We start from the raw sequence: 922,746 nt of genomic DNA, 5'->3' as shown, positions 1-922,746 counted from the left end.
TTCATTTATTCAACCCTTATCCACCACGGTGCTAGACCCCGCTTGACTGGCAAAATGGATTAAATCTATTAAATCTTGAAACCCTTAGAGGTCAAGAGAAACGGAGAGAGAGGGATTCGAACCCTCGTTAGCGTTACCACTAAACAGCATTTCCAGTGCTGCGCCTTCAACCACTCGGCCATCTCTCCAGATGAAACTGATGGGAAGTAGGTTAATTACCTACCGATTTACTAACCTATCATAAGTTAGCTTATTCAGTCAAGTAGGGGCGAAAAATTTTTCACCCCTACTGGTGTACAAAGTTTTGAGCTATGACAGAGCAAAGCTGTTGATTAAGCTCAAGCCGGATAAATCCGCAGGCGGCGATTCGGTTCTTCACCGAAACTATCAGATTTGAGCCGATAATGCTCCACTAACTCATGCTGCATCTTGCGGACTTTTCCAGAGCGAGGTAGCAATTCAACGGGTTGTCCCTTGGGAATCACGATTTGCTCTACAGCCAAACGAGCCTCTTCAAGAGCTTCTAACTCATCTTCTGCACCGCTACGAGCAAATAAATTGAGATCCACCGCCTCATTCACATGGGAAGTATCAAGATCCAGCAGTCGTTGCAGGGTACGAATCATTTGGGGAACCGTGTTGGACTTGAGCGCATGTACCGGAAGATGGCGAGATCTGGCCATTTGCTTGAGTTTACCTTGGGTTTTCAGATGCGATCGCAGCGCCAACACTGCATCCGCACCATCAATATCCTTGGTGAGCAAAACGGGCAAATTTAGCGTGCGAATGACCTGCTCCAATTGATGGCGACTAATACCATAGGGATAGATATGCAAAGGCCAATCCTCTCCATTTGGCCCTGTCGGTCGTTCTGCTCCTCCAGCATGACTTAAGGAATCTTCCAACATTTGGTGAAAAGACTCTTGCTCTGGAATAACAGCCTGGGGAAAGGGAGCATACTTAGTGTCATTAGAAACCGGAAACATATGACCCTGACTGCGCCAACCCTTAACTCCCTGGGCCTTTGACCAACCCTGACCTTCTCCTGCTCCACTATTAGATAAAGGGATGGGAATAAGGGGATTAGACTTGCCATTATGCCCAGAGCGGCGACCCATGGGCCGTTGAATGGCTAACCCATTCTCAGTAGTTTCATGGGTAATCACAACCTCACCTTGCTCATTGACGGTACGCACTTGGGGAGTAGGTTGTCGCCCCCGCAAGAGTCCATCGATCATCTCATCCACCTGTTCATGGACAATCCACCGTTGACGCTCTTGCATTTCAATAGCAATCTCGAAAGTAGGCGGAGATTTACGCTCTAAAACGGTTTTTTGTGACCCCCGTCGCCGAGCTTCATCATCCCCTAGGGTAACCGCCTGAATGCCCCCGACTAAATCGGAAAGGGTGGGATTTTTAATCAAGTTTTCCAGTTGATTCCCGTGAGCGGTTCCCACTAACATCACGCCTCGTTCGGCAATCGTGCGAGCAGCTAAGGCCTCCAGTTCTGTCCCAATTTCATCAATCACAATCACTTCGGGCATATGGTTTTCCACAGCTTCAATCATCACTTGATGCTGAAGTTCGGGACGAGCGACTTGCATCCGCCGAGCGCGACCAATGGCAGGATGGGGGATATCACCATCCCCAGCAATTTCATTAGAAGTATCGATGATCACGACGCGCTTATGGAGTTCATCGGCCAATACCCTAGCAATTTCTCGCAAAGCGGTGGTTTTACCGACACCAGGACGACCGAGCATCAAAATCGATTGTCCGCGCTCGACTAAATCGCGAATCATGCCAATGGTTCCAAATACAGCTCGCCCTACCCGCAGGGTCAAGCCAATAATCTCTCCGGTACGGTTGCGAATGGCACTGATTCGATGTAAGGTTTGTTCGATTCCGGCCCGGTTGTCGCCACCAAAGTGACCCACTCGGTCTAAACAGCATTGAATATCTTCACGGGTTACAGGGGTATCGGTAATATATTCAGCCACTTGTTTGGGAAATCGAGCTTCTGGGAGACGACCCAAATCTAGGACAATTTCAATCAGTTGACCACAGTTTTCATGGCTTTCTAAAGGTTGGCGAATCGTTTCCGGTAAAATGTCGAGTAATTGTTTTAAGTCGTCGGCCATATCCTTCGAGGGTTGTTTAGAAATTTGAGCGTTTGATAATTCAGGGATCTGAGGCAGTTCAAAAGCGTTCATAATATGGAATTTGATAGGGGAATAGGATTGGCTTAGGGGGGCAGGGGTTTGAGTTGGGAGACGAGGGTATGGGCTAACTGGACTCCTGCCCAGAGAAGGTTAGGATGGTCTTCTAGATGGAGATAGGCCAATCCCTGGAAAATTTGATCCGTTGGCGTTTCGGATGGTTCCAAGGGTTCCAATATGGGAGAAAGGAGGACGCGAGCATAGCTACCATAGGCAACACCTATAATGGGGGATTTTGGATCGTTCCCTGGGTATGAGTTCGATCCAAGCTTTTGGGTCTCTTTTGTTCCCAAGAGTCCTAAGCTTCTGAGCTTGGGAACGGTATAGTCATTGGTTCCACCCGCCAGTTGTAAGGCTCCTGGAAAGCCTGACTCAATAACTTTTTGGGCAAGTTTGATGGTGCGATGGGTGCTTCCGGAGCTAATGTCACCACTCATGGGGCGACCATCGAGTTGCCAAATTACAGGACAGGACAGGGGTTGAACCAGTTCATGGAGAGACCATAGATAGTCGATGAGGCGATCGCCGTCTGGACAGCTAATGGCGATTAACCGCAGGGATGCTGCGTGGGGTTTAATAGCTTGCCAAAGACGTTTGAAGTCTGTATAATGGGAGGTCTGGGTATGAATTTCTAGCGCATCAATGCCTTGTTCAATGAGTTCAGGCACAAGGGTTTGAGGCGTGGAAATATAGGAGCGAGTCACAATCCGGTTGTAAGGACAAATGGGTACACACCGGCCACAACCATAGCAACGTTGGTCAATTACGCCGATTTCAGGATGAATGGCGAGTTGAATGGCCTGTGCAGGACAAACGGCTTCACAGGGACGAGGGCAGTCTGAAGGGCAAGAGGATGGGTCAAATTCAGCTTTGCGGAAATGGGGATCTTCTCCATCGTTAAGGCTGGCCATGATTAGGGGATCGTGGTCTTTTCCCGGTTGACCGAGTTGGCGTTGCCAGGTTTCGGTTTTGAGGCTACGAGCAACAGAAACAGCCTCTTGAGCCACGGCAATAACAGCAGGATCGGCTGCCACATCGATACAGTCGGCTCCGGCTAGGGTGTAAGCCAACGTCAGATTACGGATGGCAGGGATATGTTGGTAGCTGGCCCCGCAGATAAGCTTGAACCAGTGATGATCCCTGATTGAGTTTAGGGCAGGGTACAGTTGAGTCACCCTTTTAAGATAAGGCCTTGTGGCCAAAATGGGGAGGTTTACTCTCACAATAGAATCCAGTCTAGATCTCAATCGGTTGAAATTGAGATCTAGAGTTAATGTGCGATCATTTGTAGTATAACAGAAACACAATATAATACAAGTAAGGGGCAATTGCAGATCCCCCATCTGCCTACCGGGATGTATTTTCCAGAGCTTGTAAATAATCTAGGGCAGCTTCTAGGCGATCGCCATATCCTTGAGCAAAGCTGTCAAACCAGAACCCCTCATCTGAATAGGGATCGAGCCGTGCCAACCACTCTCTAGCACGGGGTTTGAGGGCTTCCCTCTGCTGGAGGCGAATTTTTTCCTCTCGTTCTGCGGCTTCTCGTTTTTGGCGTTCAATGGCACGATGTTGGATGTAGCGATCGCGCATATTATCTAAGAGATCGTCAGTCTGAGCAGCCGAAGCTTTTGCCGCTTCCCGTTGCGATCGCATTTGCATCGCCCTTAACCGTACCTGCTCTAAATCCGGTTCCGCATCACTCGACTGAGCAGAACTCCCTGGTTTTCGGGACTTGTAGCGTTGACGAATAGATTCTAAGTCTAAATCTGAATCTTGAGACTTAGCCACTGGAACATCCTTCTGTTTCTGATGGCGTTGACGAATAGCTTCTAAGTCCAACTCTGAATTTTGGGACTCAACCTTGGGGGGATCTTTTGGCTGTTCATAACGTTGCCGAATCTGTTCTAAATCGGATTCTGATTTCTGGGCATTCCCACCAGCCCTAAGTTCAGACTTCAGATCTGCCAGCAAATCATCCATAAATTCATCCTCTTGACTCTGCTGAGGGGAAAAATCGGCAGGGGGAGGTTGGCAATCTCCAGACTGTTTCTGCTGATGTTGAGCTTTCAACTCATTCAAGAAATCATCAATAGAACTCATGCTGTGCCTAACCTCCCCAATGCTCTAGGAATTTAAATGATTCCCGATCGCCCTAATCATAGATAGCATTCATCAACACATCCGTCAGCGTCATTGACTCCATTTCCTCCATGATCACAGTATCCACGATGTCGAATTTTGCACCGACTTCACCCATCCGGTCATCTAAAGCCTTGAGAAACTCTGTGACTTTGGGATCTTTACCCACTTGGATAAATGAAATCGCCAACTCTTCATCGCGATCGATTTTAGTCGATGCATCTCGAATTAAGGCGATCGCTCCTTTCTTTTCTTCTTCCCCATCAATACCATCCGTAATCACCAAAAACGTTTCCCCGTTTTCTTTCGCTTGACCGGCACTTTTGCGCTCAAAATAATTATTCAGAGCATGTTCAAGCACTTGATCGAACTTAGTGATTCCAGAAGGCGTATTTTCTTGGAAGATTTGCTCTACCTTACTAGCTGTGACATTATCATAGCGGCGGAAGTTAGCAGCAAACAAATATACCGTAATCCCATCTGGATCGAGTTTTTCACAGAATTGGGCTACCTTAAATGTAGATTCTTGGGCCGCTTGCCACCGACTTTTACCTTCAGGCTGATCTTGCAGCGACATACTATTACTTTTGTCGATAATCAGAGTATAGTCGCGGTTTCTGAGAATCTCTTCTGCCATCGATGCGATCTCCTTGATATAGGGTTATGAGTGGATGTTGTTAGGAACCAAAAAGGGCTTGTTTCAGGGAGAGCCAACGAACATCGCGATCGCCTCCTAATTCTACAATCACTTTCACCCTAGGCTCTAAACTGGGTAAGCTTGCTAGATAACCGAGTTCTTCTGACGATAGAATATGACCTTCGATAATCCACAACAGTAACCCTTTTGACTTGGGAGGCAGTTGAGCGAGTTGGGTTTGAATAATCGGTGGAATAAAATAGACATCACCCACAGCCGCTTTTTTACCACTGCTCTTTTTACCCAGATGGGCAGGGCGTACCCCATGCACTCCCATTAAATAAGCGGATAAATCGCCGAAGCCCCGTGCATCTAAGGAAAGGGCTGTATACCCGGCTGCTCGTACACGGCGGATATAGCGGCCTTCCTCTCCCCCTTCTAGGGGTACATACATGCCTAGTGCGCCTTCGCTCTCTAAGTCTCGAATGAGCTTCTTACCCGTGATAATTAGTGCCATACTCTCACCTGACCTGATTTAATCCTGGTTTATTTTAACGTGAGTTCGCCATTTTTCCTGTATTGCTCCTCCTGGGGGGCGATCGCCCCCCGCCCCAAAAAAATATCTCCTCCCTCTAGACAAACCCTGCCAGATGCCCTATATTGGTATATTGTCGCCAAAAACAAGGTTCCTCATTTCTAATGGGTTACCCTAGGGGAGACTCCAGTCTCCATACGGATACTGAGCCTTAACCCGCTTAAGTCCAGGCGCTATAAACGAGAACCGGTCATGCAAAACCCGGTTGTCTAAAGTCTTAAGGCTAACCCCCTTAATACGAATCTAAATAATTCAGCCAACTGCCTGAGTCTTGCTGTTGAAGTGAGACCGGTATTTGTCTGAGTAACAGTTAGGGAAAATTATAGATTCAGTCCTGTCCTCTGGGATAGGGTAAATCGTTGTCTGTAAAGAAAAAGGAGACTACCCAACCTGTGTCTGTAGGTATTCTCGGAACCAAACTCGGCATGACCCAAATCTTCGACATGGAAGAAGGAATTGCCATTCCGGTCACCGTCGTGCAAGCTGGGCCATGCACCGTAACCCAAATCAAAACCCCAGAAACCGATGGCTATAGCGCCCTCCAACTGGGCTATGATGCCGTACCGAAACGGCGGTTAAACCGCCCAGAAATCGGGCACTTAGAAAAATCGGGCGCTGTGGCAGGAGAAACAGGACTGCGGCATCTGCGAGAATATCGCAGCGATACCGTCAGTAGCTATGAACTCGGTCAAGAACTCAAAGCCGACTTTTTCACAGAAGGCCAGTTGGTCGATGTAGTCGGGAACAGTATCGGTCGTGGGTTCACCGGTTATCAAAAGCGTCATAACTTCCGTCGGGGGCCCATGTCCCACGGTTCAAAAAACCACCGCCTTCCTGGATCGACAGGAGCAGGAACCACCCCTGGAAGAGTTTATCCAGGAAAAAGAATGGCAGGACGCAAAGGTAATGCCCAAATCACCATTCGCAAACTAACCGTTGTGCGGGTAGATGCCGATCGCAACTTACTGCTGATAAAAGGTTCAGTCCCTGGCAAACCCGGAACGCTCCTGAGTATCGCTCCAGCTAATCAAGTAGGCGGCTGATCCATAAAGAAAGAGAGCGACTCTATCTATAAGGATCAAAGCAAGTAGAAAAGGAAAGATCGAAACTATGGTTAGTTGCGTAAGGAAAGACTGGCAAGGGTCAGAGATCGGCATGGCCGACCTTGAACTCAAGGTCGCCAAAGAAGAAACGGCCCCTCACATTGTCCACCGCGCCCTCGTGCGTCAACTCAATAATGCCCGCCAAGGAACCGCCTGTAGCAAAACCCGTGCCGAAGTCAGAGGGGGCGGACGCAAACCTTGGCGGCAAAAGGGAACCGGTCGCGCTAGAGCAGGTTCCATCCGTTCTCCCCTGTGGCGGGGAGGTGGGGTGATCTTCGGCCCCAAACCGAGAAGTTACGAAACCAAGATGAACCGCAAAGAGCGGCGCTTGGCCTTAACCACCGCCTTAATGGGGCGCACCAATGACTTGATCGTGATCGAAGAATTCGGCGATAACTTACCTCGGCCGAAAACCAAAGAACTGTTAGAGGCGATCGCCCGTTGGGGAGCCACAGCAGAAGACAAAGTGCTGCTCATTATCCCCGAACGCCATGAAAACCTATATTTATCTGCCCGTAATGTCCCCAGACTGCGCCTAATTCTCGCCGAACAACTCAACGTCTACGACATCCTCAATGCAGACAAAATCATAGCTACCGGTTCCGCTCTCGAAAAAATTCAGGAGGTCTATGGTGAGCAATAGAACCATTGAAGCCAACCGCGCCCTACCTGACCTGATTCGCCGTCCGATCGTCACCGAAAAAGGAACCCGACTCTTAGAAGACAACAAATACGTCTTTGAAGTGCTACCCCAGGCGACCAAACCCCAAATCAAAGCGGCGATCGAAAGCCTATTTGAGGTCAAAGTCACCCAAGTCAACACCTATCGCGCCCCGCGCAAAAAACGGCGTGTTGGTCGCTTCACGGGATACAAAACTCAATATAAAAGAGCCATAGTCACCCTATCCCCTGGCGACCAGATCACCTTGTTCCCAGAAGTGTAATTGATGAACCGTTATGGGCATTCGATCCTACAAACCCTATACCTCAAGTACCCGTCAGAAGAGCGTTTCCGATTTTGCGGAGATCACTAAAGATCGCCCAGAAAAATCCCTGATCCAGAAAAACCATCGGGTCAAAGGACGGAATAACCGAGGGGTGATCACCTGTCGCCATCGGGGAGGCGGTCATAAACGACTCTATCGTCTCGTAGATTTTCGTCGGAATAAATTTAACATTCCAGCTAAAGTCGCGGCGATCGAGTACGACCCCAACCGCAACGCTCGCCTAGCCCTGCTGTTTTACAGCGATGGTGAAAAACGCTATATCCTTCATCCCAAAGGATTAGCCGTAGGCACAACCATTATCTCCGGTGAAACCGTTCCCATCGAAGTGGGAAACTGTATGCCCTTGGGTAACATGCCCTTGGGAACCAGTGTTCACAACGTCGAACTCGTTCCTGGAAAAGGGGGACAAATTGTACGCGCAGCCGGAGCCACTGCCCAAGTGGTCGCCAAAGAAGGGGACTATGTGAGCCTGCGTTTACCCTCCACCGAAGTGCGGATGGTTCGTCGAGAATGTTACGCCACCATTGGCCAAGTGGGCAATGTGGAAGCCCGTAACATCAGCTTGGGTAAAGCCGGACGGACGCGCTGGAAAGGTCGCCGACCTGAAGTTCGAGGCAGCGTTATGAACCCCGTCGATCACCCCCATGGTGGTGGTGAAGGACGCGCTCCCATTGGTCGCAGCGGCCCGGTAACCCCCTGGGGTAAACCCGCCTTGGGTGCAAAAACACGCAAGAAACATAAAGCCAGCGATCGCCTGATCGTGCGCCGTCGTCGTCGGACTTCCAAACGCGGTCGCGGAGGTCGTCAAGCCTAATCAATTAAAAATTAAAAATTTTTGTTTTTAATCTTTTGATTGACCACCCTGATTACATAACCTTCAAAGTCTTATGGCTCGTTCGTTAAAAAAAGGCCCGTTTGTTGCCGACCATCTGTTAACTAAAGTTGAAAAACTCAATGATAAAGGCGAAAAACAAGTCATCAAAACTTGGTCGAGAGCCTCTACTATTGTCCCTCAGATGATTGGCCATACGATTGCTGTTCACAATGGCCGCCAGCATGTTCCCGTATTTGTAACGGAACAAATGGTCGGACATAAATTAGGAGAATTTGCCCCCACTCGAACCTATCGAGGCCATGCAAAGAGCGACAAAAAAGCTCGCCGATAATGAATATTCCTCCTAGGAATCATCGGTTTCCCCCTTATTGACTCAGGATGAAAGAAAAACGATGGCAATCGATACTTCTGTAGAAACTCGTGCGATCGCACGGTACATCCGCATGTCTCCCCATAAAGTCCGTCGAGTATTAGACCAAATTCGGGGAAAAACCTATCGGGATGCACTAATCATCCTTGAATTCATGCCCTACCGTGCCTGTCAACCCGTCTTAAAGGTGTTGCGCTCGGCTGTGGCGAATGCTGAACATAACCAAGGATTAGACCCTAGAAGCCTAGTGATTAGCACAGCCGTTGCTGACGCTGGCCCAGTTCTCAAACGCTTTCGCCCTCGGGCCCAAGGACGGGCTTATCAAATTCGTAAACCCACCTGTCATATTACAGTAGCTGTTGCCCCAGAAGCGGCAAACAGTTAGCTCAACCGTTGATCGATCGAGAGGATTAACTCTGTGGGACAAAAAATACACCCAACTGGGTTTCGGCTAGGAATCACTCAAGAACACCGTTCTCGGTGGTTCGCGGATGCCAAACACTACCCAGGAATCTTACAAGAAGACTTTAAGATTCGTAAATATGTAGAAAAACAACTCAATAATGCCGGGATTTCCACCGTCCGCATCGAGCGCAAAGCCGATCAAATTGACCTAGAAATCCATACCGCCCGGCCCGGTGTCGTCGTCGGTCGAGGGGGTCAAGGGATTGAGTCTCTACGGACTAGCTTGCAAAAAGAAATTGGCGATAGCAATCGTCAAATTCGCATTAACGTCGTGGAAGTGACTCGTGTAGATGCGGATGCGGGGCTGCTGGCGGAATATATCGCTCAACAGCTCGAACGTCGGGTATCCTTCCGCCGAGTCGTGCGCCAAGCCATCCAACGGGCCCAACGGGCAGGTATTCAAGGAATCAAAATCCAAGTCAGCGGCCGTCTCAATGGTGCAGAAATTGCCCGTACAGAATGGACAAGAGAAGGACGAGTTCCCCTGCATACCCTCCGGGCTGATATTGACTACGCTTACCGCACTGCTCAAACCATTTACGGAATCTTGGGTATTAAGGTTTGGGTCTTCAAAGGTGAAATTATTCCCGGACAAGAAGAAACTCCCCCACCTGGGCCAAACCCCAACCGTCGTCGAGGAAATCGTCGTCGGCCCCAGTTTGAAGACCGCTCCAACGAGAACTAATCGTTGTTGTTGACCCATTATTGAATTGAGTTCTGGTCATGTTAAGTCCAAGAAGAACAAAATTTCGCAAACAACACCGAGGTCGAATGCAAGGGTTGGCTTCCCGTGGGAATGTCATTAACTTTGGAGACTTTGCCCTCCAGGCCCTAGAACCTCATTGGATTACTGCCCGCCAAATTGAATCCGGCCGTCGAGCCATGACCCGGTATATCCGGCGGGGGGGGAAAATTTGGATTCGGATTTTCCCTGACAAACCGGTAACCATGCGCCCAGCCGAAACCCGGATGGGTTCCGGGAAAGGCAACCCAGAATATTGGGTAGCTGTGGTTAAACCCGGACGGATTATTTATGAGATTGCTGGTGTGCCAGAAGCTACCGCTCGTGAAGCCATGCGTCTGGCTTCCCATAAATTTCCGATCAAGACTAAATTTTTGGTGCGTGATTCCCAGGGTTAGAAAAGATGCCATTACCTAAAATTGACGAGGTAAGAAACCTTACCGATGAGGAACTGGGGGAGCAAATTGTAGCCGTTAAACGAGAATTGTTTCAGTTGCGGCTCAAGCAAGCGACCGGCCAGGGAAATATTAAACCTCATCAGTTCAAACACCTTAAACACCGCCAGTCCCAACTCTTGATGATTGAGAGGCAGAGACAACTGGCTCAAACTCAAGAGAGTCAGACAACTGTAGAGGACAAATAGGAGTCATCATCTATGGCCGTCAAAGAACGAGTGGGCACAGTTATTAGTGACAAAATGCAAAAGACCGTGGTCGTGGCGATTGAAAATCGCAGCGCTCACCCCAAATACGGTAAAACCGTGGTCAAGACTAAGCATTATAAAGCCCACGACGAAGACAACCAATGTAAAGAAGGCGATCGCGTCTTGATTAAAGAAACTCGCCCCCTGAGCAAAACCAAACGTTGGGTCGTCACTGAGATCCTTGAGTCTCGTTAGTCACCCAATATTTCAGAGCGTTGATTCCCTTTCTGATCCAGGAATAAACCTATGATTCAACAAGAATCCTATCTCAATGTAGCCGATAACAGTGGCGCTCGTAAGCTCATGTGTATTCGGGTTCTCGGTGGCAACCGGCGCTATGGTTCCATCGGCGATGAAATCATTGCCGTAGTCAAAGATGCTAACCCCAATATGGCAATCAAAAAATCCGATGTGGTTCGCGCTGTCATTGTGAGAACCAAAAAAGGATTACGCCGGGAAAGTGGCATGAGTATTCGCTTTGATGATAATGCTGCCGTCATTATTAACAAAGATGGCAATCCCAGGGGAACCCGTGTATTTGGCCCAGTTGCTCGTGAATTACGAGATAAGAATTACACGAAAATCGTATCCCTAGCACCGGAGGTTCTGTAATGGCTAAATCCAAACAGAAATCGCTTGCCTTGAACATGCATGTCAAAAAAGGCGATACCGTGCAAGTGATTGCGGGCAAGGATAAGGGCAAAGTTGGAGAAGTGTTGGCAGCGCTCCCGAAAATCAGTAAAGTCGTGGTTCAAAACGTGAATATTAGAACTAAGCACGTTAAACCAAGACAAGAAGGAGAATCGGGACAAATCAAGACCTTTGAAGCGCCCATCCATAGCTCAAATGTAATGCTCTATTCCACCAAAGAAAAAGTGGCTTCTCGTATCTCCTATACCTTCAATGAAGAAGGGAAGAAAGTGCGGATGCTAAAAAAAACTGGGGAAATCATTGATTAAGTTGGCAGGAAATCGCTATGGTACAACCCCTCAAAACCCGATATCAAGAAAAAATTGTTCCCAAACTGATGGAGCAATTTGGGTACACGAATATCCATCAAGTACCCAAAATTCAAAAAGTAACCGTTAACCGAGGACTCGGAGAAGCATCTCAAAATGCTAAATCTTTAGAGGCCTCCCTGAACGAACTGGCCCTAATTACGGGACAAAAACCTGTAGTGACTCGGGCCAAAAAAGCGATCGCCGGATTCAAGATTCGGCAAGGAATGCCCATTGGGGTAATGGTAACCCTACGCAGTGAGCGGATGTATGCCTTCCTAGACCGGTTGATGAACTTGGCTCTGCCCCGTATCCGTGACTTTCGTGGTGTCAGCCCCAAAAGTTTCGATGGGCGCGGAAACTATAACCTCGGTCTGCGGGAGCAACTGATTTTTCCCGAAATAGAATATGACAGAATTGATCAAATTCGAGGGATGGATGTTGCCATTACCACAACCGCTCAATCCGATGAAGAAGGACGCGCCCTACTGCGGGAAATGGGAATGCCTTTCCGGGAAAACTAAAGGAGTTTTATCGAGAGAGTAAACGATGGCCGTAAACGACACGATCGCGGATATGCTCACGCGCCTTCGCAATGCGAACTTAGCGCGGCATCAAACCACTCAAGTCCCATCCACTAAACTCACCCGGAGTATTGCCCAAGTCTTAAAAGATGAAGGTTTTATTTCCGAGTTTGAAATGGTGGGGGAAGGAGTCCAAGCCCAGCTCCGGATTGCCCTCAAATATAAAGGCAAAAACCGAAGCCCAATTATCAGCAAACTAGAACGAGTGAGTCGTCCAGGTTTGAGGGTTTATAAAAATCGCAAAGAACTCCCCCGTGTTTTAGGGGGCATTGGCATAGCGATTATTTCAACCTCCCATGGCATCATGACTGACCGTGAAGCCCGTCGCCAAGGCATTGGCGGAGAAGTGCTTTGCTATGTTTGGTAACTCGCTCATTGACCCTTGCCCCAGTGCAAGAATCAATGATTAGACCCATGAACAAGGACAACAAGTAAAAGATTATGTCTCGAATTGGTAAACGTCCTATTAATATTCCTGACAAAGTAACCGTTACCCTTGATGGTCAACAAGTCTCTGTCAAAGGGCCAAAAGGACAGCTAGATCGCATCTTGCCTCCAGAAGTCACGATTGAACAAGACAACAATACCTTAATGGTTAAGCGGCGTAATGACTCCCGCAGATGTCGGGCAGCCCATGGCTTATGCCGTACCCTAGTCTTCAATATGGTGGAAGGGGTATCAAAAGGATTTGAAAAACGCCTAGAATTGCAAGGTGTGGGCTATCGGGCCCAAGCCAAGGGCAAAGCCCTTACCTTAAATGTGGGCTACAGTAAACCGGTCGATTTTGACCCCCCAGACGGCATTGATTTTGCCATCATTGATAATACGGGTAAAGCAGTTAATCAAGGCACGTTTGTGATTGTTAGCGGCATCGATAAAGAAGCAGTGGGTAATACCGCCGCTAAAATTCGTGATGTCCGTCCTCCCGAAGTCTATAAGGGTAAAGGGATTCGCTATCAGGGCGAAATCGTCAGACGTAAAGCGGGTAAGTCAGGTAAGAAATAACCATGAAACGAACCAGACAAGAATTCAGGCAGCGTAGACACAATCGGATTCGCAAGTCAGTCACGGGCACTCCTGAGCGCCCCCGGTTAGCGGTATTTCGATCCAACAACCATATCTATGCTCAGGTGATTGATGATACCCAGCATCATACCCTGGCGGCGGCCTCTACCTTGGAGGCGGAAATTAAAGCCGCTTTGAATGCTGTGGGGAGAACTTGTGAGGCTTCTGCTCAAGTGGGTAAGGCGATTGCCGAGCGAGCCATCAATAAAGGAGTTTCCAAAGTGGTGTTCGACCGAGGTGGAAATTTGTACCATGGCCGCGTTAAAGCCTTAGCCGATGCGGCCCGTGAAGCTGGATTAGACTTTTAGGATAAACCCACAAAAACCATGGAAGAAAAAGACAAAAAAGGCAAATCTCGCAAAGCTAATCGCAATCGGGAAAAAGAAAGTGAATGGCAAGAACGGGTGGTACAAATCCGCCGGGTGACCAAAGTCGTCAAAGGGGGTAAAAAATTAAGCTTCCGGGCGATCGTTGTCGTCGGCAATGAACGCGGTCAAGTCGGAGTCGGAGTCGGTAAAGCCAGTGATGTCATCGGAGCCGTGAAAAAAGGGGTCGCGGATGCCAAAAAACACTTGATTACGGTTCCCCTAACCCAATCTAACTCCCTGCCCCATCCGTCCACGGGAGAAGCCACGGGTGCTAGAGTCATGATGCGTCCAGCCGCTCCTGGTACTGGAGTAATTGCTGGGGGATCAGTGCGTACCGTGCTAGAACTAGCCGGTGTTCAGAATGCTCTAGCGAAACAACTCGGCTCCAATAACCCCCTGAATAATGCTAGGGCAGCCATTGATGCCCTCTCCGGCCTCCGTACCTTTGCCGAGGTTGCCCAAGAACGGGGAATTGAGATCGAAAAGCTCTATATCTAGTTCCCAACCAGGAACTCACCAGAGAGTAAACCGGTAAGCGCAAGGATAAACACCATGAGATTAGAAGATGTTGCCCCTCAAAAAGGTTCCCGCAAACGCCGCCGTCGTGTCGGTCGGGGAATCTCGGCCGGCCAGGGAGCCAGTTGTGGATTTGGAATGCGGGGACAAAAGTCCCGTTCAGGTCGGGGGACTCGCCCTGGATTTGAAGGGGGACAAATGCCCCTGTATCGCCGTGTCCCCAAACTGAAGCACTTTACAGTTATTAACAAACAACAGTACACTACGATTAATATTCGTCAACTGGATTCCCTCCCAGCTAATACTGAAGTGACTTTAGAATCATTGATGGACGCAGGCATTGTGACCACCAATGATGGCCCCTTGAAAATCTTGGGAGACGGAGACATTAGTGTGCCGCTGCAAGTCAAAGCAGCTCGCTTTACCGCTAATGCTCGGACTAAACTCGAAAGCGCTGGAGGGAGTTGCCAGGTTTTAGAATAAGGGCGATCTCCTAAAACTTTGCATTCCAACTGGCGATCCCAAAGCGATGCGGATCATTATCCCGTCAGCAATGCAGAGGATTTCGCCACAACTCACCCACCTATTTACCGTCGTCATCGAGGTATCCCTTAATGACCGTTAGTCGAGACAAAACCCCAAGCGCTCAAGAAACCTTTATCCAGATGGCTCAAGCAGCCGGCCTCAGAGGTCGGTTGCTCGTCACTCTGGGCTTATTAATTTTGGCTAGATTAGGCGTTTACATCCCCGTAATTGGGATTGACCGAGATCAATTTAGCCGCAATATTGAAGGGAGTCCAATCATTGGATTTTTAGACCTGTTTTCTGGGGGAGGGATTTCCCAATTGGGTGTTTTTGCCCTCGGTATCCTCCCCTTTATTAATGCATCCATCATTATCCAACTCCTGACTGCTGCTCTGCCCACCCTAGAAGACTTACAGAAAAATGAGGGCGAAGCAGGACGGCGTAAACTCTCCCAAATTACCCGCTATGTTGCCCTAGGATGGTGCATCCTTCAGAGCGTGGGCATTGGGTTATGGTTAAATAATGCTCCTGGAGTGGCCTTAAATCCAGGGCCCATGTTTATTATCCAAACCGTTTTAGCCTTGAGCGCTGGCTCTATGTTGGTAATGTGGTTTGGAGAAGTGATTACAGAACGAGGCATCGGCAACGGTGCGTCGTTACTGATTTTTGTCAATATTGTTTCTACTTTACCTACCTCCATCGGACAAACCATTGAATTGGCTTCTAGTGGAGATAGTAGTATCGTGGGACGCACGATTATTTTGGTGATGGTCTTTCTGGTGATGATTGTTGGTATTGTGTTTGTTCAGGAAGGAACACGCCGAATCCCAATTATCTCCGCTCGTCGCCAAGTGGGTAGAAAGTTGTATTTAGAAAAAAGTAGTTATCTCCCCTTGCGCTTAAATCAAGGTGGAGTCATGCCGATTATTTTTGCTTCAGCCGTCCTGATTTTACCAGTTACCCTAGCTGAGTTAACTGGAATTGCCTGGCTGCGGAATGGGATTCAATATTTCAGTCCAGGAGGAACGTTATATGTTCCCTTCTACTTGACGATGATTCTGTTTTTCAGCTATTTCTACGCTTCCTTGATTATGAATCCAGTGGATGTTGCTCAGAATCTGAAAAAAATGGGTTCGAGTATTCCTGGAATTCGTCCCGGAAAAGCAACGAGTGAGTATATTGAACGGGTTCTGAATCGGTTGACGTTCTTAGGGGCTGTGTTTTTAGGCATTGTGGCTATTGTGCCCACAGTGGTTGAAGGATTGACCCGTGTCCCGACGTTTCAAGGATTAGGAGCTACCTCTTTACTGATTTTAGTTGGGGTGGCGATCGACACTGCGAAGCAAATTCAAACCTATGTTATTTCTCAACGTTATGAAGGGATGGTGAAACAGTAGTGTCATGTCAAGGTTGATTTTTATTGGCCCCCCAGGTTCTGGTAAGGGAACCCAAGCCGCTGAACTCTCCAAACGAGAAAAAATTCCCCATATTTCTACAGGAGAAATTCTCCGTAATAGTGTGGCTAACAAAACAGATTTGGGGTTGAAAGCTAAGTTCTATATGGATCAAGGCTCTTTAGTTCCTGATGAGTTGGTTTTGGATTTGGTTGAGGAGCGGTTAACTGAAGAAGATGCCCAAAGTGGGTGGATTTTAGACGGGTTTCCTCGTAACAGTTCCCAGGCTGAAACCTTCCAAAAGATGTTATATTCCAAGAATAAGGATTGTGATTATGCCATTTTCTTGGAGGTTCCAGAAGCAATTTTAATTGAGCGTCTTTTGTCTAGAGGACGGGCTGATGATACGGCCGAGACCATTCGCCATCGCTTGGAGGTTTATCATGAGGAAACTCAACCTTTGATTGAGTTTTATGGCGCTCGTGGTAAACTGAGACGGATTCGGGGAAATCAGCCGGTGGAAAAGGTGACTCAAGATTTACAACATGCTTTGACTATGGGACATTAGGCTATAACCGCTCACAAAATCGAGTTTGACAAAAAAAGTTTGATAAGATATGTAAAGACCCCGGAAATTTTGTTTTCGGGGCATAGTCATGGGAATGGAATTCCTATACTAAAGACCTGTTGAATTGAGGATGGATTACATTGGCTAAACAAGATTTGATTGAAATGGAAGGGCAAGTTACAGAATCCTTGCCTAATGCGATGTTTCGGGTAGACCTGGATAATGGGTTTAATGTGTTAGCCCATATTTCCGGTAAGATTCGCCGGAACTATATCAAAATTCTGCCAGGCGATCGCGTCAAAGTAGAATTGACTCCCTACGACTTAACCAAAGGGAGAATCACCTATCGATTGCGTAAGAAGTAGAAATGACTCCCTCTCTCCCTCGTCAGGTTTGACAAAACCTAAGTAAAACTGATAAGATGTTATATTTGTAGACATTGAGAAATAGGACATGAAAGTCCGAGCTTCCGTCCGTAAAATGTGTGAAAAATGCCGAGTTATCCGCCGTAAAGGTCGGGTAATGGTTATCTGTTCTAACCCAAAACATAAGCAACGTCAAGGTTAACTCAAACCGAAGACCCATGGAATCAGTTGGAGAACAGATCAACCTTCCCCCCCAGGGGGATAACCTAGTTAAGTTGTTCAAGACGAGGGAGAAAAAGCGTGGCCAGAATAGCTGGTGTAGACCTGCCGCGAGATAAGCGGGTAGAAATAGGTCTGACCTATATCTATGGGATCGGATTAAGCCGCTCTCAAAAGATCTTAGCGGAAACTGGAGTAAATCCAGATACAAGAGTTAAAGATTTAACCGACGCAGATATTGTTGCCCTAAGAGGAACTGTAGAAACCCAATATCAAATTGAAGGGGATCTCAGACGTTGGGAAGCAATGAATATCAAACGTCTGATGGACATTGGAACCTACCGTGGCAGACGGCATCGTATGGGATTACCCGTAAGGGGACAACGCACCCGCACTAATGCCCGTACCCGTCGTGGAGTCCGCCGCACTGTAGCCGGTAAGAAGAAAGCAGCAGCTAAGAAATAAATAGTCTGCTGTTGATGGAACTCCCCCAATGGGAGCAATCCGTCAAAAACCTCTGAGATAACGACCAATAGAGTGCAACACAATTATGGCACGACCGAAAAAAACAGGCCCTAAAAAACAAAAGCGAAATATTCCTAATGGTGTAGCTCACATTCAATCGACATTCAATAATACGATTGTGTCGATTACTGCTCCAAACGGAGATGTAATCTCTTGGGCTTCAGCCGGATCGAGTGGATTTAAGGGAGCCAAAAAAGGAACCCCTTTTGCGGCGCAAACGGCTGCTGATAGCGCGGCTCGTCGGGCAATCGACCAAGGAATGCGGCAAATTGAAGTCATGGTCAGCGGCCCGGGATCGGGGCGAGAAACCGCTATCCGTGCCCTACAAGGTTCAGGTTTGGAAATCACTCTCATTCGAGATGTCACCCCCATTCCTCACAATGGATGTCGTCCTCCAAAACGGCGACGAGTCTAGGGTAATGGCGATCGCATCTGCAAACCTTGCAGATGATGAAGCCTAAACCCATTCAATGACAGAACAAACAGCTAGGAAGGTCATGTAGAACCCTCCTAGAAAGCAGGCGAAGGGAGGTGGCTCTGTGGGGCAGTTTCAGGTTGAATGTGTTGAAAGTTATACCGAAAAAGATCAAAGTCAGTACAGCCGATTTATTCTAGAACCCCTAGAACGAGGTCAAGGAACCACGGTAGGCAATGCCCTGAGACGGGTATTGCTTTCTAACCTATTGGGATCAGCCGTGACCTCAGTAAGAATTGCTGGCGTAAATCATGAGTTCGCAACCATTCCAGGCGTTCGGGAAGATGTTTTAGAAATCTTACTGAACATGAAGGAAATCATTGTTAAAAGCTACTCGAATCAACCCCAAATTGGCCGTTTAGTGGCCACGGGGCCAAAAACGGTGCAAGCAAGCGACTTTGATTTACCGTCAGATGTGGAATTAGTCAATGGGAATCAGAAGGTAGCCACCCTATCGGAGGGAGCAACCTTAGAGATGGAGTTTCGGATTGAAACCGGAACCGGATACCGCTCGGTAGACCGGAGTCGTCAAGATCCAACCTCCCTAGACTTTCTCCAGATCGATGCCATTTTTATGCCCGTGTCTAAAGTCAATTATATGGTTGAAGATGCACGGGTTGGAGGTTCCTTGGAACAAGACCGGTTGATCCTTGATGTAACCACCAATGGGAGTATCACTCCCCAAGAAGCCCTATCTCAAGCATCAAGTATATTGGTTGATTTATTTAGTCCCCTCAAAGATATTACCTTTGAGCCACTCAAGGATGAACCAGAACTGACCGATGATCCCAATAGTCAGATTCCGATTGAAGAATTACAGTTATCGGTGAGAGCTTACAACTGTCTCAAACGAGCGCAGATAAATAATGTATCAGATCTACTAGATTACACCCAAGAAGATTTGCTGGAGATCAAAAACTTTGGAGCTAAATCAGCCGAAGAAGTGATTGAAGCCCTGCAACAGCGGTTAGGAATTACTCTGCCCCATGAAAAGGCAAAATCCTAACTTCGGTCATGGGTTAAATCTTGTCTAAACTTTGAAACGTGGAAAAGTGTTATGCGTCATCGTTGTCGTGTCCCCAAATTGGGAAAACCCGCAGATCAGCGTAAGGCTCTACTAAGATCCTTAGCGACTGAATTAATCCGTCATGGTCGGATTACAACCACAAAAGCCAGGGCGAAAGCCGTCCGTAGTGAAGTGGAAAAAATGATTACCTTGGCCAAAAGTGGAACTCTGGCGGCCCGTCGGCAGGTTTTGGGCTATCTATACCTGAGCGGGAGTTCTGATCCCAAAGAACATCTGCTGAGGAAAAAGCAATTGGTTCATGCGCTGTTTGAACAAGTCCCATCTCGGTATGCCGATCGCCAAGGTGGATATACTCGCATTCTGCCCACAGTTCCTCGTCGGGGGGACAATGCAGAAATGGCGATTATCGAATTAGTCTAAGTCAGACCGAAATCTAGGTGATGGGGAATACAGGGGAGAACGAATGAAATCCCGTTGGCAACTCAAAGACTCGGATAATTTGACTGATAAGCGTCAACGAATTGCTCTCGCGATCCAGTACCTGGGAACCCATTTCCAAGGTTGGCAGCGTCAAGGAAAAGGAGAACGAACCGTACAAGAGGAACTAGAAAAGGCGATCGCCTCCGTGATCGACCAGCCGGTTCCCGTTGTAGCGGCCGGTCGTACAGATACCGGAGTCCATGCTGCTGCTCAAGTAGCCCACTTCGATGTCTCTGGGCCCATTCCTCCCGAACGGTGGGCGACCATTCTCAATAGTCGCTTACCCGAAGACATTCTCATTCGCGGTTCTGCTCAGGTGGCTCCCACTTGGCACGCCCGATTTTCGGCCCTTTGGCGACGGTATCGATATACCCTCTATACCCAAACTAACCCCAACTTATTTGTGCGGCATCTGACTTGGCATTATTATTATCAATCTCTGGATGCCAACCGAATTCAAGCCGCCCTCGACCCTTTACTCGGTCGTCATCACCTATCCGCCTTTCATCGGGCTGGATCGAGTCGCAAGCACTCCTGGGTAGATATCCAAACGGCCCAATGCACTGCCCAAGACCCATTTATGGAGATCGAAGTCCAAGCCAATGGATTTCTTTATGGCATGATGCGACTTCTGGTGGGATTACTGGTCAAAGTTGGTACAGCAGAAATCACCCCCACAGAATTTACCCATCTGTGGCAAGAAGAACGGCGAGATTTAGTCAAATATGCAGCCCCAGCCCAAGGCTTGTGTTTGCTGCGCGTCGGCTACCCAGACCCCCCCTTTCCCCCAGAGGTTTGGTTTGACACTCAACCCCAGTTTAAATTGGGTTAAACCGAATCCCCCTCTATCAACACAAACGATTAATTATGACTAAAACCTACTTACCTTCCCAAGAGAGTCTAGACCGCAAATGGTATGTGGTCGATGCCAATGGCCAGCGCCTTGGTCGTGTGGCTACAGAAGTGGCCAGTATCTTACGGGGCAAAAATAAACCGATCTTTACTCCCCATATGGATGTTGGGGATTTTGTCGTCATCGTCAATGCCGAAAAAATTCAGGTCACCGGTAAAAAGCGGGATCAAAAACTCTATCGCCGCCATTCTGGTCGTCCAGGGGGGATGAAAACGGAAACCTTTGCCAAACTGCAAGGACGAATTCCAGAGCGAATTGTGGAAAAAGCAATCAAAGGGATGCTGCCGAAAAATGCTTTAGGACGCAAGCTCTTTACCAAATTAAAAGTCTATGCGGGACCCAAACATCCCCATGAGGCACAAACCCCAGAAGTTTTAGAATTGAAAACCGTACCCGGAGAAGATAACTAATGCAAGCTACTGAGAGTCAAAAAGATCGGGCTGTTTATTGGGGAACTGGACGCAGAAAATCTTCTGTTGCTCGCGTGCGTTTAGTTCCCGGCCAAGGGGAATTGAAAATTAATGGTAAACCGGGAGATCTCTATCTCCAATTTAATCCCCAATATCTGGGAGCAGCCAAAGCTCCCCTGGAAACTTTGGGTCTGGAAAATGACTATGATGTTCTGGTGAATGTCAAAGGGGGTGGATTAACGGGACAAGCGGATTCGATTCGCTTGGGTGTGGCTAGAGCTTTGTGTGAACTCGATCCAGACAATCGCCAACCCTTGAAAATTGAAGGGTATCTAACCCGTGATCCAAGGGCAAAGGAGCGGAAAAAATATGGCTTACGCAAAGCAAGAAAAGCTCCTCAATACTCGAAACGGTAAGGAGAAGGGCGGGTTTTGCTGCGCGACAGGAAACACCCATTTTTCCCTTTTCCTACCAAGATGTAGGGGCGGGTTCACCAATCTTTCCCTTTTCCTACCAAGATCTTAGTGAACCCGCCCCTACTAAACCTGCTTGCTGTTGGTGTGGGTTGGGGAGCGATCGCGATTGGATTATAATAGGGTTTAAACCCACTGAGTTAATCGTTTTTTTGAAAGTGTAATCATCATGCCTAAATCTGATATTCACCCTAAATGGTATCCAGAAGCCAAAGTGTATTGTAATGGCGAGTTTGTGATGACGGTGGGTTCGACTCAACCGGAAATTCATGTGGATGTTTGGTCTGGAAATCATCCGTTTTTTACGGGAACTCAAAAGATTATTGATACCGAAGGACGGGTGGAACGGTTCCAGAAACGGTATAACTGGATGGGAAGTAAGGGTAGCAAGAAGTAGCAGCTATTGCGTTTGATCTTGGTGGGTTGTAGGGGTTTAAACCTACAGTCCATGTATCATTCCCCTGCTGTAAACAACCTAAATCTTGGACAAAACAATGGCTGAAGCATATCTTCTTGACAAACTAACTTCTGTTGAACAGACGTTTAATGAATTGACTCGTCGGTTAGCCGATCCAGATATTGCCACCAATCCAGAGGAGGTGCAACGGGTTGCTAAGGCTCGTTCTTCTCTGGAGGAGGTGGTGAATACCTATGAGATTTGGAAGAAGGCTCAAGAGGAGTTGATCGGAGCGAGGGAGATTTATAAAGAGTCCAGTGGCGATCGCGAACTGCAAGAGATCGCTGCGTTGGAAGTGCAAGAGTTGGAGATGAAAATCGATCAGTTAGAGCATCGATTAACCATTTTGTTGCTGCCCCGCGATCCCAACGATGATAAAAATATTATGTTGGAAATCCGTGCGGGAACGGGGGGAGATGAAGCGAGTATTTGGGCGGGGGATCTGTTGAGAATGTATTCCCGCTATGCAGAAGTGCAAGGCTGGAAGGTGCAACTGGTGAGTGAGTCTCCGGCAGAAATGGGGGGATTTAAGCAGGCGATCCTAGAGGTGAAAGGCGATCGGGTTTATAGTAAGCTCAAGTTTGAAGCAGGTGTTCATCGGGTGCAACGGGTTCCAGTGACGGAAACGGGGGGACGAGTTCATACTTCAACGGCGACGGTGGCGATCATGCCGGAGGTGGATGAAGTGGAGGTACAGATTGATGCTAAAGATGTAGAGATTAGTACAGCTCGTTCCGGCGGTGCGGGTGGACAAAATGTAAACAAGGTGGAAACGGCGGTGGACTTGTTCCATAAGCCGACGGGGATTCGGGTGTTTTGTACGGAAGAGCGATCGCAGTTGCAAAACCGAGAACGGGCGATGCAGATTCTGCGAGCAAAGCTGTATGAAATAAAGCTGCAAGAACAGCAGGAAGCGGTTACGGATATGCGGCGATCGCAGGTAGGGACGGGTTCGCGATCGGAAAAAATCCGCACCTACAACTACAAAGATAACCGGATCACCGATCACCGTCTGGGTCAAAACTTTTCCCTAGCAAGTGCCTTAGAAGGGAACATTGAAGCCTTAATTCAAGCTTGCATTACTCAAGATCAGCAACTGCGTTTAGAAGAACTCGCCAGTCAAACCGTTCAAGCTTAGAAAAAGGGGGTAAGAAAGGGCAATTGATATGTCTTTTTTCTTTCCTGTGTTCTATTCTCAGACCGATCGAAACCGGGTGTATTCCCGATCGGTTACGCCCGACTGGTGGGTGGTTTTCGGCGATCCTGATGTTCCTGACGGTATCGCAGCCAATCAAACTGTAGCGAAAAGTACGGGCGATCGCCGGTTTGTGGTGGTGGGTGATGAGACTGGAGTGATGGAGAAGTTAGAGGAGTATGGGGAAGTTCGGCCGGCGATCGCTGCTCTGCATGGGATCTTTGCGGTGGTTATCTGGGATCGGCAGCGTCGAGAACTGTGGTTAGGGCGCGATCGCGTGGGAGGAAAAACCTTATACTATACGATTTCCGGTTCCAGGGTGTGGATTGCTCCCCGGTTGAGGACGCTAACCCCATTCCATGACCGAGAATTAGATGTGATTGCCTTGCGAGATTATTTGTACTGTGCGTTTGTTCCTGGAGAGCGCACCCTGTGGAAGGGAGTGCGAGAAGTGCGTCCGGGAACCCTCCATCGATGGGTTCAGGGAGCGAGAGTCCCAGAGATTGAGGTCTATTGGCAACCGGAAGAGCAAATCGGCGATCGCCAACAACCCTTAAACTGGCATGGGGAACAGTTGCGATCGCTGCTTACAGAAGTGGTTGAGGAGTCCTTACCCCCAAGGGAACCTGTAGGCGCGTATTTATCCGGGGGATTAGATTCAAGCTCGATCGTTGCCTTAGCCAGTCAGTTACACGATCGCCCAGTTCATACCTATTCCATTCATTTTGGCCCCGACTATCCCAACGAATTAGAGTTTTCTAATTTAGTCGCGCACCATTGCCAAACCCAACATCATATTCTGGAAATCAAACCCCAAGAAGTCTGGGAAAAATTGCCGATAACCCTGGCCAATTTAGACGATCCCATTGGCGATCCGCTCACGGTTCCCAATTATTTATTGGGACAAGCAGCCAAGGAAGATGTTGGCGTTATCTTAAATGGAGAAGGGGGCGATCCCTGCTTTGGCGGCCCGAAAAATAAGCCCATGTTGTTGTATGAGTTGTATGGCAGTTTCAACCAAGTGGCTCAAGATCGCCTAACCACCTATTTAAGTTCGTTTAAGAAGTGTTTTACTGATGCACCAAAGCTGCTTAACCCGGATATTTGGCAGGAAGTAAAAGATACCCAGTCTGTGTTTGCTCCCGATCTCAATTCAGAGTTTGAATATCTCAATCGATTGATGCTGCTGAATATTAAATTTAAGGGAGCCGATCATATTTTAACGAAAGTCAATAATTTAACTCAAGCCGCCGGAATTGAAGGGCGATCGCCCCTCTTCGATCCGCGTATTGTAGACTTCAGCTTACGAGTACCTCCCGAATATAAGCTCTCTGGAGCCAAGGAAAAAGCGGTATTAAAAGCAGCAGTCGCCGGACTCTTACCTGATAGCATTATTCACCGTCCCAAAAGCGGGATGCGGGTTCCCGTGGGTTGGTGGTTCTTCCGATACTGGAAGCGCCGGACAAAATCTTTACTGCTGAATCGGAATGCGGCGATCGCACCGTATATCAATCAACCCTTCATTCGGGAATTCTTCAATCCCGAAAGTCCCTACTATCATCGATTTGGCATTAAACTCTGGATGCTTGTCAGCTTAGAAATTTGGTTGCAAACCCAGCCTGATATCATATCAAGTCCGTTGGATCAATCATAATATAATAATGTCATTGCGAATGGAGCGCAGCGAAATGGAGCAATCTCGCCAATCTCGGAAGTCTCGGCGACTGCTTCCCGGAGGTCGCAATGACAACTATTTAATCGGACATTATATCAATTAAAAATCAAAAATGGGTATCGGTTGAGGCTGTCAATCATCCAAAACTAGCAGAACTGTAAATAGCAATCTCCGTTTCTGTCGCTCCCATAAAGTTCTCATTTTGCCATTCCGTGCGGTTTAGGGTTAAGGTTTGCCGGACAATTTGCAGCAGCTTTTTCGGTGTAAAGGATTCTAATTCTACAAATAATCCTTGATCTAACCATGCTAATTCATCAGCAGACAAGGTTTGTCGAACCGGTTGAGGTAAGGATTGTGCTTGCTGTTTAGATTCTGTTGATTTACGAATATACAAATTAGGGTTAGCCAAGACATGACTGGGTTTTAAACCCATATCACAAATCACCACTTGAGAGCCTAAAAACCATTGCCGACTACTGCGTAAATGATGCACCAAACTCACCCCGCGAGGACTGGCATCATGGAGCGTATAAACGGCTAAATTAGGATTAGATTTAACCATTTCTAAAATGGTGCTAAACACTGTTTGCGGATAGCCTGTAATGCTGAGAATGGCGCACTGATGATCGATATGAATGTTGTTGGCAAGGAGAAATTGGGCTAGGGTAGAGGTATCGCAAACGATCAGGCGATCGAAACTATAATTGACGATCTCTGGACTCATGAAAGCTTCTGCACTTTCATCCTTGGGAGAGGGCAGAAGCTTATCAATAGTGCCATTAATTCTTGCCCATTGTTCTATCCAACGATCTAAATCTTTAGTTTTATGGGGAAATAGGGTTCCAGGATTAATTCGATTTCGTGAAATTTGCCAAGCAAGATACATCAAATAACTGCCTATCATGATGCCGATTAAAAACAGAATAAATACAACTAAGCCTACATCTTGACTTCGATTAGAATCGAAAGACCAAGTTAACAACAGAATAATAGATAGCAAAAGTTCACCACCTATCAATACCTTCACCCAAGCCATGTGCTGTTGACGATGTTTCGGTGAATTTTCAGGAGATTTACTTAATTTAATGGCCATTATTGCAGAAAATATACAATGGACAGAAATATAAGCTAAAGACACAACTAATATCAAGATAAAAATAGGAGTATGATCGATAAGTGCCTCCATATAATTGATAATGTTGATCATCGCAGAAAGAGGAACAAAATTTAATAATGTATATAGAGAGACTAATACAAAAAGCAAAAGCACGAGGAAACCCCCTACACCGAAGATAAGAAAAGGACTCAAGAATAAGAAAGCAAATATATATCCTCCTAAGCCATAGTTCATCTTAGCAAAAAGCCGGTTTTCTAGAGTATAAGCAAACTGTTTTCGAGTAAAAAAGTTGTTTCCTTCGCTGGAAGTAAATTTTAGAGAATTGAGAAAATGGGTGTCGGAAAATAAGCCCCCGTCCTTTGGCTCAAAACAAAAAGGATGGCCGCATTGTTTACACTTACTCCCATTCTCTGTGCGCTCTTGATACTTATTATCGGTTTGACAGTTTATGCATTTCATGGCTACCGATCCCTGAATAGGTTATTGAATTTGATAATTGAGCAAAGTCTGATAATCTTCCCGTTGGCGGATGAGTTGATCCTGTCCGTTTTCTAACAATACTTCTGCGGGTTTGGGTCGGTGGAGAAAATGGGAAGACATGGCATATCCATAAGCGCCACAGTCTAGAATAGCCAGAATATCGCCCCGTTTCAGTTGGGGAAGTTGGCGATTTTTTCCTAGGTAGTCGCGGGAATAGGTGGTGTTACCACAAATATCAGTAAGATAGCTCTTTTCTGAAGGGGAAAAGGCTCTAATTTCTCGATGGGTTCCGTAGACGGAGGGAACGGATAAGTTGGCGACTGTGGTATCAACGCCGACAATTTGTTTGTTGTCTTGCCATTTGCTGGAAACGACTTGAGTGAGTAGGGTTCCGCAACCAGCGATCGCCGCTCGTCCGGGTTCGATAATTAACTCGATCGCTCGATCCAGGGTTTTCAGTTGTCTGGCGATCGCTTGCCCAAAGTCTGGCCAATTAAAGGCAATTTTACCCTGGTGATAGGGATAGCCAAACCCACCGCCAAAATCCAGGTATTGCCAATCGGGTAATTGCTCACCAACAGCTAAAATCGGCTCGATGACTTCCGTAAAGGCTTCGGTAGCATTGGTTCCCGTACCGCGATAAAAATGAAGTCCGGTGATTTTCAAGCCAATAGATGCGGCTATTTTAAGGGCTTCAGGAAACTCCTGGGGACGCACTCCAATGCGACTATCTCCCGTTAATTCAGGAAGGTTAAGCCGAAATCCTAAGCGGGGATAAAAGGGGGGCTGGATCTCGGAAAACACTTGACAGAAGCGATCCAATTGATCCAAGCTGTCCAAGTTATAGGTCGTAACCCCCCAATTGAACATTTGGGTAAATTCTTGGGAGTTTAAGTTACTGCCACTGTAGACAATTTGGACTGGATCGAATCCAGCTTTTAAGCCCAGGAACGCATCTCCTGGGGTGTTCGCATGAAGTCCCCAACCCGCTTGTTGAAACTTGCGGAGTAAATGGACATTGCCATTGGTAACGCTGGCAAATTGGAAGTGAGTGTGGGGATAGGGAATGGAGGCGCTAATCTGAGCGATAGTGTGCGCGAGGCGATCGCCGTCATAGACATAGAGCGGCGAACCGTAAGTTTCCAGTAACTTTTGTGCCCGATGCGCCCAGTCTAAACTGTCAGCCATTGGATCAGTTTTTTACTGTATTGACATTAATATTATAGTCCTATCGGCTATTGGGCTAACACGGATTCTCCCATTTGAATACGCCATAAGCTGGCATAGACACCCTTGTGTGCTAACAGCTCTTCATGACGACCGGATTCGATGACTTTGCCGCGTTCCATGACGATGATACAATGGGCATTACGGATAGTGGAAAGGCGATGGGCGATCGCAATCGTTGTCCGATTTTGAGTGATTCTCTCTAACGATCGCTGAATGGCTGCTTCTGTCTCATTATCTACCGCAGATGTCGCTTCATCTAGAATCAGAATGGGAGGATCTTTGAGAATGGCACGGGCGATCGCCAATCGTTGCCGTTGTCCTCCGGATAATTTCTGACCCCGCTCTCCAACAATGGTATCATATTGTTGCGGTAATTCCATAATAAAATCATGGGCCTCTGCCCAAGTTGCCGCCGCAATAATATCCGGTTCAGAAGCATCAAATGTCCCATAAGCAATATTTTCCGCTACCGTTCCATGGAATAAAAATACATCTTGACTGACTAACCCCATACAGCGCCGTAAATCTTCTAGCTGTATGTTTTGTATCTCTATGCCGTCCAGGGTGATTGAGCCATCTTGAACCTCATAGAGCCGCAAAAGCAGCTTCACTAAGGTACTTTTTCCCGAACCCGTAGAGCCAACAATGGCAATAGTTTTACCTGCGGGAATGGTGAGAGAGACCTGGTTTAATACCGGCAGGCGATCGCCATAGGAAAAACTCACATCTTTTAGCACCACTTCACCGCGCACCCTCTCCAAAGGAAGAGGAATATCACCGGGATAAATAGCAATCGGAGTATCCAATAATCCCATCACCCGGTGAGTAGAAGCCATAGCACGCTGACATAAATCTAAGGTATTGCCGAGGCGAGTTAGGGGCCAAAGTAACCGTTGCGTCATAAACACTAGGGTACTATAGGTTCCCACCGCTAAATTACCGTTGGTTACCTCCAAACCCCCATAGAGGAGGATACCGCTAAAGCCGAGTAAAATCAGCATCCGTACCAAGGGAATAAACGCCGCAGAATAGGTAATTGCCTGCTCATTGCTGCGTCGATAAGCTTGGGAATCTTGCCCCACCCGCTTCACCTCGTATTCTTCGGCAGTAAAACTTTTAATCGTGGTAATACCACTGAGATTATTAGCCAAACGATGATTGAGAAACCCCGCATTTTGCCGCACTTTCATATACCGAGGAGCGAGAAACTTCTGATAGGCGATCGACCCCCAGATAATAAACGGCATAGGAACAATCGTCATCCAAGCAACTTCCGGTGCTAGGATCACAAACATGGAACCAATGACTAAAACCGTAGTAGCCACTTGAATCACCTCATTGGCTCCCACATCCAAAAAGCGCTCCAATTGGTTAATATCATCATTCAAAATTGACATCAACTCGCCCGTGCTGCGGTCTTCAAAATAGGCAATTTCCAAATTTTGCAAATGACTGTAAGCATCTAAGCGCAGATCATGTTGAATAGTTTGGGCTAAATTGCGCCACAGCCGTTCATAGGCATATTGAAAGACTGATTCTAAACCCCAAACTAGGGCAGAGAGGAGCGTGAGGAGCAAGAGTTGGGCAAAAACGCTGGTAATTCCGAAACCGGCGATCGCCGAATTTTCCGGTTCAACCACCACATCCACAGCGATCCCAATTAACACCGGAGGGGCAAGATCGAAGATTTTGTTGAGAATTGATGTGGCGATCGCCAACCGGACTTTATTCTGATAAGGGCCGCTATACTCAATTAAACGCTGGAGGGCAGAAGAACTAGAATTCACAGATTTGGTAATAGGAGTAATTGAAACTGCCCTTTTAGGGGCACTTAATCAGTGTAGCAACAGAACTGAGCTATTTTTCCAGCATTCGGCTCTCCACACTCAAGTCCTCTTTAGCGCCAAACCCTTCAGGAATTTTGTGTTTTATTTAACTGTTGAGAACGCAAAACTTCTAAATCTTGAACTTGTTGAGTTAAATGAACTAAGATCTGATTTAAACTCGTCAGAGACTCCAACTCTTTTCCCGATAATTGGGTATCCCCTTGGGCGCGATCGCGGATATCATTCAACTTATTCTGCAACTGTTGGGCGATCGTTAACGCATCCCGCCCCATCGTCGTTAACTGCTGCCGTTGATGAAACTTCAAAGCCGCTCCCCGCAAAACTTGCAGCGTTGCATCTTCCCCATGTTTACCCGGCATCACCCGCAAACGCAACAATAACCGTTCCCCCTGATAATAGCGTTCGAGTTCCACCTCTTTAACAGTCTTCACCGTAATTAAGGGTAAACGACTGAGTAATTTCACCTCATGAATCACCCCTTGAAACAGCTCTAAAGGTAAATTATCTAACACCGATTGCACCACTCCATTTAAGCTCCACAACACCCGCCCATGGTGAGGATGACGCTCAAAAAACAATCGCCCAATCCCTTCTACTAAAACCCGACCGAGTAATTCTTGCCAAAGTACAGATGGCGGCAAAGTAGCCAACCTCTCCACCGGACTTGATAAATACTGAGCATGAATTTTTAACTCCGGTAACCCTTGCGGGGTTTTAGGTTGGGTAACTGGAGCAGAAGCATTCCCAGTCAAGTCAGACTTAGCCAGATTACCCGGCACTAAATCCATAGCATCTTCCGCATCTAAGATTAAAGTCGGTCGGTTTTGCCAATGTTCCGATTCCGACGTATTCTTGGGCACTGAAGTCGGTTTTGGAGAAGGTTCAGGTAAAGCTGGAGGAGTTGATTGTTGAGTGCTGATATGATTGAGATAGGCTTTGAGAATCGATTGGTGTAAATCCGAAGAAATTCTTTGAGTGACAATGGAACATCGGAGGTAAGATAAAATCTGGCGGCAATAATTGATAGCGCTAGTATCTTCTGGATCGACCATTCCTAATCGCAGCCGACTTCCTTCCAAGGCGAGGGGTAAAACCTGGTGATAAAGACAGGCTTCAAAAGAAAGTACCCGATCCATCAAAGGAAAAAGGCGATCGGTTTCAATATTAACAGCAGAAACGGAATCAGAATGATGATGAAATGAAGGAAGAGGTAAGCTCATGATCGGTGCGGGCAATAATGAGGACGCTGGGCAAGGGAAGTTGGGAGTTGACAGTATATGATTTGTGGCTGATCTAAACCTAGGCTAGGACAGGTTTTGAGTTGGCATGTCTTCTTCCTCCTCTGGTTGTCCTAACCCAGTCTTTCTCTGCTATACAAGGTAGATCGCACAACTTAGATAGATGCCCCTATTTGCCTAATCCAAGGACGAAGAAATTTTTCATGAATCAATAAGGACTTAAACTAATCCTTAGAGATATACTGGAGTAGCCATTGCACCCCGATCGCATGACTTAGAGTTTTAAGTTAAAAGAGTTTAGAGATTCCGCAGAGATTGGGCGGCTAAGTATAGCTTACTCCATTCTGAAATGACTTGACTGGTTTTCCAGTTTAAAATTTCAGCAATTTCATGGGGTGGGGTTTGGACTTTAAGCAGTTCGAGTAGCTGTTGTTGCGTGGGGGTAAGGCTCTCCCAATAGATTTGCCATTGGCTAGGGGTTAAGCCTAAGCTATGGTCTTGGAGGGAAATTTCTAACCAATGACTGACTAATTCTGGGTTTTCTTTGAGGGAGAAGATGCGAATGGCATGATAGCTGACTTTTTCTCGGAGACGATAAACTTGCTTCACTGAGAGATTGAGCAGGATAGCAATTTCTTCTTGGGTGCGTCCTTGAAGATAGAATTGCAACCAATGGGCAGCTTTTTCTCCTAGGGTTTCCTGTAGGTAGGCTTGAAATTCTTTGGCAACGGCTTTTCGGTAACGTTGCTGTTGCAGATAGGCTTGGGTATCTTGGTATTGGGCGATCGCCTCACGATCGAGGAGACTAATAGGATCATCACTCTCGTCTGAGCTGAGTTCTTCAGAAATGAGCCGCACTAAGTTACCGGTAGGAATATGAGTCATTCCTCCCCTTTGGGTACGCCGTAGATAGTTGAGAAACCGATAGAGGAGCAGAGGTTGATTGCGAATAGGGCGCAGACAATATTCTTCTAAGGTTGCTAAAATGAGAGTATTTTGTAACCATCGCTGGGGGGTAATCTGTTGGATTAAACCCATTTGTTGTTTCAGATAGCGATCGCTCTGCAATAATTCCTGAATCACTTCTTGCAGCACATCAACTACGCTCCGTTGGCGATCTCGACTTAAAGCAACCCAGGTGCGGATTTTGTTGCGAATTAAAAATAGGCTGGCTAACCGCTTCATCAGCTTTTGATAAGCCGCTTCTGGAGGCACGCCTAAATACCGTTGTTGTAAAATTCGATAGCGATAATCCATCGCAGCTAAGGCAATATCCCAATCCTCCTGATTGAGATCCAACAAGCGATCGGGATTTTCGCCGATTAACCAATCCAGAATACTCTGATGAACCTCCTGAGAATATTCAGAACATTCAACCTTCAGGCGCGATCGCCAATCATCCATTAATAGTTTCAGAACGCTCATCAGACTCACCGCTTAGAGACGTTTTTGCAAAAAGAGACGCTTCGGTTTTCCCAGCAGCAGACTACTCCAACTGAGTTCTACCTGTTGCAGACGATAACCCACCTTATAGTAGAGACACCGCGCAGGATGATTATTCTCCAAAACATGAAGATAAATTTCTTCACATCCCCATTTCAACGCCGTTTTTTCACAATGATCGAGCAGCTCTTGAGCCAACCCTTGATGACGATCTTCCGGCTTAACCGCTAAGTTAGAAATGTAAGGATATTGTGTAAATTGATTCCAATCTGACCAAGACCGCAATGAAACTTCGACCATTCCTGCTAACCGCTCCTGCTCTTGTCTAGTGCCTCCCCCATTTTGAGGCTGTGTTGGGTATACAGCCACCCAACAGCTATAGTAGGGAGAGGCTGTGCGCCATCGTTGTTTTAGATCTTCATAAATCCCCCAGCGAATCAGAAGAGTTAACCAACGAAACCAGACTTTCCACCCTGGGAAAGTGTGGAAACACTCTGCTAAAAGATCGCTGAGACCTTTAAGATCTTGGACTTGAGCCATACGGATGGCATAGCGCTCATGCATTCAGAATCGGTATTTTAGGAAATTTTGCCCTAGCATAAGTAGGAGTTAAGCATCAGAGGATTGCTCTCGATCACCGGCGATCGCCTGCATATGACAACGCAGGGGTAAACTGTCCCGAAGTTGTTCCTCCACAGACTGAAAAACGGGACGACCCGGCAACCCTAAAGGAAGACTACCATAATAGGGTAGGAGTAATCCGATCATCATGAGCCAAAATAGGGGGGTAAACTCCAGGGGACTGTAAGCGGTTATTCTAGAAACTTTGTATAGGTTCAGGGGTATGTGAAAGGTTAGGCGAGAAGGATTCATCAGAAACTCCTGAAGATTGATCGTTTAAGTAGATAGAGCGGATATCGTTGGGTAAAGCAGCTTCTAGGGAAGCGAGTGCTTGTTGTAATTGGGTTTTGACGCTAAAAGGAGAAATGGGTTCACCTTCAGCTTGTAAATAGGCCGCGATCCGGGTTTCACTCCAGTGAAAGGTCTGAGAGAGTAGAATCATTAACCGCAAAACCGGTTCTAATTGATCCATTGCTTGCTCTACATAACACCAGAGCGGGGGAGAACAGTCTTTAAGATTGTAATAAATCGATTCAACCGGGGGCAGCTCCATCTTGTTTATACAGAAAGCGGTGAAGTTAATCAGCGCATTTTGTAAGGTTAGGGGAGGATCGCCCGGTTGAGTCTGGTCAGAGCGTAAATGGAGTCCTCCGAGTTCATAATAGATATGCCGCCAAGTGCAAGCAAAGAGATAATCGGCTTGTACGGGCGATCGCGCTGAATGGGAAATGAGCGTATAAACAATGGGGTTATACCGACAAAAGATGGCTGTGAAGTAGCGCCCTGACTCTGGATGACGCTGAAATAAGGTGAGCAATTCTTGATCGCTGTAGTGAGTCAGGGACTTAATTAGGGGATGCTGGGTTTCTCGGAAGTGGGGCAAATGCATGGGTTTGGGACTTCACGCTTGCAAAGGGGCAGAGTCTTGATAGCTAATGGTTTATTGTATCGCTGAGGACTGGCGATCGCACAGCCCTAGGGAGCATTATTTAGAGAACAGCTAAAGGGGCGCTTCCCGATCTCCAAATGACAGGAAGCGCCCCTAAAAGCTACAAGTGTTGTGGGTTAGATTGAGTTTTGCGACCTTTAACCTAGATAGTCGGCTTCAGCTTCTAGCTGACGGACTAGAGATACATCACCTTTAGTACGAGCCACCTCTAATCTATGTTGTAGGTTTTTGCGTAGATTTTCTTTATGAGCTTGGGCTGCTTGTTGGAGTTGTTGGCGTTTTTTGTTCATGGTAAACATTTTTTTTACTTTCGATAAGGTAGATTTAAGAGCTTTCTTTTAGGATAACTGATTTCCAGTAAAACCGTAGCTAAAGTTACAAAATTTTAAACAAAACTCTATCTACCTCACTGGATCTAGAAAAATACTCATTCTTCCATAGGAATTAACTGGGTGAGGAGAGCTGATGCATAAGTATACGTTTATGTTTAGAGGGATTAATCCATGGATGGACTTAAGCTGAGGACTCTTGGCCGGGAAGGGTTAATCACGGGGAGCAGATGTTGAAGTTCAATTTTCTCAGCCGTAAAGAGGGTACTCAAATTCAGGGGAAGACTAGAGTCATGGGGATCGGATTCAATGAGGGTTTGTAGGAGGTCGTACCAGATTCCGTTTTGGGCATAGAATCTGATTTTATCGGCGATCGCCCCTGCTGCTAATTCCGCTTGTTGAGTTCTCTCCAGGGGAATCCGTTTGATCCCTGTACTCACATAATCTACCAACTGTCCATTGCAGTTCAATTGAAAATAGCCAACATAAACCCGGTTAACATCCAAAGTGGGTGCATTGGGGAAGTCAGCAAGATTAACTGCGACTATTCCAGACTGTTGATTAAGGGCCAACTCTACTTGAACCACCTGATTACCCGTTTCATCCTCCAAAACAAACTCAGCCACATCGACTTGATTAGGAGGAACATAGAAATAAAGTTTGGGAGAAGCTTGAGTGGTGAGACCAAAAGCATGAATGGGCACAATAGAGCTTAAAGCTTGATAGTCTCCGTCTATCTCTGCTTTCATGGTGCAGCTTGTCCGACTCCCCGCAGCACCGCGACGGCCGGGGAGACCCGGAGGGGGGTCTTCCCAGTCTTGTATTTGCAACTCTTGCAGTTGGGGAACATAGACCATTTGTTCACCTTCTGAAGAGGATTGGGCCAATGTGGGAGAGAGATCGACGTTTAAGGATAAACCAACTAGGGACGAAATAGTGGCGATCGCCATACACCGTCGGCATAAAGTTGAAGATAAAGGTAAGAAGTCAAACATAGTAGATTTCCACCGAGCAAAAGAAAGACAACTGAAGCGCATAAACCCTGCTAACCCTGGAGATCTCACATTCACCGTGTCAGCACTGAAGCGTCTTTAATCGCTAACTACAGCACTTCCCCGGAAAATTACAGGATATTGCTGGAAAGTTAAGAATCTCTTTAGAATTGGGGGCAAGAGAGCCGAGGGGTTTTTCCAGAAAGGGCAAAAACTTCTAAAATAAGAAGGGCTTCTGGGAAAACTCCATAGACTTGCCCAGGGTTTCTTTCTTTAATTGTGACATAAGGGTAATCATAAATGGCGATCGCAATCAGCCAATTGGTGAAACGGAAACGTCAAGGTCATCCCCTGGTGATGCTCACGGCCTGGGATTATCCGTTTGCCCAATTGCTGGATCGGGCTGGGGTTGATTTAATTTTAGTAGGAGATTCTCTGGCAATGGTGGCCCTAGGTCATCCCACTACCTTACCCGTCACCTTAGATCAGATGATTTACCATACCCAAGCCGTCTGTCGAGGAGTAAAAGAGGCTTTGGTTGTCTGCGATCTGCCCTTTATGAGCTATCAAGAAGGCCCCATTCAGGCCCTCAGATCGGCCGGTCGAGTCTTGAAGGAAACTCAAGCGGGGGCTGTGAAACTAGAAGGGGGCTATCCGGAAATGATCGAGGTTGTCCATCGTTTAAGTTTAAGTGGGATTCCGGTGGTGGGCCATGTGGGGGTAACGCCCCAGTCTGTTCATCGACAAGGGTATCGCAGACAGGGAAAGGAACAAGCGGAAGGGGAAAGGATATTACAGGAGGCGATCGCCCTTGCAGAAGCGGGAGCTTTTACCATTATCCTAGAAAACATGACTCACGATCTCGCCCAAAAAATTACTGAAACTGTTCCTATACCGACTATTGGCATTGGTTCTGGGCCTCATTGTGATGGCCAAGTCTTAGTCACCAGCGATGTTTTAGGACTCTCCAGTTGGCAACCGCCTTTTGCTAAAGTCTATATGAATCTCCAGGGAAGTATTACCGATGCGGTGAAAACCTTTAGTCAGGAGGTGCGCGATCGCCAGTTTCCTTAACTGGACGGTCAAAGCAAGGAGTGCGAGCATCTTGCTCGCTAGAACTAACAAGCGAGCAAGATGCTTGCATTCCCCTAAAATGCTATACCTGTTAATCGTTAACTATTACTCTACTGACTTAATTCTCGCTCTGCTTAAGTCCATTCCAGACCGAAATCTAGCCAAGCTCAAAATCATCATCGTCAACAACTCTCCAGGCGATCGAACCCTGCAACCTCACAGCGCAACCCATCCCAACTTAACCCTACTCACTGCTCCCGAAAACTTAGGCTTTGGGGGCGGTTGCAATTTAGGATTAACTTGGATCTATGAACGCGATCCTCATAGCTTAGTATGGTTAATCAATCCCGATACCACCCTAGCCGATGTTGCCATTGACTACATTCAAACCTGCTTTCAAGAGCATCCCCACTTAGCCATTTTAGGCACTCAAATTCAAGACACCCAAGGTAACCCTTGGTTTACCCAAGGAAAATTCAACCCCTGGCTGGGATCGCTCCCCCATCAACACCCCATTTCCCCCTTAGAAAACCCCACCGCTAAAATCATCCCCTCTCGCTGGGTATCTGGATGTAGCCTGATTCTCAATTTAGCTCAATTTTCCTCTTGTCCCCAATTCGATCGCCATTACTTCCTCTACTATGAAGATAACGATCTATGCGAGCGCTATTTTCAGCAAGGATACTCTATTGCCGTGACTGAAGCCATTTTAGTCACTCATCAAGTCTCTGCTACGAGCGATCGCAACCTCAAAGCCAAACTCCACCACGCCACCTATAGCAAACTCTACTTCTTACAGCAACATGGAACCCCTTTAGCCTTACTCTTAAACTTAGGATATCTGAGCCTAAAAATGATCGCCGATTGGATTAAACAAAACCCCGATGGCTACCAAGGACGTTGGCAAGGATTAAAGCAATTTTTGCAATCAAAAGATTAGGGATCGAGTTTAACGCTTTCTTGCCTCATCAATCGCTGATTTCAAAACTTGCGGTTCATCCGTGCCAATGCGAAAATAGGACTGAGAATTCAACTCAATCTCCACCGCATCCAACCCCGAAACATTAAACATCCATCCCCTAGGAGTCAGGCGAATCCCCCAACCATAATACCAAGGATTTTTAACCATTGCAGCATCAGTTATGCTAGACAAGGGAAAACTTTTGTGAATCAAACCCACCCCGAAGGAACATTTAAGTTGCTCTGCGGTAATCGTCACCGTTAACGTACTAAACAAAACCGTAATTACTAAAATACCGATCAAAATACTCGCTGCCATCCCCACCAAGCCTTTGGAAAGGTAGAAAAAGACTAAAGGCAGAAGAGCAGCTAAGAGAACGAGAATAATTGTCCCAATTTGGGTATGTTTGTACAAAAATGTCATTATAATTCACCTCTATTATTAACCGTTAAGTAAAAAATTAGGAGTTAAGAATTTAGGATCGACTGGCTGTTCGCGCGGCAAATAAATCACTACATGAATACCAATATCGCATAAATAGCGACACATCAAAGGGCCAACTTGTGACCATTCCAGTTTTCCTAATCCACAACCTAATGCAGGGATAGCTAGAGATTTAATTTCCTCTTTAACGGCATTATTTCTAATCCAAGTTAACCCTGCTTCAATATCCTCTATCCTAGAATTCTCTCTCCAGTGTCGTTTCGTGGCAAAGAGTAAAAACCACTTGACAGAGTTGGAAGTATTTAAGGGAGTCCCTAAATCAGCAAGCTCTTCATCTAAGGAAGCTTCTCGCCTATAGAGATAAGGTTTTGTGGCGGTTATTTGTTTAGTCTTGCAAGCATCTTGATATCTCACATAAACATCAGGAAATTGGTATTTAGCTCTAGAAGCTAATCCTTTACCCATTACGCCTTGTAAATTTACACTAATAGTTAAAGTTTGCATATTGGAAAAAAACATATCTCCATCGACAAGAGAAATATTACTAGAGACACGAAATTTATTATTCGGCTGAAAAAATAAATTACTTTCTTTTATTACTGGCATATTAATTTTAGGAATTAATGCATAAATCTTTTCTAGAACTTCATCTGTTGGCACAAAAATAGAATCAATGAGCGTTGGTTGTACTTGTTTGGAAATCAAACACTCAGACATGATAATTCGCTTTGATCCATCTGTATCCTTCCACCATTCATTTTGAAGCATTTTCCAATTGTCTTTTAATTTTTTCAATCCTTCATGTAAAGAGTAGAATTGAGTTTGGCTATGGGCTGCATTTCCATCTGTAATAATAATTCCTGGTTCTTCTAGAACTTGGGGCTTGATGGAAATAATTGCAATATCGTTTACAGATCTTTCTTTAGTAACTCGATACATCATCGGATTTCGGGGTTGAAAGTAAAGATTGGCATAATTCCATAAAGTGTTAGTATCCGATCTTAATCGATGTTGACGATGGTTAACAATGTTCTCATCATAAATAGGGGTGAATTCAACCTGGGAATCTAAAAGTTGTTGATGGGACAATATGCCGTTTTCTAAAATAGACGGTATATTATTAATGTGAGTGATGTAATAGAGATTTTTGATCTGCGGTTGAATCATAACAAATTCTGTAAATCTTTATCGTTGTTGATCTAATGAACGATCGCCTTTTAATTAACTTAGCTGTGCTAATGAACAAACCGACGGGAATTAGCACCTATGCTCTGAATATTTTACCCTATCTGACTTCCTTACATCCAATTCTGTTAAGTGCGCGGAAGTTAGAGGGATATTCCCATTATCCAATTCCAGGGGGACAAACGCCGGAACAGGGGGCTAAGGGACATCTGAAACGGTTGCTCTGGACTCAATTTAGGTTACCTAAAATTTATCGCAAGCTGCAAGGGGATTTACTGTTTTCTCCTCTACCGGAAGCGCCGTTGTTGCAGGGATGTCGGTTTGTGGTGATGGTTCACGATCTGATTCCGTTGCGGTTTCCAGAACGGCGATCGCCCCTCACCCTATATTACCAGTATTATCTACCACAGGTTCTCAATCAGGCGACTCATATTCTCTGCAATTCCCAAGCAACCGCCAATGATATTATGGATTGGTTTTCCATCAAATCCGATCGCATCACCCCCATTTTGCTAGGCTACAATCAAGAGCAGTTTAAGCCATTAAATTTACCGACTTCTAACTATTTTCTCTATGTCGGTCGCCATGCAACCTATAAGAATCTGCATCGAGTCATTGAGGCATTTGGGAAACTGAGCCAAAATCAAGACTATCAGTTGTGGTTAGTCGGGCCCAACGATCGCCGCTATACCCCCAGTTTGATCGCTCAGATGAACGAATTGGGATTAAGCGATCGGGTTAAATTGATCGACTATGTGTCAGTAAAAGAACTGCCTATACTCATGAATCAGGCGATCGCCCTCATTTTCCCCAGTCTCTGGGAAGGCTTTGGCTTACCCGTCCTCGAAGCCATGGCTTGCGGGACTCCCATCATTACCTCTAACTGCTCATCCCTTCCCGAAATTACCGCCGATGCCGCACTTTTAGTCGATCCCTACCAAGTCCCAGAAATCACATCTGCCATGGAAACCCTCATTCAAAACCCACAAGCACGAGAAGATCTGCATCAAGGGAGTCTCAAAAGAGCCGCAGAATTTAGTTGGTCTCGCACTGGACAGGCGACTTGTGAGGTTTTGAAAGCTTATATTTAGGGAATTAACGTCTATTGCCTATTGCCTCTTGCCTTTCCTTCAACATGCCCGAACTCACATATGCCCTTGTCCATGAATGGTTAACCCCCTTAGCCACAGGTGGATCTGAACTGGTGGTTAAAGAAATTCTCAAACACATTGACGCAGATCTATATGCCCTAATTGACTTTGAATCCACGAACCCCGAAAGTTATCTCTATCAGCGCCAAATTGGAACCACATTTTTACAGCACTTTCCCTTTGCCCGTCGAGGAGTGCAAAACTATCTGCCTCTGCTGCCCTTGGCGATCGAACAACTCGATTTAGGCGAGTATGATATTATCCTCTCCTCTTCCCATGCAGTCGCCAAAGGAGTCCTCACCCGTCCCGGACAACTGCACCTATGCTATTGCCATACCCCCATGCGCTATGCCTGGGATTTAACCTTCGACTATCTGAAACAGAGCAAATTGGGGCAGGGTATACCGGGTTGGGCCAGTCGCTATATCCTCCACAAAATGAGGCTGTGGGACGTGATATCCGCCAATCGGGTAGATCGGTTCATTGCCAACTCCAAGCACACTGCCAGGCGAATTTGGCGGTGCTATCGCCGTCAAGCGGAAGTGATTTACCCTCCCATTGATATCGATCGCTTTCCGTTTCAAGCCAAAAAACAGGATTTTTACCTCACCGTCTGCCGTTTGGTGAGCTACAAACAAGTCCGGCTGATGGTGGAGGCCTTTAACCAGTTGGGTCGGCATCTGGTGGTCATTGGTACAGGATCTCAACGAGAGGAACTCGAGGCCATAGCTAAATCCAATATTCAGTTTCTCGGTTTTCAACCGGATGAGGTGGTCAATCAATATATGAGTGAGGCCAAAGCCTTCGTTTATGCAGCTTGCGAAGATTTTGGCATGGCTATTGTTGAAGCACAAGCCTGTGGCACTCCCGTCATTGCCTATGGAGAAGGAGGCGCTTTAGAAACAATTCGTGATTTTCGGACTCACCCAGAAGGCGCAACCGGGTTATTATTCCCCCAACAAACCCCAGAATCCTTGGTGGAAGCCGTGGAACAGTTTGAGGCATTGGGGCGATCGCCTTTTAACCCCGAACAAATCCGTCGCCATTCTACCCAGTTTCACCCCAAAGTGTTTGAAGAGCGTTATAGTGATCTACTCAAACGGGCTTATCAAGACTTACAACAGTTCTGATGGGCAAAACTTTCCCGGCCCCAATCCCTGAGTTCAGAATTAATTGGAATCAAATTCTTCTGATTAGGGGTCAGTGGCTTTATGATTAGGTGTGTGTGGTGTGAAATAGAGGAGTACGATGACTGCTGAGAGTCAATTTATCTCTGGCAAGACTGCTCGGATCTATGTCAAGCGCGGATTTCGTCCTCAACGATTTAGAGCTAGGCATCAAGGTCTATCCATCAGTCTCAACGGAGAGTTTTTCAAACGAGCCTTCGATATCATCTTCTCGCTGGCTGTTCTCGTCTTGTTTTCCCCGGTTTATCTGGTTTTAACTCTGTTAATTATACTGAGTTCTCAAGGATCTGTATTTTACATACAAGAGCGCGTGGGAAAAGACTACAAATTGTTTAAGTGTATTAAATTTAGAACCATGATTCCCAATGCGGATCAGGTTCTCTCCGAGATGATGGCCGCTTCTCCCCAGATGCGAGAAGAGTTTGAGACTAACTTTAAGCTAAAACACGATCCGCGTATAACCTGGATTGGTAAGTTTCTCCGAGTCACTAGCTTAGATGAATTTCCCCAATTCTGGAATGTACTCAAGGGAGATATGAGTGTGGTCGGCCCCCGTCCCCTGGTTCCGGAAGAACTGCATAAGTATGGTAAACATATTGACAAAGTTTTAACCATAAAACCGGGAATCACGGGGCTGTGGCAGGTATCAGGACGTAATGATATTCCCTACCCTCGGAGAATTCAAATTGACCTGTATTATGTGAATTTCAAGAACTTTTGGATGGATCTCTGGATTGTGATCAAAACCATTGGAGTAGTCATTTTCCCCAAAGGAAATGGAGCTTACTAACCTAGGCTAGATCCACAACAAATGCATAACAGTAGGGGAGTTCAGGAAAAACCTGGACTCCCTATCTATTTGGATAAGGTAGCCCTGTAAATCCTGTATTTCCGCAAGCGGACATGAAAGCGTCGCTAGAGGCAATTGTCCTCAACCCATACCCATTTTTAATTTTTAATTTTTAATTGATATGAGATCGCCTAAGACCCAAGGACTAGATGTTAAGCTAGATTGGGCATTTTCTGAATGCTCATAGGTTTTAGGGTCGGCATCAGGTACGATTAAACTCTAATTTATACGACGCAAGGAAGATTACCGATGACACAACGTAAGCGATCGCTGATTACAGGAATTACCGGTCAAGATGGTTCCTATCTGAGTGAATTCTTACTCGAAAAGGGGTATGAAGTCCATGGAATCATTCGCCGCAGTTCTAGCTTCAACACCGATCGCATCGATCATATTTACATCGATCCCCATGAAGATCAAGCCCGATTTTTCCTCCACTACGGCGATCTCACCGATGGCACAACCCTACGCCGAATCTTAGAAGAAGTCCAACCCCATGAAGTTTACAACTTAGGCGCTCAATCCCATGTGCGCGTCAGCTTCGACTCCCCCGAATATACGGTTGATACCGTCGCCATGGGAACCCTACGACTCTTAGAAGCCATTCGCGATTACCAACATCGTACCGGCAATCAGGTCAGATTCTATCAAGCCGGATCGTCGGAGATGTTTGGCAAAGTCCAAGAAGTGCCGCAAAAAGAAACCACTCCCTTCTATCCCCGTAGTCCCTACTCCTGCGCTAAAGTCTATGCCCATTGGCAAACCATCAACTACCGGGAATCCTACGATCTCTTTGCCTGTAATGGCATCCTCTTTAACCATGAATCCCCCCGTCGAGGAGAAACCTTTGTCACCCGTAAAATCACCCGTGCCGTTGCTCGGATTAAAGCCGGACTGCAAAAGAAAATCTATCTGGGGAACTTAGACGCAAAGCGCGATTGGGGCTATGCCAAAGACTATGTACGCGCCATGTGGCTCATGCTTCAGCAAGATCAACCGGATGATTATGTAGTCGCAACGAATGAAACCCACTCCATTCGCGAATTTCTCGATATTGCCTTTACCCATGTAGGCTTAACCTGGCAAGATTATGTGGAGTTCGATGAGCGCTATTTGCGTCCTGCGGAAGTGGATTTACTCATTGGTGACCCCAGTAAAGCCAAAGAAAAGCTAGGTTGGGAACCCTCCGTTACCTTTGAAGAACTGGTAAAATTAATGGTCGATGCGGATCAAGAAGCTCTGCAAAAAGCCAAACAGTTGGGCAATGGATTTGACTAAGGCAGATTGAGGCAAAAAAGATGACCACCATAGAATTGCAAGATAAGCGGATTTTGGTCACGGGGGGCGCGGGGTTTCTCGGTCGTCAGGTGATCGAGCAGCTTCAAGCAGTAGGGGCGAATCCTGAGCAGATTACCATTGTGCGATCGCGCGAACATGACCTTCGCCAAATGACTGCCTGCGAGCAAGTTGTCCAAAATCAAGATATCATCATCCACCTGGCCGCCCATGTGGGGGGAATCGGCCTCAACCGGGAAAAACCGGCAGAACTGTTCTACGATAACTTGATGATGGGAACCCAACTCATCCATGCGGCTTACCAAGCGGGTATCCAAAAGTTTGTTTGTGTGGGAACCATCTGCGCCTATCCGAAATTTACCCCCGTTCCCTTCAAAGAAGAAGACCTTTGGAACGGTTATCCCGAAGAAACCAATGCCCCCTATGGCATTGCCAAAAAAGCTCTCCTGGTTCAACTCCAATCCTATCGGCAACAATATGGGTTTAATGGCATTTTCCTCTTGCCCGTAAACTTGTACGGGCCAGAAGATAACTTTAATCCCAGCAGTTCCCATGTCATTCCTGCCTTAATTCGCAAAGTCTATGAAGCTCAACAACGGGGAGATGCAACCCTTCCCGCTTGGGGAGATGGCTCGCCCAGTCGGGAGTTTCTCTATTCCACGGATGCGGCACGGGGCATTGTGATGGCCACTCAGAAGTACAATGACTCTGAGCCGGTGAATTTAGGAACCGGTTACGAAATCACCATCCGCGATTTAGTGGAACTGATTTGTGAGTTAATGGACTTTAAGGGCGAAATTGTCTGGCAAACCGATCAGCCCAATGGTCAACCCCGCCGATGCTTAGACACCCAACGGGCAAAGGACTGGTTTGGGTTTACGGCGAATATGGAGTTTCGCGAAGGACTGAAACGAACGATTGACTGGTATCGCACCCATGCAGAGGCGATGTAGTGTCGCGATCGCTTCTAACATAGTGTATAAAAAAAGATGAGGGATAGGGGGAATAAATTACCCCATCCCCCTATCACTTTGATAGATTTTCAGGAAATAGAGTCATGAATCCTTTCTTAAAAAATGTGGTAACTTTGACTGCTCTGGCTGCCGTTGTTGATGGTTCTGCTAATGATGAAGAAAAGCAATTGATTGTCGATCGCCTGGCCAAGAGACTGGAAGTGGCTCCAGATTTGGTTCATGACGAACTGGATCGGGCGATCTCCCATGTTCAAAATGCGGCCAATGACCCCACCCTGGCACTCCAGTTAGCCCACAAAGCCTTACGCACGCTCCCTTTTCATCAACAAACCTTTGCTTTTGATGTAGCTAAAGAAGTGATTGATGTGAATGGGATAGAACCGGATGAAAGTAGATTTATTTGGGCCCTGTTTCGGTTAGTCTTCCCTGAATCATCGGGTGGGAGTTAGGGGAATGGGGACGCGGGGAGAAGTACGACCCATTTTTAATTTTTTCGGCTGTCGCCGACATGAAAATTTTTAATTGATGGATAAGCGCCAACTTCGTAAACAGCTACTGGTGGCTCGTCAGTCTCTGTCTGTGGAAGACTGGAAAATGAAAAGCGATCGCCTCTGCCAAAACCTCAAAGACGCTCTCCTATTTCAGCAAGCCCAGACAATTCTCGCTTATTCGAGCCATCGCCAAGAGCCGGATCTGAGTGCTTTATGGGCAGAACGGGAGTTTTGGGGGTTACCTCGAACCATGGGTAAATCTCTCTGCTGGCATGTCTGGAAGCCCTCAGAAGCCCTGCAAACAGGAAAATATGGCATTTTTGAACCTCACCCCGATGCACCGGTGTTACAGCCCCAAGAAGTAGATTTAATTTTGGTTCCGGCAGTGGGATGCGATCGCCAGGGATATCGTTTAGGCTATGGGGGTGGCTATTATGACCGATTGCTGAGTGCAGAGCATTGGCAGCATATTCCCACCATTGGTGTTATCTTTGACTTTGCTTGGATGGAGCAACTGCCGGTAGATGAGTGGGATATTCCCTTAAAAGGGATTTGTAGCGATCGCCAATTTGACTTAACCCCAGAGGCACAGAGAGTACAACTCATGTGACAATGCTAGATGAAGCTTTCAACGGTAACCATGACCCAGACCTACACGATTAAAATCCATAATCGTCACACCAACCAACTCCACACCCTACAAGTCCCCGATGACCGCTACATTCTCCACAATTGCGAAAGTCAAGGGGTAGATTTACCCTTTTCCTGTCGCAACGGTGCTTGTACCACCTGTGCAGTGCGTATCCTGTCAGGAGAAATTTACCAACCGGAAGCCATGGGACTCTCTCCCGACTTACAAAAACAAGGTTATGCGCTGCTGTGTGTTAGTTATGCCAGATCCGATTTAGAAGTAGAAACCCAAGATGAAGATGAAGTCTATGAACTACAATTTGGGCGCTATTTTGGGAAAGGAAAAGTCCAAGTTGGCTTACCTTTAGAGGATGATTAAAATCTAGCAGGGAATGGCAAAGGCTTGGCCTAAGATTATTTCTGACATTCAATTAATCGCATGGGGGGATGGTCTAATAAATCTTGCCAATACTCCTGGCCCCATTTTTCAATCCCTTCAGGAGCAATCATAGGTTTATACCAATTCACGGTTTTAAACCCGACCTCTTTGAATGCCCATTCATAGGTTTCTTGACTCAAGTAATAGTCATCAATTACGATCTCTTCTCCATTGACCTCAAAAGCCAAACTAGGAACAGCCATTCCTTCCTGAAAATCAGAAAGATCTTTATTTCTATAATATCCGTATTTTTCCAGGCGATTGTAGGATTCTGGAGATAAAGCAACATTATTGTTGAGGGCAACAAAACGGCCACCGGGTTTTAAGTTGTCATAGATAGTTTGGCCCATTTGACGCAATTGTTCTGGGCTTTGAGCATGATTGATGGAGAAGGCTGCACCCACTAAATCAAAAGTATCTATTTGACCCAGTTCGCACATATCGCTAACGATATATTCTATTCCTAGGGGTTCCTCAGCTTCCTCTGCTCTAGCCAACTCGATCATCTTGGGCGAGATATCGACTCCAACGACTCGTGCTGCGCCATTTTTTTTGAAATTTCGACTATGTATCCCTTCTCCGCAGCCGAGATCGAGAATGGATTTACCTTGGAGATCTCCTAACTGGCTAAAATAAGTATAAGTCTCCACATAAAAATAGATGTCGTAGATCTGGTGTTCGCGAAATTGCTTGTATTGTGTGGCTATGGGGTCATAAACGGCCATACTCTAAAATATCCTATAGATGGGTTAGAACTGAATGAGTTTATTATAGATCGATATAGATGGGTTAGAACTGAATGAGTTTATTATAGATCGATTTTGATTTTCTCCAGATAACTTTCTACTGGCGATCGAGATCTGAAAGGATGAACATTAAAGGACTCATAGCCCTAGGTTACAGCATGGTTTTGTGGGGTTGTCAATCTTCTCCTCCCATGGGGAAAACGGTGAGGGTGGTAAAAATTGTGAGTGGTAATACTCTAGAAGTCGCCACCGATCATTCTCCCGCGCAAAGGGTAAGACTCATTGGTATTAGTGCCCCTTCTGAAGAACAGGAACCTTGGGGAATGGAGGCGAAACAATATCTGCAAGAGCGCCTGCATCAAGAAGCAGTTACTTTAGCATTGGATGGAGAAACTGAAGATCGATATGGGCGGATCTTGGCTTATGTTTGGCATGAGGGGGAATTAATGAATGAGAAATTAGTCAAAGAAGGGTATGCTTTAGCTGAGGAAAGGTTTCCGAATACCCAATATAGCCAGCGTCTCCAGTATGCTGAACAAAGAGCAAGGATGCTGGGGCTGGGCATTTGGAATCCGGAAAATCCGATGCGCTTGAGTCCTAGCGAGTTTCGTTATCAAGAGGATTGAGTTGCCCTCTGCCTGTTCCCTATTCCCTGTTGATTACCCATGACTGAAAACTTACAAACTTATTTAGAGATTGCCACGGAAGCTGCCTTAGCGGGAGGTGCGGTGGTGAAGTCTTACCAAGGAAAGTTAAAAGATATTCGGGAAAAAGGCCGGCCGGGGGATATCGTGACGGAAGCCGATAAGGGTTCGGAGGCGGTGATTTTGGAGATTTTGCAGCGTCATTTTCCTGACCATGGTATTTTAGCGGAAGAGTCGGGGAAAGGGGGCGATCGCCAAAGTCGATATCTGTGGGCGATCGATCCCCTCGATGGCACAACCAATTACTCCCATGGCTATCCCAATTTCTCCGTTTCCATCGGCTTATTCATCGATGGAGTGCCTAAAGTAGGGGTGGTCTTCGATCCATCCCGTGAAGAACTCTTTCGCGCCGCCCAAGGCTTAGGAGCGACGCTGAACCGTCAGGCGATCGCCGTCTCTGCTACCCCCACCTTAGCCGATAGCCTCCTCGTCACCGGTTTTGCCTACGATCGCCGAGAAACCAACGATAATAACTATGCCGAATTCTGCCATTTCACCCATCTTACCCAAGGCGTGCGCCGGGGCGGTTCTGCCGCTCTTGACCTTGCCTATGTTGCCTGCGGACGCTTAGACGGCTACTGGGAGAGAGGTTTGTCCCCCTGGGATCTGACGGCTGGTATAGTCCTGGTGCAAGAAGCGGGAGGCCAAATTAGCGCCTATGATGGCAGTCCGATGAAGATAGAAACCGGTCGCATCTTAGCCACCAACAGTCATCTACATGACCCCATGATCCAAGTTCTCTCATCCATTTCCCCCTTTCCTTTTCAAGGTCGAGAATCTGCTGAATAGGGAAAGAGTACACTAAAATGATTAATCATCCCTTGGCACAGTCAAACAGCGAGTATGTCTTTTAACATTAATCAAGGTCTGTTTCAACTTGACTTCACCGACTTCCACGCCATTCTCGGAGTTCCCATCCAGGCAGATAGTCGGGAAATCCGCAAGCGCTATATGCGGATTGCGAAGAACCTCCATCCAGATAGTAGTTCTACGGGAACTCCAGAAGAAAAAAAACAAGCCAGCCAGATCCTGTCTAAACTGGTGAACCCAGCTTATGAAAAGCTTTCCCAGGAAAAAGAATACAAAGAATATATGGTGATGTTGCGGATCAAAGGCCAACAAGCTGCCCAACAAAATAGTACTCAAACCTTGCAAAGTGAAGTGGCTAAAAAACTGGCTCAGGCTAAGGACGTGGATGTTGAGTATAAAAAAGCGATGGAAGACCTAGCGGCTCAACAATACCAAACTTTAAATGATTTTAGTAAGGTGACTGGGGAAATTAGCGAGTTGAATATGGTTTACCTGATGCGGGCAGGAAGTTCAGGGGCAAAACCGGCTAATCAACCGAAAGCAGCCACTCCTCCCCCGCCCAAACCGGCTAACCCAGCCCCTCCGCCTCCACCGAAAGTGGAGAAAAAATCGCCAGTGGAGGGCTATTATGGACGGGCTAAGGAACTGACGGAAAAAGGGAACTTCCCGAAGGCAATCCTAGAATTGCGGGATGCCCTGAAGCTAGAGCCAAGCAATAGTGATTGTCATAGCTTACTGGGGATGATTTACCTCAAACAAGGGCAGACAACGATGGCGAAAGTCCATATTAACAAGGCTCTCGAAGGCGATCCCAAACATGCAGAAGCTCTAGACTTGAAGAAAAAACTAGAAGCGCTGATCAAAAAAGGTAAAGATACGGGTAAAACCGATCAAAAAGCCGGTCAAGGGATTAAGATATTCGGGATTACGATTGGTGGTGGAAAGAAAAAGTAATGGTTTATCAGTCTGCTCCAGGGGCTAGGGATTTGCTTCCCCTGGACGTTGCCCAAAAAACCTGGATTGAAGACCGTCTGTATCAGGTGTTTCATCACTGGGGTTACCATCGGATTATTACCTCAACGTTGGAGAGATTGGATACATTGATGGCGGGAGGCGCGATCGATCGCTCTACGGTGATTCAACTACAGCAGGGTCAAGAAGAGTTGGGTTTGAGGCCGGAAGTAACGGCCTCTATTGCTCGGACTGCGGCAACTCGTAAGTATTTTAACCGGGTAACTAATCCCAAACGATTTTATTATAGTGCCAATGTTTTTGTGCGATCGCCCAAAGGAGACTATGGTCAGCAGCAGGAATTCTATCAAGCGGGGGTAGAGTTGCTCGGCGCTGGTGGTGTGGCGGCTGATGGTGAGATTTTATTGTTACTGGCTGATTGTCTACAAGCCTTAGAATTCAGTTTAGACCAGTGGGTAGGGGTGATCGGAGAAGCGGGATTAACTCAATCCCTGTTGTCTTCATTTCCAGCCGAATATCAAAAACCGATCCGAGAGGCGATCGCCCATCTCGATTATATTGCTTTACAACAGCTCGATCTACCTGAAGACTTACAGCAGAAAGCGCAACTGCTCTTCAACCTCCGGGGAGAACCCGCTCAAGTCTTCCAGAAACTAACGGCTCTGGATCTGACAGAGGAAGAACAGAGTAAACTAGAGAACTTAAAAACCTTAATCGATCTACTCCAAGAAAGTCGCCCCAATCAACCCCCTTTACCGATTATTCTGGATTTGAGCTTAATTCGCACGTTCGATTATTACAGTGGTATTGTCTTTGAAGTAGCCAGTCGCCAGGCCACAGAGGTTAAAATCCTAGGTCAGGGGGGACGCTACGATCAACTGGTAGGTGTGTATCATCCTCAACATGAGAGCTTACCCGGTATTGGCTTTTGTCTGAATATTGAAGCCCTACAACAGGTACTGCAAGGGGGCGATCGCCTGCCGAAAGAAATCCCTGCCAGTGAGTGCCTCGTAGTGCCCTTAACCAGCCCAGCTTGGGGGGCTGCCTTTGCCTATGCCGAAACCCTCCGCTCTCAAACTCCCAGCATCCGAGTCCAAGTCAATTTACTGGAGTGGGAAACCCAAGAAGAGGTGAGAAACTATGCCAAAGAGCGGCGAATTGCCCAAATTGCTTGGATGGATGCCCAAGGTAATCCCCAGGTAGAATCTCTTTCTTAATGTAGGGGTAGGTTTCAAAATGTAGGGGTTGTAGGGGTAGGTTTGAAACCTACCCCTACGAGGGAATAGGTTTGAAACTTACCCTTACGGCCGTTTAACCCTCAATTGATGTACTTTACCCGATCGACCAAAAACCATGCCTCATACCATTGTTACTAATATTTGTCAAGGAGTTGCCGACTGTGTGGAAGCTTGCCCCGTGGCTTGCATTCACCCCGGCCCTGGTAAAAATAAGAAAGGAACCGATTGGTTTTGGATTGACTTTGACACTTGTATTGATTGTGGAATTTGTTTGGAAGTTTGCCCCGTAGAAGGGGCAATTTTGGCGGAAGAAAAGCCGGAATTGCAACAAACTCCATAATGGGTAATGGGGAGAGAAACTAGAAACCCGGTTTCTCCCCATTACCCATTACCCATTACCCATTACTTAGTCCAAACATCAACTGTACATCTGCCAAGGGCGTTTCCCAGAGGTTTTCCGGTTGCCAAGCATCGGGTTCAAACTGGGCATGTTGGCCGCGACGATAAGCCATATTCAGACGCTCTCTGACTTCAGAGCGAGTCACCGAAATCAGTTTATGATAGCGCCGCCGCTCAACTCCTAGTAAAATCGCTCCCAGAAGCAAAATATGTATGGGGTGGAATTTTGCCCCCAATAGAAACGCTTGAACTTCAGCTTCTCCGACGATATCAGTGTTATAGCCCGTGAGGACATGGACACCATCGTGAAGTTGCTGCCGTCTTAGCCCTTCCAGAAATGGCTTGAGATTGTGGTCATCGAGATGTTTCGCCCAAGCATAACCGAAACTATCTGGAGGGAGCGATCGCAAATAGTCCATCTCAACAACGGGTGGTACACTGAGTCCTAACTGGGTCGCGATCGCACTGACAACCCTTAAAACTTCATCAACAGGCAGTAAAAAAATTTCCTTAACTGGTAAGTCAGTGGAAGATTTCATCGTCTCAATTTAACTCCAATAGAAATAGGGGGATAGGGAGATGGGGGGATAGGGCGATAACTAACTACTTCCTACTCCCTAGCGTGTAGTGCTATTAACCGACAAATGTAAACCCTTGACTAAAGTCTGCCACTTCAACCCCTGCAACAATGGCAATCAGTTCAGGAAGCTCACCCTGTGCCATGTAATAGAGGGCAGTCCCTTGCATGGGGAGATCGTTGGGTAAAGCGCCTAAGCTGTAAGCGCCTTCATTTCCGTGGAGTTGGATGGTATCATAGGCGATGTTAAAGTCGGCGATCGCTGCAAAGTCATTGACACCGGTTGTAAATCGCTCTCCATCATCATAATAAGCAGTCGTGGCATCTCCAAGAACAAAGGTGTCTGAACCACCGCCACCGATGAGTAGATCAACTTCTCCTTGCCCATTCGTAGGTGTGCCCACCAGCACATCTGAACCGGTTTTACCCAACAGAAAGTCACTACTATCTGTCCCCACCAGTTCCTCATCTTCACCAGGAAATCTGGAATTTTCAGCAATATTTTGCACATCGTAGACAAGGGTTCTCATTTCTGCTGAAGTTAATCCCATGCTCTCGAACACTTCTACAGAAGCCTGGGCAATTGCTTTCCCCTCTTCTGGGGTTACTGTACCATCCTCTAGAGCAGTCTGAACCGTCGTCTGCAATTGATCGATGCTTTCCTCAGAGGGGGGGCTGTCAACACTCCCTTGTAAATCGCTCCTCAATTGCTGAATATTTTCCTTTTGTTCTGGTGGGATTTCATGGGGCGAAGCGAGCCGGGTATTCCTAAAATTTTGCCGGTTTCTTAGAGTTTGAACGTTGAACGGCATGGCGTTTAAAGGCATGGTGTTTTCCTCGTCATTCGATAATTCTCTTGGACAATTCCAATCTATTGACGATCGCCCCTGCAACAACAGAGCCAAAGGTCACGTTATATCTATGACTTTTGTCATATAGCGCTTTCGAGGGACGGGGAAAAATTGAGGTTAAATTTATGGGTTGCTCAAAGGTAAGGAAGCGGCTAACAGGGCAGCCTGAGTGCGATCGCGAAGATTAAGCTGACTGAGAATATTAGTAACATAGTTTTTCACGGTTCCTTCACAGAGAAATAATTGCTCGGCAATTTCTCGGTTGCTGGCTCCTTTGCCAATTAACGCCAGCACTTCCCGTTCCCGTGGGGTTAGCCGATCAAAACCGGAGGGAAGCACGGGTTCTAGAGCAGGTGTGACTTGGGATCTCATTTTCTCAAAGATACCGGGGCCAAACTGAACATACCCCCGATGAACCGAGCGAATGGCTTGGGCTACTTCCCCTGAAGGAGTATCTTTGAGCAAATAGCCAGCAGCTCCCGCTTGAACGGCTTGCTGTACCAACTGGTCATCATTAAACGTGGTTAACACTAATACTTTCACATCAGGATAGTGACGGAAAATTTCGCGAGTTGCTGCCACCCCATCCATGACTGGCATTCGCAGATCCATTAAGACTACATCTACAGGAGTTGGCGTGGCGATCGCTCCCTGAATCTGCTTCAGTGCCTCTTGTCCGTTGCCTGCTTGTCCCACAATCTTCAGGTCTGGCTCTAAACTGAGGAGAGCCTGTAGCCCTTGCCGTAAAATGGCTTGATCATCCACCAATAAAACATGAATCATATGTTTCAATTAAAAATGGGTCTGGGTTGTTGGTCAAACTCATTATTCATGGGTAAACAGACCTTTACTGTACAGCCTTGTCCTGGCGCACTGATAAACTCGGCAGTACCTCCTGCTGCGATCGCCCGTTCTCGAATTCCCTGTAAGCCAAATCCTGTGGTGTTGTGTTCGGGATGAAAACCCACACCATTATCTTGCACCGTGAGCGCTAAGTAATGCTGGGGAGACGGTGAATCTAGCAATCGTTCTGTTATTGGTTCAAGGATGATATCGACGCGATCGGCTTGTGCATACTTACAAATATTAGTGAGGCTCTCCTGCACAATTCGATAGAGCATCAGACGCAGGGGAGGGGAAAGTTGTGGAGTATCTAAGGTGACGTGAGGAAGAATACCCGTCATCTGTTCAAAGTCTTGGAGTAAGGGAACGATCGCCGTTAATAAATCCTGCTGCTCCTGAAGGGGTGCTTCTCGTAATGAAGCCACAGCTTGACGGGTTTCGTTAAGCGCCATTGAACCCATCTTCTTCGCTTGAGTGACCAATTCCTTAGACTGCTCAGGGTTAATCTCCCATAACTTGAGAGCGCCTTCAAGTTGGATATTGAGTCCAGTTAACGCATGACCGAGGGCATCATGGATCTCCTGAGCAATGCGGGTGCGTTCTTGAGCCATGGCTAATTTCTCAATTTGAGCAACAGCATCCTTGAGCTTTTGATTCGCTTCTCGCAGTTGATCTTGCTGTTGTCGTTCTGCTAGTAAAGCATTAATCAGCCAAAGCAAAAACACCAGCAGCAACAGAAACATAATAATGATGTTTAAGCGGATCGCGGTTATCTGGGGCAGTATCTCCTGCACTAAGGAGGCTGGCAGGCGATCGCTGAACATCTGGACTTGAATTTGTGCCATCCCCACAAAGCAGAGGAACGAAATGGCTGTTACCACTAAACGGCCTCGTAATGGGAAGATTAGGGAACTTCGCAATACCACCACGATATAAAGCATCGGCAACAGCCGTACTTTAAAAATACTCAGGCTACCCGCTAATGTGACTAAGCCAAATTGTAAAATCTCGTAGGTGAGTTTGAGACTCAAGGGGTGTGTGGGAATTCTCAACCCTAAAATGCCGAAGCTCAGGATGATCCCAATGATGAAGATAGAATATTCTTGACTTTGGGGTAAGGGTCTAGGGGTAAATTCGTTGAGAATGGCTAATCCCAACAGTGCCCATTCCACATACAACAGGAATGGAAAGGGATGGTTACGGGGTCGAATGACTTTAGGAATGAGCATGGGTACAGACCTGGTTATAATTATGTAAGGTCTATTGATCAACTCAAGGATAAACCACGTTTTGCACAAGTCAGTGAATAGGGAAGACTCATCAGAATTGGCCGATAACTGGAACTCAAAATATTTTTGAATCGAGAGAATTGAACCTCGCTAAGAAGATGAATCTTGCTCAATTTTGCCGAAATTTAGGAGAGGCTAAAGTTTATTATCCCCAACTGGTGGCGGCTACGGGTGGGGTGGTGGCCAGTGTTTTGGCTTGGCATATTTTGCAGCAATTGGGCGATCGCGCCCCAGAGTGGATCAGAATGAGTGGACAAGATATAACTGCTCAAACTGGTTTAACGGAGGCAGAACAACAACTCGCTCGTCAACAGTTGATGCAAAAGGGATTATTAGAAGAGCTAGGAGTGCTGGGTAAAGAGGGGGTTGTGGATGTGCGTTTAAATCTGGAACAGCTAGAAGCAGCGCTTCAGGGTGGAGAGTCTCCTAAATCTCTTCCTGCTGACCCCTATTTTCCCGTTAAACGGCAGGCGATCGCCGTTACCGTTACCCCTCATTATCAATTTACAGGGCCTTGGAATTCTCCAGAGCAATTAGAAGTATTTCAGCGCCAACTTCTGGACTATGCCACCCAAAAAGGCTTTGAAAATCCATCGGGATTCATGTTTAAGATTATCGATGGACTGACCAAGGGCATTATTTCACCCTTTTGGGATGAGTTTACTCAAAATATGCCCTTGGGGTCGAGTCAGCAGGTCAAACGAGATTGGGAAATTGAACCCGGTGTACCCTATCCTGCCTTTGAAGAAGAGCGCATTCAATACTACGTGCAGAAGGGAGAACCCTTAGAAGTCGCGGTTTCCAGAGCGCGAGCAGACCTGAGAAAACCGGTATTCGCTCAAGATCTCTGGGAAGGGTTCTTGCGAAAGTGCGATCGCCTCGCCGATGAAGCCATCAAAGCCAAGAAAAAAGGCTTAACCACCCCCTATTTACCCCCCTCATTCACCCAACGACCAGAAATTACCAAAGAACAGGTAATGCAGAAATTATTACAGATTTCTACTCCCAGCGCCTTACCCGAATCTGAACCCAATTCTGAACCAGAGGCTTCACCCTCCCTAGAACAACTACAAAAAGCCTACCAAAGTCCTCTGGGACGCAGTTGGGTAAAACAGCAACTCCAACAGCATCCCGAATGGGGATATGAAATTATTGATAACCAAGTACAGCCTTCTTTGCCCTTTTAGGGGGATGGGGAGACATGGGCGGAGATGACCTAATTACCCTTCTGCCGCGCAAAGCGCTGCAATTATTCAGTCAACCCTTGACTCAAATCTGTCATTTCTATCCCAGCAAGCAGGGCTATCAACCCAGGAAGTTGACCCTGTAGAGGATGGAGATCCATTCCTGGCATGGGCAGGTTATGGGGTAAATTGCCGGAACGGTAAGCGCTTTCATCTCCCTGCAATGGGATCGTATCATCGGTAAGGTTAGGATTGGCGATCGCCCCGAAATCATCGACACCCCCTGTAAATCTCAATCGAGGATCTCCCAGACCATTGGGGCCTAAACCACCACCACTAATCAGTGTATCCTCTTCGGCTCGTCCATTCATGGGTGGGCCAACCTGCAAATCTGAAGCGATGTTGCCCAATAAGAAGTCATTGCCATCTGGCTGATGTTCGCCAGGTAAGGGGGCATTCTCGGCAATCGTTTGCAGCTCTGCACGAAGGGTATCAATTTCTTCCGAGGTCAAGCCCATACTCTCAAATACGCCGAGAGTAGCTTGGGCAATGGCTTCTCTTTCTTCTGTGGCGATCGTACCATCTGCTCTGGCAGTCTCAATTGTGCTATGCAGTTGATCGAGGCTTTCCTGGGAGGGAGGGTTATCTATGATCTCTTGCAGATTGCTCATCAACTGCTGCATCTCTTCCTGTACTTCTGGTGGAAGTGGACGCGGCCGGTTTTCCCCTGCTTCTGGTGGAAAATCAGCATCTGAAGCAAGCTGGGGATTTCTGAAATCTTGCTGGTTTGTTGAATGGGAAACGTTGAAAGGGATCGAGTTTAAAGGCATAGTGTTTTCCTCGTCATGGGATAATTTCCTTGGATGATCCCAATGTACTGAGGATATCCCGTGGGAAAACAGAGCCAAAGGTCACGTTTGATCCATGACTTTTGGCCTATAGCCCTTTCCCCGGTTATGGGTAATTAGAACTATGGTTGACAGGGAGTGGGCAGTCGGGAGTGGGCAGTAAGAAAATAGTAAGGAGTTACTGAGTACCTATTACTAATTATGGAACCTTTACACCAAATCGATCCTCTACTTCCGGGAAGACCCCAAATCAGTCCTGAGCAGCGCCGGAAACAGGCTCAGGAGCAGCGAGAGAGGGAAAGACAAGAAGGATATCAAAAGCTGATCGACCTGTGCGCGATCGCTGAAATAGAAGCCGCTCAACGACTGGCAGCGGCCCATCCTCATTGGGGCTATAAGATTATTGACGGTTGGGTAAGCGATCGCCCTGAGCAAGTCTAGCACTGGGCAAGGGTAACGGGAAGCGACAAACTCCAGAAGAATTCCTTCAGGAGAATCCAACCTGTCTTAGAATTGGAGAGACTGTCTAGATTATATCCATCTGACAATAAAAAAATGGATCGGATGCAATCCTCTTTACCCCTCGGAAATATCTTACTTGTCGATCGCCAATCCCAAGGATTTGAAGACTTAGCACACCGATTAAGTCAAGAAGGATATACACTGCGCCATATTCATAATCCGGTGATGGCGCTAATGATTGCCCGATCCACTCAACCCGATTTGATCATTCTCAAGGTGAGCGAGATTGAATCAGAAGATCGCGATCTTTGTTTTAAGTTAAAGGAAAATATCAAAACTTGTGAAATCCCTGTAGTTTTAATTTCGGACAATCGGCAATTTATCCAATTGGAAAACTTGATTTCTATGGGGGTTTTTGATTGCATCTTTAATGGTTATAACGATCCAGAAACTTTCATTCGCTTAAAAACTCAGCTCAAAATCCAAAATTTAACCAAACAAATCAAACAACAACAAGCTTGTTTGCAAAAAGAAGTCTCCACTCGCCAAATCCTGCAAAAAGAAGTTGAAAAACTGAACCTGGAACTAGAACAACGAGTGCAAGAGAGGACGGCACGACTAGAGCAAGCCAATCAAGAACTGAAAAAAGAAATTATTGAACGCCATAAAGTGCAGAAAAAGCTTCATCACCAAGCTTATTATAGCAATTTAACGGGATTACCTAATCGGACATTATTTTTAGAGCGACTAGAAGATGCTGTAAGTCGGCAAAAACACCAGCCCGATTATTTATTTTCAGTCTTATTTATTGATGGCGATCGCTTCAAAGTCATCAATGACTCTTTAGGTCATGCGATTGGCGATCAATTAATTATTGCTATGGCTCGCCGTCTGGAAACATTAACCCGTCTGATCGATACCTTAGCCCATTTAGGCGGTGATGAGTTTGCCATCTTGCTTGAAGAAATTCGGAACTTGGAAGAAGTCACAGAAATTGCGGAACAAATCCATCAAGAATTTATTTCTCCCTTTCAGGTGGAGGAACATATCGTATACTTAAATATTAGTACCGGTATCACGTTCTATGAAGGAGAAGCCCGCCCGCCTCAAGAGATTCTCCGAGATGCAGAAACAGCGATGTATCGGGCTAAAGCCTTAAGGCAAGGAAGTTATCAGATTTTTGACTCCGCTATGCACGCCAATGCGGTATCTTTGCTGCGGCTAGAAATGGATTTAAGGCAAGCTTTGAAACACCATGAATTTTATCTGCAATATCAACCCATAATTTCTTTAAAAACGGGTAAAATATCTGGTTTTGAAGCTCTAGTACGCTGGCAACATCCAGAGCGAGGATTTATGCCACCTAATGAATTTATTCCGGCGGCGGAAGAAACGGGATTAATTGTACCCATTGGTCGTTGGATCTTAAAAGAAGCCTGTCAGCAATTGCGAATTTGGCAAGAGCGATATTTAAGCTATTTTCCCATCGCCATTAGCATTAACCTTTCAACGAAACAGTTTTTACAGGCTGATTTGATTGCCCAACTCGATAGAGTCTTGCAAGCAGTAGAAATTGATGGTAACTTAATTAAGCTGGAAATCACGGAAAGCGTGATTATGGAAAACGATCAATCGAAGGTGTTGATCGAACAATTTCGAGAGCGGCAAATCCGAGTCTGTTTAGATGACTTTGGCACGGGTTATTCTTCTCTGAGTTATCTTCAGCGATTGAAAGTGGATACCCTGAAAATTGACCGCTCGTTTATTCAGGATTTAGACCAAAATGAGGATAATCTGAAAATTGTGGAAGCGATTATTACCTTAGCGCATCAATTGGGTATGGATGTGACGGCGGAAGGGGTGGAAACCATAGATCAAGTTAAGCAATTACAAGCTCTAGGTTGTGAAATGGCTCAAGGCTATTTTTTTGCTAAACCCTTGGATCATGATCGCGCTGCACAGCTCCTGGTTAACCCTCCCCACTGGTTGCAGGAGGGGGAGTTTTGAATATTGCCCGTCGCCTTCAAGAACCATGTCGTCAGTCTGGCGATCGCCCTGCTATTATTACTCAGAAACAGTCGATTTCCTTTGCCCAATTAGATCGAGCGTCGAGTTGTGCGGCGGCTTATTTACAAGATTTAGGGTTAAAGCCAGGAGAGCGCATCCTGGTATTCTTGCCCATGTCTATCGATCTCTACATTGCTCTGCTTGCAGTGTTCAAATTGGGTATAATCGCCATGTTTGTCGATCCGAGTGCGGGCCAAACTCATCTAGAACAATGTTGCCATATCGCGCCCCCTCAAGCATTGTTGGCAACTCCAAAAGCGAGTTTGCTGCTGTTCAAATCTCCCGCACTGCGGCAAATTCCCTTAAAGTTAGTTCCTAATCCTTTTCTTCCAGGGTTGAAAAATTGGTATCGTTTCCGCACCTATTCCCCTGCCCCAACGCTCTATCCAGCAACGGCTGAAACGGCTGCTCTGCTGACGTTTACCAGTGGTAGCACGGGGAAACCGAAAGCGGCTTTGCGTAGCCATGGCTTTCTGCTCAAACAGCATGAGGTGTTAGCGCGTCATCTGGAACATCAACCAGGGGCGATCGATTTAACCACACTACCCATCTTTATTTTGGCAAATCTCGCCTCTGGAGTCACGAGCCTGATTCCTGCGGGGGACTTGAGAAAACCAGGATTTGTTCATCCTGTTCCCATTTTGCGGCAAATTGAAGCCCATCGACCCAGTAGTACGGTTGCTTCTCCGGCATTTCTAGAGCGTTTGGCAAGCTACTGCGAACAGCATCAGATGAGGTTGGAGAGTTTCCAGCGTATTTTTACGGGTGGCGCTCCTGTTTTTCCTCAATTGTGCGATCGCCTGCAAAAATGCGCCACCCACGCCCAAATCATCCCCATATATGGCTCCACGGAAGCCGAACCCATCGCTCACAGTCTCCATCCCCAACCCTCTCCCCCATCCTCCCTCGGTGGACTCTTTGCCGGTCATCCTATCCCCGAAATTAGCCTAAAAATTATCCCCGACTCCTGGGGAAAACCCATTGCGCCATTAAGTCCCCAAGCCTTTGCTGACTATACCTTACCGCCCCTAACTCCTGGGGAAATTGTGGTCAGTGGCGATCATGTTTTACCCGGTTATATCAACGGAGAGGGGGACTTAGAAACCAAATTTCGCGTTGGCGATACCCCTTGGCATCGTACCGGAGATGGGGGTTATCTCGACAGCGACGGCAATTTATGGCTGTTGGGGCGTACCCGCGCCAAGATTGAGGATGAGAAAGGGATACTTTATCCTTTAAGTGTAGAGGCGATCGCCCATCAATACCCCACGATCAAACGCGCCGCCCTCATCAGCCACCACCATCAACGCTGGCTGATTTTAGAACTCAATCCCCTACACCCCCCAGATGAAAGCCAATTCTCCCGTCTCAAAACAGCCCTAGAATTCGCTAAAATCGACCAAATGAAAATTGTGCCCAAAATCCCCGTAGATGCCCGTCACAACGCCAAAATCAACTATCCTGCCTTAGAGAAAATGCTCTCTCAACTCTGGAAACGCTACAGTAGAGGAATAGAATCATACCCAAGATAACCAGAAGATGCGATCGCCACTACCTCTACTCACCATTGAAGAGTATCTGCATGGCGAAGCAGATAGCCCCGTTCGCCATGAATACCTGGGCGGGCACATCTTTGCTATGGCAGGTGCAAGTGAAGAACACAATCTCATTGCGGGAAATCTTCTTGCCCTATTGCGTCCCCATCTGCGAGGAACTGACTGTCGGGTATTTATGTCCGACATGAAAGTTCAAATTCAAGACCATATTTTTTACTATCCCGACTTGCTCGTAACCTGCAACCGGAAAGACAACCATCGGTACTTCAAAACTCAGCCCAACTTGATCGTTGAAATTCTTTCCCAAGGCACAGAAAGCCTTGACCGACGAGAAAAACTCACCAACTATCAAAAACTAGAAAGCCTCCAAGAATACATTCTCGTCTCCCAAGATAAAATGCAAGTTGAAGTCTATCGCCAAGACACTCCTGGCAATTGGACAGTACAAATTTTAGAAGCAGAAAGTGAATTAACCTTAGAATCAGTGGGACTAACCCTCACCATGGCACAAATCTACGAAGATGTCTTCAACCTGGGATGACCTATAGTTTTTGAGTTTTTCCTTGCTCCAACCACACCTCATACAAATCCGGCCGCCGCTCTTTCGTCCGCTCCACCTGCTGCTCATAGCGCCATTGGGCAATTTGGCCATGATCCCCAGAAAGCAACACATCCGGAACCCTCTGGCCCCGAAACTCAGCCGGTCGCGTATAGTGGGGATAATCCAACAACCCCGCCTCAAAACTCTCCGCCTTCAAAGACTCCTCCTTTCCCACCGTCCCCGGTAACAGCCGCATCACCCCATTGAGCAGCGCCAGCGCCGGAATTTCACCCCCCGTCAGCACAAAATCCCCCAAAGACACCTCACAAGTCACCAGACTTAATACCCGCTCATCCACCCCCTCATAATGGCCGCAAATCATCACCAACTGCTCATACTCCCTAGCCCAGAGTTTGAATAATCCCTGTTCCATCGGCGCTCCCTGGGGAGTCATCAACAGCACCTCCCGGCGATCCAGCACCGGCAAAGACTCCACCGCCGCAAAAATCGGTTCCGGCTTAATCACCATCCCCACCCCACCCCCATAAGGTTCATCATCTACCTTATGGTGCTTATCAGTGGTAAAATCGCGGGGATTGGTCAAATAAACCTGAGCAATGTTTTTGGCAAGGGCCTTGCCCAACAATCCTGAACTCAGGGGGGACGTGAAAAAATCAGGAAACAGTGTAATGAGATCGAATCGCAAGAGTGACTCCTATTCAACTGAACTAGCATCACAGAGAGCAGATTTCCCCGTGATTAGATTGTGTATTGGCCATTAAGCTATAGCATAGAAGATACCCGAAATCCCAGAGGTTGAAGGTCTAAAGGGTTGAACTCCTCAACCCATTTGCTAGTCCCTTGTTGACCGTTTCAGAAGAGAATTGTTTTTTCAACCCTCTCTTCTAACCCCATAAGTCACCATGATGTGTAAAGTCAGTTCCATGTTAAAGTTTCAATCCCAACCCCAATCGCCACAGGCTCCTCGATCGACGAAAACCTCAATTATGATCATTGGCGGTGCAGAAGACAAAATTCATGGCCGAGAAATTCTGCAAACCTTTTTTAACCGCTCTGGGGGACAAGAAGCCAAACTAGCGATTATCCCCTCTGCCTCTCGCGAACCCCTACTGGTGGGCGATCGCTACCGCACCATTTTTGGAGACATGGGAGCCAAAGATATCATGGTCTTTGACATTCGAGACCGGGAAACGGCCAGCTCTTCCCAATGGCAGACCTTCCTCCAAGACTGTACCGGAGTCTTCATGACTGGAGGAGATCAACTGCGTTTATGTGGACTGCTCGCCGATACCCCCGTCATGGAAACCGTGCGCCAAAGAGCTTTAGCCGGTGAAATTACCCTAGCCGGAACCAGCGCCGGGGCCGCAGTTATGGGAGAATATATGATTGCTGGCGGCGGCAGTGGTGAATCCCCCAATCGATCCCTCGTTGATGTAACCACGGGACTGGCGATCGTTCCCCAACTGCTCGTCGATCAACACTTCCATAACCGCAATCGGATGGCTCGCCTAATCAGCGCCATATCCGCCTACTCAGACCGCATCGGCATCGGTATAGATGAAGATACCTGCGTCATTGTCGAAGGGGATGGACTCTTATCCGTCATCGGCAAAGGAACCGTCACCATCGTCGATCCCGGCAATCTCCTCTTCAACAACGAACACACCGTTGGCGCAACCGATCCCCTCAGTGTCTGTAACCTCAAAGTTCATATCCTTTGCCATGGAGGACGCTACAATATGCACTCAAGAGAAATTATTGTCGATCCCGGCCAACCCGGAAGCCTGCCAACGTCTAGCTAAATTCGATCGACACCGGTTAACCTTGACCGGAAAACTGTCCAAAATGAACAGTTTCCTATCCACTTTCCCCTTCATGCTTACCAGAGGGTGGAATCAGGATGTCAAAAACCTTAACCAACAACCTGTATCAACCTATCTGTCATAGCAGTTTCCCTACCGCGCGATCCATCTGCCCCATGAAAATCCTCAGAACCCTAACTCTACGTGGCCCCAATTACTGGAGTATTCGCCGAACCCAATTGGTGATCCTACGCCTAGACCTAGAAGACCTCGCCGAAAGACCCTCAAATACCATTCCCGGTTTCTATGAAGGACTTACACAAGCCTTACCCAGTTTAGTCGAACACTACTGCGCCCCAGGATATCGGGGCGGATTCCTACAACGAGTTCAAGAAGGCACATACATGGGCCATATTGTCGAGCATGTGGCCCTAGAACTACAAACCCTGGCCGGCATGAGTGTTGGCTTTGGTCGTACCCGTGAAACCGCCGATTCCGGAATCTATCAAGTCGTCTTTGCCTATCTGGATGAAAAAGCCGGTCGATATGCAGGAAGAGCAGCAGTCCGACTGTGCCAAAGCATTGTCGAAACCGGTAGTTATCCCCTCTCAGAATTAGAACAAGATTTACAAGACTTACGAGAACTTTGGGCAGATGCCGCCCTTGGTCCATCAACGGATGTCTTGGTTAAAGAAGCTGAAACCCGTAATATTCCTTGGATGAAACTGAGCGCCCGATTTATGATCCAATTGGGCTATGGGGTATACCAAAAGCGCATTCAAGCTACCCTGAGTAATCTCACGGGCATTTTAGGGGTAGAGCTGGCTTGTGACAAAGAAGGAACCAAAAAAATTCTCCGAGATGCGGGTATTCCGGTTCCTAGAGGAACGGTGATTGAATACCTGGATGAACTCGAAGATGCCATTGATGAAGTCGGGGGCTATCCCTTGGTGGTTAAACCCCTCGATGGCAACCATGGCAGAGGAATTACCATTAATATTAAATCCTACGAAGAAGCAGAATTAGCCTACGATGATGCCAGCGCTGCCTCTAAAACCCGTCGGGTGATTGTAGAACGGTATTATGAAGGCAATGACCATCGGGTTCTTGTGGTTAATGGTAAACTGGTTGCGGTGGCTGAACGAGTGCCAGCCCATGTGGTCGGAGATGGAAAATCAACTATTGCGGAATTAATTGAAGAAACCAATCGAGACCCCAACCGAGGACAAGGCCATGATAATATACTGACTCGGATTGAAATCGATCGCAATAGCATGAACTTGCTAGACCGACAAGGCTATACCCTCGATAGTGTGCCCAAAAAAGGGGAAAGATGTATGCTGCGGGCAACCGCTAACCTTAGCACAGGGGGAATTGCTATTGACCGCACGGATGAAATTCATCCCGAAAATATTTGGTTAGCCGAACGGGTTGTCAAAACGATTGGTTTGGATATTGCGGGAATTGATATTGTTACCTCAGATATTGGCCGCCCCCTGCGAGAAACGGATGGGGTGATTGTAGAAGTTAATGCGGCTCCTGGATTCAGAATGCACGCAGCTCCTAGTCATGGACTGGCCCGGAATATTGCTGCACCAGTGATGGATATGCTCTTTCCCCCTGGCACGCCATCCCGTGTGCCGATTTTTGCGCTGACGGGAACTAATGGTAAAACCACGACTACCCGGCTTACTGCTCATATCATGAAGCAAACGGGGAAAGTGGTGGGATATACAACCACCGATGGCACGTATATCGGGAATTATCTGGTGGAATCTGGTGATAATACGGGGCCACAAAGTGCAGAATTAATTCTTAAAGACCCGACGGTAGAAATAGCAGTGTTAGAAACGGCTCGCGGGGGAATCTTGCGGAGCGGGCTGGCCTTCGATCGCTCGGATGTGGGTGTAGTATTAAATGTGGCTGCCGATCATTTGGGATTGGGAGATATTAATACGATTGAACAAATGGCCCAGGTCAAAGCTGTGGTAGTGGAAACGGTTAAACCGGATGGCTATGCGGTTCTGAATGCGGACGATCCCCTGGTTTCGGCTATGGCAGAACGCTTAAAGTGTAATGTAGCCTATTTTTCCATGGAAGCGGATAACCAAGTGGTGAAACGGCATACCTCCAAAGGCGGTATAGCGGCAATTTATGAGAATGGCGACTTACTGATCCTCAAAGGAGAATGGAAAATGAGGATTAGTAAGGCGGTGGAGATTCCGATGACTCTGAAGGGAATGGCTCCATTTATGATTGCTAATGCGTTAGCGGCGAGTTTGGCTGCGTTTGTTCATGGGGTAAGCCTGGATCAGATTCGGGCGGCTTTAAGTACGTTTCAGGCTTCATCGAGCCAAACCCCAGGACGGATGAATTTGTTCGAGATTGGGGATTATAGTGCTTTGATCGATTATGCCCATAATGCCCATAGTTATAAGGCGTTAGGGGAATTTGTCAAAAATTGGCCGGGAGAGCGTATTGGGGTAGTGGGTGGCCCTGGAGACCGCAGGGATGAGGATTTTATTCTCCTCGGCGAGCTGTCAGCAGAGATGTTTGACCGCGTGATTATCAAAGAGGATGATGATACGCGGGGCCGGCCTCGCTCAGATGCGGCAGATTTGATTGCTAAGGGGATTGAAAAGAGCGATCGCCAGTGCAAGTATGAGATTATTCTCAATGAAACGGATGCCATTAATACGGCTTTAGATTCGGCTCCCAAGGAGAGCTTGGTGGTGATTTTGCCCGAAACAGTCTCGCGGACGCTTCGCTTAATTGAGAGCCGTCTGCCGTCTAAGAATTAAAATTTTGACGAGTCGGAGGGGTTGGCTTCTGAAAGAGGGTCAACCTCTGGCTCTGGCTCGTTATTCATTTCTTCTTTGAATCCGCGAATGGTTTTGCCCATGGCTCTACCCATTTCGGGGATTTTTTTAGGCCCAAAAATGAGTAGGGCCACCACAGCAATAATGCCAATTTCTGGTAATCCGAGACCAAACATAGGGGTTTCCTAAGTGCTAGAGTTGAAAGTTACTGTTGCCAATCCTAGGTTATGGGTTTTGGCCAATCAAGCAACCTGGTATACTGATATGCTTAAAGGTTAGCATCCTTTGGAAGTCCCTTGCTGATGTCTTGAATGGGTGAAGGTCTGGTTATGTCAAAAGTGGTATTGAGAGAGCAACAACATCCCCTGATTCGGCGCTTGGCCGATACTCTAGAGCAGGTTTGGCACTCTCTTTTGGATCTCGAACCCTATGATTTGCCCGGAGAGTTGGGCTATGTGGAGGGACGACTGGAAGGGGAGAAGCTAACGATTGAAAATCAGTGCTATCAAACGCCCCAGTTTCGCAAAATTCATTTGGAGTTGGCGAAGTTGGGCCAGGGTTTGGATATTCTCCATTGTGTGATGTTTCCACGACCGAATTATAATTTGCCCATGTTTGGGTGCGATCTCGTGGGGGGTAAGGGCCAGATTAGCGCGGCGATCGCCGATTTGTCTCCCGTTAGCCTGAACCGGACTTTACCCGATTCTTATTATAGGGCGCTGCAATCTTTGCCCAAACCAGAGTTTGCCCAACATCGCCAACTCCCCCCTTGGGCGGATATTTTTTCTGAGTTTTGTTTGTTTATTCGCCCGGAAAATGAAGCGGAAGAGCTTCAGTTTGTGCAACGGGTGGAGGAATTTATGAAGATTCATTGCGCCCAAGCCGCCGCCGCCGAACCGGTTTCAGAGGGAGAACAGAAGACGATTTTGGCGGGTCAACGCCATTATTGTACCCAGCAACAGCAAAATGATAAGACTCGCCGGGTGTTAGAAAAGGCATTTGGTCGGGAATGGGCAGATAACTATATGAACAAGGTGTTGTTTGATTATGTGGAAACTCCGGAAGATTGTGTTGTGTAATTGACTTGAGTTAAGACTGACTTTCGGACTTGAGATAGGCTTGAATCACCTGAAGTTCAGTCTCTGTGGGAGCGCTTCGGTGATGGACTTCTTTGAGGAATCTTAAGCTCTCCCAGAGTTCAAGACCTTGGTGACGACAGAGATAGGCAAGACAGACGGTGGGCGATCGCTCTATAGCGGCAAAGCAATGGATATACAAAGATTCTCCTTGCTCTAAGGTTTGCTGAACTAGCTTAACGGCTTCGCCTAAGTCTTCCGGTGTCATTGGCTCTTGATAGTGACTATCGGGTAAAGGATAGTAGAGACAATGGAATCGATCCCTAAATTCGGGCAGGATCGATCCTTCAGTTTCTGGACAGAGGGAGAGAATGGCTTGAATTTGTTCTTCTTGCAAACGGGTATAATGCTTTTTATCGGTGGGCAAAGGCCCGATCGCCAACTTTCCCGGTAAAACCCAATGACAACAAAATCGATCTTTACCGGTTGAACGTTGTCTTGGGGAGGGTTGAGTTAATTTTTTCCAGAATGAAATCACGATAATTGATAAGTTTAGATCGTTAGTATAATCAAGGGGAGGACAAAAACCTCCGGAATTTCAGCCCATGAAGGTGATGTAGTAGTCGTCAACACCCTTGGCGGGTTGAGTGTTAAACTATATCCCCATAGTATACGGTTGAATCTTATAAAAAGCATATATGACTAAGTTGATGATGGCAGAGGCGATCGCCCAGAAAAAGAAGCAGTTAAGCCCCTTAAACCTAAAGCGAAGAAAAACGATAAGGGGAAAATGGATACGCTCTGTGGGGGCGATCGCCTTAGCGAGTATTCTGACTTGCAGTAGTTTCCCCTCCCTAGTCTTGGCTCAAAACCTAACCGCTCCCGTATCTTCTCCCTTACCCGTGGATGAAGGCTATACCTTGGGAGCTGGCGATCGGCTAAAAGTCGATATCTTTAATGTCCCCGAATATAGCGGCGAATTTTTGGTTTTATCCGATGGATCTCTCAATTTACCCCTGGTGGGAGCCGTTCAAGTTCAGGGCTTAACCTTCCCCCAAGCCTCAGACAAAATCGCTACGGTCATGTCTCGCTATTTGCGTAACCCCATCGTCACCCTTAGCTTAATTGGGGTACGCCCTGTAAAAGTGGGAATTGCCGGAGAAGTCTATAGTCCTGGCGTATACTCCATGTCCTTAAGCGGCAATGAAGAAGTGGCCTTACCCACCGTTACCCGTGTCATTGATTTAGCGGGAGGAATTACCCAAGCCGCAGATATTCGGCGAATTCAAGTGCGGCGCACCCGTCCCAGTCAACAGAGCAGCGATCAAATCATTACGGTAGATTTGTGGAAATTATTACAAACAGCCGATCTCAGTCAAGACATCCTCTTAAGAGATGGCGATAGTATTTTTATCCCCACTGCTACTGATGTGGACTTACAAGAAAGTAGTATTTTAGCCAACGCTAGTTTTGCTGGTGCAGACTCAGGCCCCTTAAAAATAGCCGTTGTTGGTGAAGTCAAACGCCCCGGCCCCTACACGATCAATAATGACTCAGAACAGAATGATGTAACGGTCACAGCCGCCATTCAATCAGCCGGTGGCATCACCGAACAAGCCGATATTCGTAATATTCAAGTGCGCCGGTTAACCAAATCTGGACAAGAGCAAATCATTGATATTGATTTGTGGAAACTGCTCCAAGAAGGGGACTTGCGCCAAGATTTGCCCCTACAAGAAGGGGATACCATCGTCATCGGCCAGGCCACAGAACTGAGTCCAGATGAAGCTACAGAACTCGCTTCAACCAGCTTTTCGCCGGAAGTCATTAATATCAACATTATTGGAGAAGTGATCAGACCCGGTAGAGTGGAAGTGCCACCTAATACCCCCTTAGCCCAGGCCTTATTAGCAGCAGGAGGATTTAACAATGATGCTAAAGAACGTTCTGTGGAATTAGTGCGCCTGAATCCGAATGGGACAGTCACCAAGCGACAAGTCTCTATTGATTTTAGTCGAGCGCTGGATGAAGAAAATAATCCGGCTTTGCGTAATAACGATACAATTATTGTGTCTCCGTCCCGTGTAGCTGAATTGGGCAATGCCGTAAGTCCAGTGTTTAGGGTCATAAGCACTGTAGGCGGAATCTTCTCGATTCCCAGAGCGGTGTATCGTTTATTTGATGGTTTATTCGATGGTTTCTAATGACTAGCTTTAATTGATTAATTAAAATTGATAAAATTATGCTCCTCAGCCATCAGTTTTATTGTTACACTGCTGTCAATTGAGAGGTTCTGAATCCATGCAAGCTGGTACTCCCCCTAAATCGAATCAAAACGGACATAACGCTAACGCCAATGGCCATAATGGTAATGGCCAAAATAGTTATAAGCCCTATCCGGTTCCTATTCCGGTTCTTCCCAATGCATCGGAGACGGAGGAATTTGACCCCAAGCAGTTATTGACGATCGCTCGCAGACGCTGGCTACCGTTGGTCGGAGTGGCGATCGCCGTAACCGGAGCGATCTGGGGCTGGACGCTGACGCGCACCCCCGTTTATCAAGCGGATTTCCGGATGTTGGTTGAACCCATTTCAGAAGATGATGGCTCAAAGGAATTACTACGATTAGGTTTGGGGCCAAGCTTTGACTACGCCACTCAAATTGAAGTATTGCGATCGCCCACCCTCCTAGAACCCCTAGTGCGAGAACTCCAACAAATCTATCCCGACATGACTTATGGGGAATTAGTAGGAAATTTGACCATTCAACAGGCCCTAGGTGACCAAGAACGATACACCAAGATCTTAAATATCTCCTTCAAAGGAGACGATCCTCAAAAAATTAAAGACGTTTTAGACACCTTACTCAGGGGCTATTCCTTGTATGGTGTTCAACTGCGGCAACTGAGCATTCAACGAGTTGTGCAATTTGTAGAAGAACAACTTCCCGTCATCCGCGAGCAAGTCAACTCATACCAAGCCGAACTAGAAGCCTTTCGAGAACAAAATAGCGTCATCGATCCCGAATTTAGAGGCAACGATATTACTCGCTTGCTCACGGAGATTAACAAGCAACAAAAAGAAGCACAAGCTAAACTCGCTGAACTACAGTCCCTCTATGTTGTCCTGCAAAGACAATTAGGAACTTCTCCAGAGCAAGCCCTAGCGGGAGCTGCGTTGAGTGAATCCACTCGATATCAACAACTGCTCAATCAACTCCTAGAAATAGAAACCAAGATAGCCGAAGAATCTGTTCGGTTTCAACCCGATAGCCCCAACATTAGAGTTCTCCTAGAACAACGGCAAAATCTCTTACCCCTAATTAACAGAGAAGCTCAACGGGTTGTTGGCGATAAAGTCATCCCTAGCAATGGCGGCCAGCTTGCTCCCATTTCCGTAGACTTGAGTAAACAACTCGTAGACACAACCAATCAGATCCAAGTCCTACAAGTGCGTCTATCTGCCTTAGCCCAAGTTGACACTCGCCTGAAAGAAGAATTTTCCATTATTCCTGGTTTAGCCAGAGAATATACGGATATTCAACTGAAACTAGAAGTAGCCACCCAAAGCCTATCCCGACTGCTAGAAACTCGCCAAACTCTACAACTCGAAGCGGCGCAAAAATCTGTATCTTGGGAAGTCCTTTCTCAACCCTTCCAACCTGGAGCGCCCATTTCTCCCAATATCCCCCGTAATCTGGTCTTAGGTCTCTTTGCCGGAACCTTAATGGGATTAGGGGCTGCCCTGCTTGCCGAACAACTCGATAACGCTTTCCACTCCACCAACGACCTCAAAGATCTAACGGGTTTACCCCTATTGGGGATTATTCCCTTTAAGCGGGGCTTGAAACCCATCAGTGCCCCAGAAACGGTTAGGGCGAAAGTGGCAGCCGGTTCGGATCATGAACCCACTCCAGAACAAGCCCCCAAACGTCCTCTTAATCTGAGCTTAGGAGCGAAGGGAAGTTACTATAATTCCTCTCCCTTCCTAGAGTCTTTCCGCTCTCTGTACACCAATATTCGCTTTCTCAGTTCTGATACGCCCATTCGTTCCTTGGTGATTAGCTCTTGTTTGCCCATGGAAGGAAAATCGACTGTATCGGTTAATTTAGCGCGATCGGCTGCCGCCATGGGTCAACGGGTGCTGCTCATTGATGCCGACTTACGCCATCCCATTCTCCATAGTCGGTTGGGGCTACCCAATTTACGGGGATTAAGCAACATTATCACCAGTGAAATTGACCCCCGTGAAGTCATTCATGCCGTTGAAGATCATTTGTATATTCTTACTTCTGGTCAAGTGCCCCCCGACCCCATCAAGCTATTATCCTCTCGCAAAATGCAGCATCTGATCGAACAATTCCAAATGGAATACGATCTGGTGATTTACGATACTCCTCCAAGTTTGGGATTAGCGGATGGTAGCTTGCTTGCCAAGCGTTCAGATGGAATTCTGCTCGTGGTTGCTCTAGGTAAAACGGGACGCTCTGAACTCAATCAAGTCTTAGATAATCTGAAAATGTCCTATGTATCGGTTCTGGGCATTATTGCTAATGGAGTCAAAGGTTTTGCTTCCGGTGTAGATTACTATTACCGCAACTATACCCCCAATGAAGACTAAGGGGTTGAAAGGTAATTTTGATAAGCAAAACATCAACCCTCAATACATTTGTTGGTTGATGTTAGGGAAGGTTCGACTGTAGAGAGAAACCTAAAACTCTTTGAATTTCACTAGCCTTCCCATATTGAGTTTCATTTTCCATTGGGGATCGACGGTTAAGACTTCTCCATATTGTTGGGCAATGTGTTCTGGGGTAAAGTGGGTTTCTAGATAACGACGACCTTGGCGACCCATTAGCTCGCTTTTTTCTCGATTAGTCGCAAGTTCTCGAATAAACTGAGCTAATCCTTCAGAATCCCCATTATCAAAGGCTTTGCCAAAATTGACTTCTGATAACATTTGACGGAGATAGGAATGGGACTCACAAATGGCGGCCACTGGGCGACCAGCCGCTAGAATGCCATAGAGTTTACTCGGAGCAACTAAACCTTCCATACCTGGACTAATGCTGACTAAGGACAGGTCACAGGCAGTGAGGGAGTAGGGTAAGCATTCTTTGTCTTGATAGGGCAAGAAGGTGATGTGATTGAGTCCTAATATTCTCGCTTGTTCTTGACAGGCTTGATATTTGGCTCCATTACCAATAAAGACAAATTGGATGGGTTCATTTTTGAGGTGTTCGGCTGCACCTAGGATGGTGTCCATATCATGGCAACGCCCCATGTTGCCTGAGTAGAGAACACAGAATTTTTCGACTAGGTTATGTTGATGGGCAAACCAGTTTTCTGATTTAGGAATGGGGACAATATGGTTGGGATCTGCCCAACTATGAATGACAGAGACGCGATCGCCAATTTCTGGACATTGGGCAAGCACTCGGTTTTTCATGCTTGAACTGAGAACAATCAGTGATTTAGCTCTGCGCCAAATTAAGCGATTGACTTGATTCCAAAGTTCTACTAATTTATGGCTTCTGGAAATAACTTTGAGTTCTACAGCGACATCCGGATAGAGATCGTAAATGAGGCAAACATAGGGAACCCCAAAACAGAGGTTGGCTAAATACCCTAATAGGGGTAAGAAAGGGGGGGCTGTTGTGACTAATAAGACATCTCCACGACTGGCAGTTTTCAGTAAGTGGAGTCCAGCACGTAAACTGAAAATGAGACCATTGATCGCTTTGCCTCGAATGCGTTGTGATAGGATTCGGGTAGTGCGCGATCGCCGCACAGATAAATGATCGTTTTCTTCTAATGTGGGTGCGTCCTCTTGGCCAAAGGCATATCCTGGCTGTCCAGTAAAAATATGAACTTTCATCCCCTGACGACCGAGCTGATTGGCGAGTTCTTCAATCAGTTGACCTGTAGCTGCATAATCAGGAGGATAATACTGGGTTAATATGGACAACCTTGTTGAATAGGATGCCTTTTTACCATTTTGGCTCGTATTGATTACGCTTAGATTCTGACTAAAAGAGCGATACAATTTAGAGTCCTCCTCAACAAGGATAAGGTTTAAATCTCTTTGCTTGGCTAGTTTTGTGTGGGCTACGATAGACTTCACACTGTCTTTTCCCAATTCCAGTTAAAAGCGCTCGATTTAGGATAATTTATTTAACACAGGATGGCAACCGATCGCCGAGTTGCAGATGTTGGCAGACGAGAGTCGCGACAGCCTGGTTACCTTGTTCATTGAGGTGTACGCTATCTCGAAAAAAACCATCAATCACCGATGGACTTAAAGTAGACCAAGCTTGGTAAACATCAATAACTGGGATATTTTCTGACTCTAACAACGCCAAAAACTCTGGATAATACGGCGGAGTTTGAGGAGTCGGAATGAGATCGAAGTGATTGGGTGTAAATAGCACCATTACAGGAATATTTTGGGCGCGAATAAACTGAATTATCTCCTGAAAAGTATTCATATTTGCAGCAAACTGTGCTTGGGGTTGAAGTTGTGGTTTAGGAATTTCTGAATTGGGTGTATTTAAGGGAAGATAACCCTGGATTCTCGGCCAAGCATAGCGACTCCAAGCTTCTGAAATAGCCAATACAGGGGGACGATCCGGGAAATAAATTGAACCGACAGAATCACTGGTACTTGTGGGTTGCAATAGATCGTGAACTCCAATTTGCAAAATCACCAAATCACTATCAAACAGACCAAATTTTTGTAAATATCCCCATTGATTTCCCAGTCCCCAAGATCCCGATGACGCATTAAGAACTTCTAGGGGATATCCTGATTTTTCTAGGGTTTCTTTGAGCTGTTCAGAAATAATATCTCCTTGATCGGTTGGATTTCCTCCATTTAAAACTGAATCACCCACCATTAGAATTCTTAAGGTTCCTGGGGGTGTTTCAGGAGTGATGGGATTGGAGCGTTGAGAATATTGATTATAAACCATCGTTTTGCCAAAACGCCATACCTGCTGATTGGGTTGAAAGCGGTATCCTGTTTCGCTATCAGCTTGTACAAGAGCTGGCTTTCCTAAACCTAAGCCTAACCTTAAAAACGCTTCAGCGATCAGAAAAAAAGCTAAAATACCTAGAGGAATCCGATAGGGAGAGCCTTTTTTAAATAAATGGAAAAAGTTCATAAATTTAGATGTATTTTGATCTGATTAATTTTAGATTCACCTCTAAGCTTCTAATCTTTATTTTTACAGATCCAAAGAACCGTGCTATTAAATAAGTTCCCGAAAACAGGAAAGGGAGAAAAAATCTTTTTCTCAAGGTTTATTTTTTGAGTTAGAACTTTTTCTAAATCGCGATAATCAAAACCTTTGTGGGCGCGATAGGAGGATTGTTGGGCATGGGAGGAGGGAAAGCTTTTGCAATCCCAAAGAATAGCCGCAGAAAACAGTTCTTGTGGGGTGTAGCGCTCATAACCATATCCGCCTTTAAGATTAGCCAGATAGCGTCCAGTTTGTTTCACAAATAGGGAGGGGCCAACTTCAATGGGAACGGAAATTACGATTTTAGCATTGGGTTTACAAAGAGGTAAAATGGTATCGATAATCAGGGCAGGATCGGGGACATGCTCTAAGGTTTCGGTACAAAATACCAGATCTAGACTTTGGGGAGAAATTAGGGTATGGGTTTCTGAGGGAAGACCCAGTTTAAATCCGGGGATATCCTTTAAGGTTGCTTCAGATGCAGTGAGCATATCCGGAGAAATATCAATGCCAAAACCCGATTGAATGAAACCTTGTTCATAGGCCGATCGCAGCAACCATCCATCCCCACATCCATAGTCTAGGGCACAGGGATAATTTTGATTTCCCAGGGCATTAATAACAGCTTGGAATCTAGATTTATGGGCAACACGAGTGAGGGTATTTCCTTTTTCTAGAAGACGTTCTGAGTAAGACATAAAAGCAAGAGAATTTTAAGTTTAAGTTAGTTTACCACAAGGAATAGAATAAGGTTAGTATAAAGGTTTTGGCGGATCAAGAGCCATGAATGAGCCAAATTGACTCATGCTCAAGGTTAGCCTACATTAGCATTAGCACTAATTCCTGATGTTCTTCATATTTCCGTGTATCAGTTAGGGCCAGAGCCTCACTATAGACCTCAGTTACTGCTGATACCCAACACCTTGGAGAAAGGGTTATGTTACAGAAGTCAGTCAAATCATCGTCAACTATAGCTTTAATATCTTCAATCTGGCTACCCTATATAGCAATAGGGCGCTCCATGGCTAGAAGTAATGAGTTAATTTAAGAAACCCTAAGTCTAACCTATTGCCGCACCATGTCTGAATCCATTATCGATCGCATCCAACCCCCCCTCGAACACATCCCCCCCCAGTTCAATCCCCTCGCCCTCAAAGCAGTACAACTGATTCTACCCTTTTGGTTACGCACCCAGTGTAAAATCAGCCCAATTTACACCCACAACACCCTCACCCTCGCCCAGCTCTATCATCAATTTCAGCAACAGCAAATTCGCCTCATCCTTGCCTTTCGCCATCCCAGCACCTACGATCCCTTTTCCATGGCTCATTTACTTTGGAGCGCCGTACCCCAAACCGCCAAACAGCATAAAATTCCCCTAAAATACCCAGTTCATACCCATTTTATGTACGATCGCGGCATTGCCATTTGGGCCGGAAAATTCGTCAGTAGCATATTTTCCCAACTCGGCGGGACATCCATCCAGCGCGGAAAACTCGACCGAGAGGGCTTAAAATGCGCCCGCTCTTTACTTCTGGATGGTCGTTTTCCTCTCACCTTAGCACCAGAAGGAGGAGTCAATGACCATAGCGAACTCATGAGTCCCTTAGAACCCGGAGTCGCTCAATTAGGATTTTGGTGTGTAGAAGACTTACAAAAAGCCAACCGTCCTGAAAAAGTAGCTATTCTTCCCATCGGTATTCGCTACTCTTTCCCCCAACCCCCATGGGAACAACTCGATCGGCTCTTAAATGAACTCGAACAAGATTTAGGCTTACCCCCTTTTACCAGCAATTCCCCAGATGATAGGGTTCAATCTCGTTATCCTCGACTGCTGAAAATTGGTGAAAGCTTACTGTCCTTAATAGAATCCTTTTACCGCCAATTTTATGATGTTGATTTTGAAGAATTACCAGACTTGGGAGACCGCAATCAGAACTTATCACAGCGTCTTAATCGCCTCTTAGAAAATGCCCTTCAAGTATCTGAAAATTACTTCAAAATGAAGCCTAAAGGAACTTTTATTGAACGGTGTCGGCGCTTAGAACAAGCGGGTTGGGAACGGATTTATCGCTCTGATATTGAAAGTTTATCCCCCGTAGAATCTGGATTAGGTAATTGGGTCGCAGAAGAAGCTAGTTTACGCATGGGTCATATGCGAATAGTAGAGCGAGTTTGTGCAGTAACCGGGAAATATGTGCGGGAAAAACCGACTGCTGAACGCTTTGCCGAAACCCTATTAATTTTGTGGAAAGTGATCGTCTGGATTAAAACCGGAAAAGTGGATGCTCGCCCCAATCTAGGACGGTTAGAAACAACTCTCACAGTAGGAGAACCCTTATGGGTAAATGACCGATGGGCAGATTACCAACAAAGCCGCCGTCAAGCGGTTTCGAGCTTAACTCAAGATTTGCAATTTGCCTTAGAAAAATTAATGATTTCCTAATTTTAATTGGTCATTAAAGATACTTTATAGTATTGCTTTCGGTTTCCTCTTTTGTTATACTTCCTAGCAACATTTAGGTTATATAAACTGTAAACTACTATGACTGTTCAAGGCGAACATTTTAGATTTTCAACCGGTGATAAACTCCATTTAGTTAGTTCCCTACCCTCTCAACATTCAGAATCCGAGTATTTTGATTACTTTGCCTATGGGTCGTGCATGTGTCCTGTGGATCTTCAGCGTACCCTAGGAGAACCCGCCTATCCTTATGTGGTTGGTCAAGCGACTTTGCCCGGATATCGGCTAGGATTTTATCGCCGCTCCATCAAACGCAATTGTGGTGCTTTAGATGTGGTTCCCGATGTACAAAGATCGGTAGAAGGGGTACTTTATCGGTTGCCTTGGCGCTTAAGTGAATTGCTGGATATTCGGGAAGAAATTCCCCGCAATGGCTATCGCCATGAAACAGTAGCAGTGTACTGTCAAGGGAAGCTTTATAAAAATGTGCGTACTTATGTGGTGGTAGATAAGTTACCAGAAGAATTAGCCCCCAATGATTGGTATTTTAATGTGGTAATGCGTGGGGCCATTACTTGTGGATTACCGGAACAGTATTGTTGGGATTTATTTAACCATATGCATCGCCTGCAAGCCACTCAGTTGAGGAAATCGGCTTAGGGAGATGGGGGAATGGGGGAATGGGGGATAGAAAAATTTTTCAATTACCCATTACCGATTACCCATTACCTCATTGCTGCGCGAAGCCTTATTTGAGTTCAAAGCGGGTTCCGCGATAACAGCCTTGAAAAGAAGTGAGGGGAATTTGCGTCTGGTTTTGTAATTGAGCGACTAAGGATTGACTATTGGCAGTGGCAGACGCTTCACCCCAATTGAAGTGAGTCATGCCTAACATATTCCCAGTTTGGTAATAACTATATTCTTCTACAGGAATGCCTTCTGCACCGACAACGCTTTGGTCGTAATAGCCATTAATAATGATTTTCTCAATTTTTACACCGGGAGCGGTGCTAAGGTTCCATTGTACGGGTTCGTAGGCAGAGAGGGCGAGGGTGATGGGCCGATCGCGTCTTTCCACCCGAATATCCACCTGTCCAGTGGGATGATAAGCACCACTGTGATCCCAACGGGCTTCATAAATACTAATCAAGTGTAATTCGCGATCTTGAACTCCAGCGGCCACATATCCGGAAAAATCCCCTGTACCTCCCACACCGCAGCTATAACCGGGACTAAAGGCGGTAGGGGTAACGGTTTGGCTCAGTTGAGCTTGTAGTCTGGGTTTGAGCCATGTCCAAGCGGCGAACCCAAGGCCGGCAACTAACACCATACCCACACCGACGGGGAGAACAGTTTTCAGTAAGCGTGCTGCGTCAGATTGACCCCATTGATTGAGGGTTTGTTTTAGGGTTTCTGCGGTATCTTGAATGGGGTTGGTATTGCCATCAAGTTGAGCGAGCAGGTGTAAGCTTTCTGGGTTATCTAGCAGGCTTTGAATGGCATGACCTTGGCCGACATAAAATTGGCGGGAAGTGCGGTCAAGTAGGAGCCAATTTTCTTCTTGTTCCAGGTGGTAGGGTTCAATGATGGGGTGGACTTCGGTATGTTGGAGAAAGACTTGCCAGGCGATCGCATAGCCAGCGCCGACATCATCGCCATCGGCATACATCAGTTGCCCAATATCACTATCCCAGTGCCAGGCAACCCAACGGCGATCGCCCGTATAACCGAGAGACTTTTCTAACTGAGCATGGGCGATAAGATTAATCCGTTCAACTAATTTAGGCATAAAGTTAATGATGTTGTGGGGTAAGGACTTGGCTTTGTTATACGGTAACCTGTCCTTCTTTCCGGGCCAAGTGTTGATTCAATTAAAAATTAAAAATTAAAAATTAAAAATTATGATGGCTGGGTGAAAGAGAGGGTTCCTAGCTAAGGTAGGATCGCGGGGATGGGTTATGGAAGATCATGTATACTTACGCTTTAATTAAAATACCCCCTACGGCTTTAGAACTGCCTCCTGGGTTGGTGGGCGATTTAGAGGTGGTTGCGACTGGGCAATTAGCGGCGATTACTGAGCCACGGCTCTCGCTGACTAAAATGGAGGCACTGGTTCAAGATGATGGACTTCTAGAGCAAGCTTATATTCATTATGGGGTGGTGGTCTGTAACTTATTTGCCAAAACTACGATTTTACCTCTGAAATTTTACCATTGTTTTGGCGATCGCCGCGCCCTAGAAGACCATCTGACCACCCATCAAGACCGGTATTTAAAAACCCTCGATAGCCTAGATGGGAAAGGAGAATATATCTTAAAAGCATTTCCCAAACCCTTAGAACTTCCTCCCCTAGATAAGGAACAAAAGGGAAAAGCCTATTTTCTGGCCAAGAAACAACGATATCAGCAGCAGCAAGAGTATCAGCAGCAGCAAGAGTTGCAATGGGAAACACTGACAGAGCAACTGCTGGCACTGCATCCAGAAGCGATTATTCCTGAATCCCAAGAGGATAAGCGACAACTGTTTTGGTTAGGAGACAAGAAGGGGCGATCGCTGTTAGAAAAACAGCTATGCGACTGGCAAGAACTCTGTCCAGATTGGGATTTAAACCTGAGCGATCCCATTCCTCCCTACGATTTTTTAGACCAGACTTCCGATGAGTTGAAGACATCTTCATATACAGACCTTTAGGGCAAAGCGGATATATTAAACAGAGCATCAAGATAGACCCGCGCTGCCTTCCGATAGCTAGATTGATGGCTCTGGGAAGTCTGATCGTTTCCATTTTGCAGCAAAAATAGGGACAAGGCCGCAGAAAATACCCGCTCTTGATCCCAGTCCGGATGATTTTCTAAATAGCATTGGATGGATTCGTGGAGATCTTCAGGTATTTCTGCCAGAATACTCACGGTTGTAGTATGCATATGCAGGCCTCTAGGGTTGGGTTGAGTGGATATCGGCAAGATGCCTTGTGGCTCTATTGTGTGCTACCAATAGGTGGTCTTGTCAATGTTGCGAAACGTAAAAAAAAACGATCATTTTTTGTTACGTCAACGAAAAACCAATACTTTCAGTCCAATTTTCGTTACATAACTTTATTTTTTTGGGATAGGGAATCGAGATTAAAGGGCCAGTGGGGAAATCCCCAAGCCAGACCTAGGGATGGGGCTACAGGGCAGTTTTGTCAGGTTAAGGTTGTGTAAAATTCTAGAGAAGTTGTGGAAAAGACTAGGGTAACTTGTGGAAAGGCTGTGGAAGGTGTGGGGAAAAGAGGGGGAAATGATAAGAATTACGAATTTTGGCAGAAATGGGGATAGGGGAATGGGGGGGAGCGAACAACAGAACTCAATACAGGGCTTTGTTGCGATCGCCAGCCTCAACCTGTGCTAGAGTAGCCGAAAATGCAACAGCACAAGTGCTATGGAAGCCTTAACCGATAATGCTCCGCATTACTGGCGCGATCGCTCTCTTCTCTCGGATCTCTACGATGGCGACTATTACCTGTGGTTGGAAACGACATCACAGTTGTTGCGCGATCGCCAACTCGATCGCATCGATCTCGATCATCTTGCAGAAGAAATTGAAGATATGGGGAAAAGCGAGAAATGGGCGATCGAGAGTAACTTGGAAATTCTACTGATGCACCTACTCAAGTATCAATATCAACCAGAAAAACAGACGAATAGCTGGCGCTACACCATTTATGAACATCGCCAACGACTCAAGAAAGCGTTTAAGGATAGCCCCAGTTTATGCGGATATTTTGAGCAAGTTTTTGACTTCTGCTATACAGAAGCGCGAACGATGGCAGCTCTAGAAACGGGAATGAACAGGGATGAGTTTCCAGAACTGTGCCCCTTTGCGATCGCCGAAACTTTGGATAGCGACTATTGGCCAGAGAATGAGGTATAGTCGGTGGTTTGGCGATCGCGATCTAAAATCTCTCATTCCTAAATACAGCGCTTCGCGCTGTAATAGTGTACAGTGAAGAAATAGAGGTTATGGAGTAGATGATGAAAGCATATAGTGTAGACTTACGAGAAAAAATTGTGAAAGCGCATCTAGTAGAAAACTACTCAATTAGACAAGTGGCCGCGAGATTTTCAGTGAGTAAAAATTTAGTTCACAAGTTGGTCAAACAACAAAAAACAGAAGGAAATGTAGAGCCAAAACGCCGAGGCAAGCCCCAGTTTAGTCATCTGACAAGTGTTGAAGCTCAAGAGCAAGTGAAAGCCTTAGTAGAAAAACATATAGATGCCACTCTAGGGGAACTTTGTGAATTCTTTGCCGAAGCGACCGGTAATTGGGTAAGTCCTACAGCCATGTGTCGCTGTTTACAGAGATTAGGGTTATCTCGTAAAAAAAAAACGAGGCATAGCAGTCAAGCAGCAACCGAAAAAGTACAAAAACTAAGAGTAGAATATTGGGAAAAAATTAAAGAAATAGAGCCAGAGAACTTGGTGTTTATTGATGATTGTCTCCTACCCAAATTATGGCCAGGCGCAGTGGTCGTGATGGATAATTTACCGGTTCATAAACTCGCCTCAATTGTCTCTAAAATTGAAGCAGTGGGTGCTAGTGTCATCTATTTATCTCCTTATTCTCCAGATTTTAATCCCATTGAAATGTGGTGGTCACAACTGAAGTCTTTTGTCTTCGCTTTTGCTCCTACTACCCGTGCTATGATTGATGCTCTTCTATCCGTAGCTCTTAAGTTGATCGATCCTGAACCGTTAAAAAACTGGTTTACTCATTGTTGTTACTGTCCCTCATAACAGCGCAAAGCGCTGTATGTTGAACGGTACGAAGAAGAAATTCTGACACCAACACGCGCTAATCTGAGAATTCGATTACGCTTTAATCAAACACACTTACTAGAAATAAATGAAGCAATCATAGTTGTAGAAAATCAATTAGAATTTCTTGATTACCGTTATCACTTTCAAGATGAACAAAATGAACTGATTTTTCGTTATGATAGCACGCCTCACTTCCCCAATCTACCTAATTTTCCTCATCACAAGCATTTACCAGATAATGTAATCATGGCTGAAAAACCTGCAATTCCTCAAGTTTTACAAGAAGTAATTGAGCTGATGAGGGAAAAATAGCGATCGCTCTTTCCAAAACACCCCTAAATGCGAATGCTCGCCAAACGAGAGCGATAATCAATTGGCCGCGTTTGCAAACAATCTGCTATTGATGTTTTAATTAATCCATTAGCTGGGGATGGCGAAATCTCAACATTGGTTTTGATTTTAGCTTTTTTGTCATTCCAAGCGGTAATCGGCACAACTTGGATAACAGGAACGCGAAGGTTATAAGTGTTGTTTGTCACTACAACGCAAGGTCTAATTTTTCCGGTTTCTGAACCCTTAGTTGGGTCGAGATTAACATCAATAATTATCCCCCGTGTTATCTTTATTCCTGTGGCTATTCTTCTAAACCTGCATCGGTTAGTTCTTGTAATTCTCGATTGCCTTGGTAAAGGTCAGCATATAGAGTCGCTGATTCTTCTAGGTTATTGTCATTTAAAGCGAGTTGCAACTTGGCCAAGGCAGTCCTAACGACTTCGCTGGGGTCTTGAAATCCATACTCTTGACAACGTTCAAGAAATCGAATGGTCAATTCATCAAGTTTAAAGGTTTGTTCTTGCATCATTACAGTTGTGACTCGTTGAGATGATTTTTTGGCTAGCTCAAGCTTGCCCTCCATTATACTTCAAATGAAATGGGCGATCGCCCCAGTAAACCTTGTTTTAGTGCCCTGCGCGGGGAATCACAATACCTTGACTTCGGTATAAGTTAATTCTCCGCTAACACACCGTAGGCGATCGCCAAATGGGTCAAAAGTTGATATCTTACTAATAAATTGGTATAATTTTCAGAACTAAAAGTAAGAGTCATTTTTCCAGGTATCCTTGGTTTCTAGAGGAACCATACTTGCTAGTCATCTTTCAGAGTAATGGCCGAGTTATCGAACCAACCCCGCCGATGGAAAAAGAATACCATAACGATCGCGATCGCTGCCATCACCGCCAAAGCGATCGGATAACCCCAAGCCCAATTTAACTCCGGCATATTCCAAGGAGATTTATCGGTATTAAAATTCATCCCATACACCCCAGCAATGAACGTCAACGGGATAAAAATTGTCGAAATAATCGTTAACAACTTCACAATTTCATTCATCTTATTACTCAAAGATGACAAATACACATCCATCAATCCAGAGGTAAGTTCCCGATAAGTTTCCACAATATCCAAGACCTGAATGGCATGATCTGAACAATCTCGCAAATAAATACTAATTTCCGGGCTAATTAACCGACCTCCATCCCGAATCAAGGCATTAATTGCATCTCGTTGTGGCCAGATACAACGGCGTAATGCTAAAAGTTGCCGTCGAGTTTTATAGATTTTTTTCAGCGTTTGACGAGTCGGATTAATCACCACCTCTTCCTCTAGTTCATCAATCAATTCCCCATAATTTTCTAGCACTGGAAAAAAGCCATCAATAATTGAATCAATCAAGGCATAAGCGAGATAATCTGCTCCCCGTTGACGAATCACTCCTCGACCAAAACGAATGCGCTGACGGACTATTTCAAAAGAATCATGTTCTGGCTCTTCTTGAACCGTTAATAAATAACTTTTTCCCAAAATCAAGCTCACTTGTTCAATCCAAAACCCATCCCCATCCTCATTGGGGGTAACCATTTGGGCAATAATGACCATCTGATCCTCATATTCATCAATTTTGGGGCGTTGCGGCACATTGACCACATCTTCTAAAAGGAGGGGATGGAGATGAAAAATATCTCCCATACGTCTTAATGTTGCTTCATTCCCTAATCCTTGCAAATCAATCCAAGAGATCGACTCACTATCTAAATAAGGGATACAATCTTCGGGTTTACTCAGAGCAACTCGTAGGGCTGAATGCTCATTATAGTCAATTACCACTATTGAGGGAGGAACCGCATCTTTTTCAATATAAAGGGTTCCCGGATCATCTCCTGGATCGTCATAGTAATAGTCAAATAAATCTTCTTCACTTTCTTCCGCCGCAGGGAGGCTGACTTTGAGTACATCAGGGTTTTTATCCGTCATAAGAATCCTCCAGAAGAGTATTTAGAGCATTGTGTGAATCATATTTCTGAGGGCGATCGCCCTCAGATTAGCATAAACGAATGCCTAGCTCTTCAAAATTCCCACCATCCAAACTAAAAAACCGGGTTTTCAGATGGCTTTTGTTGCTTAACTGATATCAGTCAGAAAAACCCGGTTAACCAGATAGACTACCCACCCCCGACGATAGTGACAATTTCCAGGCGATCGCCCTCCTGCATTTGTGTGGTTTCCCAAAACTGGCGATGGAGGATTTCCCCGTTATATTCCACCGCTACCAAGCGCGGATTTAAGTCCATAGACTCTAAGAACTGGGGTAAACTCATGCCCATGACACAAGTCCGAGATTCTCCATTAACCTGTAAGCTGACTTCTGTCATACTCAACTCCTCCCTGCTTGAGTATTTTGAATAGCTTTCATCGTTTCCATCCGCACCAGTTGGGAGAGGAAATATTGGGTTACCAAGGTGGGTTGTTCCGCTTCCATAATTGCTCGGACTACGGCAATACGGTTAGCCCCCGACTCTAGCACCTCATTAAAATTATTCACATCAATGCCACCGATCGCAAACCAAGGAATCGGGCAATGTTGGGCTGCATAGCGCACATACTCATGGCCAGCAGCCGCCTTATTCGGCTTCGTGGGAGTAGTAAACACCGGCCCCACCCCCACATAATCTGCACCTTCGGCGATCGCCCGTTTCATCTCTTCCGAGTTCGTCGTCGAACGGCCGATGATTTTCTGAGACCCCAACATTTCCCGAGCCACAGCAATAGGGAGATCCTGTTGTCCCAAATGAACACCATCGGCATCCACTGCCAACGCTAAATCTACCCGGTCATTAATCAAGAACAAAGCGCCATAGCGAGCGCACAATTGCCGCAGGCTCTGAGCTAACGCAAAACGCTCCCCATCCTCAGTATTCTTATCCCGATATTGAATCAGCTTCAGCCCCCCTTGCAGAGCCGCCTCCACCACCTCTAACAAATCCGGCATCGGAGAAGTCACCAAATACAACCGTGCCTCCAAAAGCTGTTGATGGCGACTATAGGCCATTAACTGGCTCTCCAGAGTATACACCCGGTAGCGCATTTGCTTACAGACCCGGCCCATTTGCCTATCTTCCAGCTTGCCATACTCCTCCAGAACCCGCAGCGCCTCCTCAACCCGGCATAAATTGGCCTGGAGTAGCTGATGAATGGTTCCCCGGTATTCTTCCCGTTCGTGGGTTAACTGAGTTCCCGGATCGTTCGGCGTATTCCGAGCAGCCCGAATTTCCGGCGTATGCCATTGGGCCAACTCTTGGCGCAACTGCTTACACTCCTGAGTCAGATCCGGATTATTTAACCCAAACCGACACCACTCCTCCACGATCCGCAATCCTTCCCTGGCACGGTCTAGATTGGCATCTAAAATGCGATAGATAACAGATTTTCCCATAACTTGACCGTTGTATAGCTCCGCCATTACCCCGTTTTGATGATTGACCATTAGGATATCCTGCCATATAGTGCTTTCCACTGGTAATAGATGAGCTGTCAACTCTCAACCTTGATTGCATCTCTGATTGCATCTCTCAAGGGGCGATCGCCCAGTCATGCAGAGCATTCTTGATTACAGAGTAAAAAAGAGTACCTAGACTGAGAAACCGTAGCCTAATTATGGTATGCTCAAAAACTGGAGACTTTCCCATCCTGTGTAAAACGTCCTGTAATTCCTATGACCCTGGCAGAAGAGAAAAACCTAGTAGACGATAAGACCATCGTCAAAGACTACTTTAACCAAACCGGTTTTGACCGATGGCGGAAAATTTACGGTACAGAAGAGGTTAACCGCGTCCAACTCGATATCCGTAAAGGCCATCAACAAACCGTTGATACGGTTCTAGACTGGTTAAAAGCAGATAATAACCTCAAGGAACTGTCCATCTGTGATGCTGGGTGTGGAGTCGGTAGCCTCAGTATTCCCCTGGCTCAAGCTGGCGCTCAGGTGTTTGCCAGTGATATCTCGGAAAAAATGGTAGGAGAAGCGAAAACTCGCGCTCAAGATGTTTTAGATAATCTGGATAACATTCAGTTTAGTGCCCAAGATTTGGAGAAACTCGAAGGTGAATATCATAGTGTAATTTGCCTGGATGTACTGATTCATTATCCCCAAGAAAAAGCAGACGAAATGATTGGTCATCTCTGCTCTTTAGCCCAATCACGGGTTATCCTCAGTTTTGCGCCGAAAACTTGTGCTTTGGCGATTTTGAAGAAAATTGGTAGCTTTTTCCCTGGCCCTTCTAAGACGACTCGCGCTTACATGCATAAGGAGAAAGATGTAATTGCTAGTTTAGAGAAATATGGCTTTAAGGTTGAACGCAATGCCATGACGAAAACCCGATTTTATTTTTCTCGTATTTTAGAAGCGACTCGTTCTTAGAGTGGTTTTATCCCCCTAAAAATTTCCCTTAGAAAGGGAGATTTGGGGGATTATAGTCAATTCGATTATGTCTCAGTGTTATTTGAATTGACTATAATTCTATTGTTTAAACCCTAGCCCTGGCTAGGGGTTGGGATTGGAAGTCGCGAATATGAGCGATTTGGGTTTGTCCTTGCTGGTTGGCTTGCCAAATTTGCCCGGTGTTCACATCCAGAGCCGTTAACCATCCGCCATCGTAGGCGCGAGTATCGATACAAATAGCATGACCTAAATTGACGGGTTGACCGCTTTTTTGGCTCGTATGACCGCAGATCATCACTTTACCTGACTGATGGGGACGGGGGGATCTAAACTTTTGCCAAAATAGATTTTCGTTAGGCTGTTGTTCTAAGGGAAGATCGGGATCGGCTGTTGCATGGAGAAAGAAATGATGTTCGGTTTGCCAATAGTTTAAGCAAGTATGGGCTAAAAAGTGCCAGTGAGATTCGGGCACATCGGTAATTTGGGCGGCTTGTAAAGGATACTCAGGGCAATAAGAGGCGAGGGTTTCTGAGCCAAGCCAATCATCAATGCAAGGTTGAGGAAGCGATCGCGCCCACAAGAACATTAAATCATGATTGCCCCGCATCGGCACTAATTGGCCCCTTTCATCAAGCGCGATTAAACAATCTAAAACACCCTTACTATCGGGCCCCTTATTCACGTAATCTCCAAGGGTAACAATAATATCATCGGGGTGTAGATTGACAAAATTCAATAAGGTATTCAGAGCAGTAGAGCAGCCATGAATATCACCTATGGCTAAGATTCTCATATGAGATTCCCTGAAATAACAGGTGCAACGTCAGCACGTCTCTATTCTACAGCAACTATTCTATTGATCTCTAGTTTTGGGGATGGGTAAGGTCGGTGCGCGATCGTAGGGCATGGGAATATACTGGACACTGGGGCGGCGATTGCTCGGTTGTGGATACAAATCCATTAAGCCATAAATCTCTTTTGGTAACCCTGTCACCACGGGTAACCCCAAGGCTTTGGCTTCCTCTGGGGGAATGGGATAATCATGAGTAACTTTACCTGTGGTTAATTCCTCAATAATGCGATCGATGTTTTCTGGGGCAATTTTTTGCCTAGGGATATCATCTTTTAATAACTCGCGCACAAAGACTTGAACCTGTCTAATCGCTTTGCGAGATAAGTCAGCCATAATCAAGGTTTGATCATCAATATCTCCCAGGGGTTTATCTTCAATAACTTTGAGAATACTGGCGGCGGGAAAATTGCCCAATTGCGGATCGACAGGCCCTAAAACGGCATTTTCATCCATAACAATTTCATCAGAAGCTAGGGCTAACATGGTTCCGCCACTCATGGCATAGTGGGGAATAAAAACCGTAACTTTGGCTTGATGGCGAATGAGGGCGCGGGCAATCTGTTCGGTGGCTAAAACTAGGCCCCCTGGGGTATGTAAAATCAGGTCAATGGGAACATCGGCAGGGGTTAACCGAATGGCTCGTAGAATTTGTTCTGAGTCTTCGATACTGATATAGCGAGAGAGGGGAACGCCGAGTAAATTGATTGATTCTTGGCGATGAATGAGCAGGATAACCCGACTGCCTCGTTTTTGTTCAAAGGCTTTTAGGGTTTGGATGCGTCGCTGGATAATTTGCCGTTGTTGCCAGGCAGGTTGTAGTGAGATGAAGAGGAGGACAAGGAGGATGATATCGAAAAAATTAAAAGACATAATCAATTAACAACTAATAATTAACCATTGGTAATGAATGACAGCAAGACGGAGTTAAAATTGGGCGCGGACGGTGAAGGTGTAATCACCGCCGGGTTCGAGTTCATAATCTCGTTGTTCTAAAAATCTGCCCAGGGGTTCTTGAATGAGAGCGCGTCCTAGGGAGGGTTTGACGAGTAGTTGTCCATGGCGAAAGAGCCATTGAAATTCCCATTGATATTGATCGGCTAAGACTTCTCCTTCAAGTTTTCCCTGTTGCCAAGAGTGGCGCAATACGCGGACATAAACGGTGGTTTCGGGTAGGCGCTTCACGATCGCTTTTCCAATGCAGCAAATAGTCGGTTGTTGTACAGGTTCATGGCTTTTTCTACCCCTTGTTTGAGGCTGATTTCTATGGCATCGGCTGCTCCGGAAATCACATCATTGATGATTTGGGCTTCCCATGGGGAAAATTTGCCTAAAACATGGGATACGGTGTCTTTGCTGCTGGTGTCTGGAGATTTGGAGGAGCCGATACCCACTCGCAGACGGGGGAAGTCTTGGGTTCCTAAGTGGGCGATCGCACTTTTCATGCCATTATGACCTCCAGCCGAACCCGATAAGCGCAGGCGTATCCGTCCCACAGGTAGATCCATATCATCGTAAACAATGAGGACAGAATTGGGCGGCAGTTTATACCAATCGATCGCTGTGCGAATGGATTGCCCGGAGCGATTCATGTAGGTAGAAGGCTTGAGCAAGCGCAGTTTTTCCCCATGAGTAAAAGGTGCTTCAGCAAACCATCCTTGAAATTTTTTGTGGGCACTTCCGGAGGCATTCCAGCGCCGGGCGAGTTCATCGACAATATCAAAGCCGATGTTATGGCGAGTGCCATCATATTGACTGCCAGGGTTGCCTAAACCAACAATGAGTTGGGGGATGACAAGAGCGGGTTGTTCTTTGGGATGGGGCGATCGCTCGCTATTCATGGCTCTAAGTTAGCTGGTAGAGGTTGAATTGTTACTTGAGGTTGGGAGGGTTTGGGGTTCGCTTTCTGGGACATTGCTAACTTCAATGCCAGGCTGAATCATGGGTTGCTCTTTTATTGAGGCTTCCAGTTGAGAAGCTTCTCGCTTAAATTCCTGTTCAAATTCTTTCGATGCTTGCTGGAAACTACGGATAGTTTTGGCGATCGCCTTGCCCATCTCCGGTAATTTCTTTGGCCCAAAGATCAACAGAGCCACAATCATGATCACAGCCATCTCCGGTAAACCAATGCCAAAAATATTCATGCTCTTCTATGCTCCTATAATTAACTCCTGTAAAAAAACCCGGTTTATGGACTAAACCGAGTTTTTAGGCATCACTAAACGTTCTGAGTAAACGTTGGTAACTGTAATCTGATTGCCGTATCCTACCGACCGAGAGTCGTCCAGTCTACATCTAATCCTTCGAGAAGAAGGGATGAGTTGTAGATTTGGAGAATAATCAGCAGAAAGACTAAGAACAGTAGCATAAACACTCCCATTAATGGGGTGGTTCCCCAACCGGGGGCTACCTTACCATATTCCGAGTTCAGGGGTCTGAGGATGTCTCCTAAACGGGTACGTTGTGCCATGGGTCTCCTATATTCCGTTTCAATTTTCTGATTTTACACTGGTCTGGGTCTGGCAGAACTGTGAATCCTGACGGAATCGGGATGACCAGATCGCCACCAAATGTAAATTTTTGTAATACTATATTTAAGGATAGTATATCTTAGTTCAGAAACCTATGGAAACTGCAACGGTTCTTAATATTGGTATTGTAGTCATTGTACTGGCTTTAACTGGTGTTTCGTTATATACCTCGTTTGGGCCGCCCTCGGAAGCCCTAGACGATCCCTTTGAAGATCATGAAGATTAGGAAGATATAACTATTGACGCTGATCTAGCATGTAGGGGCTTTGTAGCGTTTGCCCCTACATTAGATTTTTTGGTATTTTAACCGCATCCTAGGGAAAATCGATACCGAGTTCTTGGAGCTTGGAGATCGCGCGATCGCGCTCTTGTTGAATGAGATCGCGCTCCTGTTGGATAAGATCGCGCTCCTGTTGGATGCGATCGCGCTCTTGTTGAATGCGATCGCGCTCTTCCATCACTTCCTCTGGATCTTGAAAGGGTTCCCCATTGGGATAAAACACCGCTAAATCATCCGCGAATAATTCAAAGCGAATGTCTAAAAGCGGAGAAGTCCAGGGTAAATTCAGAGGAGTAATTAACATAAACTCCTCATCTTGATCTCCCCTGACATATCCCCAAAAATCATGAGATTCTGGATCATAAAAAAACATCTCCAGCACCCCATATTTTTGATAAAACACCTGTTTAGCAAGCATCTCACTCCGGGTATTACTAGGTGACAAAATCTCAAAGACGACTTGCGGTGCAATATTATCTTCTTCCCATTGCTTGTAACTACCGCGATCGCCAGGAGGTCTCCCAAAAACCACCATCGCATCAGGTGCTTGTGCAGGCACAGGTGGCGCATCCACCTGAACCGGATACCACAATAAATCCCCAGCCACAAATACCCTTTGCTGGGCAAATAAGCGCCTTAAATTGCTCACCAAGCGAACGATCCATCGGTATTGAACAGTGTTTTCAGCCATAGGTAACCCATCGGAGTCGGGATAAAGAGTTTGGGGGGTAACGGGAGCTTGAATCATTTGCTATTCTCCTCAGTGCTGAGTGAGTATCTTTCTATATTCTATGGTTTTTTAGATCAGTTTGAAGAAGCTGCCGGGCGCTGGTATCAACAAGCCTGTGATTCTGGTGTCGATTCTCTCAAAGTGGGGATTACAGCAGTTTCCTCTGCTATGAGGTACATTAATGACTGTTTTTAACGATAGCTAAAATGGCTCAAAGCGCTACCCAATCTGTTATTTGTTCCCCCCATCCCCCTATCTCCCCATCCCCCCATCACAGCACAAAGGGCTGTATCCTGTTAGCCCTAGATGGACTTTCTCTGAATCAGTTATTAGGAACCACCTCTATTTCTGATGAGGAGCGATCGCAGTTGATTGCGGAATTAATACGGATGACTTATACCGATCCCTAGAACCATTTGGTGATCTCAGCGTCAAGTTACCTGATCCGGCTGGGCAACTTTCCGAAATTCAGCAACTTAATCATATCCTTTTTGATCGGGCTAGTCGTCCAGAATATGGAGATATTGCGGTGAAAGCAGTCATCATGTATTGGGAATGAGTAATTGGTAATGGAAAAATCGCTTTTTTCCTTTCTAATACTTATAACCCAAACTTCACATAATCGCTCACCCAAGCGATAACTTCTTCCCCTAAACGGACATTATTTAAGCGGTCAATTTCCCGAATACCGGTGGGACTGGTGACATTAATTTCAGTCAGATAGCCACCTATGACATCTAAGCCAACAAAATAGAGACCATTATTGCGTAAAATCGGGGCTAAGTGGGCGCAAATTTCCTGTTCTCGGTCAGTAATTTCTGCTTTTTCCACTTCTCCACCGACGGCCATATTGTTGCGAAATTCCTCAGTTCTAGACACCCGGTTCACTGCGCCAATGGCTTCCCCATTGAGAACAATAATCCGTTTATCTCCATCTTTAGCGGCGGGTAAAAATTGCTGTACCATGACGGGGAGTTTGCCATTTTGGGTACTGAGTTCGATTAAAGAATTAAAATTGCGATCGCCAGCCTCTAAGATCAGAATCCCTTCTCCTGCTTTGCCTCCCAAGGGTTTCATGATGGCTTTTCCTTGAGTTTGGACGAACTCCCGAATCACCGTTTTATCGGCGGTTACCCTGGTTTCGGGAATAAATAGGGGAAACTGAAGAGCATACATTTTCTCATTGGCATTGCGTAACCCTTTCGGATTATTCAACACCAATGTTTTTTGCGGATCAACATAATCCAAAATATAGGTGGCATACAAATAGGCGATCGTCACTGGGGGATCGGTACGCATAAACACTGCATTCATCTCTTCTAGGGGACGAAAAACAGGTTTTTCCACTTCAAACCAAGGATTTGCAGCTACCCAATGGTCTGCTTTTAACTCTACTGGGGTTAAGCGCACGGGGGATAATTTAGCCCAAGCTTTGCCCGATCTGACTTCTAATTCTTGAGCTTCAGCGATCCAAACTTGATGACCCAATATTTGGGCAGCTTCCATCATTGCCACACTGGTATCATGGCAGGGATCGAGGCGGTGAATGGGGTCGATAATAAAGGCGAAATCCATGGTCGTCAATTAAAAATTAAAAATTAAAAATTAAAAATTGGGTTAGTTGGACGGCTCGGAGACTTTGGGGTTAGTTTGGGGGTCACTGAGCGGAGCCGAAGTGCCGATTTTGGGTTCAGTTCCGGCTAGGAGGCGTTCGATATTGCTGCGGTGTCGCACAATGACGTATAAGCCGCCTATGATACCGAAAATTTCGTAGGCTAGGGGTTGATGGAAAGCTGCCATCAGTGCAGAAACGGCGATCGCCGCCGTCATCGAGCCTAATGATACAATTCGCGTAATCCCAATGACGCTACCAAACACCGCAAACGTGAGTAAACCCACCGGCCAATATAAAGCCAACAATACCCCTAAACTGGTGGCCGCTGATTTGCCCCCTTTACTCAAGGATTTTCCTTCCGGTTGATTCCAGATTAACCAAATCGATAAACTATGGCCAAACAGGGCTAAAAATCCGGCTAAAACCACCATCCAATCTTGCAACTGCTCACTGAGCGGAGTCGAAGTGAGCGGAGTCGAAGTGAGCGGAGTCGAAGTGAGCGGAGTCGAAGTGAGCCAATTCCCTTGATAGGCAAAGCGCACCAGAAAAACAGCCGCTACCCCTTTGAAAATATCCACCAAAAGCACCGTTAATGCTGCACCTTTGCCCACCGTCCGCAACACATTAGTTGCCCCTGTCGAACCGGAACCTGACTCGCGAATATCGATCCCTTTAAGGGCTTTGGTTAACCAATATCCAGTCGGAATAGAACCCAATAAATAAGCCCCAATTAATACACTAACGGCGATCGCCCCTTGCATACTTTTACCTCTAAATTCTCAACTAGATCAACCCCTCATCCCCCTGCCCCCTTCTCCTACGGGAGAAGGGGGAAAAAGTCCCTCTCGGAGTGGGAGAGGGATATAGGGAGAGGGCATTCCAAGTTTACATCCCCCCATGCCCCCACTGTTCCCTTCGACTCCGCTCAGGGAACGGGAAACCGGAAACCTTACCAACTATCAATCATCGGCGGTGCTTCTGGATTCGGTGCAAACGCCAACCATAGGGGAAATTGCAACATAGAGACACTCACCTTATCCTCAGACTCATCAATAATAATCAGAGGCAGTTGCTTCTGTTGCGTAATCCGCTCGGCTTTTAAGGCTAAGGGTTCAGGAGCTTCAAACATAGTAATCCCTCGGTCTGAACTAAAATCCATGCGCGAAATACCCAAACAATCCTGTAAACCCCGTCGCCATTCGCCCAAGCGCTCCGGAGTATTCACTAAAATCAAGGGTCGCAGGCGATCGCCATATAAACTATAGACCACCGAAATCACCGCCGAGGACACCAAAATATTTTGCAGACGAGATCCCATGGTACGCACCGCACCCCGTCCCCCTTGGGTAAAAAACCACTGGGATACCCGCTCCGCATGAATAGGTTCAAACGTGCGCCGCAACTGCCAAGCCGGGCCATAATAATCAGGACGGGTGCGATACTGATCCAACAGATGGCGAATTTGCCGCACTCGATCAGCAAACTTAGCTTTAGCAAATTGGGGATTGTCTAAATCGGGTGCGCGTTCCGGTTCTCGACGAGAACGCATCACCGGCACATCCACAGGAGCCACTAGTTCGCCAGCCTCTGGCCCTAACTCTATATTTTCCGCCGCACTGGCCAAATCCTGCAAGCTGCCCACCAAATAATCCTTAAATCCCTGAATGCGGATGGCGAGATCCTGGGAAACTCCAGCAAAGCTTGTCCGCATTTCCGCTCGGATGCTCTCGGCTCGCCTTTCCAGCTTTTCGATGGTAACTTCTAGCTTATGTTTGCGATGCTCTAGCTCACTTAACCCCGCTTGCACCAATTGTCCCATGGCAGATTGCTGGCTTTCCAGTTGCTCTTGCAGGCGATTGGCTTCCTGTCGCAATTGCTCCACCTGGTTTTGCAGCGCTTGCTCCGTAAATCTTAACTCATCAATCCGCGCTTGCCATTCATCCAGTTCTTCATCCTTGGGGGGTTCTGAGTCTCGATCCTCCAATCCTTCCCCTTGATCTCGTCCTCCCTCTGTGGCTGCCATTTCTTCGCGGGGTTCGGGATGATCGGGGGTTTTGGTATCAAGCTGAAGGGGAAGTAAGCTATCCCCTGTTTCCGTATTTTGATCGTCTAGGTTTTCATGTTCTTCACTTTTGTGTTCAACACTTTCTCCCGTCTCCTGAGAAGCTAAGGGTTCAGAAACTTCAGAAGCATCAGAGGGAGTGGGAGGAGTTGCAGGGGTTTCGGGATTGGAGTCCCAAGGATTCAATGGATCGGTATTCATCAGTTATTCATCGGTTCTACAGGATTAACGAGAACGGGGACAGCGTTCTTCCAGACAGCTCTTGAGGGTTGAGTAGTCAAAGATAATGGGTACAAAATGGATACTCTTAATTTCTTTGAAGTAGAACAGGATGGGTAGTTTGTCCCAGAAAATTTCCCAATTTTGCCATTCCTGGTAAGGAAATTGGCGAATTGGTTTGCCTGAACGGTAAACCTCAAGGGCAGTTGGGGTAAAGGTTAGGCGGATCGTTGTAGTTTGTAGGGTTAAGAATAACCCAAAGAGGGCGATCGCCACACTCAAGCCGATTTGAACCGCTCCGAGAGGAATCGCTAACAGTACCAGCACTAAGGGTATCCGGTAACTCGGTTTGAGGGTAACCGTTTCTAGGGTAGTGCTTGAGGTTGAAGATGAAAAGGGAGTTGAGGTCATCGATGGAGTTCTAAATCGCCTACGGTTGACTATTTTATCGTGCTGTGGCTGGTAATGCCCGATCTGCCCATCAACCCATCCCCCGTCTGCATTACCAAATTTTAGCCATCTTTAGGGCCAACCCTGGCATCTCTGGTTCACAACTGACTGACTCTGGACGATCTAAAATTTGAGGTTCTCGATCGCCGCGATAGATATGCACTTGGTTATTCTGGCGATCGATGAGCAAGCCTAAGCGTACCCCATTGCTGATGTACTCTGCCATCTTGGTCTGGAGACTGGCAAGGGTATCGCTGCTAGAGCGCAGTTCGACGACAAAATCAGGCGCGATGGGGGCAAAAGAAGCCTGTTGTTCCGGTGAGAGGGCATTCCAGCGATCGCCTAATATCCAAGCTGCATCGGGCGATCTCACCGCTCCATTGGGTAATGTAAACCCAGAACTCGAATCAAATGCTTCTCCAGTTCCATCGGTTTCAGACCACACAAAAAGCTGACCAAAAACCCGACCATTCCGGTTTCCCGTGTCAGCAAAGGCTGGAGGCATAATGATAATTTCTCCATCGGCATTGCGTTCAATTTGCAAATTGGCATTGGTGCGACAAAATTCATAGAACTGGCGATCGCTCATCCTCGATCGGGACATGAGCGCAGAGAGATCGATTGCCCATAATCTCTGTTCAGATTTGATCGATAGGCTAGTCATTGGTGCTTTCGCTTCTCAACCTCTTAAAACTGACGTAAAAACCTCAGATCGCTGCTATAAAATCGGCGAATATCATCAATCTCATGTAGCACCATGGCAAACCGTTCGATGCCAAAACCAGCCGCAAACCCCGTATAAATTTCTGGATCGTAGCCGACAGCTTTTAATACATTAGGGTCTACCATGCCACAGCCTAAGACCTCCAACCATTTGCCATTCCATTGCACATCCACTTCTGCCGAGGGTTCCGTGAAGGGGAAATAACTGGCTCGAAAGCGGATATCCACCTCGCCGAACATCTGGGTGAGGAATTCTTTCACTGTGCCTTTTAAGTCCGTAAACGTGAGACCTTCATCTACCGCAAGTAACTCCATTTGGTGGAAAACCGCCCCATGGGTGGCATCGACCGTATCGCGACGATAGCAGCGTCCAGGGGCCACAATCCGGATCGGGGGGTCGTTCTTCTCCATGTAGCGAATTTGCACAGAGGAGGTATGGGTACGGAGCAGATTACCATCGGGGAGATAGAAGGTATCTTGCATATCTCTAGCCGGATGGTCGGGGGGGGTGTTGAGGGCTTCAAAATTATAGTAGTCCGTTTCCATTTCCGGGCCGGCTGCTACGGTATAACCAAGTCCCACAAAGATATCTATGGCCCGATCGAATGTACTATTTAAAGGATGAATGCGCCCTTGGGGACGATAGACCCCAGGCATCGTCACATCCAGGGTTTCGGCTTCCAATTTGGCTTGAATTTGGGCTTGTTGTAGGGCGCTCTTTTTGTCATCTAGGGCGGTAGAGAGAGCCGTTTTCACCTCATTGGCAACTGCACCGATGCGGGGGCGATCGCCAGGATCTAATTTGCCCATTGCTCCCAATACTTTGGGTAACTGACCTTTTTTACCCAGATAAGTCACCCGGAGTTCCTCAAGCTTCTGGAGATCCTCGCAAGAGGCGATCACCTCCACTGCGGCTTGTTTGAGGTCAGCTAATTGTTGTTCAAGGTCAGTCAACATATAGATTCTAGGCGCTGGCAGGTCTGGAAAGAGCATAATGCCTTACCTGATGTTACCATTATTCCCGTTCTCCACTGCCAGATTCTTATGACGATTATCCTTTCCTCCCAAGAGATCGCCCATTATCGCACGGAATTAGCCGCCGACGCGGAAGCCTTAGAAGCCTTAGACCAAATTGAAGATTGTGAAGGGGATCTTGAAGATGCAGCTATTTCCCTTGGCATTCAGACAGGACAGCAACCCGATCGCACTGACTGGTTACCCGGAGTCGCTAAACGCTGTCGGGTCATTTTATGCCAAGACCCCTGTCAGAGCTATTTTCAGCAAGGGCAACTCGCTGGTGTCGTCACTACCCTCAAAGCCGCGCAAGTCTGTCCCTCCCTGCTGGTTACCCCTGTGGTTTTATATGTCTTAAAATCCGGATTCGAGTCCTTTTGCGATCCTTTAAATTATAAACAAATCTAAAGATTCTTTTCGGTGACTACCCCTGAATCTAGTTTATAATTAGACTGACTTTAGACTCAAATAATTTAACTTGTTTTTGGGGCTACAGATCGGATAATGTCAGATTAAAACCCCTCCTTTTATCGAGTTTAATCCATGGGTTGGTAAAGTCAATTAAAATTCACTGCATAGCAGGGAAAATATGTAATCTTGTTAACTTTTATTAGAAAAACTCAAGGGGCTAAAATCTACCTGATTAGACTAGGAACTGCTGTTATAGAGCTACAAACCATATCCCATAGGAGGTTCCATTATGAAGCTAGGTCAAAAGTTATACTTAGGATTTGGAATTCCCTTAATTACCTTATGTATCGTAGGATTTTATGCCATTTATTCTTTTAATCGAATTAATTATCGCATTGGAACGATTTACGACGATCGTGTGATTCCCTTATCTCAACTCAAACGAGTCTCTGACGAATATGCCATCCGCATTATCGATGCAGTAAATAAGGCCAATGCTAACCAAATCTCCTGGGCACAAGCCTTAGTTTCCGTCCAAGAAGCCCAGGTACAAATTGATAAAAATTGGCAAGAATATACCCAAACCGCTTTAACCTATGAGGAAAAAATTTTAGCTCAGGAAATTGAAAGTCTATTTGCTCAAGCTCAACCGGAAATTAAAAATCTAGAACAAGTCTTAAGAACTGGCGATCGCACCACATTAGATCGTCTTGATGGAGAACTTTATTTAGTCATCGACCCGATCGCACAAAGAATCGATCGGTTAACCGACTTACAACTGACAGTAGCAGGTGAAGAACGAAAAATAGCCAGTAATATTTACCAAGAAACCCTCTGGGTTTTTATTCCCCTCTTGATTGGCGCAATTTTGGTCGGTTCTCCCGTAGGATTTATCATTATTCGCCGAGGAATTACGGCTGCATTACAAGAAGTGATCGAAGTGATTGCCGTATCCTCTCGTGAAATTGACTCCATTGCCGCAGAACAAGAAAGAATTATCAGTCAACAGGCAGCTTCTGTGCATCAAACCACAGTCTCAATTGATGAATTGAGTCAAACGGCCAAAAAATCCGCAAAACAGGCGCAATCAACCGTTAGTAATGCCACCCATGCTCTGCAACTGAGTGAAGCAGGTAACCAAACCGCAGAACATACACTCGAAGACATCAACACTTTAAAGCAACAAGTGAATCGGATGTCCACCAAAATTACAGAACTCAAGCAACATGCCCAAGAAATTGCCAGTATTTCCGAATTGGTGAGTAATTTAGGCAACCAAACTAATATGTTAGCCCTAAATGCGGCAGTAGAAGCAGTTCGAGCTGGAGAATATGGGAGTGGCTTTGGTGTAGTGGCAACAGAAATCCGGAAACTCGCCGATCAAAGTCGAGATTCGGCTGTAAAAATTAACGATCTAGTCAATGAAATTCAACGGGCGATCGGGGATACGGTGATTATTGCCGATCGGGGTAAAGTTACGGTTGAAAATAGCAGTAAAACCCTAAAAAGTACAGCAGACTCCTTTTTAGGGGTTACCCAATCTATCCAGGAAGTTTTTATTAACAATCAAGAAACTTTCTTAAGTGCCCAACAACAGCAACAGGCGATCGCCCAAATCTTACAAGCCATTAACGAACTCAATAGTGCAGCTAAAATTAGTGCTAATGGCATCAGTCAGCTAAAATTAGGTACTGAGCAATTAAAAATTGCCGCTGAACACTTAAAACTTATGGTTTAATTCAATCAATCGGAAAATTTATGTCCAATAAAATAGAATCTAAATCAAAAATTTCAAACCTTGTGCATACAGCTATAGCGATCGTTCTAGTTGCTATAACCTATGGCATGTTCGCTCTAATTGCTCGAAAAACAGCCGCATTTTCTGAGGACTTCACCCTGATTTGGCCCTCATCCGGTGTTGCCGTTGCAGCCGTTTATCTCCTTGGTAATCCTATGATTATTGGGGTTTTTTTAGGGACATTTTTGACGGATATTCTGTTCCGGATAGGTCAGATTGATTTCCTCTCCTCTAAAGATTTATTGCTGTATTTGATAATCTGGCTTGGGGTAGTCTTAAACTCTTGGTTAGGTGCTTTATTATTGCGTAAAACCCTGACCAATCGCCACCCCTTTTATCGAATTTCAGATGTTTTAAAATTTTTGATCTTGGCAGGAATGCTATCACCTCTTGTCAGTACCACCCTGGGCATAGCCTCTCTTTATTGGCAGCATAAAATACCCAACCAAGTCTATGGAGGACTCTTTTTTTCTTGGTGGATGACAGAAGTTGCGGGTATATTCGTCATTGCTCCATTACTGTTATGTTTAGCCCATGCCATTGAGCTAAACCAACGGACAGTCAGAAAATGGTTACGCATTCGTAACTTTGAGGATTTTAAAAGACAAATTAGCCAATTTTTAGATCGGGCAAATTTACCAAAAAATATCGAAGGCTTTATTTTACTGGTGTTAATTTCCTGGGTGAGCAAAATCACATTTTGGGGAGGGTATCCCATTGAATATGTGCTGATTCCTTTGCTGACTTGGTGTGCATTTCGTTTTGGACAACTGGCAAGCACATTTTTAATAGTGCTGGTTTCTGCCAATGCGGTGATGGCAACAGCACAAGGGTTAGGAGTTTTTGCACGAGAAAATGCTAATGAATCCCTGATTTTGTTGCAATCCTTTATTACGGTAATTGTATTTACCTTATTAGTTCTAATGGCAGCGATCGCTGAACGCTCCCAAGCCGAAGATCAATTACGATCGGCCCTCAATCGCCTCGCTCAAACCAATGAAGAATTAGAAGATCGGGTTAAAGAACGCACTGCGGAACTAGAGATAGCCAAGGAAAGAGCGGAAGTGGCAAACCAAGCCAAAAGCACTTTTATTGCCAATATGAGTCATGAATTACGCTCTCCCCTCAATGGAATTCTCGGATATGCTCAGATTCTACAACGCGATCGCGATACCTCTGCCAAACACAAGGATGGATTGGCCATCATTTATCAATGCGGCTCCCATTTGTTAACTCTGATTAACGATATCTTAGACCTGTCCAAAATTGAAGCCCAAAAGCTAGAACTCTATCCGACTGATTTTAATTTCCAGAAATTTCTGCAAACGGTAGTAGACATTTGTCGCATTCGAGCCGAACAAAAAGAAATCGGCTTTGTTTATCATCCTTCCCCCCTCCTACCTCTAGCTGTTCGTGCCGATGAAAAACGTCTGCGTCAAGTGCTGATTAATTTGCTCGGAAATGCGGTTAAATTCACCGATGAGGGACAAGTGAGGTTTACCGTCACCGAGCAACCTAGACGAGATTCAGCAACCCCCCAACCCATGCATTGGATTCGGTTTGAGGTGGACGATACAGGGGTGGGGATGGACAGCGAACAACTGGAAAAAATCTTTCTCGCTTTCGAGCAAGTAGGCGATCGCGCCCGTCAAGATCAAGGAACGGGACTCGGATTAGCCATTACACGCCAACTGGTAGAGATGATGGGAGGAACCATTCAAGTTGCCAGTATCCCCGGAAAAGGCAGTCGCTTTTGGTTTAATCTCGAACTTCCTGAAGCCGAAGATTGGCAAATTTTGGGCACAACTCCCTTGCAAATCTTTCCTTCTGGGTATACTCTAATCTCTGAGAATTCCCGTAATCTGCCCCTAAAGTTACTGATTGTAGACGATCGCCCAGAAAATCGGTTAGTCTTGCTGGATTGGCTCAAACCCATCGGTTTTGCGATCGCCGAAGCCGAAAATGGTCAACAAGGCTGGGAGAGAGCCATACAATACCTACCTGATTTAATTATTACCGATCTCGCCATGCCCGTTATGGATGGTTTTCAAATGACACAAAAGTTACGAGCCTCCGAAACCTTAAGCCAAATTCCCATTATCGCTTCTTCTGCCAGTGTGTTTAACTTCGATCGCCAGCAAAGTCAAGCTGTCGGATGTGATAACTTTCTCCCGAAACCGGTACAACCCGAAGAACTGCTCGACCAATTACAGCAATACCTAGAAATTGAATGGGAATATAGCCCCCAAGAAACCCTTGAAGCTGTTCATGATTTCCAAGATTTAGACGATAAAGAAAACTTGATTATGCCGCCAGCAAGTGAACTGATTGTCCTTCGGAATGCCACCCTAGAAGGCTATATTGCTGGCATTGAGTCAGAAGCAATACGAATTAAAAATTTAGACCCCCAATATCAGGCTTTTGCTTATCGCATCCTGCAATTGGCTAAAGACTTTAATGACGAAAAAATCCTAGAGGTTATCGATACCGATCGATTTTAAGTTAAATCCATGAAAACTGTACAATCTGCCTCCATATTAATTGTTGATGATAACCCAACTAACCTAAAGGTTTTATTAGATCTTCTACAACAAGTTAATTACAAAGTGACCATCGCTAAAAGTGGAGAAAATGCCCTCAGCAAAGCCACGCGCAATCAACCCGATCTGATTTTATTAGATGTACTGATGCCAGGAATCGATGGTTTTGAAACCTGTCGCCGCCTCAAGGCGAATAAAAAAACCCAAAATATTCCCGTGATTTTTATGACTGCTCTTTCAGAAACAATTAATAAAGTTAAAGGGTTGCAACTTGGAGCAGTTGACTATATTACTAAACCCTTCGAGCATGACGAAGTATTAGCCCGGATTAAAGTTCATCTCGATCTTAAAGCGGCTCAACTACAACTCATTCAAGAATTTGGACAATCCACCTTGGGAGAATTAGTAGCAGGTATTGCCCATGAAATTAATAATCCTGTTAATTTTGTCTATGGAAATCTAGCCTATGCCAGTCAATATCATCAAGAAGTAATGCATCTTTTAGATCTGTATGAAAATCACTACCCCGATCCCCATCCTGAAATTAAAGATTGGCAAGAAAAAATAGATTTATCTTTTCTGAAACAAGATTATTTTAAGTTATTAGATTCAATGAATCAGGGAGCAGAAAGAATTAAATCTGCTGTGATTGCCTTGCGAACATTTTCGAGGCTCGATCAATCAGAATACAAGGCTGTTAACCTCCATGAAGGGATTGAAAGTATTTTTAAGCTCATTGAACATCGATTACAGCCAAAACCTTATAGACCGGCGATTAACGTGGTGAAAAATTATCATGATTTACCCTTGATTCGCTGTTATTGTGCCCAACTCAATCAAGTCTTTATGAATCTATTGATTAATGGAGTTGATGCCATTGATGCTAAATTTTCTGCCCCACAGCAAAACGGAGACAATAATCAGACTCCCCAATTGAGCATAACAACCTCTCTTGAGGAGCATGACAACCGCAGATATGCCCAGATTCAGATTGCTGATAATGGGGTAGGGATGTCAGAAGCTGTACAACAGCGTATGTTTGAGCAGTTTTTCACGACGAAAACCCTGGGTAAAGGAACGGGGTTAGGGTTGGCGATCGCCCGTCAAATCATTGAAGAGAATCACCAAGGAACCATTACTTGCCAGTCAGAACGAGGCAAGAAAACTGAATTTACCCTCCTCATTCCCTATCCGGATTAAGCTTAATCTCTGAGATCCACATTCAAAATATAGCGTCGATCGCGCACAGAAGGGGCACGCAGAACAATCCGCACGCGATCGCCAGAACGAACTCGAACCCTAAATTTACCCTCAGCATCAGTCGGCACTTCCCGGTTATTCACATACACAATATCCATCGGATCGGCTTGGGCCAAAATGATCGCTCCACTACCAACCCTGGAGATACTCCTTACCCTCAAAGTCGATACAGAAGGCATAATTTCTTCTATCGTTGGCGGTCGATCCGGATTAATCACCGAGTAATATCCCGGGTTAACCAACTCTTCCCGACCTTGACTAAATACGCCCACTTGACCCTTAATCGTCGAAATTGACGTTTTACCATCCGGGCCCACATTCACCCCAAAAGAAGTCCCTCGCACCCCAGCAACCCCGGCCGGAGTCCTTACCCGTACCGGAGCATCTTCCGTAGAATTGGATTGGGCGATATCTAGGCTCTTTAATCCCGTAATTTGCTCCTCAGTTTCTCCTAATAAACGCTCCGGATTACTCACCCAGGCCGCAATTGAAAATCTGGCTCGTCCTATAGCAATATAAAATCCCGTAATCGGTCGATTTCCCCCTTCCAGGGTATCCACTTGAAATGTCGTTTGTGGAGCTAATTCTACTAACCCAATTTGATTATCAATTCGCAATCTCGCCGTTGAATCCTTCCCCGTAATAATCTCATCCTCAGCATTGAGCAATCGATCTCCTACACGAGCCGGACGACCATTAAACAAAACCGTACCGTTAATTTCTTCCACCGTAACCGATCGCACCCTTGGCGCTTGCGCCACGGGGGAACTTAGAGATTCACCTATTCCAGGTAAATCTTGGTTATACTCAACAGTAGATTCAGGGTGCAACGTTACAGATACCGGATCGGGCGGTTCCACGGAACTTGCCGAGCTGTGTTGAGTCCAAAAACTAGAACTTAGAAGACTCAAAAACAATCCTACTCGGAGCAGAGTAGGAAACATTTGAGGAATATAGGAATCAAACAGCTTCATTTTTTAAGAGGGTGCTTTCAATTAAATTTTGTTTGCTTGTTCAGTCTTCCTGATGCCAATCAGGATTATTTTTCCCTGTAAGATTGCAACAGATTAAACTATGAATTGGCGATCGCCCTTTGTCCCCTTATCGCACATTAACTATCGCTTACCTCTCATGGGCTTGATTCTTTTCAGCCTAGGAGGAGCCATGGGAAAACCATCTTTCCCCGTCGAGTCTAGCCAGAATTTACAGCCCTCTGAGCGGATTACCCCTTTATCCAGGGTGACGACTCTAAGCAAAACCATTGAGCCAAATTCTCCAGACTCCATCTTTCAACAGGCCCTAGAATGGTATCAACAAGGAACAGCAGGAGGATTTGAACAAGCCATTCCCCTGCTGAAAACGGCTTACCAATTGTATCAAGAACAGGGCCAAGTACAGCGATCGGCACTCAGTGGTTTACTTTTAGGCATTGTCTATAAAAATTTAGGACAATTAGAACCCTCTTTAGGCTATGTGCAACAGGCTTTAGCCTTTTATGAGCAAACAACCGATGCCGTGGGAATGGCGGATAGTTTGAACCAAATGGGTTTAATTTATCAAATTCAGACGGATATGGATCGGGCGCTTAATGCTTATCGTCAGGCGCTACAACACTATCAACAGGCTAAAGATCGCGGAGGTGAAGCCTATACATTTAATAATATCGGTGTGGTTTACGATCGCCTCGGTCAGTATCAGCAAGCTTTAGATTACTATAATCGCGCCCTTCCCCTCTGGCGCGAGGTAGAAGACGGCTATGGAGAAGCCGCGACATTGAATAATATTGGGGTTATTTACGATCATTTGGGGGATTATGACCAATCCTTACCCGCCTATGAACAAGCGCTTGTTACCTATCGTACCCTCAAGGATAAGTTGGGGATGGCCCGGACTTTGAATAATATGGGCTTGTATTATGATGCGGTGGAATTACCCCAACAGGCACTCACCTATTATGAACGGGCACTACCCTTGTGGTCAGAAGTGGGCGATCGCCCCGGTGAAGCCAGTACCCTAAATAATGTGGGTTATGTGTATGCCAATCGGGGAGACTGGGAAAAAGCCATGAATTATTATCAACAAGCTATACCCTTATGGGAGCAAGTCGGCGATCGCAAAGGTAAGGCCAGTACCCTCAATAATATCGGTTATGTCCATGCCAATCAGGGCAAACTCGAACAAGCCCTAGACTATTATCAACAAGCTCTCACCATTCGGCAAGCCATTAGCGATCGCCCCAAAGAAGCCCTCAGTCTGTATCGCATCGCCCAAGTGCAACAGCAACAAGGAAAGTTAGAAGAAGCCTTAAAAACCCTCAAACCAGCCATCTCGATTATCGAAGATCTGCGCCTTCATCTAGCCAGTCAAGAATTACGCACCAGCTTTTTTGCCTCCAAACAGGACTATTACGAATTTTACATCGATCTGCTCATGCAACTACACCAGCAGTTTCCTCAACAAGGCTATGATGCCCAAGCCTTACAAGTGAGCGAACAAGCAAGAGCCAGGTCATTATTAGATATTCTCGCCGAAGCTTCTGGAGATGTGAGTGCCGGAGTTAACCCCACCCTCTTAGAGCAGAAAAAAAGCCTGCAACAGCAACTGAATCTTCAAGAAGAGCGCCGAATTCAGATTCTCAGTCGCTCCCATACCCAACAAGAAGCTGAGACAATTGACGCAGACATCAAAAGGCTTCTCGACCAATACCGAGCCGTCCAAGCCCTAATTCGCGTCTCTAGTCCCCGCTACGCCGCCCTCACCCAACCCCAACCCCTCACCCTAGAGGAGATCCAAACCCAAGTTCTCGACCCGGATACCCTACTGTTAGAATACTTTTTAGGCAAAGAAAGAAGTTACCTGTGGCTCGTCAGCTCTACGGAGATTAAAACCTATGAACTCCCTGGACGAGAAACCCTAGAACAAAGCGCCCGTCAGTTTCGAGATGCCCTCACCATTCCCACCCAAAGGATACGCCGCAAGGTAATGGAAGAAGCAGCATCTGCCCTCAGCCAGCAGATTTTGGGGCCAGTAGCCGATCAATTAGGGGATAAGCGATTGGCGATCGCCGCCCATGGAGCCTTACAATATGTACCTTTTGCTGCGCTTGCTGTTCCCAATCTCCAGAAATATACGCCCCTAATTGCCGATCATGAACTGGTTCATCTGCCCTCCGCTTCCACAGTAGCGATCCTAAGACAAGAAACCCAAGGACGCAAACGCGCCCCCAAAACCCTAGCCGTACTTGCCGATCCAGTATTTGGGCAAAATGATGGCCGAGTCAGTAGCAGCAGCACGCGCAAGGGGCAACCCCTACCCCCTGATTTAGAGCGATCGGCCAAAGAATCCGGTGTCTTATTTGACCGCCTCCCCTACACCCAACAGGAAGCCGAAAGCATTTTAGACCTCGTTCCTCCCCCAGAGCGTCTCCAAGGCTTTGGATTTAGCGCCAGTCGGGAGTTAGCCACCAGTAATCAACTCGCCCAATATCAAATTATTCACTTTGCCACCCATGGGTTAATGAATAGCACCAACCCTGCCCTCTCTGGCTTAGTCTTTTCCTTAGTCAATCCGGATGGCGAACCCCTGAATGGATTCCTCAGACTCCATGATATTTTTAACTTAAACCTCCCCAGTGAATTAGTCGTTTTAAGTGCCTGCGAAACCGGTTTAGGGCAAAATATCCAAGGAGAAGGATTAATCGGCTTAACACGAGGATTTATGTATGCAGGTTCTCCCCGTTTAGTGGTCAGTTTATGGAGCGTCGATGACCAAGCCACCGCCCAATTAATGATTGACTTTTACCAAACCTTATTAGGAGAAGGAAAATCCCCCAGTCAGGCTTTGCGAGAAGCGCAATTAGAAATGTGGGAAAACTCCCCCTGGTGGCAACCCTATTATTGGGCAGCATTTACCCTGCAAGGAGAATGGCGGCAAGATTAAGCTCCGACCTTTAAGAAAAAATGCTCAATTGTTCTTGGTCAATGATTCGGTTAAAATAGGTTAGCTTGATTGCAATATCTTCTGGATCGCCTATCATGTCTCGACCGATTGCCTATCTGGCCCAAGGTAAACTTTATCTCCAAGAGGCTGAGAATCAATTTCGGGAAATCAAGAGTGAATTTGGCCAATCGATTCAACGCCAGCGCTTACAGATTCAGCGCCGAAATGCTTGGAAAGATAGGGGAATTCGTTCGATGATCATGTCTCCCCAAGCCAGGACTCAGTTGGAACAACAGGCGGAAGCCGTGGTTCCAGTTATGATGAGTAGTATGTGTAATTCGGGAGAGGGTAAGTTATTTTACGCAATAGAAACAGGGGATATGGCTGCCTTATTTCGGTTCGATCCCAAGAGTGATCGCGAAGATCGGTTATTTCATAATGCCGATTTTCAGATTAGCCATTTAGATTATAGTGCCCAACAAGATTTGATTGCCTGCACCAAAGCTTACCCCACAGGGATTATTAATATTGCTACCCTCTCGCCTAATAGCGTGCGTCCCCATGACATCACAGAAGGGGATTCCATTGATTTAGCCCCACACTGGATACCGAATCAAAAAGCTTTGGTTTATCAATCTGCTGGAGTGAGTCGAAATGGGGATGGATTTGTGATCGATCGCGCTCCTTTTTCGATTGAAAAGTTGGATTTTAATCAACAGAGTTTAAGCACTTTAGCTCAAGATCCCAAATCTGATTTTTTAGGGCCTCAAATCGGTTCTGATGGCTTACTCTATTATATTCGTCGTCCCTATCATTCTTTTCATCGTTCTTTTAATATCGGGCAATTTTTGAAAGATTTGCTATTAATCCCTTTTCGCTTGGCCTATGCCATTTTCCAATTTTTTAATTTCTTTACCCAAAGCTTTACAGGTAAGCCATTAATCGCTGCGGGAACACAACAAAAGGTAGAACCAAAGCGAATGCGGATCTGGGGAGATTGGTTAACATTGGATCGCCTCCCCAAGCAACATGCGGAAGATCAGGATGCACCAGCCTTGGTTCCTCCGAGTTGGGAGTTAGTACGCCAGGGAACTCAGGGATTGCCAGAGGTTTTAGCAACCAGTGTTTTGGCGTATGATTTGGCCGCTGATGGTACAGTAGCTTATAGCAATGGTAGTGGGATTTATCTGTTGTTGCCTCAAGGAGAACGGCAACGGGTGGCGATCGCTCATCAAATTGAAGCGGTGCGGTTTCTGTCCAGGGAACAGCAGGAAGAATCTTCCTCAAGAGAGCCGTAAATCTTAAACTTAATGAAACTCAACCTCTATTGGGGTGATTCTGGATTACAAAGAGTGAATAGACTTTTACGATAAGATTCACCGACCTAGCATGTCACAACCAACCATTGAATCAATCCTCAAAGAAAAACGTCAATTTCACCCCTCAGCAGAATTTGCCGAAAATGCCCAGATTAAAAGCTTGCAAGAGTATCAGCAGCTCTGTGAAAAAGCCAAAGCTGACCCCCAAGGGTTCTGGGCAGAACTGGCAGAACAGGAATTAGATTGGTTTGAGAAATGGGATCAAGTCCTGGACTGGCAACCTCCCTTTGCCAAGTGGTTTGTGGGTGGAAAAATTAATATTTCTTATAATTGCCTCGATCGCCACCTGAAAACCTGGCGCAAAAATAAAGCCGCCCTCATTTGGGAAGGAGAACCGGGAGACTCCCGCACCCTCACCTACGCCCAACTGCATCGGGAAGTCTGCCAAATGGCCAATGTACTCAAACAGTTAGGGGTGCAAAAAGGCGATCGCGTCGGCATCTACATGCCCATGATCCCCGAAGCGGCGATCGCCCTCTTAGCCTGTGCCCGCATTGGCGCACCCCATACCGTCATTTTTGGCGGATTTAGTGCCGAAGCCCTCAAAGATCGCCTTCTAGACGCAGAAGCCAAACTCGTGATCACCGCCGATGGCGGATGGCGCAAAGATAGCATTGTACCCCTGAAACTCCAGGTAGATAAGGCGATCGCCGATAATGCCGTCCCCTCCGTCGATAACGTGCTAGTCGTCCAACGCACCAAACAACAAGTTCACATGGAACCCGGTCGCGACCACTGGTGGCACGACCTACAAGCCGGAGTCTCCGCCCATTGTCCAGCCGAACCCATGGACAGCGAAGACATGCTCTTCATCCTCTACACCTCCGGAACCACCGGCAAACCCAAAGGAGTCGTTCACACCACCGGCGGCTATAACCTCTATACCCACATGACCCTCAAATGGGCCTTTGACCTGCAAGAGACCGACGTTTATTGGTGTACCGCCGATGTCGGCTGGATTACCGGCCACAGCTATATTGTCTATGGCCCCCTCTCCAATGGAGCCACCACCGTCATGTACGAAGGGGCCCCCCGTAACTCTAATCCCGGTTGCTTCTGGGATGTGGTCGAAAAATATGGCGTAACCATCTTCTATACCGCGCCTACCGCCATTCGCGCCTTCATCAAAATGGGAGAACATCACCCCAACGCCCGCGACCTCTCCTCCCTGCGGATTTTAGGCACAGTCGGCGAACCCATTAACCCAGAGGCTTGGATGTGGTATCACCGCATTATCGGCCATGAAAAATGCCCCATCGTCGATACCTGGTGGCAAACGGAAACCGGCGGATTTATGCTCACTCCCCTACCCGGAGCGATTCCCACCAAACCCGGTTCAGCCACCCTACCCTTCCCCGGTATTTTGGCGGATGTCGTAGACCTAGAAGGCAACCCGGTAGAGGATAATCAGGGGGGCTATTTGGTGGTGCGTCATCCTTGGCCGAGTATGATGCGAACCGTTTATGGCGATCCGGATCGCTTCCGTCGCACCTATTGGGAACATATTCCCCCCAAAGATGGCCAATATCTCTATTTTGCTGGGGATGGAGCGCGTAAAGATGAGGATGGCTATTACTGGGTCATGGGACGGGTTGATGATGTGGTGAATGTATCTGGACACCGGTTAGGAACCATGGAAATTGAATCCGCCCTCGTTTCCCATCCCTCCGTTGCTGAAGCCGCCGTTGTGGGTAAACCGGATGAACTCAAAGGGGAAGAAATTGTTGCCTTTGTGACTCTAGAAGGAACCTATAGTGGTTCAGAAGCCTTAGAAAAAGAGTTAAAGCAGCATGTGGTGGCTGAAATTGGGGCCCTCGCTCGTCCCAGTGAGATCCGCTTTACCGATGCTCTGCCGAAGACGCGATCGGGTAAAATTATGCGTCGTCTGCTGCGCTCTCTTGCTGGAGGCCAAGAAATTGTGGGCGATACCTCCACCCTAGAAGACCGCAGCGTACTCGATAAACTGCGCGAAGACTCTTAACCGCAGTGCCGCGACTGCCCTAAAATGCCGATGGACGAGAGGAGTGCGAGCGTCTCGCTCGCTAGAGAAAAGCCGTTTCAGCGAGCAAGATGCTCGCACTCCTAATATTCCACTACTTTAGCCTGGTCACGGCACGACATTGTTAATTGTTCATTGTTCATTGTTAATTGATATAACCCATGGTCACAACCCCTGATTTTTCCTTCTTTCCTCCCCGTCTCTTAGCCACAGATTTTAACGATTTTATTGGCTTAAATTCTACAGTCGGTCAGAATTCCCTCATTAACTATGCAGGAGGACTCTGGGCCCTAGCTGGGAACGATACGATCTTTGGGTCTAACCTCAGTGAAGTGATTCTAGGCAACCTGAACAACGATCAATTGCGGGGAGGGCCGGGGGGCGATCGCCTCTTGGGAGGACAAAATGAAGACCTCCTCTTTGGTGAAGACGGAGATGATCTCCTGCGCGGAGACCTCGGAGATGACCAACTCTTCGGAGAATCCGGCAATGATACCCTCAGAGGAGGTCAAGGGAACGATATCCTCGATGGAGCCATTGGCCAAGATTTTATGATCGGAGATTTTGGGGTAGACAACCTCTCTGGAGGAGCGGGCTTTGATACCCTCGTTTTCCGTACCGATGAAGCTAACGCTAACCCCAATTTCGTCGATCTAATCCTAGACTGGAATCCCACCCAAGACTCTATTGGTCTCACCCATGGCTTAAGCTATTCTAACCTCGGTTTTGATACCAGTCGCAACCTAGCTGGAGGAGGAGCCAACGATACCTTAATTATTATTGGCTCAACGGGTCAAAGTTTAGGCATTGTTGTAGACTATACCCTAGGTTTAGGGCCTGCTAACTTTATCAACATTACTCAAAACGACTTACAAGTAGGGTCTAATGTCTTTTTTCCTCTGATTCCCTAAATTTAAGACCAGCAGGAAATTGAACCAGCGCTCTTGTAGTCTGGAATAACTGAAATCATAGCCATTCATATTTAGTGAGGATATAACTTTGGCAACCACGCTTTTTAACGGAACTCTAGGAACTCGGCCGGCTCAACAAGGACAACTGAGCTTACAACAAATTAATCCCCCACCCTTAGCAACTGCGGCCACTGAAACCCTAGCCAATAATCGCGTCACTCTCAATACTGATTTTACTGGAGATGGCGTGACCGGGTTTGCCGGTTACACCAATTACCAGGCAACTAGCCTGCAACCGTTTCAACTCGCTCCCGTTAATGCCAGTTTTCCCAACCTCGATCCAACGGCTGGCTATACCTTATCCTTTAATGTTGGGATTAATTCAGAAAATAGTCCCGATCCGAACCGATTTGGCTTTAGTGTCCTAGCGGTCAGTAATGGGGGGCAAAGTGAGATTGAACTGGATTTTGAAAGCAACAAGATTTCCGCTTCAGCAACTGATTTTAATTCGGCCACTGAATTTGTTAACTTTGACACGACAAACCCGACGAACTATACTCTGGCAGTTGAGGGCAGCACCTATAAACTCTCAGCTAATGAAACTCAAATTTTAACTGGCTCTCTTCGCAACTATAACTTTAATCAAATCACTACCCCCTTACCGTTTAATCCTTACGACACTTCCAATTTCATATTTTTTGGCGATCTCACGAGTCGCGCTAGTTCTACCTTTTCTTTCGGTTCTGCTTCGATAGAAGTGGGGACAGCAACCCCAACGCCAACCCCAACGCCAACCCCAACGCCAACCCCAACGCCAACCCCAACGCCAACCCCAACGCCAACCCCAACGCCAACCCCAACCCCAACCCCAACCGATCCGGTTGCCCCTCCCAGTACAAGTCCAAGTCCAACGCCAGGCGATCCGGTTGCCCCTCCCAGTACGAGTCCAAGTCCAAGTCCAACGCCAACTCCGACTCCGACTCCGACTCCGACTTTAACGCCTGACTCAGGGTTTGCTATCTCTCGTCTGGTGGCAACAGATATTGATGATGTGATTATCCTGAGTTCTACAGTGGGGAACAACTCCCTGATAAACTATGCCGGTGGAATGTGGGCGTTAAATGGGAATGATCGGGTTTCTGGCTCATCCTTAAGCGAGATTATTTTAGGCAATGAAGGGAATGATAACCTGCGGGGAGGGGGAGGAGGCGATCGCCTTTTAGGCGGTCAAAATGATGATTTTCTCTATGGTGAAGAGGGGGACGATCTCTTGCGGGGAGACCTAGGTAACGATCAACTCTCCGGAGATGGCGGTAATGATGTGCTGCGCGGTGGACAAGGAAACGATCTGATCGATGGTGGAGCGGGACAAGACCTGCTCATTGGCGATTTAGGTACTGATTTACTTACGGGTGGGGCAGATGTAGATACCTTTGTTTTCCGCACCGATGAAGCCAATAATAATCCCGGTTTAATCGATCAAATTCTCGATTGGAATGGGACACAAGATTTAATCGGTTTAACCAATGGTTTAACCTTCTCTAGCCTAGAGTTTGACACCAGTGGCAACTTAGCCGGAAGTTCCGCCAATGATACGTTAATTCGCATTGCGGCAACGGGACAAAGTTTAGGCGTTTTGGTGGATTATACGGGGGGCTTGAGCAGTACCAATTTTGTGGCGATGTCTGCTGCTCAGATGCAGGTGGGGGCAGAAGTCTTTTCTCCTCCCATTGCTTAAGGGATGTAGAGACAAGCCATAGCTTGTCTTTACACCACCCATTTTGTAGCACAACAACCGGTTCATCAAACCCAGCTTTGATGAACCGGTTGCGGTTTCGGACTGGGAATGAAAATGGATAAGGCTTTAGGGATGACGCGGAAGTGAGCGGGAGTGGTGGTAGTGATTTCACCGTCGGTGTTGATAGGCAGAGAATGACGGGTGTAAACCTGAATTTCTGTACCATTGAGGGATAATACCCCCGGTAAAGTATGATAGCGACCTTGACGAAGGGCGGGAAAGACGGCGAGAATTTGCCACCAATGTTCTAATCCTAGGCTGTAGAGGTCGAGCCGTTGATCGTCGATCGCCGCATCATGGGCGATGGCCATGCCTCCCCCATAATAGCGCCCATTACCAATGGCAATTTGAATAGTTTTGACCCGATGGGAATCTTCACCCGCTCGAATTTCCGCATCAAATAAACGAGATTGGGTTAACGCTTTAAGGGCAGATAAAGCATAGGCAAAAATCCCCCAACGGCCCTTAGATTGCTTACTGAGGCGAGCAGTAATCTTCACACTTAAGCCCAAACTAGCCACATTAAAGAAATACTTGCCATTCACCCAGCCTAAATCAATTTGGTGTAATTCTCCCGTGGCGATCGCCCGACAAGCCGCCGGAATTGACACCGGGATCTGTAACGTTCGCGCCAGATCGTTAGCCGTTCCCATCGGTAAAATACCCAAAGGTCTTTGGATCTCCACCAGGGCATCCACTGCCCCATTCAGAGTGCCATCCCCTCCTCCAATAATCACTAAATCCATTTGGGGGCCATACTCTCGAATCACTTCTGGTAATTCTTGATAGTTGGAAGGAGTAACCTCTAACAACTCAAATCCTTGATGTTCTAAATAGGCGATCGCCTCGTCGCGAGAATGCCTACCCCTTCGGGAGTGAGTATTGACCAAAAACAACGCTTGCCTAGTCATAAATTTCCATTACAAGCATAATATCCCTAATATGGTACTCTGAACCGATTAACTGACCTACTTATCGATTACCCAAGCGCAGCATAATACCATGATTCACCGCACGATTCGACCCATAGGAGTTTACGATCTCCGAGGATTAGCCTCTTATGAGTCTAAATTAGTTTCTCTAGACTCCATACGCGGTTATCTGCTCCACATTGATGGCCAAAATGATAATACAACCATCCTGAATCCCAATGAACTACCCGACCTCAAATATGCTAACAGTTTAGCCATTGCGGACAACACCCTATGGTTTACCCGCGATCATAGTGTCTATAGCTGTTCCCTAGACGATTTTCGTCCCCGCCTCTTTGCTACGTTACCCTTCCGCGCTGAGGGGATCGCCGTTTGGGGAACCACGGTTTATGTGTCCTGTAAAGAAGGCTGTTATATCCAAGTATTTAATGATAAAGGGCGGATGATTACTCAGTTACGTCCTCCAGGAGTGGGAGTCGAGAGTCTCACCATCCGCCATGAAGAGTTATGGGTAGCAGACAAGGAAGAACAGACCGTTTATTGTATGGATCGGGCAACCGGTGAGATTAAGTTTAGTTTCCTCACCCCCTTTGATAGTCCCACTGGATTAACCTTTTATACCGATCCCAAGACTTCCGAAGAATTGCTCTATGTTTCCTACGCTAGTGAAAAACCCTTTATCCGGGACGATCCCAATTCCGATCCCCCCCTTCAGTTGGCTTGGCGCGATCGCACGTTTATTCATCCTCTTTACTATGCCTATAATGCCGATGGCTATTATGGTCTCTCCAATGGCTATCTGATCGAGATGTCCTATGTGGAAGAACTCTCTCCCCTGGAAGCCATTGAGTTAAAAAGCTTGCAATGGCGCATTGCTCTCCCCTCAGAAACAGCGCGGCAAAAAGTCCGATCGATAGAGGCGATCGGTTTAGAGTTTACCGAAGAAATTCAAGAAGGGCAAAAAGTGGCTGTTTTTAACTTTGACCATCTCAAACCCTATGAAAAACGGATTTTTGGCTGGAAAGCTTTAATCGAGGTTTACAGCATAAAATATAGCCTTGTGCCCCTGGATGTAGAAAAAATCCCCCCTCTAGAACCGGACTTACAACAGCGCTATTTAGTCGATGATGATAATTTAGCCATGGATACGGCGATCGTCCAAGAAGCAGCTCAAGAAGCCGTCGCTGGAGAAACAAACTTTTTAAGACGTATGATTGCCTTGCGTAATTATGCTTACGACAGGCTCTCCTATCGACTCACCACCAAAATCGAAACCCCCGATGTTGTCCTCTCTAGAGGGGCGGGATCTTGTGGCGAATATGTAGGCGTATTACTCGCTCTAGCTCGATTAAATGGCATTGCTTGCCGCACCATTGGCCGCTATAAATGCCCTGCTAGTCCGGAATATAAAGGCGTTCCCCTAGAGCCAGATTATAATCATGTTTGGCTGGAATTTTATATTCCCAGTATCGGTTGGGTTCCCATGGAATCCAACCCCGATGATATGGAAGATGGCAATCATTTATCTCGGTTTTTTATGGGGTTAGCCTGGTATCATATTGAAATCGGCAAAGGAATTCCCTTCGAGCGTATTCGCTTAGATGGACAACCCGTAGACAGAGAAAAGCTCTCCGTGGGAGATTTAGCCTTAAATCATGTCCGGTTTACCATTCTTGAAGAAGTGCCTCCCTCGTGTTAGCGTGCATCAACCGGTAGTAGCACCATTGAATGATGAGCAGTTTGCAACGGTTATCGAAAAAAAAACGGGGAGCGATCGCCCTGTGGTATGAACGTATTATGGCGGCGATCGCCACCGTTAATTTAGCCCTAGTTGCCTTTGACCTCAGTTACATTCAACTGCGGAACTTTTGGCTGCAAGGAACTATTCAAGTTCCCTTCGTAGGCTTAATTATTAAAGTGCCCATTCTCTCCGATTCCATTTATTCCTCTCCAGTCACCCTTTGGTACGATCCCGTCAAAGGGATTGAAGAAAACCGAGATACTCAATATTATCTAGAAGTCGTTGACCAACTGCAAAAACAGGCTCAAAAAACCGGGTATGGATCGCCAGAATCTGAAATTATTTTAGCAAAATTGAGAGAATTGAGTGCAGAAATTATCGATCAAAATCCTTTTCAAGTAGCGAATAAAAGCGGAACCTTGGAAAAGATTAAAAATCGAGCGCGAGATTACATGAAAGTAGAATCAGCAAAAGATGCATTTGATCAATTTTGGACGGTAGAAAATCTCTTAAACAATCCTGAAGATCAAGTCCAGCTCTTTGAATCTAAAATCGCTCCCTTAATGGCGAGTAACTACTATCGATCCATTGATGAGACCGGCGGATATACCGATTTATTTGCAGCCCTCGATTTCCCTTTTGCCCTTCTCTTCTTACTGGAATTTTTAGCTCGTAGCTTATACATCAGTCGCACACATGATACCATCACAATCACCGATGCCATGCTCTGGAGATGGTATGATGTTCTCCTATTTTTACCCCTATTTCGATGGTCGCGGGTTATTTCGGTCACCATACGGCTACATCAGGCCAAACTGATTAACCTAGAACCCGTTCGTGTCCAACTCAGTCGAGGGTTTGTGGCAACCATTGCAGGCGAACTCACAGAAGTGATTATTATTCGAGTCATTAATCAACTCCAAAATGAAGTTCGGAGTGGTTCCCTAGCTCGACAATTTTTTGAAGGAGCAACTCGTGAATACATTGATCTCAATAATGTTAATGAAATTGAAGCCATCACCCATCGTTTAACCGAAGTGATTATTTGCCAAGTTTTACCCACCCTGCAACCCCAAATCCAAGAAATTATTAACCATAATCTCGATCGAGTCGCTGAAGCTACCCCTTTCTATCAGAATCTTAAAAACATTCCCGCTCTCGCCCAATTCCCGCGTCAATTTAGTCAACAGATCTCTGAGCAGCTTTCCCGGTTGATGGCTGATGGCTCTCAAAACCTATATGAAGCCATTAAGAATGATACCGTTGGGGCAGAGTTAATGGGTCGTTTGGTAGAACAATTTAGTAAATCTTTAAATGCCGAACTGCAACAAAAACATACAACCCAAGAACTTGAATCTCTAGTGAGTGACTTTTTAGAAGAGTTTAAGGTCAACTATGTACAACGCCTAGCCGAAGAAGACATCGAGAAAATTTTAGAAGAAACCAAACGTCTGGAAAGAAGCAAAAAACGCTAACCCTCTAGCGTGGATGAGAGGAAATAGATTATAATTGGCCATAACCGTGCTTGACTCGGAGAGTCTACTGAACCTCCTGATCCAAAGTGAAGTCGGTTCTGTCAATGCATTGAAGGTTCAGCTTGGCATTGAAGAAAGTCTATCTTTTCTCCTGAAACCCTGACCCCCGATCTCAGGGAGAGAAAAAAGACCGCTCACCCTAGTGTGAAGCGATCTCCAGTCTATAGGCTAGGGGCGATCGCCACAACGATCCCTCCCTAACCCAATCTCAGACGCTTGAGTGGGACTAACCCGCTTTTTTTTATGGCAGTAGATGGTGTGTTATGGTTCATCCTTTAATTCCACAAATCCTGGAGTTGGCTACCCCAGTTGCCCAAAAACTGGGTTTGGAAGTCGTTGGTGCAACCTTCCAAACTAACCAAAATCCGCCGGTATTACGGGTTGATATTCGGAACCCCAATCAAGATACCGGGTTAGATGAGTGCGAACAAATGAGCCACCTCCTAGATATAGCCCTGGAAGAAAGTCAACTGATTACCCAATCCTATGTGTTGGAAATTTCCAGCCCTGGCATTTCCAAACGGCTAACCACTGACCGCGACTTTATCGCCTTTAAGGGATTTTCCGTGATCGTTATAACCGATCCCCCCTATAAGGAAAAATCTCAATGGCAAGGTACGCTCAATAGTCGCGATGAAACCACAGTGTATCTCAACCAAAAAGGCCGCAATATTGCCATCCCTCGCGATGTGATTTGTTGGGTAGAGTTTTGCTAAATCCAAACTCGATCCCTACAGGGCAATCCCTAATTTACCTAGAAGAAAGGAAAATAATTAACGATGTCAATGGTTAACTTGCCTGGACTCAAAAATTTAATTGAGAGTATCAGCAAAGAACGAAACTTACCCAAAACGGCAGTTCAAGCGGCCCTTAGAGAAGCTCTAATGAAGGGTTATGAACGCTACCGCAGAGCGGCTCACCTGAAAAGCTTTGAGGAAGACTATTTTGATAATTTTGAAGTGGAACTCGATCTCGATGAAGAAGGATTTCGGATTCTCTCCACCAAGGTGATTATGGAGGAAGTAAGCAATTCCGATCATCAAATTTCCCTCAAAGAAGTGCAAGAAGTGGCCGATGAAGCCCAAATCGGGGATACAGTCGTGTTGGATGTTACCCCAGATCAGGGCGACTTTGGACGCATGGCAGCCATTCAAACCAAGCAGGTGTTGGCGCAAAAACTCCGGGATCAACAACGCAAACTGATTCAAGAAGAGTTTCAAGACCTCGAAGGAGAGGTGCTACAGGCACGGGTGCTGCGTTTTGAGCGCCAATCAGTCATTCTGGCCGTTACCAGTGGCTATGGACAGCCAGAAGTAGAGGCCGAGTTACCGAAACGGGAACAGTTACCCAATGATAATTACCGGGCTAATGCCACGTTTAAGGTGTATCTGAAAAAAGTGGGATCGGGTTCCCATCGGGGCCCCCAGTTGATGGTCTCCCGTGCAGATGCGGGCTTAGTTGTATACTTATTTGAAAATGAAGTGCCGGAAATTGAGGATGAGGTGGTGCGGATTGTGGCTGTGGCCCGAGAAGCTAATCCTCCCTCCCGCTATGTGGGGCCAAGAACCAAGATAGCGGTGGATACTCTAGAGCGGGATGTAGACCCGGTGGGCGCTTGTATTGGGGCGCGAGGATCGCGTATCCAGGTGGTGGTCAATGAGTTGCGAGGGGAAAAAATAGATGTGATCCGTTGGTCTCCCGATCCAGCCACCTATATTGCTAATGCTCTGAGTCCAGCGCGGGTAGATTCGGTGTATTTAATCGATCCAGAAGTACGCCAAGCCCATGTGTTGGTGGCTGAAGATCAATTAAGTTTAGCCATTGGAAAGGAGGGCCAAAATGTCCGTTTGGCGGCTCGATTAACGGGCTGGAAAATTGATATTAAAGATGGGGCCCTTTATGATGCTACGGCTGAACAGGAGAAGATGACGGCTATCATTGAGGCTCGCCATGAAGCGGAAGGTCAATCGGATGATGGGGAAGAAGAATCCTTAGAGGAAGAAGAGTTGGTTGCCGCCTCGGTAGAATCGACTTTAGATCCAGAGGAAGATTCCCCAGAAGTCTCAGAATTAGTAGAATTAGAGGAGGAGGATAGGACTCAAGAAGAGGAGGAGAAAGAATAAACTCTAGAGGAAACTAAACGGCATTGAGGGAGAGGAAATGAAGCCGAATCAACGGCGTTGTGTGAGTTGCCGAAAAGTCGATGGCAAAGAAGCCTTTTGGCGTATTGTCCGGGTTGATCCCGATCATCAGATCCAGTTAGATCGGGGTATGGGGCGATCGGCTTATTTATGCCCACAAGCGGAATGTTTGAAAGCGGCTCAAAAAAAGAATCGATTGGGGCGATCGCTCAGAGCGGATGTTACACCATTAGTTTATGAAGCTTTGTGGTCTCGTTTAAAGGCGGTTGAGGCTGACCCGAAATCTCTCCCCGAAGGAGAGCCGTAAATCCCCGTTTTCACCCCACCTAGGGGGTGAAGGGTTGGGTTATCTAACTCATCGGGTCAGGGATCTCTAAAAATCCTAACAATCTCTCCAGTTGTTTAACAATTTGTGCAAGATTAAATAAAGAAGCGTTTTTGACCCCAGTGGCGATCGCGCTCTAGTCCCTGTAGTTGTCGTCGAAAGGCAGGCCACTATGTAAAATCCAGTAGATATCACAGAAGAGGCAAGTGTGGATGAACAACGGCAAAGTCAGAATATACGAACTATCCAAGGAATTGAATTTGGACAATCATTACGTTTTAAATCTTTGCGACCAATTGAATATCACGTACAAAAGCCATAGCAGTACCATATCCGAATCGGAAGCAGAGCGGATTCGCGCTTGGGCTGAAAAACACCCCCCTAGCGAAACACCAGCCGGAAAACCGACTCATCATCGCTTAAAATCCCAGGGTATTGAAAAACCGATTAAGAAAAAACAGCAAATTCTAGAAATTCGTAGACATCCCTCAGAATTAGACAGAGAGAGCGGATTGGCTCTAGAGGTTCCTGGTGGTTCCTTAGAAGATTCGGTCTCCCTGCAAGCTCCGCCATCGCGACCTTCATCTGTGCCTCCCGTTTCTCAATCAACTCCTCCCGTTTCTTCTGAGGAAAAAGCTGAGGGTAAGGCGGTTGTCCCCCGTCCCCCTGAAAAACCCGCAGCTCCAAAGAATGCCCAGAAATCTCCCCATTCACCCTCTAAGGACGTGACCCCAACTCTATCCATGTCTGATGCAGATCAAATGACCCAACTGATTGGCCCTCCAGTACGCCCTTCTAAACCCTCAAAAGTTGAGGAGAAAACGACCCCAGAAATAACCGAGGAAACGGTAACCCCATCTCCTGAGCAACCCAAGACGACCGCTAAACCCAGTAAATCTCCCAAACCGCCTCGGTTGAAGAGAGCGGGCAATGGGCAAAAACCCGAAACCGTAGAGGTGAAGAAGTCTCAAGGGACAAAACCGATTATCCTCAAAGATAAAGAGAGTGGGAAATCGGAAAAACCCAGTGTGAGCAAGAAAGTACAGCGCTCTTCTGGCAGTGGTGATTTAACGGCTGTTGGTTCGAGACCAAAAAGGACTTCTAAATCGGAAACCGGCGATAGAGAGAAACTATCCGATTCTCTACGTCCCCGTCCAGTGAGACCGGGAGCCTCTTCTACAAAAGCCAATAATGAAGAGATGGAAGATGAAGATCTCGTGATCGATCCTGTAGATAGCTCAGAACCAGGAGAAGAACTAGAATTAGAGTTAAGACGGCCCATGCCTCGACCCACCAAAAAGGTGAAAAAACGGTCAGAGGAGGAGGATGATGATGAGATCCAAAAGGGCAGCCCTAAATTGGGTAAAGGGGTAACCAAAAAACGCCGTCCTCACATTATTGATGAGGATTTAGATGACGATCTCGATGACGATCTTGAAGATGGTGATAGCAGCACAGAAGTGAGTCTATCTCTGGCTCGTCCCGCCAAACCCAAGGGACTATCGAGTCCCCCAGCCAAACCAACCAGCATACCCTCCTCAGCCAAGAAGCGATCAGCCAATCGGGATCACAGGGGACGACGCATGGCCAATAAAGGGGCGGAAAAACCAGAGAAACCGGAAAAAATTACCCTTAAGGGTGAATTAATGGTTCGTGATTTAGCTACCCTACTGATGGTTCCTGAAACTGAAGTGGTTAAACGCTTATTCAATAAGGGAATTGCGGCCACTGTCACCCAAACCTTAGATCTGGAAACGGCTATTTGGGTAGCCGAAGATTTGGGTACAGAAGTGGAAACGGCTACGGCCCAATCTGAAGCCAAGAAAACCCAGATGCTCGAAGCGGGAGACTTGGCACACCTCCATCGTCGTCCTCCTGTGGTGACGATTATGGGCCATGTGGATCATGGAAAAACGACCCTTCTTGATGCGATTCGCAAAACTAAGGTGGTTGATTCAGAAGCTGGTGGCATTACCCAACATATTGGGGCTTACCATGTGGATGTGGAGCATGATAATCATACTCAGCAAATCGTCTTTTTAGATACTCCAGGTCACGAAGCCTTTACTGCTATGCGGGCGAGAGGGGCACGGGTAACGGATATTGCGATTCTGGTGGTTGCAGCAGATGATGGGGTTCGTCCTCAAACGATTGAGGCCATTAGCCATGCCAAAGCTGCCGAGGTTCCTATTGTAGTGGCGATTAACAAGATTGATAAGGAAGGGGCTTCTCCCGATCGCGTTAAACAAGAGTTAATGGAACATGGCTTAGTTCCTGAAGAGTGGGGCGGCGATACCATTATGGTTCCGGTGAGTGCCATCAAAGGAGAAAACTTGGATGGTTTGCTGGAAATGCTGATCTTGGTGTCTGAAGTAGAAGAACTTTCGGCTAATCCCGATCGCCTAGCGAAAGGAACCATCATTGAAGCTCATCTGGATAAATCCAGAGGCCCCGTAGCGACTTTACTGGTACAAAATGGAACCCTGCGAGTCGGTGATGCGGTAGTGGCGGGAGCCACCATGGGGAAAGTCCGGGCGATGGTCGATGACCGAGGAGAACGGGTCGATGCAGCCCTACCTTCCTTTGCGGTTGAGGTATTGGGTCTCAATGAACTGCCCTCAGCCGGAGATGAGTTTGAATGTATGGCCGATGAAAAAGAAGCGCGGGCGATCGCCAGCGCTCGAGCGACGATTCAACGAGAAGCTCGCCTGCAACAAGCCCTCGCCTCCCGTCGGGTTACCCTCACTTCTTTAAGTGCCCAAGTCAAAGAAGGAGAACTCAAAGAACTCAACCTGGTCTTGAAAGCCGATGTACAAGGATCTGTGGAAGCCATTCTCGGCTCCCTGCAACAACTGCCTCAAAATGAAGTGCAACTGCGTATCCTCCTAGCGGCAGCCGGTGAAGTCACCGAAACCGATGTGGATCTAGCGGCTGCCTCCAATGCGGTCATTATTGCCTTCAATACCACCTTTGCCAGTGGCGCTCGTTCCGCCGCCGATCAAACGGGGGTAGATGTGCGCGAATATGACATTATCTATAACCTCTTGGATGATATCCAAGGGGCCATGGAAGGTCTACTCGATCCTGAACTGGTGGAAGAAGAACTCGGCCGAGTCGAAGTCCGGGCTGTCTTTGCTGTCGGTAAAGGTGCGGTGGCTGGATGCTATGTCCAGTCCGGTAAAGCCATCCGTAACTGCAATTTGCGGGTCATGCGAAACCAAAACTTGGTTTATGAAGGCTTCCTAGATTCCCTGCGTCGGGAACGGGATGATGTTAAAGAAGTCAATGCCGGTTTTGAATGTGGAATTGGTGTCGATAAATTTACCAGTTGGGAAATGGGTGATGTGATTCACACCTATCGCATGGTGACTAAACGGCGTACCTTATCAAGTTAGGGTAATGAGGAATGGGTAAACTCTTTTTAATCTGAGGATTAAAAACCCCGATCGCCCATTCCCCCATGGCTCACCAAAGAGGGGCGCGGGTTATGTCATAATAGTTTACAGAAATTTTAAGATTTCTCTAAAAATTCCCAAGGTTCTTGTAGGGCAATGAGTACCGGATCGTCTGAGACCCCAGAAACATCGAAGCCAACTCCAGAAAGGGCACTCGATCGCTATGAGTGTCGCGCTTGTGGCTATGTCTATGAGCCAACCCAAGGGGATGGAAAACGCCAAATCCCCCCAGGGACTCCATTTGAGGAATTACCTCAAGGCTGGCGCTGTCCCGTTTGTAGCGCACAACGGGGTAAATTTCAAAACATCGGTGCAGCCGGTGGAGCGTCAGGCTTTGCCGAAAATGTGGGCTACGGGTTTGGGGTCAATACGTTAACCCCAGGCCAAAAAAATCTCCTGATTTTTGGGGGATTAGCCCTGGGATTGTTGTTTTTTCTGAGTCTTTACGGTTTACAGTAAAACCGAAACTAGCGGTCAAATCTGGAGTAATGCCATCAATTGTGAAAATTCTGCAACGAGTTGTAACATTAATCGCGGTTGTTCTGCTATGCGCTAGTTGTAAAAATGCCTATTTACCTTCTGTAGAGTCGAGTCCTTGGCAAGTGATTCAGTTACCGACTGAGGAAACGGTTCAGGATATTGGCTTTACAGGCGATCCCAACCATGGGTGGCTAGTCGGCAGTAATGCAACCTTATTAGAAACCAATGATAGCGGCCAAACCTGGCAACCGAAATATCTGGATATTGATTCGAGGACTCGGTTGACCTCGGTCAGTTTTAGTGGGGATGAAGGATGGATTGTGGGGATGCCTTCAATTCTGCTTCATTCTACTGATGGGGGGGACTCTTGGTCTAATATTCCCCTCAGCGCTAAGTTACCAGGAACGACGAAAACTATTTTGGCGTTAGGGCCAAATTCAGCCGAGATGACCACAGATTTAGGCGCGATCTATCGCACTGAAGATGGGGGTAAAACCTGGAAAGGCTTGGTGGAGTCTGCGGTAGGGGTGTATCGTAATATTTCGCGATCGCCTGATGGCAAGTATGTCACTGTTTCCGCCAACGGTAACTTCTATTCCACCTGGGAACCGGGAGATTCGGCCTGGGTTCAGCATAACCGCAATAACTCCAAACGCTTGCAAAAAATGGGCTTTACGACCGATGATCGGTTGTGGCTTCTTGCTAGAGGAGGCGCTCTCCAGTTTAGTAAAGTGGAGACTCCAGAAACCTCTGAAGATTGGCAAGATACCCAAAATCCAGAGTTTGCCTCTAGCATCGGATTCCTCGATCTAGCCTATCGTACCCCAGAAGAAATCTGGATATCTGGCGGTAGTGGGAATCTGATTGTCAGCTTTGATGGTGGGAAAACTTGGCAAAAAGACCGCAGCGTGGAAAATGTACCCTCTAACTTCTACCAGATTGATTTTGAAAGTCCCGAAATCGGATTTGTGGTTGGTAATGGAGGCACGATTTTAAAATATGACAACTCCACGCAATCGGCCTAATCTTTCGTATGATATAGACTAATGATCCCAATTGTCGTGTTCTAAAGAGGAGGAAAATTCATGGCAGGTGGTTCCACCGGAGAACGTCCCTTTGGGGATATTATTACCAGTGTCCGCTATTGGTTAATCCATAGCATCACCATTCCGATGTTGTTTGTTGCCGGTTGGCTGTTTGTCAGCACCGGTTTGGCCTATGATGCCTTCGGTACTCCCCGTCCGGATGAGTATTTTACTCAGCAGCGCCAGGAGATTCCTATCGTAACCGATCGTTATGAAGGGAATAAACAAATCGAAGAATTTATCGGTAAGTAGTTTGAACTCAGTGATCGGAAATTATGACAAGCAGTAACCAAAATCAACCTGTTTCTTATCCCATTTTTACCGTCAGATGGCTGGCAGTCCATACTTTGGCTGTGCCTTCTGTCTTCTTTTTAGGCGCGATCGCAGCAATGCAATTCATTCAGAGATAGGAAAAAGACATGCCCACCCGTAATCAAAATCCCAATAAGCAACCTGTTGAATTGAATCGGACATCCCTATATCTGGGCTTGTTGCTGATTTTTGTATTGGGGATCTTATTTTCCAGTTACTTCTTTAACTAATTGGGTTGCTCTGAAAAATTCCCCACCTATTTCATTTAGGATGGGGAACTGATTGATTGTTGTGTTGTGTAAATTAGGAAGAAACGTCAAATGTCGGATTTTAGAATTCCCCTTTGGATTGTAGCCACGGTCGCCGGAACTGGCGTATTAGTGGTTGTTGGCTTATTCTTCTATGGAGCCTATGCTGGTCTTGGGTCTTCTATGTAACCCATTTCTATAGTTGTAGATCTGCGATTAACCCACACTCTAATTTAGGTGTGGGTTAATTTTTGGCCATGTGCAATGAAATATAGAGGATTTCTGCATAATTACCTACGAGAATATTTTGCCTTGAGCCAAGAGCGCCCTCTCTGGCAAGATGTACATGCAGACAACAGGGCCAAATTTTTTCTCGCCCCAAGGCCGCAAGGGGCACAAAATGCTTGAAAATGAAGATGCTGAAGATCCGAGCATCAGCTATTTATGAGCATAAAAACGATTTCAACTCAACCGTTTACCGACCAAAAACCGGGAACCTCCGGTTTACGCAAACAGGTTCCGGTGTTTCAACAACCCCATTATTTGGAAAATTTCATCCAATCGATTTTTGATAGTTTAGAGGACTTTCAAGGCAAAACCTTGGTCTTAGGTGGAGATGGTCGCTATTATAACCGTACAGCTATCCAGACGATTTTGAAAATTGCGGCTGCTAATGGAGTCGGTCGCACTTTAGTGGGTGAAGGGGGGATTTTGTCTACTCCGGCTGCCTCTTGTCTGATCCGTAAAAATGATGCTTTTGGAGGTATCGTTCTTTCTGCGAGCCATAACCCAGGGGGCCCTGAAGGGGATTTTGGTGTCAAGTATAACGTCAGTAATGGCGGCCCGGCTCCGGAAAAAGTAACTAGCGCCATCTACGATCGCTCCCAAACCATCGATCGCTATAAAATCTTAGAAGCAGCCGACCTCAATCTTGACCAGTTGGGTAGCTTCAAACTGGGAGACATGAGCGTAGAGGTGATTAACTCCGTTACCGACTATGCCGAGTTAATGGAATCTCTGTTTGACTTTAACGTAATTCGCGACTATCTCGCTTCTGGCCAGTTTCGCATGTGTATGGACTCCATGCACGCGGTCACTGGGCCCTATGCCAAAGAACTGTTTGAAACTCGCCTAGGAGCGCCTGCGGGAACCGTCCAAAATGGGGTTCCTCTCGAAGACTTTGGCGGGGGTCATCCCGATCCTAACTTAGTCTATGCCCATGATTTAGTCGAGATTCTCTATGGAGATCATGCGCCTGATTTTGGCGCGGCATCCGATGGAGACGGCGATCGCAATATGATCCTAGGAAACCACTTTTTTGTTACCCCTAGCGATAGTTTAGCCGTCCTCGCCGCCAATGCCACCCTCGTCCCCGGATACAAAGATGGCCTAGCCGGAATTGCCCGCTCCATGCCCACCAGTGAAGCCCCTGACCGCGTTGCTGAAAAACTGGGTATTGACTGTTACGAAACTCCCACCGGCTGGAAATTCTTTGGTAATCTTCTCGATGCTGGAAAAGCTACCCTTTGCGGTGAAGAAAGCTTTGGAACCGGTTCTAATCATGTCCGGGAAAAAGATGGACTTTGGTCTGTTTTATTTTGGTTAAATATCCTCGCCGTTAAAAAGCAATCCGTTGAGGAAATTGTTCGCGAACATTGGCAAACTTACGGTCGAAATTACTACTCCCGCCATGACTATGAAGGGGTAGACTCCGAACCCGCCAATACCTTAATGGAAAACCTGCGCTCTTTAGTGTCAACACTCAAGGGTAAACAGTATGGAAACTATGAAGTCAAATATGCTGATGACTTCAGCTATACTGATCCTATTGATGGTAGTGTGTCCACAAAACAAGGGATTCGCGTTGGCTTTACGGATGGCTCTCGTATCGTCTTCCGTCTGTCGGGAACCGGAACTCAAGGGGCGACTTTGCGCGTTTATTTAGAGCGGTATGAACCCGATTCTAGAGCGCACAATCAAGACCCTCAAGAAGCCTTAGCTTCCTTAATTCAACTGGCAGATGAAATTGCCCAAATTCGTTCATTAACTGGACGAGATCGACCCACAGTGATCACCTAATTTCTTGGTGGTAGATGAAGAGTTTTGGGTGCAACAAGGGGCCCTCAGCCCCTTGTCTCGGTAAGGTCTCAAGAAAGGTATCGATCGTTGATTTCAATAGTAAAGATAGGAGATAGATTAAGTGTTTATGGTCGCTTTAGAAACAATTAAATTATTCCAAAAACAACCCGAACCCCGCCATTTTAAGGCGGGAGAGATTATCTTTGAAGATGGCCATAAAGGGGAACATATGTATGGCATTATTGAAGGAACGGTGGAATTAAAGGTTAATGGTGAAGTGGTAGAAACGATTGAACAAGGCGATGTGTTTGGAGAAGGTGCTTTAGTGCATCATGAAGGCACTCGCGCTTCTACCGCAGTGGCAAAAACGGATTGTACCTTAGCCTTTATTGATAGACGGCGCTTTTTATTTGCGGTGCAAGAAACGCCAGAATTTGCCCTAGAGGTGTTACGGAGTTATTCCGATCGCCTGCGAAGGCTTAAGCGTCATGAAATGTAATGGGTAATTTATTCCTATGGGGGATCGAGGAAGTGGAAATTTAATCGGTTTTGCTGCAATCCTAAAATAATCCTTAATTTTTTTTGCCATCCCCCCTAAATTTTTAAGGGTTATTTAAGTTCGGGACTCTCGAAAATTTCTTAAGATTAAATGGGGTAAGTTTAAACGATCCATCTCTTGCCTGATTGAACGAAATTTTAGGAGATAATATGAGTCAGACGCTACTAGAACAACTGCGACAAATGACAGTTGTAGTTGCCGATACGGGGGATATGCAGTCAATGGAGAAATTCACCCCCCGTGATGCAACGACAAACCCCTCTCTGATTACAGCAGCAGCTCAAATGCCCGAATATCAAGAGATTGTTGATAGTACCCTGAAAAAAGCCAGAAAAGAGTTAGGAGAGGGGGCAGGAACTCAGGAAGTGGTTCAATTCGCCTTCGATCGCCTAGCGGTGGCGTTTGGGTTGAAAATCCTGGATATTATCTCTGGACGGGTGTCTACGGAGGTCGATGCTCGGTTATCCTATGATACGGAAGCGACGATCGCCAAAGCAAGAGCAATTATCGCCCAATATGAAGAAGCTGGGGTATCACGCGATCGCATCTTAATCAAAATTGCCTCCACTTGGGAAGGTATCCGAGCGGCTGAAATTTTGGAAAAAGAAGCTATCCATTGTAATTTAACGCTCTTATTTGGCTTACACCAGGCGATCGCCTGTGCCGAAGCTGGAGTTACCCTGATCTCTCCCTTTGTCGGTCGCATTTTAGACTGGTACAAAAAAGAAACGGGGCGTGAAAGCTATGCTCCCTCTGAAGATCCCGGTGTATTGTCCGTGACAACCATTTACAACTACTACAAAAAATTCGGCTACCCCACGGAAGTCATGGGAGCGAGTTTCCGTAACCTTGGCGAAATCACCGAGTTAGCTGGATGCGATCTGCTTACTATTTCCCCTAAACTCTTAGGAGAACTCGATAGCACCACCGGGGAATTACCCAGAAAACTATGTCCAGAAGCAGCTCAGGAAATGGCGATCGCAAAAATCCCCATGGATAAGGCAACCTTCGAGAAAATGCACGCCGAAGATCGGATGGCTTCCGAAAAACTTGAGGAAGGGATTAAAGCATTTTCTAAAGCCTTAGAACAGTTAGAAAGCCTGTTAGCAGAGCGATTAAATCACTTAGAAACAACGGTTTCTGTTTAAACTTCTTCAATTGTTTGATCTTACTGGAGAGATTGTTGTAGGGGCGGGTTTCAAACCCGCCCCTACAACAGATAGAACATCAGATAGAACATCCCGGAATTACCACAAGGGTTTCAGTTGAGTCACCACATAGCGATCGGGATGTAAATATTTGCGAGCCACATGCTGGATATCTTCAGGAGTCAGGGATTGAATGCGATAGGGATAACTCACCGCTTGCCTAGCTTCTGCCACGGTATGGTAATACCCATACAATCCAGCCAATTGACTAGGGGTTTCCGTAGAGAAGGCATAATCATTACACAGTTGACGCTGGCACGATCGCAATTCACTCTCCAAAATCGGGGTTGTGCGTAGGGTCTCTAGGCGATCTCGGATCAAGGCTTCTACATAGTCCAGATATTTTGGCTCTAACCAAACCGTAATCGTAAACAAGCTAGAATCCTGTTGCAGAGAGAAATCACTGCCAACCCCATACACTAAACCCTGTTCTTCCTGTAATTCTCTCACAAGACGGGAAGTCCGCCCACTGGCTAAGAGTACGGAAATTAAATCCAAGGCATAGGCTTCACTGAGGCGACTCACTCCCGGCCCTAACCAGGCCATCATTAATCGAGCTTCTTCTAAGCGAGGATACTTTAATTCCTTTCTGTGAATGGTTTCTAGGGGAAAAATGGCGTGGGCTTGGGGTTTTCTGAATCCATGTTCTGTGGCAAATTTTTTCGGCGATCGCCCATTTCCCCAAGGCTGACTATTCCTAGGTGCTTCTTCTAACTTGACGAAACTTTGACTCACCAGATCGATCGCCTGAGTTTCACTAATATCTCCCACCAACACCACCGTCATATTCTCCGGTTGATAACACTGGTGATGGAACGCCTGCATCTGTTCTGGCGTATGGTTTAAGACTTCGGTTTGCGTCCCTAGTACCGATCGCCCATAGGGATGATCCGGATATAAATTTTCCAGCAAAGAGGAAAACCCAAGCCAGTCCGGATCGTCTTGAGTTTGTCTTATTTCTGACATCACTACTTCCCGCTCTTGCAGAAATTCCTCTTTCGGAATCGCCGGATAGAGTAAAATTTGGGCTAAATAGGGCAGGGTATCCGCCAGGTGAGGAACCGCCGTATTGATGTAGAAATGGGCATAATCATAGCTGGTAGCCGCGTTACTGACTCCACCCCGATTTTCAATCACGCGATCGAATATTCCCGGCCCGATCTGATCGGTTCCTTTGAACACCATATGTTCTAGAAAATGGGCCAATCCTGGCAGTTCTTCCGGTTCATGCATTGCCCCGGCTCTCACCCACACATCCGCAGCCACTGCCGGAGTGGCTGACATTTGTTGATGGATTAGGGTTAAGCCACTGTCGAGTTTTAGGGTACGAGCTGGAAAATGGGGGAAAGATAATAATTTTGCCAAGGGTTTGACAGTTTATATTATTTGCTGGCGGAATTGTATCGATTTTTATTCTGTTTTTTTGTAGCTCAGAATACATAATTTGAGATTCTGGGAAGTTTGAGAGTCATCAGGCATCAAAACCCAGAGTGTGGCAGATAGGAGAACGGAGTGCAGTATTTTTTTTAACTTTTCATAGACTCCCGTACTCGTGCTATTTGTTTGGGGGCGTTGATTTTTTCCCAGAGTTTAATGGCTCGGTTAAAGTAATCTTGGCTCTGGGCAAGATCTCCGGTTTCTTGATAGGTTAATCCCAGTTGATAGTAGGCTTCAGCGAGGTCACATTTTGCTCCCAGTTTCTCTAAGATTTCGATGGATTGAGTGTGATAGGAGAAGGCAGTTTTATAGTCGTTTTGGAGGCGATAGAGTTCAGCAATTCCAGTAAATGCTTTACCTTTGACTTGAATATATTGGGTTTTATCTGCATCCTCTAGTGACTGCTCGTATGCTATTTTTGACTGAGTATAATCCTCAAATATTTTATAGGTTTCTCCCAAGAAATAGCTCCGGTGTACTATTGCCCAATCGCCTATTTGATCTGAATATTGTTGATAATACTCTTTATGTTTATCAATCCATACCTTAGCCTTATCGGTATTTCCCAAATAAGCATAAGTAGCCACTAAAGCAAAAGAAGTTTCTACCAGGTAAAAGTATATACTGTGTTTTTTTGCATCTTCATAAACTTGCTCCAGAATAGGAAGTGCTTCTTCAATTTCTTTCAACTCTAAATAACATATGGCTTCACTAAATCTAGCTATACAATCTCGTTCAATATGAATATTTTTTTCTTGAGGTAATGCTTTTCTTGCTTCCTGATAAAATTTTATTGCTTCACGAATGTCCCCTAAAATCCAAACGCTTGCACTGAGACTAAAGTATAATCTTGCTATATAATATGAGTTTTTAATGTGAGGTAAAAGTTTTGTAACGGCTGTGATGATTTGATGAGTATAGAGTCCTAATCTTCTATTAAGTTCATACAAAGTTTCTTTTTTATACCATTTTGATTTAAAAGGATACGGAGATATCCAATTGGCTTTCCTGTCTTCCACCAGAATTTCTACAGCACATTCATAATCAGGAATAGCAAAATAATGATGGAACGCCTCAAAAGATTGTTTTAACTGATCGATGTTGTCCACATACTCAAAAAGATTGCGCCAAAACTCTGCTGCGGTGCGGTTTGCTTGCTCCCAGTTATCAGTATCCTGCAACCGTTTCAGCGCTTCTTGTCGAATTAAGGGATGTAACTTGTACTCTCCATTCACGCGCTCAAGTAAACCCCGATCGCCTAAATCCCGAATTGCTCTCACTCCCTCATGCTCCGGTACACCCCACAATAAACATAATAATCCTGCTCTGGGAACCGTGGGCACATCTTGGAATCGGAAACATCCCATCCGATAGAGCAGTTGATACGCTGTGGGACAAACTTCTTGCAGACGGTTAAATTGTTCGATAATGAGATTGGCGATCGCATCTTCTACGACTACTCCCTCCTGCGTGCGGTGAAATTTCCAGTAGTCCTCAATGCTGTTATCATGGTCTGCGGTGATACGCGATCGCAGCATCTTCATCGCCAATGCATTTCCCTGATACCCTTCGTGCATCTCCCCTAAATCCGAAGTATTCGTATCTATAGCTTTCTGCTGAAAATACTCCTCCCATGCTTCCAGACTCAAACGCTCTAGAGGATAAACCTCAATATCCAAATTCTCAGCAACTCTCTCCCGACTGGTGATTAACGTAACGGAGCGAACCGACGAACCACACAACACGCGCATTAAATCCACATAACTGCGGTGATTCTCGATAAATCTTCCCCCTTCCCCTAATGCAGGTTCCAGGTTATCCACCAGCACGCCTATTTTTTCTGACTCTAACTTCGTTCGCAAGCGATCTAAAGATACGCCAAACTCCCGTCCCGGTTCTTCTCCCAGAATGCGTAACTTCTCCTCCACCAAACTTTCCGCAGAACTGACGTTTTGCCGTTCCTTGGCAATATCAAACCGCACCACAGTCTGAAACCGTTGCTGTAAGTACCGTTCCGCTAATACCGTTTTCCCCACTCCTCCAGGACTGAGGATCAGGATACACCTTGCACCCTGTTGGATCAGGGTATTGATATCGGTTATAGCCTTTTTCCGTCCCACAAAATTCGGATCAGTTTCCGTATCTTGCTCTATCTCCGGTTCCAGTGCGTCTTCCTGTGGTGTTGTCTCTTGTCTGACTAACTCCGGTTTATACTTGGCGAATAAGGCTACTAAATTATGGCGTTGTGAAGTGCGATCGCACTCTAAATCATTTTTCAGTCCAAAAGCAGAGCAAATATTGCTGAGATGCTGTCTGACAGTAGTTTCTTCAATAGACAAGGAATGAGCAATAGCGCGATCGCTCTCTCCAGCTAAAAATCGCTTCAGCACCTCTTTGCGTCTGTCTGTGAGCTTTTCATACACCTGCTCAAACTGCCCTTTTAGCATCTTGCACAACTGTTTATAGATGTTTGTTCCCCATCTCGATCAAGAGTAACACCTGTTTAGTATTTGTTTGTACTCATTTTTATAAACTGTGTTCAAATGACAGCCAACTCTGGAAGGAGAAGGAATATGAGTCTATTTGAACGATTTTACCTGATCGTTTTCCTCGTCAGTGTCAGCTTGCAACTGATCGCCCTAAGTCTGCAAATTTTATCTGTTACATAACATACAGCACTTTACGCGGTAATGAGGTACAGCCGAAAAAGATCCCCCCAACCCCCCTTAAAAAGGGGGGGAATCAGAAAGTCCCCCTTTTTAAGGGGGATTTAGGGGGATCAAAATGTACCCCATAGCAGCGAAAACTGCTGTAGCATACGGGCGAACGCCGTTCGCTCCTACAAATTTAGTTGTTTAACCCTAAAATAAAGAGGTGTTTCTAATGTTTAATTGGTTCCGAAACAGAAAAAAATCTAACTCCAGTTGCTCGATGGAATGGTTCCAAGGTGAAGGAGTCGTTTCTCAAACGATTTACCCTAACCGAAAGGGTCGCGTGTATTTTAGGGGTACGTGGTGGCCGGCCAAATGTTGCGATAATAGTACCCTAGAACCCGATGAAATTGTGGAAGTGATTGGGAATGATAATATCACCCTTTTGGTTCAGTCCTTAAAAATAGACTCTCGATCGCAGTCAGAATCCCCTTATATCAAATCTATTTATTTACGCTACAGAGATCTGTAGGGGCGGGTTATACCCAAATCTTGTAGACTGACAACTATTTTTGTAAACCCGCCCTCCCCCACTCTACCCAAACCTACTTTTGCGACAAAACTCGCACAAATTCTTGATGCTCTTCTGTTGCTATTCCTGCTTGCAATACCTGCAACACCCGCCCTAAATTACCACTCAACAGCGCCTCAACATCTAACCACAATCCCGGATAGACTTCACTGCGAATGATCCCCTCCTCATCAGCTTCCAATTTCTCAAATTGACCCGCTCTCAGGCGAAACCAATCGATCGCCCGATCCTCAACCCGCCATACCAAATATTCTTGCACCTGATGGCGACAATACACCTGCAACTTATCTTGCATATCCAGAGAAACAGTCGAAGCAGAAATTTCTACCACTAACTCCGGCGCTCCCACCACATATCCCTCATCATTGACAATCGATTGTCCTTCCCGCTCAACCCGGAGGAGGATATCGGGTTGGGGTTCATTGTTACTATCGAGAATCACTGTTGCATTATCGCCTCCTTGACACCCTGGAGTCATCGACGCATAAGTTCCCAACCAAGCGATCGTGTTAAAGTGAGGTTTTCCATGTTGGTTAATGCGTAACGGTGATGCCATATAAACTACTCCTTCAATTAATTCCGCTTTCTTCACCTCCGGCATGTTAGAATAGCGGCGCTCAAATTCTGTGCGCGAAAGATGGTCTCCATTTTCTAATGGCGGAATATTGGGCGATCGCGTGATCATTGTATTCGTAACCATAGTTATTTCTCCTTAATTTTTCATATCTGCTTGGGGAAAATCCCCCGATAAAAAAGGGGAGTTGGGGCGATCAAAATATACCGCATAGCAGTAAAAATTGCTGCATGACGTTAAGGTTGGGTTTCATTTCCTTCTACCCAAACCTACTTTTGCGACAAAACCTGCACAAATTCTTGATGCTCTTCTGTTGCTATTCCTGCTTGCAATACCTGCAACACCCGCCCTAAATTACCACTCAACAGCGCCTCAACATCTAACCACAATCCCGGATAGACTTCACTGCGAATGATCCCCTCTTCGTCGGCTTCCAATTTCTCAAATTGACCCGCTCTCAGGCGAAACCAATCGATCGCCCGATCCTCAACCCGCCATACCAAATATTCTTGCACCTGATGGCGACAATACACCTGCAACTTATCTTGCATATCCAGAGAGACAGTCGAAGCAGAAATTTCTACCACTAACTCCGGCGCTCCCACCATATATCCCGCCTCATTGACAATCGATTGTCCTTCCCGCTCAATGCGTAATAACCCATCCGGTTGTGGTTCGTTGTTTTGGTCTAAGATAACCGTACAATTGTCTCCACTTTCCACTCCGGGAGTCATTGCTTCATAGGAAAACAACCAACCCATGATGTGGCTGTGCGGTTTTCCATGTTGGTTAATCCGTAACGGTGATGCCATATAAACCACTCCTTCGATTAATTCCGCTTTCTTCAACTCCGGCATGTTAGAATAGCGGCGCTCAAATTCTGGGCGTGAAAGATGGTCTCCATTTTCTAATCGCGGAATATTGGGCGATTGAGTGATCATTGTATTCGTAACCATAGTTATTTCTCCTTAATTTTTCATGCTGATGATTCATTAATTTGAATTTTAACGAAAAGCCAAAGAGGAATACATAAAAAAATATCGGCACAGCCTATATCCTTTCAGGCTGCACCGATTAACCCATTCATTGCCAGGGCATATGGCTAATTCAACGCTTCTGCTCCACCAACCACTTCTAGCAGTTCTTGAGTAATGGCAGCTTGCCGAGCCTTGTTATAAGACAAGGTGAGGGTTTTAATCATTTGACTGGCATTATCCGAGGCACTACTCATGGCGGTCATCCGAGCAGCCAATTCACTAGCGGCTGATTCTTGCAGGGCCCGCAGGAATTGGTTTTTAATGAATAGGGGTAAAAGACTCTCCAGAATTTGCACCGGATCTTGTTCAAAGATCATATCTCTGGGGAAACTCCCTTCAGAGGAAGAGCTGACTTTTTCCCTAGAAACATTAAAGCTACCATTGGCTGTCGTCAGGCGGAATACTTCATCATCAACCACTTCTAACCCTTGGGGGGTTAAGGGGAGGAGGGTTTGAATGACAGGTCTGGAGCTAATTAAGGAGACGAATTTGGTATAGATCAACTCTACCCGGTCTACTTTACCAGAAAGGAACCAGGCGAGAATGCTATCTACAATGTCGTCCGCTTCTTCAGCACTGGGGATTTGACCCAAATCGGTGCGGGTGTTGGCAATGGGCACATTCCGACGCTGAAAGTATTGAACCGATTTACGCCCTAAGAGCGCGTATTCGTAGTTGAGTCCTTCATTTTCCAGTTCTTTGGCTCGCGTTTCAGCGCGACGGATGACGTTACTATTGTATGCGCCACAGAGGCCGCGATCGCCGGAAAAGACAATTAAGCCAACGGTTTTTACCTCGCGATTTTTCAGCAATTCCAGGTCAACATCTTCAAATTGAAGACGACTTTGCAGCCGGTACAGCACTTGAGCCAAACGGTCAGCAAAGGGACGAGTTGCTAACACTTGTTCTTGGGCGCGACGCACTTTTGCTGCCGCCACCAAACGCATGGCTTCCGTAATTTTGCGAGTATTTTTAACGGATTTGATGCGATCGCGGATCGCTTTAAGATTTGCCATAGGAAAAACGAGGAGATAGGGACAGGAAATAGGGCAATAGTGGATAGGGATCGACTATCCACTATCTGAAGACTAGGCAGAAACCAAGAAGGTTTGCTTATATTCAGCGATCGCTTCTTTTAACAAGCCTTCTGCTTCATCGGTGAGTTTCTTCTCACTCTGAATCACTTCGCCAAACTTGGGTTTGCTGGATTTCAGATAATCCCGCAGTCCTTGGGCAAAAGTGGCAATTTTTTCCACCGGAATATCATCAAGATATCCATTCAACCCAGCATACACACTGGCCACCTGTTCGGGAACACTCAAGGGAGAGTTTTGGGGTTGTTTGAGTAACTCTTGCAAGCGTTGTCCCCGTGCCAATTGGTCTTGGGTCGCCTTATCCAAGTCAGAAGCAAACTGGGCAAAGGCTCTCAGGTCATCATACTGAGCCAATTCTAGTTTCAGTTTACCCGCCACTTGTTTCATCGCTTTAGTTTGAGCCGCCGATCCCACACGGGATACAGAGATACCCGCGTTAATGGCTGGACGTAAGCCAGAGTTAAACAAGTCAGCCGAGAGGAAGATCTGACCATCCGTAATCGAAATCACATTAGTGGGAATGTAAGCCGAAACGTCCCCAGCTTGGGTTTCGATAATTGGCAGAGCCGTCATACTACCGCTACCCAGCTCCTTATTCAATTTAGCTGCCCGCTCTAGCAGACGGGAGTGGAGATAGAATACATCCCCAGGATAGGCTTCACGGCCGGGAGGACGACGCAGCAGTAGGGACATTTGCCGGTAGGCTTGGGCTTGCTTACTCAAGTCATCGTAGATAACTAGAGTATGTTTGCCTTTGTACATGAAGTATTCCGCCATACTTGCCCCAGTATAGGGAGCAATGTATTGTAGGGTAGCGGGGTCACTGGCGTTAGCCGCGACCACGATCGTGTAGTCCATAGCTCCCTTTTCTTCCAGGGTAGCCACCACTTGGGCAACCGTAGAGGCTTTTTGACCGATCGCCACATAGACGCAAACTACGTCCTCTGACTTCTGGTTAATAATCGTATCAATAGCAACAGTCGTTTTTCCCGTTTGGCGATCGCCAATAATCAGCTCCCGTTGCCCCCGACCGACAGGAATCATCGCATCAATCGCCGTAATTCCCGTTTGCAGAGGTTCACAAACCGACTGACGGGCAATAATTCCCGGAGCTGGAGATTCAATCAGGCGGGTTTCCGTGGTTTTGATCTCGCCTTTGCCATCAATGGCCTCACCCAAGGGGTTAACCACCCGGCCAATCATCGCGTCGCCAACGGGGACTTGGGCAATGCGGCCCGTCGCTTTAACGGAGCTACCTTCTTGGATATTGGTTCCATCGCCCATCAATACGGCTCCCACATTATCCTCTTCCAGGTTCAGGACAATGCCCACGGTTCCGTCTTCAAATTCTACAAGTTCTGCGGCCATGGCATTGTCTAAGCCATAAATCCGAGCAATACCATCACCGACTTGCAGAACCGTACCGACTTCAGAGACTTTTACCTCCTGGTCGTACTGTTCAATTTGTTGTTGGATAATACTGCTAATTTCGTCTGGTCTGATAGCTACCATATGCGTTTATTTTTGGATGTAACAGATGTGCTTAGGGGTCAACAGTTGAAAGTTGGGTCGTCCCCAGGGGGGGGAGTGGTTTACCCGATCTAGCCCAGGGCTAGACCAATGCGCCGCAGTTGGCCGCGCAGACTCGCATCAATCACTTGAGATCCCACTTGGATGATCACGCCACCAATCAGGTCAGGATCAATGCGAGTTTGGAGTTCTACCTGTCTGGCATTGGACATCGCTTTAGTCCGTTCGGCGATCTCCGTTCGTTCCCCTTCCGTCAGTTCTACGGCTGAGGTTACCTGGGCCAAAACGGTTTGATTCAGTTTCCGTAATAGGGCCAGGTAGGTTTGGCAAACCCCATCTAAAAATTGGATGCGTCCCCGATCCACGAGCAGGAAGAGGAATCGTTGAACATATGCGTCCGCTTGGTCTTGAGTAATTTGTCTGAGAACCCCTTTTTTAGCATCCGGGTTAATCAGGGGATGACTCAGCAGTGAGCGCAGTTCTTCACTGCTCTCCCACATTTCTAGGATCAGACGGACATCATCGCCAAACTTCTCTGTCCGATCATTGCTTTGGGCGATGGACATCAGGGCTTGGGCATAAGGTTCTACAATCGAACCGACAATAGAACTATTTTTCATTAGTTTCCTCCTACCCTAGCAATGCACCGATCGATCATTTGATGTTGAAGATCGTCGTTTAATTCAGCTCTAATTTGGGATTCAACCCGTTGCATCGCTAAGGCAACCACCCGTTTCTTCAGTTCAGCAATCACCCGGCTTCTTTCAGCTTCTAGATCTTGGGCGGCTGTGTCTTGCAATCTTTGGATGTCTTCATCCGATTTAGCTAAGATGGCTGCTTTGACCGATGCGGCTCGCTCCATCGCCTGTTGACGGATTTTTTCCGCTTGAGCTTGAGCCTGAGCGAGATTTTGTTCTTGTTCTTTCAGAGCAGATGCCGCTTTTTGTTGTCGCTCTTCGGCCTCTTTAATGGCGTTTTCAATTTCTTCGCGCCGAGTAGCTAGGGCTTTACCCACCGCAGAGCGACCGAAGTACACCAACACTCCGATGATAATGACGAGGTTAACGAGGTTCGTCTCAAGTACATCAAAATTGAGTCCGAACCCATGTTCTGTTGCTTCTGTTGCCAGCAACCAAAAATTACCCATGCTATGAAAGTCCATTTAAGCGCAGTTTTTCTACAGGTTTTCCTCGGTTTTGACCCAGGGTTTGGGTCAAAAACGAAGTCCGAAAGGAACCGTTGGGTATCGAAGGCGCAGGGGGCTACTGAGGAGGATAGGATCAACTAGCTTGGAGGAGTTTATCTAGGATTTGGCGACTGAGTTGGTCTACCTGTCCTTCTAGGACTCCTAGGGTTTCCTGTTTTTGTCGATCAATCTCTTCCGTGGCTTTTTCCCGTTTGTTGAAGCTCTCTCGCTGGGCCTGGGCCAGGTTCTGAGCGGCAATTTTCTCCGCTTCAGCTCTAGCTTCAGCAATCACCGCTTGCGATTGTTTGCGAGCGGATGCGAGTTCTTCTTCATACTGCTGGGCGAGTTGTTCGGCTTTAGCTAAACGTTCCCGCGCTCCGGTTAAATTTGAACGGATATAGTTGCTCCGTTCGTCTATGGCATTACCCAGAGGTTTATAAAAAATCTGATTCAGTAGGGCTGCTAAGATAAGGAATTGGATAGCCATTACTGGTAGGGTGGCATCTAGGTCAAAGAGACCTCCCGCTTCCTCTGCCGCTGCTTCTACTGCAAGAAGTATTGTCCAATCGATCATTGGCGATCGTCCCCAGTTTTTAACGATTTTCTCTGGTTTTACAGTTTTCCCTAGAGATTCTAGGGAGCAGTGGCTAATCTGTAACGGAGCTGACCATCTCGACGATTGACTTCCGTTAGATTAGGGTAGAGATAGAAAGCGCTTTCCTATCTCTACTGTTCGTTAGCCCAAGGCTCTACGAGAAGGGGTTGGCAAATAAGAGTACCAGGGAAACGACTAGACCATAAATGGTTAGTGCTTCCATGAATGCCAAACTGAGCAGGAGAGTGCCTCGGATTTTTCCTTCAGCTTCAGGTTGGCGGGCAATCCCTTCTACCGCTTGACCGGCAGCGTTTCCTTGTCCAATTCCAGGGCCGATGGCAGCTAAACCAACAGCTAGGGCAGCAGCAATAACGGAAGCAGCAGCAACTAGTGAATCCATGATGGGTTCAATCTCCTTTTTAATTGAGTACACTTGATAGGATTTTGTTTTTCGGCTTGAAACCGAATGGTAGCAGAGAAGCTTTCTCTGTTGGGATGGGTATGATCCTTGTCCCTTGAAGGCTAACTATGTTCTTCTTCGCCATGATGAGGATCTTCTAAAGCTTCCCCAATGTAGGTGGCGGCCAAGGTGGCAAAGATTAGGGCTTGAATGGCACTTAAGAATACTCCCAATGCCATAACTGGCAAGGGAATAAACAAGGGAACCAGTAAGACTAATACCCCAACCACCAATTCATCAGCCAGAATGTTACCAAATAGACGGAAGCTTAGGGAAAGAGGCTTAGTGAAGTCTTCAATTACCTTGAAGGGGAGCATGAAGGGCACTGGCTCAACGTAGTGAGCGAAGTATCCTAAGCCTAGCTTTTTGAGACCGGCGTAAAAATACGCTAGGGAGGTCAAAAGGGCTAGGGCGACCGTGGTATTGATATCGCTGGTTGGTGCGGCTAGTTCACCTGCTGGCAAATGGATGATTTTCCAGGGAACTAAGGCCCCTGACCAATTTGACACAAAGATGAACAAAAATAAAGTACCAACAAAGGGAACCCAGGGTCGATATTCTTTTTCACCCATGGCATTTTTGGCCAGGTCTCGAATGAATTCCAAAGCGTACTCCATGAAGTTTTGCATTCCACTGGGGACTCTTTGGACGTTTCGAGTGGCAGCTAGGGAGGCAATCACGAGCAGTCCAATGACAAACCAGGAGGTGAGTAGGACTTGGCCATGAATTTTGAGATTACCGATTTCCCAATAGAGATGCTTACCGACTTCAAGCTCGGCGAACGGGAGGCTATGATAAGCGTCCAGGAAGTTAAGCATATCCATTATTAAAGAGGGTTCAGAGTTAGGGTTCTGATCGAAGGGGCTGGCCTTTTTACAGGATTTGACCGTTTATCCATGGGGCGATCGCTCGCTGATTATGGATTTAAGGTAGTTCTGAGAACGTAAGCAATGATCGCCGCTTTGTAGGTTAAAAATCCCAAGAAGATGGGCACGATTTCTAGCTGTTTCCATTCAAATGCGACAATCATCACACCAATGAAAACGGCTAAACCGGTATTGCCCAGACGTTGTTTTGCTCGTCCGATTCCTTCTACGTTTTTGGCCAAGAGTCTGAGGTAGACTACACCAGTACATGCGCCGATCAAATAGCTGAGGGCGGTTGTGAGGGTATAGAAGAACCAGACTGAAAGGAAGATGATTCCTGTCATCCCTAATGTCCAGAGGTACAACTCTTTTTGGAGTTGATAATACTCATCCATTGCGCCCGGTGAGGCACTGGGGAGCGGAAATTGGGGCCGGTCTTCTGCGGTTGGCGTTGACGTTTTTGGAGATTCGTCGGAGGTATTCACTTCGACTGATTAACCTTAAGTTGTTGATCTGCGTTTTCCCATGACCCAATCGGGTAAAAAGGTGGCATTCCTTTGTGGGAAAAGGTTCTGTGGGGGGTTCTCCATGAGGAGAGCCACAGAGGATCTAGCCAAACTTTCTTTCAGGTCACCCTGAGAGGTCTGTTCGTAGACTCCCTCGAAATCATATCACGCAGAGGGGTCAGTTTCTGAAGAAAGTGTTAATCCTTTGAGGGAGGGACAAAATAGGGAATTACCCTCAAGGGTTGGCGGGATTGAGATCGCCGGTTGGGGGAGTGAGCAGAATCAAATTTTGCTTTAGGAGCGATCGCATTTCTGCCAGCGTTTGTGCGCTTTTATCCAGGATCTCGTTAACCGTTTGTTGGCCGTTACAGGCTTGTAGCAATTGAAATTGTTCTTCCGATAGGCTCACGGGTTGATAGTCCGGGTTGAGGATGCTTTGGGAGGGCCATCCATGGAGACAGGGATTGGGTTCGGGGATGGCTGCGCCCAGAAGCTGATCGTCAGACCAGTCATAGTAATCGAGGGGAGGACGAGCGAGGAAGAATTCGTAGTGAGTCAGTTCTGGGTCGAGGAGTTCGATGAGGCGATAGCGTTGCTGGTCGCTCAGGTTCTCTACCCGTGCCATCAGTTCCGGGGCTTGGCCCAGCAGGCGTTCAATCTGCCAATACTGGGGATTAGAAAAGCCGACGAAGGCTAATCCGGAAGCCTCGATTAATTCAAACAGGGTATCGATGGTGTAATCAATTTCCTGGGGATGGACGTACATATCGGCGAAGCATTCATCCCGGTGATTTTCCAGGGCCCAGCGCCGTTTGTCCTCGCGCACGATGCGGTTATCTTCTGGCAATACGGAGAATAATTTACGGCCAATTTTGACTCCATCTGGGTAATCTCCGCGATGTTCTCCTTGCAGGAGGGCGATCGCCTGTTGCATGAGTTGAATTTCAAATCGTCCCAATTGGGCATAGACAAAGATATGGAGAATTCCTCCTGGGGCTAACTTACAGGCTAGGGATTGAATGCCACGGATCGGATCGGGGAGATGGTGGAGTACGCCTACGCAATTAATCATCTCAAACTGTCCGGGCAGTTGCCCCACATCGTACAAACTGAGGTGATGAAATTCCACCTTCTCCGCTCCGGATCTCTGGCAGCGTTCTTTAGCCACAGACAAGGCTCCGGAACTCAAATCTATACCCACAACCGAGGCTTGGGGATTCAAATGGACTAAGTATTCAGTTCCCACCCCTGTGCCACATCCAGCATCAAGAATGCGGATCTCTTGGCGAGGGGGCTTGTGTCCAGAGCAGAACTGGTAAGCGGTGAGCCAATTCCAGCGCCAGTTGTATCCCGGAGGGGGTTCATCAAGCAAGGGTTCTGGAGGAAAGGGGTAAGTATCGTAAAGTTTAGCTACAGCGTGACTAATGGCTTGAGCTTCGGACATAGCGGGGAGAAAGTGAGGGCTGCCAGATCTGATTATCTAACATTTGGGCCTCCTCTGAGGAGTTAACGGTTGCTGATAACGTAACAAAACTTATCTTTTTTCTCAGTCAGGGGACTGCGATCGCCTATGATGGTGAATCGTTACGCTTTTTAATAAACAAGGGGGGTCAACCCAGACTACCCTTAAGATCAAACACCAAATAGCTGTCGGGGATCAGTCTGCTGGACTGGTCAGAGATAGCCAAAAGCCGTTTAACGCATTAATGCAATTGCTGTAAACATACAAAGGGAGCTAAAAAGAGCGCATGACTATCAAGGCAAGTGGTGGAAGCTCCGTTGCTCGTCCGCAACTGTATCAAACGGTAGCCGTTTCAACAATTTCTGTTGCTGAACAGCAAGACCGTTTCTTAGGAAGGACTGAACTCGGTGAACTTTCAACCTATTTCGAGTCGGGTCTCAAACGGTTGGCGATCGCCGAAATCCTCACTAAAAATTCTGAACTGATTGTTTCACGGGCAGCCAATCGGATCTTCACCGGTGGCTCTCCCATGGCTTTCTTGGAAAAGCCTGCCGATCCCCAACCGATGCTGGTCGGAGCCGGAAAAGGGATGCAAGTTGGCACTCAAACCTTTGTAGAAAGTGGAGCCAGTGGAGGCATCTTTTCCGGATTGGGGTCTTTGTTTGCTGGGGGTAGTGCTGGCCCCGTCCCCCCTGGATTCCGTCCCATTAACGTTTCCCGTTACGGGCCGGCGAATATGACTAAATCCCTGCGGGATTTAAGCTGGTTCCTGCGCTATATCACCTATGCGATTGTCGCTGGAGACCCCAATATTCTCTCCGTCAACGTCCGGGGACTCAGAGAAATTATTGAAGGCGCTTGTTCTACGGCTGCAACCACTGTAGCCCTACAAGAAATGCGAGCGGGTGCTTTGGGATATGTCAGAAATGACGCAGAAGCCAGTGATATCGTCGGACAATATTTTGATGTGGTGATCTCGGAATTCAAAGCTTCCACACCCTCGAACAAAATCCGTCAACGCCAGACCTTAGATCAACAAGGACTGCAACTGCCCCAAATTTATTTCAATGCTTCTGAGCGTCGGCAAAAATTTGTCATGAAGCCCGGACTCTCCTCTTCCGAAAAGCAGGAAGTCGTGAAGGCAGCCTATCGGCAAATCTTTGAGCGGGATATTACTCGTGCCTATTCCCAATCCGTGTCTTACCTGGAATCTCAGGTGAAAAATGGCGATATCTCCATGAAGGAGTTTGTCCGTCGTTTGTGTCTGAGTCCTCTCTATCGCCAGCAGTTCTATGAACCGTTTGTCAATAGCCGGGTGGTAGAACTGGCCTTGCGCCATATTCTCGGTCGGGGTTTGTCGAGTCGGGAAGAATTCCAGAAGTATTTCTCTATTGTTTCTGATGGGGGACTGCCCGCTTTAGTGGGTGCTTTAGTCGATTCCCAAGAATATTCTGATTACTTCGGAGAAGAAACGGTTCCTTACTTGCGCGGTTTAGGCCAAGAAGCCCAAGAGTGCCGCAACTGGGGCCCCCAACAGGATCTGTTTAAGTACAGCGCTCCTTTCCGCAAAGTGCCCCAATTTATTACCACTTTTGCGGCCTATAACCGTCCCCTGCCCGATCAGCATGTGTATGGTTCGGGTAACGATCCCCTAGAAATTCAGTTTGGGGCAATTTTCCCCAAAGAAACTCGTAATCCCAGTACCTCTCCTGCACCTTTTGGTAAGGATACGCGCCGCTTGTTGATTCATCGCGGAGCAGGGATTAATAATCAAGTTTCGGCTCCTGAAGCCCGGGGTAAAGCACCAGGAACTTTGGGTGCGAAGGTGTTTAAGCTGGATCAAATCCCGCGAACGGTGGGTAAAAAAGCGGGAACCAATGTCAAGTTCTCGGAAACTTCCACTCAAGCGGTGATTCGTGCCTGTTATTTACAGGTCTTTGGCCGGGATGTCTATGAGGGACAACGGCTGAAGGTGATGGAAATTCGCCTGGAAAATGGAGATATTACGGTTCGGGAGTTTGTGAAAGCGCTGGCTAAGTCAGATACTTTCCGCAATCTGTACTGGAGTTCTCTGTATGTGGTGAAGGCGATTGAGTATATCCACCGTCGGTTGTTGGGTCGTCCGACCTATGGCCGTCAGGAAATGAATCCCTATTTTGATTTGTGTTCTAAGAAGGGTTTTTATGCTCTGGTGGATGCGATCGTTGATTCTGTGGAGTATGCTGAGGCTTTCGGAGAAGATACGGTTCCCTATGAGCGGTATCTGACGGCGGCTGGATTGTCCTTACGCACGATGCGCGTGGGTACTCTGCGTGAAGATATGGGTCAACTGGTTAAACCCGTACAGACTCCACGGTTTATTGAGCTAGGCGCGGTCACGGAATCCCGTGGTGATATTGAGATCCAAGAGCGGATGAATCAAGGAGTTCGCAAACAACGGGAACAGCGCAAGGTGTTTAAGCTGACTAATTTGGCGGATAAACCAGCAGTCAATGCCTTGATTGGTGCAGCCTATCGGCAAGTCTTTGAGCGGGATGTCGCCCCCTATATCGTCAGCAATGAATTCTCTCGTTTAGAGAGCCGTTTGACGAATGGTGAGATCACTGTCAAGGAGTTTATTGAAGGTCTAGGTTGTTCGGATCTGTATATCAAGGAGTTCTATGCGCCTTTCCCGAATACCAAGGTGATTGAGCTGGGTACGAAGCATTTCTTAGGTCGTGCGCCGTTAGATCAGGCGGAGATTCGCAAGTATAACCAGATTTTGTCTAGTGAGGGCATTCGTGCTTTTATTGGGGCAATGGTTAGTAGCATGGAATATTTACAGGCTTTTGGTGAAGATGTGGTTCCTTATTGCCGGTATAATACTCTTCCGGCGGCCAACTTCCCGAATACGGAGAAGCTGTATAACCAGTTGACGAAGCAGAGCAAGGAGATTGTTGTTCCTAGCTTTGAACCCGTCTAAGGGCTATTTAGGTTAAATTTCACACTCAAATTCTGGGGTGAGAGGACAGTCCATTGGGGAAGAGCTGAGGCTCAATCCCTGATGGGCTTTCTTATGGACGATCGAAAGAGTCAAGATGGGTAACCCCCAGAAAAAGCACAGGTCAATGGTCTTAACTACCTATACTCAGAGGATCGGAGCAGGGATCAAAATGAGGAAAAATGTTAAAAAATATTAAGAATAGATTTAGGATGTGAACTCAATGCCTGACAATGATTTCGGACGGATATAAAACCAACGATCTAGATCGGAGGTGAATGTCCGGCGATCCCTGAGTCAGAATCCTGTGTTTTTAAGCGAATTTCCTTGAGCTATGCCAAGGTTGCTTACACTAGACTCAGATCCTTTGGCGCAAGCCATTTATATAAAACCCAATTGGTGACAATTTCTATTTTGGAGGACTCCACAACATGAGTATCGTCACGAAGTCCATCGTGAATGCTGATGCTGAAGCTCGTTATCTCAGCCCAGGTGAACTGGATCGGATCAAAGCTTTTGTAACATCTGGTGAGCAACGTTTGCGGATTGCTCAAATCCTAACCGACTCTCGCGAGCGCATTGTTAAGGAAGCTGGCGATCAACTCTTCCAAAAACGCCCGGATGTGGTTTCCCCTGGTGGAAATGCTTATGGCGATGAAATGACCGCAACTTGTCTGCGGGACATGGACTACTACCTGCGTCTAATTACTTATGGAATCGTAGCGGGTGATGTCACCCCCATCGAAGAAATCGGTTTGGTTGGTGCAAAAGAGATGTACAAATCTCTGGGCACTTCCCTGGATGCAGTGGCTGAAAGCGTGAGTTGCATGAAAGCGGTAGCGACTTCCCTGATGTCAGGTGAAGATGCGGCTGAAGCCGGTTCTTACTTCGATTATGTGAAAGGTGGTCTTTCCTAGACTTCACCCAAGTTTTAGCCAAGGCTCAGGTTTTGAGCATTAACTACAACTGACCATTTTTAAGTAACTACATCAAGAACACAACCATGCAAGACGCAATTACTGCTGTTATCAATTCTTCTGACGTTCAAGGTAAGTACCTTGATTCTTCTGCTCTAGACAAGCTCAAAGGCTACTTCGGAACCGGCGCTCTGCGGGTTCGTGCAGCGACTGCAATTAGTGCAAATGCTTCCACCATCGTGAAAGAAGCAGTAGCTCAAGCTCTGCTTTACTCGGATGTAACTCGTCCTGGTGGAAATATGTACACCACCCGTCGCTATGCTGCTTGTATCCGTGATATGGATTACTATCTGCGCTATGCGACCTATGCTATGTTAGCTGGCGATCCCTCCATCTTAGATGAGCGGGTTCTCAATGGTTTGAAAGAAACCTACAACTCCTTGGGAGTTCCTGTAGGTTCCACTGTTCAAGCTATCCAAGCCATGAAAAAAGTTACCGCCAGCTTAGTTGGTGAAGCTGCTGGTAAAGAAATGGGTGTTTACTTCGATTACATCTGCTCTGGCTTAAGCTAGACTAAGTGCTTCAACTGAAGGTGGTGCTTTATAAACTCCCTTCAGAAGTAGAGTCTGGGAAGTCTAGGGTAAGTCCTAGACCGTTACAAGCCTAATCGATAGAAAGGGTTTGTCTCGGAAGTTAAGCACCGATCGCAATGGTCTAGAATTGGCTCTTGACTCCCAGACTTTGGAGGGTAAAGTAAAAGGTTTTGATACCATTTTTTCTGAGTTTTTGAATCACAATTAGGAGAAATTAGCCCATGCGGATGTTTAAGGTAACGGCTTGTGTGCCGAGTTTAAGCAGAATTCGGACGCAACGAGAACTCCAAAATACCTACTTCACAAAGTTGGTTCCCTATGATAACTGGTTTCGCGAACAACAGCGAATTATGAAAATGGGTGGAAAAATCGTTAAGGTGGAGTTGGCGACTGGTAAGGTGGGAACCAACACGGGTTTACTCTAATCTATATCGATTGCACTCTGGATGGTGGTTTGCCCTACTGATAGAGCAATTCAAAGAGTTTTCTAACAAAGCAAGAGTAAGGGTTTAAGCTTTACTTTTGCTTTGTTGTTTGTTAGAGTCCATGAAGAATTGGTTTGATAACGACAGTCCTTGAACTTTCAACAGTTAATTCCTTTAATTGACTCCTCGGTGAAGGAATGGGCAATAGAAGCGAGACTATTGCGGTGGTTAACATTCCTTTGGTTATCGGTTGGGTTGGTGATTCTATTTTCTGCATCCTATCCTCTAGCCAATAATTACTATGGGGATGGGTTTTATTATGTGAAGCGGCAAATGGCTTGGGCGCTTTTGGGCTGTGTGGGGTTTAATTTCATGGTTCATACGCCGTTGAAGTTGATGATGAGAGGGTCTCAATGGTTTCTGCTGCTGTTTCTGGGGTTGATTGGGGTGACGGCGTTAACTGGATTGGGGACGACGATTAATGGGGCAACGCGCTGGTTGTCTGTGGGAGCTTTTCCGATACAACCTTCGGAGTTGATTAAGCCGTTTTTGGTGTTGCAGGGGGCGCAGGTGTTTGGTTTGTGGCCGTCGTTGAAACCGGTGATGCGCTGGCGATGGTTGGGAATTTTTGGGACGGTGTTGGTGGGGATTCTGCTGCAACCGAATTTGAGTACGGCGACGTTTTGTGGGATGACGTTGTTTGCAATTGCCCTGGCTTCGGGTTTACCTTATCGTTCTCTGTTAACCACTGGGGGGGTGGGATTGGCTTTGGGGATGTTGAGCTTAGGGATGAATGAGTATCAACGACAGCGAATCATGACGTTTTTAGATCCTTGGGCCGATCCGATGGAGAATGGTTATCAATTAACTCAAAGTTTGATGGCGATCGGCTCAGGAGGCTTTTGGGGTACTGGGTTAGGACTCTCGCAACAAAAATGGTTCTATTTACCGATTCAGTACACGGATTTTATTTTTGCGGTCTATGCTGAGGAGTTTGGCTTGGTGGGGAGTTTGCTGTTGTTGTTGATGTTGGGGGTATATGCGACTCTGGGCTTAATGGTGGCGCTCAAATGTACGGATAAGTTCCATCGTTTAATTGCGATCGGTGCTACTTTTTTGCTGGTGGGGCAATCGTTAATTAATATTGGGGTGGCGACTGGAGCGCTTCCCACTACGGGTTTACCGCTACCGATGTTTAGTTATGGCGGTAATTCGATGATTGCCAGTTTGTTGTCTGCGGGATTGTTGGTGCGAGTGGCGAGGGAAAGTCGTCAAGCGGCGGTGGTTTCTCTTGATGCTCGTCGTCGGGCCTCAAACTCTGACTAGGGAGTTATTTTGAGGTGATAAAGGGGGAAATCGCCTCACAAATGGTTTCAAACTCAAAGTGATGAACGCGCTTCACTAACCACTGGGTGATTTGGGGATTATTGATATCTGCGCTCAGGTCAAGAATTGAGTCTTGATCGGCTTCAATAGCACTTTGATGAAGGGCTAATAACTGTTCAGTTGATAAGGTTTGCCAGGGCAAACTGATGGAGGGGAGTGTGGCGGCAGAGTATGGGGTTTCTGCTGATTCTAGGGTGGACTCCAGAGGACAAGTTTCATAGAGATAACGAGCGCCCAAATAGTGAGCTATTTTTTCTAACAGCACTTGTTCGTGAAAGGGTTTGCTGATAAAGTCGTCACATCCAGCCGCTAAAACCTGTTCTCGATCTTCTTCAAAGGCATGAGCAGTAAGCGCCATCACTACGGTGGCTTGGCCTTGGATGGTTGATTTAATCTGATGGGTGGCATCTAAGCCATTGAGAACAGGCATCCGCATATCCATGAGGATCAGATGGGGTTGCCAACTTTGCCAAAGGGCGATCGCTTCTTGTCCATTTTGAGCCGCTTGCACTTCAAACCCGACATGAGTTAACAAATGCAGCATTAATAAGCGCTGATCCCGTTCATCATCAACCACTAAGATCCGATAAATAGGCTGATTTGGAGCTAACCCAGTGATGGTTTGTTGAGGGCGATGGGAAATGATTGATTCGGCTTGTCCGAGGGGTAAGGGAATCTCAAAAAAGAAGGTACTCCCCACCCCTAACCTAGAGTCTACTCTTAATTGACCTCCCATTAACTCAACGAAATGTTGACTAATGGCTAATCCTAATCCTGTGCCTTCTTGATCGTTGTGACAGAAATCAGAAAGGGGAGTCAATCCCTTACTTTGCACAAAAGGCTTAAACAAAGTTTCTATATTTTCCGGGGCAATTCCTATACCCGTATCAATTACTTTAAACTTAACCTTATATCGATCGGGATGCTTTGCAGATATCTCGGATCGCGTGACTTCTAGGGTAACGGAACCTTGGGAGGTAAATTTAATCCCATTATCAACCAAATTGAGAAGGACTTGCCCTAATTTTTTCTCATCTCCATGAACATATTGATTCACTGTTTCTTCAATTTTGATTTTTAATTCTAATCCTTTGAGTCGAGCCTTAAGTTGCAATACACTTTTTAAATTTTCCACAACTTTGAGTAAATCAAAATCCGTGGTATTCAGGTCAACTTTACCCGATTCGATCCTGGACATTTCTAGCACATCATTGATTAAATTAAGCAGATGTTCACCACTTTGATTAATAATCTTCAATTGCTCTTGCTGAATTCCGGATAAGGAGCCATCACGTCCCATGACTTGGGCAAAGCCTAAGATCGCGTTGAGAGGAGTGCGAAATTCATGACTCATTTTTGCTAAAAAAGCACTTTTAGCTCGATTAGAAGCATCAGCATTTTCTTTAGCTATTTTTAGCTCTTCTGATTTTTTCTGAATTTGATCGACTAATTGCCATTGTTGAATGGCAATGCTAAGACAATTGGCAATATATAGGGCTATTTTAATTTCATTTTCTTGCCATTCACGAGCCGATCTATTTTGATAGATTCCCAACAATCCCCAAAGCTTTTGAGAGGAAAATAAAGGGATAATTAGATAGGATCTAGCCTGCATTTTTTCCACAAACTTTAGATACTCAACCTCAAAACCAGCTTGATAAATATCTGTTATAGATAAATATTGAACCTGATGATCGGATGATTCTAAGGAAATAGATTTTAAAGGATAAGAGCATTGACTGGGAGTATTGAGCCAATGTTTAATGGCACAACTTTCATCGACAATGAGTTCTGATGACCAAGCAATCTGACTTTGTAAATCTAATAAAGAAGTCCATCCTGAAGCGAAAGAATCAGCAATAAATTGACCGCTAAAATCTAGATTTAATTTATAAATAGCAACTCTATCACTGTCAAATAGTTCTCGAATTTCATCGGTTGTTAATTTGAAGGTTTTATCGAGATCTAATATTTGTTGTATATGGGATAATATTCTAGAAATAGACCGTTCTTGTTGGGCTATTTTTTCTAATTTTTTTTGCGAAATTGTCCGTTCTAGTTCTGCTTCCGATCGAGCTACAAATATATCTATAATAACTTGTTTTTGAGCATCTATGTTTAAGGGCTTGGTGTCTAAAACAGCTAGATAACCTATTATTTGGTGGTGGGTATTTTTTAGGGGTAATCCCAAATAGCTCTTAGCGTTTAATTGTATAATTAAGGGATGATTTTCAAAGTCATCTTGTAAGTTATCCGGATAATAGACGGACTCTCCAGATAAAAGCTGATCGCAGGGAGCATTAATGGTTTCAAATTGCTCAATTCTCTGAATTTCTTTACCATTCCAGAAGGCTAAAATATCAACCTGATGAAACTGGGTATCAGAGACTTGAGCAAGTAAGGCATATTTAACTTGTAAAAGGTCAGCTAAATATTGAGTACAGCTCTCAAAAAAGTTGTTACCTGTCGCAGATGCAATGCCTTGGGAAATTAACTTTAATGCTAACTCTCGCTGCTTTTGAGCGGTGATATCTACACCAAAGGCTTGAATATCTACTAAAATTCCCCAACGGTCAACAATGGGTTGATTAGTCCACCGCAACCACCTGTTTTCTCCTGTCCCTGAGCGATACTCATATTCCCAAGTTTTAGGATTTAGGGTGGTTAAGAGTTCTAGGATGTTATTTTCAAGGTCTTGGAGAGATTGGGAGTCAACCAACCATGAGTTGAGTTTTTTGCCAATTAAATCTATAGTATTTTGATGAAAGAATTGACAGAAATACTGATTAACAAAAGTGAGTTCTGTATTGGGTTTCCAGCGACAAATTAAAACATCTTTTTGGACTTCAATAAGTTCGCGATATCGCCGTTCACTTTCTTTGATCTGCCATTCTATTTTGCGGGTTTCGGTAATGTCTTCGACCAGGGCAAAAATAAATTGGATTTTCTGGTGTTCTTGAACGGGCGAAAGGGTTACTCTTCCCCATCGGATTGCTCCATTGTGGTGAAGATAGCGTCTTTCGATTTGATAGGATTGAACTCTACCCAGTAATAAGTTTTGAAAATTGGGGTCATCTAGATTATCATCGGCATAAATAATATCGTGAATAGGACGATTTTGCAGCTCTGTTGAGCGATAGCCGAGGAAGGATTCAAAGGCTGCATTGGTTTGTAAAATATGACCTTCTAAGGTGGTAATATATATGCCAATTCCTGCTTGTTCAAAAATGGCTCGAAAACGGGCTTCACTTTGTTGGAGGGCAGTGGTGATGGTTTCTAGGGGGGTGATATCCCGTACAACTAAGAGGATGGTGTTGTGGGATAGGGGGGAAATTTTGCCGGAAAACCACATGCGTCGATCGCCAATGTTCAGGTGGTATTGAAGGGTTTGGGTTTCTCCGGTGGCGATCGCCTCTCGAATCGCTCTTAAATGTTCGTCGGCTTCGGCTTGAGGTAAACAGTCGTATAAACTCTTGTGTAACTTATTTTCTGGGGGTTCCTGGAGAAAGAGGGGATTATTGGTCATAAATTTCAGACAAATTCCCTCCTGGTTATAAACCATGATCAGATCGTCCATAGCCATGAGCATCGCTCTTTGTTCGGCTTCAATCTGTTTCTGACAGAGGACAGTTCCGAGTTGGGAGGCGATCGCCCAAGCAAAGGTTAGGAGTTGATGGGATTGATGGTGGAATTCTAAGGTCGAGATTCCCGACAAAAACAGCGCTAATACTGCCACTACCTTTTCCTGCGGTCGATCTCCTGAGACCGAAAGAATGGGAATCCATAACCCTTGTTGGATATGACATAGAGCGGCTAAATCGGGCTGTTGACAAATTTCTGGCGATCGCTGGGGGACATCCGGCACATATTCCGCCTTTGCGGTTGCCCAAACCTTCCCCAGTAAGCCTGTCCCACTGCTCCAAATCTGTTCTTGACGACCAAAGCGAAACCGTTCTAAATGACTCAACACCTCTGGAGGCTCCTGTTTGTGGCAGTACCAAGCGGGACTTAGAGTTAAGGTCTGACCATCGGGACTCGGAAGCCAAACTTCACCGTAGCTCCAACCACTGGCTTCACAGAGATGTTCTAGAGCTGATTGCAAAGCGCTGTTAAAATCCGGCGATCGACTAATCGCTTGAGTCACCCTTAGTAACAATTGGGTCTCTTCTTCAGCCTGCTTCTGTTTCAGAGCCGTTTGTCGAATCCCGATCCACTTACCCAATCCTTGAGCCATCAGCTCTACAATATCCTGGGCTTGAGTATCAAATCTCTCCAAGCGATCCTGAGTTGAGCCAAAGATTAAAACCCCATACAATTCATCCTGTACCCAAATCGGTGTGCCCATAAACGACTTCAAGATACAGCACCCCAAATTGAGAGCCTTAAGAGACCTCAACCCCCGATCGATTTCTTCATGGGTAACCGTTTTTTGGCGGCGAACTACCCAATCCAAATAAGTATCCTCAACCCTCAGTCGCCCAGATGAACTGATGCTATCAAACGTTGATTCCAGCGCATCAATCACATACATACCCTCCTCCAGATGACCCATCAAACCCACTGAACACCCGAAAATGGAACATCCGGTTTGCAGATAATCCCCAAATAAGGCTTCTATTGTCCGATACTGGGAAGTATTTAAACGATGGATCTGTTTAAGATGGACACTAAAGCGCTCCAGTTTAGCTTCCATCAAACGACGATATTCAATTTCTTCTTGTAACCGGAAATTCTGGGTAAGCAGTTGTTTTTGGGTCTGAGACGCTCGGATATGATAATCAATCCGAGCCAGCACCTCAGATTTAAGAAAAGGTTTAGTCACATAATCGACTGCTCCGACTTCAAAGGCTCTAACCTTATCAATTTCTTCACCTAGGGCACTAATAAAAATAATTGGGATATCCTGAGTTAAGGGATCGGCTTTGAGCAAAGCACAAACTTGATAACCATCTAGTTCTGGCATTAAAATATCCAGTAAAATCAAGTCAGGTGGCATTGCCTTAGCACCTGATATTGCCAATGCACCTGTAACCGCCGATCGCACCTTATAGCCCTCTTGACTGAGCATCTTAGCAAACAAATGCAGGTTTGCTGGGATATCATCGACAACAAGGATATTGGGTTTAACCGAGACGGGTTCCTGCGTAATCATTAGCGATGGGTCAGACAATGAATGCAAAATGGGAGCTGGGTTTGAGAAACAGAAACAGAGCCATCATGAGTCTAAAGTTATTTTTGATTCATATTAGCACTGTGATTATCCTTTATTGTAAGTCTCTATGGATATTTTTGCCATAAATAGGGCGATCCCTGGCGGTAAAGGAAGAATTCTCCTATAAAGGTTCTGTTGTTTAAAGATCAATCGAGGGCTAATTTTATGACTTCTAATCGAGCCATCCTCTGCGTCGATGATGAGCCAAGTATTTTAGATAGCTTAAAGCGACAACTGAAAACTTGGTTAACATCGGGTTACTTAATTGAACAAGCTGAAAGTGGTATGGAAGCCCTAGAAATTGCCGAAGATTTTCTACTGGATAAAATTGATATTGCTTTAATTATCTCAGATCATATGATGCCGGAAATGTCTGGGGATGAACTATTGATTAAAATTCATGAGTTGTCTCCTAAAACTTTAAAAATCTTATTGACGGGTCAAGCCAGTGCTGATGTGGTCGGAAGAGTTGTTAATCATGCTAAATTATACCGTTATATTGCCAAACCCTGGGATGGGGAAGATTTAAAGTTAACCGTGATTGAGGCCTTACGCAGTTACGATCAAGATCAAAAATTAGCTCGACAAAATAAAAGATTACAACTTATTAATTCAGAACTGACAGAGCTGAATCAGGATCTGGAGAAAAAAGTCTATCAAAGAACTCAAGAATTAGAACTTGCCAAACAAACCGCAGAATTAGCCAATCGGGCTAAAAGCGAGTTTTTGGCGAACATGAGTCATGAACTACGATCGCCCCTAAATGTAATTTTAGGCTTTTGCCAATTAATGGAGCGTTCCCTTTCTTTGCCAGTAGAACATCAAGAAAATGTCCGCATTATGAATCGCAGTGGACAACATCTATTGACCTTGATTAATAATGTGTTGGATTTGTCTAAAATCGAATCTGGGAGAATGACTTTAGAGGAAAGTTGTTTTGATTTTATGAGGATGATTAATGATTTAGAAGATATGTTTAAGCTCAGAGCAGAACAGAAAAATATAGAATTACTTTTTTCGATTTCCCCCCAAGTGCCAGCCTATATTTGTGCAGATCAAGTAAAATTACGTCAAATTTTAATTAACTTACTCAATAATGGACTAAAATTCACCCAAAAAGGCCAAGTCATTCTCCGAGTTTTACCGATCGATAATCCGCCAGCACCATCAGCCAAAAAAGTAGTTTTGCAAGTGGAAGTAGAAGATACAGGGCCGGGAATCGATCCGGAAGACCAGCCCAAACTATTTGAAGCCTTTGTACAAAGTAAAACGGGAAAAATTTCTCAAGAGGGAACCGGTTTAGGCTTGACCATTGCCCAAAAGTTTGTACAATTAATGAATGGCACAATTACCCTTGAAAGCAAAGTCGGTTATGGCAGTAAATTTCAGTTTACTATTGAAGTGTCTAGGGTTGATTTAGAGCAAGTCATCCCTAGTAGTGGAAACTGTAGAGTAGTGGGTTTAGCTCCAGACCAGCCCGTATATCGAATTTTGATTGTGGACGATCAATGGGAAAATCGCCAACTTCTGTTACATTTTTTAGCCCCCATTGGTTTTGAAGTCCAAACAGCAGAAAATGGCTCCCAAGCAATCGCCATTTGGGAAACATGGAAACCTCACTTAATTTGGATGGACATCCGGATGCCTGTCATGAATGGAGAGGAAGTGACTGAGTATATTAGAGCCAATACACCCTCTACAGACCCGCCTCCTATTATTATTGCCTTAACCGCAAGCATCTTAGAACAGGAAATTGACCATATACTGAGGGTAGGCTGTAATGACTGTGTACTAAAACCCTTTACAGAAGATCAGATCTTTGAAAAAATTGCCCAATATTTAGGGGTACGTTATATTCATAGTTATCATTCAGAAAAACCGAGGCAAGCATCCATTACCGGTTCTGTATCCCCATTTATTCTTAAACCCCATAGTCTTAAGGTCATGCCCCACGAGTGGCGAAAGCAATTGTATGATGCTGCGGATGCCATTGATGACGATCGGCTTTTGCAATTGATTGACCAAATTCCTGAGCAATATTTTGCTCTGGCTAGAGCGCTCACTGATTTAGTAAAAACCTTTCGCTGCGATCAAATTTTAAATTTGATCGAAGAGACAGATCTTGATAGTGTTAATTTAGATTAGGAGATAGTTTTTAAAAGCTGTGGATACTTATAAAGGTAATATTTTAATTGTTGACGATCAACTGGAAAATCTCCAGGTATTATCTCAAACTTTATCCGAAGCGGGATACAAAGTTAAGGGAGCAGTGAAAGGGGAAATGGCCCTAAGAGCTTCGCGATCTGGAAACTTGGATTTAATTCTTTTAGACATTAAGCTGCCTGATATGGATGGCTATGAAATTTGTCAGCAGCTTAAAGAAGATGAACAAACTCAGAATATTCCCATCGTTTTTGTCAGTGCCTTAGATGAAGTCCTGGATAAAGTGAGAGCGTTTCAAGTCGGGGGAGTAGATTACATTACCAAACCATTTCAGGTAGAAGAGGTTTTAGCTCGCATTCAACATCAGTTGACGATTCGACGACTGCAAAATCAATTGCAAGAGCAAAATAAAACCCTACAACAGGAAATTCAAGAGCGTAAAAAAGCTGAAGAAGAAGCAGCAGCAGCATCTAAGGCAAAAAGCCAATTTTTAGCCAATATGAGTCATGAGCTGAGAACCCCTTTAAATTCTATTTTAGGGTTTACTCAAGTGATGCTTCGCGATTATCAAGTGGATGATGAACAGCGAGAATATTTAGAGATCATTAATCGAAGTGGGGAGCATTTATTAGATTTAATTGATGATATTTTAGATCTGTCTAAAATTGAAGCTGGAATTATTCATTTAAACGAGAAAGATTTAGACCTTTACTCTTTATTAGATGGATTAGAGGATTTATTTCAAGTTAGGGCAGAATCTAAAAAAATCATCCTAGAATTTAATGTTGATCCACAAGTTCCTCAGTACATTCAAGCGGATGAGCAAAAATTGCGGAGTTGCTTGATTAATTTAATTGGCAATTCCATTAAATTTACTGAAGTAGGTCGCGTGCAATTGAGCGTTAATTTAAAAACAGATCCAGATCGATCCGATCTTGAATTCCAGGTCAGTGATACAGGCCCAGGTATTTCTGAAGAAGAACAACAGGATTTATTTAAGGCTTTTGTACAAACCTCAACGGGGCTTAAATCAGCTCAAGGGAGTGGTTTAGGATTATCCATTACGGAGAAGTTTGTGCGTTTAATGGGGGGGGAGATTTCGGTTAGGAGTGAGGTGGGAATAGGAACTGTCTTTCTGTTTCACATGCCCCTGAAACTAGGCAGTCAATTTTCACCTTTATTAAAGGAACGGGACGATCTGCAAGTAGCCCGTTTAAGTCCGGATCAAAAAACTTATCGGATCTTAGTGGTTGATGATACCCCAGAAAATCGCAAGCTGTTGGTTAAGTTGCTCGACCCAGTGGGGTTTGAAGTGATGGAAGCTAGTCATGGTCAAGAAGCGATCGCTCTGTGGATTGATTGGCAACCTGACTTGATTCTGATGGATACTCGGATGCCGATTATTGATGGTTTAGAAGCAACTCGTATCATTCGAGAGCAAGAACGGCAGAAGGGTTTACAAGCAACCGTAATTATTGCCCTAACGGCCAGTGCTTTTGAAGAGAGACGAGCAGAGATTATCCAAGCTGGTTCTGATGATTTTATTTGTAAACCTTTTAAGAGTCGGGTGATTTTTAATAGTTTATCCCGTTATTTAGATGCTTCTTATATTTATGAAGCGATGCCCCAATCGAAAAGGAAGCTTAAAAAACATCGGAGACGCAGCGATCCTTTGTGGTCAGAAGAGTTGAATCAAGTTGTCCAAACCTGGATAGAAACCCTCTATTATGCAGCTAGGGAAGTGAATGAAGAACGGGTGGCTGAGTTGATCAAGGAGATTGCTCCTACTCATCAGGATTTATCTGAAGCCCTGACGGCGTTGTTTGAAAATTTTCGCTTAGATATTATTATGCAAATCACTCAGGATTATTTGGAGCGATCGCCATAACTTATTAACTCCCTAGGATTCCCCGTCTAGGAAGCGGTGATGAGAGAATAATAGAGGTGGAGGTTTGCCCAAATTGACTGAGTTGATTGATAATCTCCTCTAAGTGCCTCATCGAAGATACGGTCACTTCCATGAAGAATGAAACATTACCGGTAACATGGTGACAGGATCGCACTTCCGGTAAGGCTTGAATGACGGCTAAGATCTGCGGATATTGCTGGGGCGTTGTGGTTAGGGCAATAATGGCAGAAATAGGATAGGCCACTTTTTCCGGATTCACCTGGGCATGGTATCCGGTAATGATACCTGTTTCTTCCATGCGCTTTACCCGTTCCGCGATCGCCGGAGCAGACAACCCTACCTTTCTCCCCAACTCCGCAAATGAGATTCTCCCTTCCCCTTGCAAGATTTCTAGGATTTGCCATCCCGTCGAATCTAACAGTTTTTCTGAATCGAAAGTCATCTTTCTATTTTACCTTATATTCTGCAAAAAATCAAGTCATTTACCTTTTATTTCCCCTTCAAATCTCTCTGTGACTTAGGTATCCTAAACCAGAACAGTAGCAACCCCTTCCCCATTCCCCATGGAACTTGCAGTTATTCTCAAAGGATTAATCATCGGTTTTTCCATTGCCGCACCCGTTGGCCCTATTGGTATTTTATGTATCCGGCGCACTTTAACCCAAGGTAAAATGGCCGGATTAATCTCCGGTTTAGGTGCAGCCACTGCCGATGGTTTCTATGGCTGTATTGCAGCATTAGGATTAACCTTTATCTCCAATCTCTTAATCGAACATCAAATTGGACTACGCCTGATAGGTGGACTTTTTCTCTGTTATTTAGGAGTGCAAACTTTTCGCTCATCTCCCAGCGAAAAAGAAGCCAAAATTGACGGTAAAACCCTATGGCGTGCCTATGTTTCCACCCTATTTTTAACCCTAACCAATCCCCTGACCATTCTCTCCTTTGCCGCCATTTTTGCCGGACTTGGAGCCGGAAATAGCTATGGACAAGGATTAGCCTTTCTCCTCGTTTTAAGTGTCTTTTCTGGATCGGCACTCTGGTGGTGTGTGCTGGTTACCGGTATGGGCTTAATGAAACATAAAATAACCCCCAATCGTTTGCGCTGGATTAACCGCATTTCCGGCATTATTTTATCCGGATTTGGATTAGTTGCCCTCTGGAGCATCATTTTTAGACTAGGGGGATAACTTCGCCTTTTTCAGGCGGTTTTTCTCATACCATTGCGCCACTTCAGGCATCCAATTTTGGAAATGAGGAAATATATGTTCGCAGAGTTTTTGGCATTCAAGTTGAGCATCAAGCTTATATCTTAAGTCTAACAGATGCATCAGCGATCGCCCATTCAAAGAGACCACAAAATGTTGTCTAACATCAAAAGGGATAATTCCCCGTGCATGTTCTTCCGATATGCCATTCTCCACCATTTGCTGATACCGTTTTGCGGCTTGCAAACACCACTCTAAATCTGATTGTCGCTGTTCTTCGGTATAGGTATAATGCTTCCCTTGACGATTACTATATTCTCCCACTGGACGGAGATAAAACACCTCTTCAATGGGTTTTAAACCTTGAGCTGCTTGTATAATTCGCGATCCTGTATAGCGGTTGGAATTATGCACTACCATATCATTTGCAACAAAATTATGCCAGTTTCCTGAAACTTCTAAATCATAGGTCATTTGCTCTCCTAAATACTCAACTTTTACAATCTTTACCGGATGAGCTTTAAGTTGATTCCCTGGAGGACTGGGCTTACTCTGCCAAGATTTAGGCTCCACAATCGGTTGATAATTTTGAGCAAATTCTTCCTCTTGATTATGATGATGAATCTTTTCGTGACAAAACTTACAGAGTGTAATCAGATTATCGAACTCATAAGCCAAACTCTCATTCGCATAAACAGGGACTAAATGATGAGCATGTAATTGTCCTCCACGTTCTCCACAACACTGACAAATATAATCAAACTTTTGGTGAACTTGAGCAGCAATTTCTCTTGTCCATGCGCCAATTTTCTGACGTTCATTAGACGTACCTCCTTTCCAAAAATTAGATTCCGATCCTCGTCGGGTATATTTCCTTGCATTATCTCGACGTTTTTGTTGGCTCTCTGGTGATAGATTAAGATGATAGCCAGTTTTCCCCTTATTCCAGGGATTCTTTTGGCCTTTGGGACGCTTATTCAACGATAGTCCATACCAATAAATCCACTTTTTAATGGCTTCTATCGAACAATTACACAAATGTGCCATCTCATCAACATGAAGACCTTCCGCCAATTTTTCCTGTAACCATTCTCGGTCACGATAGAGAGGGTTAATTCCCAAATTTTCTTGCTCATCGGTGGAAAAAACAGCACTTACTCTCTCTTCAATCCAATCTTTTTCCCGATACAAGCCATTGTCATTAACTGGTATCCCATTACACATAACCGCAGCGTCTTTAGTCAGGTTAATTATACAACTATCCTCTCCAGTCACTAACCCCACTGCTTCACCCATGGTTTGCCAACCTTCTGAAGTCAATAGGCGATGATTGACCGTACAATCAAGAGTTTTCCCATTTTCCAAAGTCATGCGATAAACCGGTTGAATGCCTTGACAGATGACTTGTTCGATATGTCCGACTTCAAACAAACCGCTGTCCTCGTTTAAAACTCGTAACCGCATCTTTTGGAGTCTCTTTTTACAATCACGGCGATATTCTCCAGGGGGTTCACCCTTTCGACCCCTAATTTGTCTTGAACGAATTGCTTGTTCGCCATTGTGCCAGAGGTCATATAATTCTCCGATAGTTTTTCTAAGCTTTTTGCTGCTTTCACCATTACAATTGACAAAGGTAACTTCAGTATTGGCAGCGAGACACTGTACATCGAACGAGATTCCGACCCGATGAGTCCGTACCTGTTGCATGACACTGTGAGGAAAATAACCGCAATTCAAGACAATTTGAGGATGTTCTAAGGGGCCATAATGTCCCCGACCCCCAGATAATAAATGTTTAACAATCAATTCTCCCGCTTTAGATTCATTCGGCCATTCTTCTCGTTCATCATAAACCAGATTTTCACTATAATCTTGATGCATCGCCGCATAAATCACCTGTTGAGGATTGGGGATTTTAGAAATAACTTCAACTCTAAATTTATCCATGAGATCGGCGACCTTCGCAATGACTTATCCTAATAATAATCTACTGGCGTAACAGTGCAAATATTCACTCCCCCCATTCCCCCATTCCCCCATTCCCCCATTCCCCTCATCCCCGTTTCCAGGATAGCCACCACTTGAGAAAGGTTTGAGACCAAGAGGATTGGTGAAACTGCTGAAGTTGCCAGCGATCGCCCACTCTCGCCAGCAGTTGTGATACACTGCCGAAAACTCCCGGACTCTCCTGCAATCCTTGCAGCTTGATCCGATGGTGAAGGGCTAGACTCAGGGATTGAATGACTTCTTCTGCTCTAGTTCCCAACACCGTCGCCCCCAAAATCGTACCATCCGGTTGCACAATCACTTTAATAAATCCAGTAATTTCCCCAGATAAAACTGCCGCCGGATTAGTTTTTAAATCCTCTTGAATGACCTGGACATCCCCATATCGCCGTCTTGCCCCAGCTTCCGTTAACCCCACTCTGGCTAAGGTTGGCTTGCTATAAATGCTATAAGGTAACTGCTGATAATCCAGGGTAAAGAAAGGAAAAAACAACGCATTTTTAGTTGCAATTTTCGCCTCATATAAGCTCAGATGAGGTAAGGGATATCCCCCTAAAATATCTCCACAAGCATAGATTTTTGGGTTCGTAGTTTGTAGCTTATTATTAACCCTTAAATACTGATTTGTCCAGTCTACTCCTAGTAACTCCAAGGTGGGCGCGGGAAACGGCAGAGCAGGAGGAGTCACGAGTAAAACCCGATCAAAAGCGATCGCCCGATTACCAACTTGTAACCAGGTTTTGCCCTCAATTATTCGCCCTTGAGCCACCTGAGTTTCCGCTAAAATCTCCACTCCCAGCGCCTCCAGTTGGGATTGAATCAGATTAGCCGCTTCCGGTTCTTCCTGGGGCAAAATTCCCGCATCTTCCGTAATCAGGGTTACCTTAGACCCCAACTCTTGGAACAGATGCGCCAACTCAATACCACGAGGATTGGAGCCAATAATCGCCAAAGAAGAGGGTACAGACTGCAAACTCGCTAAACTCTTGGGAGTCAGATAACCCGTACTCGCCAACCCCTCAATCTCAATCCTAGGCTGAGTTGGAGGAGCCAACAAATAGGTAGAAGAGAGCAAACGACGGTTACTTAACGCCACTGCAATCTGTCCCTGTTTTTCCTCAAACTCCGCCCCCTCCTGAATCAAATCAATCCCCAACTGTTCCAGAGCAGTAGGAGAATCAATCAGTGCCAACGTCTCCACCCCAACTTGCACCCATTGGCGCAACCGTTCATAGGACAGAGCCTCACCATCCCTCATCGGATACCGTCCATTTTGCCCCGATCGCAACGGTAGGGGTAAGGTTAAGCAATCCTGGAAACTGTAGCCGTGGGAAGTCTCTGGCGGCAAAATCAGAGCAACTCTAGCCCGGTATTGTGCCGCCCTTACTGCCGCATAGGTTCCCGCAGGAGACCCCCCCCAAATAATCAGATCGTAGTCAACAGACACAATAAGCGGCGATCGGATAAAGGAACTTTCCCAAACTTCTACACTTCAAACCCAGTCATCCCTAATCCCAACTCCCTTGGACAAATCCGTAGTAAAAAGAACTTGCACAGGGTTGATTACGGATTCAGCACAAGTAGACAGAATAGGAAACTTACAGATAACATCGTTAGAACCTATTGTATTCTAGCGGTACACTAAAACAAGCTCCTGATTATAACAGGCACTCTCTGACTCTCAGTCTGTGCCTCTCCCTTGCTTCAACTTCGTCCTAACCTATGACTCGTGTGAACCAACCCAACTCTGACCAGAATACCAACCCGACTCCCGAAAATCCTTGGATTGAGGGACTCAAAACCATTGGACTGGCCGCCATTCTGGCCATTGGGATTCGTCATTTTGTCGCCGAAGCCCGTTATATTCCCTCCGGGTCAATGTTACCCACATTGCAATATCAACCCACCAACGATCGCCTCATTATCGATAAACTGGGTTATCGGTTTAGCGATCCCAAACGGGGGGATATCATTGTCTTTTCCCCCACAGACAAGATGAAGGAAAAAGACCCCAATTTCAAAGATGCTTTAATTAAGCGAGTTATTGGTTTACCGGGGGATAAAATTGAAATTCTCAACGGGCAAATTTATATCAACGATCGCCCCTTAGAAGAACATTATGTGGCCTCTGATATTAACCCCTCCGCCCAGATTACCGAGACCTCCGATCACCAATTTACCACCGTAGAAGTTTGTCCCCCCGATCAACAATTTCTCGATCAACCCCAAATCGTGCCTCAAAACTCCTATGTGGTATTAGGCGATAATCGCAACAGCAGTTATGATAGTCGCTGCTGGGGGCCCGTACCGCGCAAAAACATCATTGGTCGCGCCGTGCTTCGCTTTTGGCCCTTGGGACGGTTTGGAACCCTAGATGGAGTCCCCATCGATGCAGAAGAAGAAAGTTAATTAGTCCGTTCGTTTGGGTAAGAAAAGCCAAATGAGGACAAAAATAACTAAAGCGGCGATCGCCCCCAACAGGATACTCAAACCCACCGATTTTACAAAGGGATGCACAAGGGCAGCCTGGGCATCCCAAGGCATCAGAATAGGTTGTTCTTTGATCAGGGCATAGCTGCTGGCAATTACACTAGCAGCCGCCATGCCCCCACCAACCACCCCAATAGTAATATTTAAGTTGCGGCTATCAATAGACTCTTGTTTATTGCTGTCTTTAATCTCTCCTTCTAGCATCACCAACTTATTTTGCAAGTCCTTGCTTTCCCGGACTTGAGCCGCCATATCTTCGTGTAATTTCCGGCTAATTTCCACTTGTTCCACTAACCGTTCTTCCAGAGCGCGATTCGCTTCAATTTGCTCAATCTCTAACATCCCGCGAATCGTGGCAATCATTTCTTGAAACAGGTTTTGACCCGCGAGTAAATAATTTAAGTCAGTTTCGATTTGTTGCAGATAAGTATGTTTCGCTAAGTCCAGAAAAGAGTCCCAAAACGGTAAACAATCATCCGTCAACTTAGCCTGGTTAATCTCTGCTAATGCCATCTGAAAATTCTTGATATTGGTGTCTGTCGTGTTGTAGCACTCCCGCAAAAGGCGCAGGGTTTGGCTATACTCAAATCCCAGCTTACGGATCTCTTTAAGCAAAGTCTTCAAACCTTTTAAGCGTTCATTATCATCCGTTTCTTGCTCGATTTCACCAAATTTAGGGATTTTTTTCTCTAGCTGACTCCCTAAGATTTGCGCTTCTCGGTAATAGTCTTTCGACTGTTGAGTTGTGAACAGAATTTTATGGCGATAGCACAGCAGATTTTTTAGGGATTGGTTGCAGCTATCATCAAAGTCAGATAAGCTCTTTTCTTTGAATTTTAGCCAGACTAAAATATAGGTATTTTCAGCTTCGTAGAGGAACAGGGGACTACCGAACAATTGCCCCTGTTGCAGTTGAATATCCTTCACTTTAATCTCAGGAAAAATCTCAGGAAATAAGCCAGAAATGCTCTCCTGAGCTAGATCTTCATAGGCGTTGAAAGGAATCCATTGGCTCGGTTCCGCATAGAGGAAAAAACTTTGACCTAAAGATGGTTTTAGGGTAGAATAGGAAAAGACATTATTGGGATTAAACCCCTGAAGTCGATCGCAAGTAATCGCCACTTCCCCATAAGATTTAGGGGGCAACAATGTCAGTTCGGCTGAATAGACATCCTGGAACTTTTCCGCTCGAAATGTGCCTTTTACTGGCAGATTTTCCGTGATGTAAATGTGGCTCAATTTGAGGGAGCGCTGGCCTTTAATTAAGTCTTGCCAGATTTCATTGGGTTCAACCGGATGCAGATTATCGCGAAAAGTTCTCAGCTCTTCACTATTCAAGGCATCAGCTACGGTTGTGGCAAAGGTTTGCCAGAGTACCTCGGCATCTTTTGCGGGCGCTTGATACCCTTGGTCAAAATCTGACCAAAAGTGGAAAGCATACAGGGTGAAAATAGGATTTTTGATATCGGACATTTTTAATTGATGATGATTTGCTGTAGGGGCGGGTTTTACCAAAATCTAGAATACCCACAAATATCTTATCTAAACCCGCCCCATTCCCCCATTTCCAAACCTGATTCTTGCAACGTCTGAGTTAACAGGGAAGTAAGCCCAAGAAACTCCGCCCATTGTTTAAGATACACCCAATCAAGAGATGAACGTTGCAATTTCAAAACCCCTAACACATCTCGCCATTGCTTCTGAGACTGCATTCCGGTAAGTTTGTACCAATGCAATTTTTGTAGCACAATATCTTCCGGTGAGTACAGATAAAGTTCAATTTTGGGGTCATCAGCCACCTGATACGGCTGACGGCGACTAAATTTAGAGTAGGAAAATTCATCCTTGGGGAGAACAAAGAAATCGACTTTTTCGGCGGATAATAAATGAATTGCGTTAAAGGAAGATTGGCAATGAATCGCTTCTATAACTGTTCCTTCATTAAGGTAGAATTCTGCCGACATTGCCGCAACTAAGGCAGGAACTTTAACGGTTTCAAGATCGATAACCAGGTCTAAATCTTGAGTGGAGCGCTCTTCTCCCCATAGGGAACTTGCTACCGAGCCACCCACCATATAGGGAATCTCTAAATCATTGAGAAGATGGGATATTTTTTGCGCTAAGGAAATGGGATCTAATATCATTGCTTTATCTTTAACTGTATCAGTCAGTTTAGGCAAGTCAAAGCTGAGGAGCTTTTGGTTTACATAGGTTTGGATAAGTTTGGGTTGAGAAGAATTAGGAAATGTTCTCTTCAGGGAAAAGAGAGCCATTTTCCTGACTGATTGATTAAAGGTTTTGACTCGTTGCGTTTTTTCGACGGAGGAAAATTGACGCAGTTTTTCAAAGAGCAGAATATCAGCATCAATGCTGGTGTCTTCTGCTTGGGGTTTGTAGCCAGGGAGAGGTTTAGGAATGGGTATGGATGGCATTAGCATTTAATCTTCTGGTGAGGGATGAGAAACCGGGTTGCCCTCTCCCTTTCATGTCCCCTCTCCCTAAATCCCTCTCCCACGGGAGAGGGACTTTTTTCTCCCCTTCTCCCGTGGGAGAAGGGGCTGGGGGATGAGGGCACAAGTTTCTGGGTTGCTGCGTGGGTTCAGCTACTGTTGTTTCTCGTTGGTTTGGCCTAATCGGTTGAGGTTTTCGATATATTTTTCGTAAGCTTTTTTAACGATTTCTTCTGGTGTTTCTTCCTCTTCATTGGCATCGTTGGGCCCCATTTGGCTGAGGTCGTTTTCGATGTTTTCTTCTACATTTTTATGGGTTTCGCACCAAGCCTTAATTTTGTTGGCCATGGTTTCTAGGCTGTCCGTGGGTTGGAGATCTAAGCCTTGAATTTGGTCTAAAAAGGGGAGTTCGTAGAAGTCGAATAGGTTGGTGAAGGCTTTGACAATAGCTTCGTTGGTGGCATTTTCGGGGATAGACATAGTGCGTAAGGCCTCTTCTATGTTTTGGGTGGTGAGGGTGAGGGGTTGGGTTTCGCCGATGAGGGTAAACCCAGACCAGGATTCGGGTTTGGGAAACCGGGTTTTGGTTTTGAGCATAGCATGACGGAGGGCGGAGGCGCGGTTTTTGCCGTTCGCCAGGTTTTGGTAAAATTCCGTCATCAGGACTTTGGCGGCTGGTGCGCCAATGTTCCAGAGGGAGACAACGAGACTGGGAACTCCCGCGAGAATGAAACAGCGAGATAGGCCGATAATGCCATCGCCAGTAATTTTACCTTTGCCGGTGCTACAGGCGCTGAGGACAACAATCTCGGCGTTGAGTTGTTGGTCGAGAATTTCCGCCGCATTGAGAGCGCCATCGCTGTCAGCATCGGGAGCAAGGACAATAGTTCCGGGAATAGTTCCGGGAATGTCGCCCAGGTTGGTGTTTTCCGGTTGGTAGTCGTCCAGGAGTCCGTGGGCGAAAATATGGACGATGCGGGTTTGCAGCATTTCGGTGATGACGGCGACTTTGGTGGCACTGTCCCCCATGATGGGCAGGGTGTCGAGAATCGTGGCAATGGTTTGGGCGGCTTCCTGCATATACTCGTAGGAGCGCAGGTTGTAGGGGTTGTCTTGGAATTTGGGGTGCAGGGTGGGTTCAGCCACCACCAGGGCCTTTTTCTGGGTTTGGCGCAGGCGCTGCTGTTGGGCGCGGGTGGTCTCTAGGACTTGGATGGAGGGAGCGGTGAGGGGGGTATGGTCTTCGATCAGATAGCGCCCTTCTGGGTTCTGTAAGGCAGCGAAGGGAACCAAATAGAGGGCATAGTGGGGAATGAAGATCACTCGCGCTTCGGGATCGGGGGGCAGGAGGTCGGCAATGGGGGCGATGAGGATCTCGTAGAGGTATTTCAAGTAACCGTTGCGGGGTTTTTCTTCGGGGTTGAGTTTCAGGTTTTTGCCGTCCTTGTCTTTTTCAGCGATGCCGATGGAGACTCGCGCCCGCAGAATCAGGGTTTCGAGGTTGTCGAGTTCGTCTTCAGTGATGGGGGAGCGCCGGAATTCGATGTTGCCCGTGGGTTGGATCACCCAGATGTAGAGTTCTTGAGAGACAATGGAGTATTCTACCAGGGTGGCGTTTTGGGTTTGGGCAACTTGGCGAATTTGAGGGGCGCTGATGTAAGGGTTACTCTCTTCGGGGAAGCGCTGTCTGAGCAAGTCGATAAAGGCACGAGTGCGCCCCCGCTCGGAGATTTCTAAGGCTTCGATGGGTTTGTCTTGGGCTACGAGGACTTCTTCCAGCATTCGGTAGGAGGAGCGCTGGGTTTCAAAGATGGAGATTTGATGGCTGTCTTGTAACCCGACTCGGATGGCTTCCCAAACGGTAAGCGATTCTCGCAGCACGGCTTCTGCTTCTGGGAATTGCTCGGTTTTTTGCAGAGCTACACCGAGATTATTGAGGGAAATTGCCTCTCCCTGGCGATCGCCGATTTCCCTAGCTATAGTTAAAGACTGCTCGTGGAAGGCGATCGCTCTTTGGTATTGCCCTAATGAATCGTAGGCATTGCCCAGACTTCCCAGGGAAGCTGCCTCTCCCTGGCGATTTCCGATTTCCCTTTTTATAGTTAAAGACTGCTCATGGAAGGCGATCGCTCTTTGGTATTGCCCTAATGAATAGTAGGCAATGCCCAGATTTCCCAGGGAAGCTGCCTCTCCCTGGCGATCGCCGATTTCCCTAGCTAGGGTTAAATACTGCTCGTGGAAGTCGATCGCTCTTTGGTATTGCCCTAATGAATGGTAGGCACTGCCCAGATTTCCCAGGGAAGCTGCCTCTCCCTGGCGATCGCCGATTTCCCTGGCTATGGTTAAAGTCTGTTCGAGGAAGGCGATCGCTTTTTGGTATTGCCCTAATGAATCGTAGGCAATGCCCAGATTTCCCAGGGAAATTGCCTCTCCCTGGCGATTTCCCATTTCCCTTTCTATGGTTAAAGACTGCTCGTGGAAGTCGATCGCTCTTTCGTATTGCCCTAATGAATAGTAGGCACTGCCCAGATTTCCCAGGGAAGCTGCCTCTCCCTGGCGATCGCCGATTTCCCTGGCTATGGTTAAAGTCTGTTCGAGGAAGGCGATCGCTCTTTGGTATTGCCCTAATGAACGGTAGGCAATGCCCAGATTTCCCAGGGAAGCTGCCTCTCCCTGGCGATTTCCGATTTCCCTAGCTAGGGTTAAAGACTGCTCGTAGAAGTCGATCGCTCTTTGGTATTGCCCTAATGAATGGTAGGCATTGCCCAGATTTCCCAGGGAATTTGCCTCTCCCCGGCGATCGCCGATTTCCCGATAGAGAGCGAGTGCCTGTTCCCAGGAGGCAATAGCTTCGCGAAACTGGCTTTTTTTGTACTGCTCTATGCCTTGGTTGAGTAGTTCGTCTGCATCCATAGGTCAATTAACAATTAACAATTAATAATGAACAATTAACAATGGGGTTTGATGGGTTGGGGGCGGGTTTTGGGAATTGATGGCTTGGTGTTCTAGATTTGGGTATAACCCGCCCCTACAGTTTAATTAACAATTAACAATTAATATGAAATAATAGATAAAAATATTCGTATCGAGTAAATATCTAGTCATCCCACTCTTGCCTGAGTTGCTTTTGGAAGACTAGAGGATCGATCCGTTGCGGGAGAAACCCAAACCCATCTGACGATAAATCATGCTTCTCACCCTTCGAGTCAGTTAAGGCTTGAGCCAAAACAGCAGCAGCCCCAGAGGAGTTACGCAACTTTTGAAGTGATGATTCACTCTCAGCCGTTGAAGATGCTCCATTCTTTTCGTTATGAGAGCCGGTGGTTTCGGCTTGAATGGAATTGAGGAGTGCTTGGACTAGATGCCAGCGATCGCCTATCGGTAATGCTAGGATGCGATCGCGTAGTTCCGGTAATGTCATTTCTTGCGTGCCACATCAACTATTTTTAGGATAGCGCGATCGGGTGAATTGAAACTTCAAAACGATAAGAGGGGTACGCGATACGACTTACAGCAGTTTTCGCTGCTATGGGGTACATTTTGATCCCCCTAAATCCCCCTTAAAAAGGGGGACTTTCTGATTCCCCCCCTTTTTAAGGGGGGTTGGGGGGATCTTTTTCGGCTGTACCTCATTACCGCGTAAAGTGCTGTAAGGAGTAATGGGTAATATCAAATTCTTTTTCTAATCGGTTGGGTTGAAGGAAGTCCAACCCAACCTCAAGGGATCTTACTCTAGAAGTTGTTGAATAAACTCCAATTGGGTCGTGTCGCGAATGATTAAGAAAATGCCTAAACCTAATAACAACATAATCCCGGTTTGCATCACATTTTCTTGGACTTTGGTGGGGAGGGGTTTACCGCGCAATCCTTCCACTAACAAAAAGGCTAATTGACCGCCATCGAGGGCTGGGAGGGGCAAGATATTTAAGACGGCTAAATTGACACTAATAATGGCGGCAAAAAAGGCTAAACTGCCGGAATCCGATCGCGCTAATTTTGCCCCTTCCTCTACAATTTTCACCGGCCCGCCCACCTGGCCGGCCATGGAGCTAAAATTGGTGATCAGTTGACCGAAACCTTGAACGGTTCGCACGACAATATCCTGGAACTGTTCAGCCGCTAAACCCAAGACTTCAAAGAGGCTTTGCGGCGATCGATAGGTGGGCGTACCATTGGGAAATAACTGTACACCAATGCGTCCTTTGCCATCGGGGCCCGCTTGGGGGGTCACTTGCAAGGGAATAACTCGCTCATCCCGCTTCACGGTTAATGCTAAGGGTTGATTAGGAGTCGATTGGATGGTTTCTTGGACGATACCAATGGCTGTTTCAGATGCGCCCAATTCCTGGCCATTGATGCTGAGAATAATGTCTCCAGCACGAATACCGGCTTGGGCGGCTGGGGTATCGGTGGAGAGAACTTGAGGCACTAAAACCCCTGGTTGATAATTGATGCCATTAGGAACCCCTTGAAAGCCAAACTGAAGTGCCAAAACCAGATAAGCAAAAATCAAATTGGCAATGACTCCGGCGCTAATGACGATCGCCCGGTCTAAGATGGGGCGATTATTGAGTAAGTTGGGGTCATCGGGGGGAATGGTGCTATCGGGGTCTTCATCGGGGAATCCCACAAATCCCCCTAGGGGGATGGCTCGAATCGCATATTCGGTTTCTGACCCCTGATATTTCCACAAAATGGGGCCAAAGCCTAGAGAAAACCGGTTGGCATGAATTCCCTGGAGGCGGGCGGCTAAAAAGTGGCCCAATTCATGCACAATAATTAAGACGACGAGAACTGCGATCGCTGCCAAATAACCCATAGGAGTTACTAAAAATTACCACTAAACAACACTATCTTCTTATTGTAGGCGCTAAATCCCTACAAAACCTCCCGACCTAAATAGGGTTGGAGCGCTTCCGGAATGGTAACCGTACCGTTGGGTTGCTGGTAATTCTCTAGGATAGCGGCCATCGTACGCCCGATCGCCAATCCCGATCCGTTTAAAGTATGTAAATATTGGGTTCCCTTTTTCTTGGCTTCCCGGAAGCGAATGTTACCGCGCCGCGCCTGAAAATCGCTACAGTTGGAACAACTGGAAATTTCCCGATATTTGCCAGAGGAGGGTAACCAGACCTCTAAATCGTAGGTTTTGACGGCGGAAAAGCCTAAATCTCCGGTACATAAGGCGATTACTCGATAGGGGAGTTTCAGCGCTTGCAGTATCGATTCCGCTTGCTGTACTAGGGTTTCTAACTCCTCTGCGGAGGTTTCTGGACGGACAAATTTAAACATCTCCACCTTATTAAACTGGTGCAGACGAATTAATCCCCTTGTATCCCGTCCATAGCTTCCTGCTTCTCGACGGAAACAGGGGGTAAAGGCGCAATGATAGAGGGGTAATTCATCGCTATTGAGGATTTCATCCCGATAAAGGCTGGTAATGGGGACTTCTGCGGTGGGAGTGAGCCAAAGATCGTCTTTTTCACATTTAAAGCTCTCTTCGGCGAATTTGGGCAATTGTCCCGAAGCGGTGAGGGAGTCGCTATTAATCAAGAATGGGGGCATAATTTCCGTATAGCCTGCCTGAATATGGCGATCGAGCATAAAGGAAATGAGCGCTCGCTCCAATGCTGCACCCGCTCCCATTAAGGTGACAAAGCGACTTTGGGCAATACGCACAGAACGCTCAAAGTTCAAGATTCCCAGTTGTTCCCCTATTTCCCAATGGGGGAGAATATCTCGATTCTGGGGTAAATATTCATCGCCCCAGCGCCGCACCTCTACATTTTCTTCCTCGCTCTTGCCCACTGGGGTAGAATCATCGGGAAGGTTGGGTAAGGGGAGCAATAACGCGGCTAATTGGGCTTTTAGCTCTTTTTCTTGGGGTTCCAGTTGTGCTAGTTCAGCCTTAACTTGGTTCCCTTCTTCCTTGAGCGCTTCGATTTCCGGAGATTGGGGAGCAATCCCTGATTGAATCTTTTGCCCCACCTGTTTGCCAATCTCGTTACTTTTGGCTTGCAGTTGGCTGCGTTGAGTTTCCAGATCCCGTTGTTGGCGATCGAGGTTTAAAATGGTCTCAAGGTCATAATCTGGCCCTCGACTGTTGAGTTTGGCTTGAACCTGTTGGGGATTGTCTCGGATTTGTTTAATGTCCAGCACCGGTTTTTCCTGTAAATGAAAGCTGACCCTACACTGATCAGAATATCATCCTGCTAGTCCGGTATACCCGTATGTTAGATCTCAATGAACGTTTGGCGATCGTCCGCAAAGTCCCAATTTTCCAGGAAATTGAGCATGAGGAAATTTTGGAACATCTCAATGCTGCTTTACTGGAGTTATGGTATCCTGCTGGTCATTTGATTCTGGATGAAGGCAGAAAGGGGGGATTACTGTATATTCTTTTGTCAGGGAAAGTTGAGGTGATCAAGGATCATGCGGTGTTAGCCCAACTGGGTAAGGGGGATTTTTTCGGCGAGATGTCGATTTTCAATGCGGCTCCCCTCTCCGCTTCGGTTCGAGCGGTGGAGGAGTGCGAGGTGCTTTTGTTAACTCAGCAACAGTTGTATGAGGCGATCGAGGTTTCCCCAGGGGTGGCGATCTATATTATCCGTATTTTGTGTAAGCGGGTGAATCAGATGAATCAAGCTTTATCGGAGTTTCAAGGGCAGCGATCGGGGTAATGAAAGAGAAAGAACTTTTACTCGAATAACAGCGCCAAGCGCTGTATAAGCCTATTCTTTCTTCTCTGGAGTCCAAACCGGTTGGTCTCCTTGTCCCCAAAAGCCATCAAACTTAGTCACGGAAACATCACCTAAGACCTGAGTCTGACAGGCCAAACGCAAGGGACGATCGCCGGAATGGGGAGGAAGCGATCGCCGGGTGCGATCGCGCCAATTCGCAGGCGATACCTCACCCTCCACCTGCACCGCACAAGTACCACAAGTCCCAATTCCTCGGCAATTAATCAACTTTGACTGGCCGTTATACACCTCAACCCCATGGGCCAAAAGCACCTGGCGTAAATTAGCTCCACTTTCACAAGTAATTTCCTGACCGGCCGCTTTAATCTTCACCATAATTTACATTTTCTCCCTAAACTCTGTCTCGACAATTTTCTACAATGAAGGACGAAATCCATAACCTGATGCAAGCGGGTTCAAAAGCATGACCACCCTATCCACCCCTCAACCCATCTGGATCTACGACACCACACTTCGAGATGGCGCTCAACGAGAAGGACTTTCCCTCTCCTTAGACGATAAACTACGCATCGCCCGCCGTCTAGACCAACTCGGTGTTCCCTTTATTGAAGGGGGTTGGCCAGGTGCAAACCCCAAAGATGTGCAATTTTTCTGGCATCTCAAAGAACAACCCCTCACCCAAGCAGCCCTAGTCGCCTTTTGTTCCACCCGTCGCCCCCATACCCCAGCAGCAGAAGACCCCATGCTACAAGCCATTCTCAGCGCGGGTACAGAATGGATCTGTTTTTTTGGCAAATCCTGGGATCTCCATGTCACCGAAGGATTACATACGACTTTAGAAGAAAACTTGGCCATGATTACAGATACGGCTAAGTATTTCCTCGCTCAAGGTCGCCGCCTTATGTACGATGCCGAACATTGGTTTGATGGCTATAAAAAAAATCCCCACTATGCCCTCTCTACCCTAGATGCTGCCGTACAAGCAGGGGCAGAATGGGTGATTTTATGCGATACCAATGGGGGCAACCTACCCCATGAAATCACCGCCATTGTGCGAGAGGTACAAGCCCATTTTCAGCAGCAAAACTATACCGTTAAACTGGGAATTCATCCCCATAATGACTCGGATACAGCCGTTGCTAATGCGATCGCCGCCGTCCAAGAAGGAGCGCAAATGGTGCAAGGAACCATCAATGGCTATGGCGAACGCTGCGGCAATGCTAACCTCTGTTCCGTCATTCCCAATTTGCAACTCAAACTCGGTTATTCCTGTTTACCCGAAGAGCAATTAGCCAAGCTCACCGAAACTAGCCGGTTTGTCAGTGAAGTAGTCAATTTAGCCCCCAATCATCATGCGCCCTTTGTTGGCCGTTCTGCCTTTGCCCATAAAGGAGGAATTCATGTCTCGGCTGTCGCCCGAAATCCTCTGACTTACGAACATTTACAACCCGAAAAAATCGGCAATCAACGGCGAATTGTAGTCTCCGATCAAGCGGGATTAAGCAACATTTTAGCTAAAGCCAGATCCTTTGGCATTGAGTTGGATAAACAAAACCCTGCCTGTCGGCAAATTTTAGAACGGCTCAAAGATCTGGAAAGTCAAGGCTATCAATTTGAAGGAGCAGAAGCCAGCTTTGAACTCTTAATGCGATCGGCTTTAGGACAAGCTAAATCTTGGTTTGAAATTAGAGGCTTCAATGTCCATTGTGACATGGGATCGCCCACAGTCGATCCGACTATGACCAGTAATGCTTTAGCCACCATAAAAGTGAGGGTCAATGAACGCAATTTCCTCGAAGTTGCCGAAGGAAATGGCCCCGTTGCTGCCCTAGATGCAGCCTTGAGAAAAGCCTTAGTGAAATTTTACCCAGAAATTGGCAGTTTCTATTTAACGGACTATAAAGTACGCATTCTCGATGGCACAGCCGGAACTTCTGCAAAAACCAGGGTATTGATTGAATCGAGTGATGGCTTAAATCGATGGACAACTGTGGGGGTATCTACTAACATTTTGGATGCCTCTTATCAAGCTGTGGTGGAAGGTCTGGAATATGGCTTACTTTTGGTTCATCAACATCAGGAAAAAGACAATCCTCAATCTATTGATATCATATCAAGTCCGGTTAAATCCCCGAATTGAACATCTAGGGAGCGAGACGCTCCCACTCCAGCCATATCAAAGGATTAGAGGAGTGCGGGTATCTTGCTGGCTTCGGTTTTCCCCTGCACCGAATGGGATCTGACCAATTATTCTAAAACTAAATTGGTTAGCATGGTGTTCATTTTATTCATGGATTCAATATACTCATTATGGGCAATAGATTCGGCCATAATTCCTGCACCCGCATTCAGATAAATCCATTCTCCATACTGATAAGCTGACCGAATAGGAATAGCTAAATCTGCTTCTTCTTGAGAATTAATCCAACCGATCGCCCCCGCATAAATGCCCCTGGGTTCGTTTTCTAGGCGATCGATCCAGGCGATCGCCACCTCCTTATCAATTCCCGAAACCGTCACCCCTGGAAACAAAACCTTCAGCGCATCCCAGAGCGATCGATCCTGGGCTAATTCACCTTGCACCCTAGAGGATAAATGCTGCACCCATCGGTACTGCTTCACTTGCATAAAATCCACCACTTGCACCGTTCCCGGTGTGCAAACCTGCTGCATTTCATCCTGCACTAACCAAATCGATAGAGCATGTTCTTTAACTTCCTTCGCATCCGCAAATAACTGGCGTTTAAGCTGTTCATCAGCTTCTAGGGTTTCTCCCCTCGGACGAGTCCCCGCCACAGGATTAGTGATTAACCTTCGTCCTTTTAAGGGATGATGGGATAATTGCATCAAAATTTCTGGACTAAATCCCACTGTCCGCACTCCAGGCAGTTGCAACCCATAGGAACGAATGGCCTGATTCTGTTGATTGCCGAGAATATAGGTTCCTAAAATATCTAAATTGCCCTTAAGTTTCACGGAGCGAGATAAAATGGCTTTGTGTAATTCCCCCTGATGAATTGCCTTTTGCAAGGTTTCTACCTGGGTTTGGTAATGATTTTGATCGGTAAATACCCATTCAGGGGTTGGACAAGATTGAGTTCTTAAATCCTGTGACTTCTGTAACACCTTACAAACGGCTTCAGGAGACTCTAAGGTACGCACGAGAATCTCATCCGGGCGAATCCTCACTTCTGTTGCAGGCACAAAAAAATACAGCAGGGGGCCGGCGATCGCCTTTTGATAGGGATAATAATAGCGGACTAAATCAAAACTCACATAACCATAAGCCGTCCAGTCATCAAGGGGAATCGAGGCTAACATCTGTTCCACCTGCTTTAAGGGGTCATCCACAGGAAAATACCGATCCTTAACCAGCCCTTGAAGCGTCACCTGTTGGAGATCCACCGAAACACAGATCGCCCGATTACCCGCAAACCGTAACTCCTCCTCACTCTGATACACACCGTATTCAGAAAAGAGCCTAGACTCAATTAACGTCTGTAATACACCTAATGGTTCCCTCTGACCAGGGAGTAACACTTCATTGTAAGTCCAGGTTCTGCCCATGTTTGGTAAAAGACAGTGAGGGTTGAGAGGGAACATTGCCGCTATAGGCCCTTTCGATTGTCCCATCTATCGCCAACTCTGGTCAATTTAATTCAGAATGCTCTGGTCATCAACGATTAATCGAACCATCCGGTAAAGTTGCCCCCCGCAAGGTTGCCCCCATCAAATTAGCACTACTTAACTCCGCATTAAACAAATTCGCCTCCGCTAAATTCGCCCCACTCAGATCCGCTCGTCCCAAATAAGCCTCAATCAATTCTGCCTTCTTCAGCGTGGCATTACGGAACGTTACCCGACTCAAATCCGCCCGATTCAAACGCGCCATCGTCAAATCCGACTCATTCAGATTGACTCGATTCATCTTTGCACCCGCTAACAGAGCGCCCCGTAAATTCACCCGCGTTAAATCCGCATCAATCAAATTCACCCGTTCCATCTTGGCATCGCTCAAATTGGCATAGCGTAAATTCGCCTGACTGAGCATCGCTTCCGTTAAAAAAGCCCCCTGCAAATTCGCTCCTTGCAAATTCGCTCCCGTTAAATCCGCCTCTCGCAACGTCGCCTCACTTAAATTCGCTTCCCTCAGATCTACCTTAGACAGATCAGCTCCTGACAAATTCACACCCCGTAAATCTGCCCGATGTAGGGTTGTGCCCCGTAAAAAAGACATATAAGCCCGGCGTTCTTCCCGTAAATTTGCCCCCCTTAAACAAGCCCCCGTTAAATTGGCTCCACTCAAATCTGCCCCACGCAAATCCACTTCCATTAAATTCGCATCCACCAAATTAGCCAGAGTTAAATCCGTCATCCGCAGATCCGCTTTATACAGAGTAGCCCCATGTAAATCGGCATCATGCAATTTAGCTGAAGTCATATGGGCTTGGGTTAAATTCGCGCCCCCCAATTGAGTCCCCATTAAATTCGCCCGATTTAGGTTGGCTCGGTTGAGATAAGCAAACCTCAAATTCGCTCCTTGTAAATCTGCTTGGTACAAGTAAATCCCAATTAAATCGGCTCCTCTCAAATTGGCGCGATTGAGCTTTGCACCGGCAAATTTTTGCTCTCCAGCTTCATAGCGCTTAATTAATTCTTCTGCATTCATACTCCCTCTTGATTCCCGTAATAAGTACAAATTCCATCAACTTCAATCTATCTTGTTCTTAGGAAGGTGATATCCGACGAGTGGATTCTTGCTCCCCTGAGCTAGAGGAAGAGTCAGGGGCATTTTCAAGGATTACGCTCGTTAACTCATCCCGATTACGGTAAGCATTGGCTTGATGTACAGCATCTTCCATTCCCGGTTCCCAATCTTGATAAAAGCGCCCCATACATTGGATAATGGCTCCAGCCGCTTGATTGCATTCACTCGGTTCATCTTCAGCATGATTAGCCGTGGTGCAAAGACAGGCTTCTAATTTCTCTAAGGTTTCACACTGCTCATAGATGGTATAAAGTAGGCTATCTAGATTGTCTGCTTTCAATTTGACCCAATCCTGTTCTTCTAAACGTTTTTTTTGGTGTAAGGCTGAAAATAATAGGATTTTCGCCCTGAGAGGATTGGTATATCGCATCAGTTCTAAACGGAGATTGAAAGGATCATAACCCGTCCGAATTTGATAGTTTACGGGAGGATCAACAATTGGGGGAGAACTGGGGAGGGGTTGATGGGAAGCTAGGGTAATATGGGTTGGGGGTGCAGCATAGACTTGGGTTACTTCCTCGGTATCAGGATAGACTTTGCCTAGGATCAGAATAATACTGTTGCCGATCGCCTGATACTCTTGTTTTTTGTTCAGAGTATTGGCAATCCGTTGTAAAGCTTCACTGAGATCTTCTAGGGTGGGATATTTATTAATCACTGATTCGAGTAGGCTTGTTAAAGCTATTGCTCGTAAGCGTTTGGCATCATTTTCCCAAATATCTTGCCAGGCACATACAAGCATTTTTTTCATCCGCAGGGCTTCGGGATGACGTTCGATTTCGTTGCTGATTTGCGGTAGAGCGGAGGGTAGGGAAAGCATGATGAGTAGAAGTCGTGTTCTTTTGGCTTGGGAAAGTGATGGCGGGTAGGGTAAATCCCGTAATTCCCCATAAGGGGGTTGGCTTTTATTTTAATACCAGTTGTTAATGCTGCATCGATCCTTTAGAAAAGCTTACAAATTCAGTGGGGGGGGTTGGGGAATGGGGGAATGGGGGGAGTGAATAGACTCATAACCTGTTAATTGTTAATTGTTAATTGTTTCGGCTCTTGCTGATATGAAAATTGTTAATTGAATGCTAAAGACGGTCTAGGGCTATAAAATAGAAACTCAATTAAAGCAGGTGAGCGATCGGGAGTTTGTATGGTATTTCCAATTATTTATTCTGAGGAATTTTTACGTCATGATACGGGACGACATCCGGAGAGAGCGGAGCGTCTTGGGGCGATCGCCACTTTACTTAAATCCAGTCTATGGGCCGAATCTCTCGATTGGCAAGCACCGACTCCGATACAGGAGCGTCCCGTTTTACCTTGGATAGAACAGGTACATACAACCGAACACATCCAACGGGTGCGAGAAATTGCCGAAAAAGGAGGTGGGTTCCTCGATGGTGATACTCTGGTTTCTGCTCAGAGCTATGAGGTAGCCTTGTTGGCAGTAAATGGCTGGATCGATGGTGTAGAGAGGGTTTTGGTAACGGGTAATCCAGCGTTTGTGTTGGCTCGTCCTCCCGGACATCATGCGGAAGCGGAACGGGGAATGGGGTTTTGTTTGTTTTCTAATGCGGCGATCGCCTCTTACTATGCTTTAGCACAACCGGGAGTGGAACGAGTCGCGATTCTAGATTGGGATGTTCATCATGGGAATGGCACTCAGGCGATCGTCCAAAGTCATCCCCAAATTGCCTATTGTTCCCTGCATCAATTTCCCTGTTATCCCGGAACGGGGAGAGCAACCGAACGAGGAGAGCATGAAAATGTGTTAAATATTCCCTTACCTCCAGGATCGGCAATGTCCGACTATTGGCCCAGGTTTGAAGGTCAAGTTATCCCCTTTTTACAGCAGTTTAACCCTGATTTATTAATCGTCAGTGCTGGTTATGATGCCACTCATGACGATCCGTTAGCTGGGATGAATTTAGTGCCAGAGGATTATGGCACATTTACCCAAGCTTGTTTGCAGCTTACCTCCAAAATTCTGTTTGGCTTAGAAGGGGGTTATAATTTGTCGAGTTTGTCTGAGTCGGTGATGGCAACGATCGCTGCTTGTTTGCAAAAATTAACCTGAACGGTTATAGCCTGTTCCCCATATTCCTACCACCCCAATTTTATGAAAGTTACTGTTGATATTCCCGCGATCGCTCTAGAACAATTAATTGCTCCCACCCTAACCGAACCGCGCATTACTTTGAGCAATATTTCTTGGCAACAGTATGAAATTCTGGTTGCTACCCTCTCCCCTCGCCCCAGTTTGCGCCTGAGCTATAACCAAGAACTCTTAGAAATCATGACCACTTCTTCCCAACATGAAATGATTAAAAGTCTCATTGGCAGACTTCTGGAAACTTATGCCTGGGTAGAAAATCTCGATTTTTATAGCTATGGTTCAACCACATTTCGGAATCAAGCTGCGGCTAGAGGTTTAGAAGCCGATGAGAGCTATTGTATTGGCGAACGACGAGAAATTCCCGATCTGGCGATCGAAGTAGTGATTACCAGTGGTGGTATCGATAAACTGGAGATCTATCAAGGATTAGGAATTCAAGAAGTTTGGTTTTGGCAAGACGATCGCTTTACTCTCTATCAATTGGTGCATTCTACTACAGGATATCAAGAAATTGAACGGAGTCAACTCCTACCGAATTTGGATCTCAATCTGCTCTGTCAATTTATCGATCCCGAACAGGAACCGCAGATGGTTCGCGCCTATCATCAAGCCTTACAACCCTAGCCATACCTATTTTTACAGCGCTTCGCGCCCTCCGTGGGGGAATGGGGGAATGGGGGAGTGGGGGGAGTGAACAACAGACTCAATTTAGCTTTGGGCTATTCTGGCTATCGTTAAAAACCGCTATTTATGTACCGCATAGCAGAGGAAATTGCTATATGTACCGCATAGCAGAGGAAATTGCTATAATTGTTTCGGTTGTCAGCAAGCTAAAATTTTTTAATTTTTAATTGAGATAAACTTGGCTGAGAATATAGCGTAGGCGATCGTAATCATCTTTGAGTAAAAGGCTCAAATTTCGCCCCGCTTGCACTAACCAAGATCGTTCCGTATGACGCAGTTGGTAGATATTTCTTAGAGTCGCTGCAATCAGAGCATCAACCGGCGTTCCCGGAATTTCCAGTAAAATGCGGATAAAGTCAACTTGTTCGCTAAAGCGAATCACTTCATCCGGATGACATTGATAAACCCCTTGGTGAATTTGGGGGGGACGGGGGGGTAAATGTTGGTAAACTCTAGAGCGAGAATTCCGGGATTCTAGAGTTTCAAATCCGACGATCGCTGCTCGAAATTCAGTTTTCAGCATGGCGAAAATTTGCGGTTGTTCCGCTCGCAGTTGTTCTAGGGAGAGTCCCAAAGCTCTAGCGCGATGAATCGAATCGATGGGGGTTGTGGTGGCATGATAAACCACCGCATACACCCAATAACCTCCCTCCGTTTCTGGGGAAGTTTCTGGAGTGACACCAAGCGATCGCACCAAAGAGCCAAACGCTGGCATCATTGGAAAACTGAGATCCTCCGGTTCCAGACACTGAGCTAAAAATTCCGAAGTTGCCGTTTCGATCACCTCAGCGATGTGATTTTGGGGGCGATCGCTGCTCGAAACTTGAGGTAAGGGTAAGCGCATGGGGTGATAGGGAGATGAGGGGATAGGGGAATGGGGGGATGGGGAAATATCCAATTACCCATCACCGATTACCCATTACCAGAGCAAAACGCTACTTTGTCGTTGTGGGATCATCAATTTCCAACTCTGCCAGTCGGAAAGTGACCAACTTATCCCAATTTCCTCCCTCAAACAGTACCGCCGCCTTACCATCCGTTACCCGTTGCACTTGGCCAGTAAAGCCATAATAGATATCCCCGGCATTTTTTACTCGTACTGCTACACCTGGTAAGATCATCCTTTTTTACCTCAGTTTTATAAAATATCCATTAAAACTTTAGCCGATGTCGGTGATTGGCGACCGCTTCCACCAAGCCGATCCCCAAAAAATTGGTCAGCAGAGCCGATCGCCCATAACTCACCCAAGGTAGAGGAATTCCAGTTACCGGCGCAAGCCCAATCGTCATACCAATATTCACCATCACCTGAAATACAATCATCGACAATACCCCGATCGCCAGCAAGGAACCAAAATTATCCTTCGCATTTTGGGCAATCATCACTAACCGGAAACAAATGAGCCAAAACACCAGTAATAGAACTAGCGCCCCAATAAATCCCAACTCCTCACCGACGGCAGAAAAAATGAAATCCGTGTGTTGTTCGGGAATAAAATGCAGTTGAGTTTGGGTTCCTTGATTTAATCCCGTGCCATGGAGTTGTCCTGCCCCAATAGCAATCCGAGATTGAATCAAATGATAACCTCCACCTAGGGGGTCTTTTTCTGGGTTAAGAAATAAAATTAAGCGGTCTTTCTGGTAATCTTTCAGCAATGCCCAAAAGATTTCTCCTAAAAACCCGAAACCCGCACTTAAAACAATGGTAACGGCTGCACCAATACGCGGCCAAGGGAGACTCGTCCAGGCTAATAGGGCTAGTAAACCTGCCCAGGCAAACCAGGCTGGAATATAAAGATGAAAGAAGATAGCGGAAATTAGGGGAGAGACGAGTAAAATCAGCCAACTGGGATTAGTATTAGCCCAGTAGAGCATTCCCAAGGCGATCGCCCCAAACACCAGAGAAGTTCCTAAGTCCGGTTGCAGGAAGACTAAGGCCCAAGGAACACCGACAATACCGAGAGTTTTGATCAGGCTTGATAGGTTTGAGGCTCCATGATTATGGAGCAAGGAAGCTAGGGTAATAATTACCCCTAATTTGGCAAATTCCGAGGGCTGAATATTAAACCCACCAATGGTAATCCATCGTTGCGCCCCTAAAGCCGTTGTCCCAATAAAAATAACGGCTAATAATGAAACATTAGTAATTCCATAGATGACCCATTGCCACTGAATCAGCCGCTCATAGCGCCAACGGGCAATAAATAGAGCTAAGGTGCAACCAATCCCCCCAATAATCCAGTGTTGAAACCAATCGGTGTATTGGAGATTAAGCTGGGTTGAGCGAATCATGATCCCACCAAACAGGGTTAGGCCAATCACCAGAATCAGCAGTAACCAATCTAAGTTTTTCCAACTATTGAGTTGGGAAAGCCAGCGAATTCTAGAACCTGAGTTAGGAGAGTAAAATAGGGATCTACGCATGAGAATTAACAATTAACAATTAACAATGAATAGATGAGGGGAATTCCCCCATCTTCACTCTCTACTGCCTAAGGCGGAGTGCTTTATCCGGCCAGGACAGCAACAGATATTTTTGCAGCGATCGCCTTGGCGACCTTAACCAATGCTTGAGCTGAGGCCGATTCAGGATCGCTCACTACAATCGGTAAGCCGCGATCGCCACCTTCCCGTAAAGATATTTCTAGGGGAATACAGCCGAGCAGGGAAACCCCCAATTCTTCCGAGGTTTTTGCGCCCCCTCCCGAACCAAAAATGTCATATTGGCGATCGGGCAGATCCGGAGGAATAAAATAACTCATATTTTCCACCATTCCCAGCACCGGAACCCCCATCTGTTCAAACATTTTCAGCCCCTTGCGCGAGTCAAGAAGGGCTACATTTTGGGGGGTAGTGACAATAATAGCACCAACCATAGGAACGGCTTGAGTCAGGGTTAATTGGGCATCTCCGGTTCCGGGGGGCATATCCACAATCAGATAATCCAACTCGCCCCAGTCCACCTGATAGAGGAATTGACGAATCACCCCATTAAGCATGGGGCCGCGCCAAACCACCGGTTGGTCTTTTTCAATCAAAAAGCCCATGGAAACCAGTTTCACTCCATGATTAAAAGCCGGTTCTAGGACTTCTTTGCCCCCTCTTTCTTGTACCCTCACCTGGGCGGAGTCCAAGCCTAGCATCATAGGGGCATTGGGGCCATAGATATCTGCATCAATTAATCCCACTTTGGCCCCCGTTTGGGCCAGGGCAACAGCCACATTCACCGCGACCGTACTTTTCCCCACACCCCCTTTACCACTGGAGATAGCAATAATATTTTTCACTCCTTCGATGCCTTGGCGATCGGGTAGAGTATTCTTAGCTTGGGGCGTTTCTGCCGTCACCTCAATATTTACCCCTTGCACCCCTGGAATTTGTTTCACCGCTTTTGTACAGTCTTCCACAATAAATTCCCGCAGGGGGCAAGCTGGAGTGGTCAGCACCAAGGTAAAACTCACATTGCCCTGAGCATCAATCTGAATCTGGCGAATCATATTCAATTCCACCAGACTTTTCCGCAATTCTGGGTCTTCTACAGGTCGGAGAACTTCTAAAACGGATTGGGGATCGAGGGTCAAAGTCATAATGATTTGCTATTGGCTGTTGATTATTCCGGCGTACTTATAAAATCTTAACGCTCTTGGGCAGTTCTCATAGGTTTTCATACAGGTTGACTTAAAATCCAAAATCTACAGAATTTCCTGGCTGGGTTTTCTTTCCAGGGTCTCCTTGAAGGGCGGCTTTCTCGGCCGCTTTGGCTAGAGCTTCAGCGACTTTAGCTGCATAGGGACGAATAAACGACCAAATTACAGGAGAGAGCCACCCTCGCAGGGTAACCGAGTAGGAGATGCGAGTGCCCCAAACTGTGGATTCGACTTGGTAGATGATTCTCTCTTCAATTCCGGGCATAGCTAGAATTCTAATGCTCAAGAGTTCCCTGGGTCTGACTCGTTCGACAAAAATGCGGATGGGAATTGGGCTTAACCTGGTCACCGCGCGAAAAATCAGTCCTGGTTTAGGAACCAAACCCCTAGGGACATTGGTTCGGGCTAAGAGGGGATGCCAAGAGACATCAGCGAAATCAACCACGGTTTGCCATAGATCATCGACCGAAGCTGAACTAATGACACGATAGGTTTTGGCTAGGGTACAGCGAACTTTACGGCTGTTGCGACCCCAGAGCTTAGACAAAAAATCTGGCATTGTCTATTCAATACTCACACTAAAAAATAAAGGGATGATAGATATACAGTTAGATTTGAGCCGGATTAGGCGGTTTGAAGGTTAACTGGGATAGGCAGTGGGTCATTCACGCTAGGTTAACATTGGATGTGAGTTCTTCGGATCATGGATTAAGAATTATTGCAATTATTGGGTGGCGGAGGTTGGCCAAGTAACTAAGGGGCTGCCCGATTTGCCCGAAATGGGGATAAGAGGGTCTGATTTTGAGGCTTCAATGCAGGAAGTCTGAATTTATTATGGGTCTAAGGCTTGTTCCAAGTCGATTTGAGATACTACAATCAACCCAGAAGTCCACAATTCCTATAGAGAAGGTAGACGATCCAAATGGAGCAAAAAACACACGAAACTGAAGATGGAACAACGGTTATTGTTTTAACGCCAACCGGACGTTTGGATATCACTACAGCCTGGCAATTTCGTTTGAAGCTACAGGAATGTATTTCTAAGCTCAGTAGGCATGTGGTAGTGAATCTAGGCCAAGTAAACTTTATTGATAGCTCAGGTTTAACCTCTTTGGTGGCTGGGATGCGTGATGCGGAAAAGGTTAAAGGCAGTTTTCGGATCTGCAATGTTCATCCAGAAGCTAAGTTGGTGTTTGAAGTAACGATGATGGATTCTGTATTTGAAATTTTTGAAACGGAAGGTGAAGCGTTAGAGGGAGTGCCAAGGGTGAATATGAATAGTTGATCGAGAGGCGGGCAACGTTGGGTTATGCTAAGGGAGGTAAGGTGGTAACTGTTTTTGTCTCTAATTAGGCATAACAAACTGTCTTAGCCTCCTTTTGATTCTTTGACTGGCCAGGGTTATAGACTCAACTCTTGGCAAAGTGACCTTTAGGGGTGACAATGGGATCACCCACTCTTGATAATTGTAGCTGTGAATACTGTCCGCACTGTCTCAGACACTAAGCGATCGTTTTATACTCATCATGCTCGTCCGATTAATTCTATCTACCGCCGTGTGGTAGAGGAGTTGATGGTAGAGATGCATTTACTATCGGTCAATGTGGACTTTGAGTATGACCCTATATATGCTCTTGGGGTTGTTTCGTCCTTTGACCAGTTTATGGAGGGATATTTACCGGAGGGTGATAAGTCTTCTATTTTTGCGGCTTTGTGTCAAGCGTTGGAGGGCGATGCTAATGGGTATCGTGCAGATGCCCAAAAAGTTCAGGAACAGATTAAGAATTGGTCTGGAGAGGCGGTGGTGGCGCTGCTGTCCGATCCCCATCAGGGTGAAGGTGCGGATGGTCTGCGAGAGCGGTTGAAGGCGATCGCCGCTAATAGGAAGTTTAAATATAGCCGTTTATTTGCCATTGGTTTATATACTTTGGTCTCTACCGTTGATCCCGAACGTCTCCAAACGGAGGAGAGTCGTAACCAAGCTTTTGAAAAGATAGCCCAAGGATTGGGCATCTCTTTAGAGAAGCTTCAAAAGGATATTGAACTGTATCGGTCAAATCTGGAGAAGGTGAAGCAAGCTCAGGCGGTGATGAAGGATATTTTGGAGGCTGAACGCAAAAAGCGTCAGCGCGCCCTAGAGAAGGAGACTTCTGCTGCTACGGGTTCCTCTGCTGAGACGGTTGAGAAGGCTAAAGAGTCATAAAGCTCAAGCGTTATCCGGTTAGTCAGTATCCCAAGTAGGGGCGAAAAATCTTTCGCCCCTACTGCCTTTATTGGGTTTCTTTTAGGGATTGAATGGCCCAATGGATACGGGCGCGAATGCTTGGCTCTTCTTCTTTATCTTGGAGGTGCTGTAGGTAATTCAATAGGGTTGGCTGGAAGCTGGGATCGGCTGTTTGTCCCAGAGAAGCTAAACCGACTACTGCCCCATAGCGCACGACCCATTCTGGATCTTGGCTGACTTGAAATAGGGTTTCCATGACTCGCTGTTGAGCGGTAACCGAGTCAGCAGGGGGCATTTTTTGCCATTGAATCGCACCGAGTCCCCTGGCTGCTCCCCGACGAACACTCATGGAGAAGTCGGTGGTGGCTGCTTCGATCAGGGTTTCTAAGGCTTGAGGGTGGCCAATTCCAGCTAGGGCACGAATCGCCCAAGCTCGCCCACCATAGTTATAGTCGTCGAGAAGTTGGAGTAGGTCATTGACGGCTAAATCTCCAAGGGCAATTAAACCATCGACGGCAGCAACGGCGGCTCCAGGGTTGTTATAACTGAGAACGCGAATGAGGGTGGGAGCGGCGGCTGGGATCTGAGCGGCGGCTAATTGTTCGACGGCATCAACTAGGGTATCGGAGGAGTCGGCTTTTTCAATGGCTTCTAGGAGAGTGAATAAGGGAGACATTGCAATTCAAAATTATGGGTTAGAGCAGGGAGTCCATGAGGGTCATCAGATGGATGGCGGTTTGACTGGGAGGATCTTGGGGATGGCTTTCTTGGAGATGATGTTCTAAGAGTCCTTTGAGGGATATCAGTTTGAGGCTATTTTCGGCTAGGGTTTGGGCGATCGCCTCGGCAGCCGGTAAATAGCCGATCGCCCCTAAATCTGAGAGAACGGCGCGGCGCAGTTGCAGTTTATCCCCTTGCAGGGCAGCGACGAGGCGATCGCCATATTTTCTCTCTCCGGTTAACTGATAGAGAGCGCGAGCAGCTCCATATTGCTCAATTTCCAGGGGATGATTGAGAAAGGGTTGAATCTGGTCAATGGCTTCTTTTACCCCTAAAATGCCCAGGGTTTCAATCACTGCATTGTAGGGTTGAGCCAGATGGGGACAACCGGGTATGGGTTGAGCGGCTTCTAGTCCTCCAGCCAACAGGTTTAAAAGTTGGGGAATGGCGGCTTCAAAGTGGCAGCGTTCGAGGTCTTCTCCTAGTTCTCCCAGGGCTTGGGCTGCGGTTTCTCGGACATAAAAATCCGGGCAGTGCAGGCATTCAATTAAAGCGGGAATCACTCTCGGTTCGGCCAGTTTTCCTAGGGCGCGGGCTGCATTGCGTCGGAGAGCATAGCCCCCTTCTGGAGTGCGATCGCTTTCATCTTGCAGAGCAGCGACTAGGGCATCGATGGCTTCCGGCTCTTTTACTCGAAACCGTCCCAACCACCAAGCTGCATAATATCGTTCTCCTCGGTCTCCCTGAAGTAGATTTCTAATGGCCTGGTCTACGGTTAGTTGAGTGGCTCCAGAACTTGATGAGGGGGCGTTAATCATGGCCAGGGATGCAAACAAAAGAGATTTAAACACAACTGTGCCCGGAACTCCAAACAGATGTCAGCTTTTGACATTCACCTGTCTAAAGTTCCGGGCCCTAATCATTCAAGCGATGACTAGCTTAAAGCATTGATCGCATAGTCAATGTAGCTGTTAGCAGCGGTAGCACCGTCTCCGGTCAAACCATGATTAGCTTTGATGTATTTCAAAGCTTCGATGTACCAACTGGGGGACAATTCAAAAGTCCGGTTGATTTCATCGATACCAGCAATCAGATACTCATCCATGGGGCCAGTACCATTAGCGATTAAGCAGTAGGTAACCATCCGCAGATAGTAACCGATGTCACGGGCACATTTGTCTTTACCCCGTTGGTCAGCAGCATAGTTAGCACCAGACATTTGAGTGGTGTAAGGGAACTTGTTATATACCGCTTGAGCCGCTCCGCTAACGAGCTGGTCTTTTTTCTGGGTTAAGGTTTTAGCCGCATCAATGAAAGCCGAAGCTTTTTGGAAACGACCAAATGCGGTTTGGATTTCACTGTTGCTCAGAAAGCGACCTTGGGAGTCAGCAGCAGCAACTGCTTCAGTCAGAGGGGTTTTCATGGTTGATGTATCTTCCTACGAGTTGTTTTGCAAAAGTTTCAAAAATATAAATTTTGAAGCAGAATCAAGACCGAATGGGATCGGTTAAATTAAATTCCCAACGGTGAAATTTAGCCCACTGCACTAGCAGCTTTATCGAAGTATCCAGCAATTTCAGATACTAGGGCAGAGCAATCTCCAGGGGTGATTCCATTGCGATCGTTAACAATTGCAACTGCTGCCTCTTTCATTTTGCCTACGCCTACAGCTACGGAAGCACCAGGAGTTCCAAGAGCTTGGTAGGTTTCACGCAGACCATTGAGACAACGATCTTCAAGAACGCTGGCATCTCCAGTGAAGATAGCGTAGGTTACATAACGCAGGATGATTTCCATGTCGCGCAAGCAAGCAGCCATACGACGGCTGGTGTAAGCATTTCCACCAGGAGTGATGAGCTGGGGCTGTTCAGCAAATAAGGAACGAGCTGCGTTAGCAACGATGGTGGAAGCGTTACCGGTGATGCGGTTAACGGCATCCATGCGCTTGTTGCCATCAGCAACCATTGCGCTCAGGGCATCGAGTTGGCCGTCGGTCAGGTATTCGCCTCTAGCATCAGCCTGAGAAACCACCTTTGTGAATGCATCGAACATTGACTAAATCTCCTATTTAAGTAGGTCTAGATTCTGTAACCAGAATCGGTTCAACAAGTGCAAGCTGGTCAGCTACTTGGAAAGACCTTCAAAGACAGACCTTATTCCAGAAGAGCATGGGTATTTCTTCATCGGTTTACCCTCTATCGAGGTGAAGTCCAGGTTCTCAGGCTTTTGAGAAATCTGAGAAAACCCGTACTTCGGATGAGAAAGCCAAAAAGCATTGGAAATCCTTGCTTGGGTTCTGGTTGGACTGTTCTTTGTGCCCTCCACTTAACTCTTATACAATGATGTTGAGCCTTTATTTGTTACATATTATTAAGATTTTAATCTCAGCTATTTCCTGCCCAATTTATGGGATCTAGACCTCAAAAAATCCCTGTACCCTTGAGTTTGAAGACTTTTTCGGGTCTTGATGGATAACGGTCATGGATGGGGATGTCACTTTTTGGAGGTGTTTTCTCTTGTGGAGTCCGATCCAGTTGGAATGCTCACAAATAGGGAAAGTCGCCCTTGATGACTGTTAAGGTTAGCTGGTTTAGAGTCTTTATTTTTTGATACAAACCTTAACTTATTGTTACCAAACTTTACATTACTGGCTAATTAGGGAACCCGATCGCACTTCCTACCCTATTTCCTCTGCTTATTACCTTAACTTTTGTTCTAAATCAAACAAAAAACCATGAATATATTCCTCCGTCCACTCCGGGCCATAAAACCTTGTAAACATTCCCCTGGCGGGATCTTTTTCAGCTCGATAGTGAACATATTTTAACTGAGCCTGTTTTATTTTTAGCAACTCTTCTTCGCTCTCAACGGGTTCAGCTGCTTGCACAAAACTCACGTAAGCAGACAGATAATCCTGAAAGGCTGCAAATACTTGCTCTTGAACGACTTCGGTTTTTTGAGGACGAGTCCATAGAAAAGCGGGGGAGAAAAAGGGTTGAGCTTCTTCTGGAAAGTCTCCCCCCCAGGGCAAATTCTGCTGATGAGCTTCAAAGATGGGCCAAATCGGTTGAGTGTATTTTTGCTGATAGGAGGGGTCATCCCGAAACAGGGGTTGCATGTCTAAAGCAATCAGATGGCCGCCCGGTAAGGTCACTAAATCTGCGCCAAAAAACGGTAGGTCGGTGTTGAGACGGGGAAAAATGACAAAATTGAGAACTTGTAATGCTCCTCCTCCTTGGACATGGGCTGCGCGGATTTGGCGGAGCTTATCGGTTTGGAAAGCGGTGCTGGTCGTGAGTACCTCCGATTGACGCTCACCCTTACCGACAGTCGCTTGCTTTGATTCAAAGCCTGGGGGGATGGGGTAGGGTTCTAAGTCGAGGTGTTTTTGGAGATAGGCGATCGCATAATCCAAAAAAGGTTGATATAAACCGACCATAGGCTTTCTCAATTTCACTGTGCGTGTGTTTCTTCCTTACCGATTAAGCACTCATGGCTAAAGGCTTGGCTTCTGAGAACAAAAATTCATATAAAAATCGCTCTGACCATTCATGGCCAAAGTAGCTACTAAATAAGCCAGATGCGGGATCGCGATCGGCACTATACTGGTCATAATCTCGTTGGGCAATCCGAATTCTTTCCTTGGCAATCGGATCGCTGAGGGGTTGAGCGCCATCGAGCAACTCCCAATACAGATTTAAGTAATCTTTATACGCTTGAAATAGCTTCGTTTGCACCGTTTCCGCATCGGTTTTTGCAAACAAGAGATATTGGGAAAAATATTGATTAGCATCATAAAACTTCATCTCCAAATTTTGCGCTAGATCGCTGTAGCGATCGCGCACCCCTTTCATCGGTTCAATATAGTTTTTCAAGTAGTTGGGATCGCGAAACAGGGGCTGAAAATCCATCACCACTAAAATTTTATGTTTGCCAAAAGAGAGAAAATCAATCCCCAGCAGAGGTAAATCATACTCATAACTGGGATAAATCACACTATTAAAAACCTGAGAGGCTTCCCCCCCATCAATATAGGTGTAGCGGATCTTTCGCAGTTCTGGGCATTGATAACACCAGCTTTGAATCGTTGCCGGATGCTTCCCACGGGTACTTACCTGATGTTCTAGACCGAGCGGAATCGGTTGACTTTGTAAATCAAACCGCTTAAATAATTCCTGTTCTAAAAAATCCATAAAAGGTTTATACATAAGATCCCGGCTTATCCACACGACTTTTAAACTCTAAGAGTAGAACAGACAAACCAGCTCTGTCTCAGCTATGATCTACAAAGACACAATCCTTAACACTCTTAACCCATCTCAGCTCACAACCATACTTGTGTTGATTCCGAAGCCGCGATCGCCCCTTTTATCCCTTAATTTCGTCTAAAATTATACTATTTTTGTGATTAATTTATCCGTATATCATCAGCTATACTTAGGCGCAATTTGCCACCGGGTGGAGATCTCAGTACCATAATCAAGGCAACCTGTTAATTCTCAGTACAGTTTCGATCATGGGCCTAATCCGACTCGTCAGAGCCATTCAACCTTTTTCTAGAATCTGGAAACCCCTCCTAGGAATCTGCATGACTGCTCTAATCTGCTCTACAATCTCCATTTCTCCAGCTCTAGGACAGATCACTCTATTTTCCACACCCGAAACCCCAAAAAACCAACCTGGTCTAGGCTGGAATATTAATCAGATGAGGGATTGTGGAAACCTTTTATGTAGTCCAGTCTATTTAGATGGCCAATTTTTATTTTACGTCACCTCTTTACCTGAAAATCAGCTCAACAGTGAAGATCAGTACCTTCCTTCGGCAGAAGAGCGGGCCAAAAATATTCAAAACACCCTCTATAAGATCATTGAATCGAAACGGGAATATGAAATCCAAAAACAATCTCTAAACCCCAATTATACACCCCAACCCATTAAGACAGAAGTTGGACTCTTATTGGGTCAAACCGTCGTCTTTTTACCCGATCAAGAAGGTTTGGTTTCTCGTGAAATAGTCACCATTACTGCACTGGATGCCCAGTACTCAGAAAAACAAATTTCCACTTTAGCTCAAGACTGGAAAAATATTCTCGAAGCACAACTGCAAAAATCCATCTCTGAACGTCGAACCTTACTCGCGACTCCCTGGGAACCGATCAAAAACATGCTTGAACAGCTCCTATGGATCGTTTTTATTAGTCTCTCCCTGTATGTAATCTATCGATTGCTCAAAGCCTGGGATCGCAAACTTCATCGTGCCCTACTAGAACTCGAATCCAGTTTAACCTTTAATCCAGAAGTCGTTTCATCAGAGAGTTTAAAAACCTTCTCTAACCAGACTGATTCATCTTCAGTTTACACCTTCTTATCTGAATATTTACCTTTGTTCTTAAAAAATAATATGGCCTGGAAAGCCATTTTGAAACAACTGAATACCACCACAATGCAATTAGAATCGATTTGGCAAATTTTGCCCCAATTATTGCTCAAGCATCGCACCTTGTTGAAGCAGCAGCGTAACTTGCTCAACCTAATTTTGCAACTCCTTTTAGCTCTACAGTTCACGATTTGGTCTTGGGGAGGATCAATTTTAGTCAGCGTTTACCCTCATGCTAGAACCTATAAACATTTTTTCATAGACTTGAGTCTGAGTTTACCTCTGTTGTGGGCTTTGATCATTATTTTCAACAAACTCTCTGATTTTTTGATTGAATGGTCTTTGAGCCGATGGGCAAGATATGGTTCCCGTCTAGAATCGAGTTCTTCTTCTCGTTATGCCTTAAGAAGCAATACTTATTCAACCGCTCTCACCCAACTGACCACTTTTATTTTTATCACGATTGGTTTACTCATGACGTTGCGCTTACTGGGTTTTCCTCCTGCCCTCTTGGCTAGTTTTGGGGTAATTGCAGTGGCAATCAGTTGGTTTTCTCAGAATACGGTTCAAGATTTACTTAATGGTGCGCTGATTTTGTGGAATGATCGCTATGCAGTCGGGGATGTGGTGGATATTAACGGGGTTGGGGGATTAGTAGAAAAGTTGAATTTATATATGACCCAATTGCGGAATTTAGATGGAGAAGCGATTACGATTCCCAATGGCTCAGTGGGTATTGTCCGCAACATGACGAAGGATTGGTCGCGGGTTAATTTTAGTGTGCTGATTGCCTATGATGCGGATTTAAATCGGGCGATGGAATTGATTAAAGAAACAGCAGCAGACATGAGGAAAGAACCAGTATGGGAAACGATAATTACCGACGATCTGCAAATGTTGGGAGTGGATGAACTGTCTCATCAAGGGGTTTTAATTCGCGCCCTGATCCGAACTCAACCGACTAAACAATGGGATGTGGCTCGTGAGTTTCGTCGGCGGCTGAAGTTAGTATTTGAAAAGGAAGGAATTGGGATTGGAGTGCCTCAACAATCCTTGCGGATTCAGGATAATTCAGCTCAACCATTAACCATTAACCATTAACCCTTACAGCGCAAAGCGCTGTATGAGCTAGGTAGCGAGCCAAGTGGCCCCCAAGCCAGACCCATTTTTAATTTTGAATTGATATTACTCTCCCACTCTCTGAGCATCCTCTGATAACCGATTTTCTAAAAGGGCGGCGACGACGCGATGATCTTCATCCTGGGAGAGGGTTTGTAGGGCTTCCTGAGCTGCTTCTGAGTTTTCAAATGTTTGGAGCGCCCAAGCGACTTTACGGCGAATGCGCCATTGGGGTGAAGCGCTCAGGGGTAAGAGGGTTTGTAGGGCTGCCTCTTGTTGGTGGGTATTAGCTAGGCAGGCGAGTCCTTCGATGGAGGCTTCGGTAACGGTGAGATCATCGCCGTCTAAGCCGCAGAGACAGACTTCTAATAGGGCTTCTGGATGGCCGAGATCGGCGAGGGCGGCGATGATGCTGCGACGGAGCAACCAATGGTCGTCTTGATGGAAGGCGATCACTAGATGGGAGATGGCGACTTGGCCAGCGTAGGAGAGGGAGTTGGCGGCTTCGGAGCGCACGTTGGGGTCTGGGTCTCGTTTGAGCAGTTCGAGTAAGGCGGGAAAGGAGTCTGGAGATTGTTTGCGTCCTAGTCCCATGGCGACGAAGGAGCGGACGAGAAAATCGGGGTCGTTGATTTTACTCATCAGCAGGGGGACTGCATCTTCACTGCTGTGGTCTTTGAGGGCGGTGACGGCTTTAAGTCGGTCTTGGGAATTGGAGCTGTTGAGGGCAGTTTGGATTTGATGCAGTTCCATAGGTGTTGGCGATCGCAATCTGTTACGTTTCTTAAAATTTTAACCATAAATTCCAAGATTTGGGAAGATGATAGATACTCCAAAATGTTGAATTGAGTGTTAATACCCTAATTAAAGTCCTATGTCTGAATCGAACTCTACTCAAGCTTCTGCACAAGAAATTGAAGAAGTCATTCGTGAATTAGAGCAATATCGCGAGCGTCTAGTTAATGATGTTTTGGGTGTTTCTCGTAAGGTCAAATTATCTCAAAAACAAGCGTTAGAAAAATTGGCTAATCATCCTGAAATAATCAAGATAGATCATGCACTTCAGGAATTACGAGGAAATCAAAATTAACGGCATTTTGAGGGGAGAGTTAATTCAATTCTCCTCTTTGTTAATTCTCAAATTGAAGGGGGGAATACAGAGTCATGTTAAGTCCTGCGGTTCAAGAATTAATTGCTAAAGCTCAAATGGTCAGTTTTGAGGCTTGGATCGGTGCAGTGAAGCCGGAAGTAATTCAGGTTTTTGAAGAAGCTAATGCAGAGCGTCAATATTTAACGGATGAGCAGTTGCATCAGTTGGCGAGGCAAGGAGAACAAAAGGAGGAGTGGTTCGCGATCGCGAAGCAATTGCGCGATCGAGCGCCAGAGATTATCGATCGCGCCAGGTCTGTTGTGTTAGAGAAGTTTCCCCAAATTACTCAACCAGGAGGTGCATTGTATCCGGAAAAAAGGGCGGAAAATTGCTGGAGAGATTTTTGGCATTTTTTGCGCTGTATTCATTATGGAATAGCGGGAAACTGTGACCAATATACGAGTTTGGAAGGGCTGCACTATATGGATTTATTGTATCAGGAATTGGCGGTTCCTTTAGATGCGATGGTGGTAGGCTTAGAGGCGATGAAACAAATCGGGATTGAACAGTGTGGTGGGGATAAAAAAGAAGAATTATTACCCTATTTCGATCATTTGATTGATCGGCTTAAGGAATTTAAGGGCTATAAGAATTAGAGGAGGAAGAGAAATGTCAATGGATCGATTTCGGTATTTCTTTGATTGTTGTGTGGGGCAATGGGTGACGGAGCGGACTTATCATTATTTGACGGTTCAGGAGGTGGAGCGATCGCGCACAGAATTTGCGATCGCTCCCTTATCCGCAGCAGCGAAAACCCAAGTCCTCAAGGATAATCAGCGGCCAGATCTGGATCATATTGAATCTCTGTGTGGGTTTCATTTAGGGTTTGAGACGGTTTCGGAAAAAGGAGAACGGGTTTCCCAACAGCTTAATATGCTGTTTGTGCTACATGAGGAAGTCTCTGGAGTGTTGATCGGGGATTATTTGCGCGATCGCGCCTACGAAGAGAGCCAACCCAAGGTCGCCCAATTCCGCTTTAATCCCCAAACTCTGGAATTATTGATGACCACGAATTATACTCGTGTTATCTCCGTAGACTCCATTACCCTCATCAATCCCACACTCAGAATTCGACGCATTTTCAACTATCACCGCCCCCCAGAAGGACAACCCCTAGATCGATTGGCTCTTGTAGGATTTGGGGTCGAACAAAAACAGATCCCCATCCAGGAATAGGAATAGCCCAATGGCTCGCATTCTGAGAAGATCGAGAGGAGGAGTCCCCTAAAGAGGGCTGAAAATTTACAATTCTTCACACTTTCTCGACCGACCCTCGGTGTATAAATGAGGAGACGGAAACTAGGAATAAACTGGAAACAACTGGGATACAGTCAGAAAACCAGCTTAATTCTAGGATTCGGGTTTTCTGAACCGAAATGTTAAGTTTCTTAACGTTTTTAACCATCCTTCCCAGGAATTAACCCTTTTGTAGACCCTCTTTGAAAGGAGATTAGAATAAATGCCTTTTGGACCCGCGTCGGAATTAGGAGTTTCTGTATACGAAGAAACCGACCCCATTGAACTCTGGCCAGGACAATCGGGTGAAGAAGTAGAAGTTGTCATTCGGGCAGTCTACCGCCAAGTATTAGGCAATGCCTATGTAATGGAAAACGAACGGCTGAGTGTCCCTGAATCTCAGTTGAAGCGGGGAGAAATCAGTGTTCGTGAATTCGTGCGTCAAGTAGCCAAATCTGGCTTGTATCGCTCTCGTTTCTTCGAGACTTGCCCTCCCTTCCGCTTAATTGAGTTAAACTTCAAGCACCTATTGGGTCGCGCTCCCGATAGCTATGAAGAAATGCAAATTCATGGCGCAATCTTGAATGAGCAAGGCTTTGAAGCGGATATTGATTCCTATATCGATAGTGACGAGTATCAGAATACCTTTGGGGAAAATATCGTTCCCTATGTGCGCGGTTACAAAAGCGAAAGCTTCAGAAATCTGGTGGGCTTCACCCATATGTTCCAACTGATGCGCGGCCCTGGAAGCAGCGATCTCAAAGGGAACTTGTCAGGTAATCGTCCTCGCCTAAATAAACTGGTGATTCAAGGAACCCCAACAGCCGTTGTACCTCCCTCTGGTGGGGTTGGCGGTTGGTCTTTCCAAGAACCGCCCTCCAGCGCTCGGACTCGTCTGGGTGCAGGAGCGACCGAAGGCGGAACGGTTTACCGGGTTGAAGTAACCGGTTATTGTTCCCCACGGGCTTTCAATAAGATGCCCAAATTCCGTTGGAGCAATAAAGTGCTGCTCGTTCCCTTTGATGAACTCTCTGATACCTATCAGCGGATTCATAAACAAGGGGGTAAGATTGCCAGCATTACTGCGGTAAATTAGTTCCGATCGGTTGATGGATAGGTGGCAGTAGGACGGATGCCGTTCTGCTGCCTTCTGTGGAGTAGCCTAGATAAGGAAAATGGGTTCACCCCTGTGTAACGGTGGTGGGATAGGAGAAGAGGGCGATCGCCTAAAAAACGCAAATGCAATCAGATTTTATGGGATTAGATGACAAAGGCTTAAATCAACCCATGGTACGGATACAAGTGGAGGGAGGGAGCTACCCCCATCAGCGCCGCTCCCAAACTTGGTTAACCGTGCGGCAAAGTGAGTTATCTCAGGCGATACAAAGGATTCACCGTTTTGGAGGTAAGATCCTAGAGGTTCAACGGGTAACCCAAGAGGGAGAAAGACCTGAAACTCCTAGGGGAGATGGGAGAATCTCAGAATCCGCTTCACAAGAATCATCGACGGATCGAAGGGAGCAGATGATAGAGGTCAAGGAGCAAGCATCCCCCGATCCTCAATTAACCGTCACCTCGCCCCCAGATGCTCGGATTGCTCCCATAACTCAGACGGTTAAACCCCCATCCCTTGGAGTTGAAGGGCTGAAAGGGCGATCGCCCGTTTATTCCTGGTTTCCCCAGGGAAAAGTCGATCCATCAAGGATTAAGCCCGTGCGTCGTCAGCCGATCAAACAGCCTAAACCGTATCAACAGCAATACCGACAGTTATCTCTAGGCAAGCAAAGACGGCAGTTTTTCCGCAGCCAACCTCTGACCAGACGACGGCGACGATAAGGGTAGATTTAAGTCAAAATTATGGATCTCAAAGAATTTGTACAACAATCAATTGGCCGATGGCGATCGCAACGGAGCGCCCATCATTTGGCCTTTGCCCACTTTGAAGAAGTGCGATCGACCATCGATATCATCGCCCTAGACCCCCAAGATCCCGGAGTCCTAGAAGTCTGCGGCTTATATGAAATCGATCCAGCCCATATCGCATCCCCATTTAAGATGACTTGGGAAGGAGAATCGGATTGGGATGATGAAGATCTTCAAGGCTCTTGTATTTTAGTCCCCATTCCCGACCCCAATCATCCCCAGCAAGGAAAACTGCTACGCGATCGCGGTTATGCAGAAACGATTCCGGCGATCGGTCAATATTCCCTCAATGAAGAGGGTATGTTTACCTTAATTACTGAATACGATCGGGCGGCTGCTGAAGAGAGAATTTGGTTTGCAACCCCCAATTTACGCTTTCGGGTGTCCCAGATTAAAACCCGTGATGGCCAAGGGGTGACGACGGCTTCTTTCTCTTCTGAAATTCGTTCTCTATCTTCCTAACCCTTGGGAGCATCCACTGAAGAGTCAATTGATCCTCGATCCCCGCTATGGATTAACACCACAATTTAAGATATAATCAGGGGATCATAAATAAAAGGTTAGGGCTTTGAAAAGCCGAGCAAACCAATAGCAAACTGTTCCATGACCTCTGCTGTATCCGCATCCTATTCTCAGGAGCTGATTCAATTGGCTCATTGGTTAGCTGGAGATTTTAGCAATCATCAGCAAGCCTACAACCATCCCACATTATATGCCCATATTCATATCCTGTGGCGACCTCTGCCTTGGGAATTTTTTCAAGGGATTGGGTTTTATTCCGAGCAAGTCTATGACTACGATCTCTGGACTCCCTACCGTCAGGGTGTACATCGATTAGTCGATCGCGGCGATCGCATCTATATCGAAAACTATAGCTTACAAGACCCCATCCTTTATGCCGGTTCAGGGCGAGAATTAAGTATTCTCCAGACCATTACTCCCCAAGTTATCCAACGACGCTATAACTGCTCCATGGTTTTCCAATGGGATGGAGCTTGCTATCGAGGCTCCGTCGAACCCGGAAATCAATGTCTCATCCATCGGAAAGGCCATCAAACTTACTTAGTCAGTGAAGTAGAACTGACAGAAACGACTTGGAAAAGTCTGGATCGGGGCATGGATGTGAATACCCATGAACAAATTTGGGGGTCAAAAGAGGGAGCCTTGGAATTTGAAAAAATCACCAGTTTTGCCCATGAACTGCCCCCCGAATGCCGATAAGTCCTCCCCAGAACCCAGAGAGACTAGACCTGAGTAACTTTTATTCAAGATTTCGATCAGTCCATCAAAGAACCTTTAAGCCCCCATTAGAGAGCCATAACTCCCCTTGAAAAGTCAGAAGGATAAACGAGTGTAAAAAAAAATAAACGTTAACCCCAAATTTGCTAAAATGGCTAAAGAACAAAAAAATAACTGCACCCAATACTCAGAGTCAAAAATGAAGTTAGGAATTTCAATTACTCCCACCGGAAAAGAGCTACTCAACGAGATGGCTAAAACCACAAAGTTATCACGATCTGAATTAATAGAGCGAATGTCTAGGGGATATATCAGTGTTAAAAGTGAGCTGACGAATATGATTCTAACTTTAGACTTTGAGTCCAAACCAGCAGAGGCCAATGGTTCAGGAAATGAGGGCAAGTTTCCCACCCTGAAAAATATTGCAGTGAGTCAAGTTTCTCCCCAAGAAGCCCCACCTACCTCGGCGGATCTGGCGGAACTGAACCAAGCTTTGGCGGAAAAAAACAAGACGTTGGCAGCCCTACAGGAAAAGCTGAATGTTTACCAGAAAGAGGCTTCTAGGGTGGCCTTGCTCAAGCAACAAGTGGCGGAGAAAGAATACGCCATTTCTGAGTTGGAAGGCCAAGTTAAACAGCTTCAGGATATTCAGGAAAAGGTAAAAAATGAGGCCGAAGGGAAAAAGGAAGAGGCGATCGCCGCTTGGGAGCAAAAAGTCGCCCAACTGCAAGGGCAAGTTAATCAGCTTCAGCAAACCCATGAGGCGCTGAAAAATACTACTGTGGCTAAAGAGCATTATGAAGCCCTTCAAGCTCAGTTATCTGAGGCACAAGAACAGCAAAACTCGGCTGCGTCTATCTCTGGTCAAAAGTATGAAGCCCTAGAACAGAAGCTGCAACAACACTGCCAGGTGATTGATAGCCTCCAGGCACAATTACAAAGCATGAAAACGCCCCATGCTAAAGAAACAGAGTTGCGATCGCAACTGTATCTCCAGCAGCAAACCATCCAAGCTTTAGAAGAAAAAATGCAGCAAATGCAGCAGTTTTCCTCTATCGGTGAATATCACTTAAACCGGTGGCGCAGTCATACCTTTTGAGCTTGGTAGGGGCGAAAAATTTTTCGCCCCTATTGAGACTAGGCGATCGCCGAATATTTCTTATTCAACTCTTCCAACTGACTCGGAAGAACACATCGGCGTTCTGAAGAATAACTCATCAAATTCACCCCATTCATCATTTTTACCGTACTCACGCGCACCCGGAAATTATCCGTAATAAACCAAGCTCTTTCCTGTCCTTGGTTGCGCTCATACTCCGTCTCAATGGTTAACACCCCATCAGGAGCAAAATAGTAGCGACCAATGACTGGGATACCCTCAACATAACCCCGATTTCGCAAAAAATAGCCTTGGCGAGGATTATCTGGATTGGGAATATCGACTAAAATAGCCGCATAATTGGGGTTCGGTTCTGGCTCGGTATCTAAGTTATCTTGCCACATAAAACTTGCCCCCCCAGCCGCTTTTGCCGGATCGGTATTATTAATCTCACAAAGTTCTAGCACTTTGGGGTCATTGGGGCCAAAAATGCCGACAATCAGATTAGAAAGTCCAGACTCATTAATCGTCGAATCAAAATGATGGACAGTGCGCTCGGAGTACCAAACTCCTTCACTTTTACGAAAGAAGTCCATCATCGTCATGGGATGCTGAAGTAACATGAATGGTTAAACCTTACTATTGGCAGATCGAGATGTGGTTTTAATTAAGAAAAGTTAACAAAATGCTAAGTTATGTGCCCTAAAATTTTAGGATAAACTCAATAGGTTTATATTGATCAATTAAAACATGGTTTCTACAGATCATTGCGATCGCACTCCAGAGCAACTCGGACTGCATCCTGGAGCCGCTCGACCGGGAATAGACGCTATGCAAATGGATTTATCCGGCATAGACTTAAATCAAGCCAACTTAGCCGCAGCCAATTTGATTGGTACAAATCTGAGTAATGCTAACTTAACTGGAGTCAACCTCGAAGGGGCAGATCTACGAGGGGCAGATCTACAGGGGGCAAACTTACAGGGCGCTAACCTCAAAGGAGCATACTTAAATCGATCGCAACTGCAAAGAGCCAATTTAAGCACAGCCTTTCTAGACAATGCCAGACTACAACTGGCACTCTATGACAGCGAGACCCAATGGCCAGAAGGCTTTGACTATCGAAAATCAGGAGCAGTCGGCCCCAAAGCCAGTTTAGCTGGAGCTTTTTTAAATACTGCAAACCTCCGAGGCGCTGACCTACGGGGAGCCAATTTGCGCGGCGCTTACCTCAGTGGAGCTGACTTAACCTCAGCCAATTTAGAAGATGCCGCCTTAAGTGGAGCCAATTTACAAAAAGCCTTTTTAACCGGCGCTAATTTGCGTAATGCTGGCTTGAATAACACGGAACTGCAAGGGGTCGATTTTCGCTGCGCTGACCTCACTGGAGCTAGTTTTGACCAAGTACAGAATATTGCCGGAGCCGACTTTAGCCAGGTTAAGGGCTTAACTGAGTCAGCCCAAAGTATCCTCTGTGGACGACCGGCGAAAGAATTGGGCACTTGGAACTGCTTTACCCGCAATAGCACAGCTCAGAGTTTAGGCATTACGTTTGGGACTTAACCCACGGGAGACAAAATATGTAGGGGCGGGTTTGAAACCCATCCCTACATATACCGGCGTTGCAGATTGATATGTAGCATTCTCTTTTAGATTTGATATCCCTTGCAAAACGAAGTCATACCGACTATGATTAAGAAAGATCAGACCCAGGTAACCCAGGATGATTCGGATTGCAGACATTCCTTTAAACCAGATTCGTCGTCCCCTACCTCGGCAAACCGATGCTGCCAAGGTTGAATCCTTGATGGCATCCATTGCCGAAATTGGATTACAAGAACCCATTGATGTGCTAGAAGTCGAAGGTAACTATTATGGATTTTCCGGTTGCCATCGCTACGAAGCCCATCAACGACTGGGCAAAGAAACCATTCAATGTCGAGTGCGTCGCGCTCCTCGCGCCGTATTGCAAAAACATCTTGCTTAAGTAAACCTTACTCCTCATCACAGCTTATGAATACCAAACTTTATGACACTCGGATCGATCTTTCGACAGACATTCGCCAACCGGTAGTCGAACTGCTCAATCAAACTCTAGCGACTACCCTAGACTTGAAAACCCAAGTCAAACAAGCCCATTGGAATGTTAAAGGTAGACACTTCTATTTTCTCCATGAACTGTTTGATGAAATTGCGGGGGAACTGGAAGAGTATGTAGATATGGTCGCAGAACGGGTTACTGCCTTGGGTGGACTTGCCCTGGGAACTGCCCGCGTTGCTGCCCAAAGCTCAATTTTAGAAGAATATCCCCTAGATATTGTGAGCGGGGAAGCTCATTTAACGGCCCTGAGCGATCGCCTGGCCCAGTATGCTAAACATTTAAGGGATGGTATTGCTAAAACCGACGATCTCGGTGATGCAGACACGGCAGATTTGTATACGGAAATTTCCCGCACCATTGATAAACGCTTGTGGTTCCTCGAAGCCCATCTTCACCCTGTGGAACAATAGAGTAATCTCAAATCCGGTAAACGGGGTATAACTAGCGGGCAAGATGCCAGCGCTCCCTCAATCCTTTGATATGACTGGAGTGGGAGCATCTTGCGCCCTAAGTTTTTAATCAGGGTATTCAAGATGCGGTAAAGATCTCTCTCTTGCCAACTCTGATAAACTGTAGACATCCCATCAACTGTATTTCTACTATGGATACCCAATCTTCATCTCTGAGCGATGAGCAATACCAGAAAAAGATGAAACGCCGCCAAGAGGTGCAAAAGGAGCGCGTCAGTAAAGCGGATAAGGAAAAGGGTTTAATTATTGTCCATACGGGAAATGGGAAAGGGAAAACGACAGCAGCGTTAGGGATGGTGCTAAGATCCCTCGGTCAAGGGTATAAAGTGGCGATCGTGCAGTTTATCAAAGGGGCATGGGAACCAGCAGAGAAGGCGGTTTTACAGCCCTGGGTTCCCCAACAACTGGAATTTAAGGCAATGGGAGAGGGGTTTACTTGGGATACTCAAGATCGAAATCGCGACATTGCCAAAGCGACGGAAGCTTGGCAAGAGGGACTCAGCTATATCCAAAACCCAGAGTTTCGTCTGGTATTACTCGATGAAATTAATGTGGCGCTTAAGCTGGGATATTTGCCAGTTGAAGATATTCTCGCCGGTTTAAGCAGCAAACCCGAAGATTCTCATGTGATTTTGACTGGAAGAGGTGCGCCAGAAGCCTTAATTGAAGCGGCAGATTTAGTCACCGAAATGAAGTTAATTAAACATCCTTTCCGGGAGCAAGGGGTGAAAGCACAACCGGGAATTGAGTATTAATATCAATTAACAATTAACAATTAACAATTAACAATTACCTAATTGTTGTTCTCCGCAATTTTAGCCGCGCGATCGCCCAAAAAGCTCCATTGAGCGATCGCCTCATTCGTCCATAACCAATTGTCGCGTCCCAGAGAACGAGGCTCAAATGCCAAGGGATCGCTCTTCATGACCACTTTATAGAATTCCACCCCTTGTTCCTCTTTATTTTCCTGAGCTAAAACCAAGGCTAATCCCGCATAAGCGGTTAATAATTCTGGCGAATTTTGAGCCTCAGCGATCGTTTTTGCAGTTACAAAATTCTGCCGAGCCTTATGCCAATTGTCCTGGGCATGATAGGCAAATCCTAGAGCATTGTAGTATTTTGGCTGTTGGTCATCTCCTTTAACCGCCCATTCCCAATAGCGTCTGGCATCATCAGCACTGAACTCTAACTTTCCCTGTTGCAGGGCTTGCCAAACTAAACGTCCCCAAATATAGTTGATCTCTGGCTCATTTTGTAATTCACGAGGAACTGATTCTAAGGCTTGCTTGGCATAGGAAATAACGGCATTATCAGTATCGAGCAAAGCTTCTACATGGGTAATACCCTGCTCTACATTACCTTGATTAAACTGGGCGATCGCCTGATTCCTCAGAGTCTGATTCGCATTTTCTGGATTAGACTCCTCTACAGGAAACGGAGAAGGTAAGACAATCGCAGACTGTTGCTGAAAATTCACCCAGCTCGTGTAGGTTTGAATAACACCAACAGCAAGAATAGAATGTCCTCCTAAAATTCCCATACCAATCAACCAAAAGTGTCTCCTCGGCAAAGAAAAAGGGGATAATTTTGGCCATGGCTTCTTGTGCGTTAATTGCTCCTCTTGGAGAATCTCAACCGGTAGAGCAGAAACGACTTGACTATGGGACAAAGCTTGATTGAGGGCAATATTGGCTTGGGGATGTTCGGGATCGATCTTAAGAGCTTGACGATAGAATTCAATGGCTTCTTGTATCTGTCCTTGCTCATAAAAAATACAGCCTAAATGGTAATGAGCATCTGTATAATTTCCATCGGTTAATAAAGCTATTTGATGGGCAGAAATGGCATTTTCAATCTGACCTTCTTGATAAAAAATTAGTCCTAATTGATCGTAGGCTTCTACATCCTGGGGATTGTTTTGAATGCGCTGTTGATAATAGGCTTTATTCTTCTTGGTGGAGGACTGATGCAAGGGTGCAGGAGCAACAGCAGGTACAGGGGAGGGTGCAGAAGGGGGGCGATCGCTTGCCGGTGAAAATTGCTCAAATCCAGGTTGCAAATAGAGAATGGGCAGGGCAAAATAGAGAACATCAGAGCCATAGGCAGCAATGAGGCCTTGGCGAGTGCGATTTAAGCTTAAATCAATAGCATATTCTCGTTTGAGGTTGCGATAAAATAACTGACTAAAGGTGATAGCCACTTGATCGGGGATGCGATCGCCCATTGCCAATACACTGGGAATGCCGCGTTTAAGCAAGCTTTCCGCTAAACTGGTATCTCCGGTTCCGGCACTGGAACAGGAGTTAAATAGGGCCATCAAGATGCCATTATTGACTAATAAACCGGCTAAATCTTCTCCATGGAGTTGTTCGGTTAAGCCAGTATGTTGATTTTTGAGATAGATTTCGCCTCCCCAGGCATTGGCTTGGCTATGGCCGGAATAATGGAAGATATGATATTGTCCTTGTTCTAGGGTTTGGGTGAGTTGTTGGCGATCGGGAAAGGTGAGAATATCCAGATGTATATTTAAACCCATGCCTTCATGACGTTGTAATTCGTCTTTTAGGCGCTTCATTTCTTGATCGAGAGCTAATGCTTGTTGATCGTTTGGAGCTGAAAGCACCATCAAAATTTTCAACGGATCGACAATGGGATTATTGGGTAAGGGTCGGACTCTAGGATTAATATGGTAGCGAGAAAAGAGAATTTCCGTATTGGTAGTGAGGGGGCGATCGCCAGCATGGAGAATTTCCCAAGGGAGTTTGGCGACTAGGGGATCTTTCAAGTGTAAGCGCAACCGTAGGGGTTGGGTGCGATTATGGGCAATCCCTTGGGCAGTATGCCAGCTTTGGGCGATCGTGCCTTGAAAAAGGGAATGATACAAGCTTTTCCCGAAGCTGACTAAATCCACTGAATCTGAGGAAAGGGGAGTGGAAAAGAGGGGATCGCCAATGAGATATTCGGTTAATTCTAGCCAATTGGCGATCGGCCATTCTACCTGTTCTTCCGCTAGGGGAACTCCAGGAGCGACTAATTCCGTTCGCACTAAGTAAGTTTTACGCAGGGGTAGATGTTGACTGGCGCTTTCCCTAACATAACCTACTGGCGTGACAGACAAATGAAATTCTTGAGTCACCGCTTCACCTGCACCTTTTCCTGACTTTAGGCTCTTACTTTCTTTACTAGAGTTAGAGTCTAACGTCAGGGAATTTTTTTTCTATGATAGTGAAGAGATTTTTATAGCGATTGAAAATCAGCAAGTAACTGGATATGTTTCTGCCTCTACTCTTAGCGATTTATACTACATCATTCGTAAAATGTGCCAGAAACCCGGTTTCTCCCGGCAAAGCCTAGAAACCGGGTTTCTTATGGATGGGAAAAGGTCAAGGGTTGAATATTCCCTACGCTATTGACTAATCCTTAAAAACCCATGGCAGCCGCAACCGCTTTTAGATCCGCCTCGATGCCTTGATGACAGGGGTTGTGGCTATGATTAATGGCTGTATCGGGGTCTTTTAAACCATTCCCAGTCAGAACACAAACAATTTTCGCTCCTTCCGGTACTTGGTCTTTGATCTTCAGCAAACCAGCCACAGAAGCCGCAGAAGCGGGTTCACAGAAAACCCCCTCTTCAGAGGCTAACAGGCGATAGGCATTGAGAATTTCTTCATCGGTGACGGCTTGAAATTGCCCACCACTGGCTTGTTGGGCGGCTACAGCCCGATCCCAACTGGCAGGATTACCGATACGGATGGCGGTAGCTAGGGTTTCCGGGTGTTCAATGGGGTGTCCGGCAATAATGGGCGCTGCTCCAGCCGCTTGAAAGCCCATCATTTTGGGCAGTTGGCTACATTTTTGTTCTTGATGGTATTCACAAAAGCCCATCCAGTAGGCAGTAATGTTACCGGCATTACCCACAGGAATACAGAGCCAGTCGGGGGCATCTCCTAGGGCATCGATAATTTCAAAGGCGGCGGTTTTCTGTCCTTGGAGGCGATAGGGGTTAACGGAATTTACTAAGGTAACAGGATACTTTTCAGACACTTCACAGACGATCGCCAAGGCTTGGTCGAAGTTGCCTTTAATGGCGAGGACTTCTGCCCCATAGAGCAAGGCTTGAGCTAGTTTACCCAGAGCCACATAGCCATCAGGGATAATCACAAAAGCCTTTAAGCCTGCCCGTTTCGCATAGGCTGCGGCTGCGGCTGAGGTGTTGCCGGTGCTGGCGCAGATGACCGCTTTTGAGCCTTCTTCCTTCGCTTTCGAGACTGCCATCGTCATGCCCCGGTCTTTGAAGCTGCCGGTGGGGTTTAAGCCATCATATTTTACCCAGACCTGAACCTGCTTCCCGATCTGGGCGGCGATCGCCGGGGCAGGAATGAGGGGTGTGTTACCTTCTAATAGGGTGACCACAGGGGTATTTTCCGTTACAGGAAGGTAGGCACGGTAGGTTTCAATTAATCCTTTCCAAATACTGCGTGCGGACGAGTTTGGATGGGTTTGACCAATCTGGGTTGATAAAGTGGCAGTCACGTTCGCTTGGTTAATCCAAATGAAGGTTAAGAGATGTATGTGTCTCTAGTTTAATCTATTGGTTCCTTTTAGGAAAACTATTGGCGATCGCCAGTGGGAGAATGGGGGGGTGGGGGAGATGATCCCTCCCTGGAGATGATAAAATACCCCAGCGATCGCATTAAAAACCCTCTTTGGGCCCTCAACTTCCGATTCTATCCCCAATCAAAATGACCCATTCTACAGATATTGCCACCCTAGCTCGTTGGATGGCCGCTGACTTTAGTAATCAAGAGCAAGCCTTTGAAAATCCGCCCTTTTTTGCCCATATTCGGGTCTGTATGCGCCCTTTACCCTTTAATCTGATGGGCAACATTAGTTTATATCTAGAGCAAGCCTACCATCTAGATGTCACTCAACCCTATCGTACCCGCGTCCTCAACTTTGTCCTCAAGAATAATCAAATTGAAGTCGAAAATCATAAAGTTCTCAATGAAGAAGAATTTTATGGGGCATCTCGACACCCCGAACGCCTCCAGAAACTGACCGTAGACCGGATCGAAAAATTGCCTGGATGCACCTTCAATGTCGAATGGACGGGCCATAGCTTCAAGGCCAAAGTCGAGCCTGGAAAAGGTTGCGTAGTCGTTCGTAATGGCAAAACCACTTATCTCGACAGTGAATTTGAAGTCAGTCCCCAAGGACTCATTAGTTTAGATCGGGGACGCGACCTCGAAACCCATGAAAGGGTTTGGGGTTCTATTGCTGGCCCCTTCGAGTTTGTGCGCTGGGAAAACTTTGCCCATGAAGTGCAAACCCAATAGTCAATCATTTAAGGCTGCAAACCCTCTCCCCCGTGGGAAGTGGGAGAGGGGGTTAGGCTCTTACCCCATCAAAATCACGGTATCAATGACATGGATAATTCCATTACTCGCTTCAATATCTGGGGCTAAAACTGTGGCATTTTTTACTTCAAAAACTTCACCACAGCGAATGGGAATGGGGGAACCTTCCAGAGAGGTTAAACGATCTAGCTCTTTTAATTCTGCTGTAGTATAGCGTCCGGCAACCACATGATAGGTCAGGATACGCTGAAGCTGGGGCACATTTTGTACTAAACTCTCTACTGTTCCCGGTAATAATTTAGCAAAGGCATCATCATTGGGGGCAAAAACTGTGAGGGGGCCCGGTTGTTGCAAGGCCTCGACTAACCTCGCTATTTTAACCGCAGTGACGAGAGTGGAGAAGGCATTATTACTAACGGCAATTTCAACAATATTAGGCATAGTTTGTTCCATAAGTTAAGGAGTCAGAAACCGGGTTTTTTAAGACTTAAGATAATGACCAAAAATAATCCTCAAAAACCCGGTTTCTAGGGGTCACACACACAATCAACGATAATCTTGGCTTTGGATGTCAGATAAACGGGCTTCTGGACGCAGGAAGCGATCCATTTGTGCTTCAAAGAATTGGCGATTTTTTAATAGGTGTTCGGGGTTGGGGTCATCTAAGGGATAGAGTAGGGCGACTCTTAAGGCTTGAATGACCGCAGAGGTAACATTATACATCGATCGCTGGAAGGTGATGCCCAACTGAATCAGCATATCATCTTCACCCCGACAGTATTTTTGGTAATATTCCTCTAAATAGGGGGGGAGAAAATGGAGCATATCCTGCATTAATAAAGTGGGGGGGATGCCTGCGGTTCCTACGGGAAAAACATCGGCGTAGAGAATGCCATAGTGGAAGTCTTTTTGCTCTTCTGGAACTTGTTTGGCTTGGGCGTTATAAGATTTGGTTCCTCGGAAGGGAGCGGTACGATAAAAGACGGCTTCTACATAGGGAAGTGCGGCTTCATAGAGCCACATAAAGCCTTTTGATTTGGGAATGATTTCATAACATTCATCGCCAATATAGACATGGTGATAAATGGGCCGTCCGGCGGCAATGAAGATGCCATTGACGAGGAAATTCATGGCATCGGGGACGGTTTTGAATTTGCCCGCATCGTAAAGATCGCTCATTTCAAAGAAGACGGGAGCCATGACTTCCCAGAATAAGCCCAGATTAGCATAGTAGGACAGCTCGCGCACTTTCTCGTAGAACATTTGCGGGAAAAGCTTATAGAGTCCCAACATCAAGGGATTGCCTTTAAAGTAAGCTTTAATGGCTTTATCACAGTTGGCGATGTATTCTGCGCTCTCTAGGTAGTCATAAAATTGGCCGCCCATACCCTGATGCCAGAGCATGGCTCGCATACAGGCTTCTGCGAATTCCATGTTAATGCGATCGTGCCAGAGATGATGGAATAGTTTGGGGAGTTTTTTCTTGAGTTCTCCTTTATCCATAAATTCTAATAATTCCGGGTGGGCGCTGGCGGCTCCTTTTTGCCAAACGCGGAAATCGGCGGTTTCTCCTGCATAGTGATTGGGGAGATCTAAATATTCTTGGGGTAAGAAGTATTTAAAGAAGGGCAAAGGATCGAGAAAAACGCGCTCGGCAATATAGAGTAAATCCCGCCAATAGAAATCCATGGGCACGGCATAGGCTTTATAAATGCCGATAATTTGCATGAGGTTTTCTGGGGTGTCTGGTAGCATGGAGCCACCGGCTTCTAGGCGATGGATAACCTCGGCGTATTTATGGGTTGAGGGTGGAAGTTTTGTGGTTGATGAATTGAGGGTTGTTGTCATGGTTTTTTATAGGGAATCGGTAATAGGGAACAGGGAACAGGGAACAGGGGACAGGGAACAGAAATTTCCCCCCATTCCCCCACTCCCCTATTCCCCTATCTCTCCAGAGCAGCAATCTGAGTAACTTTGGGTTGATGGAGTTCAGCGACAATACGGTGGGTGGTGGGTTCCATCCAGCGGAAGAGGAAGTTGGGTTGAATGCCTAGAAAGATGATAATGGCAGTTAGGACTAGGGCTGGCCATTGTTCGTTGAGGGTGACACGGGCATAGTAGGCTCTCTGGTTGTCTAATTTGCCGAAACAGGTGCGGTTAATGAGGATGACGAAGTAGACGGCTGTTAGTCCTGAAGAGAGGATACAGATGAGGGTGGGGATGGGGAAGGTGGCGAAGCTGCCTTGAAAGACGATAAATTCAGCAGCGAAGCCAACTAAACCGGGGATTCCGGCGCTGGCCATTCCGGCTAATATGAGCAGGGAACTGGTGAGGGGTAGGCCGCGAATGGGGTTCATTAGGCCGTTGAGTACGTCGAGATCGCGGGTTCCGGTGGTTTGTTCGACGATGCCGACGAGGAAGAAGAGGAGGGCGAGAATGAGGCCGTGGGCGATCATTTGGGCGATTGCCCCTAAAACACTCAATTCAGTTCCTGCTGCTGCGGCTACTAGGATGTAGCCCATGTGACCAATGGAACTATAGGCGACCATGCGTTTGATGTCCCGTTGGGCGATCGCACTCAAAGCACCATAAATGACGCTGACTGTGCCGATAATGGCTAATCCTGGAGCCATAGTTTCCCAAGCTACAGGAAACAGTTGCAGCCCAAAGCGCAATAGGCCATAGGTTCCCAATTTAGCAAAGATACCACCGAGCAATACGGTGGTACTGGGTGAGGCTTCCACATAGGCATCGGGCATCCAGGTATGCAGGGGAACGAGGGGAGTTTTAATGGCAAACCCAATCAGTAGGGCAGTCAAGAGCAGCAATTGGGTAATGAGATCCAGGTTGTTGATTTGCAGATGGCTAAATTCAAAGCTACCGGTGTCACCCAGGAATACTACTCCTAAGAATCCGACAATCACTGTTAAGCCAGAAATGGCGGTATAAAGGAGAAATTTGGTGGAAGCATAGCCCCGTTTTTCTCCTCCCCAAATGGCGATCAAGAGATAAAAGGGAATCAGTTCTAATTCATAGAAGATGATAAATAAGAGCAGGTTTTGGGCTATTAGAGCGCCCGCAATGCCGCCGTTAATCAGTAGGATTAGGCTGTCATGGAGGCGAGAGCGGTCTAAATCTTTGCGGTTGGTGTATAGGGAGATGAGGGTTAAAAGCCCATTGAGGACGAGTAGGGGTAAGGAGAGTCCGTCTACACCAACGCTGTAGTTTAGACCGAGGGGTTGAATCCAGGTGTGGAATTCACTGAATTGGACTACGCTCAGTCCTGCTGGGTTGAGGTCAAATAACTTGAGTAAATAGAGACTCCAACCTAAGCTGGCGAGACTGGCGATGGTGGCGATCGCCCGGCTGGATTGGGGTTTAGGATAGAGGAAGATGGCGATCGCGCCCAATAGGGGAATCAGGAGTAAGGCTGATAGCATGTCGTTTATTGAGGTAGGGCAGAGAGTAGGGGATAAACCAGTAATAATCCAAAGAGGAGTGTACCGAATAGGATGGACAGGGCATAAAATTGGACTTGTCCGGTGGTGTTGTATTTGAGGCTTTCGCCACTGGCTAGGGTGAACAGGCCGACAAAATTGACTGCACCATCGACTAAGATGCGATCGCACCAATCAATTACTTTAGCCATAAATCCCACTAGGGCAATCACCGTGATTTTATAGAGTTTGGCGGTGTAGAAATCGTAGGCAAAGAAGTCTTGAATGGCTGGAACGGGTAGGGTAATGGGTTTGGCTACTCTGTCGCCAGCATAGAGGTATAAACCGACTCCAGCACCGATAACTGTCGAGCCAATTAATAAGATAGAAGGGGGTTCAATCACTCTACTCAGGGGAGGTAATAGTTCTAAAACAGCCAGTAATTGGGGTAAATGGAGTGCTACACCGAGCAAGATTGTCATGGGTAGGACTATAGCCCATAAGCCTTCTGGCGATCGCTTTGTCCAGTCGGTAATGGAGCCGGTAAACAGTTGGCCAAAGACTCGCGCTAAACTACAGGCCGTTAAGCCATTCACCAGTAGCAAAATGGTTAATAGGCTGCCGGGTAAACTCTCAGCAATTTGTGCCAGTCCCCAGAAACAGCCTAGAGGAGGAACGGCGACTAAGGAGAGAGCGCCGACAACATAGCAGATGCCAGAAATGGGACGACGAGACCATAATCCGCCTAGTTGAGTAATGTCTTGGGAAATGTTGTTAAGGATAATACCGCCTACTGCCATTAACATTAGGGCCATGGCGATCGCATAGGTTAACAGCAGCAGGAGCGCTCCTTGGCCATTTCCAGTACCGACGGCAACAAATATAATGCCTAAATAACTACTGGTGGCATAAGAAAATACACGCTTGATATCCACTTGGGCTAAGGCGATCGCCGCACAAATGACCGCCGTAAATGCCCCCATAAACACTTCTACATTGACGACAAAGGGGGATAATTCCAAAACGGGCTGCATCTTAATTAGCACCCAAGCCCCCGTAGAAACGACTACCGCATTCCGCAGAATTGTGGCAGGCATCGGCCCTTCCATGGCTTCATCTAGCCACAGTTGCAGGGGAAATTGGGCGCATTTACCCAACGGCCCAGCTAGGAGTGCTAAACCGAGTAAGGTGGCTACAGTGGGATTCAACTCTACTTTGCTTGCCCAAACTGCGAGTTCATCATAGTTCCAGGTTCCTGCCAGGGGATAGAGGGCTACCACAGCCATGAGCAAAACTAAGTCACCCACCCGCTTAGTTAGAAATCCATCTCTCGCTCCAGTCACCACCAGAGACTGATTAAACCAAAAGCCAATCAGGAGATAGGTTCCTAGGGTGAGAATTTCCAGCATCACATAGCTGAAAAATAGGGAATTGGTGAGCATTAGGGCAGCCATTCCCGCTTCAAACACCGCCAGCAGCGCATAGAACCGGGCCCAACCCCAATCCATTTCCATATAGCCAATGGCATAAATTTGGGTGAGGATATTTAAACCCAAAATCACGACCAACGCGCCGACAGTGGTGGCGGAAACTTCCACATCAAAAGCGATATCTAGATTTGCCGCATGGAGCCAATTGAGGGAATAGTGAGCGGGTGCATCCCACACTTCCCGTAAACTGAGAATGCTATGGATAAATGCGGCAAAACTCATCAATAAGTTAATATAACCAGCCGGCCGGGGGCCGGTTCGCCGAATTAAACCCGGTGACCAAGGAATGGTCAATAATGCACCGAGTACGGCGTACATTGGGACTAACCAAATCGTTTGACTAAAGGTGTTCATGGGTGAATCAGCGATCCCTTTGGGAGAAAAACATAAGCTAGACTTAAGCATCCTAAAAGTATAGGATTACTTTTCCCTTCATTTTTCAGATTATGCATCACTAAAAGTCTATGTCTCAATCCGGATTATAAAATGTTCTCGATCAAAAAACAAACTGGAGTAACTCATCCTGATGAGTGTAGGAGAATCTGAGGGATCAACGATCCCATGAGGGAGTAATAATGCTTACCCTTCTTTCGTTTAGCATGAACTAGATTCAAAGGATTCAGTAGGCGATCGCGAATTCTGTATACTTCGGACTTTCTGGCTCATGAAACACTATTTTAGGTTATGATGAGATTATTTTAATCCAAACTACTAGGAAGTAAGTATCATGTTATCCACCGAGCTAAGACAAGAATCGATAGTCAAAAGAATTGAGGATACTGTTTCTACTTTGATGCAAGAAGATCTTTTATTCAAAGAGGATCTGGATTATGCAGAAATGGTCAAACTATTAGTTAAGTTGTTTGAAGATAACTTAACTTTTGATGACTTTAATGGTATGTCTGATGAAGAATTAAAAGAACATTCTAGTGGCATATTAGCGATAGAACTATTGTCGAAGATTGGACAAGATTTTACTCCAGAGCAAATGGCAGCTTTTGAGGATGCGATTAAAAGAAAATAGGTAATTATGGATTACTTTTTAGATAGTAATATTGTTTCTTTAGCTATTAAAAATAATAGTTCAGTTAATCAAAAATTCAGGGAGATAAAAGCTCAGAGAAAAACGATTTTTATAAGTTGTATCACTTATTTTGAAGTAAGGAGAGGTTTTTTAGCTGTTGATGCTCCTAAACAACGGGCAAGATTTGAGGATTTTTGTCAAAAATATCCAATTATTTTCTTAGATGATTTAGCCATATTGGAAAAAGCGGCTGAAATTCATGCTAATCTGAGATTAAGGGGTTTACCGATACAAACGGAAGATGTTTTAATTGCAGCGAGTGCAATGGTTAAGGATTTGATTATGGTTTCTAATGATAGTGATTTAGCCAGAATTGAAGGTTTGAGTTTAGAGAATTGGTCAACATTATAAACATTGAGTTTAGTCTCTCTTGGATAAGAGATCGCCCCCACACCCCCCTCCCCATTCTCCCTATCCCAGTCAGTGCCACGGTTTAGGCGATCGCAAAGTCCGTAAACTTGCGACTTTCTGGCTCGTGAAACGCTAATACAATCTCTTCTTTTGAGATCCCTTCCCTTAATAACTCATTAGCAATACCTTCCTCTGTCCAATCTTCTTCTATATAAATCTTCTCATTTTTGATCCGAATATGAACATGGGTATACTTGAGACGTTTATCATTTTGCCAATCAACCGTTAACCAAAGATAATGATCGTGGGTTTCATCAAATACTAAACAAGTTTCTGAATCATTATCAGGAGATTGATGAATCAACTTATCGTATTTCGTTAAAATACTCTCGATTAATTGTCGATATTTGATGAGCTTATCCATGAAATAATTTCCTCTGCATTTACACTAAACACAATCAAGTTAAGTTGATGACGTTTGATGATGGCTTGAATAGATTTTCTTTGAAAGAAGTTGTTAAATACTGCACTTCTTACCGCTAAATATATTTCGTAATCCTTCTCTGACAATTCAAGAAAGTCACGATACAAAAGATACTGACCTAATGCATTTTGAAAATCATTTATGGGAGAAGGATTGATAAAACTTTTTATTTCAACAACGATTCTGCGTCCTTGTTGTTCAGCTAAAAGAGGTTTTTCTGCTAATAGATCGGCATAAATGCGATCGCCTTCATACTCAATTGTATAAGGATCGGCAATAATCGTCCAGCTATCCTTAATCAAGGCGTTTTTTACCGTATCATGGTAGACATCTTTTGCTGGCATGGTTTTCCGTTTGCAGAGTCAAGGATACTGGATATTATAGCATCGCCCCCACACCCCTCTCCCCATTCTCCCTATCCCAGTCAGTGCCAAGGGTTTAGGCGATCGCGAATTCCGTAAACTTCCGACTTTCAGCCTCGTGAAACGCTAGTACACTCTTATCTGCCCTGATGTGATATACTCAATTAAAACTATTGCCAAACATTAAATCTGTAAATGTGCATTATAATTTCGAGTGGAATCCAGCTAAAGAACAACAAAATATTCGCAAGCATAAGTTAAATTTTCGTTTAGCCTCAACTATATTTCACGACCCTTATCAATTAACCTTATATGACGAAGAACATAGTCAAGAAGAGGATAGATGGGTAACTCTAGGTTTAGACGAAACTGGGATTCTGAGAGTCGTCATCCATACGTTTAAAGAAATCGATCGTGATTCTTGTTTAATTCGGATTATTTCTGCTCGAAAAGCAATGTTAAGTGAACAGCAATGTTATGAGGACAGACAAGTATGAAACCAGAGTATGATTTTTCTCAAGCTGAACAAGGTAAATTCTATCATCCTCAAGCGAAACTGCAATATCCGATTTATCTAGAATCAGATATTGATGAATTTTTCAGGCAAATTGCACAAGAGAAAGAAATTGATGTTCAAGTGTTAGTGAATGAATGGTTACGAAATAATATTAAGTTAATTCAAAGCATTCAGTAAAGGCGATCGCCCCCACACTCCCCTCCCCATTCTCCCTATCCCAGTCAGTGTCACGGTTTAGGCGATCGAAAATTCCGTAAACTTCCGACTTTCTGGTTCGTGAAATGCCAGTACAATATCCTCTTTCGGTACACCTTCTCTCAGTAACTCAGTTGCAATTCCTTCCTCTGTCCAATCTTCTTCTATGTAGATTTTCTCATTTTTAATCCGAATGTGAACAGAAATTCCCTTCACTCTTTCTTCTGGTGTCCAACCCACTTGAAACCACAGATATTGATCTCTATTGGTATCAAAAGCTAAGAGCATTTCTACTCCTTAAGGACAAGCTTGAGAAAACAAGCAATCGTACTGGGTTAAAATTGACTGAACTAAGGAACGATAGTGTTCTAGTTTATCCATGGATTTATCACCTCTTTCGCAGATTTAGATGGTGTTCCATTCTCTGGCTTTCACAAACCGTGATAAATGCTTTACATTGCTTGTTGCCACAGTTATCTCATGACCATAATCTTGCAACAACAGGGCTTGAGCGGCTAAAATAACATCACCGTCAAGAGCTTTATCATCGGCTGTCGGTTTACCTTGTTGTCTGGCTTCAGCCCATAACTGAGCCGCTTTGAGCATAACTTCTGTTGTAATGGGAAGATAGATAAGTTCTGATTTGAGTTGATCGAGTTTTGCCAGTCCGGTTACTTTATTTGCTCGTAAGAGTTCCCGTCTAATTTCATAATCAATAATTTCAGGCAAAATCACTTCATAACCTCGATCTATCAGACTAATAAACCATTGCTGACAGCGTAATGCTATAGGCGTAGCTTTGGGATTCGTGATTAATCCGACTGGTGCAGAATCTAATAAAATAACTTCCGCCATTAAACGGAAATTCTTTCCATAGATTCAATGATTTTTAATGTTTCTTGTTGTTCTTTTTTGTCATCCAAATCAGACCAATATTGAAACATTTCTTGTATTCTTTTTTGTTTCAGTTGGTTTTGGATATTATCGTGACTATTGATTCGAGCAACCGCATCATTCCAATTATTTACAGAATTTTTTTTGATTGCAGTTTGACTAAAGCTATGAACAAGTTTTAGTAACTCTGGAATATATTCTTCTGGAATTTGCCCAATAGCTTCAAGTAAATCCAGTCGTTGCTGGGTTGGTATTGTTGGCCAGTTATTCATAGTTCATAAGTTCCGATCGCGATCTGATTTCACTATATCCTATTTTATTAGCGATCGCCCTCTCCCTACTCTACCCCATCAGCCTGATCGCCCCCACACCCCCTTCCCCATTCTCCCTATCCCAGTCAGTATCAGGGTTTAGGCGATCGCAAATTCCGTAAACTTCCGACTTTCTGGTTCGTGAAATGCCAGTACAATATCCTCTTTCGGTACACCTTCCCTCAGTAACTCAGTTGCAATTCCTTCCTCTGTCCAATCTTCTTCTATGTATATTTTCTCATTTTTGACTCTTACATAGACAGAAACCGCTTTAATTCTTCTGCCATCTTTCCAACCAATATTAAACCAGAGATATTGATTTCTTTCATCGTCAAACATTAAGACTTCATCGATATCTGGATCGGGGACTTGTGCGGAAATACGATCGTACTCGGTTAAAATATTTTTGATCAGAGTCTGATAGCGGATTAGTTTGTCCATTCGATAATTTCCTCTTGATTCAGATCGACAACTAACAATGACACTTGATAGGTTTGAATAATGAGTTGAATTGCTACTTGCTCGAAAAACTTTTGATAGATATCCTTGCCAATAGCTAGGTAAATTTCACACTTAGGTTGGTTTATAGAAAGGAAAGTTTTGTAAATCAAGTATTGACCTAATGCTGTCTCAAATTCCCGCATAGGAGAACGGCTGAGAAAACTTTTGATTTCAATCACAATTTGCCGTTCTTGTCTAGTTGCAGCAATTGTTTTTTCACTCGCGAGATCGGCGACTAATTTAACTTCTTCGTATTTAATGGGATAAGGATCGGCAGTAATTGTCCAACCGTCCTTGATTAAGGCATTTTTTACGGCATCATGGTAAGTGTCTTTTGCTGGCATTTTCCTCCTATGTGCGAGTTGAGGATACTGGTATTATAGCATCGCCCCCACACCCCCCTCCCCATTCTCCCTATCCCAGTCAGCACCAGGGTTTAGGCGATCGCAAATTCCGTAAACTTCCGAGTTTCTGGCTCATGAAACACTATTTTAGGTTATGATGAGACTATCTTAATCCAAACTGCATGGAGGTAAGTATCATGTTATCCACCGAGCTGAGACAAGAATCAATGGTTAAAAGAGTTGAAGATGTTGTATCTGTGATTATGGCAGAAAGTCCTTTATTTAAGGAAGATCTCGATTATGTAAAAACTGTACAAGATTTAGTAAGACTTTTTCAAGAGAATTTACCTTTTGAAGAATTTAATACCATGTCAGATGGAGAATTAAAAGAACATTGTAGTTTTATTATGGCGACAGCACTATTCGCTAAAATTGGTGAAGATTTCACTTCTGAACAAATGGCTATTTTTGAAGATGCAGTTAAACGGAAATAGAAGATGAATTACTTGTTAGACACTAATATTGTGTCTTTAATGGTGAAACAAAATTGTCAAATTTTAGAAAAAATTAATAATATTAAATCGCAAAGAAAAAGTATATTTATAAGTTGTATTACTTATTTTGAAATGAGACGGGGTTTTTTAGCGGTTGATGCTCCTAAACAAAGAGAAAGGTTTAATCTGATTTGTCAAACATATCCGATTATTTTCTTAGATGATTTAGCTATATTGGAAAAAGCGGCTGAAATTCATGCTAATCTGAGATTAAGGGGTTTACCGATACAAACGGAAGATGTTTTAATTGCAGCGAGTGCAATGGTTAAGGATTTGATTATGGTTTCTAATGATGGTGATTTAGCCAGAGTTCAAGGGTTGAGTTTAGAGAATTGGTCAGAGTTATAAACATTGAGTTTAGTCTCTCTTGGATAAGAGATCGCCCCCACACCCCCTCCCCATTCTCCCTATCCCAGTCAGTATCAGGGTTTAGGCGATCGCAAACTCCGTAAACTTCCGACTTTCGGGGGAATGAAACACCAGTACAATGTCTTCTTACAGTAATTCAGTTAAACCTATCAGTATCTACAGAATATTTGTTAAAATCCTATGAAATCTTTTTATTGTGTTTTTTTAGAACTTTTTATCAGAAGCGAGTGAATCATAGCAACTATCCATATGATCACTCCATAGCAGTACCAATTAATAAAGCTCTCGCCACGATTATAAGCTGCGACGGCTGGAAATAAAGCCAGAATTAGAACTGTTATTATTCCACCCGAGCCACTTGCTCCACCAACAAATGGAAGGACTAACATTGCACCTATTACTAGCAGAACCGTATTAGCTCTATGAATCCCTGAGCGCTGAACCTTTTGTATCTGTTGCGCTGCTAATTGATACTGTATTGGGTGGCCACATCTAGGGCAAGATATAGCTGCTTCACTGATCTGTTTATTACAGGCTGGGCAAGGGATCAGCGCCATATGAATTCCTCCAGTTTGATTTAATACTGTGTTATTTGTTTATATCACATGAGTAACATCACTAGATAGTATTATGGTTGATCTTTATTACTATTCTCTTTCCTGTCGAGATTAAGAGTGGGCCTAGATGGCCCACTCTGGCCATTATACTATACCACAGCTTCTTCTAACTTGGGCATCTTCTCCACAGGCACGACCCGATCGAAATCCTCCAAATCCTCAATCTCATTGAAGTTCAGGTAACGGTACAAGTCAGCCTTGAATGGATCGACCTTCTTGGCGACAATATCTAAATACTCATCCACCGTGGGAATTTTACCCAGAAGTTTGTATGTACTTACTTTTATGTGTTATAACTCATATCAGTAAGTTTAGTCACTATAAACAAGCTGCTATCAACCCACTAAACTTACTACATTAAAGTCACTTTCTCTTGTTTAAGATGAACAAAATACTTATCATTCTTAACTTCGCTCTTGCCTCACTCCTAGGCTCCTGTGGTTCATCTATATCACAGAGAGAGAAGGCTCTACAATCGGAAGCAAAGATGTACGCAGGGAGTATGGGTAGAGGACAACAAATGTACTATCTTGACAATGAGGGTAAGTCTTTTACAACAGAAATACCTCTTTTAGGACTAGAAATTGAATCAGAAACACCTGACTACAGCTATTCGATGTCAAGTGATGACTTGACTCAAAGGGTATTCATTACCGCTAGACCAAAGCAGAGTGACTTAAAGTCGTACACTGTTGGAGTCTTTGTAGTAAAACTCGCGAAAGAGGGAGAGGAAACTACTATGACAGTTCTCTGTGAATCAACTAAGCCTGGCACTCTTCCCGAACCTCCTTACTTGGATGGGGAAGAGCCACGCTGCGGGGATGGCTCGTTCTCACTTTCAAGCCTAGCACCTGTAATGGTTTTATAGCTGTTACTCTTACATTGCTCGCTAATGCAAGCAGGTGAGTCTGGTTTAGGACCCACCCTAACCATTATACTACACCACAACCTCCTCCAACTTCGGCATCTGCTCCACAGGAATCACCCGACCGAAATCCTCGAAATCCTCAATTTCATCAAAATTGAGATCATGGTATAAATCAGTTTTAATTCTCATCATCAGTTAAAGATTCTAACTCATCAGAAATTAAATTTTGCCAATCCTCATCACAGTGAGAATGTAAATGAATTGAGGTTACTAATAACTCTGATAAAATTTGACCTTTTTGGCGATCGCTTAACTCAGAAAGTTGTAATTGATTAATCAAAGAAAGAACATTTTGACATTCTTCCTGTAATTCTATAATCAATTGATTTAAAGTGGAATTTTGAGTGCTAATTTTTTTAGTAATTAATTGCATTAGTTTTTCCCTAACCTTTTTAATGCTTGTTGAATACCTTTTTCAAAGGCTTTAATTTCCTTTTGCCAATGATTAATCAATCCTTGATCTGGAAACTCCTTATTTAATTCTAATCTAATTTTTTCTTGATGTTCAGAAATTCGATCCTCCAAAGATAATATTGCTTTTTTAAAATGACTTTTTCCCATAAATTATAATCTCGATCGATCGAGGTGAGCCGTCATCCGGCTCACCCTAACCATTATACTACACCACAGCCTCCTCTAACTTCGGCATCTGCTCCACAGGAATCACCCGACCGAAATCCTCAAAACCCTCAATCTCATTGAAATTCAGGTAACGGTACAACTCAGCCTTAAACGGATCGACCTTCTTGGCAACAATATCTAAATACTCATCCACCGTGGGGATTTTACCGAGAAGAGCGCACACCGCAGCCAACTCGGCCGAGCCTAAATAGACCCTAGCACCCTTACCCATGCGGTTATTAAAATTACGGGTCGAAGTCGAGAAAACCGTAGCATTATCTTCCACTCGCGCTTGATTTCCCATACACAAAGAACATCCCGGCATTTCCGTTCTTGCACCAGAAGCAGCAAAAATACCATAAACCCCTTCTTCCCGTAACTGCTGTTCATCCATGCGAGTTGGGGGACAAATCCAGAGGACAGATTTAATCCGTCCTGCCCCTTCCAAAATCTTCGCGGCTGCCCGATAATGGCCGATATTGGTCATACAAGAACCAATGAACACCTCATCAATTTTATCCCCCGCACATTCGCTCATTAACTTCACATTATCCGGGTCATTAGGAGCCGCAACAATGGGTTGTTTGATCTCGCTTAAATTGACCTCGATAATATCAGCATACTCCGCATCTTCATCGGCTGACATTAACTCAGGATTGGCCAACCATTGCTCCATTTTGGCAATACGACGAGTCAAAGTCATCGCATCTTGATAACCCCTGGCGATCATATTTTTCATCAGCACAATATTAGAGCGCAGATATTCCGCTACAGTCTCCGTACTCAGCTTAATCGTACAACCCGCGCAAGAACGCTCTGCCGTCGCATCCGTCAACTCAAACGCCTGCTCCAACTTCAAGTCTGGTAAGCCCTCCATCTCCATAATCCGCCCATTGAACACATTTTGCTTGTTCTCCTTGGCGACAGTCAGCTTACCCTGTTGCATCGCCACCCAGGGAATGGCATTGACGATATCCCGCAAAGTAACTCCCGGTTGCAACTCTCCCGTAAACTTGACTAACACCGACTCTGGCATATCCAACGGCATCACTCCCAGGGCTGCGGCAAATGCTACCAAACCCGAACCTGCGGGGAAAGAAATACCCAGGGAAAAACGGGTGTGGGAGTCGCCCCCCGTGCCTACGGTATCCGGTAAGAGCATCCGGTTGAGCCAGGAGTGGATGATGCCATCTCCCGGACGCAGGGCAACCCCGGCACGAGTAGCAAAGAAGTCGGGTAAATCCTTGTGGGTTTTGATATCTACCGGTTTGGGATAGGCGGCAGTATGGCAGAAACTCTGCATGACTAAATCGGCGGAAAAGCCTAGACAGGCGAGTTCTTTCAACTCATCCCTGGTCATCGGCCCCGTGGTATCCTGGGAGCCAACCGTCGTCATGATCGGCTCGCAAGAAGTTCCGGGACGCACACCGGGCAAACCGCAAGCCTTCCCGACCATTTTCTGCGCCAGGGTGAAGCCTTTGCCGGTATCGGTGGGCACACTGGGACGGGTAAACAGGGGACTCGGTTCGTAACCCAAAACTTCACGGGTTTTATCGGTTAAGCTACGCCCGATGAGTAGGGGAATACGCCCACCGGCGCGGACTTCATCGAGGAGGGTTTCGGGTTTGAGGGAGAAGGTGGTGATCACTTCTCCTTCTGGGTTGGTAATTTCCCCTTTGTAGGGATAGATGGTGATGATATCCCCAGTGTTCAGTTTGCTGACATCGCATTCGATGGGGAGTGCCCCAGAGTCTTCGGCAGTATTGAAGAAAATGGGGGCAATTTTACCACCGAGGATGTATCCTCCAGCACGCTTGTTGGGTACAAAGGGGATATCGTCGCCGATGTGCCAGAGGACGGAGTTAATGGCAGACTTGCGGGAGGAACCGGTTCCAACCACATCACCGACGTAGGCGACGGGATGGCCATTTTCTTTCAGTTTGGCGATGGTTTGCAACCCTTCCGGCATCCGGGACTCTAGCATGACTAGGGCATGGAGAGGAATATCGGGGCGAGTGGTGGCATGGGGTGCGGGGGAGAGATCGTCGGTATTGGTTTCTCCGGGCACTTTGAAGACGGTGACGGTGATGGCTTCCGGGACTTTGGGGCGACGGATAAACCAGGCGGCATTTGCCCAAGCGTCGATGACTTGTTTGGCGTAGGGGTTAACGTCAGAGAGTTCGATGACTTGGTTAAAGGTATCGAAGACGAGGGTGGTTTTGCTTAAAGCACTGGCGGCGGCGCTGGCGAGGTTGCTATCTTTGGCTTTGAGCAGATCGACTAGGGATTGCACATTATAGCCTCCCACCATTGTACCGAGCAGGTCGATCGCCCCCTGGTGGGAAATGAGGGGACAGTGGATCTCATCTTTGGCAACAGCCGTGAGGAACCCGGCTTTCACATAAGCCGCTTCATCCACTCCTGGCGGAATGCGATCGCGCAGTAGCATCAGCAATTCTTCTTTGAGTTCCTCTGGCGGCTGTTTCAGCATTTCGCACAGCTCAGAAGTTTGAGCGGCATCCAAAGGTAGGGGAGGGATACCGAGGGCAGCCCGTTCTTGGGCATGTTGACGATAGTCATCTAGAAACATAAGCGTTGCAGTTCTCCTGATTCGTTTCTCTCATTATGATGGAGTTTCCCAGTGTAGCGTCTCCTGAACTCAGGAAAACGTATCTTTTGCTCCGTAATGGTGGTCAACTTCACGAACCTAAAGCAGAAGATATAATTTATTTAGAGCCAAAGATTACCTGCATCAGGAGGAAACATGGCCAGAGAGCGTTGGACAGATGAAAGAATTGATGGGTTAGCCGATACTGTAGATAACCTCACAGGTAGCATCCGGGAACTCAGAGAAAGTATCAGCGAAATCAAAGATAGCATAGATGGGTTGAGAGTAACCAGCCAAGCTTTATTGCAAGTTGCGGCGCAACATCAGCAAGAGATGGAATTAATTAAGGAGCGACAAAGTGTTTTTCTTAACTTCTTACATCACTTGGATTCAAGAGCATATCCTCTTTGATGACTTCCTGAATGCGATCGCTCTCTCCTCGCAACAATAAACAATCATCCCCTTCTAACTGCATGGCTGCATCCACCGGATTATAGAGTTTTCCATGGCGACGGACAGCTTGAACGACGATCTGATAGTTTTGCCAAATGGCACGGGGAGTAAGATGTATTAAATGGGAGTTTTCCGAGAGAGTTAACCAATGACTGATCCCCTCAACCAGGGCACTGCGTCCCTCGACTAAATCCCGAAACGCTGAAATTTCTTCGGGTTTACCCACCACTAATAATTGATCGCCAGAGCGCAATGTCATTTGATTTTTCGGATAATAAACCAGATCGTCCCCTTGCTGAATCGCCATCACCGTGACTCCAGTTAAATGACGGATATCCGTTCCACTTAGGGTCATCCAATCTAAGGATGAAGTTTCCGAAATTTTCACCCATTCATGATGTAAAGATTCCGTGGCATCATTGAGCCATTTTTGTTGCAGTCCAACCAAGTTTTCTGGGCGTACACTTTGATAATGATCCCGGTGTATGGCTTGAATTATTGATTGAATTGCCCATTGAGACTCGCCCAAGGTAGAGAGTAAATGGGCCCCCATTTCTAGGGCGGCTTCAAATTCGGGTTGCACCACTTCTTGGGCCCCTAATTGGGTGAGGACATCAATTTCACTATTGTTATGAGAGCGAGCAACCACATCTAATTCCGGGGCAAATTCCAAGGCTCGTTTGAGCAGCAGTCGGGTACTGGCGGGATCGGGAAGGGCGATCGCCATTGCTCTAGCCGTTTCCAAATGAGCTTTTTCTAGGACTAATTCGGAGTCGGCATCGCCAAAAATATAGGGAATATTTTGCTGCCTTAATCGTTGAATAGCGGCTTCACTATTTTCGATAACCAGAAGGGGATAGCCTTGATTATGCAAAATTCTAATAATGGCTTGTCCCACACGCCCATAGCCAGCGATGACAACATGATTTTTAAGGGTTTCCGGTAAGGAGAGGGCTTTGATTTCTTGCTGGCGCAGGAGTTGCTTGATTCCAGGAAGTTTTTCAATCCATTGGGCTAACCGGGGGGCAGAGCGAATGCTAAGGGGGGTGAGAATGAGGGTGATGGCGGTTGTGCCTAAGATTAGGAGATATTGTTCGTTCGTTAATAGTCCTAGATCGAATCCTTCTAGGGCAAGGACAAAGGAAAATTCCCCAATTTGGTTTAAGCCTAACGCGGCGATCGCGGCAGTTTTAAAAGAATAGCCGAATTTGAGGACAATGGGGAAAATAATTAGGGCTTTGCCGAACATTACCATCAGCACTAAGCCTAAAATAATGCCGAAGTTATCGAGCAAAATTTGCGGATCAATTAACATGCCGATGGAGGCAAAGAAGAGACTAGCAAAGGTATCCCGCAGGGGGAGAACTTTGGCGAGGGCTTGATCGGCATAATCAATTTCCGCAATCATTAAACCGGCGACAAAGGCTCCCATTTCAATGGAGAGTCCCAGATGGGCAGTCACCAGGGCAACGCTTAAGCAGAGGGCAATAGTGGTGAGGAGGAAGAGTTCGCTACTTTCGGTGCGGGCGATGCTTTTAATGAGGGGAGGTACTACCCATCGTCCCAGGGCGATCGCCAAGGCTAAAAAGATGCTAACTTTCAGTAAGGCTGCTCCTAATGTGGGCCAGAGGTTTTCAGGGGCATCGAGCGCAGGTAAAATCGCTAACATTAAACCTAATGCTAGATCCTGGGCAATTAAAATCGCCAACATTACTTGTCCATGAAGGGTGTTGACCTCTCCGCGCTCCGTCAGGGTTTTCAGGACGACGGCGGTCGATGAGAGTGACAAAATAGACCCCAAGAAAATTCCCTGTGTCCAGCCACTCACCCAACCGAGAACCGTGGAGGCGATCGCCACTAAACTTAAAGTTAAGCCAATTTGCAATAAACTGCCTTGAATAGCAATTTCTTTCACCCGCTTTAATTCTGCCAGGGAAAACTCTACCCCCAAAGCAAACAATAAAAAGGCAACCCCAATCTCCGCTAAGGGTTTAATTTGCTCCGCTTCCGCCAGCAATTGCAAGCCAAAAGGGCCAACCACAAACCCACTAACGAGATATCCTAAAAGTACCGGTTGTCGGAGGCGCGTAGCTGCATAACCTCCCAGGGCAGAAGCCCCCAAAACAATTGTTAAATCTAGGATAAAGTGATGATCGGCTGCCATTTTTCCTTTCTATATTGGGTATAGATGCGTTAATCAAAAATCTGAGCTTAGTAAATTTAAATTACTCCTGGACTTTGAATTTTAAGAACAATTTTATAGACCCCTTCTATAGTTTATCACTTTTAGGAGACTCTGCTCCATTTTTCTGATTTTTTTCTTCCGCATCTATAGACTCGATCTCAGCTTCAGGAGAGATGGATTTTGGGGGATCGGGTTGAAAAAAAGCTCTTTTTTTATTGACTTGAAATTGCACTAATAACTCTAAATCTTTGAGAGCTTTTTCAGCTTTCTCCACTTTATCAACCAGAGAACTAGCCACTTGACTTCCATTTCGGGCAAATTCAGTAAATTCTTGAATTCTTTGGCGAAATCGATTAGCCACTCGTTTCATTTGTTGTCCAGCTTCAAACGTTTGGGTCACCAATTGACTAATTTCTGAACTGACACTACTAAATCCTCTCATTTCTGAATTCGTTTGATTGGCAATAATCGCCAGTTGTACTGCTAGGTGGCGCACCTGTTGGCTGACTCTTTCAATCAATTTTGAGGTTTCATCAATGGTTTTGAGTTCTTCTTCTAGTAAGTCTCCTGTTTTGACAATTTTATCAGTTTGAGTACAAATGACACTCACCCCCGAAGAGGTAGCGCGAAATGCCCGTTTACCCGATTGGGATAAAATTTTGCCAATTTGAATAAATCGATGATTCAAATCAGCAACTTCTTCATTTTTACGGACTAATTCTTGTTGCTGTAATTCCAGGAGTTGATTTCGTTCATGGATCGCGGCCAGTTGATCTTCAAGAAGTCTGGTATAAGCCTCTACTTTTTGATGTTCCCGCTCTAGTTTAATGGTATTTCTTTGAGCTTCAATTTGCTTGTTTTCAATTTCCCGGTTTAAGTCAGATAGAATTTGAGATTGGGCCAGGATTAAAGTTTGAAAGTCCAATAAAAAGTAAGCTGAGATTCCTGGTAAACTAGGTTCTTGAAAAACCACAACAATCGGTTCATAAATAACTTTTGGATCGCGGGATAGAGCAATATTAACGGCTGTGCCAATCTTTTCAGTATAGGAAAGTTGTAAACACTTCCCTTGATTTTTCATATTATTTAAAAAGTATTGAATCGGGGTTTTTAATGTTTTTTGAGTGCCATAAATTTCACTTAAGTGTTCATAAAATAAACGCCGAGAAATCATGCCCCAAAATCGTTGGGGACTAGCCACAATCACACCAGTAAGATCGGGCCGTTGATCGAACTGATTTAAGACAACTTGAGTCAAAGTTGTCGGACTGACTTGAAAATCTTGGAGATTTAAGTCAAGTAAATAGGAGTTGAGGGTGAGTTGAGCAGGATGGCTCATGGGTGGATGGGGATGGAGTGTTCAGCACTAACCTTACTTGGAGCATAGACAAGGAAAATAATCCCATTGGGGTTGTGTTTAATATACTCTCTCATCCTCCAGTTCTGGTAGGGGGGATAGGCATCATTAGGGCACAGAGCAACCGCAACATGACCAATTGATGGCTTGCTGAAAATTAGGATCTTCGAGTAAGGCAGTCGCCAACGAGGGAATTAGGGGTCGGGAAAAGAGGTAACCTTGTCCGTATTCACAGCCAAGCTGTTGCAATTTGCAGCATTGGGCTGGGGTTTCGATCCCTTCACACACCAATTGTGCCCCCAGGTTATGGGCTAGGGTGATAATGGTTTGTGCGATCGCCTCTTTGCTAGAATCGGTTTCAATGCCATCTACAAATGCGCGATCAATTTTAATCAGGTCTAGGGGCAGTTGATGCAAGCGACTGAGGGAGGAGTACCCCGTGCCAAAATCATCAATGGACAGTTGCACGCCTAATGCTTTGAGTTGATGCAAGATGGATGCATCAAATTGAGACGTTTCCAGAAAGCTGGTTTCAGTAATCTCTAAATTTAAGCACTGACCCGGAATTTGGTGCGATCGCAACAATTTGTCAATTTGCTCCACCAAGTTAACCTGTTTCAGTTGCAATAAGGACAGATTCACATTCAACACAATATGTAACCCTTGGGGAATCTGCGATCGCCATTGCTCCAATTGACGGCAGCTTTGCTCTAATACCCACCATCCCAAGGTGCTAATTAAGCCAATTTCTTCCGCCACGGGAATAAATTCCCCTGGTGAAATCCATCCCTTCTTAGAATGCTGCCATCTCAACAACACCTCAAAGCCCTTTAACCCTCCTGTCTTCAAAGAGATCACCGGTTGATAGCATAGAGATAACTCTTCTAACTCTAGGGCACGAGTGAGATCATGTTCTAACTGCAATCGAGCTAAGGCGCGGGGATGCATCACCTTTTCAAAGCACACAAACCGCCCTCCCCCTTGGGCTTTTGCCTGATACATAGCTAGATCTGCATCTCGTAATAATTCTTCCGGTGAGTGATAATCCTGATGACCAAAGGTAATCCCAATACTTGCCCCCAAGGAAAACTCGTAATCTCCCATGCGAAACGGAATCCGCATCAGGGAAACTAACTTTTCTGCTGTGGCGATCGCCTCTTGAGGATCGTTGAGCGCCGTTAATAACACCGCAAATTCATCCCCCCCAAATCGGGCTAAGGTATCTTTCGGAATATCCCGATCCAGGTTACAGTACGGCCCTGCATGAATCCCACTCAAAGAAGTTTGCAATCTTTGGGCGACCTGTTTTAACAAATCATCGCCCACCAAATGCCCCAAACTATCATTAATAATCTTAAACCGGTCTAAATCAATAAATAAAATGGCATATAAACCCGTCTCTTTCCGTTGATAAGTATCGATCACCTGCTCCAGATGATCGATAAACCAAGCTCGATTTTTTAAGCCCGTCAATTTATCATGGTAGGCATCATAATGCAGTTGCTCCTCTGCATGACGACGGGCAGTAATATCTTCTACTGTTCCCTCATAATACAGGACTTTTCCCTCTTCATCTAAAACTGCTCTTTGAGTCTCTGAAACCCAAATGATTTCACCATCTCGTCGATAAACTTCTGATTCAAAATCATAAACAATTCCCTGTTTTTGCGTCAGTTCTTTAAGCTTTTGGCGACGATTTGGGTCAACATAAAGTTGCTTCTCAATATCTGTCAAAGACTCAATCAAAGACTCTGGACTATCATATCCATACAGATGAGCGAGAAAAGCATTAGCACTTAAATACCCCCCTTCTGGGGTACTTTGAAAAATACCTTGACTAATGTTTTCAAATATGCTTCTATATTTCAGCTCACTTTCGCGCAGGGCAAGTTCTGCTTCTTGGCGTTTGATTTCCTGCTGATGGGCTGTAATAAAGCGAGAAATATCCTTAGCCATTAACTCAATCATTTCACGATCCGTTTCAGTAAATGGTGGATCGTGAACTTCTGAAGAGAGGAAACTGAGAACACCATAAATTTTATCTTCCACTATAATTGGAGTGCCTAAGTAGGATTCTAGATGTAATTTTTTATAAGGAGGGCATTCTCGCAGTTGGGGATATTCCTGAATTTTGCTGCAACTAATGGTTCGTTGGTGATAAACGACTTCTGAACAGTAAGTATCGGATAGATTAAAACACATTCCCGGTTGGAGTTGGGGAAATTCACTTTGAACAAACTCTAGGCAAATAATCTGTTGATTGAGGTTAGCAATAAATCCTGTCTTCAGTCCAAAAAGTTCACATCCTGCCTGTAAATAAGCCGCAAATAGTTCCTCAAAATTATTATAGTTACCGGTACTGAGGCGATGGAGATATTTTAGCCGGGTACTAAATTCAGAAAGTTTGTTTGCTTGCTGGTAACGTTCGTTTAAATCTAAATCAACACAGTATAGCTCCGGTTCTCCTTGGGCATTGTACAGCAGAACATGACTAGAGAAAATACGGATAAATTTCTGGCGATTATTTTTGACAATTAATTCTCCTGGATTCATGGGAATCCCTTGATTAATCCAGCGATCGTAACCTTGGCGGAGATAGTCGGCTGTTTCTGGAGAAAGAATCAGATCTTCTAAGTTTTTTCCGATCGCCTCTTCCCCTTTGTATCCGTATAAATTCTCACTGGCTTTATTCCAGAAAAACACCTTGAGATCCCGGTCATATCCCTGCACGGGAATTAAAGGCACTTCTTCAAACAAACGCCGGAATCGTTGTTCGCTCTCCCTTAAACTGACTTCACTTTGACAGCGCTCAATGGCAATTCCGGCTAATCGGGTAGCTGATTCCATCAGTTTTTGATGTTGCTCTGTGGGCAAACCTGGAGAGCCAGCATAAAAGCAAAATGTGCCTAAAACTTGATCTTGCAACGAGAAGATTGGAGTTGACCAAGCCGCCTGTAAGCCATAACATAAGGCTAAATCTCTATATTCACTCCATAGGGGATCTGTGGCAATATTTTCTACAATCACCGGTTCTTTGCGATAGGCGGCTGTACCACAAGATCCCGACAATTCGCAAATGGGTATGCCATCAACAGCTTGGTTATAGCTGGGGTCTAAGTGGGGTGCTGCACCCAAGGTTAAACAATTTTTTTGCAGGTCTACGAGCAGAATTGAGCCTAAGAGTTCTGGAGCTTGGCTTTCTAAGGTATGAATCAGTAAGCTGAGAGTTTCCGAGAGGGGGGCATTTTTGGCGATCGCCTCTAGAACCCGTTTTTGCCCATTCAACCACAGTTCATTATACTTGCGATCGCTAATTTCCGTAAGCGTTCCCATCATCCGATAAGAACAATTCTTATTATTCTTAAACACCGTTCCCCGATCGACCACCCAAATATATTGGCCATCACTGCGACGCATACGAAACTCCAATTCATAACTCTTGCCAGTTTCCAAGACTGAATGAATCGTTTCTTGATGCTTTTTTCGATCCTCTGGGTGAATCAAGGATGTGACGATCTCAAAATTAGGTTCGATGCTCTGAGGATCGAGACCAAGCAGCTTATAGAGTTGATCGTTCCATATCACTGCATCAGGTTCCATATCCCAGATCCAAACCCCATCAGTGGTACTTTCCATCATCCAACGTAACTGAGCTTCTTGGATTTCTGTCTGGATTGGCTTCATTCCCCCCATTATCCTCATGATTCCCCCATAGAGATCTATGGCTTAACAGAGTCTTGTCACTTAAAGATAATTAGTTTACCTCTTCAACCAATCAAATCCCATAGTTACTTTGACTATAACTTAAAAACCCCTTCAGATCATTCAGCAAAAATAGGGAGCAAAAACTTTTCGCCCCCACTTAACCCTTGGGCGAGATCCACAATTCAGGGTAAGCTAAAAGATCAAATCGATAACATCAATAACCGATAAACCTATGCGATCGCCTTCTCTACTTCGTTCTGTGCAACTCGCTTTCGTGGCACTGCTCCTCATCTTTACCTCTTGGAGCATCGCCCCTGATGCCTTAGCACTCACCCAAATTCAACTCTCCGATCTCTCCTACGAAACTTGCCCTCCAGAAATGGGCGAAGGAGCCGTCACCAGTGGTGGTTTCTCTCAACCCGCTAACTGCTTTCTCATCCATGGAAAAGCCACCAACCCAACTCGAAAAACCGTTTATGATGCTGATATTTTTGGTCGCGTCTATGATGCCAACCGCAACCCAGTCATGCAAAATCGAACTCGTTTGGGACTCATTGAAGAAGTCCCGCCGGGAGTTAGTGACTTTGAACTGAGAATCTCAGTATCCGCCGATCAACCAACTCCCCTGATTCTAGAGCAATTCAAAGCTGCGGGTTTTGGGGGTCGAGTTCGCCGCTAAAAGCCGAGCGATCCTTGGGCAAAGGAAACCTGAAGACTGGTAAACAGACTGGTTAAAAATTGCAGCAAGAAGATCGCCAAAATCGGCGAAAAGTCTAATCCCCCCAAGGGCGGAATAATCGACCGGAAAATATTCAAATAGGGATCGGTAAGCTGACTCAAGAAAGAAAATGGGGGGTCAAACCAGTTGATACTGGGGAACCAACTTAATAAAACTCGAATAATCAGTAGGACAAAGTAAATTTGACAAAATTGTGCTAGGGTTTGGGCAAGCAAGTACATAGGGATGGTATTCCTCAGAAGTTTACAGGATCGATTGTTTTCTAATGTACCGGATCGCCTCCCCGAAGTGGCAGGGCAATTCCCGAACCGGTTGGAGGAGAGGGGGGGATGGGGAGAGGGGAAAGATTCCCCATTCCCTATTCCCTATTCCCCATTTTCAGAAGAAACCTTATTCATGGTTCCCAGTTGGTCGCGCACATCATCAATGGTTTCATTGAGTTGGGCGATTTTACTTTCTAGGCGGCGACGGGCGGCTTCAATTTCGGCATCGGCTCTAAAATCGAGATCGCTGTTTTTGAGTTGATTGGGAGCATTGCCGTTTAAAAATTCATCCGAGTCCAGGTTATCATTGCGGCGATTGGCTAGAGTTGCCCCTAAAATACCGCCGACAACCCCCCCGACTAGGGAGCCAAGAAAAAATCCAGTGGCAAAGTTGTTATTAGATTGACTCATATGCTATGGGTGAGGTGAAGCTTTATTACTAGGTTAACGGTTATTGGGCATGAATGAGGGATTTTATTGTAGTAGGCTTCGAGGTTAGGTTCCAAAGGTGCGATCTCCCGCATCTCCTAATCCCGGTACAATAAATCCTTGCTGATTCAATTCGGGGTCAATACAAGCGGTATACACCTTGAGGGCGGGATAATTTTGATTGAGCTTTTGTAGGGCTGGAGGCGCAGCTACCACCGAGACAATCCGGACAAACTCTGGATTAATTCCCCGTTGCGTCAGTTCTTGTAAAGCCAAAGTAATGCTCCCTCCAGTCGCTAACATCGGTTCTGGAATTAAAATCCGGGTTTCAGGGGTGAACTCTGGGGGCAGTTTGTTTAGGTAACAACTCGGTTCTAGGGTTTCTTCATCACGAGCCAGACCCAGATGATACACTTTCGCTAAAGGGAGCAGGGCTTGAGAACCTTCTAGCAGCGCCAATCCTGCCCGTAAGATGGGAACCACAGCCACAGGAATTTGTGGATTAACAAGGGTTGCCTCACAAGGAGCTAGGGGGGTTTCCAGGGTAGTTTGGAAGGTGGGCAACCAGTCTCGAACCGCTTCATAGGTGAGCCAGCGTCCCAGTTCCGTCATCGCCGTGCGAAACAGGGCACTAGGAGTTTGGCGATCGCGAGCAACCGCTAACCAATGTTGAATCAGGGGATGGGGAGGGACATGAACGTGCAGTTGAAAAGTCATGGCTGTGTGAGGATAAACCAAACAATAGTTTACAATTTAAAGGTTGGACTTCTAAAATTATTTACCTCCTTTCCTCAGTCATGTCTGTTGAGTCTTCTGCCCCTGATTATGATGTCATTGTGATTGGTTCCGGTATTGGTGGACTCGTCACAGCCACCCAACTCGCTGCTAAAGGCGTTCAAGTTTTAGTATTGGAAAGTTATTTAATTCCAGGGGGAAGTGCGGGCTATTTCGAGCGCAATGGCTATCGGTTTGATGTCGGAGCTTCCATGATTTTTGGCTTCGGGAAACAGGGAACGACTAATTTACTCACTCGCGCCCTGAATGCAGTAGATATGAGTTTAGATACTTATCCCGATCCCGTACAAATCCATTATCATTTACCAGGGGGCTTAGAGCTGAAAGTCCATCGGGAGTATGAGGCATTTATCCAAGAATTGAGCGATCGCTTCCCCCACGAACGAGAAGGCATCCGTAAATTCTATGACGAATGTTGGCGCGTGTTTAACTGCCTCAATGCCATGGAATTACTCTCTTTAGAAGAACCGCGATATTTAATGCGCGTGTTTTTCCAAAATCCCTTAGCCTGTCTGGGTTTAGTCAAATATCTACCGCAAAATGTAGGGGCGATCGCCCGTCGCACCATCCGCGACCCCCAACTGCTCAAATTTATCGACATTGAATGTTATTGTTGGTCAGTCGTCCCCGCCGAACTCACCCCCATGATCAACGCCGGAATGGTCTTTTCCGACCGCCACTATGGAGGTATTAACTATCCCAAAGGTGGAGTCGGACAAATTGCCCAAAAACTCGTTGAAGGACTAGAGAAAAAAGGCAGCAAAATTCTCTACAAATCCAGAGTCAAACAAATTCTCCTAGACAAAAACAAAGCTGTAGGCGTAGAATTAGTCAACGGTAAACGCTACACCGCTCGCCGCGTCGTTTCCAATGCCACTCGCTGGAATACCTTTGAATCGTTACTGCCCTCAGAAACTCTACCCCCAGCCGAACAAAGTTGGCAAGAACGCTACCAAAAATCCCCCAGTTTTGTCAGCCTACATTTAGGGGTTAAAGCATCCGTTTTACCCCAAGGCACAGAATGTCACCATATTTTGCTTGAAGACTGGGAGAAAATGGAATCCTCCCATGGCACAATTTTTGTCTCCATTCCCACCTTACTCGATCCCGATTTAGCCCCTCCCGGTCATCATATTATTCACACCTTTACCCCCAGTTGGATCGACCAGTGGCAAGGATTAACCCCGAAAAAATATGAAGCCCAAAAACAAGAAGTTGCCCACCAAATCATTAACCGCTTAGAAGCCATTTTTCCCGGATTAGAAGAGGGCTTAGACTATGAAGAAGTAGGCACACCCCGCACCCATCGCCGTTTCCTCAACCGCCAAGATGGAACCTATGGCCCCATTCCCAAACGCAAGTTATTAGGATTATTAGGAATGCCTTTTAATCGTACCAGTATCCCTGGATTATATTGTGTTGGGGATAGCACTTTTCCGGGACAAGGCTTAAATGCCGTCGCCTTTTCTGGATTTGCTTGCGCCCACCGCATAGCGGTAGACTTGGGTTTGTAGCTGTTGCTCTCATCCCCATGCTCCCACAGGAGCAGGGGAGAAGGCAAGTTAGACTAAACATCATCCAGAACCTAAAGAAAAAACGCCATCAAAAGATTCAGAAAGCTTATCTTTAAGCGATCGCTATTCAGCGTTTATCCAGCAGATCTTTACCGAAGTCTAATGAAAAAAATCACCCCGATTTCTCGTCGCCATTTCCTACACCTAAGTTCCTTTGGATTAGGTGGTGGTCTATTATCGACCTCCTCATCTCCCTCAACTCAATTAAAATCCTTAGACCCCATAAAATTTGCCCTTGACTGGAAAGCAGAAGGCGAATATGGGGGATTTTACCAAGCATTAGCAACTGGAATTTATCAAGATCATGGCTTAGATGTAACCATCCGCCCAGTCAATCCCCAAACTAATAATACCCAGCTCCTCTTGGGAGGTGTAGTAGACTTTAGTATAGGCGGTTCATTAAACATTTTCCAAGCCATAGAGCAGAACATTCCGTTGGTTACTGTTGCCTCAATGTTTCAGGAAAATATTCAAATTCTGTTAACCCATCCAGGAGTGGGCAATGAATCCCTCGCTGACTTAAAAGGAAAACCCATTTTTATTTCGGCTGCGGCTAGATTTACTTATTGGCCAATTCTGAAACAAAAATATGGATTTACAGATAGTCAAATTCGTCCCTATAATTCTAATATGGCTCCGTTTTTAGCAGATAAAAATTCTGCCCAACAAGGAATTTTAACATCGGAACCTTATAGTATTGAAAAACAAGGGGGATTTAAGCCAGTGATCCATCTCTTGGCAAATGCAGGTTATAATCCCTATTCTTTTACTATTAAGACGACTCGAAACTTCGTTAAAAATTGTCCCGATTTAGTTCATCGGTTTCTGGATGCCTCGATTCGGGGATGGTATAGTTATTTAGACAATCCTCAACCCGCTTATCAGTTGATTAAGCAAGATAATCCAGATATTGATGATGGGTTGTTAAATTATAGTTTCCATAAATTAAAAGAGTATCAAATCCTGACTTCAGGAGAGGCAAAAACATTAGGGATTGGCGCGATGACCGATGAACGTTGGCAGGCTTTTTTCCAGTCTACAGTTGATTTGGGCATGGTAGATGCTGGGGTAGATTATCATCAAGCCTATACCCTAAAGTTTGTCAATAAGGGAGTTGACTATTATCAACCGTCGGTTTAAGCAGGTGAAAAGGGCTTTATGGATACGAAAAAACCGATTATTAAGCTAGAAAATATTGGCAAACGCTTTGATACTGAAAATTGGGCGATCGCCGATCTCAATCTCAACATCTATCCCTCAGAGATTCTTAGCCTTGTCGGGCCGTCAGGATGCGGCAAAAGTACCCTACTGCGCCTCATTTCTGGCTTAACTTCCCTGAGTTCTGGTCGGCTCAATTGGGAAAAATCTGACCCGAATCATCAACTAGCATTTGTGTTTCAAGATGCGGCTTTAATGCCTTGGTCTACGGTTTGGCAGAATGTTTATTTACCCCTCAAACTGGCCGGTGTCCCGAATAAAAATGCCCAGGATAGAATTCAAGAAGCCCTAGAATTAGTCAAATTAGAAAAAGTGTCTCAATCCTATCCCCGGCAATTGTCTGGAGGAATGAAAATGCGGGTTTCCATCGCTAGAGCGTTGGTAAATAATCCCCAAATTTTATTAATGGATGAGCCGTTTGGAGCCTTAGATGATATTACCCGTACCCAGTTAAATGATGAACTGTTGAATTTATGGAGCAAAAAACGCTGGACAATTGTATTTGTCACCCACAATATCTATGAAGCAGTTTATTTATCCCATCGAGTCGTCGTGATGGGAGCTGCACCCGGACGCATTGTTGCTGAAATTGCCATTGATGAACCCTATCCCCGCAATCCCAGTTTTCGGGGGGCGATCGCCTATACTGACTATTATCAACAAGTCGCCACTGCCCTATCCCAAGCCATCACTCCCCCTTAAATCATGCCCGAATTGCGCCGTCTGTTTTCCCTAGAAACCCTAGCCCCCCTCGCTCTAGGAATACTCGTACTCTCGGTTTGGGAGATCTCTGTATCCCTCACCCATACCCCTAGCTACATCCTACCGGGGCCAATTCTGATTTTAAAAACCCTAATTAAAGATGGCTCAATTCTCTTTCCTGCCATGCTCGTTACCCTCAAAATCACCCTCGTTGCTTTTGTTGTCGCCATGGTTTCCGGGGTATCCCTAGCAATGATTATGGCTCAGAGTAAGTGGATTGAAAAAAGTTTATATCCCTATGCCATTATTCTACAAACTATTCCCATAGCGGCGATCGCTCCCCTCATCATTATTTGGATGCGTAATAATACCTTTGCCGCCCTCGTCATCTGTGCCTGGATTATCGCCTTTTTTCCCATCGTCTCCAACACCACCTTCGGACTCAATAGCCTAGATCCCAACTTAAAAGACCTCTTCAAACTTTATAGCGCTTCCCGATGGCAAACCCTACTCTATCTCAGACTACCGAGCGCCCTACCCTACTTCTTCGCCGGATTACGCATTAGCGGTGGACTAGCCCTAATTGGCGCTGTCGTTGCCGAAATTGTCGCCGGTGCAGGGGGAGCCAATTCAGGACTCGCCTACCAAATTCTCCTAGCCAGTTATAACCTGCAAATTCCCCGTATGTTTGCCGCATTATTACTGATCAGTATCTTGGGAATTTTAATTTTTATCCTCTTAAACCGTTTATCAAACCTGATCTTAGGTCAATGGCATGAAAGTTCAAGCTCCTTAGACCGCTAAACTCCGTAATTATCCAGCACAACTCTTAAGAAAAAATAAAAAATCAGGGAAAATACTGGATTTTTCTCCAAAAAATTGCCACAATGTAATATTACTAGGACATAAGTGTAAAAGCTCAAGATCCCTCCATTTTTCCATCAAATCTTCCATAACATCAATGCTTGCGGGGCTTGGAGAAATGCATAGGATCGCTAGGTATGACGATAGCAATGGTGCAGTTCATCTTTTGGGAGATCGAGATTATGATTCGCGAAGTCGTTCAACAAGCCCTCTCTACCGGATATCTGAGCTTGGCCGATGAAGAGCGTTTACGGTCACTCATGCTCAAACCCTATGGTTTAGAAGATCTTCAAGCCTTCTGGAAATTACAGAGGGCAACCATGGAAGGATATGTAAAACAGGAATCCCGTGAGATGAGACAAACCTGCTTAGTCGGTTAAGAATACGCATATCTTCAGGAAAACTTGATCGTGGGGTTGCCAATCTCCGGAAAACTACGGAATCATAGGGTAGATCCCTCTAGATTTCTAGAAATCTGTGTCCCTTAGCTAAACGTTGCACCGATTATCATGAATAAACATCATCTGTTCGTTGGGTTAGCATCTCCCCTAAGTGCGGGTCTGATCCTCGCCACATTTACCTCTATCCCTTCTGAATCTGCCCATGCTGCCACCTTGACTGGTCAGAAATGGGATGGTTCATCGACTAGCTTGACCTGGGATGAAAGCAATGCCGTAACTGGAGGATCGATAATAGAGGGAAATCTGAACTCTTGGGGGGCAGGTTTAAGCGGAGTTTTGAGTAGTAGTCAAACGGTGGGTGGCATTCTCGGCCAAGGATCGGGAACTTTTGTCGATTTGGGACAGAATGGGAATGTGGGCATTATTGAGTTAGATTGGGGCGGTAATCTCCTAGGCAATCAAGAAGGCCATGACCTAGTGGTGTATGAAAATGGAGGGTTTGGAGAGCCGGAAGCCTTTGCTGTTTCGGTTCGCAAAGCTGGAGAAACGGATTTTAGTGAGTATCTCTATCAATTTAGCGACCATTTCTCCCAAACCTATGAAGTGTTTGCCACTGTATTCGATTTAAGTTTATTTGGTTTAGGCTTAGGAGATGCTATTGATGCTATTCGCATTCGTAATCTGGCTCCCAGTGATTGGGTGACGGGGAGTGATGGTCAAGGATTTTTAGGGGGTAGCTATGGAGCTTTGACCCATGCTGGAGGGAGTGGTTTTGATTTAAATAGTAAACTTGATGCTGATATTACTTATGTGGCGGGACTTAATAATGTGTTTGCTGCACCAGCACCAGTCCCCACACCTACACCTACACCTACACCCTCTACTCCACCGGCCTATGAAAGTCCATCTCAGGTTCCTGAACCCTCTGCCCTTCTCGGTTTAGTAGGGGTGGCATTGATGGGTTTAGGAATCCGCGTCAGAGGGCGTAAGCCTTAGTTGGGTGTTGAAACTGGCGATTAATGGAGGGTTGTCAAGGGGCAAGGGGTTTTAGCCCCTTGCGATCGTTTATTGAGTGGGGCATCATAAAGAAACGGTCTTACATTTTCTCCAGAAGGGTGACCGCATAGGCGGCAATCCCTTCTTCTCGACCCACTGGGCCGAGTTTTTCGTTGGTGGTGGCTTTAATGCTGATTTGATCGGGTTGTAGATTTAAGACCTTCGAGAGGCGATCGCCCATTGCCGATAAATGAGGCTTCAGTTTCGGGCGCTCGGCAACGATCACAGAATCAATATTCACCACTTGCCAACCCCGGTCAAGCAGCAAACCATTCACCTGATAGAGGAGTTTCAGGCTATCAGCCCCTTTCCATTGGGGATCGCTGGGGGGGAAATAATGGCCAATGTCTCCTAAGCTTAAGGCTCCGAGCAGGGCATCCATAATCGCATGAGTTAATACATCGGCATCACTATAGCCGACTAATCCAAGTTCATGGGGAATGTTTACCCCTCCCAAAATTAAGGGGCGGTTTGGGCTGAGTTGATGGATGTCATAACCGTTACCGATGCGAATGTTCATGACCATGAGGAAGGCGATCGCCAGCTATTTGCTTCGATCATACCCCAAATTCAGGGGAATCTAGTTGGCAATTCTCAGCCATCCGCGACGAGTCGCGTAGATTAGGCGATCAATCGCCGACCGCTCTTCTTCACTAATCGAGTGTTGCAGCAATACGGATTGCAGTTGTTTGCGGTTTTCCGAGGTTAATTCCCCAGTATGGCAAGCCTGAAACACTAATTCGGCGATATTGAAGCCAGAAGATATAGTAGTAGGTTGAAACATGATGCTATTAAAGTCGAGATTTTAAGAGATTGTCGAAAGAGCTAGAACCTTCAGCACTGGCGCTTTAGACCCTTGATATTATAGTTAGACCTTCGCCGCCGATTCTGAATGTATAAGACTAAGGTAATTCAAAAAAACCCTAGCTTGTGTGAGACTCCTCCAGATTTACCGTGACGTGCATCACACAGAGAAACCCCTCCTTAAAGGATGGCACTTGACAAAAAACACAAAATATAATAGGTAAACTCTCTGTTCCCAAACCTAAGCCTGAAGGCAAGCACCCCGACACCATACTCAGAAGACAATAGGGTAAACTGAGTCTTAGCTTTATAAAATCCTAGGCTCTTTTATACCAGTATGCCCCACCTAAAGACCATCCAGCAATTTTTGAAACAATTCTTGATTATTGCGGTAATTTCATTTATCTTCACCGAAATTGGATTTAGAATTTACAATCAGATTAATCCCAGTTTCATTTTTTATGATAAATCCTATGGTCGTTTTCGGGGAAAACCCTTTTCTAAGCATTATGATTTTACCTTAAATTCCCAAGGATACAAAGATCTAGAATTTGAACCTCAAAAAGCAGAAGGCATCTATAGAATTATCGGCATCGGAGATTCTTTTGCCTTTGGAGTTGTCCCCTATGAAGAAAATTACTACACTTTGGTTGAAGAGCAACTACAAGCGCAAAATAAACCGGTAGAACTCTATAATTTTGGTATTCCTAACCTCAATCCTAAAGATTATCTAGGGGTATTAGTCAATGAAGGACTAAATTACAATCCGGATATGATTATCGTTTCCTTTTTTATGGGGAATGATTTCTTAGATAGCCAAGATCGAAATCTATCTCAACCCCTCTATACTTATTCTTATGTTGTATCATTCTTTAAGTTTTTGTGGGAGATCCAAAAAAGTTATGAAGGGGAGTGGGAACTCCCAGAGAATATGGTTTATGACGATAATATGAAGGTCTTTACTGATGAGAATTATCTCAGTATGCAGATGCGCCGCAGTAAAATTTTTATTAAAAACAATCCTGAATTTGGTCAAACCTTTGACTATGCCATGGATTTTATCAATCAGATGAATGAGATAGCTAAACAGCGCAATATAGAGTTTTTAGTAGTCATTATTCCCGACGAAGTACAAGTGAATAGAGATCTGCAAAATCAAGTCGTTTCGGGTCTTGATATGCAGCCAGAGCAATTTGATTTCTCCTTGCCTAATCGATTGCTTGCAGAAAAACTATCGGCTCTGAATATTGATTACCTAGATTTATTAGAACCCTTTCAACAATCAGGACAAAATACTCGCCTCTATCGTCCCAATGATAGTCACTGGAATATTGCGGGAAATCGATTAGCTGCCACAGAAATTGCTAAAATGATTTTACCCAAGTTATCTGAAGTGAGGACTGCCCCCCAACCTTAATCTATCCGCTCAAATGAGGCGATCGCCTAAAATAGGCGATCAGCCCAGCAGGATGGGTCTTGCCCAACCTAAATTAGGATGTCAATGCGTAAGTTGGATAAAAAGTAGCTACTGTAACATGGATCGAGATGAGCGTTTGTCAATCTTGACCGTTACATCTTAATCTGAAGAATATCTGGTTTACAGAGGATACGGTTTATTGTTAAGTTGTTTGAACAGTTATTTATACAGGTTTTAATTCATGGTTGTCATGGAAGACATGGGAACCCCTATCGGTAGCTATGCCCCAGATTTTGAAGTGCCCGGTGTAGACGATCAAGTGCATCATCTGGCCCGCTATATGGAAAAATATCGGGTGATTGGTGTCGTGTTTATGGGTAACCAATGCCCATATGTGGCCAAAGCAGTTGAGGCTCTCAAGCACCTTCAGCAAGAAGGGGAAGCTCAAGGGGTGACATTGGTAGGGATGAATGGGAATCAGGGTTCCGAGGAGTCGGGGGAGAGTTTGGCGCAAATGAAACAATTTGCCCAAGAGCATCAGCTTAATTTTCCCTATCTGCGAGATGTGACTCAAGATGTGGCTCAATGTTTTGGTGCAACCCAAACTCCGGAAATATTTTTGCTCAATCATGAAGGGAAACTCTGTTATCGTCGGGGTCTGGCAGAGGAGGAGAGAGCCATAGAGAGGTGGATAGAAGATATCCAGGGGGCGATCGCCCAAATGCTCCAAGCACAAGAGGTCACCTATCCCATTCCCTCATGGTTAGTGGGTACTCCCATTCAATGGCGCTCCTGAGCTAAATCCTAGACTTTGAGCAAACCATTCGGGAAGAAGGTCAACATTCTGCTATCTTAGGTGAGAGCAATTCGTACTTAAAATCATCGATCTGGAGATTACAGAGGCTGGCCATGGGGACAGGTTATCAGCGCATATTACTTAAACTCAGTGGTGAGGCCTTAATGGGAAACCTGGCCTATGGCATCGATCCCGCGATCGTGCATAATATAGCCGAACAAGTATCAGAAGTGATATCTAGCGGCGTACAAGTGGCCATTGTCGTAGGTGGAGGAAATATTTTTCGGGGTGTAAAAGGGGCGGCCGCTGGTATGGATCGGGCAACAGCCGACTATATTGGCATGATCGCCACGGTGATGAATGCCATGACCCTACAAGATGCCTTGGAACAAATAAATGTCCCGACAAGGGTACAAACGGCGATCGCCATGCAGGAAGTAGCAGAACCCTATATTCGTCGTCGGGCTATGCGTCACTTGGAAAAGGGACGAGTGGTCATTTTTGGCGCGGGTTCGGGGAATCCTTTCTTTACTACCGATACCACGGCTGCTTTAAGGGCAGCAGAAATCAGTGCAGACGTGATTTTTAAGGCGACTAAAGTGGATGGGGTTTATGATAGCGACCCCAAAACCAATCCAGATGCCAAACGCTATGAGAGCTTAACCTATCAGCATGTTTTGGCCCATGAATTGCAAGTTATGGATAGTACGGCGATCGCTTTGTGTAAAGATAATGATATTCCCATTTTGGTCTTTGACCTGGCGGTGAAAGGCAATATTCGTCGCGCCGTCATGGGAGAGTCAGTTGGAACAGTTGTAGGAGGTTCCTGTGAAATTAAATGATGTTGAAGAGTTAATGCAGAAGGCCGTTGAGTCTACTCGCCATTCTTTTAACACCATTCGGACGGGAAGGGCCAATGCTGCCCTCCTAGACCGAGTAATGGTTGAATATTATGGTATGCCGACTCCTCTCAAATCTCTGGCGAATATTAGTACCCCGGATGCCACTACCATTATGATTCAACCCTACGATAAAGGATCGCTAAGTCTGATTGAAAAGGCTCTTTCTCTATCAGATGTGGGATTAACCCCGAGTAATGATGGCCAGTTGATTCGCTTAAATATTCCTCCTTTAACGGAAGAACGCCGTAAAGATTTGGTTAAACAAGTGGCTAAATTGGCCGAAGAAGGTCGCGTTTCCGTGCGAAATAATCGCCGTCAAGGAATCGATGATACGCGCAAAAAAGAGAAAAATGGAGACATTACCGAAGATGAATCTCGGACTTTACAAGATAAGATTCAAGAGCTAACGGATAAATACATTAAGAAGATTGATGAACTATTAGCTGAAAAAGAGAAAGATATCACCACAGTCTAAGATTGTGGACTCTATAACTCCCCCGCTTACCGACCCGGTTAAGCGGGAACCCCTAAGTTAAACCCAGGCTGGCTCGGACGCACAATATAGGCTACATGCATGGGGTAGCCATAGTTGGCATAGATGAAATCAATATATCTCAGGGCCGTTTCCCGATGGCGATAGGTCTTGAGTAGGGTTTGGTTTCCATTGGCGTATTCAAGGCACACATCCCAAGTCATAATCCTTTTCTCCTTTGGTATCCCGTAAGACTACGATAGGCTTTATGAAGTTTTGATGAAGTCGTCTTTTGCTTTGATCGTAATCTCTGGTTATGGATTTTGAGTTCAGTGATCTTACTTATTTTTTGTCAAAACTTAAAATTTATTTCCGAAAAACTAAGGAAAAGGTTGATAAAAGGCCAAAGGAATTAAGCAGAAATTACCGGAACGCACACCAAAAAACCGGTTAATGAGTGTTATTGTACAGTTGTCAAAATCTGGCAGAAAGTTATCCTATGTTTGATTGCATGATTGTTGGAGCAGGGCCGGCTGGGGCAACAGCGGCTTATCATTTGGCCAAACAGGGCCGTTCTGTGGCGATCGTGGAACAAGCGGCTCTTCCTCGGTATAAACCCTGTAGTGGGGGAGTATCTCCAGCGATCGCCCAATATTTTGATTTTGATCTAGACCCAGTAATTAGCTTGAAGGTGAACCAACTGCGCTACACCTGGCAACTCGACGATCCAGTGGATGTCAAGCTCAAAGAACAACAGATGCTCATTGTCCGTCGGGATAGCTTCGATCGGTTTCTCGTAGAACAAGCTCAAAATCAAGGGGCAACTCTCAAGGATAATACCCCAGTCACAGGTATTGAGTGGAAAAGCGATCGCTGGGAACTGAAAACTCCCCAAGGCATAATAGAAGGCCGCTATCTGATCGCTGCTGATGGAGCTAAAGGCCCCATGGCCACATGGCTCAAAATTAAGCAAGGTAAGGAAAAACTAGCAGGTATTTTACAGATCTCTGGGCTATCTACCGAGGAAAACCCATCCCTACATTTTGATTTTGGCAGCCTCAAAAATGGCTTTATTTGGAACTTTCCCCAAAGTGATGGCTATGGAATCAGCGCTACCACATTTCAGGGAGGAGATGCCAAAAATCTCCAGGAAACCTTGCAGAGCTATTATCAATCCAGTGGACTTCAAGAGGGAACCGTTCAATATCACGAGCATTCTGTGCGCTTGTGGGACGGCGATCGCCCCTTACATACCCAAAACGCCCTGGTTGCAGGTGAAGCCGCCCAAATCGTCGATCCCCTCTCTGGGGAAGGTATCCGTCCCTCCATTTTTAGCGGAGTCAAAGCAGCAGAGGCGATCGATCAAGCTCTTGGTGGCAACAGCAACGCCCTAGAAACCTATACCCAAACCCTTTCGGAAGTCTGGGGAGCTGACATGAAATGGGCCGCCCGCATTAGTGGCGTATTTTATAAACTCCCCAAAGTCAGCTACCGGGTAGGTGTGAAACAACCGGCTGCCAGTAAAGTGATGAGTAAAATCCTCTGCGGACAACTCAGCTATGCAGAAGTAGCCGGAGCTGCCATCAAACAACTCGGAAGCGGACTGTTTAAGTAAAATCCTAATCATACAGCAGTTTTCGCTGCTATGGGGTACATTTTGATCCCCCTAAATCCCCCTTAAAAAGGGGGACTTTCTGATTCCCCCCTTTTTAAGGGGGGTTGGGGGGATCTTTTTCGGCTGTACCTCATTACCGCGTAAAGTGCTGTATCAAGTCCGGTTTCCGCAAGCGGACATGAAAATGAGTTAAACTAGCGGGCAAGATGCCCGCACTCCCTCAATCTGAGTGATATTACTGGAGTGGGAGCATCTTGCTCCCTACATTTTTAATTCGGGTATTTCCGCGTCGCGGACATAAACAAGTGGACTTGATATTAACCCAACCTGACGTTAAAAAATAAAGTCAATATCAAACTGGGTTAAATCTACTAAATGGAGTTCCCCTTCTTGATTGACATTGGTAGCCACAAGTAGCATCGTTTTAGAAATGATAGCGATCGCCACCGGAGAACAGGGGCCTAAAATCCGGCCAAATACCTGGCCATACTCATCTAACAAAACTAAATGACCGCGACGATCGCCAATAATATATCCCCAAGAGGCGATCGCCGCACAAACCGGGAACTGCACTTTAATCGGAATCGGTCGCACCCGGAAGGGCTTCAAATCCATCAATAAGGGGGCGGTATCAGACTTAGGAATCACCAACACCCGATAAGGAATAGCACTGGGAATCACCCGATCCACTTCTAAACACAACTTCCATTGTCCCAGAAAGCCACCCCGACGAGTAAAGACCTCGATCCAAGACTTGCCATCCTCCACTCGCCAAAATAGTCCATGGCGATCGTCGAGAATTTGAATCCAATCCACTTCACGATGCACTGCTACTGGAGGACGAGATAACCAGTTTTGATTACTCCCCTTGATCTCCGGTTTGTGCCCACAGCGATGCCAAACCCATAAGTAAAGATCTTCCGTAATAGCAGCGATCCAATCACCTTGATGATGGACATCTGCCTTAAAAGGCATAGGGATATGGGCAATTAACTCAGCCGATAGCCAACTAGAAGCAGAACCATAAGGACTGACATAATAAATACATCGATCGGTAAAAGCAAAACAACCTTCAGAGGTCACTTTGAGTTGACGCACAGGCTCTGGTAAGCTCACCCTAGCCACGTCCACTAAAGTATCAAATTTAGAGGCTTCTTGATAGCGTTGACATTGGATCAAGTCGGAGATCGCCCAGTAGATAGAACGACTAGAACCACAAGGAGGATCGTCCTGATTAGGTTTGGACTCTAACGAGACCGCCAAACCTGCTACCAATCCCGGCAATCCATAGGTAGTAATTGGGCGATCGATCAGGGGACGACTGGGAGGATAGGGGATAACACTCATCAAACTTGCTGATGAAGATAAGTCAATTAATCCTGAAAGACGCTCAAGATCGGTGAGCATTTCCCTGGCACTCTTATAGCGACGGGCAGGTAATTTTTCTAAGGATTTGAGAATAATCCTTTGTAAGGCGGGATGAACCGTTTCTGGAAGTCTCACCCGTTGATTGAGATGATAGCTCATCAACTGTTGGGGTTGTCCAGAAAAGGGGCGATCGCCCACCACCAACTCATAGAGCATCACCCCCACCGCATAGATATCCGACTGAAGAGAATATTGCCCATAAAAGCGCTCTGGAGCCATATAAGCTGGCGATCCCGTACTATCTGAAGCCTCTTGACTTTCTTGGACTAACCGAGCAATGCCAAAATCCGATATCCGAGCCATCCAACCAGCCGATTTCAGGGTTAATAAAATATTTTCCGGTTTCAAATCTCGGTGAATAATCCCTCGACTATTGGCATGTTCCATCCCCTTCAAGACATCTTTAATCAGTTGCATCGCCAGCCCCAAAGGAAATTTTTCCTGGCGATCCATCCAATTTCTCAAGGTTCCCCCCTCACAATAGTCCATCACCAAATAACGCCCTTGGCGAGAATGTTCCAAGGCACGGCAAGTAACAATATTAGGATGAGAAAGTTGGAGTAAAAACCTTAATTCTCGCAAAAACTGGTGTGTCGGAAAGCGGTATTTATCTAAATCTTTAAGAGCAACCAACTTCCCCGTTTTTCGATGACACCCACAAAATACGCGCCCAAACTGTCCTTGTCCAATCAGTCCTAAAATGAGGTATTTAGTTTTGGGCATTCTGGGGACAGTCATGAGCAGAGAATTCCACTTAAACTTCAGTTAACTTCTGGATAATCTCTGTATGAGATTTACCCTGTTCAATCCACTGTTCAATTTGACCTAATCGTTTCTGCAATCCAATCACAAAGTAGTTACATTCTGCTCCTAAAGACTCACAGGAAGTTTGCACACAATAGAGGTCTTTACCACTCAACTGACTAAAAAATGCACTAAACACCCCTGCATCTAAGAAACAAATAGGAAAACCGAGCTTAGGCCCATGAGTTGCGAAGGGAGCATTCCAGGTTTTGGCGACTAAAAACCCTTGAGAAATATAACTTTGATCTAGGTCTATTTTTCCCCATCCGTGAGTCTGCCAACATTGTTTCAGGGACTGCAAAAAGTCTAACATACTCATATCTGCTAAAGGCTTTTCGTAGTATTCCGATACTTCTTCGGCAAACCGAGCATAAAAGTTTTTCCCCCACCAGCGACCGCAGTTATATAGCACTAATTTGGAGGCTTGTCCAGTTTCTTTATCTAACCCGGAGTAAATTGCTTTAATCAGGGGTTCTGGCATAGCCAAAAGGCGATCGCCTCGGCGATTTTCTAACAACCCTAATTCTAAATCACTCCGCACATAAACATCCGTAGCAAAGTAATTACTAGGAATACGGTTATTGGTGACTAAATCAGAAACAGAAATCATGGTTCATTCTCACAATGGGCTAATCAACTCTAGGGTTAACTCGGACTTTATTTTTCACTATTGAGTAATTGAGTTTGGGCTAAAATCAAAGGTGATTTAATCAACTTAATTTGCTCTGGTTTCAAGCTTTTCATTAATTGTTGATTGAGCAATTTGTACAGCGCCTTATCTAAATCTTGAGTTTCATACATGGCGATGCTTTCAGAGAGCCAATCTACGAATCTTTGTTTCACCAATTGATCGTTATTAATCAACATGGCCATGGCACAATAGCGTAACATGAGCATGGCATTTTTAATGGATCGCTCCATATCTTCAACCGATGGATTAGGAAAATGTTGAGGGAGCTGATCGGCAACAGCTTGCATGATTTCTACTTCTTTTTCCCGAATCTGAGTGTAGGTTTCTAGCCGTTGGGGTAAGGACTCAACATACTGGGTTAAACCTTTGAGTTCTTCAGGTTTGAGGTAACGATTTTCTGCTTCTGCAAACAAGGATTCTAGGTCTGTATTCATAGCTAATGGGTAAAACTTAGAAAGGGATTAAAACAGACTAGAGAAGTCTTCTAGGGTGACTTCATCTTGGGCTTGAGTTGATGGGGACTCTGATTCTAGAGGTAAGGGGGCGCTAGGGGCGATCGCTCCGTGTCCCTCCCAGTCAATACAAGTGAAGAATTGACTGACACTTAACGTTAAGGAGAGTTTTTCACTGCGTCCTTCTAAACTGGCTTGTTTAACTTTCTGGATCGGTTCGGGATCGTGTTCCCAGTTAATCTGGCTAAAAAAATCATGAACTGAGAGGCGACTCCAGGTTTTTAGAGTCTCTTGGGTATTTTTTGCCCTGGGTTTAGATTGGGTTGGACTCATCCTAATCGTTCTCCTGAACGCAACCGTTTTTCAATATCACGAGCTGTTGCTCCTTCATTGAACCAGAATGAGGCGGCATCAATGCGATCTTTACCGCCAATGAGGAATTTACAATAGGTTTCCCCCATGGAATAACATTGAATTTCAATGCAACTGAGTTGTTTTTTGACTAATTCGGTAAAAAAGCCAGCAAAGAGACCCGCGTAGATATGACAGACGGGTTTACCGACATCACCGAGGGTACGAGCGACGGCAGAATCAAAGAGGTTAATAAACATAAAGCCTTGTTTGCGATCGCCCATATCCACTTCCCAGCGTCCCCATCCTTGGGAAGTAAAGGGCCACCACCAGGTTTCTAAGAGAAACATTAAGTTGGCTTGACGGATGCTGCGATCGAATTCTTTTTCAAACCATTTTTCAAAGAAAAAGGCATCCTTTTGTCCCCACTCTACACCAATGGTATACATGATGGCAGCCGAAGCCTCTCCGACTTCTTCTTCGAGGCCTTCCACTAACCCAATAATAAAGTCTTCACTGGTGAGGACATTTTGGGCCCCATTCCAATCTAGGACGGTTCCCCGCTCTGGATCGAACTGGAAAAAATCCTGGAAACCATAGTGGTTATGTTTTTTGGGCTGTTTGCTATTGAGTAAATGTTGAGTTTTAGTTGCGTTTGCCATGGCAGTGTTCAGATCGGTGATGTTGTGCAGTCCTCTAACCAGAGGGGGCTGAAGCTATGACCGGGATGGATTTACTTGTCCGATTTTCATTGTATCGGTTGCTGACGATTCCACTGCAAAGTTGTAATGAAAGTCAAGCAAATTTGGCTTTTAGGGCGTGAATTCTTCTGGGGTAGAGACTGAAGAGAGGATTTGGCGGTTATATTCTAAAATCGGACGCAGGAGGGCTGTTTCTTCTGGAGTTAACAAGGATTCTATAACCTTTTGCATGATGGAATAAGTGAAATCACAGCCATCTTGAGCGTCAAAGGCTCTCATGATGGTTTGAAACCAGAGGAGCAGGCGATCGCGTAATCCATCTCGATCGTCTATGAGCAGAGCTAGGGCTGAGTGACGGAGGATACGAAGGGTATCTTCTTTCCATTTATTACTCAAATCCTGATTACCGCGCATTAGCACTTGGGGCGCTTTGGCACGCAGTTGGGCTTGGACTTGTTGAACAATCAGAGCTTCTGATGTGCGAATTTTGTTATAGGTGGTTAAGCGTAAGGGAAAGGATTGGAGATAATCATGGAAAAATTGCAGTTCCTCATCGGTGGCATAGCGACCGTCAGTTTCTCGATATAGATTTTGAGTTTGGGTTAGCATAGTGTGGTGATTGGCTGCTTAAGCATCTTTGGTTTGGGTTAAATAGGCTCCGATCTCAAATTTGGTCTCTTCGAGTTGCTTGAGGGTGGAACGGGTAACCAGTTTACCGGCTTCGACTAAGACTTCCCCAGTTACCGGATGGAGCATATCTTGATCGGCACGTCTGCCAATGAGGGCTTCAATGTCTTGTAGCGATCGCACATACATCCCTGGAGGTAATTCTACCACTACCCCATCCATCAATACCCGTGACTGGCAGGCCAAGCGAGAATTGGGTTTACAGGAGGTAATCACCTCTAAAGTCCTCTGTTCTCTGCGGTTCATGGGAGTGAGGAACTCCATACCATTTTTAATATAAACATGGCAAGTGGCACACATCCCTCGGCCGCCACATTCTTTAAGAACATCTAAATCCTTGTCAATCAAAATGGATAACAGATTGCCATTCGTTTCTACCTCAGTATCTTGGGCGATCGGTTCAAGTCTGACAATTTTCACCATAATGTTGGTTCTCCAAGGGTTCTAGGGTAAGAGTAACTGTTTATATTCCGGTTTGAGCGATTTTTCTACCAGGGCAGGAAAATCTCGGATGACTTTTATGCACCGACTGATAAAAGCCTGCACCCAAGACCGAATCCAGGATAACTGTTCGGACGTGACGGCTTGAGTGAGGGCAGTAGAACGGGTAAAGGTTAATTCCGCCGTGCGACTGATTTCAAAGCTCTCTAACCATTCCACATCGGGACGGGTGGATTTCCAATAGTTGGTAATCACAGCTTTGCCCAAATACTGGGTGGTATAAAGACTCAGTTGGTTGAGGGCTTCGAGCAATTCTTTTAGAGTAACCTGGGAAGCGGCCTCTGGAGTAGGAGCGGGAGGGGGAATGCGGGAATGAGACTTTAGGGGAACCGGAGTAGGGGAAGGACTCGGCGAAGGGGAATCTTTCCAGTAGGTTTGGTTGGAGAGGGTTAAACTACCGGCCAGGAGTCGGAAGGTGGCGATCGCCGTGGTACTATCAGCAACCAATTCCATTTTCAGATGATTGAGGGCATCGGCATAATGGCTATAGACCAAATCCAGGGTGGTTAGCACCAGTAAAATCATGCCTTCAGGGAGCTTATAAATAAACACCTGATTTTGGGCAAACTGAAATTCAAAAGACTCAAAGCCTTCTGGAGTGGTTTCGACCACCTGCCTTAAACCTTGGGCTAGGGCTTCTTTCTGTTGGAAGTTGAGGGTATTATCCACGCCACAAAAATAGGGACGCGATCGCCGATCGATTAGGGCGATCCCCGCAATTCCTGGTAAATTCAGAAAATCCTCAACTACCTCCCGTTTCATAAGTAGATGCTTATCTATCGTCTCCTAATTATGGGGTCATCGGTCTTCACTCTATTTATTTTGGGACACTTTCATGTCACAACGGTAGGGGGGAGAGGTTTTGAGTCGGCACGGTTCAAGTCTAGACACGAAGGGTATAGGTCTGCTATGGGTCAATTATGAGTTCTGTCTCAATTTTACCCAATTATAGGTTCTCAAACTCCCAAGGGTCTTTCTTTTTCTTGAGTCCACTGAACTCTCCGATATCCTATTTTAGGTTGATCGCTTATGTCTGACCTTCCATTTACGTTGGATCAATTACGCATTCTCAAGGCGATTGCCGTTGAGGGCAGCTTTAAACGGGCCGCAGATAGTCTTTATGTCTCCCAACCGGCCGTCAGCCTCCAAGTCCAGAACTTAGAGAAACAACTCGATGTGCCCCTATTCGATCGAGGAGGAAGACGGGCCCAACTCACAGAAGCGGGTCATTTACTCCTCCAGTATGGGGAAAAGATTCTTTCCTTATGTCAAGAAACTTGTCGGGCGATCGAAGATTTACAAAATCTGCAAGGGGGAACCTTGATCGTCGGAGCCTCTCAAACCACCGGAACCTATCTTTTGCCTCGGATGATTGGGGCATTTCGGCAAACCTACCCGGATGTAGCCGTGCAACTGCATGTTCATTCCACCCGTCGCACCTGTTGGAGTGTCTCTAATGGCCAAATTGATTTAGCCATTATTGGCGGCGAAGTGCCCACGGAACTGCAAGACACCTTAGAAATCTCTTCCTATGCTGAAGATGAGTTAGCCCTGATTTTAGCCCCTTCCCATCCCCTAGCAGCCCAAAGTAGGATTCAAAAAGAAGATCTTTATGAACTTCAGTTTATTGCTCTAGACTCCCAATCGACGATTCGTAAGGTGATTGATCAGGTTTTAACCCGTTGTGGCATTGAAACCAACCGCCTGAAAGTGGAAATGGAACTCAATTCAATTGAAGCGATTAAGAATGCCGTACAAGCCAATTTGGGGGCGGCTTTTGTTTCCATCTCGGCGATCGAAAAGGAATTACAAATTAATTTACTCCATCGATCGCACATTGAAGGCGTATCTATCCGCCGTACCCTGTCGGTGATTGTCAATCCCAATCGCTATCGCTCTAAGGCGGCAGAAGCTTTTCGCACTCAAATTTTACCCGCTTTCACCAATGAGGGTAAAGTTGGGTTAACTCCCCCCATGGAAATCGGGGTCGATCTCAATGCTACTCAAGGGTCTGATGAGGAATCCTCTGCATCCTTGGATTAACTGGGGTTTATGATTGGAGTGATCAATGCTTTGCCGTCTGGTCTATGGATATTCATTGCACACGCCCAAAATGTCAGCGTCCTGTTAACCCAGTTCCTGAACTGGATCATTCAGAAAAAATAAAAACCACTTCCCAGAAATATTGCACTTGCTGTGGAATGCCTTTAATTTTGGCAGGACGGTATTTACCCCAACGGTTATTGGGTCAAGGGGGGTTTGGTGCGGCTTATTTGGCAGTGGATCGTTATACGCCGACGTTGCGATCTTGTGTGGTCAAACAGTTTCAACCGGCCGGTCAGTTATCAGACCAACAATTGGCGATCGCCCAACAGCATTTTGAGCAAGAAGCTCTAGTGCTGGAGGAGCTGGGTAACGAACATCCCCAAATTCCTCGGCTTTATGCCTTTTTTCCTTTGTTGGTTCCCCGATCTGCTAAAGGTGAAGAAAGCCAATTTTTTTATCTGGTTCAAGAATGGATTGATGGCCAAAATTTAGAGGAAGAATTAGAATATAATGGAACATTTTCTGAGCAAGATATTCTTTTGTTCCTACGACAAATTTTGCCTGTTTTACAATTTATTCACGACCGCCATACTATTCACAGAGATATTAAACTCTCGAATATCATGCGGGATAAAAAAGGGCGATTGGTATTGCTCGATTTTGGTGCAGTTAAGCAGATTAGCCAAGGGTCAGGAGGTCGGTCTACAGAGATCTATTCCCAAGGGTTTGCCCCCCCCGAACAAATGGCAGGAGGTCAGGTCTACCCCTCTACAGATTTGTACGCTCTGGCAGTGACTTGCTTAATTTTATTAACGAATAAGACTTCTCAGGAGTTATATGATTCTTATAATAATCGCTGGAACTGGCGATCGGAAATTGATTTATCCGAACCCTTAGCTTCAGTTTTAGATAAAATGTTGGCCCTCTCTCCCTATCAACGGTTTGCCAGTGCCAATGACGTTTTAGAGGCCCTGCGTCCCCAGCCTATGGCAGGGATGAATCCATCAACTACTCTTCAGTCGGCTGCAACTCCTGCGGTAGCCACTCCACCGCCAAATTTGCCTAAACCTGTGGCCAAAACTCCTAGTTTTTCGACTCCAGAATTGTTGATGATTTCTACATTTACAGGGTTTGAATCGGTGGTTTTAGCTTTGGGTTTAACCAATCTCTTTGGGATGACTGGAATCGGTATGTTGCTCTGGGGAGGAGTGATGGGACTCTTGGTTTATGCCCAATTTCGCCGTTGGATTGAACGGATGGATTTAGCCATTCTAGCTATGATTTCTTGGGGAATATTATTATGGGTTCCCCCAGTGCGAGGCAGCCAGCCCTTAGATGTGATTTTAATTATTCCAGTTTGTGTCGGAGCGGGTTTAGGATTGTTTATGTCTATCTTTCGGTTGATTTCTCAGAGGTTAGTACGATAAAATTGGGGGTAAAAATGTCCGCTCAACTTGGCGATCAAGAACGTTGTAATCCAAATGATCTGAGTATACCCAATGGCTGTTTCTTTGGTTTGCCCTATTCGGTAGAAGAAGCGGAATTGGTGTTTTTACCGGTTCCTTGGGATGTGACTACTTCCTATGGAGAAGGGGCTGCCCTGGGGCCCCAGGCAATGTTAGAGGCTTCGGTACAGTTGGATTGGTATGATTTTGATGTGCCCAATGCTTGGACAATTCCTTTGGGGACTCTACCAATTAATGGGGAGATTTTAGCCCAAAATGGTCAGATGCGGGCGATCGCCAAGCAGATTATAGGGCATCTGGAACAGGGCGGGAAAGGGGATGATGTGGCGATCGCCCCCTCTCTAGCCAAAGTCAATCAAGCCTGTGCCGATCTCAATGATTGGGTTTATACTCAAAGCCAGAACTACTTAGACCAAGGCAAGCTCGTTGCCGTTGTCGGAGGCGATCACAGTGCCCCCCTAGGATTAATGCAAGCACTGGGCGAAAAGTACCCAAACTACGGCATTTTACAAATCGATGCCCATGCCGATTTGCGTCAAGCCTATGAGGGATTTATTTATTCCCATGCTTCAATTATGGACAATGCCCTCAAAATTCCCCAGATTAGCCGCTTAGTTCAAGTCGGAATTCGCGATGTTTGTGAAGCAGAAATGAACCGGGTAAACAACGATTCCCGCATTATCCTATTTGATGATTGGCAACTCAAAGCTAACACCTATGAAGGCATTAATTGGGCAACCCAATGTCGGGAAATTATATCTCATTTACCTGACTGGGTTTATATTAGTTTCGATATTGATGGCTTAACTCCCTCCTATTGTCCCCATACCGGTACACCTGTACCAGGGGGATTAGACTTTAATCAAGCCATTTATTTAATTCGATCTTTAGCCAAAGCAGGCAAAAGGATTATCGGTTTCGATTTGTGCGAAGTCGCTCCCGGTGAACCAGGCGATCAGTGGGATGGCAATGTCGGAGCCAGAATTCTCTACAAATTAGCTTGCTTGACTCAAGAACAGATCGAGTCCAGTTAAAAACCCTAATTACAGCTTTGCGCTGTGATGGGGGGATGGGGAGATGGGGAGAGCTTCTGAGTTGTTCTAGTTAGGATTAAAAATCATAACAACAGGAAACCACCGAAGCATCTTCGGTGGTTCAAAAGGAGAGTCATAACCATTACATCTTTCAAGACCCTACAGCTCATTAAAAACTGTAGAATCAAAGCCGATCTATTTTGCGCCGACTAACTCATGAGCAGCAGGTTGCTGGTTCCAATTCACCCAATCTTGCGCTTTCAGGAAAGTATTGTAAAGTTCCTCTTCCTGACTACCCGGTTCTGGACTATAGCAATATTCCCAACGCACCAGAGGAGGTAAAGACATTAAAATAGACTCAGTACGGCCATTGGTTTGTAAACCAAAGATCGTTCCCCGGTCATAAACCAGGTTAAACTCAACATAGCGTCCGCGACGATAGAGTTGGAAGTTGCGCTCGCGATCGCCATATTCTGTATCTTGTCTGCGTTCAATAATCGGAAGATAGGCAGACAGGAAAGAATTACCACAACTTTGCACAAAGCCAAAGATCTCTTCCCAGGTATGGGAAGTTTGCCCCACTTTTTGGCTATATTGGGCCGCTTCCCCTTCCGGGTTAGGGCCCCTATATAACTGTCCCCGACCATCTTGATAATCAAAGAAAATGCCGCCAATACCCCTAGCTTCTTGACGATGCTTGAGATAGAAATATTCATCACACCAGCGTTTGAAAGTGGGATAATATTCGGGATGATGCTCATCGCAAGCATCCTTAATGGTTTGATGGAAGTGAATCGCATCTTCCGTAAACGGATAATAGGGCGTTAAATCCACACCACCCCCAAACCACCAAACCGGGCCCGCTTCAAAGTAGCGATAATTCAGGTGAACCGTTGGCACATAGGGGCTACGAGGATGCAAAACCATCGAGGTTCCTGTAGCGAAGAAAGGATGACCTGCGGCTTCGGGACGTTGGGTAAGGATCGAGGGGGGTAATCCTTCTCCCCAAACTTCGGAAAAGTTAACGCCCCCTTGCTCAAAAACTCGGCCATCTCGGATCACCCTGGAACGACCACCACCTCCTTCGGCCCTTTCCCACTGGTCTTGCTTAAATTTAGCTTGACCATCGATCTCTTCTAGTCCTTGACAGATTTGCTCTTGTAAACCCATGACCCAGGTTTTAAACCTTTCGCGAGAATCTGTTGGAGGTAGGTTGGAAGCTTCGGAATGACTCATAGTAACTTCTAGGAACGTCGTAGACTCTATTGGTTTTCTTTTGGATTTGAACTCTAATCACTCTATAGTGATTAAACTCCAATTGCCGATTTTTTTTCAAAACTTAATACTTGGAGGAAGTCCGCTCGATCGCCGCCTAACTGCCCTGAATGAGACCTCATCTGGGGGAGCGATCGCTGATAATATACTTCTATAATCTTCTACTGTATTCAATTTCAGCTCCTGCTTATGGCTAGGGTCACCCGATCTAGATCCAGGTTCACCAACCTTCTGTTTGTAGAGTTTTGCGTACAAGCACAAAGAACCGTAAAGCAATGTAAATATTTTATGAGAATTAGCGACCAATTCTTATCTTCGTTATAGACTGATTTATCGATAAATAGATTTTGTACCCGATTATGGTTAAAACCCTCTCGCAACCCACGATCGCAGAACTCAAGCCCGGTGTAAAAGCTCCAGTTAAGGAAACCCTGCTTACCCCTCGCTTTTACACAACTGACTTTGAAGCCGTGGCCTCGATGGATATTTCTAGCCAAGAAGCGGAACTTCGGGCCATGGTTGCTGAAATGAAAGCGGACTACAACCGCCATCACTTTGTTCGGAATGAGAGCTTTAACCAGTCTTGGGAACACCTCGATGAAAAAACCCGCGCCACATTTGTAGACTTCTTAGAGCGCTCCTGTACCTCAGAATTCTCAGGATTTTTGCTCTTCAAAGAACTCTCCCGTAAGCTCAAAGAAACAAATCCCCTCTTATCAGAAATCTTTAGCCTGATGGCGCGAGATGAAGCTCGTCATGCTGGCTTTTTGAACAAAGCGATGAGTGATTTTAAGATCTCTTTGGATTTGGGTTATCTGACCAAAAACCGCACCTATACCTTTTTTAAGCCAGAGTGGATCATCTATGCGGTCTATCTGTCAGAAAAAATTGGCTATTGGCGCTACATCACCGTCTACCGTCATTTAGAGAAGCATCCCGAATATCACTTCTATCCCCTATTCCAGTTCTTCGAGAGCTGGTGTCAGGATGAAAACCGCCATGGGGATATTTTTACGGCCCTGTTGCGATCGCAGCGCTCGATGTGGGATAGCTGGACTGGACGACTCTGGGCCCGATTTTTCCTCCTCACCGTCTTTGTCACCCATTCCCTCACTGTAGACGAGAGAAGCGATTTTTATGACATGATTGGTTTAGATGCCAGAGACTTTGACCAAACCGTGGTTTGTAATACCAACGCCACTGCCGGTCGTGCCTTCCCCGTCATGTTAAATGTGGATCATCCAGAATTTTTCCCACGGGTTTATCGCTGTTCAGAGCGCAATATGTCGATGGCCGCTATTAATGAGAGCAAAGCGCCTAAAATCGTCAAATTCTTCCGCAAGCTGCCCTTAATGGCTGGTATTGGCTGGGATATGCTGCGTTTATATCTGATCAAACCCATTGATGCCGAAGCCATCCGGGATACCGTGCGTTAACTTAGAAACCGGGTTTCTACGAATATTTTTGACAACGAAACCCGGTTAGTATGCCCCTAATTGAGACTGAGGAAGTTGAATGACAATGAAAACTAAACCCTTCATGGGACTGACTTTAGTCGGATTAGCGAGTATGCTTTCATTGGGGGCGATCGCTACTCATCTCGCTATGGCCCAAACCTCAATAGACTTAAACACCTTGCGTAGCATTGCCTTATCGCAACACAACAGCTATCGAACCGCTCATCATAGCCCCAATCTGAGCCTCAATAGTTCCCTGAATGATGCAGCGCAAAATTGGGCACAACATTTGGCAGCCCATGCCGTATTTGAACATAGTTCCCGCAGTCAACGAAATAATGCGGGAGAAAACTTATATGTTTACTACACCACCGGCTCTGCTCCTGCGGCAGATACCTTAGCCAAAGAAGCCGTTACCAACTGGTATAATGAGGTTTCAGCGTACAACTATTCCAATCCCGGTTTTGCTTCTGCAACCGGGCATTTTACCCAAGTGGTTTGGAAAAACAGTACCGAATTAGGTTGTGGTGCAGCAGAAGGGATGGCAACTCTTGAGGGAAGAAAATTTAATGCCTTTTATGTCGTTTGCCATTATAACCCTGCGGGTAACATTACGGGAAATTTTCCGAATAATGTGTTGCCACCTTAGCGGGTAAGGCCTGTAAGCGCCACCCAAGTTTGTTGTTTGCTCCCCCCATCCCCCATCACAGCGCAAAGCTCTGTATACAAGGCTTTGCGCGTTTATGGCAGTTTTGCGCCTTGAAGGTCTGCATCGGTAAAATTTGTACCGGTAATATCCGCGCCGGTTAAATCAGCCTGATGTAAAATTGCCCCCGTCAAATCAGCATAACTCAGGTCAGCACCCCGCAAACTCGCTTCTCGTAAATCCGTTTGAAACCCCCGCAGTCTGCGTCCTAATCCTAGATTTGCCCGACAGAGAATGGCTCCATCGAGGTTGGCTCGATGGAGAATGGTTTGGCTGAGATTGGCATAACTTAAATTCGCTTCAGACAAGTTAGCGGATTCTAAATTAGTGGGTTGGTCAGAGGTGGGACGCAGGTCAGCATCTAGAAGCATTACCCTAGATAAGTTAGCCCCTTTTAAGGTTGCCCCAGATAAGTTCACCTTGATCAAGTTGGCATCGGTTAAATTAGCCTGTTCTAATTTGGCTCCACTTAAGTCTGCATCGCGCAAAATAGCATGAGAAAGGTTTGCATTCGTTAAGTTGGTTCCCCAAAGTAAGGCTTCACTGAGGTTAGCGCCTATTAGTTTCGCCCCAGAAAAGTTACTTTTTCCGAGTCGAGCTTGCCGGAAGTCTGCACCAGAAAAGTCAGCTTCAGAAAGGTTGATCTCGACTAATTCTAAATCTTTGAGGTCGAGTCCTGGAAAGTGGCGATCGCCTTGACGGTACTTTTCTAGTAGTTCAGATAAATTCATCAGAGCTTTTTCAACCTCACGGTATTCCTCTGGATCGGGAATAATCTCTATTGTACCAAGGACTGGCCCTGGACTGTTAGCGAGATCGACTTACCCGATTAATTTTTAGGGGCAAATCGTTCCCAAAACAAACTCATAGGTACATAGATCACCGGGGCCCACAGACTACTGAGAATCGCTGAACACAGAGCAATTTGTTGATGGGCGATCCAAATACTAGAGAAATCGCGATCGCCAATTAAGACCAATTGCAGAGCAATCACGGTCTCAGCCAACAGTGTCATTCCAAACGTCAGCAGTGCCACCGAAATAAAATCCTCTTGCAAATACCGATCTTTTTGGAATCTGCCCGTCAAAAAGCCGACCAATACCAACCCCAACATATGGGTGGGGGAAGCATTCAGTACCCCATTTTCCAAGAGAGGGTAGGGAGAAGTCAGGGCATCTTGGAGTAATCCCAAGACTAAACCGGCGATCGCCCCTTGCCAAGCATCACGCTTCAGACTCCAAACCACCACCCACACCAAGGGCCAATTCACCCCAACTCCCAGTAATTCCATTCCCGGAAATCGGGTAAATACAATCAGGCTACACAACACAACCGATAGGGTCGTCAGGCTAATATTCACCAGACGACTTAAAGAAGCCAGGATTTCAAGTAACTGTTTTACCACTGTCTCTTTTTACTCATTCAACTCATTAATCTCCAAATCCATAGCTGGTTTACCCTGAGAAACCATCACCCACTCTAAATGACCAATAGGAGCTGAAAAATTAATCACCGCTTCCGGAGCAGGACTCTTTTTCAAATCCACTGACTCCACGATTCCAATCAATAAACCCGCTTGAAATCGAGGAGAATAGGGCGAGGTAAACACCTTATATCCCGGTTTGACTTCTGGAACCTTATCAAAAAACTCCATCACCGCCTTACTTTGGCCTCTCCCATGCAAGATCCCCATAAAACTGCGGTCTTTCCCCACCCGAATGGTTGCCCCTACCCGACTGGTGGGGTCGCTCAAGAGTAATACGCGAGAAGTGTTTTCAGTTACACTAATCACACGACCAATCAAGCCTCCCGTACCGGCGACAATATAATCCTTTTCAATGCCATCTCGACTGCCTCGGCCCAGAGTAATTTGTTTCCACCAATGATCCGCACTGCGGCCAATAATGGGCGCAATCACCCCTTCCCGTTTCGATTGTTCCTGATAGTCAATTAACTGCTTTAATCGGCTATTTTGCTGTTCGAGTTCTTCCACTTTCGCTTCTAACTCCAACATCTGGGCAGTCATTAATTGCTGTTGTTGAGGTGGATTTCCTTGGAAAGGTTCGACCAAATGGCCATAGAGTTCAAAGACCAAGGTTCCTTGGGTTTGTCGCACGTAGACCGCCAAACCTAGGGCTACAATCATCAGCACTAAGTTTAACCAATTTCTTTCCCACCATCGACGAATTTGACGTATATACATTCACCTTACATCCACCTTACATCCGCGAGCGAGCGCTAAAAACTCGTTCTAACTGCTTAAAGTTTTCCAAAACCCGGCCCGTTCCCAAAACCACACAACTCAAAGGATCGGCCGCCACATGGGTGACAATTCCTGTTTCATGGCTCACCAGAGTATCTAAACCCTGAAGCAGCGCTCCACCACCAGCCAACATAATCCCCCGGTCAATAATATCCGCAGCCAATTCCGGCGGAGTCCGTTCTAAAGTCCGCTTCACTGCATCAATAATCATTGATAATGGCTCTAGCATACTTTCCCGAATCTCGCCCGCCTTAATGCTAACGGTTCTGGGTAAACCTGACAGTAAATGCAATCCCCGAACATCCATCGCACCCTCATCAATTTCTGGCGTGGGATAGGCTGAACCAATCTGAATCTTGATATCTTCAGCCGTCCGTTCCCCAATCGTTAAATTATGGACTTTTTTCATATACTGAATAATCGAATCATTCAGCTCATCACCCGCCACCCGGACTGATTCACTAATTACCGTACCTTGTAAACTCAAAACGGCAACTTCTGTGGTTCCACCGCCGATATCAATAATCATATTCCCCGTGGGTTCTGCCACCGGTAAGCCTGCTCCAATCGCCGCCGCTACGGGTTCATCAATCAGATACACCTCGCCAGCGCCCGCTTGAGAAGCCGCTTCCATTACCGCACGACGCTCTACCCCCGTCACACCCGAAGGAATACCGATCACCATCCTGGGAGGGATTAACCCCTGTTTTCCTTCATGCACCCGTTCGATAAAATGCTTCAGCATTAATTCTGCTGTGTCAAAATCGGCAATTACTCCATCCCGTAAGGGTCGAAATGTGGTTACATTACCCGGAGTCCGACCCAACATTTTCTTCGCATCATCCCCAACCGCTAAGGGAGCTTTGGTTTCTGTGTCGATTGCCACTACAGACGGCTCTTGCAACACAATCCCCTTGCCCGATACATACACTAATGTGTTAGCCGTACCGAGATCGATACCCATGTCTCTTGAAAACCGACTAAATATACCCACCGTATTGCTCTCCCGACTTTGAGGTTATGTTCAAAAATGTCTAGAATTGTAAAAATATATAACTGACGTGGATTTTATTACGTTTTTGAGTTAGCGTCCAGTCAGTTCTCTGGATCGAGTCTGTAATCCCTATTTCCCCTCACTTTACCCCAATGTCAGGATCGGATAGGGGATAGGGGGATGAGGGATGGGAGATTCAATTATAGGATTAAAAACTGATTGTCCACAAAAGAAGTAGAATTTTGCCCAGAACTGTCTCCCCATTCCCCATTGCTCCTTCGATTCGCTAAAGTAGATTAATTATTCATCATCCTGGTGGGGTAGTTTAACATGGATCTCAACGTTGTACATTTAATTGGTCGCGTCGGTGGCGATCCCGATGTAAAATATTATGAGTCAGGCGCGGTCAAATGTAGACTGACTCTGGCCGTCAATCGTCCCACTCGGCGAACAGATGAACCGGATTGGTTTAATCTCGATCTTTGGGGAAAAACGGCTGAAATTGCGGCTAACTACGTTCGCAAAGGCAAACAAATTGGAGTGATTGGTCGCTTAGAGTTTAATAACTGGGAGGATTATAATACGCAAGCCCAGCGATCGAGTCCCATTATTAAAGTGGATCGCTTAGATCTCTTAGGCTCTAAGCGAGATGAGGAAGCAGCAGGAATGCACAGCGAATTCTGACCTATTGCCTCTAATACCGAATTTGCAAGGTAACGGAGGCTTCTACCTGTTGCTCGCCCCCAATAACTGGAGTAGGGGCAGATTCTGCTCTTGCGAAGACTGCCCCATCCAACCGGATAGGAGGGGGGGCGCTGGCGTGGTTAATCTGAATGCTAACAATACTACGAGAGGTCAAATTGAGGGCATTTAGAACCGTTTGGGCTTGTCTTTGGGCATCGGCAGTGGCTTGGCGGAGAGCCACCTGTTGGGCATCGGCAAGGGCTTCATCGGTAGCGATAAAACTAATGCCATCAATGCGAGTGGCTCCAGCTTGGACGGCATCATCGATGAGGCTACCGGCTTTAGCGGTTTCGATGCGGAAGCTAACGGTATTGGTGGCAGTGTAGCCGGTGAGGCGTTGAGTGTCATTGCTATAACTATAATTGGGCGTTAAGCGAATTCCCGTAGTTTCCAGTTGCTCCACTTGACGCTCTTGCAGCAATTTCACTACGGCTGAAGACTGACGAGCCACTTGGGCTTGTACTTCTTGGGCGGTTTTTCCCTGAACTTCTACCCCTAAATTGACCACAGTTAAGGCTGTGGGAATCCGTCCTATCCCTCTGCCTGTGACTGTCAAGGTTTGTAGCAGTTGCTGTTGTTCCTGAGCGCTCACGGGTTTGGGGATATACAAATTGCCCATGAATAGGGAAAACCCCATTACGCCGATGGCTAGAGGTAATATTGACCAACGTCCCCAACTGGGGTGTGAAGTAGAACGAGAGGTTTGGATGGGATGCATAGCTGGTGTTAATCTCCTGAGAGTGGGTCTACATTCTCTTAGTTTGCCTGACCCGTGCTGCTCTGAGGATAGGGTTACGGTTTTTGTAACTATAAGGTTTCTGTGCTTTACACAAGCTTTATAAACGCTCTGCTTTGATAAACTTTTAATGAAGTAAGGGCGCTTAGACTTGCATCAGAGAATAAAAAGCTTTATAAATTATAATTAAGATACTGAAAGCGTAACCAACCTAAACCTAATCTGGGGGTTCTCCAGTGGGATAGGGAAGTTGGCTTAAGGAAATCAATCGTCGCTGTAGTAGCTGATTGGCGGGTTTCTGTTCAGTAGAATTGTTAAACGCAAACTCCTAGAACTTTTCTATACGGTTGTGCCGCGAGTGCATAGCCGTATTTTTTGGGTCTGGGTTTGGCTTCAAGGAACAGGGAATGGGAGTAGCTTGGCTAAGATTATGATTTCTATGAATTGACAAAAGGGACTATATATGAGCTTTGGGTGAGACGAAGGGAAAAGTGAGTATGACTATAGTGATAGTACAGTGGGGGCGATCGCTCAAGTTTAAAGGCTTTATGAAGACCGAAAGAAACCATAAACTAATTTACGGGAACTCACCTAAACCCCTTTGGTAGATCATTGTATGACCTTTGGATATGTTCATTGACTCCTCAATCTGCGATGCTAGAGCCATGGAAACAACACAGAAAAAGTTATAGGAGTCTCTATCAATGACTACAACTAAAACCTTACTCATTACGGCTGCCACTTCTATTTTTGCTCTCATTGCCACTCAGCCTTCCGCTCAAGCCTATCGGCTATTCTTTGGAGAAGACTTAAATAACAGTTGGTCTACTCCTTTATTCACCACGCCTAACGCTTCAGCCGCTCAAGGTGAATTTCTCTCTGGGTTAGTAGGAGTGGGAGTAGAAACGTTTGAAGGATTTTCTTCCGGTACAAGAGGGCCGGTTGGTCTTGATTTTGGTGAAGCAGGAGTAGCTACCTTACAAGGTAATGGGGCGATTCGACACCAGACATCGGGTACAGCAGGCGCAGGTCGTTATAGTGTGTCAGGATCGAAGTTTTGGGAAGCTGAGGCCGGTGCTGGCACGTTTTCCATTGACTTTAGTCAAGAGGTGGCAGCCTTTGGCTTTAATGGGGTAGATATTGGTGACTTTGGCGGTCAACTGTCCCTGATTCTAAATGTCAATGGGGGTCAAACCACAGTCACCGTTCCGAATACTATTGGTAGCTGGGGGAGTACCGATGGTTCTGTTCTCTACTTTGGACTGATTGCGGAAAATGATGATGAGCTGTTTAATGGCCTCTCGTTCAGCATGACTACTGGACAAGGGGATATTTTTGCTTTTGACAATATGACCATTGGTAGCAAGGAACAAGTGGCTAGTACCCCGGAACCCGCGTCTGTCCTCGGATTATTGGCGGTAGGTGCTATGGGGGCAGTAGCTGGCCTCAAGCGTAAAGCGAACTAACCGATCGCCGTTCAGTAAACAGATGTAACATTATAATAGCTAAATATGGGTGCGTATTATACTGAGGGACAGTAAACTGAATACGCACCTATGACCAGTTTTGAGAGAGCTTTAGAGTTTATTGAACAACGGTGGATAGGGAAGACGGGTAAGCCTTTAAGTCCTATTCAAAAAGCGATTCTCCAGGGTTCTTGGGGAGAGGAAGCAATTGCTTATCATCAGATTGCCATTCAGGAAAACTATTCCTCCCAGTATATTCAACAAGTCGCTGCTCCCCATCTATGGCATACCTTATCTGAGATCTTGGGGGAAAAAGTGAGTAAAAAAAGTTTTACTTCTGTGGTAAAGAAGTATCTGGCTACTGCACATCTGGAGAATAGATTACTCGAGGTTCCTGGCGATCGCCTTTCCCTTGACTCTAAGTTGTATATTAGTAGACCCAATCTAGAGCAACTGGGTTTTCAAGTCCTGTCTCAGGCGGGAGGAGTTCTAAGTCTTGTGGGGCCTAGAAAAATGGGTAAAACCTCTCTGATGATTCGACTGTTGCATCGAGCTAGGCAAGAAAATATGACGGTCATTCCCTTAAGTCTGGAACAGGTTGACCCAGAGTTTTTATACAATCTAGATCGATTTTTACAATGGCTAATTTATGAGTTACATTATCGGTTAAGTTGGTCACCTCCTGAATGGAATTGTGTTACAGATGGTTTAGGATGTAAGGGGTTATCTACTCGTCACCTAGAAAAGCTACTCAAGGAAATGGAGTCCCCTTTAGTGGTCGCCATTGACCAATTCAATCTCTTATTTAATCATTATTCAATTGCAATTGATTTCTTACGCTTACTGAATTCTTGGTATGAAGTGTCGGGATATGGAAGTCCAGAAAGTAAGCCTTGGCAAAAATTGCGATTTATATTAGTAACCCGTACTGATATTTATGCTGAACTCAATCTTAAAAGTTCTCCTATCAGTATCGGAAAATCGATTAAAATTCCTTACTTGACAACCCTAGAAATAGATGAGTTTGCCAGCAGTTTTAGAGTGAAACTCACTGATTATGAAAGGCAGGAACTGATGGAATTTACAGGAGGACATCCTTATTTAGTAACCTTGAGTTTATATCGTATTTCTGAGAGTGGTTTGGGTTTCAATCATTTCTTGAAAGATAGTGTTGATGGGGATGATATTTTCCGCAAATATTTGAATGCCTATGGGCAAGTTCTGCAAAGAAGCGCTACCCTCCTGCGTGGATTTCAAGAAGTGATTCAAACTCAAGGAGCGGTGAGATTGCCTCCATCCTTAGAGTTTCAGCTTGAAAGTTTGGGTTTAGTCAAGTCAGGAAAGGATGGGGTAAGGGTGACAAATGGGCTATATCGTCGGTATCTTGATGAGTATTTTGGCGATCGCTTAATGACCTAGTTACAGATATGGAAAGTTATCGATCGCCGAAATTGATCCCGGTACATTGACCCATCAGTGGCGCTATCGGTCATTTTTCTGATATACTTTCCAAAGAATTGACCAAATCTAGGATATAATTGCGGTCTAATACGAATTCTTGCGATCGCCGGGTTTGCGCTCTTCGGGGACTACTTGGCCGTACAGAAGAGCTGTTGGAGCGAGAACCCGTAGGGTTAGAAGTTGTGCCAGTCATGATGATGTCCTTAAATCTTTTGTTATAGGCGAATTTTAAACGAATCAGGCATCTTCGTTGAAAACCTTCCTATTTATTAGTCTGACTGATTTGGGAAACCAATGACCAAACTTGTAAAATAGATTTACGCGATGGCGAGATTGTGCCGAGGAGCCGTTGTCATCTTTTGGTCATCATCTTGTTTTAAGGTAAAGGCTAGTTCAGCAAAAACCCATTCATCCTTGTCTTATGTCTAACCTGAAATCCTCCAATTTGCTCCTCGCTTGTCTGTTGAGTGGTAAAGCCAGCCTGTTGTTAATGGCTCCGGTACAAGCCGTCTCTAGCGTTCCTGTCTCAGAAGCAGCCGTGAATACTGCCATCGAAGTAGAAGTAGTAAATTTGAAGGTGAACTCCACCGAGAGAAGCGGGGAAGTCAGATTAGTGGCCAATGCAGATTACGATCAAAATGGTGATCAAAATCAGGATGTCGATAACAATCGCAATTGGCGAGCATAGGTAGCTCTGGAGACACGGAGGGACAGGGTGACGGAGATCTCCTGTTCCCTTTTCTCTGTTCTCTCTTCCCCATTCCCCTTTATGACTGTTTTATCTTCTCTACTCTTTCCCTATTCCCTAGAGCAATTCTGGGCAGAAAACTGGACTAAGCAAGCTATACTCATTCCCGGAAACACTGGGGATAAATTCGACCCTTTATTCAGTTGGCAGGATCTCAACCATCTCTTAAATTATCACCAGATTCCCTATCCTGATCTGCGCTTTGCCCAAGATGGTTCATCTTTACCCGCAGCCAAAGCTGAGAAATGGCTAGAGTTGCTCGATCAAGGGGCAACTTTAATTATCAATAGCGTCCATAGTCGGATGGCAAAATTAGAGCAATTGACGGCCCAAATTCGGCAAGAAACGGGGCATCGCAGCCATATCAATCTCTACTGTTCGCCGCGCTCCGAACAGGGGTTTAATTGCCATTATGATAGCCATGAAGTGCTAATTTTACAAATTGCTGGGGAGAAAGAATGGTTTGTGTTTCCAGAAACGATCGCCGCTCCCCTCTCTAGTATGCGATCGGCCGATCAAATTCCTCCGGATGTTCCCCCCTATTTGCAATGCACTCTGAAACCAGGAGATTTATTATACATTCCTAGGGGGCATTGGCATTATGCGATCGCCTGTGGTAGTCCCTCTGAGGATGACTTTTCCCCCTCCCTCCATTTAACGTTAGGCATTAGCTGTCAAACCGGGTTAGATTGGATCGGTTGGCTGCAAGAAGAATTACAAGAGTCTCCGGAATGGCGCGAAAACTTACCCGTAATCGCTCCAGAGGACAAAAGCGCCATTGAAAGTCATTTACAGCAATTACGCGATCGCCTTATCAACTGGTTACAAACCCCAGAAGCGATCCAAAAGTATCTCCATTATCTCGGATATTGCGATCGCCCCCCGCTCCCCCTTTCCCTTCCCCATCAACTCGGTAGCCAAATTTTCGATCGAGGACTCGAAACCCGGTTTATGTCCTCCCCCTTACATCCCGTACAAATTCTCACCACCACAGATGAGCAAACCCAAATCATTATCGGCACAAAAAAAGCCACCATTAAAGGATTACCCCCTGAATTAGTCCAAAACCTCTTTCGTCCCCAAGGTTTTACCCTCCTAGATTTAGCCGAATGGTCACCCGATCTCGATATCGAAACCGCCGTCATTCCCCTGCTGACTCAACTGGTGACTCAAGGACTTTTACGGGTAGATCCTTCTCATGAAATAAAAGCCTAAAATTGTGTTTTCAAGCCCAGTTAATCGGTTAAGAAGCGGTCAAGATCTATCCCCCCATCTCCCCATCTCCCCATCCCCCCATCTCCCCATCACAGCGCAAAGCGCTGTATCACCCGCTCCACCAACCACCCCCCAAACCTCCGCAAAAATACCATTAAACCCGGACGATTTGCTGAAGGAAAAAGGGCCAATTGTAAAGCCTTAGCCATCTCCCTCTGTTGCTCCGGAAAATAGAGCGCAAACCGTTCATAACAATAATATAAATCAGGGGTATAACTTTGGTCTTGCTCCATCACCAACTCAAATCCCGTTCTCACCATCCGTCGCATAATCCAACGGCATTGTTTTTTCATCTGAGCTGAAAATCGGCTATTCTGGGGTGACAATTGAGATAAAATATCCAAAGTTTGGGCTAAATCTATTTCCCAAGTGTAGGCATAGTTAATGAGGGAATGTCCCGGCTTAAATTGGGGCAAACGGATGGGGAGATCTTCGCCAGCAATTTTTAAGCTTTTAATTTGGATAATGCTCGGCCAAATTGAGTGCTGCTGCTCAATATCTGCCTGAGTTAAGAGAATCAGTTCTACTTTTTGGCAAAACAGATATCGCTTTTGGAGTTGGCTGCAAATTTGACGCGCAAGGGAGCGATCTAGATCGGAAATTTCCCCAAATAAAATGGCAAAACTATCGAGATCGGAGACTTGGGGAAGGGCTAAACCGCGAGGAACAGAGCCGCGTAAATAGAGGGTTTGTAAGCGAGTTAACCAAGTCTGTTGAACTCTCTCTCGCAGTTCTTCTACTAAGAGAGTCCAGGGAGGTGTAATGTTATCAATATGGCAATCATTAATTAAATATCCAGTGGCATCTTGAGCCAAGAGTTTACCCCAAGGGATGATTTGGGTCATTTTTCCTCCATGACTGATAACGGTAAGGAAATTTGAAAGGTTGAACCTTGGTTGAGGGCACTAAAGACGGTAAGGGTTCCGCCATGTAATTGTATAATTTGCTGGGTAATGGCTAATCCTAAACCAAAACCCTTAACCGAGGAGCGATCGCCGGGTTGATGAACACGATAAAATCGCTCAAAAATATGAGGAATTTCTGCTTCTGGAATTCCCGTTCCCGTATCTTTAACCCGAATGATTGCCCAATGATTTTCAGTAAACAAACTCAATTCAATTGTACCACCCTGGGGAGTGTATTGGCAAGCATTATTGATCGGATTCGCGATCGCTTGCCGGAGTAAATTAATCTCCCCCTTAACCCAAACCCCAGGTTCAATCAAATCGCCCTTGAATTGTAACCCCTTTCGCTGAATTTCGGGGGCAAAATCTACCGACAAACTGATCATGAGTTCAGCTAAATTAATATCTTGTAAAGATTGGGCATCTAGTCCCCCTTCATGGCGAGCTAAAAACAGCAATTGAGCGATCAAATCACTCATGGTTTTAGCTAATTTTACTATCTTCTCAAATCGGGGACGTAAAGCAACTCTCACTTCTTGTAAATCCCCTGATTCTGGCAAATCATCTAACATCATTAATCCCACTTGAGCCTGACTCAAAACGGCTGCTAAGGGCGTTCTCAATTCATGGGATGCATTGGCGGTAAAGCGCTGAAGTTGCTGATTACTTTCGTGTAAATTTTGCTCTCGACTGGCTAATTCTCGATCCAGTTGGTAAAATAAATGTATGGAAGCGAAAAAACCTATCCCTCCTAACCCCGCAGAAACCAGTAAAATTGTCCAGGTAATCCGCCGATATAAATTCTGATGCTGTTGCCTTTCTTTGAGCAGGATTTCTTCCGTTTCTGCAAATTGATTAATTAAATCTCGCCCTCGATCCATGGTGGCTTTTCCTTCATCTAACCAATTCGAGAGGGAAGCCATAGAAACCCATTGATCGGTGGTTAAATCCATCCGTTTGAGTTCGCTTTTGAAGGTGACTTTTTTATCAAAAATTGCTAGATTTTTATTAGTAATCTCTTCAATCTCTTGCAACCGTTTAGTTTGTTCCGGATTGTCAGAGACTAGGATTTCTAGTTTTTCTACAGAGTCTGGGATAATTCGGATCGCCTTTTTATAAGGTTCTAAAAACTCTGGATTTAAGGTCAATCCATAACCCCTGACTCCAGTTTCAGCATCAATTAATCCATTAAGTAACTGTTTGGTTTCTAGGCGCACATTTTGTGTATGTTGCACCCATTTTTCATCTTCAACTAAACTCGCATTTAACCAAGCAAATGCAGATATGGCGGTAAACAGGCAAGACACTGGAATAGCAATAATCAGAGTGCCTCGAATGCGAATGGGGAGTTGATACCAGGGAGAAAAAAATCGCCTAGGGTTACTCATAACATCAGGTTAACTTTTGCAGATTTCGAGACGATAACCCATACCATAAACGGTTTCTATCCAGTGATCTACCTGGAGTTTTTGTAACTGCTTTCGCAGCCGCTTGACGCGGGCAGCAACCGCATTACTTTCTGGCTCTGCGCCCCATTCCCAAAGGGCTTGTTCTAGGCGATCGCGGCTGAGGACTTGTCCGGGATTTCGCATCAAGATTTCTAACAGTTGAAAGTCTCGACTGGATAATTTCAGGCTCTGTTCGCCTCGTGTTAAGTATAGGGTATCGAGATTGAGGGATAAATCGCCCACTTGTAGGATATCGCCCACCCAAAGGGGCGATCGCCGTCGCAGAGCGCGTACTCTGGCAAAAAATTCTTCAAGATCAACAGGTTTCACCAAATAATCATCAGCGCCAGCATCTAAAGCTTCTACTTTATTGGCGGTAGTATCTTTAGCCGTGAGCATTAAAATGGGGGCACTTTTCCCTGACTGGCGATAAAATTGGCAAAGAGCAACCCCGTCTTTTCCCGGTAACATCCAATCTAAAATCAGTAAATCATACTCTTTTTCGCCGATTAACCATTGGGCATCAACGCCATCGTTCACGCCATCGACAATATGCCCGGCACGGGTTAAGGCAAAATGTAAGGGTTCGAGTTGTTCGGGATCATCTTCTACTAACAGAATTCGCATCAGTCCAATGACAGCTACTCAGATTTAATATCAGGTTCATCACTCCCCAAAAAACCATTGTGTACCCACATGAGCCTCTATACAGCGATCGCCCAAATCATGCCATAACCAACTCATCGCCTTCATTCCCGTACAATGATTTGCGCCAATCCGTTGCACCTGATAGCGCTTCAGGATATCCACCGTCGCTTGCACGCGCTGCTCATTAGCGTTTAAGAGATGCATTCCTCCCATAACAGCATAAACCTGTTCAACTTCAGCAATCTGGGTAATATAATTCAGGGTATTGATTACTCCGGCATGGGCGCAACCGAACAGCACCACTAACCCCTCCGGACTATACAAATATAACGCTTGATCGTCCCAAAGGGGATCGACCCGATTGTGTTCAACATCTTGCCAAAATGATCCCCCGGTATTTTCTAGGGGATGGGTGCGGGGAATGGTTCCGGTTGCATAGACTCCGGGACAAATTTCTGTAGGGTTTTGAGTCCAGACGATGCGATCGCCATAATCGGCTAGAAGTTGCTCAGAGTCAAGCAAGCCGATATTCCCTCTGGGGCTATATTTTGGGGCAATCGCCTGGGGATGGAGAAACAAAACCGGGCCATCTTCCGGGAACCTCCCTAAACTGGGCAATCCTCCCGTATGATCGTAATGGCCATGGCTCAGAACAATCGCATCAAGATCCCATAAGGCAATGCCTAAATGTTCCGCATTATGGCGTAATGCCATCCCCTGTCCCGTATCAAACAGAATCTTATAGCCATCTGCTTCGATGAAAAACGAGATGCCATGCTCTCCGAGTAACCCTCGACCTCTGGCACAATTTTCAACTAAGACGGTTATTTTTAGTTGGCTGAGATGATCTTTAGACATGAGTTTTACTTTACGATCTCTGTGCCTTCGTGGCAAGGAACCACAAAGACACAAAGGACACAGAGAGATTTTCCCTAAACCCACCAAGGCGTTTTCCCAGTCCGGGGATCGGTTTCTGTCCAAGGAGAAAGCCGAATATATTCCCCTTCAGTCTTCACATGGGTTAGACGCAAAGGTAAGGGAGCTGGGCCCCGTAGCACTCGACCTTCAGCATCATAGAGAGAGCCATGGCAGGGACATTGAAATTGATTCTCATTGGCATTCCAAGGGAATGTACAGCCCAGGTGGGTACAGTTATCCACAATGCCCCAGGGATGTAATTCACCCTTTTCTGTAACCGTTAGATAGGTCGGTTCTCCACTCAAGCCAGCCACCAAAGCACGACTGTGAGCAGGAGCCGCTAAAATTTGGCTCGCAGGGATTAGCTTTCCATGGATATCCTTCGCCAAAATTCCACCCTGCTCGTCTGCTTCGGGACGGGGAAGGAAAAATTGAACCGCCGGATAAAGGCCAGCCACCACAGTGCTGGCAACCGTTGCTCCTGTCAGAAAGTTCAGGAACTGTCTGCGAGACATTGAGGGATAAGCCTCTTCCATTTGATTTTCCCTCCTTGGATCGTAATCAGGACTCTTTAGTTATAGCATAACTTAATAGAAATTGATTGATTTACGATTTTTTGTCTTTTAAAATCTTTGGAAGACTTACTGAATTTAGGCTTTCACATCCTATCCTCTAGACTTATATTGCAAAAAATATGGCATTTTTGCTTATCTGTGCTATATTGCCATTTAGTGATGCTTGTGTCCCGATCAAACCCAGTTGTCAAAAACTGGGTAGGGAATGCCCCCTGAAAGCAGGCTATGGAATGGGTTACGCCTTTCCATGCCTACTTTTAAGGGAGCTTTCTTAAGCTAAATTTTTTGCACCAGTCAGGAGATAGGAAATCGCCCCTTTTCTGATTAACTATAGCGGTCTAAAAGGGCTTGTAGTCCACCACCATACCCTGCACCGACCGCATTCATCCGCCATTCTCCATCTTTGCGATATAACTCTGTAATAATCATCGCCGTTTCGATGGAATAATCCTCATCCAAGTCATAGCGTATGACCTCTTCTTTCGTCTTCACATTCACCAAACGCACATAAGCATTATTCACCTGGCCAAAATTTTGTTTGCGTTGTTCTGCCTCATAAATGGTCACGGTAAAGACCATTTTCATCACCTCTGGGGCAATCTTGCGTAAGTCAAGAATGACGACTTCATCATCACCTTCACCCGCACCAGTGCGGTTATCCCCCATGTACTCTACTGCCCCATCTGGGCTTTTTTTGTTATTGTAAAAGATCAGATGCTTCTCAGACACCAATTTTTCATTGGCTCCTAAGAGAAAAACCGAGGTATCCAGATCGAAATCCACCCCCGTATCTGTCGCTTTAATATCCCAGCCTAAACCAACAAAAGCGGCTTCAATACCTGGGGATGCTTTTTCCAGAGAAACTTTTTGTCCTTTCGCTAGAGAAATGGTCATAATTATTTAAGTCAATTGACGACTTTATTCAGCATATCTCACGGATTTGGGAGTGGACAAAATTTGTTGATAAGATTTAACCTTCTGGTCAATTCCGGTGATATCTGTACCGACGACCACTGCGGTTGCCCCTAAATCTAGCGCTTTTTGGGCCATTTCTGGAGAACTAATTCCCCCTTCACAGACAATGGGACAACTGAACTGTTGCACCAGTTGCTCTAGGAGATTGTATCCTGGGGGGGTCAGGTGCTGAGTTTGGGGGGTATATCCGTATAATGTGGTTGCCAGCAAATCTGCTCCAGCCTCAAAGGCCACTTGAGCCGATTCTAGACTATCCACATCGGCAAAGACGGGTTTATTGAGCTGCTGATGAATTTGGGCAATTAGGGTCTGTAGGGTTTCGCCTCCTGGCCGAGGGCGGTTGGTGGCATCTAGGGCAATCCAATCTGCGCCTGCTTGGGCCAGTTCTAGGGCTTGGTCAAACTGGGGCGTAATATAGATCTCACAATCGGGAAATTGGCGCTTCCAGAGACCAATAATGGGCTTGTCCGTTTGTTCTCTAACGGCTTGGATGTGGGACGGGGTATCAATCCGCACTGCGATTGCCCCTTGATTGAGAGCCGCTTTGGCCATCGCTGCAATTACCGAGGGGTCATGGAGGGGAGAGGAAATCGGCGCTTGGCAAGATACAATTAATCCCTGTAGGGGGAAGAGTTCGGATAGCTGCATTACTTTGGCGAGAGGATTCGGCTAAGGGTTTGTAGGAGTTCTTCGAGTTGCAAGGGTTTATTCAGATACACATCAGGCTCAGTGAGAGGATCTTGGGATAACTCTTGTTGTTCAGAGGCATCGGCGATCGCCAACACTTTAATTTTATAAGTGGTGGTCGAATTTCGCAAAATAGTAATTAACTCTTGAACTCTCATATCCGGCAACTGAGTTTCTGTAATAATCGCCAAAGGTCGCAACACTTCAATTTGCTGAGTCACCGTTGACCCATCCAACAACCAAATCGCTTGATATCCGGCTGCGGTTAGCAAATCACAAATTTCCCAAGCCATTTGTTCATTATCTTGAATTAAAACCAAGCGTCCGAGGGGAATATTAGATGTCCAGGGATTTAAGGATGTATGCACAGCATTTTTTAAAGACGTACCTTGAGGTTGAGAAGGTAAACTCACCGTAAAAACCGATCCCACCCCTGGAGTCGAATCTACCTCAATCATGCCACCATGTAATTCCACCAACTGCCGCGTCAGAGCTAATCCTAACCCCATACCCGGATATTGACGTTCATAAGCCGCTTCCAACTGCTGAAACTTTTCAAATAAGAAAGAAAAAGCATTTTTATCAATACCAATTCCCGTATCTTCCACCCTAAAAATCGCCGTATCCTCTTCTCGCCAAACCGTTAAGGTGACCGTCCCCGCTTCCTCTGTAAATTTGACGGCATTATTCAATAAATTAAGCAAAATTTGTTGCACTCTATATTGATCGGCAAAAAAGATATCCTCATCGGCATTAACATAAATATTGACAACCAAACTCACCCCTTTATCTTGACATAGGCTTTGCAGGGTATTTTGGCAATTACGCACCAAGTTAGTCAAGGAAAACTTACGAATATTCAGTACCGCTTTACCCGCTTCCAACTGGGATAAATCCAGTAAATTATTAATTAGAGACAAGAGATGTCTACCACTATCTTGAATTTTTTGTAAATATTTTCTCTGCTTATCAACACTTAAATTTTGCCCAGATAGATCCGCAGAAAAAGCCAATCTAAGCAATGTAGCAGACATACCAATAATATAAGTTAATGGAGTGCGGAGTTCATGGCTAATCGCCGCCAAAAACTCACTCTTGATCCGATTTTGGATCTGGCTTTTCAAGAGATTAGACTGAAGCTCTAATGCATCGATATCCATTTCTTGATCCATAGATTCATAAGCGGCAGAGGGCGGATCTAGTCCTTTTTCTGACTGCGATCGCTCAATGGCAATCGCCAAATAATCCGCTAATCGTTTTACCGTTTGTTTTTCCCATTCTAGCCAGCGTCGAGGATAGTGACATTGATGGGCAATAATTAATCCCCAAATTTGTTTGCGAACTAGAATAGGAAACACCAACTTAGAACGAACATTATAATGACGCAATAGATCTAACAAGCAAGGAGAATCGCGATAGCTTACCTCCACATCAGTAATAACAGCAACCCATCCTTGTTGATACTTTTCCCTCCCTTGACATCCATAAACAAAACAAGATTTTTCTTCCGTGAGATGAAGAACTGGAGAAATAGAACTCCCTCCCTTAGCTTCATAAGTAATAGATCCCCATTTTTTATCCCCTGGAATAGATTTAGGTTCGCTGCTATAAAAGATATCAAATTGATAAATCAAAAGTCGATCGACTTGTATCAAACTGCGTACTTCCTCAATGGCAGTTGATAAAATCGTCGGTAACTCGACTCCCTGTTGCATTTGGGCAATAATCTGATAAAACAGCCTTTCCTGCCTAGCTGGATGTACAAAAGCGCTACCCGAACTATCTTGCCAACTGGACTCTGACTCCTCTACACGGTTTAAAACTTGCAGCATCAACTCTCCTTGCAAATAAGCAGAATTGGCTTGAGGAGTGCGAATCACTTTTCTTAAAGCTTGAGTGACAACGGAAGGATCGGATAATTCCCGAACCAGTTGTTTAAGAAAGACCGCGATCGGTTGAGTATCAAAAGTAAATTCAACCTGAAGATAAGGTAACTCATGTACAGAAGACTGACCCAGAGGCGTACCAATTAACAGTACCCTCAAAGCTGGAGACACTAAAACTAAAAACTGCGATCGCCCATAATTCCAAGAGGAATCTGTTTGCTCTAAAATTCTCTCCGTGATACAGATTGCAGCCTCTCCCAACATATCGGCCTTACCCTGTAACAAGACATAAAGTTGTTTAAAGGTCTTGTAATCTAAAATTCGATGAGGTAGCATTACTATTGCTTGGCAAGAAGATCTCAGGATACATGAAGATACGGCAGATCGAGGAGGAGACCGGACACCACAGTTGATGAATTCTACTCCTGTCTCTGGGTAAGAAGCCTTACCATTTTCCGATTTACTTATCCTATGCTGTTTTTGATCCCCACCCCCCTGAAACGTTGGGAAACTTTTAGGTTTTGACCCTTTAGCTTATAGATTAGGTTGATACTCACAATGCATCGAATTGCCGCAACTCCGGGAGGATGGAATCCCCAAGAGGAAGGAGTAGTTATCCTCGAACAAACTCCAGCTCCTATCATTATTCTCACCGCAGCCGATACAGATATTCAAACCTTAGCCGCTACCCTTCCCCATCTTCCGCCCCAGTTTCCCGATATTCGGGTGGCGAATCTGTTGCACTTGGTGCAGCAATTGTCGATTGATGATTATGCAGAGCGGGTATTACAGCACGCAAAGGTGATTTTGGTGCGTCTGTTGGGAGGACGTGCCTATTGGTCTTATGGTTTAGAGGTGGTGAAGGAATTAGCCCAAAATCAGGGCATTGCTTTGGTGGTGATGCCTGGTGATGATTCCCCGGATATTGAATTGATGAGCCATTCGACGGTTTCTCTGGATTGGGTTAACCGATTATGGCGCTATTGGAGCGAGGGGGGCGTGGAGAATATTCGCAATGGGTTGTTGTTTTTAGTAGGAGCGGGTTTGAAACCCGCCCCTACAGGGTGGGAAATCCAAAACATTGCTGAACCTCAACCCGTTCCTAAAGTGGGCGTATTGCCGCAAAATCAGGATGTAGGGCAAAATTGGCCAAAAGTGGGGATTCTCTTCTATCGTGCCCATTATTGCGCCGGAAATACGGCTCCAATTGAGTTCCTGTGTCAGGCTTTGGTCGAGCGCCAGTTAAGGCCAGTGCCGGTGTTTGTTTCTTCGTTGCGCGATCGCCACTGTCAAGAAGAAATTCTACAGCTTTTCCAACCCCCAGACAACGACCCCATCCAAGTTCTACTCAATACCACCAGCTTCGCCATTCATTCCCTACAAACCAAGGAATCAACACCCTCATTTTTCCCCACCCTAGATGTGCCCACCCTCCAAGTCATCCTCAGTAGCTCCACCGTCGAGCAATGGCAAGCAGGAAACCGGGGACTCTTACCCAGAGATGTTGCCATGAATATCGCCCTACCAGAAGTAGACGGCCGAATTATCACCCGCGCCATTTCCTTTAAGGCGACACAAACCTATAATCAACCTCTACAAACCGATGTGGTGCAATACCAACCCGTTGCTAACCGGGTTAACTTTGTGGCTGACTTAGCGTCCAACTGGGTGAAACTGCGACAAAAACCAGCCCCAGAGCGCAAAATTGCCCTCATTCTCGCCAATTATCCCACCCGTGACGGGAGGCTGGCCAATGGTGTTGGGTTAGATACTCCCGCTAGTTGCGTGGAAATTCTGGCAGCTTTGCAACAGGCAGGATATCAGTTAGAGGATATGCCGAAAACCGGAGAGGATTTAATCACTCGCTTAACCGCAGGGGTGACGAATGACTTGGAGGGGAATGAGATCAGGATGGGGAGATGGGGGGATGGGGGAATGGGGGAATGGGGGAATGGGGGAATGGGGGGAATATTCCTATCTCAAGATGATTATGAACAGATGTTTGAGCAATTGCCGGTTGAGGTGCAAGAAGGAATTAATAACCGATGGGGTTGTATCGGGGATGGTGGTGTGGGGGCGGGTTCACAAACATCTGGGTGGGGAGGCCAAAATATTGGTCAACCCGCCCCTACAGGGTTTGCGATTGCCGGGTTGAATTTGGGGAATGTGTTTGTGGGTATCCAACCATCGCGAGGATACGATTTAGACCCAAGCTTAAATTACCATGCGCCAGACCTAGAACCCACTCCCCATTATCTGGCCTTTTACCAGTGGATTAAAGACATCTTTCAAGCCGATGCGGTGATTCATGTAGGCAAACATGGGAACTTGGAATGGTTACCCGGTAAGAGTTTGGCTCTGTCTGAATCTTGTTATCCGGAGGTGGCGTTAGGGGCAATGCCACACTTTTACCCGTTTATTGTGAACGATCCGGGGGAAGGTTCGCAAGCCAAACGGCGATCGCAAGCCGTCATCCTCGATCATCTTACCCCACCCCTCACTCGCGCCGAACTCTACGGCCCATTGCAACAGCTCGAAACCCTAGTCGATGAATATTATGAAGCCGATAGTTTAGACCCTTCCCGACTACCCGCTATCCAATCTCGAATCACCCAACTTATCCGTCAAGAACATCTCGACCAAGATTTAGGCTTAACACCAGAAGACTTAACTGCGGTGACTTGCCAACTTTCTACCCGCATTGATGGCTATCTGTGCGAACTTAAAGAAGCGCAAATTCGCGATGGTCTGCATATTTTCGGCCAATGTCCCCAAGGGCGACAACTGCGAGATCTAATCGTTGCCATTTCCCGCTCCCGTCCCCAGGGAATTACCCGTGCTTTAGCGGAGGATTTGGGTTTAGACTTTGACCCCCTAACCACTGAGCCGACGACGCGGTTAGACCCTCCAGTAGTGATTGAAGATCGGGTTTATCACCAAGTGGGGGATGTAGTGGAGAAATTGGAAACATTAGCTGCACATTATGTAGATCAATGGTTGGTAGGGGCGGGTTTGAAACCCGCCCTTACATCTGGGTGCGAAGACGATATGATTGGTGTTTTATGTCGCGAAGTAGACCAAGATGTTGTAAGGGCGGGTTCACGAATATTTGGGTGGGAAGACCAGATGGTTGGTAAACCCGCCCCTACCACGGAGAATGAATTAACCTGGATCGCCGAAACCCTGTATCCTCAACTACAAGACACCCGGCAAGAAATAACTAACCTATTGCGCGGACTAGATGGGCGCTACATCCCCAGTGGCCCATCGGGCGCTCCCACGCGGGGACGGGCGGAGGTGCTGCCAACCGGTCGTAATTTTTACTCTGTCGATATTCGAGCAATTCCCACGGAAACGGCTTGGGGAATGGCGCGGAAAGCTGCGGAAGCGTTGATTGAACGCTATACCCAGGAAAATGGGGAGTATCCGAAGACACTGGGGTTATCCATGTGGGGAACTTCAGCGATGCGGACGGGAGGGGAAGATTTAGCGGAGGCCTTATGGTTGTTGGGAGTGCAACCGGTTTGGGATGGCCCATCTCGTCGCGTGGTGGATTTTGAGGTAGTTCCGGTGTCGGTTTTGGGACGGCCGAGGGTGGATGTAACCCTAAGAATTTCGGGATTTTTCCGGGATGGGTTCCCGAATTTGATCGATTTGTTTAATCAGGTGGTGGAGAAGGTTGCAGGGTTGGATGAACCGGAAGAGGACAACCCTTTAGCGGGGACAGTGCGACGGGAAACCCAGAAATGGCGAGAGTTGGGGTTAAGTGAGGAGCAAGCAAAGGGGCGATCGCACTATCGCATGTTTGGCTCGAAACCGGGCGCTTATGGTGCAGGGTTACAGGGTTTGATTGAGTCCCAAAATTGGCGCAGCGATGAAGATTTAGCCCGCGCTTATCTGAATTGGAGCAGTTACGCTTACACGGGGCAAGGGGAAGGTCAAAGTGTCCCAGAAGTTTTTGCCCAACGGTTGCAAGATTTACAGGTGGTTTTGCACAATCAAGATAACCGGGAACACGATCTGTTAGATTCCGATGATTACTATCAGTTTCAAGGGGGATTAACGGCCGCAGTGCGGTCATTAACGGGGAAAAATCCCACGGTTTATTTTGGCGATCATGCGGTCATGAATCATCCGAGAATTCGCACATTGCAAGAGGAAATTAACCGGGTTTATCGATCGCGAGTCATCAACCCTAAATGGCTCGCCGGTGTCATGCGACACGGGTATAAAGGAGCCTTTGAAATGGCAGCAACGGTGGATTATTTGTTTGCCTATGATGCCACAACTCATTGTGTGGCGGATCATATTTATGAGGGCGTAAGCGAGGCGTATTTACTCGATCCGAAGGTACAGGAGTTTGTGGAAAAACACAATCCTTGGGCGCTGCGAGATATGGCCGAGCGGCTATTAGAGGCGCATCAGCGCGGTTTGTGGACAAGTGCGAGCGAGGAACGGGTGGATGCATTAAGGGCGATCGTTCATCAAGCAGAAGCGAGTATTGAGTAAGGGTGTGTAAGGGTTAAGGTTAAAGGAGTTGCTTAGGACAGGCCAGAGAAACAGACATCATAACAATCCTAAAGCAATCCATAATTCTCTCGCTCTGGTCTGTAGCAATGAATTGAGATGTAAGCACTCTATTGTTGCACGACCAATAGATGTTTTGCTCTCAATTTCAAAAGGAGGGTCTCTCTGCATAGAAAAATATTCTTCCCAACGATCTTGACGAGGGTTAAACACTATTTCAGGCGCGTGGCAATACTCGCATTGATGTCCAGCACGTTCAGCAACGGTGGGATAATGGGGATTCACGACGTTTAATCACTATGATTGGGTTGGGATTGGATTTGTTGGAGAAGGTTTTGAGAATGTTGGATCGCTGCTTCCCATTCCATTTCTACCAGGTGATTTAGTTCTTGCTGAGTGTTAACCGCAAGAGGATCTCCAGTATCTAAACTCTCCTGAAACTGAGTCATTAGGTGTTGCAGCTTGTCTTGTTGTTCGCGAGAAAAAAAGCGATCGCCTGGAGTCCGATATAAAATAACAGCCGTTGCACCCCGTAAACTGTCACGCAGCAAGATTTAGGAATAGACCTTAATTTCTATTCCTTGTTCCCTAAAACTCCAATGTAGCCCTACTCATTCCTAGTTATTAACGCATCTGTCGATACCAACGGGCAATTTTATGGAGATCAACGCCTAAAAAATGGGCAATCAATACGCCTTGGTTGATCGTCGTGGTGCTACAGATCCCCAAACGCTGCCAGCGTCGAGCAGAAGTGATCGCGGGTAGGGGGGCGATCGCAATTTTTCCCAAGGATTTCAGCATTTGCATCAACTGCCAATCCTCCAAAATCGGTAACTCTGGAAATCCTCCCACTTGCTCAAACACCGCACGGGATAAGAAAATGGCTTGATCTCCATAGGGCAATTGACAAAGGCGCGATCGCCACTTCACCCCCCATTCCACCACCCGATAACCCCAATGTTCCCCCTCTATCGCTAACTCAAACGCTCCCGCAACCACTCCCGGTTGCAGCAAAATATCCCGCACCCATCGGTCATACTCCGCCGGGAGTTGGGTATCGCCATGCAAAAATAACAAATACTCCCCCCTCGCCTTCCGAGCGCCTTCATTCATCTGATGTCCCCTTCCCGGAGTCGTCTCAATCACCACAATACCTGCCCGTCTTAAACGCTCCACCGTGCCATCAGTCGATCCTCCATCCACCACAAAGATCTCTACATCTGTCCCTTGCTGAACTGTTGCTACAGTAGACAAAATCCGATCCGCTTCATTAAGAACGGGAATAATTACTGAAATCAAACCCATGATTTAATTAAATTCCCGCAAACTCCTGGGATCGAGGGCATCGCGCAACCCATCCCCCAACAAATTAAACGAGAGAACCGTTAAAATAATCAAGACCGCAGGCGGCCAAACTAACCAGGGTTGCAAGACCAAAATTGAGGCATTGGTTCCGGCTGACAAGAGGTTACCCCAAGAGGGATCGGGTTGTTGAATACCCAAACCAATCAAACTTAACACCGATTCAGCCACGATAAACCCAGGAATAGCTAGGGTTGCAGAGATAATCACATAGGTGGCAGTTTGGGGCAAGACATGGCGGACAATAATATAAACTGGATTTGCTCCCATGGCTTTAGCGGCTTGGACGAATTGCTGTTCTTTAATTGATAGCACTTGTCCTCGGATCACCCGTGCCAGTCCTGACCAACTGACAAAGGACGTAATCATCACAATCAGCAGAAACCTTTGAGCGCTGCTGAGTTGGGGAGGAATCACCGCAGCCAGGGCAACCAAGAGATAAATACCGGGAATGGTCATTAAGACTTCTACTAAGCGCATCAAAATGGCATCAATCCAGCCGCCAAAATACCCCGATATGCCGCCGACAAACATTCCTAGGGGAAAAGAAATCAAAATTCCGACTAAACCAATACTGAGGCTAATTTGACCGCCCCAGAGGAGACGACTGAACTGGTCTCTAGCTTGGCTATCTGTGCCCAAGAGATTGATTCGCCCTTCCCCTTCTGTGCCGAATAGATGGATATTAGCGGGAATGATGCCCAGGATTTTATAGTCCTCTCCTTGAACCAAGAGACGAAGAGGTGAGGGCCGATCGCGGTCTATAATTAGGGGGCGATCGCCCGTATCTAAATCTGTTGCTCCCTGAGTTACCGGATACACTCGCGGCGCAAACTGTCCCTGCTCATTAAACCACTCAATGGGTGTGGGGGGTAGCAGAGAGCCATCGAGTTGGGAGCTATAGGGACTGTAAGGGGCAAAAAAACCCGCACCAATGACTACAGCATAGAACAGAATCAGGATGAGGGCCCCGATCTGAGCTAGGGGGTTTTTACGCAGTTTCTTCCACCAATCCACGGCTTGACCTCTTGACCTCTGGACTTCCTATTTTGCCATGGATTGACCCAAGACATGGCAATGGAAGCGAGATAGACTTGCGCGACAAGCTTAACAATGCGTAATAATATAAAGAAGGAATAAAGATTACTCCATCCTAGGCAAGGCCAATGCCTAAACCTAAAGTGTCCACATCAGAGGTTTATCATGAGCGAACACCCAGTCAGTGAGATAGAAGATTTATCCAAACCAACTGAAACCCAAGACCCTCTAATGACTGAAAACATAGATCCTCAAACCAGCAAGGATAAAAAGCCTGGATTATTTTTGGGTTTAGGCATTGGCCTAGCAGTAGGAGCATTGACGATGTATGCTCTGAATGGCCTGAACCGTTCTGAACCGAATCCTGTCCAACCCGTGACGGCTCAAGGGGCAGCTCCTGTACAAACCGTTACCCTAGCTACAGTAGAATTAGGGGAAATACCCCGGACATTTACGGCAACTGGTACAGTAACTGCGTATGACCTGTTGCCCATACTTCCTCAAGTGATGGACTTACAAATCCGTCAAGTGCTAGTGGATGAAGGGGATTGGGTGGAAAAAGGGCAAGTTATAGTTGTGTTAGATGATGCGGTACTGCAAAGCCAAATGCAACAAGCGCAGGCAGATGGTGAAGCGAGTCGGGCGGTGGTGCAAGAGCGTCAAGCGGCAGTGGAACAGGCCAAATCTGCGCTACAAGGGGCATTGGCGGCGAAAGTGGAAGCCGAAGCGGGCAAACAACAGGCGATCGCCTCTTTAGCCCAAGCGCAAGCGGAACTCGAACAAGCAGAGCGGGATTTACAGCGCTCGGAAACTTTAGCCGCAGAAGGAGCCATTAGCACCCAAGAAGTAGATTTAAGCCGCACGAAAGCCAAAAATACTAGAGAAGCCCTGCAAGTAGCCAAGGCAAATGTGAATAGCGCTCAAGCCAGAATCAGCAGTGCGACGGCGAATGTCAACAGTGCCCAAGCCACCATCGCCAGCATGACCGCTAATGTGAATACGGCCTTAGCCCAAGTACAAAGCCAACAAGCCAGAGTGGAACAACTCAAAACCCATCTCTCCCGCACCCAGGTGACAGCCCCAGCAAGTGGTGTCATCAGCGAACGGATTGCGCGGGTCGGAGATTTGGCGAACCCGGAAATGCCCCTATTTCGGATGATTAACGAGGGTGCTTTGGAACTGGAACTGAAAATCCCAGAAACCCAACTGAGTCAGGTAAATATTGGGGCCCCGGTAACCTTAACCTCGGATGCCAATAGTGGGATTAACATTAAAGGTACAATTCGCGAGATTGCCCCCCTGGTGGATGCCAATACTCGCCAAGCGACGGTGAAGGTTGATTTGCCTTCGTCTTCTGTGTTGCGACCGGGGATGTTTTTACAAGCGAGTATTACCGCGCAAATGGTGCAAGGGTTGGTGATTCCGGCCGAGGCCCTGCAACCTCAAGCTGATGGCAGCGCTATTGTGTATCAAGTAGATGAAAATAATCAGGCGATCGCCCGCAAGGTCGAAGTGGGTTCAACCCTAGGGGGAGAGTCCACCCAAGTAGAAATTAAACAAGGCCTGAATTTAGGCGATCGCATCGTTGTTTTAGGTGCAGGATTTATCAACGAAGGCGATATCGTCCGCGTCGGTGATAGCACCGCCCTTAATCCTACCGTCAATTAGCCGGATACTCCAGACGCGCAGACACGGGGATATTCTTTCCCCATTCCCCCACTCCCCCATTCCCCCACTCCCCCATTCCCCCACTCCCCCATTCCCCCATTCCCCCACTCCTCCAGCAATGTCTTTCAAAATCTCCTCCTGGTCAATTCACAAACCCGTTCCCACCCTCGTCCTATTCCTAATTTTAGGAATAGTCGGGATATTTTCCTTTACCCAATTGGGAATCGATGAAAGTCCTAATATCGATGTTCCCATTGTTTCCGTAACCATTGTCCAACCGGGAGCGGGGCCGACGGAACTAGAGACCGAAGTGACCAAAAAAGTTGAAGATGCTGTCGCCTCCCTAGAGGGAGTGGATGATATTAGTTCCACGGTTATTGATGGTCAATCCACGACCACCATCGCCTTTGAGCTGGAAGTCAATAGCGATACAGCCACCAACGACGTTCGCAATGCGATCGCCCAAATTCGGCAAACCCTGCCCCAAGATATCGAAGACCCGATTATTCAAAAACTTGACTTTATCGGTCAAGCGGTGATCAGCTATGCGGTCAGTTCTCCCAACCGTTCGGTAGAAGAACTGAGCGACCTGGTAAACCGGGACATTACCCGCGCCCTGCTCTCCATTCAGGGTGTGGCTAGAGTAGACCGTATTGGTGGCGTTGATGAAGAAATCCGCATCGACCTTAACCCTACTCGGCTGCAAGCTTTGGGCATTACGGCTAGTGAAGTTAACCAACAAATTCGCGCCTTTAACATTAACCTCCCTGGAGGGCGATCGCAAACCAACGGTACAGAAAAAAGCATCCGTACCCTGGGAAGTGCTGCCACCCTAGACACCCTGAAAACCTACCGTATTGTTCTCCCCAGTGGTGAAGCGGTTCCCCTCACCAGCTTAGGAGAGGTTCATAATGGATTTGCTGAACCCCGTCAACTCTCCCGGTTAACCATCAAAGGGAATCCAGAGGTACAACAAACTCCCGTTGTGGGCTTCTCCGTCTGGCGCAGTAGCGGGTCTACTCTCGTCAGTGTAGAAGAAGGAGTACAAAAAAAAGTCGCCCAACTGCGGGAAACCCTACCCGAAGACATCCAACTCGAACTCATCTTCACCAACGCTGACTATACTCGCCTCTCCTATCAAGCTTCGATTGATGCCCTGATTTTGGGATCGTTGCTCACTGTAGTTACTGTAGGCCTCTTCTTAAAAGATTGGCGGGCGACTGTGATTACCGCCTTGGCCTTACCCCTATCGGTTGTACCTACGTTCATGGTGATGAGAGCCTTGGATTATACCCTCAATGATATGACCCTTCTGGGTCTTGCTCTCTCCATGGGGAACCTGGTGGATGATGCTATTTGTATGATTGAGAATATTACCCAGCACATTCAGATGGGTAAGCGTCCCTTCCAAGCCGCCTTAGATGCGGCCAATGAAATTGGTTTGGCTGTCTTAGCGACTACGGCTACCATTGTGGCTGTATTTCTCCCCGTTGCCTTTATGGGGGGAATTCCGGGTAAATTTTTCCAACCCTTTGCTGTGACGGTTGCTGTCTCCACCATGTTTTCTACCTTAGTAGCCACAACCATAACCCCAATGTTGGCAGCGTATTTACTCAAAGGAAAGAAAGTAAAAGGGACTTCATTAGGGACAGAATATAACCTAGATTCCCCGTCCGATCGCCTCGATTCAGATTTAGCTGATCGTGGTTTTCGCCTTGGTCAACAAACCTTTCATCCCTATCGCCGACTTCTCGGTTGGGCCTTATCCCATCGCATCGTTACCCTGATAATAGCAGTGGCTTTCTTTGTCGGATCGTTGCAATTGGTTCCCCTGATTCCCACCGGATTATTTGCGGGGTATGACCGGGGGTTAAGTCGGGTAACGATTCAGTTGCCTCCTGGATCGCCTTTGGCCTTAACCGATCAGGTGATGCAGAAAACTACCGCAATTCTCCAAGAACACCCAGCTTTTAGAAGTGCCCTAGCCAGTGCGGGAGAAGGAGGAACGGGAATTAATCAAGCCTTAATTACGGTTAATCTGTTGCCCCAAGAAGAGCGGGAAGTTTCCCAGAAAGAGTTTGAGCAGGAAATGCGCCAGAAGTTTGTGGAAATTCCCGGAGCTAGGGTGAGCTTCCAATCCCAGGGCGCGGCTGGAAATTCCTCTGATGTGTTGGTGGTTCTTAATAGTGAAAATCCAGAATCCCTTGAGAGTACGGCCGATCGATTAGAGAGTTTTATGCGGGGAGTCCCCGGTTTAGTAGAGGTTTATTCAAGTGCTAGTTTGGTGAAACCGGAGTTATTAATTACCCCAGACCCGAAACGGGCGGCAGATTTGGGGGTGTCGGTGGAGGCGATCGCCCGCACGGCCTCTTTAGCTACCATTGGCGATAATGATGCTAACCTGGCTAAGTTTAATCTCCCCGATCGCCAAATTCCTATTCGCGTGCAAATTGCCACGGAATCTCGCAATGATATGGAAACCCTGCGGAATTTGCGCGTTCCCAGCCAAAATGGGGGCGTAGTTCCCCTAATGGCAGTAGCGGATATCCATATCGGTAGCGGCCCCTCCCAAATTGACCGATTCGATCGCCTGCGTCAAGTGTCCCTAGCCGCTAATTTACAAGGGCTGTCCCTGGGGCAAGCGATGGAGCCGATTAATGAGTGGTTAGAGACCCATCTCCCCCCAGATGTACAACAGCAACCCTCTGGAGATGCGGAGATTATGCGGGATATTTTCGCCCGGTTTGCGAGTTCCCTGGGTCTGGCGGTTCTAGGAATCTACGCGATTTTGGTTCTGTTGTATAACAGTTTTGTCTATCCGATCACGATTATGGCGGCTCTGCCCCTATCTGTGGGTGGCGCTTTGCTGGCGCTGATGATTACCCAAAAGGAGCTGGGATTGTTTGCCCTGATTGGCATTGTGCTGCTGATGGGATTGGTGACTAAAAATGCGATTCTGCTGGTGGATTGTTCCTTAGCGAACATGCGCGACCAAGGAATGAGCCTGAAACCGGCGGTTATTTCTGCTGGAATCTCTCGTTTGCGACCGATTTTTATGACCACGTTCTCGACGATTGCGGGGATGATCCCTATTGCTTTAGAGTTAGGGGCAGGCTCTCAGGTGCGATCGCCTCTAGCTATCTCTGTAATTGGCGGCATGACTACAGCGACCTTATTAACGCTGGTTGTTGTCCCTACCTTGTTTACCTATATCCATGGTTTCGGTCGTTTCCTGTTGCGTTTAATTCAAGGCAAACCCTCTCGCCGTCCTTCCTTGGCCCTCTCTGCTCAAGGAAAAAAAGAGCCAGTTTAGTTGAGGGGTTGGACTAGCGGGCAAGATGCCCGCACTCCCTCAATCTGAGTGATATTACTGGAGTGGGAGCATCTTGCTCCCTACATTTTTATAGATCGCTAGAATACCTCACTCGCTAGATTGAGTCTCCCCACTCCCCCATTCCCCCATTCCCCCATTCCCCCACTACAGTGCTTTGCCCTGTAATTCGCTCTACCCTTCCCGTGCTGCCATCCATTTTTACCCAATCTCCATCCTTCAACCAATGGGTAACTCCGGGAAGGGAAACAATGGCGGGAATGCCCATTTCTCTGGCAACAATGGCAGAATGGGAGAGCAGACTCCCTCGTTCGACTAATACGCCAGATGCAGCCGGAAAGAGCATAATCCAACCGGGATCGGTGCGTTCGGCAACGAGAATGCTACCGGGTTCTAGGATGGCGTTTTCTGGATTGGTAATGACTCTGACTTGGGCTTCGACGATGCCGGGGCAACAGCCTAACCCTTGTAAGGTGTCCGAGTTATCGGAGTTGACCATCGAAGGGCGGTTTTCCTGGAAACGGTTGCCTTGGTAAACGATGCCACGGGTTTCAAAGCGATCGCCGATTTCCTCATTTTGCACATATGCGGCAAACTCTGCCTTTCTCAATTGTACCAAACCTTGCAAATTAGTACAAGTATTGGTTCCTTCTACAAAGCCTAAAATCTCGACGACTTCGAGATAAAAGATATCGCGATCATTCTCTAGTAGATCGAGCGCAGCGAAGCGCTTACCGAGTTCTACGAAAATGCGGCGCACATGGCCAAATAACCGGGTTCGTTCAAAGCGGAGATTTTCGCGATCGCGCACTCGCTCTCTGGCATTATACAGCACCCAATCAAACAGCGATCGCTTTAAACTAAAGTTGCCCAATTTTTCCCCAATTTTGGCCTCTGCTGCTTGGCGTAATTCCCCGGAAACCGAGACGGAATCAAGGTTTTGCCCAGATTTTGCCAGTTGACCGACTGATCGCAAAAGGGGTAGAGGATGATCGAATAGGGTGGGACTTTCCAGTTTCAGCTCTCCCAAACAGCGATCGCCAAATTTTTCTAAATACGCTTCATATTTTCGCCGCACCTCTGGGCATTTTTCCAGATGGGACAAAATCACCCCTAATTCCCCCTCACAGAAAACTTGAGTCAGTGCCTCATTTTGCGCTACCAACCGAGCTAATTCTTTCACTCGCATCGCCGGTTCTGCGCTAATCATTCCTCCTTCACCACTAATTAGATCATTTTGCAATGTGCCCATGCTATCGTTGCACCAAGATTGGCATAACTTTTGCAAAATGCCATAGAAAATCATGGCAAAGAAGTCATTAATTAAGGGCGCATCCCAACTGCGTAATAACTGCCGCTCCAAATCTCGGTAATGCTCTACCAATTCATCGGCGCGTAACTCCTGTAACTCTAATTCTTTAAATTTCTGACCTAAGACTTGCGCCAATCGCCCATAAAATCGCTTAATCTTAGCGGGTAAGATGATAAAGTTTAGTCCTAAACCGACAACTGTTTTCAACAAGCGCAAGCTATCTAGAACTTTCACCGAGAGGGTTGGTTTTTGACTGGGCTGAATGCCAATAGACTCTAAAATTTCATCAGAAATCGGTTCTTTGACTCCCATCATCTGTTCCATAAATCGGCGATTGACTTGAAAGCCAGGCAGGAGAGATAAAACTTTGTACCAACTGAGCAGATTATAGTAAACGCGCCCTTTAACTAAGCCAATCATGCGATTAAAGGTTGAGTGGTTATTTTCCACTACTGTTTTATCTACCGCCATTAACAGGCAAAATTGCCGGTAAACTTCCTCATAAGCTCGACGAGCAAAGGAAAAGGTTAAGGGGGTAGTGACTCCGCTATAGCTTTCGGCGATATTGCTATTATCCCAAAGATTGAGTTGACCATCGGGATCGGGGAGTTTTGCTAATCCGGTAATGGGTCTTGCTTGCAGTAAATAAATCTGGTCGTTTTCTACTGCCCATTCTATATCTTGGGGGCGAGCAAAATGCGCTCCAACTTGACGCATGAGATCGGTTATTTTCTGGAGTGTTTTTGGGTTTAATAAAGGGTTGGCTTCTGGTGCTGAAAGTACCTTTCCTTGGCGATCAATGCGGTAGGTTTGTCCATCGACTTCTCCGGAAACTAAAGCATCCCCAACTCCTGATACGGCGCTAATGACTGTAACTCCCCGTTGACCGGTGACGGGATCGGCTGCAAAGGCGACTCCGGCAACTTCGGCATTGACCATGCGCTGGATGAGGACGGCTGGGGGTTTGGGGTTGCCGAGATGATGCTGCTGACGGTAGGCTAGGAGGCGATCGCCGAATCCAGAGCGCCAAACCTCGACTATGCGATCGCCTACTTCTTCCACAGGCACAAATAGGAAGCTCTCCAATTGTCCCGCAAAGGAATAGTCGGCTCCATCTTCATCTACCGCAGAAGAGCGCACGGCTACCGGTTCCCCATGGGGAGATAGGATTTTTAGGGCTTGTGCTAATTCTGCTTTTGCCTTATCATTTAGGTGCAAGGCTGCAATAACCTCGGAAATAGTGCCTGTTGCTAAAATCTCCTGTTGTTCCTCGGTTAAGCTATCGTAAAATGCGCTAGGTGACACGACAAACCAGTCAGGAATCGGTAAGTTGAGAGTCTGGAGTTGGGCGAGGGCAGCACCTTTACCCCCTAGTTGTTGAGGATGGCTGGTGTTTTGGGCCGTGAGAATGTAAGTCATCGGATTTGAGAAAATAGGGATTAATGATAGATAGAGAGTTTATAAGGAGAAAACAATAATGGACGATCGCCAACTTAAACTCGTCGAAAAAACAGTCACTTATGTACTAGAGATTGAGGGTAAATTGATCTTAGTGGAAAATGTGCCTGCTCGTGTGGATGAAGAAACTAGAGAAAATTTTTTTTCTCCATCCACGGTGGAACGCTTACAGAAAATTATCCGAGAACAGCAGCAATCCAATCGCATGATTCAAACTCCTGTATATAGCTGGAAATAAATTGCACTGGTGATGCGTTAAGGGGAAATCAACAAGGGAATAATGCCTAAACCGAGATAAACGAACAGTGTCCAAATGGCGGAGAGAAGTTCAAAGCGTTTACCGGAACTGGGGACTGGAGAGCGTAAAAATTGAGCGGAGAGTGTTCCGGAAATGCCCAGCATTGCCCAAGTTGCCAGAGCTAGGGGTAAGCCAAATCCAATTAAGTTGGCGGCGATCGCACTCAAAACGGCCATAATGGTACAAAGGGCTAACCAGACGAACACAGCTCGTTTACGTCCCCATAAGTAACTGTAGGTTTCTACACCGACTTCCTCATCTTGGGGCGATCGGATTTTGCGCCCAATTTCAATGATTATACCGTTGAAAAAACTGACGGCTAAAAACCAGCCTAAACCGCTTGGCATCACCCCGGTGGTTACTTGCCAATCACAAGCGGTTGCCAAGCCATAAATGAGGGGCATAATTATCATATGGCTGATGAGATAAATTACGGGATGAGCTTTGAGCCAATGGCGGATAAAAAATTCTTGACTCATTAAGCCTAAATAGAGCCAAACTGCCATCAGGGATAATCCCAGGGTGAACCCCCCCAAATAGAGTGCCAAAAGCCCTTGAATAATCGCCGCGAACGCGCCCAAAATGCCCAATTCGTGCAAACTGACCAAACCCCTGGGAACGGGGCGATAGGGGCGAAATTGGCAATCTTCCTCATAGTCCTTGAATTCATCGGCAATTCGCAATTGCAAGAAGAACAAAAAGGCGATCGCAAATGCAATACTACTAGAACTCCAATGGGGAACCCCTCCCCGCAGCAGTGCTGAATAACTGACTGCGGAAAAACTGAACACCCCAATCAGTAGCCCGTTGGCTAAAATGGGAAACCGTTCTTTCTGATACGTCCACCATCGATTAAGCATATGGCTATTTGAGTCCCATTAGTCGCCTAGTTGTTCGTTCTTGGCATCCCAATAGAACAGAAATAAAACAATAGTGAGTAATGACAGCAAAATACTGCTGATACATTGATAGATTACCGCTACTACAAAGTTTTCCTCTTGTCCAACAAACCCTAGTAGGAAATATAAGACAAAATACACCAGTGACAAGATCTCTCAATCGTCCGCTTCATCGATTTGTTAGCCTGCGTTATTACATGCCGAGAAGACAACTACAACTCATCAATCGTTACTATCCCGCCCTCGGTGAACTGGATGACAAGCTCATGCTCCTCCAGCAAAGCCGTTCCAAGTAGTGGTCTTCGTCCTGTAGCTAGAACACTCACCTCTCGCTCCTCTCCGTTCCACAGAATAACTGCGTCGTGGACTGGCAATCTGACTCGACTATTATCAGCCAAATACACGGGCATTGTATATTTGAGACGCAATCTGAGTAGGGCTATTGCTTCCGGCGGTAAACAGAGTTGATCGGTAAAGCCTGTATCTACAACAAACTCAATCGGTATATCTGCTCGATCCGGAATGCGAAACATCACGGTGACGATCGCATGTCCTTCGATGACAAGTCCGGAGATCACTGGCTAATGCGCTCCATCACGCCACCAAACGAAGCTGCTACGTTATAACCGATGCGAATCCCATAGAGTCGAGCATCCGGATGTCTCTCGCTCAAGCGATTGGCTGCGTGCAAGCCATTTTTATCAATTTCGTAATCACCCGTTTCAATATCGATGATTACCATCTTGCCAATATTCTCCTCTGATTCCACCTTCTGTCGAATGCCACTTTCATATAGCTGTTCTGCAAGTTGTCCAACTTCTTCATGACTTAAAAGAATTGTCTGCATATACTGCCTCCTGATAGCTGCTTTGCAATTTGAGGATGACACCATTTTATCTCAGTCGTAGAGGAAATGGGCATTCTCCACATTGTAAGCTTCTACCATTGGGTTGATTCAAACCAAATGGTAGCGCTTACACAAGCAGATAGAGCCTATTCTTAATGTAGATGCGTCTAAGCTTAGGCAATGACCAATCATTTTTAATTTTTAATTGATTTGATGTCGGCGATCGCACTTTTGGCAACCCCGGCGATCGCCTGATCGGTCGCTTTCGGTAAGTGATAATAACTACCCCCAGCCGTTTTCGCCAACTCTTTGCCAAATCCCGTAGAAATAAATTTGCGCTCGGTGTCAATCACCAACAGCTTAATCCCCAAGGCGCGAATGCGGGCAGCAATTTCTAATAGCTCCTTCTTAATATCCGGTTTTTCCTCCCCTTCTAAGGATTCACCCAAGGAACGAGCCAGGGGAATATTACCGCGACCATCCGTAATCGCTACTAGGACGACCTGACCAATATCCCCCGATTGTTGGGCATTCATCCCCACGCGCACCGCCGTGGTTAAGCCATGGGCGAGGGGAGAACCGCCCCCACAGGGCATCACTTCCAGTCTACGGCGGGCTGAGGCGATGGAACGGGTGGGGGGTAACAAGACCTCCGCTTGCTCCCCTCGGAAGGGAATTAGGGCTACCTGGTCGCGATTTTGATAGGCTTCCGTGAGCAGTTGCATCACCGCACCTTTGGCCGACTGCATCCGGTTGAGCGCCATGGAACCCGACGCATCCACCACAAAAATTACCAATGCCCCTGACTTGCGGGCTAACCGTTTCGAGCGCACATCCCCCGATTCTACAATCACGCGGCGGTCAGGATTGCGGGCGCGTCGAGCTTGCTGATAGGGGGCGGCTGCGCGGAGGGTAGCATCGACGGCAATGCGGCGCACTTTACCTTTGGGTAACATGGGTTTAACATAGCGGCCGCGATCGTCCGTAAATATCAGGGTACGACTGCCCGATTTTCCTTGCCGTTTGGACATTTGGGCAAAATAAAGCACGCTGGGATCGAGAACTACCCCTTCTGGATCGAAGATAAACTCTTCTGGAACACTGGGTTCATCCGGTTCATTTTCTTCTGGGGGATCGTCTTCCTGATCTTCCTCTTTATCCTCATCATCATCGTTCTGGTCTTGGTCTTGATCTTGGGGAGGTTCTGGGGGAGGGGGAGGCGGTGGTGCTTCGTCCGGTGGGGGGGCTTGAATCACTGTCGCTCTGGGCACAATCACCAATTGGACGGCGGTGCGTAAATCTTCTGCACTGACTTCCGTGCGTCCTTCTAAGGCGGCGGCCGCTTTGGCTACTTTGACGGCGAAGAGTTCGGCGCGATGGCCTTGCACTGCTCCCCGGATGGCTTCTTCAACCAGGTACGAGACTTGCTCTGGACTGATGGTGACCTCTTTGAGCCATTCCCGCGCTAGTAAAATTTGGGTTTTTATGTTGTCGGTTTCTTCGTTGTAGCTTTCTAGGAAGGCTTGGGGGGATTGGGTATAGGACAGGGCTTGATTCACTGCGTCTACTCGTTGATCGAGACCGAGAACCCCATCGGCCGAGAGACTAATGGCAATTCGGTCTAGGAGATGTTCCCGAAGTGACCCTTCTTCGGGGTTGTAGGTGGCGATGAGGATGGCTTGACAGGGATGTTCAATGCTAATTCCTTCCCGTTCGATGCGGTTGCGTCCTTCACTGAGAACGGTGAGGAGTTGGTTGCTGATTTGGTCATCGAGGAGGTTAATTTCATCGACGTAGAGAACGCCGCGATTGGCTTTGGCTAGGAGTCCGGGTTGGAAGATGGTGGCTCCTTGTTTGACGGATTCTTCTACATCCACCGATCCTAAGAGTCGGTCTTCGGTGATACCGAGGGGAATTTGCACAAAGGGGGCGGGGATGATTGCGCTCTCTAGGGTGGCGGCTTCTGGATGTTCGCGATCCTGGGGGGGTTGGTTCCAGAAGGAGTCTTTGATGATTTCGATGGGGGGAAGTAGGTCATGGATGGCTCTAGCCATGACGGATTTGGCTGTACCGCGACGGCCGGCGATCGCCACTCCTCCTAAAGCTGGATCGACGCAAGCCAGCAGGAGCGCTAGTTTGATGGCTTCTTGGCCGATGACGGCAGTGAGGGGGAAGTTTCGGGAGGAGGCGATCGCAGAGGGAGACTCGGTAACAGGCATGGTATATCGATAAAAGGTAACCATCTTCTAGGATACCGAAAAAGGGGATGGGGAAGATAGGGGAATTTTTGCTGTTGTTCTGGTGCGATCGCTCCCCGATAATACTCTTGGAAACCAGAGACTGCACTTGTCCATGTCACCAGAACCTGAAATAGACCCACGTAAATTTGTAGAATATTCTATGAATCCCAATCATTCACAGAACCAAGGTAAGTGGATAGCATTTGCAGCATTAGGTTATGATGTACAAAGTATTGAAGGTCGTAGCGCTGCTGCACAAGATGTCATTGCCCAGTTGCGTCAGCGTTTTGCTACCGCACCCTCAATCCCTGGACAAAACACTCCCTGGGGGTCTAGGTTCCAAAGAAGAATTAGGATTCAGGGGCCAAATGGCAAGGAAGGGGATTTGGTTACTAGCTGGCAACTCGATCTCGAAGAATCCAATCCTCGGTTAATTACAAATTGGCTAGAAGTCTATCCAGAAGAAATGATCAATAATGAAAGCTAAACTCTACGATAAAATCACAACGCTAACCCCTATTCACTCTGATTTTAATAGTGCAGTTGTTCCCGAAAATACTGAAGGTGTTGTTGTTGAATGCTACGAAAACCCTGAAGGTTATGCTGTAGACATTGCCCTACCCAATGTAGATTTAGTTGGAGGGTTGGAATATACCAACATAATTTTGATGCCTGAACAATTTCAGGTCGTTTCTGAGGACGGAAGTCGAGAATGGCGCTCTATCCTATCTCAGACAGCAGGAGTAGGGTGCGTTAGCGAAGCGTAACGCACCAATCCGCTATATCTGCATTCGTTGTGTAAGTCCTATACCCATTACCGCGCAAAGCGCTCTCTTGAATTCAAATGACTGATTACGACTCCCCCTGGAAAAAAGCCATCTCCTTATACTTTCGCGACTTCCTAGAATTCTTCTTCCCCAACATCGCTGCTGATATCAACTGGCAACGGGGTTTTGAATTTCTCGATACCGAACTGCAACAAATCAAACGGGAAACTGAAACCGGGCGACAAGAGTAGTAGGGGCGGGTTTAACCCAAATTTAGGACACCCACAAATAACTTTCCTAAACCCGCCCAAACTCGTCAAAGTTTGGCGCACTGACGGTACGGAAACCTGGGTTTTGGTTCACATTGAAATTCAATCCCAGCGTCAAAGTAAATTTAACGCAAATTACAATTGGTGAAAAGCCTCTATCAACGGGGACTGAGCAGAAATGATATAATATATCCTGTTAGCTGATTCATTGTATACACTCAGGGTCTATGACTCGTATAACTGGTTTTGAGTCTTTAATAAGCTATTGTAGAGAAAATTTGCTAGATTGCCCACTTCTGTCCAAGATCCACATGAGGGTAAAACCAGTTTACCCTAGTAAATCATCGTAGGGTGGGCAGGAGAATAAGTGATAGGATTTTACCATCACTAATCATACCCTGCCCACCCTACCCATTAGATTAGATCGGTAGGAATGAAAAATTTTTCGCCCCTATATTATGGTATGATCATCCCTGCTTCGGTTCTGATGGGGAGCAGCCATCAGAGGTAACGGGGAAAGTTTGGTGCAAATCCAACACTGTCCCGCAACTGTAAGGAGATTGAAGATATCTAAATCATCTCTAAGTCAGGATGCCCGCCAAAGTAAATCCCTCTAATCACAATTCTGCGAGGTACAGAATCATGTCACAAGTTTATTCGTTTCCGTTTCTTCTCTCTTCTATCCCTTTTCTCTCCAGGTATTAATCCCCCCAATCCCCCTTAAAAAGGGAGGTAGTAGGGAAACTTTCCCTTCAAAAATCATTGTTGTTTGTCTAAATCTATGAACCACCCCAAGCTTTTCTTTCGGCTGATGGCCAGTTTTCTCGCCTTCAGTTTTACCCTAGTTTTAGCACTCCTTCCTGCACCAGCCCAAGCGATGCATATTATGGAAGGATTTCTGCCCTTACCTTGGGTCATTTTTTGGTGGGTTGTGTTTCTACCCTTCTTTGGTTTGGGACTCTATCGCATTAACCAAACCGTGAAAAACTATCCCGAACTTAAACTCTTACTTGCCTTATCCGGAGCCTTTGTCTTTGTGCTTTCGGCGCTCAAAATTCCCTCGGTTACGGGTAGTTCTTCCCATCCCACCGGAACCGGTTTAGGATCGGTATTATTTGGCCCCTCAACGATGACCGTTTTGGGGTCTCTGGTTCTCTTATTTCAAGCGGTACTTTTAGCCCATGGTGGCATCACTACATTAGGGGCAAATGCGGTTTCTATGGCTGTGGTTGGGCCGTTTGTCGCTTTTGGTATTTATCGCTTGGTGATGTCAATTAGTCAACGGCAAACACTAGCTGTGTTTCTGGCGGCGGCTTTAGGAGACTTAACAACTTATGGGGTCACTTCTTTACAATTAGCCTTAGCATTTCCTGTGGAAAATGGAGGTATTTGGGTCGCTTTTCTCAAGTTTGCCGGTATTTTTGCCGTGACTCAAATTCCCCTGGCCATCATTGAGGGACTGCTCACGGTGATGGTGTGGAATGGTTTAATGTCCTACTCTCAACCGGAATTAAAACTCTTGAAGTTAATGGAATCAAAAACGGTATGAAAAGACAACAGCATCAATGGCCCAATGGTCTCTTATTGTTAGCCGTTATTGGGTTAACGGTCTTTCCTTTAATGACAGTTAAAGACAGTGAATTTGGTGGAGCCGATGGCCAAGCAGAGGAAGTAATTACAGAAGTTAATCCCCAATATGAACCCTGGTTTGAACCAATTTTAGAACCGCCAGGGGGCGAAACTGAGGGCTTATTATTTGCCCTGCAAGCAGCTTTCGGCGCTGGAATTATCGGATATGGCATCGGATGGTATCGAGGACGTTCTCAGGCGAATCCTTCTGGTAAAAATGACGCTACCGAATGATACTTGGGCTTATCATAATGGTTTAAATAAACTGCCTCCGAGTCAAAAATTGGGATTTTCTGTGCTGATGTTGGGGTTGGCTCTAGTGAGTCAACCGATTACGCAAATTGCCCTCGGTTTATGGATGGCGGTTTGGACAATTGGGTATGCTAAAATCCCAATGAAGTTCTATCTGAAGTTGCTTTTGGGGAGCTATACGTTTGTGTTGATGAGTTCCTTGGCATTTCTGATTGATGTTAGGGCAATAGATAGCGGAGATTTGAGCCTACCTGGAACTCTGATTAGTTGGTCAACGGGGCCGCTCTATTGGTCGATTTCCTACAGTGTTTTGGATGTATTTCTCCGGCTGATTGTACGGGCAGTTGCTTGTTTGTCTTGCTTCTTTTTTTTGATGTTGACGGTTCCGATAGTAGAGATGGTTCAAGTGTTGCGTCAGTGGCGTTTTCCGGAACTGTTGTTGGAGTTAATTCTGTTAATGTATCGGCTCATTTGGGTGCTGCAAAAAACGGTTACTGATTTGCATTTGGGGCAAATGGCGCGGGGAGGATATGGTGATTTTTCCCAAAGTTTGCGGAGTGTAAGTTTATTAATTCGCCAATTGTTGCATCGTAGTTTAACGGATTATCATCACTTTTCTTTGGGGGCGACTGCAAGGGGGTTTGATCATAAATTTGTGGTTTTGTCAATGAAAACTTATGAGCGATCGCCTCGTTATGAATGGGAAGCCTTCCTCGGATTTGTCCTGTTGCTGTCTCTAGAACTGTCAGGAATCGCACATGGATAATCCGAGTCTACTCGAACTTAGGGATGTGAGGTATCACTACTCAGGACAGTCCCATGCAGTTTTTGAGCAGCTCAATCTCAAGATTTTACCCCATCAAAAAACGGTGATTTTAGGACACAATGGCTCTGGAAAATCCACCTTGTTTTTATTGATGACGGGATTATATAAAGTAGATCAAGGAACCCTTTTGTGGCAGGGAAACCCCCTAAATTACGAGCGCCAAACTTTGAAACAGTGGCGACAGAATGTAGGTTTAGCGTTCCAAAATCCAGAACATCAGCTCGTTGCAGGAACGGTAGCAGAAGACATTTCTTATGGACTGTGTAACTTAAAGCTCTCGAAACCAGAAATTCGCTACCGAGTGGAACAGGCGATCGCCGATTTCCAACTCACCGAAATCGCCCACACTCCCCTCCACCACCTGAGTTTAGGGCAAAAGCGCCGGGTTGCTCTCGCTGGCGTGATGGTGTTAAATCCGCAACTGCTGTTACTCGACGAACCCACCGCCTACTTAGACCCGCAACAAGGGCAAACCCTACTGCAAGAATTGCACAAAATCGAACAAAAGGGAACGACGATTGCGATCGCCACCCATAACCTCGATTTTGCCTATCAATGGGCAGATTGGTTTATCATTCTCAACCAAGGAAAACTGATCCTAGAAGGAGATGCCGAAACTGTTTTTTCTGAACAAAACTTACTAACAGAAATCGGTTTAGGTGTCCCCACTCTCTGGGGAGTCTGGCACAGTTTACCCCCCTCTTTCCGTCCTGAAGTTCGGCAAATTCCGCGCACGTTGGAGGATTGGAAAAGCATTTTTAGTTCTGATATCAAATCCGAATAATCAGTTACAGTATGTCATTGCGAATGGAGCGCGAGCGCAATGAAGCAATCTCGATCATCTCCGAATCCTGGCGATTGCTTCCCTCCGGTTACAATGACAAATCTTTAAAAGGATTTTTCTCCAAATTATTTTGGTATTTTTATCAATTTCAATATCAAGTATGCGATTAAAAATACAGTAATTTTAATCTCTATTTCATTGATATTTTTTGTAATTAATTGGTCTAACTTTAAATGCATTTTCAAGAATTTACAAAGCAGTTCTATTTGCCAACGATGACGATATATTTCACCGATTTCTCCATCGTCTACTCCTAACGGGATAATCATCTCTGGGCAGAGCCGCTAAATTTTTTTTGACAGACGGGGGAACTTTCACTAACATAGTTATTAGTTATTATTTTTTTCTGCTCTCTATCTTACCAGATTTGAGAGCTTTTTTCTCCATCTATTCTTAACATTCAACACTTCTGCTGCTCATGACTATATTTTGAACTTAATTAGCGAAGCACAACAGAAAGTTGAACAACAGCGTTTGGAACAACTCTTACTCGAAGGCTTAAATAGTGGCACACCTATTGAAGTTACTGATAAATTGTGGGACAATAAAAAACAGCAGTTAGTAGCAGAAGAGTAAAAAGATCGCCATGCCTAAACTAACCATAAAAGACCTAGAATATATCCAAACCCAGCATCCCAACTATCGGATGGAATTAGTTCAAGGAGAAATTATCTTTATGAGTCCTTCCGGATTAGAATCAGATGAAGTTGCTGCTGCAATTGTGGCTGAATTATCCCATTGGGTGAGACCGAGAAAATTAGGGCGAGTTATTGCTTCTAGTGGTGGATTTCGTTTACCGAATGCTGACGGAGATGTTCGCGCACCGGATGCTTCTTTTATCCTCGCTCAACGTTTACCTCGCACCACTGAAGGTTATGCCGAATTAGTGCCGGATGTAATGTTTGAAGTGAAGTCAAGAACCGATAATATCGACAAATTGCGCGAGAAAATCCAAGAATTTATCGCATTAGGAACTCAGGTGGGAGTATTAGTCGATCCGAGAACTCGGACAATGGAGGTTTATCGACTCAATCAAGACCCCGTAACGTTACATGATGGAGATATTTTCACCGCTCCTGAATTGCTCCCTGGATGGGAATTACCCGTGGTGGAAATCTGGGCCCCGGAATTTGATTAAATGGAACAGTTATCTTGTTTGGATTAGAATCAGATGAAAAATAGGGATATGAACTGAGTATGGGTTGCCCTACATTCTGCTATAATCAAAGATACTTCGGTTCTGGTGGGGTGCAGCCATCAGAGGTAACGGGGAAAGTTTGGTGCAAATCCAACGCTGTCCCGCAACTGTAAGGAGATGCAGAAAACATAAATCATCTCCAAGTCAGGATGCCCGCCAAAGTGAGTCTGTTTAATCACCATTCTGCGAGGTACAGAATCATGCATAAAATTCCCGTAACCATTATCACCGGATTCCTGGGCGCAGGCAAAACGACCCTAATTCGTAACTTACTCCAAAATAATGAAGGGCGCAAAATCGCGGTTTTAGTCAATGAATTTGGCGAAGTTGGCATTGATGGGGACTTGTTACGCTCCTGTCAAGTTTGCGATGAAGAAGAAGACCCCAATGATAACATTGTGGAACTGACGAATGGCTGTTTATGTTGCACGGTGCAAGAAGAATTTTATCCCACCATGCAAAAGCTATTAGAGCGCAGAGATCGACTCGATGCTATTGTGATTGAAACCTCTGGACTGGCACTACCCAAACCTCTAATTCAGGCGTTTCGCTGGCCAGAAATTCGCAATGGGGCAACGGTGGATGGGGTAGTGACAGTAGTGGATACTCACGCTTTAGCTACAGGCACTTTAGTGGGAGATTTAGAGGCACTGGAGGAGCAGAGAAAAGCCGATCCGAATCTAGATCATGAAACTCCAATTGAAGAATTATTTGAGGATCAATTGGCTTGTGCCGATTTAATTTTGTTGACGAAAACAGACTTAGTAGATGATGCCGGTTTGCAGCAAGTGCGAAACTGGTTAAAACAGGAAATTTCGCCTGCTGTAAAACAAATTTATTGTCATCAAGGGCAAATTGATAGTTCAATTTTATTAGGCTTTAATGCCGCAGTTGAAGATAATTTAGAGGCTCGTCCGAGTCACCATGATCATGAAGAAGAGCATGACCATGACGATCATATTAATTCAGTGCAGATTGTGTGCGATCGCCCCTTCGACCCCCAACAACTCACCCAAACCCTACAAGAATGGGTTCAAAACCATGAAGTTTACCGCATTAAAGGCTTTGTCCAAGTCCCCAACAAACCCATGCGCTTAGTTCTCCAAGGAGTCGGCAACCGCTTTGACACCTTCTACGATCGCCCTTGGAAACTCAACGAACCGCGTCAAACCCGGCTCGTCTTCATCGGTCGAGATCTAGAGCATCAAGCGATCGAAAACCTACTTCATAGCTTAAATTAAGCTGAAATTAACAGAATTTGGGGGTATCCTCACCCGATCGATAACCCCCTAAATTAGGACTCTGAGGATTCTTGTTCAGTAGCCTCTGGAGCATCACCCTTATACTTAAGTGCATTAAACTTACCACCCGGTTTACCCTTGCCTTTCGGTTTCCTCTCCTTTAGTCGATCCTTAATCTTTCTCGCTTCGAGTAAGACTAACATCTTACCATCACGACCCAAAATAAAATCCCAAAACTCCCCTAAAGTTGTTTTTGGCTCACCTGGTAATATCCCCTGAAAGGTTAACTTAAATGGCTTCTCTAACTTAGAGCTAGGATCTTTACGATTGGGGTTAATACGGACAGCAATTCTACCACTGTAATTAAAAATAATTTGTCCCCGTACCGAAAAAACATCACCACTAAGATTATCTGGAATGGGATTCAGGGCATTACGAAGAATAAAATGATATCCCGCTTCACGATCCGGTTTAGTCCAGCACCGAAACCAATGGAACTGTTCCAAGTTATCATCTTTTTCCAGCCACTTAAAAAAATAGCCCCAACGAACCGAAGCGGGGAAGAACTGATTATCCTCAGTAACAATTAATCCTCTGAGCTGGAATCCATTTTCATCGGGTTGAGGGATATAGCGTCCCCAAATTAAACCAGTACTCCGATATTGGATATCGGATTCAGGAGGGCAAATTAGGTGACTAATATTACTCTTATCTTGACTATTGGACAAGGTTCTTTTCAGGAAGTAAGGTGGACGATTCCCCCCATCTTCAAGGAGGGAGATAGGGATAGAGAATTCAAGGGCCCACGGGAAAGCTGAGGACAGGCTTTCCAAAACGCGAACTTGTTCCATTGTACCCTGTGAAGGCAATCACAAGGGCCATGCTTTGACCCCTTTTAAGATCGAATAAGCTGAGAGGGGTTGGCTATTGCCTTAATTCTCACTTACATTGTAGGGTGAGAATTAGTGATTACATTTAATTAAACTTATATATTTTAGCTCCAATCGGGGAACTCTTTATCACATGGCAAGCAAACATATATTGATCATCGATGATGAAATGGATATCCGAGAAATTGCTCGGATTAGCCTAGAGAAGTTGAGAGGGTGGCAGGTTACGGGTACAGCATCTGGATATGAAGGAGTAGAGCTGGCAGAGAAATACCAACCCGATGCTATTCTCTTGGATGTAATGATGCCTGATATTGATGGTAAAGAGACCCTAAAGCTCTTAAAAGCTAATCCCAAAACTCGGCATATTCCCGTAATTTGGTTAACGGCTCAGGTTCAAACCACCCATCGTCAATCTGCTGCACTAGGAGTGACAGCAGTATTAATAAAGCCCTTTGATCCCTTGGAATTACCAAGTCAAATTGAGGAGACTCTAGAATGCAACAGGAATTCATAAAATCCTCTGATAGACAAGAGGATCGTTATCAGTCCTCGACTTCAGAACCGATCGCCACTCCATCTTACTTGATGAGTATCGGATAATCAGTTTTCACAGAGAAAAGTGATATACAGCAATTTACTCCAGTCCGGATATAGTAATATTAACTACAAATTAAATCCCCCTAAAAATTGAAGCTCTCACGGAGCATTCACAAGAATTTCACATTCCCTATTTAAAGTAAAGGCAATCGATGACTAAACAACTCATTCCTTGGGGCGATCGCGATCATGGATAAGGAAAACTTCAAATCCGATCCCCTGGATTTTAACCCCGAACTCTCCCTGGACGAAGCAATTATGCTATTAAGCCATGAACTGCGTACCCCCCTAACCTCGATTCGAGGCGTGGTTCGGTTGATGCAAAGCGGCCATGTAAACTCCGAATCAGCAGAAGGTAAGTATATGTTGGCTATGGCGATTAAAAATATTGGTCGCTTAGAACGCTTGGCCCAAACTATTGAACATCAACCCACCCTCCCTCTAACTTTATTTAAGAAAGAAGACCTAGAAAAAATACAATTGGAACTCGATCTTAAGCAAGCGATTGACAAACAGCAGTTACATTTAGTTTATCAGCCCATTGTTTCTTTATCTCCGAGAAAAATCATGGCCTTTGAAGCCCTGATTCGTTGGCATCATGGGAGTAAAGGATTAATTTCACCGACCGTATTTATTCCCGTGGCCGAAGAAAGTGGCTTGATTCACGATATTGGCCAGTGGGTAATTCGTCAATCCTGTTACCAGCTTAAGAAGTGGAAGAATAATCTACCCTCAGATTATTCATTACTGATGAATCTCAATTTATCCCCTCTCCAGTTGCTCCATCCGCAATTTGTAGATCAATTAAAATCCTTGATCGAAGAGTTACAGATTAACCCCCATGAAATTCGTTTAGAAATTACGGAAACGATGTTAATGGAAAACCTGGAAGTAGCCACCCAAACAATTCAAGAATTGAGAAAGTTGGGCTTCCAGTTTGATATTGACGATTTTGGTACGGGCTATTCCTCTCTAAGTCGTCTCAAGAATTTAGCCGTAAATGGGTTAAAAATAGACCGCTTTTTCCTCAAGGAGCAACAGTGGAATTTAATTAAAGCGATCTTGCTCATTGCTTCAGATGTAGGCTTAGATGTGATTGCTGAAGGGGTGGAAACGGCTGAAGATTTTGAAAAGCTTAAAGAGTTAGGCTGTCAGTATTTTCAAGGCTATTTCTTTTCTAAACCGATTGATGAAAATTTGGCGATCGCCTGGATGGAAAATCAGCTCTCTTGCCCGATTCGCTAGTCTAGAGAGGGTGGGGTGATGCCCTTCAAGCTTGAAAAACCGTCATAACTGGGTTTGATGGCATTCTCAGGAGTTCCTCAGAGTTATATGAGAAGATAAGAATAAGTGCTACTCAACTTCTGAATTGATGCTCGATCGCCATTCTCACCTTCATAAACTCTTATCGCTTTTAGGAATAGGGGCGATCGCCTTCTGGCTGACAACTACCCCCGTCTTTGCCCAAGATCTCAACAACAGCACCGGATTCAACCCTCAAGAACTCCTCCGCGCTGCCCTAGAGAACATTGATAATCTCGGCTCCATAGGGGCGATTGCCTTCATCCTCCTCTACATCATCGCCACCATCGCCTTCCTCCCTGGCTCCATCATCACCCTCGGCGCAGGAGTCGTCTTTGGAGTCGTTTTCGGTTCCCTCTATGTCTTCATCGGCGCAACCCTAGGCGCAACCGCAGCCTTTCTGATCGGACGCTACTTAGCACGGGATTGGATCGCCCAAAAAATCGCCGGGAACACTAAATTTAGTGCGATTGATCGAGCCGTTGGTGAAGAAGGCTTAAAAATTGTCCTCCTCACTCGACTCTCTCCCGTTTTCCCCTTTAACCTCCTCAACTACGCCTACGGATTAACCCAAGTCACCCTCAAAGATTACTTTATCGGTTCCGTTGGCATGATTCCCGGCACAATCATGTATGTTTATATTGGTTCCCTCGCGGGCAATCTCGCCACTATTGGCACAGGGGATCAACCCTCTAACCCAACTATTACTTGGACATTGCGAATTATGGGATTGATTGCCACCATCGCCGTTACCCTTTATGTCACCAAAATTGCCCGTAAAGCCCTAGATGGAGCAATTGAAAACAATTAAAAATTAAAAATTAAAAATTAAAAATTAAAAATTATGTCTGATATCAATTAAACTCTATTCTCTCCCCATTCCCCATCCCCCCATTCCCCCATTCCCCCACTCAAAACCATGTCATCCCTAAACTTATATCCAATCGATGAATATAACCAACAGTTAATCGATCGTGTTCATCCCCAAAATTGGGTCAATCCTACCCCGGCTGACTGCTATGATTTAGTCGTCATTGGTGCAGGAACTGCCGGGTTAGTCGTTGCTGCGGGGGCAGCAGGATTAGATATCGGCTTAAAAGTAGCTTTAGTCGAAAAGAATTTAATGGGGGGAGATTGTTTAAATGTCGGCTGTGTGCCCTCCAAATGTCTGATTCGCTCCTCTCGCGTCGTGCAAGATATCCGCAATGCGTCCAATTTTGGCATTCATCCTTCCGAAGAAATTAACATTAACTTCGCCGAAGTCATGGAACGAATGCGGAAAATTCGCGCCGGAATAAGTTACGATGATTCAGTGCAAAGATTCCAGAGTTTAGGGGTAGATGTATTTTTAGGATCGGGACGATTTACCAGTGATTCAACTCTGGAAGTAGAGGGTAAAACCCTACCCTTTAAAAAAGCAGTGATTGCCACCGGTGCAAGGGCAGTCCGTCCCCAAATTCAAGGATTAGAAGAAGTCGGTTTCTTGACCAATGAAACCGTGTTTAACCTTACCGAATGCCCCAAACGATTAGCCGTGATTGGGGGTGGCCCCATTGGCTGTGAATTGGCCCAATCCTTCCATCGTTTGGGCGCTCAAGTGGTTTTATTTCACAATAAAGCACATTTGTTAGACCGGGAAGATCCAGACGCGGCGGAAATTATTCAAGAGCAGTTTAAACAAGAAGGAATTCAACTGGTTTTAGAGAGTGATATTCAACGGGTAGAAGGGACTCCAGAGGGTAAAGTTATTCATTTTTGTAGCCAGGGAAACCGTGAATCCCATCGTTTAGTGGTGGATGAAATTTTAGCCGGTGCAGGTCGTGCCCCCAATGTGGAAGGGTTGAATTTAGAAGGAGTTGGGGTGGAATATGACCGCAAAGGTGTTAAAGTAAATGACTATTTACAAACGACAAACTCAAAAATTTATGCAGCTGGGGATATTTGCATGAATTGGAAATTTACCCATGCAGCAGATGCGGCAGCGCGGATCGTCATTAAGAATACGCTGTTTTCTCCTTTTGGCTTAGGGAAATCGAAATTAAGCGATTTAATTATGCCTTGGGCAACCTATACCGATCCAGAAATTGCCCATGTGGGACTCTATGAAATCGAAGCGCAACAGAGGGGAATTGAGATTGAGACGATTAAGGTATTAATGAGTAGTGCCCATCGGGCGATCGCCGATGGGGAGACGGAAGGCTTTGTGAAAATCCACTATCGCAAAGGTTCAGATAAGATTCTCGGTGCAACCATTGTCGCTCGTCATGCGGGGGATATGATTAGTGAAGTGACGACGGCGATCGCGGCTAAAATTGGTTTAAATCAACTCTCTAGCACCATTCATCCCTATCCCACCCAAGCAGAAGCCATCAAAAAAGCCGCCGATGCTTACAAACGAACCCTCCTCACGCCTAAAACCAAAAAACTCCTCAGTTTCCTCACCAAACTCTCGTAGAGGAAATACTGTATAATCACATAATCAGCTTTAATCAACAATAACTAAGATGGCGATCGATTCTCAAATTCTAGCAGCAATTCAACAGATGGGGAATACAGAGCGCTTGCAGATCGTTGAATTTACTCTAAGTTTGGTGCGCGAAGATATGGTTAATCGGGAAAAAATCAGCTTAGAGGAAGCCGCTAAAATCATGCGTCCTTACTACGCTGAGGGCAGTCAGCTATGCGAGTTCACCGATCTTGACCCTAGCGATTTTTACGAATATCAAGATTACAGCGTTTTGCGGGGTAATGAGGTACAGCAAAAAAAGATCCCCCCTTGCCCCCCTTAAAAAGGGGGGAATAGGAAAGTCCCCCTTTTTAAGGGGGATTCAGGGGGATCTAGATGTACCGCATAGCAGCGAAAATTGCTGTATGTTTAGAGGTGAAGTCTGGTTGTATCAAGCCGATCCAATTATTGGAGACGAGATTGGTAAAACGCGACCTTGTATAATTGTTAATAGCGATAAAATTGGTATTCTTCGCTTAAAGGTCATTGTTCCAATTACAGGATGGAATGATGTTTTTTCACAGGTTCCTTGGATGGTGAGAATTGAGCCAACCATAGACAATGGGTTAAGTAAACTATCTGCTGCTGATGCTTTTCAAGTTCGTTCTGTATCTCAAAAAAGACTGATTAAAAAGATCGGATATATCTCAGAGGATGCGATCGCGGAACTGAATCAAGCTTTAGCAACGGTGTTAAGTATTGAATAGTAAAGGTGTATCCTGCTCCCAATCCATGACTAACGATCGCCGCCCCAATCGCCTGCTTAACCAAAACTGACGTTACACTACTAAACGTCCTACCCTAAGAACCATCACCCATTACCCAAAATGGTTACTTCAACAGACTTTCGCGGTTTACTCAATCAACGCTTTGCCAACAACTTCTTCCCCATCCCCGCAACCAGCCATTGGAATGTGGGAGTGAAAACCCCTGACTTTGAACTGCCCAATATCACCCAGGGGGGAACAGTGCGCCTATCTGAATATCGCGAGCAAAAACCAGTAATCCTAGCCTTTACCCGCATTTTCACCGAAAAACAATATTGTCCCCTCTGCTTTCCCCACATCAAAGAACTCAATGCAGAGTATGAAGCCTTCACAGAGCGCGGTGCAGAAGTGCTATTAATTACCAGTACCGATCCTAAGCAGAGCGAAATTGTGGCTCAAGATTTAGCCCTAAAAATGCCCCTACTCTCCGATCCAGACTGTCGCAGCTTCCGCGCCTATGCCGTCGGTCAAGCCTTGGGCGCACCCCTACCCGCCCAATTTGTCCTCGATAAGCGGGGAATTTTGCGCTACAAGCACCTCTTCTCCTTCCTTCACCCCAACGCGGACATTCAGACCCTACTCGCCACCTTAGAACGCCTATAATTGAAGGCATTCTAAACAGGAAAAGAGAACAGAGTGCTTCTCTTGCTGATTACCAAATTATGCTTAAGCCATTGGGGGGTTGGCGAGACAGAGGATAGAATAAATGGCGTTACCAAGAACTCTATAGTATAACTCTGCCATGAATGATCATCCTATCTATAATACTTTTAAGATTCTTCCCCTAATTGCTAGTGGAATCGTATTGGCCTCTTGTAGCAAAGAGCAAGTACAGGCAACGGCGCGTCCTGCCGTTCCGGTGGCCTTTGGGCAGGTAGCATCGGGACAGGTGAGTGATGGTACAGAATATAATGTGACTTTAATATCTAGGGAAATTGCCAATGTGCGCCCTAGGGTGAGTGGAAATATTTTAGAGCGCTATGTGGATTTAGGCGATCGCGTCACCGCAGGACAACGCATGTTTGTCATCGATCCCATTGAACAACAAGCAGCCGTGAATTCCCAACTGGCGCAAGTGGGCGCAGCTACAGCCACCCTAGAACAGGCGAAAAGCAAACTCCAATCGGCGATCGCCGAACGCGCCCGCATTGCCGCCGAAAAAGACCTCAACTCCGCCCGCGCCAACTGGGAAAACGCCAAATCAACCCTACTCTCCCAAGAAGCCGAACTCTCCCGCAGGCAAGCCCAACTCGATTACCAAACCCTGGAAAACAATCGCTATCAATCCCTAGCCGCCGATGGAGCCGTTTCCCAAGAAACCGCCGATCAAGCCAAACGCACCTATCTGCAAGCCCAAGCCGATGTTGAAAACCAAAAAAAAGTAATCGAAGCAGCCCAATCCCAAGTCGTCAGTACCCGCAGAGCCTACGATCGCCTCATTGCCTCCGTAGATGCCCAACTTGCCGCCCAAGATCAAGTCATCGCCGGAGCCAGGGCTGAAATTGCCAGGGCAGAACAAGACCTGCAACGCACCAGACAACAAGCCGCCGAAGCCGAAGCCCGGTTAGGATTTTATGAAATTACGGCCCCCTTTTCTGGAACCGTGGGCAATGTCCCCATCAAAGTCGGCGATTTTGTCGATAGCCAAACCCTTCTCGCCACCGTCAGTCAATCCGAACCCTTAGAAGTCCTCATTCAAATTCCCATTGACCGTCTATCCCAAGTGCGAATTGGCACACCAATCGAACTCAAAACCCAAGTCAATGAACCCATTGCCACCATTCCCGTCTCCTTCATCTCCCCCCAAACCGATCCCAATACCCAAACTATTACGATCAAAGGCATCTATGGCAACACCCAAAACGAACTCCGCACCGATCAATTAGTCAAAGCCAAAGTCGTCTGGGAAGATCGACCCAGTTTAACCATTCCCACCACTGCCATCAAGCGTATTGGGGGTCAGGCTTTTGTGTTTGTGGTCAATGAATCAGAAGGGCAACAAGTCGCCACCCAAACCCCAGTCACCCTAGGCAATATCACCGGGCAAAACTTTGTTGTGCAAGAAGGTTTGCAGGGAGGAGAAACCATCGTCACGGAAGGAGTGGTTAAACTGGTTGATGGAGCGCCTGTCATTGATGCCAGCACCCTGCCCAGTTCTGCGGAGCAATCTTAAGCAATGTAACTTGCCTGCTTGTGGAAATCCAGTATTGAGATAAACTGGAGACACTTTATCCTGCTCAGGACGACCAAAAGACCTTAACCTAAAGCCAGTTGTATCTTCTTGATGCTGCCGATCTGTCCCTTGATTGTCTTCACCCCTGACCTATGCTCCTAAGTATTGCCGATACCTTCATTAAGCGTCCGGTCTTAACCACAGTTTGCTCGATTCTCATCGTTCTCGTTGGGGGCATTTGTTTGCCTTTACTGCCCATTTCCCAATTACCCCAGTTGGCGAATACGGAAGTACAGGTGACAGCCAGCTATATTGGCGCAGATGTGCAAACGGCGGAAACCACTACAACTACAATTATAGAGCGAGAAATTAATGGGGTGGAGAACATGAAATATATGTACTCCAATACCAGTAATGGGGGGTTGACCTCCATTCGGGTAGCCTTTCCCCAAGAAGTAGACCGGGATATTGCCCAGGTGAATGTGCAAAACCGGGTGTCGGTGGCTCAACCTCAACTCCCGGCTGAAGTGAAGCAAACAGGGGTGAGAACAGAAAAGGCTTCGCCGAATATTCTTTTGATGCTGGGGTTTTCGTCCGATCGCGATGAGTCGGGAAATTATCTCTATGATGAGATCTTTATGAGTAATTATATTGATCTCAATATTCTTGACCAGCTTAAACGGCTGCCAGGGGTAGGGCAAGCAACAATTTTGGGCGATCGCAAATATGCCATGCGAATTTGGCTCGATCCGAATAAAATGGCTGCACGGGGACTAGCCGCCTCAGATGTGATCAATGCGCTCAGGGAACAAAACCTGCAAGTGGGAGCCGGGAAAATTGGCCAATCTCCATCTCCAGAGGGCCAGCTCTTTGAAATTCCCTTACAAGCGAGGGGCAGATTTACAGATGTCCCTGAGTTTGAGGAGCTGGTGGTTAAGGTTGGCTCTGGGGGAACCTTGGTTAAGCTCAAAGATGTGGGCAGTGTGGAATTAGGGGCCCAGGATTACACGGTAAGCGTACTGTTTGATACCGATCCAGGGGTGGGAATTTCGATCTATCAGTTGCCAGGGTCGAATGCATTGGAAACCGCTCAGGCAGTCAAAGCGGAGATGGCGAGATTGTCAAAAGACTTTCCCCCAGGGATGAATATGGCGATCGCCTACGATACAACGACATTTATTAATAAGTCCCTGGAAGAAGTGGTGATTACCCTGTTTCAGGCGATTGGCTTAGTTATCCTGATTTTGTTTGTGTTTCTCCAGGACTGGAGATCAACCCTGGTTCCGGCGATCGCCATTCCCGTCGCTCTGATTGGGGCGGCTGCGGGCTTGATGCTTGCAGGCTTTGAAATTAATACCCTCACCCTATTCGCCTTTACCCTCGCTTCCGGTTTAGTCGTTGATGATGCGATCGTGATTGTAGAAGCGATATCGAGCAAAATTCAAGAGGGAATGCAACCCAGACAAGCCGCCCTCGATGCCATGGAAGAACTCACCGGAGCAACAATCGCCACCTCAGCCGTACTCATGGCCGTGTTTATTCCCGTCTCCTTCTTCCCCGGAACCACCGGCATTATCTACAAACAATTTGCCCTCACCATCGCCTTTGCTGTCGCCTGCTCCACCTTTAACGCCCTCACCTTCTCCCCCACTATGGCGGCCTTGCTGTTGCGGCGCAAAGAAGAACAACACGGGCCCCTGACTTTACTCTTCAAGGCATTTAACCAAGGGTTTGGCTGGGTGCAAGATCGCTATGGTCATTTGATCAAATTTCTCACCCGCATTAATACCCTAGTCATCGGCCTATTTATTATGGGTTTAGTGGCAACCGTCTGGATGTATAACACCGTTCCCAGTGGGTTTGTGCCAGAAGAAGACCAAGGCTATTTTCTAGTCATTTATCAAGGCTCGGATGGAGTCTCCCTGAACTATACAGCCGAAGTCGCCAAAAAAGTCGAGGAAAAAATCCGCACTATCCCCGAAGTCGCCCATACCTTTGGCGCAGCCGGTTATAGCTTTGATGGCCAAGACCCCAGTAAGGGGATCTTCTTTGTCAACTTAAAATCTTGGGATGAGCGGCCCACAGCCGAACAGTCCATTTATGGCATTTTGCAAAAGGTTAACCGCTCTTTGGGTACTATTCCCGAAGTGTTTGCTTTGGCGGTGAATGCCCCTCCAGTCCAAGGGATGGGAAATACCGGTGGCTTTGAGTTTCAACTGCAAGACCGCACCGGTAATGCCACCGTTCAAGACTTGCTCAATAATACCAACCGCTTAATTGCGGCGGTCAACTCGGATGAGTATCCGGCGATTACGGGGGCATATACTCAGTTTACGGCTAATAAAGGGCAGAAAAAAGTTGAGGTATTGCGCGATCGCGCTAAAGCCTTGAATGTAGATGTTAATGAAGTCTTTGCTACCCTCTCCACCTATCTCGGCTCTAGCTATGTTAATGATTTTGTCCTCGGACAACGGCAATATCGGGTTTATGTGCAAGCCGATGCCCAGTATCGCTCCGACCCTGAAGATATTAATCAACTCTATGTACGCTCTAGGGAGGGGACAATGGTTCCCTTGGGCAGTTTAATTAAGCTGACCGAGTTCACGGGCCCGGAGATTATTCAACACTTTAATGTCTTCCGGTCGATTAAAATTCAAGGGGGGCCAGCGCCAGGCTATAGTTCAGGACAGGCGATCGCCGCCATGGAACAAGCAGCCAGCGAAGTCCTAGACCCTGGTTTTGGCTACTCCTGGCAAGGAACCGCCCTAGAAGAAAAAGCCTCTGGAGGCAGCGCCCCCATCATCTTCGGTCTCGGCTTTGTGATGGTGTTCCTCGTCTTAGCCGCTCAGTATGAAAGCTACATTGATCCCACCATTATCATGTTGTCCGTTCCCCTCTCCGTACTAGGGGCACTTTCAGCCATTTGGTTCCGGGCCAATATCGTACAAGCGGGAGGCATTTGGCCCGTTGTCACCAATGATGTGTACTGCCAAGTTGCCCTCGTCATGCTCATCGGGTTAGCCTCCAAAAACTCCATTCTGATCGTCGAGTTTGCCAACCAACTCCATGAAAAAGGTCTAGACTTCACTAAAGCAGCCACCCAAGCTGCCGAGCAGCGCTTCCGTCCCATTCAAATGACCGCCATTTCAACCCTAGTTGGTTTCTGGCCTCTGGTGACGGCCTCCGGTGCAGGGTCGAGCAGTCGTTGGTCTTTGGGAACCGCTATCTTTGGTGGGATGCTCGTAGGAACAATCCTCTCTTTGGTGATTACTCCCAACTTGTATATTGCGATCAAGACTCTAGAAGCTCGTTTACTCAAGGGTGAAAAACCCCAAAAACCCCCTCAATCTAGGGGCGGTTCTAGGGGTTTAGGTGCTTTCGGCAGTTTGGCAAATTTATTGAAGAAACCCTTAGCTAAGAATGGCCACAGTACCCCTAATGATGCCGAAGAGCCGCCGGATGGGCCCCTTGAACCAGAGACAAAACCGGAGGAGTCAGAAGTGTAAGGACTAAACTTGCTTTCCTTTTCGTATTCAAATTTTAGATACTCCCAAAGATCTGAGTATTTTCCCCAGAGGTATTTATTCTATAGTTTTTGCTTGTGATGGAAAAGTTATGGTCACTACTACTTCACAAAGAAATGATCGCCATGATTACCGATGGGTTACCATACTTGACTTGACCTACTCAATTGACTCCTGATTCTATGTTTACTTTCACCCTCGATCCCATTATTCACCTGAATGATGAACAGTTTTATCAACTCTGCCAAAATAACCCCGATCTCAAACTCGAACGCAGTGCTAATGGAGACCTTAACCTGATGTCTCCTACAGGTGGTGAAACGGGTCGGGTGAATCTCAATTTAGCTGTTCAACTTTGGCTATGGAATCAAGACACCCAACTTGGTGAAGCTTTCGACTCTTCTACTGGGTTTCATTTACCTAATGGTAGCGATCGCTCCCCAGATCTGGCTTGGGTGAGCCAAGAGCGTTGGAGTACTTTAAGTATGGAGGTGCGGGAAAAGTTTTTACCCCTATGTCCTGACTTCGCCCTAGAAATTCTCTCACCCAGCGATAGTTTACCGAAAACCCAAGCTAAAATGCTGGAATATATGGATAATGGTTGCCGTTTGGGTTGGTTAATTGACCGTAAACAAAATCAAGTGACGATTTATCGTCCAGGAATCTCCCCAGAATTGCAACTTGCTCCGACTACCCTATCTGGAGAACCCGTTTTACCCGGTTTTATCCTCGATCTGACTCAGGTATGGCGGGAGGTTTTGCTGTAGGGGCGAAAAATTTTTCGCCCCTACTACCTTTTGCGACAACAGATAGGTTGAAACAGCAACGGTTGCTTCTAAGTTATTTAAACGCTCTGCTAACCGGAGGAGTCAGAAACGGGTAAATGGTCGTAAAGCTTGAAGTGTGTCATCTTTAGTAGTGCGATCATCTTGCTGGCTTTTGATCTCAAGTTCGGTCAAACCCGTTATCATGGCGATCGCACCCCAGCCTATCACCTCAAAACCTCCTGTAATTACCCATTACCCATAACTCTCATGACGGTTAGTCTTCTCTCCTCGCTACAATCCAATCAGACCCATCGCTTACAACTGACCAATGGTATGGTGTTGTTAGTCGTGGAAAATCCGATCGCTGATATCATTTCCAGTCGTTGGTTTTTGCGCTCTGGGAGTAGTTGCGATCCCCCGGAAAAAGCGGGTATGGCTAATTTAGTCGCGTCTTTGCTCACCAAAGGAACCCCAAATCTCTCTTGGTCAGACATTGCCGAACAAATTGAGTCTCTAGGAGCGAGTTGTGGTGCAGATGCAGCCGCAGATTATTTTCTCATGAGTCTAAAAACGGTTTCTGGGGATTTTGCGCCCTTGTTTAAATTGGTGGCAGAATTGATGCGATCGCCCACTTTTCCCCTAGAGCAAATCCAATTAGAAAAACGTCTGGTTTTACAAAGCATTCGCCAATCTCAAGAACAGCCCTTTTCTTTAGCCTTCAAAGGTTTACGGGAAGCCATGTATGGGGATCATCCCTATGGCAAATCTAACCTCGGAACCCAAGAAAGTGTAGAAAGCATTACCCAGAATGATTTGCAAGCCTTCCATCAAGCCTATTTTCGTCCCGATAATTTAGTGATTAGCATCTGTGGACGCATTACTTTATCAGAAGCCCTTTCCTTAGTACAGGAGATTTTAGGCGATTGGGAAGCACCAGAAAAACCCATCCCTAAAGCCCCTTTTCCCCAGTTCAACCTAGATCGGATGCTTGGTCTTCCTGCTGTCATTCAACCCCAGGAAACCCAACAATCAATTGTCATGGTCGGCTATCCAGGAGCTAAGGTCAAGAGTCCCGACTATCCCGTATTGAAATTGCACAATACTTACTTAGGCAATGGTTTATCCAGTCGCTTGTTTGTAGAATTGCGAGAAAAACGGGGATTAGCCTATGATGTTTCTGCTTTTTATCCCACTCGTCAAGATTTGTCCCAGTTTGTTGTCTATATGGGGACTGCTCCCAAAAATACAGAAATTGCGATCGCCTCTTTACAAGAAGAAGTCGAGCGCCTCAGTCAAACTCCCCTAACCCTGGAAGAATTGAGTACCAGTAAAAATAAACTGTTGGGGCAATATGCATTAGGAAAACAAACCAATTCCCAAATTGCCCAAATTCTGGGATGGTATGAAACCATTGGTTTAGGAATTGAATTTGATAGAGAATTTCAAGAAGCTGTTGCCCAAGTGAGTATAGAACAAGCCCAAGCGATTGCTCAAACCTATCTCAAATCTGGTTGTCTATCAATTGTTGGCCCCCAAGAAGTCGTGGGGGAGAATAAACTGGATTTTTTGTCCGATCAAAAAGATAAAAAGTAGGTTATGACCGCAATCTTCCTGACCTTAAAATACTAATGACTAGCCATAATCCAATTAAACTGGCCGCTCCAAATAGGACGGCGCTGAGTAAAGAAAGTTGGGGACTTTGGGCGTTGCTGGAAATAATGGCTGCTCCCATAATGAGGGAACCAACAAGAATACTAAAGGAAAGACGGTTTGCGGAGTCGTCGATACTGCGCCGCAGGCGTTCTAGGTCTTTAACCTGGATATTCCAATTCAGGGTTTCTGAGGTTAAACGATCGAGAAATAACTCGATTAAGCGGGGAGATTGTAAGGAAAGACTTTTGAGATCTAGGGCGGTTCGCAGCAGGGTTTGAATGGGTTTATCTCCGAGCAGTTGACGCTGGAAAATATCGGTAATCAGAGGCTTAATTTGATCGAGTAAATTGACTTGAGGATTAAAGCCTCTGGCGACTCCTTCTAAGTTGGCTAAAGATTTGGCATAGAGTCCCATGTTACCGGGGAGGCGAATTTTGTTGTTGCGGGCAATTTCGAGAATTTCGTAGAAGACTTCGCTAAAGTTAATTTCACTCAAATTAACGTTATAGTATTTGCGAAGCATCCGGGTATAGTCGGCTTCTAAACGACTGAGATTAACCGGTTGATTGGATTCGGCTAAATCGAGGGTGAGTTGGGCGCAGCGTTGGGCATCAATATCGACGATCGCCAGCAACATTTCGGTTAAAATTTGTTGAGTACGGGGATCGACTCGTCCCACCATGCCACAGTCTAGCAGGGCAACTCGGCCGTCGTCGAGTAAGAAAATGTTGCCGGGATGGGGATCAGCATGGAAAAAGCCGTTAATATAAATTTGTTGGAAGAAGGCACGAAAGAGCAGGGTGGTTACTTCGTCTCGTTTTTGCTCAATGGATAGGGTGGGGGTGACGAATGGGGTAAGATCTGCGGCAAGTAGGGGTTTGCCTTGTAACCATTCTAAAACCAGTAATTTTTCGCTGGTATAGTCCCAGTAGACTTGGGGAATAACGAGCTGTTTGGGGTCAAACCACCGACTGGTGGATAAGTTTTCTTGCATTTGGGTGGTGAAATGGCCTTCTTTGGTGAAGTCCAATTCATCGCGCAAGGCTTTGGTAAATTCGTCAGCGAGGGCGACTAAATCATAGTCTTGACCAAAATCACTTAATGAGGCTAGTTCGGCTAATCCTTTAATGAGGGTGATGTCTTGCTCGACGATGCGACTAATACCGGGACGTTGAATTTTTAAGGCTACGTCTTCTCCTGTGTTGAGGGTAGCACGATGGACTTGGCCGAGGGAACCGGCGGCGATCGCCTCTGGGTCAATTCTGGGAAAGGCTTCTTCTAAGGGAATTGGTAAATTTTGCCGCAGTTGCACTTCTACTTCTGACCAAGGAACAGCAGGAACATTGGCTTGTAAGCTAGATAGGGCAACAATATAACGACCCGGTAGTAAGTCGGGCCGGGTACTGAGCAGTTGTCCTAATTTGACAAATACAGGCCCTAAATCAATCAGAATATTGCGTAATACGGTGGGAGAAGGTAACTTAGGTTCACCGGGTTGATCCCCTTTGAGTAAGCCTTCGATGTAATCCCAACCATTGCGGAAGACGACTTCCAAAATTTCCCGTTGGCGCGAGCTAATTATACTGTACATTAGACAAAATATTGTGAAAATCGTTGGGTACGCAAGGGTTTCATACAGAGAACAGACGGAAAACTCCTAGGCGCTTGAGCAAGCTATGCGATCGCCTAAGAAGGGCAGGGGCAGAGAAACTTTATGTTGGCATTGAGTCTGGGTCTAAGGATAACCGCTCTCAGTTCAAAGCAATGATGCAGTCCATGAGAGAAGGGCGGGTACAAAAAATTATTGTAACTCGATTCAATGCCAACGATGAGATTTACAAACTGCGATCTGGAGAATCTGTTACCCTGGAAAGTGTTGAGTGATTGAGTTTTATGGAACAAAATCTAGGGTATCTAACCATACTAGAAAACTCTTTTGTAAATTTTGTTTACCCTTTTCGGTTTGACTCTGATGGTTATCAATCGCTGGTTAAATCTCTGTTAGACCAGAAAAATTTATGGGAAATAAAAGATATTTCTAAAGTTTCAGAGTATGTCCTCTCTCCTGTAGCTAAGTATTTAAATATTGATGGGCAACAACAAAAAGAAGACCAAGCAACTGCTATTTTTTTAAAGTCAACCGATCGCCTCAATCAGGATCTCAACTTCTATCACTCCTCTGAAGATGACAAAGAAGTACAAAGTGAGACTTGGAAGCTTAAGGTCGATCGCAAGCAGTTAGAAGCTTTTGATTTCACCTTTGACTCCCACGATCCGTTGAGTTTAGGCTTGTTTAGAATGGGGATTGGATTCTTAATCTTTAAGGTCAGTCCCTGTGTTGATACCCTGGAACATTGGCTGAATCTGATTCATTATTTTAGATTTATTAATCGGGGCAGAACCGTCAGAATATCTCCCCTCAGTGATTCCGATGGCGATCGAGATTTGAAAACTATGATCGATCAAGATATTTTAACGGGTTTCAAAACAGAGGAAATCTTCATTCCGGGAAAAATGTTGACCTTCTTTGCTCTATTTTGTGGTAATGTGAATCTTGACAACAAAGACTATCAGAGTGAAATATTATATCGATTAACCAAGTTCTTTCGTCTCGATCAAATCATTAATCCCCACGATCGCGACTTAGATTTTAGTCAAGAGAAAGATAATGTCCTGCCCTATGTTAAAAATCAATATTTCCTCTTCTCTCTAGAAGGAGGTGGATTTTATAGTTGCCATACCCCCGATTCAATTTTTTTTAGAGAGACTCTGCCCCAACATTTACAAGATCAATATTTCTTACTCTTCCTTTTAGCCCTTCATCAACGCTTCGCTTTGATTCATTTATCAGAACAGGTAGCAGAGTGTTGGAAGCTTTCTCAAGAAAAAAAAGATGTTGAACAAAATATGCAAACTTTTCAGAAAATCCGCGATCAACTTCTACTGTTCACAGCTAGAGGACATTTTCTGCAAGTGATGCAACAAGACAATCATCATCGCTGTTATTGTAAGTGGCGAGAGATGTTTCAACTGAATGCTTTATATGATGAGGTGAGCAAAGAAGTACAAGATATGCATGAGTATTCAATGATGCAGTATTTACGCTGGCAAGATGAAGAGGAGAAAGAACGCGATCGCCGATTGCAAAACTCAGTCTATCATGTCAGTGCCAGCTTGGGGGCAGGAGCGATCGTGGCTTCGACTTCAGGATTATTGTTCAACAATGACTCAACCCCTCTTCTAAATTTTGTCATCGCCTTTATGCTCAGTAGTTGGATTGCCTTATCTGTATTTTTGCTGATGAACGGGCGATCGGTTATCAACTCACTGAAGTGGTTTTGAATGTAAGGGCGGGTTTGAAACCCGCCCCTACAATGTCTCATTCTTGAGGTATTTTTGAGGTAATGAATCCTAGCCTTTTAGCTGAACTAGCTATTGATTTTACCAAACTTCCTATTGCTGCTGTCAGCCATTATACGGCTGTGCAATATTTCCTTAGCTTTCCTCACTATCATTCAGAAAAAGCCGCGCCTTTAGAGCAAGTTAAGCCTTATCTGGAATGTTTCTATCATTTAATCCAAGCTGAAGACTGGAAACGAGCGGCGGTTATTCTAACTACTGTTCCCAATGAAGATATGGATGAAGAACTCCATTATCAACTGGGACTTTGGGGATATTGGGCAGAACAAAAACAGTTTTATGATCTTTTGCTCCATCGAGTCAATCCCTATTGTGATACAGTTTGTTGGAATGGGCTAGGAAACTATTATGATTATCAAGGGGAATACGATCGCGCCCTTGATGCTCATCAAACTCATCTAGACTTGGCTCAAAGCCTCAATGACAAGGATGGGGAATGGATGGCTCTGACGGGATTGGGCAATGTTTATAATGAGTTGGGAGAGTGGACTAAAGCAGAAGAAGCTTATCAAGGTGCTTTAGATATCCTCAATTCTTGCGATACAAAAGTCCCCCTTGCTAAGGGGGATTTAGGGGGATCGGTAGACAAGGCGAAGGCGATGGTATTGGGAAACTTAGCCAATATTGCCTACAGACAAGAGCAATACAATATTGCCCAACATTATGCTCAATGCTGTCTGGAGATTGGCGAGTCTCTCGATCAACCGATGATTCGCATGAGAGCGTTACATATTCTCGGTGATATTTATACCGAGCAGGGCAACCCAACGGCTGCTTTATCGTTGCATGAAGAAAGTTTAGCTTTGGGGGAAAAATATGGTGATCGCGAACAAATCTGTTATTCTCAACGCAGTTTAGGCACAGATTATCAAACCCTCGGTGAACTCGATACAGCGCTTCTATGGCAGCATAAAAGTTTAGAACTGGCTCAAGAACTGGGTGAACCTAAGCTTATTGCCCAAGCTTTCCGAGCATTAGGCATCACCTACACCCAATGTGAGGAATACGAGCAAGCTAAAGTTCAGTTTACAGAATATTTGCTGATTGTCAGTCGGCTGAAAAATAAACGAGGCATGTTAGCGGCTATGCAAGGGTTGAGTTACGTTGAAAACGCTTTAGAGAATTGGGATATGGCCTTTTTCTGGGAAGAGCGCTGTCTGACTCTAGCGCAGATTTTAGAAGATAGGGGCAGTGAAGCCAAGTCCCATGCTTACAGCGTTTTGCGGGGTAATGAGGTACAGCAAAAAAAGATCCCCCCTTGCCCCCCTTAAAAAGGGGGGAATAGGAAAGTCCCCCTTTTTAAGGGGGATTCAGGGGGATCTAGATGTACCGCATAGCAGCGAAAATTGCTGTATTTGGGTTATGGATATTTGAACAGCGAAGAATATCCTTTAGCTCTAGAGCATTTGGAAGCTGCATTAGAGTGGCAAGTTAACCATGCTTCTCCTTCGACGTTAGCGGTGACTTACTTGAATTTAGCAACGACTTGTTTAGAGCTAGGGCGAGTAGAAGAAATGAGGGTTTATTTTCAGTCGGGTTGGGAGTTAGTGTCTTCTTCTGTTCCCGATCTGCTTGATGCTTATCAGGAATTGAAACTTGTAGTGCCTTGACTGCTCTAAAGTAGTGCTTTAGATTTTAGGAGTGCGATCGTCTCGCTCGCTAGAGGCAGTTTTTCCCTACTCATACCCAAAAACTTTTAATTTCTAATTTTTAATTGATTATGGCGCAAATTACCATCAATTACCCAGAGACTTTTCCCGATGCCTTGGGGCAAACTCCAGAGCAATTTGAGCAAGCAGCAAAATGGGCAATGGCAGTTAAGCTTTTTGAACTCAAACAGCTTTCTTCGGGTATGGCTGCGACCTTATTAGGAGTGAGCCGCACTACATTTTTACTCAAACTCGCTGATTATGGCGTAGCTGCTATTGATTTGACTGAAGAAGAACTGAGAGGGGATCTAGAGAATGCCTAGAAGTTCAATTACAGCGTTTTGCGGGGTAATGAGGTACAGCAAAAAAAGATCCCCCCTTGCCCCCCTTAAAAAGGGGGGAATAGGAAAGTCTCCCTTTTTAAGGGGGATTCAGGGGGATCTAGATGTACCGCATAGCAGCGAAAATTGCTGTATTGCCATTAATACATCTCCTTTAATTGCTTTGGTCGCAGCTACAGGCGATCTGAGTATTTTACAATCTTTGTATCAAGAAGTTTGGGTTTCCTGGGAAGTTGGGCAAGAACTTTTAGCTGGAGGAAGCACAGGATTAGGAATGAGTGAGTTTGAAGCAGCAACTTGGTTAATTAAACAAACGGCTCCCCTGGAAATTTTTCCCCTCCTCTTGAATTCCCTAGATTTAGGGGAAGCTTCTGTTATTCAACTAGCCATTAATAAAGGTATTCAAACCGTTTGTATTGATGAAGCTGTGGGGCGACGAGTCGCTCGTCTAAATGGTTTGTCTGTTACTGGCTCAGTGGGTATTTTACTCAAAGCGAAACAATATAATCCCTCTTTATCGATTCAAACTGCAATTGACAATATGCTGGCTCATAATATTCGTTTAAGTCAGCGAGTGATTGATTTTGCCCTTCAAGAAGCGGGTGAATCTGGCTAACAGGATACAAGCGGCATCATAATATGTGCAATAAAAAAGGGGGATGAATCCCTCTTTTTTTACTTATATATTTGCGTTTCCATTAGTTTCACTTCAGAGGAAGTGGAAAGCTCACTGGACAACTGTCTGCCAACAACAATGTCAAGTTTCCATTAGTTTCACTTCAGAGGAAGTGGAAAGCCCCCGTGGCTCCCCCCGTACCTCCCGTACATCCGGAGGTGTTTCCATTAGTTTCACTTCAGAGGAAGTGGAAAGGATCAAGATGACCACCGTGGGTCAGGGCGCGTTCAACAGCTCGTTTCCATTAGTTTCACTTCAGAGGAAGTGTAAAGGGCAGGCTCATGGAGTGCTTGCCACAAGCGGATCGTAGCACCCAAAATCCGTAGGGGTCAAGATGTCCTTGATTTTATTAGAAGTAATTCTCAATAGAGTTAATTCAAAATGGCTGTAATCCATACAGGACAAGACTTCCGGAGGGGTCAACGAAAGAATCAGGGTTACAGCGATTCCCCGACCCCCCCCGGATCGGATCTAGGAAACGCAAGGATGGATTGAAAATTCTATCCTCGATCGCCTCAAATTCCCCTTTCACCAGGGCTAAGACCTCTAAGCTCCTTCCTAGTTTTGCCACAGAACAGATCATTGGTATGATGAGGTGTTGAATGAGGGAGGGCCGAGAGCAAATCTTCTCCTCAAGTGTTGAATGAGGGAGGGTCAACTCAAAAAACAAAACCCTCGATTAGGAGTTGAGCCACTTACTCACCGTTGAAAAGTGAACTCCTGTCATGCGAGCAATTTCTCGTATTCTATAGCCTGAAGCGGCTAACTGTAAACATTGCTCTTTTACGTCTGGGGAATATTGCTTAGACTTTACTGACTCCACAAATTGACGGCTGCACTTTCCACAGCGATAGTTTTGCTTGCCTCGTCTACGACCATATTTAATCACTTCTGTAGACTGACAATGGGGACAACTTAGTTGTTTAGAATCAAAGCGTTCTTGCTCTTGTCGCTGTGCAATCCACTTTTCTACTCGTTTTTTCGCCCAGTCGTTTCCTTTGGGAATCGCTTGCTGAAGTTGCCGTTCAATCTCTTGCCATTCCTCATCAGCAGCAGTTAACAAAATCTCAGCCGCTCCATCGGCATAAGAAATTCCTCCTGCATCTAAGTCTAAGGCGATCGCATTTAATAAAGTTTCAAATAAAATCCTTCTTGTAGTTGCATCAAGTTTTCCTGTTCCAAAACATTCTCCCAACCTGGCAATCAATCCTTGAGAAAACCCACAGACTTGGCCATCATAATCTAACCCCTGGACTTCAGCCGTATATCCCTGAGTGACCTCTTGTAACAACACCATTAGCAGTTCGCTACTCCAAGCATACCGCTTCTGACGTATTCCTTCTTGTGCCATCTCTAACCAGGGTTCTAAATGTTCCAAGAGCGATCGCACCGTGGGCAACCCAAAGCCACTGGCGATCGTCTGGCGATACAGCGCTTCGCGCGGTAATGAGGTACAGTCGGAAAAGATCCCCCCAACCCCCCCTTAAAAAGGGGGGCAGTAAAAGTCCCCCTTTTTAAGGGGGATTTAGGGGGATCGAAATGTACCGCATAGCAACGAAAAATGCTGTATCGCTGTTGCACGACTTGCTCTGGCAATTCTTGAGAAGTAATCAGAATCCGACTGGGGCATTGGGGAGCAGCGAGAAATCCTTGGAAAAAAGCACTCCAATGGGGGTCTTGAAATTGCCCGCCATAGCTGTCTTCATCGGGGACAAGTAAGACTTCTAAGGAATCAAAGAGCAAGAAAACTCGATGCTCTTGTAGATATTGGAGCAGATGCTGTAGCAGTTGTTCGGGTTGATAATCATGGGTGGATAAGGGAACATTCCATCCTTGCAACCATTGCAGAGCGACGCTGGCAAAATCAGCCGAGGGAAGTCCTTCTAAATTGACCCGTTGAAAGTCTTCCATGCTCGATTGATTCTCTAGAATTAATCGTTCAGCCAAAGCAGTTTTACCGATACCCGTTAATCCCAGGATGAGCAATAACCGCGTTGATTCTTGCAATAGTTGACTTAAGCACTGTACGGTTTCCTCTCGACCTACCCAAGCCCCATCATAGGAAGAGAAGGTAAGGGAAGGGTGGGTTGCTGTATCGGGTTGGTCTTCAGGTTGTGTGGTTATGGGATGAATTAAGTCGGCTGGGTTGAGTCCTAATGCGTCGCAAATGATTTCTACATTGGAGAGATAAACGGGGCGACTATTAATAAAGTTGTTGACCGTTGAGAGCGCCATACCCAAATGACCCGCCAGAGCGCCTTGGGTGAGAAAACCATTGCGGGTGAGCGCCTGGAGAATAGCGGGTTTGTGACTGGGATGGATTTTTAGCGATCGCGGCACGAGTGTGATGATTTAACCCTACCCTGCAATTTACCACAGTCTGAAGGGCGATCGCGATGCGTAGGGGTTGTAGGGGCAGGTTTGAAACCCAATCACAACCTTTCAAATGACAACAACGATACCTACGTCAGGGTAAAGCGTAGGGGCGGGTTTCAAACCCGCCCCTACCATTGTTTCCATTAGTTTCACTTCAGAGGAAGTGGGAAGGATAATGATCAAGATGACCACCGCGGAAGTGGTCGTTAAATGTTTCCATTAGTTTCACTTCAGAGGAAGTGGGAAGACAGCCTCATGCAGAACGTGACCAATACGGTCATGGTTTCCATTAGTTTCACTTCAGAGGAAGTGGGAAGTGTTTCAAGAATCCACTACTACGGTGGACACGATTGAAGTTTCCATTAGTTTCACTTCAGAGGAAGTGGGAAGGGTTGTTGGAAATGGCTCCCAACCGGTGGAGATCGTGTTTCCAAAGGACAGTGGAAAACTCTACCCACTTACATTTTCCAAGTCATCGGTCGATAAACCTCCTCTTCCCCCATCAAGCAAGTGATGTATTCCCAAACCTGCAACTCCAAACAGCGAAAATAACTCACCTGATATCCCGTGTGAGGATGGGTAACCTGGGACTGCAAGCGCTTCTGCCAATGTTTGAGAAACACCTTTAACCGGTCAGGATACAAATAAACGCCTCCACGAGCATCAGGAGGAGTAAAATCCTCCAGGCTAAAGATTTGAGAGTTAAGCAAAAACATCACCAAGGAATCCACCAAAGGAGCGCGAAATTCCTCAATCAGATCGCTAACGAGTGCAGGATGATTATCGCGAGGCACATGGAGATTACCAAAATGGGGATGTAGCCCCACCCCTTGCACCAAAGAATGAAGATTTTGATGTACCAACGTATAGCCTAAACTGAGCAAACTATTTACCGGGTCAGTAGGAGGTCGGCGAGTGCGACGCTCAAACACAAAGGGTTCATGAATTAAGCTGGCCAACCCTTGAAAATAAATGCGCGTCCCCTGTCCTTCATATCCGAGCAACGATTCCAAAGACTCAGCCCCTGGAACTTTCTCTAAGTAATCCTTTAACTGCTCAATAGAAGCCGTTGCTTCCGAAGTTTGATGACTAGAGCGGCGATTAAGACGCAACAATAGGATACGACAATTGTGTAACTTGCCTCCAACGATCGCCTTCGCCTGTCGCAGTACAAACTCTGGATCTGCTGCACATTCAACTTGTCGGCGCAAATACTTCACTTGAGATGTGCCATCGGTTTGCAGACGACCAAAATAGCGCCCTTGATAAGACAAGAACAAAATTGGAATCCGTCGGCGCAGAGCCAAACTAATCGCTCCATGGGAAAGATTACAACAGCCAAACAAAACGATATGGCTGACGCGATTGACTGGCACGGCAATGGCTAAATCACTGTTGAGGAGTTTTCCTCACGGGGGCAATAATTTCCCCCGCCCGAAACTGATAACCCAAAAATGTAAACTCCTCATGGGGAGCAATAATGCGAGTTTTGTCGGGATGCTCGTTTGGGGCGGGTTTATTAAATGCTCGTTTGGCCTCCTAATTATTTGGCAAACCCGCCCCTACAGATGATACGAACCCGCCCCTACAGATGATTGGTAATGGGTGACTGATATGGTTTATCTGATTTGTTACGACATTGTATGCGATCGACGATGAAGTTTTAATTGTGTAACCGGTAGGGGCGGGTTTCAAACCCGCCCCTACTATGGGTGATTAGCGATCGCGATCGAGAATCTCTTTAACCCACGTCGCTACATCTGAATAAATATAGTAAGATGAACCATTGGGATTCAGATAATCTGGATTATCCAATTTTTGTTTGACAATAATCAGATAATCCTTATAGATGCTACTCATTTGAGTCAAGATATCTTTAGGCAAGCAACTCTTACATGCCTTTTGAGCCACGCTTTGATCTTGAGAATTACAGTCTTTTCGTTGCACCTGTTCTAATCGTTCCTTAGAAACTCCCTCGCTATCATGAATTAAGGCATTACGTTGATCGCACCAATAATCTAATGCTTCCATTGCTTTTACTAAGCGATCGCAGTCTTGAGAATCGATCAACGCTTGCACAAAACTCCGTTTTCTTATCCGATTTCCTAATCTATACTTCTCGTCTCCGTTCTGCTGATTATACCAACGCTCAAATGAATGCTCAAGGTTACCCATGCGCTGAATCATTACATTCCAATGTGGATTGGGTAAATCCTGGCGATAAATATACCAATAATTTTCTTCCGTATGCAGATACTGATTCCCTAGAAGACGAATAATTTCATGAAGAACTTCTTCATAAAATGAACCAATCCCGGTCAGGAAATCGGCAATCCGTTCTAACTTCCAAAACATACGGCAACGAGTGTATAAATTCAGAGCTATATTATACATTCGACATAATTGAAACGGGTTCCAGTTTTCTGGTGATAAAATTGTATTGTTTAGTGTTAATCCTTGATATGCTTGAACCGAAGCGTATTTATAATCTAGATTTAAATAACTAACTGCCATCGCCAAAGCTTGAATTGCAATGTTTAAGCGATCGCGACTCTTCGTTACTTGTGCAATATCAGTAATGTTATCTCCTTCAAGGTTCTTTAAATTATCCACCCAGCCTTGTAAAATCACTCTTGCACCTTCAAAATCCCAGCGATCGTCGAGCAATTGCTTGACGGCTTGATATTTCTGGGTACGCTGAGTACGCCAATAGGAGATGCGATCGCACTCAGAAGACTGTCCTTTGAGCAGGTTAGTAATAGACAGACGAGGCTCCAGATAGATTTGTTTAGCGAAACGAGAGGCGATCGCTTGTACGCGCAACGCCGTCATCATCTGCGGCGTTCCTCCCTTCACACTCACTAAGATATCCTCTGTCTCAAGCCGGTTAAAAAACTGATAATATTCCTCTAATAGACCATCCATATCGATCGCAGGGACATGGGGAGGAATCGTTACGGGCAGCAGCTCAATGCGATCGCCATACTCTCGCTTAGACCAAGCTTGCAGTAGCTCAAACAAGTGAATTGAATCCGTATTATACCCTGGGTTTTCCTTGCCATCAACTATTTTTGGTTGATCGGTGACAAAGATATAACCTTTTTGTACCTTCTCTGTTAAGGCTGTCTTAATAACTCCTGCAATACGACCTGGACGCAAGCGATCGTGCCAGTAATCATGATTTTTCTGATATTCTTTCAAAAGACAGTTGGTTAAGTCCCGAAATAAAAAAGTATATTTTGAGGGATGATATTCAACTCTTAATAAATCGCATAAGCAAAGTGCAATCAAACATTGACGGTTATCCCAAACTAAACGTTCGGTGCTATTAAGTTTAGCTTTTTCTTCTTCCAAGTTGGGTTCACTGCGATCGAATCCAATGGGGAGATAATAGTCTTGTTCTAAATCGCGATCGCTCAGAGAAACTTCGTTGAGGCGATCGCTAGGTAATTTCTTCAGGGGCTGCTCTAATCGAACCGCTAGATCTGATGTACCAATGTTTGCAATTAGAATAGTCATAATCAATCCCCAAATATTCTTAGTGTAGTGGCCAAAGTTTTACAAATGTTGAGCCATTCTTTTTTTTGCACAACTCATCAATATAGCCTTTGCGAGTGGCTTCAGTCGCTCCAAATACAGTAATGACTTGGTAATTCTCTAGTGCAGCAATCCAAATAGGAGATGGCTTGTCACTGCTATTACCACATAAGGCTGGATTATAACCCCTATTTCCGTAAGCCAGTTCATGTAATTCAGCTAAAGCAAAAGGTTTATGATTCCTAGTTCTTCCGGATACACAAACAATTTCACATTGGTGATCGATCGCTTCAGCCCATGTTAAGCGATCGGGATTACGTTGGACAGAATTAGGATTATGCCAATTGCAGTGTACACCACTTAATTCCTGTAAAATTGAATAAAACTTTTTCATCCGTTTAGCAAATAGTGCCTGAAATTTTGTAAGACTAGATGGATCTTGCCAATAGGAATGATCGTTCGTAACGGTTAAAGTTGCTCCTCTCCAATAAGGGTTATTATTACGTTTGTGGCAGGGTCGCCTTGCTCCTTGTCCAACTCCTCCCAAATGAACCATTAGCCAAGTCAGAGTTTGTAAAAATGTTTTCAAGTTGTCTTCAGGAATTTGGCGATTAGCTTGAGGACAAACATAAAATTTTAGATTACCCTCCATTATACCAGGGGATTGTCGATTAAGAGATTGCGTAATGCTTCCGCTAACTACTAAACGAAAATTTCCAGTTTGTTGCTGTTGAGGATCGATTCCTCCAAAAATCTCATGTTCTAAAGTATGAACCCTATTTTGAGGGAGTACGCCTAAAGCTAAAGCGCGAAACCAATAGCGCAGCATTGAACGGAAGGCTGTAGAGCGGACTTCTTCCACCGCTTTTCCAGGGGGTTTCCATCCTGTATTTTGATTGTTTCTTTGCCAACCAACAAATTCCTGATGACCGTGAATTAATTGCCCTTGCAACTCAAATGTAATAGGGGGTAAGATACGCGGTAGTTTTATTTCTTCTGTTTCTAACACACCATAGCCAGAATTCACCTGCGCTCCTATACCTGTGGCTAACCCTGTTTTGAGCCAACCTAGTACCTGTTGAAATGCCTCATCGCTAGAGGTTCCTTGACGCAACCCTATGACAAATTTAGGCTCTTCTAGAGAAATGAAGAGATTAGGGTTAGTTTTATAGGTCGGTGCGGTATCCCCTTCCCATTTCCAAATTTGATTGGCCATATCTAACTGGAGATAGCCAAGTTTATTATCTTCAGGATAAGCATCCAGAAAGACTACTTGACCCATCTGAGTTGCATCACCGTCAATAGAACCAAAAATTTTATTGAGTTCTTTTTCATCAATTTCACGTTTTGCGGTGGCACGAGCAATTCCCTTGAGCGTACTGCTAGGAATGTAAGGAATGCCAATGTGATTAAAGGCAGGCAGTAACATCTCTTCTGGCCCTCGCACTCCACCAACACGAATACGCCAAGGACATTGGGCAATAAACCAGTTTTTATCATCACCCGCAAGGTCTTTAGTACGTTGACATAAACGCTCTAAATGATGACTGTAATCTCCTTGCTCAAATTTTTTGAACAATTCCATAATTGTGCCGCTCTTTTCGGTTCCGTCGCTTGGAGTGATGCGAGACCAGCGCAAATATTCAACCCAACTGGCTGATTTATGGGGGGTGAGTTGTCGGTTTTGAAACCAGGGAGAAGGAGGCATAATGTACACCTAATGGTGAGCTAATTGGGGGATAGACAGTTAAACATTAATCTTTAGGATAGATAGACTCTGCCCAGAAAGAGAATTCACGAGCGAGTTGCAGTGCGATTCCAGTAACTCCCAGATAGTCAGATGCTGGCAATCCAGTGAGATAGTTGATGGTGAATTCATTTTCTGACTTTTCCATAACCTTAGCAAGAACATGGAAAAACTTCTTTACTACTTTTTGTTTCTGGGCTTGACTTTGCAGGGCAGTTTCTTCAGCCTTTAGTCGCAAGAGTCCCCAAGTGGACAGATAGGTATAGAGTTCAACGGCTTGATTTTTTTGCTCTTTTTGGGCTGCTAGTTCAGGCGTATCAGTTTTTAGCTGACTTAAAGCTGTGTAAACGGGAGTAGAGAGCGATCGCGGATCGTATTGAGTCATAGATAGTTCCTCATTTATTTAACCACAGTTTCACTAAACCCCGCCCCAAACTTTCTTGACCGCCAAATTGCCAGAAGATTTGTTGCTCTAACACAGAATCTAGTTGTTGTTTAGACCTTTCAGCACTGTCATTAGACGCGATGGTACTGCCAAACGGAAAATACATGACTGTTTCTGGGGGAATGGCTTCTTCATAGCGAAATCCTCCATCAACCGTCTTATGCTCACCTAGTTTAATTTTGACTTGTCGCCAGAGGCTAGATTGAATGAGTACGGCACAATCGCGATCGCCCAAAACAAACACCTGTGAAATGGCTTGAGTTTCCACATTACCTTTGGGAATATAGTTATTCCAATCGCCAAAAGACTTGAGAGCGTTAGCACGAAAAACCGCATCTCGTAAATAAAGATCCTGTTGGTTTCCTTGACTAAACGCATGGATATTGGGGAGCGCATCAGATGAAATCGAAGTCAACCGCAACCAGCGTCGCAACAACAAGGGTGAAGTTACCCAAACCACGCCATGACTGAGAGAGGGAACCGGAAACCACAAGAGCGAAGCATCCCCTACCCACAGCGAACCCTGAGTTAAATTCGTTGGTTCTGATTGAGTTGATTCCTTCTTTTGGTCTTCATTGCTCTTGAGATCTTCTAGGGTATTCCCCCAAAGCTCAATACGCTGTTTATTCGGAGTAGTCGCTGCTCGCAAGCGCCCGCGTATGGTACTTGAGGGCATATAGGGTAAATCAGTGTGAGCTTCACGGGCAATACCGACTACATTTCCTTCTTGGCTCGTCCCTCCAGTATGTAAGGGTGAGAGTAGATAAAGATAGGCAAGATTAATCGTCATTTTTCATATCCCCATAATAAAAGTCCATAGTGCAGAGCAGAAAAGGTTTCTAACCAAGGTGAACCCTTACCGGTGATGAGTTCCTTAGACTCAGGCTCACTCTTAAAGCGGTAGACTGTTCCTGGAGGAACTAGAGCGCGTTGGGGAAGCAAACCAAATTGCCATTCCTTGTTTTTGGTATCTGAAGAACCTGGTTTCTGACGCTCAATCTGAGAAACACCACCCCAGAGTAGCGCTTTCCCCGTAGCGCAACCGGCTAAATGCTTCTGCCAATGGCGAGGATAGGCGGCATAAATGGGTTCGTTGTCTGCATTATCTGGATAACGAGCTAAACCGGGTGTGAGTAAGTAAGCTAAGTGTTTCCCTTCTTCCCAAGTGCGATAGGGCGCTAAGGCTTCCCATTCGGGTAAGTTGTTTAATGGTGTCACTAAAGCACGATGGGCTTCTCCTCCTAAGCGAATTGCTTGAGGTTCGGTGCATAAGGGTTTGCTCGTCTGAAAACCAGCAACGAGTTTCCATCCAGGGTGCAGGCGAGTAGCCACTTCGGTAAAGTATCCTTGGGAGTCTTTGACTTGCCGTTGTCCTGATTCCATGGCAGTGTGGGGTAAGACTTGGATATCCCAAGGATCGCTGCAAAAGTCATCCTCGGTAAAGTGGCCATTCATAAATTCTCCTTCTAGATAAGCAGGGAGTTTACTGGCTTTCATCCAAGGTTTTCCTAATCCGGTAATAAATTCTTGGTCTCCTAACTTGGGTGGAAGTAGGGGAGGTAAAGATTGGCTCTGATATTTGAGATATGTCCAGGTGTCTTGAGAGTTATAGGGTTGCAGGCGTTCTAATCGTTCCCATTTACCTTCTGTTTCTTCTGGATCTTTGCTGGTGTTATTGTCTTCCTGGTTAGCGGTTTTTACGCCGATTAAATCTCTGGGAGTGGCAACCCATAAACAATCTTTGTCATCCATGAGGAAGGGGCCAATAAATTTCAGGTCGCGTTTCTTATTCAGATAGGGATCGCAGAGCGATCGCAATGCCTGGAATAAGGTACTTGGCAGTGGGGGAAACTGGCCCTTTGCCCAAGACCCATCCCCAGGACTAAAGGGCTTGGCTTCCCGAAAGAGCAGCACATCTAAGGGCGCGATACTGTACCAGTGAAAGTCCTCATTTTCGTTGCTCATTGTTCCTCACTCCTGCTCCAGCCTTCTCCCAGCGCCATCTTGTCCAGCCAAAAAGCACTAAACCGTAAGATTTTTGCTAAATCATCCATAGTTATTCCCAAAGGTTTCGGTTCTCGTCTTCCTTGATTTTCCCACCGGTTTTGAACGGCAAATGCCCATTTTTCCCACTCATCGAACCAATCACAAATTTTCTTCTGTGTCTCTTCAGCAAGGGGAGTATCGCGAGAATTGATAATGACTCTGGCTGCTTTAGAAATTAACTGCAAGTCTTGGGTTATATCGGCATGACGGGGTAATTCTTCGGCTAAACGATAGAGAACGGGAGATAAGGAATTGTTGGGATCTTGTCCTGCGTGTAACCATTCCCACCAATTGGGTAATAACTGACCTTTGATTAAGGCTTCTAAGGTATTGCCACCGCCATAAATGACGCGAAAACAACAGCCATCTTTATCGGGATAGTCGCCAACGCCTTGTAATTTCTTGGCTCGTTCTGCTTCTGCTTCCCAGAGAGATTCTAAGACTGTGGGTAGGGGAACGCTTTTGTGGGCAATTACAATTCCGGCGCTAAGGGTTGCTCCTTCTCCCATGGTAAATAGGGGGCGATTAGGGAGTCCAGAACTATAATTACTTTGCCGAAACTGCGGCTGCCAATACCCTCCTTGAGCCTCAAATCTGACGTTAGAATCCTTGGTGTAAGGATCGTTATTTCCACACCAGGCGGCTCGCAGAGATAGCAAATATTCTGGTAAATCGGTGAGGGGAAGAACGGCAAGCACATCATCGCCGCCACTGTAAACAACTCGACCACAAAATCGTTGTTCTGTCAGGTAAGGAACGATGCGATTGGAGAAGTCTAGAAGAGCGCGATTAAGTCCCACATGAGTTGCTGGCCCCATGCGCTTGCGGATGGTGAGAAAGTTGGCAAATTTGCTGGGTTCTTGAGCGATTTGCTCGCGCTCAATATAATCTTGATAAGGCTTCAATTTGCGACCGCTCACATATTTCCCCATCCCATCCCCATCGGCTGCAATAATTACCCACCAATCAGCCGGGGAACCGTCCTTAAATCCACAGTCTTTATGGGCGCGATCGACTAATTTTCTTAAGAGGGCAACCTTTTCTTTACTCGATTGCTCATTTAGTCCCATATCATCGGCTAACCATTTACTGGAAAAGGCTACGCCATTGTAATCTTGGCTCATCACTGCATCCACTTTAGGGACTTGAAAGGGACGGCAGGTTTTACTGCAAAAGCGATCGTGTTCTTCTCGACTCAACTCTAGAGAGTCGTTAATTAGTCTACGCAATCTACCCCAGTATTGCCCTATTCGTGCTGGATATTGAAATGCAAAACTAGCCGCCGCAATAGAACTTAAGTTAGGGAAACGAATTAAGCTTTCATAGTCAGTTTCATCGCCATTAATCTCTATTCCCAAAGCTTCGGCAACTCCTCCATGAGACCAAGCCATGCGCTTCGTGAGTTCTAGGGCATTGAGTTTTTCTGAACCATTGAAGAGTCCCGGATAAACTAAGGCCATTAACTCCCAGAACAGTTGCATCGAACCGGAGCTAATTCCTCCTCCTTCGCGATAGTCTCGGCATTGGCCAGAGGTCTTGTCTCGTTGGTTTTCGTACCGATAAAATGGATGTAAAGCCGTGAATTGTCCAGAAAGTGTAGAACGCTCGCCCGGTGCAGCAGGAATGCGCCAAGTGCGAGTATTTTTAATGGCTTGAATGGCTTGTCCAATACGGCTTTGAGTGTTTGCCCACCAGGTTCCTATGTTCAGTTTCGTATAGGCTAAGTCTTCTGCTTGAGTGGGAGTGGGTTGGTCATAGCGAGAAGGGGCTATATTTTCTTGGGCTTGTGTCCAGGATTCGTCAAACTTGTGGTTAATTTCGCTCTGAATAGAGAAGGGAACTGTTGAACTGGGATCGCCCAAGGGAATCGCTGCCCAGTAAGGTTCCCAAGTATGATTAATTTGTGCTTCCCAGAGTTTTCCCCAACTCCAACAGGCTGAGTCTTTAAGTTTATGGATGTCGCGATCGTTGGGGTTATTGTTGCTCTCCGTTATTCCTTCAGAAGGTTCTGTAGGGGCGGGTTCACTTATATCTTGGTGGGAAGAGGAAAAGATTGGTGAACCCGCCCTTACCAAATTGTTTATTTCTTCTTCATTCTTAGGGTCTTGTAAATACTCAATGGTCTTACTGCGAATATCGTTGCGAACCTTGTCAGCAATTTCCTGCCATTCCTGTTTTAATTGCTCAACCAACCTCCCTCCAAATGATTCCACTTCAGCTTCGGGAATAAGAGCGGTGATGGTGTTGGGAAATCCGGCGGTACTGAGACTGGGAGAGTGTTTAAAGCGTTCTTCAGGAGTTTGATCGCAGTAGTGGTGAAAACCTTGAGTAAATAACTCTAGATCTAATTTTTTAACTATCAATGCGTCAATGATTTCTTGTCCCCAGAGGGAAGGGGTAATGACGGCATCGGGGCCATACTCTTGGGCAATAAACCAACAGAGTTTGGCGCTCAGATAATGGAGCATGTAAGACCCTGACCAAAAGTCTAGGAATTTACGGGAAGCTTTGATAAATTCTTGGACGGGGGAGAAGGTAAAGATGAGCAGATAGGGATTGTTTAAGGTGTCTGGAGTTTCTCCGGTGATGGCTCCGGCTAAGGCGGAAACAGTGCTACGGTAACTATGTTTGGGACAGTCAGGAAGGATGGGGTGTTGGGGATCGAGTAAGGCTTGAGTGTTGTGTTGCGCTTGCATTTCTGGCAGAAACCGCCACAACCACCAGAAGAGGGTTTGAGGGTTGTCTAGAGTTCTGACATTCTCTGGTAAATTTCCTAGGGTCTGATGGAGATCGGTATGATTTTTAATACCTTGAGATTGCCCGCTAATGGGATGTCTATGGACTGTTGAGGAATTCTGCTTGGCCTGGAAGTTGATATGATCTGAGGCACTGGCGATCGCCTCTATCGCCTCCCCATTATTCCGCCACCACTGTTGCTCTGTGGGTAACTGGGGAAAATAGGCGGTGAGGTTGTCTGTACCCAATAGGGCATGGAGTTTGCGAGTAAACCGTTGAGCGGGAGTCATGCGATCGCGTCTGGTTATTTTCCGGGACTGTCTGTTGATACATTAGTTGCTGGTGAACCCGCGCTAAAGAAATCAACAAATTTTCTTTAGGTTTTTATTGAAACACAATTTTTGACTCATTTTGACTCACTTTGACTCACTTTTAATATGTCTAACTTTGTCGATTATTGTATAAGTTTTTGAGGACTGCACATATTCCCTCGAAGGGAGTATTTTCCTCTGTCCTTAGATCTCCTAGTCCTGAATATGATGGGGTCAGGCAATCTCTGTAAGTCTGATTCTGTCGTTAACCCCCTCATATCGCTCTGTGTGTCTGGGTTTCAGCCGTTTTGAATCGCAGTTATTGATAATTATTTCTAATAAATATGAGGCGATCTTGACCCCCTCATATTTGGGGTGCTACGATCCACTTGTGGCAAGCACTCCATGAGCCTGCCCTTTCAACTTCTTCGGAAGTCAAACTAATGGAAACTTCTGGCACACCTCCTTCCAATGCCCAATATAATCGCTACTTTCAACTTCTTCGGAAGTCAAACTAATGGAAACTGACTATTAATAGCCACGACTAGTAGACTAATGGTAAGCTTTCAACTTCTTCGGAAGTCAAACTAATGGAAACGTTGGGTGACCCCCCTTTACACTGCCTTTCGAAGCCTTTCAACTTCTTCGGAAGTCAAACTAATGGAAACCTAACTGTCGAGCCTCCCGCTACCCCTGTGGGATTCCCTTTCAACTTCTTCGGAAGTCAAACTAATGGAAACATTAGATTTCAGATCCTCGAATTCACGAATGAACTCTCTTTGAACACTTCTTCGGGAGTGAAACTAATGGAAACGATTTCATGGCAGCCACAGCCTGGGCTGCAAAGTCGCCCAAGCTTTGAACACTTCTTCGGAAGTCAAACTAATGGAAATGTTGTAGTTGTAGGGGCGGGTTTGAAACCCGCCCCTACTAATGGAAACGAAAACAGGTTAGGAAAAAAGCGAGATAAAAATCGTTATTGGGTTGGAGAAATACTTGTCGCTCGGCTGATGAACAGCAATATTAAGCTGATGACCAAAATGCACTTGCGGCGATGCCTATCCTACTTATTCTCAACATACCGTTATTATAATGGGGTGGGCGATGCCCACCTACCCATTACTTAGATCGAGGAAATTATGTGGGCAAGTTCAATTACTGCTTATTTCCATTACTTAGGCTTCATGTTAGCTTTTGCGGCTTTGACCGTAGAATTGTTTAACTTAAAAGCAGAAATGACCCTTGATGAAGCGAAACGAGTCGCGTTTGCAGATGCAGCTTATGGCATTGGGGCGACAGCCATTTTAATTACCGGGATCTTGCGAGTTCTCTATTTTGGTAAAGGAACAGATTACTACTTGAGTAATCCATTTTTCTATGCTAAAATGGGGGTATTTGTGCTAGTCAGTCTGTTTTCTCTCTATCCGACTTTTACTTTTCTAACCTGGATTAAGATGTTGCAAGCTGGTGAAATCCCCAAAGTAGAAATTCCAAAAATCAACAGAATTTCTGGGCTGATTAAAGGGGAGTTAGTCTGTTTTACAGTATTACCTCTGTTAGCAGCACTGATGGCCCGAATGAGCGGTTGGAGTTAAAGGGGAGCAAGGATGCAAATTTCAAGTTTATCTCAAGTTCAAAAACGGCTGTTTGCTTGGGGAATGTGGAAAGCAAATTCCGCCGATAATAGCGCCATTACTCTGATCGATAATCCGAGTTATTCGACAATGGCAGAACTCAAACAAGCCTTATTGGGTTCCCTGGCAGGAAAAGTATTAGAAATTGGCCCTGGTGCTGGCGCAAATCTGTCCTATTATCCCAAAGATATTGAGTGGATAGGGGTTGAACCCAATCCATTTATGCACCCGTATCTCGAACAAGAAGCAGGCAATCGGGGAATTAAAAATATCAAATTGTCTCCAGGAACAGCGGAAGAATTGCCGGTTAAAGACAATTCTATTGATAGCGTTGTCAGCACTCATGTGCTTTGTTCAGTTAACCATCTCGATCGCAGTTTACAAGAAATTCAGCGCATTCTCAAACCCGGCGGAAGTTTCATCTTTTTAGAGCATGTTGCGGCTGATTGTTGCACTTGGACTCGCCGAATTCAAGATGGTATTACACCGGTGTGGAAGGCGATGTTTGATAACTGCCATCCTAACCGCACGACTTGGACTGCCTTGGAAAATGCCGGATTCGAGTCAGTGGATTATCAGGAGTTTCGCCTATCCTTGCCCATTGTAAGTCCTCATATTTCTGGAGTAGCAAAGAAGGCGAAATAGGGGGTAAGGAGTGGGAGTATCTTGCTTGCACTCTTTCTCTAGCAAGCGAGATACAGCGCTTCGCGCGGTAATGAGGTACAGTCGGAAAAGATCTCCCTAAATCCCCTTTAAAAAGGGGGACTTTTACTGCCCCCTTTTTTAAGGGGGGTTGGGGGGATCGAAATGTACCGCATAGCAGCGAAAACTGCTGTATTTGTCCTTTCCGCAAGGGTTCTCCCTTTAGCTTTAAAGCAAATTCTGGTATTTGGGATTCTCTTTGAGCAGTCCCAATACTTTTTTAATATCTTGGGTGCGCTCTTTTTTAACAATTAAGGTAGCATTGCCATCGCGGACAATGACGATATCTTCTAAGCCAATGGTTACCACTAAACCCTCTGGATCTTGATCATAAACGATCGCCCCCTGAGTATCCAGACTAACATGATTCCCCAACTCCAAATTCGGCTGTTCTCCTTGCAACAGACGGGCCATCGCGTTCCAGTCTCCCAAATCATCCCAGCCGAAATCAGCCGGTAAAATGTAGGCCAGTTGAGTTTTCTCCATTAAAGCATAGTCGATGGAAATTTTCGGTAACTGACTATACGCGGCTTTACCCTGGTTTTGCAGAGGGGTAAGAATTTCGGGCCCATGGGTAGCCAGTTCCCGCAACACAACACCCGCGCGGAAAATGAACATACCGCTATTCCAGCTAAAGTTACCTTGGGCGATGAACTGTTGGGCGGTGGTGAGGTCGGGTTTTTCCGTGAAGCGTTGCACCTGATACACCGGTAAGTCCAGATAGCTCCCTTTGGCTTCTCCCTGTTCGATATAGCCGTAGCCCGTGGAGGCATAGGCAGGTTTGATACCTAGGGTAACAATAGCTTCTTCTGTTGCCGCTAATTCTACGGCAGCTTGAATGGTTTTCTCGAAGGCGGAATAATCGCCAATCCAATGATCAGCCGGGAAAAAGCCAATGACCGCATCTTCACCATAGCGTTTAGCAATTTCCAGGGTTGTCCAGGCTACTGCTGGGGCAGTATCCCGGCCTTCCGGTTCTGCGAGCAGGTTTTCGGGGGGCAGTTGGGGTAACTGCTCTTGCACCCCATCGGCAAGTTGGCTAGAGGTGCAGATCCAGAGTTTATCCCAACCGGGGGCCAGTTGAACCAGGCGATCGGCGGTAGTCTGCAATAGACTCGAATCCGTGCCACTGAGCTTCAGAAACTGCTTAGGCCGATGTTTGCGACTCAGGGGCCAAAAGCGCTCGCCTTTTCCCCCAGCTAAAATCACAGGCACAAGGGTATGAGACATGGTGCAGAACTCCTAAATGAACAATGAAGAATTAACAATTAACAATGAACAATTAACAATTAACAACTAACAATTATGAAATATGAGTTAGTTGAGGAAATTTTAGGGCGACTGTATGGCAAAAATCAAGGCCTTGCGCTCCCCTTTATACTTCTCTTAGAGTAATAATTGCGATACCGCGTAATTTGATGTATAATTAAAATTAATCACCTCTATCGTGCAAGAAGTCAGCCTACTTTAGCTTAACTAAGTATCCTATGATACAAAATTAGGTCTCAAGATGCAATTAAAAACTCACGAGCAATTAGTTTTGTAGAGTATCTGTGATGATTAAAGATAAAGAATTTCTACATGGTGCAGCCTTCCTCCGACTGATCAATCAAGGTCAATGTATTACAGTGAGTCAAATACCATCAATAGACTCATCCCCATCTATTTATATTATTAAGTCAGACCAGAAAGTTTCAGCCGTTCTGTTCAAAATTTCTACCAAACCTAGATCTGCATGGTCATTTAGTTTCACCGATCAAGAAGATAAAGCCATTGATAGATTAAAATCAAGTTATCGTGATATTAACTTTTTTGTAGCCCTGGTTTGTCATAAGGATGGCATATGCTGTTTGTCAGAAGATCAACTGCTGTCAGTGTTTGACTACGATCATAAAGAAGGTATTTTCGAGGGACAAAGGATATCTGTATCACGTAAGTCTAATAGTAGTTATTCTATTAGCGGCCCTAAACGCTTAAAAATGAAAGAAAGCGTCCCTCAGAATGCATGGCCTAAATTAGTCGTTTAATTAATTTTAAAGAGGTATAATGATGTTGAATCAAAAAACTGATATCACAACCAGTGGCGATTGTATCGATAGGCTACTTGAAACAATTTCTCAAAAGATTGGATTGGAGAATGCTGATAATCTTAAGAAAACGGCAAGTGAAATTGTTCAAAATTGTGTTCAAGTGTACTCTGATAAATTTGGGGCAGGCGATGTAGGGAGAGAAGGAACTGGTAGCGTTAGCAAGTTGCATCAAGGAGAAATCCCCAATGGTACAACTGGCTTAATTTATGGCCAAGTACAGAGTGGTAAAACGATGACGACTATTTCTACCCTGGCTATGTTATCTGCCAATAGATTTCAATGTTTTATTGTATTAACATCAGATAATACTTGGTTAGGTAGGCAAACTTTTGATCGTTTTAAGGGAGGATTAGATAGTGGCCCTGTTGTATTTAATTGGGATGATTGGAGCAAAGATCCAATAGCTTTTGGCAAAGGAATGCTCAAAGATTATATTCAAGATACCGGGGTTGTTTTAGTATCGACTAAAAACATCAGACATTTAGAAAACCTGTTAAAGGCACTAAAAGAAGCAAAAGCGGAAAAAGTTCCAGGACTGATTTTTGATGATGAAGCGGATAACGCCAGCCTGAATACTAACGAAGCAAAGCAAGCAAGAAAAGGTAAAAATAGTGTTCCAAATAGTACGATATTTGAAGTTATAGGGCAACTTCGTAAAACCATACCTAATCATGTCTATATTCAAATCACAGCAACTCCTCAGTGTTTGCTTTTACAAAGCTTAAAACATCCTCGAAAGCCAGAATTTTGTATTCTTTCAAAAGCAGGGAAAGAGTATATGGGCGGTGATTTATTTTTTGGTAATCAAGGGGACTCAAGTTATCGTTGCTCTTTTGATGTAAAAGAACTGAACATTCTCAAAGAAGGCAATATCAATCCAGGAAATAAATGGGATATTCCAAAAGGTTTACGATTAGCTCTATGTTGCTTTTTTGTTGCTTCAATAGATAAAATGCTCAAATCAGATAATGGAGATGAAAAGTATTCTTGTCTCGTTCACATCTGCTACAAGCGCGTTAGTCATAAGAATATAGAAGCTGTGATTTCTAGCTTTGTTACATGGCTTGACCGTTCTTTGAGAGAGAAAGAATCTAAAACTGATTATGATAAAGCTGATAAATACCTTCGGCAAGCGTATGATGAACTTCGCAAAACAGCTTCAATGCCTGAATTTGATAAATTAGTCAGTGAGCTAAAGCATAAACTACGAAATGCAAGGCCTAAAGTGATTAACGCAGATAATAAAAATAAAGAGCCAGAGTATGATCCTGGAATGAATATTTTGATTGGGGGAAACCGCCTTGGTCGTGGAGTGACCATAGAGGGTTTAATGATCACTTACTATGGCCGTGATGCAAAACAAAAAATGATGGATACAGTACATCAACATGCACGTATGTTTGGCTATCGGCAAAAAATGAAAGATGTTACTAGGCTCTTTGTTCCTGATGATATTTTTAATGATTTTCGTACAATTTATGAATCCGATCAAGGAATGCGTGACGTGATTGGTGATAATCCGAATGATCTATCAATAAAACCTGTTTGGGTAGGTGAAGATCTGAAACCAACCCGATCTAATGTTTTGAATCCTACTGAAATCAATGCTTTTACACCTGGAAAATCTACTTGGCCTCGCGATCCTATGTGGAAAAAAAATGAGATATACAACCATACTGAAGAGTTAAGTCAGTTGTTGAAAGATTATGATGATGATGATACCTATTATGAGGTAGAGGTTAATTTTCTAGTTAAGGTACTTACTCACACTCCATCTCGTCCTGTTCCAGGATATAATTGGGAAGATAAACGGGTTCAGCAAGCTCTCGAAGCAATGAATAAAGAGGGTATAAGCAAAGGAAGATTAAATGTCCGACGAGGGAAAAATGGGAAAGGGTTAGGGTTACAAAGACGAGATTCATGGGGTAGTAGAAGCTTTTTTACCAATGAATGGATCAAATATGCTCAGAAAAAATATCCGGATTTTCCCACACTAATAGTTGGCTATGAACAAGGGGCAAAACAACAGAAATGGGACGATCAACCGCTCTACTTACCTACTCTGATTTTTCCTACAAATAAGTTTGTTTTTATGTTTAATTATTCTGAATGTTTGTAAGTGATTTTAATAGGGGAGATTAGTCCATTTAGGTGGTAACTCCCCCCAAATTACTCAACGTTATTGCCTCTCCCCCTCGGTCTTCTACAAATTTCGCTTTTTGCGCGTGCGAATCAGTTCTTGTGCTGATTTTTTCATCCTTCAGATCTCCATTTTCCGAATCCGAATTGTGGTCGGGGTGATTACAGTAAAAGCACCAGGGAGTCGATCCGCATATTGAGCGATCGCATTCGCAATTATCGTTACCTTACTCTCATTCGACAATCCAAGCAATCGAATTAAGATTACCCCGGCTGTAACACGCCTTAAACGGAAAACTAGCTCACCAAAATCCTTATCTCCAGTTAATAACAGAGCATTTTCTTGGTTAGCTAAATCCAGCACTTCATCATCAGAAATTCCTGGCTCCATTTCGACAACATACCACACTCTATGACTGTTTTTTCTCAGGCGATCGACAATGAGTTGATTAATATTTTCATCTGCCAACAAGTTCACGAAGCTACATCCAAAACGGGATACACCACATCCGCTTTTAAGGCTTCAGCAGCAAAGGCAAGCGCGGCAAGGATAGACTGGCGATCGAGTCTAGGATAAGCTTGCAAGAGTTGCTCCTGAGTTTCGCCAGCAGCAAGACTTTCTAGAATCAATTCAACGGTAATTCGAGTTCCCCGAATCGTTGGTTTTCCCATCATAATTTGAGGATCGGAAACAATGAGTTTTTGGTACTCTTGCATCATGTACAAGCAATCCATAGTTTTTACATCTATTATATCATAGTGCAGTAGTATCGTAATATCAGAGGTTTTAACCCTATGGTGATGCAAGTAGAAAAAACTAAAACCTATACTCCCGAAGAGTATCTAGAGCAAGAAGTGAATAGTGATGAACGACATGAATATATTGGTGGGGAGATTGTTCTGAGAATGGGGGGAACACCAAATCATAATTTAATCGCAGGTAATTTATCAGCCACTCTCCATTTTTGTCTCAAACGTCAGCCTTATGATGTCTTTGTCACCGATCAGCGCTTGTGGATTCCCAAAAAACAGATCTATACTTACCCTGATGTGATGGTTGTTCAGGGAGAATTGCAATTACAAGAAGGACGGAAAGATACCCTCACCAATCCTATTTTTATTGCTGAAGTTTTATCCAAGTCTACCCAGGGATACGATCGCGGCCAAAAATTCCAAGCCTATCGCACCATTCCCAGCTTACAAGAATATCTGTTAATCGATCAATATGCGATGCAAGTGGAGCGTTATCACCGCACTGAATCCAATCAATGGGTGTTATCAGAATACAATCAGCCAGAATCGGTCATCCAGTTTAATCGCATTCCTGGTAAAATTTCCTTAGTCGATTTGTATGATAAGATTGATTTTCAAAGGGATTCAGAATAGAAGGATCTGGACAAGATGATTACGATAGAAGAGGCCTGGCAACTTTTCGGTCTCAAGCGGGGTGCAGACCTGAAGAGCATTAAGCAAGCTTATCGCCAACTCGCGAAACAGTGGCATCCGGATCAGTTTGTGGGAGATGAGACGGCCATCAAACAAGCGGAGGCAAAAATTAAGGAAATTAATCAGGCTTACGACTTAATTAAACAGAAACTATCGGAATCTTCCTCTGGAAAAGCACAATTGAGGACTGAAAAAACGAATCCTGATTTTTATTATCAGCGAGGGGTAATCAATGCCGAATTGGAGGATTATCAGGAGGCAATTGAAGATTTTAGCCATGCGATTAAACTGGATGAGAGTTATCTGAAAGCTTATCAATATCGAGCATTTCTTTATGACAAACTAGGGTATACTTATAGAGCAGAAGCGGATTTTCTTAAAGTCAGGCAGATCAAGCTACAACAAACAACTGCTTCAGCGAGTTGTGCTGCTCAACCCTCTACCACAGAAGAGTCGGTTAAAGAACCGGAAACGCCTTCTTCAGGGATTTCTCCTGCTGAATCTCCAGAAGAGGAAGAACCAATTTCAGAATCGGAAACTCCGCCAACTGAGGATATTATTCCCTCTTCAAATTGGCAGTGTATTCATATCCTTGCAGACCATAAAGATGTTGTGAGTTCTTGTGCGATGAGTGCCCAAGGTTTAGTGATTAGTGGCAGTTATGACCGCACTATTAAGCTCTGGAATTTGAAGACGGGAGATCTTTTAAGAACCATTGAAGCGCATAGCGATCGCATCAATGCTGTTACCCTATCTGCCGATGGTCAATCCTTCGCGAGTGCTTGCAAAAATGGAACCATCAAAGTGTGGAAACTGGGCAAAGGCAAGGTAAAAGAAATTCTCAGACTCAATGCCCATAACGCTGCTGTTACTTGTATTCAGTTTAGCCTTAATGGTCAGCTATTAATCACAGGATCTGAGGATAAAACGGTGAAAACTTGGAACCTTGAAACCGGGCAACTCATCAAAACTTTGATTGGATATTCGGCCCATTTAACGGATTTGGCATTGCCTGCGGATGGTGATTATTTTGCCAGCAGTGCTTTAGAACCTTGGGTGCGAATTCGACAGATAGCAGATGGAAAATTAGTGCGATCGGTGAAAAGTCTATCAGCAATTTCATCCCTGGCGTTTAGTCCCGATGGGTTAAGTTTAGCCGCAGCAGGATATAATCGCCAGATCGATTTCTGGCAAGTTCCTAATTATACGAAACTTTGGTCAGCTAATCATGGTTCTCCCATTTCATCCCTGGCCCTTAGTCCTCATCAACCCTTAATTGCGAGTGCGGGTGAGGATAAAGCGATTAAATTATGGCATACTCAAACAGGGGAACTGTTAGAGACGATTAAAGAACATGATGGAGCAGTTACTAGCCTGCAATTTTTAGCCCATCCTAAACTGCATGTTCTCTTGAGTGGTAGTGAAGATGGAACGCTCAAAGTTTGGAAAAGTGACATTTGATCCATAACTTGCATCTAGATTCACTTTTGAGAGAATTTATAACAATATTCTGCTTCGGTGTAGCTCTGTGTCACAATAGCCTTTGATCGTTGAGTGTATAGGTTCACGGACTTGTCTGGACTGATTGATTATTCTTCTCGTAAAGGTTCATGGGATGATGGCTCTAGGGTAATCCAAGCCAATCAGGTCTTATTCTGGTGCTATGTGATTATTATCACCACATTGATTTCCGCTACCTTGGGGGCGATCGCCGCTTTGTTAGTCCCCAAACAACTGATGACGATGGTGCAGGAGCAACCGCAAGAGCAAGCATCTCTGGTGAATTTGGGGTCTCCTTTTCAATATCGTCTCACGCGATCGATGAATCTCTTAATCATGGGAGTCGATGGCGGATCGAGTCCTGGTTTTAGCGGTCGTAGTGATACCCTATTACTCTTGCGGATTGACCCCAAAACCCAAACCCTTAACCTGCTCTCCATTCCCAGGGACACCCAAGTACAAGTCCCCAAACTGGGAACGCGCAAAATTAATGAAGTCAACTTTTTAGGGGGCCCAGAAGTTACAATTAATGCCATTCAAGACCTGCTGAAGGGAATGAAAATCGATCGCTATATTCGCATTCAAAGAGGAGCATTAACCGAATTAGTCGATCTCCTGGGCGGACTAGAGGTTTATGTCCCCAAACCCATGTCCTACATCGATTATACCCAAGGCTTAACCATTGAATTGCTTCCCGGATGGCAAACCCTCAACGGTCAACAAGCCGAAGATTTTGTCCGCTTTCGGGGGGATGCTCTCGGTGATATTGGCAGGGTGCAGCGTCAACAATTACTCCTCAAAGCCATCGAGCAACGGATCAAAAATCCCATAGTCATTCCCCGACTTCCGCAAGTGCTGAGAACGATGGAACCCTATATCGATACTAACTTGAGTCCAGAAGAAAGAATGGCCCTCATGCAGTTTACCCTGCAAATGGACAAAGAGGCCCTAAAAATGGTCATGCTCCCCGGTTCTTCGCAGTTTTCCCCCTTCGAGAATACCAGTTATTGGATTATGGATGATGATGGCCGTGATCGCATCCTCCGAGAATATTTTAATCAGTTTTGGCTCGGAAATGTTTGGGATAGCCCCGATTATAGCGTCTCCACCGGTCGAGACCCCAAAACCCTCAAAATTGCCATTCAAAACGCCAGCACCCAACCCGAATTAGCCAATAAAGTCGCCGATTATTTAGAATCTAAAGGGTATTATGACCTCTATTTTATTCCTGACTGGCCCCATCCCTTAAGAGCGACTCAAGTCGTTGTTCAAAAAGGAGATCTCAAAGGAGGAAAAATCCTCTTACAAGAGTTAGGAATAGGTCACTTAGAAGCCACATCTACTGGGGACTTAAGATCCGATTTAACCTTAAGAGTTGGAGAAGATTGGTTATCCCAGTTTTCCCCCAATCCTTAGATGATTCTGCTCTAATCTACAAACTAGAAAAAGATACAAATTCTGCAAATATCAGTACCAATAAACCCGGTTTCTGAGTGCCATTAGATTTCCGATTCCTTGCCTCTTGCTACTATATGCAAAATCGAAATTTCAATCCTAAATGTTGTTTTTCCTGGAGCCGAGATACAAGAGAGAGAACCCCGATGTTTTTCCGTCACAATTTGATAGCTCACTGATAACCCCAAACCCGTACCTTTACCCACCGGTTTAGTCGTATAAAATGGGTCAAAAAGCCTTCTTTGCGTTTCCTCACTCATCCCCAGTCCATTATCCATAATCCGAATCACCACATTTTCCCCAACTTCCCTTGTTTCAATCCAAATCTTACTGCCAGGATGAGCCTCTGATTGCAGACTATACTCTTTTTCCTCCAAGGCATCAATCGCATTAGTCAAAATATTCATAAATACTTGATTTAATTGTCTCGCATAACATTCCACCAAAGGTAATTGACCATAATCTTTAATCACCTCAATTTCCGAGCGCCAACTGATCGCCCGTAGGCGAGGATTTAAAATACTCAAGGTGCTATCAATTCCTTCATGCAAATCTACAGCTTTCAATTCCGATTCATCCAAACGAGAAAAGGTTCGTAATGATTGCACAATGTCGCGAATACGATTAGTTCCGACTTGCATCGAATGAAAAATTTTCTGACAATCCTCTTGAATAAACTCTAAATCTATCGCCTCTATTTCTGCTTCAATCTCTGGATGAGGCTGGGGATAGTGACATTGATACAGCCGGATTAAATTCATTAAATCTCGGCTATAGGTTTGGGCATGAATAATATTACCATGAATAAAATTGACTGGATTATTAATTTCATGGGCAACTCCCGCCACCATCTGCCCTAATCCAGACATTTTTTCACTTTGAATTAACTGAGTTTGCGTCCATTTCAATTGTTCTAAAAGTCTTTCTAACTCTTGGGCACGGCTTTGACTTTGGGAAAGTAAATTAGCTTGCTGAAGGGCAATAGCCACTTGTGCTACCACTGCTTCAAGAAAATTGACCTCATGAGTTCGCCAAGGGCGTACCTGTTGAGTCTGGATACAGGCAATAATCGCAAACTGCTCCAATTCGGTCGCAATCGGTAGAACTAGCATAGAGCGATTACCTAAAGCCATTAATACCTCTTGAGTTGCCCGATCTTCAACCATAGAAATATCATCAAGTTTGATTATTTTTCGAGATAATAACAGCCTCGATAGGGGGCCAAAATTATCCACAGGATGTTTACCCACAAAACTGGGTAAACCTTCAATAGTAACTTCACAAACGATATTCCAATAGGCTCGATCGGCTTCTTCCAGATACCAAGCAAAATGAGTCCGATCTACTTCTAGAAACCGTTGAATTTCACATACAGTCGTGTGAATAATTTGATCGAGATCCAGAGATGTCCGAATTTGATTAGCAATTTGATTAAGTAATTCAGCTCGTTGAGCCTGTTTTTCAATTCGTTCAGCAGATTGAGTTAGGGCAATTTCCGCCATTTTACGGCGAGTATCATTGAGTACCGATCCCAAGAGTCCAATGGCCTCCCCGCGATCGTTGCGCCAAATTTCTCCAATTGACCGTAACCATTGAATTTTACCCTCTGGAAGAACAATACGGTGTTCAATACTAAATTCTTTCTCTTTCTGTAAAGTTTGTTCAATGACATGCAACACATGATCTCGATCCTCTGGGTGAATCAAGGCTACATAATCTTCAAACCGGCCCTGAAACGAGCCTGACGGTAATCCTAAAATCCCTTCAACTCCATCAGACCACATCACTTCATTGGTATAGCGATTCCAACTCCAACAGCCCATTTTTCCAGCTTCTAGAGTCATTTGTAATAAGTTTTCTTTCTGGCGCAGCGCTTTTTCTGCTTTCATTCTTTCTATTTCTGCTCCCGCTCGTGCGGCAAAAATCTCTAAAATTGAAGCCTGTAGATTCAAATCTTTTTCCATTGGCTTAGTATCAAAAGCCGCGATTAAACCCAGTAAATCACCTTGGGGGTTAATGATGGGAATACCAACATAGCCTTCAATGTTCAACATTTTCAGTTCAAGATCATCAGGAAATATAGATTGAACAGAATTAGGATAACGACATAAATTATTCCCAGATAGAATAGTAGAGCAGGGAGTTCCATGAAGAGAATATTCAAAATTTTCGCCAAACTTATCTCCAGTCCAAAAAGCAAGAGTACGAGCTATTTCATTCCTATCTACTTCAGCAATTAAGACAAAAGAAATGTCAAGGGCAATGGCGAGAGATTTAACACAAGACCGGAAAAATTCTGCTCCTGTTTGTGAAGCAGTCCCTTCAACAATAGAGCGCAGGGCACGTTCTTGACGCTTACGCTCGCTAATATCTCGAATAATCGCTAAAGCATGGGTCTTTTCTTGGTAAGGATAAGGAATACCTTTAACTTCTACCTCTATCACATTACCTTGGCGATCGACATTCATTCCCACACAAGTAAATGAGCGTCCGGCTTTAATTTCTGAAATAAATTCACCAAATAAAGGCATCGTTTCGGGATGGATAAAGTCAGCTATTGACAATTTCATGAATTCTTCATATTCATAACCATGCATCTGGTAAAAAGCGCGATTAATTTGCACCAGTTTTCCGGCCTCTAAATCGACGATCGCTAATCCATCCGTGACGGTTTCAAAAATTTGTCGGTATTGTACTTCTTGTTGACGCAAGCGCTCTTCAGCTTGTTTGCGATCGCTAATGTCAATAATCATCCCATCCCAGACTACTGCACCGTCTTCTTGTTGTTCTGGTCTCGAAATGGCTTGTACCCATTTCTTTTTTCCTTGAGTAGTAACGATCCGATGTTCGTGGTGAAATCCTGTCAGCAATCGTCGGGATTCTTCTATCGCTTGTTGTAAGGAGGGTAGATCTCTAGGATCGACATAATTAAAAACCTTGATAAAATCATCAGGTTCAAGTCCATAAAGATTGCGACTAGCGTCAGAAACATAAGGAAAAGAATAAGTCCCATCTACTTCTACCCGAAATTGACAAATTAATCCAGGGAGATTATCGGCTAACCGTTGTAATCGGGCTTGAGTGGCTTCTAATGTTTTGGTGCGATCCGTAACTTGTTGTTCTAGATCTTGATTGAGCTTTTGAAGTTTTTGCTCGGCTATGACGCGATCGGTAACATTAAGAAATGTCCCCAAAATACCCACCACTTCCCCGGTGTAATCATGTAAAGGTATTTTGTTGGTTTCCACCCAAGAATAGCTGCCATCTTGTTGTTGAATGGTTTCAATAATTCTGAATTCTGGGGTATCGGATTCCATGATCCGCCGATCGTCCGCTCGGTATTTTTCCGTTTCTTCTCGTTTCCAAGGTAAATCATAGTCAGTTTTACCAATAATTTCTGAAGAAGAGTTTAAACCGGCAAATTGGGCAAAATATTGATTACATCCCAGAAATACAGAATCGAGATCTTTCCAGAAGATGGGTTCGGGAATATGGTTAATGGCCAAATGTAAAAATTTTTCTGATTCAGAGCGATATCTTTGTAAGCGGTCTAAGTCCGCTTTAACCTTTTGCAGTTCCTCAATTGTATCTTGCCAGCATTGACTCACTCTGGCTAAGGCTGCTTGTAGGTCTTGGTTTTGAGACTCAAGGGCAGTTATCCGTTCTCGATCGTTGATAAACTCTGATGGCATAAGATTAACTCACAATTAAAGTTAACTCTAAACAAATTCATGAAATCACTCATTTTTATTTTTTCTCTTAACGACCCAGTTGGCTTAAGCCCAACGATCGCGAATTCACTCTTAAATTATACTTGTAAATTCTGATGAAATCGAGCAGTATTCAAATTAACCCTAGCTCTTGGGATAATTTGAATAAGAGATCTTCTGCTGAGTTATCCACGAGTTCTGCATCTAAAATATCAAATCCTTCATCCTCCGGTTCAGTAGTATTTTGGGCATCAGAGGGTGGCGTTCCTTGAGTTTGAACCGTTTGAAGGGTTTGGGATAACTGCTGGCAAAACTGACGCTCCCGATGTTGCGCTTGCAAGAGGGCCTGTTTTTGCTGGTCATTAATGGCGATGAGGCGATCGCATCGTTGAGTTAACTGGACAACTTGCGATCGCAACTTCTCAATCTCCTTCCTCTCATCTGGAGAACGCCTCAGTTGGGTAAACTCCTCCTCCAACTCACCCAAACGCTCCTCCATCTCAGACAAACGCTCCTCCACCACCTCCTCATCCTGCTGCTCAAAAAACTGGACTAAAATCTCATTGACCGCCCGACTATACTGGATATTGCCCTGACTTTGGCGATACTCATCCAATAACTGTTCATTCTCAGTCGTCAAATAAACCGTAATCTTCTTCTTTCGCGACTTCATCATAGAATTAAAAAGATGTAACCAAACCATACCTCTAATACCAAGGCCTATGACCAGGATTGAGACCAAAACCGACCCAATGGTTATCAACATGGGGCCGCATCATCCCTCCATGCACGGAGTTTTGCGGTTAATCGTCACCCTCGACGGAGAAGACGTAATTGACTGCGAACCAGTCATTGGTTATCTCCATCGGGGTATGGAAAAAATCGCCGAAAACCGCACGAACATTATGTTTGTTCCCTATGTTAGCCGTTGGGACTATGCAGCAGGGATGTTTAATGAAGCCATCACCGTTAACGCTCCCGAACAATTAGCCGGGATAGAAGTCCCCAAACGAGCCAGCTATATTCGGGTGATTATGCTCGAACTTAACCGCATTGCCAACCATCTGCTCTGGCTCGGCCCCTTCCTCGCTGATGTCGGCGCTCAAACGCCCTTTTTCTACATCTTTCGCGAGCGAGAACTGATTTATGACCTCTGGGAAGCAGCTACCGGACAACGGCTCATTAACAATAACTATTTTCGCATGGGTGGTGTAGCAGCCGACTTACCCTATGGTTGGGTTGATAAATGCACCGACTTCTGCGACTACTTTGATCCCAAAGTTGATGAATATGAAAAGCTGATTACCAATAACCCCATTTTCCGCCGTCGGATTGAAGGTATTGGCACGATTTCCCGCGAAGAAGCCATTAACTGGGGACTCTCTGGCCCCATGTTACGAGGTTCGGGCGTGAAGTGGGATTTACGCAAAGTAGACCACTATGAATGCTACGATGACTTCGATTGGGAAGTCCAATGGGAAACGGCTGGAGACTGCTATGCTCGCTATCTGGTGCGGATTCGGGAAATGCGAGAGTCGGTTAAGATTATTCGCCAAGCCTTGAAAGGATTACCTGGCGGCCCCTATGAGAACCTAGAGGCTAAACGGATGGCAGGGGGGCCAAAATCCGAGTGGAATGGCTTTGATTATCAATTTTTGGGTAAAAAATTAGCGCCAACCTTCAAACTTCCTTCTGGAGAACATTATGTTCGTCTAGAGTCTGGAAAAGGAGAACTGGGCGTATTTATTCAGGGATGTGATGATGTTTTCCCCTGGCGCTTTAAGATTCGGGCTGCTGATTTTAATAATCTGCAAATTCTGCCCCATTTATTGCGGGGTATGAAAGTGGCTGATATTATGGCGATTCTCGGTAGTATCGATGTCATTATGGGATCGGTCGATCGCTGATGAGATACATCTCAATCCCCCTTAGACAGGGGGACTTTTGCTGCCCCCCTTTTTTAAGGGGGGTTGGGGGGATCTTTGCTGTAAATTAAGTCTGAAATGTTTGTTTCCAAGTTTGGTGATTGTAATTGAGTTGAATTTCAAAAGTTTCTTGGGATTCGGCATTAAATTGGAGTTGTAATCCTCGATCTTGAGAACGGGATAGGGCGGTTAAGAGCGGATTTTGGCGATCGCCCAGTAAGATCAATTCTAATCCTGGGGGTAAGGTGGGTTGTTCTGGACTGGGATAGAGTTGGAGACGAATATCGATAGAGTCATCAGCTAGGGTTTGCAGCTCTACGACTAAAATTAGGCTAAGATTGGGTAAATCAATCGGTTTAGCTTGGCGAATCATTAAGGCGGATTGAGTGGATCGAAAGTTCAATCCGAGGATTAAATTGGGGTTTAAAAGTGCTTCTACAGCTTGCCATCCGGGGGTAATGACTCCAGTTAACCACTCTCCTAATTGAATGATGGGTGCTAAGGGATTCACTGGAGTGGACGCAGAGCGTAAATGAAATAAATGATCGAGTAAGGAGTCTAAGGGTTGTAATTGATCTAAATTCAGAGTTTCATCGCTTACTTGAGGGACAAAACCGAGGAGTTTGGCTTGGCGATCCTCTTCTCCTAATTCTACAATCACATAACCGATGCGATCGTGCCAAACCTCTAGGGGAATGGGGCAGACTGTTGCCCGTTGGCGCACAGCTCGGCACTCTAACTTACCCAGATTAACCACCTCTAAATCCGCTAAATCTCCAACATATCGCATCACCGGATTCCAGCTATCACTCCCTTCTCGATTCGTTTCTATGCCTAACATTTGTAAACAATCATCCACACCTAAAACGGCTAAAGTATTAAGATAAACTTGCGTCGCTTTTTCCCTTGTGGGTTGTTCCTGGGCAAATTGATGCGCCCATCGGCGATAGCGTTCTGGAATGGGAAGAATTAGGGGATATTCATCAACAATTGTAGTCATATTATTTATTACCTATTACCGATTGTGCGTAGCACTACCAATAGCCTTGAGATTGGGCAAATTCCCGCAAGCGGGGTAAACATTGACGGGAATAAAAACTGCTTAAGGTGTTTTTATCCACCTGGAATTCTTGGGCTAAGTCTTTCCACGGTGTTTCTGGGGGTAAACGACGTAAAATTAAGACTTGGCAATTGACATCGGGGCGATCGCGCATGTAAATACGTTTTAACTTTCCCCCCGGATCGTCTTGCACCCAGCGATGTATTTCTTCTAACACCGGAGGAACCGGAGAAGGAGCCGGTAAATGATCGATCGGATCGTACATTTCTCCCTCAGAAGTCCGATAGGCTTGCACCCTGGTTTTCTGTTGCACCCATCCTTCAATCCGATGATCCTGTAATCGACGCTTCAAATAAGCATTAATCCAAGCAATCGCTGTGCCTTTTTCCGCATCGTAAGCTTTACCGGTTGTCCCTTCACAAAGGTTACGACAGACATAAAACCAGGTTTGTTGGAGAGCATCCTCATAATGAGGAACCGCTTCTTTCCAGAGTTTGCCGGAATGTTGAATGCATTTCACCAGTTTGGCTAATCCTTTTTGCCGTTCTAAACTTAAGGGAGGCTGGGCACAGGTTTCCTGAATTAACTGTTGCAGTTTAGGGAACAAGGGAGCATTCACCCCAGATTGGTTTTGATCCATTACACACCATTAACGGTTGATACAGTTACACAAATGTTCCTAGTGTGCCATGAAGCCCTCTATTTATCTGTCATCTGTGTAAGCCAGTTCACGGCATTTTGTTACAAATCTTCATACTAAATGGGCTTAGACCCTGGTCAGGTCGTGAAAGCACTCGATACACTAGGATAAGATCAAAACGATTGACTGTACACTTTGACATTTGATTTAGATAGTAATGAGTAGCATTAGTCTGCAAAAAGGACAGCGGATTTCTTTAGATAAAGTTGCCCCCAACTTACAAGCGGTATTTGTCGGTTTAGGATGGGATGTAAAAGCCACTGACACCGGTCATGATTTTGACTTAGATGCTAGTGTTTTTCTGTTAGGAGAAAATGAAAAGCTCATTTCCGATAAGCATTTTATTTTCTATAACAATAAAGTTAGTCCAGACCCCAATAAATCGATTGAGCATATGGGAGATAACTTGACCGGAGAAGGGCAAGGGGATGATGAAGTCGTTATTATCAATTTGCAAAAAGTCCCCCCCGATATTCAGAAAATTGTGTTTACAGTAACCATTCATGAAGCTGAGAAACGTAAACAGAATTTTGGTCAGGTAGAAAATGCCTATGTCCGCTTGGTGGATGTGGCCACAAAAAATGAATTACTCCGCTATCCTTTAGCTGAAGATTATTCCATTGAAACAGCCCTAATTATGGCAGAACTCTATCGCCGGGAGGGTCAGTGGCGCATGAATGCCGTAGGTTCTGGGTATCAAGGAGGGTTACAAGCCCTGTTAGATCGGTATATATAACTGAGGATTAAAATCATGGGAATTAACCTAGAAAAAGGACAGCGCATTTCCCTAGAAAAAGTTGCTCCGGGTTTGAAAAATTTGCTCTGTGGATTGGGTTGGGATGTGACCCAATCTGACGGGCTATTAGGATTTTTGAAAATGGGGCCAAGTCTAGATTTAGATGCGTCTGTAATCTGCTTAGATGGTCAGGATAAGCTCAAAGGAATTACGGATCTAGTCTATTTTGGCAATTTGCGCCATTCTTCAGGAGCAGTCACCCATCTGGGAGATAATTTGACGGGAGAGGGACAAGGAGATGATGAACAAATTTTAGTCGCTTTAGATCAACTTCCTCCAGCGATTCAAAAGTTGGTGTTTGTGGTCAATATTTATGAGTGTTTATCTCGCAAGCAGGATTTTTCACAAGTTAAAAATGCTTTTGTGCGCTTAATTGACCGGTCGAATAATCAAGAAATTGCCCGTTATAATCTTTCTGGCTCCAATTATGCGGGAATGACGGGAATGATTATGGCAGAAGTCTATTTGCAAGATGGACAATGGCAAATGGCGGCCAAGGGAGAAGGATTTAGGGCGAAAAACTTACAGGAAATCACTGAGCTTTATCGGTAGTTTCGGGTAATTCTCTTGCCCTCATCCCCTAAACCCTTCTCCTAGGGCAATGAGGGAGAGGGCAAGATTGGGTTAATTCAAAAATCAATTAAAGATGTTATAACAGTTCTCACTGCTGACAATTCACTGCTATAACATAGGGTGCAACGGTTCAACATCACTTCGGGAGAGTTTTCAGTTGCATGATGAGTATATTATTATCTATTACATTGGGTGTAGTATTGATTGGGATTATTGTTTACGCTCTGATTGCGGAAGAGTCAAAAGGGGGTGAGTAAGCGGTGAGCAGGAGATTAAAGTTAGGAGCGATCGCCATTGGCTTAGGTTTATTTACCTTTTTGCTCGTCATTCTTTGTCCAACCACCGTTCATGGGTTCATAGTGGATAAACCGAAAATTGTTTTTCAATCGCTACGGGAAAACAATATGGCCATTTATGTCATGAATGACGATGGTTCCTATCCTAAACGCCTTACCCATATTTTACGGGATGATGGGTTGCCTGCTTGGTCACCCGATCGCCGTAAAATTGCCTTTGTCTCCAACCGAGATTTGAATCGGGAAATTTATGTGATGAATGCCGATGGAGGCGATCAAAAAAGGTTAACCGTCAATCCCGCTTGGGAATTTTACCCCACTTGGTCGCCCGATGGAAAACAGATTGCCTTTAGTTCAGATCGGGAAGGAAATCAGGATATTTTTGTCATGAATGCCGATGGAACCGGACAAACCAATATTAGTCATCATCCAGCCGTCGAGCGATCGCCAGATTGGTCTCCCGATGGCGAACAGATCCTCTTTACCTCGAACCGTGCTGATGGTAAAAGTTTCCAGATTTATGTTATGAATGCCGATGGCTCAAATCCGATTCAATTGAGCGATCGCCAAGGCATTCACCACTCCCCCGTCTGGTCTCCCGATGGCCGCCAAATCGCCTTTAGTTTTGAACCCTTTCAACTCAAACCCGGTTACTTTACCCGCGATGCCGATATTTATATCATGAATGCCGATGGAACCAACATCGTCAACTTAACCCGCAACCCCGGACGAGACCTCGAACCCACCTGGTCACCCGATGGCTTCAAACTCGCCTTTCGCTCCACTCGGAATGGCTCCGATTTTATTTTTACCATGAACCGCGATGGATCAAATATAAAACCGATCACAGAATTACCCCAAACCGGAGCAGCACCTGATTGGTACTAATGGATTTATAGCTTGGATAAACAAGAGTGCTAACCCTGATAAGAAAATTTACATTTTCATCCATTCTTTTGATTTATACTCAGAAACAAGAATTAATAACTTAAGGTTATCTAATAAGCTCACCTAAGTCAGTCCCCACCTACATCACTTGGTGGTTGTTCTCACTTTGACAAGGTGAAAAAAATGGCAAGATTGTTTGGCGCTCTGGGGGAGAAAAGCATGATTGGTTTTTATAACCTTGCAGTAGTTGTTACTGAGTTGCTAATTGTTTTAGTGACTTTTGTTGTCTTGCAATGGCTTTTAAACTGGCTATTTAAAAAATCATCCCAACTATCATGGCTTCAAGATAAAAAAAACCAAATTAATAGAATTCGCAAAATCTCGAAAAGACTTCTAGCTTTTGCTTGGCTTTTACTCAGCCTTGCTATTGTTTTATTTAACGTTTTTTTAATGTACCGAGGAGAACAAAATTTACCTCGCTACACCTTAGAATTAATTCAAAATATTCCCAAACAGCTCTGGCAAAATCTTCTCTATGGACTCTTTATAACTGGCGGTCTAATTATCGCTACTTCAACAATCGTTCGTTATATTAATCCTGTCCTTAACCAAGCTGAAAAACGAATTAAAGAATTTTCCATTTTTGCTAACTTAACCTGTGTTTACGATCAAACCGAAGCTTTTTTAGCCAAGATCAAATTCCATCTCACCAATACTCTATGGCTGCTCACCCTGTATCTAAGTGGCTACTTTTTTAAGTTACCAAACAAAGCATTAAGCTATCTACAAACCCTATTAATTGGCTATCTCATTATTGCCTTAAGCATCCTCATCTTACAAGCCGCAGCCGCCATTATTGACAGCCTCGATAATTTAGTCGAATCTTACTTTAAACCGGGTACTTTAGTCCATCGCTACTACAGCAACTTAAAACATCTCGTTCCCTTTAGCAAGCGATGTTTAGAAGCGGTTATTTATGTCAATATGGTCACCCGTATTATTGGATTAATTCAGACCATTACTGGGTTAGCTAATATGGGCGAGAAATTGGTCAATTTAATTGTTGTTATTCTCCTCAGTCGAGTCTTTATTGAGCTATCTCAACTTCTCCTCGAAGAAATCATGCTCACCGATCAAGGCTTATCAGAAACCCAAAAACAGAGGAGAATGACCATTACTCCACTCCTGCAAAGCTTATCTAAATACTTAATCTATTTTGGATCGGGAATTTGGATCTTAGATATCTTTGAAATTGACCCTACCCCCATCTTAGCCGCAGCCGGTTTATTGGGTTTAGCCATAGGGTTAGGAGCGCAAAATTTGATCAATGATATGGTCAGTGGCTTCTTTATCTTGTTTGAAAACTACTATTTGGTAGGGGATTTTATTGAGACCGGTGATGCTTCCGGAGTCGTAGAAGCCATTGAACTCAGAACCACTCGCATTCGTCATCCCAATGGTCAAGTGTATATTATTCGCAATGGAAATATCGAGGAAGTCGTCAACTATTCAAGAGACTATATCTATGCTGTAGTTGATATTCCCATTTCCTATGAAGCCAATGTCAAAAAAATCTATGGAATTTTAGAAAAAGTCAGTGAAGAACTACAAGCCAATTATCCCGAAGTTTTAGAACCCATTGACTTTAATGGAATTGAGGAATTTACCCCTTCCCATATGGTTATTCGCACCATGACTAAGCTCAAACCCACCAGTAACCCCAGAGGTATCCATGACGAAATTCAAGGAGTTGTCCGGGACAAGATTAAAGAAGCTTTCGATCGAGCGGGTATTCCTCCACTTTTACCCGAACGAATGATCAGATTTAAATCCCCAGAAGATGATAAGATTAATTTGATAAAACCGGATAGTTAGTCTGTGAGTTAAATCATTAGTTATATTGTAGACAGAGGCAAAATAATGCTTGCAGAAGTTTGGCAGAAGTTTATCACCTATCAGATGCTAGGGATTCCCCTACCTAAATGGGTGATTGTCTTTTTCATATTGGTGATGGTTCAATTTTTGCGGCAAGTCATTTCCCAAGTGATTATCCGTAAAATTGAAGAACTTACGGCTGAAACAGAAACCACCTTAGATGATGAGCTGGTTAAGATTTTTAAGCCTTGCTTTAGTTTGTTGGTTCTTTTAGGGGGAATTTGGGCGATTCAGTTGGTTGTCTCTGAACACCTCACTCCGAAACTCAATGAAACTATTGATGGCTTGGTGAGCTGGTTAGGGGTCGTAATTTTAGCCTACGTTATTTACCGAGCCTCCAGTTTACTAGCCCAAATTGTGACTCACTTTGTCATCGGCTCCGAAGGAGAGTTTCAGGAAATTCTGGGGCCATTTTTACCGAAAATATTCCAAGCCGCAGCCATTGTCGTTATTGCCATTAAAGGAGCAGAAATTTTCTTAGGAGCTTCCACAGGAGCTTTAGTGGGGCTGCTTGGGGGTGCAGGGATTACCCTCGGTTTGTTACTCAAAGATATTGTCTATGACTGGTTTTGTACATTTATTATTTTCTCCGACGGAATTTATCGACCAGGAGATTGGATTATGGTTCAAGGATTCAGCGCATTTTTTCAAGTTGTCGATATCGGATTTAGAAGTACAGAACTGAAACTATTCCCCTGGGGTTCAACGATGAAACTTCCTAACTCGAAAATGATTACGGGGATTGTCGAGAACTGGACTCAGGCTGGCAATAGTGGCGATCCTTTGATGTGGGGAATCATGCTCAAGCTCAAAATTGATGGCATATCTGCGAAAAAAACTAAAAGAATTGGGGATCGACTGCGAGAAATTGTCCCTTCAATTGAAGGCGTGTATCCCCAATGCATGGTATTTTTAAAAGAGCTTGAAGGGAATGCTCGCGTATTTGAGATCCGGCTTCGGGTACAGGATTTAGACTCTTACTATAAAGTCCAAGAAACTTTAAATATTAAAATGTTGGAGTTGATAGAAGAAGAAGGAATTCCTGGTCTCAATGTTCAATTGAGAACCGATCCAGACAGCTATAATCAATTAGTCAATGCTGAGAAGAATTAAGTAAAAGAGGCTGAATGATTTAGGTTAACAGATCCCTAGAGTTATATCATCCAATGCTTGATATTTCTATCCAGTTGATGGCTTGGTTTACTAACTCTGGATCTTCGGAATCAAACCATTGAATCTGCCCATTGGCTCGGAACCAGGTGCGCTGGCGTTTGGCAAATTGACGGGTATGGAGAAGGGTTAATTCTTCAGCCTTTTCTAAATCAATTTCTTCGGCTAAATATTGCTTGATTTCTCGATAGCCTAAAGTGTCGAGTAAGGGCAAGTCTGAGCCATATTTCTCACAGAGAGTTTTGACCTCTTCGACTAAGCCATCCTCAATCATTTTAGCGGTGCGTTGAGCAATTCGCTGTTGCAGATGTTCTGATTGAAAACAGTCTAAACCAATTTGCATAATGGCATAACTGGGTGGGTTTTCGCCCTGTTGCTCGGAAATGGGAATGCCCGTAACATAGTAAACTTCTAGGGCACGCAGGGTACGCACTTGATCGTTAGGATGGATTTTGGCAGCCGCTTGGGGATCGACTTGTTGCAGCATGGTGTAGCATTGGGGTTGGGAAAGGCTCTGAAGTTGCGATCGCAATTTCGGCTGAGGTGCAACCCTCGGAATCTTCATTCCCGCAATAATCGAGCGAATGTATAACCCCGTTCCCCCCACCAAGAGGGGGATTTTACCTTGGTTTTGAAATTGCTCAATTAGGCTCTGGGCTTGCTCTTGATACTCAGCCACCGTAAATAGGTCTTGTGGATTGCAGATATTAATCAGATAATGGGGAACCTGCCCCAGTTCCCTCAGTGACGGTTTGGCTGTACCGATGTCAAACTCGCGGTAAATTTGCCGGGAGTCAGCCCCTAGAATCACCGTCTGTAAGTGCTTTGCCAAGGCGATCGCCAAACCCGATTTTCCCGTAGCCGTTGGCCCGCAAATGACAATCAGTGCTGGTTTCACTGGGTGCATCCCCCTAATAAAGTTCTTACAAAACTGCCTTATTACCCTCTCCAACCCTTTTGTGCTAGAATTTTGGAGTATTTTGTCGTTTACTAGCTCATCGGGTCATTCATAGCCCGTACACCAGGAGATAGCTTCACATGACCAGCAGTTACAGCGCCGAACAGATTCAAGTCCTCGAAGGATTGGAACCCGTTCGGAAACGACCCGGAATGTATATCGGTTCAACCGGCCCTAGAGGACTCCATCATCTAGTGTACGAGGTGGTAGACAACTCCATTGATGAGGCTCTAGCCGGGTATTGCACCCACATTGAAGTTGACCTCAACGCTGATGGCTCCGTCTCCGTTGCTGATGATGGGCGAGGAATTCCCACCGATATCCATCCTCGCACAGGGAAGTCCGCTTTGGAAACGGTAATGACTGTATTGCACGCAGGCGGTAAGTTTGGGGGTGGTGGCTATAAGGTGTCTGGAGGGTTGCACGGGGTGGGAATTTCCGTGGTGAATGCCCTTTCAGAATGGGTAGAAGTTACGGTTTATCGGGAAAAAGAACGCCACATCCAACGCTATGAACGGGGTGTTCCAGTGACCGAGTTGGTGAAGACAAAGCAGGAAGAAGAGCGTACAGGAACATCAGTTCAGTTTCGCCCGGATGAGCAGATTTTTACCACCGGAATTGAGTTTGAATATGATACCATCGCCCGTCGGTTGCGGGAGTTAGCCTATCTGAATGCTGGGGTGAAAATTACCTTTTCCGATCGCCGATTAACCCCAGAAAAAATTGAAAGCTACAAGTATGATGGGGGCATTCAAGAATATGTGGCCTATATTAATCGGGAAAAAACCCCTCTGCATGAAGAAATCATTTATATGAATGCCGAGAAAAATGATGTGCAGGTGGAGGTGGCGCTTCAGTGGTGTACCGATGCCTATTCCGATAATTTGTTGGGTTTTGCTAATAATATTCGCACCATTGATGGGGGAACCCATTTGGAAGGTTTAAAAACGGTGCTGACGCGGACGCTGAATGCGATCGCCCGCAAGCGGAATAAGCTGAAGGATAATAATGCTAACCTCGCAGGGGAAAATATCCGCGAAGGCTTAACCGGTGTGGTTTCCGTCAAGGTTCCCGATCCGGAATTTGAAGGGCAGACGAAAACGAAACTGGGAAATACGGAAGTCCGAGGCATTGTAGATTCCCTGGTGGGCGAGTATTTGAATGAGTTTTTGGAGTTTCGCCCCGCCGTTGGAGATGCCATTCTAGAAAAGGCAATTCAGGCGTTTAATGCCGCAGAAGCCGCTCGTCGGGCGAGGGAATTGGTGCGCCGGAAGTCGGTGTTGGAAAGCTCAACATTACCGGGTAAATTAGCCGATTGTAGTTCCAGAGATCCCGCAGAATCAGAGATTTTCTTGGTGGAGGGAGATAGTGCAGGCGGTTCAGCCAAACAGGGACGCGATCGCCGCTTTCAAGCGATTCTGCCCTTACGCGGTAAAATCTTGAATATCGAGAAAACCGATGATGCCAAGATCTACAAAAATAATGAGGTTCAATCCTTGATTACAGCCTTGGGCTTGGGCATTAAAGGAGAAGAATTTAATCCAGAGCAATTGCGCTACCATCGGGTGGTGATTATGACCGATGCTGACGTGGATGGGGCCCATATTCGCACCCTCTTGTTAACCTTTTTCTATCGCTATCAAAGGGATTTGGTAGACCAGGGCTATATTTATATTGCTTGTCCTCCCTTGTATAAGTTAGAGCGCGGCAAACGGCACTACTATTGTTATAGCGATCGCGAATTACAAGAGCAGATTCGCCAATTTCCCGATAACGCCAATTACAACATCCAACGGTTCAAAGGGTTGGGCGAAATGATGCCTCAGCAGTTGTGGGATACCACCATGAACCCGGAAACTCGGATGATGAAACGGGTTGAAATCGAAGATGCAGCCGAAGCTGACCGTATTTTCACGGTGTTAATGGGCGATCGTGTCGCTCCCCGTCGCGAGTTCATTGAAGCCTACGGGCCCAAATTAAACCTCGCTGACTTGGATATTTAAAATCCAGTAACATCAAGTCCGGTTTCCGCAAGCGGACATGAAAATGAGTTAAACTAGCGGGCAAGATGCCCGAACTCCCTCAATCCTTTGGTATTACTGGAGTGGGAGCATCTTGCTCCCTACATTCCCCCATTCCCCCATTCCCCCATTCCCCCATTCCCCCATTCCCCCACAGAGGGCGCGAAACGCTGTAAGTCATGAGTAATGAGTAAGAAAGTCCCTCTGAGCGTTGTTATAGCGCTTCGCGCTGGTCTATTTACAAATACTGGAATGCTGCGTCTGCTGCTTTATGAATATTATAGTCATGAAGAGGCAACTCTTTTCTATAGCAAAGAAAGGGATAGTTAGGACAGAATCTTAAAAGCTTCTATGATCGCATCATAAAGAGACTCACACTTGTGCTTAAGTTTTCCAACCTCTTTCTTCAAGCGCTCCCAAAAGTGTTCAATTTTATTCAAATCCGGGGAATAAGTGGGTAGAAATATCACCTCACATCTGGCCTGACTCACTAATTCCTTGATTTTTGCTTGAGGATGGAAACTGGCATTATCTATCACTACCATCTGCCCCGGTATTAATTCAGGTACTAAGAACTCTTTTACCCATTTACAGATCACTTGGCTGTTGCAGTAACCCTCGAATATCATTGGGGCGATAATCTCTCCTTGTCTCCACCCACTAACCACACTAATTCTCTTCTGCCGATGTCCTAATTTCTCTGCTACATATCTTTGGGATTTATGAGAGTAACCGTAAGGATAATCTATGGTATCATCTATACCCGCTTCATCCACATATACTAATCTCTCTTGGGCATACCCTTTGAGCTTCTCTATAAACTCTGCTCTGTCTTTTTCCTTCCTCTCTTGGTACAGGTATGTTTTTTTTTCGCGTAAACTCAATTTTCTTAAGTGCTTGTCCTATCAGCACTCTACTTACTCGACTTGGCCACTTCTGGGCCATTTCTTGTTGAGTTAGATGTCCATTTTCTTTGGCAAACCCTTCAAACTCTTTCAGGTCATTGATTTTCGGTTTTGGCCCTCTACGGTAGGTCACAGGAGCCACGTTCCCCCTTTCCTCCCGACGTTTAAGCCACAGGTCTAAGGTGTTGCGACTGATGTCAAATGTTTTACACACATCGCTCTTACGCTCTCCTCTATCATAGGCCCCTACGGCTTTATGTCTTAGGTCTATACTATAAGCTGATGGCATCATCTCACGATCGCTAACTTCATCTTTATATTATGTCCTAACTCTCCCTTTCACTGCTATATATAGTATGCGACCCGGAAAACGCCAAGATAGATTAAGTATTATCGGCGCTTTATGTGACGGAAAAATCTTGGCTCCGATGGTATATCAAGGATATTGCACAGCCAAGGTGATCGAGACTTGGTTGGAAAAATGTTTATTGCCAGAGGTGGAAAAAGGTCAGGTAATTATTATGGATAATGCTCCTTTCCATAACTCCCGTAAAATTAGAGAACTAATTGAAAAAGCGGGATGTGAATTGCTGTTTTTGCCTACCTACTCTCCTGACTTAAACCCAATTGAACATTGGTGGCAAAAAGTAAAGACAGCAATTAGAAAAGAGTTGCCTCTTCATGACTATAATATTCATAAAGCAGCAGACGCAGCATTCCAGTATTTGTAAATAGACCAGCGCGAAGCGCTATAAACAGGGTGGGAACCTGCTCGGAGGTGATGCGCCCGAAATCGTCACCACTGTCATAAACCAGAGTACCTGATTGGTTCCAAATGGAAAACGAGCGAGCGCCATAGGCAAACAGGCGATCGGTGTCGCCATCACCATCGGTATCGCCATCAACCGTGGAAACGCCTAAGCGTCCGAGTTGTTCGTCTTTCTGGAGGTCGGCGGCATTGGGAAATGCGGTAGGATCTAAGGTTAAGTCTTTAATCCTTTTATCTTCACCGCGATCGTCTCCTTCATTGGCAGTGACATAGTAGGTTTGACCGTTGGCTTCAAAAGAGGCGATGGAATCGGGCATATACATGCCGAATACTGGCCAGTTTTTCAGGTTAATGCCATTGTTCATAGCACTGTCGCGATCGCTGGCATCCAAGCGATTTCGGGAAAGACTGTGATCTTTCAAACCCAAGGGGATGATCCTTTCGACGGTAGCACTGGCGATATTCACTTTGGCGATCGCATTATTTTCCTGGAGCGTCACAAACGCCGTACTTCCATCGGGCGAAACCGCGATATACTCCGGTTCCATATCTTGGGCAACGGTTTTATTGGGGAATATCCGCACCCCTTGGTTTCGCAGGTTGGCTTCTTGCCCATTGAAGGTCGTAAAAGCTGCCGTTTGTACGGTCGCGCTTGCCACCCCACCAGAGATATTAATAATACTAATCGAGCCTTCCGGGTCTGTACTCCCCGGTTCCCCTTCATTGGCAACCAGAACTTTCTTGCCATCCGGAGTGAAGGTGACCATATCGGGCAGCGCACCTACGGCAATCGAGTTGAGAAAATTGCCATTAGTGTCAAAAAAAGCAACTGCACCTGGGTTTACTTTGTCTGCCTTTTCTACGGCAACGGCAACTACTCCATTCGCCACCGCGACGCTATTGGCTGCTGCACCTATGGTATTGACGTTTAGGGTTGACGTTAGAGTTGGGTTGGTGGGATCGCTGATATTCAGAACATCAACGGCTGCTTTCTGAGCATTGACTACAAACAGGCGTTGCGTTCCCGGATCGTGGGCTACGATTTCCGCAGCGCTCTGGTTGATTACTCCCGATGAGTATCTGCCAATTACCTTTAATTCTATTGCCATTATCGATTCCTAAGACAAAACTGCCTGCATCGTACTGAATTTTGTTACCTGCAAAGATTAAAAGTTCAATATTTTATGGTTAAATTAAAACTAAAATCAGATTAAAAAAATGGGGGAGATAGGGGAATGGGGGAATGGGGAGATGGGGAGATGGGGAGAACTCCCTGTTGCCTGTTGCCTATTCCCTATTCCCTATTCCCTTCTTCTTCTGTCTGATTGAATGGGGTTTGTTTGGCTTCAATTTCTAACAATTCGGGAACGGTGACGAACCGATAGCCCTGTTGTTTGAGGGTGGTGATAATTTGGGGTAGGGCTTCTACGGTATTGCGGCGATCGCCTCCTCCATCATGCAACAGCACAATTCCCCCAGGGCTAACCGCTTTTAAAACTTTATCAATCAATACTGGGGTAGATACATAATAGTCTTCCGAGTCTGCCGACCACATCATAATTCCATAGCCTTTAGATGCAGCATAATCGGCTAAACCGCTCTCTAGATTGCCTCCTGGAGGGCGAAATAGCTTGGTTTTAATCCCTGTGGTGTCAAAAATCAGTTTGCTGGTAGACTCGATTTCCTGGGCGGCGGTTTGTGCGCCAACGGTATGGGTGTAGTGATGTTGGGTATGATTGCCCAGTGCATGACCGGCATCAGCCACTTTTTTAGCAATTTGGGGATAGAGTTGCAAATGCTGTCCTACCCAGAAAAATGTCGCTTTAATTTCATGTTCCTTGAGAATATCTAAAACCTGTTCCGTTGTTTTCGGCCAAGGGCCATCATCAAAGGTTAAAGCGATCACTTTGGGCATGGCTAAAGCCTCAGCCTTATGAATCACTTTGCCGCGAAATGGTTCTGGAACTTCTATCACTTTGAAAGAGGGTTCAAGTTTGGGGGGGCGAGCAATGGGAACCGGTGAAGCTTCTGGACTTGCCGACAGGGTAGGAGCGGGATCGGGGGGAACCGGTGGTGAGGCGGCGAATCTATTTTGATTAATCCAATGGGCATTGATCAGTTGTGCGTAAAACCACCAACAGGAAAGAATAAAACTTGCTGCTGTTAAGCGACTGAGGAAGAGAGTACGCATCAGCCCAAATTGGAAGGGCGAGCTGGTCGAGTCTGGGCTTGTGGCTGCTGGGGGTAGGGCAATAATCCCTTCGCTGGCAGGGGTAAGAATTCGTACTGCTTGTTTCCAGAGGATGCGGCGATCGCCTGCTTGTCTAGCAACAATTCTCACATGGTGAATGGTGGATGAGTTCAGAGTCCACAGACGATAGCAGACAAACCGCACCAAACGCTGTTGCAGATTTAAGCATTGATCCTTGCGTCTGGGATGATGAAAATCAACTTGAACATTGAGCCATTGATCGGTGGATTGGTTCACCTGCACAGAAACCCCTTGAGGCGCAAGTAAGCTATTCATCCAGTAAGTGATGGCTTGGGGGTTACCTTCCTTCGCGAGTTCGAGAAGGGAAGGTTGGGCAGAGATCTCAGAATAGGTCATAGGTTATCGCTATCAGTTACCAATCACTGGTTACCGGGGGTCAACTTCCAATTCTTTAAGGTGAATTGGGATTTGTCAATCCTTGGGTCTTAATTGAGTTGGATAGATTGTGAAGTTTTGTAACAAATTGCCGTATCTGGGGGCGATCGCCTGATAACACCCTAACCACAAGGGGAGGTAAACATGCTAACCACGCAAATTTTATTAGCAACTCAAGCCGTTTCCCCACTCCATCCCGCCATCATTTGGGCCGTTGTTGGAGTGATTCTTGGATCGAGCGAACTCTTATTACCCAAAACTGTTCCTAAAGCCTTTAAATTCATGCCCTTAATTATGGGAATTTGCGCCTTCATTGTTGCCTTCTTGCTCTGGCGGAGCAACGTCTTTTACCACATTCCCAGTAACTTACAAATCATCTATTGGATGTCCCTATCTGGCGCTTGTACATTGTGGATTAGACCTCTATTTAATCAGAAAAAAACATCCAGTTTATTTGAAACAACAGAAGCCATTACCCTCACAGAAATCCCTGTCGGAGAAATGGGTCGAGTTCGATTTGAAGGCAATTCTTGGTCTGCCTGTGCTGAAAATAGTCATCAAGCCATTCCTGCCCATACTAAAGTCTATGTTCTTCGCCGAGAAGGCAACACCTTAATTGTTGTTCCCAATCACTTCTTCGATCGCTAAGTCTGTTTTTTGTACCTTCAACTTTTTTAGGAGTTTAATCATGGAAGTCTTCTTATACCAATGGTTCATGTTCTTGTTCTTTGCCTTAAGTGGAACCTCTCTCGCTGCTAGTATGAAAGTCATCAAGCAAGGGGATCAAGCCCTAGTTGAACATCTCGGTCGATATAATGGTAAAAAACTACAACCTGGACTGACTTTCTTAGTGCCTTTTTTTGAACAAGTTTCCTATCAAGAAACCCTACGGGAACAATCCTTAGATATGAAGCCTTTGGTATGCTTGACCAGAGAGCATATTGCAGTCACAGTAGATATGGTCGTGTATTGGCAAATCCTGGATCTAGAAAAATCCTGCTATAAAGTCAAAAATTTGCGTCAAGCGGTGGTTGATTTAATCGAAATCAATATTCGCACTGAAATTGCCCTGATTAATCTCAATGATTTATTTACTGCACGGGATCGGCTCAATGAAACTCTAGTACAAAAATTAGATATAGCCACAGAACCTTGGGGGGTTAAAGTAACGCGAGTTCAATTGAGAAAATTCCAAATCGGCGATCAGTTACGCCATCAAGCCTTGAAAGCGGTCAAAACACAACAAGATTACGCCGATCTTTCCCTTCGGTCTAGTTCTAGTAATTCTTAAGATTCTGAGAAACCGAATTTCTTCAAGAGATCCGGTTTCTCACGTTCATATAAAATCGGGTGAATATCATGGTTATTTTAGAAAACACAGCCACTGAACTCAAGTTTCGCAATCGTCCTTATAAGCTGTGGATGATAATTATAAGTGTTATTTTCGGCTTTCCTATTTTTTTGATCGTAGCCAGCTTCTTAGCTTCCTGGATACTCTATATTTGGCTGCTTCCTCTATTTTATTTGACGATGATTATCACCGGAATCGGTGTGTTATTGACCAACGGCAAAACTCAAATCTATAACTTTAGTAAAACCCGCGATCGCCTGACGATTGTTTCTCAAGGAATTTTAGGAACGACTATCCAGGAATATTCCTTAGCCGATATCTGGGATATTCAATTGCAACCTTTGGGTTGGTCAGCACAAGCTTCCCAAAGATACCAAATTATGTTAATCTTAAATAATGGTCAATCGTTTCCCTTGCATCTGGGAATTCAGCCCAATTCCCAGGAACAAATGCAAACGGTTAACCACATTCACCAGTTTCTCGGACTGAATCTGGGAACCTGGCGCAAACCCCTACCCAACTTAAAATATTAACGTTAATTCCTATTATGCTACCTAAAGCGGATCTGCTCAAAGGCGTTGAACATCGAGAAGAAATGTCCCAAATTCTGGATCGGGCAGAACGAGCGATCAAAACTTGGGAAGTGGTGATGACCGATTTTTTATCTCCTGCGGTTTTAGCGGAATGTGAAATGGTGTTTAAGGGGTTAACGGAAGTGCATCTAGTGGCTTGGGGTGGCTATCCCCAAGCGGAACGAAAACGGTTAGGGATTGCGCGAGAAGAGGTTCCCCTAGAGATAGAGAATGTAGAAGTTTCAGTATTAGAAATTGCGGGAAATTTTCTGTTTGACACAGCAAATCATCGCGACTTTTTAGGGTCAATGTTGGGCACAGGAATTGTGCGAGAAAAAACGGGAGATGTGATTGTTTTGGGGGAACGAGGAGCGCAAGTCATTGTGGTTCCGGAATTGGTGGAATTTTTGCAGATGAATTTAACTCAGGTGCGCTCGGTTCCGGTGAAAACTGAAGCCATTGATCGGGGGGAGTTGAAGGTAAGAGAACCGAAGCGCCAAGAAATGACAACAGTGGAAGCTTCGATGCGTTTAGATGCGATCGCCTCGGCTGGCTTCCGCGTCTCCCGTAGTAAAATGGTGCAGATGATTGAAACGAAGGATGTGCGGGTGAACTGGAAAGAGATTACCCAAGCCAGTTATACCGTAAAACCGGGAGATTTAATCGCTATTCGCGGAAAGGGACGCTTAGAAGTCAAGGATATGGCGATCACGAAAAAGGAGCGCTATCGAGTGCAGATGATCCGATGGGTTTAGCTTCCTTGTCTGAGATTTCTAACATACCCATCATGCCTCGATCTTCATGATCGAGAATATGACAGTGGTAAACCGTTTTACCCACAAAATCTTGATACTGCATCCGCAAACGCACGGTTTCTCCACGACGCACATTAACTACATCTTTCCAGGCTACAAGGGGTTCAGGGATTTGATTACGGCTGATCACTTGGAAGGAGTTGACATGGATATGAAAGGGGTGATCCATGGCTCCTTGATTGATAATTTCCCAGTCTTCAATTTGATTTAAGGGAGCTTGAATATCAATCCGTTGGTGATCGAAGGCTTGATTATTAATCAAAAATACCATACCCATTCCGGGAGTCATGCCATGATTAAGGACAAACTGGCGCAGGGTTTGAGTTTCGGGTAAGGGTTTAATCGGAATCAGGGTTTTGGGCAGGGGTATGGGGGTAACAGCTTCGGTATACTTAAAAGTGGTGATCGCCTCAGTTTGGCTACTGCTAGAAGATAATCCCATATGGCCCATCATACCCACAGTTCCCCGGTCATAGGGTAAACTCGATAACGTATACTGGGATGGAGGGCGATCGCCTTTAATTAAAACCTGCACTCGTTCTCCTGGTGCTAATAGTAACTCCTTTAATTCTACCGGTTCAGAAATTGCGCCCCCATCCGTAGCGATTAAATAAAAGGGATGCTCCGCTAAGGATAAACGATAAAAGCGAGAACTCGATGCATTCAACAAATGTAAGCGTACCAAACCTTGGGCAGGAATCGAAAAATCAGGTTTAATTTGCCCATTCACCGTCACTAATTCTCCTTCTCGTCCTAACATGATGGCTCCGGGTAAGAGATTAGGATTGGGATTAGCGGTAAAGTCTTTAATCACTAAAAACTGTTCAGAAGCTGCTTTAACTTCTGGAATTTCGTCTAATTCTCCCCGCACAATTAACAAACCCACCAATCCCTTAAATACCTGTTCTGCCACCTGCCCATGGTGATGGGGATGATACCAAAAAGTCCCGGAAGGATGATTTTCAGCCAGAGTAAATTCATAGCTAAATTGTTCTCCAGAAGAAACCGAAATAAACACATTATCCGCCGTTCCGGTCGGCGGAATATGCAAGCCATGATAATGGAGATTAGTGGGTTGGGTTAATTGATTCTGAAAATTGATTTTAATCGTATCGCCCGGTTTTACTTCTAGTTTTGGCCCAGGAATTTGTCCATTATATCCCCATTGTATCAGCTTATTTCTACCTAGCTGCATCGGCGTTTCTTGTGCAACCATATCCACAGATAATAATCCATCTTGACTGATATGGGTATTCGCCATAGCTGGCCCTTGGCTAATGATTCTGCGGTTACTGCGGTTACATTGACTGAGCAGCACTGTGCCACCTGAAGCGACCATATAAGTTAGTAATTTTCGTCGGTTTAGCATGAGATTTAACTTTGAATTTGATCGGGATTATAGGGATACTTAATCTTCATTCTAACTAGGTTTTCTCAATTTCATCAACAAGCTTATATAATTCCTCAAATTCATAAGCATCTGCTAAAAGTTCTAAACGTTGAGCTAGTTTCGGATCGATCTCGTGAAGTTCAATAATGAGCTGTAACAAATAGTCTATATCTCCAGTGATAATAGCTTCTTGGAAGTGGGTACGCCATTTTTGAGGCAGATGGCGCAGTTGTTCTACGCTTAATGAGGGAATGGCAGAGATTGAGTTTTGGTCAGTGGATATAGAGACAAATTGAGTATGGAGATGTTGTTTTAGACTGGCAATAATCCGATCCGGTTTAAAGGGTTTACCAATAAAATCATTACAGCCTAAGCTTAAAATCTGGCTCTGGTTTTCGGCAAAAGCACTTGCAGTTACAGCAATAATAACTACGGGATGATCTGGCATTTGCTGGCGGATCATTTCTGTTGCTTTTTCCCCACTGAGTTTAGGCATTCTCATATCCATAAAAATCAAATCTGGTTGCCAAGCTTGACATTGTGCGATCGCTTCTTCACCATCGGCTGCTTCCGCAACTTGAAAACCCCAATTATTTAACATTGTTGTCAACAGTTGGCGATTGATTTGATTATCATCAACGACTAAAATTCGATACTGGGGTTGATTAGGAGCTAGGCTAACTGGCTCATAGTTATCGGTTTGATTCAAATTACAAAGGCTAGATTCTTGGGCAATGGGAATATCAAACTTAAAGGATGTCCCTTTTCCTAGCTGACTCTCTACGGTTAATTCTCCTCCGAGTAATTGTACAAATTTTTGACTGATGACTAACCCTAACCCTGTACCTTCTTGACTGTTTTTTCCACTTTGAGTTTGGACAAAGGCTTGAAATAAATTCTTAAGTTCATCCGGGTGAATTCCTACCCCTGTGTCAATCACTTGAAATAACAAACGATGACTATTATTTTGGGGGATGTCGAGCTTTAGAGTTACGGAGCCTTGATGGGTAAATTTAATGGCATTATTGAGCAAGTTAACTAAAATTTGTTGAAGTTTAGTTTCATCAGTATTTAGAATTTCAGGAATATTGGTGTGGCTGTGAATGTTTAAGACTAATCCTTTTTTGTTTGCTTTGGAGGCGAACATAACTTGAAGATTTTCGAGGAGACTGGCGAGTTGGAAGTTTTTAGGCTCAAATGTGATATGGCCAGCTTCTATTTTAGAAATATCGAGAACTTGATTAATTAAGCTGAGTAAATATTCTCCACTGTCTTGAATAATTTGGACAAATTCCCGATCGCGTTCAGAAAGACTAGGACTATTGAGTAAGAGCTGGGGATAGCCGAGAATGGCGTTCAGGGGGGTGCGAAGTTCATGGCTCATATTGGCTAAAAAGGTACTTTTAGCTTGATTGGCTTCTTCGGCAGCTTCTTTGGCTTGTTGAAGTTCTAATTCTAGCTGTTTGCGATCGCTAACATCTAAGGAAATCATCGTTACATTCCAGCATTGTTGCTCTTCATCCCAGGTGGAACTATTGGTTTGGGAGATCCATCTTGTCTTACCGCTCTTATCATAAATTCGATACTCATAGACTCCCATTTTCCCAGCAAAAATGTCGGCAAAAATTTGTTCTTGAAGGGGTTGCCAATCACTGGGATAGATACGAGAAATCCAAAAATAAGGATCGGAGATTAACTCGCAAGGACAATAGCCAGAGATGATTTGACTCCCTTGAGAGACTTGATGGATTTTCCAGGTGCGATCGGGATAGACTTGTAAGGAAGTGATCGCACCACTGACGCTGTTAAAAATTTTGGTAATTTTCTGTTCTGAGGCTTGGATCTCTAATTCAAGTTGTTTGCGCTCTGTAATATCTTTGGTAACCACCAGTGCATAGGTTTCGCCTTGGATGTGGCATAATTGAGCGGAAACCAGTGCTGTTTTAATGGCTCCAGATTTTACTCGTATGGGTACTTCTAGATTAGACACTCTGCCTTCTAATTGCAGGAGCTGTAAAAAATGTTTGCGATCGCTCAAATTTTTCCAAAGCTGCAAGTCTAATGTGGTATTACCAACTACTTCGTTGCGAGAGTATCCTAGGAACTCAATCTGCCTCTGGTTGGCTTCTATGATTTTTCCGTCGGAAAGATTAGCAATGGCAATGGGATCGGGGCTAGTGCGAAAAATAGTAGCAAATTTTTCTTCAGATTCCTGTAGAGCCTTCTGAAGTTGCTCGGCAGTGCGATCGAAAGAGTTAGATAAGCGGGAAATTTCGGCGATCGCACTATCCTTACTCATGGAGGGTTCCCAACGTCGTTCAGCTAAAGCGATACTCTCTTGGCTGAGGCGTTTAATTGGATCGGCAATCATCCGTGAGGTTAGGGTTCCGGTTCCTATGGCAATCACCAGGGCGATCGCCGATAATTGTAAAGTGCGTTTCTGATTAGCATTAATTTTAGCCGCAAAATCGGATTCGGGAATCGAGACTACAATCAACCAATCCAGTCCATACTCATCTTGATAAGGAGTAATTTGCACAAACTCATTTTCACCATTAATTTTTAGAGCTAAGGTTTGAGCCTCCTGTATAGTATTCAATCTCCCCCAATGCTCTTGCAGTGCCAAAGCGATCGCCTGGGTATGTTCGTGATTACTTTCTGTTGCTTTTAACCGCCGGGGTTCCCCTTCTTCTGAGCGGATAAAAGGGCTTTCTAGAGCAGAAGTGGCTACCAACTCTCCAGAGCGTTCTAAAATCAAACTTTGACCCGATTCAGAGAAGTCTAATTCACTCAAAAATTTGCTGATTTCTAATAAACTTAGACCAGAGGCAAAGACCCCCTGAAATTCACCCTGTTGATCCTGAATAGGAGCGAGAGCAAACAATCCTAAAGTGGGTAGGACGCGATAGATAAAAATAGGTGACCAACTCTGCCCTTGAGCCTTTTGAGCATACCGATACCAATCTAAATCCTGATTATTGATTGGTAATTCATAAATCTTATTCCTTGGCTCACCGTTGCTATCCACAGCATAATATTCTCGTTTTCCCGGATTAGAAGGGTTGGTTTGCATCCAGGATAACATGCCTTTATATAAGGGTTCATCGGTTAAGGCTTTGGCTTGTTCAACCCACTCTTGAGAGTCTAGCCTTACATAACCAACTTGTTCGCCTTCAGCATTCACAAACCAAGTCGAACCTAAAGAAGGAGACAGGCGGATTTGTTGCCAAAAATAAGCTCGAAATGAGTCAAGATTATCTAAGTCAAAAAAATCTTGACTGAGAGCCTCTTTATTCACCTTCAGCGCTTGTTGAGGAGTAGCGATGTAATCTCCAATTTCTTGACTAATTTCTCTGGAGGTATTGGTTAGTAAACGATTGGCTAACTCATCGACAGACAACCGACCGGTTTGATAAGCAAAATATTGCAGCAGACTAAGCACCCCTACTAATTGCAGTAAGAAAGGGACAATTAAAACCACTTGTAGCGGGATTTTTTTAGATCCAATTTTTGGAATAGATTTCATGGTTTTTATGGTTTTTGCCTAGGACTCCTTGCGATCCACCGTGAAATTCCTAGATCCAGACTAACTATGTGAGGGGCAAGAATCACTTTTAAATAAATAAATGCTTTATTATTATAGCATAAAATATTGAGTTGTCAAAGCGAGAACGTTATCTATTTTCAAAAGTGCGATCGCTTCTCTCAGAATCATGGTAAAATAACTTCATAATCAGGAGCTTCGCTGAAATTTAAACCCTAGATGCCTTGAGTAACCCATCAAACCATCAAGAAAATCACCTCAGTTTGGCTCGCGCAAGTATTCGCCGATCGCTGGCTCAGTATAACCCCCTGCTGCGCCAAGACCCGGCCCTGGCCATTCAACCTGAACTAAAGATCCTCAAGGCGAACTTAGAAAAACTGGATCAAAATGTGATTCGCATTGCCGCCTTTGGGTTGGTGAGTCGGGGAAAATCTGCCGTTTTAAATGGATTAGTGGGTCAAAAAATTCTCCCGACTGGCCCCATTCATGGAGTTACCCAATGGCCGCGATCGGTGCGTTGGATACCCCAAGGACAAAGTAAGGTGCAAATCGAGTTAATCGATACCCCTGGACTCGATGAAATTGGCGGAGAAGTACGGGCAGATATGGCCAGAGCAGTAGCCCAAGAAGCGGATTTAATTCTGTTTGTCGTAGCGGGAGATATTACCCAGACCGAATATGACGCTTTACTATTTTTGGCTTATACCCATAAACCCTTAATTTTGGTGTTTAATAAGATCGATTTATATCCCGATCCGGACTTAGAAGCCATTAGTCGCAATCTGCAACAATTGGGACAACCGCAAGAGTTGACCGAATTACTGACGACTGAGGAAATGGTGCGAGTGGCGGCAGAACCCATGCCAAGACAAGTACGGGTAGAATTACCAGATGGGCAAGTGTGTTATGAATGGGAATATCCTGCGCCCCAAATTGAGGAATTACGGAAAAAAATTTTACAGGTGCTGAACCGAGAAGGGCGATCGCTCCTTGCTCTGAATGCCTTAGTGCAAAGCCAAGGGGCTGAAGCTCAAATTGCCCAAAAAACCCTCGATCTTCATCATCAACAGGCAGAAGCTCTCATTTGGCAGTATGCTCGCACCAAAGCCTTAGCCATTGCTCTCAATCCGATCGCCCTCTTAGACATACCAGGGGGGGCGATCGCCGATTTAGCCCTGATTCGTGCCCTCAGTCGCTTATATGGCTTACCCCTCACCGATCGCGAAGCGCAAAAACTCTGGAAAACCCTGCTTTTGAGTTCTGGAGGCTTAATTTTAGGAGAACTAGCAACCCTCCTCTTAGGAATGGGGAAAATGGCCGCCACTGTCATCGGAGCAACCGGAGAAATCGCCAGTTTAAGCGCTTGGATACCCGGAGCCATTTTGCAAGGGGCGATCGCCGGTTACGGAGCCTATCAAGTCGGACAAATCACCCGCATCTATCTACAACAAGGCTGCACCTGGGGTAACCTAGGGCCCAGTACCATCATCCACCAAATTTTACAACAACTCGACTCCCAAGCCATCCTCTACCGCCTTCGCCAGGAAATCGAGTCCTCATTAAACCAGTAATCAGTAACAAAAAAACTCAGGAAATCTCCGTCAGAGCCATCTGGCCGCGATAACCCGTAATTAACCGAGTCCCATCCTTAAGAATATGGATCTCCATTTGATCGCTGGCCCAACTAATCGCATTTTCAAACTCTGGATTAAGGATATGGACGCGCTGATTACTCGAAGAAACCGCAGAGGTAGGAGAATGAATCGCCAAAGATTCAACATAGGGGCCATCAATCAAAATATCCAGCTCATCGAGTAACTCTTGTGCCCCTTCCGGCGCACCTTTCGCCCTTAACTGTTCAATAGTAAAACCCGTAAACGACATCACATTCAATCCCTTAGCCTTAAGCTGACGAGCCAAATTCGCCAACCCTGGAGCCTGCCAAAACGGTTCTCCTCCCGAAAAAGTGACCCCTTGATTGTGGGGATTACTGGCAATTTTTTCAGCTAGAGTATCAATTGAAATCAGTTGATTAATCTCAAATGACCAAGAAGCAGGATTAAAACAACCCGAACAAGCGCGGGTGCAGCCTTGAACCCAAACCACAGCGCGACATCCTGGGCCGTTAACTTCCGACTCGTCTACATACCCCATAATATTGAGATGGTTGGGGGGAATGGGTGGGGATTTGGGGGAATTCATGATGGTTAGAGAGATAAAAGTTGGTTCCTATTCTAGACGCAAGACACCTATATGGTTATAAAGTCAATGTAAAGTTTTACGACTCCTGCTCCTCCCCTATAACGCTTCTAAATCTTCAAGTAAACCTTGCTGTGCTTCCCCTTCCAGGGCAAAGTTTTGGCTCAGTAATTCCAGAATATGGGCTTCTTCTGGGGTAACAATGCCATCGAGTTCTGCCATTTTTTGACATTGCATCATCAAGGGGAGAGCAAAATCTGGGTTAATTTGGGGAATTAATTCTTCTAGAGGAGTGGGATTATGAATATTTTGACTAATCGCTTCTAAGGAGGCTGGAGAAAAATTCATCGGTTCTAATTCTGGAAGTAAATCTTCCCAGGTTTTATCGGGATTGCCCGCTAAAATCATATGGACTAAAATCCGATCCATAATCGTTTCTTGGGTGATGGCAGCTTCGAGATAGTGCTGGCTTTCTTCTTGTAGAGTTTCTAAGGTAGCTTCCATGACTATTGGGCTGCATTTAGCCTCGTAAAACCGACAAGCGGCATAGCCTAAAGCATAGAGTAGGGCGGCGTTGGCACTGGCGCTAATGGCTGCACCGGCTATGGAAGTTACTTTTAAGAATTCTAATCCGGCTTGTACAGCTTTTCCGCCACCAAAAGCTAATCCAAATACGGCTAAAACTTCTCCTTTGCGGGCTGGATCTTCGGTGTCAAAACCGTAAGCATAGGCAATTTGATAAACCATTTCGGCTTGTAAGGCAGTGGTGGCGGCTAAGTCTACAGCCAGCATGAGGATGGATGCACCGGGTAGACTGGTGACGATTTCAGTTGCTCCGACTAAGAGCGCTTTTTGCACCATGACGCGATGACTAATTTGATCGGGGGATTCTTGGGGAAATCGGGACTGAAGTTGCAGAATGGATTCTTTGGCTTGAACGACATCGACTTGATCGACAATTTTGAAAATCCAGTCGCCTTTTAGAAATTGGGTGAAGGGTTGCATCAAGGGATTTTCATGGGCAATTTTGAGGATGTCATTGATGCGATCTGGGGTTTGAAAGACCATGTTACCAAGATTACTAGCCATGTCTAGGGTGGTTTTGGCGATCGCCTCTCCCGTTTCCCCAGCCGCATAACTGACACTATTGCCAGTTGCCATGGCTGCTTTACCCACTTCTCCCGTGGCTTGGATGAGAACACTGCTGGCACTTTCGGCAGCTTTACCCACTGCTTGAATCATGGTATCGCCCGCATTTCCGGCTAGGATAGCAAGGGTTTGGGTGGCTTTTCCCATGGTTCCGGTTGCACTTTCGGCAGCACCTCCCACTGCTTCAATCATGGTATCGCCCGCATTTCCGGCTAGGATAGCAAGGGTTTGGGTGGCTTTTCCCATGGTTCCGGTTGCACTTTCGGCAGCTTTACCCACTCCTTCAATCATGGTATCGCCCGCATTTCCGGCTAGGATAGCAACGGTTTGGGTGGCTTTCCCCATGGCTTCCGTTGCACCTGTGGCAGCATCGGCGACTTTTCCAAAGAAGGAACCCCAACCGGATTTTTTCTGCGGTTTAGGAATGGGTGCGATCACCGTTTCTGGTGCAGGAATAATGGTAGTTTCCGCGATAAGCTGAATCGTTTGCTCCCAGACTGGCATCGCTTCCCCCGTTTTTTTACCCACTACGGTGACGGTTTGAATTGAGCTAACCCCCAGTTGCCGAAAAAACTTCTCTAAAATCTCTACTAACTTAGCTTGTGGCGGCCCATTTAAGGATTCTACACTTACCCATAATCCTTGAGTTTCAGCCATCACCAGCGCTGTGAAGCCTTTGGGATTGAGGTTGCGGTTAAGGATTTCGGCGATCGCCCCTACTTTCCCTTCTTTCGCACTCTTTAGAGTCTCCGTTTCTTGCTCTGTGGGCAACTTTAGCACCTCTTGCCATTCCGGAAGATCTTCCTCTACGTCCTTTCCGTAGACCTTAATTTGGCTGATAGAGGCGATCGCCAGTTTTTTGAAGAAATTTGTCAAAACCTTCACAAACACTGCTTTAGACGGCACTGGAGCGCCTTCTAGCACTAAATTTAATGTCTCCCCCTTGCAGGTGACCTTGGTATTAATGCCTTTCGGTTGCAATTGCCGATTGAGGATTAAGGCGATCGCATCCGGGTTACCTTGTTTCGCCAATTCAAGCACACTGGTTTGTACAGAGCTAGTCATAGGGGTCTCCGCTTCAAATCGAACGTAGAGTTTGATCGATTCATCTAGATGATTGTCTAAAAATTATACCCCATTTCTACGCCCTGACCCAGTTATGATAAAATTCTCTTAGCCACGAGGTTTGGTAGGGTGCGTTAGCGACAGCGCAGGGCACCGACGGCATTTTTCTTCAAATTAATCACCATTGCTCGCGGGGGTGGGGCGGGTTTCTGCTTCGCGGGCATGAATACAATATTGATGGTGGATTTTTGTATATATGTTGTTATAGTTTATGAAATGGAATGTTATATTCGATCCCGATTTTAAGCTCTGGTTTTATCAACAGGAGCAAGAACTGCAAGATGAAGTCTTTTCAGTTTTAACTGTGTTGATGGAATTTGGCCCATCTTTGGGGAGACCAAGAGTTGATACTCTTGAAGGCTCTTCAATTAAGAATCTGAAAGAGCTTCGCATTCAATATAAAGGAGACCCTTGGCGGATTTTATTTGCGTTCGACCCAGAACGACAAGCTATTTTACTCGTCGGTGGCAACAAAACGGGTAACAAGCGATGGTACAAGGAAAATATTGCCATAGCAGAACGACGTTATGAAAACTATCTTGAACAACTGAAGGAAGAAGAACCATGAAAGACTATACAACATTATCGTTAGAGTTAGCCAAACTTTCTCCAGAACGACAGGAACGGATTAAAGCTAGAGCAGATAAAATTTATCTTGAAGAATTGACTTTCAAGTATCTGCAAGAGAAGTTAGGATTGTCGGCAGACGAGTTGGAGCAATATTTTACTGCATCGAATCTCGGAAAAGCAAAACCGGAAAGTCGAGAAGGTCTGGATTTAAATACACTTCAGAAAGTGGTCAGTGCATTAGGAGGAACACTGGAAATTACGATAAACATTCCCCAGAAAGAGCCTCTTGTTGCGATCGGTGAATAATATCCCACTATGACCCAATTATGATAAAATTTTCCTAGTCAATATCAAAGTATGAATACTTCGATCATTGAAACTGATATTCGTGTCCATCAGGTTCTCATTCATGATGATTCCTTTAGTGTGGAATTGATGGATGGAAGAACAATTACGGTTCCCTTAGCTTGGTTTCCTCGTCTTTTAAGCGCCACTTCTGAGCAGTTACAAAACTGGGAAATTTGTGGCGGTGGGTATGGAATTCACTGGGAAGATATCGATGAAGATATCAGTACCGAAGGATTGTTACGCGGTGCTGCTGCTCCTCGTCGTATTTTAGATCGTGGCTAATTTGGATAACAGGAACAACGGGGGTAGTAGCGCTCAAGAACCAGAGGAAGTTTATCGGTTGTGAACTGGTTAAGCAATATCAAGAAATGGCACAAAAGAGGCTCGATGAACTGGTGGTTCAACCGAGTCTCTTTGAATCATGAATGATATACTGATAGTATGTCATTGCGACCTCCGGGAAGCAATCGCTGAGATTTGGAGACAGCACAGATTGCTTCACTCCACTGCGTTCCGTTCGCAATGACAGACTATAACTAATCTACCGTACTTGATATTATGCTACATCTGTTCTCCCCACTCCCCCATTCCCCCATTCCCCCATTCCCCCATCCCCCCATTCCCCCACTCCCCTACAATAGAAAAGTAACCCTTTCCCTAAACCTATGGCCAGAGACTTACGCGGATTTATCAACCTCCTCGAACAACGGGGACAACTGCGACGAATCAAAGTATCCGTCGATCCCGATTTAGAAATTGCCGAAATTTCCAACCGAATGCTACAAGCAGGAGGCCCTGGGTTACTGTTTGAAAATGTCAAAGGATCGCCCTTTCCCATTGCCATTAATTTAATGGGAACCGTGGAGCGCATCTGTTGGGCGATGAATATGGAAAATCCCTTAGAATTAGAAGCTCTAGGGAAAAAATTGGGAATGCTGCAACAACCCAAACCACCAAAAAAGATTTCCCAAGCCATTGATTTTGGTAAAGTTTTATTTGATGTGGTCAAAGCTAAACCGGGGCGCGATTTTTTCCCCAGTTGTCAACAGGTAGTCATTCCAGAAGAAGACTTAGATTTAAATACCTTGCCCCTGATTCGTCCCTATCCGGGAGATGCCGGAAAAATTATCACTTTAGGATTAGTGATTACCAAGGATTGTGAAACGGGAATTCCGAATGTAGGAGTCTATCGCTTACAACTGCAATCAGCAAAAACCATGACCGTGCATTGGTTATCCGTGCGGGGAGGAGCGCGTCATCTGCGAAAAGCGGCTGAACAGGGGAAAAAGCTGGAAGTGGCGATCGCCCTCGGTGTTGACCCCCTCATCATCATGGCGGCTGCTACCCCCATTCCCGTAGACCTCTCCGAATGGTTATTTGCCGGACTCTACGGAGGTTCTGGAGTCGCCCTCGCTAAATGTAAAACCGTAGACCTCGAAGTTCCCGCAGACTCTGAATTTGTCCTTGAAGGAACCATTACCCCCAGTGAAGTCCTCCCCGATGGCCCCTTTGGCGACCATATGGGCTATTACGGCGGCGTGGAAGACTCGCCCCTGATCCGCTTCCAATGCATGACCCATCGAAAAAATCCAGTATATTTAACCACATTTAGCGGTCGTCCCCCCAAGGAAGAAGCAATGATGGCAATTGCCCTCAACCGCATTTACACCCCTATTTTGCGCCAACAAGTCTCAGAAATCGTCGATTTCTTCCTCCCTATGGAAGCTTTAAGTTACAAAGCTGCCATTATTTCCATCGATAAAGCCTATCCCGGCCAAGCCAAACGCGCAGCCCTAGCTTTTTGGAGCGCCCTACCCCAATTTACCTACACCAAATTCGTCATTGTTGTCGATAAAAACATTAATATTCGCGATCCTCGGCAAGTGGTTTGGGCAATTTCCTCCAAAGTAGATCCCTCGCGAGATGTATTTATTCTTCCCGAAACCCCCTTTGATACCCTCGATTTTGCCAGCGAAAAAATCGGTTTAGGGGGCAGAATGGGCATTGATGCCACCACAAAAATATACCCTGAAACCACCCATGAATGGGGTGCAGTCCTGGAATCCGATCCACAGGTAGCCGCTAAAGTAGACCAGCGTTGGCAAGAATATGGATTAGGTAATTTGACTCTTGGAGAAGTTGACCCCAATGTGTTTGGTTACGAAATGTAATGAAAGCTTAATATTGTTTTAATAATTAACTCAATACAAGGGTCACTGATGGACAAAACTCTAGGGGTATGGTGGGGGTTTCAAACAACATCATGTAACTTGCCCCTACAATGATCCTGACAAATCAGAATTTGTCGTATAAACTATCCCTACAGCCTTAAAGTCTTCGATCAGTTAAAGACTCAAGGAGAAGGAGATCGTAATCATGTCCAAGCCCAAGCGCCGCCTACGACAGCTAGTCCTAGCTGCTATGGTTTGCACCCTTGCCAGTTGGGGGGATGTTGCCCCCCTCTATCTGCGCTCTGCCGCAGTTGCCCAAGAAGAAGCTACTGAAGAAGCCCCTGAAGAAGCTACTGCTCCTGCACCAGTAACGACTGCCTCTGCAACAGAAGCTAAAACGACTCAAGATCCAGCCATTCCCGTTGATGAACTCAAACTTATGGTTAAACCTCTGACTCTAGCTGAGTTAGAAGTAGAAGCCCAAGGTTGGTTACTTTTACTGCAAAACAAAGTGCGGGAAATCTCCAATCAAGAAATTGCCATTAAGCGTAAAAACCTCAAGATCGAGGAGAGTCAAGAAGCCGTTAAAAAACTGGAGGAAGCCCAAACAACCCTAGAGGAAGCCAAAGAAGCAGAAATCACCGAAGGGGCTGGCAGCACCGCCGTAGTTGAAAAAACGGAAGAGGCTGAGGAAGCTCTTAAAAAAGCTCAAGAGTCTGTACAGACAGCCGTAGAAGCAGAGAAGAAAATTGAAGAGGATGCAGAAATCAAAGCAACGGTTGACTCTGCCTTGGAGGGAGATCCTGAGAAGACGGATGAAGAACCCGATCCTCTCTTAGAAAATAACCTTGATGCTGAGGATGCAGAAGCCGCAAAAGCACAGGTGGAAGAAGCTGCTTCTTTACTCGAAGAGGAAGTAACCGGTGAACCTCAACCCGATGGTGATGGTGAGACTCAAGAGGGCGAAGCTCAAGAGGGTGAGGTTATTGATGAGGCTACTGGCGCTCCCATAGAAGAAGGGGAAACGACAGAGGGAGCTACCCCAACACCTGCTACTACACCTGCTACTGATGGTATTGCCGCAAAAGACGAGAAAATCGAAAAACTCGATCAGGTAGGCACTCAACTAGAAGAGGCAGCAGAAGCAGAAGCGGATGTGAAGCAAGAGTTGGTGGTTACCGTCACTGAACTGCAAAATGAGCAAACGGCTATAGCTGACCGCTTGAAGGTGATTTTAGATGCCATTGACCAGCGAGGGGGAGATACGGCTTCCTATCGTCAGTATATCGATGCAGTTAGTGCTATCGAAGTTGATGTTCAAGATACCCAAGGGTTAATGGTTCGGCTCCTAGCTTGGGCGCGTTCGGAAGAAGGCGGTTTACGCTGGGCAAAAAATATAGGAATCTTTGTGGGTATTGTTTCTACTTCTTGGGTGATTGCTTGGTTTGGTGGAAATGCCTTAGAGTCCTTTTTCCTAAGAACTTCATTTGCCTCTGAGTTAATGGAGGGCTTTATCGTCAAGACCTTCCGCCGAGGAACTGTAGTGGTGGGAGTTCTGATCGGATTAACTGCCCTAGGAGTAAGCCTTGGGCCCCTTCTAGCTCTAGTTGGGGGGGCAAGTTTTATCCTTGCCTTCGCGCTGCAAAGTAACCTGGGTAATTTAGCCAGTGGCTTGATGCTGATGTTCTATAAACCTTTTGATCTGGGCGATGAAGTGCTAATTGGTGGTACGATGCTGGTCGTTGATTCAATTACTCTGGCCAACTGTACGTTTAAGAACTGGAATGGTGAGATGGTAATCATCCCCAATAACACCGTTTGGAATGGCAACATTCATAATATGACCCATAGCACGATCCGGAAGATTAAACATGATATTCGGTTAAATGTGAATGAGGATCTGCGTCGGGTGAAAGACATTTTGGTTGAAGTTATGAAGTCTCATCCTAAAGTCTTACAAGATCAGTATATTGGCACTTTTATCTATTGGTATCAAGAGGATCATATTCCCATTAGTGCTATGTGTTCCACAAACAAGGAAGATTACTGGACGGTTTGGGAAGAGACCTTAATCATGATTCAGGAACGGCTGAAGAAAGAAGGGATTAATGTGGGGATTCCCACTGCGGTGGAAATTGACTATGAGTTTTACCAGAATGGTGTTGATAAAATGACCTCATCTCTGGGTGAATCTAAGATGCCTTCCTCTCTTCCTGGTTCGACACCAAGTTTTGCTCAAAATAGCTAAGGCTTGATGAGGTATAGTGAATTTGATTAACAGTAGGGGCGAAAAATTTTTCGCCCCTACAACCATTTCTCATTGTTATTTGAAATGACTATAGTAGTAGGGTGGGCAAGACCCACCCTACGGTGTTTAGTTGGCTTTTAAGATATTAGGTTTCCAAAATCCCCACACAAACGTGAGTAAAATTAGGGCAATCATCAGCCATTCTGGGGGTACGAGATCGGGACTGATGACTTTCGCCAGCAGTCTCAACCCTACAAAGGCGACGGTGATATAGCCCGCATCTTCGAGGTTTTCAAACTCATCTAACCAACGGATAAATAAGCCCGCGAGAAAGCGTAGGGCAACAATTCCTAGAATTCCTCCCATTAAGACTAACCAGATTTCGTCGGCAATGGCGATCGCCGTGGTCACACTATCTAAAGAAAAAGCCAGATCGGTTACCGCAATCATCGGTATAGCGTGCCACAGGGACTTGAATTTGGGCCCATGGTGGTGATGGTTGGTTTCGTCTTCATCTGAGGTAAAATATTTAAAGACTAACCAGAGCAGATAGACTGCTCCTAAAAATTCAAATTGCCAGAAGCGAATCACCCAAGTGGCTGTTAAAATGAGAGCAACCCGCAAAATAAATGCAGCAGCCAAGCCAAAATTGAGGGCTTGTTGTTGGTCTTTCTCGCTCTCTAATCCCTTAGAAATTGAAGCTAAAGCAACAGCATTATCGGCGGAAAGCACAGCTTCTAGGGAGACTAAAATGAGAATCAGAAACAGGGTATTCAACCCAAAGTGTTGAGAAAAATCTAAAATTACGTCTAGCATTAATGGAGTCTGTTGTCTTGAATTGAATGACCAATAAAAACCTATTTCAGGGAAAGGGAGGTTAGACTGAAATCAGGGCCAAAAAAATCCCCACTGATGCGCTCATCTTATTCTTAAGAACTCAAGAGAAGGGATGATGGGAAAAAGATTTTTTCCCTATTCCAATTATACTAGAAATTCATCAATTTTGCACAGAATCGATTACCTATGCTTGAAAGAATGTCATCGTTATCTCTATTGACTCAGTTTCGGGCAGCCTATCCTACGGCAAGCCTGATTTCGGAGCTGCTACATATTGATGAGAACCAATATATTGTTCGAGTCCAGATCCAAAGTGGTAGCCTGATCCTGGCTACGGCTTTATCGGGCGATCGCCACTTAGAAACCGCAGAAGATCGAGCCAGAGAGAGGGCGATCGCCCTGTTACAACTCCCTTCTCCCCAACCGAGTCCTGCACCTGTGTCTGTGCAACCTACCCCAGTTGAACCCACTCCTGTACAACCGACTCCACCTCCTGAACCGAGTCCCCCCAAACCTGCACCTCCAAAACCTCAAGCCAAAGCGCCCAAACTGCCAGAACCCGAACCCGAAACTTGGTCATCTCTCCCCCCCCTAGAAGACGATCCAGAAGATTATACCAATCGACTTCTACCCCCTCTACCGGAACCGGAACCCGAACCCGAACCCTTACTCAAACCAGAAGAAGAATTTGACTTTTCTGATGTTAGTGTCAAAATCGGTATGGAACTCGGTCGCATTGGATGGAACAGTAAACGGGAAATCGACTACCTCAAACGCATGTATGGCAAAAACAAACGCATGGTTTTGGGTGACGAGGAAATGAAAGAGTTTCTAGAGTATCTGCAAGCCTATGCCCAAACTGATGTGGAACTCGAAAGGGTGGGCTGGACTTCTGAGCAGGGGAAAGACTATCTGAAAAGCCAATATCCAGATAGTCAAGGTTCGCGCCTGATGCTGACTTGTAGTCAAATCAAAGAATTTCTCCAGCATCTGCAACAAACGGCTCCCTCTACCTCCCCTGGGGAAGAGTTTTTTTAGAGATGGAGAGGATGGGGAGATTGTCTATTCCCCATTCCCTAGTCCCTAATGAACGACGCTCATGGGTTGACTGGCAGAGGGACGGCGATCAATCACTTGATCGATTAACCCATATTCCCTGGCCTCATTAGCAGACATAAAGAAATCCCGTTCCGTATCTTCCTGAATGCGCTCTAAAGGTTGGCCGGTATGACTGGCTAATAGCTCATTCAACCTTTGCTTATGATAGAGAATTTCCTTGGCTTGGATTTCAATATCCGTAGCTTGGCCTTGCGCTCCTCCGAGGGGTTGGTGAATCATAATCCGAGAATGGGGTAAGCTCATGCGCTTACCTTTCATCCCTGCACTGAGCAGGAAAGCACCCATACTAGCAGCCAATCCTACACAAATTGTAGATACATCGGGACGGATCTGATTCATGGTGTCAAAGATCCCCATACCCGCCGTGACCGATCCTCCCGGTGAGTTAATGTAGAGATAGATATCTTTCTCTGGATCTTCAGCATCTAAAAATAGGAGTTGGGCTACGATTAAGTTAGCCACATCTGCATCGATCGCCTGTCCAAGAAATACTATTCTTTCCCGTAACAGTCGAGAATAGATATCAAAGGCCCGTTCACCACGTCCAGATTGTTCAATGACGGTTGGAATCATCGTGTTCTACCACCTTTTCGTAAAGTTTTATTAATTCTTACACTTTTCTGCAAACAATGACAGTGGTTAAGATCACACCTTATGGAGATGGGAAGATGGGGGGATCTCCGATTACCAGTTACCGATTAACCAATAATCACTGAGTTAAAATAAACGAGTGAGATCGCCCTCAGAGATTAGAGAAAACCACTATGGCCGTATTTTTAACTCGCCTGTCTTCAGGTTCCACCCTCCTATTCCTGAGTCTGTTTTGGACGCTCAAAGGATCGGCCCAGCCTGCCCCAATTATAGCGGCTCCAGATGGGACTCGAACCCAAGTGCAGGCGATCGGCAATCAATACCAAATTACCGGAGGTCAGGTCTCTTCAGACGGGGCTAACCTCTTTCACAGCTTTAGCCAATTTGGACTCTCTGCGGGTCAAATTGCTAACTTCTTAGCCAACCCGAACCTACAAAATATCCTCGGTCGCATTAATGGCGGCGATCCGTCTATTATCAACGGATTGCTACAAGTCACTGGGGGAAATCCGAATCTCTATCTGGTTAATCCCGCCGGTATTGTCTTTGGCCCCAATGCCAGCCTCAATGTTCCAGCAGCATTCAACGCCAGCACTGCTACAGCTATTGGCTTTGAGGGACTCAACGGCAGCACAAACTGGTTTCAAGTTTTTGGGTCGAATGACTATAACAGCTTGGTGGGGACACCCATGACGTTTGATTTCCAGATGAGCTATCCCGGTGTAATCGTGAACTTGGGACACTTAGAAGTAACCCCTGGTCAGAGCTTAACCCTAATGGGGGGACAGGTCATCAATACGGGTACTCTGGCTGCTCCGGGAGGAAATCTTACGGTTACTGCTATTCCGGGAGCGCAACGGGTGAGAATTTCCCAACCGGGTCATCTGTTGAGTTTAGATTTACCCTTGAATGCTGATTCTGAGCAACCTATTGCGCCTAATTTAGCCACGTTACTCTCTCATTCTGGTATCGATCATGCGTCCCAATTGTATGTTAATGAGCAAGGACAGGTGGTTTTAACGGGTTCAGGAATGATTGTACCCGAAACGGCGGGAGTGGCGATCGCCTCCGGAAGCCTCGATGTTTCTACCCCTAACCCCAACAGCACCCCCAGCACCCTCAACATTTTTGGTCAACAAGTGGGTCTAATCAACGCTCATCTGAATGCATCGAGTCCCTCTCAAGGGGGAAACATCCGCATCGGGGGAGATTTCCAAGGACAAGGAGAGCAACCCAACGCCACCCATACCCTGATTGATAGTCAAACCCTAATTCAAGCGAACAGCACCCACCAGGGAGACGGCGGCCAAATCATCATTTGGTCAGATGAAACCACCCAATTTTACGGCACAGTGGAAGCTACTGGAGGGCCGATTTGGGGAAATGGCGGATTGGTAGAAATTTCTAGTCAAGAAACTTTGGTATTTCAAGGCAAAGTGGATTTAAGCGCTGTGGATGGAGAGGCAGGAACGCTCCTACTTGACCCCAAAAATATTACCATTTCTAACGATCCTTCCCAACCGAATAGTATTGAAAATGAATTACCGGTTATTGCTTTTGATTTACTCCCTAATGAAGACCTTACGATCGATGCAAAAGTTTTAGAAGAACAACAAGGAAAGATCGAACTGCAAGCGACCAATAATATCACGATTGCTAGTGGTGTTTCTCTTGATTTTGTCCCAGGAGAATCGATTACATTTACGGCGGATGCGGATACAGATAATGAAGGTTCTTTTATCATGGATTCCTCTGCCACAATTACGGCTCCCGGTCGAGAGATTAATATTTCTGGAGCCAGCCTTAGTCTGGGTGATTTGGATACTAGCGATAATCAACAGGGGGGAAATCTTTCCCTCATAGCCTCTGCGGGAAATATTACGACAGGAGATTTAGATACTTCTTCCAATCGACAAGCGGGAAATGTTTACCTGGCTGCTTCTGGGGGAAGTATTACAACCGGAAATTTGAATACATCCACCCGAACGGGTGATGCCGGTGCAATTGAATTGACTACAAATCGAGGGAATATAACTACAGGTGAACTCAATACAAGTGCTAGTTTAGGAGGAGGAAATGGAGGCGATATTCAGCTCACGATTAAAGAAAGTGGCAATATTACAACGGGTGGACTGACTCTTTCGAGTACGGAAAATGGGACATCAGGAAATATTAGTTTTCAAACCCAGCAAGGCAATATTACTACCCAAGAAATTGATTCAAGCACCAAAAATGGTGAGGCGGGTGATATTACGCTGAGAATTATATCGGGAAATGGGGCGATCGCCCATGGAACCTTAGATGCTAGTGCCAACAATGGTACACCTGGTACAATTACTCTCGATCCCAATCCTAACCCCAACCCTACACCAACCCCAACGCCTATACCCATACCAACTCCCACTCCTAGCCCTACTCCTACGCCAACACCTGCACCGATTCCCAATCCTAATCCCATACCTGCACCGATTCCCAATCCTAATCCCATACCTGCACCGACTCCCAGCGAGACTCCTGTACCCACTCCCAGCGAAGCTCCTACGCCAACTCCCAGCGAAGCTCCTACGCCAACTCCCAGCGAAGCTCCTACGCCAACTCCCAGCGAGACTCCTGTACCCACTCCCAGCGAGACTCCTACGCCAACGCCTACATCTAAACCCGTAAGCAATGGTAATAGTTTGTCTGAGCCGGAGATGGAATCAATTACTAATAATCTATCCCCAAAATTAGAAGCGCCTAACCCATTTAATCCTTTAAATCCTAATGCTTCAGAACCAATAGAATCAGAAAATACCAATCAAAGTCTCTTAGAAGATTCCCAAGCAGAAATAGGTTCATTTCTGAATCTGGATGCTAATCCTACTCGACTCAATACGGACGCATCTAATTCGAGTATCTCTTCAGTAGAAATTCTATCTGTAGATGTTGAAAATTCGATTGGTGGCGATTTAAGTAGGACTATTTCCTATGTGAGTCCAGAGAGAGAAACAGATGACCCAAAAGAAGAAAGTCCTGTGATTAATTTGGGGAATTTAATGTCTTCAGCAGACTTTAATCTTTTGATTCAAGAACGAGAACAACAGTTAAGTTATGAGTATGCTGATTACTTAGATTTAGATTTTCAGGGAAGTCATGCTCATGCTCTCCGGGAGAGTCAAGAAATATTAGAGCGTATGCAAGAGGAGACAGGAGTCAGAACAGCTATTATTTATGTGGGATTTTATGCGCCGGATGTGATTAATGCTCAGAACAAAGCAGAGATAACCGAGAAAAGCAATCCAGAAGGGCGATATCTAGAATTGATGATGGTGACTTCTGAAGGTAAACCCTTTCGCAAAATTCTGCCGGGTATCAGTGATGAAGAAGTGCTAGAAAAGGTGAGGGAGTTCACCTTAGAAATTACTAATCCCCGCAGACGATATAGCACCAGTTATTTAAGTTCATCTCAGCAACTGTATGATTGGATCATTCGACCCCTTGAAGGGGAATTAAAAGCGAAACAGATCGAGAATATAGGGTTTGTCTTAACGGCAGGGTTGCGATCGCTCCCTGTGGCGGCTCTCCATGACGGCAATCAGTTCTTAATCGAACATTATAGTATTGGCATAATGCCTAGTCTGAGCTTGACAAATACGGATATATCTAAACTTCAGGGAACTCCAGTATTAGCCATGGGTGCATCAGAATTTACTGAGCTTTCACCCTTGCCTGCTGTACCGATAGAAATTAATACCATTGTCGAGACTTGGACAGGGGATGAATTCCTCAATCAAGGATTCACCCTCAATAATTTGATCGGCAGTCGCCAGCAACAAAGCTATGGCATTATTCACTTAGCAACCCATGGTGAATTTCGCCCAGGAAGTCCAGAAAATTCTTATATCCAATTGTGGGATAGTCAACTTAAACTCAATCAGCTTGAGCAACTGAACTTGAAAAATCCCTTGGTGGAATTGTTAGTCTTAAGTGCTTGTCGCACAGCTCTAGGAAATCCCGATGCCGAATTAGGATTTACAGGATTAGCGGTTAAAGCGGGGGTGAAAACAGCTTTGGGCAGTTTATGGTATGTCAGTGATGAGGGAACTTTGGGATTAATGAGTGAATTTTATGCCCGCCTGAAACACTCAGCAATTAAGGCGCAAGCCTTGCAACAAAGTCAGCAGGAGATGATTCAAGGATTGGTGAAGATAAAAGAGGGACAGTTGATTATCCCAAGCTTGGAGGAGCCGATCGCCTTACCAGAGAGTCTCCAGCATCTAGATGATGAAGTGCTAAGTCATCCTTATTTTTGGTCTGGGTTTACCTTAGTCGGTTCCCCTTGGTAATCTCAATTAATAATTAATAATTGGCAATTAAATCGATCGAAAACTGACGTTAAACTAGATCGAGAGCAAGCTGGAAGGGAAAGCAAAATGACCTATATGTGTGATTTGGGTGCAGGACATCGCATCTATTTGGATAATCAAGGGATGCAAACTGTAGTAACGGCGATCGCCAGTAGTGCAGGACAACAACAGCAGTCGAGTAATAGTTGGGAAACGGGCAGTTGGAGCAGTGCGCCAGAAGTGTTTGCCACCGGGGGGGGTGTGGTGATTAAGATTAAAACCTCTGGGGGCGATCGCCTCCTTCAAGTGCAAGGAATGCAAATGGGTATGCTGGGTTCTGGTGCGACTCCTTCCCAGCAACAGGCGATCGCCTTGCAAACCGTTGAATCTATGCCCAATACTCCCCAACCGATGAAACCCATGGAGCCGATGAAACCCATGGAACCCCTGAAAATGGGCAATATGGAAATGAGTTTCTCCCCCATGCAAATGAAAATGGGCAATATGGAAATGCAGATCGGATCGGCGGCTTCTGAGTCCTCCTCTTCTTCCTCGACGACTCCTGAACGGCGCTTTTGTAGTCAATGTGGTGCAACCATAAAGCCAGAGGATCGGTTTTGCTCCAGTTGTGGCAATCGTTTGGTATAGGGAGATTTGCCTTTTGCCTTTTGCCTATTCCCTATTAGCCAAATTATTAATTATTAATTAAGTGTTAATTGGTATAGTGGGTTTTGTGATCCCCAATTCTGTAAACAAAATCCGTGAAAGCAATTACACTCCTTGGTTCCACCGGTTCGATTGGTACTCAAACCCTTGATATTGTTTCTGAACATCCCGATCGATTTCGGATTGTCGGGTTGGCGGCTGGTAATAATGTAACCCTACTAGCCCAACAGATCGAGCAATTTCGCCCAGAAATTGTGGCGATTTGCAATCCAGATAAGTTACTAGAATTAAAGGCGGCGATCGCCTCCATCGATCCCCAACCCATTATCGTCGCCGGAGAAACTGGGGTAGTTGAAGTTGCCAGTTATGGTGATGCAGAAAGTGTGGTCACCGGAATTGTTGGCTGTGCGGGACTTTTGCCCACCCTAGCCGCCATTAAAGCTGGTAAAGATATTGCCCTAGCCAACAAAGAAACCCTGATCGCCGGTGGCCCAGTGGTATTACCCTTAGTCGAAAAATATGGTGTAAAATTATTACCCGCAGATTCAGAACATTCCGCAATTTTTCAATGTTTGCAAGGTGTTCCTGAAGGAGGCTTGCGTAAGATTATTTTAACGGCATCTGGGGGAGCCTTCCGGGATTGGCCTGTAGAAAAATTAGCCCAAGCCAAGGTCAATGATGCCCTGAAACATCCCAATTGGTCGATGGGACGCAAAATTACCATTGACTCGGCCACCTTGATGAATAAGGGTTTAGAAGTAATTGAAGCCCATTTTTTGTTTGGTATGGATTACGACAATATCGAGATTGTTATTCATCCCCAAAGTATCATTCACTCCTTAATTGAGGTTCAAGATACCTCAGTTTTAGCCCAATTGGGATGGCCGGATATGCGCTTACCTCTGCTCTACGCCCTCTCTTGGCCAGAACGAATTTATACCGAATGGGAACGACTCGATTTAGTCAAAGCAGGCAGTTTAACCTTTAAACATCCGGATCATGACAAGTACCCTTGTATGCAATTAGCGTATGCTGCCGGTAGAGCTGGGGGGTCAATGCCTGCGGTATTAAATGCAGCCAATGAGCAAGCGGTGGCTTTATTTTTAGACGAGAAAATCGGCTTTTTAGAGATTCCCAAGGTGATTGAACAAGTGTGCGATCGCCACCAGAATACCTCTCATCCTTCCCTAGAAGATATCCTAGAGGCTGACCAATGGGCGAGAACCATGGTTTTAGAAGTCGCTGATGGAGTCAAAACTAACTCTTTAGTGACGCACTAAAACACTCTTGATGGGGAGATCCTAAAGATCTACAATTACCCATGAGATCAAGTCCGGTTAATGGGGAAAGAGAAGCGGGCAAAAAGATGCCCGCACTCCTGGAATCCCTTGATATTACTGGAGTGGGAGCATCTCGCTCCCTAGATTTTTAATTAAGGTGTTTCCGCTTCGCGGACATGAATCACTGGACTTGATATTACCTATAACTTGAGGAGTTTCCTTTCTATGAAAATGAGCAGTTGGTCGAGCATCTGGAAAAAAGGTCAAGAATTAGGAATTCTCCCCAGTATAACGGCGGGAATTTTAAGTATATCAACTGCGATTTTTACGGCACTTCCCAGTTATAGCGCGGAACAAATTGTGTTGAGTTATGGCCCCTTAGAATGGTATGTATCCGTTGGCGATCTAGAAGCCTTTACCCAAAAGAGAAGAGTAAGCAGCCAACTCGATTTTTATCTTAAATTTCTGACCCCAGAGGGACAGGAAAATTTTCGGCAAGTGCTGACTTCTCCCTTAGAAACACAGGCTGCTTTAGAAGAGGGATTACCGGGAGGGGTAAAAGTGGGGCCAGTGGCCATTTCTAAGTTTTTCTCTTCGCCTATGGGTCGGGGAATGATTACAGATTTAGGCAAAATCATACAAACGGATTCCCGATTTAATGGCGGTTCCTCTATCCTTTCAGCCTTGGTTATATCATCAGCCGATCCAGAAGGGATGACGTTGTTAAATTTCTTGAAAAAGTTTCCAACTCGTCAATTGCGAGTCAATGCTAATGAAATTTTTTCCCTAAGAAATTCCCTAGAGCATTTAATCAAAATGACAGATGCAGTTGCGGCAGAAATTGGACGTAAAGCCGATGCAGAAATCAAGAGTGAAGCTGATATTGATTATGAACAACTGCCGGATATTCGGGAACCGGGAGAGAGGGGGTTTACCACAAAGCAAATCGAATTAGTCGATCAAAAGCGCGATCGCCGTTTTTATGTGAATCTGTATATTCCCGAACAGCGCAAATCAGAAAAACTCCCGATTCTGATTATTTCCCATGGTTTAGCCAGTCAACCTGAAGACTTTAACCGTGCTGGAGAAATCTTTGCCTCCCATGGATTTTTCGTTGCCATCCCTCAACATCCCGGTAGCGATTTGCAACATCTGCAAGCCTTGCTCACCGGTAGAGCATTTGAAGTGTTCGAGCGATTGGAATTCATCAATCGTCCCCTAGATATTCAGTTTCTGATTGATGAACTAGAGAAGCGTAACAGCTCCGAATTTGGCGATCGCCTCAACTTAGACGCTATCGGAGTTGGGGGTCATTCCTTTGGGGGCTATACCTCCCTTGCTTTAGCGGGAGCAACCATAGATTTTGCCGCCCTAGAACAGCATTGCCAAAAAATTTTAGGATCGACAGATATCGCCCTCCGTTTGCAATGTCGCGCCCTGAGTTTAAAACCAGAAGAATATGAAAAACAAAACTTGCACGATCCCCGCGTAAAAGCCGTTTATATTCTGAACCCAGTGAGTCGCTTATTTAGTCAATCTGGAATCGAAAAAATTGATATTCCAGTCTTAATTGCTGGAGGAGATAGCGATCCAGTTACTCCCCTAATTTCTGAACAAGTCCAACCCTTTAGTTGGTTAACCACAACCCATAAATATCTCTGTCTTCTCTACGGGAGTTCCCACACCAAACAACTGACTCAGCTCACCATGTCCTTAGTGCCTCAAGTGGGAGAGTTAGTAGAACCCGATCCGCAAATTGTGGGCACTTATGTGCGCGCTCTAGCTATTGCCTTTTTCAAGGTTCATTTACTCAATGATACCAGTTATCAACCCTATTTAACGGCTTCCTATTCTGATTCTATTACCGTCGATCCTTACACCGTGAACTTGATTCATTCCTTTACTCCAGAAGAGTTGGAATTAATCTTGAACAATAAGTAAAACGGCTGCATTAGGATGGAGAAACAGTTAACTGAGACATCCCAAAAGATAGCGGTTCACTGTTAGCAGAAGAGGGTTCTTGACTGACGGGGATTAATCGCACAGCACAGGCTTTGAGTTCCGGTTGTCCGGAACTCGGACAAGCTTCGGGATGGGTTAACATATTGGCTTCCGTGCGATCGCCCCACATCGCCCCCCAATGCATCGGTGCAAATACAGTTCCTTTAGTAATATTTTTAGTAATTTTAGCCGGGAAACGACACCATCCGCGGCGCGATCGCACCTCCACCATCATCCCCTCCGTAATCCCTAACTTCTCAGCATCATAAGGATGAACCTCAATCACCGCTTCTGGATGCATCTTTTGAATCTTATCAATTCGACCCGTCCGGGTTAACGTATGCCAATGGCCATAGAGCCGTCCCACCGTCAGTACAAAGGGATACTCCCCATCCGGCGGTTCCGCCAGTCCCCGCGAATGGAACGCCGCAAATCGCGCCCGACCATCGGGGGTATTAAAGCGTAAATCCGTATACATCCGTTCCTGCGGTTCTCCCCCTTCAGTACAAGGCCATTGTAGGGGGCCCTCTTTCCGTAATCTTTCGTAAGTAATTCCCCGTTGCTCGCAGGGACGATGAGCCGTCAGTTGGATAAATTCATTACGCACCGCTTCCGAGTCGGGAAAATCAAACTGCTGCTCAAAGCCTAACAAGCGTCCCACTTGAGCAAAAATTTCCCAGTCGGGACGCGCAGAACCGGGAGCGGGTCGAAACGCTGGACAGAGCGTAACGCGGCGCTCCGAGTTCGTCATCGTTCCCGTCTTCTCACTCCATTGAGCCGCAGGGAGCAAAACATGGGCAAATTCTGCCGTTTCTGTCGGATAATAAGCATCCTGGTATATAGTAAAAGGCGATCGCAACAAAGCCGCCTTTGTCCGCTCCAAATCCGGCATACTCACCGCCGGATTCGTCGCCGCAATCCACAACACCCCCACCCGGTCTTGCTCCAATGCTTGAATCATCTCCCAAGCAGACAACCCCGGTTGAGCATAAATACTACCCGGACTTAACCCCCAGAACTGCTCTACCTCCCGGCGATGCTGTTCATTTTTCACCAACCGATAACCCGGCAAAATATGAGCCAATCCCCCCGCTTCTCGTCCTCCCATCGCATTCGGTTGTCCAGTCAGAGAAAACGGCCCCGCGCCAGGCTTACCAATATTCCCTGTCATTAAATGTAAATTAATTAGCGCTCTATTTTTCGCCGTCCCTTCCGCAGACTGATTTAACCCCATCGACCACAGAGACAGCACCCGCTTCGACTCCCCCCACCATCGAGCCGCCAGTGCCAAATCTTCCACCGAAATACCGCAATTTCGCGCCACCAACTCCGGGGGATAAGACTCGATAACCTGCACATACTCAGCAAAACCCGCCGTTTGTTCATCAATAAACTCAGAATCAATCAATCCCCACTTGTGTAACAAATAGGCAATCCCATTCATCAAATCAATATCAGTTCCTGGCTTAATCGCCAAATGCAAATCAGCCGCTTCTGCCGTTTGCGTCTTGCGCGGGTCTACCACAATCAATTTTACGTCCTTATTTTTCTTGTGATAAACACGAAACCGATTAAAAATAATCGGGTGACATTCCGCCGTATTTGTGCCAATCAAAAACGCACAATCCGTTAACTCCAAATCATCATAACAACAGGGGGGCCCATCAGAACCCAAACTTTGCAGATATCCCGACACTGCCGAAGACATACACAAGCGAGAATTCGCATCAAAATTATTCGTTCTCAGGCAACCTTTAAGCAACTTCTGAGCAACATAATAATCTTCCGTGTGGAATTGTCCCGACCCATACATACAAATGGCATGGGGTCCTTGAACTAACCGCGTCGTCTTAATTTTACCCACAATCCGCTTGAGCGCTTCATCCCAAGTGACTTCACAAAACGGCTCATCTAAAGACTCGCGCATCATCGGAGTTTTGAGACGATTTTTATCCAATGCTTCACTAACTGTTGCACCTTTAACACAAACTTTTCCCAGACTAGAGGGATGGGATTTATCGCCCATAATTTTCCAGATGGGATTACCATCTTTGTCTCGGTTAGTCGCTTTACCAGGAATAGCAGGGGGAGAAGCTTCTAGGCCGCAACCCACTCCGCAGTAAGGACAAAGGGTTTTGTGTACCATAGTGTTCAATTAAAAATTGGGGAGTGGGGAGATAGGGACATAGAGAGATAGGGAGATAGTTTGTTACCCGTTCCCTATTCCCTATCCTCTATTCCTTTAGTTTCTTTATCGGTCTAAAGGTCGAGAACCACATTTCCGACGGGATGGGCACTACAGGTGAGGATAAGTCCTTGTGCTTGGCCCAAGGCTTGGGGGTCTTGGAGATAGCGCACTTCTCCAGAAACCAACTGTTGTTGACAGGTTCCACAGGTTCCGGAACGACAACTTGAATCTAGGTCAATGCCTTCCCGTTCTGCGGCTTCCAAAATAGACTCTCCTTCATAACAGGTGAAGGTTTTGCCCCTTTTGGCCAATTGCACCCTTCCCACAGGGGTAGAAACGGGTTCAGAGCCATGAGATTTTGCCCCATTACCATTCACATCTGGAGTCGGAGCGACATAGCCAGCTTTGGGTTTTGCCCCAAACTGCTCAACCAGCAGGTTGCGTAAGACAGCTTTGAGGTCTTCGCAGGGGATACCTTTCATCACTTTTTGACCGAGTTGGGCCTCTTTGCCCACTTTGCCCCCCATGAAGATATCGACCCCTTCTACGGTTTTTCCGTCTTTGCGGGTTTTGGTTCCCATTAAGCCGATATCGGCCACTTGGGGTTGTCCGCAGGAGTTGGGGCATCCTGTCCAATGGATGCGAACGGGTTTTTCTAGGGTTAATTCCTGACCCAGTTCTGTCATCATGGCATTGGCTTGATTTTTGGTTTCAATGAGGGCAAATTTGCAGAATTGGGAACCGGTACAGGAGACGAGGGCCCGGGAGAGGGGGTGGGGGTTGAGGCTGAATTTTTCTAGGAGCGGTTCAGCGAGGAAGGCTTCTAGACGAGAGTCGGGAATGTTGGGAATAATGATGTTTTGTTCGACGGTGAGTCGAATTTCCCCATTACCGTAAACTTGGGCCAGCCGAGCGACTTCAAACATATCGGGGGCATACAAGCGACCGACGGGAATATGCAACCCAACATAGTTAAGTCCGGCTTGTTTTTGGGGGTAGACTCCGATATGGTCTCGCTTGTCCCAGTCGAATTCGTCTTTGGGGGCGGCTTCGGGGAGGCGTTTGCCGAGTTGTTCTTCTATGGTGGCTCGGAAGCGTTCGACTCCCCATTCATCCAGAAGCCACATGAGTCTGGCTTTTTGCCGGTTGTCCCGGAGTCCATGGTCTCGGTAGACTTCAAGAATGGCGCGGCTGACAGCTACGCAGTCGCTGGGTTCTATCCAAGCGTCTAGGGGAATGGCGGCTTCGCAGCGTTTGCCGGAGAAGAAGCCCCCAACGAGGATGTTGAAGCCGAGGATGCCGTTTTTGTACGCGGGAACGTAGGCGATGTCGTTGATTTCGGCATGAACGGAGTTGTCTCGCCCTCCGGCGATCGCAATATTAAATTTTCTCGGTAAATTAGTAAATTCGGGGTTCCCTTGACCGGAGTTGGTAATCATGTCTTGGGTTGCCTGAACTAAGGGGCGGGTATCAATTAGTTCAGCGCCATCAATCCCAGCCACGGGAGAACCCGTGATATTACGCACATTATCCATCCCCGATTGGATAGAGGTTAACCCCACTTGCTGGAATCGCTGGAAGATTTGGGGAATATCTTCTAGGCGAATGCCTCGCAGTTGCAAGTTTTGCCTTGTGGTAATATCGGCATTGCCGTCTTCTCCATATTTCTGCGTGATTTCAGCTAAAACTCGCATTTGCTGGCTGGTGAGGATACCATTGGGCATCCGCATTCGGAGCATGAATTTTCCGGGAGTGACGGGTCGGAAGAAGATTCCTAGCCATTTGAGCCGTTGGTCGCGGTCAGTTTCATCTATGGATTCCCAGCCCATTTGAGCGAATTGTTCGAGTTGCTCAATGACTGCTAATCCGTCTTTTTCGGCTTTAAATCGTTCAAATTTATTGAGTGTTTCGGTGGAGGGGAGGGTGGTCATACAAAAGAACCTCTTCTAGGTTAGGTTTTGAGTTGGGGTAAGAATTGATAGGGGTCTGCTCCGCCGTGAATTAGCTAGTATGTTATGGAGATCGATCGGAAGATTTCGTATTTCAAATTACAAAATATTTCTTTTTATGAAGTTCTTGTATGATCGAAGTGTAAAAGGTGCATAGTTCATGGGAGCAGGAAGGTCACAAAGCCTGATGAGATTAAGGTTCAGGGTAGAAAATGACTAAAAATCTGATTGTAAAGAACTGCAAATAATCTGCAAATAATCTGTAGAGAAGTTTAACTGGTGTAAGGATAGGGGCCATGGCAGAGGATGTAAGAAAACCACAAACCGGAGAGGCAATGGAGAACGATCCATTAACACAGCTACGGAATTTGCTGATTCCTCCAGAAGATCATGAGTTACAAAAAAAACAAGAAGAATTACAAGCCCTGAAACAAGAATTGGTGAATTTACAGAAGGAACGACCGAGTGTGGAAGAGCTATCCCACCGGTTGGTTCCGGTGGTGGGGGAGGAAGTGAAGCGGTATTTAATGCGATCGCCGACTACTCTAATGCAATGGCTCCATCCAGCCCTGACTAGCACGATTAAAGAAAATAAGCAGGAAATCGCCGAAACCCTGATTCCCCTATTGCCCAAACAGAATCAGGGGATGCTCTCTCCAGCAACTTGGGATCGGCTGCTAGATGAACTGCTGCGAGGAGTCGATGAGCGACTGGAAGAGTCCCAGAAAGAGTCAGAGGCGAAAAGCAGCCAGAGGTTCAATCGCTGGCTAGAGAGGGATCTGATGGAGTATATCCAAACCCATTCAGAGGATCTGGTGCAGGTGATTTTACCAGAGTTAGTGCCGCCGTTGCAAAAACAGCTCAAACGCGCCCTCCAACCCTATTTAGAAGAACAACAGCAACTGCTGGAAACTCAGTTACAGCAGCAGTTAATGGATTCGATGATGCAACGACTGCGAGAGTCGCGGGAGGAATGGGTGGCTCTGGTTGCTGCTCAGGAACAGCCCGCACTCCCTTCGGTGGAGGATCTGCAACCGGCGATCGCCGCTCAAGTACAGAGTCAGTTGTCAAAGCTATTATCTGAGTATGGGCCAAGTCAAACTCTTCCCGATTCTTCGGAGCTGGTAAAAAGTTTACAACCAACCTTAGAGAGCTTAATTGGGCAACGGGTGGAGCAAGTACAAGGGGAATTGCTGGGACAGATCCAACTGCCCGAAAATCCGGATCTGCAACACCTAGAAGCTGTCCTCTTGAGTCGATTAGAAGGGTTAGTGCAGACTAGGATAGAAACTGCCTTAGCCCAATTGCCTCCCACAACTGAACCCCTACAACAACAAACACCAGAGCAATTAATCGCGCTGCTGAGTCCCCAAATTGAGCAGTTAATTGCAGCGAAAGGGGGGACTGGAGAAGGGGAAAAAGCACCCCATGTACCGTCTACTTTGGTGTTTAAGGAAAAAGTGGAAAACCTGCGCTCTAGGGGTATTCCTAAAGTATGGCTGGCAGCTATGGCTTGGGTGGTGGCGATCTCCCTTGTGCCGTTAGGCTGGTTTACTTATCGTTCGATGCGAGAAACCCGCTTAAGCCGCCAACTCACAGAAGTTTTGGCGGCTTCACCCACATTATCGCCCTATCGCTTAGATGCACAAGTGAGAGGTGATGGGGTGAGTGTAACGGGACAATTGCCCGATCCCAGTTTACAGAAAACCCTGGAACAGGTGATACAAGACAATGCGCCCGATTTAGCTCTGGATAATCAGGTAGAAATTATTGCTCCTGCTCCCACCTCAGAAGCGATTCAAGCGGAAGTGACTAGGGTAGAATCCACTTTAGATCGATTAGATGGTATCTCGATTTCGGCTGAGTATGCTAATGGGGAAGTGACGGTGAAAGGAACGGTGATGCAAGCGGAGGATGGGACTCGTATCACCCAAGCTTTTACGGGGATTCCGGGAGTAGAAGCGGTGACGAATACGGTGCAAGTGCAACCGCCAGAAATTCCCATTCGCATTTATTTTGCCCTGAATTCGGCCCAGCTACCGACGGCGGATATCCGGGTAAAAATTATTCCTTTGGTGACGCTTTTGAAGCGCTATCCAGAGTTAAATCTGAAGATTGTGGGTCATATTAGTCCTAATCAGGAGGAAGAAAAGGGACAAATCTTGAGTCGCCAACGGGCGGAAGCGGTGCAAAAAGTGCTGATTCAGCAGGGAATCGATCCCAAACGGCTTCTGGTGGAGGCGATCGCCTATCCTCCAGCCGATGTCAATCCCCAGCAAGCGGATTGGTTAAAGCGAGCAGTCGTTTTTTATCCCCAGTAAGATATATATAGTCGATTTGAAAGGTTAACTGGGGTGGAAAAAAGCATAGATTGGATGCATAAATCTCATAGCATCATAATTTTTGTTGTCTCTATTACCAAAAAACTGAGAAAACTTGCTTAGGGTGGGTGAATCTTCTAACCAATCAAACATAACATTTGAGTCATACGATATGAAGCGGTTAAAAACCAGTGTATGGTCTAAGCGACAAGAGAATGGAGAGCAAGATCGTCAGTTATATGCTGAGTTTCAGCGTCAGGTGGAGCGCTGGAAAGAGTTAGGAGTAGCCGAGGATGTCTCGCAGATATTGGATCTAGGATTGCAGGTATTAGTCGCTGGTGATTTTCAGGCACGGTGGGGAGTGGCGAAGGTTTTGCCAGAGTTGGGCGCAGTTGCCATTGCGCCGTTGTTAGAGTTGCTCACTGATGAAGAGGAAGACGAGGAGTTACGCTGGTTTGCGGGCAGTATTTTGGAGAAGTTTAACCAACCGGTGGTGATTGCAGGGTTGGTAGAGGTGTTGAAAACGACAGAAAGTGAAGAGTTACGCGCTTTAGGATCTGATATTCTTGGCAGTTTTGGCGATTCTGCCCTGCCGGTGTTGCTAGAGTTACTGGATAATCCCATGACTAGGGAGTTGGCGGTTCGCGCTTTGATGCGAATTCGCCATCCGGATGTGATTTCTGCTTTGTTAAGGGTGGTTCCGGACGATCGCCCCCAGGTGTATGCTTTGGCTCTGGAGGGGTTGAGTTATTTTCAAGATCCCCGTGTGGTTCCAGCTTTGATGACGGGGTTGGATCATCTGATGGCGAGGGTGCGTTCTGCTGCGGTGGTGGGGTTAGGGTTGCGCTCGGATCGCTATTCGATGAGTTGGGTGTCTAGGGAGCAAGTGGTTGGGAAGTTGCGCGATCGCCTTTGGGATTTTAATCTGCAAGTGTGTCAACAGGCGGCTATTGCTTTGGGACGTTTGGCAACCCTGGAGGGGGCGATCGCGCTCTCTACGGTTCTGGGTGCTGACTGCACGCCTGAAACCCTACAACAAAGTGCAATTCAGGGATTGGGGCTGATCCTCGATTCAGATTCAGAAGTCGCTCATTTTGCCTTGGAGACTTTGCTTGAAAGTTTGCTTACGGCTAGATATTCGGAAACCGTAACCCTAGAGATGGTTAAGGGTTTGGCACAAGTGCAACCGCGAGAACTGCGGGAACGAGTCACGATTGCATTCATTCAGGGCTTAAATTTAGAGTTTTCTCCCAGGGTGAAGGGGGAAATTGCTTTAAGTTTGGGGGATTTGAGATGCGATTATTGCTCTAGCGATGGCTCCCATTATCGCGCTCTGGTGAGTTTAATCGAGTTATTGGCTGAAGATGAGATAGTCATCCGTCTTCATGCGATCGCCGCCCTCAAACAGTTTGGCGATCTCGCTTATAAACAACTTCAGGATCTCAACCAACGAGCCAATTTACCTACAGGACTTCAACAGGGATTGGCGATCGCTCTCCAAGAGTGGTAAACCCCATCATTTCCTCAATTCGTATCTCAGTTAACCAACCCAAAATGAATCTTAAGCTACAATAGCAACGATTGATTTACTTAAGTTAAGCGTTTAAGATTCTACATCATTAGACGCAATCCTCTAGACCGTCTATTTTCAACCCTTTGAATTTATTCGCAATTCCTTGTAAAAGCTACTTATTCTAATATACCAGGAATCTCCACTAATCCCATTGATCTTAATAAAAATTCAAGAATTATTAGCTATAGTTTCCAAACCAACCCCACTCACCATGAATGATTCTAATTCTTCTAACTTAAAGGTAGCCAACCCTCCATTAACCCATCAATCCTCTGGCAAACTGCTATCCCCTATAGCAATCAAACCTCTAACTCCTGCACTAGGATTACTTCAGTGGTTTAAAAATCTCCCCATTCGTCAAAAACAACTCATGGGACTCTTTACCTCAGAAATTATTTCTATTGTAGGACTTGTGGGTGTCGGTGCATACTTAATTGTTAAAGCAGGACATAATCAATTAAAAAATCAAGCCAAATCTGAATTAGCCGTCACTCAAATCAACTATAACATTAAAATCGATCAAATGGGCTTCGGATTTCGGGGACAATCCGATAACCTAGCCATTATTAAAGTATCCCAATACCATAGCGCAGGTCAACCCATTCCTTCCGACCTAAAAGACCAAGTTCACCAAATCTTAGAAAATGAACTCAAAGCTCGTAAAATTGAATATGCCACCCTAGTAGGCAAAAATCTAAAAATCATTGTCAATGGCAATCACAATCGAACCAATCGATTATTTAACCCTCAAAACCTCGTTGAAACAGCCCTCAAAACCGGGCAACAAATCAAAACCAGTGAAATAGTCCATTGGCAAGATTTACAATCCGAATCTCCCGAACATATCACTGAATTAACACCCGGCAAACCTGCCCTAATTCGGTATACCATCACCCCTGTCAAAGATCCCGAAACCCATCAACCCATTGCTGTTCTAGTTTCCGGAGATATCGTCAATAACAAAATCCAAATTGTCCAATCCACCCTAGAAGCGCTCGATGGCGGATATAGTGGTATTTATCTTTACGATCGGGAAAACCAAAACTTTAACCTCATTACCTCAATCAAAAAAATCGATCCCGATTCTCATCAATCTGCCGATTCTGGACTCAATCAATCCTATGTATTGAATTATAGTTTACCTGAATTTAGCTTACTCCAAAAAGCAGTTAATGGGTCTGAAAACCATGTCATCACTCAAAGAATAAAGCTAGACAAAAATTACTACACTTTTGCAGCCAAAGCCATTTATAACTATCAAAATCAACCCATTGCTATTTTACTGCGAGGAACTCCAGAAATTGCCCTAGAAAAACTAACCAAAGAAAGTCTCTTGTTTCAAGCGATCGTTGCGGCATTAGCATTAGGAGCTGATATTATCTTAGCCATTTTATTAGGAATTACCATCACTCGCCCCATTAAACGTCTACAACAAGCAACCCAATCTTTTTCTGAAGGAGATTTAAACGCTCGTGCTACTATCATAGGAACCGATGAAATCGGTCATTTAGCCGCCAATTTTAATCAGATGGCTGACCGAATTCTTCATGCTTTTCGAGAAATTCGCCATCATACCCAATCTCAAGCTGAATTAAATCTAGAATTATTAGCTGAAATTCAACAACGTCAAGCCGTTGAAGAAGCCTTACGTCAATCTCAAGATAAATTAGAAAAAGCCAAACAAGTTGCCGAATCTGCCAATCAAGCCAAAAGTGAATTTTTAGCCAATATGAGTCATGAACTGAGAACCCCCTTAAATGGTATTTTAGGATATGCCCAAATTTTAGAGCGCAATTCCCAATTCAGTCATGAATGTGGTAAAGCCATTTCAGTTATTCATCAATGTGGATCTCATTTGTTAACCCTAATTAATGATATTCTCGATCTCTCTAAAATCGAAGCCAGAAAACTCGATTTAGTCCCCCAAGAAATTGATTTTTCTCACTTTCTCCACACGATTATTCATTTACTTCAAGTTCGTGCCCATACTGAAAAAATACAGTTAACGTTTGACATTAAAAACGAGTTGCCAGCCCTTGTTTCTGTGGATGCCAAGCGACTGCGACAAGTCCTAATTAATTTATTGGGAAACGCAATTAAATTTACAGAAGAAGGAGAAGTCTGTTTTACCGTAGAAATTTTGGACTATTCCCACTTAGCCACGATTAAATTTGTGGTTTCCGATACTGGAGTGGGCATGAGTTCTGAACAAATTGAAAAAATATTTTTACCTTTTGAACAAGTTGGCGATCGAGCTAAAAAAAGTGAAGGAACCGGTTTGGGTTTAGCCATTAGTCAGCAAATTGTTCAGTTAATGGGAAGCGAAATTAAAGTTTCTAGTACCCTGGGAGAGGGGAGTGTGTTTGAATTCATCTTAGAATTACCTTATCAAAGGGTACAGAAAGTGGAGTCTTCCCCTGTAGCTCTGTCGATAATTAGGGGATATGAGGAGCCAGTCAAAAAAGTTTTAATTCTCACAGTTCCCCACTTAAAACTATCGGAACAAGGATTATTCATGCAAGATTTGCTCATCTCTCTTGGTTTTGAAGTCATTGATGCTCAAATGGGAGAAAACGGCATCGAGAGTAGTGAAGAAAAAACACCTGATTTAGTTATTATGGATGGTTTGACCCTCGATTGGAGTCAGAAAATCGAGCAAATGCGATCCCATTCTTGGTTAAAGGCTGTACCTCTTTTAGTGACTGTCGATCCCTGTGTGATTAACCATCAACCTTTACTCCATACTGTCACTGATGGCATAATCTGTAAACCGATCGAGTTAGAGCAGTTACTGAAACAAATTCAAAGGTTATTGAATTTAACTTGGATTTATGAAGATGTATCCCCAGTTTCTCTGAATCCTTGGCAACATCATTCCTCTTCTATGGACTTTATTAGACCCCCAGCAGAGAGATTAGAACATCTCTCACACTTAGCTCAACAAGGCAACTTAAAAGGAATTATTCGGGAAGTGGATGCTCTGGAAAAACAAGATCGGAGGTGGCAATCTTTAGCCCAACAAATTCGCGAACTTGCCCTGAAGTTTGAAGAAGAAGAACTTTTAGCTTTGTTAACTCAATTACAAATTCAAGGACAATCTAATCGGGAGATGACTACTATTCAGGAATAGGATTGGGCAAAATGGGATCGAGGGTGATTTCTAACTGGGCATTACTGACTACGGGGAGATTTCCGGCGATCGCCGCTTCAAATGTCCAAGTTTGCTGGTTAACCAAACATTGGACTAAATTTTGATAGGCGATACTGGTATCTTGAGCATTTAAAACCCTGGTATAACTGGGTAAAATTCGCCCATTCTCATCAATGGTGACCAATAAGGTAATCGTTTGACCAAAGTATTGCCGCGTATCGGACTCTAGGGGACAAGTGGGATTATCGGAGTTGAAAATTAGGGGCGTTTCTAAGGGTTTAATTTTCGCCCATCGATCGGGGATATCGGCTTGTTGTTCGGGGGGAGGGGGTTGGAGTCCTAGGAGTTTAGGGGCAAATTGTTCCGGTTTGATGTCCTCAATATTGGGTAATTCTTCTTCTGCAATGGGTGGATCTGGGGGGGAAGGATTGGCTGGAGAAGCGGAAGATTGGGGGGTAGGAGAGGGAAGAGGCGATCGCACCGGAACTGATTCTAGATCCGGCGAAGGAGTTACGAGAGGACGAGGAACGACGCTCTGTGTCGGAACTGGAGAATCTTCAGGAGTAGGAGAAGGGGATGGGGTAGGTTCCGGTTTGGGAGTGGGAGAAGGGGATGGGGTTGGCTCAGGTTCGGGAGTAGGGGATGGGGTTGGCTCCGGTTTGGGAGTAGGAGAAGGGGATGGGGTGAGAGCAGCAAAAGGTTCCCAGGAAGGAATGACTTCTTCCGGTTCAGGTGACACTTCTGGCTCAACGGGAAGCGGAGGAGGAACGGGGGATGGGGGTTTCCTCTGCTCAACGGGGGAAGGAGTCGCTTCTGGTGCTGGGGTTTCCTCAGCCGTAATCTCCAACATCTCAATGGGAATAAAGGATGCAGAGTTTGCCTCAGTCATCGGCAAACGCAATAGGGGTTCTAAGAACCATAGGGCTAATCCATGGAGTAGGATTGATCCCAAGGCTAAAAAGAACCAAAATTGAGCAGAATGGGGCGATTGCCTCGGATGGGAAGATTGATCCACAAGAACAGACATAACCCCCTAACTCGATAATCCTTGATCCGGTCGATATTCCGGTAAATTCACCGTAACAGTTGTCCCTCGATCCGGTTGCGATTCTATTTTAATACTGCCCTGATGGTTATCGACGATCGCCTTAACAATGGCTAATCCTAACCCCGATCCAGTTGCGACTTGACCTTCAGGATCTCGTGCATCTCGACTGCGAGCCGGATCGACTCGATAAAAGCGATCGAAGAGATAGGGTAAATCGGTTTTAGCAATGCCTATTCCTGTATCTTTGACTTGCAATTGTACATCAGAACCTTGGGTTAAATTAACAGTAATGGTTCCTCCAGTCGGAGTATATTGCAGAGCATTACTAATTAAGTTGGTACATAAACGAGTTAACTGCGTCCAATCTCCGGCAACGGTAAAGGGGTCTCGATCGCCCGGATAATCGGGAGTATCTAGGTTAAAGTTTAAGCTTAAATGGCGCGATCGCGCAATCAGTTGCTGTTCTTCGATCACTTCCATAACTAAAGCATCTAGGGGGATAGGTTGCCATTGTTGCTCAACGATACCACTATCTTGCCGAGCTAAAAATAACAGATCGTTCACCAATCGTCCCATCCGTCGCGTCAGTCTTTCTATGACTTGTAAATATTGATGTTGTTGGGAATCTAAACTGGGATCGGCAAGAGCAACTTGAACATTAGTTTGAATAGTAGCAATAGGATTTCTTAATTCATGGGAAGCATCGGAGGTAAATTGCTTGAGTTTCAGATAGCTCACTCTAACCGGTTCCATGGCTAAACCGGACAAGAACCAGCCGATCGCCCCGACTGCTAAGATGGTTAAACTCACAACTGCCGCCAAATCCACCATTAACTGGCGGGTCGGTTTCGTCACTTCAAACCAAGGATGACTGACGCGCAGGTATCCTAACACCTCCCGACCCACTTGTACGCGATCGGTTACTTGTCGAAGGAGAATATCATCCGTATCATGCCAAAGATTTTCCTGGCGCGACCGCTCAATTCGCACTGTTTCCCCCATCCGATTAAAATGGAGAGGCAGATTGAGGGGAGTTTCCCAAGTTGACCATAATAACTCTCCCGTGGCACTAAACCATTCTAAATCAATGCGATCGTCCTCAACTGGTTCCACTTGGTCTTGAAAACTGGCTTCTAGGTTAATCTGGAAATGGGGAGATTGACGATTAGCACTAGACAGAGCCTCAAAAATCAGCGATCGCTCCACCACTTCCACCACATGATTGAGGGTATCATCAATCCGCTCAATTAACGTCGCCCGCACATAGCCATAAATCCCCCCAGCAAAACAGAGCAGAAGCACCGCAGTCACGGCAGTGTACCACAAAGCTAAACGGCGACGGGTGGTTTGAAACATATAGAAATTCTAGGGACTAGGGATTAAGATTCTGCTACTCCATCCCATATTCATTGACCACATCCTCAAAAGCTGGTAAAGATTGAGCGGTTACCGCTTGAGTCAACAGCTCTCCCAGAATCTCCAGAGTATCTATCTTCCGCACTCGCTCGACTAACGTTGAGGGAATATCGCCAAAACGAACTTCCAGGATACGGAAAATCGCTTCTTGTTGCCCCTGGGCACGCCCTTCTTCACGCCCTTCTTCACGCCCTTCTTCACGTCCTTCTTCACGTCCTTTCTCAATACCAAACCGTTCAACACTGGTAATATAAGGCATATAGCTCTCCTGTTCTAACGTCTCAATTTCTCTCCATAAACGCCGCTCTTCTCGCTCTGGTAGAGCAATGAGCCAGTCAATCAACCGAAATAGCTCGACAATATCCTCGCGGGATAATCCCCGTTGATAGAGACTTTTGACCAATGCGAGTTTATTCTCATAGCCTCCTTCTGGATTTTGACCCATGTTCTGGGCTGCTCTATGAGCTTGAACCAGGGCAGCAAAGGGGTTAGAGTCATTGTCTAGCTCACTAATATTGTAATCAAGGAGCTTAACGATCGGAAAGGTTAAGCTGGCCTGGCATCCCCAAAAGTCTCGCTGATAATGATAGGGTCGCCAAGATGGGCGATCGTCCGCTAAAACGGCTAGACTGGCTATGTTACGACGGTAGGTGTCAAAGATACGACTATTGTAAATATACATTCGTTCAGCAAACTCGGATTGGGCTTGTGACTGCACTTCAATGTGTAACAGCACCCAAATTTCTTCTCCATTCCTGCGCCAGACTTTAACCAGTTTATCGGCATCTCGTCGCCCAGTTTCGGTTTCGCGCTTAATTTTCTGGAGTTCGGTATCGAGGAATTCAAAACCCCTGGCCCAATCAATCTCTGCCTCAATCAGGGGAAAGAAAAAGCGCATAAAATCATGAAAGTAAAGGGAAATGGCCTCTTTCCAGGGTGAGTCATAATCGGTCATCGCTGCACCTTTAATCCTTATTGACTCTATGATAGATCGCCTCTTTGCGAACTCTTTCAATACCTGCGGTAGCACTAAGGTAAAATACGGAAGCATTGACGATGGACGCTCAAAGACAAAAATATGGAGTCGCTAGAAGGGGTGAGGATGGAGAATAATCCAGTGAAGAGTCCAGAACCAGCGCAGGTGATGGGTCTTCCCGTTCATTTATGCGATGATTATCCGGAGTGGTTACTGGATCGACTCAGACAAGGCCAAGGGGCCCATGTGGTGACTCTGAATGCAGAAATGACCATGCAAGCAAGGGAAAATCCGGCTCTAGCCGAGGTTATCCGTCAAGCGGATTTGGTGATTCCTGATGGGTCGGGAGTGGTTTTATACTTGCAATGGCAAAAGTATCAGATTCAGCGCTTTCCAGGCATTGAGTTGGCGGCAACATTGCTTCAATGTATCCCCGAATTCTGCTCAACAGAGGGAGTATCCAGAGGAGTGTTTTTCTATGGAGGAGAGCCAGGAGTTGCCCAGGAGGCAGCGCAAAGGTGGCAGCAGCAATGCCCAGATTTAGCAATTGCCGTGCAACATGGGTATCTGTCCGAGGCTGAACAGCAAGATCTTTTAGCGACCTTGAAAGAAAAACAACCCTACCTAATTTATGTGGGATTAGGGGTTCCCCGTCAAGAACTCTGGATCGCCCAACATCGTTCTCTGTGTCCCGGTTCTATTTGGATTGGAGTGGGGGGCAGTTTTGATATTTGGGCAGGACGAAAGGATCGCGCTCCGGCTTGGTTGCGCGATCGCCATTTAGAATGGGTGTATCGCCTCTACCAAGAACCGAGCCGTTGGCGCAGAATGTTAGCCCTACCTCGGTTTGCCTGGTTATCGCTCACTCAATCCTTCTGATTTTTCAGATGAAAACCCTCAAGCAAACCCTACAGTCAGTTCAGCAATGGTGGCAACCCTCTCCCTCCCCAAAATCTTCGGCTTCGGGAAAAGAAATCATCATTGAGTTTGAGAAGGTTAACAAAACCTATGATCGGGGCGCTTGTCCCCTGCGTCAAGTCTCTTTACTCGTCTATAAAAGGGATTTTCTGTTTATCACGGGAGCATCTGGGGCGGGAAAATCCACCTTTCTCAAGCTCATTTATGGGGCAGAAAAGCCCACATCAGGGAACTTGACGGTTTTAGGGGAAACCATGACTACTCTCAAAGGCGATCGCCTCTCCCAACTGCGGCGTAAAATGGGTATCGTCTTCCAAGACTACCAACTCATTCCCCAAAAAACCATCGCCGAAAACCTCACCTTTGTCCTTCGCGCTCAAGGCTTCAGTCCATCAGAAATCCAGCGCCGTCTACCCGCTACCCTGAGAATGTTGGGCTTATCCCACAAAGCCAACTCTTTCCCCCATCACCTCTCTGGGGGAGAACAGCAACGAGCCAGTTTAGCCCGCGCTCTCGTCGGGACACCTCCTCTGCTCTTAGCCGATGAACCTACGGGTAACCTGGATTCCTACAATGCCCGGCAAGTGATGAAAATTCTACAAAAACTCAATCGCATGGGGATTACCATCCTAGTAACCACCCATGACGAACGATTGATTCAGTTTCTCGGAAAACCGGTGTTATCCTTACACCAAGGGAACTTAACCCCTGTTGATTAAAATTCTACATCTTCACCCGGTTCTGGCGCTGTTCCACCTACCCCAATTTGGGTATTGTAAATAGTCGCTTCTGTAATCGTCAGGTCTTCCATGTCTGCTTGGGTAACATCAACTTCAATCAAAGAAGCACGGGTAAAATTAACCGCTACCAGATTGGCTTCATGTAAACTAGCTTGATTGAGGAATGCATCCGTCAGATCTGCACCTTCCAGATTTGCACCCGTCAGATCTGCACCTTCTAAGTTCGCTTCGGTCAAATTTGCACCGGATAAATCAGCATTGCGTAAGTCAGCGCCAATCAGATGTTGTTGCCTTAAATCTGCACCAGAGAGGTCACATCCCATACAAGCGCGAGTTTCGAGGAGTTGTTGCACGTGAGCAGGATTTTCAGCTTGCGCTGGACTGAACCATAGAAGGGGAGTAAATAGGGCTAAGACTGCTGCGTTGGTAAGTTTCATATTTCCTTGCCTCCCACACTGGTATATCGATCGGATGTTATGGTTTTGAGTATAGGAAAATTCTCCAAGAATTTCTTCACCCAGGTGGAGGATTTACGGTTCATTCTTGTGGAGGATGTGCGATCGCCCTCCTTTATGGTACAATTGCTTAGAAATCTCGTGCAGCTAAAACATCCATTCCAAGGAAATACCCACTCGACTATCCTTGCGCTCCGTGGAATTCTGCTTTTCAATCTCCGTTCCTAAGCGCCATTGCTTAGTTAGAGCATAACCCATCGAGAGGGTGGTTAAACCGATTTCTGTGCCACTTCCCGGATTGACAAAGGTTTGCGAGAGGGATAAATCTGTACCGCCGCCCCGTGAGGGAATCAGGATTAGCCGCATCCCCAAGTTAAGCCCTCCCCTTGAATAGTCAGGGGTTCCCAGATGATGATAGCCTAAAACCGGCCCTACGTTAAAATAGCCCCCTAGGGGTAGTAAATGATAGTGTAGATCTAACGATACATGCGATCGCTCCCCCGAAAACGATCCCTCATACCCCAAGCTCGCACTTAACCGGGTTCTCCCCAACCACCAATCTTCTAAACCTACATGAAACCCCCCCAGATGCTCAGAAGACGGAAACTGGGAATAACCCGCTCTCAATCGCCTAGGTAAACTCGGATCAGTCTGTATTTCTTCTAACACATTTGGCACATCCTGTTGCCACCGTTGTAAGACCGGAGAGCCTTCTAAAATCTCTGGCGGAATCTCCACAGGAGAAGCACTTGCGGCCATTTCCAGCCCCCAGAATCCAACCACCGACTCCAGGATAAGATAGATTAGAGATTTTGCCCTCTTCCGATATCCCTCTCCCGTGGGAGAAGGACTTTTGCTCCCCTTCTCTTGCGGGAGAAGGGGTTTCGGCTGTCGCCGACATGAAAGAAGGATGAGGGCAAACCATGGATAACTCATTTGAAAAGGCTATATACTTTTAAAACCCAAGAAAAAGGGACTGCCAAGACTGACAGCACCCTTTCACCTCATGAAAAAATCCGATTAAAGCACAGCGCCTTGCATATCCGTTACATCAATAGGCTTCATGAAATACAGTTTGATGAACTGCACGCCATTAGAAAGGAAATAGGGCAATTTTTGCAGCAATTTTAAGAACTGAGGACTGCTAGAAGCATCAATTTCCCGCAATTTCTTATTATTCTCGATGCAAATATCCAAATATTCATAGAATTTGGGATTGTCTACATCTAACATAACGGGGAATACTCGACCAGCCGTTTCATTGGTTTTCTTAATCACATAGATGTCATATTCGCGAGCATCTAAACCAATGGAAGCATAGAAATCTGCCCGTTGGATATCATTGAGAAACATGGTAGCAAACACGGACAATAGGAAGAAGCGACTCCAGAGTTTTGCCGCCCAATCATTGAGCATTTGGGGCTGAGATTTCATAATGGCATCAAAGAAATCACCATGACGGTTTTCATCCTGACACCAATTTTCAAAGAAGCGGAAGATGGGATAAACTCTATCTTCCGGGTGTTGCTCTAAATGCCGATAGATGGTGATATAGCGCCAGTAGCCAATTTTTTCTGACAGATAGGTAGCATAGAAAATGAATTTAGGCTTGAAGAAGGTATAGCTGCGACTTTTGGTCAAAAATCCTAAATCTAGGGACAGATTAAAGTCAGACATTGCCTTATTCAAAAAGCCAGCATGACGGGCTTCGTCACGGGACATTAAATTAAAGCATTCTGCTAAAACTGGGCTTTTATCCTTGAGGCGACGGCCTAATTCTTTATAGAGTAAGAAACCAGAAAACTCAGCCGTGCAAGAGCGTTCGAGAAATTCCACAAACAAGCGACGAGTTTCACCATCAATATGATCCCAGGATTGGTTAAATTCCTCGTCACGGACAAAATGATGGCGATTATAATCTGTTCTGAATTCTTCTAGAATCGCTTGCAATTCTGCTTCATTTACAGAGATGTCCATCTTGGCCATTTCATCGAAGTCTGTGGTGTAGAATCGAGGAGTCAGGATAGTTTCCTTAGCCGGGATTTTTACACCGGGACGGATTTCTTGAAAAGCGGGTTTTTCAGCCGAGCTTACCATAGGTCTTTAACGATTGGTTTTGAGTTATGAGTGTTTTCCCTTATGGGAGTTTGAATCTCCGATGAGGGAGGGATTTAAAGTATCTAGGGTCTTAGTCTAACAAGGTCTGAGGCAGCGATCGCCATTTTTATGTTAAGAGTTGCAACAATTTCGTTACTTTTCTTGATTAACTTGGAGAACGATAGGGCCAATTTTCCTCTTGTGACGGGGGATACAGCCATTCTGGAACATCCGGCATCCGGCGATCGTAATGGCTTCATTTTTCTTAATCTTGGATATACTCTGTACCCTGAACCAACGCCAACTCCGCCCGCACCAACTCCCGTCCCAAATACGCCCCATGATCGAACATCGTTACCGCGCAGGGAGGATGGGTTTCAAATAACTTCACACAGAGTTCCTTAGCCGTTCGCGCCTTGTACACTTGGGTGGGGGTTCGTTCCACTTTCCCCTTGGCAGGAATCACTTTCCCCGTGTCCGGATCGACCGCCAAACCGCGATCGTTGATAATATTAGTAAAATGCTTGGCACAAATCAGCCGAGCCTCTCGATCCAGGTAAATAATAAAATACCCCCCCGGATCGAGGGCAATCTCTCGTTTCGAGAGTTCGTTATCAATGGCAGTAATCTCTTGGGCAATGTCTGTCATAACTTAAAGAAACAATCGCTAACTGGCATGAAAGATTAGGGTTAAGATGATCGAGATCTAGGGTAATGCAACTACCAGACAAACATCAATCAATAAGGGGCTTTTAAGGTGGCGCAACAAAAACCAACCATTTTAGTAACCGGTGGAGCGGGCTATATTGGCTCCCATGCGGTGTTAGCTTTGCAACAGGCCAACTATGAAGTAATTATTCTAGATAATCTCAGTTATGGCCATCAAGATTTAGTAGAAAATGTTCTCAAAGTACCCTTAATTGTGGGAGATATTGGCGATCGCCTCTTACTCGATCAAATCTTCCAAACCTATCCTATCACTGCGGTCATGCACTTTGCCGCCTTTATTGCCGTTGGCGAATCTGTCCACAAACCCGGCATGTACTACAGCAACAACGTTCATGGCACATTAACCCTACTCGAAGCCATGCTAAACGCCAACGTCAATCAGTTAGTGTTCTCTTCCACTTGCGCCATTTACGGAGAACCCCAAACCCTCCCCATACCCGAAAATCATCCCCAAAATCCCATGAGTCCCTATGCCGCAAGCAAAGCCATGGTAGAACGTATCCTGACCGATTTTGATAGCGCCTATGGCTTAAAATCCGTCCGTTTTCGCTATTTTAATGCCGCCGGAGCCGAACCCGGAGGCTTATTAGGAGAAGATCATCATCCGGAAACCCATTTAATCCCCTTGGCACTGCAAACGGCTCTAGGAAAACGAGAATCCTTATCCATCTTTGGTACAGATTACGACACAGAAGATGGAACCTGTATTCGAGATTATATCCATGTCATTGACTTAGCGGCTGCCCATGTACTGGGTTTAGAATATCTCTTAAAGGGGGGTGAAAGCGAAGTCTTTAATCTCGGCAATGGCAATGGCTTTTCCGTCAGACAAGTGATTGAAAGCGCTCGCCAAGTAACTGGATCTGAAATTAAAGCCATTGAATGCGATCGCCGTCCCGGAGATCCGCCTATATTAGTCGGTAGTAGCGACAAAGCCAGAACCCTCCTCAACTGGAATCCTATCTATCCAGACCTAGAAACCATTATTCGCCATGCCTGGCAATGGCATCAATCTCGCCATGGGTAGATTGAGTAATCAGTAGTGGGTAGTCGTTAGTGGGTAAGGGTAATCATCTCCCATCCCCCAAAATAAAAGAAGGGTCAACAGCCGTTGACCCCTAAACACCGTCACTTTACACCTAGTCCAATCCATTAACAAGCACCGGTTCGACGCAGAACCACATGAATCGTTTGCCAAATAATCTGTAAATCATAGAGAGGAGTCCAGAGAGTTTGGTATTTTAAATCCAAACTGACAATATCTTCAAAATTCTTCACTAAAGAACGGCCGCTCACTTGCCACTGCCCTGTTAAACCCGGCTTCACATCCAAACGTCTCCAATGATGAGGTTTGTAGCAAATCACCTCCTCATGAATGGGAGGACGAGTCCCGACTAAACTCATATCTCCGAGCAGCACATTCCAGAATTGGGGAAACTCATCTAAACTACTTTTGCGTAAAAACTGACCTACCCTAGTCACGCGGGGATCGGATTCATTTTTAAAGATTAAGCCCTTAGCCTTGTTTGTCACCTTAGACTTCAGGCTATCCGCATTCATCACCATCGAGCGAAACTTATAAATCGTAAAGGGCTTACCATGGAGTCCATAGCGGCGCTGACTGAAGAAAATGGGCCCAGGACTATCGAGTTTAATGGCAATCGCGATTGGCATAAAGATCAGAGCTAAAATGAGCAAACCCACCAAAGAGCCGACAACATCGATGAAACGTTTAATCGGGCAATCTGTAGAAGGATGATGGGGTCTAGGCAAAACCGATACCAACTCCCAGCTTGAACCTAGGGGATAGTTACTATTCATAATGCTTATAGTCTTATCGTTATGTGAGACGGATTCAACTTGATGCCGGTGTGTGCTTATACTTTTTTGATCGTAAGTCAACTGTTTAGCTTTTGGGTAGGATTAACCCCTAAACTTCTTTAAATCTTTGCAATTGTGCCCTCTTCTGCTCAGTTTTATGAAGTTTTGATGAAGTTAAGGGAGGGACTAACTATAGGATTTATACTGAAAAGTAGACTCGATAATTTTAACAATACATATCAAAATATTGATTGTGCAACTGCACCAGCTATCAAGATCGGTAACAGATAAACGCTTTCAAGTCGATCGAGTCCGGGTTACATGACTTGAATCGGTAAAGATCTCTGGGATGACGATCTATTTTCTCAAGCCAGGAGAGACAATCGCTGTTGCCAGGTAGAGTTAATGCACTTAAACTGGGTTTGTTTCGGCATCCATGCGGATGATCCATAACCATCAAATCGCATCTCCTATTCTTTTTCTTTCTCATAACCGCTTGTGAACCTAACCGATTATGATCGCAAATGGACAGCAATCATCTAAACTGCTACCAATCCTCTCCTTCTCCAAAACCTGACTTGACTTCACATAGGGGAGTTCAGTCGGTTCAAGAGAATTGCCCACACCATCGATCTCATGCTCGAAAACTTAGTCAAACAATGGTAGAGATGCCAGATCCGGATTCGTTGAGTCAATTGAAATCAGGAAAAGTTTGGATCGTTAGTAAGAAGCGTCGTAATGGACTGATTGTCTATAAGCGCTGTCATTCAGAATTTGCCGGTCCTGGGGCTGCTGTAGGTGGTATCTGTGATTCAGATTGCCACGGCTGTTTACCTATGGGTAATCTGGAGTTAGTCCTTCCCCAAAGCCCAGAAGAATTGTACCAAGCCTATTTAACTCGCATTCAATGGACTCGCCTTCTCCATGGCATTACCAGTGATAGTATTCCTATAAAACGGGCGCAAAAAATTCTTCAGAATTTTGAAGGCTTTTTTGGCGCTAAAACGGTCTCTAGTACACCAGATGAAGCCTTTGCCCTCATGGTTGGAGTCATTCCAGAGACCATCCATCAGGCTCGATTACTCAGTTAGGGATGGGAACGGAGACTAAAAGGTGATGGAGTCTTTGGTAGGTGCGTTGATTTTCATCAGGATTGCCGATGGTAATCCTCAGTCCTCCTCCAGTATGGCGAATGAGAGTGCCTTGATTTTTCAGGCGATCGCCAATTTCTTCATAGGTCAGTTGGCTGGTAGAATTGAGCCGAGCATAGAGGAAATTACCGCGACTTGGCCAAACTTGGAGTACAGAAATTTGATTCAGTTTTTCTTGAAGTTGTTCTCTTTCTTGTAATAGTAGATCGATGGTGCTAAGAATCGATTGACGGTTCTGAAGAACCAACAGAGCTGCAAGTTGGGAAAAAGTCGGTAAGTTATAAGGCAATCGCACTTTTTCTAGAGCATCAATGAATTCAGGATGACCGATAGCATAGCCGACGCGATGGGAGGCTAACCGAAAAGCTTTGGAAAAGGTGCGTAATATCACCCAGTTGGGATGTTGAGCCAATTCTGGGACAAGGGTATGTTGACTAAATTCAAAATAGGCTTCATCAATCACTACCAAGATTTCTGGAGGCAGTTGTTTTAACCACTGGATTTCAGCCGAGGTGAGGGGGTTACCAGTGGGGGAGTTGGGATGAACCATGAAAACCACCCGAATCGGAACCGGAGTCTGGGTTTCAATGGCTCTTTGAGCTGCTTCTAGATCGGTTTCAAAGGTTTGGGGATGGCGATTGATATTCACGACAGGAATACCTAGGGTTTTGGCTAGAATTCCATACATGGAGAAGGTGGGATGAGCGGTTAAAACCGCAGCTCTCTCCCCTAAACAAGTGGCCATGAGGATCGAGCGAATCAGTTCATCGGAGCCATTGCCGAGGCAAATTTGAGTAGGGGAAATGGCCGATTCTGGCGCAATTGGGGCGGATTCATTCCCATATTCAGAAATAGCCTGTTTTAACTCCTGATGACTGCCATCGGGATAGCGATTGGCTTCGAGGGGATGACGATAAAGTTCGGCTAATTTCTCTTTGAGATCTTCAGGTAAATCATTGGTGCTTTCATTGGTATCGAGTCGATCCAAGGTCTGGGGATGAGTGCCAGTGATGCCTCCGGGATGGGGTTTATAGGCATTCAGTTGGGCGATCGCCGGACGGATGAAAGACAACATAGACTTAAACTCACTCAGAAGTAGCGGTGAAGATGGGATCAGCATATCAAATTTTATTAAGGTGGGGAGATGGGGGGATCGCCAATCGACCATGACCCATGACCTATTACCCATTCCCACTACCCATTCCCACTACCTATTATTATCGATTACCCCGACGATTCCCAGGGCCATTTTCTGGGCCAGAACCCAAGCGATCGCGTCTTTGATTCATCATCTCACCAAACTGTTTCCGTTGACTAGCATCAAGTACATTGCGAATTTCCATCATGCTCTCAAAATGAAGATGACCCATTTGCTGCGCCAACTGTTGCACCTGTTGATGTTGGGCGCGAATTTGGCTATCATTAGCATCTCCCGTCATTAAAGTCCGCAACTGCTCGCGAGCTTGCTCCATAGCGTTGTGGTTTTGTTCAAATTGGGATTCATAGCGGTCTCGAATCCCTTGGATTTCCTGTTGCTGTTGTTGCGACAGATTCAAATTCTGCATCAATCCCCCCGGCCCGCGCTGGCCTCCTCCGTGCTGACTCACCCTTGTCCCCTGATTACCCCCATTACTAGGATTACCATTGCTTTGCACGGGTGACCCGCCACGATTCCAGTTACCGGAATTGCCATTACTACGACTTGCAGCCACTTCCTGACCTAATCCCTGATTGTCCCAATTGCCACGGGGTTTAGCTTCCACCATTCCCGCACCCAGAACCAACACACTTAAGGTAACAGCACAAACACGAGTGATAGACATAGGTTTAACCGACATCATCTTGAAAGACCTCTTAAAATTAAATGAATGACTAATGGGTTGATGGCAGAGATTCCGGTAAAAACCAAGGATCTTCAACCCAGACAGACTCTTGGCTAGAGGGACTCACCGTCCCCTCCCAAGTGGTTTGCAAAAATCGATCTAATGACGCTATTTCTTCTTCAGATAGGGGTTGGCTGGCCATTTGAGTAGACCAGCAAGCATATCCACCAATCCCCAAAATTAGACTAGCGGCGATCGCCCCGAAGAGCCATACCTTTCTCCTTCTCTGACCCCTAAGACTTTCCGGATTAAGGCTCTGGATTTCTGCCAGAATCTGGTCTTCGAGTCCCCTAATCTGAGGTGGAGGACAAGGCCGGTATTGATGCAGAAACTGCACCAGGCGATCGTCTTTTCCCGTCTCACCCGATGAAGAATGAGAATTGATTGGCTTCATAATTGCACTCCCTGTTCTTCCAAAAACTGACGCATGGCTGCTCGACCATGAAATAACCTCGATTTCACTGTCCCCAAAGGAATCTCTAAAACCTGGGCAATTTCCTTTTGGGGCATATCTTCCAAATCATGCAGAACTACGACAGTGCGATGTTCCCAGCTCAAATGTTCTAGACTCCGACGCACCAAATCTTGATAATGCAATTGCATTAAATCAGATGTGTCTTCAGACACAGATGGCAGCTCCACATTCAAGGAAAATTGGTTCTGTTTCGCCAATTGTCGCCGTCGATCGAAGGCTACATTACAAGTAATTCGATAAAGCCAAGTGGAAAACTTGGCCGTTTTCCGAAACTTCGGTAGTCCTTTCCAAGCTCGTAAAAACACCTCCTGAACCCCATCATCTAGGTAGGATGTCCCACTAAGTTGATAGAGGGTGGAGCGAACTGGGGATTGATAACGGCGGTATAATAGGCGATAGCTCTGGGGATCTCCCCGAACAGATCGACGGACTAATTCTGAATCATCTAACGGCGATCCAGAATCACCATTGCTCTGATGAGAGTCCCAAAGATGAGCTAATCTAGCAGCCACGCAATCCGTTCCTTGTCATTAGCGATTTCTGTGTGTTTAGACTATGGGGAGGGACAGAAGGTTCAATCGGGTCAGTGATAAACTGAAATTCTAGAGATTTAATTTCTAGATAAAATAAAAATTTACTTGTGCAACATTCTGGTCTAACCCCGATTTTTATATGGATTTATTAGAGTATCAGGCTAAGGAACTATTTGCCCAAATTGGTATTCCCATCTTGCCATCTCAGTGCATTAACCATCCGGCTGACTTGAAGGGATTGAAGATTCCCTATCCCGTAGTCCTAAAATCCCAAGTGCGGGCTGGGGGTCGGGGTAAGGCCGGTGGGGTGAAATTTGCCGAAAATACGATTGATGCGGTGGCGGCAGCCCAAGCGATTGTGAATTTGCCGATTATGGGCGATTATCCGGATGTGATTCTGGCTGAGGCTAAATATAATGCCGATCGCGAGTTTTATTTAGCAGTGGTTTTAGATACCCATGCGAGACGACCGGTGTTATTAGGGTCGAATAAAGGGGGAGTCGATCTCGATGCAGTAATGGAACAGATGCAAGTGGTGGTGGTGGATCGGAGCTTTTCTCCTTTTTATGCTCGCCGTTTGGTGTTGAAGATGGGACTCCAGGGACGCTTAATTCAATCGGTGAGTCAGATTATTGAAAAAATGTATCGGTTGTTTGTGGATAAAGATTTGGATGTAGTAGAAATTAACCCTTTGGGTGTGAGTGCGGATGGCAGTGTGATGGCTTTAGATGGTAAGGTAACGGTGAATAATGAAGCCTTAAGTCGCCATCCGGATGTGATGGAGTTATTGCAAAAACATGCACCCGGATTGATTAATCTCCCTGGGTTGACCCTAGACCATAATGGCGATCGCGCCAATGATGGGCCCCATTATCGCCCCCAAAAACAGGATGCAGTTAAAAATTTAAACTTCCATCTCATGGATTTAGAGGGAACGATAGGGGTGTTATCGAATGGAACAGGATTGATGATGGCCACCCTGGATTTAATCTATAGTAATGGCTCTCATCCCGCTCGGTGTCTAGATGTGGCTGGAGACTTTCAAGGGGGATGGTTGGCGGATCAATTCTGCGAGCGGATGGAGCAGGGGTTGGAGTTGGTACTCGATTGCCATCGGGTGGAGGTGATCCTGGTGAATTTGATTGGGGGTTTAACGCCAAGCGATCGCATTGCTGAGGCGATCATAAAAGTGTTAGAACAGCGATCGCGATCCCCTGCCTATTCCCCCATTCCAGTAATCCTTAGATTGGTGGGAGATCCCTTGAGTCCGGCGATCGCCGAACGGTTGGCTCGATTCCAAATTACCTGGATCGAAGACCTAGAAGCAGCGATTAAAGCGGCTTTAGAGCAAGCGTAAGCTTTAAGTGTTCTGTAAAACAAAGTGCCCTAATTACCTATGAACTTTAGTCAGACTCAAAAAGTATTAGTCCAAGGAATTAATCAGGCTTTAGGACGAATCCATGGCCGGTTGATGAAGGAGTATGGCACGAATGTGGTAGCGGGGGTGAGTGCTGGAAATGGGGGCCAAGACCTTGAAGGTATTCCGACCTTTGACTTGGTAGAAGAGGCTGTCAGTCAGATGGAGGGAATTGAGACTTCGTTAATTTTTGTACCCCCCTACGAAATGCTGGATGCGGCCCTAGAAGCGATTGCTGCTGGAATTCGCAATCTGATTTTAATTCCCTCTGGAATGCCTCCCCTGGATATGGTGAAACTGCTGCGTAAAGCGGAAGTGACGGAAACCTTAGTTTTGGGGCCCAATTGTCCGGGGATTATTGTACCCGGTCAAGTGCTACTGGGAACCCATCCCACCCAATGTTATACTCCGGGACGCATTGGTTTAATCAGTTGCACGGATACTCTCACCTATCAGGTGGCTCTAGAGTTAAGTCAGGCTGGATTAGGTCAATCAGTGGGAGTAGGTTTAGGCCGAGAAACCATTTTAGGCTCTTCTTTTGCCCAATGGTTACAAATATTAGAAGAAGACGATCAGACTGATGCGATCGTTTTGGTGGGTGAGATTGATGGTCTGGGGGGAGAAGAACAAGCAGCCCAATATATTATGGAAGCGATTGATAAACCAGTAGTGGCCTATTTAGCCGGTCAAAGGGCCCCCCAACCCCGTCGTAAGGGCCATGCTGCCACTTTAATTGCTTCCCGGTTATTGGTGAGCGAGACGAAAGCGGGACGGGGTGCGATCGTGAGTACAGATATGGGCGATCGCAAGTTAGAGGCCTTTCAAATGGGTAAAATTCCAGTAGCCCAGAAACCGAGTGATATTCCTAAATTGCTGAAAAATCAATTAAAACCCACTTCATCAGCTAAAGGACGGAAAAATCAGAAGTAACGATAGGGCATTAAAACGGCTGATAGAAAATAAAGAAGGAAAAACCATTATCCTGCCAAGTTCCTCGATCGAAGGGACTATCCGTTAAAGCAATTCCCCATTGCACGGTGGCAGTCAAATTTTTCTGTTCCCAGCGCCATCCTATGCCTAGAGAAGATAACTGTTGGCTATCCCTACCGGAGAAATTCCAACCGATGCCATAATCAAAAAAAGGAGTCAATTGGATTTGGGCATCCCATCGGGGAATTTTAAATACAGGAAAGCGCAATTCTAAAGCAGAAAACCAACCACTATCAGTTAGTATGCCGTCTTGACGATAACCGCGTACAGTGTCTAATCCCCCTAAGCGAAAGGCTTCTAGGGGCAGTAAAGGATTAGTCGCAACTTGCAGTTGGCTACGCCAGAGTAATAGGTTTTCTTCACCCCAAAGTTTAGACCATTGCCCTTGTAAATGCCAGGCAAAAAAATGATTATCGGGCAGGGGATCGGGGTTTTCAGTCACTCCAAAAAGATTAATTCCCAAACTGAATTGAGAGCGCAAAAATAACACTTCTGTGGGATTGCGTTTCATCCATTCTTGGAAGAATCTTAAAGCGGTTACTCCCGTGCGTCCTTGACGATCTGCACCTAAAGCGAGGGGGAATTCTCGATCTTGTAAAAAAGTTTCGCTTTCTTGACGCGATAAAGTCACTCCGATCGCCAATTCTTCCGTCGGATTTTGTAAAATCGGTTGCCGGAAGCCGAGTTCATAATAGCGCGATGCGGTTTCTAAATCGAGGGGATTCAATGGCTCTTCGATAATCTCGCTATTTGTCCTACCATAGGCAAGTTCTAGGGTTCCATTGCGCGGATTGAGGGGAAAAGTATAGCGAACATCAATGCTGTGACTGCCGTCAGTCTGGTAATAATCGAAACTGAGGCGATCGCCCCATCCCAACAAATTACCCTCGGTTAACCCGAATCCTCGGCGAAAACTGCCCACACTGGGTAAACCAGCATGATCAGCCACAATCCGTCCCTGCAAGGAATCAGCTTCCCTAATCTTAACCCTGAGCCGACTTAAGCCAGGTTGGCTGCTGGTGGATAACTCACTTGATAGACTCTCAATCAGGGGATTCACTTGCAGGAGTTGCAATCCCTGTAATAAACGATTGACATTAAGAGGCTTTTGCGTGGCTAAACCCAGCCGCTCTTGAATATAAGTCGTGCGTAAGAGTCGATTTCCGGTGACCTCAATCTCCTCAATTCCTCCCTCTACCACCTGAATAATAACGACACCTCTCTGAAGTTCTTGGGGAGGAATAAATGCTCCAGAATTGATATAGCCGCGATCGCGATAGGCTTGGGTAATCTCGTCGCTCACTTGAAATAATTCCGCTAGGGAAAGGGGACGGTTCGTAAAAGAAGCAGTAAGGGTAGCCAATTCTTCAGCCCTGAAGACCGTACTCCCGATGACCTCAAATTGCTGAACCGTAATCTGGGTGGGCAGATCGCCAGACTCCGGTAAGGGGAGAGGAGGAACTGATTCTTGGGCATTGATTACTCCATGATTTATGCCCAAAGAGAATAAACCCCCAGATATCACTACCGAGATCCATGAAGAAACCTTAAACCCTTGTCGCCAAACCATACCAGAATGAGGAAAATAGAATGGGTAGGGAACAGGGAATAGGGAATAGGCCATCCTCCCCATCTTCCCCATCCTCCTTATCTTCCCCATCCTTTCATCTGTCCTATGAATATTCAAGACTCCGATCTAGAAACCTTTGTAGTACAAATGGCATCCCTGCTGGATTTACCTCCAGAATGGGCTAATCAGCCAGGGGTGATCGAAAATATGACTCGGTTGATGGCGATCGCCCAATCCCTCAACCAATTTCCTTTGCCTGAAGATCTTGAAGTTGCTCCCATATTTAAACCATGACGTTGGATCTTGACTATCTGGATGGGGTGGCGATCGCCCGTGGAGTCTGCAACCAGCAATATCGTGCCCAAGAAATTATGGAGGCCACCTTAAACCGTATTGCTCTCCATAATCCGGCTCTCAACTGTTTTACTACTTTGTTGGCAGAGGAAGCTTTAGAAAAAGCCAAAGCCTTAGATCGAGGCTTAGAGAGGGGGGACAGACCAGGGGCCCTAGCTGGGGTTCCCTTTGCAGTGAAGAATTTATTTGATATTGCTGGAGTGACCACGGTTGCGGGTTCCAAGATCCATCGCTCCCATGCTCCCGCTCTCTCAGATGCTACGGCGATCGCTCGTTTAAAAAGAGCCGGGGCGATTCTGGTGGGGGCCTTGAATATGGATGAATATGCTTATGGGTTTGTCACCGAAAATGCCCATTATGGCCCCACCCATAACCCCCATGACCCCTCTCGGATTGCTGGAGGCTCATCCGGAGGTTCAGCCGCAGCCGTGGCTGGGGGTTTAGTGCCCTTTAGCTTAGGCTCAGATACCAATGGTTCGATCCGGGTTCCGGCAGCGTTGTGCGGCGTTTATGGCTTGAAACCCACCTATGGCCGTCTTTCCCGTGCCGGGGTGATGTTGTTTTCCAGTAGCCTAGATCATATTGGCCCCTTTGGGCGTTCCGTGCGAGATATGGCAACGTTGTTTGATATTTTGCAAGGGGAAGATCCCCTCGATCCGGTCTGTTGCACTCTACCCCCCGAACCCTGCCTGCCCCAACTGCATCAGAAAATCGAAGACCTGCGAATGGCGATCGCCGATGATTATTTTACTCAAGGGGGAGATCCAGAGGTTTTTGAAGCCTTGGAACAGGTGGCTCAGGTGTTAGGGGTAACGGAGAAAGTGAAGCTCTCCCAGGCAGAGCAAGCCAGGGAAGCTGCTTATCTGATTACTGCTAGTGAGGGAGCCAATCTACATTTACCCGATTTGAAAGCCTCCCCCCAAGACTTCGATCCGGCTACCCGCGATCGCTTTTTCGCTGGGGCCATGATTCCGGTACAATGGTATTTAAATGCACAGCGTTTTCGACGCTGGTATCGCGATCGCATCCGGGCAATCTTTCGGGAAGTCGATGTCATTCTCGCACCCACTACCCCCTGTGTCGCTACCCCCATCGGTCAAACCACCCTCAATATCAAGGGAGCAGAAGTCTTACTGCGTCCTAATTTAGGTCGCTATACTCAACCCCTCTCCTTCATTGGATTACCGGTTTTATCCGTTCCTGTCCATCGACCCCATCAACTCCCTGTAGGGGTACAAATTATGGCCGCTCCCTACAATGAGGCGCTCATTTTGCGCGTAGCTGCTGTTCTAGAAGCTCAAGGGGTAATCTGTGCCTCCGTAGCCTCTGGGCAACCCAAACCTTAAGGATGTCCTGAGTATCCGTCAACCTGAAAAAAAGGAGCTTCTACAGTAGACAAGTGGGGAATTAAGATATAAAAACTACCATAAAATCCTGTTTTTAATATCTATGACCTTATTCGCAAAACCTTCCTCTGAGAGAAAATCCCTGAGAACGGTTTTAATTATTCCCTTTGTTGTACAAATTTCTGCCTCAGTGATCCTAACCGGTTGGCTATCCATTCGCAACGGACAAGAGGCAGTTAATAAGCTTGCCTTGGCACTGAGGGAGGAAATAGTGACCAGAGTACAGCTCTATTTAGATCGGTATTTAGAAACTCCCCATCTGATCAACCAACTGAATCTTCAAGAAGCTAAACTCAAACAATTTAACCTTCTTGATGCCGCTAGTCGAGAACAGCAATTCTGGAAACAGCTTAAGGTATTTTCTAGTATTGGCAATATTGCTTTTGGTAGCCATAATGGAGAGTTTACTGCTATTGAATATACCAGCGATCGCTCGGATATTGTCCTGCAAATCTCCGATGCCTCCACCCAGTACCAAATGACCACCTATCGTTTAGATGAAAATGGCGATCGCGCCGGTATTATTGCCGTGCAACCCGCCTTTGACCCTCGAACTCGGAGCTGGTACAAAAATACTCTGTTACAAAATGCGCCCTCTTGGAATCCCATTTTTAGCTTTTTTTCTGATGATAGCCTTTTAGTTTTACCCACTAGCATCCGCGTTTATGGTGAACAAGGACAAGTTTTAGGAGTCTTAACTGTCCGTCTTTATCTGTCTCAAATTAACGAATTTTTATCGAGCTTAAAAATTGGCAAGACGGGCAAAATTTTTATTATGGAACGAGATGGTACTCTCGTAGCCAGTTCTGTCCCCGAACCCGTCACTCTCAAAACCACAGAGGGCGTGCAACGAGTCCAAGCCAAAAATGCCGAAAATGCCCTAATTCGCCTAGCTGCTCAAACTCTAGAACAAAAATATGCAAATTTAGCCGCCATTGATACAGTGGAACAACTCGATTTTAATCTAGAGGGCGATCGCCAGTTAGTTGAAGTTATTCCCTACCGCGACAAACGAGGATTAGATTGGTTAGTGGTCATTGTCGTTCCAGAATCCGATTTTATGGAACAAATTAATGCTAATACTCAGATTACCATCATCATGTGTATTGGAGCTTTAATCTTGTCCATACTCTTAGGGATTGTCATGGCTGAATGGGTCATACAACCCATTATTCGTCTCAATCAAGCGGCTAAAGATATTGCTAAGGGAAAATGGGAGAGCCGGATTGATATTAAGCGCAACGATGAAGTCGGCCAACTTGCTCAGTCTTTCAAAAATATGGCAGAGCAACTCCAAAATATTTTTGTCACTTTAGAACAAAAAGTTGCAGAGCGAACCGCAGAATTACAGGCATCTAATCAAGAATTGGCCCGGGCAAAACAGCAAGCAGAAGTTGCTAATCAAGCCAAGAGCGATTTTTTAGCCAACATGAGTCATGAACTGCGAACCCCCCTAAATGGCATCCTCGGCTATGCCCAACTCTTGCAGAGAAGCTCCCAATTAGGCGATCGGGAGTATCATAGAGTTAATATTATTTATCAATGTGGATCTCATTTACTGACCTTGATTAATGAAATTTTAGATTTATCTAAAATCGAGGCAGGCAAGTTAGAGTTAGTGCCTGCTCCTGTCTGTTTGCCCTATGTCTTACAAAGTGTGGTAGAAATCTGTAGAATTCGTGCCCAGGAAAAGAAAGTTCAGTTCATTTATCAGCCTAGTTCCCAACTGCCTGAACGAGTTGAAGTGGATGAAAAAAGGCTGCGACAAGTTTTAATTAATTTATTAGCTAATGCCATTAAGTTTACAGATTATGGTTGGGTGATATTAAGGGTAAACGTACTGGAATTATCACCAACCAATGCTTCTATTCTCTTTCAGGTGATTGATACAGGAATGGGTATTGCCCTAGAAGACCAACAGAAACTCTTTGAAGCCTTTGAACAGGCAGGAAATCGACACCAACAATCCCAAGGAACAGGTCTGGGATTAACGATTTCCCAACGTATTGTGCAACTGATGGGAGGGACTCTTGGGGTCAAAAGCCAACTGGGTGAAGGGAGCGAATTTTTCTTTACTCTTCATATTCCCTTAGTTCACAATGGATTGCCCCAGGGCAAACCTTTAAATTTAGAATGGCTGTATGAGACTCCAGAAAACCCAGGAGAGAGAAAAGAAACCCTAGAAAAAAAAGACCCCTATCCCATCCCGTTACCTCCCCATCAAGACCTTGAAGAATTGTTGCAACTTACCCAAGAAGCCGATACTATCGCTATTCGCGAAAAAATAGCTACTTGGGAAGGAAATTATGCAGAGTTTTCTGAACTCATTCTTAAACTCGCCCATGAATTTAAAGTGGAAGAAATTGAAGTTTTATTAGCACACTATTTATAATGATCTGAGCTGGTAATGGCTATGGGAAATGACTTTCTTAATCCTCATCATCTAAAAAATCATCGGATGAATCAGAAGACTTTTTCTCTTTCAGTTTTACCCGATTTGACATGGCGCTAATCCGTCGCAATTGTAGCACTGCCCACTCTGCCACTTCTTGTACTTCTTCATCAGGGTCATCCACTGCATGACACATCATATGACTGACGGTAGCAATCAGTTCATACATGCGAGTAAAATCTCGAATCGCATTTTTTCTCACTTCCGGATTCTCATCCTGCAAAGATAAGGATAAGGCTCGATTCATGGGCTTAATAGTTTTTACACCAATTTCCGATAGGGCAGATAAAATGAGGGTGCGCTGTCCTGAATCGGAATCAAAGAGTAAATTAAGCAAGGGTTTTACAGCTAAAGAGTTACCCCGTTGTCCCAATTCCCAAATGGCTTGGCGGCGTTTTTGGGGATCGGTATTTTCTAAGTCTTTAATTAAGTCTTCAACAAGGGCGAGTTTGGGTAAACGGGTAGTTTCATTAATGGGCAAGATCTGATGATTTTCTTCAGATTCTTGGGGCGATTCTTCTGAAGGTGGATCTTCTTTTTTTAGTTCTGGATGGCTTGTTTTTTCCTGGAGAATTGGCTCAGGTTGCTCTTCGGATAAGCTTTGTGATTCTGTTTCTCGATCGCCAGGGTTGAGTTGACCATTGCGAAGTTTTTCGAGAGCGGCTTGAGCCAGGGAAGGCATGAGTTCAGGTGGTGAAGTATCCGGTTCGGTATCAGGATCATCTTCTTCATCTTCAAAGTCGTCTTCTTCGTCTCCTCGGTTGAGAAGTTTAAGCAGGATAAAAATGGTTCCTCCTAAAATGGTTAAGCCTCCTAAACCCATCATTACCCAACCGAGTATCCCTGGTTTCTTAGAGGTTTTTTTGTTGTTTCGGGGTTTGCTTTCTTCGGCTTGGGTTTCCTTGGGAGTCTGAGTAATGGGGGCGGAGTCTAATTTATCCCAAGTATTTTGACCGACTTGACCATCGCCAGTTAAGCCTTGGGCGTTTTGAAAGGCGATCGCTGCCTCCTGGGTGGTTTGGGCAAAAATACCATCCACTTCCCCTTGAAAATAGCCTAGGTTTTTAAGCTGTTGTTGAAGTTGTTTCACCTCTTCTCCCTGAGCGCCTAGGGTCAGAAATGGCCTGGGGATGCGTTTTTTTTCGGCTTCTTCTAAGGCAATTTGGCTATTATTGCGATAAAAGTCAATTCTCTCTTGCGCTTTGGCATAACAGTCATCTTCTGGGGGCACTTGAGCCATGAGGTCGGCGGCTTGTTGCCATTGCTGGGAAATCTGAGTCCATTGCCCGGCAGTGGTGGCGCTTTTTCCAGCTTGATTGGCTTTTTGGGCTAATTCTAGACCTTGGGCGCAGGCATTTTCGGAAGCTTGGGCCAGCTTGATCGCTTGGCTCTCTCCAGGGGGGGATAGGGGAGACCGGGCGATCGCCGCCGTCCCAGAACTAATGATTCCTAGACTGGCAAGGGTACTAAAAATGCATAGGGGGAGGCGATGGGACATTAGGGTAAGCCGTTGCCGGAGAGGCGAGTTGATGAATCAGGATCTATGAGTCTGTGATACCTTGGATTGCTTTGAGTGGCAAGCAAATTTAAGGTTAAATTTGGCCGCTAGGATTTCCCGTTGGTTGACGAGGTAGATACTGATTAGGGTTAAACCTACACCTAGCCATTGTAGGGGACTAAGGACTTCTTCTAGGATCAGATTACCAAAGAGGAGGGCAAAGACGGGGGTGAGGAAGGTGAGGGAACTAAGGCTGGTGAGGTTGCCGGAGGAGGCGAAGTAGAAAAAGAGTCCGTAGGAGATGGCACTGCCGAAAAGGGTGGAATAGGCGATCGCCAGCCAATCCGGGAGTAACAGATGATCCCACTGGTGGCTTTCCCAAACTCCAGAGGCAAGCATGAGGGGGAGTCCACCCAGGATCATATGCCAACCGGTGGCGATCACGGGGTCGGCATGACGGCTGACATAGCGGATGAGAATAGTTCCTACTGCCATGGAGAGAGCCGCAAAGAGCATTAAGCCTTGTCCGTTCTGGAAAATTTGGCTAATATCGATCCGATCGAGAGGGAAGCCGCCTAAAATCCATTCATCGGGTAATCCAATCAGACTGATGCCACAGACTCCCAAGATTAAACCCAATGCCCCCCACCAACCAATGGTTTCCCCGAATAACCAGGCAGCCATCAGGGCTACGGCGAGGGGTTGGGAGTCAATCATCACGGAGCCAAGTCCGGCATGGGTTCTGACTAATCCTTGGGCGAGAAAGCCTTGGAAGAGGGTTCCATCGATGAGGGCGAAGAGGCTAATCCATAACCAGGCTTTGATGCCTTGGGGTTGGGGACGTTGGGTGAGCCAACTGGCAAGCAGGATTAACAGTCCGGCAGGGACAAGGCGCAGGGTGGCAACGAAGAAGGGGGTAGTGTGGGGGAGGGAACCTTTCATGGCTACCATGGCTGTTCCCCAGAAGAAGAAGGGGGAAATGAGGAGCAGGGAGAAGAGCCAAGGGGATTGAGAGTTGAGGGATTTTAGGTGCATGTTTCCAGAGTTGAGGGTGACAGGCTAAGTTAGCCCTTTTCCTAAATCCCTCTCCCACGGGAGAGGGACTTTTTCCCCTTCTCCCTTCGACTTCGCTCAGGGCAGCGCCTGTGGGAGAAAGGGCTAGGGGATGAGGGAACTTGGCAAATCGTTAAGATACATTGTAATGGTTGTAGATTTGTAAAAGAATCAGTGGAGAAGAACCGTTTAAAGATAATTGGCTCAAGGGATAATGGGTTAAGGGGGCTGATTCGTCTTGTTCTCTGTCAATATCTAGGTTAATCATGATTTGGTTTTTTAAGTCAAAAGCACGCAAACAAATTGCTCGGATTGAAATTAATGGGGCGATCGCCTCTGGAACTCGCAAACGGGTTTTAGAAGCACTGAAAACGGTAGAAGAGAAAAAATACCCGGCTCTGCTACTGCGGATTGATTCTCCTGGGGGAACGGTGGGAGATTCCCAGGAAATTTATGCTGCCTTAATGCGACTGCGAGAGAAACTCAAAATCGTTGCTAGTTTTGGTAATATTTCTGCCTCTGGTGGTGTCTATATTGGCATGGGAGCTGAGTATATTGTCTCCAATCCGGGTACAATTACGGGTAGCATTGGTGTAATATTGCGAGGCAATAATTTAGAGCGCCTCTTAGATAAAATTGGGATCTCGTTTAAGGTGGTGAAATCTGGCCCCTATAAAGATATCTTGGCTTTTGACCGAGAATTAACTGAGGAAGAACAGGATATTCTGCAACAGATGATCGATACCAGTTATCAGCAGTTTGTGGAAACTGTCGCCCAATCTCGGAAGTTAGAAGTCGATCGGGTCAAAAGTTTTGCTGATGGTCGAATTTTTACCGGTGAACAGGCCTTAGAATTAGGGGTGGTTGACCGACTGGGAACGGAAGAAGATGCTCGTTGCTGGTTGGCGGAATTGGCGGGTCTTGATCCCCAGAAAACCCAGTGTAAAACCATTGAAGAACCGAAACCTTTGTGGAGTCGTATGATTAGTGGCGATAATCGGGTAAAATCAGGATTGCCTGCTGCGATGGACTGGTTGGAGTTTGAGGCATCAACCAATGGCTTGCCGTTATGGTTATACCGACCGTAAAGGGAGAGTCATTTTTTCTGTATCCAAACCAGACCAGCAATCATTACTAAGCATGGAGAAGAGGAACGTGGGTTGGCGAGTCCGGGCAATTCGTGGGGCAACGACAGTAGAGGAAAATACGGTTGAGGCGATCCAGGAAGCGGTCACCGAGTTACTCGATGAGCTAGACCGAAAAAACCAGCTTTGTCCTGACCAACTGATTAGTGTTACATTTTCAGTTACTCGCGATCTCGATGCGGTGTTTCCAGCAGCGATCGCCCGTCAAAGAGAAGGATGGGATCAAGTGCCTTTGTTGGATGTGCAACAAATGCATGTAGAAGGCGCTCTATCCCACTGTATCCGATTTCTGATTCATGCCTACTTACCTGGGGAGACTCATGTTACTCATCCCTACTTAAGAGGGGCGAAAAAGCTGCGACCGGACTTAAACCCTGATCTGAAGGTGGATTAACTGGGACTCTCAGATTCGAGTCAGGCTATGATGGGAGAAGTTCTATAGCCGAGATTCAGGCAGGGAAGACCTTTTATCCCTCAGAGTCTTGAAGGCTATAAATGTAACTTTGGGCTAGAACGATTCTGGCATGTGAATTATGTCCCTTGCTTCTACATCCTGGCAATTGCCGAGTCTAGAAAGTGTCTTGGATCGCTATCCTGTCGTGGTTGCACCGGATCTAACGGTAGAGGAGGCGATCGCCGGTTGGGATCGCCAAGCGTCCCATCCTTATTTGCTGGTGAGGCAAAAAAAACAGGTGTTAGGGGTGGTGACGGGATCGGATTACGAGCGGATGTACACCCATCGTCAGCAATGGGGAGCAGTACCGGTTGAACAGGTGATGACTCCCCAGGGCTTGAGTTTAACTTGGCAACCGGATTTAGATCTGTTGGCAGTGACGAAGTTGATGGTTGAGCGGCAGCTTGAGTATTTACCGATTCTCGATCGCCAACAGGATATCATGGGCGTAGTCTGTGCTAATCAACTACAACAAAGCTTACAAGGCCTAAATGCGATCGCCGTTTACTATGGTTTGGCCCAGCTTCAAGCCATACAGCAAAACCCCAACGATCGCCAAAATATTGATTTTCAGACCCTTCTCAATCGCACCGTTAAGGAGATTCATCAGGGTTTAAGGTGCGATCGGGTCTTAATTTATCGCTTTGAACCCGATGGTGGGGGCAGGGTAATTGCGGAAGCGGTGCATCCCTCCTGCCAATCTTTATTAGGCAGAGAGATTACCGATCCTCACTTTGGTGAAGATCTGTTTAAAGCCTATCAACATGGACGGACTCAAGTCACCGATGATATTGAATCGGGAGATCTAACCCCTTGTCATGTGGAGTTATTACGGAAAATTCAGGTGAGAGCAAACTTGGTGGTTCCCATTCTCCAAGAGGATCATTTGTGGGGATTACTGACAGCACAAGAGGCGATTACTGCTCGAAAGTGGTCTAGGGAGGATGAAGGGTTACTCAAACAACAAGCGGAACAATTGGCGATCGCCTTGAAACATAACTTACCCTTCCAAGATCTGCCCACCCAAGTGAGAGAACAGCAATGGATACAGTATGCCTTGGAACAGGAGCGCAACTTTACCCAAGCTATTCTCAGCGCCGTTGATGCCTTGGTGGTAGTGGTGAATCGTCAGGGTGAAATGATTTACTTTAACCGAGCTTGTCAAGATATCAGTGGTGTTCGGGAAAAACAGGCTCAAGGTGAAAAATTTTGGGAATTTCTGATTCCAGCCCCTGAGCAACCTCAGATCAAACGAGTGATACAGCAAGCGCTTAGGGGGGAAGCCACCCAGAGCTATCAATGTCATTGGCTCAGTCAAAATAGTCAACAACGCTGTATTGAGTGGTCAAACCAGATTTTTGGCGATCGGGGGATGATTACCCATCTGATTATCACTGGTATAGATTTAACCCAAAGGCGGGAAGCTCAAATCCAGCTTCGATGGCGCGATCTCCAACAACAAAGCCTCACCTATTTAAGTCAGTCTGCGATCGCCACCCCAGATCTCCAGGAGTTGATGCATAAAATCGTAGACGAGATCGCTAAAACCCTGCGGGTGGATTATGTAGAGCTGTTGGAACTCTTGCCCAATCAAGCCGCTTTTCAAATTAAAGCCGCCCATGGATTTAACTCCGTTCACCATCGCCGTCTTCAGCATTCCCTGGAACAGATTACTCTCAGTGCGACCCAAAATACACAACCGGGCTATACCTTATACTCTGGTAAATCAGTAGTCGTTGATGACCTGCGGTTAGAAACTCGGTTTCGCGGATCGGTATTAATTCATCAAGGGCGAGTGATTAGCAGCGTAACCACTATTATTCCCGGTTTAGAACATCCCTTTGGGGTTCTGGGGGTGCATACTAGGGAGCATCGTCATTTTAGTGCCGATGAAGTGCAATTTTTAGAGGCGATCGCCCATTTATTGGCTTCTGTCCTCGAACGACACCGACTCACGGAAGAATTAAACCAATTTTTTAACCTTTCCCTAGATTTCTTTTGTATTATCGGGTTTGATGGTTCTTTTAAGCGCATTAATCCTCGTTTTCAAGGACTATTGGGGTATAGTTCAGAACAACTGCCATCGAGTACCCTATTCGATTTTGTCCATCCTGATGATTTAGCTGCCACCCAAGCTCAAGTACAACAACTCGCTTCTAGAGTGCCCACGGTTAATTTTGAACATCGGTATCGCACTCAAGATGGCTCCTATCGGTGGATCTCCTGGACTGCCATGCCTGCCGATGAACCCTATTTTTATGCCGTCGGTCGAGATATCACAGAGCGACGAGAGATGGAAACCGCCTTGAAAAAAAGTCAACAACGCTACTTAACTTTAGCCAGTGCCTCTCCCGTGGGCATCTTTCAGACGGACAGTAAAGGTCATTGTTTATACGTTAATCAGCGCTGGTGCGAGATGACTGGTCTATTACCCCAAGACGCGATCATGGAAGGCTGGTCTCAAACCCTTCATCCACAAGACTCAGAGCGGGTGATGCAGGAATGGTATAAAGCCGTCCAGGAGCATCGCCCTTTTTCTGCTGAGTATCGCTTTCAACATGCTGATGGTACAGTGGTTTGGGTGGTGGGTCAGACGGTTGCTGATGTGGATGAAGAAGGAAAAATCACTGGATATGTGGGCAGCATTACAGATATCAGCGATCGCAAACAAGCCGAAGAAGCCCTTAAATATCTTAATCAAACCCTAGAAGATCAAGTCACTCAACGCACGGCTGATTTAGAAACCGCCAATGAAGCTCTCCGGTATGCCGAAGAACGGTTTAGAATCGCCCTTAAAAATTCGCCTATTGTTGTTTTTAACCAAGACTTAGATCTGCGATATACCTGGATTTATAACCCTGCTCTCGGTTATGAAGCAGAAGCAGTCATTGGCAAGTGCGATAGTGATTTATTTGCGCCAGAAGATGCCCAGAAACTAAGCAACATTAAGCAGCAAGTATTAGAATTACAGACTAGCCTGAGAGAAGAAGTCATCATCACCGATCGAGGGGACTTGAAGTGCTACGATTTAACCGTTGATCCCCTATTAAATTTAGACAATCAAATCATTGGAGTCACTTGTACTGCCCTAGATATTACTCATCGCAAAAAAGCCGAATTAGCCCTGCAAGAGAGCGAGCGATTTATTCAACGTATTGCTGATGCAAGTCCCAATATTTTATATATTTATGACTTAGAGAAACATCAGAATGTATATGCGAATAAAAATATTGCTGTGGTTTTAGGGTATACCCCCTCTGAGATTCAGGATATGGGCAATACCCTGTTTGAACAACTCATGCATCCAGAAGACAAACCTAAAGTCGCCCAGTTTCATCAATACTCGATCGATGCTAGTGATACAGAAATTCAGGAAATCGAATACCGAATGCGCGATCGCCAAGATCAATGGCATTGGTTCGTCAGTCGAGACATTATTTTTACTCGTAACGCCCAGGGAAAACCCACACAAATTTTAGGAGCTGCCTCCGATATCACCCAACGCAAACAAGTCGAAGAACAACTACGCTTGAGCGAACGAGCTATATCTGCCAGTAGCAATGGGATCGTCATTGTCGATGCCAAACAGCCCGATTTTCCCGTGATTTCTGTTAATCCTGCCTTTGAGCGCGTCACTGGATATTCAGCCCCAGAAATGATCGGTAAAAATTGTCGGATTCTGCAAGGCAAAGATCGCCATCAAGACGGGTTAAAAGTCATTCGTAACGCCCTAAAAAATGAGAAAAGTTGTACAGTCGTTCTCCGAAATTATCGTAAAGATGGAACTTTGTTTTGGAACCGAGTGACCATTTCTCCGATTCATGATGACCGGGGGATTTTAACCCATTATCTAGGCATTCAAAATAATATTACTGAAATTAAAGTAGCAGAAGAACGTTTACTCGCTAAAGTTAAACGGGAAGAGCTGTTTGGCATGATTACCCAACGCATTCGAGAATCCTTAGATCTGCAAGAGATCTTGACAACTACAGTCCAAGAAGTCAAACAACTTTTACTTTCAGATCGAGTATTGGTTTATCGCATCTTACCCAATCATAAAGGAAAAGTTATTGCTGAAGCTGTTAATCCAGGTTGGACTTGTACCTTAGATCGGAAATTCCCAGAAGAAACCTTCTCTACAGAATGCTATGATGAATGTATTACTAGAAAAACCGATGCTATATCTAATCTCGATCGAGCGGATACCTGTCCTTGCTTAGTTGATTTTTTAGAGCAATTTCAGGTCAAAAGTAAAATTGTAGTTCCCATTGTGCAAAATCAATTACTTTGGGGATTGTTAATTGTTCATCAATGCGATGGAACCAGAGATTGGAAAATAGAAGAAATTGAGTTATTAAAACAGATTGCTTCCCAGTTAGCGATCGCCATTCAACAATCAGAATATTATCAGCAACTGCAAAGAGAACTCAAAGAGCGCATTGTAGCCGAAAGAGCTTTGTTAATGAGCCAACAAAGGATTCAATATTTACTCTCTTCTAGTCCTGGTATCTTATACAGTTTCCGTGCCCATAATACTTTTGAACTCACCTTTGTAAGTGACAATGCTTATGATTTAATTGGTTATGAATTACTGGAAATGTTTGAGAATAACTTTTGGTGGAATCATGTCCATCCGGAAGATAAAATCAAAATTTCTAAGTACGGATTACAAGCTTTATTTGAACAAGGTTCCTATAACCATGAGTACCGTTTTTTGCATAAAGATGGCAGATATATCTGGATTTACGATCAACTCAATTTAGTCCGGGATGAGCAAGGAAATCCCTTAGAGATCATTGGCTATTGGATTGATATTACAGATCGCAAGCAAATCGAAGAAAAACTACAAGAAACTACTTCTCGACTAACGAGCTTAATTTCCAATTTACAATTGGGTGTTTTAGTCAAGGATGAAAACAATACAGTTGCTTTGGTTAATCAAGCCTTTTGTGATATCTTTAAAACCGATAACTGTTCCCATCGCTTGATTGGTCGAACATGGAGTAATATTGGAGAAGAATTTGCAGCCTTATTTGATAATCCCGAAAAAATTAGTCAGCAGCATCAATATATTTTGGCAAGTAAAAAAATAATCAATAATCAAGAGATTCGATTAGCTGACGGTCGCATACTAGAACAAAGTTATGTGCCAATATTTATTGATTCAATCGATCGCGGTCATCTCTGGATGTATCGAGATATTAGCGATCGCAAACAAGCGGAAAGTCGATTAGTGACTTCTTTACAAGAAAAAGAAATTCTTTTAAAGGAAATTCATCATCGGGTCAAAAATAATTTATTGGTGGTCTCTAATTTATTGGAATTTCAAGCTGATTATGTTAGCGATCCTAGCTTGATTAAGGTCTTAGAAGATAGTCGAAATCGTATTTATTCCATGGCTCTGATTCATGAAAAACTCTATCGCTCTATGACCCTAGATACGATTAACTTTGGCGAGTATTTAGAGGACTTAGTTCAAAACTTGTTTGAGTCTTATAATCTAGAAGAAAATCGAGTGACGTTTGATTTAGATATTGAACCGGTTCTGTTGAATATAGAAACGGCTCATCCCTGTGGTTTAATTGTCAATGAGTTATTATCCAATACTTTAAAACATGCTTTTCCTGAAGGAAGACAAGGAAATGTGAAAATTATCATGCATCAGGAAGATGACGATCGAATTATGGTCAAAGTAGCGGATAATGGAATTGGCTTTCCTGAAAATTTAGATTTTCGCCAGGTTGATTCTTTGGGCATGGAGTTGGTTTGTACCCTAACGGAACAATTAGAAGGTGAAATTACATTGTTGAGAAACCATGGCACAACGTTTGAATTACAATTTTCAGAGTTAAACTATCGTCAGAGGGTATAACTATGTCTGCTGTCAAAATTTTAATTGTTGAAGATGAATTACTGATTGCCAAAGGATTAGCCCGTAAATTAGAAAAATTAGGCTATGAAGTGGTGGCCATTGTTTCTTCTGGACAAGCAGCTCTTGACAGAATTGAAGAGGTTAGCCCGGATCTGATTTTAATGGATATTGTGATTAAAGGGGATATGGATGGTATTGAAACGACAGAAAAAATTAGAGAAAGATATAATATTCCCGTTATTTATGTAACTGCTTATGCGGACGATCATACTTTAGCTAGAGCGGAAGAAACGGGTTCTTATGGCTATTTACTGAAGCCATTCAAGGAACGAGAAGTTCATGCCACGATTAAGATGGCTCTCAAAAAACATCAGGAAAATTTGAATATAGAATCTTCCTTGGCTCAAGCAGAATATAGAAGTCAAGAAAAAACGGAATATATATCCCTTGCTTCCCATGATTTAAGAACGCCTTTGACGGCGATTCAAATGTCGGCGGGAATGTTACAACGCTATGGGAATAAGCTAACGGAAGATAAGAAAGATAAGCATTTAAAACGGATTCAAACGGCAGCGCAACATATGCAGCAGTTACTCGAAGATATTCTGACTTTAAGTCGGACTGAATCGGGTAAATTGGAGTTTCATCCGGAACCGATGAATGTGGCAGAGTTTTGTGAGGAGGTGATTGATGAAGTGAAGGCGATCGCCTCTTCTCAACATCACTTAGAATTGACCCTTTATGGAGAAAACCGGATTATTAATCTGGATTCCTTGGTTTTACGTCATATTCTTTCCAATTTACTCTCGAATGCGATCAAGTATTCCCCAGAGGGGGGAATGGTGAATCTTGATGTTACCCAAAGTGATGCTGAGGTGAAATTTGCAGTTCGCGATCGCGGGATTGGCTTGCCGATAGAGTATCAAAATAAACTTTTTGAACGGTTTGAACGAGCGGATAATGTGGGTAAAATTCCCGGCACGGGTTTAGGACTCTCGATTGTAAAGCGCTTAATCGATCTCCATGGTGGAGAAATTAAAGTAGAAAGTGAACAAGGAAAGGGAAGTGTTTTTACAGTCACCTTCCCTTGTATTTTCTAGCTCAACGAAGGGTTTAGGAGCAATAGCGATCGCTAACGACACGACTATAAGTATGTAAAGAAGGTTTGTCTGGATAGCGCGGATCTAAGGTAACGACAGACTCTAACTGCTTACAAACCCTCTGATGACTGCCGAGGCGATCGTATCCCCAGCTATAGACAACGGTATGCTGGCTAGGGGGTTGTGCTTGCACAGGATTAGAGATTAGGGTTGTCCAGAGCATGAGGGTAAATGCTCCTAGGAATAAAATCACGAATTTCAACATTAGGCGATCCTCATGATTGGGTAATCAGATGGTATTTCTTCGATCATAGAAGTTTTAACCCGGCTTTGAAATGGGTTAAATCACACAAGTTTGAGTCTTAAAATGCATCTTGAAGATAGTCTACGATCGCCAACTGAAAATTAGGGTAGATTATCGGTGGGGCGATCGCCCTCTCCACCCTTTCCCCCAAAGAGCTACAATACACTAGCGCCACATCAAAACGACACCCCCACTCAGAAAACTGCGGAGACTCAGCCAGGAATAATGCTGCCGCAGAGCGCAATTTCTCCTGTTTTCGAGACGAGATCGCCAGTAACCCATTGCCATCCCAATTTCCAGCACTGCGGGTTTTCACCTCCACAAATACCAACTCTTCCCCCCATTGGGCAATAATATCTAACTCTCCCCAACGACAATGCCAGCGACGATGCAAAATCTCCGCCCCTTGCTCTTGCAACCATTGGGCAACCCCTTCTTCCCCTTCCATTCCCAGATTAATCGTCACCTCTTTTCAGTCTCCACCTTCCCATAGGATGATGGTATCGCTGTTGAACACTTAAACCTACCATCATCATGACCCTCAAAATGATCCGTACTTATCTGATTTTATGGTTTAGCGTATTCCTAATCCTTGGCCTGAGCCTCACCGGAGGTATCGGCGCTCTTACGCCAGCCTTTGCCCAAAACTATGAAAAAGTAGACCTGAAAAGAGCCGATTTTTCGGGCAAAGACTTGAAAGAAGCCCAATTCGATCAAGCAGATCTAACCGAAAGTAGCTTTGTGGGGGCAGACTTGCGGGGAGCCAGCTTATTTGGAGCCAAATTAATTAGAGCTAATTTAGAAGGAGCCGATCTCAGATATGCCACCATTGGAGAAGCGAATTTTAGAAAGGCGAACTTAAAAAATGTTCTCTTTGAAGGGGCATTTGCCCAACTAGCCAGCTTTAGAGATGCTAATATCGAGGGAGCCGATTTTACTGATGTGATTCTCCGAGATGATGCTCAAAAATACCTCTGTGCGATCGCCACAGGAACCAATCCCATCACCGGAGAAAACACCCGCGATACCCTCTACTGTGACTAAAATCATCTATGATCTCCCTGCCCGATCTGGGCAGGCTAAACTCTTTCAGTATCCGGGTTCAGCTTTCGCAAAATCCCTTCCTCCTAAGTTCGGTTCACCTCCAATGATTTTCCAGAACTGTCGTTTACAGTAAAAACAAGTCAACAGAAAGAGTCCTCTGATTAAATCTAAAACCATGAATCATAACCTACCCTCCCAACATTCTCATCTCTTCGAGCAACTCGCGAACGAGAATAATGCCCTAGGTCAATATCTGCATTCTCTAGATGCTGAAGCCATCGATCATCTCTCGCAACCCTCGAAAGATGCCCTGAGCGTCATGGAACATAACATTGTTGGACTGCTCGGACACTTGCCTCCCGATCATTTCGGGGTTACCATCACCACCAGTCGGGAACAGTTGGGACGTTTGTTAGCTTCGGCCATGATGACGGGCTATTTTCTCCATAAAGCCGAAACTCGTATGGGTTTAGAAGAGCATCTGACTAACTTGAGTGATGAAGAGTAAGAAGATACTCTCTAGAGACTAAGGAAAAAGAATCGTTCTCTCAGAACGCATGGTTAGGAGTCAATGGTATGCCTTCCCCCTTCCCAGGGATGAACCCTTATCTAGAACATCCAGAACTTTGGCCAGGAGTGCATCACTGGCTCATTATTGAATTGGCTCGGTTTCTTTCTCCCCAACTGCGTCCTAAATATAGAGTGGCGGTTGAGGTACAAATGTACGAAACCATAGGAGAAGAAGCTCTACTCGTTGGTGTGCCCGACTTCACGATTAACAGTTCGCACAACACTGCTCCACTCTCAAGCACAAGTGTTGCTGTTGCCCCATCTCCACCTCAACCGCAAGTTGTCAATGTTCCTGTACCGGAACTCCGGAAGCAAGGTTATTTAGAAGTGCGAGAGATCGCTACAAAGGAAGTGGTAACGGCAATTGAAATCCTCTCTCCAGCAAATAAGCGGTCTCGGAAAGGGCGCAACCAATATGAGGGTAAGCGCAATAAAATTTTAAGTAGTTCTACGCATTTAGTAGAGATTGATTTATTGCGTAAGGGAGAACCGATGCTGGTTTATCATAGCCAGAGTTCCACGGATTATCGCATTTTGGTCAGTCGAGGCGATCGCCGCCCTCAAGCGGATTTGTATGGCTTTAAGTTACGCGATCGAATTCCTTCTTTTCCCTTACCTCTAAAGTCTGGAGATCCGGAACCTGTAGTAGATTTACAAGTATTGTTAAATAATATATACGATACAGGAAGTTACGATCTAGTGATAGATTATGCACAAGACCCCGTGCCACCCTTGTCGAAGGGCGATCGCCCTTGGCTGGATAGTTGGTTAAGGGAGCGAAATCTTAGAGCATAATCTGATAGCCAATATCTTGCAAGAGCGCTAAATCGAGAAGAGTGGGCATTTGTCGCACCCCGGAAGGCATCATCGGATCGAGTAAGGATTCTCCAGCTATACCATTGGGTAAAAAGTGGTCTTGAATATGGGATAGATCGGCAGCTAGAGGAACCCCTAAGCCTTCGGTAATCACTAGGGCATTGGGGCCGATGAAGCTTTGACCCGATATCCATTGGTTAAAGGCTTGGGAACTGCCAATACCGAGAATATGGCCCAGTTCGTGGGTAGCAACGGTCATTAGATCGACTTGTCCTGGAGGAATATCATTATGGGTTTGGGGAGTGGGATCGATAAACCAATTAATGGTTGAATTAAAGCTGATGTGACCTGTCCAAGGTTCAAAGTTGCTGCTATTAAACCGCGCATCCAGTTCGCTACCGGGAGTCCAATTGCCACTTGGCCCGGCTTGGGCGATAGTATCAGAAGATAGGGGCGCTGTACCAACAAACACGAGGATATCATCAATAGGGCGATCTAGGGTCAAGGAAAGCGTGCCTCCGGTGCTGGGATTTTTGATGTAAATGGGGGTTCCCGGCGCAAGATCGGTAAATTCATCGAGAATATGGCGCTCCCAGAAGGAGGCGGCAGTTTCTAGGATTTGGCGACGGTTGGGATCGTTGAAAAAGCCACTGCGATCGAATCGGTAGTCAAATTCGATGTTAAAGGAGCTGGGGGTTTGGGGATCGGCTAGGAGTAAGGGAGAATCGGATTGGACGGTTTGGGTGAGGGTGGAGGGGAGAGGATCGCTAATGAAGTCTTCGGCGGTGAGTTGGTTGGGATGAATACCGGGTAAAATGGCAAGGGTTTGGCCGGTGAGCAGGTCTTGAAGGACGGTTGTAGAGGTTAAGTTATGGGTTCCGAAAGCGATGCTGAGGCGATCGTAGGTTAATCCTCCTGTGAGGTGAATCCGATCTTGAGTGTCTTCAAAGTCGAGTATCCAGTCCCCTTGGCTAGGATGTTCGGGTGAGGGCTGGCTGAAGATAAAGGTGTCTTCACCTGCACCCCCGATGAGTAGGTCTGAACCGAGGTCTCCGGAGAGGCGATCGCCTCCTTTATCTCCATAGAGCGTGTCATTTCCTTGACCTCCATAGATGAAATCCGAGTCTTGGCCACCATAGAGCAGATCTTGACCCATATGACCTTGGAGAGTATCTGAGCCTTGATTTCCGGCGATCGCATCATCTCCAGCATCGGCAAGGAGGCGATCGGGGTTCGGGGTTCCCACGAGCAGATCGGCGTTGGGGGTTCCGGTAATATCCGATCCGGGAGTCAATGCAGACTCTAAGATAGGGTTATGAATTAACATAGAGTTCAGAATTCTTATTTAATCTTTAGTATAGATTTCATAAAGTCTTCCTGTGAATCCGCAAAATCTCATAAACAGCATCCGTATTAAAAACGTTCATCAAATGCTGTGCTTTCCGGGTAAGGGGGATTGAGCGATCGCCTGAACCTACTGATTTTATGCTGAAGAGAAAACAATGTGCTAGGCTATGTGAAAGTCTTTTTGCAATCCATCATATCCATGAGCAAGGTTCTGGTGTTAAATGCCTCTTACGAACCGCTCAATATCGCTACCTGGCGAAGGGCGGTTATTTTGTTGCTCAAGGGAAAAGCCGAACAAGTGGAACATAATGGTAAGTTGTTGTGTCCTGGTTTTCCCTTACCAACCGTAATTCGACTGCGGCACTATATCCAAGTTCCCTATAAGGAAATTCCATTAACAAGAAGAAATGTATTATACAGAGACTCCCATTGTTGTCAATACTGCGGTCATAAGGGAGAGGGTTTAACCCTCGATCATGTCATTCCGCGATCGCGTGGGGGAGGAGACACTTGGGAAAACCTAGTTACAGCCTGTGTTCGCTGTAATGTCAGAAAAGGAAACCGGACTCCTGAAGAAGCCTTCATGACTTTATCCCATTCACCGCGAAAGCCATACAGCAGTCTCTATTTCGAGCTGCAAAAGCATGTAACGAGCGGTACACATCAAGAATGGAAAAAATATGTGATTGGTATCTAAACCCCTGACTTCATCTTCAGGGGTTTTTTCAACCCTGGGTTATCTTCTGAGTAGGGGCGAAAAATTTTTTGCCCCTACAGATGCAGCGCAAGACAAAACTAGGACAGGTTTCTATGGGGCAATAGGAACTTGACTATGGGTATCAATAATATCTCGGAAAAACTCCACCACTAAATCTTGATTAATAGGAGTCACTCCTTCTGCACCAAACCAGCGATTAATCACAGCCACATCATCCGGCCGCTCCATCAGGTAACCTTGCATGAATTTAGCCAGGCTATAGTTAACCAGATCGCGGAATTTAGAATTATCTTCTGGCATCATGCAAGCAATACCTTCACGGGTATAAGGAACTTCTGGTACAACGCTGAACTCATCGGGATTACCGGCAGTTTTTCGCAACCCTTCCAAGAGAATACCATCCCAAGCAAAAGCATCGATTTTCCCCTCTTGCAGAGCCGCTAATCCTTCCGCACTCCCACGCATTGGAACCAGATCTGCATCGGGTTGAATCAGTTGAATCACCTGCTCATTGGTGGTTCCCAGGAGTACACCAACTTTTTTACCTTTCAGAGATTCGGGAGATCCTAATATATTCCCCTCTTTGACCAATAAACGAGTCCCTGTAACCGCATAACTAATCGAAAAGTCTACAAAAACATCCCGATCCCAAGTAAAACTGGTGGCTCCACAGACTAAATCAACGGTGCGATTTGTAATGGAAGGAATCCGGGTATCGGGAGTCACTTCGACTAATTCTAAAGTAATTTCTTTCCCCAGTTGCGTTTCCATTTCCTGGCGAATTCGGTCAAGCATATCAATGGAATAGCCCACCAACTGTTCTTGCTCATTAATATAGGCAAAAGGAGCTGTATGGGTTCGAGTTCCTGCCGTGAGTACCCCTGTACGCATCACCTTTTCCATCACCGTTTCTGCCCAACTGGGTAGGGATAGACTACCTGAAAACAGCAGAGTTAGGGCGGCGATCGCTAAATTCCGTTTCATTCTTTGTCCTCACCGGATTAACCAATCTGCTGAATCATACTCAAGTCTAATCCCCCTTGTCAATTGTCATTAGAGATTGATCGTAGGGATTAAATAGAAAGATGCTTATCGCTCTAGATTCATAAATTAGGGGTAGATTCATCATCTACCCCTAACCCACAAGTGATAATTACGCTTTCGCCGTTAAGCGGGTTAAAACCTGCGTCGAACGATCGACAAAAGACTTCATCCCACCCGCATCAAAACCTTTTTGCGCCATCAAAGCCAAATCATAAACTTGATTGCAAATCAGACTCGCTAACTCCGCAGAAGGAGAAGTTCCTTCACTAGCAATAATACTGCCTTGACTCAAGCGCAATAAATCTTGAATCAGTGGATGAGCGGTATTGACTAACAGAATATGCTCTTCCGGAAACTTCGCCGTTTCTTGTTGGAACATGGCGTTCATTTCCTGCAAGCGGCGCATAAATTCGGGTAATAACACCATTGCAGGCGGATTTTGCTCATTATTATTACCTTTCAGAGATTCAGTCCGAATCTGAAGTTTGGGTTTATTGAGCGCTTTCTCAAACAGTGCTTTGATTTGTTCGCTGGCAGTGGTATTGGTTTTTGGATCGACAATTTCCTTGTCGTTTTCCTTATCCAACAATTGCTCGTCAATTTCGGCATCCACGCGGGAAAATTTCACATCAGAATACTGGCGCTCTAGGAAGCTGATAAAGTGAGGATCGATGAAAGAATCCATGTACAGGACTTCTAATCCTTGATTTTGGTGCAATTGGATATAGGTTCCTTGATTCACTTCATCAGTACAGTAGAAGACGCGATTTTCGTGGCGCTCCTTGTTGCGATCCAGGTATTCTTTTAATGTGGTATAGGTATAGCCTTGAGCGTCTTTGTTGCTGGGTTGAACCTCTTGCCAAGCGTCCCCTTCTTCCGCTTGTACTTGTACTTCTGGGGTACTTTCGGCCCTTTGTCCATCCCAAGTAGTACGGTAGATGACGATATCTTCGACTTGGGCTTTGAATTTGTCGTCGTTGAGGCAGCCAAATTTAACGAATGTGCCTAAGTCTTTCCAGCTCTTGATGTAGTCTTCGCGGGAGTCGCGGTATTGTTCTTTGAGGCGATCGCCAACCTTCTTGGCCACAAAGTCTGCTATCCTACGAACGGTGCGATCCATTTGCAGAGCAGATCTCGACACATTCAGGGGAATATCGGGACTATCAATCACTCCCCGCATGGGAAGCAGGAATTTAGGGATAATCTCCTCGCAATGTTCAGAGACAAACACCTGATTGCAGAACAGCTTGATTTGTCCTTTGGTGACATCCACATCTGGTTTAAGTTTGGGGAAATACAAAATCCCATTGAGCAAGAAAGGATAATCGGTTTTCAGATGAATCCAGAGCAGAGGTTCCTCTTGGAAGGGATAGAGATAGCGATAAAACTCTAGATAGTCTTCATCCTTGAGATCTTGGGGAGATTTGCGCCATAGAGCATCCCGTTTATTAATCTGCTCTCCGTCGAGCTTAATGGAAACGGGCATAAAATCACAGTAAGTTTTCACCAACTGCTTAATCCGAGTCGGTTCTAAGTATTCTTCCTCTTCATCCATCAGAGTCAGAATAATCGTTGTGCCACGGGTGGTACGCTCCGAGTCTTCGAGGGTAAAGGCTGGGGAACCATCACAAGTCCAGTGAACCGCTTGCGCCCCTTCCCGATAGGATAGGGTATCGATTTCGACTTGTTTGGCGACCATGAAGGAGGAGTAAAACCCTAGGCCAAAGTGGCCGATAATGCCTTCTTCTGTCGTTCCTTTGTACTTTTCTAAGAATTCTTCGGCGCTGGAAAAGGCAACTTGGTTAATATATTTTTTGACTTCATCGGCAGTCATACCGATGCCGTTATCGCTAATCGAGAGAGTTTTCTTGTCTTTATCGAGGCTAATGACGATTTCGGGTTCTCCAACTTCACCGGAAAATTCATCGGTATGGGAGACCATTTTTAACTTGGCGATCGCATCTACGGCGTTAGAAACCAATTCCCGAAAGAAAATCTCATGATCGGAATAGAGGGATTTTTTGATAATCGGGAAAATATTCTCAGTATGAATACTGATTGTGCCTTGTTCGAGTACAGTAGTCATCGTTGATAATAAGGGATAACGAGAAGTTACATAAATCGGGTGTTACTGTACAATTGTGGAAGATTGAAGCCAGTTTGCCTAGACGACTGCACCGTACCCTACATTCGGATCTCCCTACTTTGACCATGAGTAATCAGTCTTGAGTCATCCCGGCAAGGATGTCAACATAGCACTCATGGTCAACCTCCCGTATAATTAGATCTCCATAGATAGATAGGTATAGCGGTTGAGGCTTTCCTTATAGCTATTGAGCAACCGTTGGGACTCAGAGATAGAAATGATCCCTTCTTCTAGGGCTGATTCAGTTTGCTGGCGGATACTTTCAACTAAATCTTCGCGATCGTATTCTACATAACTCAATACATCTCCCATAGTGTCCCCTTTCACGACTTGCTTCACCTGATACCCTTTAGGCGTTAGGGCAATGTGGACGGCATTAGTATCGCCAAACAAATTATGGAAATTGCCCATAATTTCCTGATAAGCTCCGCCTAAAAATAATCCTAAATAATAGGGTTCTCCCCGTTTGAGAGGATGCAAATCGAGCAGAGATTTCACATCCCGCAGATCGATAAACTTGGTAATTTTGCCATCACTATCGCAGGTGAGATCGGCTAAAGTTCCTTGGCAGGTGGGCTGTTCATCTAAGCGATGTAGGGGCATAATAGGGAACAATTGATCGATCGCCCAACTATCAGGGGCTGATTGGAACACCGATAAATTCACATAGTAAATCGAAGCCATACTGATCTGGAGGTCTTCGAGATCGTCGGGTACATATTCTTGGTGACGAATAATGTCTAAGATCTTCTGGCAACAAGTCCAATAGAGCTGTTCTGCTTTGGCTCGTTGGCTTAAACTCAAATAGCCAAAGTTAAATAAACTAATGGCTTCTTCCTTAAACTGAATTGCATCATGGTAGCATTCCTGATAATTTTCTAACCGAATCAATTGGTAGGTTTCCCATAAATTGCGGATAATCAAATGATCGCTACTTTGGGTTGCAACCGCATCTTTCGCCATCACTTCACTGGTTCCCAATACATCAAAAATGAGGACAGACTGATGGGAGGCGATCGCCCTTCCGCTTTCGCTAACTAGCACGGGTGCTTTCACTTTGGCTTGTTCGCAAGCTTCTTTGACCTCGGCTACGATATCATTGGCATAATTCTGCATGTTGTAATTTTTCGAGGCGTAGAAATTGGTTTTCGAGCCATCATAATCAACCCCTAAACCACCCCCCACATCCAAATAGCCCATATCTGCACCACTTTTAGCCAACTGTACATAAATTTGGCTTGCTTCCCGGATGGCATCTTTAATTACACCGATCGAAGAAATTTGGGAGCCAACATGAAAATGCAACAGTTGCAGAGAGGATAACAGATTAACCGATTCTAGGCGTTCAATGACATGGACAATTTCTGGAATAGTTAAGCCAAATTTGGCTCCATCTCCTGTGGATGTACCCCAACGGCCTTCTCCTTTGGTACTGAGTTTAGCACGAACACCAACCACGGGAGTTACCCCTAATTCTTGATGGGCTTTGATCACTAGCTCCACTTCTTCGAGCTGCTCTAAAACGATGATGGTTTTTTTACCGAGTCTGCGGGCTAAAATGGCGGTTTCGATGTATTCTTTATCCTTATAGCCATTGCAAATTAACAGGGAATTGGGGGTTTTTAGCAGGGCTAAGGCGATCAACAGTTCAGGTTTTGAACCCGCTTCTAGACCAAACTGGAAGGGTTGGCCAAAGTGAACTAAGTCTTCTACCAGTTGCCGATGCTGGTTGCATTTGACCGGGAAAACGCCTTGATAAATGCCGGGATAATTGTATCGGGTGATGGCTTGGGAAAAACAAGCATTGAGCCGTTCTAGGCGATCGGCCAAGATATCGGAAAAGCGGATCACGAAGGGTAAGTTAATGTTGCGTTGTTTGAGACCTTCTACCAGCTCATAGAGGTCTAGGGAACCGCCGTGATCGCCTTTTGGAGAGACGACAACATGGCCGGCCGCATTAATGGAAAAATAGGGGTCTCCCCAGCCATTAATCCGATAGAGAGCCTCAGAATCCTCAATTGTCCACGGGGGGGATAGGGTTTCCCCCAGTTCTGGAGTTTCTGTGGTGGCGATCGCCTGTTCTGCCATTCGATGTTACCTCACTAACCTATTCTGATTCTAAGGTAATAGGTCATGTCTAAAGGGATTAATAATTAATTTTTTTCAAGGCATCGATCGCCTCAGCAGCCGAGGGATAGCGATCGCGGAAATGATAAGCAACCATGGTATCTAAAACATCCATCAGTTCCACGCTCACCGTATCTTCAACCAAATGATGCCAAACTGCGCTCCCTGTACCCCAATCCTGGCGTAACTTCTGGGGACTAATCCCCGTTAAAGCATGGATGGCAATCATGCCCACAGAGTAAATATCACTACAGAGTCTCGGTTGCCCCATCAATTGTTCTGGAGCTGCATAACCTTTTGTACCGATCGCCACTGTAAACCGTTCCGTCTCTTCCTCTAAATGGGGCGCAAACTGCTTAACTGCGCCAAAATCAATTAAGCACAGGCGGCGATCGCTCTGACGACGGATAATATTACTCGGTTTAATATCCCGATGGATCACCTGATAGTGATGGACAAAAGTCAACACTTGTAAAATATCCAAAATTAACTCTATCACTCGATCCGCATCTAAGCGCCGATCTTCCCCCAATTCCTCACTTAAAGAACTGCCTTCAATATACTCTTCCACCAAATAAAACTCTTGATGTTCCTCAAAATAGGCAAATAATTGAGGAATTTGATCGTGTTGCCCTAAAATATCTAAAATTTCTGCTTCTGTCTTAAACAACCGTTGGGCAACCTGAAAGAAATTACCATCTGTCTGCACGGGGCGCAAATGTTTAATCACACAAATGGGATGTCGGGGGCGCTGAATATCTTGAGCCAAATAAGTTTGGCCAAATCCCCCCGCACCTAAGACTTTAGTAATATGATATCTTCCCCCTAAAAGACTCATCGGTTGAGTCCATTCCTCTGTATTTTCAGGAGCAATTTGGGTACAGTCCTCCTCATCGTCGCCCTCTGTGTCTGTCGAGCTTTTCGTATTTTCAGAGCCTAATTGAGTGAAAGCTTGTTCTTTTGTCTGCTCCTCTAAAAAGGTTTGCAATAACTTCAAATCTTGTTCTTGCTGTTTCACCCGTTGAGCCATCTGTGCTTGGATTTTTTGAGTTTCATAAGAGCGATATCCTAATACCCCGCTACTGCCGATCAACAATCCCAAAGTGGGAGAAAAGAGGGGAACCCAAACTGAGAGTTGAAAGAAACCCCAACTACTTCCCGCTAAACCCAAAAGGGCGATCGCTAAGGTTCCCGATAAGGCCAAAGGATGGGTAATCTTCCAACTCATGGCAGCACCGACTGTCGCCCATCCGAGAATCCAGAGGATTTCCACCCGATCTGACCAGGTACTCATCAAGGGTTGGCCATCCAAAGCAGCATAGAGGAGTTGGCTAATCATTTGGGCATGAATTTCTACCCCTGCCATTTGATGATTGGTTTCTTGACCTCCGCTATAGGGCGTATAAAAGAAGTCATTTAAACTGGGAGCGGTCACCCCAATCAGAATAATGCGATCGCGTATCCAACTGGGATCGACCCGATCTTCTAAAACATCCATTAACGTCACTTTGCGAGCGACGCGATCGGGAGAATGATATTTCAATAAAATTTGATAGCCCTCAGCATCCACCCCCTGATAACCCCCCGTATTCGGTTCTAGACGAGTTAAGGGTACTGAACCTAACATTAGAGTCCCTTGGGAGATTTTAGCTTCAATATTTTCATGCTGAAGATAATGGCGTGCCAATTGCAGCGAAAATGCTTGTTTCACCTGACATTTAGAAGAGGGGAAGGGTTTACCCCACAATAAACTGCGCCGAATCACCCCATCCTCATCTATGACAACATCAGCAAATCCTAGATACGAATCGGGGACTCCCGGAGGAGGAGGAACCCCCGTATCATCCTCACCTTTACTGAGTTGACAAACGGTTACAGTACGATTATTTTCGCCGAGTAAATAGGCGATAAATTCCTCACGGCCGGGATTTTGGGGAATATCCCGATAAATATCTAAACCCACGATCCTCGGCTCATGAGCCTCTAATTTCTGTAGCAGTTGATAAATGGTTTCATCGGATAGGGGATACTTCTGTTGGGCCTGAATATCCTCTTCTGTGATGCCAACAATTAAGAGTCGATCGTCCGTTTTGGCGATCGCCCTCCATTGGGTAAATTGGTCATAAATCGACAATTCCGCCGATTGTGTCCAGCCCGCTTTTCTCAACCCCACCACGAGACCAGTAGTTGTTAAAGTGACAATTACCACCGCATTTTTTACAGTCACCCAATCGAGCCATGAACCCTGGGGATCTTTCCACCATTGGCAGAGCTTGGGCCAAATTTGCTCGCACACCAATGAACGACATCGCTGCCACAAAGGAAGACTGGTTTTCATTCCCGGTTCAATTTTGCCCATACTCGCCCATCAGATTACTGTAGCTGGCATTGAAACGTTAATTTTAGCACCAATTTTAGCACCAATTTTAGCACCCGCTTATCCAGGAACGGGCTATGGGATTATCTTGGAATAGCCTGTCCCAAACTCAACTCTTGTAAATTTTGGTTATAGAGATCGACTCTTCCCATCCAATCATTATGCCCTAAGCCCTCAATGGGAACAAACTTTTTCGGTTCGTTGGCGACTTGGTAGAGTTTCTGACCATGGATGAAGGGAATCATTTCATCTAAAGTAGCATGGAAAATCAGTACGGGAGCCTTAATTTCTTTTATCTTGCCAATATTATTAAATTTATCGAAGGGAAATACAGGTATCCAAGTGACCACCCGCAAGGCAGAAATAAAGGTATTTTCAGTCACTAAAGCGGCGATCGAAATTTCCCTTGCTAAATCGATAGATGGGCCGCCACCCACGGAACGACCATAGAGGATAATTTGATTCGGGGGAATTTTCAGGGTTTGGGTGAGATAAGTATAAGCAGCGCGAATATCTTGGTAACTGCCTCGTTCTGTGGGTTTTCCTTGACTGGTTCCATAGCCTCGATAGTCGTAGGCAAAGACACTAAATCCCAGTTGATTTAAATGTTCAAGAACTGGTTGAATTATGCCTAAGTCTTCGGCATTACCATGGCTATAGAGCAGGGTATAGCGGGCTTTGGGGTTGGGCAGATATTGACCTGTAATGTTGATTCCTGGTGCAGAGGTCAGGGTAACCGTCTGGGGAAGAGTTTGGTAGGTAGCAAGAGGAGGTAAGAAGATTTTGCTATCTGCAATGAATAGAACATAGAGACTAACGATCGCATAAATGGCGATCGTAGAGCGCAGCAGACGAACCAAGGAAAATTTGCCAATTAGTAGTTCTTTTAAGCGTTTATTTTTCATCGTCCCTTGAGAATTTATCTCTATCTTCTCTGCTATTTAGTATGAAGAAGCCGGGCTTTTTCAAGAAACCCGGCTGCTCATTCTCTAGTTTAGGTTATACCACAAATACTGCTCCGATCTCTCCGTGTCTGTGCCAGGGCAGAGGGTGGTAATTTTAGATCAATTTAATGGCTCGTAGTCCAAACCAGAGGGTAAGGGCTACACCGATCATGCCTCCGAGGAAAGCGAAGTAGGTAATGGCTGCACTGATGCTCATGTTTTTTGTCCTTTTGTTAACTTAGGGATTTAGTCTTGAGATTAATCGCAACATTCCGTAAACTAGAATACAACTGATTGACGAAGAGTTGAAGCAGAAAGCGATGATGGATGGATTGGTTTCAGGGTCTACGGTGCGGGTGGAGTTGGGGGATAAGTCCTATGAGATTGCGATCGCCCCAGGGAGTCTTGATGAGCTTGGCTTTCGTATGGCTCAGTTGAATTTGGGGAATAAGGTGCTGGTGGTTTCTAATCCGGCGATCGCCGATTATTATGCAGAACGGGCGATCGCCTCCTTAACCAACGCCGGTTTTACGGTCTTTTCCCATCTCATCCCCGCCGGAGAGCAACACAAAACCCTAGACTCCATTCAAACCATCTATGATTGTGCCCTGGAACATCGTCTAGAGCGCTCCTCTACCCTGGTTGCTCTGGGAGGCGGTGTCATTGGCGATATGACCGGGTTTGCTGCTGCCACATGGCTCAGAGGCGTTAATTTTGTCCAAGTCCCTACCTCCTTACTGGCAATGGTGGATGCGTCTATTGGGGGCAAAACGGGGGTGAATCATCCCCTGGGCAAAAACCTGATTGGGGCATTCCATCAACCGCGCCTCGTTTTGGTTGACCGTCAGGTGCTAAAGACCCTGCCAGAGCGCGAATTTCGGGCAGGAATGGCGGAGGTGATTAAGTATGGAGTGATTTGGGATTTGGAGCTGTTTGGGCAGCTTGAAAAGCAAACCAGGCTGGATCGCTTTGATGCGGTTCCCCCCCAGTTATTGAACTTGATTTTAACTCGCTCCTGTGAAGCGAAGGCTAAGGTGGTGAGTCAGGATGAGAGGGAAGCAGGGTTACGGGCGATTTTGAATTATGGGCATACCATTGGTCATGCGATCGAGAGTTTAACCGGTTATGAGCAGGTGATTCATGGGGAAGCAGTGGCGATCGGCATGGTGGCAGCGAGTCAAATAGCCTTGAAGATGGGAGGATGGGATCAAGATTGGGATGAGCGTCAGTTAGCCCTAATTGAAAAAGCTGGACTCCCTACGCGCATTCCTTCCGAAGTCACGATTGACAGCATTTTAGAGAGTTTGCAAACGGATAAAAAGGTAAAATCCGGTCAGGTGCGATTTATTTTGCCGGTAGAAGAACCGCCAGCGAGAATTACCGATCAAGTTTCCGAGGAGATTTTACGGGAAGTCTTAGCCAGTTTAGGCGCATCTTGAGGTGATGTATGGAGAACATGGATATTAATCAAGCCTTACCTAAAATTGCCGAGCTGCTAGAAATGGCGTTTGCAGGACAAGAAATTGTGATCACGAACCACAAGGATCAACAGATTAAAATCGCGCCTCTGTCTGCATCTCGTCCTCCTCGGTTTGGCTGCGATCGAGAGCGGGTTATCCTATCTGATGATTTTGATGTGCCCCTAGATGATTTTCAGGATTAAGGAGGAAGATGGATACAGGACGTTATCAGACAATTAAGAACACCACAAACGATTCGCGATCGCGCCCTAATCCTATTCAACTTAGCCCAATCTCACCAATTATCCGGCTTTCGCTGCCACCTATCCAAACTACCCGATGTTGCCGATTATGTCATTATGGATGGCACAGTTCGATCGCCAAACCTGTGCTAGAGTAGCGAAAAATGCAACAACACAAGGGCTATGGAAACCGCAGTCGATCGCTCTGTTTTACCCGATCTTTACGATCGCGACTATTATCTGTGGCTAGAAACTACATCACAATTATTACGCGATCGCCAGCTCGATCGTCTCGATCTAGAGCATCTTGCAGAAGAACTTGAAGACATAGGAAAAAGTGAGAAACGGGCGATCGAGAGTAACCTGGAAATTCTACTGATGCACTTACTCAAGTATCAATATCAACCGGAAAAACAGACCCATAGCTGGCGCTATACTATTTACGAACACCGCGATCGCATTCACAAAGCCTTTCGAGATAGCCCCAGCTTGAAAAGCTATTTTAACCAAATTTTCGAGGGCTGTTATGCAAAAGCACGCCAACGAGCTGCCCTAGAAACCGGGATGAAGGTTGATGACTTTCCAGCACTGTGTCCCTTTTCCATCACCGAAACCCTAGATCTCGATTATTGGCCGGAAAATCAAGCCGAAGAAAACCCCAATTTTGAGTTCTAGGAGGAAGATAGATTAGATGCAGGACATTATCAGAGAATTAAGAACACCACAAACGATTCGCGATCGCGCCTTAATCCTATTCAACTTAGCGCAATCTCACCAGCTATCCGGCTTTCATTGCCACCTATCCAAACTACCCGATGTTGCTGATTATGTCATTCAAGTCATCCGCACCGAATATCCCGATCTCAACATCCCCTTTCATTCCCGGTGGCGACATTTTGAAATAGGGGGAATCTCCCGTTTACAGCAACTGCAACACTCTCTATCTGAATATTCCCCCATCGAACAAGCCAAATCAAAACTCGACTTAGCCATAATCAGCGTCCTCCTAGATGCCGGAGCAGGGGAAAAATGGCATTACCAAGAACCGCAAACCAACCAGATTTATAGCCGTTCTGAAGGATTAGCCGTTGCCAGTTTTCACGGCTTTTGCCAAGGTCTATTTTCCAGCAATCCAGAGCATCCCTATCAAGTCGATAGTCTCGCTCTGCAAAACCTCACCCAACCCGCCCTAGAAACCGCCTTTCAAGTCACCTCTAAAAATCCCTTAGTTGGCATCTCTGGACGACTGCAACTGCTGCAAAAATTGGGTCAAGTTCTCTCGAATTCTCCCCAATTTTTTCCTAGCTCTCCCCCCCGTCCCAGCGATTTAATCCACCATTGGTTAGGACAAACTGAAGTTGATCCCCCTAAATCCCCCTTAGAAAGGGGGACTTTCACAACTGCCCCCCTTTCTAAGGGGGGTTGGGGGGATCAAAATGTAGCCAATAAAAGTGCTAATTTCTCTCATCAACTATCCGCCGTCACCATCCTCCAGACTATACTAGAAAGCCTAGGAGAAATTTGGCCCGGACGCTTAACCCTAGATGGAGTAAATCTAGGCGATGTTTGGCAACATTTTGCCCTACCCAATACTAGCATAGGTTCCCAATTTATTCCCTTTCATAAACTCTCCCAATGGTTAACCTACTCGCTCCTGGAACCCTTGCAAGACTTAGGCTTAACCCTTACTGACTTAAATCAACTCACCGGGTTACCTGAATATCGCAATGGTGGACTTTTCTTAGACTTAGGCGTATTAGAACTCAAAAATCCTGCCCAGTTTCAACTCTACCATAAAGTCGATTCAGAACTAATTATTGAATGGCGTGCCCTAACCCTAATTTTACTCGATCAACTCGCCGAAATTATCCGGGAAAAACTCAACTTAACTGCCGATGAATTCCCCTTAGTCAAACTCTTACAAGGGGGAACTTGGACAGCCGGACGCAAAATTGCCGCCCAACTACGCCCTGGTGGAGTTCCTCCCCTATTGATCGACAGTGATGGTACAGTCTTTTAGTTTTTCTCTGTGTTCCTTGGTGTCTGGGGTGGTTATCGAGATAACCAACTAAAAACTTGATTTACGGTTAACTGCAACTCGATACCCTCTAAAACTGGAAGCACATCCTCACCGCGACAGAGAATCATGCGCTCCTCTGGCAAAAATACCATAATCACTTTTTCCGTTGAGTCTACTAACCATCCCAGTTGGGTTCCAGCTTGCAAACAGAGCTGAATTTTGCTAATTAAAGCTGTGGTACTTTGATCGGGAGAAAGAATTTCAATCATCCAGTCAGGAGCGCCAGAAATGGCTGTATTCTCGACAGGGATGCGATCGCCGCGAATAATGGTAATATCGGGAACAACTGACTGCTGCGTTAGAGTGCAACGTAACTCTGGGAACGCTTCATAGGAACTTCCTGCGCGATCGATTTCTCCAGTCAATCGTTTCTGTATAATACTATGGTCAACGGTTGGCATCGGTTTTAACTGCGCCTGTCCCTGGAAAAATTCCCACGCGGGAGATGCTTCTAAATTAGAGCGCTGTAGAAATTCTGCTAAAGTCAGAGATTGAACGGTAACCATAGATCGGGTATAGCTCAATAGCCACAGCTTATAACTATCAACCATCTACTGTCAACTCATTACTCATTACTCATTTCTAATGTCCAACATTACCGTTATCAACCATCCCCTCATTGCCCATAAATTAACCCTCATGCGTCGCGAGGAAACCAGTACGGCTAAATTTCGCTCGTTGCTCAAAGAAATTAGCCTCTTACTTGCCTATGAAGTGACGAGAGATTTACCCTTAAAATTAGAAGAAATTAAGACACCTTTAGGGGTGATGCAAGCGCCGGTTTTAGCTCCAGAGAAAAAGATGGTTGTGATTTCGATTATGCGAGCTGGGCAAGGAATTTTAGATGGGATGTTAGAACTGATTCCTTCAGCGCGGGTGGGGCATATTGGGTTATATCGAGATCCCAGAACCTTGATTCCCATTGAATATTATCTCAAGGTTCCCCATGATGTGGAAGAACGGGATATGTTTATTGTCGATCCCATGTTAGCAACCGGTAACACGGCAGTGGCTGCCATTAGTCGGTTGAAGGAGCTTAACCCGAAATCAATTAAGTTTGTCTGCCTGTTAGCCGCTCCTGAAGGGTTGGAGCATGTGCAAGATGAACATCCGGATATCCCGATTTATACGGCGGCTATTGATGAAGGGTTAGATGAGCATGGATATATTTTACCGGGTTTAGGGGATGCGGGCGATCGCCTCTTCGGAACCAAGTAAATCTTGATTATTCCTGCTCCACTCTCCTGTTTTTTGCACTTGAGCATACATTTTTTATTTTTCCCATGAGCAGAGTTTTTCAACTTTTGCTCTATTTTTGTATTCTGCATCACAGTATCATTCAATTAGTTAGAAAGCCAGAAAAATGAATTACAATTTTTATTGTATTTTCCATTAACCTGAAATCATCTATTAAACTAAGAAAGAAATTATCCCAATTCTCTTTCCGGCTTATGCTAAAAACTTCCTTACCCGTTACTCCCACTACTAAATTCCCCTTGCGGTGGGTTCTGGTCATTCCATTTGCGATTCAACTCTTTGCTGTAGTGGGATTTACCAGTTGGTTAGCCCTACGCAATGGAGAGCAAACGGTTCATAATTTAGCCGGTCAGCTTCGCAATGAAGTGGTAGCCCGCATTGAGCAAAAATTGGTACATTTGATTGAAGCTCCCATCAAAGTGAGTGAAAACAATGTGGATTCCATTCACCTCAATCTACTGAGTCTTGAGGATGTCCCTACCCTGGAGCGCTATTTGTGGAACCAACTGCATCAGTTTGAAGAGTTGGCTTTCATTGGTGTGGAAACAGCTAAGGGTACTCTAGTCGGAGCCGAACGAGAGGTTGATGGAGAGATTACACTAACGGTAGCAACCGCTGAAACTGGGTTTCTAGCACAGCAGTGGCAAACCAATGACAAAGGAGAGAAAACAGAAAAGTTGCGATCGCTACCTAACTTTCATTTGCATCTTCCCTATCAGCTCCCCCCTAAAAAAACGACAGAATCTCCAACCTGGAATGATATCCACATTCTGCAAACCAGTCAACGCCCCGTTTTTTCCACCTATCATCCCATTTATGACTCCCAAAATCAGCTCCTAGGCACGATCAGCGTCGATTTAGCTCTAGATCAAATTAATGATTTTCTCAGTCAGATCAAAATCGGTCAAACGGGACAAACATTTATCCTCGATCGTGCCGGAACATTAATTGCCTCATCGATCAATCAATCCTTCTCTAGGGTAAATACTGATTTAACCTCTCCCACAGTAGACAAAGCCATATACAGCGACTCTCCATTAATTCAAGAAACCACTGAATATTTAATGCAGCATTTTGGATCGCTTGCTGCCATTGACCGTAGCTATCAACTAGATTTTTCCTTAGATTCTCAAAAGCAATTTGTACAAGTCACACCCCTCAATAATCAGTTTGGCATTGATTTACTGATTGTCGTTGTACTTCCAGAATCCGATTTTATGAGCCAGATCTATGCCAATACCCAACAAACTATTTTGCTCTCTCTACTCGCATTGGGTATCACCACAGGTTTAGGAGTGTTAACCGCTCAGTGGATCGCCCAACCCATCCTCCGTCTATCCAGAGCATCCGAGGCGATCGCCAATGGAGATTTCGATCGCAAAGTTCAATTCAAAAACATCAAGGAATTAGACCTCGTTGCTTCTTCCTTTAATCAAATGGCAGATCAACTGAAAACATTTGTCACATCCTTACAGAAAGAAAACGATAAACTAGAGAAAAAAGTCCAGCAAAGAACAGAACAACTCGAACAGCAAAAAACTTTTTTGCGCTTAATCATTGACACCGACCCCAATATCATTTATGTCAAAGACTGGGAAGGGCATCTGATTTTAGCCAATCAGTCCTTGGCTAACTTATTTAACGCTCCGATAGCAGAAATTATTGGTAAAAATCAAGCTGAATTTATTCATAACCCCGAAGATCTAGAGCAATATCGACGACATGCACGGGAGGTTATGATTCAACAAATCCCTAAAGTTTTTGAAGAAAGATTCACAAAACCGACAGGAGAACAAATTTATTTTCAGAGTATTAAACTACCTTTAGGTAGTGGGAAACAGGGTCTACCTTTAATGCTGGTAGTGAGCATAGATATTACCAATCATAAATTAATTGAAGAACATTTAAAAAGTGCCAAAGAAGCCGCCGATGCAGCCAATCAAGCTAAAAGTGATTTTCTCGCCAGTATAAGCCATGAATTGCGGACTCCGTTAAATGGTATTTTAGGCTATGCTCAGATTTTACAACGGGCCAATGATTTAAATCAATATCGTAAAGGAGTTGATGTCATTCAACAAGCTGGCTCCCATCTTCTGAATTTAATTAATGATATTCTTGATTTAGCTAAAATTGAAGCGCGTAAGCTAGAGTTACTCCCCAATAACTTAAATTTACACTCCTTTCTATTAAGTGTATCAGAAATCATTAGAATTAGAGCAGAAAACAAGTCTATTGATTTTTACTATATGCCGAACAAAACCCTACCTAAAGGAATTGTTGTAGATGAAAAACGCCTTCGTCAAGTCTTAATTAATCTATTGGGAAATGCGGTTAAGTTCACTGAAAGAGGATCGGTAACATTTTCTGTTAGTAGTATGACTTCATCTAACCCAAATGAAGTTAACCTCAGATTTGAAATTAAAGATACAGGAGTAGGCATGACAGCAGAAGAGTGTCAGAGAATTTTTGTACCCTTTGAACAAGTTGGCTCTAAATCTAAGCGTTCTGAAGGTACAGGACTTGGCTTATCTATTTGTCATCAACTGCTACAGATGATGGAAAGCGAAATTCATGTAGAGACAGTTTTAGGACAAGGAAGTACCTTTTGGTTTGAATTAAAAGTACCTATTTCTAGGGGATATTCATCAGAGGATAAAGATGGAAAATCTGGACAAATTATCGGTTATAAAGGGCAACCATTAAAAATCTTAATTGTTGACGATCATCAGGTTAATCGATCAGTGTTGAGCCAAATGTTAAAGTCTTTTGGATTTGAACCTATTGAAGCAGAAAATGGAGAAGCTGCTTTGATTTTACTGGAAGAATTAAAACCCAATTTAATCATTACTGACTTAATGATGCCTGAATTAAATGGATATCAAATGGCCGAAACCATTCGTCGTTTACCAGGGTATAAATATTTTCCCATTATTGGTTCTTCAGCTAGTGTCTCTCCAGAAGAACAAAATCAAGCTTTAATCGCAGGTTGTAATGACTTTATCCCTAAACCTATTGACATCCAACAATTGTTAAGCTGCTTACAGAAGCATTTAAAAATAGAGTGGATTTATGAACAGATTTCTGAGGTTGATTCGGAAGCGGTTTTAGAAGAGCATGATATATCAGTTCTTTATCCTTGTGCTGAAGAATTAAAAAATCTGCACAGAGCGGCTAAAATTGGCGATATTGAAGAGGTTGAACATCAAGCTGAGTTATTAAAATCTTTAAATCAAGGTTACACCTATTTTGCCGATCGCATTCTGAAATTGAGTCAAGATTTTGACGATCGAGGGATATTGAATATGATCGAACAGTTAATGTAAATAGATTTATGGATCTTAAGCGCTTAATATCCAATTAAGATCGATTAGTGGTAAACTTTAGTGAATTGGGCAAACGCCAAAGCACAATAGAATTAGAGTCAATATTTGCCCAAAAATTACCTTTGGATGTAGAAGCGATCGCCCCGCAAAACTGCCCGGCAAAATTCCCTCTATCTTCAATACCTAACCCCTGGAATAAACGGTGACAACTGCTATCATGTTCGGGGTCTAAACTCAATGAATTTTGATCGAGATTAGATCCTAAAAACTCCCCCGTTAGAGGATTCCAAAAATGGACAACTTCGCGATCCGGATAACGAGTCACTAAAAGACGGCCATCTTCACTATAAGCGACTTCCACTTTCGAGGCGATGGGGGTACTAAATTCTCTGTGTTTTTTACCCGTATTTAAATTCCAAATTTCCACTTTACCTTCTTCATTGCCACTGGCAAAGGTTTGTCCATGGGGACTTACCGCTAAGGAATGAATTTCACGATCCGTATAGATGGTCATTTTGAGCCTTACCATAGCTAAATTCCAAATTTTGATCGTTTTATCGGTACTGCCACTGACAACCGTTTGCCCATTGGGACTAAATACCACAGCCGTAATTTTGGCAGTATGACTATGGAGACTCCGAACCACCTTTTGCGCTCTTAAATCCCATAAATTGACAATCGCTTCTTCGCTACCACTGACGACAAAATCTCCTGTGGGACTAATGTCTACACTGGTAATGGTTTGGTCTTGATGGAGGAGTCGTTGCCAAATCATCGGCTCTTCTACGAGTGCATAGGATTGAGAGTTATTTCCACCTTCTTCTGGTGTTCTGGAATAGGCCGGTTGTACAGAAGCAAGCAATACTGTTGAGGAGAGAGTGAGCACAGTAGCAAGAATTGAGCGCATGTTCATCATCTAAAATTAAGAGACTGGTTTTAGGGATTTTCTCAACTATAAAAAGCTCTATTCCCAAATGTTCTGGAGCAAATGACAGTATCGGTTTTGGCTTAAGAAGCTGACGAATATTATGGGCCGTCCGTTCCTAACTGATGACCGTCGGGCCTACCTTTCAGCCAGATAGGATGCTCATCGGGATCGTTTTTGCCTTGGGGTTGCAGATAGGACAGTTTTAACGCTGGTATCGCATTCCCGGTAATTGGGACACGAATCCGAGTAGTTCTAATTCCAGTAAGGTAGAAGAGACTTCTGCTGAGGTTAACCCAGTTTGCTGTACGATCGCATCAACAGAAGTAGGCTCCATTTTCACCGCCTCTAATACCTGGTGTTGCAAAGGGGGTAAGGGCGGAGCTGGTGCAGGAGAAGCAGGGAATAGGGAGAGCTGTTGAGTCGGTGCGCTCTCTTTGGGGATAACCGGATCGAGTTGCGGAATCTGAGACAACAGCTCTAATATATACCCTTCATTAATCAGGACTTGTGCCCCTTTACTGATTAAACCCAGGCATCCTTTAGAGTTCTCATCATCAATGCGTCCAGGCAATACATACACATCCCGGCCAAATTCATTGGCTAATCGGGCAGTAATTAAGGCTCCGGATTGGGTGGGCGCTTCGGTAACTAATACAGCTCGACTTAATCCGGCGACGATGCGATTGCGTTGGGGAAAATGGGCGCGGTTGGGTTGCACTCCGGTGGGATATTCGCTGACGACTAATCCTTTCTCTAAAATCTGGTTATAGAGTGCTTTATTGCCCGGAGGATAAATAATATCGACTCCGGTTCCAAAAACAGCAATGGTACGCCCTCCTGCATCTAGACATCCTCGATGAGCTTGGGTATCCACTCCCTGAGCCATGCCAGAAATAATGGTAAATCCCCGTTCTGCTAGTTGTCTGCTGAGGCGATAAGTCCATCTTCTGCCATAGTCAGTTACGTCACGAGTGCCAACTATGGCTATGGCTGGTTTGAGTCCCTGATTTTCTTGAGGTTCGACTACACCGCGATAATATAAGACGGGTGGTGGGTTGGGAATTTCTAAGAGTAACCGTGGATAGAGGTTATCGCCCGGAGTCCAAAATTGGGGATTAGTTTGTAGATGCTGCTCTAAAAGGGCGATGGGATCTATGCGTTGACGCTGCTGTACCCAGGATTGGGCGGTTTGGATGCCGACTCCTTCTACTGCACTGAGGGCGATCGCCTCCGCCTGCCAAGCGGCTGCCAAACTGCCAAAGTGATGCTCCATTCTCTGTAGCAAAACCGGCCCGACTTTCGGCAATTGTGACCAGGCCAACCAAAAAGCACGTTCTGTCATCCAACGTTGAGTTTGAATCTTTTCTCTTGCGTATTCCTTCTAGATTCTAGACTAAAATCTCGGTCTATACTATAATTAAGAATGGTGATTGCCGATGTAGCTCAGTGGTAGAGCAACCGATTCGTAATCGGTAGGTCGTGAGTTCAAATCTCATCATCGGCTTGGGGCAGAATCTCTGAGTATCGCTGAGATTACCCTTGACGGTTGATCTCTTCTAAAAGCCAGTCTTCTAACGGTTCTCCATCTTTACGTTCAATTTGAATCGCGATCGCATACACATCAGCCGATCCTGGAGGCGCTGGAATTTGCACAAACTCTATAGTATAGTCATCAGGATCTTGGTTATGTTCCTTGAGCCAATCATTGACTTTAATTTGGGCAAAAAATGATTGCCCCTCCTGGAACATGCGGGTAATTTGCATTTGCAAGGTATAGGGAGTAAAACGGGGCATGGGCTTGGAGATGGATCTTGAAGTTAACTGGGATTGACTGGGATCAGATATCTCTAAGATTATCACATCGCCACCAGCCCCAGCCATAAAAGAGGAGATGGCAATAGGTACAGGTAGATTTCATAGCCGATCGTAACCTTATTCTGACTGTTGCATAATCAGGGGTAAGTTATCTTTTTCACCCCCAATAATAATCACTTTGCTATTGTCAGACTCAGCCAATTTTTCCGTCTCCTCAATGGACTTAAGCTGTTATAGGGTAGCCCAAGGGGTTGATGATTTCGGGGAAAGAGAAACAAAAGTTCACTATCTGTTATCTTGTGAAAAGAACATCTAGCTTCTCTTAAACTTAGCTTAAAACAACAATGATGAGTTTTCCCTTACCCAATTTATTAGTGCCGGAAAGAGCGCTGTCTGTGAGTGAATTCACTCGATATTTGCAAATGCGCTTAGAAGGCGATGAACACCTTCAGCAAATTTGGATTACGGGTGAAGTCTCCAGCGCTAGTCAATATAGCAGTGGCTTGTTTTTCACCCTACAAGATCCAGAAGCAAAGGCAAGCCTAAATTGTGTGGTCTGGAACTATGCCCTGGCTCGACTGATGACTCAACCGACTGCGGGCGCTAAAATTGTGGCGTTGGGAACCCTGCGGATCTATCCCCCTAGGGGCCAATATCAATTGATGGTTAATCAAGTGCTTCCAGGGGGAGAAGGATTACAAGCCCTGCGCTATCGGCAATTGCGCGATCGCCTAGCAGAAGAAGGCTATTTTGATGCCGATCGCAAACAACCCATTCCTTCCCATCCCCAAATTATCGCCGTGATTACCTCACCTCAAGCCGCCGCCTGGGGAGACATTCAACGCACCCTCAAACGCCGTTATCCCGGCTTGCATGTCCTCTTTTCTCCTGCCCTAGTGCAAGGTGAACAATCCCCCAATTCCATTGTCAAAGCCATTCAACGGGTGGAAACCGATGGTCGAGCCGAAGTGATGATTATCGCTAGAGGTGGAGGCGCGACAGAAGATTTAGCCGCATTTAATGATGAACGAGTCGTCAAGGCGATCGCCAACTGTTCCATTCCCATTATCTCCGGTATCGGTCACCAGCGTGACGAGTCCCTCGCCGACTTAGCCGCCGATCTCCATGTCCATACCCCCACTGCTGCGGCAGATCGCGCTGTCCCTGAACTCTCTACCCTAGAGAGTGAACATGAAGAGCGCACTCTAACCCTGATCGATGTCGCTCAAACCTACTTCAACCAACATCAACATCAACTGAACCTCCTGCAAAACCGTCTGCGTCATCTACAACCCAATCGCCAAATTGCACGAGAACAACAAACCTTAGACTGGAACCGCCGTCAACTGATTCAACTGACTCTACAAGCCTTGCAACAACAAACCCAAAAATGTGACTATTTGCGCCAAAAACTAGCCACCCTCGATCCTCATAATGTCTTAAAACGGGGATATGCTCTCCTCCGCAGCGAAAATGGAGAAATTGTCCGCTCTGTCAGTTCCCTAAAATCAGAACAAGAATTATTGATTGAGTTGGGTGAAGGTAAAGTGAAAGTCAAAATTCTGGAAACGCTCTGCCAATAAGGGTGATGTGGCTTAGGAACATAGGAGAGTGTATTCCCTATCACCTATTGAAAGGCATTAAGCATCCTAAGCTATTCATAGGCGTGACAGCCCCAATAGAGCCATACCTTTTCACCTTTGACAACCTACTCTCTTCCGGTTCCCTGTCCCCCTATTCACCCCCTCCTCAACCCTTCAGGTTTATTATGCCTAAATCCTCTAAAAGTAACTCCACACCAGACTGGAACTATGAAGAAACGGTTGCCCAAGTCGAAGCCATTATCAGTCAAATGGAAACCGGAGATCTAGAGTTAGCCGAAGTTTTCGATCGATTTACTCTGGCGGTAGAATATCTCAAACAATGTGAACGATTTCTTGCCCAAAAGCGATCGCAAATGGATCTGATGATTGAAACCTTAAGCGAAGATCCAGATTTCTGATCCCTCTACTCATTACTTACAGCAATTGGCGCTGTTATGAGGGACAATTAGGCTGTTTTTGAAGATAGCCAGAATAGCTCAAAATTTTATTGAGTCGGCGGTTCACTCCCCCCAATACAGCGCTTCGCGCTCTAATCTAAGCGATCGAACCCCGCTTACGGGCTTCCTTGTTAGATGTACCAATATTTTTCAAACCCGCCTTGATCATCTGTTGCTCCAACAAGACAAAAAAACGATGGCGATCGCCACCCCGCACCACCGCTTGATTATGCGCTTCCGCCAAGGCTACCGGATAACCATAGCCTTTCGCCACTTGAGAGAGAATTAAACTTAAGGCTTGCTCCAACAACCGGGCATCTTCAACCACCCATTGGGGAACCTCCACACGGGCAATCTCTGTACCCACATGGAGATAACAAAAATATACAACCTGTTCTCGATACTGCTCTAAAATTCGCGCCGAAGATCGCCACAAACCACTGCGTTGTCCCGGTTTTAGCAAACTTCCCCAGACTGAACTATCCCGTAGCGGCTGCAAAACTTGACAAGGAGCCTTGTCCGTTTTTCCACCACAGTGACTCGTACAATTCGGTTCGGGATAAGGACAGTGGGCAAGACGGAGAAAATTAAGCGCCTCCCCACTGCGAGACGAACTCAAATAGCCAACCAGGGGAATACGATGGCGTTGCAGGGTTTCCCAGGCTTCTAAAATGGGGGGCAAAATGCGATCGCGGGCCTCAACCGGTAGGGGATCTAAATGCCAATAAATCAGGGAACCATCCACCATCGCCAGTTTGGGCAATTTTCCCCCATCTGAAGAAGCGACGCTCACCCCCAATTCTGCCAATACCACCGCCTCCGATACCGTGCGCCGATAGGCCATCCATTCATCCGTGCGAATTCCCCATTGACGAGAAACATAGAGATCTTCTTGGCGATAAAAAGCTTCGGGGAGACTATCGAGAAGGGGGGCAAGATTTTGTCCATAGTGTAAAACCACCCGTCCCGTATTAATCAGATAGCAATAGGCAATTTCATGATGAGAGGGAGCCATCTGGGAGCCATCCGTAGAGATCACGGTATGGATTGGATCGGCACTCTGAATATCGACGACTGTATCCAAGGGTTCGATGGGAAAGGCAGCATTAAAGCCAAAATGACTTGACCATTGTTCATAGGAAGAGATCAATTCATCTAGGCGATCGCCCGCTTGAGTGAGGGTTTCTCTAGCGCGGTTAAGCCGTTTCTGGGTAGCAGTGGCTTCGTCTTGCAGATGTTGGCTGATCCCTTCCATCTGACGGGCGAGTTTATTAAAATCAAGCATAATATCAATTAAAAATTAAAAATTAAAAATTAAAAATTAAAAAACTGTAATCACTACAAATAAAATATATTGTACTACAAAGCCGTCCTAGAAGGACGGGGTTTCAGACCCAAAATTTTGATGAATCTTTGGGAGTTAGAAACCGGGTTTTTCCAACAGTTCCCTGAGTTCGCATATATTGATCGAAAAACCCGGTTTCTTTGTTGTTGCGGCGATCGCCTACTTGCCCGATTTCAGTCATCCGTAGAATCATCTTCCTGATTCTGTTGATTGAGCAGAATATCCAGGATGCGTCGATTCTCCGTTTGCAGTCCCCGAATTTCTTCTTGTCGTTGATCCATTCTTTGAAAGAGTTGTTGCCGCTCCTCCCCGGCTTCTGCTGCGGCATTAGCTAGAGCTTGAATGATACGAGCATTACTTTCAATCAGGCGATCGTGTCGATCGACATCCGCCCTAGCTTGTGTGGAGGCATTAGCTAAAGCTTCAATCACACGAGCATTACTTTCAATCAAGCGATCGTGTCGATCGACATCCGCCCTAGCTTGTGTGGAGGCATTAGCTAGAGCTTCAATCAGGCGATCGTGTCGCTCCACATCCGCCCTAGTTTGTGTGGAGGACTGGGTTAACGCTTCAATCAGGCGACTGTTACTTTCAATCAGATCTCCTAAACGGTCTAATCGCTCATCATCCCAGCGCTCTGTAGTCATCAATCTGTCTCCTTATGATCTCTTACTTTTAGCTTAGACTAGAAATAGTAGAAACCCTTGAGAAAGAGCTAGACCCAAGTCCCTGATTCAGTTTATGCACAGCTATGAAACGGTTGTTAAAAACTCGGTTTCTAACTCCCCGCTAATAGCCACTGGTTTAAGGGTTGGCTAAAGGTTTCTAAGGATAGGGAATGAATCCGAGGATGGATGCTGGCGGCTTGTTTTTCGGCTTGTGTATTGTAGCCCCAGGTAGCCAGGAAGAGTTCCACAGTGGTTAATTGGGGATGTTGAGCCACACAGAGCAGCGTTTTCCAGCGATCTTCGATGAACCAAATCCGTTTTTCTGAGGGATTGAATGTAAGCAGGGTTTCGGTTTTAGGGCGCTTGATGCTTTTGCCAATGATGCGATCGCCCGGAAAGTCAATATTCTCCATCATCAGTAATTCTTGGGCAAACCGAGCTTCTTTAGTGGTAATAATCACCAGTTCCAGATCTCGATTCGCTAGGAGCGATCGCAGTTGGGGCGCAATACCCGGATAAAATCGATGCAAGGCTAACCACTCTGAGCGGTTCATTTGGATCTGGCGATCGCGTCTACCATCAACCCGATCCATAATTTCCCCAGCTTTGAGGCCATCTCTAGTCATAATTTGCTCGCAGATCCCGCGCCAATGGCTTAAAATTTCCTCCTCTGAAGTTCCCTCCACCATTGCCCGAATTAATACCGGCATTTCCCAACCCGTTTCAATCACCGGGCGCAAGCGGTAAAATACTTCGGCCATCCCTGGGGGTGGGGTAGCGTCAGCAACCTCCCATATCTGAGTATAGGTTAGCCAAGCGGTTTGAAAATACTCGATTAATCCATCACACAATACCCCATCAAAATCTAGGGCTAGAACCTCTGGAATGTCCATAATGCTTGCTGGCTATAACGATACAGGCAAGGATAACAGGCGATCGCCTGCCACGTCATGATAGTGAATGTTGAGATTCTTCACGGATCTCGCTAATCAATGACTATATTAGTGATTCTAAACTGGGGTGCTAGGATTCGAACCTAGGAATGGCGGGACCAAAACCCGCTGCCTTACCGCTTGGCTACACCCCATTGGCGTTACCTTTGATATGATAACCTTAACCGCTAGGGATTTGTCAAGAGTTTGGTCTAAAATTCCCTCAACTCCCCCTAACTTCCCCTCTGGGAATTCTTAATCTGTACGTGATGAGGCAACTGTGTTGTTTACCACTCCGTCATCTCCACCCAAAGTTCTCACGGTTGACGACAGTGAGATCGTCCAAAAATCCATTCAAAAGGCACTCAAGGATCAGGGCGTAGAGGTTTTAGTCGCTGATAATGCTGTCGATGCCTTACGTCTGATTTACAATGAATCTATCGCTGTGGTTTTGCTGGATGTCTCCATGCCAGGGGTTGATGGTCTTGAACTGTGCCGTACCATTCGCAGTATCCCTGAATTTCAATCCCTTCCCATTGTCATGGTTACGGCGCGGGATAGCCCCTTTGATAAAGTGAAAGGGCAACTTGCTGGCGCTACTCAGTATCTGACTAAGCCTTTTGATGCCGAAACTCTACAAGGTATTGTTCAGGGTTTTATTGACCAAAGGAAATAAAGGTAAAGGATTGACTCCTTTACCTTTATCAGCAAGCCATGCTGGTAAAACTGGGCTAATTCTTAGCCGCTTGCGCTGCCAGCATTTCTTTAAGTTTTGCCAGATCATCAGCCCAACGAGGATCGGGTTGGATAGAACCCGTATCTGGAGCTGGACTAGAAGTGTTTTTCTTCGACTTATTTTTCTTGCGGTTCCCGCCACCAGTAGAACTGGCGGTAGGACTACTCGAAACCGAACCCCCTTCTGGACTTCCCCCCTCTTTCCCCTTGTTCCGAGGCTGGGCTTTTTCAATTTTGAGGGCACTCTCTTTGAGCAAATAGCCATTAAACTGCTCAATAATTTGGTCGGCTTGCTCGTCATTTTTGACCGTTACAAACCCAAATCCGCGACATTTTCCTGTCTTACGGTCTGTAATCACTTTGGTGGAAACTTTGGGGTCAGTTTCAGCAAAAACGGCTTCTAGCTCTTGCTTTTCCGTTTCTTTCGGTAAGTTACCAACGTATAACCGAACAGACATTGATAAGACCTCCCTATTTAGTCTGAGTTAACTATGGATATGGCATGACCTAGTATACAGAATGCTACTGTAGCTTTCTGCACACTGAGGACGATCGGCAAACACAGTAAAATATTCACCTCGTTGGTAAACCTTTACTATTAGGATTGGGTTAGGCATTACGTTGCTCATTGAGTCTCATGGCAAGCTTTATTGATTCCGAAGACTCGGAAAAGGAAGAGCCGGGTTTTCCCTTTGGAGTCACTGTAAATTTTCCGGGTATTCCTATCGCTACCGAGCATATATTTATCTTCTTTAGGTGGCTCTACCATGTTTACTTCATGCCATATTTAACCTATCACGTTTTGGCAGATGGAGCTACCCAAAACTCAATTATTTTACCCTTAAGTTTAGAATTTTGTCATCCCCTCAATCCGAAAAATTCTGACTCCCATGGCTAACAGATAGTAAAAACCAGCCGGTGATGCGGCTGGTCAACTTGCTGTGTTGGGAGGAAGAACACATGATTCCAAAGCAGCCCACCCTGCACTTACGTTGTCGATTGCATGATTGATTGACTGTTCTGGCTTGAGCCTTCTTGTTAAGAAATGTAACACATAAACTCAAATCTCGCAAAATTTCTTTACATTATTTCTAGGTCTGCCACACCAGATAAGCACCCCAAAGTCCAGAGGCGATCGCCAGTATCGAGAGGAGCCAGGGATAATAGCTATTGGCTCGCCGTTGGGATCTGCCCTCCAAATAGGCTAAATCGACAGCGACTTGAGCGCCACGACGCAACCACCCCCCCACCTTCACAGACTGGCCAATCAAATCCTTGGGACAAACCGCATTAATGCCCCAATCCCCGAAAACACTGGCACGGGGGCAATGGTGTAAACGAATCAACCCCGCAGAAGTTTCCAGGATCAATACCTGTCCTAAGCCATTATGAACCCCGCGCCGTCCCCAAAGTTTGCCCTCTAAACGCAGAATTTGCCGTTTTTGAGGGTTTAAAGTAGCATCAGTTTGTAGAGCGGCTAAGGTCTCTGAATGATCGATGCGCTGATGTTTGATGGGGCGCACTTCCGGATAATAGTCATTGATCTGAAACATCACAATCAGGCTAAAACTAATCCAATAACAGGCAGCGATTAAATCCCCATCTTGATCTTGGGAGAGCCAAACCAGTTGACCCACATAGAAGAAATAGGCGATCGCCCCTACCAGTATGAGCAACAGACGAAACCCAATCCCCACAATGAGCGCTTGACAAAGGGCACGAGGCAAGAGGGGAAGACCTCGCTCTAGGGCGATCCAACTGTTAACACTGAAATTAAGGCCCGTTTTCAGCCCTTCTCGAAAAGTTGAGGGTAGGGAGAAGCGACGGGGAGGGATAAAGGGCAGATCTAGCTCCGTGTCTAGGCGAAAAAATCGGGCTAGATCGGTTAGCCGTTGCAGGCGATCTCCTAACCGTCCATGACCACTCAGTAGAGTGACTCCGTAGCGATAGGGATGATGTAAATCCCACTGGAGAGCCATTTCAAAGGATTGATTGGGGGCCAGATTGCCGATGGCGATCGCTTGTTCCACCCCCAAGGGAAGCAACAGATCGAAGCGTTCGATACATTCGGGTATACTCGATGCCTCCAGGATTCCCTTATGCCAACCCTGTCCTAGTTTCAACAGTCCACGGGTAAGGGCATTGGGGTTACCGGTAAAACTGACGGCTGTGGCATCACTATAAAGCAGTCGCCATCGCGAGAGTAAGACGAGGGGGAGACGGAACAGATAATAATAGGTATAACTGAGATTGGCCAAGAGAGTAGATAAAGCTCTGACGGTCATTTCCAGTAGAGGAATCTCCAGGTGATCGGCCAAACGCTCCCCCCATTTAGAGGCAGACCAATATAAGGTATAGGGAAGTTGCAGGAAACAGGCACAACCTGAAAGCAAGAGAAAGTCCCCCTTGAGGATCTGAGCGAGTTGAGTAGCATAAAAGACAGCCAGTTCATCATCCTCTAGGCGATCGAGCATTCCCTGAGAGATCACCATATGACCTGTAGGACGCAGGCCCAATCGATATTTGCCATAGGTGAAGATCAGGGGTAAGGCGGTTGGTAAAATCCCCAGTTTAGGTAAGGGCAGTTTATGTTGAGAACAAATGCGCTCAATCACCGTGGCAGATTCTGGACGGATGCTTTTCAGATGCTCCAGGTTCAGGGGTTCGAGTTCATACTCTTTTTTCAGTAGGAGAGAGAGCAGAGCTGGAGAGGCAATAAAAATAAATAAGGAGAAGATGAATAGAAATAAGGTAGGGTCTCGATACAGAATTGGCCAGGGGTTAAGGAAAGGAAGCCTCAAGAGCAGGGACTGAAGCAAGGACAAGCTGATCTTAAGGACACTCACCATCCACCCAAGAAAGGCGATCGCCGTTATCACTTGCAAACCCCATAACCAACGGATATCCGATCCCACTTGAGCCGTTTTCGGCAAGCTTCCCCATCGTTTAGCCCGTCCTGCTTGTTTCCAGGTTCTAATTTCTGGAAAAACTGGAGCAAGGGATTTTTCCTGATGGTTCTTTCCCCCTTTCGTTTCCACCATGGCAGGAGAAGAAGCCACAAAAACCCCAGTGGGATCATCAGGAGCAATAGTTACTGATGGCTTGAGATCCGGAAACTTACTTTTAAGTTTAGGTAAAGTTTTTAAGGCCCAACTTTGGAAGTTTCCATCAGAACTGTAGGTGAGTAAGTGGCAAAGATTGAGCGCCTGTTGACCCTGGCCCAGTTTACGATAAGCAATGATTAATCCTTGCTGCGCCAGTCTTTTGCGCCGTCCTTCCGGTTCCTGAGTATAAACCCCATTTAAGTGGGCGATCGCCTGTGCATACTCTCGACGTTTGAGTGCGGTTAACCCTGCGGTTAAGGAAGGGCGGTTTGGGGGTGATGATGACATAGACTTATAGCAGTTGATCGATACCGATGATCCATGATCAGCGCAATGCGCTTTATCTGCCCCTATTCCTTGTCCTTACTGTCAAAGGGATGCACCCTAGGGGTTATAGATTTTCATCATAGCCTGAGTTCCCAACTCTCCCCCATTTTCTAAGGCTTCAACCGCCTTAAAGTGTTGATTGGCTAACTCAGTTCCGGGGAATTCTTGCTCTTCGAGCATTTCTAAGACTAAGCGCAAGTCTTTTAAGATATGCTTGATGGCGAAACCAGGGGCAAAATTGGACTGATTAATTTTCGGGCCGAGATTGGAGAGCGCCCAAGATCCGGCCGCACCCCCACTACAGACTTCAACGATTAAATGGGGATCGATCTTTTGTTTTTGGGCGAGTTTGATGGCTTCGCATAACCCGATGAGATTAGCCGAGCAGAGGACTTGATTACAGAGTTTAACCGCTTGGCCACTGCCTACGGGGCCGCAGAGGTGAATGGATTTTCCCATGACTTGAAAGAAGGGTAAGCAGTCTTGAAAATCGGTTTCAGTCCCTCCAACCATGATGGTTAATGTACCGTTTTGGGCCCCCACATCTCCCCCAGAGACGGGAGCATCTAAAAAGCGTAATTGTTTAGCGGATAGGGTTTGGGCGATCGCCTGAGCTGCTTTTGGGCCAATGGTACTCATATCGACAACCAGAGTACCGGGTGGGGCGTATTCGGCTACACTGCCAGGGCCAGATAAAACTTGCTCCACATCGGGCACATCTCCCACACAGGAGAAAATCACATCGGCTGTAGCTACGGCTTCTTGAATAGAGGAAACAATCGCTACACCGGCTTCTAGGGCGATTTTGACTCCTGGGCGATCGGGGGTACGATTCCATCCTTTGATGTGATATCCGGCACGAGCCAGGTTAGCACTCATGGCCCCGCCCATGACTCCGAGTCCTAAAAAAGCGAGTTGTTGATTCATAGCTTGTGTTCTATAGCACGACTAAATCGGGAAGGGGAACAGGGACTAATCGCCCCATTCCCCTATTTCCCTATTCCCTACTCTCTGGGCGATTTTCCCATAAAGACCGAGGTTTTTGGGATGCAGATTGAGGACTTTGGTAAGTGAGTTTCACTTGCTGCAAGGCTAAAGAGGCTGCTTTTTTAACATCAGCCACAGCATCATTTAAGCCCCGTTGTAAATAAGGCAAAACTTGATCGGATTGGATGCTTCCTAGGGCAGTCATGGCAGCTTCACGCACTAGGGGACTCGAATCTTGACTGAGTTGACCCAGGGTAGAAATCATCCGTTCTGTTTCTGAGCGCAATGGACAGGAGGAAGCGATTTGTCCTAGGGCTAAAGCGACTTGTTGGCGCACTTGAGGGATTTCGTGGCGAACATAGCCAAGGAGTTGGGGGAGTGCAGACAGTTTAGGCCAGGTTCCTAAAGAGGAGAGGATTTGGCTGGGGTCAAGGGTAGCAGGAACTGGGCTAGGCTCAGTCGGACTAGAGGATTGAGGTTCAGAGGATTTAACCGTTTCTGGAGGTTCAGATTCTGGGGTCTGAGGGGTTTCGGTGTTGGTTTTTAGTTCAACTCCGGAGATGGGGGGGGTGAGGGTTCTGTAGAGGGAATCGGAGGATCTTCTGGGGGTTCGGGTTGTTCTTCTAGGGATTGAATAGCTTGTTGGGCTTGGCTTTGATAGTGTTCTCGTTGAGCGAGGGTGACTTGACGAATCCGGGATTCTTGGGCAACTAGGGTTCTCATGTCTTCAAGGCTTCGTTGAGCTTCTTGGCTGGCTTGAGAGGGTTCTGTTGTTTCTGGGCGAGCGCCAGTGGCTCTGCCATCTGTGGGAGCGGTGGGTATGGATTGTTTCGCGTCAGAGATCGCCTGTTCCCGGATGTCTTCAACGGTTTTATCTAACCGGAATTGGTGATTGCGCTCTAGGTCTTCAATGGCCTTGCGATGTCTCTGTTCTAAAGCTTCTTTTTGTTCATCGAGTCTTTTGTCAAATAGCCAGTAGGACAGGGCTATCCCTGCGGCGATACCAACAATCAAGCCAATAAGGGCAAACATAATCTGATTTCCTCCAAAACTGATGTTAATCGTACACCTAATGGGTCAGGCTGGTTCATTTTCCTTGCTCTTTAGGGGCGATCGCAAATTCCTTACCTGTGAACTTTAGTAGATGTCAGCCGATCCCCAACTTTTTCCTGGGGAGGACTTAACAAAAATTTACAATAATCCGACAAATTAGGCTCTAAATCTGGCTCAATTCTGGTTTTGATCCCCAAAACATAAACTTTTCTAAAGGACAGAGGCGACTTTGTAACAAGATTTCCCCTTTTTGCTTAAGATATGACGTTAAGCCTTCTAGCCTAATTTCGATCATATATAGAGGAGAAGAACACATGGCTGATTCCAGAGATATTGAGATGATCACAGCCTATGGGGGTAATCCCCAGGTGGGTCACCTCTCAACTCCGATTAGCGATTCTGCATTCACTCGCGCTTTTATTGGCAATCTTCCGGCTTACCGTAAAGGTCTTTCTGCCAGCCGCAGAGGTCTTGAAGTGGGTATGGCTCATGGTTACTTCCTGTATGGCCCCTTTGCTGTACTCGGCCCCCTGCGCGAAACAGATTTAGCTAATCTGGCAGGCTTATTAGCTACCATTGGTATGATTTCGATTTTAACCATCGCTTTGTCTCTCCATGGTGCGGCTGATGTTAAATATCCCCCTGTAGAATCGGCAACTCCATCTGCTCCTTCTAATCTGTGGGATAAAGATGGCTGGGGTGACTTTGCCAGCAGCTTCTTCCTAGGCGCTTGTGGCGGTGCATTCTTTGCCTATTTCCTCTGTCTCACGCCTCACTTGGCTCCCCTACAAGAGGTGGTCAATAAGATCTGGTCTGTGGGATAAAATCTGAAGAACAAGTCTCTAATTTGTTCAGTCCAAAGTTTCCTTTGAGGAAAAGACGATAAAGTTTTAACTGCAATTGGTCATAAGGAGTTTTTGACATGACAGGTGCTTACGCTGCTTCTTTCTTACCGTTCATTTTGGTTCCTTTAGTTGGTTTAGTGGGTTCGGCTGTGGCTATGGGTTTATTTTTTCTTCACGTTGAAAGTGATGCTTAAATCCCCTTAGTTTGATCTGAGCCATCATACCGTTCATAGAAATCTCCCCGCTCAATGGGCGGGGTTTTTTGTCAGGTAGGGGTAACCCTCTGTCGATCCCCTTGTCGGAATCCGGAACTACAGATTAAAGTGTGGGATAACTTTGGTGTGGTCTGTGGGAGTGAATATGCTCAGTCAAGAATCGTCGTTGAAACTGAAATCGAAGGGTTCCTCTTTACCAGAGAGGGGTTTAACTGTGCCTTTGCGGGAGAGAGCTTGGGTAGAAATCGATCGAGGGGCGATCGCCCATAATGTAGGAGAAATTAAACGACATTTGCGCCAGAAGTGCCAGTTAATGGCGGTGGTGAAAGCGGATGCTTATGGCCATGGAGCGATTTCTGTGGCGGAAACTGCCCTGGAAGCGGGGGCAAGTTGGTTAGGGGTGGCGACGATTCCAGAGGGGATACAATTACGGGAAGCAGGGATAGAAGCGCCCATCCTGATCTTAGGGGCGGTGAATACTCCAGAACAAATTGAGGCGATCGCCCATTGGCAACTGCAACCCACCCTCTGTAGTGCTAAACAAGCCTTAATTGTCTCGGAAACCCTCAATCAACTGCAAAAAAATCTCACGGTTCACCTGAAACTGGATACGGGAATGTCCCGTTTAGGTATTCCTTGGCAAGAAGGAGCAGAGTTTTTTCAACAGGTTTCCCATTTACCCCATCTTCAGATTGGCAGTGTCTATTCCCACTTGGCAACGGCGGATAGTCCCGATCCAGAGATCATGAATCAACAGCATCAACGCTTTGAAGCGGCGATCGCCCAAATGAGAGCTATGGGGTTCAGCTTACCAAAACTGCATTTAGCCAATTCTGCTGCTACTTTATGCGATCGCACCTGTCATTATGACCTGGTGCGGGTGGGACTAGCCACCTATGGACTCTATCCCGCTCCCCATCTGCAAGGGATAGTCCACCTGAAACCCGTCATGCAAGTGAAAGCAAGAGTGACTCAAATTAAAACCCTTCCTGCGGGTACTGGCATTAGCTATGGCTATCAATATATCGCGCCCCGCGATATGACTATGGCAGTTGTGGGTATTGGCTATGCTGATGGTGTTCCCCGCAATCTCTCCAATAAACTGCAAGTGGGTATTCGAGGGCAACGCATTCCCCAAGTTGGAGCCATTACCATGGATCAATTAATGCTCGATGTGAGCCACATTCCTGACCTGCAAGTGGGGGAAGTCGTCACCCTTTTAGGCAAAGATGGAGATCATCAGTTTACCGCCGATGATTGGGCAACTATTCTAGGAACGATTTCTTGGGAAATTTTATGTAGCTTTAAACATCGTTTGCCCAGAGTCACTCGTTAGTTCTTTACTTTTCAATCGGTTTAGAAGACAGTAAGGAATTCGCAAACCAGGGAATCAATAATAAAATCAGAAACATGCGGGTCATTTGCATAGCAACCACTAAGCCCACATTACCCCCGATTTCAATTACGGTTGCGGTCATCGAGCTGATGCCCCCTGGAGTTGTGCCTAAAATAGCGGTTAAGGTGTCAATGTGGGTGAGTTGATGAAATTCATAGCCAATGCCTAAACAAACCGCAATCAAAATCATCACTAAACCCAATTGAATGACCATGGATTTAAGCAAGGTTTGGGCAATTTGTCGATTAAATTTGAGACCGATGGATAATCCGAAAAGCAACAAACCTAGAGCGAAGATCGGGGCTGGGACATGCAGGGGATAGGGGAGCGTCCAGAAGGTGATTAAACCGAGGAAAAAGGGGCCTAGAAAGACGGCAGTCGGTAATTTTACGATTTTTCCTAGGACGACACCCAAAATGCCACAGAGGGCTAAAATACTGAGGTTGAGGATGGGGTTAAGGGGGGCAGATGGAAGGGGGAGATCGGGGGAAATGATGGGTTGAGTGATACTTTCACTTGACCAGAAGGTAACTAGGGAAGGGACAATTACGGATACTAGGACAATGCGTAAATATTGGAGAAAGGCGACGGCGATTGCATCTCCACCTAAATCTTCACTGAGTGCTACTAAACTCGGCCCTGCTCCGGGAATGCAGCCTAAAAAACCGGTGGCTTTGTCTATTCCAGCCCAACGACTGAGAAGATAACCATTCAACAGGCTTAAGGTTCCTGTAATGGTGATACAACCGAGTAGGGGCAGGGCATAGGTTTGAGCGAGAACGAGGGTGTCTAGGGAGAAACGGGTGGCTGTGGTCAGGGCAATAATGGCTTGACCGATGATGGAGAAAATAGAGGGGAGCGGTTGTGCTTCTCCTCGAAATATGGCCCAGATGAGGCCAAAGATCATGGGGCCAATGAGCCAGGATACGGGAATATGGATCTGGTTAAAGAGGAGGGCTGTACCAGAGGCGATCGCCCCTAAGCCTATATAGTATAGATTTTTTTTGAACTTCTCCTTAAGTGTTTCCTCAGAGGATATCTGCTCTGGCTGATTGGGTTTGGGAACATCGACCATAGTAGAATAGGTGCAAAGTATATAGTAAATGCTATAGCCAAGGGCTGATTATTCCCCGGTTTGAAGTTCAACTTCAGATGTTCCTTGTAAAGCTTTGAGTTGGGTTTCGAGTTGTTCAATGCGCTCTATTAACCGTTGATTGGTTTCTTGCAGTTGCTTGTGTTGACTGCTTAAATAAGGGTCGCTCTCCCACCAGTTAATGCCAATTTCTTTGGCTTTATCGACCGAGGCAATTAAGAGGCGAATACGGACATTGAGCAGTTCTGTGGAACCCACGGAAACGGAGATATCGCCAGCAATGACGACCCCTTTATCTAGAACTCTTTCAAGGACATCAGCAAGGGTGGAACTTTGGCTTGAGGGTAGGGGGCGGGGGTTTGCAGGCACAGGAATGGGGGGGGTGAGGGAATGGGGGAATGGTTACTGGGCGATATACTTGCGCTCTTCATTGAGCCGGATTTTGCCTTGTTCCATTAAATGGCGCAAAATATTAACGGTTTCTACTCGGTTTAATCCGAGGGCACTTTCGATATCTGATAGTTTGGCTCCTTGGCTTTGGTGTAAGAAGGTGTAAACTTTTTGCGCGGGTGGGGGAGGTTGGGGAGCAGCTACCGTAGGGGGAGGAGGTATTTGGGGATCAAAGAGGGTATTGAGGACAAGGTGAGCGGCTGAATAGTCTAAGTCGGTGCGCGAGAGGAGGATATCTTCGCAGACTTCCCGAAAGGCTTCTTGATTAAGGGCGATCGCAATTTGATGTTCATGGCAAATTTTAGCGATCATCAGGCCCGATCGCAAACCCAAGGTTTTCTGGGTTCCCGTTTTCTGCTGAAACTCTATGACAATCTCAACAACGGTTTGCGCCTCTTCCTGAGTAATGCCGATTTTCTCCACTAAAATAGCCGTCTGGGTGTCGGCTTCTGGATCGGGCATATTCAAAGTTACGAGGCGGTCTAAAAGGGCATCCTGGGTGGCATGAACTCCACAGTATTCTTCTGGGTTACTGGTAAAAATGGCGCGAAATTGGGGATGAACCCGGATATATTCGGAGCGGCTGTTATTGGGGGGAAGTACGAGCAATTTTTCTTCTAAGGTGGATAACAGCACATTGTTGACTTCTGGACGGGAACGGTTAAACTCATCATAAACTAGGGTAAATCCTTCTTTGGCGGCTAAAGTCAACCGTGAATCTACCCAATTTTTTCGCAGTTCGTCTTCGAGTTTAATTACACTGTGAATATAGTTATCAACCACTTTTTTCCGGGTATATCCGGATTGGTTGCCGATCAGATCGGAGGTTTTCAGTTCATCATCCCCGAAAATGAGCATAATGGGGCGACTGAGTAAGTCGGCTAGGTGTAAGGCGATGGTAGTTTTTCCGGTTCCTGCGGGGCCGCGCAAATGCACAGAAAAGCCAGACTGAAGATAGCGCAGGGCGCGAGTCGTCAGGCGCTCCATGGTGGGCGTATTGACAAAGCCCCTAGAACGGGCATTGAGTAAGGTGGGCATGGGGCGTTAAGTTAGAGTACGGAGTACAGGCGATCGCGCTGAGTCACCATGCCTTTTTTAATCAGCGATCTCAGAGTATCTACTGCTTGTACGCGGTTAATCCCTAGGGCTTCTTCAATCACCGTTAATCGAGATGAGGGAGATTTGCGTAAGAAATTATAAACCTGTTCTTCTTCCGTGGAAAGATACTTGCCATTTTTTTTATCTGCTTTTTCCGCTGCGGGTGCGGGGGCTGGGGATGAACTGGCAAGGGTTACCGGAGAAGGTTTTGGGGAAACCATGGCTGGTTTGGGAACGGGTTTTTTGGCCGCTTTTGATGGCTTGGATTTAAAGGCTGGTTTTGGGGCTGCTGGTGCGGGAATGGCCGCAGGTGTATCTCCCCAAACCCATTGGTAGAGGTTCTGGCGGTATTCTTTTAAGCTGTGGATAAAGCTATCGAGTTCTAGTTGCAGCACTTGAGCGTTTTCCTGGCGCTGTTGACGAGCGCTAGAGAGTGTTTTTTTTACTTCCCTTTTCCGCTCTTGGCGTTTTTGCTCTAAGACTTGGCGATAGCTGTCCATTTGCAGATGGAGATCTTCGATATACTCGGCTAGATCTTCCTGAAGTTGATCGTAGCGTTGTTGGCGAGTCTGACGAGCGGTCTGTAAAAAGTTTCGGGTTTCTGTTTGCAGACGCTCCATAGTCTCCTGGAGACGGATGGCGACTTCATCGCTCATCAGAAACCGTTCTGTGGTGCAGGTTTCTAGAAAATCTTCAATCTGTTCTCTTAATTCTTGGGCGTAGGTTTGCAGCTCTGCCTGTTGCTGCTGACCCCGGAAACGCCGCTCTTCTTCTGCTTGCGCCAAGTCTGAACGAAACTGGCGCAGTTGCTCTTGGAGTTGTACCGCTGCGGCTTGGCGTTGGTCGGTTAAGTTCTTGATGTGAACTTGCACTGCTTCCGATCGCCAGCGTGTTTGGGTTTGGCGTTGTTCTTTTTGCGATCGCCATTCATCTATAAGCGCCATAGTCTTTTGATCCCCTTCCCTGGTGAAGCTCCGTTTTCTCAGACCGCAGTCCCCACGCTCAGAGGAAATAAAAAGGGTTTTCTATTTCCCCCAAGCCTAGAAGTACTGCCAGTCAGTTTAATGCTGATGTTAGACGGCAGGAACAGCCGCTTGAGCGGTTAGACCTACTGCTTCAGCATATTTGAGGTAAGTTTCAACTGAAGCAATGACGATGCGTGCTTCAATGGCCAGCAGTTCAATTCCCACTAAGGAGACCCGAACCCAAGCATCAATCACAATGCCTTTATCGAGGATGCGATCGACGACTTCTCCGAGACTCGATGAAGAGTTTACTTTTTCAACAGCCATAATTATCTTCCCCTGTTTTGGTTGGGCAATGGTTCCGAGAGCAAAGCTTGTACTGTTCAGGTAACTGTAACCTGGATCACGAATTACCTGAGTGTGCGGCTCTATCTCCATTTATTTTATCGGACAATGGAGGATTATTCGTCAAAATGCTCTTACACTTTACTTAAATTCATCATTGTTCCTCGGCTTCCTCTCCTAGATTTTCCTCCTGGGTTACACCCACCGATCTTTATAATCATGTATGTCAGAATAAACTCACATCCTCCGATCTCACTAACCTCAGAACTGAGCCACAATGGAACGGCTGCTTAATCAACGATATCAATTTATTAAAACCCTTGGCTCCAACCAGCTTGGCCAAACTCACCTGGTGGGAGACACCCATCTACCGGGCCATCCTCGATGTGTGGTCAAGCAATTGAAGCTTCCCGGTAGTAATCCCAAAACCTTAGAATTCAGTTTAATTTTACTGAACAAGAAGGCGGAAGCCCTCAAAAGTCTCGGCACTCATCCTCAACTGCCTAAATTGCTGGATTATTTTGAGGAGAGTCAAAGTTTTTATTTGGTAGAAGAGTTTATTATCGGGACTTCCTTACGAGAGCAATTCGAGTCTCAGCCCCAATGGACAGAAGCTCAAGTGATCGGTTTATTGGAGGAAGTGTTACAAATCTTAGCGTTTATTCATAGTCGGGGCTTGATCCATCGCTCGATTGAGCCAGCAAATTTAATTCGTCGTAAATCGGACGATCGCATTGTACTAACGGGTTTTGGGATTTTTAAGGAGATTGGCACTCAAGTAATGCGCTCTCAACAACAACTGTTGAAGGCTCAAAGAAATGGATCGGGGGTCTATGTTTCCCCAGAACAAGACCAAGGACAAGCCCATTTTAATAGTGATATCTATTCTTTAGGCATGGTTGGGATTCAATTACTGAGCGGCCAAAGTCTGTTAGAGTTATCCGCACTCAGGGGTAAAACGGCCCAAGATTGGTACGATGGGGTGAAGGGGAGTCCAGGCTTCATTCGGATTTTGAATCGGATGATAGCTCCTGACACGAAGGAACGCTATCAATTGGCCACGAGTGTCTTAGAGGATTTGGCGAATTTGCAAGGGGGTAATGGGCCTTTAGTGCTATCAGATCCGGCTGTCCCGATCCCCCAAGAACCCAATGCGGCTTATGATGAAGCGGCTCCTGTTATTCCTGTGCCTTCGTTACATACTAAGCGTTATTTGTTACCGTTAAGCGTGGTAGTAGGGAGTATAGTGTTGTTGGGGATTGCCCTGGGATCGAGTCGTTTTTCTTTATCGGGGTTGGGCAATTCGGGTCTGAATGAGGCCAAAGTCTATGTGGAAGAGGGAAATTTAGAGCAGGCTTTGGAGAAGTATAATGAGGCGATCGCCAAACAGCCGAAAAATGGTGAGGCTTATTATCAACGGGCTTTAATTCATCGGGATCGGGAGAATCTTCAGTTGGCTCTGGAGGATTTTACCCAGGCTATTTTGCTCGAAAGTCACCTCACTGAGTCCTATTATCAGCGCGGTAATATCCGATTTGAATTGGGCGATCGCCAAGGAGCCAAAGCTGATTATACTGAAGCGATCGAGCTTGACCCCAGTTTTGCCCGGGCCTATGTGAATCGGGGTAGCGTGTTGTCAGATTTAGGGGATGATAAGGGGGCGATCCTGGATTACACTCAGTCCCTAAAAATGGAGCCGACGTTGAGTGCGGCTTATTTGAATCGTTGTTTATCCTGGTCGAATGTGGGAGATCAGGATCGGGCGATCGCTGATTGTACCCAAGCGATTAATCTAGAACCCACCGATGGCTTTGCCTATCAAAATCGAGGGTTAGCCCGGCGCAAAAAGCAAGATTATCAGGGGGCGATCGAGGATTACAATATTGCCATTCGTCTCGATCCTGACGATCCGGTTCCCTATCATAATCGGGGCTTAACGCGGTTAGATTTAGGAGATCTTCAAGGGGCGATCGCCGATTTTTCACTGGCGATCGAGCGCAAGTCTGATTTTGCTCTCGCCTATTATGATCGAGGATTAGCCCACTTAAAACGACAGCAAACCGATCAAGCGATTTCTGATTTGCAAAAAACAGCCCAACTCTGCCTGAGTATGGGTAGAGTTGGGTGCTATGAAGATGCAAAATATCAATTGGATCAATTACCTTCTTCTGGAGAACCTACGCCATAATCCGCCGTCGTCCTGTACCTCCTCTGGGAGCTTCACTATCTTCACGGTCGTATCCATATCCATAAGCCACTTCTGTGGATTCGGATGTGACTGATACAGTGGGTATTTCCGCAGAAAATACAGGAGTTGTGGCGATCGTGTTCGCCAAGAAAAGAGGGGAAACCAGCAAAGAGAACGAAAAATGCATAGATATCACTAGAAAGCTTCTATACTCTCTTTACTGAGATCCCAAGGGCGATCCGGAGGGTTTATTCTATTTTTGTTTTAAGACCACCAAAGTAATATCATCAAACACCTTCTGTTCGCCAATAAACTGGCGGACATCCTCAATAATGCGATCGCGAATTTGACCCGCTGAATGTTGCCTATGCTGCTGGGCTAATTGAGCTAACCGCTCTAAACCATACTGCTGCTTGTGCAGATTTTCCGCCTCAGTAATACCATCGGTATACAAGATAATCACATCCTCAGAATGTAAGACCAACTCCTCTTCCTGGATAAACTCACTAATATGCCAATCTAAACCTATGGGAAATCCTAAATCTAGGGTATCAATCAACTCTACTTCTCCATCAGCTCGCACCACAACAATCGCTTCATGTTGTCCACTGACTTTAATCAAGCCCTTGTGATAATTCAGAATAGCCAAACTCATATTTTTATCGGAGTTCATGCGCTCTAGATTTTGACACAGGGTTTTATTCACAATTTCCAGAAAATAGATAGCATTAGCTTCTTGCATATTGTCCAGGGTTCTCACCACAGTTTGAGCCATGAGCATTAACACGCCACTTTCCAAACCATGACCCGTCACATCACCAATAGTAATTTTGATGCGATCCCCTTCATTTAAGATATCATAATAATCCCCACCCACTTCATCAGCCGGTTCCATATAGCCAGCAATTTCTAAATCTTCAAAACGGTCTAATTCCGTGACTTTCGGCAACACCATCTGTTGAATCTTTTTAGCCACATCTAACTCAGAACTCAAACGTAAATTTTCCGAAGTTAATTGTTCATTTAAGGTTTGAATCTCTGCGTTTGCTAAAGCTAATTCCGCCGTTCGCGCTTCAACTTTCTGTTCTAAGTTTCGGTATAAATACGCATTTTCCAGAGCGATCGCCGCTTGTCCGGAAATCACCTGTATAATATTCACTCGTTCATCCGTGAATGCTCCCGTTGTTAAGTGATTTTCCAGATAAACAATACTAATGAGTTGACCTTGATTAACTAAAGGGACACAGAGAATCGATTTAGGTTTATGAGCTTGAATATAACTATCCTGAGTGAAATTTCCAGAATTTGATGCATCATTTAAGACTATACTTTCCTGAGTTCGGGCTACATAGTTGACAATAGCATGGCAGACTAAAGTTGATTTTTCTGCGGGTAATTCTTGCAGTACCTGAATTTCTTCAGAGTTAATATTTCCCGATGCTTGAATGATTAAACTTCCTCCATCGACAATCATTAAACAGCCCGTTTGTGCCCCAGCATTTTGGAGGATAATCTTCATTAACTCCACCAGTAGCTTATCTAAGACAATCTCTCCAGAAATAATCTGATTCGCCTTAAGCACCGTTTTCATATCTAAGGTCTTATGCAAATTTTTTCCACTAGAGGTTTCGGTTAGGGTTTTAGTAAAGTTTAAATCCTGTTGAGAAATAGAAGTCCATAAGCTTGCATACTGGCGATTTAAGTGCTTAACTTTAGCTAAAGCCCCCCAAAGGGTATAAGCATAGCTGGCTTCCTCTATATAGGATTTGGCAATCTTCTCTTTTCCCCAGTCTAAGTAAAACCTAGCAGCTCGTTCATTAGCTAGAGCCTCTTCATTGAGATATTGATTTTTTTTCGCTTCCGCAATCGCACGATCATAATAGTCAATAGCTTCAGCTTTATTCCCTAGAATTCGGTACTGTTCCGCTTCTAGCAAATACCACTTATGTAAATGATTACTGGGCGAATTTTTAGCCCATTGAGAGACAACCGTTTTATGCGGCTCTATTGTCTCTAGAAGTTCAGAATAAGAACAGTATGATTGAAGGGAGTAAGTAGTCAAGTAAGTTAAACAAGCATAGAAATGAAAACAGGGTATAAAGAGCATTCCAGGTACAGCACTCTCATAATCTCTATCTTTAATAAGATTAATGTACTCTAAGCAAGCTTTATAATTGCCAAATAAATAAGCCAGAAATAGTTTATAGAGGTACATTAAAGCCAAGGAAGTTAGTTCTTGAGCTTCCTCTTGTTTCGGTATTCTTTCTGTCTCATTATATACATATCCTAGGAGGCGATCCGGTTCATCAGTCGTTTCTCGTAAATTATTAACCGTTTCCTGCAATGCATCTAAATAAGTCAGTGGAGAAAACTGCTTGATCTGTCTAATTAAGTTACGATAATTAAACAGTTCAGTTGCCATCGTCTCCAGTTCTACTCCAGAAAAAAGCTTACTCAGATAAATAGTGTTAATTGTATATCCAGCAAATAAAAAATCTCCTGTTTCTAGTCCAGCAATATGACCATCTTGCAAAATAGGAATTGTCTCTTGAATTGGGTCTTTAAAGTGCTGAATATGAGCGCCAAACATATTGTGAACGACTGCCTTAAAACTTCTCCAATTAAAACGCTCCAGTAAGTTGAGAGCCAGTCGTCCAAAAGCATAACCCAATTCAATTTCTTGCCATCTTGAACACAAGATTAAACCATGCACAACATAACCAACAACTGAAGACGAAGTATTGCCATACTCAAGGGATAAACGGATTATAGTCATTGCCACAATCGGTAGTAAATCAGGCATGGCTTGGAAGACAGGAGGGAATAGTATTCCCAATAACCTTGTAGCAGCTTGAATTCGCGGATCGGTCATGACTGGCAAATCAACTAACTCTGCAATCGGTCTATTTCCCAGTTGAGCATTCAGGCTATCTAAAGTTGCATGGGTTATTGTTTCATCAATGCGATCAGGGAGTTCAACTCCTAATTGTTTTAAGGCTGTTTTCCCTAAACCGATCGCTTCCAACATATTCGCGCTGCCTGTATTAGACCTAATCAGAATTTCATAGACTTTAATTTTTTCAAGAATAGTATTTCCATTATTCAAAACCAGGTTTGCATAGTAGTACATTTCATCTAAATTAGCATTGAGATAGGCTATCTCTGTAGCTGTGCTATTCAGAGCCAAGGTAAGTTCATATTGACTTTGCCAACAGTTAGCTGCGAGCAAACTTATTCCTGTTTTTGCATATAAGAAACCTGCTGGGTGAGCTGTTGCTTTTTGAGCTTTTTCAGCCGCCTGTAAATTAATTTGAGCAAGCTGTTCTTTTTGCTCTATATCTTCTATTAGTTCTTTCCCTAAATTTAAGTGACTGACTAGATCAAAAAAATTCTCTTCTTTCTCTGCTTCAGATAAATTTTCTAGGAGTAAGCGACCAATTTTCAAATGCAGAGCGGGTTTATCCTCCTCGGCAATTAAACTATAGGCAGCTTGTTGCACGCGATCATGCAAAAATTTATAATTTTGAATCAGCAATTCTTCATCTAATTCTGATAGAGTTAAGATTAGTCCCGATTGAATAGCTGTAACTAAAGCTGTAAAAATCTCCCTAGGTTGTTCTCCCGCAATAATCGATAGTGTCAGTAAATCAAATGTCGCCCCGATACAAGCGGCTAGTTTTAATACTTCCTGAGTTTCACCTGGTAATTTTCTCAGGCTTTGAATCATCAACTCCACCACATTATCCGTAATATTGCTGTTTTCTATCTCTTGTTGATTCCATTGCCATTTTTGCTGCTGATAATCAAAGTTAATTAGTTTTTCTGCATACAAGTTGAGCAAAAATTGGTTTACGAAAAAAGGATTTCCATCGGTTTTCTTGATGACTAACTCAGCTAATAATTGACAGAGATCAAAGGTCTCATTCAAGGTATCACTAATGATTTGATTCACATGATGGAGAGAGAGATTGTTTAAGTGAATTTCCTCAATCACTGCTTGCGTCTCCCTTAACTCATGCATCATGATTTCCATGGGATGACCCGGATTCACTTCATTATCTCTATAGGCTCCAATCAGTAACAGATGTTGCAAATTCACATCGGACATCATTAATTGAATTAACCTTAATGTGGCCGAATCTGCCCATTGTAAATCATCTAGAAATACCACTAAGGGATGATCTTGACTACAAGCGGCATGGATGAAATTCTGAAAGACTAACTCAAACCGGTTTTGGCTCTCTGTTGCTCCTAATTCGGCGACTAGCGGTTGCTCACCAATAATGAGTTCAATTTCGGGAATGACATCACTTAAAACTTTGCCGTTTGTGCCTAATGCTTGCAGAAATTTATTTTTCCACTCGGCTAAATTTTCTCCGCTTTCTGTGAGGATTTGCTCCATAAACTGACGGAAGGCTGTCAGGATTGCTGAGTAGGGGATATTGCGCTGAAACTGGTCAAATTTACCCGAAATAAAATATCCTCGTTTTTCGGTAATGGGTTTATGAATTTCTTGCACTAAGCAAGATTTGCCAATGCCTGAATATCCCGCAACTAAGATGAGTTCGCTTTGCTCTTTGACTCGCTCAAAGGCATTCAGTAATGTTTGAATTTCTATTTCTCTACCATAGAGTTTCTGGGGGATGGCAAAATGATCCGAGATATCGTTTTGACCGAGGGCAAAGGGGTTGATATTGCCAGTTTCTTGCAGTTGGTTGAGAGCGATTTCTAGATCTGACTTTAAACCCCAGGCGCTTTGATACCTATCTTCAGCATTTTTAGCCATGAGTTTGCTGATGATACCGGAGAGGATGGGGGGAATTGAGGGCTGGATTTCATGGGGAGGTTGGGGTTGTTTGGCAATATGGCAATGGATCAGTTCTAATGGATCTGTTGCTGTGAAGGGGAGTTGACGGGTGAGCAGTTGATAAAATAAAACGCCTAGGGAATAAAAGTCAGTGCGATAATCTAAGGAGCGATTCATTCTCCCGGTTTGTTCGGGGGAAATGTAGGGTAATGTGCCTTCTAAGATGTTGGGGTTTTTCAGGGTGGGATTTTCTCGACTGAGCCGGGTGGCGATACCTAAATCAATGATTTTGAGTTGTTGAGTTTGAGGGTTGATGATAATATTGGCGGGATTAATATCTTTGTGGATAATATTTTGGGTATGTAGTTCTCCTAAGCTCTGAGCAATTTTAATGGTGATTTCTAGGCATTGCTCTAGGTTCAGTGGGGATTGCTTGAGGACGTTGCTTAAAGGAATACCTCCGAAATCTTCTAATATGATCGCTAAGGTTCGTTGATAGGGTTCTATACTATAGGCTTCGATGGTTCCCTCTAGTTTGAGGGAACGGGTGAGTTCGTATTCCTGTTTGTAGCGGGTGAGTTCAGCAGGGGTGGGATAGTCTTGTTTGAGGATTTTGACAATGACGGGGGTGCGATCGCTCTGACGGATGCCACGATAAACTTCTGAGTTGGAGCTGTCGTAGATTTGGGTGAGAATTTGATAGCCAGGAAGATCGATCATAACTGGGGTTGCGTTTTATCTCTGGTCTAGTTTGAATAGTTGTCATGGCGATCGCAGGGAAGCAATGGCCAAAATTAGTAATACTATTCAGATGGCTTCACTCCACTGCCTTCTGTTCGCCATGACTTAATTATTATTCTCAATATCTAACCAGGAGATGTCAATCAGATCGATACTTGAGTAACGGAAATTTTACCCGAAAAACAGATATCGACATCAGTTCCCGGAGCGCGATCGCGGCGATCGTAATTTCCGCAGTAAATATACTCATCTCCTTCAAGGCGATACTGGAGGGGTAAGGGTTGGGTACTCAAGGGACAAAACACCATTTCGGGTTCTGGAGAACCGGGTTCTAGATGGGGAATATTCACATTCCAAAAGCATCTCGACTCTAGGGGATAGGAAAACAGCTTAGATAAAATATAGGCTGTCCATTGGCTGGTTCTCTCCCAGTCGATCTCTAGAGGACGCTTAATCCAGTGGGAAATGGCTATACCCCGAATGCCATGAATAGCGGCTTCCCGTGCCGCAGCCACCGTTCCTGACATATACACATCAATCCCCATATTGCCCCCCGCATTAACTCCAGAGAGTACCCAATCAATATCCTGATTCAATTGGGGTTGTAGTTGGGCGATCGCCAACCGAGTACAATCAGCCGGTGTACCCTGAACTGCGTATTCATGGGGCGATCTCCGTTCCATCTTCAAGGGTTTATGGGTAGTCGTTTGATGCCCACAGCCAGAATACTGAACCGTCGGTGCAACAATAATACCCTCCCCCCCAAGAGCATTCTGGAGGGCGCGGATACCCGGAGCATCAATGCCATCATCATTCGTTAAAATTATCATCCGTCAAAATGACCCTAATTTCTACCATCGATCGCCATAATCCAACCCACTAAGCCATCTTGAGTGCGAACTCGCACATATTGCCGTCCACCGTAGAAGAACTGATTATTCCAGTTAACAATTATGGGTTCCCCTCGGTAAACCGTGCGGACGCGATCGCCCTGATTATTATAAATGCCCGACGTAACCCCCACTCGTTCGCGGGAACCCCCACGCACCGGATCGTTAAAATCAATTCCGGGAGGGCCAAAGAAACCACCCCCCCCAGGATTTTGGGCATAATTGGTTTCAAACCGGGCACGACAACCATTTCTGACCCAAACAAACCCATTGCCAAACCCCCAGTTACCCACACAAGGAGCAGTGGAATATTGTTCAACTAAGATCGCCCCATTACGAGTATCCATCGGGCAGTTAGCCGGTTGTGCATCCCGACTCTCGCAGCGCACCGATTGAACTTGAGCGTTAGCTGGTTGCGGGTTAAGCGTGCTTATGCCCACCATCACGCCAGAGGAGAGGGCCGCAGTAACACAAGATTGCAAGATTCGACGCATAGTTGGGTTAATCAGCATAGTTTATAGAATGCGAGTTGATTTTAACATTGTCTCTTTCTGACGGGACTTTTAGTCGGGGAGTGCCAGCGTATCTCTCTCATGCGTTTGGTTAAGAATGCTTTATAATTTGCTTAGATAGCTTAATCGTTTCCCGTTAATTTATCATTATTGCCTCTTAAAATCATGACTGCTTCCAGCTTACAAGAACTGAAGATCCAACTCGATAGTGACAATCTTCGCGATCGCAAGCTGGCTCTGTTAGCTCTGCGCGATTTCTCCCCAACTGAAGCCATGCCTTTGATTAAAAAAGCACTTCAAGACCCCAATCAACAAGTGCGGTCTATGGCCATTTTTGCCCTGGGAGTCAAAGCGACAGAAGAATCCTTTCCCCTGTTGGTGAACCTTTTAGAAGCTGACCCCGATTATGGCATTCGAGCGGATGCGGCTGGTGCTTTAGGCTACTTGCGCGATTTACGAGCCTTTGAACCCCTAGTGCGGGCATTTTATGAAGATCCCGATTGGTTGGTACGCTTTAGCGCCGCCGTTTCCCTAGGCAACCTACGGGATCAACGGGCCCATGATGTCTTACTACAAGCCTTAGATAGTGCGGAAGTTGTCATTCAACAGGCGGCGATCGCTGCTTTAGGGGAAATCCAAGACATCAGCGCCGTCTCCGCTATTTTAAAATTTGCTGGATCGGAAGACTGGCTAGTGCGTCAGCGTTTAGCGGAAGCCTTGGGTCATTTACCCTGTAGCAAAAGCCAATCCGCCCTCAAGTACCTCAGCAAAGACGCTCACCCGAACGTTGCTGAAGCTGCCACCTTAGCCCTAGAAAACCTGACATTCTGACCCCAATCAAGTTTTAATTTTTAAGTTTTAATTTTTTCGGCTGTCGCCGACCTGAAAATTTTTAAGTTTTAAGTTTTAATTTTTAATTGATATCAACCCCCAGAGCGCTTGACTTTATACCCTTTTTGTGATAAGAAAGCCACCATTTTTTGTCCATGATCCCCTTGAATTTCCAAGGTTTGCTCCTTCAAAGTTCCTCCCGCGCCACATTGAGCCTTCAACTCTTTCAACAGAGCCGATAAAGTTTCCTGGGAATGTTGAAACCCTTGCACCACCGTCACCGTTTTTCCCTTGCGTCCCTTACGAGACACCTCAACCTTAAGGTTTTGTTGATTCGGTGGCACATCTACCCCCACCGAGTCTTGCGCCTCGGTGTCCCCATCATACCCAAATTCCTGATAAACAAAGCGATCGCCCGATTTTGCTTTACCTTGAGAGGCCATATCAACTATTTCCTAACTTCTCCAAAATATAAAATCCCCGAATAAAATCCGCCACCACCTCCGCAGTGGGTACAGACAACTGTTGCATTTTCATCGTCGTGGTTTCACTCGCCTGAAAATAAGCCGCCGAATTAATCAAGCGCTTACCAAAAGACGGATGATAATAAACATTCAGGGAGCGATCGCTAGAATTGGTCAAACTCACCTGAGTGGGCATAGAAAAGAACTCGTCCGCACCCGGTGGTTGCGGCAGATCCGCACCCACTTTCACCCGTGCCACCCGACTCATCACCTGACTCAGAGCCTTACTAATTTGCTTAATCCGTTTGCGGTCTCGAATCGTCAAATACTCCTCCATATCCGGAGAGCGAATAATTTCCATCACCTCCGTAATATTGCGTTGGGTGGCCGTAGAATCCTTAAACGGTAAAATGGCTAAATAGGCGATCGGCAACAGCTCCTCATCCCGGTCTAAACGAAAAACCAAAGTCGTTCGACGATAGCCCACCTTAACACTCGGCGGATGACTCATCCCCGGATATTGCTGGGCAATATGATAATAAAACGCCGACAACACAAACCCTGCCCCATGATCGAGTTGGGCATCCACCGTAATACTCACCGTGGGCGGAGTCGGATTAAAAAACTGCTTAAACTCATCCGGCGTAAAATGATAAACCTGGGTATGATCCCCATCCGGACTTAAATCCACCCATTCGCAAGCCATACCATCCGTTTTTAAACCAAAGCGAGACACCCCATAGAGCTTGGCCCCCGTTAACGTTGCCCCACTCAAATCTGCGCCGCTCCATTCCACTTGGATCAAGTTCGCTTGGGTCAAATCCGCATGAACCAAACTACAATTGACCAAATTCGCATTACTTAAATCTGCACCAATCAAATTCGTACCACTCAACTTAGCCTCACTCAAATCAGCCCAACTCAGATTTGTACCACTGAGATCCACCCATCTGAGATTTGCCCCACTTAAATTCGCTCCACTCAAATTGGCTCGGCTGAGATTAGCATGGCGTAAATCTGCATCCCGCAAATCTGAGCCACTCAAATCTGCCCGTCCCAAATCCGTTCCATGGAGATTGGCTCCCTCCAGATTAGCGGCAATCATCGATGTCCCCCGCAAATCCACTTCACTGAGATTCGCCCCACTGAGATTGGCTTGACGTAGGGTGGCTTCCCGTAAATCAGCCCCCGTCAGATTAGCCCGACTGAGATTCGCATTACTCAACTGAGCGCGAATGAGTTCCGCCCGAATCAGTCCAGCTTGAATTAAGCTTGCACCACTGAGATCGGCACGCACTAAATTGGCTACATTAAGAATCGCTCGGTTAAAATTGGCTTTAGTGAGATTGCAACCACTGAGCCGAGCTACATTAAGTTTCGCTTTACTCAGATCAGCCCCTTGTAGGTTAGCCCCACTGAGGTTGGCTACACAAAGATTAGCCCCACTAAAGTTGGCTTCACTCAAGTTAACCCCACTCAAGTTAGCTTCCGTGAGCAAGATGCCCATGAAGTCCCTTTCTCCGGCTTCGTACCGATTAAGCACTTCCTCTTCGTCCATGGCGGTTTCCTACAGATTGGTTGAGTTACACTGGCTTTAGTATAGGTGTCCCATCGGGTATGATAGCTGTGATGATGGGGAGTTGGGGTATAAACCCGATCGGGTGGCTCTGATCGATCGATTGAGAAGCTCGCCGTCGGTTGTCAGCATCCCCAAGGGGGGGAATGAATAAGTCGATGAAAATAGGCATTGTTGGTTTAGGGTTAATAGGCGGATCGTTAGGGTTGACCTTGCGATCGCTGGGTTGGCAAGTTTTAGGAGTTAGCCGTAATCCCCATACCTGTGAGGCAGCCGTTGAACAAGGAATTGTGGATCGAGCCAGTGTTGAGTTGAGTCAATTAAGACCGGCGGAGATCATTTTTATTTGTACTCCCATTGGTTTGATTGTTCCGATCGCCCAACAGTTACTCCCTTTGCTCTCTCCGGCCACAATTGTAACGGATGTCGGGTCAGTTAAAACCCCAATTGTTGAGTCCCTGGCCCCAGTTTGGCCCAATTTTGTCGGCGGCCATCCCATGGCAGGAACGGCAGAGCAAGGTTTAGGTGCAGCTCAGTTAGGATTATTTGAAAATCGCCCCTATGTTCTCACGACCGTGGAGACCACCCCACCCGAATCTTTAGAGCGATTAACCCAAGTGGTGCGATCGCTACAATCGAGAGTTTATCATTGTTCCCCCCAAGACCACGATCGCGCCGTAGCCTTGATTTCCCATTTACCGGTTTTTGTCAGTGCCGGATTAATTGCTACCTGTGCCGATCGACCAGTAGACCCCGTACTGGATTTAGCCCAAAAACTGGCCAGTTCTGGCTTTGCTGATACCAGTCGCGTGGGGGGAGGCAATCCAGAATTGGGTCGGATGATGGCTGAATATAACCGAGAGGCTCTGAGAGAATCTCTCCTCAGTTATCGCCAACATTTGGATCGAGTCCTCACCTGGATTGAAAATGAAGACTGGGCCGCCATCGATGGGTATTTACAGAAAACCCAAAAAGAGCGACCCAAGTTTTTGTAGGGCATGGGGGAGTGGGGGAGTGGGGAATAATCTCCCTATCTCCCTAACTTGTCTGCCCAGGGACTAAATTCTCTGCCCCTTCAACCACTTTCATCGAGATGATGCGATCGCCTTTTTTCAACTCTCGCAATACCTCCTTACCCTCGACCACATAGCCAAACACGGCATAGCGGCCATCTAACAAATTTAAGCCCGCAGGAGTCAACTCCGGCTCAAACAGGAAGAAGAAAAACTGAGAGGAACCTCCATTGGGATCGTTATCCGGACGAGCCATCCCCAGAGTTCCATAGGCAGAAAAGGGTAAAACCGGGTCTTCGCGGTAGAGTCCAACTTCTTCTAAGGTAAACCCATAAACGGGTTCTGCTTCACCTTGAACCCGAATTTCTAAAGGAATTGTCCGATACTCTCCTGTTTTGGGATCGACAAACCCATCTTCTGGGCCGGGAGGATCTCCAAGTTGCAGCACATAGGATTCTTCTGCACGGGTGATAGGTAAGCCATCATAAAATCCTTGGGAAACCAAATCCACGAAATTGCCCGCCGTTACTGGAGCATTATAACCATCAATCACCGCCCTTAAGGTTCCTTGTTCGGTTTCAATTTCTACGGTTGCCCGGCCTTTTAACTGGGGTAAAGAACTATAGTCTGAAGGAACTTCATAGGGAAATTCTTGCACCATCAGATTTTCTAATGTCTCCACTTCAGAGAGGCAGGTTTCTTGTGTGGTAAATGCGGCGGTTTTGTCTTGTTCAGCCACTCGATCCCGAAGGGTGTTGAGATTGACACTCAGTTGCTCTAAAATCTCTTGAGCTTCGGAGCGGCGAGATTCCGGAATACTGGCTAAAATGTTTTCACTACCGGTAGACAATAAGAAACCCGCTTCGCTGAGGCTAGAACTGGCAGCACTCCAACGTCTGCCGCGAATGGGGGCAATAATCGATTCTATATCCCCTTGGATCTTAAAAATGGTGGGATTATCAATGGGGAGAGCATAACGGAGAATGGCATCGCCTTCGGTAATAGCATCGCCTCCGGGGAGCCGACTGTCTCGGTTAGGAGCGGCCTCAGTTGGTGTACTGAATCCTACCGAGCAGGTTAAGACCAGGAGGAAAACCAAGGTTGTCTTTAATAAGGACTTGAGGATATGGATCATGGAAATCTTATTTATGTTATAGCGATCGCGCCACGAGGATCAGCTCTGGGTTAACGAACAAAGCTTCGGTGGTTTACGCTATTAGTCTACAACAAAGCTTTGCCCCTAAACACTGAAAGATGAGGATAGAGGAATGGTCAGACATCGGGATTACCCATTCCCCCATCAGAAACTGACTAGAAAACAAGGTAGGAAAAATCTACCATGATGTAGACAACCATCATAGGTTACGAGACTCATCTGTATTGAATTTAGGGCCGCCTCAAGCCACAGAAGATTGATTGGATTCAGCTTCGCTGCTTTCTAGATTAATTGTCTTAGTCTTATGCCCTTGATGGCGATAGGAATAATAACCATGGAAGGCTGCATTAATCATTTCTCTTTGATCGGACAGAGATAATTGAGCTGATTGGGCTGAAAACTGCTTAAACCAATCTAAAAGCGATCTTTCATCTTCTGTTATTCGGCCATCATCATGTAAGCAAGCCATATAGAGCAAGGTCGTATCGGGACTGAGCAAACTGTCGATCATCATGTGGTAGGGCGCTTTAGAAGCCTTAAATTTACGCCCTAGAACCCCTAGCTTGTCTTTATCTTCAGCACTTAACATCATCACACCTCATCGAGCTATGTTACTTTTTGATTGAGCAACTTTACAGATTGTTAACTTTTGTGTCATTCTAGCCATTTAACTTTATAAGAGTTGTGTTGGTTACTACTATTTTCCTCTAGTGTTATGATCCCCTGAATTTCTCAATTATGGCGATCAATTCAGCTATTAACCCGTTTGTTTAGATCTTCTTAATCTTTTTAACATTTTTGTGAACTCCTCCTTAATTTCGCTGTGATTGAATCAGTTTTTTTCTGTGATTTAAATCAATCCTGCTGACTCATATAACCGACGCAAAATCGCTAAAATTCTCTCTCCATATTGGGGATCGGCTGACCAACGACCACTTAATTGACCGACTAAAGGGGCAATTCCACGGGTAACAAATCGAAATCGAGGCGCAACTAATTCTTGAACTAAGGGTTCCGTACTAGCATAGGCTTTCAGTTGTTGAATTTGGGCGCGTACCCCAATGCGAGCGCTAGGAAAGGATGCACCGGCCGCATTTCCCCCCACATCCCCTAAACCGGCAAAATTATTCTGATTGGATTGAATTTCGCCACCAAATCTTAAGAAACCGGTTTCTAAACACATTTGGGCAAAGGCAATATCATAATTGATTCCTTCAATGGCTCCTTCCTCGCGATAGAGACGGGGGAGATCGGGAAATTGCTGTAGGCCTTTTTCATCATTGGCTTTGAGGAACATCATCAGTTGCACTTCGGTTGTTTTACCATGGCCCATAATCCGGTCTAGGTCACCGGGGCAGAGTTTCAAAATCGATCGCAAAACCACTGTCCGAGTGGCGTTTTCCCAGGCAACAGAAATGCTATAATCCCGTAGTTCGATCGCCTTAATATAAACAATGTTGCGATAATTAATCCGCCGCACATTGGGGTCTTGGGTTAAATCAATGCCAAGTTGGTCAACTAAATCAATAGGGATATAGGAATTACCGTTAATAATCATGCCTTGTTCCCCGTAAATCTGACCATTAATATTAATATTAATGGGAGGATAAACAGGGAGTGTAGGAGTAGGGGAAGGAGTAGGAGATGGGCTAGGAGAAGCATTCAGACTACGGTTCCAAGCTGATAGCCCATCGGCAATGCCCAAGGCCATATCGCGACGACGCTTTTGAATCAGGTCTCGGTCTTCTGGGTTAGTGATTAATCCCACTTCCATCAGTAGGGAAGGAATATAAATGTTACGAATAAAAACCAGTTTTCCTAGGCCACTATTGCTATCGGGTTTAGCGCCTCTGGTGGGCAGTTGGGGAACGCGACGCAAAAGGGCTAAGAGGATTAATTCGGCATGGGCCCGACGTTCGTCATTATTGGCGATGTAAAAGACGCTGGCTCCGCGCACGGAAGGGTTATAAAAGGCGTTAGCATGGAGTTCGAGAGCGATGTCTCCAGAGCCAGCGCGACTGTTGATCCAAGCAATGGTTTGGGCTTCGCTGAGGTCGTCGGGAACGCTGAGAACTTCGAGATTGCGCGATCGCAATTCGGCCACGACGAGATCCCGCAGTTGGATCATCTCCTTGGCTTCTGTGGTTCCTCCGGCGATCGCCCCTGGATCGCGCATTCCGTTTTCCAATCCTCCATGACCCGCAGATAGAAAGATCCGTCCCATATTTAAATTCTCGATTGCCTACAAACTGTATAAACTGTGAATATTATCCTTGGTTTTGTTAGCCATGAGTACCCCAAGACTCCATCCAGATACCATCGAAGAGATTAAGCAACGGGTTGATATTGTCGAGGTGATCTCGGAACGGGTGGTGCTGAAGAAACGGGGGCGGGAGTTTTTGGGGTTATGTCCGTTCCATGAGGAGAAAAGCCCTAGTTTTACCGTGAGTCCAACGAAGCAGATGTTTTACTGCTTTGGCTGTGGGATGGGGGGTAATGCGATTAGTTTTCTTAAGCAGTTGGATAATCGCTCGTTTGGCGAGGTGGTATTGGATCTGGCGCGGCGCTACGAAGTGCCGATCCGCACGTTGGATGTTGAAGAAAGGGAGGAGTTTCAGCGCCAGTTATCGCTTCAGGAACAATTATATGAGGTGGTGGCGATCGCCGCCAGTTTTTTCCAACATGCTCTGCATCAACCGGAAGCACAGGAGGCGATGTCTTATTTACGAGATCGGAGAGGGTTATCTAAGGAGACGATTCAGGGGTTTGGTTTGGGGTATGCGCCGAGCGGATGGCAGACGTTATATCGCTATTTGGTAGAGGTGAAGGGCTATTCGGTGAAGGTGGTAGAGCAAGCGGGTTTAGTGATTGAGCGCAATTCGGGAGCAAGCTATTATGACCGTTTTCGCGATCGCCTAATGATTCCCATTTGCGATTCCCAGGGACGAGTAGTGGGGTTTGGGGGACGCTCTTTGGGTGAAGCGCAACCCAAGTATCTGAATTCTCCAGAAACGCCGATTTTCGATAAAGGGAGTTTGTTATTTGGCTTAGATCGGGCTAAACAAGCGATATCTAAACAGGATCGGGCGATCGTGGTGGAAGGCTATTTTGATGCGATCGCTCTCCATGCAGCCGGTATTTCCGAAGTTGTCGCCTCTCTGGGAACGGCGTTAAGTGCGTCTCAGGTGAAGAAGCTGGTACGTTATACGCCATCAAAATCGATTATCCTCAATTTTGATGCTGACCAAGCCGGAGTCACCGCCACGGAACGCGCCATATCAGAGGTTGCCGATCTCGTGTATCAAGGACAAATTCAACTGAGAATTCTAAATCTTCCTCAAGGGAAAGATGCGGATGAGTTTCTGAAAGCATCGGGGAGTCCTCAACCCTATTTAGAGTTAGTAGAACAGGCTCCCTTGTGGCTCGACTGGCAAATTGAACAAACTTTAAAAGGGAAAAATCTTAGAACTGCTGATGGTTTTCAACAGGTGGCGCAAACTTGGATTAAACTCCTGAGTAAAATTGAAGATGTCACCACGCGCAGTTACTATATTAATGTCTGTGCAGAGTATCTGAGCCAAGGAAACGGCGATCGCCTTAAATCCATTGCCGAAGACTTGGCAAAACAAATCCAACGTCTTCGCCATACTCCCAAAACCAAAACTAACCCCAAGGTTTCCAAGATTGAGGTTAAGGTTACCCCAGAAGACCAGTTACTGTTCGAGACCGAAGCCTTAATTTTACGCATTTATCTCCATGCACCCGAAGCCAGAGAGTATTTTTTGCAAATTATGGGTGATCGCCATCTCATGTTCCAATGTGCTGCCCATCGCTTCCTCTGGTCGCAGATTGAAAGTTTACAGGAAACCTTGCCCATAGATTCTGCCAACTTAGTCTCTAAACTGCAAGATGGGGTTGGGCAGTTTCCCAATTACAGCGATCGATTTCATCCCTTACTGTATTTACAAGAAAAGCATCTTCGTGATATCCAAAAGCCGACATTATCAATAGAAAAAGCGGCCTTAACTTTAGAGCAAATTTTATGTGGTAAGCGCAGGAGTTATGCTGCCGAGCGTCTGGCCAAAACCGATCCTAAACTTGATCCACGAGGGTATGAATATTTCACCCAGCAGTTATATTATAATAAGCAGCGCGAACAAGAATTGAAACGGCTACGGAGTGCTACGGTCTCTGAATTAGTTTCCAGCAGTTAAGGACTAGCAGTTCACCCCTTACCGATTACCCATTTTTAATTTTTTCGGCTGTTGCCGACATGAAAATTTTTAATTTTTAATTGATTATGCCTTACAGCCAGTTCACAAGCCTCACGAAAGTAAAAGAAACCTTCAGCTTAACTACAGTCGAAGGGGTACGATTTTTTCCTGAAATTCAACCTATTGAACCCAGTTCAACGCTTTCAGAAACCCTGACCGAAACGCTTCCCCTAGCCGTAGCAACGGGGAGTGAAAAAGCTAGATCTGAGTTAATCATTAGTCCCATTCTGGTAGAATTTCGCCGCATTCTCAATCGCCAAATTAGTCTATTTTCAGGAGAAGAATTTAATGTGGATGAATCTTTAGGATTGAATGGGCGCTGTGATTTTTTGATTAGCCGGTCTAGGGAACAATTGGCGATTGAAGCACCAGCGATTATTATTGTAGAAGCGAAACAAGCGGATTTGAAAACTGGAATTGGTCAATGTTTAGCTGAAATGGTAGCTGCCCAAAAGTTTAATGAAAGGAAACAACATCCTTTGCCGACGGTTTATGGTTCGGTGACCAATGGCTTCCAATGGCAGTTTTTCAAGCTTTCTGGTACTGAAGTGACGATTGATTTCAATCTTTATGCTCTGCCCCCTGTGGAGACCATTTTGGGGATGTTAGTTTGGATGGTGAATGAAGGGAATTAAAGTGCTTACTCCCTCTTCCGTGGTTTTCTTGCAGCAGTTTGTTCCCCCACTCCCCCACTCCCCCATTCCCCCACAGAGGGCGCGAAGCGCTGTAATTCCTCGATCGCCATCTGAGCCACTTGTGCTGCTGCTCCCTGTTGTCCGCGCACCCTCATGAGGCGATCGCGCATTTCTTGTAACCGCTCTGGATGCTCTAAATACTCAATCGCTTGCTGGGCGACTGCTTCAGCATCTAAATGTCCCACCCATTCCGGCACGATCATCTCTTGTGCCCAAATATTGGGCCAGGCAAAAAATTCCCCTCGCTGTTGCTTCCAAAATATAATTACTTTATTGATCGCTTTGGCAATAGTCGAACCTACAGCCGGTAAATGGGCTAATAGTCCCCAAATCCCATCCCAACTCCGCATCGCGTCCAGTTGTTGGGTAGGTAATAAGACGATCATGGGAATGCCTAAAGACCCCAATTCGGCGGTATTTGCGCCCACAGTCGTGATGCACAGTTGGCATTGCATCAGAAGCTCATAGGCGGGAAAGGTCGTCCATAGGTCAATTTCTAAGCCACTAGGGGTTTTTAGATGGGGTTTAGCTCCGGTTTCGATTAATTCTGCTTCGCCTGTGGGCCAATAGTGCAAACTGGGATTGAATTGGGAATTCCCAAATTGGGCTAAGGTCTGGGTGTTTAGGGTGGGCGCAACGGGAATGATAAATTGGGTTTGCGGGCGCTGTTGATGGATTAATTGGGCGATCGCCAAGGCAAAGGGTACTCCGGGCCGTAACTTATCCGGCTTTGATCCCGGTAATAGGGCAATTAACTCCCCATTAACTGGATACTTTGAGGGTGAACTATACTGGGCTGAATCTGCCATCAAATCCCCGACAACTGTAAATTTATGGGCTAAAGTTGGTTCTACTTTGTCCAAAATTTGTCGATTCATGACGGCAAAGCGATCGATCCAAGGCTGCCATCTGGCTCTCCATTCGGCATAAACCAGGGTTCGATAGCCCAACCGCTTGCCTAAAACCAGGGTAAAAAATTGATCGCCACCCAGAAAAAGGACTAAACCGCGATCGCTCCAGGGCCAATTTTGGGCCGTTTTGCCCCACAATAAAAAAGGAATAAAATCTTCCGGCCCTTGAACCCGGTTTACTTCTGGCAAAGCAGCCGCCATCTGGGTTTCCGAACCACTCGCATTCGGACATGGAGACAACACAACCGAGATGCGAACCTTGTCGTTGTTGGCTCCTAGAGCCTGGCGAATTTCTTTGACCACGGGACGCACCCAAGTGGTGAGTTCTCCCGGCCCATTGGAGAGAATTAGAATATCGATCGGTGATTCAGACACAGATATGGACATAACCTTGTTAATTGAAGCGATCCGAGCTGGCGATCGCCCTACAGTAGAAACCTTAACTCAAACTGGCGATAAAAGTGTATTAAATGACCCGATAAATCTGGCCTTAATTACTGCGGCTGAAACGGGCAATGCTGAGATCTTACAAGTTTTAATTGCAGCCAACTTTGATGTTAATCAAGGGGATGAGGATGGATGGACAGCCTTAATGGAAGCCAGTGCAGGGGGTTATATAGACTTAGTAAAACAACTCCTGACGGCTGGTGCAAATGTCAATGCTCAAAGTAATGATGGTATCACCCCTTTGATGGCTGCTGCGGCTAAAGGTCACACTGACGTGGTGACGCTCTTGGTTGAGCAGGGAGCGGACTTAAAAGCTAAGGATAAGAATAGTTGGACAGCCTTGGTTTGGGCTTCAGCAGAAAAACAGACTGACATGGTGAAATTGCTGCAAAGCTTGCGTTTTCAGGGAGGGGAGTAGGGGCGGACATGAAAATGAGTTAAAGTAGCGGGCAAGATGCCCGCACTCCCTCAATCGATTGATATTACTGGAGTGGGAGCATCTTGCTCCCTAGATTTTTAATTAGGGTATTTCCGCTTCGCGGACTTGATATCACACCCCAAATTGTCCCCAAATTTGTCTAGCAATGCGTTTGGTTAAGGTGGGTCGAGAGGTAAACAATTCTCGCAATGCCCAAGAACTGAGCCGGGGAAGGGTGGTCATCATCCGCCGAATTAACCAGTCCCGGAAGACAAAGCCTAGGAATGTGCCAATGACTGCGGGTAAGATGACCCAAAGTAGCAGGGAGATCAGGACTTGTTGCAGAACACCCGGATCTTGAAGAATAAGGATCAGATTTCTGATGACTAAGATAGCATCGGGAATCCAGATGACGAGCATGGCGATCGCCCAAGCGACGCGCTCAACCAACTGAGTCGTCCTCAACTGCAAGAAATTCAACAGCTCATTAATCAACCAATTATGACTTTGAACCACCCGCAAACACTCTGGTTTATTCAGTAATTCTCGTCCTACTTGGTTAATAATGTCTCCATCTGGCGATAAGACTGTTCGCAACAAAAACTGTCCTTGTTTCCCGCCATCTCCTACATAGAAGGTTTTAAAGGTCAAGGCCGATTGAATCGTTCCCCAGGTGGTTGTATCAATAACAACTATTTGCCTTAGATCGACCAAGATCCGAGCCAACTGACGGGGGGGGATAATTAGGCGATCGCCCCCCAATCGCACCCCCTCAATTTGCTGGAGCATCAACGGATTCAGATAAAACACAAACTCCCCCTCCTCCGCTCGAATACAAGGCGCAATCAAGCTTCCTGGGGTTTCTGGGGGATTTACCAGCGATCGCACCCGCTCTACTGTCTTTCGGATAAACTTAAACACACTCTCCTTTGGAGTCTCATCTACCGATTAGGATTGACAAACGTAGCAGCCGGTAATCTAAACCGTCCATCCGTACTTTTTTCCAGAATATTTTGCACAATCTCCACCATAAACTCTAGCAAACCGCGCCATTGCTTCTCCCCAGAATTCACCCCTTCATTATGGATTTGGATCAACAATTCCTTATGGTCAAAATCCAGTAACTTCTCATGATAGCGATTAATAATATCCCCATCAAGCTGCATCACCGTTTGAGCATAGATAATATCCGTTGATTCAGACTGAATATCTTGACTATCTAAAGCCGCTTTCAATTCTTGCAGTTTACGCAAACCGCGCAAAAAACGACCATTCGAGAGCAAACTCTGTAGCTTTTCTTCATCATTTGGATCATCCGGATTTGGCAGTCGCTCTTGAGCATCGAACAAATCATTCGTCGGATTACTCAAAACCTGCCGATACTCCATCAGCATTTTCTTCCGCAATGCATAATAGCGATGGTAAAGCGCTGGAGGAATTTGACGCTCATAAAAATACTGCTCATCCCCCTCTACCTCTGGAATCTGATAAATATAACGATAGGATTCTTGGGGGACAAATTTGCTCCCCGTAATCTGAGCCACCACCATCGTATTCACTTCCAGGGCAGTCATATCGGTGAGAACCTCACCCAACCCCATCACAAAATCACTAAACCGGCGCTGAAGACTAGAGGTTTGAACCAACTGCCCATTCTCAGTTGGTGTGATTTCTGTTGAATCAGGCATAACCATTGTACTCCTATTGAACAAAGTATTGATGAACTAGCTTAGATTCCATCTGAGCAGAAGAAGAACCTTCATTCTAAGATTTTTTATCCTCAAAAGGATCTTCTAAGTCAGCAAAAGGATCTTCACCCAAATCATTAAAGAGTTCTGAACCTTCCTGATTTGATTCCTCTGATAAGTCTAGAGACTCGCCAAAAGGATCGGCATCCTCCTCATCAGCAAACAAATCAGCCAAGGGATCAACCTCATCCTCCTCTTCTAACATCAGTTCTTCTGTTATAGCCAGAGGGGCGATCTCCTCCTCTTCTTGCTCCCAATCCTCAGACAACAGCTCATCTAGTCCATCCGACTCATCCAAGATTGACTCTTGAACAGACTCCCCAAAGGAATCTAACTCCTCTTGGGCAAATTCGTCAATCATCCCTTCTGAGTCTGGTTCTACCACCGTCGGTGCAGTATGGCTCACGGGGGTATCCTCCCACAGATCTCCCATATCCGCCTCAATTTCCTCCACCGCTTTCGCATCCCTCAGCGCTTGATCTTCCACCTCATCTTCAACCGGTTCAAAATCCAGCTCCTCTGTATCTCCAAACACATCCAACAAATCCGTCTCTTCTCCTTCACCAAATTCCTCAGTCACATCTGAAGAAAAGTCAGGAACATCTAAAGGTATTTGGACTTCTTCTTCCTCCTCAAACACATCTAGTAACTCTTCTGTTTCTCCAAATACTTCTTCCGAAGATGTCGTATCATTCCAGATCGTTTCCGACATCGTATCCGTTTCAAAAGCACTTAAAATTTCTGCCTCTTCTTCCTCTGACGCTTCCGGAATATCTAACAACTCTGTCTCAGCACTACCAAACGGATCTGCTTCCGCTTCCTCTATTTTTTCCCACAGAGATTCTTGGGATTCCTCCATCAGCAAATCTTCCTCTGAACTCCCAAAGGGATCTTCAGTTCCTCCTAAATCCTCTACTAAAGATTCACCCAATTCAGGTTGAGCTATTTCCATCTCTTCTTCCCATAAATCTCCTGTCGATAAATCTTCTTCATCAGCAGTAAAGGGATTAGACTCTGATTCCTCAATCTCTTCCCATAATTCTTCTGTCTCTGAATTGGTTAACGGATCTTCTTCGCTGACGAGCAATTCTTCTTCTGAAGATTCTTCAAATACCGACGCTTCACCACTTCCTTCCTCTTCCCATAATTCTTCTTCTTCACCACTAGCAAAAGGATCTTCTTTACCCACCATTAACTCTTCTTCTGAAGATTCAGCAAACATCGATTCTGTTTCTGAAGTTTCTTCCTCACCAAACGGATCTTCTTCGCTGACGAGCAATTCTTCTTCTGAAGATTCTTCAAACATCGATTCTGTTTCTGAAGTTTCTTCCTCACCAAAAGGATCTTCTTCGCTGACGAGTAATTCTTCTTCTGAAGATTCTTCAAATACCGAGGCTTCTACACTTCCTTCCTCTTCCCATAATTCTTCTTCTTCACCACTAGCAAAAGGATCTTCTTCACCCACCATTAACTCTTCTTCTGAAGATTCTTCAAACATCGATTCTGTTTCTGAAGTTTCTTCCTCACCAAACGGATCTTCTTCGCTGACGATTAATTCTTCTTCTGAAGATTCTTCAAACATCGATTCTGTTTCTGATGCTTCTTCTTCACCAAAAGGATCTTCTTCACTGACGAGCAATTCTTCTTCTGAAGATTCTTCAAATACCGACGCTTCTACACTTCCTTCCTCTTCCCATAATTCTTCTTCTTCGGAACTACCAAAAGGATCTTCTTCACCCACCATTAACTCTTCTTCTGAAGATTCAGCAAACATCGCTTCTGTTTCTGAGGTGACTTCCTCACCAAACGGATCTTCTTCGCTGATGAGTAATTCTTCTTCTGAAGATTCTTCAAATACCGACGCTTCTACACTTCCTTCCTCTTCCCATAATTCTTCTTCTTCTTCGGAACTACCAAAAGGATCTTCTTCACCCACCATTAACTCTTCTTCTGAAGATTCAGCAAACATCGCTTCTGTTTCTGAGGTGACTTCCTCACCAAACGGATCTTCTTCGCTGATGAGTAATTCTTCTTCTGAAGATTCTTCAAACATCGCTTCTGTTTCTGATGCTTCTTCTTCACCAAACGGATCTTCTTCACTGACGAGTAATTCTTCTTCTGAAGATTCTTCAAATACCGACGCTTCTACACTTCCTTCCTCTTCCCATAATTCTTCTTCTTCGGAACTACCAAAAGGATCTTCTTCACCCACCATTAACTCTTCTTCTGAAGATTCAGCAAACATCGCTTCTGTTTCTGAGGTGACTTCCTCACCAAACGGATCTTCCTCACCCACCATTAACTCTTCTTCTGAAGATTCAGCAAACATCGCTTCTGTTTCTGAGGTGACTTCCTCACCAAACGGATCTTCTTCGCTGATGAGTAATTCTTCTTCTGAAGATTCTTCAAACATCGCTTCTGTTTCTGAGGTGACTTCCTCACCAAACGGATCTTCTTCACTGACGAGCAATTCTTCTTCTGAAGATTCTCCAAACATCGCTTCTGTTTCTGAGGTTTCTTCTTCACCAAACGGATCTTCTTCACCCACCATTAACTCTTCTTCTGAAGATTCTTCAAACATCGCTTCTGTTTCTGAGGTGACTTCCTCACCAAAAGGATCTTCTTCACTGACGAGCAATTCTTCTTCTGAAGATTCAGCAAACATCGATTCTGTTTCTGAGGTTTCTTCTTCACCAAAAGGATCTTCTTCACCCACCATTAACTCTTCTTCTGAAGATTCTTCAAACATCGCTTCTGTTTCTGAAGCTTCTTCTTCACCAAAAGGATCTTCTTCACCCACCATTAACTCTTCTTCTGAAGATTCTTCAAACATCGATTCTGTTTCTGAAGCTTCTTCTTCACCAAACGGATCTTCTTCACTGACGAGCAATTCTTCTTCTGAAGATTCTTCAAACATCGCTTCTGTTTCTGAGGTGACTTCCTCACCAAACGGATCTTCTTCGCTTACGAGCAATTCTTCTTCTGAAGATTCAGCAAACATCGCTTCTGTTTCTGAGGTGACTTCCTCACCAAACGGATCTTCCTCACCCACCATTAACTCTTCTTCTGAAGATTCTTCAAACATCGCTTCTGTTTCTGAGGTGACTTCCTCACCAAACGGATCTTCCTCACCCACCATTAACTCTTCTTCTGAAGATTCTTCAAACATCGCTTCTGTTTCTGAAGCTTCTTCTTCACCAAAAGGATCTTCTTCGCTTACGAGCAATTCTTCTTCTGAAGATTCTTCAAACATCACTTCTGTTTCTGAAGTTTCTTCCTCACCAAACGGAGCGGGTTCATTTGCACTTTCAGTAACTAGCTCTTCTAGAAAAGGTTCCTCTGATGAGTTTTCAAAAGGGGTTTCATCGGCAGATTCAGTTATGCTGTCTTGATCGGTTGAGCCATATTGAGCATCAAATTCCGCCATAATATCGTCTTCATCTGAAGACTCTAGATCGGTAATGCTTGGTTCCGGTTGTTCGTAACTTTCAGTCGTGGGTTCTTCAGTGGGGACTGACTCTATTACCGGATCTGATCTATCATCGTCTGAATCTAAAAGATTAATAAAATCTTCTGCATTGGACTCACTGATTTCAGATATATCATTTTCGGGTTGAACTGCATCAAAAATCGGTAAAGGTTGTAATTCAGAATCAATCAAGCTGTTGGATGATTCATCGATTGTATCTGCTTCTGTACTTAATTCTTGATCGTCAATTCCAGAATCAAATGCAGCCATAATTTCATCTTCTTCAGCTCCAAAACCAGGGAAAGATGAAGCAGTTGCTGCGTCTTCTAACTCTAGGGTTGGGGTGAGGAAGTCTGCCTTGAGTTCGGGAATTTCGGTAGAGTCTTCAATAGGAATTAAGGGAGGTTCTGGGAGGGGAGAAGAGTCAATGATGTTTGAGGTTTCCTCTAGCTCAGGATCGCTGTAGGTGGCATCAAAAGCACTCATGATCTCTTGTTCTTCATCGTCTAGAGGTTCTTCAGAGTCGATCTCTAGAGGATTAGTGTTTTCGGGATCTGTGGCGAGTTGATCTTGGAGTTGTGCTTGGGGTTCTGAGGCTTCTGCGGATGAGGTGACGGCGATCGCCGCCGCAGTAAATCCGGCAGCAGCAGCAATAGTTTCTAGGCTTAGATCCGCCTGTTTCTGGCTCTGTAAGGAGGTTTCGGGTTCATTTTCGCCAAAAATATCATCGAGGGGGTCTGAGGCAGGTTCGGGCGTTTTTTCCGTGGGCTGAGTATCGAAGGAGTCAAAAAAGTCATCTTCAGGTTCTTCTAGTGGGGGCGAAGAAGTTTCTGAGATCCGATCGCCCTCAATGCTATCTTCTAGTGCTTCTTCTCCTGTGTCTTCCACAGGAGGCACATCTATTTCCCACTCTACTTGAGCTTCGCTCTCTAAAGGCAAAGAGTCACCTTCATCCCCTTTAGACGCGACTCTTTCGAGATGAGTTACCACCGTCTCAAACTCCGTTTGTTGCATCTCAGCCCACAAGCCAAACAGTTTTTGAATACTGTTCAGATTGCGTTTAATAATTTGTCGGCTGGAGCGAATCTGATTAATATGGAACTCTCGCAGTTCAGTAAAAGGCCCTTTCCCGACAAAGTGACTCCCGACTTCAGTATTGATTTCACCATCAACGATATTAATCCGGCTATGCATCCGATAACCGGGTTGAGCTTCCGGTGGATCATCTGGGTTGGCGTTATAGGGATCGGGTAAGGAGATCCAGGTGGTGATTTCCAGTTCTATTGATTCACTTAAGGCGGTTTTCAAAGCTTCGAGCAGTTCCCCAGCTTTGATCGCTTCCCGAAAGTCGTCAGTGGCTGCCATGATGATAGTTCCTCTTTAATCGATGCCGGAAGCCGATACTCGACCCCATATGAGCAAACCTAAATATCTGTCTATGGTATCTGAATTTGCACAGCTTTGATACACTTCTCACAAACCCATCTATTCACCCTTGAGCAAGTTAGAGGGTTTAGAGCTAGAGAGTTTAGCTGCTTGGGCAGAAGAAATTTTCTTCATGCTTGCTGCCAAGATAGCAAAGAGTTGCTCTAGGTTATCTAAGTTCTGTTCCAGAATATCGCGGCTTTCGTCTATTTGACTCAGATGAAAGTCTTTTAGCTCAGTGTAAGGGCCATTCCCCACAAAGTGGCTGCCCACTTCGGTATCGATTTTACCTTCGATAATGTTGATCCGAGTTCGCATTTGATGACCGGATACGGGCTGAGTTGGAGTCTCTGGGTTGCTTGGATGGGGGTTAACAGCACGTTCATAGCGATCGCCGTCAGCAACCCAAGTTTTAATATCGAGTTCGACTGCTTCGCTCAGAGCAATTTGTAGAGCCTCTTTAATCTTACCGGCTTTGAGCGCGGCTTTGAAGTCATCACTGGCTGCCATCCCTAAATCCCCCTGTCGGTTTTGCTTCGCTTATTCAGCATTTTGTCCCACTCAATAATTATCAGTGATTAATTATGAATTATCAAGGGGGGGGCAGGGATGAGTTTTCCTGTTTCTGCTTTTTCCATAAGATAGCGATCGCCACCCGTACCGATTTCCCCATCATTGAAACCCGCATTTCCCCAGAAGCCTTCTTTTCCCATTGCATCAGACTCTCTCGAAAGGCCTCATCCTGCTGCGCTCTCTGCACAATAGCGGACACAATCACCTTTTTCTGGAGTTCCTCTAAAGCAATCCCTTCCTCTTTCAAATAAGTTAACAACCGGTCAATATTAGCCACAAACTGATCCGGCATTTGCGAAAACAGAATCGACTTAATCTGTTTCGAGGTTTCCTGATACAGTTGTTGTTGACGATCGAGCATCAGTTTTGGAGGAGGAGGTGGGGGAGGACTCTGATTTACAACCGGTCGAGACTGAGGTAGAGTCGGATGTTTGAGTACACTTAACAATTGATGACGACATAAAGCAAACCGTTCTTTCACCTCTGGATACAAATTCAAGATCTGTTCAGCAATGATTTTGGCATTCACCACATGATTAGCCAATAATCTCAGCAAATATTGATGATCCATAGGCATATAAGACTCAACCGTTAAATGCAACTCTAAATTTTCCTGTTGCAATTCTGCCAAAGTAAGGATTAAAACTTCCCAATTGGGCGCTTCCTGGAAGACAACCTCAATTGTCGTACTATTTTCTTTATACTCTTGTCCCAGTTCTCCTGGCTCAAAATTGCGATCGACAGGATAGCGACTAGCTGGACTTTTCGTTGTAAAATTAAACTGTCGCCACAAATAACGACAAACCACCTTAGATAAATCGACTCCCTCAATTTTCCAATTTTGGATACAGGCCCCCGTTAAATTCGCCCCATCTAAAATCGTGCGAATCAGACGAGTTTCCAAGAGCAAAACATCTGTCAGATCCGTTTCACCCAAATTAGCATCACTCAAATACGATCCACTTAAATCTGCTTTTCTAAGATTCGATCCGCGTAAATTGGCATGAGTTAAATTTCCCTGCAACAAATAAACTTCCTCTAAATTTGTGCGTAGCAAATGGGCATTCTTAAAACTGGTTTTCAGCAAATAAGCTCCCGCCAAATCTGCCCGACTTAAATCCGCTCGATCCAAAATGGCATCACTTAAATCTGCCCCCGTCAAAATTACCCGATGTAAATCAGCCTCCGTTAAATTCGCCGATCGCAGACAACAGTTCAGTAAATTAGCCTCGGTTAAATTCGCTTCTACCAAAATCGCATTGCGTAAATTAGCCTCCTCTAAATGACTTTCCCGTAAGTTCGCCCCCGTTAAATTCGCTCCCGTTAAATTGGCATGGCGCAAATTCGCTTCCATTAACTCCGCTTTGCTTAAATTCACACTGGTTAGCTTTGCCCGCTCCAGATTAATTTGGTCTAACGTAGAATTGTGTAAATCAGCGCTGGTTAAATCGGCTTCGGTGAGAATTGCCCAATTCAGTTCTGCATCCTGAATTCGAGATAAGCGTAAATCAGCCTTCGTTAAATTTGCCCCACTCAAGTTACAACCCGTTAACTGACTACTGGTTAACACCGCATTGCTTAAATCGGCATGTCGAAAACAAGCCCCTGTCAGATTAGCTTCATTCAGGGATACCCAAGTTAAATTTCCTCCGGTTAAATTGGCTCCGGTTAAATCAATTTGACGCAGATTAGCGCCACTGAGGTTAGCTCCACTCAGGTCTACATGGGCAAAATCTCGTTCTCCTTGTCGATAGCGATTGAGTAGCTCTTGTGTTTCCATGAAAACTGGTGATGGGTTCCCTGAACTGGAGTAAAATCGGGTTTGAATTGACCGGAGTTTTTACTCCAATCCCCCCTAGTGTACTGTCAACCGGTTTATCATAGGAGGAAACTAGAGTACAATGGGATAGACCCATGGAAGCAGCAATTCTTACGGTAACCATTGGGGACGAAAGCCTTTTAAGGGTAGAACTTCCGGTTTGATTTGGGGATCTGTCCCCAGTCTGTCACTATCGACAATCGGTAAGATCCAAAGATTACTATTGCTGTTGAGTGGGTTTTCTGGAGAGGTTGCCGGTGATTCTTCCAGAGTATCGACTTGGTTATGATCGAACAGAATAGCCACACCATCGGGGGATAAACTAATATGAATTTCCCGTTGATTGGGTAAACCGACTAAGGGGATTTGCTTGCTGGTTTCTAGGTTAATGGCGCTAATATAGGGAAGCTCTTGGTAGAGTTCTCCGGGTAAGAGTTCCGAGAGCAAACAATAAAGCAGGGTTTGAGTGGGGTCAAATTCACACTCTTTAATCGATCCATTGGTTTTGAGCAGTTCTTTTTCGGTTCCTTGGTTGGTGACTAGATAGAGCGATCGCGTATAATCCGGATTAAATTTGATCATCGTCGCTGCTGAACCATCGGGGGCAAAATTCAGCACTTGCCCAAATTTGGGCAAAAAGTCTAAGGGTTGGTTCGTGGTTTCAGATCGATCCGGATAGAGGGGAAGCAGTGCCACCCCTTCTCCTTGCAAGACGGCGATCGCCTGGGAATCAGGAGTAATTAAAAACTCTCCCCCTGGTTGGTTTTCCATAGGATAGGGGTCTCCTTTTTCCGGAATCAGCCAGAGTCCAAAGTCACCGGGATCTTGACGATTCACCCGTTGTACCACAATTGTTTTACCGTCAGGAGACAGATCGAAGGCTAGGTTTTGATGGGTTTTGTTGTCTAAAACATCGTTGATAATACCCACATTTTCACCCGGCTTTAAGCCAGTGGTGACGGTATAGAGTTTTTGCTCAATGATTTCATCACTCGCTTCTAGGGTATCTCGTGCGGAAAACAGGATGCGATCGCGATCGGGATAGGGTCTAAAATCCATCACCACTAGATTCTGAGGGGTGAGCATCTCTAACTTATTTTGAGTCAGATTATACAGAATTAAGCGCCCAGACTCTTCTCCCTGATTACCTATATAGACAAACACGCGATCGCGAGTTCTAAACTCACCCACAAAAGGCTCAATCATTGTGCCCTTTTTGGCATCTGAATATTGATCTTTTGCCCCTTCAATTTGTAGCTTAAATTGAGTCCCATAGGGAGCAGGTTTATTTAAAGTATAAGCCATTCTCCGACCCGCCCAACTACTTTTACCCAATAGGGAAGGTTCAATTTTCAGATTATTTTCTACACTCGCCCGATCCATCGGATGACTAAACTGAAGAATAAAAGCTCTATCCTTAGCTGTAATTACTTGATTTTGCCAAGTAAATTGACGCACCCTAGGTGCAGCATTTCTGCCCGTAAGCACCAGAAAAAAGATCGCTAGAAAAAGCGAGATAACGATGACCACAACTACCCGATCCAGGGGCTGCCAATTCTGGATATTCGGTTTAATCCGGGACTCGTAAAAATCAATCAATTTATTAGAATTCTTCATCATGCCATTAATTCATAACCACTTTAAACCCTTAATAGTTATAGGGATTTCTCGGTTCCGGAATCGACTTAACTTCCTGGGCAACAATAACCAACTTGCGATCGTTATGCAAAATTTCGGTAGCCATTTCCCCCTTAATTTCCACCCAACTATCTTGAGCATAAGCTTCACGAGATTCGGGAAACTTTACCGGTAAACCAATCGGATAAGCATCGGCGGCACAGCAGGTAATAATAAATCGAGAAACCAAACCATACTCTAAGGGTAATTCTGGAGGATGAATCACAAATCCCGTCACTTGTACCTTTTGACCCGTATAAGCATCTGGTTCAGGATAAACATTCAGGGTTCTCACCCATTCTACCAAAGACTTCTCCTCTGGTTTGCTGACATTAGTAAATGACTGAGGTGTAATTTCAGTAATGGGGATAAAATCATTAACCCCCCGCTTCAAAGCCGTTTCAGAAGTAAAGGCTTGGGGTTTAACGGTTAGACCAACAATAGCCGTAAATAACAACAGATAGCAACTCCAACTTTGGGGCAATAGGTTAACATGCTCTCTCAAATCCCCTGAATTTCGCGGACGGTCAACTAAACGTTTTTGGTAATGTTTCCACAGTTGCCATCCTTTCACACTACTGAAGCCGATTAAAATCACTCCAGCAATAACGATCAGCCAATGGTAGGCTGGGTGAATCAGTAAATTCAGTTCTCCACTGAGCCATAATTCGATTAACAATAGTCCCCATAATCCTGTGGTGACCACATCTAATGTGGGCAGCCAACGTTGAGGAAAGCGCAATTTATTCATTATCGTTGAAAATTAATCCACCATGTGATACAGGAATGTCAACACAAAGGTTAACTGGGCAGCTAAAACCAATAAATAGATAATAGGCCTGGGTTTGAACATCGACAACATTAACCCCACACTTTTAATATCAATCATGGGGCCAAAAACCAGAAAAGCCAGTAATGAGGCACTGGTAAATGTGGAGGCAAAGGAGAGAGCAAAAAAGGCATCAACCGTCGAGCAAATAGAGACGACTGCCCCTAAAATCATCATGGCCACAATGGAAGTGACGGGCCCTGTACCTACTGCTAGAATGAGATCGCGGGGCATTCCCACTTGAATTAAAGCGGCGATCGCGCTGCCAATGACCAGCACCCCCCCCAACTCCCGCAACTCTTGCAGCGCATTATCCATAAACAAACGCCAGCGATAAGACCAAGGTTGCTTGACTAAATCCTGGAATAATTGGGGCGTTTCCCCCATCGACACATCCAGCTTGACCCGTTTACCCTGATTGCCAATAATATAAGTTCCTGATTGCAACAGAGACGGGGATTCATCTTTCTCTTCATCAACATCAGAATTCTTACTGGGATCGGGCATTAAGCGCACCATTCCCGGTTGCAAGAGGGGGCGCAAATCCGCTTGCGAACTAAAAATCCAAGCAATTCCTGTGGCAATCAGCAATGAAAAGATGACCCGAAAGATCACCAACTCCGGTTGGTCTCGAAAAGCCGTCCAAGTTGACCAAATCACCACCGGATTAATCGTTGGCGCAGCCAGCAAAAAGCCTACTGCTACCGAAGGGGGGAATCCCTGAAGTAAGAACCGGCGAGCCACAGGCACATTGCCACATTCACACACCGGAAATAGAAATCCAATCGCACTGCCTGCCAGCGCTCCCAATAGGGGTTGTTTGGGGATCAATCGCAGCAGTTTGCGCTCATCGACAAAAAACAGAAGCGCACTCGAAAGAATTACTCCCAGCAAGAGGAAGGGGAAAGCTTCAACAATGAGGCTTAAAAAGATCGTAAAAGCAGTTTGGAACTGAGTCATTGGGTTCAAGGGTTGAAGTAGGTGAAGAGCGCTCCTGGGATCAAAAGGGAGTAAGGGTTTGCCCCGTTATTTTATCGGAAAAGTCTGGTTTGCACATCAAAATCCCTTTTAATTCTGGCTCTAGAGAGGGGATAAAAGCTCTACATCATGGATTTTTCTCCGTTTGAGAAGCCCGATCTAGAACAGGAAGTCATAGGCTAGGGGGAAATGGGGGAGTTATGTTAGAATTATTAAGAAATTTATAGTTTAAGACCTTTAGGTATATATGTCTCTTCCCATTCGCAATGTTGCCATTATTGCCCACGTCGATCATGGCAAAACAACTCTTGTGGATGCTCTGCTCAAGCAATCGGGGATTTTTCGCGAAGGGGAAGAAGTCCCCGATTGTGTTATGGATTCTAATACCCTGGAACGAGAGCGGGGAATTACCATTCTGTCTAAAAATACTGCGGTTCACTATAAAGATACCTTAATTAATATCGTTGATACCCCAGGCCACGCGGATTTTGGCGGCGAAGTAGAACGGGTTTTAGGCATGGTTGATGGCTGTATCCTGATTGTGGATGCCAATGAAGGCCCCATGCCTCAAACCCGGTTTGTGCTGAAAAAAGCCTTAGAAAAGGGCCTGCGGCCGATTGTGGTGGTGAATAAAATAGATAGGCCCCAAGCCGATCCCTATGGGGCGATCGATAAAGTATTAGACTTATTCATAGAATTGGGCGCAGATGACGATCAATGTGAGTTTCCTTACTTGTTTGCTTCGGGAATTCAAGGCTATGCCAAAGATAAGCTAGAGAGCGAAAGTGAGGACATGAAACCCCTGTTTGATGCGATTTTGCATCATGTTCCCCCTCCGGTCGGCGATCCAGACAAACCCCTACAATTGCAAGTGACTACCCTAGATTACTCAGAATATTTAGGTCGGATTGTGATTGGTAGAATTCATAATGGAACCATTCGAGCCAATCAACAAGCTGCTTTAGTTAAAGATAATGGCGAAATCGTCAAATCTAAAATCTCTAAACTAATGGGATTTGAAGGCTTAAGCCGGGTAGATATGCAAGAAGCCTCAGCCGGATATATCGTAGCGGTAGCTGGATTTAGTGATGCCAACATCGGGGAAACCATTACTTGTCCCAATGAACCCCAAGCTCTCCCTTTGATTAAGGTGGATGAGCCAACCTTGCAAATGACCTTCTCTGTGAATGATTCCCCCTTTGCGGGACAGGAAGGACAATTTGTGACCTCTCGCCAATTACGCGATCGCCTCTTTCGGGAACTCGAAACCAACGTAGCCCTGCGTATCCAAGAAACCGATTCTCCCGATTCCTTCCTCGTCTCTGGACGCGGTGAACTTCACCTGGGTATCCTCATTGAAACCATGCGTCGTGAAGGATACGAGTTCCAAGTCTCTCAACCCCAAGTCATCTATCGCGAAGTCAACGGCCAACCCTGCGAACCCTACGAATGTCTCATTCTTGACATTCCCGAAGAATCCGTAGGCGGATGTATGGAACGACTCGGCCAACGTCGCGGCGAAATGCAAGATATGCAAATGGGAGGCAATGGCCGCGCTCAACTCGAATTTGTCATTCCCGCAAGGGGTCTGATTGGATTCCGAGGTGAATTTATGCGCCTCACCCGTGGCGAAGGCATCATGAATCATAGCTTTTTTGAATATCGGGGCTTAGGGGGAGACGTGGAAACCCGGCGTAATGGAGTTTTAGTCGCCTTTGAAGAAGGAACAGCCACCTTTTATGCCATGAAAAACGCGGAAGACCGGGGCGTATTTTTCATCACTCCCGGAACTAAAGTGTATAAAGGCATGATTGTCGGCGAACATAACCGTCCCCAAGATTTGGACTTAAATGTTTGTAAGACCAAACAACTCACTAACGTGCGATCTTCTACCGGTGATGAACTGGTACAACTGCAAACTCCCGTACAAATGAGTTTGGAGCGAGCGTTGGAATATATTGGCTCCGATGAATTGGTGGAAGTGACACCAGAATCTGTACGTTTGCGGAAGGTGAGCAAGAAGCTCGTCAAGCGTTAACAGGGCACGCTGTAGGGGTAGATTTCAAACCCGCCCCTACAATTATGTTTCACTATTCATCGAATTGACTAGATCAAAGAACCCCCACAACTTGAACCCGCTCCAGCCGTACAACCATAGCAATAGTGCGCTGTTCTCACTTCTTGAATGAGGTCTAAATTTCCTCGTTCTAACACTTTAGCCACCGTTAAAGTTTCTCCGGTAGCTGTTCGAGCGGGGATACCTTCCATCTGATTAAAGTCACAATCATAAATTTGTCCTAAATAATCCACAGATAATTCTGGTTTGCACATCAGCCCAGGCACAGTCTGAGGATTAAAGTTATCTTCTAGAAATTGCAAATAAGAATCATACAAACCTCGCTTTTGCAGATAAAACTTAGTTCGACCAATGGGTAAATTGGTAATCGTCAAGAGATGATTAAAGGCAATGTTAAACTGCTCTTGTAAATACTGTTTATACGCTCTTTCTAAGTTCTGCTGATTCGGAGTTAAAGCAAATTTTTCTGAATTAGGCATCGCCGAATTATAGACTAAATCGAGAATTAAGTTGGGATCTTGACCATAACCGAGTTGATTTAAATATTTCAGGGCGCGAATGGATGCCTGATAAACGCCACTGCCGCGCATTTTATCCACATTATCTTCTAGATAGCAGGGCAAAGAGGCAATGACACGCACTTGGCGATCGGCAAAGTATGCCGGTAAGTCTTGGTAACCTTCGACAAAAAAGATGGTTAAATTAGAGCGGACAATAATTTCTTTTCCTGCTTCTCTAGCTGCCTCCACCAAGGGACGAAAGCCATAATTCATTTCCGGCGCTCCTCCCGTCAGATCTACGGTTTGAATTTGGGGGAAAGTTTGGATCAATTCAATCAGTTGAGAGCAAATTTCGGGAGTCAATTCTTCTGTGCGTTTGGGCCCGGCTTCCACATGGCAATGAGTACAGGTAAGATTACAGCGTTTACCTAAATTAATTTGCAATACTGTGATTTTCTCTTTAGTGAGAGGAGTCTTAAGTTTGCGATCGAAAGGGGTAAGGTTGGTCTTTAGCATGGGCAAAAGTAGAATGATAAGGCGATCGTTGAGTTAGGGTAGATTTCTCTATCCTAGATAATCTATAACATTTTTCATTAATTCGTAAATCTTTGTCCTCTCCCGTAGGAGAAGAACGGGTTGTCCCCTTCTCGAAGTTGGAGCAGGGAAAAGGGGAGAACAGCAATTTAACTTGACTCAATTGAAAATGCTTTACCGGTTGAGAATATCTGGCCAATGACGATTGGCTTTAGTAATATTACCAGGAATATCCTGTATCCACTGGGCTTGTACCTCTTTGCTGTAGTTCAGGTATAGTTTGCCTTCATAGATTGTCCAAGCATTGGGATCGACTGGGGCAAGGTTTCCTTCACTCATGGCTTTGGCGCAATATCCCCCATATTGGGGAGCATATTGGCTGGGGTTAGCAGCAAATTGATCTCGGTTTTCAGCGCTGCTAAAGTACCAGGTGGTTCCGTTCCACTCATGTTGATATTCATCTTTGCCCATCATGGCTTTTTCATCCTTGCTTTGCATAAAATAGGCAACTGGATCAGCGCCTCGGATGGCTACACCGTCACGAGAGAAAACAGGAGGACGTTTGGTAGTACCGGCGCAGGGGTTCCCAGCGCAGGGATTTTGACCGGCACAAGGGTTGCCTGCACAGGCTTTGAGGGCATTGCTTTTACCAGCACAAGGATTTTCACCGGCACAAGGGTTTTCACCAGCACAAGGATTTTCACCGGCACAAGGGTTTTCACCAGCACAAGGGTTTTCACCAGCACAAGGATTTTTACCAGCACAGGCTTTAACAGAGCTAGTGCTTTCTCTGGCTTTGATTTGCCCTTGGGCATAGGTGTGGGCGGTAATGCCTACAGTAAAGATAGAGGCGATCGCCAGGGTGGTAATGTAATGTAGTTTCATCAATGGCTCCGATAATTTTAACGATAACTGTAACTGGGGTCATTTTCATTAAACCCTACCGAGCTGAAGTGGCTGTGAGAGAAATCTGAACCCTTCCTGAGAATTTTCTCGGTAGGTTCCCTTTTAGGTTAGGGTTGTCTTCAGAAGTTTTTGATTTAAAGAGCAATCCGATGCAATCTGCTGATTGGTTGATTAATGAACAAGGGGAGCGTCTACCCTTAATTTCTAGTCGTTCTCCAAAGTCTGGAGATAAACCTTATCGGTTATATCGGTTTCTGACTGATTTAGAAACGATTTTATGGGAGATACCCGAAGATGAGCAACGGTTACCTGAAATTGCTTGTTGTTTGCGGCAACTTTTAGATTATTCTCCTTGGTTACAAACCTATTATTTAGACCCTAATCCAAATCCAGGATGGTCGATTTTATCGCTCTATGATGAACCAGATTTTAAGCTTACCTTGCAAATTGTGGCCTGGTTACCGGGGAATGTATCGCCAATTCATAATCATGGTAGTTGGGGAGTGGTGGCTTTATTAAGTGGAGAGGAAAAGAATACATTTTGGCGCAGAAGTCCGACTCCTGAATTGGGCGATCGCATTGAAGCGGTAGACTCATATATTTTAACGCCAGGAGAAATGATCACCTTTTTACCCGATGCCATTCACAGCGTTGAACCCCTAGGAGATGAACCGGCAATTACATTAAATATTTATGGAGAAACGAAAGTAAAAAATCGATTTGAATTCGATCCGGTGAATCATCAGGCTTGGAATTTTTAGATCGCCAATAGCCAAGGAGGAAAACGGTATACTAGGGAACAAAGCGTTTATCCTCAAGCCAAAACTCATGCAAACCAGCGATCTGACTCCTTCAGCTTGGCAACAACTCCGACAAGGTACAGTGAACTGTGATGAAGCCCTTAAGCTATTAGTTGATAGCGATCGCAACCTGAACCTTTCTTTACTCGATGCTGAAGTCAGTTCTCGGTTTTGGCGGGAATTCCCCGATCGCCAGAACCTACCCCCAGTTATTCCCTTGCTTCTGTGGCGCAATTGCTACTATCTTGGCTCTCCGATGACCGTAGAAGCGGATCGAATTCGGGATATGAGCGATCGCACCCTCACCAACATTAAAATCATCCCCATTACTGAAAAAAGCTACAGCGCTTGGCATCATACCCGCACCTTTGACCATACCCGCATCAGTTCCGCTCCCCTAGTGAACCCCATCACCGGGGAACTCGAACAAGAAAATATTACCGAAGTTACCGAACTCTATCTATCCAAAGCCGTCGGCCAAATTAGCCGCATTAAAACCATTATTTCCGGCGCTCTCCGCAACCGCGCTAGCGATATCCACCTCGAACCCCTGCCCCAAGGCTTGCGCGTTCGCTATCGAATTGACGGCGTACTCCGAGATATTACCACCCTATCAACAGAAGTCAGCCGCAAAGTGATTGTTGCCCTCAAAGTCATGTCCAATATGGACATTGCCGAAAGTCGTCGCCCCCAAGATGGGCGAATTGGCGAGAAATACGCCACCCAAGACAACCTAGAATTAGGAATGGACATGCGCGTTAGCACCCTTCCCTGTGTCAGTGGCGAAAAAGCCGTCATCCGTCTCCTGCCGCGCCAAAATCCCTTTAGTAAAATTGAAGACCTAGGTTTTAACCATAAAACCCTACCCGTTTATCAAGACTGGTTACGGCAACCCCAAGGGATGATTATTCTCACCGGGCCCACCGGTTCCGGCAAAACCAGTACCCTTTATACCAGTTTGCAATCCGTAGCCACGGAACAGGTGAATGTGGTCACGGTAGAAGATCCCGTAGAATATATCTTATCTGGAATCACCCAAACCCAAGTCCATGAACGGGCTGGCATGACCTTTGCCGCAGGCTTGCGGGCGATTTTGCGTCAAGATCCAGATATCATCATGGTGGGAGAAATTCGCGACCATGAGACAGCAGAAACCGCAGTCCGAGCGGCTTTAACCGGTCATTTGGTCTTTACCACCTTGCATACCAATGATGCCGTGGGAGCCATTCCCCGGCTCAAAGATATCGGACCCGATCCCGGTCTAATTAGTGACGCGCTGTTAGGAATAATTGCCCAGCGTTTAGTCCGCTGTATTTGCCCCCATTGTGGCACACCCTATCGTCCCAGTGAAGAGGATTTAAGGACTTTGGGGATTGGCTTACATGAAGCCAATCCGGAAGAGTGGCGCAAAGGACAAGGCTGTACCCAGTGTTTTCAGTCCGGATATTCAGGACGACAGGCCATCATTGAATTGCTGAATGTGGACGATCCCATTCGAGATTTAATTTATGAAGGGGGAGTGACCGAATTGCGCCGATATTTGAAAGATACAGATTTTATGTCCTTTCGCAAAGCCGCTACCGATAAGGTCACTCTGGGTAAAACCACGGTGGATGAAGTGGTGCGGGTTCTGCCTCGCAGCGCCATGCAGTATAAACTCAGTTAAAGGTGTAGAGGAGATCTAGCGATCGCCCATTACCCACGACCGATCCTAGAGGTGATACCATAAGAAAAAGTCTTTTGCCCCCTTGATAGCGTCTGGTAGAGTAAATCGATTATGCTGAAAAACCTGTTTGGTGACCCCAACACCCGCAAACTGAAAAAATATCAGCCCTTCGTTTCTGAAATCAACCTCTACGAAGAAGACATCCAAGATCTATCGGATGACCAGTTGCGGGGCAAAACCGCAGAATTTAAACAGCGCCTAGAAAAAGCCGGTTCTGAGCAAGCGCAAAAAGAACTCCTCGATGAAATCCTTCCCGAAGCCTTCGCCGTCGTCCGCGAAGCCGCCAAGCGCGTTTTGGGGATGCGCCACTACGATGTACAAATGATTGGGGGAATGGTTCTCCATGATGGCCAGATTGCCGAAATGAAAACCGGGGAAGGAAAAACCCTGGTGGCAACTCTGCCCGCCTATTTGAATGCCCTCGGTGGAAAAGGGGTTCATGTAATCACCGTCAACGACTACCTCGCCCGTCGGGATGCCGAATGGATGGGCCAAGTCCATCGCTTCCTCGGCTTGAGTGTGGGACTCATTCAGCAGAGTATGGCCCCCTCAGAGCGCCGCAAAAACTATAGCTGCGATATTACCTACGCCACCAACTCGGAAGTCGGCTTTGACTATCTGCGCGATAATATGGCTTCGTCCATGGCGGAAGTGGTGCATCGGCCGTTTAATTTCTGCATTATTGATGAAGTGGATTCGGTCTTAGTCGATGAAGCTCGAACCCCTCTGATTATTTCAGGTCAGGTAGACCGTCCCAGTGAAAAGTATATTAAAGCGGCTCAACTGGCCCAAACCTTGACGGCCTTGGATGAAGAAAGCGGACAGGGCCATTATGAAGTAGATGAAAAAGCCCGCAATGTGCTGTTGACCGATGAGGGCTATATCGCGGCTGAGAAATTTCTAGAAGTTTCGGACTTGTTTAACCCGGATGACCCTTGGGCCCATTTTGTGTTCAATGCGATTAAGGCCAAGGAGTTGTTTATTAAGGATGTGAACTATATTGTCCGCGAAGATGAAATTGTCATTGTAGATGAGTTTACCGGTCGGGTCATGCCCGGTCGTCGCTGGAGTGATGGACTGCATCAGGCGATTGAGGCGAAAGAGCATGTAGAGATTCAGCCGGAAACCCAGACTTTGGCCACGATTACCTATCAAAATTTCTTTTTGCTCTATCCCAAGTTGTCAGGAATGACGGGGACGGCCAAAACGGAGGAAGCGGAGTTTGAGAAAATCTATAACTTAGAGGTGACTATTGTCCCCACCAACCAGCCCACGGGACGTAGGGATATGGCGGATGTGGTGTATAAAACGGAGGAAGCGAAGTGGAAAGCAGTGGCTCAAGAGTGTGCCGAACTCCATCGCCAAGGGCGGCCGATTTTGGTGGGAACCACGAGTGTAGAAAAGTCGGAAGTGTTGTCTAATCTGTTGAGTCAGTTGGAAGTCCCCCATCAGTTGCTGAATGCGAAGCCGGAGAATGTGGAGCGGGAGTCGGAAATTGTGGCTCAGGCGGGACGGAAAGGAGCGGTGACGATTGCTACGAACATGGCAGGAAGAGGGACGGATATTATTTTGGGCGGAAATGCCGATTATATGGCCCGTCTGAAGTTGCGGGAGTATTTTATGCCCCGGATTGTGAAGCCGGAAGATGAGAATGGCTTTGGGGTGGCTAAAGTAGCGGGTATGGGTAAACGGAAGGCGGCCCAAGGGTTTAGTTTGGATAAGAAGGTGAAAACTTGGAAGGTGTCGCCTAAGATTTTCCCCACTCAGTTGTCTGCGAGTACGGAAGCGAAGTTAAAAGAGGTGGTGAATTTTGCGGTGGCAGAGTATGGAGAGCTATCTTTACCGGAGTTGACGGCGGAGGATAAGGTGGCTATTGCGGCAGAGAAAGCGCCGACGAATGACCCGGTGGTGCAAAAGTTGCGGGAAGTGTTTAATCTGATTCGCTCGGAGTATGAAGAGTGGACAGACCGAGAACATGAGGAGGTGATTGAGCTGGGCGGGTTGTTTGTGATGGGAACGGAGCGCCATGATTCTCGACGGATTGATAATCAGCTCCGAGGTCGGGCGGGTCGTCAGGGTGACCCTGGAACAACGAAGTTTTTCTTGAGTTTACAGGATAACTTATTGCGGATTTTTGGGGGCGATCGCGTGGCGGGCCTGATGGATGCTTTCCGCGTGGAAGAAGATATGCCCATTGAGTCGGGAATGCTCACCCGTTCCCTGGAAGGGGCACAGAAGAAGGTGGAAACCTATTACTACGACATCCGTAAGCAGGTGTTTGAATATGATGAGGTGATGAATAACCAGCGCCGCGCCATTTATGCTGAACGCCGCCGGGTTTTGGAAGGGCAAGACCTGAAGGAACAGGTGATTACCTATGCAGAACGGACGATGGACGATATTGTAGAAGCCTATGTGAATCCAGAATTACCGGCTGAAGAGTGGGATTTGGGGCAATTGGTGAGTAAGGTGCAAGAGTTTGTCTATCTGCTCAGAGATTTGCAACCGCAGCAACTGGAAGATCTGAGTTTTGCAGAGATGAAAACGTTTTTACATGAGCAAGTCCGTATTGCCTATGATTTGAAAGAGGCGGAAGTTGACCAAATTCAAGTTGGGTTAATGCGTCAAGCGGAACGGTTCTTTATTCTCCAGCAAATTGACACCCTATGGCGGGAGCATCTGCAACAAATGGATGCTTTGCGAGAGTCGGTGGGATTGCGCGGTTATGGACAAAAAGATCCTCTGATTGAGTATAAGAGTGAGGGTTATGAGTTGTTCTTGGAGATGATGATTTCGATTCGCCGGAATGTGGTTTATTCTCTCTTCCAATTCCAACCCCAAGCCCAACCCAAGGCAGCCGTCCAACAGGAAACGGTGTAGGTTCAGTTGATGCAATGGATAAATCGGGTTTGTTTGTGGGTTTGGCGACCTTAGATTTGCTCTATCTGACTCCCCAAATACCGCAAGTTAATGAAAAAAGAGTAGCAGTTGATTATACTGTGGCGGCGGGTGGCCCGGCGACGAATGCGGCGATCGCCTTTGAGTATTTACGACGCTCCCAGGGCAAGAGCGGCTCAACTCAACTGCTGGCTACTGTGGGAAGTCATCCCCTAAGCGGTCTGATTCGGGCAGATTTAGAGGTTTATGGGGTGAATTGTATCGATCTGGACTGCGATCGATCCGATCCGCCCCCAGTTTCTTCGATTTTAGTGACTCAACCAGGGGGCGCTCGCGCCGTCATTTCAATTAATGCTACCCATGCACAAGGGTCTTGGCATCCCCAATTTAGCACGCTGTTAGAGGATATACAGGTGGTGTTAATGGATGGCCATCAAATGGCGATTAGTCAAGAATTAGCGACTGTGGCTAAATCTCGCCAAATTCCCCTTATCATTGATGGTGGCAGTTGGAAACCTGGATTTGAAAGGGTTCTCGCTGTAGCGGATGGGGCGATCGTTTCGGCTAATTTCTATCCTCCTGGATGTAAAACCCATGAACAAGTGATGTCCTATTTGGTTAATTTAGGGATTCCCCAGATTGCGATTACCCATGGAGAAGGGGCGATCGCCTACTATACTCAAGGGAAACAGGGACAGATTAAAGTGCCTCAAGTGACTGCCGTGGATACACTCGGTGCGGGTGATATTCTCCATGGTGCATTTTGTTATTATTTTCTAGAATTGGACTTTGTGGAGAGCCTGACTCAAGCCGCCCAAATTGCCTCTGCTTCCGTTCAACAGTTCGGAACACGCGCTTGGATGAAATCTTAGGGTAGGGATAATCACTCGTAATTTATCGGAACGATCATGACAGAGAGCTTACAACCGATGACCATTACCTTACCGCCCCTGCGGATTACGGTGAACGATCAACAACAGGTGAACTTAGAGTGGATGCCCCAAAATCCAGGTCAAATTCCGCCGAGTCAACCGCAAATTCCAGAGAATTGGAAACGGTGGATTGCTTTAAATAAGCTGCATAATAAGCCGGAACAGTCGATGATTGAGGCGATGAAACAACAGGGGATCGATCCGGCGATCGCCCGCTTGGCGATTAATCAGGTGATGGGTGAACCCTCCTATCAAATTGGCAATAATATTGCCCAACTGCTGCGAAAATTAGAATCGACTTTAGCAATTCAACAGCAACTGGCAGCCCTCTCTTCTAAGGCAACCGGAATTGAACGGCGATCGGGGGTTTCGAGGCAAGAGTTTTTAGACCGCTATTATGCCACCAATACTCCCGTCATTTTAACCGATATAATGCAAGATTGGCCGGCGATGCAAACCTGGTCACCACAATACTTAAAAGAAAAATATGGCCCGGTTGAAGTCCAAATTCAAGCGAACCGCAATAGTAACCCAGAATATGAAATTGAATGTGAAAAACACCGTAAAACTATCTTGCTTGCTGATTATGTAGAGCAAGTTTTAAACGGGGGAGAAAATAATGATTATTATATGGTTGCTAACAACCAAAATTTAGAGCGTGAGGAATTAAAAGGACTGCTCAATGATATTATCTTTTTCCCGGAATTCCTCAACCCAGAAGAAACCCATAATCGGGTCTTTTTCTGGTTTGGCCCCAGTGGAACCATTACGCCTTTACACCACGATCCGGTCAACTTAATGATGGCTCAAGTTTATGGATGTAAACGCTGGCGCTTAATTTCTCCGCAACAAACGCCTCTGTTGTATAATTATGTGGGAGTGTTTAGTAAGGTAGATTGCGAAAATCCAGATTATCAAAAATATCCCCTGTTTAAGAATGTGCAAATCATTGAAGAAGTCTTACAACCGGGGGAGGTAATTTTTGTGCCGGTGGGCTGGTGGCATCAGGTCAAAGCCCTGAATACGAGTATTTCCTTATCGTTTACTAATTTTGTTTTTCCCAATTATTATACTTGGCAAGATCCCAATATTAGGGCATGGTAAATAGGAGTCCTACACGCTGGTAATGGGTAAAACTGTTGTATGGGTATTGCCTCAGCAGAGTTGAGGATATTATGCTTTAATCCAGTGCTGAAAGCGATCGCCAAAATACCTGCCAGTCTCTTAGCCCCAATTAATCACTTCGGATTCTTGTTGGGCAGCATCTAACCATTCTTGCATGGCGGGTAATTGCCATAGGGTATCGGCATAGGCTTGACATAAGGGATCTAGGGCAACTCCATAGGTGACAAAGCGGGAAACAACGGGAGCGTACATAGCATCAGCCAGGGAAAAATCGCCGAATAAAAAGGGCCCCTTTTGTCCATAGGTTTGGCGACAGGTGCGCCAGAGGTTCAAAATACGGTCAATATTAGCTTGTAATTCTGGGGGAATGGTGGGTAGGGTATAGCGCGAACGACAGTCCATGGGCATCATTTGCCGCAGGGGAAGGAACCCGCTATGCATTTCGGCACTCACGGAGCGGGCGATCGCCTTTTTTTGCCGATCTTCAGGCAGTAATTGGGGTGCATATTCAGCAATCACATATTCGGCGATTGCTAAGGAGTCCCAAATTAGTAGGTCTCCGTCTTGTAGGGTAGGCACTTGTCCCGATGGAGAATAGCGTAAAATCTCGGCTTTACTGGTAGGAGTATATAGGGAAATCCGGATTTCCTCAAAGGGAATGCCTCCCTGTTTCATCAATAACCAGGGGCGTAAAGACCAAGAAGAATAGTTTTTATTACCAATAATTAAGGTTAGATTTGTCATTTTTGCTTTTAATTACAGGATAGCATTGTGAAATTATAGCACTTCTAGAGATTATATCAAATAGGAGTGCGAGCATCTTGCTGGCTGGTTTTCTCTACTCATTTAGGTTAGCTATATAGTCCTAAAATTGAAAATAGAGAAATTCTGAAACTTGGTTGAGGGACAATAAAGCAGTTGCTGTTAAAATACCTACACCAGTCGCCCAATAGACATTGGGTTTAAACTGAGTGACGATCTCTTGAGTATTGGGTAAATATTTAACGGCTAAGGTTAGGCACAAGAGAATTAAAAAGGGTAGACTTTGACTATGCCAAAATTCAGGCAGATAGTTGAAGGAAAACCAGGATTGGAAGGTGATACCGAACTGAGTTAAAAAGGGGATATTTTCTAAGGAATCACTGGGTAAAATGATGCCATGGATGCCACTCATGGTTTGTAAGAGTGTGAAGCCATCAGCAAGTTGGGTTGCCCTAAATACTACCCAGGCAATAATAACTGATAAAAAAGTAATGCTCCAGGATAAAAATTGAGGTAAGGTAAGATGAACTTTACGCCAGAGATGATTGATACAAAGATAGAAGCCATGGAGTCCTCCCCAGATGACATAAGTCCAGCCTGCGCCATGCCAGAGTCCACCAAGGAGCATGGTGATGATTAAATGAGTATAGCGGCGAATTTCCCCTTGGCGATTGCCTCCTAGGGGAATATAAAGATAGTCTCGTAAGAAGTCAGATAAGGTGATATGCCAGCGTTGCCAAAAGTTGCGAATGGAGGTGGCTTTATAGGGAGAGTTAAAGTTAAGGGGGAGAAGGATATTAAACATTAATCCTAATCCGATCGCCATATCAGAGTAGCCAGAGAAGTCAAAGTAGAGCTGATAAGTATAACTCAATACACCAACCCAGGATTCTAGAAAAGTAACTTCACTGGCATGATCGAAGACAGGGGCGACCCAGGGGGAGAGGCGATCGGCAATTAATACCTTTTTACATAAGCCTAGGCTAAATAAAACACATCCTTTACTGAAGTTTTCATGACGGAAAATATAGGTTTTCAGGGTGCGAAACTGGGGAATGAGTTGATTGTGTCGTAAAATTGGCCCAGCAATCAGTTGAGGGAAAAAGACGACAAATAAGCCATAGGTTAAGGGATCGTATTTTAAGCTTTGGGTTTCCCCGCGATAGGCATCCACCAGATAGGCCATCTGAGTAAAGGTATAAAAGGATATGGCTAAGGGCAGAATAATGGTGGGAATTGAGAGATCAGTGTGCAGGATTCCATTGATCGAATTGACTAAAAAATGGGCATATTTGTAATATCCAATGAGGATTAAGTTAACCCCAAGGCCAATCCAGAGTAAGGTTTTAGCGGATTTACTTTGGGGTGGGCTGTTGGCAATCGCCTTTCCCATTTGATGATTAAATATCATGGATAGTAACAGCAGAGGCAAGGTGCTAATATTCCAATAGCCATAAAACACTAAGGATGCTGTTGTTAACCACACCTGACTGGCTTTAATCAGTTTAAACCGATTTAAACCGATCCATACCGTTAAGGTGAGGGGTAAAAAAAGGAAAATAAAAACATAGGAATTGAACAGCATAAGAGTTCACCGTTCTTTCTGAGATTAGGTAAATCCTCACCCCCAACCTCTTCTCCTAGGGAAAGGGGATGATCTATTTATTGCTTATGGACATAAACACAGTGGCGAGTGGCTTGGCTTAAGGGAGTTACAAAGTCATCAATCCCGGTTAACTTTCCCTTGAAACTGCGTAGAGTTTGCTTGAGAATTTTTTCCTCTTCATGACTCCAACGCCCCCGATATAAAATGGCCAGACCTCCTGATTTCAAAAAAGGAAAAGCATACTGTAAACAAACTTCTGCTTTAGCTACGGCACGGATTAAGCAAAAATCATACTGTTGATTGTAGTCGGGTTGATGATAGATCTCTTCGGCTCTACCCACCTGAGCTTTAACGTAGGGTAAATTAAGAGTGGCGATCGCCTCTTCTAGAAACAAAATCTTCTTCTGGGTACTATCCAGCAACGTTAGCTGCAACTGGGGATAAACCGGTTGCAAACCCAGAGCCACCGGAAGCCCCGGAAACCCTCCCCCTGTGCCAATATCCAGACCTCTCAGGGGTTGATCGGCTGGCCAAGGTTTGAGGGGAAAATCTGACAGTCGAGAGGAAGAGAGGCAAAAGGCTAGAGGGCGAATTGAATCCCATAAATGCTTTTCCCAAAATTCTGTGGGTTCTGTAATGCGGGTTAAATTCATGTGGCAATTCCCCGCCAAAATTAAGCCATAAAGCAGTTGAAATTGGTTGAATTGGCTGGGGGTGGGTTGCCAATTCATGGTCTGTTGCCAAATCTCCAGAGAAGGAGGTAAGGAAGGAATAGATGGGGAAACCTCTAAAACCACGATCGCATCATACCTAAACGTTTTGCTCTGTTCATCAGCAGCTTATCACAGCTTCTAGATCTTGACTGCCGTTAATTCTCCCTGGTTTAAATGCCAACAGCGATCGGCTAAACTCACCAATTCATCGGGATCGTGGGTAACAATCATCAATGTCCAATGGGACTTAATTTTAGCCAACAATTGCACCAATTGCCGACGCATTGACCAATCTAAACCTGCGGTTGGTTCATCTAACATTAAAATACTCGGTTGACGGATCAGTTGCACGGCCAAAGCTAAACGGCGCTGTTGCCCCCCACTGAGCGCATGGGGAGAAGCTTGCAACGACAGATGATCTAACCCCACCTCCATCAATGCTTCCTTCACTCGCTCTAAATCTAATTCTGGATGACCCAAGCGCAACTCTTCCAGAATGGTGCTGCCGCAAAAATGCCGTTCGGGAAACTGAAACACCAATCCTGCCAATTGTTGCATATCCTCCGCGATCAACACTTGCTCGCGCCAGCGAATTTCTCCGGTAGTCGGATAAACTAAACCGGCTAAAATTTCCATTAATGTACTTTTTCCGGAGCCACTTGGGCCAATAATTAAGCCCAATTCTTGGGGGCCGAGTTCTAGATTAATGGCTTTGAGGACTGGATCGGCAATGGCTGGAGGATGATACGTGAGGTTTCGCAGATAGAGCATGGGGACTGGGGGAATGGGAACTTTTGATTAAAGATGCATCATCATATCGAGTATACTATCCGACTAGAATATAACTGACTACTGTTCAGTTAAACGGCTATGAAAAATCGGCTTAACCTCTTTCAATTTTGCTCCAGCTTGGCGATCGCCAGTTTCCTCAATCTAAGTTTATTCACCCCTGCCCTACAAGCGGGCGATCCCTTCCGCCAACAAAATCCTCAAGCCATTGGCGAGCAGACGGAAGCAGCATTTAAGGCAATTTTTGTTGGTGGAGATTATCCCCAAGGGCAACAGTATTTACAAAGAGCTAGACAGACAGAAGCTAACGATCCCTTGGTTTATGCGATGATGGCTTCTATGGCTTATATTGAGCAAGATTGGGAGCAGTTTGGAGACTATGCCACCCAAACCCGTGAAGTAGCAAAAGCTTTAGTACAGCAGAACCCTTTACGAGGTAATTTGTACATAGCAGTGGGTCATTTTCTGGAAGGGGGCTACGCTGTCGCTAAAGATGGGCCAGTTAGGGGGGCGGCGCAAGCTTTAAGCAAGTTACAAGAAGTCCTCAAGTTTATTAAGGAAGCGGAAAAGATCGAGTCCAGCGATCCAGAGTTGAATTTAATTAAGGGGTATATGGACTTAATTTTAGCCGTAAATTTACCCTTTGCCGATCCCCAGCAGGCGATCGCCCGTTTAGAAAATTTAGGCCATCCCCCATATCTCACCTATCGCGGCATTGCCATGGCTTATCGGGATTTAGAAGATTATAACAAAGCCCTTGAATATGCCAATTTAGCCTTGAAGGCCACCCCCAATCATCCCGAAGTTCATTATCTCAAAGCCCAGATTCTCAAAGAACTGGAACAATGGCAAGCGGCCCAAGGCTTTTTTAATCAAGCCCTAGCTCGGCCGCAAATTTTACCCAAATATTTAGTTGCCCAAATCTTTTTTGAATCCTGTCAAAACCAGCATAAAATTGACCAAAAACCGCGCAATTGTGATGCTCTGCGCGATCCCATTAAAGAAGGCAATCAAATTTGGGGGCCAGAACGTTTACCCTCTTTAGATTAGTATTGCTCTTGGGGATGGGGAGTGAACCCCAAACCCCATAGCACAGAAAACTACGGTATACAGCGATCGGCCGATGACCACTGTTTAGAATGTGCCACTATTCCAGCCCCACATACTGCGTTCAGCACCAGCAAACTCAATATAGGTGCGATTCGGGGGCACTCCTAATTCATCACCGATCGCTTGGCAAAAGTCCTGACTCATACTCTTGGTTTGATCGGCACTCATTCCCCCGATATTCTTAATCTCAATGTAACATACTGGGTCTAACGTGCCAGCAAATGTCATGGGCACATCCGATTCAAACGCCGTCATGACATAGGATTCCGGTTTACCCAAATGTTTCGCTAATTTAGCCGATAGGGTTTTGAGCAAATTATCGATTTTTGCACGATCTGGAGATTGAACAGATGTTTTAATTTTGATTAATGGCATGATTTCAACTTAAGCTTCTCTGATGATTGCAATTCTCAAGATGCGGTTAACCGCCATAATTCCAACCCGTAGTTTCGAGCAACAGGGGTTCCCCTTCTCGGTGAATTCCAGCCGCAATCACCTCTCCTACAAATACCGTATGATCGCCTTTTTCCACCGATCCAACCACCTGACATTCTAGATAACCTAATGTATCCGTAATAATCGGACATCCGGTTTCACCTAGATAAAATTCCACGGATTCAAACTTATTCCCCACTCGATGTTGAGGCTTAAAAAATTGCTGGGCTAAATCCTTTTGTCCCGCTTCCAGAATACTCAAGGCAAATACTCCGCTCGATTGAATCATGGCATGAGATTTCGAGCTATTCTTCACACAATTGACCAGCAAAGGAGGAGCAAAAGAGGCTTGCATCACCCAACTGGCAGTAAAACCATTCACTTCTTCCCCATCTTTTACTCCACAGATATACAATCCATGGGGAATTTTTCGTAACATGGTTTTTTTAGCCTGTTCATCTAACACAGAAATTTCTCCTAATATGTTGTCTACCCAGGTTAGTTTAACAAAAAGTAGGGTTGTAAGCTTTTCAGGAGTGGGAGCGTCTCGCTCGCTACCAGGAACAGGGAGCAAGATGCTCCCACTCCTCCATTGTGACTAAGCCGTGAGGATCGAGTCTTGAATCGTCTTATTGAAGATAATCCGACCGGGGGTAGTGCGAATATACTGACAAATCCGTTCCCCTTCAGCAGTTTCTCGAACTCGACGATAGCGGTAAACACGGGTGATCGTTCCGTCTTCTAGCTTTTCTTCAGAAACGACTTCATCATCCTTTTCTGGAGATTCCACTTCCCCTTCATAACGCACCCAAATATAGGCATGTAGGTCTACCTGGCTTTGATCGTAGGCGCGAATTACATCATCTAAAGAGGCAAAATAGCGATCGCCCCCTTTCTGGGCCCAAGGATTTTCCGCCGTTAAATAGTAACATCCCAACACCATATCCTGAGACGGCGTAATAATCGGCCGTCCCGTCGCTGGAGACATGACATTATTGGATGCTAACATCAGCAACCGCGCCTCAGCTTGGGACTCTAAAGACAAGGGCACATGCACCGCCATTTGGTCACCATCAAAGTCAGCGTTAAAGGCGGGACAAACCAACGGATGCAACTGAATCGCTCGCCCTTCCACCAGCATCGGTTCAAAGGCTTGAATCCCTAACCGGTGCAGTGTCGGAGCGCGGTTGAGCAATACCGGGTGGCCTTCAATCACTTCTTCCAGGACATCCCAAACGCTCGGATCTCCCCGTTGAATTAGCTTTTTGGCTGCCTTAATGTTATTGACCAATCCTTGACGAATTAAGCGATGAATCACAAAGGGTTGGAACAATTCGATCGCCATTTCCTTCGGTAAGCCACACTGATGAATGTGTAACTTGGGCCCTACTACAATCACGGAACGACCGGAATAATCCACCCGTTTTCCTAACAAATTTTGCCGGAAACGGCCTTGTTTTCCTTCAATAATATCTGACAGAGATTTCAGGGGTCGGTTATTGGCTCCCACCACCGTGCGACCGCGCCGACCATTATCAATCAGAGCATCTACGGCTTCTTGTAACATCCGCTTTTCATTACGGACAATAATCTCTGGAGCTAAAATTTCTTGCAATCTTGCCAACCGGTTATTGCGGTTAATTACCCGACGATAAAGGTCGTTTAGATCGCTAGTAGCAAACCGTCCTCCATCCAACTGCACCATGGGGCGCAAATCGGGGGGAATCACCGGAAGCATACTTAAAATCATCCATTCCGGCTTAGAACCCGTGGCAATAAAGTTATCAATGACCCGCAAACGTTTGATTAACTTTGCCCGTTTTTGCCCCTTAGAATTGAGGATATCTTCACGCAGTTGTTCCGCTACCGTTTCCAATTCTATATCGGCTAATAAGCGCTCAATGGCCTCTGCACCAATGCCCACTTCTACACCAATTAATTCTGAATCTTCAGAATACAATTGGTCTTCAATATCCATCCACTGGTCTTCATTGAGCAGTTGTTTGTAACTCAGGGGTGGAACTTCTTCGTTGGTTTTGGCAACTTCTGGGGTATTGCCCGGATCGAGGACGACATAGGCATTAAAATACACAATCTGTTCCACATCCCGCAAGGGCATATCCAGGAGAATCGCCATATAGCTGGGTATACCTTTGAGATACCACACATGGGCTACTGGAGCGGCTAATTGAATATGACCCATGCGATGGCGACGCACTCTTGATTCGGTGACTTCTACGCCACAACGCTCGCAAACAATCCCGCGATGACGAACTCGTTTATACTTGCCACAATGACATTCCCAATCTTTAGCTGGCCCAAAAATCCGCTCGCAGAAGAGGCCATCCATTTCGGGTTTGAGGGTACGATAGTTAATGGTTTCCGGTTTGGTCACTTCCCCAACCACTGACCCATTGGGAAGGGTTCGCTCTCCCCATTGCCGAATCCGGTCAGGAGAAGCAATACCAATTTTGACGTAATCAAACCGTTGTTGCTGATTTTTCATTGCTGCTGCTCAATGAGGGTGAATAACGCTGCCTTGAGAAACTGGACTAGCCCAATCTGTCATTATAGCGCTTTGTGGTGGTAATGAGGAATGGGTGGCTTTTTATCTGGGTTGTAGGGGCGATCGCCTAAAATAGCTCTATAGAACCCCAATCTGTAGGATATAGAGAGGTCAACATGGTACAGACACCCACCAAACCGGAAACCGAAACGCTCTTGCTAACATTACCTACAACCCTAAAGCTCTATGTCACGCAAGCACAATTTGAAACTCTAGCTGCTAGTAATCGAGACTTACGACTAGAAAGAACCGCAAAAGGAGAATTAATGGTGAATCCACCTACAGGTTGGGAAACTGGAAAACAAAATTGGAGTATTTCAGGTGAGTTATATTTGTGGTGGCGAAATACCGGCGAACCGGGACAAGCATTTGACTCTTCTACCGGATTTATTTTACCTAATGGCGCGAATCTTTCTCCTGATGTGGCTTGGATAAGTCAAGAGCGTTGGGATGCTTTGACGGATGAACAAAAGGGAACATTCCCCAATATTTGCCCCGATTTTGTAGTGGAATTGCGCTCAAAGTCAGATCCTCTCAAATCCTTGCAAGAGAAAATGCAAGAGTATATCGATAATGGAGCCAAATTGGGTTGGTTAATCGATCCTCAAAATCGAACCGTGACAGTTTATCAAGTGGGTTTAGAAGTAGAAATTTTATCTAATCCAAGTGAGTTATCCGGTGAAGAAGTTTTACCCGGTTTTGTGTTAGATTTGCGTCGAGTTTGGGGTTAGATTTTAGAATTAGATAAAATAGATTCATAGGATAAAAGAGGTCAAAATGGTACAGACACCCACCAAACCGGAAACCGAAACGCTCTTGCTAACATTACCCACAACCCTAAAGCTCTATGTCACGCAAGCACAATTTGAAGCTCTAGCTGCTAGTAATCGAGACTTACGACTAGAAAGAACCGCAAAAGGAGAATTAATGGTGAATCCACCTACAGGTTGGGAAACTGGAGAACGTAACTTTAGCATTATTGTACAATTGGGTCGTTGGTATGAAGACAATGGTAATTTAGGGAAAGCATTTGATTCTTCAACGGGATTCATCTTACCCAATGGCGCGAATCTTTCTCCTGATGTGGCTTGGATAAGTCAAGAGCGTTGGGATGCGCTGACGGATGAACAAAAGGGAACATTCCCCAATATTTGCCCCGATTTTGTGGTAGAATTACGCTCAAAGTCAGATACTCTCAAATCCTTGCAAGAAAAAATGCAAGAGTATATCGATAATGGGGCGAGATTGGGTTGGTTAATCGATCCTCAAAATCGAACCGTGGCAGTTTATCGAGTGGGTTTAGAAGTAGAAATCTTATCTAATCCAAGTGAGTTATATGGTGAGGAAGTTTTACCCGGTTTTGTGTTAGATTTGCGCCGAGTTTGGGGTTAGATTTTAGAATCAGATAAAATAGATTCATAGGATAAAAGAGGTCAAAATGGTACAGACACCCACCAAACCGGAAACCGAAACGCTCTTGCTAACATTACCTACAGCTCTAAAGCTCTATGTCACACAAGCACAATTTGAAGCTCTAGCTGCTAGTAATCGAGACTTACGACTAGAAAGAACTGCAAAAGGAGAATTAATGGTGAATCCACCTACAGGTTGGGAAACTGGAAAACGTAACCGCAGTATCATCGCACAACTCGATCACTGGTATGAAGAAAATAAACAGGGGGAAGCATTTGACTCTTCTACCGGATTTATCTTACCCAATGGTGCAACTCGTTCTCCTGATGCATGTTGGATAAGTCAAGAGCGTTGGGATACTTTGACGGATGAACAAAAGGGAACATTCCCCAATATTTGCCCCGATTTTGTGGTAGAATTGCGCTCAAAGTCAGATACCCTAAAATCCTTGCAAGAGAAAATGCAAGAGTATATCGATAATGGGGCGAGATTGGGTTGGTTAATCGATCCCCAAAATCGAACCGTGACAGTTTATCAAGTGGGTTTAGAAGTAGAAATCTTATCTAATCCAAGTGAGTTATCTGGTGAAGAAGTTTTACCCGGTTTTGTGTTAGATTTGCGTCGAGTTTGGGGTTAGATGCAATTAAGGGGAGATTTTTAATAGTTTTAAAGCAAGCAAATCGCTGTATGCAAAAGTTAAACAGATCGAGTTATGGCTGAGTGGAATCGGGTAATTCGGATACTCAAAAATCAATTACGAGCTATATTGCCGAATCTTACCCCTAGTCGGTTTCTCGATCCCTATTACCGGTTTCGATCTCTGGCAGAAGTGGCTTTAGCGGCTCAATTTGGGGTAACCATTGATGTCAATCAAGCGACGGTGGATGATTGGTTAAGATTACCGTTTTTTTCGATTCATCAGGCGCGGTTTCTCGTGAGTCTGACGCAAGCTGGAGTACAGTTTTACCGCTTAGAAGATATTGCGGCTGCTCTGGAATTGCCGGTAGAAAGATTACGCCCAATTGAGCCGATTTTGCAGTTTTGCTATTACGATCAAGCACTTTGTTTGAATATTAATCAAGTTTCTTTACCAGAACTTTTAGAGGTTTCTTTGATCGATCGCCCCTTAGCGGAAGCGATTATTACCCAGAGAAATCAGCAGGGTGACTATCAAGATTGGCTCGATTTTCAAAGGCGCTTGGGTTTATCGGGAGAAGAAATTAGCGCCTTGCTTCCTTATTTACGTTTTATTGCTTCTAACCCGAATCTAATGATCGATCGGTTCTAGACGGTTGAGGGGCCAAAAGCGAAAAGCAGCGCGACCGATGATATTTTCCTGGGGTAAGAACTTCCAAATATGGGAATCATTGCTATCATTGCGGTTATCTCCCATGACAAACAATTGTCCTTCGGGGACTTGTTCGGGCCCCCAATTATACTCTGGGGGTTCAGCAATGTAGTCTTCTTGAAGGGGTTCATCATTGAGGTAGACTTTACCTCCAGAAACTTCAACGATTTGACCGGGTTGACCAATGACTCGTTTAATAAAGGCTTGATCTTTGCGGTATCCTTGCGCTCGCAGTTGGGGAGGGGGTTCAAAGACAATGATATCGCCGGTTTCGGGGGGATGAAAATGATAGGAGACCTTTTCAATGATCAGGCGATCGCCGACTGCTAAGGTGGGAAACATGGAATCTGAGGGAATAAACCGGGGTTCGGCGATCGCCATCCGCACCACGATCGCCACGATGGTGGCGATCGCGATAATCACTACATTTTCCCGATTTTGATGCCACACTTTCCCCAAACCTGAAGGTGAGGAATTTGAAGGGTCTGTCATTTCAACTCAATAGGTCACAGACTGTTCATTGTACCCAACCCTGGGTTATTCTTGCAATTGTTCATCTTCCCCTCCATTATCGATTTTACTTTAGACTCCGTGCCCCAAAATGATCGACGGCGCGATGTCCGATTCTAATTACCCAAGGTTGAGCATCGGGATGTCGCTCAAATAGTCGATTCGTTGCGGGCACAACATTCTCATCGACCTCGAAGACTCCGGTTTCGATGTCGATCGCCACAATTTTACCCTCATTTCCCGCTTCGACTTGCTGCCGAATGCCAGATTCATAGAGTTCTTGCCCACGTCGGGCTAATTCTTCTTTGCTGTAGCGTCGTTGGCGGACTGCCATAGAATCGTCCTCAGTTGTAACTTTGCCCTTCGATTTTACCGTGAGCGATCGCGGCGATCGCCCCACTACTGACACGGGCAGACCAAAGGGTTTTACCCACTTTTTTGAAATGCAAAGAGGGATGAAGTGAGTTTTCTTGCCAAAGCTGATAAGCTTTCCGCGCTTGCTCTTGAATCTCAGGTGGCAATTGGGCATAGGCTTTCCAGAAATTAGCTGTCGCCAAGGATTTCATCTAAATCCCTCACGTTGTTTGCGGCAATCTCTTGTTCTGCTTGAGCAATGAGGCGATCTAATTTTCCTGATTCTAAATCTGTTTCAATTTGCCGATCCCACATCTGATCGAGATATTCTTGCAGCCACTTTGCCAGATGGCGAACTTCATGCTCTGGCAATTGCTTAATCGCTGATTCAACTTCTAGCCGAGTCGTCATAGGATATTGCACTTCTCAACAGCATTTCTATGGTATCGCCAATTATGGTGGCCGATGGGGGGTTGGAGCGATCAGATCTCTGAAAAACTCGACGGAATCGATGCATAAGTTTGCAGATGTTGGTAAACCCGCCCTTATAGGGTTAGATCAATCGCGAAATTCCAGGAAGACAATAAAATGAGCTACTCGCTGACACTCATGAGCTTGATGGGGATCTTTGGCTATGACGTGAATCCTAAAGTGATCAAAACTACTGTTTCTAATTGGGTTATGGTTTCGGTGCTAAGTTCTCCTAATTTGCGAATTAGCCGACTTTTGTCTAGAACTCGCATTTGAAAACAAAGGGCTACCGAATCTTCAGCTAATCCACCATCCCCTTTGGCGATCGCTAGGCAAATGGGTAAGGTCGCACGGCGTTGATTGGTTGTTAGGGGAATAGCAAGGATTGTTGTAGAAAACTGAGAAACCAGATTGTTTTGGAAGATAATCACAGGACGAATCCCTGCTTGTTCAGACCCTTGAGTTAGATTGAGGTTAGCGAACCAAACCTCTCCTCGTTTAATGGAATCGGTCATCTTTCATCTTCCTGAGCCAGCATTTTGACATACTCATCCATGCCTGTTTCTGCTAGATTACGGTCATCTTCTGCAAATTCAGTTGCTAGGGAAGCGAGTAGAGCAGGGTTCAGGGTGATACGGCGATCGCAAAATTTGAGGAAGGCAATAAAATCAGCGACTTGCTGACGTTGATCTTCGGTGAGGCGATCGATATCTTGTTTAAGGGCTTCTTTAGTGATGGCCATTTTTGTTGAAGGTGAGGAAACTCTAGCACGCTCCCCTAGTATAGAAGACTAAACGTTACTGGGGCTGCTGGGTGGGAATGGTGGAGGTTGGAGCCGTTGCTGGCGTAGGTCTGCTATCTTAGGCTAAAAGGAGCAACAGGATAACGGCGATCATCAGGCCAAACATTGCTCCTGCACCAAAGTCAGTGTCACTCACTTTCTGTAAGCGGTATTTCTCGCCTGTGGTAAGGTCGATCGCCTCGTCGTGTTTTGTGCGGATGAGACGGCGATGATCGCGATCGTAGTCAGGATGATGGTGAGGGTACATGGCTTTTCTCCGTTGACAAAGAGGGTTAATGCAATAGTTAAGCCAAAGGAGCCGAATATCGGCTCCTCAAAATTTAAATCACAATCATGAAGTGGAAAGTAAGAAAAGGAACAAGCGTCAATTTTGCCAGAATTGCCTCTTGCTCAAGTTCTTTGCCAACAGCCACTAACTCCTTGGACAGAAGGCTAAGGGAGCGTAGCATTGCCTTACAATCACTACAAGCGGTGACTAACACCACTTTTTCTCGTTCTAGCTCTCCCTTGGTGACGTACCCTCCTCGTAGAGGGAACGAAGAAAAGCCCCCAAACATCTCCGCTAAGAGCCGTTCCAATCGTTTGACGGTATCATCTGCACGTTGATGGGTCGTGGGGACATAGATCGCGATTTCGCTAGGCAATAGCTGGACATTCTCTAGACCCAGCATCCGAATGAGCAACGTAGCGAACATTACCCACAACAAAACTAAGGGCAAGGGAAGTTTAACCATCCCGAAAGGAGGGGTGGATTTGGTTGGATCAGTCATGCTAAAATGTCCTCAATACTAAAAATATGTAGCCGCCTCCCCGTCCGGGGAAGCGGTTTTTCTTATCTTCAAGAGCGACTTGACTTCCATTATTATGTCTCAAACAGTTTGGGTTGTCAAACTATAGATTTGCCTATAAAAAGTCATTTCTGATTTAATTAAAGTTGTTTTTAGCTATAATGCGTCTCTACTATAGACGTATTATGCTTCTCAGATCACCCTTGGTGGGGATCTGGACTTCAGTAAGTTCTTCGGCTCAACTAACCTGTAATCCAGTCAGGACAAGAGATCAGAGCCAATTTTGTCTAAGTCCAGGCTTTAGACTGTCTAGATTTTATAAGCTTTAGTTGTAGAATCCAGGTCTAAACAGCCTATAATGTAAAGCTATGGACAAAACAGACAACGACAACCAACTAGACTCTTACGCTAGAGAGCAGGATCGCTACTGGAATCAGCTTCGTGATGAACTGGAGAAGATTAAGGAAGAACTCAACTCCAGTAACAATGAACTGGCTCAGGGATTAGGCATGAGTCGCCAGGTCATTGTCGATTTTATGAACAGTCGCCGAGGTTTACCTATAGAGCGTTCTCAACTGCTCAGATTATGGGACTTCCTTACAGCTCCGGAGGACGTGGATAAAAAAAGACTCTCAAAAGAGATTAGGGACAAGCGTTTGAAGTTACATTCACAACCTCCCGATCAGTTACTAAGAGCTGCCGGTTTCTTACCTGAAACCCCCGTATTGAATCCGAATGCTGATAGGTATGAAGAAATTGAACGGATTGTCGCTACCCTTTCGGGATTTCCAATTCCTGATAATGATGGTTCGCTTTTTAGCCGATTAATTAACGATATAGAAGAATTAATTAATAAATACTTGTTGACAGAAAACACCTTTGAAGGTCGAAAAAGAGTTGAGGAATGGTTTAAGGAACAGGGGATAGTTGCAAGTGAAATAGAACATAAATTTTGGAAGGCTATTGATAAGTTTTTGATTTCCGAGAAAACAGAATTTACTTACTCAGAACTCTTTCAACTCCTGCAAAGCATAAAAAGTAACAATAAATGGTCTGAAAGTTGTCTTGGAATGAGAATCACTCAATGTGAATTTACTACATTGACATTTTCCTTGCTCGATTATTTGCCATTGAGATCAAACGATTATTCACCCTCAAATCAGGTAGCACTTGAAGAACTTAAAGAGCAATTAATACAGTCTGCCAAAGAGGCTGAAAAACATTTGATTCAGTATGATAATAAATCAATGGAAATGGTTTCATTAGACCCTGTAATAAATGTGCGAATCACTTGTGTTTTTAATAAAACAGTGTTTTGGTCATATAGTTCTAATGCAACTCATTTTGAAAATATGCTGGCAGCCTTAGAAAAAGGATTGGCTCACTTGGCAAAACTAGAGCTAGTTCAATTTTCCAATGTTGCTCAAGGTAAACAGGACTATAGTTTAGCCAAAAATTCAGTTGTATACCAACCTAAACCCAATTTACCTGACAATGATGATTTTGATTCTAAAACAAAGAAGAGGTATTCTGGCATTTGGGTAGATCATAGTGTGGTTATTGGTAGTTTACAGGCTGTTTTAATTGCCGTCAGACATTGGTTATGTGATATCCTAGAAACGGAAGAAAAGCAAAAGAAGTATTATCAAACTTGCCAGGATGTAGCAGAAGTAGAAAATAATCTATTGGAATTAAAAAAAGCGCTAGATCATTCTGTGACTAAATATAGCGAAGACGAACTTATAAGTGAAGTGCTTGAAGACCAGATTAAGCGAATAAATAAAATACAAGCAGACTTAAAAGATTGGAGTGATATTGAAAAACTCTTTGGTAATTCTCTCACCCATCATCTGAGTATCGCTTATTTAATGCGTTCCCGTTATGCTCATACTCAAGGAAATTTGAAAGATGCTAGAAATTATTTAACTCTTTTCTCAGAAAAATGTCATCAAGAGGTAATAGTAAAACAAAATACTCCCATGAAGATTTTGTATAATGTCGAACACATCATACATTGTTTTCTTTCGGGCAAGGGAAACTTTATTGAATATACAGTTGGAAAAAATGAGGACAAATATAATCTAAAAGATATAGAAACTAGAAAGAGTATAGAAAAAGAAATATTTTCTCCAAATATCCAAGAATTAAAGAATTATATCTCGAATGAAGATTTACCAATAGGAAATTACAAAGGTCGTTTTGATTTTGACGTTTGCCTAGCAGCTTCAGAGCTTTTTGGTAATTTGGCCAGACTCGACTTCTATTTTTGTCAAGCTGATAATCCAGACGATATTGAAAGATTAAAGGACACTGCTATTTCTCATTTCTTACATTCAGCATATTACTCTGCGAAAATTGGTAGGAGACAAAGAACCGCTCAATGGTTAGCCTATATTAGTAGAAGCTACTCTCGGTTAGGGGAGGAAGAAAAAGCTGAACACTATGTACAACTAGCAGAAGAAATTCTAAGTCCGAGAAAACATCCAGAACGGAAAGATAGATATCAAGATGCTATCTTGGCAGAAGTTTATTTGGCGCGTGGAGAAAAGATTTTGTTAATCGATCTGAATTCTCGAAAATCCCAAGAAAATCAAGCTATAGAATACTTTTTGAAAAGTTTAAAGGGATCTCTATATATAGGTTTTGCCCGTGTTATTGCAGATAGCTTGTATGGCATTGCACGAGGGGCACGCTATGTAGACAATAACCTGAGCATTAAAACATCCTTAGAAAAAGCTGGTTTTTTTGGCAACGCATCTCAACAAAATAAAACAATAATTGTTGATAAAAAAAATCAAGCTTGGAAATACAATAAGATAGCAGAAGATGTTATTGATTTTTTGCATAATCTCAATTTTACTGAATCATGGAGTTCTGTATCTGAAGAGTTTGAAAATCAAGCCAAACAAATTTGGAATAACTTGTTTAACGATCCTCACAGTGATCGTAAGCATCCTATTGTAGATGAAATAGAGTGTGGTCAGTTTCTCAATCAACTGACAAAAAAATAAATTTTTAATTGGTTTGCCGAGTTGAGCGATCGCCCTTCGAGGACAGCATTTTGGAGCGATCGCCATCTATTTAACTCCGAATTTGAACCGGCATCAACAAACAAGTCATTTGCACGCCACCAAGAGGCGATAAAATCACCGGTTTATCAGCACTATTAAGCTGAATTTTCAACTCTTGAGACGGAATCGCCTTGAGCGCATCGACAAAATATTTCACATTAAAAGCAATTTGCAGATCCTCTCCGGAAATAGTAGCCGGAATAGACTCCGTTGCCGAACCCACATCCGTTGCTTCCACAGAAAGAATCACCTCTTGATCCTCACCGTTGAGATTAAACATCACCACATTATTTTTCTGATCGGCAATAATCGCAATCCGTTCGACCGAGCTTAACAGTTGGCGGCGATCGAGGTCAATTTGCCGTTCAAAAACCTGCGGAATCAGTTGCTCATAGGCAGGATATTGACCCTCTAAAGTGCGACAGTTGAGGCGACAGTAGGGCAGTTGAAATACCACTTGACCCTCATCTACCGTCAAATCTATGCTGATATCTTCTTTGTGCGAACCAATCATCCGTTCAATTTCCCGCAAAGCGCGGCCGGGAACAGTGACTTCAAAGGGGGGGGCGGAAGGTGTGGGTTTCAAACCCGCCCCTTCTTCCTCTTTTTCCGTACTGGTGGTGACAACCGCTAAACGATGACCATCGGTAGCCGCAAATTCTACACTATCTTCTTGAACCGTTAAATGAACTCCAGTTAAAACTTGTTTGGTTTCATCTAAGCTGGTAGCAAATAAACAGCCGCGCAATCCTTCGAGAATAGCTGCTGAAGGCAGGGTGAGGGTTTCACCCCTATCAATAATAGGTAAGGCTGGGTAGTCTTCTGGGTCAAGTCCTCGAATTTGATAGCGCCCGCAGGAACTGGTAATGGTTACATTCGGGTCAAGGTTTTCCCCATCCCCAGAGTCCACTTCTAGGGTGAGATCTCCAGGGGGGAGTCGAGAAATCATGTCATTGAGCAGTTTAGCCGGAAGGGCCAAATCTCCCTCTTCTTCTACATTGGCTGAAAAACGAGCTTGAATACCCAGACTCAAGTCAAAAGCAGTGAGGCTAACTTCTTGATTTTGGCGATCGGCAATAAACCGGACATTACTGAGAATCGGTTGGGAAGGACGGGACGGAATGGCGCGACTCACGAGAGAGAGATTCGTGTTAAGGTCACTTTGGGTACAGACCAGTTTCATAGCAGCAGATCAATATCAGATAGCTTGATCTAGTTTACAGGGACTGGGGGAAGACAGGGGAGGGAAACGATCGCCTTTGTCCCTATGCCTTCTTCCGATGACAGGCTAATGGTTCCCCCATGGCATTCTACGGCATATTTAACAATCGAGAGTCCCAACCCCGTGCCTTTGATAGAGCCAACATTAGCCGCTCGTTCAAATTGGGTAAAGAGTTTCGGTTTATAGTCTGACGGAAATCCAATCCCTTCATCTTCAACGACCAAAATCACATCCGTAGCGCTTAGGGAGATATTGAGGGTAATCATGCCTCCATCGGGCGAGTATTTAATAGCATTAGAGAGCAAATTTCCCAAAATATGGTAGAGCAATTTCACATCGCAGCCCACTATAATTTCTGGTTCAGCAGCTTGCAAGATGATCTGATGTTTGTCTGTGGCGATCGCCTCGAAATCATGGATAATTGATGCACTCAATTCTACCACATTCACCGATTGTGGTTCAAAGCTCAATTTTCCCGCATCTGCTTGATTTAAGGTGAGAATATCTTCAAGCAAAATATTGATATTTTTAACTGAAGATTTAATCCAATCTAAATGTTTTTGTTTCTTTTCTTCTGATAGTTTATCTCCATAATCTTTGAGCATTTCTGCTGAAACTTGAATCGTGGTTAAAGGATTTCTTAAATCATGGGATGTCAAGGATAAATAGCGAGATTTTTCTTCATTTTTGGCATTAGCAATCGCCAAAGATTGACGAAGGATTTGGTCTTCTTCCCATTTTTTTAATGCCATTTTCATGGTGGCATATAACTCTCGCTCTTTATAGGGTTTGAGCAAATAACCATAATAATTGCTATCTTCTGCTCTTACTAGGGTAGCATCATCCGCATAAGCAGTTAAATAGATAATCGGAATGGACTGAGATTGATTAATTTTTTGAGCCGCTTCTATTCCATCTATCTCTCCTTCTAGGACAATATCCATTAAAATCAGATCGGGCTTCTGGGTTTTACTATATTGGATTGCCTCTTCTCCAGAAGCAACAATATCCATCACCTGATAACCCAATTTTTTTAACTTTCTCGCTAGTCCTTTAGCAATCAATAATTCATCTTCTACAATTAAGATCTGAATATCATCCATAATTACCACCTCCGAGGGTATTTGAGTTCTAAGAATTTTAATCGAATATGAGTACCCATTCCAGGAATAATTTCTGGCTTGGTTTTCAATTGCTCTGCCAAAGTACAAACCAATTCTAATCCCATTGTGTCTACTTGGTAAATATCAAAGTTAGAGGGTAAGCCAATACCATTATCTTTAACTTCAATCGTGATAACTTGATCCTCATCTTTATCTAGTCCCAACCAAATCAAGCCTCGATAATTTTCAGGTTTATTAGGAAAAGCATGTTTTAAGGAATTAGAGACCAGTTCATTAACAATTAATCCACAAGGATTAGCTGTTTCAATATTGAGATCGATAGATTTCAAGTCTAAAACTAAATCGATGTGTTGCTCTCTTACTTGATAGGAATCGAGCAAACCTTCTACCAGGGATTCTAGGTATTCATCAAATTTAATTCGATCGAGGTTAGTATTCTTATAAAGCTTTTCATGGAGCAATAACATAGAATAAATTCGATTCTGGCTATCTGACAAGATTTTAATCAGGCTAGAATTTTCTAAATATTCAGATTGCAATTCCAATAAATTAGAGACCACCATTAAGTTATTTTTGACCCGATGATGAATTTCTTTGAGTAAGACTTCCTTCTCTTTGAGAGAAGCTTTGAGTTTTTCTTCGGCTTGTTTGCGATCGCTGATCTCTTCAAATACCCAAATATAATAATGATTTTCGCCAGAAGTTTTGCGGACTAAGGAGATGGTTACATGACCCCAAACTATGGTATTATCTTTGCAAATATATTGACTCTCTAGGGTTTCACTCGCATGACCTTGAGTCAAAATATTATCGATCGCTTCCATTACTTTAAGTAAATCTTCTGAAGCTGTAATCTCTTCAAAAGTTCTAGATAGCATTTCCGGGCGATTATATCCGAGAATATCACAAAACTTCTGATTGACTCGGAAAAAATGTCCATTTAAGGTTACGATTGCCATCCCTACCGCCACTTGCTCAAAAATTGCCCTAAATCGCTCTTCACTTTCCCGCAGGGCTTCCTCCGCTTTTTTGCGTTCAGAAATATCCCGAAAAATCCCACAATTATATTCTTTACCATTAAATTCTAAATAGTTCATCCGCACTTCTACCGGAATTGCTGTACCATTTCTTTTCCAAAGAACGGATTCAAAGGTGAGAGATTTTAGCTGACGCAATTCTTGCCAATGGGCACTCCAAGTCTGGGCAGAATAGAAGGTATCAATCTGATAAAAGTTGAGAGTTAATAACTCCGATCTTTCATATCCCAGAGTCCGACAGGCGGCTTCATTAACATAAAATAACTCAGCCTGGGCAGAAATGAGTAAGACAATATCTCCTAAACGATTGAGGGTAAACTGAGTTAACTGTAATTGCTCTTCAATCTGCTTGCGCTCAGTCACGTTTTCATAGGTTCTTAAAATCCCGACGACTTGATCTTGGGCATCATGAAGGGGAATGGTATTGGTATCAATCCATAAACGACTGCCATCGAGTTGAAACTTAGTTTCGACTCGATGATATTCGGGTTTATTGCGACTCATAACGCGGCGATCGCCCTGTCGATACCAATGGGCTTCTTGAGTCGTCCAAAATAAATCATAATCGGTTTTACCTATAATCTCTCTGGGAGTAGATAGCCCCGCTAACTGGGCAAAATTGCGATTACAACCCAAATAAACAGAATTTAAATCTTTCCAGACAATAAACTGAGGAATATTATCCATCACCAATTGCAATAACTGCTGAGAGCGTCTCAATTCCTCCTGAGTTTGATGGCGATCGCCAATTTCCTGACGCAACTGCTCGTTGGCTTCCTGTAACTGAGCCGTTCGCTCTTCCACCCGTCGCTCTAACTCCCCATTCAACCGTTGCAGCGCTGCCGTCCGTTGCTCTACAATCATCTCCAACTGTTCCCGAATATTCTGAAGTCGCAGTTCCGCCTCCTTGCGATCCGTAATTTCCCTGGCTACCCAAACAACCAAAGTCTGAGAAATGGGGGAAATATGACTGGTAAACCATAAATCCCGATTGCCTTGCCGCAAACTATACTCAAACGTAACCGGATTTTGTCCATCGAGCGATCGCCGAATATGAGTCCGGAAAATCTCCGTCTGCTCCCCATCCCAAAACAACTCCAAGGTCTGACTGACAATATCCCATTGAGGATGGGCAAAAATCATCGGATGGGTGGGAATAACCTCAATCTCCTGAAGCGTAACATCCAAAACCAAAACGATATCCTGCATCGCCTGAAAAATTGAACGCATCTGCATCTCCGCTTGGCCTAACTGCTCCTCCAGCAAGTGACGCTCCCGAATTTGTTCCTCTAACTCGGCAGTGCGCTCCTGAACCCGATACGCCACCTCTTGCTCTAACCCAGGATTCTTCCTCGTTTTCCGTAGGGCTTCATTTTCTGCCTCTAGTTCGCAAATTCGCTGCTTTAACCGCTCCAGCTCCTCAACTACCCATTCATTCACAGGTCATCACTCCCTAGCATCATCAACTCTCCCTCCTTCTATCTTGACATTCCCAGCTCGTGATCAGGCTCACTTGCCAGGGTTTGCTTCAGTCACTCAAAAGACTGAGGAACTATCACCCCCTTGTCACAGCTCTATCACTGAGAAATTTTCCCCCATCTCCGATAGTAGAACTGTAGAGTTCCAACAATTCTCAAATGCTATTTTCTATCCATCCCCATCCTTCATCTGCGATCAAATTCCCTGTACCAGGTAGCCCCTTTGAATTAATTTCTGGAGGACGGGCAAACCCCCATGCCCCCAGTCCTCCTAGGGTATTAGCGATCGCCAGCGATCCTCAACTGCGCGATCGCATTAGCAACCTGATGAGCGATCAAGGCTATGTCGTCACTGAAGCAGATGGCGCAACCACAGGTTTAAGCCGGGCAGAAGAAACAGAGCCGGATATCATTTTATTAGAGGGTTCTCTCTGTGATGGTGATAGCCTCACCTGTTGTCAACAGTTACAAAGCCTGTGGTATACCCAAAGGGAACCGGGGACTGTGGGAATTTTTATGATCCATCCCTTAGAGGATCATGATTGGGTCAATCAGGCTTTTAACCTGGGCATCGTTGATATTATTCCCAAACCCATTCATGGAACCCTTTTAGTTCAACGGGTAAAACGTTGGTGGGAACAAAAGCAAAAATTCCAACAACTCACTGATGCCAATCAACAATTGCAACGGTTAGCGGGAATCGATCGCCTCACCCAGTTAGCCAACCGCCACTATTTTGATGAAATCTTGGAGAGGGAAGTCCGGCAAATGCAACGGGCCCAGACTGCCTTATCCTTGATTTTGGCGGATGTGGATTATTTTAAACTCTATAACGATCGCTACGGCCATCTTCAGGGCGATCGCTGCTTACAAGAGATTGCCCAAGGCATTCAAAGAGCTGTTCGTCGTCCTCAAGATTTAGTCGCTCGCTATGGGGGAGAAGAATTTGCCGTGATTCTACCGCAAACCGATGGGGCTGGGGCGATCGCCGTTGCCCGCAATATTCGCACCCAAATCCAGAAACTTAACATTCTCCATGACCAATCCCAAGTCAGCGATCATATTACCCTCAGCTTAGGCATTGCCTGTGCCTTTCCAGAGGAGAAGTGTTCGGCTACCCAACTCATTCAAGCCGCCGATCGAGGACTTTACCGGGCCAAAGATCAGGGTCGCGATCGCCTAGAAAAACTCGATGAATCTAGCGAATACTTTTTCTAGTCCTCCGGTTGATAGAAAATCACAAACACTGAAGTATACCCATGTAAAAACGTATTCCCTCCTACGGGGCCGATTTCACCTTGACAGAAAAAACCACTCAGGGGAATCGACTGGAAGTACCTCTGAAACAACCCCGAATCCACATTCGGCCGATCGTACAGTTGTTCTCCCCTTCCCAAACAGGTAAACATCAAAGCACCCGCTCTAGAAGGACGAGTTGATGGAGGCAAACACTTGCCCCCAGTTTGTCGATCCCATTGTTGCCGGTATCGACCGAGTAAATTTCGTAACTCCTCTTCCGAAGCTAACGCATCTCGCAGATGAAATTGAATCCGTTGACCAACCCGCACCCGTTCGGCGATCGCCAAAGCACCAATCCTCGGATCGATCCCCAACAAATTGCGAATTAAAAAATCTTCCGCCTCCAACTCCCGCTTAAAACTATCCGTCGCTACTCCCACAAACAGAGAATCTTGCGCCAACTCCCGGTCTTCTTCACTTAACCGACCCACCGTTTCCCGCAAAATTTCCAAGGGAACCCCCATTTTACCGACCTCAAACCCACTAGCCTCTTGTTCTTGCAATTCTAAAACAATATTGCGTTCGGCCTTAGTAATTTGATAAATCGAACCAATGGGACGGCAACCTTGAGCCACAATCGTTTCTACCGCAATATTGCCACTCAGAGCCAACCCCACGATCCCCTCGCTATAGAGTTCGTAATTATAAAATAAACTACTGCCATGGTTGACTGGACTTGAACTGGCTAACCCTCCCACCTTCAGACTATGGGGATAGGCAAAATCTAAACCCTGAAGCAAATCATTCAAACCCGGAGACATGGGATCGCCCAAGAGAATCAAATGAGGATGGCTTTCTGGAGACACTCCCACTAACTCCACCCACTGATCCGGAGGGCCATCCAGGTCGGGTAATTCTTCTGTATCAATATAAAAAGCGGTCACCTCCACCCCCGGTAGCCGGGCTAGAGTTAAACTTAAGGCCGCTTGATCTTCAAATTCTTCGGGAGTCTCTCCAGAGACCATCCCAATGATGCCTCCTCCCCCACAGCCGATCAACACCGGGGTGTTGAGCTTTTCTTGCAGCAAGGGCATTAAGCGGGAAAATTCGCTGGTAAAGGCAGACGAGATAAAAACTAGCCCAATAGAGGCGGGTTCGGGTATTTGTCGATGGACTGTTTCGACAACTTCGGCGATCGCAGCCTCCAGAGATGGACGGGTAGATAAGGCATTTGCCCACTGCATCTGCTCCAATCTTTCGACTCCCCTGTTGTGTAAACCTGTTTTAATATTAAATTAATTATGTGCCCTTCGTTAAGTCAGACTTCAGAAGAGAGGTTCCCCAACCTTCTTGTGGGAAGACCCATAGCGATGAATGTACAGAGCTAACAAAGCTTCTGAAAAGGTAACCTTAAGCCACTGGCCATCTGGCTCGAAGATTTCCTACTCTAGCGATCGCTGGACTGCTATTGATGCTCAGGAAATCTTAAGAAATTGCAATTAACACCCAGATCGCCCGTCAGATTCCGTTATGACTAAGCTAGGATAATGCAGAAACGGGCAGAGTGGTTTAACTTATCCTTGAAGAACAATTATTGAACATCTAAAACCCTATCTTATGACCAACGACATCAAATCGAAGATCGACCAAGAGCTGGATAACGCCCATGCTGTTTGTGATGCAAAAGGGGCTGAATCGGGTGAATGCGCTGCGGCTTGGGATGCCGTAGAAGAACTGCAAGCCGAAGCCGCTCACCAACAACAAGTCAAGCCCAAAACTCACTTTGAAACGTATTGTGATACTAATCCAGATGCGGCTGAATGTCGGATTTATGAGGACTAAACCCCTAGACCTGAGTCTGGGTTAAGACCCTCTATGGGGCTGAGTGACTAGGTTCACTCGGCCCTTTTCCATGACAAGGGTTAATGGCTTTGATGAATATGACCTCTACCTTATCTAGTCGGTTTCAGGGCGCACTTTGGGGGGCGGCGATCGCCGATTTTTCTGCTCCCCTTTTGGATTCGGTTTGGGGAAAATTGGTCGTTTGCGGATGCCAACAGTTGATTCAACAGGGCACTTTAAGGCTCCCCCTTCTGCCCATTGCCCAACCTGGGGAGGTTACGGGACTGATTTTGCCCATTTCCCTCTATTTCCATGAGGATCTCGACTCCTTGGTGGATCGTTGGAGGGCGATCGCCAGCCATTATCAGTTATCTTCAGATTGGTACACCCAAGGATTACTCATTGCTATTAGTCTCAGTGCCTTAGTTGAAGGCTCCATCGCTCCAGAGGATTTAATCGCTTATGGGCGCTCTCTCTTCGCTCATTTCAATGACCCCGCCTTAGACAACTGCCCCCCTGACTCGCCTCTAATCCAGGGTTTACAGACCTTTGTTAAGAGTTCTCATAGTTTTTCCGGGGCGATCGCCCTAGCCCAGAAAACGCCCCAACAACCCTCCCTCAGTTGCCGCATTGCCGCCACCCTCTGCGGAACCCACCAAACTCGTTTAGGGATTCCCCTACCTTGGCAAGTCTTCCTGGAAAATAAAATTCAAGATCCCCAAACTCCCTGGCCCCATGGAATCAAACCCTTAAATACCCTCAGTGCCAATCTGCTCGCCAGTTGGTCAGGAGCAGATTGGGTCAAGGCATAACTCATCAGTCGGTGCTACCCCCAAAAAGCCAAGAGCGATCCACAAGAGATCGGGTCACGCTAAGATAGTCTAGATTAGCAAGCACCATCCCTGTGCTAAATTCTCCTCATGTCTAGGAGGAAGTGAAAAAACAATAGCTTAAACCAAACCCGCCCGTCCTGGTTCTTGAATAAAACCAGATCAAAAACCCTGTAGCCTTCTTTGAGTTGGGTGCCACAATGAAATCTTTGCAAGCACTAAGTAAACGGGTAGACCAATGGTGGCGCATGTACATCACCAATGCTCCCGAACAACGCCAACCTGGATACAAAGCTGTTTCTCCTTCCCAGAAATCACCAGGGAATAGCGTTGCTCATTCAACCCAAAACAACTCTGGCCAAAACTCTGTCAAGAAAATTCCGCCAACGGCTTTTTTTGTAGTTGCGGTTGCCTCTGTAACCAGCTCTTTCGGCTATCGCTTTTATAGCACTCCCCAACTCAGACCCGGAACTTTCTCCCCAGCAACAATTACGGCTCCTCGAACAGAAACGATCGTTGATGAAAAGGAGACGGAAAACCGGAGAAAACAACTCCGTAATGGTTCCTATACTGTCCTGAAAATTAATTTAGAGTTAAATCAAGAACTCAAGACAACCCTCAATAGTGTATTGACCCAAGGAGAGTCTTTGCGATCGCAAACGGGAGCATTTCCTTATCTGGATGATTTCCTGTTGCCCCTGGAAACCCAGCGCTATTTACGTCAACTCTCTGATAGTGAATGGCAACAGATTACAGAAATCCTGAAAACTTTTCCGGGAAAAGAAAATACAGACCCAGAAGCAACGCCCTCCTCTGCTAGTGTCGGAGTGAATGTGCCATATCCCCTGGTACTAAATCCCCAACTTCAGGGGGCGATCGCCCAATTGCAAAGTCTAAAGCAACAAAGTACCGACAGCGAGTGGGAAAATACGCTGTTTACCATTTCAGAATCGCGCAACAATTATGAATTTGCTTTAGATAAACTGAAAACCCAACAAACCGGTAATAATACCTCTTTGTATACTCCAGCTTTATTGGATTGGAGTGAAACCACTTGGGAGGAAACGAAAACGGGTATCGATCGCTCTCTGGAGCGGATGTTAACCCAAGGTCTGGCGGAAGGATTGCCAGAGCGACAACTGCAACAGGCGATCAGCCTGCAAGTGAAAGATTGGGTTCCTCCAGAAACCCAAAAGTTTGCAACAGAAACATTACACACGATTCTGAAGGGACAACATAATCTCATTCATGATAAAGAAGAGGCCAACCGCCTAGCAGAAAAAGCGGCTGAGGCTTTCCCCCCCATTGAGTATCAGGTGCATGAGGATGAAATTATTGTTCATAAAGGGGAAAAAATTTCAGACAAGCAATTTGTTCTCATCGACCATTTTGAATTAAGCCAACGTCAGATTAATTGGGGAGGATTAACCGCTTATGCTCTACTCATTAGTGGCTCAGTCACTGTTTTTTGGTTAGTCGAAAGGCGCATACATTCGGGAATGCGCCAACGAGACCGAATTCTGATCCTCCTACTCTCCTTAAGTTCTCCGTTGTTGGTGAGCCTAAAATTTCCGTCGATTGCTTTATCGGGAATTGGCCTGTTGTTGGGTGGCTTTTATGGATCTACCTTAGCCACTACGGTTGTGGGTCTCATTGCTGCTGTACTGCCAGTGGGTATGGATGTAATTTGGAATCAGTGGTTGGCTAGTGCGGCGGGAGGGATTTTAGCTGCTATGATGGCTGGACGGATGCGATCGCGGGAAGAAGCGGCTCTTCTGGGGATGGGAGTGGGAATGACCCAAAGCATGACTTATTTGGTGGTCACCCTAATTGAAACGGCAATTCCGGGAATTACTTGGCAACCTCTGTTAACTCGTTCAGCTTTGCAAGGGTTGGGGGGACTCGCTTCGAGTATCGCCGCTTTGGGATTAAGTCCCTATCTGGAACATTTGTTTGATTTGGTCACTCCGGTGCGCTTGGCGGAAATTTCTAACCCCAATCGTCCCCTGCTGCAACGGTTAGCGGCTGAAGCTCCGGGAACGTTTCAACATACCCTATTTGTCTCTACCCTGGCAGAAGCAGCGACTCGTACCTTGGGTGGCAATTGTGAGTTAGTCCGTGCCGGAACGCTTTATCATGATATTGGTAAGATGCATGACCCCCTAGGGTTTATTGAAAATCAAATGGGTGGCCCGAATAAGCATGATGAAATTCAAGACCCCTGGAAGAGTGCCGAAATTATTAAGAAGCATGTGAGTGAAGGTTTGGTTTTAGCGAAACAGTATCGCCTACCGAAGGCTGTGCGGGCGTTTATTCCCGAACACCAAGGGTCGATGCTGATTGCCTTTTTCTATTACCAAGCTAAACAAATGGCGGAGACTGACCCTGATTTAAGGGTGAATGAGGAGGATTTTCGCTATCCGGGGCCGATTCCCCAGTCACGGGAAACGGGGATTGTGATGTTAGCAGATTCCTGTGAGGCAGCGTTGCGATCGCTCAAAGAAGCCACCTATGAAGAGGCTTTAGCCATGGTGAATAAAATCCTCAGAGCCAGATGGCAAGATAATCAGTTGGTGGATTCGGGTTTGAAGCGTGAGGAAATGGGTGTGATTGCCGATACCTTTGTCCGCGTTTGGCAACAGTTTAATCATAAGCGCATTGCTTATCCCAAAGGGGCACTGCCCAAGTAAGGGCTAGAGGTAATAGGGGAAACTGGGTTTCTCTGCATCTTCCAGGTCACCTTTTGCCCTGCGTGTAAAGGAACTAAACCCGATTCCGTAAAGGGGACTTCATCGGGAATTGTCCAGGTGGTTTTGGTTAAGGTAATCTGTTCCCTATTGCGGGGAAGCTGATAAAAATCTGGCCCGTAGAAACTCGCGAAGGCTTCTAGTTTATCCAGGGCATTGACACTTTCAAAGGCTTCTGCGTATAATTCCAGAGCGTGTAGGGCAGAAAAACAACCAGCACAACCACAGGAATTTTCTTTACTGGTGCGGGTGTGGGGGGCGCTATCTGTACCGAGGAAAAATTTGGGATTGCCGGATGTGGCAGCTTTTAGGAGAGCCTGACGATGGGTTTCTCGTTTCAAGATGGGCAGGCAATAAAAGTGGGGATTAATACCACCTTTGAAGATCTGATTGCGGTTAAATAGGAGATGTTGGGGGGTGAGGGTTGCGCCGATGTTGTCTGCTTCTCGGATATATTCGACGGCATCGGAGGTGGTGATGTGTTCGAGGACGACGCGCAGTTGGGGAAAGCGCTGTTTGAGGGGAATTAAATGTTGCTCGATAAAGACTTTTTCGCGATCGAATAGGTCTACGTCTGGATCGGTGACTTCTCCGTGGAGCAATAGGGGTAAATCTACTTGTTCCATGGTTTCAAAGATGCGATCGCATCTCCGAATATCGGTAACTCCCAATTCTGAATGGGTTGTTGCACCGGAGGGATAGTATTTCACCGCTTTCACAAACCCTGAGTCCTTGGCTTTGAGGATCTCTTCCGGGCTGGTATTATCCGTGAGATAAAGGGTCATCAATGGCTCAAAGTTTTGCCCTGCGGGAATTGCGGCCAGGATGCGATCGCGATAAGCCGCAGCATCAGCAAGCGATCGCACTGGGGGCTTCAAATTGGGCATAATAATGGCACGAGCAAACTGTCGCACCGTATGGGGTAAAACCGCTTTTAGTGCTTCACCATCGCGGAGATGGAGATGCCAATCATCAGGTTGAGTGAGGGTAAGTTGTTGCATCAGGTTGTCTTGAAATCAATGCTAATTGGGTTTTTGGTGACAATGAACAAGGCGATCGATTTCAATTAAAAACTAAAAATTACAGAGACTCTAGATAACTCAACAGATCCGCCATCACTTGGGGACTGGGCTGGAACTGGGGCATGGGGGGGGTTTTGCCACCGATCACTTGTTCGATTAAGCGGCGCTTAGACTTGTGTTCCGACACTCCCTTCAAACTCGGCCCCACTCGACCATTGGCTTCTAAACCATGACATCCCGCACAATTCATTTGGAAAATAGCATGGCCCTGAATGCGATCGCCTTCCAAGGTCAAAACTTCCTTTAAATAAGGAGAGGGCCGATCGAGATACTGTATCGAGAAGCCAATCAAGGCCAGCAATAGCAGCATAAGGACTACTATCGCCCCAAGACGCTTACTCAAGAGAGGTTTGGGGAGAGGATGATCCAACGTTTTATCACTAAACTGCTTTACCAAGAGGGTTAAAGTACTAAATGAAGGCGATCGGAGTAGAACACAAAAATGGGAGAAATATGAATATTTAATAACATACTAATAACATAACTTAAAATTTCACAACTCCCAAGTAGGGCAGCCTTACTCAATTCTGGGTCTTGCCCTTAAAATCTTGGATCAACCTGTGCCAAAGCGAGACCCGATCTGGTCAAAGTGAAGAGAACACGCTAGGTTATATCTGTCTGTAGAGCGATCCACAACCGCGATCGCCTCCAAGTCGTTAGGGTTAGCCCACAAGAGTTCAGGTCAAAGCAGATGAAAGTCTACACCCCTTGTGGTTCCTGCTCTCTGGATGAGTAGGTTCCTGATTTATTGATGTTTAAGATAAAGATACAACGCTGAACCAGCGCGATTTGGCTTATGGAAGGATCGTTTCAAATAACCCTCTTGATTATCCTCACGGTGATGGCCGGGATTAGTGCCCAAGTGCTGGCGGATTTTCTGCGCGTACCGGCGATCGTCTTCCTGCTACCCTTTGGTATTTTATTAGGGCCCGATGGTGTGGGATTAATCGATCCTCAATTGCTCGGTATTGGGATTGAAGTGATTGTCGCTCTCTCAGTTGCCCTGATTTTGTTTGAAGGGGGGCTGAATCTGGAACTGCGGGATTTGGGGAAAGTATCCGGAAGTTTGCGGAACTTGGTTACGGTTGGCACTTTAATTACCTTAATTGGTGGGGGAGTCTGTGCCCATTATTTGGCTGAATTTCCCTGGGGAATTGCCTTTCTCTATGCCTCGTTAGTGGTAGTGACGGGGCCCACGGTGATTTCTCCCCTGCTCAAGCATGTGAAAGTACAGCGCCCCGTGGCAACCCTTTTAGAGGGGGAAGGGGTCTTAATTGACCCGGTGGGGGCCATTTTAGCGGTGGTGGTTCTGGATATTATCCTCAATGGAGATGCCGATCCTATCTCTATTATTAGCGGCTTGTTGTTGCGTCTGGGGATTGGGGGAGCGATTGGTGCTTTGGGGGGCTGGCTCCTGGGTTGGTTTCTCAAACGCAGCACATTTTTGTCAGAAGACTTAAAAAATTTAGTGGTTTTGGCCGGATTATTGGGCCTGTTTGGTATTGCCCAAACCATCCGCTCGGAAGCGGGATTAATGGCTACTGTTGTCTCTGGGATTGTGTTGCGGGGGTCTTCCCTACCAGAAGAGCGGTTATTAAGGCGGTTTAAGGGCCAATTAACTATGTTGGCGGTTTCAGTCCTCTTTATTCTTTTAGCCGCCGACTTATCAATTGCCAGTATTTTTGCCCTAGGTTGGGGCAGTGTCTGGACAGTCTTGATGTTAATGTTCGTGATTCGACCCCTCAATATTTGGGTCTGCACCTGGACAAGCGATCTCAATTGGCGACAAAAGCTATTTTTAGGTTGGATTGGCCCTAGAGGGATTGTTTCAGCCTCCGTTGCTTCCTTATTCTCGATTTTATTAACCCAACGGGGCATTAGTGGGGGAGATGCTATTAAAGCCTTGGTGTTTTTGACTATTATTATGACCGTCTTATGTCAAGGTTTGACGGCGGGATGGTTGGCCAATTGGCTGCAAATCACCTCGACGAAAGCCACGGGAGCAGTGATTGTGGGCATTAGTCCCTTAAGTCGATTAATGGCGCGTTTGTTTGAGGAACAAGGAGAATCTGTTGTTCTGATCGATACGAATACGGAAGCGTGCCGTCAAGCAGAAGCGGAAGGATTGCGGGTGTTTGTCAGTAGTGCCCTAGATACAGCCGTTCTAGAGGAAGCGGGACTGGCTTCTATGGGGACATTTTTAGCGATGACCAATAATGGTGAGGTCAATTTTGTGTTGGCGCAACGGGCAGTGGAAGAGTTCGATCCGCCTAGAGTATATGCGGTTTTTCCCCGTGATTCCCAAGGGCAGCAACATTCAGGTAGCACCCAGAAGATTGCCCAGGCGTTTATTCCCCATTTACCGATTAAGGTTTGGAATCAGTATGTGGATGAGGGTAAGGTGAAGTTGGGGGTAACCACGCTGAAGACTGAAGGGTTAGGGTTTCAACAAGCCCATTTACAAGCGTTGATTCGTGCTGGGGAATTGGTTCCGATTTTGGTATTGAGGGATGGGCGCTTGGAAGTGATGCCTGCTTCGGAGGAGTGGCGCAGTGGCGATCTGATTATTTATTTACTCCACGATCCTAGGCCGGCTTTATTAAAGCGTTTGTCTGGGGCTTCTCAGGCAACGCGGTTATCGGTGGAGCGGCTGCCGGAGGTGGAGGAAATTCCCCTGACTAAGGTGGAACCGGAAAAGATTTTAGAGGGTGTTTCGGCTGAATCGAAAGGTGAGAAAGTGTCCCAGACCCAGGCTAAGGTGGGATAGGGTGTCGGGCAGATTGGGAATGTCAAGAATCATAACGGTTTTATCGATGAATTATTAAATATTTTTTCAGGAATATACCGGCTCTCAGAAGGTTGGGGTTCAATGGAAGTAGTAAGGAATTTACATGAACAAAGGATTGGGCCAATTGCAAGTAAGGACTTAAGGCTATGAAACGACCTTCACAACTGACGCGGTTGATCTGGGATTTTTATCGCGAAAATCAAGGGGAATTAAGGTGTTTGCTACCTTTGGCTCGATGTCAAGTGTTTAGACGGTGGGGGGTGTTACATATTCGCTGCTTGAATCGAGAGATGGCGGAGGCGATCGCCAAGGCCTATGCTTTGATTCGCGAGCCGGTGATCCAATTGAGGTTAGCCCATACGATTAAAATTCAGGTGGATCAGCGATCTATCGCGGTGGTTGATGTGCCTTCGGGAGAGTTGATGGCTTGAGTTTTCGGCTGTCGCCAAGATGAATAGGTTGAGTGAATGATGGGAAAATGGAGACGCTGGTTTCTGGGATTTATGCTAGGAGCGATCGCTGTGGTAGGGTTGAGTTTAATCCCTAAAACTGCTCCCCAATCTCCGATGGGCAATTGTTCTATGGTTCAAGTCACTAGCTATCCTCCCTTAACTCAAGTTCCTGAAAATAGAGATCGCGCTCAAGTCTACCTGAATGGGGTCTGGGACTTTCAACCAGCGATCGCCTCTAGTCCCACTCCTCCCCAAAGCAGTTGGGGCAAAATTCGTGTTCCTGGGGACTGGCGGCTAGAAAATGCCAGATTAATCCCCAGTGTCCTCTCCCGTGGTACGGGTGACTCTTGGAAAGACTTTAATGGAAAAACTTTAGCCCAGGCTTGGTATCAGAAACAGGTGAATATTCCTTCTGAGTGGGAAGGACGTAGAATCCTGCTCAGTTTGGAACGGGTGAGTACGGATGCCAATTTGTATATTAATAATCAAGCTTGTGGTGAAGTGAATTGGCCCTATGGTGCGGTAGATATTACTTCAGTCGTCAATCCTGGACAAGAGAATAATATCAGTCTATTGGTCAGGGCGATCCCTAATACTAATAATCCAGAAGCAACTTTAGATGCTCGCGGTTTGATTGGAGAAGTGCGGTTATTAAGTCTTCCGAAAAATGGATTTGTTAGCGATGTTTTTGTACAACCTTCCACTCGTAAGCAAGAGGTCAATGTTGAGGTTGAACTGACCGATGTACTAGAACCTGGTTCAGTTGAATTCCGGGCAACTATGCTCGATGAACAAGGTAAGGTAGAACAGGAATTTACCGCCACCCAAACGGTACAAGCACAAACCGTTCAAACCCTGAATTTAATCTGGAATTGGGATAATCCTCGATTATGGGATCTGGCAAAACCCAATTTATATACCCTCAGATTGCAAGTGAAGGGAGAGGGGATTCAAGATACTTACGATCAATCCTTTGGGTTTCGAGAATTTTGGATTGAAGGGAAAAAATTCTACTTAAATGGGACAGAAATTCGCCTGCGTCCTGTCTATCATAATGATAATTGGCAAGCTTGGCCGGTGGGTATTCCTGAAGTGATGGATCGGATGATTGAGGGATATCAATGGGCGGGTTTTAATATCGCTGAAATTTGGCCCTGGAATCATGATGAGCGGGGAAAATGGCACTTTCGGGAATTGTTCTCTGAACGAGCTGATTTGAAAGGATTTCCGATTATGGCCCCGGCCTTAGATGCGGGTATGAGTGGTTATGCTTTGAAATGGAGTAAACCAGAAGGTAAAACCCTCTGGGAATCGAGAATGCTGCCGGAATTACGTCGATATCGCAATCACCCTTCTATTTTGATGTGGGCGAATAGTCCTAATTTTTTTGCGCCTAAAGGGGATGATCAAAATCCGCGAAGACTGGGTAAAAAGAAGGTTGAAGGAACCCTGGGAAAAACTTGGGATCGGTTCTGGAGATATCGGCAACCTATTGGTGAGGATGTGGTCAAAACCATTAAACAATATGACCCGACTCGACCTGTTTTGATCCATAATGGAGGAGCGGTCGGGGATGTCTATGCACTGAATTCTTATCTGAATTTAATACCGCTACAAGAACGAGAAGAATGGATCTCGAATTGGGTTGAAGAAGCAGATATGCCTTATATGGTAGTGGAGTTTGGGACTCCTTTACATGGGGCGATGATGCGGGGAAGATATGGGTTGTTAACGGGGTCAAAGTTTGAACCCCTGATGACGGAATATAGTGCGATTTATTTGGGTAAGAAGGCTTATGAGATCGAAACGGCGGCCTATCGTTCTCAAATTCGCCAGAAATTTGTTAAAGATCAGGTTTATGAAAGTTGGCAATTTAACCCGGAATTGGATTTTGCGCCAGGGTTTCAGGAATTGCAATCTTTATTTAGTTCTCGCACTTGGCGCAGTTGGAGAACTTGGGGAATTACTGGAGGAATGGTTCCTTGGCAGGATGGTCATGGTTGGCAAGTTTCTGAAGAGGGTAAGCAAAGGGTTCCTTGGAAAGATTTTGAAGCGGGGGATCGCGGAGTTTATCTAGAAAAAATTCCCCAGTATTTCCAAGGTTATTTTCAATCTCCTGGTTTTAATATCTATCGAGGAGGTGAAGCCATTTTGGCTAATAATGGGCCGACTTTGGCTTGGATTGGTGGGGAATCAGGCAATTTTGTGTCTAAAGATCATAGTTATGAAGGGGAGAGTGTTCTGAAGAAGCAAGTAGTGCTGATTAATGATACCCGTGAGTCCCAATCCTTTTCTTTTCAATGGGAAGTTAAGGTGGGTAATACGGTGGTGATGACGGGGGAAAATCAAGGTACGATCGCCTCGGCGAAAACACTTTTTTTCCCGATTGAAGTGACTTTACCCAGGGTTGAGGGGAAAGTAGATGGTGCGATCGCGCTGCAAGCTCAGGTGGGAAGTGTTCGTCATCAAGATCGGTTTGAGTTTCGGGTTTTTTCGCACTCTTCTGACCGGAATTTACCGCAGATTTCGATTCTCGATCCGGTGGGAAAAACAACCCAGATGCTGGAAGGGTTAGGTTATCAAGTAACCCCTTGGGAGGGTTCCCCGACTTCTGGCTTAGTGGCGATCGCCAGAGAAGCTTTATCTGCACAGGAAGATCTGGCCCTCAACGGACAGTTAGCTCAGTTGGAATCCTTGGTTGAGCAAGGAGGAAGGGTGATGATATTTACTCAAAATCCTGAGTGGATTCATGGAACTCTAGGCTTTCGGGTCGCGGCCCATCTGAGTCGTCGGGTGTTTCCGGTTCAGGAAAATCATCCCCTACTGCAAGGGTTGGATAGTGTGGATTTGAAGGACTGGAGAGGGGAGAGTACCCTTGTTGAGGCTTACCCTGATACGACGAAGACGGAGATTAAACGTAGTCCTCCCCGCGATTTGCCTTGGTATGGTTGGCATTGGGGGAATCGGGGGGTCGTTAGTAGTGCATCCATAGAAAAACCCCATCGCAGTTCTTGGCGACCGATTTTAGAGTCGGAGTTTGATTTGGCTTATAGCCCCTTGATGGAGTTGGATTATGGTCGAGGTCGTGTGATTTTGACTACTCTCGATTTTGAGGATGGGGTGAAGTCCGATCCAGCCGCTCGCCAGTTGCTCCATCAGGCGATCGCCTATGCTGCTCAGGCTCCCCTATCTCCTAAAGCGCAACGGGTGGTTTTTATCGGTAGTGATGCTCAGGCGCAACCATTAGACCAGTTGGGGCTAATTTATCAACGGTCAAATCAGTTAACCCCTGATGTGGATCTAGCGATTATTGGCTCCCAGATGAGTTTAGAGGATGGCGCTATTCGTGAGTATTTACAGCAAGGGGGACGGCTATTTTTCTTATCGAGAATGGCCCAGTCACCGAGGATTTTAGATCTGGAAATTGTCAATAAGCCTCAGTTTTCGGGGTCTTTAATGGTTCCTTCTTGGCCAGAAACTGGGGGGTTAAGTGCATCGGATTTGCGATCGCGCACGGACTATTCAGCCAATTTAATTTCGTCTGGTGGTGAAATCAGTAGTGATGGGTTATTCAGTCGAGTGCAAATGGGTACAGGAGTCGCCATTTTTTGTCAACTCGATCCTCAAAGTTTAAATGCCGATCAATTGACCTATTTTCGCTATACACGCTGGCGACACACCAGGGCAATTAGCCAAATTTTAGCCAATTTAGGGGCGAGTTTCCGAGCGGATGGGGCAGTATTTGCTAATCTGCAAAACCTACCCAAACGGGTGCATTTATCGGAACCAGTAGACAGCGAGTTTTATCATCCTGACTATCGAACAGATTTTGAGTTGGGAGATGATCCTTACCGCTATTCTTTATGGTAATTGTCGATAATCTCTGCAAAGAGATTAAGATAATTTTGAGCTTGAATTTCTAGGGTAAATTCTTGTTCGACTTTCTGACGAGCGCGATCGCATAAATGCTGATAGCGCTCTCGGTTCTCTAGTACCCAGCTCATACCCTGGGCAAGATCTTCAATCTCAAAGGCTTGAGCTAAATAGCCATTCTGCTGATGCTCGATCATATCGGGTATTCCCCCAATATTAAAGGCTACGGCCGGAGTCCCACAAGCGAGGGATTCTAGAATGGTATTGGGTAGATTATCTTGAATGGAAGGAGCAACAAACAGATCGACGGCCGCATAAATTAGACTCAGATCTAGATCGTCTTGAAATTTACCTAAATAATGGGTTTTAAATCCTAAAGAGGGTTCTTGTTGGGGACGAGATGCGCCGAAAATTACCAGTTCAATGTTATCTTTGCGATCGGATTGGCTTAGGTATTGTAAGGCAGATTGCAGTAAGTGAAAGCCTTTGCGGATATCGCTGGTAGCATTGACGGCTCCAAATAAGATCAGATGTTTATCTTGAGGTAAGTTTAAGCGGTTTCTAGCATAGGCGCGACCGCAAGGTTTATAAATGGTTGTATCTAAGCCATTGGCAATCACTTCAATGCGCTTATCCCTAAACAAGCTGCTTTTTTTCATGCAGTCTGCTAACCAGTGACTGGGACTAACTAAGGTTAGAGGAAGGGTTTTCCAGGCTCGTTGTTTGCGCTGCCAAACCCAACGGGATAAGTCTTGTTCTTTACTGCTTTTGAGTTGGGGACATTGGCCGCAAGATTGAATATAGCGATCGCATTCTTGGCTATAGTGACATCCACCCGTAAACCCCCCCATATCATGACTTGTCCACACTAGAGGATAGGGTAATTGAGCCAGGGTTTCGATTTGCATAAATCCTTGACTAACCCAATGAACATTAACGATATCTGGCTCGAACTGCTTGAGTTTAGACTCTATGCCATCGGGAACCCATTGGGTGGAAAATAAAGTAGATGGGCGATCGCGATACCGTTTTAACGGCAGTTTATCTAAGCTAGGTGCTAACTGAGAGAAAACTTTCTCAAAGCCAGAAGTGTTCAGGGAAACTGTATCACTTTTTTTCCCACTTCCCACCAACAATGAAGTCCGATCTTCCACCTTTTTCAGACCTTGATATAAGCGATAAACGGCAACGTAGCCTCCCGCTCCACTATCACCGCGACTCAGTAGTGTGATTTTCATTTTTTGATAAAAATACCATCGACTTGTAGCATTCTGCCGGTTTTTATATCGGTAAAATCTGGGCTGATTTGATGCAATTCATAACCCATTTCCTCTAGCTTATCTAAGGTCTCTCGCAAGAGAATTTGTCCTTCATATAAGGGTACAAGGGATAATTCTAATTGGATGGCTTTAATCTGAGGTAAGGTTGCTGTAGCTCCGGCTAGAACTTGCATTTCAAAGCCTTGTACATCTAACTTGAGAAATGCGGCTTGAATATCTTGAGTTAAATAATTGGATGACAGGCTATCCAATGTCCTCAAAGCTACTTTTTCTTGGTTAATGTAGGCCGATTCTGGAGCCGCTTCTACATGGTTATCGAGCATTCCTAACACGGAACTACTGAGGGTATTAGCGGAAACATTAATCTCGATTTCCCCATTGCGATCGCCCAGAGCGCCTTGAGGGGCAATTTCCCAGAGGGGATCGGATTGGCTCAAGGATTTTAATTGGTTATGGCACTGGGATAGAGGTTCAAAGGATACGATTTTTCCACCATAGCCAATTTCCCGTAAATAGCGTGCATATTGACCAATATTGGCTCCCACATCAAAAATCAAATCAATTTTATGGTAGTCTAACAAACGTTTGAGTCGGGCAACTTCGGAAATATCTGGAGAGAATTTGTGAAACTCTAGTTCCCATCCTAAATTTCTAAAGGCTTGCTTGATTTGTTTTTTCATACATCTTAAACTAAAGATCGATCGAATCTAGACTATTATACTATACTCTTTGTCTGCGATCTGATTTTATTTGCAAGGAAAATAAAGGTAAGCTGAATATGCTCGAAAATCCGGATATTTCTATTATTATTCCCACATTTAACCGCCAAAAGTTGTTAAGTCAAACTTTAGATTCGGTACAAGCACAAACTTTTGAGAATTGGGAAGCCTGGGTGATTGATGATGGATCTACGGATGGGACGGAACAATATGTAACGAATAAGAAAGAGGCAGATCGGCGCATTCATTATGTTAAGCGCAATCGCCCCCACCGTGGCGCACCCGCTTGTCGCAACCAAGGTTTTGAACTTGCCCAAGGAAACTATATTATTTTCCTCGATTCTGATGATTGTCTGGCTCCGAGCGCCCTAGAAAACCGTTTTCAGCAGATGGAAAAATATCCAGAACTCGATTTTGGTGTATTCGGCTGTATTTTATTTCGCGATCGCCCCGGAGATACTGCCTTATTATGGAATACAATTACCCCAGAAAACGACCTCGATCGCTTCTTAGCCAATGACGTACCCTGGCAAACCACCAGTCCCATTTGGCGCAAAAGTGCCCTAGAAAAGCTAGGATTATGGGATGAAACCCTAATTACAGGACAAGATTGGGATCAGCACCTACGAGCCTTAATCCTCAATTTGAAGTATCAATATTTTTCTCCCCCAGACTGTTATTGGCGAATGTCCCATAGTGATACCATTGGCTCCCAATCCAAAGCAAGAGGAGACTATTTAACCTGTCGGGAAAAATTATTAGAACTCGCACAAAACCGGTTAGCCTCAGCCCAATTACTCACTCCCAAGCGACAACAATTACTCAGAAAAGGTTATTTCTGGCTCTCAGACACTTGGATTGATTACGGTAACCAAACTGAAGCCTTTGAGGTTTGGCAACGCTGTTACGAAAGAGAATTACTCGATCAATCCCTCCATCGCCAAGGATTAACATACCTCAAAATCATTGCCACTGTTCCCCCAGCAGGGCGGAGAGTGGCTCGCAAAGCCATTCGGGAATGGGGAAATCCGGCGATCGTTTTTCATTGGCCCAAAACCTTCCGTAATACCCCCGTTGAGGCTAAAACTTCTTAGACATAAGCATGATTATTTTTAACCTCTAAATCCTCCAGGTTCATCACCGATAATTTTTCTAGGATATAATCTTGCTCTTCTGGGTTAAACAATTCATAGAATTTTTTGCCATTAGCACTCTTAATTGGAGCGTCCACAGATGCTTTCCAAGTCTCATCTGGACGTACGACTTTCCGAGCCGTTTGACCATAGGCAGTCAGCATCACCGCATCAAATTCTAAACCCAAAAAAGTACAGAGTTGGCTTAATACTTTTTCTGGATCGGCAACCAGTTTTTCATAGCGAATCAAAATATGATTAGGCTTATGTAAATGATGGCGAGAAAACTCCACCGAATCTATCCAAGTTTTCACACACTTATCAATCGTCCAAGGATCGCCCCAAATATCTCTACGTTGGTGATTGTGGGAAACGTCATATAGAGAAGCCACCACATCCCCACCATTCCGCACCAAATGAATAAACTTAGTCCCAGGAATTAAATGCTCAAAAAGCTGAATATAACGAATATGTTCCGGCGACTTTTCCAGCCACACTAATTTACCCTGCTCTTCAGTCGCTTGATTGAGGGCTTGGTTAAATATAGAAACATATTGACTGATAAACAGAGGAAAAGGGGAAAGTTTAGACTTCAATTCTGGCTGCCCAATTTCCTCTAAAAACCAATTCAGTTGTTTTTTTCCTTTAATTGAGGCTAAACCGAGTGAACGACTCAGGTATCGAATTCGTAGATTCTGGAATAAATGGGATTCAGGAAATGAAGCAATTTTTGGGTGTGCCCCCAAAAGACTCTGTAAAAGAGTCGTTCCTGAACGGGGGCAACCTCCCAAAAAAATAGATCGAGTAGGGTATATATCCATGGGATTGATCCTCAATTATTTCTGCGATCTCTTAATAGCAACGACTAAGGTTATACTAAATTTTTTTAATGGTCGCTACCACCCAATTACCATCATAATAACACTGAACTTCTGCCTCGGAACTAAAAATTTCAGTAACATTATATTTGGACGATTGATTCCAAATCACAAATTTCCCATCTTGCTCATCAAAATTCCATTGATGTAAACCTTGATATTGCTCTTGTTCCGCTTCATTTTTGTGATGCATTAGCACAACAAAGCCATTTTTCTTGGCGACAGAAAACATATTTTTGACTACCGTCAATGGATCGTAGCTATGGTCTAAAGCATTTCTGGAGTAAGTGATATCAAAGCTTTCCGCAGAAAATAAATCTAACAGCTTTTCTCCTACTCCAAACTGAGTTCTAACTGGAGGAGTAATATTATATTTGTCGAGAATGACATCATACTCACGAGCTAAAGGATCAATAGCTGCGATCTTCAGTTTTTGATCCTTATAAACTTTGCCCAGTGGCGTGAATGGGCCAGCTCCAACATCAAGAATCGTAAACCCTTCTGCTTTCGACTCCAGCGTATCTAAGCAATTAGCAATCTCCGGTTGCAAAGGCAATGTTGGATCGAGTTTTTCCTTATATTTATCCTGGAATTTCCCCAGTCCCTGAGTCGCTATATATTCATCCCAAAATTCCACTTCACTAGCTTGGGACTTTTCCCATAGTTTTTCTGTGGGATAAAAACGATTTCTGAGCTTGCGGTAATTGAGGGCAATTTTACGATAAGGCCAGAGAATGACTTTATTGATATAGTTTGTTCTTGACATGACTTGATTTAATTTTTACTTTTCAACCATTGTACCATACTCCCAATAACTTGGGTAGCTTCTTTTATTTGATAGAATAAAATCATGATTAGCTTGATTTCAGCGATCGGAACAAATCTAAAGTTTGATTGAATAATGCAGGAAATAGCAATCGAATCGTTATCCCATAAGCCATAGGAGCAACAAGCAGACAGATCCCTAGAGTCCAATGTAAGCCCAGATAGGGAGATACAATTGCTTGACTCCCTAGAATAGCTGCTATCATAATTCCTGTACCCAATAAAGCTGGAATCAAGCGATCAAAATAAGTTTTCATATTAATTTGAATGAGTTTCTTAACCATCAGAGTAAATGTAGGAAGAGGAATTAAATAGCCCCGAATAACAAAAGCACTAGCAACGGCAACAATTCCCCATTGAACAACTAAGATAAATGCAGCAACATTGCTAATAGCATTAACGATATTGACTTTTAATGCCCAATCTGGTTTGCCCATCACTAATATAATATTTGTATTAATACTACCCAAAGAATGCACAACTCCAATGATCATTAAGATTTGCATGACAGGAATACTAGGATACCATTGCTCCCCAAACATGACAGGAAGGATTTGAGGCGCTAAACTCGATAAGCCCAAAAACAATGGGAAGGAAATAAGGGCAGTAAATTGAGTACCTTGATAAAAGGCCGAACGCAGTTTCTCTGGTTCAGTTTGAAGTTTAGAAAAGGCAGGAAATCCCACCTGAGTCATAGTAGTAATTAAGACTGTTACTGTATTTAATAAACGATAGGCGATCGCATAATATCCTAAAGCAACCGGGCCTAAAAAATAACCAATTAAAAAGTCATCCGATCTTTTATTAAAAAAAGTTAAGAATTTAATCCCTAAAATGTTTACACCAAAACCAAATAAGTCATCAAAATGGCTTTTAGATATTCTCAATTTAGGTTGCCAATCACTCACCCACCATAAAACCAGAATTCCTACAAACTGATTCACTAATCGTTGACCGACTAAACTCCAAACTCCAAATCCCATAAACGCCATCGATACGCCTACAATTCCCCCTAATAATTGAGCAACCAGAGAGCGTAAAGATAATTCTTTAAAAGCTAAACGACGAGTAAAAATAGCTTGCTGTATACCATTAAATGCAGAAAAAATAAAAGCTAAAGATAACCACCGAATAATCGGTTCTAAATCAGGTTCTTTGAAAGCAACAGCCACCCAACCTGCACCAACCAATGTCATCAAGGTCAAGCCAATACTGATGACTAAATTAATCCAAAATGCTGTATTTAAATGTTCATCTTCCAACGTTTGACGCTGGACGATAGCTTGGCTAAATCCTTGATCTGTAAATACTTGTAGAAAGACCAAATATACATCAGCCAAAGCAACCAAGCCAAACGATTCTGGCCCTAATAATCTAGCTAGTACAAAAAAAACAATAAATGAAATGAGTTGATTGCCTAACTTTTCAATAGCTGACCAAATAACACCAGTAATCGTTTGTTTTTTTAAGTCCATAGATTTACATTTTATAAAAAAAATATTGTTTACTTTTCGTAATCTTATCACGATCTTGTTAAAAAAACAAAAAAATGAAAAATTTATTTATCTTTCAAGATCGAAAATTATTTTTGACTATTTCTTAGATCGCAGCCTAACCGAATATTGATAATGATATAAATAAACCAAATCAAAGTAGGTTCAAACAAACTGCTAACTGTAATATTTGGAATAATCATCCATGTGAGGATCATAGGGGGTATGAGAGCTTCAGGTGTAGAGTTAGAAATCATATATTTTATAGATATCGATATGGTTCCTAAAAAAGCACATAGAAAAACAGTTAATCCAACTAATCCAAATTCCAGAAAAAGCTCTAAAAAACCATTATGGGCATGGGGGGGAACCCATCCATTATCAGAGACTATACCATAGGCTGGATTGTCTTCACCCCGCCAGTCTTGCCAGAAGCTATGGTTCCCATAACCTAATATGGGTCTTTTTAATCCTCGTTCTATCATTTGTGGCCAAACAATGGTTCGCCCTGTTAACGTTGGATCTTTATCTAAAGAAGTTAAAAAATCATTCCAGTTTTCAACTACCAAAAACCCAATACAACTGGCAACAAGTATAAACATGAGAACACCAGCAAAAGCAGCTTTATAAGGTAATTTCTTTAAAAAATTCAAGCATCCCAATAAAGTGAAAAGTAATACAATTAGAATTAAACTGGTAGCAGAATTTGTATTTTGCCTGACATAAAGGGAAAAAAATGCTAGGCTAATTCCTAGGATTCGTTGTTTCGGATAATAGAGAGCATGAAATAACCATAAGGTTACATTTAATGCTAGTACCACACCTAACCGATTAGGATGACTCATAACCCCTTGCCAACCTTTTGCAACTACTCCAATAGAAGGTTTTGTTAACGCATAAAAAGCACTTAGTATGGATATAAATGTTGTACTCCACCTTAAAAGATTGATGAATTCTTTCCAACTATATTCTTGAGCAACTTGAACAGCAAAAAGAGTGACTTGTAACATCACTAATGCATATTTTGTTGCAGATAATGGAGTGTCTGACCATAAAATGGATAGAAAAGATATAATCATAAAAACACCTAAGAACTTATTAGACATTAATGAAATACTGTTGTCTAAAACCTTGATAAACCAGTATCTCAGAATTAAAAATGAAAGGCTATAGTAACCCAAATTTATACCTAATTGAATAGGCCCTATATTTTCATTGAGCAATTGCAAGGGTTGCAGGAGGGATATTGGATAAATCTGAAAGTCACAAAGAACAACAATAAATAAAAAAGAAAACCAGTAAATTCCTTTTGTTTGAAAAAAATAACTGTCACTCCAGTAGAATATTAAAAACAGATATATTGAGAAGCAACCTAAGAGAAGAAGTAAAATAATAGGGTCAAGTATTAATTCTTTCATAAGAAATTAGCTATATATTTTCAAGTAAGCTATCATGTTATTGTAGAATAGTGTATACGGACTGTAGAGTGTACATCTACAAGAATCTGTATGTTGAAATTTTCAAGAAATAAAAATTTGCGTCTAGTTGTTATTTTAGCAATAGTACAATTTCAACAATTGTCTCGGTTGAGTCCAGCTTATTCTCAATCTAACTTGGCCAATCCCTCTATGGTAAGAACTTCTACTTATCAAATTTCTCAAGATTTCAATCTTAGAGTGGGTGAAGTCAACAGTTATCGACTGGGAGTGGGAGATCGAATCCGCATAGACATTTTAGGTTCACCTGAATATGGCGGAGAATTCCTGATTACTCCTAGTGGTATGCTAAATCTACCCTGGATTCAACCTATTAATGTGATTAATTTGACTCAACAAGAACTAGCAGAAAAAATCACTAGAGAGTATGCTCCTATTTTAAAGCGTCCTTTTGTGACTGTAATTCTAACGGAAGTCCGACCGGTAGTGGTTAATGTTATCGGTGAAGTGCAGTATCCTGGAGTCTACCCTGTTGAGCTTGATAGTGGTAGAGGCTCTCAACCTAGAATTCAGTATCCCACAATACCCCAAGTATTGAAAGCTGCTGGTGGAGTTACGTTATCGGCTAATCTGCGTGAAATTCAAATTCATCGTTCTCTACCTGGAAATCAAAAGCAAGTTATTCCTGTCAATGTTCTGGAACTGCTAGAAAAGGGTCAGAACATTGATTCTTTAATTCTTCAGGATGGAGATGCAGTTTTTGTCCCTCCCCTCGATCGCATCAATCTGGCAGAAGTAACTCAACTGGCTAGTCTGAACTTTGCTATACCTGCGGATCAACCTCGGAACATTACTGTTCTGGGAGAAGTGCAAATACCAGGGGATTATGTTGTGATTGGAGGAGGTTCGCGATCGGATCTCAGGCCGGGTGGATGGCCAACCGTTAGTTGGGCCATTCGTAGCGCAGGGGGAATTACACAAAAAGCCGATCTGCGCCATATTGAGATTTATCGCCCTACTCATCAAGGAAATTCAATTACCTTCAAAGTCAATCTATGGGATTTTGTGCAAGGGAAAGATGCAACACAGAATACTATTGTTCAAGAAGGAGATACTATTGTTATTCCAGCCCTAGACGAGATCAATTATAATGAAGCCATTGAACTTGGACAGACTAGCTTATCTCCTGACAAAATAACGGTTTTTGTCGTTGGCAATAAACTGGACAACATCAGTAATATAACTGGAGAAATATCTGTGCCTTTAAATACACCTATGAATCAAGCATTGTTATCAGCCGATGGATTTATTAATCGGAGAGTTCGACAAAGTTCAGTTGATTTAGTTCGTTTTAATCGGGATGGTACAGCTTCTAAGCGTGAAATAATGGTCGATCTAGCGGCTAATGTTAATCCAGATACTAATCCGCCTCTGAAAGATGGTGATATTATTATTCTCAGTCGTTCAGGATTAGCTAAATTCATTGATTTTATTGGCACTGTCGATCAATTTATGAACTTAGCTACACCAATTCGTGAATTGATTAATGCCTTGGAAATATTAGGTTATATTCGCAATCGTTGATGGTTTACTATTACTGATTTTTAAATCATGAATTTCAATTCTAAGCCCAATATATACTCCAAAAATTTAAATCATGACTTTGATTCATTAAGTAATCATTCCCAAGACTCTTTTTTGGAACAAAAATCAGAACTAGATCTCAATTGGATTTTATCTGTTTTTGCCAGAAGACTTCCAATTATGGCAGTAGTTGCCGTTAGTGTAACTGCATTAGCAGGAGGTTTGATTGTTAAGCAATCTCGTCAAATTGTACCTATTTATGAAGGGTCATTTCGGCTATTAGTTGAGCCATTTACTGCGGAATCAAGAGTAGCTCAACTTTCCTTAATCTCTCAAAATTCAGAAGAAGTTGTTAGACAAGGAAGATTAGATATCAGTCTCGTAGACTATGAGAGTTTAATTAGGGTTTTGAAAAGTCCTTATATGCTCGATCCTTTGCTAAAAAAAATTCAAGTCAAATATCCAAATATGACTTACAATGGATTAATTGGTAAACTAGAGACTATGCGAGTTACTTATGAAAAAGATGCAAAAACAGAAGGAACATCTCTTGTGCGAGTGAGCTATACAGACTCAGATCCTGAGAAAATTCAGTTTATTTTAGATCAGGTTGCTCAAGGCTATGTTGATTATAGTGTTCAAGAACGAAAAAAGAGTATTCAACAAGGAATTAGTTTTATTAAATCTAATCTTCCAGATCAGCAAAAAAGGGTTAAAGGTCTTGAAGATAGCCTTCAAGAATTAAGGGAAAATTACAATATTATTGAGCCTAACTCCCAAAGTCAGGAACTTTCAATTAGTCTTCGTAATTTACGATCTGAAAGATTAAATGTTGAAACTCAACTGTTTGAAAAAAAACATCTTTATCAAACCATAAAAGAACAATTAGATCAGGAAAATTATGTATTTATTTTAAGTAATTCTCCGAATACTTACGTGACTATTCTCAAGAATTATCAACAACTAGAATCAGATATTGCTACTACGTCTAGTCAATTAACTGACAATAGTGTTCCCATGCAAATTTTAAGGGAGCAAAAAGAAGAATTAAATATAAGGTTGCGCGAAGAAGCTGAAGCAATTGTTTTTCAAGTAGAGAATGAAGTGCAAGCCTTGGAAGCCAAATTAAACCCTTTATTAGAAGCAGAAGAAAATCTAAATAATACTATTCAGAGTTGGCCATTGGCGACACGAAAGTATGATGAAATCAAAAGAGAACTTGATTTTGCGATTGAAAATTATAAGAAATTGTTATATAGCCTAGAATCCTTAAAAATAGATGATGCTCAAATCCAAATTCCTTGGCAAATCATCGATCCTCCAAAAGTGGTGAGTAATGCCGAAGGAAAGCCGGTTTCTATGGCCGTTAAAGAAACTCGTAAGAAGTTAGCTGTGTTAATGGTTGTGAGTACCCTGTTAAGTATCGGTGTTGGTTTCTTAGTCGAGGTGTTGATCCCAGTTTTTCATACTCCTGAAGATGTGAAGTCTTTTACAAAACTGAATTTGTTAGGTGTTATTCCCTTAGCACCTAGCTTGAAAAAGGGGCAAACTAAACCTATTCGCCGTTATTTCACCAGTCGGTCAACTTCTGACCTTATACCTCTAATCATCCAGCCAGAGTACAGTGCTTCTTTCTTAGAATCTTTTCGTTCTCTGTACACGAATATTGCTCTGATGGGCAAGAATCAGCCGATTCGTTCTTTAGTGGTCAGCTCTCCTAGCGCGGGTGATGGTAAGTCTACAATTGCCCTGCATTTAGCTCAAACAGCGGCAGCTATGGGAAAACGGGTTTTATTGGTTGATGCAGATTTAAGGTTACCTCAACTTCATCAAGCATTGGGTTTGCAGAATCAAGCAGGATTGAGCGATACGATCGCCAACTATATTAGTTTAAATGAAGTCATCCAGCAATCGGCCCTGGAAGAAAATCTTTTCTTTCTCAGTGCAGGACAAACGGTTCCCGATCCCATTAAACTCTTGTCATCCCAAAAAATGCAGTATTTGATGGGACAGCTACAAGGCTTTTTTGATTTAGTTATCTATGACACTCCACCTTTAGTGGGTTTAGCGGATGGTCATTTAGTGGCAGCACGGGTTGACGGTGTGATTTTAGTTGTCCGTCTTGCGAAAACAGATCAATCCCTGGTGAGAAAATCCTTAGAAGAATTAACGATATCTCATGCTCGTCTTTTAGGTGTAGTGGCCAATGAAGTTAAAAATTCTGACTATATAGCAATGAGTGCTAATCGGCAGTACCGTAATGCTTCTTTGTCTTAAATGAAAAATAACCCCCCTTGCTAGAGGGAGGCTATTATAGGATTTATTGAGTTATCTTCTTAGGAAGAGAGGAAGGCGGAGCTTGATCTAGCACTCCAGACTTCTCTATTTAGCCTGACGTTTGCGTAAGCCTAAACCACCCATTCCGGCTAACAAGCCTAGACCGAGAATACTAGAAGGTTCAGGAACAGCTTCAATCACTTGATTGAATTCTCTCATCCGGAAGTTCACACCGTCACCTGAGCTGTTAGCATAGTCCATACCCAACTTGAGAGTAATTGAGTTGACATTCAAGAATTCCAAGGTGTTCATACTAGAGTTGCCGCGTGCGTCACCAGCAGCATCATTAAGTAATCTCTTCTGACTGGTGTTACCATTGACTGCAAGTACCCCAGTTTGGTTTTGACGCTCGGAATCGAAGAAATCAATGGTTAATTTATCCAGAGTTTTGGTGAAGACGAACTCAAAGATCCCAACTTCAAGCTGTCCTCCTTCTTCTGCTGGAGCAACGGGGCGGAACCAGTATCCTTGTGTATTGGTTCCTCTGTCACCATTAGAAAACGTGACGGTTTCTGCACCATTGGTGTAGGTGTTGCGAGTTTCTAAGGAATCCAAGAACAGTCGGCTGTACTGAGTTGCACCCGTTTCTGCATCTTTCCAACCTAGAGCGGTGACACTTTGAATAAATCCTGCAATCGGTGTGTTCAGGCATTCTTCCAAACAACCAAAACCTGTGTCAATTTCACTTTCAAAGGCTAAGGGATTGGCGGAGGCTGAGGGAGCGAACATACTGGCAACTAGGGTGGAGGCTACTGCTCCGGCTGCTACTGTGCTAACTCTTTTAGTAATTTGAGATAAAGATTGAGAGGTCATGGTATTGGGTCTCCTAGAACGGTCTAACTGACTTGATTAGTTTGTATAGTCTTTTCTTTGCTTTCCTCTACGATAGCCCTCTGGGAGGGGTCTTCGCATCAGAGGGATTGGGTATTTTTGATTTGAAGTTCCCATGTAGAAGTCCATGAGCTTCTGGGTATGCTTAAGTAGTTGATTCTGGAAAAATACTGAAGTGAGGGGTCAATCACCCTATGTCGTTTGGAATCATCCGTATAAGTGAGGAGAGGAGGGCTACTGGTGAATAACGGCTCGGACTCTATAGATGGGTCGATTTTGGGATTCATGGTAGGTTCGCATGAGCAGTTCTCCGAGCAGACCAAAGCAAAAGAGCTGTATCCCAGTCAAGAGAAGGACGACGACTAAAATGAGTAGGGGACGGCCGCCGATTTCTTCGCCAAAACCCAATTTGAGAATGGTGAGGTAGACTCCCAGCAGGAATCCGAGAAACATGGAGAGTAGGCCCATGGAGCCAAAGATATGCATGGGTCGGGTGAGGAATTTCTTCATAAACCAAACGGTGAGCAAATCCATTAAAACTCGGAAGGTGCGGCCAAGACCATATTTGCTTTTGCCGTATTGTCGAGCATGGTGGCGTACTGGTATTTCGGTGATTCTAGCGCCTTCGATAAAGGCTAGGGCGGGCAAAAAGCGGTGGAGTTCTCCGTAGAGATTCATGTCGGCGACGACTTCGGCGCGATAGGCTTTGAGGGAACATCCGTAGTCATGGAGTTGGACTCCTGTGACTTTGCCGATGATCCAGTTGGCAATTTTGGAGGGTAGGAGCCGAGTGACTGCATCATCTTGCCGTTGTTTGCGCCAACCACTGACGAGATCGTAGCCTTGTTCGATGGTTTCTAGGAGGAGGGGGATGTCGGCGGGGTCGTTTTGAAGGTCAGCATCGAGGGTAATAAAGATATTACCTTGGGCGTATTGAAATCCGGCGGCCATGGCTGGGGTTTGACCGTAATTTCGCCGAAGAATGACGGCTTTGAGATGGGGGGTTTTCTGGGCGAGTTGGGTTAAAAGTTCTGTGGAACCGTCGCTGGAGCCGTCATCGACACAGATGAGTTCGTAGGTGCGTTGGGTTGTGGGGAGTATTTTGGCGATCGCCTCTACCAGCAACGGTAAGCTTTCGACTTCGTTATAAATGGGGGCGATCACGGAAATTTCGGGCTTAGGGGGGGTTTCAACGGTGGGCAGAGTGGGGGAAGCGTTCATAGGATTAGGGGTTCTTGAGACTAAAGTGTTGATAAAGCCAGCCGAGTAGAGCGCCGATCGCCTCTGCTAATACACTGATGACCCGATATAAGGCAACTCCACTGAGGATAATAGCAGGTGGATAGGCTCCATCCAAGAGGGCGATCGCTGTGGCTTCAAAGACTCCCAAACCTCCAGGTGCGCCGGGAATGACTAAACCGAGTAACCAGGCGAAACTAAAGGCACTGATAAGTGGGGGCACTTGTTCTATTTCTATGGTCGATAGGGCGGATAGGGCAAATAAAAATCCGAGTCCGCGAATCAACAGAAATCCCATTTCACCGAGTAAGGGTTTTAAGGGATAGCGTTTTAACTGCGCTGAGGGTTGCTCCTGGGCTGCGAGTTCTCCTTTTGCTTTCTTTTTCGAGAGAAAAGTCAGAATCGGGTTTAAAATCCGAGGATGAATGCCTATCAAAACACTGGCTAAAATCACTGTTGGTAAGAGTCCTCGACTTTGGGGACTCGCACCTGCGGCTAATATGAGGGCGGAGGCTGCCATCAGCAGGGGTTCCATCAGGGTACTGAGGATGGCGATCGCCCCTGGAACACCCACACTTTGAGCGGCTCGAATGCGACCATAGAAATGCCAGACATTACCGGGCAAATATTTACCAATATTGGTGATTAGATAGGTTTGAATGCTCCAAATGGCTTTAACTCGTTGGTTAAACTCAGCTAAAATCCAGCCCCAGATCCAGCCTGACCAGATATGGGCGATGATTGTAATCAGGAGGGCGATCGCCAAACTAATCCATCCCCAGCCACTGATGCGAATTGCCAGCACTTCCTGCCAATGATCTTTGAAAGCTTTGGCAAGGAAAAACAACGCCACCCCCACAATAAACCATCGTAGGTAAGGTTTTAAAATTGAGAGTAGGCGTTGCATAAAAGATTTCATCGTCTCAGATTTAGACCCAATTTAAACGCCATAACCAATTCAGACCAGTACGCGGATTTTTGCTTTCACTGACTGGCTCTAAAGCCAATTCATCAACCGACTGAATTTGTTTCATCAGGTCTGGAGAAGGATCGTAGAGAAACAGATCCTCATCCCCTTTGGGAACTTGGATCGAATCATCATCTAGTAACCATACCTTTATTTTCGGATCGAGTCTATAGCTAAGAACTCCCAAACGCATTCCTGGATGACTTTTCGTCATCAGCAGAGCGTTAGGACTATTATTGACAATAGCCGTCACTTCTAAACTATGAGAGTCAGCCCGTTTATTCCACCAATCTTGGGATTGAGAACTTAAGCCACAAGAGATCATCCCCAGAGAGAATAACCCAATAGTTATCATTTTCCATAGATTGGCTTGATATCGCTTAGGAGAACTAATCTGAACGGACAAAAGATAAGCGACTACCAGTTGTATTCCTAGAAAAGTGGGAATAATATAACGTTGAATATTGGATCTTGTAGACCCAGTAACCAAATCTGGGATAGCCAGAACCAACCAGGGAATAACCACGAGTGTCAACACAAACAAAAAAGTTTTTCTCTCTGTAGTCTTCTGGGTAAAATACAAAGCATAAATCACTAAAAAAACCACACTAAGCATCAGGGGAACAAACAATTTCAGGGCTAGTGATGCCGTATCTGAACTCAAGCCAAAGTCCACAAACTGTCTAGCTGTATTCCCCAGCCAACTTTTAAGATAAAAATTCAGGGGAGGTTTACCCGATTCTGCTTGCCAAGTGACTGTATTTTGAATCGCCTTAAAATTCAGAAGAATCACAATAATCCAGGGAGTAAAAGCTACTGCGCCTATGATATTTGCTACGATATAAGGCTTCCAGATTCGAGTCCATCGAAATCCCTCTAAGCACAAGAAATAAATTCCATGAGCAAATAAGACTAAGGCAAAGAGAATATGGGTGTATAACCCTAACGCGATACTAGCTGCATAAATCCCCCAACTGTACCTCTTAAGTTTTGTCCAGGTAGGGGATTTATTTTGTAAGCGTATGGCTCTTAAAAGAGCAGCACTACAGCATAAGGTAACTACAGCCAATAAACTATATTGTCTGGCTTCTTGAGCATATAAGACTTGAAAAGGAGAAATGGCGAGCAAACCCATTGCCATCCATCCCGTTATGGAGGATTCAAATAACTCAAGACACAACCAATAAACGCAAGGAAAAGTTAACAGGCTAATGACTGCTGATAAACTACGGGTTGCTGTAACTGAACTACCCAACCACCCACGCCAAAAGCGAAGCATGACAAAATATAAGGGGGTATGTTCAGCATTATTAGCTAGAGCTTGGGCAACATCTGAAAAGGAGCGCTCTGGACTGGGATGATAATAGCTTTGAATATCTTCTATAGTCAGAATTTGATTCTTAGGTAAAACTTCGACTAACTTCGTTGCTGAATAGCCCGAAACTCTCAAAGCGGTAAAGGTTTCATCCAACCAATAGATTTTGGTGTCCAGATGATAGAAACGAAAAAAAACACCTAACAGTATACAGAAGGCAATCAAGACCTGTATGTTTTTTTTCATGGTTGACTACAGTTAAAAATAGTCTTTTAGTTTTGAATTGTGATTGAACACATATTCATAAACTTGATTGCCATAATTTTCCTGAAACTCTTCTCTCGATCCTTCATAGTTGTCACTACGACTAATTACCCGTGGATCGTGATAGGTTTTTTTCTTCACTTCTTCTTTAGAGACTCGTTGTTGAATATCCTGGAGTTTTTGGGAATCTAAGGTTTCGCCAAAATGAGCAGTAACTTTAGAAAACTCCTCAGCAATATTCTTTTTCAAGTTTTCATATCTGAGGATGGTTTTTTTCTCACTGGTGGTTTCTTCAATGAGCCATTTACTCAGGTGCTTGGCATACAAGCTTGACCAATATTCAATCCGATTAAGATCCCTGGTACTTTCCTGATAAAAGTTTAATTGAGAATAAATGGTGGGAACCGGATCTCGGTAGAGATAAATGACATTTTTACGATAGACATCCAGATCAAGATCGTGGGTATGATAGGTCATGAAATCTTGGCTATCTTTGAAATAGAAAGCTCGCACTAGAGAAGGACGTTCAAAATACAACTCCATCATCAAGCGCATCCAATGGCTGCCTGTTCTGGGAAAACTAACAAAAAAGGGAAAGTCAGGATTGCTGACAAACTTTTCAATGAGTTTTTCATCTCGAATTCGTTTGGATAAATCTTGATAGGAACTGGGATCGGTTATCAATTGTTTTACTAGCTGTATTGCTCGACCGATCATGATGATTAACTCCTGTTTAAATGAACTATTCCAAGAAATGAAAAAACTCACTTGGGCTTATAGTCGTCTGTAGTTCCAATCTAAAGAAAGAATATAGATTTTCGATACAGAAGTGAGTAAAGTACCTTTATAATAGTGCTGATGTCTATGACATGGCAAGCTATTAATCAAAATGTTATGAATTGTAAAACCATAGCGGTCTTACTGACGTGCCACAACCGCAAAGATAAAACATTAAAGAGTTTAGACTCGCTTTTTAGTCAAGATTTAGCTCCTGATTTTTCTTTGGTCGTATACTTAGTCGATGATGGCAGTACAGATGGCACATCAGAGGCGATCGCCAAAACCTATCCTCAAGTCAAGATCCTGCAAGGAGATGGTAACCTATTTTGGAACGGAGGAATGCGGAAAGCCTTTGCTGCTGCTCTAGAAGTGGGCCATGATTATTATGTATGGCTCAATGATGACACCCTTCTCTACCCCCATAGTCTTAGCACCCTTTTGGACACTCATCAAGAAGTAAGCGATCGCGGCCAACCCCGCTCTATTATCGCCGGATCGACCCAAGATCCAGATACTCAAGAATGGACTTATGGAGGATATCGGCAACGGGGATGGTGGTATCCTCCCTTTAAGTGTTCCCCCGTCAAACCCACGGATACCGCACAACCTTGCGATCTCATGTGTGGCAATATCGTCTTAATTCCCCAAGAAATCACTGCTGTGGTGGGAAATCTCGATCCCGATCTTACCCATTATGCGGGAGATTGGGATTATGGCTTGCGAGCTAAACAAAAAGGATGTAGTGTTTGGATTACCCCAGGGTATTTAGGGACTTGTGCCAGAAACCCCAAACCCGATCCGGCCAATACCCCTAAGCTGAAACAAGGGTTAAAAAATATTGAGAGGCCCAAAGGTTTAGCCCTACAAAGTGTTACCCTACAACCTTGGGAAGAGTGGAAAATTCTCATGCAACGGCATGGGGGAATTTTATGGCCGCTTTTCTGGATTTTGCCCTATCGAAAATTACTGTTTCCGAAATTTTTCGATCGCCACCAGGATGCTTAAATCCTGAAAAAAATTAATCCTTTATTTCCATTAATGATTGATAGATCGCCAAAAATATTATGGACACTCGCATCGCCTGGTTAGTCCCTGCCGTGAGAAGGGGCGCTTATTGGCAACCGGTTTTAAAAGAATTCACAAAAATTTATCCTCAAACCAAATTCTACACCAGTCAAACCTGGCCGGGATTCGATCCAGATGCTCCGGGGGCGGAAGTTATTACCCTTATTGGTAAATATCGTTTTCGGGAGACTCAAACGGTAGAATCTGGATACAATCGAGGGATTATTCTTGTCTCGCCAACTGTGGTGTTTCCGTTACTCAAGTATCATCCCCAGGTGGTTTTTGTGAGTAGTTTCTCCATCTGGACTTTATTAGCGATCGCCCTCCAACCCATAGGCAAGTGGAAGCTGATCTTAGTCTATGAAAGCAGTTCTCCGAATGTAGACTTTCGCGATAGTCCTCTGCGGTCTAACTTACGGCGCTGGATGACTCAATTTATGGATACTTTTATTTCTAATTCTCGCCGAGGGAAAGACTATTTAGTTGAAGTTTTAGGGGTAGATGCCAACAACATATCCGCCCGCCCCTATATGGTTCCCGATACTCAAACCCTGTTACAAAATCGTTCAGAAAATCGATCTCAATCTTTAGCCCTAAAGTCTCCGATTTTTTTATGTGTGGGATTGCTTGTGCCCCGTAAGGGAGTAAAATATTTATTACAAGCTTGTGTCATTCTGCGCGATCGCGGCTATTCTGAGTATAGCCTGGTTTTGGTCGGAGACGGAGAACAGCGAGCCGAATTGGAAGCATTTGTTAAAGACCATCAGCTAGAACAACAAGTGATATGGACCGGTTGGTTAAATTATGGCGATCTGGGCACTTATTTTGAGGGAGCAGATGTGTTTATCTTTCCGACCTTAGAAGATACTTGGGGTGTCGTTCTGTTAGAAGCGATGGCCTTTGGAAAAGCGATTATTTCCTCTAAATGGGCTGGAGCTTCGGAAATGGTGGTTGAAGGAGAAAATGGCTATATCATCGATCCCTATGAACCGGAAAAGTTTGCCCAAGCTATGATGGAATTAATCGACCATCCGGAGTTAATCCAAAAGATGGGACAAAAATCCCAGGAATTGATGGTAGAACATAATGCTCAAAAAGCGGGATTGTTTTTAGCCAGTCAAGTGGAGAAAGTGCTGGAAAAAGAAAATAAAACTTAGAGATAAAGCTTATGAAAATTCTCTTATCAGCATTTGCTTGCGAACCGGGACAAGGTTCTGAGGAAGGAGTCGGTTGGAATGCAGCCGTTGAGTCCGCAAAACACGATCGCGTCTGGGTGATTACCCGAAAGTTTTGTCAACCTGCTATTGAGGCAGAATTAGAGCGCAATCCTATCCCTAATTTACACTTTCGCTATGTGGAACCTTTCGACTGGAAAGAAAATTTTAAGGGGCGACAAGGGGGGCTGCAACTGCATTATTACCTGTGGCAACTTTTAGCTTATCAAGAAGCTCGTCGCTTGCATCAAGAAGTGCAGTTAGATGTGGTGCGTCATGTGACTTATGTTAAGTTTTGGTCGCCGAGTTTAGTCTGTCTATTACCCGTCCCCTTTATTTGGGGCCCCATAGGTGGCGGAGAAGCGGCTCCTAAACCGTTTTGGCGCGATTTTAGCTTTAAAGCCAAATTATATGAAACGGCGCGGGATATTGCCCAAAAAATCGGGGAAAGAGACCCCTTTACCCGGCTGACGGCTAAACGGAGCGCGATCGCCCTGGTAACTACAGAAGATACGGCTCTGCGGGTTAAAAATATGCCCGTTTCCCAAATAGAACTCTATTCAGAAGCCGGTCTCTCCCAAGCCGAAATGACCCGGTTAGCCTCTCTAGGCGAACCTCCTACTTCTCCCATCCGCTTTATCAGCCTAGGGCGCTTATTGCACTGGAAAGGGTATCATTTATCTGTCCGTGCCTTTGCCCAGGCTAATTTACCTGATGCCGAATATTGGCTGTTGGGAGATGGGCCAGACCGGGAAAAACTGGAGGACTTAGCCAAGAGTTTGGGAGTAAGCGATCGGATCAAATTTTGGGGCAAACGTCCCCGCGATGAAAGCCTAGAGAAACTGGGACAATCCCATGTTCTGGTGCATCCGAGTTTACATGATTCTGGGGGATGGACTTGTCTGGAAGGCATGGCTGCGGGTCGGCCAATTATCTGTTTAGCTCTGGGAGGGCCGAATACTCAGGTTACCGAGGAAACTGGGATTAAAGTACCAGCTCTGAATCCGGATCAAGCCGTCACTGGGATTGCTGAGGCCATGAAGCAACTGGCCCAAAACTCTGAACTCAGAGAAAAATTAGGACAAGCTGGACAAAAACGGGTGCGTGAAGTCTACGATTGGGAGATTAAAGGGCAATTTTTTGCCCGACTCTACAGAAGGGTTGCGAAACAAGAATCACCGTTATTAAATTCAAACTAATCATGAGTATCGCGATTATTACTGGTTCTGCGGGTTTAATTGGCTCCGAAGCCTCTAAATTCTTTGCCGGAAAGGGCTTGGAAATTGTCGGTATTGACAATGATATGCGCCGGGTGTTCTTCGGGGATGATGCCTCAACAACCTGGAACCGCCAGAGATTAGAGCGTTCTTTAGGCAAACAGTACAAGCACTTAGATTTGGATATTCGCGACCAAGAGGCGATCGCCAAACTCTTCCAAGACTACAGTAAAGATATCGCCCTCATTGTCCATACCGCCGCCCAACCCTCCCACGACTGGGCCGCCCGCGACCCCCAAATGGACTTCACCGTTAACGCCAACGGAACCCTAAACTTACTCCAAGCGACCCGCGACTTTGCCCCCCAAGCCCCCTTTATCTTCACCTCCACCAACAAAGTCTACGGCGACACTCCCAACCGTCTGCCCCTCATCGAACAAGACACCCGATGGGAAATTGACCCCGAACATACCTACAACACCGGCATTCGGGAAGATATGTCCATTGACCAAACCACCCATAGTTTATTCGGCGCGTCCAAAGTCGCTGCGGATGTGCTGGTGCAAGAATATGGTCGCTATTTCCAGATCCCAACCGCCTGTTTTCGCGGCGGATGTCTCACCGGGCCGAACCATTCCGGAACCCAACTGCACGGGTTTCTCGCCTATTTAATGAAATGCACTGTGACTGGCAAACCCTATACCGTCTTTGGCTACAAGGGTAAACAAGTGCGGGACAATATTCACAGCGCCGACTTAATCAACGCCTTCGATGCCTTCTTCCAAGCGCCGCGAGTGGCCGAAGTTTACAATACCGGCGGCGGGCGTTATAGCAACTGCTCCATGCTCGAAGCGATTAAGATTTGTCAGGAAATCACGGGCAAGGAGTTAAATTGGACATATTCGGAAACCAACCGCATTGGCGATCATATCTGGTGGATCAGTGATAATGCCAAGTTTGCCAACCACTATCCCAACTGGAAACACCAGTATGATGTGCCCCAAATCTTGCGGGAAATTTACGAATTTAATCAAGAACGTTGGGAAAAGGAGACGATCTAAATGATTGATGCTGGCAAGCGGAATATTCTGGGCGTTCTGGTCAATATCATTGATTATGAAGGAGCAGTAGAGCTAATTATTCAAGCCGCGAAAGAAAAACAAGGGCTATCGGTTTCTGCCCTAGCCGTTCATGGCGTAATGACCGGCGTTCTGGACAATACCCACCGCTTCCGGCTCAATCATATGGATTTAATTTGTCCCGATGGGCAACCGGTGCGTTGGGCGCTGAATTTTGTTCATAAAGCGAGATTATCTGACCGGGTATACGGCCCCAATTTGACCTTGAGGGTATGCGAGCAAGCGGCTCAGGAGGGGCTGCCCATTTACCTGTACGGGTCTCGGCAAGAGGTTTTAGACGCTTTTGCTCGGAATTTGGGCGATCGCTATCCTCAGCTCAAAATTGCCGGGTCTCAGCCCTCCCGCTTCCGGCAAACCACCGCCGAAGAGACGCAGGAAATCGCCCAAACCATCAAAGATTCTGGAGCTGCCATCACCTTAGTCGGTTTAGGCTGCCCTCGCCAAGAAGTTTTTGCTCATGAATACCGCGATCGCCTTTCCATGCCCCTTCTCGCCGTAGGTGCAGCCTTCGACTTCCACGCCGGACTCCTACCTCAAGCTCCCCCCACCCTGCAAGCCGTGGGTTTAGAATGGCTCTATCGCCTCATTCAAGAACCCAAACGACTCTGGAAACGCTATGTTTTTCTCAATCCCTATTATGTTTGGCTCTTAAGCTTACAAATTTTGCGTTTGCGTAAATTCGATCCAGATAGCGCCACTCCCCCCGAACAGGAATTACGCTATGGTTAACCTCCCAAGTTTTGTTTTTTTGGCACTTTCTGATGAACCTTAATCTTTTATTGAAATGGCTTAAAAAATATTCGCCCTATGGGTTTGTTGTCACATCTACTCTAATCGCCTATGGGTATTTGTTTCCTTCATCAAACTTAACAACTCATATCCCTTATATTCAATCTCTATTAAATCCAGAACTATACAAGTTTGATTTTTATGTTCAAGAAGCACTTCAGTTTTCTCCTAGATACTACTATCAATTACTGATTACTTCAACCATCAATTTGGGTATAAGCTTGCCCTACACTTACTTTATTTATTATGTCATCTCTTTAGCTTCTTTCATCTTTGGTTTATATGCCTTAGGCAATAAATTTGGTCAATCCAAGCTATCCGCAGGTGTACTAGCTTTTTTGTGCTTAAGCAGTATTGACGGAACAATTGGCAGTGTTGATTTATTTAGAACAGAGCCGATTCCAGCTATATTTGCAATGGGAATGACAATATGGGGAATTTATTTTTGCTTTTGTAAAAAATGGTTCTTTGGATATTTACTGTTTGGAATTGCATGTCTTTTGCAATTTTTAGTTGGACTATTACCTGGATTAATGATGAGTGTCATCTTATTTAAGGATACTAGAAAAGATCATAAATCTTGGACAACAGTAATTTGGCCAATGTTAACGTTAGTATTTTTTGCTTCTTTAGTTTACATTCCTATGAAGCTGATCGATAATACGGGTACTGATATTTTTAATTCTGCTGAATTCATTCATATTTATGGTTATATTCGCCACCCACATCATATTATCCTCTCTAGCATCAATCCTAACAAATGGAGTAATTTTATATTCTTCATATCGGCAGGAATATTGTTTATTAAAAGTTCAAAAACTTTAAAACCAGAAGAAAAACTAAATTTACTTACTATTATCACCTTATCTTTGTTGTCTTTGTTTCTGGGGTATATTTTTGTAGAAATTTTTCCTGTATCGTTATTGGCAAAATTGCAGTTGGCTAGAACTACACCATTTGCACAACTTATGGTTTTTATAGCAATGAGTGCTTTGGTCAACCAATATTATAAGGAAAAAAATTGGTTAATAACGGTGATATTGATATTAATACCAACCCTTCAAGACGGTAGTATTATCTTATTCATGGTCGCTGTGTTGATATCAACACATAACTTAAAAATCAAGAATCAAAAGTTATTATTGATATTAACAGTATTAACCTTTATCTATTTCTCTATTATCTATCCAAGCCTTGATTTTTCCTATACCACATTCAAATCTATTACCTGGAAGTTATTACTATTTATCAGTTTGACTTTTCCTTTTATATTAGAGGAATTTATTCGTCCAAAATTAATAAAATATTTATCAACCTTTCTCCTCAATTGCTTTTCTTGTACTTTATTAATTTTGGGCTTAACTAAAATAGCGCCACAAAAATTTTTATACTCATTTGAAAATAAAATAAAAATATATCAAGTATGGAATAATAATTTAACTAAGTTAGCTGTACGATTTAAAGATAAATCTTCACAAGATGCTCTGATTTTAGTTCCTCCTTTTGAAGATGGTTTTAGGTTGCATTCCCAACGTTCTGTTGTCGTCACATTCAAAGGATTTCCTTTTACCGATCGAGGGATTCAAGAATGGCTAAATCGAATGACAATCATATTAGGCCCAATAGAATATCCTATTTCTTTAAGTACAGTAAACTCACTCTATAGTCATCGTAGTTCTTCTGATTTATTTAGAGCAGCTCAACAACTAAAAGCTGAATATATCTTAACGAAAAAAGACTGGCATAATCAAGTTGATGGAGTCGTTTTTGATCAAGAAGGAGAATGGATTATCTATAAAGTTGATATCAATAATAGTGATTAGACAATCCAGCAATGGCAATTAGTTTTAATACGCTCCTCTACGCCCCAAAACTACTTGCACCGTTTTCAATAAGATCTCAAAATCTAGGGCTAACGACCAATTATTGATATAAGACATATCCAACTTAAAGGCATCTTCAAAATTTTTAATATCTGACCGACCAGAAACTTGCCAAAGTCCAGTGATTCCCGGTAAAACATTGTGGCGCATAAAGTGGTGTTCGGCAAATCCTTCCACGTCTCGTAAAGGCAAAGGGCGAGGGCCAACTAAACTCATTTCACCAATTAAAACATTAATAATTTGGGGCAGTTCATCTAAACTATAGCGCCGTAAAAACTTACCGACTCTCGTAATTCGGGGGTCATCTTTCATTTTAAATAATACTCCCCCTTTGATTTCATTTTTCGCTTCGAGTTCCTTCATCAACTGATCGGCATTAACCACCATGGTGCGGTATTTCCAGACCTTAAAATGCCGTCCTTTCAAACCCATGCGAGTTTGCTTAAAGAAGATGGGGCCAGGAGAGTCTAGTTTGATGGCGATCGCCAGAGCGATAAATAAAGGACTTCCTAATAGTAAAATCAACAATGAGAGCAATACATCAAATGCCCGCTTTAGCCAAAAATCACTCCCTAACAAACCGGGCGGCTGAAACTGAATACTCGGCATTCCCCCAATCATTTCAATTTTGGGATTATGATGGGGAACTTCTAGACCAATGGGCAAAATTCTCAGGGCAATACCTGAATTTTTTAAGCTCCAATAAAGGGGCATTAAATTACCGACTAAATTCCAGGAACAGAAAAAAACCTCCCCTACATCTAGGGATTGAATTTCTTCTAGAAGATGAGACCACTGATTGGTCTTAGTTTGTAGAGATAAATCCAATTGTCCAGCAATGGTAAACTCTTTATTGCTATCAAGTTTTAAGGCAATTTTAGCAATCAGAGTATCTTTAGGATTGCCAATTAGGAAAATCCGGCGAGGCACTCGACCATCACGACGAAGATGGGTAATGGTTGCTTCCGCAATCAAGCGTCCTGTACCGACATATAAAATCACAAATAGCCAAGATAGAATAAACATTGACCGAGAAATAATCAGACCCGGTTGATAGATAAAGGCAATAACGATTAAAACTCCTTGAGCAAAGGTAATACTTCTGAGTAGATGGTTAAATTGACGACGACTACGGCGATCGCCATATAATCCTCCTGTAGCGATCATGGCCAAGGTGATCCATAAAATCGGAAATAAAAACCCAGGTTGCTCTGGGGTATGGGCTAATAATTGGAAGGAGGGAACATGCTTTAACCAATGAACCTGCTCAACAATCACCTTAGCGCTCTTCCAAGCCAAGGAAATCATGATCGTATCTAAGCCAATGAAAGCTAGAATTCTCAGCCAAGCAACGATCAGTCCTCGTCGCAGACCCACAATCGTGGGAACCCGCAAATCAACATAATTATGGTCGGATTTATGGGCTTTGTAAGGAGTTTGGGGCAGATTATTTGACATATTTTAACCTTTGCTGCCTCGATCGCAGGTGTCATTTTCAGTTCCAACCCTGATAGGAGTTAATTTCCAGGCTAGAAAACCCTCTATAGTAGATTGGTGCTAAACCTGAACGGTTTCCGGTAATCAGATGGCCTTCTAGACTGAAATACTACTGACTTCTGATGATATCCGTAAGTGGGTTAATTTTAGCATTCTCAAGATTAGTTGTCCAAAGATCAAAGATCTATCTTAATTTTTTTTGTACCCTGTCTATTTTTTTATTTACCTCAAAGATAATCTCAAAGAGGAGATCTTAAGCTAGGGCGGCGCTCTCCTCTTTGAGTTTATCCCTTTTTAAGGACGGCAGATCTGTAATTGTGAATATCGGTTATTTTGACACAATTGTTGAAACGATTGAGTGATTTGAGGATACTGTCTAGGATTTTGACCATACCTCATCCTCATGTTACGGAACTCCTCTGGTGATAAGTTATTCTGTTCTAAAACTGACTGTGACTGACTACAAAAACGTTGCAAATGGTTCATGATATTTTGGGGTATTCCCGTCGTGTTACTCACTGTTCCCGCTTCTAAATTGCAATCAAAAACGGGCATATTTCCTACAGTAAGGAGTTCTTGAGTATTTTGCAAAGCAGTTTCACGAGCTAATTCGATCTCTAACATCGACTGCACAAAACTGGATATTTGTAGGGGAGAATTAAATTGAGCTTGTACGCTGCTTGCCCCCATTAACCCTCCACATAAAGAGAGTATGCTGGCAATCATCGTGCGACAAATCAATTGATGATCCAACCGTAGTCCACCGGATGGATAAAGCTGAAATTTCAAATTCAATGAATCATTCATAATTGCGCTCTCAAGACACAAGACTATTAACTATTTTGAATTCTTTTAGGAGGGTTAAGTTCCAGATCAACCTCAGATTGTTTAATCATACTTTACGGAGGAATTCCTTGATTTTTCATCCAAGCATCCAAGTATTAATACTTAAGCGACTGAGAGATCGGTAGCTTTTGCTGTTTTCTATGATCCCAGTTCAATAACCATCTATGGAGATTTAACTGATCCCCCATTTTACGTTAAGACTTCCGATATAGCTGACACATTTGAATAATGTAAGTCTGGAGAATTTCCCGTTCAGGTTTTCCCTGCTTGAGTCCCCACTCTAGGGATAGCAAAAGGGGTAGAGTCTGCTGCAATGACGACAAAGAGAGCGATCGCACCTGTTGCTTGAGAAAATAGACCCGTTTAGGATTATTTACCTCAGCAGCTTGGGCAATTTGGCGATCGTCCCGTTCCCCACTCTCAACCATCAATTTAACCCATAACCCAGTGCGAAACTGACCCACCAGGGTAGCGACAATCTTTAAGGCCGGTTCATTCCTCTGGAGTAGACCCTCAATTAAACTTAAACTGCGATCGACTTCACCCTTAGCGATCGCCTGGGCCAATTCTAAACTCGTTTGCGTATTCGAGACCACCAACCGCTCCACATCCCGGTCATTCAACACCCCACCTTCAGCATGATATAAGGCCAACTTCTGCAACTCATTCACCAATCGACGAGTATCATTACCCACCGACTGACTCAACACTTCCGCCCCTCCCTGGGTTAATTTCACCCCCTCTTGACTCGCCATCTCCTGAACCCGTTGCAACAGCTCATCCGTCTTCCAAGGCGGAATTAAGGCAAATTCCCGAAATTCAGCGTACTTTTGCAGCAATTTCGTCACTTTCAACCGTTGATCGGGTTTTCCGGTTACAGTCAGTAATAGCACGGATGATGCTAACAGAACGGGTAGAGTACGCTCTAATTCAGCCAACAGACTCCCAGAAGTTTGTTGAAACAAGGATGTATTTACTAACCAGACCAAACGATTTCCTGAGCCAAAAGGGGGAGTCATCGCTTGGTTTAAGGCTTCAATCACACTACCTGGCTGATCCGGTAAGACCTCAGTATAATTAAACGACATCCAACTCAAATCAAGGAGGCGATCGCGCAACTGCTTAACCGCCTGCTCGATAGCAAACTCATCATCTCCCCAATACACATAAATAGGCATCAACCTTAACCCAATCTACTCAACCATGAAACGTCGAAACCTGATCAGTAAAATCGCCCTAGGTGCAGCCACCACCTATAGTATCACCGCCTGTCAATCCCCGAACCCCCCTGAACCTACACCTGAATCCACCCCCAGCCAACCCCTCATTCGCTGGCGCATGGCTACCAGTTGGCCCAAATCCCTAGACATTCTCTTTGGAGCCGCCGAAATTCTCTGTCGGCGCGTCGAACAAATGACCGAAGGCCGCTTCACAATTACCCCCTATGCTGCCAATGAAATTATTTCTCCCCTACAAGTTCTCGATGGTGTCATAGCAGAAACCGTAGAATGTGGCCACACCAATCTCCTCTTTTCATTCGACCGTAATCCTGCCCTGGGGCTGATTTCGGGCTTACCTTTGGGCATGAACCTTCAACAGCATAATGCCTGGTTTTTTCGCGGGGGAGGATTAGAGGCTATGGAAAAAATTTACCAAGGTTTTGGCGTGAATGTATTTCCTGCGGGTAATACAGGCATACAAATGGGAGGATGGTTTACCCGCAAAATTAATACTGTCGATGACCTCAAGGGCTTAAAAATGCGAATTCCTGGCTTAGGTGGTAAAATCCTGGAACGGCTCGGCTGTGAAGTCCAAGTTTTACCCGGAGATGAAATTTTTCCGGCCTTGGAACAAGGAAAAATAGATGCCGCCGAGTGGATTGGGCCCTATGATGATGAAAAACTAGGACTCAACCGTGTAGCCCCTTACTACTACTATCCGGGTTGGTGGGAACCCTCATCTGTACTGATTGCCTTAGTCAATCGTAGCCAATGGGATCGGCTCCCCAAATCATACCAAGAAATTTTTCGTTCTGCTGCTCTAGAAGCCTATTTTTTAACCATCAGTCGATATGATGCCGCTAATGGAGAAGCCTTAGAACGAATTGTTTTGGGTGGCACTGAGTTACTCCCCTACAGTCAAGATATTTTAGAGCAGACTTACCAAACTGCCTTAGAACTTTATGACGAGTATGCATCAGACAATGAAGATTTTGCTAGACTCTATCAACAATGGCAAGAATTCAAATCTCCCATTTCCCAATGGTATAAAACCAATGAACTCACTTATACAAATTTTACATCAAAAATTACCGATATCAATTGATTTAACATTCATATTATCCTAAAAACATTAGCTATGCTTAAGAAGATTCCTAAGTATTTACAATCATCCACCCATCAATTTTTAAGTGTCATTAAAAAACAAAAGATTACAATTAAAGACAAACTGAATTTTGCTTTTGGTGGATTAATTGGAGTCACCTTTGCGATCATGGGGATTAATTATTGGAGTAGTGTACAAGCTACTTTGAATATTAACCGCACGCAAGAATTACGAATGCCGATCGCCTTATCTTCTTCAGAAGCACAAAGTGATTTATTGAAAATGCTCTCTAATGTCCGGGGTTATCTAGTGACCGGAAATTCTATTTTTCGGCAACAATATCAAGAATCTCGACATGATTTTGAACAAAATCTAGCAGAAATGGAGTATTTATTTCAAGAATGGCAAGCACCAGTACAACTTGAACAGTTAAAAAACTTGCGTAAATTTTATGAGATTTGGTCAGAGTTACCTCCTTATCTATTTGACTTAAAAGATAACCGATTTCAGAGTGAACCCGCTCTTCGCCTTTGGGAAGAAGAAGGAGAAATTTTAGCGCTTAAAATCTTAGATAACGTTGACAAAATCACTCAGGAACAAAATCAAAAGTTTTTGTCTGGTTCTAATCTTGAGTTATTGACAGAAACCATTGAGTTGAGAATTAATTTTTCCCTGTTGATCGCTGATATCAGGAATTATATTACCACCAGACAAGATAAATATCGTTTTGATTATGTTGCTCATTATCGTCTCGCTCAATCGAATTTAAATATACTCAACGATCAAGCTGATTTACTCAGTCAAAATCAACAGGAATATCTAGCTGAAGTTACTGATAATTTCTTAAAAGTAGAGGATATTATAGAAAATATATTGCTGATTATGGGGGGCGATCGCTATCGAGAAGACCTTTATGTGTATCAAAGCAAAGCTGAACCGATCGCCAAAGAAATGCTGATCATATTAAACTACATTGTCGAGACCCAAAAATCACAATTTACGTCAGAATTAAAATCAGGTGTATCTAGTTTAAACATTTCCCAATTGCAAACCCTAATAGGTTCCCTATTGATCCTGAGTTTGGGAATGGTAATGACGCTGATATTACGGCGAACAATATCCGATCCAATACAGAGATTAACCGATGTTACTCGTTCGGTCAGAGCTGGAAATCTTGATGTTAAAGCTCCAGTAGAATCGGGAGATGAAATTGGAATTTTATCGAAAACCTTGAATGAAATGACTGATTCTTTAAAGAATTCACTTAATGCCTTAGAGAATTATAGTAAAAATTTAGAATTGCTAGTAGAAGAGCGGACTGAAGAACTCCAAATTAAAAACGAAGAATTACAAGATACTTTAACTAATCTTAAAGAAGCTCAATCCCATTTAATTCAAGCGGAAAAAATGTCAAGTTTGGGTCAAATGATTGCTGGTATTGCCCATGAAATCAATAACCCAGTAAGCTTTATTCAATGTAACCTTTCTCCCTTAATGAGTTATTGTCAAGACTTAGTGAACTTAATTGAAGATTATCAAAGTTTTTATCCCAATAATGCCACCATAGAGGAAAAAATTGAGGCAATGGATCTGGAGTATCTTAAAGAAGATTTGCCAAAATTGGTAGAATCAATGGATATGGGGACTCGTAGAATCCATGAAATTGTTGTCTCATTAAAGAATTTTTCCAGAATCGATCAAGCTAACTTAAAAGAAGCCAATATTCATGAAGGACTTGAAAGTACCTTATTGATTTTACAGCATCGATTGAAAGGAGCAAGCTATGAAGGAAAAAGGATTCAGATTAACAAAGAATATGGGGATTTACCTTTGGTCGAATGTTACCCTGGGGAACTCAATCAAGTCTTTATGAATATTTTAGCTAATGGTATAGAAGTTTTAGAGTCAAGGTCAACAGAGGATGAAGATAGACAAACTCTTGAAGATGGCATCTTAACTATTCATACTGAATATCAAGTGGAAACGGACAAAATTTTAATTCAAATTAGTGATAATGGGCCGGGGATGGATATGGAAACTGCACAAAAGATTTTCGATCCATTTTTCACGACTAAACCGGTGGGAAAAGGTACAGGTTTAGGACTATCGATTAGCTATAAAATCATTGTTGAACACCATCAAGGGACTTTGAAGTGTTACTCAGAACCCGGTCAAGGAGCAAGGTTTGATATTGAAATTCCGGCTCATCAAAGATCGACCTTATCTTTAGATGTACCACAGTTTGGTGTGGGTTCTCTAAGGTAGCGTCTATGACGGGGAGGGGAAGGTTGCGCGATCGCCAACCTCACGATAATATTAAGAAAAGTTAAAGTTATTGACACAAATCCCCAAATATGGGTTGAAATTGCGTCAACCGAATCTCGTGTGAGGAGTAACCGTGATGATATCCCCAGCCCACTTGACCCAAACTCCCCTTCAAACCCCCCAGGAACAAGATACCGATCGGTTTTTCCGAGAAACAGCAGGGCGTTGGTCTTCCCAACGACGCTACTATACGCTACCGGATGGAGACCCCCAAGAAATTTCTAGCATTATTGAAATTACCTATTTACCCCAAGGGAGCGAACAACTACGCCATTTAGCCCGGTTACACCAACTTGAAGACGAGAACATGATCTCATTCGGTTCTGTGGTGAGTTGGGATTCTCAAGAGTCGATTACGGGGAAAAAACAGTCGAATGGAGAAACAATCATTGGAGTTTTGGGTAATTTGCTATATCGCGATCGCGGTTTTGCCACCCCCAAACCGGTGACTGCTTCCTATTCTCTCTCCAATCCCCAAACCCTATGCTTACGCACAGAATATAACCGCTCAGTATTTGAAGAGGAAATTAAACTGATCGGCCAACACTATCGTACAAGACAGACGATTATCTCCCGCGCAGGTGAAGAACAAATGATTGGTCAATATCTGGAAAAACGGATAGATTAGGCTAAAAGATCTAACGATCAGGAGATAAATAATAGTGCGGCGAATCCCCATTCTATCCCTTCTCTCGTTCCTGCTATTGTCAAGTTCAGGGACACCAATCGCCTATGCACAGGCCACTGAAGTACCCGATTTCGATAGAAATGGCGACTTTAAATCCTCTCGCGTGCTTGGAAATCGAGGAACTTATCCACATAAACAATGGTTGGTGGTCGATCCCGATGCCAATGGTTTGAACTGTCGCAATGACCAGTGGTCTGTCGTCGTGACTCTTAGCTATGGTTCAGTGGTAAATACTGTTTTTACCAGTAACCAAGATAATGCCATTAGATTGATTGATGGCCAACCCTGGCTTAGAGTTTCTGTCAGTCTTTTTGATATCCAAACTCGCCAGACCAATAATCGGTTAGATACTTACACTTGCTATGTTCGTGCCAATAGGCAGTATATCGCACCGATTAACCCCGACTCCCAGAGCCGATAAGTAGGGGTGGGTTTCAAACCCACCCCTACTAGACCTTAATAATAACTGCCAGTTTTGCGATGGTGAACGGCGGTTACTCCAGTGCGATCGAAGACTTTACCGCTCTCAACGATGGCATAAACCATCCAATGATCGCCGCATTCCATGCGATCGCCGACGGTACACTCCAGATAAGCTAAAGCCTCCTTAAGAATCTTCCCTCCATTCTCAGCCGTTTCCGTTTCCACCCCCACAAACCGGTCTTCACCGGGAGCAAACTTGCGGGTAAATTGACGAATTAAGGGACTATTTTCGGGCAAAATATTCAACACGAACCGATCGCCAGAATGGGTTAAAGACTCCATCGCTCGGTCTTTGGCCACCGCAACCGTTAACCCTGGCGGATTAAACGTCGCTTGAGACACCCAACTGGCAAGCATGGCGCTATGTAAATCTCCGCGATGGGCCGAAACCACACATAACGATCCGACGATCCGACCGACTGCTTGAGCGGTGCGATCGCTACTCGACACATTCACTGATCGCTTCGGGGTGCGTCGTTTCAAATCCTTCTTCAACTGTTGGGCAAAATCAATCCCCGCTTCCTCACATTGCTGTAAAATCCCATCCGTGGGGGCAAACTTCACCCGGATCGGCTCAAACCCAAACTGATACCCAGCATCTTCTAACTTACTCTGCAAAATATCGATCGCCTCTCCACTCCAACCAAACGACCCAAACACCCCAGCCAGTTTCGTTTTTGCGGCAGTCGATAGCACAATTCCCAAAGCCGTTTGTACTTGAGTGGGGGGATGGCCCGCTAAGGTGGGAGAACCCATAATAAAGCCATCACACTTTTCTACCTGGGCCTGAATCTCAGCCGGATCGACCCATTCACAGTCAATTAACTCAACCCCCACACCCGATTTGGTAATTCCATGGGCGATCGCCTGGGCCAAAGTCCCTGTATTCCCATAGGCCGACGCATAAATCAGGGCCACTGATAACTCTTGTCCGCTTTGCTTCTCGCTCCAATGGCGATAGAGCTGAGTTAACTCCTGTTTGCCATAGCGTAACAGGGGCCCGTGGCCAGGAGCATAATATCGAGCTGGTTTATCCTGCATCCGCTCTAGAGCCGTCAGCACCTGTCGAGGTTGGGCCGCATGGAGACAGTCATAATAATAACGCCGGTCTTCGCTATAGAGTTTCCATCCTTCATCAAATATTTGATCCCCACAGACATGAGCGCCAAAAAACTTATCGGTAAATAGGATTTGGGAGAGGGGATCGTAAGTGCAAATGCCATCGGGCCATCGGGGGGTTGGGGTGGGGATAAACTGAAGATGATGGCCTTGGCCCAGGTCTAGGTCGAGATCTGACCGGTTCACCAATTGCACATTGATTTCTAAGTTTTCCTCTTGCCAGAGCTTATCTAGGGCTAACTTCGCCGCTTTCGAGCAAACGAGCGTCAGTTGGGGAGCTAAGTTAAGCAGCGCTTTCAGGGTAGCCCCCCGATTGGGATTGAAGTGATGAACAATAACATAATCAATGGATTTGAGATCGAGTCGATCTTGTAGCGCTTTGATATAGTTATCGCTGAAGGATTCTCCTGGGGGATCGATCAGGGCGACCTTATCGCTTTTAATCAGGAATGAATTAGCCGTCGTTCCCTTTTGTAGGGAATATTCGACTTCAAATTTCAGACGATCCCAAGTGCGCGATCGCAATAAAGTGGTTTGATGATCGAGATAAACGACTTGGACATCACGGGGTTTGGTTGCAGATGACATAGGATCAAGGCGGTGAGAATACATGGATCGGTTACCCAATAGTATAACTTTCTAGCTTGCACCAGAAGCCACCGCGATCGCTTTAGTAAAGTTTATGGCTGAGATTAAGCTTTACTCGTCAACGGATTTATAGATCAAAAAAGCCCAGTTAAAGAGACAAATAATAACCCAACAGATATAAGGAACCACAAAGTACAATTAACCCCGAAGAGTCTATCAGGGCAGCATCTAGAGCATTAGGGAGATCGTCATAGGCTTCACTGCTTTTTAAGTCAGGTTGTAGGCTTGTGGCTAATTCCGCCAGTTGTTGGGGAGAAGCGCAAGTGCTATCGGGAATGGGAACCGTGAAGAGGCGATCGCCTGGACGCAGCAACGCTTGGAAAATTTCCTGATGGGATTTGGTCGAGAGCATCCCCATCACCCAATGAATGGGTTTGGTGGCTCTCTGGGTATCGAGATATTGACGCAAAACGATCGCCGATTCGGGATTATGGGCCCCATCAATGAGGATGTGCTGGTGTTTCCAGATACTCCATTGTAGGCGACCGGGCCATTGGGTTTGGGCGATTCCCTGTTGGATCGCTTGGGGAGAAATTAGCCAGTCTGAAGGGGGTAGGGTTTGTATGGTGGCGATCGCCAAAGCGGAGTTTTGCCGTTGATGGGCCCCCACTAGGGGCAGTGAATACTCAATATCTGCAAATCTGGCTTTTCCGTTACCGAGATCTGCTGCTGCTGGGGGATAAATGGCTGGGCAGTTTAAGTCCTGAATTCTTTGTTGAATGACGGTTTGCGCTGCTGGAGGAACAGGGCCAATAATGGCGGGACAGTGGGGTTTAAGGATACCGGCTTTTTCCCTGGCAATATCCCCTAGGGTAGGCCCCAACACTTGCCAATGATCCCAACCAATGGAGACAATTACGGTGGCTAAAGGGCGATCGCAGACATTAGTCGCATCTAAACGGCCCCCTAATCCCACTTCCATCACCGCCACATCACAAGCCCTTTGGGCAAAATAGAGCCAAGCAGCAGCCGTAAACACTTCAAACTGGGTGGGTGAATCTCCGGGATTGACGACTTCTAAAACCCGAATGAGAAGATGATAGAGGTCTTCTAAGGCAATCTCCTGACCATTAATACAGATTCTTTCTGTCCAATCGCGCAAATGGGGGGAAGTATAGCGCCCCACCCGATAGCCTGCGGCGGCTAAAATCGAGGAAATATAAGCACAAACTGACCCCTTACCATTGGTTCCGGCCACATGAATAACTCGAACCCGATCTTGGGGGTTACCCAAAGCGGCCAAGAGTTGCTTAATCCGATCCAACCCTAGATGAACCGCCACATGCTGATGGGGGGGCAACAAATCGGCGATTGCTTGGCCCCATTGAGATTCTTTATTCTTCAAGTTGCAATCTCAAATTCACGGTTCCAGAGGGTCGAACATCGCCAGGAGAACGAAATAATCCCAGACCTTCCCCCGATCCGGCGCTCTCTCTGTACATGACATCCACCTTTTCATTGAGTCTCAATTGGGGAATACCTTGACGCGGTTGTTGATTAGATAGACGCGGATCGACTCTTACGGAAGAGTCTGTAGATAAACCGGGAAAATCCCCCGTGCTACGACTCTCTACGGTTTGTAAAGAATCGCCTGTTAGGGTTACTCCCTCTTCTTCTTGAGACAGAGCGGGGTTGCTCAGGAAGGCAAACATCGCGCTGATGGCGATCGCCCCAGTTACTCGCCATAACCATAAAGTCTTCATCTGTAACCTTGACGTTCAGTCTAAAGATACTTGTATTTCCTATTATGATGCTACATAGAAAGCTTTGGCAATCGGTTGTTTACAAAGTTTTAATATCCCACTGGTTTAGCAATTTCTGAATTTGTTTTTCCCAGGTTAAATTTTGCATAATCTTGGCGAATTGCTTACCCTGTTTTTTGGCTTGTTTGCGGTTTTGGTAAATCCACTCTAGGGTTTCTAAAATTTCTTCTATATCGCAGTTTCCCCAGCCTTCTGTACCTCGGAAATGGGGATGGGATGGGACGGGAGATTGAGTTTTTAGGGGGTAACCTGCGCCTCGGTTGAGTAGGTCTAAATGGCCGGTATTGGCAGATAGAAGGGTGGGAATGCCACAGGCTAAACATTCCATGGCGGCTAGGTTGGTTCCGCCTTCGGCACGACTGGTAAAGATAGCTACGTCGGCTTCTCGGAGAATGGGGGGGATCAGGTGGTTGGGAGTGGGGCCGAGGGCGATCGCCGCTTCTGCCGGAATTCCGTTTTTCTGTAACCACTGCATCATTTGTAACTCTCCATTCTGGCTCACTTGGGGTAATCCCGTAACATTGCCCGTGGTGTCTAATCCGAGCATCAAACTGGGCCAACCATTATGCCAAGCGGTGACGAGCAGTGCATCTTGATGGCGCTGATGGAAGGCTTTGAAGGCAGCCACAATCTGATCTTGACCTTTACGGTATTCGAGTTTACCGCCAGCAAAGATAACGAAGCGCTCTTTACCCCAAATTCCCAGTTTGGGGGCGGGGTGAAATAGGGTGGGATCGATGCCTTGTAAGATGGTTTCAACGTTGCTGAGTCCAGCATTGGTGAGGAGTTGGGCGTTCCAACTGCAACCAGCGATTAGGCGATCGTAGGTTTGGGCGTTGGCGATCCCCTCCTTGGTCAAATCTGTATCTTCAAAAAATACAATCCCCACTGCATAATTACTGTGAAAACGCTCCATTAACGGTGATTGGGCAAACCCATGACCTAAAGCCTGAAAAATGGGAACATTAGGGCTGACTACGGGCAAGGGGCCCCTTTCCTTGGTTTCTGCAAACACTTGACGTAAGGCGATTTGATGTAAGGGATGTAAGTTCTGGATATTGCCAGGGGAAACCAGTAAATGGGGGTGGGTTTCTGGGTTTTTGACCAATTGCAGGGCTAAATTTAATCCGTATATTCCCCATCCGCTTTGGTTTCCTAATTGCCAGCCGATACCGATTCCCGTTTGGGGGATGGGGGAATGGGGGGATGGGGGGATGGGGGAATGGGGAGATGGGGGGATGGGGGAATGGGGGGATGGGGGGATGGGGAGATGGGGAGATGGGGGGATGGGGGGATGGGGGGATGGGGGGATGGGGGGATGGGGGGATGGGGAAATAGATTGGATTAATGCGGTTTTGACGGCAGTGATGACAGAATGCCAGTCTCCCCGTGCGGGTTGGCGGAAGATGCGGATAGTCGGATACCAGGGACTATCGGCGCGATCGAGCATCCAGCGCCAGTCAGGAACGAAGGAGAGTAATAGCCAGGTGGGTTTACCCATGGCTCCCGCAAGATGCACTAGGGAGGTATCAACGGTAATAATTAAGTCGAGTTGCTCGATCAGGGTGGCGGTATCGGCAAAGTCCTGGATAATGGGGTCAAGGTTAGTAATTTTTTCTACCCCTTCTATTTTCTGGGCGCGATCGCCTTTTTGTAAGCTGTAAAAGTCTATCCTCTCTATCTCTAACAAGGGCAGAAGATCGGCAAATTTACAGGAGCGTTGGCGATCGTTCCCATGGTTGGGATTCCCTCCCCAGGCTAACCCTACCTTGAAACGATCGGATTTGGCGATCGCCCGCTCCACCGTTTCCGCCCTTGGATCGGGAGGGCGAAGATAGGGAATAGACGCAGGAATAGTGTCTAAAGTTGTACCTAAAATATAGGGCAAACTCATCAAAGGGGCCCAAATATCATAATCGGGTAAGGGGCGATCGCGGGGAACGAGCTGTACCTTTTTCTTCCCATTGACGATATGTTCTTCTACAAAGTCTGCAAACAACTTGATCAACAGTTGGGGACATTCGAGAATGACTTCTCCCCCAAGCGCTTGCACCAAAGGCAAATAGCGCAAAAACTGGATCGAATCTCCAAAACCTTGTTCACAATAGAGCAGTAAGGTTCTTCCTTTAAATGGAGAACCATTCCATCGCGGTTGATAAACTGGTTTATGATGACCAGAGAATTGCCATTGATAGCGCCATTCATATTCTGCCCAACCGTTGGTAAAATCTCCTGCAAGTAAGAGGGCTATACCGAGGTTAGTATGAGCTTCGGCATATTCAGGTTTAAGACGAATACAGGTTTGATAAGCGGTGATCGCCTGATCGTAGTCTCCCTTTTTATCCAGAGCAACGGCGAGATTGTTATAAGCATCGGCATAATGGGGATTGAGTTCTAGCGATCGATGGTATTCGGCGATCGCCTCTTCCACTTGTTCTTGTTGACTCAGGGCAACCCCTAAATTATTATGCGCTTCTGGTGAATTCGGCTCAAGTTCTAGCGATCGATAATAGTGTTTAGTTGCTCTTTCCAGTTGTTTTTGAGCGCTCAGAGCCACCGCCAGATCGTGGTGAAGTTTGGCAGAATTGGGATCGGAGTTGAGGGCACTTTCATAGTGAGGAATCGCTTGCTCGATCTGATTTTCTTGGTGCAGGAGAGAAGCCAGATGACCATGAATTTGGGTATAGTCTGGGTTAAGTTCTAGGGCTTTTTGGTAATGAGAAATTGCTTCTTTGCGTTCGTTTTGTTGATGGTAGCAGAAGGCAAGGCTATAGTGAATATTGGCACGATCCGGAACTTGTGCAATCACTTGTTTTAACTCAACAATAGCGGTTTCATAGTCTCCTTGTTCTAAATAGAGATTGCCTAAATTTTGCCGCGCTTGGGTATAGTCAGGATTAAGTTTTAAGGCTTCTTGGTAATTCTCAAGGGCTAACTCTAGGTTGCCTAGGGTTTTGTAGGTTTTGGCGAGGTTATAGTAACTTTCTGTATAGTCAGGTGCAAGGGCGATCGCCTGCTGATAATGCTCGACAGCTTCTGTGAGGCGATCGCTTTGAGCTAAAGCAGTGGCTAGATTATTATGGGTTTGCGGTTGATTGGGGTCAATCTTGAGAGCATTTTGATAGGCGGCGATCGCCTTTTCGATGTCTCCCGAACTATAGTAAGTCACCCCCAACAAATGCCAAACCTGGGCATTTTGGGGATATTGCTGTAGAATCTGCCTGCACAGGTTTAGCGCATCCTGGAACTGCTGTCCTTGAATAGCGCCAATAATTTGATTCAGTTGTACAGTTACAGCAGTTTTCTGACTCATTACTCATTACTCATTACTTAACAGTAGTGTATCGGAATCTCAATCACAAATTCTGTGCCTTGTCCCAGCTCTGAGTAACAGTGTAATTTTCCATGATGCTGCTCCGTAATAATCTGATAACTCATCGATAAACCAAGACCTGTACCTTGACCAACTGGTTTAGTAGTAAAAAAAGGATCAAAGACCTTCTGGCGATCGCTTTCAGGAATTCCTGGGCCATTATCGGCGATCGAAATTCGCACCATTTGTTCATTGACTACTTCCGTTTTAATCCGAATTTCTGGAGCGCGATTCATTTTTGCTGTAACTAAAACATCAATCGCATTCGTCAAAATATGCAAAAAGACTTGATTCAATTGGCTGGCATAACAGTACACTAAAGATGACTCTCCATAAGTCTTGACTACCTGGATTTCTTGGCGATCTTCAGAACGATGAAGGCGATGCTGTAAAATCATCAATGTATTTTCTAACCCTTCATGAATATCAACTTCCTTGAACTCTGACTCATCTAAGCGAGCAAAATTACGCAAACCCCGAATAATTTTGTGGATGCGATCGCTACCCACTTTCATTGACATCAATATTTTATTAAAATCTTCCTCTAAAAAAGATAAATCACTCTCTTCTAGTTTTGCCTTCAATATTTCACTAGGATAGGGATGATCCTCTTCATAGAATTTAATCACCTCAAATAGGGTTTGCAAATAATCACGAGCATGACTAATATTACCGGCAATAAAACTAATCGGATTATTGATTTCATGAGCAATACCTGCAACCATTTGTCCTAAACTTGACATTTTTTCCGAATGAATTAATTGACCTTGGGTCACCTGTAGCTCTTTTAGAGTATGTTGTAAATCCCTATTTTTTTGTTCTAGTTCCTCTGTTCTTTGACTGACTTTATTTTCTAAAGTTTTATTATAGTCTTCCAAACGTTGATATAGTCGGGCATTTTCAATACAAATGGCCGCTTGAGCAGTTAACAGATTAAGCGTATCCATATGCTCTTGAGTAAAAGCATTTTCAGAAAAACTATTTTCTAAATAGAGAATTCCCATCAACTTATTCTGATTCAGCATCGGCAAACAACATAAGCTTTTGGGAGAATTCTCTCTAAAATAAGGATCTTTAACTAAGCTTTTTTCCAGCTTAGTGCTGTTAATAATTAGTATTTTTTCGGTTCTTTTAACCCTGTTAACAATGGTTTTGGGAAACCAATACGTTTCTTCTAAGCTAACACTGACTATCTGACACATTCCTTCCCTACAAGAAGCGACAACCTCCCATCGCTCAGACTGATTTAAAATCAACCCTCCAGTATCAGCTCCCCCATTTTCTAAAACAATAGACATTAACTTAGAGAGTAATGTATTCAGTTCAATCGATTCTGAAATAATCCGTGAGGCTTTAATCACAGAAATCAGATCAAATAGGGGAGTAGTAGACGAAATTGTATTTAAACTGTTATGGGTTATATTTATTTGATCTGGGTTTGTTTTCGAGGGTACAGAGGGAGGCTCTAAGATAGGATGTAAAAGTTGAGAATAATTAGCCTCTAGTTCCTGCGTTTTTACCTTAGCACCCCAACGGGAATAGCTATAATAAGCCTCTTGCATATATCCCGATGCTACTTTTTCTCTTCCCCAATGGAGATAAAACTTAGCTGCGAGTTCATTACCTAATGCTTCCTCCTGAAGATAACCCTGTTCTCGCGCTCCAGAAATAGATCGATCATAGAAATCTCCCGCTTGATAATTTTGACCTAAAACCCGATATTTTTCTGCTTCTACCAATTGCCATTTATGTAAAAAATTCATGGGAGCATAGGATGACCAAAGCTTTAGATGTTCCTGATTATTTTGAACTTGTTCTAGTTTCTGTTGACAATCTTCTGATGACTCAGAGCAAGTAGACAATAAAATCAGAGAGTCATAGAAATAGTATCCTGCTTCACAAATACTAGCAATTCCTCCAGGCAGATACTGCTTTGCTTGTTCAATATCTGCTTGAGCCAAGATTATGTTATTTAAAATAAAAGCTAAAGTTGCTCGGTGTAAATAGAAGTATAAATTACCGGTTTTATCATCAGCATCAAAGGATTCATGAAAATTTATATGATCACTTTCATATTCTGCTGATATCAACTTAATTTTACTGGGTTTTCCTAAAAGAAAAAGAATGGCTTCCCAGATAACCGTGCAATATTTTTCGGAGAGAGCTAATTTTAAGTTTCTGGTCATCTGTACATAAGCTTGAATTTGTACTTCTAAGTCTACTAAGGACTGACCAGACCAATAAGAGTTGACACATAATCCTTGGCTATGATGACCCACATATTCAATTTTTCCAACTTCAAGAGCAGCTTGATAACCGGCTTGGAAAATTAGTAAACTTTCTCGCAAATGAAATTGATAATGATACAGGTAAAGCCCTACCGGAACGAAGGTAACGGCTGGGATGTTTTTATCTTTTTCTTGGCAAGCTAATTGATAAGCTAATTGACTAAACATATTGCTTCTTCTGACATCTTTTTTGAAGGTGAGAATAAAGATCCCATAGTCTGCATATCCTGTTGAAGATAGGACACCATTCCCATACTGAAGGGAGAGTTTTACTTGTAAACAAGCTAATAAGGGAAAGAAAGGGGAATTTGCTAAATAACAAGCAGGAATCATTCTGATGGCAATCTTCATGAGTGCTAATTTTTGGACATCTACCATTGAAGGTAATTGTAGTAAGTCTTCTAGGGTACGATCGCCGATAATTTGGTTAATGATTTCTATTTCAGATTCCAGAATTTCTGGGGTTACTTCTTGGGGGAAAAATACACTTAAATTTTGCAATAAACTTTCTCCATAAGAGATGGCTTCCAAGAGTAAACCTTGACTGGTTAAGGCTTGAATTTTAATGAGATGACAATCCAGTTGATCCAACCATTCCTCAGTGTGAAAAATAACCTGATTAATCCATTGATTCATGTAATCAAATTCACTCAATGTAGCGGCTGATTCTGCGGCAAATTCATGCAATGACAAGGTGGTTTTATAGTTTGTTTTCCATCCTCGATCACCGAGTAAACTTAATCCGATTTCTGCATAGTTACGGATGGATTGGTAAGCGGCTCCAGACCGCGCTTTATGACAGGCAATGAGATTGAGTTGAGCTAACTGCTGTTTGCGATCTGGTTCAGTAACTAATGCTGCTCCATAGTTTAATTGATTAACGATTTCAAAAATATGTTCTCTTCTCTGTTCTGGTGATATTTTTTCTAAGAGAAGTTGTCCAATTTGATAATGAATTTGAGGCTTTTCTACATCAGGAATTAGATTATAAGCAGCTTGTTGTACACGGTCATGCAAAAATCGGCAATAACCGAGAGAATTGCGATCAATAGAATTGAGAGAATCATCCTGGTTTTCTGAAGAATTAAGCGTGATATAAAATTTATAGGATTGGTCTGGTAAAACGATTAATCCTTCTTGTACAATTTTCCATAAAATAGGTAAAGTTTCTAGATTTAAATGATCGGTTACGGTGACTAAAGTAGGAATATCAAATGAGTGCCCAATACAAGATGCGATTTTTAGTATATTTTGTATTTCAATAGGAAATTTTTGCAACTTTGCTGACATAAATTCAACAACATCATCGGTTAAAGACAGCTCATTAATTGCGCCTAAATTGGCTTGCCAGTAGCCTTGGTGATGATTAAATTGAATATATCCATCTTCATGTAAGGTTTTGAGAAATTGAGTGATAAAAAAGGGATTTCCTTTGGTTTTGCGCTCAATTAAGGTGGTGAGAGGATAGGATCGCTCCAGGGAGCATTGTAAGGTATCGGCTACCCATTGATTGAGATTGGCGAAGCTGAGGGGTTCTAGGATTAAAGTGGTAATGGTTTTTCCTTGGCTTTTTAGTTGTTCTACCATGAGGATAAAGGGGTGAATGGGGGAAACTTCGTTGTCTCGGTAGGCTCCCAATAAGAGTAAATGAAGCTGGCTATTCATTAAGATTTTTATTAACTGCAAGGAAGCGGAATCGACCCACTGTAAATCATCGAGAACAATGACTAAAGGATGATTGATATTGCTGAAAATAGCTATAAATTTTTCAAAGAGTAAATTAAACCGATTTTGGGCAGCAACACCTGAAAGTTCAGGGGCGGAAGGCTGTTGGCCAATGATTTGTTCTAGTTCTGGAATGACATCAATTAAAACCGATCCATTATCACCAACTGCTTGCAAGATTTGGCTTTTCCACTGCTGAATCTGGGCATCAGATTCGGATAGAAGTTGATTGATTAAGTCTCGTAAGGCTTGCACAAATGCGGAGAGGGGAAGATGACGATTAAATTGATCAAATTTACCTTTGATAAAATAGCCATTTTGTCGGGTAATGGGTTTGTGAACTTCATTAATGACGGCAGTTTTGCCAATGCCTGAAAATCCAGATACGAGCATCATTTCTGTATGCTGTTTACTGATGCGATCGAAGGTTTCTAAGAGGGTTTTAATGGCGTTTTTTCTTCCATAGAGGGTTTCGGGAATGATGAAGCGATCGCAGATATCCCGTTGTGCAATCGGAAATGGGCTAATTGTTCCTGTTTCCTCTAACTGTTGTTGGCAATGTTCTAAATCATACTGTAAACCCAACGCACTTTGATATCGATCATCTGCATTTTTGGCCATTAACTTGAGGATAATATCAGCAAGAACCTGGGGTATTTCCTGGGTAAGCCGAGTTCTTTTTATTGCTGAAATATTGGGAATTTTAGCGATGTGACAATGGACTAACTCCATGGGATCGGTGCTGTGAAAGGGTAATTCCCCTGTCAGTAATTCCCAAAAAGTGACTCCTAAAGAATAAAAATCAGTGCGATAGTCAATTCCCCGATTCATGCGTCCGGTTTGTTCTGGGGAAACATAGGCAAGTGTTCCTTCTAGTACCTGGGGATTAATCAGTTGTTGGTGTTCTTTGGGCAGTAAACTGGCAATGCTGAAATCAATCAGTTTGATGTGATGAGTTTGGGGATGGATCAGGATGTTGGCTGGTTTAATATCTTTGTGAATAATATGATGTTGATGAAGATAATGTAAGGCTTGGGTGAGTTGAATGGAAATTTGCAAAAAATCGTGCAGCAGACGATCGCCTGGTTTCCAATACTCTAGAAGAGAACATTGCTCTAAATCGGGCATAATCAGAGCATAGCCATTGCCATAGCGCTCTAGGGCTAGAGGCTCCATAATATGGGGATGGCGCAAATTACGAGTAATGGTATATTGATGACGAAACTGAACTAACTCGTTAAATGTGGGGTTAGGATTGCGGAGAATTTTGATGATAACGGGTTGGCGATCACTCTTGCGTATCCCACGATAGACTAGAGTACGACTTCCCCTGTAAACGGCTTCCACATCTTGATAATCAGGCGAATCAAGGATCATGACCGGTCAGATAAAGGATTGATTTCTAGTCTATTACAAATGAATCGGGGATTTGGAGCCAAGATAGGTTAACGCTTTAAACCCAATTCGATCGCCTCAATCACTGACTCTAACACCTTCACCCGTGCATAAAGTTTATCATTGCCAGGAACGACTGTCCAAGGAGCATTGGGGGTATGGGTGCGCCCAATAGCCTGATTCACCGCTACCTCATATAATCCCCACTTTTCGCGGTTGCGCCAATCTTCCTCCGTTAACTTATAGCGCCTAAAGGGGTCATCCTGACGAGACTCAAACCGTCTTAACTGCTCCTCTGGACTGATATGAAGCCAAAACTTAACCAACACATAGCCCGCATCCGTCAGCATCGCCTCAAACTCGTTAATTTCACGATAAGCCCTGCGCCATTGGGTATCGGTGGCAAAACCTTCTATCCGTTCGACTAAAACCCGACCGTACCAGGTGCGGTCAAAAATACCAATCTTGCCCGCCGTAGGTAAATCCCGCCAAAACCGCCACAGGTAATGATGCATTTTTTCCTCAGCCGTGGGTGCAGAAAATGCTCTCACTTCATAACTGCGGGGGTCTAGATTATCGGTTAAGCGCTTAATGGCTCCCCCTTTTCCGGCTGCATCCCATCCTTCAAATACTGCCAATACGGGCAATTTACCCTTAAAAATCTTGAGTTGTAATTCCTGTAATCTTACCTTGGCTCTTTTCAGCCGTTTCTGATATTCTTTCTTGGATAAGGAAGCGCCCAAATCTACCCGCCCTAGAAAATCGGGTTCTGTGGGTTCTAAATGCTCTTGGGGAGGCAAAGGAGCGGGAATGAGTAAACTTTGGCGACGGTCTAGGGCTTCTCGCAGGGTAGCGGCAACGGTTTGCAATACTTTGACTTGGGCCCAACGTTGACAGTTACCTTCGACTAATGTCCAGGGGGCAAACCCGGTGCTGGTTTGAACAATCATTTCTTCAGCTAACATTTGATAGTCATCATACCGTTTGACCTGTTGCCAATCTTCATCCCGGACTCGCCAAGCATTGAGCCGGTCTTTAGCATAAGCGTGGAGCCGTTGCTTGAGTTCTTTTTTGCTCAAGTGAATCCAAAATTTGGCAATCGCACAACCCTCATCGCTCATTTGCCGCTCAAAAGCGTTAATATGGCGCATCAAGGCGGGAACTTGAGATTCCTGAGAGCGATCGAATAGCCGGTCTTCGAGAACATGGGTATACCAGCTATGGTAAAACAAGCCAATGCTGCCATAGTGGGGAATTTTGCGCCAAAATCGCCAGAGAAAAGGATAGTTTTTTTCTTCGGCATTGGGCGGCCAAATGGGATGCAGCGCAAATCCCCTGGGGTCCATATACCCAAGAACTTTTTTGACCAGAGCGCCTTTCCCAGCAGCAGCCCACCCTTCAAGCACAATAATCATGGGTAATTTTTTTTCCCAACAGGCATGTTGAAGCGATCGCAACTGTTGCATGAGATCTTCTATTTCGGTTTTGTAGCGGTGCTTGTCGAGAGAGCGATCCAGATCCAGTTGCTTGAGCATTCCTAATGTATATCCTTGTATGGTTCTCCTTCTATGATCTGCGATCGCTTCCCAATTTTAGCAATCCTTTGGTTTATTTTTAACTTTGAACCTTAGACCGCAAGAGATTAGTCACTTAAAGCTTCGACTAAATTAGTCGCATTCTCTTCCATCCTTCTCAAATAGACCGTCGGTTCAGTGCTGGTTGTTTCTCCAGCTTCAATGGGATCGAAAATGCTAACTTTGATTTTGAGGTCTTGAGCTAATGTTTCAAAGGTTTTAGTTTCCACTCCTGGTTCTTGCAGCAAGGCTTTGATCTGTTCAGCTTGCACAATTTCGATCAAACGACGCACATCTTCAGGAGAGGGGTTTTCTTCGGGGATGTCCACTAAAAATTCAGCGCTCAGACCATAGCTCTGAGCGAAATAACTGGCAAAATCATGGAAGGTGATAAAGGTTTGGCCGGCGTAAGGTTTCAGTTGTTCAGTAATTTGAGCATCTAAGGCTTTGAGTTGCTCGATAAAAACCGCAGCATTTTGAGTATAAATTTCTTGTCCTTCTGGATCAGCAGCAATTAAACCATCGCGTATATTTTCAACTTGCTGAATGGCTCGTTTGGGATCGAGCCAAATGTGGGGATCGAATTCTCCATGATCGTGATCGTGTTCAGGCTCATGGTCATCATGGTTATGTCCATGGTCTTTTTCTGTCAACCCCAAAGGTTCAATGCCGGAACTCGAATCAACAATGATTAAATCGCTATTCTCAGCATTTTTAATCATGTCATCTAAGAAAAATTCTAGTTCTAAACCGTTTTTGACTAAAATATCTGCTTGGGCGATCGCTTGAACATCCGCCGGTTTGGCTTGGTAGTCATGGAGTCCAACATTGGTCGGTAGTAATTGTCTCACTTGGGCGCGATCGCCGACCACGGCCTTAGTAAATTCGGTCATCGGTAAAAATGTGGTCACTACCTCCAACTCGTCCTGCTCTTCCACAACGGCTGTATTTTCCCCTGTAGTGGGTTCAATGCTAGAGTTAGCCACACAACTAACCCCAGATAGAGCGGTGAAAACGGCGATGGTTAAGAGACTGACTCTCTTGGCTAGAATCATCATAGACTGTAATTGGAATGATTATCATTTTTATTTTACAGCACACTAGGAGCGATCGCCATAAAATCCCCCCTATCCCCCGATATAATTTTCCATAGTAGGAGCAACTCCTAAATAGCAAGGTTGATTTCAGGAGAAAATCACGAATGACAACTCAAGAATTAATAGATTTAAGAACTTGCATCATCGAAGGCAGAAATCTCGATGCCTTAGCTATTATTGACGAACTCGATGCCATGAGCAAAAAAGACATCATCAGAAAAATAAAATCCTATTTAATTGTGATGTTAATCCACTTGATTAAAAATCAGGTAGAAGAGCGTTTAACCAATTCCTGGGCAGCTTCTATCCGCTATGCGATCGTTGAAATTCAAGACTTGAATTTAAGACCCAATAAAACCTCTTATTTTATCAAAGAAGATGAATGGGAAGAACTTTTAAAAAACGCCATAGAATCTGCGATTGATAGTGCCAGCGCAGAGGTTGAAGATGGCGTTTATAGCCCGTTTCAACTAGAAGAAATGGTCGATATAAATTCTGTAATCGCAACAGCTCAGAGCTTCTTAGCATTAACTTACAGTCATCCTGCTAATAATTTGTCAGCAATTATTAAGCATAATTTAACATTACTACCCGGTGGAGAAGATTGGAAGTTGGGTAAAACAAACAAGAAATAAGAGGAAGCTTTAACCACAATATTGCCAGGGACTTGATTATTCTCAATCCTGACATTATTTATGTGACTTTCTTCCCGATTCGTATCCGCACTAATATAAATATTCGATTCTCCAATGGGAGCGGGTAAGAGGATATTATCCAAAATCGTCACATTCGTCTAGAACCAAATCATCTTATATTTCATCAACAGATAAGAGATCCAAAGAACGAGAACAAAATTGATTTCTTCCCAATTGTTTTGCTTCATATAATGCCTGATCCGCAGCATTAATTAAAGACTTCACTGACCATTGATCGGTAGGAATTATACTGGTCACTCCTAAACTCAAAGTTACATATGGATTCACCTCAGAACCCTGGTGAGGAATCTGCAAATTGGCAATTTCTTTCTGTACATAACGAACCACCTCCCCAGCTCCTTTAGCATTCGTATTGGGCAAAATAATAGCAAACTCTTCTCCACCATATCGAGCCACCAAATCCCCTGGTCTTCGAGCTGCTTTCGTCAAAGCACCGGCAATTTTAATCAAACAATCATCCCCTAACAAATGTCCATAAAAATCATTATATTTCTTAAAATAATCTACATCACATAAAATTAAAGATAGACATTTCTGTTCCCGTTTCATCCGTAACCATTCTTGTTCTAAGACCGAATCAAATACCCGGCGATTAGCCACTTGAGTTAAGCCATCTCGATGAGCTAAATACTCTAATTCTTGATTCGCTTCTTCCAGTTTTTGATACAGTTTTGATTTTTCCAGAGGTGAAGCCAACTGATTCACAACTGATTGAATTAAATCCACCAAATCATCCTTGCGAACTTCAAAATTTAATTTATAAAAAACCAGTATAGCTAATACCTGTTGATTCGCAATAATAGGGACACCAAACACCGATTTAAATCCCGATCGTTTAGCTAAATCTTTACGAAAATATAACTCCTCTGAACAATCGCAACAATTATCAATCCATTCCGGCTTTTGAGATTGCCAAATTCTACCAGGCAAACCTTGATTACGAGCAAAAGTCATTTGAGTGCTTTCTTTTTGGAATTCTTGAAATTGGTTATTCCCATTTTCTAGGCAGGGAACATAAGTTAATAAAGTTTGCTCCCGATCGGGAATCCAGGCTTCTGCATGATCCCATAAAATATGATTACATACTCGATTGAGAACTTGAGAAATGGCTGATTGAACATCAAAAACATCATTGATAATTTTCGTGACATCCAGCATTAAACTCATTTGTTTTTGAGTTTTTTGCAATTCCTTGTTGTTATCTTCTAAAACTTTGTTCTTAATCTGTAACTCTCTTTGTAAGCTCCTTAGCTCTAGGTGATGTTTAACTCTAGCTAAAAGTTCTTCAACTTGAAAGGGTTTTGTTAAGTAATCTGCTCCTCCGAGTTGAAATGCTTTTGCCTTATCCGTACCTTCTTGAAGTGCGCTCAAAAAAATGACTGGAATATCAGAAGTTTTAGGATTTTTTTTAAGAGTTTGACAAAAAAGATACCCATTCATTTCCGGCATCATGATATCGAGCAAAATTAAATCGGGTTGGAAATGGTCAAGGCTAGTTAAAGCAAATTTACCATTAGCAGCTAAACGAACTTCGTAACCTTGTTGTTGTAAAACTGTTTTCAGTAGCCGTAGATTTTCCGGAAAATCATCAACGACTAATAGTTGGGGGCATAGCTTAGAATTAGAAGAATTGCTCATGTTTTTTCATACAAGCTGGGTGAGCTGCAAAATAAAATTATAAGTACAGCTCTGAACTCTCCAATATAATCATAAACAATTATTAAGAATCGAAAATGAAAGTCATAGAGTGGAGTAACTTCTGATTCAGAGAGCTTAAGAGAACTGACCTTCCTAATTCTCATCATAAGGTATATTCAATAAATGAGCCATTTAATTGCCTTTGTCAGCTCTATAACCTTAATGCCTAAACTGTAAAAAGGGTTTAAACTTCAATCAGTAGACCTACTAAGATCCTAGACTCTAATTTAAAAATCTATGACTACTCAACTTTTATCCCGAAATCCTTTAACTCCTCAAACCTGGCTTTGGCAAAACTACCACATTATTTATACAGTTGAGGGTCAGGGTATTCCCTTAGTCTTAGTTCATGGTTTTGGGGGATGTGTGGGCCATTGGCGCAATAATATCCCCACCTTAGCCCAAGCTGGATATCAAGTGTTTGCTCTAGATTTACTAGGGTTTGGAGCCTCAGATAAACCTCCCTTAGACTACTCCTTGGATCTCTGGTATACCCTACTGCAAGACTTTTGGGCAACTCACATTCAACAGCCGGCCGTATGGATTGGTAATTCAATTGGTGGACTGTTGAGTTTAATGATTCTAGCCCAAACTCCAGAGCGGGGAAAGGCTGGCATTTTAATTAACTGCGCGGGAGGGTTGAACCACCGTCCGGAAGAGCTGAATTTACCTTTACGGATAGTGATGGGAGCGTTTACCCGTTTGGTTAGTTCCCCCATAACGGGGCCGTTTCTGTTTAACCAGGTGCGGCAAAAACATCGCATTCGCAGGACGCTGCATCAAGTTTATATGTCTTCTGAGGCCATTACGGATGAGTTAGTGGATTTACTTTATCAGCCATCTTGCGATCCAGGAGCGCAAAAGGTTTTTGCTTCGGTACTAACTGCTCCTCCAGGGCCGAAACCAGAAGAGCTATTACCCCAAGTTAAGCAGCCTTTATTGGTTTTGTGGGGAGAAGATGACCCTTGGACTCCTATTAGTGCAGGTAAACTCTATCGTCGTTTAGCTCAAACCCGTGCAGATGTTCAGTTTATCTCGATTCCGAATGCGGGTCATTGTCCCCATGATGAGTATCCGGATGTGGTCAATCGGCTGATTTTAAGGGGTTTAACTCAATTTTGAAGTCAGAATTAGATCGAACAAAAAAATCGTAGGGTGGGCATTGCCCAGCCTACAAATTGACTGCAAATGGACTACAACTAAAAGGGAGAGGTAATTGTTAATAATTAATTATTAAGTCATTTCTAACATTCGTTGAATGGGACGTAAAGCAGCTATTTGAATATCTTCGGGTAGGGTGATTTCTGGAGTCCGGTTTTTCATAGCGAAGTAGAGTTTTTCTAAGGTATTGAGCCGCATGTGGGGACATTCATTACAGGCGCAGTTGTTCATGGGGGGAGCGGGAATAAATTGTTTGTGGGGTGCTTCTTTCTGCATTTGATGGATGATTCCCGGTTCGGTAGCGACGATGAAGGCTGGGCTGCTGCTCATCTGGGCATACTTGAGTAAGGCGGTGGTGGAACCGATATGATCGGCATGGCGCAGTACGGGGGGTTCGCATTCGGGATGGGCGATGATTTCGGCTTCGGGGTGCTGGATTTTTAGTTGCACGATTTTCTTTTCAGAAAAGGTTTCATGGACGATGCAACTGCCATCCCAGAGGAGGAGATCCCGCCCGGTTTGTTCCATGACATAGCGCCCCAAGTTGCGATCGGGGGCGAAAATGATGGGTTGGTGGGCGGGAATTTGTTGTACTATCTGGACGGCGTTGGAGCTGGTGCAGATAATGTCGCTCATGGCCTTAATTTCGGCCGTGCAGTTAATGTAGGAAATGACTAAGTGATCGGGATATAAGGCTCTAAATGCGGCGAAGGCATCGGCTGGACAGCTATCGGCTAGGGAGCAACCGGCATTGAGATCTGGTAAAAGTACCAATTTATTGGGGTTGAGAATTTTGGCGGTTTCGGCCATAAAGTGAACTCCGGCAAAGACGATGACTTCTGCGTCGGTATGGGCGGCTTTGCGGGATAAGCCGAGGGAGTCGCCGATGTAGTCGGCGATGTCCTGGATATCGGGGTCTTGGTAGTAGTGAGCGAGGATGATGGCGTTGAGTTCTTGTTTGAGGGTGGCGATCGCCTCAAAGAGATCTGCGGGCACTTCAGAGAAGCGAGTGGGGGAGGGAATAGCAGTAAACAAGGTGAATAATAACCCAAACTATTATTACTTTCAGTTTTAATTATAGTTTATTTCACTAAAAATGGGGGTAGATGGTTTACCATCTACCCCCATTTTCACCTGGCGATCGCTGCTGAAGGGCTTAAGCAAGAACGGTTTCTGGGATAGACCAGCGATCGACTGCCTTACCAATTACCGCCAATTCTTTCATCAGTTGATCGAATTGATCGGGGGTGAGAGATTGGGGCCCATCGGAGAGGGCTTTGGAGGGGTTGGGATGTACTTCAATCATCAATGAGTCAGCCCCCACGGCGATCGCCCCTTTCGCCATTGCCGGTACATACTGAGACCATCCCGTACCATGGGACGGGTCAATCATCACCGGTAAATGGGTCAGCGTCCGCAACACGGGAACCACCGACAGATCTAAAGTATTGCGCGTATACTTACGGTCAAACGTGCGAACACCGCGCTCGCACAAAATCACCTGGGAATTCCCCGCCGCCAAAATATACTCAGCCGCCATCAACCAATCCTCAATCGTGGCTGCCATCCCCCGCTTAAGTAAAACGGGCTTATCCTGCGCTCCCACTTTCTTGAGTAGGGCAAAATTTTGCATATTTCTGGCCCCAATCTGGATTATGTCGGCTACTTCTGATACTGCGTCAATATCCGCAGTATCCATAATTTCCGTAATAATTCCTAAGCCGCTCTTTTCCCGTGCGGCGGCCAGCAGTTCTAGGGCACTTTCCCCATGGCCTTGGAAGGAATAGGGAGAGGTTCTCGGTTTATAAGCGCCACCGCGCAGGAACTTCGCCCCAGCCGCTTTCACCCGCAGGGCAGTCTCGGTAATCATTTCCTCTGTTTCTACCGAACAAGGGCCAGCCACCACGACCAGAGGATGACTTTCACCAAAAGGAACCTCTCCTTGAGGGGTAGAAACAATCACATCTGAGGATTGACCATGACGATATTCCCGACTAGCCCGCTTAAAGGGTTGTTCAACGCGCAATACTAATTCAATCCAAGGACTCAATTCTTGGATTCTTTCCCGGTCTAGATCCGCCGTATCCCCAACTAAACCAATCACCACCTTGTGCTGGCCCACAATCTTTTCTGGTGTAAGTCCCCAGGCGCTTAGTTCATCACTCACTCGGTCAATTTCTGCGGTCGGTGTACCGCTTTTCATTACTACAATCATAGTTGATTATCCTGACTCGATAGGGTTATTTTGAATACTTAATCTGGTTTGACCGATCGCCACGCGGCGATCGTTCTGCCTAAATTCTGGGTAAAGTCCTGCCAACCGAGCAGAGTTCCTACCCGATTTTCATCCCAAGAGGCTGAGAGTACCCCATAACTTAAACCGAGGACACCCAGTCCAAAGAAACCCATACTCACCAACACCACAGCAACATGGGGTAAATCGAATTCCGTTCGCGTCAAAATCAAATAACTGACCACAAACGTTAATACTCCCAGAGCAGTCGGTACACCAGACAACAAAGCCATACGCCTAATCATCCGTTGACTCACCGCTTCAGGAATCACTCGGTCTTCCTTACGAATAGGGGTTCGTTGCCCAGGCTCTTGAGATGACTTGGATTCCCTAGGGGGAGATGAAGGAGTAGAGCGATTTTTTTTACGGCTGGTTTTTGGCTCAAAAGGCAACCGTTCCTTCGCCACCGACTCAGCCTTTTGATCGGGTTCAGGGGACATGGATAATTTCTCTAGCCTCGAATACTCAAACGACTAATTAACGCTTTATACCGGTCTTGGTCTGTTTGATTGATGTAACCTAATAAACGCTTGCGTTGCCCGATCAGTTTCATCAGACCTCGCTGGGAGGCATAATCCTTCTTATTTGATTTCAAGTGATTGCTTAAACGGTTGATCCGTTCAGTCAAAACTGCTACTTGTAAATCTGCTGAACCCGTATCTGTTTCGTGAACCTGATACTCAGCCATAATTTGATGTTTTTGGGTTTGCGTGAGACTCATAGGGTATTCTTTTGGTGTAATCCATCAAAATTTAGCAATTTTATACTATAACACAAATTTTCAGTTTTAATCAAGCTTTGGGTCAAATGAATCAGCTACAGGAGCCAATGGGAAAGGTCACGGTTAATCAACTCTTGCAGCTTGAGGATATCTTCACGATAGAATTCAATTAACTGTTGACGTTCTTCAGCCGACAGAGGGGGGATTTTTTCCTGGGATTGGTTTAAGTCCATTAGCTTTTGGCGAAAGTTCTCCACTAGAGGCGCTGGAAATAGATTTTTCAATACTTGAGCTGTGGTTTTTCTCAAGGGATTATGAGTGTGCAGCATTTTATTGAGGGTTTTATTTTTCGGTAATTTCGCCACCTGAGATTTTTTTGATGTATCCGGTGTATAGGTTTCATCTACGCCAATAAACTGATAAATTTGCTCCATTAAACCTTGAGGATCTTGCTGCAAATCTTCATATAAAAAAACCTTGATTTGACTGGCATCAAACTGATCGTAAAAATAACTTAAGTGTTCTCCATAAAACCCTTTTTTGAGAGTAGCAGACTGCTTACCTTTTTTGATAATTTGTTCAGAGAGGCTTCTGGGCTGACCAATAGCATCTCGAATATGCATCAAATAATCGGAATAGGCGCGATCGGCTGGATTTCTCAAAATAGCAATTAATTTGGCATCAGGAATATAATGCTTAATCTGCTGCGTTACGATTTGATAGTTAGCCATATAATTCGGTGAAGCTTCACCAATGGCAATTTGATCGGTGACCCCTTGGAATAATTCACCATATTTTTCAAAGGTATCGATCCGGTTTTTATGAGAGGCTATAGGCTTTATGTCTTTGGGGTCTTTGTTGGGATCTCTAGCCAGAAAATTAGGTTCTTTAACCGGACTCATATAGACTTGAGGATGTTCTTTTAGATAGTTATAAACAGAAGTTGTTCCTGCTTTCTGAACACCGATAATCAAGAAATTAGGTAACTTTATAGATGAGTTCATAAGGATTCACTCTGAAAAACAGAAATCAACTTAACCAACTGATGGCTTCCCTGATCCAATCTTCTGCCTCTTGAGTTTTCATCAAATTAGGCTTCTGACTTAATGCACCCAAGGCTTGGGCAATTTCTTCCTGGTTATATCCTAAAGCCAGAAGAGTCATTTCCACATCTTCTTGCAAAGCCGAAGGCAGGGTACTAGAAACCGGCAGAACCACCCCAGATGCACCTCGCCATTGGGATAACTGAGTTCTTAATTCTAAAGCAATCCGTTCGGCCGTTTTACTGCCCACTCCAGGAGTGCGAACCAGTTGCTTAATATTACCGGTCACGATCGCCTGAACCAAATCTGACAGTCCCAGAGTATCCAAAAGGGCGATCGCCAACTGCGATCCAATGCCACTAACTCCCACCAACTGGCGAAATAGATCCCGCTCGGCCGAAGAAGCAAAGCCATACAACAGGGGCTGCTCCTCCCGAATCATCAAATGAGTAAACACTTGAACCTCACTGTTCTGATGCTCCGAGATCCCATCAGCCCATTGACGAGTCACTTGGATCTCATAACCCAGACCATTGACCTCCAACACCAGAATCACTCGATTAGGCGATCGCCTCTGAATCTGGTCAACCCTTCCCCTCAGATAACTGAGCATTTTGCTATCCCCTTGCGTGATTAAATCCCACAGATCAAGCCTAATGGTATTATCATCAAAATCTTTGCTCTAACACCCCGTCCTTCTAGGACGGCTTTATAGTACCATGGAGATCGTCAATAACCCACCCGTGGCGCAGACGTAACAGAAAGCCTTTACGTGACGAAATCGGGTTTCAACCCGTGGCGCATAGAGCTGCGGTAGACCGGGAAAAGAGGATAGGGCAATAAAAAGTCTAAACTGTAAAAAGCAACTCCTAAAGTCAACCTGACTGGAGAGCCACTCTTGGCTTATTTTTCTATTTGTTTCTGTGAGCAGGCCTATAACCTAATGAAAGAGCGATTCCTAACCCATAACATTTACCACTGTGGCAGGAACCCGATCGGAGAAGCCCATTGGGAGTTGTTGTCGATCAGTCCGGAAAGAGAAAACGGGTGGACTTAACTAAGATTTTTCAAACCTCAAACCCCATTATTGGCGTGGTTCATCTTCTACCCCTACCAACATCATCGCGGTGGGGAGGGAACCTGCAAGCTGTCATTGCTAGGGCTGAAAGAGAAGCCACAGCCCTAGCATCAGGCGGAGTCCATGGCATCATGGTCGAAAACTTCTTTGATGCTCCCTTTAGCAAAGATCGGGTCGATCCAGCCGTGGTGAGTGCCATGAGCCTGATTATCGATCGCCTAAAAAACCTCGTCACCTTACCCATCGGGGTGAATATGCTGCGAAATGATGCTCACAGTGCCCTGGCGATCGCCTCCTGCACCGAATCCGCATTTATTCGCGTCAACGTCCTCACCGGCGTAATGGCAACCGATCAAGGCATCATCGAAGGTAGAGCTAACGAACTCCTACGCTATCGTCGCGAACTCGGAGCAGACGTAAAAATCCTCGCCGATGTCCTCGTCAAACATGCACACCCCCTAGGCCATCAACCCCTCGCGTCTGCCATTAAAGACACCATCGAACGAGGACTCGCTGATGCCATCATCCTCTCCGGGGCAGCAACCGGCACGCCTCCCGATCTCGAAGACCTGAAATTGGCCCAGCAACTCGCCCCAGAAACCTCCGTATTTATAGGGAGTGGAGCAGATTGGCAGAATATTAATAGCCTCCTTCCCTATGCCAATGGAGTCATTATTGCCAGTGCCCTCAAACGTCACGGGCAAATCGATCAACCCATTGACCCCAACCGAGTCAGTCAATTTGTAGAAGCAGCCCAACGCAGTTTAATCCCAAACTAACTGCGATCGAGCCAACCGGTGGAGAAGGGAAACATCCTGGATAAAATCCGAGTCCCAATCCACAGTCGTCAAACCCCTATTAATGGAGGAGAATCTGTGAACCCTTGGCGAAAACTGATGTCCAAAAGGTTGACCCTTTCCCTATTGGGTGTCAGCCTATCTACAGGCGGATTATTGTTCTGGGAAAATATTGACTATCACTCCCTGGGCATACCGGCTCAAGCTCAGGCTTCAGCCCCTGAAAGTCCGCCCATAGAAACGGTCTCAACTCCAGAGAGTCTAGCCCTAGCCCAGCATCTGCAAAAGATCGGCGCTAAAATGTATGGGGCCTATTGGTGTCCCCATTGCCATTCCCAAAAAGAACGGTTTGGAGAAGAAGCCGTCAGTCAAATTTTGCTTGCACCAACCGCTCCAGTTTATGTCGAGTGTTCCCCAGAAGGGCGAACAGCTCCCCAAGCCCAAGTCTGTCAACAGGCAGGAATTACTGCTTATCCGACTTGGATCATTAAGGGGGAAAAATATGAAGGCAATTTGTCCTTAGAGCAGTTAGCCAAACTCTCAGGCTATCAGGGGTCACAGGATTTTTAAACCCCGAAAAATAGGCTGAACCTGAATCGGTTTCAGGTGGCAAGCCGAAGATTTTTATGCTGCAATCAAAATATCTCTATTGTTTATTACTCCATAAAGAAATTAAAGCTATGAGGCGTAGGCGTTCTAGTCCCTGGATTCATCGTTGGTCTCGACCCATTACTGCTGCCATCGCTACCATTGGGGCGATCGAAACGGCATTTTTAACCGTCGCTGAGGTTATGGGTAGCACAGAAGCCATATGTCCCACAAGTGGCTGTAAAGAGGTCTTGGGTAGTCCCTATGCAACTGTATTTGGCCTACCTCTGACCCTGTTCGGCTTTTTTGGCTATGCAGGGATGCTGATATTGGCCATCTCTCCCTTATTCATCAATCCCGATCGAAACAAGGAACTGCGAAATACCCTAGAACAGTGGACTCGTTTCCTGATGTTTGCCACCAGTACGGTGATGGTCGTCGGGAGTGCCTATTTGATGTATATCATGGCCTTCACCATTGAGGCCTTTTGTCCCTACTGTTTAATGTCTGCCTTCCTATCTCTATCCCTATTTGTGGTCACCCTCATCGGCCATGCTTGGGAAGATATCGGCCAATTAGCCTTTACTGGGTTAACCGTGGCTATGGTTACCTTGGTGGCTATCCTAGGAGTCTATGGCAGTGTGAATAATCCCCAAGCGGCTCCAGGAACCCCTCCTCCAGTGATGGCCACTTCTGGCCCGGCTGAAGTGGCCTTGGTTGAACATCTGAATAACATTGGAGCCAAAAGTTATGGCGCATACTGGTGTCCCCACTGCCATGAACAGAAGGAGTTGTTTGGTCAAGAGGCAGCCTCTAAAATTGACTATGTTGAATGTGCTGCTGATGGCGTAAATGCCCAAGTCGAGCAATGTAAAGCTGCGGGTATTCAAGCCTTTCCCAGTTGGCAAATTAAGGGTGAAATCTATGCCGGAGTGCGATCGCTCAATGAAATTGCCGATCTCTCCGGTTATCAGGGCCCCCGTAACTTCCTCCAACCGTGATCCGAATCACCTATTGGCTCTGGAAACCATCACACTACCCAGAGGAAAAAACGCATACAAAGGATATTGGTAGTGTTTGAGGGGCGATGATTATGCGTTTACAATATAAGGGATGGATTTTTATTCATGCGATCGCCTTAACCCTCGGTTTAAGTGCGATCGCCCCCATTGATTCCTCCTGGTATCCGGCCTCAGATCCCAACCTATCGATTGAGAATGTAAACGCTCATCCCTTAAAACCCACAACCCTTACCCCTTTTTTGGGAAAAGTGTGGAGTAAGATTTTGCCCCTTTAGTTCTGTGCATCTATTGTTTTTAACAATGAACAACCGGATATGCCATCCTGCTTTTGTGGTCGATCCCCTTCTCCTTAATCTAGAACCCGATCCGTGTCATATCCAACTTCCATACAGGCTTTTTGGCATCGGCTCACCCGACGCTTTTCCCATCAACATCGAGTCATTTTTACCGCTTCTGGGATTACTCTAGCGATCCTCACCCTCCGCTTTTTTGGTCTCTTACAAGGGATCGAATTAATCACCTTTGATACCCTGGTTCGTCTTCGCCCTACCTTACCCAAAGATGACCGGATTATTATTATTGGCATTGATGAACCTGACCTGCAAAACCTGGGATGGCCAATTTCAGATTTCACCTTAGCTACTCTTCTGGAAACTATCGATCGAAGCCAACCCAACGCCATCGGCTTAGATTTATATCGAGATTTACCCCTAAATCCTGGACATGAACAACTCCAACAGGTCATGGAACAATTACCGCATCTGGTCGGTATTGAGCGTGTGGCCGATAAAAAAGCGCCCCATATCCCTCCCCCTCCAGCCTTAGATCCGAAAACCCAAATAGGCTTTAATAATGTTCTCTTAGATGTTGATGGGAAACTGCGTAGAGGTTTACTCTATGTACATACAGATACTCTTCACAAAAGTTTTGCCCTACAACTGGCCCTCAAATACCTAGAGCAACTTGGCATTGAAGAAGAACCCGCATCGGTCAATCCTGAATACTTACAACTCGGTCAAGGAGTCTTCTATCCCTTTCATGCTTATGATGGAGCCTATGTCAAGGAAGATGCCAGTGGATACCCCTTTTTAGCGGATTTCCGCGGCCCCCGCCATACTTTTACAACGGTTTCTATTTCTGAGGTTTTGAATGGAGAGGTCGATCCAAATTTATTTCGCGATCGCATTGTTTTAATTGGATTAACGGCCATTAGCCTCAAAGATTTTGTTCCCATTCCCTACAGCACTCCCGATCCAGTTCCCGGTGTCGAAGCTCAAGCCAATCTGATTAGCTTTATCTTAGATGTGGCCATTGGGGAACAAACCCTGATGAGAACCTTACCGGATACCATTGAAGGCCTGTGGATTTTGCTTTGGTCAGGATTAGGGGCAATTCTCGCTTGGAAGTTGAGAGAACCCTATCAGTTAACCCTCAGTTCCGGTCTGGCCCTGGGAACTCTCTGGATAACCTGTTATATCCTATTTCTGGCTCGTTGGTGGTTTCCCCTCATTCCTCCCCTGTTCGGCTTGGTTAGCTCATCCCTGATGATTCTAATTCACTTTGCCCATCAAGAAGGGGAACTCAAACGCTCTACGGAATTTCTACAAGGGATTATAAATACGATTCCCGACCCTATCTTTGTCAAAGATCAAAGCCACCGTTGGATTGTCTTAAACCAAGCCTACTCTCAATTAGTGGGGTATCCCTTGGAAATGTTAATGGACAAATCCGATTATGATTTGTTTGCTGTGGAAGAAGCGGAACAATTTTGGCAGCAAGATGAGAACCTGTTCCTGACTCAGGAAAGCAGCAAACAGGAAGAGGAATTTACAGATTCTGGGGGAATTCATCGAGTGATTGAGACCAAAAGAACGCTGCATAGAGACGCAGCAGGAAATTTATTTTTGGTGGGTGTGATCCGAGATATTACTCAACAAAAAGAACGGGAAGCAGAATTACAACGGTTAGCCGAAGATCTCAAACGCCACAATGCTGAACTGAAACTCTCAGAAGACCAGATGCGCCATATGGCCAATCATGATGTTCTCACGGGGTTGGCTAACCGTAAGTTGTTTGAAGAAAAACTGCAAGAAGCTCTCGTGTATGCTCAGGCTAATGAAAAAATGCTGGCGACTTTCTTTCTAGATTTAGATGGTTTTAAGCTGATTAATGATACCTTTGGCCATGATATAGGGGATTTGGTGATTAAGGAAGTGGCGAAACGGCTGAAAACTTGTTTGCGCGGTAGTGATACGGTGGCTCGACTCGGAGGAGATGAGTTTACGGTGCTTTTACCCCAAATTCCGAGTCAGTCTGTCGCTATTCGGGTGGCTGAGAAGATTATTCTGGCAGTGACTCAACCCCTGATGCTCAAAGATCGAGATCTCCAGATCACTTTAAGTTTGGGCATTAGCGTTTATCCTCAAGATGGCAAGACTCTGGAGTCCCTTATTAAAGCAGCCGATCAAGCCATGTACCAGGCTAAGTTACAGGGTAAGAATCGCTATTTTTTGGCCTCAGCATAGAAAACCGTTAAGGTTTATGAAGTCTTTAGAATTAAGCCTCTATTGCTTCCGGTTTTCAACCGCCTGGTCAGAATAAAAGAATAAGGTTCCGTAAATCCTCAGACTCTAGTCTGATGTGCGGAACTTCTACTTATCGTAAGTCTCCTGAAAGGACAACCGTATATCTACGGAACATCCAGGATTTAGCCATTAACAATAATTGTTAAATTCGCTAAAACGGCCAGTGAAATTGCTAGTATAATTGAAAGTAGGTCTCGCGTTAACTAGGGTTATGGGTATGGGAACACAGTTAAGCCTTGACAAACACATAGCTATCCTATTAGTTGGAACATTAGCGATCGCCGCTTGTTCTCAACCAAGTTGGGCCCACTCCTCTATTACTCAGGTTGAGCGACCCCATCAAGATCTCATGCAACTGTTCAAGGGCTATGAGCCTCCTGATAACGGATCTCCTGACAGTACAGGGGATACGGGCGGCCGCTAATCAAAACCAGAGGAAATTTGGGTCAACGCATCAAATAGGATATCAGGAACCAACAGCTATGGGGAAAGAGCGCGGGACTATTAGGAACCTGCTATTTTTGTTTTATCTATATCTTGCTACCTATATATCAGTTTGGCTGTAACGAGATCCAACCCAATAGAAGAATTAAGCAACAAGATTGTACTATACTCCAGGATAGTGCAGTTTTTCAGTAGTTTATGTAACCGATTGATTGAGAGTATGCGCGTTTCTAATCGTTGTTAGGTTCGATAATTTATAAACTACTTTGAGTATAACACCTTCTTAGGGAAGTAACCAGAGCCAAGGGAAGAAAAATCCCAGTCTCTGATGAACTTATAGAGTCTAGAGACTGGGATCGGCAAATTTAAAAACTGAGACGGAGCATTAATCAGAAAATTATCAGGTTGAGCTAGACATCTATAAGATCATCAAGATCATCCTGACCCCTTAATCTGAGTGGTTATGCTTAGTCATAGTTACCGTTATTCACATTATTTTGCCCATAGACAAAAGCTTCTGTGGGTTCAGTGACGGTAAACTTATCCAAATTGGCTTCAAGTCTGGCTTTTTGGCGATCGCTCAGTCCAGCAATTTTTAGAACATCTTCCACCTTCTCATAAGGGCCACTGTTCACAATTTTCGTCGCCAAGACTGGATAAAATCCTTTGAGATCTAGAAAGGATCTAACACTAGAGTTATTCAAATCAATGCGATCGCCAATTTCCGCCAGTTTATCATCAGCCTTATTGCGGACATCCGCCTCAGCCAAGATGGGGAACTGGGCACTCGAAACCTGTAAAGACACAGCCGTAGCAGGTGCTGTGTTGATGGTAATCAGAGTAGCAATCAGAATTACTAAAGCTGGCAACAGGCGCAGCAATCGTTTCATGGGTATCATTCCTCCTTTGTTAATCAGTTATTACTAAACCATGACACAGCCATCATTACCTATTATGGGACTGATTTGGCCCATTCATGCCATGCATCAGTAAAATTTAGGGGATTTAAGCAAAAATGCTTGGAGTTGGCTAAAAGAACACCCATAAGTCACCGCAGGATGTTCATAGCCTTTGAGTTGCACCATATGTTTTTCAAATAAGGTAGGATTCGTGCCCACACTAAACAAATATTGATAAGTTGTTTTACCTAGAGCAATATCCTTTTGGATTTGCTTCGTACAAGATTCGAGTCGGAAGGCCGCATTCACTGTATCTCCTAAAGCCGTATAATCGGGGCGATCGCCACTTCCCGTATTCCCCACCATGGCATAGCCCGTATTCACCCCAGCCCCAATCCGCATGGGTAAAGGCAAAGGATACTCTTTGGCCAACTTCTGAGTCATCTGATGTAACTGATTCAGAGCATAAAGGATTTGCATCACCTCCGTTTGGTTCACCCCCTCCGTACCATGGAACCAAACCGCCATCACCGCATCCCCAATATACTTATCCACCCAACTATCATACTTGCGGAGAATCTTACCCACATTGCGAAACCAATTGCCCATCATCGTCGATAGGGTAACATCATCCATCTGTTGAGTCAGTCCGGTAAAATTGCGAATATCAACCACCATCACCGAAATCAACCGCCGAACATGGAGAGCCGCCGTCACATGAGAATTATCCTCTGGTTCTTCCAAACCCAATGTCTGTTCTTGAATGGCCAAGGGATCGTGAAAGTGAGCTTCAGTCTGGCCAAACATCAGATGATCCCCATCTTGTAGAGTGACAGGTACATTCACCCGACGGCCATTTACAAAGGTTCCATTACGACTGCCCAAATCAATCAGGTAAACCGTTCCTGTATCTGTATGTTGGATCATGGCATGGTTACGCGAGATCCATGGATCGGACAACACCACCGTATTGTCTTGAGTTCGTCCAAGTGTCCAACACTGATTCCCCGCTAACGAAAGATGGCGAATTGATGACTGGGTTTTAAGGACAAGATAAGGATGAGTATTTAAGCTCACTGTGGACGGCCTCATTACAGTTATGATGTCCCTAGATGCATCCTGAGAGAATTGTTTTTAGGATAAACCAATTCTCTAAAACGAGAGATCTCATGCTCTCGATCTTCCTGTTCCTTATACACTATCGATCATCACCCTTACCGTCCTTGTCTATGTTTGATCCGATCGCTCCCCCCAAACCTAACCTCCAGCAAATTGCCAGCGAATTTTATCGATTGGGATGGATTGGCTTTTGGGCACAACTGGGTTTAGGCATTATCCCCATTGTTATTTTGCTGTTTGTCTTGCTCTTTGACAACACGCCCAACTCTGTACAAGTCGGGAGTTCTTGGCTTGCTACAATTTTAGCCTATGGGTGTTTATTCGCCTTAATTTTTACAATTTATTGGTGTTTTCATTACACTCAACTGTCTGATCGACTCGGAAGTCGGGAAGTTCGTCCCTCTAAGGCACAAATCCGGCGTAGCCTATGGATTGGGATTCTGGCCAATATGGGCGGCATGACTTGTGCGATTCTTGTGGCTCTGTGGCGGGTGGGAACCCTATTATTTCGGATGTTATCCTTACCCCCTGGGGCCTCAACCCTCTATACTCCAGTGCCAGGAACTGCGGTCGTCAATCCTGGCTCTATTATTGTGCCGATGAATATGATTGCCCTGCAAGCGATGATCAATACGATCGCGGCTGAACTGGTCGGTTTAGGGGTCACCCTCTGGCTGCTCTATCGAGTGCTGCAACATACTGCCCCCAGAGAATCCTGAGCTAATAGACCTGAGCTACGATTAAGTTTCTAAGGGGATTCCCGGCTCCAAGTTCAGATCGGGAGTGGAGAGAATGACTTGATCTCCGGGTTCTAAACCGGAAAGCACTTCCACGGTCTCTAACCCTTCTAAGCCTAGGGTAACCTCTCGTTTTTGGGCTAACCCCTTTCGATCTTTGACCCACACAAAGCTCTGTTTCCCTGACCTTTGTAGGTAATCTAAGCTAATCACCACTACATCTTGTCGTTGATCGAGGATAATTTCTACATTCACCTGACTTCCGGGAATTAAGGTTCCTGTAGGCTGATTAAGCTGCACAATTGCTGATACAGTGGCTAGTCCATTGCCCGATTCTTGAGCATCGGAGACGGCGATCGCTTGGGGGGATAAGTCCACGACTTGACCCTCATAGATGGGAGAATCAGGGCCAATAATCATAATCCGAGCCGGTTGATTCAAGCTTACTTTGGCTGCATTCAGGGTAGATAAACTGAGTCTGACATATTCCTGGCTGGGGTCTCCGAGGGTTAATAAGTCGTGTCCCCTGGTCACTCCTTCGCCATTATTGACATTCACGCCTAAAATTACGCCATTAATGGGAGCTGTAATTAGGGTATCTTGCAGTGCTTGTTGAATGGCGCGTAATTCTAATTCTTGCCGTTGGAGTTGCAGTTGGGTGGTGTTGACAGTGAGTTGGGCGCTTTGCAGTTCAGAGGTGGCATTAGCAATCTCGGTTTGCAGTTGGTTAGATTTGACTAATTTCTCCCGTTCTAAGCTTAAGGTTTCTGTTTCTACCTGTAATTGGGCATCGCGCACGGCAATTTCGGCGTTTCTGACCGCTTGATGTTGTGATCGCAATTGATCCCCAGCAATAAATCCCTTGTCTGCTAATTCTTGTAAATTTTTTAACTCTTCTTGAGTATCTTCTAGATCTGCCTGTTTTTCCTGCACCCGTTGTTGATAGCGCTCTAGTTGTAACTGTTGTTCTTCCAATTCTAAGGCATGAATCTGAAGTTGCCGTTGGGCAGTTTCTAGGTTCTTTTGGGCGGTTTGTACCTTTTGTTGATGGTGGTTTAACTGAACCATGGTTTCTTCGATCACAGTCAGTTGCTCTTGCAAGCGAGTTTCCCGTGCCGGATTGCGTAACCGAATGATTTCCTGTCCGGCCTGTATGGATTGCCCCACAGTGACCAATACTTGCTCCACTGTACTATCATCAGGGGCTTTGAGGATTTGCTGATTGGCCAGCTCCAAGATGCCACTTTCATTAATGGTTTTTTCAACTGATCCCAACTGGATCGCTGTGGTGGTTACTTTAATGGGTGCAGGAGAGCGTTGAGCTATCCAGATATAACCGAGAAGACTAAAGACAGAAATGGCGGCGATCGCCCCCGATCCCATTAACCACCGCATCCCCTGTTTATGCTGTTGTTTAGCCAAAATTTCTATCATTGATTAAGCATGGGTAGATGATCGATTGGCGATAATGCTCCCTGTCGCCTGAATCTGGGGAATCAGTTGGTCAACGGCCCCGATGGCGATCGCCTTGTTTAGTGTATCGAATCTCCAGCCGAAGATGCCAATTACCACACAGAGGTCAAAGCATACTAAGCTGAAAAGAGGAGATCCCGACGCGACAGAAGCCACCTATGCAAATTTATCTGGATTATAGTGCTACTACCCCCACTCGCCCAGAGGCGATCGCGGCTATGCAGGAGGTTTTGCTTCATCAATGGGGTAATCCCTCTAGTTTACACAGTTGGGGACAACGGGCGGCGACGGTATTAGAATTAGCCAGAATGCAGGTGGCGGATTTAATTGGAGCCAGTTCTAGTGAGTCGATTATCTTTACTTCTGGGGGTACAGAGGCGGATAATTTAGCTTTGATGGGGATTGCCCGTCAGTATGCTAAACCCCAACATTTAATTATTTCTAGTGTGGAGCATTCGGCGATCGCCCAACCCGCCCAATTTTTAGAGCAACAGGGATGGAGGGTGACTCGTTTACCGGTGAATCGCCAGGGACGGGTGAATCCGGCGGATTTAGAGGCGGCTATTGCGGATGATACGGTGTTCATTTCGATTATTTATGGTCAAAGTGAGGTGGGAACCCTGCAACCGATTGCGGAGTTGGGCAAAATTGCTCAGGACTATGGTATTTTTTTTCATACGGATGCGGTGCAGGTGGCGGGACGATTGCCCGTAGATGTGAGCCGTTTACCAGTAGATTTGCTGTCGTTGTCGAGTCATAAAATTTATGGCCCCCAAGGTACGGGGGCGTTGTATGTGCGCCCTGGGGTTGAGTTGCATCCTTTGATCGGGGGAGGGGGACAGGAGGGGGGATTACGTTCGGGAACGGAGGCGATGGTGGCGATCGCCGGTTTTGGAGTGGCAGCAGAGTTGGCGAGTGAGGAGTTACCGGAGGAAAGGCTGCGCTTAAGGCAGTTGCGCGATCGCCTGTTTGAGCAGTTGGGTGATATTGAGGGTTTGGTTCCTACGGGCGATCGCTGTCATCGTTTGCCTCATCATGTGAGTTTATGTTGGCAAGATACCCGGCAGATTACGGGCAAAACTTTGGTGCGGCAACTGAATTTAGCGGGAATTGGCATTAGTGCGGGTTCGGCTTGTCATAGTGGGAAACTCTCGCCTAGTCCGATTTTAAGGGCGATGGGATATTCAGATTCTGAAGCCATTGGCGGTATTCGCTTCACGTTGGGTAAGCAAACTACACTAGCAGATGTGGACTGGACGGCGATGGTGTTAAAACAGATTCTGCAACGGTTGCGCTCCAATTCTGAACGTTTGGTGAAAATTTGAGTGTATAGGAAATAGGAGATCGCCCCATCTCCCCATCTCCCCATCTCCCCATCCCCCCATCTCCCCATCCCCCCATCTCCCTATTCCTCGAACCAGCGATCGGTTCCGAATCCTAGGGCACGATGTAGGTTAGGGAGAGTTGCGGCTAATCTGAGCAGCATTTTTCGGGCGATCGCCGTTTCAAAGACGGAAGAGAGTACCATATCCACCGGATGGGAGTGACAAAAGTCGATTAACCGGGAGGGAAAGCCGAAAATTGCCGGTTTAATCACCATGATTCCCGGCCATCCCCTGTGATAATAATGTTGAAACTGCTGCCAAGTGGCGATCGATTCATCCAGAGCTAAGGGGGTTTGATAGTCCTGAGATAGGCCTAACATTGTCTCAAACTGCGACACTCCTAGGGGTTGCTCCAAAAATTCTACCGGCTGACCTGCACATGCTTGTAACCATTGATGGGCTTCTTGTTCCGTCAATCCCCCATTGGCATCAAGACGCAGTTTTATCCCTTCTGGAAGCAGGGATAATAGGTCTTGAAAGAGCTTCAATTCTTGGCTAATCTCTGCTACGGCTATTTTCCATTTTAGGGTTTGATATCCCTGATGCCAAAGGGGTAATTGAGGGTCGAGGGCGGCTTTTCCGGTAGGTAATAATCCACAAATGTTGGTTAAATGGGGTGGATTTTCTAAACTCTGTAGATCGATTAAGGCGGACTCAAAGCCAAATTGACAAGCGGGGAAGCGATCGGGAATGGAGGCAATTTGTTCAGGACTGATTTCGCCTCCATAGGCATGACAAAATTCTAAGGCTTCTGTGAAGTTTTCTGAACCAAAGCTAGGTAAGGGGGCAATTTCTCCCCAGCCACAGGCTCCAAGTTCAGATGCTGCTATCGGGTGCAACTGAATCAAAATCCCTTGGCGATCGCGCCACCAACCCTGATGGGTTTGCAAGGGCTGCTTAAAAGGACGGCAATAGGGGGCGATCCTGAGCTGATATTTACTGTTTTTTTGAGAATTGTGAAAATTGATCCCCATGGGTAAATAATCTTGTTATTATTTATATTAAGTTGTTTTTCCTGTGATTCTAGCTCAATAAGATATCAAGTTTTTATCAGATTAGTATAAACCCTGATGGAAAAGTATTCCAGAAAGTGATACCATAGGATAAAAAAGATAACCACATCAGTTAGTCAGGAATAGAACGCAGAATTGCTTATTGTTATTCCCTTGCATTTGGGTAAAACTGCCATGAGAGAATTATCCTATTTCACCCCTACACCTGCGGTTTCTGCCGATGTCCCAGAACTGCTAGTTCAATCGAATTCCTTAGAGACAATGGCTTGTGCCGATCGCGGTTTGCTTCTATGGATCAAAAGCCTAATTTTTTTACTCCTATTGGGAGTAACCAGTCTGGGAGTCCTCTTATTGGCCTTGGGGATTGTTTCTCCCGTAGAAAAAACGTTAGAACCCGACTCACAGAGCTGAATGGCTCATGGATTGACTGTCTTTAGCTCACTGTGAATTTTAAAGACTTGATATGTACGATAGCCAAATCAACAATAATGACAGTAGGGGTAAGTTAATTGCCCCTACTTTCGCTCTATGGGGACTCAGTAAAGATCTCTCCATAGCAGGGGGAAGCAACTTTTAGGGAGATCGGTGCGTCTGAGTACATCTGCATGACGTTGAAGGATGATTATGTTAAGCCAGATCAAGCAATTACGGTTTCGGCGATGGATTTATCCCCTAATTTCCTTGGGTGTTGCTCTGGGACTTTGGGTGGGCAGTCCCCAAGTGAGTCAGGGTTTTTCGATTTGGGATATTCTCCCGGATGTGATTCAATATGTGCAATTGGCGAGTTTAGGCGATCGCCAAGAAATGGCCCTGGGCAAACAAATTAACCAGCAACTGATTAGCCAGGAAGTGCGAATCTATGACGATCCTGAATTGACCAATTACATTAATCGCATTGGTCAACGGTTAGTACAAGAAAGTTATCGTCCCCCTACCTCTAATTATCAGTATACGTTCCAAGTAGTTGATGATGATTCCGTTAATGCCTTTGCTACCCTGGGTGGCTTTGTTTATATCCACACCGGATTGATTAAAGAAGCGGAAAACGAAGCGGAATTAGCCAGCGTTATCGGCCATGAAATTGCCCACATTACCGAACGTCATGCCATTAATCAAATGCGCCGTGTAGCTTTAACCAATGGGTTAGCGACTGCTGCGGGAGTCGATCAAAGCCAGATCGTGGGATTAGGGGTAGAAATTGCTCTGCGTTTACCCCATTCTAGGGAAGCGGAATATGAAGCGGATCGGGTGGGACTGAATATGATGACAGCGGCCGGCTATGCCCAAGTTGGTATGGTAGACTTTATGCACAAATTGGCGAGATCGCCTTCTATGCCTACGTTTCTCAGTACCCATCCCCATACAAGCGATCGCATCAGCGCTCTAGAGCAGGGGATCGATCCTGAATTTGCCGCCGTCGGTGATGGACTCGATCCCAATGCTTATCAAAGTCAAATTGCTTCCTTAAATGGGGAAAGTGGCGATCGCAATTCATCCGATCAAACCGATGAAGGCTTTTGGCCCCTATAATTCTTAACTCCATTTCCCATCCCCCTATCGCCTGTGCGGTTAACCGAAACAGCCGATCGACAGACAACATCGTTAATCTAATAACATAAAGCTAAAGGGTCAGCCTTGACCTAACTTGATATCACCAGAGTGTGAACTATGACTAACTCTAACTTATCCGATAAAAGTGCCTCTCCAGCACCTTGGAAACAGCCCCTCATCTATGTTACCCTGATGCTCTTTGGCAGTACCCTGACCTTACTAGGGACTCAGGTTTTATCGAGATCGCCCCGTTCATCTCCTGCAACTCAACAGACCTCTAGTACCCTTTCTGCTCTCCCTTCGAGCCACAACGCACCCCTGGTTCCCGGAAGTAATGCCAGTTTTGTCAGTGAAGTTGTGCAAAATGTGGGCCCGGCAGTGGTTCGTATTGATGCTTCCCGCATGGTTACCCAACAAGTGCCCGATGTCTTCAACGATCCCTTTTTCCGTCGCTTCTTTGGTGGCGCTACACCCATGCCCCAAGAGCGGGAAGTCAAGGGGTCAGGTTCCGGATTTATCATTAATAAAGAGGGTGTGATTTTAACCAATGCCCATGTGATTGAAGGGACGGATACCGTAGATGTGACCCTCAAGGATGGGCGCACGTTAGAAGGGAAAGTATTGGGAACCGATCCGGTAACGGATGTGGCAGTGGTCAAAATTGATGGAGACAATCTGCCCACGGTAAAATTGGGTAATTCGGATAACTTACAACCGGGTGAATGGGCGATCGCCATTGGTAATCCCCTCGGTTTAGATAATACAGTTACTGTAGGCATTATTAGCGCCACCGGTCGTTCTAGTGCCCAAGTAGGGATTCCCGATAAACGAGTGAGCTTTATTCAAACCGATGCAGCGATTAACCCCGGTAATTCTGGCGGCCCCCTGCTCAACCAAAATGGGGAAGTTATTGGTATTAATACCGCCATTATTCAAGGGGCCCAAGGCTTAGGCTTTTCCATTCCCATCAATACCGCCCAAAATATTGCCGATCAATTGGTTGCTAAAGGAAAAGTAGACCATCCTTACCTCGGCATTCAAATGGTGACCTTAACCCCCGATCTGCAAAAAGAAATTAATCAAAATCCCAATAGTGGTTTTAATGTCTCCGCCAGTGAGGGCGTTTTAATTGTGCAAGTCATGCCCCAATCTCCAGCCGCACAAGCCGGATTAAGGGTTGGAGATGTGATTACCGAAATTGATGGCAAACCGATGAAAGAAGCGACCGGAATTCAAGAAGCGGTACAAAATACTCAGGTAGGGAGTCCTTTGAAGGTATTAATTCGTCGTGGCGATCAGTCTTTACCGTTAACTGTTCGTCCAGGAGTCTTTCCAGCTCAGTAATTCTCCAATTGTCCAGGATAAAATATCTATTGCTATATCCCCCAAAGTATTTACTTATTGGGGATATTTTTAATGTTTATTTAATGGCTATCGATCTCTCTTAATGCTCATAATTCACTAATAGAACAGTAAAGTTCTGTAACCGGTTACGATTACTTACGATTACTTATTACCCATTACCTATATTTAGGCGGTCTCTATCCTTACATTTACCCTGTTTTTTTCAACTTGCTATGCAACTGATTAATCCGATTACGACAAAAAACCTCCGAGGCGACCTCTTTGGGGGGATTACGGCCGCCATTGTTGCCCTTCCCCTGGCTCTAGCCTTTGGGGTGTCCTCTGGTGCAGGGCCCATCGCCGGTCTCTATGGGGCAATTTGTGTGGGTTTGTTGGCGGCCCTGTGTGGGGGGACTCCCTCACAGATTTCTGGCCCCACAGGGCCGATGACAGTAGTGATGGCCAGTGTATTTACAGCACTGATTGCCAAATATCCAGACACCGGTCTAGCCATGAGCTTTACCGTGATTATGCTCGGTGGAGCCTTACAAATTTTGTTTGGAGTGCTGAAACTGGGGCAATATATTACTCTGATTCCCTACACGGTGATCTCTGGCTTTATGTCGGGGATTGGGGTAATTATTATCTTGATTGAAATCGGCCCCCTGTTGGGTCATCCCAATTCAGCCAATGTGATTGAAGCGGTTAACAATTTTGGCTATTTCATCCAAAATGCGAATTCCACCGCTACAGGGTTAGGGTTACTCACCTTGGCCATTGTTTTTTTGAACCTGAAGCGAGTTAATCGGGTTATTCCCTCTCCCCTTTTGGCCTTAATTGTTTGTACTCTAGTGTCCCTCTTTCTGCCTGAAGGTAGTCAGATTGAGCGTATTGGCGAGATCCCCAGTGGACTGCCAAGCCTCCATTGGCCCCAGTTTCGGTTGCAAGATTTAAAGGATATGGTGGGCTATAGCTTGATTTTAGCCATGTTAGGATCGATTGATTCTCTGCTGACTTCCTTAGTCGCTGATAATATTACCCGCACTGAACATGATTCTGATCGCGAATTAATTGGTCAAGGCATAGGCAACATGGTCTCTGGATTTCTGGGGGGTTTGCCTGGCGCAGGGGCTACTATGCGAACGGTGATTAATGTGCAAGCGGGAGGAAAAACCCCTCTTTCTGGCATGATCCATAGCTTGGTGTTGATGGTGATTGTGTTTGGTGCGGGGCCGTTAACTGAAACCATTCCCCATACGGTTTTAGCAGGAATTTTGATTAAGGTGGGGACTGATATTATTGATTGGAGTTTCCTGAAACGGGCCCATAAGTTATCCCTGAAAACGACGGGTTTAATGTATATTGTGCTATTTCTGACGGTGTTTGTGGATCTGATTACGGCTGTTGCTGTGGGGGTCTTTATTGCCAATATACTAACGGTAAAAAAGTTAAGCGATCTGCAACAGCAGGATGTACAAACCACTACTGGACACCATGGAGATCATCACCTGCCTTTAACGGAGCAGGAACGGCAGTTATTACAGCAGGCAATGGGCCGAATTCTGTTATTGCGTTTGGGAGGCCCCATGAGTTTTGGTGCGGCGAAATCTATTTCCCAACGGATGGCAATTGTGGAAGACTATGATGTATTAATTTTAGATGTAGAAGATGTGCCGTTCTTGGGGGTTACTGCTTCTTTAGCCCTTGAAAATATGGTGAATGAGGCATTGAATAAACGTCGTTGGGTGTTTCTGGTGGGAGCAACGGGGGATGTTAAAAAACGTCTAGACCGGTTACAGTTGTTGGATCGAATTCCCCCTGAACACCAAGGAGAAACTCGTATAGAAGCTATACAGCAAGCGATGGCTTTACTGGGGCAATTAGAGGTTCAGGAAGTGACTACCCATTCGAGTATGAGTGAGAAGATTAACAAAAATATCAACTTGCCCTAGAAATGAAGAGGAGAGAGGTTAATCCGGTATCAACAGAATTTCCAGAAAGCCAGTTTCTTTGCATAGGTAACCGGATTGCCTTTAATGCTTTTGGTTACTGTACTCCATAGTACCGGGCGGCGGTGGTGCTATCCCATTCTAATAAATCGGTGCGATCGAGTTGAATCATTTTCCGAGGACGCAGGGGAGAATAGCCTAAAGCTGTGCCAATGGCAGCCGCAACTGCTTTGGCTAAAAACGGGGGGACTGAATTTCCCACTTGTCGAAACCCATGCCATTTGGTGCGATGAAATCGAAACCAGTCGGGGTAAGAATGGAGTCGTGCCGCTTCGCGAACGGTGATACATCTGGGTTCAAAGGGATGAATGGGACGGGGAGAAGTGTATGCACCGCGATCGCCTGGTGTCCCGGCTCTTAAGGTATTACACAGTCCTTTGGGATCGAGTCTTAAGAAATGACTAATGGGTTCAATTTTTCCGGGCACTGTTGCCTTAAATCGCTGGATAGATTCAGGGGTATGATGAGTTTTTAGGCTAGAAGTTAACAGGGTTTTATCATATTTTCTTGGATAAGAATAATCATCAGATAATCGAAATATTCCATGTAACAGTTTACCATACTGACTATAATTTCTAAAAGGTGCTTTCACCCAATCTTGAGTTTCTAATTCTGGATATCGAGAGATTTTTGGTAACCCTTCTATCGCATCATAAACGGTCGGATGAGAATCAAAATAGGTTAAGGGTTGGGGATAGGGAGGAAGTTCTAAATCTTGATGACATCCGACTAAAAAAAGTCGTTCCCGATTTTGAGGTACGCCATAGTCACGAGCATTTAATAGTTTATAATGCACTTGATAACCATGGAAAGCAAATTTTTCCATAATTTCTGCAATAAATAAACGATGGTGTCCCATGGCCATACCTTTAACATTTTCCAAGACGAAAAAATTAGGTTGCAGTTGATCGACAAGGCGGATAAAATGATAGACTAATCCGTTGCGTGGATCGTCTAACGCCCGTTTACCAATCACAGAAAATCCTTGACAAGGAGGGCCACCAAAAACTACATCAATTTGTTTCCTGCCAATGGTTGATTTTTCTCGAATTTCTGCTGCTGCGATCTGGGAAATATCGGCACAAAGAACTGGCCAATGGGGAAAATTATATTCATGAACTCCGCAGTGAATGGGGTCTATTTCTACGGATGCCAAAACATCAAACCCCGCTTGCTCAAAACCTAGGGTCATCCCTCCTGCACCGGCAAATAAATCTACAGCGATCGGTCTAGACACGGTTTTGAAATACTGATCGGATAGTAGTATATTATAGCATAATTGAGTGAAATGAAAAGAGGTCAAATCATGCGGCGATCGCTCCTACCCCTAGCGCTTTTAAGCCTCAGTCTTTTTTTGTTCCTTAGTTTAGCCGCTAGTCCGGGAAAAACAGAAGAGGGAATTCATCCCGAAAATTGTAGTTTTCAGGGTATCAAGCTCTATGGAAAGGTGCAAGTAGTCGAGCATTTTCCCAATATTCAGGTGCAGGTTGTTGAGTCCTTCCCCGATTTAAGCGTTAAATGGGTTGAACAGTTTCCTGATACCTGTGGAAAATGGAAGCTAGTAGAGAATTTTCCAGATTTTAAGATTCAATATGTGAATCATTTTCCAGATTTTAAGATTAAAATAGTTGATTCTTTTCCCGGTCTATAAGTTATGTTTTGATTTAACGGGTTTAATCGGCAATAGAAAAACCTCGACGGGTTGTTTTTTGAGGTGCTTCTTCAACTTGAAAAACGATCCGATCGCCTTCTTTACCTGCTGCTGTTTTGACTTGGAGTTCCCAACTACCCAGTTTCATATTCCAAAATAGGGAATTGGATTGGGTGGTGGCAATTTTTTCACCATTTAACCACCATTCTACCGGTTCTTCCAGTTTACCGGCTAATTTAAATTCTAGGCGATTGTCCTGTTCTTCTTGCGGAGAGAGTAAGAAATAATCATCCTGTTCAGGGAACAGGATTCTGATCTCTCCTTTCCATTGATTGTGGGGTTGTTGCGAGAGCCATTCATTATATTCTGGAGGCAGTTCTACAGGCTGGTTTTCAGAGTTAGATTTTTCAATATCTTGGGGATAAAGGTATTCTAAAACGATGGCAGAAGGACAATTAGAATTAGGTTCTGTAGGGGCGGGTTCACCAAGGACTTGGTTTATAGGCGAAGATATAGATAAACCCGCCCCTACCTTCGGCGAAGATGTAGGCAAATTATCCGCAAGAATTTGTCCGGTAACGGCACAAATGGGGTGTTGAACTAAACCCGATGGGGGCGCAAAATTAGCCGCTTCTCTAGTTTTGTGTAACTGTTGCATAATTCGATGCCAGAGGGGAGCTGCTCCCATGACTCCGGAGATTTGCTGCATGGGGGTTCCGTCAAAGTTGCCTACCCAGGTAGCAACGGTATAATCTGCACTAAAGCCGACTGTCCAGGTATCGCGATAGTCGGAGGATGTGCCGGTTTTGACGGCCGTAGGAAAGGGCAAGTTTAATACTGAGTCTACGCCAAAACTGGTAGCACGGGCATGGCGATCGCCGAGGATATCTCTTACGAGTTCCCAAGATGTCGTTTCTGTGGGCATTTCTGCTGTTTCTGTTTCTTCGCCAAAATAGGTAACTAAAGGCACAGCTTTACCGTGATGCGCCAATCTCAGATACGCCCTCGCCAACTCCCATAAACTCACTTCTCCACTGCCCAAAGTTAAGCCTAAACCATAATATTCTGGATCTTGTTTTAGATGGGTAAATCCTAGTTCCCGCAAGTGATTGAGGAACAGGGGAACTCCCACTTCTTCTAACACGCGCACAGCAGGCACATTGAGGGAGTTAGCCAGAGCTAAACGCACCCGCACCGGCCCTAAAAAGGTTTCGCTATAGTCCACTGGTTTGTATAGTTTCGCGCCAGGGATGGCGTAAGTAGTAGGCACGTCCGCGAGGATGGTTTGGGGACGGATAAGCTGTTGTTCCAGCGCCAGTTGGTAGAGGAAAGGTTTGAGGGTGGAACCGGGTTGGCGCAAGGCTTGCACCCCGTCGTTTTGCCCCTGCTGGCTGTCGTTGAAGTAGTTGGGAGACCCCACATAGGCAAGGACTTCCCCGGTATGATTATCGATGACCAGGGCGGCTGCATGGTTGGCTCGTTTAGGAGCCAGAGCGTCAACGACTTGCTGCACTTGGGTGGCGACAAATTGCTGGAGGGAGCTATCTAGGGTGGTGCGGATGGTTCCCCCGTCGGTGGTGGGGAGCTGTTGGGCAACCCAGAAGAGGAAATGGGGAGCAGCAAGAATTCCCTGTTGTCGCGATCGCAGATAAACTTGTTCAGTATACGCCCGTTCTGCTTCTAGAGCCGTAACCATTTTATCCGCCACCATCCGGTCTAAAACGTAACGTTGCCTAGTTTTCAACGCTTGCCAATGGTGGTAGGGGTCGAGGTCGATGGGGTCATTGGGAAGCGATGCCAGGAGGGTAGCTTGAGCCAAGTTCAAGTCCGCAGCCGGAAGACCAAAATAAGTACGAGCCGCCGCTTCCACGCCATAAAGATTACTTCCCATAGGTAAGCGGTTAATATACGCAGTCAGCAATGTATCTTTATCTATTCCTGCACTTAAGCGCCAAGCTGTCCAAATTTCACCCACTTTATGAGGGAGAGTACGGGGAGTCGGATGGAGCATCCGCGCCAGTTGCATCGTAATTGTTGAGGCTCCACTGACAATTTTTCTGGCTTGAAAAGCTTCTAAAATCGCACGAGAAATAGCCATAAAATCCACGGAACCATGCTGATAATAGCGCTTATCTTCCGCCGCGATAATCGCTTGGATAAAATAGGGGGAAATCTCATCTAGGGGAACCACCATCGTATGATCTTGGTCGCGGGTGAGCAGGGTTCCCAGGGGCAGTCCATGACGGTCTTCAAAGGTGATTGCACCGTCCGTTTGGGCAATATCTTGAGCGCGAATGGGGATAAGATAGGGTACAGAGCGGACGGTTAAGCAGAGTAAAATTACACCAAGGAGGATTCGGAGAGGCAGTTTATATTTTCCATGCCAGAGTTTAAGGAAGTATTGCATAAAGCTTAAGTAGAAGCTCTTCATAGGTTTAATAGCCAATCACATAACGAAACAACTTGCTCTTCATTCGTTAAATTTGCGGCATTGCTTAAAATGCGATCGTTCAGTTGCTGATAGATTTCTTGAGCCATATGATCCGCGATCGCTGCACCAATAAAAAACATTTTAGGATAGCAATTTTGATCGGAGAAAGCTTTTCTAATCCGTCCAAGTGCTGAGTTTGCAGTTTTCCAATGCTCATCTGCTCCTGCTGGATCAATTCCTCCTTTAAGTTCTCCCAGAGCAAGATAGTTTTCCGGTTGATGATGTGCTGAATCCTTATTTTTATCTAATATAATGTCTTGAGGAGAAGTATTCAATAGGCAAAGATCTACATTCTTCTTCACAGTTGGAACAGTTAAGTTATAGATTAAAGTTCGTTCATGATGATCTGATATCCAATGTAACCCTTTAACCTGTTTCTCAATTTCTGGCTCAAAATTGTAAGCCATCCAATGTTGGCTTTTAATATCCAGATACTGTAAATTGAGTCCACGGACTGAGCAAGTAGATATAAAAACTCTCGTAAATCCCCACAGACCTAATGCACCCGCTAAATTCCGAATTTTACCCCCAAGAGCATCCCCTCTAGTCAGCAGAAAGCGATACACTAATTCATCAATAAATGAATTGCCTGATGGCTCCAAAAAATTTTCTAACAAATTTCTAATCGCTTCTTGTTTATCCGATTCTCGTAAGTGATTTCTAGCCTTGCCAGAAATACCGGCTGCTGTAAGTAATGCATCATTTATGTTATTTATCGTTAATAACTCCTTGGGATCTTTAGCTCTTGATGCCAAGACCTTAAGTGCTTTTGCTTCTTCAATAAAAGGGGTAGCTTTTTTATTTTTCTCTAATGCTAAAGAAATAAATCCTGATCGGATCTGATCGTAAGGAGTAATCAAGTCCTCATAAATTCTTAAATGTTTATGAAATGACATTTAAATTTCCTTTTCCCAAACATAAATACATTTTCTTAAAGGTTGTAGTCCATGTCTACCCATTTGTTGAGAACTATTCCCTTTTTCTTGAGGGAGAACCATAATATTTTTAATCGTAAAGCCAAGCTCTTCGGCTATTTTTGAGAGGATTAAATCTACTGATATAGATATTCCCGCATATCTAACATTATCATTAACCATAAACATTTTCCCATTTCTTTGTAAAACACGATAGCATTCTTGGATTGTACAAGCCATCTCATAAAAATACCCTTTTACCATACGCACAATTCCTTGATTATTGAGTTGCTTTGTCTGCTTTTGATAATCTAAATTATTAAATATCTGTTGTAATAAGGGTATCTGATTGCAAATTTCAATAGCAGTTTTCCATTGTTTATTGAGAGCGATTAGGTCTTTAAACTTATTTTCTACCGTGCAAGTTAACATGGCCTGGCGCAAACGTACTAATTCAATTTCATTGACTCCAAGAACTGCATGTTCTAAGGCATAGGTTCGTGTATAGTCATAACGATTGCAATAAGGCGGTGAAGTTATAATCCCTGAATAACTATCACATTCTAATTCAGGCAAAATATCTAAACAAGACCCTTTGAGTAAATTGATCTGTCCTTTATTCAAATCTCCTTGAAGCAATGAGAATAAATCTTGGGGGCGATCGTGATGTATTAAATCCTCCCTAATTTGATTGATCTGCTGATCGATAGCTTCATTAAATGATAATATTTTACCCTTGTTAAATGTATTAACATTTTGGTTACGATCAGCCCTGTAATCCCATCGCAAATATTGCCCATCTTTTCTGGTATAACTAATCGATTCTAAGATAGATAATAAGGCAAATAATAAAATTTCTTTAGTCTCTATATCTTCATGCTGAATATCATAAATATAACGTCCTATTTGATTTTGAGTTGTTTGGGGATATGCACCATGCGTAATTCGTAATGTATTCAACTTTTGGCATTTTCCTTCTCTATTCCAAGGTTGTTGAACCAACCAATGTTCTAGCCTTGATAAAATCTGGTTTTTGTTCCCTTCCCTAGCAATTAAGTTGGCCTCTATAATTTTTTGTCCCACGGGTAATAGTTCAATCCCATCAGCATCGTAACCTAAAGAGGAGCAGGCAAATAGAGCTGTCCCAGAACCAGCGAAAGGATCGAGAATTTTCCCTTCTAGAACTGGGTATTGCTGGAATAAATATTCTACTAAGTCCGCAGAAAAAGCTTCTTTATACTTGTAGAGTCTATAATATGAGCGGTCTTTATTTCCTTGAAAACTAATATGCTTTCTTTTTAGGGCTGAGTTAATCATAATTACTGGACAAAAATACTCATATAGTTCTCGATCCAGTAATTCAATTTTGGACAAGCAATCACGAATATTAATTTTGGAATTCAGATTATCTGGAGGCATATGAAAGGGTATATTTAAGTGGCTTGACTTCAGAGGATGATAGCTTATTCTACTCAGTCGGTGATCGAATGTTGTATAATTGACTTATAAATGGTTGACGTTCAGAGGAAGAAAATCATCATAATTAACTATAGAGTGGCAGAGGTAACTGATTTAGAGATCATTTTACAACTGGTTCAAGAATTTCATCACAGTGAAAAACTGGCTTTTGATGAAAAACTAGATGCTCAAGCTTTAGAACAGTTAATTACCGAGCCATCTTTAGGACAACTTTGGCTGATTCAGCAAGACGATGAGATCATTGGCTATACTATTATAGCTTGGGGTTATAGTCTTTAATTCAGAGGAAGAGATGCATTTATTGATGAATTTTACCTCAGACCCCGATACCGTCAACAGGGTATCGGGACTCAAACGCTATCATTTATTGAAAAGACCTGTCAAGAGTTGGGAATCAAAGCTGTACATCTAGAAGTTGACTTTGAAAATCCTGATGCACAACGTCTTTATAACAGAGTTGGATATCAACGCCATAATCGTTTTTTGATGACGAAAATACTATAGCATAACCTTGAACGTAATCTAGAGGTTAATTATTTATGGCATTCCCGGTTGAACAAGCAGTACATCAAGCGCAAGTTTACTTTAGGGTGTGGTGCGTTACGCTGTCGCTAACGCACCCTACTGGATTGTTTCACCTAAAATAGGGCTTTGTTTGTAGTAAGCACTTTAGTGCTTAAAAGCCTAGCTGGAGAGGGCTTTAGCCCTCACTACGAACAAAATCTAATGCACCAAATTAGATGAAACAATCCACTATAATCTACAATCTGTCGATAATATTTCCTAAGTTACCTTTTCGCGTTGAAAGGTTAATGTCATTTCCGGTAAGTCTGAGGCTTCCAGACGGCGCTTAATTTCTTCTTTGGCTGCTTCAAAGGTAGGAAAATCATCACTTGGCCCAAAGGGAATGCCAAAACCAGAACCGACTTCTAGGATTTTGATATTCACTTTTGCAGGCACTAGCACTTTACGGGGAGAAACATAAAATTTAGTGATATATCCCACTCCATTTGCCCAGCGATTGACAGAAGCAAAATCTTTTAGATAGTCTTCGACTAATAACCATATTTCTCGATTCACTGTAGGAAGAAGATATACAGTTTCAAAGAGGAATGAGTTAGTCTCTCTATTCTGATAATCGATAATGCCCTTTGCTATATTGTAAACATCTGAGCCTTTACTACGATAAGGGCGTTTTAAATCAGTCCCAAAACTTTTGACAAACAAGCCAATTTTATCCGTGCCACGAAAAAAGCGTATTGCACCCTCATTACTATATTTTTGTGGATCGATATCTCGTTTTTGCAAGAGATCTTTTACGGTTATAGTACCTGACTTTTTAGAGCGGCTGCTATAACCTCGCTTACCGGTTTTATAATCTTCACATATGGTGGTGATTTTGTTTTTGATTTTCTCCTCATCAATGGGTTCATTAAACAAAATCTTAATCAAATCTGCATCATAAGGTCTCATGCGCTTAAACAGGCGACTATAGAAATATGTGTCATCCCTTTCTGACTGCATTTGACTTAAGGATTCAGGGGTTACCGCTTTGATCGATCTTCCGGCTAACTTAACATCATGATATTTGCGGATTTCTTTTGTCTTTTCTTCAGAGTAACAATAATCATAAATATACAGTTCTATGGCATAGCCATTGACATATAAACGATAGACATCGGTATAACGGACTGATTCCCAATTGCAAGCATAGGTTTTACGATAATTCAATGATGCCTTGATCAAGGGGTCTTCTTTTCCACCAAGGCTGAAATTATATTTTTCTTTGAAGGCAGTTCTATCTAGAGAAATGTGAATGATATCCAGGGATAGCAATTTCTTGTGAAACCACCAATAATTATGATCTGAATCGACAATATCTTCGCGGGGAGGTTCAATACCGAGAATGAAGGCAAAATCGGAAATGGAGACTAGAGTTTCTCGTAAGAGGGTTTCGGTGGGTAATACTTTTTTGGCTTTGACTGGACTCTCGTTTAAGTGAGGATGATATTTTTCAATGCGCTGCTTCTCGATTTCATCAAGTTGATCTTGACTCACCAACTCATAGTAAATGGTAAAGTGTGTTTTCTTCTGTGCTTCGAGTTGAGCAATGCGATGATGGGTTTTACCTTTCCAGCGTTTACAGATGTTTTTGGCTTGGCCAATGTACCACACTTTGTGGGATTTATCGAGAACATAATAGATTCCAGAAGATTCTGGAAGCAGTTCTTTGGTTTGTAGGGGGATATGGGGGAGTTGGAGAAGATCGCGATCGCCTTTCATTTCGCAAATATGTATCAAGCATAACTCTCTTATCCGATTATACCTCAGTTTCGTTCCGTCGGCGATCGCCAGTAATTTCGCCAGATCTTAGCCGCAGCTAAAGGTTGGGGATTCTTAACACATTCTGCTAAAAAGTTAATGTCAATCTCTGGCAATAACTCACTGTTTTTAATCCGTTCATAACCATAATTGCACTCTGATTCCACTGGAAGATTGGAGCGCAAATGATAGACAGAAAACTTGCCATTTTGCCAAAACCAGACTTCAGACACTTGCAAGCGTTGATACACTTCTAATTTATTAATCCCGCCATGGGTAACCACCACTTCAATCGCTAAATCAGGAACATCCTTATCTGTGCCAAAACAGTAGCCTTCATCCGCTTCTAGTCCCGCTCGTTGTGACTCCTGTTTCAAGGTGGTAGAGCCAAAGGGAAAATATTCAATATCGGCTTCTAAAAAGTAAAGTGCTAGTAAATTGCCAATTCGAGTTTTTTCCGTTTCATGGCGGCGAGAGGTGGACATGATCTCTAAAACTTCATCTAAATAAGTAACGCGATAACCGCCATTGTCTCCAATGATATTAAGCAAAGTTTCATAGTATTCCCAAGTGGCACTATTGGTCAAATAGCGGTCTTCTGAATCTTGGTGAGATAAAGGAGGTTGAGGAAATAGAGTGTTGAGTTTTAGGTCTAGCATAATTCAATTAAAAATTAAAGATTAAACATGCATACTTTAGCTATAATTTATCACAAACCTATAAAGAGCGACAAAGAAAGGAGCATATCTCGATCTTCGCTGAGGATCTCCTTGTCCCCCTGTCTCCCCTCTTTGCGGGATTTCCAAGTCACTCTACAATCTAAGATATTGGGCGATGGAGAAACTAAGATTATGACGCAAGATGCAGCCAAGACTCGGATTGAAACCGATAGTATGGGGGAAATTGAGGTGCAGAGCGATCGCTATTGGGGAGCGCAAACCCAGCGATCGCTCAAATACTTCTCAATTGGTCACAATTTTATCCCTCAAGAAGTAATTGTGGCGTTTGCCATCTTGAAAAAAGCCGCCGCGATCGCCAATCAGGAATTGGGGAAACTTCCGGAGGACAAAGCAAAACTAATTACTCAAGCCGCCGATGAAATTATTGCCGGTAAGCTAGACGATCATTTTCCCCTGCGCGTGTGGATGACCGGAAGTGGGACGCAGTGCAATATGAATGTCAATGAAGTAATTGCCAATCGGGCGATCGCCTTTGCTGGGGGAGAACTCGGAAGCAAAACCCCCATCCATCCCAACGATCATGTCAATATGTCCCAGTCCTCTAATGATACCTTTCCCACTGCCATGCATATAGCCGCAGTTTTAGCGCTCCATCAGCATCTGATCCCCAAGGTAACCAAAATGCGGGACGCTCTGCAACAGAAATCAGAGGAGTTTGCCCACATTGTCAAAATTGGCCGCACCCATCTCCAAGATGCCGTTCCCCTCACCCTCGGTCAAGAGTTTTCTGGGTATGTAGCCCAATTAACCGCAGACTTGAAGCGCATCGAACAAACCCTACCCGATTTGTATGAATTAGCACTCGGAGGAACCGCCGTCGGCACGGGCTTAAATGCACCCAAAGGCTTTGCCCAATTAGTGGCCCGAAAAATTCACCATTTAACCGGCTATCCGTTTATTTCTGCCCCGAATAAATTCGCCGTCATTGCCGCCCATGATGCCATGATTATGACCAGTGGCGCGTTGAAAACCTTAGCCTGTTCGTTGATGAAAATTGCCAATGATATTCGCTTTTTAGGGAGCGGGCCGCGCTGTGGTTTAGGAGAATTAATTTTACCAGAAAATGAACCAGGTTCTTCGATTATGCCGGGTAAGGTAAATCCCACCCAATGCGAGGCGATGACGATGGTAGCAGCCCAGGTGATTGGCTATGATACGGCCATTAGTATTGCCGGTTGCCAAGGACATTTTGAACTGAATGTTTTTAAGCCGATGATGATTTTTAATCTGTTGGAATCAATTACCCTATTGGGGGATACCTGCAATAATTTTACCGATTTTCTGTTGGATGGACTGCAAGCCAATCAGAAACAAATTAATACTTATCTGAACGAGTCATTAATGTTAGTGACTGCCCTGAGTCCGGCGATCGGCTATGATAATGCAGCGAAAGTAGCTCATTATGCCCTAGAAAAAGACTTAACCCTAAAGCAAGCCTGTTTAGAATTAGGCTATATTTCCGCCGAAGAATTCGATCGCATTGTGGTAGCCGAAAACATGGTTTATCCCCATTAGGGGTAACGAGAGATGGTTTATCCTAGCGGGATCTTTGCCCTGGTGTAGAGAGAGGGACTGGATCGGGCGCAAGGGGCGATTGCAACTGAAAGACAGAACGAAGGAATAGGGAGACAGAAGCATTACCCCTCGCTCCCTACTCCTAAGACTCAACCAAAGATATTTTCCGAATGATAATCTGCTTCCGTTTCAGCCGCAAAGGGAGCATCCGTTTTACCCTTAGCTTTAGCTTTCGCCTTCGATGCACTGCGCTTGAGGGCTTGCAAACGGGCTTCATAGCGGCTGCGTTGTCGTTTTTTCGGGTTTTGTTCAATTAAGATCTTTAAAGCACTGCCCAGACTCTTATAGGCATTGGGCAGGGTATAGCCAAAACGGGTGGCTAAGGCGATCGCCTTTTCATCCGCTTGAATAGCTTCCTGTAAAGTCTTTTCGGGGTTATTTTTCTGATAGAGGCGATAACCGGAAACGCCGCATAATGCCAGAGCTAAGAGGAGCAACAAGCCATCTTGTACCCAAAGCTCTCCCACTGCACCCCCCAAACCAATCGCTAGGGCTGCCATTTCCCAGCCATCTTTAGGAATCGTATCATTCTGAATCCGCCCCACCTCATGCCAAAAGAGAAGATTTCGTTGGTCGATCGCCAGTTGATCCCATTTAGCTAAATCAATCTGAATTTCCACCTCATCATTGCCAATTTCTTCCGATCGCACTAGGGGAGGGTTCACTTCTGTTGCCACCTCTACAATCACCCAACTTTGCAGTTCTGGCGGCAACAAGCCTTTTAACCGGCGCAGTTCGTTCATTTCTGCTCTTGCAGAGGAGGTTGCATAGGATTTCATATCGCTTGCCCTAGAATCTGACAAAACAAGTAGGTCGTCTTTATGTTGAGTATATCTTGGACGCTGACCGAATGGGTTTTTATTTCCAAGACTTAGAGTCAGTTTACCGAGTTTCTACAGCTTCAAAGAGGGAGATCCACACAGTAACCGATCCTGGCATAAGCATCTCTATCTTACTCTGTGCCTCTGGGGTCAACCCCCCATCCCATTAGGGATTGGATTTTCCAATCCCTAAACCTGCTCTTAACTCAACACCCAATTCACCAAGGAGCGAACGGGGAAACCGGTTGCACCTGCGCTATGATAACGGTCATCTTTATCTGTCCAAACGGGGGCAGCAATATCTAAATGCATCCAAGGGGTTTCCTTGATAAATTGCTTCAAAAAGAGAGCAGCAGAAATGGAACCGCCAGCCCTTGCTCCAGTGTTTTTCATGTCAGCAACAACGGATTTCATGCTGTCAAAATAGCTCTCTTCTAAGGGCATCCGCCAAAACTGTTCTCCAGCGAGTTCGGAGGCTTTCATAAAGTCGGCGGCTAAGGTGTCATCGGCAGTCCATAACCCGGCAATTTTATTACCCAAAGCGACAACACAAGCACCGGTTAAGGTAGCTAAATCTACGATCGCCTCTACCCCCAATTTTTCGGCAAATACCAGGGCATCCGCCAGAGTTAGACGACCTTCCGCATCCGTATTATTGACCTCAATGGTTTTGCCATTGGAGGCTTTGAGGATATCCCCCGGATGCATAGCATGGCCGCTAATCATATTTTCGGTGGCGGCGGAGATAAAATGAACTTCAACATCGGGTTTTAATTGGGCGATCGCCTTTGCCGCGCCTAATGTGGCTCCTGCACCTCCCATGTCAGTTTTCATCATCTCGATGCTACTGCCTGCACCCGCTTTAATATTCAAGCCGCCAGAGTCAAAGGTTAGGCCCTTACCCACAATAGCCAACTTGCGGCGCGGTGTGCCTTGGGGTTTGTAGGTGAGATGGATAAACTGGGGGGGCAGATCGGAGGCTTTGGCAACGCCCAAAAATGCGCCCATTCCCAGTTCTTCGCATTCTTTTTGCCCTAAAATTTCGACTTCTAAGCCATAGTCAGAGGCGATCGCCTTTGCTGTTTCTGCTAAGGTAACCGGTGTGACTTCATTGGCAGGAGCTGCCACCAATTCCCGCGCTAAAATCACCCCAGAACAGATGATCTTGGCTTTCTCTAGAGCCGCTTCTGTACCGCCTAAGCCTAACAGCGCCACCGTTTGCAACTCTGGCGGTTTCTCCTCCGGTTCCGACTTAAAGCGAGTATCCTGGTGTAAGCCTAACTCAATACCTTCGGCGATCGCCTGAGCCGTTAAGGGGCGATCGTCATTCAACAGGGGAAAACTGATCCCCAAGCTCTGGCAGCGTTCTTTTTGTGCTAACTTCGCGGCTGCTGCTCCCCCTTGACGCAGGGTATCTGCATTCAGTTTTTCCCCTTTCCCCAAGCCCACTAAAATCAGTTTGCGGATGGGATATTTTTTGCTTAGTCGGGTAAAAATTGTCTTACCCCCTTTGCCCTTAAACTCCGTATCTTCAATGAACTCAGCCAGAGCGCCGTCTAGCTTCTGATCCAGTTGTGCCAGATCTGCGCTCAGTTCCACCGCATCCTCAAAAAAGCCCAGAGCAAGGGCATCTCCCGTCCAATCTAACCGTGGCGTATCTGTAGGTTGAAATTCCATCGTTATTGAGATAAAGTGTACCGTTTCCTTCGATCAGTATAGTGCCCTTGGCGCTGTTAAGTAATGAGTAATCAGTAATAATGTCTGCATCAGCTATAACAAGTCATTGCGAATGGAACGCAGTGAAATAAAGCAATCTCGATCATCTCGCGAATTGTAGCGATTGCTTCCCTGCGGTCGCAATGACATCTGTTTGAACCGAATCGACTATAAGTCCTAATCCAGTAGGGGTAATTCATGAATTACCCCTACTTTTTTGTTGAGCGATACAATAATATCAAATGTAACTCATTCACTGCTATAAATTATCACCTACATTACCCGTATGCAATTTATCAGTCCCAAAACCGATTTCGCCTTTAAGCGCATCTTTGGTTCCCAAGAAAGCAAAGATATCTTGATTAGCTTTTTAAATGCTCTCATTTATGATGGCAACCCAAACATTACTGACCTGGAAATTATCGATCCCTATAATCAAGGCAATTTTAGTGGTCTCAAAGATAGCTATCTCGATGTGAAAGCCGTCTTAGGCAACGGTACAATTGTCCTGATTGAGATGCAAGTGCTAAATGTCCCCGCTTTCAAAAAGCGAGTTTTGTATAACTGGGCGAAAACCTATGGCAATCAACTCACTCTGGGAAAACCCTATGTGGGACTGCAACCGGTGATTGCCCTAACCATTGTCGATTTTCCCCTATTTCCCAAGGTTGAACCGATTATCACCCACTTTGGCTTAAAAGAGAAAAACTTACCCTCATTGGACTATCCTGACGAACAAATTGAACTGATCTTTGTGGAGTTGAAAAAATTCAAGAAATCTCTGGAAGAATTAGAAACGCTGACGGAAAAATGGATCTACTTTATGAAGGAAGCGCCCAATTTAGAGATGATTCCCAGTTCTCTAGAAGAAGTCCCAGAAATCGGCAAAGCCTTGGAAATAGCCAATCGAGCCAATTTAAGTCAAGAAGAAGCAGAAGAGTTAGAGCGAAAGGAACGGTGGCTACTTGACCAGGAAGGTTACGTGGTACAAGCGAGGACAGAAGGTCGTGAGGAAGGTCGGGCTGAAGGTCGGGCTGAAGGTCGGGCTGAAGGTCGGGCTGAAGCGTCATTAGCGTTGATTTTAGGTCTACTTCAGCGTCGGTTTGGAGAGGTTCCTGAAGCGACGATCGCCCAAATTCAATCATTATCTTTAGATAATTTGGATGAGTTAGGGATTACGATCCTCGATTGGACAACTTTAGAGGATTTAGACCGTTGGTTGAGGGAGAGAAGATTGGGGAGGTGAGATCGTCAGGACGGAAGTTTGCGATTAAGATCAAAACCATAACCTCCTGTGTGGGTGAGGGTGTGCTTCCTGAAACCTATGCCCCGGTTCTGTTCGTCTCCTAACCCGATCGCTATTTCTACCCCAATCATGTCTAATCCTAAATCCCATCTTGCTATTATCTTATCGATCGCCGGAGTCAGTCTAGGGGCAATTGTCGGGGGGTTGATCCTCCATCAAACCCATCTCGATCGCCAGATTGCCGATCGAGTGCGCTCTTGGTTGCCGGAAAATAACCCCACTCAATCAGAACTCCAGCTCACCTCTAAGCCCGTGCAACCCTCCCAGATTTCTCAGTTGGTGCAACTTTCGCCCACCGAGCGTCAACCCTATCTGGAAGCCTTGAGTCAACAGGTGGACGATCCAGAATACCCTCGCGCTCGCTATCTGTTGGCGATGGATCAATTAGCCCAAAATCAACCTGAAAAGGCGATCGCCACTTTAGCTGATTTGGAAACCCGCTACCCTCTCCTGGCAGCTCATATTCTCGCTCAACGGGCTGGAGCCTACACTCAGTTAGGGAAAACCACGCAAGCCGCCGCCGCTTGGCAACAGATTTTAACCACCCATCCCAATCATCCCGTAGCGGCGGAAGCTCTATTTGAGTTAGGTAAAACTAATCCTAAACTGTGGGAAGAGGCGATCGCCAAATTTCCCGCCCATCCCCGCACCGTAGAAATTGCCACTAATCAACTCAAAACCAATCCCAATTCCTTACCCCTGTTGCGCTTACTGGCTCAACATGCTCTCTATAAACCCGACTATACCAACATTCTCGATCGCCTCACTAGCACCCACAGCGCCCAACTCACCCCTGAAGATTGGCAAATTATCGCCTTTGGCTATTGGGAAAAACTCAACTATGCCAAAGCCGGTGCAGCCTATGCCAAAGCGCCCCCCACAGCCAAGAACCGATATCGGGCGGGTAGAGGGTTGCAACTGGGCGGCAAAACCCAAGAGGCGATCGCCGCCTATCAACTCCTCTATAATAGTTATCCCAATGATAAAGAAACTGCCCAAGGCTTAATTCATCTCTCTCGCTTAGTCGATCTGCAACCGGCTCAAGAGTACCTTAATATAGTGATTACTCACTTTCCCGATAAAGCCCCCGAAGCCCTGATCGAACAAAGTAAAGTTTTAAACACGCTCAAAAGTTCCCAATCCGCACAACAAGCAAAACAGTCCGTTTTAACCCAATACAGTAATTCAGAAGAAGCGGCTGAACTGAGATGGCAACAAGCAGAAGAAGCTGCCAAAAAGGGCAATTTACTGCAAGCCTGGAAACTAGCACAAGAAATCACCGTAGAAAACCCCAATAGCGATTATGCTCCCGAAGCTGCTTTTTGGGTGGGTAAATGGGCGCAAAAACTGGGCAGAGAACGAGATGCCAAAGCTGCCTATGAATACGTGCTACAGCGCTATCCCGAATCCTATTATGCCTGGCGATCGGCCGTCATGCTCGGATGGAACGTTGGCGACTTTACCACCGTTCGCTATCTCCAAGCCGACGTACAATATAGTACCCCTCGTCCCCTCCTATCCGCCGGTTCCGAAACCCTCAAAGAACTCCATCAACTCGCACAAGATCGAGAGGCTTGGGCACTCTGGCAAGTCGAATTTACTAACCCCATGGAACCCACTGTAGACCAACAGTTTACCGATGGCATTATGCGCCTACAAATCGGCGATTATTTAGACGGAATTTTCATGCTCGATAGCCTCGCTTGGCGGGAAGATCCCGAAGAACAAAAACAGTATCAAATGCTCCGTCAACAACTCGCTTATTGGCAAGAACTCCACCCCTTTCCTTTTCTAGAACCCATTCAAAGTTGGTCAAAAGAGAGACAACTTAATCCCCTTTTGGTCACTGCTCTGATTCGCCAAGAATCGCGGTTTATGCCCCAAATTAAATCGGTTGTTGGCGCGACGGGCTTAATGCAAGTCATGCCCGAAACTGCCGAATGGATCGCCGGTCAAATTGATTTGACCAGTTATCAATTGGACAATCCCAATGATAATATTAAGTTAGGAACTTGGTACTTGGACTATACCCACAGCGAGTATAACAATAACTCTTTATTGGCTGTAGCCAGTTACAATGCCGGGCCGGGAAATGTGGCCGATTGGTTGAACCGGTTTGGATTCCGCGATCCCGATGAATTTGTGGAAAAAATTCCTTTTCCCGAAACCTATGGCTATGTGAAATCTGTATTTGGAAATTATTGGAATTATCTACGCTTGTATAATCCTGAAATTGCCCAAAAAATGGCAAATATTAACTAAATCAGAGCGCCTTTATTGCTCAACTGAGCGAATAGGCATTGATGATAAAATCATAGTAAAATAGAAAAGTTGTCTAAAAACTGACCGTAACTGTCTTGAATCAATTAACCGACTCGATCGCGCCATCAACTCCCGAAATGGTTTTCGCTCGTCATGAAACTTTTCATCCTCGCTTTGGTTGGATTAAAAAAAGGTTTGATACTGCCGTAAAGAATGAAAGAATTTTTCTAGCAGAGGATGCCCCTGTTCAGTTGGGCGTGGGTAAAAATATGGTGAAATCTATTCGTTATTGGTGTAGTGCGTTTAAGATACTAGAAAACGATAGCCCTACGAATTTTGGAAAACAGCTCCTGGGAGAAGAGGGTTGGGATACTTATCTAGAAGATCCAGCTTCTTTGTGGTTGTTGCATTGGCACTTCCTAAGAAGTCCTTGCTCTGGAACCGCATGGGAAGTCATTTTCAATGAATTTAGATTGGTTGAGTTTACCCAAGAAAACTTGTTTAATTACTTAGTTTCTTATCGCGATCGCCGTAGCGCTAAAATTGCGGACTCTTCCCTGCGTAAGGATGTGAGCTGCTTGTTGAGAATGTATGTAGAGCAGCCGTCTAAATCTTCAATAAGTGAAGATTCTCTCGATTGTCCGTTTACAGAATTAGGATTAATTCATCAGGTCGGGGAATCGAAATACTATACATTTCGGATTGGCTATAAACCTAGTTTACCAGAGGAGATCATTGTTTATGCCTGCCTGGATTATGCGGCTCAAAAAAAGTCTTCTGCTCGGACGATCGCTCTGGCAAACCTACTCTATGATTCTGGTAGTCCGGGGTTGATTTTTAAGCTCACGGAAAGCGCGATCTGCATGGCGATTGAAACCGTGAGTCGTCAGTTCAAGATGCTTCAGATTACCGATGTGGCAGGGAAATTACAACTGACGTTTGATGATGAACCTCAAATTCTAGGCGATCTCATCCTGCAAAGCTATTATGATGCTCGGTAAAATTCAATGTTGATGGTTGATCAAAACAGTAAGGGAGGAAACATGAGTCAGAAAGTTTTAGCGGATTATTTTCAGTTACATCGCCGCTATTATCGCTCGGTGAATTTGGAGCGGGATATTGATCGATCGCAGTCCATTGAAGGCTATATTCTCACGGAGCGATCTGCATCGACGTTGGAGCGGATGCTTTCAGCTTTCACAGAAACCACTGCACATAAATCTTGGACATTAACGGGGGTGTATGGTTCAGGAAAATCCGCATTTGCCCACTACATTGCCGGATTGTGTCATCCCCAGGATAGCCCCATTCGATCGCAGGCTGTTGCCATTGCGCGGGAGTCTTTTGGGGAGAATTCGCCCGTGATGGAGGCGATCGCACAATTACCCGATCGCGGTTTAGTCATTGCGGTTGCCACAGGACGTAGCGAACCCCTCAGTTGGACGATCGCCCGTGCTTTGGCTTCGGGAGCGGAACGGTTTTGGCGAGGAAAGGGGCAAAAACCGTGCTATTATTTAGGTGATTCAAACCGAGGTGAGGTCAATGATAAAATCACCCAAAAATACCATAGTGGCGATATTCTTAGGAATATTAATTGGTAATTTAGCTGTATCTTATTCAAAAGCAGTTGCTCAAAACAGACAATCAGACCGAACACTAATAAGTGAAGCTTTGAGTGCATATACATTAACGATGAATAGTCTTGGTTCTATCAGGATTGGTATGACAGTGAATGAAGCTTCTAGAGTATCGGGATATCGATTTGTTATGAATTATCGTAACCGGCTTACCACTAACCAGATTTGCTCTTCTTGGAGTCTATCAGGCGATGAAGAACGTCTTGGTTTTCTAGCGATTGATAACATTATTGCTAGGATTTATGTGAGGGATAGTAGAATATCTACGCTGGGTGGTGCTAGGGTTGGTGATTCAAAAGAGCGAATACTAGAAATATATTCAGGAAGAAAGATAGAAAACGGTGAAGCGCTGGCTGTTGGGGAGGAAGTTCTAATTGTGTTTCCCAACCGTCCGGAAGATAGAAACTTTCGTACAATATTTCGTCTTTGGGAAGGTAAGGTTAGATCTTTTAGCTCAGGTAGAGTCCCTGAAATAAACTATCCTGAAGGTTGTTCCTAGGGCGTGTCATCGATTAAGCCAGATGACTGTAGCCTCTGGGAAAATTATTGTTTATACAGATGCTTTTCCAAAAAAATAACCAATTTTGTTCAGGAGCTTGTCAATGAAACTGTGTAACTCAATAGCTCTATTACTCATGATTTTAGGCGTTCTTTTTGCAATCGACCTTCAATCTCAAGCAGTTATCGATCCAGTATTACAGGGAATGGGTAGGACAGGCGAAATTAGAGGAAACATAGCACATACTAACTTGCCGCAAACTCATCTAAAATTAGAGAACTCTAAAAGTCTCAAGCAATCAAGTGAAGCTTTGAGTGCATATACATTAACGATGAATAGTCTTGGTCTTATCAGGATTGGCATGACAGTGAGTGAAGCCTCTAGAGTATCTGGATATCGATTAGTTATGACTTATCGTACCCCTGACATTAATCTGCGTAGTGCCTCTGACAAGATTTGCTCTGTTTGGAAACCATTAGGCGCTGAAGAAGGTGTTAGTTTTCTAGCAACTGATAACATTATTGCTCGTATTGATGTGAGCAACAGTAGAATATCTACGCTGGGCGGTGCTAGGGTTGGTGATTCAAAAGAGCGAATACTAGAAATGTATTCAGGAAGAGCGAGAGTAACTGGTAAAACGCTCAGTGGTAGGGGTGAAGTTATCACTCTGTTTCCTAGTCGTCCCGAAGATAGAAACTTGCGTATAGTATTCGAGACTGGGCGTGATGGTAAGGTTAGATATTTTAGAGCTGGTAGAGTCCCTGAAGTCAATTATATTGAGGGTTGTTTATAAAAGAAAACTGTCGGATATAGTTAGATTAGTCTGCCTTGATAAGCTTGGAGGGAGAGTGTATAGAGAAAATCGCCCTTCCAGTACAGTTTTTTATATGGAGAATGGTAAAATTATTGTTTATGATATAAAATCTGAATAATCAGTTACAGTATGTCATTGCGATGGAGCGAAGCGGAATGAAGTAATCTCCTCCATCCCGGTAATCTTGGTAATTGCTTCCCTTCGGTCGCAATGACAAGTGTTTAAGCGGATTTGATATGACTAATTAAATCAACCCGGACAGTCACCGACCCGACTTCCATTTTTGGCAAAGTTGCGTTTAGGAGTTTATTAATGAAACTGTGTAACTCAATAGCTCTATTACTCATGGTTTTAGGCGTTCTTTTTGCAATCGACCTTCAATCTCAAGCAGTTATCGATCCAGCATTACAGGGAATGGGTAGGACAGGCGAAACCAGAGGAAACATAGCACATACTAACTTGCCGCAAACTCATCTAAAATTAGAGAACTCTAAAAGTCTTAAGCAATCAAGTTCTTCAATTGCTGATTTACCCGATGGGAATTATGCCTTTATAAATTCTAGAAGTCGAAGTAGAAGCCCGGACAGATTTGTCTTCCGAAAATTGGGGGATCGGTTTGTTGGTTACAATAGTGAGGGCCCTACCAGTATCTGTCTTGAAGGAAAGATACTTAGTGATGGAAGAGTTATTGGTATTGGCTTGGTTGAAAGTGATGGCTTCTTTCCTACTCCACAAGGCCCAAGGAATCAAATGTACCAAGGGTTAACTTGGGGAGCTACTGGAAACTTAAAGTTGAGAGAACCAGTCGCTTTCAATTTTCGATCGCCACGTAATAACCAATATCTTGTCTTCTGGAAGTTCCAAAGAGCTATCATTGCAAACCTTGATGGCTACCAAAGGCAAGATATGTGGTTGAGACGTAATACATGGGTTGTAGATCACATGCCACAAGATTGTCAAATTAGACATCCATCGACGGGAGAAGTTATTAATGACAGGGATTTAATTATTGTTGAATGATGCCCAGTAAATTAGTCTGATCGCTCTGGTAGAAATCAGCTATTATTCAGCAAAGGCTAGTTTGACCTCGATGCCAATCAGTTTTGGTATGGATGCATCCAGCATACTGAATTTCGGTTAAGTCTGACACATCTAGCAGTATCTGCTGATGATAGAGATCCGGGAAGATAATCAAGACTAACTAGATCTCGTGAATACTCAGGCCCACAAACTCCATCAACTTTAAGATCTTGCTGCTGGGGACAAACCTGTTGTCCACGACCATGCAAACCCCAAGAAATTACAGTTTTCACTCCATCTTCCCATGAAAGTACCATATAGCCTCCGCCCATCCACCAAGTAGCTTCATAAATACAAGTATTGTCGATCTCTATCCGATCGGAAACAAGATACCAGCATTTTGTTGTCACAGGTTTTATATTACCTGCATGGGTCATTTTACCAGGAACAAGAGTCAATACTAATATTCCCAACATTAGAGCTATATCGAGATAAAAGAAATCAGATTTCCAAAGTCTTAATTTTGAAAATAAACTAAGATTTTTTTGACATTTTCTCCAAAGCATTGATTTTTGAGTGTTAGATGGTTTCATTATTTCTACTACCTCCGGCATAGTTGATCGAAATAATAACCACGACCTCTTCGTGCTGTGCTGTAGTCGGACTGGTTTCCTTGTAGGTCAATCCACCAATCGGAGTTTGGAGTGCGGCTATCTGCCTGACTCGCGCCGACTCGATTTAACGAACACACAGCGTAATATCGTGACCGACCGCTGTGAGCTACATACTCTTCAGATGTTCCATACTCACGGACTTGCTGGAAATCAAAGATGGCAGAGTTTGCGGTAACTCCATTTCCCAAACTAATGCTTTCAACTGGACTCATCCCTGCTACCAAAACACGGCATCCAGTCCCACATCCGTAATAGAAACCTTCAAATGGATATCCCAGAGTGAAGTTACTCGCGTTGCTAATGTGAGGTATTTGGGGTGGCCACCAACATACAGAGTTTCCTCTAACATCAACACAGTCAAAAACCATAGTCTCATACTTGAATCTTAATCGATCCCGCTCTTGGCGTGAGACGCGACGACCTTCCATAAAAGGATTCTGGTCATAGCTCCACTCGCCACAAACTCCGTCAACACTCACATCTTCACATGAGCCGTCGCCGTATTCTTCCGGAGTAAAACGTATGGCTGTCGTAACTCCATCATTCCAAGTCAAGCTGATCACACCAGTACCATGAGAAAAATCGACTTCATACTCGCAATCCTCTCTCAAGCTTTGTTGACCATCTCGACGGATAAACAGACATCTCGTCACCTCAGCACCTCTAGTTGGCGAAGCTAGATGTAGAGATAAAAGTAACGTTGTTGCGATAATTGCAGAGTACTGAAAAACCTTCTTTACAAGTGAAATTTCCATTTTGAACACCTTATATTTTCATCTTAGTTACTACAATAGTCTCTTGTGCCATAGCAATTTTTTCCTTGATTTAATAAACGTCTTTGCTCACTATTCACGGCAGTAAATGGGAGATTAATACCAGGAAAATTCTGATACTGACTGTAATAAGTACCTAAAGGGTCTGCTAAGGTGCTTCCATAGGTAGTGACAGTTAATGAGTCATAATATCTAATGTTCTCGCATTTCCAAGTTTCTGACTGACGCTGACAGTTAACTCCAATTATTGTTTTAGGAAGCCGCCTTGTGTAGGTAACTACATTACCTCGAATGGTAGGTTCAGGGAGATAGCGATTCAACATATCACCTGGGCCGTAGTTTCCTTGAGCAGTAAATTCACTCCGTATGACCCAACGTGCCGTATTATTTTCGTTTAAACAACCCATAGTGAACGTAGCGTCTGTAAAACTCATGTTCCCTGCACCATCAATTCTTTCCCAAGCTCGGTTGGTTGAACACTGGTAAATATTATTTTCGGAAATTTTACGAATTACACCAATCGAGCCAGCTAAAGCCAGAGATGGAAATGAAGCTGAAAGAACTAAAAACAAATAAAGTAAGTTGATTTTTTTCATATACAGTGACTTTATTAAAAACATGGGGTATCTTAGCTATATTATCGGAAATTTAGTCAGATACATAAACCCTAGCGAATTTAAGAACGCCCCCCTACCACTACCGTTTAAATTCAGAAACGCGACCAATCGGGTTCTTGCCAGCAAATCGAGTTGCCACTGACATCTACACAATCAAAGCTCAGGGTTGTGAAGCCTTCGCTTCTAATTCTATTACGCTCCTCTCTTGTTATACGCTCGCCACGTGCATTTCGGTAGCTCCATTCACCACAAGTTCCATCAACACCAACGGTTTCACACGGTCGAGAACCTTGTAGTTGTAAACCGAAGTTGATGTTAGTAACCACGCCATCCTCCCATGTTAGAGTTTTCACCCCTCCACCAGTCCACAAGTAGCCCTCAATAGTACAGGTTTGAGCCAGTTTCCGTACTTCATCGCGATAGAACAAGCACCGAGTGCCAATAGGGTCTAGCCTTTCCATCGCCATCGAAGGCTGCAAAAAGACAATCGAAGTGGGAAAGCTGATTGCGAGGAGTATCGCCAGCTTGAGTGGGTTCAGCGATCTGAGCATTTTGGATCTCCGTGTTACAAAGCTATAACTGTTACGCAGACAGGATTTGGACGACTATTAGCTGCACTTATTCCCCATGAATCCAGAAGAGCCATAGCAGTATAAATCTGTAGTAGTCGCGATTACCTTCCATATAAAACTTGACTTCTATGAATTACACCCTTTCTACCACAAAAATTTGTGCGAAGCCAACCATCACCGACCACACCTCCACTAAGCTCGATGGCAGTTAACTCGCCATTTCCGGTCATAAACTCTACGCCCCCAAAGGCATTGGCGCATTAGTCATCCATCCCCGTTATTCCCTCCATTCCCTGCTGTATGGGGCAGGGGGTTTTCAAAGTCATTTTTTGCGATCGCTCAAAGTCTGATGGAGAGAGGATTTTATACCTTTTTTCAAAAGTTGACATCAAATCAGAACAAACAACAGCGATCGCTGGACTAGGAGAGGATTTCAGAACCTACCCCATTGATTTTGGGGGCGAGAATGAAAACCCCCTGCTGTATGGGGGAGCGCAAGAGCGAGAACTGCGCCCAGGAACCCTGAACACCCCCGGCATTGTCGGCTTAGGAGAAGCCTGTGCCTTACGCTACCAGGAAATGGAAGAAGATGAAACTAAAATCGCCCAAAACCGCGATCGCCTCCAATCTCTACTCATCGAAAACATCCCCAACCTCATCATTAACGGCGATATTCACCATCGTTTAGCCGGAAACTTGCACATTTCCATTCCCCATATCCCCAACAGCGCCATAATTGCTCGCATCCGCCATCAACTCGCCCTCTCCACTGGAGCAGCCTGTTCTTCCGGAACCCCAGCCCCCTCCCACGTCCTCCGAGCCATGCAACTGCCAGAGCCTGAAATCGATGGGGCACTGCGAATTAGCCTCAGTAAATTTACCACAGAAGCCGAGAGCGATCGCGCCGCATCAATCTTAATCGAGGCCATTACCCAACTCAATCAACTCCTGACTTAAAAAATGGTTGCCTAGAAAGTGATATCAAATCCGCCTAAACCTTTAAACTAGAAGAATCCGATAAACCCTTACTCATTCCCAAACTATGCCCACTGTTGAATATAACTTAGAATTTTGGTCAAATTATAGCTGGTCTGATCAAGGTGATGAATGGTCTCATGCTTGGGGCGGCACAGAGTTTTTGTGGTGGGGAACCCTGTATCCTCGGATTCAAGCCTTTATTCCTACGGGCAGTATTTTGGAAATTGCCCCTGGTTATGGTCGATTTACCACCTATTTTAAGGATTATTGCCAAGAATTAACGATTGTTGATTTAGCTGAACCCTGTATTGAAATTTGTCAAAAACGGTTTGCTAACTATTCCCATATTAAATATTATGTGAATGATGGCAAATCCTTAGACATGATCCCCGATCGCTCCATTGATTTTGTGTTTAGCTTTGACTCCTTAGTTCATGCCGAATCCGATGTCATCGAAGCCTACTTAATGCAACTAGGGCGCAAGCTCAAGCCCAATGGAGCCGGGTTTATTCATCATTCTAATATCGGTCACTTTAAGGATATTTCTGGAAATTTACCGTTTCCGAATATTCATATGCGAGCCGAAAGTATGACCGCTCGATTGTTTGATGAATATGCCCATAAAGCGGGACTGCAATGCTTCAGTCAAGAATGGATTAACTGGGGCGATCAAGATGACATCCTTAAGGATTGTTTATCCACATTTAAGGTAAAAGATCCCCAATGGAACCAACATAATCGGGTATTGAAGAATCCCCATTTTATGGAAGAGGCACAACGGTTGCAGGACATCTCAGTGTTGTATCGTCCCTCTCGCTTTTAAAGAATGACTAGAATAGAGCAATAGAGATAGGGGTGAAAAAAATTTCGCCCCTGCTTGTTGTTGCTGGGAAATGAATAGAGTTTAAGGTTTAGTTATGGCATGGCAAGAACAAGATTGGTTTAACCATCGCTCTCCAAGTTGTTTGAGTTCCGCTAATACAGGACGCAGTTCTCGCCCTTTGTCAGTGAGGGAATATTCTACATGGGGCGGGATTTCGGGATAGACAGTACGTTTGATCAATCCATGGTGTTCGAGTTCTCGCAAACGCAGGGTGAGAGTTTTGGAGCTAATACCCGGTAAGGCATCGAGAAGGGCATGGGTGCGGCGATCGCCTTGGAACAGTTCTCGCAAAATCAGAACCGACCATTTTGAGCCAATTAAGTCCAGCACAAATTGAATTGGACAACTGGGTACAAAACAAGTGGACTCTGGGATAGAGACATCTGTTTCGACTGAGTTAGGTTTATAGTTCATAACCGAATACCACTCACCTTAATGTTTATTTAAAGATGTTTGTATCCCTGACCACATCCTATTTTTTCCCTTTGGGTAAGTAAGGATTCAGGGCGTACCTATCTTGTAATTTTAATAGAAAGTAATAGCCTGTAAGAAGAGTGAATCCAAAGCCACTATCACGGGCAATTGCCCAACGGTTAACGCTAAAGCCTTAATGTATAAAGGTTTGAGGCGATCAATAACTGTTAGTTGATAGTTCAAAATTGCAGAATGTTGATACAAATCGAGAGAGAATTTAATCTCTCTTAACCTCTAAGGCAGGATGCAGACACAAAACTCCATTAAAAAGTATGACTGTACTGTACTGCCTAGCTAAATCGAATTGAATTGAAAACCCATGGAGGGTATTGAACCATGACTCAGACCTTAGCCGTAGGAAATATAACCAGTGAAGCTGAAAAAAATGAAGCTTTCGTTCTTTGGTTTGAACAAGTTGGGATCGCTGATATTCCCCTAGTTGGGGGTAAAAATGCCTCCCTAGGGGAAATGATCCAACAATTAGCCCCCAAAGGAGTAATCGTGCCCAATGGGTTCGCGACGACTGCCCATGCTTATCGCTACTTCATCAAATCCGCAGGCTTAGAGAGCAAACTGCGGGAATTATTCTCAGATCTCGATGTAGAAGACCTGCCCAACTTACGGCAACGGGGTAAAAAAGCGCGATCGCTCATTCTCGATACTCCCTTCCCAGAAGACCTAGAACAGGCGATCTCCAAAGCCTACGAAAGAATGTGCGAGTGGTACGGCAAAGCCGATAGCGGAGAATTCAACGACACAGACGTAGCCGTGCGCTCTAGCGCGACTGCCGAAGACCTCCCTGATGCCAGCTTTGCCGGACAACAAGAAACCTACCTCAATGTCTATGGTGTAGATGCCGTTCTCAAAGCTTGCCATAAATGCTTCGCCTCCATCTTCACCGATCGCGCCATCTCCTATCGTACCGTCAAAGGCTTTGACCACTTTGATGTCGCTCTATCCGTCGGCGTACAAAAAATGGTGCGCTCTGACCTCGCTTCCTCTGGAGTCATGTTCTCCATCGACACCGAAACCGGCTTCAAAAACGCAGCCCTCGTTACTGCTGCCTATGGTTTAGGAGAAAACGTTGTTCAAGGAGCTGTCAACCCCGACGAATACTTCGTCTTCAAACCCACCCTCAAAGACGGCTATCGTCCCATTCTAGAAAAACGCCTAGGCACAAAAGAACTGAAAATGGTCTATGACCTCGGCGGATCGAAACTGACCAAAAACGTTTCCGTTCCCGAATCTGAACGGGGCAAATATTGCCTCAACCACGATGAAATCCTTCAGTTAGCCAAATGGGCTTGTATTATTGAAGACCACTACTCCGAAGTTCGGGGCAGTTACACCCCCATGGACATTGAATGGGCAAAAGACGGCATTACCGGCGGCCTGTTCATCGTTCAAGCCCGCCCAGAAACCGTTCAATCCCAAAAATCCGGTAGTATCCTCAAAAACTTCAAACTCAAAGGCACATCGGACATCCTGGTTCGCGGTCGCGCCGTCGGTGAAATGATTGGTCAAGGAAAAGCACGAGTGATCATGGATGTTCACCGCATCGACGAATTCCAAGCCGGTGAAGTCTTAATCACCAACAAGACCGACCCCGACTGGGAACCGATCATGAAGAGAGCCAGTGCCATTGTCACCAACCAAGGCGGTCGGACTTGTCACGCAGCTATTATTGCACGGGAAATGGGTATTCCGGCGATCGTCGGTTGTGGAGATGCCACCCAACTGCTCACCACCGGTGAAGATGTCACCGTATCCTGTGCCGAAGGTGAAGAAGGACGGGTTTATAAAGGTCTTGTCCCCTTTGAAGTCATCGAAACCCAACTCGACAACCTACCCAAGACTCGCACCCAAATCTTGATGAACGTGGGCAACCCCGAAGAAGCCTTCGGTTTATCCTCCATCCCCTGTGACGGCGTAGGATTAGCCCGCTTAGAATTCATCATCGCCAACCATATCAAAGCTCACCCCTTAGCTCTACTCAAGTTCAACGAACTCGAAGACGAGTTAGCCAAACGGGAAATCGCCAAACTCACCGCCCTCTACGACAACAAACCCGACTTCTTCGTAGACAAACTGGCCCATGGTATCGGCATGATTGCGGCTGCCTTCTATCCCAATCCCGTGATTGTACGGATGTCAGACTTCAAGAGTAACGAATATGCCAACCTTTTAGGCGGTCGTCAGTTTGAACCCAAAGAAGAAAACCCCATGATTGGCTGGCGTGGTGCATCCCGCTACTATGACCCCAACTATCGGGAAGCCTATGCCCTAGAATGCAAAGCCCTCAAACGGGTTCGGGATGAAATGGGCTTAACCAACGTCATTCCCATGATTCCCTTCTGTCGCACCCCTGATGAAGGTCGCAAAGTGTTGGCGGAAATGGAAAGCAATGGCTTGAAACGCGGTGAAAATGGCTTGCAAGTTTACGTGATGTGCGAATTGCCCAGTAACGTCATCTATGCAGACGAATTTGCCCAAGTCTTTGATGGCTTCTCCATCGGTTCCAACGATTTAACCCAATTAACCTTGGGATTAGACCGTGACTCCGCCTTGGTTGCTCACATCTTCGATGAACGCAACGAAGCCGTTCGCCGGATGGTACAAATCGCCATTAAAGCAGCCAAGAAACACAATCGCAAGATTGGTATTTGCGGTCAAGCACCTAGTGACTATCCAGAGTTCGCCCGCTTCTTAGTCGAACTCGGCATTGATTCCATGAGTTTGAACCCGGATTCTGTTCTCAAGACCATCTTGGATATCAGCAAGATGGAGCAGTCCGGAACCATTATGGATGAGGTTTTGCAAGTCGCTAAAGCCAACTGATAACAGGTTTGGATTTTGGATTCACTCTATCTCAGCAATCTAAAATCCACACAAACTGCCCTGGGGGAGAAACAACCCTGGGGCGGTTTTGTGTTTAGGGTTGATGAACCGGACTTGATATCAAGCATATTGAACAAAAGAAAGAGAGAGGATTGAATTCCTCTCTCTTTCTTTTGCAAGAGCTAGGTTTAGCTCTAATATCCCAAGTTAACCGATAATTAATCCAGGTCGCCCATAGACAGAACTGGCTCATTTTCGCGGTCAATGCCTTTTTCAAAGCCAGCCGCCGCAGCACGAGCGCGACCCGCGTGCCACAGGTGACCGACAAAAAGGAAGAAGCCAAAAATGAAGTGAGAACCAGCTAACCAAGCACGGGGGTTAACATAGTTAAACCCGTTCGGCTCAGTAATAATTCCACCAACAGAGTTAATGGAACCGTTGGGAGCATGAGTCATATACTCAGCAGCACGACGCAATTGCCAAGGTTGGATATCATTTTTCAGTTTGTTGAGATCCAAACCATTGGGCCCACGCAGAGGCTCTAACCAGGGGCCTTGGAAATCCCAGAAGCGCATGGTTTCACCACCGAAGATGATTTCACCAGTGGGAGAACGCATCAGGTATTTACCTAGACCGGTGGGGCCTTGTGCAGAACCGATGTTAGCTCCTAACTTTTGGTCGCGAGCTAAGAAGACAAAGGACTGAGCTTGAGAAGATTCAGCGTTGGTGGGGCCGTAGAATTCACTAGGATAGGCAGTATTATTAAACCAAACATAGGCAGAAGCCACAAAGCCCATCAGAGCTAGAGCGCCTAAGCTGTAAGACAGATAAGCTTCCCCAGACCAGATGAAGGCACGACGGGCCCAGCCAAAAGGTTTGGTGAGAATATGCCAAATACCACCGGAGATACAAATCAAGCCAATCCAGATATGACCGCCGATGATATCTTCCATGTTATTGACCCCAATGATCCAGCCTTCGCCGCCAAAGGGAGCATTAACGAGATAGCCAAAGATCACAGCCGGGTTGAGGGTGGGGTTACTAATAATCCGCACCGCACCACCACCAGGGGCCCAGGTATCATAAACGCCACCGAAGAACATGGCTTTGAAGACTAATAACAAGGCTCCTACCCCTAACAGGATCAGGTGGTAGCCAATGATATTGGTCATTTGGTTTTTATCTCTCCAGTCATAGCCGAAGAAAGAAGAGTATTCTTCTAAGGTTTCCGGGCCACGGACAGCATGATAAATTCCACCTAAGCCAAGGACGGCAGAGGAGATCAGATGCAGAACGCCAACTACAAAATAGGGGAAGGTGTCTACAATTTCGCCACCAGGGCCAACACCCCAACCGAGGGTAGCCAGGTGAGGAAGCAGGATAGCGCCTTGCTCATACAAGGGCTTTTCAGGAATGAAGTGAGCCACTTCAAACAGGGTCATTGCGCCAGTCCAGAAGACAATCAGACCGGCGTGGGCAACATGAGCGCCCAGCAGTTTACCGGATAGGTTAATTAAACGGGCGTTACCAGCCCACCAAGCAAAACCGGTGGATTCTTGGTCACGACCGCCCATTACCATTGAAGTATTAAAGGTGGTTTGCACGCTAGTCGAACCTCTTGTTCTATTCTCTACGATCTAGGTCAGAAAAATGGTGAATCGATCAAGGGATGTCAGTCATTATCCCTGATTTGGGGATAATGACAACAGGTTTATTTTACAGAGCATTACCGCGAGGAAGAACTTCTTCGGGGAAGGTAAAGAACTCATGGGGTTGGTCAGCGGGAGCCATCCAAGCGCGAATACCTTCGTTCAGCAAGATATTCTTGGTGTAGAAGGTTTCAAATTCTGGATCTTCTGCTGCTCTCAATTCTTGAGATACGAAGTCATAAGCCCGCAGGTTGAGGGCTAGTCCGACAATGCCGACGGAACTCATCCATAAACCGGTTACGGGAACAAACAGCATGAAGAAGTGCAACCAACGTTTGTTGGAGAAAGCAATACCGAAGATTTGGCTCCAGAACCGGTTGGCGGTGACCATGGAGTAGGTTTCTTCCGCTTGGGTGGGTTCAAAAGCGCGGAAGGTATTGGCTTTTTCTCCATCTTGGAAGAGGGTATTTTCGACGGTGGCTCCGTGGATGGCACAGAGTAAGGCTCCGCCGAGAATTCCAGCTACTCCCATCATGTGGAAGGGGTTGAGCGTCCAGTTATGGAATCCTTGTAGGAAGAGGATGAACCGGAAGATGGCTGCGACTCCGAAGCTGGGGGCAAAGAACCAGCTCGATTGTCCCAAGGGGTACATGAGGAAGACGCTGACGAAGACGGCAATGGGGCCGCTGAAGGCAATGGCATTGTAAGGACGGATGCCGACCAAACGAGCGATTTCAAATTGCCGGAGCATGAAGCCAATCAAGGAGAAGGCTCCATGGAGAGCGACGAAGGGCCAAAGTCCACCGAGCTGACACCAACGGGCGAAGTTGCCTTGAGCTTCGGGCCCCCAGAGGAAGAGCAGGGAATGTCCCATGCTATCTGCGGGACTCGATACGGCTACGGTGAGGAAGTTTGCGCCTTCGAGGTAGGAGGAGGCCAACCCATGGGTATACCAGGAGGTGACGAAGGTGGTTCCGGTGAGCCAACCGCCGATGGCGAGGTAGGCACAGGGGAAGAGTAGGAGTCCTGACCATCCGATGAAGACGAAGCGATCGCGTTTTAGCCAGTCATCGAGGACATCAAACCATCCTCTTTCACTGGGGGCGCGTCCGACTGCGATTGTCATTGAGCAAATCCTCTGGCGTTACAAATTTAAATCAATTGCAGGGGATGAATTCCCAAAGGTTCCCTGAGCGGATTTTTCAGGGATTGACTACTCGGTGGTAAAATCCTTGAGTGTCTTTCCCTATTGGGTAATGACCTCTCCACTTTCAGGAACAGCCATTACTTTAATTAATTTGTCACTGGAGCTTCTACTCAGGGGCAAATTAATCTTTCTTAACATACCACAAGAAAGCAGAAAAGGTATCCAATTCCTTAAGGGGATTGGATTTTCTGCATAATATATATAATAAACAATCTGAGAAATTTTACAATATGTCACACATTTTCTGGGATTTTCTCAGAAAAGAGAGGAGCTAGATGAGGGTTCCCTAGATCCAAGGCGATCGCCTTGGGTCAACGGTGGGTAAAGAGTAAGGTAAAATCAGAAGGCACTCTTAAATTTGGTATAGCGATCCAATCTTACCCAGACCTATGACGGCACAAGGAACCTCCACACCAACTGACAAAAAAGTTTTACGTCAATCCATTCTCGGTTCGCGCCGATTGAGTAATTATGCTTGGGCGATCATCATTTCTATCGGGGCAACAGGCTTTTTACTGGCAGGGATATCGAGCTACTCACAAGTGAATCTGATCCCCTTTAGCAACCCCACTGAGCTAATCTTTGTGCCTCAAGGTTTGGTGATGGGCTTATATGGCAGCGCCGGGATATTATTGGCTCTCTATTTATGGCTGGTGATTCTGTGGGATGTGGGCGGCGGCTACAACGAATTTAACGGAAATACAGGCAAGGCTAGGATCTTTCGTTGGGGCTTTCCTGGCAAAAACCGCCAAATTGACTTGACTTATCCCTTAGAAGATATTCAAGCGGTGGGCGTAATTATCAAAGAAGGACTCAATCCCCAACGGAAAATTTATCTGCGCGTTAAAGGAAAAGCCAATATTCCCTTAACCCGTGTGGGACAACCCATGAGCCTCTCAGACTTAGAAAACCAAGCCGCAGAGTTAGCTAGATTCTTAGAAGTCCCTTTAGAAGGACTCTAAGTCACCGATTCGGTACAATTAATTCCGTAGCCTTGGTAACAGAAATTAAGTCAATCCTATGCAACTTAGACCAAAATATTGGGTCATCGCGTTGATGCTTTTGGGTGCATTGGCGATCGCCGGATGTACTCAAACTCCATCTTCTCCTGAATCAGATGCCTCACCCCAAGCCACCCCTTCTCCCTTAGCCAGCCCCGATCCGAATCGCCCCTTTAACGGCCTGCCCACTTTAGAGGGTGAAGCCATGGTGGTGATGACCGTGAAAGGCTCACCGATTACTATTCGTGTGGATGGCACAAAAGCGCCGGTAACCGCCGGAAATTTTGTTGACTTAGTTGAGCGCAAGTTTTATGATGGCTTGACGTTTCATCGGGTCGTCCGTGAGCCTCAGCCTTTCGTGGTGCAAGGGGGCGATCCCCTAGGCAACGGAACCGGTGGATTTGTCGATCCAGCGACAGGAGAGGAGCGACAAATTCCCCTAGAAATTACCCCACAAGGAGAAAACCAACCCATTTATAGTCAGACCTTGACTCAAATGAACCAGACTCCGGAACTTGGGCATACCCGTGGAGCAGTGGCCATGGCCCGATCGCAATTTCCCGATTCTGCCTCTTCCCAGTTTTATTTTACTTTGGCGGATCTGTCTTTCCTAGATGGCAATTACGCCGTATTCGGCTATGTCACCGAAGGTATGGAAATAGTCGATCAGATTCAACAGGGCGATAAAATTGAGTCAGCTAAAGTTACCGCAGGACTGGAAAACTTAAAGCGCTAGGGAGAGGGCATGGGGAATAGGCCAGGAGCCAGCCCCATCCCCCCATCCCTCCATCCCCCGTTCCCCCTCTCCCCATATGGTACGCACTCCCTTATTTGGTCTATTTTCCCGCGCTTTGCGTTTGGCAGCCCAATCTAATCGACGTGGAATTCCTGTTGATGAATGGTCAGAACAGCAACACTATCGGAAAACTTTAGGTCTAAAGCGACGCTCATTCTTGAAAATCGCTGGAGGATTAGGCACAGGAATGCTATTAGGGGCTGGGTGTCAATCCCCCTATGCTACCCTGGGGTCACAAGAGGGAACTGCCCCCAAAATCGCGATCGTGGGAGCAGGAATTGCCGGTCTTAATGCTGCCTACATCCTGAAAAAAGCGGGCTATCGCGCCACGATTTACGAAGCCTCCGATCGCGTGGGTGGCAGAATGTATACCGTTAAAGATGCGGTAGGACAAGGGATGTGGACTAACCTGGGCGCGGAGTATATCAATAGCGACCATGAGGATATGCTGGCCCTGGCCCAAGAGTTCCAGATCCCTTTACTCGATCGCTTTGTCCCAGAAGAATTAGCCCTGAAAGAACTGTATTATTTTGAAGGGCAAACGATCTCAGAAGCGCAACTGTCGGAAGGACTTCTCTTAGTTGCGGAACGCATTGCTGTTGATGCCGATCGCCTGGAAGAAGATTGGGATAATGTGAGTGTTGAATTAGATGCTCTCTCCGTTGCCCAATATAGCGATCGTCTGGGACTATCGGGATGGTTGCGAAAATTCATCGAAGCGATCATGCTTTCGGAAATGGGACTCGAACCCGATGAAGTAACCGCACTTAGTCTGATTGGGCAAATTCCTGATGCAGAGGCTCAAGAGAGTGAGGAAGCAACTGGAGGCTCTGATGAACGATACTTAGTGCAAAATGGCACGCAAGCGATTACTGATGCTTTGGCGAAGGCAGTAGAGGATCAAATTGAGACCGGAATGGGCCTTGAAGCCATTCGGCAGCAAGGCGATCGCTTCCAACTCACTTTTAACACCACAGAGGTAGATGCAGATATCGTTATCCTTGCCATTCCCTTTAGCATTCTTCGTTCTGTTGAGATAGAATTATCCTTACCAAAAACCTTGCGCCGATTTATCAACGAAGTGGGTTATGGCAATAATGTTAAAGTCACGGTGGGTTATCACCAACCGGTTTGGCGAGAACAAGGATTCAGTGGTAGTGGATTAACCAATCTGCCTTTGCAAACCTTTTTTGAAACCTCCCAACTCCAGCAGTCAAAACTGGGATCGCTTACCTATTATTTGGGAGGAGATAGGGGTTTCAATAGCCAGAGCTATAGCGCTGAGGAGAATGCTCGACTCTATACCGAAATGCTCGATCCTTTGATTCCCAATCTACTGAAAGCCTACAATGGCCAAGCGACTTGCCTGCACTGGCCAACCCATGATTATGCGTTGGGCAGCTATGCTTGTTTTAAGCCAGGACAATATACAGGCTTTATTCAAAATCATGTTTATGTAGAAGGAAAAGACAAGCAAAATGTTCATCACGGGCGATTGATTTTTGCCGGAGAACATACGAGCGACGAATATCAAGGTTTTATGAATGGTGCGGCACAGTCGGGACGTTTAGCCGCGAAAACAGTTTTGAAGCAGTTGGGAGTTGCCGCATCTTCAAGCCATGTTTAATTCTTAAGTTTTAATCGATCTTATGACAGCCGTTGTGGTGACTGGATTGGGCTTAGTTTCAGCACTGGGATCGCGGGATAATGTTGGCAATTGCTGGCGCGATCGCACTTGGGGCAAGCTTCTTAACCAGGAATCGGCGATCGCTATGGCACAACCCTTCCCTGAACTCGAACCTCGTCCATTAGCTTTAATAGGCGATCGCCCGGCCAATTTGCGGGATTTGACTCGTCAGTTAGTTCTCGATACCTTAAAAGATGCTGGTATTGCTGCTCCTCTAAAGGATCTGGGGATTGCGATCGGATCGAGTCGCAGCGCTCAAGGCAGTTGGGAGGCGATCGCCCATCGGTTTTTTATGGATGAGGAAGGATTGCCCAATTTATGCGATTGTCTAGACTATTTACCCGATTTACCGGCACGAATAGCTGCCCAACTTACGGGTACTCAAGCCATTGTTCAAGCTCCTATGAATGCTTGTAATACGGGCATGTGGGCGATCGCCCAAGGCTATGATCTGATTCGCACCGGTCAGGTGTCACAGGTTTTAGCGGGCGCAGTGGAATCCCCCATCACCCCCTTAACCCTTGCGGGATTTACGCAAATGGGAGCCTTAGCAAAAACTGGGTGTTATCCCTTTGACCGCCATCGCGAAGGGTTAGTTTTAGGAGAAGGGGGCGCATTTTTACTCCTAGAGTCCCTAGAATCAGCCCAGCAGCGTCAAGCCTCGATCTATGGTCAAATCCTCGGAGCCGCCTTTACCTGTGATGCCTACCATGTGAGCGCCCCCAAACCCGATCGCACCAGTGCCGCGATCGCCATTAAAACTTGTTTGCAGCGATCGCAGTTAACCCCAAGTTCCATTGACTACATCCATGCCCACGGAACCAGCACCCCCTTAAATGATGCGGCCGAAAGTCATCTCATCGAGCATCTCTTTCCCCCAACCGTTGCTGTCAGTTCGACCAAAGGTGCAACCGGCCATACCCTAGGTGCTTCTGGAGCATTAGGGATTGCCCTGTCCCTAATGGCAATGAAGCATCAAATATTGCCCCCCTCTGTGGGCTTAAAAGAGCCAGAGTTTAATCTCCAATTTGTCCGTTCTGCTCGTTCTCAATGTATTCAACACTGTCTTTGTCTGGGTTTTGCCTTTGGCGGCAACAATGGGGCGATGGTTCTTGGGAATTAAAAAGGAGATCAAATCCAGTTAAACCGATCGCCAGCTTTTCCCCAACTCATCCAATCCTTAATTAAAAAGCATAACGACAAGCTAACCAAGCAATGAATACCCCAAGGAGTAAGCCCATAATCACTTGAAATGGGGTATGACCAAGTAATTCCTTAAGACGGTCTTCATTAAATTCTGGATTTTCCTGGAATAATTCATCAATAATTTGATTAAGGATACGAGCTTGTTTACCAGCAGCTTGGCGAACGCCTGCGGCATCATACATGACAATGATGGCAAAAATGGTGGCGATCGCAAATTCGGGACTTGACCAGCCACTGGTCATCCCAATCCCAGTGGCTAGGGCGGAAACCAGGGCAGAATGGGAGCTGGGCATTCCTCCTGTAGTCACTAAAGCGCGAATATTGAGCTTTTGATTTTTAATCAAATCAACGACTAATTTAATCGCCTGGGCACTCAAACAAGCAATCAAAGCGACAATTAATATCCGGTTTCCCAGAATTTCATTCACAACCTGCATACCTTTTCTCTAGTAACTTCGAGCGGTAATAAAATCGGCAATTGCCAATAGGGGTTTCGCCGCTTCCCCATACCCCTCTAACTGAGCTTTAGCTTGTTCAATTAAGGTCATACTTTCTTGTTTCGATTTCTCAATCCCCCAGAGACTGGGATAGGTCACTTTTTGCGCTTGGGCATCTTTACCACTGGTTTTGCCCAGTTCCTCAGAGGTGGCGGTAATATCGAGGATATCATCAACAATCTGAAACGCCAGGCCGATATTCTTGGCATATTGACTCAGACGCTCTAATAAATCTGAGGATGCCCCTGCTAACATGGCCCCGGAAACCACAGAAGCTTCAAGTAATGCACCGGTTTTGTGGGTATGGATATAGTTTAAGGTCGAGATATCCACATCTGATTTCCCTTCAGATTCGAGATCCACCACTTGTCCGCCAACTAACCCGGCTGCACCAACGGCAGTGGTGACTTGGATAATCACCTGTAAAAGGCGATCGCTCGGCACTCCTTGGGTTTGCCGGGCAATATGTTCAAAGGCATAGGTTAATAGCCCATCCCCGGCTAAAATAGCGATGTCGTCACCATAAACTTTGTGGTTGGTGGGTTTACCCCGACGATAGTCATCATTGTCCATGGCGGGTAAATCATCATGGATCAAAGACATGGTATGGAGCATTTCTAGAGCGCAAGCTGTGGGCATCGCCATCTCTATTGTGCCCCCAGATAGCTCACAACTGGCGAGACAGAGAATGGGGCGCAGACGTTTACCCCCGGCTAAGAGGGAGTAGCGCATGGACTCATAGAGGGTTTCTGGATAGAGGAGGGGAACGGCTTGCTCTAGGGCGGCTTCTACTTGGCGCTTGCGATCGCCTAAATAGGAGTTTAAATCAAAGGCGATCGCCGATTGAGGGGATTGCATGTCGTTTGTTCGTAACATTCTGAATGGGATTTAAATCAGGTTAGATCTTTTAATTTACGCGATCTTTTGGCGGTAACTCCATACTGTATTTTGCAATAATATGGCCACGGTCATCGGCCCGATCCCACCGGGAACAGGTGTAATGGCGCTACAGATAGGTTTGACGGTGGTCATATCCACATCCCCAACTAATTGGCCCTTGCCCTGACTATCAATAATGCGATTAATTCCTACATCAATGACTACCGCACCCGGTTTCACCCATTCGGAGGTAATCATCTGGGGTCGCCCTACCGCAGAAACTAGGATATCAGCAGAGCGGGTAATTTCCGATAAGTTTTGCGATCGCGAATGGGCAATGGTGACGGTAGCATTGGCTTCGAGTAACATTAAGGCCATGGGTTTACCGACTAAAATACTGCGTCCCACCACCACGGCATTTTTGCCAGAGATCTCAATGTTATATTGTTTCAGCAGAGTCATAACTCCTGCGGGGGTGCAACTGCGAAGTCCCATTTCCGAGCGCACCAATTTTCCTAAATTAGTCGCGTGCAGTCCATCCACATCTTTGCGAGGATCGATGTGATGTAAAAGAGCCACTGCATCTAAATGATTGGGTAGGGGCAGTTGGACTAAAATTCCATCCACACGCTCATCTTGGTTGAGTGCGGCAATGGTGTCTTCGAGTTCTGCTTGCTCGGTGGAAGCGGAAAAGATGCGACCGAAGGAAGTAATGCCAATGCGATCGCAGGCTTTTTGTTTATTTCTTACATATACCGCACTAGCGGGGTCATCGCCCACCAGGAGTACAGCCAACCCCGGAGGACGGCCCATTTGGGGTTGTAAGGATTCAATTTCTGCTTTTAAGCCAGCTTTGATGGCGTTAGCCGTTGCTTTACCATCAAGAATTTGTGGGGTGTCGTTTGCCATGCCAGGAATAAATAGCGCTATGCGCTGGTAACGGGTAATCAGTAATGGGTAATTCATCATTAATCCCTTTCTTGAATTACCACTTCTTTCTGCTCCTGGCAACTTTCGCTAGAATCGAGGCGTAATTTTGAGTCGATCTGAAGATGCTCTCATGCACAAGGGAAGGGTTAGGAGGTGGAAATTGATTAGCCTGATGTTAATAGTCAGTTTGTGGGGATGTAATCTAGAGTCTCCTTCACCAGTTAAGTTCAGTTTACCCTCCGATCCGATTACTCCCATTCAGAATCTGTCCCCCACCGCTTCTGAGATGGTTTATGTTCAAGGTGAGGTGGTTAAGCTCATTCCCTTGCTCAATACCTATGCCTATCAGTTACAAGATGATACGGGAGTGGTTGTGGTGCTTGCACCGGCAGAATCTGAGAGTCCGGCGATCGGCGATTCAGTGAAAGTACGGGGAGAATTGCGTTATCAAAGTATTCCCATTCAAGGTCAGGAGTTAGGGGAGCTATATGTGGTGGAGGTCGAAAGAGAGTTCAATTAAAAATTAATACAAAATCGAGTGATATCAAGTCCGGTTTCCGCAAGCGGACATGAAAATTTGTTAAGAAGCGGGCAAGATGCCCGCACTCCTCGAATTCGTTGATATGACTGGAGTGGGAGCATCTTGCTCCCTGGATTTTTAATTAGGGTATTCCCCCATTTCCCCATTCCCCATTCCCCCATTTCCCCATTCCCCCATTCCCCCATTTCCCCATTCCCCCATTCCCCCATTCCCCCATTCCCCCATTCCCCCATTCCCCCATTCCCCCATTTCCCCATTCCCCCATTCCCCCATTCCCCCATTCCCCCATTCCCCCATTCCCCCATTCCCCCATTCCCCCATTTCCCCATCCCCCCATTCCCCCACGTAAACTTAGATAGAACATGACAATTGGGGGTTTATCATGGATGGGCAACTGACCCAGGTAGCTTTAGCGGTTCTGTATTGTGAAAATCGTTATCTGATGCAACTGCGCGATCGCATCCCAAACATATTATACCCAGGATTTTGGGGTTTGTTTGGCGGGCATTTAGAGCCGGATGAGTCCCCAGACCAAGGTATCCGACGGGAGTTACTCGAAGAGATTGGCTATTGTCCGCCCCAATTGCATAAGTTCGGCTGTGATAGCGATCCGGGAATTGTGCGCCATATTTATCATGGCCCCTTAACCGTATCCCTAGAAGAGTTAATTCTGGGTGAAGGATCGGACATGGGGTTAATTACCCCAGAGCAGGTACAAGCAGGAGCAGCTTTTTCAGTTAAAGCCAATGAGGTGCGACCCTTGGGAACGCCCCACCAGCGCATTGTCCTTAGTGTAATTAACGCCGGTTTGGGGTAAGCTGTTGTACTGTCCGAGCGTCTACTAGAATGGCTGAAAAACCGCGATCGCTTAAGGATTTTAAGGTAGCAGTCGCTTCTTCTTGACTTTCACTCTGGAGCGCCAGTAAATAGGGATTACCCTGGAATCTTACCCATGGGATAGCTGTTCTTAACAGCATTTGGAGTTGCATCGGGGTATCCGGTTGATTATTGGCATCGACTAAGACTGCAAACCCTGAACCGAGGGAGGGTAATGTATCACTATTAGAACCCCTATTGACAGGTGGGGGAGCGATCATTTGACCTGGAGCTGGGGTAATGATCACAACTTGTAAACCCGTATTTTCATAGATATATTGGCTCCAACGCTCACTTACTTGAGCGTTAGCTAGGTTGCGAATTTGGGTGACAATTTCGTTATTGTACTGGCAAATTTGGGCGGTTTGATTGGAGGGTAAGAGATAATTCAGAAGTTGTTGACTTGAGGGGTCAGGAGTCCGCACGAAAAGCATATATTCCCCTGGGTTGGGGGGAGAACAGGGGAAGCGGTTGGTTTGACCCCATACTGGAGGAGAACAGAGCAAAAAAGTGGATAATCCGGCGATCGCCCTCAAGAATTGAGTCAGACTAGAGAAGTTAGGGTGAAAAGGCATAAGAGTAGAATGGGTTTCTTGAATAGTGCCACTGTGCCATCCTTCCCTATTTCTCTCTTTGCCTATCGCCTAACCCGTTTAGTCTGAACAGGTTATCCGTCTTCTGGACTTAAGACGAGGCAACGAGGGAAGCTAAGGGGTCAGGAATAGTGGCTGATGGGGCTTGAAATTCACCCGTCAGCACATATTCTAAGCGAAGTTTGAGCCAGGTGATAAGTTGGGGGTCTGTAGAAATAATTGCGGCTGCGGGTTGGGGACATTTGTCTTTTGCTGCTTTAAGTTCTGGCGCTTCCAGAAAGGCAGGTTGGGGAACTAACCAAAAGTCGATTTCTTTTTCTCTTTCTTGGTAGTTACGAGTTCTTTCCCGTAAAACTTCTTCGAGGGGTTCCTCTTCCATGAGGAATTTTTTGCTGGCGAGGACGTAGTGATAAGTGGTCATAGGGTTTGGTTTAGGTTAGTACAGAGAGTTATTTTACCGGTAAATGGTTATTGTCGGCAAAAGGCCATAAGCTATCCTCCCCATTGCCCCATTCCCCGGTTCTTAGGGTGTTGTTCCCAGAATGGCGTGTTTCATCTCCCGCACAGCTCGTTCTAGACCGACTAGGGCAGCCCGACTAATAATGGTATGGCCGATGTTCAGCTCTTCCATGCCGGGAATACAAGCAACGGGGTAAACGTTCCAGTAGGTGAGACCATGACCCGCATTAACTCGTAAGCCAAGGGTACGCGCTTGTTCGCACCCTTGGGTGAGGAGGTGTAGTTGGTCTCGTCGTTCGTTTTCTTGCTGTGCTTCGGCGTAGGTTCCGGTATGGAGTTCGATAAATTTGGCTTTGATGTCTGCTGAGGCTTGGATTTGGTCAGGGTTGGGGTCAATAAACAGGCTGACGGGAATACCGGCATTTTGCAAGGTTTGTACGACCCTAGCCAGGCGATCGCCCCCAGCTATAATGTCTAAACCCCCTTCTGTGGTCACTTCCTCTCGACGTTCTGGAACCAGCGTGATATAGTCGGGTTGGATCTCTAAGGCGATCGCCACCATTTCCTCCGTAGCCGCCATTTCCAAGTTCAGATGGGTTCGCACCGTCTGGCGCAACAATCGCACATCTCGGTCTTGAATATGGCGACGGTCTTCCCGCAGATGCACCGTAATCCCATCTGCTCCACCCAGTTCAGCTAACACAGCAGCCGCTACCGGATCGGGTTCTACCGTTTTCCGAGCCTGGCGAATCGTGGCAATATGGTCAATATTTACACCTAATGTGGGCAATTATCTACCTCCTAATTGTCTCATCATTATCCATAGGGTTGATTATACTCTAAATGGAGAGCGTTAAGCCTGCTTGAAGGCAGAATCACAATATCTATTGAAATTTTCCTTGAGATTAATTCCTATTTCATGAAACAATTTGCTCTTAACTTTCTGCCCTCTATCTCTTCCATCTTGGTTAGAATCTATGCTTTAATATTGCGTTTATTTCGACGGGTAGGATGGATTAAAATCAAGCCATCGTCTGCATTGCTGCTCCCCCCTTCAGCCCCTGGAAGTGTAGGTGATGAAGCTATGGTTGTGGCAGCAGTCGATCATCTTAAATTCCAAGGAATCGATACAATTGAATTGGTTTCTTATAATATAAAAATGGAGTATCCCGTTTCTGGAATTGAATCGTTTGATATGCGTGATTACTTTATTTATACTTCCTGGTTTAAATTTTTGCGAAAAGCCATTCAGTTCGGATATTTTGTCAGTCAATTTGAAAAATTTTACTTTTTGGGGGCTGATTTAATGGATGGCTATTACTCCAATTATGTAACATTCAAAAGAGTGAAGCTAGTGGAAATGGCAGCCCGCATTGGAGTTAAAAGCACAATCCTAGGATTTAGCTTCAACAAACAACCGACAAAAATAGCTATTGAAAGTATAAAAAATTTACCTGCTACGGTACAACTATGCACCCGCGATCCCATTTCTCAGGAGCGATTGGAAAAAAGCATTGATCGTTCCGTACAATTAGTTGCTGATGTTGCTTTTCTGCTTCAGCCCGCTCAAGAGTCGGATAAAGTCTTAAGTGTTGATGAATGGATTGATAAACAAAAGAAAGAAGATAGATTTGTAATTGGAATAAATTGTAATAACCAGCTTGTAGAAAAGATCAAAAATCAAACTGCACAAACATTAGTTAAAGCCTATATAGATCGGTTGTCATCTTTATTCAATGCTCGCCAAAATTTGAGTTTTTTACTAATTCCTCATGATTTCAGAAGTATTAAGGGAAACTCTAGTGATGATACTTTAGCCCAATTAATTCTGGAGGGGTTACCGGCTGAAATGCAATCCTACTGTACAAAGATTCCGAGTCCTTGTCGTGCAGCAGAAATTAAAGCAATGGTGGCTAAAGTCGATCTGGTAGTTAGTGGTAGAATGCATCTTGCAATTGCTACATTAGGACAAGCAGTGCCCGTATTTTGTATTACCTATCAAGGGAAGTTTGAGGGATTATTCCAGCATTTTTCTCTAAAAGATATGACCTTTGAACCAACAGATCTATTAGACTCCGATCCTTCAGTTTTTGTGAATTATTTAGTATCATCAATAGAAAATAGAGAAGCACTGCATCAGCAAATCCAAGAGAAATTGCCTAAAGTCAAAGAGTTGGCTAAGAGTAACTTTATGTAGTATCAACCATCAGCTAAGGTCTAATTGAAAATGATACAATTGATGCATAATGGTCTAAAAGATCTGCTTTTACTGGGAGATTATGCCCCAGGACGGAAGATTGGGTTTGTTTCTCTGGAAACCGCTTTACCCCAGGGGTTCAAGAAGTTTACCCAATCGATGAATTATCAGGTGGGACTCCAGTTGCGTCGGGAGTATCGCCATGTTGCTATGGGGACTCGCGCTCTGCGATTTCCGAAAGAGGTGAATACGATCTTTGTTTTTGAACTCTATAATCAACATCTGTCGATTTTGCTTCCTTTGCTCGCACTGCAAGCTCTACAGGGGAAAGAGGTGTTCATGAGTTTGCATGGGAATCAGCAGTTTGCGATGTCGAGTGGGATCAAAAATCTGGGGTTGATGTATCTGAGGACTTATCTAAAACTGTTTAAAAATCTGAAGGTGGTGACGCTGGAGGTGGATGATCGGGTGATTCCGGAAAGGTATCGATTGCCTCCAGAGTCGATGTTTGTGATTCCTCATCCGATTATTAGTGAGGTGGAACCGAAGCTGAAACCAGGGGAGAGGTTACCGGCAGATCGACGGGTTAAGATTGGGGTGGTGGGGATGATTCGTCCGGATAAACCGATCGCCAAACTCATCAAACAGCTTACCACCTATACGGCCACCCATCCCGACTGCGAACTGGTGATTGGCACACCCTTAAGCAAGACACCGAAAGAGTTGGAGCATGGAGAAGCAACCCTGCGGGATACGACGAAAGAGGAAGATTATCTCAAGGTGTTGCAGGAAATCGATATCCTGGTGATTCATTACGATCGCGATCGCTACTACTATCGCACCAGTGGCGTAATTAGCGATGCGGGTTCCTGCGGATGCTATATCATTGCCTCTAATTATCCCGCGATCGCGCATCAAGTCAAGTGGCCAACTCTTATCGGTGAAACGTTTGACGACTTTGGGCAAATCCCAGAATTGATCGATCAGGCGATTCTCCATTTGCGCGAGCAGGGGCAAGATAACCACTGGATATGGCGAAAACAACGCAATGCAGAGGCGATCGCCAAAATCCTCTTTCCCGGAGCCATCTAACCCTCCTCACGATCGAGATCGCTGCTATAGAACAGGGGTTCCTATTGATTTAACATCACCCGCAAATTCTGACAACGCAGTAACTCCACTACAGATAAACTCCTATTTCCTTCAATTCCAGCCACATGCTCGATCGCCTTTAACAAATGTTCCGTTGCTTCTTCTTGAGTATAACCCCGCCGACTCGCTACCCGAACGGCTGCCCGATCTGCTTCAATCAGAGCATCACTTTGACGGTTTTTACGTCTGATTTGCATCACCGCTATAGCCGTCAGTCCTCCACCTGCAATAATTCCCAAAGCATCCCCTTGGAGCATCTCAACCGTTGTTCCCAGCAAACCCAAGGCAATTAATCCTTGATAGAGATTGGGTTGAAACCATTCCACCTGACAAACCCAACAAACTGCCTGTAGCACCACTAAATCTTGCTCAGGCAGGGGTAATTGGCGTAAAAGGTCAAAATTGATATAAACCGGCCGTGATCGCTTCCAGGGCAAGGGAAAGGGAGCATGAATCACTTGGGGTTGTTCGGGTTTGCGGATCAATTGTACGAACATGCGCCCAGAAGCGGGCATCAGTTCTATCAACCGAGGCAGTTCTGGGTCGCGATCGCGATACATTATTGAGAGGTAACCTCCAAACCATTCACCAAAGTAGAAAGCAGACTGGGCACTTGATCCGCGCCCCCTTCCGTCGCTGCAATTAATACCAAAAATACATCCTGTTCCGGTTGAGTAGAAATCAGAGTCCCACTCATCGGTTGGCTATTACGTCCTTGGGTTAAGGTTCCTGTCCAAGGCACTTGAACCACTCCTTCATCGAGGGCAATGTAACTTTGGGCCATCAATCCTTCTCCCCGTTGCAATTCCTCAAGGGCAATCTGGGCCAAAATCCCATTAGTCAGCCGTTGCTTAGTAATCCGGGGTAGGCGCAAAACCGTATAAGCCACTTGGCCATCTGGGGATTCAAACAGGGGAGATTTCCCCGTGGAACCCACCTTATAGCCTTGAACAATTGCCACTTGATAAAACCCATTAGGATCTTGATAAACACCACCCACCTCTAACGGGGGTGCAGTTGGCGCTTCAATAGCTGGAGTTTCCTCTGGAGCGGGAGGAGAGGGAGGGGGAGGTAAGGGAGAGGGAGAAGCTTGGGGGGTAGGAGCTTGGGGGGTGGGAGCTTGGGGAGGGGAGGGGAGAGCCGGTGAACTTTCCGGGGAGGGAATAGAGGGAGGTTCAGGAGTGGCTCCTGGACTCGGAGCGGGGGAACTTTCCGGAGAAGGGGGAGGTTCAGGTAGGGCTTCTGGACTCGGAGAAGGCAAAGGGGCCGGAGGACTAGGAACTTGGGCTATGGCAGGTTGCTCTAGGGCAGCTTGTCCGCTAGACCCAGACCCGTGAGGGCTACCTAGGATTAATCCTAGGGCAGTTACAACCATTAAACCAAGGAGCCAAAGTCGATGGGGTTTGGGTTTGAGCATGGGACGAGGGATGTAAATGGGTATGCTTTTTTGTTCAAGTCCCCTAGGGGAGTTCAAAGTTCGGGGTAATTTAGAAAACAACAGTGAACTTTTCCAAGTCCAATCCAGAAAAGTTGTCATCTCATACTACCATGATGGGATTAAAAACCCTAGAGATAAAAGTTATCTTTCCGGCTTTTATGGAGCAACTTTAGGGGCAAAATAGGAGAGCCATTTCTGAAGGAAAAGCCCACTTTAAGAGGTAGCCGGATCGGGTCAAAACCATCGCCTAGAATGACAGCACCTTAATTTGCGAGCCTTCACTGGGCAGACTATTGGCTTGCAGGGTCAGGAGATCGCCCGTTATTCTCTGAATTGGAGTGCCATTCATCAAGGCCAAAAAGTCATCAACGCTCTGCAAATCACAGGTTTGAGGATCGGAGTGTTGGGTTTGGTAATGGGTAGGAATCACCATTTTAGGGTTGAGCATATCGAGGGCAGTTTTGGCCTCTTCCGGGTTGTAGGCTTTCGGCCCTCCTCCCACCGGAATCAACACCACATCTGGCCGACCGATGAGAATTTTCTGCTCTACGGTAATGGGAGAAGCCATCCCCCCTAGGTGCAAAATTTTAATCCCGGCCTGTTTCCATACCCAAGCCACATTACTGGGAAAGCGACTACCGGGCCGTTTTTCCAGGCGCTCGGCCGCCATTCCCCGCACCTGCAAGCCATCATCGAGTTGATAATCTCCGGGTTCAAACAGGAGTCGGGGTTGGCCGGGTAGGTTTTCTACATAGCCTTCATCCAACAATTGGGAACTGATTAACACGAGATCCGCTTCTACATTGGGGGCGGGGTATTTAGCGGTACAACCAATGGGGCGAAAGGGGTTGACCAAAATCTGATGACCGCCCCCCATAAACCGGAAGCAGGTATGGCCGAGGCTCTGTATGGTGAGTCCACTGGGGGTAGCGGCTCTTGAAGAATAAGCAGAACTGGCGATAGTCGCGATCGCCATTGCTCCTGTCATGCTGATAAAGTTGCGCCGTTTCATGGGTAATTAATTCTCTCTCATCCACTATTGATTATCTATGGTGCGGTTTATCTATGTATGGTGCAGTTTCGCGCTTCAAGAAGAGAGTGATCGCAGAAAGTTCCGCAATAGGTCTTTACCTTTAGTGGTGAGAATACTTTCGGGATGGAACTGAACCCCTTGAATGTGGGGATATTGACGATGACGAACGCCCATGATCGTACCATCTTCAACCCAAGCGGTAATTTCTAGATCTTCTGGGCAACTGCTACGGTCAATCACCAAGCTATGATAGCGGGTGGCATTTAAGGGATTTTCTAGACCGGCAAAAATCCCCACTCCACTATGGTGAATGGGTGAGGTTTTACCATGCATGAGGACAGGAGCCGAGACAATTTTACCGCCAAACACTTGACCGATGCCTTGGTGACCCAGACAAACCCCCAAAATGGGCACTTTTGTCCCTAATTTGGCGATCGCCTCTAGGGATACCCCCGAATCTTCCGGTCGTCCCGGCCCTGGAGAAATCACGATCGCATCCGGTTTAAGCGCTTGAATTTCTTTCAGAGAGATGCGATCGTTTCGATACACCTTAATCTCTTTCGCTTGGGGAAACTCTTGCCCTAATTCAGCCAAATATTGAACTAAATTGTAAGTAAAACTATCGTAGTTATCGATAACAATGATCATGGGAGCCGTTAAGAGAACAGGAGAAGCATTTTAGGCAATAGTAGAATCACTCCTACCAGAATTGAGGCGATCGCCGAGATCAAAACCGCACCAGCCGCACAATCTTTAGCAATTTTCGCCAACTCATGATAGTTTTGTTCTACCGTTAAATCTACCACGGCCTCTAAAGCCGTATTGAGCAACTCTAGCACCAAAACCAAACAAATCATCACCGCCAAAATGGCCGCTTCCACCGCATTGACATGCAACAGAGATCCGAGCATCATCACCAAACTTGCACAGATCACATGGATGCGAAAATTTCTCTGCGTCCTAAAAGCATAAGTCACTCCAGCCCAAGCATACTTAAAACTGGTAAGTAAGTTCTCCGCCACATGCCAAGATAAGTTACGATTAGCCACCCTTGAGGAATGGGTCGATTCAACGGTTGAAATAGAGAGTTTACTGGACATAAGGTTCACCATAATTGAGGGCAAAGCTGGGGATCTGTCTATATTTGCTTTCGTTGGATTCTGTTATCTGTAGAGCAACCCAGGCCATCAGCAAAAACTGAATTCACCATGAGGTTAACTCATCTCATCGCAGTTGACATCCCCTCACGGTTGCCCAACTCTAAACCCACCTGCTCCAGCAGAGACACTTGTTTGTCCCACATCGCCTCTAAACTGGCTTCATCGGGATGATCCCAACCCAACAAATGCAGTAAACCATGGGCAGCCAGCCAAGCGAGTTCTATCGTTTCTGAATGGCCCTGTTGTTGAGCCTGATCCCTAGCCATCTCTACCGAAACGATCATATCCCCTAAGTATAAGGGGTCTTCGCTCTCTGGCAGAAGAGGGGTATCAGTCTCTAGAGCAGCAAAGGCTAAGACATCCGTAGGTCGATCTTGCTGGCGATATTGACTATTGAAGCTCTGAATCTCCTGATTATCGGTTAAGCGTAAACTGAGTTCATAGGCAGGAGCTGGAGGAAGATCGAGATTCTCTAGCCATGTACAAAACCATTGATGCAAGAGTTCTGGCGTAACCGGAGACTCAGGGATAGTGATGTCAATATTAACTTCAACATCCATAGAGCAATTCTCCTATCGAGTGAGGTAAGAAAGTCCCACCAACAAACCCAAGAGTGCAAGGGTTGTCAGGGCAAAATGGGTTAAGGATTTTCCTCCTTTACGCACCATGTTCCTCATCGCTAGTTTCACGTAGCTGGCTTGAGGTTCTTCTGGGGAGGTTTTGGGTTCCTCGGCAGGGATAAGAGAGGTTTCTGGTTCAGTCATATCAAGGCTATTGAAGTTTCTTCTTTCAACTGTAACAGTTTTGTTACAGTTTTAGAGATTTTCTCTAGTGATTTAATTTTTATGTAAACTTACGGATTGACTTGATGGGATATTGAAGAAAACTTGACAGAATCTTGTTGTGTCTTCCCTTGTTCCTTACCGATTCTTCATCTGCTATGGGATAACCTGAAGAGGATAGCAGGGTCTATCGCTTGGAGGAAGCAAGTACCGTGAAGTCCCAACAATTGATATTAGCTCTAATCCTGTTATGTTTGCGATTGTCGCTGACGGGTTGTACGATGCGACCTGTAACCAATGCGACTCCTCTAACACCAGGAAGACGCAGATCCGATCGCAATATTTGTTTACCCTACTTACAACCTTGTGCGATCGCCGCCACCAGTCGCTCAATTTCCCCAACTTCGGTAAAATAGTGAACACAAGCCCGGACACAGTTGGGATTCAGGATCGTTCTCACCATCAGGTTTTGCGCTTCTAAAGCACTGACGAGTTGCTCGTGTTTGCCGCTTTCGAGTTGGAAGGAAATTAAACCCGATTCTGGGGGCGCTGTTCGCAGTCGATGCACTTGGGGGATTTGTCCCAACTTACCCCAGAGTATAGCACTGAGTTTACAGATTTGATCGTAGCGCTGTTGAGCTGTACCCCAGGATTGATGAAAGGAAATGGACTCCCGCAGTCCTGCGAGTAGAGGATACGCAGAGGTTGCGACCTCATAGCGTCGGCCGTCGGGTTTCCATCCCTTGGGTTGGCCGGTGGTGGTGGTGAGAATGCCACGCCAACCGATATAGGTGGGATTCAGGGTTTCTAAGGCTTCTGGACGCATGTATAAACCGCCTAATCCTTCCGGGCCACACCACCATTTATGACCGGTAAAGGCATAAAAATCTACTCCATCGTCCGTTAAATTGAGGGGTAAAGAGCCGACGGATTGAGCAGCATCGACTAAAATTTGAGTGTTGGGATTTTGCGATCGCACTTGCTCTACAATTTCCTTTTGCGGCAACACTTGACCGGTATTCCAGAGCAGATGGCTGATAATCACCAGTTTAGTGTTAGGTTGGACTCGACTGGCGATCGCCTCTACCGGGTTCCCTTCATTCAGCGTTTCCAAAACTGGACAAGTGGAGAGCGAAACCCCAAACCGACGGCCAATTTCTTGAGCTGCGGCAATAATTCCCGGATGCTCGCAATCACTCAATAGAATATGATCTCCCGCTTTCCAGGGAATTCCCCACAGGGCAATATTACATCCCATGGACACATTTTCTGTGAGGGTAATACAACTAGGGGGAACCTGAAGTTCAGCCGCAATAACTTCCCTGGTTGCCTGCAATTCTTGAGCCACCCAATCCCCCACCCCATGGGAAAATGGCCCCAGATTTTGAATGTGGCGATAGGAGTTAAAAATAGCTTCTAGTGCTGATTCCGGCAGCGGCCCTTGACCGCCATAATTAAAGTATCCTTTATTCTTCAGAGCTGTAAGTTGTTGCCGATGTTCCGTTAGATTCATAATCAATTAAAAATCAAAAATGGGAGAGGGTATGTTCATAATAAGTTAGCCAGAATCCAATCGCAAAGGGTATGAATTTTTCCTTGGGAATCAAGAATCTCAATTTTCAGGCGATAATGCTCCGGTTGCATCTCTTCTGGATAATAAAATTGGGCGATCCAGCCACTATAACCATAATCCACTTTTCCCCAATATTGGGCTACATCTGGACGTAAACAAGAAGGTAAGCAGCGCTGTTTCAGTGTGCCATTGAGGAAAATTTGGATATCTTTAATGGTGAGATCGGAGTCTAAGACAACCACCCATCCTTCTAATTCTAAAATTACCCCTTTGGCATCAACAGCCGGTTTAAGGGTAGCACGGTCAAGATGGGATTGAATATTATTAGACCCAATATTATCTAACAGTTTGGAGCGCCACCAATTGGATTGAGACTCGATCGCCTGTTTCCAAGAAGTTGGTACTGCCTTCTGAGCGGGTATCCCATCAAGTAATAAGGTTTTCATCCAGTTTAAGTAAATAATCCGTTCTTTCTGGCGATCGCTCACGGACTTAATCATCAGGATACCCGTTTCTAAATCCACTTCCTCCGGTAAACTGAACCCACACCACCATCCAGATTTTTCCGTCCATTGCGGATTGATTCCCAACACTTGTGCCGCTTTTGGAGAAGGCATTGAGGGGATGCATCTTTGTAGCAATTGATTACCCCCTTTTCCTTTCCACCACACTTGAATTTCTGCTACCCCATGATCCGGTTGCACAATGGCGCTCCATCCCTGCAAGAAAAATCGCCCCTGAGCATCCATAAAATAGCTCTCTAGAGCGCCTTTAGGGGTAAAATCGATTTTTAAGTCAGAAAAGTCGCGATCCGGGGTTTTAACCACTACATACAAGTCTTGCAGGGTAAACGCTCTGGGAAAGCGAGCAGAAGAGACTCGATCGCCCATAGAAGCGGCGATCGCCCCCTTAACAAACTCCTCCGTCACCCAACTTGAACCATATTCCGCCCGATCTAGAGATTGACTTTCGCTTTGCTCCACAAATAAAATCCCCGATTCCGGCATTTCATAACCGGGGGGTTTCACGGCTTTATCATGAACACTAAACAACAATAAACCACCGGGTAGCAATAAATGATCTAAACGACTTAACCATTGGACAAACCGATCTTCCGGCAAGTGACTAAACAAAGAATAAACCACAATACAATTAAATTTTTCCTCACAGTGATAACTGCTCGGATCGACCACAGAATAAATCCCATGCACCCCTAACTCTTGGGAAACAAAATTAACTGCATTGGTATAAATATCCGAAGCCCAAACCTTTTCTTTCTCCAGTTTTTCTACCCAAAATCGCGTTAAGCGTCCATACCCACAGGCAAACTCTAAAAAACGGTCTATCTTATGCCAACCCTGATGATGCCATTGAATGACCTGATCCACGCGATCGACAATTTCCTGAGCTGACTTAAAATAAGCTAAAACAGCTTGCTCTTTTTGCCCTTGATAACTTTGTGCATCGAGCAAAAACAGCAGCATCTCATCTTGGGGATGAATGGGGATATTTAGAGCATTATAGCCCGAAAACCAATCGGCCAAGTATTCCCGCACTAAGGCATAAGTAGATGGTTGAATATTTTGATTGTTCATCGATCAATAATAGACTTATTGCTTTTGTTGTTCTAATACCGATTTGACATGATTAAATTCTACTTCAATTTGGGCAATTTTCTGTCCTAATTGCACCAAACTAGCGGTTTTCGCCTCCGCTTCTAAATCTCGGCATAAGTTCGCCAAAGCCTTAGCGCCAAAGGTTCGAGAACTCCCCTTAAGGGTATGAGCTTTAATCGTTAAAGTTTCCGTATCTTGTTTTTGGGCGGACTGCTTCATCTCTTCCAGGATTTTGGGCACATCTCCCAAAAATTGATCGATCAAGTCGCTAAAAAATTCTGGATCATCTTCGCTATCTAACTCATCGCGCAGGCGATTAAATGTTTGCCAATCTAAACTTTCTTCTCTGCCGGGATTCATCGCCAAATTTAACTTCACGGGGGCGGATATGCTCTGCATTTCTTGTAGTTTACTTTTAGCTCTCTCTAAGGCAGCTTGTAGGGCTTCTGCTTTCACCGGTTTACTGACATAATCATCCATCCCTGCTTCTAAACATTGCCATTGATTTCCATCAACAGCTCCGGCTGTCATGGCGATAATATGGGGACGCTGGGAAGGCTGCCAATTTTGACAGATATATCGGGTGGCTTCTAGGCCATCCATTTCTGGCATTTGTACATCCATTAAAATGATATGATAAAATTGCCGTTGCAGAGCATCTATCACTTCTAAGCCATTACTAACGACATCGACGCGATAACCTAAACGGTCTAACATTTTAATGGCAACTTTTTGATTGACACTATTATCTTCAGCTAGAAGAATCCGGAGATGATAAATTGATGAATCTTCAGCATAATTTTCCAGATTTGCCGGTTTAAACTGCGAATTGAAGGGTTCAGATTTACTTACCGGAGACAAGGGTGGTTGATGGGTATTTTCTATCGCCTCTGTAGGTTGAGTATTTGCAGGATTCGATATCCATTCTATGGTCGAGTTATGGTTATCTCCTGTCCGTCCCGCGCACAGACTGATTAAAATTCGGTAAAGTTGAGAGAGTTTAATCGGTTTAGAAAGGGTCGAATCAAATTTTTCTTGGCAAGACTTGTTGATTATGCCGCTAAAGGTGAGTAAAATTAAGGGCAAAGAGTCGCGATCGCGGTATTGTCGAATTTGAGCGACTAAATCCTCTAAGGATGCCTCTAAAGGGGGCGTTCCAATCACCGCCACATCGAAGGGAATAGAGCGCTTCATCCAATTGATGACCTCTTCTGGTTTACTCAGCTCTAAACTATTCATACCCCACCGTTGGGCATGGTCTTTTAAAATTCTACGATTGGTTGGTGAAGGATCGACCACTAACAGTCTCTTCTCCCGTAGCTGAGGTTGACTATTGCGTAAATGAATGGGAATGGGCGATTGCGCCCCTTCCGCCACAATGGTAAAGTGAAACTGTGCCCCTTGTCCTTCTTCACTCTCGACCCACATTTTACCGCCCATTAACTCACTTAAGCGCTTACAAATAGATAAGCCTAAACCCGTTCCTCCATAGCGACGGGTAGTGGAAGCATCCACCTGGGAAAAGGACTGAAAGAGCTTGCTTTGTAACTTTTTAGCAATGCCAATTCCCGTATCTTTAACGGTAAATTGGACTTCATAAGAAACTTTCTGGGCTGGATTGGGAATGAGACTCGGAGAGCCTCCTATGCGACTTGATTTAACTTGTACGCAAACCTCCCCTTCTTTGGTAAATTTAACCCCATTGCCAATGAGATTCACCAGAATTTGCCGCAAGCGGGTAATATCGCCAATCAAAGCATGGGGCGTTTGGGGATCGATTTCATAGGCTAAATTGAGACTTTTTTCGGCAGCATGGGCGCTTAATAATTCTAGGGATTCTTCGACACATTCATATAGATCAAAAGGCTGGATTTCTAACTCCAGTTTACCGGCTTCAATTTTCGAGAAATCCAATATATCATTAATAATCGTCAGCAACGATTGACCGCTACTGCGAATGGTTTCCACATATTCTAATTGTTCTTCATCCAGTTCTGTATCCAATAACAACCCAGTCATGCCTAATACTCCATTCATAGGCGTGCGGATTTCATGACTCATGACCGCTAAAAAGTCAGATTTAAGCCGGGTAGCAGATTGAGCTTCTTCTAATGCCAGATCCAGAGCCATATTTTTGGCTCGCAGTTCTTGGGTAATCTTGGTTTTTTCCTGTTCCGCTAATTTGATAGCTCTGATATAATCTCGGATTTGGTGAAGTCCGGGATAAAAAATTAAGGCCCCTTCCAAGAACAGAACAATTAAGCTTAAACCAAATAGGGCCAATTGCACTTGGCGAGCGGTATTTAAATCAATGGGAGTCTGAGTATACCACTGGTTAAGGATCTCTAAATTCAGGCGATCGCAACTTTCCCCTTGCTCCCGTACCTGCTCCCCAGAGGCACGAGGATTAGCTTCTGCATTCACCAGAGTTTCTGTCAAGTTCCCGATTTGCCCATAACAAGCCTCTATCTTTTCCCAAGTTGCCTCTAAACCTTCAATGTTAACTCCACCTGCTAATCGCTCCTGGCTGAGGCTCTCATACAAAGCATTCCATTGTTGACGAACCCGAACTAAATCTTCTACGTTAGGGGGTTGCTCTGAAGCCATAAACTCCTGACTAACCGTAAATGCTTCTTCAGTCACCTCTGTAGTTAAACGACCATAATTCTCCATCAACTCTAGAAAGCGACTAGAGCGAATCTGTTGTTTGAGGGTACGCTGGATCAAAATTTGACTCGACATCGACAACAGAGCCACAATGCCCAAAGACGCTAAGGAAAGAATGGCTAAACGCCGGATGGAGGGGCGAGACATTTCTGGGTTAGAAGAATCATCCATGTTGCGATTCACGGCACTTTAAGGGTTAATCTAAGGCAATCTTTCAAGATCGAGGGACAATAGAAGGTAACTATAGGATGGGAAAACTGTATCCCAGTGAATTCTATCCTCACCCTTTCCTATCCTATGACAGGTTTTTGTTAGTCTAATCATCATGCTGTTGACTGCCCAATTATTACTGGATTACCAACGCTGTCATCGTCGAGCGTTTCTGGATGTGTACGGGGACGATCGCCAACGAGATCCTCCGAGCGACTATCTGTTGAAATTAAGACAGGATAGTTCCGCCTACCAAAAAACGATCCTTGCCCATCATTCCTATCATAAACCACAGTATGCTCGCGGCAATTGGCAAGAAGGAACATTAGCCACCCTGGCTCTGATGGGAGAAGGGGTAGAAGTTATTTATCAGGGTGTTCTCTGGCTGGAGGAATCGGATTTAGCCTTTCTGGATCTGCCCCATTTATTGCCTGAGCCAATGGCCAAATTCTCTTTTTTGAGCCATCCGACTTTATGGGTAAAAACGCCTGGAGAATCTATTTTTGGCCCCTGGAAATATACTCCGGTCGAGATAAAATGGGGGAAACGCCCGAAGCGAGAATATCAAATGGTCTCGGTGTTTCATGCTTGGATTTTAAGTCAAATCCAAGGAGAATGGCCCGATCGAGGGGAATTGATTTTAAGGGAGCGATCGCCTTATAAAGTAGATTTAGTGCGTCTTTGGCCCGACTTTGAAACCCTACTCAGACAAATCGTGACCCTGCTCCTAGAGTCTAAGGAACCGGAAGTGTTTATCAGTCGGCAAAAATGCAGTCTTTGTCAATGGTTGACCCATTGTCATCAAGTGGCTCAAGCCCAAAATCATCTTTCCCTCATTCCCGGAATTACACCCAAACGTTATGAGCGTCTCCAGGAACTGGGGCTAACGTCCCTAGAGTCCTTAGCGACCGAATCTTTGCCTGATTTAGCGCCCGAATTTGGGACTCAGGTGAGCCAGCAAATCATCCGTCAAGCGCAATCGAGTTTAGAACAACGGGCGATCGCCCTCAAACCCTGGAATCCCCAAGATTTTCCCATTACTCCCGTTGAACTCTATTTTGATATCGAAACCGAACCGGACTTAAATCTAGAATATCTCTTTGGAGTTTTGGTCATCGATCGTACGGCGCAGCGCTCCCGGTTTTATCCTTTTTTAGCCCAGTCTCCAGAGGATCAAGAACGAATGTGGCAAAACTTTCTGGAACTGGTGAATCGCTATCACCCCATGCCCATTTTCCATTTTTGCGAATACGAAGTCAAAGCCGTCAGCGCCTTAGCCCAACGGTTTGGCACACCCCAATCCGAATTAAAACCCCTGATCCGGCGCTTTGTAGACATCCACGAACGGGTAACTCGGTTCGTCACCCTACCCATTGAAAGCTATGCCCTAAAAACCATCGCTCGATGGATGGGATTTGAATGGCGAGATCAGAGTGCCAGTGGAGCGCAAACGGTTTATTGGTATGATCAATGGCTCAAAAGCGGCGATCGCACCTTCTTAGACCGGATTCTCTCCTATAACGAAGATGACTGTCGAGCCACCTATCATGTCAAAGACTGGTTAGTGTCTTTCCTCCGACAAATGCCGTCCCCAAATCAACAAATCCCGCTTCAGTCCGTCCATATTGGCAATTTCGGGCAAATGGCCCCAACAGTCAAATCCCTGTTTCTGGAATAGGGAAATACTCGGTTGATTGTGGGAAAAAATCAAGGCCACTAAGCTCGTTAAGCCCAAACCTGGCCCGGAGGCAATCGCCTGGGTTAACAACTCCCGGCCAATGCCTTGACGGTGAAATCCCGGATCGATGTAAATACTCACCTCTGCCGTCCCTCGATAGGCAGGACGACCATTTAAAAAATCATTCAAACTCAGCCATCCCACAATCTGGTTATCGATCTCCTTAACCCAAAGGGGCCGGGAGCTTGGAGAATGGTCTTGATACCAGGGTAGACGACTTTCAACGGAAATCGGCACAAGATCGGCTGTTGCCAGACGACAAGGAACAGAAGCGTTGTAAATTTCAACTATTTTCGGTAAATCAGCTTCACGGGAATATCTGATGGTCATGCCAAACAAGAATTTAGGCTACCCAAACGGGAGGAAAATGTCAGAGAGCAGTATAACCGATGGAGAGAAATTCAAGGTTAAGATCAATACAGAATTAAATCCCATGGGTCAGATCCCGGCCAAGTTCGGGAACTCATTCCCAGGGTAAAATCGTTCAACTCAACAACCAACCCTATGGATAACAATAATTTGATTAATCAATTGCTGATGCTTGGAGTAGGAACTACTTCTATTGTGGCCGAAAAGCTCAGAGAAGCCAGCGAAGAATGGGTGAAAAACGGTACAATCCCCCCAGATCAGGCAAAAAACATGATGGATGACCTGGTAGACAAGCTCAAAACCGAGCAAGGAAGCTTTGACGAACAGTTTCAACGCCAACTGCGGAATTTATTAATGGATTTGGGCGTTCCCCGTCAAGCCGAGATGGATGAGTTGCGGGGAAGGCTAGACCGATTGGAGCGCCAAGTGCGAGACTTGGAAAATAAACTTTGGCGTTAATGGCGCTATTGAATCGACGATCGCATGGAGGACAGTTTAAGTGAAAGAAATTTGGATTACTTTTGGGGTAATGGTTACCTGTGCCGTAGTTTTGGTAGCGGTTCAACTGTTTAGTTCACCCAGTGAGGCTAATGCTGCTAAGGTATCAGAGGTTTCCCCTCCGGGAATCACTGAAATGACTAATCAAGGAGCAACTCAACTGATGGCTAGTGCCGAGAATAGCAGTGAAAATTTAGCCCCCGCAGAAGCGACAATGACTCCATCGGGTCTCAAGTATGTGGATCTGGTGGTGGGAGAAGGAAAAAGCCCAGAAAAAGGGAATAAAGTGACGGTTCATTATACGGGAACCTTGGAAAATGGGAAAAAATTCGATAGTTCCCGCGATCGTAACAGCCCCTTTACCTTTACCATTGGCGTTGGCCAAGTGATCAAAGGCTGGGATGAAGGGGTAATGTCCATGAAAGTCGGTGGACGCAGAACCCTCACTATCCCCCCAGACTTAGGCTACGGAGCCAGAGGCGCAGGCGGTGTCATTCCCCCCAATGCGACCTTGATTTTTGATGTGGAACTCTTGGAGGTTAAGTAACTCCCTTGTCTGATGGGGAGAGGATTTTATCCCTTTTTTCAAAAGTTGACGTTTAATAATAGGATAAAAACCCCCTATCTCCCCATCTCCCTATCCCCCCATCCCCCCATCGCCGACATGAATGAGGCGAGAATGAAAACTCCCTGTTTAAAAAAGGGGATCTTAACCTCTGCGATCGAAGCAGAAACGGCGATCCCGTATAATGCACTATAGTAAAACAAAAGCCATCCCTGGCTAAATCCATTTGCTTGCTCGTGTTAGGAGAACATATCATGTCAATTCTGTTTCAACTATCCTTATTTGCTTTAGTTCTTTTATCCTTCGTTTTAGTGGTGGCTGTTCCGGTTGCCTATGCTCTGCCCCAAAACTGGGAACAATCTAAACCCCTGCTTTACGTTGGTTCTGGCTTCTGGGCGGCTTTGGTTGTCCTGGTTGGCATCTTGAATTTTTTTGTAGTCTAAGCTTCTGAGCATGGGTCAATCCTTAGTTATTCTTGACACTAATGGTTGACCCTCCCTAGAGATCGCCCTTTTTTACCGTGCGAAGCACTATAACTATGACCGTTTTTGAGGGAACATTTACCCAAACCGAGGGATTGCGGTTTGCTATTATTATTGGCCGGTTTAATGATCTGGTAACCGGAAAGTTGCTGACTGGGTGTCAAGATTGCTTGAAAAGACATGGGGTAGATATCGATCCCAATGGGACTCAAGTGGATTATATCTGGGTTCCGGGGAGTTTTGAGATCCCCTTAGTGGCTCGGCAAATGGCGATCGCCAAACAATACGATGCTATTATTTGTTTGGGAGCCGTGATCCGAGGCGATACCCCCCATTTTGACTATGTGTCGGCTGAAGTGGCCAAAGGCATTGCTGCTGCGGGATTTCAAACCGGAGTGCCTGTGATCTTTGGTATCCTTACCACCGATACCCTACAACAAGCCCTAGAAAGGGCAGGAATTAAAAGTAACCTGGGTTGGAATTATGCCATGAATGCCCTAGAAATGGCCACCCTCATGCGACAAATCCCTGGCACTCAATCTGCCTAGTGGTTTTTACTTATATTTCTTTCCTTTTCCCCTCAACTGATTTTTTAGACTAGGGGACTGGTATTGAAGTGCAAAAATAGGGTATTATAGAATGTCTGTGTTATAAGCAGATTGGGTTAGGCTCAGGTGCATACCAGAGAGTAACCCTATAGAGGTTTGGAGGCTGCGAAAATGCGTCCCCACTGTAAACCCCAGCAAAAGATACGGAGATAATTACTAGGAAATCATTCGCATGGTCAATCAGGAATTAACGGCTACAGACATTGGTTTTACCCACGAAGATTTTGCGGCACTGCTCGATAAATATGACTATCATTTTAGCCCTGGCGATACCGTAGCTGGTACGGTATTCAGTCTGGAGCCAAGGGGCGCTCTGATTGACATCGGCGCGAAAACCGCAGCATATATTCCTATTCAGGAAATGTCTATTAATCGCATCGATGCTCCCGATGAAGTCTTACAGTCTAATGAAACCCGTGAGTTCTTCATTCTCACCGATGAAAATGAAGATGGACAACTGACCCTCTCCATTCGCCGCATAGAATATATGAGAGCGTGGGAAAGAGTCCGGCAACTGCAAGCAGAAGATGCCACCGTCCGGGCCCAGGTATTCGCTACGAACCGGGGGGGAGCGCTAGTCAGAATTGAAGGACTACGGGGCTTTATTCCCGGCTCCCATATTAGCACTCGCAAACCCAAAGAAGATTTAATGGGCGAAGAATTGCCCCTAAAATTCTTGGAAGTGGATGAAGATCGCAATCGTCTGGTTCTCAGCCATAGAAGAGCGCTGGTAGAACGGAAGATGAACCGCCTAGAAGTGGGCGAGGTGGTCTTAGGGATGGTTCGCGGTCTCAAGCCTTATGGGGCTTTCATCGATATCGGCGGAGTCAGTGGTCTGCTGCATATTTCTGAGATTTCCCACGATCATATCGACACTCCCCACAGTGTATTCAATGTCAATGATGAGATCAAAGTGATGATTATTGACTTGGATGCAGAGCGGGGGCGGATTTCCCTGTCTACCAAGCAATTGGAACCGGAACCAGGGGACATGGTGAAGAATCCCGATTTGGTTTACGATAAAGCTGAAGAAATGGCGGAGCGCTATCGTCAGAAACTCCGCGCTCAGGCTGAAGGGATTGAACTGCCGGAAGAAGGTGCTAAAGCAACGGCTGAAACACCTGTGGAGGAAGCAGTTGAAGGAACAACAGAGGCTCCAGAAGCTTCCGTTGAGCCGGTAGAAAATGGGGAAGAAGTGCCAGCAGAACCCCAGGATGAGGCCCCAGTAGTCGAATCATCGGAACCGGAAGAGACTTCATTAGAAGCCCCAGAGGAAGAGTTAGCTGCTGCTGAATAGAAGCCAAGGGAGGAGCTATGAGACCCTGGTATGGGTGGGCTAGTCCCACCCAACTTGTTGTTTGTGAAATTAGGATCGGGGGAAGTGCCAGGTTTGGATGTGCGAAGCGGAAGTGGGGTGACCATTGTCTGTAATGATCGCCAGTTTGAAAATATTAGGGCTATTCTCTTTGATAAGGATGGAACTCTAGCCCATTCAGAACCCTATTTACGCCATCTGGCTCAACGGAGAGCGCGGTTAATCGATGCCCAAATTCCTGGCGTGGGTGAACCCCTACTGATGGCCTTTGGGGTAGATGAATGGGGATTTAACCCGGCTGGGTTAACGGCTGTGGGCAGTCGCCAAGAAAATAAAATAGCGGCGGCGGCCTATATTGCCGAAACTGGACGCAGTTGGCTGGAATCGTTAGAAATCGTTGCCCAAGCCTTCGAGGAAGCTGACCAGGTGATGCAAAATAAGGCTAAGGAAACGGTGGTATTTCCTGGAGTGGCTGAAGGATTTGACCATTTGCGGCGATCGCATCTAAAATTAGGGGTCGTTTCTTCTGATATCCGCGAAAATATAGAAAAATTTCTCGATTTTTATCACCTAAAAGATTATATTGAAGCGATCCAAGGGGCAGAACCTCAGCTCACCAAACCCAATCCCCAAGTGTTTTGGTCAGCTTGCGAACAGTTGGGAGTCCCCCCCCAGCAGGCTTTGATGGTGGGTGATTCTCCAGGAGATTTTACCATGGCTCGCCGAGCCAACGCCGCCGGAACCATTGGTATATCTTGGGGATGGAGTAGATCGCCCAATTTAGACCAAGCGGATGTCATTATCTCTAAATTAGACGAAATACAAGTCATCAGTTAAATTGGAATGTTAGCTAGAGTAGGAAATATTCCCCTCTACAACAATTGAATCAACCTTATGGAAACCCCGATTGGGTTTCTGTAGTATCTCTGAGCAAGAGATAAGAATCCCTTGATTCGAGTTCACCATTATTCAATAAAAGGAGACTTGATCCTTGGTTCGTCGTTATTTATTTACCTCCGAATCCGTAACTGAAGGCCATCCTGACAAAATCTGCGATCAAATCTCAGATACCATCATCGATGCTCTCTTAGCTGGAGATCCCGCCAGCCGTGTAGCGGCTGAAGTCGTCGTCAATACCGGATTAGTGCTTATTACTGGTGAAATTACCTCCCAAGCCCAAGTCAATTATATTGATTTGGCGCGGCAAAAAATTGCGGAAATTGGCTATGTAGACAGCGAAGGGGGCTTTACCAGCAACAGTTGCTCGGTTCTTGTAGCCCTCGATACTCAATCCCCCGATATCGCCCAAGGGGTCGATGCTGCTGCCGAACAGCGAGAAATGTCGAGCGAAGAGCGCTGGGACTCTACGGGTGCAGGGGATCAAGGCTTAATGTTTGGGTTTGCTTGCAATGAAACCCCCGAATTAATGCCCCTACCCATTAGTTTGGCTCACCGTATGGCTCGCCGCTTGGCCGCAGTCCGCAAAACTGGGCAACTCTCCTATCTGCGCCCTGATGGTAAGACTCAGGTGACGGTTGCCTATGAAGACGGTAAACCCGTTGCTATTGATACCATATTGATTTCCACTCAACATGCAGCGACCCTGGGGGATCTAACTGATAATACGGAAATTCAGAAAAAAATTAAATCTGATCTCTGGGATGCGGTGGTGCTTCCGGTGTTTGCTGATTTAGACATTAAACCAGACAGTACAACTAAGTATTTTGTTAATCCTACTGGTAAATTTGTTGTGGGTGGCCCTCAAGGGGATGCCGGTCTAACTGGGCGTAAAATTATTGTTGATACCTATGGTGGTTATTCTCGCCATGGGGGCGGTGCATTTTCGGGTAAAGACCCCACTAAGGTAGATCGCTCTGCTGCCTACGCTTGTCGATATGCGGCTAAAAACATTGTGGCGGCTGGATTAGCAGAAAAATGTGAAGTTCAACTGAGCTATGCGATTGGGGTTGCTCGTCCCATGAGCATCATGATTGAAACTTTTGGTACAGGTAAGGTTGATGATGAGCAGTTGCTAGAAGCAGCGAAGAAAATCTTTGAATTCCGTCCGGCAGGAATTATTGAAACCTTTGGCTTGCGTACTCTTCCCCAAGAACGAGGAGGCCGTTTCTATCAGGATGTGGCGGCTTATGGTCATTTTGGCCGTAATGATTTAGATTTGCCTTGGGAGAAAACGGATAAGGTGGAATTACTTAAGGAAACTGTAGGGGCAACGGCGACGGCAGGTTAACTTGAATTCAGGTTGTAGAGTGTGTGATTAAACCACTCTACACTTGGCGAAGGCGATCGCGAAACTCCATGACGGCATCAAATTGTTCGTTGGGTTTGACGCAACGGGTTAATAGGGAGATATCTAAGTTGGGGAGCAGTTCACTTTTGGCGATCGCCTCATATCCTGTAGAACGTAAGTGATAGAGGGAAAATTTTCCCTCTTTCCATTGCCAAACTTCCTGAACGCCCAAACCTTTATAAATCTCTAATTTGTCCACCATACCGCTCGTGACCACCACTTCGATCGCCAGATCGGGGAATTCTTTCTTACCATCCAGACAATAACACTCATCGGGTTCGAGTCCTCTTTGCGCCATCTCTTTGCGAAACGTCGCCGAACCCATACCATGAAAACGAATCCGCGCTTCTTGAAAATAAGCTTCCAAAAGCATCCCAATCATCGTTTTCAGTTCTTCATGCTCTGGGGAAGTGGCCATAATTTCTAGGACTCCTTCTAAGTAACTCAGTCGCAAATTAGGAAAATCATTTCCCAGAGTGGCTAAAAAGAGTTCATATTGCCGCCAACTGACTCCTGATAAAACCAGGCGTTGTTCGACAGTGGGGAGGGTAGAAGGAGAGAGGGCGAAGGAACTCATAGACACGCTCTAGTCCTACACAAGATTAGATGATAGTTCTCTCCATGTTAACCCAATCCCCAAAATCGAGTCCTGTTTATTAGGCACATTGAGCAATAATGGTGCGATGGCGGATGGTGTTGGGTTGAATCAAGGGAGTTTTAAACCCAGCCTCGACTAAGGCTTGAGCAATATCTAGGGTGAAATATTCATCCATATAGGGTTCTGTACTTTTGAGTAAAGTAAACACATAGGGGGGCATTTTTTTGTAAACTTCTGACTGAGGATTCATGTCCATGATTGCCAAATGACCTTGGGGACGCAATATTCGCCGAGCTTCGCGGAAGATTTGATGGGTGGCGTGTTGGGGTAATTCATGGCAAATGAGGAAGAGGGAAACGAGATCGAAGGAAGCATCAGGCAGTCCAGTTTCTTCTGCACGGGCATGAATCCAACGGTTGGGGTTTTTTTGCTGGTTTTGTCTCTGTTCGGCTCGATATCCAGCTACGGCGAGGAAGTAGGGGGATAAATCGAGTCCGGTGAGGGTGGCGTTGGCATAGGTGTCTTGGAGGGCAAAGGTACTCATACCAATGCTACAGCCCACATCTAGGATATCTTGGGGGGCGGGGGTGAGCTGTTGGAGGAGGATTTGATGATAGGTTTGGCGTAAGCGTTCATCTCCTTGAGCGCCAGTATCTTTCCAGAGTTGGGCATGAACGGCTTTGGCGGCAACTTCTACTTCTAGGGCAGCTTCCCAACAGAGATTGCCTTTTTCATAAGCATGGAAGAACTGTAGATAATATTCTGGGTAGGTGATGTTGGGGTTTTGGATGGCTTGGAGTCGGGGAGTCCAATCAAGGGTTTGCAGGGTTTTGACTTCTTCTCGCCAAGGAACGCCGATTTTTTCGGCTCGTTTGATGATCATTTGCCGGGCTTGGTGTTTGGCTAAGGTGGCGAGGGGTTTAATGGAGAGAATACTGTTAATGAGGGTAGAAGTGAGTCCGGCTGTGGTCATAAAGGTATGTTTAAAAGAGAATGTACCGCTTTTTATTCTGCTGGATGGGGGACTGGGAGAATGTTAAGTTAGGTCAAGAGGGTTTTGATATAGAGGCGATCGCAGCGCGGGGTTTGGACTCCGGTTGCTCTTGTATATCCCCGGCGTTCATAGAGCCAAATGGCTTCTTGGAGAATGGAGGCAGTTTCAACCCAAATCTGTTGATAGCCTTGAGCTTGAATTCTGGATTCTAAAGACTGTAAGAGAAAAGAGCCGAGTCCTTGTCCGCGCACGGAGGGTAAAAGATACATTTTGCGAATTTCTACGGCTTTCTCTCCTTTGGAGATGGGATGATAGGCTGCTGTGCCCACCAATTGGCGATCCGATTCTATCACCCAAAATTCTCCTCCAGTTTCTAGATAGGCACTTTCGACTTCTAGAGCATCTCGATCTGTTCCTTGGGGTTCCCAAGTTAGACCATATTCAGCTAAAACAGAACTGATGAGGGTAGCAACCGATTGGCGATCTCCTGGTTGCCAATCTCGAATTAAATAGTTACGGTAAGGTTGTTCCATAGCTGTATAGATGGGTATGTTCACCGAAATTTTAAGCGATCATGACTCCCTTAGTTGAAAACTTAATCAAGCTCTATATTCCTTTAATTGGCTGGACGCTACTGGGATGGGGTATCGGTAAGTTTCTGGTTGGCACGATTTTACCTAAGAATATCAGTCCTTATTTAGGTAAAGGATTATTTCTGTTTGGTGTGCCCATTAGTATTGTGGCGTTTTTACGCAAAACGGATCTTTCGGGGGGGATTTGGATTGCACCCTTGACGGCTTGGATCGCGATCGCAGTAGGGGCTGCTTTTGCCTGGACTTGGATCGATCTGGGTGTCAGTGATGAGCGGTTGCGATCGATTGCACAGGGGTTAAATCCAGCCCTAGAAGGGCCTCAAAATGCCGCCCTCAGTACCAGTAAATGGAGTCGATCCACTCAAGGCAGTTTTATGCTGGCGATGATGTGTGGGAATACTGGATATTTAGGATTTCCTTGTGTTTTGGGCTTGGTGGGGCCAGATTATTTTGGCTGGGCCCTATTTTACGATCTCCTCGGATCGGCGATCGCCGTTTACGTGGTTGGTGTTGCTCTCGCTTCCTACTTTGGTAACAGCGATCAACAACAAGAATCTATATTACAAAGAATCTTCAAAGCCACCCGCAATAATCCCGCATTTTGGAGTCTATTATTTGGTTTAGGATTTCGCTATGTTCCCCTTCCTGAACCCATCGAAACCAGTTTATATAATGCCGCTTGGACTGTCGTGCAGATTTCTTTAGTATTAATTGGCATTAAGCTCAGTGAACTCAAAACTCTAGGTAAGCTCACAAAAGCCTCTACTTGTTTATTAATTAAAATGCTCTTAGTTCCCCTAGTGGTAGGGACAGGATTAATGTTTTTCGGCATCGATGGCCCTCCCCGATTAGTGATGGTGCTACAAATGTCTATGCCTCCTTCATTTGCCACCTTAGTAATTGCCCAAGCCTATAATTTAGACCAGGATTTAGCCGTGACGAGTCTAGCCCTTGGCTCGATTATCTTGTTATTTACTTTACCCATTTGGGTATGGTTATTTGGCGCTTAAATTTGCTCCTTCAATTGAATATTGTAAGGGGATTCATAGGCAGAATATAATAAATGATGTACCAATTGGGCAAACTCTAAATTATCGGTTCCTTGTTTTAAATGGTTTCTAAAGTCCTGAAAAACTCCTTGATAATGATTGACCATGCGGGGTTGTTCTGTGGCCAAATTAGCCAGAATACTGGACTCTCCTTGAGGATCGGTTAAGACCAGTTTTTGGCGATCGTGGTCTAAAAGCAGATCGTAGCCCGTTTTTGCAAACTGTAGATGAGTGGTTTTACTCTTAATTCCTAACCCCCAATGGGTTTCAATCCATCCTCGACCGGCACAATTACGTTCTGCTGTAGCAAACCTGAATCCAGCCTGACCATGAATATTCCCATTAGAGTCAGTTAAGTCTGGAGTAAAATAGGACTGAGTTAGTTCTAAATTGTCAAGAATTTTAGCGATTATGCTTAACGCATTTACTCCTGAATCCATCCAACTAGAAATTAAACTCTTAGCATGAGGATTTAAAGCTCCATTGACCCAATAGGGGTCATAAAAATGGGTAAAAAACCCCGTTATGGGGCCGTAATTTTCCTCTAATTTAGGTCGATGTTCTAGAAACCATAACACCTCAGCGCCAAAAGCAGCATGAAAGGCGATAACCAGAGGAACTTGAGCTTGGGAAGCTTGCTCAATTAAGGCTTCCCACTCACGTCTAGAAGCAGTAGCGGGTTTTTCTAAGAGAATCGGTTTACCCCAAGATAGCACTTCTTGAGCTACAGTATAGTGACTGGAAGAGCTGGTGGCAATGATTACAGAATCTGGGTTAACTTGCTCATATAATTGGTTAAAATCGGTAAAAGCAGGACAATGGGGATAACGATTATTCCAGGTATCGACTTTCTGGCGATCGCAATCCAGCACTCCAGCAACTGTCAAATCGTCTAGGTTATCTAAAGCTGGCCAATAATAATTCGTGACTTTACCGAGTCCAATAATTGCTAATCGAAGGCAAGGCACTTGATTCATAAGACTTGGATGTAGAAATTTATTCATTAACAATACCACTGAAGAGATAGAAAATCCGGTTGATTACCTCAATGAATTGTATGATTAAAGAATAACATCGAATGGCCAACCCCTAGAGAGGGTGAGTCCCTGTTGAATTAGTTAGTCGTCGCTATATCCTCTGTATAGACAAAAAAAATATGTTTCCTGATTTATTCAAATTATCATCCACAAATTCTCTAACATCTCAAATGCCAGAGTCTTCTAATTGTCTCTCACTCACGATGCTTTTTCATCTCAATTTTGCTTTTTCATCCATTGAAATAGACCAGCGTCCTAGAGTTTTGAAACAGTGCTATTGGCCGATCTTAAGATTAGCATCTGAACTCAATATCCCTTTAGCTATTGAAGCCACTGGTTATACCCTAGAAGTAGCGTCTGAACTCAATCCTAAATGGCTGGATGAATTGCGGGATTTAATTGCTCAAGGCAAGTGTGAATTTATCGGCAGTGGATATGCACAAATTGTTGGGCCGATTGTACCCTCAGAAGTCAATACAGCTAATCTCTATTGGGGGCACAAAGTCTATGAAGAGTTATTAGGAATTCATCCCAAAATTGCCTTAGTCAATGAACAAGCCTATTCTGCTAGTTTAGTCTCTCATTATTTAAAAGCAGGATATCAAGGGATAGTCATGGAATGGAATAATCCTTATCAGTATCATCGAGAATGGAATTCTGAATGGCGTTATTATCCCCAATATGCTTGTGGACAAAAAGGAGAAAAAATTCCAGTGATTTGGAATGATTCAGTTGCTTTTCAAAAATTCCAACATTATATTTATGGAGAATTAGATAAAGATGAATATATCAATGAATATATCAAAACTCATCTAGCTAAAAATGATAGATGCTTGATGTTATATGGAAATGATGCAGAAGTCTTTAACTTTCGTCCGGGTAGGTACGGAACGGAAGCCAGGCTTGAATCAGATGAATGGCAAACGATCTATGATTTATTGAAAAATTTACAAGAGGATAGTCAATTTAAGTTTATTCCTCTAACCGATCTATTAGAGAGGTTATCATCACCTTTTGCCGGTCACCATCTGTCATTAGAGTCTTCAGAAGATCCCATTCCGGTGAAGAAACAACGGAAATATAATGTGACTCGCTGGGCAGTTACAGGTACAGATTTAGAAATTAATAGCCAATGTTGGTCTATTTATCAGGATCTCAAAGATCGGGTCAGTTATGCCGATCCGCTTTGGCAGGAGTTATGTTACTTATGGGGAAGTGATTTTCGCACTCATATTACCGCTAAACGTTTGGCTGAACATCAAGAACAGTTAAGATCTCTAGCGAATAGATTAGGAGTGGTTTTTGCTCATCCTAGATTGAAGTCTGGAAATCCTGATATCTCTTTACCTCCTCAGCTAAAAACAGAGCGCTTAAATCAGTGGTTAACGTTAGAAACAGAGAAAATTAAACTCCGACTTAATTGCGATCGCGGGCTATGTATCGATCGATTATGGTTTAAGGAAGTCTCGCCTCGCTGGTTATGCGGTAGTTTACACCATGGATATTATGATGATATTGATTGGGTGGATCATCATTTTTGCGGTCATTTAGTCTTTCAGCCTCCGGGAAGTCCCTGCATTGATGATTTACAACGGGTCGATCCGGCGATCCACTTCGATTCAGATGAGGAAAAAGTGTGGGTTACTGGTCGAGTCAATACTCCTTTAGGATCGATCCAAAAACAAGTCGGGATTGGGATGAATTTTGCTCAAGTCGATTTAGGTTATGAATTGGATTTTTCTAAAACTGTTATGGGTTATTTGCGCTGTGGATATGTGCTGTTTAATCCCCAGGCATTTGACTTAAAAACTTTGTTTTTTGCCACTCACAATGGTGGAGAAGATCTAGAAAAATTCCCTTTAGATTATAAGTCTTTCGATCACCATAGAAGCGTTTCTTCAATGGTTTCTTCTATGTGTGGTCTAGGGGTAACGGAGGGAAAAGTGATTATAGGCGATTATTGCCACCAGATTCAGATCGGTATGGATAAGGCAGAAGCCGCATTGTTGGGGATGGTCAAGGCTCAACTGATTGGCCAAAGTTATTTTCTCCAACTCGCTTTTTCAGCTAGAGAAGTGGATGAAACCGCAAAACAAGATCTATTTGATATTGTTGATCCTCAAAAGAGTTTATCCGTTTATCGCTTATCAATTACAGCCCAAGCTCAATCCTCAATTTTAGCGTAGGCTTAGTATAAATAATATCAATAATTCTCCATAAACTGGAAATTAGCTATGGAGAGACGATCGACCGTTTTAAAGGGAGCATGATACGCTATGATGGCATCAATCTTGCCTATGCATGAGTAGTGTTGGATATCAAATTATGAAACGGCGGCAGTTTACAAATTTATCTCTCTTTTTACTAGGTCTGACTTTGGCTAACTGTGGGCAAAGGCCAGATGCTGAGACGACCATTACAAGCAGTGGTGGTGATAGTGTTCGGATTTGGTGGAGTCAGGGATTTTATCCAGAGGAAACGGAGGCTATTCGTCGGTTAGTGCAGCAATGGGAGGAAGATAGTGGGTTACCGGTGGAACTGACTCTTTATAGTGAAGGAGACATTCTTCAAGAGGCTGAACGGGCGATCGCTGCTGGTAATCCTCCCGATATTTTGTATAGTCATGATGCAGATTTAACATTTATTCCTCAACTCGCTTGGAAGAATCAGTTAGCTGATGTTTCCGATGTGATTGAAGTAGCTGAATCTTTATATACTCCGACCGTTTTGAATGCTGTTAAATACTTAAATCAAACAACGGGAGAACGGAGTTATTATTCTGCACCCATTACTCAAACCACTAATCATATCCATTATTGGCAACCTTTGCTCTCTTCCATTGGTGCAGGGGAAGAAGCAATTCCTAAAGATTGGGATCGATTTTGGCAGTTTTGGGAATCAGCACAAGCCCCCATACGGGATCAAGGGCAAAGTGATTTTTATAGTATGGGGTTACCCATGTCTGCTTCAGCCTCAGATACCTTTTTTGTATTCGAGCAGTTTTTGGCCGCTTTTGATGTCGAAGTTATCAATCAAGCGGGAGACTTACAAGTAGACAAGCCCCAGATGCGCGAAGCCATTGCCAAAACCCTAGATGCTTATACCCAGTTTTATAAACAAAAGTATGTTCCTCCTGAAGCGACTAACTGGGGAAATGCAGATAATAATGTAGCCTTTTTGAGTCGATCGACTTTAATGACGATTAATCCTACCCTGTCGATTCCTGGCTCACAACGACAAGATAAAGTGACGTATGATGAGCAACTGCTCACCACTGCTTGGCCGAATAAGCCGAATGGCGATCCGATGATATCAATGGTATCCATTAAGCAAGTTGTAATTTTTGAGTCTTCTAAGTACAAAGATGAAGCGAAGAAGTTTTTATCTTATTTGATCGAACCGGAAAATCTGAAACTCTATATTCAAGGGTCTCAAGGACGATTTTTCCCAGTTATGCCTCAATTATTGGAAGATCCATTTTGGCAAAATTCCAGCGATCCCCATATTTCAAAGGCTTCTGAACAGTTTTATCGGATTCGTCCCTTTGCACAAGCCTTGAATCCAGCTTATAGTGAGGTACAAAACCAAAATATTTGGGGGAAAGTAATTGCGGAAATGGTGAGTAAAGATTTGTCAGCTCAAGAGGCTACGGATCAGGCGATCGCACAAATTAAAGCCATTTTTCAGGATTGGCAGTAACTTTCCTAGTACATTAGGGTACATTGAATCCTAAGTTTCTTTGAGGCAAGTCTGATGCTCAAGTTTCTCCGAAAAAGTCTCCTGTCTCAATTAGTGACCTCTTTTTCGCTCTTGTCCTTAGTCACAGTTAGTCTAGTGGCGATCGCTGCCTATGTGAGGGCTAGGGATTCTTTGAGAGACTCAGTATATAATCGCTTGCAAGTGGCGACTTCACTCAAAGAATATCAACTGGATGATTGGGTGAAAACCCAGTATCAAGATGTGCTATTATTGGCTAAATCTCCTATTCTTCTCAGCCAAGGACAATATTTACTCCGTTCAACTTCTGAGAATTCCATCCTCACCGCCAATTCAGATCCCATAAATGTGATCGTTGCCCAAGAGCAGCTAAAAAATTTGGGATATTATCAAGGTGCGATCGACGGTATTTATGGCGCTACCACGGAAGCAGCGATCGCCCAGTTTCAGATGGATCAAAACCTAGATCCCGATACTCCCTTAACGTTAAAAACTCTAAATACCTTAATTGCCTATGACAGTATTTCTGAAGAATTGGCAAAATTTTCCCAAGTTAAACCCAGTTTAAAAGAAATTTCTCTGCTAACAACAGGAGGTATTGTCGCCTTATCTACCAATAAAACTAAGGAGAAAACCTATCAACCATTAGGGACAACCACAACCTATTTTACTGAAGATCAATCGACAACAGTAGTCCCTACCTTTTATACTTCTGCCATTACTCGAAAATCAGCCATTACTTTTGCGACCCCTATCCTGGATGAATCCGGTCAACGTCTTGGAGTCTTGGCCGTAGATCTCGATCTACAAGGAATTGATGATATCATTCGCGAAAAAACTGGCTTAGGTGAAACGGGTGAAACCTATCTAATTGGCCGTTTAGGCAATCGCAATGTTTTTATTTCCCAGCAAGGAACTGAAGCAGAAAAACAAGAGAGTGGAGACTCGGAGAATCCAGAGAAATTGACAGAAGTCAATAGCTTTGGAATTCAACAAGCAACTGAAGGAATTGATGGGGTAGGGCTTTACAAAAATTATAAGGGAATTCCGGTGATTGGAGCCTATGTTTGGATGGCGAACCAAAATTTAGCCTTATTAGCAGAAATGAGTCAAGCAGAAGCATTTGCTCCTGCCCAAAGACTGTTGAAGGAGATTTTGCAAATTGGGTTAAGTGCAGCTTTATTTTTACTGATTATTATTTATCTCATTTCTCGTCGGATCACTCAACCCATTCTGGGAATTACGGAAACAGCAATTCAAGTCAGTGGTGGCAATCTGCTATCCCAAGCCCCTGTGCTGACTGAGGATGAGATTGGGACTTTAGCACAAGCCTTTAATCAGATGATTAGCCAGCTTCAAGAATCAAAAAATGATTTAGAAAATCAAGTCGCATCAGCTACCAAATCTCTACAAGATACTTTAGCTAATTTAACAGCAATTATTGATAATATTGCTGATGGATTACTGGTGACAGATACAGAAGGAATGATCGCTCAAACTAACCAAGCTTTGTTTAAGTTGTTTGGCTTAGAACCCAGTGTTTTAGTTGACAAAAAGAATGAGAATTTTTTTGGAGAAAAATTCACTGAATTGGGTTTAAAAGTAAAGGAAAATCCCGAAAAAACATTCGACTCAGAAATTCATTTACCGGACAACCGGATTGGAAAAATTGTCGCTACGGGTATCTCTAAAAGTGATGTGCAATTGGGGAAACAATTTATAGGTTGTGTTTTTTTAGTTAGGGATATTACGGCAGATAAGGAAGTAGATCGGATGAAAACCGAGTTTATTTCTACAGTTTCTCATGAACTGCGAACCCCTTTAACTTCGGTCTTAGGGTTTGCCAAACTGATTAAGAAAAAACTAGAAGAAGTCCTCTTACCTAGGGTTGATATCACGGATAAGAAGGTGGAACGAGCGGTTCATCAAGTCAGGAGTAACTTAGATATTATAGTTTCTGAGGGATTCCGCTTAACGGCTTTAATTAATGATGTTTTAGATTTAGCCAAGATGGAAGCCGGTAAAGTGGATTGGAAGGATCAACCGGTGGCGATTGCTCAAGTGATTGAACGAGCGACGGTAGCAACTACCTCGTTATTTAGTCAGAATCAAGTGGAATTAGGGGTTGAAATTGAAGATAATCTACCGATTATTCGTGGTGATGAAGATAAATTAATGCAGGTGGTAATTAATTTAGTGTCTAATGCGGTTAAGTTTACCGATCGAGGAACAGTAACTTGTAAAGCACAAAAACAAGGTGAAACTGTAGTTGTGAAAGTAATTGATACAGGTATTGGGATTGAACAAGAGGATTTGCCGAAAGTTTTTGAGAAGTTCAAGCAAGTAGGGGATACCATGATTAATAAGCCCAAAGGAACTGGGCTAGGATTACCCATTTGTAAGGAAATTATTGAACATCATGGTGGCCATATTTGGGTAGAAAGTGAGGTAGGTGTGGGGAGTACGTTTGCTTTTTGGTTACCGATATCAGAAAGCCATGAGGATATGGGATGGAATCAGTTAGTGCAAAAATTAACTGATTATCAACAGGATAATAAGGCTAATGGGGAACAAAAACAACGAGTGATTTTGGTAGTTGATGATGATGTGAATATTCGGGAGTTACTGAGGCAGCACTTGGATGTGAAAGGGTATGAAGTGCGACAAGCGGCAAATGGAAAGGAGGCAATCGCCCAAATTAAACAGGAAAAACCGGATTTAGTGGTTTTAGATGTAATGATGCCAGAGTTAAATGGGTTTGATGTCGCTGCTATTCTCAAGAACGATCCAGAAACCATGCATATTCCCATTCTGATGATTTCGGGTGACGATCGCTCAGAAAGAGGTTATCGTGTTGGTGTAGATCATTATCTCACTAAGCCCATCAATTCAGAACAATTTTTACAGAGGGTGCAGACTCTGCTTGATCAAAAATACTCATCTAAACGAGTTTTAGTCTTCGATCAACAATCTTCAAGTGCAGAAACTTTAGCGGAACTCCTCCAATCTCAAGGGTATCAAATGACGGTAGTTGATATGGATAAAGCATTATTAGCTGCTAATCCTGATTTAGTCATTACTCATGTGAATATGTCTAATGCATCTAGGTTGGTCAAAACGTTAAACTTTCAAAAGGATAATGATCAAGTGATTGTTTTATTATTAGAGAATCCCCCTATGCAGAATGAAAATCACCCTAAAGTCATTAATTAATAAATCCACCACTAAAATCTTGATTCAAGAGTGGCTCGATCTATTTCCAGGAAGAGTAGGTGTTTTTGATATAAACAAGACATTGTTGATCGGTAATTCCACTCCTTTGTTCCCTCAAGAATATGCTATTAAAGCTGAGGGAGAAGTCATTGGATGGGTGTATGGAGATCAAGGAAGTTCTGCTGTAAGCACTTTATTAAATTATTTGGTTAATCAGGCTCTTTCTCAAAAAGCTTTAGTCAATGAAACTCTAGAACGGTACAAAGAAATTAATCTGTTATATCGTATTTCTGAGGAGATGAGTGCTTGCTTAGATATGGGGGTGATTGCTGAGTTGGTACTCAAAGAAGCACGAGATATTATTGAATCTACCCAGGGAGAATTGTTGTTAGTTGATCCAGAAAATGGAGAGCTTAAAACTCTAGCTCAATTTGGAGATTTTTCTGAGCAAGTTGCAAATTCAACAAGGCTTAATGGGATTATTGGTCATATTTTATCTACAGGAATTGCTGAAGTTATTAATGACGTAGATAATGATCGACGATTAACTGATACAGAACGCTTTAATCGGGCCTTGATTTGTTCTCCCCTCAAAAGTCGGCATGACTCGTTTGGGGTGATTTGGCTGGGTCATTCTGAACCCATTAATTATCGAGCCGCAGACTTAAAGTTACTAACTGCATTAGCTTCTCAAACGGCTAATGCGATGGAAAATGCTCGCTTGCATAATTACCAGTTGCAAGAGGAACGGATCAAAAGTAATTTAGAGCGGTATATGTCTCCACAGTTGGTGAAAGCTATTATTGATAATAAGGAAGAAAGCTTATTGCAAACGGGCAAAAAAAATCTGGTGATTTTATTTTCTGATATTCGCAATTTTACGGCTCAGTGTGAAATGTTAGAACCGGAAACAATGGTGGAATATTTAAATATATATTTCACCCATATGGTGGATGTTATTTTTAGCTATGGCGGGACGGTAAATAAGTTTGTGGGGGATATGATTGTCTGTATGTTTGGCGCACCTGCTCCGTTAGAAGAGAGTGAAAAAAAAGCGATTCAAACGGCGATCGCCATGCAGCGATGTTTGCAATCTATACCTGTTCCTTGGATTCGGGATAATTTCCAAACGGGTATCGGTATTAGCTCTGGTGAGGTTGTCGTTGGCAATATCGGCGCTCGTCAGCATGTGGATTATACAGCGATTGGGGATAAAGTGAATACGGCATCAAGGTTACAGGCGATCGCCAAAGGAGGACAAATTTTAGTGGATCGAACCATTTACGATCGCACAGTTGACCACTTTAGTTTTAAGGAGGTAGGATTAGTGAATGTTAAAGGAAAAACCCAGACTATAGAAGTTTTTGAGGTCTTATATTAGTCATGAAGAAAAGAGTTTTAATTGTGGATGATGAAAATCATATCAGAATGCTGCTAGAGCAAACCTTGGAAGAGCTAGAAGATGATGGTGTAGAGCTGTTATTGGCTGGTGATGGTGAAACAGCCCTAAATTTGATTAAAGAAGAACATCCTGATTTGGTCTTTTTAGATGTGATGATGCCTAAAATCAATGGATTTGATGTTTGTCATGAAGTTAAAAATACACTCAATTTAAATCACATATATATCATTATGTTGACGGCTAAAGGTCAAGAGTTTGATAAGAAGAAAGGGGAAGAAGTGGGGGCTAACCTATACATGACAAAACCGTTTGATCCAGATGAGCTATTGGAAAAAGCGAGGGAGATTTTAGACCTATAACTATCAACTCATTTTCTAACTGTGAATTCGGGGTTCTGAATGTAAGCTAGAGAGTAAATCACTTTCAACTTGAGCTAGAATGATTAGGCGCTCTTGGACGATCGCTGATTCAAAATAGGTGGTGGCTAAGATCCAGTAGACCCCATAATGGCGAGCTTCTGAAGCCATTAAACCCCGATAAAATTGGGCGAGTTCTCGATGAGGAAGATGATTGGCTAACAGTCCGAGACGCTCGTGGGAACGGGCTTCAATGAGGGCAGAAATCAACAGAGAGTCAAGCATTCGTTGGGGTTCAGAGGGGCGAATTTGGGCTTTTAATCCGGCAGCATAGGGAGCAGCAGACAGGGGAGCCAGGGGAATATTGAGGCGCTCTAACCATTGATTGACTTGTTCAAAGTGTTCGAGTTCTTCGCGGGCGATCGCCGTTAGTTTCCTCACCAACTCCTGACTGGAGGGATAGCGGAACATGAGGTTGAGAGCGACTCCGGCTGCTTTGCGCTCGCAGTGAGAATGGTCTAGGAGGATGGTATTCAGGTTGGCGATCGCCTGTTCTACCCAAGCTTCAGATGTGGGTTGTTGCAGAAATTTAATTTTTGGTAGTTCTTCCATAAGCACTGATAGGATTTTTTCTTAAACTTGCTATCATCAGGGGCGAAGAGTCCTTCGCCCCTACAGGTGATTGGGTTTAGGCAAGGCTGGCGATCGCCTTTTCCACCTCCGCCACTGCCCGATCCACTTCCTCCGCAGACACAATTAACGGAGGCACAAACCGCACCACCTTGGGCCCTGCGGGAACCAATAACACCCCTTGTTCCATGGCTGTTTTGACAATTTCAATGGAGGTTAACGGAGTCTCTGGTTGCAGTTCCATACCATTAATTAAGCCCCATCCGCGCACATCGGCAATGAGTTGGGGATATTTAGCCGCGATCGCCCGCAAGCCTTTCCGTAGTTGCTCGCCCCGCTCTTGTACATTTTGAAGCAACCGATCTTGCTCTACCGTTTGGCAAACCGTCAGCGCTGCCGCACAAGCAAAGGGGTTACCGCCAAACGTACTGGCATGATTTCCGGGTTCAAACACATCACAGAACTGCTTACAGAGCAGCGCACCAATGGGAATACCCCCCGCTAACCCCTTGGCTGAGGTAAAGATATCCGGTTCAATGCCCAAATTCTCGTAGCCCCAGAGTTTCCCGGTGCGTCCCATCCCCACTTGCACCTCATCCAGGATCAGTAAAATTCCGGTGCGATCGCACAACTGACGCAAGCGCAGGAAATACTCCAATTCTCCCGGACGCACGCCGCCTTCACCCTGTAAGGGTTCGAGCAAAATAGCCGCTACGCGCCGTTCTGAGCTATCCAAGGAGGCGATCACCTCTTTGATAGCTTCAAAATCGTTATAGGGCACATAGGCAAAGCCAGGAACCAGGGGACTAAACCCTTGTTGATATTTAGCTTGGCCAGTTGCCGTAACCGTGGCTAAGGTGCGACCATGGAAACTCGCTTTTGCCGTCAGGATTACTGGGTCTTCAATGTTCAGTACCGTATGGGCATATTTGCGGGCCAATTTAATCGCCCCTTCATTAGCTTCTGCCCCAGAATTACAGAAAAAAGCGCGATCGGCACAGGAATGCTCGACTAACCATTTCGCTAACGCCCCCTGTTCTTCGATATAATACAGATTCGACACATGATGGAGCTTGCTAATTTGTTTCGTGACCGTTTCTACCAAAGCGGGATGGGCATGACCTAAAGTACAAGTGGCAATTCCAGCCACAAAATCCAAGTATTCGCGACCTTGAGTATCCCAAACCAGGCAACCTTTTCCTTGTTTGAGGGCGATCGGAAACCGCCCATAAGTAGACATCACATACTGGTTAAACTCCGATGGATCGTAAGCCATTTCTGTAACTGGGGGCGCATCGGTCGGGGTTAAAGTTTCTGGACTCACAGTTGTTGCCTCTAGATCAAAAAAAATACAGGATCATTAGGGAACCCTCTGTCACTTCAGTTCCCTACCGCCAATCCCAAATATTTTATCTTAGCGTTGAAATTCCCACCCCTGTCGGATCTGTCAGTTTTTCTTGACACCCACTTGAGTTCACGATCATTTAAGATTTTCTCCATTTCCCATCGGTTGATAAATTCGACCCACAGAATGATCCCGATTAATTTCCACCACTAAATCCGTTAAGTCTGGATTCTGGGTCAGAGGTACAATAAACAACTCAGGATGTAAACTCCGCCAAAAATAATCCACAAAATCACTAATTTCCCATTTACTCATCCCCCCTTTCCCGGTTGCCATCCTTTCTTGTTCTGCTTCCCATCGCCAATCTTTAGACCAATGATAATCTGTTGGTGATAAAATAATAAGTTGATCTAAACAATCCCAGAGAGGTAAGTACTCACATAACCGTTTATTCATCTCTTGAGCAAATTGCCGATCCTCTTCAGTATCAATGGGAGCAGGTGAAAAATTAAACCGATCCGGATCAATCGGTTGTACTCCAACAAACCACCCTTCAAAAAAGACAATATCCGCATGAGCAATCAGTTCTGGCTCTGTCCTATCTCCCTCTCCCTCATAAGCCGATTTATCAAACCGGGGAAATTCTACCGGATACTGACCCCGACGACACCGTTGCAACACCTCAATTCCTAACTCAACCTCATGGGTTCCCGGAGGCCCCCGACGAATGAAACGAGGATCTTGAGTCTTGAGAATTTGACGCTCTCTATAGGTTTTATATAAATCATCCAAGGATAAACTCGCTGATATATAGCCCAATTTTGCTAGAATCAACTTTAAGACAACCCCTAGCGTCGTCTTACCAGTTCCCTGACCCCCTAGAACGCCTTGAATCAGAGGTCGCCCAAGCTGTTTTTGCGATTCCCCTAAACTCAGTGCCAAAGGTAACCAAAAATTCTCTAGAGTTTGGTACACCTTTTCTGGACAAGCACTCGGTAAAACTTGTAAAACCTCTAGCCCTAATTCCTTGAAAACCTGAGCTTTGGGATCTCGTTGGTATTTTTGTGTTTCTAGAGTAAAATTAGAACCAAAGATCTCTTCCCTATCCTCTGGCTCTAAACTTTTAAGCCACACATTTTTATCCTTGGTCTGCTTGTTTTTACTCAAAACATACTTAAAACATATATCCTTATCCATAAGGGTTGATAAAGTATTGATGGTTACAGTTTTGTGATTTTCCTCAAAAACTCTTGACTCTAGGTCAGCGATCGGCTATTCTCCAATCGGAATCCAAGATTAACTAATAACTGCTGAAAGCTCATACTGAAAATCAGTTCAGTCTATGGCTATAATTATGATTACATAAAACTATAATCATAAAGTTTAGCCCATTAATCAACCCCTTCATGAGGTAACACAATGTCAGGTCAATACGATTGGCAGCAAAAAGTTCTTTCCCTAATCTGGCTTACCTATTGTCTTTCTATTCCCAAAACCTATTTTGGATCTCAAGAATATTTACAGACCTTTGCCACTAAAGCCATCAAAGCCAATTTTGCTGATGCCCAAATTCGCAATCTGATTGGGATTTGGCAACTAACCTGGGGATGTGCCATTTATCAAAACAACACCAAAATATCCTCGTCTAATGTAAATGACCACACCATGTATGTGGCTAAAAACATAGACAACACAGAGATCGACCAATATGTAATTGCTCTCGCAGGAACTAATCCATTTTCTTTGCAAAACATCTTGATGGAAGATGTTAACGTAGGGCAAGCTACACCATGGAATGCTGGTCAGCCCTGGAAGAGTACAGAAATTATAAAACAAGACAATGGTCAACTCGCTATTTCTGCTGGAATGTCTAGAGCCTTAAGAGACTTAGTAACCAATATGTGGGATAAAGATCTCTTACTGCTAGATTATCTGAAACAAGTGATAACCCAGGCAACTAAACCGGTTGAAATTACCGTTGCTGGTCATAGTTTAGCGGGAGCAATGGCCCCATGTCTTGGACTTCTGTTAGTAGACCGTCAAGCCGAATGGGATGAGAAAAAAACAGCAACGGTAAAAGTGGTTTCTTTAGCAGGTTTTTCTCCAGGAAATGAAGCCTTTGCCAATTATTACAATGGGACTCTAGGGGATAAAACTGACCGACTTTGGAACCAGATTGATGTAGTCCCCAATGTCTGGGAAATCGAGGGGATGAGAAAAATTCCAGGAATCTATGAGCCTAACCTACCCTCAAATGTGGCCATTGAAGTCGCATTTAAGGGACTAGAAGCATTTAGCCAAGCTCAGAACTATACTCACATTAAGCGCTCAGTACCTGGTTTCCCTAGTAAATTTAACCCTTCTTTTCAAATTGAGAATTTAGGTCGTGACTCTGACTTAAAAAATGTGGTCTTGGATATGTGTGTGGAGTTTGTTGCTTATCCCATAATCCTTGAAATCCAAGCCATCCCATTTTTGAGTGATAATATAGAGAGCAACCTCACTAAGCTAGTTGGAGCATTTCAAGAGGAACTTAAGGAAGTGCTTGATGATTTAATCAGTCAAGGTACGAATGTCGAAGATGCATTAAAAGAACGGTTGAGTTCAGTAATTGCTGAATTTACGGGTATAGATGTTAACTTATTTTTTATTCCTCTTTCGGATCAGTTGAACCAACTCCTTTCCCATGAGGAAATGGTTAACTTACTCAACTATATCTTGCAGTTACTCTACCACCATGTCTGGCGTTATACCGAATACTACGGATATACTGAATTAGACCGTAGGAGACAAGAAATCACGACTCAAGTAGCGGCTCAACTTGAACAAGAACAAGCTAAAGTTCAAACGGAAAACACCGTGATTGTCAACTATGGTAGTGCTAAAAAAGACGATATTGATGACCTGTTGCGTGGAGAAGGCAAGCTTCTGAAGGGCATTTCAGGTATAATGGAGCGACTGAAACAATCCGGACAAGTCAGCAAGAGCGCTCAACCCGTTATCTTCCTGGTTCAGAAGAAGAAAGATGATAATAAATTCTGATGCACAATCATCTTAGATCCGGATCTTGTTCGCACAAGTCAAGTTCAGGCTATTGCCAGAAAAGTTTTCAAATTTCCAAAAATGTGCTACAATATATGTGTGCAGGCAACCTTTAAGTACATCAAAAACTGTATTGTATTGACAGGAGTCAAAAGTTATGGCTGATAAAGCAAAAAGCGTAGTCGTTCTTGAGAGCGATGAAGACTTTGGTGGTGAAGCGCAAGTTCTCGAAGGGCGTGGTCCTAAAAAGAAAAAGAAAAAGAAACAACAAGACTTGAAAGGGCCAGAAAAAATGATTTTCAACATGGCCAAGCAATTCGACAAAGCGACCACTGAGTATCGTCGTCGCCATGAAGAGTCGAATGAAAAGAAAAAGAATGGATGGGTGAAAGACCTTGGAAAAAACTATACCAAGGCAGCGAGTAAGCTCTTAAAGATGTGATCTTCTGCCTCTTCAGTCAGCTATCTGAGCTGACTGAAATTGTTACTGTTTCTAAAGTTCTGTCTCAATACCCATAACCCTATCTCTAAATTGAGGAAAATAAACAGATGGTAGCACAAACAGCAAATACCATCATCCTTGAAATGCCTGGTGCGAAAAAGGATGATATCGAAGATTTAAAACGTGGAGAAGGCAAGCTCTTCAAGAAACTAGCAAAGACCATGGAAGATCTAAAAACCGCCGGTCAAGTTGAAGAAAATGCCCAACCAATTATTATTATTGTTCCCAAAAAACCAGACAACAAGTTTTAGTTTTTTGCTCATCTAAAAAGGGTTTTATACAACACTCTTTTTAGCCCAACTCAATTATTTCCGGTTAATAATCCACCCAAAAACTATGTTACTATAGCATTTGGGTGGATTATTAACTCCTGACCTAAGCAACTCTGCCCTTGTTAAGGATGGTTAAACGTAAAGATATTCCTACACCGCTAATTGAAGCTAAAAGTAAAAAAAAAGTGAAAGTCGTTGCTGAATTGCAACCACGCCGATTTTCTATCTATTACGTTCTCCGACGCTTTATAGTTTATTTTTTAGGCATACAAATCCGAAGTATTACTCAAAAACCTAATCCTCAAAAAACGGCCAATGATCTCCGGGAAATATTTGAAGAATTTGGTGGATTTTGGGTTAAAGCTGGACAAGTGCTGGCCTTAAGAACAGATTTATTTCCTCCTCTGGTTTGCGATGAGTTGCGCCGTTTACAGTTTGAAGCATTAGGTTTTCCGACCCAAGTTGTCCGAGCAACCATTGAAGAAGAACTGGGTCAACCAGTAGAAAAAGTATTTGAATACTTTGACGATCAGCCTCTTGCAGCCGCTTCTATTGCCCAAATTCATAAAGCAGTTCTAAGAAATGAACAAAAACCGGTAGTTGTGAAGATACAACGTCCAGGAATTAAAGAATCCTTTGAAAGAGATCTGAACTTAATTAAGGTTCTTGTTAATCTCTTAACTCGATTGAATATCGCCACTTTTTTACGATTAGATGAAGCCATTATAGAACTCGAAAAAACATTTCGGGAAGAATTGGATTACCGGTATGAGGCTTCTAATACTCGAAGAATGAGAAAGTCTCTTAAGGCACATAAGATATATGTCCCTAAAATTTATGATAAATATTCTAGGCGCAGAGTATTGGTAATGGAATTTATTGATGGTGTATTGATGTCTGACTATATCAAAGTATCTGAAAGCGATCCCGCTAAGGTTCGTCAATGGGAAGAAGAAAATAACATGGATACAGAAAAACTAGGCGAACAGTTATTTTTGTCATTATATCGGCAGATTTTTGAAGATAATTTATATCATGGTGATCTACATCCAGGGAATATCATATTACTCCGCAATAGTAAGTTTGCTTTAATTGATATGGGGAGCATTGGCAGATTAGATCGAGATTTGAGAGTTAAATACCTGAATTATATTAATGGGTTGGCAGAAGAAGACTTTGCTAAAGCGTCTGATTATTATATCCGGTTTGCCCTTGATGTTCCCAGAGTGAATATGCCCAGAGTGCGATCAGAAATGGCTCAAGGTATAGAAATATGGGCTGCTAAGGCACAGCTTAAAGGAATAGATTATAAAGAAAAATCTTTTGGTGGAGCAACAGAAGAGGTCTCTAAAGTACAAATCAAATATAAAACGCCTAGTAATTGGATCTTATTGAAGATTATTCGTTCGTTTACAACCTTAGATGGATCGCTACAGTATATTGTCCCTGATTTTGATATTTTCCAGTTAATTAATAAGTATAAAAAGCAAGCGGATCGAAGAGCGTTTAGAAAAAGCTTAGAACCGCAAGTGATCCGTGCATCTCTGAATCAACTCTTTACTATTGTTGATGAATACAACAATATAATCCTTCCTGAGCTACGGCAACGGACGACTCCCTTTGAATTAACCGCAGACCCCTATGCTTTAGCCCTAGCGGTCGTTTTTCGGTCGTCATCTTATGTAGTTGGATTTGTAGCCCTCTTTGTCTTGTATACTTTTCTATATCAATACCATTTTTCCCTGATTGAATGGATTCATAATGCAGCCATTGAGGAGCTTGTTCGTAATATTATGGTGATTCCCTATATTGGATGGGTAGCTATATTGATCGCAATGCTCTTGACGATTAGAATGTTGTCAGTGTGTGCTTCTATTCTAGAGCGTAAGGAATATGGGTTTTTCCCATAAGCATGAAGATGTTGTTGCTTGTTTTTACTGATGATTGTGTGTTTTTCTTGATTTCCATTGAAAACCGTTGAGGAGAATATTCCAGCGATGAGTAGCTTACAATATGTACTAACTTTCGACGGCACAGATGATTATATGTCTGTTCCTGACCGTCCCAGCTTACAAGTTTTATCCTATACCGTAGAAGTCTGGATTAAGCCCAATGGTAAACCGAGTGAAGAGTGGAAAGGCATTGTGGGTAAACCGGGTCGGAATTACCATATCTGGATTCATAATACTGGATATATACACCACCGCTTCCGTACGAATAAAAGCACCAATGCGGGCGCACCCAATACCCCTAATGGTTCTCTAAAATGGGATCAGTGGAATCATGTGGCCATTACGAATGATGGGACAACGGCTAAAACCTATATCAATGGAGATCTTCAAGCTGAAGGCCCTACAGGAGGAACCTTAATTGCTGATAAAACTCCTTTATATGTAGCTCGGGCTTTAGATGAAGCAGTTGGCCGTTATTTTAAGGGTCAAATGGCTGAGATGCGGATTTGGAATCAGGTACGATCGCCAGAAGAAATCAAAAGGTTCATGGGTCAGCGTCTCAACGGGAATGAACCTGGACTAGCAGCCTATTGGCCCCTCAATGAAGGGAATGGCACAACAGCAGGAGATAGAACAAGCAATGGTAACCAAGGCACAATTTATGGAGCCACTTGGACACAGGAAAATCTTGACTTTATTGCTCCAGGGGCAACTGACTTAAAGCCACAAAATACTCAATCAATTGCCAGCTTTAATGGCATAAACAACTACATAGAAGTTCCCTATAAAAAAGAACTCAATCCAGCTCAATTCACCCTATCCTGTTGGGTCAAAGTAGAAGGAGGACTAGGACAATGGCGATCGCCAGTAACCTGTCGCACCGCTCAAGGCAGCACAGCATTAGGCGGATACATCCTCTATGCAGGCAACAACAATAAATGGCAATTTTGGACAGGCAACGGGGGATGGGTTGGAGTCCATGGTGCAGATGTAGTTCTCAACACCTGGACTCATGTAGCTGCTACCTATGACGGCAGTACCATGAAACTTTACATCAACGGCGAACTTTCTGGTAAACCCGTCCCATCCAAAATCCTAATTAATACCCAGTATCCTCTGCGAATTGGTGCAGGAGTGACCGAAAGCAATCCGGGCGTTTTCTTCAATGGCAAAATCACGGAAGTACGCCTCTGGGATAGGGCCCGCTCCCAAGAAGAGATCCAGCAATCGATGCACTACAGACTCAGGGGAGATGAAGAAGGATTAGTCGCCTACTGGCCCCTAAACCAAGAGAGTGGTACAAGTGCAGAAGATAAGACCGGTAAAGGCAACCCTGGAACTCTTCAGGGAGCCACTTGGGCAACTTCCAGCTTAGAACTCTCTCCAGCGCCAACCCTAGAACCTGCACCAGCCGAACCCTCAGAAACTTCCTCAACACAGACAACTATTCTCACGTTTGATGGGGTCGATGACTATGTAGAAATCCCGACTAATCCAACCTTAGATGTAATTGACAACTTCACCATTGAAGCCTGGATTAAACCGGAAGTCTTAAGTAGGCGGATTATAGACAAAAATTTTGGCGGTCAAAGTGAAGGCTTTACCTTTGATACCTACCCGCAAAACCTGCGATTTATTAACAAAGGAATTATTCTTACCAGTCGTGGAACTTTAAAAACAGGGACTTGGCAGCATGTAGCAGTCACGTTTAAACAGGAAGCCAATGGAGCCAAACTCTATATCAATGGAGAACTAGATCAGACGGGTACTCCCAGTCAGGTAGGAACCGTGACTAAGCTGCCCGTGCGTTTAGGTTCACAAGCGGATGCTTTGGGCTATCTGTTCAAAGGAGAAATGGCAGAAGTGCGGATTTGGAATCGAGTCCGCTCTCCAGAGGAGATTAAAGCCAGCATGAATCAGCGCTTGGCTGGAGATGAAGAAGGGTTGACTGGGTATTGGCCTCTGAATGAAGGCACAGGAACAACCGCAGAGGATATGACGAGCAATACTAACCCAGGAAGAGTTCATGGAGGAACTTGGGGAAGTTCAGATTTAAGATTAACTTTGGCTGAGGAGGTCAGCTCAACGTCAGAGCTGGAAGAATCAGAACCCTCAGAAGAAAGGCTCTCTATCTCTTCGGATCTCATGTTTGATGGGGTCGATGACTCTGTGGAAGTGCCCACCTCTGAGTGGGAAGCGCCCACGTTTTCTGTAGAGATGTGGGCGAAAGCGAGTCAAAAGCAATCTAACTATGCGGGTGTGATGAGTACCTCCCATAACCCTTCGGAGAGTGGTTCATTCCAAATCGATGCCATGGGGGGATATTATCGGTTCTGCCACACAGATATTCAGGTTCGGATTGGTAAGGTGAATCAAGAATGGCAACATTTGGCCATCACCTATGATGGATCGACTGTAAAAACCTATCTGAATGGGGAAGAGCAATATGCAAAAGCGATTGATTCTATGCCCACCATTTTTAGAAATTATCGGTTGGGTAGAAATCGCAATGGGGATAAGTATTTTGCTGGTGAATTAAGTGATGTCCGGGTGTGGAATAGGGCGCTGACAGCTGAAGAAATTCAAGCGAAGATGGATAGCCGTTTGGCGGGTAATGAAGCGGGATTAGTGGCTTATTGGCTGTTCGATGAAGGTACGGGAGAGCAAGTCCCTGATAAAACGGGGAATAGTCAACCGGGTACAATTGATGGCGCAACTTGGCAACAAGATGCTGTGGAAATGAAACCAGCAATTGGGGAACCTGTGCCAATGGAGCCAGCAGCTCCGAAAGCAGAGGGGAATGGCCGATCAGTGTTGAGTTTTAATGGTGAAACTGACTACATTGAAACTGACTGTAAACTCAACTTCGGTACTGAACCCTTTACTCTGGAAGCTTGGGTATACAATACTGGAAAGTCGGGTACGATCCTCTCTTCACAGAGACAGGGGGTGAGTGCTTATCAATTCCGACTCGTTCAAGAGAAGAATGCGATCGCCTTTATGCTATCCGATCGCACCGGAAACGATCTCCTTTGGGATAGTCAACAGGGATATTTATTACAGTCAACCGTGGCTGAAAATAAATGGTCACATATTGCGGTCAAACGGATCGGAACTACCCATCAACTGTATGTAGATGGGAAACTGGCGAGTGAATGGGAAACGGATCGAGTCATTGATTGGCAAAATAGCACAGTTCCCTTGCGTATTGGCGCTCAGTGTCCTTATTCAGGAGATGGGGGAATCTTCTACTTCCAGGGTAAAGTGGCTGAGGTGCGGATCTGGAATCGAGAACGCTCGATAGAAGAAATCCAGACTCAAAAGAATTCTGAGTTAAGTGGACAAGAATCGGGATTATTGGGCTATTGGCCGCTCAATGAGGGTGATGCTCAAATGAGCGATAATGCTCCGTATCGCTGGCGCGATCGCACTGGAAACAGTACAGCCACCCTCTACGGAGGAACCTGGGAGCAGCAAGACTCGTATTTCCTGGAAGTTCCCTTAGTTGATGAAACTCAATCTCCATCTGGGGCGATCGTTCCTGCAACCTCTGCTAACGTTATACCCAAAGCCGATCAACCTGAAGATCTCAATTTAGATCTAGACTTTGACAAATCCGTAATGAGTATCACCATTTTGACCGATACGAATCATGTCGGAGGCAAACCCAAAACCATTTATGGAAAAGAGCAGAAGAAAAAGCGCAAGAAACGCAAAAAGCAAAACAAATATCTTTCTCCTCTGGAGAAGCTCGTGCGCGATGTTGCCAAACGGCAAGATAAAGCAACCCGCACCTACGTTGAACGGCATGAGCGCTCTAATCGCAAGAAAAAGAATGGTTGGATCAAGGATTTTGTCAAAAATACAGCTAAGAGTTGGGAACAACTGTTCTAATCCCTTTCTCTAAATCTTGAACTGTAATAAGGTAATAGGTAACAGATGCTTCTGTATCTGTTACTTTTTTCTAATTCTATTTGACAAACCTGTTTCATGACCGAAAATTTGGACTATCCTTACCCGACTGAAAGGATCTTAGACTTTGACGGTAAAGACGATTATATTGACTGCGGCAATGGCAGTGAGTTAAATTTTACCGAATCCATGGCGATCGAATTTTGGTTTAAACTGACAGACCCCAAAGAGGGAAGTCGGTATTACCTTCTCGGTCGAGGCGATCGTCAGTATAACTACAGCTATGGTTTACTGTACCAGAACTTAAAAGGAAATCATGAGCAAATCAAATTTTTATACTCAAAAGCCCCCGCAGTTTGGCAACCTGCGATGAGAATTGGCGATCGCCAATTTCATCATCTCGCCTTAGTCATCGATCGTCAGCAAGTTGAACTGTATATTGATGCTCAATCCCAAGGATCTCAATCCTTATCCGATCCCATCAACCCCCCTAGTGATGTACCCTTTCAAATTGGACGACTCTTTGGTAAAACCCGATTTAAAGGACAAATCGCAGATCTTCGGATTTGGAATAAACCCCGCACTCACCAAGAAATCACAACCCAATTTCAGCAACGTTTAACCGGCAAGGAACTTGGATTAGTCAGTTATTGGCCCCTGAATGAAGGTTCAGGGAATCAAAGCTACGATCGAACAGACAGCGGTAACCATGGACAGATTGAGGGGGCAACCTGGATCGTCCCTGATAGCTCCCAGTATACATCGATCTCCCCAGTCAAGATCCAGAAAAAAACAAAACCGAAGTTAAAATTAAACTCTGAATTAAAAATTGTCCGCGAAATCACTCAAATCACCCTCTTGAGGAGCAAGACAGATTTTGGTGGAGAACCCGAAATTATTTACAGTCGGAAAGCCAAGAAAAAGAAGAAGAAATCAGAGCAGAAGGAAACCATCAAATGGTTTCGGACTTTTTACAATGATTTGACTAAAACTCTGTCCAAGCTGTAGGGGGGAACGGCCGTTCTCCCCTACAAGATATCTTCACAGAATTTACTTAGAATGAGTTGATGCAGAAGGATTATCTAGAATTTTCATGATTTCTGAAGCAACCCTAGACCAACTGTAATTAATCTCACTTAAGTGTCTACCATTACGTCCCATATCTTCCGCTAAATCGAGATTGGATAAAAGGTAATTAATCGGTTGTGCAAAAGCATCAGGATTTTCGTAATCTGTAACCAGCAAGCCATTTTTTTCCGGAATAATCACTTCTGGATTTCCTCCCCGCACTGTGGTCAGAATACACAACCCCGTTGCCATAGCTTCATAATGAACCCGGGCCAACGGTTCTTGCCACTGAGATGCACAGACAAAAATATCACCTAAAAGGAAGTAATCTTGCACTTGGCCGGGTGAAATGAAGCCTGTTAAACGTACAGCATCACCCAATTGTTGCGCCTGTTCTTTTAGATCGCGGACATATTCGTTTTCTTCATTCTTACCATACCACTTACTTCCCACCAGTAATAGGACGGCAGAAGGATGTTTTTCCAGCACTTGAGGAAAGGCTTTGAGTAAGATATGCGGGCCTTTTTTATCCGTTAAACGACCGACACAAAGCACTACTTTTCTATCTTCTAGGTCGTTTTGGGCTAATAAGCTGGCCCGACGCTCTTGTACTCCTGATACCCATCGCGGTTGGAAGCGATTGAGGTCAACTCCCGCATAAACGGGTTTAAGTTTATGCTGGTAATCTGAAAATAATTCGGCAATTCCATCAGCAATAAATTGGCTGACAGTAACCACTACCTCCACTCGATCTAAACAGCGATGAGCGAGTTCAGGTGTGATTTTCTTAGCATGAAACATCTCATTATGCATACTCAAAAGAAAGCGACTTTGAGGTGCGGCATCAGCAATTAAGGGTAAATACTTGGGGCGGTTATACAAGATCACCCAATCAAAAGTTTCTTTAGCAACAAAGTTAGCAACTGCCTGATAATATGTATCGGAATCTCCCGGTGCATATCGTTCATATCGAATACCATCTCTGACTTCTCGTTCCGGTAAACTGGGATCGGTTACAGAAACAACAGTGATGTCATGTTCTTTACTCAAGTAAGGCAAAATACCGTCAATATAAGTTTGAATTGCCCCACCACGAACGCAAGGTACAGGTAATTTTTCTGTACAAACCAATACAATTTTCATGATCTTGCCAAATACTAATGTTTATGCTAGATTAGCCCTTGAACTTTCGGACTCAATCAAGTATCCACCTAATGGAAAAAGTCAAAGTATAGAAAAAAGAAAAGCACAAAGGGTTTAACCGAGTGTGTCCTTAAAACCATCCTTGATAACTTAGATGGTACACTAAAATTCAAATGAATCAAGAACTAAATTGTAGAGACAAACTAAAAAACTCTATGGTTTATGATATTGTTAACTCAGGGAGCTATCAAGACTCAATGAAACAACTATATTATCGGTCAATAATCTGGCTACAAAAAATAACCTCTAATTGAGCTGCTAAACAGAAGGTAGTCCAATTCAATCCACAATTCGGATATTTTTATCGTATAGTTTTGTGTCTTAATTGATTAAAAAAAATGAAGTGTAAAGAAAACAAAGAAGCTCCAGAGATTGCTGTCATTGGTATAAGCTGCCGATTTCCAGGGGCAAATGACTACAATCAATTTTGGCGGAATTTGGAGAAAGGGGTTAATAGTGTTACCGAAGTCCCCGGTCAGAGGTGGGCTATAGAAAAATATTATTCATCTACGCCACAAGACCCCCATAAAACTATCAGTAAGTGGGGGGGATTTATGGAAGGAGTAGATGAGTTTGATGCTCATTTCTTTGGAGTTTCTCCTAGGGAAGCAGAGCGCATCGATCCCCAGCATAGGATCATGCTGGAATTAAGTTGGTCTTGTTTAGAAGATGCGGGTTATGCGCCGGATAAACTAGCCGGGAGCCTTGTGGGTGTTTTTGTGGGAGTATGCAACTATGACTATGATTTATTGCAACATCAAAATGAAGAAAATGTAAATGGCCATAGTGGTACGGGGACTTGGGTTTGCATGTTGCCTAATCGCATTTCTTCATTCTTTCATTTTCATGGGCCGAGTATTCCCGTAGATGCGGCTTGTTCGAGTTCTTTAGTTGCGGTTCATCAGGCAATTAATGCCCTTCAAGAGTTAGAATGCGAGCAGGCTTTAGTGGGGGGTGTGAGTGTTTGTTGTACTCCAACTCGCTATATTCAAATGAGTCAACTGGGCATGTTATCCCCTACGGGTCAGTGTAAAGCCTTTGACCAAGATGCCGATGGCTATGTCCGGGGAGAGGGTGCAGGGATGATCTTATTGAAACCCCTAAAAAAGGCGATCGCCGATGGAGACCGTATTTATGGGGTGATCAAAGGGAGCGCCGTTAACCATGGAGGAAAAGCGCGGACGCTCACCTCTCCCAACGTCTACGCCCAAGCCCAAGTGCTGCGTACTGCCTATAGCAAAGCCAACATTCTCCCCAATACCATCTCCTATATTGAAGCCCATGGAACCGGCACACCCCTGGGCGATCCGATTGAAGTCAATGCACTGAAACGGGGATTTAGACAACTCTATCAGGAATATGGATTAACCGCCTCTAAAACCGCCTACTGTGGTTTAGGGGCGGTAAAAAGTAATATCGGTCACTTAGAAGGAGCCGCCGGAATTGCGGGACTGATTAAAATTCTCCTCGCCATGCAACACAAGAAACTGGCTAAAATTGTCAACTTCAATGGACTCAATCCCCGCATCAACCTGAAAGATAGTCCCTTTTATATTATTGACAAAACCCAGAAGTGGAAGAAACTGAAAACCGAATCGGGTAAAAAAATTCCCCGTCGAGCAGGAGTCAGTTCCTTTGGTATTGGTGGCGTAAATGCCCATGTGATTGTCGAAGAACCGCCCCGTAGAGCGAAAAAAACCTTAAAACATCCGGCAAAAACTTCATCGGGTCATCATCTTTTTAATCTATCGACCCAAAGCAAAACGTCCCTAGAAGCCTTAGTTAAAGGTTATCAAACTTATCTAAAAAAGAATCCGAAAACTTCCTTAGCAGAACTCTGTTATACTCTGCATCAAGGCCGAGAACATAACTTTCCGGAACGGTTGGCGATCGCCACCTCCAGCACCCAAGACCTGCACGCGCAACTGAGCCTCTTCCTCAAACAGCCCGAAAATAGCGCAGTCATGCGGGGGAAAGCACTGGGAGAAGCGCCAAAAATTGCCTTTCTCTTCACTGGACAAGGCTCTCAGTACCCCAACATGGGTAAAGAACTCTACAACACCCAAGCCGTATTTAAAGCTACTTTAGATACCTGTAACCAACTCCTCAAACCCTATCTGAAACCCTCCTTACTCGACCTGCTCTACACCCCCAAATATGCCCAGGAACTCCACGAAACCGAATATACCCAACCCGCCCTGTTTGCCGTCGAATATGCTCTAGCCAAACTCTGGGAATCTTGGGGGATTCAACCCCATTGGGTCATGGGTCATAGTGTAGGAGAATACGTGGCAGCCTGTATAGCCGGAGTCTTTAGCCTGGAAGACGGGCTAAAACTGATCGCTGCGCGAGGGCGTTTAATGCAGCAACTTCCCCCTGGCGGCGAAATGGTTTCCTTGTTAGCCACAGAATCGGAAGTGGTAGAGGTGCTAAGGCAGCTTCCGTCGAAAGGGAAGGTAGAAATTGCTGCCTACAATGGCCCCAATAGTATCGTCCTCTCTGGGGAGCAAAAAGAAGTACAAGCGGCGATCGCCCACTGTGAGAAAATGGGCATCAAAACCAAACAACTGCAAGTCTCCCATGCTTTCCACTCTGTCCTCATGGAACCCATGCTGGCAGAATTTAGAGCAGTAGCAGCAGAAATTGACTTCCATCAACCCAATATTCCCCTGATCTCCAATGTTACCGGCACAGAGATCGGTGCAGAGATCGCCAACCCAGACTACTGGCTAACTCACATTCGCCAACCCGTCTACTTTGCCCAAAGTATGGAAACCTTAAAGCAACAGGGGTGTAAAACCTTCCTGGAAATTGGCCCCAAACCTATCTTACTGGGCATGGGTCGGCAGTGTGTAGCCGATGGTCTGGGGAGTTGGCTGCCCTCCCTGCGTCCGCAAATCTCAGAAGAACAACAAATTCTCTCTAGTTTAGGGGAACTCTATGTACAAGGAGTTTCCGTCAACTGGTCAAGCTTTTATCCCGGACAGCAGTATCAAAAAATAGCCCTGCCCACCTATCCCTTCGATCGCCAACGGTATTGGATCGAGTCCCAACCCATCCAACCCAAACACAACCTAATTACCGGTAAACTCCTCCATCCCCTGCTAGGAGAGAAACTGCACTTAGCCGGAATTGACAATCAACAGCGCTTTGAATCTTATCTAGCAGAAACCGCCCCAGGGTATCTCAAAGATCACCGAGTATTCGATCGCGCCCTATTCCCCGCTACCGGTTACCTGGAAATGGCGATCGCCTGCGCCAAAGAACTCTTCAACGCCCATCACTTAGTCATCGAAGAAGTCACCATCAGACAAGGCTTACTGCTCCCAGAAAACGAAGTTAAGCGGGTACAAACCCTAGTCACCCCCATCAGCAAACAGCGCTACCAGTTCCAGATCTACAGTACCTCGGCTGACCAAGATGACCCCACCTGGACATTACACACCGAAGGCAAACTGATGCATAGCACATCAGCATCCCAGTGTCAAGTCGATCTCAAAGAACAGGAAACAACCTGCACCATAGAAATTACCAAGGAAGCCCATTACCACCATTATCACGAGATGGGTTTAGAGTATGGTCAAAGTTTCCAAGGGGTTAGCCAGCTCTGGAAAGGAGAAGGAAAAATCTGCGCCAAGTTGGAACTACCAGAGGATCTCAGCGAAGACCTGAAAGACTATCACATTCACCCAGCTTTACTCGATGCCGCCTTCCAAGCCATGGGACAAGCCCTGGAGAGCAGCAAACCCGATGTCACCTATTTACCCATCGGTATTGACCAGCTTACCCTCTATCATCGACCTGGAGCAGAAGTTTGGGCGATCGCCTCCCTCGACCCTAAAACCGGAAAAGGCCACATCAACCTAGTCGATGACCAAGGAACCCTCTTAGTCGAAATCAAAGGACTCACCCTAGTTCCCACAACAGCCTCCGCGCTCCTACGCAGCTTGCAACCCGGTTTAGGAGAAATCTATTACCGGCTCAACTGGGAAGAAATGCCCTTAAGATCGGGTACAGAAGCACAACCGGGTAAATGGTTAGTCTTTGCCCCCAACGCCCAACTAGCCGAAGCCGTAGAAAAAGCCCTCAAACCCCAAGAGCAAACCTGTATTTGGATCTCGGCGGGGAAAAAATACCGCCCGTTCAAAACCCCCCACTATCAAATCAACCCTACAGAGGCCGAACACTATCAAAAATTGCTCCAGGATCACCCCGATATCACCGGTATTGTGCATCTCTGGGCCACCGTAGGGGTAGGTTTAAAACCCATCCCTACGGAACCCCCCGCCCCTACAAACCTGGCAAGCATCCTACATCTGGTGCAAGCTCTCAATAAAGCGAAAATCAACCCCCAGCTATCCCTGGTTACCCAAGGAACTCAAAACGTCCTCGATCCAACAGAAGTCACCCAACCCCATGCTGCCACCCTCTGGGGTTTGGGGCGATCCCTCGTTCTCGAACAGCCTAAACTCAACTGTCGGCGCATCGACCTCGATCCCAATACCTCCATCCATGCCAGCATTCCCGGATTAGTTGCCGAACTGCTCAGTGAGAACCCCGACGATCAAATTGCCCTACGTCAAGGACGGCGCTATGTGGCTCGGTTAGAACACCGGAAAACCCCTCTTCGACTCCGCTCAGGAAACGGGCAAGACAGGCAACCGGTACAACTGAAACTCTCTGAATATGGCTCCATCGACAACCTCACCTGGGAAACCCTAGAGCGTCGTCTCCCTGGTGTAGGTGAAGTAGAAATCGAAGTGAAAGCCGTAGGACTCAATTTCCGCGATGTCCTCAACTCCTTGGGGATGCTCAAAGATTACTATGCTCAACATTTGGGCATCACCCATGCCGATGAATTGACCTTTGGTTTTGAATGTGCAGGAACCATCGTTACAGTAGGCGAAGGGGTGAATGAATGGAAAATTGGCGATCGCGTCATGGCCACCTTACTCAATGATGGCTTTAGTAGCTACCTCACCACCTCCGCCAACCGGGTGATGCCCCTGCCCAACCCCCTAAACTTCACCCAAGCGGCAACCCTGCCCTTAACCTTCCTCACCGCCTACTATGGTTTACAGGAATTGGCCCAACTTAAAGCAGGCGATAAAATCTTAATCCATTCGGCTGCCGGAGGAGTCGGCCAAGCCGCCGTGCAAATTGCCCAAGCTGCCGGAGCCGAAATTTTCGCCACCGCCAGTCCTGGAAAATGGGACTTCCTCAAATCTTTGGGCATCCAGCATATTATGAACTCCCGCACCCTCGACTTTGCCCAAGAGATCCAAGAAAAAACCCAAGGCAAAGGGGTAGATGTCGTCCTAAACAGTCTCAATGGAGAATTCATCGAAAAAAGTCTAGAGATCCTAGCCAAAAATGGACGCTTTGTCGAAATCGGTAAAATCGGCATTTGGAGTGCAGAAGCAGTCCAAGCCAAGCGTCCCGACGTGCAATACTTCCCCTTCGACCTCGGAGAAGTGGCCCAAAGACAACCAGGTATTGTCACTCAACTGGGTAATGCTCTGGTTCCCCAATGGGAAAACGGAACCCTCAACCCTTTACCGCATCAAACCTTTGCCAGCATAGAAATTAAAGAAGCCTTCCGCCATATGCAACAGGCCAAGCATATTGGCAAAGTGGTCATTTCCCTACCGGAACAACCCAGGAAAGTGTCCATCAAACCCCAAGCCACCTATCTCATTACTGGGGGGTTAGGGGCATTAGGCTTAGAAATTGCTCAGTGGATGATCGAGCAAGGAGCAACCCACCTGGTGCTAACCTCCCGTCGTTCGCCTTCAGAAACGGATCTAGCCAAAATTGCCCAACTCGAAAGTGGGGGCGCAACCCTGACGACTATCACAGCCGATATTTCTCAAGCCACAGATAACGCCCAACTCCTAGAACAAATCTCCAGCACCTTACCCCCCCTCAAAGGTATTATCCATGCAGCCGGAGTCTTAGACGACGGACTGCTGCAAAGCCTCACCTGGGAACAGTTCACCAAAGTCATGGCTCCCAAAGTCCTGGGAACCTGGCATTTGCATCAACTCACCCAAGAGTTACCCCTAGATTTCTTTGTCTGCTTCTCTTCCATTGCTTCCCTGTTTGGATCGGCCGGACAAAGTAATTATGCAGCCGCCAACAGCTTTATGGATGCGATCGCCCATTATCGTCGAGGATTAGGTTTACCAGCCCTCACCATTAACTGGGGGCCCTGGGGTAAAGTAGGTATGGCCGCCAACTTAAGCGCCGAACTACAACAGCGCTTAGAAAAGAGTGGTCTGCGCTCCCTTGACCCCGAAGAAGGGATGCAAGCCTTATCCGAACTCTTATCAGAGGGCGAAGCGCAAATGGCCGTAGTTCCCGTGCAGTGGCCCGACTTCCTGCGCCAACTGCCAGAACAGCAAAAACACGCCACCTTCGAGAAATTTAGCTCTCGCATCCATGAAGAAAGTCAGGAAAAAACAGAGGAAGAAAAAGGAACCGACAAGAATCGCCTGCTCGACCAACTCCAAGCTGCCCCCAACGAGGAAAGAGAACCCCTTCTCTTAAGCCTGCTTCAGCCGAAAATTGCCCATCTTTTAGGCATGAAAGACGGAAAAATCGATCCTGAAAAACCCTTAACCATGATGGGACTTGATTCCCTCCTAGCGGTGGAATTACGCAACCTGCTCCAGCGAGAACTGGAGGTGGATATTCCCATTCCTAAACTGATTGAAGGAATCAGCATCATTGAGATTGCTCAATGGGTCACTCAGCACTTATTATTAGAGCAACTAAGCGCTGTAGACCATTCGCCCACTGAAAATAGCCCAGAAGAAGACATGGAGGAAGTTACCCTATGAACCTCACGGAAATTTTATCAAAAGCTAAGAGTGCAGGCATCAAACTCTGGGCTGAAGGCGGTGAACTGAAAATTCGCGCCCCCAAAGGAGCATTAACCACAGAAATCAGAGAGCTGCTCTCGGAAAATAAGTCAGCTCTGTTAAAACTTTTGCAAAATCAATCCACTGGAAATGCTCTGCCCCTGGTTCCTAGGGAGAGGCAGGGTAAAATTCCTCTCTCTTATCAACAGGAGCGGTTGTGGACGGTGACGCAGTTAATGAGCGATAGTGCGGCGCTGAACCTCTGCCAAGCTCTAAGAATTGAGGGTAAAATTGATGAGAAAAAACTCCAGTCCTGTCTGGATCAAATCAGCGATCGCCATGAAACCCTCAGAACTACATTTGCTTGGGTGGATGGCACTTTAGTTCAAGAGATTTTACCGAGCGTGCCGGTGGAAATAGAGGTCAAGGAATACGATAAACTCACGAAAGCGAATAAATCCCAGGTGGTTAAAGAACGGGTGGAAGCGCTTTTAAATCAATCCTTCGATGTGTCTCAAGCGCCCCTGTTTGCCTTTGAGCTACTGAAATTTAGCAAGAAAGAAGCGGTTTTAATTTCGGTCTTCCACCACATCATCACCGATGGACTCTCCCATAATTTGCTCTCAGAAGAGTTATTAAAACTCTATGATGCTACGTTATCTAAAGAACCCTATCCCCTGGCTGACTTAGAGATTCAATACGCTGATTATGCCCTCTGGCAGCGAGAATCGTTACAGGGAGAAAGGTTAGATTCAGGATTGAAATATTGGCAGGAAAAACTGGCTGATCTTCCCACCCTTTACCCGGTTCCGATTGACCGATTTCCCCTACAGGTGGATGTCAAACCTACCCCGACAAGAGGGACTCAGCAGTATTTTGAAGTGCCCCAATCTACCGCCGAATTAGTCCAACAGTTTGCCCAGGAATACAATGTCACTCCGGTAGTTGTTTTTCTATCGGTTTTTTATGTTTTAGTTTATCAATATTCTCTGAAAAAAGACATTGTATTGGGCTTTCCCGTTTCGGGGCGCTCTGAGGCTAAATTACAAAAGGCGATCGGCTTTTTTGCAGATATTATCCTCTTGCGGGAAAAACTAGACGAGAGCGCAAGCTTCAAAGCGCTCTTATCTGAGATCAAACGAACGACGCTAGAGGCTTATGCTCACCAACATATTCCCCTTAATTATGTAAGTGAATTGATCCAATCCTTCGGCTCTGCTCAGGAAGCACCCACAGGTAATCAAAGCTATAAGAATTTATTCCAACTGTTCTTTGACTATATCGATATGGGGGAAGATGTTCCCAGTTATAAGAATATTACGACCCAATCAATTGAGGAAAAATTACCTGCTGATATTGATTTGTTTTTTACCCTGATTAAGATGGAAGGGGAACTGAAAGGCTCGTTAACTTATAATGCAGGGGTGTTCGATCCAGAGACCATTAAGGGATTGATCGATTCCTATCTGTTGATTTTAGGCCAAGCCCTCCATAAACCAGAAACCCCTCTCCAGAGTTTCTCCCTCTCCCCAGAACTGGAGAATCATAAAGCGGAAATTCATAGTCAAGAGAAGGTGCGATCGCTCCTAGAAACCGCATTAACCACTCAACCAGAGGTTAAAGAATGTGCTGTTTTACTCCAAGATAACCATAAAATCGCTTATATTGTCGCCGACCCCTTGACTTTGGATAAGCTGCACGCAAACCTGGCTCAATCGATTCTCACCCCTGGCTTGCTTCCCGATGCCTATGTCCCCATTTCTACTCTGCCCAAGACGCGATCGGCAGAGGTAGACGAAGCCGCTTTAAGCCAACTGGAAATCCTGGATGCAGAGGTAGTCGCTCGCTGGGAAGAGAAGTTGCGATCGCACCCCGACATCGAACAAGTCGCCGTCATCACGCAGCCGCGCACCACCTACAGCGTCACCCGCCCCTTCACGGGTGACGCTGTAGGGGAGGGTTTCAAACCCGCCCCTACAAACAACGCAAAAGGGAAAAAACCTGTACCCGTTCCTGAAACCTGCGAAGTAGACAAAATTGCCCAATCCATCGAGTTTGACACCTGGGTGGACTTACTGCCCGGAACCGAAAACCCCGCTATTTTCAGCACCGATAATCGCCAGCCCCTCACCCATGCCCAACTGAAGCGCTTTGTGCAACAGCGACTCGAAAATGCCAGCCTGAGCGCATTGGGGATCAAATTAGGCGATCGCGTCTGCTCCGCCCTCCCCAACGGGCCAGAAGCCGCCCTCGCCTTCCTCTCCATGGCTCAAGAATGCGTCTTTGCCCCCATCAACCCGGCTTTAACCGAAAAGCATGTCCTCTTTGAACTAGAAGACCTAAGCGCCGTCGCCCTCATTCTCAAACGGGGAGAAGCTGAAAACGACAAACTCAAAGCCTGTGCCGAAAGTGTGGGCGTGCGCGTCATCGAACTGATTCCCGATGCGTCGGTTTGCGGACTCTATACCCTAGAAGAAGTCACCAGCAAAAAGACCAACATCCAACCCGTTACCCCGAAAAAACCGAGCCGGGAAGATATCGCCCTTGTCTTACACACCAGTGGCACAACCAAACGTCCCAAAACCGTCCCCCTCACCCATGGCAACCTCACCGCAGGCTCCCTCACCATCAGCCGCACCATCGCCATTACCCCAGAAGACACCTGTATCAATGTTATGCCCCTCTTCCATATTCATGGCTTGTCCGTGAATATCTTGGCCACCTTCTTAGCTGGGGCTAGTGTAATCTGCACCCCAGGGTTATATGGTGCAGATAACGGCGTTGAGGGCTTCTTTGAGTGGCTAAAACCAGGGGATGGTAGACCCGCCCCCACCTGGTATTCTGCCGTGCCCACCATGCACCAAGCCATTCTCGACTATGCAGAAAAAGTAATCTCCCAAACCGGCAGCCCTCCCCCCCATTCCCTGAAACTGATCCGCAACTGTTCTGCTGCTCTGCTACCCACCATTGCCGAACGCATGGCGGAGGTCTTCAACTGTGAAATTTTACCCACCTACGCCATGACCGAATCTATGCCCATTTGTAGTCCCCAAGTGGGTAAGGGCTTGTCCCGGCGGGGTTCTGTCGGTCAAGCGGCCGGGCCGAAACTGATTATCGGGGAAGTAGACGAAACCGGCAAAGGTCAACCCAAACTGAAGATTCTGCCCCCCTTTGCGGAAGGGGAAGTAATGGTACGGGGCGCTTGCGTCACCTCCGGGTACGAGTTGCGCGACTGGATGGACTATAACCCCAATCAAGAATCCTTTATTGACGGTTGGCTGCGAACGGGCGATAAGGGCTATGTCGATGAAGATGGCTATGTGTATCTAGTTGGTCGATTTAAGGAAATCATTAACCGGGGTGGTGAAAAGATCAGCCCCATGATGATTGAAGATATTGTCCAACAACACCCGGCTGTGGGTCAGGTGGTAGTATTTGCTGCCCCCCATGAACTCTGGGGAGAAGTGGTCGGCGCGGCGATCGTTTTGGCTCCAGGTGAAACCAAGCGCCCCTCCTTAGCTGCTTTGCGTCAGTTTATTTTGCAACAAAAAGAACTGGAGCTTCAGTGGTTACCAGAGTGTTTGGTCTGGATGGACTCTATTCCCAAAGGAGCCACCGGCAAACCGGCCCGCATTGGCTTAGGCAAGCGCTTAGGACTGCCAGTGATGCCGGAAAATGCCCAGGATGCCCCCCATACGTTCATTGCCACGGAGAAAGCCGACGGCACGTATATTTTAGAAACGCCAGAACATCAACCCCAAGATGATCATGGAGAATGTTATACCCTGCATCAGTTGGCGGCCTATTTTACCTCGAAGACGGAGAATTTACACTTAGAGGGGTTAGCTGACTCGAATGTGCCTGACCTCCTCGGTCATCCCACATTTATCAGTCCCTCTGCCCTGGTTCAGTTACCGGAATTACCCTTAACTAAGAGTGGAGAAATTGACCGCAAAAAACTCCGCAACTTGGCCCATCAGAGCGAAGAAGCGGCCAGTACCCCAGCCCTAGAAGGGAACGAAATTGAGCAGGCGATCGCTAAAATTTGGTGCGAAGTGCTGCAACTCGAAACCGTAGGCATCCATGATAACTTCTTTGAATTGGGGGGGAAATCGGTGCTGTTGGTTCAGGTCTATAGTAAATTGCAAGATCGCTTCGATCTAAACTTAAAAGTTGTGGATCTTTTAGCCTATCCAACGATTTACGCCTTGAGCGAATATCTAGCCAGCAGTGGATCGACAAAAACACCCGCGAAACCGAGCAACGAAAAACGCTTAACCAAACGCCTAGAAAAAGCTCAAGCCAAAAAAGATCGCAGTAGCGCCCGGAAAAAACATCGCACCTCTGCGCGGGAATAAACCTGATGGGGGATAGGGAGATGGAGAGAGGGTAAGTTACGCCCCCCATTACCAATAATTACCAATTACCAATAGAAAAAATATAAAGAAAACCTAAAATGACTACTAATCTCAATCCAACTGAAGACTATCTAATCGATGATAATGATATTGCCATTATTGGCATGTCGGGACGGTTTCCGGGGGCCAAAACCATCGATGAGTTTTGGCAAAACTTAAAAAACGGAAGTGAAGGGATTTCGTTTTTATCGGAATCCCAACTATTAAGATCAGGGATTGAAAAAGATCTGCTCAGTAATCCGAACTACGTGAAAGCGAGTGGATCAATTCAGGATATCGATCGCTTTGATGCTCAGTTTTTTAACTACTCTCCCAGGGAAGCCGAAGAACTCGATCCGCAGCAGAGACTGTTTCTGGAGTGTTCTTGGGAGGCGATCGAAAGTGCAGGCTATAATCCAGAAGCCTATGATGGCTCCATTGGGGTTTATGGGGGGAGTGGACTGCCGACTTACCTGATGTCTCACCTGGGAGAGAAGGATTTTATTGTCCTCAGTAGTCGCTCCTTTGAGCAGATGGTGGCCAATGATAAGGACTATTTGGCCACTAGAGTCGCCTATAAACTGAATTTAACGGGCCCGGCGATTAATGTGCAAACTGCTTGCTCCACCTCTCTCGTCGCGGTTCATCTAGCCTGTCAAAGTATTCTCAATGGGGAATGTGACATGGCGTTAGCGGGTGGGGTGTCGATCCAAGTGCCTCAAGAGGTGGGCTATTTGTATCAGGAGGGGATGGTGTTATCTCCCGATGGTCATTGTCGTGCTTTTGACGAGAAAGCCCAGGGGACGGTTTTTGCAAATGGCGTTGGAGTGGTTTTACTGAAGGGGTTACAGGATGCCATTGATGATGGCGATCCGATCTATGCAGTAATTAAAGGATCAGCAATTAATAATGATGGTTCCTTAAAACTGGGCTATACTGCACCCAGTGTGGAAGGACAAGCGGCGGTTATTGCTGAGGCGCAGGCGATCGCCGGAATCGATCCCAGGACGATATCCTATCTAGAAAGCCATGGTACGGGAACCAAGCTCGGCGACCCCATTGAAGTAGAGAGCCTAACCCGCGTTTTCTCTGCCCAAACGGATGAAAAGCAATTTTGTGCCATTGGTTCGGTAAAGACCAATGTGGGCCACTTAAACACGGCCGCTGGTGTGGTGTCGCTGATTAAAACGGCGTTGTGTCTCAAGCATCAGACCCTAGTCCCCAGTTTAAACTTCGATCGCCCCAATCCCCAAATCGACTTTGCCAATAGTCCCTTTTATGTCCATACCCAACTGTCTCCCTGGGAAACCGAACAGCTCCCCCGTCGCGCTGGGGTGAGTTCTTTTGGGGTAGGGGGAACCAACGCCCATCTAGTGTTGCAAGAACCGCCACCTGTGCAGAAAGAAGAGAATGAAGAGGACAGACCTCATCATATTTTGGCTCTGTCTGCAAAGACTCCACAAGCCTTAGCTGATGCGGCCAGGAATTATCGGCATTATCTGCAACAGAACCCGGATGTGGATCTGGCAGATGTTTGCTATAGCGCCAATACGGGACGGGCCCATTTTCCCTATCGTTTGGCTGTAACGGCAACCAGCATTGAAGAGTTAGCCGAGAAATTATCCCTCGATGATACTGTAGGGGGGGGCAAACCCGCCCCTACCCAACCCAAAATCGTCTTTTTATTCACTGGGCAAGGGTCGCAAGCGGAAAATATGGGGTTGGAACTCTATAAATCTTCCCCCGTATTTCGGGATGCTATTGATGAGTGCGACGAATTGCTTGACCTGAAACCCTCCTTACTCGAAGTTCTCTATCCTGAGCTGAATCAAAAGAAACGGGGGAGAAAGCCGAAGAAGTCACCCCTGGATGAAACCGGTTATACCCAACCCGCCCTGTTTGCTGTGGAATATGCCCTTGCTAAAGTCTGGCAATCTTGGGGCATAGAACCTGATGCTGTCATGGGTCACAGCGTCGGCGAATATGTGGCGGCAGTCATGGCAGGGGTGTTTAGCCTGGAAGATGGGTTAAAACTGATTCAAGCGCGGGGTCAGTTGATGCAACAATTGCCTGCGGGTGGCGGGATGGTTTCGGTCATGGCTTCAACCGCTAAGATGGAACCTCTGTTAAAGGAATATGGGGAAAAAGTGGCGATCGCCGCTATCAATGGCCCCGAAAGTACGGTAATTTCTGGAGACAACGGCGTATTAGCCCAAATTACATCCCAACTAGAAGCTGAAGGCATCAAAACCAAAGCGCTGCAAGTCTCCCACGCCTTCCACTCTCCCCTGATGGAACCCATGTTAGCGGAGTTTGAGGCAGTGGCCCAGGAACTCACCTACGAGCAACCGCAACTTACCTTAATCTCCAATGTCACCGGAACCCTAGCCGATGCAACCTTGGCTACCCCTCAATATTGGGTCGATCATGTGCGTCAACCGGTGCGGTTTGCCCAAAGTATGCAAACGTTGCACCGACAAGGCTATGAATTATTCCTAGAAGTTGGCCCCCAACCGATTCTCCTGGGCATGGGGCGTAAATGTTTACCCCCAAATGCGGGGACTTGGTTGCCCTCTTTGCGTTTCGCTTCGCGACATGAATCGGGAGTCGAGGACTGGGAGCAGATGCTATTGAGTTTGGGCGAACTCTATGGGCAAGGTGCAAGGGTTGATTGGGTAGAATTTGATGCCGAATATAATCGGCAAAAACTCGTGTTGCCTACCTATCCCTTCCAACGGGAACGGTATTGGATCGAACCCTTCGCCAGCCAAAAGGTAGGAGCAGGTTCACCTAATCTGTCATCTTCCCCGTCCCCCCATTCCCCCACTCTCTTAGGTCAGAAATTCCCCTTACCCTTGACCGATCAGGTGCGTTTTCAAACCTACTTTAGTCCGGAATTTCCCTCCTATGTCAAAGATCACCGCTACTATGGCAAAGTGGTGGTGGCTGGAGCCTCTCATATTGTCATGGGCTTATTAGCAGGTCAAGATACTCTCAAGAGTGAAGCCTGTGTTTTAGATGACATTGAGTTTATGCAGATTTTGGGGGGAGATGAGGGGCGATCGGTTCAAGTTCTGTTACAAGCGACCGGTAGTGAGAAATATGAGTATCAATTGATCAGTTGCTTGGCGGGTCGTGAAAGTGACCCCTCTGCTGATTGGATTGTGCATACTAAGGCGAAGGTGAGACCCCCTAAACCGACGGAATTGAAGCGGGAACCCCTGGATCTAGAGGAGATTAAATCCCGATGCCCGCGCCACTTGTCGAGTGGCGAATATTACTCTGCTGTCCTCGATCCCTTAGATGGACAGTTTACATTAGGAACCACGTTCCAATGGACTCAAGAAGCCTATATTGGGGATGGAGAAGGGTTAATTAAACTCAAATCTCCATCGAGTCATCCTGAGATGGATGAGTATTGGCCCCATCCAGGTATGATTGATGGGGGGATTGTACCGGTGGCGCTGCTTTCCGTTTCTAAAGAGTCTGAGAATGGCTCGGAATCCACACAACCGGCTGCCTATGCGTTTACCAGTGCGGAGAGTTTCCGCTTTTTGCAGACTATTGACAAAAATCAAGAATTATGGTATTACACCAAAATTGATGAGTTCCTGAGTCCGGGACAACTGCGCGGTAACACGGTTTTACTCACCTCAACCGGTGAAGTGGTGGCGGAGTATATCGGTATTGATTTCCGGGAACTGAGCCGTAAGTTGCTCCTCAAGAGCTTTGGCTTGGATTTGGATGAGTGGTACTATCAGGTGCAATGGCAACCCGTATCTATGGCATCTGTTGAGAAAGAGGAGAAAACGGGAACCTATTTGGTATTAGTGCCCGATGAGAGTTGGGGCGATCGCCTCTCGAAAGCCTTAAGCGAAAAGGGATATGGGGCAATTCTCGCCTATCCCGGAGACAGTTATCAGCAAGTGGACGATCGCCATTATCAACTGCGGCCGACAGCAGCAGAAGATTTTCGCCAAGGGTTGGATAGGGTGCGTGCTAGAGAAGACAACCTACAGGGAATTCTGCACCTGTGGAGTTTAGCGGAAACTGGGGAAACGGCGATCGCCCAAATGCAAGAATTAACCTGTGGCAGTATCCTGCATCTGTTGCAAAGTTACCCATCGATCAAGGACTTACCCCCCCTCTGGTTGGTTACCCAAGGAGCGCAGCAGGTGGGAGACGAATCCCTCGTGGCTCCCTTCTCTTCCCTGCTGTGGGGTTTGGGTAAGGTGATTCCCATGGAACATCCAGAACTGAATTGTCGCTGTGTTGATTTAGACCCCAGCGCCCAGAATCCAGAAACCGATTTAATGGCAGAACTGTTATCTACAGATGCCGAAAATCAGGTCGCCTATCGCCAGGGAGAACGTCAGGTGATGCGGATGGTGAGGGGACAGTCTGGTGTAGGGGTGGCCTCTGTAGGGGTGGGTTTGAAACCCTCTCCTACGGAAGGCTCGGTTCTGATTACCGGAGGATTAGGAGCGCTCGGTCTAGAATTGGCCCAATGGTTAGCCAGTAAAGGAGCGGGTCACCTGATATTAACGGGGCGCTCAAACCCTTCTACCCTAGCCCAAGAAACGATTCGGAGTTTAGAAGAAAGTGGGGTCAGCGTCTCGGTAATCTTAGCAGATATGGGCCAAGAATCTGATGTGGCCAATTTATTTAAGCAAATCGAGAAGTTGCCCCCGCTTAAGGGTGTGATTCATGGGGCCGGATTATTAGATGATGGGGTCTTGCAACAAATGAGTTGGGAGCGCTTTACCCAAGTGCTGGCTCCCAAGGTGGCGGGAGCTTGGTATTTACATCAATTGACTAAAGATCTACCGTTAGATTTCTTTGTCTGTTTTTCCTCGATTACCTCCGTGTTGGGTTCGCCGGGTCAAGGGAATTATGCGGCCGCTAATGGCTTTCTAGATGCGATCGCCGCTTATCGTTGGTGTCAAGGCTTACCAGGACTGAGCATTAACTGGGGCCCTTGGGCGAATATTGGTCTGGCGGCTCGCATGGGGGCCCAGCAGCAAAATCGCTTGGTGGATCAAGGGATTCAGATGATTCCCTCGGAGCAAGGTCTACAAGCGTTTGAGGAATTATTGGGGGCAAAAACAACCCAGATGGCTGTCTTTCCAGTCAACTGGCCCCAATTCCTGACCCAATTGGGGATTAATCAACTCCCTCCCCTACTGGGTGAAATTGCCGGTCAATTCGATCTAGAAAATCTGGGCGCGTCCTCCGGCCCCAGGTTACGGGAATTTTTAGAGCAAGTAAAAGCCGCATCGGGCGATCGCCGCCATCTGATGATTCTGGAGTATCTCACCACTACGGTGGCCAAGGTTTTGAGGCGGCCGAAAGACTTGCCCGACCCCGAAGAAGGCTTCTTTAACCTCGGTCTCGATTCCCTGATGACTATTGATTTAGCGCAAAAAATCCAAAATGATTTAGGCATTTCCCTGTCTTCAACGGCCACATTTGAGTATCCCAATATTCGGGAACTGACTGGTTATGTGGATGGGGTAATTCCCAAACTTGAAGTGGTGGAAACCCAATCAGAAGAAGCGGTTTCTGAGATGGATATGGAGCAGTTAATGCTAGAAATTAGCCAATTATCAGGCGCAGCTCTCGACCAGTCCATCGAGCAAGCACTCACTGAACTTTACCAACTGATCAATTAAAAAATTTCAGGTCGGCGACAGCCAAAAAAATTAAAAATTTATGGATAGTCAACTTTCTAAGGAACAACGTCTACTCGTAGCGGTTCGCCAGGCGATCGCCAAACTGAATCAAATTGAAGAATCCAAAAGCGAGGCGATCGCCATTATCGGTATGGGATGCCGATTTCCCGGTGGGGGAGAGAGTCCAGAAACCTACTGGGATATGCTCAAAACCTCCAAAGATGCCCGGTGCGACATTCCCAAAGACCGGTGGGATATTGACCGCTATTATGACGAAGACCCGGAAGTACCGGGGAAAATGTATGTGCGTCAAGGGTATTTCCTAGAGCAAAAGGTGGATCAATTTGAACCTGCTTTTTTCGGGATTTCGGGATTAGAAGCGGCAAAAATGGACCCTTCCCAGCGCCTGTTGTTGGAAGTGAGCTGGGAAGCCTTGGAACATGCGGGAATTGCCCCCAAAAGTCTGAAAAATACGGAGACCGGGGTGTATGTGGGTCAATGTTTTAATGACTACGCCAGGGTCGGCAGTGATATCTCCGTGAATCAGCTACCGGATTTTTATCTCGGTACGGGTACAGCAATGAATATTACTGCCGGTCGCATTGCCTATGTATTGGGACTGCAAGGGCCGACCTTTTGCCTGGATACCACTTGCTCGTCTTCCTTGGTTACGGTACATTTAGCGGCTCAAAGTTTACGCCTAGGTGAATGCGATCTGGCCCTGGCGGGAGGGGTGAATTTGATGCTGCATCCCTCAGTAACCCATGGATTTTGTAAGGGTAGGGCTTTGGCTCCTGATAGTCGCTGCAAGACCTTTGACGCGAGTGCGGATGGGTATGCTCGCGGAGAAGGCTGCGGGATGTTGGTATTAAAACGAGTGAGGGATGCAGTTCGAGATGGCGATCGCATTTTAGCCCTAGTTCGCGGTTCCGCCATTAACCACGATGGCCCCAGTAGCGGCCTCACCGTTCCCAACCAACAGGCCCAGAAAAAAGTGATTCGCCAGGCCCTGAAAAGTGCCAAACTTGACCCTGCACAGGTCAGTTATGTGGAATGTCACGGCACAGGAACCTCCCTCGGTGACCCCTTGGAGGTCAAAGCCCTTGATGAAGTCTACTGTCAAAATCGCGACAAAGACAATCCCTTGATGTTGGGAGCGGTTAAAAGTAATATCGGTCACTTAGAAGCGGCGGCTGGCGTGGCCGGACTGATTAAAATTATCCTCTCCCTAAACCATGAAGAAATCCCCGCCAACCTCCATTTTAAGCAACCCAATCCCCGGATTGAGTGGCATAAAACGCCGATCAAAGTATTAGCAAAATCCGTTCCTTGGCCAAGGGGAGAACAGGAAAGAATTGCTGCAATTAGCGGCTTTGGCATGAGTGGAACCAATGCCCATTTGATTCTCTCGGAAGCACCCCAATTAGAGATAAAAGAAGAAGCACCTTTTAAGCGCCCCGATCAAGTCTTAACCCTATCTGCCAGAAGCGAACAATCCCTAAACGCACTCATCAGTCGCTATCACCAGGATTTAGCTCATCGCGAGTTTAAATTAGGTGATGTTTGCCATACGGCCAACACCGGACGCGCTGAATTTAACCATCGCTTGGCCTTGGTGGTGAAAAGTGAACAAGACTGTGTGAAAAAACTGCAAAAATTGCAATCAGGCGACGATGACGTTCCTGGAGTTTATCGAGGCAAATTGGGCAACAGTACACGGGGGCCCAAAATTGCCTTTTTATTCACCGGTCAAGGTTCCCAATACATCAATATGGGGCGAGAATTGTATGAAACTTCTCCTGTTTTTCAGCAGGCGATACAAGCATGCAATCAACGGTTGAATTCTGAATTAGAAAAACCCCTACTTTCTATTCTCTATCCAGACAGCGAAAGCAGCGAAGAAATCAATCAAACTGCTTATACACAACCGGTATTATTCGCCCTCGAATATGCCTTAGCGAAACTCTGGCAATCTTGGGGCATTGAACCCGATGTGGTCATGGGTCATAGTGTGGGAGAATATGTAGCCGCTACCCTTGCCGGAGTCTGGAGTTTGGAAGAAGGACTCAAACTGATTGCAGCGCGAGGACGACTGATGCAGCAACTCCCGGCTGGGGGTGGTATGGTGTCGGTGATGGCTTCGGAGGAGAAAGTCCGCCCCTTAGTGGAGTCGTTTGGGGAAAAAGTTAGTATTGCCGCTCTGAATGGCCCGGAAAGTACGGTGATTTCGGGAACACAAGAAGCGTTAGAATCCATTATTTCTCAACTAGAAGCGGAAGGAATTAAAACCAAAGCCCTGCAAGTTTCCCATGCTTTTCACTCTGCCTTAATGGAACCGATGTTAGCGAAATTTGAGGCAGTGGCAAAGAGCATCCATTACCAGATTCCGCGAATTCCTATGGTTTCTAATTTGACGGGAAAATTAGCCGATAAAACCATTAGCACTGCTCAATATTGGGTGGATCATATTCGCCAACCGGTGCAATTTTATCCCAGTATGAAAGTGTTAGCTGAACAGGAGGTGGAAATTTTCTTAGAAATTGGCCCTAAACCGATTTTATTGGGCATGGGTCGGGAATGTTTAATGGGATCGAAAAAAACCTGGCTGCCTAGTTTGCGTCCCGGTAAGCCGGATTGGGCACAATTACTGCAAAGTTTAGCGCAATTGTATGTAGATGGATTTAAGGTAGATTGGCTCACTTTTGACCAAGGTTATGCCTATCAAAAAGTGACCCTGCCGACCTATGCTTGGACAAAGCGGCGCTATTGGATTACGGATTTGCAAGAGTTTAAAGATAGAGTGGTTTCTGAGCCTGCGGCTGAACCGAAAACTACACCCGAACCTAAACCCGAACCAGAAACTGTTTTAGCGGCTAAGTCTGAGAATGGAAAACTGCGGTTGCTTGCTCCGGAAACGGTGGCTTCATGGCAAGGAAATTATCCCGAAGAAGCGCCGGTTTCTCGCAAAGTTAAATTATCTCTGTTACCGATAAGCTCACAAGATCTAGAGCCGAAACTGGTTTCTGAGGAAACGGTTAAACCGGTAACTCCTGCTGTTCTTACTGTTCCCCAACCTTCTATCAATATGACTGAATTAAAAGAGAAACTGAAACATCAATTAGCCGAAGCACTCTATTTAGAACCTGAAGAAATTGAAGAGGATCAAACCTTTATTGATTTGGGTTTAGATTCGATTGTGGGTGTGGAATGGATTAATACGATTAATAAAACCTATGGCTTAAATATTAAGGCAACTAAGCTGTATGATTATCCCAATTTGCGGGACTTTAGCGCCTATATTGGCCAGGAATTAGGGAATGCTGGAATTGCGGCAACACAAACTCCGGCGGCTGCTCCCGCACCGCAAACCAAGATAGAGGTTCCGGTTGCCGCACCTACGGTACAAGTGAATCGTTCGGAAGTCACACAAACGTTGAAAAAACAGTTGGCGGAGGCGCTTTATCTAGAATTGGATGAAATTGGCGAAGATCAGAAGTTTATTGATTTGGGTTTAGACTCAATTGTGGGTGTGGAATGGATTAATACGATTAATAAAACTTACAATTTGGATATCAAGGCGACAAAGTTGTATGATTATCCTACCTTGCTCGATTTTTCTACTTATATTGCGGGAGAAATGTCTCGCTTGGGTTCGGCTGGTGCGACAAGGGTTTCTCAGATGCCGAGCAAATCTGCCCCGACTCCTTCTCAACCGCGAGTAGAGGTCAAGCCCATAGCCACGGCAAATGCTCCGGTAGCGGCTAAACCTTCCCCAGAGGAAGCAAGGCAAAAATTACGGGCAATTTTAAATCAGGTGGCTCGGAAAGAGTTGTCTGTTACTGTGGCGAATCAAATGATTCAAACTTTAAAGCAAGAGGCTAAACTTTAGGAGATTTTTATGGATAAGGATAAAATTTTAAGTCTGATTAGAAAGTATACTCGCGAAGTGGCTCCGGAATTGGAAGATGCCCCCCTAGAGCCAACGGATAGCTTGAAAAGTTTAGGGGTGGATTCGGTGAATCGGGCGGAAATTTTGATGATGGTGATGGAGGATTTGGATCTGAATATTCCGCGTGTGGAGTTAGCTGGTGCGAATAATATTGGCGAGTTGGCTGATTTGTTTGTGGCGAAGTTGTAGGGTTTTGATCCCCCCAATCTCCCAGGGTGGTTTCGTTAAAATTTTTAATTTTTAATTGATCTAATGGTGCAGTTGCCGACTCGAATTAATATTACTGGAATGGGGATTTTAACGGCGATCGCCCAAACGGTTCCTGATTTTGCCGAGTCCTTATGGGCACAGAAAACGGCATTTGGCTATCTGAAACGCCCTGGAAGGGAAGGAAAGGAGCCGTTTTTGGGGGCGGAATTACCCGATCTCGATATTCAGTCGGCGCTTCCGGAGCATCGGGGACTGTTGCGAACGGCGAGTTGGAGTTCCCAAATGGCAACGCTGGCGCTCTCTCAAGCTTGGCAGGATGCCCAATTGGATGCGGCGATCGCCTCTGGAACCATTAACCCGGAACGGATCGGCTTGGTGGTGGGTGGCTCCAATTTTCAGCAGCGATCACACCAGGAACTGTGGCAAAAGTATCAATCTAAACCTCAGTTTATCCGCCCCACTTATGGCTTAACGGTGTGGGATACGGATATGGTGGGCATTTTGTCCCAATGTTTTCCCATCCGGGGGGAAGGCTATACGGTTGGGTGCGCTTCAGCCAGTGGAGCCTTAGCCATCATCCATGCCGCCCGTCAGATTCTCACGGGGGAAGCAGATGTCAGTATTGCCCTGGGAGCGCTGTTTGATTTTTCCGCTTGGGAATGTCAGGGGTTGAAGAATTTGGGGGCTATGGGCAGCGATAAGTTTAAGGATCGACCAGAGTTAGCCTGTCGCCCTTTTGACCGCGATCATGATGGCTTTATTTATGGGGAAGGTTGCGGCGTGTTGGTTCTAGAGCGAGCGGATCTGAGGGAGGTGGATATCCAGGGAACCCTCCTAGGCTGGGGATTAGCCTTAGATGGGAATCGCGCTCCCGATCCCTCCCAAGCGGGAGAAGAGCGGGCCATGCAGGCTGCACTAACCATGGCAGGGTTACAATCGAAACAAATTAATTATGTAAATACCCATGGAACCAGTTCTCCCCTGGGCGATCGCACCGAAGCAGCAGCCCTAAAAGCGGTGGGGTTGTCCCACAGTTGGATTAACTCTACGAAGTCCTTAACCGGCCATTGTTTAACCGGTGCGGGTGTTGTGGAGGCGATCGCTACTTTGCTGCAACTGAAAGCACAGTGCTGTCATGGAACCCACAATCTGATTCGTCCCATTGACCCGGATTTGAATTGGGTGACTGAGGCTTCTATACCTGCGGAAATTGAGTATGCGATCAGTAACAGTTTTGCTTTTGGTGGCATGAATGCGGCGATCGTTTTTGGCAACCAGGAGGTGAAATAGGAGATTATGAACATTCAAGAATACAAATTCGGGCGATCGTCAACTGACTAATATTATCTTAACTAAATACAAACGATATAGTATAATCATGGCAAAAGTGCTAGGAAAACCCATGAAATCAGTTGGTATTGAAGCTCTAAATATCTATGGAGGAGCCGCTAAGTTAGATGTAGCGATTTTAGCTAAAGCTAGGGAATTAGACCCCACTCGGTTTGAGAATTTACTCATGAAAGAAAAGAGTATGGCAATGCCCTATGAAGACCCGGTTTCCTTTGCCGTCAATGCCGCCAAACCCATTATTGATGAATTAACAGATGACGAAAAAAAACGGATCGAATTAGTCATTACTTGCAGCGAATCCGGGATTGATTTCGGTAAATCTATGAGTACCTACATTCATGATTATTTAGGACTCAAACGTAATTGCCGCATGTTTGAACTTAAGCAAGCCTGTTATTCCAGTACGGCTGGATTTCAGATGGCCCTAAACTTTATTTTAGCCCAAACTTCTCCCGGTGCAAAAGCCTTAGTTATCGCCACAGACCTCTCCCGATTTATTATCGAAGAAGGAGGAGAGGGGCTAACCGAAGATGCCTCCTTTGCCGAACCGAGTAATGGCTCTGGCGCAGTGGCTATTTTAGTCAGCGATAACCCCAAAGTTTTCCAAGTCGATGTAGGTTGTAATGGGTACTATGGTTATGAAGTCATGGACACCTGTAGGCCCACCCCAGATTCAGAAGCCGGAGATGCAGATTTATCCCTCCTTTCCTTTTTAGATTGCTGTGAAAATGCCTATCTTCAATATCAAGAACGAGTCGAAGATGTGGATTATCAAAACAGCTTTGGCTATCTCAGTTTTCATGCTCCTTTTGGAGGAATGGTCAAAGGAGCGCATCGAAGCATGATGCGGAAGTTTAAAAGAGCCAAACCCGTCGATATTGAAGCTGATTTTCAACGGCGCGTAATGCCGGGATTAATCTATTGTCAACAGGTGGGAAATATTCTCGCGGCTACCGTTTTGTTATCCCTAGCGAGTACCATTGATAATGGAGAATTTCATAATCCCAAGCGCATTGGGTTATTTTCCTATGGTTCCGGATGTTGTTCCGAGTTCTATAGTGGTGTAGTAACTCCTGAAGCTCAAAAACTGCAATCTAAACGAGGTATGGCGGCTCATTTATCTAACCGCTATGCTTTAAATATTGACCAATACGAGCAATTATTGCGTGATAGTCGTTTAGTGGCTTTCGGAACTCGGAATGTACAGTTGGATTATCAATTATTTCCAGAAATTTGGCAAAAATTTGAGGGCACAGGTCGCTTAGTCCTCAAACAGATTAAGGAGTTTCACCGGGAATATGAGTGGGTATAATCATGGACTACCAAACCCTAAAAATCCAGTATCAACCGGCGGTGAAGCGCATTCAGCTTTACCGCCCAGAAGCTCAAAATACCATTAATAGTCAACTAACAGAAGACCTATTATCAGCCCTACAAGCTACTGAAAAAGAAGAGTCGATTAAAATCATTGTTTTGGAAGGCTTGCCGGATGTTTTCTGTACTGGTATGGATTTCCAAGAAATTGCCCAAAATCAAGTGGACGATCCCAAGGAAAGTTCCGAAAACTACTATAATATTTGCCGCTACATGACCGAAAATAGTAAGGTTGTGATCTCATTAGTGCGAGGAAAAGTGCAAGCGGGTGGAGTGGGTTTTGTGGCAGCCAGCGATCTGGTGATTGCCGATGAAACTGCTACGTTTGTGTTATCTGAATTATTATTTGGTTTATTACCCGCTTGTGTGTTGCCCTTTCTAATTCGCAGAATCGGGTTTCATAAAGCCTATCGCTTGGCATTAACGACCCAAGAAATTTCTAGCTCAGAAGCTTATCAATGGGGATTGGTGGACGAATATAGCCCCGATGCTGAAAAGAATTTACGTCAATATTTCCGCCGCTTAAAATATTTACCCACTGAGGGAATTCAACGGTTAAAGCAGTATACTCAGAAGCTGTGGATGATGGATGATGAAACGCAAAATCTAGCTGTAAATACGATTGCTGGATTAGTGGGCGATCGCCAGATTCAAGAAACGATTAGACGCTATGTTCAAGAGGGGGTATTTCCATGGCAAACCTAAATTCAGGAGTCGTTCAACTCTCAGAATTGGGCAATGGTGTTGTTCAGATAACCATGAGCGATCAGGAATACCGCAACACCTTTTCCCAGGGCTTGATTGATGGATTGTATGAGTGTTTTGGTGCAGTTGCCCAAAATGAAACCTACAAAGTAGTGATCTTAACCGGTTATGATAATTATTTCTGTTCGGGAGGAACAAAAGAAGAACTGATTCGCATTCATCGGCGCGAAATCAAGTTTGATGATTTAGATTTTTTTAGAATCGCTCTTGATTGCAAATTGCCCGTTATTTCGGCTATGCAAGGTCATGGTATTGGCGGCGGTTTTGTGTTGGGACTATATGCGGATTTGGTGGTGTTAAGTGAAGAAAGTATTTATACAACCAATTTCATGAAATATGGGTTTACCCCTGGCATGGGATGTACCTTGATTGTCCCCCACAAATTGGGCGGGGGTTTGGGTGCAGAACTGATGTATACGGCTGAAAATTATCGGGGTAAGCAGTTGGCAGAGCGCGGGATTCCCTTCCCCGTCTTGCCCCGAAAAAAAGTATTAAATTATGCCATCAATATGGCCCAGGCGATCGCCGAAAAACCTCGTTTATCCCTAATCACCCTCAAAGAACATTTAACCGCAGAACTTCGAGGCAAATTACCCCAACTCATTGCCCAAGAAGTTGCCATGCATGAAATTACCTTCCATCAACCGGAAGTTGCCGAGCTGATTAATATTCGATTTGGGGAAGGAAATCAAACTAGCGCAGCATCCTTGGTTCAGGAAAAAACATCGGATGAAAAAGATATTTTAACCCAGCTCCAATCTGGGGAACTCTCCTTAGAAGCTGCCGAATCTTTACTCTTAGGAGAAAGTCAGAACGAAGCAGACATTTTAGCCCAACTCCAATCCGGGGAACTCTCCTTAGAAGCTGCCGAATCTTTACTCTTAGGAGAAAGTCAGAGTCAGGAAGACATTTTAAGCCAACTCCAATCCGGGGAACTCTCCTTAGAAGCCGCCGAATCTTTACTCTTAGAAACACCAGAACCCGACATTTTAGAACTACTCCAACAAGGCAGTTTATCCTTAGAGGATGCAGAAAATTTATTACTGTCGGGTTTAGATTTACCTCAAGCATTCCATCAAGATAATCTATCCCAAAATACCGATATTGCCATCATTGGCCTCTCTTGCCGATATCCAGGGGCAAAAAACTGGCAAGAATTCTGGGAAAACCTCAAAAACGGTGTTGATAGTATTGAGGAAGTTTCCCCCGATAAATGGCCCCATGAATCTTGGTACGATCCCGATCCGAATAATCCCCATACCTCCTATTCTAAATGGAGTGGTTTTATCGACGATGTGGATAAATTCGATCCCTTTTTCTTCCAAATTGCGCCTAGTGAAGCGCAATATATGGAGCCTCAACATCGCATTTTCCTAGAAGAAGCCTATCATGCCATTGAGGATGCTGGTTATGCAGCAGATGCTCTCAAAGGTCAATCTTGCGGCGTATTTGTAGGAGCAGCAAATGGGGATTATGCCGAAATTTTACTCCGTTCGGGAACCCATACCAATCGTCAAGTATTAACCGGAAATTCGGTTTCCGTTTTACCCGCTCGGATTGCCTATTTTTTGGATTTGCGCGGCCCCGTGATGGCCATTGAAACCGCCTGTTCCTCCTCCCTCGTTGCCATTCATCAAGCCTGCGAAAGTATCCAGAACGGAGAGTGTGAAATGGCACTAGCGGGTGGGATAGCCCTGATGTTAACCCCAACCCAGAATATTGTCACCAGCCAATATAGAATGCTCTCGCCTCAAGGAAGATGCCGCACGTTTGATGCTTCTGCCTCTGGCATTGTCTGGGGTGAAGGCTGCGGAATTGTGGTATTAAAAGAGTACAGTAAAGCACGGAGAGACGGCGATCGCATCTATGGCATCATTAAAGGCTCTGGCATCAACTACGACGGAAAAACCAACGGCATCACCGCCCCCAGTGGCCAATCTCAACTCAATTTAGAGAAAAAAGTCTATCAAAAATTTGCCATTGATCCCTCCACCATTAGCTATGTAGAAGCTCATGGAACCGGCACTCCATTAGGCGACCCCATCGAAGTTGAAGCCCTCACAGAAGCCTTTTCTAGCCACACAACCGCCAAACAAACTTGCCCCATAGGATCAGTTAAAACCAACATCGGTCATACGGCTTGGGCCGCTGGAGTTGCCAGTGTTATTAAAGCTGTTTTATGCTTAAAAAATCAGCAACTCGTTCCGTCAATTCACTTTAATCAACCCAACCCCCATATTGACTTTACCAACAGCCCCTTTTATGTCAATACCGAACTCAAAGAATGGCAACATCCAGAAGATAAACCCCGACGAGTCGCCGTCAGTTCCCTCGGATTTAGTGGCACAAACGCCCACGCCATCTTAGAAGAAGCGCCCAGGGTTCAACCTCCCGATTTAAACTGTCCCAATCGCCCCCTTCATCTGCTCACCCTATCCGCTAAATCAGAAGCATCTCTACAAGCTCTCATTCGCTCCTATCAGCAGCATCTCGAAACCGCAAGCGATTCAGAAATAGCCCATATTTGTTATAGTGCTAATGTGGGGCGATCGCACTTCAATTACCGACTCGCTATCGTCGCTCAAAACCCACAAGAATTCGCCGAAAAACTGCGCCAGCATCAAACCGGAGAATCCGTTCCTAACTTATTCGCCCAACAGCTCTTAACCACTCGCAAACCCAAAGTCGCCTTCCTCTTCACCGGCCAGGGTTCCCAATACGTTAATATGGGTAAACACCTATATGAAAACTCGCCTATTTTTCGTCAAACGATTGATGAATGCAACCAGATTTTAACCCTGGAATTCAATCAACCCTTACTCCCTATCCTCTATCCAGAAACCTCAACAGAATCATCCTTACTCGACCAAACCCAATATACTCAACCCGCCCTATTCTGCATCGAATACGCCTTAGCAAAACTCTGGCAGTCCTGGGGAATTCAACCCGATATTCTCATGGGTCACAGCGTCGGAGAATATGTAGCTGCTACCCTCGCTGGAGTCTTTAGTTTACGCGATGGACTCAAATTAATTGCCACACGCGGTCAACTCATGCAACAATTACCTGCTGGCGGCACAATGGTTGCAGTCATGGCATCCGCAGACACCATTCACCCCTTCTTAAATTCCCATCCAGATATTGATATTGCTGCCATTAACGGCCCAGAAAGTGTCGTCATTTCTGGAAAATTAGAACCCATCAATACCCTCGTTCAGCAACTACAAAATCAAGGTATTAAAACCAAACAACTGCAAGTCTCCCATGCCTTCCATTCTGCCTTAATGGAACCCATGTTACCCGATTTTGCAACCGTTGCCCATCAAATCACCTACCATCCTCCTCAAATTCCAATTATTTCCAATGTCACCGGATCAGAAATCGATCGACAAATCTGCACACCCCAATATTGGGTCGATCATGTTAGAAATTCCGTCAGATTTGCCCAAGGTATGGATATTTTATCCCAAGAAAAATACGATATTTTTCTTGAAATTGGCCCCCATCCTATCCTGTTAGGAATGGGTCGTCGATGTGTCGATCCAGAATTGGGGATTTGGTTACCCTCTCTGCGTCGTGGAGTAGATGACTGGCAACAAATTCTCTCTAGCTTGGCAGAACTCTATAGCCAAGGCGTTAAAATTGATTGGTGCGGATTTGATCAACCTTATCCTCGCCAGAAAGTCGCCTTACCCCTTTATCCCTTTGAACGTCAACGCTATTGGATTGATGAGCCAAAAAATAACCCGCTTTTCAATGCCTTAAATGCTGAGAATATCGATCATTTAGTCACTCAGATCGAAAAAACCGGCGAACTTTCAGCCAAAGAAGTGAAATTACTCCCCAAACTCCTGAAAATTCTCCAGGCACAAAGCCAGGATAACCCTGAAACTCAAAGTCCATCACAAAGTTCATTACCATCTAAATTAGAAACCCCGATCTCTTCATCGTCTAGCATTCTCCACAAACTCGACCAGACTCCCTTAGAAGAATACACCCATGTTTTACTGGAATACTTGCAAAATCAAGCCCGTAAAATTCTGAAGGTGAGCCATAAGCATCAATTTAATCTACATCAGTCTATCCTAGATTTAGGATTTGATTCTTTGAGTGCCATGGAACTCAAAAATAAAGTTGAAAAAGACTTAAACCTGACTCTACCTGCCAGTAAAATCATGAGCGGCCCCAGCACTTTAGAATTAGCAGAATTAATCGCGGCTTCTCTTCAAGATTCGGCACAATTTTCTCCCACTTCTGAACCGGATAAACATCCAGATTTAAACACTCATTGGATAGCCTATCATCAACCTAAACCCGATGCCTTGGTACGCTTGTTCTGTTTCCATCCTTGGGGTTCGAGTGCCTCCCTATTTAAAGATTGGTCAGCAGAACTGCCTTCACAAATCGAAGTATTACCCATTCAACTCCCCGGTCGTCAACAAAGGATAAACGAACAACCCGTTACTAATTTTGAGCAACTTTTGCAGGTCTTGGGAGATGTTTTACCCCCTTATTTTGATAAGCCTTTTGCCTTCTTCGGTCACAGCATGGGCGCTATTCTTGCTTTTGAACTGGCCCATTTATTGAATAAAAAATACAACGTTCAACCCACACACTTATTTTTAGGTGGAGCTAAACCCCCATCTGACCGGTCTTTCCTCGATCGCCTGGCTGCCCTGTCAGAGGAAGAAAAGTTAGATTACTTTACTAAAGTAGCCGAAATTCCAGCACGAATTTATCAAGACACCTCATTATTTAATGAGTTAATTAAAGTCTTTAAGGCAGATATTGCCCTAATTCAAAGCTATCAACTTTCAGATAAAGAGCCTCTAAGTTGTCCCATTTATAGCTTGAGTGGAATTGACGATCCAGTGGTTACAGAATCAGAACTATCCCAGTGGTCTAAGTATACAAAAGAGCGCTTTCAAATGAAACAGCTACCAGGTAAACATATGTTTTTCCAGCAAAGTCAGAAATTAATTTTAGCGATGATTGAGGAACAATTGTTGTAAGATAAAATGGTTATAGCCTCCTCTGGCTCATTAGCCATGACCAGTCCAAAGCACTATAAATTGATCCTTGAGAAGAAAGTTTCTCTCAGTCCATTGTTAAGTAGCTGATTGTCCATAAAAGGATCAGAAAAATTAATGACAATTTTGCTGTTTTCGATTATAATGCCAGCAATCCCTTATTATCTGAAATTACTCTATCGAGAAATGGTGACTAAAGATCAGTTTGTAGGCACATGGAAACTCCTAGAGTTTAAATCGGTTGACTCAGAACAAAAAAATATTTATCCCATGGGCAAAGATCCACAAGGCTATTTGATATATACAGCAGAGGGGTATATGTCGGTTTCCTTTATGATGAGCGATCGCGCAACCATGGATTTGACTCCGGAAGAAGTACAAGACCTGAAAAACTTGAAACCGGGACTCAAACTGATTCAGCAACTCCCCAAATTTATTAAAGCCACCTTACGCTACTTCAAAGCGAGTAGAAATTATGTCTCTTATTCCGGAACTTACGAAATAAAGGATCAACAAGTGATTCATCATTTAGATGTGAGTTTAATTCCCGATTGGGTGAATACTGATTTAATCCGTAATTTTGAATTTGTAGACGATAAGCTGATCTTGAGTCCTCCAGTAATGGGAGGAGTTTCTTCGTCTCTGACTTGGCAGCGCCTTCATTAATTTACTATGAATCAATCCACTCTCAAATTTACAGAAAAAAACTCTACTTCTAATCAAAATAGTGCCTGTTTAGAAGTCCTAATTATTGGTGCGGGTATTTCTGGTTTATGTATGGGAATTAAGCTCAAAAAAGCCGGTATTAATACCTTCAAAATATTTGAGAAATCCTCTAATCTGGGGGGAACCTGGCATCATAATACCTATCCGGGTTGTGCCTGTGATGTTCCCTCAGTATTATATTCTTTCTCGTTTGAACCTAAATATGACTGGACGGTCAACTATCCCAAGCAAAAAGAAATTTTAAAGTATTTAGAAGACTGTGCAGACAAATATGAAATCACTGACCATATCTGCTTGAATACTCAAATTGCAGGAGCAGTTTTTGATCCAGAAGCTAATCTTTGGACAGTCTCAACCCAGAATGGAGAAGAATTTCAAACTCGCGTCCTCATTAGTGCTTGTGGACAGCTAAACGAACCCAAAATACCCAAACTCGAAGGTTTAGAAACATTTCAGGGCACTCAATTTCATTCCGCTCGCTGGAAGCATGATTATGATTTGAACAATAAAACTGTTGCTGTGATTGGAACCGGTTCTAGTTCCGTCCAGTTTCTGCCGATTATTGCCGAACAAGTGAAAAAACTGATTGTTTTTCATCGCAGCGCCAATTGGGTGATTCCCAAAGTCGATCGCCAGTTCAACAAGTTCGATCATTGGCTCTTCAAAACTTTCCCCATTACTAGCCGAATCTATCGTTGGTTTATTTATCTTTATTTTGAATTTTTATTGGTTACCATCAATCTTCAGAAAGATGGAATTGTGGGCAAGATTGCAGCAATTTGGCTGAATAACTATCGCAGTATGAAGGTTAAAAAAGAGAGTTTAAAGACGGTTCTGAAACCCAAAGATCCCGTTCTCTGTAAACGTTTTTTATTGTCTAATAACTACTATGAAACTCTGCAACGCTCTAATGTAGAAGTTGTATCGATTCCTATTCAAAGGATTACGGAACATTCTATTGTCACTCAAGAGGGTTCCCACTATGATATTGATGCCCTGATTTGGGCAACTGGATTTGAGTCTACCCAGTTTCTAGCTTCCCTCAATATTGTCGGTAAAGAGGGCAAAATTTTACATCAGCAATGGAAAAATGGCGCTCAAGCCTACAAGGGAGTCATGGTTCCAGATTTTCCCAATTTCTTTATGCTCTATGGCCCAAATACTAACTTGGGTTCCAATTCAATTATTTTTATGATTGAATGCCAGAGCCGGTATATTCTTTCTTGTATCCAAATGATGCATCAAAATCAGATATCTCGTTTAGAGGTTAAACCGGATATTTATGCTAAATTCAATCAGAAGTTGCAAGAGAATGCAGCTAAAACCGTGTGGATGAATAGTTGCTCTAGCTGGTATAAAACGGCTGATGGTAAATTGACTAATAACTGGCCCTACTCCTCGGTGCGCTATTGGCTCACTACCCTAAAGGCTAAGGTAGAAGAGTTTAATACATTGTAACCTAACCCTATAATCTAATCCTTATTTAGACCAAACGGAAACTCACATTATGGCGATTAAAGAAAAAATCACAATTCCTGGGCCTTCTTCCTTACCGATGACCGGAGGACTGCCGAATATATGGCGTTTTGCCCAAGACCCCATTGGCTATAGTACCAAAGTATTTGCCCAATATGGTCGGATTGCTTCATTAGTGAAAAACCAAAGCCAGAATCTCTATTCCTCTGATCCCAATTGTCCGGGAACTGTTTTAGCTTACGGGCCAGATATTGTTCAACAAGTTACCTCGCAACATGATATTTATCATAAACATCCCATGTCTGGGAAAGTCTATGGTAAACGCAATGAATCGAAACGTACTCAACCTTTAAAGACTTTTGGTGTTGGACTGTTTGGTGTGAATGGACAACAGCATCTGGATCAAAGAAAATTGATGATGCCCTCGTTCCATCGTAAGAAAATTCAGTCCTATCATGAGGATATGATTTCTTTAACGAATTTGCGGATCAATAACTTGGTTTTAGACCAACCCTGCCGCATTGACCGGTTAATTGAAGGATTAACGATGAGCATTGCTACTCAAACGATGTTTGGGGAGGATATTGAGCAAAAAGACCAAACAGTGGGCGAGATTTTTCAGGAAATCATTGATTACCAAGCGTCTCAACTGAGTAATTTAATTCCTTATGATATTCCTGGATTTCCGTTCTACAATTACTTGAATGTTCTCTTGCGCTATGAAGAGAAAATGAAGGCAATTATTGAGGATAAGAGAGGTAAGTTAGCGGAAGCGAATGATGTGCTTTCTATGCTGATTGAAGCGAGAGATGAAGATAGCGGTTTAAAGCTGACGGAGGAAGAGTTAATTGGCCATATCAGTACGTTATTTTTGGTGGGCCATGAAACAACTTCTAGTTCTCTGACCTGGATTATGTTGTTATTATCCCAATATCCTCAAGTGATGGCCGATCTTCTGGATGAGTTGAAAGGGGTATTAGATGGCAATCCTCCGACTATGGAACAACTGGATAAGTTGCCTTTGTTGGAGCGGGTGATTAAAGAAAGTTTGCGGGTGTTGACTTCCATCCCTTGGAACGGTAGGATTACGTCGGAGGCGACGGAATTAGCGGGGTATGAAATTCCTCAAGGAACGGAAGTTTTGGTGAGTATTTACCATACCCATCACATGCCGGATCTTTATCCGAATCCTGAAGATTTTAAGCCGGAACGGTGGGAAACGATTAATCCATCGATTTATGAGTATAATCCTTTCAGTGCTGGGCCTCGGCTGTGTATTGGTGCTGGGTTTGCAATGATGCAGATGAAGATTATTCTGGCGATGTTACTCCAACATTGCCGTTGGGAATATGTGCCTGGACAAACGATCGATCGCAGTGGGATTATTTCCGTTAAGACTAAGTATGGATTATCGATGATTGCGCGATCGCACGATGGACAGTTTAGCCAGGGCGTGGGTAAAGTCCAAGGGAATGTTAGAGAGATGGTCAATCTCCCCTAGTAGTTATTCTTTATACTAAAATCTAGCCATGCCTTGGTAAAACCCATTGTAGACTTGACAAAAGAAGAGAACATTGATTATAAGTTAAGCAACACTTAATGATTCAGTTCTAACACTTACCTTAGTAAATTAGGAATCATAATGAACAAGATGATTGAAGGAAAACGGGCCTTAGTCGTGGGTGCAGGAATCTCCGGCTTAGTTTCAGCCAAAGAACTCTTAGATGTTGGAATTAAAGACATCACTATTGTAGAAAAAGAACCTGATTTAGGTGGAGTCTGGCGAAAATATTGTTGGAAAAGTGCAACATTAACCTCTTCCAAATGGATGACTGAGTTTGGTTCCTATCCCATCCCCAGCGAGTATCCCGATTTTCTCAAACCCGAACAAATGATGGATTACCTCCGGTCATTTACCAAGCATTTTGGTTTAGAAGAGCGGATGCGCTTTGGGGTTGAAGTTAAGGAAATTGCCCTGCAAGCTGACGGTACTTATCAAGTAACCACTAATCAAGAAACCGATAGTACCTACGATTTTGTAGTCATTAGTACAGGATTGCATGGCAAACCTTCCATTCGTTCAGTTCCTGGCTTAGAAAACTTCAAAGGGAAAGTCATGCATGGCCATTCCTATAAGGAACCCTCAGAATTCAAAGGTAAACGGGTACTCTGCATGGGACTGGGTGAAAGCGGTGTTGGTATCAATTCAGAAATCAGCAGTGTCGCTGCAAAAACTATTGTCTCCGCCGGTGCTTATGTCGGTGCAATTCGCGTTTTTCCTTACAGTAGTAAGCCCTTCGATCAGATTCAGTTTTGGCCCATTGGTAGATTTATGAAAGACTACCAAGAAGTTTTAACTGTTCAACTGAGCTGGATTACACGGCTTCCTGAACCCCTACGTTCCTTTTTCAAAAACTTTCATCCTATTCTTAGAGCTTTTCCCAATGAATGGGTTCCAAAAGCCTATATCCCCAATTATTGGGCAGCCAAATATTGGCCGAAACCCAATAGCAATTTTGGAGATGTGAGTGGCAATCTCACCCGGCCTCAAGCTCCTCCAGATGACATCTTATACTTGGTTAAAACGGGTAAAATTACACCCAAAGGTCGAGTCAAAGAGTTTGATGAAAACAGCGTTTATTTCTGCGATGGAAGCAGTGAAGAAATTGATGTAGTCGTAGCAAATACGGGTTATCAAGCTCCTGTTTCCTTCATAAAATTCCCCAATAACTGGCAATACTTCCATAAGGAATTGTATAAGGGTTCTTTTCATCCAGATATGCCTAATTTAGCCTTTGTCGGCTTAGTGAGGCCCACCATTGGATCAATTCCAGCTATGGCTGAAATGCAAGCACGTCTGGTTGCACAAGTCTTTTCCGGTGAGTTCATATTACCAGAAAAAGAAGTCTTAAGAACACTGATTAAAAAAGAAGCTGATAACCATGCTCGTCAGTCTCCAGAAATGAACGATCGCTGGCCCCATATTTATTTCTTTGATCAATGGATGGAAGACATGGCAGAATTAATTGGCTGTCAGCCGAAACTGAGCCAACATCTAGGATCTTGGAAGAAATTGCAGGCTTACTTCTTTGGAGCGCCTATGCCCCTACGCTTTCGTCAGTATGGGCCAGGTGCTGTAGAAGATGGTTGTGAACGTTATATAGAGCGAGTTGACAAACTCTATGGTCAACCGCCGATGTCCTATGTTCAATTGTACATCATTGGTATGGTATTCTATCCCCATATTCTTAGCATTCTCTTAGGAGCTATCTTCTTCTGGGGTCTTGATTGGTCTGCTCCTCTAAGTGTTGGCCTAGCTGGACTCTTTTGGGTTGCATACATGACCAGTGATGTCTTCCGATTTTTGTTATCCCTACCCACACAAGTGATTACTCAGCAGTGGCTTGAAGATATGCTGCCTTGGGCGAATACCGATCTCAAGTCCATGAGTCCTTTGTTATCGGCTGGCGAAAACATTGACTATAATAATCCTCCCGTATTTGAACGTGATGTGATAGCGAAAACTTAAAATACGATCGCTTTTCTTTGCTCGTTTTCCCACCTCGTACCGGAAATAAAAAGGGATGGGGTGGGACTGTTTTTTGAAGAATTCACAAGATCAAGATTTTTAGAGAGTTAAAACATTCATGAAGTACGATCGCCCATTATGGTCTGATGAACGTGGTCTCGCGCTTATCAATCAATATTCAGGAGGATTTTCAATTGCGGGAATTTTCCAGCTAACTGGTAAAGTTAACCCAGAGAGTTTACGCAAATCCCTGGACTTTATCCAATCGTCTTACCCTCGTTTAAACTGTCGTATCATTGGGGATGCAAAGAACCTTCAATTTAAGGAAGATGAAACACAACCTATTCCCTTAGAAATCCGAAAAGAATCTGATAGTTTATCCTGGCGGGATATACTGTTCAAAGAAGTGAATACTCCCTTACCACGGGATCAATATCTGCTCAAATGTTTCTTAGTCTCTGCACAACATCCTACAGATACCCATTACTTAATTACAATCATTGATCATTGTATTTCTGATGGTCTCTCATTTATGCGTATGAATGATCTGATCCTCAAATACTATGACCAAGCGGAACAAGGTTTAGCTCTAGAACAATCTGAGATTAGCTTCCCAGAAGATGAGATTGATATTTTTTGGCAAAATAGTAATTCCAAAGCTATTTTTTCGAGTTTTATGGCTTGGATCAGACAGCAAATCAATGTGCGTTCTAAGGGAATCAAAAAAATGATTCCGGATCAAAAACTACCTGTGCAACAAAGACAAGGAAATTTTGTTCATCGCTGTTTAGATCTCGATTTAACTCAAAAACTCCTTCAAAGATGCCGAGAAGAAAAAACTCAAGCCAATGGTATGCTTTGTGCGGCGATGTTGTGCAGTGCCTACCAAGATATTTCTCAGAAACCCAATGAAAATTTAAGCCTATCTTGTCAATCTTATGTTGATTTGAGATCCAAAACGAACCCTCGGATTAAAGATGAGCATATGGCGTTAATGGTTTCCTCTGTGTTTTCTTTTCATAAACTTAACAATACAACTCAGTTTTGGGACTTAACCAAAGAGGTTAATGAACAAATCAAAACCCAAATTGATCGAGGCGACTTTCTCAAATATCCTCCCCTTCTAGGAAACTTGATTGAAATGTCTTTCTTAGCGCCAGAAGACTCTACTCAAACGGTATCAGTTACGAATATTGGTAAGGTGAGAGTAAAGAAAAGCTATGGAGAATTACAGGTAAAAACAGCTTGTATTTTTCCGAATATTACGATTTATAGCAATTTAATTGTTTTAACGACATACAAATTCCGAGATCAAATCCAGCTCACGTTTTCTTTTTCCTATCCCTCCATGAGTCTAGAGAGAGTTGAAAAATTTGCCGATCGCGTCGTCACCATTCTCCAGGATGCCGTCACCTAGTTGGAATCACTCCTCCACCGGTGACAAAACCAACTGATAGCGGTATAATCCCACCGGAGTAGAGAGGGCGCGGAAATAGTCCGGATCTTGGGGAGAGAGATAAATGGCCGTAATTTGCTCGGCTTCCACTTCTCCCGTCTCGGTCAAACGATGGTAAGCAGTCGTGGTTTCCACCTCATTGAGATAAATCTGCCCTTGACTGCGAAAGACCTGTTGAGCCATTTCTGTACTGATAAACTCATCCTCACTGGGGGTTTCTGTCTCTCGTCCGGTAATAATAGAGATCAGTTGTTGATCGGAACTCAAGCGGATAATTTGCCGATTGGGATTATCCGGATCGACTTTAACCGATCGCAGCACCCCCTCACCCAAATAAGCACTGGCAATATGGGAGCCATTAAACTCCCGATCCGCCACAATGGGGTTAAAGATCCGATCCAAGGTTTCCCCCCATGACCAACCGGACTCCCCCTGAAAGGGCAATACCCACTCGCTCGCGGGTTGAAAGCGCACCTCAAATTCAATCGGTTGGTGTAAATATTGCCGATTTCCCTCAAAACCAGGAGTCACTAAATCCGGGGCTAAAGGAGCCACCATTTCCTCTAAGGTACTGGTAACCTGCCAAGTCCCTTCCATCCAGTCGGGATAAATCAAGTCCCCTGTAGCCGCCATTACGGGCGGTTTACTGTGCCAATCGGGAAACTGCTGTAGGCGATCGCCCAAAGACCCCGCCCAAACTGGAGAGGCGATCGCCATCCACAGCCAAACCGTCACCCAAAATCCCCTAAAGAGCCTTTTCATACCGCTCATAAGCCGTTACAATCCGTTGTACCAAAGGATGGGTAAATCCGTTTGCGTTACGTCTCCCGTCACCACCATCGGCGATCGAAATCCCAATCTAGTTAACACCATCTTCATCTGCGCCCCAGTCGTATGTTGAGCCTCATCGACAATAATAAACGAATTATTCAAACTGTGACCCCTTGAGGAAGATGTCATATTTTCGATGTAGCAACGAGATGGTGCCCTGCGGCGATTTCCATTTTCTGGTGGGGCACGAAGGTTTATTATTGCCGTAACACACCCCTACTAATTTATCTAGGAGCAGAGTAATGACATTGCGCGAGCAGCTTTTGGACGAGATTAGGCAGCTACCCGAACAAAAGGTGGCTGATGTTTTACATTGGGTGCGTCAACTTCGGGAGCAAGAGCGATTTGATTGGGATGCTTGGTGGATGAGCTTTGGGGCTATTTCAGATGATTTTATGAGCGATCGTAATCAGCCTAGTTTACCGCAGCATGATGATTGGTGTGAGTAAGGCGCATGAAGTATTTACTGGATACCAACATTTGTAGCGATCGCTTTTTCACTTTTAGAAATAGAGTTTAAAATTAGGAGCTAGTGAAGTAAAAACAGCACTAAGAGTGTATTCGTTGACAGGAGAAACCTAATGACCGCAAAAGAACAACTACTAAAAGCAATTGAACAAGTTCCAGATCCTCTACTTGAACAAGTTTTGGACTTTCTGTTATTTATCCAGTCACGACATAACTCTAATCCGATAGAACTCTCCTCCAATCAGCCCAGAAAACGGCAATGGTCGCCCCATTTCTTTGAGCGCACCGCAGGTTCCTGGCAGGGCGAACCCCTCATTAGAGAAGAACAAGGCGAACAACCAGATCGCGATCAACTTTTATGATTTATCTGCTCGATACGAACACCTGCATCCGCTACATCAATCGCTATAGCACCCCGATTATTAGCCGCTTGCAAAGCCTATCTCCTGATGATGTTGCCATCTGTGATGTTGTCAAGTTTGAGCTTTATTATGGTGCATACAACAGTTCACAAATAGAGAGAAATCTGAATACTTTAAGAGAATTTTTCTTAGAATTTCCCAGCCTGCCCTTTGATGGGCCAGCCGCTTCTACCTGTGGTCGTTTGCGCGTTCAACTCAAAGCCAGGGGAAACCCAATTGGAGCCTATGACTTACAAATTGCGGCTATTGCCCTGACCAACAACCTCATTCTTGTGACTCACAATACAAAGGAGTTTGAAAGAGTCGAGGGGTTGTTCCTTGAAGACTGGGAAGATGAAACAATTCAATAAGAAAATACAAACCGTGAAACAAGCTGAAATTAGAAAAAACAGGTAAAACCACTCTAATCACAACGTTGTTTCGGCAGTTTAGAGGAGGATGTATGAAGGATTATCATATCAATATTTTCTACAGCGAAGATGATGAAGGATACATTGCTGATATCCCCGATTTGCAATTTTGCTCTGCCTTTGGTGCAACCCCAACTGAAGCCCTCCAGGAATTAGAAATCGCTAAACAGGCATGGCTAGACACAGCGCGATCGCAAGGCAAACCCGTTCCTCAACCCACCTATCGACCTATTATTTATCAACTCAAAACTGCCTCATGAAACTCACGATACGACAAATTGTCGTATCGCGCCAACCAGACTTTTGCCCAGCGCCAAGCGCTCTATCCCCCTAAAGAGCCTTTTCATACCGCTCATAAGCCGTAACAATCCGTTGTACCAAAGGATGACGCACCACATCGGCTTGGGTCAACTTACAAAACCCAACCCCTTCCACATTCCTTAAAATCTCCTCCGCCACCGCCAACCCCGATCGCTGATGGCCCGGTAAATCCGTTTGCGTCACATCCCCCGTCACCACCATCCGCGATCCAAACCCCAACCGCGTTAACACCATCTTCATCTGGCCCCCAGTCGTATTCTGAGCCTCATCCACAATAATAAACGAATTATTCAAACTGCGACCCCGCATATACGCCAACGGAGCCACCTCAATCACACCCCGCTCCATCAAATTACCAATCTTCTCCGGCTCAATAAACTCATACAGCGCATCATAAAGCGGCCGCAGAAACGGATTCACCTTTTGTTGGAGATCCCCAGGCAAAAAACCCAACTTTTCCCCCGCTTCCACAGCCGGACGAGTTAAAATCAAGCGCTCATACTGATTATCCAGCAGTGCTTTCACCGCCAAAACCGCCGCCAAATAGGTTTTTCCCGTTCCAGCCGGGCCAATACAAAACGTCAAATCCTGAGTTCGCACTGATTCCACATAGCGCTTCTGGGCAAAAGTTTTCGCCCGAATCTCCTCCCCGCGACGGGTACGAGCAAGGACATTTTTCTTGAGATCCTGATGCTCATCCTGCCGGCCCGTATCCAACGCATGGCGGGCCGTCAGCACATCCACACCAGAGAGCAACTTACCCTTACCCCAGAACTCTTCGAGCGATCGCACCAAAGCCAAACATAACTCCACCTGCTTCGCTGTGCCTGAAATCAGCAACTCCTGCCCCCTCAACACCACGGTAGCTCCCGTTTGTTTACTGAGGATTTTCAGGTTCTCGCCCTGAACTCCCGACAATGCGATCGCACTATCAGGACTTGGCAATTCAATCATCGCCTGTTCATTGCCCATCATTCACCGCCAACAGCACCAGCGATCGCCCATCTGCTCTCCCAGTTCTCATCTCTTATAAGGCCCTTGGACGCGAGGTCGTTCCGGTCGAGGTCGTATTGGCCGTTTCCCTGGACTCTTATGTACTCGCAGATCGTCATGGTGTTCATGGTGTTCATGGCGTTCATCAGAAACATGAAACCCACCATACACATCCAAATACACCGACTGTCCAGCCGCCTGAGCCGCCGTTGACAGCACCGTTCGGATCGCCTCTATATTCCGGCCACCTCGACCATACACCTTCGCCTTATCCTTCGGTGAAAACGCCACCCGTATCCACACCAGAGGCTTACTCGTAGACAGCTCACAATCGATCTTCAACTCCTCTGGAAACTCTAGGAACGGATGAATCAGCATCCGCACCAACTCCCAATAATCTGGAGTTGGCGAAGTCGATTGTGTTGTCATCTCATTAGTTTTCCGCAGTTGTTGCTTTGAGTTGTTCAAAGACATTCGCTTTTTCAAGAATGTTACGCACAGTATCAGTCGGTTGAGCGCCTTGTTTTAAGCGCCGTACAATTCCCGGCACATCAAGGCGAGTCTCATCCGTTCTCGGATTATAAAACCCCAACTCTTCCAAAGGACGAGCTTCTCGGCGAGTCGTACTCGGCATCGCCACAATTCGATAGCTCACTTCCCGTTTCTTACCAAACCGTTTCAATCGTAACTTAATCATCGCTTTCCTTCAGCACTACGCTTTTCGATTTTAGACACTAAACTCCTAATCTTACCATTTTTTCCCTCAACAAGAACCCACCCCATTTACAAATTGCCAAACCCCTTCTTCTTCTTTTTCTTCTTCTTAGGCGCTCCACCATACCCTTGCCAACCCGGAGCCGGAGGCCGCCCGCCCCCAAACATTCCCGCACCACCCCCTCCAGGAAATCCCGCCGGTAAACCCGGAAACTGGCCCTGACCCATCTGTTGCATCATCGATCGCATCTTTTGGAAATCACTCACCAGCTTACTCACCTCCTTCTCCGAATGGCCAGACCCCTTAGCAATGCGCCGCCGCCGACTCGGAGAACTCGACAACAAATCCGGATTCTTACGCTCCTCAATGGTCATCGAACCAATCATCGCCTCCGATCGCTTCAACTGCAACTCCCCCTGCTCCAACTGATCCGCATTCAACTTACCCATCCCTGGAATCATCTTCATCAGACCCCCCAGAGACCCCATACTCTTCATCAGCCGCGTCTGCTTCAGAAAATCCGTAAAATCAAACTGGGCCGACAGAATCTTCTCCTGCATCTTGGCCGCATCAGCCAAATCCACCTCTTCCTGAGCCTTCTCCACCAGCGTCAGCACATCCCCCATCCCCAAAATCCGAGAAGCCATCCGCTCCGGGTAAAACGGTTGTAGAGCCTCCACCTTCTCCCCAACCCCAATAAACTTAATCGGTTTCCCCGAAATCCGCCGCACCGATAGGGCTGCCCCCCCGCGACTATCCCCATCCATTTTCGTCAGGATAGCCCCCGTAATCCCAATCTGCTCGTGGAACGTATGGGTCAGATTCGCCGCCTCCTGACCCATCATCGCATCCACCACCAACAGCGTCTCCTGGGGATTCACCGCCGCCTTAATGTCTGCTAACTCCGCCATCATATCGGCATCAATTTGCAGCCGACCCGCCGTATCAATAATGACCGTATCAATCCCCTCAGCCTTGGCCTTCTCTACCCCTTGCCGGGCAATTTCCACCGGATTGGCATCCGACCCTAGCTCAAACACCGGCACATCAATCTGTTTGCCCAACGTCATCAACTGATCGATCGCCGCCGGACGATAGACATCTGTGGCCACCAGCAGACATGAGCTATCCTGTTTCCGCAAATACAACGCCAACTTCGCCGAAGCCGTCGTTTTCCCCGTTCCTTGCAATCCCGCCATCAATACCACGGTCGGAGCCTTTTGAGCTTGGGCTAGGGGTTCATTCTCTCCCCCCATCACCGCCACCAGCTCATCATAAACAATCTTGATAAACTGCTGATCCGGGCGTACCCCGCTCACCACTTCCGCCCCTTGAGCCTTGGACTCTACCTCAGCAATAAAGTTTTTCACCACTTGCAGATTCACATCCGCTTCCAACAAGGCGCGACGGACTTCCCGCAAGGCTTCCTTAATATTGTTCTGACTAATCTTATCTTGTCCCCGGAGGCTTTTCCAGGCAGACTCTAGGCGATCGGCGAGGGCATCAAACATATATTATTAATGATCTATTCACTCAGGTTAAGCATTCAATTTAGGTGCAATTTAGGCACAATGGAAACCCCATGCGCCCATCACTGACCTGAGAGCATTTTAGCGGAGGGTTTGGTTGCCTCGCAATCGAGTTGCCCGATCGCCAGAATCTATTGCTTACCATATATCAGAATATTTGTCAATACAAAATGAATGAACTGTAAGAAATCTTTTGAATTTAAGTAAAATTGCTCTACAATTAAACACTGAAAACCTTAAATTGCCTCAACCTCCCTTGGCGCGATCGATTAACCTGTTAATCTATAACCTTTGGTGCTTCATCTCCTAACCCTTTAAGATCAAATACTTTATGCTCTTAACCAAGTCCCGTTCCATTCCCACAACCCACACCACAGAGCGTACCGTTGGGCGTAACTACCAAGGATTAGTCCTCTTACTTCTAATTACCCTCGGCTTGATCGGGGGTATGGGGACTCGGCTCATGTATCTGCAACTGCTCCAAGGGAAAACCTACGAACAAGAAGCCAAAAATAACCGCATTCGCGTCATTCCCAAACATCCCGGAAGAGGTAAAATCCTCGATCGCCATGGCAAGATTCTGGCCGGTAGTAGCCTTTCTCACTCCGTCTATCTTTGGCCCCTCGCCAGTCGTAAAACCGAATGGCCCACCACCCTCAAACGGCTCTCGGAAATCCTCAACATTCCCGAATCAGAAATCCAAAACCGCCTCGATCAAGCCGAATACACCTCTCCCTATCTGTTGCGGATTGCCAGAGGACTCACCCCCGAAGAAGTAACGGCCCTAGCCGAATATAGCCGAGAACTCGAAGGCATAGAAGTCGATGTAGAAGCAGCACGGGAATATCCCTATAAAGAAGTCGCTTCTCATGTCTTAGGCTATACCGGAGAAGTCAATGAAGAAGACTTAGAAAAAACAGAACATCAAGGTTACCGCTTGGGCGATATTATCGGACAAATGGGAATTGAAGCCGCCCTAGAAAAACAACTGCGCGGAGGATGGGGGGGCCGAGAAGTGGAAGTCGATAGTCAAGGACAAGTGGTACGCATCCTCGACCATAAAGCGGCTAAATCGGGGGATGATGTGCGGCTGACCCTGGACTTAGACCTCCAGCTTGCAGCAGAAGAGGCTCTAGGAGACAATAAAGGGGCGATCGTGGCCATGAATCCCCAAAATGGCGAAGTTCTAGCCATGGCCAGCAATCCCAAATTTGACCCCAATATCTTCTCTGGCCGGATTAGCGAGACAGAGTGGAAAAAACTGCAAGGCAAAGACCATCCCTTTGTTAACCGCGCCCTGCAAGGCTTTCCCCCAGCTTCAACCTTCAAGATTGTGACCACCGCAGCAGCTATTGAATCCGGTGTATTCTCCCCCGACACCGTTTTGGGAACCTATCCCTATATTCAGGTGGGTGGGATTCAATTTTGGGACTGGAACCGGGCTGGTTTTGGGCCATTAGATTTCCCTGGAGCCATGGCCTGGAGTAGTGACACCTTTTTCTATCAAATTGCCCAAGGGATTGGCGGAGAAACCCTAATCGAATGGACGCGCAAATTTGGATTTGGGCGCAAAACGGGGATTGAATTAGAGCGGGAAGAAGCGGCCGGTTTAGTTGCTGATGATGCTTGGAAGCGAGAAAATATAGGGTATGAATGGTTTGTTGGGGATACGGTTAATATGTCCATTGGCCAAGGATTTTTATTGGCTTCTCCCCTACAAGTGGCAGTCATGTTTGCGGTGGCCGCTAATGGTGGAGATTTAGTGAAACCACACTTAGTGAAACAAGATGGAGATGATCATATTTGGCGTGAGTCTCTAGATATGAGTCCAACGACCGTCAAAATCTTGCAAGATGGGTTAAGCCAAGTGGTGAGTGCGGGAACGGGAACTGAGATGAATACTCTTTCCTTACCCCCTAATGCAGGTAAAACAGGGACGGCTGAAGATCCTCCCCGTTTATCCCATGCTTGGTATGGGGGTTATGCTCCTTTAGATAATCCAGAAGTGGTGATTGTGGCCTTTGGGGAAAACTCTGGAGGGGGAGGTGGTAAGTTTGCTGCTCCTAAAGTACGTCAAGTGATGGAGGCTTATTTTGAACTCAAGAAACAGCGTCAGGCAGAGTAATTAAGATTGAATTCTCTATAACCGTTGGGCCGTTCTGAGGATTTGACCGGCTAAAATGGCGGCTCCAAACCCATTGTCAATATTGACGACTCCGATACCTGCGGCACAGGAGTTGAGCATGGTGAGTAGGGGAGCTAACCCGTTAAAGCTGGCTCCATAACCGATGCTGGTGGGTACGGCAATGACGGGACATCCGACTAAACCCGCGACGACACTGGGTAGAGCGCCTTCCATACCAGCGACGACAATTAAGACATGGGCTTGGTCTAAAACGGCACGATTGCTGAGGAGGCGATGGATACCGGCAACTCCGACATCCCAAAGCCGTTGGACACGAAATCCTGAGAGTTCGGCGGTAATGGCGGCTTCTTCGGCAACGGGTAAATCGGCGGTTCCCGCAGAAAGAATACCGATGATACCGGGGTGATGAATTTGGGGAGTCCCGATTGCACAAATCCGAGCCATGGGATAGTAGATCAGATGGGGTACGCGATCGTCTATTTGTTGATAGACATCGGGTTCAATGCGAGTGGCCATCACTACCGAGTTTTTCTGGCGTAGGCTATTCATAATCTGGGCGATTTGATCGGGGGTTTTTCCGGGCCCCCAGATCGCCTCTGGAAAACCAGTTCTCAGGGTGCGATGATGGTCAATGCGAGCAAATTCTCCGACCGGTTCAAAATCAAAGTATTTGAGCTTATTGAGGGCCGTTTCTGGGGTGATTTCACCTCCAGCTACAGCTTTTAAAAGGGCGCGTAATTCTTGATTACTCATGACTTATTACTCATCCACAATTCGCAGTTCGTTGATATTCCACAATGCGCCACCGAGGGCAGAATATTGAATGGGTTGAATGCGATCGCGCACAGCCGTCATTGAGAGTTGATTGACTAAATAAATATAGGGCAAATTTTCTTTAATGAGTTGCTGAACTTCTCCATAAATTTGCTTACGCTTATTTTCATCTAATTCTTGCGCTCCTTTAATGTAGAGATCGGCAATTTTTTGCTCCCAAGGGTCAGGTTTCCAGCCTTGGATGGGGGGTTGTCCGGGTTGGGGTTGTTGATTAAAACTATGTAAGGAACCATCCAAAGACCAGACATTGGCGCTATTATTGGGTTCAACTCCACCCCCTCCAAAACCTATAATATGGGCATCCCAATCTAGGGTATTACCGAGTTTATCGACTAGGGTACTAAAGGCGATGGGTTGGAAATCGACTTGAATGCCAATTTGGCTTAAATCTTGTTTTATTTGTACCCCTAATGCTTCTCTAATTTTATTGCCTGCATTGGTGAGAAGGGTAAAGCGCACGGGATTACCGCGATCGTCTTCTAATTGTCCCTGGCTGTTATACTTAAACCCAGCTTCTTGTAAGAGGGATTTGGCTTTTTCCTGATTGAATTCATAGATTTTTAAACCTTCTTCTGGGGAGAGATAGTAGGGACTTTGCACGGGAATGTTAGAATACTGGGGTTCTCCTAAGCCTTGATAGATATTATTGACCATGGTTTGTCGGTCGATGGAGTAGGCGATCGCCTGGCGAAATTTCACCTCATTAAACCATCGGGATTTGACGGGATCGACCAATGGCTTGCCATCGCGACTGGCTTTGTTCAAATTAAAGGTAACAAAGACAGAACTGAGGGTGGGTTCTCTGCCATAAATTGTAAATTTGCCCCGCTCTTCTTCTTTTTTGAGCAAGGAAAAATAGTCAGGAGAAACATCGACTAAATCTAAACTGCCGGAACGAAATTGCAGAAAGTTGGTATCGGTGGATTCTACAATTTGCCAAATAATCCGTTCAATATAGGGGAGGCGATCGCCCTGTTCATCTTTTTGCCAATAGTAGGGATTACGCTTAAAAATTACCCGTTGGGTGGTATTATATCGCTCTAGTTGATAGGCTCCATTCACCACAATTTTTTCTACTGGTGTGTCTGTACCCCAAGTGGAGAGGAAGATGGGATTGCCTTGGGAGTCTTTGGTTTCTATGGTAGATTTTAAGACATGGGCGGGTAAAACCGGTAAGCCGGTACTGCGTAAAAAGGGGGCAAAGGGTTCAGGAATTGTAAACTCGACTTGGCGATCGTCTAATTTTCTGACAGTAGGTAGAGCGCGACTTTCCCCAATCAGCAGTACAAATCGGGCGGAGGTGGGAATAGCATCATTGAGATATACATCGTTGTAGCTAAATACCACATCATCAGCCGTGAGGGGATGGCCATCTGACCATTGCAAACCCTCCCGGAGGGTAAAGACAATGCGCTTACCTTCATTGGAGATTTGCCAAGATTCGGCTAATCCCGGTTCAATGGCTCCGGTTAATCCATTGGTCTCTACCAGTCCTTCATAAGTGAGTCCAAAAATGTTGGGAGATTCTTGACTGAGGGCGTAGTTAAAGGTTTTGGGATCGCTGAGAATGGCTTGCACCAGTTGGGGCACTTCGGCGGCAGAGGTGCGAAACTGAGTAGGACTACAGGCGGATAAGGCGATCGCCATTACTGCTATTACCACTCCTATCCATCGACGATATCCCATCACCATATGCCTGTATCTGTCTTATGCTGCTTACCGATTGTACAGCACACTTACAGCGCTTTGGGCCGGAGAGTAGGGGATGGGGGGATGGGGGAATGGGGGGATGGGGGGATGGGGATGTTTAGCATCCGTGAGTTACAAGGGAAATTAATACTCACGGGCTAAATACTGCCATTCCAGAATAATCACAGAAGGAACAGAAATCCGCGTTTCCCCATTTTCCACCGGCAAAGATAACTCTAGGGAACCGGAAGCCGAAACTGACTCTAGGATGTCGGTTAACTCGTACTGTCCCACATTGGGGGCAGGAGCTTTGTCTGCAAAAACATCAGAAGCAATTAACCGGTTGCCCTGGCTATCTTTGAGGGTTAGAGAAGCGGGATGTTGAAATACAGTTTCGTTGGGAAATCCCACTAAGCGTAACTGAACATTGGCCAATTCTCCCACTTTGATCCGTTTAAATAGAATCACTTGCCAGGTTTTACCCCTCCCATCTCGCAAGCTATGGCGAGATTGATAGAGGGTTTGTCCCGGTGCTTCGAGTTGTTGGCGAATGAGAGCGGATGCGGGTTGGGAAACCAGTAGTGTAGAGGGGAGGAGGAAGAGCAGAGCGACGAGAAGAGCAACTAGAGAGCGTCTTCCTCGGTAGGATTTAAGTGCTTTCATTTGGATTCAGAAGCGACATCATCAGGAATAAAGACAGCGTACATGCCTCGAAGATCCCCTACTTTAAAGTCATAGGCTAAATCTTGGGGATAGTTTTGTTTGACAAATTCTGGCCGTGCTGCTTTGGCCCCATGACAGCCTAAACAGGTGGCTTCTACGTTAATTCGGCGATAGTAGCGCCGTCCGGATTCTCCGTTGAGGGTTTCATCTTGCCAAAATCCCATCAGTTCTGGATGGGTATCGAGCAGTGCAAGGGCGGCTTCTGCTTCTGCGGTGTCTGGAGCATGGGCGGGGTTGCGGTATTTGGTGGCCATTTGTTTCACTTGCCATCCGTTTTCTTGGCTCAATTGTTGTGCTTTCATGCCCACGGGTTTACAGACTTGCTTGAAGGTTTCGGGGGTGATGGTTTCGGGCATATCTTTGAGGGTTGAGGCTAACCCAGAGCGCATGGCATCTAAATTTTCAATTTCTTCGATGGCATGGGAGAGTTGACTGGGATCGGGGTTAGCAAGGGCTGTCTGGGGAGCGCAGAGGCTCAGGAGGGTGAGGCAGAGTACCAGAGCGCTCAGGGCGAGGAGTTTGATCGGTTTCATAACTAAGTCAAAAAATACTGTTTAGTTGTATAGTAATGGATTGTGGTCAAGAAGTCTAGGAGGGGAGATCGCCGTCCTGCTATAGCGAGTCTTAGTATAATCATAATTTATGAATCTTTTCGTTTCTTTATCCATTTCCTTATTTGATTATCACAGAGTACAAATAAACCAGTATATGCCCATAAAACTATAGCAATACTTACCATGAAAAGTAATATTTTGGGGTAATTGGGTATGCTGACATATTTATCAAACTTACGAAATACAACAAAAAATAATGGTTGATGAATGAGATAAATTTGATAGGAATAAACGCCCAATAAAGACAAAAAACTTAACAGAAAAAAACTGAATTTAATTTTTTGTTCCAACCATTCAAATATCCTCTGAAGGGCGACAAATAATAAAGGGGTAAATACCATATCAAAACCAAGCATGTAGCGAAAATCAAAACCCGATCTACCTAAATAAATATACAAAACAAGCCCAAGGAAAAAGATAACTGAAGTCCACCAGTAATCTACTTTTCTAAACCCATCATAATAGAAATAGATAACACCCCAATACAATCCTAAACCAAATTGGAAAATGTAACTGCCCAGAAAATTATTTTGCAATAAGTACCAATATAACTCTGAGCTAGTTTCTGTGTTGACACACAGCACTTTAGTCGCCACTCCTAAAACCAGTGTTAAGACGAGAATACTTGTAGACTTACTTTGGGTAATCCAGAAAATAATTGGTGTAACCAAGTATGCTTGTAAAATGACCGTAAAAAACCAAAATCCTGGATTAATAGCCTGGAAAGTATAACCGGCTAAACCCGCTACACTCAGCCAAAAATCGAGAAAAACATATTTTTGAGGGTATGACAGAAGAAAATATAAAACCAAACTAAAAACAACGGCTAACAAATAGGTGGGATAAAGACGATCTAACCGTTTTATAAGCCACGATCTCCAATCCAAATCAATAGCAGGAAGTAAATCCTTTTTTGCCATTACATAGGTAATATTAAATCCAGCCATGACAAAAAAGATATCAACAGCAGCAAAACCGACTTTAGCACCTAGTTTGTCAAGAGTGATAACTAAGGGGATACGCTCAGGATAATTTTGGAAAAAATGAAAAACTAGAATACCCAAAATTGCCAGACCTTTAGTTTGGTCAATCCAATTGATTCGTTGTCCTGTTTGATTAGGTTGATTAGTCATAATTGAATATTACAGAATTTTGGTAAAAACATTAAAAAACATCCTCCCTGTATAAGATTGTGGATTTTGGGTAAGTGGGGAAGAGAATTGGGCAATCTTGATTAAATCATCTGGAGTATCTTTTTGATTGACTCGAACTCTTGGTATAGTATAGAAATTTTGATGATAACCAACCTTAAAGATTTGGTTGTTATATAGATACCCGGATTGATAATATCTGGCCACAGAATTTTGGATTAAATGATTAAAGTCATTATAAGCATAAGCAATATGATATCCTGTATTTAAGTTATGTTCATCAGCCCCATTTTCTAGGCAAGATCTTAGTCCGGTTTGACCTTTGGATAATTCTATCGTTAGTTGCTCTGGATCTAAGCGTGTTAATCTTTGATGTTTCCATCCATGAGATTGAATATCAAAAAAATCACTTTCTAGACCTTGCTTCAATTCTTCACAATTAGCATACTTTTGTGATTTTTTATTCATAAAACTTGAATTTACAAATAAAGTCACTGTTAGAGTTTTATGATACTTTTGAGAGAGTCTTTTGAGCAAAGGAAGGACTTGATTATACATACTTTTGTAGCCATCATCAAAAGATATCATTACTGCTTTTTTGCCAATATATTCATGTGGAATTTGTTTTGATTTATCTAAAAAATAAGTTTTAATATCTTCGGTAGATAAAAACCAATAATCATTTTTGCAAAGATAATCTAGAAAATTTTCTAGATTATCTTTGTGGTAATCTAATCCATAATTGGTCGATCGATCAACAATATTATGAAATCCAAAAATAGGAATTTTTGTAGTCTCTAGATTAAGGGTAAGCCAGGGTTCTACACTGAGGGTACTAGAGATAAAAAAGATCAATATAATCAGTAAGTTTAAAACCCATCTAATCATGGAGACTTATCTTAAATAAATTGTTGGTAAATTCCGATCATTTGTTGGGCGATCGCCGGCCAGCTATAATGACTCTTAGCATAGTTTGCCCCGGCTGCTCCCCGTTTGAGTCGTTCTTGGCGATCGCTCAAAGCCAGTCGTAAACTATCCGTTAAAGAATTAACATCACAACCGCATACCCAGCCAGCCGCCGATTTTTGGATATCTTCCCAAATATAAACACCTGTAGAAATAACGACAGGGGTTCCGGAGGCGATCGCCTCCGCTACAGCAATGCCAAAATTCTCATAGTAGGAAGGTAACACAAACAGATCTGCATCTCGCAACAGTGCCCCTTTCTGTTCCCCAGTCACAAACCCCGGAAAATGGGTACAAGAGGCTAAAGTCGAGGATTGGATCTGCTGCTTAATTTGCTCCACATAGGCGGTATTTTGAGGGTTTCCGCCCGCTAAAACGAATTCAAAGTCAAAATTTTCATTCATCAAGGTTTCCAGGGCAGGCAGGAGCAAATCTAAGCCCTTTTTCGGGTCAATTCTCGACATATAGAGAATCAGGGGTTTATCTGGGGGAATATTCAGGTTGGCTCTAGCTTTTCCCGGTTCTGGCAGTTGGGGCAGTTGTACGCCCAAGGGAACCACTACGCTAGGGGTATCGGTTCCGAAGCGATCGGAAATTTGCGCTTCAATGCTACTGGTAAAATGAATTGCGGCTGCTCCAGCCATATTACCCTTCTCCCACAGGGCCGTATAAATACGTTTAAGCTGTTGTTTTTTGCGTAAATCCGCCGGGTCTAATGTTCCCAAAGGACGCATAATATACGGTAAACCTTTACGCCTAGCAATCGTAGCCGCCGCCGAACTCACCGGAGAGAACAGGGCATGAATATGGGCAATATCATACTCTGATGCATGTTCAGACAACCATTGTAATAAATCCAGGGAAAATTTGTAGCGTCGAAAGGGAGAGCAGCGAAAGTAGCGAATGTAATAACCATTTTCTTCTACAGGCCGGTCTAGAGGCACATCTAAGGGCGCTTCCCCCGTATCGCCGTTAGAATCTGTGGTTAATAGGGTTACCTCAATATCCGCATCGCTCAAGGCCGCAGACAACCCTTTGACCATCTGACTCGGGCCACCATAGACAAGAGAAATCGAAGGAACAATTTGTAAAACACGCATTATAGTTATATAGTTAATTCTAACAGTGAGACACCCAATCGTAGGGTGGGCAATGCCCACCCTACCCGCTTAAAATTTAGGCCAACAACTGTTCATAAAACGATAATTGTTCTTTCGCCAAAGCCGTATTCGTATAGTAAAGCATAACCCGTTCATAGCCTTTTTGGGCTAAATCTTGCCGTAAGTCTTGATTTTCCATCATTTGACGTAAACTGTTCCTCAAAGCCTCCACATTACCTTCTGGAAATACCCATCCCGCTTGTTCAATCACATGGGGAATCTCTCCTGAATCTGAACCAATCACCGGCACTTTACAAGACATGGCTTCAATTAAAACATGGCCAAATTGTTCTTTCCAACCGGCCGCTGTTAGGGTTTTAAACTTATAAGTGGTCTCCGAGGGCAAAACCAAGACATCCATTAAGTTAATATAGCGATAAACTCGATCGTGGGGAACACTTTCGACCACAATTAACCGGTCTCGCAATCCAAATTCTGAAGCTTTGTTTAAAAGATCTTGCTTCAAGTCACCACGACCGAGCAAAACCCATTTCCAGGGATACTCCTTGATTCCTTTTAAGGCTTTAAAGAGGGTAAAAAGTCCTTTCTCTTCCACAAACCGCCCCACAAATCCGACCACAAATTCATCTGGCTTAATTCCTAAAGATAGTCGTAACTCTGGTTGCTCTTGGGGGGCAAATAATTGCTCATCTACCCCCAGTTGGGGCATGATCTTAATCGGGCCTTCATAACCATGATCGCGCAGGACATCTGCCCCATCTTGGTTTCCAGAGATAATGCCGTGGGAATTGTTGAGATTAAAGCGCTCTAATACAGAGATAGGAAATTTGACTTCATAGGGTAAATTCCACCAGGTGAAGAATACATTTTTTGCCTTCAAGTTCAGTTGCTTATTCAGGGTGATTAGTTCGGCATGACTGAAGGCTTTCGCTCCTTGTTCGGTCTGCAAAATATTGGGCTTGAAGGTTTGAATTAATTTCACTAAATCCAGACCAAAGGTTAATAGCCCTTGGTTGTTTTCACTAAAGTTAGACAGAGGCACAACCCGAAAATTGCCTTCATCCACGGGTTGGGTTTCAATAATTTTGTTTTGTACTCCTCCCGGTCGCCATCGTTTGGGGACAACTACGGTTACTTCTATGCTGGGATCGAGTTGGGCTAATTTTCTTAATTTCTCTCGATTGAGATCGACAATGTAGGTGTGGCTAGCGATTAATATTTTCATGATTGTTTAGAATACAAGACTACCATTAAACCGATTTAGAAGTGTTCCATTTTTCATCTTGCTGACTATAAATTTGCCCGGTTTTCCAGAGGGTTTTGAGTCGAGTTTTCCAAGCGCTGAAGTAACCCATGGTGTAGAATCCTGCGCGACTGACAATTTTGATCGGGGAACCACTTTTATTGCAAGGGGGATGACCTAAAACATGGCAGTCAAATAACTTACTAAAGAAGCGCACCTGTTGACCTATGGTCAAATTATTGAGTCCCATGAGAAAGTGGTTATGGTAGAAGGTAATCTGATATTCTAGCGATCGCGTAGAAATATCGTGGCATCCTCCCGTTTCTTCCCCTAAATGCACCAAATTAGCCTCTGGATCGTACCAAATTTTGTATCCAGTCTGGCGCAAGCGCAAGCAAAAATCCGATTCTTCCCGTACCGCGCTTCCGCGAAAACGCTCGTCAAATTCTAAGCCATGTTTGCTAAAAATATCACGCCGGAAGGACATATTACACCCACGGGCAGAAATCACTTCCTGGGCTTTCGTGGTATGGACTAAATCAATGTGATACCAGGCAATTCCAGGATCGAAGGCTTGGGGGGGTAACTCTTCAATGGTATAACTATTCTTGGACTCGCCCAACTTCATGCGGTCAAAAACGCGACCAGCCACTGCACCAATTTCCGGGCGATCGTAATTGCGAGCATGGGCCATCAAATACCCTTCTGGTAACACCACATCATCATCAATAAACAGCACCACCTCCCCACTAGAACGCCTTACTGCATAATTTCGTGCCCCCGGTAAACTCGCCCAATTTACCCGAAACAGCTTAATTTTACCCGCCTTAGTCATCTCATCCAAAAATGCTTGAATTTCCGGTTTATGCTTGGCCGTTTGATCGACCACGATCAGTTCAAAATGGGGATAGTCTTGCTTCAGCACATCCTGAATACTATCGCGCAAGGGTTCCTCACGTCCATAAGTGGGAATGATCACAGAAAGAAAAGGTAGAGTCATGGTTGATTTGCCTATCGTTTAGAAATTTTATCTCTTCTTTTTACTCGATTTATGTCCATTTTTGCTAGATTTAGATGATTTAGATTTGGATTTCTTGCGTTTTTTCGGATCGGCTTGGGCTTCCAGTAGGGCTTGCAACTCTTCCTTTTTCTTCTCTTCTTCCTTATCAATTACGGGTAATTTTAACGTAATGCCAGCAAACAACCAATAGTAGACACAGACTGGCTCTGTGTCTAGAGGATACCAATAGGTTTGGTAACTAATTACTACAATAAACACCCAAAAACATGCCCCGAAATTCCGTAAGCTTTTATCTTTCACGGAACGATAAGATTTAAAAGTTTCCCAGGTCAGCACCGTAACCATTAACAAAAACAAAGCAAGTCCAGGTTTTCCGATTTCATAAATAATTTTGGGAAACCAGGTTTCAACTAAAGCTACGTTGCCGAAAATTCTAGCCGAATTCGTCGCTCTTCCCAGTCCTCTGCCAAAAAATCCGGCTCTACCCACTGAGCTTTCGGCTTGTTCAGCAATAAAATCGGCTGGATTCGAGGCATCTAATCGACCCGTCAAGCTATCTAATCTTTCTTGTACAACATCGGGAAAAGCAATCGCTGCCCCCCCAATAAGCAAAGTTAACCCCACAGCAATAGGAATAAACCGTTTTAAGTTAGCCACTTGACCGGTTAAAACTAATAGTAGTACCGTGACAACGGGCACGAGTAATGTGGCAATTCGTTGTCCTGAAATTACCGCGCAAACAAAGTTTAAAGCCATGCCAGCAAATCCCGCCATTTGCCAGAGGGGAGAGGGGTCGCAAAAAGCAGTTGCAAAGGTAAAAAAGGCACTACAAATCATATACCAGCCCCAATGCCAAGGAGAGGGTAAGGTACTGGGTAAGCGAATTTGATTGACCTGGGGACTATAGGTTAAAGATCCTCCCACAAGACACTTGGCTTCTACACTCGCTTTGAATAAATCATCTCCAACTTGATTACGAGTCCCAATACATTTTCCTGATGTCAGGGCTTGATATTGCATTAGGCAGAGGACGCAAGTAATAAGAGCTAGAACTGTAGTAACACGGGTGATCCAAAGCAGTTCTTTTTTTCCCCGAATCATATAGAATCCACAGCTAATTAAGGGAATATAACCCATGAATACTTTTAAGCCTAAAATCCCTAGAGGAATAGGTTTATCTGCGCCTCTAGAGGTTTGAGGATTAATAAATAGGATGACGAATATGCAATATCCTAAAAGTAAAAACATGGAGGGAAGAAAGGCTTTAGGAACCAGAAAGGGGAGGCGATATCGTTTACAGTATTGATAAATTCCCATCAGACCGGGAATATAAAAGGCATCCTTAGCTAAGTGAAAAATGGCATTACCGCCACCCACCCAATAGACGACTGTACCGCTAAAGGGCATATAAATATAGAACGCCCAAAGGGCCTGAATAGGATACTTCAGGGAGGTTAAGAGAACGGTCATGGCTAATAAGCCCCCCAGGAAGGCTTTAGGGTCTCCGGTAACGGCAATGCCAATGATGCCGAAAACGGAGCCAAAGCCAAGGGATTGACCTAATACTCCGATAAATTTTTTCCGCGCATTGGCTGCTTCGCGTTTTTTGGCCGCGAGTTCTTCTTTTGTGGGTGGGGGTTTGACCAGAGTGGCTGGATTAGGTGCTTTTCCTTTGGATTTAAGTTTACTTTTGGCCATGGGGGAAGCTCGAACGACTCTGCGTTATTTGTTCTGGGATATCCATCAATTGCACCCTTGCCTAAGATAGCTTAGAGATTGCATGGTTTGCCGAGCAATGACAGAATACCTGTAGGTTGTTTTTTTATTGACTATTCTATGCTACTGAAGTCTACGACCCGCCATATCCGTATTTTTACGGCTGTCATTGAGAAGGGCGAACTAAATCCATCTGAAAATATGCTGACCTTGGATGTCGATCCGGATAATGAATTAAATTGGACAGATTCGGCGCTGAAAGCAGTTTATAGTAAGTTTGAGGAGTTAGTGGCGGCTTATGAGGGACAAGATTTAACGGAGTATAATCTGCGTCGCATTGGCTCGGATTTGGAACATTTGGTGCGATCGCTCCTGCAAAAGGGAGAACTCAGCTATAACCTAGAAAGCCGGGTACTCAATTACAGTATGGGTTTACCTCAAGTAGCCGTCGATTGATAATCAACCCGACCTAAAATCCTTCAAAGGGATTAGGGGGTTCAGGTTGGGAACGATCGCCCCCCGCCAACTCTGAAGGCGGTCGTTCATCACTCCAACCCCACCAGGCTTGCCCACAGGCACAGAGATAGAATTCTTGCCATTTGCGGCGATGGCCTTCCGTATAAACGGGCGATCGCCGATTCAACCAGACCCGCTCGGCCTCCCTAGAAGTCGCCGCACAGCGAGGACAACAAAACTTAAACGCATGGGTGGCCTGTTCTGTCCAAGTCGGTGGATTAATCTCAAACGCTTCCATAAACTTCAAATTCTCCCTAAACCAACGGGGTACTTTATCCTAAGCTTAAACCCCTGAACCTCAATTTTTCATCGATTATGGCCATCATGGACTTGACATCGGTGTAATTCCAGAGTCTGATAATAATCAACTTGGTGTGACATCACCGGATTGGCTGGCTACTGTAAGGAAGCACTCTGCCCATGAACCCTATTTTAAACCTGATTTCCGCCCTTGGAATAGTTGTATTATGCGTCATTGCGTGGCTGGGTTCCGAAAACCGGAAACTGATCCCTTGGCGAACAATTATCATTGGGATTATTCTACAACTGATCGTTGGACTCCTAGTTTTCGTTCTCCCCACCCGCGACCTCATCGCCCAACTGAATAACCTCCTCAATGCCCTCTTAGACGCTTCAGAAGCAGGCGCTCGCTTCCTGTTTGGTGGAGATACTTCTGCCTTTGTCCCCGATCCTAACCGAGTGGTGGGCCCGGGGCCAGCCGGACGGTGGATTATGCGGGCAGTGGGTCAACCCTATGTGGCTGTTCCGGGAGATACCCTGGGTTCCGATAACCTCAATCCCGGTTATATCTTCGCTTTTCGTTCCCTCCCCCAAGTGGTGTTCTTTTCAGCCTTAGTTGCCCTGCTCTATCGATTGAACATTGTTCAACCGATTGTGAAGGTCTTCGCCCAAATTTTCCAGAAAGCCATGAAAATTAGTGGAGCAGAGTCCTTAGCGGGAGCCGCTAATATTTTTGTCGGCATTGAATCCATGATCGCTGTTAAACCCTTCCTGGCTAAAATGACCCGCAGTGAAATCTGCGCCATTCTCACCAGTTGTTTTGGCTCCATCGCTTCCTCCGTCCTCGGACTCTATGCCGGATTTTTACGCCCCGTCTTTCCCTCCATTGCTGGTCACTTGGTCTCCGCTTCCATTATGACCATTCCCGCTTGCTTTGTAATTTCTAAACTCCTGGTTCCCGAAACCGGAGTACCCGAAACCCTGGGCAACATTCCCGACGAACCAGAGCAAGACCCGGAAAAACGCCCTAATCCCATGGACAGCCTGATTATCGGAGCTTTAGATGGGGTGAAAATGGCGGTCGGGATTGCGGCGGTTATTATCGCCATTTTAGGCTTAGTCGCCTTAATCAATATGGGATTTAATAACCTGTCGGGATTGCCTGCACCAGTTGGCAATGTCTTTCAAGTGATCACCCTGCAAAATATCATGGGCTTCCTGTTTTTCCCCCTAACTTTTCTCACCGGTGTATCTTTGGATATCAATGAAATTTGGCAAGCTTCAGTGATTATCGGCCGTCGAGTCTTTGAAACCAATGTACCGCCCTATATCGCTCTAGCTAATCTCAGTCAAGCAGGAGAAATTAGCGATCGCTCCATGCTCATCGTCAGTTATGTTCTCTGCGGCTTTACCCATTTTGCCTCCTATGGGATCTTTGTCGGCGGTCTCTCTTCCCTCATTCCCGACCGGCGCTCTGAAGTCTCCTCCCTCGGCTTGAAAGCTCTCTGGGCCGGAACTCTCGCCACTTTAATGACCGGTTGTATGGCAGGACTCTTCGATTTCGGTAACCCTGCTGTTTTAGGGCTATAAAATCGGTGAACGGAAAATAGACTCAAGATTTAACCCAGTCATCACAGGAGGTTCAATTAGCGTGGTATCATCCCTTTCCGAGGCCATTTCGGTACAACTGCAAGATGAATATCGTCAACGTCGGGAAAAATTAATGGCTCAAATGGCAGGGAGTACGGCGATTTTTCGCAGCGCTCCGTTGGCAGTCATGCACCATGATGTGGAGTATCCGTTTCGCCAGGATAGTGATTTTTTCTATCTGACGGGGTTTAATGAACCGGAAGCAGTAGCGGTTTTAGCACCTCACCATGAGGAACACCGGTTTGTTTTGTTTGTGCAACCGAAGGAATGGGAAAGGGAAGTTTGGAGTGGATACCGCATCGGTGTGGAGGAGGCAAAAGCGTTGTATGGTGCGGATGAAGCCTATCCGATTGGGGAGTTGCAGGAAAAATTACCTCAGTATTTGGCGAAAGCCGATCGCCTATATTATCACTTCGGTATTGATGAAAGGTTTAATCAGACCATTTTGCAGCAGTGGCAGTCTTTACTGAGACAATACCCGAAAAAAGGCTTTGGCCCCACAGCCCTAGAAGACCCGATGACCCTGTTACATCCGCTACGCCTGGTCAAGAGCGAGGCGGAATTAGCCCTGATGCGTAAGGCGATCGCCATTTCTGTAGAAGCCCATCATTTAGCCTGGGATATGGCTAAACCGGGCATTTATGAGTATGAAATTCAAGCGGAAATAGAGCGCCTCTTCCGTCGTCGGGGAGGGATTGGGCCAGCCTATCCGTCGATTGTGGCTTCTGGTGCTAATGCTTGTATTCTCCATTACATCGAGAATGGCCGCGCCCTAGAAGCAGGGGATTTACTCCTGGTTGATGCGGGCTGTTCCTATGGCTATTACAATGGCGATATTACCCGTACTTATCCGGTAGGTGGTAAGTATTGTATGGAACAACGAGTGATTTATGAGATCGTCCTGGAGAGCCAACGGCAGGCGATCGCCCAAGTGAAACCCGGTAACCCCTTTAATGCGGTTCATAATACCGCCCTTCAAGTCCTGGTCGAAGGCATGATCGAGTTAGGCTTTTTGGTGGGAGAGCCGGAAGAACTGATTAAGGAAAACAAGTATAAACCCTATTACATGCATCGGACTAGCCATTGGCTCGGTCTCGATGTCCATGATGTAGGAGCCTATAAACAAAATGAGGAAGAGTGGCAAGTGCTACAACCGGGTCAAGTCTTAACCGTAGAACCCGGCCTGTATATTGCCCCCTTAGTGAAACCGGCAGAAGAACAACCGGAAGTGCCCCAGCAATGGCGGGGGATTGGGGTACGCATTGAGGATGATATTTTGGTGACTGAAACGGGGTGTGAAGTGCTGACGGCCGGAATTCCTAAAATGCCAGAAGAATTGGAAGGCAAGTTAGGTTGAATGGCGATCGCCGGTGCAGCGAAATCAAGACGGATCGCCTCGGCTATCTTCCCTAGTTTGATAAAAGATCGATAAGATCTCGATCGTCGCCCACACCGGATCGTGATGTCTATCGAACTGCTCAAAGGCTTGGCTATTTTAACCCTCTGTCCCTTACTCGGTGGCACGCCCCTGATCCAATGGTTGACCCTAGCCTTAACGGGCAAAAACTTAGCCCAATTGGGAACCGGTAATATTTCCGTCTCCGCCGCCTTCTATCATGGGGGGAAAGTGGCTGGTATCAGTGCCGTGGTATCGGAAGCGGGAAAAGGTATTGGTGCAGTTCTCTTGGCGAGATCTCTCTTTCCCCAGACTCCCGTTTGGGAAATCATCGCCCTGATTACCCTGGTTTTAGGACGCTACTTCATCAGTCAAGGGGCAGGAACCACCAACGCTACCTGGGGATTAGTGGTGCATAATTGGCAAATTTCCGCCCTGGTGGGTCTGATCGCCCTGGTGGGTCTCACCGTTGTCCGGGAGCGCAAATCCCGTCAATATGGCATCTTAATCCTGTTTCCCCTGCTTCAGATGCTCATGTACCCTCACGCCAAAGGATTGGCAATCGCCACATTCTGCCTGAATGCCACCCTCGCCCTCATCTACCAACAGATCCCTGACGACCTCGAACTGTCGGAAACCTCGACCCCAGACCCCAATATGCCCTCATTGTTTCCCAAAAATCCTGGCATTCTCTCCCTAGATCAACCCCTCAAATCCCAAGATGTTGGGGCAAAAGCGGCTAACCTAGCCTACCTAAAAAAACTCGGTTATGCTGTGCCTCCCGGTTGGATTTTACTCCCTGGAGATGACCCCCAACCCCTAATGAGCCTCCTGAAACCCTCGGCTGAAAATCCCCTGATTGTACGCTCCTCAGCCTTTGGAGAAGATACCCTTTATTCCTCTGGAGCGGGTCAATATACCAGTATTCTCCATGTCACAAATGCCCAAAGCCTCCACCAAGCGATTCTCACCTGTATGCGATCGGCCGATAATCCCCAGGCGATCGCCTATCGGGCCAAACGACAACTTGCAGATACCCAAGTCGCCGTTTTAATTCAAAAACAAATTGCTGGAGTTTTTTCGGGTGTCGCCTTTAGCCGTGACCCCATTGCCCGCAGTGGCGAAGATGTCATCATTGAAGCCCTTCCCGGAGATGCCACCCGTGTCGTATCTGGCCAAGTGACCCCAGAATCCTATCGAGTCTTAGTAGTAGAAACTGAGGGAGAACTGACGACCCAAATCTTAAGCGGTGAAGGCGATCTTCCCCCCTCCTTAATTCATCAGGTGGCCCAAATTACTCGTCAAATTGAAACCCACTATCATGGGATTCCCCAAGATATTGAATGGACTTATGACGGGCAAAACTTGTGGATTTTACAAACGCGCCCGATTACTACCCTGATTCCCATTTGGACTCGAAAAATTGCGGCAGAAGTGATTCCGGGATTTATTCATCCCCTTACCTGGTCGATTAATCAACCCCTCACTTGTGGGGTATGGCGCGATATTTTTGCCATTGTTTTAGGCACAAAAATTGCCAATTTAGACTTAAATCAATTGGCTAGGCTTCACCATTCAGTCGCCTATTTTAATGCTTCTTTATTGGGAGAAATTTTCCGGAAGATGGGACTGCCTCCAGAAAGTTTGGAGTTTCTGATCCGGGGTGCTAAGTTTACTCGACCGCCTTTATCCTCTACTTTCAAGCAGATTCCTGGATTATGGCGACTGCTCCAGAGGGAATGGGTTTTAGAAGAGGATTTCGATCGCGATCAGCGTCAGTGGTTTACTCCTACCTTAGACCAATTGAAAAGCCAAGATCCGCAAACACCTTGGGAATGTTTAGACCGGGTGAATTTAATTTTAGAAACCCTGAATCGAGCCACCTATTACAGTATTTTGGCTCCGTTGAGTTTTGCTCTAAGGCAAGCGGTGTTCCGGGTTTCAGAACAGGATTTAGATTATCAGCAAATGCCGGAAGTTGCTGCTCTGGGAACGCTGCAAGAGTTGGCCACTTGTGCCCACCATTTACTGCCCCATCTGGAGACAGAAACCCCGGAAACCCTGTTTGGTCGGTTGTCTGAATTGCCGGATGGCCAGATGATTATCGATCAGCTCTACCAATTTATGGAGGATTATGGTTATCTGAGTCAGGTGGCGACTGATATTTCGGTTCCTCGATGGCGAGATAATCCGAGGATGGTTAGGGATATGTTTTTACAGCAATTGCATCAGGTTGAGGGCAATCGCCGTAAAACGCTACCGAAACGCCTAAAAATTCAAATTGTGCAAGTGCGCCTAAATCTCAAAGGTCGTGTGACTCAAGTCTATAGCCAATTGTTGGCCCAGTTACGTTGGAGTTTCTTAGCTCTAGAAAAGTTTTGGCTCGAATCGGGTGTTTTACAGAGCCAAGGGGATATCTTTTTTCTGACTTTTCCAGAGGTGGAAGGGCTGTTATCAGACTCTATATCTGCCCAGAGTATCGGAGATATTCTGACCACTCGTAAAGCTGAGTTTGCGAAAGATAAAGAAGTGAAGTCTATTCCTTATGTGGTCTATGGCAATCAACCCCTCAGAAGACTTTCTACTCAGGGGTCTAGACTGCAACAAGGGCAAAAGTTATCTGGCATTGGCGCAAGTCCGGGACAAACGGAAGGTCGGGTAAAAATTATGCGCGAGTTGCAGAATGAGATAGAGGTGGATATGGAGACAATTTTAGTGGTTCCTTATACCGATTCGGGTTGGTCTTTGGTGTTATCGAAGGCAGGGGGATTGATTTCGGAGGTGGGGGGAAGGTTATCCCATGGGGCGATCATCGCGCGAGAGTATGGAATTCCGGCAGTGATGGATATTCCGAATATTATGGAACGCTTGCATGATGGGCAATGGGTTCGCATTGATGGGGAAACGGGAATGGTGGAAGTGCTGCATGAATAATGGTTGATGTATTTCTAGGGTCTGAACGTCAAGAGGATTGGGCTAATAGGGGAGCAGCAGCGAGGAGGGTTTGGGTGTAAGGATGTTGGGGATGGGTAAAGATTTGGTGGGTGGTGTTGAGTTCGACGATTTTGCCTTGATTCATGACAGCAATGCGATCGCATAAAAATCGAGCTACCCAGAGGTCATGGGTGATGAAGAGATAGGTTAACTCAAACTCCTGTTTTAGGTCTAACATCAGTTGTAATACTTGGGCTTGTACGCTGGCATCGAGCATACTGACGGGTTCATCGCAGATGATGAGTTTGGGATGGGTAATGAGAGCGCGGGCGATCGCCACCCGTTGCTGTTGTCCCCCAGAGAGTTCCCCCGGATAGCGGTTATAGTAGGTTGCGGTGGGGGTTAAGCCTACTCGTTCTAGCATCTCTAAGACCCTTAATTTGGCTGTCTTGGGGGTTTCTAGACCATGAATGAGGAGGGGATCGGCGATGCTCTCACCGACGGTCATGAGGGGATTTAGGCAGGCATGGGGGTCTTGGAAGACCATTTGCATTTGTTGGCGCAGTTGTCGTAGGGATCTACGGTTCATGGAGGTAATGCCATTACCGAGAAATTCGACCCTGCCAGAGGTGGGTTGAATCAGTTGTAAAATGGTGCGCGATAGGGTACTTTTTCCACACCCGGATTCTCCGACGAGTCCTAAAATTTCTCCGGGATAGAGGTCAAAGTTGACTCCATCTACGGCTTTGATGAGGGTTGAGTTTCGGGTAAAGAGTTGTTGGATTAAATTGCTTTCTAGGCTGTAATGTTTGTTGAGATCGGTGACTTGGAGTAAGGGCTGTTTTTCGGGGAGTGTAGGTGTTGCTTTGGTTTCGATCGCGTGAATATGTAGGGCGGCTTCGAGCAAGGATTGGGTATATTCTTGTTGGGGATGGAATAGGACTTGCTGGCTTTGGTTTCGTTCAATTAGTTGGCCTTGATACATGACGGCAATTTCTGAGCAATATTCGCCAACTAAGGCTAAGTCATGGGAGATGAGCAATAATCCCATTTCCCGCTCGGCACATAACCGGGTTAATTCCTGTAGGATCTGGGCGGAGACGGTGACATCTAAGCTGGTGGTGGGTTCATCAGCAATAATGAGCTTGGGATTTAATAATAGGGCTAGGGCGATCGCCACCCGTTGACGCATTCCTCCGCTAAACTCGTGGGGATACTGAGACCATCGGGTGGGGGGGATGCTGACGGTTTCTAAAACGGCGATCGCCTGCTCTTTAGCTTCGCGATAGGATAAAGACTGGTGAGACTGTAGGGTTTCGACACAATGATCGCCAATGGTCATTAGAGGATCGAGACGAGTCATGGGGTCTTGGAAAATGAGGGCTACTTCTTCACCCCGAAATCGTTGTAGTTCTTCTGGGGTTAACTCTAGGACGGATTTTCCCTGTACTCGAATGTCTCCCTGTACCTGGGACTGGGAGGGCAACAGGCGCATAATGGCCCGTCCTAGGGTGGATTTGCCACAGCCGGACTCCCCGACTAAACCGAGGCGATCGCCTGCTTTGAGGGTCAAGGAGACCTCCCTAACGGCCCATTCTGAATCGGGAGTGTAGGCGATCGATAACTGGTCAAGCTGCAACAGGGGTGGAGTCATGATTGAATTTAAGGATTGGGATGGAGTCTTAATACATAAAAGCACAGCTCTACCGATTGAGTATAAGCTTAACTTGTGTTTTTCTCAACAATTCAAAGATTGACAAGTAAGAAATATGAAAAGCAAGACAAGCATCTGGGATTTTAATGATTTTCTTAGCTTGAGGAGCTGGCAGTTCATTCGTGACAATCGTCATACTATGAGCCAGTCCAGCGCTAACAAGCATGTAATCAGCACTGTCTAAAAATTGATTTTTAGCTTGGTCTGTATACTGTTGATGAGCATTTGTCCATTCAGCGACTTGCCGCATTGCCTCTATTACGTTAAGGTCAGGTTTTAAAAAACAGTCAAACTTTTCATCCTGTTCACTTGCCCAGTCATGTAAATCATCATTCCCTTCTGCCAACTCCTCTTTGACTGCTTGAATACTGAATAGCATCTTTTCTTTCATTCCTTCAGTCAAGAATTCCCAAAACCCAGGGCAAATATCAAAGCCATAATACCTTCGTTTTGACTCAATAAAAGTATTACTATCTAATAAATAACGCATAAACTAATTAGATTTCAACTCTTGGGCAATTTGGTCAAATGTCGAAGGTTTCACTTCCAAGAGGCTAAACGCCTCTCGAAATGGAGTCCTTCCTTCAAGGGTGCTAGTTACTATAGAGTTGAGAAAGGGAAGACTAACCCTACGTCTTAGAGTCAAGTAAAAGTTTCCTCCTTGGCTTTTTGTGGTTTTAGACTTGCGGAGAATCCCCAATTCTCTGATATAATTCTCAGATAACGTCTGACTATCAATAGTGCCGATATCATAAAGACGACGCAAGGTAACCAGAGGGCTAACTTTGTAGAGTTTTCCCAGCCGTCTGATTTCTTCAGAGAGGTCTGTTGTTTTTTGATATTCTCCTTGCAAACTCGATCGCGGCACAAGTAATTCTGCGGCGACTTGGTTACACCACTTTTCGATCTTTTCTTGAGTTGATAGATCTTGAGCTTGCAGATTAGACAATCCCTCTTCACCCAGCCAAATATGTGCCAATTCATGAGCTAGAGTAAACATTTGTGCGGCTTTAGTATCCGCTCCATTGATAAAAATCAAGGGAGCGATGGGATCGACTAATGCAAATCCTCTAAATTCTTCTGGGTCAAGTTTACGGTTGTTGTTATTGCCAACCACACTACTAATCATGACCAAGATATCTAACGCTTCTATTTTTTCAATAAGTATTCGCCAAGTTTCTTCCCAGTCTTTTATCTTTTTTCTATCTTCGAGATCGAATTGCAGCGCATCGCAAATTTTCCGGGAAACTGTAACTATATCATCCTGCAACGTAACGCTGCCAACATACTCTTGAGCGCCATTTAACCCTTGCAACAGTAGATAGTTATGATACCAATTTTGCCTACGCTGGCAGATGTAAATTGTTTCCAAAAGTTCTGGACTCGGTTGCTGCAAGGATGTTCCAGATATCGTCCGAAAATCTTTGATGGGTAAAGTTTCTTTAGGGGGTTCTGACAAAAACAGTATCCCCAGTGGAACATGAGTTTTTTGGGCAAAACTCTGCAACTGTTTAAATGTAGGTTGAGTTACTCCATCTTTCCACTCCTGGAGCTTGGGAAATTGTTTTTTTGAAGCAGCAGCATCCAATCCTGCACGCCGACAAGCCCATTCCAATATTTGGGGTTCGACTTTGACTCTGACGTTCATTTGAAAACCGGTGTTCAAAGACTTCTACCATCATCATACTATTTTTAAAGATCCTCTATTACATCCCACACCGGATCATGCGGGCAAAGAAATAGGTGGCCATTTTACCGCCATAGGGCGATCGCCACCATCCCGAAGGATGAGACCCCGCAGGTGCATTTAAACTAAAATCGAGTTGTTCTAAGGGTAAAAATTTACCCTCCTGAAACCAACCAACCTTAGCTGCGGTTTTCTCTAAAATCTTCATATCCACTTTAGAAATATCATCATCACCGCCCTCTTCCAGATAAAGTTTTTTCTGCACGCTAAAGCCAAACTTGCCCTCACTATATTTGAGCCAGAGGCGATCGATCACCCGAATAATACTACAGGGACACATCAGTACATCATCGGGGGTGAGTTTATCATGACGAGTATGCCCCATCGCTTCTAACATCAGGGCCGTGGTTTCTTGGTCTGCTTGCTTCCATTGGCCAGCACTTAAGCAATCTCGCAATTTACCGTAGCGCTCCACATCAGTGACGACATTGAGTAATTTTTCAACTTGTTCTTCTAATTGACTCACTCTCTCAGGTAGGGATGTTAACGCACTCAACTGAGCTATTTGAGCTTCTAATTCAGCAACACGGGTTTCTAATTCAGGCGTTTGGGGTTGATTCAAGGGTTCATTAGACATGGGGTTTAGACCGAGACCGGGTTTTCCTGCTGTTTATTGTGACAAATTCTGGAGAGATAGGGGAGTGAGGGGGTGGGAAGGTAAAGAAATCTTAAAAGAAGAGGGATTGAAGCCCATTTCAGGACAAAGTAGAAGCGATGGGAATGCAGAGATGGCCAATTGCCGATTATCCGTTACGAGCGGAAAGCGCGATCAATGGTTGCAGACAGGACTCGATTATGGTTTTTGACTTCTTACCGAAATTACCGAAAGCGAATTTAGATGACCGAGAATATCAGGATTTGATCGAAGAGTGTTTGCTGAGAATTCCTCGCTATTGTCCGGAGTGGACGAATCATAATCCTAGTGATCCAGGCATTACGATGATTGAACTGTTTGCCTGGTTAACCCATCAAATGCTGTTGCGGTTTAATCAACTGCCTCGGCGCAATTATATTTTATTCTTGGAGTTACTCGGTATTCGCTTAGAGCCGCCGCATCCAGCTACCACGGAAGTGACGTTTTATTTGGTGTCGGATTTGCCGGAGTCTTATACGATACCGGCGGGGATTGAAGTCGCGACGGAACGTAATCCTAGACTCGAACCGATTGTGTTTAGTACCGATCGCCCCCTAACCATTGGTAATCCTCAAATTAATCATTTTCTGGGAGCCGACCAGATCGAGGAAACGCCGCAAATTTTACGCGATCGCTTTACGCACCTCTGGAACCTTACCCCCACTGGGGAATGGTCAGGCCCAGAACTGCCGGTTTTCAACGCGCAACCGCAACCAGGGAACTGTTTCTATCTGGTCTTTGATGGCCAAGAACCCTTGGATGGCAATGTAATCATTCTCACATTCAAAGGACAAGAAGCCACCCCGACCGGTATCGACCCCACCGACCCCCCGCGACGGTGGGAAGCCTGGAATGGTCAGTATTGGCAGCCGATACTGCTGGAAGAATCAGACGATGAAACTCAAGGCTTTAGCTTTGCGGATATTGCCCAACGGGGAGGAAATCCCTTACAGGGTGTGGATATTACCTTACATTTACCCTTAACGTTCCCGGTCGCCCAATTTACGGCTTATCAAGGGCGATGGTTGCGCTGTGTCTATGCTACCCCGCGCTTGACTCAACCCGCTTACAGGCGATCGCCGCAAATTATTGGTATTGGGGTGAAAGCCATCGGTGGAACCACGGAAGCGACCCAATGTGAAACGATCGAAAATGACCTACTCGGCAATAGCAATGGGGAGCCGGGGCAAATCTTCCAATTGCGGCGATCGCCCATTCTCCAGCGCCAAGAAGACGAATATCTGATCGTCACCCCGACCGGGGAAACTCCCCAACGGTGGCAAGAGGTAACCGATTTTTCTCAGTCGAGTCCTGGCGATCGCCATTATCTGATCGACTCCCTCACCGGTACGCTCCAGTTTGGCCCCCTGATCCGGGAACCGGCCCAACTCAAACAAGCCAAAGATATCCGCGCCATTCTGCAACGGGGCCAGGATCGCCCCCTGATCCAACCTCCAAGCATGGAACACCAATATGGAGCCATTCCCCCCAGGGGGGCAACGGTGCAAATGAGCCGCTATCGCACGGGGGGAGGTCTGCGCGGCAATGTGGAACCGCGCAGTCTGAACACCCTGAAATCTGCGGTTCCCTATGTAGCCAATGTGGTGAACCTGATCCCCGCTCGCCAGGGAACGGAAGCAGAAACCATTGAACAAGCAGCCATGCGCGTGCCGCAAATGTTACGAACCCGCGATAGGGCAGTGACTCCAGAAGACTTTGAATCTCTGACCATTTTAGGCTCAGATGGGGCGATCGCCCGCGCCACCTGTTTACCCACCGACCCCAAAAAACCGGGAACCGTGCAGCTCTTGGTGGTTCCCAACTGCAACCGACAGGCGATCGCACAGGGGGTAGGCATCCCTCCGGAACAGTTTCGCCTCAATCCTCCCCTACACCGCAAACTGATGGCCTACTTAGATGAGAGGCGCTTACTCGGCGTGCAAGTCGAACTTTTAGAACCCGATTATGTGGGACTCTCCGTGCAAACCGAAGTTGCCCTAGACCCCGCCTATCGCACTCCAGAAGCGCAAACCGAGGTACTCCATGCCCTGAATGTGACCCTGTATCGGTTCTTTAGCCCTCTCACGGGGGGCCCAGGGGGGAATGGCTGGCCTCTGGGTCAACCGGCTTATATGTCCGATGCGATCGCCCTGTTGCAACAAGCCCCCGGTATTCGCCGCTTAGGAGCCGTGCAACTGTTTGAACTGCGTCTATCCACGGCTGGCCAATGGATTAGAAGCCAACCCGTCCCCCTGGTAGACCCCGGCCCCACCGGTCTAATATGTTCCTGGGCCGATCCGAATCTGCGATCGAATCACATGATTAATATCATCGAGTAATGAATTACCCATTTTCTAATCATGCTTTAGAGGAGATCCAAAAACGGAATATTCCTATGACTTTTTATTAACATTAGTGTCAATCCCCCACTCGTAGTGACATCAGTCCATCCGTATGAAATTTCTAGTCAATCAAACCCATGACTCTTGCCCGTTCTAGTCCTCTTTATTTTGATGTGATTCCCATGCGTCTGCCGGATGCAGACCCGGAATTGCTGCATGATGACTCTTTAGCCCCGGAAGGTATTCCTTTAATGCTAATTCCGGGAGAACCGAGCCAGCTTATGGTGAAACTGGGAAATCCTGGAGAACAACCCCTGAGTGTGACCCTAGAATTTCGGGGAAATTTACCCCAAGCTTGGTATTCTTGCGAGACAGAACATCCCCAAATTGCTCCCGGAACAACTGAAGATATTGTGCTGGAATTTCAAGCTCCGGATGACTTTTTTGAAGGGTTTTTCGTCTTAAGAGAAGATGCGAGTTTACGGATTAATTATAGTGGTCGGCTTCAAGTTTATGGCGCAGTTCCGGGAACAGCAAGCCAATTGATTGATGTGGCGGATATTAACTTTTATGTGCGTCCCCAATCTAAGTATTTAGACTTTTTGCCCCAAATTTATCGGGAAGTGGATTTTGTGGGGCGGTTTTTGAAGATTATTGAGGAAACGTTTAACCCGAATGTGCAGATGATGGGTAGTTTATCTGCCTATCTCGATCCGTTGACGGCGCCTGAATCGATGCTGCCGTTTTTGGCCCATTGGGTGGGTTGGGAATTGCAGTCTTATTTGAGTTTAGATCAACAGCGATCGCTCATTCGCCATGCCCTAGAGATTTATCGCTGGCGAGGCACTCGCAGGGGATTGCGACTCTATTTACATTTGGCTACGGGTTTACCCTTAGATGAAGAGGTGGAACGGGAGGAAGATAAACATATTGCAATTTTGGAAACCTTTAGCCAAGGCTTGGTTTTGGGCAATTCGATTTTAGGACAAGATGCCCTCTTGGGGGGCGGACAACCGTTCCATTTTCGGGTACATTTGCGACCCGATCCTCCGGGGTCGGTGGATGAGGCTTTGGTGCGTCAGGTGATTGTGCAGCAAAAACCGGCATTTTGTACCTATGAGTTGCACATGGGTTAGGTGGATAGGGCAAAAGTTAATTAAGTTTTAATTTTTGTCTGAAGATGACAGTTTTATGGTCATACTATCTCTTACAGATCGGGATTGAGTAAGGCTTGTGACGTTATCTGCTGATTCGGGAAGTGGGACAGAGTTTCCCTACCCTGTTCCTCTAGAGCGGTTGGTTGTCCATGATGGTTTGCTGCTTAATGCTCATCGTTGGCAACGGGCCCATAACTACCATCGACAACGCCAGAATTTATATTATCAAGCGCTCCATCAACCGGGAATTGTGTATGGTTTGGGGGTGCGGGTTATTTCTGCTCCTGATACCATTGCGGCCCAGTATCGGGATGGACGCTGGGTGGAGGTGCAACCGGGGATGGCGATCGATCGCATGGGGAATCCGATTATTGTAGATGAGGCGATCGCCTTTCGCATCGCTCTCGCCCCCAAGGAAACGCCGGTTACGGTGTATTTGGTTCTCAGTTATGTCGATCCGGAGACTCTCCAGCGCACTTCTGAGGCGGAACTGGTTCGGGAGACGTTCCGCATCGATGAAAAAAGTAGTCCGCCATCGGGTTTAGAGGTGGAATTATGCCGGTTGCAGCTCTCTCCCGGAATGGTGCAATTATCCCCGTCGGTAGATGTATTTGCACCCCAGATCGATCAGTTGGATCTGCGCTATCGTTCTCCTGTGGGAGTACGGCCCCAAGGAACGGTACAGGTGGCCTATATACAGGATAGCAATGGGGGTGATCTCCTCACCGCTTCTAATTTATCCTGTTTACTGCAAGCCTTTGAGCTTCTCGATCCGGGAATGCGAGGGATTGAGGGAGTCGCTGCGGTGACTTGGAGCAATACAGAGAACTCGGAAGGGCTAGAGGAGTCTTGGGAAGCGATGGCTACTCGTCAGGGGTTAGCTTGGCAACACTATGATTTAATCTATTTAAGCTACAAGCAAGCCCTAAAAACGAATGAGGCTCAACAGAGGAGTTTACGATCTTATTTAGGATTAGGGGGAGTCATCTTCATTGAGCTATTGGAAGCAGAAACCCAGGTAGATGAGTTAAGTTTTGTACAACAGGAACTATTAGAGGCGATCGCCGATATTGGGGATACTGCCGAGTTACAAGAAGTCAAAGCCCAGTTAAATGAAGAACTAGCCGCCTGTGAAGAAGAACTCAATCGCCAAATTGAAGAAATCCGTGCATCTATCGAACAATTAGCCCTTAATTTAGGCATGTCTGGCACTCACATGGGACAATTATCTCCATGGCATCCGATTAAAACGCAACCCTTTTTATTTAGCGCTTTACCGAAAATCAAGCAAAATCCGGTGCGGTTGTTTAATTGGGGAGGGGTGATTTTGGCGATCGGGGATTTATCCTTAGCTTGGGGACTCAATAGTGGAGTAGAGTTACCCAGAGAAAAAATTCGCAATGCCCAAGAGCTGGGGATTAATCTTTTACATTTTGCCTGGCGCAGACGACATTTAACCCAACTGCAACAGTAGGTTCAGAGGGCAAAGTAGGAACAGACATCATGGGGAAATCCGAATGAAACAGTGGCATAATAGTTTACTGATCCAGCATGTGGGATATTTTTCTCTCTTGTCCTTAGTGACCGTGGTGGGATTGGCGATCGTTATTTATTATCAGTCTGTTGAGCTGCTGAAACAATCCATTACCAGTCAAATGGAAGTCGTGATCTCGATTAAAGAGAATCAGATTAATAACTGGTTTTTAGAGCAGCATAAAACCATTTCACTTATTGCCCAAACTCCAACAATTGTAGATTCCTATAAATCCTTTCTTGACAATCAAAATCAACAATCTTATCAAGCTATTAAGAATTATTTTAGTACCATTTTAGAAACCGAAAACACCATCCAATCCTTATCGATCTCGACGAATAGCGGCATTGTCTCTATCTCAACTCAAGGAGAAGAAGAAGGGAAATATCAACCTTTGGGAAATACCGTTACTTATTTTACTCAAGAAAATCTAGCTACTGTTCGCCCCACCTTATATACTTCTCCAGTTACCAGAGAAACGGCCATGACTTTTGCCACCCCCTTACTCAACGATCGAGGGGAAAGAATAGGGGTTTTATCGGTGGATTTATCCCTAGAAAAAATCCATGAAATCATGCAAGAAGCCACGGGACTTGGAGAAACAGATGAAGCCTATTTAATTCGCAAACAAGGACAAGAAAATCGCTTGGTCAATACCCAAAATACTGAGTTAGCCAATCAATGGGTACGCAGTCCAGGAATTGATGCAGTGATGTCTGGTGAAGATGGCATTGATTTTTATACCAATCACCAACAAGGAGAAGTTATTGGCAGTTACCGATGGCTCGAAGATAAGAATTTAGCTATTTTGGTAGAAATTACTCAAGAAGAAGCCTTTCAAGTATCGGGAACCATTGCCAAAAATTTACTCTTTTGGGGATTTTTGGTCTCAGTGATTTTATTATTAATTGTCTATCTCTTATCTCGGAAAGTGACCCAGCCTATATTAGAAATCGCCCAAAATGTCAACCATGTAACAGATGGACATTTAACCCTCCAATCTCCAAAATTTAAAAAAATTAGTCAGAGAAAAGATGAAATTGGACAATTAGCACGGGGATTTGATGAAATGATTAAAGTGATTGATTCTCGCCAACAGAATTTAGCAGAGCAAGTGCGGAAACTAAGAATGCAAAATGCCAGTTTAAATCAAGCCCAGGAATTAGAAATAGCTTACTTTAAAGCTTTAAAACGGAAAGCTCAATGGATTAGAAATAAAGAATAATTAAATCAGGTTTATTTATGGTTTCTCTAAAAAAAATAATTCCGATATTAACGGTGACTCCGCTAATGGCAACATTGGCATTTACTGGAATTTTAGCTAATTATAATGAACGGAAAACGGTAGATGAACTCTCCCAATATTGGATTCGGGAATCGGTCAATCAAATTAAAAGTAATATCCACATTAATCTGCGCCAACCAGAGATTATTTATAAACTGAACTTAAATCGTTATCAATCTAATCCATCAATATACAATAATCCACAAGATTTAACGGTTCAGCTATATAATCAAGTTCGATTGTTTTCATCGATAAATAATATTTATTTTGGAGATATAAATGGAGAATTTATTGGTGTTAAAATTAATGGAAACGGACAAATTACACAATCTTATGCTGGCAAAGAAACGAATTACCAATTAACGAGTTATACGCTCAATCGAGAAGGTAAACGGGGTCAAATAATTAGTAAAAATTCAGTATTTAATACAACTAATCGACCGTGGTATCAAAAAGCAGAAAAAAGCAACGATCTCGTTTGGAGTCCAGTCTACCCAGATTTTACGACTCGCCAGTTAGCGATTACCGCAGCTCAAGCAGTACGAGATCCCCAAGGAAATTTAGTTGGAGTTTTTGGTGTGGACTACTTTCTCAATACGCTCCATGAATTTCTCCGGGATGTATCGATTAGTAAAGCGGCAAAAGTGTTAATTATTCAAGAAAATGGTCAATTTATTGCCAGTTCCGATCCCGATCCCTTAACCATACTCAATCCAGAATCAGAAACTCATTTGATGATTACAGAAAGTCCCGATCCAGTCATTCAAGAAGTGGGCAACAGATTGATTAACCAATTTAGTGATATTAGTCTCATTCAGGAAGCAAAACAGTTTGTTTTTTGGCATGAGAATCACAAATATTTTACTTGGATTGAACCAATTGAAAATGATTGGGGTCTAAACTGGATTGCGATTGTTATTTTATCGGAGTCGGATGTCTTTAATTCTGCCGATAAAAATTCGATTCGATTTTTTTTGTTGTTGACGGCGATCGTTGGTAGTGTTATCGCTGGATGGAGTATGCATCAATTAGTTGTGTCTCCACTATTGCGGTTAAATACAACTGCAAAACAAATCAAATCTCAAAAATTTAATCCTAACAATATTGCTGATTTAGTCAAACGCAATGATGAAATTGGTCAATTTAGTCGTGTTTTTGAAGAAATGGTCTTGTTGATTCAAGAGCAGCAAAGCAACTTGGAAAAAAGAATAGAAAACTTAAGCGTCTATAAAACCAAAATCACAGAGTCTGAGGAAGAACATACATCTCCTGAACTCACTTTAAGCTACTGGGATTACTTAAAAGAAAAATCTCGTAAAATTCGCCAAAATCAGAGGATAAAGCAAAATGATTAAAGGACTGTCCATTAAATATCGTCTACCGATTATGATTGTTGCTCCATCTATTTTTATGGTAGGCTTAATGGCGGTTATCCTCTTTCAAAAAACTAGGCAAAATATTAATCTTGTTTCTATTGAGTTAGCTCATACTATAACCGATCATGTAGAAGATAAACTTCGGGACTATCTGTCTGTTCCCCACAGCATTAATCAACTGAATCTTCAAAGTATTGATCTAGGGACTCTCAATCCTGAGAATTTAGGCAGCTTAGAATCCTACTTTTGGCATCAGATTCAAATTTTTGAGGGTGTTACCAGTCTATACTTTGGCAATCCTGAAGGGGAATTTAGAGGTGGAATGCTTCTTGAATCGGGAGAAGCGGGAATCACGAGAGCTGGAAAATCGACTTATTCTAATTTAATCAGTTATGCAACGACTTCAGATGGCAAACTCACGAAAATTATTCAGCAAACTTCAAATTACGATCCTCGTCTTCGTTCTTGGTATCAAGCAGCTCTGAACTCTGATAAACCGATTTGGAGTAATATTTATCGAGATTTTGATAGCCAAGAATTAGGGATTACTGCGGCACAAGTGGTTAAGGATAAGCAAGGGGAGGTTATTGGTGTTTTGGGTGTAGATCTGCTCTTTCAGCAGATTAATGAATTTCTACAAACCTTAACGATTGGCAAGACGGGACAAGCTTTAATTATCGATCGCCAAGGGTTATTAATTGCTAGTTCTAATCCTCAAGTTATTGAAGAATCGAAAATTCAGACCAATCCCTTGAATATTGCCGCGAGTAAAAATCAGTTAATTGCGGCGATCGCCAAAAATTTATTAGCCGAGTTTAATAGCTTTTCTGAAGTTGAAAGTACCCTTAATTCCTCTTTTCGCTGGCAAAGAAAAAAAATCTGTTTTCAAGTTAAAAATTTTCGAGATAATCTCGGCTTAGATTGGCTGATTGTAATCATCATTCCTGAATCAGATTTCATGCAGCAAGTGCAACTTCAAGCTCGAATTACTCTGGTTTTAGAAGTCTTGATTTTATGTGCTGCTATAGGGGTGAGTTTAGGGGTCAGTCGCTGGGTTTTGCAACCGATTTTTCAATTTAGTCAAGCAGCAGATGAAATTAAATCCCAATCGTTTGAGCCGCAAACTTTAGAGAACTTAACTGAACGTGAGGATGAGGTGGGAGAATTAGCCAGAGTGTTTGTCGATATGGCGGTAGAGACTGGCGATCGCCAACAAAGCCTCGAAGAACAACTCAACCTCCTCAATTTCCAGATTAGCCAATCCAAAGATAACCCCTATGAACTCACTGCCTTGAAAAAATGGCAGAAAAAAGCCTCCTGTATTCGCGCTGTTTATGACTACCATCCCCATTTACCCCAACTTCTCGCCCAAGTCCCCTACTATCAACACTTAACGGCTGAACAGTTAGAGCAATTAGTCATGGAGGGCAAGATTAAACGAGTTCATGTCGGGGATTATATCTGTCGAGAAGATGAGCCTGGAGATGAATTTTATATTATTCTCGCCGGTTCAGTTCGCATCTTTGTTGAGAAAATCAATAAGCCCTTAGTCACCCTCACTAGGGGAAAATCCTTTGGAGAACTCGCTCTCATGCTTGGGGGAAATCGAACCGCAACGGCGATCGCCCTCGAAGACACCACCCTCTTCTCGATCAATCGCCCCAACTTTGGCAAAGTCCTCCATCAATACCCCCAAATGGCCGAACAAATTGCCCAAGATCTCCATTATCACCAAATTGAACTCCAAGAGCGCCAACAACTGCTGGCAGAATATGGTCTACTCGAAGATGGAGAAACCGATCTTTTACAGCAAATTAAATCTCGGATGAAAACCCTCTTTAATCTCTAGATGTATCTATCACTATGAACGCCTATCTTTTCGTTACCTGTCACCTTAACCCTCACTCCAGAAGCGAGAACAAAGCGCAATCTGAATCGGGTTTAGAGGTGGGTAGCCCCGAATTTGCAGCTTGGGCACTCCAGCACAAAAAATTCAAATTTCACCTCCATTGGCAACCCTTAAACTATGCGGTCATTTATCGCATCACTTGTTATTTACGCTCCGATCAATCTTGGTATGCCTCCAAATACATCGGTGGTATTTTCAAACAACATGAATTAGGAAAAACCCAGCACCTCAGCACCGCCAAACTCATCGAAGCCGTCCAATGGTTATGTCCAGATCCTCAAATGATCGTCTCCACCTTACCCCCTGAATCGGAAGCACCAGCCGATCCCATTGTGCCAACTCGCCAACCGAAATTCAGCCAAGCATTATACTATCAAATTCTGCTAGAAATTGAAGACCTACAGCAACAGTTAGAGCAACTCTGGCAAGACAACCAGCAACTCAAACTCGACCGGGAACAACTCTCGCAGCAAGAGAGCCAGAGCCTCAAAATCAATCAAGAACTGCAAACCACCATTGCCCAACTGATCGCCGAGCGAAAACAGCATCAAGAACAACTTCAGAACCTGACCCAAATTGTCCATGATCTGGGAAGCAAACTCCAATCGGTTAACTTAAAAACCAATCCTCGCTGGTACTATGCCAACCGCTATTATCAACAGTTGCGCGATATTTTAAACCCCGTAATCGAAAACCCAGAACAGGGGGGCGAAGATTGACAAATTTGCACGGTAGAGCTATACTTAAGATTAATCTTTTATTCCTACTGCGGGTATAATTTAGTGGTAAAATGTCAGCTTCCCAAGCTGAATATGCGGGTTCGATTCCCGCTACCCGCTTTCTCGAAATCCTAAAGCGTTGGCAGGCGACAACCCTTTTATGTCTAGTGAAATCGAAGCCCGTGCCCAATTTTCCCAAATCCGCTATGGTCAATGTTGGGAAGATGCGGATATTCTCCTGCAAGGGTTAGCTATTCAACCGGGAGATACCTGCGTATCGATTGCTTCGGCTGGTGATAATACCCTAGCCCTATTAACCCAGTCGCCAGAGCGGGTGATTGCCCTAGACCTGAGTTTAGCACAACTGGCCTGTTTAGAATTGCGGGTAGCGGCCTACCGGTCTTTGAGCCATCCAGAGCTACTATATCTAATCGGTAGCTCAACCCAAATCCCAGAACCCATTACTCGGCAAACCCTCTATCAGCGCTGTCGTTCCCAACTTTCTCCTGGGGTAAAAGACTTTTGGGATAACCACCGGCAAGAGATTGATAGAGGAATCGGCAATAGTGGCAAATTTGAGCGCTACTTTGAGATTTTCCGCCGCTATATTTTACCCTTAGTCCATGGCAAAAAAACGATTGACCGGCTCTTGCAAGGGGGGAATCTAGAGCAGCGACAATCTTTTTACGATCGAGTTTGGAATAGTCGCAGATGGCGATGGATGTTTCGCCTTTTTTTCTCGCGCAGGGTGATGGGAAACTTGGGACGCGATCCCAGTTTTTTTCAATATGTGCAGGATAATGTGGCTGAACGGATTTTTGAGCGCACTGAATATGCTTTAACCCAACTGAACCCGGCTGATAATCCCTATTTACAATGGATTTTAACGGGTTATCATACTACGGCTCTACCTTATGCTCTGCGCCCAGAACATTTTGATACTATTCGGGCTAATCTCGATCGCCTAGAATGGCATTGTTGTTCGGTAGAAAGCTTTCTTGAGCAGTTGCCAGATCGGACGATTGACCGCTACAACCTCAGTGATATGTTTGAGTATATGTCCTTATCCTCCTATCATCAGCTTTTAGAACAGCTCATTCAAAAAGGACGTGAGGGAGGTAGGTTAGCCTATTGGAATTTATTGGTTCCCCGTCATTGTTCACTCGAAGGGTGGAGCCAGATTCAACCCCTTTCTGCGTTAGCTCATGATTTGTATGTTCAGGATAAGGCGTTTTTTTATAGCGCATTTCATGTGGAAGAAATCCAAGGCGGTAGAGGATAAGTAATGATCCCTATCACCGTCCAGGGGTTGTTGGGATCACATGAAGTTACTCTCTAAGCTCACAGGAGCAGTGCTGATGCTGTCACCGCCAAATTCCGAGTCATTGGCGAAGATAGGAGTATAGCCTATTGAAATCCTTTTTCCCCACTCCTATGTTTACTTCCACTACCACCCTCCAACCCCTCATCCAATTCTTGCAATGCGATTTAGAATTGCCCGCAACTTCGATTCGCCTAGCGTTGCGCCACCATGATAGTAGCCCTAGTTTGTTGCCGATGACGCTATGGCAGTATGGATTGATTACTTTAGAGCAGCTTGATAAAATCTATGATTGGCTGTTTTCACAAGTTTAAGGGATATCATGGTTTCATCCCAGTCTGACTGCTTGTTAATTGGACAAGTCAAAGCCCAAAGCGGAGTTCCCATTAAAACGATTCGCTATTATGAACAATTGGGATTGATTGAGTCTGTCGATCGCACAGACGGAGGGTTTCGCCTCTTTTCACCCCAGGTTATATCCCGGTTGTCATTTATCCGGCGATCGCAACATTTAGGCTTTAGTCTCCAAGAAATTAAACAAATTTTGACCATTCACGATCGAGGTCAACTCCCTTGCGAGCAAGTCCGACACCATATTAATATCAAACTGGCCGATATTGACCATCGCATTGCTGAGTTAAAGCAGTTAAAACAAGAATTACTCGATCTCGTTCAAGATCCCCCTGCTATCGAAGAATTAGAAGCCCCCATTATTTGCCCCATCATCCAACAGTCTAATCGCAAATCCAATTAAGACCCATTACTCATGACTCCTCTTAACCTCGCTGAATATGAATTAAATTAGACATATTCTCAAAGGTATCATCATGACTAATCACAAACAATTGCCGGAAGGATTTTAGATTGCCGATCGCCTCCGCCAATTGCTGACGGCGCAGGCGATCCATATTCGTTGTCGGTTCATCAAAAAAGGCAATATCTAAATCCGATAGAGTCCGCAAAATCGCCAATCTCACCGCCAGAGCTGCACACATTTGTTCCCCCCCCGATAGGCTCTTAAAATTGCGCTTATAGCCATCTTCTTGCACCACAATATCATAATCTTCTGTCCATTCCAACGCCACATTCTGCCGGTTCATCAGTTCTCGGAAAATAGTATCTGCCTCTTGGGAAATTTCTGCTAAATAAAATCTTGTAATTCGGGGAGAAGCTTGATTAAAGAAAGAACGAGCATCCTTAATAAACTGCCAGTTACGCTGTGCTTTTTTCAGTTCTACTAAGGTTTTCTCCCGCTTCTTAGCAATTTCTCCCTTTTTCACTAAAGATTGACAAATCTCTGTTAATTGTTTCCGTTGAAAAGAGAGCGAGGCTTCCAACTGTGCCAAACGATTATTTGAGTTTTTTAGATCTTGGTCAACCTGTTGAATTTCTGCTAAACTATAGACAGAACTTAGGCGCTCTAGTTCGCCTTGTTTTTGCTCTTTTTCTGTTGCCAGTTGCAACCGTTTAGCAGTAGCTTGCTCAAGCTGCTGTTTTCGCTCTCCTAGGGTTTGAGCTTCTTTTTGCGATTGCAGATAGAGCAAATAACCAGAGGAATGCTCTTGTTTAAGCTGCTCAACTTCGGTAATTTCTGCCTCAAGAGTTTCAAAACTAGCCAGTTGCTGATTGAGTTCATCAATAGCTTGCTGAATCTCTTGTTTTTGCTCCCTTAACTTCTGCCATTGCTGTTCAATATGGGCAGAATTGGCGAGCTGTTGTTCTAGAATCTGACATTGCGCTCTAGGGTTAGCAAGCTGTTGCAGGCGATCGCCAATTTCCTGTAGCTCCGCATTTAACCCATCTTCCCCCTCAAGCTGATCCTCTAAAGCGATTAAGCGCGATCGCAACTCTTGCGCTTCCTGCTTCAGTTGCCCTTCTTGTTTGCGCTTACTGGGTAAATTTTTTAACTCTGCCCGACATTGATACGCCAGCTCCAACTGAGATCTTAACTCTTCGCAAATTGCCCTCAAATCCTCCTCACGCACCTGTTCTTTTAAATCAGCCCCCATCTGATGGAGTCGCTCTAAACTCTTATCCTGACAACGTTTTCCCTCAGTAATCAAGGTTTGCACCTCCGAGTCAAGGGAAGGTAAAATTGGCTGAAGTCGCTGATAATAGGATTGCTGCTCTTCCCCCAGCTCAATTAACCCATCAATTTCTTGGGCAAACTGTTGGGCAGCCGCTACCCTACTGAGTTGAGCTTGATACCGATCTAACTCCGATTCTAGCGGAGGAATTTGCGCTACAGAAGGCTCCAACTGTTGCAGGCGATCCGCCTCTTGTTTCACCTCATTCAACCGCTCTAAAGCCTCATATAACTGCTGCTCCGTGCCCTCCTGCTCCCGCCTCCAATCCCGCATAGCTTGCAGTTGACTTTGCACCCTTCCTTGCTTCTCTTCCAGACTATTTTGCTCTGCCACCGCAGGCACTAACGCTTCAATTTTCCGTTCTGCAACCTGACAACTCTCCCGTTGCACCTCCAGCTTCATTAACTGATTCTGCACCCCTTGCAAACCTTGCCCCTGTTGCTCTTTTTCCCGCAACAGTTGCTGTTGAGCTTGCCGCCCTTTCGCCAACTCCTTTAACCGAAGTTCCGCTTGTTCATAAATTTGATAACTCTCTTGCGTTTCCTCACATCTTTTAGCGCTCTCTTGCGCTTGTTCATAAGCCTTTTGTCCGTAATCACAATCTTGACTCATTCGTTGATACTCCACCTCTAGCTGCTGTAAATCGCGGCTGCATTCTTCCACCTGTTGCTGATGGTGTTTAAACTCCCGTTGCCGTTGCTCTAGGGTATTGAGTTTCTCAAAAACTCCCTTTTTTTCCACTTCCCCCTTCTCAATTTCCGCCCCAACTTCTTGATGGCGATCTTGCAGCTCTTGCCAATCTTCCAATTGCAGATCGAAGCGCTCTAAATGTTGTTCGCAGGTCGTCACTTCATCCTGTGCAAATCGTTCTAAATCTCTAGACTTTTCTTGAGCTTTTTTATAATCTTCTACTCGCAAAATGGGATCAAAAACTTTTTTACGTTCAGCTCCATTTTTGAGAAAATCAACCGTAAATGTTCCTTGAGGAATCCCAATAGCATCTGAGAAAATTCTCCCTAAATCTGTATCTTTAGGAACCCCTAAATGTTCCTGCAACCATAGAACTACATCATTGACTTTAGTCGGATCGAGTTTGCAGTCAATCTGAGGATCGTAGAGTTCATATCCGCTACGAGTACAGCGCTTCACTTGATAAGTTCTGCCATCAAGATTAGAAATAAATTGTATCGTTGCTTGGGCGCTTTTGGCTCCTTTACGAATTAAGTCTTCTCGTTGATATTCGCAGGAGTTAAACAGCACCCAAGCAATGGCTTCTAAAATCGAAGTTTTACCCGCACCATTTTCTCCACAAATGGCATTACTTCCGGGTTCAAACTCCAAATAGAGATCGGTATGGGACTTAAAGTTTTTGAGGCTAATTGATAGAATTTCCATGGAACATGAATGAGTGAATTGGGGTGATATTGCTTTTACCCCGATCGCCCTACTTCCTTCTCCCGTGGGATAAGGGGGAAAGCGATACCCACTCCAGATCAGTAATGAAAGTATTGGATAGGGTGGGCAGGGTATGCTTGTAAAATTTGAATGATATCGCTTATCCTCCTGCCCATCCTCCAATTCTTTGGATCAAACTTTTTTAGCCGCATCTAGAAATAGTTTACGGCCAACCGTTTGAATTCCGGTATGGCGATAGTAGTCGGTAGCTTGATCGAGAAATGCTGCAACCAAATCTAAACTATCATCGGAGAATTTAATAAACCCACCAATATGGTCAAAAACACCTTGTGGGGTTAAGCCTACGGAACTGACTAAATTATTCATCCATCCTTCTACCGCGTTAAAAGTGTCGGTAATAAAGCCAAATTTGTCATCCCCAGGAATAAAACCAGAAATGGAAGAAAAGACTGGATTTCCTTCAAAGGCACTTCTACCTTGGTTGTCTAAAGTTTCGTGAATTTTTTGCAGAAAATTTGGCCCTAAAGGTAGTAAACCATCAACAGCGACGAGGGTAGCCATCCGCATTAGAGAAGATCCTTGATAATGTTCTCCCAGTTCTGTCACAAATTGGGCTGGCTTGAGAATGCCTAGGCTGTTTAATTTGCTGTAGGCAATTAACTCTACGACTAATTTTAAGCATAAGTCTACCGATTGGGTGGTATCGGCTTTGGGGGTTAATTGATTCAAAAATCCTAAGAAGCCAATTTTCTCGCCGACTTTATTCGCCAGGGCAGCCGCACCGAGGGCTGCGTCTGCCTTATCGATGGTGTTGTAAAACCAAATAGCGCTTTGATAACCGTTACTTTTATCGTTATATAACTCGATCGCCTTGTTTTTGATTGCCCGAATGCGATCGCCGTCTGTTTCCCCTGTGGCGACTTCAATGGTGCGATCGCCACCTACCACATTTTCCCACTCTCCAGGGACGATAAAATCTAGAGCCTTGAGGGTCTTTACCGTTAGGTTATCTGCCGGTAATTCATCGAGTAATTGAATAATAGAATCGGGCATCTTTGACTCCTAGTGCAATGCTTTCTTTATTCTGAAGTCTACGAGCAGTTTTCGTCAATGAATAGATTAAAAAATGATGAGGGGATTAAACCCCATCCCCCCATCTTGACATTTTTGAAGGCAGAATGAAAACGGTTTGGTTTACCCCAAACGGGTTTTTGAGGCAATGCGGGTTTTCTTGCGCTCTTGCTCGGAGAGTTCATCTCCAGCTTGGAGACGGGTGGCGTTTTCTTGGAGGATGGTGGCAGCATTGCGATCGCCCATTTGCAAGGCTGTTTTTGCGGCGGTTTGTAGCAGGGTGGCTGCTCCTTGGCGATCGCCGGATTTTAATTTGGTTTCGGCAATTTGGGTTTGCCGATATTTGGCTAGGGTGAGCATATGGGACTGCACTTGAGGATCGGTTTGCGGTTGATATTGTTCGGTAACTGTGGCTGTGACTTCCACGGGGGGAGATGCTAATGCCTCTGCACCTAATGCCGGATTATCATAAATGACTTGCACTGTGGCGATCGCCTGTTCCCCAATAGATACCTGACCTATGTATAAATTTGCCAATACTACCCTGGGTTGATCCTTCATCAAATCCCCTAACCTTACTCTAACCCCGTCCGCTTCCGTTTGTACGGATAACTCTATAGTATCGGGAGAGACTTGGGCAATGGGTTTAAGTTCCGCCAAGCGCACCGCCGGATTGAAGGATAACTTGAGAAAGGCATTGGTTAAGCCCACAGACTGTACCCGGTCAAACAGTCGGGAAAAGGCGCTAATGGCTTCTTCTGGATGCTCAATATAGGACAGAGTTCCGCCCCCGGCATCGGCTAATTTTTCCAAGATATCCTGATTCCAATGGGCCCCAAATCCTAGGGTATTAATGGTTAATTTATACTCTGTGGCTAAGTTAGCCAATTTCAAACAGCGATCGTTATCCCCATGTTCATTTTCCCCATCGGTTAGTAAGAAAACCTGGGATACGGCATCCTGTTTGCCCTTGGCAATTTCTTCAATCCCCAAACGCATCCCTTCATCAATGGAGGTTCCCCCATCGGCTTCTAGGCATTCAATCAGCTTGATCAGTGGCTTGCGCTCGTCCACCTCTTGATTAGCAATTAATACTTCTGCATGATGATTAAAGGCAATGACTGACAGGCGATCGCCCTCCTGCAAACGTTCAATCACTTTAATGGCTGCCTGTTTCACCGTTTTCAAGGGTTGACCCGCCATGGAGCCACTGCGATCGAGAATTAAACATAAATTTAACCGCAGATTCGGCGATCCCGTTTCTGGCGCGATCGCCGATATAGACAGGGATAACTGCCGTTGCTGGCTCGTTTGTGTTGCTTCTAAGTGGCGATCGCTTAACAGAGCCTCTAAACCAACTTCCATAACCCTTTACCATAGACTACCATTTACCATTTTAGTGGGGGAATGGGGGAATGTAGGAATGATTTTATATACCTTCGCGTTTTGTTTGAAAGATCGCGCTACCATAAGAAACATTAGCAAACACCCATTCAATAGCAATCCTAGTCTATGGATACACCGATTAAGGCCGCACAATCTCCCTACTACGGAGATGCCTATTATCGAACTCCCCCTCCAGATCTGGCCTCCTTACTCCTCAAGGAACGTATCGTCTATCTAGGGATGCCCCTATTTTCCGACGATCAAGTCAAACAACAAGTCGGTATCGATGTCACCGAACTGATCGTCGCCCAACTGTTATATCTCCAGTTTGACAATCCTGAAAAACCGATCTACTTCTACATCAACTCCACCGGAACCTCCTGGTATGGGGGAGAAGCTGTTGGCTTTGAAACCGAAGCCTTCGCCATCTGCGATACCCTCAGTTACATTAAACCCCCCGTGCATACCATTTGCATTGGCCAAGCCATGGGAACCGCTTCCATGATCCTCTCGGCTGGAACTAAAGGTTGTCGCGCCAGTCTCAGCCATGCCACCATTGTCCTCAACCAACCCCGCACGGGTACGCAAGGACAAGCCACGGATATTCAAATTCGGGCTAAGGAAGTGCTGGATAATAAACAAACCATGCTCTCGATCTTGTCCCAGAATACGGGCCAACCCGTAGAAAAAATAGCCAAAGACACCGATCGCATGTTCTACCTTACTCCCGAAGAAGCCCAACAATACGGTTTAATTGATAAAGTATTAACCAGTAGCAAGGATCTTCCCCAACCCATGCCTGCCATGAGTTCCTAACCCTTGGGCAATTAACGTCCACCTTTTTGTTTTGTTGTTCATTTTTCTGGTACTTTCCTATGCCTATCGGTGTTCCTAGTGTTCCCTATCGTCTCCCCGGAAGTCCTTACGAACGGTGGATTAATATTTACGATCGCCTCTATCAAGAGCGGATTATCTTTCTCGGTCGCGAAGTCACAGATAGTTTAGCCAACCAACTGGTCGCGGTGATGCTCTACCTAGACTCCGATGACCAGAATAAGCCCATCTATCTCTATATCAACTCCCCCGGTGGTTCAGTAACCGCAGGCATGGCCATTTATGACACCATGCAACATATTAAATCAGAAGTGATTACCATTTGTGTAGGATTAGCTGCTTCCATGGGAGCCTTTTTATTGGCTGCGGGAAGTCCCGGTAAACGGTTAGCTCTACCCCATTCTCGGATCATGATTCACCAACCCCTCGGTGGTGTAGGGAGAAGACAAGCAACCGATATTCAAATTGAAGCTCAACAAATTCTCCGGACTCGCGCCCAGTTAAATCAGTTAATGGCCAAACATACAAAACAACCCCTAGAGAAAATTGAAAAGGATACCGATCGCGATTATTTCTTGTCTGCTGAAGAGGCGAAAGAATACGGTCTGATCGATAAAGTGATTGTAGACCGGGTTTAATGGGTTGAGGGGTAACAGAATCCGGCCTGGTCATAGCCGAAACCCCTTCTCCCCCCTCGGAGAAGATCGGCAGAAGTCCCTCTCCCAAGGGAGAGGGATTTAGGGAGAGGGCGTTTGGGGAGTGTATCGCTGTTAATGTGTGGGGATGGATATTGCTTATTATTACCGACTGTTGGGGCTAAAACCAGGAGCCTCGTTTGCGGAGATTAAGGCTTCTTATCGACGCTTGGCACGGGTGTGCCATCCAGATGTGAATCCGGGAGATGGACAAGCGAAGGATAAGTTTATTGAATTAACTCAAGCCTATGAAATTTTATTAAAGGAGATTTCTGAGGTCACGGATACTGAGCTGGGATTTGAGGCGTTTTCCCATCCTCCTCCTGAACCAACGGTGACTCCGACTCCTGCTCCTGCTCCTGCTCCCCGGAAGGTGAAAATTCCTCCCTTGAGTCCCCAGGATCGGATTTTAAAGCAGAGTTCCTATGAGCAACTGCGAGACTTGCTAAAAAACAAGCGCTTTCCCAGGGCGATTGCCTTAGTGGAAGCTCTGCGCGATCGCCTCCCCTTCGATCCAGAAGTGCGCCAATGGCAAGCCATTACTTATCAGTCTCAGGGTCAACATTTACTCAAACAAAATCAAACTGAAAAAGCCCTACTCTATCTGCAAAAAGCGCGACGGACTGACCCGCACAACCGCCGCTTGGGTCTGGAAATTGAGCAAGACTTGAACCGTTTAGGAATCAATACTTTTTAAGAAAAGTTGTGGAAAAGTGCCGGGAAACTGTGGAAAAATAGCCCTTTCTGTGGAAAACATTGAACAATTCTCCTGGATCGGCTCAGGGTTGAAAGGTGATTTGATCGGACTGATAATCGGGGGGTTCCACATGAATAAGAACTCGAACGGGGTGATATTTGCGCTCTAAATGGGCTTCTACCGCTTCGGTAATTTCATGGGAAGTTGCCACATCGATCGCATCCACAATTAAATGCATTTCAATAAAGACTTGGCGGCCGACAATGCCCCGTGAGGCAATATCATGACAGTTCACCACTCCTGGCACTTCCATCACCGTATTATGAATAGCTTCCGGGGCGATCGCCATTTCATCCACTAACCAGGGTAAATTATCCTTGATCACTTCCCAACCACTATAAAACACCAGGATCGCGACAGGAAACGCTAAGACCACATCTAAAAGGGGATAGCCCAGCATCACCCCCAATAAGCCCCCCAATACCATAATCGTCACCCAAATATCGCTCATGGTATGTTTGGCATCGGCCACTAAAATGCCACTACCAATACGTTGACCGACTCCCCGTTCATAAAAGGCGACAAAAATATTAATCCCCAAAACAATCAGTAAAATCCATAAATCTTGAAATTCAATCGTGAGCGGATCGCCTCCAGAGGTGAGACGCTCGACCGAACTAGAGACAATTTCAAAACAAGCTAATCCTAAAAATGCAGCAATTCCTAAAGCACCAATGGCATCAAATTTCTGATGGCCATAGGGATGTTCGCGATCGGGTTCGGGAGAAGCAAACTGATTAGCGACTAATCCCAAGATATTATTGGCACTATCGGTCACACTATGAAGAGCATCTGCTAATAAACTTAGGGAGCCAGTTTTCAAGCCAACGACCCCTTTAATCAGTAACGCCAGCAGGTTTAATCCTAACGTAATTAATAAAACTTGACGAACTTGAGAGCGAATATCGTTAACCATTATCTTCTAGGATAGAACTTAATCCGATCGAGTGTATGACCTATGACCCAACTGACGCTGAATTTTGCCCAAGGCTCTGTCTCTTTCAATTTTACTCCTGAAGCGGCCCAAGACCTAAGAGCAGCCATTCATCAATTGATGGATAGCCTCAAAGCTGCTGCTGTGCAACCGGTGACTCCAGGACGGAAAATCCCTCAACCGCCGATGGAATACCGCCATAATGGGGAGGTGTTCCTAGAAGTGTTCTGTAATCCCAATATTTATGCGAGTCCCTTTGCGGCTAAGGTGTTGGTGACGGTAAAGAGCGATCGCCTCCGGATCGCTACAGAAGCAGAACTCACCCGTGTTATTGAAGACCTCAATACTTATTTAGAATAGCTGAATCTCTAAAAAAACACAGTAATTAGAACATGCCATCAGTCTTTTTAACTACCCTATTCTTCATTAATGGGGTAGGTCTTTTATCACTTATCCATCCTCTACTAACCTACAGATCTATTCAACGCCACCTTCCCTCTTACTGCATACAAAATCACTCACCAAATCAAGCCAGCTCGGAGAAAACAGAAGAAATATCCATTGTATTGACATCTACTTTTCTAATTGATATGATCGAAGGATAATTAAATCAATTAATATTATATACTAGCCAGCAAAGCAGTTAAAACTTTGTCTCTGTTTGTCTATGATTGAATTGACTGTAGCTATATGCACCTACAACGGACAATATCGCTTAGGCGAAGTTTTAGAAAAGCTGAGTCATCAATACAATCACAAAAATATCTCCTGGGAAATTTTAGTTATTGATAATAACAGCCAAGATCGAACCAAAGATTGTGTTACTGATTATCAAAAAAAGTGCGCTGGAAAAATCGATATAAGATATACATTAGAGCCTAACCAAGGATTAGCATTCGCAAGACAAAATGCGGTTGAAAAAGCCAAAGGAAAATTAGTGGGTTTTATAGATGATGATAATATTCCCAGTTCAAATTGGTTAGAAGCTGCCTACACATTTGCCCAGCAACATCCTGAAGCCGGAGCCTTTGGAAGTCACATTCAGGGTGAATTTGAAGCAACTCCTCCAATATTTTTTGAGAAAATAGCCTGTTTTTTGAGCATTATTGATCGAGGGACAGAATCATTTATATATGAATCTAAAAACAGAATATTACCTCCTGGCGCTGGTTTAGTCGTTCTCCGAAAAGCCTGGTTAGAGTGTGTTCCTAAAAAATTATTTCTTCAAGGTCGAATTAATGGATCAATGTTAGCCAGTGAAGATTTAGAAGCTTTATGTTATATTCAAAAAGGCGGATGGCAAATTTGGCATAATCCAAATATGGTTATTCAACATAAAATCCCCTCCTATCGTCTAGAAAAACAATACTTACTTTCTCTAGTACGAGGAATCGGTTTAGCCCGATATTATATCCGTATGATTCGTCTCAATCCTTGGCAAAGACCTCTCGCAATTCCCCTATATATGGCTAACGATATCAGAAAAGCACTAGGATATTATTTACGCCATAGAAATCATTTAGAAGATACCATTGATATCGCTTGTCAAATGGAATTCTTGTGGAGCAGCTTGTTGAGTCCTTTTTATATCACGAAGAAACAATTATTTAAGTGGCTAAAACAATGACGAATGAAAATGATTATTTAGATTTAATTTTATTAACTTGATCATGTCTAGCGTTCAATCCATTAAACAGAAATTACATCAATCTTTAGACTGCCTTAAACACTACGATAAATGTGCGTTACTCGATTATCCAGATTATCTCAATTTAGGGGATCACTTGATTTGGTTAGGATCTGTCCTTTATCTAACTGAAATCAAACAGACGAAAATTGCATATGCAGCAAGTGTCAAACAATTTTCCCATCAAGAAATTGAAGAAAAGATAGGTCAAGGGCCAATTTTTCTCAATGGCGGGGGCAATCTCGGCGATCTTTGGGGAGAATCTCAACCCTTTCGAGAAAATATCATTGCTCGATATTCCGATCGACCGATCATAATTTTGCCCCAAAGTATTTATTTTAAAGATCCACAAAATCTGCAAAAAACAGCCAAAATTTTTAATCATCATCCCAATTTAACTATTTTTGTCCGAGATCATCTCAGTTATGAAATAGCAACTCGTAACTTTGATAACTGCAAAATCATACTGGCTCCTGATATGGCATTTCAACTGGTTAATGGATTAAATGTTTCAGCGCCCAAAAAACAGGAGAACTCAATTCTCTATCTTTGTAGAGATGACCGGGAGTTAAATCCCAGCTTTACCGCTCATAAACTCCAAAAAAAATTCTCTAATTTAGTCGTTGAAGACTGGAAATCATATCAATGGGTTTTAGGCGTTGAAAAAAACAAACTAATCAGAGGAATAGTGACCTGGATTCGAGAAGGATGGCAAAGAGGTTTAGCCACTCCCAAAGAATGGCTTTTCCGACAAAGGTGGTTAGCTTCTCATCCCTATAAAGAAAAATTTCAAAAGTTAGAGTATGCCCATTTGCATAGTCCCTCGTGGAACTTTATTCATAGCGCCATTTACCAATTACAACCTTATCCACTCGTCCTTACCAATCGATTACATGCACATATTTTATCGATTTTACTGAACAAGCCCAATGTATTGTTACCCAATGCTTATCACAAAAATAGTTTATTTTATCAAACTTGGACATCTGAACTGAATTTTTGTCAGTTTATCGAGGATGTAGATACCCTATCAATCTCCATAGACCAACTCCTAAGTGAATCGATGAAAATCCGATAATCTCTTCTCAGTCACTATTGTAATAGATCTTATTAAAATGGCAAACTTTATTATCATTGTCGATCGCGATTCTGAACGCAGAGAGAACTTTATCCATACAGTCACACCGCTCTTACCGCCCTTTCCTGGGTTGGTGACTCATTCCTGTATGAGGAGCGATTTTGCCAGTCTTTGGGCTGCTCATCCGAAAGCACCGATTAGCTCTTGTTGCCATGAAAGTGGTGCTGCTATAGTCTGGGGACATGCCATAACTCATGATTCGACTCAGTTAATGAATGCAGATGCCATTCAACAGCAATGGCAACCTCAAGAGAGCGATGATGCTTATCCCACATTTGATGGATTTTATGCAGCCGTCGTATACAATCCTGAACATGGATTAATCTTAGGAACCGATCTCCTAGGATTTTTCCCACTGTATTATTATGCTGATGAACAAGTGGTTCTCATTGGTTCAAGTCCAGAACTGTTTAGATATCATCCTCATTTCGATACCCAATTTAATCCCCAAGGTTTAGTCGGTTTATTATTGCTGCGACATTTAGTTAATAATCAAACGTTGTGGGCAAATGCTAAACGTTTAGGTGCGGGCAATTTACTGCAATGGAAGTTTAATACAGGTGCTAGAGAAATCAAGCATTATCGCTTGCCTGGCTCTAAGGATAATACTTGCTACTCTAGGCTTTCATTTGCAGAGCATTTAGATATTTTAGATGGAGTTATCGATCGGGCGATCGCTCGCCACACCTGTGTCAGTAAAAAACATAACTTCTTCTTGTCAGGAGGATTAGACTCCAGGATGTTAGCCGGTTTTCTGGAGCGTCAAGGTATTGAGCCTCTAGCTGTAACATTAGGACAACCCGGTGATATTGAGCTAGAATGTGCCACTACTGTTGCTCGTCATCTCCACTGGGAACATCGAGTCGTTTCCACTCCCATCAACCAGTATCCCTTTTATACTAACTTTGTCATTAATTGGGAACACTTGGATGGAGGGTTAGGAGACGGCACAGGAATGTTTACTGGCGCTCACTCATATCTACAAAATGCCCCTAATACCATTATTAATGGTTTTTCAATGGATACAGTGCTTGGCGGCTGGAAAAGTGCGGATACCTCTTTTCAATCCGTCTTTAAAATAGCGAATAGGAGGGGAATTTCGCCAGATACATTGAAACGATTACTTAAACCCCATATATTTGAAAACATGGTCGATTGTACCGTTAGTTTTCTCCAAAAAGAGTACGACAGCTATTCAGATTTAGACTGGCAAAATCCCTGGTATTTTAGCCTCTATTATTCTAATCGATTTGTTTTGGGAAGAAGTGCTTGGGCACTTACATTTGGAGCCTGGCCAATACTCCCTATTTTAGATAAAAATCTCTTAGAAACTGCGGTTAGCTTACCTCCTGCAACCATGAATAACAGACGAGCGCAAAAAAAACTGGTATGTACCCGATTTCCACACCTAGCCCAATTGCCGCTAGACCGGAATTCTTGGAATATGGAACCTCTTCAACCAAGTGTCACTCGTCAAAGATTAACACCTTTATTCAAGTTGCAACAAAAATGGCGTAGATTACAGCTCGAATTCGGTTACGATCGACGTTATTATTATCGAACCTTGACTATTAACAATCCTGGGTGGCAAGCCGTACGCAGAGCAGCAGAACCTTATCGCTCTAAGGTAGAGCATTTATTTGATATGGATGTGTTTAATCAAATTTTACTAGCTCCTAATACTCACTATAACTTTCAGTCCGATTCCGTCCGAGAATCTTCGGGAGTCAAAGTGTTATTAGGACTGTTGCTCTGGTCAAAAGATCATCTATAATTCTTATGGCTAAAACTTATATCTGGCAAGAAGACATCGTAGAAGATCGGGGTAATTTAACTCTAGGAGTGACGATTGAAAGTCCCGAACAGAACCGACAGCACCTTTGGTATCGGATTCCGGCAATTTATCGCCCTATTGTAACTTTAAATTGCGATCCATTTGTAGTCGCCAGCCTTTTTCTAGCAATGCATAAAGGAACAGATGTCAAGGTACATGGACAAGTTTCTCCATCTTTGCTAAGGAATTTAGAAGAGTTTCAAATTGCATGGTCTTCATGGAAACCGAAACAATATCAGATCATCCAGATTGATGCTGAAATTGAACGGGAGCTAGAAAAAAAATTAGAAACAGAACAAGGGATTAGTGTATTTTCTGGAGGCGTGGATAGCTGTTTTACTGCTTTTCGTCATCATCGAGGAGAGTGTGGAAGACAAAAGCGAAATTTGAAGGCAGGTTTAATGGTTCATGGTTTCGATATTCCTGTAGAGCAAGAGGATATTTTCTCTCGTGCTGCTCAAAAATCCCAAATGATGCTGTCAAGTTTAGGTATGGACTTGATTCCTATGGCGACGAATTTCCGTAAGGTGATTAAACTGGATTGGGAAGATGTTTTTGGCGCGGCGATTGCTTCTTGCTTACATTTGATCAATAGGGGCTATAATATGGGTATGATTCCTGCTTCCTATTGCTATAAAAACATAACCTTACCCTATGGTTCTAATCCTTTAACGGATTCTTTACTCTCTAGTCAATCTTTAGCGATTGTCCATGATGGAGCCAAATTTGTTCGTTTAGAAAAAATTCAACAAATGCTTGAGTGGGATGAGGCCTTAACTAACTTAAGGGTTTGTTGGCAAGGTGAACAAAAGGATCGTAACTGTTGCCGGTGTGAAAAATGCATTCGCAATATTTTAAATTTTCGGGCTTTAGGTTATGGATTACCTCCTTGTTTTGAGCAGGATGTGACTAACGGGCAAATTATTAATCTTAAAGTTAGAGGTTCAGCATTAGATGCTATTGAAGATTTACTTGAACAGATTGAAATCAATCAAATTTCTGGGGATTGGGTTAATGTTTTGAGAATCTCTATTTTGAAGAATCGTATCCTAGATTTGGTTCAAAAAAATATTCCTCATTCCTGGAAAACAAGTGGCAAAAAATCAAAAAAATAATGTTTAAATCTTACCCCGATATCTTTAACCAACGAGGAACTTTATATCACCAAGTAATGCTCAAGTATCCTCTGGCAAGAGTAGAAGAGTTTAATCAGATCGTTAGTTTATCTGATTTAGAGGATCACTCGATACTGTTCGATGAATTGGGAATTATACTTTATTAAAGCGATCAAAATAGATTAAGGTGTTGGTGACGGTAAAGAGCGATCGCCTCCGGATCAGTATAGAAGCAGAACTCACCCGTGTTATTGAAGACCTCAATACTTATTTAGAATAGGGAAATGAAACCGACCGTAACTTGGCAACTTGCTCCTGAAGTTCGTCTTCCCAACTGGTTTGAGGCGGAAATTGCTCGATTTGTGCCTGAATTGTGCCGAGGCGATCGCCTAGGGCAAATTTTGTGGCAGAGGGGAATTCAAGACCGGGAAACCTTAGCCTGTTTCTTGTCTGCTGGGCAGTATACCCCCACTAGCCCGTTTGAATTTGGCGCAGAAATGCCACAAGCGGTTTCTCGGTTAGAAAAAGCAAGAAAAGAACGGGAAAAAGTCACGATTTGGGGTGATTTTGATGCCGATGGAGTCACCTCTACGGCGGTTTTATTAGATGGCTTGGGTCAGTTTTTTCCAGCTTCTGATTTAGATTATTATATTCCCAATCGCTTAACCGAATCCCATGGCTTAAATGCTGCTGGAATTGAACGATTGGCAGAGCAAGGAACCCAACTGATTGTTACTTGCGATACGGGCAGCACGAATTTAGCGGAAGTGGAGTTAGCCCAAAGTTTGGGCATTGATATCATTATTACCGATCATCACACCCTCCCCGATCGCCGCCCCCCAGGGGTTGCCATCATTAACCCCCGCTATCTGGCTGAAGATCATCCCCTCTTCCATTTATCCGGGGTGGCAGTGGCGTATAAACTGGTGGAGGCTCTGTATCAAGCGTTTCCTGAAATTCCCCAAGCGCCCTTAGATGAGTTACTGGATTTAGTGGCAATTGGATTAATTGCTGATTTAGTCCAGCTTAAAGGAGATTGTCGCTATTTAGCCCAACGGGGAATCGAGCGTTTACAGCAGGATTATCAGCGTCCTCCTGAAGCGCGTCGTCGTCCTGGAATTGGACGTTTACTGGATTTATGCCGCAAAACTGGCGATCGCCCCACCGATATTTCCTTTGGCATTGGCCCTAGAATTAACGCCGTCAGTCGCATTTATGGCGATGCTAGTTTTTGCGTACAACTGCTCACCAACCGAGACCTAAAAACCTGTCACTCCTTAGCCGAATCTGCCGAACTTGCTAATACTCGGCGTAAGGAAATTCAGCAAACTGTAGCTCAAGATGCTATCTTTGAAGTCTCCCAATTAGACCTCTCCACTACCCAAGCGATCGTTCTCCATAAACCTGAATGGCCCGTCGGTGTACTCGGTTTAGTTGCCTCGCAAATTGCCCAAGAATACCATAAACCCACGATCCTATTAAGCAGTGAATCTGGCTCTAAATTTGCCCAAGGATCGGCCCGTTCCGTTGCCAATATTGACCTCTATCAATTGGTGAATAGCCAATCCTCTTTACTCCATCGTTTTGGCGGTCATCCCTTCGCCGCAGGTTTGAGCTTACCCCTAGAAAATTTGCCCCTGTTTACGGAAGGCATTAATCAAGAACTCAATCGTACCTTAGCTTCTGCTCATCGTGCCCCCAGTCTCGATATTGACCTGCAATTAACTGTGGCTGATTTAGGAAAAGAACTGTTTGAAGAACTCAAATATTTAGAACCCTGTGGTATGGGTAACCCGGTTCCGCGTATTTTGATTAAAAATTGTTGGTTTACGAATAAGTTTAATAAAAATATTGAAGATACTAAAGGCAAGAAAGTTAAATATATTAAAACCCACTTTATCTTAACTGACTCCAGCAGCGATCGCGGCATTCCCGGATTATGGTGGGGTCATTATCAAGAAGATCTCCCCCCTGGTCAGTGCCATGCGGTGGTGGAGTTAGATTTCAATAAGGAACAAAAATATCATGTGCGGATTATTGATGTAGTTGCTGCTGAAAAACAAGACTTAGCCACCTCTAAAACGGAACGCTTCCCTATTCTAGATTGGCGCACTCAAAAGCTTGATGATCCAGCGAAAATTGCTGAGTCCGATCCTTGGGTTATTACCACAAATCCGGTCAGTTGGCAAGAACTGGAAGAAGCGTTAGGGCAAGCCAATCAACAACGTAAACCCGTGGCGATCGGCTATGAATCTTTTACCCCAATTCCCCCGATCGAAACCTGGAAAAAATTAGTGGGAATCGCCAAATATTTAAGTCGAACACAACAGTTAATTACTCTGGATTTTCTCCAAAATCAACTGCAAGTGACGGCAACCGCTTTACAATTAGGTTTAACTGCCTTATCTCAACTGGGATTTAAACTTGAAGCGCAAGAATCGGGTTGGCAAATTACCTATTATCCAATGCAAAAGGGATCTGAAGTCGATCTTATCTATACCTTTATTGCTGCGGTGCAAGAAGAACAGTTTCGCCGCCAATATTTTGCCCAAATCTCCTTAGAAACGCTGGAAAGATCGAGATTGGTTTAATATTTACCGCAGTTGGAGTGCTGAAGGTAAGGGTTGTTTTTCCTGAAGAGGATAACCCTTTGCTTCAATTTCTTTTTCTAAAGCATGAACTCGTTTTTGGGGTGCAGGATGGGTTGCTAGAAAATCCCAATTCTGATGAGAATTTTGGCTTAAACGACTGAAAAAGTCGGTCGCCCCAGCGACATGACCATAGGTTTGATAGAGTAGGGTAAGACCAAAGCGATCGGCTTGAGTTTCCTGGGATTGGGAATACCGAGAATTGCTAATGGCAATGAACCAAGTGCTGGTATTATTGAGCCAATCGAGATTACCAAAAAGGGTTGAAATAGCCAGACGTAAAACTAGGGTACGTCCTAACTGTTTTAAGTGATCGCGATGGATAAAATGGCCTAATTCATGGCTGAGAATCATCATCAGTTCGTTTTCGGATTCGACGTTTTCCAGGAGTCCTTGAAAGATGACGACTACATCTCCGGGAATGGCGATCGCATTGACGGTGGGTTCATTGATATACAATACCCGATAGTTGCGATCGCCATCCTCTAAATGGCTTTCTAGTCTATCGAGCAATTGGTTGAGGGTGTCTTGCTCTACAGAGTCTTCCGCTTGCTGCTCATAGACGGGAACAATGACAGCACCAAGCTTTTGTTCCATGCTAACGGGGATTTGGGTAATAGCGAAATCAGCAAGTGCCAATCCTCCCCAAATGGTAAGGGCGATCGCCAGCACAAATAGGCCCGCGAGAATCAATAACTGACGGTTACTGGTAGTTGGATTGCGATCGCTCATCGTTAACTCTTCTAACTACTACTTTTAACCGGACGAAATGGATATAAAAAGTTCAGTAAAGGATAAATGCCACGGGTTTGAATCCATAATCGCCCTTGACCACTAAAGCGACAAACCAGACCTTCTCCTCCTAATATTCCGGTTTTCAAACTCTTAAAACTCAAGCCACCAATCATCTCTACATTATACTGCAAAGTGTCTTCAAAAGCAACCACATAACCTGTATCAACCACATAATCTCCTGCTACTGGAATCTCGATAATTGCCCCATAGGAACTAAACCAAAAATCACCCCTTCCACTAGCTCGCAATAGGAATAAAGATTCCCCACTGAAAAATCCTTTTACCCCTTGAAATTTCGTATCAATCTCCACCGTATCGCTACAAGCCACAAACCCAGAAGATTGCACCATTAATCCCTTACGGCCATCCAGAGCATAATATTCAATATCCCCTGGCACTCCCGGAGAAATATATAACGATCCCGCTTGTTTTTGGGCAGTAAATTCATTCATAAAGAGAGACTCACCCCCGAACATTCTGCCCACACTTTTGAGCATACCGCCCTTCATTTTCGACTGCATGGTAATACTGGTATCCATCGCCGCCATAGCGGAGGCTTCTACTAATACCTTTTGTTGGGGTCGTAAATTTAGCACCAGGGAAGCATAAGCGGGGGAATGGTCAATTTGATAACTCAATTGTGACATAAAATTCACTCACCTACTATCGTTTTTTCAATTTATGGACTATTGACGCTCAGGGAGTCGAGAACCAATGGTAAAGCCAAAGCTGCCTGGATTATGGGTTTGGCAGTACACTTTTCCCTTGCCTTTGAATCGACAAATAAAGCCTTCACCGCCAAAAAATGCACCCAACCAACTAGAATTGGCTTTACCAATTTCAAAATTTAAACTGCGTTCAAAGGCGACAATATGCCCCGTATCAACAATATACTCGCCATTGACCTCAATCTCATAAATTCCACCAAATGAAGTGAGAATTACGGGGCCGACTCCTGATATTTTTAGCCAAAAAATCGATTCACCAGAAAAGAAAGATTTTAAGCCTTCAAAACCTAGGTCAATTATTACATCAGAGGCACAAGCTAAATAGGAGGCAGCTTGTACCACTAATTCCTGTCCGGTCATTTCGTAAACCATCAGATCTCCCATGAGTTTAGGAGACAGGAAAATTTCCCCCTTGGGTATAGGAGAACGAAACACACTTAAAAAGAGAGATTCACCCCCTAACATGCGCTTGAATCCTCCCATAATGCCGCCCCCTTTGCCTTGGCGCAGGGTGGTACTAGAGTTGATAAAGCCGCTCATGGCAACCATTGCGCCAGCTTGTGCGACTAATTCTTCGCCCGTGCTGAGAGTGATTTTGGCGATCGCACTATCCGGCTGTTTCAGCAGTTCAATATCCATAATCTTTAATTGCGTACCTTGGGACGTAAAAAACCAACTAAACCACTAATACTTCTCGATTGCAAATAAATGACACCTTTTCCTTTTAGACGATTCACAAATCCTTCACCAGAAGCGATCGAGCTAAAAATTCCCCCAGATAAACCAATACTCATTTTAATATTGGGACTGTAGGCAACTAAATGGCTATTATCAACAATAAATTCTCCCGACACACTCTGTTGAGTGATGCCACCATATGCACCAAAAAAGACTTTTCCATTACCACTCACTTTCAATTTAAATAATCCCTCTCCAGCAAACCAACTGGCTAACCCTGCCCAACGTACTCCTAATTGAATGTTAGTCGTGCTGGCAATATAAGCCCCTGGTTGTAAACATAAGGCATTACCGGTTAATTCTACACATTCAATATCGCCAATTAAGGATTGAGTAAATACAACAGTTAAGGGTTTTTGGGTATTATTTTGAAAGCGATTCACAAATAGGGATTCTCCCCCCAAAAAGTGTCGCACTAAGGCAGAAAAGAAGCCCCCAGAAAACTCAGTTTTCATGGATAACCCCCCATCCATACTCGTCATCGCTCCTGCTTCAGCGATGATTTGTTCTCCAGGCTTCAGGGTGACAAAAACAGCCGCAAATGCAGGTTTATAGCGAATTTCATAGGACACAATGTTTTAACCCCTGTCAGATCATCTTGATTTACTGACAGGGGTAGCATATTTTCTGGGTTAGAGGTGATTTTTTTTAGGTTTGCTTTAAGTTTCTGTTACTCACTGTAATTAAAAACCCATTAAAAGCGATCGCTCTCTGGGGCAGTTCCTCCGGGATTTAACCCTGGCTGACTGAGGAAGAAGTTTTCAGCACTATCATTTTGATAGACACAGTTAACTTTGGGGTTACTCTCAATGCTGCCGGTGTAAGCAAAGGTATTCATGCGATTTTTACAATCATTAAACTTATCACGGGGCAGAAGGTTACGCTGCTCCAAAACCACCCAGTTATTGCGCCTCAGTACACATCCTGGTTGCATTGCGGGTTGAGAGATATAGACGCTAAAGGGGTTTAAGGTAACAAAGAGCCGAGTATCCATCACCATCGCACTGGCTCCATATTTCACGCATAATTCCGGATCAGGGGCACTGCGATCGATAAAATCACGGGAAGCTACATTTTCCGGCGATAGGGTGGTGGTGGAACTAAAGGCGATCCCAATCCCGATCCCCAGAACAAAGATCCCCCCCATTAAAGCCGCCAGCGTATAGTTAAACGGGGAAGATTTAGAGCCGAAATTACCGGTTGATTTTCGTCTTGAGCTGGTTCGAGTCATAGATTTTAGGTTAGCACACAGGAAAGCTAGAAGTGGAGTTAATTCCCTCTCCAGTTTAGTATGACGAGTTTCTTCATAGATTGCCCACCAATCCCCTCAACCTAAGACGGTGACTCTTCTTGTATACTGGGGGCTATCGTGCGACTCCACCCAAATTTTTAATTTTTAATGGTTAATCATTCATTGTGTCAGAATCTTCTAAATCATCTCGCTCTTTAGCGGGAATTGCGGGGTTAGTGGCGATCGCCACCTTAGTCAGTAAAGTGGCGGGTTTAGTCCGCCAACAGGCGATCGCGGCTGCTTTCGGAGTTGGAGTGGCGGTAGATGCTTATACTTATGCCTATGTAATTCCCGGTTTCCTGCTGATCCTCCTAGGGGGAATTAATGGCCCGTTTCATAGCGCCATTGTCAGTGCTTTAGCCAAGCGCAAACCGGAAGAGGCTGCGCCGTTAGTAGAAACAATTACTACATTAATCAGCTTAATTTTACTGCCCGTTACCCTCTTTCTGATGATAGCAGCCGCCCCCCTGATCGATTTGGTGGCTCCGGGACTGGGAGGGACTCCAGAAGGCTTGGAAATTCAGGCGATCGCCGTAGAGCAACTGCGGATCATGGCTCCCCTGGCACTCCTGGCAGGATGGATTGGTATTGGATTTGGCACATTAAATGCGGGCGATCAGTATTTTCTCCCCTCCATTAGCCCCCTGTTCTCTAGCTTGACCATTTTAGCCAGTTTAGGCGCTCTCTTCCTACAATTAGGCTCTGATATCATCAACCCCGAATATGCCCGCATCGGAGGGCAAGTGCTGGCTTGGGGAACCCTAGCAGGTGCGGCAATCCAATGGTTAGCGCAACTGGTGGTGCAATGGCGATCGGGTTTGGGAACTTTGCGACTGAGGTTTCAGTTTCGCCAACCGGGAGTCGGTCAGGTGTTGCGGGTACTGGGCCCGGCTACCCTGTCTTCGGGCATGATGCAAATTAACGTCTACACTGATCTGTTTTTTGCCTCCTTCATCCCCCAAACCGCCTCAGCTTTGGGATATGCGGGATTACTGGTGCAAACGCCTCTGGGTATTCTCTCGAATATGCTTTTGGTTCCCTTATTACCCGTATTTTCCCGACTCACGGAACCGGAAAATTGGCCGGAACTGAAGCAGCGCATCCGCCAAGGGATGATTCTGACAGCCCTAAGCATGTTACCGCTAGGGGGGTTAATGATTGCCCTCAGTGATCCGATCGTCCGGGTGGTGTACGAGCGCGGAGCCTTTAACCAGCAAGCCTCCCAGTTTGTCTCTAGTTTACTGGTGGCCTATGGCGTTGGTATGTTTGCTTACTTGGGGCGAGATGTATTGGTGCGTGTCTTTTATGCCCTCGGAGATGGCCAAACCCCTTTTCGGATTAGTCTGATTAGTATTGTGTTGAATGGGGTATTAGACTATGTATTAATTCAATCCTTTGGCGCACCGGGTTTAGTGTTAGCCACAGTGGGCGTTAACCTATTTTCTATGGTAGCGATGATTGTTTTGCTAGATCAAAAGCTTCAGGGTTTACACTGGCAAAAATGGATGGTTCCGATACTGAGCTTAACGGGAGTGAGTGCGATCGCCTCCGCTCTTGCATGGTTCATCAACGACACCTTAGAACAACTCTGGACAACCCCCAGTTTCCTCTTCCATCTCCTGCAACTCTCCATTTCCGGAGGCATCGGTTTAGGTATTTTTGTACTCTTGTGTCTCCCCTTGAAGTTACCGGAAACCCAATCCTTTATCGCTCGAATCCGCCAAAAATTAGGACGGTAGTATTTTGGTAGAGTGCATAATATGAAAGTAAAAATTAAAAACTTAGGCATATTGAAGCAAGCAGAATTTTCTCTAGGAGATATCACAATTATTTGTGGAGAAAATAATACGGGGAAAAGTTATGCTACTTATGCTTTATTTGGTTTTTTAGCATCTTGGAGAAATTATTTTGCATTTCAAGTACCTTCCGAAAAAATAGAAGAACTACTCAACAATGGTGTTGTAGTCATAAAGCTTGATCGATATATTGAAGACTTAGCCGGCATACTCAATAGAATTTCCCATAACTATACTAGCAAATTACATACTATTTTTGCTGCTCTACCAGAACACTTTGAAGAAACTGATTTGTCAATGGAGGTTAACTTCAACCAAAATCTTCTTCGTCAAGAATACAAAAGACAAGTGGAATTAAGTACAAATGAATTATTTTTGGTTTCCAGGGAATCAGATAGTAATGAACTCAGCATTGCTTTGTTATTCGATCCAAATCTATTTGAAATGGTTAGAGAAATTCTGATTAGAGTGATTGATAGTTCACTCAAGGATATTTTAATTGAACCTTTATTTCCTAATCCATTTATTGCCAGTGTTGAGCGAACAGGAACCGCTATATTTCGCAAAGAATTAAACTTTTCTCGCAATCGACTGCTAGAAGAACTGGCTCAAAGTAGTCAAGATATTAATCCCTTTGATCTCCTGTTAAAAGGTTATGATGATTATGCACTACCCGTGAAGAAAAATGTTGAGTTTACCCGTAACATTGAATTAATTGCTAAACGCAAAAGTTGGATTGCTTATCAATATCCAGAACTCTTAACATACTTCAAAGATATCATTGGTGGAGATTATCAAGTGACAACCAATGATGAACTGTATTACCGTCCTAAAAATAAACGCTTGAATCTTTCCATGGATGAAAGTTCGAGTTCGGTTAGAGCATTGCTAGATATTGGTTTTTATCTAAAACACATTGCCCAACCGAATGATATTTTAATGATTGATGAACCTGAATTAAATCTTCATCCTGAAAATCAACGTAAAATGGCGCGTCTATTTGCTAGACTTGCGAATATTGGCATCAAAGTGTTCATTACAACTCACAGCGATTATCTGATCAAAGAACTCAATACATTGATTATGTTAAATCAAGATTCTCCTTACTTAAAACAATTAGCTGAAGATGAAGGATATTCACCAAAAGAACTGTTATCAGCAGATAAAATTAAGGTTTATGTTGCTGAAAAAGCGTCGATCAAAGTGGAAGGTAAACAACGGCGAACTAAGGAGTATACTTTAACTCCGGCAAAAATCACTCAAGAATTAGGAATTGAAGTGACCAGTTTTGATAAAACAATTGACACTATGAATCGGATTCAAGATGCTATTCTCTGGAGAGATGAATAGTGTATGTTTCTGAAGATTTAAATATTTTAAGTCAGATAATAGTCGAATCTGCTCAAATATCATTAACCGGACAACATAACAAAAAGTCACTAACTTTGAAAGAAAGTCATGGAGCAGACTATGAGGTAAAAATTACTGGTGTTAATCCAGAAACGATAGCGATCGCAATCGATCGGTTTCCAGATATGAGAAATTTTTTCAAGGACGATCGAGGGATCTGTAAACGAGGTGATTTTGCAATTATTACTGATGGAGATTATGGTAAGTTTATCGTTCTGATAGAACTTAAAGCTGGGAATCCAAATAATAAGGGCATTATTCAGCAACTTCAAGGGGGACAAGCATTAGTGCATTACTTCCAGGAAATTGGAAAAATATTCTTTAATAAAAGTGACTTTTTAGTGAATTATGAATACCGATTTGTCAGCATAAAAGATATTAAAATAGCTAAAAAACCTACTGTCAATAAGAAAAATACTAAAATTCACGATCGCCCAGAAAATATGCTCTGTTTATCAGGTTGTCAGCAAGTTCCATTTAGGAAGCTTATTGATCAACCTTGAATAATTGAGGTTGTGTCTTAGCCAATTTCTTAAACGCTCTCTTAAAGCTACTACTCCAGACAATCTCCATCATCCTCAAGTAAATCAGCAATCAGATCGTCCACCGTTCCTCGTTTAGCGGTTCCTTCCTCAAATTCTTGCTTCAGCATTTCAGCATGAGCCGCAATTTCTAAGCGTCGCTGTTCAATTCTCCGCTTGCGGATTAACTCAAATAAATCATCTTGATCTTCAATAGACAATTGTTCGATTGAATCAATCAATTCTTGCAATTTCATGGATTTAAAGCAAATATCCGTAATGGCGCTCTAAGCATTAATATACCTCTTAGGAAGCTTATTCATCGCTGTTCAATTCTCCCCTTGCGGATTAACTCAAATCAATCATCTTGATCTGCTACCATTACAATCGCTTCTGGATATTCTCACCATGGGTATCTGTGCCACAAGTATGCAGCAAGTTATAGAACTCTCCCAATTGCCGTACTTGCTCTGTTTGTTTGGGACTCGGTGTCCAAGGACTGGGATTATTGTAAGCATAATAGGTTTCTACCCCATCAATTCCCAAATAAACCGCTTCAGGAATGAGTTCAGTAGCTGGATAACGATATCGAGCAGGATGAGCCAAAACCGCTAAACCCCCCGCTTGATGGATAGCATCAATCACGGCTGAAGCTTGATAGGCTTCTCCCTTAACCGCATGGCCTTGAAGATAGGCGGCTAAGGCGGAATGATCCGGATTAAAGCCATAGCCGAGAATGTGAACTTCCGTTTTCGACAAATAGGCATTGATTTCTACACCACTCCAGAGGTGCAGGGAGGATTTCGCCCTGAGATTGCTATGATTGAGCCAGTTCTGGGCTACTTTATAACCGCTAACACTATGGTGATCGGTGATGGCCAGTCCTTTCAATCCTATGGCGATCGCCTGGTCAATAATCTCTTCCGGGCGTAATCTCCCATCAGAAAACTGACTATGCATATGAAAATTATAGGAATTGGGACAACTCCTTTCATCAACTTGTGCGAATACTTCTCTGAGGGCCCGCGCTTCCTCCTGTTCTCCAACCTGGTTTGATGGGGTTGGAGCTGGAGCTAGATTGATCGTCATCTTTCTCAATCTCAAGATAAACTCTTGTTGTCTACTATAGCCAATTTTGAACTTATGTAACATCTATTCCTCTATTCAGAAGAGTCATGAGAATCATAAGTAGGGCTAAGAGGCAATTGTACTGACCTGAGTAGATTGAAAGTTCTGGAGATGGGTTGGGTCATTTCCCCGAATGGCGCGAAACATCCCAAACCGACATAAACCCGTACCAAAAGCCACCCGCATCAGCAACAGGGTGGGCACTTCTCGTAAGGATTTAATCAAACCGGGTAAGCCAAATTTGATTAGCCCTTCCGGTCGAGCCACCCCTTGCCAAATGGAATCGAGCCAGGAGGGAAGGGTGGCTTGAGTCCAATCCTCGGTCATCACTTCTCCTTGGCTATATCCGGTCGCTTCTAGCAGTTCGGCAAAGCCTTCAATACTCGAAAATGCCGGATGAGACCACTGATCTAAGAGTTGCTTCATAATCGCCCGCTCTACCCCATTCAGGGGAATTTGGCGGTCATCCCGTTGATTCCAGTCGGCAACGACTAAAATTCCCCCTGGTTTGAGGACTCGGAGCAGTTCTTGGGCAAAAATGGCTTTGTCGGGCATATGGGGCCCGGCTTCAATTGACCAGACGACATCAAAACTGGCATCGGGGAAGGAGAGGGCCATGGCATCATCAATGGCAAATTGGGCGCTGACTCCTTCTGGGGTTAATTCTTGGGCCCGTTGGACTTGTTGGGGGCTGATGGTAATGCCGGTGACCTCAAAGTGGTAATCTTGGGCTAAGATCCGGCTACTGCCGCCAATCCCACAACCGACATCTAAAACGGTGGTCTTGGGGGGTAGGGTATCTAAGCCGCCCCAACGCACCATTTCATGGACAAAATCAACTTTAGCGGTGAGGAAGTTTTTGCGCTCTGGAGGGGAACCATAATGACCTAAATGGATATGTTCGCCCCAATAGAATTCTAAGATCCCTTCCTCTGTCCATTGGTCGTAGGAGTTAGCAACGGAGGCGGAGGACTGATAGGGACGGGCAGTGACGAGATAGAGGATAATGGCGATCGCCATTACACCCAGGATTGCCCCCCCTGTTAAATACCAGATATTCATTAAATCTTTGCTTTTCTCTTGTGTTGACTCGATGGAGATCGCTTAATCTGTCCTATTTTAGACTAGATTAGTATCCACTGCTCCGTTAGCTTTGAGGGCGGTGATCGCTCTCTCAGCTCAGACATGATGCGATCTACCCAAGCTTTCCTCTTTTATTTTGAAGAGAAGGATTATAGTGATTCCATACCAACCTCCCTTCTATTTTAAAAATGGTGTATTCCAAACTGTAGCTACACAATACTTTTATGGAAAAACCTGGAAATGGTGGGGCGATCGCGCTCCCTGGTTAAGCCATCTCCCTCAAGTCCCTTGGCAAGAACAGATTTTCACCGGCGCTGAAGGCGTTCCTCTCTGGGGAATATGGAGTTGTCCCCCCGATGCTAAAGGAACTCTAATCTTCAATACCGGGATCAACGGTATCGTTAGCAACGAGTGGTATGCCAATCTATTGGGTCACAAAGCCTATCAGCATCACTTTGCCATTCTCCTCTATGACTGGCGAGGTCATGGCAAAACCACCCCCCTCTCCCCCGTCCCCCACTCCTACGGTTGGCGAGAAGGACAAGATCAAGTCCATCTGGCGGAACAACTGATCGCCCTGGGTTGCCCTACCCCAGTCATACTCACGGGTATGTCCATGGGGGGACAATTGGCTTTATGGGGATTAAAAGCAGCCATGGCAACCCGTTGCTCTCTCATCTGCGGTGCATCCACCCTCTCAACTCATCTAGAATCCAAGCTTTCCTTAGCTCATTTGCAAACTTCGTCAGCAGGTCAGAAGTTTGAGCAGAGCTTTACTCGAAAATTCCGCGCTGAAGCTGAAAAACGGATAGCACACTTTTCCCGTAGCTTAAAACCGGGCGCTCTAGAACGAATGACTTCAGTCAGTGAGTGCGATCGCGAAATGGTCATCGACTACTACGGTTTTCAGAGCGTCGAAGACTATTATCACCAAACCAGCGCTCTGTACTTTTTAGACCAGCTTACCCTTCCCTATTTAATTATTTATGCCCAAGACGATCCCCTTTTCGATCCGCAAATCATCCCCCAAATGAAACAGCGCATGGCTCAAAACTCCAATGCTCATCTCATCCTTACGGAAAAAGGTGGTCATATCAGTCACATTAACAAACTTAACCCTTCAGAAGATCGATTTTGGGGGATGAATCGATTACTCGACTTTTGCGAAATGCTTGTACAGAGTTACACCTGAAAAATACCACTACTTACAGCTTCAAGGAAGGTAAAAAGCTGACAATACCGGGAAAAATAATTAATAAGACCATGACAACTAATTGCAGGATAATGAAGGGAATGGCCCCCTGGTAAATCTCCTCGGTTCGCACTTCTGGGGGAGCAACACCGCGCAAATAGAAGAGGGCAAAGCCAAAGGGAGGGGTGAGGAAGGAGGTTTGCATATTTGCGCCTAAAACCACGCCAAACCAAACTAAATCTAGGTTAAATTGTTGGGCGATGGGCACAAACATGGGCACGACGATAAAGACAATTTCAAAGAAGTCGATAAAGAAGCCCAGGATAAAGACGATCGCCATACTGATGATGAGAAATCCGATCGCGCCTCCGGGTAAATTGGTAAACCATTCCCGGACTAGACGCTCTCCCCCTAAACCGCGAAAGACTAGACTAAAGGCTTTGGAGCCGATTAAGATAAACACCACCATGCAAGTGGTGCGTAAGGTAACATCACAGACTTCTCGCAAGCTAGTCCAGGTAAGTTGCCTGTTACCATAGGCTAAGGCGATCGCCCCTAAACAGCCCACTGCACCGGCTTCTGTTGGGGTGGCGATGCCAAAGAAGATACTGCCCAAAATGATGAAAATCAGTAAAATAGGCGGGATCATTACTTTAATAATCCGCATCCCTAAGCCTGGCGCTTGGCGGACTTCAGCAGGTAGGGGTGGAGCTAGATCGGGACGGATTGATGCAATGACTAATACATGAATTAAAAAGGCGGCAGTCATCATCAAACCCGGAATGACCGACCCCAAAAATAAATCGCCAACCGATACCCCTAATTGGTCTCCGAGTACCACCAAAACGACACTAGGGGGGATGATTTGTCCCAGGGTTCCCGATGCGGTAATCACTCCCGCAGCCAGGGCGTGATTATACCCATAACGCAGCATTGTGGGTAAAGAAATTAACCCCATGGCGACGACGGTAGCGGCCACGACTCCGGTAGTTGCAGCCAGGAGCGCTCCGACGAGGATAACGGCGATCGCCAAACCTCCCCGCACTTTCCCAAACAAAATCCCCATGGTTTCCAGAAGATTCTCAGCAATACCGGACTTTTCCAGCATTGAGCCGATAAAAATAAAATAGGGAATCGCCAGCAAAGTAAAATTATTCATGATGCCAAAAATTTGCTCTGGCATTGCTGACCAAAAGATCGGATCAAACGTCCCCACCGCTATACCGATGAGGGTAAACAAAAGAGCAGTAGCGCCGAGGGAAAAAGCCACCGGATAGCCGATCGCCAGCAGAAACAGCGCTCCGACAAACATTAAGGGGCCAAGCCAATCCATGGGAGATGACGAAAACGGAATGTGACTACCCTATCATTAAATGGGCTGGTCATGGCTCATGGGTAATCCGTCCCCATTAATCACTAGAAGTTTCTTCATTTTTTTTCGAGTGATTCAAGACAAAATCTAAGTTTTTAATTGCTTCAGAAATACCTTGTAATATCAGCAAACAAAAACTAACCAAGATCATCGTTTTAATGGGATAGCGCACCAAACCGCCCGGATCGGGGGAATTTTCCAAGAGTTGCCAGGAATTGACCACCGCTCCACTAGAATAAAAAAGAATCATCAGACAAAACGGAATTAGAAAAAATAGGGAACAGACTAAATCAATCCAGGCTTTTTGTTTAGCATTTAAGCGACTTTGAATCACATCTACTCGGACATGATTGTTATGTTTCAGGGTATAGGCTGCACCCAAAAGAAACATCAGATCAAAAAGATACCATTGAATTTCTAGAAGGGCATTGGAGCTAAGATTTTGACCGATCGCCCGGCCCACATAGCGCCCAAACACATTCCAAGCCCCAACCCCCACCATGGCTAAGGTCAACCAATAGGTGGCTGTGCCGATCCTTTCATTTAAGCGATCGATTTTCCGAGATAGACCCAATAAGAATTCCATGCACTCTTACCCTAGATGATTGATGATGAACTCCGATCCAAAGTTTGGACTTCAATCGGCAAAGTAAACCAGAACTGTGTCCCTTGATTCTGCACACTATCCACACCAATTTCACCCCCATGGGCATGAATAATTTGCGAACATAAATACAATCCTAATCCTAGTCCACTTTTGCGTTTTTCCCGATCGCCCCTCGTATAGGGTTGAAACAAGGTTTCACATTGTCGAGGACTCATCCCTGTACCATTATCACCCACAGTACACCGGACAACATCTCCCTCCACGGTAACCCCGACTGTAAGCTTTAAACCAGGGGGATTATGCTTGAGGGCATTGGCGAACAAATTTTCAAACACCCGCCAGAGTTGCTGGCGATCGCCATGAATTAGAGGTAAACTAGGCGGGAACTGATACTCTAAACTGGCCTGATTTTGGCTCAACAGGGGTTCCCAATCTGCCGCTAACTGCTCCATTAAAGCCAGTAAAGACAAGGATTCACACTTGAGCAACACCCCCCAAATTTCGCTACGCTGGGTTTCCAGCAAAGAATTAATTAAGTTGAGCTGGCGATCGCAACTATCCGCCATCCGCTCCACCATCGAGCGCGTCAGCGTAAACGAATCCCGTTTCAACAAATTCTTAAACACCATCAACATCCCCGTCACCGGATTTCGCAAATCATGGGAAACCGCATGTAACAAAACCTTCAAACCTGCCTCCGCCTTTTGCCGTTCCACAATTTCCCCTTGCAACTGAGTATTTTGCGCCTCTAATTGCTGCTGCAATTGATGAATTTGTAAATGATTGGCAACCCTTGCCAACACCTCCGGCGCTTGAAAGGGTTTGGTAATATAATCCACTCCTCCCACATTAAACGCCCGCACCTTATCCACCGTCTCATCTAAGGCACTAATAAAAATTACCGGAATATCTTGGGTACGGGCATCCGCTTTCAGAATCTGACACACCTGATAGCCATCCATTTCTGGCATCCGAATATCCAATAAAATTAAATCCGGTTTCGCTACTTCAATGGCTTTGAGCGCTCCTTTTCCATCAACTGCCTTACGCACTTTATAGCCTTTTTCTGTGAGCATCGACGATAACAAGCGCAAATTGTTAGGCGTATCGTCCACAATTAATAAATCGGCGAGAACCTTACTGTTCATCCGTTAATGTCACCAAACTATGGAAATGGAAATGATGCACCCAATCAGACAGAGTTTTGATTAAAGCTTGGTGATGGGGAGGAATTTGGGCAATGAGTTGTTTAATTCTCTCATCATCTCCACTTAAGGCTGATTGATGAACAGCCTCAATCCACTCTGATGGCATTATTTTAAGCCGATCGGGTGTCAGGGTAAATGATTCAGCACTCTCTATTGGCTCTAAGGCTTCCTCATAAACATACTCTAGATGTAAATGTTTAGCTAAGGTATTCCAAATGGTTTCTTCCTGAAAGGGTTTGGCAATGAAGTCATCGCATCCGGCAGCAAAGACTAGCTCCCGTTTTTGGGAAAAGGCGCTGGCAGTCAGGGCAATTATAATGGTTTTGTGGGGTAAGGCGGCTTGATGTTCTAACTCCCGAATTTGACGGGTAGCTTCGTATCCATCCATACCCGACATCCGGATATCCATCCAGATCAGATGGGGATGATGCCATTGCCAAAGGGCGATCGCCTCTTCTCCCGTTTTCGCTTCCGTAATCTCGAAGGCTAAAGGCTGTAATAAACGCACCAATAACAGCCGATTTTCCGGGATATCATCAACAATGAGCATCCGATATTGAGGTTGTCCAGGGGCTAAACCGATGACTCGATTGCGGAGAATGACCGGTTCTATATCCTCTGCCCTGGCTAGGGTAGCCTCAATTTCAAATTCAAAACAACTCCCTTGACCGAGAATGCTCTGGACTTTAATTTCCCCCCCCATCAGTTGGACAAATTTTTGGCTAATTGACAGCCCTAAGCCTGTCCCTTGGTGCGATCGCCTTCCGGACTCCGTTTGTACAAAGGGATTAAACAATTGCTCTAACTCCTCTTTGGCAATGCCAATTCCGGTATCTTCAACCGCAAACTTTAAGCGAATTTTCGGATCTTCTCGTACCTGGGATATGCGTAATTCAACTGCTCCTTGCTCCGTAAATTTAATCGCATTTCCCAAGAGATTAATTAACACTTGGCGCAATTTTTGTTCATCGGTTTGGATATATTGCACTAAATCTGGGGGGCGATCGAAGGTCAAGGTTAAGCCTTTAGAAGTCGCCCGGATATGTAACATCCCTTCCAAGGTTTGCAATAATTGATATAAATCGAAAGCAGAGGATTGAAACATAATCCGACCCGCTTCTATTTTAGACATTTCTAAAATATCATTAATCAAATCCAGTAAATGTTCGCCACTGCGGTTAATTATGTTCAGCTCTGAGGCTCCATCCGCAAATTTAGGATCGTTGGCCATCAGTTGACTAAAGCCCAAAATTGCATTTAGGGGTGTGCGTAATTCATGGCTCATATTGGCTAAAAATTCACTTTTTGCCCGGTTCGCCATTTCCGCCGCTTCTTTAGCCTGTTGTAGGGCTGTTTCTGCCTGTTTCCGGGCACTAATATCTTCAGAAATACAGAGTAAATGGGTTGCCTCTCCCTGGCGGTTATAGAGGGGTAATTTCAGGGTTCTCAGGAGAATTTTACCCCGCGTTAGGGATTGAAAGGGATGCTCGGCAATCTCTAAGAGTTTTCCTTGTTGCACGGCTTGTAGGTCATAGGCACTGCATCGGGCCGCTTGCTCTAGGGTATAGATTTGGGCATCGGTTTTACCAATGACGCGATCGCTCGATAGTCCAAAAATATCTTCGCTGGCTTGATTCCAAATCAGATATCGGAAATCCTGGGTAATATCCTTGGTATAAATAGCTAGAGGAATATGATCGATGATGCTATCAAGAAAATCTTGCGATCGCAGCAATTCTTCCTCTAGGTGTTTGCGATCGGTAATATCTGTGGTCACCGAAAGTAAACAAACTTCTCCATTCACCGTAATCACATCGGAGGAAAGCAGAGCGATCCGATATTCTCCCGCTTTAGTTCGATAGGTGAATTCATAATTTTTTACCTGTTGTTTATCCTGAATCAGGTTAAACAATTGCATTCTTTCTTCCACATCAACCCAAAGATTTAACTCTAAGGCTGTGCTACCAATTACTTCTTGATTGGTATAGCCGGTTAACTTCAAAAAACTATCACTAACTTCCAGATGTTTCCCATCCGCTAAACGAGTAATTGTAATGGGGTGGGGAGTCCGACGAAAGGCTTTAGAAAATTTTTCTTCTGATTCTCGTAAAGCTATTTCCACTGTTTGCCTTTCCCGGATTTCTTGTTCGAGTTCTTCCGTTCTGGCTTGGATTTTCGCTTCTAAAGACCGAGAATAGCTTTGCAGTTGGCGATGGGAGCGCTTAAGCTGATAGCGCATTCGCTCAAAAGCTAAAGCTAAGTTACCCAAGGCATCGGTGCGATTGTACCAAGGATTAGCCGTGCGCTCCCAGTTTCCCTCAGAAAGGGCGATCGCCACTTCTGAGAGTTGGCGAATGGGGTGGATAATGTGGTAACTGGTGAGTAAACCCACTCCAGTTGCAGCGATCAAAGCTATCAAACCTAAGATCAAGATCCTGTTGCGTCCTTGCTGAATATCCTGCATAACCGTATCTTTGGGGACAAGGATCGCAATCAGCCAATTTAAGTCTTGATGATGGCTGAGGGGACTCAAGTAAACCATGTACGAGGTATCTAGCAGATTAACTTGGAGTTGAGTGGCGGCTTGTACTGGAGAATGCTGGTCTAAATAGGCTTTGAGATAGTCCCCAGCTCTATCAATCAGGGGATAGGTTGATCCCAGGGCAGTTAAAGCAGGAACAACGATCTCGTGGGTGTCACTGAGGATGAGGATGTGCCCGTCGAGACGACTGTCCAAGTTGGCTACAAATTCCTGAATTGGGGAGAGCCAGATAGAGGCCGAAAGTACACCGGTCAGGGTTTGGTGGCGATTGTAGATCGGTAGGGCAGCATCAATACTTATCTCCCCACTCTTGGAGAGATAGGGGTCAGTCCAAGGCTGGGTAGAATCCCTGTAGAGGATGGCATTGCGGGTCGCTTCTTGATACCAAGAGGATTTACGGGGATCGGGGTTGGGGAGCGATCGCAGCAATGAGCTATGCTTTCCTGGCTCTAGGGAATAAATATGCAGTTCCCCCCCTGTCTCGGAGGAGGCGATCTCCATTTCTAAGGTAGTCGGGTTATCCGTTCGACAGCGCAAGGCCACCCATTCCCCTTCCGGATTGGCAAAGCGAATTTCACTCACACTAGGTAATAACTGGAGTTGTTTCTGAAAGGTTTGGCTCAACTGCTCAAAGTTGCTCGGATCGATCTCCCCCCAGGTAATAGCCCTAGCATTGACTTGATTAATGCGATCGGGAATAGAAAGAATTTGAGCCAAATGCTCGTCTATATGGGTACTAATTGATGCTTGTAAGCGATGGGTGACATTTTCCACGGCTGTTTGGCCATGGTATAAGGACAAATATCCAGTTAAGCCCACAGCTACCATAATTTGCAGGACAAAAGGCACAATTAAGGCCACTCCTAGGGGTACAGTTTGCAGAAGTCGATGAAACTGTTGCTTAAGGCGAAGCATGGCATTAATCGCAATTGTCATGGACTCAATGCTAGTATCGGAGGATCACCAATCGATCCTTTTCCATTGCTTAGTAAGGAGAAGTCGAATATTGACTTAATACTTCTTTGGAGCGCCTGACCATATGTTCTGGCCCTTCAATCATCAGTAGATATCGTCCCTGTTGCAGGTGATGGCGATAAATACTAGAGGTATTGCCTTCACCAAAAAAGCCAATAAGCGCCCCAACGAGACTGCCACATAGGCCACTCATGAGTCCGGCCGATAGAATCATTAAGCCCCATTCTAGGTGATCGAAATCGGGGATTTCTAGCTTTAAAATCCAGAGTAGCACCGCAGCGATCGCACTCCCGGCTAAAGCTGAGAGCAGCCCCAGTCGATAGGCCTTAGCGAAGATAATCTTCATGGGTTGATATAATCCTACCCATTCGGGAGGATTAAATTCTCGCCCCACAATGGCTAAGTATTCGGGGGATACACCTTGGCTATAGAGTAATCGGTAAGCAGCAAACGCTGCATCGATATCGGGAAGCACGGCGATCGCCAAGTGGGGACGGCGTTTAAATTTAGGTTTACGACCAGATAGATTAGGGGACATTGTGTAACATGCCTAAGAGAGAGCCGCTCTGCTCTTTTTAGATTAACCGACATTATGCAACCTGCCCATACGATCGGAATTTGTCTTAACAAAGAGTAAAGGGTGGGGGGATGGGGGGACATCTTTAACTTAGAGTATCTGGATCGATACCCAGTTGCGTCAGACGTTCTCTGAGCTGTTGAATGGTGCGATCTTTTTCCTCAACAAGTGCTTCTGCGCGATCGGCTCTTTGTTGTTGGCGATCGGCTCTTTCCTCTGGAGTTAGGTAGCGATCGCCCTTCTGATCATACCAATAGAGCCATTCTCTCTTTATCCCTTGATACGTTCCCTCCGCTCTACCAATGCCTAAATTGAGCTGCTCTAACCAGACCGGTTCCCCAGATAATAATCGATATGCACCTCCCTCAAGCTGATAAACTTCTAATCTCGGTTTCTTTTGCCGCAAGGGATTATAGATCGCATAATATAAAACTCCCAATCGCGCATATTCTTCTTTTTTCTCGTTATATTCTCCTCTTCTCGTTTGCAAGACCACTTCTAACACTAACTTCGGCACTTGTTCTTCTTCCCAAAGAACATAGGATAAGCGTAAACCTTCATCAATAATTCTCGGTACACCAATACTCAAAAAGCCATCTGGGACAATTGCCGGTTTCTTGGGGTCAGTGTATATTCCCATATCCACCCCAAAAAACCAATCCATGCGCTCCGACCAAATTAAGGCCAGCATAGCTTTGAGGAGCGTGGGAATTAAATCTTGCAGTTCGTTATCCACAGGAGTTTCATCCGAGTCCGGTAAATCTTTAGCCGAGGGTAAGTAATCTATAGAAGAGTATTTAAGCAGCATAAGTTTACTGGGTGAGTTTCTCTTGATTTTATCGTACTCTACAAGCTCTTGTCTGTTTATATAAAATCCTTAAGAGATATAGTAGGGGCATTCATGTCGCGAAGCGTTTCATGTCGGCGACAGCCGAAAACGGCCGCTCGCCCCTACATATACAGGTGTTGTAGATTGATACAGCGCTTCGCGCGGTAATGAGGTACAGTCGGAAAAGATCTCCCTAAATCCCCCTTAAAAAGGGGGACTTTGACTGCCCCCTTTTTTAAGGGGGGTTGGGGGGATCGAAATGTACCGCATAGCAGCGAAAACTGCTGTATGTAGCATTCTCTTTTAGATTTGATATTATATCCATGCCTGCTTGCGGAAATCCATCGGAAACCCTATATTATATAGTATAGATCGCCAAATTATCACTTATGGTTTTCACCTTTTTAGATGAGCAATTAGCCAATATTGAGCTTTCGGAGAAAGTCCGCCAGAGAGCCATGGAGAGAGCAAAGGAAGGTTATGTAATGGCGCTTTTAGAAGTTGGAGAAATGAGTAGCGGACGGGCTGCAAAAATCCTGGGCATTTCCCGCTTAGAGATGATCGATCGAATGCATAAATGGGGGATTTCTATCTTTGATGATTCACAAGATTTACAGGAATTACGCCAGGAAGTGGAGCAAGCTGAGTTAAGGTTAAATTAATCAATTTGATCGATGATTATTGTTTCAGATACTACTTCTCTTAGTGAATTAGCTAAGGTCAATTATTTATATTTATTACCTGAACTCTTTGGGAAACTGATGATTCCCCAGGGCGTTTTTAATGAGTTGCTTGTGGGAGATCATCCAGTAGCGCAACAAGTACAGGATTTGTTGTGGCTACAAGTGGTTACTGTAAACAATCACGAGCTTGTAGATGAGTTACAGGCATCTTTTCATTTAGACTTAGGAGAGTCAGAAGCGATCGCCTTAGCTGAAGAAACTAAAGCGGATCAATTACTGATTGATGAACGGGCAGCTAGACGAGTGGCACTAGAACGAAAGTTACCCTTAATTGGAACCATGGGTGTTTTGCTTTTGGCAAAGCGCCGGGGCCTGATCCCTAATGTTAAAGATGTTCTAGACCGGATGCAAGATCGGGGTACAAGGATTTCAGATCATCTCTATGAAAAAGTTTTAACTTTGGCCCAAGAAATATAGGGTCGGGGAACAGGCTATACTAGGAATTCTGGCTCGTTAAACATTATTCATTGTGCAACCGGTTGATTTTACGACTTTGATGGCCCTTTGTGCCGATTTGCGCGATCGCTCTTTACCGGCTCGCTTAGAGCAGGTTTTTCAACAGGATCGCTTCAGGCTATCCCTTGCCCTGCGGACGCTTCAGGGGCGGGGATGGTTAACGTTATGTTGGCATTCCCAAGCAGCTCATCTGGCCATGAGTAGCCCTCCCCCAAAAGCCCCGGATACCTTTACATTTAGCGATCAGTTGCGCCATCAACTCAATGGGTTGGCACTGGTTGCTATTGCTGAAATTGCCCCTTGGGAGCGGGCCGTTGATTTGCAGTTTGCTCAACGACCCGGCGATCCGATTCTCTGGCATTTAATCGTGGAGGTGATGGGGAAGTATAGTAATGTGATTTTGGTCAATCAGGAGAATATGATTGTTACTGCTGCTCATCAGGTGAGCCAGCAACAGTCGAGTGTACGCCCCATTTTAACCGGACAACCCTATGTGAAGCCCCCAGCCTTGACCAATCGGATACCCACTTTAGAAGAGTCCTTCCGTGCTTTTCGGGAGCGGGTGGCTCTGATTCCAGGGCCCCTCAAGGGCCAGTTATTGCAGAGTTATCGGGGGTTAAGTCCCCGATTGATTGAGTCTTTCTTATCGGGAACGGCGATCGCCCTCCATCAACCCACGGATAGTTTAAGCGATGCTGATTGGTCTCTTTTGTACGAGCGCTGGCAGTATTGGTTACAGTGTTTGCACCAGGGCACATTTACACCGGGATGGACAAAAAAGGGTTATACCGTAATGAATTGGGATCGGGAGCAAGCAGTAGACTCCGTACAGAATTTAATCAATCAGTATTATACTAATCAGCTTAATCGCCAAGAATTTAGTCAATTACATCATCAATTGCAGCAAAAAGTGCGATCGCACTTAGGCAAGCTCCATCAAAAAGCGCTCCTCTTCCGAGAACGCTTAAACCAGTCCCAGGATGCCGATCGCTATCGCTATTTAGCCGATTTATTAATGGCCCACTTGTATGAATGGCAACCGGGAATGCAGGCGATCGAACTCGCAGATTTTGAAACCGGAAAACCGATTAAAATTCCCCTCAACCCCGAAAAAAATGGCGTACAAAATGCCCAAGCACTCTACAAAAAACACCAAAAACTCAAGCGCTCTCAACTTGCCGTTCAACCCCTCTTAGAAGCAGTCGAAACCGAACAGCGCTATCTCGAACAAGTGGAAAACAACCTATTGCAACTGGCTGAATATGGAACACCAGAAGATTTATCCACCCTTGAAGAAGTGCGCGACGAATTAATTGAACAGAAGTATTTAGACTCTCCAGCATCCGACTATCAACGAAGTCGCACCAACTCCCAACCCCATCGCTACAAAACCCCTAGCGGGTTTGAAGTTCTCGTCGGTCGCAATAATCGCCAAAACGATCGCTTAACCTTTAGACTTGCGGGAGCTTACGATCTCTGGTTCCATACCCAGGAAATTCCCGGCAGTCATGTCTTACTGAGAGTCGATCCGGGGCAGGTTCCCGATCCCGAAGACCTCCAGTTTGCGGCCAATCTAGCGGCCCACTATAGCCAAGGACGGCACAGTAAGCAAGTGCCCGTGATTTACACAGAGCCGAAATCGGTGTATAAACCCAAGGGCGCTCAACCGGGAATGGTGATCTACAAGCATGAGCGCATTCTTTGGGGATGTCCCCAGCAGGCAGCACTCGAAGCATAACTCCAATCTTTGATTATAAATAGTTATCAAAAGACAAACCGTTAAGTATGAACTTTTATTAAAAAAAATCTGATTCTCTGTTACGATTAGTAAAGAGAGACCAAAGAGACCAATCCTCCTCGTGTTGTGGGAACGCGCAGTTAGGATTTTCGGAAACGACAATTGATATTCATGATATCGATTCAACACCAGCTAAAACCTAGCTGGTTTTTTCTCATCCCTCTTTTGTGTTGACTAAACTGAGTTAAACTAAGGTAATGACCGTTAATTCTGGAGGGCAAAATAATCGCCCAGGGGGATAAGTCCCCAATCCCCGATTGACATAAAGACGATTCTGATTGAGTTGGTAAAATCCAGAATACCATTCCCAATGTTTAACAATGCGATCGCACTTGCGTTGCAGTAAAGGTATCCATTCCCGTAACCAAGATGGTGTTGCCATAATTGCTCGTTCTTGATAAGCAATTAATGGCCCCAATTCAGGTAATACAATTTGTCCCCCGTGGGTATGACCAGATAACTGTAAATCCACGCGCCATTGTTGTAAAACTTCCGCACTATCTGGTTGATGGGAAAGCACAATTCGTGGGACTTGCGGATCGAGATCGTTGAATACCGAAGCAGGATTAAATTCTACTGACCAAAAATCAGGCAGTCCCACCAAAGCTAATCCCTTTCCCAGAGGATAAATCACTTCATTGGATAAGACCTGAATACCCGTATCTGTTAAGGCTTTAATAATGATTGACTTTACACTATCATAGTAACTATCATGATTGCCTAAAACAGCATAAATCCCTTTACGAGCTTGGAGTAACTTTAATCGTTTAACTAAGGTGTGAATTGGCTTAGGATCGTAGGTGATAAAATCTCCTGTTAAAACGACCAGATCGGGATTAACACTATTGCTAGTGCGAATAGCTTCGGCTAACAATTTTTCAGAAAGTTTGACTCCATCATAATGAAAATCAGATAACTGGGTGATTTTCATTCCTCGTAACTCTGGGGGTAGGTTGTTAACAGTAAAGGTTAGATTCTCAACAGTTAGCGGCCCAGAAAAAATTTGGTGCATAAGCCTACTGAGTGCAAAAGATTCCTTTTAGGATAACTCAAACTTTTAGGAGTGAGGTTTAGAACAATCCATCCTCTTTGTCCAATGTCTGGTATCCATTCTACATCTAGGGCATCTTGTGAAAAGTGATCGTCATGAATTTCCACGATCGCGTCTACAGCTTTGAGCGCTTCAACAATTTTACCTTTTCCCAGACATCGATCAATAAAAAAGATAAACGGTTCTGATAAGGAGAAAACGTATTTTCGCCATCTTTGACTTTATAAGTACATCCCACAACCCATGACCGAATAGTAGCACTAGGAATCTTGAGGTAGCGAGCAGCATCCCCAATGGAGTAGTTGGGGATATCCCTTGGATCTTTACCCCCATAAATATCAATTTTTGCAAAGGGTTGGCTCTGGGTTTCCATCTTTTTTATTCTCGCAAAACGTAGCCGACACCGCGCACGGTTTGAATAATTCGTTTCTCCTGATTAGCTTCTAACTTTAAGCGCAGATAACGAATATAGACTTCAATGATATTAGAATCGCCCATAAAATCATAGCCCCAAACCTGTTCTAAAATCTGGTCACGGGTGAGAACTTGCCGGGGATGGATCATTAAATATTCTAACAAATCAAATTCTTTAGCAGTTAACTCGATCGCCCGATCGCCGCGCTTGACTTCCCGCGACCGTCGATCTAAACTCAGATCCTCAAAGGCTAGATACTCGCGCTCCGACTTATGTACTCGCCGAACCTGTACCCGAATTCTAGCCAATAATTCCTCAATATTAAACGGTTTAACCAGATAATCGTCCGCACCTGCATCTAATCCCGCCACGCGATCGCCAACTTCATCCTTAGCAGTCAGTAAAATTACAGGAACATTCTCTCCTGTCTGGCGTAAACGGCGACAAATATCAATCCCACTTAAGCCCGGCAACATCCAATCTAAAATCACCAAATCCGGTTTTAACTCTCGAATGCGGGTTAATCCCGTCAAGCCATCCCCCGCAAGCGTTACTTGGTATCCTTCATATTGCAGTTCCAATTCCACAAAACGAGCTAGTTTTGCTTCATCTTCGATCACTAGGATATGGGAACTCATCACCTTAGACCTAATCGGGAACTTAATCCACTATAATACTATGGTAGAGGTGAAAATTTTTCGCCCCTACCGATAGGTGTCAATAGAGTAAAACTTCCTAAGTAGACGAATCTTCACTGAGGATGCGATCGCTATACTGACTCGATTTAGCTAGATAAATTCCCCCCAAAACCGTAGCAAAAGCAAGACTATTGACTAAAGTTAAACCTTCAGCAAACACAATCCAAGCAATAATCGCCGCAAACACCGGATCGAGTAACAGAAAAATCCCCACCAAACCTGAAGACAAACGTTTGAGGCTATAAGCTTGTAATCCTTGTCCCACGACTTGGCAAACGACAGCCAACCCAATTACAGACAACCATCCCGATAGGGTAATAGGAAACAATTGGTCTTCAGCCAATAAGACAACCGGCAAGGAGAGCATTGCACCAACAGCACAACACCACATCAAGATCACTGTAGGGGGGAATTTGTTGCGTAGGGTTTCAATCAACATCAAATTAGCAGCCGAAAATACCGCAGACAACAAAGCAGCCATATCCCCATTCAAATGTTCAGTACCGAGCTGAAAATCATCAAGTCCCAGAGCAACTGCCCCCATCATTGCCACCAGTAACCCTATTAAAAAGCGACGATCGAATGACTCATGGAAAATCACCCAAGCCCCCAGAGTGGTAAACAAAGGAGTGAGGTTATGTAGAATAGTAGAGTTGGCCACCCCTGTCAGGGTTAACGACCAAGCCCAAAACGCCAGACATCCCCAAAACATCACCCCGGCGCTTATTAACAAAACAATATCCCGTCGATCGATCGGTTCAACCTTCGGTTTTGTGTCTACCCTCTCCCCAGTTGTCCACTGTTCTAGGCCATAAATCACTGCCAAAACTAAAAAAGCAATCCAAAACCGATTGAGGATAGTGGAAAATGGGCCCAATTCACGTTCACTCAGGCGAATGAAAATGGCAGCAAATGACAAAGAGGCGATCGCCAAAAAGACAGCTAACAGAGCAGATACGGTAGAACTAATTTTAGGAAAATGAGGTGAGAGCGACGGTAACGATGGGGTATGAGACATAAGGGGCCGATTTATTCTCGCAGCAACAGCAGTCAGGTGAGGGGCATTAAGCAGCTTTACTTAAAACTCTTCTTCCAATTATCTTAAGATTTTGACCGAACTAAGGGGACGCGATCTTTGCAATTTGTTACAGAATAAAACATAGGTTGATATTTTCAGGGAAAAGAAGTCCGGAAATTGATAGCCGATCTCCTGACCCTCGTTATAGATCCCCCACCCAAGGGAGTCATCAAACTCAGACCATAAATCACCAAGGGGAAATCTAACCTGCTATTCTGAAAGATGCAAGGAGTAATGTCCAGCCTTATCGCCACCTGCCACCGAGTTGTAGCACCCCCATGATTGTTCTTATCCCTTCTTAAATCAGTATTCTGGATTCCCAGGATCTTCAGACGTACTCATTAACAATTCTCCTAACTCAAAAGACTAACCCTAAAGAACCCTATGGATATCTCACCAGATGCACAAGTGATCGCTCCCGAACTAGCCCAGATTTATCGAGTCCTAGAATCAAAACTCGGTGAAATGGATCGCCATCGTCTCCCCTCCTTACAAGAATCTTGGGTGGAAGCAGAAGACAAAACGGTTATGGTTCTTGAAGACCGCTCAGACTGGAGAAAAGTAGTAGAGCTGTGGCGGGAAGAAAATATGCCCTCAGAGCAAATCATCTTCATGTTTCATGAAATGCTCGATCTCTGGGAACAGCTCGAAACCGTCCATTGTCGTCAAAGCCTCCTAGAAGTAGGCAATCTCCTACTCGATGAAGATGAAATTCTCTGTCTCAAACGCCTACATCCTGATGTAGACCCACAAGCAGTAAGCCTCAAAGAGTTAGGCAAACTGTGGCAACAACTCTTTCAGCAGTCAGAGATGACCCAAGTCGGATCGTTAATGTCCCTGTTGCAAGACCTACAAGCGGAAAAAATGACCTCCGTTGACCAAGTACGCGATCGCCTAGAAGAAATTTTAGCCGAAGAACAGGGCGATCCCAACTTCGACCCCCCCGAAAGCCTCGCCTCCCTTTATCCCGAAGAAGAAGCCGATCAAGACAAAACCCAACCCATTGACTATAGCGATTACAGCCCCTCCGGATTTAATCTCCCCACTCCCAACCCAATTCCCAGCCCTCCCATTTCTCCCTTTGAGGATATGCCCACGGTGGTATTACCCATGCAACTCTTTAGCCTCGATTATGCCGGAGTAACCGACAAGGGAATGCAGCGAGACCACAATGAAGATAGTTTTCTCATTCATACCCAATTAGAACGCATTGAAGATAAAACCGGGCGTACTATTCATGCCAAAGGTTTGTATATTCTCTGTGATGGCATGGGGGGCCATGCGGGAGGGGAACAGGCAAGTATGGTGGGAGTGAAAACCCTAAAAGAGTATTTTCAAACCCATTGGTTTAACTTACCCCATTCTGACTCCCGTCTCCCTTCTACTGAATGTATTGAAGCCGGAATATTCCAGGCTAATCAAGCCATCTATGACATTAATCAGTCCCAAAGTCGTACCGGAAGTGGGCGCATGGGAACGACCCTAGTTTTGGTCTTAATTCAAGATGTTCATGTGGCCGTTGCCCATGTGGGCGATAGTCGGTTATATATGTTTAGTCGTAAACAGGGATTAACGCTCCTGACTCAAGACCATGATGTGGCGCAACGGGAAATTAAACGAGGATTAGAACCGGAATTAGCATTTGCTCGCCCCGATGCCTATCAGTTAACTCAAGCCTTGGGGCCGCGCCATAATGATTTTGTCAAGCCAGATATTTATTGTTTTGAACTTAATCAAGATAGTCTGTTACTCTTAAGCTCCGATGGACTCACGGATAATGATTTGGTTGAAAAGCATGTGGGGACGCATATTGAACCCTTGATGAGTTCTCGTGCCAATCTGGAACGGGGAGTGGGTGATTTAATTGATTTGGCCAATGAACATAATGGCCATGACAATATTACTGTGGTTCTGGTGCGGGCTAAGGTACGTCCCAATTTGGGAGGGTTGAGCCGTTAGTTATTGATTCGAGAACGTTGATGTTGTTTGAGGTTCGATGATGCAAGGGACAATCGCCCTCACACTGTTAGATCCCAAGGAAGGAACACCACTGCAAAGCTGGGAGTTTCCTCCCCAAGGGAAAGTTCGCATTGGCCGGGCCCAGGATAATGAGGTGGTTCTTTCTAATGATTTGGTCTCTCGGTATCATTTGGAGTTAGAACCCGTTAAGGATCGCCCAGATGGGACAATCGCCTGGAAGCTGATCAACCGAGGTACAAATGGTACATTGGTGAACCATCAACCGATTTCCCAAATCCTGGTCGAAGATAAGAGTCTGATCCAATTAGCGGCTGGAGGGCCGATTTTAGAGCTGACGTTTGCCCAGCAGCCGGTTTATCCCCCTCCCACTACATCAGGATGCACCCATGAAGGGAATGCCCCGAATAATCTGTTTTGTATCCATTGCGGTCAACCTTTGCATATTGAAAAGCAGGTGAGGGATTATCAGATTTTGCGAATTTTGGGCCAAGGGGGGATGGGTACGACTTATCTGGCTTATCCTCCTCCTTCTGAAAATCATTCATCTGGGTTAATTGTCCTCAAGGAGATGAATTCGGATTTGGCTCGTATACCCAAGGCTAGGGAGCTGTTTGATCGGGAAGCTCGCACCCTCAAGGGGTTGAGTCATCCCGGAATTCCCCGCTTTTTTGATTCGTTTATTGAGGAGGGTAAAAAATATTTGGCCATGGAGTTAATCCATGGTGAGGATTTAGAGCGTTTGCTCTATCAGCAGGGGCCATTTTCTGCACCGCTTGCTATTGAGTGGATGATTCAAACCTGCAAGATTTTGGGTTACTTGCATCGCCAGTCCCCTCCCATTGTACATCGGGATATTAAACCGGCGAATCTGCTGCTCCGTCGCTTAGATCGTCAGATCGTGGTGATCGATTTTGGGGCAGTGAAGGAGATTGGAACGCCTTTGGGCACAAGGATTGGGGCTGAGGGTTATAGTGCCCCCGAACAGGATCGGGGACAACCGGTGACTCAATCGGATTTATACGCGATCGGGCCAACATTAGTCTTTTTAGTTACGGGAGAGCAGCCGCTTAAGTTTTATAAGCGCCGCCACGATCTCTCTTATCGTTTAGAGTTGCAGTCTGTGGACGCTATTGCTCCACCTCTGCGAGAAGTGATTGAAAAGACCACTGCTCCTAAGCCCCGCGATCGCTTCGCTAGTGCTGAGGAATTAGCACAAGCCTTAGAATCTGCACTTTCAGCTTTGATGGAGTAAAGCCATAAACTCCTATCACTGATTATTGGGATTTGATCTGAGTTTAAGTGAGGTGAATGAGAAAATCTAGGGGCTGTCATGAGTGAAACTCTACCCCTAGACCGGAATTAGTCTTCCCATTCTTCTACAGCGAGGAGTTCACTAACGGGGTCTTGCATAGAGAACTCGTAGGCTTGCAATTCTTTTTTCCAATGTTGCCACCGATCGCCATACAAAAAGGCCATCTTCCAGATACCATCTGTTGGTTTCAGGATATTAGAATCGACCAATGATTTCACTTTGGCTTGCAGTTTAAACATTGGGTGAATAACCTGCTGGTTCATACAACCTTGATTCATATTTGAAGTTTGTCAAATCTTTTCTATGTGTACTTTCCTAGTGGTGAGTGGGAGTTCTCGTGAGGATTCTGCAGAATTAGAGAACAAGAACAGCTAGGAACCATCTTTCTTGTTACTTCCTCACAATAGCATAACCCTCTAGGAAAAGGAAGACTTGCATAGAAAAGATTTTTTTATCAGTCAACCGTTAAGGCAAAAGGCAATCTTCCCTATCTACTCTACCGTCACCGACTTAGCCAGATTGCGGGGTTGATCCACATCAAGACCCCTAAGAGCAGCAATATGATAGGCCAGTAACTGGAGAGGAATCACCGTCACTAGGGGGGAGAGAAACTCATCAATGGTGGGAATGGCTAAGATTTCATTGAAAATATCCTGAGCTTCTAGGGAGTCTTTAGGGGTAACGCCAATCAGACGAGCATCTCTGGCTTTAGCTTCTTGGGCGTTGGAGAGAACTTTTTCATAGAGTAGCCCTGGAGTGGCGATCGCCACCACCGGCACTTTCGCATCCAACAGGGCAATGGGCCCATGTTTCATTTCTCCAGCCGGATAGCCCTCTGCATGAATATAACTGATCTCCTTAAGCTTCAATGCCCCCTCTAGAGCAATGGGAAAATTAATCCCCCGACCCAAAAAGATAAAATCCCTCGTCTCATTAAACTGATGGGCCAACTCCCCAATATAACGATCCTGCTCCTCAATCAGCCGCTCAATCAGCCCTGGCAATTCCCATAACTTCTCGATCGTCTCCTCAATTATCTGGGGTTCGAGGGTCTGACGGCGATCGGCCAAATCCAACGCCAAAGCATAAAACGCCATCACCTGAGCGCTAAAGGTTTTCGTCGCTGCTACTCCCACCTCTAAATTAGCATGAGTATTAATAATGTAAGGAATGAGACGACCCAACGAACTTTCCGGCCGATTAGTAATCCCCAGCATTCGGGGTTGATACCCCAAAGAAGGATGAGCCTTGCGCCGCTCCTGTTCCATCGTTAAAGCCGCCAGAGTATCCGCCGTTTCGCCCGACTGAGTAACCCCAATGGTTAAGGTATTCGCCGTCAAAGGTGGGGGAGAGTAGCGAAACTCGGACGCATATTGAACGAAGGTGGGAATACCGCCCCATTGTTCCAGCAAATGTTTACCGACTAACGCTGCGTGCCAACTCGTTCCACAGGCTACAATCTGGATCTGTTCTAAGTTTTCATACAGACTCTGGGGTAAATTAAGTTGTACCGGTCTCTCCCAGGATTTAGCCATAGAAACCGGGCTAGAACCCGTTTTATTCTGGGTTTGGGGATGCCATTGGGGGTCAAAATAGGCATCGAGTTGGGTTCGCAGAACCGTCGGTTGCTCATAAATTTCTTTGAGCATAAAGTGGCGAAACCCTTGTTTTTCCGCACTACTCGGATTCCAGTTTAAGGTTTGGGGATATTTCACCCGTCGCTCTCCCCGAAAATCATAGACTTCTACCCCCAAGGGAGTCAGGCGAGCTATTTCTCCATTATCTAAGGGCAGAATAATATGGGTGTGGGCCACCAGAGCTGGGGTATCAGAAGCACAGAAAAATTCCCCTTGACCAAACCCAATCACCAGGGGAGCTTGTTGGCGCACTACAATCAATTCATCGGGAGATTGGGTGCAAATCACGGCAATGGCAAAGGCTCCTTCTAAGCGATTGACCGTTTGCCTCACTGCTTCTAACAGGGAGTGAGGGTTTACGGATAAATAGTCAGAAATCAGATGGGGGATCACCTCTGTATCAGTATCAGAGACAAACTCATGGCCCTTCCCTTTGAGTTCCTCCCGCAACTGGCGATAATTTTCCACAATTCCATTTTGAACAACAGCTACCGTTGCCTGCTTATCAGTATGGGGGTGGGCGTTGTACTCCTCCGGTTTACCATGGGTTGCCCATCGGGTATGGCCAATTCCCACCCGTGACTTGTCTTCAACCCCCCTGAGCTTATCGCGCAAATTGTACAACTTTCCCTTAGCTTTGATGGCGTGCAGTTCACCTTCGGAAATCAGGGCCACGCCTGCCGAATCATAACCTCGATATTCCAGCTTCTCTAGTCCAGAAAGGAGAATATCCTTCGCTTCTTGAGTACCAATGTAGCCAACAATTCCACACATTGAATCGATTACTCCGAGTTGTATTGATTACGAAACTGGGGGCTGGTAGACGGGGAACTCGACGACCCCGTTCCCCTTAGCTGTTTATGCTAACAGTTTCTTCGTAGGATTCGTTCATTATGAATGGGTGGGTGGGTGTTTTAGATTTGGGTATAACCCGCCCCTAGGGGGAATGGGTAATCGACAAGAAGGTTTTAAGGTTGCCATTCTCCCTGAAGGGTAAAGGCTGCCCAGAGGTAGGGGAGTTGGTATTCTTCGCTCTTCCAAAGTTCGAGTTGGGCGGCTCGGAGAGCGGCGGCTGGGGAGAGCTGATTTTGCAGCATATTTTGATACAGGCTAATCATCAGTTTGGCGGTGGCGCGATCGTCCACTTGCCAAAGACTGACGATCGTCCGTGCAGCCCCCGCATAGAGGAAGCCTCTAGTCAGTCCAATTAAGCCTTCACCGCGAATAGCTTTTCCTAATCCGGTTTCGCAGGCGCTGAGAACTACCAGTTCAGCTCGAAGATCGAGGTTATAGATATCATGGAGACGGAGAAAACCGTCGATCGCCTCTCCTTCAGGGTTCAGCAGAGAAAGAACCAAGCCAGAGAGTTCCGGGGTGATGCTGTTGAGCAGTCCATGGGTGGCAAAGTGGAGGATGCGATATTGGCTGATGTCGGGACTGGTGGCGATCGCCTTAGAAGCTTGGAAACCAAAGCCTTGGGTTGTTTCTTCTGGGGGCAAGAGGGCGAGAATTTCTTCAGCTTCCTGTTGGGTAAAGGGGAGGCGATCGAAAATGAGTCCTGCTTCTCTAGCCGATCTTTCTAATTCTGGCGGTAAAAAGTCTTTTGGCGGTTTAACTTGAGGATCGAGACGGTTATCTTCAGGACTAAACACCGGATCGGCAAGGATCGCCAAGGTTTTGGCGGCAGGTTGACGTTGGGCGATATCCTGCCGCAGTTGACCGAGACTAGAGGCACTGGGGAGGGTGACGAGTTCATAGTCAACGATCAGAGGGGTATAGGTGTTGACGGAAGCAGGAGCGGCGATCGCCGCCCAAGGAATATACTGTAAGCTCCCATCACTAATAATAGCCAGCCGTTCCCCCTCCAGATAGGGGGCGATGGGGTCTAAAATCATCGTGCTGAGGATATGGGCTGCCCCCTCTGTCTGTCGTCGGCGAATTCTGAGGGCAGGAGCAATAACCGCTTCTCGAAACTTGGCGGCGGCTGTTTCGATCGCCTCTCGGCTCGGTAGTTGGGCACTATGCAACCCTTGAGAATTCAGCACCCACACAGTGCTGCGCTCTTTTCCCAAAGCATAAGTCACCAGAGTCGTATCCTTATCGAGCAATTGCTCTTGCATCTGAGCCACACTCAGGGGTTGGGGCTGGGTGAGGTTGGCGTAGTGGGGACTGGTAGCACGGATACGAGCGCGAACATCTCGGTAAGTCAGTAATAAATCTTCTATTTCTCGATCGAGTTGGGCAGCTCGATCGGCTTGATAATTGTCCCGCAATAGCTTCAGTTTAAGTTCTTCTAGGGCTGAGAGTTGCTCTCTAAGAGATTGTTCTTGTTGAACCAGTGCCGGATCGACTCCGGTATACAGGTCAATTTTAGCTTCTGCGAGCAAGTCAAGAAGCGATCGCCCACTAGCTCGTTCTTTGGCTTCTAAGGCTTTGGCATTATATCCGCGATCCGGGTTATTCCGATGACGCTCCATCAGCAGATCGATATAAAACTCGTAATACTCTTGCTTGCTGGCAAAAAATGTACTCCTGAGATCCTGGGCACTCACACGAGTTCGCAAGTCTTCGAGGAGCGTCAGGGCACTTTCTATCGTGGTTTGAGCGAGTTCTAGATCCCCTTGTTGGCGCTGCACTTGGGCAATGAAATAGAGCGTTAGGGCTTCCTTGGGGCGATCGCCCACCTGTCGCCGCAACTCCAGAGCCTGATTATAGTGGGTTAGGGCTAACTCTAAATGGCCTTGTTGAGCATAAACATAGCCCAGATTATTCAGGGTACTCGCTTTTCCAGCGCGATCTCCCAATTTTTCCCATAACGGCAGCCCATTCACATAAGTCGCTAAAGCATTATCCAATTGATCTAATTGGGCATACACAAAGCCAATATTATTCAACGTACTCGCCTGTCCCCTTAGATCCGCCTCCTCTTGCCACAGTTGTAGAGCATCTTGATAGTAAACCAAAGCTTGGGAATAGCGCTCCAAATCGCTATAGGTTCCCCCAATATTATTTAACGTCGCCGCGATCGACTTTGAATTGCCCAGCTCCTTAACCAACACCAAAGCACGATTATAGGTAGCCAGCGCCTGGTTGTAGTCCCCCAACTCCGTATAGACTACCCCAATATTATTCAACGTCGCCGCCTCTCCTGTTTGAAAACTGACACTCCGCCATAACCCCAACGCCTGATTATACATATCCAACGCCTCTTGGTAGTTAGATAACTTCGTATGCACCTGCGCCAACGACAACAGCACACTAGCCTGGGTTTGCGGACTACTAGCCGTTTTCGGCAAAAGCTGGTTATAAAGAGAAAATGCTTGGTCAAATTCTCCCAAATCGCGGTAGGCTAACCCCATCCAATTGAGGGTAACCACTTCCTGGGCAGTATTTTCGCTCTCTTGCCAAAGCTTGAGCGCCACTTCCCAAGACTTCAGCGCCTTCCGCAGTCCTGTGGCTGTTCCCTGGCGATACTGTTGCATACCTTCTTGGAACTTCTCCATTGCCTCCGGGGAATTTTCCATCCCCCAGGCTAGAGGTTCTGAATACGGAGTGTGAGGAGTGAACGGCATAGGGGCGAAAAATTTTTCGCCCCCAATTGCCAAAAGTAGCCCCAATAGAACACAAGCGATCCTGAGTCTGGAATGGGTTGGGGTTAAATGACGAAAACTCATAATCGCGAAAAAGCAAGGAATTTATATGTCCATCTATAGCATTATTCCCTCTCCCTACATCTCTCTCCCCAGGGAAAGGGACTTATTCCCCTTCTCCCGTGGGAGAAGGGGCTGGGGGATGAGGGCAAAACCATACTTTTTATACATTTAAAAACCATCAATCTATGAACTCTATGTCCAAAATTTCCCGTATTGTTCTCAGCACTCTACTCGCGAGTGGAACCCTTCTTTTTTCTCCCCTTTCGAGCTTGGCTCAAATTAACCAAGCTGAAGTCAACGAAATTTTAGATAGCGAAGAAGTCTTCATCGAAGAAACCCCCGCCAAAGTGGAAGACAAAGCCGATTTTGGCCAAGCGGTGATCACCCAAGAAGCCAGAGCTGGTTTAGAGTTTAATAATGGAGCTGTGGGTCGTTTGGGTAGCAATTCTTCTGTTACTGTCGGTCAATGTGTAGAGGTAAAAAGCGGCCAACTCCTGGTGAGTGGCCCGGTAGATGGCTGTATTGCCGGTTTTTTAGTGAATGTTCAAGGAACGCTCTATCTTCTAGAAATGGATGCCGAAAATAATGGCAATATCAAAGTTTTAGAAGGTACAGTCTCGGTTGTTCCCCAGGGTGCGTTAGAAGCCGTTGAACCGGTGATTTTAAGCGCGGGTCAAAAACTACCTGTGGTCGGTAATATTTTAGGACGAATTCAAGATATCACCCCGGAAGAATTCGCTCAACTGGTAGCTGGAGAATTGTTCCAGGGTTTTACTATACCCGTGACGGTAGAAGGGGCCCTGCGCTCGGTTTGTCTACAATTATTTGGGGGTTTAGGCTTTACTTGTACGGCCGGAGGAATTCCGGTTCCTGCACCCCCGGTTCCCATTCCTGGTATTCCCCGATTACCCTTTTAATGATTAATTTTTAATCCATGTTTTAGGGGCGGGTTCTCCCAGATCTTAACCTACGATCAATGAAGTGAACCCGCCCAATCCCCAGCCAGGATCGAGGCTTTAAGTCCCTGTAGGCACTGATCGCAGCAACCGCTCGATAATCACCCTCCCTTGTCTTCCTCCGGCGGGAATCATGCGATGGCACAGCACATGGGGAGCTAAAAATTTGACATCATCGGGGGTGACATAATCGCGATTTTCCAGAAAAGCGAGGGCTTGGCTGGCTCGTTGCAGGGCGATCGCTCCCCTAGGACTCACTCCCAAGGTAATCTCTTCATCTTCACGGGTTGCCCGCACCAAATCGACAATATATTGCTGTAAAGGAGTTTCCACCTTCACTTGCAAGCACTCTTTTTGCAGCGTCTGCACTTCCAGCAGGGAAATACAGGGTTTTAGGCGATCGACATTTTTTTCCCCTGCATGTTGTTGCAACATCTTTAACTCTTCTGATTCCGTGGGATAACCCAAGGAAAAGGACAAAGCAAACCGATCCATTTGCGCTTCGGGTAAGGGAAAGGTTCCTTGATATTCCACTGGGTTTTGGGTGGCAATCACAAAAAAGGGAGACTCTAGGGTATGGGAAAAGCCGTCTACTGTTACCTGCTGCTCTTCCATCACTTCTAAGAGGGCGGACTGGGTGCGGGGAGTGGCGCGGTTAATCTCATCGGTGAGCAGGACATTGGCAAAAATGGGCCCTGGCATGAACTTAAATTCCCCGGTATTGGGGTTCCAGATATTGGTTCCGGTAATATCGCTAGGGAGCAGATCGGGGGTACATTGAATCCGTTGAAATTTGCCCTCAATGGAACGGGCTAAGGATTTAGCCAATAAGGTTTTCCCGACTCCGGGAACATCTTCTAAAAGGGCATGACCCCCAGATAAAAGGGCTACAAGCACCAGGCGAATTGGATCGCTTTTACCGACGATCGCTTGATTTAGGTTATCGATTAATTGCTGGATACGCTCTCTCATCCGCTTTATTACTCCCCAAGTTTATTTTTTTAGGATAGCTTGCTTTCCATCCAGGATAGTCTAGAATACTCCGGTACAATGGGATCTTGCCCTGCCACCAAGAAGTGTTCTATGACCTCTGAAAAGCAACCTCTGACGATTAAGCAGATTGGGCTATTGTTCTTAACGGCGATCGCCCTGAGTCTGGTGACTCTTTTTTTATATAACAGTTGGAGTCAACCGCAGTTTCAAGGTCAGTTAGAACTCTATCAGACCAATCTCATGCTCAATTCTTCTACATGGAAGGGGGAAAATCTAGACCCCCGAACCCAAGGAGCGTTGCGCCAAGCGCTGATCGGGATTGAACCGGTTTCAACGGCGATCGCCCAATATGAAGACGCTTACCAAGATAGCCAAACTCATCTGGAGAAAACACAACAGGAACTGATCGAGTTAAACCAGCAACCGGTAGCGAATCCCAGTCAAGAAATCACTCTACAACGGGCGATCGCCTCTACTGAGGAGTCTTTAGAGAAGATTAATCTCAATTTGGGTCTCCTAAAAACTCAGGCAGATCGGATTCCAGAAGCCTTGCAGCTCTGGCAAAAACTAGCCGACAATCCCCAATCTTTAACTGGAGATACGGCAGAGATTTTAATCGGGTTATGGCAAGATCCGCCCCAGGTTCTCTCAGATGCTCCGTTAATGCTCGATCTGGAGTTATCGGGATGGTTCCGGTATCAGGCATTGACTCGACTTTATCAAGTCCAGGGTGAAAAGTTAGCATTACAGGAGTTAGAAGATCGGCAACAGGCGATCGCCTTTGAAGGGATTCGTAAACTGCTGATTGTGGCTGGGGTGCAGTCGATGGGCATATTCCTAGGAACCGCTTTATTAGCATTTATGGTAGTCCAATGGCTCATTCAACGCAAAGACTCTTGGTTAGCCCAAAATCAGGGCGTGTCTGAAGTTCCTTGGCATTGGGACACCATTTTATTAGTCATAGTTGCTGGCTTTTTCTTCATTGGTCAATTGATTTCCCCGGTCATTTTTCGGGAATTCCTCAGTCTCTTTTCCTTCACCCGTGGCAGTGGAGTTCGGGCTGATGCCATTATTATTTTGATGTCCTATTTGATTAGTAGTGCCGGAGCATTAGGGGTTTTATCTGTAGCGGTTAATCCCTTTCGTCCCCTACCGCAAAACTGGTTTAAGTTTGACTTTCAACTCTCGGCTATGGCTTGGGGAATAGGTGGGTTTCTGGTTGCCATTCCGGTCGTGTTATTGGTCTCTTTAATCAATCAAACCCTATGGCAAGGTCAAGGGGGGAGCAATCCTATTTTACCTTTAGCTCTGCAAGGCAATGATTGGGTGGCGATCGCCTGTTTCTCCTTTACCGCATCCGTTGCTGCACCCATATTTGAAGAAATTATGTTTCGCGGTTTCCTGCTCCCCTCCCTCACCCGCTATGTTCCCCTAGAGTTAGCGATTATCTTAAGTGGGTTGGTTTTTGCGATCGCTCACCTGAGCTTATCCGAAGTCATTCCCCTCACCACCTTGGGGATAATTATGGGGTTTGTTTATACCCGTTCCGGTAATTTACTCGCCCCCATTATCCTCCATAGTTTGTGGAATGGAAACACCCTCTTAAGTTTATTTCTCCTAGGCAGTAGCTTATCTTAATGAGTAATGAGTCAAAAAACTATGGACATTATCGATATTCTCAAAGCAGACTATGAACGGTTTCCGGTCAATCCTACTTATAGTATTTATGCAGAAGATGTCTATTTTAAAGATCCAATGACCGAATTTCGGGGAAGCGATCGCTATCAACAGATGGTATCCTTGATGCAACGCTGGTTCCTGAACATCAAAATGGACTTACACCACATCGAGCAAGAGGGAAACACCATCCATACCCGATGGACATTGCACTGGAATACCCCCCTACCCTGGAAGCCCCGTATTTCTATCCCCGGATCGAGCGAACTGAAAATTAACGACGATGGATTAATTTGCTCCCATATTGATACCTGGGATATTTCCCGCTTAGAGGTCTTGAAACAACATCTACCCTGATAACTGAGCCAGAAGCATGGCAATGGGTGCGATGGATGAGAAAAACGAGTAAAGTAAAGAAGTGTAAACCCATTTTCAGAAAAGGCCAAACCCTCCATGCGTGTAATCTTAATGACCGGTAAAGGCGGAGTTGGTAAAACCTCCGTAGCGGCAGCAACTGGGCTACGGTGTGCAGAACTGGGCTATAAAACCCTAGTCCTCAGTACCGATCCCGCCCACTCCCTCGCCGATAGCTTCGATCTGGAATTAGGTCATGAAGCCAGATTAGTCAAACCCAACCTTTGGGGGGCAGAACTCGATGCGCTCATGGAACTAGAAGGCAACTGGGGAGCCGTCAAACGCTACATTACCGAAGTATTGCAAGCGCGAGGTTTGGATGGGGTGCAAGCCGAAGAACTGGCCATTTTGCCAGGAATGGATGAAATTTTCGGTCTCGTCCGCATGAAGCGCCATTATGACGAAGGCAAATATGATGTCTTGATTATCGACTCAGCCCCTACGGGAACCGCCCTTAGACTGTTGAGTATTCCCGAAGTCGGAGGATGGTATATGAGACGGTTCTATAAGCCCTTGCAGGGCATGTCTATGGCGCTGAGACCCCTAGTTGAGCCGTTATTTAAGCCCATCGCCGGATTTTCTTTACCGAATAAAGAAGTGATGGATGCGCCCTATGAATTTTATCAACAAATCGAAGAGTTAGAGCGGGTTTTAACGGATAACAAGCAAACTTCGGTACGCTTGGTGACCAATCCAGAGAAAATGGTGATTAAGGAATCCTTACGCGCCCATGCCTATTTGAGTTTGTATAATGTTTCTACTGATATGGTGGTGGCTAATCGGATTATTCCCGATGAAGTCAACGATCCCTTCTTCCAACGCTGGAAAGCTCATCAACAGGAATACCGCCAAGAAATTCATAATAACTTTAGCCCCCTGCCGGTCAAAGAAGTCCCTCTATTTTCCGATGAGATGTGTGGGTTAGAGTCCCTGGAGCGCTTGAAGGAAACCCTTTATAAAGATGAAGACCCCACCCAAGTTTATTACGAAGAAAATACGATTCGGGTGATCCAAAATAAGGATCACTATAGCTTAGAGCTATATTTACCGGGCATTCCCAAAGACCAAATTCAGCTCAATAAAACGGGGGATGAATTGAATGTACGGATTGGTAATCATCGACGCAATTTAGTTTTACCCCAATCTTTGGCAGCTCTGAAGCCTTCTGGGGCGAAAATGGAGGAAGATTATCTTAAGATTCGGTTTACCGAGATAGCTAAAGCTTAAAATCGGGATCGTTATCGATCCTCAAGGGGGGTTTATGAAAAAATATGTTTGCAATGTTTGCGGGTATGTCTACGATCCGGAAGCCGGAGATCCTGACAGTGGGATAGCACCAGGGACAGCCTTTGAAGATATCCCGGATGATTGGCTTTGTCCGGTTTGTGGCGTGGGTAAAGAGGATTTTGAAGTAGAAGATTAATGGTTAATGATGGCATCTTGATTGTTGGAGGGGGGGCGGCTGGTTTTTTTGCAGCCATATCCTGCAAAACCGCAAACCCCCAACGGGAGGTGATCCTCCTGGAAGCGGGAAAAACCCTGTTATCTAAGGTGCTGGTTTCTGGGGGAGGGCGGTGTAATGTCACCCATGCTTGCTTCGATCCGGCTACCTTGGTGCAGTCTTATCCTAGGGGGGCGAAGGCGTTGCGGGGGGCGTTTACTCGGTTTCAACCGAGGGATACAATCGCCTGGTTTGAGTCCCATGGGGTTTCCTTAAAAACTGAGTCCGATGGGCGCATGTTCCCGGTAACTGATGATGCTCGCACGATCGCCGATTGTTTAATTCAAGCGGCTATCAATTTAGGTGTGGAGATACACACGCGATCGCCCGTTTTAGGCGTGAATACCGAGGATCGCCAGTTTCGAGTACAGGTGAAGTCAGGTCAAGAGTTAGTGGAAATGAGAGGCGATCGCCTTTTACTGGCAACAGGAAGCCATCCAAGCGGATACCAGCTTGCTCAACGTCTCGGCCATACCCTGGTTCCTCCTGTTCCTTCCCTCTTTACGTTCAAAATTAATGATTCTGCTCTGCGGGAGTTAAGCGGAATTTCCGTCACCGAAGCGCGAGTCGAATTACCCGACCTGAAATTAAGCCAAACCGGCCCTGTTTTAATCACCCATTGGGGATTCAGCGGCCCGGCCATTTTGAAGCTCTCCGCTTGGGGAGCAAGAGAACTTAAACGAACTGAGTATCAAACTCCATTGAGGATCAACTGGCTACCCCAATCCAAACCCGATGACCTGAGACAGTTGCTGATCAAGGTGAAATCTCAGTTAGGCGTGAAAACTCTATGGGCGAATTGTCCTGTACCGATTCCTCGTCGTTTGTGGCAATATTTACTGGAGAAAGTGGGGATTGGCGATCGCCTTCAGTGGGCACAATTTTCTAAAACACAACTCAATCAACTCCTGCAAGTGCTGACTCAAGATCCCTATCCCATTAGTGGCAAAGGCGTTTTTAAAGAAGAATTTGTCACCTGTGGTGGCATTCCCCTCAAAGAAGTCAACTTTAAAACCTTAGAAAGTCAGTGTTGTCCCGGCTTACATTTTGCTGGTGAAATTCTAGATATCGACGGCATTACCGGCGGATTTAACTTCCAAAATGCTTGGACAACGGGCTGGTTAGCAGGACAAGGAGTATTTCACCGGATTTGATATTATCGAGGGCAGCGATCGCAGATCCTAGGATTGTACCCAGTTTTGTCCCTCAAGTCTTCCCTTTTTTCTATGGCATGATCCCCAAGTTATCCCATCTCTTACCTTCCTCAAGTCAATTAAACCCTCTATGGGACTGGCTTAACCCTCCAACTACCTCTCGTTATCAGCAATGGCAACAGCAGTTTATGAAAGTACGCTTGCAGTTGGCTCTGTGGATCGCATTAGGGTTTATCCTCAGTCTGATTGCTCTCAATAGCATTCGCTTTTGGCAACTGAAAGAACCCTTATGGGATCATCAGTTCTGGACTCAAGTGGCGATCGCTTTTAGTCTGTTAACCAGTTTATATCTACTCCCCTTAGCCTCCCGCAACAGCCATCTCAATATCTTATTTCTGCTGTTTTCCTGGTCTCTTACCCTACTTCCCGTAGTCTCCCATACCCTCAATTCCGTCTTTGAAGTCAGTTTTTTAGGATTAATTATTGCCTTTTTTACCCAAGCGACCTTAATTTCTGTTCGTTGGTGGCTACATTTATTAGCCCAAGGAGTAACCGTTGGCTTTTATTACCTGTTTTACTCCATAGATCAGCAGGCTTCTATATTTTCACTGCTAGATTCCTCCCTACAAGTCTCCCTCCTGTTAACCCTGTTTTGGGTTTGCTTGATTTGTAATTTTTCTGTATATCTTTATGAACGGCTGCAACAATCTGAATTTAAGAGCCGCCGCCAACTAGAAATCGCCTATCAAGAACTGGAGAAAGCCGAGCGCCAATATCGGAGTATTTTTGAGAATGCGATCGAGGGTATTTTTCAATCGTCTCCAGACGGGCATTATCTCAGTGTTAATCCGAGTTTAGCCCGCATTTATGGCTATGATTCTCCAGAGGAGTTGATCGATACTTTAACAGATATTAGCCAAATTTACATCGATCCCAATCGCCGTCAAGAGTTCATGGAGCTGATCCACGATCAGGGTGAAGTCATTGGTTTTGAATCTCAAATTTATCGCCGCGATCGCCAAAGGATTTGGATTTGTGAAAATGCCAGAGTTATCACCAACGATCGAGGAGAAATTATTGCCTATGAAGGCACAGTAGAAGAGATTACTCGCCGCAAAATCCTTGAAGAAGAAATGCGAAAAAACTGGGAACGAGAAAAAGAGTTAAGTCAGTTAAAATCTCGGTTTATTTCTATGGCTTCCCATGAATTTCGCACTCCCTTAACTAGCATTTTAGCTTCGGCGGAAGCCTTGGAGCATTACCAAGATCAGTGGGATATCTCTAAGCGCTTAAAATACTTGAAACGCATTCAAATGACCGTCAATCACTTAAATGTTTTATTGAGTAATATTTTGATTATGGGAAAAGTAGAATCTAACCTAATGATGGTCAATCCCCATAAAATTAATTTAGAAAGTTTTTGCCGGAATTTGATCGAAGAAATGAAAACCAATCTCAGCCCCAAACACGATCTAAAATTCTTAAATCAGGGAGCAGATGAACCAATAGAGGTTTATCTGGATGAGAGCTTATTAAGACAGATTTTAGAAAACTTACTTTCTAATGCGATTAAATATTCTCCCCAGGGAGGTGAAATCAGGTTTATGATAGAGTATAATGCCCACAAGGTTTGTTTTCAAATTCAAGATAGTGGCATTGGCATACTAGAAGAAGACCGTGAATATTTATTTCAATCCTTTCATCGCGGTAAAAATGTAGACAATTTGCCCGGTACAGGGTTAGGCTTGGCCATTGTTAAAAAAGCAGTGGATATCCAACAAGGTCAGATTACGGTAGAAAGCTTGCCAGGCAAAGGAAGCTTATTTTCAGTCACTCTGCCCTTATATCATTAAGGATACTTTATATGATGAAAAAAATACTGGTTATTGAAGACGATCCAGATGTTCGGGACATTATATTAGATGTGTTAGAAGCAGAACAGTATTGGGCTATTGGTGCAGAACAGGGTCGTCAGGGGGTTGATTTGGCAATCACCTATCTTCCTGACTTGATTATTTGTGATGTAATGATGCCAGAATTAGATGGATATGGTGTTTTAAAAGAACTACAAAGTCAACCGCAAACAGCAACCATTCCCTTTATTTTTCTAACTGCAAAATCAACTAAATTTGATCAGCGTCAAGGGATGGAATTGGGGGCAGATGATTATATTACTAAACCCTTTATGCGTACCGAGTTGTTAAGTGCTATTACAACTCGATTGAAAAAGCAAGAAATTCAAGCCGAAAAAGCAGAAATAAAACTGGATGAACTGCGTCATAGTATTTCTCTGTCTTTACCCCATGAACTCCGCACGCCCTTGAATGGAATTTTAGTTTCCTCTGAACTTTTACAGCACGACTTTGAGAGTTTGGAGAATCCAGAAATATTAGAACTTTTAGGTAATATTAATGTTTCTGCAAAACGGCTGCATCGATTAATTATAAACTTTTTACTTTATGCTGATTTGCAGTTAATTAAAAGTAACCCTCAACGGTTGTATACATTGAAGAATTCTTCGATAGAGTATGTCGGTATTACGATCAAAGAATTAAGTGTAAATTTTTCTAAAAAACAGTCTATACCCCGTGTTGATGATTTGAGATTAAACCTTAAAGATGCTGATTTGCGGATGGATCGACAAAGTTTGATTAAACTATTGGAAGAATTGTTAGATAATGCCTTTAAGTTTTCAGATCCGGGAACTGAGATTATAATTTCCAGTGAAATAGAGGGTGACTTTTATCATTTATCCATTAGCGATCGCGGACGGGGAATGAGTGCAGAACAGATTGCTAATTTAGGAGCCTATCAGCAATTCGATCGTAAAATATATGAACAACAAGGTTCTGGATTAGGGTTATCAATTGTCAAGGAATTGGTGGATTTATATGACGGAAAATTCAGGATTGATAGTTCTCTCAATCAAGGAACAACGATCCATCTTTTCTTACCGATACTACCGGAAGTTGAGAAATCTTGATAGACTAAACTCGATAGTGATTCTAAGTGAGTAGGTAGTTATGAGTCTATTTGAAGACCGAGACCTGATGCATCTTCCCTCTGTGTTTATTGGTGGGGAATATAATTGGCAAGCTCAGATTCATTCTGTACAAGCGGAAAGCCAAAAACTGCGTCGTTTACGCCAACAGTGGAGTTCAGAACGCCCTAGCCACCTGACTCATCCCAAGGCTAATTCAGGTAAAAATTAAGCTTTTTGGGGATTGGGTACGGGTGAGAGTTCAGGTTGTCAGTGGGGGATAGGGAGTTTTTATCCTATTATTAAAAGTTAACTTTTGAAAAAAGGGATAAAGTTCTCTCTCCACTCCCCCATTATCTAACAATGACAGGGGTTCCCAAGGCTGTCCAGTTAAAGAGCCATTGGGCATGATCGACGGCGACATTCACGCAGCCATGACTAACGGGTGTACCAAATTGGTTGTGCCAGTAGGCTCCATGGATGGCATAGTTACCGGAATAGTACATGGTATAGGGAACATCGGGCACGTCATAATCTTGACCTTGCATTCGGGCGACTTCATGTTTAGATTGGATGATAAAGCTGCCCCTAGGGGTTTCATGGTAGGCTTTGCCGGTAGAAATAATGACGCTGTAGATGGGAATGGAGCCTTCCCAAGCGGTGAGACGCTGGGTAGCAACATTGACTTCGATCCAGCGTTGGCTGGAGTTTTTCAGGGTTTGAATCCGCTCTTCTGGGGTTGGGGTTTGGGCGAAGGTGGGAGGGGGTTGGATATCCTGCGCTCCCAGAATCATTAGGGTGAGGATAGGGATAGTGGCTCTCATAGGGCTGATGCAGAGGAGATCGATATTTCCATGAAAGCATTAAATACTAGGGAGCATCCATGGCTAATTTTAGGAGAAGTCGGCGGCTGGTTTCGGCGATCGCCGGCCAATTTTTGGCTTTGACTAGGGATGGGGGAAAGAGTTGGCTGGATAATCCGACGGCGATCGCCCCGGCTTTAATCAGATCTGGGGCATTGTCTAGGGTAACGCCTCCGGTGGGAATTAGGGGAATATGGCCTAAAGGGCCTTGTAAGCTTTTAACATAGTCGCTTCCGCCAACGGCTTGAATGGGAAAAACTTTGACGCTACTGGCTCCCGTCTGCCAAGCGGTGACTATTTCTGTGGGGGTGAGAGCGCCAGGAATGATGGGAATATTCGCTTGGATGGCTTGTTCGATCAGAGTAGGATGGGTATGGGGAGAAAATAAAAATTCTGCCCCGCAGGCGATCGCCTCTTGCACCTGCTCGCTAGTGAGTAGGGTTCCTGCACCGATGGTGCAGTGGGGGAGCTGTTGGTGCAGTAAAGCGATCAGATCGGCGGGGCGATCGCTATTCCAGGTAATCTCAATTAAACCCATTCCTCCCTGAGCGACTGCCTGAGCGAGTTGCATTCCTAGTTTGAGATCGGGAGAACGGATAACGGCGATCGCCCGATACTTCCTTAATAAGTCTAACCACCGTTGCTTGCACATAATCTATATATTAAATAGACAAAAAAATAAACAAGGCCATTTTAAAGACCTTGTAACTGAGTAATGGGTTGGAAAACTTGAATTAAGCCGTTTTCGGTTTAGTTGTTGGCAGGATTCCAAGGACTACAGATTTGGAGAATTACACCACAACCGACTACTTTTAACACTTCTAGTGTCCAATATCCCATTTGCATGGGCATCATAGCTGAGGGCAGCGATCGCCCGGTTTCAAAGAAGGTTAAATTTAGCCCCATAGCGCTCATTTGAGGGGTTAAGCCATAGGTATCAACTAAAGCAACCGCTAATAAAATGATTGATAGAATAATAGCAGTATGGCGTTTTACTTCCGAGAGTTGATGTTGATTTTCTAAAACGAGTAAGCCAGTTAAGGTTAAGGCAGCGCAGATAATTTCTACACGGTTAAACACCCAAAAGATAGAATAGCCTGCCGATGCAAATCCCGGTTGAGCCATCATTCCGGCACTATATAAAATGGGCATAATTACCAGATCGACGATTAGAGTAGCACTTAGCCAAAACCCTAGAGCGCCTAGGAGAATTTGTTGCCAGTTCAGGTGTTTTTCATTGCTTCCAGATAGAGTTGCCATTTTCGTTTCTCTCTTACACTCTCTACTTTTATGTTGTACCGAACTTTGGCCCCAGTTGTACCAGAGTGCAATATTTATTTATATCCATATCGATCGGGTTAACGATTTTTCGAGGATTGACTTCAATTAACATTGAGAAATGTAAAGAATCTAGAAAAAAGGTGTAGAAATCACTCCGATGGAGGAAGTCAAATCCTTGTACTACTATCTTACTCCGTAGTATCCTTAGCCAATAGAAATCTTATAGCGAGGGTAATGGAACCGCTCAAGATAGTAGAAATTGCTCAAACTGAAGGCTTTGATGTTCCTCGGTATGAGCTGGAACGGACAAAAGTTTTTGCTGGCGATCGCCGAAATAGAGGCAAATCTTTTACCATAGAAACAGTAACGAATAGCGATCGCACCCTTACCCTCACCTTAGAAGAAGCCATTCCCCCCGGAACCACCTTTACCCTGGGCTTATATCCTGTCAGAAATCCCAATACCACTGGCGTATATTTATTTAGCGTAACCGCATTTCCCCAAGGAGAAAAACCCCAAAAAGCCTTTCTCGGATTTGGCAGACTGCACTTCTACGATCCCTATTTTTAGTTGAGTAAGGTACGTTATTAACGCACCCTACTCAACTCATCAGGTATAACTTCCTACGACTCTAGGCTGCCATCCCTATCGATCTAGCCATTTGTTAACATTTCTTTAACAATCAAGCCTAACTTGTGCATTTTCGGCAAAATTCAATCATGATAGAAGAATATGGAAGAGCTTGATGTACCCCACATCTCCCGTTTAAACCCCCTACTTAATCTTGTGTATAAGATAAATAACCAATGACCATTCAAAAACCTCAACCCGATCTCCAAGATTCAAAACACCTGTGGGGACTAACAGCGACAGAAGTCGAAGCGAGTCGTCAAAGGTATGGACTCAATATCCTTACCCCCCCAGAGCAAACCCCCTGGTGGCAACTCTATCTAGAAAAATATGAAGATCCCATCATCCGGATTTTGATTGTGGCTGCACTATTGGCCATGATCATCGGCTTTGTAGATGGAGAATATCTAGAAGGTCTGGGGATTTTGGTCGCTATTTTTTTAGCCACCACGGTCTCGTTTATCAATGAGTATAAAGCCACCCAAGAATTTAATATTCTCAACCAAGTCAATGATGAAGTCCCAATCACCGTAGTTCGTAGTGGTGTTTTTAGTAAAGTCCCCAAAAAAGAAATTGTGGTGGGAGACGTAGTGTTACTCGAAGCAGGGGATGAAGTGCCAGCCGATGGGTTAGTCATTGGGGCGGTCTCCTTTCAGATTAATGAGTCCAGCTTGACCGGGGAAACCCTGCCCGTAAATAAGGTGACCTCCCACCAATTAGAGAAAATAACCGTCAGTTCTACGGCCTATCCTCCAGATCGAGTGATGCGAGGAACCATTGTTGTTGATGGCCATGGCATTATGGAAGTCATGGCTATAGGTGACCAAACGGAAATTGGTCAAACGGCACGAGCTGCTGCTGGGCCAACTCAGGAAAGAACCCCACTCAATCAACAACTCGATCGCCTCAGTCAGTTGATTGGAGTTTGTGGCTTATTGATCGCCGTTTTAATTGATGTGGCTTTAATCCTGCGGGGGATTTTGGCGGGCGAGTTTAATCTCAGTGGTCAACAGTGGTATGTAACCAGTTTGGTGATTGTGAGCGCGGCCATCGCCCTCATTAAGGTCTGGTTACCCATTCTCTATCAAGGATTGACCTTGATTAAACCTCAAATGGAATCCCCAGAATGGTTAGAAGATGAGAGTTTACTCGAATGGCTCAAAAGTGTCACGATCGGAGGATTGATTTTAGCCGGAGGATTGGGTCTAGGTTGGCTGTTGAATTGGGTTCCCGAAACTCCCCAAACTTGGATTACAACAGAAGCAGCCACTGCCTTACTCACCTATTTTATGATCGCTGTAGCGGTGATTGTAGTCGCCGTTCCCGAAGGCTTACCCCTGAGCGTAGTTCTCAGTCTCGCTTATAGTATGCGACGCATGACCCGGCAAAATGCCCTAGTGCGACAAATGCAGGCTTGCGAGACCATTGGCGCAACCACGGTAATTTGTTCTGATAAGACCGGAACCTTGACCCTGAATAAGATGCAGGTTAGTGAGTCCTGTTTTGGGGGAGACTTGGATCTCATGGCTGAGGCGATCGCCATTAACAGTACCGCCAACTTACAGCGCAGTTGCAACCTCAACTTAGGCTCAGAAGAAGTTACCCCCATTGGCGATCCCACAGAAGGATCGCTACTGTTATGGTTAGATGAACAACAGCGCAACTATGAGCAAGAACGGGAAAGCTTTCGCACCCTAACCCAATTAACCTTTTCCCCAGAACGTAAATATATGGCCACCTTGGGTTATTCTCGTCATCGGGAAAACCCCATCATTCACATTAAAGGTGCGCCCGAAATTGTCCTAGCCCAATGTAGTCATATTCTCACGGAAAAAGGGGTGCAACCGATTCCCAGCCATAGTGCGATCGCCCAACAGATGCAACACTACGAAGCCAATGGCATGAGGCTCTTAGGATTTGCCTATCGGGACAACTTAGCCCCCCTCTATCCGGAAGCCGAAATCGAGATCGAGCGCCTCATGAGTCAAGGCATGATTTGGTTAGGCTTTGTCGCCATTGCTGACCCCATTCGCCCCGATGTCCCCAGAGCCATCGAAACCTGTCAACGGGCTGGTGTTGGCGTGAAAATCGTCACTGGAGATAATCCCAACACCTCTAAATATATCGCCCGTCAAATTGGCTTAGTCACCGATGAGGATGGTTCAGAATGTTTCTTAACCGGTCAAGACTTTGCCCAACTCGACGATCGCCAAGCACGGGAAGCAGTGCGTTCGCTTAAAGTCCTCTCCCGTGCCCGTCCTGCGGATAAGCAACGGTTAGTCAAAATGCTACAAGAGAATGGGGAAGTCGTCGCAGTGACCGGAGATGGAACCAACGACGCGCCCGCCCTCAATCAAGCTCAAGTGGGGTTAGCCATGGGTCAGGAAAGCACCTCCGTAGCCAAAGAAGCCAGTGATATTATTATCCTGGATCACTCCTTCAAGAGTATCGAAAATGCCGTCATGTGGGGGCGATCGCTCTATCAGAATATCCAGAAATTTATCCTCTTTCAACTGACCATCAATGTAGCAGCCTGTGGCATTGCCCTATTAGGGCCTTTCATTAACATCAACTTACCCCTAACCGTCACCCAACTGTTATGGGTAAACCTAATTATGGACACCTTCGCCGCCCTCGCCCTCGCCACAGACCCCCCCAACCCCATGGTCATGCAACATCCTCCTCGCAACCCCAAAGCCTTTATTATCACCCCATCGATGGCCAAACAGCTCCTATCTGTAGCCTTTGTCTTCCTGATCTTTTTTGTCGCCTTTCTCCTTTATATTCAGCAAGATGGAGTCGTTGACCCCTATGAACTCTCCCTCTTCTTTACCACCTTTGTGATGGTCAACTGGTGGAATTTATTTAACGCCAAATGCTTTGGATTAAAAGATTCCGTCTTCAAAAACTTGAAAGAGAATCCCGGTTTTATCATCATTTCTGTGGTCATCGTCTTGGGACAAATCATGATTGTGCAATGGGGCGGTGGTTTCTTTAGAACAGTTCCCCTCTGTCTTCAGGATTGGTTAATCATTGGGGGCGGCACTTCCATTATCCTTTGGGTCGGAGAGTTAGGGCGATTTTTCGCTCGTCTGCGTACCCCAATGACTCAAAATTAAGGGTCTGATGTCTAATTCGCCCTACTCTTGGCTCTCTCACTCCCTAGAAACCCTTCATCAAGCCAACTGGTATCGCTTTCCCCAAACCTTGGAGGGTTTACCAGGCGCGATCGCCTCCCTCAGTGGTCAAAAAGTGCTTAATTTTGCCAGTAATAACTATCTGGGCTTGGCAGGCGATCGCCGCTTAATCGAAGCGGCTAGGGAGGCTCTGGAGCAGTATGGCACGGGAAGTACGGGATCTCGACTCACCAGTGGGCATCGGGGTTTACATCGGGATTTAGAAGGCTCGATTGCCCAGCTCAAACAAACCGAAGATGCCCTCGTGTTCAGTTCCGGATATTTGGCTAACCTGGGGGCGATCGCCGCCCTCGTGGGGCCACGGGATCTCATTTTGAGTGATGAATATAACCACTCTAGCCTGAAAAATGGCGCTATTCTCAGTAAAGCCACGGTCATTACTTATGGCCATAATCAGGTTTCAGAACTAACAGAAAAACTGCGAAAATACCGCAAACCCTATCGGCGATCGCTCATCATCACCGATAGCGTTTTTAGCATGGATGGAGATCTCTGTCCCCTACCCCAATTACTGGAAATTGCCCAAACCTATGACAGTATGCTGCTCATCGATGAAGCCCATGCCACCGGAGTCTTCGGTAGCACTGGAGCGGGTTTAGTCGAACATTTCCAACTGCATCAACCCGAACTAATTCAAGTGGGAACCCTAAGCAAAGCGATCGGCAGTTTAGGCGGTTATGTCGCCGGATCTTCCCTCCTGATCGACTATCTCCGCAACCGCGCCCCCAGTTGGATTTATACCACCGGTCTCAGTCCAGCCGATACGAGAGCCGCCCAAACAGCGATCGAAATTATCCAAACCGAACCCCAACGCCGAGAACAACTTTGGCAAAATATCAGATATTTCCAAGATCTCCTGGCTCGTCACTGTCCCCAGATCGTACCCATTGCCTCAGAATCCCCCATTATTGGCTTGCCCCTAGAAAATCCTCAACAAGCCTTAGACTTATCAACCTATCTAAAAACCCAAGGCATTTTTGCCCCTGCCATTCGTCCCCCCACCGTACCCACCAGTCGCATTAGAATCTCACTCATGGCGACTCATGAGCGAGAACATCTAGAAGCCTTAGCAGAATGCATTGCTGCTTGTCCTGACCGGAAACAACTGGGGCGGTAAAATCATCTGATCGCATAGCCCTAGAGTAGTAGACGATAAAACTAGGGCAGTTCCCTGATTCTTTTCTCCTGAGAGGATGAAACCATGAAGAAACCCTCTATATTCCTCACATTCACCATAGCAGGGGCGATCGCCTCAATGATTCCCCTGAGCAGTTATGCCCAGACCCAAAAAACCATCAGTCCTGGATTTCAACCCATGGAAGTTTCAGGCACATCTGGCGGCCCCACCCCCAGCAGTTGCGGCAATTTAGCAACTTCTCCCAATCTAGCCCTAACTGTCACAGCCGATACTTCTATTCATTTCCGCCTGCAAAGCTCCGGTAAACCCACCCTGAAAATTGACGGCCCCCAAGATTTTGACCTCTGTGTTCCGGCCCATGATGGCTCAACGGTGGAAATCCCCGGTCAATGGCCCCCAGGTAATTATCAGATTTTTGTGGGCGATCTCGATGGGGGATCTCATGGCTATACTCTAAAAGTTTCTGAGCGATGACCCTGGGATTTGAAGGGGTGATTGGCCAACCCCAAGCGATTAGGTTACTCGGTCAAGCCATTCGCAAAAATCGGATTGCTCCCGCCTATTTGTTTGTCGGCCCCGAAGGTATTGGTAAGGGTCTGACAGCCCGCTATTTTGTCCAGCATCTCGCCAGTACAGAAGATTCTCCAGAACAAAGGGCGCGAATTAAAAAACGCCTGGAACAGGGGAATCATCCCGATCTGTTATGGGTAGAACCGACTTATCAACATCAGGGCCAACTGCTGTCAGTAACCCAAGCTAAGGCTGAAGGAGTACAACGGAAAGCACCGCCCCGAATTCGGATTGAACAAGTGCGAGAAATTAGTCAATTTCTCAGTCGTCCTCCTTTGGAGTCTCCCCGGTCGTTGGTGGTGATCGATCAGGCCGATTTGATGGCGGAAGGGGCGGCCAATGGCTTGTTGAAAACCTTGGAAGAACCGGGTCAAGCCACGATTATTGCGATCGCTTCTTCTGAGGCTGCCTTGTTACCCACCATTGTTTCTCGCTGTACGCGCATCCCCTTTTATCGTTTGAGTCCGGAGTTGCTAGAGCAGGTGCTGAAATCCCAGGGTTATGGGGATATCGTCGATCGCCCAACAGTGATGGCCTTAGCTCAGGGGAGTCCTGGAGAGGCGATCGCCGCCTTTGAGCAGTTACAAGCTTGTCCACCAGAAATCTTACAATCTCTACAGCATCTTCCCCGAAATCCTCGCCCCTTATTAGAGTTAGCCAAAACCATTCCTCAAACTTTAGATACCCCCACTCAACTGTGGCTCATTGGCTACTTACAACAGTTTTATTGGCAAAATCACCAGTCTTCCCAATTGCTGCAACCCCTAGAAAGAGCGCGTCATGCTCTGCTGAGTTATGTCCAACCTCGATTAGTTTGGGAGGTGACCTTATTAGCCATGGGGCAGAATTGAGTAATGAGTAATAAGGGGATCAATTCTTGCCAAACGGATTAAAATCACCCAATAAGAGGATGTTTTGTCGCGATCCCTTATGGGAAACTCAATCCTGGTGTTGCAGAATTCGGGGTTTAGATGCGCGGTTTGCCGGGGTTTAAAGTTTGGGCAAAATGGGTTCAATATCGAGGAGGTTTTATCCTCTGTTGGTTGCAAATTGTGGCAACCCTAGGCTTAATTGGGGGATTATTTGCCTCTACCCCAGAAGGCGATCGCGCCCGGAAGCGATCGTTCCCTCAGTTTAGGATATCGGCCAAATTAGTCACCCTTTCTACAGAAAACCTGTTTGCTACTCCTGACTCCGTAGGAGCGATCGCTATTGGCGTGGCAGAAGGAACGCGCACCCCTAGCGGAGGATATACCGATCTCTACTATGGCCATACCGATCCCGGAAACGCCAAACACAACCTGGGAACCTTTGCCTATCAACATGGAGCATATACCCCAGAAGAAGCAGACCGCCGACAACTTCAACAACTTAAACCCTGGATTAGCGAACTCCAAGCAGAAGCTCAAACCCTAGGCGTTCACCTAGGAACCTTTGAGTTAGTCGCTGGAGTGGATTTAATTAACCAATCTCCCTTGGCTGGAAAAGACTATATTCAACACCTCAAAGACTGTCAGACCTTCCAACCAGAGCCAGAAGAAGCCGTACTCTGTGCCCGTATACGTTCCTTTGTCAACCCCACCACGGGAGAACTAGAAGCCCATGGACTCGGTTCTTATCCCAGAACCATCAGAAAAGATCAAAAGCGGCGCTTAGATGCCATCCAAAGCGTGCTAAAACGATAGCACGGTCAGCCAACAACCCGTAATATCAGTGAAATTTCCTTGAGATCGATCGCAGCCACAGATGATTCTGTGGCTCATTATTTACAATATAGAGAATACCCGGCCAACAATGGATCGGCAGGGCATACTAGGGTCAGGGTTCATCCGATTTAGGTCTGGATTACTGGAGAAATACAAATTCATAGCGTATGGCGTTCCATTCACACACTCTTTGTGACTACTTGGCTAAATTAGATTTTTCTCAGTTGCGTTGGTTTTCCCTGAATGTTGAAATTACCATGGGTCAAGGGGTTAACAGAAAATGAGCCAACTCAAACTGCGGATACAAGTTGAGGGCAATACGGAAGGAACCGTATTAGTTGAAGATAATCCCTTTGTTTTAGGGCGATCGCCTGATTGTAATCTATGTCTCCCTTTTTTTGGAGTTTCCCGTCACCACGGCCAGATAGTCGCTCGTGGCGAAGGATGGATCGTAGAAGACCTTGGCAGTCTTAACGGCACATTACTCAATGGATTACCCGCTAAATCGGCCCAATGGATTCATCATGGGGATGTAGTCCAAATTGGGGTCGTCTCTCTAGTGGTTCTCATATTGCAACCCACTGGAGAAGAAATTTCTAGAGGGCCGGAGTTTAGTACCGATGGTACAACCATTCTCCGCAATGTTAAAGATCTACAACGATTATGGCTCCAACCCCAGAATGACCAAGATACTGCCGGTAGCAACCGTAAGGCGATCGCTCGCCTCAAAGATCTGGTAGATATTAGTAAAGGTCTCAACAGCGCCGGTTCCCTCGAAGCCATCTTTCTCCAAGTCCAAGAATCCGTATTCCGAGACCTCAAACGCATTGACCGTTTAGCCCTCCTAATTGACTTAGAAGCCACGGGAAGACTCAAATTAGTTCGCCTAGCCACCCGTCATCAAACCAATGATACCCTAGCCGCCGATGGCAGTTGGATCTCCCACAGTATCTGTCAAAAAGTCTTTGTCGAAAGAGTCGCCATTCAAACTGCCGACGCACAAGCCGATGAGAGATTTGAAGGGGAAATGAGTATCCTCAGTAAAGGCATCCGTTCCGCCATGGCTGTTCCTCTGTGGGAAGAAGAACAAGTCTTTGGTGTTCTCTATGCTGATGCCCATGTCTCATCCCAGTACACTACCCTAGAAGCCGAAGAAGACCTCAGTTTTTTCTCCGCTCTAGCCAATTTAGTCGCCTCTTCTGTACAGCGATGGCTTTTAGAACAAAAACTGAGGGAACAAGAGAATATTCGCCAGCGCCTAGAACGCTATCATACTCCCTCCGTTGTCCAACAAATGATGGCAGCCGGAGCGATTACCAACGGCCGCTTGCCCCTGGCTGAACATGAAATTAGTATATTATTTGCCGATATAGTTGGATTTACTGCCCTCTCTGAGCGGCTTTCTCCCTCAGAAATAGCTGAACTATTAAATAATTTCTTTGAAGAAATGCTTCAGGAAGTCTTTGTCGCCAAAGGAACTTTAGATAAGTTTATTGGTGATTGCATTATGGCTTTTTTTGGCGCACCCGAACAGCAACTCGATCATGCAGACCGAGCAGTGGCTGCTGCTAGAGGAATGCTCACTCGCTTAGAACACCTGAATAAAACCAATCGTTTGAATGAACCTTTACAACTGAGAATTGCTATTAATAGTGGTAAAGCAGTGGTGGGGGATATTGGTAGTTCTCAACGGGTTGATTATACCGTCTTGGGATCGACCATTAATTTGGCTTCTCGGATGGAAGGAATCTGTCCTCCTGGAGAATGTGTTGTTAGTGAAGCGACTTATAAATTATTGCGTGTTCGTCGCGGTTTTATGCCTATGGGAAGTTACCGCTTTCGAGGGATAGAACGACCGATTAAAGTGTATCAAACTATGCGAACGACTCCTGAAGGAGCAGACCCTCACACGACTCAGATACAGGAATAATCTTTAAGGATTATCTCTCTTTTACAGCGTTTTCCGCTCTGAGTGGGGGAATGAGGGGAGCAAACTGCTGTATTTTTATTCTTAAGGGGAGCGATCGCAATTTATAGTCTGTATAGCCGTCATTACTGAACCCAAAGAATCTAAATTGACTCATATTCCCGTGAGATGATAATTTAATACTTAGTATCTTTCATTTGGCAAGTCATCAATGCCGACTTATCAAGATTGGAATCGGGCCCTAGCTAAATATTTTCTACAGGGTGTAGCTAGGAGAACTCGCGTGTATCTGAGTTTAGATGACACCGTTATAGAATTGATCGGTCAACACTCTTTCCAACGTTCGCTTTGTAATAGCTCTTGGCGTGAGGATTTTATTGCTGCGATACGCGATGATGTGGTGAAAGGCGATCGCATCATGCTAGATCGTATCGAAGGTCACGATTCTGATCGTATTCCCAACTGCATAGCCTTTCTGGGTATTTGTGTCTTAGCCGCTTACAATATGGCCAGTGATGAAGACATAACAGACACCAATTACTTTAAGCGATTGCGGGAAGTTCTGCAATTCCCCACCTTTGATGATGCTCCTCACCTGAAAGAAACATCACCCCGTCCTAGGGGGATGGAAGCGGGTAAAGAAGAACCCTTATGGAAAACCTGGAATAAGTGGCTACACGAGCAAGATTTTCTGCCCTCCGCACGATCCGGTTCAAGTCGTCGCAACAAGTATACGAATTACCCCATTTCTCAGTGCTTATTGCGTCAAGCGGACTGCGATCGCCTGGAAAAATATTTCTACGAGGAACAGTGGAGAAGCTCTTTAGACGCTCAAACCTTGTTTAGTCGCTTGCGAGGGAACCCCCAGAGATTCCCAGAATATTTAAGGAACTTGATCAAAAAACCAGGAGAGCGCTACGAAGTTTTGATGGACGCAATCCATCAGGTGCATCAACAGTGGGTTGAAGAAGGTTGTCCAGAACCCGATCGATCTACGCGACAAAGAAAACCTAGCTCCACTCTATTTGCCGGATTATATCGCTCAGAAGAAGATGATGAAATTGAATATTATCTCTATCCGAAGCAACAACGCGGACAGAGCGACGAGAACATTCAAGTTCAGTTTCAAGGTGAGCAACAGGAGCTAGAGAGCGATCGCCCTGGTTGGTATCTTCCCCTCGGTTCTTCCCTCACTTCAAAAGACTTGAACGGAGGGATTTGTTGCCGTATTACTCAATCAGAATTTCTCAAAACTCTTCAACTTCCCGCTCGTGAATTTTGGCTGTTAGTTCCAGATCCTGACGATCCAGATACCGGAGTTTATGGTTCTTGGGGCACTCCAAAACTAGGAACAGCCTTTATTCTCCTCTGTAAACAGTCATTAGTGAAAGATCTCCATCACCTAAAAGAGGAGCAATTAGTCAACTGGGAGCAGCAAATTTCTCCATTTAGAGACGATCAAGACTGGCATGAATTCATTAACTTTATGGTCTTGTCTCAAGCCTGGGACGCTGTATTTATTGACAACTGGGAACTCAAAGACGCACTACAACCCAAAGTGAGCTTATCTATTTCTTTCTCTGGGGGTTTACGCGCTCCTAATCAGAAAATTTGGCTTGCTGATTATCCTCCACAAATTACCGTCTTTGGATTTATGCCTGAAGTTAAGCTTGAGATTTTGCAGATTTCGCAATGGACAGAGGAAAAGTTAATTAGAGAAACAACCATAGTAACCAATCAACCTCAAGCGATTAATTTACCGGATAAAAAAGACAACTATTATTTAATTCGTGCCAGTAGTGGCTCTGAAATCCGGGAGCAGATGATCGAAATCATAAATTGGGATGACCTTAAACTGAACCCTAATGTTCAAAACCAAGCATCCCCAATCCTTTTCTATTCAGATCGACCCTAGTCTAGCCTTTTTGGGCTAGTTTACCATCATGACTCTTTCTAAATCTAGACTCAATCGCCGCCTTCCTAATCCTATTCACAGACAATTACCTCTGAAAAAACAGCGATGGTATGCAGGATTTCAATATCGAGGAAAACCCGCGAAACTAATTGAACTGATCTCACAGAAAGTCAAAGAATTTGGGTTAAATCATCTTATCCCCTTAGTGAGATTGGAACAGCAAGCGGGAAGACAATTTTACTTTTTTATTGCAATTGAAAGTGAATCGCCTGGCACAATACCGGAAGAGTTACAACCGCACATCAATGGATTATCCTGTTTCCAGAAGCCCGCTAGACCAGAACCGAACCATTTTACTTATGAGCAAATTAAAAATATGGTTGGCGAGGCTCATGAAGTACAAGACTATACGAACCCCATTCCTTATGTTAACCAAGATTTAGACAACTTACAGCCCGATCCTTTGAGCTTTGTTTCAGACTTCACAGCAAACGATGCTCCATCTAATCCTAACTTAGTTCAGTTGCTCGATTATCTCTCTTGTAAAGGCAATGGGACTTGGCAATCCTTTCAGAAGATTTGTCAGACATTGGGAATTGAAGAACCCAAGCGAGTTTTACGCAACCTCAAGCTATTGGGACATTTAGGAACCTATAAAAATGGTAAAAAATGGGCGATCGCGCCAACATCCTTGATTCCCCTTAATCATCATCCGGATAACCTAGAATTCATGCTCTACGGCCAACAAAATGCCCGTTTGCGTCAAGAACTCGAACAATATGCGGAAGTCAAACCAGAAGGGCAACCAGTTGTCTTTGGCTTACCTCGATTTAAGGTTATCTTCAAAAATCGTACCGATTATGAACAACTCGACACCCTTTGCTGTGTGAAAATTCATAAACCTGGAAATCTCGCTCAACAGGTTGCTGACTCTCTCCCTAACCTCCAAGAATGGCAGAATCAATTACCCATTGTTGGGGGGATTGTCACCACTCAATATGAATGGAAAAAGTTTGAAGATGGCAAGTTTCAAGAATGCAGCTTACCCGATAGCACTGGATTCTATAAAATGCGACGAAAACGAGATCAAAATTATCCAGACCGGACGCTATTTTATGAAGCGGATAGCCAACAATGGAAGCAGGCAGATTGGTATGGTTTAAGATTCTTAATTTTATATCATAGCCCTGCACTGGAACAATGTTATTATAGCCAAGAATTAAAACAACTCTCGATTTTGTATGAGCAACGCTGGCCGCAACTCTACGAACGAGCGTTGGTTCTTGCATCAGGATATTTACCCCAAATTTCCACAGATCGTAAATGGTTACGCTATCACAATATAACGCCAGAACTCGCCCAATCCCTGACCGAAAAACTAGAACTAACTTGTGGAGGACTTTAAAAAATGGCAGGAATTCATGATGTTATCGGAGCTTACCAACGCTTAGACCATATCTATAAACTCTATATTCGCAGTGCGTTCCCCATGCGCTATCGCATCTTAGCCGACGAGCGCGAAAAAATCCTCAATCGTCCAGGGTTTTTAAGTCAACCTCCCCTGATTGAACCAGTTCCGGTTTATCCTCCTTCTGGTAAAACCTTGAGTCAAGCAGCACAAGAATTACCTGGATATGAAGATTTAGCCCATTTAGGACAAACTCTTTTTGCAGACAACTTAAAACTCTATCGGCATCAATGGCAGAGCCTAGAAGCAGTTTGTAAACAGCAAAAAGATATTGTGGTAACCACAGGAACGGGTTCAGGAAAAACGGAGTGTTTCTTATTACCTTTATTAGCACAATTGGCTAAAGAATCTCAGATTTGGGAAAGTTGTCCACCTGCTCCAGATAGCCCTCGCTGGTGGGATGAAGCAGTCAATTCCAATAAAACCTATGTAGAGCAATGGGGACATGCAAAACGCCCGGCAGCCGTTCGCGCTCTGATTCTTTATCCCCTGAATGCCTTGGTGGAAGACCAATTACGGCGTTTGCGGCAATCTTTGGAAGCGAATCAAGTTCATGATTGGTTAGATCGAAGTCGCGGTAAAAATCGGATTACGTTTGGGCGATATACTGGATTAACTCCGGTTTCTGGTGACCAGAAACCAGACAGAATAAAACGCCTCGGTGAAATTTTACAGGAACAGGAGAAGGCATGGCAATCGATTCAAGACCCTGAAATTTTAGAGCAAAATCCAGAAATTCGTTATTACTTCCCCCGTTTAGATGGGGGTGAAATGCGATCGCGGTGGGATATGCAAGCAACTCCCCCCGATATCTTGATTACCAACTATTCGATGCTCAATATCATGATGATGCGAAGTATTGAAAAGGGTATTTTTGATCAAACCCGCGATTGGTTAGCGAGTGACTCCAATAATCAATTTTTCCTGGTTGTGGATGAACTCCATTCCTATCGGGGAACACCAGGAACTGAAGTTGCCTATCTCTTACGATTGCTCTATCACCGTTTAGGGTTAACCCCAGACTCTCCCCAACTTCGCATTCTCACAACTACCGCGAGTTTGGATGATTCTGATGCGGGGCGAACATTTTTGCGAGAGTTTTTCGGTCGGGATAACTTTGAGTTTATCCAAGAAGAACAAGTTAAACCGGTTGAAAATGCACGTTATTGGCTTCAACCCTATGAACAGGCATTTGCCCAGTTTGCTCGAACCATTGAACCGAATGCAGTGGAGAAAGAGACGCTGACTCAAGCGGAAGTTCCTGGGGAAGCGATGCGCGAATTAGCCGATGCTTTGGGGTGTCATGATGAAACCCTAGATCCAGAATGTCAGTTAGGGGAAGCATTGAGTAACCTAGAAGGAGGCGTTCAAGAAGCCCTACGGGATGCTTGTCAAGCAGTCAATAATGGAGAAGTGCGAGCCACTTGTATTACGGATTTAGATCGAGAGCTTTTTCCTGATGCTCAGTCTTCAGGACAACTCGCGTCTGATGCTTTGCGAGGGTTCTTAACTGCATTGGGGGTGGCTAAATTGGCCAATGGGCGATCGCCCCAACCCGTGCGCGGACACCTATTTTTTCACAATCTGGAAAATATTTGGGCTTGTACTAATCCAGAGTGTAGCGATGCCAATTGCTTCGACGAGCAACGCCAAAAAGCCACCCATAAACCTACCATTGGCGCACTCCATCGCAATCATCGCCTCACTTGTAGTTGTGGTTCACGGGTTCTAGATCTGCTGGTGTGTGAATCCTGTGGCGATGTATTGTTGGGTGGTTTTAGCAAGAAAAAGAAAGGGGGGACAGAAGAGGTTTTAACCCCCGATCAACCGGATTTAGAAGGGATACCCGATCAAGTGGAATTCAGTAAAAAATATGGCAGTTATCGCGTTTTCTGGCCTATTCCAAAAGTTACCAAGCCTTGGACAAAAACAGAACCTGTAGATCCAGAGTGGACAGTTGATAAGATCAAGCGACGTTGGCGGGATGCAACCTTTAATCCTACAACTGGAGTTCTCACACCAATTAATCGCACAAATGCCCAGATGGGAAAAATAGGCAATGATGAAATTCCAGGATGGCTCTATACTATTCCGGATCTTGATAGAAAATCAGCAACAAATAATCAAAATAAATTACCGGCACTACCAACAAAATGTCCACGCTGCGATGCTGATTATGCCAAACGCAAAATTTCTAGTCCAATGCGATCGCACCGCACGGGATTTTCTAAAGCCAGTCAAGTATTAGCCAGTGCCTTATTGCGAGAAATGCCCGTACCAGAAAATGTAGATCGGGGTTCTTCTCGAAAACTGGTTATTTTTTCTGATAGTCGTCAAGATGCCGCTAAATTAGCTGCGGGAATGGAGCGCAATCATCATCAAGACATGGTGCGCTCCATCCTCTTTCAGAATTTAGATGATTACTGGAAAGATTTAGTCGCTTTTTTGCGAGTTATCTGTGCAGGAGATTCTACTCGACTCAAAAAATTACTACTATACCCTGATGTGTATGAGCGTGTTCTTGAATCCGAGACAACAGCAGAAGATTTTCAAAGGCGCGATCGATTTCAAAATTCTCAGTCAACTTCACCTTTAGCCGCAGAAGCTTTATCTTGGCTGTTTGATCTACCCACTAGCAATTCTGAAATTCGCCAAAAGTGGGAAAAATTACTCTCTGATTTTTCCCAGCAAGTTCCCTTAGAACAATTGCGAGATAAAGTGCATGATGAACTGTTACGCAATGGCATCTGTCCTGGTGGATCTTCATCTGAAGTCTTAAAGTATCGCGTCGCTAAAAAATCTGAGGATTGGTTTAGATGTTACAACTGGATCAACTTAAAATCTGGTGCTGTTCCCACCCAAAAAACAACGGGTGAACCAAAAGACCATATTGTAGTCATGAAGAATCAGCTTTTTGGCGAGATTATGTATGGTCTTTTCCCACATCGTGCGCGAACGATTGAGAGTATTGGTAATGGTTGGATTTCGGCTTCATGGCCCGAAGACCTTAACTCAAAAGAAATTGAAGCTCTCCAAGCGATTATTCGTGAAATGGGTATTCGTCGCACCTATGAATATTCAAAATTCCTCTGGGAGGGGATAGATACAAAACTACCAGGATATGCAGAGAATTATATTGCCAACATTAATAAACTTGAATCTTCGCTGAATTTAGGAGTTGAACGAATCCAGGGTTATTTGTTAGCAAGCTGTGGAGTACCAAGCAGTAATACCATCGCCCTCGATCCCAAAAGGCTGTATCTAGTTAAAAGTGAGGTTCCAACAGGTTATCTATGCGAACAATGCAATGCTTTTTATTTACATCCAGCTACAGGCTATTGCTTGCTCTGTAGTAGTGGAAAAAGTAAAGATGCTACTGCTCAAAAACTGATTCCTGCTCCAATTCCTAGAGATCTAGAATACTACAACTACCTGATTAACAATGCCGGGCCGCCGTTTCGGATGAATGCAGCAGAATTAACCGGACAAACCGATCGCGGCGATCGCCCCAACCGCCAACGCTGGTTTCAAGATGTCTTTATCCCTGGAGAAATTGCCCGCGTACAAGGAATCGATCTGCTCAGTGTCACTACCACCATGGAAGCAGGGGTCGATATTGGCTCCTTGCTGGCCGTGATGATGTCCAATATGCCCCCGCGTCGATTCAATTATCAGCAGCGCGTGGGCCGGGCCGGACGACGTTCTACCGGTGTTTCCCTAGCCGTTACCTTCTGTCGAGGTCGCAGCCATGATGACTATTACTTCCAACGCTTAGAAAAAATGACCGGCGATCCTCCCCCTTCCCCCTATGTCGATCTGCGTCGCTCCGATATTTTACAGCGCGTCTTAATTAAAGAAGTTCTCCGGTTAGCCTTTCCTGACGCACGACTAAATGCTAGTGCGGAAGCAGAAGGGGTCAAAAATGCCAGTTCCGATCAAGTTCATGGTGAATTTGGCAGTTGTCGAGAATGGCCAACCTATGAACTTTACATCCAAGAATGGCTCAGTGATACAAACAACCAAACCAAAGTTTCTGAGATTATCCAGGCTCTGAGTGTCCAAACCCATCTCGATGCTGAACGACTGAGGAGTATGGAATGCTTTATTTATGAGAAGTTAGTCGCAGAGATCAAAGAAATTGCTGAAGATAATGATAAATACACTCAAGATAAACTCAGCGAGCGCTTGGCCAATGCGGGACTTTTACCGATGTTTGGTTTTCCCACTCGAACTCGCAATCTTTACACCAAATGGCCTGCTTCTAACAGTCAGCAATGGCCCCCAGAAACTGGAGCGATCGATCGCGATTTAGATATTGCTTTGGGTCAATTTGCCCCTGGCTCACAAACGGTGAAAGATAAACAAATCCATACTGCCTGTGGAGTAGTCAATCTGTATCGTCGAGGTCGTCAATTACAATCCGATCCTGGCTTAATTCCAGCTCTCCCTCATCCCGGTAAATCTGTCGGTTTATGTCGCAATTGTCAAGCTGTCGCCTTTCCTCATAACGAGATCGAGCCTCCCCGTGGTGGAAATCAGCCGGAAGTAACAGATTGTCCCGTTTGTGGAGCTAAAGAACTGCGTGAAATTGATGCCCGCGAACCAGCCGGATTTTTCACGGATTTAGATCCAGAAGATTACACGGGCCAATTTGAGTGGCAACCTCACGCGACTCGTCCCACATTAAGCTTTGATGCCAAGTTAACTGATTTAGTTGAACATCCGGTGAATAATGCCAGCATTTATAGTGCCAATGACCAGATTATTTCCGTTAATGATAATGGGGGGAAGGGAGGATTTGATTTTCATGAAACTGTAACTGTTTTTGGCAAAAACTATCCTGGTGCTTATGCGGTTGAAACTCCAAACGATAAGCTAAATACCAGTGGCCGTAGCTATCGGATCGCCCTGCTCTCCAAACGAACCACTGATATCTTACTGGTGAGTATCAAGGATTGGCCAGAGGGAGTATTCGCCGATCCGACAACAGTTGAAGGTCGTGCCGCCTGGTATTCCCTAGCGTTCTGGCTACGCATTGCCGCCGCCGCTTATTTAGATGTGGATCAACAGGAATTACAAGCCGGATTTCGCGTAATTAAAGATGAATCTTCAGGTCGTGTTGTCGGTCAAGCGTTCTTGTGTGATAGTTTGGACAATGGCGCAGGTTACTGCCGATTTTTAGCCCAACCTCATGAGTTTGAAAAGCTTCTAGAACAGGGAGATTGGAACGATCCCAAGAGCCTCGCTAAACAATGGTTAGATCATGGTCAAGATTGCGATACCTCTTGTAATGGTTGTTTGCGAGATTATGCGAATCAAGCCTATCATGGTTTGCTTGATTGGCGATTAGCTTTAGAAATGGTGCGATTGATTACAGAGTCTAATACCGTGATTGATTTGGAAACTCCTTGGCAAGATGTTGCCAATCCTTGGCTATTTCTGAGTGAGGGTGAAGATTCTACGGTCGGAAAACTTTTACAAAGCTTAAAGTATAGTTCGCTGAAAAAATACCAAAGCTTATGGGGATCAACTCATCATCGTCATTATAACGAAGCTATTTTACTCCGTCATCCGCTCTGGACAAATGAGCATCCTGAATGGTTAGCTGCTTGTGAAGCGTTGCATGAACTAGAGGGCGATCGCTATCAACCCGAAACCATCAAACCCATCACCCCCTTTAGCTTACTACGCCGTCCAGGAGAATATTCTTAAGGGGGTGATATCAAGTCCGGGTCATCAAGGGTCATCAATTAAAGTCTCGCGGTACGGTGGGCAGGGTATGCTGGTACAAGTTGAATAATGCCGCTTATCTTCCTGCCCACCCTACACCCACTCCCTACTAGGCCTCTTGACCCGCATGGTAGGAACTGCGAACTAAGGGCCCAGAACGGACATGATTAAAGCCCATCTTCTGGGCAATTTCGCCTAATTTCTCGAATTCGTCAGGATGCCAATAGCGCTGTACCGGGAGATGATCCAGGGAAGGACGCATATATTGACCCAAAGTGAGGCGATCGCAATTTATAGCCCGTAAATCCTCCAAAGTCTCCACAATTTCCGCCTCCGTTTCCCCATGACCCAACATTAACCCGGATTTGGTGGGAATATCAGGATTCACCTCTTTTACCCAGCGCAGCACATCCAAAGAGCGCTCATACTTCGCTCCTCGACGCACCGGACGCTGCAACCGTCTCACAGTTTCAATATTATGGTTATAACAAGCTGGATTCGCCCCTGCCACCTGAAGCACTAACTCCTGTTGCCCCCGAAAATCCGGGGTTAACACTTCAATTTCCGTTCCAGGGTTCACTTCTCGCACCCGCTCCATGGTCTTCACAAACCATCCAGCCCCTTGATCGGGTAAATCATCGCGAGCAACAGAAGTTAAGACCACATACTTGAGACCCAGCAATTGCACTGATTCAGCAATTTTATCCGGTTCCTCCGGATCGAGGGCCATGGGAGCATGGCCCTTATCCACCTGACAAAAGGCACAAGCACGGGTACAGGTGGGGCCCATGAGTAAAAAAGTTGCTGTTTTTTGACTATAGCACTCAGCCCGGTTGGGACATCGCCCTTCCTCACAAATGGTGTGAATCTGCCGTTGCTTAATGATTTTTTGTACGGTGGAGAGTTCGCTCGCTTTACCAATAGAGCGACGTAACCAAGGGGGAAGCGTCGCTAAAGGCGATCGCTCCTCCTTCTCCGTAGAACCTTGAACAGTTGAGGAAGTAACCGATACGTGGGATAGATGGGTATTCATAATTAAAAATCAGTAGGGTGATCGAGGGACTCCAGTGATTAGGGTCAGAATTCTATTATCATTGATAGATAGAGTAGAAAAAAGATCGTCACCCTCTCAAGGAGTTCATTGTGGGACATAAAATTCTAGTTATTGATGATAGTCGGGTCATCAGAGCGCGAGTTAAGGATATGTTACCCAAGGGTAACTTTGAAGTCGTCGAAGCCAAAGACGGTGAAGAAGGACTCAATTTGATCCGCCAAGAACAGCCTAATTTGATTATGCTCGATTTCCTCTTACCCAAAGTCAGTGGCTTTGAGGTTTTCCAACATATTCAGAATGATAGCCAGTTGCGTAAAATTCCTCTCGTTTTGATGTCGGGACGCAAGGAAGAGGTTACGGAAAAAATTAAAGAACCCTTTGAATTTTGGGAATTTATCCCCAAACCCTTTGAACAAAAAGATCTGATTGCTGCCATTAAGTCTGCTATGGCTAAAGCCAAAAAGACGCGGCCGCCATTAGAGGGAGAAACCACAACCGGTCATGGGGCCCAGGCCTCTTCAGATGCTGCACCCTCAGCCGGAGCATCCGGGGCAGAAATTGCCGCATTGAAAGAGAAAATTGCCAAAATGGAGGCAGAAATTGATGCTCTCAAGAAACAAGTGGCTCAAATTGAACCCTTGAAGCAACAGGTGGTGAAAATTTTCAATTTTGTCAAGCAAAAAGTGAAATAAAGTTAGGGCTTTAATCGAGTTCTCTGCGACCTTCTAAGGCACGAGCTAGGGTGACTTCATCGGCGTATTCTAGGTCTCCTCCCATGGGTATTCCAAAGGCGATACGGGTCACCCGTGTAAAGGGTTTTAGGAGTTGACCGATATAGAGGGTTGTGGTTTCTCCTTCCACACTGGGACTAATGGCTAAAATGACCTCTTGAATCTTTTCTTGGCTGACTCGTTGCACCAAGGATTGAATGGTGAGTTGCTCCGGGCCGATGCCATCCATGGGAGAAATGACACCACCAAGAACATGGTAGAGACCTCGGTATTCTCTGGTTTTTTCTAGGGCAATTACATCCCGTGAGTCCACCACCACGCATAAAGTTTGGCGATCGCGATTGAGATTGCGACAAATGCTACATAAAGGATCGGCGGAAAGATGATAACATTTTTGACATAAGCCCACCTGTTGTTTAGCATCCAGTAGGGCCTGAGACAGGGCCTTGATTTCGGCTTCTGGCCGTTTGAGAACATGAAGGGCTAGGCGTTGTGCTGTTTTTGGCCCAACACCAGGTAACCGTTGAAATTGCTCGATCAGACGAGCTAAAGGACTAGGGTAAACCGTTTTCTTGCTCCTGGTTAGTAGAGATCCTTAATCAGGGTAGCATTGACCGATGAGCTTAAGCGAGGATTAAGAATGTTCAGTGCGGGTTGCTTTTGAGGAAGAATGGGATACCCTAACAGAATGGTGTTTTTGCTCAGGAGAACTATTGGGTATGACTGTCCATGATTTACTCACTCTAATTCTATTCCTCAGTCCCGGAATTCTCTTATCTGCCCTAGTGATGTTCACCTTTGCGGCGGGAGGTTAGATTTATAATTAGCAATTAATAATGATTAACTGGGGGTTGGTGGGTTCTACATCGCTCCCGCGTTTTTTTGAAATAAGATCACAAGGGTTTTGAGAATTAGCTTAATGTCATGCAGTAAACTCCAGTTTTCTTGATAGCGTAAATCCATCTGAATGACGGTTTCAAAGTCGCGAATGGACGATCTTCCATTCACCTGCCATTCTCCGGTCATACCCGGCTTAACATCGAGCCGTTGCCATTTGGGGATTTCATAGCGTTCAATTTCATCGGGAGTCGGGGGACGAGTGCCCACTAAACTCATTTCTCCTTTTAAGACATTCCAAAATTGGGGGAGTTCATCTAAACTGGTGCGGCGTAAGAATTTCCCCACACGGGTAACCCTCGGATCGTTCTTATTCTTAAAAAAAGCACCTTCTGCTTCATTTTTCACCTGATCCTTTAGGGCTTCAGCATTGGCGACCATGGAGCGAAACTTCCAAATTTTAAACCGTTTACCCATCCAGCCACAGCGAATTTGACCAAAGAAAATGGGGCCAGGATCGTCAATTTGGATCGCGATCGCAATGGGAATCAAGAGAATCGAGGTAATCCCCAAACCCACTAAGCTACCCATAATATCTAGCAACCGCTTCAGAGGAGATCGCACCGAAGGATGAATCTTTGGCGATACCTCATGACTATCCGTAGTTGGGGCTAATAGGGCATCCGTACCCCGATCAATCGTAAAGGCATCGGTGAGTCCAGTTAACTCAAACGCCATCTTCACTTGAGGATTAAGGCTCCAAATAATTAGCTCGATCTGTTGAGCGCGAGCCATTTTCAGACACCCGACTAAAGCACCAATGCCACTACTATCAATAAATGTGGTTTGTCCTAAATCTAAAATCACCTGAGTCAGACCCGATTGCCGATCGCAGAGCTGTTTAAAATATTCCTTAAATGCTACTGCTTGGTTAACCGTAAAATTTTTCGACACCTGAACCACACACTGAGTACCAAACGAAGTCATGGCAAACACAGGAGGATTAACTGGATTGTTCATAAACACCTCAAGGGGAGTCTATTTAAAGTTATAGCTTGCCCAAACTCAAGACCCGATCCCTCAGAAGACTGACTCAACGGCCCTTTTTGAGAGATCGTTTCACTGTCTCATTGGCAATTGTCATCAGAGTAGAATGAGAAATTCGGCGGGGAGAATGAATAAACCGCACCAGGTCTCCTGGAGACCAGGCAATGGGAACTCCTGCCAAAGCCAGATGACTGGCTAACTCAATTTGGCGATCGTCAGTATGCTCTTTATAGCATTGGCCGCGAGGAACCAAAATATAAGGCTTTGTCGTTTGATCTAATACCTTCAGTAAATGAGCGTCACACTGGCCAACGATCAGACGAGCATCATTACCCAACTGGATCAACTTTTTCTCTGGAATCTCAGCAAAACAGCCCTCACCCTCTGGCCAAACCGTACAACTACCATATTGTACAATCAGCTCTTCCTGGATAAATCCTCGTTGAACGAGAACCTCCAACCAACTCATTAAACGATTAAAGGGATAGGGTTCAGTACCAACTGTGGTTAGAATCATTCTCTTCAATGGCGATCGCTAGATATTATATAGATGCATTGATTCCCCTGCTCCCCTCAAAATAACCTGCTTTGACTCTGAGGACAATCCTACAGTGATTCAGGCAAGGGTATTAACCCTGAAAATGTCCAGGATTTCAGTACCCATTTAACTTCTGGGTTAATCCGGATAGAATAAGGTCAACCCGAATCCAGAATTATAGTATCCTATTCAACTAAATCCAATGGATTGGGATAAAAACGCCAACCTTCTGTCGATCACAACCCATGAGTCAAATTATTAAACACATTCAACCCTCTGGCATTTTAGACAGCACCAAAACTGCACAGTTTAGAGAAGAAGTCAATGTATTAGTACAATCCGGTGCTGACGTGATCCTGATTGACCTCAAAGATGTGACTTTTATTGATAGTTCTGGTCTAGGGGCCTTAGTCGCCGCCCTAAAAACCGTACGCTCTGCGGGGGGCAAACTCTTGATCTGCTCCATTAATGAACAAGTGAGAATGCTTTTTGAACTTACAAGTATGGATCGGGTATTTGATGTCTTGTCGAGCCGAGAGGAGTTTGAGCAGACCTGGAAGAGTGATTAATTATCCTCTCCCTTACCATGAAACTGAATCTGAAGTAAGGATAGATCGTCGTCCAAAATCGTGTTGGGATTCAAGGTATGAATGCAATGGAGTAAATGATCTAACAACTCAGCACAAAGATGTTGATGGGTTGCCAAAAACTCACTAAATGCCTCAAGTCCCCATAGTGTGCCATCGGTCTGATGAATTTCATAAACTCCATCACTAAACACATAGAGGGTACTTTGAGGTTCAACCTGACATTGACAGGATTTATACTCGACTCCTGGAAACATCCCAATGGGGAAACCGGGTGTTTTCAGATATTGAACCCGTATCTCTTCCTGAAAACCCGGAGACAAGAGGATAGCAGGAGGATGGCCGGAACTGGCATAGACCAGGGAATGTTCCTGGCGGTCATAAACCCCATACCAAATGGTAAAGTAGCGATCGCCTTGGGTTTCCATCTGGAAGGTCTCATTCAGACCCATTAGCACCTGATGGGGTTGCGAAAAATCAACCCCAGAGAGGGATTGAGAGCGCAATAAATTCAGGACAGAAACCGATAATAGAGCTGAACCCACTCCATGACCCGCCGCATCCACCACATAAATCACTAACTGATTTTCATTGAGCCAATAATAATCAAAACAGTCTCCTCCCAATTGACGGGAAGGAATAAACCTCGAATCAATGGACACCGATTCTTCTAAGGGGCCAGGCAGTAGAGACTTAACATAATCAGCCGCCTCCATTAACTCAGCTTCAAGTCTCTGTTTAGCAGTTTGTAAATCTTGACTGAGCTGGTGCAGTCGTAAACCCGCCCGCACCTTAGCCCGTAACTCATTGACTTCAATGGGTTTAGACAAAAAATCATCCGCCCCATTATCGAGTCCTTGTACCCGGTCTTCTACCCCCTCACGGGCCGTTAGCAAGACAAAAAACGTCGTCGCTAATTCGGGATTGGCCTTAATGCGGCGACAAACCTCCAATCCATCCATGCGAGGCATCATCCAATCGCACAAAATCAATCCAGGGCGCAGACTCGCTGCTTGCTCTAACCCCTCTTCACCATTGGTAGCAACCGTCACATCATACCCTTGGTTTTTCAGCGCTTTGGTTAACACTAACCGAAACAAAGGGTCATCCTCTATAATCAAAACCTTGTACATGATTAAAATGTCATCAGACTAGGAGCTGAAAAATCTGACAAAAGCGAGATCACTTTGATAGCCTATTTGATAGCTTATAAGCAGAAGCACCAGAGCAACAATTTCAGTAAGCAGCGTGACCCCCAATCTAGCGTCCGTTTCTATCTTACTGATTCTGAACCGACCTAAGTGGTGATTTCATCATAAACGTTGAGTTCACTTTTGGATGTTTGAATGCTTCACTTACCTCTGCTGATTGCCTGATTAAGGGTTACACCATTGAAATTGCCCCATAGAGCTTATCTGCAAGTTCATTCTGATGGCCAGGCTTTGACCGATGGCTTAGAGTGGTTTAAAAGTCTTAAGCCGCCCTCCCTCGCCATTCCTGAAGCGACCTGGATTGAGTGCCAAACTGCATTTTACGAAGGATTAACCAATGCTGTTCTCCATGCCCATCGCGATCTTCCCCAAAATACCCCCATTGATATAGAGGCGATCTTAGCGGATGATGCGGTCACTATGTCGATTTGGGATTATGGCCCAGGCTTTGATATCGACCAATGGCTCGGAACCCAACCTCGCCCAAATCCTGACCAGGAACATGGACGGGGTTGGTTTATGATGTCTGATATTGCTGATGACCTCAGCTATAGAGCCACGGAAGATGGGCGCAATTGTTTGAAGCTGATCAAGCACTATTAGAGGGTCAGAGCTTTGCTCAAAGTTCGTCTCCAAAACACCAAACCATTAGGGAAAGGGTGGCAGTCAACAGTAGCCAAGGGGGAACTGAGAAGCTTTTCAAGAGGCTAATGGGTTCTAAAGCCAGGAGTTCACTGCCTAGATATCCAGCGATTAAGATGAGAATCATGATGATGATGGGCATGGCTGTAATCGGGTATTTGAGGAAAGGATGACTCAATTTCACCTTAATTTAACTCCAATTCCTTGGGTAAACTGGCCACTAGACGCTAAGATCTAGATTGATCAGTTTGATGAAGCTTTGGATACTTTCAATCGTGCTAAGTAATCTTGTTGCCGACTTCCGTATCATCTTCGATCGCGACCCGGCTGCCCGCAATGGGCTGGAAGTCCTGTTTTGCTACCCTGGACTACAAGCGCTGCTGTTTTATCGCTTTGCCCATTGGCTCCATCTCCTGGGTCTGCCGTTTATTCCCCGGCTGATTTCCCATCTGGCTCGTTGGTTTACGGGGATTGAAATTCACCCCGGAGCAACCATTGGTAAAGGAGTCTTTATTGACCATGGTATGGGGGTGGTGATTGGGGAAACGGCGATCGTTGGAGACTATAGCCTCATTTATCAAGGGGTAACTCTGGGGGGAACGGGTAAGGAAAGTGGTAAACGCCATCCTACCCTGGGGGAAAATGTGGTGGTGGGTGCGGGAGCTAAGGTTCTCGGTAATCTGCTCATTGGTAATAATGTCCGCATTGGTGCGGGATCGGTGGTGTTGCGGGATGTGCCTTCGGATTGTACGGTGGTGGGCATTCCAGGACGGATTGTTTATCGTTCTGGGGTTCGAGTCGATCCCCTAGAGCATGGACGACTGCCGGATGCGGAAGCGGATATGATTCGCACTTTGGTAGACCGGATTGAGCAGTTGGAAGAACAGGTACGCTCCCTTCAGGAAGGTCGGGAGGTTCCCCAGGAGAGTCAATCCCTGACGAGTGTCTGTTGGAGTTCCTGGGAAGAGTCTGTTTTGCAGGGAGAAGTTCTAGAAGTGTCATCCTATCGCTCAAAGCACAATAGTTGTGCTTTGAAGGATCGAGCGATTGAAGAGTTTTTAGATGGATCGGGGATTTAAGTCATAAGTAATAGGCGATCGCCTTTAAGGATTGAGCGATCGCTGGCTCAACATGACTATCGGGTTCTAGCTGATAGTGGGTTTAATCTTCTCTTGACATTTCGCTACGGGTAAACGAGATTTCATGGCGAATGTCAAGATTTGATAAGCTTGCCAATGGTCTTTAATTAAGGTTTTGGCTTGCAGTTTGGCCCATTGTCGCTTAGGGGTGAAATCAACGCCTTCAGGGGAATAGAGCTTGAGGAGGGTGTTGAAATTCCGGAGATCGTCGGCTCCCCCTTCGGCAGACCCATAAACCAATTCTTCGGCAACAACACCTGCCATCCACAGGACACAATAGCGGTCGATCCATTGCTGGGTGAGGGTAGGAGATTTAAGGAGTTCAGTTATGATCGGTTCATCAAAGCTTACGCCCGCTTGTCCCTTTTGTCCTGCTTTCAGGGCTTCCCAGGGGTTGAGGGTGTAGCCGGTAATGGGAATATCGAGAAGAGTGGCGACTAGAAAATGACCGGCTTCATGGTGTAGGAGGCGATCGCGGTATTCAGAGGATAGACTAGCGATTAAGCCTAATACTAAATTACTGCCTTGGCCTTGCCATTGCAGGCTATCGATCGCCATAAATCCCAAAATGCTAAAGGCGGTGATCGCCGGAATTGCTGGATTTAAGTGGATTACGGGCCCTAAGAGACTAGAGAGAGTCAGGGTAAAAACGGCGATCGCGATCGTATTTAAGCTGAGTTGATTCATTGCCCTGATGATTCCCCAGTCTTGGACTGCTCTCGCGCCTTATAAAATGTCTCCAGACTATGGCGATCGCCCACAAAGCGCCAGTGCCAGGGTTCATAATTAATCCCTTGGGGATTATTCCGGGGAAAGGATAGCTCGAAATTATAATAAGCCGCATTTTCTTCTAACCACTTAAAGGCAGCCGTATTTTCAAACTCTGGAGAGAGATCCACAGCAGGAACATAACCATCCCCAATATCCACTGCATAGCCCGTATGATGCTCGCTATATCCGGGAGGAGCGCTCACTTCTGCCCGTTTAGTCGCCACTTGTCCCCGTTGAGCTTTGACATCAAAAAACAAATACTCTTGATCCTGTAAGCCGCGAAAGGCTGACAGGGGAACCAAGATCACCCCGTCTCGCTGGGCAGCATTCATCATTTGTTGAAATTTAACAGCCGCCATTCTCCGTAATTGTAACTTCCCATCAGCAGTAATTGGGATCAAATCCTCTACCGGTGCTTCTTCATAAGCAAAATGGCCCAGTAAATCCCCAGTGCTATCAGTTTCTAGGTTTTTGTCCCCAGAAATTCCAGTTGCTCTAGACTCTCTGCTTTCTTCCGTTGGGGATGGAGCGATGACGGGTTCTGAGGCGATGTTGGGGGTGAGGGAGTTACTTCTGAAAATGACGATACCGAGGACAAGGATCGCGGCGATCGCCCCCCCTCCCCATCCGATCCACACTCCCCGCTCAGAACTTGATGAGGCTGACTCTTGGACTTCAGCAACCGGTATCGGGGTATCCCGTAGGGCTTCTGGGATATCATCAGTAATCACTTCTTCCTCATGGGAGGTGAAAAAATGGGGTAGATTTTCCGTCATCGGCGACTTACTCCAACAGGCAATTATTCTCTTTCACCTTACCAAAGATTAGGGGTTTAGATCCCCATCTGGATAATTAATGCAAAAAATTACACAGATGAATTAAGCATTTGGAGGATGATTTTGAGGGTTTCAGAGCGATCTAAATCACTTAAGGGGAGCGATATCAATCACGTACAAAAGAGAAAATATCGTTGATAGTGAATACTATTAGGACTCGTGTATGGACTTATTATGTTACTGGAACACCAAATTCTACCTGGAGCGATCTCAGAAATTCTAGTTTCTGCACGAGAAACCGGAGTTTTAACTCTCGCCGATCGCTATGGTCTCATGGCTGCTACTTTGGATGAAAACTTAACCGAGGAAGACCGGCGATCGATCAATCGGTTATTGCGATCGGTGATCAAAGGGAAAGTTAAGATGAGTGATGAACTTTCTGCCGTTTATTATCCTCCTTGTCCAGCTCTGTTCCATCGGACAAGTTCTGTTTATGGATCGGTACAATCTTCCGTAGCTTGAGAATTAAGTTCAGTTGCTTTTTCTGCTGCTAATTTAGGTTGAATATAGAGATTTTCTAGTAGAGTTGCTGCTCCGGCTACCCAAGGGGGCACAATTAAGGCTCCGATAATTCCTAGAACTTGAGTTCCTCCGAGAACAGCTAAGAGCTGATAGAGGGGATGAACACCAACGGATGAACCGACGAGGAAGGGATCGAGGATGTAGGTTTCGACATTTTGAATCACTACAAAAAATAATAATACCCACAAAAATGTCCAGCCTCCGGAGGCGATCGCCACCACTAAAGCTGGAATTGCACCTAAAACCGGGCCGATAAAGGGGATCAGGTTGGTGACTCCGGCGATCGCCCCTAAACCGAGGGAAAATTCCCGCAGTCCGAGAATACCTAAGCCTACGGTTGTGACAATTCCGAGGATAAATGAGACCAGCAAACGTCCGCGAATATAGCTCCCCATTCGGTAGCCAATGGTGGGGATTTGGGCGGCAATTTTGCTCTCCCAAGGTTCGGGGAGTAGGCGCACCAAACTGTTAATTAAGGTTTGGCTATCGGCCACCATATAACCCGATATAAATAGGGATAAAACGAGGCTAAATACTCCGCCAATAATGCCCCGCGTAATGCTATAGGATCGCAGCACTAATTGTTGACTAGAGCGGATCAGCCAACTGGTAATCTGTTGTAGATCCACAAAGTTAAAGAGTTCTGGAGGCGTATTCGTCCAATTGTCGAGTAAATTTTCGGCTAATTGTAATAAGACTTCAGCATAGGAGGGCAATTTTTGGATCAGGCGCTCGATTTGTTGAACGACGGTAGGGCCGATTAATAAACCGAGACCCGTTAATCCTGAAAGCAGAGTTAGATAGACTAAAATTACCCCTAGCCATCGGGGAATACGCAAGCGTTCTGCTGCATCCACTAAGGGGGAAATAGATGCGGCTAGAACAATAGAAATCATTAACAACAGCACCAGTCCCCGTAATTGCCAAAATAGGACAATTAACAGCACCGAAAGCAAGGTTAACAGGAACGTGGATAGGGAAAAAGTAATCCGTTGTTCGCGCATGTTTTTAATTTTTAATGGATATTACGATGCCATTGGGTAAGGCCACCGGGTTGATCGATGAGGGTAATACCTTGGTTTTGTAAGTCGTCGCGAATGCGATCGGCTTCGGCAAAGTTTTTGGCTTTTCGCGCAGCTTGACGAGCGGCGATCGCCTCCTCTATCTCCTCATCCCTCAGTTGCGATCCTGGAGAGTCTGGTTCTGTCTCGGTTTCTACTTCTAACCCCAACACTTGCGACAAGGTAACCAAGGTATACCATTGTCGATATAACTGCTCTGGATCGACTGCCGTTTTACCTTCATGAATCAAGCGATTCTGTTCACGGTTTAACCCTTTGGCTAATTCAAATAATACGGCTAATCCGCCTGATGTATTCAGGTCATCATCCATGGCACGATTGAAATTTGCCACACTTTCGGGATTGAGATCCTCAGATTTCGCCTGCTGTACGTCCCATCCCCAGGTTTGACCCTGTTTGTAGCCAAAGGATAACCCCTCCTTGAGGGTATTCCAAGCTCGTTGTGCCGAGGCGATCGCCTCTGGGGTAAAATCGATCGGTTTACGATATTGGGCCTGAAGCACAAACAACCGCAGCGCCATCGGTTCCGGGCCATCTTCCGAGTCCAACAAATCCCGAATCGTCGTAAAATTGCCCAAAGACTTGGACATTTTTTCCCCATTCACGGTCACAAAGCCATTATGTAACCAATAGTTCGCCAAGGGTTGACCGGTAGCTGCTTCCGACTGCGCTACCTCATTCTCATGGTGGGGAAACACCAAATCTGCCCCCCCACAGTGAATATCAATGGTCTCTCCCAAACAGTCGCGCACCATGGCCGAGCATTCAATATGCCATCCGGGGCGGCCTTTTCCCCAGGGAGACTCCCAACTCGGTTCATCAGGTTTTGCGCCTTTCCACAGGGCAAAATCAAAGGGGTCTTTTTTCTTCGACTCTTCCGCGCTTTCTGCTACTCTCCCCGATGCTCCCGCTTGCATTTCGTCAAACTTGCGCCCGGAGAGCTTGCCATAGTCCTTAAACTGACGCACTTGGTAATAGACATCACCTTCGGAAGCATAGGCATAGCCTTTGGTTTCCAACTCATGAATCAGGCGTAAAATGCCATTGAGGGTATGGGTTGCCCTCGGATATTCATCGGCTTCTAGGACATTTAACCGCGCCATATCTTCAAAGTAGGTTTGGGTATATTTTTCGGCTACTGCTTCCATGGTTGACCCGGTTTCCCTAGCGCGGTTGAGGATTTTATCATCAATATCAGTAAAATTCTGCACATAGCGCACCTGATAGCCTTGCCATTGCAGATAGCGCCGCAGGGTATCCCAAGCAATATAAGACCGCGCATGACCGAGATGACAGTAGTCATAAACGGTGACTCCGCAACAGTAAATCCGGACTTTCCCCGGTTCCAGGGACTCGAAGGGTTGTTTACTGCGGGTGAGGGTATTGGTCAACGTTAGGGTCATGGGGCGATAGCACAGAGTTCAATGGATCAGCCCTTATCATACCAAATTGAGTAATGGGTAATGGGTAATAAATTAGTCAATCGCAGAGAAAACAATCAAGGGGTCGTTGGTGGAATCGCTTGAACATAGGGATAGTTGAGTATTTTCTGATCGACGGTCACAATAGACGCATGGGATAATCTGGCTGTGGCAACAATGATTCTATCTGCTGGATCTTTGTGAAAATCACCAGGTAAGGTTTGAGCCTCAATTGCTATAGCTGGTGTAATTGATATCAGCATTACGCATTCTTGCCCTAGGGCGATCTCGAACCATTGAGCGATCGGTATGGGCAGAATCATTCGGCCCGCACTGACTAATCTGGCTATCTCAATTAAACTGATTGTACAAACGCCTAATCCATTACTTCTTTGCTGTTCGATACATTCACGGTGATAGGAATTTAATTGAGGATCATTTTGTATCCACCAAACTAAAATATGAGTGTCCAAAATAATCATAAAATGCCTTGATCTTCATTTTCCATATTCCAGTCTTCTGAGGGGATGGCAGGTTCTTCTGGATCGGCATAGTAGGCATAGGGTTGTTCTGGAATTAAGGGTAAGTGATTGTTCTGAATAGAAGATGAAGATATGGGGTTCTTTTTGAAAATAATCGAATCTTCTGTTATCACTACCAAGTATTGTTCGCCGTTAGCAAATTTTTCTCGAATCTCTGGAGGGAGTTCTAAGTTACCTTCTGGGGTGAGAGCGATCGTAATTGTGTTTTCCATCTTGGCTTAATTTTCAGGTTTTCTAATTCTATCCTATCTGTATTGAGCTGGCCTGTCAATATTGTAACGTATCAATTGTATCTTGCTTTCTCCTTGACCGATCGCCCAGATCGACTCGATTCATCAGGCGATCGCCTAATTCCCGATTTATGGGTAATAATAAGAAAATTGAGAATTGTTTTCATAGTACCCTTATGACCTCAGCAGTAACCTCTAACCCATCTGAACAACAAGACACCGCTTCAGCTCCTTTACCGGTAACCATCATCACGGGATTCCTGGGAAGCGGGAAAACGACCCTACTCAATCATATTCTTAGTAACCAACAGGGGATAAAAACGGCTGTCCTGGTGAATGAATTTGGCGAAATAGGCATTGATAATGAACTGATTATTTCCACTGATGAGGATATGGTGGAATTGAGTAATGGCTGTATTTGTTGCACGATTAATAATGAATTAGCGGATGCAGTTTATCGCGTCCTCGAACGCCAACAAAATCTAGATTATTTGGTGGTCGAAACCACAGGAATTGCTGACCCCCTTCCCGTTGCGCTAACGTTTTTAGGTACGGAATTGCGCGAGCTGACCCGTCTTGATTCGATTGTGACGCTGGTAGATTCGGAGAATTTTAGCTTAGATTTGTTTAATTCAGAAGCCGCCTATAGTCAGATTGCCTATGGGGATATTATTCTGTTGAATAAGACCGATTTAGTTGATGAAGCAGATGTGGATAGTTTGGAGGTGAAAATCCGCGATATTAAGGCGGATGCTCGGATTTTAAGAACGGTGAAAAGTCAGGTTTCGTTGCCGTTAATTTTGAGTGTGGGTTTGTTTGAGTCGGATAAATATCTTGAGCAAGAGGAGGATCGCGATCATGACGATCATCACGATCATCACCATGAACATCACCACGATCACGATCATGAACATCACCACGATCACGATCATCACCATCACCATCATTCTAACCACTTGGAAAACGATGGGTTTATGTCAATTTCATTTCAGAGCGATCGCCCCTTCTCCATTAAGAAGTTTCAAAAGTTTCTCGATCACCAGTTATCCCCGAATATCTTTCGTGCTAAGGGAATTCTCTGGTTTGATGAAAGTCCCATGTGCCATATCTTTCACTTGAGTGGTAAACGGTTTACCCTCGACGATCAAGAATGGAAGGGAGAACCGAAAAACCAACTGGTGTTAATTGGTCAAGATTTGGATCGAGAAACGCTGCTTTCTCAGTTAAATAATTGTCTCACCCTACCCTCTACCCATCGCGGTAAAGGGTTTGGGGGGTAAGTAGTCCTGGGGGTGCGCTATTAATGCACCCTAGTGCCTTGACACAGCTAAAATGAGGCATTAGTGTAGGGTGGGTTAGGCGGCTAAAACCTAGACTGTGACAGCAATCTATCAATCCGCCGTAACCCACCATTTTAGGGTTGTCACGGCACTAGTAAGGAATAAGCGAGCAAGATGCTCGCACTCCTAAAGTAAGGGATAAAGTGAGGGAAAAGCGATTACCTATTACCTATTACCCATTACCAGCGCGTAGCGCTTTAAGCACTTTTGAGGGTGGAGTAGAGGGAATTTAAAGATTGCCAGAAGTTGAGAATCTGCCGCTTCACAGGTTGGGGATGGGTATGATGGAAAAAATAACGTCCATGGGGACATTCCCAACAGCAATCGCCCTCTTTTAACCAAGGTTTCCATCCCTCAAATAAGCTCGGATCGACAACTAGATCCTGTTTTCCTCGACTGACGAATAGGGGAGGATCGAGTTCACTGGGCAGAATTGGAGCGCGTCGATAGAGGGAATGGGGGGAGAGGGAAGTTTTTAAGTCTTTTTCTAAGATTCTGACTAATTCTTCAATCACGGGTGGAGAGTGAACCCCAAAGAGATTGTAGGCAGTTTGGGTTAGGATGCGATCGCGGGAACAGGGCAATAAACCCAATTGTACATAGTAATGAGCTTGCCAATCGATCGCCGGATATACCCCCACAGAAAGCAAAGTGAGCGATCGCACGCTTTGGGGATAGCGGCGAGTATACAATAAAGCTAACAAGCCTCCCGTACCATGACCGAGTAAGTGTAAGGGGCGATCGTACTGCTGAATATGATGATGAAGCAATCCTAACCCCTGATTTAAGCAAGTTCCCTCATCTTCCGTCTGCTCATATTGCCATTCTGCTAGGGGGACATGGGCAGATAATAGCCTCAGCAGGGGACGATGGAACCGTCGAAAACTGGGATTGACATTAATCCACAAAACATCAGGTAATTTAGCCATGAATCACTCCTAGAAGAAAAATAACGAAAAATAAAGGTAAGCTTAAACAGGATTGGGGGTTTAAACTTACCTACTCAAAGAAAACAGAAATAAACAGAAAAAGAGGAGAGAATTAAAACAACTTGCTGACCCAAAAGAGTCTGATTATCCTTCCACGGCGTTGAGGGCTTGTTCTACGCGACGGAAATCAAACCCCATTGCCCGTAGAGCGTGCCACAGATGGCCTTGCAGGAAGAAGAAGGCGAGGAAGAAGTGGGCATTGGCTAACCAACACCGGGAGCTATGAGTGCCTCCAGGTAAATCAACGGTATCGGCAAAATAGGGGACAATTCCCAATTTCACTTCTAAAACCGGGCCATAAAACTCGATGGGATAGGCTAGGGTGTTGACTGCACAAAAGTAAGCGGCAACAAAACCCGCGAGGGCAATACCACCCAGGGAATAGGAGAGAATGGCTTCACCGGAAAAGGTTAAGACTTTCTTGGCCCAGTTCATGGGAGGGACAAGAATGTGCCAAATTCCACCACCAATGAGCAAGATGCCCACATAGATATGACCGCCTACTAAATCTTCTAAGCTGCTAATGCTGGCAAAGTGGGTTTGATACCCATAGATGATTAAGGGGTCAAGGGTGGGGTTGCTAATGATGCGGACGGTTTCCGTGGTACTATCGTAAAGCCCACCCCAGTACATGGCTTTGCCGACGAGCAAGAAGGCTCCCAGACCCAGAAATAAGAGATGATGCCCTAGGATGATGCCTAATTGTTTGGGGTTTTCCCAATCAAAGTGAAAATTTTTCGCAAAACCTTGAGCGGTTTTGAGATCTTCTGGGGCTTTGAAGGTGTGGAATAAGGCTCCAGCTCCTAGTACAGCCGAAGAAATGAGGTGAAGCATTCCAATGACGAAGTAGGGATAGGTGTCGATGATTTGACCGCCTTCGCCAATTCCCCATCCTAGGGTGGCTAGGTGGGGAAGGAGGATGAGTCCTTGTTCACCCATGGATTGATTGGGATCGAATCCCGAAATTTCAAATAGGGTAAAGGCTCCTGTCCAGAAGGTGATTAGGGCGGATTGCCCCACATGGGCGGCGATAAATAGCCCGGAAAGGTTGGCAAATCGTGCATTGCCTGCCCACCAGTCATAGGTGACTTGGGGCTTGTCGTAGGTTTGCATAGGATCGTTAACTGAGTTAGAGCGGAGTAGTTGTTGAGAATCTCTCTCAACAGTTACTTATTCAAACTCAGTTCAGAATAATTGTCAATTATAAAAAAGTAAAGTTTTGTAAAGATTACGATTTTGGGGAAGGAAAACTAACAAAACCATTGATTTAAGTGGCTTTTGTGGATCGCAGGTCAAGTATTTGAGGCTCTCTGGGGTTGATAATTGAGAAAGCTATTTAGAATAACTATCAATAAGAGGGAGGGTCTGGAGATGTGCTAGATTAGAGGGATAAGGGCGATCCTGGCTTTGAGGCGATCGCCCCCTTGAAGCATCTGCCATACCTCTATGCGCGTCCTAATTCAACGAGTGACTGCATCTTCCGTATCCGTGAATGGCCAGATTATCGGTAAAATTGGCCGAGGATTAAACTTGCTCGTGGGAATTACAGATACCGATACGGAGAAAGAGCTAGAATGGATGGCGAAAAAATGTCTGGAATTGCGAATCTTTCCCGATCCAGAAGGTAGCGATCGCCGTTGGCAAAAATCCGTACAAGAGATCGATGGTGAGCTGCTGGTGGTGAGTCAATTTACCCTGTATGGCAATTGTCGTAAAGGTCGTCGCCCTTCCTTCGATCGCTCTGCTGCTCCCGAACAAGCTAGAGCGCTTTACGATCGGTTTGTGACTCTTTTAAAAGAAAGTGGTTTAAAGGTAGAAACAGGCGAATTTGGGGCAATGATGGAGGTTAAAATTGAGAATGATGGCCCGGTGACCTTGCTTTTAGAGTAAGGCTTAATTGGATGAATATCCCATGAAAGGATTTACTAAGAGCTAGGGAACACTAGGGCTAGTACAATGCCCAATAATGAGGAAATGAAGATGAAATTTGCTTATTTGAAACCCTGGTTAATTCTGTCGAGTATCCTATTTTTAGTGTTTGTGTTGCTTGGCGATCGCTTTCTTCCAGAACCCTTGGGCCCTGCAAGCGCCCAAACCCGCGTCACCTTGAACGAGTTTTTAGTGGGCTTAATTCCCAAGTGGGAACGCAAAACCAACCCCTATGAACGCACGGAGGAGGCCCTTGAACAAGAACAAGGTGGGGGTCAAACTCCAGCGAAAAAATAGTCTGCTGGATCGGATTTAACTGGATTTAACTATTGTGCAAACTATTGTGCAAATTTGAAGCTATAAATTTTCTGGGTTTCCAGATGCTCAAATAGGGAAGAAGGGACAGAGGTTTGGGGATCGCAGGGTTGTCTTTGTAACTTCAATTGCAGCCCATCCAGGGGGTCAGATCCATCGCTGATGAGAAATTCGAGGCGCTGAACGGGTGACCAACCGACGAGCAAATCTAACCAGGAGGCGATCGCCTGGGAATAGGGATGTTCAGGGTCGTGATACCATTCCATCGGATCGCTATAGGGCTGATCGAAGCCTAAATGAACGATTAAAGAAGGATGGGCAAAAAGGGCGATCGCCACCGGTCGGGTTTCTTCCTGAAGGAGTAAATCTTTCTCAGCAGACCAATAGCGCAGTTTCTCCAACCATTCATAGCGTTGAGTAACAGAAGGATGGGGGTCTTTCCACTCTAGAGCAACCGTAACTAAATAAGTTTGTAGCAACCAATGGCCTAGTTTTTGAGCTTTCGTCGCTAAATAGGCCGAATTATAATCTGTGGCTTCAATGAGCAGGGGAACGCGATCGACCATCTCCAAACCATAGCCTTTTAGTCCGGCAATTTTGCGAGGATTATTAGTAATTAAGCGAAATTTTTTCACCCCTAAATCATTCAAAATTTGCGCCCCGACCCCATAGTTGCGTAAATCAGCCGGAAAGCCTAATTTTTCATTCGCTTCTACCGTATCCAAACCTTGATCTTGGAGCATATAAGCTTTTAGTTTATTCACCAAGCCAATACCTCGCCCTTCCTGACGCAAATAGACGACCACCCCTGCTCCCGAATGGTCAATCATTTTCAGGGCTGTTTGTAGTTGCATCCGACAATCACAGCGCAGGGAGCCTAATGCATCTCCCGTTAAGCATTCCGAATGCATCCGCACGGTGACCACTTGTTCAGCAAATTTACTCGGATCTCCTTTAACTATGGCGATATGTTCTGAATCATCTAAGGTGTTGCGATAGGCGTAGATTTTAAACTCGCCAAATTGGGTGGGAAGACTCGCTAGAGCTTCTTGTTTGACAAATCGTTCATGCTGCAAACGATAGGCTATTAAATCGGCAATACTAATAATTTTCAGTTGATGATATTGGGCATAGCGGATCAGTTGGGGGAGTCGGGCCATGGAGCCATTGGGGTTTTGAATTTCACAGATAATTCCGGCTGGATATAAACCCGCTAACCGGGCTAAATCGACACTGGCTTCCGTATGACCGGCTCGTTTTAAGACTCCTCCTTCCCGCGATCGCAGGGGGAAAATATGCCCCGGTCTGCGTAAGTCGTGGGGGCGAGTGTGGGGATTAATGGCGACTTGAATGGTGCGGGCCCGGTCTTCGGCAGAAATGCCGGTACTGACTCCGAGTTCAGGGGAAGCATCGATACTGACGGTAAAAGCGGTTTGGTTTTTATCGGTGTTGTGGGTGACCATGAGGGGGAGGTCGAGTTGATCGAGGCGATCGCCCATCATTGCCAAACAGATTAAACCCCGTGCATAAACCGCCATAAAGTTAATCATATCGGGAGTCGCGAACTGTGCAGCGCCAACGAGATCGCCTTCATTTTCCCGATTTTCATCATCGACGACAACCACCATCCGGCCGAGTTTGAGGTCGGAGATCGCGCTTTCAATGGAATCAAACTGAAAGGAAGGAGAGGAAGTCACAGTGAGAGAGTGGTGATCGGTTAGGTGTTGTTATTGTACCCCGAATGGGAAAGGAAGAGATGGGGGTAGGGGGATGAGGGGCAGCCGTTTATAACTCATTTTTAATATTTTTAATTTTTAATTTTAAGTTGATAGAGCAAATCATGCTTATTATAGAGTCACATCTGTTGAGGAAAATGCGATGGATAGAGTTAGCATCAATTGCCTAGATCATCTTCGCCAGGGAGCGATCGCCGCTTTATTGGGAACCGCAGCGACTACAGCCAGTATGCTCTGTTTCGCTCCCACTGCCCAAGCTGCTGATACAATCATTTTCAAATATAAATCTGAGGAAGTGACCCTAGGGGTGCGCGAACTGAGAGATTTTGCCCGCAATGGTACAATTCCCTCTGATTTACAGCGCTTCTTAGACAATACGGATCAAGTGCCCTCGGAAGTTCAAGAGATCCTGAATTTATCGATTCGAGTCAACCCCGACTTTTTCCGAAACCTGGTCAATACCTCTACAGGGGAGTTTGTCGTCCTGAAATTGGATCAGGCGATCGCCTCATCCGCGAGTAGCCAGGATTTAGAAGCGGTCAAAAATACCCTCCTAGAAGCTGTGGAAGAAGATGGCGAACTGTCGCTCATTAGCTTGCTCGAACGCTATCCGATCCAAACGATTACCGTAGATGTCACCAGTTTAGAGCCAATTTATTTACAAGCTAAGGCGCTGGTCGAACGGATTATTCCTGCCTTAGAAGTAGCCAAACGCTTCCTGCAAGATATCGTCTGTGAATGCGAACCCTCCAGCAGTTTGCCCAGCACTGATGGACTCTCAGCCTCTGCTCCTGCCAGCAATACCTGCAAACCCAGCAGCTATACAGCAGAAGTGACGGAAAATGGAATCGTCATTAAAGATACAACTGACAACTCCATTGTATTAGAGTCAGTTAGCTTCACTAACCTTTCTCGTCTCAGCGCCACCGTTGAGTAAATCCGGTTGATTACTTTTGAGACTCAATGCTTATGTCTACAGTTATACAGTCCATTCAACACCAGATTTCTCAGTGGATGGTTCGCACTTGTCCCCTGCTATGCGCGGGTGCTGCGAGTCTGTGTTTAGCGAGTTCGGCAGCTCTGGGTGCGGAACGGGTGGTGTTTAAGTATGGCCCCGTTTCTCGTTCGGTTCCTGTATCTGATTTAGCCGAATTCGTGGAAACCGGAGAGCAATCGCCGATTATTCGGTTTATTCTGAATGCGGCTAATGCCGATCCGGAACAGATGCGCCAGTTGTTAACCTATCAAGTGGGATTAAACTTGTTATTTGTGGATCGGGTGTTCTACTCGCTACCGGGAGAGTATGTGTTGTTTGAATTAGGCTATCTGTTTAGTACCAAGTCCGGAAATGCCAATATTCAAGCCCTGCGCTCTGCGGTTACCCTATCTGCAAGTGATGATGGCCAAATTTCTCTGTTAGAGTTTTTGCAGAAGTACCCCACGGAAGGACTCTATGTCGATGGACAGCGCGTGCAACGAGTGGCGAATGAGGCGATCGCCTTTGTCGATCGCGTTGGGGTACAGTTAGAGTTGCCGATCGCCATTGTCAAGGATTTTCTCAGTAGCATTGTCTGCGACTGCGAAGAAGTGGAAAGTCCTTAAACTCCCGTTTCCCCCTTTTTGGGGGATGGGGAGTCAATTAAAAATTAAAAATTAAAAATGAAAGTGTAGGGTGGGCAGGAAGAGAAAGGAAAATCTGTATACCCACCCTACAATCTGATTACTCATTACTGATTACTGATTACTCATGACTTTAAGCCTGTGCATTATTGTTAAAAATGAAGAGCAAAATCTGCCCGCTTGTTTGAAAAGTGTGAAAGATGTGGTCGATCAAATAGTGGTTTTAGATACTGGATCGAGCGATCGCACGGTGGAAATCGCCAAACAATGGGTAGCACAGGTAGAATATTTTGAATGGTGTAATGATTTTGCGATCGCCCGTAATGAGTCCCTCAAATATGCACAGGGAGACTGGATTTTAGTCTTAGATGCCGATGAACAGTTGAATCCCAGCGCTATTAATCCCCTGAAACAGGCGATAACATCCGAAGAGCATTTAGTCATTAACTTAATTCGTCACGAAATTGGGGCTACCCAATCCCCCTATTCCCTCGTGTCTCGACTGTTTCGCAATCATCCCCAAGTGCAATTTACCCGTCCCTATCATGCCATTGTGGATGATTCCGTCGAAGCTTTATTACAGCATGAACCCCATTGGAAAATTGCTAGTTTACCGGTGATCGCGATCGATCATTATGGCTATCAACCGAGTATTATCGCGGCTCAAAATAAGGCAGAGCGGGCGAAATTAGCTATGGAAGGCTATTTAAAAGATCATCCTGGAGACCCCTACACTTGCAGCAAATTAGGAGCGCTATACAGCCAAATGGGAGAGGTCAAACGGGGAATTGAGATCCTAGAAAGTGTCCTTTCCCAGGAAATGAGCGATTTAGTCCGGTTTGAACTGTATTACCATTTGGCCTTGGCCTACAGTCGCCTGCAAAAGTTCGCCAAGGCGATCAAATATTATAAAGAGGCGATCGCCATAGAGATTTTGCTGCCTTTGAAATTGGGGGCTTATAATAACCTGGGGAACTTACTACAAGCTCAAGGCAACCTGGGGGATGCCCTGTTAATGTATCAGAAAACGATCGAGATTGACCCCACCTTTGCGGTAGGTTACTTTAACCGAGGCATGGCATTTAAGACTCTGGGGAAACTCGATAGTGCGATCGCCGCTTATCGTAAAGCCATACAATACAATCCTCAATATGCCCAAGCCTATCAAAACCTAGGGGTTGCCTATCTCAAAGGGGGCAATGTTCCCGAAAGTCTCAAGGCATTTAAAGAGGCGATCGCCCTTTACAAAGGTATTAACCCTAAAGAAGGCGAACGACTACAGCAAGAACTCGCCACCATGGGATTTACCGAACTTTAACGTCAATTTCATCCAAAATCAAGATCCTGGAGGGGTTAACGGCCGTTGACCCCTACAATTCTGACTACAATAAAGAGAAGTGACTGAACCTGTGCGAAGGAGGATAGATTATGACTCAAAGTACGGAAAAAATCATCTTACCCCCTCCTTTCCCTGACCATACGCAATTGCCAGAGGAGGATGGTACATTTGTGAAGAATTTTCAGGAGCATCCCCAAAGTATTCTACTGACAGATTCCATCGGCCCGATTTTAGAACAACGGCATCCAGATGGGCAATATGCGATCGGTCAAGATAGCGGCATCTATTGGCGCGAAACCCATCCACCCCAAGACGGTGCAGAAGCGCCAGATTGGTTTTATGTCCCCAATGTCCCCCCAGATATCGATGGACAATATCGCCGTTCTTACGTTCTGTGGCGGGAATTTATTGCCCCATTAATTGCTTTAGAATTGGCTAGTGGAAACGGGAATGAGGAGAGAGACACAACGGCATTATCACCCCAGAATTTAGAGGAAGGAAAACGACCGGGGAAATTTTGGGTATACGAGAATATTATTCGGATTCCTTACTATGGAATTTATGTCATTCAAACTGGAGAACTAGAGGTATATAACCTCATTAATGGCTCTTATCAACGGATGAGTCCCAATCAGCGCGGACATTATCTCATCGAGCCATTGGGCGTAGAATTAGGCCTATGGCGAGGAAACTATCAGAATCAACACCAACTGTGGTTGAGATGGTGGGATAGCGAAGGTAATTTGTTGCTGACAGGATGGGAGAAAAGCGCCCTGGATCGGGTGCGTACTGAACAAGCAGAGTCTCGCGCTGAGGCAGAACGGGAACGGGCCCAACAAGCAGAATCTCGCGCTGAGGCAGAACGGGAACGGGCCCAACAAGCAGAGTCTCGCGCTCAGGAAGCTGAATCTCGTGCCCAACAAGCAGAACTTGCCCAACAGGCAGCAATTTCCCGTTTGTTAGCCATGGGACTCAGTGCAGAACAAGTGGCTGAGGCACTTAATTTAACCGTAGAACAAGTCAACTCAGTGCCTAATTAAGATCCTGTAGGGGTTAACGGCCGTTGACCCCTTAGCTTCTGGATCTCCAAGGTATTCCTCTATATGATACCCTTATTCCTACAGAAGATTGAGGAATAAGCCCAATGTTCAAACGCCTAGCGATCGCCACTCTGATGGCATTAACCTTGATATTGACCAGTTGTGTTTCTGCTACCAGTGGACTGCAACAGTATGTCAATGCCACAAAAGGATATGAGTTTTTATACCCCAATGGTTGGGTTCCGGTGAAAGTCAGTGGGGGGCCCGATGTGGTCTTTCACGATTTAGTAGAGAGAACGGAAAATTTATCCGTCGTGATTAACCCAGTGAACGCAGACAAAGGATTAAGCGATCTGGGAACAGCAACAGAAGTGGGATATCAACTCTCAAAAACGGCGATCGCCCCGGAAAATAGCGGACGCAGTGCAGAATTGGTGAATGCAGGCTCTAAAACCCTTGGTGATAAGCTCTATTACTTGTTGGAGTACGAGGTCAATATTCCTGACCAACCCCTGCGCCATAATCTTACCAGTGTGGCAGTCAGTCGCGGAAAATTGCTCACGTTTAGTTTATCGACAACGGAAAAACGCTGGCAAAAACTGCATACTCTCTTTGAACAAGTCGTTCAATCCTTTAATGTTTATTAGATGATGACCATTCCTCCCTTGGTTTTGGCTTCTGCTTCCCCAGCCCGGTTGCGCTTACTCCAACAAGCAGGAATCTTTCCCCAAGTTCATCCGAGCCATTTTGATGAATCTCAAGTGCAAAGCTCAGACCCAGAAACTTTGGTGAAAACCTTGGCCCAACGCAAGGCAGAAACGATCGCCCCGGAGTATGAAAAATGCGATCGCCTGCCCCTGATTTTAGGGTGTGATTCCATACTGGCGATCAACCATCAAATTTATGGTAAACCTGCCAGTGCAGCCGAAGCCATGAGCCGTTGGCAGGAAATGCGCGGTCAAAAAGGGGCTTTATATACGGGTTATGCCCTGTTAGATTTACAGCAAAAAGAGTCTGTAATCACCGCAGAAGTAACCCAGGTCTATTTTGCCCGTGTGAGCGATCGCGCCTTAAGAGCCTATATTGCCACTAAAGAACCCCTCAACTGTGCCGGAGCCTTCGCCATAGAAGGCAAAGGGGGAATATTTATCGAGCGCATCGAAGGCTGTCATATGAATGTCATTGGCCTGAGCTTACCTTGTCTGCGATCCATGGTAGAACAATTGGGGTACGATATCACTCAATGGTGGGAGCCATCCAGCCATTAAACCCCTAATCTTATAAGATTGCTACACTAAAACAAGAACCAGCAATCGACAATCATCGGCAAACGTTGGGGAGAAATATGGCTAATGAGAAAGCCTCGCATAAATTACTCCAGTTTCCTAAAAACGTAACTTGGGAAACGGATTTAGCACGTCTATGTGGAGAAGATGAGTTATTTCGCGATCGCTATCAAATGTACAAACTCCTGGGACGCGGCGGCTTTGGAGTCACCTTTCTAGCCAAAGATTTAGGTACACCCCAACAACCCTGGTGTGTCATTAAACAACTTTGCCCTAAAGTCAAACATACCAAAGGACTCGAACGAGCCCGTCGCTGCTTTCGTCGAGAAGCCAGAATTCTCAGTCAGTTAGGCAACCATCCCCAAATTCCCCAAATGTTCGATTATTTTGAGGAAGATGGGGAATTTTATCTCGTTCAAGAATACATTCAAGGGCGAACCCTTTCCCGTGAAATTCGACATCGCGGCCAATATTCTGAAAGCCTAGTTAAATCATTTCTGCTGGAAATTTTACCCCTATTAAAATTCATTCATGAGCAAGGGGTGATCCATCGCGATATTAAACCCCCCAATATTATTCGCCGACATAGTAGATCCCAGTCCTCTACAGGAGAATTAGTGTTAATTGATTTTGGCGCAGTCAAACACTTAATCCAAGAAACTGAATCGGATCATACCATTACAGCGACTGCTTCTACTGCTTTTGTGGGAACTTTTGGCTTTTCTCCCCCCGAACAATTAGCCCTACGCCCCACCTTTGCCAGCGATCTTTATGCCCTAGGCATTACTTGTATTTATATGTTAACCGGTCAATTTTCCTCCGATGATGACCTCCCCCATTTTCGCCCTAAACAATGGTGGCGCAATAATGTAGAAGTCAGCGATCGATTTGCTGATGTTCTCGATAAAATGTTGGCGGTGGATCTCAAGGAACGATATAGTTCAGCTCAGGAAGTGCTAACCGCTCTAGATCTTGCACCTCATCTGGAGAGTTTAAATGAGTGTCTCACCCATCAACCCCAACCAAAAGAACCCGAACCCCAGGAATATGTATCTCCAGCCCAGCGTCGCGCTCAAGAAATCCGAGCGCGTATGGAACGACTGCAAAAGCGGCAAAAGTTGGGCACTCGTAACTTTCCCCAGCATTGGTAGCTGAAACGCTTTGATTGGGTTAAGATGCATCTATTTTTTATAATTTTTGATTACATCTGCCTGAATCGATTGCACAAACTCCACATATTGAGGATATTCTTTCTGCCATCGATCCCTATCTTGGCGATTTTTGGCCAAAATTCGATCTAGGTTATTACGGGTTAAGAGAACTCCAAAATCTGGGGGAACCTCTTCTTCTTGATAACCCAAAACGCGATTGAGAACCCAATCGCCAACGGGCTTAGTATAATGGGAATCATCTACATAATAATTCATCTTTTCGCTTAATTGCTCTCGATTAACAAAGTTATAATTGGAGAAATCCCAAACCGATCCCATTAACTCCACGATTTGACGCTTCCACTCTTCAAAAACAGACCATTTTCCACTGGCATAAATGGACTGTAATCGAATGACATGAGAGGGGGAAATAAATACAATTAACTCCACTTTATTCTGTTGACAAAGATTGACAATTGTCTTGAAATCTTCCATATACTTTGCGGATAGCTGGTAATTTTGATGCTCTATAAAAAAGAGTTTAGTTGACCCCTGAAAGCGAATCTCCGTATTGCCATCATGAATTTTAAAGTAAGGTAAAAATCCCTTGTATGCCGAAATTTGCTCGGATTTAAAAGTATCAAAATTAGCCTGAATGGTTTCCTGGCTACTGGTTAAGGTGTCTAAGGAGAAGGTGGTATTGATGGCATCTTGCCCAGAAATCCGCTTTTTTTCTAAACGGTATTCGGCAAAACCAGGCTGATTTTTAATATGCCGATCGAAAGTAAAAAAATCAAGTCCTAAAATGACGCGCTTAAGCCGAGGATTATTGACTAAAGTATGCTCAAGATACCGTCGCATTTCATAGATATTAGCCCCATTGAGACCTAAGTTATAAACGGGAGGGAAAGCATCTAGAGCGGGATGATCGGGATCTAAGCCTCGTTTGACCCTAGATGAACCGAGTAAAATGGTATTGGGTTGAAGATGAATGATGTCTATGGCTTTATAGAGTCTGTCATTATCTTCTTTCTTGGGTTTGTAATCATTGAGTTTCCGGAGGATGAAAAATTCATTATAAATTCCATAGGGATCGATAAGAAGATTAAAACCGCCGATAATTAATAAAGGCAAGATAATCCAAAAAGCAAATAAAAGTTCAAAGGCGATCCATTGATTTTGGCGATTTCGACATTTTTGATATTTTTTAGATGACATACGTTCTCTAAATATCGCATTTTAAGTATGGCTCTAGGGTTGTTGATCCCAAATTTCTCTGACCCAGGTGGGATCGCGGTAATTAATGCGGGCTATGGGTTCGAGGGATGTGAGGATGGTTTTGCCATAGCTGCGGTGGAGGACACGGGTATCTAATAGGGCTACGACTCCCGGACGGACTGGGGCGATCGCCCGTTTCAGGTTTTGGATGGCAGTGGGTAGTAGATATTCTCGAAACCAGTCTAAGCGCCTTTGTTTATAATAGGCAACTCGTCCAGCTACGAGGGGATGTTCTAAGGAGGGGATGGGCAAGGCGACAATAATCAGTAAACCGGGGGTGGAGAGCAGGCTTTGATGCGATCGCCAAAATTCCCATCCACAGACTAAAATGCCATGGGGTTCTAATGAGGTTTTTTCCACTTGCACTTTGGAGCCAAATTCACCGGCTAATGTAGCTGCTATTTGGGCTTTTAGGGGCACATCGGCAACTAAAATAACGGTTAAACTCCCTTGATTTCCTCGCATACTCAGTAACCCTTGAATTTCTGGCAACACCTGAATTTGAAATTGGGGAGTATTGGGGAGAGGAAGGCGATCGGGTAAATAGAGATGGATTAAATCTTGGTTGCCAGAGGCATTAAATTGAATGCAGGTGAGATCTTGGAGTCCCATTTGGGCACAATAGCGGGTGGCATTCGGTTCTCGATCCAGGGTTTGCCCAATTAAAACTACGGGTTGATTCGCCCATAGGGGAGTGAGGATCGGGGCGATATCTATGGGGCCAGACCAGAGGGTAAATTGACCGGTAGAACGATGAATATCAGCCCATAAGAGGTGTTCTTCAGGGGATGGAGGGAGAATAAAGTGTTGCCAGGGAGAGGGGAGGATAAGCTGATATTCATCGAAGTAATCGAATAATTGGGCGATCGCCTCTCGATCCGCCTCGGTCAATAAACAGCACTCGTAGGGGTTGGGGGGATGTTGAAAAATGGATTTGGTGAGCTTAACTTGAATGTCGCGAATGGGGTCTCGATGTTGGGGACTGGCTAACATTAAATCTGACCAATCCTTGGGAGTTAAGCATTGATTCACCTGTTTCCTAGTCCAGGCCTCTAAGTCATCTACACCATCAATGAGGGTGGGAATACCCAGGGGGAAGCGCTCTCCTGGGTGGTGAGGATGGAGGCGATCGCCAAAAAACTGCTCTGGGGTAGTCAATAAAATACCGGAAAAATCTGCATGGGGCCAGCGATCGGCCACCACCACCGACTTTACCCAACTGAGGGCTAAGGTCTCCTGTAATTGGGGAATTTCCACCATCTGCAACTGCTGTAGCACCTCCTGGGGGCCCACCCAAATCGCTGGCCCCGGCCACATCAACAAGGGAACCAAATAACTCACCCGATAAGGTTGTCCCTGATAAAGAGGGCGACCCGTCTGAATTAAAGCACTCCGTCCTAAACGCATGGCCCGCGCAACTAACCGGGCCATCGTTAACTGATGGGGCCAGGAAGGAGAAGCAGACAAGCGCAGAAACGCTCGCAGTTGCTGATGGACTTCCACCTCAATCACAGGTTTACCTTTGTGTCTAACTTTTACAGGAATCAATTACATACTTCTTCTTATTGTGGCACTTGCTGCCAAACCTGCACGCCATTGGGCAAGAGAAGTCGGTTTTGATCTCTCATTGTGTATAATAGCTATAAAAATCATCTTCTGTTGATGAGGAACTCCAGCATTAACTCGATTTTATGGGTAATTTAATCAAAAATTCGGCTCCTTTTCCAGGGGTGGAGTTGCAGCGTAATTCCCCTTTGTGTTTCTCGACAATAATTTGATAGCTAATGGAAAGACCTAATCCGGTTCCCCGGCCGACGGGTTTGGTGGTGAAAAAGGGATCGAAAATGCGGGATTTTAGGGATTCTTCAATTCCTGGGCCGTTATCAGCAATGCGAATTTGAACAATATCTCGTGAGAGATCTTGGGTTTCTATCCATAGGGTGGGATTGATAATGTTGGGTTCAGATAGAGCATCTATGGCATTTTCTAGGATCTGGAAAAAAACTTGATTGATTTCACTGGGATAGCAAAATACATTGGAGACCCTGGTATAGTTGGTGATGACATTAATCGAGTGTAGATTGGGTTGCAAAATCATTAAACTACTTTCTAATCCATCTTGGATATTGACCCATTTTTGATCGGATTCATCTAACCGGGAAAAACTCCGCAAGCCTAAGACGATTTTTTGAATGCGATCGGCTCCGCTTTGCATGGAGTTCATTAAGTCTTGAAAGTCTTCTACGATGAAGTCTAAATCGATGGATTCGGTTTTTTCTGCGATCTCTGGACTAGAATCAGGATATTTTTTTTGGTAGAGTTTAATTAATTCTGTTAACCCTTCTAAATACTCTTTGGCATGGGGTAAATTGCTGTAAATAAAGCTGATTGGGTTGTTGATTTCATGGGCGATTCCGGCTACCATTTGACCCAAACTGGACATTTTTTCGGTTTGAATGAGTTGGGCTTGGGTTTGCTTAAGTTCTTGTAGGGCTTGCTCAGTTTTTTCTTTTTCGAGTTTGAGGGCTTCGGTGCGCTTTTCAACTCGATCTTCTAAGGTTTGGTTGGCGGTTTCTAAGGCTTGGAAAGAATGGCGCAGTTGCTGGGACATTTGGTTAAAGGAACGGCGCAGTTTTTCCAATTCGCGCAGATAGAAGTGGGGCAAGTTTTGATTGAGGTTGCCTTGGGCGATTGCTCCGGTGGCTTGAATGAGTTGATTTAAGGATTGGGTAATCCAACGGGAGGTTCTTAAGCCGAGTAAAAGGGATACGAATAGGGCGATCGCACAGAGTTGAATCGTAATCCAGGTATTGGCATTGATTTGCTGCATAAAATCGGCTTCTGGAACCACTACCACAATGATCCAATCGATTCCTTGGGCATTCTGAAAGGGGGTAACTTGTAAAAATTGCCGCTTTCCTTCGAGCAAAAACTGGAGCTTTTGTGGGGTTTGTACTTTGTCTACAGTGCCAAATTTTTCTTGAAGATACTGGGCGGAGGATTGAATGAGGCGATCGCTGGTATTGGTGGCTTGAATTCTTAAGGTTGTGCCATAGGTGACGAGAAAGGGACGATCTAAGGTGGAACTGGCGACTAATAAGCCGGAACGCTCTAAAATAAAGGCTTCTGCCCCTGGGCTAATGTTGAGTTCTTGTAAAAATTCACTGATTTCTGAGAGTCGAAATTCTGCCCCAAATACCCCTAAAAGTTTGCCCTTGTTGGTGTAAACGGGTTGATTAACGGTGGTGGCTAAGGTTTCTGAACCCAGATGGGTGTAAATCCCGCCCCAAGTGGCTTTTCCCGCTTGAATGGCATTCTCATACCACAATTCTAGACGGCTATCATAGTCTGGAGTCGAGGATAAAAGTTGCTCCCTTTCTTGAGCGCTATTGAGTTCATAGGTTTCTAGGGCTTGCTCTGTGTCTGAATTGGCTAAGGATAGTAGGTATCCATCGGGCGATCGCTCTAAGCTTAAAAACTCCCCTCCTGCGCTGCTAAATTTAATCGCACTAATGGCTTCAAAGGCTTGTAATTGCTTATAGAAATAGGCTTGCAGTTGCTGAGGATCTTGGAGATTGAGTAAGTTTAGAGATACGGCATCTTGATTAATTTGATTGACTAAAGATAAATCATGGGTATAGTCGGCGAGTTCCTGCTCAATGCGAGCAGTAATTTCCTGACGTAATTGGGTGGTGACTTGATTAATCGCTTTTTGTCCATTACGAAGGGAAAGCCAACCGGTTAACCCAACGGCTAAGGAAACTTGTAGTACAAAGGGAACCACTAAAACAACCCGTAAAGGGAGTTTGCGGGGCAAAAGTGCAGTCCAAAGTTTAAGACGTTTAAGCAATGAGCAATGAGTGATGAGTGATGAGTAATGGGTAATAGGGTTAAGTTAGCTAAACCATTTCTGGATCAGTTCTTTGATTTTTCCAGTTTCTTTCATTTCGGTTAAAACTTGATTAAAGGATTCGGTATAAGGCGAATCTTTGGGAAGGGCGATCGCCGAACCCCCCGATCCCGTGTCAAAGGATTGGGTAAAATCTAAATCTGGGTTTGCGGAAGCATAGCGCTCTGCTACTGTGGACTCGATAATAGCTGCATCTAGGGTTTTAGCTTTCACCGCTTGGATAATTTCCCCAATTTTGTCAAACTCTACCAACTCAATCTCGGTAATCTTTTTAGCTGCATCCGCTTGAATCGATCCCCCTTGTACACCCACGCGCTTGCCTTGTGCATCTTCTTTAAGGTTCAGATTGGCCCCTCTGGGCATGAGAATAATACTAGAGGCTTGATAATAGAGATCCGTAAACGCTACCTTGGCTTGGCGCTCTGGTGTGGGAGACATACCTGCCATGACAAAATCTACTTCATTGTTTTCTAAAGCAGGAATGAGGCGATCGAAGTTCATATCCTCAATTTTCAGTTCAAAATTGAGGGACTCGGCTAAATATTGGGCAATGTCAATATCAAAGCCGATAATCTGTTCTTCTCCTCCTGCGCTATCTTTAAATTCATAGGGAGGATAATCGGCAGAGGTTCCCATAACTAAAGTAGTTTGAGTGCTGGATGGGCTGCAAGCGGAAAAAATAAGCACACTAAAGAAAGTTGTTATACTGAGAATCAGAAAAGTTTTGATCAATTTCATAGGTGGAAGTCAGGAGTAAGGAGTAAGGAGTTTTGAGGATAAGATAGACCAACCTATTATTATATCAAATTTCAGAACGGCTTGGTAGCATTACTGATTACGGGAATTGAATTGGGTTTTTATAGTCTTCTTAAAGAAAAGAAATTTCCTCTAAATTAGTAGCCGATAGTTGCTGCACAATATAGTTTTGTTGTTCTGGGGTGAATAGGGTATAAAACTTTTTACTTACATCATGAATGTCCCTGATTTGAGGTTCTACTTTTCTACTGGTTTTATTGACTAAAAATTGGGACTGATTGGCGTAATCTTCGATCATGGTTTCACTATATTCTAGGTGCAGAAATTGACAGAGTTTCTGTAATTGATCTGAGGTCTGGACAATCATTTTTTCATATCTAACTGCACAATGATTGGGTTGATCTAAGTATTGACTACTGAGTTGGATCATCTCAATCCAGGTATTAATGCAGCGATCCAGATCCCAAGAACCTCCCCAAATTTTAGGATAGCGGTGAGTAACTTCATACAGGGAAGCAACTACATCTGTACCGTTACGATAAAGATGAATAAATTGAGCATTAGGAAGATAGCGTTGAATTTCTTCAATGTGGTAAAGATGCTGTGGAGTTTTTTCCAGAAAACGCTTCTTGCCTTGATCGCGAGTCAGTTGGTTGAGAAGGTGAATAAAATAAGGAATATAAATGGCTTTGAAAGGCAGTTTAGGGAGGGTGACAATAAGCTCTGGTTGATTGATGCTGGCAAAAAAAGAACAGAGAGTGGAATGGATACGATTGCGAGCGACTAATCCTAATTGCTGTTTGATCCCAGGATCGGGGGTTAAATTGCTGAAAAATTTGGTTTCTGGAAAGGAGGCAATCTGGGGATGTGCGGCAATGAGGCTTTGCAGAAATGTAGTGCCTGAGCGAGGACACCCCACCAGAAAAATAGGGGATGGCGAATTAAGGGGCATGAAAGATTAGGCAGAAGGGTTAGAATAGTTTGATTTTACAACAGAGCTATAAGCATTAGCATTTTTTCCTGTATTCTTAACGTCTTAACTCCTTAAATTTTATATCCAGTCTGAATAATCAGTTATGCTATGTCATTGCGTTTCGGCTGTCGCCAACAGGAAAGGGAAGGGCGAAGGCTTCCGTGCGATCGCAATGACAAGGGTTTAATCAGACCTGATATTACCCATGACTTAACTCGGTTGGCTGCATTTCCGATAGGATCTAGAAGAAGAGAACACTTTAACGTTGGGAGAAACATAAAATAATGGATCTGGTCACGCTCCAGAATAGCCTAGATAATCTAAGCTTTGCCGTCCTCTTGGTGACGATGTTACTGTATTGGTCGGGGATAGCCTTTCCCAAAATCCCCTATTTAGCGATCCTGGGAACCGCAGGGATGGCGATCGCCAATTTGTCCATTGCCTCCTTACTCGGCGCTCGTTGGATCGAAGCGGGATACTTTCCCCTCAGTAACCTCTACGAGTCGCTATTTTTCATTGCTTGGGGACTGACTGCCGTCCATCTGTTGGCGGAATATCTAAGCCGCTCCCGGTGGGTAGGTGCAGTCACTGCCCCCGTTGCCATGGGGATTACCGCCTTTGCTGCTCTGTCTTTACCCGATGAAATGCAAGTCGCTGAACCCCTCGTTCCGGCGCTTCAGTCCAACTGGCTGATGATGCATGTGAGCGTGATGCTTCTGAGCTATGCCTGTTTGATGGTGGGTTCCCTGTTGGCGATCGCCTTTTTAATCATCACGCGGGGGCAAGCGGTGAGCCTTACCGGTAGCTCCTACGGCAATGGCAACCGTCGCCAAACGCCCCTAAATAAGCTGCAAACGGTCTCTGACCTACCCTCTGTTCAGTTCAGCAGTAATGGCAGTGCGGTCACCGAGCGGAGTCGAGGTGCGGTCACCCCCACCCTAGAGCGGATCAGTCTGCAAACTACCCTCACTTGGTCGCCAGAAACCCTGAGCCTGGCCCAAATTTTGGACAATATCAGCTATCGGATGATCGGTCTCGGTTTTCCCCTGCTCACCATTGGCATTATCGCTGGAGGAGTCTGGGCTAATGAAGCTTGGGGATCTTACTGGAGTTGGGACCCTAAAGAAACCTGGGCCTTAATCACCTGGCTGGTTTTCGCTGCCTATCTCCATGCTCGCATTACCAAAGGTTGGCAAGGTCGCCGTCCTGCTATTCTCGCGGCTGCTGGTTTTTGTGTGGTTTGGGTGTGCTACATGGGCGTGAATCTGTTGGGCAAAGGGTTGCATTCCTATGGCTGGTTCTTTTAAACCAGATTGGAGCGACTTACACTCTAGGTTCCAGGCTACGTTGCGATCGCGGCCCCAACTGCTTCCCCCCCATGCATCTCTGTTAGTGGCCGTTTCTGGAGGTCAAGATTCGGTTTGTCTCCTGAAACTGCTCCTAGATTTGCAACCCAAGTGGGGATGGCAGTTAGCCGTTGCCCACTGCGACCATCAAATGCGATCGGATTCGGCGGCCAACGCCCAGCAGGTCTCTGAGATGGCTGGGCATTGGAACCTCTTGTTTTATCAAAAAACCGCCAATCGACCCCTTCACGGGGAAGCGGCTGCCCGCTCCTGGCGTTATTCTGCTTTGATAGCACTGGCTGAAAATCATGGATTTTCCAGGGTGGTGACGGGACATACCCAAAGCGATCGCGCTGAAACTCTGCTCCATAATCTCATTCGGGGTAGTGGACTTGATGGACTCGCGGCCCTGAGTTGGCAGCGTCCTCTTGCGGAAAAGGTGCAATTGGTGCGGCCGATGCTGGAAATTGGGCGATCGCAAACCGCCCAATTTTGCCAACAGTTCCAGCTCCCCATCTGGGAAGATAGAACCAATCAAGACACCCGCTATACTCGCAACCAGATCAGACTGCACCTCATCCCCGCCCTAGAGAGCATTAACCCTGGAGCTTCTAATCATCTGGCGACTACTGCCGAACTTCTAGAAGCTGATGTTGAGTATCTGGAATCCCTGGCTAAAACTCTTTATACCCAGGTCACCCACCCCGACTTACCGCAACTCAACCGCCAACTGCTTGCCGACGCGCCCCTATCCTTACAACGGCGAGTTATCCGCCAGTTTCTGATCCGATGGCTCCCCCATGCCCCCAACTTTGCCCAAGTGGAAAAAGTGACCCAGTTAATCACCGCTCCCAACCGCTCCCAAACCGATCCCTTTCCCGGTGGCAGCATTGCCCGCGTTCAGCATCCCTGGATTGAGTTATTGATTATAATTTGATGTCCTCAAGGGTAGAGAATAAGACTAAATTATTGGATAAAGGATATTCGGGTAAGTCAATAGTTAGGCCAACCACATCTAGTCATTGGTTATAAACTATTTTAATCTTTAATTGAGGGACACTTCTGCTCGAAAAAGCAACTTTTGCTGATAGCGATATCCCGGTGCAACCACCGTCACCAGGGTTCCTGGATCGGCGGCTCCTTGGGTGAATTGATGCCATTGGGGATCGTAGGGAACGCGATCGCCAACTGCTGCAATTACTTCTAGTCCCCAACTTTCCACTAACCGCTCAACTGGTGTGACTAATTTTACTAAATTTCCCGGCTTGACATTGGCTTCCTGTTCCACTTTAGCCACGGCGATCGGCCAATAGCGTAACCAAGATTCTAACTGGTCTAAACTTTCTCGCTGAAAGCTCTCTTTTAACTCTTGATGTTGTCGTTCCAGTTGCCCTTGCAGGCGGTCATATTCTTGCCTTAGCTCAGTTACCGGATCGGGCAATTT

General features: G+C 45.3%; 828 protein-coding genes, 4 tRNA genes, 11 pseudogenes and 2 riboswitches (1 of these 845 running past the window's edge). Of the genes and pseudogenes, 431 read left to right on the top strand and 412 right to left on the bottom strand.

What is annotated here, in order from left to right:
- Positions 1 to 101 precede the first annotated feature (101 nt).
- From AC3FZD_RS10210 to ndhN, 6 genes are all read right to left on the bottom strand, one after another.
- Positions 102 to 188, bottom strand: a tRNA-Ser gene (locus tag AC3FZD_RS10210).
- A 150-nt stretch (positions 189 to 338) separates the two neighbouring features.
- On the bottom strand, positions 339 to 2,141 hold the full coding sequence (locus tag AC3FZD_RS10205) for a R3H domain-containing nucleic acid-binding protein (protein WP_488740313.1): 1,803 nt from the start codon (positions 2,139 to 2,141) through the stop codon (positions 339 to 341).
- Between the two features lie 104 nt (positions 2,142 to 2,245).
- Positions 2,246 to 3,394: a circadian clock protein LdpA gene (ldpA, locus tag AC3FZD_RS10200; RefSeq protein WP_488740020.1), complete on the bottom strand. Its 1,149-nt coding sequence runs from the start codon at positions 3,392 to 3,394 to the stop codon at positions 2,246 to 2,248.
- A 172-nt stretch (positions 3,395 to 3,566) separates the two neighbouring features.
- On the bottom strand, positions 3,567 to 4,319 hold the full coding sequence (locus tag AC3FZD_RS10195) for a salt stress protein, Slr1339 family (RefSeq protein ID WP_488740019.1): 753 nt from the start codon (positions 4,317 to 4,319) through the stop codon (positions 3,567 to 3,569).
- A gap of 52 nt (positions 4,320 to 4,371) precedes the next feature.
- Positions 4,372 to 4,995, bottom strand: a complete 624-nt coding sequence (locus AC3FZD_RS10190; RefSeq protein ID WP_488740018.1) for a VWA domain-containing protein — start codon at positions 4,993 to 4,995, stop codon at positions 4,372 to 4,374.
- Positions 4,996 to 5,035: 40 nt separating this feature from the next.
- Positions 5,036 to 5,512, bottom strand: a complete 477-nt coding sequence (gene ndhN / locus AC3FZD_RS10185; RefSeq protein ID WP_488740017.1) for an NAD(P)H-quinone oxidoreductase subunit N — start codon at positions 5,510 to 5,512, stop codon at positions 5,036 to 5,038.
- A gap of 470 nt (positions 5,513 to 5,982) precedes the next feature.
- Here ndhN and rplC point away from each other — a divergent pair, with 470 nt between their 5' ends.
- From rplC to AC3FZD_RS10025, 32 genes are all read left to right on the top strand, one after another.
- Positions 5,983 to 6,633 (top strand): 50S ribosomal protein L3, encoded by a 651-nt coding sequence (gene rplC, locus AC3FZD_RS10180; RefSeq protein WP_488740016.1) that lies wholly within the window; start codon positions 5,983 to 5,985, stop codon positions 6,631 to 6,633.
- A 67-nt stretch (positions 6,634 to 6,700) separates the two neighbouring features.
- Entirely contained in the window at positions 6,701 to 7,336 is a 636-nt protein-coding gene (rplD, locus tag AC3FZD_RS10175; protein ID WP_488740015.1) for a 50S ribosomal protein L4, read from the top strand.
- Positions 7,323 to 7,637: a 50S ribosomal protein L23 gene (locus tag AC3FZD_RS10170; protein WP_488740014.1), complete on the top strand. Its 315-nt coding sequence runs from the start codon at positions 7,323 to 7,325 to the stop codon at positions 7,635 to 7,637. The genes rplD and AC3FZD_RS10170 overlap by 14 nt, the downstream gene beginning before the upstream one ends.
- A gap of 13 nt (positions 7,638 to 7,650) precedes the next feature.
- The gene (gene rplB / locus AC3FZD_RS10165) at positions 7,651 to 8,514 is read left to right on the top strand and encodes a 50S ribosomal protein L2 (RefSeq protein ID WP_488740013.1); all 864 of its coding nucleotides are present in this window, start codon (positions 7,651 to 7,653) and stop codon (positions 8,512 to 8,514) included.
- A gap of 73 nt (positions 8,515 to 8,587) precedes the next feature.
- Positions 8,588 to 8,866 carry a 30S ribosomal protein S19 gene (rpsS, locus tag AC3FZD_RS10160; protein ID WP_283755985.1) on the top strand — a complete coding sequence of 93 codons (279 nt, stop codon included), beginning with the start codon at positions 8,588 to 8,590 and terminating at the stop codon, positions 8,864 to 8,866.
- A gap of 61 nt (positions 8,867 to 8,927) precedes the next feature.
- The gene (gene rplV, locus AC3FZD_RS10155; protein ID WP_488740012.1) at positions 8,928 to 9,290 is read left to right on the top strand and encodes a 50S ribosomal protein L22; all 363 of its coding nucleotides are present in this window, start codon (positions 8,928 to 8,930) and stop codon (positions 9,288 to 9,290) included.
- A 33-nt stretch (positions 9,291 to 9,323) separates the two neighbouring features.
- Positions 9,324 to 10,055: a 30S ribosomal protein S3 gene (rpsC, locus tag AC3FZD_RS10150; RefSeq protein ID WP_488740011.1), complete on the top strand. Its 732-nt coding sequence runs from the start codon at positions 9,324 to 9,326 to the stop codon at positions 10,053 to 10,055.
- Positions 10,056 to 10,093: 38 nt separating this feature from the next.
- The gene (rplP, locus tag AC3FZD_RS10145) at positions 10,094 to 10,510 is read left to right on the top strand and encodes a 50S ribosomal protein L16 (protein WP_283755982.1); all 417 of its coding nucleotides are present in this window, start codon (positions 10,094 to 10,096) and stop codon (positions 10,508 to 10,510) included.
- Between the two features lie 5 nt (positions 10,511 to 10,515).
- Entirely contained in the window at positions 10,516 to 10,755 is a 240-nt protein-coding gene (rpmC, locus tag AC3FZD_RS10140) for a 50S ribosomal protein L29 (protein WP_488740010.1), read from the top strand.
- A 12-nt stretch (positions 10,756 to 10,767) separates the two neighbouring features.
- Entirely contained in the window at positions 10,768 to 11,010 is a 243-nt protein-coding gene (gene rpsQ, locus AC3FZD_RS10135) for a 30S ribosomal protein S17 (protein ID WP_488740009.1), read from the top strand.
- A 51-nt stretch (positions 11,011 to 11,061) separates the two neighbouring features.
- Positions 11,062 to 11,427: a 50S ribosomal protein L14 gene (gene rplN, locus AC3FZD_RS10130; protein WP_488740008.1), complete on the top strand. Its 366-nt coding sequence runs from the start codon at positions 11,062 to 11,064 to the stop codon at positions 11,425 to 11,427.
- Positions 11,427 to 11,774 carry a 50S ribosomal protein L24 gene (rplX, locus tag AC3FZD_RS10125; RefSeq protein ID WP_488740007.1) on the top strand — a complete coding sequence of 116 codons (348 nt, stop codon included), beginning with the start codon at positions 11,427 to 11,429 and terminating at the stop codon, positions 11,772 to 11,774. Before rplN ends, rplX begins: the two co-directional genes overlap by 1 nt.
- Before the next feature lie 17 nt (positions 11,775 to 11,791).
- Entirely contained in the window at positions 11,792 to 12,337 is a 546-nt protein-coding gene (gene rplE / locus AC3FZD_RS10120; RefSeq protein WP_488740006.1) for a 50S ribosomal protein L5, read from the top strand.
- Between the two features lie 25 nt (positions 12,338 to 12,362).
- Positions 12,363 to 12,764 carry a 30S ribosomal protein S8 gene (gene rpsH / locus AC3FZD_RS10115; RefSeq protein ID WP_488740005.1) on the top strand — a complete coding sequence of 134 codons (402 nt, stop codon included), beginning with the start codon at positions 12,363 to 12,365 and terminating at the stop codon, positions 12,762 to 12,764.
- A gap of 74 nt (positions 12,765 to 12,838) precedes the next feature.
- Entirely contained in the window at positions 12,839 to 13,402 is a 564-nt protein-coding gene (rplF, locus tag AC3FZD_RS10110; RefSeq protein ID WP_488740004.1) for a 50S ribosomal protein L6, read from the top strand.
- A 2-nt stretch (positions 13,403 to 13,404) separates the two neighbouring features.
- Positions 13,405 to 13,770 carry a 50S ribosomal protein L18 gene (gene rplR, locus AC3FZD_RS10105; RefSeq protein ID WP_488740003.1) on the top strand — a complete coding sequence of 122 codons (366 nt, stop codon included), beginning with the start codon at positions 13,405 to 13,407 and terminating at the stop codon, positions 13,768 to 13,770.
- Between the two features lie 18 nt (positions 13,771 to 13,788).
- Entirely contained in the window at positions 13,789 to 14,328 is a 540-nt protein-coding gene (rpsE, locus tag AC3FZD_RS10100; protein ID WP_488740002.1) for a 30S ribosomal protein S5, read from the top strand.
- A gap of 54 nt (positions 14,329 to 14,382) precedes the next feature.
- Positions 14,383 to 14,829 (top strand): 50S ribosomal protein L15, encoded by a 447-nt coding sequence (gene rplO / locus AC3FZD_RS10095; RefSeq protein ID WP_488740001.1) that lies wholly within the window; start codon positions 14,383 to 14,385, stop codon positions 14,827 to 14,829.
- Between the two features lie 131 nt (positions 14,830 to 14,960).
- Positions 14,961 to 16,268, top strand: a complete 1,308-nt coding sequence (secY, locus tag AC3FZD_RS10090; protein WP_488740000.1) for a preprotein translocase subunit SecY — start codon at positions 14,961 to 14,963, stop codon at positions 16,266 to 16,268.
- A gap of 4 nt (positions 16,269 to 16,272) precedes the next feature.
- Complete coding sequence (locus tag AC3FZD_RS10085) at positions 16,273 to 16,833, top strand: adenylate kinase (RefSeq protein WP_488739999.1); 561 nt, start codon at positions 16,273 to 16,275, stop codon at positions 16,831 to 16,833.
- A 140-nt stretch (positions 16,834 to 16,973) separates the two neighbouring features.
- Positions 16,974 to 17,198, top strand: coding sequence for a translation initiation factor IF-1 (gene infA, locus AC3FZD_RS10080; RefSeq protein WP_271938968.1), 225 nt, complete (start codon positions 16,974 to 16,976; stop codon positions 17,196 to 17,198).
- An 88-nt stretch (positions 17,199 to 17,286) separates the two neighbouring features.
- The gene (gene rpmJ, locus AC3FZD_RS10075; RefSeq protein WP_271938971.1) at positions 17,287 to 17,400 is read left to right on the top strand and encodes a 50S ribosomal protein L36; all 114 of its coding nucleotides are present in this window, start codon (positions 17,287 to 17,289) and stop codon (positions 17,398 to 17,400) included.
- Between the two features lie 98 nt (positions 17,401 to 17,498).
- Entirely contained in the window at positions 17,499 to 17,882 is a 384-nt protein-coding gene (gene rpsM / locus AC3FZD_RS10070) for a 30S ribosomal protein S13 (RefSeq protein WP_283755970.1), read from the top strand.
- 85 nt (positions 17,883 to 17,967) lie between these two features.
- Positions 17,968 to 18,357, top strand: coding sequence for a 30S ribosomal protein S11 (rpsK, locus tag AC3FZD_RS10065; RefSeq protein WP_271938977.1), 390 nt, complete (start codon positions 17,968 to 17,970; stop codon positions 18,355 to 18,357).
- Positions 18,358 to 18,481: 124 nt separating this feature from the next.
- Complete coding sequence (locus tag AC3FZD_RS10060; protein WP_488739998.1) at positions 18,482 to 19,423, top strand: DNA-directed RNA polymerase subunit alpha; 942 nt, start codon at positions 18,482 to 18,484, stop codon at positions 19,421 to 19,423.
- Between the two features lie 51 nt (positions 19,424 to 19,474).
- Positions 19,475 to 19,864 carry a 50S ribosomal protein L17 gene (rplQ, locus tag AC3FZD_RS10055; protein WP_488739997.1) on the top strand — a complete coding sequence of 130 codons (390 nt, stop codon included), beginning with the start codon at positions 19,475 to 19,477 and terminating at the stop codon, positions 19,862 to 19,864.
- A gap of 43 nt (positions 19,865 to 19,907) precedes the next feature.
- Positions 19,908 to 20,756, top strand: a complete 849-nt coding sequence (gene truA, locus AC3FZD_RS10050) for a tRNA pseudouridine(38-40) synthase TruA (RefSeq protein WP_488739996.1) — start codon at positions 19,908 to 19,910, stop codon at positions 20,754 to 20,756.
- Positions 20,757 to 20,791: 35 nt separating this feature from the next.
- Entirely contained in the window at positions 20,792 to 21,247 is a 456-nt protein-coding gene (rplM, locus tag AC3FZD_RS10045; RefSeq protein WP_488739995.1) for a 50S ribosomal protein L13, read from the top strand.
- Complete coding sequence (gene rpsI / locus AC3FZD_RS10040) at positions 21,247 to 21,663, top strand: 30S ribosomal protein S9 (RefSeq protein ID WP_283755965.1); 417 nt, start codon at positions 21,247 to 21,249, stop codon at positions 21,661 to 21,663. The genes rplM and rpsI overlap by 1 nt, the downstream gene beginning before the upstream one ends.
- 226 nt (positions 21,664 to 21,889) lie before the next feature.
- A complete protein-coding gene (gene rpmE / locus AC3FZD_RS10035) occupies positions 21,890 to 22,117 on the top strand; it encodes a 50S ribosomal protein L31 (protein ID WP_488739994.1) in 228 nt (75 codons plus the stop codon).
- A 97-nt stretch (positions 22,118 to 22,214) separates the two neighbouring features.
- A complete protein-coding gene (gene prfA / locus AC3FZD_RS10030; RefSeq protein ID WP_488739993.1) occupies positions 22,215 to 23,315 on the top strand; it encodes a peptide chain release factor 1 in 1,101 nt (366 codons plus the stop codon).
- 28 nt (positions 23,316 to 23,343) lie between these two features.
- Positions 23,344 to 25,026: an asparagine synthetase B family protein gene (locus AC3FZD_RS10025; protein WP_488739992.1), complete on the top strand. Its 1,683-nt coding sequence runs from the start codon at positions 23,344 to 23,346 to the stop codon at positions 25,024 to 25,026.
- 157 nt (positions 25,027 to 25,183) lie between these two features.
- Here AC3FZD_RS10025 and AC3FZD_RS10020 read toward each other — a convergent pair whose 3' ends face one another.
- From AC3FZD_RS10020 to AC3FZD_RS09975, 10 genes are all read right to left on the bottom strand, one after another.
- Entirely contained in the window at positions 25,184 to 26,140 is a 957-nt protein-coding gene (locus AC3FZD_RS10020; RefSeq protein ID WP_488739991.1) for a toprim domain-containing protein, read from the bottom strand.
- Positions 26,141 to 26,644: 504 nt separating this feature from the next.
- Positions 26,645 to 27,832 (bottom strand): diaminopimelate decarboxylase family protein, encoded by a 1,188-nt coding sequence (locus AC3FZD_RS10015; protein ID WP_488739990.1) that lies wholly within the window; start codon positions 27,830 to 27,832, stop codon positions 26,645 to 26,647.
- Positions 27,833 to 27,879: 47 nt separating this feature from the next.
- Entirely contained in the window at positions 27,880 to 29,661 is a 1,782-nt protein-coding gene (locus AC3FZD_RS10010) for an ABC transporter ATP-binding protein (RefSeq protein ID WP_488739989.1), read from the bottom strand.
- A 125-nt stretch (positions 29,662 to 29,786) separates the two neighbouring features.
- The gene (locus AC3FZD_RS10005) at positions 29,787 to 30,941 is read right to left on the bottom strand and encodes a GspE/PulE/PilB domain-containing protein (protein WP_488739988.1); all 1,155 of its coding nucleotides are present in this window, start codon (positions 30,939 to 30,941) and stop codon (positions 29,787 to 29,789) included.
- A 315-nt stretch (positions 30,942 to 31,256) separates the two neighbouring features.
- Positions 31,257 to 32,384, bottom strand: coding sequence for a HetZ-related protein 2 (locus tag AC3FZD_RS10000; protein WP_488739987.1), 1,128 nt, complete (start codon positions 32,382 to 32,384; stop codon positions 31,257 to 31,259).
- A gap of 12 nt (positions 32,385 to 32,396) precedes the next feature.
- Positions 32,397 to 32,966 carry a GNAT family N-acetyltransferase gene (locus AC3FZD_RS09995; RefSeq protein ID WP_488739986.1) on the bottom strand — a complete coding sequence of 190 codons (570 nt, stop codon included), beginning with the start codon at positions 32,964 to 32,966 and terminating at the stop codon, positions 32,397 to 32,399.
- A gap of 45 nt (positions 32,967 to 33,011) precedes the next feature.
- Positions 33,012 to 33,173, bottom strand: a complete 162-nt coding sequence (locus tag AC3FZD_RS09990; RefSeq protein WP_488739985.1) for a hypothetical protein — start codon at positions 33,171 to 33,173, stop codon at positions 33,012 to 33,014.
- A gap of 46 nt (positions 33,174 to 33,219) precedes the next feature.
- On the bottom strand, positions 33,220 to 33,912 hold the full coding sequence (locus tag AC3FZD_RS09985) for an RNA polymerase sigma factor (RefSeq protein ID WP_488739984.1): 693 nt from the start codon (positions 33,910 to 33,912) through the stop codon (positions 33,220 to 33,222).
- Positions 33,913 to 34,109: 197 nt separating this feature from the next.
- Complete coding sequence (pirA, locus tag AC3FZD_RS09980) at positions 34,110 to 34,262, bottom strand: arginine synthesis PII-interacting regulator PirA (RefSeq protein WP_488740312.1); 153 nt, start codon at positions 34,260 to 34,262, stop codon at positions 34,110 to 34,112.
- A 206-nt stretch (positions 34,263 to 34,468) separates the two neighbouring features.
- Entirely contained in the window at positions 34,469 to 35,296 is an 828-nt protein-coding gene (locus AC3FZD_RS09975) for a DUF928 domain-containing protein (protein ID WP_488739983.1), read from the bottom strand.
- A gap of 297 nt (positions 35,297 to 35,593) precedes the next feature.
- Here AC3FZD_RS09975 and panB point away from each other — a divergent pair, with 297 nt between their 5' ends.
- Together panB and AC3FZD_RS09965 are read left to right on the top strand one after the other, a co-directional pair.
- On the top strand, positions 35,594 to 36,367 hold the full coding sequence (gene panB, locus AC3FZD_RS09970) for a 3-methyl-2-oxobutanoate hydroxymethyltransferase (protein WP_488739982.1): 774 nt from the start codon (positions 35,594 to 35,596) through the stop codon (positions 36,365 to 36,367).
- Positions 36,368 to 36,446: 79 nt separating this feature from the next.
- Complete coding sequence (locus AC3FZD_RS09965) at positions 36,447 to 37,307, top strand: glycosyltransferase family 2 protein (RefSeq protein ID WP_488739981.1); 861 nt, start codon at positions 36,447 to 36,449, stop codon at positions 37,305 to 37,307.
- A 9-nt stretch (positions 37,308 to 37,316) separates the two neighbouring features.
- Here AC3FZD_RS09965 and AC3FZD_RS09960 read toward each other — a convergent pair whose 3' ends face one another.
- On the bottom strand, positions 37,317 to 37,751 hold the full coding sequence (locus AC3FZD_RS09960) for a hypothetical protein (RefSeq protein WP_488739980.1): 435 nt from the start codon (positions 37,749 to 37,751) through the stop codon (positions 37,317 to 37,319).
- Positions 37,752 to 37,769: 18 nt separating this feature from the next.
- Positions 37,770 to 38,939, bottom strand: coding sequence for a DarT ssDNA thymidine ADP-ribosyltransferase family protein (locus AC3FZD_RS09955; protein WP_488739979.1), 1,170 nt, complete (start codon positions 38,937 to 38,939; stop codon positions 37,770 to 37,772).
- A gap of 35 nt (positions 38,940 to 38,974) precedes the next feature.
- On the opposite strand from AC3FZD_RS09955, the gene AC3FZD_RS09950 reads away from it, so the two are divergent.
- The 8 genes from AC3FZD_RS09950 (at position 38,975) to AC3FZD_RS09915 (ending at position 45,915) form a co-directional block, all read left to right on the top strand.
- Entirely contained in the window at positions 38,975 to 40,048 is a 1,074-nt protein-coding gene (locus AC3FZD_RS09950) for a glycosyltransferase family 4 protein (RefSeq protein ID WP_488739978.1), read from the top strand.
- A gap of 44 nt (positions 40,049 to 40,092) precedes the next feature.
- On the top strand, positions 40,093 to 41,238 hold the full coding sequence (locus AC3FZD_RS09945) for a glycosyltransferase (RefSeq protein WP_488739977.1): 1,146 nt from the start codon (positions 40,093 to 40,095) through the stop codon (positions 41,236 to 41,238).
- A 118-nt stretch (positions 41,239 to 41,356) separates the two neighbouring features.
- The gene (locus AC3FZD_RS09940; protein WP_488739976.1) at positions 41,357 to 42,085 is read left to right on the top strand and encodes an undecaprenyl-phosphate galactose phosphotransferase family protein; all 729 of its coding nucleotides are present in this window, start codon (positions 41,357 to 41,359) and stop codon (positions 42,083 to 42,085) included.
- Between the two features lie 309 nt (positions 42,086 to 42,394).
- Complete coding sequence (gene gmd, locus AC3FZD_RS09935; RefSeq protein WP_488739975.1) at positions 42,395 to 43,423, top strand: GDP-mannose 4,6-dehydratase; 1,029 nt, start codon at positions 42,395 to 42,397, stop codon at positions 43,421 to 43,423.
- Between the two features lie 20 nt (positions 43,424 to 43,443).
- On the top strand, positions 43,444 to 44,394 hold the full coding sequence (locus tag AC3FZD_RS09930) for a GDP-L-fucose synthase family protein (protein ID WP_488739974.1): 951 nt from the start codon (positions 43,444 to 43,446) through the stop codon (positions 44,392 to 44,394).
- 104 nt (positions 44,395 to 44,498) lie between these two features.
- A complete protein-coding gene (locus AC3FZD_RS09925) occupies positions 44,499 to 44,864 on the top strand; it encodes a tellurite resistance TerB family protein (protein WP_488739973.1) in 366 nt (121 codons plus the stop codon).
- A 76-nt stretch (positions 44,865 to 44,940) separates the two neighbouring features.
- Positions 44,941 to 45,516: a 5-formyltetrahydrofolate cyclo-ligase gene (locus AC3FZD_RS09920; protein WP_488739972.1), complete on the top strand. Its 576-nt coding sequence runs from the start codon at positions 44,941 to 44,943 to the stop codon at positions 45,514 to 45,516.
- 30 nt (positions 45,517 to 45,546) lie between these two features.
- Positions 45,547 to 45,915, top strand: a complete 369-nt coding sequence (locus AC3FZD_RS09915) for a 2Fe-2S iron-sulfur cluster-binding protein (RefSeq protein WP_488739971.1) — start codon at positions 45,547 to 45,549, stop codon at positions 45,913 to 45,915.
- 35 nt (positions 45,916 to 45,950) lie between these two features.
- Here the strand turns inward: AC3FZD_RS09915 and AC3FZD_RS09910 are convergent, their stop codons facing one another.
- Positions 45,951 to 46,700, bottom strand: coding sequence for a class I SAM-dependent methyltransferase (locus AC3FZD_RS09910; protein WP_488739970.1), 750 nt, complete (start codon positions 46,698 to 46,700; stop codon positions 45,951 to 45,953).
- A gap of 143 nt (positions 46,701 to 46,843) precedes the next feature.
- On the opposite strand from AC3FZD_RS09910, the gene AC3FZD_RS09905 reads away from it, so the two are divergent.
- The 5 genes from AC3FZD_RS09905 to AC3FZD_RS09885 all read left to right on the top strand — a co-directional run bounded on the left by AC3FZD_RS09905 (position 46,844) and on the right by AC3FZD_RS09885 (position 50,785).
- The gene (locus AC3FZD_RS09905; RefSeq protein ID WP_488739969.1) at positions 46,844 to 47,347 is read left to right on the top strand and encodes a thermonuclease family protein; all 504 of its coding nucleotides are present in this window, start codon (positions 46,844 to 46,846) and stop codon (positions 47,345 to 47,347) included.
- 39 nt (positions 47,348 to 47,386) lie between these two features.
- Positions 47,387 to 48,214, top strand: coding sequence for an inositol monophosphatase family protein (locus AC3FZD_RS09900; protein WP_488739968.1), 828 nt, complete (start codon positions 47,387 to 47,389; stop codon positions 48,212 to 48,214).
- 54 nt (positions 48,215 to 48,268) lie between these two features.
- Positions 48,269 to 49,189, top strand: coding sequence for a J domain-containing protein (locus AC3FZD_RS09895; protein ID WP_488739967.1), 921 nt, complete (start codon positions 48,269 to 48,271; stop codon positions 49,187 to 49,189).
- A complete protein-coding gene (locus tag AC3FZD_RS09890) occupies positions 49,189 to 50,424 on the top strand; it encodes an ATP phosphoribosyltransferase regulatory subunit (protein WP_488739966.1) in 1,236 nt (411 codons plus the stop codon). Before AC3FZD_RS09895 ends, AC3FZD_RS09890 begins: the two co-directional genes overlap by 1 nt.
- A 136-nt stretch (positions 50,425 to 50,560) precedes the next feature.
- Positions 50,561 to 50,785, top strand: coding sequence for a ferredoxin family protein (locus AC3FZD_RS09885; RefSeq protein WP_488739965.1), 225 nt, complete (start codon positions 50,561 to 50,563; stop codon positions 50,783 to 50,785).
- A 55-nt stretch (positions 50,786 to 50,840) separates the two neighbouring features.
- On the opposite strand, the gene AC3FZD_RS09880 is transcribed toward AC3FZD_RS09885, so the two are convergent.
- From AC3FZD_RS09880 to AC3FZD_RS09865, 4 genes are all read right to left on the bottom strand, one after another.
- Positions 50,841 to 51,383: a hypothetical protein gene (locus tag AC3FZD_RS09880; RefSeq protein WP_488739964.1), complete on the bottom strand. Its 543-nt coding sequence runs from the start codon at positions 51,381 to 51,383 to the stop codon at positions 50,841 to 50,843.
- Positions 51,384 to 51,477: 94 nt separating this feature from the next.
- On the bottom strand, positions 51,478 to 52,248 hold the full coding sequence (locus tag AC3FZD_RS09875) for a hypothetical protein (RefSeq protein WP_488739963.1): 771 nt from the start codon (positions 52,246 to 52,248) through the stop codon (positions 51,478 to 51,480).
- 147 nt (positions 52,249 to 52,395) lie between these two features.
- Positions 52,396 to 53,055 (bottom strand): response regulator transcription factor, encoded by a 660-nt coding sequence (locus AC3FZD_RS09870; RefSeq protein ID WP_488739962.1) that lies wholly within the window; start codon positions 53,053 to 53,055, stop codon positions 52,396 to 52,398.
- 5 nt (positions 53,056 to 53,060) lie between these two features.
- Positions 53,061 to 54,344: a sensor histidine kinase gene (locus AC3FZD_RS09865; protein ID WP_488739961.1), complete on the bottom strand. Its 1,284-nt coding sequence runs from the start codon at positions 54,342 to 54,344 to the stop codon at positions 53,061 to 53,063.
- 158 nt (positions 54,345 to 54,502) lie between these two features.
- Between AC3FZD_RS09865 and AC3FZD_RS09860 the strand changes: the two genes are divergently transcribed.
- On the top strand, positions 54,503 to 55,591 hold the full coding sequence (locus AC3FZD_RS09860; RefSeq protein WP_488739960.1) for a hypothetical protein: 1,089 nt from the start codon (positions 54,503 to 54,505) through the stop codon (positions 55,589 to 55,591).
- A gap of 62 nt (positions 55,592 to 55,653) precedes the next feature.
- Here AC3FZD_RS09860 and AC3FZD_RS09855 read toward each other — a convergent pair whose 3' ends face one another.
- Entirely contained in the window at positions 55,654 to 56,418 is a 765-nt protein-coding gene (locus AC3FZD_RS09855; protein WP_488739959.1) for a tellurite resistance TerB family protein, read from the bottom strand.
- A gap of 219 nt (positions 56,419 to 56,637) precedes the next feature.
- Between AC3FZD_RS09855 and AC3FZD_RS09850 the strand changes: the two genes are divergently transcribed.
- The 4 genes from AC3FZD_RS09850 to AC3FZD_RS09835 all read left to right on the top strand — a co-directional run bounded on the left by AC3FZD_RS09850 (position 56,638) and on the right by AC3FZD_RS09835 (position 61,062).
- A complete protein-coding gene (locus tag AC3FZD_RS09850) occupies positions 56,638 to 56,877 on the top strand; it encodes a hypothetical protein (protein ID WP_488739958.1) in 240 nt (79 codons plus the stop codon).
- Between the two features lie 114 nt (positions 56,878 to 56,991).
- Positions 56,992 to 58,905, top strand: coding sequence for a two-component system response regulator (locus tag AC3FZD_RS09845; protein ID WP_488739957.1), 1,914 nt, complete (start codon positions 56,992 to 56,994; stop codon positions 58,903 to 58,905).
- Positions 58,902 to 60,497 carry an AMP-binding protein gene (locus AC3FZD_RS09840; RefSeq protein ID WP_488739956.1) on the top strand — a complete coding sequence of 532 codons (1,596 nt, stop codon included), beginning with the start codon at positions 58,902 to 58,904 and terminating at the stop codon, positions 60,495 to 60,497. Before AC3FZD_RS09845 ends, AC3FZD_RS09840 begins: the two co-directional genes overlap by 4 nt.
- Positions 60,498 to 60,504: 7 nt before the next feature.
- Complete coding sequence (locus AC3FZD_RS09835) at positions 60,505 to 61,062, top strand: Uma2 family endonuclease (protein WP_488739955.1); 558 nt, start codon at positions 60,505 to 60,507, stop codon at positions 61,060 to 61,062.
- A gap of 1 nt (position 61,063) precedes the next feature.
- On the opposite strand, the gene trmD is transcribed toward AC3FZD_RS09835, so the two are convergent.
- The gene (gene trmD / locus AC3FZD_RS09830; RefSeq protein ID WP_488739954.1) at positions 61,064 to 61,768 is read right to left on the bottom strand and encodes a tRNA (guanosine(37)-N1)-methyltransferase TrmD; all 705 of its coding nucleotides are present in this window, start codon (positions 61,766 to 61,768) and stop codon (positions 61,064 to 61,066) included.
- Positions 61,769 to 61,988: 220 nt separating this feature from the next.
- Here trmD and AC3FZD_RS09825 point away from each other — a divergent pair, with 220 nt between their 5' ends.
- Positions 61,989 to 62,885 (top strand): cyanophycinase, encoded by an 897-nt coding sequence (locus AC3FZD_RS09825; RefSeq protein ID WP_488740311.1) that lies wholly within the window; start codon positions 61,989 to 61,991, stop codon positions 62,883 to 62,885.
- 176 nt (positions 62,886 to 63,061) lie between these two features.
- Positions 63,062 to 65,686 (top strand): cyanophycin synthetase, encoded by a 2,625-nt coding sequence (gene cphA, locus AC3FZD_RS09820; RefSeq protein WP_488740310.1) that lies wholly within the window; start codon positions 63,062 to 63,064, stop codon positions 65,684 to 65,686.
- Here cphA and tatA read toward each other — a convergent pair.
- A complete protein-coding gene (gene tatA / locus AC3FZD_RS09815) occupies positions 65,683 to 65,880 on the bottom strand; it encodes a twin-arginine translocase TatA/TatE family subunit (protein ID WP_488739953.1) in 198 nt (65 codons plus the stop codon). The two genes, cphA and tatA, sit on opposite strands and share 4 nt — an antisense overlap.
- Before the next feature lie 153 nt (positions 65,881 to 66,033).
- Here tatA and AC3FZD_RS09810 point away from each other — a divergent pair, with 153 nt between their 5' ends.
- Positions 66,034 to 66,783, top strand: coding sequence for a phycocyanobilin:ferredoxin oxidoreductase (locus AC3FZD_RS09810; RefSeq protein WP_488739952.1), 750 nt, complete (start codon positions 66,034 to 66,036; stop codon positions 66,781 to 66,783).
- Between the two features lie 10 nt (positions 66,784 to 66,793).
- Here the strand turns inward: AC3FZD_RS09810 and AC3FZD_RS09805 are convergent, their stop codons facing one another.
- Complete coding sequence (locus tag AC3FZD_RS09805) at positions 66,794 to 67,318, bottom strand: protein-tyrosine phosphatase family protein (protein ID WP_488739951.1); 525 nt, start codon at positions 67,316 to 67,318, stop codon at positions 66,794 to 66,796.
- Positions 67,319 to 67,478: 160 nt separating this feature from the next.
- Between AC3FZD_RS09805 and AC3FZD_RS09800 the strand changes: the two genes are divergently transcribed.
- Both AC3FZD_RS09800 and AC3FZD_RS09795 read left to right on the top strand, forming a co-directional pair.
- Positions 67,479 to 68,984: an SLBB domain-containing protein gene (locus AC3FZD_RS09800; protein WP_488739950.1), complete on the top strand. Its 1,506-nt coding sequence runs from the start codon at positions 67,479 to 67,481 to the stop codon at positions 68,982 to 68,984.
- A gap of 97 nt (positions 68,985 to 69,081) precedes the next feature.
- Positions 69,082 to 71,400: a GumC family protein gene (locus AC3FZD_RS09795; RefSeq protein WP_488739949.1), complete on the top strand. Its 2,319-nt coding sequence runs from the start codon at positions 69,082 to 69,084 to the stop codon at positions 71,398 to 71,400.
- Positions 71,401 to 71,490: 90 nt separating this feature from the next.
- On the opposite strand, the gene AC3FZD_RS09790 is transcribed toward AC3FZD_RS09795, so the two are convergent.
- The 3 genes from AC3FZD_RS09790 to AC3FZD_RS09780 all read right to left on the bottom strand — a co-directional run bounded on the left by AC3FZD_RS09790 (position 71,491) and on the right by AC3FZD_RS09780 (position 74,718).
- Positions 71,491 to 72,747 carry a glycosyltransferase family 4 protein gene (locus AC3FZD_RS09790; protein WP_488739948.1) on the bottom strand — a complete coding sequence of 419 codons (1,257 nt, stop codon included), beginning with the start codon at positions 72,745 to 72,747 and terminating at the stop codon, positions 71,491 to 71,493.
- 202 nt (positions 72,748 to 72,949) lie between these two features.
- On the bottom strand, positions 72,950 to 73,942 hold the full coding sequence (locus AC3FZD_RS09785; protein ID WP_488739947.1) for an SGNH/GDSL hydrolase family protein: 993 nt from the start codon (positions 73,940 to 73,942) through the stop codon (positions 72,950 to 72,952).
- A 50-nt stretch (positions 73,943 to 73,992) separates the two neighbouring features.
- Positions 73,993 to 74,718 (bottom strand): class I SAM-dependent methyltransferase, encoded by a 726-nt coding sequence (locus AC3FZD_RS09780; RefSeq protein WP_488739946.1) that lies wholly within the window; start codon positions 74,716 to 74,718, stop codon positions 73,993 to 73,995.
- Positions 74,719 to 75,098: 380 nt separating this feature from the next.
- On the opposite strand from AC3FZD_RS09780, the gene AC3FZD_RS09775 reads away from it, so the two are divergent.
- Together AC3FZD_RS09775 and AC3FZD_RS09770 are read left to right on the top strand one after the other, a co-directional pair.
- The gene (locus AC3FZD_RS09775; RefSeq protein WP_488739945.1) at positions 75,099 to 76,466 is read left to right on the top strand and encodes a 1-acyl-sn-glycerol-3-phosphate acyltransferase; all 1,368 of its coding nucleotides are present in this window, start codon (positions 75,099 to 75,101) and stop codon (positions 76,464 to 76,466) included.
- 99 nt (positions 76,467 to 76,565) lie between these two features.
- Positions 76,566 to 77,144, top strand: coding sequence for a gamma-glutamylcyclotransferase family protein (locus AC3FZD_RS09770; RefSeq protein WP_488739944.1), 579 nt, complete (start codon positions 76,566 to 76,568; stop codon positions 77,142 to 77,144).
- An 88-nt stretch (positions 77,145 to 77,232) separates the two neighbouring features.
- On the opposite strand, the gene AC3FZD_RS09765 is transcribed toward AC3FZD_RS09770, so the two are convergent.
- The gene (locus AC3FZD_RS09765) at positions 77,233 to 78,273 is read right to left on the bottom strand and encodes a hypothetical protein (protein ID WP_488739943.1); all 1,041 of its coding nucleotides are present in this window, start codon (positions 78,271 to 78,273) and stop codon (positions 77,233 to 77,235) included.
- 179 nt (positions 78,274 to 78,452) lie between these two features.
- On the opposite strand from AC3FZD_RS09765, the gene AC3FZD_RS09760 reads away from it, so the two are divergent.
- On the top strand, positions 78,453 to 79,175 hold the full coding sequence (locus tag AC3FZD_RS09760) for a GvpL/GvpF family gas vesicle protein (protein WP_488739942.1): 723 nt from the start codon (positions 78,453 to 78,455) through the stop codon (positions 79,173 to 79,175).
- On the opposite strand, the gene AC3FZD_RS09755 is transcribed toward AC3FZD_RS09760, so the two are convergent.
- Complete coding sequence (locus tag AC3FZD_RS09755; RefSeq protein WP_488739941.1) at positions 79,172 to 79,408, bottom strand: DUF2811 domain-containing protein; 237 nt, start codon at positions 79,406 to 79,408, stop codon at positions 79,172 to 79,174. The two genes, AC3FZD_RS09760 and AC3FZD_RS09755, sit on opposite strands and share 4 nt — an antisense overlap.
- Positions 79,409 to 79,904: 496 nt before the next feature.
- Here AC3FZD_RS09755 and AC3FZD_RS09750 point away from each other — a divergent pair, with 496 nt between their 5' ends.
- The 3 genes and pseudogenes from AC3FZD_RS09750 to tumE all read left to right on the top strand — a co-directional run.
- A complete protein-coding gene (locus tag AC3FZD_RS09750; RefSeq protein WP_488739940.1) occupies positions 79,905 to 80,396 on the top strand; it encodes a DUF29 domain-containing protein in 492 nt (163 codons plus the stop codon).
- A 98-nt stretch (positions 80,397 to 80,494) separates the two neighbouring features.
- Complete coding sequence (locus AC3FZD_RS09745; RefSeq protein ID WP_488739939.1) at positions 80,495 to 81,259, top strand: transposase; 765 nt, start codon at positions 80,495 to 80,497, stop codon at positions 81,257 to 81,259.
- 15 nt (positions 81,260 to 81,274) lie between these two features.
- Positions 81,275 to 81,595 (top strand): annotated as a pseudogene (gene tumE, locus AC3FZD_RS09740) (toxin TumE); the annotation flags it as partial.
- Positions 81,596 to 81,624: 29 nt separating this feature from the next.
- Here the strand turns inward: tumE and AC3FZD_RS09735 are convergent.
- The 5 genes and pseudogenes from AC3FZD_RS09735 to AC3FZD_RS09715 all read right to left on the bottom strand — a co-directional run.
- Positions 81,625 to 81,921, bottom strand: a pseudogene (locus AC3FZD_RS09735) (type II toxin-antitoxin system PemK/MazF family toxin); the annotation flags it as partial.
- Positions 81,918 to 82,145, bottom strand: coding sequence for a hypothetical protein (locus AC3FZD_RS09730; protein ID WP_488739938.1), 228 nt, complete (start codon positions 82,143 to 82,145; stop codon positions 81,918 to 81,920). The gene AC3FZD_RS09730 and the pseudogene AC3FZD_RS09735, both read right to left, overlap by 4 nt.
- 284 nt (positions 82,146 to 82,429) lie before the next feature.
- Positions 82,430 to 83,596: a magnesium/cobalt transporter CorA gene (corA, locus tag AC3FZD_RS09725; protein ID WP_488739937.1), complete on the bottom strand. Its 1,167-nt coding sequence runs from the start codon at positions 83,594 to 83,596 to the stop codon at positions 82,430 to 82,432.
- Between the two features lie 188 nt (positions 83,597 to 83,784).
- Complete coding sequence (gene thiS / locus AC3FZD_RS09720; protein ID WP_488739936.1) at positions 83,785 to 83,994, bottom strand: sulfur carrier protein ThiS; 210 nt, start codon at positions 83,992 to 83,994, stop codon at positions 83,785 to 83,787.
- Positions 83,995 to 83,996: 2 nt separating this feature from the next.
- Positions 83,997 to 85,082 (bottom strand): thiamine phosphate synthase, encoded by a 1,086-nt coding sequence (locus tag AC3FZD_RS09715; protein ID WP_488740309.1) that lies wholly within the window; start codon positions 85,080 to 85,082, stop codon positions 83,997 to 83,999.
- A 252-nt stretch (positions 85,083 to 85,334) separates the two neighbouring features.
- Between AC3FZD_RS09715 and bchM the strand changes: the two genes are divergently transcribed.
- Positions 85,335 to 86,039, top strand: coding sequence for a magnesium protoporphyrin IX methyltransferase (bchM, locus tag AC3FZD_RS09710; protein WP_488739935.1), 705 nt, complete (start codon positions 85,335 to 85,337; stop codon positions 86,037 to 86,039).
- Positions 86,040 to 86,145: 106 nt separating this feature from the next.
- Here bchM and AC3FZD_RS09705 read toward each other — a convergent pair whose 3' ends face one another.
- The 6 genes from AC3FZD_RS09705 to psbH form a co-directional block, all read right to left on the bottom strand.
- A complete protein-coding gene (locus AC3FZD_RS09705) occupies positions 86,146 to 86,853 on the bottom strand; it encodes a metallophosphoesterase family protein (protein WP_488739934.1) in 708 nt (235 codons plus the stop codon).
- 60 nt (positions 86,854 to 86,913) lie between these two features.
- On the bottom strand, positions 86,914 to 87,783 hold the full coding sequence (locus tag AC3FZD_RS09700) for an SDH family Clp fold serine proteinase (RefSeq protein WP_488739933.1): 870 nt from the start codon (positions 87,781 to 87,783) through the stop codon (positions 86,914 to 86,916).
- 54 nt (positions 87,784 to 87,837) lie between these two features.
- Entirely contained in the window at positions 87,838 to 88,098 is a 261-nt protein-coding gene (locus AC3FZD_RS09695) for a DUF3146 family protein (protein ID WP_488740308.1), read from the bottom strand.
- The gene (pth, locus tag AC3FZD_RS09690) at positions 88,092 to 88,751 is read right to left on the bottom strand and encodes an aminoacyl-tRNA hydrolase (RefSeq protein WP_488739932.1); all 660 of its coding nucleotides are present in this window, start codon (positions 88,749 to 88,751) and stop codon (positions 88,092 to 88,094) included. Before pth ends, AC3FZD_RS09695 begins: the two co-directional genes overlap by 7 nt.
- 9 nt (positions 88,752 to 88,760) lie before the next feature.
- On the bottom strand, positions 88,761 to 89,054 hold the full coding sequence (locus AC3FZD_RS09685; RefSeq protein ID WP_488739931.1) for a TatA/E family twin arginine-targeting protein translocase: 294 nt from the start codon (positions 89,052 to 89,054) through the stop codon (positions 88,761 to 88,763).
- A gap of 122 nt (positions 89,055 to 89,176) precedes the next feature.
- The gene (psbH, locus tag AC3FZD_RS09680; RefSeq protein ID WP_283760581.1) at positions 89,177 to 89,380 is read right to left on the bottom strand and encodes a photosystem II reaction center phosphoprotein PsbH; all 204 of its coding nucleotides are present in this window, start codon (positions 89,378 to 89,380) and stop codon (positions 89,177 to 89,179) included.
- 155 nt (positions 89,381 to 89,535) lie between these two features.
- Here psbH and psbN point away from each other — a divergent pair, with 155 nt between their 5' ends.
- Positions 89,536 to 89,667 carry a photosystem II reaction center protein PsbN gene (gene psbN / locus AC3FZD_RS09675; protein WP_283752810.1) on the top strand — a complete coding sequence of 44 codons (132 nt, stop codon included), beginning with the start codon at positions 89,536 to 89,538 and terminating at the stop codon, positions 89,665 to 89,667.
- A gap of 88 nt (positions 89,668 to 89,755) precedes the next feature.
- On the opposite strand, the gene AC3FZD_RS09670 is transcribed toward psbN, so the two are convergent.
- Positions 89,756 to 90,469: a Uma2 family endonuclease gene (locus AC3FZD_RS09670; protein WP_488739930.1), complete on the bottom strand. Its 714-nt coding sequence runs from the start codon at positions 90,467 to 90,469 to the stop codon at positions 89,756 to 89,758.
- 188 nt (positions 90,470 to 90,657) lie between these two features.
- Here AC3FZD_RS09670 and AC3FZD_RS09665 point away from each other — a divergent pair, with 188 nt between their 5' ends.
- Complete coding sequence (locus AC3FZD_RS09665) at positions 90,658 to 90,861, top strand: hypothetical protein (RefSeq protein WP_488739929.1); 204 nt, start codon at positions 90,658 to 90,660, stop codon at positions 90,859 to 90,861.
- A gap of 190 nt (positions 90,862 to 91,051) precedes the next feature.
- Here AC3FZD_RS09665 and gshB read toward each other — a convergent pair whose 3' ends face one another.
- The 6 genes from gshB to pheS form a co-directional block, all read right to left on the bottom strand.
- Entirely contained in the window at positions 91,052 to 92,026 is a 975-nt protein-coding gene (gene gshB, locus AC3FZD_RS09660; protein WP_488739928.1) for a glutathione synthase, read from the bottom strand.
- A gap of 42 nt (positions 92,027 to 92,068) precedes the next feature.
- The gene (plsY, locus tag AC3FZD_RS09655; RefSeq protein ID WP_488739927.1) at positions 92,069 to 92,827 is read right to left on the bottom strand and encodes a glycerol-3-phosphate 1-O-acyltransferase PlsY; all 759 of its coding nucleotides are present in this window, start codon (positions 92,825 to 92,827) and stop codon (positions 92,069 to 92,071) included.
- A gap of 188 nt (positions 92,828 to 93,015) precedes the next feature.
- A complete protein-coding gene (locus AC3FZD_RS09650; protein WP_488739926.1) occupies positions 93,016 to 94,329 on the bottom strand; it encodes a DUF3086 domain-containing protein in 1,314 nt (437 codons plus the stop codon).
- Positions 94,330 to 94,353: 24 nt separating this feature from the next.
- The gene (locus AC3FZD_RS09645) at positions 94,354 to 94,758 is read right to left on the bottom strand and encodes a DUF3119 family protein (RefSeq protein WP_488739925.1); all 405 of its coding nucleotides are present in this window, start codon (positions 94,756 to 94,758) and stop codon (positions 94,354 to 94,356) included.
- Between the two features lie 91 nt (positions 94,759 to 94,849).
- Positions 94,850 to 95,461, bottom strand: coding sequence for a Uma2 family endonuclease (locus tag AC3FZD_RS09640; protein WP_488739924.1), 612 nt, complete (start codon positions 95,459 to 95,461; stop codon positions 94,850 to 94,852).
- A 23-nt stretch (positions 95,462 to 95,484) separates the two neighbouring features.
- Positions 95,485 to 96,477, bottom strand: a complete 993-nt coding sequence (gene pheS / locus AC3FZD_RS09635; protein ID WP_488740307.1) for a phenylalanine--tRNA ligase subunit alpha — start codon at positions 96,475 to 96,477, stop codon at positions 95,485 to 95,487.
- Positions 96,478 to 96,564: 87 nt separating this feature from the next.
- On the opposite strand from pheS, the gene AC3FZD_RS09630 reads away from it, so the two are divergent.
- The 4 genes from AC3FZD_RS09630 to AC3FZD_RS09615 all read left to right on the top strand — a co-directional run bounded on the left by AC3FZD_RS09630 (position 96,565) and on the right by AC3FZD_RS09615 (position 102,483).
- Complete coding sequence (locus AC3FZD_RS09630) at positions 96,565 to 96,942, top strand: hypothetical protein (RefSeq protein WP_488739923.1); 378 nt, start codon at positions 96,565 to 96,567, stop codon at positions 96,940 to 96,942.
- A 292-nt stretch (positions 96,943 to 97,234) separates the two neighbouring features.
- Positions 97,235 to 98,683 (top strand): HAMP domain-containing methyl-accepting chemotaxis protein, encoded by a 1,449-nt coding sequence (locus tag AC3FZD_RS09625; protein ID WP_488739922.1) that lies wholly within the window; start codon positions 97,235 to 97,237, stop codon positions 98,681 to 98,683.
- 62 nt (positions 98,684 to 98,745) lie between these two features.
- Entirely contained in the window at positions 98,746 to 101,244 is a 2,499-nt protein-coding gene (locus tag AC3FZD_RS09620; RefSeq protein ID WP_488739921.1) for an MASE1 domain-containing protein, read from the top strand.
- A 9-nt stretch (positions 101,245 to 101,253) separates the two neighbouring features.
- The gene (locus AC3FZD_RS09615; protein ID WP_488739920.1) at positions 101,254 to 102,483 is read left to right on the top strand and encodes a hybrid sensor histidine kinase/response regulator; all 1,230 of its coding nucleotides are present in this window, start codon (positions 101,254 to 101,256) and stop codon (positions 102,481 to 102,483) included.
- Between the two features lie 2 nt (positions 102,484 to 102,485).
- Here the strand turns inward: AC3FZD_RS09615 and AC3FZD_RS09610 are convergent, their stop codons facing one another.
- On the bottom strand, positions 102,486 to 103,517 hold the full coding sequence (locus AC3FZD_RS09610) for a FecR family protein (RefSeq protein ID WP_488739919.1): 1,032 nt from the start codon (positions 103,515 to 103,517) through the stop codon (positions 102,486 to 102,488).
- A 100-nt stretch (positions 103,518 to 103,617) separates the two neighbouring features.
- Between AC3FZD_RS09610 and AC3FZD_RS09605 the strand changes: the two genes are divergently transcribed.
- The 5 genes from AC3FZD_RS09605 to AC3FZD_RS09585 all read left to right on the top strand — a co-directional run bounded on the left by AC3FZD_RS09605 (position 103,618) and on the right by AC3FZD_RS09585 (position 112,509).
- Entirely contained in the window at positions 103,618 to 106,482 is a 2,865-nt protein-coding gene (locus tag AC3FZD_RS09605; RefSeq protein WP_488739918.1) for a CHAT domain-containing protein, read from the top strand.
- A gap of 95 nt (positions 106,483 to 106,577) precedes the next feature.
- On the top strand, positions 106,578 to 107,780 hold the full coding sequence (locus AC3FZD_RS09600) for a hypothetical protein (RefSeq protein WP_488739917.1): 1,203 nt from the start codon (positions 106,578 to 106,580) through the stop codon (positions 107,778 to 107,780).
- Positions 107,781 to 107,871: 91 nt separating this feature from the next.
- Entirely contained in the window at positions 107,872 to 109,842 is a 1,971-nt protein-coding gene (gene acs, locus AC3FZD_RS09595) for an acetate--CoA ligase (protein ID WP_488739916.1), read from the top strand.
- 179 nt (positions 109,843 to 110,021) lie between these two features.
- Positions 110,022 to 110,771 carry a calcium-binding protein gene (locus AC3FZD_RS09590; RefSeq protein WP_488739915.1) on the top strand — a complete coding sequence of 250 codons (750 nt, stop codon included), beginning with the start codon at positions 110,022 to 110,024 and terminating at the stop codon, positions 110,769 to 110,771.
- 88 nt (positions 110,772 to 110,859) lie between these two features.
- Positions 110,860 to 112,509: a calcium-binding protein gene (locus tag AC3FZD_RS09585; RefSeq protein ID WP_488739914.1), complete on the top strand. Its 1,650-nt coding sequence runs from the start codon at positions 110,860 to 110,862 to the stop codon at positions 112,507 to 112,509.
- Positions 112,510 to 112,574: 65 nt separating this feature from the next.
- On the opposite strand, the gene AC3FZD_RS09580 is transcribed toward AC3FZD_RS09585, so the two are convergent.
- Positions 112,575 to 113,480, bottom strand: coding sequence for a lipid kinase (locus AC3FZD_RS09580; protein WP_488739913.1), 906 nt, complete (start codon positions 113,478 to 113,480; stop codon positions 112,575 to 112,577).
- A gap of 91 nt (positions 113,481 to 113,571) precedes the next feature.
- Here AC3FZD_RS09580 and AC3FZD_RS09575 point away from each other — a divergent pair, with 91 nt between their 5' ends.
- The 15 genes from AC3FZD_RS09575 to AC3FZD_RS09505 all read left to right on the top strand — a co-directional run bounded on the left by AC3FZD_RS09575 (position 113,572) and on the right by AC3FZD_RS09505 (position 128,609).
- A complete protein-coding gene (locus AC3FZD_RS09575) occupies positions 113,572 to 115,200 on the top strand; it encodes a transglutaminase domain-containing protein (RefSeq protein ID WP_488739912.1) in 1,629 nt (542 codons plus the stop codon).
- A 29-nt stretch (positions 115,201 to 115,229) separates the two neighbouring features.
- Positions 115,230 to 116,717 carry a hypothetical protein gene (locus AC3FZD_RS09570; protein ID WP_488739911.1) on the top strand — a complete coding sequence of 496 codons (1,488 nt, stop codon included), beginning with the start codon at positions 115,230 to 115,232 and terminating at the stop codon, positions 116,715 to 116,717.
- Between the two features lie 323 nt (positions 116,718 to 117,040).
- Positions 117,041 to 117,493, top strand: a complete 453-nt coding sequence (gene rimP / locus AC3FZD_RS09565; RefSeq protein WP_488739910.1) for a ribosome maturation factor RimP — start codon at positions 117,041 to 117,043, stop codon at positions 117,491 to 117,493.
- A 63-nt stretch (positions 117,494 to 117,556) separates the two neighbouring features.
- Positions 117,557 to 118,900 carry a transcription termination factor NusA gene (nusA, locus tag AC3FZD_RS09560; RefSeq protein ID WP_488739909.1) on the top strand — a complete coding sequence of 448 codons (1,344 nt, stop codon included), beginning with the start codon at positions 117,557 to 117,559 and terminating at the stop codon, positions 118,898 to 118,900.
- A gap of 37 nt (positions 118,901 to 118,937) precedes the next feature.
- The gene (locus tag AC3FZD_RS09555) at positions 118,938 to 119,225 is read left to right on the top strand and encodes a YlxR family protein (protein WP_488739908.1); all 288 of its coding nucleotides are present in this window, start codon (positions 118,938 to 118,940) and stop codon (positions 119,223 to 119,225) included.
- A 230-nt stretch (positions 119,226 to 119,455) separates the two neighbouring features.
- Entirely contained in the window at positions 119,456 to 122,638 is a 3,183-nt protein-coding gene (gene infB, locus AC3FZD_RS09550) for a translation initiation factor IF-2 (protein ID WP_488739907.1), read from the top strand.
- Between the two features lie 156 nt (positions 122,639 to 122,794).
- Positions 122,795 to 123,157, top strand: a complete 363-nt coding sequence (locus AC3FZD_RS09545; RefSeq protein ID WP_488739906.1) for a rubredoxin — start codon at positions 122,795 to 122,797, stop codon at positions 123,155 to 123,157.
- A 29-nt stretch (positions 123,158 to 123,186) separates the two neighbouring features.
- Positions 123,187 to 124,203: a photosynthesis system II assembly factor Ycf48 gene (locus tag AC3FZD_RS09540; protein WP_488739905.1), complete on the top strand. Its 1,017-nt coding sequence runs from the start codon at positions 123,187 to 123,189 to the stop codon at positions 124,201 to 124,203.
- A 60-nt stretch (positions 124,204 to 124,263) separates the two neighbouring features.
- Positions 124,264 to 124,515 carry a cytochrome b559 subunit alpha gene (gene psbE, locus AC3FZD_RS09535; RefSeq protein ID WP_488739904.1) on the top strand — a complete coding sequence of 84 codons (252 nt, stop codon included), beginning with the start codon at positions 124,264 to 124,266 and terminating at the stop codon, positions 124,513 to 124,515.
- Positions 124,516 to 124,538: 23 nt separating this feature from the next.
- Positions 124,539 to 124,673, top strand: a complete 135-nt coding sequence (gene psbF, locus AC3FZD_RS09530) for a cytochrome b559 subunit beta (RefSeq protein WP_283755089.1) — start codon at positions 124,539 to 124,541, stop codon at positions 124,671 to 124,673.
- Positions 124,674 to 124,682: 9 nt separating this feature from the next.
- Complete coding sequence (psbL, locus tag AC3FZD_RS09525; protein ID WP_271942773.1) at positions 124,683 to 124,805, top strand: photosystem II reaction center protein PsbL; 123 nt, start codon at positions 124,683 to 124,685, stop codon at positions 124,803 to 124,805.
- Between the two features lie 72 nt (positions 124,806 to 124,877).
- Positions 124,878 to 125,012, top strand: coding sequence for a photosystem II reaction center protein J (locus AC3FZD_RS09520; RefSeq protein ID WP_488740306.1), 135 nt, complete (start codon positions 124,878 to 124,880; stop codon positions 125,010 to 125,012).
- 255 nt (positions 125,013 to 125,267) lie between these two features.
- Complete coding sequence (locus AC3FZD_RS09515; protein ID WP_488739903.1) at positions 125,268 to 126,902, top strand: alpha-D-glucose phosphate-specific phosphoglucomutase; 1,635 nt, start codon at positions 125,268 to 125,270, stop codon at positions 126,900 to 126,902.
- A 127-nt stretch (positions 126,903 to 127,029) separates the two neighbouring features.
- On the top strand, positions 127,030 to 127,401 hold the full coding sequence (locus AC3FZD_RS09510) for a cyclic nucleotide-binding domain-containing protein (protein WP_488739902.1): 372 nt from the start codon (positions 127,030 to 127,032) through the stop codon (positions 127,399 to 127,401).
- A 209-nt stretch (positions 127,402 to 127,610) separates the two neighbouring features.
- Positions 127,611 to 128,609, top strand: a complete 999-nt coding sequence (locus tag AC3FZD_RS09505; RefSeq protein ID WP_488739901.1) for a transaldolase — start codon at positions 127,611 to 127,613, stop codon at positions 128,607 to 128,609.
- A 99-nt stretch (positions 128,610 to 128,708) separates the two neighbouring features.
- Here AC3FZD_RS09505 and AC3FZD_RS09500 read toward each other — a convergent pair whose 3' ends face one another.
- Entirely contained in the window at positions 128,709 to 130,034 is a 1,326-nt protein-coding gene (locus tag AC3FZD_RS09500; protein ID WP_488739900.1) for a M16 family metallopeptidase, read from the bottom strand.
- A 161-nt stretch (positions 130,035 to 130,195) separates the two neighbouring features.
- Positions 130,196 to 132,553: a tetratricopeptide repeat protein gene (locus AC3FZD_RS09495; RefSeq protein WP_488739899.1), complete on the bottom strand. Its 2,358-nt coding sequence runs from the start codon at positions 132,551 to 132,553 to the stop codon at positions 130,196 to 130,198.
- A gap of 484 nt (positions 132,554 to 133,037) precedes the next feature.
- Here AC3FZD_RS09495 and AC3FZD_RS09490 point away from each other — a divergent pair, with 484 nt between their 5' ends.
- The gene (locus AC3FZD_RS09490) at positions 133,038 to 133,289 is read left to right on the top strand and encodes an NfeD family protein (protein WP_488739898.1); all 252 of its coding nucleotides are present in this window, start codon (positions 133,038 to 133,040) and stop codon (positions 133,287 to 133,289) included.
- A gap of 73 nt (positions 133,290 to 133,362) precedes the next feature.
- On the opposite strand, the gene AC3FZD_RS09485 is transcribed toward AC3FZD_RS09490, so the two are convergent.
- From AC3FZD_RS09485 to AC3FZD_RS09435, 11 genes are all read right to left on the bottom strand, one after another.
- The gene (locus AC3FZD_RS09485) at positions 133,363 to 134,049 is read right to left on the bottom strand and encodes a Uma2 family endonuclease (protein WP_488739897.1); all 687 of its coding nucleotides are present in this window, start codon (positions 134,047 to 134,049) and stop codon (positions 133,363 to 133,365) included.
- A 143-nt stretch (positions 134,050 to 134,192) separates the two neighbouring features.
- Positions 134,193 to 134,879, bottom strand: a complete 687-nt coding sequence (locus AC3FZD_RS09480) for a Uma2 family endonuclease (protein ID WP_488739896.1) — start codon at positions 134,877 to 134,879, stop codon at positions 134,193 to 134,195.
- Positions 134,880 to 135,025: 146 nt separating this feature from the next.
- Positions 135,026 to 135,976 (bottom strand): F0F1 ATP synthase subunit gamma, encoded by a 951-nt coding sequence (locus AC3FZD_RS09475; protein WP_488739895.1) that lies wholly within the window; start codon positions 135,974 to 135,976, stop codon positions 135,026 to 135,028.
- 72 nt (positions 135,977 to 136,048) lie between these two features.
- Positions 136,049 to 137,566, bottom strand: a complete 1,518-nt coding sequence (gene atpA / locus AC3FZD_RS09470) for a F0F1 ATP synthase subunit alpha (RefSeq protein WP_488739894.1) — start codon at positions 137,564 to 137,566, stop codon at positions 136,049 to 136,051.
- Positions 137,567 to 137,655: 89 nt separating this feature from the next.
- Positions 137,656 to 138,204: an ATP synthase F1 subunit delta gene (gene atpH / locus AC3FZD_RS09465; protein WP_488739893.1), complete on the bottom strand. Its 549-nt coding sequence runs from the start codon at positions 138,202 to 138,204 to the stop codon at positions 137,656 to 137,658.
- Entirely contained in the window at positions 138,204 to 138,731 is a 528-nt protein-coding gene (locus tag AC3FZD_RS09460) for a F0F1 ATP synthase subunit B (RefSeq protein ID WP_488739892.1), read from the bottom strand. The genes atpH and AC3FZD_RS09460 overlap by 1 nt, the downstream gene beginning before the upstream one ends.
- 133 nt (positions 138,732 to 138,864) lie before the next feature.
- Positions 138,865 to 139,344 carry a F0F1 ATP synthase subunit B' gene (locus AC3FZD_RS09455; protein ID WP_488739891.1) on the bottom strand — a complete coding sequence of 160 codons (480 nt, stop codon included), beginning with the start codon at positions 139,342 to 139,344 and terminating at the stop codon, positions 138,865 to 138,867.
- 175 nt (positions 139,345 to 139,519) lie between these two features.
- Positions 139,520 to 139,765 carry an ATP synthase F0 subunit C gene (gene atpE, locus AC3FZD_RS09450; protein ID WP_283755739.1) on the bottom strand — a complete coding sequence of 82 codons (246 nt, stop codon included), beginning with the start codon at positions 139,763 to 139,765 and terminating at the stop codon, positions 139,520 to 139,522.
- 122 nt (positions 139,766 to 139,887) lie between these two features.
- Positions 139,888 to 140,643 (bottom strand): F0F1 ATP synthase subunit A, encoded by a 756-nt coding sequence (gene atpB / locus AC3FZD_RS09445; protein ID WP_283755738.1) that lies wholly within the window; start codon positions 140,641 to 140,643, stop codon positions 139,888 to 139,890.
- A 98-nt stretch (positions 140,644 to 140,741) separates the two neighbouring features.
- The gene (locus AC3FZD_RS09440) at positions 140,742 to 141,176 is read right to left on the bottom strand and encodes an ATP synthase subunit I (RefSeq protein WP_488739890.1); all 435 of its coding nucleotides are present in this window, start codon (positions 141,174 to 141,176) and stop codon (positions 140,742 to 140,744) included.
- 256 nt (positions 141,177 to 141,432) lie between these two features.
- Entirely contained in the window at positions 141,433 to 142,641 is a 1,209-nt protein-coding gene (locus tag AC3FZD_RS09435) for a class I SAM-dependent methyltransferase (protein ID WP_488739889.1), read from the bottom strand.
- A gap of 304 nt (positions 142,642 to 142,945) precedes the next feature.
- Here AC3FZD_RS09435 and AC3FZD_RS09430 point away from each other — a divergent pair, with 304 nt between their 5' ends.
- From AC3FZD_RS09430 to AC3FZD_RS09410, 5 genes are all read left to right on the top strand, one after another.
- Positions 142,946 to 145,621, top strand: coding sequence for a phycobilisome rod-core linker polypeptide (locus AC3FZD_RS09430; protein WP_488739888.1), 2,676 nt, complete (start codon positions 142,946 to 142,948; stop codon positions 145,619 to 145,621).
- A 449-nt stretch (positions 145,622 to 146,070) separates the two neighbouring features.
- On the top strand, positions 146,071 to 146,556 hold the full coding sequence (gene apcA, locus AC3FZD_RS09425; protein WP_283755734.1) for an allophycocyanin subunit alpha: 486 nt from the start codon (positions 146,071 to 146,073) through the stop codon (positions 146,554 to 146,556).
- 86 nt (positions 146,557 to 146,642) lie between these two features.
- Positions 146,643 to 147,128: an allophycocyanin subunit beta gene (gene apcB, locus AC3FZD_RS09420; RefSeq protein ID WP_283755733.1), complete on the top strand. Its 486-nt coding sequence runs from the start codon at positions 146,643 to 146,645 to the stop codon at positions 147,126 to 147,128.
- A 242-nt stretch (positions 147,129 to 147,370) separates the two neighbouring features.
- Positions 147,371 to 147,574 carry a phycobilisome linker polypeptide gene (locus AC3FZD_RS09415; RefSeq protein WP_283755732.1) on the top strand — a complete coding sequence of 68 codons (204 nt, stop codon included), beginning with the start codon at positions 147,371 to 147,373 and terminating at the stop codon, positions 147,572 to 147,574.
- Positions 147,575 to 147,724: 150 nt separating this feature from the next.
- The gene (locus AC3FZD_RS09410; RefSeq protein ID WP_488739887.1) at positions 147,725 to 148,900 is read left to right on the top strand and encodes an FtsW/RodA/SpoVE family cell cycle protein; all 1,176 of its coding nucleotides are present in this window, start codon (positions 147,725 to 147,727) and stop codon (positions 148,898 to 148,900) included.
- Positions 148,901 to 148,904: 4 nt separating this feature from the next.
- Here the strand turns inward: AC3FZD_RS09410 and AC3FZD_RS09405 are convergent, their stop codons facing one another.
- Positions 148,905 to 154,112, bottom strand: coding sequence for a response regulator (locus AC3FZD_RS09405; RefSeq protein ID WP_488739886.1), 5,208 nt, complete (start codon positions 154,110 to 154,112; stop codon positions 148,905 to 148,907).
- A 225-nt stretch (positions 154,113 to 154,337) separates the two neighbouring features.
- Here AC3FZD_RS09405 and AC3FZD_RS09400 point away from each other — a divergent pair, with 225 nt between their 5' ends.
- Positions 154,338 to 156,317, top strand: coding sequence for a response regulator (locus AC3FZD_RS09400; protein WP_488739885.1), 1,980 nt, complete (start codon positions 154,338 to 154,340; stop codon positions 156,315 to 156,317).
- Between the two features lie 19 nt (positions 156,318 to 156,336).
- Positions 156,337 to 158,223, top strand: a complete 1,887-nt coding sequence (locus tag AC3FZD_RS09395) for a response regulator (RefSeq protein WP_488739884.1) — start codon at positions 156,337 to 156,339, stop codon at positions 158,221 to 158,223.
- Positions 158,224 to 158,227: 4 nt separating this feature from the next.
- On the opposite strand, the gene AC3FZD_RS09390 is transcribed toward AC3FZD_RS09395, so the two are convergent.
- Complete coding sequence (locus AC3FZD_RS09390) at positions 158,228 to 158,686, bottom strand: Lrp/AsnC family transcriptional regulator (RefSeq protein WP_488739883.1); 459 nt, start codon at positions 158,684 to 158,686, stop codon at positions 158,228 to 158,230.
- A gap of 121 nt (positions 158,687 to 158,807) precedes the next feature.
- Here AC3FZD_RS09390 and AC3FZD_RS09385 point away from each other — a divergent pair, with 121 nt between their 5' ends.
- Positions 158,808 to 159,434 carry a LysE family translocator gene (locus AC3FZD_RS09385; protein ID WP_488739882.1) on the top strand — a complete coding sequence of 209 codons (627 nt, stop codon included), beginning with the start codon at positions 158,808 to 158,810 and terminating at the stop codon, positions 159,432 to 159,434.
- Here AC3FZD_RS09385 and thyX read toward each other — a convergent pair.
- Positions 159,423 to 161,399: an FAD-dependent thymidylate synthase gene (thyX, locus tag AC3FZD_RS09380; protein ID WP_488739881.1), complete on the bottom strand. Its 1,977-nt coding sequence runs from the start codon at positions 161,397 to 161,399 to the stop codon at positions 159,423 to 159,425. The genes AC3FZD_RS09385 and thyX overlap by 12 nt on opposite strands.
- 106 nt (positions 161,400 to 161,505) lie before the next feature.
- Entirely contained in the window at positions 161,506 to 162,906 is a 1,401-nt protein-coding gene (locus AC3FZD_RS09375) for an FAD-dependent oxidoreductase (RefSeq protein WP_488739880.1), read from the bottom strand.
- A 275-nt stretch (positions 162,907 to 163,181) separates the two neighbouring features.
- Between AC3FZD_RS09375 and lepB (AC3FZD_RS09370) the strand changes: the two genes are divergently transcribed.
- Positions 163,182 to 163,868, top strand: coding sequence for a signal peptidase I (gene lepB, locus AC3FZD_RS09370; protein WP_488739879.1), 687 nt, complete (start codon positions 163,182 to 163,184; stop codon positions 163,866 to 163,868).
- Here the strand turns inward: lepB (AC3FZD_RS09370) and AC3FZD_RS09365 are convergent, their stop codons facing one another.
- The 6 genes from AC3FZD_RS09365 to serS all read right to left on the bottom strand — a co-directional run bounded on the left by AC3FZD_RS09365 (position 163,869) and on the right by serS (position 172,558).
- On the bottom strand, positions 163,869 to 165,422 hold the full coding sequence (locus AC3FZD_RS09365; protein ID WP_488739878.1) for a hypothetical protein: 1,554 nt from the start codon (positions 165,420 to 165,422) through the stop codon (positions 163,869 to 163,871).
- A 65-nt stretch (positions 165,423 to 165,487) separates the two neighbouring features.
- Positions 165,488 to 166,381 carry a hypothetical protein gene (locus AC3FZD_RS09360; RefSeq protein WP_488739877.1) on the bottom strand — a complete coding sequence of 298 codons (894 nt, stop codon included), beginning with the start codon at positions 166,379 to 166,381 and terminating at the stop codon, positions 165,488 to 165,490.
- 171 nt (positions 166,382 to 166,552) lie between these two features.
- Positions 166,553 to 169,312 carry a tetratricopeptide repeat protein gene (locus tag AC3FZD_RS09355; RefSeq protein ID WP_488739876.1) on the bottom strand — a complete coding sequence of 920 codons (2,760 nt, stop codon included), beginning with the start codon at positions 169,310 to 169,312 and terminating at the stop codon, positions 166,553 to 166,555.
- A gap of 184 nt (positions 169,313 to 169,496) precedes the next feature.
- A complete protein-coding gene (locus tag AC3FZD_RS09350) occupies positions 169,497 to 169,820 on the bottom strand; it encodes a hypothetical protein (protein WP_488739875.1) in 324 nt (107 codons plus the stop codon).
- A gap of 306 nt (positions 169,821 to 170,126) precedes the next feature.
- Positions 170,127 to 171,218, bottom strand: coding sequence for an RIP metalloprotease RseP (rseP, locus tag AC3FZD_RS09345; RefSeq protein ID WP_488739874.1), 1,092 nt, complete (start codon positions 171,216 to 171,218; stop codon positions 170,127 to 170,129).
- A 59-nt stretch (positions 171,219 to 171,277) separates the two neighbouring features.
- Positions 171,278 to 172,558: a serine--tRNA ligase gene (serS, locus tag AC3FZD_RS09340; protein WP_488739873.1), complete on the bottom strand. Its 1,281-nt coding sequence runs from the start codon at positions 172,556 to 172,558 to the stop codon at positions 171,278 to 171,280.
- Between the two features lie 71 nt (positions 172,559 to 172,629).
- On the opposite strand from serS, the gene AC3FZD_RS09335 reads away from it, so the two are divergent.
- Positions 172,630 to 173,079: a Crp/Fnr family transcriptional regulator gene (locus AC3FZD_RS09335; RefSeq protein ID WP_488739872.1), complete on the top strand. Its 450-nt coding sequence runs from the start codon at positions 172,630 to 172,632 to the stop codon at positions 173,077 to 173,079.
- A 51-nt stretch (positions 173,080 to 173,130) separates the two neighbouring features.
- On the opposite strand, the gene AC3FZD_RS09330 is transcribed toward AC3FZD_RS09335, so the two are convergent.
- Positions 173,131 to 173,475, bottom strand: coding sequence for a 2Fe-2S iron-sulfur cluster-binding protein (locus tag AC3FZD_RS09330; protein ID WP_488739871.1), 345 nt, complete (start codon positions 173,473 to 173,475; stop codon positions 173,131 to 173,133).
- 88 nt (positions 173,476 to 173,563) lie between these two features.
- On the opposite strand from AC3FZD_RS09330, the gene cimA reads away from it, so the two are divergent.
- Positions 173,564 to 175,240 (top strand): citramalate synthase, encoded by a 1,677-nt coding sequence (cimA, locus tag AC3FZD_RS09325; protein WP_488739870.1) that lies wholly within the window; start codon positions 173,564 to 173,566, stop codon positions 175,238 to 175,240.
- Between the two features lie 107 nt (positions 175,241 to 175,347).
- Here cimA and AC3FZD_RS09320 read toward each other — a convergent pair whose 3' ends face one another.
- From AC3FZD_RS09320 to AC3FZD_RS09310, 3 genes are all read right to left on the bottom strand, one after another.
- A complete protein-coding gene (locus tag AC3FZD_RS09320; protein ID WP_488739869.1) occupies positions 175,348 to 176,667 on the bottom strand; it encodes a chorismate-binding protein in 1,320 nt (439 codons plus the stop codon).
- A 109-nt stretch (positions 176,668 to 176,776) separates the two neighbouring features.
- Positions 176,777 to 177,769 carry a pentapeptide repeat-containing protein gene (locus AC3FZD_RS09315; protein ID WP_488739868.1) on the bottom strand — a complete coding sequence of 331 codons (993 nt, stop codon included), beginning with the start codon at positions 177,767 to 177,769 and terminating at the stop codon, positions 176,777 to 176,779.
- A 58-nt stretch (positions 177,770 to 177,827) separates the two neighbouring features.
- Positions 177,828 to 178,688, bottom strand: a complete 861-nt coding sequence (locus AC3FZD_RS09310; protein WP_488739867.1) for a hypothetical protein — start codon at positions 178,686 to 178,688, stop codon at positions 177,828 to 177,830.
- A gap of 321 nt (positions 178,689 to 179,009) precedes the next feature.
- Here AC3FZD_RS09310 and AC3FZD_RS09305 point away from each other — a divergent pair, with 321 nt between their 5' ends.
- Positions 179,010 to 179,936: a histone deacetylase family protein gene (locus AC3FZD_RS09305; protein ID WP_488739866.1), complete on the top strand. Its 927-nt coding sequence runs from the start codon at positions 179,010 to 179,012 to the stop codon at positions 179,934 to 179,936.
- 42 nt (positions 179,937 to 179,978) lie between these two features.
- Complete coding sequence (locus AC3FZD_RS09300) at positions 179,979 to 180,599, top strand: Uma2 family endonuclease (RefSeq protein ID WP_488739865.1); 621 nt, start codon at positions 179,979 to 179,981, stop codon at positions 180,597 to 180,599.
- Between the two features lie 223 nt (positions 180,600 to 180,822).
- Here the strand turns inward: AC3FZD_RS09300 and AC3FZD_RS09295 are convergent, their stop codons facing one another.
- The 5 genes from AC3FZD_RS09295 to AC3FZD_RS09275 all read right to left on the bottom strand — a co-directional run bounded on the left by AC3FZD_RS09295 (position 180,823) and on the right by AC3FZD_RS09275 (position 184,865).
- Entirely contained in the window at positions 180,823 to 181,503 is a 681-nt protein-coding gene (locus tag AC3FZD_RS09295; protein WP_488739864.1) for an HAS-barrel domain-containing protein, read from the bottom strand.
- A gap of 91 nt (positions 181,504 to 181,594) precedes the next feature.
- Positions 181,595 to 181,780 (bottom strand): NAD(P)H dehydrogenase subunit NdhS, encoded by a 186-nt coding sequence (locus AC3FZD_RS09290; protein ID WP_488739863.1) that lies wholly within the window; start codon positions 181,778 to 181,780, stop codon positions 181,595 to 181,597.
- A 31-nt stretch (positions 181,781 to 181,811) separates the two neighbouring features.
- Entirely contained in the window at positions 181,812 to 183,083 is a 1,272-nt protein-coding gene (gene rodA, locus AC3FZD_RS09285) for a rod shape-determining protein RodA (protein ID WP_488739862.1), read from the bottom strand.
- 83 nt (positions 183,084 to 183,166) lie between these two features.
- Positions 183,167 to 184,246: an Mrp/NBP35 family ATP-binding protein gene (locus tag AC3FZD_RS09280; RefSeq protein WP_488739861.1), complete on the bottom strand. Its 1,080-nt coding sequence runs from the start codon at positions 184,244 to 184,246 to the stop codon at positions 183,167 to 183,169.
- Between the two features lie 91 nt (positions 184,247 to 184,337).
- Positions 184,338 to 184,865 (bottom strand): SRPBCC family protein, encoded by a 528-nt coding sequence (locus AC3FZD_RS09275; protein ID WP_488739860.1) that lies wholly within the window; start codon positions 184,863 to 184,865, stop codon positions 184,338 to 184,340.
- 363 nt (positions 184,866 to 185,228) lie between these two features.
- Between AC3FZD_RS09275 and AC3FZD_RS09270 the strand changes: the two genes are divergently transcribed.
- Positions 185,229 to 185,591, top strand: coding sequence for an STAS domain-containing protein (locus tag AC3FZD_RS09270; RefSeq protein ID WP_488739859.1), 363 nt, complete (start codon positions 185,229 to 185,231; stop codon positions 185,589 to 185,591).
- A 189-nt stretch (positions 185,592 to 185,780) separates the two neighbouring features.
- Positions 185,781 to 186,509: a photosystem II biogenesis protein Psp29 gene (gene psb29, locus AC3FZD_RS09265; RefSeq protein ID WP_488739858.1), complete on the top strand. Its 729-nt coding sequence runs from the start codon at positions 185,781 to 185,783 to the stop codon at positions 186,507 to 186,509.
- 67 nt (positions 186,510 to 186,576) lie between these two features.
- Here the strand turns inward: psb29 and cpcF are convergent, their stop codons facing one another.
- The 6 genes from cpcF to AC3FZD_RS09235 all read right to left on the bottom strand — a co-directional run bounded on the left by cpcF (position 186,577) and on the right by AC3FZD_RS09235 (position 191,458).
- Positions 186,577 to 187,206 (bottom strand): C-phycocyanin alpha-cysteine-84 phycocyanobilin lyase subunit CpcF, encoded by a 630-nt coding sequence (gene cpcF / locus AC3FZD_RS09260; protein WP_488739857.1) that lies wholly within the window; start codon positions 187,204 to 187,206, stop codon positions 186,577 to 186,579.
- A 19-nt stretch (positions 187,207 to 187,225) separates the two neighbouring features.
- On the bottom strand, positions 187,226 to 188,068 hold the full coding sequence (gene cpcE / locus AC3FZD_RS09255) for a C-phycocyanin alpha-cysteine-84 phycocyanobilin lyase subunit CpcE (protein ID WP_488739856.1): 843 nt from the start codon (positions 188,066 to 188,068) through the stop codon (positions 187,226 to 187,228).
- Positions 188,069 to 188,184: 116 nt separating this feature from the next.
- Entirely contained in the window at positions 188,185 to 188,673 is a 489-nt protein-coding gene (cpcA, locus tag AC3FZD_RS09250; RefSeq protein ID WP_488739855.1) for a C-phycocyanin subunit alpha, read from the bottom strand.
- 110 nt (positions 188,674 to 188,783) lie between these two features.
- Positions 188,784 to 189,302 carry a C-phycocyanin subunit beta gene (gene cpcB / locus AC3FZD_RS09245; protein ID WP_488739854.1) on the bottom strand — a complete coding sequence of 173 codons (519 nt, stop codon included), beginning with the start codon at positions 189,300 to 189,302 and terminating at the stop codon, positions 188,784 to 188,786.
- A gap of 646 nt (positions 189,303 to 189,948) precedes the next feature.
- Positions 189,949 to 190,689, bottom strand: a complete 741-nt coding sequence (locus AC3FZD_RS09240) for a phycoerythrobilin:ferredoxin oxidoreductase (protein ID WP_488739853.1) — start codon at positions 190,687 to 190,689, stop codon at positions 189,949 to 189,951.
- A 43-nt stretch (positions 190,690 to 190,732) separates the two neighbouring features.
- Positions 190,733 to 191,458, bottom strand: coding sequence for a 15,16-dihydrobiliverdin:ferredoxin oxidoreductase (locus AC3FZD_RS09235; protein ID WP_488739852.1), 726 nt, complete (start codon positions 191,456 to 191,458; stop codon positions 190,733 to 190,735).
- A 380-nt stretch (positions 191,459 to 191,838) separates the two neighbouring features.
- Here AC3FZD_RS09235 and AC3FZD_RS09230 point away from each other — a divergent pair, with 380 nt between their 5' ends.
- Positions 191,839 to 193,728, top strand: a complete 1,890-nt coding sequence (locus AC3FZD_RS09230; protein ID WP_488739851.1) for a mechanosensitive ion channel family protein — start codon at positions 191,839 to 191,841, stop codon at positions 193,726 to 193,728.
- A gap of 84 nt (positions 193,729 to 193,812) precedes the next feature.
- Here AC3FZD_RS09230 and AC3FZD_RS09225 read toward each other — a convergent pair whose 3' ends face one another.
- Positions 193,813 to 194,499: a HEAT repeat domain-containing protein gene (locus tag AC3FZD_RS09225; RefSeq protein WP_488739850.1), complete on the bottom strand. Its 687-nt coding sequence runs from the start codon at positions 194,497 to 194,499 to the stop codon at positions 193,813 to 193,815.
- A 121-nt stretch (positions 194,500 to 194,620) separates the two neighbouring features.
- Between AC3FZD_RS09225 and AC3FZD_RS09220 the strand changes: the two genes are divergently transcribed.
- From AC3FZD_RS09220 to AC3FZD_RS09185, 8 genes are all read left to right on the top strand, one after another.
- The gene (locus tag AC3FZD_RS09220; RefSeq protein WP_488739849.1) at positions 194,621 to 194,836 is read left to right on the top strand and encodes an acetyltransferase; all 216 of its coding nucleotides are present in this window, start codon (positions 194,621 to 194,623) and stop codon (positions 194,834 to 194,836) included.
- Between the two features lie 74 nt (positions 194,837 to 194,910).
- Positions 194,911 to 195,492 (top strand): phycobilisome protein, encoded by a 582-nt coding sequence (locus AC3FZD_RS09215; protein WP_488739848.1) that lies wholly within the window; start codon positions 194,911 to 194,913, stop codon positions 195,490 to 195,492.
- Between the two features lie 13 nt (positions 195,493 to 195,505).
- A complete protein-coding gene (locus tag AC3FZD_RS09210; RefSeq protein ID WP_488739847.1) occupies positions 195,506 to 196,072 on the top strand; it encodes a phycobiliprotein lyase in 567 nt (188 codons plus the stop codon).
- Positions 196,073 to 196,355: 283 nt separating this feature from the next.
- Positions 196,356 to 197,228: a phycobilisome rod-core linker polypeptide gene (locus AC3FZD_RS09205; RefSeq protein ID WP_488739846.1), complete on the top strand. Its 873-nt coding sequence runs from the start codon at positions 196,356 to 196,358 to the stop codon at positions 197,226 to 197,228.
- A gap of 143 nt (positions 197,229 to 197,371) precedes the next feature.
- A complete protein-coding gene (locus tag AC3FZD_RS09200; RefSeq protein WP_488739845.1) occupies positions 197,372 to 197,968 on the top strand; it encodes a rod-capping linker protein CpcD domain-containing protein in 597 nt (198 codons plus the stop codon).
- A gap of 21 nt (positions 197,969 to 197,989) precedes the next feature.
- Positions 197,990 to 198,517: a phycobiliprotein lyase gene (locus AC3FZD_RS09195; protein WP_488739844.1), complete on the top strand. Its 528-nt coding sequence runs from the start codon at positions 197,990 to 197,992 to the stop codon at positions 198,515 to 198,517.
- Between the two features lie 141 nt (positions 198,518 to 198,658).
- A complete protein-coding gene (locus AC3FZD_RS09190) occupies positions 198,659 to 199,276 on the top strand; it encodes a chromophore lyase CpcT/CpeT (protein WP_488739843.1) in 618 nt (205 codons plus the stop codon).
- A 169-nt stretch (positions 199,277 to 199,445) separates the two neighbouring features.
- Complete coding sequence (locus AC3FZD_RS09185) at positions 199,446 to 200,393, top strand: hypothetical protein (RefSeq protein ID WP_488739842.1); 948 nt, start codon at positions 199,446 to 199,448, stop codon at positions 200,391 to 200,393.
- 38 nt (positions 200,394 to 200,431) lie between these two features.
- Here the strand turns inward: AC3FZD_RS09185 and AC3FZD_RS09180 are convergent, their stop codons facing one another.
- A complete protein-coding gene (locus AC3FZD_RS09180) occupies positions 200,432 to 201,016 on the bottom strand; it encodes a phycobiliprotein lyase (protein WP_488739841.1) in 585 nt (194 codons plus the stop codon).
- A 127-nt stretch (positions 201,017 to 201,143) separates the two neighbouring features.
- Between AC3FZD_RS09180 and AC3FZD_RS09175 the strand changes: the two genes are divergently transcribed.
- The 4 genes from AC3FZD_RS09175 (at position 201,144) to cobO (ending at position 203,719) form a co-directional block, all read left to right on the top strand.
- On the top strand, positions 201,144 to 201,956 hold the full coding sequence (locus AC3FZD_RS09175) for a pentapeptide repeat-containing protein (protein WP_488739840.1): 813 nt from the start codon (positions 201,144 to 201,146) through the stop codon (positions 201,954 to 201,956).
- Between the two features lie 160 nt (positions 201,957 to 202,116).
- A complete protein-coding gene (locus AC3FZD_RS09170) occupies positions 202,117 to 202,380 on the top strand; it encodes a ParB N-terminal domain-containing protein (protein WP_488739839.1) in 264 nt (87 codons plus the stop codon).
- A 26-nt stretch (positions 202,381 to 202,406) separates the two neighbouring features.
- Positions 202,407 to 202,904: a DNA starvation/stationary phase protection protein Dps gene (gene dps / locus AC3FZD_RS09165; RefSeq protein ID WP_488739838.1), complete on the top strand. Its 498-nt coding sequence runs from the start codon at positions 202,407 to 202,409 to the stop codon at positions 202,902 to 202,904.
- 191 nt (positions 202,905 to 203,095) lie between these two features.
- Positions 203,096 to 203,719: a cob(I)yrinic acid a,c-diamide adenosyltransferase gene (gene cobO, locus AC3FZD_RS09160; RefSeq protein WP_488739837.1), complete on the top strand. Its 624-nt coding sequence runs from the start codon at positions 203,096 to 203,098 to the stop codon at positions 203,717 to 203,719.
- Between the two features lie 38 nt (positions 203,720 to 203,757).
- Here cobO and AC3FZD_RS09155 read toward each other — a convergent pair whose 3' ends face one another.
- Both AC3FZD_RS09155 and thrC read right to left on the bottom strand, forming a co-directional pair.
- Positions 203,758 to 206,100 (bottom strand): CHAT domain-containing tetratricopeptide repeat protein, encoded by a 2,343-nt coding sequence (locus AC3FZD_RS09155; protein ID WP_488739836.1) that lies wholly within the window; start codon positions 206,098 to 206,100, stop codon positions 203,758 to 203,760.
- A 284-nt stretch (positions 206,101 to 206,384) separates the two neighbouring features.
- The gene (thrC, locus tag AC3FZD_RS09150) at positions 206,385 to 207,473 is read right to left on the bottom strand and encodes a threonine synthase (RefSeq protein ID WP_488740305.1); all 1,089 of its coding nucleotides are present in this window, start codon (positions 207,471 to 207,473) and stop codon (positions 206,385 to 206,387) included.
- Between the two features lie 233 nt (positions 207,474 to 207,706).
- Between thrC and AC3FZD_RS09145 the strand changes: the two genes are divergently transcribed.
- Positions 207,707 to 208,300 carry a chromophore lyase CpcT/CpeT gene (locus tag AC3FZD_RS09145; protein WP_488739835.1) on the top strand — a complete coding sequence of 198 codons (594 nt, stop codon included), beginning with the start codon at positions 207,707 to 207,709 and terminating at the stop codon, positions 208,298 to 208,300.
- Between the two features lie 60 nt (positions 208,301 to 208,360).
- Here the strand turns inward: AC3FZD_RS09145 and AC3FZD_RS09140 are convergent, their stop codons facing one another.
- The 4 genes from AC3FZD_RS09140 to AC3FZD_RS09125 form a co-directional block, all read right to left on the bottom strand.
- Positions 208,361 to 208,762, bottom strand: coding sequence for a fasciclin domain-containing protein (locus AC3FZD_RS09140; RefSeq protein ID WP_488740304.1), 402 nt, complete (start codon positions 208,760 to 208,762; stop codon positions 208,361 to 208,363).
- Between the two features lie 105 nt (positions 208,763 to 208,867).
- On the bottom strand, positions 208,868 to 210,169 hold the full coding sequence (locus AC3FZD_RS09135) for a CO2 hydration protein (RefSeq protein ID WP_488739834.1): 1,302 nt from the start codon (positions 210,167 to 210,169) through the stop codon (positions 208,868 to 208,870).
- Positions 210,170 to 210,264: 95 nt separating this feature from the next.
- The gene (locus AC3FZD_RS09130) at positions 210,265 to 211,761 is read right to left on the bottom strand and encodes an NADH-quinone oxidoreductase subunit M (RefSeq protein WP_488739833.1); all 1,497 of its coding nucleotides are present in this window, start codon (positions 211,759 to 211,761) and stop codon (positions 210,265 to 210,267) included.
- Positions 211,762 to 211,766: 5 nt separating this feature from the next.
- Complete coding sequence (locus AC3FZD_RS09125; RefSeq protein ID WP_488739832.1) at positions 211,767 to 213,602, bottom strand: NAD(P)H-quinone oxidoreductase subunit F; 1,836 nt, start codon at positions 213,600 to 213,602, stop codon at positions 211,767 to 211,769.
- Between the two features lie 373 nt (positions 213,603 to 213,975).
- Between AC3FZD_RS09125 and AC3FZD_RS09120 the strand changes: the two genes are divergently transcribed.
- Positions 213,976 to 214,272: a hypothetical protein gene (locus AC3FZD_RS09120; protein WP_488739831.1), complete on the top strand. Its 297-nt coding sequence runs from the start codon at positions 213,976 to 213,978 to the stop codon at positions 214,270 to 214,272.
- Positions 214,273 to 214,278: 6 nt separating this feature from the next.
- Entirely contained in the window at positions 214,279 to 214,683 is a 405-nt protein-coding gene (locus tag AC3FZD_RS09115) for a type II toxin-antitoxin system VapC family toxin (protein WP_488739830.1), read from the top strand.
- Between the two features lie 82 nt (positions 214,684 to 214,765).
- Here the strand turns inward: AC3FZD_RS09115 and AC3FZD_RS09110 are convergent, their stop codons facing one another.
- Together AC3FZD_RS09110 and AC3FZD_RS09105 are read right to left on the bottom strand one after the other, a co-directional pair.
- Positions 214,766 to 215,107: a XisI protein gene (locus AC3FZD_RS09110; RefSeq protein ID WP_488739829.1), complete on the bottom strand. Its 342-nt coding sequence runs from the start codon at positions 215,105 to 215,107 to the stop codon at positions 214,766 to 214,768.
- The gene (locus AC3FZD_RS09105) at positions 215,077 to 215,511 is read right to left on the bottom strand and encodes a XisH family protein (protein WP_488739828.1); all 435 of its coding nucleotides are present in this window, start codon (positions 215,509 to 215,511) and stop codon (positions 215,077 to 215,079) included. The genes AC3FZD_RS09110 and AC3FZD_RS09105 overlap by 31 nt, the downstream gene beginning before the upstream one ends.
- 191 nt (positions 215,512 to 215,702) lie before the next feature.
- Between AC3FZD_RS09105 and AC3FZD_RS09100 the strand changes: the two genes are divergently transcribed.
- Together AC3FZD_RS09100 and AC3FZD_RS09095 are read left to right on the top strand one after the other, a co-directional pair.
- Positions 215,703 to 216,026, top strand: a complete 324-nt coding sequence (locus tag AC3FZD_RS09100) for a BrnT family toxin (RefSeq protein WP_488739827.1) — start codon at positions 215,703 to 215,705, stop codon at positions 216,024 to 216,026.
- Positions 216,023 to 216,223, top strand: coding sequence for a hypothetical protein (locus tag AC3FZD_RS09095; protein WP_488739826.1), 201 nt, complete (start codon positions 216,023 to 216,025; stop codon positions 216,221 to 216,223). Before AC3FZD_RS09100 ends, AC3FZD_RS09095 begins: the two co-directional genes overlap by 4 nt.
- 57 nt (positions 216,224 to 216,280) lie before the next feature.
- Here AC3FZD_RS09095 and AC3FZD_RS09090 read toward each other — a convergent pair.
- The 5 genes and pseudogenes from AC3FZD_RS09090 to AC3FZD_RS09070 all read right to left on the bottom strand — a co-directional run bounded on the left by AC3FZD_RS09090 (position 216,281) and on the right by AC3FZD_RS09070 (position 218,291).
- A pseudogene (locus AC3FZD_RS09090) lies at positions 216,281 to 216,622 on the bottom strand (XisI protein).
- 24 nt (positions 216,623 to 216,646) lie between these two features.
- On the bottom strand, positions 216,647 to 217,096 hold the full coding sequence (locus AC3FZD_RS09085; protein WP_488739825.1) for a PIN domain-containing protein: 450 nt from the start codon (positions 217,094 to 217,096) through the stop codon (positions 216,647 to 216,649).
- Entirely contained in the window at positions 217,096 to 217,407 is a 312-nt protein-coding gene (locus AC3FZD_RS09080) for a hypothetical protein (RefSeq protein ID WP_488739824.1), read from the bottom strand. The genes AC3FZD_RS09085 and AC3FZD_RS09080 overlap by 1 nt, the downstream gene beginning before the upstream one ends.
- A 138-nt stretch (positions 217,408 to 217,545) precedes the next feature.
- Positions 217,546 to 217,887 (bottom strand): XisI protein, encoded by a 342-nt coding sequence (locus tag AC3FZD_RS09075; RefSeq protein ID WP_488739823.1) that lies wholly within the window; start codon positions 217,885 to 217,887, stop codon positions 217,546 to 217,548.
- Positions 217,875 to 218,291 carry a XisH family protein gene (locus AC3FZD_RS09070; protein ID WP_488739822.1) on the bottom strand — a complete coding sequence of 139 codons (417 nt, stop codon included), beginning with the start codon at positions 218,289 to 218,291 and terminating at the stop codon, positions 217,875 to 217,877. Before AC3FZD_RS09070 ends, AC3FZD_RS09075 begins: the two co-directional genes overlap by 13 nt.
- 197 nt (positions 218,292 to 218,488) lie before the next feature.
- Between AC3FZD_RS09070 and AC3FZD_RS09065 the strand changes: the two genes are divergently transcribed.
- Positions 218,489 to 218,785 carry a hypothetical protein gene (locus tag AC3FZD_RS09065; protein WP_488739821.1) on the top strand — a complete coding sequence of 99 codons (297 nt, stop codon included), beginning with the start codon at positions 218,489 to 218,491 and terminating at the stop codon, positions 218,783 to 218,785.
- Positions 218,786 to 218,788: 3 nt separating this feature from the next.
- Positions 218,789 to 219,193 (top strand): type II toxin-antitoxin system VapC family toxin, encoded by a 405-nt coding sequence (locus tag AC3FZD_RS09060; protein WP_488739820.1) that lies wholly within the window; start codon positions 218,789 to 218,791, stop codon positions 219,191 to 219,193.
- 727 nt (positions 219,194 to 219,920) lie between these two features.
- Here the strand turns inward: AC3FZD_RS09060 and AC3FZD_RS09055 are convergent.
- Positions 219,921 to 220,076: a hypothetical protein gene (locus tag AC3FZD_RS09055; RefSeq protein ID WP_488739819.1), complete on the bottom strand. Its 156-nt coding sequence runs from the start codon at positions 220,074 to 220,076 to the stop codon at positions 219,921 to 219,923.
- A gap of 137 nt (positions 220,077 to 220,213) precedes the next feature.
- Here AC3FZD_RS09055 and AC3FZD_RS09050 point away from each other — a divergent pair, with 137 nt between their 5' ends.
- Entirely contained in the window at positions 220,214 to 220,699 is a 486-nt protein-coding gene (locus AC3FZD_RS09050; RefSeq protein ID WP_488739818.1) for a type IV pilin-like G/H family protein, read from the top strand.
- 69 nt (positions 220,700 to 220,768) lie between these two features.
- On the opposite strand, the gene AC3FZD_RS09045 is transcribed toward AC3FZD_RS09050, so the two are convergent.
- Genes AC3FZD_RS09045 through acnB form a run of 4 tightly spaced genes read right to left on the bottom strand, consistent with a single transcriptional unit; the run spans position 220,769 to position 223,970 of the window.
- The gene (locus AC3FZD_RS09045) at positions 220,769 to 220,891 is read right to left on the bottom strand and encodes a hypothetical protein (protein WP_488740430.1); all 123 of its coding nucleotides are present in this window, start codon (positions 220,889 to 220,891) and stop codon (positions 220,769 to 220,771) included.
- Entirely contained in the window at positions 220,878 to 221,132 is a 255-nt protein-coding gene (locus AC3FZD_RS09040; protein WP_347178734.1) for a hypothetical protein, read from the bottom strand. The genes AC3FZD_RS09045 and AC3FZD_RS09040 overlap by 14 nt, the downstream gene beginning before the upstream one ends.
- On the bottom strand, positions 221,132 to 221,320 hold the full coding sequence (locus tag AC3FZD_RS09035) for a hypothetical protein (RefSeq protein WP_488739817.1): 189 nt from the start codon (positions 221,318 to 221,320) through the stop codon (positions 221,132 to 221,134). Before AC3FZD_RS09035 ends, AC3FZD_RS09040 begins: the two co-directional genes overlap by 1 nt.
- A gap of 58 nt (positions 221,321 to 221,378) precedes the next feature.
- Positions 221,379 to 223,970 carry a bifunctional aconitate hydratase 2/2-methylisocitrate dehydratase gene (gene acnB, locus AC3FZD_RS09030; RefSeq protein WP_488739816.1) on the bottom strand — a complete coding sequence of 864 codons (2,592 nt, stop codon included), beginning with the start codon at positions 223,968 to 223,970 and terminating at the stop codon, positions 221,379 to 221,381.
- Positions 223,971 to 224,144: 174 nt separating this feature from the next.
- On the opposite strand from acnB, the gene AC3FZD_RS09025 reads away from it, so the two are divergent.
- Positions 224,145 to 224,399, top strand: coding sequence for a hypothetical protein (locus AC3FZD_RS09025; protein WP_488739815.1), 255 nt, complete (start codon positions 224,145 to 224,147; stop codon positions 224,397 to 224,399).
- Here the strand turns inward: AC3FZD_RS09025 and AC3FZD_RS09020 are convergent.
- The 3 genes from AC3FZD_RS09020 to AC3FZD_RS09010 all read right to left on the bottom strand — a co-directional run bounded on the left by AC3FZD_RS09020 (position 224,356) and on the right by AC3FZD_RS09010 (position 231,667).
- The gene (locus AC3FZD_RS09020; protein WP_488739814.1) at positions 224,356 to 226,605 is read right to left on the bottom strand and encodes a monovalent cation:proton antiporter family protein; all 2,250 of its coding nucleotides are present in this window, start codon (positions 226,603 to 226,605) and stop codon (positions 224,356 to 224,358) included. The genes AC3FZD_RS09025 and AC3FZD_RS09020 overlap by 44 nt on opposite strands.
- A 106-nt stretch (positions 226,606 to 226,711) precedes the next feature.
- Positions 226,712 to 227,965 carry a CBS domain-containing protein gene (locus AC3FZD_RS09015; protein ID WP_488739813.1) on the bottom strand — a complete coding sequence of 418 codons (1,254 nt, stop codon included), beginning with the start codon at positions 227,963 to 227,965 and terminating at the stop codon, positions 226,712 to 226,714.
- A 126-nt stretch (positions 227,966 to 228,091) separates the two neighbouring features.
- On the bottom strand, positions 228,092 to 231,667 hold the full coding sequence (locus AC3FZD_RS09010; RefSeq protein ID WP_488739812.1) for an EAL domain-containing protein: 3,576 nt from the start codon (positions 231,665 to 231,667) through the stop codon (positions 228,092 to 228,094).
- Between the two features lie 253 nt (positions 231,668 to 231,920).
- Here AC3FZD_RS09010 and AC3FZD_RS09005 point away from each other — a divergent pair, with 253 nt between their 5' ends.
- Complete coding sequence (locus tag AC3FZD_RS09005; protein ID WP_488739811.1) at positions 231,921 to 232,367, top strand: hypothetical protein; 447 nt, start codon at positions 231,921 to 231,923, stop codon at positions 232,365 to 232,367.
- Here the strand turns inward: AC3FZD_RS09005 and AC3FZD_RS09000 are convergent.
- The 3 genes from AC3FZD_RS09000 to upp (AC3FZD_RS08990) form a co-directional block, all read right to left on the bottom strand.
- A complete protein-coding gene (locus AC3FZD_RS09000; RefSeq protein ID WP_488739810.1) occupies positions 232,364 to 232,648 on the bottom strand; it encodes a YggT family protein in 285 nt (94 codons plus the stop codon). The two genes, AC3FZD_RS09005 and AC3FZD_RS09000, sit on opposite strands and share 4 nt — an antisense overlap.
- Positions 232,649 to 232,792: 144 nt before the next feature.
- Positions 232,793 to 233,101, bottom strand: coding sequence for a ssl2009 family thylakoid membrane protein (locus tag AC3FZD_RS08995; RefSeq protein ID WP_488739809.1), 309 nt, complete (start codon positions 233,099 to 233,101; stop codon positions 232,793 to 232,795).
- A gap of 84 nt (positions 233,102 to 233,185) precedes the next feature.
- Positions 233,186 to 233,836 (bottom strand): uracil phosphoribosyltransferase, encoded by a 651-nt coding sequence (gene upp, locus AC3FZD_RS08990; protein WP_488739808.1) that lies wholly within the window; start codon positions 233,834 to 233,836, stop codon positions 233,186 to 233,188.
- An 80-nt stretch (positions 233,837 to 233,916) separates the two neighbouring features.
- On the opposite strand from upp (AC3FZD_RS08990), the gene crtH reads away from it, so the two are divergent.
- The 6 genes from crtH (at position 233,917) to AC3FZD_RS08960 (ending at position 239,669) form a co-directional block, all read left to right on the top strand.
- Positions 233,917 to 235,428 (top strand): carotenoid isomerase, encoded by a 1,512-nt coding sequence (gene crtH, locus AC3FZD_RS08985; RefSeq protein ID WP_488739807.1) that lies wholly within the window; start codon positions 233,917 to 233,919, stop codon positions 235,426 to 235,428.
- Positions 235,429 to 235,590: 162 nt separating this feature from the next.
- Entirely contained in the window at positions 235,591 to 236,628 is a 1,038-nt protein-coding gene (locus AC3FZD_RS08980; RefSeq protein WP_488739806.1) for an ABC transporter substrate-binding protein, read from the top strand.
- 18 nt (positions 236,629 to 236,646) lie between these two features.
- On the top strand, positions 236,647 to 237,408 hold the full coding sequence (locus tag AC3FZD_RS08975; RefSeq protein WP_488739805.1) for an ABC transporter ATP-binding protein: 762 nt from the start codon (positions 236,647 to 236,649) through the stop codon (positions 237,406 to 237,408).
- Between the two features lie 3 nt (positions 237,409 to 237,411).
- Entirely contained in the window at positions 237,412 to 238,212 is an 801-nt protein-coding gene (locus AC3FZD_RS08970) for an ABC transporter permease (RefSeq protein WP_488739804.1), read from the top strand.
- Between the two features lie 197 nt (positions 238,213 to 238,409).
- Entirely contained in the window at positions 238,410 to 238,652 is a 243-nt protein-coding gene (locus AC3FZD_RS08965; protein WP_488739803.1) for a hypothetical protein, read from the top strand.
- A gap of 129 nt (positions 238,653 to 238,781) precedes the next feature.
- Complete coding sequence (locus AC3FZD_RS08960) at positions 238,782 to 239,669, top strand: PEP-CTERM sorting domain-containing protein (RefSeq protein ID WP_488739802.1); 888 nt, start codon at positions 238,782 to 238,784, stop codon at positions 239,667 to 239,669.
- A 100-nt stretch (positions 239,670 to 239,769) separates the two neighbouring features.
- On the opposite strand, the gene ispF is transcribed toward AC3FZD_RS08960, so the two are convergent.
- Positions 239,770 to 240,249 carry a 2-C-methyl-D-erythritol 2,4-cyclodiphosphate synthase gene (ispF, locus tag AC3FZD_RS08955; RefSeq protein WP_488739801.1) on the bottom strand — a complete coding sequence of 160 codons (480 nt, stop codon included), beginning with the start codon at positions 240,247 to 240,249 and terminating at the stop codon, positions 239,770 to 239,772.
- Positions 240,250 to 240,309: 60 nt separating this feature from the next.
- On the bottom strand, positions 240,310 to 240,513 hold the full coding sequence (locus AC3FZD_RS08950; RefSeq protein ID WP_488739800.1) for a hypothetical protein: 204 nt from the start codon (positions 240,511 to 240,513) through the stop codon (positions 240,310 to 240,312).
- Positions 240,514 to 240,870: 357 nt separating this feature from the next.
- Here AC3FZD_RS08950 and AC3FZD_RS08945 point away from each other — a divergent pair, with 357 nt between their 5' ends.
- The 4 genes from AC3FZD_RS08945 (at position 240,871) to frr (ending at position 244,123) form a co-directional block, all read left to right on the top strand.
- Entirely contained in the window at positions 240,871 to 241,950 is a 1,080-nt protein-coding gene (locus tag AC3FZD_RS08945; RefSeq protein ID WP_488739799.1) for an alginate O-acetyltransferase AlgX-related protein, read from the top strand.
- 241 nt (positions 241,951 to 242,191) lie between these two features.
- Positions 242,192 to 242,746 carry a redoxin domain-containing protein gene (locus AC3FZD_RS08940; RefSeq protein ID WP_488739798.1) on the top strand — a complete coding sequence of 185 codons (555 nt, stop codon included), beginning with the start codon at positions 242,192 to 242,194 and terminating at the stop codon, positions 242,744 to 242,746.
- A gap of 113 nt (positions 242,747 to 242,859) precedes the next feature.
- Positions 242,860 to 243,588, top strand: coding sequence for a UMP kinase (pyrH, locus tag AC3FZD_RS08935; RefSeq protein WP_488739797.1), 729 nt, complete (start codon positions 242,860 to 242,862; stop codon positions 243,586 to 243,588).
- 13 nt (positions 243,589 to 243,601) lie between these two features.
- The gene (frr, locus tag AC3FZD_RS08930; RefSeq protein WP_488740303.1) at positions 243,602 to 244,123 is read left to right on the top strand and encodes a ribosome recycling factor; all 522 of its coding nucleotides are present in this window, start codon (positions 243,602 to 243,604) and stop codon (positions 244,121 to 244,123) included.
- Between the two features lie 38 nt (positions 244,124 to 244,161).
- Here the strand turns inward: frr and AC3FZD_RS08925 are convergent, their stop codons facing one another.
- Positions 244,162 to 244,344 (bottom strand): family 2 glycosyl transferase, encoded by a 183-nt coding sequence (locus AC3FZD_RS08925; RefSeq protein ID WP_488739796.1) that lies wholly within the window; start codon positions 244,342 to 244,344, stop codon positions 244,162 to 244,164.
- Positions 244,345 to 244,619: 275 nt separating this feature from the next.
- Here AC3FZD_RS08925 and AC3FZD_RS08920 point away from each other — a divergent pair, with 275 nt between their 5' ends.
- Positions 244,620 to 245,735 (top strand): geranylgeranyl reductase family protein, encoded by a 1,116-nt coding sequence (locus AC3FZD_RS08920; RefSeq protein ID WP_488739795.1) that lies wholly within the window; start codon positions 244,620 to 244,622, stop codon positions 245,733 to 245,735.
- Between the two features lie 333 nt (positions 245,736 to 246,068).
- On the opposite strand, the gene AC3FZD_RS08915 is transcribed toward AC3FZD_RS08920, so the two are convergent.
- From AC3FZD_RS08915 to AC3FZD_RS08880, 8 genes are all read right to left on the bottom strand, one after another.
- Entirely contained in the window at positions 246,069 to 247,901 is a 1,833-nt protein-coding gene (locus AC3FZD_RS08915; RefSeq protein WP_488739794.1) for a serine/threonine-protein kinase, read from the bottom strand.
- Between the two features lie 16 nt (positions 247,902 to 247,917).
- Positions 247,918 to 248,577, bottom strand: a complete 660-nt coding sequence (locus AC3FZD_RS08910) for a V4R domain-containing protein (protein ID WP_488739793.1) — start codon at positions 248,575 to 248,577, stop codon at positions 247,918 to 247,920.
- Positions 248,578 to 248,624: 47 nt separating this feature from the next.
- The gene (locus AC3FZD_RS08905) at positions 248,625 to 249,092 is read right to left on the bottom strand and encodes a globin family protein (protein WP_488739792.1); all 468 of its coding nucleotides are present in this window, start codon (positions 249,090 to 249,092) and stop codon (positions 248,625 to 248,627) included.
- A 27-nt stretch (positions 249,093 to 249,119) separates the two neighbouring features.
- Positions 249,120 to 249,443 carry a hypothetical protein gene (locus tag AC3FZD_RS08900; RefSeq protein ID WP_488739791.1) on the bottom strand — a complete coding sequence of 108 codons (324 nt, stop codon included), beginning with the start codon at positions 249,441 to 249,443 and terminating at the stop codon, positions 249,120 to 249,122.
- Positions 249,440 to 250,123, bottom strand: coding sequence for a V4R domain-containing protein (locus AC3FZD_RS08895; RefSeq protein WP_283752111.1), 684 nt, complete (start codon positions 250,121 to 250,123; stop codon positions 249,440 to 249,442). Before AC3FZD_RS08895 ends, AC3FZD_RS08900 begins: the two co-directional genes overlap by 4 nt.
- Positions 250,124 to 250,273: 150 nt before the next feature.
- Positions 250,274 to 250,771, bottom strand: a complete 498-nt coding sequence (locus tag AC3FZD_RS08890; RefSeq protein ID WP_488739790.1) for a globin family protein — start codon at positions 250,769 to 250,771, stop codon at positions 250,274 to 250,276.
- A gap of 18 nt (positions 250,772 to 250,789) precedes the next feature.
- Positions 250,790 to 251,272, bottom strand: coding sequence for a 2Fe-2S iron-sulfur cluster-binding protein (locus AC3FZD_RS08885; RefSeq protein ID WP_488739789.1), 483 nt, complete (start codon positions 251,270 to 251,272; stop codon positions 250,790 to 250,792).
- A 21-nt stretch (positions 251,273 to 251,293) separates the two neighbouring features.
- The gene (locus AC3FZD_RS08880) at positions 251,294 to 252,112 is read right to left on the bottom strand and encodes a hypothetical protein (RefSeq protein ID WP_488739788.1); all 819 of its coding nucleotides are present in this window, start codon (positions 252,110 to 252,112) and stop codon (positions 251,294 to 251,296) included.
- A gap of 267 nt (positions 252,113 to 252,379) precedes the next feature.
- Here AC3FZD_RS08880 and AC3FZD_RS08875 point away from each other — a divergent pair, with 267 nt between their 5' ends.
- The 3 genes from AC3FZD_RS08875 to AC3FZD_RS08865 are packed head-to-tail and all read left to right on the top strand — an operon-like array spanning position 252,380 to position 255,896.
- Entirely contained in the window at positions 252,380 to 253,393 is a 1,014-nt protein-coding gene (locus AC3FZD_RS08875) for a LysR family transcriptional regulator (RefSeq protein ID WP_488739787.1), read from the top strand.
- Between the two features lie 44 nt (positions 253,394 to 253,437).
- Positions 253,438 to 254,823 carry a protein kinase domain-containing protein gene (locus AC3FZD_RS08870; protein ID WP_488739786.1) on the top strand — a complete coding sequence of 462 codons (1,386 nt, stop codon included), beginning with the start codon at positions 253,438 to 253,440 and terminating at the stop codon, positions 254,821 to 254,823.
- A gap of 14 nt (positions 254,824 to 254,837) precedes the next feature.
- Complete coding sequence (locus AC3FZD_RS08865) at positions 254,838 to 255,896, top strand: agmatinase family protein (protein WP_488739785.1); 1,059 nt, start codon at positions 254,838 to 254,840, stop codon at positions 255,894 to 255,896.
- Between the two features lie 195 nt (positions 255,897 to 256,091).
- Here the strand turns inward: AC3FZD_RS08865 and hemF are convergent, their stop codons facing one another.
- Entirely contained in the window at positions 256,092 to 257,132 is a 1,041-nt protein-coding gene (gene hemF / locus AC3FZD_RS08860) for an oxygen-dependent coproporphyrinogen oxidase (protein WP_488739784.1), read from the bottom strand.
- A 398-nt stretch (positions 257,133 to 257,530) separates the two neighbouring features.
- Here hemF and acsF (AC3FZD_RS08855) point away from each other — a divergent pair, with 398 nt between their 5' ends.
- Positions 257,531 to 258,607, top strand: coding sequence for a magnesium-protoporphyrin IX monomethyl ester (oxidative) cyclase (gene acsF, locus AC3FZD_RS08855; RefSeq protein ID WP_488739783.1), 1,077 nt, complete (start codon positions 257,531 to 257,533; stop codon positions 258,605 to 258,607).
- Between the two features lie 79 nt (positions 258,608 to 258,686).
- A complete protein-coding gene (locus tag AC3FZD_RS08850; RefSeq protein WP_488739782.1) occupies positions 258,687 to 259,277 on the top strand; it encodes a CAP family protein in 591 nt (196 codons plus the stop codon).
- 92 nt (positions 259,278 to 259,369) lie between these two features.
- On the opposite strand, the gene hetL is transcribed toward AC3FZD_RS08850, so the two are convergent.
- The 4 genes from hetL to AC3FZD_RS08830 form a co-directional block, all read right to left on the bottom strand.
- On the bottom strand, positions 259,370 to 260,065 hold the full coding sequence (gene hetL, locus AC3FZD_RS08845) for a heterocyst differentiation pentapeptide repeat protein HetL (protein ID WP_488739781.1): 696 nt from the start codon (positions 260,063 to 260,065) through the stop codon (positions 259,370 to 259,372).
- A gap of 98 nt (positions 260,066 to 260,163) precedes the next feature.
- Positions 260,164 to 260,739: a rod shape-determining protein MreD gene (gene mreD, locus AC3FZD_RS08840; RefSeq protein ID WP_488739780.1), complete on the bottom strand. Its 576-nt coding sequence runs from the start codon at positions 260,737 to 260,739 to the stop codon at positions 260,164 to 260,166.
- A gap of 9 nt (positions 260,740 to 260,748) precedes the next feature.
- Positions 260,749 to 261,537 (bottom strand): rod shape-determining protein MreC, encoded by a 789-nt coding sequence (gene mreC, locus AC3FZD_RS08835; protein WP_488739779.1) that lies wholly within the window; start codon positions 261,535 to 261,537, stop codon positions 260,749 to 260,751.
- 16 nt (positions 261,538 to 261,553) lie between these two features.
- Positions 261,554 to 262,591 (bottom strand): rod shape-determining protein, encoded by a 1,038-nt coding sequence (locus AC3FZD_RS08830; RefSeq protein ID WP_488739778.1) that lies wholly within the window; start codon positions 262,589 to 262,591, stop codon positions 261,554 to 261,556.
- 330 nt (positions 262,592 to 262,921) lie between these two features.
- Here AC3FZD_RS08830 and AC3FZD_RS08825 point away from each other — a divergent pair, with 330 nt between their 5' ends.
- On the top strand, positions 262,922 to 263,275 hold the full coding sequence (locus AC3FZD_RS08825) for a single-stranded DNA-binding protein (protein ID WP_488739777.1): 354 nt from the start codon (positions 262,922 to 262,924) through the stop codon (positions 263,273 to 263,275).
- Between the two features lie 10 nt (positions 263,276 to 263,285).
- Here the strand turns inward: AC3FZD_RS08825 and AC3FZD_RS08820 are convergent, their stop codons facing one another.
- Positions 263,286 to 264,053 carry an SIMPL domain-containing protein gene (locus AC3FZD_RS08820; RefSeq protein ID WP_488739776.1) on the bottom strand — a complete coding sequence of 256 codons (768 nt, stop codon included), beginning with the start codon at positions 264,051 to 264,053 and terminating at the stop codon, positions 263,286 to 263,288.
- Positions 264,054 to 264,775: 722 nt separating this feature from the next.
- Between AC3FZD_RS08820 and AC3FZD_RS08815 the strand changes: the two genes are divergently transcribed.
- Together AC3FZD_RS08815 and AC3FZD_RS08810 are read left to right on the top strand one after the other, a co-directional pair.
- Positions 264,776 to 265,537, top strand: a complete 762-nt coding sequence (locus tag AC3FZD_RS08815; RefSeq protein ID WP_488739775.1) for a PEP-CTERM sorting domain-containing protein — start codon at positions 264,776 to 264,778, stop codon at positions 265,535 to 265,537.
- Between the two features lie 90 nt (positions 265,538 to 265,627).
- Positions 265,628 to 266,956 (top strand): AAA-like domain-containing protein, encoded by a 1,329-nt coding sequence (locus tag AC3FZD_RS08810; RefSeq protein ID WP_488739774.1) that lies wholly within the window; start codon positions 265,628 to 265,630, stop codon positions 266,954 to 266,956.
- A 70-nt stretch (positions 266,957 to 267,026) separates the two neighbouring features.
- On the opposite strand, the gene AC3FZD_RS08805 is transcribed toward AC3FZD_RS08810, so the two are convergent.
- Entirely contained in the window at positions 267,027 to 267,191 is a 165-nt protein-coding gene (locus AC3FZD_RS08805; protein WP_488739773.1) for a hypothetical protein, read from the bottom strand.
- A 228-nt stretch (positions 267,192 to 267,419) separates the two neighbouring features.
- On the opposite strand from AC3FZD_RS08805, the gene AC3FZD_RS08800 reads away from it, so the two are divergent.
- Entirely contained in the window at positions 267,420 to 267,686 is a 267-nt protein-coding gene (locus tag AC3FZD_RS08800; RefSeq protein ID WP_488739772.1) for a hypothetical protein, read from the top strand.
- Between the two features lie 81 nt (positions 267,687 to 267,767).
- Complete coding sequence (locus tag AC3FZD_RS08795) at positions 267,768 to 268,961, top strand: cupin domain-containing protein (RefSeq protein ID WP_488739771.1); 1,194 nt, start codon at positions 267,768 to 267,770, stop codon at positions 268,959 to 268,961.
- 89 nt (positions 268,962 to 269,050) lie between these two features.
- Here AC3FZD_RS08795 and AC3FZD_RS08790 read toward each other — a convergent pair whose 3' ends face one another.
- From AC3FZD_RS08790 to AC3FZD_RS08755, 8 genes are all read right to left on the bottom strand, one after another.
- Positions 269,051 to 269,866: a hypothetical protein gene (locus tag AC3FZD_RS08790; RefSeq protein WP_488739770.1), complete on the bottom strand. Its 816-nt coding sequence runs from the start codon at positions 269,864 to 269,866 to the stop codon at positions 269,051 to 269,053.
- Positions 269,863 to 271,314, bottom strand: coding sequence for a sensor histidine kinase (locus AC3FZD_RS08785; RefSeq protein WP_488739769.1), 1,452 nt, complete (start codon positions 271,312 to 271,314; stop codon positions 269,863 to 269,865). The genes AC3FZD_RS08790 and AC3FZD_RS08785 overlap by 4 nt, the downstream gene beginning before the upstream one ends.
- A gap of 9 nt (positions 271,315 to 271,323) precedes the next feature.
- The gene (locus tag AC3FZD_RS08780) at positions 271,324 to 272,001 is read right to left on the bottom strand and encodes a response regulator transcription factor (protein WP_488739768.1); all 678 of its coding nucleotides are present in this window, start codon (positions 271,999 to 272,001) and stop codon (positions 271,324 to 271,326) included.
- Between the two features lie 39 nt (positions 272,002 to 272,040).
- Positions 272,041 to 272,880: an MBL fold metallo-hydrolase gene (locus AC3FZD_RS08775; RefSeq protein ID WP_488739767.1), complete on the bottom strand. Its 840-nt coding sequence runs from the start codon at positions 272,878 to 272,880 to the stop codon at positions 272,041 to 272,043.
- A gap of 74 nt (positions 272,881 to 272,954) precedes the next feature.
- On the bottom strand, positions 272,955 to 273,476 hold the full coding sequence (gene petC, locus AC3FZD_RS08770; RefSeq protein WP_488739766.1) for a cytochrome b6-f complex iron-sulfur subunit: 522 nt from the start codon (positions 273,474 to 273,476) through the stop codon (positions 272,955 to 272,957).
- Between the two features lie 363 nt (positions 273,477 to 273,839).
- A complete protein-coding gene (locus AC3FZD_RS08765; RefSeq protein ID WP_488739765.1) occupies positions 273,840 to 274,409 on the bottom strand; it encodes a TerD family protein in 570 nt (189 codons plus the stop codon).
- 24 nt (positions 274,410 to 274,433) lie between these two features.
- Complete coding sequence (locus AC3FZD_RS08760) at positions 274,434 to 275,138, bottom strand: N-acetylmannosamine-6-phosphate 2-epimerase (RefSeq protein WP_488739764.1); 705 nt, start codon at positions 275,136 to 275,138, stop codon at positions 274,434 to 274,436.
- Entirely contained in the window at positions 275,138 to 277,399 is a 2,262-nt protein-coding gene (locus AC3FZD_RS08755; RefSeq protein WP_488739763.1) for a hybrid sensor histidine kinase/response regulator, read from the bottom strand. The genes AC3FZD_RS08760 and AC3FZD_RS08755 overlap by 1 nt, the downstream gene beginning before the upstream one ends.
- A gap of 222 nt (positions 277,400 to 277,621) precedes the next feature.
- Between AC3FZD_RS08755 and cobN the strand changes: the two genes are divergently transcribed.
- Positions 277,622 to 281,572 carry a cobaltochelatase subunit CobN gene (cobN, locus tag AC3FZD_RS08750; protein ID WP_488739762.1) on the top strand — a complete coding sequence of 1,317 codons (3,951 nt, stop codon included), beginning with the start codon at positions 277,622 to 277,624 and terminating at the stop codon, positions 281,570 to 281,572.
- A gap of 308 nt (positions 281,573 to 281,880) precedes the next feature.
- Here the strand turns inward: cobN and AC3FZD_RS08745 are convergent, their stop codons facing one another.
- From AC3FZD_RS08745 to AC3FZD_RS08735, 3 genes are all read right to left on the bottom strand, one after another.
- On the bottom strand, positions 281,881 to 282,141 hold the full coding sequence (locus AC3FZD_RS08745) for a hypothetical protein (RefSeq protein WP_488739761.1): 261 nt from the start codon (positions 282,139 to 282,141) through the stop codon (positions 281,881 to 281,883).
- 73 nt (positions 282,142 to 282,214) lie between these two features.
- Positions 282,215 to 282,895, bottom strand: a complete 681-nt coding sequence (locus AC3FZD_RS08740; RefSeq protein ID WP_488739760.1) for a TIGR04283 family arsenosugar biosynthesis glycosyltransferase — start codon at positions 282,893 to 282,895, stop codon at positions 282,215 to 282,217.
- A 3-nt stretch (positions 282,896 to 282,898) separates the two neighbouring features.
- Positions 282,899 to 283,969 carry an ABC transporter permease gene (locus AC3FZD_RS08735; protein ID WP_488739759.1) on the bottom strand — a complete coding sequence of 357 codons (1,071 nt, stop codon included), beginning with the start codon at positions 283,967 to 283,969 and terminating at the stop codon, positions 282,899 to 282,901.
- A 186-nt stretch (positions 283,970 to 284,155) separates the two neighbouring features.
- On the opposite strand from AC3FZD_RS08735, the gene AC3FZD_RS08730 reads away from it, so the two are divergent.
- Together AC3FZD_RS08730 and AC3FZD_RS08725 are read left to right on the top strand one after the other, a co-directional pair.
- Positions 284,156 to 285,658 carry an efflux RND transporter periplasmic adaptor subunit gene (locus tag AC3FZD_RS08730; protein ID WP_488739758.1) on the top strand — a complete coding sequence of 501 codons (1,503 nt, stop codon included), beginning with the start codon at positions 284,156 to 284,158 and terminating at the stop codon, positions 285,656 to 285,658.
- 118 nt (positions 285,659 to 285,776) lie between these two features.
- Complete coding sequence (locus tag AC3FZD_RS08725; protein ID WP_488739757.1) at positions 285,777 to 288,971, top strand: efflux RND transporter permease subunit; 3,195 nt, start codon at positions 285,777 to 285,779, stop codon at positions 288,969 to 288,971.
- A gap of 115 nt (positions 288,972 to 289,086) precedes the next feature.
- Here the strand turns inward: AC3FZD_RS08725 and AC3FZD_RS08720 are convergent, their stop codons facing one another.
- Positions 289,087 to 291,720: a PEP/pyruvate-binding domain-containing protein gene (locus AC3FZD_RS08720; RefSeq protein WP_488739756.1), complete on the bottom strand. Its 2,634-nt coding sequence runs from the start codon at positions 291,718 to 291,720 to the stop codon at positions 289,087 to 289,089.
- 58 nt (positions 291,721 to 291,778) lie between these two features.
- On the opposite strand from AC3FZD_RS08720, the gene AC3FZD_RS08715 reads away from it, so the two are divergent.
- Positions 291,779 to 291,997: a hypothetical protein gene (locus tag AC3FZD_RS08715; protein ID WP_488739755.1), complete on the top strand. Its 219-nt coding sequence runs from the start codon at positions 291,779 to 291,781 to the stop codon at positions 291,995 to 291,997.
- 17 nt (positions 291,998 to 292,014) lie between these two features.
- On the opposite strand, the gene AC3FZD_RS08710 is transcribed toward AC3FZD_RS08715, so the two are convergent.
- The 4 genes from AC3FZD_RS08710 to bchD form a co-directional block, all read right to left on the bottom strand.
- On the bottom strand, positions 292,015 to 292,917 hold the full coding sequence (locus tag AC3FZD_RS08710; protein ID WP_488739754.1) for a UbiA family prenyltransferase: 903 nt from the start codon (positions 292,915 to 292,917) through the stop codon (positions 292,015 to 292,017).
- A gap of 251 nt (positions 292,918 to 293,168) precedes the next feature.
- Complete coding sequence (locus AC3FZD_RS08705) at positions 293,169 to 293,534, bottom strand: clan AA aspartic protease (protein ID WP_488739753.1); 366 nt, start codon at positions 293,532 to 293,534, stop codon at positions 293,169 to 293,171.
- On the bottom strand, positions 293,531 to 293,803 hold the full coding sequence (locus AC3FZD_RS08700; protein WP_488739752.1) for a hypothetical protein: 273 nt from the start codon (positions 293,801 to 293,803) through the stop codon (positions 293,531 to 293,533). Before AC3FZD_RS08700 ends, AC3FZD_RS08705 begins: the two co-directional genes overlap by 4 nt.
- Positions 293,804 to 293,997: 194 nt before the next feature.
- Positions 293,998 to 296,022, bottom strand: coding sequence for a magnesium chelatase ATPase subunit D (gene bchD, locus AC3FZD_RS08695; RefSeq protein ID WP_488740302.1), 2,025 nt, complete (start codon positions 296,020 to 296,022; stop codon positions 293,998 to 294,000).
- Between the two features lie 133 nt (positions 296,023 to 296,155).
- On the opposite strand from bchD, the gene AC3FZD_RS08690 reads away from it, so the two are divergent.
- The 7 genes and pseudogenes from AC3FZD_RS08690 to AC3FZD_RS08660 all read left to right on the top strand — a co-directional run bounded on the left by AC3FZD_RS08690 (position 296,156) and on the right by AC3FZD_RS08660 (position 300,570).
- Positions 296,156 to 296,530 (top strand): DUF6883 domain-containing protein, encoded by a 375-nt coding sequence (locus tag AC3FZD_RS08690; protein ID WP_488739751.1) that lies wholly within the window; start codon positions 296,156 to 296,158, stop codon positions 296,528 to 296,530.
- Positions 296,520 to 296,810 carry a hypothetical protein gene (locus tag AC3FZD_RS08685; RefSeq protein WP_488739750.1) on the top strand — a complete coding sequence of 97 codons (291 nt, stop codon included), beginning with the start codon at positions 296,520 to 296,522 and terminating at the stop codon, positions 296,808 to 296,810. Before AC3FZD_RS08690 ends, AC3FZD_RS08685 begins: the two co-directional genes overlap by 11 nt.
- Positions 296,811 to 296,887: 77 nt before the next feature.
- A pseudogene (locus tag AC3FZD_RS08680) lies at positions 296,888 to 297,206 on the top strand (hypothetical protein); the annotation flags it as partial.
- A gap of 335 nt (positions 297,207 to 297,541) precedes the next feature.
- Positions 297,542 to 297,696, top strand: a riboswitch (cobalamin riboswitch).
- Positions 297,697 to 297,860: 164 nt separating this feature from the next.
- Entirely contained in the window at positions 297,861 to 298,628 is a 768-nt protein-coding gene (locus AC3FZD_RS08675; RefSeq protein ID WP_488739749.1) for an energy-coupling factor ABC transporter permease, read from the top strand.
- Complete coding sequence (locus AC3FZD_RS08670; RefSeq protein ID WP_488739748.1) at positions 298,625 to 298,942, top strand: energy-coupling factor ABC transporter substrate-binding protein; 318 nt, start codon at positions 298,625 to 298,627, stop codon at positions 298,940 to 298,942. Before AC3FZD_RS08675 ends, AC3FZD_RS08670 begins: the two co-directional genes overlap by 4 nt.
- Positions 298,926 to 299,726: an energy-coupling factor transporter transmembrane component T family protein gene (locus tag AC3FZD_RS08665; protein WP_488739747.1), complete on the top strand. Its 801-nt coding sequence runs from the start codon at positions 298,926 to 298,928 to the stop codon at positions 299,724 to 299,726. The genes AC3FZD_RS08670 and AC3FZD_RS08665 overlap by 17 nt, the downstream gene beginning before the upstream one ends.
- Positions 299,719 to 300,570 carry an energy-coupling factor ABC transporter ATP-binding protein gene (locus AC3FZD_RS08660; protein ID WP_488739746.1) on the top strand — a complete coding sequence of 284 codons (852 nt, stop codon included), beginning with the start codon at positions 299,719 to 299,721 and terminating at the stop codon, positions 300,568 to 300,570. The genes AC3FZD_RS08665 and AC3FZD_RS08660 overlap by 8 nt, the downstream gene beginning before the upstream one ends.
- A gap of 128 nt (positions 300,571 to 300,698) precedes the next feature.
- Here AC3FZD_RS08660 and AC3FZD_RS08655 read toward each other — a convergent pair.
- A pseudogene (locus AC3FZD_RS08655) lies at positions 300,699 to 300,881 on the bottom strand (transposase); the annotation flags it as partial.
- A 178-nt stretch (positions 300,882 to 301,059) separates the two neighbouring features.
- On the opposite strand from AC3FZD_RS08655, the gene AC3FZD_RS08650 reads away from it, so the two are divergent.
- The 3 genes from AC3FZD_RS08650 (at position 301,060) to cobW (ending at position 303,069) form a co-directional block, all read left to right on the top strand.
- Positions 301,060 to 301,206 carry a hypothetical protein gene (locus AC3FZD_RS08650; RefSeq protein WP_488739745.1) on the top strand — a complete coding sequence of 49 codons (147 nt, stop codon included), beginning with the start codon at positions 301,060 to 301,062 and terminating at the stop codon, positions 301,204 to 301,206.
- 10 nt (positions 301,207 to 301,216) lie between these two features.
- Positions 301,217 to 301,768 (top strand): Uma2 family endonuclease, encoded by a 552-nt coding sequence (locus tag AC3FZD_RS08645; protein WP_488739744.1) that lies wholly within the window; start codon positions 301,217 to 301,219, stop codon positions 301,766 to 301,768.
- Between the two features lie 80 nt (positions 301,769 to 301,848).
- Positions 301,849 to 302,003: riboswitch (cobalamin riboswitch) on the top strand.
- A 25-nt stretch (positions 302,004 to 302,028) separates the two neighbouring features.
- Positions 302,029 to 303,069 carry a cobalamin biosynthesis protein CobW gene (cobW, locus tag AC3FZD_RS08640; RefSeq protein ID WP_488739743.1) on the top strand — a complete coding sequence of 347 codons (1,041 nt, stop codon included), beginning with the start codon at positions 302,029 to 302,031 and terminating at the stop codon, positions 303,067 to 303,069.
- Positions 303,070 to 303,122: 53 nt separating this feature from the next.
- On the opposite strand, the gene AC3FZD_RS08635 is transcribed toward cobW, so the two are convergent.
- A complete protein-coding gene (locus AC3FZD_RS08635) occupies positions 303,123 to 303,797 on the bottom strand; it encodes a hypothetical protein (protein WP_488739742.1) in 675 nt (224 codons plus the stop codon).
- A 295-nt stretch (positions 303,798 to 304,092) separates the two neighbouring features.
- Here AC3FZD_RS08635 and AC3FZD_RS08630 point away from each other — a divergent pair, with 295 nt between their 5' ends.
- The 11 genes from AC3FZD_RS08630 to AC3FZD_RS08580 all read left to right on the top strand — a co-directional run bounded on the left by AC3FZD_RS08630 (position 304,093) and on the right by AC3FZD_RS08580 (position 317,191).
- The gene (locus AC3FZD_RS08630) at positions 304,093 to 304,476 is read left to right on the top strand and encodes a response regulator (RefSeq protein WP_488739741.1); all 384 of its coding nucleotides are present in this window, start codon (positions 304,093 to 304,095) and stop codon (positions 304,474 to 304,476) included.
- Between the two features lie 272 nt (positions 304,477 to 304,748).
- Positions 304,749 to 305,804 (top strand): putative bifunctional diguanylate cyclase/phosphodiesterase, encoded by a 1,056-nt coding sequence (locus tag AC3FZD_RS08625; RefSeq protein WP_488739740.1) that lies wholly within the window; start codon positions 304,749 to 304,751, stop codon positions 305,802 to 305,804.
- Positions 305,805 to 305,931: 127 nt separating this feature from the next.
- Positions 305,932 to 306,672 (top strand): TVP38/TMEM64 family protein, encoded by a 741-nt coding sequence (locus AC3FZD_RS08620; RefSeq protein WP_488739739.1) that lies wholly within the window; start codon positions 305,932 to 305,934, stop codon positions 306,670 to 306,672.
- Positions 306,673 to 306,780: 108 nt separating this feature from the next.
- Positions 306,781 to 308,316: a mercuric reductase gene (locus AC3FZD_RS08615; RefSeq protein ID WP_488739738.1), complete on the top strand. Its 1,536-nt coding sequence runs from the start codon at positions 306,781 to 306,783 to the stop codon at positions 308,314 to 308,316.
- 49 nt (positions 308,317 to 308,365) lie between these two features.
- Positions 308,366 to 308,650, top strand: coding sequence for a hypothetical protein (locus tag AC3FZD_RS08610; protein ID WP_488739737.1), 285 nt, complete (start codon positions 308,366 to 308,368; stop codon positions 308,648 to 308,650).
- An 82-nt stretch (positions 308,651 to 308,732) separates the two neighbouring features.
- Positions 308,733 to 309,074: a type II toxin-antitoxin system PemK/MazF family toxin gene (locus tag AC3FZD_RS08605; RefSeq protein ID WP_488739736.1), complete on the top strand. Its 342-nt coding sequence runs from the start codon at positions 308,733 to 308,735 to the stop codon at positions 309,072 to 309,074.
- A gap of 120 nt (positions 309,075 to 309,194) precedes the next feature.
- A complete protein-coding gene (locus tag AC3FZD_RS08600; protein WP_488739735.1) occupies positions 309,195 to 309,737 on the top strand; it encodes a peroxiredoxin family protein in 543 nt (180 codons plus the stop codon).
- Positions 309,738 to 309,876: 139 nt separating this feature from the next.
- A complete protein-coding gene (locus AC3FZD_RS08595) occupies positions 309,877 to 311,307 on the top strand; it encodes an efflux RND transporter periplasmic adaptor subunit (protein WP_488739734.1) in 1,431 nt (476 codons plus the stop codon).
- 152 nt (positions 311,308 to 311,459) lie between these two features.
- Complete coding sequence (locus AC3FZD_RS08590; RefSeq protein WP_488739733.1) at positions 311,460 to 314,813, top strand: efflux RND transporter permease subunit; 3,354 nt, start codon at positions 311,460 to 311,462, stop codon at positions 314,811 to 314,813.
- Between the two features lie 200 nt (positions 314,814 to 315,013).
- Positions 315,014 to 315,598: a Uma2 family endonuclease gene (locus tag AC3FZD_RS08585; RefSeq protein WP_488739732.1), complete on the top strand. Its 585-nt coding sequence runs from the start codon at positions 315,014 to 315,016 to the stop codon at positions 315,596 to 315,598.
- Positions 315,599 to 315,865: 267 nt separating this feature from the next.
- Positions 315,866 to 317,191, top strand: a complete 1,326-nt coding sequence (locus tag AC3FZD_RS08580; RefSeq protein ID WP_488740301.1) for a M16 family metallopeptidase — start codon at positions 315,866 to 315,868, stop codon at positions 317,189 to 317,191.
- A gap of 1 nt (position 317,192) precedes the next feature.
- On the opposite strand, the gene AC3FZD_RS08575 is transcribed toward AC3FZD_RS08580, so the two are convergent.
- Entirely contained in the window at positions 317,193 to 318,842 is a 1,650-nt protein-coding gene (locus tag AC3FZD_RS08575; protein ID WP_488739731.1) for an ABC1 kinase family protein, read from the bottom strand.
- A gap of 302 nt (positions 318,843 to 319,144) precedes the next feature.
- Here AC3FZD_RS08575 and AC3FZD_RS08570 point away from each other — a divergent pair, with 302 nt between their 5' ends.
- The 5 genes from AC3FZD_RS08570 (at position 319,145) to AC3FZD_RS08550 (ending at position 323,277) form a co-directional block, all read left to right on the top strand.
- A complete protein-coding gene (locus AC3FZD_RS08570) occupies positions 319,145 to 320,593 on the top strand; it encodes a hypothetical protein (RefSeq protein ID WP_488739730.1) in 1,449 nt (482 codons plus the stop codon).
- A 62-nt stretch (positions 320,594 to 320,655) separates the two neighbouring features.
- On the top strand, positions 320,656 to 321,942 hold the full coding sequence (locus AC3FZD_RS08565) for a tetratricopeptide repeat protein (protein ID WP_488739729.1): 1,287 nt from the start codon (positions 320,656 to 320,658) through the stop codon (positions 321,940 to 321,942).
- 99 nt (positions 321,943 to 322,041) lie between these two features.
- Positions 322,042 to 322,281 (top strand): hypothetical protein, encoded by a 240-nt coding sequence (locus AC3FZD_RS08560; RefSeq protein WP_488739728.1) that lies wholly within the window; start codon positions 322,042 to 322,044, stop codon positions 322,279 to 322,281.
- A gap of 110 nt (positions 322,282 to 322,391) precedes the next feature.
- Positions 322,392 to 322,643, top strand: a complete 252-nt coding sequence (locus tag AC3FZD_RS08555; RefSeq protein ID WP_488739727.1) for a UPF0175 family protein — start codon at positions 322,392 to 322,394, stop codon at positions 322,641 to 322,643.
- Positions 322,644 to 322,722: 79 nt separating this feature from the next.
- The gene (locus tag AC3FZD_RS08550) at positions 322,723 to 323,277 is read left to right on the top strand and encodes a PIN domain-containing protein (RefSeq protein WP_488740300.1); all 555 of its coding nucleotides are present in this window, start codon (positions 322,723 to 322,725) and stop codon (positions 323,275 to 323,277) included.
- A gap of 739 nt (positions 323,278 to 324,016) precedes the next feature.
- On the opposite strand, the gene AC3FZD_RS08545 is transcribed toward AC3FZD_RS08550, so the two are convergent.
- The 9 genes and pseudogenes from AC3FZD_RS08545 to cas10 form a co-directional block, all read right to left on the bottom strand.
- On the bottom strand, positions 324,017 to 324,727 hold the full coding sequence (locus AC3FZD_RS08545) for an IS1/IS1595 family N-terminal zinc-binding domain-containing protein (RefSeq protein WP_488739726.1): 711 nt from the start codon (positions 324,725 to 324,727) through the stop codon (positions 324,017 to 324,019).
- Complete coding sequence (locus tag AC3FZD_RS08540) at positions 324,703 to 325,677, bottom strand: helix-turn-helix domain-containing protein (protein ID WP_488739725.1); 975 nt, start codon at positions 325,675 to 325,677, stop codon at positions 324,703 to 324,705. The genes AC3FZD_RS08545 and AC3FZD_RS08540 overlap by 25 nt, the downstream gene beginning before the upstream one ends.
- Before the next feature lie 494 nt (positions 325,678 to 326,171).
- A pseudogene (cas1, locus tag AC3FZD_RS08535) lies at positions 326,172 to 327,210 on the bottom strand (CRISPR-associated endonuclease Cas1); the annotation flags it as partial.
- A gap of 219 nt (positions 327,211 to 327,429) precedes the next feature.
- Positions 327,430 to 329,232, bottom strand: coding sequence for a hypothetical protein (locus AC3FZD_RS08530; RefSeq protein ID WP_488739724.1), 1,803 nt, complete (start codon positions 329,230 to 329,232; stop codon positions 327,430 to 327,432).
- A 19-nt stretch (positions 329,233 to 329,251) separates the two neighbouring features.
- Positions 329,252 to 330,958 (bottom strand): RAMP superfamily CRISPR-associated protein, encoded by a 1,707-nt coding sequence (locus tag AC3FZD_RS08525; RefSeq protein ID WP_488739723.1) that lies wholly within the window; start codon positions 330,956 to 330,958, stop codon positions 329,252 to 329,254.
- Between the two features lie 46 nt (positions 330,959 to 331,004).
- Positions 331,005 to 331,382 (bottom strand): hypothetical protein, encoded by a 378-nt coding sequence (locus AC3FZD_RS08520; protein WP_488739722.1) that lies wholly within the window; start codon positions 331,380 to 331,382, stop codon positions 331,005 to 331,007.
- A 10-nt stretch (positions 331,383 to 331,392) separates the two neighbouring features.
- Positions 331,393 to 332,232: a type III-B CRISPR module RAMP protein Cmr4 gene (gene cmr4 / locus AC3FZD_RS08515; protein ID WP_488739721.1), complete on the bottom strand. Its 840-nt coding sequence runs from the start codon at positions 332,230 to 332,232 to the stop codon at positions 331,393 to 331,395.
- Positions 332,229 to 333,407 carry a type III-B CRISPR module-associated Cmr3 family protein gene (locus AC3FZD_RS08510; RefSeq protein ID WP_488739720.1) on the bottom strand — a complete coding sequence of 393 codons (1,179 nt, stop codon included), beginning with the start codon at positions 333,405 to 333,407 and terminating at the stop codon, positions 332,229 to 332,231. The genes cmr4 and AC3FZD_RS08510 overlap by 4 nt, the downstream gene beginning before the upstream one ends.
- On the bottom strand, positions 333,404 to 336,514 hold the full coding sequence (gene cas10 / locus AC3FZD_RS08505; protein ID WP_488739719.1) for a type III-B CRISPR-associated protein Cas10/Cmr2: 3,111 nt from the start codon (positions 336,512 to 336,514) through the stop codon (positions 333,404 to 333,406). The genes AC3FZD_RS08510 and cas10 overlap by 4 nt, the downstream gene beginning before the upstream one ends.
- An 827-nt stretch (positions 336,515 to 337,341) precedes the next feature.
- Here cas10 and AC3FZD_RS08500 point away from each other — a divergent pair.
- The 3 genes from AC3FZD_RS08500 to AC3FZD_RS08490 are packed head-to-tail and all read left to right on the top strand — an operon-like array spanning position 337,342 to position 338,814.
- Positions 337,342 to 337,662 carry a hypothetical protein gene (locus tag AC3FZD_RS08500; RefSeq protein WP_488739718.1) on the top strand — a complete coding sequence of 107 codons (321 nt, stop codon included), beginning with the start codon at positions 337,342 to 337,344 and terminating at the stop codon, positions 337,660 to 337,662.
- A 12-nt stretch (positions 337,663 to 337,674) separates the two neighbouring features.
- The gene (locus AC3FZD_RS08495; protein WP_488739717.1) at positions 337,675 to 338,130 is read left to right on the top strand and encodes a DUF2214 family protein; all 456 of its coding nucleotides are present in this window, start codon (positions 337,675 to 337,677) and stop codon (positions 338,128 to 338,130) included.
- A 12-nt stretch (positions 338,131 to 338,142) separates the two neighbouring features.
- Positions 338,143 to 338,814, top strand: coding sequence for a class I SAM-dependent methyltransferase (locus AC3FZD_RS08490; protein WP_488739716.1), 672 nt, complete (start codon positions 338,143 to 338,145; stop codon positions 338,812 to 338,814).
- Between the two features lie 225 nt (positions 338,815 to 339,039).
- Here AC3FZD_RS08490 and AC3FZD_RS08485 read toward each other — a convergent pair whose 3' ends face one another.
- Positions 339,040 to 340,101 (bottom strand): mannose-1-phosphate guanylyltransferase, encoded by a 1,062-nt coding sequence (locus AC3FZD_RS08485; protein ID WP_488739715.1) that lies wholly within the window; start codon positions 340,099 to 340,101, stop codon positions 339,040 to 339,042.
- Between the two features lie 326 nt (positions 340,102 to 340,427).
- Here AC3FZD_RS08485 and AC3FZD_RS08480 point away from each other — a divergent pair, with 326 nt between their 5' ends.
- Together AC3FZD_RS08480 and AC3FZD_RS08475 are read left to right on the top strand one after the other, a co-directional pair.
- Positions 340,428 to 340,898 carry a hypothetical protein gene (locus tag AC3FZD_RS08480; RefSeq protein WP_488739714.1) on the top strand — a complete coding sequence of 157 codons (471 nt, stop codon included), beginning with the start codon at positions 340,428 to 340,430 and terminating at the stop codon, positions 340,896 to 340,898.
- A 19-nt stretch (positions 340,899 to 340,917) separates the two neighbouring features.
- Positions 340,918 to 343,080: a Z1 domain-containing protein gene (locus AC3FZD_RS08475; protein WP_488739713.1), complete on the top strand. Its 2,163-nt coding sequence runs from the start codon at positions 340,918 to 340,920 to the stop codon at positions 343,078 to 343,080.
- A 141-nt stretch (positions 343,081 to 343,221) separates the two neighbouring features.
- Here AC3FZD_RS08475 and AC3FZD_RS08470 read toward each other — a convergent pair whose 3' ends face one another.
- Both AC3FZD_RS08470 and AC3FZD_RS08465 read right to left on the bottom strand, forming a co-directional pair.
- Complete coding sequence (locus tag AC3FZD_RS08470) at positions 343,222 to 343,578, bottom strand: DUF5615 family PIN-like protein (protein WP_488739712.1); 357 nt, start codon at positions 343,576 to 343,578, stop codon at positions 343,222 to 343,224.
- Complete coding sequence (locus AC3FZD_RS08465; RefSeq protein ID WP_488740299.1) at positions 343,575 to 343,817, bottom strand: DUF433 domain-containing protein; 243 nt, start codon at positions 343,815 to 343,817, stop codon at positions 343,575 to 343,577. Before AC3FZD_RS08465 ends, AC3FZD_RS08470 begins: the two co-directional genes overlap by 4 nt.
- Positions 343,818 to 343,895: 78 nt before the next feature.
- On the opposite strand from AC3FZD_RS08465, the gene AC3FZD_RS08460 reads away from it, so the two are divergent.
- The 3 genes from AC3FZD_RS08460 (at position 343,896) to AC3FZD_RS08450 (ending at position 347,462) form a co-directional block, all read left to right on the top strand.
- Positions 343,896 to 344,486 carry a Uma2 family endonuclease gene (locus tag AC3FZD_RS08460; protein WP_488739711.1) on the top strand — a complete coding sequence of 197 codons (591 nt, stop codon included), beginning with the start codon at positions 343,896 to 343,898 and terminating at the stop codon, positions 344,484 to 344,486.
- Positions 344,487 to 344,501: 15 nt separating this feature from the next.
- The gene (locus tag AC3FZD_RS08455) at positions 344,502 to 346,007 is read left to right on the top strand and encodes a WD40 domain-containing protein (RefSeq protein WP_488739710.1); all 1,506 of its coding nucleotides are present in this window, start codon (positions 344,502 to 344,504) and stop codon (positions 346,005 to 346,007) included.
- A 93-nt stretch (positions 346,008 to 346,100) separates the two neighbouring features.
- The gene (locus AC3FZD_RS08450) at positions 346,101 to 347,462 is read left to right on the top strand and encodes an LCP family protein (protein WP_488739709.1); all 1,362 of its coding nucleotides are present in this window, start codon (positions 346,101 to 346,103) and stop codon (positions 347,460 to 347,462) included.
- A gap of 83 nt (positions 347,463 to 347,545) precedes the next feature.
- Here the strand turns inward: AC3FZD_RS08450 and AC3FZD_RS08445 are convergent, their stop codons facing one another.
- Positions 347,546 to 351,193, bottom strand: a complete 3,648-nt coding sequence (locus AC3FZD_RS08445) for a PAS domain S-box protein (RefSeq protein ID WP_488739708.1) — start codon at positions 351,191 to 351,193, stop codon at positions 347,546 to 347,548.
- A 151-nt stretch (positions 351,194 to 351,344) separates the two neighbouring features.
- Positions 351,345 to 351,887 (bottom strand): hypothetical protein, encoded by a 543-nt coding sequence (locus AC3FZD_RS08440; RefSeq protein ID WP_488739707.1) that lies wholly within the window; start codon positions 351,885 to 351,887, stop codon positions 351,345 to 351,347.
- A gap of 46 nt (positions 351,888 to 351,933) precedes the next feature.
- Between AC3FZD_RS08440 and AC3FZD_RS08435 the strand changes: the two genes are divergently transcribed.
- Positions 351,934 to 353,118: an NAD(P)H-quinone oxidoreductase subunit H gene (locus AC3FZD_RS08435; RefSeq protein ID WP_488739706.1), complete on the top strand. Its 1,185-nt coding sequence runs from the start codon at positions 351,934 to 351,936 to the stop codon at positions 353,116 to 353,118.
- Between the two features lie 85 nt (positions 353,119 to 353,203).
- Here AC3FZD_RS08435 and AC3FZD_RS08430 read toward each other — a convergent pair whose 3' ends face one another.
- Positions 353,204 to 354,136 carry a DUF1822 family protein gene (locus AC3FZD_RS08430; RefSeq protein ID WP_488739705.1) on the bottom strand — a complete coding sequence of 311 codons (933 nt, stop codon included), beginning with the start codon at positions 354,134 to 354,136 and terminating at the stop codon, positions 353,204 to 353,206.
- A gap of 34 nt (positions 354,137 to 354,170) precedes the next feature.
- Positions 354,171 to 354,836, bottom strand: a complete 666-nt coding sequence (locus AC3FZD_RS08425; RefSeq protein ID WP_488739704.1) for a sigma-70 family RNA polymerase sigma factor — start codon at positions 354,834 to 354,836, stop codon at positions 354,171 to 354,173.
- A gap of 217 nt (positions 354,837 to 355,053) precedes the next feature.
- On the opposite strand from AC3FZD_RS08425, the gene AC3FZD_RS08420 reads away from it, so the two are divergent.
- The 5 genes from AC3FZD_RS08420 to AC3FZD_RS08400 all read left to right on the top strand — a co-directional run bounded on the left by AC3FZD_RS08420 (position 355,054) and on the right by AC3FZD_RS08400 (position 360,497).
- Complete coding sequence (locus AC3FZD_RS08420; RefSeq protein WP_488739703.1) at positions 355,054 to 355,632, top strand: TerD family protein; 579 nt, start codon at positions 355,054 to 355,056, stop codon at positions 355,630 to 355,632.
- 15 nt (positions 355,633 to 355,647) lie between these two features.
- Entirely contained in the window at positions 355,648 to 356,244 is a 597-nt protein-coding gene (locus tag AC3FZD_RS08415) for a TerD family protein (RefSeq protein WP_488739702.1), read from the top strand.
- Between the two features lie 281 nt (positions 356,245 to 356,525).
- Positions 356,526 to 357,449, top strand: coding sequence for a hypothetical protein (locus tag AC3FZD_RS08410; RefSeq protein ID WP_488739701.1), 924 nt, complete (start codon positions 356,526 to 356,528; stop codon positions 357,447 to 357,449).
- Between the two features lie 183 nt (positions 357,450 to 357,632).
- Positions 357,633 to 359,324, top strand: a complete 1,692-nt coding sequence (locus tag AC3FZD_RS08405; RefSeq protein WP_488739700.1) for a mechanosensitive ion channel family protein — start codon at positions 357,633 to 357,635, stop codon at positions 359,322 to 359,324.
- A 45-nt stretch (positions 359,325 to 359,369) separates the two neighbouring features.
- Positions 359,370 to 360,497: a mechanosensitive ion channel family protein gene (locus tag AC3FZD_RS08400; protein ID WP_488739699.1), complete on the top strand. Its 1,128-nt coding sequence runs from the start codon at positions 359,370 to 359,372 to the stop codon at positions 360,495 to 360,497.
- A gap of 46 nt (positions 360,498 to 360,543) precedes the next feature.
- Here AC3FZD_RS08400 and miaA read toward each other — a convergent pair whose 3' ends face one another.
- Positions 360,544 to 361,452 (bottom strand): tRNA (adenosine(37)-N6)-dimethylallyltransferase MiaA, encoded by a 909-nt coding sequence (gene miaA / locus AC3FZD_RS08395; RefSeq protein ID WP_488739698.1) that lies wholly within the window; start codon positions 361,450 to 361,452, stop codon positions 360,544 to 360,546.
- Between the two features lie 140 nt (positions 361,453 to 361,592).
- Between miaA and gyrB the strand changes: the two genes are divergently transcribed.
- Entirely contained in the window at positions 361,593 to 363,515 is a 1,923-nt protein-coding gene (gene gyrB, locus AC3FZD_RS08390; protein WP_488739697.1) for a DNA topoisomerase (ATP-hydrolyzing) subunit B, read from the top strand.
- 344 nt (positions 363,516 to 363,859) lie between these two features.
- Here the strand turns inward: gyrB and AC3FZD_RS08385 are convergent, their stop codons facing one another.
- Together AC3FZD_RS08385 and AC3FZD_RS08380 are read right to left on the bottom strand one after the other, a co-directional pair.
- On the bottom strand, positions 363,860 to 364,417 hold the full coding sequence (locus AC3FZD_RS08385; RefSeq protein ID WP_488738481.1) for an IS630 family transposase: 558 nt from the start codon (positions 364,415 to 364,417) through the stop codon (positions 363,860 to 363,862).
- Complete coding sequence (locus AC3FZD_RS08380) at positions 364,302 to 364,727, bottom strand: IS630 transposase-related protein (protein WP_488740298.1); 426 nt, start codon at positions 364,725 to 364,727, stop codon at positions 364,302 to 364,304. Before AC3FZD_RS08380 ends, AC3FZD_RS08385 begins: the two co-directional genes overlap by 116 nt.
- A gap of 67 nt (positions 364,728 to 364,794) precedes the next feature.
- Here AC3FZD_RS08380 and AC3FZD_RS08375 point away from each other — a divergent pair, with 67 nt between their 5' ends.
- A complete protein-coding gene (locus tag AC3FZD_RS08375) occupies positions 364,795 to 365,169 on the top strand; it encodes an IS630 family transposase (RefSeq protein WP_488739696.1) in 375 nt (124 codons plus the stop codon).
- Here the strand turns inward: AC3FZD_RS08375 and AC3FZD_RS08370 are convergent.
- Together AC3FZD_RS08370 and AC3FZD_RS08365 are read right to left on the bottom strand one after the other, a co-directional pair.
- Positions 365,099 to 366,316 (bottom strand): choice-of-anchor I family protein, encoded by a 1,218-nt coding sequence (locus AC3FZD_RS08370; RefSeq protein WP_488739695.1) that lies wholly within the window; start codon positions 366,314 to 366,316, stop codon positions 365,099 to 365,101. The two genes, AC3FZD_RS08375 and AC3FZD_RS08370, sit on opposite strands and share 71 nt — an antisense overlap.
- 185 nt (positions 366,317 to 366,501) lie before the next feature.
- On the bottom strand, positions 366,502 to 367,815 hold the full coding sequence (locus tag AC3FZD_RS08365; RefSeq protein ID WP_488739694.1) for a polysaccharide deacetylase family protein: 1,314 nt from the start codon (positions 367,813 to 367,815) through the stop codon (positions 366,502 to 366,504).
- Positions 367,816 to 367,998: 183 nt separating this feature from the next.
- Here AC3FZD_RS08365 and AC3FZD_RS08360 point away from each other — a divergent pair, with 183 nt between their 5' ends.
- From AC3FZD_RS08360 to AC3FZD_RS08345, 4 genes are all read left to right on the top strand, one after another.
- The gene (locus AC3FZD_RS08360) at positions 367,999 to 368,502 is read left to right on the top strand and encodes an NfeD family protein (protein WP_488739693.1); all 504 of its coding nucleotides are present in this window, start codon (positions 367,999 to 368,001) and stop codon (positions 368,500 to 368,502) included.
- Positions 368,503 to 368,542: 40 nt separating this feature from the next.
- Positions 368,543 to 369,145 (top strand): SPFH domain-containing protein, encoded by a 603-nt coding sequence (locus tag AC3FZD_RS08355; protein ID WP_488739692.1) that lies wholly within the window; start codon positions 368,543 to 368,545, stop codon positions 369,143 to 369,145.
- Between the two features lie 68 nt (positions 369,146 to 369,213).
- Complete coding sequence (locus AC3FZD_RS08350) at positions 369,214 to 369,738, top strand: hypothetical protein (protein WP_488739691.1); 525 nt, start codon at positions 369,214 to 369,216, stop codon at positions 369,736 to 369,738.
- 14 nt (positions 369,739 to 369,752) lie between these two features.
- Complete coding sequence (locus tag AC3FZD_RS08345) at positions 369,753 to 370,532, top strand: photosystem II electron transport protein, Sll1252 family (protein ID WP_488739690.1); 780 nt, start codon at positions 369,753 to 369,755, stop codon at positions 370,530 to 370,532.
- Here AC3FZD_RS08345 and AC3FZD_RS08340 read toward each other — a convergent pair.
- A complete protein-coding gene (locus AC3FZD_RS08340) occupies positions 370,486 to 371,961 on the bottom strand; it encodes a multicopper oxidase family protein (protein WP_488739689.1) in 1,476 nt (491 codons plus the stop codon). The genes AC3FZD_RS08345 and AC3FZD_RS08340 overlap by 47 nt on opposite strands.
- Positions 371,962 to 372,016: 55 nt before the next feature.
- Complete coding sequence (locus tag AC3FZD_RS08335; RefSeq protein ID WP_488739688.1) at positions 372,017 to 375,508, bottom strand: ATP-binding protein; 3,492 nt, start codon at positions 375,506 to 375,508, stop codon at positions 372,017 to 372,019.
- A gap of 242 nt (positions 375,509 to 375,750) precedes the next feature.
- Here AC3FZD_RS08335 and AC3FZD_RS08330 point away from each other — a divergent pair, with 242 nt between their 5' ends.
- The gene (locus tag AC3FZD_RS08330; RefSeq protein ID WP_488739687.1) at positions 375,751 to 377,097 is read left to right on the top strand and encodes a GTP-binding protein; all 1,347 of its coding nucleotides are present in this window, start codon (positions 375,751 to 375,753) and stop codon (positions 377,095 to 377,097) included.
- A 16-nt stretch (positions 377,098 to 377,113) separates the two neighbouring features.
- On the opposite strand, the gene AC3FZD_RS08325 is transcribed toward AC3FZD_RS08330, so the two are convergent.
- Together AC3FZD_RS08325 and AC3FZD_RS08320 are read right to left on the bottom strand one after the other, a co-directional pair.
- The gene (locus AC3FZD_RS08325; RefSeq protein ID WP_488739686.1) at positions 377,114 to 377,728 is read right to left on the bottom strand and encodes a 4Fe-4S single cluster domain-containing protein; all 615 of its coding nucleotides are present in this window, start codon (positions 377,726 to 377,728) and stop codon (positions 377,114 to 377,116) included.
- Between the two features lie 96 nt (positions 377,729 to 377,824).
- Complete coding sequence (locus AC3FZD_RS08320) at positions 377,825 to 379,939, bottom strand: EcsC family protein (protein ID WP_488739685.1); 2,115 nt, start codon at positions 379,937 to 379,939, stop codon at positions 377,825 to 377,827.
- A 271-nt stretch (positions 379,940 to 380,210) separates the two neighbouring features.
- On the opposite strand from AC3FZD_RS08320, the gene AC3FZD_RS08315 reads away from it, so the two are divergent.
- From AC3FZD_RS08315 to AC3FZD_RS08295, 5 genes are all read left to right on the top strand, one after another.
- Positions 380,211 to 380,567, top strand: a complete 357-nt coding sequence (locus AC3FZD_RS08315; RefSeq protein ID WP_283764538.1) for a type II toxin-antitoxin system RelE/ParE family toxin — start codon at positions 380,211 to 380,213, stop codon at positions 380,565 to 380,567.
- Positions 380,564 to 380,875, top strand: a complete 312-nt coding sequence (locus AC3FZD_RS08310) for a helix-turn-helix domain-containing protein (RefSeq protein WP_488739684.1) — start codon at positions 380,564 to 380,566, stop codon at positions 380,873 to 380,875. Before AC3FZD_RS08315 ends, AC3FZD_RS08310 begins: the two co-directional genes overlap by 4 nt.
- A gap of 51 nt (positions 380,876 to 380,926) precedes the next feature.
- Positions 380,927 to 381,199, top strand: a complete 273-nt coding sequence (locus AC3FZD_RS08305) for a DUF2442 domain-containing protein (protein WP_488739683.1) — start codon at positions 380,927 to 380,929, stop codon at positions 381,197 to 381,199.
- Between the two features lie 383 nt (positions 381,200 to 381,582).
- A complete protein-coding gene (locus AC3FZD_RS08300; RefSeq protein ID WP_488739682.1) occupies positions 381,583 to 383,088 on the top strand; it encodes a UbiD family decarboxylase in 1,506 nt (501 codons plus the stop codon).
- 205 nt (positions 383,089 to 383,293) lie between these two features.
- A complete protein-coding gene (locus tag AC3FZD_RS08295) occupies positions 383,294 to 385,336 on the top strand; it encodes a mechanosensitive ion channel family protein (protein WP_488739681.1) in 2,043 nt (680 codons plus the stop codon).
- A 126-nt stretch (positions 385,337 to 385,462) separates the two neighbouring features.
- On the opposite strand, the gene AC3FZD_RS08290 is transcribed toward AC3FZD_RS08295, so the two are convergent.
- Positions 385,463 to 386,152 (bottom strand): TerC family protein, encoded by a 690-nt coding sequence (locus tag AC3FZD_RS08290; protein ID WP_488739680.1) that lies wholly within the window; start codon positions 386,150 to 386,152, stop codon positions 385,463 to 385,465.
- Between the two features lie 219 nt (positions 386,153 to 386,371).
- On the opposite strand from AC3FZD_RS08290, the gene AC3FZD_RS08285 reads away from it, so the two are divergent.
- Positions 386,372 to 387,211, top strand: a complete 840-nt coding sequence (locus AC3FZD_RS08285) for a hypothetical protein (RefSeq protein WP_488739679.1) — start codon at positions 386,372 to 386,374, stop codon at positions 387,209 to 387,211.
- Positions 387,212 to 387,256: 45 nt separating this feature from the next.
- Here AC3FZD_RS08285 and clpP read toward each other — a convergent pair whose 3' ends face one another.
- Positions 387,257 to 387,865, bottom strand: a complete 609-nt coding sequence (clpP, locus tag AC3FZD_RS08280) for an ATP-dependent Clp endopeptidase proteolytic subunit ClpP (protein ID WP_488739678.1) — start codon at positions 387,863 to 387,865, stop codon at positions 387,257 to 387,259.
- A gap of 191 nt (positions 387,866 to 388,056) precedes the next feature.
- Here clpP and AC3FZD_RS08275 point away from each other — a divergent pair, with 191 nt between their 5' ends.
- The 4 genes from AC3FZD_RS08275 to AC3FZD_RS08260 all read left to right on the top strand — a co-directional run bounded on the left by AC3FZD_RS08275 (position 388,057) and on the right by AC3FZD_RS08260 (position 396,095).
- Entirely contained in the window at positions 388,057 to 392,208 is a 4,152-nt protein-coding gene (locus tag AC3FZD_RS08275) for a CHAT domain-containing protein (protein WP_488739677.1), read from the top strand.
- A gap of 87 nt (positions 392,209 to 392,295) precedes the next feature.
- Positions 392,296 to 392,856, top strand: coding sequence for a zinc ribbon domain-containing protein (locus AC3FZD_RS08270; protein ID WP_488739676.1), 561 nt, complete (start codon positions 392,296 to 392,298; stop codon positions 392,854 to 392,856).
- 113 nt (positions 392,857 to 392,969) lie between these two features.
- Positions 392,970 to 394,154 (top strand): 1-deoxy-D-xylulose-5-phosphate reductoisomerase, encoded by a 1,185-nt coding sequence (gene dxr, locus AC3FZD_RS08265; protein WP_488739675.1) that lies wholly within the window; start codon positions 392,970 to 392,972, stop codon positions 394,152 to 394,154.
- Positions 394,155 to 394,379: 225 nt separating this feature from the next.
- Positions 394,380 to 396,095 carry an alpha/beta hydrolase gene (locus tag AC3FZD_RS08260; RefSeq protein WP_488739674.1) on the top strand — a complete coding sequence of 572 codons (1,716 nt, stop codon included), beginning with the start codon at positions 394,380 to 394,382 and terminating at the stop codon, positions 396,093 to 396,095.
- A 10-nt stretch (positions 396,096 to 396,105) separates the two neighbouring features.
- Here AC3FZD_RS08260 and AC3FZD_RS08255 read toward each other — a convergent pair whose 3' ends face one another.
- Both AC3FZD_RS08255 and AC3FZD_RS08250 read right to left on the bottom strand, forming a co-directional pair.
- A complete protein-coding gene (locus AC3FZD_RS08255; protein ID WP_488739673.1) occupies positions 396,106 to 398,301 on the bottom strand; it encodes a molybdopterin oxidoreductase family protein in 2,196 nt (731 codons plus the stop codon).
- A 113-nt stretch (positions 398,302 to 398,414) separates the two neighbouring features.
- Positions 398,415 to 400,274 (bottom strand): ferredoxin--nitrite reductase, encoded by a 1,860-nt coding sequence (locus AC3FZD_RS08250; RefSeq protein ID WP_488739672.1) that lies wholly within the window; start codon positions 400,272 to 400,274, stop codon positions 398,415 to 398,417.
- Between the two features lie 314 nt (positions 400,275 to 400,588).
- Here AC3FZD_RS08250 and AC3FZD_RS08245 point away from each other — a divergent pair, with 314 nt between their 5' ends.
- The 3 genes from AC3FZD_RS08245 to AC3FZD_RS08235 all read left to right on the top strand — a co-directional run bounded on the left by AC3FZD_RS08245 (position 400,589) and on the right by AC3FZD_RS08235 (position 407,316).
- Positions 400,589 to 402,613, top strand: coding sequence for an OmpA family protein (locus tag AC3FZD_RS08245; protein WP_488739671.1), 2,025 nt, complete (start codon positions 400,589 to 400,591; stop codon positions 402,611 to 402,613).
- 172 nt (positions 402,614 to 402,785) lie between these two features.
- Positions 402,786 to 404,123 (top strand): HEAT repeat domain-containing protein, encoded by a 1,338-nt coding sequence (locus AC3FZD_RS08240; RefSeq protein ID WP_488739670.1) that lies wholly within the window; start codon positions 402,786 to 402,788, stop codon positions 404,121 to 404,123.
- Positions 404,124 to 404,397: 274 nt separating this feature from the next.
- Positions 404,398 to 407,316 (top strand): ATP-binding protein, encoded by a 2,919-nt coding sequence (locus AC3FZD_RS08235; protein WP_488739669.1) that lies wholly within the window; start codon positions 404,398 to 404,400, stop codon positions 407,314 to 407,316.
- Here AC3FZD_RS08235 and AC3FZD_RS08230 read toward each other — a convergent pair.
- Genes AC3FZD_RS08230 through AC3FZD_RS08220 form a run of 3 tightly spaced genes read right to left on the bottom strand, consistent with a single transcriptional unit; the run spans position 407,303 to position 410,756 of the window.
- Positions 407,303 to 408,364 (bottom strand): hypothetical protein, encoded by a 1,062-nt coding sequence (locus tag AC3FZD_RS08230; protein ID WP_488739668.1) that lies wholly within the window; start codon positions 408,362 to 408,364, stop codon positions 407,303 to 407,305. The genes AC3FZD_RS08235 and AC3FZD_RS08230 overlap by 14 nt on opposite strands.
- 6 nt (positions 408,365 to 408,370) lie before the next feature.
- Complete coding sequence (locus AC3FZD_RS08225; protein WP_488739667.1) at positions 408,371 to 409,741, bottom strand: sensor histidine kinase; 1,371 nt, start codon at positions 409,739 to 409,741, stop codon at positions 408,371 to 408,373.
- A 34-nt stretch (positions 409,742 to 409,775) separates the two neighbouring features.
- On the bottom strand, positions 409,776 to 410,756 hold the full coding sequence (locus AC3FZD_RS08220) for a DUF4351 domain-containing protein (RefSeq protein ID WP_488739666.1): 981 nt from the start codon (positions 410,754 to 410,756) through the stop codon (positions 409,776 to 409,778).
- Between the two features lie 147 nt (positions 410,757 to 410,903).
- On the opposite strand from AC3FZD_RS08220, the gene AC3FZD_RS08215 reads away from it, so the two are divergent.
- Positions 410,904 to 411,656 (top strand): WecB/TagA/CpsF family glycosyltransferase, encoded by a 753-nt coding sequence (locus AC3FZD_RS08215; RefSeq protein ID WP_488739665.1) that lies wholly within the window; start codon positions 410,904 to 410,906, stop codon positions 411,654 to 411,656.
- Between the two features lie 8 nt (positions 411,657 to 411,664).
- The gene (gene ftsE, locus AC3FZD_RS08210; protein WP_488739664.1) at positions 411,665 to 412,414 is read left to right on the top strand and encodes a cell division ATP-binding protein FtsE; all 750 of its coding nucleotides are present in this window, start codon (positions 411,665 to 411,667) and stop codon (positions 412,412 to 412,414) included.
- Here the strand turns inward: ftsE and AC3FZD_RS08205 are convergent.
- The 4 genes from AC3FZD_RS08205 to AC3FZD_RS08190 form a co-directional block, all read right to left on the bottom strand.
- Positions 412,411 to 412,872 carry a pentapeptide repeat-containing protein gene (locus AC3FZD_RS08205; protein ID WP_488739663.1) on the bottom strand — a complete coding sequence of 154 codons (462 nt, stop codon included), beginning with the start codon at positions 412,870 to 412,872 and terminating at the stop codon, positions 412,411 to 412,413. The two genes, ftsE and AC3FZD_RS08205, sit on opposite strands and share 4 nt — an antisense overlap.
- A 165-nt stretch (positions 412,873 to 413,037) precedes the next feature.
- Entirely contained in the window at positions 413,038 to 413,649 is a 612-nt protein-coding gene (locus tag AC3FZD_RS08200; protein ID WP_488739662.1) for a hypothetical protein, read from the bottom strand.
- Between the two features lie 261 nt (positions 413,650 to 413,910).
- Positions 413,911 to 414,987 carry a magnesium-protoporphyrin IX monomethyl ester (oxidative) cyclase gene (gene acsF / locus AC3FZD_RS08195; RefSeq protein ID WP_488739661.1) on the bottom strand — a complete coding sequence of 359 codons (1,077 nt, stop codon included), beginning with the start codon at positions 414,985 to 414,987 and terminating at the stop codon, positions 413,911 to 413,913.
- A gap of 265 nt (positions 414,988 to 415,252) precedes the next feature.
- On the bottom strand, positions 415,253 to 415,636 hold the full coding sequence (locus tag AC3FZD_RS08190) for a DUF4346 domain-containing protein (RefSeq protein ID WP_488739660.1): 384 nt from the start codon (positions 415,634 to 415,636) through the stop codon (positions 415,253 to 415,255).
- Between the two features lie 108 nt (positions 415,637 to 415,744).
- Between AC3FZD_RS08190 and galE the strand changes: the two genes are divergently transcribed.
- Positions 415,745 to 416,743 (top strand): UDP-glucose 4-epimerase GalE, encoded by a 999-nt coding sequence (galE, locus tag AC3FZD_RS08185; RefSeq protein ID WP_488739659.1) that lies wholly within the window; start codon positions 415,745 to 415,747, stop codon positions 416,741 to 416,743.
- Positions 416,744 to 416,868: 125 nt separating this feature from the next.
- On the opposite strand, the gene AC3FZD_RS08180 is transcribed toward galE, so the two are convergent.
- A complete protein-coding gene (locus tag AC3FZD_RS08180) occupies positions 416,869 to 417,537 on the bottom strand; it encodes a sugar transferase (RefSeq protein WP_488739658.1) in 669 nt (222 codons plus the stop codon).
- A gap of 659 nt (positions 417,538 to 418,196) precedes the next feature.
- Between AC3FZD_RS08180 and AC3FZD_RS08175 the strand changes: the two genes are divergently transcribed.
- On the top strand, positions 418,197 to 418,628 hold the full coding sequence (locus AC3FZD_RS08175) for a hypothetical protein (RefSeq protein WP_488739657.1): 432 nt from the start codon (positions 418,197 to 418,199) through the stop codon (positions 418,626 to 418,628).
- Here the strand turns inward: AC3FZD_RS08175 and AC3FZD_RS08170 are convergent.
- From AC3FZD_RS08170 to AC3FZD_RS08155, 4 genes are all read right to left on the bottom strand, one after another.
- Positions 418,621 to 419,763 (bottom strand): histidinol-phosphate transaminase, encoded by a 1,143-nt coding sequence (locus AC3FZD_RS08170; protein ID WP_488739656.1) that lies wholly within the window; start codon positions 419,761 to 419,763, stop codon positions 418,621 to 418,623. The genes AC3FZD_RS08175 and AC3FZD_RS08170 overlap by 8 nt on opposite strands.
- A 142-nt stretch (positions 419,764 to 419,905) precedes the next feature.
- Positions 419,906 to 420,511, bottom strand: a complete 606-nt coding sequence (locus AC3FZD_RS08165) for a Spy/CpxP family protein refolding chaperone (RefSeq protein ID WP_488739655.1) — start codon at positions 420,509 to 420,511, stop codon at positions 419,906 to 419,908.
- Positions 420,512 to 420,560: 49 nt separating this feature from the next.
- The gene (locus AC3FZD_RS08160) at positions 420,561 to 420,965 is read right to left on the bottom strand and encodes a hypothetical protein (RefSeq protein WP_488739654.1); all 405 of its coding nucleotides are present in this window, start codon (positions 420,963 to 420,965) and stop codon (positions 420,561 to 420,563) included.
- The gene (locus AC3FZD_RS08155) at positions 420,962 to 421,558 is read right to left on the bottom strand and encodes a sigma-70 family RNA polymerase sigma factor (RefSeq protein ID WP_488739653.1); all 597 of its coding nucleotides are present in this window, start codon (positions 421,556 to 421,558) and stop codon (positions 420,962 to 420,964) included. The genes AC3FZD_RS08160 and AC3FZD_RS08155 overlap by 4 nt, the downstream gene beginning before the upstream one ends.
- Before the next feature lie 160 nt (positions 421,559 to 421,718).
- On the opposite strand from AC3FZD_RS08155, the gene AC3FZD_RS08150 reads away from it, so the two are divergent.
- Together AC3FZD_RS08150 and AC3FZD_RS08145 are read left to right on the top strand one after the other, a co-directional pair.
- Positions 421,719 to 422,936 carry an ATP-grasp domain-containing protein gene (locus tag AC3FZD_RS08150; RefSeq protein WP_488739652.1) on the top strand — a complete coding sequence of 406 codons (1,218 nt, stop codon included), beginning with the start codon at positions 421,719 to 421,721 and terminating at the stop codon, positions 422,934 to 422,936.
- Between the two features lie 39 nt (positions 422,937 to 422,975).
- Positions 422,976 to 423,926 (top strand): succinate--CoA ligase subunit alpha, encoded by a 951-nt coding sequence (locus tag AC3FZD_RS08145; protein ID WP_488739651.1) that lies wholly within the window; start codon positions 422,976 to 422,978, stop codon positions 423,924 to 423,926.
- 10 nt (positions 423,927 to 423,936) lie between these two features.
- Here AC3FZD_RS08145 and AC3FZD_RS08140 read toward each other — a convergent pair whose 3' ends face one another.
- Complete coding sequence (locus AC3FZD_RS08140) at positions 423,937 to 425,556, bottom strand: ShlB/FhaC/HecB family hemolysin secretion/activation protein (protein WP_488739650.1); 1,620 nt, start codon at positions 425,554 to 425,556, stop codon at positions 423,937 to 423,939.
- 105 nt (positions 425,557 to 425,661) lie between these two features.
- On the opposite strand from AC3FZD_RS08140, the gene AC3FZD_RS08135 reads away from it, so the two are divergent.
- The 3 genes from AC3FZD_RS08135 (at position 425,662) to AC3FZD_RS08125 (ending at position 429,708) form a co-directional block, all read left to right on the top strand.
- Entirely contained in the window at positions 425,662 to 425,850 is a 189-nt protein-coding gene (locus tag AC3FZD_RS08135; RefSeq protein WP_488739649.1) for a DUF4089 domain-containing protein, read from the top strand.
- A complete protein-coding gene (locus tag AC3FZD_RS08130; RefSeq protein ID WP_488739648.1) occupies positions 425,847 to 427,256 on the top strand; it encodes an AtzE family amidohydrolase in 1,410 nt (469 codons plus the stop codon). Before AC3FZD_RS08135 ends, AC3FZD_RS08130 begins: the two co-directional genes overlap by 4 nt.
- A 103-nt stretch (positions 427,257 to 427,359) precedes the next feature.
- Positions 427,360 to 429,708: a hybrid sensor histidine kinase/response regulator gene (locus tag AC3FZD_RS08125; protein WP_488739647.1), complete on the top strand. Its 2,349-nt coding sequence runs from the start codon at positions 427,360 to 427,362 to the stop codon at positions 429,706 to 429,708.
- 37 nt (positions 429,709 to 429,745) lie between these two features.
- Here the strand turns inward: AC3FZD_RS08125 and AC3FZD_RS08120 are convergent, their stop codons facing one another.
- Together AC3FZD_RS08120 and AC3FZD_RS08115 are read right to left on the bottom strand one after the other, a co-directional pair.
- Complete coding sequence (locus AC3FZD_RS08120) at positions 429,746 to 431,266, bottom strand: peptidoglycan-binding protein (RefSeq protein ID WP_488739646.1); 1,521 nt, start codon at positions 431,264 to 431,266, stop codon at positions 429,746 to 429,748.
- A 36-nt stretch (positions 431,267 to 431,302) separates the two neighbouring features.
- On the bottom strand, positions 431,303 to 432,301 hold the full coding sequence (locus AC3FZD_RS08115) for a DMT family transporter (RefSeq protein ID WP_488739645.1): 999 nt from the start codon (positions 432,299 to 432,301) through the stop codon (positions 431,303 to 431,305).
- A 284-nt stretch (positions 432,302 to 432,585) separates the two neighbouring features.
- On the opposite strand from AC3FZD_RS08115, the gene sppA reads away from it, so the two are divergent.
- From sppA to AC3FZD_RS08095, 4 genes are all read left to right on the top strand, one after another.
- Positions 432,586 to 433,407 carry a signal peptide peptidase SppA gene (sppA, locus tag AC3FZD_RS08110; RefSeq protein ID WP_488739644.1) on the top strand — a complete coding sequence of 274 codons (822 nt, stop codon included), beginning with the start codon at positions 432,586 to 432,588 and terminating at the stop codon, positions 433,405 to 433,407.
- 67 nt (positions 433,408 to 433,474) lie between these two features.
- Positions 433,475 to 433,858 (top strand): chorismate mutase, encoded by a 384-nt coding sequence (gene aroH / locus AC3FZD_RS08105; RefSeq protein WP_488739643.1) that lies wholly within the window; start codon positions 433,475 to 433,477, stop codon positions 433,856 to 433,858.
- 139 nt (positions 433,859 to 433,997) lie between these two features.
- Positions 433,998 to 439,790 (top strand): PAS domain S-box protein, encoded by a 5,793-nt coding sequence (locus AC3FZD_RS08100; protein ID WP_488739642.1) that lies wholly within the window; start codon positions 433,998 to 434,000, stop codon positions 439,788 to 439,790.
- Positions 439,791 to 439,792: 2 nt separating this feature from the next.
- On the top strand, positions 439,793 to 440,890 hold the full coding sequence (locus AC3FZD_RS08095; protein WP_488739641.1) for a hybrid sensor histidine kinase/response regulator: 1,098 nt from the start codon (positions 439,793 to 439,795) through the stop codon (positions 440,888 to 440,890).
- A gap of 13 nt (positions 440,891 to 440,903) precedes the next feature.
- Here AC3FZD_RS08095 and AC3FZD_RS08090 read toward each other — a convergent pair whose 3' ends face one another.
- Both AC3FZD_RS08090 and AC3FZD_RS08085 read right to left on the bottom strand, forming a co-directional pair.
- On the bottom strand, positions 440,904 to 441,155 hold the full coding sequence (locus AC3FZD_RS08090; RefSeq protein WP_488739640.1) for a hypothetical protein: 252 nt from the start codon (positions 441,153 to 441,155) through the stop codon (positions 440,904 to 440,906).
- Positions 441,156 to 441,252: 97 nt separating this feature from the next.
- The gene (locus AC3FZD_RS08085) at positions 441,253 to 441,660 is read right to left on the bottom strand and encodes a YraN family protein (protein WP_488739639.1); all 408 of its coding nucleotides are present in this window, start codon (positions 441,658 to 441,660) and stop codon (positions 441,253 to 441,255) included.
- Positions 441,661 to 441,728: 68 nt separating this feature from the next.
- On the opposite strand from AC3FZD_RS08085, the gene AC3FZD_RS08080 reads away from it, so the two are divergent.
- From AC3FZD_RS08080 to AC3FZD_RS08070, 3 genes are all read left to right on the top strand, one after another.
- Positions 441,729 to 442,238, top strand: coding sequence for a pentapeptide repeat-containing protein (locus tag AC3FZD_RS08080; protein WP_488739638.1), 510 nt, complete (start codon positions 441,729 to 441,731; stop codon positions 442,236 to 442,238).
- A 175-nt stretch (positions 442,239 to 442,413) separates the two neighbouring features.
- Positions 442,414 to 442,746 carry a DUF760 domain-containing protein gene (locus tag AC3FZD_RS08075; protein WP_488739637.1) on the top strand — a complete coding sequence of 111 codons (333 nt, stop codon included), beginning with the start codon at positions 442,414 to 442,416 and terminating at the stop codon, positions 442,744 to 442,746.
- A gap of 68 nt (positions 442,747 to 442,814) precedes the next feature.
- Positions 442,815 to 443,603 (top strand): DUF4058 family protein, encoded by a 789-nt coding sequence (locus tag AC3FZD_RS08070; RefSeq protein ID WP_488739636.1) that lies wholly within the window; start codon positions 442,815 to 442,817, stop codon positions 443,601 to 443,603.
- On the opposite strand, the gene AC3FZD_RS08065 is transcribed toward AC3FZD_RS08070, so the two are convergent.
- Positions 443,593 to 444,951 (bottom strand): M10 family metallopeptidase C-terminal domain-containing protein, encoded by a 1,359-nt coding sequence (locus AC3FZD_RS08065; protein WP_488739635.1) that lies wholly within the window; start codon positions 444,949 to 444,951, stop codon positions 443,593 to 443,595. The two genes, AC3FZD_RS08070 and AC3FZD_RS08065, sit on opposite strands and share 11 nt — an antisense overlap.
- Positions 444,952 to 445,170: 219 nt before the next feature.
- On the opposite strand from AC3FZD_RS08065, the gene AC3FZD_RS08060 reads away from it, so the two are divergent.
- Entirely contained in the window at positions 445,171 to 445,668 is a 498-nt protein-coding gene (locus tag AC3FZD_RS08060; RefSeq protein ID WP_488739634.1) for an HNH endonuclease, read from the top strand.
- 111 nt (positions 445,669 to 445,779) lie between these two features.
- On the opposite strand, the gene AC3FZD_RS08055 is transcribed toward AC3FZD_RS08060, so the two are convergent.
- The 4 genes from AC3FZD_RS08055 to AC3FZD_RS08040 form a co-directional block, all read right to left on the bottom strand.
- Positions 445,780 to 446,673: an amino acid ABC transporter substrate-binding protein gene (locus AC3FZD_RS08055; RefSeq protein ID WP_488739633.1), complete on the bottom strand. Its 894-nt coding sequence runs from the start codon at positions 446,671 to 446,673 to the stop codon at positions 445,780 to 445,782.
- Between the two features lie 169 nt (positions 446,674 to 446,842).
- Positions 446,843 to 448,819: a molecular chaperone HtpG gene (gene htpG / locus AC3FZD_RS08050; RefSeq protein WP_488739632.1), complete on the bottom strand. Its 1,977-nt coding sequence runs from the start codon at positions 448,817 to 448,819 to the stop codon at positions 446,843 to 446,845.
- A gap of 195 nt (positions 448,820 to 449,014) precedes the next feature.
- Positions 449,015 to 450,967: a biosynthetic arginine decarboxylase gene (gene speA / locus AC3FZD_RS08045; protein ID WP_488739631.1), complete on the bottom strand. Its 1,953-nt coding sequence runs from the start codon at positions 450,965 to 450,967 to the stop codon at positions 449,015 to 449,017.
- A gap of 58 nt (positions 450,968 to 451,025) precedes the next feature.
- The gene (locus AC3FZD_RS08040) at positions 451,026 to 453,215 is read right to left on the bottom strand and encodes a CHASE2 domain-containing protein (protein ID WP_488739630.1); all 2,190 of its coding nucleotides are present in this window, start codon (positions 453,213 to 453,215) and stop codon (positions 451,026 to 451,028) included.
- Here AC3FZD_RS08040 and AC3FZD_RS08035 point away from each other — a divergent pair.
- Positions 453,202 to 453,480 carry a hypothetical protein gene (locus AC3FZD_RS08035; RefSeq protein WP_488739629.1) on the top strand — a complete coding sequence of 93 codons (279 nt, stop codon included), beginning with the start codon at positions 453,202 to 453,204 and terminating at the stop codon, positions 453,478 to 453,480. The two genes, AC3FZD_RS08040 and AC3FZD_RS08035, sit on opposite strands and share 14 nt — an antisense overlap.
- On the opposite strand, the gene AC3FZD_RS08030 is transcribed toward AC3FZD_RS08035, so the two are convergent.
- The gene (locus tag AC3FZD_RS08030) at positions 453,467 to 454,288 is read right to left on the bottom strand and encodes an alpha/beta hydrolase (protein ID WP_488739628.1); all 822 of its coding nucleotides are present in this window, start codon (positions 454,286 to 454,288) and stop codon (positions 453,467 to 453,469) included. The genes AC3FZD_RS08035 and AC3FZD_RS08030 overlap by 14 nt on opposite strands.
- A 154-nt stretch (positions 454,289 to 454,442) precedes the next feature.
- The gene (petL, locus tag AC3FZD_RS08025) at positions 454,443 to 454,544 is read right to left on the bottom strand and encodes a cytochrome b6-f complex subunit PetL (RefSeq protein ID WP_488739627.1); all 102 of its coding nucleotides are present in this window, start codon (positions 454,542 to 454,544) and stop codon (positions 454,443 to 454,445) included.
- A gap of 103 nt (positions 454,545 to 454,647) precedes the next feature.
- Between petL and aroB the strand changes: the two genes are divergently transcribed.
- From aroB to AC3FZD_RS08000, 5 genes are read left to right on the top strand one after another with little or no spacing between them, the layout of a single operon-like run.
- Positions 454,648 to 455,766 carry a 3-dehydroquinate synthase gene (aroB, locus tag AC3FZD_RS08020; protein WP_488739626.1) on the top strand — a complete coding sequence of 373 codons (1,119 nt, stop codon included), beginning with the start codon at positions 454,648 to 454,650 and terminating at the stop codon, positions 455,764 to 455,766.
- Positions 455,767 to 455,783: 17 nt separating this feature from the next.
- A complete protein-coding gene (locus AC3FZD_RS08015) occupies positions 455,784 to 455,990 on the top strand; it encodes a type II toxin-antitoxin system Phd/YefM family antitoxin (RefSeq protein ID WP_488739625.1) in 207 nt (68 codons plus the stop codon).
- A 12-nt stretch (positions 455,991 to 456,002) separates the two neighbouring features.
- Positions 456,003 to 456,182: a DUF1688 family protein gene (locus AC3FZD_RS08010; RefSeq protein ID WP_488740297.1), complete on the top strand. Its 180-nt coding sequence runs from the start codon at positions 456,003 to 456,005 to the stop codon at positions 456,180 to 456,182.
- Between the two features lie 30 nt (positions 456,183 to 456,212).
- Positions 456,213 to 456,704, top strand: coding sequence for a DUF29 domain-containing protein (locus tag AC3FZD_RS08005; RefSeq protein WP_488739624.1), 492 nt, complete (start codon positions 456,213 to 456,215; stop codon positions 456,702 to 456,704).
- Between the two features lie 16 nt (positions 456,705 to 456,720).
- Entirely contained in the window at positions 456,721 to 458,049 is a 1,329-nt protein-coding gene (locus AC3FZD_RS08000) for a URC4/urg3 family protein (RefSeq protein WP_488739623.1), read from the top strand.
- Between the two features lie 32 nt (positions 458,050 to 458,081).
- On the opposite strand, the gene AC3FZD_RS07995 is transcribed toward AC3FZD_RS08000, so the two are convergent.
- Entirely contained in the window at positions 458,082 to 458,615 is a 534-nt protein-coding gene (locus AC3FZD_RS07995; RefSeq protein ID WP_488739622.1) for a Uma2 family endonuclease, read from the bottom strand.
- A gap of 79 nt (positions 458,616 to 458,694) precedes the next feature.
- Here AC3FZD_RS07995 and upp (AC3FZD_RS07990) point away from each other — a divergent pair, with 79 nt between their 5' ends.
- On the top strand, positions 458,695 to 459,327 hold the full coding sequence (upp, locus tag AC3FZD_RS07990; protein WP_488739621.1) for a uracil phosphoribosyltransferase: 633 nt from the start codon (positions 458,695 to 458,697) through the stop codon (positions 459,325 to 459,327).
- A gap of 233 nt (positions 459,328 to 459,560) precedes the next feature.
- Positions 459,561 to 462,689, top strand: a complete 3,129-nt coding sequence (locus AC3FZD_RS07985) for an ATP-binding protein (protein WP_488739620.1) — start codon at positions 459,561 to 459,563, stop codon at positions 462,687 to 462,689.
- Positions 462,690 to 462,723: 34 nt separating this feature from the next.
- On the opposite strand, the gene AC3FZD_RS07980 is transcribed toward AC3FZD_RS07985, so the two are convergent.
- Together AC3FZD_RS07980 and dprA are read right to left on the bottom strand one after the other, a co-directional pair.
- Positions 462,724 to 463,551: a WD40 repeat domain-containing protein gene (locus AC3FZD_RS07980; RefSeq protein ID WP_488739619.1), complete on the bottom strand. Its 828-nt coding sequence runs from the start codon at positions 463,549 to 463,551 to the stop codon at positions 462,724 to 462,726.
- Between the two features lie 268 nt (positions 463,552 to 463,819).
- Positions 463,820 to 464,959 carry a DNA-processing protein DprA gene (gene dprA / locus AC3FZD_RS07975; RefSeq protein ID WP_488739618.1) on the bottom strand — a complete coding sequence of 380 codons (1,140 nt, stop codon included), beginning with the start codon at positions 464,957 to 464,959 and terminating at the stop codon, positions 463,820 to 463,822.
- Between the two features lie 90 nt (positions 464,960 to 465,049).
- On the opposite strand from dprA, the gene AC3FZD_RS07970 reads away from it, so the two are divergent.
- Positions 465,050 to 465,121 (top strand) — tRNA-Thr (locus AC3FZD_RS07970).
- Between the two features lie 29 nt (positions 465,122 to 465,150).
- Here AC3FZD_RS07970 and AC3FZD_RS07965 read toward each other — a convergent pair.
- Positions 465,151 to 465,411, bottom strand: coding sequence for a hypothetical protein (locus tag AC3FZD_RS07965; RefSeq protein ID WP_488739617.1), 261 nt, complete (start codon positions 465,409 to 465,411; stop codon positions 465,151 to 465,153).
- Between the two features lie 138 nt (positions 465,412 to 465,549).
- Positions 465,550 to 465,663, bottom strand: a pseudogene (locus AC3FZD_RS07960) (prohibitin family protein); the annotation flags it as partial.
- A 116-nt stretch (positions 465,664 to 465,779) separates the two neighbouring features.
- Here AC3FZD_RS07960 and xseA point away from each other — a divergent pair.
- Both xseA and xseB read left to right on the top strand, forming a co-directional pair.
- Positions 465,780 to 467,015: an exodeoxyribonuclease VII large subunit gene (gene xseA / locus AC3FZD_RS07955; protein ID WP_488740296.1), complete on the top strand. Its 1,236-nt coding sequence runs from the start codon at positions 465,780 to 465,782 to the stop codon at positions 467,013 to 467,015.
- 185 nt (positions 467,016 to 467,200) lie between these two features.
- Positions 467,201 to 467,434, top strand: a complete 234-nt coding sequence (xseB, locus tag AC3FZD_RS07950; RefSeq protein ID WP_488739616.1) for an exodeoxyribonuclease VII small subunit — start codon at positions 467,201 to 467,203, stop codon at positions 467,432 to 467,434.
- Between the two features lie 136 nt (positions 467,435 to 467,570).
- Here xseB and AC3FZD_RS07945 read toward each other — a convergent pair whose 3' ends face one another.
- From AC3FZD_RS07945 to AC3FZD_RS07925, 5 genes are all read right to left on the bottom strand, one after another.
- Complete coding sequence (locus tag AC3FZD_RS07945; protein WP_488739615.1) at positions 467,571 to 468,758, bottom strand: DNA double-strand break repair nuclease NurA; 1,188 nt, start codon at positions 468,756 to 468,758, stop codon at positions 467,571 to 467,573.
- A 103-nt stretch (positions 468,759 to 468,861) separates the two neighbouring features.
- Positions 468,862 to 468,999 (bottom strand): hypothetical protein, encoded by a 138-nt coding sequence (locus AC3FZD_RS07940; RefSeq protein WP_488739614.1) that lies wholly within the window; start codon positions 468,997 to 468,999, stop codon positions 468,862 to 468,864.
- Entirely contained in the window at positions 468,992 to 469,465 is a 474-nt protein-coding gene (locus AC3FZD_RS07935; RefSeq protein WP_488739613.1) for a hypothetical protein, read from the bottom strand. Before AC3FZD_RS07935 ends, AC3FZD_RS07940 begins: the two co-directional genes overlap by 8 nt.
- Before the next feature lie 131 nt (positions 469,466 to 469,596).
- Positions 469,597 to 470,379, bottom strand: a complete 783-nt coding sequence (locus tag AC3FZD_RS07930) for an HAD family hydrolase (protein ID WP_488739612.1) — start codon at positions 470,377 to 470,379, stop codon at positions 469,597 to 469,599.
- Positions 470,380 to 470,501: 122 nt separating this feature from the next.
- Positions 470,502 to 470,573, bottom strand: a tRNA-Gln gene (locus AC3FZD_RS07925).
- A 128-nt stretch (positions 470,574 to 470,701) separates the two neighbouring features.
- On the opposite strand from AC3FZD_RS07925, the gene AC3FZD_RS07920 reads away from it, so the two are divergent.
- The gene (locus tag AC3FZD_RS07920) at positions 470,702 to 471,094 is read left to right on the top strand and encodes a response regulator (RefSeq protein WP_488740295.1); all 393 of its coding nucleotides are present in this window, start codon (positions 470,702 to 470,704) and stop codon (positions 471,092 to 471,094) included.
- 55 nt (positions 471,095 to 471,149) lie between these two features.
- Here AC3FZD_RS07920 and AC3FZD_RS07915 read toward each other — a convergent pair whose 3' ends face one another.
- A complete protein-coding gene (locus tag AC3FZD_RS07915) occupies positions 471,150 to 471,611 on the bottom strand; it encodes an RNA recognition motif domain-containing protein (RefSeq protein ID WP_488739611.1) in 462 nt (153 codons plus the stop codon).
- 179 nt (positions 471,612 to 471,790) lie between these two features.
- Between AC3FZD_RS07915 and AC3FZD_RS07910 the strand changes: the two genes are divergently transcribed.
- Positions 471,791 to 472,051 (top strand): hypothetical protein, encoded by a 261-nt coding sequence (locus AC3FZD_RS07910; protein WP_488739610.1) that lies wholly within the window; start codon positions 471,791 to 471,793, stop codon positions 472,049 to 472,051.
- 193 nt (positions 472,052 to 472,244) lie between these two features.
- Here the strand turns inward: AC3FZD_RS07910 and AC3FZD_RS07905 are convergent, their stop codons facing one another.
- The 4 genes from AC3FZD_RS07905 to AC3FZD_RS07890 form a co-directional block, all read right to left on the bottom strand.
- Positions 472,245 to 474,545, bottom strand: a complete 2,301-nt coding sequence (locus AC3FZD_RS07905; protein ID WP_488739609.1) for a M48 family metalloprotease — start codon at positions 474,543 to 474,545, stop codon at positions 472,245 to 472,247.
- Positions 474,546 to 474,641: 96 nt separating this feature from the next.
- The gene (locus AC3FZD_RS07900; RefSeq protein WP_488739608.1) at positions 474,642 to 475,511 is read right to left on the bottom strand and encodes an NAD(P)-dependent oxidoreductase; all 870 of its coding nucleotides are present in this window, start codon (positions 475,509 to 475,511) and stop codon (positions 474,642 to 474,644) included.
- A 70-nt stretch (positions 475,512 to 475,581) separates the two neighbouring features.
- Complete coding sequence (locus AC3FZD_RS07895) at positions 475,582 to 475,959, bottom strand: HEAT repeat domain-containing protein (RefSeq protein WP_488740294.1); 378 nt, start codon at positions 475,957 to 475,959, stop codon at positions 475,582 to 475,584.
- A gap of 155 nt (positions 475,960 to 476,114) precedes the next feature.
- The gene (locus tag AC3FZD_RS07890; RefSeq protein ID WP_488739607.1) at positions 476,115 to 476,603 is read right to left on the bottom strand and encodes a hypothetical protein; all 489 of its coding nucleotides are present in this window, start codon (positions 476,601 to 476,603) and stop codon (positions 476,115 to 476,117) included.
- A gap of 335 nt (positions 476,604 to 476,938) precedes the next feature.
- Between AC3FZD_RS07890 and AC3FZD_RS07885 the strand changes: the two genes are divergently transcribed.
- The 3 genes from AC3FZD_RS07885 (at position 476,939) to alr (ending at position 479,020) form a co-directional block, all read left to right on the top strand.
- Positions 476,939 to 477,448: a photosystem I reaction center subunit XI gene (locus AC3FZD_RS07885; protein ID WP_488739606.1), complete on the top strand. Its 510-nt coding sequence runs from the start codon at positions 476,939 to 476,941 to the stop codon at positions 477,446 to 477,448.
- A 98-nt stretch (positions 477,449 to 477,546) separates the two neighbouring features.
- Positions 477,547 to 477,663, top strand: a complete 117-nt coding sequence (locus AC3FZD_RS07880) for a photosystem I reaction center subunit VIII (protein ID WP_347179280.1) — start codon at positions 477,547 to 477,549, stop codon at positions 477,661 to 477,663.
- Between the two features lie 166 nt (positions 477,664 to 477,829).
- The gene (gene alr / locus AC3FZD_RS07875) at positions 477,830 to 479,020 is read left to right on the top strand and encodes an alanine racemase (protein WP_488739605.1); all 1,191 of its coding nucleotides are present in this window, start codon (positions 477,830 to 477,832) and stop codon (positions 479,018 to 479,020) included.
- Between the two features lie 4 nt (positions 479,021 to 479,024).
- On the opposite strand, the gene AC3FZD_RS07870 is transcribed toward alr, so the two are convergent.
- The 5 genes from AC3FZD_RS07870 to gvpA all read right to left on the bottom strand — a co-directional run bounded on the left by AC3FZD_RS07870 (position 479,025) and on the right by gvpA (position 483,013).
- The gene (locus AC3FZD_RS07870) at positions 479,025 to 480,155 is read right to left on the bottom strand and encodes an AbrB family transcriptional regulator (protein ID WP_488739604.1); all 1,131 of its coding nucleotides are present in this window, start codon (positions 480,153 to 480,155) and stop codon (positions 479,025 to 479,027) included.
- Positions 480,156 to 480,203: 48 nt separating this feature from the next.
- The gene (locus tag AC3FZD_RS07865; protein ID WP_488739603.1) at positions 480,204 to 480,542 is read right to left on the bottom strand and encodes a gas vesicle protein; all 339 of its coding nucleotides are present in this window, start codon (positions 480,540 to 480,542) and stop codon (positions 480,204 to 480,206) included.
- A gap of 33 nt (positions 480,543 to 480,575) precedes the next feature.
- Positions 480,576 to 481,661 carry a gas vesicle protein GvpN gene (gvpN, locus tag AC3FZD_RS07860; RefSeq protein WP_488739602.1) on the bottom strand — a complete coding sequence of 362 codons (1,086 nt, stop codon included), beginning with the start codon at positions 481,659 to 481,661 and terminating at the stop codon, positions 480,576 to 480,578.
- A gap of 11 nt (positions 481,662 to 481,672) precedes the next feature.
- Positions 481,673 to 482,665, bottom strand: coding sequence for a hypothetical protein (locus AC3FZD_RS07855; protein WP_488739601.1), 993 nt, complete (start codon positions 482,663 to 482,665; stop codon positions 481,673 to 481,675).
- Positions 482,666 to 482,794: 129 nt separating this feature from the next.
- The gene (gene gvpA, locus AC3FZD_RS07850; protein ID WP_488739600.1) at positions 482,795 to 483,013 is read right to left on the bottom strand and encodes a gas vesicle structural protein GvpA; all 219 of its coding nucleotides are present in this window, start codon (positions 483,011 to 483,013) and stop codon (positions 482,795 to 482,797) included.
- Positions 483,014 to 483,308: 295 nt separating this feature from the next.
- Here gvpA and AC3FZD_RS07845 point away from each other — a divergent pair, with 295 nt between their 5' ends.
- Positions 483,309 to 485,219 carry a tetratricopeptide repeat protein gene (locus AC3FZD_RS07845; protein WP_488739599.1) on the top strand — a complete coding sequence of 637 codons (1,911 nt, stop codon included), beginning with the start codon at positions 483,309 to 483,311 and terminating at the stop codon, positions 485,217 to 485,219.
- Here AC3FZD_RS07845 and AC3FZD_RS07840 read toward each other — a convergent pair.
- The 4 genes from AC3FZD_RS07840 to AC3FZD_RS07825 form a co-directional block, all read right to left on the bottom strand.
- On the bottom strand, positions 485,209 to 485,406 hold the full coding sequence (locus tag AC3FZD_RS07840) for a hypothetical protein (protein ID WP_488739598.1): 198 nt from the start codon (positions 485,404 to 485,406) through the stop codon (positions 485,209 to 485,211). The two genes, AC3FZD_RS07845 and AC3FZD_RS07840, sit on opposite strands and share 11 nt — an antisense overlap.
- A gap of 66 nt (positions 485,407 to 485,472) precedes the next feature.
- A complete protein-coding gene (locus AC3FZD_RS07835) occupies positions 485,473 to 490,746 on the bottom strand; it encodes an AAA family ATPase (RefSeq protein WP_488739597.1) in 5,274 nt (1,757 codons plus the stop codon).
- 164 nt (positions 490,747 to 490,910) lie between these two features.
- Positions 490,911 to 491,597: a 5'/3'-nucleotidase SurE gene (gene surE / locus AC3FZD_RS07830; RefSeq protein ID WP_488739596.1), complete on the bottom strand. Its 687-nt coding sequence runs from the start codon at positions 491,595 to 491,597 to the stop codon at positions 490,911 to 490,913.
- Between the two features lie 14 nt (positions 491,598 to 491,611).
- Positions 491,612 to 492,151: a DUF3011 domain-containing protein gene (locus AC3FZD_RS07825; RefSeq protein ID WP_488739595.1), complete on the bottom strand. Its 540-nt coding sequence runs from the start codon at positions 492,149 to 492,151 to the stop codon at positions 491,612 to 491,614.
- 183 nt (positions 492,152 to 492,334) lie between these two features.
- Here AC3FZD_RS07825 and AC3FZD_RS07820 point away from each other — a divergent pair, with 183 nt between their 5' ends.
- Complete coding sequence (locus AC3FZD_RS07820; protein ID WP_488739594.1) at positions 492,335 to 493,000, top strand: HEAT repeat domain-containing protein; 666 nt, start codon at positions 492,335 to 492,337, stop codon at positions 492,998 to 493,000.
- A 92-nt stretch (positions 493,001 to 493,092) separates the two neighbouring features.
- Here the strand turns inward: AC3FZD_RS07820 and AC3FZD_RS07815 are convergent, their stop codons facing one another.
- Positions 493,093 to 493,443, bottom strand: a complete 351-nt coding sequence (locus tag AC3FZD_RS07815; protein ID WP_488739593.1) for a translation initiation factor — start codon at positions 493,441 to 493,443, stop codon at positions 493,093 to 493,095.
- A gap of 1 nt (position 493,444) precedes the next feature.
- Positions 493,445 to 495,022: a pentapeptide repeat-containing protein gene (locus AC3FZD_RS07810; RefSeq protein WP_488739592.1), complete on the bottom strand. Its 1,578-nt coding sequence runs from the start codon at positions 495,020 to 495,022 to the stop codon at positions 493,445 to 493,447.
- 176 nt (positions 495,023 to 495,198) lie between these two features.
- Here AC3FZD_RS07810 and AC3FZD_RS07805 point away from each other — a divergent pair, with 176 nt between their 5' ends.
- The gene (locus AC3FZD_RS07805) at positions 495,199 to 496,035 is read left to right on the top strand and encodes a prephenate/arogenate dehydrogenase (protein WP_488740293.1); all 837 of its coding nucleotides are present in this window, start codon (positions 495,199 to 495,201) and stop codon (positions 496,033 to 496,035) included.
- Between the two features lie 43 nt (positions 496,036 to 496,078).
- On the opposite strand, the gene AC3FZD_RS07800 is transcribed toward AC3FZD_RS07805, so the two are convergent.
- The 3 genes from AC3FZD_RS07800 to tftA form a co-directional block, all read right to left on the bottom strand.
- Positions 496,079 to 497,188 carry a peptidylprolyl isomerase gene (locus AC3FZD_RS07800; RefSeq protein ID WP_488739591.1) on the bottom strand — a complete coding sequence of 370 codons (1,110 nt, stop codon included), beginning with the start codon at positions 497,186 to 497,188 and terminating at the stop codon, positions 496,079 to 496,081.
- Positions 497,189 to 497,450: 262 nt separating this feature from the next.
- A complete protein-coding gene (locus AC3FZD_RS07795; protein WP_488739590.1) occupies positions 497,451 to 497,801 on the bottom strand; it encodes a hypothetical protein in 351 nt (116 codons plus the stop codon).
- Positions 497,802 to 498,059: 258 nt separating this feature from the next.
- Complete coding sequence (gene tftA, locus AC3FZD_RS07790; protein WP_488739589.1) at positions 498,060 to 499,433, bottom strand: hormogonium tapered terminus morphoprotein TftA; 1,374 nt, start codon at positions 499,431 to 499,433, stop codon at positions 498,060 to 498,062.
- 64 nt (positions 499,434 to 499,497) lie between these two features.
- Between tftA and dnaG the strand changes: the two genes are divergently transcribed.
- Positions 499,498 to 501,423, top strand: coding sequence for a DNA primase (gene dnaG / locus AC3FZD_RS07785; RefSeq protein WP_488739588.1), 1,926 nt, complete (start codon positions 499,498 to 499,500; stop codon positions 501,421 to 501,423).
- Between the two features lie 86 nt (positions 501,424 to 501,509).
- A complete protein-coding gene (locus AC3FZD_RS07780) occupies positions 501,510 to 502,118 on the top strand; it encodes a hypothetical protein (RefSeq protein WP_488739587.1) in 609 nt (202 codons plus the stop codon).
- A gap of 5 nt (positions 502,119 to 502,123) precedes the next feature.
- On the opposite strand, the gene AC3FZD_RS07775 is transcribed toward AC3FZD_RS07780, so the two are convergent.
- Positions 502,124 to 503,476, bottom strand: a complete 1,353-nt coding sequence (locus AC3FZD_RS07775) for a glycosyltransferase family protein (protein ID WP_488739586.1) — start codon at positions 503,474 to 503,476, stop codon at positions 502,124 to 502,126.
- On the opposite strand from AC3FZD_RS07775, the gene AC3FZD_RS07770 reads away from it, so the two are divergent.
- Entirely contained in the window at positions 503,469 to 503,954 is a 486-nt protein-coding gene (locus AC3FZD_RS07770) for an ankyrin repeat domain-containing protein (RefSeq protein WP_488739585.1), read from the top strand. The genes AC3FZD_RS07775 and AC3FZD_RS07770 overlap by 8 nt on opposite strands.
- Positions 503,955 to 504,086: 132 nt before the next feature.
- Here the strand turns inward: AC3FZD_RS07770 and AC3FZD_RS07765 are convergent, their stop codons facing one another.
- The 8 genes from AC3FZD_RS07765 to AC3FZD_RS07730 all read right to left on the bottom strand — a co-directional run bounded on the left by AC3FZD_RS07765 (position 504,087) and on the right by AC3FZD_RS07730 (position 516,454).
- Positions 504,087 to 504,875, bottom strand: a complete 789-nt coding sequence (locus tag AC3FZD_RS07765; RefSeq protein ID WP_488739584.1) for a hypothetical protein — start codon at positions 504,873 to 504,875, stop codon at positions 504,087 to 504,089.
- Between the two features lie 20 nt (positions 504,876 to 504,895).
- A complete protein-coding gene (locus tag AC3FZD_RS07760; protein WP_488739583.1) occupies positions 504,896 to 505,642 on the bottom strand; it encodes a hypothetical protein in 747 nt (248 codons plus the stop codon).
- Between the two features lie 76 nt (positions 505,643 to 505,718).
- Complete coding sequence (locus tag AC3FZD_RS07755) at positions 505,719 to 510,536, bottom strand: hypothetical protein (RefSeq protein WP_488739582.1); 4,818 nt, start codon at positions 510,534 to 510,536, stop codon at positions 505,719 to 505,721.
- Between the two features lie 120 nt (positions 510,537 to 510,656).
- A complete protein-coding gene (locus AC3FZD_RS07750; protein WP_488739581.1) occupies positions 510,657 to 511,106 on the bottom strand; it encodes a hypothetical protein in 450 nt (149 codons plus the stop codon).
- Positions 511,107 to 511,188: 82 nt separating this feature from the next.
- Positions 511,189 to 512,949, bottom strand: coding sequence for a pentapeptide repeat-containing protein (locus AC3FZD_RS07745; RefSeq protein ID WP_488739580.1), 1,761 nt, complete (start codon positions 512,947 to 512,949; stop codon positions 511,189 to 511,191).
- A gap of 150 nt (positions 512,950 to 513,099) precedes the next feature.
- Entirely contained in the window at positions 513,100 to 514,608 is a 1,509-nt protein-coding gene (locus AC3FZD_RS07740; RefSeq protein ID WP_488739579.1) for a hypothetical protein, read from the bottom strand.
- Between the two features lie 28 nt (positions 514,609 to 514,636).
- Positions 514,637 to 515,416, bottom strand: a complete 780-nt coding sequence (locus tag AC3FZD_RS07735) for a TIGR03943 family putative permease subunit (RefSeq protein WP_488739578.1) — start codon at positions 515,414 to 515,416, stop codon at positions 514,637 to 514,639.
- A 12-nt stretch (positions 515,417 to 515,428) separates the two neighbouring features.
- Positions 515,429 to 516,454, bottom strand: a complete 1,026-nt coding sequence (locus AC3FZD_RS07730; RefSeq protein ID WP_488739577.1) for a permease — start codon at positions 516,452 to 516,454, stop codon at positions 515,429 to 515,431.
- 265 nt (positions 516,455 to 516,719) lie between these two features.
- On the opposite strand from AC3FZD_RS07730, the gene typA reads away from it, so the two are divergent.
- Entirely contained in the window at positions 516,720 to 518,510 is a 1,791-nt protein-coding gene (typA, locus tag AC3FZD_RS07725; protein WP_488739576.1) for a translational GTPase TypA, read from the top strand.
- Positions 518,511 to 518,578: 68 nt separating this feature from the next.
- Here typA and arsS read toward each other — a convergent pair whose 3' ends face one another.
- Both arsS and AC3FZD_RS07715 read right to left on the bottom strand, forming a co-directional pair.
- Entirely contained in the window at positions 518,579 to 519,565 is a 987-nt protein-coding gene (gene arsS / locus AC3FZD_RS07720; protein ID WP_488739575.1) for an arsenosugar biosynthesis radical SAM (seleno)protein ArsS, read from the bottom strand.
- A 192-nt stretch (positions 519,566 to 519,757) separates the two neighbouring features.
- Positions 519,758 to 520,468: a YHS domain-containing (seleno)protein gene (locus AC3FZD_RS07715; RefSeq protein WP_488739574.1), complete on the bottom strand. Its 711-nt coding sequence runs from the start codon at positions 520,466 to 520,468 to the stop codon at positions 519,758 to 519,760.
- Positions 520,469 to 520,638: 170 nt separating this feature from the next.
- Here AC3FZD_RS07715 and AC3FZD_RS07710 point away from each other — a divergent pair, with 170 nt between their 5' ends.
- The 5 genes from AC3FZD_RS07710 to AC3FZD_RS07690 all read left to right on the top strand — a co-directional run bounded on the left by AC3FZD_RS07710 (position 520,639) and on the right by AC3FZD_RS07690 (position 527,949).
- The gene (locus tag AC3FZD_RS07710; protein ID WP_488739573.1) at positions 520,639 to 521,250 is read left to right on the top strand and encodes a cysteine dioxygenase family protein; all 612 of its coding nucleotides are present in this window, start codon (positions 520,639 to 520,641) and stop codon (positions 521,248 to 521,250) included.
- 67 nt (positions 521,251 to 521,317) lie between these two features.
- Complete coding sequence (locus AC3FZD_RS07705) at positions 521,318 to 522,955, top strand: GspE/PulE family protein (RefSeq protein ID WP_488739572.1); 1,638 nt, start codon at positions 521,318 to 521,320, stop codon at positions 522,953 to 522,955.
- 111 nt (positions 522,956 to 523,066) lie between these two features.
- The gene (gene secA, locus AC3FZD_RS07700; protein ID WP_488739571.1) at positions 523,067 to 525,895 is read left to right on the top strand and encodes a preprotein translocase subunit SecA; all 2,829 of its coding nucleotides are present in this window, start codon (positions 523,067 to 523,069) and stop codon (positions 525,893 to 525,895) included.
- Positions 525,896 to 525,909: 14 nt separating this feature from the next.
- On the top strand, positions 525,910 to 526,785 hold the full coding sequence (locus AC3FZD_RS07695) for a PfkB family carbohydrate kinase (protein WP_488739570.1): 876 nt from the start codon (positions 525,910 to 525,912) through the stop codon (positions 526,783 to 526,785).
- Between the two features lie 36 nt (positions 526,786 to 526,821).
- The gene (locus AC3FZD_RS07690; protein WP_488739569.1) at positions 526,822 to 527,949 is read left to right on the top strand and encodes a cupin-like domain-containing protein; all 1,128 of its coding nucleotides are present in this window, start codon (positions 526,822 to 526,824) and stop codon (positions 527,947 to 527,949) included.
- Between the two features lie 120 nt (positions 527,950 to 528,069).
- On the opposite strand, the gene AC3FZD_RS07685 is transcribed toward AC3FZD_RS07690, so the two are convergent.
- The 4 genes from AC3FZD_RS07685 to AC3FZD_RS07670 all read right to left on the bottom strand — a co-directional run bounded on the left by AC3FZD_RS07685 (position 528,070) and on the right by AC3FZD_RS07670 (position 531,822).
- On the bottom strand, positions 528,070 to 528,714 hold the full coding sequence (locus AC3FZD_RS07685; protein WP_488739568.1) for a glutathione S-transferase family protein: 645 nt from the start codon (positions 528,712 to 528,714) through the stop codon (positions 528,070 to 528,072).
- 121 nt (positions 528,715 to 528,835) lie between these two features.
- On the bottom strand, positions 528,836 to 530,317 hold the full coding sequence (locus tag AC3FZD_RS07680; RefSeq protein WP_488739567.1) for an MBOAT family O-acyltransferase: 1,482 nt from the start codon (positions 530,315 to 530,317) through the stop codon (positions 528,836 to 528,838).
- A 77-nt stretch (positions 530,318 to 530,394) separates the two neighbouring features.
- Positions 530,395 to 531,135, bottom strand: coding sequence for a 16S rRNA (guanine(527)-N(7))-methyltransferase RsmG (gene rsmG / locus AC3FZD_RS07675; RefSeq protein ID WP_488739566.1), 741 nt, complete (start codon positions 531,133 to 531,135; stop codon positions 530,395 to 530,397).
- A 54-nt stretch (positions 531,136 to 531,189) separates the two neighbouring features.
- Positions 531,190 to 531,822, bottom strand: a complete 633-nt coding sequence (locus tag AC3FZD_RS07670) for an ABC transporter ATP-binding protein (RefSeq protein ID WP_488739565.1) — start codon at positions 531,820 to 531,822, stop codon at positions 531,190 to 531,192.
- 99 nt (positions 531,823 to 531,921) lie between these two features.
- Between AC3FZD_RS07670 and AC3FZD_RS07665 the strand changes: the two genes are divergently transcribed.
- Positions 531,922 to 532,890, top strand: a complete 969-nt coding sequence (locus AC3FZD_RS07665; RefSeq protein WP_488739564.1) for a Sll0314/Alr1548 family TPR repeat-containing protein — start codon at positions 531,922 to 531,924, stop codon at positions 532,888 to 532,890.
- Positions 532,891 to 532,974: 84 nt separating this feature from the next.
- On the opposite strand, the gene AC3FZD_RS07660 is transcribed toward AC3FZD_RS07665, so the two are convergent.
- The 3 genes from AC3FZD_RS07660 to AC3FZD_RS07650 form a co-directional block, all read right to left on the bottom strand.
- Entirely contained in the window at positions 532,975 to 533,325 is a 351-nt protein-coding gene (locus tag AC3FZD_RS07660) for a phenylpyruvate tautomerase MIF-related protein (protein ID WP_488739563.1), read from the bottom strand.
- Positions 533,326 to 533,371: 46 nt separating this feature from the next.
- Positions 533,372 to 533,851: a flavin reductase family protein gene (locus AC3FZD_RS07655; protein WP_488739562.1), complete on the bottom strand. Its 480-nt coding sequence runs from the start codon at positions 533,849 to 533,851 to the stop codon at positions 533,372 to 533,374.
- Positions 533,852 to 533,983: 132 nt separating this feature from the next.
- Complete coding sequence (locus AC3FZD_RS07650; protein ID WP_488739561.1) at positions 533,984 to 535,891, bottom strand: DNA-directed RNA polymerase subunit gamma; 1,908 nt, start codon at positions 535,889 to 535,891, stop codon at positions 533,984 to 533,986.
- A 176-nt stretch (positions 535,892 to 536,067) separates the two neighbouring features.
- Between AC3FZD_RS07650 and AC3FZD_RS07645 the strand changes: the two genes are divergently transcribed.
- The 4 genes from AC3FZD_RS07645 (at position 536,068) to AC3FZD_RS07630 (ending at position 538,652) form a co-directional block, all read left to right on the top strand.
- On the top strand, positions 536,068 to 536,682 hold the full coding sequence (locus AC3FZD_RS07645; protein ID WP_488739560.1) for a Uma2 family endonuclease: 615 nt from the start codon (positions 536,068 to 536,070) through the stop codon (positions 536,680 to 536,682).
- Between the two features lie 46 nt (positions 536,683 to 536,728).
- Complete coding sequence (locus tag AC3FZD_RS07640; protein ID WP_488739559.1) at positions 536,729 to 537,343, top strand: Uma2 family endonuclease; 615 nt, start codon at positions 536,729 to 536,731, stop codon at positions 537,341 to 537,343.
- Positions 537,344 to 537,389: 46 nt separating this feature from the next.
- On the top strand, positions 537,390 to 538,001 hold the full coding sequence (locus AC3FZD_RS07635) for a Uma2 family endonuclease (protein WP_488739558.1): 612 nt from the start codon (positions 537,390 to 537,392) through the stop codon (positions 537,999 to 538,001).
- Positions 538,002 to 538,076: 75 nt separating this feature from the next.
- Positions 538,077 to 538,652: a ComEA family DNA-binding protein gene (locus AC3FZD_RS07630; protein ID WP_488739557.1), complete on the top strand. Its 576-nt coding sequence runs from the start codon at positions 538,077 to 538,079 to the stop codon at positions 538,650 to 538,652.
- Here the strand turns inward: AC3FZD_RS07630 and lepB (AC3FZD_RS07625) are convergent.
- From lepB (AC3FZD_RS07625) to AC3FZD_RS07590, 8 genes are all read right to left on the bottom strand, one after another.
- The gene (gene lepB / locus AC3FZD_RS07625; RefSeq protein ID WP_488739556.1) at positions 538,632 to 539,204 is read right to left on the bottom strand and encodes a signal peptidase I; all 573 of its coding nucleotides are present in this window, start codon (positions 539,202 to 539,204) and stop codon (positions 538,632 to 538,634) included. The two genes, AC3FZD_RS07630 and lepB (AC3FZD_RS07625), sit on opposite strands and share 21 nt — an antisense overlap.
- Positions 539,205 to 539,289: 85 nt before the next feature.
- Complete coding sequence (locus tag AC3FZD_RS07620; protein WP_488739555.1) at positions 539,290 to 539,556, bottom strand: hypothetical protein; 267 nt, start codon at positions 539,554 to 539,556, stop codon at positions 539,290 to 539,292.
- A 10-nt stretch (positions 539,557 to 539,566) separates the two neighbouring features.
- On the bottom strand, positions 539,567 to 539,788 hold the full coding sequence (locus AC3FZD_RS07615; protein WP_488739554.1) for a hypothetical protein: 222 nt from the start codon (positions 539,786 to 539,788) through the stop codon (positions 539,567 to 539,569).
- Positions 539,766 to 539,987: a hypothetical protein gene (locus AC3FZD_RS07610; protein ID WP_488739553.1), complete on the bottom strand. Its 222-nt coding sequence runs from the start codon at positions 539,985 to 539,987 to the stop codon at positions 539,766 to 539,768. Before AC3FZD_RS07610 ends, AC3FZD_RS07615 begins: the two co-directional genes overlap by 23 nt.
- Positions 539,988 to 540,208: 221 nt before the next feature.
- Positions 540,209 to 540,562 (bottom strand): type II toxin-antitoxin system PemK/MazF family toxin, encoded by a 354-nt coding sequence (locus AC3FZD_RS07605; protein WP_488739552.1) that lies wholly within the window; start codon positions 540,560 to 540,562, stop codon positions 540,209 to 540,211.
- Positions 540,559 to 540,789 (bottom strand): hypothetical protein, encoded by a 231-nt coding sequence (locus AC3FZD_RS07600; RefSeq protein WP_488739551.1) that lies wholly within the window; start codon positions 540,787 to 540,789, stop codon positions 540,559 to 540,561. Before AC3FZD_RS07600 ends, AC3FZD_RS07605 begins: the two co-directional genes overlap by 4 nt.
- A 118-nt stretch (positions 540,790 to 540,907) precedes the next feature.
- Positions 540,908 to 541,096, bottom strand: coding sequence for a hypothetical protein (locus tag AC3FZD_RS07595; protein WP_488739550.1), 189 nt, complete (start codon positions 541,094 to 541,096; stop codon positions 540,908 to 540,910).
- Positions 541,097 to 541,169: 73 nt separating this feature from the next.
- A complete protein-coding gene (locus tag AC3FZD_RS07590) occupies positions 541,170 to 541,619 on the bottom strand; it encodes a hypothetical protein (RefSeq protein ID WP_488739549.1) in 450 nt (149 codons plus the stop codon).
- Between the two features lie 386 nt (positions 541,620 to 542,005).
- Here AC3FZD_RS07590 and AC3FZD_RS07585 point away from each other — a divergent pair, with 386 nt between their 5' ends.
- Positions 542,006 to 544,648, top strand: a complete 2,643-nt coding sequence (locus AC3FZD_RS07585; protein WP_488739548.1) for a hypothetical protein — start codon at positions 542,006 to 542,008, stop codon at positions 544,646 to 544,648.
- Between the two features lie 70 nt (positions 544,649 to 544,718).
- On the opposite strand, the gene dnaN is transcribed toward AC3FZD_RS07585, so the two are convergent.
- Genes dnaN through AC3FZD_RS07570 form a run of 3 tightly spaced genes read right to left on the bottom strand, consistent with a single transcriptional unit; the run spans position 544,719 to position 549,531 of the window.
- Entirely contained in the window at positions 544,719 to 545,891 is a 1,173-nt protein-coding gene (dnaN, locus tag AC3FZD_RS07580; protein ID WP_488739547.1) for a DNA polymerase III subunit beta, read from the bottom strand.
- A gap of 29 nt (positions 545,892 to 545,920) precedes the next feature.
- Positions 545,921 to 547,033, bottom strand: coding sequence for a hybrid sensor histidine kinase/response regulator (locus AC3FZD_RS07575; RefSeq protein WP_488739546.1), 1,113 nt, complete (start codon positions 547,031 to 547,033; stop codon positions 545,921 to 545,923).
- A 2-nt stretch (positions 547,034 to 547,035) separates the two neighbouring features.
- The gene (locus tag AC3FZD_RS07570; protein ID WP_488739545.1) at positions 547,036 to 549,531 is read right to left on the bottom strand and encodes a PAS domain S-box protein; all 2,496 of its coding nucleotides are present in this window, start codon (positions 549,529 to 549,531) and stop codon (positions 547,036 to 547,038) included.
- Positions 549,532 to 549,728: 197 nt separating this feature from the next.
- Between AC3FZD_RS07570 and AC3FZD_RS07565 the strand changes: the two genes are divergently transcribed.
- The gene (locus tag AC3FZD_RS07565) at positions 549,729 to 550,787 is read left to right on the top strand and encodes a GGDEF domain-containing response regulator (protein WP_488739544.1); all 1,059 of its coding nucleotides are present in this window, start codon (positions 549,729 to 549,731) and stop codon (positions 550,785 to 550,787) included.
- On the opposite strand, the gene AC3FZD_RS07560 is transcribed toward AC3FZD_RS07565, so the two are convergent.
- The gene (locus AC3FZD_RS07560; RefSeq protein ID WP_488739543.1) at positions 550,784 to 552,052 is read right to left on the bottom strand and encodes an FIST signal transduction protein; all 1,269 of its coding nucleotides are present in this window, start codon (positions 552,050 to 552,052) and stop codon (positions 550,784 to 550,786) included. The two genes, AC3FZD_RS07565 and AC3FZD_RS07560, sit on opposite strands and share 4 nt — an antisense overlap.
- A 373-nt stretch (positions 552,053 to 552,425) precedes the next feature.
- Between AC3FZD_RS07560 and AC3FZD_RS07555 the strand changes: the two genes are divergently transcribed.
- The 3 genes from AC3FZD_RS07555 to AC3FZD_RS07545 all read left to right on the top strand — a co-directional run bounded on the left by AC3FZD_RS07555 (position 552,426) and on the right by AC3FZD_RS07545 (position 556,170).
- A complete protein-coding gene (locus AC3FZD_RS07555; RefSeq protein ID WP_488739542.1) occupies positions 552,426 to 552,650 on the top strand; it encodes a CP12 domain-containing protein in 225 nt (74 codons plus the stop codon).
- A 98-nt stretch (positions 552,651 to 552,748) separates the two neighbouring features.
- On the top strand, positions 552,749 to 553,462 hold the full coding sequence (locus tag AC3FZD_RS07550; RefSeq protein ID WP_488739541.1) for a hypothetical protein: 714 nt from the start codon (positions 552,749 to 552,751) through the stop codon (positions 553,460 to 553,462).
- 218 nt (positions 553,463 to 553,680) lie between these two features.
- Positions 553,681 to 556,170 (top strand): HD family phosphohydrolase, encoded by a 2,490-nt coding sequence (locus AC3FZD_RS07545; RefSeq protein WP_488739540.1) that lies wholly within the window; start codon positions 553,681 to 553,683, stop codon positions 556,168 to 556,170.
- Here the strand turns inward: AC3FZD_RS07545 and pyrC are convergent.
- Together pyrC and AC3FZD_RS07535 are read right to left on the bottom strand one after the other, a co-directional pair.
- Positions 556,143 to 557,228: a dihydroorotase gene (gene pyrC, locus AC3FZD_RS07540; protein WP_488739539.1), complete on the bottom strand. Its 1,086-nt coding sequence runs from the start codon at positions 557,226 to 557,228 to the stop codon at positions 556,143 to 556,145. The genes AC3FZD_RS07545 and pyrC overlap by 28 nt on opposite strands.
- Positions 557,229 to 557,307: 79 nt before the next feature.
- The gene (locus AC3FZD_RS07535; protein WP_488739538.1) at positions 557,308 to 557,619 is read right to left on the bottom strand and encodes a c-type cytochrome; all 312 of its coding nucleotides are present in this window, start codon (positions 557,617 to 557,619) and stop codon (positions 557,308 to 557,310) included.
- 486 nt (positions 557,620 to 558,105) lie between these two features.
- Here AC3FZD_RS07535 and AC3FZD_RS07530 point away from each other — a divergent pair, with 486 nt between their 5' ends.
- The 3 genes from AC3FZD_RS07530 (at position 558,106) to AC3FZD_RS07520 (ending at position 564,419) form a co-directional block, all read left to right on the top strand.
- Entirely contained in the window at positions 558,106 to 560,076 is a 1,971-nt protein-coding gene (locus AC3FZD_RS07530; RefSeq protein ID WP_488739537.1) for a cation:proton antiporter, read from the top strand.
- 167 nt (positions 560,077 to 560,243) lie between these two features.
- Positions 560,244 to 560,528: a hypothetical protein gene (locus tag AC3FZD_RS07525; protein ID WP_488739536.1), complete on the top strand. Its 285-nt coding sequence runs from the start codon at positions 560,244 to 560,246 to the stop codon at positions 560,526 to 560,528.
- A 36-nt stretch (positions 560,529 to 560,564) separates the two neighbouring features.
- Complete coding sequence (locus AC3FZD_RS07520; protein ID WP_488739535.1) at positions 560,565 to 564,419, top strand: beta-galactosidase; 3,855 nt, start codon at positions 560,565 to 560,567, stop codon at positions 564,417 to 564,419.
- Here the strand turns inward: AC3FZD_RS07520 and AC3FZD_RS07515 are convergent.
- Together AC3FZD_RS07515 and AC3FZD_RS07510 are read right to left on the bottom strand one after the other, a co-directional pair.
- Positions 564,404 to 565,660: a glycosyltransferase family 4 protein gene (locus AC3FZD_RS07515; RefSeq protein WP_488739534.1), complete on the bottom strand. Its 1,257-nt coding sequence runs from the start codon at positions 565,658 to 565,660 to the stop codon at positions 564,404 to 564,406. The genes AC3FZD_RS07520 and AC3FZD_RS07515 overlap by 16 nt on opposite strands.
- Positions 565,657 to 566,382, bottom strand: a complete 726-nt coding sequence (locus AC3FZD_RS07510) for an FkbM family methyltransferase (protein ID WP_488739533.1) — start codon at positions 566,380 to 566,382, stop codon at positions 565,657 to 565,659. The genes AC3FZD_RS07515 and AC3FZD_RS07510 overlap by 4 nt, the downstream gene beginning before the upstream one ends.
- A gap of 98 nt (positions 566,383 to 566,480) precedes the next feature.
- On the opposite strand from AC3FZD_RS07510, the gene AC3FZD_RS07505 reads away from it, so the two are divergent.
- Positions 566,481 to 567,515: a glycosyltransferase family 2 protein gene (locus tag AC3FZD_RS07505; RefSeq protein ID WP_488739532.1), complete on the top strand. Its 1,035-nt coding sequence runs from the start codon at positions 566,481 to 566,483 to the stop codon at positions 567,513 to 567,515.
- Here the strand turns inward: AC3FZD_RS07505 and AC3FZD_RS07500 are convergent.
- From AC3FZD_RS07500 to AC3FZD_RS07485, 4 genes are all read right to left on the bottom strand, one after another.
- On the bottom strand, positions 567,512 to 568,375 hold the full coding sequence (locus AC3FZD_RS07500; RefSeq protein WP_488739531.1) for a sulfotransferase family protein: 864 nt from the start codon (positions 568,373 to 568,375) through the stop codon (positions 567,512 to 567,514). The two genes, AC3FZD_RS07505 and AC3FZD_RS07500, sit on opposite strands and share 4 nt — an antisense overlap.
- 55 nt (positions 568,376 to 568,430) lie before the next feature.
- A complete protein-coding gene (locus AC3FZD_RS07495) occupies positions 568,431 to 569,198 on the bottom strand; it encodes a class I SAM-dependent methyltransferase (protein ID WP_488739530.1) in 768 nt (255 codons plus the stop codon).
- A gap of 88 nt (positions 569,199 to 569,286) precedes the next feature.
- On the bottom strand, positions 569,287 to 570,732 hold the full coding sequence (locus AC3FZD_RS07490; protein ID WP_488739529.1) for a lipopolysaccharide biosynthesis protein: 1,446 nt from the start codon (positions 570,730 to 570,732) through the stop codon (positions 569,287 to 569,289).
- Between the two features lie 107 nt (positions 570,733 to 570,839).
- A complete protein-coding gene (locus tag AC3FZD_RS07485) occupies positions 570,840 to 572,168 on the bottom strand; it encodes an O-antigen ligase family protein (protein ID WP_488739528.1) in 1,329 nt (442 codons plus the stop codon).
- A gap of 210 nt (positions 572,169 to 572,378) precedes the next feature.
- Between AC3FZD_RS07485 and AC3FZD_RS07480 the strand changes: the two genes are divergently transcribed.
- Positions 572,379 to 573,770, top strand: coding sequence for a polysaccharide biosynthesis/export family protein (locus tag AC3FZD_RS07480; RefSeq protein ID WP_488739527.1), 1,392 nt, complete (start codon positions 572,379 to 572,381; stop codon positions 573,768 to 573,770).
- Between the two features lie 27 nt (positions 573,771 to 573,797).
- Positions 573,798 to 576,047, top strand: coding sequence for a GumC family protein (locus AC3FZD_RS07475; protein WP_488739526.1), 2,250 nt, complete (start codon positions 573,798 to 573,800; stop codon positions 576,045 to 576,047).
- A 105-nt stretch (positions 576,048 to 576,152) separates the two neighbouring features.
- On the opposite strand, the gene AC3FZD_RS07470 is transcribed toward AC3FZD_RS07475, so the two are convergent.
- From AC3FZD_RS07470 to AC3FZD_RS07450, 5 genes are all read right to left on the bottom strand, one after another.
- Positions 576,153 to 576,920 carry an LEVG family PEP-CTERM protein gene (locus tag AC3FZD_RS07470; RefSeq protein WP_488739525.1) on the bottom strand — a complete coding sequence of 256 codons (768 nt, stop codon included), beginning with the start codon at positions 576,918 to 576,920 and terminating at the stop codon, positions 576,153 to 576,155.
- Positions 576,921 to 577,172: 252 nt separating this feature from the next.
- Complete coding sequence (locus AC3FZD_RS07465) at positions 577,173 to 578,159, bottom strand: glycosyltransferase family 2 protein (protein WP_488739524.1); 987 nt, start codon at positions 578,157 to 578,159, stop codon at positions 577,173 to 577,175.
- A gap of 4 nt (positions 578,160 to 578,163) precedes the next feature.
- Positions 578,164 to 579,096, bottom strand: a complete 933-nt coding sequence (locus AC3FZD_RS07460) for a lysylphosphatidylglycerol synthase transmembrane domain-containing protein (RefSeq protein WP_488739523.1) — start codon at positions 579,094 to 579,096, stop codon at positions 578,164 to 578,166.
- Between the two features lie 10 nt (positions 579,097 to 579,106).
- Entirely contained in the window at positions 579,107 to 580,705 is a 1,599-nt protein-coding gene (locus AC3FZD_RS07455) for a glycosyltransferase family 39 protein (RefSeq protein ID WP_488739522.1), read from the bottom strand.
- Positions 580,706 to 580,717: 12 nt separating this feature from the next.
- Positions 580,718 to 581,440, bottom strand: a complete 723-nt coding sequence (locus AC3FZD_RS07450; protein WP_488739521.1) for a sulfotransferase domain-containing protein — start codon at positions 581,438 to 581,440, stop codon at positions 580,718 to 580,720.
- Between the two features lie 141 nt (positions 581,441 to 581,581).
- Here AC3FZD_RS07450 and AC3FZD_RS07445 point away from each other — a divergent pair, with 141 nt between their 5' ends.
- The 6 genes from AC3FZD_RS07445 to AC3FZD_RS07420 are packed head-to-tail and all read left to right on the top strand — an operon-like array spanning position 581,582 to position 588,750.
- Entirely contained in the window at positions 581,582 to 582,508 is a 927-nt protein-coding gene (locus AC3FZD_RS07445; RefSeq protein ID WP_488739520.1) for a glycosyltransferase family 2 protein, read from the top strand.
- 59 nt (positions 582,509 to 582,567) lie between these two features.
- A complete protein-coding gene (locus AC3FZD_RS07440) occupies positions 582,568 to 583,725 on the top strand; it encodes a glycosyltransferase family 4 protein (RefSeq protein WP_488739519.1) in 1,158 nt (385 codons plus the stop codon).
- Between the two features lie 11 nt (positions 583,726 to 583,736).
- A complete protein-coding gene (locus AC3FZD_RS07435; RefSeq protein ID WP_488739518.1) occupies positions 583,737 to 584,981 on the top strand; it encodes a glycosyltransferase family 4 protein in 1,245 nt (414 codons plus the stop codon).
- A 2-nt stretch (positions 584,982 to 584,983) separates the two neighbouring features.
- The gene (locus AC3FZD_RS07430) at positions 584,984 to 586,060 is read left to right on the top strand and encodes an NAD-dependent epimerase/dehydratase family protein (protein WP_488739517.1); all 1,077 of its coding nucleotides are present in this window, start codon (positions 584,984 to 584,986) and stop codon (positions 586,058 to 586,060) included.
- Positions 586,061 to 586,867 carry a WecB/TagA/CpsF family glycosyltransferase gene (locus tag AC3FZD_RS07425; protein WP_488739516.1) on the top strand — a complete coding sequence of 269 codons (807 nt, stop codon included), beginning with the start codon at positions 586,061 to 586,063 and terminating at the stop codon, positions 586,865 to 586,867. It abuts the gene before it with no gap.
- Between the two features lie 32 nt (positions 586,868 to 586,899).
- Complete coding sequence (locus tag AC3FZD_RS07420; protein WP_488739515.1) at positions 586,900 to 588,750, top strand: DUF6798 domain-containing protein; 1,851 nt, start codon at positions 586,900 to 586,902, stop codon at positions 588,748 to 588,750.
- 24 nt (positions 588,751 to 588,774) lie between these two features.
- On the opposite strand, the gene AC3FZD_RS07415 is transcribed toward AC3FZD_RS07420, so the two are convergent.
- The 3 genes from AC3FZD_RS07415 to holA all read right to left on the bottom strand — a co-directional run bounded on the left by AC3FZD_RS07415 (position 588,775) and on the right by holA (position 592,331).
- Positions 588,775 to 590,268: a sugar transferase gene (locus AC3FZD_RS07415; protein ID WP_488739514.1), complete on the bottom strand. Its 1,494-nt coding sequence runs from the start codon at positions 590,266 to 590,268 to the stop codon at positions 588,775 to 588,777.
- Between the two features lie 333 nt (positions 590,269 to 590,601).
- Positions 590,602 to 591,114 (bottom strand): DUF4168 domain-containing protein, encoded by a 513-nt coding sequence (locus AC3FZD_RS07410; RefSeq protein WP_488739513.1) that lies wholly within the window; start codon positions 591,112 to 591,114, stop codon positions 590,602 to 590,604.
- Positions 591,115 to 591,347: 233 nt separating this feature from the next.
- Entirely contained in the window at positions 591,348 to 592,331 is a 984-nt protein-coding gene (gene holA / locus AC3FZD_RS07405) for a DNA polymerase III subunit delta (RefSeq protein ID WP_488739512.1), read from the bottom strand.
- 25 nt (positions 592,332 to 592,356) lie between these two features.
- On the opposite strand from holA, the gene AC3FZD_RS07400 reads away from it, so the two are divergent.
- From AC3FZD_RS07400 to AC3FZD_RS07385, 4 genes are all read left to right on the top strand, one after another.
- Positions 592,357 to 593,478, top strand: a complete 1,122-nt coding sequence (locus AC3FZD_RS07400) for a TRAP transporter substrate-binding protein (RefSeq protein ID WP_488739511.1) — start codon at positions 592,357 to 592,359, stop codon at positions 593,476 to 593,478.
- A gap of 33 nt (positions 593,479 to 593,511) precedes the next feature.
- Positions 593,512 to 595,743, top strand: coding sequence for an ATP-binding protein (locus tag AC3FZD_RS07395; protein ID WP_488739510.1), 2,232 nt, complete (start codon positions 593,512 to 593,514; stop codon positions 595,741 to 595,743).
- Positions 595,744 to 595,879: 136 nt separating this feature from the next.
- On the top strand, positions 595,880 to 596,431 hold the full coding sequence (locus tag AC3FZD_RS07390; protein ID WP_488739509.1) for a phycobiliprotein lyase: 552 nt from the start codon (positions 595,880 to 595,882) through the stop codon (positions 596,429 to 596,431).
- 76 nt (positions 596,432 to 596,507) lie between these two features.
- Positions 596,508 to 596,912: a hypothetical protein gene (locus AC3FZD_RS07385; RefSeq protein WP_488739508.1), complete on the top strand. Its 405-nt coding sequence runs from the start codon at positions 596,508 to 596,510 to the stop codon at positions 596,910 to 596,912.
- Between the two features lie 35 nt (positions 596,913 to 596,947).
- Here AC3FZD_RS07385 and AC3FZD_RS07380 read toward each other — a convergent pair whose 3' ends face one another.
- The 7 genes from AC3FZD_RS07380 to AC3FZD_RS07350 form a co-directional block, all read right to left on the bottom strand.
- Positions 596,948 to 598,681, bottom strand: a complete 1,734-nt coding sequence (locus AC3FZD_RS07380; protein WP_488739507.1) for a diflavin flavoprotein — start codon at positions 598,679 to 598,681, stop codon at positions 596,948 to 596,950.
- A 148-nt stretch (positions 598,682 to 598,829) separates the two neighbouring features.
- Positions 598,830 to 600,086, bottom strand: a complete 1,257-nt coding sequence (locus AC3FZD_RS07375; protein WP_488739506.1) for a bifunctional folylpolyglutamate synthase/dihydrofolate synthase — start codon at positions 600,084 to 600,086, stop codon at positions 598,830 to 598,832.
- A complete protein-coding gene (locus AC3FZD_RS07370) occupies positions 600,076 to 600,444 on the bottom strand; it encodes a hypothetical protein (RefSeq protein WP_488739505.1) in 369 nt (122 codons plus the stop codon). Before AC3FZD_RS07370 ends, AC3FZD_RS07375 begins: the two co-directional genes overlap by 11 nt.
- A gap of 79 nt (positions 600,445 to 600,523) precedes the next feature.
- The gene (locus tag AC3FZD_RS07365; protein WP_488739504.1) at positions 600,524 to 603,817 is read right to left on the bottom strand and encodes a tetratricopeptide repeat protein; all 3,294 of its coding nucleotides are present in this window, start codon (positions 603,815 to 603,817) and stop codon (positions 600,524 to 600,526) included.
- A 17-nt stretch (positions 603,818 to 603,834) separates the two neighbouring features.
- Complete coding sequence (locus AC3FZD_RS07360; RefSeq protein WP_488739503.1) at positions 603,835 to 609,267, bottom strand: AAA family ATPase; 5,433 nt, start codon at positions 609,265 to 609,267, stop codon at positions 603,835 to 603,837.
- Positions 609,268 to 609,335: 68 nt separating this feature from the next.
- Complete coding sequence (gene pap / locus AC3FZD_RS07355; RefSeq protein ID WP_488739502.1) at positions 609,336 to 610,820, bottom strand: polyphosphate:AMP phosphotransferase; 1,485 nt, start codon at positions 610,818 to 610,820, stop codon at positions 609,336 to 609,338.
- 107 nt (positions 610,821 to 610,927) lie between these two features.
- Entirely contained in the window at positions 610,928 to 611,917 is a 990-nt protein-coding gene (locus tag AC3FZD_RS07350) for a metal ABC transporter solute-binding protein, Zn/Mn family (protein WP_488739501.1), read from the bottom strand.
- A 143-nt stretch (positions 611,918 to 612,060) separates the two neighbouring features.
- Here AC3FZD_RS07350 and AC3FZD_RS07345 point away from each other — a divergent pair, with 143 nt between their 5' ends.
- Entirely contained in the window at positions 612,061 to 612,591 is a 531-nt protein-coding gene (locus tag AC3FZD_RS07345; RefSeq protein ID WP_488739500.1) for a DUF29 family protein, read from the top strand.
- A 174-nt stretch (positions 612,592 to 612,765) separates the two neighbouring features.
- Here the strand turns inward: AC3FZD_RS07345 and AC3FZD_RS07340 are convergent, their stop codons facing one another.
- Positions 612,766 to 614,310 (bottom strand): diguanylate cyclase domain-containing protein, encoded by a 1,545-nt coding sequence (locus tag AC3FZD_RS07340; protein ID WP_488739499.1) that lies wholly within the window; start codon positions 614,308 to 614,310, stop codon positions 612,766 to 612,768.
- Positions 614,311 to 614,607: 297 nt separating this feature from the next.
- Between AC3FZD_RS07340 and AC3FZD_RS07335 the strand changes: the two genes are divergently transcribed.
- Positions 614,608 to 615,492 carry an alpha/beta fold hydrolase gene (locus AC3FZD_RS07335; protein WP_488739498.1) on the top strand — a complete coding sequence of 295 codons (885 nt, stop codon included), beginning with the start codon at positions 614,608 to 614,610 and terminating at the stop codon, positions 615,490 to 615,492.
- Positions 615,493 to 615,603: 111 nt separating this feature from the next.
- Here AC3FZD_RS07335 and nadA read toward each other — a convergent pair whose 3' ends face one another.
- The 6 genes from nadA to ruvA form a co-directional block, all read right to left on the bottom strand.
- The gene (gene nadA, locus AC3FZD_RS07330) at positions 615,604 to 616,566 is read right to left on the bottom strand and encodes a quinolinate synthase NadA (protein WP_488739497.1); all 963 of its coding nucleotides are present in this window, start codon (positions 616,564 to 616,566) and stop codon (positions 615,604 to 615,606) included.
- A 121-nt stretch (positions 616,567 to 616,687) separates the two neighbouring features.
- Positions 616,688 to 617,746: a 3-deoxy-7-phosphoheptulonate synthase gene (aroF, locus tag AC3FZD_RS07325; RefSeq protein ID WP_488739496.1), complete on the bottom strand. Its 1,059-nt coding sequence runs from the start codon at positions 617,744 to 617,746 to the stop codon at positions 616,688 to 616,690.
- A 38-nt stretch (positions 617,747 to 617,784) separates the two neighbouring features.
- Positions 617,785 to 618,264, bottom strand: a complete 480-nt coding sequence (locus AC3FZD_RS07320) for a PAM68 family protein (protein WP_488739495.1) — start codon at positions 618,262 to 618,264, stop codon at positions 617,785 to 617,787.
- Between the two features lie 11 nt (positions 618,265 to 618,275).
- Positions 618,276 to 618,545, bottom strand: a complete 270-nt coding sequence (gene rpsO / locus AC3FZD_RS07315; RefSeq protein ID WP_488739494.1) for a 30S ribosomal protein S15 — start codon at positions 618,543 to 618,545, stop codon at positions 618,276 to 618,278.
- 95 nt (positions 618,546 to 618,640) lie between these two features.
- Complete coding sequence (locus tag AC3FZD_RS07310) at positions 618,641 to 619,549, bottom strand: sulfotransferase family protein (RefSeq protein ID WP_488739493.1); 909 nt, start codon at positions 619,547 to 619,549, stop codon at positions 618,641 to 618,643.
- A gap of 25 nt (positions 619,550 to 619,574) precedes the next feature.
- Positions 619,575 to 620,201 carry a Holliday junction branch migration protein RuvA gene (gene ruvA, locus AC3FZD_RS07305; protein ID WP_488739492.1) on the bottom strand — a complete coding sequence of 209 codons (627 nt, stop codon included), beginning with the start codon at positions 620,199 to 620,201 and terminating at the stop codon, positions 619,575 to 619,577.
- 434 nt (positions 620,202 to 620,635) lie between these two features.
- Here ruvA and btpA point away from each other — a divergent pair, with 434 nt between their 5' ends.
- The 6 genes from btpA (at position 620,636) to AC3FZD_RS07275 (ending at position 626,082) form a co-directional block, all read left to right on the top strand.
- Complete coding sequence (btpA, locus tag AC3FZD_RS07300; protein ID WP_488739491.1) at positions 620,636 to 621,445, top strand: photosystem I biogenesis protein BtpA; 810 nt, start codon at positions 620,636 to 620,638, stop codon at positions 621,443 to 621,445.
- A gap of 96 nt (positions 621,446 to 621,541) precedes the next feature.
- Entirely contained in the window at positions 621,542 to 622,033 is a 492-nt protein-coding gene (locus AC3FZD_RS07295; RefSeq protein WP_488739490.1) for a protein disulfide isomerase family protein, read from the top strand.
- Between the two features lie 56 nt (positions 622,034 to 622,089).
- Complete coding sequence (locus tag AC3FZD_RS07290; RefSeq protein ID WP_488739489.1) at positions 622,090 to 623,052, top strand: vitamin K epoxide reductase family protein; 963 nt, start codon at positions 622,090 to 622,092, stop codon at positions 623,050 to 623,052.
- Positions 623,053 to 623,138: 86 nt separating this feature from the next.
- Positions 623,139 to 623,348 carry a hypothetical protein gene (locus AC3FZD_RS07285; protein ID WP_488739488.1) on the top strand — a complete coding sequence of 70 codons (210 nt, stop codon included), beginning with the start codon at positions 623,139 to 623,141 and terminating at the stop codon, positions 623,346 to 623,348.
- A 93-nt stretch (positions 623,349 to 623,441) separates the two neighbouring features.
- Positions 623,442 to 625,598, top strand: a complete 2,157-nt coding sequence (locus AC3FZD_RS07280; protein WP_488739487.1) for a CHASE2 domain-containing protein — start codon at positions 623,442 to 623,444, stop codon at positions 625,596 to 625,598.
- 271 nt (positions 625,599 to 625,869) lie between these two features.
- On the top strand, positions 625,870 to 626,082 hold the full coding sequence (locus AC3FZD_RS07275; RefSeq protein WP_488739486.1) for a hypothetical protein: 213 nt from the start codon (positions 625,870 to 625,872) through the stop codon (positions 626,080 to 626,082).
- 487 nt (positions 626,083 to 626,569) lie between these two features.
- Here AC3FZD_RS07275 and psbU read toward each other — a convergent pair whose 3' ends face one another.
- Together psbU and AC3FZD_RS07265 are read right to left on the bottom strand one after the other, a co-directional pair.
- Positions 626,570 to 626,992 carry a photosystem II complex extrinsic protein PsbU gene (gene psbU, locus AC3FZD_RS07270; RefSeq protein WP_488739485.1) on the bottom strand — a complete coding sequence of 141 codons (423 nt, stop codon included), beginning with the start codon at positions 626,990 to 626,992 and terminating at the stop codon, positions 626,570 to 626,572.
- A 96-nt stretch (positions 626,993 to 627,088) separates the two neighbouring features.
- The gene (locus AC3FZD_RS07265) at positions 627,089 to 628,093 is read right to left on the bottom strand and encodes an FHA domain-containing protein (protein WP_488739484.1); all 1,005 of its coding nucleotides are present in this window, start codon (positions 628,091 to 628,093) and stop codon (positions 627,089 to 627,091) included.
- A gap of 137 nt (positions 628,094 to 628,230) precedes the next feature.
- Here AC3FZD_RS07265 and AC3FZD_RS07260 point away from each other — a divergent pair, with 137 nt between their 5' ends.
- Positions 628,231 to 628,839 (top strand): DUF3611 family protein, encoded by a 609-nt coding sequence (locus tag AC3FZD_RS07260; protein WP_488739483.1) that lies wholly within the window; start codon positions 628,231 to 628,233, stop codon positions 628,837 to 628,839.
- A 21-nt stretch (positions 628,840 to 628,860) separates the two neighbouring features.
- Here the strand turns inward: AC3FZD_RS07260 and AC3FZD_RS07255 are convergent, their stop codons facing one another.
- Together AC3FZD_RS07255 and AC3FZD_RS07250 are read right to left on the bottom strand one after the other, a co-directional pair.
- Positions 628,861 to 630,291, bottom strand: a complete 1,431-nt coding sequence (locus AC3FZD_RS07255; protein ID WP_488739482.1) for an efflux RND transporter periplasmic adaptor subunit — start codon at positions 630,289 to 630,291, stop codon at positions 628,861 to 628,863.
- A gap of 3 nt (positions 630,292 to 630,294) precedes the next feature.
- The gene (locus AC3FZD_RS07250) at positions 630,295 to 630,486 is read right to left on the bottom strand and encodes a hypothetical protein (protein ID WP_488739481.1); all 192 of its coding nucleotides are present in this window, start codon (positions 630,484 to 630,486) and stop codon (positions 630,295 to 630,297) included.
- A gap of 2 nt (positions 630,487 to 630,488) precedes the next feature.
- Here AC3FZD_RS07250 and AC3FZD_RS07245 point away from each other — a divergent pair, with 2 nt between their 5' ends.
- A complete protein-coding gene (locus tag AC3FZD_RS07245; protein WP_488739480.1) occupies positions 630,489 to 631,655 on the top strand; it encodes a cysteine desulfurase family protein in 1,167 nt (388 codons plus the stop codon).
- Positions 631,656 to 631,735: 80 nt separating this feature from the next.
- Here the strand turns inward: AC3FZD_RS07245 and AC3FZD_RS07240 are convergent, their stop codons facing one another.
- Positions 631,736 to 632,689 carry an o-succinylbenzoate synthase gene (locus tag AC3FZD_RS07240; protein ID WP_488739479.1) on the bottom strand — a complete coding sequence of 318 codons (954 nt, stop codon included), beginning with the start codon at positions 632,687 to 632,689 and terminating at the stop codon, positions 631,736 to 631,738.
- 174 nt (positions 632,690 to 632,863) lie between these two features.
- Here AC3FZD_RS07240 and AC3FZD_RS07235 point away from each other — a divergent pair, with 174 nt between their 5' ends.
- The 4 genes from AC3FZD_RS07235 to AC3FZD_RS07220 all read left to right on the top strand — a co-directional run bounded on the left by AC3FZD_RS07235 (position 632,864) and on the right by AC3FZD_RS07220 (position 637,575).
- Positions 632,864 to 633,139: a hypothetical protein gene (locus AC3FZD_RS07235; RefSeq protein ID WP_488739478.1), complete on the top strand. Its 276-nt coding sequence runs from the start codon at positions 632,864 to 632,866 to the stop codon at positions 633,137 to 633,139.
- A 213-nt stretch (positions 633,140 to 633,352) separates the two neighbouring features.
- On the top strand, positions 633,353 to 634,258 hold the full coding sequence (locus AC3FZD_RS07230) for a M48 family metallopeptidase (protein WP_488739477.1): 906 nt from the start codon (positions 633,353 to 633,355) through the stop codon (positions 634,256 to 634,258).
- Between the two features lie 138 nt (positions 634,259 to 634,396).
- Positions 634,397 to 635,623 carry an HhoA/HhoB/HtrA family serine endopeptidase gene (locus tag AC3FZD_RS07225; protein WP_488739476.1) on the top strand — a complete coding sequence of 409 codons (1,227 nt, stop codon included), beginning with the start codon at positions 634,397 to 634,399 and terminating at the stop codon, positions 635,621 to 635,623.
- A gap of 233 nt (positions 635,624 to 635,856) precedes the next feature.
- Positions 635,857 to 637,575, top strand: coding sequence for a SulP family inorganic anion transporter (locus AC3FZD_RS07220; RefSeq protein ID WP_488739475.1), 1,719 nt, complete (start codon positions 635,857 to 635,859; stop codon positions 637,573 to 637,575).
- Positions 637,576 to 637,669: 94 nt separating this feature from the next.
- On the opposite strand, the gene AC3FZD_RS07215 is transcribed toward AC3FZD_RS07220, so the two are convergent.
- Positions 637,670 to 638,869 carry a DNA cytosine methyltransferase gene (locus tag AC3FZD_RS07215; protein WP_488739474.1) on the bottom strand — a complete coding sequence of 400 codons (1,200 nt, stop codon included), beginning with the start codon at positions 638,867 to 638,869 and terminating at the stop codon, positions 637,670 to 637,672.
- Between the two features lie 51 nt (positions 638,870 to 638,920).
- On the opposite strand from AC3FZD_RS07215, the gene AC3FZD_RS07210 reads away from it, so the two are divergent.
- Positions 638,921 to 639,283, top strand: a complete 363-nt coding sequence (locus AC3FZD_RS07210) for a 7(1) septoil knot domain-containing protein (protein WP_488739473.1) — start codon at positions 638,921 to 638,923, stop codon at positions 639,281 to 639,283.
- Positions 639,284 to 639,305: 22 nt separating this feature from the next.
- Here the strand turns inward: AC3FZD_RS07210 and pbpC are convergent, their stop codons facing one another.
- From pbpC to AC3FZD_RS07195, 3 genes are read right to left on the bottom strand one after another with little or no spacing between them, the layout of a single operon-like run.
- On the bottom strand, positions 639,306 to 641,690 hold the full coding sequence (gene pbpC / locus AC3FZD_RS07205) for a penicillin-binding protein 1C (protein ID WP_488740292.1): 2,385 nt from the start codon (positions 641,688 to 641,690) through the stop codon (positions 639,306 to 639,308).
- 20 nt (positions 641,691 to 641,710) lie between these two features.
- Positions 641,711 to 642,670 (bottom strand): AvaI/BsoBI family type II restriction endonuclease, encoded by a 960-nt coding sequence (locus tag AC3FZD_RS07200; RefSeq protein WP_488739472.1) that lies wholly within the window; start codon positions 642,668 to 642,670, stop codon positions 641,711 to 641,713.
- Positions 642,671 to 644,107 carry a site-specific DNA-methyltransferase gene (locus AC3FZD_RS07195; RefSeq protein WP_488739471.1) on the bottom strand — a complete coding sequence of 479 codons (1,437 nt, stop codon included), beginning with the start codon at positions 644,105 to 644,107 and terminating at the stop codon, positions 642,671 to 642,673.
- Positions 644,108 to 644,242: 135 nt separating this feature from the next.
- Between AC3FZD_RS07195 and AC3FZD_RS07190 the strand changes: the two genes are divergently transcribed.
- Together AC3FZD_RS07190 and AC3FZD_RS07185 are read left to right on the top strand one after the other, a co-directional pair.
- Positions 644,243 to 644,446 carry a hypothetical protein gene (locus tag AC3FZD_RS07190; RefSeq protein ID WP_488739470.1) on the top strand — a complete coding sequence of 68 codons (204 nt, stop codon included), beginning with the start codon at positions 644,243 to 644,245 and terminating at the stop codon, positions 644,444 to 644,446.
- A gap of 18 nt (positions 644,447 to 644,464) precedes the next feature.
- Positions 644,465 to 644,671, top strand: a pseudogene (locus AC3FZD_RS07185) (GNAT family N-acetyltransferase); the annotation flags it as partial.
- Positions 644,672 to 644,950: 279 nt separating this feature from the next.
- Here the strand turns inward: AC3FZD_RS07185 and AC3FZD_RS07180 are convergent.
- Both AC3FZD_RS07180 and AC3FZD_RS07175 read right to left on the bottom strand, forming a co-directional pair.
- Entirely contained in the window at positions 644,951 to 646,468 is a 1,518-nt protein-coding gene (locus AC3FZD_RS07180) for a GIY-YIG nuclease family protein (protein ID WP_488739469.1), read from the bottom strand.
- Positions 646,469 to 646,494: 26 nt separating this feature from the next.
- Positions 646,495 to 647,148, bottom strand: coding sequence for a Uma2 family endonuclease (locus tag AC3FZD_RS07175; protein ID WP_488739468.1), 654 nt, complete (start codon positions 647,146 to 647,148; stop codon positions 646,495 to 646,497).
- 192 nt (positions 647,149 to 647,340) lie between these two features.
- On the opposite strand from AC3FZD_RS07175, the gene fumC reads away from it, so the two are divergent.
- Complete coding sequence (gene fumC, locus AC3FZD_RS07170) at positions 647,341 to 648,744, top strand: class II fumarate hydratase (RefSeq protein WP_488739467.1); 1,404 nt, start codon at positions 647,341 to 647,343, stop codon at positions 648,742 to 648,744.
- A gap of 149 nt (positions 648,745 to 648,893) precedes the next feature.
- On the opposite strand, the gene AC3FZD_RS07165 is transcribed toward fumC, so the two are convergent.
- Together AC3FZD_RS07165 and AC3FZD_RS07160 are read right to left on the bottom strand one after the other, a co-directional pair.
- Positions 648,894 to 649,583 carry a DUF3318 domain-containing protein gene (locus tag AC3FZD_RS07165; protein ID WP_488739466.1) on the bottom strand — a complete coding sequence of 230 codons (690 nt, stop codon included), beginning with the start codon at positions 649,581 to 649,583 and terminating at the stop codon, positions 648,894 to 648,896.
- Between the two features lie 243 nt (positions 649,584 to 649,826).
- The gene (locus tag AC3FZD_RS07160; RefSeq protein ID WP_488739465.1) at positions 649,827 to 651,302 is read right to left on the bottom strand and encodes a leucyl aminopeptidase; all 1,476 of its coding nucleotides are present in this window, start codon (positions 651,300 to 651,302) and stop codon (positions 649,827 to 649,829) included.
- Positions 651,303 to 651,627: 325 nt separating this feature from the next.
- Here AC3FZD_RS07160 and AC3FZD_RS07155 point away from each other — a divergent pair, with 325 nt between their 5' ends.
- The 7 genes from AC3FZD_RS07155 (at position 651,628) to AC3FZD_RS07125 (ending at position 658,879) form a co-directional block, all read left to right on the top strand.
- Positions 651,628 to 652,587, top strand: coding sequence for an Rpn family recombination-promoting nuclease/putative transposase (locus AC3FZD_RS07155; protein ID WP_488739464.1), 960 nt, complete (start codon positions 651,628 to 651,630; stop codon positions 652,585 to 652,587).
- Between the two features lie 78 nt (positions 652,588 to 652,665).
- Positions 652,666 to 654,909, top strand: a complete 2,244-nt coding sequence (locus tag AC3FZD_RS07150) for a lytic transglycosylase domain-containing protein (protein WP_488739463.1) — start codon at positions 652,666 to 652,668, stop codon at positions 654,907 to 654,909.
- Positions 654,910 to 655,046: 137 nt separating this feature from the next.
- On the top strand, positions 655,047 to 655,910 hold the full coding sequence (locus AC3FZD_RS07145) for a DUF4007 family protein (protein ID WP_488740291.1): 864 nt from the start codon (positions 655,047 to 655,049) through the stop codon (positions 655,908 to 655,910).
- A 42-nt stretch (positions 655,911 to 655,952) separates the two neighbouring features.
- Complete coding sequence (locus AC3FZD_RS07140) at positions 655,953 to 656,510, top strand: hypothetical protein (protein ID WP_488739462.1); 558 nt, start codon at positions 655,953 to 655,955, stop codon at positions 656,508 to 656,510.
- On the top strand, positions 656,479 to 657,045 hold the full coding sequence (locus AC3FZD_RS07135) for a hypothetical protein (protein ID WP_488739461.1): 567 nt from the start codon (positions 656,479 to 656,481) through the stop codon (positions 657,043 to 657,045). Before AC3FZD_RS07140 ends, AC3FZD_RS07135 begins: the two co-directional genes overlap by 32 nt.
- Before the next feature lie 136 nt (positions 657,046 to 657,181).
- Positions 657,182 to 657,838, top strand: coding sequence for a hypothetical protein (locus AC3FZD_RS07130; RefSeq protein WP_488739460.1), 657 nt, complete (start codon positions 657,182 to 657,184; stop codon positions 657,836 to 657,838).
- Between the two features lie 333 nt (positions 657,839 to 658,171).
- On the top strand, positions 658,172 to 658,879 hold the full coding sequence (locus AC3FZD_RS07125; RefSeq protein WP_488739459.1) for a hypothetical protein: 708 nt from the start codon (positions 658,172 to 658,174) through the stop codon (positions 658,877 to 658,879).
- 77 nt (positions 658,880 to 658,956) lie between these two features.
- Here the strand turns inward: AC3FZD_RS07125 and AC3FZD_RS07120 are convergent, their stop codons facing one another.
- From AC3FZD_RS07120 to AC3FZD_RS07110, 3 genes are all read right to left on the bottom strand, one after another.
- Positions 658,957 to 659,493 (bottom strand): hypothetical protein, encoded by a 537-nt coding sequence (locus tag AC3FZD_RS07120; RefSeq protein ID WP_488739458.1) that lies wholly within the window; start codon positions 659,491 to 659,493, stop codon positions 658,957 to 658,959.
- A gap of 277 nt (positions 659,494 to 659,770) precedes the next feature.
- Positions 659,771 to 659,929, bottom strand: a complete 159-nt coding sequence (locus AC3FZD_RS07115; protein WP_488739457.1) for a hypothetical protein — start codon at positions 659,927 to 659,929, stop codon at positions 659,771 to 659,773.
- A 402-nt stretch (positions 659,930 to 660,331) separates the two neighbouring features.
- Positions 660,332 to 660,922 carry a hypothetical protein gene (locus AC3FZD_RS07110; protein WP_488739456.1) on the bottom strand — a complete coding sequence of 197 codons (591 nt, stop codon included), beginning with the start codon at positions 660,920 to 660,922 and terminating at the stop codon, positions 660,332 to 660,334.
- A gap of 811 nt (positions 660,923 to 661,733) precedes the next feature.
- Between AC3FZD_RS07110 and AC3FZD_RS07105 the strand changes: the two genes are divergently transcribed.
- The 3 genes from AC3FZD_RS07105 to AC3FZD_RS07095 all read left to right on the top strand — a co-directional run bounded on the left by AC3FZD_RS07105 (position 661,734) and on the right by AC3FZD_RS07095 (position 663,316).
- Positions 661,734 to 661,865, top strand: coding sequence for an aminotransferase class V-fold PLP-dependent enzyme (locus tag AC3FZD_RS07105; RefSeq protein ID WP_488740290.1), 132 nt, complete (start codon positions 661,734 to 661,736; stop codon positions 661,863 to 661,865).
- Positions 661,816 to 662,472, top strand: a complete 657-nt coding sequence (locus tag AC3FZD_RS07100) for an aminotransferase class V-fold PLP-dependent enzyme (protein ID WP_488739455.1) — start codon at positions 661,816 to 661,818, stop codon at positions 662,470 to 662,472. Before AC3FZD_RS07105 ends, AC3FZD_RS07100 begins: the two co-directional genes overlap by 50 nt.
- 85 nt (positions 662,473 to 662,557) lie before the next feature.
- Positions 662,558 to 663,316 carry a class I SAM-dependent methyltransferase gene (locus AC3FZD_RS07095; protein WP_488739454.1) on the top strand — a complete coding sequence of 253 codons (759 nt, stop codon included), beginning with the start codon at positions 662,558 to 662,560 and terminating at the stop codon, positions 663,314 to 663,316.
- A gap of 81 nt (positions 663,317 to 663,397) precedes the next feature.
- On the opposite strand, the gene AC3FZD_RS07090 is transcribed toward AC3FZD_RS07095, so the two are convergent.
- Complete coding sequence (locus AC3FZD_RS07090) at positions 663,398 to 663,790, bottom strand: winged helix-turn-helix transcriptional regulator (RefSeq protein ID WP_488739453.1); 393 nt, start codon at positions 663,788 to 663,790, stop codon at positions 663,398 to 663,400.
- Positions 663,791 to 663,901: 111 nt separating this feature from the next.
- Positions 663,902 to 664,033: a hypothetical protein gene (locus AC3FZD_RS07085; RefSeq protein ID WP_488739452.1), complete on the bottom strand. Its 132-nt coding sequence runs from the start codon at positions 664,031 to 664,033 to the stop codon at positions 663,902 to 663,904.
- Between the two features lie 153 nt (positions 664,034 to 664,186).
- On the opposite strand from AC3FZD_RS07085, the gene ppsA reads away from it, so the two are divergent.
- On the top strand, positions 664,187 to 666,688 hold the full coding sequence (gene ppsA / locus AC3FZD_RS07080; protein ID WP_488739451.1) for a phosphoenolpyruvate synthase: 2,502 nt from the start codon (positions 664,187 to 664,189) through the stop codon (positions 666,686 to 666,688).
- A 218-nt stretch (positions 666,689 to 666,906) separates the two neighbouring features.
- On the opposite strand, the gene psbC is transcribed toward ppsA, so the two are convergent.
- Positions 666,907 to 668,268, bottom strand: coding sequence for a photosystem II reaction center protein CP43 (psbC, locus tag AC3FZD_RS07075; protein WP_488740289.1), 1,362 nt, complete (start codon positions 668,266 to 668,268; stop codon positions 666,907 to 666,909).
- A gap of 136 nt (positions 668,269 to 668,404) precedes the next feature.
- The gene (gene psbD / locus AC3FZD_RS07070) at positions 668,405 to 669,463 is read right to left on the bottom strand and encodes a photosystem II D2 protein (photosystem q(a) protein) (RefSeq protein WP_488736303.1); all 1,059 of its coding nucleotides are present in this window, start codon (positions 669,461 to 669,463) and stop codon (positions 668,405 to 668,407) included.
- A 470-nt stretch (positions 669,464 to 669,933) separates the two neighbouring features.
- On the opposite strand from psbD, the gene AC3FZD_RS07065 reads away from it, so the two are divergent.
- The 4 genes from AC3FZD_RS07065 to AC3FZD_RS07050 all read left to right on the top strand — a co-directional run bounded on the left by AC3FZD_RS07065 (position 669,934) and on the right by AC3FZD_RS07050 (position 674,151).
- Positions 669,934 to 670,506 carry a photosystem I assembly protein Ycf4 gene (locus tag AC3FZD_RS07065; protein ID WP_488739450.1) on the top strand — a complete coding sequence of 191 codons (573 nt, stop codon included), beginning with the start codon at positions 669,934 to 669,936 and terminating at the stop codon, positions 670,504 to 670,506.
- 58 nt (positions 670,507 to 670,564) lie between these two features.
- Positions 670,565 to 671,281 carry a peptidylprolyl isomerase gene (locus tag AC3FZD_RS07060; protein ID WP_488739449.1) on the top strand — a complete coding sequence of 239 codons (717 nt, stop codon included), beginning with the start codon at positions 670,565 to 670,567 and terminating at the stop codon, positions 671,279 to 671,281.
- Positions 671,282 to 671,357: 76 nt separating this feature from the next.
- Positions 671,358 to 672,968, top strand: coding sequence for a flavin monoamine oxidase family protein (locus AC3FZD_RS07055; protein ID WP_488739448.1), 1,611 nt, complete (start codon positions 671,358 to 671,360; stop codon positions 672,966 to 672,968).
- Positions 672,969 to 672,990: 22 nt separating this feature from the next.
- Positions 672,991 to 674,151, top strand: coding sequence for a beta-ketoacyl-ACP synthase (locus tag AC3FZD_RS07050; RefSeq protein WP_488739447.1), 1,161 nt, complete (start codon positions 672,991 to 672,993; stop codon positions 674,149 to 674,151).
- Between the two features lie 61 nt (positions 674,152 to 674,212).
- On the opposite strand, the gene AC3FZD_RS07045 is transcribed toward AC3FZD_RS07050, so the two are convergent.
- Genes AC3FZD_RS07045 through folD form a run of 3 tightly spaced genes read right to left on the bottom strand, consistent with a single transcriptional unit; the run spans position 674,213 to position 676,519 of the window.
- On the bottom strand, positions 674,213 to 674,671 hold the full coding sequence (locus AC3FZD_RS07045) for a divergent PAP2 family protein (protein WP_488739446.1): 459 nt from the start codon (positions 674,669 to 674,671) through the stop codon (positions 674,213 to 674,215).
- A 9-nt stretch (positions 674,672 to 674,680) separates the two neighbouring features.
- A complete protein-coding gene (gene crtE / locus AC3FZD_RS07040) occupies positions 674,681 to 675,607 on the bottom strand; it encodes a geranylgeranyl diphosphate synthase CrtE (protein WP_488739445.1) in 927 nt (308 codons plus the stop codon).
- 36 nt (positions 675,608 to 675,643) lie between these two features.
- Complete coding sequence (gene folD, locus AC3FZD_RS07035; RefSeq protein ID WP_488740288.1) at positions 675,644 to 676,519, bottom strand: bifunctional methylenetetrahydrofolate dehydrogenase/methenyltetrahydrofolate cyclohydrolase FolD; 876 nt, start codon at positions 676,517 to 676,519, stop codon at positions 675,644 to 675,646.
- Positions 676,520 to 676,712: 193 nt separating this feature from the next.
- Between folD and AC3FZD_RS07030 the strand changes: the two genes are divergently transcribed.
- Together AC3FZD_RS07030 and AC3FZD_RS07025 are read left to right on the top strand one after the other, a co-directional pair.
- Positions 676,713 to 677,060: a hypothetical protein gene (locus tag AC3FZD_RS07030; RefSeq protein WP_488739444.1), complete on the top strand. Its 348-nt coding sequence runs from the start codon at positions 676,713 to 676,715 to the stop codon at positions 677,058 to 677,060.
- Positions 677,061 to 677,463: 403 nt separating this feature from the next.
- Positions 677,464 to 677,898, top strand: a complete 435-nt coding sequence (locus AC3FZD_RS07025) for an NUDIX hydrolase (RefSeq protein ID WP_488739443.1) — start codon at positions 677,464 to 677,466, stop codon at positions 677,896 to 677,898.
- On the opposite strand, the gene AC3FZD_RS07020 is transcribed toward AC3FZD_RS07025, so the two are convergent.
- The 3 genes from AC3FZD_RS07020 to AC3FZD_RS07010 all read right to left on the bottom strand — a co-directional run bounded on the left by AC3FZD_RS07020 (position 677,879) and on the right by AC3FZD_RS07010 (position 679,799).
- Positions 677,879 to 678,532, bottom strand: a complete 654-nt coding sequence (locus AC3FZD_RS07020) for a hypothetical protein (RefSeq protein WP_488739442.1) — start codon at positions 678,530 to 678,532, stop codon at positions 677,879 to 677,881. The genes AC3FZD_RS07025 and AC3FZD_RS07020 overlap by 20 nt on opposite strands.
- 109 nt (positions 678,533 to 678,641) lie before the next feature.
- Positions 678,642 to 678,971, bottom strand: a complete 330-nt coding sequence (locus AC3FZD_RS07015; protein ID WP_488739441.1) for an MgPME-cyclase complex family protein — start codon at positions 678,969 to 678,971, stop codon at positions 678,642 to 678,644.
- A 102-nt stretch (positions 678,972 to 679,073) separates the two neighbouring features.
- Positions 679,074 to 679,799, bottom strand: a complete 726-nt coding sequence (locus tag AC3FZD_RS07010) for a pyridoxine 5'-phosphate synthase (RefSeq protein WP_488739440.1) — start codon at positions 679,797 to 679,799, stop codon at positions 679,074 to 679,076.
- 129 nt (positions 679,800 to 679,928) lie between these two features.
- Between AC3FZD_RS07010 and AC3FZD_RS07005 the strand changes: the two genes are divergently transcribed.
- Positions 679,929 to 681,206, top strand: a complete 1,278-nt coding sequence (locus AC3FZD_RS07005; protein WP_488739439.1) for a polysaccharide pyruvyl transferase family protein — start codon at positions 679,929 to 679,931, stop codon at positions 681,204 to 681,206.
- A 30-nt stretch (positions 681,207 to 681,236) separates the two neighbouring features.
- On the top strand, positions 681,237 to 682,298 hold the full coding sequence (locus AC3FZD_RS07000; protein ID WP_488739438.1) for a glycosyltransferase family protein: 1,062 nt from the start codon (positions 681,237 to 681,239) through the stop codon (positions 682,296 to 682,298).
- Between the two features lie 41 nt (positions 682,299 to 682,339).
- Here the strand turns inward: AC3FZD_RS07000 and AC3FZD_RS06995 are convergent, their stop codons facing one another.
- The 10 genes from AC3FZD_RS06995 to AC3FZD_RS06950 all read right to left on the bottom strand — a co-directional run bounded on the left by AC3FZD_RS06995 (position 682,340) and on the right by AC3FZD_RS06950 (position 692,798).
- Positions 682,340 to 682,918: a DUF3318 domain-containing protein gene (locus AC3FZD_RS06995; RefSeq protein ID WP_488739437.1), complete on the bottom strand. Its 579-nt coding sequence runs from the start codon at positions 682,916 to 682,918 to the stop codon at positions 682,340 to 682,342.
- A complete protein-coding gene (locus tag AC3FZD_RS06990) occupies positions 682,918 to 683,775 on the bottom strand; it encodes a hypothetical protein (RefSeq protein WP_488739436.1) in 858 nt (285 codons plus the stop codon). Before AC3FZD_RS06990 ends, AC3FZD_RS06995 begins: the two co-directional genes overlap by 1 nt.
- Positions 683,776 to 684,043: 268 nt before the next feature.
- Positions 684,044 to 684,808: an MBL fold metallo-hydrolase gene (locus AC3FZD_RS06985; protein WP_488739435.1), complete on the bottom strand. Its 765-nt coding sequence runs from the start codon at positions 684,806 to 684,808 to the stop codon at positions 684,044 to 684,046.
- A 75-nt stretch (positions 684,809 to 684,883) separates the two neighbouring features.
- A complete protein-coding gene (locus AC3FZD_RS06980) occupies positions 684,884 to 685,477 on the bottom strand; it encodes an anthranilate synthase component II (RefSeq protein WP_488739434.1) in 594 nt (197 codons plus the stop codon).
- Between the two features lie 8 nt (positions 685,478 to 685,485).
- A complete protein-coding gene (locus AC3FZD_RS06975; protein WP_488739433.1) occupies positions 685,486 to 685,929 on the bottom strand; it encodes a diacylglycerol kinase family protein in 444 nt (147 codons plus the stop codon).
- 119 nt (positions 685,930 to 686,048) lie between these two features.
- Positions 686,049 to 686,549, bottom strand: coding sequence for an rRNA maturation RNase YbeY (gene ybeY, locus AC3FZD_RS06970; RefSeq protein ID WP_488739432.1), 501 nt, complete (start codon positions 686,547 to 686,549; stop codon positions 686,049 to 686,051).
- 12 nt (positions 686,550 to 686,561) lie between these two features.
- Positions 686,562 to 686,753 (bottom strand): DUF3285 domain-containing protein, encoded by a 192-nt coding sequence (locus AC3FZD_RS06965; protein WP_488739431.1) that lies wholly within the window; start codon positions 686,751 to 686,753, stop codon positions 686,562 to 686,564.
- 370 nt (positions 686,754 to 687,123) lie between these two features.
- Positions 687,124 to 688,290 (bottom strand): aminotransferase class V-fold PLP-dependent enzyme, encoded by a 1,167-nt coding sequence (locus tag AC3FZD_RS06960; RefSeq protein ID WP_488739430.1) that lies wholly within the window; start codon positions 688,288 to 688,290, stop codon positions 687,124 to 687,126.
- A 29-nt stretch (positions 688,291 to 688,319) separates the two neighbouring features.
- The gene (locus tag AC3FZD_RS06955; protein ID WP_488739429.1) at positions 688,320 to 689,939 is read right to left on the bottom strand and encodes a class I SAM-dependent methyltransferase; all 1,620 of its coding nucleotides are present in this window, start codon (positions 689,937 to 689,939) and stop codon (positions 688,320 to 688,322) included.
- Between the two features lie 15 nt (positions 689,940 to 689,954).
- Positions 689,955 to 692,798, bottom strand: coding sequence for a response regulator (locus AC3FZD_RS06950; protein ID WP_488739428.1), 2,844 nt, complete (start codon positions 692,796 to 692,798; stop codon positions 689,955 to 689,957).
- A 154-nt stretch (positions 692,799 to 692,952) separates the two neighbouring features.
- Between AC3FZD_RS06950 and AC3FZD_RS06945 the strand changes: the two genes are divergently transcribed.
- Entirely contained in the window at positions 692,953 to 694,515 is a 1,563-nt protein-coding gene (locus tag AC3FZD_RS06945) for a TM0106 family RecB-like putative nuclease (protein ID WP_488739427.1), read from the top strand.
- Here the strand turns inward: AC3FZD_RS06945 and AC3FZD_RS06940 are convergent.
- Complete coding sequence (locus tag AC3FZD_RS06940; protein WP_488739426.1) at positions 694,399 to 694,905, bottom strand: GNAT family N-acetyltransferase; 507 nt, start codon at positions 694,903 to 694,905, stop codon at positions 694,399 to 694,401. The two genes, AC3FZD_RS06945 and AC3FZD_RS06940, sit on opposite strands and share 117 nt — an antisense overlap.
- 174 nt (positions 694,906 to 695,079) lie before the next feature.
- Here AC3FZD_RS06940 and AC3FZD_RS06935 point away from each other — a divergent pair, with 174 nt between their 5' ends.
- The 7 genes from AC3FZD_RS06935 to metK all read left to right on the top strand — a co-directional run bounded on the left by AC3FZD_RS06935 (position 695,080) and on the right by metK (position 700,660).
- The gene (locus tag AC3FZD_RS06935) at positions 695,080 to 695,403 is read left to right on the top strand and encodes a phasin family protein (RefSeq protein WP_488739425.1); all 324 of its coding nucleotides are present in this window, start codon (positions 695,080 to 695,082) and stop codon (positions 695,401 to 695,403) included.
- A gap of 40 nt (positions 695,404 to 695,443) precedes the next feature.
- Positions 695,444 to 695,989, top strand: a complete 546-nt coding sequence (locus tag AC3FZD_RS06930; protein ID WP_488739424.1) for an FKBP-type peptidyl-prolyl cis-trans isomerase — start codon at positions 695,444 to 695,446, stop codon at positions 695,987 to 695,989.
- Positions 695,990 to 696,261: 272 nt separating this feature from the next.
- The gene (gene psbZ, locus AC3FZD_RS06925) at positions 696,262 to 696,450 is read left to right on the top strand and encodes a photosystem II reaction center protein PsbZ (RefSeq protein ID WP_318701533.1); all 189 of its coding nucleotides are present in this window, start codon (positions 696,262 to 696,264) and stop codon (positions 696,448 to 696,450) included.
- A 95-nt stretch (positions 696,451 to 696,545) separates the two neighbouring features.
- A complete protein-coding gene (gene ribH / locus AC3FZD_RS06920) occupies positions 696,546 to 697,037 on the top strand; it encodes a 6,7-dimethyl-8-ribityllumazine synthase (RefSeq protein WP_488739423.1) in 492 nt (163 codons plus the stop codon).
- 232 nt (positions 697,038 to 697,269) lie between these two features.
- A complete protein-coding gene (locus tag AC3FZD_RS06915) occupies positions 697,270 to 698,394 on the top strand; it encodes a 30S ribosomal protein S1 (RefSeq protein ID WP_488739422.1) in 1,125 nt (374 codons plus the stop codon).
- A 30-nt stretch (positions 698,395 to 698,424) separates the two neighbouring features.
- Complete coding sequence (locus tag AC3FZD_RS06910) at positions 698,425 to 699,249, top strand: HAD family hydrolase (RefSeq protein WP_488739421.1); 825 nt, start codon at positions 698,425 to 698,427, stop codon at positions 699,247 to 699,249.
- Between the two features lie 154 nt (positions 699,250 to 699,403).
- The gene (metK, locus tag AC3FZD_RS06905; protein ID WP_488739420.1) at positions 699,404 to 700,660 is read left to right on the top strand and encodes a methionine adenosyltransferase; all 1,257 of its coding nucleotides are present in this window, start codon (positions 699,404 to 699,406) and stop codon (positions 700,658 to 700,660) included.
- 37 nt (positions 700,661 to 700,697) lie between these two features.
- On the opposite strand, the gene AC3FZD_RS06900 is transcribed toward metK, so the two are convergent.
- From AC3FZD_RS06900 to AC3FZD_RS06890, 3 genes are all read right to left on the bottom strand, one after another.
- The gene (locus AC3FZD_RS06900) at positions 700,698 to 701,297 is read right to left on the bottom strand and encodes a Uma2 family endonuclease (RefSeq protein WP_488739419.1); all 600 of its coding nucleotides are present in this window, start codon (positions 701,295 to 701,297) and stop codon (positions 700,698 to 700,700) included.
- A 79-nt stretch (positions 701,298 to 701,376) separates the two neighbouring features.
- Positions 701,377 to 702,291 carry a class I SAM-dependent methyltransferase gene (locus AC3FZD_RS06895; protein ID WP_488739418.1) on the bottom strand — a complete coding sequence of 305 codons (915 nt, stop codon included), beginning with the start codon at positions 702,289 to 702,291 and terminating at the stop codon, positions 701,377 to 701,379.
- Between the two features lie 68 nt (positions 702,292 to 702,359).
- The gene (locus tag AC3FZD_RS06890) at positions 702,360 to 702,845 is read right to left on the bottom strand and encodes a GNAT family N-acetyltransferase (RefSeq protein ID WP_488739417.1); all 486 of its coding nucleotides are present in this window, start codon (positions 702,843 to 702,845) and stop codon (positions 702,360 to 702,362) included.
- A 41-nt stretch (positions 702,846 to 702,886) separates the two neighbouring features.
- On the opposite strand from AC3FZD_RS06890, the gene AC3FZD_RS06885 reads away from it, so the two are divergent.
- Positions 702,887 to 703,915 (top strand): AEC family transporter, encoded by a 1,029-nt coding sequence (locus AC3FZD_RS06885; RefSeq protein WP_488739416.1) that lies wholly within the window; start codon positions 702,887 to 702,889, stop codon positions 703,913 to 703,915.
- Here the strand turns inward: AC3FZD_RS06885 and AC3FZD_RS06880 are convergent.
- Positions 703,912 to 704,931, bottom strand: a complete 1,020-nt coding sequence (locus AC3FZD_RS06880) for a Gfo/Idh/MocA family protein (protein WP_488739415.1) — start codon at positions 704,929 to 704,931, stop codon at positions 703,912 to 703,914. The two genes, AC3FZD_RS06885 and AC3FZD_RS06880, sit on opposite strands and share 4 nt — an antisense overlap.
- A 263-nt stretch (positions 704,932 to 705,194) precedes the next feature.
- On the opposite strand from AC3FZD_RS06880, the gene AC3FZD_RS06875 reads away from it, so the two are divergent.
- The 5 genes from AC3FZD_RS06875 (at position 705,195) to AC3FZD_RS06855 (ending at position 713,682) form a co-directional block, all read left to right on the top strand.
- Positions 705,195 to 707,177: a glycoside hydrolase family 57 gene (locus AC3FZD_RS06875; RefSeq protein ID WP_488739414.1), complete on the top strand. Its 1,983-nt coding sequence runs from the start codon at positions 705,195 to 705,197 to the stop codon at positions 707,175 to 707,177.
- A 115-nt stretch (positions 707,178 to 707,292) separates the two neighbouring features.
- Positions 707,293 to 708,690 carry an ABC transporter substrate-binding protein gene (locus tag AC3FZD_RS06870; RefSeq protein ID WP_488739413.1) on the top strand — a complete coding sequence of 466 codons (1,398 nt, stop codon included), beginning with the start codon at positions 707,293 to 707,295 and terminating at the stop codon, positions 708,688 to 708,690.
- Positions 708,691 to 708,744: 54 nt separating this feature from the next.
- The gene (locus AC3FZD_RS06865) at positions 708,745 to 711,921 is read left to right on the top strand and encodes an ATP-binding protein (RefSeq protein WP_488739412.1); all 3,177 of its coding nucleotides are present in this window, start codon (positions 708,745 to 708,747) and stop codon (positions 711,919 to 711,921) included.
- Positions 711,893 to 713,302, top strand: a complete 1,410-nt coding sequence (locus AC3FZD_RS06860; protein ID WP_488739411.1) for an adenylate/guanylate cyclase domain-containing protein — start codon at positions 711,893 to 711,895, stop codon at positions 713,300 to 713,302. The genes AC3FZD_RS06865 and AC3FZD_RS06860 overlap by 29 nt, the downstream gene beginning before the upstream one ends.
- Before the next feature lie 2 nt (positions 713,303 to 713,304).
- Complete coding sequence (locus AC3FZD_RS06855; RefSeq protein ID WP_488739410.1) at positions 713,305 to 713,682, top strand: response regulator transcription factor; 378 nt, start codon at positions 713,305 to 713,307, stop codon at positions 713,680 to 713,682.
- A 15-nt stretch (positions 713,683 to 713,697) separates the two neighbouring features.
- On the opposite strand, the gene AC3FZD_RS06850 is transcribed toward AC3FZD_RS06855, so the two are convergent.
- The 3 genes from AC3FZD_RS06850 to AC3FZD_RS06840 all read right to left on the bottom strand — a co-directional run bounded on the left by AC3FZD_RS06850 (position 713,698) and on the right by AC3FZD_RS06840 (position 716,851).
- Entirely contained in the window at positions 713,698 to 714,291 is a 594-nt protein-coding gene (locus AC3FZD_RS06850; RefSeq protein WP_488739409.1) for a MiaE family protein, read from the bottom strand.
- Positions 714,292 to 714,367: 76 nt separating this feature from the next.
- Positions 714,368 to 715,633, bottom strand: a complete 1,266-nt coding sequence (locus AC3FZD_RS06845) for an aspartate aminotransferase family protein (RefSeq protein ID WP_488739408.1) — start codon at positions 715,631 to 715,633, stop codon at positions 714,368 to 714,370.
- 156 nt (positions 715,634 to 715,789) lie between these two features.
- Complete coding sequence (locus AC3FZD_RS06840) at positions 715,790 to 716,851, bottom strand: glycerate kinase (protein ID WP_488739407.1); 1,062 nt, start codon at positions 716,849 to 716,851, stop codon at positions 715,790 to 715,792.
- A gap of 222 nt (positions 716,852 to 717,073) precedes the next feature.
- On the opposite strand from AC3FZD_RS06840, the gene AC3FZD_RS06835 reads away from it, so the two are divergent.
- The 6 genes from AC3FZD_RS06835 (at position 717,074) to AC3FZD_RS06810 (ending at position 726,342) form a co-directional block, all read left to right on the top strand.
- Positions 717,074 to 718,696, top strand: coding sequence for a DUF6200 domain-containing protein (locus AC3FZD_RS06835; protein ID WP_488739406.1), 1,623 nt, complete (start codon positions 717,074 to 717,076; stop codon positions 718,694 to 718,696).
- A gap of 157 nt (positions 718,697 to 718,853) precedes the next feature.
- Positions 718,854 to 719,138, top strand: coding sequence for a DUF6312 domain-containing protein (locus AC3FZD_RS06830; RefSeq protein WP_488739405.1), 285 nt, complete (start codon positions 718,854 to 718,856; stop codon positions 719,136 to 719,138).
- A gap of 107 nt (positions 719,139 to 719,245) precedes the next feature.
- Entirely contained in the window at positions 719,246 to 719,449 is a 204-nt protein-coding gene (locus AC3FZD_RS06825; protein WP_488739404.1) for a DUF6200 domain-containing protein, read from the top strand.
- Between the two features lie 149 nt (positions 719,450 to 719,598).
- Entirely contained in the window at positions 719,599 to 721,380 is a 1,782-nt protein-coding gene (locus AC3FZD_RS06820) for an ABC1 kinase family protein (protein WP_488739403.1), read from the top strand.
- A gap of 87 nt (positions 721,381 to 721,467) precedes the next feature.
- On the top strand, positions 721,468 to 725,316 hold the full coding sequence (locus tag AC3FZD_RS06815) for a LamG-like jellyroll fold domain-containing protein (RefSeq protein ID WP_488739402.1): 3,849 nt from the start codon (positions 721,468 to 721,470) through the stop codon (positions 725,314 to 725,316).
- 96 nt (positions 725,317 to 725,412) lie between these two features.
- Positions 725,413 to 726,342 (top strand): LamG domain-containing protein, encoded by a 930-nt coding sequence (locus AC3FZD_RS06810; RefSeq protein WP_488739401.1) that lies wholly within the window; start codon positions 725,413 to 725,415, stop codon positions 726,340 to 726,342.
- A 42-nt stretch (positions 726,343 to 726,384) separates the two neighbouring features.
- On the opposite strand, the gene AC3FZD_RS06805 is transcribed toward AC3FZD_RS06810, so the two are convergent.
- Positions 726,385 to 727,545, bottom strand: a complete 1,161-nt coding sequence (locus AC3FZD_RS06805; RefSeq protein WP_488739400.1) for a glycosyltransferase family 4 protein — start codon at positions 727,543 to 727,545, stop codon at positions 726,385 to 726,387.
- 398 nt (positions 727,546 to 727,943) lie between these two features.
- On the opposite strand from AC3FZD_RS06805, the gene AC3FZD_RS06800 reads away from it, so the two are divergent.
- From AC3FZD_RS06800 to AC3FZD_RS06735, 14 genes are all read left to right on the top strand, one after another.
- On the top strand, positions 727,944 to 734,447 hold the full coding sequence (locus AC3FZD_RS06800; RefSeq protein WP_488739399.1) for an SDR family NAD(P)-dependent oxidoreductase: 6,504 nt from the start codon (positions 727,944 to 727,946) through the stop codon (positions 734,445 to 734,447).
- Positions 734,444 to 738,826 carry a condensation domain-containing protein gene (locus AC3FZD_RS06795; protein ID WP_488739398.1) on the top strand — a complete coding sequence of 1,461 codons (4,383 nt, stop codon included), beginning with the start codon at positions 734,444 to 734,446 and terminating at the stop codon, positions 738,824 to 738,826. Before AC3FZD_RS06800 ends, AC3FZD_RS06795 begins: the two co-directional genes overlap by 4 nt.
- Positions 738,827 to 738,924: 98 nt before the next feature.
- On the top strand, positions 738,925 to 744,537 hold the full coding sequence (locus AC3FZD_RS06790) for a type I polyketide synthase (protein ID WP_488739397.1): 5,613 nt from the start codon (positions 738,925 to 738,927) through the stop codon (positions 744,535 to 744,537).
- A gap of 40 nt (positions 744,538 to 744,577) precedes the next feature.
- Positions 744,578 to 748,426 carry a type I polyketide synthase gene (locus tag AC3FZD_RS06785; RefSeq protein ID WP_488739396.1) on the top strand — a complete coding sequence of 1,283 codons (3,849 nt, stop codon included), beginning with the start codon at positions 744,578 to 744,580 and terminating at the stop codon, positions 748,424 to 748,426.
- 9 nt (positions 748,427 to 748,435) lie between these two features.
- Positions 748,436 to 748,675: an acyl carrier protein gene (locus AC3FZD_RS06780; RefSeq protein ID WP_488739395.1), complete on the top strand. Its 240-nt coding sequence runs from the start codon at positions 748,436 to 748,438 to the stop codon at positions 748,673 to 748,675.
- A 63-nt stretch (positions 748,676 to 748,738) separates the two neighbouring features.
- On the top strand, positions 748,739 to 749,986 hold the full coding sequence (locus AC3FZD_RS06775) for a beta-ketoacyl synthase N-terminal-like domain-containing protein (protein ID WP_488739394.1): 1,248 nt from the start codon (positions 748,739 to 748,741) through the stop codon (positions 749,984 to 749,986).
- A gap of 112 nt (positions 749,987 to 750,098) precedes the next feature.
- Positions 750,099 to 751,358 (top strand): hydroxymethylglutaryl-CoA synthase family protein, encoded by a 1,260-nt coding sequence (locus AC3FZD_RS06770; RefSeq protein ID WP_488739393.1) that lies wholly within the window; start codon positions 750,099 to 750,101, stop codon positions 751,356 to 751,358.
- A gap of 2 nt (positions 751,359 to 751,360) precedes the next feature.
- Positions 751,361 to 752,125 carry an enoyl-CoA hydratase/isomerase gene (locus tag AC3FZD_RS06765; protein WP_488739392.1) on the top strand — a complete coding sequence of 255 codons (765 nt, stop codon included), beginning with the start codon at positions 751,361 to 751,363 and terminating at the stop codon, positions 752,123 to 752,125.
- Positions 752,113 to 757,197 (top strand): polyketide synthase, encoded by a 5,085-nt coding sequence (locus AC3FZD_RS06760; RefSeq protein ID WP_488739391.1) that lies wholly within the window; start codon positions 752,113 to 752,115, stop codon positions 757,195 to 757,197. Before AC3FZD_RS06765 ends, AC3FZD_RS06760 begins: the two co-directional genes overlap by 13 nt.
- A gap of 162 nt (positions 757,198 to 757,359) precedes the next feature.
- The gene (locus AC3FZD_RS06755) at positions 757,360 to 757,881 is read left to right on the top strand and encodes a lipocalin-like domain-containing protein (protein ID WP_488739390.1); all 522 of its coding nucleotides are present in this window, start codon (positions 757,360 to 757,362) and stop codon (positions 757,879 to 757,881) included.
- 6 nt (positions 757,882 to 757,887) lie between these two features.
- Positions 757,888 to 759,399, top strand: coding sequence for a flavin-containing monooxygenase (locus AC3FZD_RS06750; RefSeq protein WP_488739389.1), 1,512 nt, complete (start codon positions 757,888 to 757,890; stop codon positions 759,397 to 759,399).
- A gap of 49 nt (positions 759,400 to 759,448) precedes the next feature.
- The gene (locus AC3FZD_RS06745) at positions 759,449 to 760,918 is read left to right on the top strand and encodes a cytochrome P450 (RefSeq protein ID WP_488739388.1); all 1,470 of its coding nucleotides are present in this window, start codon (positions 759,449 to 759,451) and stop codon (positions 760,916 to 760,918) included.
- Positions 760,919 to 761,059: 141 nt separating this feature from the next.
- A complete protein-coding gene (locus tag AC3FZD_RS06740) occupies positions 761,060 to 762,946 on the top strand; it encodes a flavin-containing monooxygenase (RefSeq protein ID WP_488739387.1) in 1,887 nt (628 codons plus the stop codon).
- A gap of 118 nt (positions 762,947 to 763,064) precedes the next feature.
- Complete coding sequence (locus AC3FZD_RS06735) at positions 763,065 to 764,363, top strand: phthiocerol/phthiodiolone dimycocerosyl transferase family protein (RefSeq protein ID WP_488739386.1); 1,299 nt, start codon at positions 763,065 to 763,067, stop codon at positions 764,361 to 764,363.
- Positions 764,364 to 764,369: 6 nt separating this feature from the next.
- Here the strand turns inward: AC3FZD_RS06735 and AC3FZD_RS06730 are convergent, their stop codons facing one another.
- Positions 764,370 to 765,164, bottom strand: a complete 795-nt coding sequence (locus tag AC3FZD_RS06730; protein ID WP_488740287.1) for a DUF6816 family protein — start codon at positions 765,162 to 765,164, stop codon at positions 764,370 to 764,372.
- Between the two features lie 18 nt (positions 765,165 to 765,182).
- Positions 765,183 to 765,347: pseudogene (locus AC3FZD_RS06725) on the bottom strand (PhoH family protein); the annotation flags it as partial.
- A gap of 128 nt (positions 765,348 to 765,475) precedes the next feature.
- Between AC3FZD_RS06725 and AC3FZD_RS06720 the strand changes: the two are divergent.
- From AC3FZD_RS06720 to AC3FZD_RS06705, 4 genes are all read left to right on the top strand, one after another.
- Positions 765,476 to 765,682 carry an AbrB/MazE/SpoVT family DNA-binding domain-containing protein gene (locus tag AC3FZD_RS06720; protein WP_200669561.1) on the top strand — a complete coding sequence of 69 codons (207 nt, stop codon included), beginning with the start codon at positions 765,476 to 765,478 and terminating at the stop codon, positions 765,680 to 765,682.
- Positions 765,683 to 765,814: 132 nt separating this feature from the next.
- A complete protein-coding gene (locus AC3FZD_RS06715; RefSeq protein WP_488739385.1) occupies positions 765,815 to 766,063 on the top strand; it encodes a hypothetical protein in 249 nt (82 codons plus the stop codon).
- Positions 766,060 to 766,473 (top strand): type II toxin-antitoxin system tRNA(fMet)-specific endonuclease VapC, encoded by a 414-nt coding sequence (gene vapC, locus AC3FZD_RS06710; RefSeq protein ID WP_488739384.1) that lies wholly within the window; start codon positions 766,060 to 766,062, stop codon positions 766,471 to 766,473. The genes AC3FZD_RS06715 and vapC overlap by 4 nt, the downstream gene beginning before the upstream one ends.
- Positions 766,474 to 766,565: 92 nt before the next feature.
- The gene (locus AC3FZD_RS06705; protein WP_283762510.1) at positions 766,566 to 766,793 is read left to right on the top strand and encodes a type II toxin-antitoxin system HicB family antitoxin; all 228 of its coding nucleotides are present in this window, start codon (positions 766,566 to 766,568) and stop codon (positions 766,791 to 766,793) included.
- A 70-nt stretch (positions 766,794 to 766,863) separates the two neighbouring features.
- On the opposite strand, the gene AC3FZD_RS06700 is transcribed toward AC3FZD_RS06705, so the two are convergent.
- The 4 genes from AC3FZD_RS06700 to ffh all read right to left on the bottom strand — a co-directional run bounded on the left by AC3FZD_RS06700 (position 766,864) and on the right by ffh (position 770,073).
- Entirely contained in the window at positions 766,864 to 767,829 is a 966-nt protein-coding gene (locus tag AC3FZD_RS06700; protein WP_488739383.1) for a PhoH family protein, read from the bottom strand.
- Between the two features lie 45 nt (positions 767,830 to 767,874).
- On the bottom strand, positions 767,875 to 768,276 hold the full coding sequence (locus AC3FZD_RS06695) for a KH domain-containing protein (RefSeq protein WP_488739382.1): 402 nt from the start codon (positions 768,274 to 768,276) through the stop codon (positions 767,875 to 767,877).
- A 4-nt stretch (positions 768,277 to 768,280) separates the two neighbouring features.
- Positions 768,281 to 768,544 carry a 30S ribosomal protein S16 gene (gene rpsP, locus AC3FZD_RS06690; RefSeq protein WP_283755013.1) on the bottom strand — a complete coding sequence of 88 codons (264 nt, stop codon included), beginning with the start codon at positions 768,542 to 768,544 and terminating at the stop codon, positions 768,281 to 768,283.
- A gap of 86 nt (positions 768,545 to 768,630) precedes the next feature.
- Positions 768,631 to 770,073: a signal recognition particle protein gene (gene ffh / locus AC3FZD_RS06685; RefSeq protein ID WP_488739381.1), complete on the bottom strand. Its 1,443-nt coding sequence runs from the start codon at positions 770,071 to 770,073 to the stop codon at positions 768,631 to 768,633.
- Positions 770,074 to 770,422: 349 nt separating this feature from the next.
- Here ffh and mrdA point away from each other — a divergent pair, with 349 nt between their 5' ends.
- On the top strand, positions 770,423 to 772,216 hold the full coding sequence (gene mrdA, locus AC3FZD_RS06680) for a penicillin-binding protein 2 (protein ID WP_488739380.1): 1,794 nt from the start codon (positions 770,423 to 770,425) through the stop codon (positions 772,214 to 772,216).
- Positions 772,217 to 772,231: 15 nt separating this feature from the next.
- Here mrdA and larB read toward each other — a convergent pair whose 3' ends face one another.
- From larB to hpsL, 10 genes are all read right to left on the bottom strand, one after another.
- Positions 772,232 to 772,990, bottom strand: coding sequence for a nickel pincer cofactor biosynthesis protein LarB (gene larB, locus AC3FZD_RS06675; RefSeq protein ID WP_488739379.1), 759 nt, complete (start codon positions 772,988 to 772,990; stop codon positions 772,232 to 772,234).
- Between the two features lie 6 nt (positions 772,991 to 772,996).
- The gene (locus tag AC3FZD_RS06670; RefSeq protein ID WP_488739378.1) at positions 772,997 to 774,757 is read right to left on the bottom strand and encodes an ABC transporter substrate-binding protein; all 1,761 of its coding nucleotides are present in this window, start codon (positions 774,755 to 774,757) and stop codon (positions 772,997 to 772,999) included.
- Between the two features lie 147 nt (positions 774,758 to 774,904).
- A complete protein-coding gene (locus AC3FZD_RS06665; protein ID WP_488739377.1) occupies positions 774,905 to 775,423 on the bottom strand; it encodes a DUF3122 domain-containing protein in 519 nt (172 codons plus the stop codon).
- Positions 775,420 to 776,016, bottom strand: coding sequence for a Tll0287-like domain-containing protein (locus tag AC3FZD_RS06660; RefSeq protein WP_488739376.1), 597 nt, complete (start codon positions 776,014 to 776,016; stop codon positions 775,420 to 775,422). The genes AC3FZD_RS06665 and AC3FZD_RS06660 overlap by 4 nt, the downstream gene beginning before the upstream one ends.
- Before the next feature lie 107 nt (positions 776,017 to 776,123).
- Positions 776,124 to 777,230 (bottom strand): acyltransferase family protein, encoded by a 1,107-nt coding sequence (locus AC3FZD_RS06655; protein ID WP_488739375.1) that lies wholly within the window; start codon positions 777,228 to 777,230, stop codon positions 776,124 to 776,126.
- Positions 777,231 to 777,239: 9 nt separating this feature from the next.
- Positions 777,240 to 778,136, bottom strand: coding sequence for a polysaccharide deacetylase family protein (locus tag AC3FZD_RS06650; RefSeq protein ID WP_488739374.1), 897 nt, complete (start codon positions 778,134 to 778,136; stop codon positions 777,240 to 777,242).
- A gap of 11 nt (positions 778,137 to 778,147) precedes the next feature.
- Entirely contained in the window at positions 778,148 to 779,314 is a 1,167-nt protein-coding gene (gene hpsP / locus AC3FZD_RS06645) for a hormogonium polysaccharide biosynthesis glycosyltransferase HpsP (RefSeq protein ID WP_488739373.1), read from the bottom strand.
- A 76-nt stretch (positions 779,315 to 779,390) separates the two neighbouring features.
- Complete coding sequence (hpsO, locus tag AC3FZD_RS06640; protein ID WP_488739372.1) at positions 779,391 to 780,560, bottom strand: hormogonium polysaccharide biosynthesis glycosyltransferase HpsO; 1,170 nt, start codon at positions 780,558 to 780,560, stop codon at positions 779,391 to 779,393.
- A gap of 25 nt (positions 780,561 to 780,585) precedes the next feature.
- Positions 780,586 to 781,578, bottom strand: a complete 993-nt coding sequence (hpsN, locus tag AC3FZD_RS06635; RefSeq protein WP_488739371.1) for a hormogonium polysaccharide biosynthesis glycosyltransferase HpsN — start codon at positions 781,576 to 781,578, stop codon at positions 780,586 to 780,588.
- 27 nt (positions 781,579 to 781,605) lie between these two features.
- Positions 781,606 to 783,297: a hormogonium polysaccharide biosynthesis protein HpsL gene (hpsL, locus tag AC3FZD_RS06630; RefSeq protein WP_488739370.1), complete on the bottom strand. Its 1,692-nt coding sequence runs from the start codon at positions 783,295 to 783,297 to the stop codon at positions 781,606 to 781,608.
- Between the two features lie 138 nt (positions 783,298 to 783,435).
- Between hpsL and AC3FZD_RS06625 the strand changes: the two genes are divergently transcribed.
- Entirely contained in the window at positions 783,436 to 783,771 is a 336-nt protein-coding gene (locus AC3FZD_RS06625) for an NAD(P)H-quinone oxidoreductase subunit M (protein ID WP_488739369.1), read from the top strand.
- Between the two features lie 13 nt (positions 783,772 to 783,784).
- On the opposite strand, the gene AC3FZD_RS06620 is transcribed toward AC3FZD_RS06625, so the two are convergent.
- A complete protein-coding gene (locus AC3FZD_RS06620; protein WP_488739368.1) occupies positions 783,785 to 784,069 on the bottom strand; it encodes a hypothetical protein in 285 nt (94 codons plus the stop codon).
- 182 nt (positions 784,070 to 784,251) lie between these two features.
- Here AC3FZD_RS06620 and AC3FZD_RS06615 point away from each other — a divergent pair, with 182 nt between their 5' ends.
- From AC3FZD_RS06615 to AC3FZD_RS06605, 3 genes are all read left to right on the top strand, one after another.
- On the top strand, positions 784,252 to 785,661 hold the full coding sequence (locus AC3FZD_RS06615; RefSeq protein WP_488739367.1) for a NupC/NupG family nucleoside CNT transporter: 1,410 nt from the start codon (positions 784,252 to 784,254) through the stop codon (positions 785,659 to 785,661).
- Positions 785,662 to 785,758: 97 nt separating this feature from the next.
- Complete coding sequence (locus AC3FZD_RS06610) at positions 785,759 to 787,078, top strand: aminopeptidase P N-terminal domain-containing protein (protein WP_488740286.1); 1,320 nt, start codon at positions 785,759 to 785,761, stop codon at positions 787,076 to 787,078.
- A 105-nt stretch (positions 787,079 to 787,183) separates the two neighbouring features.
- Positions 787,184 to 790,051 carry a glycerol-3-phosphate acyltransferase gene (locus tag AC3FZD_RS06605; protein ID WP_488739366.1) on the top strand — a complete coding sequence of 956 codons (2,868 nt, stop codon included), beginning with the start codon at positions 787,184 to 787,186 and terminating at the stop codon, positions 790,049 to 790,051.
- A gap of 28 nt (positions 790,052 to 790,079) precedes the next feature.
- Here AC3FZD_RS06605 and AC3FZD_RS06600 read toward each other — a convergent pair whose 3' ends face one another.
- The 4 genes from AC3FZD_RS06600 to AC3FZD_RS06585 are packed head-to-tail and all read right to left on the bottom strand — an operon-like array spanning position 790,080 to position 794,089.
- Complete coding sequence (locus AC3FZD_RS06600) at positions 790,080 to 791,705, bottom strand: ABC transporter ATP-binding protein (RefSeq protein WP_488739365.1); 1,626 nt, start codon at positions 791,703 to 791,705, stop codon at positions 790,080 to 790,082.
- 49 nt (positions 791,706 to 791,754) lie between these two features.
- Positions 791,755 to 792,255 carry a DUF4411 family protein gene (locus AC3FZD_RS06595; protein ID WP_488739364.1) on the bottom strand — a complete coding sequence of 167 codons (501 nt, stop codon included), beginning with the start codon at positions 792,253 to 792,255 and terminating at the stop codon, positions 791,755 to 791,757.
- A gap of 3 nt (positions 792,256 to 792,258) precedes the next feature.
- A complete protein-coding gene (locus AC3FZD_RS06590) occupies positions 792,259 to 793,413 on the bottom strand; it encodes an ImmA/IrrE family metallo-endopeptidase (RefSeq protein WP_488739363.1) in 1,155 nt (384 codons plus the stop codon).
- Between the two features lie 58 nt (positions 793,414 to 793,471).
- Positions 793,472 to 794,089, bottom strand: coding sequence for a GUN4 domain-containing protein (locus AC3FZD_RS06585; RefSeq protein WP_488739362.1), 618 nt, complete (start codon positions 794,087 to 794,089; stop codon positions 793,472 to 793,474).
- 218 nt (positions 794,090 to 794,307) lie between these two features.
- Between AC3FZD_RS06585 and AC3FZD_RS06580 the strand changes: the two genes are divergently transcribed.
- From AC3FZD_RS06580 to AC3FZD_RS06530, 11 genes are all read left to right on the top strand, one after another.
- Positions 794,308 to 796,485 carry a putative baseplate assembly protein gene (locus AC3FZD_RS06580; protein ID WP_488740285.1) on the top strand — a complete coding sequence of 726 codons (2,178 nt, stop codon included), beginning with the start codon at positions 794,308 to 794,310 and terminating at the stop codon, positions 796,483 to 796,485.
- Between the two features lie 140 nt (positions 796,486 to 796,625).
- Positions 796,626 to 797,624, top strand: coding sequence for a phage tail protein (locus AC3FZD_RS06575; RefSeq protein ID WP_488739361.1), 999 nt, complete (start codon positions 796,626 to 796,628; stop codon positions 797,622 to 797,624).
- 97 nt (positions 797,625 to 797,721) lie between these two features.
- Positions 797,722 to 799,119 carry a hypothetical protein gene (locus AC3FZD_RS06570; protein ID WP_488739360.1) on the top strand — a complete coding sequence of 466 codons (1,398 nt, stop codon included), beginning with the start codon at positions 797,722 to 797,724 and terminating at the stop codon, positions 799,117 to 799,119.
- Positions 799,120 to 799,162: 43 nt separating this feature from the next.
- The gene (locus AC3FZD_RS06565) at positions 799,163 to 800,404 is read left to right on the top strand and encodes a HAMP domain-containing protein (protein WP_488739359.1); all 1,242 of its coding nucleotides are present in this window, start codon (positions 799,163 to 799,165) and stop codon (positions 800,402 to 800,404) included.
- 17 nt (positions 800,405 to 800,421) lie between these two features.
- Entirely contained in the window at positions 800,422 to 801,819 is a 1,398-nt protein-coding gene (locus AC3FZD_RS06560) for a PDC sensor domain-containing protein (RefSeq protein ID WP_488739358.1), read from the top strand.
- Complete coding sequence (locus AC3FZD_RS06555; RefSeq protein WP_488739357.1) at positions 801,812 to 803,689, top strand: cyclic nucleotide-binding domain-containing protein; 1,878 nt, start codon at positions 801,812 to 801,814, stop codon at positions 803,687 to 803,689. The genes AC3FZD_RS06560 and AC3FZD_RS06555 overlap by 8 nt, the downstream gene beginning before the upstream one ends.
- Before the next feature lie 14 nt (positions 803,690 to 803,703).
- Positions 803,704 to 804,468, top strand: a complete 765-nt coding sequence (locus tag AC3FZD_RS06550; RefSeq protein ID WP_488739356.1) for a hypothetical protein — start codon at positions 803,704 to 803,706, stop codon at positions 804,466 to 804,468.
- Positions 804,469 to 804,517: 49 nt separating this feature from the next.
- Positions 804,518 to 804,588, top strand: a tRNA-Gly gene (locus tag AC3FZD_RS06545).
- A gap of 40 nt (positions 804,589 to 804,628) precedes the next feature.
- Positions 804,629 to 805,750, top strand: a complete 1,122-nt coding sequence (locus AC3FZD_RS06540; RefSeq protein WP_488739355.1) for a BtaA family protein — start codon at positions 804,629 to 804,631, stop codon at positions 805,748 to 805,750.
- A gap of 152 nt (positions 805,751 to 805,902) precedes the next feature.
- On the top strand, positions 805,903 to 806,103 hold the full coding sequence (locus AC3FZD_RS06535) for a DUF2949 domain-containing protein (RefSeq protein ID WP_488739354.1): 201 nt from the start codon (positions 805,903 to 805,905) through the stop codon (positions 806,101 to 806,103).
- Positions 806,104 to 806,111: 8 nt separating this feature from the next.
- Positions 806,112 to 806,543, top strand: coding sequence for a heavy metal-responsive transcriptional regulator (locus tag AC3FZD_RS06530; RefSeq protein WP_488739353.1), 432 nt, complete (start codon positions 806,112 to 806,114; stop codon positions 806,541 to 806,543).
- A gap of 22 nt (positions 806,544 to 806,565) precedes the next feature.
- Here AC3FZD_RS06530 and AC3FZD_RS06525 read toward each other — a convergent pair whose 3' ends face one another.
- The 3 genes from AC3FZD_RS06525 to AC3FZD_RS06515 all read right to left on the bottom strand — a co-directional run bounded on the left by AC3FZD_RS06525 (position 806,566) and on the right by AC3FZD_RS06515 (position 811,728).
- Positions 806,566 to 809,271, bottom strand: a complete 2,706-nt coding sequence (locus tag AC3FZD_RS06525) for an AAA family ATPase (protein ID WP_488739352.1) — start codon at positions 809,269 to 809,271, stop codon at positions 806,566 to 806,568.
- Positions 809,272 to 809,463: 192 nt separating this feature from the next.
- Positions 809,464 to 810,345, bottom strand: a complete 882-nt coding sequence (locus tag AC3FZD_RS06520; protein WP_488739351.1) for a hypothetical protein — start codon at positions 810,343 to 810,345, stop codon at positions 809,464 to 809,466.
- 141 nt (positions 810,346 to 810,486) lie between these two features.
- On the bottom strand, positions 810,487 to 811,728 hold the full coding sequence (locus tag AC3FZD_RS06515; protein ID WP_488739350.1) for a vWA domain-containing protein: 1,242 nt from the start codon (positions 811,726 to 811,728) through the stop codon (positions 810,487 to 810,489).
- Positions 811,729 to 811,875: 147 nt separating this feature from the next.
- Here AC3FZD_RS06515 and AC3FZD_RS06510 point away from each other — a divergent pair, with 147 nt between their 5' ends.
- From AC3FZD_RS06510 to AC3FZD_RS06500, 3 genes are all read left to right on the top strand, one after another.
- Positions 811,876 to 812,565 (top strand): ATP-dependent Clp protease proteolytic subunit, encoded by a 690-nt coding sequence (locus tag AC3FZD_RS06510; protein ID WP_488739349.1) that lies wholly within the window; start codon positions 811,876 to 811,878, stop codon positions 812,563 to 812,565.
- A gap of 59 nt (positions 812,566 to 812,624) precedes the next feature.
- Positions 812,625 to 813,221 carry an ATP-dependent Clp protease proteolytic subunit gene (locus tag AC3FZD_RS06505; protein ID WP_488739348.1) on the top strand — a complete coding sequence of 199 codons (597 nt, stop codon included), beginning with the start codon at positions 812,625 to 812,627 and terminating at the stop codon, positions 813,219 to 813,221.
- A gap of 145 nt (positions 813,222 to 813,366) precedes the next feature.
- Positions 813,367 to 813,975: a DnaJ domain-containing protein gene (locus AC3FZD_RS06500; protein ID WP_488739347.1), complete on the top strand. Its 609-nt coding sequence runs from the start codon at positions 813,367 to 813,369 to the stop codon at positions 813,973 to 813,975.
- Positions 813,976 to 814,057: 82 nt separating this feature from the next.
- Here the strand turns inward: AC3FZD_RS06500 and cdf31 are convergent, their stop codons facing one another.
- On the bottom strand, positions 814,058 to 814,951 hold the full coding sequence (gene cdf31, locus AC3FZD_RS06495) for a CDF family zinc efflux transporter Cdf31 (RefSeq protein WP_488739346.1): 894 nt from the start codon (positions 814,949 to 814,951) through the stop codon (positions 814,058 to 814,060).
- A 42-nt stretch (positions 814,952 to 814,993) separates the two neighbouring features.
- Between cdf31 and AC3FZD_RS06490 the strand changes: the two genes are divergently transcribed.
- The 7 genes from AC3FZD_RS06490 to recJ all read left to right on the top strand — a co-directional run bounded on the left by AC3FZD_RS06490 (position 814,994) and on the right by recJ (position 823,334).
- A complete protein-coding gene (locus tag AC3FZD_RS06490) occupies positions 814,994 to 815,329 on the top strand; it encodes a hypothetical protein (protein WP_488739345.1) in 336 nt (111 codons plus the stop codon).
- Between the two features lie 307 nt (positions 815,330 to 815,636).
- Complete coding sequence (gene hpsE, locus AC3FZD_RS06485; RefSeq protein ID WP_488739344.1) at positions 815,637 to 816,596, top strand: hormogonium polysaccharide biosynthesis glycosyltransferase HpsE; 960 nt, start codon at positions 815,637 to 815,639, stop codon at positions 816,594 to 816,596.
- Positions 816,597 to 816,639: 43 nt separating this feature from the next.
- A complete protein-coding gene (locus AC3FZD_RS06480; protein WP_488739343.1) occupies positions 816,640 to 817,734 on the top strand; it encodes a polysaccharide pyruvyl transferase family protein in 1,095 nt (364 codons plus the stop codon).
- Between the two features lie 37 nt (positions 817,735 to 817,771).
- Positions 817,772 to 819,568, top strand: a complete 1,797-nt coding sequence (locus AC3FZD_RS06475) for an asparagine synthase-related protein (protein ID WP_488739342.1) — start codon at positions 817,772 to 817,774, stop codon at positions 819,566 to 819,568.
- Positions 819,569 to 819,573: 5 nt separating this feature from the next.
- Positions 819,574 to 820,743: a hypothetical protein gene (locus AC3FZD_RS06470; RefSeq protein WP_488739341.1), complete on the top strand. Its 1,170-nt coding sequence runs from the start codon at positions 819,574 to 819,576 to the stop codon at positions 820,741 to 820,743.
- The gene (locus tag AC3FZD_RS06465) at positions 820,743 to 820,910 is read left to right on the top strand and encodes a hypothetical protein (protein WP_488739340.1); all 168 of its coding nucleotides are present in this window, start codon (positions 820,743 to 820,745) and stop codon (positions 820,908 to 820,910) included. Before AC3FZD_RS06470 ends, AC3FZD_RS06465 begins: the two co-directional genes overlap by 1 nt.
- A gap of 117 nt (positions 820,911 to 821,027) precedes the next feature.
- The gene (gene recJ / locus AC3FZD_RS06460; RefSeq protein WP_488739339.1) at positions 821,028 to 823,334 is read left to right on the top strand and encodes a single-stranded-DNA-specific exonuclease RecJ; all 2,307 of its coding nucleotides are present in this window, start codon (positions 821,028 to 821,030) and stop codon (positions 823,332 to 823,334) included.
- A gap of 3 nt (positions 823,335 to 823,337) precedes the next feature.
- Here recJ and AC3FZD_RS06455 read toward each other — a convergent pair whose 3' ends face one another.
- From AC3FZD_RS06455 to AC3FZD_RS06435, 5 genes are all read right to left on the bottom strand, one after another.
- Positions 823,338 to 824,123 (bottom strand): M48 family metallopeptidase, encoded by a 786-nt coding sequence (locus AC3FZD_RS06455; protein WP_488739338.1) that lies wholly within the window; start codon positions 824,121 to 824,123, stop codon positions 823,338 to 823,340.
- A gap of 11 nt (positions 824,124 to 824,134) precedes the next feature.
- Positions 824,135 to 824,833: a TIGR00266 family protein gene (locus AC3FZD_RS06450; RefSeq protein WP_488739337.1), complete on the bottom strand. Its 699-nt coding sequence runs from the start codon at positions 824,831 to 824,833 to the stop codon at positions 824,135 to 824,137.
- A 39-nt stretch (positions 824,834 to 824,872) separates the two neighbouring features.
- A complete protein-coding gene (locus tag AC3FZD_RS06445) occupies positions 824,873 to 825,553 on the bottom strand; it encodes a TIGR00266 family protein (protein WP_488739336.1) in 681 nt (226 codons plus the stop codon).
- 5 nt (positions 825,554 to 825,558) lie between these two features.
- The gene (locus AC3FZD_RS06440) at positions 825,559 to 826,224 is read right to left on the bottom strand and encodes a TIGR00266 family protein (RefSeq protein ID WP_488739335.1); all 666 of its coding nucleotides are present in this window, start codon (positions 826,222 to 826,224) and stop codon (positions 825,559 to 825,561) included.
- 122 nt (positions 826,225 to 826,346) lie between these two features.
- On the bottom strand, positions 826,347 to 826,883 hold the full coding sequence (locus AC3FZD_RS06435) for a DUF3172 domain-containing protein (protein ID WP_488739334.1): 537 nt from the start codon (positions 826,881 to 826,883) through the stop codon (positions 826,347 to 826,349).
- A gap of 185 nt (positions 826,884 to 827,068) precedes the next feature.
- On the opposite strand from AC3FZD_RS06435, the gene murJ reads away from it, so the two are divergent.
- From murJ to AC3FZD_RS06420, 3 genes are read left to right on the top strand one after another with little or no spacing between them, the layout of a single operon-like run.
- A complete protein-coding gene (gene murJ, locus AC3FZD_RS06430; protein ID WP_488739333.1) occupies positions 827,069 to 828,682 on the top strand; it encodes a murein biosynthesis integral membrane protein MurJ in 1,614 nt (537 codons plus the stop codon).
- A 21-nt stretch (positions 828,683 to 828,703) separates the two neighbouring features.
- Positions 828,704 to 830,089, top strand: coding sequence for an AAA family ATPase (locus AC3FZD_RS06425; RefSeq protein ID WP_488739332.1), 1,386 nt, complete (start codon positions 828,704 to 828,706; stop codon positions 830,087 to 830,089).
- Positions 830,089 to 830,652 (top strand): hypothetical protein, encoded by a 564-nt coding sequence (locus AC3FZD_RS06420; RefSeq protein ID WP_488739331.1) that lies wholly within the window; start codon positions 830,089 to 830,091, stop codon positions 830,650 to 830,652. The genes AC3FZD_RS06425 and AC3FZD_RS06420 overlap by 1 nt, the downstream gene beginning before the upstream one ends.
- Before the next feature lie 50 nt (positions 830,653 to 830,702).
- Here the strand turns inward: AC3FZD_RS06420 and AC3FZD_RS06415 are convergent, their stop codons facing one another.
- The 3 genes from AC3FZD_RS06415 to AC3FZD_RS06405 all read right to left on the bottom strand — a co-directional run bounded on the left by AC3FZD_RS06415 (position 830,703) and on the right by AC3FZD_RS06405 (position 832,818).
- The gene (locus AC3FZD_RS06415; protein ID WP_488739330.1) at positions 830,703 to 830,927 is read right to left on the bottom strand and encodes a hypothetical protein; all 225 of its coding nucleotides are present in this window, start codon (positions 830,925 to 830,927) and stop codon (positions 830,703 to 830,705) included.
- A 124-nt stretch (positions 830,928 to 831,051) separates the two neighbouring features.
- Positions 831,052 to 831,759: a PHP domain-containing protein gene (locus tag AC3FZD_RS06410; protein WP_488739329.1), complete on the bottom strand. Its 708-nt coding sequence runs from the start codon at positions 831,757 to 831,759 to the stop codon at positions 831,052 to 831,054.
- 105 nt (positions 831,760 to 831,864) lie between these two features.
- Positions 831,865 to 832,818: a methyltransferase domain-containing protein gene (locus AC3FZD_RS06405; protein ID WP_488740284.1), complete on the bottom strand. Its 954-nt coding sequence runs from the start codon at positions 832,816 to 832,818 to the stop codon at positions 831,865 to 831,867.
- A gap of 217 nt (positions 832,819 to 833,035) precedes the next feature.
- On the opposite strand from AC3FZD_RS06405, the gene AC3FZD_RS06400 reads away from it, so the two are divergent.
- A complete protein-coding gene (locus AC3FZD_RS06400; RefSeq protein ID WP_488739328.1) occupies positions 833,036 to 834,073 on the top strand; it encodes a YheT family hydrolase in 1,038 nt (345 codons plus the stop codon).
- 13 nt (positions 834,074 to 834,086) lie between these two features.
- On the opposite strand, the gene AC3FZD_RS06395 is transcribed toward AC3FZD_RS06400, so the two are convergent.
- The 6 genes from AC3FZD_RS06395 to AC3FZD_RS06370 all read right to left on the bottom strand — a co-directional run bounded on the left by AC3FZD_RS06395 (position 834,087) and on the right by AC3FZD_RS06370 (position 842,162).
- The gene (locus tag AC3FZD_RS06395) at positions 834,087 to 835,406 is read right to left on the bottom strand and encodes a TRAP transporter large permease (protein WP_488739327.1); all 1,320 of its coding nucleotides are present in this window, start codon (positions 835,404 to 835,406) and stop codon (positions 834,087 to 834,089) included.
- 76 nt (positions 835,407 to 835,482) lie between these two features.
- Positions 835,483 to 836,031: a TRAP transporter small permease subunit gene (locus AC3FZD_RS06390; RefSeq protein WP_488739326.1), complete on the bottom strand. Its 549-nt coding sequence runs from the start codon at positions 836,029 to 836,031 to the stop codon at positions 835,483 to 835,485.
- Positions 836,032 to 836,042: 11 nt separating this feature from the next.
- Entirely contained in the window at positions 836,043 to 837,200 is a 1,158-nt protein-coding gene (locus AC3FZD_RS06385; protein WP_488739325.1) for a hybrid sensor histidine kinase/response regulator, read from the bottom strand.
- Positions 837,190 to 840,738 (bottom strand): PAS domain S-box protein, encoded by a 3,549-nt coding sequence (locus tag AC3FZD_RS06380; protein WP_488739324.1) that lies wholly within the window; start codon positions 840,736 to 840,738, stop codon positions 837,190 to 837,192. The genes AC3FZD_RS06385 and AC3FZD_RS06380 overlap by 11 nt, the downstream gene beginning before the upstream one ends.
- 49 nt (positions 840,739 to 840,787) lie before the next feature.
- Positions 840,788 to 841,315 carry a hypothetical protein gene (locus tag AC3FZD_RS06375; RefSeq protein ID WP_488739323.1) on the bottom strand — a complete coding sequence of 176 codons (528 nt, stop codon included), beginning with the start codon at positions 841,313 to 841,315 and terminating at the stop codon, positions 840,788 to 840,790.
- Positions 841,316 to 841,439: 124 nt separating this feature from the next.
- Entirely contained in the window at positions 841,440 to 842,162 is a 723-nt protein-coding gene (locus tag AC3FZD_RS06370) for a Uma2 family endonuclease (protein WP_488739322.1), read from the bottom strand.
- 410 nt (positions 842,163 to 842,572) lie between these two features.
- Between AC3FZD_RS06370 and AC3FZD_RS06365 the strand changes: the two genes are divergently transcribed.
- From AC3FZD_RS06365 to AC3FZD_RS06355, 3 genes are read left to right on the top strand one after another with little or no spacing between them, the layout of a single operon-like run.
- Positions 842,573 to 842,845, top strand: coding sequence for a UPF0175 family protein (locus tag AC3FZD_RS06365; RefSeq protein WP_488739321.1), 273 nt, complete (start codon positions 842,573 to 842,575; stop codon positions 842,843 to 842,845).
- A gap of 12 nt (positions 842,846 to 842,857) precedes the next feature.
- Positions 842,858 to 843,343 carry a PIN domain-containing protein gene (locus tag AC3FZD_RS06360; protein ID WP_488739320.1) on the top strand — a complete coding sequence of 162 codons (486 nt, stop codon included), beginning with the start codon at positions 842,858 to 842,860 and terminating at the stop codon, positions 843,341 to 843,343.
- Positions 843,344 to 843,395: 52 nt separating this feature from the next.
- The gene (locus tag AC3FZD_RS06355; protein ID WP_488739319.1) at positions 843,396 to 845,120 is read left to right on the top strand and encodes an Rqc2 family fibronectin-binding protein; all 1,725 of its coding nucleotides are present in this window, start codon (positions 843,396 to 843,398) and stop codon (positions 845,118 to 845,120) included.
- Positions 845,121 to 845,364: 244 nt separating this feature from the next.
- Here the strand turns inward: AC3FZD_RS06355 and AC3FZD_RS06350 are convergent, their stop codons facing one another.
- From AC3FZD_RS06350 to AC3FZD_RS06330, 5 genes are all read right to left on the bottom strand, one after another.
- Positions 845,365 to 846,192, bottom strand: coding sequence for a metallophosphoesterase (locus tag AC3FZD_RS06350; RefSeq protein ID WP_488739318.1), 828 nt, complete (start codon positions 846,190 to 846,192; stop codon positions 845,365 to 845,367).
- Complete coding sequence (locus AC3FZD_RS06345; RefSeq protein WP_488740283.1) at positions 846,165 to 846,371, bottom strand: hypothetical protein; 207 nt, start codon at positions 846,369 to 846,371, stop codon at positions 846,165 to 846,167. The genes AC3FZD_RS06350 and AC3FZD_RS06345 overlap by 28 nt, the downstream gene beginning before the upstream one ends.
- The gene (locus tag AC3FZD_RS06340; RefSeq protein WP_488739317.1) at positions 846,347 to 846,604 is read right to left on the bottom strand and encodes a hypothetical protein; all 258 of its coding nucleotides are present in this window, start codon (positions 846,602 to 846,604) and stop codon (positions 846,347 to 846,349) included. Before AC3FZD_RS06340 ends, AC3FZD_RS06345 begins: the two co-directional genes overlap by 25 nt.
- 5 nt (positions 846,605 to 846,609) lie before the next feature.
- Positions 846,610 to 847,284 (bottom strand): response regulator transcription factor, encoded by a 675-nt coding sequence (locus AC3FZD_RS06335; protein ID WP_488739316.1) that lies wholly within the window; start codon positions 847,282 to 847,284, stop codon positions 846,610 to 846,612.
- A gap of 97 nt (positions 847,285 to 847,381) precedes the next feature.
- Positions 847,382 to 848,362, bottom strand: a complete 981-nt coding sequence (locus tag AC3FZD_RS06330; protein WP_488739315.1) for a DMT family transporter — start codon at positions 848,360 to 848,362, stop codon at positions 847,382 to 847,384.
- A gap of 444 nt (positions 848,363 to 848,806) precedes the next feature.
- Here AC3FZD_RS06330 and AC3FZD_RS06325 point away from each other — a divergent pair, with 444 nt between their 5' ends.
- Both AC3FZD_RS06325 and AC3FZD_RS06320 read left to right on the top strand, forming a co-directional pair.
- Entirely contained in the window at positions 848,807 to 850,381 is a 1,575-nt protein-coding gene (locus AC3FZD_RS06325) for a serine/threonine phosphatase (RefSeq protein WP_488739314.1), read from the top strand.
- A 40-nt stretch (positions 850,382 to 850,421) separates the two neighbouring features.
- Entirely contained in the window at positions 850,422 to 851,654 is a 1,233-nt protein-coding gene (locus AC3FZD_RS06320) for a protein kinase domain-containing protein (RefSeq protein ID WP_488740282.1), read from the top strand.
- Between the two features lie 107 nt (positions 851,655 to 851,761).
- On the opposite strand, the gene AC3FZD_RS06315 is transcribed toward AC3FZD_RS06320, so the two are convergent.
- From AC3FZD_RS06315 to AC3FZD_RS06305, 3 genes are all read right to left on the bottom strand, one after another.
- Positions 851,762 to 851,977: a DUF4327 family protein gene (locus AC3FZD_RS06315; RefSeq protein WP_488739313.1), complete on the bottom strand. Its 216-nt coding sequence runs from the start codon at positions 851,975 to 851,977 to the stop codon at positions 851,762 to 851,764.
- Between the two features lie 228 nt (positions 851,978 to 852,205).
- Positions 852,206 to 854,125 (bottom strand): glutamine--fructose-6-phosphate transaminase (isomerizing), encoded by a 1,920-nt coding sequence (gene glmS, locus AC3FZD_RS06310; RefSeq protein WP_488739312.1) that lies wholly within the window; start codon positions 854,123 to 854,125, stop codon positions 852,206 to 852,208.
- 194 nt (positions 854,126 to 854,319) lie between these two features.
- Positions 854,320 to 856,923: a CHAT domain-containing tetratricopeptide repeat protein gene (locus tag AC3FZD_RS06305; protein ID WP_488739311.1), complete on the bottom strand. Its 2,604-nt coding sequence runs from the start codon at positions 856,921 to 856,923 to the stop codon at positions 854,320 to 854,322.
- Between the two features lie 275 nt (positions 856,924 to 857,198).
- Between AC3FZD_RS06305 and AC3FZD_RS06300 the strand changes: the two genes are divergently transcribed.
- Positions 857,199 to 857,921: a hypothetical protein gene (locus AC3FZD_RS06300; RefSeq protein ID WP_488739310.1), complete on the top strand. Its 723-nt coding sequence runs from the start codon at positions 857,199 to 857,201 to the stop codon at positions 857,919 to 857,921.
- A 99-nt stretch (positions 857,922 to 858,020) separates the two neighbouring features.
- Here AC3FZD_RS06300 and AC3FZD_RS06295 read toward each other — a convergent pair whose 3' ends face one another.
- Positions 858,021 to 858,932 (bottom strand): AAA family ATPase, encoded by a 912-nt coding sequence (locus AC3FZD_RS06295; protein WP_488739309.1) that lies wholly within the window; start codon positions 858,930 to 858,932, stop codon positions 858,021 to 858,023.
- A 111-nt stretch (positions 858,933 to 859,043) separates the two neighbouring features.
- On the opposite strand from AC3FZD_RS06295, the gene AC3FZD_RS06290 reads away from it, so the two are divergent.
- The 8 genes from AC3FZD_RS06290 to AC3FZD_RS06255 all read left to right on the top strand — a co-directional run bounded on the left by AC3FZD_RS06290 (position 859,044) and on the right by AC3FZD_RS06255 (position 866,911).
- A complete protein-coding gene (locus tag AC3FZD_RS06290; RefSeq protein WP_488739308.1) occupies positions 859,044 to 860,591 on the top strand; it encodes a CPBP family glutamic-type intramembrane protease in 1,548 nt (515 codons plus the stop codon).
- 21 nt (positions 860,592 to 860,612) lie between these two features.
- Complete coding sequence (locus tag AC3FZD_RS06285; RefSeq protein ID WP_488740281.1) at positions 860,613 to 860,987, top strand: C6orf136 family protein; 375 nt, start codon at positions 860,613 to 860,615, stop codon at positions 860,985 to 860,987.
- A 96-nt stretch (positions 860,988 to 861,083) separates the two neighbouring features.
- Positions 861,084 to 862,271: a TRC40/GET3/ArsA family transport-energizing ATPase gene (locus AC3FZD_RS06280; protein ID WP_488739307.1), complete on the top strand. Its 1,188-nt coding sequence runs from the start codon at positions 861,084 to 861,086 to the stop codon at positions 862,269 to 862,271.
- Between the two features lie 34 nt (positions 862,272 to 862,305).
- Positions 862,306 to 862,467, top strand: coding sequence for a rubredoxin (rd, locus tag AC3FZD_RS06275; protein ID WP_488739306.1), 162 nt, complete (start codon positions 862,306 to 862,308; stop codon positions 862,465 to 862,467).
- The gene (locus AC3FZD_RS06270; RefSeq protein ID WP_488739305.1) at positions 862,467 to 863,699 is read left to right on the top strand and encodes a BaiN/RdsA family NAD(P)/FAD-dependent oxidoreductase; all 1,233 of its coding nucleotides are present in this window, start codon (positions 862,467 to 862,469) and stop codon (positions 863,697 to 863,699) included. Before rd ends, AC3FZD_RS06270 begins: the two co-directional genes overlap by 1 nt.
- Entirely contained in the window at positions 863,696 to 865,552 is a 1,857-nt protein-coding gene (locus tag AC3FZD_RS06265) for a sensor histidine kinase (protein ID WP_488739304.1), read from the top strand. Before AC3FZD_RS06270 ends, AC3FZD_RS06265 begins: the two co-directional genes overlap by 4 nt.
- Before the next feature lie 11 nt (positions 865,553 to 865,563).
- Positions 865,564 to 866,682, top strand: a complete 1,119-nt coding sequence (locus AC3FZD_RS06260; RefSeq protein WP_488739303.1) for a hybrid sensor histidine kinase/response regulator — start codon at positions 865,564 to 865,566, stop codon at positions 866,680 to 866,682.
- Positions 866,683 to 866,722: 40 nt separating this feature from the next.
- The gene (locus AC3FZD_RS06255; RefSeq protein ID WP_488739302.1) at positions 866,723 to 866,911 is read left to right on the top strand and encodes a hypothetical protein; all 189 of its coding nucleotides are present in this window, start codon (positions 866,723 to 866,725) and stop codon (positions 866,909 to 866,911) included.
- A gap of 121 nt (positions 866,912 to 867,032) precedes the next feature.
- On the opposite strand, the gene AC3FZD_RS06250 is transcribed toward AC3FZD_RS06255, so the two are convergent.
- From AC3FZD_RS06250 to AC3FZD_RS06240, 3 genes are all read right to left on the bottom strand, one after another.
- The gene (locus AC3FZD_RS06250) at positions 867,033 to 867,503 is read right to left on the bottom strand and encodes a L,D-transpeptidase (protein WP_488739301.1); all 471 of its coding nucleotides are present in this window, start codon (positions 867,501 to 867,503) and stop codon (positions 867,033 to 867,035) included.
- Between the two features lie 46 nt (positions 867,504 to 867,549).
- Positions 867,550 to 868,194: a bifunctional 4-hydroxy-2-oxoglutarate aldolase/2-dehydro-3-deoxy-phosphogluconate aldolase gene (locus AC3FZD_RS06245; RefSeq protein ID WP_488739300.1), complete on the bottom strand. Its 645-nt coding sequence runs from the start codon at positions 868,192 to 868,194 to the stop codon at positions 867,550 to 867,552.
- Positions 868,195 to 868,292: 98 nt separating this feature from the next.
- Positions 868,293 to 868,802, bottom strand: coding sequence for a DUF4149 domain-containing protein (locus tag AC3FZD_RS06240; RefSeq protein WP_488739299.1), 510 nt, complete (start codon positions 868,800 to 868,802; stop codon positions 868,293 to 868,295).
- A gap of 255 nt (positions 868,803 to 869,057) precedes the next feature.
- Here AC3FZD_RS06240 and AC3FZD_RS06235 point away from each other — a divergent pair, with 255 nt between their 5' ends.
- The 10 genes from AC3FZD_RS06235 to AC3FZD_RS06190 all read left to right on the top strand — a co-directional run bounded on the left by AC3FZD_RS06235 (position 869,058) and on the right by AC3FZD_RS06190 (position 887,086).
- Positions 869,058 to 869,393, top strand: a complete 336-nt coding sequence (locus AC3FZD_RS06235) for a DUF2808 domain-containing protein (protein WP_488739298.1) — start codon at positions 869,058 to 869,060, stop codon at positions 869,391 to 869,393.
- 236 nt (positions 869,394 to 869,629) lie between these two features.
- Positions 869,630 to 872,572, top strand: a complete 2,943-nt coding sequence (locus tag AC3FZD_RS06230; RefSeq protein ID WP_488739297.1) for a calcium-translocating P-type ATPase, PMCA-type — start codon at positions 869,630 to 869,632, stop codon at positions 872,570 to 872,572.
- Between the two features lie 7 nt (positions 872,573 to 872,579).
- Positions 872,580 to 873,767 carry an 8-amino-7-oxononanoate synthase gene (gene bioF, locus AC3FZD_RS06225; RefSeq protein ID WP_488739296.1) on the top strand — a complete coding sequence of 396 codons (1,188 nt, stop codon included), beginning with the start codon at positions 872,580 to 872,582 and terminating at the stop codon, positions 873,765 to 873,767.
- 84 nt (positions 873,768 to 873,851) lie between these two features.
- Entirely contained in the window at positions 873,852 to 874,262 is a 411-nt protein-coding gene (locus tag AC3FZD_RS06220; RefSeq protein ID WP_488739295.1) for a hypothetical protein, read from the top strand.
- Positions 874,259 to 875,209 (top strand): DNA polymerase III subunit delta', encoded by a 951-nt coding sequence (gene holB, locus AC3FZD_RS06215; protein WP_488739294.1) that lies wholly within the window; start codon positions 874,259 to 874,261, stop codon positions 875,207 to 875,209. Before AC3FZD_RS06220 ends, holB begins: the two co-directional genes overlap by 4 nt.
- Positions 875,210 to 875,329: 120 nt before the next feature.
- On the top strand, positions 875,330 to 876,043 hold the full coding sequence (locus AC3FZD_RS06210; RefSeq protein ID WP_488739293.1) for a hypothetical protein: 714 nt from the start codon (positions 875,330 to 875,332) through the stop codon (positions 876,041 to 876,043).
- Between the two features lie 301 nt (positions 876,044 to 876,344).
- Positions 876,345 to 877,994 carry an adenylate/guanylate cyclase domain-containing protein gene (locus tag AC3FZD_RS06205; RefSeq protein ID WP_488739292.1) on the top strand — a complete coding sequence of 550 codons (1,650 nt, stop codon included), beginning with the start codon at positions 876,345 to 876,347 and terminating at the stop codon, positions 877,992 to 877,994.
- A 208-nt stretch (positions 877,995 to 878,202) separates the two neighbouring features.
- On the top strand, positions 878,203 to 879,906 hold the full coding sequence (locus AC3FZD_RS06200) for a hypothetical protein (protein WP_488739291.1): 1,704 nt from the start codon (positions 878,203 to 878,205) through the stop codon (positions 879,904 to 879,906).
- A 28-nt stretch (positions 879,907 to 879,934) separates the two neighbouring features.
- Positions 879,935 to 881,311 (top strand): hypothetical protein, encoded by a 1,377-nt coding sequence (locus tag AC3FZD_RS06195; protein ID WP_488739290.1) that lies wholly within the window; start codon positions 879,935 to 879,937, stop codon positions 881,309 to 881,311.
- A gap of 3 nt (positions 881,312 to 881,314) precedes the next feature.
- Positions 881,315 to 887,086 (top strand): DEAD/DEAH box helicase, encoded by a 5,772-nt coding sequence (locus tag AC3FZD_RS06190; RefSeq protein WP_488739289.1) that lies wholly within the window; start codon positions 881,315 to 881,317, stop codon positions 887,084 to 887,086.
- Between the two features lie 127 nt (positions 887,087 to 887,213).
- On the opposite strand, the gene lipA is transcribed toward AC3FZD_RS06190, so the two are convergent.
- The gene (gene lipA, locus AC3FZD_RS06185) at positions 887,214 to 888,137 is read right to left on the bottom strand and encodes a lipoyl synthase (protein WP_488739288.1); all 924 of its coding nucleotides are present in this window, start codon (positions 888,135 to 888,137) and stop codon (positions 887,214 to 887,216) included.
- 107 nt (positions 888,138 to 888,244) lie between these two features.
- Between lipA and AC3FZD_RS06180 the strand changes: the two genes are divergently transcribed.
- Positions 888,245 to 888,850: a response regulator gene (locus AC3FZD_RS06180; protein ID WP_488740280.1), complete on the top strand. Its 606-nt coding sequence runs from the start codon at positions 888,245 to 888,247 to the stop codon at positions 888,848 to 888,850.
- Positions 888,851 to 888,860: 10 nt separating this feature from the next.
- On the opposite strand, the pseudogene recR reads toward AC3FZD_RS06180, so the two are convergent.
- The 3 genes and pseudogenes from recR to AC3FZD_RS06165 form a co-directional block, all read right to left on the bottom strand.
- Positions 888,861 to 889,463: pseudogene (gene recR, locus AC3FZD_RS06175) on the bottom strand (recombination mediator RecR); the annotation flags it as partial.
- A 287-nt stretch (positions 889,464 to 889,750) separates the two neighbouring features.
- Positions 889,751 to 890,746 (bottom strand): anti-sigma factor antagonist, encoded by a 996-nt coding sequence (locus AC3FZD_RS06170; protein WP_488739287.1) that lies wholly within the window; start codon positions 890,744 to 890,746, stop codon positions 889,751 to 889,753.
- 73 nt (positions 890,747 to 890,819) lie between these two features.
- Positions 890,820 to 891,290, bottom strand: coding sequence for a glycosyltransferase (locus AC3FZD_RS06165; protein WP_488739286.1), 471 nt, complete (start codon positions 891,288 to 891,290; stop codon positions 890,820 to 890,822).
- Positions 891,291 to 891,556: 266 nt separating this feature from the next.
- On the opposite strand from AC3FZD_RS06165, the gene AC3FZD_RS06160 reads away from it, so the two are divergent.
- Positions 891,557 to 891,880: an STAS domain-containing protein gene (locus tag AC3FZD_RS06160; protein WP_488739285.1), complete on the top strand. Its 324-nt coding sequence runs from the start codon at positions 891,557 to 891,559 to the stop codon at positions 891,878 to 891,880.
- Here the strand turns inward: AC3FZD_RS06160 and AC3FZD_RS06155 are convergent.
- Positions 891,877 to 893,031: a PP2C family protein-serine/threonine phosphatase gene (locus AC3FZD_RS06155; RefSeq protein WP_488739284.1), complete on the bottom strand. Its 1,155-nt coding sequence runs from the start codon at positions 893,029 to 893,031 to the stop codon at positions 891,877 to 891,879. The genes AC3FZD_RS06160 and AC3FZD_RS06155 overlap by 4 nt on opposite strands.
- A 258-nt stretch (positions 893,032 to 893,289) precedes the next feature.
- Between AC3FZD_RS06155 and AC3FZD_RS06150 the strand changes: the two genes are divergently transcribed.
- Positions 893,290 to 893,712 carry an ATP-binding protein gene (locus tag AC3FZD_RS06150; protein WP_488739283.1) on the top strand — a complete coding sequence of 141 codons (423 nt, stop codon included), beginning with the start codon at positions 893,290 to 893,292 and terminating at the stop codon, positions 893,710 to 893,712.
- A 16-nt stretch (positions 893,713 to 893,728) separates the two neighbouring features.
- Here the strand turns inward: AC3FZD_RS06150 and AC3FZD_RS06145 are convergent, their stop codons facing one another.
- Complete coding sequence (locus AC3FZD_RS06145) at positions 893,729 to 893,935, bottom strand: hypothetical protein (protein ID WP_488739282.1); 207 nt, start codon at positions 893,933 to 893,935, stop codon at positions 893,729 to 893,731.
- Positions 893,936 to 894,026: 91 nt separating this feature from the next.
- Here AC3FZD_RS06145 and cysE point away from each other — a divergent pair, with 91 nt between their 5' ends.
- Positions 894,027 to 894,830 (top strand): serine O-acetyltransferase, encoded by an 804-nt coding sequence (gene cysE, locus AC3FZD_RS06140; protein ID WP_488739281.1) that lies wholly within the window; start codon positions 894,027 to 894,029, stop codon positions 894,828 to 894,830.
- A gap of 66 nt (positions 894,831 to 894,896) precedes the next feature.
- Here cysE and AC3FZD_RS06135 read toward each other — a convergent pair whose 3' ends face one another.
- Both AC3FZD_RS06135 and AC3FZD_RS06130 read right to left on the bottom strand, forming a co-directional pair.
- The gene (locus AC3FZD_RS06135) at positions 894,897 to 895,577 is read right to left on the bottom strand and encodes a M41 family metallopeptidase (protein WP_488739280.1); all 681 of its coding nucleotides are present in this window, start codon (positions 895,575 to 895,577) and stop codon (positions 894,897 to 894,899) included.
- On the bottom strand, positions 895,574 to 896,437 hold the full coding sequence (locus AC3FZD_RS06130) for a M15 family metallopeptidase (RefSeq protein WP_488739279.1): 864 nt from the start codon (positions 896,435 to 896,437) through the stop codon (positions 895,574 to 895,576). Before AC3FZD_RS06130 ends, AC3FZD_RS06135 begins: the two co-directional genes overlap by 4 nt.
- A 234-nt stretch (positions 896,438 to 896,671) precedes the next feature.
- Between AC3FZD_RS06130 and AC3FZD_RS06125 the strand changes: the two are divergent.
- Positions 896,672 to 896,887 (top strand): annotated as a pseudogene (locus AC3FZD_RS06125) (hypothetical protein); the annotation flags it as partial.
- A gap of 41 nt (positions 896,888 to 896,928) precedes the next feature.
- Here AC3FZD_RS06125 and AC3FZD_RS06120 read toward each other — a convergent pair.
- The 4 genes from AC3FZD_RS06120 to AC3FZD_RS06105 form a co-directional block, all read right to left on the bottom strand.
- Complete coding sequence (locus AC3FZD_RS06120) at positions 896,929 to 898,023, bottom strand: AI-2E family transporter (RefSeq protein WP_488739278.1); 1,095 nt, start codon at positions 898,021 to 898,023, stop codon at positions 896,929 to 896,931.
- A gap of 11 nt (positions 898,024 to 898,034) precedes the next feature.
- Positions 898,035 to 899,504, bottom strand: coding sequence for a cysteine--tRNA ligase (cysS, locus tag AC3FZD_RS06115; RefSeq protein WP_488739277.1), 1,470 nt, complete (start codon positions 899,502 to 899,504; stop codon positions 898,035 to 898,037).
- A gap of 95 nt (positions 899,505 to 899,599) precedes the next feature.
- The gene (locus AC3FZD_RS06110) at positions 899,600 to 900,004 is read right to left on the bottom strand and encodes a type II toxin-antitoxin system VapC family toxin (protein ID WP_488739276.1); all 405 of its coding nucleotides are present in this window, start codon (positions 900,002 to 900,004) and stop codon (positions 899,600 to 899,602) included.
- Positions 900,001 to 900,276, bottom strand: coding sequence for a hypothetical protein (locus AC3FZD_RS06105; RefSeq protein ID WP_488739275.1), 276 nt, complete (start codon positions 900,274 to 900,276; stop codon positions 900,001 to 900,003). The genes AC3FZD_RS06110 and AC3FZD_RS06105 overlap by 4 nt, the downstream gene beginning before the upstream one ends.
- 194 nt (positions 900,277 to 900,470) lie before the next feature.
- On the opposite strand from AC3FZD_RS06105, the gene AC3FZD_RS06100 reads away from it, so the two are divergent.
- Entirely contained in the window at positions 900,471 to 901,574 is a 1,104-nt protein-coding gene (locus AC3FZD_RS06100; protein ID WP_488739274.1) for a CobW family GTP-binding protein, read from the top strand.
- 257 nt (positions 901,575 to 901,831) lie between these two features.
- Here the strand turns inward: AC3FZD_RS06100 and AC3FZD_RS06095 are convergent, their stop codons facing one another.
- Positions 901,832 to 902,563, bottom strand: coding sequence for an alpha/beta fold hydrolase (locus AC3FZD_RS06095; protein ID WP_488739273.1), 732 nt, complete (start codon positions 902,561 to 902,563; stop codon positions 901,832 to 901,834).
- A gap of 144 nt (positions 902,564 to 902,707) precedes the next feature.
- A complete protein-coding gene (locus AC3FZD_RS06090; RefSeq protein WP_488739272.1) occupies positions 902,708 to 903,736 on the bottom strand; it encodes a chlorophyll a/b binding light-harvesting protein in 1,029 nt (342 codons plus the stop codon).
- Between the two features lie 333 nt (positions 903,737 to 904,069).
- On the opposite strand from AC3FZD_RS06090, the gene dtd reads away from it, so the two are divergent.
- Positions 904,070 to 904,513, top strand: a complete 444-nt coding sequence (gene dtd / locus AC3FZD_RS06085; protein WP_488739271.1) for a D-aminoacyl-tRNA deacylase — start codon at positions 904,070 to 904,072, stop codon at positions 904,511 to 904,513.
- Positions 904,514 to 904,603: 90 nt separating this feature from the next.
- Positions 904,604 to 904,849: a hypothetical protein gene (locus AC3FZD_RS06080; protein WP_488739270.1), complete on the top strand. Its 246-nt coding sequence runs from the start codon at positions 904,604 to 904,606 to the stop codon at positions 904,847 to 904,849.
- A 41-nt stretch (positions 904,850 to 904,890) separates the two neighbouring features.
- On the opposite strand, the gene ribBA is transcribed toward AC3FZD_RS06080, so the two are convergent.
- Positions 904,891 to 906,564, bottom strand: coding sequence for a bifunctional 3,4-dihydroxy-2-butanone-4-phosphate synthase/GTP cyclohydrolase II (ribBA, locus tag AC3FZD_RS06075; RefSeq protein ID WP_488739269.1), 1,674 nt, complete (start codon positions 906,562 to 906,564; stop codon positions 904,891 to 904,893).
- 181 nt (positions 906,565 to 906,745) lie between these two features.
- On the opposite strand from ribBA, the gene AC3FZD_RS06070 reads away from it, so the two are divergent.
- The 7 genes from AC3FZD_RS06070 to AC3FZD_RS06040 all read left to right on the top strand — a co-directional run bounded on the left by AC3FZD_RS06070 (position 906,746) and on the right by AC3FZD_RS06040 (position 913,039).
- Positions 906,746 to 907,540 (top strand): alpha/beta hydrolase, encoded by a 795-nt coding sequence (locus AC3FZD_RS06070; RefSeq protein ID WP_488739268.1) that lies wholly within the window; start codon positions 906,746 to 906,748, stop codon positions 907,538 to 907,540.
- A 32-nt stretch (positions 907,541 to 907,572) separates the two neighbouring features.
- Entirely contained in the window at positions 907,573 to 908,205 is a 633-nt protein-coding gene (locus AC3FZD_RS06065) for an alpha/beta hydrolase (RefSeq protein ID WP_488739267.1), read from the top strand.
- A 145-nt stretch (positions 908,206 to 908,350) separates the two neighbouring features.
- Positions 908,351 to 909,541, top strand: a complete 1,191-nt coding sequence (locus tag AC3FZD_RS06060) for a tetratricopeptide repeat protein (RefSeq protein ID WP_488739266.1) — start codon at positions 908,351 to 908,353, stop codon at positions 909,539 to 909,541.
- Between the two features lie 110 nt (positions 909,542 to 909,651).
- Entirely contained in the window at positions 909,652 to 910,602 is a 951-nt protein-coding gene (locus tag AC3FZD_RS06055) for a Uma2 family endonuclease (protein WP_488739265.1), read from the top strand.
- A gap of 104 nt (positions 910,603 to 910,706) precedes the next feature.
- A complete protein-coding gene (gene psbP / locus AC3FZD_RS06050) occupies positions 910,707 to 911,249 on the top strand; it encodes a photosystem II reaction center PsbP (protein ID WP_488739264.1) in 543 nt (180 codons plus the stop codon).
- 3 nt (positions 911,250 to 911,252) lie between these two features.
- Positions 911,253 to 911,870: a Maf family protein gene (locus AC3FZD_RS06045; RefSeq protein ID WP_488740279.1), complete on the top strand. Its 618-nt coding sequence runs from the start codon at positions 911,253 to 911,255 to the stop codon at positions 911,868 to 911,870.
- Between the two features lie 77 nt (positions 911,871 to 911,947).
- The gene (locus tag AC3FZD_RS06040; RefSeq protein WP_488739263.1) at positions 911,948 to 913,039 is read left to right on the top strand and encodes a protein kinase domain-containing protein; all 1,092 of its coding nucleotides are present in this window, start codon (positions 911,948 to 911,950) and stop codon (positions 913,037 to 913,039) included.
- Positions 913,040 to 913,069: 30 nt separating this feature from the next.
- Here the strand turns inward: AC3FZD_RS06040 and AC3FZD_RS06035 are convergent, their stop codons facing one another.
- The 5 genes from AC3FZD_RS06035 to AC3FZD_RS06015 all read right to left on the bottom strand — a co-directional run bounded on the left by AC3FZD_RS06035 (position 913,070) and on the right by AC3FZD_RS06015 (position 919,935).
- A complete protein-coding gene (locus AC3FZD_RS06035) occupies positions 913,070 to 914,257 on the bottom strand; it encodes a hypothetical protein (protein ID WP_488739262.1) in 1,188 nt (395 codons plus the stop codon).
- A gap of 33 nt (positions 914,258 to 914,290) precedes the next feature.
- On the bottom strand, positions 914,291 to 915,829 hold the full coding sequence (locus tag AC3FZD_RS06030) for a helicase C-terminal domain-containing protein (protein ID WP_488739261.1): 1,539 nt from the start codon (positions 915,827 to 915,829) through the stop codon (positions 914,291 to 914,293).
- A gap of 166 nt (positions 915,830 to 915,995) precedes the next feature.
- Entirely contained in the window at positions 915,996 to 918,134 is a 2,139-nt protein-coding gene (locus tag AC3FZD_RS06025; protein ID WP_488739260.1) for an ATP-binding protein, read from the bottom strand.
- Between the two features lie 78 nt (positions 918,135 to 918,212).
- Positions 918,213 to 918,863, bottom strand: a complete 651-nt coding sequence (locus AC3FZD_RS06020; protein ID WP_488739259.1) for a transporter substrate-binding domain-containing protein — start codon at positions 918,861 to 918,863, stop codon at positions 918,213 to 918,215.
- A gap of 232 nt (positions 918,864 to 919,095) precedes the next feature.
- Entirely contained in the window at positions 919,096 to 919,935 is an 840-nt protein-coding gene (locus AC3FZD_RS06015; RefSeq protein ID WP_488739258.1) for a sulfotransferase family protein, read from the bottom strand.
- Positions 919,936 to 920,240: 305 nt separating this feature from the next.
- On the opposite strand from AC3FZD_RS06015, the gene ccsB reads away from it, so the two are divergent.
- Together ccsB and tilS are read left to right on the top strand one after the other, a co-directional pair.
- On the top strand, positions 920,241 to 921,263 hold the full coding sequence (gene ccsB, locus AC3FZD_RS06010) for a c-type cytochrome biogenesis protein CcsB (protein WP_488739257.1): 1,023 nt from the start codon (positions 920,241 to 920,243) through the stop codon (positions 921,261 to 921,263).
- The gene (gene tilS, locus AC3FZD_RS06005) at positions 921,247 to 922,239 is read left to right on the top strand and encodes a tRNA lysidine(34) synthetase TilS (protein ID WP_488739256.1); all 993 of its coding nucleotides are present in this window, start codon (positions 921,247 to 921,249) and stop codon (positions 922,237 to 922,239) included. Before ccsB ends, tilS begins: the two co-directional genes overlap by 17 nt.
- A gap of 108 nt (positions 922,240 to 922,347) precedes the next feature.
- On the opposite strand, the gene AC3FZD_RS06000 is transcribed toward tilS, so the two are convergent.
- Positions 922,348 to 922,746 carry the 3' portion of a hypothetical protein gene (locus tag AC3FZD_RS06000; protein WP_488739255.1) on the bottom strand. It continues 225 nt past the right edge of the window, so the window shows 399 of its 624 coding nt (coding positions 226–624); its start codon lies beyond the right edge, outside the window — the gene reads right to left on this strand; its stop codon occupies positions 922,348 to 922,350.

The sequence above is a fragment of the Roseofilum sp. KMC-1 genome, assembly GCF_057802075.1.
This window is presented reverse-complemented; position numbering and strand designations above follow the sequence as displayed.

What these genes read in the sequence shown, in the direction of transcription:
- AC3FZD_RS06165 (WP_488739286.1), bottom strand. Translation starts at nt 891,290, where the DNA reads ATGATTCTAACCACAGTTGGTACTGAACCCTATCCCTTTAATCGTTTA.
- AC3FZD_RS09775 (WP_488739945.1), top strand. Translation starts at nt 75,099, where the DNA reads ATGTCTGAATCCATTATCGATCGCATCCAACCCCCCCTCGAACACATC.
- AC3FZD_RS09230 (WP_488739851.1), top strand. Translation starts at nt 191,839, where the DNA reads ATGACTGCTCTAATCTGCTCTACAATCTCCATTTCTCCAGCTCTAGGA.
- AC3FZD_RS09940 (WP_488739976.1), top strand. Translation starts at nt 41,357, where the DNA reads ATGACTGCTGAGAGTCAATTTATCTCTGGCAAGACTGCTCGGATCTAT.
- rplE (WP_488740006.1), top strand. Translation starts at nt 11,792, where the DNA reads ATGGTACAACCCCTCAAAACCCGATATCAAGAAAAAATTGTTCCCAAA.
- AC3FZD_RS07890 (WP_488739607.1), bottom strand. Translation starts at nt 476,603, where the DNA reads ATGTTTGCCCTTATTGGCTTGATTGTTGGTATCGCCGCAGGGATAGCC.
- dps (WP_488739838.1), top strand. Translation starts at nt 202,407, where the DNA reads ATGAATACCAAACTTTATGACACTCGGATCGATCTTTCGACAGACATT.
- AC3FZD_RS08000 (WP_488739623.1), top strand. Translation starts at nt 456,721, where the DNA reads ATGCAGGACATTATCAGAGAATTAAGAACACCACAAACGATTCGCGAT.
- cobO (WP_488739837.1), top strand. Translation starts at nt 203,096, where the DNA reads ATGGATACCCAATCTTCATCTCTGAGCGATGAGCAATACCAGAAAAAG.
- rplP (WP_283755982.1), top strand. Translation starts at nt 10,094, where the DNA reads ATGTTAAGTCCAAGAAGAACAAAATTTCGCAAACAACACCGAGGTCGA.
- AC3FZD_RS06250 (WP_488739301.1), bottom strand. Translation starts at nt 867,503, where the DNA reads ATGAGAGCCACTATCCCTATCCTCACCCTAATGATTCTGGGAGCGCAG.
- acsF (WP_488739783.1), top strand. Translation starts at nt 257,531, where the DNA reads ATGGTTAAAACCCTCTCGCAACCCACGATCGCAGAACTCAAGCCCGGT.
- AC3FZD_RS06525 (WP_488739352.1), bottom strand. Translation starts at nt 809,271, where the DNA reads ATGGAAATTCTATCAATTAGCCTCAAAAACTTTAAGTCCCATACCGAT.
- AC3FZD_RS09870 (WP_488739962.1), bottom strand. Translation starts at nt 53,055, where the DNA reads ATGATTCATGTTTTATTGGTGGATGATCAAGCCATTTTACGGCAAGGG.
- AC3FZD_RS09000 (WP_488739810.1), bottom strand. Translation starts at nt 232,648, where the DNA reads ATGTACTTGCTTGCCCAAACCCTAGCACAATTTTGTCAAATTTACTTT.
- AC3FZD_RS06110 (WP_488739276.1), bottom strand. Translation starts at nt 900,004, where the DNA reads ATGATTATTTTGGACACTCATATTTTAGTTTGGTGGATACAAAATGAT.
- AC3FZD_RS06850 (WP_488739409.1), bottom strand. Translation starts at nt 714,291, where the DNA reads ATGGAAGAACTACCAAAAATTAAATTTCTGCAACAACCCACATCTGAA.
- AC3FZD_RS06715 (WP_488739385.1), top strand. Translation starts at nt 765,815, where the DNA reads ATGACCGCAAAAGAACAACTACTAAAAGCAATTGAACAAGTTCCAGAT.
- bioF (WP_488739296.1), top strand. Translation starts at nt 872,580, where the DNA reads ATGTCTAATTCGCCCTACTCTTGGCTCTCTCACTCCCTAGAAACCCTT.
- AC3FZD_RS10000 (WP_488739987.1), bottom strand. Translation starts at nt 32,384, where the DNA reads ATGAGCGTTCTGAAACTATTAATGGATGATTGGCGATCGCGCCTGAAG.
- AC3FZD_RS06825 (WP_488739404.1), top strand. Translation starts at nt 719,246, where the DNA reads ATGGTAGCACAAACAGCAAATACCATCATCCTTGAAATGCCTGGTGCG.
- tftA (WP_488739589.1), bottom strand. Translation starts at nt 499,433, where the DNA reads ATGGGACGGATCTTTCTATCTGCGGGTCATGGAGGATTGGAAAACGGA.
- xseB (WP_488739616.1), top strand. Translation starts at nt 467,201, where the DNA reads ATGCCTAAATCCTCTAAAAGTAACTCCACACCAGACTGGAACTATGAA.
- AC3FZD_RS07125 (WP_488739459.1), top strand. Translation starts at nt 658,172, where the DNA reads ATGAAACTGTGTAACTCAATAGCTCTATTACTCATGGTTTTAGGCGTT.
- ftsE (WP_488739664.1), top strand. Translation starts at nt 411,665, where the DNA reads ATGAAAACCCTCAAGCAAACCCTACAGTCAGTTCAGCAATGGTGGCAA.
- AC3FZD_RS06360 (WP_488739320.1), top strand. Translation starts at nt 842,858, where the DNA reads ATGATTATTGTTTCAGATACTACTTCTCTTAGTGAATTAGCTAAGGTC.
- AC3FZD_RS06245 (WP_488739300.1), bottom strand. Translation starts at nt 868,194, where the DNA reads ATGTGCAAGCAACGGTGGTTAGACTTATTAAGGAAGTATCGGGCGATC.
- secA (WP_488739571.1), top strand. Translation starts at nt 523,067, where the DNA reads ATGCTGAAAAACCTGTTTGGTGACCCCAACACCCGCAAACTGAAAAAA.
- AC3FZD_RS08285 (WP_488739679.1), top strand. Translation starts at nt 386,372, where the DNA reads ATGTCATCGTTATCTCTATTGACTCAGTTTCGGGCAGCCTATCCTACG.
- aroF (WP_488739496.1), bottom strand. Translation starts at nt 617,746, where the DNA reads ATGATTGTAGTAATGAAAAGCGGTACACCGACCGCAGAAATTGACCGA.
- AC3FZD_RS09125 (WP_488739832.1), bottom strand. Translation starts at nt 213,602, where the DNA reads ATGAACACCTTTAGTCAAACGATTTGGTTAGTCCCAATGTACGCCGTA.
- AC3FZD_RS10020 (WP_488739991.1), bottom strand. Translation starts at nt 26,140, where the DNA reads ATGGCCATTAAATTAAGTAAATCTCCTGAAAATTCACCGAAACATCGT.
- AC3FZD_RS09025 (WP_488739815.1), top strand. Translation starts at nt 224,145, where the DNA reads ATGGCCAGAGAGCGTTGGACAGATGAAAGAATTGATGGGTTAGCCGAT.
- crtH (WP_488739807.1), top strand. Translation starts at nt 233,917, where the DNA reads ATGTCTGTTGAGTCTTCTGCCCCTGATTATGATGTCATTGTGATTGGT.
- AC3FZD_RS08375 (WP_488739696.1), top strand. Translation starts at nt 364,795, where the DNA reads ATGCGACCCGGAAAACGCCAAGATAGATTAAGTATTATCGGCGCTTTA.
- ybeY (WP_488739432.1), bottom strand. Translation starts at nt 686,549, where the DNA reads ATGGATGTTGAAGTTAATATTGACATCACTATCCCTGAGTCTCCGGTT.
- rd (WP_488739306.1), top strand. Translation starts at nt 862,306, where the DNA reads ATGAAAAAATATGTTTGCAATGTTTGCGGGTATGTCTACGATCCGGAA.
- AC3FZD_RS09275 (WP_488739860.1), bottom strand. Translation starts at nt 184,865, where the DNA reads ATGCCAGATTTTTTGTCTAAGCTCTGGGGTCGCAACAGCCGTAAAGTT.
- AC3FZD_RS07620 (WP_488739555.1), bottom strand. Translation starts at nt 539,556, where the DNA reads ATGGCAGTCCGCCAACGACGCTACAGCAAAGAAGAATTAGCCCGACGT.
- AC3FZD_RS07335 (WP_488739498.1), top strand. Translation starts at nt 614,608, where the DNA reads ATGACTACTCAACTTTTATCCCGAAATCCTTTAACTCCTCAAACCTGG.
- AC3FZD_RS09850 (WP_488739958.1), top strand. Translation starts at nt 56,638, where the DNA reads ATGGAACCTTTACACCAAATCGATCCTCTACTTCCGGGAAGACCCCAA.
- AC3FZD_RS07690 (WP_488739569.1), top strand. Translation starts at nt 526,822, where the DNA reads ATGACAGAGAGCTTACAACCGATGACCATTACCTTACCGCCCCTGCGG.
- AC3FZD_RS10015 (WP_488739990.1), bottom strand. Translation starts at nt 27,832, where the DNA reads ATGGCTGACAGTTTAGACTGGGCGCATCGGGCACAAAAGTTACTGGAA.
- AC3FZD_RS08895 (WP_283752111.1), bottom strand. Translation starts at nt 250,123, where the DNA reads ATGGCAAACGCAACTAAAACTCAACATTTACTCAATAGCAAACAGCCC.
- AC3FZD_RS09630 (WP_488739923.1), top strand. Translation starts at nt 96,565, where the DNA reads ATGACGATTATCCTTTCCTCCCAAGAGATCGCCCATTATCGCACGGAA.
- apcB (WP_283755733.1), top strand. Translation starts at nt 146,643, where the DNA reads ATGCAAGACGCAATTACTGCTGTTATCAATTCTTCTGACGTTCAAGGT.
- AC3FZD_RS08130 (WP_488739648.1), top strand. Translation starts at nt 425,847, where the DNA reads ATGACGTTGGATCTTGACTATCTGGATGGGGTGGCGATCGCCCGTGGA.
- AC3FZD_RS08960 (WP_488739802.1), top strand. Translation starts at nt 238,782, where the DNA reads ATGAATAAACATCATCTGTTCGTTGGGTTAGCATCTCCCCTAAGTGCG.
- AC3FZD_RS06410 (WP_488739329.1), bottom strand. Translation starts at nt 831,759, where the DNA reads ATGACGATCAATCTAGCTCCAGCTCCAACCCCATCAAACCAGGTTGGA.
- AC3FZD_RS07575 (WP_488739546.1), bottom strand. Translation starts at nt 547,033, where the DNA reads ATGGATGATATTCAGATCTTAATTGTAGAAGATGAATTATTGATTGCT.
- AC3FZD_RS06530 (WP_488739353.1), top strand. Translation starts at nt 806,112, where the DNA reads ATGGTTTCATCCCAGTCTGACTGCTTGTTAATTGGACAAGTCAAAGCC.
- AC3FZD_RS07835 (WP_488739597.1), bottom strand. Translation starts at nt 490,746, where the DNA reads ATGATCGATCTTCCTGGCTATCAAATTCTCACCCAAATCTACGACAGC.
- AC3FZD_RS07500 (WP_488739531.1), bottom strand. Translation starts at nt 568,375, where the DNA reads ATGGATATATACCCTACTCGATCTATTTTTTTGGGAGGTTGCCCCCGT.
- rpmJ (WP_271938971.1), top strand. Translation starts at nt 17,287, where the DNA reads ATGAAAGTCCGAGCTTCCGTCCGTAAAATGTGTGAAAAATGCCGAGTT.
- AC3FZD_RS06380 (WP_488739324.1), bottom strand. Translation starts at nt 840,738, where the DNA reads ATGACAATTGCGATTAATGCCATGCTTCGCCTTAAGCAACAGTTTCAT.
- AC3FZD_RS08340 (WP_488739689.1), bottom strand. Translation starts at nt 371,961, where the DNA reads ATGCTAAACCGACGAAAATTACTAACTTATATGGTCGCTTCAGGTGGC.
- ribH (WP_488739423.1), top strand. Translation starts at nt 696,546, where the DNA reads ATGACCGTTTTTGAGGGAACATTTACCCAAACCGAGGGATTGCGGTTT.
- psbU (WP_488739485.1), bottom strand. Translation starts at nt 626,992, where the DNA reads ATGAAACGATTGCTGCGCCTGTTGCCAGCTTTAGTAATTCTGATTGCT.
- clpP (WP_488739678.1), bottom strand. Translation starts at nt 387,865, where the DNA reads ATGATTCCAACCGTCATTGAACAATCTGGACGTGGTGAACGGGCCTTT.
- AC3FZD_RS07740 (WP_488739579.1), bottom strand. Translation starts at nt 514,608, where the DNA reads ATGATGAAGAATTCTAATAAATTGATTGATTTTTACGAGTCCCGGATT.
- cobN (WP_488739762.1), top strand. Translation starts at nt 277,622, where the DNA reads ATGCATCGAATTGCCGCAACTCCGGGAGGATGGAATCCCCAAGAGGAA.
- AC3FZD_RS07880 (WP_347179280.1), top strand. Translation starts at nt 477,547, where the DNA reads ATGACAGGTGCTTACGCTGCTTCTTTCTTACCGTTCATTTTGGTTCCT.
- AC3FZD_RS07505 (WP_488739532.1), top strand. Translation starts at nt 566,481, where the DNA reads ATGCTCGAAAATCCGGATATTTCTATTATTATTCCCACATTTAACCGC.
- cphA (WP_488740310.1), top strand. Translation starts at nt 63,062, where the DNA reads ATGAAAATCCTCAGAACCCTAACTCTACGTGGCCCCAATTACTGGAGT.
- AC3FZD_RS09960 (WP_488739980.1), bottom strand. Translation starts at nt 37,751, where the DNA reads ATGACATTTTTGTACAAACATACCCAAATTGGGACAATTATTCTCGTT.
- AC3FZD_RS06040 (WP_488739263.1), top strand. Translation starts at nt 911,948, where the DNA reads ATGGCTAATGAGAAAGCCTCGCATAAATTACTCCAGTTTCCTAAAAAC.
- AC3FZD_RS07225 (WP_488739476.1), top strand. Translation starts at nt 634,397, where the DNA reads ATGACTAACTCTAACTTATCCGATAAAAGTGCCTCTCCAGCACCTTGG.
- AC3FZD_RS06650 (WP_488739374.1), bottom strand. Translation starts at nt 778,136, where the DNA reads ATGATTAGATGGGTTTTAAACTTACTGATTATATTGATCTTTTTTATC.
- AC3FZD_RS06940 (WP_488739426.1), bottom strand. Translation starts at nt 694,905, where the DNA reads ATGACCATCAGATATTCCCGTGAAGCTGATTTACCGAAAATAGTTGAA.
- AC3FZD_RS06695 (WP_488739382.1), bottom strand. Translation starts at nt 768,276, where the DNA reads ATGACAACACAATCGACTTCGCCAACTCCAGATTATTGGGAGTTGGTG.
- AC3FZD_RS09770 (WP_488739944.1), top strand. Translation starts at nt 76,566, where the DNA reads ATGACTGTTCAAGGCGAACATTTTAGATTTTCAACCGGTGATAAACTC.
- AC3FZD_RS07630 (WP_488739557.1), top strand. Translation starts at nt 538,077, where the DNA reads ATGGCTGAGTGGAATCGGGTAATTCGGATACTCAAAAATCAATTACGA.
- AC3FZD_RS07550 (WP_488739541.1), top strand. Translation starts at nt 552,749, where the DNA reads ATGACCTCTACCTTATCTAGTCGGTTTCAGGGCGCACTTTGGGGGGCG.
- AC3FZD_RS06860 (WP_488739411.1), top strand. Translation starts at nt 711,893, where the DNA reads ATGAAAATCACCCTAAAGTCATTAATTAATAAATCCACCACTAAAATC.
- crtE (WP_488739445.1), bottom strand. Translation starts at nt 675,607, where the DNA reads ATGTTACGAACAAACGACATGCAATCCCCTCAATCGGCGATCGCCTTT.
- AC3FZD_RS07090 (WP_488739453.1), bottom strand. Translation starts at nt 663,790, where the DNA reads ATGAACTATAAACCTAACTCAGTCGAAACAGATGTCTCTATCCCAGAG.
- AC3FZD_RS06055 (WP_488739265.1), top strand. Translation starts at nt 909,652, where the DNA reads ATGACTCAAAGTACGGAAAAAATCATCTTACCCCCTCCTTTCCCTGAC.
- AC3FZD_RS06775 (WP_488739394.1), top strand. Translation starts at nt 748,739, where the DNA reads ATGGTGCAGTTGCCGACTCGAATTAATATTACTGGAATGGGGATTTTA.
- thiS (WP_488739936.1), bottom strand. Translation starts at nt 83,994, where the DNA reads ATGACAGAAGTCAGCTTACAGGTTAATGGAGAATCTCGGACTTGTGTC.
- AC3FZD_RS07730 (WP_488739577.1), bottom strand. Translation starts at nt 516,454, where the DNA reads ATGACTCAGTTCCAAACTGCTTTTACGATCTTTTTAAGCCTCATTGTT.
- AC3FZD_RS06170 (WP_488739287.1), bottom strand. Translation starts at nt 890,746, where the DNA reads ATGAACAATCCAGTTAATCCTCCTGTGTTTGCCATGACTTCGTTTGGT.
- AC3FZD_RS09575 (WP_488739912.1), top strand. Translation starts at nt 113,572, where the DNA reads ATGATTCACCGCACGATTCGACCCATAGGAGTTTACGATCTCCGAGGA.
- AC3FZD_RS09240 (WP_488739853.1), bottom strand. Translation starts at nt 190,689, where the DNA reads ATGGTCGGTTTATATCAACCTTTTTTGGATTATGCGATCGCCTATCTC.
- AC3FZD_RS08980 (WP_488739806.1), top strand. Translation starts at nt 235,591, where the DNA reads ATGAAAAAAATCACCCCGATTTCTCGTCGCCATTTCCTACACCTAAGT.
- AC3FZD_RS07210 (WP_488739473.1), top strand. Translation starts at nt 638,921, where the DNA reads ATGAAAAGAGGTCAAATCATGCGGCGATCGCTCCTACCCCTAGCGCTT.
- AC3FZD_RS08815 (WP_488739775.1), top strand. Translation starts at nt 264,776, where the DNA reads ATGACTACAACTAAAACCTTACTCATTACGGCTGCCACTTCTATTTTT.
- AC3FZD_RS06035 (WP_488739262.1), bottom strand. Translation starts at nt 914,257, where the DNA reads ATGTCATCTAAAAAATATCAAAAATGTCGAAATCGCCAAAATCAATGG.
- AC3FZD_RS08445 (WP_488739708.1), bottom strand. Translation starts at nt 351,193, where the DNA reads ATGCCATCAGAGTTTATCAACGATCGAGAACGGATAACTGCCCTTGAG.
- AC3FZD_RS07530 (WP_488739537.1), top strand. Translation starts at nt 558,106, where the DNA reads ATGGAAGGATCGTTTCAAATAACCCTCTTGATTATCCTCACGGTGATG.
- AC3FZD_RS08490 (WP_488739716.1), top strand. Translation starts at nt 338,143, where the DNA reads ATGCAAATTTCAAGTTTATCTCAAGTTCAAAAACGGCTGTTTGCTTGG.
- AC3FZD_RS09460 (WP_488739892.1), bottom strand. Translation starts at nt 138,731, where the DNA reads ATGGGTAATTTTTGGTTGCTGGCAACAGAAGCAACAGAACATGGGTTC.
- AC3FZD_RS10025 (WP_488739992.1), top strand. Translation starts at nt 23,344, where the DNA reads ATGTCTTTTTTCTTTCCTGTGTTCTATTCTCAGACCGATCGAAACCGG.
- AC3FZD_RS07600 (WP_488739551.1), bottom strand. Translation starts at nt 540,789, where the DNA reads ATGGCCATCACTAAAGAAGCCCTTAAACAAGATATCGATCGCCTCACC.
- AC3FZD_RS09995 (WP_488739986.1), bottom strand. Translation starts at nt 32,966, where the DNA reads ATGCATGAGCGCTATGCCATCCGTATGGCTCAAGTCCAAGATCTTAAA.
- rplQ (WP_488739997.1), top strand. Translation starts at nt 19,475, where the DNA reads ATGCGTCATCGTTGTCGTGTCCCCAAATTGGGAAAACCCGCAGATCAG.
- AC3FZD_RS08720 (WP_488739756.1), bottom strand. Translation starts at nt 291,720, where the DNA reads ATGACTTACATTCTCACGGCCCAAAACACCAGCCATCCTCAACAACTA.
- AC3FZD_RS06300 (WP_488739310.1), top strand. Translation starts at nt 857,199, where the DNA reads ATGTCCAAAATTTCCCGTATTGTTCTCAGCACTCTACTCGCGAGTGGA.
- AC3FZD_RS07870 (WP_488739604.1), bottom strand. Translation starts at nt 480,155, where the DNA reads ATGGTCGATGTTCCCAAACCCAATCAGCCAGAGCAGATATCCTCTGAG.
- AC3FZD_RS09745 (WP_488739939.1), top strand. Translation starts at nt 80,495, where the DNA reads ATGATGAAAGCATATAGTGTAGACTTACGAGAAAAAATTGTGAAAGCG.
- AC3FZD_RS08790 (WP_488739770.1), bottom strand. Translation starts at nt 269,866, where the DNA reads ATGACCCAAATCATCCCTTGGGGTAAACTCTTGGCTCAAGATGCCACT.
- alr (WP_488739605.1), top strand. Translation starts at nt 477,830, where the DNA reads ATGCTCAGTCAAGAATCGTCGTTGAAACTGAAATCGAAGGGTTCCTCT.
- secY (WP_488740000.1), top strand. Translation starts at nt 14,961, where the DNA reads ATGACCGTTAGTCGAGACAAAACCCCAAGCGCTCAAGAAACCTTTATC.
- AC3FZD_RS06625 (WP_488739369.1), top strand. Translation starts at nt 783,436, where the DNA reads ATGCTACTGAAGTCTACGACCCGCCATATCCGTATTTTTACGGCTGTC.
- gvpA (WP_488739600.1), bottom strand. Translation starts at nt 483,013, where the DNA reads ATGGCTGTTGAAAAAGTAAACTCTTCATCGAGTCTCGGAGAAGTCGTC.
- AC3FZD_RS09320 (WP_488739869.1), bottom strand. Translation starts at nt 176,667, where the DNA reads ATGGGCAGAACCTGGACTTACAATGAAGTGTTACTCCCTGGTCAGAGG.
- AC3FZD_RS09755 (WP_488739941.1), bottom strand. Translation starts at nt 79,408, where the DNA reads ATGCATACTACAACCGTGAGTATTCTGGCAGAAATACCTGAAGATCTC.
- rpsP (WP_283755013.1), bottom strand. Translation starts at nt 768,544, where the DNA reads ATGATTAAGTTACGATTGAAACGGTTTGGTAAGAAACGGGAAGTGAGC.
- AC3FZD_RS08880 (WP_488739788.1), bottom strand. Translation starts at nt 252,112, where the DNA reads ATGAAACGGGAGGTAGTTGAGGATTTTCTGAATTTACCAGGAATTGCG.
- psbD (WP_488736303.1), bottom strand. Translation starts at nt 669,463, where the DNA reads ATGACAATCGCAGTCGGACGCGCCCCCAGTGAAAGAGGATGGTTTGAT.
- AC3FZD_RS09130 (WP_488739833.1), bottom strand. Translation starts at nt 211,761, where the DNA reads ATGCTATCAGCCTTACTCCTGATTCCCCTATTGGGCGCGATCGCCATC.
- AC3FZD_RS09170 (WP_488739839.1), top strand. Translation starts at nt 202,117, where the DNA reads ATGATTCGGATTGCAGACATTCCTTTAAACCAGATTCGTCGTCCCCTA.
- AC3FZD_RS07910 (WP_488739610.1), top strand. Translation starts at nt 471,791, where the DNA reads ATGGCAAGCTTTATTGATTCCGAAGACTCGGAAAAGGAAGAGCCGGGT.
- AC3FZD_RS08780 (WP_488739768.1), bottom strand. Translation starts at nt 272,001, where the DNA reads ATGCGAATTCTGTTAGTAGAAGATGATCCCGAACAACTCGAACCCTTA.
- AC3FZD_RS09075 (WP_488739823.1), bottom strand. Translation starts at nt 217,887, where the DNA reads ATGGACAAACTAATCCGCTATCAGACTCTGATCAAAAATATTTTAACC.
- AC3FZD_RS10205 (WP_488740313.1), bottom strand. Translation starts at nt 2,141, where the DNA reads ATGGCCGACGACTTAAAACAATTACTCGACATTTTACCGGAAACGATT.
- AC3FZD_RS08670 (WP_488739748.1), top strand. Translation starts at nt 298,625, where the DNA reads ATGAAAAGACAACAGCATCAATGGCCCAATGGTCTCTTATTGTTAGCC.
- AC3FZD_RS08660 (WP_488739746.1), top strand. Translation starts at nt 299,719, where the DNA reads ATGGATAATCCGAGTCTACTCGAACTTAGGGATGTGAGGTATCACTAC.
- AC3FZD_RS09115 (WP_488739830.1), top strand. Translation starts at nt 214,279, where the DNA reads ATGGATTACTTTTTAGATAGTAATATTGTTTCTTTAGCTATTAAAAAT.
- AC3FZD_RS06205 (WP_488739292.1), top strand. Translation starts at nt 876,345, where the DNA reads ATGAGCCAACTCAAACTGCGGATACAAGTTGAGGGCAATACGGAAGGA.
- AC3FZD_RS06480 (WP_488739343.1), top strand. Translation starts at nt 816,640, where the DNA reads ATGTCTAGCGTTCAATCCATTAAACAGAAATTACATCAATCTTTAGAC.
- AC3FZD_RS08315 (WP_283764538.1), top strand. Translation starts at nt 380,211, where the DNA reads ATGAAATGGAATGTTATATTCGATCCCGATTTTAAGCTCTGGTTTTAT.
- AC3FZD_RS08700 (WP_488739752.1), bottom strand. Translation starts at nt 293,803, where the DNA reads ATGCAGACAATTCTTTTAAGTCATGAAGAAGTTGGACAACTTGCAGAA.
- frr (WP_488740303.1), top strand. Translation starts at nt 243,602, where the DNA reads ATGCAGAAGGCCGTTGAGTCTACTCGCCATTCTTTTAACACCATTCGG.
- AC3FZD_RS09625 (WP_488739922.1), top strand. Translation starts at nt 97,235, where the DNA reads ATGAAGCTAGGTCAAAAGTTATACTTAGGATTTGGAATTCCCTTAATT.
- AC3FZD_RS06130 (WP_488739279.1), bottom strand. Translation starts at nt 896,437, where the DNA reads ATGACGGAAAATCTACCCCATTTTTTCACCTCCCATGAGGAAGAAGTG.
- AC3FZD_RS09925 (WP_488739973.1), top strand. Translation starts at nt 44,499, where the DNA reads ATGAATCCTTTCTTAAAAAATGTGGTAACTTTGACTGCTCTGGCTGCC.
- AC3FZD_RS06550 (WP_488739356.1), top strand. Translation starts at nt 803,704, where the DNA reads ATGAACGCCTATCTTTTCGTTACCTGTCACCTTAACCCTCACTCCAGA.
- truA (WP_488739996.1), top strand. Translation starts at nt 19,908, where the DNA reads ATGAAATCCCGTTGGCAACTCAAAGACTCGGATAATTTGACTGATAAG.
- AC3FZD_RS08885 (WP_488739789.1), bottom strand. Translation starts at nt 251,272, where the DNA reads ATGGTGAAAATTGTCAGACTTGAACCGATCGCCCAAGATACTGAGGTA.
- AC3FZD_RS08765 (WP_488739765.1), bottom strand. Translation starts at nt 274,409, where the DNA reads ATGACCATTTCTCTAGCGAAAGGACAAAAAGTTTCTCTGGAAAAAGCA.
- AC3FZD_RS07935 (WP_488739613.1), bottom strand. Translation starts at nt 469,465, where the DNA reads ATGACTACAGAGCGCTGGGATGATGAGCGATTAGACCGTTTAGGAGAT.
- glmS (WP_488739312.1), bottom strand. Translation starts at nt 854,125, where the DNA reads ATGTGTGGAATTGTTGGCTACATTGGTACTCAAGAAGCGAAGGATATT.
- AC3FZD_RS06765 (WP_488739392.1), top strand. Translation starts at nt 751,361, where the DNA reads ATGGACTACCAAACCCTAAAAATCCAGTATCAACCGGCGGTGAAGCGC.
- AC3FZD_RS08760 (WP_488739764.1), bottom strand. Translation starts at nt 275,138, where the DNA reads ATGCAGCTATCCGAACTCTTCCCCCTACAGGGATTAATTGTATCTTGC.
- AC3FZD_RS06435 (WP_488739334.1), bottom strand. Translation starts at nt 826,883, where the DNA reads ATGACTCGAACCAGCTCAAGACGAAAATCAACCGGTAATTTCGGCTCT.
- AC3FZD_RS06295 (WP_488739309.1), bottom strand. Translation starts at nt 858,932, where the DNA reads ATGAGAGAGCGTATCCAGCAATTAATCGATAACCTAAATCAAGCGATC.
- AC3FZD_RS07465 (WP_488739524.1), bottom strand. Translation starts at nt 578,159, where the DNA reads ATGAACGCTTCCCCCACTCTGCCCACCGTTGAAACCCCCCCTAAGCCC.
- AC3FZD_RS08060 (WP_488739634.1), top strand. Translation starts at nt 445,171, where the DNA reads ATGAGCAAGGTTCTGGTGTTAAATGCCTCTTACGAACCGCTCAATATC.
- AC3FZD_RS08400 (WP_488739699.1), top strand. Translation starts at nt 359,370, where the DNA reads ATGCTTGCAGAAGTTTGGCAGAAGTTTATCACCTATCAGATGCTAGGG.
- AC3FZD_RS06620 (WP_488739368.1), bottom strand. Translation starts at nt 784,069, where the DNA reads ATGGAAGCGTTTGAGATTAATCCACCGACTTGGACAGAACAGGCCACC.
- AC3FZD_RS09430 (WP_488739888.1), top strand. Translation starts at nt 142,946, where the DNA reads ATGACTATCAAGGCAAGTGGTGGAAGCTCCGTTGCTCGTCCGCAACTG.
- AC3FZD_RS06450 (WP_488739337.1), bottom strand. Translation starts at nt 824,833, where the DNA reads ATGTCACAATTGAGTTATCAAATTGACCATTCCCCCGCTTATGCTTCC.
- AC3FZD_RS07025 (WP_488739443.1), top strand. Translation starts at nt 677,464, where the DNA reads ATGGATGGGCAACTGACCCAGGTAGCTTTAGCGGTTCTGTATTGTGAA.
- AC3FZD_RS08270 (WP_488739676.1), top strand. Translation starts at nt 392,296, where the DNA reads ATGACCTATATGTGTGATTTGGGTGCAGGACATCGCATCTATTTGGAT.
- arsS (WP_488739575.1), bottom strand. Translation starts at nt 519,565, where the DNA reads ATGCTAAAGACCAACCTTACCCCTTTCGATCGCAAACTTAAGACTCCT.
- AC3FZD_RS07275 (WP_488739486.1), top strand. Translation starts at nt 625,870, where the DNA reads ATGGGTATGGGAACACAGTTAAGCCTTGACAAACACATAGCTATCCTA.
- AC3FZD_RS08120 (WP_488739646.1), bottom strand. Translation starts at nt 431,266, where the DNA reads ATGTCCCATCGCCTCCCCCTATGCATTTTTAGTACCCTTGCCAGTCTA.
- AC3FZD_RS06935 (WP_488739425.1), top strand. Translation starts at nt 695,080, where the DNA reads ATGGATAACAATAATTTGATTAATCAATTGCTGATGCTTGGAGTAGGA.
- lepB (WP_488739879.1), top strand. Translation starts at nt 163,182, where the DNA reads ATGACTCGTGTGAACCAACCCAACTCTGACCAGAATACCAACCCGACT.
- AC3FZD_RS09035 (WP_488739817.1), bottom strand. Translation starts at nt 221,320, where the DNA reads ATGGGAAAAAGTCATTTTAAAAAAGCAATATTATCTTTGGAGGATCGA.
- rodA (WP_488739862.1), bottom strand. Translation starts at nt 183,083, where the DNA reads ATGCGTAGATCCCTATTTTACTCTCCTAACTCAGGTTCTAGAATTCGC.
- AC3FZD_RS08320 (WP_488739685.1), bottom strand. Translation starts at nt 379,939, where the DNA reads ATGACTAGCTCTGTACAAACCAGTGTGCTTGAATTGGCGAAACAAGGT.
- AC3FZD_RS07440 (WP_488739519.1), top strand. Translation starts at nt 582,568, where the DNA reads ATGGACACTCGCATCGCCTGGTTAGTCCCTGCCGTGAGAAGGGGCGCT.
- AC3FZD_RS08170 (WP_488739656.1), bottom strand. Translation starts at nt 419,763, where the DNA reads ATGTTGTCTTTCATCCGTCCGGCGATCGCCCAACTGAATGCCTATAAA.
- AC3FZD_RS09990 (WP_488739985.1), bottom strand. Translation starts at nt 33,173, where the DNA reads ATGATGATCGGATTACTCCTACCCTATTATGGTAGTCTTCCTTTAGGG.
- AC3FZD_RS09795 (WP_488739949.1), top strand. Translation starts at nt 69,082, where the DNA reads ATGCAAGCTGGTACTCCCCCTAAATCGAATCAAAACGGACATAACGCT.
- AC3FZD_RS06220 (WP_488739295.1), top strand. Translation starts at nt 873,852, where the DNA reads ATGAAGAAACCCTCTATATTCCTCACATTCACCATAGCAGGGGCGATC.
- AC3FZD_RS09385 (WP_488739882.1), top strand. Translation starts at nt 158,808, where the DNA reads ATGGAACTTGCAGTTATTCTCAAAGGATTAATCATCGGTTTTTCCATT.
- AC3FZD_RS09415 (WP_283755732.1), top strand. Translation starts at nt 147,371, where the DNA reads ATGCGGATGTTTAAGGTAACGGCTTGTGTGCCGAGTTTAAGCAGAATT.
- AC3FZD_RS07400 (WP_488739511.1), top strand. Translation starts at nt 592,357, where the DNA reads ATGAAACGTCGAAACCTGATCAGTAAAATCGCCCTAGGTGCAGCCACC.
- AC3FZD_RS09665 (WP_488739929.1), top strand. Translation starts at nt 90,658, where the DNA reads ATGGCTCAAAGCGCTACCCAATCTGTTATTTGTTCCCCCCATCCCCCT.
- AC3FZD_RS09045 (WP_488740430.1), bottom strand. Translation starts at nt 220,891, where the DNA reads ATGATGAGAATTAAAACTGATTTATACCATGATCTCAATTTTGATGAA.
- AC3FZD_RS09040 (WP_347178734.1), bottom strand. Translation starts at nt 221,132, where the DNA reads ATGCAATTAATTACTAAAAAAATTAGCACTCAAAATTCCACTTTAAAT.
- atpH (WP_488739893.1), bottom strand. Translation starts at nt 138,204, where the DNA reads ATGAAAAATAGTTCTATTGTCGGTTCGATTGTAGAACCTTATGCCCAA.
- AC3FZD_RS06235 (WP_488739298.1), top strand. Translation starts at nt 869,058, where the DNA reads ATGGAACCGCTCAAGATAGTAGAAATTGCTCAAACTGAAGGCTTTGAT.
- AC3FZD_RS08125 (WP_488739647.1), top strand. Translation starts at nt 427,360, where the DNA reads ATGACCTTATTCGCAAAACCTTCCTCTGAGAGAAAATCCCTGAGAACG.
- AC3FZD_RS07120 (WP_488739458.1), bottom strand. Translation starts at nt 659,493, where the DNA reads ATGCCGGAGGTAGTAGAAATAATGAAACCATCTAACACTCAAAAATCA.
- AC3FZD_RS09600 (WP_488739917.1), top strand. Translation starts at nt 106,578, where the DNA reads ATGTCTCGACCGATTGCCTATCTGGCCCAAGGTAAACTTTATCTCCAA.
- AC3FZD_RS08405 (WP_488739700.1), top strand. Translation starts at nt 357,633, where the DNA reads ATGGCAAGATTGTTTGGCGCTCTGGGGGAGAAAAGCATGATTGGTTTT.
- AC3FZD_RS09800 (WP_488739950.1), top strand. Translation starts at nt 67,479, where the DNA reads ATGACTAAGTTGATGATGGCAGAGGCGATCGCCCAGAAAAAGAAGCAG.
- AC3FZD_RS06385 (WP_488739325.1), bottom strand. Translation starts at nt 837,200, where the DNA reads ATGAACAGTAAGGTTCTCGCCGATTTATTAATTGTGGACGATACGCCT.
- AC3FZD_RS08215 (WP_488739665.1), top strand. Translation starts at nt 410,904, where the DNA reads ATGGAGAATAATCCAGTGAAGAGTCCAGAACCAGCGCAGGTGATGGGT.
- AC3FZD_RS06060 (WP_488739266.1), top strand. Translation starts at nt 908,351, where the DNA reads ATGACTTTAAGCCTGTGCATTATTGTTAAAAATGAAGAGCAAAATCTG.
- AC3FZD_RS06370 (WP_488739322.1), bottom strand. Translation starts at nt 842,162, where the DNA reads ATGCTGCTTAAATACTCTTCTATAGATTACTTACCCTCGGCTAAAGAT.
- AC3FZD_RS09825 (WP_488740311.1), top strand. Translation starts at nt 61,989, where the DNA reads ATGTGTAAAGTCAGTTCCATGTTAAAGTTTCAATCCCAACCCCAATCG.
- AC3FZD_RS09985 (WP_488739984.1), bottom strand. Translation starts at nt 33,912, where the DNA reads ATGCATTTGCCCCACTTCCGAGAAACCCAGCATCCCCTAATTAAGTCC.
- AC3FZD_RS07495 (WP_488739530.1), bottom strand. Translation starts at nt 569,198, where the DNA reads ATGTCAAGAACAAACTATATCAATAAAGTCATTCTCTGGCCTTATCGT.
- AC3FZD_RS06730 (WP_488740287.1), bottom strand. Translation starts at nt 765,164, where the DNA reads ATGAAAAGGCTCTTTAGGGGATTTTGGGTGACGGTTTGGCTGTGGATG.
- AC3FZD_RS07515 (WP_488739534.1), bottom strand. Translation starts at nt 565,660, where the DNA reads ATGAAAATCACACTACTGAGTCGCGGTGATAGTGGAGCGGGAGGCTAC.
- AC3FZD_RS08710 (WP_488739754.1), bottom strand. Translation starts at nt 292,917, where the DNA reads ATGCTTAATCGATGGTGGACGTATCAGAAAGAACGGTTTCCCATTTTA.
- AC3FZD_RS06665 (WP_488739377.1), bottom strand. Translation starts at nt 775,423, where the DNA reads ATGAAAGCACTTAAATCCTACCGAGGAAGACGCTCTCTAGTTGCTCTT.
- AC3FZD_RS10195 (WP_488740019.1), bottom strand. Translation starts at nt 4,319, where the DNA reads ATGAGTTCTATTGATGATTTCTTGAATGAGTTGAAAGCTCAACATCAG.
- AC3FZD_RS09760 (WP_488739942.1), top strand. Translation starts at nt 78,453, where the DNA reads ATGTATACTTACGCTTTAATTAAAATACCCCCTACGGCTTTAGAACTG.
- pheS (WP_488740307.1), bottom strand. Translation starts at nt 96,477, where the DNA reads ATGTTGACTGACCTTGAACAACAATTAGCTGACCTCAAACAAGCCGCA.
- AC3FZD_RS08925 (WP_488739796.1), bottom strand. Translation starts at nt 244,344, where the DNA reads ATGACTTGGGATGTGTGCCTTGAATACGCCAATGGAAACCAAACCCTA.
- psbF (WP_283755089.1), top strand. Translation starts at nt 124,539, where the DNA reads ATGACAAGCAGTAACCAAAATCAACCTGTTTCTTATCCCATTTTTACC.
- AC3FZD_RS09140 (WP_488740304.1), bottom strand. Translation starts at nt 208,762, where the DNA reads ATGCCTAATATTGTTGAAATTGCCGTTAGTAATAATGCCTTCTCCACT.
- AC3FZD_RS06160 (WP_488739285.1), top strand. Translation starts at nt 891,557, where the DNA reads ATGAGTCAAATTATTAAACACATTCAACCCTCTGGCATTTTAGACAGC.
- AC3FZD_RS09305 (WP_488739866.1), top strand. Translation starts at nt 179,010, where the DNA reads ATGGTATTTCCAATTATTTATTCTGAGGAATTTTTACGTCATGATACG.
- AC3FZD_RS08910 (WP_488739793.1), bottom strand. Translation starts at nt 248,577, where the DNA reads ATGATTTCTGTTTCTGATTTAGTCACCAATAACCGTATTCCTAGTAAT.
- AC3FZD_RS06290 (WP_488739308.1), top strand. Translation starts at nt 859,044, where the DNA reads ATGACCTCTGAAAAGCAACCTCTGACGATTAAGCAGATTGGGCTATTG.
- htpG (WP_488739632.1), bottom strand. Translation starts at nt 448,819, where the DNA reads ATGACTACTGTACTCGAACAAGGCACAATCAGTATTCATACTGAGAAT.
- AC3FZD_RS09955 (WP_488739979.1), bottom strand. Translation starts at nt 38,939, where the DNA reads ATGATTCAACCGCAGATCAAAAATCTCTATTACATCACTCACATTAAT.
- AC3FZD_RS06325 (WP_488739314.1), top strand. Translation starts at nt 848,807, where the DNA reads ATGGATATCTCACCAGATGCACAAGTGATCGCTCCCGAACTAGCCCAG.
- AC3FZD_RS09650 (WP_488739926.1), bottom strand. Translation starts at nt 94,329, where the DNA reads ATGAATACCGATCCATTGAATCCTTGGGACTCCAATCCCGAAACCCCT.
- AC3FZD_RS07350 (WP_488739501.1), bottom strand. Translation starts at nt 611,917, where the DNA reads ATGATGATTCTAGCCAAGAGAGTCAGTCTCTTAACCATCGCCGTTTTC.
- AC3FZD_RS06340 (WP_488739317.1), bottom strand. Translation starts at nt 846,604, where the DNA reads ATGGAAACCCAGAGCCAACCCTTTGCAAAAATTGATATTTATGGGGGT.
- AC3FZD_RS07685 (WP_488739568.1), bottom strand. Translation starts at nt 528,714, where the DNA reads ATGACAAATCTAACCTTAATTATTGGTAATAAAAACTATTCTTCTTGG.
- AC3FZD_RS06985 (WP_488739435.1), bottom strand. Translation starts at nt 684,808, where the DNA reads ATGAAACGGCGCAACTTTATCAGCATGACAGGAGCAATGGCGATCGCG.
- AC3FZD_RS09835 (WP_488739955.1), top strand. Translation starts at nt 60,505, where the DNA reads ATGCGATCGCCACTACCTCTACTCACCATTGAAGAGTATCTGCATGGC.
- AC3FZD_RS09350 (WP_488739875.1), bottom strand. Translation starts at nt 169,820, where the DNA reads ATGACATTACCGGAACTACGCGATCGCATCCTAGCATTACCGATAGGC.
- AC3FZD_RS07595 (WP_488739550.1), bottom strand. Translation starts at nt 541,096, where the DNA reads ATGTACCCTCACCATCATCCTGACTACGATCGCGATCATCGCCGTCTC.
- AC3FZD_RS09765 (WP_488739943.1), bottom strand. Translation starts at nt 78,273, where the DNA reads ATGCCTAAATTAGTTGAACGGATTAATCTTATCGCCCATGCTCAGTTA.
- cpcF (WP_488739857.1), bottom strand. Translation starts at nt 187,206, where the DNA reads ATGTCTCCCTTATTCACTCTCCTAGAAGCCATTGAAAAAGCCGACTCC.
- AC3FZD_RS08135 (WP_488739649.1), top strand. Translation starts at nt 425,662, where the DNA reads ATGAATATTCAAGACTCCGATCTAGAAACCTTTGTAGTACAAATGGCA.
- AC3FZD_RS07985 (WP_488739620.1), top strand. Translation starts at nt 459,561, where the DNA reads ATGCTAAAAACTTCCTTACCCGTTACTCCCACTACTAAATTCCCCTTG.
- AC3FZD_RS07825 (WP_488739595.1), bottom strand. Translation starts at nt 492,151, where the DNA reads ATGCGTCGAATCTTGCAATCTTGTGTTACTGCGGCCCTCTCCTCTGGC.
- rpsO (WP_488739494.1), bottom strand. Translation starts at nt 618,545, where the DNA reads ATGAGTCTCACGCAAACCCAAAAACATCAAATTATGGCTGAGTATCAG.
- AC3FZD_RS07100 (WP_488739455.1), top strand. Translation starts at nt 661,816, where the DNA reads ATGGGGCAGGGGGTTTTCAAAGTCATTTTTTGCGATCGCTCAAAGTCT.
- vapC (WP_488739384.1), top strand. Translation starts at nt 766,060, where the DNA reads ATGATTTATCTGCTCGATACGAACACCTGCATCCGCTACATCAATCGC.
- petC (WP_488739766.1), bottom strand. Translation starts at nt 273,476, where the DNA reads ATGGAAGAGGCTTATCCCTCAATGTCTCGCAGACAGTTCCTGAACTTT.
- AC3FZD_RS07115 (WP_488739457.1), bottom strand. Translation starts at nt 659,929, where the DNA reads ATGAGACTATGGTTTTTGACTGTGTTGATGTTAGAGGAAACTCTGTAT.
- AC3FZD_RS09120 (WP_488739831.1), top strand. Translation starts at nt 213,976, where the DNA reads ATGTTATCCACCGAGCTAAGACAAGAATCGATAGTCAAAAGAATTGAG.
- AC3FZD_RS08730 (WP_488739758.1), top strand. Translation starts at nt 284,156, where the DNA reads ATGAGCGAACACCCAGTCAGTGAGATAGAAGATTTATCCAAACCAACT.
- atpB (WP_283755738.1), bottom strand. Translation starts at nt 140,643, where the DNA reads ATGCTTAACTTCCTGGACGCTTATCATAGCCTCCCGTTCGCCGAGCTT.
- AC3FZD_RS09005 (WP_488739811.1), top strand. Translation starts at nt 231,921, where the DNA reads ATGCGATCGCCTTCTCTACTTCGTTCTGTGCAACTCGCTTTCGTGGCA.
- AC3FZD_RS07840 (WP_488739598.1), bottom strand. Translation starts at nt 485,406, where the DNA reads ATGCATTTTTCGTTCTCTTTGCTGGTTTCCCCTCTTTTCTTGGCGAAC.
- hpsE (WP_488739344.1), top strand. Translation starts at nt 815,637, where the DNA reads ATGATTGAATTGACTGTAGCTATATGCACCTACAACGGACAATATCGC.
- AC3FZD_RS07365 (WP_488739504.1), bottom strand. Translation starts at nt 603,817, where the DNA reads ATGAGTCAGAAAACTGCTGTAACTGTACAACTGAATCAAATTATTGGC.
- AC3FZD_RS07640 (WP_488739559.1), top strand. Translation starts at nt 536,729, where the DNA reads ATGGTACAGACACCCACCAAACCGGAAACCGAAACGCTCTTGCTAACA.
- AC3FZD_RS09390 (WP_488739883.1), bottom strand. Translation starts at nt 158,686, where the DNA reads ATGACTTTCGATTCAGAAAAACTGTTAGATTCGACGGGATGGCAAATC.
- AC3FZD_RS07195 (WP_488739471.1), bottom strand. Translation starts at nt 644,107, where the DNA reads ATGCCTCCAGATAATCTGAATTCCAAAATTAATATTCGTGATTGCTTG.
- AC3FZD_RS06335 (WP_488739316.1), bottom strand. Translation starts at nt 847,284, where the DNA reads ATGAGTTCCCATATCCTAGTGATCGAAGATGAAGCAAAACTAGCTCGT.
- AC3FZD_RS08905 (WP_488739792.1), bottom strand. Translation starts at nt 249,092, where the DNA reads ATGAATACAGACCTAGAATCCTTGTTTGCAGAAGCAGAAAATCGTTAC.
- dprA (WP_488739618.1), bottom strand. Translation starts at nt 464,959, where the DNA reads ATGACAGAACGTGCTTTTTGGTTGGCCTGGTCACAATTGCCGAAAGTC.
- AC3FZD_RS08715 (WP_488739755.1), top strand. Translation starts at nt 291,779, where the DNA reads ATGGACGATCGCCAACTTAAACTCGTCGAAAAAACAGTCACTTATGTA.
- AC3FZD_RS07455 (WP_488739522.1), bottom strand. Translation starts at nt 580,705, where the DNA reads ATGAAAAAAAACATACAGGTCTTGATTGCCTTCTGTATACTGTTAGGT.
- AC3FZD_RS08260 (WP_488739674.1), top strand. Translation starts at nt 394,380, where the DNA reads ATGAAAATGAGCAGTTGGTCGAGCATCTGGAAAAAAGGTCAAGAATTA.
- AC3FZD_RS07380 (WP_488739507.1), bottom strand. Translation starts at nt 598,681, where the DNA reads ATGTCATCTGCAACCAAACCCCGTGATGTCCAAGTCGTTTATCTCGAT.
- AC3FZD_RS09405 (WP_488739886.1), bottom strand. Translation starts at nt 154,112, where the DNA reads ATGATTACGCAGGAACCCGTCTCGGTTAAACCCAATATCCTTGTTGTC.
- pyrC (WP_488739539.1), bottom strand. Translation starts at nt 557,228, where the DNA reads ATGCAACAACTTACCCTCACTCAACCTGATGATTGGCATCTCCATCTC.
- AC3FZD_RS08065 (WP_488739635.1), bottom strand. Translation starts at nt 444,951, where the DNA reads ATGTTAATTCATAACCCTATCTTAGAGTCTGCATTGACTCCCGGATCG.
- AC3FZD_RS06210 (WP_488739293.1), top strand. Translation starts at nt 875,330, where the DNA reads ATGCGCGGTTTGCCGGGGTTTAAAGTTTGGGCAAAATGGGTTCAATAT.
- AC3FZD_RS09715 (WP_488740309.1), bottom strand. Translation starts at nt 85,082, where the DNA reads ATGGCGGAGCTATACAACGGTCAAGTTATGGGAAAATCTGTTATCTAT.
- AC3FZD_RS08665 (WP_488739747.1), top strand. Translation starts at nt 298,926, where the DNA reads ATGACGCTACCGAATGATACTTGGGCTTATCATAATGGTTTAAATAAA.
- AC3FZD_RS09685 (WP_488739931.1), bottom strand. Translation starts at nt 89,054, where the DNA reads ATGAATATTTTTGGCATTGGTTTACCGGAGATGGCTGTGATCATGATT.
- AC3FZD_RS07715 (WP_488739574.1), bottom strand. Translation starts at nt 520,468, where the DNA reads ATGAAACTACATTACATTACCACCCTGGCGATCGCCTCTATCTTTACT.
- AC3FZD_RS08240 (WP_488739670.1), top strand. Translation starts at nt 402,786, where the DNA reads ATGAAGCGGTTAAAAACCAGTGTATGGTCTAAGCGACAAGAGAATGGA.
- AC3FZD_RS09975 (WP_488739983.1), bottom strand. Translation starts at nt 35,296, where the DNA reads ATGTTTGACTTCTTACCTTTATCTTCAACTTTATGCCGACGGTGTATG.
- acsF (WP_488739661.1), bottom strand. Translation starts at nt 414,987, where the DNA reads ATGGTAAGCTCGGCTGAAAAACCCGCTTTTCAAGAAATCCGTCCCGGT.
- AC3FZD_RS09200 (WP_488739845.1), top strand. Translation starts at nt 197,372, where the DNA reads ATGCAATCAGATTTTATGGGATTAGATGACAAAGGCTTAAATCAACCC.
- AC3FZD_RS09435 (WP_488739889.1), bottom strand. Translation starts at nt 142,641, where the DNA reads ATGTCCGAAGCTCAAGCCATTAGTCACGCTGTAGCTAAACTTTACGAT.
- AC3FZD_RS08900 (WP_488739791.1), bottom strand. Translation starts at nt 249,443, where the DNA reads ATGAGTCCAACCCAATCTAAACCCAGGGCAAAAAATACCCAAGAGACT.
- AC3FZD_RS06415 (WP_488739330.1), bottom strand. Translation starts at nt 830,927, where the DNA reads ATGAAATTGCAAGAATTGATTGATTCAATCGAACAATTGTCTATTGAA.
- AC3FZD_RS06605 (WP_488739366.1), top strand. Translation starts at nt 787,184, where the DNA reads ATGTCTATCGAACTGCTCAAAGGCTTGGCTATTTTAACCCTCTGTCCC.
- AC3FZD_RS09015 (WP_488739813.1), bottom strand. Translation starts at nt 227,965, where the DNA reads ATGAGCCATCCTGCTCAACTCACCCTCAACTCCTATTTACTTGACTTA.
- AC3FZD_RS08245 (WP_488739671.1), top strand. Translation starts at nt 400,589, where the DNA reads ATGGCAGAGGATGTAAGAAAACCACAAACCGGAGAGGCAATGGAGAAC.
- AC3FZD_RS09845 (WP_488739957.1), top strand. Translation starts at nt 56,992, where the DNA reads ATGGATCGGATGCAATCCTCTTTACCCCTCGGAAATATCTTACTTGTC.
- AC3FZD_RS07480 (WP_488739527.1), top strand. Translation starts at nt 572,379, where the DNA reads ATGGTAAGAACTTCTACTTATCAAATTTCTCAAGATTTCAATCTTAGA.
- AC3FZD_RS08290 (WP_488739680.1), bottom strand. Translation starts at nt 386,152, where the DNA reads ATGCTAGACGTAATTTTAGATTTTTCTCAACACTTTGGGTTGAATACC.
- AC3FZD_RS08310 (WP_488739684.1), top strand. Translation starts at nt 380,564, where the DNA reads ATGAAAGACTATACAACATTATCGTTAGAGTTAGCCAAACTTTCTCCA.
- holA (WP_488739512.1), bottom strand. Translation starts at nt 592,331, where the DNA reads ATGCCTATTTATGTGTATTGGGGAGATGATGAGTTTGCTATCGAGCAG.
- AC3FZD_RS06990 (WP_488739436.1), bottom strand. Translation starts at nt 683,775, where the DNA reads ATGCTCAAACCCAAACCCCATCGACTTTGGCTCCTTGGTTTAATGGTT.
- upp (WP_488739808.1), bottom strand. Translation starts at nt 233,836, where the DNA reads ATGACTTTTCAACTGCACGTTCATGTCCCTCCCCATCCCCTGATTCAA.
- AC3FZD_RS06365 (WP_488739321.1), top strand. Translation starts at nt 842,573, where the DNA reads ATGGTTTTCACCTTTTTAGATGAGCAATTAGCCAATATTGAGCTTTCG.
- AC3FZD_RS06705 (WP_283762510.1), top strand. Translation starts at nt 766,566, where the DNA reads ATGAAGGATTATCATATCAATATTTTCTACAGCGAAGATGATGAAGGA.
- AC3FZD_RS06465 (WP_488739340.1), top strand. Translation starts at nt 820,743, where the DNA reads ATGTTTAAATCTTACCCCGATATCTTTAACCAACGAGGAACTTTATAT.
- AC3FZD_RS07165 (WP_488739466.1), bottom strand. Translation starts at nt 649,583, where the DNA reads ATGAAATCCTATGCAACCTCCTCTGCAAGAGCAGAAATGAACGAACTG.
- AC3FZD_RS07555 (WP_488739542.1), top strand. Translation starts at nt 552,426, where the DNA reads ATGACCAACGACATCAAATCGAAGATCGACCAAGAGCTGGATAACGCC.
- AC3FZD_RS08325 (WP_488739686.1), bottom strand. Translation starts at nt 377,728, where the DNA reads ATGAATTCCCCCAAATCCCCACCCATTCCCCCCAACCATCTCAATATT.
- AC3FZD_RS07020 (WP_488739442.1), bottom strand. Translation starts at nt 678,532, where the DNA reads ATGCCTTTTCACCCTAACTTCTCTAGTCTGACTCAATTCTTGAGGGCG.
- AC3FZD_RS07390 (WP_488739509.1), top strand. Translation starts at nt 595,880, where the DNA reads ATGATATCCCCAGCCCACTTGACCCAAACTCCCCTTCAAACCCCCCAG.
- AC3FZD_RS09895 (WP_488739967.1), top strand. Translation starts at nt 48,269, where the DNA reads ATGTCTTTTAACATTAATCAAGGTCTGTTTCAACTTGACTTCACCGAC.
- AC3FZD_RS09020 (WP_488739814.1), bottom strand. Translation starts at nt 226,605, where the DNA reads ATGGCAGCCGATCATCACTTTATCCTAGATTTAACAATTGTTTTGGGG.
- AC3FZD_RS08995 (WP_488739809.1), bottom strand. Translation starts at nt 233,101, where the DNA reads ATGAGTCAATCTAATAACAACTTTGCCACTGGATTTTTTCTTGGCTCC.
- AC3FZD_RS07230 (WP_488739477.1), top strand. Translation starts at nt 633,353, where the DNA reads ATGTTAAGCCAGATCAAGCAATTACGGTTTCGGCGATGGATTTATCCC.
- AC3FZD_RS06840 (WP_488739407.1), bottom strand. Translation starts at nt 716,851, where the DNA reads ATGGATAAGGATATATGTTTTAAGTATGTTTTGAGTAAAAACAAGCAG.
- AC3FZD_RS09860 (WP_488739960.1), top strand. Translation starts at nt 54,503, where the DNA reads ATGAATCTTGCTCAATTTTGCCGAAATTTAGGAGAGGCTAAAGTTTAT.
- AC3FZD_RS08970 (WP_488739804.1), top strand. Translation starts at nt 237,412, where the DNA reads ATGCCCGAATTGCGCCGTCTGTTTTCCCTAGAAACCCTAGCCCCCCTC.
- AC3FZD_RS07645 (WP_488739560.1), top strand. Translation starts at nt 536,068, where the DNA reads ATGGTACAGACACCCACCAAACCGGAAACCGAAACGCTCTTGCTAACA.
- AC3FZD_RS07420 (WP_488739515.1), top strand. Translation starts at nt 586,900, where the DNA reads ATGAACCTTAATCTTTTATTGAAATGGCTTAAAAAATATTCGCCCTAT.
- AC3FZD_RS08920 (WP_488739795.1), top strand. Translation starts at nt 244,620, where the DNA reads ATGTTTGATTGCATGATTGTTGGAGCAGGGCCGGCTGGGGCAACAGCG.
- AC3FZD_RS09570 (WP_488739911.1), top strand. Translation starts at nt 115,230, where the DNA reads ATGATGAGCAGTTTGCAACGGTTATCGAAAAAAAAACGGGGAGCGATC.
- AC3FZD_RS06740 (WP_488739387.1), top strand. Translation starts at nt 761,060, where the DNA reads ATGAACAAGATGATTGAAGGAAAACGGGCCTTAGTCGTGGGTGCAGGA.
- AC3FZD_RS07015 (WP_488739441.1), bottom strand. Translation starts at nt 678,971, where the DNA reads ATGACCACTTATCACTACGTCCTCGCCAGCAAAAAATTCCTCATGGAA.
- AC3FZD_RS06815 (WP_488739402.1), top strand. Translation starts at nt 721,468, where the DNA reads ATGAGTAGCTTACAATATGTACTAACTTTCGACGGCACAGATGATTAT.
- AC3FZD_RS06445 (WP_488739336.1), bottom strand. Translation starts at nt 825,553, where the DNA reads ATGGATATTGAACTGCTGAAACAGCCGGATAGTGCGATCGCCAAAATC.
- mrdA (WP_488739380.1), top strand. Translation starts at nt 770,423, where the DNA reads ATGCTCTTAACCAAGTCCCGTTCCATTCCCACAACCCACACCACAGAG.
- AC3FZD_RS07110 (WP_488739456.1), bottom strand. Translation starts at nt 660,922, where the DNA reads ATGAAAAAAATCAACTTACTTTATTTGTTTTTAGTTCTTTCAGCTTCA.
- AC3FZD_RS07745 (WP_488739580.1), bottom strand. Translation starts at nt 512,949, where the DNA reads ATGGAAACACAAGAGCTACTCAATCGCTATCGACAAGGAGAACGAGAT.
- AC3FZD_RS08800 (WP_488739772.1), top strand. Translation starts at nt 267,420, where the DNA reads ATGTCTAACCTGAAATCCTCCAATTTGCTCCTCGCTTGTCTGTTGAGT.
- AC3FZD_RS07255 (WP_488739482.1), bottom strand. Translation starts at nt 630,291, where the DNA reads ATGATAGAAATTTTGGCTAAACAACAGCATAAACAGGGGATGCGGTGG.
- AC3FZD_RS08175 (WP_488739657.1), top strand. Translation starts at nt 418,197, where the DNA reads ATGGTAGAGATGCCAGATCCGGATTCGTTGAGTCAATTGAAATCAGGA.
- AC3FZD_RS06260 (WP_488739303.1), top strand. Translation starts at nt 865,564, where the DNA reads ATGATGAAAAAAATACTGGTTATTGAAGACGATCCAGATGTTCGGGAC.
- ccsB (WP_488739257.1), top strand. Translation starts at nt 920,241, where the DNA reads ATGGATCTGGTCACGCTCCAGAATAGCCTAGATAATCTAAGCTTTGCC.
- AC3FZD_RS08145 (WP_488739651.1), top strand. Translation starts at nt 422,976, where the DNA reads ATGAACTTTAGTCAGACTCAAAAAGTATTAGTCCAAGGAATTAATCAG.
- atpA (WP_488739894.1), bottom strand. Translation starts at nt 137,566, where the DNA reads ATGGTAGCTATCAGACCAGACGAAATTAGCAGTATTATCCAACAACAA.
- upp (WP_488739621.1), top strand. Translation starts at nt 458,695, where the DNA reads ATGTCCAACATTACCGTTATCAACCATCCCCTCATTGCCCATAAATTA.
- AC3FZD_RS09225 (WP_488739850.1), bottom strand. Translation starts at nt 194,499, where the DNA reads ATGGAACTGCATCAAATCCAAACTGCCCTCAACAGCTCCAATTCCCAA.
- AC3FZD_RS09330 (WP_488739871.1), bottom strand. Translation starts at nt 173,475, where the DNA reads ATGGTGAAGATTAAAGCGGCCGGTCAGGAAATTACTTGTGAAAGTGGA.
- AC3FZD_RS08865 (WP_488739785.1), top strand. Translation starts at nt 254,838, where the DNA reads ATGTCCGCTCAACTTGGCGATCAAGAACGTTGTAATCCAAATGATCTG.
- AC3FZD_RS06585 (WP_488739362.1), bottom strand. Translation starts at nt 794,089, where the DNA reads ATGTCTAATGAACCCTTGAATCAACCCCAAACGCCTGAATTAGAAACC.
- panB (WP_488739982.1), top strand. Translation starts at nt 35,594, where the DNA reads ATGGCGATCGCAATCAGCCAATTGGTGAAACGGAAACGTCAAGGTCAT.
- AC3FZD_RS06090 (WP_488739272.1), bottom strand. Translation starts at nt 903,736, where the DNA reads ATGCAAACCTACGACAAGCCCCAAGTCACCTATGACTGGTGGGCAGGC.
- AC3FZD_RS07665 (WP_488739564.1), top strand. Translation starts at nt 531,922, where the DNA reads ATGAAAAATCGGCTTAACCTCTTTCAATTTTGCTCCAGCTTGGCGATC.
- AC3FZD_RS07560 (WP_488739543.1), bottom strand. Translation starts at nt 552,052, where the DNA reads ATGCAGTGGGCAAATGCCTTATCTACCCGTCCATCTCTGGAGGCTGCG.
- AC3FZD_RS08775 (WP_488739767.1), bottom strand. Translation starts at nt 272,880, where the DNA reads ATGTCTAAAGATCATCTCAGCCAACTAAAAATAACCGTCTTAGTTGAA.
- AC3FZD_RS07995 (WP_488739622.1), bottom strand. Translation starts at nt 458,615, where the DNA reads ATGGTTACCGTTCAATCTCTGACTTTAGCAGAATTTCTACAGCGCTCT.
- AC3FZD_RS08090 (WP_488739640.1), bottom strand. Translation starts at nt 441,155, where the DNA reads ATGTTGAAATTCGTGATTTTATTCCTAGGAGCATTTACCCTCATGCTC.
- AC3FZD_RS06830 (WP_488739405.1), top strand. Translation starts at nt 718,854, where the DNA reads ATGGCTGATAAAGCAAAAAGCGTAGTCGTTCTTGAGAGCGATGAAGAC.
- AC3FZD_RS08645 (WP_488739744.1), top strand. Translation starts at nt 301,217, where the DNA reads ATGCCTAAACTAACCATAAAAGACCTAGAATATATCCAAACCCAGCAT.
- AC3FZD_RS08950 (WP_488739800.1), bottom strand. Translation starts at nt 240,513, where the DNA reads ATGTTTCAACCTACTACTATATCTTCTGGCTTCAATATCGCCGAATTA.
- cpcE (WP_488739856.1), bottom strand. Translation starts at nt 188,068, where the DNA reads ATGATTAACGCCCCCTCATCAAGTTCTGGAGCCACTCAACTAACCGTA.
- AC3FZD_RS07615 (WP_488739554.1), bottom strand. Translation starts at nt 539,788, where the DNA reads ATGAAATCCTTGGCGACAGCTAATTTCTGGAAAGCCTATGCCCAATTG.
- AC3FZD_RS06790 (WP_488739397.1), top strand. Translation starts at nt 738,925, where the DNA reads ATGACTACTAATCTCAATCCAACTGAAGACTATCTAATCGATGATAAT.
- AC3FZD_RS09900 (WP_488739968.1), top strand. Translation starts at nt 47,387, where the DNA reads ATGACTGAAAACTTACAAACTTATTTAGAGATTGCCACGGAAGCTGCC.
- AC3FZD_RS06780 (WP_488739395.1), top strand. Translation starts at nt 748,436, where the DNA reads ATGGATAAGGATAAAATTTTAAGTCTGATTAGAAAGTATACTCGCGAA.
- AC3FZD_RS08485 (WP_488739715.1), bottom strand. Translation starts at nt 340,101, where the DNA reads ATGTCTCATACCCTTGTGCCTGTGATTTTAGCTGGGGGAAAAGGCGAG.
- AC3FZD_RS08360 (WP_488739693.1), top strand. Translation starts at nt 367,999, where the DNA reads ATGCTAACCACGCAAATTTTATTAGCAACTCAAGCCGTTTCCCCACTC.
- AC3FZD_RS06700 (WP_488739383.1), bottom strand. Translation starts at nt 767,829, where the DNA reads ATGATGGGCAATGAACAGGCGATGATTGAATTGCCAAGTCCTGATAGT.
- AC3FZD_RS06190 (WP_488739289.1), top strand. Translation starts at nt 881,315, where the DNA reads ATGGCAGGAATTCATGATGTTATCGGAGCTTACCAACGCTTAGACCAT.
- AC3FZD_RS06315 (WP_488739313.1), bottom strand. Translation starts at nt 851,977, where the DNA reads ATGAACCAGCAGGTTATTCACCCAATGTTTAAACTGCAAGCCAAAGTG.
- AC3FZD_RS08850 (WP_488739782.1), top strand. Translation starts at nt 258,687, where the DNA reads ATGACAATGAAAACTAAACCCTTCATGGGACTGACTTTAGTCGGATTA.
- AC3FZD_RS06820 (WP_488739403.1), top strand. Translation starts at nt 719,599, where the DNA reads ATGGTTAAACGTAAAGATATTCCTACACCGCTAATTGAAGCTAAAAGT.
- AC3FZD_RS08070 (WP_488739636.1), top strand. Translation starts at nt 442,815, where the DNA reads ATGCCTTCCCCCTTCCCAGGGATGAACCCTTATCTAGAACATCCAGAA.
- AC3FZD_RS09455 (WP_488739891.1), bottom strand. Translation starts at nt 139,344, where the DNA reads ATGATCGATTGGACAATACTTCTTGCAGTAGAAGCAGCGGCAGAGGAA.
- AC3FZD_RS08005 (WP_488739624.1), top strand. Translation starts at nt 456,213, where the DNA reads ATGGAAACCGCAGTCGATCGCTCTGTTTTACCCGATCTTTACGATCGC.
- AC3FZD_RS08820 (WP_488739776.1), bottom strand. Translation starts at nt 264,053, where the DNA reads ATGCATCCCATCCAAACCTCTCGTTCTACTTCACACCCCAGTTGGGGA.
- AC3FZD_RS09360 (WP_488739877.1), bottom strand. Translation starts at nt 166,381, where the DNA reads ATGCCATCCATACCCATTCCTAAACCTCTCCCTGGCTACAAACCCCAA.
- dnaG (WP_488739588.1), top strand. Translation starts at nt 499,498, where the DNA reads ATGAGTACCCCAAGACTCCATCCAGATACCATCGAAGAGATTAAGCAA.
- AC3FZD_RS08525 (WP_488739723.1), bottom strand. Translation starts at nt 330,958, where the DNA reads ATGCCTCCTTCTCCCTGGTTTCAAAACCGACAACTCACCCCCCATAAA.
- AC3FZD_RS06950 (WP_488739428.1), bottom strand. Translation starts at nt 692,798, where the DNA reads ATGGATGATTCTTCTAACCCAGAAATGTCTCGCCCCTCCATCCGGCGT.
- AC3FZD_RS08305 (WP_488739683.1), top strand. Translation starts at nt 380,927, where the DNA reads ATGAATACTTCGATCATTGAAACTGATATTCGTGTCCATCAGGTTCTC.
- pap (WP_488739502.1), bottom strand. Translation starts at nt 610,820, where the DNA reads ATGCTCAAGCAACTGGATCTGGATCGCTCTCTCGACAAGCACCGCTAC.
- AC3FZD_RS08205 (WP_488739663.1), bottom strand. Translation starts at nt 412,872, where the DNA reads ATGAAACTTACCAACGCAGCAGTCTTAGCCCTATTTACTCCCCTTCTA.
- AC3FZD_RS09215 (WP_488739848.1), top strand. Translation starts at nt 194,911, where the DNA reads ATGTTAAGTCCTGCGGTTCAAGAATTAATTGCTAAAGCTCAAATGGTC.
- AC3FZD_RS09645 (WP_488739925.1), bottom strand. Translation starts at nt 94,758, where the DNA reads ATGACCTCAACTCCCTTTTCATCTTCAACCTCAAGCACTACCCTAGAA.
- AC3FZD_RS09135 (WP_488739834.1), bottom strand. Translation starts at nt 210,169, where the DNA reads ATGACAACAACCCTCAATTCATCAACCACAAAACTTCCACCCTCAACC.
- AC3FZD_RS08580 (WP_488740301.1), top strand. Translation starts at nt 315,866, where the DNA reads ATGACGGTTAGTCTTCTCTCCTCGCTACAATCCAATCAGACCCATCGC.
- AC3FZD_RS09610 (WP_488739919.1), bottom strand. Translation starts at nt 103,517, where the DNA reads ATGAAGCTGTTTGATTCCTATATTCCTCAAATGTTTCCTACTCTGCTC.
- AC3FZD_RS07155 (WP_488739464.1), top strand. Translation starts at nt 651,628, where the DNA reads ATGCAATTTATCAGTCCCAAAACCGATTTCGCCTTTAAGCGCATCTTT.
- AC3FZD_RS07410 (WP_488739513.1), bottom strand. Translation starts at nt 591,114, where the DNA reads ATGAATGATTCATTGAATTTGAAATTTCAGCTTTATCCATCCGGTGGA.
- AC3FZD_RS06750 (WP_488739389.1), top strand. Translation starts at nt 757,888, where the DNA reads ATGAATCAATCCACTCTCAAATTTACAGAAAAAAACTCTACTTCTAAT.
- AC3FZD_RS08415 (WP_488739702.1), top strand. Translation starts at nt 355,648, where the DNA reads ATGGGAATTAACCTAGAAAAAGGACAGCGCATTTCCCTAGAAAAAGTT.
- AC3FZD_RS09475 (WP_488739895.1), bottom strand. Translation starts at nt 135,976, where the DNA reads ATGGCAAATCTTAAAGCGATCCGCGATCGCATCAAATCCGTTAAAAAT.
- AC3FZD_RS07340 (WP_488739499.1), bottom strand. Translation starts at nt 614,310, where the DNA reads ATGAGCAATTCTTCTAATTCTAAGCTATGCCCCCAACTATTAGTCGTT.
- AC3FZD_RS07265 (WP_488739484.1), bottom strand. Translation starts at nt 628,093, where the DNA reads ATGAGGCCGTCCACAGTGAGCTTAAATACTCATCCTTATCTTGTCCTT.
- AC3FZD_RS09670 (WP_488739930.1), bottom strand. Translation starts at nt 90,469, where the DNA reads ATGATTCAAGCTCCCGTTACCCCCCAAACTCTTTATCCCGACTCCGAT.
- AC3FZD_RS07000 (WP_488739438.1), top strand. Translation starts at nt 681,237, where the DNA reads ATGATACAATTGATGCATAATGGTCTAAAAGATCTGCTTTTACTGGGA.
- AC3FZD_RS09890 (WP_488739966.1), top strand. Translation starts at nt 49,189, where the DNA reads ATGGTTTATCAGTCTGCTCCAGGGGCTAGGGATTTGCTTCCCCTGGAC.
- AC3FZD_RS06535 (WP_488739354.1), top strand. Translation starts at nt 805,903, where the DNA reads ATGTTTACTTCCACTACCACCCTCCAACCCCTCATCCAATTCTTGCAA.
- AC3FZD_RS09580 (WP_488739913.1), bottom strand. Translation starts at nt 113,480, where the DNA reads ATGACTAGGCAAGCGTTGTTTTTGGTCAATACTCACTCCCGAAGGGGT.
- AC3FZD_RS07005 (WP_488739439.1), top strand. Translation starts at nt 679,929, where the DNA reads ATGAAACAATTTGCTCTTAACTTTCTGCCCTCTATCTCTTCCATCTTG.
- AC3FZD_RS07290 (WP_488739489.1), top strand. Translation starts at nt 622,090, where the DNA reads ATGCTGCAATCAAAATATCTCTATTGTTTATTACTCCATAAAGAAATT.
- AC3FZD_RS07845 (WP_488739599.1), top strand. Translation starts at nt 483,309, where the DNA reads ATGGAACGGCTGCTTAATCAACGATATCAATTTATTAAAACCCTTGGC.
- AC3FZD_RS08160 (WP_488739654.1), bottom strand. Translation starts at nt 420,965, where the DNA reads ATGAAGCCAATCAATTCTCATTCTTCATCGGGTGAGACGGGAAAAGAC.
- rpsH (WP_488740005.1), top strand. Translation starts at nt 12,363, where the DNA reads ATGGCCGTAAACGACACGATCGCGGATATGCTCACGCGCCTTCGCAAT.
- psbP (WP_488739264.1), top strand. Translation starts at nt 910,707, where the DNA reads ATGTTCAAACGCCTAGCGATCGCCACTCTGATGGCATTAACCTTGATA.
- AC3FZD_RS09095 (WP_488739826.1), top strand. Translation starts at nt 216,023, where the DNA reads ATGAAACCAGAGTATGATTTTTCTCAAGCTGAACAAGGTAAATTCTAT.
- AC3FZD_RS07930 (WP_488739612.1), bottom strand. Translation starts at nt 470,379, where the DNA reads ATGGACATTCCAGAGGTTCTAGCCCTAGATTTTGATGGGGTATTGTGT.
- AC3FZD_RS06510 (WP_488739349.1), top strand. Translation starts at nt 811,876, where the DNA reads ATGGATACACCGATTAAGGCCGCACAATCTCCCTACTACGGAGATGCC.
- AC3FZD_RS08080 (WP_488739638.1), top strand. Translation starts at nt 441,729, where the DNA reads ATGACCCTCAAAATGATCCGTACTTATCTGATTTTATGGTTTAGCGTA.
- AC3FZD_RS07805 (WP_488740293.1), top strand. Translation starts at nt 495,199, where the DNA reads ATGAAAATAGGCATTGTTGGTTTAGGGTTAATAGGCGGATCGTTAGGG.
- AC3FZD_RS06965 (WP_488739431.1), bottom strand. Translation starts at nt 686,753, where the DNA reads ATGACTGAACCAGAAACCTCTCTTATCCCTGCCGAGGAACCCAAAACC.
- AC3FZD_RS08200 (WP_488739662.1), bottom strand. Translation starts at nt 413,649, where the DNA reads ATGGCCGCAAGTGCTTCTCCTGTGGAGATTCCGCCAGAGATTTTAGAA.
- AC3FZD_RS08595 (WP_488739734.1), top strand. Translation starts at nt 309,877, where the DNA reads ATGAATGATCATCCTATCTATAATACTTTTAAGATTCTTCCCCTAATT.
- cysS (WP_488739277.1), bottom strand. Translation starts at nt 899,504, where the DNA reads ATGACCCTAACGTTGACCAATACCCTCACCCGCAGTAAACAACCCTTC.
- sppA (WP_488739644.1), top strand. Translation starts at nt 432,586, where the DNA reads ATGATTTGGTTTTTTAAGTCAAAAGCACGCAAACAAATTGCTCGGATT.
- AC3FZD_RS06470 (WP_488739341.1), top strand. Translation starts at nt 819,574, where the DNA reads ATGGCTAAAACTTATATCTGGCAAGAAGACATCGTAGAAGATCGGGGT.
- AC3FZD_RS08555 (WP_488739727.1), top strand. Translation starts at nt 322,392, where the DNA reads ATGGCGCAAATTACCATCAATTACCCAGAGACTTTTCCCGATGCCTTG.
- AC3FZD_RS07470 (WP_488739525.1), bottom strand. Translation starts at nt 576,920, where the DNA reads ATGACCTCTCAATCTTTATCTCAAATTACTAAAAGAGTTAGCACAGTA.
- AC3FZD_RS08590 (WP_488739733.1), top strand. Translation starts at nt 311,460, where the DNA reads ATGCTCCTAAGTATTGCCGATACCTTCATTAAGCGTCCGGTCTTAACC.
- AC3FZD_RS08965 (WP_488739803.1), top strand. Translation starts at nt 238,410, where the DNA reads ATGACGATAGCAATGGTGCAGTTCATCTTTTGGGAGATCGAGATTATG.
- AC3FZD_RS09485 (WP_488739897.1), bottom strand. Translation starts at nt 134,049, where the DNA reads ATGGTTACGAATACAATGATCACGCGATCGCCCAATATTCCGCCATTA.
- AC3FZD_RS09365 (WP_488739878.1), bottom strand. Translation starts at nt 165,422, where the DNA reads ATGTCCGATATCAAAAATCCTATTTTCACCCTGTATGCTTTCCACTTT.
- rpsS (WP_283755985.1), top strand. Translation starts at nt 8,588, where the DNA reads ATGGCTCGTTCGTTAAAAAAAGGCCCGTTTGTTGCCGACCATCTGTTA.
- AC3FZD_RS06285 (WP_488740281.1), top strand. Translation starts at nt 860,613, where the DNA reads ATGGACATTATCGATATTCTCAAAGCAGACTATGAACGGTTTCCGGTC.
- AC3FZD_RS09545 (WP_488739906.1), top strand. Translation starts at nt 122,795, where the DNA reads ATGAGTACCGGATCGTCTGAGACCCCAGAAACATCGAAGCCAACTCCA.
- AC3FZD_RS06785 (WP_488739396.1), top strand. Translation starts at nt 744,578, where the DNA reads ATGGATAGTCAACTTTCTAAGGAACAACGTCTACTCGTAGCGGTTCGC.
- AC3FZD_RS07150 (WP_488739463.1), top strand. Translation starts at nt 652,666, where the DNA reads ATGCCCCGGTTCTGTTCGTCTCCTAACCCGATCGCTATTTCTACCCCA.
- psbC (WP_488740289.1), bottom strand. Translation starts at nt 668,268, where the DNA reads ATGGTAATGGGCGGTCGTGACCAAGAATCCACCGGTTTTGCTTGGTGG.
- rplO (WP_488740001.1), top strand. Translation starts at nt 14,383, where the DNA reads ATGAGATTAGAAGATGTTGCCCCTCAAAAAGGTTCCCGCAAACGCCGC.
- AC3FZD_RS07735 (WP_488739578.1), bottom strand. Translation starts at nt 515,416, where the DNA reads ATGAATAAATTGCGCTTTCCTCAACGTTGGCTGCCCACATTAGATGTG.
- AC3FZD_RS06835 (WP_488739406.1), top strand. Translation starts at nt 717,074, where the DNA reads ATGTCAGGTCAATACGATTGGCAGCAAAAAGTTCTTTCCCTAATCTGG.
- cmr4 (WP_488739721.1), bottom strand. Translation starts at nt 332,232, where the DNA reads ATGACGATTAATCTTGCCTATCTTTATCTACTCTCACCCTTACATACT.
- AC3FZD_RS06135 (WP_488739280.1), bottom strand. Translation starts at nt 895,577, where the DNA reads ATGAATCAACTCAGCTTAAATACGATCGCGATCGCCGTTTTTACCCTG.
- AC3FZD_RS09280 (WP_488739861.1), bottom strand. Translation starts at nt 184,246, where the DNA reads ATGACTTTGACCCTCGATCCCCAATCCGTTTTAGAAGTTCTCCGACCT.
- AC3FZD_RS08150 (WP_488739652.1), top strand. Translation starts at nt 421,719, where the DNA reads ATGGATTTATTAGAGTATCAGGCTAAGGAACTATTTGCCCAAATTGGT.
- AC3FZD_RS06350 (WP_488739318.1), bottom strand. Translation starts at nt 846,192, where the DNA reads ATGCACCAAATTTTTTCTGGGCCGCTAACTGTTGAGAATCTAACCTTT.
- AC3FZD_RS08530 (WP_488739724.1), bottom strand. Translation starts at nt 329,232, where the DNA reads ATGACTATTCTAATTGCAAACATTGGTACATCAGATCTAGCGGTTCGA.
- fumC (WP_488739467.1), top strand. Translation starts at nt 647,341, where the DNA reads ATGACGCAAGATGCAGCCAAGACTCGGATTGAAACCGATAGTATGGGG.
- AC3FZD_RS09145 (WP_488739835.1), top strand. Translation starts at nt 207,707, where the DNA reads ATGACCCATTCTACAGATATTGCCACCCTAGCTCGTTGGATGGCCGCT.
- AC3FZD_RS08625 (WP_488739740.1), top strand. Translation starts at nt 304,749, where the DNA reads ATGGATAAGGAAAACTTCAAATCCGATCCCCTGGATTTTAACCCCGAA.
- AC3FZD_RS07795 (WP_488739590.1), bottom strand. Translation starts at nt 497,801, where the DNA reads ATGATGTTAAGTGCTGAAGATAAAGACAAGCTAGGGGTTCTAGGGCGT.
- AC3FZD_RS06760 (WP_488739391.1), top strand. Translation starts at nt 752,113, where the DNA reads ATGGCAAACCTAAATTCAGGAGTCGTTCAACTCTCAGAATTGGGCAAT.
- hemF (WP_488739784.1), bottom strand. Translation starts at nt 257,132, where the DNA reads ATGAGTCATTCCGAAGCTTCCAACCTACCTCCAACAGATTCTCGCGAA.
- AC3FZD_RS07055 (WP_488739448.1), top strand. Translation starts at nt 671,358, where the DNA reads ATGGTACGCACTCCCTTATTTGGTCTATTTTCCCGCGCTTTGCGTTTG.
- hpsL (WP_488739370.1), bottom strand. Translation starts at nt 783,297, where the DNA reads ATGGCCAAAAGTAAACTTAAATCCAAAGGAAAAGCACCTAATCCAGCC.
- AC3FZD_RS08230 (WP_488739668.1), bottom strand. Translation starts at nt 408,364, where the DNA reads ATGTCTGTTCTTGTGGATCAATCTTCCCATCCGAGGCAATCGCCCCAT.
- AC3FZD_RS09640 (WP_488739924.1), bottom strand. Translation starts at nt 95,461, where the DNA reads ATGACTAGCCTATCGATCAAATCTGAACAGAGATTATGGGCAATCGAT.
- AC3FZD_RS06195 (WP_488739290.1), top strand. Translation starts at nt 879,935, where the DNA reads ATGACTCTTTCTAAATCTAGACTCAATCGCCGCCTTCCTAATCCTATT.
- AC3FZD_RS07770 (WP_488739585.1), top strand. Translation starts at nt 503,469, where the DNA reads ATGGACATAACCTTGTTAATTGAAGCGATCCGAGCTGGCGATCGCCCT.
- AC3FZD_RS08480 (WP_488739714.1), top strand. Translation starts at nt 340,428, where the DNA reads ATGATTAAAGATAAAGAATTTCTACATGGTGCAGCCTTCCTCCGACTG.
- AC3FZD_RS09810 (WP_488739952.1), top strand. Translation starts at nt 66,034, where the DNA reads ATGTCAAAAGTGGTATTGAGAGAGCAACAACATCCCCTGATTCGGCGC.
- AC3FZD_RS09615 (WP_488739920.1), top strand. Translation starts at nt 101,254, where the DNA reads ATGAAAACTGTACAATCTGCCTCCATATTAATTGTTGATGATAACCCA.
- AC3FZD_RS09910 (WP_488739970.1), bottom strand. Translation starts at nt 46,700, where the DNA reads ATGGCCGTTTATGACCCCATAGCCACACAATACAAGCAATTTCGCGAA.
- AC3FZD_RS07475 (WP_488739526.1), top strand. Translation starts at nt 573,798, where the DNA reads ATGAATTTCAATTCTAAGCCCAATATATACTCCAAAAATTTAAATCAT.
- AC3FZD_RS10005 (WP_488739988.1), bottom strand. Translation starts at nt 30,941, where the DNA reads ATGAGCTTACCTCTTCCTTCATTTCATCATCATTCTGATTCCGTTTCT.
- AC3FZD_RS07370 (WP_488739505.1), bottom strand. Translation starts at nt 600,444, where the DNA reads ATGAAGACTTTATGGTTATGGCGAGTAACTGGGGCGATCGCCATCAGC.
- hpsN (WP_488739371.1), bottom strand. Translation starts at nt 781,578, where the DNA reads ATGACTCTACCTTTTCTTTCTGTGATCATTCCCACTTATGGACGTGAG.
- AC3FZD_RS09920 (WP_488739972.1), top strand. Translation starts at nt 44,941, where the DNA reads ATGGATAAGCGCCAACTTCGTAAACAGCTACTGGTGGCTCGTCAGTCT.
- AC3FZD_RS08620 (WP_488739739.1), top strand. Translation starts at nt 305,932, where the DNA reads ATGCTCGATCGCCATTCTCACCTTCATAAACTCTTATCGCTTTTAGGA.
- AC3FZD_RS06655 (WP_488739375.1), bottom strand. Translation starts at nt 777,230, where the DNA reads ATGACTAATCAACCTAATCAAACAGGACAACGAATCAATTGGATTGAC.
- AC3FZD_RS06810 (WP_488739401.1), top strand. Translation starts at nt 725,413, where the DNA reads ATGACCGAAAATTTGGACTATCCTTACCCGACTGAAAGGATCTTAGAC.
- AC3FZD_RS07710 (WP_488739573.1), top strand. Translation starts at nt 520,639, where the DNA reads ATGCAATCTGCTGATTGGTTGATTAATGAACAAGGGGAGCGTCTACCC.
- AC3FZD_RS08275 (WP_488739677.1), top strand. Translation starts at nt 388,057, where the DNA reads ATGGCCGTATTTTTAACTCGCCTGTCTTCAGGTTCCACCCTCCTATTC.
- AC3FZD_RS07145 (WP_488740291.1), top strand. Translation starts at nt 655,047, where the DNA reads ATGGTTTTCGCTCGTCATGAAACTTTTCATCCTCGCTTTGGTTGGATT.
- AC3FZD_RS09505 (WP_488739901.1), top strand. Translation starts at nt 127,611, where the DNA reads ATGAGTCAGACGCTACTAGAACAACTGCGACAAATGACAGTTGTAGTT.
- hpsP (WP_488739373.1), bottom strand. Translation starts at nt 779,314, where the DNA reads ATGCGTGTTTTACAAATTGTTCCTTCGATTTCTCTTGTCTATGGTGGC.
- AC3FZD_RS08890 (WP_488739790.1), bottom strand. Translation starts at nt 250,771, where the DNA reads ATGCTAACCCAAACTCAAAATCTATATCGAGAAACTGACGGTCGCTAT.
- xseA (WP_488740296.1), top strand. Translation starts at nt 465,780, where the DNA reads ATGAGTTTTCCCTTACCCAATTTATTAGTGCCGGAAAGAGCGCTGTCT.
- AC3FZD_RS08100 (WP_488739642.1), top strand. Translation starts at nt 433,998, where the DNA reads ATGTCCCTTGCTTCTACATCCTGGCAATTGCCGAGTCTAGAAAGTGTC.
- AC3FZD_RS06395 (WP_488739327.1), bottom strand. Translation starts at nt 835,406, where the DNA reads ATGGATTGGCTTGGCCCCTTAATGTTTGTCGGAGCGCTGTTTCTGCTG.
- AC3FZD_RS08165 (WP_488739655.1), bottom strand. Translation starts at nt 420,511, where the DNA reads ATGTCTATCACTCGTGTTTGTGCTGTTACCTTAAGTGTGTTGGTTCTG.
- acs (WP_488739916.1), top strand. Translation starts at nt 107,872, where the DNA reads ATGTCACAACCAACCATTGAATCAATCCTCAAAGAAAAACGTCAATTT.
- AC3FZD_RS09205 (WP_488739846.1), top strand. Translation starts at nt 196,356, where the DNA reads ATGCCTTTTGGACCCGCGTCGGAATTAGGAGTTTCTGTATACGAAGAA.
- AC3FZD_RS07245 (WP_488739480.1), top strand. Translation starts at nt 630,489, where the DNA reads ATGCAAATTTATCTGGATTATAGTGCTACTACCCCCACTCGCCCAGAG.
- AC3FZD_RS06505 (WP_488739348.1), top strand. Translation starts at nt 812,625, where the DNA reads ATGCCTATCGGTGTTCCTAGTGTTCCCTATCGTCTCCCCGGAAGTCCT.
- psbN (WP_283752810.1), top strand. Translation starts at nt 89,536, where the DNA reads ATGGAAACTGCAACGGTTCTTAATATTGGTATTGTAGTCATTGTACTG.
- AC3FZD_RS08565 (WP_488739729.1), top strand. Translation starts at nt 320,656, where the DNA reads ATGAATCCTAGCCTTTTAGCTGAACTAGCTATTGATTTTACCAAACTT.
- AC3FZD_RS07945 (WP_488739615.1), bottom strand. Translation starts at nt 468,758, where the DNA reads ATGCTTGATTTTAATAAACTCGCCCGTCAGATGGAAGGGATCAGCCAA.
- AC3FZD_RS06280 (WP_488739307.1), top strand. Translation starts at nt 861,084, where the DNA reads ATGCGTGTAATCTTAATGACCGGTAAAGGCGGAGTTGGTAAAACCTCC.
- AC3FZD_RS09780 (WP_488739946.1), bottom strand. Translation starts at nt 74,718, where the DNA reads ATGTCTTACTCAGAACGTCTTCTAGAAAAAGGAAATACCCTCACTCGT.
- AC3FZD_RS07430 (WP_488739517.1), top strand. Translation starts at nt 584,984, where the DNA reads ATGAGTATCGCGATTATTACTGGTTCTGCGGGTTTAATTGGCTCCGAA.
- AC3FZD_RS07610 (WP_488739553.1), bottom strand. Translation starts at nt 539,987, where the DNA reads ATGACGACTCGGCTAGAAGTTGAATCAGCGATTAAGCAATTGCCAGAG.
- AC3FZD_RS08180 (WP_488739658.1), bottom strand. Translation starts at nt 417,537, where the DNA reads ATGAATAGTAACTATCCCCTAGGTTCAAGCTGGGAGTTGGTATCGGTT.
- AC3FZD_RS07760 (WP_488739583.1), bottom strand. Translation starts at nt 505,642, where the DNA reads ATGCCTGATTCAACAGAAATCACACCAACTGAGAATGGGCAGTTGGTT.
- AC3FZD_RS06590 (WP_488739363.1), bottom strand. Translation starts at nt 793,413, where the DNA reads ATGAACGTCAGAGTCAAAGTCGAACCCCAAATATTGGAATGGGCTTGT.
- AC3FZD_RS06800 (WP_488739399.1), top strand. Translation starts at nt 727,944, where the DNA reads ATGAAGTGTAAAGAAAACAAAGAAGCTCCAGAGATTGCTGTCATTGGT.
- rseP (WP_488739874.1), bottom strand. Translation starts at nt 171,218, where the DNA reads ATGGGTTATTTGGCAGCGATCGCAGTTCTCGTCGTCTTAATTATTGTG.
- AC3FZD_RS09295 (WP_488739864.1), bottom strand. Translation starts at nt 181,503, where the DNA reads ATGCGCTTACCCTTACCTCAAGTTTCGAGCAGCGATCGCCCCCAAAAT.
- AC3FZD_RS06865 (WP_488739412.1), top strand. Translation starts at nt 708,745, where the DNA reads ATGCTCAAGTTTCTCCGAAAAAGTCTCCTGTCTCAATTAGTGACCTCT.
- AC3FZD_RS07060 (WP_488739449.1), top strand. Translation starts at nt 670,565, where the DNA reads ATGCAACTTAGACCAAAATATTGGGTCATCGCGTTGATGCTTTTGGGT.
- AC3FZD_RS06755 (WP_488739390.1), top strand. Translation starts at nt 757,360, where the DNA reads ATGCCAGCAATCCCTTATTATCTGAAATTACTCTATCGAGAAATGGTG.
- AC3FZD_RS06520 (WP_488739351.1), bottom strand. Translation starts at nt 810,345, where the DNA reads ATGCCCGATTCTATTATTCAATTACTCGATGAATTACCGGCAGATAAC.
- dnaN (WP_488739547.1), bottom strand. Translation starts at nt 545,891, where the DNA reads ATGAAACTGGTCTGTACCCAAAGTGACCTTAACACGAATCTCTCTCTC.
- AC3FZD_RS07525 (WP_488739536.1), top strand. Translation starts at nt 560,244, where the DNA reads ATGAAACGACCTTCACAACTGACGCGGTTGATCTGGGATTTTTATCGC.
- AC3FZD_RS09880 (WP_488739964.1), bottom strand. Translation starts at nt 51,383, where the DNA reads ATGAAATCTTCCACTGACTTACCAGTTAAGGAAATTTTTTTACTGCCT.
- AC3FZD_RS06330 (WP_488739315.1), bottom strand. Translation starts at nt 848,362, where the DNA reads ATGTCTCATACCCCATCGTTACCGTCGCTCTCACCTCATTTTCCTAAA.
- AC3FZD_RS09300 (WP_488739865.1), top strand. Translation starts at nt 179,979, where the DNA reads ATGAAAGTTACTGTTGATATTCCCGCGATCGCTCTAGAACAATTAATT.
- AC3FZD_RS09065 (WP_488739821.1), top strand. Translation starts at nt 218,489, where the DNA reads ATGTTATCCACCGAGCTGAGACAAGAATCAATGGTTAAAAGAGTTGAA.
- AC3FZD_RS08460 (WP_488739711.1), top strand. Translation starts at nt 343,896, where the DNA reads ATGGTGATGCAAGTAGAAAAAACTAAAACCTATACTCCCGAAGAGTAT.
- AC3FZD_RS08370 (WP_488739695.1), bottom strand. Translation starts at nt 366,316, where the DNA reads ATGGCAATAGAATTAAAGGTAATTGGCAGATACTCATCGGGAGTAATC.
- AC3FZD_RS06975 (WP_488739433.1), bottom strand. Translation starts at nt 685,929, where the DNA reads ATGTCCAGTAAACTCTCTATTTCAACCGTTGAATCGACCCATTCCTCA.
- AC3FZD_RS08140 (WP_488739650.1), bottom strand. Translation starts at nt 425,556, where the DNA reads ATGGTTTGGCGACAAGGGTTTAAGGTTTCTTCATGGATCTCGGTAGTG.
- AC3FZD_RS08115 (WP_488739645.1), bottom strand. Translation starts at nt 432,301, where the DNA reads ATGCACCTAAAATCCCTCAACTCTCAATCCCCTTGGCTCTTCTCCCTG.
- AC3FZD_RS06555 (WP_488739357.1), top strand. Translation starts at nt 801,812, where the DNA reads ATGATTAAAGGACTGTCCATTAAATATCGTCTACCGATTATGATTGTT.
- rplR (WP_488740003.1), top strand. Translation starts at nt 13,405, where the DNA reads ATGAAACGAACCAGACAAGAATTCAGGCAGCGTAGACACAATCGGATT.
- AC3FZD_RS08810 (WP_488739774.1), top strand. Translation starts at nt 265,628, where the DNA reads ATGACCAGTTTTGAGAGAGCTTTAGAGTTTATTGAACAACGGTGGATA.
- AC3FZD_RS07130 (WP_488739460.1), top strand. Translation starts at nt 657,182, where the DNA reads ATGATTTTAGGCGTTCTTTTTGCAATCGACCTTCAATCTCAAGCAGTT.
- AC3FZD_RS08870 (WP_488739786.1), top strand. Translation starts at nt 253,438, where the DNA reads ATGGATATTCATTGCACACGCCCAAAATGTCAGCGTCCTGTTAACCCA.
- petL (WP_488739627.1), bottom strand. Translation starts at nt 454,544, where the DNA reads ATGAGCATCAGTGCAGCCATTACCTACTTCGCTTTCCTCGGAGGCATG.
- AC3FZD_RS09965 (WP_488739981.1), top strand. Translation starts at nt 36,447, where the DNA reads ATGCTATACCTGTTAATCGTTAACTATTACTCTACTGACTTAATTCTC.
- AC3FZD_RS06870 (WP_488739413.1), top strand. Translation starts at nt 707,293, where the DNA reads ATGAGTAGTGTTGGATATCAAATTATGAAACGGCGGCAGTTTACAAAT.
- AC3FZD_RS09195 (WP_488739844.1), top strand. Translation starts at nt 197,990, where the DNA reads ATGGATCTCAAAGAATTTGTACAACAATCAATTGGCCGATGGCGATCG.
- AC3FZD_RS09185 (WP_488739842.1), top strand. Translation starts at nt 199,446, where the DNA reads ATGGCTAAAGAACAAAAAAATAACTGCACCCAATACTCAGAGTCAAAA.
- AC3FZD_RS07030 (WP_488739444.1), top strand. Translation starts at nt 676,713, where the DNA reads ATGTTAATAGTCAGTTTGTGGGGATGTAATCTAGAGTCTCCTTCACCA.
- AC3FZD_RS09875 (WP_488739963.1), bottom strand. Translation starts at nt 52,248, where the DNA reads ATGCCTTTAAACGCCATGCCGTTCAACGTTCAAACTCTAAGAAACCGG.
- AC3FZD_RS07360 (WP_488739503.1), bottom strand. Translation starts at nt 609,267, where the DNA reads ATGATCCTTGATTCGCCTGATTATCAAGATGTGGAAGCCGTTTACAGG.
- AC3FZD_RS09865 (WP_488739961.1), bottom strand. Translation starts at nt 54,344, where the DNA reads ATGCTCATTCCTAAAGTCATTCGACCCCGTAACCATCCCTTTCCATTC.
- pyrH (WP_488739797.1), top strand. Translation starts at nt 242,860, where the DNA reads ATGGGGACAGGTTATCAGCGCATATTACTTAAACTCAGTGGTGAGGCC.
- AC3FZD_RS07345 (WP_488739500.1), top strand. Translation starts at nt 612,061, where the DNA reads ATGACAACTCAAGAATTAATAGATTTAAGAACTTGCATCATCGAAGGC.
- AC3FZD_RS10085 (WP_488739999.1), top strand. Translation starts at nt 16,273, where the DNA reads ATGTCAAGGTTGATTTTTATTGGCCCCCCAGGTTCTGGTAAGGGAACC.
- AC3FZD_RS07415 (WP_488739514.1), bottom strand. Translation starts at nt 590,268, where the DNA reads ATGTCAAATAATCTGCCCCAAACTCCTTACAAAGCCCATAAATCCGAC.
- AC3FZD_RS06595 (WP_488739364.1), bottom strand. Translation starts at nt 792,255, where the DNA reads ATGCGTTATTTATTAGATAGTAATACTTTTATTGAGTCAAAACGAAGG.
- rpsQ (WP_488740009.1), top strand. Translation starts at nt 10,768, where the DNA reads ATGGCCGTCAAAGAACGAGTGGGCACAGTTATTAGTGACAAAATGCAA.
- AC3FZD_RS06515 (WP_488739350.1), bottom strand. Translation starts at nt 811,728, where the DNA reads ATGGAAGTTGGTTTAGAGGCTCTGTTAAGCGATCGCCACTTAGAAGCA.
- AC3FZD_RS07695 (WP_488739570.1), top strand. Translation starts at nt 525,910, where the DNA reads ATGGATAAATCGGGTTTGTTTGTGGGTTTGGCGACCTTAGATTTGCTC.
- AC3FZD_RS07635 (WP_488739558.1), top strand. Translation starts at nt 537,390, where the DNA reads ATGGTACAGACACCCACCAAACCGGAAACCGAAACGCTCTTGCTAACA.
- AC3FZD_RS06770 (WP_488739393.1), top strand. Translation starts at nt 750,099, where the DNA reads ATGAAATCAGTTGGTATTGAAGCTCTAAATATCTATGGAGGAGCCGCT.
- AC3FZD_RS08740 (WP_488739760.1), bottom strand. Translation starts at nt 282,895, where the DNA reads ATGGGTTTGATTTCAGTAATTATTCCCGTTCTTAATGAAGCGGATCGG.
- AC3FZD_RS09070 (WP_488739822.1), bottom strand. Translation starts at nt 218,291, where the DNA reads ATGCCAGCAAAAGACACTTACCATGATGCCGTAAAAAATGCCTTAATC.
- AC3FZD_RS07200 (WP_488739472.1), bottom strand. Translation starts at nt 642,670, where the DNA reads ATGTCATTTCATAAACATTTAAGAATTTATGAGGACTTGATTACTCCT.
- AC3FZD_RS09235 (WP_488739852.1), bottom strand. Translation starts at nt 191,458, where the DNA reads ATGTATAAACCTTTTATGGATTTTTTAGAACAGGAATTATTTAAGCGG.
- AC3FZD_RS06560 (WP_488739358.1), top strand. Translation starts at nt 800,422, where the DNA reads ATGGTTTCTCTAAAAAAAATAATTCCGATATTAACGGTGACTCCGCTA.
- AC3FZD_RS06045 (WP_488740279.1), top strand. Translation starts at nt 911,253, where the DNA reads ATGACCATTCCTCCCTTGGTTTTGGCTTCTGCTTCCCCAGCCCGGTTG.
- lepB (WP_488739556.1), bottom strand. Translation starts at nt 539,204, where the DNA reads ATGACAGACCCTTCAAATTCCTCACCTTCAGGTTTGGGGAAAGTGTGG.
- ndhN (WP_488740017.1), bottom strand. Translation starts at nt 5,512, where the DNA reads ATGGCACTAATTATCACGGGTAAGAAGCTCATTCGAGACTTAGAGAGC.
- AC3FZD_RS08455 (WP_488739710.1), top strand. Translation starts at nt 344,502, where the DNA reads ATGATTACGATAGAAGAGGCCTGGCAACTTTTCGGTCTCAAGCGGGGT.
- AC3FZD_RS07175 (WP_488739468.1), bottom strand. Translation starts at nt 647,148, where the DNA reads ATGCTAGACCTAAAACTCAACACTCTATTTCCTCAACCTCCTTTATCT.
- AC3FZD_RS09180 (WP_488739841.1), bottom strand. Translation starts at nt 201,016, where the DNA reads ATGTTACTTCAGCATCCCATGACGATGATGGACTTCTTTCGTAAAAGT.
- AC3FZD_RS06015 (WP_488739258.1), bottom strand. Translation starts at nt 919,935, where the DNA reads ATGCCCCTTAATTCGCCATCCCCTATTTTTCTGGTGGGGTGTCCTCGC.
- AC3FZD_RS08190 (WP_488739660.1), bottom strand. Translation starts at nt 415,636, where the DNA reads ATGACAGACATTGCCCAAGAGATTACTGCCATTGATAACGAACTCTCG.
- surE (WP_488739596.1), bottom strand. Translation starts at nt 491,597, where the DNA reads ATGATAATTTTAACGAATGATGATGGCATTGATGCTCCGGGTATCCGC.
- rplM (WP_488739995.1), top strand. Translation starts at nt 20,792, where the DNA reads ATGACTAAAACCTACTTACCTTCCCAAGAGAGTCTAGACCGCAAATGG.
- AC3FZD_RS07900 (WP_488739608.1), bottom strand. Translation starts at nt 475,511, where the DNA reads ATGAATCAACAACTCGCTTTTTTAGGACTCGGAGTCATGGGCGGGGCC.
- AC3FZD_RS09700 (WP_488739933.1), bottom strand. Translation starts at nt 87,783, where the DNA reads ATGTCTTTTAATTTTTTCGATATCATCCTCCTTGTCCTCCTCTTCATC.
- rplB (WP_488740013.1), top strand. Translation starts at nt 7,651, where the DNA reads ATGGGCATTCGATCCTACAAACCCTATACCTCAAGTACCCGTCAGAAG.
- AC3FZD_RS07065 (WP_488739450.1), top strand. Translation starts at nt 669,934, where the DNA reads ATGACGGCACAAGGAACCTCCACACCAACTGACAAAAAAGTTTTACGT.
- gvpN (WP_488739602.1), bottom strand. Translation starts at nt 481,661, where the DNA reads ATGCCCACCTTACTCAATGCCCGTTCTAGGGGCTTTGTCAATACGCCC.
- AC3FZD_RS06255 (WP_488739302.1), top strand. Translation starts at nt 866,723, where the DNA reads ATGAGTCTATTTGAAGACCGAGACCTGATGCATCTTCCCTCTGTGTTT.
- cdf31 (WP_488739346.1), bottom strand. Translation starts at nt 814,951, where the DNA reads ATGGTTAACGATATTCGCTCTCAAGTTCGTCAAGTTTTATTAATTACG.
- AC3FZD_RS08495 (WP_488739717.1), top strand. Translation starts at nt 337,675, where the DNA reads ATGTGGGCAAGTTCAATTACTGCTTATTTCCATTACTTAGGCTTCATG.
- AC3FZD_RS08785 (WP_488739769.1), bottom strand. Translation starts at nt 271,314, where the DNA reads ATGAGTAACCCTAGGCGATTTTTTTCTCCCTGGTATCAACTCCCCATT.
- AC3FZD_RS08465 (WP_488740299.1), bottom strand. Translation starts at nt 343,817, where the DNA reads ATGCAAGAGTACCAAAAACTCATTGTTTCCGATCCTCAAATTATGATG.
- AC3FZD_RS08610 (WP_488739737.1), top strand. Translation starts at nt 308,366, where the DNA reads ATGGCGATCGATTCTCAAATTCTAGCAGCAATTCAACAGATGGGGAAT.
- AC3FZD_RS08475 (WP_488739713.1), top strand. Translation starts at nt 340,918, where the DNA reads ATGATGTTGAATCAAAAAACTGATATCACAACCAGTGGCGATTGTATC.
- rpsK (WP_271938977.1), top strand. Translation starts at nt 17,968, where the DNA reads ATGGCACGACCGAAAAAAACAGGCCCTAAAAAACAAAAGCGAAATATT.
- psbH (WP_283760581.1), bottom strand. Translation starts at nt 89,380, where the DNA reads ATGGCACAACGTACCCGTTTAGGAGACATCCTCAGACCCCTGAACTCG.
- AC3FZD_RS07050 (WP_488739447.1), top strand. Translation starts at nt 672,991, where the DNA reads ATGACAGCCGTTGTGGTGACTGGATTGGGCTTAGTTTCAGCACTGGGA.
- tatA (WP_488739953.1), bottom strand. Translation starts at nt 65,880, where the DNA reads ATGTTTGGTCTCGGATTACCAGAAATTGGCATTATTGCTGTGGTGGCC.
- AC3FZD_RS06230 (WP_488739297.1), top strand. Translation starts at nt 869,630, where the DNA reads ATGACCATTCAAAAACCTCAACCCGATCTCCAAGATTCAAAACACCTG.
- AC3FZD_RS06455 (WP_488739338.1), bottom strand. Translation starts at nt 824,123, where the DNA reads ATGAGCGATCGCAATCCAACTACCAGTAACCGTCAGTTATTGATTCTC.
- AC3FZD_RS08510 (WP_488739720.1), bottom strand. Translation starts at nt 333,407, where the DNA reads ATGAGCAACGAAAATGAGGACTTTCACTGGTACAGTATCGCGCCCTTA.
- AC3FZD_RS09355 (WP_488739876.1), bottom strand. Translation starts at nt 169,312, where the DNA reads ATGGATGCAGACGAACTACTCAACCAAGGCATAGAGCAGTACAAAAAA.
- infB (WP_488739907.1), top strand. Translation starts at nt 119,456, where the DNA reads ATGAACAACGGCAAAGTCAGAATATACGAACTATCCAAGGAATTGAAT.
- AC3FZD_RS08335 (WP_488739688.1), bottom strand. Translation starts at nt 375,508, where the DNA reads ATGAAATCTATTCCAAAAATTGGATCTAAAAAAATCCCGCTACAAGTG.
- AC3FZD_RS09730 (WP_488739938.1), bottom strand. Translation starts at nt 82,145, where the DNA reads ATGATGCAAGAACAAACCTTTAAACTTGATGAATTGACCATTCGATTT.
- cas10 (WP_488739719.1), bottom strand. Translation starts at nt 336,514, where the DNA reads ATGACTCCCGCTCAACGGTTTACTCGCAAACTCCATGCCCTATTGGGT.
- AC3FZD_RS07445 (WP_488739520.1), top strand. Translation starts at nt 581,582, where the DNA reads ATGTCTATGACATGGCAAGCTATTAATCAAAATGTTATGAATTGTAAA.
- larB (WP_488739379.1), bottom strand. Translation starts at nt 772,990, where the DNA reads ATGAGTAATCAAGAATTACGCGCCCTTTTAAAAGCTGTAGCTGGAGGT.
- AC3FZD_RS07045 (WP_488739446.1), bottom strand. Translation starts at nt 674,671, where the DNA reads ATGCAGGTTGTGAATGAAATTCTGGGAAACCGGATATTAATTGTCGCT.
- rplV (WP_488740012.1), top strand. Translation starts at nt 8,928, where the DNA reads ATGGCAATCGATACTTCTGTAGAAACTCGTGCGATCGCACGGTACATC.
- cpcA (WP_488739855.1), bottom strand. Translation starts at nt 188,673, where the DNA reads ATGAAAACCCCTCTGACTGAAGCAGTTGCTGCTGCTGACTCCCAAGGT.
- AC3FZD_RS06240 (WP_488739299.1), bottom strand. Translation starts at nt 868,802, where the DNA reads ATGGCAACTCTATCTGGAAGCAATGAAAAACACCTGAACTGGCAACAA.
- AC3FZD_RS07780 (WP_488739587.1), top strand. Translation starts at nt 501,510, where the DNA reads ATGCCTTACAGCCAGTTCACAAGCCTCACGAAAGTAAAAGAAACCTTC.
- AC3FZD_RS08350 (WP_488739691.1), top strand. Translation starts at nt 369,214, where the DNA reads ATGGTTATTTTAGAAAACACAGCCACTGAACTCAAGTTTCGCAATCGT.
- AC3FZD_RS09930 (WP_488739974.1), top strand. Translation starts at nt 43,444, where the DNA reads ATGACCACCATAGAATTGCAAGATAAGCGGATTTTGGTCACGGGGGGC.
- AC3FZD_RS08875 (WP_488739787.1), top strand. Translation starts at nt 252,380, where the DNA reads ATGTCTGACCTTCCATTTACGTTGGATCAATTACGCATTCTCAAGGCG.
- AC3FZD_RS06105 (WP_488739275.1), bottom strand. Translation starts at nt 900,276, where the DNA reads ATGGAAAACACAATTACGATCGCTCTCACCCCAGAAGGTAACTTAGAA.
- AC3FZD_RS08095 (WP_488739641.1), top strand. Translation starts at nt 439,793, where the DNA reads ATGTCTGCTGTCAAAATTTTAATTGTTGAAGATGAATTACTGATTGCC.
- AC3FZD_RS09495 (WP_488739899.1), bottom strand. Translation starts at nt 132,553, where the DNA reads ATGCTAAAAGGGCAGTTTGAGCAGGTGTATGAAAAGCTCACAGACAGA.
- AC3FZD_RS07585 (WP_488739548.1), top strand. Translation starts at nt 542,006, where the DNA reads ATGGACAAAACAGACAACGACAACCAACTAGACTCTTACGCTAGAGAG.
- AC3FZD_RS08585 (WP_488739732.1), top strand. Translation starts at nt 315,014, where the DNA reads ATGTTTACTTTCACCCTCGATCCCATTATTCACCTGAATGATGAACAG.
- AC3FZD_RS09310 (WP_488739867.1), bottom strand. Translation starts at nt 178,688, where the DNA reads ATGCTTTCCCTACCCTCCGCTCTACCGCAAATCAGCAACGAAATCGAA.
- AC3FZD_RS06720 (WP_200669561.1), top strand. Translation starts at nt 765,476, where the DNA reads ATGACATTGCGCGAGCAGCTTTTGGACGAGATTAGGCAGCTACCCGAA.
- AC3FZD_RS07520 (WP_488739535.1), top strand. Translation starts at nt 560,565, where the DNA reads ATGATGGGAAAATGGAGACGCTGGTTTCTGGGATTTATGCTAGGAGCG.
- apcA (WP_283755734.1), top strand. Translation starts at nt 146,071, where the DNA reads ATGAGTATCGTCACGAAGTCCATCGTGAATGCTGATGCTGAAGCTCGT.
- AC3FZD_RS08425 (WP_488739704.1), bottom strand. Translation starts at nt 354,836, where the DNA reads ATGGATCAAAACCAATCTGGGGTGAATGCTCCCTTGTTCCCTAAACTG.
- AC3FZD_RS08520 (WP_488739722.1), bottom strand. Translation starts at nt 331,382, where the DNA reads ATGACTCAATACGATCCGCGATCGCTCTCTACTCCCGTTTACACAGCT.
- AC3FZD_RS07140 (WP_488739462.1), top strand. Translation starts at nt 655,953, where the DNA reads ATGAGTCAGAAAGTTTTAGCGGATTATTTTCAGTTACATCGCCGCTAT.
- AC3FZD_RS09905 (WP_488739969.1), top strand. Translation starts at nt 46,844, where the DNA reads ATGAACATTAAAGGACTCATAGCCCTAGGTTACAGCATGGTTTTGTGG.
- AC3FZD_RS09175 (WP_488739840.1), top strand. Translation starts at nt 201,144, where the DNA reads ATGGTTTCTACAGATCATTGCGATCGCACTCCAGAGCAACTCGGACTG.
- AC3FZD_RS06490 (WP_488739345.1), top strand. Translation starts at nt 814,994, where the DNA reads ATGACCCAACTGACGCTGAATTTTGCCCAAGGCTCTGTCTCTTTCAAT.
- AC3FZD_RS06405 (WP_488740284.1), bottom strand. Translation starts at nt 832,818, where the DNA reads ATGGCGATCGCCATTATCCTCTATCTCGTCACTGCCCGTCCCTATCAG.
- AC3FZD_RS07485 (WP_488739528.1), bottom strand. Translation starts at nt 572,168, where the DNA reads ATGAAAGAATTAATACTTGACCCTATTATTTTACTTCTTCTCTTAGGT.
- AC3FZD_RS08440 (WP_488739707.1), bottom strand. Translation starts at nt 351,887, where the DNA reads ATGATGAAGTCGCGAAAGAAGAAGATTACGGTTTATTTGACGACTGAG.
- AC3FZD_RS07535 (WP_488739538.1), bottom strand. Translation starts at nt 557,619, where the DNA reads ATGCTGCTATTGCTGGCCTTGATTGGCTTCTCGATACAGTATCTCGAT.
- AC3FZD_RS08605 (WP_488739736.1), top strand. Translation starts at nt 308,733, where the DNA reads ATGTTTAGAGGTGAAGTCTGGTTGTATCAAGCCGATCCAATTATTGGA.
- AC3FZD_RS09555 (WP_488739908.1), top strand. Translation starts at nt 118,938, where the DNA reads ATGAAGCCGAATCAACGGCGTTGTGTGAGTTGCCGAAAAGTCGATGGC.
- AC3FZD_RS07450 (WP_488739521.1), bottom strand. Translation starts at nt 581,440, where the DNA reads ATGATCGGTCGAGCAATACAGCTAGTAAAACAATTGATAACCGATCCC.
- mreC (WP_488739779.1), bottom strand. Translation starts at nt 261,537, where the DNA reads ATGTATATACGTCAAATTCGTCGATGGTGGGAAAGAAATTGGTTAAAC.
- AC3FZD_RS09750 (WP_488739940.1), top strand. Translation starts at nt 79,905, where the DNA reads ATGGAAGCCTTAACCGATAATGCTCCGCATTACTGGCGCGATCGCTCT.
- AC3FZD_RS06745 (WP_488739388.1), top strand. Translation starts at nt 759,449, where the DNA reads ATGGCGATTAAAGAAAAAATCACAATTCCTGGGCCTTCTTCCTTACCG.
- AC3FZD_RS06955 (WP_488739429.1), bottom strand. Translation starts at nt 689,939, where the DNA reads ATGAACAATCAAAATATTCAACCATCTACTTATGCCTTAGTGCGGGAA.
- AC3FZD_RS07755 (WP_488739582.1), bottom strand. Translation starts at nt 510,536, where the DNA reads ATGGCAGCCACTGACGACTTTCGGGAAGCGATCAAAGCTGGGGAACTG.
- AC3FZD_RS07810 (WP_488739592.1), bottom strand. Translation starts at nt 495,022, where the DNA reads ATGGACGAAGAGGAAGTGCTTAATCGGTACGAAGCCGGAGAAAGGGAC.
- AC3FZD_RS09510 (WP_488739902.1), top strand. Translation starts at nt 127,030, where the DNA reads ATGGTCGCTTTAGAAACAATTAAATTATTCCAAAAACAACCCGAACCC.
- AC3FZD_RS07855 (WP_488739601.1), bottom strand. Translation starts at nt 482,665, where the DNA reads ATGGCGCTTATAGATGAATGGCGATCGCAAAAAGAACAACGCCAAACC.
- AC3FZD_RS07320 (WP_488739495.1), bottom strand. Translation starts at nt 618,264, where the DNA reads ATGTCCCCTGAACCCGATCAAAAGGCTGAGTCGGTGGCGAAGGAACGG.
- bchD (WP_488740302.1), bottom strand. Translation starts at nt 296,022, where the DNA reads ATGCCTGTTACCGAGTCTCCCTCTGCGATCGCCTCCTCCCGAAACTTC.
- AC3FZD_RS07905 (WP_488739609.1), bottom strand. Translation starts at nt 474,545, where the DNA reads ATGTCATCATCACCCCCAAACCGCCCTTCCTTAACCGCAGGGTTAACC.
- AC3FZD_RS06155 (WP_488739284.1), bottom strand. Translation starts at nt 893,031, where the DNA reads ATGTACAAGGTTTTGATTATAGAGGATGACCCTTTGTTTCGGTTAGTG.
- AC3FZD_RS06305 (WP_488739311.1), bottom strand. Translation starts at nt 856,923, where the DNA reads ATGCCGTTCACTCCTCACACTCCGTATTCAGAACCTCTAGCCTGGGGG.
- AC3FZD_RS08615 (WP_488739738.1), top strand. Translation starts at nt 306,781, where the DNA reads ATGTCATCCCTAAACTTATATCCAATCGATGAATATAACCAACAGTTA.
- psbL (WP_271942773.1), top strand. Translation starts at nt 124,683, where the DNA reads ATGCCCACCCGTAATCAAAATCCCAATAAGCAACCTGTTGAATTGAAT.
- rplF (WP_488740004.1), top strand. Translation starts at nt 12,839, where the DNA reads ATGTCTCGAATTGGTAAACGTCCTATTAATATTCCTGACAAAGTAACC.
- hpsO (WP_488739372.1), bottom strand. Translation starts at nt 780,560, where the DNA reads ATGAAAATATTAATCGCTAGCCACACCTACATTGTCGATCTCAATCGA.
- AC3FZD_RS08755 (WP_488739763.1), bottom strand. Translation starts at nt 277,399, where the DNA reads ATGCTACCTCATCGAATTTTAGATTACAAGACCTTTAAACAACTTTAT.
- pirA (WP_488740312.1), bottom strand. Translation starts at nt 34,262, where the DNA reads ATGAACAAAAAACGCCAACAACTCCAACAAGCAGCCCAAGCTCATAAA.
- acnB (WP_488739816.1), bottom strand. Translation starts at nt 223,970, where the DNA reads ATGTTTCTAGATGACTATCGTCAACATGCCCAAGAACGGGCTGCCCTC.
- AC3FZD_RS08075 (WP_488739637.1), top strand. Translation starts at nt 442,414, where the DNA reads ATGAATCATAACCTACCCTCCCAACATTCTCATCTCTTCGAGCAACTC.
- AC3FZD_RS06065 (WP_488739267.1), top strand. Translation starts at nt 907,573, where the DNA reads ATGTCTACAGTTATACAGTCCATTCAACACCAGATTTCTCAGTGGATG.
- AC3FZD_RS06200 (WP_488739291.1), top strand. Translation starts at nt 878,203, where the DNA reads ATGCCGACTTATCAAGATTGGAATCGGGCCCTAGCTAAATATTTTCTA.
- AC3FZD_RS09010 (WP_488739812.1), bottom strand. Translation starts at nt 231,667, where the DNA reads ATGAAGCCAATCCAGACAGAAATCCAAGAAGCTCAGTTACGTTGGATG.
- gshB (WP_488739928.1), bottom strand. Translation starts at nt 92,026, where the DNA reads ATGGATTTCGCCTTTATTATCGACCCCATTCACCGCCTCGATCCCTGC.
- AC3FZD_RS09270 (WP_488739859.1), top strand. Translation starts at nt 185,229, where the DNA reads ATGGAGCAAAAAACACACGAAACTGAAGATGGAACAACGGTTATTGTT.
- AC3FZD_RS08575 (WP_488739731.1), bottom strand. Translation starts at nt 318,842, where the DNA reads ATGTACAGTATAATTAGCTCGCGCCAACGGGAAATTTTGGAAGTCGTC.
- cimA (WP_488739870.1), top strand. Translation starts at nt 173,564, where the DNA reads ATGACCACCCTATCCACCCCTCAACCCATCTGGATCTACGACACCACA.
- AC3FZD_RS08435 (WP_488739706.1), top strand. Translation starts at nt 351,934, where the DNA reads ATGACCAGGATTGAGACCAAAACCGACCCAATGGTTATCAACATGGGG.
- AC3FZD_RS08295 (WP_488739681.1), top strand. Translation starts at nt 383,294, where the DNA reads ATGTCCAAGCCCAAGCGCCGCCTACGACAGCTAGTCCTAGCTGCTATG.
- AC3FZD_RS09490 (WP_488739898.1), top strand. Translation starts at nt 133,038, where the DNA reads ATGGAATGGTTCCAAGGTGAAGGAGTCGTTTCTCAAACGATTTACCCT.
- AC3FZD_RS06080 (WP_488739270.1), top strand. Translation starts at nt 904,604, where the DNA reads ATGAAATTTGCTTATTTGAAACCCTGGTTAATTCTGTCGAGTATCCTA.
- AC3FZD_RS06795 (WP_488739398.1), top strand. Translation starts at nt 734,444, where the DNA reads ATGAACCTCACGGAAATTTTATCAAAAGCTAAGAGTGCAGGCATCAAA.
- AC3FZD_RS07310 (WP_488739493.1), bottom strand. Translation starts at nt 619,549, where the DNA reads ATGAACTCATCTATAAAGTTACCTAATTTCTTGATTATCGGTGTTCAG.
- AC3FZD_RS09335 (WP_488739872.1), top strand. Translation starts at nt 172,630, where the DNA reads ATGTTAGATCTCAATGAACGTTTGGCGATCGTCCGCAAAGTCCCAATT.
- AC3FZD_RS08975 (WP_488739805.1), top strand. Translation starts at nt 236,647, where the DNA reads ATGGATACGAAAAAACCGATTATTAAGCTAGAAAATATTGGCAAACGC.
- AC3FZD_RS08945 (WP_488739799.1), top strand. Translation starts at nt 240,871, where the DNA reads ATGCCCCACCTAAAGACCATCCAGCAATTTTTGAAACAATTCTTGATT.
- AC3FZD_RS06855 (WP_488739410.1), top strand. Translation starts at nt 713,305, where the DNA reads ATGAAGAAAAGAGTTTTAATTGTGGATGATGAAAATCATATCAGAATG.
- AC3FZD_RS06500 (WP_488739347.1), top strand. Translation starts at nt 813,367, where the DNA reads ATGGATATTGCTTATTATTACCGACTGTTGGGGCTAAAACCAGGAGCC.
- AC3FZD_RS08255 (WP_488739673.1), bottom strand. Translation starts at nt 398,301, where the DNA reads ATGGTACACAAAACCCTTTGTCCTTACTGCGGAGTGGGTTGCGGCCTA.
- AC3FZD_RS09540 (WP_488739905.1), top strand. Translation starts at nt 123,187, where the DNA reads ATGCCATCAATTGTGAAAATTCTGCAACGAGTTGTAACATTAATCGCG.
- AC3FZD_RS06995 (WP_488739437.1), bottom strand. Translation starts at nt 682,918, where the DNA reads ATGTATCGCGATCGCGACCCAGAACTGCCTCGGTTGATAGAACTGATG.
- AC3FZD_RS07820 (WP_488739594.1), top strand. Translation starts at nt 492,335, where the DNA reads ATGACTGCTTCCAGCTTACAAGAACTGAAGATCCAACTCGATAGTGAC.
- AC3FZD_RS06895 (WP_488739418.1), bottom strand. Translation starts at nt 702,291, where the DNA reads ATGACCACAGCCGGACTCACTTCTACCCTCATTAACAGTATTCTCTCC.
- AC3FZD_RS07510 (WP_488739533.1), bottom strand. Translation starts at nt 566,382, where the DNA reads ATGAAAAAACAAATCAAGCAAGCCTTTAGAAATTTAGGATGGGAACTA.
- AC3FZD_RS07240 (WP_488739479.1), bottom strand. Translation starts at nt 632,689, where the DNA reads ATGGGGATCAATTTTCACAATTCTCAAAAAAACAGTAAATATCAGCTC.
- AC3FZD_RS06375 (WP_488739323.1), bottom strand. Translation starts at nt 841,315, where the DNA reads ATGTCCCCTAATCTATCTGGTCGTAAACCTAAATTTAAACGCCGTCCC.
- rimP (WP_488739910.1), top strand. Translation starts at nt 117,041, where the DNA reads ATGGTTCATCCTTTAATTCCACAAATCCTGGAGTTGGCTACCCCAGTT.
- AC3FZD_RS09515 (WP_488739903.1), top strand. Translation starts at nt 125,268, where the DNA reads ATGAGCATAAAAACGATTTCAACTCAACCGTTTACCGACCAAAAACCG.
- tilS (WP_488739256.1), top strand. Translation starts at nt 921,247, where the DNA reads ATGGCTGGTTCTTTTAAACCAGATTGGAGCGACTTACACTCTAGGTTC.
- AC3FZD_RS08500 (WP_488739718.1), top strand. Translation starts at nt 337,342, where the DNA reads ATGGAAACGATTTCATGGCAGCCACAGCCTGGGCTGCAAAGTCGCCCA.
- AC3FZD_RS09290 (WP_488739863.1), bottom strand. Translation starts at nt 181,780, where the DNA reads ATGATCTTACCAGGTGTAGCAGTACGAGTAAAAAATGCCGGGGATATC.
- AC3FZD_RS09210 (WP_488739847.1), top strand. Translation starts at nt 195,506, where the DNA reads ATGTCAATGGATCGATTTCGGTATTTCTTTGATTGTTGTGTGGGGCAA.
- AC3FZD_RS06580 (WP_488740285.1), top strand. Translation starts at nt 794,308, where the DNA reads ATGGTTTTTGACTTCTTACCGAAATTACCGAAAGCGAATTTAGATGAC.
- ppsA (WP_488739451.1), top strand. Translation starts at nt 664,187, where the DNA reads ATGACTCAGACCTTAGCCGTAGGAAATATAACCAGTGAAGCTGAAAAA.
- AC3FZD_RS06565 (WP_488739359.1), top strand. Translation starts at nt 799,163, where the DNA reads ATGAAACAGTGGCATAATAGTTTACTGATCCAGCATGTGGGATATTTT.
- AC3FZD_RS07815 (WP_488739593.1), bottom strand. Translation starts at nt 493,443, where the DNA reads ATGGCCTCTCAAGGTAAAGCAAAATCGGGCGATCGCTTTGTTTATCAG.
- prfA (WP_488739993.1), top strand. Translation starts at nt 22,215, where the DNA reads ATGGCTGAAGCATATCTTCTTGACAAACTAACTTCTGTTGAACAGACG.
- AC3FZD_RS10190 (WP_488740018.1), bottom strand. Translation starts at nt 4,995, where the DNA reads ATGGCAGAAGAGATTCTCAGAAACCGCGACTATACTCTGATTATCGAC.
- AC3FZD_RS06615 (WP_488739367.1), top strand. Translation starts at nt 784,252, where the DNA reads ATGAACCCTATTTTAAACCTGATTTCCGCCCTTGGAATAGTTGTATTA.
- AC3FZD_RS06915 (WP_488739422.1), top strand. Translation starts at nt 697,270, where the DNA reads ATGGTCAATCAGGAATTAACGGCTACAGACATTGGTTTTACCCACGAA.
- AC3FZD_RS08250 (WP_488739672.1), bottom strand. Translation starts at nt 400,274, where the DNA reads ATGACCACCCTCCCCTCCACCGAAACACTCAATAAATTTGAACGATTT.
- aroB (WP_488739626.1), top strand. Translation starts at nt 454,648, where the DNA reads ATGATGGATGGATTGGTTTCAGGGTCTACGGTGCGGGTGGAGTTGGGG.
- AC3FZD_RS08355 (WP_488739692.1), top strand. Translation starts at nt 368,543, where the DNA reads ATGGAAGTCTTCTTATACCAATGGTTCATGTTCTTGTTCTTTGCCTTA.
- AC3FZD_RS08380 (WP_488740298.1), bottom strand. Translation starts at nt 364,727, where the DNA reads ATGCCATCAGCTTATAGTATAGACCTAAGACATAAAGCCGTAGGGGCC.
- AC3FZD_RS06540 (WP_488739355.1), top strand. Translation starts at nt 804,629, where the DNA reads ATGTCTAGTGAAATCGAAGCCCGTGCCCAATTTTCCCAAATCCGCTAT.
- AC3FZD_RS08915 (WP_488739794.1), bottom strand. Translation starts at nt 247,901, where the DNA reads ATGACTGTCCCCAGAATGCCCAAAACTAAATACCTCATTTTAGGACTG.
- AC3FZD_RS09315 (WP_488739868.1), bottom strand. Translation starts at nt 177,769, where the DNA reads ATGAATGCAGAAGAATTAATTAAGCGCTATGAAGCTGGAGAGCAAAAA.
- AC3FZD_RS06735 (WP_488739386.1), top strand. Translation starts at nt 763,065, where the DNA reads ATGAAGTACGATCGCCCATTATGGTCTGATGAACGTGGTCTCGCGCTT.
- ruvA (WP_488739492.1), bottom strand. Translation starts at nt 620,201, where the DNA reads ATGCTCAGTTATCTGAGGGGAAGGGTTGACCAGATTCAGAGGCGATCG.
- corA (WP_488739937.1), bottom strand. Translation starts at nt 83,596, where the DNA reads ATGACGGATAAAAACCCTGATGTACTCAAAGTCAGCCTCCCTGCGGCG.
- AC3FZD_RS06880 (WP_488739415.1), bottom strand. Translation starts at nt 704,931, where the DNA reads ATGAATCAAGTGCCTTGCCTTCGATTAGCAATTATTGGACTCGGTAAA.
- AC3FZD_RS07650 (WP_488739561.1), bottom strand. Translation starts at nt 535,891, where the DNA reads ATGAAAAATCAGCAACAACGGTTTGATTACGTCAAAATTGGTATTGCT.
- AC3FZD_RS09705 (WP_488739934.1), bottom strand. Translation starts at nt 86,853, where the DNA reads ATGAGAATCTTAGCCATAGGTGATATTCATGGCTGCTCTACTGCTCTG.
- AC3FZD_RS07915 (WP_488739611.1), bottom strand. Translation starts at nt 471,611, where the DNA reads ATGTCTGTTCGGTTATACGTTGGTAACTTACCGAAAGAAACGGAAAAG.
- speA (WP_488739631.1), bottom strand. Translation starts at nt 450,967, where the DNA reads ATGGCAGAACAGGCGATCGCCACCACAGAAACTCCAGAACTGGGGGAA.
- AC3FZD_RS06805 (WP_488739400.1), bottom strand. Translation starts at nt 727,545, where the DNA reads ATGAAAATTGTATTGGTTTGTACAGAAAAATTACCTGTACCTTGCGTT.
- AC3FZD_RS09220 (WP_488739849.1), top strand. Translation starts at nt 194,621, where the DNA reads ATGTCTGAATCGAACTCTACTCAAGCTTCTGCACAAGAAATTGAAGAA.
- AC3FZD_RS06390 (WP_488739326.1), bottom strand. Translation starts at nt 836,031, where the DNA reads ATGGAATTCTTATTGGGTCTATCTCGGAAAATCGATCGCTTAAATGAA.
- AC3FZD_RS07885 (WP_488739606.1), top strand. Translation starts at nt 476,939, where the DNA reads ATGGCTGATTCCAGAGATATTGAGATGATCACAGCCTATGGGGGTAAT.
- AC3FZD_RS06120 (WP_488739278.1), bottom strand. Translation starts at nt 898,023, where the DNA reads ATGCGCGAACAACGGATTACTTTTTCCCTATCCACGTTCCTGTTAACC.
- AC3FZD_RS07220 (WP_488739475.1), top strand. Translation starts at nt 635,857, where the DNA reads ATGCAACTGATTAATCCGATTACGACAAAAAACCTCCGAGGCGACCTC.
- AC3FZD_RS09945 (WP_488739977.1), top strand. Translation starts at nt 40,093, where the DNA reads ATGCCCGAACTCACATATGCCCTTGTCCATGAATGGTTAACCCCCTTA.
- AC3FZD_RS07605 (WP_488739552.1), bottom strand. Translation starts at nt 540,562, where the DNA reads ATGACCGATTCCATTAAACGAGGAGAGGTTTGGTTCGCTAACCTCAAT.
- AC3FZD_RS09915 (WP_488739971.1), top strand. Translation starts at nt 45,547, where the DNA reads ATGACCCAGACCTACACGATTAAAATCCATAATCGTCACACCAACCAA.
- gmd (WP_488739975.1), top strand. Translation starts at nt 42,395, where the DNA reads ATGACACAACGTAAGCGATCGCTGATTACAGGAATTACCGGTCAAGAT.
- AC3FZD_RS06100 (WP_488739274.1), top strand. Translation starts at nt 900,471, where the DNA reads ATGACCTCAGCAGTAACCTCTAACCCATCTGAACAACAAGACACCGCT.
- AC3FZD_RS09060 (WP_488739820.1), top strand. Translation starts at nt 218,789, where the DNA reads ATGAATTACTTGTTAGACACTAATATTGTGTCTTTAATGGTGAAACAA.
- AC3FZD_RS07590 (WP_488739549.1), bottom strand. Translation starts at nt 541,619, where the DNA reads ATGACTGATCCAACCAAATCCACCCCTCCTTTCGGGATGGTTAAACTT.
- AC3FZD_RS06910 (WP_488739421.1), top strand. Translation starts at nt 698,425, where the DNA reads ATGGGTGGGCTAGTCCCACCCAACTTGTTGTTTGTGAAATTAGGATCG.
- AC3FZD_RS10170 (WP_488740014.1), top strand. Translation starts at nt 7,323, where the DNA reads ATGGTGAGCAATAGAACCATTGAAGCCAACCGCGCCCTACCTGACCTG.
- AC3FZD_RS08805 (WP_488739773.1), bottom strand. Translation starts at nt 267,191, where the DNA reads ATGACTGGCACAACTTCTAACCCTACGGGTTCTCGCTCCAACAGCTCT.
- AC3FZD_RS07775 (WP_488739586.1), bottom strand. Translation starts at nt 503,476, where the DNA reads ATGTCCATATCTGTGTCTGAATCACCGATCGATATTCTAATTCTCTCC.
- ffh (WP_488739381.1), bottom strand. Translation starts at nt 770,073, where the DNA reads ATGTTTGATGCCCTCGCCGATCGCCTAGAGTCTGCCTGGAAAAGCCTC.
- AC3FZD_RS07460 (WP_488739523.1), bottom strand. Translation starts at nt 579,096, where the DNA reads ATGAAATCTTTTATGCAACGCCTACTCTCAATTTTAAAACCTTACCTA.
- ispF (WP_488739801.1), bottom strand. Translation starts at nt 240,249, where the DNA reads ATGAACATTCGCATCGGTAACGGTTATGACATCCATCAACTCAGCCCA.
- AC3FZD_RS07285 (WP_488739488.1), top strand. Translation starts at nt 623,139, where the DNA reads ATGATTATGCGTTTACAATATAAGGGATGGATTTTTATTCATGCGATC.
- AC3FZD_RS08030 (WP_488739628.1), bottom strand. Translation starts at nt 454,288, where the DNA reads ATGAAAAATAAACGCTTAAAAGAACTACTAATTGGCAAATTTTCCTTG.
- AC3FZD_RS07395 (WP_488739510.1), top strand. Translation starts at nt 593,512, where the DNA reads ATGCTTAAGAAGATTCCTAAGTATTTACAATCATCCACCCATCAATTT.
- AC3FZD_RS07965 (WP_488739617.1), bottom strand. Translation starts at nt 465,411, where the DNA reads ATGCCCCGTTTTACTCCCTATACCTTGCAAATGCAAATTACCCGCATG.
- rplN (WP_488740008.1), top strand. Translation starts at nt 11,062, where the DNA reads ATGATTCAACAAGAATCCTATCTCAATGTAGCCGATAACAGTGGCGCT.
- AC3FZD_RS06070 (WP_488739268.1), top strand. Translation starts at nt 906,746, where the DNA reads ATGGATAGAGTTAGCATCAATTGCCTAGATCATCTTCGCCAGGGAGCG.
- AC3FZD_RS08225 (WP_488739667.1), bottom strand. Translation starts at nt 409,741, where the DNA reads ATGTTTCAAACCACCCGTCGCCGTTTAGCTTTGTGGTACACTGCCGTG.
- lipA (WP_488739288.1), bottom strand. Translation starts at nt 888,137, where the DNA reads ATGAATACCCATCTATCCCACGTATCGGTTACTTCCTCAACTGTTCAA.
- rpmC (WP_488740010.1), top strand. Translation starts at nt 10,516, where the DNA reads ATGCCATTACCTAAAATTGACGAGGTAAGAAACCTTACCGATGAGGAA.
- AC3FZD_RS06945 (WP_488739427.1), top strand. Translation starts at nt 692,953, where the DNA reads ATGCTGTTGACTGCCCAATTATTACTGGATTACCAACGCTGTCATCGT.
- AC3FZD_RS07260 (WP_488739483.1), top strand. Translation starts at nt 628,231, where the DNA reads ATGTTTGATCCGATCGCTCCCCCCAAACCTAACCTCCAGCAAATTGCC.
- AC3FZD_RS06670 (WP_488739378.1), bottom strand. Translation starts at nt 774,757, where the DNA reads ATGGGATATCGTCGATGGATAGGAGTGGTAATAGCAGTAATGGCGATC.
- AC3FZD_RS08365 (WP_488739694.1), bottom strand. Translation starts at nt 367,815, where the DNA reads ATGACCTATTCTGAGATCTCTGCCCAACCTTCCCTTCTCGAACTCGCG.
- AC3FZD_RS06890 (WP_488739417.1), bottom strand. Translation starts at nt 702,845, where the DNA reads ATGGAACAACCTTACCGTAACTATTTAATTCGAGATTGGCAACCAGGA.
- AC3FZD_RS08235 (WP_488739669.1), top strand. Translation starts at nt 404,398, where the DNA reads ATGAATGATTCTAATTCTTCTAACTTAAAGGTAGCCAACCCTCCATTA.
- AC3FZD_RS06095 (WP_488739273.1), bottom strand. Translation starts at nt 902,563, where the DNA reads ATGGCTAAATTACCTGATGTTTTGTGGATTAATGTCAATCCCAGTTTT.
- AC3FZD_RS06980 (WP_488739434.1), bottom strand. Translation starts at nt 685,477, where the DNA reads ATGATCATTGTTATCGATAACTACGATAGTTTTACTTACAATTTAGTT.
- AC3FZD_RS06020 (WP_488739259.1), bottom strand. Translation starts at nt 918,863, where the DNA reads ATGGGAACCTCTGCCGATTATCCTCCCTATGAATTTAAAGATAGCGCA.
- AC3FZD_RS07670 (WP_488739565.1), bottom strand. Translation starts at nt 531,822, where the DNA reads ATGCTCTATCTGCGAAACCTCACGTATCATCCTCCAGCCATTGCCGAT.
- nusA (WP_488739909.1), top strand. Translation starts at nt 117,557, where the DNA reads ATGTCAATGGTTAACTTGCCTGGACTCAAAAATTTAATTGAGAGTATC.
- AC3FZD_RS08630 (WP_488739741.1), top strand. Translation starts at nt 304,093, where the DNA reads ATGGCAAGCAAACATATATTGATCATCGATGATGAAATGGATATCCGA.
- AC3FZD_RS08685 (WP_488739750.1), top strand. Translation starts at nt 296,520, where the DNA reads ATGAAAGCTAAACTCTACGATAAAATCACAACGCTAACCCCTATTCAC.
- psbE (WP_488739904.1), top strand. Translation starts at nt 124,264, where the DNA reads ATGGCAGGTGGTTCCACCGGAGAACGTCCCTTTGGGGATATTATTACC.
- AC3FZD_RS09855 (WP_488739959.1), bottom strand. Translation starts at nt 56,418, where the DNA reads ATGCCTTTAAACTCGATCCCTTTCAACGTTTCCCATTCAACAAACCAG.
- pbpC (WP_488740292.1), bottom strand. Translation starts at nt 641,690, where the DNA reads ATGCAATACTTCCTTAAACTCTGGCATGGAAAATATAAACTGCCTCTC.
- AC3FZD_RS06600 (WP_488739365.1), bottom strand. Translation starts at nt 791,705, where the DNA reads ATGACTCCACCCCTGTTGCAGCTTGACCAGTTATCGATCGCCTACACT.
- AC3FZD_RS08725 (WP_488739757.1), top strand. Translation starts at nt 285,777, where the DNA reads ATGTCTTTCAAAATCTCCTCCTGGTCAATTCACAAACCCGTTCCCACC.
- AC3FZD_RS09080 (WP_488739824.1), bottom strand. Translation starts at nt 217,407, where the DNA reads ATGAATAACTGGCCAACAATACCAACCCAGCAACGACTGGATTTACTT.
- rpsI (WP_283755965.1), top strand. Translation starts at nt 21,247, where the DNA reads ATGCAAGCTACTGAGAGTCAAAAAGATCGGGCTGTTTATTGGGGAACT.
- rplD (WP_488740015.1), top strand. Translation starts at nt 6,701, where the DNA reads ATGGTTAGTTGCGTAAGGAAAGACTGGCAAGGGTCAGAGATCGGCATG.
- AC3FZD_RS09110 (WP_488739829.1), bottom strand. Translation starts at nt 215,107, where the DNA reads ATGGATAAGCTCATCAAATATCGACAATTAATCGAGAGTATTTTAACG.
- AC3FZD_RS09785 (WP_488739947.1), bottom strand. Translation starts at nt 73,942, where the DNA reads ATGAACTTTTTCCATTTATTTAAAAAAGGCTCTCCCTATCGGATTCCT.
- typA (WP_488739576.1), top strand. Translation starts at nt 516,720, where the DNA reads ATGTCTCTTCCCATTCGCAATGTTGCCATTATTGCCCACGTCGATCAT.
- AC3FZD_RS07750 (WP_488739581.1), bottom strand. Translation starts at nt 511,106, where the DNA reads ATGGCAGCCAGTGATGACTTCAAAGCCGCGCTCAAAGCCGGTAAGATT.
- AC3FZD_RS07095 (WP_488739454.1), top strand. Translation starts at nt 662,558, where the DNA reads ATGCCCACTGTTGAATATAACTTAGAATTTTGGTCAAATTATAGCTGG.
- AC3FZD_RS08675 (WP_488739749.1), top strand. Translation starts at nt 297,861, where the DNA reads ATGAACCACCCCAAGCTTTTCTTTCGGCTGATGGCCAGTTTTCTCGCC.
- AC3FZD_RS07425 (WP_488739516.1), top strand. Translation starts at nt 586,061, where the DNA reads ATGATTGATGCTGGCAAGCGGAATATTCTGGGCGTTCTGGTCAATATC.
- AC3FZD_RS08300 (WP_488739682.1), top strand. Translation starts at nt 381,583, where the DNA reads ATGGCCAGAGACTTACGCGGATTTATCAACCTCCTCGAACAACGGGGA.
- AC3FZD_RS08570 (WP_488739730.1), top strand. Translation starts at nt 319,145, where the DNA reads ATGGAACAAAATCTAGGGTATCTAACCATACTAGAAAACTCTTTTGTA.
- recJ (WP_488739339.1), top strand. Translation starts at nt 821,028, where the DNA reads ATGAAACCGACCGTAACTTGGCAACTTGCTCCTGAAGTTCGTCTTCCC.
- AC3FZD_RS09105 (WP_488739828.1), bottom strand. Translation starts at nt 215,511, where the DNA reads ATGCCAGCAAAAGATGTCTACCATGATACGGTAAAAAACGCCTTGATT.
- holB (WP_488739294.1), top strand. Translation starts at nt 874,259, where the DNA reads ATGACCCTGGGATTTGAAGGGGTGATTGGCCAACCCCAAGCGATTAGG.
- hetL (WP_488739781.1), bottom strand. Translation starts at nt 260,065, where the DNA reads ATGAATTTATCTGAACTACTAGAAAAGTACCGTCAAGGCGATCGCCAC.
- AC3FZD_RS07680 (WP_488739567.1), bottom strand. Translation starts at nt 530,317, where the DNA reads ATGCTGTTCAATTCCTATGTTTTTATTTTCCTTTTTTTACCCCTCACC.
- AC3FZD_RS09190 (WP_488739843.1), top strand. Translation starts at nt 198,659, where the DNA reads ATGACCTCTGCTGTATCCGCATCCTATTCTCAGGAGCTGATTCAATTG.
- AC3FZD_RS06660 (WP_488739376.1), bottom strand. Translation starts at nt 776,016, where the DNA reads ATGAAACCGATCAAACTCCTCGCCCTGAGCGCTCTGGTACTCTGCCTC.
- AC3FZD_RS09605 (WP_488739918.1), top strand. Translation starts at nt 103,618, where the DNA reads ATGAATTGGCGATCGCCCTTTGTCCCCTTATCGCACATTAACTATCGC.
- pth (WP_488739932.1), bottom strand. Translation starts at nt 88,751, where the DNA reads ATGAATAGCGAGCGATCGCCCCATCCCAAAGAACAACCCGCTCTTGTC.
- AC3FZD_RS06270 (WP_488739305.1), top strand. Translation starts at nt 862,467, where the DNA reads ATGGTTAATGATGGCATCTTGATTGTTGGAGGGGGGGCGGCTGGTTTT.
- AC3FZD_RS09480 (WP_488739896.1), bottom strand. Translation starts at nt 134,879, where the DNA reads ATGGTTACGAATACAATGATCACTCAATCGCCCAATATTCCGCGATTA.
- AC3FZD_RS08690 (WP_488739751.1), top strand. Translation starts at nt 296,156, where the DNA reads ATGTCACCAGAACCTGAAATAGACCCACGTAAATTTGTAGAATATTCT.
- AC3FZD_RS07160 (WP_488739465.1), bottom strand. Translation starts at nt 651,302, where the DNA reads ATGGAATTTCAACCTACAGATACGCCACGGTTAGATTGGACGGGAGAT.
- AC3FZD_RS07800 (WP_488739591.1), bottom strand. Translation starts at nt 497,188, where the DNA reads ATGATCCATATCCTCAAGTCCTTATTAAAGACAACCTTGGTTTTCCTC.
- rpsE (WP_488740002.1), top strand. Translation starts at nt 13,789, where the DNA reads ATGGAAGAAAAAGACAAAAAAGGCAAATCTCGCAAAGCTAATCGCAAT.
- AC3FZD_RS08940 (WP_488739798.1), top strand. Translation starts at nt 242,192, where the DNA reads ATGGTTGTCATGGAAGACATGGGAACCCCTATCGGTAGCTATGCCCCA.
- rplX (WP_488740007.1), top strand. Translation starts at nt 11,427, where the DNA reads ATGGCTAAATCCAAACAGAAATCGCTTGCCTTGAACATGCATGTCAAA.
- plsY (WP_488739927.1), bottom strand. Translation starts at nt 92,827, where the DNA reads ATGCAAGGGGCGATCGCCGTTAGTGTATTAATTGGGGCTTATTTATTG.
- AC3FZD_RS06320 (WP_488740282.1), top strand. Translation starts at nt 850,422, where the DNA reads ATGCAAGGGACAATCGCCCTCACACTGTTAGATCCCAAGGAAGGAACA.
- AC3FZD_RS08430 (WP_488739705.1), bottom strand. Translation starts at nt 354,136, where the DNA reads ATGACTACAATTGTTGATGAATATCCCCTAATTCTTCCCATTCCAGAA.
- cobW (WP_488739743.1), top strand. Translation starts at nt 302,029, where the DNA reads ATGCATAAAATTCCCGTAACCATTATCACCGGATTCCTGGGCGCAGGC.
- AC3FZD_RS06875 (WP_488739414.1), top strand. Translation starts at nt 705,195, where the DNA reads ATGCTTTTTCATCTCAATTTTGCTTTTTCATCCATTGAAATAGACCAG.
- AC3FZD_RS09400 (WP_488739885.1), top strand. Translation starts at nt 154,338, where the DNA reads ATGACTTCTAATCGAGCCATCCTCTGCGTCGATGATGAGCCAAGTATT.
- AC3FZD_RS08220 (WP_488739666.1), bottom strand. Translation starts at nt 410,756, where the DNA reads ATGACCGATTATGACTCACCCTGGAAAGAGGCCATTTCCCTTTACTTT.
- rpmE (WP_488739994.1), top strand. Translation starts at nt 21,890, where the DNA reads ATGCCTAAATCTGATATTCACCCTAAATGGTATCCAGAAGCCAAAGTG.
- AC3FZD_RS09950 (WP_488739978.1), top strand. Translation starts at nt 38,975, where the DNA reads ATGAACGATCGCCTTTTAATTAACTTAGCTGTGCTAATGAACAAACCG.
- psbZ (WP_318701533.1), top strand. Translation starts at nt 696,262, where the DNA reads ATGTCAATTCTGTTTCAACTATCCTTATTTGCTTTAGTTCTTTTATCC.
- AC3FZD_RS09050 (WP_488739818.1), top strand. Translation starts at nt 220,214, where the DNA reads ATGAACAAAATACTTATCATTCTTAACTTCGCTCTTGCCTCACTCCTA.
- gyrB (WP_488739697.1), top strand. Translation starts at nt 361,593, where the DNA reads ATGACCAGCAGTTACAGCGCCGAACAGATTCAAGTCCTCGAAGGATTG.
- AC3FZD_RS07705 (WP_488739572.1), top strand. Translation starts at nt 521,318, where the DNA reads ATGCAAACCAGCGATCTGACTCCTTCAGCTTGGCAACAACTCCGACAA.
- bchM (WP_488739935.1), top strand. Translation starts at nt 85,335, where the DNA reads ATGACCCTGGCAGAAGAGAAAAACCTAGTAGACGATAAGACCATCGTC.
- atpE (WP_283755739.1), bottom strand. Translation starts at nt 139,765, where the DNA reads ATGGATTCACTAGTTGCTGCTGCTTCCGTTATTGCTGCTGCCCTAGCT.
- AC3FZD_RS06885 (WP_488739416.1), top strand. Translation starts at nt 702,887, where the DNA reads ATGACTCCCTTAGTTGAAAACTTAATCAAGCTCTATATTCCTTTAATT.
- AC3FZD_RS08015 (WP_488739625.1), top strand. Translation starts at nt 455,784, where the DNA reads ATGGATATTAATCAAGCCTTACCTAAAATTGCCGAGCTGCTAGAAATG.
- AC3FZD_RS09590 (WP_488739915.1), top strand. Translation starts at nt 110,022, where the DNA reads ATGGTCACAACCCCTGATTTTTCCTTCTTTCCTCCCCGTCTCTTAGCC.
- AC3FZD_RS08420 (WP_488739703.1), top strand. Translation starts at nt 355,054, where the DNA reads ATGAGTAGCATTAGTCTGCAAAAAGGACAGCGGATTTCTTTAGATAAA.
- AC3FZD_RS07435 (WP_488739518.1), top strand. Translation starts at nt 583,737, where the DNA reads ATGAAAATTCTCTTATCAGCATTTGCTTGCGAACCGGGACAAGGTTCT.
- AC3FZD_RS09085 (WP_488739825.1), bottom strand. Translation starts at nt 217,096, where the DNA reads ATGGCGGAAGTTATTTTATTAGATTCTGCACCAGTCGGATTAATCACG.
- AC3FZD_RS08055 (WP_488739633.1), bottom strand. Translation starts at nt 446,673, where the DNA reads ATGAAACGGAATTTAGCGATCGCCGCCCTAACTCTGCTGTTTTCAGGT.
- AC3FZD_RS08795 (WP_488739771.1), top strand. Translation starts at nt 267,768, where the DNA reads ATGACTGTTTTATCTTCTCTACTCTTTCCCTATTCCCTAGAGCAATTC.
- AC3FZD_RS08345 (WP_488739690.1), top strand. Translation starts at nt 369,753, where the DNA reads ATGCTACCTAAAGCGGATCTGCTCAAAGGCGTTGAACATCGAGAAGAA.
- AC3FZD_RS06575 (WP_488739361.1), top strand. Translation starts at nt 796,626, where the DNA reads ATGACTCTTGCCCGTTCTAGTCCTCTTTATTTTGATGTGATTCCCATG.
- AC3FZD_RS09885 (WP_488739965.1), top strand. Translation starts at nt 50,561, where the DNA reads ATGCCTCATACCATTGTTACTAATATTTGTCAAGGAGTTGCCGACTGT.
- AC3FZD_RS06900 (WP_488739419.1), bottom strand. Translation starts at nt 701,297, where the DNA reads ATGAGTTCCTTCGCCCTCTCTCCTTCTACCCTCCCCACTGTCGAACAA.
- AC3FZD_RS06475 (WP_488739342.1), top strand. Translation starts at nt 817,772, where the DNA reads ATGGCAAACTTTATTATCATTGTCGATCGCGATTCTGAACGCAGAGAG.
- AC3FZD_RS08825 (WP_488739777.1), top strand. Translation starts at nt 262,922, where the DNA reads ATGGATCTCAACGTTGTACATTTAATTGGTCGCGTCGGTGGCGATCCC.
- AC3FZD_RS07545 (WP_488739540.1), top strand. Translation starts at nt 553,681, where the DNA reads ATGAAATCTTTGCAAGCACTAAGTAAACGGGTAGACCAATGGTGGCGC.
- folD (WP_488740288.1), bottom strand. Translation starts at nt 676,519, where the DNA reads ATGGCAAACGACACCCCACAAATTCTTGATGGTAAAGCAACGGCTAAC.
- cpcB (WP_488739854.1), bottom strand. Translation starts at nt 189,302, where the DNA reads ATGTTCGATGCATTCACAAAGGTGGTTTCTCAGGCTGATGCTAGAGGC.
- AC3FZD_RS07565 (WP_488739544.1), top strand. Translation starts at nt 549,729, where the DNA reads ATGCTATTTTCTATCCATCCCCATCCTTCATCTGCGATCAAATTCCCT.
- AC3FZD_RS06425 (WP_488739332.1), top strand. Translation starts at nt 828,704, where the DNA reads ATGAAAGTAAAAATTAAAAACTTAGGCATATTGAAGCAAGCAGAATTT.
- AC3FZD_RS07490 (WP_488739529.1), bottom strand. Translation starts at nt 570,732, where the DNA reads ATGGACTTAAAAAAACAAACGATTACTGGTGTTATTTGGTCAGCTATT.
- dtd (WP_488739271.1), top strand. Translation starts at nt 904,070, where the DNA reads ATGCGCGTCCTAATTCAACGAGTGACTGCATCTTCCGTATCCGTGAAT.
- AC3FZD_RS08600 (WP_488739735.1), top strand. Translation starts at nt 309,195, where the DNA reads ATGGTTACTTCAACAGACTTTCGCGGTTTACTCAATCAACGCTTTGCC.
- thyX (WP_488739881.1), bottom strand. Translation starts at nt 161,399, where the DNA reads ATGGATAAATTTAGAGTTGAAGTTATTTCTAAAATCCCCAATCCTCAA.
- AC3FZD_RS07940 (WP_488739614.1), bottom strand. Translation starts at nt 468,999, where the DNA reads ATGACTGAAATCGGGCAAGTAGGCGATCGCCGCAACAACAAAGAAACC.
- AC3FZD_RS07660 (WP_488739563.1), bottom strand. Translation starts at nt 533,325, where the DNA reads ATGCCATTAATCAAAATTAAAACATCTGTTCAATCTCCAGATCGTGCA.